General features: G+C 72.0%; 815 protein-coding genes, 3 rRNA genes, 12 pseudogenes and 1 riboswitch (2 of these 831 cut by a window edge). Of the genes and pseudogenes, 478 read left to right on the top strand and 352 right to left on the bottom strand.

The window, feature by feature from the left end; all coding sequences use genetic code 11:
• Window positions 1-89, bottom strand: the 5' end (the start) of a protein-coding gene (locus ACFSL2_RS09055) for an AMP-dependent synthetase/ligase (RefSeq protein WP_377197536.1). 1,744 nt of this gene lie to the left of the window's left edge; only the first 89 of its 1,833 coding nucleotides appear in the window; it begins with the start codon at window positions 87-89; its stop codon lies beyond the left edge, outside the window.
• A 163-nt stretch (window positions 90-252) separates the two neighbouring features.
• Here ACFSL2_RS09055 and ACFSL2_RS09050 point away from each other — a divergent pair, with 163 nt between their 5' ends.
• The 3 genes from ACFSL2_RS09050 (at window position 253) to ACFSL2_RS09040 (ending at window position 2,686) form a co-directional block, all read left to right on the top strand.
• Window positions 253-600: a chorismate mutase gene (locus tag ACFSL2_RS09050; protein WP_357450302.1), complete on the top strand. Its 348-nt coding sequence runs from the start codon at window positions 253-255 to the stop codon at window positions 598-600.
• A gap of 202 nt (window positions 601-802) precedes the next feature.
• Window positions 803-1,984 carry a baeRF2 domain-containing protein gene (locus tag ACFSL2_RS09045; protein WP_377197535.1) on the top strand — a complete coding sequence of 394 codons (1,182 nt, stop codon included), beginning with the start codon at window positions 803-805 and terminating at the stop codon, window positions 1,982-1,984.
• A 195-nt stretch (window positions 1,985-2,179) separates the two neighbouring features.
• Window positions 2,180-2,686 carry a DUF1877 family protein gene (locus ACFSL2_RS09040; protein WP_377197534.1) on the top strand — a complete coding sequence of 169 codons (507 nt, stop codon included), beginning with the start codon at window positions 2,180-2,182 and terminating at the stop codon, window positions 2,684-2,686.
• Window positions 2,687-2,805: 119 nt separating this feature from the next.
• Here ACFSL2_RS09040 and valS read toward each other — a convergent pair whose 3' ends face one another.
• The gene (valS, locus tag ACFSL2_RS09035; RefSeq protein WP_377197533.1) at window positions 2,806-5,559 is read right to left on the bottom strand and encodes a valine--tRNA ligase; all 2,754 of its coding nucleotides are present in this window, start codon (window positions 5,557-5,559) and stop codon (window positions 2,806-2,808) included.
• Window positions 5,560-5,644: 85 nt separating this feature from the next.
• Window positions 5,645-9,319, bottom strand: coding sequence for an ATP-binding cassette domain-containing protein (locus ACFSL2_RS09030; protein WP_377197532.1), 3,675 nt, complete (start codon window positions 9,317-9,319; stop codon window positions 5,645-5,647).
• A 93-nt stretch (window positions 9,320-9,412) separates the two neighbouring features.
• Here ACFSL2_RS09030 and ACFSL2_RS09025 point away from each other — a divergent pair, with 93 nt between their 5' ends.
• From ACFSL2_RS09025 to ACFSL2_RS09015, 3 genes are read left to right on the top strand one after another with little or no spacing between them, the layout of a single operon-like run.
• Window positions 9,413-10,138 (top strand): DUF6597 domain-containing transcriptional factor, encoded by a 726-nt coding sequence (locus tag ACFSL2_RS09025; protein ID WP_377197531.1) that lies wholly within the window; start codon window positions 9,413-9,415, stop codon window positions 10,136-10,138.
• A 10-nt stretch (window positions 10,139-10,148) separates the two neighbouring features.
• Window positions 10,149-11,051, top strand: coding sequence for a hypothetical protein (locus ACFSL2_RS09020; protein ID WP_377197530.1), 903 nt, complete (start codon window positions 10,149-10,151; stop codon window positions 11,049-11,051).
• Window positions 11,052-11,060: 9 nt separating this feature from the next.
• Window positions 11,061-12,053: a TIGR03557 family F420-dependent LLM class oxidoreductase gene (locus tag ACFSL2_RS09015; protein ID WP_377197529.1), complete on the top strand. Its 993-nt coding sequence runs from the start codon at window positions 11,061-11,063 to the stop codon at window positions 12,051-12,053.
• 19 nt (window positions 12,054-12,072) lie between these two features.
• Here ACFSL2_RS09015 and ACFSL2_RS09010 read toward each other — a convergent pair whose 3' ends face one another.
• On the bottom strand, window positions 12,073-13,644 hold the full coding sequence (locus tag ACFSL2_RS09010) for a serine/threonine-protein kinase (RefSeq protein ID WP_377197528.1): 1,572 nt from the start codon (window positions 13,642-13,644) through the stop codon (window positions 12,073-12,075).
• A gap of 109 nt (window positions 13,645-13,753) precedes the next feature.
• Between ACFSL2_RS09010 and cofE the strand changes: the two genes are divergently transcribed.
• Window positions 13,754-14,533: a coenzyme F420-0:L-glutamate ligase gene (gene cofE / locus ACFSL2_RS09005; RefSeq protein ID WP_377197527.1), complete on the top strand. Its 780-nt coding sequence runs from the start codon at window positions 13,754-13,756 to the stop codon at window positions 14,531-14,533.
• A 272-nt stretch (window positions 14,534-14,805) separates the two neighbouring features.
• Here cofE and ACFSL2_RS09000 read toward each other — a convergent pair whose 3' ends face one another.
• The 3 genes from ACFSL2_RS09000 to ACFSL2_RS08990 are packed head-to-tail and all read right to left on the bottom strand — an operon-like array spanning window position 14,806 to window position 21,436.
• The gene (locus ACFSL2_RS09000; protein ID WP_377197526.1) at window positions 14,806-19,185 is read right to left on the bottom strand and encodes an ATP-binding protein; all 4,380 of its coding nucleotides are present in this window, start codon (window positions 19,183-19,185) and stop codon (window positions 14,806-14,808) included.
• A complete protein-coding gene (locus ACFSL2_RS08995) occupies window positions 19,182-19,922 on the bottom strand; it encodes a DUF4194 domain-containing protein (RefSeq protein WP_377197525.1) in 741 nt (246 codons plus the stop codon). Before ACFSL2_RS08995 ends, ACFSL2_RS09000 begins: the two co-directional genes overlap by 4 nt.
• On the bottom strand, window positions 19,919-21,436 hold the full coding sequence (locus tag ACFSL2_RS08990; RefSeq protein WP_377197524.1) for a DUF3375 domain-containing protein: 1,518 nt from the start codon (window positions 21,434-21,436) through the stop codon (window positions 19,919-19,921). Before ACFSL2_RS08990 ends, ACFSL2_RS08995 begins: the two co-directional genes overlap by 4 nt.
• A 179-nt stretch (window positions 21,437-21,615) precedes the next feature.
• Between ACFSL2_RS08990 and ACFSL2_RS08985 the strand changes: the two genes are divergently transcribed.
• From ACFSL2_RS08985 to ACFSL2_RS08965, 5 genes are all read left to right on the top strand, one after another.
• Window positions 21,616-21,918 (top strand): helix-turn-helix domain-containing protein, encoded by a 303-nt coding sequence (locus tag ACFSL2_RS08985; protein ID WP_377197523.1) that lies wholly within the window; start codon window positions 21,616-21,618, stop codon window positions 21,916-21,918.
• 120 nt (window positions 21,919-22,038) lie between these two features.
• Complete coding sequence (locus ACFSL2_RS08980; protein WP_377197522.1) at window positions 22,039-22,722, top strand: YdcF family protein; 684 nt, start codon at window positions 22,039-22,041, stop codon at window positions 22,720-22,722.
• Window positions 22,723-22,831: 109 nt separating this feature from the next.
• A complete protein-coding gene (locus ACFSL2_RS08975; RefSeq protein WP_377197521.1) occupies window positions 22,832-23,239 on the top strand; it encodes a DUF1232 domain-containing protein in 408 nt (135 codons plus the stop codon).
• A 51-nt stretch (window positions 23,240-23,290) separates the two neighbouring features.
• On the top strand, window positions 23,291-24,592 hold the full coding sequence (locus tag ACFSL2_RS08970) for an NAD(P)/FAD-dependent oxidoreductase (protein ID WP_377197520.1): 1,302 nt from the start codon (window positions 23,291-23,293) through the stop codon (window positions 24,590-24,592).
• An 82-nt stretch (window positions 24,593-24,674) separates the two neighbouring features.
• Window positions 24,675-25,262, top strand: a complete 588-nt coding sequence (locus ACFSL2_RS08965) for a 1-acyl-sn-glycerol-3-phosphate acyltransferase (RefSeq protein WP_377197519.1) — start codon at window positions 24,675-24,677, stop codon at window positions 25,260-25,262.
• Window positions 25,263-25,321: 59 nt separating this feature from the next.
• On the opposite strand, the gene ACFSL2_RS08960 is transcribed toward ACFSL2_RS08965, so the two are convergent.
• Together ACFSL2_RS08960 and ACFSL2_RS08955 are read right to left on the bottom strand one after the other, a co-directional pair.
• Window positions 25,322-25,885 (bottom strand): redoxin domain-containing protein, encoded by a 564-nt coding sequence (locus tag ACFSL2_RS08960; RefSeq protein ID WP_377197518.1) that lies wholly within the window; start codon window positions 25,883-25,885, stop codon window positions 25,322-25,324.
• A 59-nt stretch (window positions 25,886-25,944) separates the two neighbouring features.
• Window positions 25,945-26,676, bottom strand: coding sequence for a TetR/AcrR family transcriptional regulator (locus ACFSL2_RS08955; protein WP_377197517.1), 732 nt, complete (start codon window positions 26,674-26,676; stop codon window positions 25,945-25,947).
• A 95-nt stretch (window positions 26,677-26,771) separates the two neighbouring features.
• Between ACFSL2_RS08955 and ACFSL2_RS08950 the strand changes: the two genes are divergently transcribed.
• A complete protein-coding gene (locus ACFSL2_RS08950) occupies window positions 26,772-27,149 on the top strand; it encodes a VOC family protein (RefSeq protein WP_377197516.1) in 378 nt (125 codons plus the stop codon).
• 10 nt (window positions 27,150-27,159) lie between these two features.
• Here ACFSL2_RS08950 and ACFSL2_RS08945 read toward each other — a convergent pair whose 3' ends face one another.
• Window positions 27,160-27,639, bottom strand: coding sequence for a TIGR03668 family PPOX class F420-dependent oxidoreductase (locus tag ACFSL2_RS08945; RefSeq protein WP_377197515.1), 480 nt, complete (start codon window positions 27,637-27,639; stop codon window positions 27,160-27,162).
• A 136-nt stretch (window positions 27,640-27,775) separates the two neighbouring features.
• On the opposite strand from ACFSL2_RS08945, the gene ACFSL2_RS08940 reads away from it, so the two are divergent.
• Entirely contained in the window at window positions 27,776-28,876 is a 1,101-nt protein-coding gene (locus ACFSL2_RS08940; protein ID WP_377197514.1) for a P1 family peptidase, read from the top strand.
• On the opposite strand, the gene ACFSL2_RS08935 is transcribed toward ACFSL2_RS08940, so the two are convergent.
• From ACFSL2_RS08935 to ACFSL2_RS08925, 3 genes are all read right to left on the bottom strand, one after another.
• Window positions 28,846-29,532: an SIMPL domain-containing protein gene (locus ACFSL2_RS08935; RefSeq protein ID WP_377197513.1), complete on the bottom strand. Its 687-nt coding sequence runs from the start codon at window positions 29,530-29,532 to the stop codon at window positions 28,846-28,848. The genes ACFSL2_RS08940 and ACFSL2_RS08935 overlap by 31 nt on opposite strands.
• Window positions 29,533-29,662: 130 nt before the next feature.
• Window positions 29,663-30,757 (bottom strand): winged helix DNA-binding domain-containing protein, encoded by a 1,095-nt coding sequence (locus ACFSL2_RS08930; protein ID WP_377197512.1) that lies wholly within the window; start codon window positions 30,755-30,757, stop codon window positions 29,663-29,665.
• Entirely contained in the window at window positions 30,741-31,370 is a 630-nt protein-coding gene (locus tag ACFSL2_RS08925) for a DUF4126 domain-containing protein (RefSeq protein WP_377197511.1), read from the bottom strand. The genes ACFSL2_RS08930 and ACFSL2_RS08925 overlap by 17 nt, the downstream gene beginning before the upstream one ends.
• Before the next feature lie 203 nt (window positions 31,371-31,573).
• Between ACFSL2_RS08925 and ACFSL2_RS08920 the strand changes: the two genes are divergently transcribed.
• Genes ACFSL2_RS08920 through ACFSL2_RS08910 form a run of 3 tightly spaced genes read left to right on the top strand, consistent with a single transcriptional unit; the run spans window position 31,574 to window position 34,024 of the window.
• A complete protein-coding gene (locus tag ACFSL2_RS08920) occupies window positions 31,574-32,029 on the top strand; it encodes an anthrone oxygenase family protein (RefSeq protein WP_377197510.1) in 456 nt (151 codons plus the stop codon).
• Window positions 32,030-32,070: 41 nt separating this feature from the next.
• Complete coding sequence (locus ACFSL2_RS08915; protein WP_377197509.1) at window positions 32,071-33,126, top strand: diaminopropionate ammonia-lyase; 1,056 nt, start codon at window positions 32,071-32,073, stop codon at window positions 33,124-33,126.
• A gap of 34 nt (window positions 33,127-33,160) precedes the next feature.
• Complete coding sequence (locus tag ACFSL2_RS08910; protein WP_377197508.1) at window positions 33,161-34,024, top strand: methyltransferase domain-containing protein; 864 nt, start codon at window positions 33,161-33,163, stop codon at window positions 34,022-34,024.
• A 319-nt stretch (window positions 34,025-34,343) separates the two neighbouring features.
• On the opposite strand, the gene ACFSL2_RS08905 is transcribed toward ACFSL2_RS08910, so the two are convergent.
• The 4 genes from ACFSL2_RS08905 to ACFSL2_RS08890 all read right to left on the bottom strand — a co-directional run bounded on the left by ACFSL2_RS08905 (window position 34,344) and on the right by ACFSL2_RS08890 (window position 37,607).
• On the bottom strand, window positions 34,344-35,630 hold the full coding sequence (locus ACFSL2_RS08905; protein ID WP_377197507.1) for a glycosyltransferase: 1,287 nt from the start codon (window positions 35,628-35,630) through the stop codon (window positions 34,344-34,346).
• 20 nt (window positions 35,631-35,650) lie between these two features.
• On the bottom strand, window positions 35,651-36,301 hold the full coding sequence (locus ACFSL2_RS08900; RefSeq protein WP_377197506.1) for a TetR/AcrR family transcriptional regulator: 651 nt from the start codon (window positions 36,299-36,301) through the stop codon (window positions 35,651-35,653).
• A 96-nt stretch (window positions 36,302-36,397) separates the two neighbouring features.
• Window positions 36,398-36,976, bottom strand: a complete 579-nt coding sequence (locus ACFSL2_RS08895) for a hypothetical protein (protein ID WP_377197505.1) — start codon at window positions 36,974-36,976, stop codon at window positions 36,398-36,400.
• Between the two features lies 1 nt (window position 36,977).
• A complete protein-coding gene (locus tag ACFSL2_RS08890; RefSeq protein ID WP_377197504.1) occupies window positions 36,978-37,607 on the bottom strand; it encodes an RNA polymerase sigma factor in 630 nt (209 codons plus the stop codon).
• 142 nt (window positions 37,608-37,749) lie between these two features.
• Here ACFSL2_RS08890 and ACFSL2_RS08885 point away from each other — a divergent pair, with 142 nt between their 5' ends.
• Window positions 37,750-38,136, top strand: coding sequence for a hypothetical protein (locus ACFSL2_RS08885; protein WP_377197503.1), 387 nt, complete (start codon window positions 37,750-37,752; stop codon window positions 38,134-38,136).
• A 63-nt stretch (window positions 38,137-38,199) separates the two neighbouring features.
• Here the strand turns inward: ACFSL2_RS08885 and ACFSL2_RS08880 are convergent, their stop codons facing one another.
• The gene (locus ACFSL2_RS08880) at window positions 38,200-38,793 is read right to left on the bottom strand and encodes an HhH-GPD-type base excision DNA repair protein (protein ID WP_377197502.1); all 594 of its coding nucleotides are present in this window, start codon (window positions 38,791-38,793) and stop codon (window positions 38,200-38,202) included.
• A 50-nt stretch (window positions 38,794-38,843) separates the two neighbouring features.
• Window positions 38,844-39,779, bottom strand: a complete 936-nt coding sequence (locus ACFSL2_RS08875) for an AAA family ATPase (RefSeq protein ID WP_377197501.1) — start codon at window positions 39,777-39,779, stop codon at window positions 38,844-38,846.
• A 302-nt stretch (window positions 39,780-40,081) separates the two neighbouring features.
• On the opposite strand from ACFSL2_RS08875, the gene ACFSL2_RS08870 reads away from it, so the two are divergent.
• Entirely contained in the window at window positions 40,082-40,654 is a 573-nt protein-coding gene (locus tag ACFSL2_RS08870) for a type IV toxin-antitoxin system AbiEi family antitoxin domain-containing protein (RefSeq protein WP_377197500.1), read from the top strand.
• The gene (locus tag ACFSL2_RS08865) at window positions 40,651-41,562 is read left to right on the top strand and encodes a nucleotidyl transferase AbiEii/AbiGii toxin family protein (RefSeq protein WP_377197499.1); all 912 of its coding nucleotides are present in this window, start codon (window positions 40,651-40,653) and stop codon (window positions 41,560-41,562) included. Before ACFSL2_RS08870 ends, ACFSL2_RS08865 begins: the two co-directional genes overlap by 4 nt.
• A 46-nt stretch (window positions 41,563-41,608) precedes the next feature.
• On the opposite strand, the pseudogene ACFSL2_RS08860 reads toward ACFSL2_RS08865, so the two are convergent.
• From ACFSL2_RS08860 to ACFSL2_RS08820, 9 genes and pseudogenes are all read right to left on the bottom strand, one after another.
• A pseudogene (locus ACFSL2_RS08860) lies at window positions 41,609-41,710 on the bottom strand (HhH-GPD-type base excision DNA repair protein); the annotation flags it as partial.
• Window positions 41,711-41,744: 34 nt separating this feature from the next.
• On the bottom strand, window positions 41,745-42,266 hold the full coding sequence (locus ACFSL2_RS08855; protein ID WP_377197498.1) for an RBBP9/YdeN family alpha/beta hydrolase: 522 nt from the start codon (window positions 42,264-42,266) through the stop codon (window positions 41,745-41,747).
• Window positions 42,266-43,207 carry a GNAT family N-acetyltransferase gene (locus ACFSL2_RS08850; protein WP_377197497.1) on the bottom strand — a complete coding sequence of 314 codons (942 nt, stop codon included), beginning with the start codon at window positions 43,205-43,207 and terminating at the stop codon, window positions 42,266-42,268. The genes ACFSL2_RS08855 and ACFSL2_RS08850 overlap by 1 nt, the downstream gene beginning before the upstream one ends.
• A gap of 585 nt (window positions 43,208-43,792) precedes the next feature.
• Window positions 43,793-44,281 carry a GNAT family N-acetyltransferase gene (locus ACFSL2_RS08845; RefSeq protein WP_377197496.1) on the bottom strand — a complete coding sequence of 163 codons (489 nt, stop codon included), beginning with the start codon at window positions 44,279-44,281 and terminating at the stop codon, window positions 43,793-43,795.
• A gap of 19 nt (window positions 44,282-44,300) precedes the next feature.
• Complete coding sequence (locus ACFSL2_RS08840) at window positions 44,301-44,783, bottom strand: GNAT family N-acetyltransferase (RefSeq protein WP_377197495.1); 483 nt, start codon at window positions 44,781-44,783, stop codon at window positions 44,301-44,303.
• A gap of 57 nt (window positions 44,784-44,840) precedes the next feature.
• Window positions 44,841-45,236: a nitroreductase family deazaflavin-dependent oxidoreductase gene (locus ACFSL2_RS08835; RefSeq protein WP_377197494.1), complete on the bottom strand. Its 396-nt coding sequence runs from the start codon at window positions 45,234-45,236 to the stop codon at window positions 44,841-44,843.
• Between the two features lie 79 nt (window positions 45,237-45,315).
• The gene (locus tag ACFSL2_RS08830) at window positions 45,316-46,104 is read right to left on the bottom strand and encodes an ATP-binding cassette domain-containing protein (RefSeq protein WP_377200794.1); all 789 of its coding nucleotides are present in this window, start codon (window positions 46,102-46,104) and stop codon (window positions 45,316-45,318) included.
• 80 nt (window positions 46,105-46,184) lie between these two features.
• On the bottom strand, window positions 46,185-47,255 hold the full coding sequence (locus ACFSL2_RS08825; protein WP_377197493.1) for a putative F420-0 ABC transporter permease subunit: 1,071 nt from the start codon (window positions 47,253-47,255) through the stop codon (window positions 46,185-46,187).
• Window positions 47,252-48,325, bottom strand: a complete 1,074-nt coding sequence (locus ACFSL2_RS08820) for a putative F420-0 ABC transporter substrate-binding protein (RefSeq protein ID WP_377197492.1) — start codon at window positions 48,323-48,325, stop codon at window positions 47,252-47,254. The genes ACFSL2_RS08825 and ACFSL2_RS08820 overlap by 4 nt, the downstream gene beginning before the upstream one ends.
• 418 nt (window positions 48,326-48,743) lie before the next feature.
• On the opposite strand from ACFSL2_RS08820, the gene ACFSL2_RS08815 reads away from it, so the two are divergent.
• The 3 genes from ACFSL2_RS08815 to ACFSL2_RS08805 all read left to right on the top strand — a co-directional run bounded on the left by ACFSL2_RS08815 (window position 48,744) and on the right by ACFSL2_RS08805 (window position 51,609).
• Window positions 48,744-48,995, top strand: a complete 252-nt coding sequence (locus ACFSL2_RS08815) for a DUF6480 family protein (RefSeq protein ID WP_377197491.1) — start codon at window positions 48,744-48,746, stop codon at window positions 48,993-48,995.
• 24 nt (window positions 48,996-49,019) lie between these two features.
• Window positions 49,020-49,814 (top strand): SDR family oxidoreductase, encoded by a 795-nt coding sequence (locus ACFSL2_RS08810; RefSeq protein WP_377197490.1) that lies wholly within the window; start codon window positions 49,020-49,022, stop codon window positions 49,812-49,814.
• 223 nt (window positions 49,815-50,037) lie between these two features.
• On the top strand, window positions 50,038-51,609 hold the full coding sequence (locus ACFSL2_RS08805) for a molybdopterin-dependent oxidoreductase (RefSeq protein WP_377197489.1): 1,572 nt from the start codon (window positions 50,038-50,040) through the stop codon (window positions 51,607-51,609).
• Between the two features lie 4 nt (window positions 51,610-51,613).
• On the opposite strand, the gene ACFSL2_RS08800 is transcribed toward ACFSL2_RS08805, so the two are convergent.
• Window positions 51,614-52,447: a class I SAM-dependent methyltransferase gene (locus ACFSL2_RS08800; RefSeq protein ID WP_377197488.1), complete on the bottom strand. Its 834-nt coding sequence runs from the start codon at window positions 52,445-52,447 to the stop codon at window positions 51,614-51,616.
• Window positions 52,448-52,610: 163 nt separating this feature from the next.
• Here ACFSL2_RS08800 and ACFSL2_RS08795 point away from each other — a divergent pair, with 163 nt between their 5' ends.
• Window positions 52,611-53,282 carry a winged helix-turn-helix transcriptional regulator gene (locus tag ACFSL2_RS08795; protein ID WP_377197487.1) on the top strand — a complete coding sequence of 224 codons (672 nt, stop codon included), beginning with the start codon at window positions 52,611-52,613 and terminating at the stop codon, window positions 53,280-53,282.
• 4 nt (window positions 53,283-53,286) lie between these two features.
• Here ACFSL2_RS08795 and ACFSL2_RS08790 read toward each other — a convergent pair whose 3' ends face one another.
• The 3 genes from ACFSL2_RS08790 to ACFSL2_RS08780 all read right to left on the bottom strand — a co-directional run bounded on the left by ACFSL2_RS08790 (window position 53,287) and on the right by ACFSL2_RS08780 (window position 55,392).
• Window positions 53,287-53,739 carry a MarR family winged helix-turn-helix transcriptional regulator gene (locus tag ACFSL2_RS08790; protein ID WP_377197486.1) on the bottom strand — a complete coding sequence of 151 codons (453 nt, stop codon included), beginning with the start codon at window positions 53,737-53,739 and terminating at the stop codon, window positions 53,287-53,289.
• Between the two features lie 87 nt (window positions 53,740-53,826).
• A complete protein-coding gene (locus tag ACFSL2_RS08785; protein ID WP_377197485.1) occupies window positions 53,827-54,474 on the bottom strand; it encodes an FMN-dependent NADH-azoreductase in 648 nt (215 codons plus the stop codon).
• Window positions 54,475-54,594: 120 nt separating this feature from the next.
• Complete coding sequence (locus ACFSL2_RS08780) at window positions 54,595-55,392, bottom strand: CPBP family intramembrane glutamic endopeptidase (protein ID WP_377197484.1); 798 nt, start codon at window positions 55,390-55,392, stop codon at window positions 54,595-54,597.
• A 107-nt stretch (window positions 55,393-55,499) separates the two neighbouring features.
• On the opposite strand from ACFSL2_RS08780, the gene ACFSL2_RS08775 reads away from it, so the two are divergent.
• A complete protein-coding gene (locus ACFSL2_RS08775; protein WP_377197483.1) occupies window positions 55,500-56,495 on the top strand; it encodes a helix-turn-helix domain-containing protein in 996 nt (331 codons plus the stop codon).
• 82 nt (window positions 56,496-56,577) lie between these two features.
• Here ACFSL2_RS08775 and ACFSL2_RS08770 read toward each other — a convergent pair whose 3' ends face one another.
• From ACFSL2_RS08770 to ACFSL2_RS08760, 3 genes are all read right to left on the bottom strand, one after another.
• Window positions 56,578-57,498: a hypothetical protein gene (locus ACFSL2_RS08770; RefSeq protein WP_377197482.1), complete on the bottom strand. Its 921-nt coding sequence runs from the start codon at window positions 57,496-57,498 to the stop codon at window positions 56,578-56,580.
• A gap of 225 nt (window positions 57,499-57,723) precedes the next feature.
• Window positions 57,724-58,515, bottom strand: a complete 792-nt coding sequence (locus ACFSL2_RS08765) for a hypothetical protein (protein WP_377197481.1) — start codon at window positions 58,513-58,515, stop codon at window positions 57,724-57,726.
• Window positions 58,512-59,189, bottom strand: coding sequence for a SigE family RNA polymerase sigma factor (locus ACFSL2_RS08760; protein WP_377197480.1), 678 nt, complete (start codon window positions 59,187-59,189; stop codon window positions 58,512-58,514). Before ACFSL2_RS08760 ends, ACFSL2_RS08765 begins: the two co-directional genes overlap by 4 nt.
• 328 nt (window positions 59,190-59,517) lie before the next feature.
• Between ACFSL2_RS08760 and ileS the strand changes: the two genes are divergently transcribed.
• Window positions 59,518-62,847, top strand: a complete 3,330-nt coding sequence (gene ileS, locus ACFSL2_RS08755; protein WP_377197479.1) for an isoleucine--tRNA ligase — start codon at window positions 59,518-59,520, stop codon at window positions 62,845-62,847.
• Window positions 62,848-62,934: 87 nt separating this feature from the next.
• On the opposite strand, the gene ACFSL2_RS08750 is transcribed toward ileS, so the two are convergent.
• Window positions 62,935-64,209, bottom strand: a complete 1,275-nt coding sequence (locus tag ACFSL2_RS08750; protein WP_377197478.1) for a chymotrypsin family serine protease — start codon at window positions 64,207-64,209, stop codon at window positions 62,935-62,937.
• Between the two features lie 93 nt (window positions 64,210-64,302).
• Here ACFSL2_RS08750 and ACFSL2_RS08745 point away from each other — a divergent pair, with 93 nt between their 5' ends.
• Window positions 64,303-64,716, top strand: coding sequence for a FitA-like ribbon-helix-helix domain-containing protein (locus ACFSL2_RS08745; RefSeq protein WP_377197477.1), 414 nt, complete (start codon window positions 64,303-64,305; stop codon window positions 64,714-64,716).
• Window positions 64,716-65,135, top strand: a complete 420-nt coding sequence (locus ACFSL2_RS08740) for a type II toxin-antitoxin system VapC family toxin (protein WP_377197476.1) — start codon at window positions 64,716-64,718, stop codon at window positions 65,133-65,135. The genes ACFSL2_RS08745 and ACFSL2_RS08740 overlap by 1 nt, the downstream gene beginning before the upstream one ends.
• Here the strand turns inward: ACFSL2_RS08740 and ACFSL2_RS08735 are convergent.
• A complete protein-coding gene (locus ACFSL2_RS08735) occupies window positions 65,124-65,897 on the bottom strand; it encodes a hypothetical protein (RefSeq protein WP_377197475.1) in 774 nt (257 codons plus the stop codon). The two genes, ACFSL2_RS08740 and ACFSL2_RS08735, sit on opposite strands and share 12 nt — an antisense overlap.
• A 487-nt stretch (window positions 65,898-66,384) precedes the next feature.
• Window positions 66,385-68,169, bottom strand: coding sequence for a hypothetical protein (locus ACFSL2_RS08730; protein WP_377197474.1), 1,785 nt, complete (start codon window positions 68,167-68,169; stop codon window positions 66,385-66,387).
• A 189-nt stretch (window positions 68,170-68,358) separates the two neighbouring features.
• Between ACFSL2_RS08730 and ACFSL2_RS08725 the strand changes: the two genes are divergently transcribed.
• The 10 genes from ACFSL2_RS08725 (at window position 68,359) to ACFSL2_RS08680 (ending at window position 80,379) form a co-directional block, all read left to right on the top strand.
• Window positions 68,359-69,702, top strand: coding sequence for a bifunctional folylpolyglutamate synthase/dihydrofolate synthase (locus ACFSL2_RS08725; protein WP_377197473.1), 1,344 nt, complete (start codon window positions 68,359-68,361; stop codon window positions 69,700-69,702).
• Window positions 69,703-69,863: 161 nt separating this feature from the next.
• On the top strand, window positions 69,864-70,859 hold the full coding sequence (gene dhaK / locus ACFSL2_RS08720; RefSeq protein ID WP_377197472.1) for a dihydroxyacetone kinase subunit DhaK: 996 nt from the start codon (window positions 69,864-69,866) through the stop codon (window positions 70,857-70,859).
• A gap of 33 nt (window positions 70,860-70,892) precedes the next feature.
• A complete protein-coding gene (gene dhaL, locus ACFSL2_RS08715) occupies window positions 70,893-71,576 on the top strand; it encodes a dihydroxyacetone kinase subunit DhaL (protein ID WP_377197471.1) in 684 nt (227 codons plus the stop codon).
• The gene (locus ACFSL2_RS08710; RefSeq protein ID WP_377197470.1) at window positions 71,573-72,316 is read left to right on the top strand and encodes an HPr family phosphocarrier protein; all 744 of its coding nucleotides are present in this window, start codon (window positions 71,573-71,575) and stop codon (window positions 72,314-72,316) included. The genes dhaL and ACFSL2_RS08710 overlap by 4 nt, the downstream gene beginning before the upstream one ends.
• Before the next feature lie 59 nt (window positions 72,317-72,375).
• A complete protein-coding gene (locus ACFSL2_RS08705) occupies window positions 72,376-73,074 on the top strand; it encodes a TetR/AcrR family transcriptional regulator (RefSeq protein ID WP_377197469.1) in 699 nt (232 codons plus the stop codon).
• Window positions 73,075-73,129: 55 nt separating this feature from the next.
• A complete protein-coding gene (locus ACFSL2_RS08700) occupies window positions 73,130-74,731 on the top strand; it encodes an MDR family MFS transporter (RefSeq protein WP_377197468.1) in 1,602 nt (533 codons plus the stop codon).
• On the top strand, window positions 74,728-75,168 hold the full coding sequence (locus ACFSL2_RS08695; protein WP_377197467.1) for a DUF4233 domain-containing protein: 441 nt from the start codon (window positions 74,728-74,730) through the stop codon (window positions 75,166-75,168). Before ACFSL2_RS08700 ends, ACFSL2_RS08695 begins: the two co-directional genes overlap by 4 nt.
• A gap of 92 nt (window positions 75,169-75,260) precedes the next feature.
• Entirely contained in the window at window positions 75,261-75,734 is a 474-nt protein-coding gene (ndk, locus tag ACFSL2_RS08690) for a nucleoside-diphosphate kinase (RefSeq protein ID WP_377197466.1), read from the top strand.
• 128 nt (window positions 75,735-75,862) lie between these two features.
• On the top strand, window positions 75,863-79,687 hold the full coding sequence (locus tag ACFSL2_RS08685; protein WP_377197465.1) for a chromosome segregation SMC family protein: 3,825 nt from the start codon (window positions 75,863-75,865) through the stop codon (window positions 79,685-79,687).
• Window positions 79,688-79,857: 170 nt separating this feature from the next.
• Window positions 79,858-80,379, top strand: a complete 522-nt coding sequence (locus ACFSL2_RS08680; protein WP_377197464.1) for a hypothetical protein — start codon at window positions 79,858-79,860, stop codon at window positions 80,377-80,379.
• 66 nt (window positions 80,380-80,445) lie between these two features.
• Here ACFSL2_RS08680 and ACFSL2_RS08675 read toward each other — a convergent pair whose 3' ends face one another.
• Window positions 80,446-81,150 (bottom strand): class I SAM-dependent methyltransferase, encoded by a 705-nt coding sequence (locus tag ACFSL2_RS08675; RefSeq protein ID WP_377200793.1) that lies wholly within the window; start codon window positions 81,148-81,150, stop codon window positions 80,446-80,448.
• 296 nt (window positions 81,151-81,446) lie between these two features.
• On the opposite strand from ACFSL2_RS08675, the gene ACFSL2_RS08670 reads away from it, so the two are divergent.
• From ACFSL2_RS08670 to ACFSL2_RS08580, 19 genes and pseudogenes are all read left to right on the top strand, one after another.
• Window positions 81,447-81,944: an ArsR/SmtB family transcription factor gene (locus ACFSL2_RS08670; RefSeq protein WP_377197463.1), complete on the top strand. Its 498-nt coding sequence runs from the start codon at window positions 81,447-81,449 to the stop codon at window positions 81,942-81,944.
• A 92-nt stretch (window positions 81,945-82,036) separates the two neighbouring features.
• On the top strand, window positions 82,037-83,218 hold the full coding sequence (ftsY, locus tag ACFSL2_RS08665) for a signal recognition particle-docking protein FtsY (RefSeq protein ID WP_377197462.1): 1,182 nt from the start codon (window positions 82,037-82,039) through the stop codon (window positions 83,216-83,218).
• A 236-nt stretch (window positions 83,219-83,454) separates the two neighbouring features.
• On the top strand, window positions 83,455-84,717 hold the full coding sequence (locus ACFSL2_RS08660; RefSeq protein WP_377197461.1) for an ammonium transporter: 1,263 nt from the start codon (window positions 83,455-83,457) through the stop codon (window positions 84,715-84,717).
• A gap of 43 nt (window positions 84,718-84,760) precedes the next feature.
• Complete coding sequence (locus tag ACFSL2_RS08655) at window positions 84,761-85,099, top strand: P-II family nitrogen regulator (protein WP_377197460.1); 339 nt, start codon at window positions 84,761-84,763, stop codon at window positions 85,097-85,099.
• Between the two features lie 20 nt (window positions 85,100-85,119).
• Window positions 85,120-86,961: a [protein-PII] uridylyltransferase family protein gene (locus tag ACFSL2_RS08650; protein WP_377197459.1), complete on the top strand. Its 1,842-nt coding sequence runs from the start codon at window positions 85,120-85,122 to the stop codon at window positions 86,959-86,961.
• Between the two features lie 9 nt (window positions 86,962-86,970).
• Complete coding sequence (gene ffh / locus ACFSL2_RS08645; protein WP_377197458.1) at window positions 86,971-88,611, top strand: signal recognition particle protein; 1,641 nt, start codon at window positions 86,971-86,973, stop codon at window positions 88,609-88,611.
• 113 nt (window positions 88,612-88,724) lie between these two features.
• Window positions 88,725-89,846 carry an amidohydrolase family protein gene (locus ACFSL2_RS08640; RefSeq protein ID WP_377197457.1) on the top strand — a complete coding sequence of 374 codons (1,122 nt, stop codon included), beginning with the start codon at window positions 88,725-88,727 and terminating at the stop codon, window positions 89,844-89,846.
• Window positions 89,847-90,072: 226 nt separating this feature from the next.
• Window positions 90,073-90,498 carry a 30S ribosomal protein S16 gene (rpsP, locus tag ACFSL2_RS08635; protein WP_377197456.1) on the top strand — a complete coding sequence of 142 codons (426 nt, stop codon included), beginning with the start codon at window positions 90,073-90,075 and terminating at the stop codon, window positions 90,496-90,498.
• A complete protein-coding gene (locus tag ACFSL2_RS08630; RefSeq protein ID WP_108491086.1) occupies window positions 90,498-90,737 on the top strand; it encodes an RNA-binding protein in 240 nt (79 codons plus the stop codon). The genes rpsP and ACFSL2_RS08630 overlap by 1 nt, the downstream gene beginning before the upstream one ends.
• Window positions 90,738-90,891: 154 nt before the next feature.
• Entirely contained in the window at window positions 90,892-91,494 is a 603-nt protein-coding gene (gene rimM, locus ACFSL2_RS08625) for a ribosome maturation factor RimM (RefSeq protein WP_377197455.1), read from the top strand.
• 1 nt (window position 91,495) lies between these two features.
• Entirely contained in the window at window positions 91,496-92,287 is a 792-nt protein-coding gene (gene trmD / locus ACFSL2_RS08620) for a tRNA (guanosine(37)-N1)-methyltransferase TrmD (RefSeq protein ID WP_377200792.1), read from the top strand.
• Between the two features lie 239 nt (window positions 92,288-92,526).
• Window positions 92,527-92,874, top strand: a complete 348-nt coding sequence (rplS, locus tag ACFSL2_RS08615; RefSeq protein ID WP_253869465.1) for a 50S ribosomal protein L19 — start codon at window positions 92,527-92,529, stop codon at window positions 92,872-92,874.
• A 311-nt stretch (window positions 92,875-93,185) separates the two neighbouring features.
• Window positions 93,186-93,854 carry a signal peptidase I gene (lepB, locus tag ACFSL2_RS08610; protein WP_377197454.1) on the top strand — a complete coding sequence of 223 codons (669 nt, stop codon included), beginning with the start codon at window positions 93,186-93,188 and terminating at the stop codon, window positions 93,852-93,854.
• Window positions 93,855-93,857: 3 nt separating this feature from the next.
• Complete coding sequence (locus ACFSL2_RS08605) at window positions 93,858-94,547, top strand: ribonuclease HII (protein WP_377197453.1); 690 nt, start codon at window positions 93,858-93,860, stop codon at window positions 94,545-94,547.
• Window positions 94,548-94,554: 7 nt separating this feature from the next.
• Window positions 94,555-94,854 carry a DUF2469 domain-containing protein gene (locus tag ACFSL2_RS08600; RefSeq protein ID WP_020016858.1) on the top strand — a complete coding sequence of 100 codons (300 nt, stop codon included), beginning with the start codon at window positions 94,555-94,557 and terminating at the stop codon, window positions 94,852-94,854.
• 164 nt (window positions 94,855-95,018) lie between these two features.
• Window positions 95,019-95,450 (top strand): YraN family protein, encoded by a 432-nt coding sequence (locus tag ACFSL2_RS08595; RefSeq protein WP_377197452.1) that lies wholly within the window; start codon window positions 95,019-95,021, stop codon window positions 95,448-95,450.
• Window positions 95,450-96,997 (top strand): YifB family Mg chelatase-like AAA ATPase, encoded by a 1,548-nt coding sequence (locus tag ACFSL2_RS08590; RefSeq protein ID WP_377197451.1) that lies wholly within the window; start codon window positions 95,450-95,452, stop codon window positions 96,995-96,997. Before ACFSL2_RS08595 ends, ACFSL2_RS08590 begins: the two co-directional genes overlap by 1 nt.
• Window positions 96,990-98,060: pseudogene (gene dprA / locus ACFSL2_RS08585) on the top strand (DNA-processing protein DprA); the annotation flags it as partial. The gene ACFSL2_RS08590 and the pseudogene dprA, both read left to right, overlap by 8 nt.
• A 373-nt stretch (window positions 98,061-98,433) precedes the next feature.
• Complete coding sequence (locus tag ACFSL2_RS08580; RefSeq protein WP_377197450.1) at window positions 98,434-99,387, top strand: tyrosine recombinase XerC; 954 nt, start codon at window positions 98,434-98,436, stop codon at window positions 99,385-99,387.
• 573 nt (window positions 99,388-99,960) lie between these two features.
• Here ACFSL2_RS08580 and ACFSL2_RS08575 read toward each other — a convergent pair.
• Complete coding sequence (locus ACFSL2_RS08575; protein WP_377197449.1) at window positions 99,961-100,797, bottom strand: peptidoglycan DD-metalloendopeptidase family protein; 837 nt, start codon at window positions 100,795-100,797, stop codon at window positions 99,961-99,963.
• A 560-nt stretch (window positions 100,798-101,357) separates the two neighbouring features.
• On the opposite strand from ACFSL2_RS08575, the gene rpsB reads away from it, so the two are divergent.
• The 7 genes from rpsB to ACFSL2_RS08540 all read left to right on the top strand — a co-directional run bounded on the left by rpsB (window position 101,358) and on the right by ACFSL2_RS08540 (window position 107,660).
• Window positions 101,358-102,407, top strand: a complete 1,050-nt coding sequence (gene rpsB, locus ACFSL2_RS08570; protein ID WP_377197448.1) for a 30S ribosomal protein S2 — start codon at window positions 101,358-101,360, stop codon at window positions 102,405-102,407.
• A gap of 105 nt (window positions 102,408-102,512) precedes the next feature.
• Window positions 102,513-103,352: a translation elongation factor Ts gene (gene tsf / locus ACFSL2_RS08565; protein WP_377197447.1), complete on the top strand. Its 840-nt coding sequence runs from the start codon at window positions 102,513-102,515 to the stop codon at window positions 103,350-103,352.
• 280 nt (window positions 103,353-103,632) lie between these two features.
• Window positions 103,633-104,388, top strand: a complete 756-nt coding sequence (gene pyrH / locus ACFSL2_RS08560) for a UMP kinase (RefSeq protein ID WP_377197446.1) — start codon at window positions 103,633-103,635, stop codon at window positions 104,386-104,388.
• Between the two features lie 113 nt (window positions 104,389-104,501).
• Window positions 104,502-105,059, top strand: coding sequence for a ribosome recycling factor (gene frr / locus ACFSL2_RS08555; RefSeq protein ID WP_377197445.1), 558 nt, complete (start codon window positions 104,502-104,504; stop codon window positions 105,057-105,059).
• Window positions 105,060-105,103: 44 nt separating this feature from the next.
• Complete coding sequence (locus tag ACFSL2_RS08550) at window positions 105,104-105,952, top strand: phosphatidate cytidylyltransferase (protein WP_377200791.1); 849 nt, start codon at window positions 105,104-105,106, stop codon at window positions 105,950-105,952.
• Window positions 105,952-107,112 carry a dual-specificity RNA methyltransferase RlmN gene (gene rlmN / locus ACFSL2_RS08545; RefSeq protein ID WP_465264533.1) on the top strand — a complete coding sequence of 387 codons (1,161 nt, stop codon included), beginning with the start codon at window positions 105,952-105,954 and terminating at the stop codon, window positions 107,110-107,112. Before ACFSL2_RS08550 ends, rlmN begins: the two co-directional genes overlap by 1 nt.
• Window positions 107,113-107,117: 5 nt before the next feature.
• Window positions 107,118-107,660 (top strand): DivIVA domain-containing protein, encoded by a 543-nt coding sequence (locus ACFSL2_RS08540; RefSeq protein WP_357471144.1) that lies wholly within the window; start codon window positions 107,118-107,120, stop codon window positions 107,658-107,660.
• A gap of 48 nt (window positions 107,661-107,708) precedes the next feature.
• Here the strand turns inward: ACFSL2_RS08540 and ACFSL2_RS08535 are convergent, their stop codons facing one another.
• Window positions 107,709-108,116: a MerR family transcriptional regulator gene (locus tag ACFSL2_RS08535; RefSeq protein ID WP_377197444.1), complete on the bottom strand. Its 408-nt coding sequence runs from the start codon at window positions 108,114-108,116 to the stop codon at window positions 107,709-107,711.
• Window positions 108,117-108,174: 58 nt separating this feature from the next.
• Between ACFSL2_RS08535 and ACFSL2_RS08530 the strand changes: the two genes are divergently transcribed.
• Window positions 108,175-109,434, top strand: coding sequence for an MFS transporter (locus tag ACFSL2_RS08530; protein ID WP_377197443.1), 1,260 nt, complete (start codon window positions 108,175-108,177; stop codon window positions 109,432-109,434).
• A gap of 69 nt (window positions 109,435-109,503) precedes the next feature.
• Here the strand turns inward: ACFSL2_RS08530 and ACFSL2_RS08525 are convergent, their stop codons facing one another.
• On the bottom strand, window positions 109,504-110,778 hold the full coding sequence (locus ACFSL2_RS08525) for a hypothetical protein (RefSeq protein ID WP_377197442.1): 1,275 nt from the start codon (window positions 110,776-110,778) through the stop codon (window positions 109,504-109,506).
• Between the two features lie 137 nt (window positions 110,779-110,915).
• Here ACFSL2_RS08525 and ACFSL2_RS08520 point away from each other — a divergent pair, with 137 nt between their 5' ends.
• Window positions 110,916-111,209 (top strand): hypothetical protein, encoded by a 294-nt coding sequence (locus tag ACFSL2_RS08520; RefSeq protein ID WP_377197441.1) that lies wholly within the window; start codon window positions 110,916-110,918, stop codon window positions 111,207-111,209.
• A gap of 22 nt (window positions 111,210-111,231) precedes the next feature.
• Here ACFSL2_RS08520 and ACFSL2_RS08515 read toward each other — a convergent pair whose 3' ends face one another.
• Both ACFSL2_RS08515 and ACFSL2_RS08510 read right to left on the bottom strand, forming a co-directional pair.
• Window positions 111,232-112,527 carry a DUF418 domain-containing protein gene (locus ACFSL2_RS08515; protein WP_377197440.1) on the bottom strand — a complete coding sequence of 432 codons (1,296 nt, stop codon included), beginning with the start codon at window positions 112,525-112,527 and terminating at the stop codon, window positions 111,232-111,234.
• Between the two features lie 58 nt (window positions 112,528-112,585).
• Window positions 112,586-114,736 carry a DEAD/DEAH box helicase gene (locus tag ACFSL2_RS08510; RefSeq protein WP_377197439.1) on the bottom strand — a complete coding sequence of 717 codons (2,151 nt, stop codon included), beginning with the start codon at window positions 114,734-114,736 and terminating at the stop codon, window positions 112,586-112,588.
• Between the two features lie 127 nt (window positions 114,737-114,863).
• On the opposite strand from ACFSL2_RS08510, the gene ACFSL2_RS08505 reads away from it, so the two are divergent.
• Window positions 114,864-115,550: a hypothetical protein gene (locus tag ACFSL2_RS08505; RefSeq protein ID WP_377197438.1), complete on the top strand. Its 687-nt coding sequence runs from the start codon at window positions 114,864-114,866 to the stop codon at window positions 115,548-115,550.
• A 28-nt stretch (window positions 115,551-115,578) separates the two neighbouring features.
• Here ACFSL2_RS08505 and ACFSL2_RS08500 read toward each other — a convergent pair whose 3' ends face one another.
• Window positions 115,579-118,632, bottom strand: a complete 3,054-nt coding sequence (locus ACFSL2_RS08500; RefSeq protein ID WP_377197437.1) for a hypothetical protein — start codon at window positions 118,630-118,632, stop codon at window positions 115,579-115,581.
• A gap of 164 nt (window positions 118,633-118,796) precedes the next feature.
• On the opposite strand from ACFSL2_RS08500, the gene ACFSL2_RS08495 reads away from it, so the two are divergent.
• On the top strand, window positions 118,797-120,593 hold the full coding sequence (locus ACFSL2_RS08495) for a RyR domain-containing protein (protein ID WP_377197436.1): 1,797 nt from the start codon (window positions 118,797-118,799) through the stop codon (window positions 120,591-120,593).
• A gap of 13 nt (window positions 120,594-120,606) precedes the next feature.
• Window positions 120,607-121,779, top strand: a complete 1,173-nt coding sequence (gene dxr, locus ACFSL2_RS08490) for a 1-deoxy-D-xylulose-5-phosphate reductoisomerase (protein ID WP_377197435.1) — start codon at window positions 120,607-120,609, stop codon at window positions 121,777-121,779.
• Between the two features lie 9 nt (window positions 121,780-121,788).
• On the opposite strand, the gene thiD is transcribed toward dxr, so the two are convergent.
• Both thiD and ACFSL2_RS08480 read right to left on the bottom strand, forming a co-directional pair.
• On the bottom strand, window positions 121,789-122,673 hold the full coding sequence (gene thiD / locus ACFSL2_RS08485) for a bifunctional hydroxymethylpyrimidine kinase/phosphomethylpyrimidine kinase (protein ID WP_377197434.1): 885 nt from the start codon (window positions 122,671-122,673) through the stop codon (window positions 121,789-121,791).
• Window positions 122,663-122,759: riboswitch (TPP riboswitch) on the bottom strand. (Overlaps the previous gene by 11 nt.)
• Before the next feature lie 177 nt (window positions 122,760-122,936).
• The gene (locus ACFSL2_RS08480) at window positions 122,937-123,530 is read right to left on the bottom strand and encodes a TetR/AcrR family transcriptional regulator (RefSeq protein ID WP_377197433.1); all 594 of its coding nucleotides are present in this window, start codon (window positions 123,528-123,530) and stop codon (window positions 122,937-122,939) included.
• Between the two features lie 123 nt (window positions 123,531-123,653).
• Between ACFSL2_RS08480 and ACFSL2_RS08475 the strand changes: the two genes are divergently transcribed.
• Entirely contained in the window at window positions 123,654-124,682 is a 1,029-nt protein-coding gene (locus ACFSL2_RS08475) for an aldo/keto reductase (RefSeq protein ID WP_377200789.1), read from the top strand.
• Window positions 124,683-124,728: 46 nt separating this feature from the next.
• A complete protein-coding gene (locus ACFSL2_RS08470; RefSeq protein WP_377197432.1) occupies window positions 124,729-125,712 on the top strand; it encodes an SDR family NAD(P)-dependent oxidoreductase in 984 nt (327 codons plus the stop codon).
• Between the two features lie 103 nt (window positions 125,713-125,815).
• On the opposite strand, the gene ACFSL2_RS08465 is transcribed toward ACFSL2_RS08470, so the two are convergent.
• The gene (locus tag ACFSL2_RS08465) at window positions 125,816-128,122 is read right to left on the bottom strand and encodes a hypothetical protein (protein ID WP_377197431.1); all 2,307 of its coding nucleotides are present in this window, start codon (window positions 128,120-128,122) and stop codon (window positions 125,816-125,818) included.
• A gap of 138 nt (window positions 128,123-128,260) precedes the next feature.
• Here ACFSL2_RS08465 and ACFSL2_RS08460 point away from each other — a divergent pair, with 138 nt between their 5' ends.
• The 3 genes from ACFSL2_RS08460 to ACFSL2_RS08450 all read left to right on the top strand — a co-directional run bounded on the left by ACFSL2_RS08460 (window position 128,261) and on the right by ACFSL2_RS08450 (window position 131,819).
• On the top strand, window positions 128,261-129,583 hold the full coding sequence (locus ACFSL2_RS08460) for a M50 family metallopeptidase (RefSeq protein WP_377197430.1): 1,323 nt from the start codon (window positions 128,261-128,263) through the stop codon (window positions 129,581-129,583).
• Window positions 129,584-129,655: 72 nt separating this feature from the next.
• Window positions 129,656-130,798, top strand: a complete 1,143-nt coding sequence (gene ispG / locus ACFSL2_RS08455) for a flavodoxin-dependent (E)-4-hydroxy-3-methylbut-2-enyl-diphosphate synthase (RefSeq protein ID WP_377200788.1) — start codon at window positions 129,656-129,658, stop codon at window positions 130,796-130,798.
• A gap of 58 nt (window positions 130,799-130,856) precedes the next feature.
• Window positions 130,857-131,819 (top strand): GNAT family N-acetyltransferase, encoded by a 963-nt coding sequence (locus tag ACFSL2_RS08450; protein WP_377197429.1) that lies wholly within the window; start codon window positions 130,857-130,859, stop codon window positions 131,817-131,819.
• 65 nt (window positions 131,820-131,884) lie between these two features.
• Here ACFSL2_RS08450 and ACFSL2_RS08445 read toward each other — a convergent pair whose 3' ends face one another.
• Together ACFSL2_RS08445 and ACFSL2_RS08440 are read right to left on the bottom strand one after the other, a co-directional pair.
• On the bottom strand, window positions 131,885-132,436 hold the full coding sequence (locus tag ACFSL2_RS08445; protein ID WP_377197428.1) for a putative glycolipid-binding domain-containing protein: 552 nt from the start codon (window positions 132,434-132,436) through the stop codon (window positions 131,885-131,887).
• Window positions 132,433-133,449, bottom strand: a complete 1,017-nt coding sequence (locus ACFSL2_RS08440) for a DNA-formamidopyrimidine glycosylase family protein (RefSeq protein ID WP_377197427.1) — start codon at window positions 133,447-133,449, stop codon at window positions 132,433-132,435. The genes ACFSL2_RS08445 and ACFSL2_RS08440 overlap by 4 nt, the downstream gene beginning before the upstream one ends.
• 641 nt (window positions 133,450-134,090) lie before the next feature.
• Here ACFSL2_RS08440 and ACFSL2_RS08435 point away from each other — a divergent pair.
• Window positions 134,091-135,917: a proline--tRNA ligase gene (locus tag ACFSL2_RS08435; RefSeq protein ID WP_377197426.1), complete on the top strand. Its 1,827-nt coding sequence runs from the start codon at window positions 134,091-134,093 to the stop codon at window positions 135,915-135,917.
• Window positions 135,918-136,025: 108 nt separating this feature from the next.
• Here the strand turns inward: ACFSL2_RS08435 and ACFSL2_RS08430 are convergent, their stop codons facing one another.
• The gene (locus ACFSL2_RS08430) at window positions 136,026-136,991 is read right to left on the bottom strand and encodes a DUF4439 domain-containing protein (RefSeq protein ID WP_377197425.1); all 966 of its coding nucleotides are present in this window, start codon (window positions 136,989-136,991) and stop codon (window positions 136,026-136,028) included.
• 292 nt (window positions 136,992-137,283) lie between these two features.
• Between ACFSL2_RS08430 and ACFSL2_RS08425 the strand changes: the two genes are divergently transcribed.
• The 6 genes from ACFSL2_RS08425 to truB all read left to right on the top strand — a co-directional run bounded on the left by ACFSL2_RS08425 (window position 137,284) and on the right by truB (window position 144,254).
• Window positions 137,284-137,877, top strand: coding sequence for a ribosome maturation factor RimP (locus ACFSL2_RS08425; protein WP_377197424.1), 594 nt, complete (start codon window positions 137,284-137,286; stop codon window positions 137,875-137,877).
• A gap of 1 nt (window position 137,878) precedes the next feature.
• Window positions 137,879-138,928: a transcription termination factor NusA gene (gene nusA, locus ACFSL2_RS08420; protein WP_377197423.1), complete on the top strand. Its 1,050-nt coding sequence runs from the start codon at window positions 137,879-137,881 to the stop codon at window positions 138,926-138,928.
• Window positions 138,929-138,934: 6 nt separating this feature from the next.
• Window positions 138,935-139,282 carry a YlxR family protein gene (locus ACFSL2_RS08415; protein WP_377197422.1) on the top strand — a complete coding sequence of 116 codons (348 nt, stop codon included), beginning with the start codon at window positions 138,935-138,937 and terminating at the stop codon, window positions 139,280-139,282.
• Between the two features lie 177 nt (window positions 139,283-139,459).
• On the top strand, window positions 139,460-142,459 hold the full coding sequence (gene infB / locus ACFSL2_RS08410; RefSeq protein ID WP_377197421.1) for a translation initiation factor IF-2: 3,000 nt from the start codon (window positions 139,460-139,462) through the stop codon (window positions 142,457-142,459).
• 135 nt (window positions 142,460-142,594) lie between these two features.
• Window positions 142,595-143,035, top strand: a complete 441-nt coding sequence (gene rbfA, locus ACFSL2_RS08405) for a 30S ribosome-binding factor RbfA (protein ID WP_377197420.1) — start codon at window positions 142,595-142,597, stop codon at window positions 143,033-143,035.
• A 136-nt stretch (window positions 143,036-143,171) separates the two neighbouring features.
• Window positions 143,172-144,254 carry a tRNA pseudouridine(55) synthase TruB gene (gene truB, locus ACFSL2_RS08400; RefSeq protein WP_377197419.1) on the top strand — a complete coding sequence of 361 codons (1,083 nt, stop codon included), beginning with the start codon at window positions 143,172-143,174 and terminating at the stop codon, window positions 144,252-144,254.
• A gap of 54 nt (window positions 144,255-144,308) precedes the next feature.
• On the opposite strand, the gene ACFSL2_RS08395 is transcribed toward truB, so the two are convergent.
• A complete protein-coding gene (locus ACFSL2_RS08395) occupies window positions 144,309-145,487 on the bottom strand; it encodes a hypothetical protein (protein ID WP_377197418.1) in 1,179 nt (392 codons plus the stop codon).
• A gap of 118 nt (window positions 145,488-145,605) precedes the next feature.
• On the opposite strand from ACFSL2_RS08395, the gene ACFSL2_RS08390 reads away from it, so the two are divergent.
• The 4 genes from ACFSL2_RS08390 to ACFSL2_RS08375 all read left to right on the top strand — a co-directional run bounded on the left by ACFSL2_RS08390 (window position 145,606) and on the right by ACFSL2_RS08375 (window position 149,650).
• Window positions 145,606-146,199: a TetR/AcrR family transcriptional regulator gene (locus ACFSL2_RS08390; RefSeq protein ID WP_377197417.1), complete on the top strand. Its 594-nt coding sequence runs from the start codon at window positions 145,606-145,608 to the stop codon at window positions 146,197-146,199.
• Window positions 146,200-146,342: 143 nt separating this feature from the next.
• Window positions 146,343-147,365 carry a bifunctional riboflavin kinase/FAD synthetase gene (locus ACFSL2_RS08385; protein ID WP_377197416.1) on the top strand — a complete coding sequence of 341 codons (1,023 nt, stop codon included), beginning with the start codon at window positions 146,343-146,345 and terminating at the stop codon, window positions 147,363-147,365.
• A 66-nt stretch (window positions 147,366-147,431) separates the two neighbouring features.
• Complete coding sequence (locus ACFSL2_RS08380; RefSeq protein WP_377197415.1) at window positions 147,432-148,112, top strand: ABC transporter ATP-binding protein; 681 nt, start codon at window positions 147,432-147,434, stop codon at window positions 148,110-148,112.
• Complete coding sequence (locus ACFSL2_RS08375; RefSeq protein WP_377197414.1) at window positions 148,109-149,650, top strand: DUF6297 family protein; 1,542 nt, start codon at window positions 148,109-148,111, stop codon at window positions 149,648-149,650. The genes ACFSL2_RS08380 and ACFSL2_RS08375 overlap by 4 nt, the downstream gene beginning before the upstream one ends.
• Window positions 149,651-149,654: 4 nt before the next feature.
• Here ACFSL2_RS08375 and ACFSL2_RS08370 read toward each other — a convergent pair whose 3' ends face one another.
• The gene (locus ACFSL2_RS08370) at window positions 149,655-150,455 is read right to left on the bottom strand and encodes a class I SAM-dependent methyltransferase (RefSeq protein WP_377197413.1); all 801 of its coding nucleotides are present in this window, start codon (window positions 150,453-150,455) and stop codon (window positions 149,655-149,657) included.
• Between the two features lie 208 nt (window positions 150,456-150,663).
• On the opposite strand from ACFSL2_RS08370, the gene rpsO reads away from it, so the two are divergent.
• The 5 genes from rpsO to ACFSL2_RS08345 all read left to right on the top strand — a co-directional run bounded on the left by rpsO (window position 150,664) and on the right by ACFSL2_RS08345 (window position 156,112).
• A complete protein-coding gene (gene rpsO / locus ACFSL2_RS08365) occupies window positions 150,664-150,933 on the top strand; it encodes a 30S ribosomal protein S15 (RefSeq protein WP_020016810.1) in 270 nt (89 codons plus the stop codon).
• Between the two features lie 215 nt (window positions 150,934-151,148).
• On the top strand, window positions 151,149-153,416 hold the full coding sequence (locus tag ACFSL2_RS08360) for a polyribonucleotide nucleotidyltransferase (RefSeq protein ID WP_377197412.1): 2,268 nt from the start codon (window positions 151,149-151,151) through the stop codon (window positions 153,414-153,416).
• A gap of 1 nt (window position 153,417) precedes the next feature.
• On the top strand, window positions 153,418-154,746 hold the full coding sequence (locus tag ACFSL2_RS08355; RefSeq protein ID WP_377197411.1) for a M16 family metallopeptidase: 1,329 nt from the start codon (window positions 153,418-153,420) through the stop codon (window positions 154,744-154,746).
• A gap of 89 nt (window positions 154,747-154,835) precedes the next feature.
• Entirely contained in the window at window positions 154,836-155,609 is a 774-nt protein-coding gene (gene dapB / locus ACFSL2_RS08350; protein ID WP_377197410.1) for a 4-hydroxy-tetrahydrodipicolinate reductase, read from the top strand.
• Window positions 155,606-156,112, top strand: a complete 507-nt coding sequence (locus ACFSL2_RS08345) for a hypothetical protein (protein WP_377197409.1) — start codon at window positions 155,606-155,608, stop codon at window positions 156,110-156,112. The genes dapB and ACFSL2_RS08345 overlap by 4 nt, the downstream gene beginning before the upstream one ends.
• Here ACFSL2_RS08345 and ACFSL2_RS08340 read toward each other — a convergent pair.
• Entirely contained in the window at window positions 156,109-156,732 is a 624-nt protein-coding gene (locus tag ACFSL2_RS08340) for a TetR/AcrR family transcriptional regulator (RefSeq protein ID WP_377197408.1), read from the bottom strand. The genes ACFSL2_RS08345 and ACFSL2_RS08340 overlap by 4 nt on opposite strands.
• A 111-nt stretch (window positions 156,733-156,843) precedes the next feature.
• Here ACFSL2_RS08340 and ACFSL2_RS08335 point away from each other — a divergent pair, with 111 nt between their 5' ends.
• Together ACFSL2_RS08335 and ACFSL2_RS08330 are read left to right on the top strand one after the other, a co-directional pair.
• Window positions 156,844-157,659 (top strand): glucose 1-dehydrogenase, encoded by an 816-nt coding sequence (locus ACFSL2_RS08335; protein ID WP_377197407.1) that lies wholly within the window; start codon window positions 156,844-156,846, stop codon window positions 157,657-157,659.
• On the top strand, window positions 157,659-158,072 hold the full coding sequence (locus ACFSL2_RS08330; protein ID WP_377200787.1) for a nitroreductase/quinone reductase family protein: 414 nt from the start codon (window positions 157,659-157,661) through the stop codon (window positions 158,070-158,072). Before ACFSL2_RS08335 ends, ACFSL2_RS08330 begins: the two co-directional genes overlap by 1 nt.
• A gap of 53 nt (window positions 158,073-158,125) precedes the next feature.
• On the opposite strand, the gene ACFSL2_RS08325 is transcribed toward ACFSL2_RS08330, so the two are convergent.
• The gene (locus ACFSL2_RS08325; protein WP_377197406.1) at window positions 158,126-159,088 is read right to left on the bottom strand and encodes a TIGR03557 family F420-dependent LLM class oxidoreductase; all 963 of its coding nucleotides are present in this window, start codon (window positions 159,086-159,088) and stop codon (window positions 158,126-158,128) included.
• Between the two features lie 130 nt (window positions 159,089-159,218).
• Between ACFSL2_RS08325 and ACFSL2_RS08320 the strand changes: the two genes are divergently transcribed.
• The 5 genes from ACFSL2_RS08320 to ACFSL2_RS08300 are packed head-to-tail and all read left to right on the top strand — an operon-like array spanning window position 159,219 to window position 163,373.
• Window positions 159,219-159,722, top strand: a complete 504-nt coding sequence (locus ACFSL2_RS08320; protein WP_377197405.1) for a hypothetical protein — start codon at window positions 159,219-159,221, stop codon at window positions 159,720-159,722.
• On the top strand, window positions 159,719-160,948 hold the full coding sequence (locus ACFSL2_RS08315) for an Nramp family divalent metal transporter (protein ID WP_377197404.1): 1,230 nt from the start codon (window positions 159,719-159,721) through the stop codon (window positions 160,946-160,948). Before ACFSL2_RS08320 ends, ACFSL2_RS08315 begins: the two co-directional genes overlap by 4 nt.
• Window positions 160,945-161,358 (top strand): hypothetical protein, encoded by a 414-nt coding sequence (locus tag ACFSL2_RS08310; protein ID WP_377197403.1) that lies wholly within the window; start codon window positions 160,945-160,947, stop codon window positions 161,356-161,358. The genes ACFSL2_RS08315 and ACFSL2_RS08310 overlap by 4 nt, the downstream gene beginning before the upstream one ends.
• 10 nt (window positions 161,359-161,368) lie before the next feature.
• Window positions 161,369-161,728, top strand: coding sequence for a PRC-barrel domain-containing protein (locus ACFSL2_RS08305; protein ID WP_377197402.1), 360 nt, complete (start codon window positions 161,369-161,371; stop codon window positions 161,726-161,728).
• Window positions 161,729-161,780: 52 nt separating this feature from the next.
• A complete protein-coding gene (locus ACFSL2_RS08300) occupies window positions 161,781-163,373 on the top strand; it encodes an MFS transporter (RefSeq protein ID WP_377197401.1) in 1,593 nt (530 codons plus the stop codon).
• Here ACFSL2_RS08300 and ACFSL2_RS08295 read toward each other — a convergent pair.
• From ACFSL2_RS08295 to ACFSL2_RS08270, 6 genes are all read right to left on the bottom strand, one after another.
• The gene (locus ACFSL2_RS08295; RefSeq protein WP_377197400.1) at window positions 163,306-164,589 is read right to left on the bottom strand and encodes an MFS transporter; all 1,284 of its coding nucleotides are present in this window, start codon (window positions 164,587-164,589) and stop codon (window positions 163,306-163,308) included. The genes ACFSL2_RS08300 and ACFSL2_RS08295 overlap by 68 nt on opposite strands.
• Window positions 164,590-164,628: 39 nt before the next feature.
• Window positions 164,629-165,093 carry a hypothetical protein gene (locus tag ACFSL2_RS08290; RefSeq protein ID WP_377197399.1) on the bottom strand — a complete coding sequence of 155 codons (465 nt, stop codon included), beginning with the start codon at window positions 165,091-165,093 and terminating at the stop codon, window positions 164,629-164,631.
• Between the two features lie 93 nt (window positions 165,094-165,186).
• The gene (locus ACFSL2_RS08285) at window positions 165,187-165,690 is read right to left on the bottom strand and encodes a GNAT family N-acetyltransferase (protein WP_377197398.1); all 504 of its coding nucleotides are present in this window, start codon (window positions 165,688-165,690) and stop codon (window positions 165,187-165,189) included.
• 74 nt (window positions 165,691-165,764) lie between these two features.
• Window positions 165,765-166,085, bottom strand: a complete 321-nt coding sequence (locus ACFSL2_RS08280; protein ID WP_377197397.1) for an AzlD domain-containing protein — start codon at window positions 166,083-166,085, stop codon at window positions 165,765-165,767.
• Window positions 166,082-166,816, bottom strand: coding sequence for an AzlC family ABC transporter permease (locus tag ACFSL2_RS08275; RefSeq protein WP_377197396.1), 735 nt, complete (start codon window positions 166,814-166,816; stop codon window positions 166,082-166,084). Before ACFSL2_RS08275 ends, ACFSL2_RS08280 begins: the two co-directional genes overlap by 4 nt.
• Window positions 166,817-166,877: 61 nt before the next feature.
• The gene (locus ACFSL2_RS08270; protein ID WP_377197395.1) at window positions 166,878-168,350 is read right to left on the bottom strand and encodes an NAD-dependent succinate-semialdehyde dehydrogenase; all 1,473 of its coding nucleotides are present in this window, start codon (window positions 168,348-168,350) and stop codon (window positions 166,878-166,880) included.
• Between the two features lie 104 nt (window positions 168,351-168,454).
• On the opposite strand from ACFSL2_RS08270, the gene rraA reads away from it, so the two are divergent.
• The 4 genes from rraA to ACFSL2_RS08250 are packed head-to-tail and all read left to right on the top strand — an operon-like array spanning window position 168,455 to window position 171,865.
• Window positions 168,455-168,919, top strand: a complete 465-nt coding sequence (gene rraA / locus ACFSL2_RS08265) for a ribonuclease E activity regulator RraA (RefSeq protein WP_377197394.1) — start codon at window positions 168,455-168,457, stop codon at window positions 168,917-168,919.
• Complete coding sequence (locus ACFSL2_RS08260; RefSeq protein WP_377197393.1) at window positions 168,916-169,125, top strand: hypothetical protein; 210 nt, start codon at window positions 168,916-168,918, stop codon at window positions 169,123-169,125. The genes rraA and ACFSL2_RS08260 overlap by 4 nt, the downstream gene beginning before the upstream one ends.
• A 27-nt stretch (window positions 169,126-169,152) precedes the next feature.
• Window positions 169,153-170,142 carry a 4-hydroxy-tetrahydrodipicolinate synthase gene (dapA, locus tag ACFSL2_RS08255; protein ID WP_377197392.1) on the top strand — a complete coding sequence of 330 codons (990 nt, stop codon included), beginning with the start codon at window positions 169,153-169,155 and terminating at the stop codon, window positions 170,140-170,142.
• A 37-nt stretch (window positions 170,143-170,179) separates the two neighbouring features.
• Window positions 170,180-171,865, top strand: a complete 1,686-nt coding sequence (locus tag ACFSL2_RS08250; RefSeq protein WP_377197391.1) for a ribonuclease J — start codon at window positions 170,180-170,182, stop codon at window positions 171,863-171,865.
• 98 nt (window positions 171,866-171,963) lie between these two features.
• On the opposite strand, the gene ACFSL2_RS08245 is transcribed toward ACFSL2_RS08250, so the two are convergent.
• On the bottom strand, window positions 171,964-172,782 hold the full coding sequence (locus ACFSL2_RS08245; RefSeq protein WP_377197390.1) for an SDR family NAD(P)-dependent oxidoreductase: 819 nt from the start codon (window positions 172,780-172,782) through the stop codon (window positions 171,964-171,966).
• 87 nt (window positions 172,783-172,869) lie between these two features.
• On the opposite strand from ACFSL2_RS08245, the gene ACFSL2_RS08240 reads away from it, so the two are divergent.
• Together ACFSL2_RS08240 and ACFSL2_RS08235 are read left to right on the top strand one after the other, a co-directional pair.
• The gene (locus tag ACFSL2_RS08240; RefSeq protein ID WP_377197389.1) at window positions 172,870-173,289 is read left to right on the top strand and encodes a MarR family winged helix-turn-helix transcriptional regulator; all 420 of its coding nucleotides are present in this window, start codon (window positions 172,870-172,872) and stop codon (window positions 173,287-173,289) included.
• Between the two features lie 132 nt (window positions 173,290-173,421).
• Window positions 173,422-174,078 carry a DUF998 domain-containing protein gene (locus tag ACFSL2_RS08235; RefSeq protein WP_377197388.1) on the top strand — a complete coding sequence of 219 codons (657 nt, stop codon included), beginning with the start codon at window positions 173,422-173,424 and terminating at the stop codon, window positions 174,076-174,078.
• Window positions 174,079-174,131: 53 nt separating this feature from the next.
• Here ACFSL2_RS08235 and ACFSL2_RS08230 read toward each other — a convergent pair whose 3' ends face one another.
• On the bottom strand, window positions 174,132-176,435 hold the full coding sequence (locus ACFSL2_RS08230; RefSeq protein WP_377197387.1) for a hypothetical protein: 2,304 nt from the start codon (window positions 176,433-176,435) through the stop codon (window positions 174,132-174,134).
• Complete coding sequence (locus ACFSL2_RS08225) at window positions 176,432-178,273, bottom strand: HSP90 family protein (RefSeq protein WP_377197386.1); 1,842 nt, start codon at window positions 178,271-178,273, stop codon at window positions 176,432-176,434. The genes ACFSL2_RS08230 and ACFSL2_RS08225 overlap by 4 nt, the downstream gene beginning before the upstream one ends.
• Window positions 178,274-178,428: 155 nt before the next feature.
• Here ACFSL2_RS08225 and ACFSL2_RS08220 point away from each other — a divergent pair, with 155 nt between their 5' ends.
• The gene (locus ACFSL2_RS08220) at window positions 178,429-179,262 is read left to right on the top strand and encodes a DUF4328 domain-containing protein (RefSeq protein ID WP_377197385.1); all 834 of its coding nucleotides are present in this window, start codon (window positions 178,429-178,431) and stop codon (window positions 179,260-179,262) included.
• Window positions 179,263-179,294: 32 nt separating this feature from the next.
• Complete coding sequence (gene add / locus ACFSL2_RS08215) at window positions 179,295-180,308, top strand: adenosine deaminase (protein ID WP_377197384.1); 1,014 nt, start codon at window positions 179,295-179,297, stop codon at window positions 180,306-180,308.
• Between the two features lie 38 nt (window positions 180,309-180,346).
• Here add and ACFSL2_RS08210 read toward each other — a convergent pair whose 3' ends face one another.
• A complete protein-coding gene (locus tag ACFSL2_RS08210) occupies window positions 180,347-180,934 on the bottom strand; it encodes a TetR/AcrR family transcriptional regulator (protein ID WP_377197383.1) in 588 nt (195 codons plus the stop codon).
• Window positions 180,935-181,029: 95 nt separating this feature from the next.
• Between ACFSL2_RS08210 and ACFSL2_RS08205 the strand changes: the two genes are divergently transcribed.
• Window positions 181,030-181,440 carry a hypothetical protein gene (locus ACFSL2_RS08205; RefSeq protein ID WP_377197382.1) on the top strand — a complete coding sequence of 137 codons (411 nt, stop codon included), beginning with the start codon at window positions 181,030-181,032 and terminating at the stop codon, window positions 181,438-181,440.
• Window positions 181,441-181,753: 313 nt separating this feature from the next.
• A complete protein-coding gene (locus ACFSL2_RS08200; protein ID WP_417629350.1) occupies window positions 181,754-184,345 on the top strand; it encodes an FtsK/SpoIIIE family DNA translocase in 2,592 nt (863 codons plus the stop codon).
• Here the strand turns inward: ACFSL2_RS08200 and ACFSL2_RS08195 are convergent.
• Window positions 184,315-185,631: a CapA family protein gene (locus tag ACFSL2_RS08195; RefSeq protein ID WP_377197380.1), complete on the bottom strand. Its 1,317-nt coding sequence runs from the start codon at window positions 185,629-185,631 to the stop codon at window positions 184,315-184,317. The two genes, ACFSL2_RS08200 and ACFSL2_RS08195, sit on opposite strands and share 31 nt — an antisense overlap.
• Before the next feature lie 91 nt (window positions 185,632-185,722).
• Here ACFSL2_RS08195 and pgsA point away from each other — a divergent pair, with 91 nt between their 5' ends.
• The 3 genes from pgsA (at window position 185,723) to ACFSL2_RS08180 (ending at window position 187,432) form a co-directional block, all read left to right on the top strand.
• Entirely contained in the window at window positions 185,723-186,313 is a 591-nt protein-coding gene (gene pgsA, locus ACFSL2_RS08190; RefSeq protein WP_377197379.1) for a CDP-diacylglycerol--glycerol-3-phosphate 3-phosphatidyltransferase, read from the top strand.
• Entirely contained in the window at window positions 186,310-186,831 is a 522-nt protein-coding gene (locus tag ACFSL2_RS08185; protein ID WP_377197378.1) for a CinA family protein, read from the top strand. The genes pgsA and ACFSL2_RS08185 overlap by 4 nt, the downstream gene beginning before the upstream one ends.
• Window positions 186,832-187,078: 247 nt before the next feature.
• Window positions 187,079-187,432, top strand: coding sequence for a helix-turn-helix domain-containing protein (locus ACFSL2_RS08180; protein ID WP_116674556.1), 354 nt, complete (start codon window positions 187,079-187,081; stop codon window positions 187,430-187,432).
• Between the two features lie 96 nt (window positions 187,433-187,528).
• Here the strand turns inward: ACFSL2_RS08180 and ACFSL2_RS08175 are convergent, their stop codons facing one another.
• Window positions 187,529-188,326: a DNA-formamidopyrimidine glycosylase family protein gene (locus ACFSL2_RS08175; RefSeq protein ID WP_377197377.1), complete on the bottom strand. Its 798-nt coding sequence runs from the start codon at window positions 188,324-188,326 to the stop codon at window positions 187,529-187,531.
• 212 nt (window positions 188,327-188,538) lie between these two features.
• Between ACFSL2_RS08175 and ACFSL2_RS08170 the strand changes: the two genes are divergently transcribed.
• A complete protein-coding gene (locus tag ACFSL2_RS08170; RefSeq protein ID WP_377197376.1) occupies window positions 188,539-189,477 on the top strand; it encodes a DUF998 domain-containing protein in 939 nt (312 codons plus the stop codon).
• On the opposite strand, the gene ACFSL2_RS08165 is transcribed toward ACFSL2_RS08170, so the two are convergent.
• Entirely contained in the window at window positions 189,443-194,584 is a 5,142-nt protein-coding gene (locus tag ACFSL2_RS08165) for an Lhr family helicase (protein ID WP_377197375.1), read from the bottom strand. The genes ACFSL2_RS08170 and ACFSL2_RS08165 overlap by 35 nt on opposite strands.
• A 73-nt stretch (window positions 194,585-194,657) precedes the next feature.
• Here ACFSL2_RS08165 and ACFSL2_RS08160 point away from each other — a divergent pair, with 73 nt between their 5' ends.
• From ACFSL2_RS08160 to ACFSL2_RS08150, 3 genes are all read left to right on the top strand, one after another.
• On the top strand, window positions 194,658-194,891 hold the full coding sequence (locus tag ACFSL2_RS08160) for a DUF3046 domain-containing protein (protein WP_377197374.1): 234 nt from the start codon (window positions 194,658-194,660) through the stop codon (window positions 194,889-194,891).
• 265 nt (window positions 194,892-195,156) lie between these two features.
• Complete coding sequence (gene recA, locus ACFSL2_RS08155) at window positions 195,157-196,374, top strand: recombinase RecA (protein WP_377197373.1); 1,218 nt, start codon at window positions 195,157-195,159, stop codon at window positions 196,372-196,374.
• Window positions 196,375-196,408: 34 nt separating this feature from the next.
• Complete coding sequence (locus ACFSL2_RS08150) at window positions 196,409-197,041, top strand: regulatory protein RecX (protein WP_377197372.1); 633 nt, start codon at window positions 196,409-196,411, stop codon at window positions 197,039-197,041.
• Window positions 197,042-197,252: 211 nt separating this feature from the next.
• Here ACFSL2_RS08150 and ACFSL2_RS08145 read toward each other — a convergent pair whose 3' ends face one another.
• The 4 genes from ACFSL2_RS08145 to ACFSL2_RS08130 all read right to left on the bottom strand — a co-directional run bounded on the left by ACFSL2_RS08145 (window position 197,253) and on the right by ACFSL2_RS08130 (window position 200,688).
• Window positions 197,253-198,137: an amino acid ABC transporter permease gene (locus ACFSL2_RS08145; RefSeq protein ID WP_377197371.1), complete on the bottom strand. Its 885-nt coding sequence runs from the start codon at window positions 198,135-198,137 to the stop codon at window positions 197,253-197,255.
• Window positions 198,134-198,823, bottom strand: a complete 690-nt coding sequence (locus ACFSL2_RS08140) for an amino acid ABC transporter permease (protein WP_377197370.1) — start codon at window positions 198,821-198,823, stop codon at window positions 198,134-198,136. Before ACFSL2_RS08140 ends, ACFSL2_RS08145 begins: the two co-directional genes overlap by 4 nt.
• A 140-nt stretch (window positions 198,824-198,963) precedes the next feature.
• Complete coding sequence (locus ACFSL2_RS08135; RefSeq protein WP_377197369.1) at window positions 198,964-199,818, bottom strand: glutamate ABC transporter substrate-binding protein; 855 nt, start codon at window positions 199,816-199,818, stop codon at window positions 198,964-198,966.
• A gap of 54 nt (window positions 199,819-199,872) precedes the next feature.
• Complete coding sequence (locus ACFSL2_RS08130; RefSeq protein ID WP_377197368.1) at window positions 199,873-200,688, bottom strand: amino acid ABC transporter ATP-binding protein; 816 nt, start codon at window positions 200,686-200,688, stop codon at window positions 199,873-199,875.
• Window positions 200,689-200,827: 139 nt separating this feature from the next.
• Here ACFSL2_RS08130 and miaB point away from each other — a divergent pair, with 139 nt between their 5' ends.
• On the top strand, window positions 200,828-202,531 hold the full coding sequence (gene miaB, locus ACFSL2_RS08125) for a tRNA (N6-isopentenyl adenosine(37)-C2)-methylthiotransferase MiaB (RefSeq protein ID WP_377197367.1): 1,704 nt from the start codon (window positions 200,828-200,830) through the stop codon (window positions 202,529-202,531).
• Between the two features lie 35 nt (window positions 202,532-202,566).
• Here miaB and ACFSL2_RS08120 read toward each other — a convergent pair whose 3' ends face one another.
• Both ACFSL2_RS08120 and ACFSL2_RS08115 read right to left on the bottom strand, forming a co-directional pair.
• A complete protein-coding gene (locus ACFSL2_RS08120; protein WP_377197366.1) occupies window positions 202,567-203,142 on the bottom strand; it encodes a type III secretion system chaperone family protein in 576 nt (191 codons plus the stop codon).
• Window positions 203,139-203,738, bottom strand: coding sequence for a type III secretion system chaperone family protein (locus ACFSL2_RS08115; RefSeq protein WP_377197365.1), 600 nt, complete (start codon window positions 203,736-203,738; stop codon window positions 203,139-203,141). Before ACFSL2_RS08115 ends, ACFSL2_RS08120 begins: the two co-directional genes overlap by 4 nt.
• A 121-nt stretch (window positions 203,739-203,859) precedes the next feature.
• Here ACFSL2_RS08115 and ACFSL2_RS08110 point away from each other — a divergent pair, with 121 nt between their 5' ends.
• The 3 genes from ACFSL2_RS08110 to dapF are packed head-to-tail and all read left to right on the top strand — an operon-like array spanning window position 203,860 to window position 206,420.
• Window positions 203,860-204,474, top strand: coding sequence for a hypothetical protein (locus ACFSL2_RS08110; RefSeq protein ID WP_377197364.1), 615 nt, complete (start codon window positions 203,860-203,862; stop codon window positions 204,472-204,474).
• Between the two features lie 9 nt (window positions 204,475-204,483).
• On the top strand, window positions 204,484-205,458 hold the full coding sequence (gene miaA, locus ACFSL2_RS08105) for a tRNA (adenosine(37)-N6)-dimethylallyltransferase MiaA (protein ID WP_377197363.1): 975 nt from the start codon (window positions 204,484-204,486) through the stop codon (window positions 205,456-205,458).
• Window positions 205,455-206,420: a diaminopimelate epimerase gene (gene dapF / locus ACFSL2_RS08100; RefSeq protein ID WP_377197362.1), complete on the top strand. Its 966-nt coding sequence runs from the start codon at window positions 205,455-205,457 to the stop codon at window positions 206,418-206,420. Before miaA ends, dapF begins: the two co-directional genes overlap by 4 nt.
• Window positions 206,421-206,437: 17 nt before the next feature.
• Here the strand turns inward: dapF and ACFSL2_RS08095 are convergent, their stop codons facing one another.
• The 4 genes from ACFSL2_RS08095 to ACFSL2_RS08080 all read right to left on the bottom strand — a co-directional run bounded on the left by ACFSL2_RS08095 (window position 206,438) and on the right by ACFSL2_RS08080 (window position 209,266).
• Window positions 206,438-207,037 (bottom strand): class I SAM-dependent methyltransferase, encoded by a 600-nt coding sequence (locus tag ACFSL2_RS08095; RefSeq protein ID WP_377197361.1) that lies wholly within the window; start codon window positions 207,035-207,037, stop codon window positions 206,438-206,440.
• A 260-nt stretch (window positions 207,038-207,297) separates the two neighbouring features.
• Entirely contained in the window at window positions 207,298-208,008 is a 711-nt protein-coding gene (locus ACFSL2_RS08090) for a hypothetical protein (RefSeq protein ID WP_377197360.1), read from the bottom strand.
• Window positions 208,005-208,904, bottom strand: coding sequence for an ATP-binding cassette domain-containing protein (locus ACFSL2_RS08085; protein WP_377197359.1), 900 nt, complete (start codon window positions 208,902-208,904; stop codon window positions 208,005-208,007). The genes ACFSL2_RS08090 and ACFSL2_RS08085 overlap by 4 nt, the downstream gene beginning before the upstream one ends.
• The gene (locus tag ACFSL2_RS08080; RefSeq protein WP_377197358.1) at window positions 208,901-209,266 is read right to left on the bottom strand and encodes a GntR family transcriptional regulator; all 366 of its coding nucleotides are present in this window, start codon (window positions 209,264-209,266) and stop codon (window positions 208,901-208,903) included. The genes ACFSL2_RS08085 and ACFSL2_RS08080 overlap by 4 nt, the downstream gene beginning before the upstream one ends.
• Window positions 209,267-209,425: 159 nt before the next feature.
• Here ACFSL2_RS08080 and hflX point away from each other — a divergent pair, with 159 nt between their 5' ends.
• The 8 genes from hflX (at window position 209,426) to ACFSL2_RS08040 (ending at window position 220,299) form a co-directional block, all read left to right on the top strand.
• Window positions 209,426-210,967, top strand: a complete 1,542-nt coding sequence (hflX, locus tag ACFSL2_RS08075; RefSeq protein ID WP_377197357.1) for a GTPase HflX — start codon at window positions 209,426-209,428, stop codon at window positions 210,965-210,967.
• Between the two features lie 72 nt (window positions 210,968-211,039).
• Window positions 211,040-212,071 carry a LacI family DNA-binding transcriptional regulator gene (locus ACFSL2_RS08070; RefSeq protein ID WP_377197356.1) on the top strand — a complete coding sequence of 344 codons (1,032 nt, stop codon included), beginning with the start codon at window positions 211,040-211,042 and terminating at the stop codon, window positions 212,069-212,071.
• A 53-nt stretch (window positions 212,072-212,124) separates the two neighbouring features.
• Window positions 212,125-213,789 (top strand): glycoside hydrolase family 13 protein, encoded by a 1,665-nt coding sequence (locus ACFSL2_RS08065; protein ID WP_377197355.1) that lies wholly within the window; start codon window positions 212,125-212,127, stop codon window positions 213,787-213,789.
• A gap of 74 nt (window positions 213,790-213,863) precedes the next feature.
• Window positions 213,864-215,237, top strand: coding sequence for an ABC transporter substrate-binding protein (locus ACFSL2_RS08060; protein ID WP_377197354.1), 1,374 nt, complete (start codon window positions 213,864-213,866; stop codon window positions 215,235-215,237).
• A gap of 7 nt (window positions 215,238-215,244) precedes the next feature.
• A complete protein-coding gene (locus ACFSL2_RS08055) occupies window positions 215,245-216,216 on the top strand; it encodes a carbohydrate ABC transporter permease (protein ID WP_377197353.1) in 972 nt (323 codons plus the stop codon).
• Between the two features lies 1 nt (window position 216,217).
• Window positions 216,218-217,141: a carbohydrate ABC transporter permease gene (locus ACFSL2_RS08050; protein WP_377197352.1), complete on the top strand. Its 924-nt coding sequence runs from the start codon at window positions 216,218-216,220 to the stop codon at window positions 217,139-217,141.
• An 83-nt stretch (window positions 217,142-217,224) separates the two neighbouring features.
• Window positions 217,225-219,300, top strand: a complete 2,076-nt coding sequence (locus ACFSL2_RS08045) for an ATP-dependent DNA helicase (RefSeq protein ID WP_377197351.1) — start codon at window positions 217,225-217,227, stop codon at window positions 219,298-219,300.
• A gap of 9 nt (window positions 219,301-219,309) precedes the next feature.
• The gene (locus ACFSL2_RS08040) at window positions 219,310-220,299 is read left to right on the top strand and encodes an L-lactate dehydrogenase (RefSeq protein ID WP_377197350.1); all 990 of its coding nucleotides are present in this window, start codon (window positions 219,310-219,312) and stop codon (window positions 220,297-220,299) included.
• Between the two features lie 101 nt (window positions 220,300-220,400).
• Here the strand turns inward: ACFSL2_RS08040 and lexA are convergent, their stop codons facing one another.
• Window positions 220,401-221,174 carry a transcriptional repressor LexA gene (gene lexA / locus ACFSL2_RS08035; RefSeq protein ID WP_377200786.1) on the bottom strand — a complete coding sequence of 258 codons (774 nt, stop codon included), beginning with the start codon at window positions 221,172-221,174 and terminating at the stop codon, window positions 220,401-220,403.
• A gap of 249 nt (window positions 221,175-221,423) precedes the next feature.
• Between lexA and ACFSL2_RS08030 the strand changes: the two genes are divergently transcribed.
• From ACFSL2_RS08030 to ACFSL2_RS08020, 3 genes are all read left to right on the top strand, one after another.
• Window positions 221,424-221,870, top strand: coding sequence for a LysM peptidoglycan-binding domain-containing protein (locus ACFSL2_RS08030; protein WP_377197349.1), 447 nt, complete (start codon window positions 221,424-221,426; stop codon window positions 221,868-221,870).
• Between the two features lie 119 nt (window positions 221,871-221,989).
• Window positions 221,990-222,463 carry a transcriptional regulator NrdR gene (nrdR, locus tag ACFSL2_RS08025; protein WP_377197348.1) on the top strand — a complete coding sequence of 158 codons (474 nt, stop codon included), beginning with the start codon at window positions 221,990-221,992 and terminating at the stop codon, window positions 222,461-222,463.
• Window positions 222,464-222,597: 134 nt separating this feature from the next.
• Complete coding sequence (locus tag ACFSL2_RS08020) at window positions 222,598-222,831, top strand: DUF5302 domain-containing protein (RefSeq protein WP_377197347.1); 234 nt, start codon at window positions 222,598-222,600, stop codon at window positions 222,829-222,831.
• A 128-nt stretch (window positions 222,832-222,959) separates the two neighbouring features.
• Here the strand turns inward: ACFSL2_RS08020 and ACFSL2_RS08015 are convergent, their stop codons facing one another.
• From ACFSL2_RS08015 to ACFSL2_RS08005, 3 genes are all read right to left on the bottom strand, one after another.
• Entirely contained in the window at window positions 222,960-223,577 is a 618-nt protein-coding gene (locus ACFSL2_RS08015; RefSeq protein ID WP_377197346.1) for a hypothetical protein, read from the bottom strand.
• A 42-nt stretch (window positions 223,578-223,619) separates the two neighbouring features.
• Window positions 223,620-223,982, bottom strand: a complete 363-nt coding sequence (locus ACFSL2_RS08010) for a hypothetical protein (RefSeq protein ID WP_377197345.1) — start codon at window positions 223,980-223,982, stop codon at window positions 223,620-223,622.
• Between the two features lie 297 nt (window positions 223,983-224,279).
• On the bottom strand, window positions 224,280-225,083 hold the full coding sequence (locus ACFSL2_RS08005; RefSeq protein WP_377197344.1) for a CPBP family glutamic-type intramembrane protease: 804 nt from the start codon (window positions 225,081-225,083) through the stop codon (window positions 224,280-224,282).
• Window positions 225,084-225,107: 24 nt separating this feature from the next.
• Here ACFSL2_RS08005 and ACFSL2_RS08000 point away from each other — a divergent pair, with 24 nt between their 5' ends.
• Window positions 225,108-225,749 (top strand): TetR/AcrR family transcriptional regulator, encoded by a 642-nt coding sequence (locus ACFSL2_RS08000; protein WP_377197343.1) that lies wholly within the window; start codon window positions 225,108-225,110, stop codon window positions 225,747-225,749.
• A gap of 1 nt (window position 225,750) precedes the next feature.
• Here ACFSL2_RS08000 and ACFSL2_RS07995 read toward each other — a convergent pair whose 3' ends face one another.
• From ACFSL2_RS07995 to ACFSL2_RS07985, 3 genes are all read right to left on the bottom strand, one after another.
• Complete coding sequence (locus ACFSL2_RS07995; protein ID WP_377197342.1) at window positions 225,751-225,996, bottom strand: hypothetical protein; 246 nt, start codon at window positions 225,994-225,996, stop codon at window positions 225,751-225,753.
• 46 nt (window positions 225,997-226,042) lie between these two features.
• A complete protein-coding gene (locus ACFSL2_RS07990; RefSeq protein ID WP_377197341.1) occupies window positions 226,043-226,795 on the bottom strand; it encodes an exonuclease domain-containing protein in 753 nt (250 codons plus the stop codon).
• 166 nt (window positions 226,796-226,961) lie between these two features.
• Window positions 226,962-227,387 (bottom strand): VOC family protein, encoded by a 426-nt coding sequence (locus tag ACFSL2_RS07985; protein WP_377197340.1) that lies wholly within the window; start codon window positions 227,385-227,387, stop codon window positions 226,962-226,964.
• Window positions 227,388-227,460: 73 nt separating this feature from the next.
• Here ACFSL2_RS07985 and ACFSL2_RS07980 point away from each other — a divergent pair, with 73 nt between their 5' ends.
• On the top strand, window positions 227,461-228,039 hold the full coding sequence (locus tag ACFSL2_RS07980) for a TetR/AcrR family transcriptional regulator (RefSeq protein ID WP_377197339.1): 579 nt from the start codon (window positions 227,461-227,463) through the stop codon (window positions 228,037-228,039).
• Window positions 228,040-228,087: 48 nt separating this feature from the next.
• Here ACFSL2_RS07980 and ACFSL2_RS07975 read toward each other — a convergent pair whose 3' ends face one another.
• Window positions 228,088-228,705, bottom strand: a complete 618-nt coding sequence (locus tag ACFSL2_RS07975) for an SDR family oxidoreductase (RefSeq protein WP_377197338.1) — start codon at window positions 228,703-228,705, stop codon at window positions 228,088-228,090.
• On the opposite strand from ACFSL2_RS07975, the gene ACFSL2_RS07970 reads away from it, so the two are divergent.
• A complete protein-coding gene (locus tag ACFSL2_RS07970; RefSeq protein WP_377200785.1) occupies window positions 228,692-229,105 on the top strand; it encodes an RrF2 family transcriptional regulator in 414 nt (137 codons plus the stop codon). The two genes, ACFSL2_RS07975 and ACFSL2_RS07970, sit on opposite strands and share 14 nt — an antisense overlap.
• Window positions 229,106-229,135: 30 nt before the next feature.
• Here ACFSL2_RS07970 and ACFSL2_RS07965 read toward each other — a convergent pair whose 3' ends face one another.
• On the bottom strand, window positions 229,136-230,158 hold the full coding sequence (locus ACFSL2_RS07965) for a LacI family DNA-binding transcriptional regulator (protein ID WP_377197337.1): 1,023 nt from the start codon (window positions 230,156-230,158) through the stop codon (window positions 229,136-229,138).
• 188 nt (window positions 230,159-230,346) lie between these two features.
• On the opposite strand from ACFSL2_RS07965, the gene ACFSL2_RS07960 reads away from it, so the two are divergent.
• The 4 genes from ACFSL2_RS07960 to ACFSL2_RS07945 all read left to right on the top strand — a co-directional run bounded on the left by ACFSL2_RS07960 (window position 230,347) and on the right by ACFSL2_RS07945 (window position 235,564).
• Complete coding sequence (locus tag ACFSL2_RS07960; protein ID WP_377197336.1) at window positions 230,347-231,651, top strand: ABC transporter substrate-binding protein; 1,305 nt, start codon at window positions 230,347-230,349, stop codon at window positions 231,649-231,651.
• A gap of 122 nt (window positions 231,652-231,773) precedes the next feature.
• On the top strand, window positions 231,774-232,682 hold the full coding sequence (locus ACFSL2_RS07955; RefSeq protein WP_377197335.1) for a carbohydrate ABC transporter permease: 909 nt from the start codon (window positions 231,774-231,776) through the stop codon (window positions 232,680-232,682).
• 1 nt (window position 232,683) lies between these two features.
• Window positions 232,684-233,583: a carbohydrate ABC transporter permease gene (locus ACFSL2_RS07950; RefSeq protein WP_377197334.1), complete on the top strand. Its 900-nt coding sequence runs from the start codon at window positions 232,684-232,686 to the stop codon at window positions 233,581-233,583.
• 49 nt (window positions 233,584-233,632) lie between these two features.
• Window positions 233,633-235,564, top strand: a complete 1,932-nt coding sequence (locus tag ACFSL2_RS07945) for a glycoside hydrolase family 127 protein (RefSeq protein ID WP_377197333.1) — start codon at window positions 233,633-233,635, stop codon at window positions 235,562-235,564.
• 261 nt (window positions 235,565-235,825) lie between these two features.
• On the opposite strand, the gene ACFSL2_RS07940 is transcribed toward ACFSL2_RS07945, so the two are convergent.
• On the bottom strand, window positions 235,826-238,960 hold the full coding sequence (locus ACFSL2_RS07940) for a family 43 glycosylhydrolase (protein ID WP_377197332.1): 3,135 nt from the start codon (window positions 238,958-238,960) through the stop codon (window positions 235,826-235,828).
• A gap of 335 nt (window positions 238,961-239,295) precedes the next feature.
• On the opposite strand from ACFSL2_RS07940, the gene ACFSL2_RS07935 reads away from it, so the two are divergent.
• The 7 genes from ACFSL2_RS07935 (at window position 239,296) to ACFSL2_RS07905 (ending at window position 252,149) form a co-directional block, all read left to right on the top strand.
• Window positions 239,296-244,023 (top strand): galactose-binding domain-containing protein, encoded by a 4,728-nt coding sequence (locus ACFSL2_RS07935; protein WP_377197331.1) that lies wholly within the window; start codon window positions 239,296-239,298, stop codon window positions 244,021-244,023.
• 14 nt (window positions 244,024-244,037) lie between these two features.
• Complete coding sequence (locus ACFSL2_RS07930; protein ID WP_377197330.1) at window positions 244,038-246,287, top strand: glycoside hydrolase family 127 protein; 2,250 nt, start codon at window positions 244,038-244,040, stop codon at window positions 246,285-246,287.
• Entirely contained in the window at window positions 246,284-248,215 is a 1,932-nt protein-coding gene (locus ACFSL2_RS07925; protein ID WP_377197329.1) for an Ig-like domain-containing protein, read from the top strand. Before ACFSL2_RS07930 ends, ACFSL2_RS07925 begins: the two co-directional genes overlap by 4 nt.
• An 82-nt stretch (window positions 248,216-248,297) precedes the next feature.
• Window positions 248,298-248,924, top strand: a complete 627-nt coding sequence (locus tag ACFSL2_RS07920; protein WP_377197328.1) for a hypothetical protein — start codon at window positions 248,298-248,300, stop codon at window positions 248,922-248,924.
• A gap of 94 nt (window positions 248,925-249,018) precedes the next feature.
• Window positions 249,019-250,074, top strand: coding sequence for a hypothetical protein (locus tag ACFSL2_RS07915; RefSeq protein WP_377197327.1), 1,056 nt, complete (start codon window positions 249,019-249,021; stop codon window positions 250,072-250,074).
• A gap of 141 nt (window positions 250,075-250,215) precedes the next feature.
• Entirely contained in the window at window positions 250,216-251,646 is a 1,431-nt protein-coding gene (locus ACFSL2_RS07910; protein WP_377197326.1) for a GntP family permease, read from the top strand.
• The gene (locus ACFSL2_RS07905) at window positions 251,643-252,149 is read left to right on the top strand and encodes a gluconokinase (protein WP_377197325.1); all 507 of its coding nucleotides are present in this window, start codon (window positions 251,643-251,645) and stop codon (window positions 252,147-252,149) included. Before ACFSL2_RS07910 ends, ACFSL2_RS07905 begins: the two co-directional genes overlap by 4 nt.
• 31 nt (window positions 252,150-252,180) lie before the next feature.
• On the opposite strand, the gene ACFSL2_RS07900 is transcribed toward ACFSL2_RS07905, so the two are convergent.
• Window positions 252,181-253,476, bottom strand: a complete 1,296-nt coding sequence (locus ACFSL2_RS07900) for a cytochrome P450 (RefSeq protein WP_377197324.1) — start codon at window positions 253,474-253,476, stop codon at window positions 252,181-252,183.
• A gap of 170 nt (window positions 253,477-253,646) precedes the next feature.
• Between ACFSL2_RS07900 and ACFSL2_RS07895 the strand changes: the two genes are divergently transcribed.
• Window positions 253,647-254,846, top strand: a complete 1,200-nt coding sequence (locus ACFSL2_RS07895) for a sulfotransferase family protein (RefSeq protein ID WP_377197323.1) — start codon at window positions 253,647-253,649, stop codon at window positions 254,844-254,846.
• Between the two features lie 79 nt (window positions 254,847-254,925).
• Here the strand turns inward: ACFSL2_RS07895 and serA are convergent, their stop codons facing one another.
• A complete protein-coding gene (serA, locus tag ACFSL2_RS07890; RefSeq protein WP_377197322.1) occupies window positions 254,926-256,164 on the bottom strand; it encodes a phosphoglycerate dehydrogenase in 1,239 nt (412 codons plus the stop codon).
• Window positions 256,165-256,275: 111 nt separating this feature from the next.
• A complete protein-coding gene (locus tag ACFSL2_RS07885; protein ID WP_377197321.1) occupies window positions 256,276-258,531 on the bottom strand; it encodes a HelD family protein in 2,256 nt (751 codons plus the stop codon).
• 121 nt (window positions 258,532-258,652) lie between these two features.
• On the opposite strand from ACFSL2_RS07885, the gene ACFSL2_RS07880 reads away from it, so the two are divergent.
• From ACFSL2_RS07880 to ACFSL2_RS07860, 5 genes are all read left to right on the top strand, one after another.
• Entirely contained in the window at window positions 258,653-260,032 is a 1,380-nt protein-coding gene (locus tag ACFSL2_RS07880; protein WP_377197320.1) for a PP2C family protein-serine/threonine phosphatase, read from the top strand.
• On the top strand, window positions 260,029-261,678 hold the full coding sequence (locus ACFSL2_RS07875; protein ID WP_377197319.1) for a sensor histidine kinase: 1,650 nt from the start codon (window positions 260,029-260,031) through the stop codon (window positions 261,676-261,678). Before ACFSL2_RS07880 ends, ACFSL2_RS07875 begins: the two co-directional genes overlap by 4 nt.
• Before the next feature lie 94 nt (window positions 261,679-261,772).
• Window positions 261,773-262,192, top strand: a complete 420-nt coding sequence (locus tag ACFSL2_RS07870) for a response regulator (protein ID WP_357463555.1) — start codon at window positions 261,773-261,775, stop codon at window positions 262,190-262,192.
• A 145-nt stretch (window positions 262,193-262,337) separates the two neighbouring features.
• Window positions 262,338-263,267: a proteasome assembly chaperone family protein gene (locus ACFSL2_RS07865; RefSeq protein WP_377197318.1), complete on the top strand. Its 930-nt coding sequence runs from the start codon at window positions 262,338-262,340 to the stop codon at window positions 263,265-263,267.
• 289 nt (window positions 263,268-263,556) lie between these two features.
• A complete protein-coding gene (locus ACFSL2_RS07860) occupies window positions 263,557-263,760 on the top strand; it encodes a cold-shock protein (RefSeq protein WP_020016705.1) in 204 nt (67 codons plus the stop codon).
• A gap of 53 nt (window positions 263,761-263,813) precedes the next feature.
• Here ACFSL2_RS07860 and ACFSL2_RS07855 read toward each other — a convergent pair whose 3' ends face one another.
• Window positions 263,814-264,791, bottom strand: coding sequence for a spermidine synthase (locus ACFSL2_RS07855; protein ID WP_377197317.1), 978 nt, complete (start codon window positions 264,789-264,791; stop codon window positions 263,814-263,816).
• Window positions 264,792-264,890: 99 nt separating this feature from the next.
• On the opposite strand from ACFSL2_RS07855, the gene ACFSL2_RS07850 reads away from it, so the two are divergent.
• The 3 genes from ACFSL2_RS07850 (at window position 264,891) to ACFSL2_RS07840 (ending at window position 267,213) form a co-directional block, all read left to right on the top strand.
• Window positions 264,891-265,358: an SAV_6107 family HEPN domain-containing protein gene (locus ACFSL2_RS07850; RefSeq protein ID WP_377197316.1), complete on the top strand. Its 468-nt coding sequence runs from the start codon at window positions 264,891-264,893 to the stop codon at window positions 265,356-265,358.
• Window positions 265,359-265,439: 81 nt separating this feature from the next.
• Window positions 265,440-266,681: a DNA polymerase IV gene (locus tag ACFSL2_RS07845; protein ID WP_377197315.1), complete on the top strand. Its 1,242-nt coding sequence runs from the start codon at window positions 265,440-265,442 to the stop codon at window positions 266,679-266,681.
• 106 nt (window positions 266,682-266,787) lie between these two features.
• Window positions 266,788-267,213 (top strand): DUF3040 domain-containing protein, encoded by a 426-nt coding sequence (locus tag ACFSL2_RS07840; protein ID WP_377197314.1) that lies wholly within the window; start codon window positions 266,788-266,790, stop codon window positions 267,211-267,213.
• A gap of 142 nt (window positions 267,214-267,355) precedes the next feature.
• Here the strand turns inward: ACFSL2_RS07840 and ACFSL2_RS07835 are convergent, their stop codons facing one another.
• The 3 genes from ACFSL2_RS07835 to ACFSL2_RS07825 are packed head-to-tail and all read right to left on the bottom strand — an operon-like array spanning window position 267,356 to window position 272,024.
• On the bottom strand, window positions 267,356-269,650 hold the full coding sequence (locus ACFSL2_RS07835) for a transglutaminase TgpA family protein (RefSeq protein ID WP_377197313.1): 2,295 nt from the start codon (window positions 269,648-269,650) through the stop codon (window positions 267,356-267,358).
• Complete coding sequence (locus tag ACFSL2_RS07830) at window positions 269,647-270,963, bottom strand: DUF58 domain-containing protein (protein WP_377197312.1); 1,317 nt, start codon at window positions 270,961-270,963, stop codon at window positions 269,647-269,649. The genes ACFSL2_RS07835 and ACFSL2_RS07830 overlap by 4 nt, the downstream gene beginning before the upstream one ends.
• A 20-nt stretch (window positions 270,964-270,983) precedes the next feature.
• Entirely contained in the window at window positions 270,984-272,024 is a 1,041-nt protein-coding gene (locus ACFSL2_RS07825; RefSeq protein WP_377197311.1) for an AAA family ATPase, read from the bottom strand.
• 409 nt (window positions 272,025-272,433) lie between these two features.
• On the opposite strand from ACFSL2_RS07825, the gene mraZ reads away from it, so the two are divergent.
• From mraZ to ACFSL2_RS07805, 4 genes are all read left to right on the top strand, one after another.
• Window positions 272,434-272,904: a division/cell wall cluster transcriptional repressor MraZ gene (gene mraZ, locus ACFSL2_RS07820; RefSeq protein ID WP_357463347.1), complete on the top strand. Its 471-nt coding sequence runs from the start codon at window positions 272,434-272,436 to the stop codon at window positions 272,902-272,904.
• A gap of 166 nt (window positions 272,905-273,070) precedes the next feature.
• On the top strand, window positions 273,071-274,111 hold the full coding sequence (rsmH, locus tag ACFSL2_RS07815) for a 16S rRNA (cytosine(1402)-N(4))-methyltransferase RsmH (protein WP_377197310.1): 1,041 nt from the start codon (window positions 273,071-273,073) through the stop codon (window positions 274,109-274,111).
• Window positions 274,108-274,533, top strand: a complete 426-nt coding sequence (gene ftsL, locus ACFSL2_RS07810; RefSeq protein ID WP_377197309.1) for a cell division protein FtsL — start codon at window positions 274,108-274,110, stop codon at window positions 274,531-274,533. The genes rsmH and ftsL overlap by 4 nt, the downstream gene beginning before the upstream one ends.
• Window positions 274,530-276,677 (top strand): peptidoglycan D,D-transpeptidase FtsI family protein, encoded by a 2,148-nt coding sequence (locus ACFSL2_RS07805; RefSeq protein WP_377197308.1) that lies wholly within the window; start codon window positions 274,530-274,532, stop codon window positions 276,675-276,677. Before ftsL ends, ACFSL2_RS07805 begins: the two co-directional genes overlap by 4 nt.
• A 25-nt stretch (window positions 276,678-276,702) precedes the next feature.
• Here the strand turns inward: ACFSL2_RS07805 and ACFSL2_RS07800 are convergent, their stop codons facing one another.
• A complete protein-coding gene (locus tag ACFSL2_RS07800; RefSeq protein WP_377197307.1) occupies window positions 276,703-277,350 on the bottom strand; it encodes a TetR/AcrR family transcriptional regulator in 648 nt (215 codons plus the stop codon).
• A 91-nt stretch (window positions 277,351-277,441) separates the two neighbouring features.
• Here ACFSL2_RS07800 and ACFSL2_RS07795 point away from each other — a divergent pair, with 91 nt between their 5' ends.
• From ACFSL2_RS07795 to ACFSL2_RS07660, 28 genes are all read left to right on the top strand, one after another.
• Window positions 277,442-280,090, top strand: coding sequence for a beta-d-glucosidase (locus tag ACFSL2_RS07795; RefSeq protein ID WP_377197306.1), 2,649 nt, complete (start codon window positions 277,442-277,444; stop codon window positions 280,088-280,090).
• A 50-nt stretch (window positions 280,091-280,140) separates the two neighbouring features.
• Window positions 280,141-281,811, top strand: a complete 1,671-nt coding sequence (locus ACFSL2_RS07790; protein WP_377197305.1) for an ABC transporter substrate-binding protein — start codon at window positions 280,141-280,143, stop codon at window positions 281,809-281,811.
• Entirely contained in the window at window positions 281,811-282,887 is a 1,077-nt protein-coding gene (locus ACFSL2_RS07785) for an ABC transporter ATP-binding protein (RefSeq protein ID WP_377197304.1), read from the top strand. The genes ACFSL2_RS07790 and ACFSL2_RS07785 overlap by 1 nt, the downstream gene beginning before the upstream one ends.
• Complete coding sequence (locus tag ACFSL2_RS07780) at window positions 282,884-283,867, top strand: ABC transporter permease (RefSeq protein ID WP_377197303.1); 984 nt, start codon at window positions 282,884-282,886, stop codon at window positions 283,865-283,867. The genes ACFSL2_RS07785 and ACFSL2_RS07780 overlap by 4 nt, the downstream gene beginning before the upstream one ends.
• Complete coding sequence (locus tag ACFSL2_RS07775; RefSeq protein ID WP_377197302.1) at window positions 283,864-284,781, top strand: ABC transporter permease; 918 nt, start codon at window positions 283,864-283,866, stop codon at window positions 284,779-284,781. The genes ACFSL2_RS07780 and ACFSL2_RS07775 overlap by 4 nt, the downstream gene beginning before the upstream one ends.
• The gene (locus tag ACFSL2_RS07770) at window positions 284,778-285,860 is read left to right on the top strand and encodes an ABC transporter ATP-binding protein (RefSeq protein ID WP_377197301.1); all 1,083 of its coding nucleotides are present in this window, start codon (window positions 284,778-284,780) and stop codon (window positions 285,858-285,860) included. The genes ACFSL2_RS07775 and ACFSL2_RS07770 overlap by 4 nt, the downstream gene beginning before the upstream one ends.
• Window positions 285,861-286,098: 238 nt before the next feature.
• Complete coding sequence (locus tag ACFSL2_RS07765; RefSeq protein WP_377197300.1) at window positions 286,099-287,700, top strand: UDP-N-acetylmuramoyl-L-alanyl-D-glutamate--2,6-diaminopimelate ligase; 1,602 nt, start codon at window positions 286,099-286,101, stop codon at window positions 287,698-287,700.
• Window positions 287,701-287,759: 59 nt separating this feature from the next.
• Window positions 287,760-289,208, top strand: a complete 1,449-nt coding sequence (locus ACFSL2_RS07760; protein ID WP_377197299.1) for a UDP-N-acetylmuramoyl-tripeptide--D-alanyl-D-alanine ligase — start codon at window positions 287,760-287,762, stop codon at window positions 289,206-289,208.
• Window positions 289,205-290,287, top strand: coding sequence for a phospho-N-acetylmuramoyl-pentapeptide-transferase (gene mraY, locus ACFSL2_RS07755; protein ID WP_377197298.1), 1,083 nt, complete (start codon window positions 289,205-289,207; stop codon window positions 290,285-290,287). The genes ACFSL2_RS07760 and mraY overlap by 4 nt, the downstream gene beginning before the upstream one ends.
• A complete protein-coding gene (gene murD / locus ACFSL2_RS07750) occupies window positions 290,284-291,771 on the top strand; it encodes a UDP-N-acetylmuramoyl-L-alanine--D-glutamate ligase (protein ID WP_377197297.1) in 1,488 nt (495 codons plus the stop codon). The genes mraY and murD overlap by 4 nt, the downstream gene beginning before the upstream one ends.
• 19 nt (window positions 291,772-291,790) lie before the next feature.
• Window positions 291,791-293,023, top strand: a complete 1,233-nt coding sequence (locus tag ACFSL2_RS07745; RefSeq protein ID WP_377197296.1) for an FtsW/RodA/SpoVE family cell cycle protein — start codon at window positions 291,791-291,793, stop codon at window positions 293,021-293,023.
• Between the two features lie 114 nt (window positions 293,024-293,137).
• Window positions 293,138-294,301: an undecaprenyldiphospho-muramoylpentapeptide beta-N-acetylglucosaminyltransferase gene (murG, locus tag ACFSL2_RS07740; protein ID WP_377197295.1), complete on the top strand. Its 1,164-nt coding sequence runs from the start codon at window positions 293,138-293,140 to the stop codon at window positions 294,299-294,301.
• A complete protein-coding gene (gene murC / locus ACFSL2_RS07735) occupies window positions 294,298-295,830 on the top strand; it encodes a UDP-N-acetylmuramate--L-alanine ligase (protein WP_377197294.1) in 1,533 nt (510 codons plus the stop codon). The genes murG and murC overlap by 4 nt, the downstream gene beginning before the upstream one ends.
• Before the next feature lie 311 nt (window positions 295,831-296,141).
• Entirely contained in the window at window positions 296,142-296,885 is a 744-nt protein-coding gene (locus ACFSL2_RS07730) for a cell division protein FtsQ/DivIB (protein WP_377197293.1), read from the top strand.
• Between the two features lie 239 nt (window positions 296,886-297,124).
• Window positions 297,125-298,477, top strand: a complete 1,353-nt coding sequence (ftsZ, locus tag ACFSL2_RS07725; protein ID WP_377197292.1) for a cell division protein FtsZ — start codon at window positions 297,125-297,127, stop codon at window positions 298,475-298,477.
• 22 nt (window positions 298,478-298,499) lie between these two features.
• Window positions 298,500-299,291 carry a peptidoglycan editing factor PgeF gene (pgeF, locus tag ACFSL2_RS07720; RefSeq protein ID WP_377197291.1) on the top strand — a complete coding sequence of 264 codons (792 nt, stop codon included), beginning with the start codon at window positions 298,500-298,502 and terminating at the stop codon, window positions 299,289-299,291.
• 269 nt (window positions 299,292-299,560) lie between these two features.
• A complete protein-coding gene (locus tag ACFSL2_RS07715) occupies window positions 299,561-300,031 on the top strand; it encodes a cell division protein SepF (protein WP_377197290.1) in 471 nt (156 codons plus the stop codon).
• Window positions 300,032-300,195: 164 nt separating this feature from the next.
• Complete coding sequence (locus tag ACFSL2_RS07710) at window positions 300,196-300,477, top strand: YggT family protein (protein ID WP_377197289.1); 282 nt, start codon at window positions 300,196-300,198, stop codon at window positions 300,475-300,477.
• A gap of 264 nt (window positions 300,478-300,741) precedes the next feature.
• Window positions 300,742-301,386 (top strand): DivIVA domain-containing protein, encoded by a 645-nt coding sequence (locus tag ACFSL2_RS07705; protein ID WP_377197288.1) that lies wholly within the window; start codon window positions 300,742-300,744, stop codon window positions 301,384-301,386.
• Window positions 301,387-301,567: 181 nt separating this feature from the next.
• Window positions 301,568-302,035, top strand: a complete 468-nt coding sequence (locus tag ACFSL2_RS07700; RefSeq protein ID WP_377197287.1) for a TraR/DksA family transcriptional regulator — start codon at window positions 301,568-301,570, stop codon at window positions 302,033-302,035.
• Between the two features lie 594 nt (window positions 302,036-302,629).
• Entirely contained in the window at window positions 302,630-303,211 is a 582-nt protein-coding gene (locus tag ACFSL2_RS07695) for a hypothetical protein (RefSeq protein ID WP_377197286.1), read from the top strand.
• A 203-nt stretch (window positions 303,212-303,414) separates the two neighbouring features.
• The gene (locus tag ACFSL2_RS07690) at window positions 303,415-304,035 is read left to right on the top strand and encodes a signal peptidase II (RefSeq protein ID WP_377197285.1); all 621 of its coding nucleotides are present in this window, start codon (window positions 303,415-303,417) and stop codon (window positions 304,033-304,035) included.
• Window positions 304,035-304,964: an RluA family pseudouridine synthase gene (locus ACFSL2_RS07685; protein ID WP_377197284.1), complete on the top strand. Its 930-nt coding sequence runs from the start codon at window positions 304,035-304,037 to the stop codon at window positions 304,962-304,964. Before ACFSL2_RS07690 ends, ACFSL2_RS07685 begins: the two co-directional genes overlap by 1 nt.
• Window positions 304,965-305,025: 61 nt before the next feature.
• Window positions 305,026-308,577: a DNA polymerase III subunit alpha gene (gene dnaE / locus ACFSL2_RS07680; protein ID WP_377197283.1), complete on the top strand. Its 3,552-nt coding sequence runs from the start codon at window positions 305,026-305,028 to the stop codon at window positions 308,575-308,577.
• Entirely contained in the window at window positions 308,574-309,089 is a 516-nt protein-coding gene (locus ACFSL2_RS07675) for an NUDIX hydrolase (RefSeq protein ID WP_377197282.1), read from the top strand. Before dnaE ends, ACFSL2_RS07675 begins: the two co-directional genes overlap by 4 nt.
• A gap of 170 nt (window positions 309,090-309,259) precedes the next feature.
• A complete protein-coding gene (locus ACFSL2_RS07670; RefSeq protein ID WP_377197281.1) occupies window positions 309,260-310,081 on the top strand; it encodes a hypothetical protein in 822 nt (273 codons plus the stop codon).
• Entirely contained in the window at window positions 310,078-311,244 is a 1,167-nt protein-coding gene (locus tag ACFSL2_RS07665) for a sensor histidine kinase (RefSeq protein ID WP_377197280.1), read from the top strand. Before ACFSL2_RS07670 ends, ACFSL2_RS07665 begins: the two co-directional genes overlap by 4 nt.
• Entirely contained in the window at window positions 311,241-311,897 is a 657-nt protein-coding gene (locus ACFSL2_RS07660; RefSeq protein ID WP_377197279.1) for a response regulator, read from the top strand. The genes ACFSL2_RS07665 and ACFSL2_RS07660 overlap by 4 nt, the downstream gene beginning before the upstream one ends.
• A gap of 31 nt (window positions 311,898-311,928) precedes the next feature.
• Here ACFSL2_RS07660 and ACFSL2_RS07655 read toward each other — a convergent pair whose 3' ends face one another.
• The 3 genes from ACFSL2_RS07655 to hisD all read right to left on the bottom strand — a co-directional run bounded on the left by ACFSL2_RS07655 (window position 311,929) and on the right by hisD (window position 318,709).
• Window positions 311,929-312,594, bottom strand: coding sequence for a hypothetical protein (locus tag ACFSL2_RS07655; RefSeq protein ID WP_377197278.1), 666 nt, complete (start codon window positions 312,592-312,594; stop codon window positions 311,929-311,931).
• Window positions 312,595-312,668: 74 nt separating this feature from the next.
• A complete protein-coding gene (locus tag ACFSL2_RS07650; RefSeq protein ID WP_377197277.1) occupies window positions 312,669-317,045 on the bottom strand; it encodes a S8 family serine peptidase in 4,377 nt (1,458 codons plus the stop codon).
• Window positions 317,046-317,383: 338 nt separating this feature from the next.
• Complete coding sequence (gene hisD / locus ACFSL2_RS07645; RefSeq protein ID WP_377197276.1) at window positions 317,384-318,709, bottom strand: histidinol dehydrogenase; 1,326 nt, start codon at window positions 318,707-318,709, stop codon at window positions 317,384-317,386.
• Between the two features lie 36 nt (window positions 318,710-318,745).
• Between hisD and ACFSL2_RS07640 the strand changes: the two genes are divergently transcribed.
• On the top strand, window positions 318,746-318,997 hold the full coding sequence (locus ACFSL2_RS07640; protein WP_377197275.1) for an RNA-binding S4 domain-containing protein: 252 nt from the start codon (window positions 318,746-318,748) through the stop codon (window positions 318,995-318,997).
• Window positions 318,998-319,027: 30 nt separating this feature from the next.
• Here ACFSL2_RS07640 and ACFSL2_RS07635 read toward each other — a convergent pair whose 3' ends face one another.
• Complete coding sequence (locus ACFSL2_RS07635) at window positions 319,028-319,432, bottom strand: pyridoxamine 5'-phosphate oxidase family protein (RefSeq protein WP_377197274.1); 405 nt, start codon at window positions 319,430-319,432, stop codon at window positions 319,028-319,030.
• Window positions 319,433-319,524: 92 nt separating this feature from the next.
• Between ACFSL2_RS07635 and ACFSL2_RS07630 the strand changes: the two genes are divergently transcribed.
• The 3 genes from ACFSL2_RS07630 to ACFSL2_RS07620 all read left to right on the top strand — a co-directional run bounded on the left by ACFSL2_RS07630 (window position 319,525) and on the right by ACFSL2_RS07620 (window position 322,881).
• Entirely contained in the window at window positions 319,525-320,850 is a 1,326-nt protein-coding gene (locus ACFSL2_RS07630) for a carbohydrate-binding protein (protein ID WP_377197273.1), read from the top strand.
• Window positions 320,851-320,960: 110 nt separating this feature from the next.
• Window positions 320,961-321,587, top strand: coding sequence for a TetR/AcrR family transcriptional regulator (locus ACFSL2_RS07625; protein ID WP_377197272.1), 627 nt, complete (start codon window positions 320,961-320,963; stop codon window positions 321,585-321,587).
• 28 nt (window positions 321,588-321,615) lie between these two features.
• Window positions 321,616-322,881, top strand: a complete 1,266-nt coding sequence (locus ACFSL2_RS07620; RefSeq protein WP_377197271.1) for a glycosyltransferase — start codon at window positions 321,616-321,618, stop codon at window positions 322,879-322,881.
• A 10-nt stretch (window positions 322,882-322,891) separates the two neighbouring features.
• Here the strand turns inward: ACFSL2_RS07620 and ACFSL2_RS07615 are convergent, their stop codons facing one another.
• Entirely contained in the window at window positions 322,892-323,566 is a 675-nt protein-coding gene (locus tag ACFSL2_RS07615; RefSeq protein ID WP_377197270.1) for a class I SAM-dependent methyltransferase, read from the bottom strand.
• A gap of 82 nt (window positions 323,567-323,648) precedes the next feature.
• Between ACFSL2_RS07615 and ACFSL2_RS07610 the strand changes: the two genes are divergently transcribed.
• From ACFSL2_RS07610 to ACFSL2_RS07580, 7 genes are all read left to right on the top strand, one after another.
• The gene (locus ACFSL2_RS07610; RefSeq protein WP_377197269.1) at window positions 323,649-326,165 is read left to right on the top strand and encodes a RecQ family ATP-dependent DNA helicase; all 2,517 of its coding nucleotides are present in this window, start codon (window positions 323,649-323,651) and stop codon (window positions 326,163-326,165) included.
• 81 nt (window positions 326,166-326,246) lie between these two features.
• Window positions 326,247-327,434, top strand: coding sequence for a histidinol-phosphate transaminase (locus tag ACFSL2_RS07605; RefSeq protein WP_377200784.1), 1,188 nt, complete (start codon window positions 326,247-326,249; stop codon window positions 327,432-327,434).
• Window positions 327,431-328,030 (top strand): imidazoleglycerol-phosphate dehydratase HisB, encoded by a 600-nt coding sequence (gene hisB, locus ACFSL2_RS07600; protein WP_377197268.1) that lies wholly within the window; start codon window positions 327,431-327,433, stop codon window positions 328,028-328,030. The genes ACFSL2_RS07605 and hisB overlap by 4 nt, the downstream gene beginning before the upstream one ends.
• A gap of 5 nt (window positions 328,031-328,035) precedes the next feature.
• Complete coding sequence (locus tag ACFSL2_RS07595) at window positions 328,036-328,647, top strand: hypothetical protein (protein WP_377197267.1); 612 nt, start codon at window positions 328,036-328,038, stop codon at window positions 328,645-328,647.
• 2 nt (window positions 328,648-328,649) lie between these two features.
• Window positions 328,650-329,294 carry an imidazole glycerol phosphate synthase subunit HisH gene (hisH, locus tag ACFSL2_RS07590; protein ID WP_377197266.1) on the top strand — a complete coding sequence of 215 codons (645 nt, stop codon included), beginning with the start codon at window positions 328,650-328,652 and terminating at the stop codon, window positions 329,292-329,294.
• A gap of 104 nt (window positions 329,295-329,398) precedes the next feature.
• Complete coding sequence (gene priA, locus ACFSL2_RS07585; protein WP_377197265.1) at window positions 329,399-330,166, top strand: bifunctional 1-(5-phosphoribosyl)-5-((5-phosphoribosylamino)methylideneamino)imidazole-4-carboxamide isomerase/phosphoribosylanthranilate isomerase PriA; 768 nt, start codon at window positions 329,399-329,401, stop codon at window positions 330,164-330,166.
• A complete protein-coding gene (locus ACFSL2_RS07580) occupies window positions 330,163-330,891 on the top strand; it encodes an SseB family protein (protein WP_377197264.1) in 729 nt (242 codons plus the stop codon). The genes priA and ACFSL2_RS07580 overlap by 4 nt, the downstream gene beginning before the upstream one ends.
• An 80-nt stretch (window positions 330,892-330,971) precedes the next feature.
• Here ACFSL2_RS07580 and ACFSL2_RS07575 read toward each other — a convergent pair whose 3' ends face one another.
• From ACFSL2_RS07575 to ACFSL2_RS07565, 3 genes are read right to left on the bottom strand one after another with little or no spacing between them, the layout of a single operon-like run.
• Window positions 330,972-331,727 (bottom strand): S1C family serine protease, encoded by a 756-nt coding sequence (locus ACFSL2_RS07575; RefSeq protein WP_377197263.1) that lies wholly within the window; start codon window positions 331,725-331,727, stop codon window positions 330,972-330,974.
• Entirely contained in the window at window positions 331,724-332,278 is a 555-nt protein-coding gene (locus ACFSL2_RS07570) for a hypothetical protein (protein ID WP_377197262.1), read from the bottom strand. Before ACFSL2_RS07570 ends, ACFSL2_RS07575 begins: the two co-directional genes overlap by 4 nt.
• A complete protein-coding gene (locus tag ACFSL2_RS07565; RefSeq protein ID WP_377197261.1) occupies window positions 332,278-332,655 on the bottom strand; it encodes a DUF1844 domain-containing protein in 378 nt (125 codons plus the stop codon). The genes ACFSL2_RS07570 and ACFSL2_RS07565 overlap by 1 nt, the downstream gene beginning before the upstream one ends.
• A gap of 98 nt (window positions 332,656-332,753) precedes the next feature.
• Between ACFSL2_RS07565 and ACFSL2_RS07560 the strand changes: the two are divergent.
• The 3 genes and pseudogenes from ACFSL2_RS07560 to ACFSL2_RS07550 all read left to right on the top strand — a co-directional run bounded on the left by ACFSL2_RS07560 (window position 332,754) and on the right by ACFSL2_RS07550 (window position 340,739).
• Window positions 332,754-335,809, top strand: a pseudogene (locus ACFSL2_RS07560) (alpha-mannosidase).
• 193 nt (window positions 335,810-336,002) lie between these two features.
• The gene (locus ACFSL2_RS07555) at window positions 336,003-337,301 is read left to right on the top strand and encodes an ABC transporter substrate-binding protein (RefSeq protein WP_377197260.1); all 1,299 of its coding nucleotides are present in this window, start codon (window positions 336,003-336,005) and stop codon (window positions 337,299-337,301) included.
• Window positions 337,302-337,496: 195 nt separating this feature from the next.
• Window positions 337,497-340,739, top strand: coding sequence for a GH92 family glycosyl hydrolase (locus tag ACFSL2_RS07550; protein ID WP_377197259.1), 3,243 nt, complete (start codon window positions 337,497-337,499; stop codon window positions 340,737-340,739).
• An 84-nt stretch (window positions 340,740-340,823) separates the two neighbouring features.
• On the opposite strand, the gene ACFSL2_RS07545 is transcribed toward ACFSL2_RS07550, so the two are convergent.
• Together ACFSL2_RS07545 and ACFSL2_RS07540 are read right to left on the bottom strand one after the other, a co-directional pair.
• Window positions 340,824-342,281, bottom strand: a complete 1,458-nt coding sequence (locus tag ACFSL2_RS07545) for a catalase (RefSeq protein WP_377200783.1) — start codon at window positions 342,279-342,281, stop codon at window positions 340,824-340,826.
• A gap of 120 nt (window positions 342,282-342,401) precedes the next feature.
• Window positions 342,402-342,833: a Fur family transcriptional regulator gene (locus tag ACFSL2_RS07540; RefSeq protein WP_377197258.1), complete on the bottom strand. Its 432-nt coding sequence runs from the start codon at window positions 342,831-342,833 to the stop codon at window positions 342,402-342,404.
• A 290-nt stretch (window positions 342,834-343,123) separates the two neighbouring features.
• Between ACFSL2_RS07540 and infC the strand changes: the two genes are divergently transcribed.
• The 4 genes from infC to ACFSL2_RS07520 all read left to right on the top strand — a co-directional run bounded on the left by infC (window position 343,124) and on the right by ACFSL2_RS07520 (window position 345,826).
• On the top strand, window positions 343,124-344,176 hold the full coding sequence (infC, locus tag ACFSL2_RS07535) for a translation initiation factor IF-3 (protein WP_377197257.1): 1,053 nt from the start codon (window positions 343,124-343,126) through the stop codon (window positions 344,174-344,176).
• Between the two features lie 104 nt (window positions 344,177-344,280).
• Window positions 344,281-344,475, top strand: a complete 195-nt coding sequence (gene rpmI / locus ACFSL2_RS07530) for a 50S ribosomal protein L35 (RefSeq protein ID WP_377197256.1) — start codon at window positions 344,281-344,283, stop codon at window positions 344,473-344,475.
• Window positions 344,476-344,543: 68 nt separating this feature from the next.
• Window positions 344,544-344,927 carry a 50S ribosomal protein L20 gene (gene rplT / locus ACFSL2_RS07525; RefSeq protein ID WP_108490904.1) on the top strand — a complete coding sequence of 128 codons (384 nt, stop codon included), beginning with the start codon at window positions 344,544-344,546 and terminating at the stop codon, window positions 344,925-344,927.
• Window positions 344,928-344,989: 62 nt separating this feature from the next.
• Window positions 344,990-345,826, top strand: a complete 837-nt coding sequence (locus ACFSL2_RS07520; protein ID WP_377197255.1) for a TrmH family RNA methyltransferase — start codon at window positions 344,990-344,992, stop codon at window positions 345,824-345,826.
• A 9-nt stretch (window positions 345,827-345,835) separates the two neighbouring features.
• Here ACFSL2_RS07520 and ACFSL2_RS07515 read toward each other — a convergent pair whose 3' ends face one another.
• Window positions 345,836-346,666 (bottom strand): SDR family NAD(P)-dependent oxidoreductase, encoded by an 831-nt coding sequence (locus ACFSL2_RS07515; RefSeq protein ID WP_377197254.1) that lies wholly within the window; start codon window positions 346,664-346,666, stop codon window positions 345,836-345,838.
• Window positions 346,667-346,729: 63 nt separating this feature from the next.
• Between ACFSL2_RS07515 and ACFSL2_RS07510 the strand changes: the two genes are divergently transcribed.
• The 5 genes and pseudogenes from ACFSL2_RS07510 to ACFSL2_RS07490 all read left to right on the top strand — a co-directional run bounded on the left by ACFSL2_RS07510 (window position 346,730) and on the right by ACFSL2_RS07490 (window position 352,863).
• Window positions 346,730-347,326 carry a TetR/AcrR family transcriptional regulator gene (locus ACFSL2_RS07510; RefSeq protein WP_377197253.1) on the top strand — a complete coding sequence of 199 codons (597 nt, stop codon included), beginning with the start codon at window positions 346,730-346,732 and terminating at the stop codon, window positions 347,324-347,326.
• Window positions 347,327-347,387: 61 nt separating this feature from the next.
• Window positions 347,388-347,984, top strand: a complete 597-nt coding sequence (gene thpR, locus ACFSL2_RS07505; protein ID WP_377197252.1) for an RNA 2',3'-cyclic phosphodiesterase — start codon at window positions 347,388-347,390, stop codon at window positions 347,982-347,984.
• 354 nt (window positions 347,985-348,338) lie between these two features.
• Window positions 348,339-349,405, top strand: a pseudogene (gene pheS, locus ACFSL2_RS07500) (phenylalanine--tRNA ligase subunit alpha).
• 1 nt (window position 349,406) lies between these two features.
• Window positions 349,407-351,977 (top strand): phenylalanine--tRNA ligase subunit beta, encoded by a 2,571-nt coding sequence (gene pheT, locus ACFSL2_RS07495; RefSeq protein WP_377197251.1) that lies wholly within the window; start codon window positions 349,407-349,409, stop codon window positions 351,975-351,977.
• Window positions 351,970-352,863, top strand: coding sequence for an SDR family NAD(P)-dependent oxidoreductase (locus tag ACFSL2_RS07490; protein ID WP_377197250.1), 894 nt, complete (start codon window positions 351,970-351,972; stop codon window positions 352,861-352,863). The genes pheT and ACFSL2_RS07490 overlap by 8 nt, the downstream gene beginning before the upstream one ends.
• A gap of 122 nt (window positions 352,864-352,985) precedes the next feature.
• Here the strand turns inward: ACFSL2_RS07490 and ACFSL2_RS07485 are convergent, their stop codons facing one another.
• Window positions 352,986-353,525: a GDSL-type esterase/lipase family protein gene (locus ACFSL2_RS07485; protein ID WP_377200782.1), complete on the bottom strand. Its 540-nt coding sequence runs from the start codon at window positions 353,523-353,525 to the stop codon at window positions 352,986-352,988.
• An 899-nt stretch (window positions 353,526-354,424) separates the two neighbouring features.
• Between ACFSL2_RS07485 and ACFSL2_RS07480 the strand changes: the two genes are divergently transcribed.
• From ACFSL2_RS07480 to ACFSL2_RS07470, 3 genes are all read left to right on the top strand, one after another.
• Complete coding sequence (locus tag ACFSL2_RS07480; RefSeq protein WP_377197249.1) at window positions 354,425-355,684, top strand: hypothetical protein; 1,260 nt, start codon at window positions 354,425-354,427, stop codon at window positions 355,682-355,684.
• Window positions 355,685-355,757: 73 nt separating this feature from the next.
• Window positions 355,758-357,656, top strand: a complete 1,899-nt coding sequence (locus ACFSL2_RS07475) for a glycoside hydrolase family 15 protein (protein WP_377197248.1) — start codon at window positions 355,758-355,760, stop codon at window positions 357,654-357,656.
• Window positions 357,656-358,702, top strand: a complete 1,047-nt coding sequence (locus tag ACFSL2_RS07470) for a glucose 1-dehydrogenase (protein WP_377197247.1) — start codon at window positions 357,656-357,658, stop codon at window positions 358,700-358,702. The genes ACFSL2_RS07475 and ACFSL2_RS07470 overlap by 1 nt, the downstream gene beginning before the upstream one ends.
• 3 nt (window positions 358,703-358,705) lie before the next feature.
• Here ACFSL2_RS07470 and ACFSL2_RS07465 read toward each other — a convergent pair whose 3' ends face one another.
• Window positions 358,706-359,494 carry an LLM class F420-dependent oxidoreductase gene (locus tag ACFSL2_RS07465; RefSeq protein WP_377197246.1) on the bottom strand — a complete coding sequence of 263 codons (789 nt, stop codon included), beginning with the start codon at window positions 359,492-359,494 and terminating at the stop codon, window positions 358,706-358,708.
• A 146-nt stretch (window positions 359,495-359,640) separates the two neighbouring features.
• Between ACFSL2_RS07465 and ACFSL2_RS07460 the strand changes: the two genes are divergently transcribed.
• Window positions 359,641-360,072: an SRPBCC family protein gene (locus ACFSL2_RS07460; RefSeq protein ID WP_377197245.1), complete on the top strand. Its 432-nt coding sequence runs from the start codon at window positions 359,641-359,643 to the stop codon at window positions 360,070-360,072.
• 26 nt (window positions 360,073-360,098) lie between these two features.
• Here the strand turns inward: ACFSL2_RS07460 and ACFSL2_RS07455 are convergent, their stop codons facing one another.
• Together ACFSL2_RS07455 and ACFSL2_RS07450 are read right to left on the bottom strand one after the other, a co-directional pair.
• A complete protein-coding gene (locus ACFSL2_RS07455; protein ID WP_377197244.1) occupies window positions 360,099-360,857 on the bottom strand; it encodes a methyltransferase domain-containing protein in 759 nt (252 codons plus the stop codon).
• Window positions 360,858-361,032: 175 nt separating this feature from the next.
• Window positions 361,033-362,016 carry a quinone oxidoreductase family protein gene (locus ACFSL2_RS07450; protein WP_377197243.1) on the bottom strand — a complete coding sequence of 328 codons (984 nt, stop codon included), beginning with the start codon at window positions 362,014-362,016 and terminating at the stop codon, window positions 361,033-361,035.
• Between the two features lie 81 nt (window positions 362,017-362,097).
• Here ACFSL2_RS07450 and argC point away from each other — a divergent pair, with 81 nt between their 5' ends.
• The 12 genes from argC to ACFSL2_RS07390 all read left to right on the top strand — a co-directional run bounded on the left by argC (window position 362,098) and on the right by ACFSL2_RS07390 (window position 374,068).
• Window positions 362,098-363,180, top strand: coding sequence for an N-acetyl-gamma-glutamyl-phosphate reductase (gene argC, locus ACFSL2_RS07445; protein WP_377197242.1), 1,083 nt, complete (start codon window positions 362,098-362,100; stop codon window positions 363,178-363,180).
• A gap of 73 nt (window positions 363,181-363,253) precedes the next feature.
• The gene (argJ, locus tag ACFSL2_RS07440; RefSeq protein ID WP_377197241.1) at window positions 363,254-364,435 is read left to right on the top strand and encodes a bifunctional glutamate N-acetyltransferase/amino-acid acetyltransferase ArgJ; all 1,182 of its coding nucleotides are present in this window, start codon (window positions 363,254-363,256) and stop codon (window positions 364,433-364,435) included.
• Window positions 364,432-365,346 (top strand): acetylglutamate kinase, encoded by a 915-nt coding sequence (gene argB, locus ACFSL2_RS07435; protein ID WP_377197240.1) that lies wholly within the window; start codon window positions 364,432-364,434, stop codon window positions 365,344-365,346. Before argJ ends, argB begins: the two co-directional genes overlap by 4 nt.
• Window positions 365,343-366,635, top strand: coding sequence for an acetylornithine transaminase (locus ACFSL2_RS07430; protein WP_377197239.1), 1,293 nt, complete (start codon window positions 365,343-365,345; stop codon window positions 366,633-366,635). Before argB ends, ACFSL2_RS07430 begins: the two co-directional genes overlap by 4 nt.
• Window positions 366,632-367,561: an ornithine carbamoyltransferase gene (argF, locus tag ACFSL2_RS07425; RefSeq protein WP_377197238.1), complete on the top strand. Its 930-nt coding sequence runs from the start codon at window positions 366,632-366,634 to the stop codon at window positions 367,559-367,561. The genes ACFSL2_RS07430 and argF overlap by 4 nt, the downstream gene beginning before the upstream one ends.
• On the top strand, window positions 367,561-368,070 hold the full coding sequence (locus tag ACFSL2_RS07420) for an arginine repressor (protein WP_377197237.1): 510 nt from the start codon (window positions 367,561-367,563) through the stop codon (window positions 368,068-368,070). The genes argF and ACFSL2_RS07420 overlap by 1 nt, the downstream gene beginning before the upstream one ends.
• 51 nt (window positions 368,071-368,121) lie before the next feature.
• Window positions 368,122-369,351 carry an argininosuccinate synthase gene (locus tag ACFSL2_RS07415; RefSeq protein WP_377197236.1) on the top strand — a complete coding sequence of 410 codons (1,230 nt, stop codon included), beginning with the start codon at window positions 368,122-368,124 and terminating at the stop codon, window positions 369,349-369,351.
• Window positions 369,348-370,859, top strand: a complete 1,512-nt coding sequence (gene argH, locus ACFSL2_RS07410; protein WP_377197235.1) for an argininosuccinate lyase — start codon at window positions 369,348-369,350, stop codon at window positions 370,857-370,859. The genes ACFSL2_RS07415 and argH overlap by 4 nt, the downstream gene beginning before the upstream one ends.
• Before the next feature lie 101 nt (window positions 370,860-370,960).
• Complete coding sequence (locus ACFSL2_RS07405) at window positions 370,961-371,521, top strand: uridine kinase family protein (RefSeq protein WP_377197234.1); 561 nt, start codon at window positions 370,961-370,963, stop codon at window positions 371,519-371,521.
• 75 nt (window positions 371,522-371,596) lie between these two features.
• The gene (locus tag ACFSL2_RS07400; protein WP_377197233.1) at window positions 371,597-371,959 is read left to right on the top strand and encodes a PadR family transcriptional regulator; all 363 of its coding nucleotides are present in this window, start codon (window positions 371,597-371,599) and stop codon (window positions 371,957-371,959) included.
• Entirely contained in the window at window positions 371,959-373,305 is a 1,347-nt protein-coding gene (locus ACFSL2_RS07395; RefSeq protein ID WP_377197232.1) for a permease prefix domain 1-containing protein, read from the top strand. Before ACFSL2_RS07400 ends, ACFSL2_RS07395 begins: the two co-directional genes overlap by 1 nt.
• A gap of 22 nt (window positions 373,306-373,327) precedes the next feature.
• A complete protein-coding gene (locus tag ACFSL2_RS07390) occupies window positions 373,328-374,068 on the top strand; it encodes a DNA-3-methyladenine glycosylase (protein ID WP_377197231.1) in 741 nt (246 codons plus the stop codon).
• 105 nt (window positions 374,069-374,173) lie between these two features.
• Here ACFSL2_RS07390 and ACFSL2_RS07385 read toward each other — a convergent pair whose 3' ends face one another.
• On the bottom strand, window positions 374,174-375,205 hold the full coding sequence (locus ACFSL2_RS07385; RefSeq protein ID WP_377197230.1) for an ATP-grasp domain-containing protein: 1,032 nt from the start codon (window positions 375,203-375,205) through the stop codon (window positions 374,174-374,176).
• A gap of 135 nt (window positions 375,206-375,340) precedes the next feature.
• Window positions 375,341-376,693, bottom strand: coding sequence for an MFS transporter (locus ACFSL2_RS07380; RefSeq protein ID WP_377197229.1), 1,353 nt, complete (start codon window positions 376,691-376,693; stop codon window positions 375,341-375,343).
• 289 nt (window positions 376,694-376,982) lie between these two features.
• On the opposite strand from ACFSL2_RS07380, the gene tyrS reads away from it, so the two are divergent.
• From tyrS to ACFSL2_RS07255, 25 genes are all read left to right on the top strand, one after another.
• Window positions 376,983-378,242 carry a tyrosine--tRNA ligase gene (gene tyrS, locus ACFSL2_RS07375; RefSeq protein ID WP_377197228.1) on the top strand — a complete coding sequence of 420 codons (1,260 nt, stop codon included), beginning with the start codon at window positions 376,983-376,985 and terminating at the stop codon, window positions 378,240-378,242.
• Window positions 378,243-378,399: 157 nt separating this feature from the next.
• Window positions 378,400-378,663: a hypothetical protein gene (locus tag ACFSL2_RS07370; RefSeq protein WP_377197227.1), complete on the top strand. Its 264-nt coding sequence runs from the start codon at window positions 378,400-378,402 to the stop codon at window positions 378,661-378,663.
• A 41-nt stretch (window positions 378,664-378,704) separates the two neighbouring features.
• Window positions 378,705-380,528 carry a glutamine--fructose-6-phosphate transaminase (isomerizing) gene (glmS, locus tag ACFSL2_RS07365; protein WP_377197226.1) on the top strand — a complete coding sequence of 608 codons (1,824 nt, stop codon included), beginning with the start codon at window positions 378,705-378,707 and terminating at the stop codon, window positions 380,526-380,528.
• A 766-nt stretch (window positions 380,529-381,294) separates the two neighbouring features.
• A 16S ribosomal RNA gene (locus ACFSL2_RS07360) occupies window positions 381,295-382,817 on the top strand.
• A 551-nt stretch (window positions 382,818-383,368) separates the two neighbouring features.
• Window positions 383,369-386,481: ribosomal RNA gene (locus tag ACFSL2_RS07355) — 23S ribosomal RNA — on the top strand.
• A 157-nt stretch (window positions 386,482-386,638) separates the two neighbouring features.
• Window positions 386,639-386,755, top strand: a 5S ribosomal RNA gene (gene rrf, locus ACFSL2_RS07350).
• The 16S, 23S and 5S rRNA genes sit together here, the layout of an rRNA operon.
• Window positions 386,756-386,929: 174 nt before the next feature.
• The gene (locus ACFSL2_RS07345) at window positions 386,930-387,676 is read left to right on the top strand and encodes an IclR family transcriptional regulator (protein WP_377197225.1); all 747 of its coding nucleotides are present in this window, start codon (window positions 386,930-386,932) and stop codon (window positions 387,674-387,676) included.
• A 114-nt stretch (window positions 387,677-387,790) separates the two neighbouring features.
• Entirely contained in the window at window positions 387,791-389,377 is a 1,587-nt protein-coding gene (gene aceB / locus ACFSL2_RS07340; protein WP_377197224.1) for a malate synthase A, read from the top strand.
• 105 nt (window positions 389,378-389,482) lie between these two features.
• On the top strand, window positions 389,483-390,958 hold the full coding sequence (locus ACFSL2_RS07335) for an FAD-linked oxidase C-terminal domain-containing protein (RefSeq protein WP_377197223.1): 1,476 nt from the start codon (window positions 389,483-389,485) through the stop codon (window positions 390,956-390,958).
• The gene (locus tag ACFSL2_RS07330; protein WP_377197222.1) at window positions 390,958-392,238 is read left to right on the top strand and encodes an FAD-binding oxidoreductase; all 1,281 of its coding nucleotides are present in this window, start codon (window positions 390,958-390,960) and stop codon (window positions 392,236-392,238) included. Before ACFSL2_RS07335 ends, ACFSL2_RS07330 begins: the two co-directional genes overlap by 1 nt.
• Window positions 392,238-393,575, top strand: a complete 1,338-nt coding sequence (gene glcF, locus ACFSL2_RS07325) for a glycolate oxidase subunit GlcF (protein ID WP_377197221.1) — start codon at window positions 392,238-392,240, stop codon at window positions 393,573-393,575. The genes ACFSL2_RS07330 and glcF overlap by 1 nt, the downstream gene beginning before the upstream one ends.
• Before the next feature lie 117 nt (window positions 393,576-393,692).
• A complete protein-coding gene (locus ACFSL2_RS07320; RefSeq protein WP_377197220.1) occupies window positions 393,693-395,510 on the top strand; it encodes an L-lactate permease in 1,818 nt (605 codons plus the stop codon).
• Between the two features lie 182 nt (window positions 395,511-395,692).
• On the top strand, window positions 395,693-398,041 hold the full coding sequence (locus tag ACFSL2_RS07315) for a hypothetical protein (protein WP_377197219.1): 2,349 nt from the start codon (window positions 395,693-395,695) through the stop codon (window positions 398,039-398,041).
• Entirely contained in the window at window positions 398,038-399,045 is a 1,008-nt protein-coding gene (locus tag ACFSL2_RS07310) for an HAD-IIA family hydrolase (protein ID WP_377197218.1), read from the top strand. The genes ACFSL2_RS07315 and ACFSL2_RS07310 overlap by 4 nt, the downstream gene beginning before the upstream one ends.
• Before the next feature lie 218 nt (window positions 399,046-399,263).
• Window positions 399,264-399,440, top strand: a complete 177-nt coding sequence (locus ACFSL2_RS07305; RefSeq protein ID WP_377197217.1) for a hypothetical protein — start codon at window positions 399,264-399,266, stop codon at window positions 399,438-399,440.
• A gap of 11 nt (window positions 399,441-399,451) precedes the next feature.
• The gene (locus ACFSL2_RS07300; RefSeq protein WP_377197216.1) at window positions 399,452-400,405 is read left to right on the top strand and encodes a TlyA family RNA methyltransferase; all 954 of its coding nucleotides are present in this window, start codon (window positions 399,452-399,454) and stop codon (window positions 400,403-400,405) included.
• Window positions 400,402-401,349, top strand: coding sequence for an NAD kinase (locus ACFSL2_RS07295; protein ID WP_377197215.1), 948 nt, complete (start codon window positions 400,402-400,404; stop codon window positions 401,347-401,349). The genes ACFSL2_RS07300 and ACFSL2_RS07295 overlap by 4 nt, the downstream gene beginning before the upstream one ends.
• A gap of 8 nt (window positions 401,350-401,357) precedes the next feature.
• Window positions 401,358-403,112, top strand: coding sequence for a DNA repair protein RecN (recN, locus tag ACFSL2_RS07290; protein WP_377197214.1), 1,755 nt, complete (start codon window positions 401,358-401,360; stop codon window positions 403,110-403,112).
• Between the two features lie 5 nt (window positions 403,113-403,117).
• Complete coding sequence (gene steA, locus ACFSL2_RS07285; RefSeq protein ID WP_377197213.1) at window positions 403,118-404,341, top strand: putative cytokinetic ring protein SteA; 1,224 nt, start codon at window positions 403,118-403,120, stop codon at window positions 404,339-404,341.
• A 92-nt stretch (window positions 404,342-404,433) separates the two neighbouring features.
• Entirely contained in the window at window positions 404,434-405,390 is a 957-nt protein-coding gene (locus ACFSL2_RS07280; RefSeq protein WP_377197212.1) for a copper transporter, read from the top strand.
• 59 nt (window positions 405,391-405,449) lie between these two features.
• On the top strand, window positions 405,450-406,346 hold the full coding sequence (locus ACFSL2_RS07275; protein ID WP_377197211.1) for a hypothetical protein: 897 nt from the start codon (window positions 405,450-405,452) through the stop codon (window positions 406,344-406,346).
• The gene (gene murJ, locus ACFSL2_RS07270) at window positions 406,343-408,085 is read left to right on the top strand and encodes a murein biosynthesis integral membrane protein MurJ (RefSeq protein WP_377197210.1); all 1,743 of its coding nucleotides are present in this window, start codon (window positions 406,343-406,345) and stop codon (window positions 408,083-408,085) included. Before ACFSL2_RS07275 ends, murJ begins: the two co-directional genes overlap by 4 nt.
• Window positions 408,086-408,213: 128 nt before the next feature.
• Window positions 408,214-409,890: a CTP synthase gene (locus ACFSL2_RS07265; protein ID WP_377197209.1), complete on the top strand. Its 1,677-nt coding sequence runs from the start codon at window positions 408,214-408,216 to the stop codon at window positions 409,888-409,890.
• Window positions 409,887-410,519 carry an NUDIX domain-containing protein gene (locus ACFSL2_RS07260; RefSeq protein ID WP_377197208.1) on the top strand — a complete coding sequence of 211 codons (633 nt, stop codon included), beginning with the start codon at window positions 409,887-409,889 and terminating at the stop codon, window positions 410,517-410,519. Before ACFSL2_RS07265 ends, ACFSL2_RS07260 begins: the two co-directional genes overlap by 4 nt.
• Window positions 410,520-410,585: 66 nt before the next feature.
• A complete protein-coding gene (locus ACFSL2_RS07255; RefSeq protein ID WP_377197207.1) occupies window positions 410,586-411,581 on the top strand; it encodes a hypothetical protein in 996 nt (331 codons plus the stop codon).
• A 39-nt stretch (window positions 411,582-411,620) separates the two neighbouring features.
• Here ACFSL2_RS07255 and ACFSL2_RS07250 read toward each other — a convergent pair whose 3' ends face one another.
• Entirely contained in the window at window positions 411,621-411,923 is a 303-nt protein-coding gene (locus ACFSL2_RS07250; protein WP_377197206.1) for a hypothetical protein, read from the bottom strand.
• Here ACFSL2_RS07250 and ACFSL2_RS07245 point away from each other — a divergent pair.
• Together ACFSL2_RS07245 and ACFSL2_RS07240 are read left to right on the top strand one after the other, a co-directional pair.
• Complete coding sequence (locus ACFSL2_RS07245) at window positions 411,883-412,005, top strand: hypothetical protein (RefSeq protein ID WP_377200900.1); 123 nt, start codon at window positions 411,883-411,885, stop codon at window positions 412,003-412,005. The genes ACFSL2_RS07250 and ACFSL2_RS07245 overlap by 41 nt on opposite strands.
• Window positions 412,005-413,177, top strand: a complete 1,173-nt coding sequence (locus tag ACFSL2_RS07240) for an FAD-dependent oxidoreductase (protein WP_377197205.1) — start codon at window positions 412,005-412,007, stop codon at window positions 413,175-413,177. The genes ACFSL2_RS07245 and ACFSL2_RS07240 overlap by 1 nt, the downstream gene beginning before the upstream one ends.
• Window positions 413,178-413,279: 102 nt before the next feature.
• On the opposite strand, the gene ACFSL2_RS07235 is transcribed toward ACFSL2_RS07240, so the two are convergent.
• Window positions 413,280-414,203: a COX15/CtaA family protein gene (locus ACFSL2_RS07235; RefSeq protein WP_377197204.1), complete on the bottom strand. Its 924-nt coding sequence runs from the start codon at window positions 414,201-414,203 to the stop codon at window positions 413,280-413,282.
• 158 nt (window positions 414,204-414,361) lie between these two features.
• The gene (locus tag ACFSL2_RS07230) at window positions 414,362-415,087 is read right to left on the bottom strand and encodes an SDR family oxidoreductase (protein WP_377197203.1); all 726 of its coding nucleotides are present in this window, start codon (window positions 415,085-415,087) and stop codon (window positions 414,362-414,364) included.
• 78 nt (window positions 415,088-415,165) lie between these two features.
• Between ACFSL2_RS07230 and ACFSL2_RS07225 the strand changes: the two genes are divergently transcribed.
• Entirely contained in the window at window positions 415,166-415,753 is a 588-nt protein-coding gene (locus ACFSL2_RS07225) for a TetR/AcrR family transcriptional regulator (protein ID WP_377197202.1), read from the top strand.
• A gap of 108 nt (window positions 415,754-415,861) precedes the next feature.
• Here ACFSL2_RS07225 and ACFSL2_RS07220 read toward each other — a convergent pair whose 3' ends face one another.
• Window positions 415,862-416,626, bottom strand: coding sequence for an ABC transporter permease (locus ACFSL2_RS07220; RefSeq protein ID WP_377197201.1), 765 nt, complete (start codon window positions 416,624-416,626; stop codon window positions 415,862-415,864).
• Window positions 416,623-417,705, bottom strand: a complete 1,083-nt coding sequence (locus tag ACFSL2_RS07215; RefSeq protein ID WP_377197200.1) for an ABC transporter ATP-binding protein — start codon at window positions 417,703-417,705, stop codon at window positions 416,623-416,625. The genes ACFSL2_RS07220 and ACFSL2_RS07215 overlap by 4 nt, the downstream gene beginning before the upstream one ends.
• Window positions 417,706-417,927: 222 nt before the next feature.
• Between ACFSL2_RS07215 and ACFSL2_RS07210 the strand changes: the two genes are divergently transcribed.
• The 8 genes from ACFSL2_RS07210 to ACFSL2_RS07175 are packed head-to-tail and all read left to right on the top strand — an operon-like array spanning window position 417,928 to window position 424,804.
• Entirely contained in the window at window positions 417,928-418,689 is a 762-nt protein-coding gene (locus ACFSL2_RS07210; RefSeq protein WP_377197199.1) for a helix-turn-helix transcriptional regulator, read from the top strand.
• Entirely contained in the window at window positions 418,689-420,137 is a 1,449-nt protein-coding gene (gene sufB / locus ACFSL2_RS07205) for a Fe-S cluster assembly protein SufB (protein WP_377197198.1), read from the top strand. The genes ACFSL2_RS07210 and sufB overlap by 1 nt, the downstream gene beginning before the upstream one ends.
• Before the next feature lies 1 nt (window position 420,138).
• On the top strand, window positions 420,139-421,341 hold the full coding sequence (sufD, locus tag ACFSL2_RS07200) for a Fe-S cluster assembly protein SufD (RefSeq protein WP_377197197.1): 1,203 nt from the start codon (window positions 420,139-420,141) through the stop codon (window positions 421,339-421,341).
• Window positions 421,338-421,682 (top strand): non-heme iron oxygenase ferredoxin subunit, encoded by a 345-nt coding sequence (locus ACFSL2_RS07195; RefSeq protein ID WP_377197196.1) that lies wholly within the window; start codon window positions 421,338-421,340, stop codon window positions 421,680-421,682. The genes sufD and ACFSL2_RS07195 overlap by 4 nt, the downstream gene beginning before the upstream one ends.
• Window positions 421,683-421,719: 37 nt before the next feature.
• Window positions 421,720-422,490, top strand: coding sequence for a Fe-S cluster assembly ATPase SufC (gene sufC / locus ACFSL2_RS07190; protein WP_377197195.1), 771 nt, complete (start codon window positions 421,720-421,722; stop codon window positions 422,488-422,490).
• Window positions 422,491-422,534: 44 nt separating this feature from the next.
• On the top strand, window positions 422,535-423,866 hold the full coding sequence (locus ACFSL2_RS07185) for a cysteine desulfurase (RefSeq protein WP_377197194.1): 1,332 nt from the start codon (window positions 422,535-422,537) through the stop codon (window positions 423,864-423,866).
• Between the two features lie 34 nt (window positions 423,867-423,900).
• A complete protein-coding gene (gene sufU / locus ACFSL2_RS07180) occupies window positions 423,901-424,416 on the top strand; it encodes a Fe-S cluster assembly sulfur transfer protein SufU (protein WP_377197193.1) in 516 nt (171 codons plus the stop codon).
• 10 nt (window positions 424,417-424,426) lie between these two features.
• On the top strand, window positions 424,427-424,804 hold the full coding sequence (locus ACFSL2_RS07175) for a metal-sulfur cluster assembly factor (protein ID WP_357469914.1): 378 nt from the start codon (window positions 424,427-424,429) through the stop codon (window positions 424,802-424,804).
• 259 nt (window positions 424,805-425,063) lie between these two features.
• Here the strand turns inward: ACFSL2_RS07175 and ACFSL2_RS07170 are convergent, their stop codons facing one another.
• Complete coding sequence (locus tag ACFSL2_RS07170) at window positions 425,064-426,023, bottom strand: NADP-dependent oxidoreductase (protein WP_377197192.1); 960 nt, start codon at window positions 426,021-426,023, stop codon at window positions 425,064-425,066.
• An 87-nt stretch (window positions 426,024-426,110) separates the two neighbouring features.
• On the opposite strand from ACFSL2_RS07170, the gene ACFSL2_RS07165 reads away from it, so the two are divergent.
• Window positions 426,111-426,704 carry a TetR/AcrR family transcriptional regulator gene (locus ACFSL2_RS07165; protein ID WP_377197191.1) on the top strand — a complete coding sequence of 198 codons (594 nt, stop codon included), beginning with the start codon at window positions 426,111-426,113 and terminating at the stop codon, window positions 426,702-426,704.
• 134 nt (window positions 426,705-426,838) lie between these two features.
• Here ACFSL2_RS07165 and ACFSL2_RS07160 read toward each other — a convergent pair whose 3' ends face one another.
• Window positions 426,839-427,426 carry a cupin domain-containing protein gene (locus tag ACFSL2_RS07160; RefSeq protein ID WP_377197190.1) on the bottom strand — a complete coding sequence of 196 codons (588 nt, stop codon included), beginning with the start codon at window positions 427,424-427,426 and terminating at the stop codon, window positions 426,839-426,841.
• A 35-nt stretch (window positions 427,427-427,461) separates the two neighbouring features.
• Between ACFSL2_RS07160 and ACFSL2_RS07155 the strand changes: the two genes are divergently transcribed.
• Both ACFSL2_RS07155 and ACFSL2_RS07150 read left to right on the top strand, forming a co-directional pair.
• The gene (locus tag ACFSL2_RS07155; protein WP_377197189.1) at window positions 427,462-428,433 is read left to right on the top strand and encodes an NADP-dependent oxidoreductase; all 972 of its coding nucleotides are present in this window, start codon (window positions 427,462-427,464) and stop codon (window positions 428,431-428,433) included.
• 14 nt (window positions 428,434-428,447) lie between these two features.
• Window positions 428,448-428,909, top strand: a complete 462-nt coding sequence (locus tag ACFSL2_RS07150; protein ID WP_377197188.1) for a MarR family winged helix-turn-helix transcriptional regulator — start codon at window positions 428,448-428,450, stop codon at window positions 428,907-428,909.
• 36 nt (window positions 428,910-428,945) lie between these two features.
• Here ACFSL2_RS07150 and ACFSL2_RS07145 read toward each other — a convergent pair whose 3' ends face one another.
• Window positions 428,946-429,488, bottom strand: a complete 543-nt coding sequence (locus ACFSL2_RS07145) for an NADPH-dependent F420 reductase (protein ID WP_377197187.1) — start codon at window positions 429,486-429,488, stop codon at window positions 428,946-428,948.
• A 50-nt stretch (window positions 429,489-429,538) separates the two neighbouring features.
• Entirely contained in the window at window positions 429,539-430,471 is a 933-nt protein-coding gene (locus tag ACFSL2_RS07140; RefSeq protein WP_377197186.1) for an NAD-dependent epimerase/dehydratase family protein, read from the bottom strand.
• Between the two features lie 131 nt (window positions 430,472-430,602).
• On the opposite strand from ACFSL2_RS07140, the gene ACFSL2_RS07135 reads away from it, so the two are divergent.
• The 4 genes from ACFSL2_RS07135 to ACFSL2_RS07120 all read left to right on the top strand — a co-directional run bounded on the left by ACFSL2_RS07135 (window position 430,603) and on the right by ACFSL2_RS07120 (window position 434,048).
• Window positions 430,603-431,511, top strand: coding sequence for a LysR family transcriptional regulator (locus ACFSL2_RS07135; protein ID WP_377197185.1), 909 nt, complete (start codon window positions 430,603-430,605; stop codon window positions 431,509-431,511).
• Window positions 431,512-431,647: 136 nt separating this feature from the next.
• Window positions 431,648-432,847 carry an MFS transporter gene (locus ACFSL2_RS07130; RefSeq protein WP_377197184.1) on the top strand — a complete coding sequence of 400 codons (1,200 nt, stop codon included), beginning with the start codon at window positions 431,648-431,650 and terminating at the stop codon, window positions 432,845-432,847.
• 47 nt (window positions 432,848-432,894) lie between these two features.
• A complete protein-coding gene (locus tag ACFSL2_RS07125) occupies window positions 432,895-433,404 on the top strand; it encodes an SRPBCC domain-containing protein (RefSeq protein WP_377197183.1) in 510 nt (169 codons plus the stop codon).
• A gap of 239 nt (window positions 433,405-433,643) precedes the next feature.
• On the top strand, window positions 433,644-434,048 hold the full coding sequence (locus tag ACFSL2_RS07120; RefSeq protein WP_377197182.1) for a nuclear transport factor 2 family protein: 405 nt from the start codon (window positions 433,644-433,646) through the stop codon (window positions 434,046-434,048).
• A 42-nt stretch (window positions 434,049-434,090) separates the two neighbouring features.
• Here the strand turns inward: ACFSL2_RS07120 and ACFSL2_RS07115 are convergent, their stop codons facing one another.
• Window positions 434,091-435,416 carry a TrkH family potassium uptake protein gene (locus ACFSL2_RS07115; RefSeq protein WP_377197181.1) on the bottom strand — a complete coding sequence of 442 codons (1,326 nt, stop codon included), beginning with the start codon at window positions 435,414-435,416 and terminating at the stop codon, window positions 434,091-434,093.
• 400 nt (window positions 435,417-435,816) lie between these two features.
• Window positions 435,817-436,482, bottom strand: coding sequence for a FadR/GntR family transcriptional regulator (locus tag ACFSL2_RS07110; RefSeq protein WP_377200781.1), 666 nt, complete (start codon window positions 436,480-436,482; stop codon window positions 435,817-435,819).
• 190 nt (window positions 436,483-436,672) lie between these two features.
• On the opposite strand from ACFSL2_RS07110, the gene ACFSL2_RS07105 reads away from it, so the two are divergent.
• From ACFSL2_RS07105 to ACFSL2_RS07095, 3 genes are all read left to right on the top strand, one after another.
• On the top strand, window positions 436,673-438,031 hold the full coding sequence (locus tag ACFSL2_RS07105) for an MFS transporter (protein ID WP_377197180.1): 1,359 nt from the start codon (window positions 436,673-436,675) through the stop codon (window positions 438,029-438,031).
• A 70-nt stretch (window positions 438,032-438,101) separates the two neighbouring features.
• Complete coding sequence (locus tag ACFSL2_RS07100) at window positions 438,102-439,592, top strand: aldehyde dehydrogenase (protein ID WP_377197179.1); 1,491 nt, start codon at window positions 438,102-438,104, stop codon at window positions 439,590-439,592.
• Between the two features lie 400 nt (window positions 439,593-439,992).
• Window positions 439,993-440,709, top strand: a complete 717-nt coding sequence (locus tag ACFSL2_RS07095; RefSeq protein ID WP_377197178.1) for a dienelactone hydrolase family protein — start codon at window positions 439,993-439,995, stop codon at window positions 440,707-440,709.
• Window positions 440,710-440,734: 25 nt separating this feature from the next.
• Here the strand turns inward: ACFSL2_RS07095 and ACFSL2_RS07090 are convergent, their stop codons facing one another.
• Together ACFSL2_RS07090 and ACFSL2_RS07085 are read right to left on the bottom strand one after the other, a co-directional pair.
• Window positions 440,735-441,040, bottom strand: coding sequence for a DUF4193 domain-containing protein (locus tag ACFSL2_RS07090; protein ID WP_377197177.1), 306 nt, complete (start codon window positions 441,038-441,040; stop codon window positions 440,735-440,737).
• 72 nt (window positions 441,041-441,112) lie between these two features.
• Entirely contained in the window at window positions 441,113-441,595 is a 483-nt protein-coding gene (locus ACFSL2_RS07085) for a DoxX family protein (protein WP_377197176.1), read from the bottom strand.
• A gap of 107 nt (window positions 441,596-441,702) precedes the next feature.
• Between ACFSL2_RS07085 and ACFSL2_RS07080 the strand changes: the two genes are divergently transcribed.
• Window positions 441,703-442,578, top strand: a complete 876-nt coding sequence (locus ACFSL2_RS07080) for a sigma-70 family RNA polymerase sigma factor (protein WP_377197175.1) — start codon at window positions 441,703-441,705, stop codon at window positions 442,576-442,578.
• Window positions 442,579-442,622: 44 nt separating this feature from the next.
• On the opposite strand, the gene ACFSL2_RS07075 is transcribed toward ACFSL2_RS07080, so the two are convergent.
• A complete protein-coding gene (locus ACFSL2_RS07075) occupies window positions 442,623-443,558 on the bottom strand; it encodes a metal ABC transporter substrate-binding protein (protein WP_377197174.1) in 936 nt (311 codons plus the stop codon).
• Between the two features lie 322 nt (window positions 443,559-443,880).
• Here ACFSL2_RS07075 and ACFSL2_RS07070 point away from each other — a divergent pair, with 322 nt between their 5' ends.
• Both ACFSL2_RS07070 and ACFSL2_RS07065 read left to right on the top strand, forming a co-directional pair.
• Complete coding sequence (locus tag ACFSL2_RS07070) at window positions 443,881-444,516, top strand: hypothetical protein (RefSeq protein WP_377197173.1); 636 nt, start codon at window positions 443,881-443,883, stop codon at window positions 444,514-444,516.
• 147 nt (window positions 444,517-444,663) lie between these two features.
• Window positions 444,664-447,093, top strand: a complete 2,430-nt coding sequence (locus ACFSL2_RS07065) for a choice-of-anchor M domain-containing protein (RefSeq protein ID WP_377197172.1) — start codon at window positions 444,664-444,666, stop codon at window positions 447,091-447,093.
• 42 nt (window positions 447,094-447,135) lie between these two features.
• Here ACFSL2_RS07065 and ACFSL2_RS07060 read toward each other — a convergent pair whose 3' ends face one another.
• Entirely contained in the window at window positions 447,136-448,017 is an 882-nt protein-coding gene (locus tag ACFSL2_RS07060; RefSeq protein WP_377197171.1) for an SDR family oxidoreductase, read from the bottom strand.
• A gap of 86 nt (window positions 448,018-448,103) precedes the next feature.
• On the opposite strand from ACFSL2_RS07060, the gene ACFSL2_RS07055 reads away from it, so the two are divergent.
• Window positions 448,104-448,682: a TetR/AcrR family transcriptional regulator gene (locus tag ACFSL2_RS07055; protein ID WP_377197170.1), complete on the top strand. Its 579-nt coding sequence runs from the start codon at window positions 448,104-448,106 to the stop codon at window positions 448,680-448,682.
• Between the two features lie 7 nt (window positions 448,683-448,689).
• Here ACFSL2_RS07055 and ACFSL2_RS07050 read toward each other — a convergent pair whose 3' ends face one another.
• A complete protein-coding gene (locus ACFSL2_RS07050; RefSeq protein WP_377197169.1) occupies window positions 448,690-448,965 on the bottom strand; it encodes a YciI family protein in 276 nt (91 codons plus the stop codon).
• 23 nt (window positions 448,966-448,988) lie between these two features.
• Between ACFSL2_RS07050 and ACFSL2_RS07045 the strand changes: the two genes are divergently transcribed.
• Window positions 448,989-449,684: a Crp/Fnr family transcriptional regulator gene (locus ACFSL2_RS07045; RefSeq protein WP_377197168.1), complete on the top strand. Its 696-nt coding sequence runs from the start codon at window positions 448,989-448,991 to the stop codon at window positions 449,682-449,684.
• A gap of 103 nt (window positions 449,685-449,787) precedes the next feature.
• Here ACFSL2_RS07045 and ACFSL2_RS07040 read toward each other — a convergent pair whose 3' ends face one another.
• The 5 genes from ACFSL2_RS07040 to ACFSL2_RS07020 all read right to left on the bottom strand — a co-directional run bounded on the left by ACFSL2_RS07040 (window position 449,788) and on the right by ACFSL2_RS07020 (window position 455,138).
• Entirely contained in the window at window positions 449,788-450,243 is a 456-nt protein-coding gene (locus tag ACFSL2_RS07040) for a GNAT family N-acetyltransferase (RefSeq protein WP_377197167.1), read from the bottom strand.
• 127 nt (window positions 450,244-450,370) lie between these two features.
• Window positions 450,371-451,882 (bottom strand): arabinosylfuranosidase ArfA, encoded by a 1,512-nt coding sequence (arfA, locus tag ACFSL2_RS07035; protein WP_377197166.1) that lies wholly within the window; start codon window positions 451,880-451,882, stop codon window positions 450,371-450,373.
• 109 nt (window positions 451,883-451,991) lie between these two features.
• Entirely contained in the window at window positions 451,992-453,323 is a 1,332-nt protein-coding gene (locus ACFSL2_RS07030; protein WP_377197165.1) for an ABC transporter substrate-binding protein, read from the bottom strand.
• 28 nt (window positions 453,324-453,351) lie between these two features.
• Window positions 453,352-454,242 carry a carbohydrate ABC transporter permease gene (locus ACFSL2_RS07025; protein ID WP_377197164.1) on the bottom strand — a complete coding sequence of 297 codons (891 nt, stop codon included), beginning with the start codon at window positions 454,240-454,242 and terminating at the stop codon, window positions 453,352-453,354.
• Window positions 454,242-455,138, bottom strand: a complete 897-nt coding sequence (locus tag ACFSL2_RS07020) for a carbohydrate ABC transporter permease (protein ID WP_377197163.1) — start codon at window positions 455,136-455,138, stop codon at window positions 454,242-454,244. The genes ACFSL2_RS07025 and ACFSL2_RS07020 overlap by 1 nt, the downstream gene beginning before the upstream one ends.
• Window positions 455,139-455,213: 75 nt before the next feature.
• On the opposite strand from ACFSL2_RS07020, the gene ACFSL2_RS07015 reads away from it, so the two are divergent.
• The 3 genes from ACFSL2_RS07015 (at window position 455,214) to ACFSL2_RS07005 (ending at window position 458,756) form a co-directional block, all read left to right on the top strand.
• Complete coding sequence (locus ACFSL2_RS07015) at window positions 455,214-455,366, top strand: LacI family DNA-binding transcriptional regulator (RefSeq protein WP_377197162.1); 153 nt, start codon at window positions 455,214-455,216, stop codon at window positions 455,364-455,366.
• Window positions 455,330-456,250: a LacI family DNA-binding transcriptional regulator gene (locus ACFSL2_RS07010; protein WP_377197161.1), complete on the top strand. Its 921-nt coding sequence runs from the start codon at window positions 455,330-455,332 to the stop codon at window positions 456,248-456,250. Before ACFSL2_RS07015 ends, ACFSL2_RS07010 begins: the two co-directional genes overlap by 37 nt.
• 271 nt (window positions 456,251-456,521) lie before the next feature.
• Window positions 456,522-458,756, top strand: coding sequence for an alpha/beta hydrolase-fold protein (locus ACFSL2_RS07005; protein WP_377197160.1), 2,235 nt, complete (start codon window positions 456,522-456,524; stop codon window positions 458,754-458,756).
• Between the two features lie 67 nt (window positions 458,757-458,823).
• On the opposite strand, the gene ACFSL2_RS07000 is transcribed toward ACFSL2_RS07005, so the two are convergent.
• The 3 genes from ACFSL2_RS07000 to ACFSL2_RS06990 all read right to left on the bottom strand — a co-directional run bounded on the left by ACFSL2_RS07000 (window position 458,824) and on the right by ACFSL2_RS06990 (window position 461,988).
• A complete protein-coding gene (locus tag ACFSL2_RS07000) occupies window positions 458,824-459,714 on the bottom strand; it encodes a hypothetical protein (RefSeq protein ID WP_377197159.1) in 891 nt (296 codons plus the stop codon).
• A complete protein-coding gene (locus ACFSL2_RS06995; protein ID WP_377197158.1) occupies window positions 459,701-461,425 on the bottom strand; it encodes a vWA domain-containing protein in 1,725 nt (574 codons plus the stop codon). Before ACFSL2_RS06995 ends, ACFSL2_RS07000 begins: the two co-directional genes overlap by 14 nt.
• Before the next feature lie 185 nt (window positions 461,426-461,610).
• Window positions 461,611-461,988, bottom strand: coding sequence for a VOC family protein (locus ACFSL2_RS06990; RefSeq protein WP_377197157.1), 378 nt, complete (start codon window positions 461,986-461,988; stop codon window positions 461,611-461,613).
• A 92-nt stretch (window positions 461,989-462,080) separates the two neighbouring features.
• Between ACFSL2_RS06990 and ACFSL2_RS06985 the strand changes: the two genes are divergently transcribed.
• Window positions 462,081-463,094 (top strand): helix-turn-helix transcriptional regulator, encoded by a 1,014-nt coding sequence (locus ACFSL2_RS06985; RefSeq protein ID WP_377197156.1) that lies wholly within the window; start codon window positions 462,081-462,083, stop codon window positions 463,092-463,094.
• Between the two features lie 57 nt (window positions 463,095-463,151).
• Here the strand turns inward: ACFSL2_RS06985 and ACFSL2_RS06980 are convergent, their stop codons facing one another.
• Complete coding sequence (locus ACFSL2_RS06980) at window positions 463,152-463,772, bottom strand: TetR/AcrR family transcriptional regulator (protein WP_377197155.1); 621 nt, start codon at window positions 463,770-463,772, stop codon at window positions 463,152-463,154.
• A gap of 212 nt (window positions 463,773-463,984) precedes the next feature.
• Here ACFSL2_RS06980 and ACFSL2_RS06975 point away from each other — a divergent pair, with 212 nt between their 5' ends.
• Together ACFSL2_RS06975 and ACFSL2_RS06970 are read left to right on the top strand one after the other, a co-directional pair.
• Window positions 463,985-464,551, top strand: coding sequence for a hypothetical protein (locus ACFSL2_RS06975; RefSeq protein ID WP_377197154.1), 567 nt, complete (start codon window positions 463,985-463,987; stop codon window positions 464,549-464,551).
• A 2-nt stretch (window positions 464,552-464,553) separates the two neighbouring features.
• Complete coding sequence (locus tag ACFSL2_RS06970) at window positions 464,554-465,999, top strand: dihydrolipoyl dehydrogenase family protein (protein ID WP_377197153.1); 1,446 nt, start codon at window positions 464,554-464,556, stop codon at window positions 465,997-465,999.
• A 111-nt stretch (window positions 466,000-466,110) separates the two neighbouring features.
• Here the strand turns inward: ACFSL2_RS06970 and ACFSL2_RS06965 are convergent, their stop codons facing one another.
• The 8 genes from ACFSL2_RS06965 to ACFSL2_RS06930 all read right to left on the bottom strand — a co-directional run bounded on the left by ACFSL2_RS06965 (window position 466,111) and on the right by ACFSL2_RS06930 (window position 474,022).
• The gene (locus tag ACFSL2_RS06965; protein ID WP_377200780.1) at window positions 466,111-467,151 is read right to left on the bottom strand and encodes a TerC family protein; all 1,041 of its coding nucleotides are present in this window, start codon (window positions 467,149-467,151) and stop codon (window positions 466,111-466,113) included.
• Window positions 467,152-467,334: 183 nt separating this feature from the next.
• Window positions 467,335-467,979, bottom strand: coding sequence for an HAD family hydrolase (locus ACFSL2_RS06960; protein ID WP_377197152.1), 645 nt, complete (start codon window positions 467,977-467,979; stop codon window positions 467,335-467,337).
• A gap of 47 nt (window positions 467,980-468,026) precedes the next feature.
• On the bottom strand, window positions 468,027-469,028 hold the full coding sequence (locus ACFSL2_RS06955; RefSeq protein WP_377197151.1) for an ABC transporter ATP-binding protein: 1,002 nt from the start codon (window positions 469,026-469,028) through the stop codon (window positions 468,027-468,029).
• A 55-nt stretch (window positions 469,029-469,083) separates the two neighbouring features.
• On the bottom strand, window positions 469,084-469,947 hold the full coding sequence (locus ACFSL2_RS06950; RefSeq protein WP_377197150.1) for a carbohydrate ABC transporter permease: 864 nt from the start codon (window positions 469,945-469,947) through the stop codon (window positions 469,084-469,086).
• Window positions 469,944-470,855 (bottom strand): carbohydrate ABC transporter permease, encoded by a 912-nt coding sequence (locus ACFSL2_RS06945; RefSeq protein ID WP_377197149.1) that lies wholly within the window; start codon window positions 470,853-470,855, stop codon window positions 469,944-469,946. The genes ACFSL2_RS06950 and ACFSL2_RS06945 overlap by 4 nt, the downstream gene beginning before the upstream one ends.
• Window positions 470,852-472,162, bottom strand: coding sequence for an ABC transporter substrate-binding protein (locus ACFSL2_RS06940; protein WP_377197148.1), 1,311 nt, complete (start codon window positions 472,160-472,162; stop codon window positions 470,852-470,854). The genes ACFSL2_RS06945 and ACFSL2_RS06940 overlap by 4 nt, the downstream gene beginning before the upstream one ends.
• The gene (locus ACFSL2_RS06935; protein WP_377197147.1) at window positions 472,159-472,992 is read right to left on the bottom strand and encodes an MBL fold metallo-hydrolase; all 834 of its coding nucleotides are present in this window, start codon (window positions 472,990-472,992) and stop codon (window positions 472,159-472,161) included. The genes ACFSL2_RS06940 and ACFSL2_RS06935 overlap by 4 nt, the downstream gene beginning before the upstream one ends.
• 127 nt (window positions 472,993-473,119) lie before the next feature.
• Window positions 473,120-474,022 (bottom strand): LysR family transcriptional regulator, encoded by a 903-nt coding sequence (locus ACFSL2_RS06930; protein WP_377197146.1) that lies wholly within the window; start codon window positions 474,020-474,022, stop codon window positions 473,120-473,122.
• Between the two features lie 289 nt (window positions 474,023-474,311).
• Between ACFSL2_RS06930 and ACFSL2_RS06925 the strand changes: the two genes are divergently transcribed.
• Window positions 474,312-475,640, top strand: a complete 1,329-nt coding sequence (locus ACFSL2_RS06925) for a hypothetical protein (RefSeq protein WP_377197145.1) — start codon at window positions 474,312-474,314, stop codon at window positions 475,638-475,640.
• Between the two features lie 48 nt (window positions 475,641-475,688).
• Here the strand turns inward: ACFSL2_RS06925 and ACFSL2_RS06920 are convergent, their stop codons facing one another.
• Entirely contained in the window at window positions 475,689-476,486 is a 798-nt protein-coding gene (locus ACFSL2_RS06920; RefSeq protein WP_377197144.1) for a class I SAM-dependent methyltransferase, read from the bottom strand.
• A 102-nt stretch (window positions 476,487-476,588) separates the two neighbouring features.
• On the opposite strand from ACFSL2_RS06920, the gene ACFSL2_RS06915 reads away from it, so the two are divergent.
• Together ACFSL2_RS06915 and ACFSL2_RS06910 are read left to right on the top strand one after the other, a co-directional pair.
• Entirely contained in the window at window positions 476,589-478,238 is a 1,650-nt protein-coding gene (locus ACFSL2_RS06915) for a LuxR C-terminal-related transcriptional regulator (protein ID WP_377197143.1), read from the top strand.
• Window positions 478,239-478,687: 449 nt separating this feature from the next.
• Window positions 478,688-479,542, top strand: a complete 855-nt coding sequence (locus ACFSL2_RS06910) for a sugar phosphate isomerase/epimerase family protein (RefSeq protein WP_377197142.1) — start codon at window positions 478,688-478,690, stop codon at window positions 479,540-479,542.
• A 163-nt stretch (window positions 479,543-479,705) separates the two neighbouring features.
• Here ACFSL2_RS06910 and ACFSL2_RS06905 read toward each other — a convergent pair whose 3' ends face one another.
• The gene (locus tag ACFSL2_RS06905) at window positions 479,706-480,482 is read right to left on the bottom strand and encodes an SDR family NAD(P)-dependent oxidoreductase (RefSeq protein ID WP_377197141.1); all 777 of its coding nucleotides are present in this window, start codon (window positions 480,480-480,482) and stop codon (window positions 479,706-479,708) included.
• A gap of 83 nt (window positions 480,483-480,565) precedes the next feature.
• On the opposite strand from ACFSL2_RS06905, the gene ACFSL2_RS06900 reads away from it, so the two are divergent.
• Entirely contained in the window at window positions 480,566-480,961 is a 396-nt protein-coding gene (locus ACFSL2_RS06900; protein WP_377197140.1) for a MerR family transcriptional regulator, read from the top strand.
• 62 nt (window positions 480,962-481,023) lie between these two features.
• On the opposite strand, the gene ACFSL2_RS06895 is transcribed toward ACFSL2_RS06900, so the two are convergent.
• Both ACFSL2_RS06895 and ACFSL2_RS06890 read right to left on the bottom strand, forming a co-directional pair.
• Entirely contained in the window at window positions 481,024-481,581 is a 558-nt protein-coding gene (locus ACFSL2_RS06895; protein ID WP_377197139.1) for a hypothetical protein, read from the bottom strand.
• Window positions 481,582-481,674: 93 nt separating this feature from the next.
• Entirely contained in the window at window positions 481,675-482,616 is a 942-nt protein-coding gene (locus tag ACFSL2_RS06890) for a MurR/RpiR family transcriptional regulator (protein ID WP_377197138.1), read from the bottom strand.
• A gap of 155 nt (window positions 482,617-482,771) precedes the next feature.
• On the opposite strand from ACFSL2_RS06890, the gene ACFSL2_RS06885 reads away from it, so the two are divergent.
• The 8 genes from ACFSL2_RS06885 to ACFSL2_RS06850 are packed head-to-tail and all read left to right on the top strand — an operon-like array spanning window position 482,772 to window position 493,971.
• Complete coding sequence (locus ACFSL2_RS06885) at window positions 482,772-484,316, top strand: ABC transporter substrate-binding protein (protein WP_377197137.1); 1,545 nt, start codon at window positions 482,772-482,774, stop codon at window positions 484,314-484,316.
• A gap of 22 nt (window positions 484,317-484,338) precedes the next feature.
• Entirely contained in the window at window positions 484,339-485,307 is a 969-nt protein-coding gene (locus ACFSL2_RS06880; protein ID WP_377197136.1) for an ABC transporter permease, read from the top strand.
• Window positions 485,304-486,191 carry an ABC transporter permease gene (locus ACFSL2_RS06875; protein ID WP_377197135.1) on the top strand — a complete coding sequence of 296 codons (888 nt, stop codon included), beginning with the start codon at window positions 485,304-485,306 and terminating at the stop codon, window positions 486,189-486,191. The genes ACFSL2_RS06880 and ACFSL2_RS06875 overlap by 4 nt, the downstream gene beginning before the upstream one ends.
• Before the next feature lie 3 nt (window positions 486,192-486,194).
• Window positions 486,195-487,100, top strand: a complete 906-nt coding sequence (gene murQ / locus ACFSL2_RS06870) for an N-acetylmuramic acid 6-phosphate etherase (protein WP_377197134.1) — start codon at window positions 486,195-486,197, stop codon at window positions 487,098-487,100.
• Window positions 487,097-488,287: an anhydro-N-acetylmuramic acid kinase gene (locus ACFSL2_RS06865; protein ID WP_377197133.1), complete on the top strand. Its 1,191-nt coding sequence runs from the start codon at window positions 487,097-487,099 to the stop codon at window positions 488,285-488,287. The genes murQ and ACFSL2_RS06865 overlap by 4 nt, the downstream gene beginning before the upstream one ends.
• Window positions 488,284-489,429, top strand: a complete 1,146-nt coding sequence (locus tag ACFSL2_RS06860; RefSeq protein ID WP_377197132.1) for a serine hydrolase domain-containing protein — start codon at window positions 488,284-488,286, stop codon at window positions 489,427-489,429. Before ACFSL2_RS06865 ends, ACFSL2_RS06860 begins: the two co-directional genes overlap by 4 nt.
• Complete coding sequence (locus tag ACFSL2_RS06855) at window positions 489,426-491,081, top strand: dipeptide ABC transporter ATP-binding protein (protein WP_377197131.1); 1,656 nt, start codon at window positions 489,426-489,428, stop codon at window positions 491,079-491,081. The genes ACFSL2_RS06860 and ACFSL2_RS06855 overlap by 4 nt, the downstream gene beginning before the upstream one ends.
• A gap of 25 nt (window positions 491,082-491,106) precedes the next feature.
• Window positions 491,107-493,971 carry an FAD-binding and (Fe-S)-binding domain-containing protein gene (locus ACFSL2_RS06850; RefSeq protein ID WP_377197130.1) on the top strand — a complete coding sequence of 955 codons (2,865 nt, stop codon included), beginning with the start codon at window positions 491,107-491,109 and terminating at the stop codon, window positions 493,969-493,971.
• A gap of 58 nt (window positions 493,972-494,029) precedes the next feature.
• Here ACFSL2_RS06850 and ACFSL2_RS06845 read toward each other — a convergent pair whose 3' ends face one another.
• Window positions 494,030-494,632, bottom strand: a complete 603-nt coding sequence (locus ACFSL2_RS06845; protein ID WP_377197129.1) for a CGNR zinc finger domain-containing protein — start codon at window positions 494,630-494,632, stop codon at window positions 494,030-494,032.
• A 90-nt stretch (window positions 494,633-494,722) separates the two neighbouring features.
• Between ACFSL2_RS06845 and ACFSL2_RS06840 the strand changes: the two genes are divergently transcribed.
• Window positions 494,723-495,490, top strand: a complete 768-nt coding sequence (locus tag ACFSL2_RS06840) for an MBL fold metallo-hydrolase (RefSeq protein ID WP_377197128.1) — start codon at window positions 494,723-494,725, stop codon at window positions 495,488-495,490.
• A 40-nt stretch (window positions 495,491-495,530) separates the two neighbouring features.
• Here ACFSL2_RS06840 and ACFSL2_RS06835 read toward each other — a convergent pair whose 3' ends face one another.
• Window positions 495,531-496,472, bottom strand: coding sequence for an EamA family transporter (locus tag ACFSL2_RS06835; RefSeq protein ID WP_377197127.1), 942 nt, complete (start codon window positions 496,470-496,472; stop codon window positions 495,531-495,533).
• 72 nt (window positions 496,473-496,544) lie between these two features.
• Here ACFSL2_RS06835 and ACFSL2_RS06830 point away from each other — a divergent pair, with 72 nt between their 5' ends.
• Window positions 496,545-497,486 (top strand): LysR family transcriptional regulator, encoded by a 942-nt coding sequence (locus ACFSL2_RS06830; RefSeq protein WP_377197126.1) that lies wholly within the window; start codon window positions 496,545-496,547, stop codon window positions 497,484-497,486.
• Window positions 497,487-497,553: 67 nt separating this feature from the next.
• Here the strand turns inward: ACFSL2_RS06830 and ACFSL2_RS06825 are convergent, their stop codons facing one another.
• Entirely contained in the window at window positions 497,554-498,156 is a 603-nt protein-coding gene (locus ACFSL2_RS06825; protein WP_377197125.1) for a response regulator, read from the bottom strand.
• Entirely contained in the window at window positions 498,153-499,367 is a 1,215-nt protein-coding gene (locus tag ACFSL2_RS06820; protein ID WP_377197124.1) for a sensor histidine kinase, read from the bottom strand. The genes ACFSL2_RS06825 and ACFSL2_RS06820 overlap by 4 nt, the downstream gene beginning before the upstream one ends.
• Window positions 499,368-499,522: 155 nt before the next feature.
• Here ACFSL2_RS06820 and ACFSL2_RS06815 point away from each other — a divergent pair, with 155 nt between their 5' ends.
• The gene (locus ACFSL2_RS06815; RefSeq protein WP_377197123.1) at window positions 499,523-500,083 is read left to right on the top strand and encodes a small multidrug efflux protein; all 561 of its coding nucleotides are present in this window, start codon (window positions 499,523-499,525) and stop codon (window positions 500,081-500,083) included.
• A gap of 20 nt (window positions 500,084-500,103) precedes the next feature.
• Here the strand turns inward: ACFSL2_RS06815 and ACFSL2_RS06810 are convergent, their stop codons facing one another.
• Window positions 500,104-500,964 (bottom strand): SDR family NAD(P)-dependent oxidoreductase, encoded by an 861-nt coding sequence (locus ACFSL2_RS06810; RefSeq protein WP_377197122.1) that lies wholly within the window; start codon window positions 500,962-500,964, stop codon window positions 500,104-500,106.
• 91 nt (window positions 500,965-501,055) lie between these two features.
• Here ACFSL2_RS06810 and ACFSL2_RS06805 point away from each other — a divergent pair, with 91 nt between their 5' ends.
• On the top strand, window positions 501,056-501,661 hold the full coding sequence (locus ACFSL2_RS06805) for an acyl-CoA-like ligand-binding transcription factor (RefSeq protein ID WP_377197121.1): 606 nt from the start codon (window positions 501,056-501,058) through the stop codon (window positions 501,659-501,661).
• Window positions 501,662-501,718: 57 nt separating this feature from the next.
• Here the strand turns inward: ACFSL2_RS06805 and ACFSL2_RS06800 are convergent, their stop codons facing one another.
• The 4 genes from ACFSL2_RS06800 to ACFSL2_RS06785 all read right to left on the bottom strand — a co-directional run bounded on the left by ACFSL2_RS06800 (window position 501,719) and on the right by ACFSL2_RS06785 (window position 503,972).
• Window positions 501,719-502,402, bottom strand: coding sequence for a PAS and ANTAR domain-containing protein (locus ACFSL2_RS06800; RefSeq protein WP_377197120.1), 684 nt, complete (start codon window positions 502,400-502,402; stop codon window positions 501,719-501,721).
• 97 nt (window positions 502,403-502,499) lie between these two features.
• Window positions 502,500-502,949, bottom strand: a complete 450-nt coding sequence (locus tag ACFSL2_RS06795) for an SRPBCC family protein (RefSeq protein WP_377197119.1) — start codon at window positions 502,947-502,949, stop codon at window positions 502,500-502,502.
• Entirely contained in the window at window positions 502,946-503,311 is a 366-nt protein-coding gene (locus tag ACFSL2_RS06790; protein WP_377197118.1) for a hypothetical protein, read from the bottom strand. Before ACFSL2_RS06790 ends, ACFSL2_RS06795 begins: the two co-directional genes overlap by 4 nt.
• A gap of 85 nt (window positions 503,312-503,396) precedes the next feature.
• Window positions 503,397-503,972, bottom strand: coding sequence for an iron transporter (locus ACFSL2_RS06785; RefSeq protein ID WP_377197117.1), 576 nt, complete (start codon window positions 503,970-503,972; stop codon window positions 503,397-503,399).
• Window positions 503,973-504,093: 121 nt separating this feature from the next.
• Between ACFSL2_RS06785 and ACFSL2_RS06780 the strand changes: the two genes are divergently transcribed.
• The gene (locus ACFSL2_RS06780; RefSeq protein ID WP_377197116.1) at window positions 504,094-505,491 is read left to right on the top strand and encodes a threonine/serine exporter family protein; all 1,398 of its coding nucleotides are present in this window, start codon (window positions 504,094-504,096) and stop codon (window positions 505,489-505,491) included.
• 45 nt (window positions 505,492-505,536) lie between these two features.
• Here ACFSL2_RS06780 and ACFSL2_RS06775 read toward each other — a convergent pair whose 3' ends face one another.
• The 8 genes and pseudogenes from ACFSL2_RS06775 to ACFSL2_RS06740 form a co-directional block, all read right to left on the bottom strand.
• Window positions 505,537-507,513: a thioredoxin domain-containing protein gene (locus tag ACFSL2_RS06775; protein ID WP_377200779.1), complete on the bottom strand. Its 1,977-nt coding sequence runs from the start codon at window positions 507,511-507,513 to the stop codon at window positions 505,537-505,539.
• A 49-nt stretch (window positions 507,514-507,562) separates the two neighbouring features.
• Complete coding sequence (locus ACFSL2_RS06770; RefSeq protein WP_377200778.1) at window positions 507,563-508,054, bottom strand: ATP-binding cassette domain-containing protein; 492 nt, start codon at window positions 508,052-508,054, stop codon at window positions 507,563-507,565.
• Window positions 508,003-509,238, bottom strand: a pseudogene (locus tag ACFSL2_RS06765) (ABC transporter transmembrane domain-containing protein); the annotation flags it as partial. The gene ACFSL2_RS06770 and the pseudogene ACFSL2_RS06765, both read right to left, overlap by 52 nt.
• A complete protein-coding gene (locus tag ACFSL2_RS06760) occupies window positions 509,235-510,080 on the bottom strand; it encodes an ABC transporter ATP-binding protein (RefSeq protein ID WP_377197115.1) in 846 nt (281 codons plus the stop codon). The gene ACFSL2_RS06760 and the pseudogene ACFSL2_RS06765, both read right to left, overlap by 4 nt.
• 98 nt (window positions 510,081-510,178) lie before the next feature.
• Window positions 510,179-510,784 (bottom strand): annotated as a pseudogene (locus tag ACFSL2_RS06755) (ABC transporter transmembrane domain-containing protein); the annotation flags it as partial.
• Between the two features lie 130 nt (window positions 510,785-510,914).
• Window positions 510,915-511,928, bottom strand: coding sequence for an ABC transporter substrate-binding protein (locus ACFSL2_RS06750; protein WP_377197114.1), 1,014 nt, complete (start codon window positions 511,926-511,928; stop codon window positions 510,915-510,917).
• Window positions 511,925-512,746: an ABC transporter ATP-binding protein gene (locus ACFSL2_RS06745; RefSeq protein WP_377197113.1), complete on the bottom strand. Its 822-nt coding sequence runs from the start codon at window positions 512,744-512,746 to the stop codon at window positions 511,925-511,927. The genes ACFSL2_RS06750 and ACFSL2_RS06745 overlap by 4 nt, the downstream gene beginning before the upstream one ends.
• Window positions 512,743-513,897 carry a FecCD family ABC transporter permease gene (locus tag ACFSL2_RS06740; RefSeq protein WP_377197112.1) on the bottom strand — a complete coding sequence of 385 codons (1,155 nt, stop codon included), beginning with the start codon at window positions 513,895-513,897 and terminating at the stop codon, window positions 512,743-512,745. Before ACFSL2_RS06740 ends, ACFSL2_RS06745 begins: the two co-directional genes overlap by 4 nt.
• Before the next feature lie 143 nt (window positions 513,898-514,040).
• On the opposite strand from ACFSL2_RS06740, the gene ACFSL2_RS06735 reads away from it, so the two are divergent.
• The 5 genes from ACFSL2_RS06735 (at window position 514,041) to ACFSL2_RS06715 (ending at window position 521,891) form a co-directional block, all read left to right on the top strand.
• Window positions 514,041-515,078, top strand: a complete 1,038-nt coding sequence (locus ACFSL2_RS06735; protein ID WP_377197111.1) for a DNA topoisomerase IB — start codon at window positions 514,041-514,043, stop codon at window positions 515,076-515,078.
• A 106-nt stretch (window positions 515,079-515,184) separates the two neighbouring features.
• Window positions 515,185-515,640 carry a hypothetical protein gene (locus tag ACFSL2_RS06730; RefSeq protein ID WP_377197110.1) on the top strand — a complete coding sequence of 152 codons (456 nt, stop codon included), beginning with the start codon at window positions 515,185-515,187 and terminating at the stop codon, window positions 515,638-515,640.
• A 45-nt stretch (window positions 515,641-515,685) separates the two neighbouring features.
• Window positions 515,686-516,711: a hypothetical protein gene (locus ACFSL2_RS06725; protein ID WP_377197109.1), complete on the top strand. Its 1,026-nt coding sequence runs from the start codon at window positions 515,686-515,688 to the stop codon at window positions 516,709-516,711.
• Window positions 516,712-516,885: 174 nt separating this feature from the next.
• Entirely contained in the window at window positions 516,886-519,024 is a 2,139-nt protein-coding gene (locus ACFSL2_RS06720) for a GDSL-type esterase/lipase family protein (RefSeq protein WP_377197108.1), read from the top strand.
• 20 nt (window positions 519,025-519,044) lie between these two features.
• Complete coding sequence (locus tag ACFSL2_RS06715) at window positions 519,045-521,891, top strand: rhamnogalacturonan lyase family protein (protein ID WP_377197107.1); 2,847 nt, start codon at window positions 519,045-519,047, stop codon at window positions 521,889-521,891.
• Window positions 521,892-521,972: 81 nt separating this feature from the next.
• Here ACFSL2_RS06715 and ACFSL2_RS06710 read toward each other — a convergent pair whose 3' ends face one another.
• On the bottom strand, window positions 521,973-522,188 hold the full coding sequence (locus tag ACFSL2_RS06710) for a hypothetical protein (RefSeq protein WP_377197106.1): 216 nt from the start codon (window positions 522,186-522,188) through the stop codon (window positions 521,973-521,975).
• A 26-nt stretch (window positions 522,189-522,214) separates the two neighbouring features.
• Between ACFSL2_RS06710 and ACFSL2_RS06705 the strand changes: the two genes are divergently transcribed.
• Window positions 522,215-522,742: a CGNR zinc finger domain-containing protein gene (locus tag ACFSL2_RS06705; RefSeq protein WP_377197105.1), complete on the top strand. Its 528-nt coding sequence runs from the start codon at window positions 522,215-522,217 to the stop codon at window positions 522,740-522,742.
• 42 nt (window positions 522,743-522,784) lie between these two features.
• On the opposite strand, the gene ACFSL2_RS06700 is transcribed toward ACFSL2_RS06705, so the two are convergent.
• The 3 genes from ACFSL2_RS06700 to ACFSL2_RS06690 all read right to left on the bottom strand — a co-directional run bounded on the left by ACFSL2_RS06700 (window position 522,785) and on the right by ACFSL2_RS06690 (window position 523,992).
• Window positions 522,785-522,934 (bottom strand): hypothetical protein, encoded by a 150-nt coding sequence (locus ACFSL2_RS06700; RefSeq protein ID WP_377197104.1) that lies wholly within the window; start codon window positions 522,932-522,934, stop codon window positions 522,785-522,787.
• Between the two features lie 119 nt (window positions 522,935-523,053).
• On the bottom strand, window positions 523,054-523,698 hold the full coding sequence (locus ACFSL2_RS06695; RefSeq protein ID WP_377197103.1) for a trimeric intracellular cation channel family protein: 645 nt from the start codon (window positions 523,696-523,698) through the stop codon (window positions 523,054-523,056).
• 84 nt (window positions 523,699-523,782) lie between these two features.
• Window positions 523,783-523,992 carry an EF-hand domain-containing protein gene (locus ACFSL2_RS06690; RefSeq protein WP_377197102.1) on the bottom strand — a complete coding sequence of 70 codons (210 nt, stop codon included), beginning with the start codon at window positions 523,990-523,992 and terminating at the stop codon, window positions 523,783-523,785.
• 136 nt (window positions 523,993-524,128) lie between these two features.
• Between ACFSL2_RS06690 and ACFSL2_RS06685 the strand changes: the two genes are divergently transcribed.
• The 3 genes from ACFSL2_RS06685 (at window position 524,129) to ACFSL2_RS06675 (ending at window position 526,809) form a co-directional block, all read left to right on the top strand.
• Window positions 524,129-524,722, top strand: coding sequence for a hypothetical protein (locus ACFSL2_RS06685; RefSeq protein WP_377197101.1), 594 nt, complete (start codon window positions 524,129-524,131; stop codon window positions 524,720-524,722).
• Between the two features lie 308 nt (window positions 524,723-525,030).
• Window positions 525,031-526,263 carry a hypothetical protein gene (locus ACFSL2_RS06680; protein WP_377197100.1) on the top strand — a complete coding sequence of 411 codons (1,233 nt, stop codon included), beginning with the start codon at window positions 525,031-525,033 and terminating at the stop codon, window positions 526,261-526,263.
• A 39-nt stretch (window positions 526,264-526,302) separates the two neighbouring features.
• Window positions 526,303-526,809, top strand: coding sequence for a hypothetical protein (locus ACFSL2_RS06675; protein WP_377197099.1), 507 nt, complete (start codon window positions 526,303-526,305; stop codon window positions 526,807-526,809).
• Between the two features lie 58 nt (window positions 526,810-526,867).
• Here ACFSL2_RS06675 and ACFSL2_RS06670 read toward each other — a convergent pair whose 3' ends face one another.
• Both ACFSL2_RS06670 and ACFSL2_RS06665 read right to left on the bottom strand, forming a co-directional pair.
• Window positions 526,868-527,302 carry a VOC family protein gene (locus ACFSL2_RS06670; RefSeq protein WP_377197098.1) on the bottom strand — a complete coding sequence of 145 codons (435 nt, stop codon included), beginning with the start codon at window positions 527,300-527,302 and terminating at the stop codon, window positions 526,868-526,870.
• Between the two features lie 31 nt (window positions 527,303-527,333).
• The gene (locus tag ACFSL2_RS06665) at window positions 527,334-528,017 is read right to left on the bottom strand and encodes an alpha/beta fold hydrolase (protein ID WP_377197097.1); all 684 of its coding nucleotides are present in this window, start codon (window positions 528,015-528,017) and stop codon (window positions 527,334-527,336) included.
• A gap of 180 nt (window positions 528,018-528,197) precedes the next feature.
• Between ACFSL2_RS06665 and ACFSL2_RS06660 the strand changes: the two genes are divergently transcribed.
• The gene (locus ACFSL2_RS06660) at window positions 528,198-528,770 is read left to right on the top strand and encodes a dihydrofolate reductase family protein (RefSeq protein ID WP_377197096.1); all 573 of its coding nucleotides are present in this window, start codon (window positions 528,198-528,200) and stop codon (window positions 528,768-528,770) included.
• A 9-nt stretch (window positions 528,771-528,779) separates the two neighbouring features.
• On the opposite strand, the gene ACFSL2_RS06655 is transcribed toward ACFSL2_RS06660, so the two are convergent.
• Entirely contained in the window at window positions 528,780-529,229 is a 450-nt protein-coding gene (locus tag ACFSL2_RS06655) for an SRPBCC family protein (RefSeq protein ID WP_377197095.1), read from the bottom strand.
• A gap of 80 nt (window positions 529,230-529,309) precedes the next feature.
• On the opposite strand from ACFSL2_RS06655, the gene ACFSL2_RS06650 reads away from it, so the two are divergent.
• From ACFSL2_RS06650 to ACFSL2_RS06635, 4 genes are all read left to right on the top strand, one after another.
• Window positions 529,310-530,281 (top strand): helix-turn-helix transcriptional regulator, encoded by a 972-nt coding sequence (locus tag ACFSL2_RS06650; RefSeq protein WP_377197094.1) that lies wholly within the window; start codon window positions 529,310-529,312, stop codon window positions 530,279-530,281.
• Window positions 530,282-530,325: 44 nt separating this feature from the next.
• A complete protein-coding gene (locus ACFSL2_RS06645) occupies window positions 530,326-531,276 on the top strand; it encodes a diacylglycerol/lipid kinase family protein (RefSeq protein WP_377197093.1) in 951 nt (316 codons plus the stop codon).
• 103 nt (window positions 531,277-531,379) lie between these two features.
• Window positions 531,380-531,700, top strand: a complete 321-nt coding sequence (locus tag ACFSL2_RS06640; protein WP_377197092.1) for a DUF5808 domain-containing protein — start codon at window positions 531,380-531,382, stop codon at window positions 531,698-531,700.
• Window positions 531,701-531,796: 96 nt separating this feature from the next.
• Window positions 531,797-533,116 (top strand): FAD-binding oxidoreductase, encoded by a 1,320-nt coding sequence (locus tag ACFSL2_RS06635; protein WP_377197091.1) that lies wholly within the window; start codon window positions 531,797-531,799, stop codon window positions 533,114-533,116.
• A gap of 25 nt (window positions 533,117-533,141) precedes the next feature.
• Here ACFSL2_RS06635 and ACFSL2_RS06630 read toward each other — a convergent pair whose 3' ends face one another.
• The 4 genes from ACFSL2_RS06630 to ACFSL2_RS06615 form a co-directional block, all read right to left on the bottom strand.
• Window positions 533,142-533,714 (bottom strand): hypothetical protein, encoded by a 573-nt coding sequence (locus ACFSL2_RS06630; RefSeq protein ID WP_377197090.1) that lies wholly within the window; start codon window positions 533,712-533,714, stop codon window positions 533,142-533,144.
• A gap of 136 nt (window positions 533,715-533,850) precedes the next feature.
• Window positions 533,851-536,160 carry a glycoside hydrolase family 9 protein gene (locus tag ACFSL2_RS06625; protein ID WP_377197089.1) on the bottom strand — a complete coding sequence of 770 codons (2,310 nt, stop codon included), beginning with the start codon at window positions 536,158-536,160 and terminating at the stop codon, window positions 533,851-533,853.
• A gap of 55 nt (window positions 536,161-536,215) precedes the next feature.
• Window positions 536,216-537,226 (bottom strand): hydroxyacid dehydrogenase, encoded by a 1,011-nt coding sequence (locus ACFSL2_RS06620; RefSeq protein ID WP_377197088.1) that lies wholly within the window; start codon window positions 537,224-537,226, stop codon window positions 536,216-536,218.
• A 115-nt stretch (window positions 537,227-537,341) separates the two neighbouring features.
• Window positions 537,342-538,457 (bottom strand): substrate-binding domain-containing protein, encoded by a 1,116-nt coding sequence (locus ACFSL2_RS06615; protein WP_377197087.1) that lies wholly within the window; start codon window positions 538,455-538,457, stop codon window positions 537,342-537,344.
• 109 nt (window positions 538,458-538,566) lie between these two features.
• On the opposite strand from ACFSL2_RS06615, the gene ACFSL2_RS06610 reads away from it, so the two are divergent.
• A complete protein-coding gene (locus ACFSL2_RS06610; RefSeq protein WP_377197086.1) occupies window positions 538,567-540,573 on the top strand; it encodes a DUF2264 domain-containing protein in 2,007 nt (668 codons plus the stop codon).
• Window positions 540,574-540,596: 23 nt separating this feature from the next.
• Here the strand turns inward: ACFSL2_RS06610 and ACFSL2_RS06605 are convergent, their stop codons facing one another.
• From ACFSL2_RS06605 to ACFSL2_RS06510, 20 genes and pseudogenes are all read right to left on the bottom strand, one after another.
• Window positions 540,597-541,511, bottom strand: a complete 915-nt coding sequence (locus tag ACFSL2_RS06605; RefSeq protein WP_377197085.1) for a carbohydrate ABC transporter permease — start codon at window positions 541,509-541,511, stop codon at window positions 540,597-540,599.
• On the bottom strand, window positions 541,508-542,605 hold the full coding sequence (locus ACFSL2_RS06600) for a carbohydrate ABC transporter permease (RefSeq protein WP_377197084.1): 1,098 nt from the start codon (window positions 542,603-542,605) through the stop codon (window positions 541,508-541,510). Before ACFSL2_RS06600 ends, ACFSL2_RS06605 begins: the two co-directional genes overlap by 4 nt.
• A gap of 42 nt (window positions 542,606-542,647) precedes the next feature.
• Window positions 542,648-543,958 (bottom strand): ABC transporter substrate-binding protein, encoded by a 1,311-nt coding sequence (locus tag ACFSL2_RS06595; RefSeq protein WP_377197083.1) that lies wholly within the window; start codon window positions 543,956-543,958, stop codon window positions 542,648-542,650.
• A gap of 243 nt (window positions 543,959-544,201) precedes the next feature.
• A complete protein-coding gene (locus tag ACFSL2_RS06590) occupies window positions 544,202-545,095 on the bottom strand; it encodes a cytochrome c oxidase assembly protein (RefSeq protein ID WP_377197082.1) in 894 nt (297 codons plus the stop codon).
• A gap of 118 nt (window positions 545,096-545,213) precedes the next feature.
• Window positions 545,214-546,008: pseudogene (locus ACFSL2_RS06585) on the bottom strand (CopD family protein); the annotation flags it as partial.
• Window positions 546,009-546,103: 95 nt separating this feature from the next.
• Window positions 546,104-546,535 carry a cupredoxin domain-containing protein gene (locus tag ACFSL2_RS06580; protein WP_377197081.1) on the bottom strand — a complete coding sequence of 144 codons (432 nt, stop codon included), beginning with the start codon at window positions 546,533-546,535 and terminating at the stop codon, window positions 546,104-546,106.
• A complete protein-coding gene (locus ACFSL2_RS06575; RefSeq protein WP_377197080.1) occupies window positions 546,532-547,458 on the bottom strand; it encodes a cytochrome c-type biogenesis protein in 927 nt (308 codons plus the stop codon). Before ACFSL2_RS06575 ends, ACFSL2_RS06580 begins: the two co-directional genes overlap by 4 nt.
• Window positions 547,455-550,037: a cytochrome c-type biogenesis CcmF C-terminal domain-containing protein gene (locus ACFSL2_RS06570; protein ID WP_377197079.1), complete on the bottom strand. Its 2,583-nt coding sequence runs from the start codon at window positions 550,035-550,037 to the stop codon at window positions 547,455-547,457. The genes ACFSL2_RS06575 and ACFSL2_RS06570 overlap by 4 nt, the downstream gene beginning before the upstream one ends.
• A complete protein-coding gene (locus ACFSL2_RS06565; RefSeq protein ID WP_377197078.1) occupies window positions 550,034-550,432 on the bottom strand; it encodes a cytochrome c maturation protein CcmE in 399 nt (132 codons plus the stop codon). The genes ACFSL2_RS06570 and ACFSL2_RS06565 overlap by 4 nt, the downstream gene beginning before the upstream one ends.
• The gene (gene ccsA, locus ACFSL2_RS06560) at window positions 550,429-551,157 is read right to left on the bottom strand and encodes a cytochrome c biogenesis protein CcsA (RefSeq protein ID WP_377197077.1); all 729 of its coding nucleotides are present in this window, start codon (window positions 551,155-551,157) and stop codon (window positions 550,429-550,431) included. Before ccsA ends, ACFSL2_RS06565 begins: the two co-directional genes overlap by 4 nt.
• Window positions 551,154-551,534, bottom strand: a complete 381-nt coding sequence (locus tag ACFSL2_RS06555; protein WP_377197076.1) for a hypothetical protein — start codon at window positions 551,532-551,534, stop codon at window positions 551,154-551,156. Before ACFSL2_RS06555 ends, ccsA begins: the two co-directional genes overlap by 4 nt.
• A gap of 1 nt (window position 551,535) precedes the next feature.
• Entirely contained in the window at window positions 551,536-554,067 is a 2,532-nt protein-coding gene (gene ctaD, locus ACFSL2_RS06550; RefSeq protein ID WP_377197075.1) for a cytochrome c oxidase subunit I, read from the bottom strand.
• 3 nt (window positions 554,068-554,070) lie between these two features.
• Window positions 554,071-555,084 (bottom strand): cytochrome c oxidase subunit II, encoded by a 1,014-nt coding sequence (gene coxB / locus ACFSL2_RS06545; RefSeq protein ID WP_377197074.1) that lies wholly within the window; start codon window positions 555,082-555,084, stop codon window positions 554,071-554,073.
• Entirely contained in the window at window positions 555,081-555,485 is a 405-nt protein-coding gene (locus ACFSL2_RS06540; RefSeq protein ID WP_377197073.1) for a cupredoxin domain-containing protein, read from the bottom strand. The genes coxB and ACFSL2_RS06540 overlap by 4 nt, the downstream gene beginning before the upstream one ends.
• The gene (locus tag ACFSL2_RS06535; RefSeq protein WP_377197072.1) at window positions 555,482-557,248 is read right to left on the bottom strand and encodes a GMC family oxidoreductase; all 1,767 of its coding nucleotides are present in this window, start codon (window positions 557,246-557,248) and stop codon (window positions 555,482-555,484) included. Before ACFSL2_RS06535 ends, ACFSL2_RS06540 begins: the two co-directional genes overlap by 4 nt.
• A gap of 2 nt (window positions 557,249-557,250) precedes the next feature.
• Window positions 557,251-558,297, bottom strand: a complete 1,047-nt coding sequence (locus ACFSL2_RS06530; RefSeq protein WP_377197071.1) for a gluconate 2-dehydrogenase subunit 3 family protein — start codon at window positions 558,295-558,297, stop codon at window positions 557,251-557,253.
• Between the two features lie 126 nt (window positions 558,298-558,423).
• Window positions 558,424-560,087: pseudogene (locus ACFSL2_RS06525) on the bottom strand (thiamine pyrophosphate-binding protein).
• 1,061 nt (window positions 560,088-561,148) lie between these two features.
• A pseudogene (locus ACFSL2_RS06520) lies at window positions 561,149-562,611 on the bottom strand (NAD-dependent succinate-semialdehyde dehydrogenase).
• Window positions 562,608-564,578, bottom strand: a complete 1,971-nt coding sequence (locus tag ACFSL2_RS06515) for an FAD-binding monooxygenase (protein WP_377197070.1) — start codon at window positions 564,576-564,578, stop codon at window positions 562,608-562,610. Before ACFSL2_RS06515 ends, ACFSL2_RS06520 begins: the two are co-directional and overlap by 4 nt.
• Before the next feature lie 41 nt (window positions 564,579-564,619).
• Complete coding sequence (locus ACFSL2_RS06510; RefSeq protein WP_377197069.1) at window positions 564,620-565,999, bottom strand: MFS transporter; 1,380 nt, start codon at window positions 565,997-565,999, stop codon at window positions 564,620-564,622.
• Window positions 566,000-566,158: 159 nt separating this feature from the next.
• Here ACFSL2_RS06510 and ACFSL2_RS06505 point away from each other — a divergent pair, with 159 nt between their 5' ends.
• Genes ACFSL2_RS06505 through ACFSL2_RS06480 form a run of 6 tightly spaced genes read left to right on the top strand, consistent with a single transcriptional unit; the run spans window position 566,159 to window position 572,654 of the window.
• Window positions 566,159-567,697, top strand: a complete 1,539-nt coding sequence (locus ACFSL2_RS06505; RefSeq protein ID WP_377197068.1) for a fumarylacetoacetate hydrolase family protein — start codon at window positions 566,159-566,161, stop codon at window positions 567,695-567,697.
• A complete protein-coding gene (locus ACFSL2_RS06500) occupies window positions 567,694-568,425 on the top strand; it encodes a GntR family transcriptional regulator (protein WP_377197067.1) in 732 nt (243 codons plus the stop codon). Before ACFSL2_RS06505 ends, ACFSL2_RS06500 begins: the two co-directional genes overlap by 4 nt.
• A complete protein-coding gene (gene hpaE / locus ACFSL2_RS06495) occupies window positions 568,422-569,930 on the top strand; it encodes a 5-carboxymethyl-2-hydroxymuconate semialdehyde dehydrogenase (RefSeq protein ID WP_377197066.1) in 1,509 nt (502 codons plus the stop codon). The genes ACFSL2_RS06500 and hpaE overlap by 4 nt, the downstream gene beginning before the upstream one ends.
• Before the next feature lie 2 nt (window positions 569,931-569,932).
• Window positions 569,933-571,078, top strand: coding sequence for a 3,4-dihydroxyphenylacetate 2,3-dioxygenase (hpaD, locus tag ACFSL2_RS06490; RefSeq protein ID WP_377197065.1), 1,146 nt, complete (start codon window positions 569,933-569,935; stop codon window positions 571,076-571,078).
• 11 nt (window positions 571,079-571,089) lie between these two features.
• Entirely contained in the window at window positions 571,090-571,875 is a 786-nt protein-coding gene (gene hpaH / locus ACFSL2_RS06485; protein ID WP_377200777.1) for a 2-oxo-hept-4-ene-1,7-dioate hydratase, read from the top strand.
• Window positions 571,860-572,654: an HpcH/HpaI aldolase family protein gene (locus ACFSL2_RS06480; RefSeq protein ID WP_377197064.1), complete on the top strand. Its 795-nt coding sequence runs from the start codon at window positions 571,860-571,862 to the stop codon at window positions 572,652-572,654. Before hpaH ends, ACFSL2_RS06480 begins: the two co-directional genes overlap by 16 nt.
• Window positions 572,655-573,162: 508 nt before the next feature.
• Here ACFSL2_RS06480 and ACFSL2_RS06475 read toward each other — a convergent pair.
• Window positions 573,163-573,744: a TetR/AcrR family transcriptional regulator gene (locus ACFSL2_RS06475; RefSeq protein WP_377197063.1), complete on the bottom strand. Its 582-nt coding sequence runs from the start codon at window positions 573,742-573,744 to the stop codon at window positions 573,163-573,165.
• 78 nt (window positions 573,745-573,822) lie between these two features.
• Between ACFSL2_RS06475 and ACFSL2_RS06470 the strand changes: the two genes are divergently transcribed.
• Window positions 573,823-575,337 carry an MFS transporter gene (locus ACFSL2_RS06470; RefSeq protein WP_377197062.1) on the top strand — a complete coding sequence of 505 codons (1,515 nt, stop codon included), beginning with the start codon at window positions 573,823-573,825 and terminating at the stop codon, window positions 575,335-575,337.
• 16 nt (window positions 575,338-575,353) lie between these two features.
• Here the strand turns inward: ACFSL2_RS06470 and ACFSL2_RS06465 are convergent, their stop codons facing one another.
• Both ACFSL2_RS06465 and ACFSL2_RS06460 read right to left on the bottom strand, forming a co-directional pair.
• Complete coding sequence (locus ACFSL2_RS06465; protein ID WP_377197061.1) at window positions 575,354-575,794, bottom strand: YybH family protein; 441 nt, start codon at window positions 575,792-575,794, stop codon at window positions 575,354-575,356.
• 95 nt (window positions 575,795-575,889) lie between these two features.
• Window positions 575,890-576,348, bottom strand: coding sequence for a zf-HC2 domain-containing protein (locus tag ACFSL2_RS06460; protein ID WP_377197060.1), 459 nt, complete (start codon window positions 576,346-576,348; stop codon window positions 575,890-575,892).
• A gap of 155 nt (window positions 576,349-576,503) precedes the next feature.
• Between ACFSL2_RS06460 and ACFSL2_RS06455 the strand changes: the two genes are divergently transcribed.
• From ACFSL2_RS06455 to ACFSL2_RS06445, 3 genes are all read left to right on the top strand, one after another.
• Complete coding sequence (locus tag ACFSL2_RS06455; RefSeq protein ID WP_377197059.1) at window positions 576,504-576,845, top strand: ArsR/SmtB family transcription factor; 342 nt, start codon at window positions 576,504-576,506, stop codon at window positions 576,843-576,845.
• Window positions 576,845-577,339 (top strand): SRPBCC family protein, encoded by a 495-nt coding sequence (locus ACFSL2_RS06450; protein ID WP_377197058.1) that lies wholly within the window; start codon window positions 576,845-576,847, stop codon window positions 577,337-577,339. Before ACFSL2_RS06455 ends, ACFSL2_RS06450 begins: the two co-directional genes overlap by 1 nt.
• Before the next feature lie 83 nt (window positions 577,340-577,422).
• Window positions 577,423-578,271: a glycosyltransferase family 2 protein gene (locus ACFSL2_RS06445; protein ID WP_377197057.1), complete on the top strand. Its 849-nt coding sequence runs from the start codon at window positions 577,423-577,425 to the stop codon at window positions 578,269-578,271.
• Window positions 578,272-578,318: 47 nt separating this feature from the next.
• Here ACFSL2_RS06445 and ACFSL2_RS06440 read toward each other — a convergent pair whose 3' ends face one another.
• On the bottom strand, window positions 578,319-579,431 hold the full coding sequence (locus tag ACFSL2_RS06440) for an epoxide hydrolase family protein (RefSeq protein WP_377197056.1): 1,113 nt from the start codon (window positions 579,429-579,431) through the stop codon (window positions 578,319-578,321).
• 62 nt (window positions 579,432-579,493) lie between these two features.
• Here ACFSL2_RS06440 and ACFSL2_RS06435 point away from each other — a divergent pair, with 62 nt between their 5' ends.
• A complete protein-coding gene (locus tag ACFSL2_RS06435) occupies window positions 579,494-580,489 on the top strand; it encodes a helix-turn-helix transcriptional regulator (RefSeq protein WP_377197055.1) in 996 nt (331 codons plus the stop codon).
• Here ACFSL2_RS06435 and ACFSL2_RS06430 read toward each other — a convergent pair.
• From ACFSL2_RS06430 to ACFSL2_RS06415, 4 genes are read right to left on the bottom strand one after another with little or no spacing between them, the layout of a single operon-like run.
• Window positions 580,486-581,031, bottom strand: a complete 546-nt coding sequence (locus tag ACFSL2_RS06430) for a ferritin (protein WP_377197054.1) — start codon at window positions 581,029-581,031, stop codon at window positions 580,486-580,488. The genes ACFSL2_RS06435 and ACFSL2_RS06430 overlap by 4 nt on opposite strands.
• Window positions 581,032-581,086: 55 nt before the next feature.
• Window positions 581,087-581,374, bottom strand: a complete 288-nt coding sequence (locus tag ACFSL2_RS06425; protein WP_377197053.1) for a hypothetical protein — start codon at window positions 581,372-581,374, stop codon at window positions 581,087-581,089.
• Between the two features lie 44 nt (window positions 581,375-581,418).
• Window positions 581,419-581,901 carry a hypothetical protein gene (locus tag ACFSL2_RS06420; RefSeq protein ID WP_377197052.1) on the bottom strand — a complete coding sequence of 161 codons (483 nt, stop codon included), beginning with the start codon at window positions 581,899-581,901 and terminating at the stop codon, window positions 581,419-581,421.
• Window positions 581,898-584,363, bottom strand: a complete 2,466-nt coding sequence (locus ACFSL2_RS06415) for a molybdopterin oxidoreductase family protein (RefSeq protein WP_377197051.1) — start codon at window positions 584,361-584,363, stop codon at window positions 581,898-581,900. Before ACFSL2_RS06415 ends, ACFSL2_RS06420 begins: the two co-directional genes overlap by 4 nt.
• Before the next feature lie 99 nt (window positions 584,364-584,462).
• Here ACFSL2_RS06415 and ACFSL2_RS06410 point away from each other — a divergent pair, with 99 nt between their 5' ends.
• Window positions 584,463-585,479: a DUF3592 domain-containing protein gene (locus ACFSL2_RS06410; protein ID WP_377197050.1), complete on the top strand. Its 1,017-nt coding sequence runs from the start codon at window positions 584,463-584,465 to the stop codon at window positions 585,477-585,479.
• A 73-nt stretch (window positions 585,480-585,552) separates the two neighbouring features.
• Window positions 585,553-585,717 carry an SRPBCC domain-containing protein gene (locus ACFSL2_RS06405; protein WP_377200776.1) on the top strand — a complete coding sequence of 55 codons (165 nt, stop codon included), beginning with the start codon at window positions 585,553-585,555 and terminating at the stop codon, window positions 585,715-585,717.
• A 78-nt stretch (window positions 585,718-585,795) separates the two neighbouring features.
• Here the strand turns inward: ACFSL2_RS06405 and ACFSL2_RS06400 are convergent, their stop codons facing one another.
• The gene (locus tag ACFSL2_RS06400; RefSeq protein ID WP_377197049.1) at window positions 585,796-586,275 is read right to left on the bottom strand and encodes a MarR family winged helix-turn-helix transcriptional regulator; all 480 of its coding nucleotides are present in this window, start codon (window positions 586,273-586,275) and stop codon (window positions 585,796-585,798) included.
• A gap of 88 nt (window positions 586,276-586,363) precedes the next feature.
• Here ACFSL2_RS06400 and ACFSL2_RS06395 point away from each other — a divergent pair, with 88 nt between their 5' ends.
• Window positions 586,364-587,422: an LLM class flavin-dependent oxidoreductase gene (locus ACFSL2_RS06395; protein ID WP_377197048.1), complete on the top strand. Its 1,059-nt coding sequence runs from the start codon at window positions 586,364-586,366 to the stop codon at window positions 587,420-587,422.
• Window positions 587,422-588,111, top strand: a complete 690-nt coding sequence (locus tag ACFSL2_RS06390) for an NADPH-dependent F420 reductase (protein ID WP_377197047.1) — start codon at window positions 587,422-587,424, stop codon at window positions 588,109-588,111. Before ACFSL2_RS06395 ends, ACFSL2_RS06390 begins: the two co-directional genes overlap by 1 nt.
• Window positions 588,112-588,116: 5 nt before the next feature.
• Here ACFSL2_RS06390 and ACFSL2_RS06385 read toward each other — a convergent pair whose 3' ends face one another.
• The 8 genes from ACFSL2_RS06385 to ACFSL2_RS06350 all read right to left on the bottom strand — a co-directional run bounded on the left by ACFSL2_RS06385 (window position 588,117) and on the right by ACFSL2_RS06350 (window position 597,975).
• Window positions 588,117-589,289: a MarP family serine protease gene (locus ACFSL2_RS06385; protein ID WP_377197046.1), complete on the bottom strand. Its 1,173-nt coding sequence runs from the start codon at window positions 589,287-589,289 to the stop codon at window positions 588,117-588,119.
• A 178-nt stretch (window positions 589,290-589,467) separates the two neighbouring features.
• Window positions 589,468-590,265, bottom strand: coding sequence for a CHAD domain-containing protein (locus tag ACFSL2_RS06380; RefSeq protein ID WP_377200775.1), 798 nt, complete (start codon window positions 590,263-590,265; stop codon window positions 589,468-589,470).
• A 162-nt stretch (window positions 590,266-590,427) separates the two neighbouring features.
• Window positions 590,428-591,912 carry a zf-HC2 domain-containing protein gene (locus ACFSL2_RS06375; RefSeq protein WP_377197045.1) on the bottom strand — a complete coding sequence of 495 codons (1,485 nt, stop codon included), beginning with the start codon at window positions 591,910-591,912 and terminating at the stop codon, window positions 590,428-590,430.
• A gap of 128 nt (window positions 591,913-592,040) precedes the next feature.
• The gene (locus tag ACFSL2_RS06370) at window positions 592,041-592,559 is read right to left on the bottom strand and encodes a mycothiol transferase (RefSeq protein ID WP_377197044.1); all 519 of its coding nucleotides are present in this window, start codon (window positions 592,557-592,559) and stop codon (window positions 592,041-592,043) included.
• 168 nt (window positions 592,560-592,727) lie between these two features.
• A complete protein-coding gene (locus tag ACFSL2_RS06365) occupies window positions 592,728-593,567 on the bottom strand; it encodes a class I SAM-dependent methyltransferase (RefSeq protein WP_377197043.1) in 840 nt (279 codons plus the stop codon).
• 179 nt (window positions 593,568-593,746) lie between these two features.
• On the bottom strand, window positions 593,747-595,387 hold the full coding sequence (locus ACFSL2_RS06360) for a LuxR C-terminal-related transcriptional regulator (RefSeq protein WP_377197042.1): 1,641 nt from the start codon (window positions 595,385-595,387) through the stop codon (window positions 593,747-593,749).
• Between the two features lie 180 nt (window positions 595,388-595,567).
• Window positions 595,568-596,593: an L-idonate 5-dehydrogenase gene (locus ACFSL2_RS06355; protein ID WP_377197041.1), complete on the bottom strand. Its 1,026-nt coding sequence runs from the start codon at window positions 596,591-596,593 to the stop codon at window positions 595,568-595,570.
• The gene (locus tag ACFSL2_RS06350) at window positions 596,590-597,975 is read right to left on the bottom strand and encodes an MFS transporter (RefSeq protein WP_377197040.1); all 1,386 of its coding nucleotides are present in this window, start codon (window positions 597,973-597,975) and stop codon (window positions 596,590-596,592) included. Before ACFSL2_RS06350 ends, ACFSL2_RS06355 begins: the two co-directional genes overlap by 4 nt.
• Before the next feature lie 148 nt (window positions 597,976-598,123).
• On the opposite strand from ACFSL2_RS06350, the gene ACFSL2_RS06345 reads away from it, so the two are divergent.
• The gene (locus ACFSL2_RS06345) at window positions 598,124-598,834 is read left to right on the top strand and encodes a GntR family transcriptional regulator (RefSeq protein ID WP_377197039.1); all 711 of its coding nucleotides are present in this window, start codon (window positions 598,124-598,126) and stop codon (window positions 598,832-598,834) included.
• 662 nt (window positions 598,835-599,496) lie between these two features.
• On the opposite strand, the gene ACFSL2_RS06340 is transcribed toward ACFSL2_RS06345, so the two are convergent.
• From ACFSL2_RS06340 to ACFSL2_RS06325, 4 genes are all read right to left on the bottom strand, one after another.
• On the bottom strand, window positions 599,497-600,258 hold the full coding sequence (locus ACFSL2_RS06340) for an ABC transporter permease (protein WP_377197038.1): 762 nt from the start codon (window positions 600,256-600,258) through the stop codon (window positions 599,497-599,499).
• A gap of 11 nt (window positions 600,259-600,269) precedes the next feature.
• Window positions 600,270-601,097, bottom strand: a complete 828-nt coding sequence (locus ACFSL2_RS06335) for an ABC transporter ATP-binding protein (RefSeq protein WP_377197037.1) — start codon at window positions 601,095-601,097, stop codon at window positions 600,270-600,272.
• Between the two features lie 145 nt (window positions 601,098-601,242).
• On the bottom strand, window positions 601,243-602,085 hold the full coding sequence (locus ACFSL2_RS06330) for a DUF4097 family beta strand repeat-containing protein (RefSeq protein ID WP_377197036.1): 843 nt from the start codon (window positions 602,083-602,085) through the stop codon (window positions 601,243-601,245).
• 80 nt (window positions 602,086-602,165) lie between these two features.
• Entirely contained in the window at window positions 602,166-602,693 is a 528-nt protein-coding gene (locus ACFSL2_RS06325) for a histidine kinase (RefSeq protein ID WP_377197035.1), read from the bottom strand.
• A 184-nt stretch (window positions 602,694-602,877) separates the two neighbouring features.
• On the opposite strand from ACFSL2_RS06325, the gene ACFSL2_RS06320 reads away from it, so the two are divergent.
• The 5 genes from ACFSL2_RS06320 to ACFSL2_RS06300 all read left to right on the top strand — a co-directional run bounded on the left by ACFSL2_RS06320 (window position 602,878) and on the right by ACFSL2_RS06300 (window position 607,422).
• Complete coding sequence (locus ACFSL2_RS06320; protein ID WP_377197034.1) at window positions 602,878-603,609, top strand: ABC transporter ATP-binding protein; 732 nt, start codon at window positions 602,878-602,880, stop codon at window positions 603,607-603,609.
• Window positions 603,606-604,889: an ABC transporter permease gene (locus ACFSL2_RS06315; RefSeq protein ID WP_377197033.1), complete on the top strand. Its 1,284-nt coding sequence runs from the start codon at window positions 603,606-603,608 to the stop codon at window positions 604,887-604,889. Before ACFSL2_RS06320 ends, ACFSL2_RS06315 begins: the two co-directional genes overlap by 4 nt.
• Before the next feature lie 129 nt (window positions 604,890-605,018).
• Window positions 605,019-605,393 carry a PLDc N-terminal domain-containing protein gene (locus ACFSL2_RS06310; RefSeq protein WP_377197032.1) on the top strand — a complete coding sequence of 125 codons (375 nt, stop codon included), beginning with the start codon at window positions 605,019-605,021 and terminating at the stop codon, window positions 605,391-605,393.
• Between the two features lie 12 nt (window positions 605,394-605,405).
• Window positions 605,406-606,128: a ZIP family metal transporter gene (locus ACFSL2_RS06305; RefSeq protein ID WP_377197031.1), complete on the top strand. Its 723-nt coding sequence runs from the start codon at window positions 605,406-605,408 to the stop codon at window positions 606,126-606,128.
• Window positions 606,129-606,228: 100 nt separating this feature from the next.
• Entirely contained in the window at window positions 606,229-607,422 is a 1,194-nt protein-coding gene (locus ACFSL2_RS06300) for a zinc-dependent alcohol dehydrogenase (protein WP_377197030.1), read from the top strand.
• 57 nt (window positions 607,423-607,479) lie between these two features.
• Here ACFSL2_RS06300 and ACFSL2_RS06295 read toward each other — a convergent pair whose 3' ends face one another.
• The gene (locus tag ACFSL2_RS06295) at window positions 607,480-608,133 is read right to left on the bottom strand and encodes a UdgX family uracil-DNA binding protein (RefSeq protein ID WP_377197029.1); all 654 of its coding nucleotides are present in this window, start codon (window positions 608,131-608,133) and stop codon (window positions 607,480-607,482) included.
• 119 nt (window positions 608,134-608,252) lie between these two features.
• Between ACFSL2_RS06295 and ACFSL2_RS06290 the strand changes: the two genes are divergently transcribed.
• Complete coding sequence (locus tag ACFSL2_RS06290; protein WP_377197028.1) at window positions 608,253-609,737, top strand: BadF/BadG/BcrA/BcrD ATPase family protein; 1,485 nt, start codon at window positions 608,253-608,255, stop codon at window positions 609,735-609,737.
• 65 nt (window positions 609,738-609,802) lie between these two features.
• Complete coding sequence (locus ACFSL2_RS06285; RefSeq protein WP_377197027.1) at window positions 609,803-610,894, top strand: DUF4037 domain-containing protein; 1,092 nt, start codon at window positions 609,803-609,805, stop codon at window positions 610,892-610,894.
• On the opposite strand, the gene ACFSL2_RS06280 is transcribed toward ACFSL2_RS06285, so the two are convergent.
• Entirely contained in the window at window positions 610,885-611,643 is a 759-nt protein-coding gene (locus ACFSL2_RS06280) for an SDR family NAD(P)-dependent oxidoreductase (protein ID WP_377197026.1), read from the bottom strand. The two genes, ACFSL2_RS06285 and ACFSL2_RS06280, sit on opposite strands and share 10 nt — an antisense overlap.
• Window positions 611,644-611,788: 145 nt before the next feature.
• Between ACFSL2_RS06280 and ACFSL2_RS06275 the strand changes: the two genes are divergently transcribed.
• The 5 genes from ACFSL2_RS06275 (at window position 611,789) to ACFSL2_RS06255 (ending at window position 619,255) form a co-directional block, all read left to right on the top strand.
• Window positions 611,789-612,397 carry a TetR/AcrR family transcriptional regulator gene (locus ACFSL2_RS06275; RefSeq protein ID WP_377197025.1) on the top strand — a complete coding sequence of 203 codons (609 nt, stop codon included), beginning with the start codon at window positions 611,789-611,791 and terminating at the stop codon, window positions 612,395-612,397.
• Window positions 612,398-612,461: 64 nt separating this feature from the next.
• Window positions 612,462-613,955 carry a DUF3375 domain-containing protein gene (locus tag ACFSL2_RS06270; protein WP_377197024.1) on the top strand — a complete coding sequence of 498 codons (1,494 nt, stop codon included), beginning with the start codon at window positions 612,462-612,464 and terminating at the stop codon, window positions 613,953-613,955.
• Window positions 613,948-614,664, top strand: coding sequence for a DUF4194 domain-containing protein (locus ACFSL2_RS06265; protein WP_377197023.1), 717 nt, complete (start codon window positions 613,948-613,950; stop codon window positions 614,662-614,664). The genes ACFSL2_RS06270 and ACFSL2_RS06265 overlap by 8 nt, the downstream gene beginning before the upstream one ends.
• Window positions 614,661-618,032 (top strand): ATP-binding protein, encoded by a 3,372-nt coding sequence (locus tag ACFSL2_RS06260; RefSeq protein WP_377197022.1) that lies wholly within the window; start codon window positions 614,661-614,663, stop codon window positions 618,030-618,032. The genes ACFSL2_RS06265 and ACFSL2_RS06260 overlap by 4 nt, the downstream gene beginning before the upstream one ends.
• The gene (locus ACFSL2_RS06255) at window positions 618,029-619,255 is read left to right on the top strand and encodes a Wadjet anti-phage system protein JetD domain-containing protein (protein WP_377197021.1); all 1,227 of its coding nucleotides are present in this window, start codon (window positions 618,029-618,031) and stop codon (window positions 619,253-619,255) included. The genes ACFSL2_RS06260 and ACFSL2_RS06255 overlap by 4 nt, the downstream gene beginning before the upstream one ends.
• 104 nt (window positions 619,256-619,359) lie before the next feature.
• On the opposite strand, the gene ACFSL2_RS06250 is transcribed toward ACFSL2_RS06255, so the two are convergent.
• The 5 genes from ACFSL2_RS06250 to ACFSL2_RS06230 form a co-directional block, all read right to left on the bottom strand.
• Window positions 619,360-620,007 carry a M15 family metallopeptidase gene (locus ACFSL2_RS06250; protein WP_377197020.1) on the bottom strand — a complete coding sequence of 216 codons (648 nt, stop codon included), beginning with the start codon at window positions 620,005-620,007 and terminating at the stop codon, window positions 619,360-619,362.
• A 27-nt stretch (window positions 620,008-620,034) separates the two neighbouring features.
• On the bottom strand, window positions 620,035-621,162 hold the full coding sequence (locus ACFSL2_RS06245) for a sensor histidine kinase (RefSeq protein WP_377197019.1): 1,128 nt from the start codon (window positions 621,160-621,162) through the stop codon (window positions 620,035-620,037).
• Window positions 621,163-621,172: 10 nt separating this feature from the next.
• Entirely contained in the window at window positions 621,173-621,934 is a 762-nt protein-coding gene (locus ACFSL2_RS06240) for a response regulator transcription factor (protein ID WP_377197018.1), read from the bottom strand.
• Between the two features lie 9 nt (window positions 621,935-621,943).
• Window positions 621,944-622,675 (bottom strand): VanZ family protein, encoded by a 732-nt coding sequence (locus ACFSL2_RS06235; protein WP_377197017.1) that lies wholly within the window; start codon window positions 622,673-622,675, stop codon window positions 621,944-621,946.
• A 90-nt stretch (window positions 622,676-622,765) separates the two neighbouring features.
• Complete coding sequence (locus ACFSL2_RS06230; protein WP_377197016.1) at window positions 622,766-624,535, bottom strand: ABC transporter ATP-binding protein; 1,770 nt, start codon at window positions 624,533-624,535, stop codon at window positions 622,766-622,768.
• A gap of 175 nt (window positions 624,536-624,710) precedes the next feature.
• Between ACFSL2_RS06230 and ACFSL2_RS06225 the strand changes: the two genes are divergently transcribed.
• Entirely contained in the window at window positions 624,711-625,283 is a 573-nt protein-coding gene (locus ACFSL2_RS06225) for a hypothetical protein (protein WP_377197015.1), read from the top strand.
• Between the two features lie 41 nt (window positions 625,284-625,324).
• Here ACFSL2_RS06225 and ACFSL2_RS06220 read toward each other — a convergent pair whose 3' ends face one another.
• The 3 genes from ACFSL2_RS06220 to ACFSL2_RS06210 are packed head-to-tail and all read right to left on the bottom strand — an operon-like array spanning window position 625,325 to window position 628,005.
• A complete protein-coding gene (locus ACFSL2_RS06220; protein ID WP_377197014.1) occupies window positions 625,325-626,158 on the bottom strand; it encodes an alpha/beta fold hydrolase in 834 nt (277 codons plus the stop codon).
• Window positions 626,155-626,667 (bottom strand): PadR family transcriptional regulator, encoded by a 513-nt coding sequence (locus tag ACFSL2_RS06215; protein ID WP_377197013.1) that lies wholly within the window; start codon window positions 626,665-626,667, stop codon window positions 626,155-626,157. The genes ACFSL2_RS06220 and ACFSL2_RS06215 overlap by 4 nt, the downstream gene beginning before the upstream one ends.
• A gap of 51 nt (window positions 626,668-626,718) precedes the next feature.
• Window positions 626,719-628,005 (bottom strand): MFS transporter, encoded by a 1,287-nt coding sequence (locus tag ACFSL2_RS06210; RefSeq protein ID WP_377197012.1) that lies wholly within the window; start codon window positions 628,003-628,005, stop codon window positions 626,719-626,721.
• Between the two features lie 81 nt (window positions 628,006-628,086).
• On the opposite strand from ACFSL2_RS06210, the gene ACFSL2_RS06205 reads away from it, so the two are divergent.
• The 3 genes from ACFSL2_RS06205 to ACFSL2_RS06195 all read left to right on the top strand — a co-directional run bounded on the left by ACFSL2_RS06205 (window position 628,087) and on the right by ACFSL2_RS06195 (window position 632,121).
• Window positions 628,087-628,983: a LysR family transcriptional regulator gene (locus ACFSL2_RS06205; RefSeq protein ID WP_377197011.1), complete on the top strand. Its 897-nt coding sequence runs from the start codon at window positions 628,087-628,089 to the stop codon at window positions 628,981-628,983.
• A gap of 167 nt (window positions 628,984-629,150) precedes the next feature.
• Complete coding sequence (locus ACFSL2_RS06200; RefSeq protein WP_377200774.1) at window positions 629,151-630,560, top strand: MFS transporter; 1,410 nt, start codon at window positions 629,151-629,153, stop codon at window positions 630,558-630,560.
• A gap of 277 nt (window positions 630,561-630,837) precedes the next feature.
• Window positions 630,838-632,121 (top strand): ATP-grasp domain-containing protein, encoded by a 1,284-nt coding sequence (locus ACFSL2_RS06195; protein ID WP_377197010.1) that lies wholly within the window; start codon window positions 630,838-630,840, stop codon window positions 632,119-632,121.
• Window positions 632,122-632,201: 80 nt separating this feature from the next.
• On the opposite strand, the gene rpmF is transcribed toward ACFSL2_RS06195, so the two are convergent.
• The 6 genes from rpmF to rpmB are packed head-to-tail and all read right to left on the bottom strand — an operon-like array spanning window position 632,202 to window position 633,632.
• Window positions 632,202-632,372, bottom strand: coding sequence for a 50S ribosomal protein L32 (gene rpmF / locus ACFSL2_RS06190; RefSeq protein WP_377197009.1), 171 nt, complete (start codon window positions 632,370-632,372; stop codon window positions 632,202-632,204).
• Between the two features lie 42 nt (window positions 632,373-632,414).
• Entirely contained in the window at window positions 632,415-632,582 is a 168-nt protein-coding gene (gene rpmG, locus ACFSL2_RS06185; RefSeq protein WP_377186054.1) for a 50S ribosomal protein L33, read from the bottom strand.
• Window positions 632,582-632,899 (bottom strand): type B 50S ribosomal protein L31, encoded by a 318-nt coding sequence (locus ACFSL2_RS06180; RefSeq protein ID WP_377197008.1) that lies wholly within the window; start codon window positions 632,897-632,899, stop codon window positions 632,582-632,584. Before ACFSL2_RS06180 ends, rpmG begins: the two co-directional genes overlap by 1 nt.
• Window positions 632,900-632,915: 16 nt before the next feature.
• Window positions 632,916-633,038 carry a type B 50S ribosomal protein L36 gene (ykgO, locus tag ACFSL2_RS06175; protein ID WP_377186050.1) on the bottom strand — a complete coding sequence of 41 codons (123 nt, stop codon included), beginning with the start codon at window positions 633,036-633,038 and terminating at the stop codon, window positions 632,916-632,918.
• A gap of 52 nt (window positions 633,039-633,090) precedes the next feature.
• Complete coding sequence (rpsN, locus tag ACFSL2_RS06170) at window positions 633,091-633,396, bottom strand: 30S ribosomal protein S14 (RefSeq protein ID WP_377197007.1); 306 nt, start codon at window positions 633,394-633,396, stop codon at window positions 633,091-633,093.
• On the bottom strand, window positions 633,396-633,632 hold the full coding sequence (gene rpmB / locus ACFSL2_RS06165; protein WP_377197006.1) for a 50S ribosomal protein L28: 237 nt from the start codon (window positions 633,630-633,632) through the stop codon (window positions 633,396-633,398). Before rpmB ends, rpsN begins: the two co-directional genes overlap by 1 nt.
• 123 nt (window positions 633,633-633,755) lie before the next feature.
• Between rpmB and ACFSL2_RS06160 the strand changes: the two genes are divergently transcribed.
• On the top strand, window positions 633,756-634,877 hold the full coding sequence (locus tag ACFSL2_RS06160) for a CobW family GTP-binding protein (RefSeq protein ID WP_377197005.1): 1,122 nt from the start codon (window positions 633,756-633,758) through the stop codon (window positions 634,875-634,877).
• Between the two features lie 7 nt (window positions 634,878-634,884).
• Here the strand turns inward: ACFSL2_RS06160 and ACFSL2_RS06155 are convergent, their stop codons facing one another.
• The gene (locus ACFSL2_RS06155; protein ID WP_377197004.1) at window positions 634,885-635,400 is read right to left on the bottom strand and encodes a GNAT family N-acetyltransferase; all 516 of its coding nucleotides are present in this window, start codon (window positions 635,398-635,400) and stop codon (window positions 634,885-634,887) included.
• Window positions 635,401-635,628: 228 nt separating this feature from the next.
• Entirely contained in the window at window positions 635,629-635,964 is a 336-nt protein-coding gene (locus ACFSL2_RS06150) for an NUDIX domain-containing protein (protein WP_377200773.1), read from the bottom strand.
• A 3-nt stretch (window positions 635,965-635,967) separates the two neighbouring features.
• Between ACFSL2_RS06150 and ACFSL2_RS06145 the strand changes: the two genes are divergently transcribed.
• Window positions 635,968-636,195 carry a hypothetical protein gene (locus ACFSL2_RS06145; RefSeq protein ID WP_377200899.1) on the top strand — a complete coding sequence of 76 codons (228 nt, stop codon included), beginning with the start codon at window positions 635,968-635,970 and terminating at the stop codon, window positions 636,193-636,195.
• Window positions 636,196-636,274: 79 nt separating this feature from the next.
• Here the strand turns inward: ACFSL2_RS06145 and ACFSL2_RS06140 are convergent, their stop codons facing one another.
• A complete protein-coding gene (locus tag ACFSL2_RS06140) occupies window positions 636,275-637,180 on the bottom strand; it encodes a sugar phosphate isomerase/epimerase family protein (RefSeq protein WP_377197003.1) in 906 nt (301 codons plus the stop codon).
• Between the two features lie 202 nt (window positions 637,181-637,382).
• Here ACFSL2_RS06140 and ACFSL2_RS06135 point away from each other — a divergent pair, with 202 nt between their 5' ends.
• The gene (locus ACFSL2_RS06135) at window positions 637,383-638,093 is read left to right on the top strand and encodes an ASCH domain-containing protein (RefSeq protein WP_377197002.1); all 711 of its coding nucleotides are present in this window, start codon (window positions 637,383-637,385) and stop codon (window positions 638,091-638,093) included.
• A gap of 2 nt (window positions 638,094-638,095) precedes the next feature.
• On the opposite strand, the gene ACFSL2_RS06130 is transcribed toward ACFSL2_RS06135, so the two are convergent.
• From ACFSL2_RS06130 to treY, 10 genes are all read right to left on the bottom strand, one after another.
• Window positions 638,096-638,869, bottom strand: coding sequence for a DUF998 domain-containing protein (locus ACFSL2_RS06130; protein WP_377197001.1), 774 nt, complete (start codon window positions 638,867-638,869; stop codon window positions 638,096-638,098).
• Window positions 638,870-639,037: 168 nt separating this feature from the next.
• Window positions 639,038-639,445, bottom strand: a complete 408-nt coding sequence (locus tag ACFSL2_RS06125; RefSeq protein WP_377197000.1) for a VOC family protein — start codon at window positions 639,443-639,445, stop codon at window positions 639,038-639,040.
• Entirely contained in the window at window positions 639,442-639,975 is a 534-nt protein-coding gene (locus tag ACFSL2_RS06120; RefSeq protein WP_377196999.1) for an SRPBCC family protein, read from the bottom strand. Before ACFSL2_RS06120 ends, ACFSL2_RS06125 begins: the two co-directional genes overlap by 4 nt.
• Window positions 639,972-640,397 (bottom strand): ArsR/SmtB family transcription factor, encoded by a 426-nt coding sequence (locus ACFSL2_RS06115; protein WP_465264532.1) that lies wholly within the window; start codon window positions 640,395-640,397, stop codon window positions 639,972-639,974. Before ACFSL2_RS06115 ends, ACFSL2_RS06120 begins: the two co-directional genes overlap by 4 nt.
• A gap of 167 nt (window positions 640,398-640,564) precedes the next feature.
• A complete protein-coding gene (locus ACFSL2_RS06110) occupies window positions 640,565-642,394 on the bottom strand; it encodes a calcineurin-like phosphoesterase C-terminal domain-containing protein (protein WP_377196997.1) in 1,830 nt (609 codons plus the stop codon).
• Between the two features lie 140 nt (window positions 642,395-642,534).
• Window positions 642,535-643,032: a hypothetical protein gene (locus ACFSL2_RS06105; protein WP_377196996.1), complete on the bottom strand. Its 498-nt coding sequence runs from the start codon at window positions 643,030-643,032 to the stop codon at window positions 642,535-642,537.
• A 139-nt stretch (window positions 643,033-643,171) separates the two neighbouring features.
• Window positions 643,172-643,687 (bottom strand): hypothetical protein, encoded by a 516-nt coding sequence (locus tag ACFSL2_RS06100; protein WP_377196995.1) that lies wholly within the window; start codon window positions 643,685-643,687, stop codon window positions 643,172-643,174.
• Window positions 643,687-645,438 carry a polymorphic toxin-type HINT domain-containing protein gene (locus ACFSL2_RS06095; RefSeq protein ID WP_377196994.1) on the bottom strand — a complete coding sequence of 584 codons (1,752 nt, stop codon included), beginning with the start codon at window positions 645,436-645,438 and terminating at the stop codon, window positions 643,687-643,689. The genes ACFSL2_RS06100 and ACFSL2_RS06095 overlap by 1 nt, the downstream gene beginning before the upstream one ends.
• 124 nt (window positions 645,439-645,562) lie before the next feature.
• Complete coding sequence (treZ, locus tag ACFSL2_RS06090; protein ID WP_377196993.1) at window positions 645,563-647,389, bottom strand: malto-oligosyltrehalose trehalohydrolase; 1,827 nt, start codon at window positions 647,387-647,389, stop codon at window positions 645,563-645,565.
• Window positions 647,386-649,938, bottom strand: a complete 2,553-nt coding sequence (treY, locus tag ACFSL2_RS06085; protein ID WP_377196992.1) for a malto-oligosyltrehalose synthase — start codon at window positions 649,936-649,938, stop codon at window positions 647,386-647,388. Before treY ends, treZ begins: the two co-directional genes overlap by 4 nt.
• Before the next feature lie 202 nt (window positions 649,939-650,140).
• Here treY and ACFSL2_RS06080 point away from each other — a divergent pair, with 202 nt between their 5' ends.
• The 6 genes from ACFSL2_RS06080 (at window position 650,141) to ACFSL2_RS06055 (ending at window position 656,984) form a co-directional block, all read left to right on the top strand.
• Window positions 650,141-651,412 (top strand): NAD(P)/FAD-dependent oxidoreductase, encoded by a 1,272-nt coding sequence (locus ACFSL2_RS06080; protein WP_377196991.1) that lies wholly within the window; start codon window positions 650,141-650,143, stop codon window positions 651,410-651,412.
• Window positions 651,413-651,586: 174 nt separating this feature from the next.
• The gene (locus tag ACFSL2_RS06075; RefSeq protein WP_377196990.1) at window positions 651,587-652,192 is read left to right on the top strand and encodes a response regulator; all 606 of its coding nucleotides are present in this window, start codon (window positions 651,587-651,589) and stop codon (window positions 652,190-652,192) included.
• 164 nt (window positions 652,193-652,356) lie between these two features.
• Complete coding sequence (gene ggt / locus ACFSL2_RS06070) at window positions 652,357-654,132, top strand: gamma-glutamyltransferase (RefSeq protein ID WP_377196989.1); 1,776 nt, start codon at window positions 652,357-652,359, stop codon at window positions 654,130-654,132.
• A 972-nt stretch (window positions 654,133-655,104) separates the two neighbouring features.
• Window positions 655,105-655,596, top strand: a complete 492-nt coding sequence (locus ACFSL2_RS06065) for a hypothetical protein (RefSeq protein WP_377196988.1) — start codon at window positions 655,105-655,107, stop codon at window positions 655,594-655,596.
• A 13-nt stretch (window positions 655,597-655,609) separates the two neighbouring features.
• Window positions 655,610-656,446, top strand: a complete 837-nt coding sequence (locus ACFSL2_RS06060; protein WP_377196987.1) for a competence/damage-inducible protein A — start codon at window positions 655,610-655,612, stop codon at window positions 656,444-656,446.
• The gene (locus ACFSL2_RS06055) at window positions 656,439-656,984 is read left to right on the top strand and encodes a macro domain-containing protein (protein WP_377196986.1); all 546 of its coding nucleotides are present in this window, start codon (window positions 656,439-656,441) and stop codon (window positions 656,982-656,984) included. The genes ACFSL2_RS06060 and ACFSL2_RS06055 overlap by 8 nt, the downstream gene beginning before the upstream one ends.
• A gap of 64 nt (window positions 656,985-657,048) precedes the next feature.
• On the opposite strand, the gene ACFSL2_RS06050 is transcribed toward ACFSL2_RS06055, so the two are convergent.
• From ACFSL2_RS06050 to ACFSL2_RS06040, 3 genes are all read right to left on the bottom strand, one after another.
• The gene (locus tag ACFSL2_RS06050) at window positions 657,049-657,684 is read right to left on the bottom strand and encodes an 8-oxoguanine DNA glycosylase OGG fold protein (RefSeq protein ID WP_377196985.1); all 636 of its coding nucleotides are present in this window, start codon (window positions 657,682-657,684) and stop codon (window positions 657,049-657,051) included.
• 237 nt (window positions 657,685-657,921) lie between these two features.
• Window positions 657,922-658,290 (bottom strand): hypothetical protein, encoded by a 369-nt coding sequence (locus ACFSL2_RS06045; RefSeq protein WP_377196984.1) that lies wholly within the window; start codon window positions 658,288-658,290, stop codon window positions 657,922-657,924.
• Window positions 658,287-660,698 (bottom strand): AAA family ATPase, encoded by a 2,412-nt coding sequence (locus tag ACFSL2_RS06040; protein WP_377196983.1) that lies wholly within the window; start codon window positions 660,696-660,698, stop codon window positions 658,287-658,289. Before ACFSL2_RS06040 ends, ACFSL2_RS06045 begins: the two co-directional genes overlap by 4 nt.
• 315 nt (window positions 660,699-661,013) lie before the next feature.
• Between ACFSL2_RS06040 and ACFSL2_RS06035 the strand changes: the two genes are divergently transcribed.
• From ACFSL2_RS06035 to ACFSL2_RS05980, 12 genes are all read left to right on the top strand, one after another.
• The gene (locus ACFSL2_RS06035) at window positions 661,014-661,772 is read left to right on the top strand and encodes a DUF4352 domain-containing protein (RefSeq protein ID WP_377196982.1); all 759 of its coding nucleotides are present in this window, start codon (window positions 661,014-661,016) and stop codon (window positions 661,770-661,772) included.
• Window positions 661,773-661,794: 22 nt separating this feature from the next.
• On the top strand, window positions 661,795-663,597 hold the full coding sequence (zorA, locus tag ACFSL2_RS06030; RefSeq protein WP_377196981.1) for an anti-phage ZorAB system protein ZorA: 1,803 nt from the start codon (window positions 661,795-661,797) through the stop codon (window positions 663,595-663,597).
• Entirely contained in the window at window positions 663,569-664,366 is a 798-nt protein-coding gene (locus ACFSL2_RS06025; RefSeq protein WP_377196980.1) for an OmpA/MotB family protein, read from the top strand. Before zorA ends, ACFSL2_RS06025 begins: the two co-directional genes overlap by 29 nt.
• Window positions 664,366-665,898: an EH signature domain-containing protein gene (locus tag ACFSL2_RS06020; RefSeq protein ID WP_377196979.1), complete on the top strand. Its 1,533-nt coding sequence runs from the start codon at window positions 664,366-664,368 to the stop codon at window positions 665,896-665,898. The genes ACFSL2_RS06025 and ACFSL2_RS06020 overlap by 1 nt, the downstream gene beginning before the upstream one ends.
• A complete protein-coding gene (locus ACFSL2_RS06015) occupies window positions 665,898-666,224 on the top strand; it encodes a hypothetical protein (protein WP_377196978.1) in 327 nt (108 codons plus the stop codon). The genes ACFSL2_RS06020 and ACFSL2_RS06015 overlap by 1 nt, the downstream gene beginning before the upstream one ends.
• Window positions 666,221-668,926 carry a DEAD/DEAH box helicase gene (locus ACFSL2_RS06010; protein ID WP_377196977.1) on the top strand — a complete coding sequence of 902 codons (2,706 nt, stop codon included), beginning with the start codon at window positions 666,221-666,223 and terminating at the stop codon, window positions 668,924-668,926. The genes ACFSL2_RS06015 and ACFSL2_RS06010 overlap by 4 nt, the downstream gene beginning before the upstream one ends.
• A 118-nt stretch (window positions 668,927-669,044) precedes the next feature.
• The gene (locus ACFSL2_RS06005) at window positions 669,045-672,365 is read left to right on the top strand and encodes a type I restriction endonuclease subunit R (protein ID WP_377196976.1); all 3,321 of its coding nucleotides are present in this window, start codon (window positions 669,045-669,047) and stop codon (window positions 672,363-672,365) included.
• Entirely contained in the window at window positions 672,362-674,446 is a 2,085-nt protein-coding gene (locus ACFSL2_RS06000) for a helix-turn-helix transcriptional regulator (protein ID WP_377196975.1), read from the top strand. The genes ACFSL2_RS06005 and ACFSL2_RS06000 overlap by 4 nt, the downstream gene beginning before the upstream one ends.
• Window positions 674,447-674,502: 56 nt before the next feature.
• On the top strand, window positions 674,503-676,068 hold the full coding sequence (locus tag ACFSL2_RS05995; RefSeq protein ID WP_377196974.1) for a class I SAM-dependent DNA methyltransferase: 1,566 nt from the start codon (window positions 674,503-674,505) through the stop codon (window positions 676,066-676,068).
• Complete coding sequence (locus ACFSL2_RS05990; protein WP_377196973.1) at window positions 676,065-677,309, top strand: restriction endonuclease subunit S; 1,245 nt, start codon at window positions 676,065-676,067, stop codon at window positions 677,307-677,309. Before ACFSL2_RS05995 ends, ACFSL2_RS05990 begins: the two co-directional genes overlap by 4 nt.
• Before the next feature lie 78 nt (window positions 677,310-677,387).
• On the top strand, window positions 677,388-678,914 hold the full coding sequence (locus tag ACFSL2_RS05985; RefSeq protein ID WP_377196972.1) for an SNIPE associated domain-containing protein: 1,527 nt from the start codon (window positions 677,388-677,390) through the stop codon (window positions 678,912-678,914).
• A 67-nt stretch (window positions 678,915-678,981) separates the two neighbouring features.
• Window positions 678,982-679,308, top strand: coding sequence for a helix-turn-helix domain-containing protein (locus tag ACFSL2_RS05980; protein ID WP_377196971.1), 327 nt, complete (start codon window positions 678,982-678,984; stop codon window positions 679,306-679,308).
• On the opposite strand, the gene ACFSL2_RS05975 is transcribed toward ACFSL2_RS05980, so the two are convergent.
• The 4 genes from ACFSL2_RS05975 to ACFSL2_RS05960 form a co-directional block, all read right to left on the bottom strand.
• Entirely contained in the window at window positions 679,305-679,916 is a 612-nt protein-coding gene (locus tag ACFSL2_RS05975; protein ID WP_377196970.1) for a hypothetical protein, read from the bottom strand. The genes ACFSL2_RS05980 and ACFSL2_RS05975 overlap by 4 nt on opposite strands.
• A 127-nt stretch (window positions 679,917-680,043) precedes the next feature.
• Complete coding sequence (locus ACFSL2_RS05970) at window positions 680,044-680,868, bottom strand: hypothetical protein (protein WP_377196969.1); 825 nt, start codon at window positions 680,866-680,868, stop codon at window positions 680,044-680,046.
• A gap of 97 nt (window positions 680,869-680,965) precedes the next feature.
• Window positions 680,966-681,556 (bottom strand): hypothetical protein, encoded by a 591-nt coding sequence (locus ACFSL2_RS05965; RefSeq protein WP_377196968.1) that lies wholly within the window; start codon window positions 681,554-681,556, stop codon window positions 680,966-680,968.
• A 28-nt stretch (window positions 681,557-681,584) separates the two neighbouring features.
• On the bottom strand, window positions 681,585-681,962 hold the full coding sequence (locus tag ACFSL2_RS05960) for a hypothetical protein (protein ID WP_377196967.1): 378 nt from the start codon (window positions 681,960-681,962) through the stop codon (window positions 681,585-681,587).
• A 466-nt stretch (window positions 681,963-682,428) separates the two neighbouring features.
• Between ACFSL2_RS05960 and ACFSL2_RS05955 the strand changes: the two genes are divergently transcribed.
• A complete protein-coding gene (locus ACFSL2_RS05955) occupies window positions 682,429-683,838 on the top strand; it encodes a hypothetical protein (protein WP_377196966.1) in 1,410 nt (469 codons plus the stop codon).
• A 245-nt stretch (window positions 683,839-684,083) separates the two neighbouring features.
• On the opposite strand, the gene ACFSL2_RS05950 is transcribed toward ACFSL2_RS05955, so the two are convergent.
• Window positions 684,084-684,713: a helicase domain-containing protein gene (locus ACFSL2_RS05950; RefSeq protein ID WP_377196965.1), complete on the bottom strand. Its 630-nt coding sequence runs from the start codon at window positions 684,711-684,713 to the stop codon at window positions 684,084-684,086.
• A gap of 498 nt (window positions 684,714-685,211) precedes the next feature.
• On the opposite strand from ACFSL2_RS05950, the gene ACFSL2_RS05945 reads away from it, so the two are divergent.
• Window positions 685,212-685,724, top strand: coding sequence for a hypothetical protein (locus ACFSL2_RS05945; RefSeq protein ID WP_377196964.1), 513 nt, complete (start codon window positions 685,212-685,214; stop codon window positions 685,722-685,724).
• Between the two features lie 83 nt (window positions 685,725-685,807).
• Here the strand turns inward: ACFSL2_RS05945 and ACFSL2_RS05940 are convergent, their stop codons facing one another.
• The 3 genes from ACFSL2_RS05940 to ACFSL2_RS05930 form a co-directional block, all read right to left on the bottom strand.
• Window positions 685,808-686,146, bottom strand: coding sequence for a hypothetical protein (locus tag ACFSL2_RS05940; protein ID WP_377196963.1), 339 nt, complete (start codon window positions 686,144-686,146; stop codon window positions 685,808-685,810).
• A 182-nt stretch (window positions 686,147-686,328) separates the two neighbouring features.
• The gene (locus ACFSL2_RS05935; RefSeq protein WP_377196962.1) at window positions 686,329-686,967 is read right to left on the bottom strand and encodes a response regulator transcription factor; all 639 of its coding nucleotides are present in this window, start codon (window positions 686,965-686,967) and stop codon (window positions 686,329-686,331) included.
• Window positions 686,958-688,163: a sensor histidine kinase gene (locus tag ACFSL2_RS05930; RefSeq protein WP_377196961.1), complete on the bottom strand. Its 1,206-nt coding sequence runs from the start codon at window positions 688,161-688,163 to the stop codon at window positions 686,958-686,960. Before ACFSL2_RS05930 ends, ACFSL2_RS05935 begins: the two co-directional genes overlap by 10 nt.
• A 129-nt stretch (window positions 688,164-688,292) precedes the next feature.
• Between ACFSL2_RS05930 and ACFSL2_RS05925 the strand changes: the two genes are divergently transcribed.
• Window positions 688,293-688,961 carry a DedA family protein gene (locus tag ACFSL2_RS05925; protein WP_377196960.1) on the top strand — a complete coding sequence of 223 codons (669 nt, stop codon included), beginning with the start codon at window positions 688,293-688,295 and terminating at the stop codon, window positions 688,959-688,961.
• A 26-nt stretch (window positions 688,962-688,987) separates the two neighbouring features.
• Here the strand turns inward: ACFSL2_RS05925 and ACFSL2_RS05920 are convergent, their stop codons facing one another.
• Window positions 688,988-689,623, bottom strand: coding sequence for a TetR/AcrR family transcriptional regulator (locus ACFSL2_RS05920; protein ID WP_377196959.1), 636 nt, complete (start codon window positions 689,621-689,623; stop codon window positions 688,988-688,990).
• A gap of 54 nt (window positions 689,624-689,677) precedes the next feature.
• Between ACFSL2_RS05920 and ACFSL2_RS05915 the strand changes: the two genes are divergently transcribed.
• From ACFSL2_RS05915 to ACFSL2_RS05885, 7 genes are all read left to right on the top strand, one after another.
• The gene (locus tag ACFSL2_RS05915) at window positions 689,678-690,316 is read left to right on the top strand and encodes a biotin transporter BioY (RefSeq protein ID WP_377196958.1); all 639 of its coding nucleotides are present in this window, start codon (window positions 689,678-689,680) and stop codon (window positions 690,314-690,316) included.
• Window positions 690,313-691,470: an AMP-binding protein gene (locus ACFSL2_RS05910; RefSeq protein ID WP_377196957.1), complete on the top strand. Its 1,158-nt coding sequence runs from the start codon at window positions 690,313-690,315 to the stop codon at window positions 691,468-691,470. Before ACFSL2_RS05915 ends, ACFSL2_RS05910 begins: the two co-directional genes overlap by 4 nt.
• A 4-nt stretch (window positions 691,471-691,474) precedes the next feature.
• On the top strand, window positions 691,475-692,587 hold the full coding sequence (locus ACFSL2_RS05905) for a thiolase family protein (protein ID WP_377200772.1): 1,113 nt from the start codon (window positions 691,475-691,477) through the stop codon (window positions 692,585-692,587).
• Window positions 692,584-693,285, top strand: coding sequence for an energy-coupling factor ABC transporter ATP-binding protein (locus ACFSL2_RS05900; RefSeq protein WP_377196956.1), 702 nt, complete (start codon window positions 692,584-692,586; stop codon window positions 693,283-693,285). The genes ACFSL2_RS05905 and ACFSL2_RS05900 overlap by 4 nt, the downstream gene beginning before the upstream one ends.
• Window positions 693,279-693,875, top strand: coding sequence for an energy-coupling factor transporter transmembrane component T family protein (locus ACFSL2_RS05895; protein ID WP_377196955.1), 597 nt, complete (start codon window positions 693,279-693,281; stop codon window positions 693,873-693,875). Before ACFSL2_RS05900 ends, ACFSL2_RS05895 begins: the two co-directional genes overlap by 7 nt.
• Window positions 693,872-694,186 carry a CHY zinc finger protein gene (locus ACFSL2_RS05890; protein WP_377196954.1) on the top strand — a complete coding sequence of 105 codons (315 nt, stop codon included), beginning with the start codon at window positions 693,872-693,874 and terminating at the stop codon, window positions 694,184-694,186. The genes ACFSL2_RS05895 and ACFSL2_RS05890 overlap by 4 nt, the downstream gene beginning before the upstream one ends.
• Window positions 694,187-694,264: 78 nt before the next feature.
• Window positions 694,265-695,671: a serine hydrolase domain-containing protein gene (locus ACFSL2_RS05885; protein ID WP_377196953.1), complete on the top strand. Its 1,407-nt coding sequence runs from the start codon at window positions 694,265-694,267 to the stop codon at window positions 695,669-695,671.
• A gap of 27 nt (window positions 695,672-695,698) precedes the next feature.
• Here ACFSL2_RS05885 and ACFSL2_RS05880 read toward each other — a convergent pair whose 3' ends face one another.
• The 6 genes from ACFSL2_RS05880 to ACFSL2_RS05855 form a co-directional block, all read right to left on the bottom strand.
• Window positions 695,699-698,278, bottom strand: coding sequence for an FtsX-like permease family protein (locus ACFSL2_RS05880; RefSeq protein WP_377196952.1), 2,580 nt, complete (start codon window positions 698,276-698,278; stop codon window positions 695,699-695,701).
• A gap of 395 nt (window positions 698,279-698,673) precedes the next feature.
• Window positions 698,674-700,095 (bottom strand): aminoacyl--tRNA ligase-related protein, encoded by a 1,422-nt coding sequence (locus ACFSL2_RS05875; protein ID WP_377196951.1) that lies wholly within the window; start codon window positions 700,093-700,095, stop codon window positions 698,674-698,676.
• Between the two features lie 158 nt (window positions 700,096-700,253).
• Window positions 700,254-701,147 carry a KPN_02809 family neutral zinc metallopeptidase gene (gene ypfJ / locus ACFSL2_RS05870; protein WP_377196950.1) on the bottom strand — a complete coding sequence of 298 codons (894 nt, stop codon included), beginning with the start codon at window positions 701,145-701,147 and terminating at the stop codon, window positions 700,254-700,256.
• 101 nt (window positions 701,148-701,248) lie between these two features.
• Complete coding sequence (locus tag ACFSL2_RS05865) at window positions 701,249-701,950, bottom strand: hypothetical protein (RefSeq protein ID WP_377196949.1); 702 nt, start codon at window positions 701,948-701,950, stop codon at window positions 701,249-701,251.
• Window positions 701,951-702,027: 77 nt separating this feature from the next.
• Entirely contained in the window at window positions 702,028-703,245 is a 1,218-nt protein-coding gene (locus ACFSL2_RS05860) for an MFS transporter (RefSeq protein ID WP_377196948.1), read from the bottom strand.
• Window positions 703,246-703,344: 99 nt separating this feature from the next.
• Window positions 703,345-705,723 carry a glycoside hydrolase family 43 protein gene (locus ACFSL2_RS05855; protein WP_377196947.1) on the bottom strand — a complete coding sequence of 793 codons (2,379 nt, stop codon included), beginning with the start codon at window positions 705,721-705,723 and terminating at the stop codon, window positions 703,345-703,347.
• 258 nt (window positions 705,724-705,981) lie between these two features.
• Between ACFSL2_RS05855 and ACFSL2_RS05850 the strand changes: the two genes are divergently transcribed.
• Window positions 705,982-707,580 (top strand): ABC-F family ATP-binding cassette domain-containing protein, encoded by a 1,599-nt coding sequence (locus tag ACFSL2_RS05850; protein ID WP_377196946.1) that lies wholly within the window; start codon window positions 705,982-705,984, stop codon window positions 707,578-707,580.
• A gap of 153 nt (window positions 707,581-707,733) precedes the next feature.
• Here the strand turns inward: ACFSL2_RS05850 and ACFSL2_RS05845 are convergent, their stop codons facing one another.
• Genes ACFSL2_RS05845 through ACFSL2_RS05835 form a run of 3 tightly spaced genes read right to left on the bottom strand, consistent with a single transcriptional unit; the run spans window position 707,734 to window position 709,330 of the window.
• Complete coding sequence (locus ACFSL2_RS05845) at window positions 707,734-708,684, bottom strand: SURF1 family cytochrome oxidase biogenesis protein (RefSeq protein ID WP_377196945.1); 951 nt, start codon at window positions 708,682-708,684, stop codon at window positions 707,734-707,736.
• Window positions 708,681-708,932: a hypothetical protein gene (locus ACFSL2_RS05840; RefSeq protein ID WP_377196944.1), complete on the bottom strand. Its 252-nt coding sequence runs from the start codon at window positions 708,930-708,932 to the stop codon at window positions 708,681-708,683. Before ACFSL2_RS05840 ends, ACFSL2_RS05845 begins: the two co-directional genes overlap by 4 nt.
• Before the next feature lie 11 nt (window positions 708,933-708,943).
• Window positions 708,944-709,330: a DUF3099 domain-containing protein gene (locus ACFSL2_RS05835; RefSeq protein ID WP_377196943.1), complete on the bottom strand. Its 387-nt coding sequence runs from the start codon at window positions 709,328-709,330 to the stop codon at window positions 708,944-708,946.
• Between the two features lie 292 nt (window positions 709,331-709,622).
• On the opposite strand from ACFSL2_RS05835, the gene fabG (ACFSL2_RS05830) reads away from it, so the two are divergent.
• From fabG (ACFSL2_RS05830) to ACFSL2_RS05820, 3 genes are all read left to right on the top strand, one after another.
• Window positions 709,623-710,360, top strand: a complete 738-nt coding sequence (gene fabG, locus ACFSL2_RS05830) for a 3-oxoacyl-ACP reductase FabG (protein WP_377200771.1) — start codon at window positions 709,623-709,625, stop codon at window positions 710,358-710,360.
• A 160-nt stretch (window positions 710,361-710,520) separates the two neighbouring features.
• A complete protein-coding gene (fabI, locus tag ACFSL2_RS05825; RefSeq protein WP_377196942.1) occupies window positions 710,521-711,291 on the top strand; it encodes an enoyl-ACP reductase FabI in 771 nt (256 codons plus the stop codon).
• 31 nt (window positions 711,292-711,322) lie between these two features.
• Window positions 711,323-711,862, top strand: a complete 540-nt coding sequence (locus tag ACFSL2_RS05820; RefSeq protein WP_377196941.1) for a SixA phosphatase family protein — start codon at window positions 711,323-711,325, stop codon at window positions 711,860-711,862.
• An 86-nt stretch (window positions 711,863-711,948) separates the two neighbouring features.
• Here ACFSL2_RS05820 and serB read toward each other — a convergent pair whose 3' ends face one another.
• Together serB and ACFSL2_RS05810 are read right to left on the bottom strand one after the other, a co-directional pair.
• Entirely contained in the window at window positions 711,949-712,569 is a 621-nt protein-coding gene (serB, locus tag ACFSL2_RS05815; RefSeq protein WP_377196940.1) for a phosphoserine phosphatase SerB, read from the bottom strand.
• Window positions 712,570-713,017: 448 nt separating this feature from the next.
• Complete coding sequence (locus ACFSL2_RS05810) at window positions 713,018-714,259, bottom strand: glucose-1-phosphate adenylyltransferase (protein WP_377196939.1); 1,242 nt, start codon at window positions 714,257-714,259, stop codon at window positions 713,018-713,020.
• Between the two features lie 174 nt (window positions 714,260-714,433).
• Here ACFSL2_RS05810 and glgA point away from each other — a divergent pair, with 174 nt between their 5' ends.
• The 5 genes from glgA to ACFSL2_RS05785 are packed head-to-tail and all read left to right on the top strand — an operon-like array spanning window position 714,434 to window position 719,207.
• Window positions 714,434-715,657: a glycogen synthase gene (gene glgA / locus ACFSL2_RS05805; protein ID WP_377200770.1), complete on the top strand. Its 1,224-nt coding sequence runs from the start codon at window positions 714,434-714,436 to the stop codon at window positions 715,655-715,657.
• A gap of 57 nt (window positions 715,658-715,714) precedes the next feature.
• On the top strand, window positions 715,715-716,527 hold the full coding sequence (locus tag ACFSL2_RS05800; protein WP_377196938.1) for an ATP-binding cassette domain-containing protein: 813 nt from the start codon (window positions 715,715-715,717) through the stop codon (window positions 716,525-716,527).
• Window positions 716,517-717,263 carry a hypothetical protein gene (locus tag ACFSL2_RS05795; RefSeq protein ID WP_377196937.1) on the top strand — a complete coding sequence of 249 codons (747 nt, stop codon included), beginning with the start codon at window positions 716,517-716,519 and terminating at the stop codon, window positions 717,261-717,263. Before ACFSL2_RS05800 ends, ACFSL2_RS05795 begins: the two co-directional genes overlap by 11 nt.
• Before the next feature lie 10 nt (window positions 717,264-717,273).
• A complete protein-coding gene (locus ACFSL2_RS05790; protein ID WP_377196936.1) occupies window positions 717,274-718,512 on the top strand; it encodes a sensor histidine kinase in 1,239 nt (412 codons plus the stop codon).
• The gene (locus ACFSL2_RS05785; protein WP_377196935.1) at window positions 718,509-719,207 is read left to right on the top strand and encodes a response regulator; all 699 of its coding nucleotides are present in this window, start codon (window positions 718,509-718,511) and stop codon (window positions 719,205-719,207) included. The genes ACFSL2_RS05790 and ACFSL2_RS05785 overlap by 4 nt, the downstream gene beginning before the upstream one ends.
• Window positions 719,208-719,295: 88 nt before the next feature.
• Here the strand turns inward: ACFSL2_RS05785 and ACFSL2_RS05780 are convergent, their stop codons facing one another.
• Window positions 719,296-720,057: a hypothetical protein gene (locus tag ACFSL2_RS05780; RefSeq protein WP_377196934.1), complete on the bottom strand. Its 762-nt coding sequence runs from the start codon at window positions 720,055-720,057 to the stop codon at window positions 719,296-719,298.
• A 43-nt stretch (window positions 720,058-720,100) separates the two neighbouring features.
• Here ACFSL2_RS05780 and ACFSL2_RS05775 point away from each other — a divergent pair, with 43 nt between their 5' ends.
• From ACFSL2_RS05775 to ACFSL2_RS05735, 9 genes are all read left to right on the top strand, one after another.
• Entirely contained in the window at window positions 720,101-720,898 is a 798-nt protein-coding gene (locus tag ACFSL2_RS05775; RefSeq protein WP_377196933.1) for an ABC transporter ATP-binding protein, read from the top strand.
• A gap of 221 nt (window positions 720,899-721,119) precedes the next feature.
• On the top strand, window positions 721,120-721,548 hold the full coding sequence (locus ACFSL2_RS05770) for an NfeD family protein (protein WP_377196932.1): 429 nt from the start codon (window positions 721,120-721,122) through the stop codon (window positions 721,546-721,548).
• 141 nt (window positions 721,549-721,689) lie between these two features.
• The gene (locus tag ACFSL2_RS05765) at window positions 721,690-722,829 is read left to right on the top strand and encodes an SPFH domain-containing protein (RefSeq protein WP_377196931.1); all 1,140 of its coding nucleotides are present in this window, start codon (window positions 721,690-721,692) and stop codon (window positions 722,827-722,829) included.
• A gap of 122 nt (window positions 722,830-722,951) precedes the next feature.
• On the top strand, window positions 722,952-723,827 hold the full coding sequence (locus ACFSL2_RS05760) for a TetR/AcrR family transcriptional regulator (protein ID WP_377196930.1): 876 nt from the start codon (window positions 722,952-722,954) through the stop codon (window positions 723,825-723,827).
• Window positions 723,827-725,578, top strand: coding sequence for an ABC transporter ATP-binding protein (locus ACFSL2_RS05755; RefSeq protein ID WP_377196929.1), 1,752 nt, complete (start codon window positions 723,827-723,829; stop codon window positions 725,576-725,578). The genes ACFSL2_RS05760 and ACFSL2_RS05755 overlap by 1 nt, the downstream gene beginning before the upstream one ends.
• 150 nt (window positions 725,579-725,728) lie before the next feature.
• Window positions 725,729-727,798: an ABC transporter ATP-binding protein gene (locus tag ACFSL2_RS05750; RefSeq protein ID WP_377196928.1), complete on the top strand. Its 2,070-nt coding sequence runs from the start codon at window positions 725,729-725,731 to the stop codon at window positions 727,796-727,798.
• 155 nt (window positions 727,799-727,953) lie between these two features.
• Entirely contained in the window at window positions 727,954-728,538 is a 585-nt protein-coding gene (locus ACFSL2_RS05745; protein ID WP_377196927.1) for a hypothetical protein, read from the top strand.
• On the top strand, window positions 728,538-728,765 hold the full coding sequence (locus tag ACFSL2_RS05740) for a helix-turn-helix domain-containing protein (RefSeq protein WP_377196926.1): 228 nt from the start codon (window positions 728,538-728,540) through the stop codon (window positions 728,763-728,765). The genes ACFSL2_RS05745 and ACFSL2_RS05740 overlap by 1 nt, the downstream gene beginning before the upstream one ends.
• 21 nt (window positions 728,766-728,786) lie before the next feature.
• Entirely contained in the window at window positions 728,787-730,067 is a 1,281-nt protein-coding gene (locus ACFSL2_RS05735; RefSeq protein WP_377196925.1) for an endo-1,4-beta-xylanase, read from the top strand.
• Window positions 730,068-730,069: 2 nt separating this feature from the next.
• Here the strand turns inward: ACFSL2_RS05735 and ACFSL2_RS05730 are convergent, their stop codons facing one another.
• Window positions 730,070-730,846 (bottom strand): SDR family oxidoreductase, encoded by a 777-nt coding sequence (locus ACFSL2_RS05730; RefSeq protein WP_377196924.1) that lies wholly within the window; start codon window positions 730,844-730,846, stop codon window positions 730,070-730,072.
• A gap of 101 nt (window positions 730,847-730,947) precedes the next feature.
• On the opposite strand from ACFSL2_RS05730, the gene ACFSL2_RS05725 reads away from it, so the two are divergent.
• Complete coding sequence (locus ACFSL2_RS05725) at window positions 730,948-731,781, top strand: helix-turn-helix transcriptional regulator (RefSeq protein ID WP_377196923.1); 834 nt, start codon at window positions 730,948-730,950, stop codon at window positions 731,779-731,781.
• Window positions 731,782-731,893: 112 nt separating this feature from the next.
• Window positions 731,894-732,295: a YchJ family protein gene (locus tag ACFSL2_RS05720; RefSeq protein ID WP_377196922.1), complete on the top strand. Its 402-nt coding sequence runs from the start codon at window positions 731,894-731,896 to the stop codon at window positions 732,293-732,295.
• 133 nt (window positions 732,296-732,428) lie between these two features.
• Here ACFSL2_RS05720 and ACFSL2_RS05715 read toward each other — a convergent pair whose 3' ends face one another.
• Together ACFSL2_RS05715 and ACFSL2_RS05710 are read right to left on the bottom strand one after the other, a co-directional pair.
• Entirely contained in the window at window positions 732,429-733,040 is a 612-nt protein-coding gene (locus ACFSL2_RS05715) for a response regulator transcription factor (protein ID WP_377196921.1), read from the bottom strand.
• Complete coding sequence (locus tag ACFSL2_RS05710) at window positions 733,037-734,251, bottom strand: sensor histidine kinase (protein ID WP_377196920.1); 1,215 nt, start codon at window positions 734,249-734,251, stop codon at window positions 733,037-733,039. Before ACFSL2_RS05710 ends, ACFSL2_RS05715 begins: the two co-directional genes overlap by 4 nt.
• A gap of 188 nt (window positions 734,252-734,439) precedes the next feature.
• On the opposite strand from ACFSL2_RS05710, the gene ACFSL2_RS05705 reads away from it, so the two are divergent.
• Together ACFSL2_RS05705 and ACFSL2_RS05700 are read left to right on the top strand one after the other, a co-directional pair.
• Entirely contained in the window at window positions 734,440-735,318 is an 879-nt protein-coding gene (locus ACFSL2_RS05705; RefSeq protein ID WP_377196919.1) for a hypothetical protein, read from the top strand.
• Window positions 735,319-735,399: 81 nt separating this feature from the next.
• Window positions 735,400-738,156: a hypothetical protein gene (locus ACFSL2_RS05700; protein ID WP_377196918.1), complete on the top strand. Its 2,757-nt coding sequence runs from the start codon at window positions 735,400-735,402 to the stop codon at window positions 738,154-738,156.
• A 45-nt stretch (window positions 738,157-738,201) separates the two neighbouring features.
• Here ACFSL2_RS05700 and ACFSL2_RS05695 read toward each other — a convergent pair whose 3' ends face one another.
• Window positions 738,202-738,831, bottom strand: a complete 630-nt coding sequence (locus ACFSL2_RS05695) for a sigma-70 family RNA polymerase sigma factor (RefSeq protein WP_377196917.1) — start codon at window positions 738,829-738,831, stop codon at window positions 738,202-738,204.
• 278 nt (window positions 738,832-739,109) lie between these two features.
• Between ACFSL2_RS05695 and ACFSL2_RS05690 the strand changes: the two are divergent.
• From ACFSL2_RS05690 to ACFSL2_RS05680, 3 genes and pseudogenes are all read left to right on the top strand, one after another.
• Window positions 739,110-739,939: pseudogene (locus tag ACFSL2_RS05690) on the top strand (Y-family DNA polymerase).
• Between the two features lie 53 nt (window positions 739,940-739,992).
• Window positions 739,993-740,835, top strand: a complete 843-nt coding sequence (locus ACFSL2_RS05685) for a TrmH family RNA methyltransferase (RefSeq protein ID WP_377196916.1) — start codon at window positions 739,993-739,995, stop codon at window positions 740,833-740,835.
• Window positions 740,836-741,010: 175 nt separating this feature from the next.
• Window positions 741,011-742,612, top strand: coding sequence for an alpha/beta hydrolase (locus tag ACFSL2_RS05680; protein ID WP_377196915.1), 1,602 nt, complete (start codon window positions 741,011-741,013; stop codon window positions 742,610-742,612).
• 82 nt (window positions 742,613-742,694) lie between these two features.
• Here ACFSL2_RS05680 and ACFSL2_RS05675 read toward each other — a convergent pair whose 3' ends face one another.
• Window positions 742,695-743,516: an MHYT domain-containing protein gene (locus tag ACFSL2_RS05675; protein ID WP_377196914.1), complete on the bottom strand. Its 822-nt coding sequence runs from the start codon at window positions 743,514-743,516 to the stop codon at window positions 742,695-742,697.
• Window positions 743,517-743,824: 308 nt separating this feature from the next.
• Between ACFSL2_RS05675 and ACFSL2_RS05670 the strand changes: the two genes are divergently transcribed.
• Window positions 743,825-744,802 carry a siderophore-interacting protein gene (locus ACFSL2_RS05670; RefSeq protein ID WP_377196913.1) on the top strand — a complete coding sequence of 326 codons (978 nt, stop codon included), beginning with the start codon at window positions 743,825-743,827 and terminating at the stop codon, window positions 744,800-744,802.
• Window positions 744,803-744,835: 33 nt separating this feature from the next.
• Here ACFSL2_RS05670 and ACFSL2_RS05665 read toward each other — a convergent pair whose 3' ends face one another.
• From ACFSL2_RS05665 to ACFSL2_RS05650, 4 genes are all read right to left on the bottom strand, one after another.
• Complete coding sequence (locus ACFSL2_RS05665; protein ID WP_377196912.1) at window positions 744,836-745,414, bottom strand: YbaK/EbsC family protein; 579 nt, start codon at window positions 745,412-745,414, stop codon at window positions 744,836-744,838.
• Window positions 745,411-745,947, bottom strand: a complete 537-nt coding sequence (locus ACFSL2_RS05660; RefSeq protein WP_377196911.1) for a YbhB/YbcL family Raf kinase inhibitor-like protein — start codon at window positions 745,945-745,947, stop codon at window positions 745,411-745,413. The genes ACFSL2_RS05665 and ACFSL2_RS05660 overlap by 4 nt, the downstream gene beginning before the upstream one ends.
• Window positions 745,948-746,619: 672 nt before the next feature.
• Complete coding sequence (locus ACFSL2_RS05655; RefSeq protein ID WP_377196910.1) at window positions 746,620-747,243, bottom strand: QsdR family transcriptional regulator; 624 nt, start codon at window positions 747,241-747,243, stop codon at window positions 746,620-746,622.
• A 255-nt stretch (window positions 747,244-747,498) separates the two neighbouring features.
• Window positions 747,499-747,918, bottom strand: a complete 420-nt coding sequence (locus ACFSL2_RS05650) for an acyl-CoA thioesterase (RefSeq protein ID WP_377196909.1) — start codon at window positions 747,916-747,918, stop codon at window positions 747,499-747,501.
• A gap of 299 nt (window positions 747,919-748,217) precedes the next feature.
• On the opposite strand from ACFSL2_RS05650, the gene fabG (ACFSL2_RS05645) reads away from it, so the two are divergent.
• The 5 genes from fabG (ACFSL2_RS05645) to ACFSL2_RS05625 all read left to right on the top strand — a co-directional run bounded on the left by fabG (ACFSL2_RS05645) (window position 748,218) and on the right by ACFSL2_RS05625 (window position 755,951).
• The gene (fabG, locus tag ACFSL2_RS05645) at window positions 748,218-748,967 is read left to right on the top strand and encodes a 3-oxoacyl-ACP reductase FabG (RefSeq protein WP_377196908.1); all 750 of its coding nucleotides are present in this window, start codon (window positions 748,218-748,220) and stop codon (window positions 748,965-748,967) included.
• Complete coding sequence (locus ACFSL2_RS05640) at window positions 748,964-749,440, top strand: MaoC family dehydratase (protein ID WP_377196907.1); 477 nt, start codon at window positions 748,964-748,966, stop codon at window positions 749,438-749,440. The genes fabG (ACFSL2_RS05645) and ACFSL2_RS05640 overlap by 4 nt, the downstream gene beginning before the upstream one ends.
• Window positions 749,441-749,725: 285 nt before the next feature.
• Window positions 749,726-750,691, top strand: coding sequence for a hypothetical protein (locus ACFSL2_RS05635; protein ID WP_377196906.1), 966 nt, complete (start codon window positions 749,726-749,728; stop codon window positions 750,689-750,691).
• The gene (locus ACFSL2_RS05630) at window positions 750,688-752,418 is read left to right on the top strand and encodes a Y-family DNA polymerase (RefSeq protein ID WP_377196905.1); all 1,731 of its coding nucleotides are present in this window, start codon (window positions 750,688-750,690) and stop codon (window positions 752,416-752,418) included. Before ACFSL2_RS05635 ends, ACFSL2_RS05630 begins: the two co-directional genes overlap by 4 nt.
• Before the next feature lie 125 nt (window positions 752,419-752,543).
• Complete coding sequence (locus tag ACFSL2_RS05625; RefSeq protein WP_377196904.1) at window positions 752,544-755,951, top strand: error-prone DNA polymerase; 3,408 nt, start codon at window positions 752,544-752,546, stop codon at window positions 755,949-755,951.
• A 4-nt stretch (window positions 755,952-755,955) separates the two neighbouring features.
• Here the strand turns inward: ACFSL2_RS05625 and ACFSL2_RS05620 are convergent, their stop codons facing one another.
• The 3 genes from ACFSL2_RS05620 to ACFSL2_RS05610 all read right to left on the bottom strand — a co-directional run bounded on the left by ACFSL2_RS05620 (window position 755,956) and on the right by ACFSL2_RS05610 (window position 758,939).
• Window positions 755,956-756,339 (bottom strand): hypothetical protein, encoded by a 384-nt coding sequence (locus tag ACFSL2_RS05620; RefSeq protein ID WP_377196903.1) that lies wholly within the window; start codon window positions 756,337-756,339, stop codon window positions 755,956-755,958.
• Window positions 756,340-756,365: 26 nt separating this feature from the next.
• Window positions 756,366-758,441, bottom strand: a complete 2,076-nt coding sequence (locus tag ACFSL2_RS05615) for a serine/threonine protein kinase (RefSeq protein ID WP_377196902.1) — start codon at window positions 758,439-758,441, stop codon at window positions 756,366-756,368.
• A 138-nt stretch (window positions 758,442-758,579) separates the two neighbouring features.
• Window positions 758,580-758,939 (bottom strand): MerR family transcriptional regulator, encoded by a 360-nt coding sequence (locus ACFSL2_RS05610; RefSeq protein WP_377196901.1) that lies wholly within the window; start codon window positions 758,937-758,939, stop codon window positions 758,580-758,582.
• Between the two features lie 52 nt (window positions 758,940-758,991).
• Between ACFSL2_RS05610 and ACFSL2_RS05605 the strand changes: the two genes are divergently transcribed.
• Entirely contained in the window at window positions 758,992-759,999 is a 1,008-nt protein-coding gene (locus ACFSL2_RS05605) for an aldo/keto reductase (protein WP_377196900.1), read from the top strand.
• Between the two features lie 24 nt (window positions 760,000-760,023).
• Here the strand turns inward: ACFSL2_RS05605 and ACFSL2_RS05600 are convergent, their stop codons facing one another.
• Entirely contained in the window at window positions 760,024-761,013 is a 990-nt protein-coding gene (locus ACFSL2_RS05600) for a phosphotransferase (RefSeq protein ID WP_377196899.1), read from the bottom strand.
• Window positions 761,010-761,474 carry an HtaA domain-containing protein gene (locus ACFSL2_RS05595; RefSeq protein ID WP_377196898.1) on the bottom strand — a complete coding sequence of 155 codons (465 nt, stop codon included), beginning with the start codon at window positions 761,472-761,474 and terminating at the stop codon, window positions 761,010-761,012. The genes ACFSL2_RS05600 and ACFSL2_RS05595 overlap by 4 nt, the downstream gene beginning before the upstream one ends.
• Before the next feature lie 176 nt (window positions 761,475-761,650).
• Here ACFSL2_RS05595 and ACFSL2_RS05590 point away from each other — a divergent pair, with 176 nt between their 5' ends.
• Entirely contained in the window at window positions 761,651-762,742 is a 1,092-nt protein-coding gene (locus ACFSL2_RS05590) for a glycerophosphodiester phosphodiesterase family protein (RefSeq protein WP_377196897.1), read from the top strand.
• A gap of 106 nt (window positions 762,743-762,848) precedes the next feature.
• On the opposite strand, the gene ACFSL2_RS05585 is transcribed toward ACFSL2_RS05590, so the two are convergent.
• Both ACFSL2_RS05585 and ACFSL2_RS05580 read right to left on the bottom strand, forming a co-directional pair.
• The gene (locus ACFSL2_RS05585; RefSeq protein WP_377196896.1) at window positions 762,849-763,175 is read right to left on the bottom strand and encodes an ArsR/SmtB family transcription factor; all 327 of its coding nucleotides are present in this window, start codon (window positions 763,173-763,175) and stop codon (window positions 762,849-762,851) included.
• A 4-nt stretch (window positions 763,176-763,179) separates the two neighbouring features.
• Window positions 763,180-763,893, bottom strand: coding sequence for an SRPBCC family protein (locus tag ACFSL2_RS05580; RefSeq protein WP_377196895.1), 714 nt, complete (start codon window positions 763,891-763,893; stop codon window positions 763,180-763,182).
• Between the two features lie 126 nt (window positions 763,894-764,019).
• Between ACFSL2_RS05580 and ACFSL2_RS05575 the strand changes: the two genes are divergently transcribed.
• Entirely contained in the window at window positions 764,020-764,613 is a 594-nt protein-coding gene (locus tag ACFSL2_RS05575) for a GNAT family N-acetyltransferase (RefSeq protein ID WP_377196894.1), read from the top strand.
• Between the two features lie 3 nt (window positions 764,614-764,616).
• On the opposite strand, the gene ACFSL2_RS05570 is transcribed toward ACFSL2_RS05575, so the two are convergent.
• Together ACFSL2_RS05570 and ACFSL2_RS05565 are read right to left on the bottom strand one after the other, a co-directional pair.
• On the bottom strand, window positions 764,617-765,012 hold the full coding sequence (locus ACFSL2_RS05570) for a hypothetical protein (protein ID WP_377196893.1): 396 nt from the start codon (window positions 765,010-765,012) through the stop codon (window positions 764,617-764,619).
• A 44-nt stretch (window positions 765,013-765,056) separates the two neighbouring features.
• Window positions 765,057-766,199, bottom strand: a complete 1,143-nt coding sequence (locus tag ACFSL2_RS05565; RefSeq protein ID WP_377196892.1) for a trans-sulfuration enzyme family protein — start codon at window positions 766,197-766,199, stop codon at window positions 765,057-765,059.
• A gap of 58 nt (window positions 766,200-766,257) precedes the next feature.
• Between ACFSL2_RS05565 and ACFSL2_RS05560 the strand changes: the two genes are divergently transcribed.
• The gene (locus ACFSL2_RS05560; RefSeq protein ID WP_377196891.1) at window positions 766,258-766,728 is read left to right on the top strand and encodes an Lrp/AsnC family transcriptional regulator; all 471 of its coding nucleotides are present in this window, start codon (window positions 766,258-766,260) and stop codon (window positions 766,726-766,728) included.
• A 15-nt stretch (window positions 766,729-766,743) separates the two neighbouring features.
• On the opposite strand, the gene ACFSL2_RS05555 is transcribed toward ACFSL2_RS05560, so the two are convergent.
• From ACFSL2_RS05555 to ACFSL2_RS05545, 3 genes are all read right to left on the bottom strand, one after another.
• Window positions 766,744-767,694, bottom strand: coding sequence for an RIO1 family regulatory kinase/ATPase domain-containing protein (locus tag ACFSL2_RS05555; RefSeq protein ID WP_377196890.1), 951 nt, complete (start codon window positions 767,692-767,694; stop codon window positions 766,744-766,746).
• A gap of 415 nt (window positions 767,695-768,109) precedes the next feature.
• A complete protein-coding gene (locus ACFSL2_RS05550; protein WP_377196889.1) occupies window positions 768,110-770,329 on the bottom strand; it encodes a serine/threonine protein kinase in 2,220 nt (739 codons plus the stop codon).
• 97 nt (window positions 770,330-770,426) lie between these two features.
• Entirely contained in the window at window positions 770,427-771,398 is a 972-nt protein-coding gene (locus tag ACFSL2_RS05545) for a hypothetical protein (RefSeq protein ID WP_377196888.1), read from the bottom strand.
• Between the two features lie 165 nt (window positions 771,399-771,563).
• On the opposite strand from ACFSL2_RS05545, the gene ACFSL2_RS05540 reads away from it, so the two are divergent.
• Together ACFSL2_RS05540 and ACFSL2_RS05535 are read left to right on the top strand one after the other, a co-directional pair.
• The gene (locus ACFSL2_RS05540) at window positions 771,564-772,235 is read left to right on the top strand and encodes a hypothetical protein (RefSeq protein WP_377196887.1); all 672 of its coding nucleotides are present in this window, start codon (window positions 771,564-771,566) and stop codon (window positions 772,233-772,235) included.
• Window positions 772,232-773,182 (top strand): AAA family ATPase, encoded by a 951-nt coding sequence (locus tag ACFSL2_RS05535; RefSeq protein WP_377196886.1) that lies wholly within the window; start codon window positions 772,232-772,234, stop codon window positions 773,180-773,182. Before ACFSL2_RS05540 ends, ACFSL2_RS05535 begins: the two co-directional genes overlap by 4 nt.
• Window positions 773,183-773,225: 43 nt before the next feature.
• On the opposite strand, the gene ACFSL2_RS05530 is transcribed toward ACFSL2_RS05535, so the two are convergent.
• Both ACFSL2_RS05530 and ACFSL2_RS05525 read right to left on the bottom strand, forming a co-directional pair.
• The gene (locus ACFSL2_RS05530; RefSeq protein WP_377196885.1) at window positions 773,226-774,047 is read right to left on the bottom strand and encodes a metal-dependent hydrolase; all 822 of its coding nucleotides are present in this window, start codon (window positions 774,045-774,047) and stop codon (window positions 773,226-773,228) included.
• A 217-nt stretch (window positions 774,048-774,264) separates the two neighbouring features.
• The gene (locus ACFSL2_RS05525) at window positions 774,265-774,753 is read right to left on the bottom strand and encodes a GNAT family N-acetyltransferase (RefSeq protein ID WP_377196884.1); all 489 of its coding nucleotides are present in this window, start codon (window positions 774,751-774,753) and stop codon (window positions 774,265-774,267) included.
• 125 nt (window positions 774,754-774,878) lie between these two features.
• Between ACFSL2_RS05525 and ACFSL2_RS05520 the strand changes: the two genes are divergently transcribed.
• On the top strand, window positions 774,879-775,934 hold the full coding sequence (locus ACFSL2_RS05520; RefSeq protein WP_377196883.1) for an LLM class flavin-dependent oxidoreductase: 1,056 nt from the start codon (window positions 774,879-774,881) through the stop codon (window positions 775,932-775,934).
• A gap of 35 nt (window positions 775,935-775,969) precedes the next feature.
• On the opposite strand, the gene ACFSL2_RS05515 is transcribed toward ACFSL2_RS05520, so the two are convergent.
• The 6 genes and pseudogenes from ACFSL2_RS05515 to ACFSL2_RS05490 all read right to left on the bottom strand — a co-directional run bounded on the left by ACFSL2_RS05515 (window position 775,970) and on the right by ACFSL2_RS05490 (window position 781,090).
• Window positions 775,970-776,440, bottom strand: coding sequence for an HNH endonuclease (locus tag ACFSL2_RS05515; RefSeq protein ID WP_357475089.1), 471 nt, complete (start codon window positions 776,438-776,440; stop codon window positions 775,970-775,972).
• Between the two features lie 462 nt (window positions 776,441-776,902).
• Window positions 776,903-777,760, bottom strand: coding sequence for an ion transporter (locus tag ACFSL2_RS05510; protein WP_377196882.1), 858 nt, complete (start codon window positions 777,758-777,760; stop codon window positions 776,903-776,905).
• Between the two features lie 75 nt (window positions 777,761-777,835).
• Window positions 777,836-779,113 carry an arginine deiminase gene (locus tag ACFSL2_RS05505; RefSeq protein WP_377196881.1) on the bottom strand — a complete coding sequence of 426 codons (1,278 nt, stop codon included), beginning with the start codon at window positions 779,111-779,113 and terminating at the stop codon, window positions 777,836-777,838.
• Window positions 779,114-779,129: 16 nt separating this feature from the next.
• Window positions 779,130-779,886 (bottom strand): annotated as a pseudogene (locus ACFSL2_RS05500) (VIT1/CCC1 transporter family protein).
• Between the two features lie 25 nt (window positions 779,887-779,911).
• Window positions 779,912-780,607, bottom strand: coding sequence for a DUF1684 domain-containing protein (locus ACFSL2_RS05495; RefSeq protein ID WP_377196880.1), 696 nt, complete (start codon window positions 780,605-780,607; stop codon window positions 779,912-779,914).
• Window positions 780,608-780,637: 30 nt separating this feature from the next.
• Window positions 780,638-781,090 (bottom strand): nitroreductase/quinone reductase family protein, encoded by a 453-nt coding sequence (locus tag ACFSL2_RS05490; protein WP_377196879.1) that lies wholly within the window; start codon window positions 781,088-781,090, stop codon window positions 780,638-780,640.
• Between the two features lie 125 nt (window positions 781,091-781,215).
• On the opposite strand from ACFSL2_RS05490, the gene ACFSL2_RS05485 reads away from it, so the two are divergent.
• Window positions 781,216-782,388: an FAD-dependent monooxygenase gene (locus tag ACFSL2_RS05485; RefSeq protein WP_377196878.1), complete on the top strand. Its 1,173-nt coding sequence runs from the start codon at window positions 781,216-781,218 to the stop codon at window positions 782,386-782,388.
• Between the two features lie 76 nt (window positions 782,389-782,464).
• Window positions 782,465-783,112, top strand: coding sequence for a transcriptional regulator (locus ACFSL2_RS05480; RefSeq protein WP_377196877.1), 648 nt, complete (start codon window positions 782,465-782,467; stop codon window positions 783,110-783,112).
• On the opposite strand, the gene ACFSL2_RS05475 is transcribed toward ACFSL2_RS05480, so the two are convergent.
• Window positions 783,109-783,534: an NUDIX hydrolase gene (locus ACFSL2_RS05475; RefSeq protein ID WP_377200769.1), complete on the bottom strand. Its 426-nt coding sequence runs from the start codon at window positions 783,532-783,534 to the stop codon at window positions 783,109-783,111. The genes ACFSL2_RS05480 and ACFSL2_RS05475 overlap by 4 nt on opposite strands.
• 76 nt (window positions 783,535-783,610) lie before the next feature.
• On the opposite strand from ACFSL2_RS05475, the gene ACFSL2_RS05470 reads away from it, so the two are divergent.
• Window positions 783,611-784,309 carry a dienelactone hydrolase family protein gene (locus ACFSL2_RS05470; protein ID WP_377196876.1) on the top strand — a complete coding sequence of 233 codons (699 nt, stop codon included), beginning with the start codon at window positions 783,611-783,613 and terminating at the stop codon, window positions 784,307-784,309.
• Window positions 784,310-784,314: 5 nt separating this feature from the next.
• Here ACFSL2_RS05470 and ACFSL2_RS05465 read toward each other — a convergent pair whose 3' ends face one another.
• From ACFSL2_RS05465 to ACFSL2_RS05450, 4 genes are all read right to left on the bottom strand, one after another.
• Window positions 784,315-785,952 carry an HNH endonuclease signature motif containing protein gene (locus tag ACFSL2_RS05465; protein WP_377196875.1) on the bottom strand — a complete coding sequence of 546 codons (1,638 nt, stop codon included), beginning with the start codon at window positions 785,950-785,952 and terminating at the stop codon, window positions 784,315-784,317.
• 248 nt (window positions 785,953-786,200) lie between these two features.
• Complete coding sequence (locus ACFSL2_RS05460; RefSeq protein ID WP_377196874.1) at window positions 786,201-786,839, bottom strand: cation efflux transmembrane domain-containing protein; 639 nt, start codon at window positions 786,837-786,839, stop codon at window positions 786,201-786,203.
• 113 nt (window positions 786,840-786,952) lie between these two features.
• Complete coding sequence (locus ACFSL2_RS05455; protein ID WP_377196873.1) at window positions 786,953-787,753, bottom strand: ABC transporter permease; 801 nt, start codon at window positions 787,751-787,753, stop codon at window positions 786,953-786,955.
• Entirely contained in the window at window positions 787,750-788,832 is a 1,083-nt protein-coding gene (locus ACFSL2_RS05450) for an ATP-binding cassette domain-containing protein (RefSeq protein WP_377196872.1), read from the bottom strand. The genes ACFSL2_RS05455 and ACFSL2_RS05450 overlap by 4 nt, the downstream gene beginning before the upstream one ends.
• A gap of 96 nt (window positions 788,833-788,928) precedes the next feature.
• Between ACFSL2_RS05450 and ACFSL2_RS05445 the strand changes: the two genes are divergently transcribed.
• Entirely contained in the window at window positions 788,929-789,933 is a 1,005-nt protein-coding gene (locus ACFSL2_RS05445) for a helix-turn-helix transcriptional regulator (RefSeq protein ID WP_377196871.1), read from the top strand.
• Window positions 789,934-789,984: 51 nt separating this feature from the next.
• Window positions 789,985-790,521 carry a hypothetical protein gene (locus ACFSL2_RS05440; protein ID WP_377196870.1) on the top strand — a complete coding sequence of 179 codons (537 nt, stop codon included), beginning with the start codon at window positions 789,985-789,987 and terminating at the stop codon, window positions 790,519-790,521.
• A gap of 8 nt (window positions 790,522-790,529) precedes the next feature.
• On the opposite strand, the gene ACFSL2_RS05435 is transcribed toward ACFSL2_RS05440, so the two are convergent.
• Window positions 790,530-791,225: a response regulator transcription factor gene (locus ACFSL2_RS05435; RefSeq protein ID WP_377196869.1), complete on the bottom strand. Its 696-nt coding sequence runs from the start codon at window positions 791,223-791,225 to the stop codon at window positions 790,530-790,532.
• Entirely contained in the window at window positions 791,222-792,889 is a 1,668-nt protein-coding gene (locus tag ACFSL2_RS05430; RefSeq protein ID WP_377196868.1) for a sensor histidine kinase, read from the bottom strand. Before ACFSL2_RS05430 ends, ACFSL2_RS05435 begins: the two co-directional genes overlap by 4 nt.
• A gap of 141 nt (window positions 792,890-793,030) precedes the next feature.
• Here ACFSL2_RS05430 and ACFSL2_RS05425 point away from each other — a divergent pair, with 141 nt between their 5' ends.
• On the top strand, window positions 793,031-794,425 hold the full coding sequence (locus ACFSL2_RS05425; RefSeq protein ID WP_377196867.1) for a cation:dicarboxylate symporter family transporter: 1,395 nt from the start codon (window positions 793,031-793,033) through the stop codon (window positions 794,423-794,425).
• A 107-nt stretch (window positions 794,426-794,532) separates the two neighbouring features.
• Window positions 794,533-795,486 (top strand): class A beta-lactamase, encoded by a 954-nt coding sequence (bla, locus tag ACFSL2_RS05420; protein ID WP_377196866.1) that lies wholly within the window; start codon window positions 794,533-794,535, stop codon window positions 795,484-795,486.
• Window positions 795,487-795,573: 87 nt separating this feature from the next.
• Here bla and ACFSL2_RS05415 read toward each other — a convergent pair whose 3' ends face one another.
• The 5 genes from ACFSL2_RS05415 to ACFSL2_RS05395 all read right to left on the bottom strand — a co-directional run bounded on the left by ACFSL2_RS05415 (window position 795,574) and on the right by ACFSL2_RS05395 (window position 801,565).
• Window positions 795,574-796,572, bottom strand: a complete 999-nt coding sequence (locus ACFSL2_RS05415) for an AEC family transporter (protein ID WP_377196865.1) — start codon at window positions 796,570-796,572, stop codon at window positions 795,574-795,576.
• Window positions 796,573-796,582: 10 nt separating this feature from the next.
• Window positions 796,583-797,911: an enolase C-terminal domain-like protein gene (locus tag ACFSL2_RS05410; RefSeq protein WP_377196864.1), complete on the bottom strand. Its 1,329-nt coding sequence runs from the start codon at window positions 797,909-797,911 to the stop codon at window positions 796,583-796,585.
• The gene (locus tag ACFSL2_RS05405) at window positions 797,908-799,563 is read right to left on the bottom strand and encodes an aldehyde dehydrogenase (NADP(+)) (RefSeq protein ID WP_377196863.1); all 1,656 of its coding nucleotides are present in this window, start codon (window positions 799,561-799,563) and stop codon (window positions 797,908-797,910) included. Before ACFSL2_RS05405 ends, ACFSL2_RS05410 begins: the two co-directional genes overlap by 4 nt.
• Window positions 799,564-799,607: 44 nt before the next feature.
• Window positions 799,608-800,555 (bottom strand): 5-dehydro-4-deoxyglucarate dehydratase, encoded by a 948-nt coding sequence (kdgD, locus tag ACFSL2_RS05400; RefSeq protein ID WP_377196862.1) that lies wholly within the window; start codon window positions 800,553-800,555, stop codon window positions 799,608-799,610.
• Between the two features lie 131 nt (window positions 800,556-800,686).
• Window positions 800,687-801,565: a LysR family transcriptional regulator gene (locus ACFSL2_RS05395; RefSeq protein WP_377196861.1), complete on the bottom strand. Its 879-nt coding sequence runs from the start codon at window positions 801,563-801,565 to the stop codon at window positions 800,687-800,689.
• 170 nt (window positions 801,566-801,735) lie between these two features.
• Between ACFSL2_RS05395 and ACFSL2_RS05390 the strand changes: the two genes are divergently transcribed.
• From ACFSL2_RS05390 to ACFSL2_RS05375, 4 genes are read left to right on the top strand one after another with little or no spacing between them, the layout of a single operon-like run.
• Window positions 801,736-802,752, top strand: a complete 1,017-nt coding sequence (locus ACFSL2_RS05390; protein WP_377196860.1) for a Bug family tripartite tricarboxylate transporter substrate binding protein — start codon at window positions 801,736-801,738, stop codon at window positions 802,750-802,752.
• 8 nt (window positions 802,753-802,760) lie between these two features.
• The gene (locus tag ACFSL2_RS05385; protein ID WP_377196859.1) at window positions 802,761-803,249 is read left to right on the top strand and encodes a tripartite tricarboxylate transporter TctB family protein; all 489 of its coding nucleotides are present in this window, start codon (window positions 802,761-802,763) and stop codon (window positions 803,247-803,249) included.
• Window positions 803,250-803,273: 24 nt separating this feature from the next.
• A complete protein-coding gene (locus ACFSL2_RS05380; RefSeq protein ID WP_377196858.1) occupies window positions 803,274-804,806 on the top strand; it encodes a tripartite tricarboxylate transporter permease in 1,533 nt (510 codons plus the stop codon).
• Complete coding sequence (locus ACFSL2_RS05375; RefSeq protein WP_377196857.1) at window positions 804,803-805,228, top strand: universal stress protein; 426 nt, start codon at window positions 804,803-804,805, stop codon at window positions 805,226-805,228. The genes ACFSL2_RS05380 and ACFSL2_RS05375 overlap by 4 nt, the downstream gene beginning before the upstream one ends.
• On the opposite strand, the gene ACFSL2_RS05370 is transcribed toward ACFSL2_RS05375, so the two are convergent.
• Both ACFSL2_RS05370 and ACFSL2_RS05365 read right to left on the bottom strand, forming a co-directional pair.
• Complete coding sequence (locus tag ACFSL2_RS05370; protein WP_377196856.1) at window positions 805,191-805,901, bottom strand: FadR/GntR family transcriptional regulator; 711 nt, start codon at window positions 805,899-805,901, stop codon at window positions 805,191-805,193. The genes ACFSL2_RS05375 and ACFSL2_RS05370 overlap by 38 nt on opposite strands.
• 27 nt (window positions 805,902-805,928) lie before the next feature.
• Complete coding sequence (locus tag ACFSL2_RS05365; protein WP_377196855.1) at window positions 805,929-807,062, bottom strand: L-talarate/galactarate dehydratase; 1,134 nt, start codon at window positions 807,060-807,062, stop codon at window positions 805,929-805,931.
• Between the two features lie 80 nt (window positions 807,063-807,142).
• On the opposite strand from ACFSL2_RS05365, the gene ACFSL2_RS05360 reads away from it, so the two are divergent.
• The 4 genes from ACFSL2_RS05360 to ACFSL2_RS05345 are packed head-to-tail and all read left to right on the top strand — an operon-like array spanning window position 807,143 to window position 810,119.
• Complete coding sequence (locus tag ACFSL2_RS05360) at window positions 807,143-808,084, top strand: NAD-dependent epimerase/dehydratase family protein (RefSeq protein ID WP_377196854.1); 942 nt, start codon at window positions 807,143-807,145, stop codon at window positions 808,082-808,084.
• A 25-nt stretch (window positions 808,085-808,109) separates the two neighbouring features.
• Complete coding sequence (locus ACFSL2_RS05355) at window positions 808,110-808,514, top strand: ArsR/SmtB family transcription factor (protein ID WP_377196853.1); 405 nt, start codon at window positions 808,110-808,112, stop codon at window positions 808,512-808,514.
• Window positions 808,511-809,206 carry a cation diffusion facilitator family transporter gene (locus tag ACFSL2_RS05350; RefSeq protein WP_377196852.1) on the top strand — a complete coding sequence of 232 codons (696 nt, stop codon included), beginning with the start codon at window positions 808,511-808,513 and terminating at the stop codon, window positions 809,204-809,206. Before ACFSL2_RS05355 ends, ACFSL2_RS05350 begins: the two co-directional genes overlap by 4 nt.
• Complete coding sequence (locus ACFSL2_RS05345; protein WP_377196851.1) at window positions 809,199-810,119, top strand: cation diffusion facilitator family transporter; 921 nt, start codon at window positions 809,199-809,201, stop codon at window positions 810,117-810,119. Before ACFSL2_RS05350 ends, ACFSL2_RS05345 begins: the two co-directional genes overlap by 8 nt.
• Window positions 810,120-810,134: 15 nt before the next feature.
• On the opposite strand, the gene ACFSL2_RS05340 is transcribed toward ACFSL2_RS05345, so the two are convergent.
• Window positions 810,135-810,755, bottom strand: a complete 621-nt coding sequence (locus tag ACFSL2_RS05340) for a TetR/AcrR family transcriptional regulator (RefSeq protein ID WP_377196850.1) — start codon at window positions 810,753-810,755, stop codon at window positions 810,135-810,137.
• 87 nt (window positions 810,756-810,842) lie between these two features.
• On the opposite strand from ACFSL2_RS05340, the gene ACFSL2_RS05335 reads away from it, so the two are divergent.
• Window positions 810,843-811,274, top strand: a complete 432-nt coding sequence (locus tag ACFSL2_RS05335; protein ID WP_377196849.1) for a nitroreductase/quinone reductase family protein — start codon at window positions 810,843-810,845, stop codon at window positions 811,272-811,274.
• Between the two features lie 9 nt (window positions 811,275-811,283).
• On the opposite strand, the gene ACFSL2_RS05330 is transcribed toward ACFSL2_RS05335, so the two are convergent.
• The 3 genes from ACFSL2_RS05330 to ACFSL2_RS05320 all read right to left on the bottom strand — a co-directional run bounded on the left by ACFSL2_RS05330 (window position 811,284) and on the right by ACFSL2_RS05320 (window position 814,746).
• On the bottom strand, window positions 811,284-812,408 hold the full coding sequence (locus ACFSL2_RS05330; protein ID WP_377196848.1) for an epoxide hydrolase family protein: 1,125 nt from the start codon (window positions 812,406-812,408) through the stop codon (window positions 811,284-811,286).
• 68 nt (window positions 812,409-812,476) lie between these two features.
• Window positions 812,477-814,069, bottom strand: a complete 1,593-nt coding sequence (locus tag ACFSL2_RS05325; protein WP_377196847.1) for a hypothetical protein — start codon at window positions 814,067-814,069, stop codon at window positions 812,477-812,479.
• Entirely contained in the window at window positions 814,066-814,746 is a 681-nt protein-coding gene (locus ACFSL2_RS05320; RefSeq protein ID WP_377196846.1) for a TetR/AcrR family transcriptional regulator, read from the bottom strand. The genes ACFSL2_RS05325 and ACFSL2_RS05320 overlap by 4 nt, the downstream gene beginning before the upstream one ends.
• An 85-nt stretch (window positions 814,747-814,831) precedes the next feature.
• On the opposite strand from ACFSL2_RS05320, the gene ACFSL2_RS05315 reads away from it, so the two are divergent.
• The 3 genes from ACFSL2_RS05315 to ACFSL2_RS05305 are packed head-to-tail and all read left to right on the top strand — an operon-like array spanning window position 814,832 to window position 816,754.
• Entirely contained in the window at window positions 814,832-815,485 is a 654-nt protein-coding gene (locus ACFSL2_RS05315) for a TetR/AcrR family transcriptional regulator (protein WP_377196845.1), read from the top strand.
• Complete coding sequence (locus ACFSL2_RS05310) at window positions 815,482-816,387, top strand: glycosyltransferase (protein ID WP_377196844.1); 906 nt, start codon at window positions 815,482-815,484, stop codon at window positions 816,385-816,387. The genes ACFSL2_RS05315 and ACFSL2_RS05310 overlap by 4 nt, the downstream gene beginning before the upstream one ends.
• Window positions 816,362-816,754: a glycosyltransferase gene (locus ACFSL2_RS05305; RefSeq protein ID WP_377196843.1), complete on the top strand. Its 393-nt coding sequence runs from the start codon at window positions 816,362-816,364 to the stop codon at window positions 816,752-816,754. Before ACFSL2_RS05310 ends, ACFSL2_RS05305 begins: the two co-directional genes overlap by 26 nt.
• Before the next feature lie 6 nt (window positions 816,755-816,760).
• Here ACFSL2_RS05305 and ACFSL2_RS05300 read toward each other — a convergent pair whose 3' ends face one another.
• From ACFSL2_RS05300 to ACFSL2_RS05255, 10 genes are all read right to left on the bottom strand, one after another.
• On the bottom strand, window positions 816,761-817,990 hold the full coding sequence (locus tag ACFSL2_RS05300; RefSeq protein WP_377196842.1) for a M6 family metalloprotease domain-containing protein: 1,230 nt from the start codon (window positions 817,988-817,990) through the stop codon (window positions 816,761-816,763).
• A gap of 52 nt (window positions 817,991-818,042) precedes the next feature.
• Complete coding sequence (locus ACFSL2_RS05295) at window positions 818,043-820,715, bottom strand: beta-L-arabinofuranosidase domain-containing protein (protein ID WP_377196841.1); 2,673 nt, start codon at window positions 820,713-820,715, stop codon at window positions 818,043-818,045.
• Window positions 820,708-822,150, bottom strand: a complete 1,443-nt coding sequence (locus tag ACFSL2_RS05290) for an aminopeptidase P family protein (RefSeq protein WP_377196840.1) — start codon at window positions 822,148-822,150, stop codon at window positions 820,708-820,710. The genes ACFSL2_RS05295 and ACFSL2_RS05290 overlap by 8 nt, the downstream gene beginning before the upstream one ends.
• Window positions 822,147-823,439 carry an alpha/beta fold hydrolase gene (locus ACFSL2_RS05285; RefSeq protein WP_377196839.1) on the bottom strand — a complete coding sequence of 431 codons (1,293 nt, stop codon included), beginning with the start codon at window positions 823,437-823,439 and terminating at the stop codon, window positions 822,147-822,149. The genes ACFSL2_RS05290 and ACFSL2_RS05285 overlap by 4 nt, the downstream gene beginning before the upstream one ends.
• Window positions 823,436-824,287, bottom strand: a complete 852-nt coding sequence (locus ACFSL2_RS05280) for an ATP-binding cassette domain-containing protein (RefSeq protein ID WP_377196838.1) — start codon at window positions 824,285-824,287, stop codon at window positions 823,436-823,438. The genes ACFSL2_RS05285 and ACFSL2_RS05280 overlap by 4 nt, the downstream gene beginning before the upstream one ends.
• Window positions 824,284-825,198 carry an ABC transporter ATP-binding protein gene (locus ACFSL2_RS05275; protein ID WP_377196837.1) on the bottom strand — a complete coding sequence of 305 codons (915 nt, stop codon included), beginning with the start codon at window positions 825,196-825,198 and terminating at the stop codon, window positions 824,284-824,286. The genes ACFSL2_RS05280 and ACFSL2_RS05275 overlap by 4 nt, the downstream gene beginning before the upstream one ends.
• Window positions 825,195-826,190 carry an ABC transporter permease gene (locus ACFSL2_RS05270; protein WP_357468664.1) on the bottom strand — a complete coding sequence of 332 codons (996 nt, stop codon included), beginning with the start codon at window positions 826,188-826,190 and terminating at the stop codon, window positions 825,195-825,197. Before ACFSL2_RS05270 ends, ACFSL2_RS05275 begins: the two co-directional genes overlap by 4 nt.
• The gene (locus ACFSL2_RS05265; protein ID WP_377196836.1) at window positions 826,190-827,179 is read right to left on the bottom strand and encodes an ABC transporter permease; all 990 of its coding nucleotides are present in this window, start codon (window positions 827,177-827,179) and stop codon (window positions 826,190-826,192) included. Before ACFSL2_RS05265 ends, ACFSL2_RS05270 begins: the two co-directional genes overlap by 1 nt.
• A gap of 3 nt (window positions 827,180-827,182) precedes the next feature.
• The gene (locus ACFSL2_RS05260) at window positions 827,183-828,898 is read right to left on the bottom strand and encodes an ABC transporter substrate-binding protein (protein ID WP_377196835.1); all 1,716 of its coding nucleotides are present in this window, start codon (window positions 828,896-828,898) and stop codon (window positions 827,183-827,185) included.
• An 87-nt stretch (window positions 828,899-828,985) separates the two neighbouring features.
• Entirely contained in the window at window positions 828,986-831,019 is a 2,034-nt protein-coding gene (locus ACFSL2_RS05255; protein WP_377196834.1) for a glycoside hydrolase family 127 protein, read from the bottom strand.
• Window positions 831,020-831,255: 236 nt separating this feature from the next.
• On the opposite strand from ACFSL2_RS05255, the gene ACFSL2_RS05250 reads away from it, so the two are divergent.
• The 7 genes from ACFSL2_RS05250 (at window position 831,256) to ACFSL2_RS05220 (ending at window position 838,542) form a co-directional block, all read left to right on the top strand.
• Window positions 831,256-831,936, top strand: coding sequence for a GntR family transcriptional regulator (locus ACFSL2_RS05250; RefSeq protein ID WP_357468676.1), 681 nt, complete (start codon window positions 831,256-831,258; stop codon window positions 831,934-831,936).
• A gap of 98 nt (window positions 831,937-832,034) precedes the next feature.
• Window positions 832,035-833,240 (top strand): NAD(P)/FAD-dependent oxidoreductase, encoded by a 1,206-nt coding sequence (locus ACFSL2_RS05245; RefSeq protein WP_377196833.1) that lies wholly within the window; start codon window positions 832,035-832,037, stop codon window positions 833,238-833,240.
• Window positions 833,237-833,554 (top strand): (2Fe-2S)-binding protein, encoded by a 318-nt coding sequence (locus ACFSL2_RS05240; RefSeq protein WP_377196832.1) that lies wholly within the window; start codon window positions 833,237-833,239, stop codon window positions 833,552-833,554. The genes ACFSL2_RS05245 and ACFSL2_RS05240 overlap by 4 nt, the downstream gene beginning before the upstream one ends.
• Window positions 833,551-835,005 carry an FAD-dependent oxidoreductase gene (locus tag ACFSL2_RS05235; protein WP_377196831.1) on the top strand — a complete coding sequence of 485 codons (1,455 nt, stop codon included), beginning with the start codon at window positions 833,551-833,553 and terminating at the stop codon, window positions 835,003-835,005. Before ACFSL2_RS05240 ends, ACFSL2_RS05235 begins: the two co-directional genes overlap by 4 nt.
• Entirely contained in the window at window positions 835,002-835,928 is a 927-nt protein-coding gene (locus ACFSL2_RS05230) for a dihydrodipicolinate synthase family protein (RefSeq protein ID WP_377196830.1), read from the top strand. Before ACFSL2_RS05235 ends, ACFSL2_RS05230 begins: the two co-directional genes overlap by 4 nt.
• A 49-nt stretch (window positions 835,929-835,977) precedes the next feature.
• A complete protein-coding gene (locus tag ACFSL2_RS05225; RefSeq protein ID WP_377196829.1) occupies window positions 835,978-836,979 on the top strand; it encodes a proline racemase family protein in 1,002 nt (333 codons plus the stop codon).
• Window positions 836,980-837,033: 54 nt separating this feature from the next.
• Window positions 837,034-838,542 (top strand): aldehyde dehydrogenase family protein, encoded by a 1,509-nt coding sequence (locus tag ACFSL2_RS05220; RefSeq protein WP_377196828.1) that lies wholly within the window; start codon window positions 837,034-837,036, stop codon window positions 838,540-838,542.
• Window positions 838,543-838,569: 27 nt separating this feature from the next.
• Here ACFSL2_RS05220 and ACFSL2_RS05215 read toward each other — a convergent pair whose 3' ends face one another.
• The gene (locus ACFSL2_RS05215) at window positions 838,570-839,565 is read right to left on the bottom strand and encodes an aldo/keto reductase (RefSeq protein WP_377196827.1); all 996 of its coding nucleotides are present in this window, start codon (window positions 839,563-839,565) and stop codon (window positions 838,570-838,572) included.
• A gap of 275 nt (window positions 839,566-839,840) precedes the next feature.
• Between ACFSL2_RS05215 and ACFSL2_RS05210 the strand changes: the two genes are divergently transcribed.
• The gene (locus ACFSL2_RS05210) at window positions 839,841-841,709 is read left to right on the top strand and encodes an HNH endonuclease signature motif containing protein (RefSeq protein ID WP_377196826.1); all 1,869 of its coding nucleotides are present in this window, start codon (window positions 839,841-839,843) and stop codon (window positions 841,707-841,709) included.
• Between the two features lie 83 nt (window positions 841,710-841,792).
• On the opposite strand, the gene ACFSL2_RS05205 is transcribed toward ACFSL2_RS05210, so the two are convergent.
• From ACFSL2_RS05205 to ACFSL2_RS05195, 3 genes and pseudogenes are all read right to left on the bottom strand, one after another.
• The gene (locus ACFSL2_RS05205; protein WP_377196825.1) at window positions 841,793-842,965 is read right to left on the bottom strand and encodes an epoxide hydrolase family protein; all 1,173 of its coding nucleotides are present in this window, start codon (window positions 842,963-842,965) and stop codon (window positions 841,793-841,795) included.
• Window positions 842,966-843,047: 82 nt separating this feature from the next.
• Window positions 843,048-843,167 (bottom strand): annotated as a pseudogene (locus tag ACFSL2_RS05200) (helix-turn-helix transcriptional regulator); the annotation flags it as partial.
• 65 nt (window positions 843,168-843,232) lie between these two features.
• The gene (locus tag ACFSL2_RS05195; protein WP_377196824.1) at window positions 843,233-843,682 is read right to left on the bottom strand and encodes a MarR family winged helix-turn-helix transcriptional regulator; all 450 of its coding nucleotides are present in this window, start codon (window positions 843,680-843,682) and stop codon (window positions 843,233-843,235) included.
• Window positions 843,683-843,864: 182 nt separating this feature from the next.
• Between ACFSL2_RS05195 and ACFSL2_RS05190 the strand changes: the two genes are divergently transcribed.
• Window positions 843,865-847,095, top strand: coding sequence for an efflux RND transporter permease subunit (locus tag ACFSL2_RS05190; RefSeq protein ID WP_377196823.1), 3,231 nt, complete (start codon window positions 843,865-843,867; stop codon window positions 847,093-847,095).
• Here the strand turns inward: ACFSL2_RS05190 and ACFSL2_RS05185 are convergent.
• Both ACFSL2_RS05185 and ACFSL2_RS05180 read right to left on the bottom strand, forming a co-directional pair.
• A complete protein-coding gene (locus ACFSL2_RS05185) occupies window positions 847,092-847,697 on the bottom strand; it encodes a dihydrofolate reductase family protein (protein WP_377196822.1) in 606 nt (201 codons plus the stop codon). The genes ACFSL2_RS05190 and ACFSL2_RS05185 overlap by 4 nt on opposite strands.
• A complete protein-coding gene (locus ACFSL2_RS05180; protein ID WP_377196821.1) occupies window positions 847,694-848,560 on the bottom strand; it encodes a metalloregulator ArsR/SmtB family transcription factor in 867 nt (288 codons plus the stop codon). Before ACFSL2_RS05180 ends, ACFSL2_RS05185 begins: the two co-directional genes overlap by 4 nt.
• A 165-nt stretch (window positions 848,561-848,725) precedes the next feature.
• On the opposite strand from ACFSL2_RS05180, the gene ACFSL2_RS05175 reads away from it, so the two are divergent.
• From ACFSL2_RS05175 to ACFSL2_RS05155, 5 genes are all read left to right on the top strand, one after another.
• The gene (locus ACFSL2_RS05175; RefSeq protein WP_377196820.1) at window positions 848,726-848,938 is read left to right on the top strand and encodes a heavy-metal-associated domain-containing protein; all 213 of its coding nucleotides are present in this window, start codon (window positions 848,726-848,728) and stop codon (window positions 848,936-848,938) included.
• Window positions 848,935-849,312: a hypothetical protein gene (locus ACFSL2_RS05170; RefSeq protein ID WP_377196819.1), complete on the top strand. Its 378-nt coding sequence runs from the start codon at window positions 848,935-848,937 to the stop codon at window positions 849,310-849,312. Before ACFSL2_RS05175 ends, ACFSL2_RS05170 begins: the two co-directional genes overlap by 4 nt.
• Window positions 849,312-851,633, top strand: coding sequence for a heavy metal translocating P-type ATPase (locus ACFSL2_RS05165; RefSeq protein WP_377196818.1), 2,322 nt, complete (start codon window positions 849,312-849,314; stop codon window positions 851,631-851,633). The genes ACFSL2_RS05170 and ACFSL2_RS05165 overlap by 1 nt, the downstream gene beginning before the upstream one ends.
• Before the next feature lie 30 nt (window positions 851,634-851,663).
• The gene (locus ACFSL2_RS05160; protein WP_377196817.1) at window positions 851,664-851,942 is read left to right on the top strand and encodes a YHS domain-containing protein; all 279 of its coding nucleotides are present in this window, start codon (window positions 851,664-851,666) and stop codon (window positions 851,940-851,942) included.
• Between the two features lie 110 nt (window positions 851,943-852,052).
• Window positions 852,053-852,391, top strand: a complete 339-nt coding sequence (locus tag ACFSL2_RS05155) for a metal-sensitive transcriptional regulator (RefSeq protein WP_377196816.1) — start codon at window positions 852,053-852,055, stop codon at window positions 852,389-852,391.
• Between the two features lie 9 nt (window positions 852,392-852,400).
• On the opposite strand, the gene ACFSL2_RS05150 is transcribed toward ACFSL2_RS05155, so the two are convergent.
• The gene (locus ACFSL2_RS05150) at window positions 852,401-853,273 is read right to left on the bottom strand and encodes an SDR family NAD(P)-dependent oxidoreductase (protein ID WP_377196815.1); all 873 of its coding nucleotides are present in this window, start codon (window positions 853,271-853,273) and stop codon (window positions 852,401-852,403) included.
• 98 nt (window positions 853,274-853,371) lie between these two features.
• Here ACFSL2_RS05150 and ACFSL2_RS05145 point away from each other — a divergent pair, with 98 nt between their 5' ends.
• A complete protein-coding gene (locus ACFSL2_RS05145) occupies window positions 853,372-853,947 on the top strand; it encodes a TetR/AcrR family transcriptional regulator (protein ID WP_377196814.1) in 576 nt (191 codons plus the stop codon).
• 101 nt (window positions 853,948-854,048) lie between these two features.
• On the top strand, window positions 854,049-856,154 hold the full coding sequence (locus ACFSL2_RS05140; RefSeq protein ID WP_377196813.1) for a heavy metal translocating P-type ATPase: 2,106 nt from the start codon (window positions 854,049-854,051) through the stop codon (window positions 856,152-856,154).
• 12 nt (window positions 856,155-856,166) lie between these two features.
• On the opposite strand, the gene ACFSL2_RS05135 is transcribed toward ACFSL2_RS05140, so the two are convergent.
• The 5 genes from ACFSL2_RS05135 to ACFSL2_RS05115 all read right to left on the bottom strand — a co-directional run bounded on the left by ACFSL2_RS05135 (window position 856,167) and on the right by ACFSL2_RS05115 (window position 861,371).
• The gene (locus tag ACFSL2_RS05135; protein WP_377196812.1) at window positions 856,167-857,438 is read right to left on the bottom strand and encodes a sialidase family protein; all 1,272 of its coding nucleotides are present in this window, start codon (window positions 857,436-857,438) and stop codon (window positions 856,167-856,169) included.
• Between the two features lie 249 nt (window positions 857,439-857,687).
• A complete protein-coding gene (gene nagB / locus ACFSL2_RS05130) occupies window positions 857,688-858,467 on the bottom strand; it encodes a glucosamine-6-phosphate deaminase (RefSeq protein WP_377196811.1) in 780 nt (259 codons plus the stop codon).
• A complete protein-coding gene (locus tag ACFSL2_RS05125; RefSeq protein ID WP_377196810.1) occupies window positions 858,467-859,567 on the bottom strand; it encodes a Gfo/Idh/MocA family protein in 1,101 nt (366 codons plus the stop codon). The genes nagB and ACFSL2_RS05125 overlap by 1 nt, the downstream gene beginning before the upstream one ends.
• Complete coding sequence (locus ACFSL2_RS05120) at window positions 859,564-860,619, bottom strand: Gfo/Idh/MocA family protein (protein WP_377196809.1); 1,056 nt, start codon at window positions 860,617-860,619, stop codon at window positions 859,564-859,566. The genes ACFSL2_RS05125 and ACFSL2_RS05120 overlap by 4 nt, the downstream gene beginning before the upstream one ends.
• Complete coding sequence (locus tag ACFSL2_RS05115) at window positions 860,616-861,371, bottom strand: FadR/GntR family transcriptional regulator (RefSeq protein ID WP_377196808.1); 756 nt, start codon at window positions 861,369-861,371, stop codon at window positions 860,616-860,618. The genes ACFSL2_RS05120 and ACFSL2_RS05115 overlap by 4 nt, the downstream gene beginning before the upstream one ends.
• 126 nt (window positions 861,372-861,497) lie before the next feature.
• Here ACFSL2_RS05115 and ACFSL2_RS05110 point away from each other — a divergent pair, with 126 nt between their 5' ends.
• From ACFSL2_RS05110 to ACFSL2_RS05070, 9 genes are all read left to right on the top strand, one after another.
• Window positions 861,498-863,099, top strand: coding sequence for an ABC transporter substrate-binding protein (locus ACFSL2_RS05110; RefSeq protein WP_377196807.1), 1,602 nt, complete (start codon window positions 861,498-861,500; stop codon window positions 863,097-863,099).
• A gap of 110 nt (window positions 863,100-863,209) precedes the next feature.
• Window positions 863,210-864,166, top strand: coding sequence for an ABC transporter permease (locus ACFSL2_RS05105; protein WP_377196806.1), 957 nt, complete (start codon window positions 863,210-863,212; stop codon window positions 864,164-864,166).
• Between the two features lies 1 nt (window position 864,167).
• The gene (locus ACFSL2_RS05100; RefSeq protein ID WP_377196805.1) at window positions 864,168-866,150 is read left to right on the top strand and encodes a dipeptide/oligopeptide/nickel ABC transporter permease/ATP-binding protein; all 1,983 of its coding nucleotides are present in this window, start codon (window positions 864,168-864,170) and stop codon (window positions 866,148-866,150) included.
• Entirely contained in the window at window positions 866,147-866,971 is an 825-nt protein-coding gene (locus ACFSL2_RS05095) for an ABC transporter ATP-binding protein (RefSeq protein WP_377196804.1), read from the top strand. The genes ACFSL2_RS05100 and ACFSL2_RS05095 overlap by 4 nt, the downstream gene beginning before the upstream one ends.
• 62 nt (window positions 866,972-867,033) lie before the next feature.
• The gene (locus ACFSL2_RS05090; RefSeq protein WP_377196803.1) at window positions 867,034-867,960 is read left to right on the top strand and encodes a dihydrodipicolinate synthase family protein; all 927 of its coding nucleotides are present in this window, start codon (window positions 867,034-867,036) and stop codon (window positions 867,958-867,960) included.
• On the top strand, window positions 867,953-868,951 hold the full coding sequence (locus tag ACFSL2_RS05085; RefSeq protein ID WP_377196802.1) for an ROK family protein: 999 nt from the start codon (window positions 867,953-867,955) through the stop codon (window positions 868,949-868,951). Before ACFSL2_RS05090 ends, ACFSL2_RS05085 begins: the two co-directional genes overlap by 8 nt.
• Window positions 868,948-869,751 carry an N-acetylmannosamine-6-phosphate 2-epimerase gene (locus ACFSL2_RS05080; RefSeq protein WP_377196801.1) on the top strand — a complete coding sequence of 268 codons (804 nt, stop codon included), beginning with the start codon at window positions 868,948-868,950 and terminating at the stop codon, window positions 869,749-869,751. Before ACFSL2_RS05085 ends, ACFSL2_RS05080 begins: the two co-directional genes overlap by 4 nt.
• Window positions 869,752-869,804: 53 nt before the next feature.
• The gene (locus tag ACFSL2_RS05075) at window positions 869,805-872,537 is read left to right on the top strand and encodes an NPCBM/NEW2 domain-containing protein (RefSeq protein WP_377196800.1); all 2,733 of its coding nucleotides are present in this window, start codon (window positions 869,805-869,807) and stop codon (window positions 872,535-872,537) included.
• Window positions 872,538-872,657: 120 nt separating this feature from the next.
• Window positions 872,658-873,602, top strand: coding sequence for a DUF808 domain-containing protein (locus ACFSL2_RS05070; RefSeq protein WP_377196799.1), 945 nt, complete (start codon window positions 872,658-872,660; stop codon window positions 873,600-873,602).
• Here the strand turns inward: ACFSL2_RS05070 and ACFSL2_RS05065 are convergent.
• The gene (locus ACFSL2_RS05065; RefSeq protein WP_377196798.1) at window positions 873,592-874,326 is read right to left on the bottom strand and encodes a GNAT family N-acetyltransferase; all 735 of its coding nucleotides are present in this window, start codon (window positions 874,324-874,326) and stop codon (window positions 873,592-873,594) included. The two genes, ACFSL2_RS05070 and ACFSL2_RS05065, sit on opposite strands and share 11 nt — an antisense overlap.
• Window positions 874,323-874,520, bottom strand: a complete 198-nt coding sequence (locus tag ACFSL2_RS05060; protein WP_377196797.1) for a hypothetical protein — start codon at window positions 874,518-874,520, stop codon at window positions 874,323-874,325. The genes ACFSL2_RS05065 and ACFSL2_RS05060 overlap by 4 nt, the downstream gene beginning before the upstream one ends.
• A 202-nt stretch (window positions 874,521-874,722) precedes the next feature.
• Between ACFSL2_RS05060 and ACFSL2_RS05055 the strand changes: the two genes are divergently transcribed.
• Window positions 874,723-876,114, top strand: a complete 1,392-nt coding sequence (locus ACFSL2_RS05055; RefSeq protein WP_377196796.1) for a glycoside hydrolase family 125 protein — start codon at window positions 874,723-874,725, stop codon at window positions 876,112-876,114.
• Between the two features lie 10 nt (window positions 876,115-876,124).
• On the top strand, window positions 876,125-877,219 hold the full coding sequence (locus ACFSL2_RS05050; protein WP_377196795.1) for a GntR family transcriptional regulator: 1,095 nt from the start codon (window positions 876,125-876,127) through the stop codon (window positions 877,217-877,219).
• 102 nt (window positions 877,220-877,321) lie between these two features.
• Here the strand turns inward: ACFSL2_RS05050 and ACFSL2_RS05045 are convergent, their stop codons facing one another.
• Complete coding sequence (locus tag ACFSL2_RS05045) at window positions 877,322-878,806, bottom strand: HNH endonuclease signature motif containing protein (protein ID WP_377196794.1); 1,485 nt, start codon at window positions 878,804-878,806, stop codon at window positions 877,322-877,324.
• A 242-nt stretch (window positions 878,807-879,048) separates the two neighbouring features.
• Between ACFSL2_RS05045 and ACFSL2_RS05040 the strand changes: the two genes are divergently transcribed.
• From ACFSL2_RS05040 to ACFSL2_RS05030, 3 genes are all read left to right on the top strand, one after another.
• Window positions 879,049-880,950, top strand: a complete 1,902-nt coding sequence (locus ACFSL2_RS05040) for a glycoside hydrolase family 76 protein (RefSeq protein WP_377196793.1) — start codon at window positions 879,049-879,051, stop codon at window positions 880,948-880,950.
• 39 nt (window positions 880,951-880,989) lie between these two features.
• Window positions 880,990-881,745: an SDR family NAD(P)-dependent oxidoreductase gene (locus ACFSL2_RS05035; protein WP_377196792.1), complete on the top strand. Its 756-nt coding sequence runs from the start codon at window positions 880,990-880,992 to the stop codon at window positions 881,743-881,745.
• Between the two features lie 69 nt (window positions 881,746-881,814).
• Window positions 881,815-882,303, top strand: a complete 489-nt coding sequence (locus ACFSL2_RS05030) for a heme-degrading domain-containing protein (RefSeq protein WP_377196791.1) — start codon at window positions 881,815-881,817, stop codon at window positions 882,301-882,303.
• 4 nt (window positions 882,304-882,307) lie between these two features.
• Here the strand turns inward: ACFSL2_RS05030 and ACFSL2_RS05025 are convergent, their stop codons facing one another.
• From ACFSL2_RS05025 to ACFSL2_RS05015, 3 genes are read right to left on the bottom strand one after another with little or no spacing between them, the layout of a single operon-like run.
• Window positions 882,308-882,757, bottom strand: coding sequence for a nuclear transport factor 2 family protein (locus ACFSL2_RS05025; RefSeq protein WP_377196790.1), 450 nt, complete (start codon window positions 882,755-882,757; stop codon window positions 882,308-882,310).
• Window positions 882,758-882,805: 48 nt separating this feature from the next.
• Window positions 882,806-883,507 carry an RICIN domain-containing protein gene (locus ACFSL2_RS05020; RefSeq protein WP_377196789.1) on the bottom strand — a complete coding sequence of 234 codons (702 nt, stop codon included), beginning with the start codon at window positions 883,505-883,507 and terminating at the stop codon, window positions 882,806-882,808.
• Window position 883,508: 1 nt separating this feature from the next.
• Window positions 883,509-884,144 (bottom strand): hypothetical protein, encoded by a 636-nt coding sequence (locus tag ACFSL2_RS05015; protein ID WP_377196788.1) that lies wholly within the window; start codon window positions 884,142-884,144, stop codon window positions 883,509-883,511.
• Window positions 884,145-884,175: 31 nt separating this feature from the next.
• On the opposite strand from ACFSL2_RS05015, the gene ACFSL2_RS05010 reads away from it, so the two are divergent.
• Window positions 884,176-884,940 (top strand): GNAT family N-acetyltransferase, encoded by a 765-nt coding sequence (locus tag ACFSL2_RS05010; protein ID WP_377196787.1) that lies wholly within the window; start codon window positions 884,176-884,178, stop codon window positions 884,938-884,940.
• Here the strand turns inward: ACFSL2_RS05010 and recQ are convergent.
• Window positions 884,867-886,714: a DNA helicase RecQ gene (gene recQ, locus ACFSL2_RS05005; protein WP_377196786.1), complete on the bottom strand. Its 1,848-nt coding sequence runs from the start codon at window positions 886,712-886,714 to the stop codon at window positions 884,867-884,869. The two genes, ACFSL2_RS05010 and recQ, sit on opposite strands and share 74 nt — an antisense overlap.
• Window positions 886,715-886,748: 34 nt before the next feature.
• Window positions 886,749-887,768, bottom strand: coding sequence for a LacI family DNA-binding transcriptional regulator (locus ACFSL2_RS05000; RefSeq protein WP_377196785.1), 1,020 nt, complete (start codon window positions 887,766-887,768; stop codon window positions 886,749-886,751).
• 240 nt (window positions 887,769-888,008) lie between these two features.
• Between ACFSL2_RS05000 and ACFSL2_RS04995 the strand changes: the two genes are divergently transcribed.
• The 9 genes from ACFSL2_RS04995 to ACFSL2_RS04955 all read left to right on the top strand — a co-directional run bounded on the left by ACFSL2_RS04995 (window position 888,009) and on the right by ACFSL2_RS04955 (window position 900,692).
• Window positions 888,009-889,328 carry an ABC transporter substrate-binding protein gene (locus tag ACFSL2_RS04995; RefSeq protein WP_377196784.1) on the top strand — a complete coding sequence of 440 codons (1,320 nt, stop codon included), beginning with the start codon at window positions 888,009-888,011 and terminating at the stop codon, window positions 889,326-889,328.
• The gene (locus ACFSL2_RS04990; RefSeq protein ID WP_377196783.1) at window positions 889,325-890,221 is read left to right on the top strand and encodes a carbohydrate ABC transporter permease; all 897 of its coding nucleotides are present in this window, start codon (window positions 889,325-889,327) and stop codon (window positions 890,219-890,221) included. The genes ACFSL2_RS04995 and ACFSL2_RS04990 overlap by 4 nt, the downstream gene beginning before the upstream one ends.
• On the top strand, window positions 890,218-891,099 hold the full coding sequence (locus tag ACFSL2_RS04985) for a carbohydrate ABC transporter permease (RefSeq protein WP_377196782.1): 882 nt from the start codon (window positions 890,218-890,220) through the stop codon (window positions 891,097-891,099). Before ACFSL2_RS04990 ends, ACFSL2_RS04985 begins: the two co-directional genes overlap by 4 nt.
• Complete coding sequence (locus tag ACFSL2_RS04980; protein WP_377196781.1) at window positions 891,096-892,925, top strand: glycoside hydrolase family 35 protein; 1,830 nt, start codon at window positions 891,096-891,098, stop codon at window positions 892,923-892,925. The genes ACFSL2_RS04985 and ACFSL2_RS04980 overlap by 4 nt, the downstream gene beginning before the upstream one ends.
• Before the next feature lie 59 nt (window positions 892,926-892,984).
• Window positions 892,985-896,947: an endo-alpha-N-acetylgalactosaminidase family protein gene (locus ACFSL2_RS04975; RefSeq protein ID WP_377196780.1), complete on the top strand. Its 3,963-nt coding sequence runs from the start codon at window positions 892,985-892,987 to the stop codon at window positions 896,945-896,947.
• Window positions 896,948-897,008: 61 nt separating this feature from the next.
• Window positions 897,009-897,923 carry an SIS domain-containing protein gene (locus ACFSL2_RS04970; RefSeq protein ID WP_377196779.1) on the top strand — a complete coding sequence of 305 codons (915 nt, stop codon included), beginning with the start codon at window positions 897,009-897,011 and terminating at the stop codon, window positions 897,921-897,923.
• Complete coding sequence (locus tag ACFSL2_RS04965) at window positions 897,920-898,924, top strand: ROK family protein (protein WP_377196778.1); 1,005 nt, start codon at window positions 897,920-897,922, stop codon at window positions 898,922-898,924. The genes ACFSL2_RS04970 and ACFSL2_RS04965 overlap by 4 nt, the downstream gene beginning before the upstream one ends.
• Window positions 898,921-899,841 (top strand): 1-phosphofructokinase family hexose kinase, encoded by a 921-nt coding sequence (locus ACFSL2_RS04960; protein WP_377196777.1) that lies wholly within the window; start codon window positions 898,921-898,923, stop codon window positions 899,839-899,841. The genes ACFSL2_RS04965 and ACFSL2_RS04960 overlap by 4 nt, the downstream gene beginning before the upstream one ends.
• 17 nt (window positions 899,842-899,858) lie before the next feature.
• Complete coding sequence (locus ACFSL2_RS04955; protein WP_377196776.1) at window positions 899,859-900,692, top strand: class II fructose-bisphosphate aldolase; 834 nt, start codon at window positions 899,859-899,861, stop codon at window positions 900,690-900,692.
• A gap of 138 nt (window positions 900,693-900,830) precedes the next feature.
• Here the strand turns inward: ACFSL2_RS04955 and ACFSL2_RS04950 are convergent, their stop codons facing one another.
• Window positions 900,831-901,436 (bottom strand): CGNR zinc finger domain-containing protein, encoded by a 606-nt coding sequence (locus ACFSL2_RS04950; protein WP_377196775.1) that lies wholly within the window; start codon window positions 901,434-901,436, stop codon window positions 900,831-900,833.
• A gap of 101 nt (window positions 901,437-901,537) precedes the next feature.
• Here ACFSL2_RS04950 and ACFSL2_RS04945 point away from each other — a divergent pair, with 101 nt between their 5' ends.
• Complete coding sequence (locus tag ACFSL2_RS04945) at window positions 901,538-902,716, top strand: epoxide hydrolase family protein (protein WP_377196774.1); 1,179 nt, start codon at window positions 901,538-901,540, stop codon at window positions 902,714-902,716.
• Here the strand turns inward: ACFSL2_RS04945 and ACFSL2_RS04940 are convergent.
• Complete coding sequence (locus ACFSL2_RS04940) at window positions 902,711-903,934, bottom strand: FAD-dependent oxidoreductase (protein ID WP_377196773.1); 1,224 nt, start codon at window positions 903,932-903,934, stop codon at window positions 902,711-902,713. The two genes, ACFSL2_RS04945 and ACFSL2_RS04940, sit on opposite strands and share 6 nt — an antisense overlap.
• A gap of 67 nt (window positions 903,935-904,001) precedes the next feature.
• Between ACFSL2_RS04940 and ACFSL2_RS04935 the strand changes: the two genes are divergently transcribed.
• On the top strand, window positions 904,002-904,640 hold the full coding sequence (locus ACFSL2_RS04935) for a PadR family transcriptional regulator (protein WP_377196772.1): 639 nt from the start codon (window positions 904,002-904,004) through the stop codon (window positions 904,638-904,640).
• Complete coding sequence (locus tag ACFSL2_RS04930; RefSeq protein ID WP_377196771.1) at window positions 904,637-905,854, top strand: cation:proton antiporter; 1,218 nt, start codon at window positions 904,637-904,639, stop codon at window positions 905,852-905,854. Before ACFSL2_RS04935 ends, ACFSL2_RS04930 begins: the two co-directional genes overlap by 4 nt.
• Window positions 905,855-905,885: 31 nt before the next feature.
• Here ACFSL2_RS04930 and ACFSL2_RS04925 read toward each other — a convergent pair whose 3' ends face one another.
• Window positions 905,886-906,689, bottom strand: coding sequence for an IclR family transcriptional regulator (locus ACFSL2_RS04925; protein ID WP_377196770.1), 804 nt, complete (start codon window positions 906,687-906,689; stop codon window positions 905,886-905,888).
• A 175-nt stretch (window positions 906,690-906,864) separates the two neighbouring features.
• Here ACFSL2_RS04925 and kduI point away from each other — a divergent pair, with 175 nt between their 5' ends.
• The 3 genes from kduI to ACFSL2_RS04910 all read left to right on the top strand — a co-directional run.
• Window positions 906,865-907,683 (top strand): 5-dehydro-4-deoxy-D-glucuronate isomerase, encoded by an 819-nt coding sequence (kduI, locus tag ACFSL2_RS04920; RefSeq protein ID WP_377196769.1) that lies wholly within the window; start codon window positions 906,865-906,867, stop codon window positions 907,681-907,683.
• Window positions 907,680-908,471, top strand: a complete 792-nt coding sequence (locus ACFSL2_RS04915) for an SDR family oxidoreductase (RefSeq protein WP_377196768.1) — start codon at window positions 907,680-907,682, stop codon at window positions 908,469-908,471. Before kduI ends, ACFSL2_RS04915 begins: the two co-directional genes overlap by 4 nt.
• Before the next feature lie 93 nt (window positions 908,472-908,564).
• A protein-coding gene (locus ACFSL2_RS04910) for a sugar ABC transporter substrate-binding protein (protein ID WP_377196767.1) crosses the window boundary here: on the top strand, window positions 908,565-908,635 show its beginning. 1,012 nt of this gene lie beyond the right edge of the window; 71 of the gene's 1,083 nt are visible here — the first part of the coding sequence; its start codon is at window positions 908,565-908,567; the stop codon falls past the right edge of the window.

The following is a 908,635-nucleotide window of genomic DNA, read 5'->3' as shown; positions in this document are numbered from 1 at the left end:
CCGGAGCGGGCCACGCGGTCCGCAAGGATCGTGTTGATGCTGGTGCCCTCTGGCACCTCCACCAAGGCCGGCGACGTGGCGAGTGTCATCTTCTGCTCTCCGTTGAAGTCTTGAAGAGGTGAAGCCACAGTTCTGGGCCTTCACCAAGTTGCGTGCCTGCTCGGCAGACTGTAGCCGATCTACATTGCAGGTCGGAACAGTCTTCGTCCGTGGCCTTCGCCGGTGGTGGTCCCGGGCGGTTAGCCTCTTCCTGTGTCTGACAACGAACCGACCAGCGCTCCGGTGCCGTCCGAGATCATCCGGCTCCGCGGGAGCATCGACAACATCGACGCTGCTCTCGTGCATCTGCTTGCTGAGCGGTTCAAGATGACCCGGCGGGTCGGCGAGCTCAAGGCCGTGGGCGGCCTGCCCCCGGCGGACCCGTCGCGCGACCAGCAGCAGATCGCCCGGCTCACCGCGATCGCGGAGGAGTCCGGACTCGACCCGGAGTTCGCCGTGCAGTTCCGCCAGTTCATCGTGAGCGAAGTGATTCGCCACCACGAGCTGATCGCCGCGCGGCACAAGGGCGACAACCTCCCTGAGGTCGACACATACGCTTGAAGGTGACCACCACTTGACGCGGCTTTACCCTGCTTGGGGGAGAGGTCGACTTCAGGTGGCGTGTCGTTGGTGTGCAGGTCACCGGTAATTCCGGCGTGGGGGTGGCGCGCGCCCGCAATTCGTCGTTTCCTGGAGGGAACGCCGGGGCGAGGTCGTGCGGTACGGCATCCCTTCGACCTCGGCGGGAGACGCGGAGGTTCGAATGAAGATCGACTGGCTCAAACCCCTCCTCGGCCACCAGGGCCCTTTCGCGACCCTGCACCTGGACGCGACGCCGTCCGAGCAGGCCGCCGAACGTGACGTCGAAGGCCGCTGGAACGCGGCACGCAAGGAGCTGGCGCAACAGGGAGCGCCGCACGGCGTGCTCGACATGATCGAAGAGGTGGTGTCGCGGCCCACCAGGGTCCCCGGGCCGCACGGACGGGTCGTCATCGCCGACGACACCGGTGTGCTGGTGGACCGCGTGGTGAACAACCCGCCGACCGCGACCACGAGCTCGTGGGCACCGGTGCCGGAGATGCTGCAGGCGGCGCTCGCCGCCGACGAGTCCGTGGAGCTGCTCAAGGTCGCCATCGACCGGCAGGGCGCCGACTTCCTCCGTGCGGGGCAGGACGGCAAGGCGCACAGCACGTTCCAGGCTCCGCACGACGAGATCGAGAAGTCCGGCTCCAACGAGGTCAAGCGTGCGCGCATCGAGTCTCGTGCCGAGGACTCCTGGGAGCGCAACGCGGCCGCCGTCGCGGCCGAGATCGAACGCCGGGTGGCCGAGACGCGGCCCGAGCTGGTGCTGCTGACCGGGGACAAGCGGGCGGTGCCGCTCGCGCGTGCGGCGCTGACGACGCCGACGGAGGAGAAGGTCGTCGAGGTGCCCGGCGGCGGGCGCAGTGGCGGCGGCGTGCACGAGGCCGCGTTCGCCGAGCGGGTCGGCGAGGCGCTCGACTCGTACCGTGAGCGACGGCGCGAACGCGTCCTGGCCGAGCTGCGACAGGAGCTGGGGCGGGAGTCGAACGCCGTGACCTCGGTGGACGACGTCGTGGCGGTGCTCGCCCGGGGCCAGGTCAAGGAGCTCGTCCTGGCCGAGGAGTACGGAACGGGTGGCTCGCCGATGAACGGCCGCAAGCTCTGGATCGGGCCGGATCCGATGCACATCGCCGGGTCCCGGTCGGACCTCGAGTCCCTCGGCGTGACCGAGCGGGTCGAGGAGCTGCCTGCTTCCGTGGCGCTCGTCCGTGCGGCGGTGGGACAGGACGCCGGTCTGACGTTCGCGCCGGAGGGTTCGGTCGAGCTCATGGACGGTGTCGCGGCCACGCTGCGCTGGCGCGACGACGGCACGCCCAACGAGGCACTCGCGAGCATGTCGGGAGACGAGCGACGGCTGCACTGACCCCGGGCCGGGTTCGCACGGATTCCGCGCGTGAATTCGGTGTGAACTCTCGGCCAGTTCCCGGCGACTAATACCCCAGAACGGGCAGCGGTGCGTATGGAATTTCCGATTTACCGCGTATGAGCCAATGCTCCTCGGGAATGTGTCCGTTTTGCCCATACACACGGAAACGCATTATCGGTACGGTCACGGGCCATGGGGATGATTCATTGTGAGTACGCGCGGCTTGCCGCCGACGACTTCGACAAGGCACGGACCGATCTGACCTGGGCGCTGGAGCACATCGACGAGCTTGCCGGCGAATGGGTACAGATGGACCTTCCGGCAAAGGAGGCGAAGTACTTCAGCATCGGCACCGTCTGGGGTCCGCTGCACACCGTGCTCCGGGTGCACGGCGAGATGCCCGTGGACCCGGTGCAGGGCGGTGCCGAGCTGGGCCCCGCTGACGGGATCGTACCGGTGCGCTACCTGGGGCCGGAGGACGTCGAGAAGGCAGCGGCGTTCCTGGTGGGCACATCGTTCGACGCTCTGGCACCGCTCGCCGACGCCGCCCACGTGTGCGACGAGGAGGTCTGCCCGGACCCGGCCGAGCACGCCGGCGAGACCGACGCCGAGCGTCTCGCGCACGCCTACGGGGAGCTTGCGGCGTTCTACGGCGCGGCTGCCGAGGCGGGCGACGCAGTGGTTCTGATGCTCAACTGACGTGCCGGGGTAGAACCGTGGCGAGATAGCACCGGGGCGATGGCGCTGATCAGCGCCACCGCCCCCGTTCTATCTCGCCACAGATCCAGCTCACCACGGTTCTACCGTGGCTGGAAGGGTCAGCCCTTGTTGCGGGGCGGGGCCTCGCCCAGCTCGCTGGACGTCACGACGATGCCGCCCTGGACGGCCTGGTCGCCCTGGCCCTCGCCGGCGGTCACCAGGTCGAGCACGCCGGTGACGCGGCCTGCGGCCTTGACGTCCTCGACCGCGGTCTCGACAGCGGTGAGCGATCCGGCCGGTACGGCCAGCGACGCGGCCAGGATGGGCGTACGCATCGACGCCTTCGCCTCCGACTTCACCTTGCGCAGCGCCGCCAGGGCGTGGCCGGCCGCTGCCAGGTGCGTGGGGTCCGCGGTACCGGACGCCGCGCGCAGCGGCTCCGCGACGGGCCACTCCGCACGGTGCACCGAGCCCTCGCGCCACCAGGACCAGACCTCTTCCGTGGCGAACGGGAGGTAGGGCGCCAGGAGCCGCAGCATGGTGTCGAGCGCGATCGCCAGGGCGGTGCGGGCCGACGTCGTCTCCGGGGTCAGGTTCGCCGCATCGGCGCCTGCGCCGTAGGCGCGGTCCTTGACGAGCTCGAGGTAGTCGTCGCAGAACGCCCAGAAGAACGTCTCGGTGAGCTCGAGCGCACGCGTGTGGTCGTAGGTCTCGAGCGCGGCGGTGGCCTGCTCGACCACGTCGGCCAGACCGGCCAGCATGGACCGGTCGAGGGCGACCGTCACGGCCGCCGGGTCGAGCGCGATCTCGCTGCCCGCACCGCCGCCGAACGACAGCGCGAACTTGGAGGCGTTGAGGACCTTGATCGCCAGGCGGCGACCGATCTTCATCTGCCCCACCTCGAACGCCGCGTCCGTGCCCAGGCGAGCCGACGCCGCCCAGTACCGCACCGCGTCCGAGCCGTGCTCCACGAGCAGGTCCGCGGGCGTGACGACGTTGCCCTTGGACTTCGACATCTTCTTGCGGTCCGGGTCGAGGATCCAGCCGCTGATCGTCGCGTTCTTCCAGGGCAGCACCTTGTTCTCCAGGTGCGAGCGCACCACCGTGGAGAACAGCCACGTGCGGATGATGTCCTGGCCCTGGGGGCGCAGGTCCATCGGGTACACGCGGTCGAACAGGTCCTGGTCCCGCTCCCAGCCGCTCACGATCTGGGGAGTCAGGGACGACGTCGCCCAGGTGTCCATGACGTCGGCGTCACCGATGAAGCCACCGGCCTGGCCGCGCTGGTCCTCCGTGAAGCCGGCGGGCGCCTGCGAGGTCGGGTCGATCGGCAGCGACTCCTCGGCAGGCACGATCGGGTGGTCGTAGTCGACCTCGCCGTTCGCGTCGACCGGGTACCACAGCGGGATCGCGACACCGAAGAAGCGCTGGCGGCTCACGAGCCAGTCGCCGTTGAGGCCGTTGACCCAGTTCTCGTACCGCACCCGCATGAAGTCGGGGTGGAAGTCGAGCTCCTTGCCGCGGGCCAGCAGCTCCTCGCGCAGCTCCTTGTCCCGTCCGCCGTTGCGGATGTACCACTGGCGCGACGTCACGATCTCGAGGGGCTTGTCACCCTTCTCGAAGAAGTTGGCCTTGCGCTGCGTGGCCACCGGCTCGGTCGGCATGTCGCCGGACGCGACCAGCGCCTCGACGATCGCCTTGCGGGCGCTGAACGTCGTCTTGCCCGCGACCTCGGCCTCGAACAGCTCGGCGCCGGGACCCGCCGGGAGCCACTCCGGCACCTCGCGCGTGATGCGGCCGTCGCGGTTGATGATCGACCGGGTCGGCAGCTGCAGCTCGCGCCACCACTGCACGTCGGTGAGGTCACCGAAGGTGCAGCACATCGCGATACCCGCGCCCTTGTCCGGCTCGGCCAGGTGGTGGGCGAGCACGGGGACCTCGACCCCGAACAGCGGCGACTTCACGGTCGTGCCGAACAGGTGCTGGTAGCGCTCGTCGTCGGGGTGCGCGATGAGCGCGACGACGGCGGGGATCAGCTCCGGCCGGGTGGTCTCGATGTAGACGGGCTCGCCGCCGGCCTGGTGGAAGGCGATCTTGTGGAAGTGGCCGGGGTAGTTCCGGGCCTCCAGCTCGGCCTGGGCCACGGCGGTCTGGAACGTGACGTCCCACAGGCCCGGGGCCTCGGCCTGGTAGGCCTCGCCGCGCTGCAGGTTGCGCACGAAGGCGCGCTGCGCGGTGGCCCGCGAGCTGTCGCCGATGGTCTGGTACGTCTGGGCCCAGTCCACCGAGATGCCGAGGCGGCGCCACAGCTCCTCGAACTGCTTCTCGTCGTCGGCGGTCAGACGCTCGCACAGCTCGATGAAGTTGCGGCGGCTGATCGGCACCTGGTCGGCGGCCTTGACGCTCTTGCCGGTGCCCTCGAACGGCGGGGTGAAGTCCGGGTCGTAGGGCAGCGACAGGTCGACCCGCACGCCGTAGTAGTTCTGGACGCGGCGCTCGGTGGGCAGCCCGTTGTCGTCCCAGCCCATCGGGTAGAAGACCTCGAGGCCACGCATGCGCTTGAAGCGCGCGACGATGTCCGTGTGCGTGTAGCTGAACACGTGCCCCACGTGCAGGGAGCCCGAGACGGTGGGCGGCGGGGTGTCGATCGAGTAGATCTGGTCCCGCGTCCTGGTGCGGTCGAACGCGAAGGTCTTCTCGGCGGTCCAGCGCTCGTCGAACTTGGCCTCGAGGCCGTCCGCGCTGACCTTGTCCGGTACCTCCTTGACCACCGCGCGTACGACGTCGGCGCCGGCTACCGAGGCGGTCGAGGTGTCGAGGGCGGGTGTGGTCGCGGCCGGGTCCGTCGGCCCGGAGGAGGCAGGAGTGCTCATGCGCACCAGTGTCCCAGATTCGAGCAAGCCGAGGTGCACGTTTTCCACAGGTGTCGGGGCCTTCTTCGGGCCCGTGCCCGGCCTGTCAGCCGGCGAGGTGCGACCAGCGCGGCTCCAGCTCTCGCCACCGCCCGACGGCGGCCATGCGCCCGCCGTCGAGCACCACTACCCGGTCGGCCGCTGCCAGGGTCGCGGCGCGCGACGTCGTGCCCACCACCGTGGTGCCGGCGGACCGGAGCGCCGACCAGACCTCCGCCTCGGTGACGGCGTCGAGGGCCGAGGAGACGTCGTCCACGAGGAGCAGGTCGGAGCCGGTGGCCAGTGCGCGGGCCAGCCCGAGCCGCTGGACCTGCCCGCCGGAGAGCCGCAGGCCGCGGTGCCCCACGAGGGTGGCGGTCCCGCCCGCCTCAACCACGTCGCGGTCGAGCCCCGCCGCCCGGACGGGGCCCGCCACGGGGCGGTCGTGGTCGAGGCGCACGTTGTCGGCGAGGGTGCCGGACACGACGTGCGGCACCTGGGCGACGTGGGCGACGCGGGGCGGGCGCAGGAACGTCTCGGGATCGGTGACGGCGGTGCCGTTCCAGGTCAGCCGCCCGCCGGCGTCGACGAGACCGGACAGGGCTCCGAGCAGGGACGACTTGCCGGACCCGACGCGCCCCACCACGAGCACCAGCTCGCCGCGCCGCACGGTGAGGTCCACGCCCGCGACGCCCACCGTGCCGTCGTCGTGCGTCGCGCTCAGGCCGTCCAGGCGCAGCACGTGCAGGCCGTCCGAGGTGGGGGCGGATGCAGCGGTCGTCGCAGGGCCGCTCGCCGGGGTGCCGCTCGGTGCGGTGCCTTCCGGTGCGGTGCCGTTCGGTGCGGTGCCACGTGCCGGGACCGCCGCGCCCGTGAACAGGTCGATGTCGCTCGGCACGTCGGCGAGGCGTTCCGTGCCGGCGTACCGCGAGGTGACCTCGACCCAGCGACGCGCCGACGCGGCGCTCGTGACGAGGTGGCCGAGACCGTAGCCGATCCAGCTGAAGGTGCCGATCGACGTGCTGACCAGCAGCGTGGTGGCCAGCGACCAGGTGCCGTTCAGGTGCAGCGTCCACGCCAGGACGGCCGCGGCCCGGCTGAGCACGGAGGGGGCGAGACCGACCAGGAAGTCGATCTGCTCCTCCCGGAGCGACGCCTGCACCCGGCGTCCGTCCACCCGGGCGACCTGGTTGAGCACGCCACCGGTCGCCGCGGCGAGCTTGACGGTGCGCACGGAGTCCAGGGCGGACCCGAGCAGGCGCCCCAGCTCGGCAGCCGCATCGCCGGCCCGCCGCGCGACGGTGGCGACGGACCGGCTGCCCAGCACCTGCGCCGCGCACATCACGGCTGCCATGGCCAGTCCGATCGCGCCGGCCAGCAGACTGTCGCTCAGGACCACGAGCAGCGCGAGCGTGAACGGTGCGGTGACCAGCTCGCGCCAGGCCTGCGTGTGGCTGGTGAGCCGGTACTCCTCCTGGGCCCGTGCGGCGATCTCGCCGGGAGTGTCGCGGACGGTCCTGCGCTGCGCGGTCTGCCCGCGCAGGATGGCGAGGCGCAGCCGCAGGCGCGAGTCGGCCCACCAGCGTGCGCTCGTCAGACGCACCGTGAACGGCAGCAGCGTGTTGGCCACCACGGCCGCCAGGATGGCGCACGCCAGCAACCACGGCGCGGAGCCCCGCTCCAGGTCCACGACGAGTGACGCCCACAGCCAGCCGACGACGAGGCCGGTCGAGGTCAGGTAGTCCGTGAGCTCCCACACGAGGGCGGGGAGCAGCAGGCCGAGGGGCCGGGCGCGCAGCGTGCTCCACACGGCGCGCACCATCGACGTGCGTGCCGGCGGGGCAGGGGCCGGGCCGGCTCCGGCCGCGTCGGGGCGGCTGTCGGCCGGGGCACGGGCGGCGACGGCGGACGGGTCGTGCGCCGCTGCGCCGGGCTCGTGGTCGGGCTCGTGCTGGGCACTACCGTCGGGACCCGCGGCGGCGACCAGCCTGGCGAAGTGCCCGTCCGACGCCGCCAGGTTCTCCCAGGGTCCGTGCTCCACGAGGCGGCCACCGTCGAGCACGGCCACCGTGTCGGCATGCCGTGCGGTGGACAGCCGGTGCGCGACGACCACCGCCGTCCGGCCCGCCAGGAGAGCTCGTGCGGCCAGGGTGACGCGCTCCGCCGTCGCCGGATCCATCCGGGCGGTCGCCTCGTCGAGCACGACCACCGCGACGTCGCGCACCAGGAGCCGCGCGAAGGCGACCAGCTGTTCCTCGCCGGCGGACAGGGTGACTCCGTCGGGGCCGAGGCGCGTGTCGAGCCCGTGCGGCAGCGACCGTACCCAGGCCCGCAGACCGAGCGCGTCCACCGCCTGCTCGACCCGCGCGGCCGGAACGGGCGCCCAGAGCGTGATGTTGTCGGCGAGCGACGCGGCCAGGATCTCGGTGCGCTGTCCTACGACGCCGACGTGCGCGCGCAGGTCGTGCACGTCCAGGCCGGTGATGTCCCGGCCACCCAGGAGCACGCTCCCCACGGGCGGGTCGACCGCACGCGACAGCACCTTGGTCAGCGTCGTCTTGCCCGAGCCGGTCCGTCCGACCAGCGCACACGTACCGCCCGCGGGGACGGTCAGGGAGATCGGGCCCAGCGTGAACCCGTCGCCGTACGTGAACGTGAGCCCGCGCAGCTCGACGTCCACGGCGGTGGACCGGGCGGGGGCACCGGGACCGGGAGCCGCCGCGTCGTCCGGGTGGCCGCCCGCGCGGCCGGGGAACGGCGCGCCGCCGACGGGTTCCTGCGGCCTGCCCAGCAGGTCGCGCACCCGGTGAAACGTGCCGATCGCCTCCTCGACCCGCGGCAGGAGGCGCCCCAGCACGTCCACCCGCCCGACGAACCCCGTGACGAGCAGCCACAGGGTCACGAGCCGTGCGACGTCGAGCGTGCCGCCCGTGACGGCCCACACCCCGCCGACCAGGACCGCGCCGACCAGGGCGTCCAGCGGCAGCTCCGTGCGCAGACGCACCCGGGAGAACGCCACCGACCACTCCTCCCGGAGCCGGATCTGGCGTGCGGCCAGCTCGGCGTACCGGCGCAGGACGTACCGCTGCCCCTGGGCGGTGCGCAGGTCGTCCCGGGCGGCGACCGCCTCCTCGAGCTGCGCCATGTGGTCCGAGACGGCTTCCGAGCTGCGCCGGCTCAGGTCGCGCAGCGGGCGTGCCGCCCGGCGGGCGAACAGCAGCACCACGGCGGCGACCACCGGGAACGCCACCCAGGCCGGCCACCACACCAGACCTGCGGCGATCCAGCCGACCACCAGGCTGATCGCTGCCTGCCCCAGGGTGATGCCGATGCCGCTGATCGCCCGTGTGAGCCGCGCCGGGTCGCCGTCGACCCGGTCCAGCAGCTCGCCCACCGCCTGCTCCTCGAGCGCGGGCAGGGGCTGGCCGAGCGCCGCGGCGGCCAGCTCGGAGCGCAGCCTGGCCTCCGCGCGGGCGACGGCACGCTGCACGACGAGCCACGTGACCGCGTCCAGCACGATGACCGCCGCGCTCGCCGCAGCGAGCGCGATCAGCGTGTCCCGGGTCGGCTGCGCGGCCATCCGGCCGGTGACCACTGCCGCGTACGACGACGCCGCGGCCGCCAGCAGCGCCGCCGGGACCGCGACGGCGGCCACCCGCAGGGCGCGGCGGCGCCACGAGGTCCCAGGCTGGTCGCGGGACAGGCCGGTTCTGCGGCTCGGGCGAGCCGGTACGTGGGGCACGCCACGACTCTGCCACCGGACACTGACACGCGACCTGCCCCACTCACGACCCCCACACGTGGGGTGTCAGGGGCTCGGCGTAGCGTCGTTCTCGTGACCTACCGCGAGCTCGCTCCGCCCACCGGCCTGCTGCCGGTGGTGGCCTGCCTGTGGGAGCACGACGCACCACCCGGCCACGAGCAGCGGATCATCCCCGACGGCTGCGTGGACCTGGTCCGGCTCGACGGCGAGCTGGTGGTGGTGGGCGCCGACACCGGCCCCGTCGTCGTCCCACCACGTGCGGCGTCCACGTCGTGTACCAGCGGGATCCGGCTGCGGCCCGGAGCCGCGGGCGCCGTCCTCGGCCTCCCGGCGTCGGAGGTGCGCGACCAGCGGGTGCCACTGGCCGACGTGTGGCCCGACGCCGGTCCGGCGCTCGCCGAGGCGCTCGACCTGGCCGACCCGTCGGGGCGGCTGGACCTCCTGGCGCGCACGGTGCTGCACCGCGAGGCGGAACGGGACGGGCTCGTCGCGGCGGCCGCTCGTCGGCTCGGCACACCGGGGTCGCGAATTGCGGGTGTCGCCGAGGACCTGGGGGTGAGCGAGCGGCACCTGCACCGCCGCACCGTCGCCGCCGTCGGGTACGGGCCCAAGATGCTCGGGCGGGTGGCCCGCCTGCGGCGGCTGATCGGGCTCTCCTCCGGTGCGCCGTCCCCCCTCTCGGAGCGCGCGGCCCGAGCCGGGTACGCGAGCCAGGCGCACATGTCCGACGAGGTGCGCCGGCTCACCGGCCGCACTCCCGTCCGTTTTCTGGAAGACGCGGCCCTGACCGCCGCATAGCGTCGGAGTCATGACCACGACGACGAGTATCGATGCCGGAGCCGCGGAGCGGTTCATCTACGACGACGCCCGCCTGCTGGAGCGGCATCGCCTCGCGGTGCTCTTCCGCGGCGCACCGGGCAGCCGGGTCCTGGAAGCCCTGCGTCCCTACCGGAACGGTGACGGTGGATGGGGCCACGCCCTGGAGCCCGACCTGCGGGGGCCGGACAGCCAGGTCTCGGGCGCGTTGTCCGCGCTCGAGGTGCTCGCGGAGCTCGGCACCGGGGCCGATCCGGCGGTGCGGCGGCTGGCCACGGAGACGGCCGACTGGCTGGCGTCGGTCACCCTGCCGGACGGCCGCGTACCGCAGGTGCTGCCGACCGCTGCCGACTATCCGGCGGCGCCGTGGATGCAGCCGAACGACACCGGGTTCCTGACGTTCGCCACGGCCGCCCGGCTGTGGGAGCTGGGCCTGCGGCACCCGTGGCTCGACGCCGCGACCGCGTGGTGCTGGGGCCAGCTGGAGGATGAGGCACCCCTGGACGGGTACACCGTCCTGTTCGCGCTCGGCTTCCTCGACGCGGTACCCGAGCCGGACCGGGTGGCCGACGCCGTCGAACGCCTGCGGCCGGCCCTGCGTGACGACGGCACCATCGCCGTCGCGGGCGGGATCGAGGACGAACAGCTCACGCCCCTGCAGCTCTCCGCGCGGCCCGGTGCGCCGAGCCGGGCGCTGTTCTCCGAGGCGCAGATCTCGGCGGACCTGGACCGGCTGGAGGGGCAGCAGCTGGAGGACGGCGGGTGGGACTTCGACTTCGAGCACTGGTCGCCGGGGCAGACCGTGGAGTGGCGCGGCATCGTCACCCTGGATGCGCTACGGACACTCCGGCTGCACGGGCGACTGGCCGGGCTGCCCGGCGAGCTCGCCGTCTAGGCTGTCCGCGTGGTGACCATCGGCTATGCCGCGATGCTCGAACAGTTCGCGCCCCGGACGGCGGTGGAGCTGGCGGCCCTTGCAGAGGCGCACGGCTTCTCCGGCGTCATGGCCGCCGACCATTTCCAACCCTGGACCCCGCACCAGGGCGAGGCCGGCTTCGTGTGGAACGTGCTCGCCGCGGCGGCGGAGCACACCACGGGCGACCTCGGACCGGTGACGGCGCCCACGTTCCGGTGGCACCCCGCTGTCGTCGCCCAGGCGTCGGCGACGCTCGCCGCGATGAACCCGGGCCGGCACTGGTTGGGTGTCGGCTCGGGGGAGGCCCTCAACGAGCACGTGGTGGGCGCCTACTGGCCGGAGGCCGCCGAGCGGATCAATCGCATGTTCGAGGCCGTCGAGATCATCAAGAAACTGTTCGCCGGGTCGCTCGCCGGACGGGACGTCAAGCACTCCGGCACCTACTTCAAGCTGGAGTCGACCCGCCTGTGGACGATGCCGGAGGTGGCGCCCGAGATCCTGGTCGCGACGGCTGGCCCGGTCACCGCCCGCCGCGCCGGGCGGACGGCGGACGGGCTCATCACGCAGGCGGCGCCCTTCGACCGCATGGCGTCGCTCCTGACCAGGTTCGCCGACGGCGCTCGCGAGTCCGGGCGCGACCCGGGGCACCTGCCGAAGGCGCTCCAGCTCCACCTCTCCTGGGCGCCCACGCACGACGAGGCGGTCACCAACGCCCTGACCGAGTGGCCGGTGGGCGGCATGCGGTTCCCGCGGTCGGACATCCGCTCGCCGCACGACTTCGCGCAGCTGGCGCGCATGGTGCGTCCGGAGGACTTCGAGGGGCGGGTGCTCATCTCCGCCGACCCCGACGAGCACCGGGCGTCGATCCAGCGGTACCTGGACCTCGGTTTCGACCGCGTCTACCTGCACAACGTGGGCCGCAACCAGCGCGAGTGGATCGAGACGTTCGGCCGAGAGGTGCTGCCGAAGCTGGTGCGCTGACCGGCGGCCGACCCGTGCGTCAACCGGTGGTCGCCCAGTACCAGCCGGAACCCTGCGTGTTCCGCACGGCCACGGCGGCCAGCGGCCCGACGTCCGGCAGGGTCACGGTGGTGGTCACGGGCGTACGGTCGGCGAGGTTGCCCAGGGTCCAGAACGTGTCCCGCGCGGCGGCGTCCTCGGGCACGCTGCGCTCGACGGTCCCGTCCTGCCCGACGGCGTAGACCTGGAGCCACCGGCTCGGCGTCGGGTACTGGTAGGTGGTCGTCCCGACCTGGTCGCAGGAGAGCGTCAGCGTGGCCTGCCGGCCCTGCACCTGGTCGACGCTGACGAGCCAGCACGAATCGTCGGCCAGCCGCTGTTCGGTTCCCGGCGCCCACGGGCTGCCCTGGCTCCCGTCCCCGGCCGGGGACGACCGGTCCGGCCCGGGACCGTCGCTCGGCCCTGCGGGCTGCCCCGAATCCTGTGGTGCGGCCGGGGCCGTGGTCTGTGTCTGCCCGGCTGCGTCGCGCTCCCCGTCGCTCTCGGTCAGCACCGTCCAGGCGCCGAACGCGGCCGCGGTCAGGACCGCCGTCGCGGCAGCCACCGCGCCGAGGAAGACCACGGGCCGGCGTCGACCGCGGCGTGGGCCGCCGCGCCCGACGCCCGGGGCGATGCGCGGCGTCCTGCTCGGCGGGCTGCTCGGAGGGCTGCTCGGTGTCAGGCTCGGCGTCAGGCCCGGCGGTCCCGTGAGGAGGGTCGCACCGGCCGGGTCGGACGCCCCGAGCGACCGCAGGATCGCGTCGAGGGAAGGCCGCTCGTCCGGGCTACGGACCAGGCAGGCGTCGAGGAAGGGTCGCAGGTACTCGGGACAGTCGCCGTAGGTGGGCTGCTCCGCCGAGACCCGGTACAGCACCACTGCGGGGTGGTCGCCCTCGAAGAGGTGGTTACCGGTGGCGGCGTAGTACGCCAGTGCGCCCAGCGCCCAGACATCGGCGGCCGACGTCGCCCGGCTTCCCGCGGCCTGCTCCGGAGCCATGTACATCGGCGTGCCGACCGGCTGCCCCGTCAGGGTCAGCCGGGTCGCATCGAGCGAGGCGACCACGCCGAGGTCGATCAGGCGTGGCCCGTCCGGCCCGAGGATCACGTTGGCGGGCTTGACGTCGCGGTGCACCAGCCCGGCGCGATGGATCCCGCGCAGCGCCTCGGCGACACCCAGGACGAGGTCCAGCACGTCGTCCCTGGACAGCGGTCCCCGTGCGGCCAGCGCTTGGGAGAGGGTGGGCCCGGCCACGTACTCCGTGGCGAGCCAGGGGAGCTCCGCGTCGGGATCGGCGTCGATCAGGTTCGCGATGAACCGGTTGCGGACCTTGGCGGCGGCACGCACCTCGCGGCGGAAGCGCGCGCGGAACTCGTCGTCGTCGAGCTGGGCGCCCCGGATCAGCTTGATGGCCACCTGCTGCCCGCGGCGCCCGGTCCCGAGGTAGACGTCGCCCATGCCACCGCTGCCCAGCCTGCTCCGGACGCGGAACGGGCCGATGGTGCGGGGCTCGCCGGGCCGGAGGGCCGCCGGTTCCGGTACGGACACCGTCCGCCGGGCGGGTGGGTCGTGCAACACCGGAAAGCTTCCCCCTGTCGATCACCGCACGAACCTGGCATATGTGGCGTAGCCGCGTGGCAGATTACCGCACCTGGGTGAACCGTCTCGGTGTGAGGATGGTCCCGTGGAGAGACTCAGCATCTGGGCCCCCGACGGGCTGCCCGAGATCACCCCCGGCGACGACCTCGGCGTGCTCGTCGCCGACCTCCTGACAGGTCAGGACGAGCAGGACCGGCCGCGTGACGGCGACGTCGTCGTCGTGACCTCGAAGATCGTGTCCAAGGCGGAGGGGCGGGTGATAGCGGCTGCCGATCGGGAGCAGGCCATCACCGACGAGACCGTCCGCGTGGTCGCCCGGCGAGAACGCCCGGGCCTACCGCCCCTGCGCATCGTCGAGAACAAGCTCGGCCTGGTGATGGCCGCCGCGGGCGTGGACGCGAGCAACACTCCGGAGGGCACGGTCCTGCTGCTGCCCGTGGACCCGGACGCCTCGGCCCGGACGATCCGCGCCGCCCTCACCCAGCGGCTGGGACTGCGCCGGATCGGCGTGGTGGTCACCGACACGGCCGGCCGCCCCTGGCGCGACGCCCTGGTCGACATCGCGATCGGCTGCGCGGGAGTCGCCCCGACCGACGATCTCCGCGGCAGCGTGGACGCCCACGGTCGCGCGCTGAACGTGACGGTCACCGCCGTCGTCGACGAGATCGCCGCGGCGTCCGAGCTGGTCCGGGGCAAGTCGAGCGGTCGCGCGGTCGCCGTCGTGCGCGGCATGGGCCAGCACGTCATGGCGGACGACGGGCCGGGTGCCCGCGTCCTGGTGCGTGCCAGTGCCGACGACCTGTTCCGCGAGGGCTCCGCGGAGGCCTACGCCCGTGGGTTCGCGGCTGGCCGGTCGGACGTCTGACCGAATCCAGCGAAGCTCGGTCCGGCGGATTGACCGAAGTCGGCGAGTTCGGTCGGACGGTTGACCAGGGTCGGCGAGTTCGGTCGGACGTCCGACCGAATCCAGCGAGTTCGGTCCCTTGTCGTGAGATCGGTCAGTCAACCGACCGATCTCACGACAAGCGACCGAACTCATGTGGTCGCGATGACATGGGACCGAACTCGTGGTCCTCAGGCGCCGTAGCTGTCGAACCTGCCCAGGGCTTTTCGACTTCTTGCGAACCGTGAGCACGCCTAGAGCGACGGGCGGCGCGACGTCATCCGCGCTACCGGCGACACCTCACCGCGCTCCTGGGTCACGGTCACCGACCAGTCCGGTTCCGGTGCACTGTCGCTCACGGTGTCCGACGGCGACGCCGGTTCCGCCTCGGGTGCACCGGCAGGGGCGCTGTCCGACGCCGTGCCGCCGGACGCGGTCTCGGACGTTGCAGTGCTGCCGGTTGTTGCGTTGCCAGGTGCGGCGCTGCCGACTGTCGCGCCGGTTGTCGCGTCGGCTGTGGCGCTGCCGGCTGTCACGCCAACTGCGGCGCTGCCGGTCGTCGCGTTGCCAGTTGTCGCGCTACCGGCTGTCGTGCCGCCGACCGCAGCACCGGACGCCGCGGCGCCGGCAGCCGGGATGCCGGCGGCCGCCGGTTGGGCTGCCGCGTTGGCCGGCGTGGCGCGGAGCGTCTCGGCGCCGGCGGATGTGGCGCCGGCGGGCGCGATGGCGGCCCGCGACGGCGGGGGAGGAGGCGGCGGGGGAGGAAGCACCGCCGGAAGCCCGTGCGGCGGTGTGCTCGTGCCGCTACCGGCGGGCGGAGCAGAGGACGCGGGGGTCGGGGAGCGAAGTGCCCCGGACGAACCCGACCCCACCGAACCCGCCGGTGCCGAACCAACCGCACCCGCCGGATCCGTACCTGCCGGAGCCGAACCAACCGCCCCCTCCGGTGCAGCACCTGCCGAAGCCGCCCCCGATGTTGCCGGCACGGCCGTCCTCGACGCCGGCTGCATCGCGCCAGCCGGGCTCGTGCTTGTCTGCGCCGCACCGGCCTGGTCCATCCCCGCTGCGACACCTCCACCCCCGGCCCGCGCTCCGCCCGCCGGCGCACCGCCTCCCGACGCACCCCTCGCTGGCCCAGTGCCTGCCGACACACCGCCCCCCGGCGCACCTCCGCCGGTACCGCCCCGGGTCGTCGAGGGGACCGGGTCGACGTCGGGCAGCGGGGACTCGAGCAGGACCACGTCCACGCGCGACTCCCGCATCTCCCGGCAGGTCGCCAGGCCGATGCCGCCCACGTAGTCCTCGAGCGTCTGCAGCAGCTTGAGCGGCGTGGCCAGGATCATGTGGAAGCCGAACGCCGCGAACGTGTCCATGGCCGTGCGGGTGAACGCGGTGTCGGCCTTGTCGAAGGCCTCGTCCAGCAGGATCGAGCCGTAGGCGGGCGTGGCGGAGTCCGACGTCCCGGCGAGCTGGTAGCGCAGGGCTGCGGCCAGGCAGAACACGACGAGCTTCTGCCGTTGGCCGCCGGAGAGTCCGGCGGAGGAGTCGTGCACGGCGAGCGAGATGCCACCGGCGGTGACCTCCACGCCGGTGAAGTGCACGTGCCGGCGGGTGTCCAGGCACAGGGCACGCCAGGCACGGTCGGCGGGGTCGCTCGACCCGAGCCGCCGGACCAGCCGCTCCAGCACCTCGTACTCCGGCTCCGTGTCTCCCGTGAGCGCGTCGAGCGTCGCCAGGAACTGCTCGACGGCTGCGGGGCGGCGTTCCTTGACACGGATCTCCAGGAACCGGTCGGTGTCGAAGGGGGAGCGGCGCAGGGAGGTGTTGACCCCGACGATCCGCTCGCGGATCGCCGCCGGTGCCTGCCGGATCTCGGCGGCGAGCTTCCGCAGGGCGCGTCGCGCCTGGTCGGTGAGGAGGTCGGAGAACCGGGCCTCCTGCTCCGGCAGGCGGGACGTGCGGATGCGCTCCAGCACCTCGAGGTACCGCGACCGGTCACCGACCTGGGCCGTGAGGTCGCGGGTGATGGCGGGCCAGCGGCGGCGGAACTCGGCCAGCAGCCCGACGATCTCCCGCTCGGCGGCGCCAGAGGTGCGCAGCCCGGCCTCCCGCTCCGCGTCGAGCGTGCGGGACACGGTGAGCGAGACGTCGTCGATCACCTCGTGCGTCACCGTCTTGCGGACGGCCGCGTATCGCTTCTCCAGCTCTTCGCGGTGCGCGAGCGGGATCGCGCTGGTCGGGGCGTCGCCGAGCTCCGCGACGACGCGCTCCAGCGAGCGCCGGTGGGCGCGGGCCTCGGCGAGCGTGTCGGCCGCCTCGGCGGCGGCGGTCCGGGCCTGGTCGAGGCGGTTCTCGGCCGCCGCGACGTCCTGGGACGCCTGCAGCAGGTCCATCGTGCCGTCGAGCAGCCGGTCGAACGAGGCCTGCGCGTCGGTGAGGTCGGCCTCGGCGGTCTCGATGTCCACCTCGCGCCACTCCCGGCGCGCCACCTGCCGCAGGGTGAGCTGGCGGCGCACGGCCTCCCGCTGTTCGGCCACGGCGTCGGCCACTGCGGCGTCGGCGTTCACGAGCTGCGCCTGTGTCTCGCGCGCCAGCTCCAGGAGCTGGTCGAGACGGTCGTCGGCGTCCCAGCCGAGCGCCCAGTCCTCGACACCGGGCAGCAGGGGCTGCTCGATCTCCTCCGGTCCGTGCTTGACCAGCCCTTCGCGGGTCACCGCCCGCTCGTGCCGGTCCAGCCCCGACGGGTCGTCGACGCACAGGTAGTCGTACTGGTCGGACAGGCGCCGGTGCAGCCACCCCGACATCGGGCCGTCCATGACCTCGACCTTGTGCACCAGGGAGGCGGCGTCGGTGGACCGGGGCGCGTCGTTGCGCACGCCGACCACCCGGTAGCGCAGCCCGGGCCCGGCCCCGATCGCCCCGGCGACGGCCGCGCGGTGCGTCGGCGCGACGAGCACGAGCGTGGCCAGCGGTCGCAGGACGCCCTCGAGCACGGGACGCCAGTCGGCGTCCTCCTCGCGGACGCGCAGCAGCTCGGCCGCGAAAGGCAGCACCGAGACGTCGAGACCCGCGGCCTCCGCGACGGCCCGGCGTGCCGCGGCCAGCTCGGCCGGCACGTTCGTCCGGGTCTGCCGCACCGCCTGGATCCGTGCGGCCACGGCCTCGTGCCGCTGCCCGACGGCGGAGCGCGTGGCCAGGGCCTCCCGGATGTTCGCGTCGAGCGCCTCGGGCGCCCGCGAACGGCCGACGGTGGACACGGCACCCGTGGCGACCGACGGCAGGGCACCGGTCGGCGTCCCGGCGGCCACCGCGGGGACCGCACCCGTCGAGACCGCGGGCACCTGCTCCGTCACGACGGCGGGTACGGCCCCCGTCAGGGTCGGGACCGCGCCGGTGGTCAGCGGCTTCGCGCCGCCGAGCTCCCAGCGCGCCTTCTCCTTGAGCGCCGCGAACTCCCCGAACGTCTCGGGCATGCTCATGCCGACCGACTGCAGGTCCGTCGCGAGCTCGCCACGGCGCGTGCGCGCCAGCGCGGCGATCTCGCCGGCCCGCTGGAGGCGGTCGGCCTGCGTGGCGAGCGCCTGCCCGCCCCGCGCGCCGAGCACGTTCACGGCCTGCTGGTGCGTGTTCGCCGCGACGTCGACCTCTGTGTCGGCCGCCTGCCGGTGGTGCTGCGCGCGCTCCTCGGCGGCTCGCGCCTCCGCGAGCGCGCCGTGGGCGAGGTCGAGCTTCCACGCGTCCTTGAACGTCTCCAAGGACCCGCGCAGGGTCGCGGCCCGGACTCCGGCCGCCGAGCCCTCGTCGTACGCCTTGGTCAGGGTCGCGAGGCGGCTCAGGTGCTCGATCTGCCGACGCGAGGTCTCGATGTCGGCGTAGGCGCGTGCCACGTCCGCGAACTGGTCCACCGCCTGGGCCGCCAGCTCGAACGTGCTCGGCTCGTCCAGCATGTGCCCGCGGAACAGGTCGTCCAGGCTGCCCAGGTTCTTCGCCGACTGCGTGCGGTGCAGCAGCACCAGCGCCTGCTCCGAGCCGATCCCCAGTGCCTGGGTGAACGCGGCGGCGAACGGCCCGTGCCGTTCGCTGACCGTCGCGGTGGGCCAGGCGGCGGTCACCCCTGCGACGTCGGGCCCCGAGCGGACGTACCGCTCGAAGTCCAGCAGGCCCGTGTCGGACGGCACCACGACGTGCAGCGTCGACGGGTTCGACGAGCCCCGCGTGAGGTGGAACAGCCGCACCAGCGTCACGGTGCCGTCCGGGGCGTCCGTACCGTTCGAGTACTGCAGCAGCACACCCGACCAGGTGGCGCCCGGGCGCAGATGGTCGGCCACCACCTCGCCCGTGCTCTCGTCGGTGCGGTGCCGCCACGCGCCGCGCACGTACGAGACCACGTCCCGGTCGCCCGCCTCACGCTCGGTGGCACCCGTGCCCGCGGCCGCCACGTTGAACCGCAGCTGCTCCGGCGGGGTCAGGACCGCCGCGACGGCGTCGACGAGCGACGACTTGCCCGAACCCGAGTGGCCGGTGAGGAGGAAGCCCTCGCGTGGCACGGGCACCACGTGGTGCCCGGCGAACGTGCCCCAGTTGACCAGCTCGATGCGCGCGAGGCGCCACTGTCCGGGATGGGCGGGGTTCATGCGCTCTCCTTCGCCAGCCGTGCGTACTCGGCGCTCAGCGCCGCTACCTGGTCCGCGCCGAACACCGTGCGCAGCACCGGCGAGACCACGCACCGGTCCCCGCTGAGCGGCTCCAGCATGCCCGACTCGATCAGCCGGGCCCACGTCGCGTCCAGCTGCCGGGTGAAGTCCATGGGCGAACCTCCGCCGCGCCGCCGGTACATCCCGAGATGGTCGGACGCCTCGTCGCGGCTGATCGCCACGCGCCCGTCCGCCGAGTCCAGCAGCAGGGCCCGCAGGTGCAGCAGGAGCGCGGTGTCCAGGAACGTCAGCGTCAGCTCCCGCACCACCTGGGGCGCGTCCGGGCCCGGTACGTCGCGCACGAACGCGACCTGCGCGTCGGCGTCGACCACCAGGTCGAGGTACTGGTCGGCGAGGCGCTCGCGGACGACGCCCTCGTTCGTCAGGAGCGCACGCCAGGTGTCCGGGTCGGACTCGGCGGCCAGGTACGGGCCGCGCACGAGCCGGGCCAGGGCGAGCCGTGCCGGAGCGGGCAGCGTGCCCTGGTCACCGGGCCAGAGGCGGACGCCCGTGCCCGCGTCGTCGCCGGTGCCGTGGGCGGCACCGCCCCCGGCGCCCGCCGACGCCGCGCTGCCCGTCGACGCCGCACCCCCGGCCGGGCGTCCGGGGCGGGCGCTGCGGAGGTCGGTCGAGCCCGGGCCGGCCGGGCCGGGTCCTGTCGCGTTGGGTTCGGTCACGGGACATGCTCCTCGAACTGGTGCTGGGGGAGTACGGCCCGCCGCGCGACGCCGCGCGAGGACCGCCAGTTCACGTCTTCGCTGGTACCGGTGGCCACCCCGTGTCGTTCCGCGAGCGTCAGTAGGCCCACGACGCTCGCGGCGCCCTGGGTGGCGGGGTGGGCGTCGAGCACGGAGGCGACCGTGGCACGGCCGTCGGCCTCGACCTGCGCGTTCACGTGGCCGCGCAGCTCGTCCACGTCGATCTCGGAGTCGCGGGCGAGAGCCCGCAGCGCCGTGAGGGAGACGGCACGGGGCGGCAGGGCGGGCGCGGCCGGTGGCGCCTCGGCGTCCTCTCCACCCGGGTTGTGCGGCTGGAAGCCGCCCACCGACCGGGGCGTGACGGCGCCGAGCGGCAGCGTCAGCCGCATCTCGGTGCCGGGTGTGACCTCGGGGGCGGCCGCGAGGGCGGCGTCCTGCGCCTGGCCGAGCAGCCGGCGCAGCGCCCGCTCGGCCGGGAGCTCGCCGGACCTGACCATGCGCTGCAGCGCGCGGCGCAGCACGGTCATGGTGTCGGTGAGCTCGTCGGCGGCGTCCTGCAGCGTGGGGAGCAGCCGGCGCAGCGTGGAGGCCTCGGCGGGCGCCAGGTGGACGGTGTCGAGCACACGGCCCACGTCGTCCTGCGCCGCGTGCTCCGCCTGCCGCAGCAGTTCCCGGAACGCGACCAGGCCGCGCCCGGCATCGGACTCGGCGAGGTGGTCCACGCCCCGGTAGATGTCGTCGAGGAACGTGTCGCGCGAGCCGTCGGACTCCAGGAGCCGGCGGCGCAGCTCGCGATCGGTGCGCTCCAGCTCGGTGCGCACCCTGGCGAGGTCGGCGGGGATGTCGCCGGCCAGGGCCAGGATCTCGCGGGCGCGCTCGGCGGCGGCATCGGCCGGCAGGGCCTCGTCGTCGCCGCGGCGGGCGCGCTCGATCCTGGCGTCGAGGGCGGCGCGCTGCTCCAGCAGGGCGGCCAGGCGGGCCTCCGGATCCGGGTCGGCGTCGGCGGCCAGCGTGTGCAGCCCGTCGAGCACGGCGCCGAGCCGGGACGGGGTGACGGCGGGGTGGGGCTTGCTCAGCCGGGAGACGAAGCGGATGGCGAGCAGGGCGCCGTCGGACAGCTCAAGGGTCTCGGTGCCGGCCTCGCCCGGGGTCTGCGTGGTGCGGCGCCGCACGAGGACACCCTCGTCGATCCACTCGGAGACGTAGAAGTAGCCCGAGTAGGGCAGCTCGAAGCCCGCCCGGCGCAGCTCGGGCAGGTCGTCGTCGATCCGGTCGGCGAGCTGCTCGACGGGCAGCCGGCGGCGGGAGCCGCCGAGGTTGCGGTCCAGCAGCACGACGGCGGCCGCCGCGTTCCGCGACCGCAGCAGCACCCAGGCGGGATGCTCCTGGAGCAGGGCGCGCACGCCGCGCGCCGCATGGCCGCGACGAGCCGACCCGTGCCCGGCGGCCTGCCGGGGCCCGGCAGCGTCACCCGGTGAGCTCGCAGTACCCATGAGCGCTGAGGGTAGTAGGCCAACGTGTCGGTGCGGCACCCCCGGAGGAAACATGCGACACCCGCCCTGTCGATGAGCCGCGACGGGCATAGACGTATAGAGTCTGGTCTCACAGGGCTTGCCGGAAAATAGATCTCTACTTTCCGGCAGGCCCTGTCGTGCGTCATGGCACGTTTTCGATGGCCGAGCGTCGACGGGAGGGCGCCTTGCTCACGACAGCAGCCCAGATCGTTGTCAGGATCCGAGCCGAGCGAGAGCTCAGCATGAGTTCACTGGCAGTGCTGGCCGGCGTGCCCACGTCGACGATCAGCCGGATCGAGTCCGGACAGGTCGAGCCGACGCTCGGCATGATCCGCCGCATCGCGCTCGGCGCCGGCTACCACCTGCACCTGCAGTACTACGACCTGTTCTCGGGCAAGCTCGAGGACCATGTCGTCGGGGCACGCTCCGCCGAACGGCCCGGCACGGCGGGCGGCGCGTAGGGTCATACCGCGACGATCCGGGTTCGTCCGCTGTGACATTGGGCCTGAATACCGCCGAATTCGGGCGGGGACCCGCGTTCAGGTTGTGCCCGCCATTCCTCTGAGCAATATGGTCGTCATATGCCGAACGTCATGATCCCCGCCGAAGTGCGGGAGGACGTAGAGACACTGTGGGCGTTCCACGACCTGCAGCACGAGCCGCGACCGGTCGACGTGTGCATCGGCCTGGGGGGTCACGACCTGGGCGTGGCCGACTACACGGCCGATCTCTACCTGGAGGGGCTGTTCCGGCAGATCGTCTTCACGGGTGCCAACGCACCCACCACCGTCGACGCCTTTCCCGAGGGCGAGGCCTTCGGTTATCGCGACCACGCCATCGCTCGTGGCGTGCCTGCCGACGCCGTGCTGGTCGAGCCGGCCGCGACGAACACCAGCGAGAACCTGGAGTACAGCCGCAAGCTGCTCGCCGAGCGTCAGGTGGAGCCGTCCTCCGTGCTGCTGGTCTCGCACCCCTACCAGCAGCGCCGCGCGTTCGCGACGTGCCGGGTCGTATGGCCGGACGTCGACGTGCTGTGCGTGTCCCGGCCCTTGCCGCTCGACGACTACCTCCGGACGATCGGCGACGCCGACCGGGTGGTCGACATGCTCGTCGGCGAGACCCAGCGCCTCACGCTGTACGCCGACCTCGGCTTCATCGCCCACGAGGAGGACGTGCCCGACGCGGTGGTCGGTGCGTTCGACCGGCTCGTGGCCGCGGGCTACACGTCGAGGCTCGTGGAGGACCGCCGCCCGATCGACGTCTGACCGACGTCTGCTCCACTGTGGTCGATGGTGCCGGTCTGAGGCGGATGTCACGAATCGGACGACTCGTACATCCCTGGCGAGTCGCCTGGTTCTCCGTTACGTTCCGGGCATGGGCGAGGAAAGCAAGCGGGGCAAGGATCCCAGGAAGTTCACCTGGCAGGAGATCTTGACGTTCATCGCGGGCGCCGGATACGTGGCGAGCCCGATCGACCTCCTGTCGGAGGGCGTGCTGGGGCCGCTCGGCCTCGGGGACGACGCGATAGCGATCATCATCGCCGGCGTCACCCTGTACAAGGCGGTGCAGCGGTTCCGGAAGCACCGGCCGGTGCCAGGTACCTCTGACGGCACGACGTCGGGCGGCGCCGGGACGGGGTCCTCGGACACCGGCACGTCGACGTCGGGCGGCGGGGCACAGGGGAGCCCGTCGTCCAGCACCCCGCCGGGCGGTTACGCGACGGGCAGGACGATCCCGGGTACTGCCGAGGACGTGACGCCGGGCCGCAAGCCCCGGCGCTGACTCGCCGCCTCCCTTTGGCCGGCCCGTTGGAGCCGGTCTAGGGTCGATGGCGTGGCTGGCGACAACGCACCTCGGATCCTCGTCGTGGGCGGTGGTCCCACCGGTGCTGCCACGGCGATCGCACTGCGACGCGAGGTGCCGGACGCGCGCGTCACGCTGGTCGACAAGGCCACGTTCCCCCGCGACAAGACGTGCGGCGACGGGCTGGGCCCGGGTGCCAGGAGGGTGCTCGACGGCCTCGGTCTGTCGGAGCGGCTCGAGCAGTTCCACATGCCGATGTCGGTGGCGATCAGCGGCCCGGGCGGCGTCGAGGCCGTCGCACGCGGCCCGCTCATGGAGGGCCGCGACCTCGCCGGGTACGTCACGCCGCGGCTGGCGCTCGACGACCTGCTCCTCGAGGCGGCGCGGGAGGCCGGGGCCGACGTCCGCGAAGGCGTGTCCTTCAAGGGCATGGCGCCTTCCGGGCCGGAGCCCGCCGCGCCGGGCGGACTGCGCGGTGAACGGGTCACCCTGTCCAGCGGCGAGGCCACGTTCGACCTGGTGGTCGGCGCGGACGGCACGTACTCCGGGGTACGGCGGGCCATGGGGGTCGAGCGCCCTTCGATGCGGCACTCCCACATCGCCATGCGCGCGTACGGGCGGGTGACCCATCCGGACAAGCCCGTGAGCGACACCCTCCGCTTCGACTTCCTGGAGACGCTCCTGCCGGTCTACGGCTGGGTCTTTCCCCTGCCCGACGACGGCGCCAACCTCGGCGTCGGGATCCCGGTGAACCATCTCAAGCGGCAGACCCAGCGGCACGGCCGCACCCTGCGCGACCTCTTCGACCTGTACGTCGAGGACCTGGAACGGCGCGGTTTCGTGGTGTCCGGGGTCGAGCGGGTCGCCGCGCACCAGCTGCCGCACGCCGCGGCCCGTACCCCGATGACGGTCCGCGGGCGCTCCGCGGTGCTGCTGGGCGACGCTGCCGCGACGATCAACCCGCTCAGCGGCGAGGGCATCTTCTACGGGATGGCCGCCGGCGTGCAGCTCGCGGAACACCTCGGGGCGCTGGAACGATCGGGCGCCTCCTGGCAGGGAGCGGACCTCGCCGCCACGCTGACCGGGTTCGAGCAGGCGCACCGGCGCCGTTTCGGGCGGCACTACCGGGAGTGCTACCTGGCGCAGCAGCTCATGCGCTCCAAGCTCTGGGCGGGCGCTGCCACCCGGGCGGTCGCGGCCTCCGACACCGCGATGGCGCACGTGGCGCTCATGCTCTTCGACGAGCAGTCCGCCGGATCGCGAGGGCTGCTGCACCTGGCGGCCAGCAGCCTGCGTCCGCTGCTGCGGCTGCCCGTGGGAACCGGGCGCTGAGCCGCCACGGGATCTGTCAGAATTGCGCTCCCGCGAACTTCCGTCCGGGGTTCACCCTTTCCGCCCTTACTCGAGGACGACGATGTCACGCTCCATCCGCCGGGCCGTCGCACGACTGATCTGGACCGTCACCGGCTACCGGATGCGCTCGGAGCCGGCCCCGACCCGGCCCACGGTGTTCATCGGTGCGCCGCACACGTCCAACACGGACTTCTTCCTGATGCTGGCCATCGCGTTCGACCTGGACCTCAAGGTCCGGTTCCTCATCAAGGACTCCTGGTTCAAGGGGCCCCTGGCCGGTCTCATGCGGTCCCTGGGCGGAATCCCCGTCGACCGGAACGACCCGGCGAGCATCGTCGAGGAGATCCTCGCGGCCGTCGAACGGGGCGAGGAGTTCCACCTGGTCGTCACGCCGGAGGGCACCCGGGGCGCGGGTTCGGGCTACTGGAAGTCCGGCTTCTACCGCATCGCGCTCACGTCCGGCTTCCCGGTGACGCTCGGATACGTGGACGGCGTGGCCAAGGTCGCCGGTCTCGGGCCCAGCATCCGGCTCACCGGCGACGTCGGCGCCGACATGGACGTGATCCGGGCCTTCTACGCGGACAAGTCCGGCGTCAACCCGACCAACCGGGTGGAGCCGCGCCTCCGCTCGGAGGACCAGCCCAGCTGAGTGCTGGGTATTTGTCGATTCCTGTCCGGTACGTCGACAAATACCCAGCACTCAACTGCTCACATGGTGAGCGAAGCGACCTCGTCCGGGAGCTCCATCGGGTCCATCGGGCCGTGGTGGGTGACCGTGCCCTCGTCGTCGATGAGCACGATGTCGCCGTCGGCCATCACGCCGAAGTGCGAGGCGAGGTCGCCCATGCCGTCCTCGAGCTGCGTGACGCCGCCGACGCTCGCCATCGGGTCGTCCATGGGGTCGCTGCCGTCGCCGGCGACCGAGAGCATCTCGACCCCTTCGACGTCGGCGAGGGCGGCGGCCGTGTCGGCGCACGTGTCACACATCTCGGACCAGAAGAGGACGACGGCGGGGCTGCCCGCCAGCTCGGTGCCCTCGAAGGTGTCGCCGCTCACCGTGGTGGCGGTGAAGTCGAGCGCGTCGGACATCATCTCGTCCTCGGCCATCTCGTCGTCCATGGGGGACTCCGACATCTCGTCCATGGGGGACTCCGACATCGTGTCCTCGGACATCTCGGCGCTGCCCGGCTCCTCGGCGGAGCCGCATGCTGCAAGAGTGAAAGCGCAGGTCAGGGCTATGGCGGCGAGGGTGCCGCGGTGCAGTGTTCTCATGTGGTCGACGCTAGGCGCGTGCTGCGGCGAACAACCCTTACGGGCTGCTTACCGGCTTCTTACGCACCCGGTCCGTCGTCTGTCGGCGCGAGCGAGTCGAGCACGCGTGCCAGGCCGAACTCCCAGGCGTGGGCCGGGCTCGACGCCGCGTTCATCTCCTCGCCCGCGGCGGCGCCCACGCGTCGGGCGACCGGACAGTCGTCGCCGAGATACTCCGCGAGCCGCCCCGCCCACCGCGCCCAGGTGTCGGGCATCTCGTCGGCCCGCTGATCCCGGCGCCGTGCGCGGGCAGCGGAGCGGACGAAGTCGAGCACGAAGGTGAGCGCGGCGTCGCGGGCGACGTCGTCCAGGGACAGCCCGTCCAGGGCGTGCAGCTCGTGGTCGTACTTGGCGATGGTGCCGGGGCCGAACGCCGTGCGGTCGTCCTCGATCTCCAGCAGCCAGGGATGGTCGAGGTGCAGGGCGAGGTTGGCGTCGGCGATGCGGCGCACGCGCGTGCGCCAGCCCGATCTTCCGTAGGCGGGCAGCGGCATCCGCGCATGGGCGGAGTCGGCCAGCAGCACGAGCAGATCGTCCCGGCCGTTCACGTGCGTGTAGACGGACATGGTCGAGATGCCGAGCGCGTCGCCGAGACGCCGGACCGTCACGGCGTCGAGGCCCTCGGCGTCGGCCAGTGCGAAGGCCGCGTCGACCACCGCCCCCGTCGTGACGCGTGCCCTCGGGCCGCGCGCGCCGCCCTGCGGGGCGGACGGGTGGTCGCGCCAGAGCAGGTCGATCAGCTCACGGGGCATGGGTCTCCAGGATCGGGGTGACAGGCCGGGAACATTCTGCAACCATCCTACGTTGTACGCCGTACAAGGTTATGGATTCGACCCGAGGAGCCCGCTTGAAGATCACCGAGACCGCCCTGTCCCTCAACGTGCCCGACGTCGCCGCCTCCGCACGCTTCGCGCAGCAGCACTTCGGATTCACCGAGACCATGTCCGCGGACGGCTTCGTGGCGCTCTCCCACCCCACGGCCGGCCTCAGCATCGTGTTCCTGCGCGTCGGCCTCGGCACCTTCAAGCCCGAGCGCATCGCCGGGCCGGCCGGACAAGGTCTGCTCGTCGCGTTCGTCGTGGACGACGTCGACACCGAGTTCGCCCGCATCTCCGCCGCCGGGGCGGAAGTCGTGACCCCACCCGAGACGGAGCCGTGGGGCGAGCGCTACTGCCAGTTCGCCGACCCCAACGGCATCGTCTGGCAGCTCGTCCACTGGGTGTGAGGTCCCAGCACTATCCGTGGGCCCAGCCCGACCACCGGGTCACCCGCACTCTGATCAACGGCCCCTCCGGCCGGCGCTCGCGGTACTGCGGGTACCGCGCGGCGAGCGCGTCCAGCGCCGCCGCGCGGGGCTCACCCTCCTGCCCCTCGCCCCCCTGCTCAAGGGTCGCGACGCCGTCGGCGCGCACCCACCAGAGCTGCGCCCACTCGTCGTCGTACCGGTCCACGAGGAACGCGACCCGCGGGTTCTCCGCGAGGTTGCGCAGCCGCCTCAGGCCGTGCGTGGTCTTGGGCTTGTGGTCGACGACGACCACGATCTCGGCACCCGCGGGCGCGTCGGCCGCGGCACCGCGTGGTGGGTCGCGCACGGCCTCGAGCAGGGCGAACGTCACCGGGACGAGGTGCGGGGCACCGCCGGCGTCGGCCGTGGCGAGGTAGGCGTGCCGCGCGTCGGCGAAGCGGGAGCGGCAGACATCGGCATCGAGGCGCACCGTGCCATTGTGCGAGTGCGCACGCGGCATCGCCGCTCCGACGGCCGGGGAGCGGGCTGAGCCGGGCGGGCTGATCCGGCTGGACCGAGCCGGGCGGGCCGAGCCGAGAGCTGCCCGATCACCGATGCTGGGACGCATGAGCGACAACCAACGTCCCCGACGGGCACGCGACCTCGGCATCGTCGTGGGCGCGCTGCCCACCGGACGGCACAACGCCCTCACCGACGTCCCCGGCGTACGCGTGGGGCACACCACCATCGTGGACCCGCCCCGGCTCCACACCGGAGTCACGGCGATCGTCCCGGACGCCCTCGGCCCCGACCGGCGCAGCCTGCCGTGCGGGCTGTTCGTCGGCAACGGGTTCGGCAAGCTGGTCGGCGCGACACAGGTCGCCGAGCTCGGCGCCCTCGAGACACCGATCCTGCTGACCGCGACCCTCAGCGCGTTCAGTGCCGCGGACGCCCTGGTCACACATGTGCTCGCGAGCCCAGGTCACGAGGAGACCCGCACCCTCAACCCCGTCGTGGGAGAGACCAACGACGGCCGCCTCAGCGACATCCGCGCCCGCCCCATCGCGGAGTCGCACGTGCTCGCGGCGCTCGACGGGGCCGCGTCCGGCCCGCCTGAGGAGGGCTGCGTCGGGGCTGGGGCCGGGACCATGGCACTCGGGTTCAAGGGCGGCATCGGCACGTCGTCCCGACGGGTGCACGGCTGGACGGTGGGCGCCCTGGTGCAGTCCAACTTCTCCGGCACGCTGACCGTGCGTGGCGTACCGGTCCGGGCCGCCGCCGACACGGCGCCGGAGCCCGCGGGGGAGCCCGAGGGCAACTCCTGCATGATCGTGGTCGCCACCGACGCGCCGCTGGACGCCCGGCAGCTGGGCCGGATCGCCCGCCGGGCCGTGTTCGCGATGGCGCGGGTGGGCTCGGACTTCGCGGGCGGCAGCGGTGACTACGCGCTGGCGTTCAGCACGCCGGGCGCGCCGCCGTCGGCCGGCCCGGAGGGCGTGGACGAGGGCTGCGCGGTCGACGGCAGCGTGGACGAGCGCGACCTGGACCCCCTCTTCACCGCGACCATGGATGCGGTGGAGGAGGCCCTGCTCAACTCCGTGCTGACGGCCACGACCACCGTGGGGCATCGTGGTACGGCGCTCGCCGTACCGCACGACCTGGTGCTGCGCCGCCTGGCCGCCGCCGGGATCCTGCCTCAGCCCTCGGCGGGCGCGCCCGCCTCGTAGTCCGCGGAGAGGGTGATGTCGACGTCGATGTCCCGGGGCTGGAGCTCGACGTGCGCACCACCGCCCGGATCGGCCATGGCCCCCGCGCGCATCGCGTACATCGGGGCGTTGCCGCCACCGTTGCCGCCGCCACGCAGGCCCGCCTCGTAGATCGCGACGGGCGCGACCGGCCCGAGGCCCAGCGCGTCCGCGTACGACTGTGCGCGCACCATCGTCTCCTCGGCGGCCTCGATCCGGGCCTCGGCCTGGAGGGTCCGGCGCGTCTCGTCGGTCAGGGTCCAGGCGAGCCGGTCGATCTCTACGCCGTCGACGTCCATGATGTCGGCCAGCCATGTCGAGAGCGCCTCGAAGTCGCGGAACGTGACCGACAGGCGTGCCGACGCCCGGAACCGCCGGACGCGCTGCTTGCCGCCCGCCTGGGAGCTCTTGATCCGGTCGTCGTAGACGTACGAGTGCACCGACTCCGCGTCCCAGCGTTCCGCGGCGCCCCCGGCGACGTGCTCCTTGGCCTGCTCCACCAGGATCGTGTGGGTGGCGGCCACCTGTGCCACGACGTCGTTGCGGAGGGTGCCCGAGAACGCGACGTGCAGGTGCACGGTGCCTCGCTCCGCGGGGTGGGTGCGCTTGGCCTGGCCTTCGACGGCGATGCGAGTCATACGCGGAGTCTGCCGACTCCGCGACCGTCCACGCCACCCCACCTGGCTCGCGATCCCTCTACCCAGCGATCGGGTCCGGAACGTGCGGAGATATGGTCCCGATCGCTGGGTAGGAGCGATCTTCCGCGCGTCAGCCGATCGTGCCCTTGGCCACCTGGCCGCGCGTCAGGACCGGTTCCAGGCCGCAGAACTCCCCGTAGCGCGCGGCCTCCGCCTCGATCGCCGCCCAGAGCCTGCGGCTCGGCTCCTCGGGGAGCTCCACCGTGATCTCCACGCTCCGCGCCTTCAGGGCGCGGGACCAGGCCCCGGCGATCAGCCCGTCCACGGCCACGATGCCGGCGAACGACCAGCGGTCCGGCGTGCCGTCGCGGGTCGGGGTGGGCCACCCTTTCAGATCGTGGCAGAAGAGCTCGTCGAACACCGACAGCAGGCGCACGGTGCCGGCCGGTGCGGGCTCGGGCAGGTCGCCGTCGGTCCAGAGCGTCAGGCCGGCCAGCTCGTGACGCGTGAGCCCGGCGTCGGCCACGGCCGCGCGTGCCGCCGTCTTGGTGAGGCCGCCCCACCAGGCGACGTCCTCCGCGCGGCACGGGCCGTGCCCGCGTACGTAGGCGCGGGTCAGGTGGACGAGCGCCTCGTGCTCGTCCCAGGCCCGCCGTGCGGGAAGCAGTCGGTAGGTGGCCTGCTTGCCCCGCACCGGACCGCTCGCCACGAGCAGGTCGAGCTCGGCGTGCATCATCACCTGGCCGAGGTGCCAGGTGTCCAGCGGGGCACCCTCCGCCGCGGCGAGGACCGCACCGAGCTCCTTGCGGGTCAGCGGTCCTCGGGCCAGCGCCTCGGCGACCACCGCGTGCCGCCGGGGGAGCAGCGAGTGGTCGAACCCGCGCGGCTTCTCCGCCGAGAGGATCGCGCGCCGGATACGGGGTGCGGTGGCGGTCATGAGCGGCGCCAGGTCGTCGGGTGCTACGTAGTGCCAGGTGGGACGTAGGACGTGCGTGCGCAGGATCGTCGCGTCCGCCAGAGCGGCCTGGACCTCCTCGAGCGTGGCGGGCCGCGCCAGGCGCTGTGCCACGCCCCAGGCGGACGAGTGCGGCTCCTGCGCCTGGACGGCCCCCAGCCGGGCGACGACGGCGGGTACGCCTCCGGCATCGGCCGCGCGCAGCGTGCCCAGGCCCACCGCGGTGAGCCGGGAGCGCTGGAGGGCGCGCACGTCAGACGTAGTAGGCATCTCCCTCTCCACCGGCATGCCCCGCCGCCCGGGCGCGGCGATGCTTCAGCAGGCTCCGGATCAGCATGATCACCCCGATCACGAACAGGATCAGCACCGGGATGATCGCGAGCGGGGCGAGGACGGACAGGAAGCCCAGACCGATGCTCGTGACGTCCTCCGCCGCGCTGACGGCGGGGGCCGCGGTGCCGCCCGAGACGGTGTTGGCGACCACGCGACCGCCGGCCTTCGCGGCGTGCGTGCCGAGCGCGAGGACGATGCCCGCGACGATGGGGATCCACTGGCCGGACTGGACGAACGTGCTCGGGTCGGTGACCGTCGTCGTCTCCGACATGGACCCGGCACCGAACGCGATGCCACCGGCGGTGGGTCGGATGACGGTCTGCACCACGTCGTTGATGGAGTCGAGCACCGGAATCTTGTCCGCCGCGAACTCGAGGACCAGGAGCACGGTCAGGATCGCCAGGACCCAGCCGTTCTCCAGCCAGGCCCAGGTGGGCGGCAGCGTCACGAGGTCCGTGAAGCGGGAGAGCACGCCCAGGAAGATGAGCGGGATCCATGCGTTGAGGCCCGCTGACAAGGCGAGTCCGGTTCCGGTGGCAAGTTCGAGCATGGCCAGAAGTGTTCCACGGCACACTGACACTCCGTGGGGCGAAAGTGTCCGGTGTGCCCGATCTGTTACCGGAGTGCGACCAACCGCCGCACGGTCCGGCCGAGCGGCCCCCGCGAGCCCGTGCGTATCGCCTGGAACCGGTGCGCCACTCGTGGAAGAGTTGCTCAGGTCCGCCGCGCCGGTGGGCCGACCGGGAGGTTCTGATGGTCTGGACGATCTTCGCCGTGGCATCGGTGGTGCTGCTGGGGTTGTCGGCGGGGGTGTTCTTCGGGTTCTCGTCGTTCGTCATGAGCGGCCTCGCCCGCGCCTCTGACGATGCCGCCGGCGCCGCGATGAGCGGGATCAACGAGACGGCGCCCCTGCCCGCCTTCATGTCCGTCTTCTTCGGGGCGCTCCTCGTGCCGGCGGTCACCGGCATCTGGGGTCTCGTCGACGGCCGGGACGGCGGGGCGTGGGTCCTCGGGGCCGCGGCCGTGTACCTGATCGGCACGTTCGGTGTGACCGCGGCCCTGAACGTGCCGCTCAACAACCGCCTGCTCGCCGCCCACGACAAGGGCGCCGGATGGCGCGCGTACTGGCGCCCCTGGACCGCGTGGAACCACGTGCGCACGGTCGCCGGCGTCGTGGCGACGACGCTCGCGGCGGTCGGTCTGCTCTGACCGGTCGGCCCCCGGCGGCCCGGTCGGGGACAATCGACCCCATGCCCCCGATCGACTTTCACCGCACCCTGCCCGGATACCAGCCGACGCCGTTACGGGACGTGCCCCGGCTCGCGGCGGAGCTCGGCGTCGGACGGGTGCTGGTCAAGGAGGAGTCGAGCCGGCTCGGGCTGCCCGCCTTCAAGATCCTCGGCGCGTCGTACGCGACGGCACGCGTCCTCGGGGAGCGGCTCGGCCTCGCCGAGACCACCCTGGACGCGGTGCGCGAAGCAGTCCTGGGCCGCGCCGTGCGGCTGTACGCGGCGACGGACGGGAACCACGGTCGGGCGGTCGCCCACATGGCCGCCCTGATCGGCGCCACCGCGACGATCTACCACCCGCAGGACATCACCGAGGCCGCGAAGAAGGCGATAGCCACCGAGGGTGCCCAGGTCGTCGAGGTCGACGGCACCTACGACGACGTGGTGGCGCGTGCGGCGGCGGAGGCGGCCGCCGACCCGGCGTCGGTCCTGGTGCAGGACACGTCCTGGCCCGGGTACACGGACATCCCGCAGTGGATCGTCGACGGCTACTCCACGCTCTGCCTCGAGACCGACGACCAGCTGGCCGCCCTGGGCGTCGCCGCACCGGACCTGGTGGTCGTGCCGGTCGGCGTGGGCTCGTTCGCGCAGGCGGTGGTGACCCACTACCGCGGTGCCGGGGCGGACGGCGCCACCCTGCTCGCCGTCGAGCCCGACCGCGCCGCCGCGCTGGTCGCGTCGTTGCGCGCGGGTGCTCCCGTCACGGTACCCACGGGTGACACGATCATGACGGGGCTCACCTGCGGCACCGTGTCCGCGCTCGCGTGGCCCGTGCTGCGGGACGGGCTGGACGGTGCGGTCACGGTCTCCGACGACCAGGCCGCAGCCGCCGTCGAGGACCTGGCCCGGCTCGGTGTCGACTCCGGACCCTGCGGTGCGGCAACCCTCGCGGCAGCCCGACTGGTGCTGGGGCAGTCGGGCTGGCGGGAGGCGATCGGTCTGCGGCCCGACGCCGTGGTGCTGCTCCTGTCCACCGAGGGCCGGGCGGCGAACCCGGTCCCGGAGGACCGGGTCTGACGTTCGCCCAACCATCGCTGCCAGGAGTGTGCTCGTGCCCGTCTCTCTTCCCGCCGCCCTCGACCCGATCCTGCCGCTGCTGCGCTGCCCGTCCTGCGGTGCGGATCTGGCGTCGGGCGACGGTGTGCTGCGCTGCCCGCGCCGCCACAGCTTCGACGTCGCGCGGCACGGGTATGTCGGCCTGCTGACCGGTGCCCGGGCGACCAGCGGGGACGACGGCCCCATGGCGCGGGCCCGGCGGGAGTTCCTGGCTGCCGGGCGCTACGCGCCGATCCGCGCCGCCGTCGCCGAGCTCGCGGCCGAGGCGGACCCGGCCGGCCGCTCGGGGCGTCCCGCCACGGTGGTCGACGTCGGCTGCGGCACCGGCTACTACCTCGCCGGGGTGCTCGACGCGCTGCCGGACGCCGTCGGACTCGGTCTGGACACCTCGGCGCACGCGCTGCGCGTGGCGGCCAAGGCGCACACGCGTGCCGCTGCCGCGACGTGGGACGTGTTCCGGCCGTTCCCGATCGAGTCCGAGCAGGTGGACGTGGTGCTCGACGTGTTCGCCCCCCGCAACCCGGCCGAGTTCCACCGCGTGCTGCGCCCGGGCGGCCGCCTGGTCGTGGTGCGGCCCTTCGGCGGGCACCTGGCCGAGCTGCGCCGCCACGTCACGCAGATGGTGACCGTGGACCCGGACAAGGAGCAGCGGCTGCACCAGGCCCTCGACCCGTACTTCGAGACGGTGCGTACGGAGCGGGTCGAGTACACGACGCCGCTGAGCCGCCAGGAGGCGGTCGACCTGGTGCTGATGACGCCCAGCGCACGCCACGTCACCGAGTCGGAGCTGTCGGACGACGGTGAGCTGCCCGAAGCGGTGACGGTGTCGGTGCTGGTGACGGCCTACCGGAGACGGTGATCGTTGCTGACGTTCTGTTTCCTCCTGGACTCCGAGGCACTCTCCGCGCGGGCCGACGACGGACGGCAGATGCAAGCCTGGGCAACCGTCGCCCGTCGCGCGGATTCGACACTTCATGCGTCCGCTGTGACGCTCGCAGAGGTCACCGACGGCACCGCGCGTGATGCTCGGGTGCGGCGCGCGGCCAAGGCTCTACGACTGGAGGAAGTCACCGCGGAGATCGGCTACAGCGCCGGTCGACTGCGTGATTCGAGTTCAGGGAGGCCGGACCAGAGCCCTTCGTGCGCGATTCCATGGTGGCGGCGACCACGGGTTCCGCTCAGCGCGCCACCCGAGACCCGGCCGTACTCAGGTACTCCGTGAACAGCTCCGCCGTCCGGCCGATGCCGTCCTCCTGGCGTAGTCGGGTCCCCAGGTCGGCGGCGCGCTCGCGCAGCGCCTCATCGGTGGTCGCCTGCCTGATCGCCGCCGTGAGCCGGTCGGCGTCCACCTGCTTGACCTTGATGGGCTCCGGCCCGACGCCGAGGCCGGCCACCCGGCGTCCCCAGGAGTGCTGGTCCGCCGCGACCGATGTGATGATCGTGGGGATCCCCGCGCGCAGGCTCGCGGCCGTCGTGCCGGCGCCGCCGTGGTGGACCGCCGCCGCGAGCCGGGGGAACAACCAGTCGTACGGGGCGGAGTCGATCTGCAGCACGTGGTCCGGGAGATCACGGTCCTGACCGAGGTTGGCCCAGCCGCCGATCAGGAGGCCACGCCGCCCGGTGCGGTCGAGCGCCTCCAGGTACGCGGCGACCAGCCGGCCGGGGTTCGCGACCGGGACACTGCCCAGGCCGAACGACACGGGCGGCTCGCCCGCGTCGAGGAACCGGGCGAGTTCCGCCGGTGGCTCCCAGTCGGCCGGAGCGTGGGTGGGCAGGTAGCCCGTGACATGGATGCGCGGGTGCCAGTCGGCAGGGCGCGGCACGACGAGCGGGCTGTACGCGTAGTACAGCGGCATGCCCTGCCGGTCCTGGAGCACCCGCGCGTTCGTCCGCAGCGGCGGGAGGTCGAGGATCTCGCGCCGCTGCCGGTTCACGCCAGGACGCTGCATCGTGCGCCAGATCAGCTGGTCGGTGCTCCACCAGCCGGCACGGTCCAGCACCGCGCCGCGGCTGCTCCCGTTGCCGAGGAGGAACGTCGGGAACTCCCGGGTGGGCGTGACGGGGAAGAACTGGAGGTCCGCGCACGGCACACCGAGCTTCTCGGCCACGTTGTACCCGTACAGCGCCGTCGGGCCCTTGTAGAGGACGGCCTCGCTGTGCCTGGCCGCACGCCAGATGTCGTCGATGATCTGCGGCAGGATCCGCTTGCGCGACTTGGCGGCGTAGGCCATGAACCGGACCATGTTGCCCGACTCGATCAGTTCGACCAGCTCGGGGTCGTCCGCGTACGACGGCAGGGACGGGCCGATCGGCTCGAACTCGGTGCCGTACGACGCGGCGAGCTCGGCGAAGTTCGGCGGCCCGACGACCGTCGGGTGGTGGCCCAGCTCGCGCAGCATGCCGGCCAGGCCGAGCAGTGGCTCGACGTCGCCGCGTGAACCCGCGGTGAGGATCGTGATCTGCATGGGTGTCCTTCCTCGGAGTGTCAGGTCGTCCGGTCGAGCCGCTGGTCGATGAGGGCGAGGACCGCATCGGTGTCCGGAGCCTCCGGCGTCAGCATCCGGTCGATCATCTCGGTGACGGTGCCGATCAGGGCTTCGGGCGACGGGCCGTCGGGCTCGCCCTGGTGTTCCTGGATGGCGTGCAGCACCGCCACGGTGAGGGCGTCCAGCACGACGGCGACGGACGCGAGATCGACGCCCTGCCGAACCGCTCCCGCCTGCTGCAGGGTGCCGAGGAACTGCCCGAGCAGACCGAGCCCGGCCGGACCTGGCATGGTCGCGTCGGGGTCTCGTAGGTACCGCCCGAAAACGTCCCGGTCCCGGGTGGCGATCGCGGCGAGCAGCCGATCGTCGGCCACGACGCGGAAGGCGGCACCGAAGATGCTCGCCACCGTCCCGGGCGCTGGATCGTCACCCAGCTCCTTGCGCCAGCGGACGGCGTAGGCGCTCAGCGCGCGCGCCGCGACGGCGTCGACGAGCTCGCGCTTCGAGGCGAAGTGGCGGTAGACGATCGTCCGGCTCAGGTCGGCCGCCTCGGCGACGTCGACCATGGTGAGCTTGTCGTAACCGCGGCTCATGAGCAGCCCGACCGCGGCATCGAGCAGGGCGTCCCGGCGCCTCTCGCCGTCGACCATGGTTCCTCCGTGTGACACTGTGACGATATCTGTCACAGTGTTGCGCGTCGGCTCCAGGCAGTCAAGGGACAGCGGTGTGAGGCTTGCTCGTGCCGGCTACGGATCGAGGTCGTCCGGGCCCGCGGTCGGACCGTCCGACGGCGCGGGCGACGGCTCGGTGTCGCATTCCCGCACCGGCAGCGGCGCACTGGACGGCTGCCCGGCGGGCCGCGGGGTCGGCCGGGAGCCCGGTATCGGCGGTATCGACGCGCACTCCCGCGGGCTGTCGGTCGGCCTGGTGTCGGGGGTGGCGGTCGACAGGCTAGGCCCAGGCATCGGTGAGGCGGGCGAGGGCGCACCGGGGACGGTCTCGCCCGGCGTCGGCCACAGCACGGCGGCCCCCAGTCCGGCGCCACCGAGCAGCGCCACCGTGGCGACCAGCGCCCACGCCCCCGCGCGGCTGCGGGGGAGCGCCGGCCGCTGCCCGTGGGGGAGGATCTCCACGCCGGATCCCGTCGCGTCGTCGGACCGTGCCGTGTCGTCGGACCCTGTCGCGTCGTCCGCTTCCGGTTGGGCGCCCGGCCCGGAGCCGGCGCGTGTCAGCGCGGCCGAGCGGGCCTGACCGAGGTCCAGCTCGGCATCGACCTGGCTGAGGGCCTGCCGGGCGCGGGTCAGGGCGTCGTTCTTCCTTCGCATGTCAGGTCTCCTGACCTTCGGTCACGGTGCGGTAGGCGGCACGCAGCCGGCGCCGCGCCCGGTAGACGCGGGTAGCGGCCGATGCCGTGGTGCAGCCGAGCACGCCGGCCACCTCCGCGGTGCTCAGCTCGGCGGCCGCCAGCAGCTCGACCACCTCCCGGTCAGCGGGCCGCAGGAGCGTCAGGGCCCGGCGCAGCACGTCGAGCTCCTCCACGAGGCGGGCGTCGTCCGGACCCGGTGCCGCCGGGTGGCGCAGCGCCCGCTCCGCCAGTGCCGTGCGCCGCCGCTCTGCGCGGACCTGGTTGGCCAGGACGCGCCGGGCGATGGCGAACAGCCAGGCCCGCGGTTCGTCGGGCACCTCGCCCTTGCGCCAGGCGATCGCGAACACCTCCGCCACGACGTCTTCCGCCTCGGCCGCGGTGAGCCGGGTTCGCGCGTACCGGTGCACCGCACGGGCATGGTCGGCGAACAGCGACTCGGTCTGCGCCGGTGTGAGCGTGCCTGCCTCGAGGTCGCGTGGCTCGGTGTGGGCGGACAGTGCGGTCTCCAGGGGGCGGGGATGGGCGTGGGCCTGCGCAACGGTCTGTGTCCGGCACCAGGACGGGCATGACACCCCGAGGGCGTCGGTCACGTCACATCCCGGCGCTGTCATGCGGGTCGTCCCGTCGCACACTGACCGGCATGTGACTCTCTATCGATCGAATTCTCTCGCTTCCAGCAACCCGGTTCGCCGTCGGCTCTCCTGGGGTGCCAGGGCACCAGCCTGGGGTGCCATGGCACGGGGCGCCGCCGTGGCGGGCAGCGCCCTCGCCGTGGCACTGCTGGCCACCGCCTGTACGACGGCCAGCGCCTCGGAGTCAGGGGAGCCGTCAGTCGCGCCGTCGGCAGTCGCGGACGCGACCCCGGTGCCCAGCGTTCCCGCAGAGCAGTCCGCGTCGTCCGACACCGGCAAGCCGTCGTCCGCCCCTGCCGAGCCGTCCACGTCGGGCAAGCCGTCGTCCGCCCCTGCCGAGCCGACGCCGGTGCCCAGCGATTCCGCCGAGTCCGCGCCCGCTCCGGCGCCTGCCGGGGAGCCGTCGCCGGAGCCGACCGTTCCCCATGAGCGGTCGTCGGCCCCGTCGTCGTCTGCCCCCTCGGACGCTCTCTACACGACCGGCTGACCGGGTGCCCCGCTGGCCTGCCGGTGCACGTCGGGCCAGCGGGGCAGGTGGGCTGCCCGGAGGTCAGCCGGCGTTCTTGGCCGCGGCCTTCTGGGCCTTCTTGAACGCGCGGACCTCGAGCAGCGTCTCAGCACTGGTGACGTCAGCGATCGAACGGTGCGAGCCCTCCTCGCCGAACTCACCGGCCGCCTCGCGCCAGCCCTCCGGCCGGACGTCGCGCTGCTTGCCGAGCAGGGCGAGAAAGATCTTGGCCTTGCGCTCGCCGTAGCCGGGCAGGGAGTTGAGCCTCTTCAGCACCTCGCGGCCGGTCGGGGCACCGCCGTCGGCGCCGGGTGCGGTCCAGACCTTCGCTGCGTCGCCGTCGTACTCGTCGACGACGGTGCGTGCCAGGTCCTGGACGCGGCCCGCCATGGAGCGTCCGTAGCGGTGGATCGCCGGGGGAGTGGTCGCCATGGTCACGAACTCGTCCGGGTCGGCCTCGGCGATGGCATGCACGTCGAACGAGCCCATGCGGTCACGGATCTTGCGCGGGCCCGCGAAGGCGTGTTCCATCGGGTACTGCTGGTCGAGGAGCATGCCGACCAAAAGCGCAAATGGGTCATGGGACAGGAGTGCGTCGGTATCGGCGTCGCCAGTGATCCACAGATCGGTAGCCATGGATCCATTCTGCACGAGTGGCTTGGCGGCGCTCGGTACAGGCGAGCGGTTCAGTGAGTCCGGCCGCCCTCCTGCGCGTCGGTGGGCGCGATGAGATCGAGGGCCCTTCGTAGGGCGGTCTCAGGGGACACCACGGCTGTGTCCATGATCAGGTGCGGTTGGTGCCAGTCCTCCCAGTGTTCCTTCATCCGCTTCACGTGCGACCAGGCAACGGTCGCCGGCCAGCCGGGAATGCCACGGTCACGGCCCTCGACCCGGCTTCGGTGGGCTGTTTCGTCCGAGCACACACACTCCACACCGACGTATCTTGCGTCGAGACTGTCCGCAAGGGACTCGAGCCGTGCGCGGAACTCGCGAGTGTGGCCGGTGGCATCGATGACTGCACCGAGTCCCAGCTGGAGCTGTCGTGCTGCCGCCGCGATGAGCGTCAGGTCGGCCAGTGGCCCCGTGTTGTCCGGGCGAAGCACGCCGAACGGCACCAGGGCGCCGAGTTGCCAGTCCATCGAGAAGACCGGTGCCGGCAGCGCGGACGCCAACGACTCCGCCAGCGTCGACTTGCCGGTGCCGGGTAACCCGGCCAGGAGCACCAAAGGCGGGCGCGCTGCACCCGCTGGTCGAGACCGTGGCGCGAGGTTCTGGTACTCGGCGAACGCCCGAGTCCCCATCAGTGCCTGGAAGTCCGTGCGGGCACGCGTCAATCGGTCGCGGTTGCCCAGCACACTGAGCGCACCCAGCAGCAGGTACTCGCAGCGCACGTGGCTGTCACCGAAGGCCTCTGCTTCGCGCCCAGCCGCCGTCAGCACCTCCGCCCGCCCGAGCTGAGTCCGGCCGTCGCTGTTGTCGGTCTCCAGAGCGGCCAGAAGATCGCCGACCACCCACCCGGGCTCACTGGCAACGGCTTTCACCAAGTCATGCAGGGTCGGATCGGCGACCTCCAGGCGGGACAAGGCGGCCTCGGCCGTCGGATGCAACGGAACCACGTACACGCGATCACCCTTCAGTCGGTACTCGATCCGCCCACCGAGTCGGCCCGTAGTGCCCAGGGCCGGCCAGCGGAGGGCGGGTGGCAGGGAATCTGGAGGCCGCGCACTCTAGTCTTCGGATTGCACGGCCCGGACTCTACCGACCGCAGATCGGTCGACCGGCTCTACGGGTACTCCTCCCTCCGCACCCCCCGTGACCGGGGAGTGCTCTTACCCGCTTGAGCGGGCTCCGGGCGATTGTGTCGGCGCGCACTCCTAACTGTCTACAGGTAGGGTCATCCTGTATACGGTTAGGAGGTCGGACGATGGTGTTTTCGGAGGCGGTGCTGACTCTCGGCGACGCACGGGCGGGAGGTCTGAGCAAGGATCAGGTCTACCGGATGATCGAGACGGGCGAGCTGGAACGAGTCGGCAGGGGTGTCTACGTGCGTCCGGACCGGATCGATCCCGCCATGGCGTCCCTTGCTGCGGCGACTGCGCTACAAGTCAGGGCCACGATGTGCCTGACCAGTGCGCTGGTACATCACGACCTGAGTGACGCGATTCCGCACGAAACGGACATAGCGCTGCCTCGGGGAGTCCGTCGTCCGGCCGGGTTCGACCACGTGGCCTGGCACTCGTTCGATCCGGCGACATTCGACATTGGACGGACGCCACTCAAGGCAGAGGGCGCATTGCAGATGTGGGTGTACTCCGCCGAGCGCACGATCGTGGACTGCTTTCGTCTCGCCCATCTTGAAGGCCCAGATATCGGACACACCGCGCTGCGTCGCTGGGTGCAACGGCGAGGGAGTACCCCGGCCGACCTGCTACGCGTGGCAGCGGCATTCCCGCGTTCGGTGCCGCGGGTCCGACAGGCATTGGAGGTCCTCCTGTGACCAGACCAACCCGCGACACACCAGATGGCCGGGCCTACCAGGACGTTCGCAACCTGGCTCGCCGCGACGGACGTGACGTCGCCGAGTACCTCACGCTCTACGCTCTCGAGGGATTCCTCGCCCGACTCGCGGCATCGCCCCATGCTGACGACTTCGTCCTCAAGGGCGGCGTACTCATGGCTGCGTTCGCCGCTCGCCGCCCGACCAGGGACATCGACCTGGCTGCATCGGGCTTCCCGAACGACGTGGACGAGGTCGTGATGCGGGTCGGTGGCATTATCCGATTCGATGCCGGCGACGGGCTGATGTTCGACCCGGCATCAGTGGCCGGGGTGCCGATCCGCGACGAGGCCGACTACACCGGAGTCCGCGTCAAGGTGGCCGCAAGTCTCGCCACCGCTCGGATCGCGTTGCACGTGGACGTCAACTTCGGTGATCCCATCTGGCCCGCCCCGACCCAGGCAGAAGTTCCCCGGTTGCTCGGCGGTAGCGTCCGGCTCAAGGGTTACCCCGACCACATGGTCCTCGCGGAGAAGATCGTGACCGCCGTCGAGCGTGGCACCGCGAACACCCGATGGCGCGATTTCGTCGACATCGTCGCGCTCAGCCAGACCCGGACCATCCGCATGTCTGACATGGCCGAGGCGATCCGGACCGTAGCGGCCTACCGTGAGGCCAGCCTGCGACCCCTTGATGAGGTCCTTGACGGCATGGCGTCACTCGCGCAGGCCAAGTGGGTGAACTGGCGCCGCAAACAGCGACTCGACGACAGCACCCCGGAGCAGTTCCAGGAGCTCCTGGACCAGGTCATTCGCTTCGCCGACCCAGCGCTGGAAGGCACGGCAGAACTCACCTGGACGCCTGAATCGCAGGCCTGGCGTGCTGTGTCCGTCTCGTCGACCATGTAATGGACCGCACAACGATCCGACCGATAGACGCTGTTAGTGGCTAGCGGATGTTCTGGTCGAGGAGCATGCCGACCAGGAGGGCGAACGGGTCCTCGCTCAGCAGTCGGTCCGTGTCGGGGTCGCCGGTGATCCAGAGCTGGGTGGCCATGAGCCCATTGTGACCCACGTGCGCCGACGCGCACTCAGGGAATCAGCCGGTCCACGAGCTCCAGCGTCTCAGTGACGAAGTGCCCGTCGTCGCGCACCACCAGCGTCCCGCCCAGGTGGTCGAACATGGCGCGGCCCTGGTCGGCGTCGCAGCCGAACTCGTCGGTCACGGAGTTGACGAACACCAGCTGCCGGGCGTGCGACCGGATGGCGGCCCAGTCGTAGCCGTCCTGCAGCACGGGCTCGGGTGCGTCGTTCGGGGGCGTCGAGTAGCCGGCCACCAGCACCGCCTGTGCCACGGTCACGTCGAGGTGCTCCAGGAGAGCGAGCAGCAGGGCGGCCCCGCCCGAGTGCCCCACCAGGACGGTGTCCTCGTCGAAGGTGTGCGCGGCGAGCACCGTGGGCAGGAACGTCGCGATCGGGTCGGTGTCGGTCCCGGGATGGTGCGGCAGGTCGACGTCGTATCCCCGCTCGCGCAGCCGTTCCGCGAGCCACGGGTACCAGATCCAGTCGGGCTCGGCGTGCGTGCCGTGGAAGATGATCGCGTTGCGGCCCATCAGTCGTCATTCCCAGAGGCGGACGCACGGACCGGCGCAGGTTCCACAACCAGATTGAGCTGGTCGAGCACCGGCGCGAACCCGATCGACTCGTACACGTGGTTCGAGACCGGGTTGTCCCGGTCGGTGTACAGGCAGACCCGGTGTCCGGCGTCGAGCACCCGGCGCGCCACCTCGGCGACGAGAGCACGGGCGTAGCCGTGTCCACGGTGCTCGGCCGGCGTGAACACGGGACCGATCCGGACCACGCCGAACGCCGGAGGTCGTGCCCCGGTCAGGTGCACCACTTCGCCGTCGACCTCCCAGAGCCAGACACCGCCCTCGTCGATCCAGCGCCGGGCACCCTCGATGCGGAGGGGTTCGGCCTCGGGAGCACGGCCCGCCTGGGCGTCGGCCTCCGCATGGAACACGTCGAACCACGCGGTGACCAGGTCGAGGTCGGCGAGCGTGGCGCGGCGCGCGCGGCCCGACGGCGCAGGTTCGGGGGCCGTGATGCGCACCGCCTCCCAGAGTCGTTCGAGCCTTTCCTCCCGGCTGGTCCCGTCCATGGACCGCAACACCTCGTCGGTGAAGGCCCGGACGGCGGGGACCGGACCGTTCGCCGACGTCAGTGGCGGGTCACCAGCTCGCGCGGTCCGGTCGAGGGCGGCCCGGGCCAGCACCCGGGCGGCGTCGTCGGGCAGCGCGGGCACCCAGAGGGTGTGCGGCGGGTGCGGCATGGTGCGCATCGACACCGCGACGACGACGCCGGCCGGGTCGCGGACCACCGCCCACCACATCGGGTGCTCGGGACGGGGACCGCCAGGGGCGAACGACCGTGCCGCGTGGTGCGTCACCGAGGCCACGACGCTCCAGACCACCGGATCGTCGGCCAGCAGGTCGCCCGCCACGGCGAGCGCGGCCGCCGGATCCTCGAAGAGCTCGACGGTGTGTGCGGTCATGTCGAGATACTGGCACGGCCCGTTCGCTCGATCGAGGGGATACCCGCAGAGGGGGAGTGGTGGACGGTCGCTGCTGGCCGAGCTGACGACGCCGAACCGCAGGTTGTGCGTCGGAGGTTCCGGTCGCGGGTGCCGAACCGCAGGTTGTGCGTGGGAGGTTCCGGTCGTGGGGGTCGAACCGCATGTTGCTCGTCCGCGGGTTCGACGAAGCCCGTCGATCCGCAAGTTGCGCGTGGCCGGTGTGGCCCAACCGAACCTTGTGCGTGCTCCGGCCACCGAATGGACCATCAGCGTGCGGTTCGGCACCCGGGTACGTGGTCACCGTGCGGTTCGGCACCCGGGTACGGGGTTGGCGTGCGGTTCGGCACCGGGATGTCCCGTCAACGTGCGGTTCGGCGCGAGGAGACCCGTCAACGTGCAGTTCGGCACCCGGGTACGTGGTCAGCGTGCGGTTCGACGCCCGGGCGTCCGGCCAAGGTGCGGTTCGGCACCCGCCCCGAGGTCACAGCACCCGCCCCGAGGTCACAGCACCCGCCCCGAGGTCACAGCACCCACCCCCGAGGCCGCAGCACCCGCCCCGGAGCGTCAGCGCACCAGGCGGACCTCGAGCACGTGGGTGTCCGGGTCGGTGGCCGTGACGCCGTCGGGCAGGAAGCCGGCGCGCTGGAAGAACTTTCGGGCGCGCGGGTTGGACGCGAACGTCCAGAGCTGGGCCGGTGTGCCGGGCGGGAGGATGTTCTCCAGGAGGGCGTGGCCCACGTTGGTGCCGTGGAAGTTCGGGTCGACGTACAGCTCGTGCAGCTCGGTGGGCCGTACGGGGGCGTGGCCCAGGTGCGGTCCGGACGGGTTCTTCATCGCGAACCCCACGATCTTGTCGCCGACCTCGGCGACGAGCGCCTTGTTGCCGGCGGCGAGGATGCGCATCCAGCCCTCGGTGCGGGTGCCGAGCGTCTCGGTTTCCCAGTGTTCGGGCGGCAGGAGCTCGCCGAAGGCCGCGCGCCGGGTGGTCCAGTGCACCGCGGCGACGCCGACGGCGTCGTCCGGTGTCGAGGCGCGGATGTGGAAGTCAGACATGAGGGGAACGGTAACCCGACTACCTGACCATGCGAACCTCGGCGAGGTCAGCGGTGCTGGCGTCGACGATCCGCGTGCCCTCGGTGACGAACCCGTTGCGCTCGTAGAAGCGCCGGGCGCGGGGGTTGTCCTCCGCCACCCACAGCTGTGCGCCGGTGCCGGGCGGCACGACGGCGTCGAACAGCGCCTGGCCGACGCCCGTCCCGTGGTGCGCCTCCAGGACGTACAGGAGGTACAGCTGCCGGGCGCGCACCGGCAGCACGTCGTCCTGCTCCACGGCGTCGCCCGACATCGCGATGCCGACCACCTCGCCGTCGACCTCGGCGACGAGGGGCGTCGCGCCGTTCGCCAGCCATCGCTCCCATGTCGAGGTGCGGCGTTCGAGCGTGGCCGTCGCCCAGAACTCGGGCGGGAGGATCTCCCCGTAGGTCGATACCCAGGTCGTGTGGTGCACCCGGGCGACCGCGGCGGCATCAGACGGTGTGGCTGTGCGCAGGTTCACGACGCGAAACATACTCCCGCGCGGGCACCTCCGATGACACCCGCCCGACGGCGCGGGTCAGGCCGGGTGCAGCGTCCCGACCAGGCATTCCTCGACACCGGCCGCGGAGAGCAGGGTCGACGGAACGGCGGCGAGCCACCCGGCGGCCTCGTAGGCGGGAACCAGCCGCACGTCCTTGACGACGAACTCGGCGCCGGCCCGCGTCAGCCGGACCGTGCCGGAGCTCATCGTGTTGCGGGCCCAGTCGGTTCCCGATCCCCACGGCAACGGCAGCACGGCGAGGATCTCCTCCTCCGGGCGGGCCGCGAACGCGACGAGCGGCGTGGTGTAGTCCTTGCCGGACTTGCGTCCCACGTGGTGCAGCACCACCCAGGGCGGCAACCGCCCCGCAACGCGGAGCACCCACGGGTTGAGAACTTTGCCTGCTTTGACGACGAGATCGGGAGCGGCCATGACCCCCATCATGGTTCAGGTGCGCGGATCCGTCAGCCCGGGCGGCGCCACGGGCCGCGACCGGCGGCCGTCGGGGCGCTCAGCCCCGCTCGAAGGAGAGCACCGGGCGTCCGGTGCGCGGGTGCGTCAGAACGTCGACCCGCACCCCGTACACCGGTTCCAGCACCTCCGGGACGAGTACCTCGCCGACCGGTCCGGCCGCGACCACCCGGCCCTGGTCCAGCAGGACCAGGTGGTCGCACGTCGAGGCGGCGAGGTTCAGGTCGTGCAGGGCGGCGACCACGGTCACGCCGTCCGCCGCGAGGTCCCGCAGCACCCGCATGGCATCCAGCTGGGCGGCGATGTCGAGGTGGTTGGTCGGCTCGTCGAGCAGGATCAGGCGCGGTTCCTGGGCCAGGGCGCGGGCCATGTGCACGCGCTGGCGCTCGCCGCCCGAGAGGGTGCCGACCGCACGGTCGGCGAGCTCCTCCGCGCCGGCGGCGAGCAGGGCGGCGTGCGCGGCGGCCCGGTCGGCGTCCGAGTCGCCGGCCAGCAAGGAACGGTGCGGGATGCGCCCCAGCAGCACGGCGTCCAGCACGGACAGCGGGAGGTCGGTGCCGGCGTCCTGCTCCACGAGCGCGAGCACCCGGGCGCGTTCCCGCCGGGGCACGCCGCCCAGGTCGACGCCGTCGAACGCCGTCGACGTGGCGGTGCCCGACGGCGGTGCGTGCCCCGCCTGCTGCACCCCGGCCAGGATCCGCAGCAGCGTGGACTTGCCCGAGCCGTTCGGGCCGAGCAGCCCGGTGACGGCGCCGGCCGGGGCGAGCACCCCGACGTCGTCCAGGATCGGCCGGCCGTCGATGGTCCAGGAGACCCGTTCCGCCGTCAGTCCTGCGCGTGCCGCGACGGTCTGCCGGCTGCCGGGCAGCTCCTCCGTGCGGGTGGACGTCGCCCATGAGTACCCGGTGCTCACCGCTGGTTTCCTCTCCAGAGCAGGAACGCGAACACGGGCGCGCCGATCGCGGCCGTGACGATGCCGACGGGCAGCTCGCGGGGCTCGAACACCGTGCGGGCCAAGGTGTCGGCCCAGACCAGGAACGAGCCACCGGCCAGCGCCGACAGCGGCAGCAGCAGCCGGTGCCGCGCGCCGGTGAACAGCCGCACGGCGTGCGGCAGGATGAGCCCGACGAACCCGATGGAGCCGCTCTGCGACACGAGCGCCCCGGTCAGCAGCGCGACGCCGATCAGCAGGATCCAGCGCGCCCGGTGCACAGGTACGCCGAGCGCTGCGGCCGCCGTGTCCCCGAACGTGAACGCGTCCAGCACGGACCCGGTGAGCGCCAGCAGGGTGCCGAGCACCAGGACCGCGCCCCCGGCGACCGCCACCGACGTCCACGTCGCCGCGGCGACCGAGCCCATGAGCCACGACAGCACCTCGCGGAAGGCGTCGCCCTTGGCCGACCAGAAGATCACGAACGACACCGCCGCGGCGCAGAGCTGGCTGATCGCGAGGCCCGCCAGCACCGTGCGGGTAGGTGTGATCGTGCCGAGCGCACCGGCCAGCGAGAGCGCGAGGGCGAGCGCCCCGACGGCCCCCACGAACGCCGCGACCGGAAGCAGCAGCGGCAGCCCGGCGAGCAGCACGAGCACCGCGCCGAGCGAGGCGCCCGACGACAGCCCCAGGAGGTAGGGGTCGGCGAGCGGGTTGCGGGTGAGTGACTGCATCACGGCGCCGCACAGCGCGAGGCCCGCGCCGACGGCGGCGGCCGTGAGGATGCGGGGCATCCGCAGCTGCCACACCATCCCGTCGCGCAGGGTCGCCAGCGGCTGCAGGCCGAGCGCGTCACCGAGCCCGAGGTGGGTGGCGACCGACCGGCCGACCTCGGACAGCGTCAGGTCCGCCGGTCCGATGGTCACCGCGACGCCGATGCTGAGGACCAGCACGAGCGCCGCGACGGGCAGGGCGAGCCACGGTCTCGACCGGCGTGCCCCGCGGGCGGGGAGCCTCGACGTCCGCACGGCCACGCCCGGCGTGCTCACGGGTTCAGGTCCGCCAGCTGGTCCACCACGGAGGCGACGGCGTCGACGTTGCGCACGCCGGCCTCGGTGGCCGGGAACGGCACCACGACGTAGCGCTCCTCCTTGACCGCCGTCATCTCCCGGGTGGCGGGGTTCGACCGCAACGTCTCCATCTTCGCGTCCGCGGGGTTCCACGCGGCGTCGACCAGCACGATGACGTCCGGGTCGGCCTCGACGACGTTCTCCCAGCCCAGCGACGTCCAGGTGTCGTGGACGTCGGCCGCGACGTTGGTCAGCCCGGCCGCCTCCATGATCATCTGCGGCGCGCCGATACCGGCGCCCACGTACGGCGTGTCGTCGCCGGAGGACCACCACAGGGCCGTCAGACCGCGTTCGTCGGCCTCGATGGCATCGAGCGCCGCACGCTGGTCGTCCACGAGCCGGGTCGCGGCGTCCTTCGCGTCGAACAGGGCGCCGACCTCCTCGATCTCGTCGAACACGGTCTCGAAGGTGAGCGGGTCCGGCATGTACCCGTCCTCCTTGCAGGCGGCGGGGGAGACGTAGGTGGCGACGCCGAGCCGGGCGAGGGTCTCGCGGTCACCCGCGGTCTGCGCCGTCAGGTTGGACTCCCAGCCCGCATAGACCAGGTCGGGCTCCAGCTCGAGCGTGGCCTCGGAGCCGGGTGCCTCCGCCGCGAACGGCTCCTCGACGGCGGGCACCGTCTCCAACGAGTCGGGCACGGGCCCGTCGAGGAACGCCGAGCCGACGATCCGGTCGCCCAGGCCCAGCGCCAGCAGCATCTCCGTGGTGGACGACTTGATGGTCACCACGCGCTCCGGGGGCGCCTCGATCTCGGTCGCGAACCCGCAGTTGTCGAGGCTGAGGGGAAAGCTGCCCGACGCCGGCGTTGCGCCGTCGTCGGACTGGCCGGAGGCGGTCTCACCGGAGGCGGTGGCCGAGCAGGCGGCGAGAGCGAAGGCCGCGACGACGGCGACGGCGGGCAGGGCGAACGCACGGGCAGGACGGACGCGGTGGGGGTGCACGCGAGGGCTCCAGGGGTCGACGAACAGCCCACGGCCAGGAACGGCCATGGGGTGAGCAGCGACGCGCCATCTCGCGTCCAGGCGGGAAGCGGCTCACAGTGAGAGCCGCATCAGCGGGCCAAAGCAGGGCCCGCGACCCGGTCGTCACGATACACCGGCGCGTGCGGGCGTCTCCGGAGGATTTCGCTCTCGGCGTCGCCGCCCGAGCCGTGCTTCATGCCGTTTGCTGGTGCCGGGTTCCGGACCGTCGGTGGTGCCGGGTTCCGGACCGTCGGTGGTGCCGGGTTCCGGACCGTCGGTGGTGCCGGGTTCCGGACCGTCGGTGGTGCCGGGTTCCGGACCGTCGGTGGTGCCGGGCTCCGCACCGTCGGCGGTGCCGGGCGGAGGCACCCGCCGCGCGACTGGCACCCGGCGTGCCTACGGTGGAGGCGACCCCAGGCCAGGGGACAGGGCAGGGAGATCCACGATGACGAACGAGCCGGAGAACCAGGCAGCACACAACCCGGACCCCGAGCCGGACGGCCGCACGATGCCCCTCAGCGGCAACCTCCAGCCGGGCGAGACCCCACCCGAATCCGACCAGGTGAGCGCGCCCCAGGGACACGAGGAGCACGGTCCGCCGCGTTGGGCGCCGTGGGTGTGGATCGTCGCGATCCTCGTGGTCGCCGGGCTGGTCGTCGCCCTCTTCGGTGGCTATGCCGCCGGCCTGCTCCGCTGACGGGGGAAGCACTACAGTGCGGCCATGAGCGACAGCACCGCCCCCGAGACCCGTCCCGCGAACCGCCGTGCCCTGGTGACCGGAGCGTCGTCGGGCATCGGCGCCGCCACCGTGCGCCGGCTGCGCGCCGACGGCTGGGACGTCGTGGCCGCCGCCCGTCGCGCCGACCGCCTGGACGCGCTCGCCGCCGAGACGGGCTGCGAGGCGTACGTCGCCGACCTGACGGACGACGACGCCGTGGCCGCCCTCGCCGCGCACCTCACCGCCACCGGTGGACTCGACGCCGTGGTGAACAACGCGGGCGGCGCGTTCGGCCTGGACCGGGTGGAGGACGCCGACATCGACGGCTGGCGCCGCATGTACGAGATCAACGTACTGGGCACGCTGCGCGTCACGCAGGCCGTACTGCCATTGCTGCGCGAGGCGGGTACCACCAAGGGCGTCGCCGATGTCGTGAACGTGACCTCCACCGCCGCCCAGGGCGCCTACGAGGGCGGCGCCGGCTACACCGGTGCCAAGCACGCGGAGCACATGCTGTCCCAGACACTGCGCTGGGAGATCGCGGGCGAGCCCGTGCGGGTCATCGAGGTCGCGCCGGGTGCCGTGGCGACGGAGGAGTTCTCACTCGTGCGGTTCGGCGGCGACGCCGAGAAGGCCGCCGCCGTCTACGAGGGATACACGCCCCTGACCGCCGACGACATCGCCGACACCATCGCCTGGACCCTGTCCCGCCCGGACCACGTCAACATCGACCTGGTGACGATCCGGCCGCGCGCGCAGGCGCACAACTCGAAGATCGTGCGCGGCACGGGAGTCTGAGTGGGCTGCGCTGGTTGAGTTCGGTCGGTTGGGATGAGATCGGTCAGTTAACCGACCGATCTCATCCCAACCGACCGAACTAACTTCTGGGCCGTGTGCAACCGACCGAACTCACGTCTGGGCCGTGTGTAGCCGACCGAAGTCGCAGTTCAAGTCCTTACAGGCTCATGACGGTGCACGCCCGGACCCCGTCGAACCCACCTCCGCGTGCCAGGCTGAGCGTATGACCCAGGCAACCGAGAGCCCCACGGCACCGCAGGCCGGCCGCTCCCCGCACGACACCTGGTGGGCCGCGCTGGCCGGCGTCCTCGCGGGCGCGGCGGGTCTGGCCGTCGCGGAGCTCGTCGCGGCACTCGTCGCACCCGGCGCGAGCACCCTGTTCGCGGGCGGCGCGGCCGTCGTCGACGCCGTACCGCCCTGGCTCAAGGACTTCGCCGTGCAGGCGTTCGGCACCAACGACAAGGCGGTCCTGCTCGCGTCGATGGGCGTGGTCCTGGCCCTCGGCGCGGCGCTCGCGGGAGCGCTCGAGCTGCGTCGCCCGCCGTCGGGCGCGCTGTTGATCGCTGCCGTCGGCGTGGTCGGGGCGATCGTGGCGGTGCTGCGACCGGACGCGACGCCGCTGTGGGCGCTGCCCAGCATCGTCGGGATCGGTGGCGCGGTGATCCTGCTGCGGCAGGCCATGGCACGGCTGCGGCCGGCCGCTGACCTGCGGGCCGACTCGGGGAGCGCCGTCGACCGGCGCGGGTTCCTGGTCGTCACCGGGATCGCGGCGGGCGTGGCCGTGCTGGCCCTGGCGGGCTCGCGCGTCGTCTCGGCGGGGGCAGCGGCTGTGAACGTCGTGCGCGAGAAGATCCGCCTGCCTGCCGCGCGCACGACCGCGCCGGCGGTGCCCGCCGGTGCGGACCTCGAGCTCGACGGCCTGGCCCCGTACATCACCCCGAACCCGGAGTTCTACCGCATCGACACGGCCCTGCGGGTGCCGCAGCTGGAGCCGGCGGAATGGTCGCTGGAGGTGCACGGCATGGTGGACGAGCCGTTCACGATCACCTGGGACGAGCTGCTCGCGCTGCCGCTCGAGGAGCATCATGTGACCCTCTCCTGCGTGAGCAACCCCGTGGGCGGCGACCTCATCGGTAACGCCCTGTGGCTCGGCTACCCGGTCCGGGCGCTGCTCGAGCGCGCCAAGCCCCAGGCGGGTGCCGACATGGTGCTGTCACGCAGTGTCGACGGCTTCACCGCCGGGACGCCGCTGGACGTGCTCCAGGACCCGGACCGCGCCAACCTGCTCGCGGTCGGCATGAACGGTGAGCCGCTCCCCGTGGACCACGGCTTCCCCGCCCGGCTCGTGGTGCCCGGCCTGTACGGGTACGTGTCGGCCACCAAGTGGGTCACGTCGCTCAAGGTCACGACCTTCGACGCCGACCAGGGCTACTGGACGCCGCGCGGCTGGTCGGCGCTGGGGCCGGTCAAGGTGCAGTCGCGCATCGAGGTGCCGCGCGGGTCCGTGGCGCCGGGCGCGGTGACGGTGGCCGGCGTCGCGTGGGCGCCCCACACGGGCATCAGCGCGGTGGAGGTCCGGGCGGACGACGGCGACTGGGTCCCCGCAGAACTCGCCGAGACGGTCGGATCCGACACGTGGCGCCAGTGGCGGGTGTCGCTGGAGCTCGACGCCGGGGACCACACCGTCGCGGTGCGCGCCACCGACGCCGACGGGCTGGTCCAGACCGACGCGGAGGCCCCGCCCGCTCCGAACGGGGCCACCGGCTGGCATACCGTGAACGTGTCGGTGGGCTGAGCTCTCAGCCGCGGGTGGCGGTGAGCAGCAGGTAGTCCCAGCCCATGGCGCCGTCGGTGTCCTGGAACCGGGCGGCGAGGCCCAGCAGCGCCTCGTCGAGAGCGGCAGTGCGCGCAGCGTCGTCGGCCACGTTGCGGTACACCGCGATGGTCGGGCCGTACACGGACTTGAAGAAGTCGCGGAACTCCGCGCCGGACGCGAACCGTGAGACGGGTAGTGAACGCACCTCCGTGTGCACGGCGGTGACGCCGTCGCCGAGCAGCGCGCGCACGTGGGCCTCGTCGCCCCACAGGGGCGGCGGTTCCGCGCCGGGCGGCGGGGCGGGCGCGAACGGCTTCATCGCGGTGAACATCTGGCCGATGAACCCGGGCGGCGTCCAGGCGATGAGCCCGATCGTCCCGCCGGGACGCGTCACGCGGAGCAGCTCGTCGGCGGCGACGTGGTGGAACGGGGCGAACATGACGCCGACGCAGGACAGCACCGTGTCGAACTCCGCGTCTGCGTAGGGCAGGGCATGGGCGTCGGCCTCTGCCCACGTGAGCTCGGCGCCGGCGGCCGCAGCCGCCGCACGTCCGGCATCGAACAGCTCGGGTGTGAGGTCCGATGCGATGACGTGGGCGCCGGCGAGGGCGGCCGGGATCGCGGCGTTACCTGAGCCCGCCGCGACGTCGAGCACGCGGTCGCCCGGCCGCACGCCTGCGGCCTCGACCAGGACGGCGCCGAGGCCGGGGATCACCTCGGAGGCGACTGCCGGGTAGTCGCCGAGCGCCCACAGCGCCCGGTGCTTGGTACGGACGGCGGTGAGGACGTCGGGCGGGACGACGGCGGTGTCGGTCATGGGACTGCTCCTTGTCCGGACTGGCTTGGAGTCTCACTGTCCGCCCGCGTGCGACATCTCCTCCAGTGCCGTCTCTGTACCGGGTGAGGTTCGCGATCTGTACTGGTGCGCGGGCCCGGCGGAGCGTTGACTTGAGTCTGCGGGGGCCCGGCGAGGAGGCGTCATGACGACGTACGGCCAGTTCTGTCCTGTGGCCAAGGCCATGGAGGTGCTCGACGAGCGGTGGACCCTCCTGGTGGTCCGCGAGCTGCTGGCGGGCAGCACCCGGTTCAACGAGCTGCGGCGCGGCAACCCGAGGATGTCGCCGGCCCTGCTCGCCAAGCGCCTGCGCTCGCTGGAGCGCGCCGGCGTGGTGCGGCGCTACGAGACCGACGGCCACCCCGGGTACCGGCTCACGCAGGCCGGTGAGGAGCTGCGCCCGCTCGTGGAGAACCTGGGCAGCTGGGGCACGCGGTGGGTCGGCGGGCTCGGGGAGGCCGACCTGGACCCGCACCTGCTGATGTGGGACATGCGGCGCACCGTGCCCGTGGCGGCCTGGCCGCGTGAGCGAACGGTCGTCGCGTTCCGGCTCGACGGCGTCCCCGCGCCGGTCGCGCGCTGGTGGCTCGTGGTGCGCGACGGCGAGGTCGACGTCTGCGACTACGACCCCGGTTTCGAGACGACGGTGACGGTGTCGGCCGCACTGCGCACCCTGGTGCGCGTGTGGCGGGGAGACCTGTCGTGGCAGGGCGCGCTGCGCGGGCAGGACGTGACGCTGGACGGACCGGCGGAGGCGCGCAGGGAGCTGCCGGTGTGGCTGGGGCAGTCGGCTCTTGCGGCTGTACCGCGACCGTGACCGGTCAGCAGTACCGCGCCGACGCGGACGAGGTGGCGGCTACGAGCAGCTCGTGGAGCTGGGAGCGCTGCTCGGCCGTGAGCGTCTGGAAGACCTCGTCCTCGACGGCGGTCAACGCGGTCTCCGCCGCGCAGAGCAGGCTGACGCCGTCGTCCGTCACGGAGACGACGTGCCGCCGCCGGTCCTCCGGCGAGCGGCGCCGCTCGACGAGGCCCCGGCCCTCCAGCTCGTTGAGCAGGCCGACGACGTTGGTGCCGTCCAGGACCAGGGCGGAGGCGAGGTCGCGCTGGGTGATGTCGCCCCGGGCGCGGAGCACCGTCAGCGCCACCAGATGCCGGGTGCGCAGGCCGAGCGGGGCGAGCGCCGACTCGGACCGCCGGCTGAGGTGGCGCGCGAGATAGTCGATGAGCGCGCCCGACCGGCGCGCAGGCTGGTCCAGGACCGGCAGCTCGTCCACGGCATCTCCTTCGTCGTCTCGGCCCCGCGCCACCACTCTACGGGCGGGCGGGGCCGTGACGTGCGAAATTGCGCGGTGAGCAGTTGTTCAGGCGTTCGCCACAGCGGGCTCCCAGAGCCCGTCGATGGTGGCCTCGGCCTGGCGCCGGCTCTCCTCGTACAGCGGCACCAGCTCGGCCATGGCGGGGTTCACCGGGGCGAGCGTGAGCTCGGTGGTGACGAAGCGGGGCTCGATCCCGGTCATCGCCAGACCGTGCGGGAGCCAGGCCGTCCCGTGGTCCCAGCCGTGCCGCGGGGTGCCCTCCGCGTAGCCTCCGCCGCGCGAGACGATCACCACGAAGTCGCGGCCGCCCAGCAGGCCCTCCCGGCTCTCGGGGTCGAAGGACAGCCCCGGGGCGATCAGGTGGTCGACCCACGCCTTCACGGCGCTGGGCGCACCGTAGTTGTAGATCGGCAGGCCGAGCACCACGACGTCAGCCGCTGCGATCTCGCCCACGAGCTCCTTGATGAGATCCCACGACGCCGCCTGTTCCGGCGTGTGCTGGTCGGGCGGAAGGGCACGGCAGAGGTTCGCCGAGCTGTCGAAGTGCGGCACCGGCTCGGCGCCGAGGTCGCGATAGGTCACGGCGCCGTCGGGGTGCTGGGCGCGCCACGTGCGCACGGCGCGCGCGGTGAGCTGTCGGCTGACCGAGCTCTCGCCCTGGATGCTCGCGTCGATGTGTAGCAGCCTTGCCATGGTCGGGTCCTCCTGGAGGTCTCTCGGGTGTGGCCAAAGGGCCTCCAGCGTCAATCATTTGTGGTTCACATAGTATTTCCGAGTCGCCTATGATCTGAGTCACACCGACCCCGGGTTGGCTCACGGCCGTTCGGCGGCAGCGTGGCTCCGGAGCCTGGCCGGACGGCGGAGGAGGAGTGCGAGCCCGGCCACGGTGAGGGCGACGGTCCAGGCTGCCAGGAGGGCCGCGAGCTCCTCGGGTTGCGCCGGGACCAAGCCTTTTGCGAGGTGGAAGCCGCCGTGCACGCCGACGGCGGCCCACGTCGACCCGGTGCGCAGCCGTGCGGCACCGCACGCGAACCCGAGCGCCGTGGCCATGACCACGTAGAGCACGTGCTCGCCGACGCCGTCCTGGGGACCGCTGGACACCAGGTGCAGCATGCCGAAGGCCACGGAGGTGATGAGCAGCACCACGCCCGGTCCCCACCGCCGGCCGAGCAGGTCGGTCAGGTTGCCCCGCCAGAGCAGCTCCTCGGGGAATCCCTGGACCAGGACGGCACTGATGAACGTGCTGACCACGACCTCCCCGAGCGGGATGCCCACGCCGCTGAGTGGGACCCACTCGCAGGCATCGGCCGCGACGCACGTCGCCTGCGCGGTGAGGATGGCCGCCGCGGCGATCCCGAGGCCGAGCAGGCCGTGGCCGAGCGCCCGCCAGGACCAGGACAGGGCGACGCCGGACCACGGCCGGTGGACGAGGCGCCGCCGCCAGAGCACCACCAGGCCGACGGCGACGAGGCTGGTGACGCACCCGGCGACGGCTCTCTGCCACAGGGGGAGCGAGGTCGGCACGACGAGTGCGACTGCGGAGCTGTAGGCGGCGACGAGCGTCGCGACGACGGTGAGCAGGATGGCCCAGACAGGGCGTGCGGTCCACATGGCCGGGACGCTAGGTCCGGGGCCTGGCCCGGCACATCCACCTCGGGACACATGACCATGGTCATGTGTCGTGGAACGGCTCCGGCACGCCTGGCAGAGTTGGCGGCATGCCTCCTTGGTCACGCCTGCTCCGTGCCCCGAACCGGCCGGTCGCCTTCACGGTGGTGTTCTGGGTGATCGTCGGTGCCCTCGTGGTCGGCAGCATTCTCGAGGCGCCCGCTGCGGGGACGGGGCGTCTGGTCGGGGTGGCCGTGAACCTCGCTGCCATGGTGGTCCTCTGGGCGTGGCTGCCCTGGGACACTGCCGGCCGGCACCGCTGGGTCGCGCCTGCGTTCCTGGTCGCGGTCACGATGCTCGGTTTCACCGTGACGTCGGGCTGGCACTTCCCCCTGCTCATGGTGGCGGTCGCGGCGTTGGGCAGGGGCTACCGGCCGTCCGTCGCCGTATGGATCGTCGCGGGATTCGTGGTCACGCTCGGCGCCGTGCAGATGGCGTTCACGCCCGACGAGCCACGGCGGGCGCTCACGGAGATGGCCTTCGTGGCCCTCACCGCCGCGATCGGGCTGGGCCTGGTCGGCCCCGCCCACCCCGACGCCGTCGGGTCCGCCGATCGGGGAGCCGGCCCCGGCCGGCAGCCCGATCGCGATCTCGGCCCGCAGCCGGTCGTTCTGCCGCCGGCCGCGGTGGAGGCGCCGGCCGTCGCTGAGGTGCCGGTCGTCGCTGAGGTGCCGGTCGTCGCGGAGGCGCCAGCCGTCGTGGAGGCGCCGGCAGCTGTGGTGGCGTCGCAGGCCGTCGCCGGTGCGAGCCCGGTCGTGGAGGTGCCGGCGGCCGCGAAAGCGCAGTCCGTCGCCGAGCCCGGGATCACCCCGACTGCTCAGGAGCCGGCCGCCCTCTCGGAGTTCCCGGGCGTCGCGCTCCTGACGGGGCGGGAGCGCGACGTCGCCGCCCTGGTCGGGGAGGGACGGACCAACCGGGAGATCGCTGGCCTGCTCTACATCACCGAGGGCACGGTGAAGAACCACGTCTCGAGCGTCCTGCGCAAGCTCGGGCTACGCGACCGCACCCAGCTCGCCCTGCGGGCCGTGGCCGGCCGGTCGTCCTGACCGCAGCGGCCGGCCGTCCTGACCGCAGGATGACCATGCACCTGCTGCCAGGAACGGGCCCGTTCTGGCAGCAGGTGCATGGTCATCGTCTGCGCGCTGCGGGTGGCAGCGTTCGGCCAGGTTGCCAGGCCTCCCGGGCGAGGACCTGAGCGACCTCGCCGACCAGATGGCCGCCGGTCACGTGCGACGGGAAGAACCGCATGATGATGTTCCGCCCCTCGCCGACGAGACCGTTCTGTCGGGTCGCGTCGCGCCGGACCTGGCGTTCGGAGCCGTGGAACTCCTGCGAGTCGATCTCGACGATCAGCCACCGGTCGTCGCCGAGGTGCCAGGCCAGATCGGCCCGGCCCAGAAATCGGCCCCGCGCGTCGAAGAAGTCACGCTGCAGGTCATCGGGGGCGATGCCGGCGTCGAGCAGCCGCAGGCGGGCGTGGCTCTCCGGTGGCGACTCGGCCCGGCCGTCCGTCAGTGACAGACAGGCGATCGCCTGCACCGACCCCCTGCGGTTCGCGAGGCCACGCCGGATCACCGCGATGTCGGCGACCTGGATCAGGCCCTGGTTCAGGGCGTTGTCCAGGCATGCGACCGCGTGGTCGCGGGAGAGCGTCGGGAGCGCCTGGAACAGGGCGCACCGCACCGTGGCCACGGTGCGGCCGGTGATCTCTACCGTCTCCAGTCCAGCCGCGTACTGCCGGAACGCGATGCCGTCCCGTGCCCTACGCGCCGTACCGTGCGGAAAGGTCGCCTCCGGGACGACCCGGCGGGGGAGGCCCTTGACCCCGTGCAGCACCAGCGCGCACGATCCGACCGCGATCGCGCGCCGGTTGGCCAGCAAGGCGGACCAGGCAGCGCGCAGCCGGTCCACGTCGAAGGGGTGCAGGCCGTTCGGGACGGTGCCCGTGTCGAAGACTCCGCGCGTCAGGCGCTGCCAGGAGCCTCCGGTCACCAGGTTGCGGCGCTGCGACGGGCCGACGCCGACGGCGTCGCACTGCCAGGAGGACACGAGGCCGGCCTGTCGCCGCGCGCGGTTCAGGAGCGATTGCGGGAGCGGCGCTTTTCTCGGCACGCTCCTGATCATGGTTGATGATGCCTGAAGCCGTTCGTTGTCATCCACAGGCTCGTAGATGACCATGCACCTGCTGCCAGGAACAGGCCCGTTCTGGCAGCAGGTGCATGGTCATCGTGCGCGGCGCGGTGCGGCGCGGCTCGGCGCGCCTCGGCGCGGCCGTCAGTCCACGGTCAGCGTGTCGATGAAGGTGTCCACGAGGTCCGAGTCCTTCGCCGGCAGGTTCATCGTGATGACGTACCGGCCGGGACCGTCGGCGCGGTGGACGAGGATCCGGACGGGAGTCGCCGACGACTTGGCGTCCGGGTCGCCGCCCGCTGCCTCGAAGAGCGCATCCGTCCCCTCTTCGACGGAGGCCAGGCTCGATCCGGGCAGGTCGAACGACGTGGCCCCCGGGCCTGGGGTCTGGGTGAGGCCGCCGGCCTTCGAGTCGTAGAACTCGTTGTCCGGGGTGACATAGGCGATCCGGAGGAACGGAGGTGAGTCCGGATCCTCGCGGCTGTGCCACATGTCGGAGGTCTCGCCGGGCTCGTCCTGCACCGGGCCGTTGGCCACGATCTCGGACGGCAGGGCGTAGGTGAGGCCCTCCAGCTCGTGCACGTTCCAGCCGTCGGGCACCGACCCCGGCGCCGAGCCCTGGAGCTCTTCCGCAGCGGCCGGCTTCGAGTCCTTCGACGCCGACGTCGATACTGACGCCGACCCGCCCGGAAGCAGCGCGCCCGGCGGCGTCGGACCGTTGAGGGCGAAGGCGGCACCTGCGACGGCGGCCACCGTCAGCACGCCGCCGCCCGTGGTCAGGACGGCGCGGCGGTTCCGCGTGCGGCGGATCGCCACACGGGACATGGCGTGCGGGTTGGCGGAGGTGGGCGGCGCGACGTCGGAGCTGAGGTCACGCAGGTGCGCCACCCAGCTCTCGTCGACGGGCTCGAGGGTGGAGCGACTGTTCCTGGTCATGCGTCCTGTCCTTCCGAGAGCAGTTCGCGCAGGCGGGCGAGCCCGCGTGCGCCTTGTGACTTCACGGTGCCGATGCTGACGCCGAGCTCCTCGGCGACATCGGCCTCCGACCGGTCGAGAAGATGGCGCAGCACCACCACGCGGCGCTGGCCGGGACCGAGCTGCCGCAGCGCGCGCACGAGGCGCTCCCGGTCGGCGACCTGCGTCCCGCTGTCGACGGCCGGTGAGCGATTCGCCTCCTGCGTGACAGCCACGTCCTCGGGGGGTTGCAGGACCTCGCGACGCGTGCGGCGCCAGCCGTCGATCCGTGCGGTGGCCAGCACGCGCCGGGCGTACGCGAACGGGTTGCCGTCCTTGAGCCGGGACCAGTGCCGGTAGGTCCGCTCCAACGCGATCTGGGTGAGGTCGTGCGCGCGATGGTCGTCGCCGCACAGCAGGTAGGCGATGCGGTGCAGGGCCGCGGTGCTCTCCACGGCGAAGAGCCGGAACTGCTCCTCCGCGGACATCCCGGTGCGGACCACGGAGAACTCGGGCTCGCGGGCAGATCCGGCGGAGGCTCCGCCGGTCCGCCCGGCGGCAGGAGCACCGACGGGGCTTGGCACGGGATCGGCCCGCCAGGACCGGTCGACCGCCGCGCCGGCCGGTGGGCCGGTCGCTTGGCTGATTGCGTTCATGACTCCAGGACGCACGCGGGGCGCGATCGGGTTGCACGATGCACTTTTCCGGTTGCCGTCGCCCGGTACGATTGCCCCACAGGCATCGACCCGGCCATCACCGGTGAGCCTCCGGAAGAACAGGTCACCCCACCGCCGTCGGGCAAGGGGATACCCCAGTAGAACCGGACGGGTAGGCCCGTCACAGCCGTCAACGAGCGGCCGCGCGCAGAAGCGTGCGGCAAGCGGGGTGGTACCGCGGCGCACCCAGGTGTGGCGTCCTCGCAGCAGAAGCACCACAGATGTCCACCTGCTGCCGAACGCTGAACCGCCAGGAGCCAGAAGAACCATGGCCTATCCGCTGCACCGTCCCAGTGACGCCGCCGACCCCGTGCCCGCGTCGCCCAGCCTGCCCGACCTCGAGCGCGACATCCTCGCGTACTGGGAGCAGGACGACACCTTCCGCGCGTCCGTCGAGGCTCGTCCCGCCGGCGAGAACGGCAGCAACGAGTTCGTCTTCTACGACGGCCCGCCGTTCGCCAACGGGCTGCCGCACTACGGCCACCTGCTGACCGGGTACGCCAAGGACGTGGTGCCGCGCTACCGGACGATGCGTGGCCAGCGCGTCGAGCGCCGCTTCGGCTGGGACACGCACGGCCTGCCCGCCGAGCTGGAGGCCATGAGCCAGCTCGGTATCAAGACCAAGGACGAGATCGTCGAGCTCGGCATCGACAAGTTCAACGAGGCGTGCCGCTCGAGCGTGCTCAAGTACACCGACGAGTGGCGCGCGTACGTGACGCGTCAGGCCCGGTGGGTGGACTTCGAGGGCGACTACAAGACCCTCGACCCCACGTTCATGGAGAGCGTGGTCTGGGCCTTCAAGTCGCTGTTCGACAAGGGCCTCATCTACGAGGGCTTCCGCGTGCTGCCCTACTGCTGGAACGACCAGACCCCGCTGAGCAACCACGAGCTGCGCATGGACGACGACGTCTACCAGCAGCGCCAGGACCCGGCGGTGACGGTCGGCTTCGCCGTGACCGAGGTCCCAGAGGGTGCGGACACGCTCCGGACGGGCGACCACCTGCTGATCTGGACCACCACACCGTGGACGCTGCCGTCCAACCTGCTCGTCATGGTGGGGCCGGACGTGGACTACGCGATCGTCGAGTCCTCGTTCACCGGTACCCCGCAGCGGTACGTGCTCGCCGAGGCCCGCGTGGACTCCTACGCGCGGGAACTTGGCGACGAGGGCCCTGACGGTGAGCGGCTGGCGCCGAACGTCGTCGGACGGCTCAAGGGGAGCGACCTGCTGGGTGCCGCCTACGCCCCGCCGTTCGCCTACTTCGCCGGGCACACGGGCGCGCACCGCGTGGTCGAGGCCGACTTCGTCACCACCACCGACGGTACGGGCCTCGTGCACAACGCCGGCGCCTTCGGTGAGGAGGACAAGCAGGTCAGCGACCGCGAGGGCGTGGAGCCCGTCATCCCCGTGGGGGCGGACGGCCGCTTCACCTTCCCCGTCGAGGAGTACGCGGGGCTGCAGGTGTTCGACGCGAACGCGCCGATCATCGACCACCTCAAGGCCCGCACCCGCGGGATGGCCGACGACGAGGCGGGGCGGACGTCGTCGGGCACGGTGCTGCTGCGCCGCGAGCAGTACGCGCACTCCTACCCGCACTGCTGGCGCTGCAGGCAGCCGCTGATCTACATGGGTGTGTCCTCGTGGTTCGTCGAGGTCACCAAGATCAAGGACCGCATGGGCGAGCTGAACCAGGAGATCACCTGGGTGCCCGACCACATCAAGGACGGCCAGTTCGGCAAGTGGCTGGAGAACGCGCGCGACTGGTCCATCACGCGCAACCGGTTCTGGGGCTCGCCCGTACCGGTCTGGAAGAGCGACGACCCGGAGTACCCGCGCATCGACGTCTACGGGTCGTTCGCCGAGATGGAGCGGGACTTCGGCCGCCTGCCGCTCGACAAGGACGGCAAGCCGAACCTGCACCGCCCGTTCGTGGACGACCTCACGCGGCCCAACCCCGACGACCCGACCGGACGGTCCACGATGCGCCGGGTCGAGGACGTGCTGGACGTCTGGTTCGACTCCGGCTCCATGCCGTACGGCCAGGTGCACTACCCGTTCGAGAACTCGGACTGGTTCGAGCACCACTTCCCTGGCGACTTCATCGTGGAGTACATCGGCCAGACGCGCGGCTGGTTCTACATGATGCACGTGCTGTCCACGGCCCTGTTCGACCGGCCGGCGTTCAAGGCAGCCGTCTCGCACGGCATCGTCCTGGGCTCCGACGGGCGCAAGATGAGCAAGTCGCTGAAGAACTACCCGGACGTGAACGAGGTCTTCGACCGGGACGGGTCCGACGCGATGCGCTGGTTCCTCATGGCGTCGCCGATCCTGCGTGGCGGCAACCTCGTGGTCACGGAGGAGGGCATCCGCGACGCGGTGCGCCAGGTGCTGCTGCCGCTGTGGAGCACGTACTACTTCTTCACGCTGTACGCCAACGCCGCGGCCGGAGGTTCGGGGTACGCGGCACAGCCCCTGACCGCCGAGCGGGTGGCCGGGCTGCCCGTCATGGACCGCTACCTGCTGGCGCGCACGCGCGGGCTGGTCGAGGACGTGACCCAGCAGCTCGACACCTATGACATCGCGGGCGCGTGCGACACCGTGCGCCAGTACCTCGACGCACTGACCAACTGGTACGTGCGCACGCAGCGGGACCGCTTCTGGGCGGAGGACGCCGACGCCTTCGACACGCTGTCGGCGGCGCTCGAGGTGCTGTGCCGGGTCATGGCGCCGCTGGCGCCGCTGCTCACGGAGGAGGTCTGGCGCGGCCTGACCGGTGAGCGCTCGGTGCACCTCGCGGACTGGCCGTCGCTGGCCGGGTCGGCCGGGGACCCGGGGTACGTGGGCGAGACCCTCGTGTCCGACGACGCGCTCGTGGCCGCCGTCGAGTCCGCTCGGGCGGTGGTGTCGCAGACGCTGGCGCTGCGCAAGGCGAACAAGCTCCGTGTGCGGCAGCCGCTGCGGTCGCTCGTCGTGGCGGTGGCGGACCCGGACGGCGTCGCGCCGTTCACCGGGCTGCTGGAGACCGAGCTGAACGTCAAGGAGGTCCGTCTCGTGGCGTTCTCGCCCGAGGTGGCCGCCGAGTTCGGCATCATGGAGCGGCTCGCGGTCAACGCGCGAGCCGCCGGCCCGCGGCTCGGCCGCGGGGTGCAGGCGGTGATCAAGGCCGCGAAGTCGGGTGCCTGGTCCAAGACTCCCGCCGGCGCGGTGGTGGTCGCGACCGACGGCGGTGACGTCGAGCTGCTCGAGACCGAGTACGAGCTGACCACGGTGGTGGGCGGTGATTCGGCGGAGTCGGCCGACGTCGCGGCCGCGGTGCTGGCCGGCGGCGGCTTCGTGGTGCTCGACCTCGCGCTCGACGACGCGCTGCGCGCCGAGGGTTACGCCCGCGACGTCGTCCGCGACGTGCAGGACGCACGCAAGGCCGCGGGCCTGCAGGTCGCCGACCGCATCGCGCTCGACCTGACGGTGCCGGCCGAGTGGGTCGCCGCCGTCGAGGAGCACCGCGAGCTGGTGTCGCGCGAGACCCTGGCGACCGAGCTCACCGTGACCGCCGGTGCGGACGGCGCCGACCGCAAGGTGTCGGTGGCGAAGGCCTGACCTGCCGTCTCCGTTGAGTGCTGGCTATTTGTTGCCCGAACTGGGATCACCCAACAAATAGCCAGCACTCAACACGGTCGCCGCCTGTCAGCTGCCGATGCGGGCGTCCCACTGGTTCAGGATGTCGACCATCGGGATGCCGTAGACGTAGGAGAAGCACTGGGTCGACACGGACGTGCTGCCGCAGCTGCGGCGGTTCGATCCGCCGTCGACCATCCCGCGGGCGTACGCCTTGCCGTCGATGACCGTGTACATCGGCCCGCCACTGTCGCCTCCGCCCACCACGACGCCGCCGTCGTCGCGGCTCGCGCGGAACCCGTGGCAGGTCTGCTCTCCGCAGCTCCACGCGATGCCCGTGGCGCGGATCGTGGCGCAGTGCTCCCCGGTAACCGCGCCCGAGCTGCAGATGCGCTGCCCGACCGCCGGCCGCTGCACGGCGGCGACCGGGAACCGGTAACGCTCGTGGTCCCAGGTCGCGTCCCACGGGCCGCCCAGGACGGCGCCCGCCGTCCCGTGCTCGCCGACCGGGTCGATGAGCTGGGCATCGACCTCCGGGGCGCGGTGCGTGACCGTGCCCAGCCGCTGCCCGGCGCCGTCGCGGACCAGGGCACCCACGCGCTTGTTGCAGTGCGCGGCCGTGACGATGCGGTGCTCGCCCGCCCCGGTGACGATCGGGAAACCGGTCGTGCAGTAGTCGGTCCCGTCCTTGGTCGCGATCGCCCCGCCGGCGTGCCACGGCGGCGCGTCGTCGCGCCGGCCCCCGGCGGTGGACTCGACGTGGTGATGGATCATCTGGATCCGCACCGGCACACCCGCCACGCGCTCCAGGCGCTGGCCCAGTCTCTCTGCTCCCGCGCCGGCCGCGATCCCGCCGACCTCGACGACCAGGCCCGCGTAGTCCTCCGCCGGCAGGGCGGTGAGCACGGTCAGGTCTGTCGGCGCCGTGCGCTGGCTGTCCAGAAGGCGGGCGCTCGCATCGTGCAGGTCGGATCCGCTGAGGGCCGTCCGCCGGACGTCGACCGTCACGCCGTCGGCGACGCGCTCCGCCAGGGCATCGACGGCGGGGGGCGCCGTGCCCTTCCAGGAGACGGTCACCGTCGCCGTCCCGTAGTCGACGGCCACCCCGGCGTAGCCGGGAACCTCGGCGAGCGCCGTGGCGTTACCGGCGGCACGGTCGATGGCCGACCGGTCGACGGTGGTGGCTCGGGCCGCTGTGCGGAAGTTCGCAGGGTCCTGCTCGGTCTTGTTCGTCTCAGGCTGCCCGACGGCGGTGGTGCCTGCTGCCGCAGGAACGGTGAGCGCCGCGGTCAGAGCCATGGTTCCGACGACGATCGCGCGCTGGACCATGCTGTTTCGCCTCATGCTGCCGCTTCCCATGACAAACCCGGAGCATCGCCTTCTGACGCTGCGGTGTCATCGTTCTGCAGGGGGTGAAATCCCGCAACACGTCCTGTGATGTGCGCGGGGACAGTTGAGGACGGCCGCTCAGGGCGGCGTGGTGCCCACTCGCCGTTGATCCAGTCCGCCACGCCAGTGACGTTCCACTCAACCGGCGTGAGCCGCTGGCGGAGTACCGGCAGTGCCGTCAGCGTGCTTGACGTGCACGATATCATGAGCTTGATATCGTTAGGAGGTGGCCATCATGGAGCAGATCCTCATCCGCAATCTCCCCCCGGGACCAAGGCGGTCCTGACTGAGCGTGCTGCCCGGCACCACCGGTCGATGGAGGCCGAGGCCCGCGCCATCATGGAACAAGCCCTCATCAGTGAGCCGACGAGCATCGTGGACTACCTCGCAATGCCGGAGAGCGAAGACATCGACTTCGAGCCCGAGCGCCTGGGCCTGACCGCCCGCACCGCTGAACTCTGATGTACGTCCTGGACACCAACGTCGTCTCCGCCCTGCGCCGACCCGAGCGTGAACCTGTGGTCGCGGGCTGGGCGCGCGCCGTCCCGCTCGTCGACCAGTACGTCACCGCATTGACCGTCGCCGAGATCGAGCGCGGCGTCATCCGCAAGGAGCAGACGGATCCCGCCCAGGGTGCGATCCTGCGGCGATGGCTCGCAGAGCGCGTGCTGCCCGGTTTCGCCGACCGAGTCCTCCCGTTCGATCTGCCCGCCGCGCGCATCCTCGCCCGCTACCCAGTCCCCGAGCACGCCCCCTACGACGACGCCCAGATCGCGGCCGTCGCCGAGGCCCACGGGATGACCGTGGCGACCCGTAACCTCCGCCACTTCACGCCGCTGGGCGTTCGGGTGTTCTGCCCATGGAAGTCATCAGACCGATGACGGCACGAATGCCGTCTGGGTCTCCACGTTCAGGACATCCATCGCGATCCCCACGTACGACTGGGTCCCGATGATCAGGCACCCGCCACCCTCGCTGCGGGCCGACTCGACACCCAGTGCGAGCGCGGTCCGTGCGTCCAACACCTCGCTTCCGAGTGCCGCCACCTTGGTGAACGTCAGGTAGTCGTCCGCTCGTGCTGGAATCACCCGCTCGAACTCGCGGAGCTCGGCCAAGCACCCCTCGACATCCTTGGTGTCAGGAAAGCTGGCCACCACGGTGTCCAGGCGCCCGTGCCACCGGCGATACTCGGCCACGGTCGTGGCGACGCCCTCGGGTGAGATCGCGCCGTCGACCATCACAGGGACATCACCCAGCGTGTGCCGGCTCAACCGCCCCGGGATGTGCACACTCGCCAGTGCGGCGCCCGCCCGGTCATCGTCGACACCCCACCCGAGAGCCGAAGCCATGGCTCGACCCGCCGATTCCCCGGCCGCTGCGTTCAGCCGAGTGACCTGCGCAAGGTCTCCCGGAACCAAGGTGGGCCGATCTTCCGTCACGGTCACCAGCTCCGTACCGAACCTCGCCGCTGTCGCCTCGATGATCGTGGTGACCTCGGCGGCCTGCGGCACCGTGAGGATCGTCTGGGTAGCAGGGCCGACGACGCCGAGCAGATCGCGCGCGACATCGTCCAGGGTGGGGCCGAGCTGTTCGCCGTGCTCGTAGAACACCTTCGTCACCGCAACCACGTTGGGCTCGAACAAGCTCACCTCGTCAGATCTCCCGCCGAGTCCTTCCTCGAGCACGAGGACGTCGGCGCCCGGGCTGCGGCCCAGGTAGCACCTGCGATCGTGAATGCACCAGTTGGCGACAGATACCCGCTGTCCACAGATGCGACTGACGCTCGGGCACCGGCAAGATCTCGTGCGACCTGCTCGTACTCCTCGTCCGCGATGGCATGGCCGTCGAACCTCATCCGTTCCCGGTTGGTTCGCAAGCCAGGCGAGGTGACCAGGCCGACATGAGCCTGGCGGCCGTCCTCGACCAGAGCCGCCGACAGAGTCGCTGCTGCGTGGACCGCCGTCGTCCCCTTGCCCTTGGACCCCACGACGACGAGCACTGGCGGCGTGCTGCTCCATGTGCCGAGCGCCTGACCGATGGCCCGCGCGCGTGGCAGGGAGCGGCGTGTGCCGGGCAGCCGGCTGTTCCACTCCTCGAAGAAGGCTGCGTCTCCGGGAAGGTGCTGGGCGGTCACCCGCCTACCTTCTCACCGCCCCGACGGGTGTCCGCACCGGGTGCCTCGATCGCGCCAGGCATCTGCGCCACCCAGCTCTCGTCCACTCGTGCCCTGTTCCGCGGTTGCGGGATGCGTAGGCGGGCAAGCGCGAACACGGACATCAGGGCCGTGCCGAGGCCCAGGACGGGCCAGTGCGGTTCAGGCAGGGCGGCACCGGCGAGCACCAGGCTCGCCAACGGGATGACGAGCGAGTTGAGGTTCTGCACCAGCACCGGCCGCATCCGTCGGCGGACCGTGACGACCGTGGCGACCGGTGCGCCCAGCTGGTCGCGCAGGCGTGTCGACATGCGGACCGTGACGTGCGGCGATATCCCTTCCGGCAGGTCCGGCCAGAGCCTGTTGACCCGCTGTACCTTCTTCATCGACTCGGTGGGCGAACCGGACGTCGGCGGGTCATGGTCCGCGACGGCAAGCGCGACCACCTCGCGCCCTCCCCATCGGACGAGCACTTGCTGGCCGGACTCGATGCCGATGCGGTCGAAGACGGCCGGATGCAGCGTGACGATCGGTGCCCCGTCGTCGCCGGCGTGTGCCTGGACCACCCGGGCCGAGAACTCTGGCGCGCGGAAGAGCGCACGCCACAGCCGTTCCATGGTGCGGTCGACGGCTTCGCTCACCTGCTGGACACGCTTGGCCGGCAGGTGATGCCTGATCACTGCCGGCTCTGCGGCGACGAGGGCGACGAGGGTGTTGTCCGTCGCGCCGTCCGAGGCAGTGAGGAGGCGTAGCTGGTAGGCGAGCCGGACGGTGCCCGCCCGGACATGATCCCGCGGTATCGCGTGCACCCAGGCCGTGGCCCCGCCCTGTACCAAGAGATAGGTGCCCGGCTCGACGTCCGACGGGTTGACCTGCACCTCGTCCGCGCCCGGCATGTCGTCGACGAGGGCGGAATAGGTCCGCAGCGGGACGACCGGCGGTACCCGCACCGAGACCGTGGGGGCATCGTCAAGGGCGGCACGCAGCCGACGGCTCACTCCGATCTCGCCGGGGGCCAGTGCGCGGGCCGACTCGGGGATCCCGTCCGCCGTCGTGCTCCATGCCCACGCCACCTCGTCACGACCCCCGGCGGTGACCGTGACGGGCACCGGACCGGCTGCCCCGGAGAGCTGGTCGGGGTGCACGACGGCCGTCGGCAGCCCGGAGGCGATCTTGACTGGAACCGTCGACAGCCCGGACGGTGTCAGGGAAGCGGTCTGTTCGATGGCGGCGACCAACGCGGTGACAAGACGAGCGAGCGCCGGGGCTTCTCCCATCGGCGGTCGCAGGTGTGCTCCGATCTCCACCTGCACCGCTGAGATGCCGAGTGACTGTGCGAAGGACGTCACCGTCGTCGGGCGCATGGCGTCGAAGATCTGGTTGGTCGTGACCCGAAGGTTGCTGTCGTCCAGCGCGGAGACCACCGCCGGTGGAGCCGTGCCCGTGCCCGTACCCAGGTCGACATCGGACTCAGCACGGCTCCGCATTCCGTGGAGGTCGATGACCACCATGGGTCGGACCTCGGCCAGCCGTTCCTTCAGTGGATGAGCCTGGTCGTAGTTCGCATCCCCCGGCGTGCCCAACGCGATGAGCGCCGTGCAGCCGGTCACCTGGGCGAGCAGGACAGCCAGACCGCCCGTACCCCGATCTGCGACCTTTCCAGCATCGTCCCGCTCGTGATTCGTCGCATGCGCGGCGGTGACCACGATCTGCGGATGCGCGGAGCCGCTGATCTCAAGCAGGCCAGGTGTCGGCTCAGACACACTCCCAGCGGCTGGCACAGGCCAGGGCGAGGGCCCGCCGGCGTACTCGTTCTGGCTGAAGATCCGCTCGAAGCCCAGCCAACGGGCCGTCAGGTCGTCCGAGGTCTTCGACGTCTGCTGCTCGTCCGACACCTGCTGAGCCCCCGCACGAGATCGGCAACGTTGATTCCGGAACCCTATCCTCGTCACGTGGACGAAGCCTTTGAAGCAGTACGCCGCGAGATCGCGGCGCGAGCCCCTGAATTCGACATCGACCCCACCATGGCCCGCGTGGAGCGCGTCCTGGAGCTGCTCGGCGACCCGCAAAAGGCCTACCGGACGGTCCACGTCACGGGCACCAACGGCAAGTCCTCCACCGCGCGCATGGTCGAGCGCCTGGTGCGCGAGCACGGCCTGCGTACCGGCCGGTTCACGTCCCCGCACCTCACGAGCGTCACCGAGCGCATCGCTGTGGACGGCGAACCACTCAGCCAGGAGCGGTTCGTCGAGGTGTTCGAGGACGTCGCGCCCTATATCGGCGTCGCCGACCGGGAGTCCCAGGAGCGCGGTGGCCCGCAGCTGAGCTTCTTCGAGGTGCTCACTGTCATGGCCTTCGCCGCCTTCGCGGACGCGCCCGTCGACGTCGCGATCATCGAGGTCGGCATGGGCGGAACGTGGGACTCCACCAACGTGGTCGACGGCGAGGTTGCCGTCATCACCCCCATCGCCATGGACCACGAGCGCTGGCTCGGCTCCACCATCGACGAGATCGCCACGGAGAAGTCCGGGATCATCAAGGACGGCGCCGTCGCGGTCATCGCGGAGCAGAGCAACGCCGCGTTCGAGCCCATCCTCGCGCGGGCCCAGAGCGTCAACGCGCACCTGATCCGCGAGGGCGTCGATCTCGAGGTCGTGGACCGGCGGGTCGCCGTCGGCGGGCAGCTCGTCGACCTGCGCACGCCGGCCGGCGTCTACACCGAGATCTTCGTGCCGCTGCACGGCGGGCACCAGGCGCACAACGCCCTGCTGGCGCTCGCTGCCACCGAGGCCCTGCTCAGCGGCGGGCGGGCGCTGGGTGCCGAGATCGTGGAGGCGGCGTTCGGCGACGTCGACGCGCCGGGCCGCCTGGAGGTGGTGCGGACGAGCCCCACGGTGGTGGTCGACGTCGCGCACAACCCGGCCGGTGCGGAAGCCGTGGTGGACGCGCTGGAGGAGTCGTTCAACCTGGAGCACATCGTGGCCGTCGTCGCCGTGATGGCGGACAAGGACGCCGAAGGACTCCTGTCCGTGCTGGAGCCGACCGTCGCGGAGATCGTGGTGACCCGGAACTCCTCGGAGCGCTCGGCCGACCCGGAGACGCTCGCCGAGGTGGCCCGCGAGGTGTTCGGGGAGGAGCGGGTGCACCTGGCCGGCCGCCTCGACGAGGCGCTGCAGCTCGCCGGGGACCTGGTCGAGGCCAACGACAAGCACGGGGGCGGCGTGGGCACCGGCGTGCTGGTCACCGGGTCGGTCGTCACGGTCGCGGACACCCGCATCCTGGTCGGCCGCGGCTGACGGTTGTCCGACGCACGGGTCACTCGGGTGACCCGTGCGGCTGACACGATCGGTCGGGGTGCTGTACGTCCGGTGGCGCCGTGGTGTTACATGAATGCCAAGGGGCTCGTATGCGGGTCGGCGCCGTCGCCGGGTCGAACAGCCCCGCGAGGAGGCCGGAAGTGAAGAAGCTGCTGAACGATCCCGCCGATGCCGTCGCCGACTCCTTGGCCGGCTTCGCGCTCGCTCACCCCGACCTGGTCCGGCTCAGTCCGGCGCCGGTGTTCGTCAGCCGCGCCGGAGGTGCGGTGACGGGCAAGGTGGGCCTGGTCAGCGGTGGGGGTTCGGGGCACGAGCCGCTGCACGCGGGATTCGTGGGTGACGGCATGCTCGACGCCGCCGTCCCGGGTGCCGTGTTCACCTCCCCGACGCCCGACCAGATCCTGCCCGCGATCCAGGCGGCCGACGGCGGGGCCGGCGTGCTGACGATCGTCAAGAATTACACGGGCGACGTGCTCAACTTCGAGACCGCCGTCGAGCTCGCCGTGGAGGAGGACATCGAGGTCGCCTCGGTGCTCGTCAACGACGACGTCGCCGTCGAGGACTCGCTCTACACCGCCGGCCGACGCGGGGTCGCTGGCACGGTCGCGGTCGAGAAGATCGCGGGAGCCGCCGCATACCGGGGCGCCGACCTGGCCGGGGTGGCCGCCGTCGCCGAGCGGGTCATCGCCAACGTGCGGTCCATGGGCGTGGCGCTGGCGGCACCGGTGGTGCCGCACGTGGGCGGTCCCAGCTTCGACCTGGGCGAGGACGAGATCGAGGTGGGGATCGGGATTCATGGCGAGCCGGGCCGCCACCGGGTGCCCGCGGCCGACGCCGACGCGGTCACCGAGATGCTTCTGGCACCGGTCGCCGACGACCTGGACCTGGCCCGCGGTGAGCGAGTGTTGCTGTTCGTCAACGGTATGGGCGGCACTCCGCTGTCCGAGCTCTACGTGGTCTATGGTCGAGCGCGGCGCCTTCTCGAGGAGCGCGGCGTGACGGTCGCCCGTTCGCTGGTGGGCAACTACGTGACGTCCCTCGAGATGCAGGGGGCATCGGTCACCGTCCTTCGGCTGGACGACGAGCTAGAAGCTCTCTGGGACGCGCCGGTGAACACTGCGGCACTCCGGTGGTAGCTCGCCGGCGATAAGACGAGAAGGGTTCCGGACATGGCGTTGGACGCGGACTGGGCGGAGCGATGGGTTCGCCGGACGGCGGATGCGATCGCGGACGCGAAGGGCGAGCTCACCGAGCTCGACCGGCAGATCGGCGACGGCGACCACGGCGAGAACCTGGACCGTGGCTTCAAGGCCGTGGTGGCCCGGCTCGATGACGTGGCGGCCGATCCAGGAGCCGCCGACGAGCGCACGGTCGGGGACGTTCTGAAGCTGGTGGCGACCACCCTGATGTCCACGGTGGGCGGCGCGTCGGGACCGTTGTACGGCACGGCATACCTGCGGGCGGCCAAGGTGTCCGGACGCCCGCGGATCGACCCGCCCGCCGTCGTCGCGGTGCTGGAGGCGGCGCTGGAGGGTGTGTCCTCGCGCGGCAAGGCGACGGTGGGGGAGAAGACGATGGTCGACGCGTGGCACGCGGCCGTCGAGGCCGCCGAGGCCGCGGCGGGCGACGGTGGTTCCGAGGTGGACGTCCTGCGTGCGGCCGCCGAGGCTGCCGACACGGCGGCGACGGCCACCATCCCCCTGGTCGCGACCAAGGGCCGCGCCTCCTACCTCGGGGAACGCAGCGCGGGGCACGAGGATCCCGGCGCGCGGTCCACCGCACTGGTCGTGGGCGCGGCGCTGGCCGCGGCCCTGGCGGGTCCGACGTCGGCCGACCCCAGCGGCGCGGCATGACGGCGCGGGTGGCGCTGGTCCTCGTCTCCCACTCGGTCCAGCTGGCACACGGGGTGGCGGAGCTCGCGGAGCAGATGGCGCCGGACGTGCTGATCCGTGGCGTCGGGGGTGGGCCCGACGGCGGGCTCGGCACCTCGCTCGACGCCGTCGAGAAGACCCTCGCGGAGGTGCTGGCGGCGCTGTCGGACGACGCGGCCGGTGGTGACGGCGCGGGTGGTGGCGGCGTCGTGGTGCTCGGGGATCTCGGGTCGTCGGTGCTCACGGTCGAGGCCGTGCTGGAGCTGGACGAGTCCCTGACCGAGCGGGTGGTGCTGGCGCGTGCGCCGTTCGTCGAGGGCGCGGTCGCCGCAGCGGTGACGGCGCACGGCGGTGCGGACCTGGGCACGGTGCTGGAGTCGGCGAACGCGTCGATCCGCATGTTCGCCCACGCCGAGGCGGTGCAGGCGTCGGCGCCGGATGCGGTCGGGACGACGTCCGGGGAGGCGCAGAACTCGCGCACCGTGACCGTCCGCAACCCCCTCGGCCTGCACGCACGCCCCGCGGCGTTGGTGTCCCGCAAGGTGGCCGAGCTGGGCGCCTCCGTGACGATCGACGGCGTGGACGCCTCCAGCGTGCTGCAGCTCATGGCTCTCGGCGCCACACAAGGGCGCGAGCTGCGCGTCGAGGCGACCGGGGACCGGGCCGCGGAGGCGGTGACGACCGTCGTGGAGATGATCCACGGCGGCTTCGGCGAGGTGTGACCGCCGTCTCAGCTTTTTGCAGTTGATGAAATTTTGCGTGCAGTGCAAGAATTGGGGCCATGGTCCCCACCTCCTCTCGCGAGCCTGCCGCACCGGCCGAGGCCGAGCCGCGTCCCGGCCTGCGTGAGCTCGCCGCCGCGCTCGAAGGAACACCGGCCGAGCAGGGGCTGCGGGAACGCAAGAAGCGGGCCCGGCGCGCCGCGCTGATCGACGCGGCGCAGCAGCTGGTCGCGGCGCACGGTCTGGACGCCGTGACGGTCGAGATGATCAGCGCCGAGGCAGGTGTCTCGGCGCGCACCTTCTTCAACTACTTCGAGACCAAGGACGACGCGGTGCTCGGCGCCGAGGAGTTCAGCCTGTCCGAGGACGACATCCGGACGTTCGTCGACGGCGGTCCGACGGGCCGTCTGCTGTCCGACCTGCAGGTCATGGTCACGTCGCTGCTCACCCCGCACGCCGAGGTCCACGACCGAGCCATGCGGGCGATGGACCTCCTGCAGCAGGAGCCGCGCCTCCTGCAACGGCACATGGTCTGGATGGACCGGCACAAGAACCAGCTCGTCGAGCTCTTCGAGGCCCGGCGGGCGAGCAAGCCGTTCAGCACCGACAACGAGCTGCTCACCATGCTCGTCCTGACCCTGATGCGCACGGCCCTCGTCGCCTGGGAGCACACCGAATACACCGGCGGCCCGGCCGACCACCTGCCGTCCGCCGTCGCACAGCTCGTCGATCTCGTCGCCGGCGACCTCGACTCCTGACCCGCTCCCACCCCACCGAACCTCAGCTCGCCTGCTCCCCAGAAAGGCACCCTTCATGAGCCATGCCGTCACCGCGGCGCCGGACAAGCCGCTGGTCGTCCTCAACCAGCGCACGATCTGGTTGATCTTCGGGGCCCTGATGGCCTCGATGTTCCTGTCCTCCCTGGACCAGACCATCGTCGGTACGGCCATGCCCACCATCGTGGGCGAGCTGAACGGCGTGGAGCACCAGGGCTGGGTCATCACCGCCTACATCCTCGCGATCGCCATCGCGATGCCGCTCTACGGCAAGTTCGGCGACCTCTACGGGCGGCGCTGGCCGTTCCTCGTGGCGGTCGGGCTGTTCGTCGTCGCGTCCGTCGGTGGTGGCATGGCGCAGACGTTCGAGTCGCTCGTGGCCTGGCGTGCCGTGCAGGGCCTCGGTGGCGGTGGCCTGATGATCCTGTCGCAGGCGATCATCGCCGACATCATCCCCGCGTCCGACCGCGGCAAGTACATGGGCCCCATGGGCGCCCTGTTCGGCATCTCCGCCGTCGCCGGACCGCTCCTCGGCGGCTGGCTCACCGAGGGTCCGGGCTGGCGCTGGACGTTCTGGATCAACGTGCCGATCGGTATCGCCGCGTGGTTCATCGCCTACTTCGCGCTCAAGCTGCCCTCGCACCGCACCACCCGGCCCACCGACTGGGGCGGGATCCTGACGATGGCGCTGGGCACCACCGGCATCGTGCTGCTGACGAGCTGGGAGTCGCTCGGCAACGACGGCTACGACTGGTCCGACCCGATGCTCCTCGGCCTCCTGGTCGGCACCGCGGTCATGGTCGGCCTCTTCGTGTTCATCGAGAACCGCGTGTCCGAGCCGCTGATCCCGCTGCGGCTGTTCAAGAACCCCACCTTCACGATCACCACGCTCATCGGCCTGGTGCTCGGCATGGGCATGTTCTCGGCCATGGCGATGCTGCCCACGTTCCTGCAGATGTCGGCGGGCACGGGGGTCACCGAGTCCGGTCTGCTGATGCTGCCGATGATGGCCGGCGTGATGCTGACCTCCATCGCCTCCGGCTTCGCGATCTCGAAGACCGGCCGCTACAAGATGTACCCCGTGGTGGGGCTGGTCATCACGATCGCGGGCATGATCTGGCTGACCCGCCTCGAGGGCGGCATGTCCCTGTGGCTGTTCGGCGCGATGATCTTCGTGCTCGGCGCCGGGATGGGCCTCATCATGCAGACCATCGTGCTCGCGGTGCAGAACTCGGTGGACCCGCACGAGCTGGGCACGGCTACGTCGTCGAACAACTTCTTCCGTGAGATCGGGGCCGCGGTCGGTACAGCGGCGTTCACCACGGTGTTCACCTCCCGCCTCTCGGACAACCTGGAGGGCGTCTTCGGCGGGCTCCCGGAGGGCGCGGCGCCCGCCGGAGGCGGTTCCGGCCTCACGCCCGCCATCGTGGACCAGCTGCCCGAGCCGCTGCGCAGCGGAGTGATCGACGCGTTCGCGGAGTCGCTCGCACCGGCGTTCTGGTACCTCGTGCCGCTGGTCGCCGTCGGCCTCGTGCTGGCGCTCTTCCTCAAGGAGATCAAGCTCTCGGGCGAGGCAGGGATGGTGGCGCGCGGCGAGGCGGTCATGGAGGGCAAGGAGACGGATATCCTGGACCGGTGAGCAAGGACCAACCCGCCCCTGGCGACCGCATCAAGCCCAAGAAGTCCGCCCTGGTGCAGTTCACGTCCACCACGCTGCTGCTCGAGGTGTTCCTCGTGCTGTTCGCGACGATGGCGGTGTGGGCCCTGCGCGACTCGGACTTCGGGCGCGGCCCGCTCCATATCGGGTCGGGCGCGGCCATCTGGGCGCTGGGCGGGCTGCTGGCCCTGGTGCTCGTGATCCTGTCGCGGGTCCAGGGCTCGGCCGCCGGCCGGGCGGCCGGTTCCGTGGCCCAGATCCCGGTGCTTGCGATGGGTCTGCTGGTGCCGATGATGTACCTGGTCGGCGGCATCTTCGTGGTGCTGTGGATCTACGCGCTGCGGCTCGGCGCCCGCGTGGACCGGGAACGGGCCGCGTACGACGCGGAGCACCCCGAGACCGCCCCCAACGCCCAGTGATCGGACGTGTCAGACCCTCAGGTCACTCCGGTGACCTGAGGGTCTGACCCGTTCGGGGCGGCGCACGTCCTGCGCCCGGATAGGGTTGCGTCATGACCGACGTCGCAGAGAAGACCCTGCCCACGGAGGCCTCGACGCAGCCCGTGGCCGAGCGCACCCTCGTCCTCGTCAAGCCGGACGGCGTCCGCCGCGGCCTGTCCGGCGAGATCTTGCGCCGCATCGAGACCAAGGGCTACACGCTCCGGGCGGTGGAGCTGAAGAACGCCACCACGGAGCTGCTCGCCGCCCACTACGCCGAGCACGAGGGCAAGCCGTTCTACGGGCCCCTGGTCGAGTTCATGATGTCGGGCCCGGTCCTGGCCGTCGTGGCCGAGGGCGAGGGCGTCATCCCCGGCTTCCGCTCGCTGGCGGGCGCCACCAACCCGACCGACGCCGCCCCCGGCACCATCCGCGGCGACCTGGGCCGGGACTGGGGCACCAAGGTCCAGCAGAACCTGGTCCACGGCTCGGACTCGATGGACTCCGCGGCGCGCGAGATAGCGCTCTGGTTCCCGAACCTGCGCTGACACCCTGACTCACGCCTACCCAGCGATCTGGCCCAGAACCCGCCCGCGGCGGGTTCTGGGCCAGATCGCTGGGTAGGCGTGGTCAGATGTCCCGCGTTCATGTCGTGTTCAGAGTTAGGGTCGGGAACGTGCATCTCAAGACGCTCACGCTCCGGGGGTTCAAGTCCTTCGCGTCGGCGACCACCCTCGAGCTGGAGCCGGGCATCACCTGCGTGGTGGGCCCCAACGGCTCCGGCAAGTCCAACGTGGTCGACGCGCTCTCCTGGGTCATGGGCGAGCAGGGCGCCAAGTCGTTGCGCGGCGGCAAGATGGACGACGTCATCTTCGCCGGCACGTCGGGTCGGGCCCCGCTCGGTCGCGCCGAGGTGTCCCTGACCATCGACAACACCGACGGCGCGCTGCCGATCGACTACACGGAGGTCACGATCTCCCGCACGCTGTTCCGCAGCGGCGGTTCCGAGTACGCGATCAACGGCAACGGCTGCCGGCTGCTGGACATCCAGGAGCTCCTGAGCGACTCCGGCATCGGCCGCGAGATGCACGTCGTGGTGGGCCAGGGCCAGCTCGACGCCGTGCTGCGCGCGACGCCGGAGGAACGGCGCGGCTTCATCGAGGAGGCCGCGGGCGTCCTCAAGCACCGCAAGCGCAAGGAGAAGGCGCTCCGCAAGCTCGACGCGATGCAGGGCAACCTGGCGCGGCTGGGTGACCTGACCGCGGAGCTGCGCCGTCAGCTCGGCCCGCTCGGCCGCCAGGCCGAGGCGGCCCGCAAGGCCCAGACGGTGCAGCGGGACCTGCGCGACGCGAGGTCGCGCCTGCTCGCCGACGACCTCGCGCAGCTCACCGCTCAGCTCGAGCAGGAGCGCGCCGACGAACGCTCCCTCAAGGAGCGCCAGGCCGAGACCGAGGCGGCGCTGACCGAGGCGCGCGGCCGGCTGGCCCGCCTGGAGGCAGCGATGTCGGCCGAGTCGCAGCAGGTCAGCCAGGCCGGCGACACCGTCTTCGCGCTGTCCCAGATGCGGGAGCGCCTGCGCAGCCTGCAGTCCCTGGCCGGTGAGCGGGCCCGGCTCCTCGGGACCGCCGAACCGGCTCACCAGGGCCAGGACCCGGACGACCTCGAGGCGCAGGCGGCCCGGGCCCGCGCGAGCGAGGAGGAGCTCGTCACCGAGGTCGAGCTCGCCCACGAGGTGGTGGAGACCGCCGTGGACGCGCGGGCCGAGGCCGAGGCCGCCGCGCAGACCGCCGAACGCTCCCACGCCGCGCTGCTGCGCGCCGCCGCGGACCGCCGGGAGGGCCTCGCGCGCCTCGCCGGACAGGTCGCAGCCCGCCGCAGCCGGGTCGAGGCGGCCGAGTCGGAGCTCGACCGGCTGCGCGACGCCCTGCTCGAGGCGGAGGAGCGCGTGGAGAGCACGACCCGCGAGCTAGGGGCGCTGGAGTCGGAGGTCGGCGAGGACGGCGCGGAGGGACTCGACGTCGCGCACGAGGCCGCCTCGGAGGTGCTCGAGCTGGCGAAGGCCGAGGTGCGGCACCTCCAGGAGCAGGTGACGACCGCGCAGCGCGACCGTAGCTCCGCGGCAGCCAAGGTCGAGGCCCTGGAACTGAGCCTGGACCGCAAGGACGGCGCGGGCACCCTCCTGGCCGCCGACCAGGCGGGGGTGCTCGGCTCGGTGGCCGCGCTGCTGGGTATCGAGGCCGGATTCGAGGACGCGGTGGCCGCCGCGCTCGGCCCGGTGGCGGACGCCGTCGCCGTCGCGGGCGTCGATGAAGCCGTCGACGCGCTGCGGCTGCTCCGGGACGAGGACGCGGGCCGCGCCAGTCTGGTCGTGGGCTCGGACCGTGTCGCGTCGCACGACGGCGACCGTCCGGCCGTCGACCTGCCGGCCGGAGCCCGGTGGGCCACCGAGGTGGTGCAGGTGGCAGGCCCCGCGTCGGCCGCGCTGCTGACGATCCTGCGTGACGTCGTCGTCGTGGACGACCTGGCGCGGGCCCGCGCCCTCGTGCGCGACCAGCCCGTGGTCGCGGTGACCCGGGCCGGTGACCTGCTGGGCGCCACGCGTGCCTGGGGCGGCTCCGCGGCCGCGCCCAGCGTGCTGCACCTCCAGTCGGCGCTGGACGAGGCGAAGGCGGCCCGCGACGAGGCAGCGGCCCGGGAGACGGACGGGTCGGCCCACCTGGAGCGTGCGCGTGCCGAGCGTGCCGCGGCGCAGGAGCGGTACGACGAGACGCTCGCCCGGCTGGGGGAGGCGGACGCCGCGCGTGCCGCGGCCGCCGAGCAGCTCGGCTCGCTGGGCGCGGCTGCGCGTGCCGCACAGGCCGAGGCGGACCGCCACCGGGCCGCGCTGGAGCAGGCACGGTCGCGCCGCGAGGAGGACGAGATCGAGCTCGAGGCGCTCGTCGAGCGCATGACGATCGCCGAGGAGGAGCCCTCCGACGGTGAGGGCTCGATCGACGCGGTGCAGGCCGAGCGGGACACGGCTGCCGCTGCCGCGACGGCTGCGCGGGCCCGGGAGACCGAGGCCCGGCTGGCCCTGCGGACCGCCGAGGAGCGGGCGCGCGCGGTGTCCGGCCGTGCGCAGTCGCTGGCCGCAGCCGCTGAGCAGGAACGTACGGCCCGGGCCCGTGCCGCCGAGCGCGAGGAGCTGCGGCGGCGCGACGCGTCGCGGGCGACGTCGGTGCAGCAGGCGGTCTCGGTGGCCCTCGAGGCGATCTCCCGGTCGCTCGACCGGGCCGCCGCCGACAAGGCGGCCGCCGAGGAGGCGCGCGCGGCGGGCTCCGAGCAGCTGCTCGCGGTCCGGGGGAGCGTGGAGTCGCTGACGGGCGAGCTGCGCGAGCTGACCGACGTCGCACACCGGGACGAGGTGGCCCGAGCCCAGCAGATGCTGCGCCTGGAGCAGCTCCAGGCGCGGGCCTCCGAGGAGCTGGGTATGGACCCGGACGTGCTCATGGAGGAGTTCGGCCCGCACCAGATGGTCCCGGTCTACGAGGGCGACGCGGCCGTCCGCGGGCGGCGGCGCCGCGCAGTGGTGGAGCGCGACGACGAGGGCAACCCGATCAGGTACGAGGGCGACCCGCCGCTGCCGCGCGGTGCCGCGGCGCGGGAGGACGCGCTCATCGCGCGCACCCGCGCCCTGCACGAGGCGGGTATGCGGCCGGACGACCCTGCCGCGACCGCGGTGGTCGTCGCGGCAGCAGGTGCCGAGCCCGAGGAGGGCCCCGCCGACGGCGAGGCCGCGGCCGGCGAGGACCAGGCGCCTGGTGAGCCGCAGCCCGACCGGCTGGTCCCGTACGTCCGCGAGGAGCAGGAGACGCGGCTGGCGAAGGCCGAGCGGGCCCTGTCGCGGATCGGCGCGGTGAACCCTCTGGCGCTGGAGGAGTTTGCGGCCCTGGAGGAGCGGCACCAGTTCCTGGTGGACCAGCTCGCGGACCTGAAGAAGTCGCGCGAGGACCTGCTGCAGATCGTCGACGACATCGACGAGCGGGTGCAGCAGGTGTTCGCGGAGGCCTTCCAGGACACGGCCGCGAAGTTCCTGGAGATCTTCCCCCGGCTCTTCCCCGGCGGCGAGGGCCGGCTGACGCTCACGGAGCCGGAGAACCTGCTCACCACGGGCATCGAGGTCGAGGCGCGTCCTGCGGGTAAGAAGGTCAAGCGGCTGTCGCTGCTCTCCGGCGGCGAGCGCTCGCTGGCCGCGGTGGCGTTTCTCGTGGCGATCTTCAAGGCCCGGCCCAGCCCGTTCTACATCATGGACGAGGTCGAGGCGGCGCTCGACGACGTCAACCTCGGCCGCCTCATCGAGATCTTCAAGGAGCTGCAGAAGGACAGCCAGCTCATCGTCATCACGCACCAGAAGCGCACGATGGAGGTCGCGGACGCCCTCTACGGCGTGACGATGCGGGGCGACGGGGTCACGACGCTGATCAGCCAGCGCATGGGCGACCGGGAGACGGTCACGGCCTGAGGGCCGCCGTTGCAGAAGGGTCGAATCAGGGCGCACCGGGTGAAATGCCACGCACCAGAGCCGGAAATTTTCAGGTGTGAGCGAATTCTCCGGCGTTCTACGTGCGTGTTGCGCGGCGTGTCGCGGCCGTCTGCACGGCAGGACCGGACAAGACACGACACAATAGGCCCATGTGGTGGTCGGTCATTCTGCTCGTGGTGTGCCTGGTCCTGGCGGTCGGCGTCTTCGTCGTCGCCAGCCAGATGGACGCGCCCTCGAACAAGACCGAGCAGGTCTCGTTCCTCCAGTGGTTCTGGTCCGGCATCGCACATCTGCGCGGCGACGCCAAGCGCCGCCGGGACGGTCGGCGCCTCGGGGCGTCCGCCGTCGCGACGCACGCGGTGGGTGCCCCGTCCGTGTGGGTCGGCAAGCCGCCGGTGGTCAAGCCGGACACCTCTCCCGTCGACATGGGCATGTCCGAGTTCTTCGCGGCGACCATCGAGTCCAAGCCGGGCTACGTCGACGCCGAAGAGCTGACCGACGTGCTGAACCGGGCGCGTGACCAGGCGCAGAAGACCCTGCACGTGCCGCTCGGTACGGTGCCGCTCAAGTCGACGAACCTGGTGCCCGGGCAGCTCCGGGCCGTGCGGCCGGTGCAGAACGTGACGCCGGAGCCCGCCGTCGACGAGGGCCCGGCCCAGGCCGCGAGCTAGTGCGCGTGTTTCGGCGCTGGTCTGTGACCTGCTCCTGAGCCGACGGCCTGCACCTACGGGTGGAGATCATGCCTTCGTGAGGACGAAGAACAGGAAGCACAGGAACTGGCCCGACTCCTTCTGCGCGAAGACCTCCGGGAACCGTTCGCGGGCGCCGGGTCCCGGGGCCGGTTCGCTGATGACGTCGATCCGGAAGCCGGCCGCGGTGAACGCGTCGGTGATCGCGTGCAGCGGCCGGTCCCAGAAGGTCATCAGGTTCTTGGCGCCGCCGAGTTCCCACCACTGGGAGGTGGAGCGGGTCGCGAAGTAGTCGGTTCCGGGCGGTGCCGTCATGTGGCTGACGAAGGGGTGGTGGACGGACCCGATGAGGCGGCCGCCGGGCTTCAGCACGCGTCGCAGCTCGGCCAGGGCCGTCGTCCAGTCCTCCAGATAATGCAGGACCAGGGAAGCGACGACGTCGTCGAACCCGGCGTCGGCGAAGGGCAGCGGGCCGCCCAGTTCGGCGCGTTCCAGCACCACGCCGTCGCCGAGCCGCCGCCGGGCGAGCGCCAGCATCCCGGCGCTGGAGTCGAAGCCGGCGACGACGGCGCCCCGCTCGCGCAGGGCCTCGGCCACGGGCCCGGCGCCGCAGCCGGCGTCGAGGATCCGGCGGCCCGCCACGTCACCGGCCAGGTCCACGATCGCGGGGCGCGCATAGTAGGCGTTGAGGAGGCTGGTCTCGTTCTCGGCCGCGTACGCCTCGGCGAAGCTGTCGTAGTCGTTCACCCTCAACCTCTCCCCGGGCTCCGGGGGAGCCTCGACAGGACTGACCCAGGACACCGTCCGCCGGTTCGGCGGGGCATCCGCCTGTTCTTCGGGGCTCGCGGGAGCGGCGGTACCGCCGGTCGTTACGGGACGGTCAGGCATGGTCGACCTCGATTGTTCGGGCCCCGGCGGGCGTGGCGGGAGATCCGCGGATCCCCAGGCGATGAAGCGCACAGCAGCACCCTGGACGAGTGATTGAGGTTTGTCAATCACTTTGGTCCGGCCCGTCAACGGGCTGCCCGCTCTTCAGTAGGCTGCTGGTCATGACCGAACGCCGGCAGGCGACCGACGCGGAGGCGAAGGCACTCGCCTCTGCTCTGCGCCTGCGCATCCTGCGCATCTGCGTGCGGGAGCCGCACACGAACAAGGAGATCGCGGCGATCCTCGGTCGAGACCCGGCCAGCGTGCTGCACCACATCAGAACGCTGGTCCGCACCGGGTTCCTGGAGGCGCAGGAAGAACGGCGCGGCGCGCGCGGCGCACGAGAGATCCCGTACCTGGCGACGCGCAAGAGCTGGCACCTCGAAACGCCCGCGCTGGACCGGTCGATGCTCGACGCGTTCCTGGAGGAGCTCGCCCTCGTCCCCGCGACCGAGGCCGAGGGCACCAGGATGGCGCTACGCCTGCCACCGCCGCAGATGGAGGAGTTCCGCACCCGGATCAAGGATCTACTGGAAGAGTTCGCCGCCCGCCCGGACGACCCGACCGCGCCCGCCTGGTCGTTCTTCATGGTGGTGCACGCCGACCCGAACCGGCCCTGACGACGGCGTCCAGCCAGGTGTCCTGACCGAGCCGGCGCGACGCCGGACCGGGGCGCCCGCACCGTCGCCCGCGGGATGAAAGAATCTGGGGCGTGAACGAGCTTCCCTGGATCGAGATCATCTCCGCCGTCGCCGTCCTCGTGGGTGGTGGCGGCATCGCCGGCCTCGTCGTCGCCCGGCGCCGGAGGCGCACCCAGGACCAGGGTGGCGGTCAGGCGACCGTCGAGCGCGAGCCGACGGCGAAGCCGGAGGAGGCGGCCGAGCCAGGGACCGCCGCCGAGCCGGGAGCTGCTGCCCCGACCCGGGAGCCTGCCCGCGATGTGCTCGAGAAGCCCGCGCCCACGGCCGGCCGTCTGGTGCGCCTGCGCGACCGGCTCGCGCGCTCGGGCTCGCCGCTCGGCGCCCGGCTGCTGTCCGTCCTGTCCCGCGACTCGCTCACCGAGGACGACTGGGACGAGATCGAGGAGGAGCTGCTCCTCGCGGACGTGGGCGCCGGCCCCACCACCGAGCTGCTGGAGTCGCTGCGCACCAAGGTCCGTGTGCTGGGTGTCCGCGAGCCCGGCGCGGTGCGTGACCTGCTGCGCTCCGAGCTCGTCGCGCTCCTGGACCCGGCGCTGGACCGGACGCTGCGGACCGAGCCGACCACCGCGGAGGACGGCACGCACCTGCCCGCCGTGACCCTCGTCGTGGGGGTGAACGGCACGGGCAAGACGACGACGGTCGGCAAGCTCGCCCGCGTGCTGGTGGCCGACGGCCGCAGCGTCGTGCTCGGCGCCGCCGACACCTTCCGCGCGGCTGCCGCCGACCAGCTCACCACGTGGGGCAACCGCGTGGGCGTGCCGACGGTGCGCTCGGACCGAGAGGGCGCCGACCCCGCGTCGGTCGCGTTCGAGGCGGTGGCGCGCGGCCGCGACGAGAAGATCGACGTCGTGCTGGTGGATACCGCGGGCCGCCTGCAGAACAAGGCGGGCCTCATGGACGAGCTCGGCAAGATCGTGCGGGTGTCGAGCAAGGTGGCCGCGCCGAGCGAGGTGCTGCTGGTGCTCGACGCGACGACCGGGCAGAACGGCCTCTCGCAGGCACGGGTGTTCGCCGAGGTCGCGGGCGTCACGGGCATCGTGCTGACCAAGCTGGACGGAACCGCCAAGGGCGGGATCGTCGTGCAGGTGCAGCGGGAGCTCGGCGTCCCCGTCAAGCTCATCGGCCTCGGCGAGGGCCCGGACGACCTGGCGCCGTTCGACGTCGACGAGTTCGTCGACGGCATCCTCGGGTGAGCCGGAGACGCAGCGCAGGGTGTGGGCCGAGGTACGAGGCACGCGCCCGGAGCGGAGTCGCAGGCTCACCCGACACAGGTAGAGCGTGAGCCTGCGACCCCCGGTGTGAAACGAGACGTTTACCCTCCTCCGGCCTGCTTCACGCGCCCGTAACTCCAAGGTGTGTCCGGTGAAACGGCCCTTCGCGACTGTGTTGCGAGCCCAGCACTCCGAGCTGGCCAAGAGAGGATCGTCATATGGAACTGGACACCGGAGCCACAGCGTGGATGCTGATGTCAGCGTCACTCGTGCTCCTGATGACTCCCGGTCTCGCCCTCTTCTACGGCGGGATGGTCCGGGGGAAGTCCGTGCTGAACATGATGATGATGTCGTTCGGTGCCATCGCCGTGACCGGTGTCGTCTATGTGCTGTGGGGCTGGTCGATGTCGTACGGCGCCGACGTGGCGGGCATCTTCGGCAACCCGCTGGACCAGTTCGGTCTCGCCGGTGCGATCTACGACGACGCCGGTGAGTTCATCATCGACGACTTCGGCGTGCCCGCGATCGTCGGTGTCGGGTTCCAGGCGACGTTCGCCATCATCACCGTCGCCCTGATCTCGGGTGCGATCGCGGACCGCGTGCGGTTCGGCTCCTGGCTCGTGTTCGTCGGCCTGTGGGTCACGCTCGCGTACTTCCCGATGGCGCACATGGTCTGGGGCGGTGGCCTGCTCTCGCCCGACGGCCCGTTCGCGAGCATCGCGACGCCGATCGACTTCGCCGGCGGCACGGTCGTCCACATCAACGCGGGTGCTGCGGCACTCGTGCTCGCGCTGGTCATCGGCAAGCGGAAGGGCTTCGGGTCGGAGCCCATGCGCCCCCACAACCTGCCGCTCGTCATGCTGGGCGCCGCGCTCCTGTGGTTCGGCTGGTTCGGGTTCAACGGTGGCTCCGCCTTCACGGCCGACGGGTTCGCCGGCCTCGCCTGGGTCAACACCACCGCCGCGACCTGTGCCGCCATCCTCGGCTGGCTGGTCGTCGAGAAGCTGCGTGACGGCTCCGCCACCTCCCTCGGTGCCGCGTCCGGCGTGGTCGCCGGCCTGGTCGCCATCACGCCGGCCGCCGGTGCGCTGAGCCCGGTCGGCTCGGTCGTCGTCGGCGCGATCGCTGGCGCGCTCTGCGCCTTCGCGGTCAGCCTCAAGTACCGGTTCGGGTTCGACGACTCGCTCGACGTCGTCGGCGTGCACCTCGTGGCGGGCCTCTGGGGCACCGTCGCCATCGGCTTCTTCGCCACAGAGAGCGGCCTGTTCTACGGCGGCGGCGCCAGCCAGCTCGCCGTCCAGGTCATCATCGCCGTGATCGCCGTGCTCTTCTCCGCCGTGATCACACTGGTCCTGGCCCTCGCGATCAGGCCGTTCGGCTGGCGCGTCTCCGAGGAGGCGGAGGTCAGCGGCATCGACCTCGCCGTCCACGGCGAGACGGCCTACGAGAACTCGGGTTCCACCATCACCGAGGTGCGCTGACCGTGACCACGGTGCAGCGTCCGACTGCTAGGGAGGTACGCGCATGAAGCTCGTCACGGGGATCGTCCAGCCCCACCGGCTCGACGACGTCAAGACGGCGTTGGAGAGTGCCGGTGTCCGCGGGATGACGGTGAGCGAGGCCAGCGGCTACGGCCGGCAGAAGGGGCACACCGAGGTCTATCGCGGTGCCGAGTACACCGTCGACCTCGTGCCCAAGGTCCGCGTGGAGGTCCTGGTGGCCGACGCGGACGTCGCGGCCGTCACCGACGCGATGGTGAGCGCCGCCCAGACCGGCAAGATCGGCGACGGCAAGGTCTGGGTCGTGTCGGTCGACGACGTGGCACGCGTGCGCACCGGCGAGCACGGCGACGCGGCACTCTGACCGGGGGCGATCGACGACGCATGACACGTGACCCGGTGTCCGAGGACGCCAGGGAGCCGGCGCAGGCTCCGCACCCCGCGGACGGGGTGCGGGGCCTGCGCGAGCAGCTCCTCACGATCGCGGCCGACCTCACCGGGCCGGGCCGGTCGGGCCAGGCCCGGCGGTCCGCCGTCGGCCGGCGGGTCACCGACCGGCTCGCCGTCCTCTTCGCCGAGGCGACGCGCGACGTGGTGCCGACGGGTATCGCTCTCGCCGCGGTCGGAAGTCTCGGGCGCGACGAGCTCGGTCCGCTGAGCGACCTGGACCTGGTGCTCGTGCACGACGGTCGCTCGCACGGCCCGGAGGAGCTGCAACGGGTGGCCGAGCGGCTCTGGTACCCGCTGTGGGACTCGGGCGTGGACCTCGACCACGCCGTGCGGTCCCTGCACCAGTGCCGTCAGGTGGCGGCCAGCGACCTGCCCGCGGTGATCGGCTGGCTCAGCGTGCGTGCGGTGGCGGGCGACGCCACGGTGGTGCACCGGGCGGCCTCGGTGGTGCTGAAGGACTGGCGCTCCGCGGCCCGGCGCCGACTGCCCGAGCTCATCACGTCCACCAGGGAGCGCGCGCAGCGGGCGGGCGAGCTCGCCTACCTCATCGAACCGGACCTCAAGGAGGCGCGCGGCGGCATCCGGGACGCGGTGCTGCTGTCCGCGCTGGCCGCGACCTGGCTCACGGACCGTCCGCACGGTGCGGTCGACGCCGCGGCGACCCACCTGCTCGACGTGCGCGACGCCCTGCAGGTGGTCACCCGGCGACGTACCAGCCGCCTGCTCCTGGCCGACCTCGAGGAGGTCGCCGAGCACACGGGCTACGACGACGGCGACGACCTCCTGGCCGGCCTGGCCGAGTCGGGCCGCACCATCTCGTACGCGCTCGACCTGACCGTCCGGCGGGCGCGGCAGGCCCTGACGCGCCCGGTGGGGGTCGGCAAGCCGCTGATGGTGCGCGGCCGCCGCACGCCGCCCCGGCTGCGGGTCGTGGGCGAGGGCCTGGTCGAGCACGACGGCGAGCTGGTGCTCGCCGTCGGCGCCCGGCCGGCGTCGGACCCGCTCCTGCCCCTGCGGGCCGCGGCGACGGCGGCCCGGACGGGGCTCGTGCTGTCGCCCGTGACGATCGGGAGCCTGGAGCAGTGCCCGCCTCTGCCCGAGCCGTGGCCGCCGCCCGCACGCAAGAGCCTGCTCTCGCTGCTGGCGGCGGGGCAGGCCCAGGTGCCGGTGTGGGAGGTGCTGGACCTCGCCGGGGTCGTCACCACCTGGATCCCGGAGTGGGGCGACATCCGCAACCGGCCGCAGCGGGCCGCGATCCACCGGCACACCGTGGACCGGCACCTCGTGGAGACCGCGGCCGAGGCCGCCCGGCTGCGCCGGGGGCTGACCGGATCCTCGAAGGGGTCCGGGCAGCGCCGGAGTGCGGCCGCCGGCGACCTCCTGCTGCTGTCTGCGCTGCTGCACGACATCGGCAAGGTCCGCGACGTGCCGGACCACTCGGCGGAGGGGGCGGTGCGGGTACCTCGCATCCTGGGGCGTGCGGGGTTCCCGCACCACGTGGTCGACGACGTCACGCGGCTCGTGCGACACCACCTCACGCTGGCGGACCTGGCCGTCCGAGCCGATCCCGACGACCCGGCCACGGTCGCGGAGCTGCTCGAGGCGGTGGACCACCGGAGCGACCTGCTGCGGGTGCTGCGGGCGCTGACGGAGGCGGACACCACCTCCCTCGGACCGAAGGCCTGGACGGACTGGCGCGCGCAGCTGGTGAACGGGCTCACCGAGCGGGCGCTCGCCCAGCTCGCCGATGAACGCGGGCGGAGCGGACTGGATTAGGCTGTGTCCGTGTTCAATTCCCTGTCCGACCGGCTTACCTCGACGTTCAAGAACCTGCGCACGCGGGGCCGTCTCTCCGAGGCGGACATCGACGCGACCGTGCGGGAGATCCGCCGCGCCCTCCTCGACGCCGACGTCGCGGTGCCCGTGGTCCGCGAGTTCACCGCCGCGGTGCGCGAGCGCGCGCTGTCGTCCGAGGTGTCCGGTGCGCTGAACCCGGCCCAGCAGGTCGTCAAGATCGTCAACGAGGAGCTCGTCGACATCCTCGGCGGGGCGACGCGCCCGCTGACGCTGGCCAAGACGCCGCCCACCGTCATCATGCTCGCGGGTCTCCAGGGCGCCGGTAAGACCACCCTCGCCGGCAAGTTGGCGCACGCGCTGAAGGGTCAGGGCCACACGCCGGTGCTGGTCGCCGCGGACCTCCAGCGCCCCAACGCGGTGACCCAGCTCTCCGTGGTGGCCGAGCGCGCCGGTGTCCCGGTGTTCGCACCGCACCCGGGCAACACCAGCGAGGCCGACGACCCCGCGGCAGACGCACCCCTGATCGGCGACCCGGTCGGTGTCGCGCGGGACGGCGTCGCGTATGCGGAGGAACGCCAGCACGACGTCGTGATCGTGGACACCGCCGGTCGCCTCGGCATCGACGAGGTGCTGATGCAGCAGGCCTCGGACATCCGTGCCGCCGTGAACCCGGACGAGGTCCTCTTCGTCATCGACGCGATGATCGGTCAGGACGCGGTGAACACCGCGAAGGCCTTCGCCGACGGCGTCGACTTCACGGGTGTGGTGCTCTCGAAGCTCGACGGCGACGCCCGCGGTGGTGCCGCGCTGTCGGTCGCCAAGGTGACCGGCCGGCCCATCATGTTCGCGTCCACGGGCGAGAAGCTCACGGACTTCGAGGTCTTCCACCCCGACCGCATGGCGAGCCGCATCCTCGACATGGGTGACGTGCTCACCCTGATCGAGCAGGCCGAGAAGGCGTTCGACGCCGGCGAGGCCGAGAAGATGGCAGAGAAGCTGGCCACCGGCCAGGACTTCACGCTTGCCGACTTCCTGGTGCAGATGCAGCAGCTCAAGAACATGGGCTCGATGAAGAAGATGCTCGGGATGATGCCGGGCATGGGCCAGATGCGCGAGCAGCTCGACCAGTTCGACGAGCGCGAGGTGGGTCGCATCGAGGCGATCATCCACTCGATGACGCCGGCCGAGCGCGACAACCCGAAGATCATCAACGGTTCGCGCCGCGCCCGCATCGCCAAGGGTTCCGGCACCACGACCACGGCCATCAACCAGCTCCTGGAGCGGTTCGACAACGCCCAGAAGATGATGCGGCAGATGTCCAAGGGCGGCGGCATGGGACCCGGCGGCGTGCCGGCGATGCCGGGCGGCCCCGGCATGGGCATGGGCAAGAAGTCCCGTGGCAAGACGCAGCCGCCGAAGAAGGGCAAGAAGGGCAAGTCCGGGAACCCGGCCAAGCGCGCCCAGCAGGAGAAGGAGGCCATGGAGCGCGCACTCGGCGGTGGCCCCGCCAGCACCCCGTCGGCGCCCGCGGGCTCGGCCTTCGGTGTCGCTCCCCAGAAGAAGGACGAGGCGCCGGACCTGAGCAGCATCGAGCTGCCTCCGGGCCTGGAGAAGTTTCTGGGTCGGTGACCTCCGCCGGCGGTTCCGGCGGGAGGGCCGTGGCCCCGCTGGTGCGGTAGGCCGCTGGTCGTACGAGGGCAGGGCGTGTCCACAGGGTGAATCGGGGAGAGCGAAGGAGCCGGATGTCTGCGCTGGAAGGTCCGACCGCGGCGATCCGCGGACGCATCCTGCTGGGTGACGACCGCGAGGCCGAGGAGATCTGGGTCCGCGGGGGCCGCGTCAGCCTGACCCGTCCCTCGGCGCAGGGCACGAACATGCAGGTCCTGGAGGGCTGGGCGGTGCCGGGCCTGGTGGACGTGCACTGCCACATCGGGTTGGCGGCCGACGGCGCCGTGCCCCCCGAGGAGGCCGAGAAGCAGGCGGTGGCGGACCGTGACGCCGGGGTGCTGCTCATCCGCGACGCCGGCTCGCCCCTGGACACCGCCTGGGTGCACGATCGCAGCGACCTGCCGCACCTGCTGCGGTCCGGGTCGCACCTGGCGCTGCCCAAGCGGTACCTGCGCAACTACGGGCTCGAGCTCGAGTCCCCGGAGCTGCTGCCCGAGGCCGTGCGTACGCAGGCACGCCGTGGCGACGGCTGGGTCAAGCTCGTGGGCGACTGGATCGACCGCACGCTGGGAGCCGACGGCGACCTGCGCCCGCTGTGGACCGACGACCTGCTCGCGGAAGCGGTAGCCGTGGCGCACGCCGAGGCGGCGCGGGTGACGGTGCACGCCTTCGCCACCGAGACCATCGACGGGCTGCTGGCCGCCGGTGTGGACTGCATCGAGCACGGCACCGGGATGACCGCCGAGCACATGGCGGTCGCGGCGGAGCGCGGGATCGCCGTCACCCCCACGTTGCTGCAGGTCGGGCAGTTCGAGAACATCGCGGCGCAGGCCGACGGCAAGTACCCCGTGTATGCGGAGCGGATGCGCGCCATGTACGCGAACCGTTACCAGCAGGTGCGGGACCTGCACGCGGCGGGCGTGCAGCTCCTGGTCGGCACGGACGCCGGCGGGACCATCTCGCACGGCCGCATCGCCGACGAGTGCGCCGAGCTGGTCGCCGCAGGCCTCCCGGCAGCGGAGGTCGTGGCGATGGCGTCCTGGCGGGCCCGGGACTACCTGGGCTTCGGGGCGGTCGTCGAGGGGTCCAGCGCCGACCTCGTCGTGTACCCGGCGGACCCGCGCGAGGACATCGAGGTGCTGCGCCACCCCACGGCGGTCGTGCTGCGCGGCACTGTCTACCCGACCCCCCACTGACGTGTCAGAAACCCCGGCCACGCGGGTGTCCCGTGCGTCTGACACGCCGGGGAGCGTGTGACGCACACGCGGTTGGTGGGCGCTCCCGCCGTCTGGCACAATATGCAGGTACTCGGCGTGCCCGGACCCCTCTCACCTGGTCATGCCGTGTCCCGGTCTCACACACTGCTTCACCCCACGTCGCGGTGCGCGGACCACCCCATCAGAAACCAGGAGAGACCACTTCGTGGCTGTCAAGATTCGTCTCAAGCGCCTCGGCAAGATCCGGGCACCGTACTACCGCGTCGTCGTCATGGACTCGCGCACCAAGCGTGACGGCCGTGCGATCGAGGAGATCGGCAAGTACCACCCGACCGAGGAGCCGTCGCTCATCGAGATCAAGTCGGAGCGTGCGCAGTACTGGCTCGGGGTCGGCGCACAGCCGTCCGAGCAGGTCGCCGCTCTGCTCAAGATCACCGGTGACTGGCAGAAGTTCAAGGGCCTGCCCGGTACCGAGGGCACCCTCCGGGCCAAGGGCGACAAGGCCGACGCGACCGCCGCCATCGAGGCAGTGAACGCCGACGCCGAGAAGGCCAAGGCCAAGGCCGCTGAGAAGGCTGCTGCTGCCGCCGCCGAGGCTCCGGCTGCGCCGGCCGAGGGCGACGAGGCCTGATGCTCTCGGAGGCCCTCGAGCACCTGGTGCGCGGCATCGTGGACAACCCGGAGGACGTTCGCGTCTCCGCGAAGACGCTGCGCCGTGGTGACCTGCTTGAGGTCCGCGTGCATCCCGACGACCTCGGCCGAGTGATCGGCCGGGGAGGTCGCACGGCTCGCGCACTGCGCACCGTGATCGGTGCGCTTGCCACCGAGGGCCCGGTGCGGGTCGACGTCGTGGACGTCGACCGGCGCTGATCAGCATCGCGCTGCGGGGAGACCCGTGCTGTACGACGACGAGGCCCGGTCCGAACGCGGACCGGGCCTTGCTCGTTCCCGAGCGGCCGGCGGCCGCTCAGCACCGGCGGCCGAGCTCGGCGATATCCCCCACACTTCATCTTCGAGGAGAGACATGCAGCTGACCGTCGCCCGCGTCAGTAAGGCGCACGGGCTCAAGGGCGAGGTGGCCCTCGACCTGCGTACGGACGATCCGGAGGCCCGGCTCGCGGTCGGCGAGCGGCTCGAGACCGTGCCGGCCGACGCCGGTCCGCTGACGGTCACGCACGCACGCGAGCACCAGGGCCGGTGGCTCGTCACGTTCGCCGAGGTCTCCGGCCGGGACGCGGCGGAGGAACTGCGGGGGACGGAGCTCGTCGTCGAGGTGGACGCCTCCGACGAGGAGGACGCCTGGTACCCGCACGAGCTCGCGGGCCTGCGCGTCGAGCTCACGGACGGCACGGCGATCGGCAAGGTCGTCTCCCTGGAGTACCAACCGGCGCACGAGGCGCTGCTCGTCGAGGAGACCCTCCCCGGCGGTGGCACGGCCCGTACCCTCGTCCCGTTCGTCATGGCGATCGTTCCGGTGGTCGACGTCGCAGGCGGTCGTGTCGTGCTGGACCCGCCCGGCGGGCTGCTGGCACGGGACGCCGACGCGGCGATCGTCGACCGTGCTGATGATGTCGACGCGGTCGACCGTGCTGATGATGTCGACGAAGTCGACCGTGAAGACGGCTGACGTGCGCGTCGACGTCATCTCGATCTTCCCCGACTACCTGGCGGCGCTCGACCTGTCGCTCGTGGGCAAGGCGCGCCAGCGCGGTCTGCTGGACCTGCGCGTGCACGATCTGCGCGACTGGACCACCGACCGGCACCGCACGGTGGACGACACCCCGTTCGGCGGGGGAGCGGGCATGGTCATGCGTCCCGACGTGTGGGGCGTCGCGCTCGACGAGGTCCTGGACGCCGGCGCGGCGGACACCCACCTGATCGTCCCGACGCCGTCGGGCGAGGTGTTCACGCAGCGGCACGCCGAGAGCCTGGCGTCGGCCGAGCAGCTCGTGTTCGCCTGCGGACGGTACGAGGGCATCGACGCGCGCGTGGCCCAGCACTACCGGGACAGTGGCGTCACGGTGCACGAGCTGTCGATCGGCGACTACGTGCTCAACGGTGGTGAGGTCGCGTCGCTCGTCATGATCGAGGCAGTGGCACGGCTGATCCCCGGCATGGTCGGCAACCCGGACTCGTTGGTCGAGGAGTCGCACGGGGCGGCGGGCCTGCTGGAGTACCCCGTGTACACCAAGCCGCCGTCGTGGGCGGACCTCGAGATCCCGGAGGTGCTCCTGTCCGGGCACCACGCGAGGATCGAGCGCTGGCGCCGGGACCGTGCGCTGGAGCGGACGGCGCGGCTGCGTCCGGACATGATCGCGGCGCTCGACGTGGCGAGCCTGGACAAGCATGACCTGGCGCTGCTCGCCGAGCTGGGCTGGGTGCCCGGTACCGACGGCGACGGCGGGCTCGTCCGGTCCTGACGCCGCACGAGCGACGTCACACCTGCTCGGGACGTCGACCGGGGAGCCGGTATGGCAGAATGAGCCGTCGGTGCGTCGCCGGTCAGGTCTCTGCCACAGGGGACGACCGGGGCGGGCAACCGCCCCTGACCGGGTGAAGCCGCACCAGCATCCACACCCTTCCGGGACCCGCACGGCCAGCAGGCCGTGGCAGGGCCCACGATATTCGCGCCTGACCTGTGGCAGGCCCGGAGAGAACAATGCAGAAGCTCGACATGATCGACGCAGCCTCGCTGCGGTCCGACATCCCGGAGTTCCGCGCCGGCGACACCGTCAAGGTCAACGTCAAGGTCGTCGAGGGCAACCGCTCTCGTGTCCAGGCGTTCCAGGGCGTCGTCATCTCCCGCCACGGCGGCGGGATCGGCGAGACGTTCGCTGTCCGCAAGGTGAGCTTCGGTGTGGGCGTGGAGCGCAAGTTCCCGCTGCACGCGCCGTCGATCGAGTCCATCGAGGTCGTCAGCCGCGGCATCGTGCGTCGCGCCAAGCTCTACTACCTGCGCGAGCTGCGCGGCAAGAAGGCGAAGATCCGCGAGAAGCGCGAGAGCTGACGCGCCCGAGCGCTCCAGCACCAACGACGTCGGCCGGCACCCTCAGCCCGAGGGTGCCGGCCGGTCTCGTAACGACCCTGGTGTGCGGGTCATTCGCCGGACCCGTGCACGACCGCGCGACCATTTCGCCGCGGACGCTCCGAGGTGACAGAGTTACCCTCGTGACGAGTTTCGACCGGGTGGCGCCGCCCACCCCTATCGATGGGACGCCCTTGAGCGCAGCAGATCCGTGGGAGAACAGCGGGGCTCATCGTCGAGGCGGGGCTGCCCACGGTCGTGAGCCGAGGAAGCAGCAGTCGAGCTTCGTCGCGATGCTCAAGGAGATCGGGATCATCGTGGTGAGCGCGCTGATCCTGTCGTGGCTCATCAAGACGTTGCTGGTGCAGCCGTTCTACATCCCCAGCGCCTCCATGGAGGACACCCTGACCGAGGGCGACCGGGTGATGGCATCCCGGTTGACGCCTGGCCCGTTCGACCTGAAGCACGGAGACATCGTCGTCTTCGTGGACCCGGGGGACTGGCTGCCGCCGTACCCGGCGCCGGACCGCGGCCCGATCGGCAACGCGGCCACCTCGTTCCTGACCACCGTGGGCCTGCTGCCCCAGGACACCGGTGACCACCTCATCAAGCGCCTGATCGGCCTGCCCGGCGACGAGGTCGTGTGCTGCGACGCCGAGGGGCGGGTGTCGGTGAACGGCACCCCCATCGACGAGACGTACATCAAGCCCGGCTCCGTCCCCAGCCAGGACCCGTTCGAGGTCACGGTCCCGGACGGCATGCTCTGGGTCATGGGTGACAACCGCCAGGACTCGCAGGACTCGCGGTACAACCGGGGCAAGCCGGGGGGCGGTTTCGTGCCGGTCGACAACGTCGTGGGCACTGCCTTCGCCACGGTGTGGCCGCTCGACCGCCTGAACTGGCACAACCATCCGAGCGACGTCTTCGACGGCGTCCCGGACGCGCCTCCCGCGGAGAAGTAGGTGGTGCGCGCGGTGCCTACCTTGCGGCAGGAACGGGCGCTCCTCGCCTCGGGCGCACGCCTGGTGGCGGGCATGGACGAGGTGGGGCGCGGTGCGCTCGCGGGCCCGGTCAGCGTGGGCGTGGTGGTGGTCGACTCCGCCACGCGTACCGGTCCCAAGGGAGTCGCCGACTCGAAGCTGCTGACGCCGGCCGCACGCGAGGCCATCGCGCCGGCCGTGCGGAGCTGGGCGGTGGCGTGGGGCGTGGGCCATGCGGGGCCGGCCGAGATCGACGAGATCGGGATCATCGCGGCCCTCCGGGTGGCCGGCCGGCGCGCGCTCGCACAGGTGCGGCTGCTCTGTGGCGACGTCGACGTCGTCGTCCTGGACGGCAAGCACGACTGGCTCTCGACCCCGTCGCTCGACCTGTTCGCGGCAGCGGACGCGCCGGACGACGGTGCCCCCGACCCCGCGGTGCGCACGCTGATCAAGGCCGACATGACCTGCACGTCGGTGGCGGCCGCCAGCGTGCTGGCGAAGGTGGAGCGCGACGCGATCCTGGTCGAGCTGGCGCAGCGGCACCCGGAGTACGCGTGGGACCAGAACAAGGGCTACAGCGCGAAGGCCCACATGGACGCCCTCGGGCTGCACGGGCCGACGCCACAGCACCGCAGATCCTGGAACCTGCCCGGAACCGCGGCGTCGGTGGGATGATGTCGTCGTGAGCGCCGAAGACCTCGAGAACTACGAGACGGAGATGGAGCTCGCGCTCTATCGCGAGTACCGCGATGTGGTGGGCCTGTTCGCCTATGTGGTGGAGACCGAACGCCGGTTCTACCTGGCCAACCAGGTGGACCTCCAGGTGCGTTCCGCCGCGGGCGAGGTGTACTTCGAACTGCGGCTCGGTGACGCCTGGGTGTGGGACGTCTATCGCTCCGCACGCTTCGTCAAGTCGGTGCGCGTCGTCACGTTCAAGGACGTGAACGTCGAGGAGCTGGCGAAGGCGGAGTTAGCGCTCTGAGGGGTGGACCCAACCCGTAGTACGCCGCTACCGACCCTCGTGACGGCGCCCCAACGGTTCGTGCGCTACCTCGACCCTGTGGATCGTCGAGCTGTGCACAGGTGAGCCGGCGCCGCCGTCGGACGGCCCCTCCGTGACCAAGGCTGGTCACGGAGGTGGACGCGATGGCGAAGAAGGACGGCGTGGGCCGGTACGGCGAGCGCGTGGCGCTGCGGCACGTGGAGGCGCGCGGCTGGCAGGTGCTCGACACCAACTGGCGCGGCACGGACGGAGAGCTCGACATCGTCGCGCTCGACGACGACGTGCTCGTGGTGATCGAGGTCAAGACCCGGTCGGGCCACGGATTCGGGCATCCCGCGGAGGCGGTCACGCCACGCAAGCTGGCCCGCATCAAGCGGTTGACGGGGCAGTGGCTCACCGTGTTCCGCGAGCGGCTCGCCGCGGACCGGATGCTGGAAGAGGCGGTCCCGGGCAGTGCCGTGCCCGTGCTGCCGGACGTGCGCACGCGCTTCGGCGCCGTCCGGATCGACGTGGTGGCGGTGACGCTGCAGGCCCAGGGGCGTCCTGTCGTCGAGCACCTCGAGTCGGTGGCCTGATGGGCACCGCGACCACGCGGGCCGTGTCGCTCGTCGGGATGCAGGGGCACGTGGTGGAGGTGCAGGCACACCTCGCGGCGTCGGTCCCCGGGTTCACGCTGGTGGGCCTGCCGGACACGGCGCTGAGCGAGTCACGCGACCGGGTGCGGGCAGCGGTGACCAGCACGGGCCTGTCGTGGCCCGTCAAGAAGATCACGGTCAACCTGTCGCCGGCGTCGCTGCGCAAGCAGGGCAGCGCCTACGACCTGGCGATCGCCGTGGCGGTGCTGGCGGGTGCCGAGGGGCCCTCGTCCGCGGGGCTGCGTCGGACGGGACTCGACCGGGTGGTGCACCTGGGCGAGCTCGGTCTCGACGGGCGTCTCCAGCCGGTCCGCGGAGTGCTGCCCGCGGTCGCGGCTGCCGTCGACGCGGGCTACCCGGACGTCGTGGTGGCGGCCGGCGACCTCGACGAGGCGCGGCTCGTGCCGGGTGCGCGGGTCGTGGGGGCCGCCAGTCTCGCCGAGGTGGTCGCGCTGCACGGCGGCCCGCCGGAGCTGGTGCGCGACGTGGTGACCGTGCGGCCGACCCGCACCGCGCTGTCCGCACGGCTGCCGGGCGACCTGGCCGACGTCCTGGGGCAGGCGCGCCCGCGCGCGGCCCTCGAGGTGGCGGCCGCCGGCGGGCACCACCTGCTGCTCGTGGGTCCGCCGGGAGCCGGCAAGACGATGCTGGCCTCGCGTCTGCCGGGGATCCTCCCGGACCTCACCGACCGGGAGGCCGTCGAGGTTACCGCCGTGCACTCCGTGGCGGGCACGTTCGACCCGGGCGGCGGGCTGATCCGCCGGCCGCCGTTCGAGGATCCGCACCACACGGCGACCCAGGCCGCCGTGGTGGGTGGCGGGTCCGGGATCCCGCGGCCGGGTGCGGTGTCCCGCGCGCACCGCGGCGTCCTGTTCCTGGACGAGGCCCCGGAGTTCGGGGCCAAGGTGCTGGAGACGCTCCGGCAGCCGCTGGAGCAGGGCGAGCTCGTCATTCACCGGTCGGGCGGCGCGGCGCGGTACCCGGCACGGTTCCAGCTCGTGCTGGCGGCCAACCCGTGTCCGTGCGGCCTGGCGGTGGGCAAGGGCTTGGAGTGCACCTGCTCGCCCACGGTACGGCGCCGGTACTTCGCACGGCTGTCCGGCCCTCTGCTGGACCGGGTCGACGTGCAGGTCGAGGTGCAGCCCGTCGACCGGGTGGAGCGCGCGGAGGGCGGCGCCGAGCCGACGGCGGCGGTGGCCGCCCGGGTGCTCGCCGCGCGCGAGGCCGCACGGGCCCGGCTGGCCGACACACCCTGGTCGACCAACGCCGAGATGCCGGGGCGGTTCCTGCGCGACCTGCTCCGGCCGCACGCGGGTCTGCTCGGTCCGATCGAGCGGGCGATGACCGACGGGCAGCTCAGCCTGCGGGGTGTCGACCGCGTGCTCCGGATGGCGTGGACGATCGCCGACCTCGCGGGACGTGGTGCGCCCACGGTGCCCGACGTCGGGAACGCGCTGCTGCTGCGGACCGGGGGCGACCATGGGTGAGCCGCTCTTCGACCTGCCTCGCTCGGGGCTCGGGTTCGACGCGGACGATCCGCTGCTCGCGCGGGCCGCGTGGAGCCGGATCGCGGAACCGGGGGACCCGGTGGCCGGTGCTCTGGTGGGCAGCCTGGGACCGGTCGGCGCACTCGACTGGCTGCTGGACGCGGCCCGGGCGCCCGAGACGGCCGGTGCCGCGCTCCGGCGGATCGGTGCTGGGGTGCTGGACGCCGTGCCGGGCCGCGGGCCTGCCGCGCACCCGGGCAGCCGGACCGATGCTCCCGGCCGTCTCGTCGGGCCGGTCGCCGAGGGGCCGGCCGCCGGGCCGCCCACGTCTGGTGCCCGTGCGGCAGGGCTGCTGCTCGCCGCCGTCCGGCGCTGGGCGCCGCGGCTCGAGCGGCTCGACCCCGCGGGAGAGCTCAGGGTGCTCGGCCGGTACGGGGGCACGTTCCTGGTGCCGGACGACCCCCGCTGGCCGGCCGGATTCACCGGGCTCGGTGCGGGCGCCCCGCTGGCGCTGTGGATCCGGGGCGACCCGGACCTCACGCGGCTGGGGGCGCGGTCGGTGTCGCTGGTCGGCTCCCGTGCCTGCACCGACTACGGCGTCCGTGTGACGCGGGCCCTCGCCTGCGGGCTGGCCGACCGGGGATTCACGGTGGTCTCCGGCGGTGCCCACGGCATCGACGCGGAGGCCCACCGCGGTGCGCTCGTGTCAGGGGCACCGACCGTGGCGTTCCTCGCGGGAGGTGTGGACCGGCTCTATCCAGCGAGCAACACCGACCTGCTGCTGCGAACCATGGAGCACGGCGCGGTGGTGAGCGAGGTGCCACCGGGATCGGTGCCGGGCAAGCAGCGGTTCCTCAAGCGCAACCGGCTGATCGCGTCGCTCACGTCGGGCACGGTGGTGGTGGAGGCGTCGGTGCGGTCCGGCGCGCTGTCCACGGCCAACCACGCCGCGGCGCTGCTACGGCCGCTGGGCGCGGTGCCCGGCCCGGTCACGTCCATGGCTTCCGCAGGGTGCCACGAGCTGCTGCGCCGTGGCGCCGCCGTGTGCGTGACCGACGCGGCAGAGGCCGCCGAGCTGGTCGGGGACCTGGGCGAGAGCGCGCCGGAACGCCGTCGGGAGACGCGGCCGGGCGACGATCTCGACGACGTGGGCAAGGCGGTGCTGGACGCGTTGCCCGTACGCAAGGCGGCGCACGAGCGCTCGATCGCCCGTACGGCAGGGCACGCGCTCGGCGATACGACGGGTGCGCTCGGCCTGCTGGAGCTGATGGGGCTGGCCGAGCAGAAGGACGGAGGCTGGCGCAGGCGGTGAGAAGGGCGCGCCGGCCAGGATTCCGGCGTCGGGTACGGGTTTCGACCCGGTGGGTCTCGTCACGGGCGAAAAGTGGCGGCGCGCCTTCTTTGTCGCGCGGCAGTTGAGCTGCACACTGGCAAACGTGGACCTTACCGACCTGTCCGGCTTGCCGCGGCTGCCCGAGCAGCTGTCCGACGCCGTGTCGCGGTTCGCCCGGTATCTCGATGCGCAGCGCGGGCACTCCGCTCACACGCGGCGTGCCTATGTGGCGGACGTGACCGATCTCCTGCGGTACGCGATGCGGCACGGCACCACGCGGCTCGACGCGATCGACCTCACGTTGCTGCGGAGCTGGCTCGCGTCCCAGTCCGACCGGGGGCTCGCCCGATCCACGCTCGCCCGTCGTGGCGCCTCGGCCCGCGCGTTCCTGCGCTGGGCGCACCGCTCGGAGCTGGTTCCCGTCGACCCCTCGGCGCGTCTGGCGAGCCCCAAGGTGCCGCGCACGCTGCCCACCGTGCTCGACGTCGACGCGGCCAGCAGCCTGCTCGACGGCGCCCGGGCCGCAGCGGAGGACGCCGACGAGGCTGCGCGGCCGATCGCCCTGCGTTCGTGGGTCGCCGCGGAGCTGCTGTACGGGGCGGGGATCCGCGTGGGCGAGCTGGTGTCGGTCGATGTCGGGCACGTGGACTCGCGCGACCGGCTCGTGCGCGTGCTCGGCAAGGGGGGCAAGGAGCGGGTGGTCCCGTTCGGCATCCCGGCGGCCCGTGCCGTGGAAGCCTGGCTCACCGACGGCCGGCCTGCGCTGGCAACGGCCGTGACGGGCGATGCGCTGCTGGTCGGGGAGCGCGGTGGGCGCTGGGGTCAGCGCCAGGTGCGCGAGGCAGTGCACCGGCTCGCGGCCCAGGCCGGGGTCGACGACGTCGCTCCGCACGCGCTCCGACACTCCGCGGCCACCCACCTGCTGCAGGGCGGGTCGGACCTGCGCGCGGTGCAGGAGGTGTTGGGCCACGCCAACCTCGCGACCACGCAGCGCTACACCCACGTGGACGCCGAGCGGTTGCGCAGCGTCTACGCCCAGGCTTTCCCGCGCGCCTGACGGCGGCTGCTCGGCGGTGTGCTGGGCCGGCGGTGTGCTTGCGTTGTGCTTGCGGTGGGCCGCGACCTGCCGAACCGCAGGTTGTGAGTGAGCTGCTGGGGCTGAGCCGCAGGTTGCGGGGTTGGGTTGCCGAGCCGCACGTTGCGCGTGAACCTGAGTGCCGAGCCGCACGTTGCGCGTGAGTTGGGTTGCCGAACCGCAGTGGGCACGTACATCCGGGCGTCGATGGACACGTGAGTTGCGGTTGGCCGCCCGGTGGACCTTTAGGTTGCGGTTCGGCGACCGCCCGTGGACGTGCGGCTTGCGGTTCGGCAGCCGCCCACGGACACGGGGCTGCCGCTGGGGAACTTGCGGTTCGGCGGCCGGTCGTGGACGAGTGCCTGGTGGCCGAGCAGCTCGCGGCTCAGGGGCCCCGCCGTGGACGCGTAACTTGCGGGTCGGCGGCCTCGAGTCGGGGGCTCGCTTGTTTTGCCGGCCGATGGTTGGTGCGAATCAGGATGGCGAAGCGCCTGCGACCCTTTGCCTCGGCCCTTGCTGCCTCGACCCGTTGCTGGCGGGTCAGCAGGACCCAGGTCAGTGGTCCGGCAGGAGCACGATCGGCGGGCGGTACAGCAGGGAGAGCGGATCGATGTAGCGCTCGCCCCGTCGCACACCCCAGTGCAGACAGGACCGGGGTGCGCAGTGGCTCGCCGTCGTGCCGCCGCCCTCACGTTCGTGTCCGGACCCGTCGTGGTCCGACCCATCGCCACCACCTGTCCCGCCGCTACGCCCACCATCGCTGCTCCCATCACCGCCACTCCCACCACCCACGCCGACGGCCTCCACGTCGCCGCCCTCCACGACGCCGATGGCGGTACCGGCGGCGACGGCTGTGCCGACCGGCACCGTCGCGGCGACCGGTTCCAGGCTGGTGCGTAGCCCGTCCGGGTGGGTGACCACGACGACACCACGTCGGGCGACCTGCCCGGCGAAGGTCACGATCCCAGGTCCGGGGGACAGCACGCTCGATCCACGCGGTGCGGTCAGGTCGACGCCGCGGTGTCCGGCTCCCCAGATCTCCTCGGGCGGGTCGAACCCGCGCTCCACGCCGGACGGCGGGTCCACGCCGGCGACGGGCGGAACGTAACCGGTCGAGCCGGCACGGGCGTCGGCACCTACGTCCCCGCCAGAATCCGATCCACCCGAACCCGATCCACCCGAACCCGATCCACCCGGTGAAGAACCGGTCCAGCGGGAGCCCGGCCCGATGTCGACGCCGGCGCGGATCGCGACGTCGGGCCCGGAGCGCATCGCAGCGGCCGGCACCGTCGCGGGGAGCGCGACGAGGGCGACAGCGAGCAGCGCGATCAGGATGGCGATGCGCGACCGGCCGAGAACCTGGTCGTGAGCATGGCTGGCACGAGATGTCATGCCGCGAGCATCGCCCGGCGGGGGGCGCCCCGGAAGGCCCGCGGCGGGCGCCTGTGCACAGAGAGGCTCGAGTCCCTCCTGTGGTCGTGCTCGCCGCCTACTGCCGCCGTCGCGCGGGGCTTCCCGTTGCTGCGGCGAACGTGTTGCAGAGCGCCGTGGAGCAGACTCCGACGGGTCCCGCGGGTGCCGCGTGCAACGTCACAGCCGCGGCCGTGCGACGTCACAGCCGCCGCATGGTGCTCGGGTCCTCGGTGCAAGGGCTGGTCGGGTAGACTTCCACCCGCGACCGGCATGCACGCCCGTCGGGCAGACGGACAGTTTCGCTGACAGTCCGCCCGGCAGGGAGAGCAACCGATCGACAACGCGCGTCACATCAAGTCGCATCCGGCAGCGGTCCGGCCCCTCAGGGTCGGCGTCGGGCACGACGTGGCGCCAGGGGCACCGAGATAGCAGCGGTGCCGATCCAACCCAACCGCGGCCCGGGGCTGTCAGTTCCGGCGCCGCCTGAAATGCGTGCGGAGGACCCGAGTCGATCTCGGACCGCACCGAAAGGACGTGTCATGGCCGTCGTGTCCATGCGCCAGCTCCTCGAGAGCGGTGTCCACTTCGGACACCAGACCCGCCGTTGGAACCCGAAGATGAAGCGCTTCATCTTCACGGAGCGCAACGGCATCTACATCGTCGACCTCCAGCAGTCGCTGCAGTTCATCGACAACGCCTACGACTTCGTCAAGGAGACGGTCGCCCACGGCGGCTCCATCCTCTTCGTCGGCACCAAGAAGCAGGCACAGGAGCCGGTGGCCGAGCAGGCCGCCCGCGTCGGGATGCCGTACGTGAACCACCGCTGGCTCGGTGGCATGCTCACCAACTTCACCACCGTGCACAAGCGCCTTCAGCGGATGAAGGAGCTCGAGGAGATCGACTTCGACGACGTGGCCGGCTCCGGCCTCACGAAGAAGGAGCTCCTGGTCCTGCGCCGTGAGAAGGACAAGCTCACGCGCACGCTCGGCGGTATCCGTGACATGGCCAAGGTTCCCTCGGCCGTGTGGATCGTCGACACGAACAAGGAGCACCTCGCGGTGGACGAGGCCCGCAAGCTGGGCATCCCCGTCGTCGCGATCCTCGACACCAACTGCGACCCCGACATGGTCGACTACGCGATCCCGGGCAACGACGACGCGATCCGCTCCGTCACGCTGCTCACCCGCGTGATCGCGGACGCCGCCGCCGAGGGGCTCATGCAGCGCCACTCGGGTGGCAGCAAGACGGGTGCCGAGGCCGAGGCCGCCGCCGAGCCGCTGGCCGAGTGGGAGCGCGAGCTCCTCGCCGGTACCGAGGGCACCGTCGAGGCTCCGGCCGAGACCACCGAGGGCACCGTCGCCGCGGCGTCCGCCGAGGCTGCTGAGGCCGCCACCCCGGCCGCTCCCGCCGAGGTCGTCGAGGCTGCGGAGGCCGCTGAGGTCGCCCCGGCTCCGGCTCCCGAGGTCACCGAGCCCGTCGAGGTCGCTCCGGCCGCCGCCCCCGAGGCCACCGAGGCCGTCGCCGCGGTCGCTCCGGAGACCGCCGAGGCCGAGACCGCCGAGACCGCCGAGGCCGAGACCGAGAAGTGACGTGCTGCGCTGACCGGGTCCGGCTCGTCCGGACCCGGTCAGCGCATCGCTCCTCGGGTCGCTAGACCTCCCACGAACAACACGACTGCACGGAGGACCAGAACAATGGCGAACTACACCGCCGCTGACATCAAGGCGCTGCGTGAGCGGACCGGCGCCGGCATGCTCGACGTGAAGAAGGCTCTGGACGAGGCCGACGGCAACGCCGAGAAGGCCATCGAGATCATCCGCACCAAGGGCCTCGCCCGCGCCGCCAAGCGTGAGGGCAACACCGCCTCCGAGGGCCTCGTCGCCGTCAAGGTCGAGGACACCGCGGCCGGTCAGGTGGCCACCATGATCGAGCTGAACGCCGAGACGGACTTCGTCGTCAAGAACGAGAAGTTCATCGCGCTCGCCGACGCCGTCCTCGAGGCCGTCGCCGCCGCCGGTGCCACCGACGAGGTCGCGGCAGCCGCCGCGCCGTCGACCGAGGGCACCGTCGCCGACCTGATCGCCGCCCAGGGCGCGACCATGGGCGAGAAGGTCGTCCTGCGCCGCGTCGTGCGGGTCGAGGGTCCCAAGGTCACGACCTACCTGCACAAGACGGCCAAGGACCTGCCGCCGTCGATCGGTGTTCTCGTCGTCACCGACGAGGCCGGCGCCACGGTGGCCAAGGACGTCGCGCAGCACGTCGCCGCGATGGCCCCGAAGTACCTCACGCGTGAGGACGTCCCGGCGGACGTCGTCGAGAAGGAGCGGGCTATCGCTCTGGAGACCTCGAAGAACGAGGGCAAGCCGGAGGCGGCGCTGCCCAAGATCGTCGAGGGTCGTCTGAACGGCTTCTTCAAGGAGGTCGTGCTCGTCGACCAGCCGCTGGCCAAGGACCCGAAGACCACGGTGGGCAAGCACGTCGCCGCCGCGAACGGCTCCCTGACCGCGTTCGTGCGTTTCCGCGTCGGTTCCTGACGCAGCTTGGTCGGCCCGGTCCGCGCTTCGGCGCGGGCCGGGCCGACGCATACGCGGGCCGGTCCCCTCGTGGGGCCGGACCGCGCGCCGGGCTCCTGAGGAGCGCGGCGCGACTTCGATACTTTCGGTGCGGGGCAGAGCTGGTTCGGCTCCACCGCGCACCTGGGGTCTCGAGGTCGACGGACGCTTCTGCCCTGTGCAGAGGTGCGTTGCCCGCAAGTCGGGCAGTATTCCGGAAGAGCCAGTGTCCCGGTAGTGACGACCGAAGGGTGACGGACCAGTGAGCGACGAGGCGACCCAGGACTTCGCGGTGGACGTGGAGGGCAAGCCTGCTCGGCGTGTGCTCCTGAAGTTGTCGGGCGAGGCGTTCGGCGGCGGCAGCGTAGGGCTCGATGCCGACGTGGTCCGGCGCATCGCGAAGGAGATCGGCGTGGCCGTGCGTGACGGCGTGCAGGTCGCCATCGTCGTCGGCGGCGGCAACTTCTTCCGCGGCGCCGAGCTGAGCGTGGCCGGCATGGACCGCGCCCGTGCCGACTACATGGGCATGCTCGGCACGGTCATGAACTGCCTGGCCCTCCAGGACTTCCTGGAGCAGGCCGGCGTCAAGACCCGCGTGCAGACCGCCATCACCATGGGCCAGGTCGCCGAGCCGTACATCCCGCTGCGCGCCATCCGGCACATGGAGAAGGGGCGCGTGGTCATCTTCGGCGCCGGTGCCGGCATGCCGTACTTCTCCACCGACACCGTCGCGGTGCAGCGCGCGCTGGAGACGCACTGCGAGCAGGTGGTCATGGGCAAGAACGGGGTCGACGGCGTGTACGACTCCGACCCCCGCCGCAACCCCGACGCGAAGAAGCTCGACCACCTCACGTACACCGACGCCCTCGTCAACCGGCTCGGGGTCATGGACGACACGGCGCTGGCCATGTGCCGCGACAACGACGTGCAGATGCGAGTGTTCGGCATGGAGGGCGAGGGCAACGTCACCCGTGCACTGGCCGGCGAGCCCATCGGCACGCTGATCACCGCACGCTGAGTTCACTCGCGCGACCCGCCACCGGCCGGGAATCGTGCGGTCCTTTCGGTAGCCGGGCAAAGTGTCCGTAGAGTGGCCCCGGCACCACCCGTAGACGAATGACAGGAGCAGTGGTGATCGACGAAACCCTCCTCGAGGCCGAGGAAAAGATGGAGAAGGCGATCGAGGTCGCCAAGGAGGACTTCGCGGGTATCCGCACCGGTCGCGCCAACGCGGGGATGTTCAGCAAGATCACCGTCGACTACTACGGTGCGCCGACGCCGCTGCAGCAGCTGGCGTCGTTCAACATCCCGGACGCCCGTACCGTGATGGTCGCCCCGTTCGACAAGAGCTCGCTGCCCGCCGTCGAGAAGGCGCTGCGCGACTCGGACCTGGGCGTCAACCCCGCCACCGACGGCAACGTCGTCCGCGTGGTGCTGCCCTCCCTCACCGAGGAGCGCCGCCGCGACTACGTGAAGCTCGCCAAGGCGAAGGCCGAGGAGTCGCGCGTCTCCGTGCGCAACATCCGGCGCAAGGCCAAGGAAGAGCTGGACCGCATCGTCAAGGAGGGCGAGGCCGGCGAGGACGAGGTCGCGCGTGCGGAGAAGGAGCTGGACAAGCTCACCAAGAGCCACGTCGACATGATCGACCAGCTGCTCTCCAGCAAGGAGAGCGAGCTGCTCGAGGTCTGATGTCCGCACCGCCTCGAGACAGAACAGAGCGAGACATTGCGCACATCGACGTGAGCCCCGAACCCGAGCCCGCACCCGCCCCGAAGCAGTCCCGCGCCGGCCGTAACCTGCCGGCCGCGATCCTCGTCGGCGTCGGCCTGCTCGGCATCGTCGGTGCGTCGCTGTACTGGCGACCAGAGCCGTTCGTCCTCCTCGTCGTGCTCCTGATGTGGGCGGGGCTCTGGGAGCTGCGGCAGGCTTTCGCCCGCCGCAACCTGCGCCTGCCGATGGTGCCGCTGTTCGTGGGCACCGCCGGCATGATCGTCTCCGCCTATCGGGGCGGTCCGGAGGCCTTGTTCGTCGCGTTCGTGCTGACGGTGGCGGCGATGGTGGTCTGGCGGGCGCTCGACGGTTCCGGTCTCGGTGCCGTGCGGGACTCGGCGGCGGCTGTCTTCGCCGCCGCCTACCTCCCGTTCCTGGCCGGCTTCGTGGTGCTCATGCTGGCGCAGCCCGACGGCGAGATCCGCGTCGTGCTGTTCATTCTCCTGGCGGTGGCCAACGACACAGGCGGCTACATCGCCGGCGTCATGCTGGGTCGGCATCCGCTGGCGCCGACCGTGAGCCCCAAGAAGTCGTGGGAAGGGCTGGCGGGCTCCATCGTGCTGGCCACGGCGGTGGGTGCGCTCGGCGCGGTGTACGGGCTGGGCGAGAGCCCGATGCTCGGCATCGCCCTCGGTGTCATGACCGCCATCACTGCGACTGTGGGCGATCTCGCGGAGTCGCTGCTCAAGCGTGACCTAGAATTGAAGGACATGGGCTCATTGCTCCCGGGGCACGGGGGCGTGCTGGATCGCCTCGACTCGATGATTATCACAGCGCCCTTCGTCTATCTTGTGCTCTCGGTGGTTGCCTGATGAAAACTCCCCTTGCCCAGCCGGTCGTCCGTCCCTCGGACGAGACCCCTGCCATCCCGCTGCAGATGGCACCGAAGCGCCGCGGCAAGCCGCCGAAGCACTTCGCCGACCTGACTCCGGAGGAGCGGGTCGCCTCCGTCGTCGAGGCGGGAGAGCCGGCGTTCCGCGCCAAGCAGCTCGCCACGCACTACTTCACGCACTACACGAGCGACGCGACGAAGATGACGGACCTCCCGGCGAAGTCCCGGGAAGCGCTCGCGACCACCATGTTCCCCGAGCTGATGCGGCCGACGCGCCAGCTCAAGGCCGACGGCGGCACCACGGTCAAGACGCTGTGGCACCTCTTCGACGAGGCCAAGGTCGAGTCCGTCCTCATGCGCTACCCGCAGCGCACCACGCTGTGCGTCTCCAGCCAGGCGGGCTGCGGCATGGCCTGCCCGTTCTGTGCCACGGGTCAGCTCGGCCTGACCCGGAACCTCTCGACGGCGGAGATCCTGGAGCAGGTCCGCGCGGCGTTCCGCTCGCTGGCCGACGGCGAGATCCCGGGCGGCGTCACCCGCCTCAACAACCTCGTGTTCATGGGCATGGGCGAGCCGCTGGCGAACTACAAGGCAGTGATCGAGACGGTGCGGGCCCTGGTGGCGCCGCAGCCGGAGGGCTTCGGCATGTCGGCCCGCAACATCACGGTCTCCACGGTGGGCCTGGTCCCGGCGATGCAGAAGCTCACCAAGGAGGGCATCCCGGTGACCCTCGCGCTGTCGCTGCACGCGCCCGACGACGACCTGCGTTCCGAGCTGGTGCCGATCAACACGCGCTGGAGCGTGGACGAGACGCTGGACACCGCACGGAACTACTTCGAGGTGACCGGGCGCCGCGTGTCCATCGAGTACGCGCTGATCAAGGACATGAACGACCACGGCTGGCGGGCGGACCTGCTGGGCGAGAAGCTCAACGCGCGCGGCCGTGGCTGGGTGCACGTGAACCCGATCCCGCTCAACCCCACGCCGGGGTCGATCTGGACCGCGAGCGACCGTGAGGTCGAGGACGAGTTTGTGGCACGATTGCGCGGTCACGGGATCCCGACCACGATCCGTGATACCCGCGGGAGCGATATCGACGGGGCCTGCGGGCAGCTTGCGGCTGAGGAGGACGACGAGTGAGTGGGATGTTCAACAGCGTTCCCGCGATGCGCACCGGGTACGACAAGGACGAGGTCGACGAGTTCTTCGAGCACGCGCGACAGGCGTACGAGGGACGGACCATGGACCGGCTGACGAGCGCCGATATCCAGGCGTCCACGTTCGACCTGACCCGCGGTGGGTACAACACCCACGAGGTCGACGCGGCGCTCGACCGGCTCGAGGCGGCGTTCATCGCCCGGCAGCGCGCGGAGTACGCGGCGGCGCACGGGCAGCAGGCGTGGATGAACGCGCTCGCCGAGCGTGCGCGCTCCCTGTACGGGCGTCTCGGCCGGCCCGACGGGGAGAAGTTCGCGCCCGCCGACCGCGGTTCGCAGGGCTACGACAAGGACGACGTCGACGACCTGTGCGACCGCCTCATCGGGTACTTCGACCGGCAGGAGCCGCTGACGGCCGGCGACATCCGGTCGGCCACGTTCGGGCGTGCGCGCGGCGCGGACGCCTACGACGAGGCCTCGGTGGACGCGTTCCTGAGCCGTGCGGTGGAGGTCCTGCTCGGGGTGGAGTGATCCCTCCGGTTCCGAGAAGCCCGCGGTCGCGGTCTGCCTGCCTGTAGGTCAGACGGTGGCCGCGGGCTCTTCTGCTGCACGGAGCAGCACCTCGTTCTGGGTGGCCTTCAGGAACGAGCGGATCGAGTCCCGGCTGCGGGTGAGGCAGTCGATCCGCGCCTGGACCCCGACCAGCTCCGTGGCGAGCTGCTCGGCCACCTCGCGCGGGCAGGTCGGATCGTTCCTGGCAGCGGCACTCTCGGCGTCGAGAAGTACCTTGACCAGCCGCGTCGGGATGCCGGCCTGGACCAGGCCCGCCACGCGGGACACGCGCTCCACGTGGTCCTCGGTGTAGGTGCGGTACCCGTTGGGCGCACGGTCTGCCTCGAGCAGGCCCTGCTGCTCGTAGTACCGGACGAGACGGGTCGTCACGCCCGTTCGTGCGGCGAGCTCACCGATCTTCATGGGTTGCCTCATGGGTTGCCTCCGGCAGGGCTTGACATTGACATCAGTGTCAAACTTTAGCGTTGCCGGCATGAAGACAACAGGTGCTACCCCGGCCCGGCCGGTCGCTGCGGGCACATCGCCGAGCGGCGTCCCCTCGACGTCCTCCGACGTCCTGCCCTGGCCATCCCTGCTGGTGCTGGGGAGCGGGACGCTCCTCATGGTCACCGCCGAGATGCTGCCGACCGCCGTCCTCGAACAGATGAGCACCGGGCTGGGCGTCGCCGAGTCGAGCACCGGCCTGCTGGTCTCGGTGTGGGCGGCGGTCGTGGTGGTCCTCAGCTTTCCGCTCGTCCGGCTGACGCGTGGCCGCGACCGCCGAGCCGTGATAGCCGGGGGGCTGGCCGTTCTCGCCGTCTCGTCCGCTCTCACGGCGCTCGCCCCGACGTTCCAGCTGGCGGTGGGCGCGCGCATCCTGGGGGCGTCCGCCGTCGGGCTGCTGTGGGCCACCACCAACGCACACGTCGCCGACCTGGTCTCCGACCGCCTGCTCGGGCGCGCGGTGGCCGTGGTGCTCGGCGGGGCGACGCTCGGGATGGTGGTAGGCACACCGCTGGCCCGGCTCGTCGCCGACGCCGCCGGCTGGCGGGCCGCCTTCTGGGCGCTGGCGGTGCTCGGCCTGCTGGGCGCCGTCGCGGTCCGGCTGGTCGTCGCGCGCTCTGCCCCGCGCCCGACCCAGCCGGCCCCCGGTGCGGACGGCGTCCCGCCCGGCGCTGCAGGCCCGGCCGGTGCGCCACGACGCGGCCTGGCGCCCCTCCTGGCGGTGACCGCGCTCGTGGCCCTGGTGCTCGTGGGGCACTACGGCGCCTACACGTACATCACCCGCCTGACGGAAGCGCCGGCGGAGGCGCTGCCGGGTGGGATGAGCGCGCTCCTGCTCGTGTTCGGGCTCGCGTCGGCGGCCGGGGTCGCGCTGGCGGGTCGGTTCGGCGATCGGAGCGGACCGGCGCTGGTGGTGAGCGTGGCCGCTACCGCACTCACCGTGCTGGCCCTCGGCGCCGTCGACGTGCACGTGGCGGTCGGCATCGCCGTGGTCGTGGCGTGGGGAGTCGTGTCGGGCGGCATGCCGCCCTTCGCCCAGACCCTGATCCTGCGGCTCGCCGGACCGGACCGGCGCTCGTTCGCCGGTGCCCTGATCCCGGTGCTGTTCAACGGCGGCATCGCCGTCGGGGCGGGGCTCGCGTCGGCGGTCGTGGCCGCCTCGGGTGTGGCGGCGGTGCCGCTCCTCGCCGCAACGGTCGTAGCAGTGGCTGCGGTGGGCCTGGCCCTGACGCTGCGTCGCCGGGCGTGACGAGAACGGAGTTGTGTTCGCCGGAACGCGCGTGGCAGTCACAACCCCGTTCTCGTCGCGGCAGCGACGTCAGCAGGCAGGGGCCACCGGGGCGGACGAGCCCGTGTCGACGTACGCGTCCGCGACCCAGTTGCCCGGCCCGATCCGGTTCCACACGCTGCTGGTGCCGAAGGTTCCCGTGACGGTGGTGCCACGTGCGGTGCACTCGACGACGACGTTGGCGTGGTTGCCCGCCTGGCCGACGGCGGCGCGGCCGGTGCCGGGACCGGAACGCACGGTGAGCGGCGCGCCGCTCGTGCGGACGATCCCCCGGGGCCCGGAGCCGGTCCAGAGGTAGGTCACGGTGGTCCAGGCGTTGCCGGTCAGTCCGACGCCGTCCCAGAACGTGCCGTCGCCGAGGTCGATCCCCGCCGGGTTGGCCACCCGGCGGCCGAACCCGTCGAGCCCGCCGTTGTAGCCGTCCTGGTGGGCGGCCTGTGCCTGTGGCCGGCCCTGCGGCAGGTCCGCCCAGGACTGGCGGGCGCCGGGCGGGTTCCAGTGGTCGTCGGTGGTGTTCCACGGGCCCACGTCCCAGACCGGGGCGTACGCGCAGCGCCCGGTGCTCGGCGCGCAGACCCGCACCGAATAGCTCCCCGAGCCGTTCGACGACAGCCCGCGCCGTGACGGCAGCGCGACGAAGTGGTCTCTGGGCGTGATGACGTGCCCGTTCGCCGTGGTTCCGCCCACCAGACCCTCCCGGGTCGCGAACACGCGGTAGGAGGCCGCACCGGACGTCGGCGCGGCCTCCGCCTCCGCTTCCTGCAGCGACCGCGACCGGCGCGGGCCGGGCGTGAGCGTCACCGTCCGCACGGCCGGGCTGACGCCAGCCTCGCCGACGAGCGTGACGCGGACCTGGACGGTCCCGGACGGTTCCGGGAGCGGGGATCCGGCAGGGATCCACTCCGTCCAGGAGCCGGGGCCCTGGCCGGGGAGCCGGCCGCGCACGTCGACCAGCACGGACGTGCCGGCCGGTGCGGCGGCGTCGACGTCCGCGGCGACGACGCTCGTGGGTGAAGCGAGGGACGTCGGCTCGGCGACGAGCTGGCCCGACACCGCCGGCGTACCGGAGCCGGCCCGGCCGGCGGTGGGGTCGAGGCGTAGCGTCCCGGCCTCGTGACGCACCCCGGCGTCGTCCGCGTCGAGGACGGTGAGGTCGACGGACCAGGCAGCCGCCGAACCGCCGGGACCGGAACCGGTGCCCGGTGCCGGGTCCGCGGCGGCGGTCCCGGACGCGATGGCGAGGGCGCAGGTCGTGGCGGTGAGGAGCATGGCGCCGCGGCGGGCCCGGCCTACCTGGATCAGCATGTGCTGAATGTATGCGTCGGTCTGTTTCACCCGCGAGCGGAACGGAGGTCGCGCGGCAGCCGTTGCCGCCCGGTCGGTCCCCCGGGTGGTGCATGATCGGGGGAGCGCCCCAGAGGACCGGGGAGCCCCCAGCAGCGATGACGAGCAAGGAGAACCACGTGTCCGAGTTCCTGGCCGACAAGCCCGGCAAGTACGACCTCGACGGCGACGGCATCCCCGACGTCGAGGTGGCCGACACCGACGGTGACGGCGTGGTGGACGCCCAGTTCGAGGACTACGACGCGGACGGTGTCCCCGACGTCGAGCTGCACGACACCGACGGTGACGGGCGGCCCGACGTCGTCGTGGAGACCGCCGGCGGGACCCGGACGATCTCCGTGGACACCGACGGCGACGGCGAGGACGACGCCGTGGACTCGTTCCCGGCCTGAGGCCTGCCGTCCGGCCCGCGGCTCAGGCCCCTGGCTGGACCCGTACGGGCGCCTGCGCCGGCCGGCCGTAGGCCAGACGGCGTAGCGCCACCTCGGCCGGCCCGCGCCGCCCCGTGCGCTCCTGCCAGACGGAGAACGCCACGGTGAGCGCCCAGACGCCCACGGCGTAGAGCAGCATGGTCGACGACGTCAGGTGCTGGCCGAGCCCGAGCCCCCAGGCGGCGAGGATCGGGGCGCACAGCACCGACTGCATCAGGTAGGAGGTCAGCGACCGCTTGCCGACCGCCTGGACCGCCCCCGCGAACGGGCCGTCGGTCAGGAGCAGGTTGTTCGACGGCACCCCCGTGCGGCGCTGGGCGAGCCAGTGGCCCAGCAGGCCGAACAGGGCGACGTAGCCGAGCCCGCCGAAGAACCCGGTCAGGAACTGCACCGGGTAGAACACGAAGGCGGCGTGGTCCGGCACGGCGAGGACGCCGACGTGGTCGAGCGCGGACGGTAGCGGTCCCAGCCAGCCGAGCGTGATGCCGACGCCCGCCACCCACCGCAGCAGCGGCAGGTGCTCGCCGGGGTTCTCCAGGATGCGGCGCCGGCCCGCCCAGAACGCGAGCAGCAGCATCATCGGGACCACCATGACGAGCAGGCCCTGGAGCATCGTGCCGAGGGTCCAGTAGCCCAGGCGCTCGACGATCGAGTCGAGATAGGACGCCTGCGCCATGGACTCGGCGTCGGGAGCGATACTGGCAGCGATGCTCTGTGCCCTCGGGTCGTCCTCGGGCAGCTGGGCCGTGAACCACGCCCCGACCACGCTGAACGCCGTGCCGATGGTCAGCAGGCCGCCGAACACCCACGTCCACACGATGAGCGTGACGTCCTTGGCCTGGAAGAACAGCCACACCATGAGCAGACCGGCGACGCCGTACGCGCCGAGCACGTCGCCCATCCAGAGCAGCGCGGCGTGCACCAGCCCGAAGACGAGCAGCCAGGCGTTCCGCTTCTGCAGGAGCCGACGGGCCGCGGCCTCGGAGGTGCCCGAGGACACCTGGCGGTTGTAGAGCTGCATCATGCCGTAGCCGAAGAGGAACGCGAACATCGGGTAGGTCCGCAGGTCCACCATGGTGATGATGAGGAAGTCGACCACCTGGTCGACGGTCGAGCCGTCGACCGGGTGCGACGCCCCGGGGCTCATCTCCCGGCCCCACAGGTAGTACGGCGTGTTCGCGATGGCGATCAGCAGGAGCATGAAGCCGCGTGCCAGGTCGGGCGCGGGCGAACGCTCGGAGGCCTGGGTGGGTCCCCTGGTCAGTGCTGTGCTGGGCATGGGTACATCTCAGCAGGCAGCGGGGCCCACCGCGAGGAAAGGGCAGAGATCCGGAGGCCTACGCGGCCTGCTCGGCCAGCCGGGCCCGCTCCTCCTCGACGATGCGCCGCGCGAGCTCGGCGTCGGCCACGTCGGTGGCGCCGGGCGCCACCGCCACCGTGGAGCGTCCGGCGTACTCGGCGAACAGCTCCGCCTTGGTGCCGAGGATCTCCAGGAGCCGTTCGTCCACGCTGTTCTCGACGAGCAGCCGGTGCACCTGCACGGTGCGGACCTGGCCCATCCGGTGCGCACGCGCGATCGCCTGCGCCTCGACGGTCGGCTTGACCTGCGGCTCGCACAGGATCACCACGGAGGCGGCCTGGATGTTCAGCCCGACGCCGCCGGCCTCGATCTGGCTCACCAGCACCTTCGGCTCCGGCGCCCGCGTGAACTCGTCGACCAGCTCCTGCCGCCGTCGGGCGGGGACCGAACCGGTGATGGGCCCGACGGCGAGCGGACCGAGCTCGGCCAGCACCGTCTCGATCACGTCGCGGAAGAACGAGAAGACGACGACCTTGCGGTTGTTGTCCATCGCCTCGGCCACGATCTCGCGCAGCCGCACCAGCTTGGCCGTCGGCGCCGGAGCCTGGACGAACGCCGCGCGGCGCATGTCGGCGAACGACCGCTTGAGCACCGCCCTCCGGTAGGCGGCGCCGTCGTGCTTGCCGAACCGCTCCCACTCGTCCACCTGGACCAGCTCGGGCAGCTCGGTGAGCACGTCCTCCTGGTTGCGCCGCAGGTACACCGTCGCCACGGACCGGCGGAACGCCGCGGCGCCCGCCAGGCCGGCCGCGGGATCGATCGAGTCGGCGACGTCGGGTTTGAGGTAGTGCACCAGGTTGCGGAACTCGTCCACGGTGTTCTCCATGGGCGTGCCCGACATGAACAGCACCCGCTCGGCGGTGCGGGCCCAGTCGGCGGTGCGCTCCGAGCGCTGCGCCCGCGGGTTCTTCACGTAGTGCGCCTCGTCCACCACGAGCAGGGCGGGCCGCGGCATCCCGTCGGCGCGCAGGTGGCCGAGCTGCGGGAACGTGACGATGCCGACGCCGCCGTCGGCCACCCAGGCGCGGATGCCCGCGTCGCGGTCGTCGCCGTGCAGCACACGGACCGTCAGCCGCGAGTGCGCGGCGACCTCACGGGCCCAGTTCGCGGCGACGCTCGCGGGACAGACCACCAGGAAGTGGCGCCGGCCACGGGCGGCCAGGTGTGCCATCGCGGCGATGGCCTGGACGGTCTTGCCGAGCCCCATCTCGTCGCCCAGGATCGTGCGGCGCTGCACGAGCGCGTAGCGGGCGCCGAACGCCTGGTACCCGCGCAGGGAGACGGTCAGGAGCGAGGTGTCGAGGTCCTGGGCCGTGACCTGGTCCACGACCTCCTCGGGCAGGTAGCCCTCCGCGGCCTCCACGTCGACGCCGAGGTCGACGAGCTCGCCCAGCGCCGTGTAGTAGGCGGCGGCACGAGCCTCGTAGTCCTGCCACACCTCCGCGTCCGACGTCCCGGCCGGCGTGCCGTCCAGTCGCCGCAGGGCATCGGTGACGCCCGACGCGTCCAGGTCGTCGACGGCGGCCCGGAGACCGGTCAGGGCGGTGTCCGCCGCCGCCGTGCGCTCGCGGCCGGCGAAGAGCCGCTTGACGAGGGTGCCGCGCAGGGCGCCCACCTCGGCCAGGCGGGCCAGCCGCGGTACGTCGACGTCGAGCCGCTCGCCCCAGGCGTCGAAGAACCGGGCGACCTGCTCGTGGGTGTGCAGCGCACGCACCAGGTCGGTGACGAGGGGGTCGGCCGGGTCGGCCTCGATCCGGAAGGTGAGCGCTTCGTCGACGGCGTCGAAGATCTGCTGTGCGGCCTCGCGCAGCAGGCGGGCGGTCTTGGGTCCGACGCCGTCGATCGCGTCGAGCTCCCGCGTGCCGGCGCCCAGCACGTGGGCGACCGTGCGGTATCCGGCGGCCTCGACCGGCCCCACGCGCACGCGCCCCGTGCTGACCTCGCGGACCCGGTCGACGGGCACCTCGGCGAGCTCTGCCAGCACCCGGGCGTCGCGGACCGCGCGGTACGCCGTCCGTACCCGTTCCGGTGCCGCGCCGCGCTCGGTCAGTGCGTTCGTGCCCAGGGTATGCCGGGTGCGTGCCTCCCGGAGGAGCTCGCGGGCAGTTGCGCGGGACCAGGTCTCCATGGCCGCTGACGGTACTGGGTCGGAGCCGTGCCGGGGTACTCCGCACCCGTCGTCGTCCGGCTCGTGGTGCATACCGGACTGAACGCCCGTTCTGGTAGTTTCGTCGCACCGTGGACAGGAGGAACGAGTGAGCACGGACGCACTGCCTCAGCAGGCACAGGCGGCGCAGGTGACCGCAGCAGGGGAGACGACGCTCGAGGCGACGCCGCAGGCGGCGCTGGACGTCGTCGAGCGGGACGCGGGTCCCGAGCAGACGACGAGCCCGGAACAGACGGCGAGCCCGGAGCAGACGAGCCCGGAGCAGCAGGCGGCCCCGGAGCAGGAGTCTTCGGAGCGCGAGGAGAACCTCGAGACGCGCACGGTCGCCCGGCTGCACCAGCTGGTGGCCTCGGGCGCCGAGAAGCTGCCCGGCGAGGCCGGCAGCACGGTGTCGAGGCTCGCCGTGGCGATGCTGTCGTTCGGCAGCCAGGCCGCGTCGAAGGACCAGGACAAGCCCACCACCAAGCTGTTCGGGGAGGCCGTCGAGCTGTACCGCAGCCTGGACGACGACGACCCGACCAAGCAGCGTGCGGTGCTCGAGCACGCGCTGGAGAACTTCACGACCTCCGTGGTCGGTGGCAAGGAGCGCTCGCAGGTGCTCGAGGTCGCCGAGGAGGCGATGGGCCTCTGGGCCAAGCTGCGCGGGACGTCGTCCGACCTCGCGAAGACGGACGCCGCCGTCTCGATGCGCTCGCTCTCCAGCGTGCTGCGCAAGGAGGGCCGCGACGAGGAGGCGGACGAGACGGAGAACGAGGCCAAGCGCCTCGAGTCCTGAGTCTCGAGCCCCGGCCGGAGCGCGAGCGTCAGCCCGCGTTCCGGCCGGCGCCCACCGTGCCGCCCGGCAGCAGGGCGGACCCGCAGGTGGGCTCGTCCCTCAGGTCGACATCGGCCGGTAGATCGGCGACGGTCGGCTCCCGCCCCGCCATCGCACACGCCCTGGCGATCATCTGCTCGTCCGAGAAGGTCCACTCGGTGGTGACGCCGTGGTCCTGCACCACGATGAGCTGCCCGTCGTCGGCGTAGACGCCGGTCGGTGCGGCCCTGCCGCCGGGGCTGTAGAGGCGGGTCGCCAGCCTGCCCACCCGTTGGCCCGTGTGGATGTCGAAGAACACCAGCTCGGGGCCCTGGTTGCGGGCCACGAGGTCCGGCCCCGGCAGCACCGCCAGGACGTCGCCGAAGCTGCCCTTGAGCCCCAGCCGTACGGTGTCGTCCGGCCCGTCCAGGCTGCGCAGACGCACCGCGGAGTCCACGCCGAGCGTGACGAGCCGGACCGGTCGGGGCGTGACCTCGGTCTGCTGCGGTTCGATCAGGTGCACCTGCGTCACGCTGCTGCCGCGCACGCTCCAGACCTGCGTACCGCCCTGCGCCGCCGTGTCCAGGTCGGCGACGCGGAGCGCGAAGTCGCGGGGCGCGACGGCGACGCGGGTGGCGTCGGCGGTGACGGCGACTCGTCCGGGCTCCTCCCACTCGCTGGCGAGCCGTGGCCGGTCGCCCAGCGGGCCGGGGACGTAGAGGGCCTTGCTCTCGAGCTTCGCGTCGATCAGGTAGAGGCCCGAGCAGGCGTCGACCAGCAGGATGTGCGCCTCGGTCCGCTGGGCGCTGACGAACGTGGCGCAGTCGGGGTCGCGCCCGTCGAGAGCGGGCACGACCAGGCCCCGGAAGCCGGGCTCGTGCCCGGCGACGGTTCCCCCCTGGGTCCGGTAGGCGTTGCCCTCCGGGGTGATGAGCAGGAGGCGGTTCCGGTCCAGCCAGACCGGGAGCAGCGGCCTGTCCACGTCGGTGCTGTCCTCCGGAAGGGTCACGGTGCCGAGGCCGTGGATCATGACGGTGCCGTCCGACCACGACATGGCGACGCGCGCCGGTTCGGTCGACTCGTCCCGGTGGGTGGCCAGGACCGGCGTCGGCCCGGCCGATCCCGCGGCCGCCGCGGTCCCCGCCGCGGCCGGCAGGGGCGCGTCGCCGTGGGTGCCGGCGGTGCTCCACAACGCGATCCGCCCGCCCGACGCCGCCACCACGCGCTCCACCCCGACCAGCACCGGCGGGCCGGGCCGGCGCACGCCGGACAGGTGCCAGGTGCGGTGCTCCCCGATGCCGCCGTGGATCTCGCACGCGACCAGGCCCTTGTCGGTCGAGATCAGGGCGCGGGTCGTGTCGTCGTCGACCGCCACCATCTTCGGGTCCGCCCAGGCACGGGGGACGGGACAGCTCGCCGAGCGTGTCGACCCGTCGGCCGAGTGGTGCACCGTCACGGTGGTGCCGTCGCCCTCGGTGTCCAGGGTCGCCCAGTCCCGCAGGGAGGGCGAGGGGACGGCCCCCGCCGGGAGGTCCACCGACCCGGCCTCGCTCAGCGCGAGGGAGTCCAGGCTGCGCACCTCGAGTGCGCCCGCCGCCGTGTCCGCGGCCGCCAGGGTGCGACTGGAGCCGACGGCGAGCGACGTGACCGCGAGCCGGGTGTTCGCCAGCCCGTAGAACGCCAGGTGCTGCTCGTCCGGCCGGTGCGGGTCCCCTTCCGACTCCAGCACGGCGAGGTCCCGGTCGGCGAGCGTGATGCTGCCGATCCGGTTCCGCCCGGTGTCGGCGTCGTGCCAGGCGACGATCAGCAGGCCGCCGTCGGGGGTGATCGCGACCGCCGTCGTGCCCGCCAGGTCGAGGTGCGTCTGCCGGCTGGTGCTGCCATCGGGCAGCGGCCCGAACCGGCCGACCGTCACCCCGAGATCGTCCACCGCGGCGACCACCGAGCCGTCCGCGCTCCCGGCCACGACCGTCCCGCCCTGTGCGGACCCCTTCGCACGTGCCGCCACCCGGGAGAACGGGGTGCGGTCCCCGTGCAGCACGGTCGGCGCACCGTCGTCGGGGTTCCACCGCACGAGGTCACCGGTGCTCGTGCGGCCGACGATCCCGGTGGTGGTCGCCGCGACGTCGGCGAGCTCGGCGTCGCCCGGCAGGTCCACCGTGCGCAGCAGGTACGGGTCCGCCGGGTCGTTCGCCGTCACCGCGTTGAACAGGGCGGTGCGGGTCTGCCCGTCCCGGAGCCGCCGGACCGCCTCGACGGCCAGCAGCTGCGCCGTCGCGGGATCGTCCTGGTGCACCACGTGGGACGTCGCACCGAGCAGGTGCGCCGCATTGGCGTTCACCGCGTCGTTCGCGCGGTCCGCCTCGCGTTCGGCGAACGCGAACGCGCCGATCGACAGTGCCAGCATCACCCCGAGCGCGAGGTTGACGAGGCGGCCCCGCACGCTCGCCGAGCTCTGGCGGGCGATGTGCGCGCTGAGGACCTCCTCGGTGCTGACCTGGCCGCGCAGCGGAGCGACGAGCTCGGCGAGCGCCGTCGGCCGGTCCGGGTGGTGCCGCCAGAACCGGCGCTGGCGCAGCCGCGTGAGGTCGGTCCACTTGGGCTCGTGGTCGAGCACCTCGGCGAGCGGTGCGGGGAGCGCGGTGCTGCTGATCGTGTCGATCTCGTTCGCCGTCTGGTCCCAGACGATCCTGCCGCTGGTCATCGCGATCAGGAGGGTGTCGATGCTGCGGTGCTCCAGCCACCACTCCACCTCCTTGGCCACGTACTTGGAGCTGGCGGCGCCTTCGGAGGCGAACAGGATGAAGTACTCGGAGCGCTCCAGGTTGCGTTCGATCGCGTCCCACAGGCTGGAGTTGTTCGCCAGCCCGGTCCGGTCGAGAAAGATGTTGAGGTCGGGGACGTCGTCGCGCTTGTCGAAGTCGAGCAGCTGCTGGTGGAACTCCGGCGCGAACTCACCGTCGGAGTCGCGGCTGTAGGACAGGAAGGCGTCGTACCGGAAGGCGCGCGGCTCACGGCGCGCTCTGCCGACAGGGCGTAGGGAACGTCCTGTCCGGTCGGTCATCCTCGTTCCCGCAGCCCTTCCTCGGCGAAGGTGGTGGACCGAGAAACGTACCGTCCCGGTGGGTCGTGTCGCCGCAGGTCATGACGCTAACCACCTTTAAGGTGAATTGCACGGTTAGGCGCGGGTGTGGCCGGATATCGCGGCTCGGACGAGGAAGGCACGAGATGGCACCGGAGCTGATGGTCCCCCGGGGGGACGCGCGACGGCCACGGGTGCGCCGGTCGTGGGTGCGCGTGGCGTTCGCCGTCCTGTTCGGTGTCGCCTTTGCCCTGGGGCTGTGGGGTTTCTGGGTCTACCGGGCGTCCCCGGACTTCGCCTGGGGCACCACCGCGTGGGACGTCGTCTACTACTCCGTCCAGCTGTTCGTGCTCGGCGCCGAGGCGACGAACGAGGGTGGCGACCTGCCCTGGCAGCTCCAGGCAGCACGCTTCCTCGCCCCCGTCGCCACCGGCTACGCCGTCTTCGAGGCGGTGCGCTCGCTGTTCGCCGACCAGTTCGTGCTGATGCGCACGCGCCGGATGCGCGGGCACGCGATCGTCGTCGGCCGCACGCCCGCCGCCGGGGTCATCGCCGAGGCGCTCGCGGCACGGGGCGCGCTCGTCGCGCGGACCGCAGCGGGGGACGCCGAGTCGTTGCGCAACGCCGGGGTGTCCGGTGCCGCCGTGCTCTACGCCTGCGAGGCCGACGACCTCGAGCCCGGTGTCAACGTGCTCACGGTGGCGGTGGCCCACCGCGCGGACCGGGATCCCGACCTGCCGGGGATCCGCCTGAACGCGCACGTCAGCGACCCCGACCTCGCGCTCGCCCTGCAGGCCCGCCACCTGAGCCATCCGCAGCCGGGCGTGGACTTCTTCACGCTGGGCGAGCTGGTGGCCCGCTCCCTGGCCCGGCGGGACCAGACCGCCGCTCGCGGCGACGCCCCGCACATCTCGGTGGTCGGCCACGGCACGTTCGGCCGGGCGCTCGTCGTCGCGTTCGCGCGCCTGCGGAGCGTCGAGATCGCGCCCGACGGTGAGCCCCTCACGGTGACGCTGGTGGGGCCGGGCGCCCGGGAGGCGGCCCGGGCGCTGCGGGCGCGCTGGCCCAGTGTGCGGGCGGCGTGCCGCCTCGTGCCGGTGGAGACGTTCGCCGAGGTGCGGGCGGTCGGCACGCCGGGGCGGGTCTACGTGTGCCACGACGACGACGGCGACGCGCTCCGCAGCGCGCTGCGGGACAGCGACCTCTGGCGCGCCGGCGACGGGGCCGTGGTGCTCCGGCTCAACCGGCTCGCGGGCCTGGGCGGGCTGTTCGGCACCCACGACGACGCGATCCTGGACGACCTCGGCGGGCGGCTCGACGTCGTCGAGCCCGGCACCCTGCTGCGCAAGGCGACAGCACCCGGCGTGCTGGTGCACGACGACGTCTACGACCTGATGGCCGTGTCCGCCCACCTCACCTACCTCCGCAACCAGCGGGCGCGCGGCGTCGCCTGGCAGAGCACCCCCGCGATGGTCTCGTGGGCCGACCTCTCCGACGACCTGCGAGCCGCCAACCGCGCGCAGGTGCGCGCCATCCCCGACCGGCTGCGGCAGATGGGCTGCACCGTCGCGCCCGCCGGCGACAACGACCCCGGCCGGATCCCCGAGCCCGTGGTGGACGCGCGGGCCGTGGACGAGCACGCACGGTGGATGGCGGACAAGGTGGCCGCCGGCTGGTCCTACGGACCCGAGCGGGACGACGTCCGCCGCCTGCACCCGGACCTGCGTCCGTGGGAGGACCTGTCGGAGCACGACCGGGAGAAGGACCGTGCGGCGATCCGTGCCATCCCGGTCATCCTGGCGGACTTCGGCCTGCACGTCGTCGCCCTCGACGACGACGCGGGCTTCGAGGCCGCGGACGAGCCCGTCCCCGACCCGCGCGGGGTGGTCCGCGGCTGGCGGATGTTCGGCCGGGGCCGTGCCGAGCAGCCGAGCGAGGGCTGACAGGATGGGGCCCATGCGAAGCGTCACCCTTCTCGGCTCCACGGGGTCCATCGGCACACAGGCGATCGACGTCATCCAGCGCAACCCGGACCGGTTCCGCGTGGACGCGCTGTCCGCGGGCGGCTCGGACCTGCCGGCGCTCGCCCGGCAGGCAGCCGCCCTGGGCGTCCGCGCCGTCGCCGTGGCCGACGCCGCCGCGCGGTCCGCCCTGACCATCCTGCTCCGCGAGGCGGGGGCGGACGGCGTCGAGGTGCTCGCCGGACCCGACGCCGCGTCGGACGTGGCGGGCCGGGGGAGCGACGTGGTGCTCAACGGCATCACCGGGTCGGTCGGTCTGCGCCCCACGCTCGCCGCGCTCGCTGCCGGTTCCAGCCTGGCGCTCGCGAACAAGGAGTCGCTCGTGGTCGGCGGCGCCCTGGTCAAGGCCGCGGTCCGGCACGAGGGGCAGATCGTGCCGGTGGACTCGGAGCACTCGGCGATCGCGCAGTCGCTCCGCTCGGGGTCCGCCGCCGAGGTGCGCAAGCTGGTCGTGACCGCGAGCGGCGGCCCGTTCCGGGGGCGTACGCGGGCCGAGCTGCGGGACGTGACGCCGGACCAGGCCCTGCGGCACCCCAACTTCTCGATGGGGCGCGTGGTCACCACCAACTCGGCGACCCTGGTGAACAAAGGGCTCGAGGTGATCGAGGCGCACCTGCTGTTCGACCTGCCGTTCAGCGCGATCGACGTCGTGGTGCACCCGCAGCAGATGATCCACTCGATGGTCGAGTTCGCCGACGGCTCCACCATCGCGCAGGCGGGGCCGCCGCGGATGCTGGTGCCGATCGCGCTCGGCCTGTCCTGGCCGGACCGGCTGCCGGACGTCGACGTGGCGATCGACTGGACCAAGGCCGCCACCTGGGAGTTCACCCCCCTGGACGACGAGGCCTTTCCGGCCGTCCGTCTGGCCCGGCAGGTGGGTGCGGCGGGCGGCACCCACCCGGCCGTCTACAACGCGGCGAACGAGGTGTGCGTGGACGCGTTCCACGACGGTGCCATCGGGTTCCTCGACATCGTCGACACCGTGGCCGCCGTCGTGGAGGAGCACGCGTCGACCGGAGCGGGCGACGCCTCGTCGGTCGAGGGAGTGCTGGAGGCCGACGCCTGGGCGCGTCGCCGTGCGCAGGAGGTCCTCAGCGCCGCCCGCTGAGTCCGGTACTCACCGGGCGGCGTGGGAGTGGTTGACCGGGCCGTGCCCGTCCCACGGGCCCGGCGCCGTGCCGGTACCGCCGATGACCAGGTCGTCGGCGGCACGGAGGGCCCCGGTCAGGTAGTCCTTCGCGGCGCGTACCGCGGGTTCCCACGTGTCGTACCGCGGCCGCAGGACGGCGCACGCCGAGCTGAGCGTGCAGCCGGTGCCGTGGGTGTTCCTGGTGGCGATCCGGGGCGCGGCCAGGGCGACGACGCCGTCCGGCGCCGCGAGGTGGTCCACCGACTCGGCGGAGCCGAAGTGCCCACCCTTCACCAGGGCGAGCCGGGCCCCGAGCTTGAGCAGCGTGCGTGCCTGGTCGGCGGCCTCCGTGGCGTCCCTCGCCTGCTCGACGCCGAGCAGCACGGCTGCCTCGGGCAGGTTGGGCGTGACCAGGTCGGCCAGGGGGAGCAGCTCGTCGCGCAGCACCGCCTCGGCGTCGGGCGCGAGGAGCCGGTGGCCCGACGTCGAGACCATCACCGGGTCGAGCACCACGTACGGCGCGGGCCCGGCGGACCGCAGCTCGCGCAGGGCCGCCGCGATCGCCCGGGCCACCACGGCGTCCGTCGTCATGCCGATCTTCACCGCGTCCACCGCCACGTCGGCGAACAGGGTCGCCAGCTGCGCGGTCACCATGTCGCCGGGCACGGGCATGACGCGTGCCACCCCGGTCGTGGACTGCGCCGTCAGGCCCGTGAGCACCGCACAGCCGTAGCCGCCGAGTGCCGCGAAGGTCTTCAGGTCGGCCTGGATCCCGGCCCCGCCGGAGGGGTCGGAACCGGCGATCGTCAGCGCCACGACCGGATGACCGGGCGGGCGGGTCCGTACGACGGCGTGGGGCAGAGCAGAGCCCATGAGGCGTCCCTTCGCTAGCACTACCTAGATCAGGTTCCACGGGTGCTTCTCAGCCAGGCTGTCGCCCGGCGCCCCGCGCCAACGGACCCACCCTAGGGCCGGGACGGTGGTGTGCGGAACGTGTCCGGGTCGAGGGGGCGGTAGGGCACGGGGACTGCGGCCCTGACTCGCGGTACTCGGTACGGCGAGTCAGGGCCGCAGTCCGCCGTTCAGCCGCAGTCCGCCGTTCAGCCGCAGTCCGCCGTTCAGCCGCAGTCCGCCGTTCAGGAGCCGGACGGGCTCGAGCCCGCACCGTGCTGCAGCCCGTCGACCAGTAGATCGAGCATGCGCCGGCCGTGGCCCGGCTCCTCGTCCTCCATGGGCAGGGACAGCTTCGAGACCGCGTACAGGAGGTCCTTAGGGCTGGCCACGGCGCGGATCTCGCCGGACTTCGTCGCGGCGTCGAGCAGCGAGCCGAGCGCCGGGCCCAGCCGCCCGAGGAAGTAGGCGGGAAGGGCGTCGAACGCGGGGTCGCCCGAGTGCAGGGACGACGCGAGCCCGCGCTTGGTGACCAGGAACTCCGTGTACCGGTGCAGCCACTTCTCGAGCGCCTCGACCGGCTCGTGCACCTCGGCGAGGGCCGGGGCGGCGTCCGCGCAGGCGTCGACCTCGTGCTGGAACACGGCCTTGACCAGGTCGGAGCGCTTGGGGAAGTGCCGGTACAGCGTGCCCACCCCGACGCCCGCCAGGTCGGCGATCTCCTTGGCCGGCGCGTCCACGCCGGACGTGCCGAAGGCGGCCTTGGCCGCGTCCAGCAGTGCGTCGACGTTGCGCCGCGCGTCGGCGCGCCGCGGCCGCGGCGCTGTGTTCTGGGTCACTTCGCTCCGATCCCTTGCTATCCGGAAAGGCTTTCCATATAGTTTCTGGAAGAGCGTTCCGCTTAGGTCGAGTCTACGACATCGCGCATGCGCTCACCAGACCTCGAACCCCAGGAGGACTCCATGCAGTACCGCAACCTCGGGCGCACCGGAATCAAGGTCAGCCCCTACGCGCTCGGCGCGATGATGTTCGGCGCCGTGGGCAACACCGACCACGACGCCTCGATCAAGATCATCCACAAGGCCCTCGACGCCGGGATCAACGTCATCGACACGGCCGACGCCTACTCGCACGGCGAGTCCGAGGAGATCGTGGGCAAGGCGCTCAAGGGCCGGCGCGACGACGTGGTGCTGGCCACGAAGGTGCACCTGCCCATGAGCGACGACCCCAACCACCGCGGCAACTCCCGCCGCTGGATCATTGCCGAGGTCGAGAACTCCTTGCGCCGCCTGGGCACCGACCACATCGACCTCTACCAGATCCACCGGCCCGACCCCGAGACCGACGTCGAGGACACGCTGGCGGCGCTGACCTACCTCATCAACTCCGGCAAGGTGCGGGCCATCGGCTCGTCCACCATGCCGGCCGCCGACATCGTCGAGGCGCAGTGGGTGGCCGAGCGGCGCGGGCTGGAGCGCTTCCGCTCGGAGCAGCCGCCGTACTCCATCCTGAACCGCGGCATCGAGCGGGACGTGCTGCCCGTCGCCCAGCAGTACGGCATGGGCGCCCTGGTCTGGAGCCCGCTGGCCGGCGGGCTGCTCACCGGTCGGTACCGCAGGGGTCAGGCCAACGACACGCACCGCGCGCAGTACGGGTTCGAGCACCTGCGCGACGAGCACCGCCTCGACGTCGTGGAACAGCTCATCCCGGTCGCCCAGGAGGCCGGAGTGCCCCTGAACCACCTTGCCATGGCGTTCGCCATCGCCCACCCCGGCGTCACCTCCGCGATCATCGGCCCGCGCACCATGGAGCACCTCGACAGCGCGCTCGCGGGCGTCGAGGTGGCCCTGAGCGACGAGCTCCTCGACCGGATCGACGCCATCGTCCCGCCGGGCACCGACGTCGGCCGCCTCGACATGGCCTACGACCCGCCGGCCCTCCAGCAGGCGCCCCTGCGCCGTCGGCCCGCCGACCAGCGGGCGGCGGCCTGACCGTGCACGGCCGGGCCGCACGGCGTCCCACGCGAGAGGAACTGTCATGACGCACCAGCAACAACCCATCGGGACAGGGTTCACAGCGGCCTCGACGGTCGACGACGTGCTGGCCGGCCTCGATCTGACCGGCAAGAACGTCATCGTCACCGGGGGGCACTCGGGACTCGGCCTGGTCGCCACCCGGGCGCTGGCCGGGGCCGGCGCCTCGGTCACCGTCGGCTCACGCGACACGGACCGCGCGGCGGCAGCCGTCGCCGGCATCGACCGGGTCGAGGTCAGCCGGCTCGACCTCATGGACCCGGCGTCCATCGACGTGTTCGTCGCGCGCTACCTCGGGTCGGGGCGCCCCCTGCACATCCTGATCAACAACGCCGGCTATCCGGCGCCCGCGGAGATCGTGCGGGACGGACGCGGCTACGAGGCGCAGTTCGCGACCAATCACCTCGGTCATTTCCAGCTCAGCCTGGGGCTGCACCCCGCATTGCGCGCCGCCGGCGGTGCTCGGGTCGTCACCACGACGTCGGGCGCGCAGCGGATGTCGGACATCCTGTGGGACGACCCGAACTTCACGCGCGGCGGCTACGACCCGGGCCTTGCCTACGCCCAGTCCAAGACGGCCAACGTGCTGTTCACGGTCGAGCTGGACCGGCGCTGGTCCGGCGACGGCATCCGCGCCTTCGCGCCGCACCCCGGCGTCATCGCCACGACGTCGTTCAACAGCGCGGTGGGTGTCGAGGCGCAGCGTGCCCAGGGCCTCATCGACGACGCCGGCCGGCCGGTGATCGACCCCGAACGCGGCAAGAAGACGGAGGCCCAGGGCGCCGCGACCATCGTGTTCGGCGCCACCAGCCCATTGCTGGTGGGAATCGGGGGCCTCTACCTGAACAACAGCGACGTCTCGCAGCTCGACGACGACCAGCCGCCGCCCACGGCGCAGGAGATCACGGCCGACGTCGTGTCCCACTCGGTCGACCCGGAGTCGGCGCGGCGCCTGTGGACCCTGACTGAGCGCCTCCTGGCGGGCTAGTGGATCTGGGCCAGATCCGTGCTACCCAGTGCGCGCTACCCAGTGATTGGGCCGGAAATCTCCGAGGTTTCGGGCCGAATCGCTGGGTAGGCGCGCCGCCGGCTCAGCGGCCCCGCGTCCAGTTGAACACCGCGATGCCCGTCACCAGGGCGCCCACCGTGACCAGGGCCGTGGCGGCGACCGCCTGGACGCCGTCGATCAGCGCGGCGTCCAGGGCGACCTGGACGGTGCCGATCAGGGCGTAGACCCCGGCGAACACGGTGATGGCCGAGAGCGTGCCGTCCATCAGCCGACGGCGTCCGCGCTCGCGCTTCGCCTCGGCGGCCCGCTCCCGGTCCCCGTGCAGGCGCTCCAGGGCGGCCAGGCGCGCGGCGATGGGCTCCTGCAGCAGCTCGCGTAGCCGCTCGGTGACCACGGCGGCCTGCTGCTCGAAGTGCGACGCCTGCAGCAGCTGGTTCAGCATCCTGGACTCCAGGGCGGAGGCGAGGAACGTGGGTGACGTGATGGTGGTCAGCGTGGTGCGCACCTCCGAGGCGAACTCGTGCAGGCGCAGCTGTTCGCGCGTCAGGCGTTCCTTGCGCTCCGCGAGGTCGGCGCCGTTGTTCACGTCGTGGTCGGCGAGCATGGTGGCGACGAGCCGCAGGTGATCCGCGAGCGTCGCGTTCCACGCGCTGAACAGCCCGTTGAGGCTGGCGACGAACTCCGCGAGCGAGCCGTACTGGGAGATCTTGAAGTGCGCGGTGCCCACCAGCGCGACGGTCGTCGAGTTGGTGGCCACGGCCACGACGTCGCCCAGATGGCGCACGCCCTCCAGCAGGACGGGGTTGCGCTGGCGCAGGGTCCAGTCGCACAGCGTGGCGGTGCCGTAGGAGACGGGCTGGAGCAGCACCTGGGAGCCGAACGCGGCCAGCAGCTCGTCGCCCATGTTGACCGGGGTGCGCTCCGCCGGGGCGGCGGCCGGCCCACGGCCCCGGCTCGCCTCGTAGACGGTGGTGACCACGTGCGCCCGGCCCTGGGCGATCTCGGTGCCCGCACGGACCAGGTCGGTCGTCGCGCGCTGGAGCAGGTCGGCCAGGTCGAACAGCCGCTCCGGCGGCGGTCCGTCACCGTGGTCGACGTCGACGGGCGCTCCGTCCGGAGTCATCCACCGCACCCGGATGTCGGCGTGGAGGTTGGACAGCCGGAACCGGGCGTCCCGGACCTGCTGCGGGGACTGGTCCTGTGCGGAGTACCGGAAGCGGACGTAGTGGTTGCCGAACTCGGTGAACCGCACATCGCAGGACAGCTCGGCGATGAACGACCCGTCGGGCTGCTCCAGGCGCACGTTCGGCATCGACATGGACACGCCGCCGTAGGGGCGCGCGGCCCGGTCGACGCTCGCCCACACATCGTCCATCTTGAGCCGGCCACGTACCGCGAGCGCCTGGACGCCGAGCAGCCGGGGCCGCTCGTCGCGGTCGGCGAGGGTGCGGATCGCTGCCACCGCGGCGGACGGCCGGATGTCCCGCAGGCCGAACGGGTAGATGTAGACGGTCCGTAGCCGGTCGAGCGTGAGCCAGGTGGCGTCGAGGTTGCGGTGGAGCTCCGTCAGGTGCATCCGGTAGGAGCGCAGCTCGCTGGCCAGGATGTAGTTGAGGTGCCGGTCGGTCTCGGCGGCGCGCAGGCCTTCCAGCGCCGGACCGAGGCGCACCGGGTCGCCGGTCATCGCGTCGTCGGCCGCCCGGGCGGCGTCGGCCAGGGCGCGGAAGTAGCGGATGCGGGTCACGGCCTGTGGCACGAGGGCGAGGCGGAACGGGGAGGCCAGGTCGGGGATGGCGCGGGCGGCCCGGAGCAGGTCGGTGCACCGTTCGCCGGCCTGTGTCGCGGCGTCGGCCACGCGGGCGAGGTTGCCCGCGCTGCGGGCGGCCGAGGTGTGCATCTGGGTGATCAGGGTGCGCAGCAGCACGGCGACGGCGTCGCCCTCGGCCCGGCAGACGTCGTCCGGCGCGCGGTCGCGGCAGGCCGCCCAGGTCTCGACGAAGGCGCGGAGGGGGACGATGATCCGTCCGTGCCGGAAGGTGTACTGCAGGGCGTCGCTCGCCTGTGACCAGAGGTAGACGCCGAGCAGGGCGGCGGCGCGGGGCTGGGTCACGACGGCGGTCAGTGCGGCGGCGGTCTGCGGCCCCCTGGGGTCCCCGGGCAGCGGGTGGCGGCGGTTCGGCGCCTCGCCGTCCTCGCCCATGTTCCAGCGGGACGCCGCCCAGACCGCACTGACGTCGACGCCGATCTCGCGGAGCTGCCGGGCGACCCGGGAGTCGCCGTCGGCCGCAGGCCAGGCCTCGGTCTGGAACATCGACGTGAGGCTCTCCGTGAGGGAGGCGGGTCCGTGGGTGTGCAGCTCCTGGGACTCAGGGATGGACGAAACCGACATGGCGTTAGGTTAATGGTCAGTAACCGTTGGTTCAACGAATCACCATGAGATCGAAAGGAAGTGAACGTCGGGTGGGCGTCGCGGGGGAGCCGTGCGCTGCCTACCGAGGGCGCCCAGAGGTGCCGTAGTCTCGGTGCCGTGAGCATCGTTCCGCACATTGTTGGTGTGCTCGTCCTCCTGCTGGGCGTCATCGTCTCCGTCGGCCTGCACGAGCTGGGGCACATGATCCCCGCCAAGAAGTTCGGCGTGCGCGTGAGCCAGTACTTCGTCGGCTTCGGGCCCACCCTCTGGTCGAGGACCAAGGGGGAGACGGAGTACGGCATCAAGGCGATCCCGCTCGGCGGGTTCGTGCGGCTCGTCGGCATGATGCCGCCGGCGCCCGCCGGTGCGCGGCGCGGCACCGGCTTCTGGAGCGAGCTCGTCAGCGACGCCCGTGACGCGTCCGTCGCGGAGGTGCGGCCCGGCGAGGAGCACCGCGCCTTCTACAACCTCTCGACGCCCAAGAAGCTCATCGTGATGTTCGGTGGGCCGTTCATGAACCTCGTGATCGCCACCGTGCTGATCGGCGTGATCCTGGTCGGGTACGGGGCGATGACGGTCTCCACCACGGTCGCCCAGCTCTCGGAGTGCGTGCCGGCGTCCGTCACCTCGGCGGCCTCCGGCGACGACTGCGAGGGGCAGCCCGCCGCACCCGCCGCGGCCGCAGGGCTGGAGCCGGGCGACGAGATCATCGCGTTCGGCGGTACGGAGGTGACCGGCTGGCAGCAGCTCGTGGGCCTCATCAACGATTCCGCCGGCCGCGAGTCCGAGGTGGTGGTGCTGCGCGACGGCGAGCGCGCGACCCTCGAGGTCACCCCGGCACCGGCCGACCGGCCCGTCGTGGACGAGCAGGGCGCACCGGTGCTCGGCGCCGACGGTCAGCCGCTCGTCGAGCAGGGCGGGTTCGTCGGCTTCTCCCCGCTCCAGGTGCGGGAGCCGCAGCCGGTCGCCACGGTCCTGCCCGCCGTGGGCGACCAGACCTGGCTCACCTTGACCATGGTGGCGACCCTCCCGGTCCGCGTGGCCGAGGCCGCCACCCAGGCCTTCACCGCGGAGGAGCGCGCGCAGGACTCCGTGCAGTCCATGGTGGGCGTCGCGCGGATCAGCGGCGAGATCATGGCCCTGGACGAGGCGATCCTCGACCGCATCATGTTCTTCCTGAGCCTCCTCGCGAGCCTCAACATCGCGCTGTTCGCCTTCAACCTGATCCCGCTCCTGCCGCTCGACGGCGGGCACCTGGTCAACGCCCTCTACGAGGGCGGCAAGCGCACGCTCGCCCGGGTGCGCGGGGCAGCAGTGCTGCCCGGCCCGGCCGACGTCGCCCGCATGACGCCCGTGGCCTATGTGGTCTTCCTCATCCTGCTCGGGGTGGGTGGCGTCCTGATCGTGGCGGACCTGGTGGATCCGGTGCGGATCACGTGATGCCCGACACGATGTACATCTGGCACCTCCTGAAGCAGGGATACTGAACTCGTGAGCGCAATCAGCCTCGGCATGCCGGCAGCACCCCCGCCCGTTCTCGCCCCCCGCCGCAAGACTCGCAAGATCAAGGTCGGCAAGGTGGAGGTGGGTGGTGACGCACCCGTGAGCGTGCAGTCCATGACCACCACGCCCACCACCGACATCAACGCGACCCTCCAGCAGATCGCGGAGCTCACCACGGCAGGCTGCGACATCGTGCGCGTCGCCGTCCCGACCTCCGACGACGCCGAGGCGCTGCCGATCATCGCGAAGAAGTCCCAGATCCCCGTGATCGCGGACATCCACTTCCAGCCGAAGTACGTCTTCGCCGCGATCGACGCCGGCTGCGCCGCCGTCCGTGTGAACCCGGGCAACATCCGCAAGTTCGACGACCAGGTCAAGGAGATCTCCCGCGCCGCGAAGGACGCCGGGATCTCGCTCCGCATCGGCGTCAATGCCGGCTCGCTCGACAAGCGCATCCTCGAGAAGTACGGCAAGGCGACCCCGGAGGCCCTGGTCGAGTCCGCGGTGTGGGAGGCGAGCCTCTTCGAGGAGCACGACTTCCACGACTTCAAGATCTCGGTCAAGCACAACGACCCGGTCGTGATGGTGCGCGCCTACGAGCTGCTCTCCGAGCGCGGCGACTGGCCGCTGCACCTGGGTGTCACCGAGGCAGGCCCGGCCTTCCAGGGCACCATCAAGTCGGCCACCGCGTTCGGCGCGCTGCTCAGCAGGGGCATCGGCGACACGATCCGCGTCTCCCTCTCGGCCCCGCCGGTCGAGGAGGTCAAGGTCGGCAACCAGATCTTGCAGGCCCTCAACCTGCGCCCCCGCAAGCTCGAGATCGTCTCGTGCCCGTCCTGCGGTCGCGCCCAGGTGGACGTGTACACGCTGGCCGAGAAGGTCACGGCCGGTCTCGAGGGCATGACCGTGCCGCTGCGCGTCGCCGTCATGGGCTGCGTCGTCAACGGCCCCGGCGAGGCTCGTGAGGCCGACCTGGGTGTGGCCTCCGGCAACGGCAAGGGCCAGATCTTCGTCAAGGGTGAGGTCATCAAGACCGTCCCCGAGGCGATGATCGTCGAGACCCTCATCGAGGAAGCCATGCGGATCGCGGATGAGATGCCGACGCCGGAGAATGATGTGCAGGCCGGTCCGCCGGTCGTCTCGGTGAGCTGAGCCGGAGCGGAAGCAGGCTCAGGAACGACTGAAGAGTCTGACTCGAACGGAGCAGAGCATGGCCCGCTGGCGCATCCCGGTACCGGCCGGAGCGCGCCCCGACGGGCCGACGCAACCGGGCGAACAGGACATTCGGGTGCAGGATGAGCAGCGAGTCGATGCGGCGCGGCTGCTGACCCGCGCGGACCTGGCGCAGGCCCTCGCGGTCTGCGCCGTCGACCCGGTCTCATCCGTGCTTGCCACCGCCCGCCTGGAGGTCGCGGCGCGCGCCGGCTTCGGTGCCGCCGCGGGTCAGGCCTGGGGCTTTCCCGCCGTCGGCCGGCTCGAGGCGGTGTGCTGGGCCGGTGCCAACCTGGTGCCCGTGATTCCGCTGGCCGACCCCGACCGCCGCGCCCAGGCCGTCGCGGCGTTCGCCGAGGTGGCCCGGGTGCACGGGCGGCGGTCGTCGTCGATCGTGGGGGAGCAGTGGGCGGCCCTGGCGCTCTGGGAGCACCTGTCGCCGCACTGGCCGCCAGCGCGCGACGTGCGCGCCGACCAGCCGTCCATGGCCATCGGTACGGCGCCCTCGCTGGCTCCGGATCCCACCGTGCGCCGCTCCGTGCCCGCCGAGCTGGGCCTCGTGCTGCCGGCGTGCGTGCGCATGTTCACCGAGGAGGTCGGCTACTCACCGGTCGCGACCGGCGGGTCGGCCTATGCGGAGCGGGTGCGGTCCCTCATCACGGAAGGCCGCTCGTTCGTCCGCGTGGTGCCCGACGCCGGCGGCCGGCCCGCCGTCGCGTTCAAGGCCGAGCTCGGTGCGGTGGCCGGCGGCGTCGCCCAGGTCCAGGGCGTCTGGGTGGAGCCGGCGTTCCGCGGCCGCGGCTGGTCGGAGTCGGGCATGGCCGCCGTCGTCAGCGCGACGCGCGCGTCCATCGCGCCGGTCGTGTCGCTGTACGTGAACGCCTACAACGAGCGGGCCGTCGCCGCGTACCGCCGGGTGGGGTTCGAACAGGTGGGCACGTTCGCTACCGTGCTGTTCTGACGAGGGCGCCTGCCCGGCGGTGATGCGGGCGCCTGCCCGGCGCTGGATGCGGCTGGTGCGCGGCGTCACGCCGGATCCACCCGCTCGAACAGGTGCTCGTAGCGGACGACCAGGCCGGCGTCGTCGACGGTCAGATCTGCCTCGAACCCCTGCGACAGCCCGAGGTCGACGTAGCGTACCCGGCCAGGGGCCAGCGGTTCGTAGCGCTGCCGGGACCGAGCGACCGTGAGCGCCGGCCCGTCGATGAACGCGGTGTCCAGGGTCAGGCTCGCCGCACCGCGCAGGCGCCGGATCGGAAAGGTGTTGCAGAAGGGGGTGACCGACAGGTCGGGCTCCTGCGCACCGTCCAGGTCGGGCCGTGGCACGCCGTCGACCAGCCAGCCGTCCCCGGCCCGGTCCAGCCGCAGCACTCCTGCGGTATGCCGCGCCCGCACCTCGACCTCCACCCGGCGCGCGTGCCAGTCGGCGTCCAGCGACCACGTGTGGTCGAGGCGGAAGCCGCCGTCCTCCAGGCAGACGACGGTTCCGGATGCCGTCACTCCCTGGGGTCCTCGGGTCAGCTCCAGACGTTCCAGGCCGACAACGTCGGTCCGTCGCCAGTAGAGGACGGTGCTCACCGCAGCAGCTTCGACATCCGGCGGTCCGCCAGCGGTTTGCCGCCCGTCTGACAGGTGGGGCAGTACTGCATGGACCGGTCGGCGAAAGACACCTCGTGCACCACGTCGCCGCACGGAATCCCGTTCCACCCCGGGCAGGGCAGGCCGGCACGGCCGTGCACGCGCATCCCGGCGCGCTTGGCATCCTTGAGCTCCTTGGCCGGCTTACCCGACGCTGCAGTGATCGCCCCGGTGAGCACCTCGCCGATGGCGGTATGCAGCCGGGCGGTCTCCTCCGGCGTGAACGACCTGGTCAGCTTGTAGGGGCTGAACCGGCCCGCGTGCAGGATCTCGTCGCTGTACGCGTTGCCGATGCCCGCGATGGCGCGCTGGTCCCGGAGCAGGCCCTTGACCTGCTGGTTCTTCGCGGACAGCAGACCGGCCAGGACGTCGACCGTGAATTCCGGCACGAGCGGCTCCACGCCCAGCGAGGCCACCATCTCGATCTCGGCCGGGTCGTGGACCACGTGGACCGCCAGCCGCTTGCGGGTCCCCGCCTCGGTGAGGTCGAACCCGGAGCCGTCGTCGAGCCGCACCCGCAGTGCGAGGACGGCACCCCGGGCGGAACCGCCGAGGGACGGACGCACCGGCTTGGTCGACAGTGCGTCCGACCAGCGCACCCATCCGCCCCGGGAAAGATGGAAGACCAGGTGGAGCGGGGCGCCGTCCGACTCCGCGGCGTCCTTGCCCCCCGTGGTGTCCTTGCCCCCAGCGGCGTCCTTGCCGCGGCGCGGGGTGCCGGAGGGATCCGGGGAACCGGGCGTCGCGCCTTCGACTCCGGGTGCGACCACGAGGTCAAGCCACTTGCCGTGCCGGGCGACGTCGGTCACCGCACCTCCGGTGAGGGCGTCGGTCGGCGGGGAGAACGTCTTGAGCGCGGCGATCGAACCGACCTCGACGGCGGCGACCGTGCGCCCAGAGGTCCGTGCGCGCAGGAAGTCGGCGAGCGCGGCGACCTCGGGCAGCTCCGGCATGGCCTCATCCTGCGAGACTTCCCGAGGTGGGGCAAGACCTACCGCACCGAACCGCAGGTTCCACGTCGATCTGGTCGTCGATCCGCAGGTTGTTGGTCTATCGGGGGCTCGATGGACTCGTATGTTGCGGCTCGGCGCCGGATGGACGTCCACCGTGCGGTTCGGCACCTCTGTCGACTCCGACGGTGCTGTCGTTGTGGAAATGGACGCGGATCCTGCGGTTCGACACCCTCGTGGACGCCGAGCCGCAACTTGTGAGTTCCGTGTCGTCGGTGTGCCGGCCGAGCCGCAAGTTGTTGGTTGTTCCGGTCGTCGGTGTGGGGGCCGAGCCGCAGGTTCCACGTCGTGCTGGTCGTCGATCCGCAGGTTGTTGGTCTATCGGGGCTCGATGGACCAACATGTTGCGGCTCGGCGCCGGATGGACGTCCACCTTGCGGTTCGGCGCCTCAGCCGACCCTGACCGATCCCGACCCAGACTCCGACCGACCCCGACCCCGATCCCGACCCCGGCCCCGGCCCCGACCGAGGTGGACGCACATCTTGCGGTTCGGCACCCTCGTGGAGCCCGCATCCCCACGCGGATCGTGCGGTTCGGCGAATTCCGGCGAGCCGTAGCGGCCCCCGCGGATAGGCTGTGCTCCATGTCTTCCGCACGCCTCATCCAGGGCGACGTGCTTCGCATGTCGTCCCTCTTCGTCCGCACCCTGCGCGAGGACCCGGCCGAAGCCGAGGTCGCCAGCCACAAGCTCCTCGTGCGGGCCGGGTACATCCGCCGCGCCGCCCCGGGCATCTACTCGTGGTTGCCGCTCGGTCTGCGGGTGCTGGCCAAGATCGAGGCGATCGTCCGCGAGGAGATGGTCGCCATCGGCGGCCAGGAGGTGCACTTCCCGGCGCTGCTGCCGCGGGAGCCCTACGAGGCCACCGGTCGGTGGGAGGAGTACGGCGCCGGCCTGTTCCGCCTGAAGGACCGCAAGGGGGGCGACTACCTCCTGGCGCCCACGCACGAGGAGATGTTCGCGCTCCTGGTCAAGGACCTGTACTCGTCCTACAAGGACCTGCCCCTCACGCTGTTCCAGATCCAGACCAAGTACCGCGACGAGGCGCGCCCCCGCGCCGGCCTGATCCGTGGGCGCGAGTTCATCATGAAGGACTCGTACTCGTTCGACGTCAAGGACGAGGGCCTCGAGGTCAGCTACCAGAAGCACCGCGACGCGTACGAGAAGATCTTCCAGCGTCTCGGCCTGGAGTACGTGATCGTCTCCGCGATGTCGGGCGCCATGGGCGGCTCGCGCTCCGAGGAGTTCCTGAGCCCCTCCGCGATCGGCGAGGACACCTACGTGCGCTCGCCCGGCGGCTACGCCGCCAACGTGGAGGCCGTGGTCACACCCGTGCCCGAGGCCATCCCGTACGACGACGCTCCCGCGGCCCATGTCGAGGACACGCCCGACACGCCCACCATCGGCACCCTGGTGGCCGTCGCCAACGAGAAGTTCCCCCGACCCGACCGGTCCTGGACCGCCGCGGACACCCTGAAGAACGTGGTGCTCACCCTGGTCCAGCCCGACGGCACCCGTGAGCTCGTGGTGGTCGGCCTGCCCGGCGACCGCGAGGTCGACCTCAAGCGCATCGAGGCCGCGCTCAGCCCCGCCGAGCCGGAGGCTGCCACGGAGGAGGACTTCAAGAAGTTCCCCCAGCTGGTCAAGGGCTACATCGGCCCGCAGGCGCTCGGCCCGCAGGGCGAGCAGATCGAGGGCGCCGACGGCGAGAAGGTGCCCGCGATCCGCTACCTCCTGGACCCCCGCGTGGTGTCCGGGACCCGGTGGATCACCGGCGCCAACGAGCCCGGCAAGCACGTGTTCGACCTCGTCGCCGGCCGTGACTTCACCGCGGACGGCACCATCGAGGCCGCCGAGGTGCGGGCCGGCGACCCGGCGCCCGACGGTTCCGGCCCGCTGGAGCTCGCCCGCGGCATCGAGATGGGCCACATCTTCCAGCTCGGCCGCAAGTACGCCGAGGCGCTCGGCCTGGTGGTCCTCGACGAGAACGGCAAGCAGGCGGTCGTCACCATGGGGTCCTACGGTGTCGGCGTCACGCGCGCGCTCGCGGCCCTCGCGGAGGCCAACCACGACGAGCGAGGCCTCGCCTGGCCGGCTCAGATCGCCCCGGTCCAGGTCCACCTGGTCGCGACGGGCAAGGGCACCGAGGTGTACGAGGCCGCCGAGTCCATCGCCACGGACCTCGCGGCCCGCGGCGTCGAGGTGCTCTACGACGACCGGCCCACCAAGGTGTCGCCCGGCGTGAAGTTCAAGGACGCCGAGCTGCTCGGCGCCCCGCTCGTGGTCGTGGTCGGCAAGGGTCTCGCCGACGGTGTCGTCGAGGTCCGGCCGCGTGCCGGCGAGGCGGAGCAGTTCCCCGTGGCCGACGTCGTGGACGCGGTCACCGACCGGGTCCACGCCCTCCTGGGCTGACTTCGGGCGGTCGTGGTGACCGTGTGCCTCCACGCCGGGGCACCGGTCGCCTCACCGCGGTTCCGACCACCTCGCCGAGGCACCGCCCGCACCCCCGATCCGGGACCGTCAGGCGCGTTCGGGCAGGCCGGGGAACGGCACCGCGGGGGAGCCCCACTGGGCGCCGGCCAGCGTGGTGTCGGTCAGCATCGCCACCAGGATGGCGCGGGTACCTGGCTCTGCGACGCCGACCAGCGTCGCGTAGTTCTGCGCGAGGCCGTCCTCGAGCGCGCGGGCCAGGTCCGGCGTCCCCGCGTCCGGGTCGGGCAGTGCGTAGGCGACGCTGCGCGGGTCCTGGTCGGTCCCGTCGGTGCCCGCCATGACGGCCCAGCCCTGGGCCCGGGCACGGTGCAGCCTGGCCCGGTCGTGGGCCCGGTCGCGGACCTCGCCGTCCGCCTGCGCCGCCCGGACCTCGAGCGCGTAGGCGGCCGAGTCCTCGGCCACCACCAGGACGTCGAGCTCCTCCGCAGACAGGCCCGTGGGTGCGGAGGGGGGACCGGTCGCGGCCGACGCCGGGGCCGCCGAGGCCTCCTCGGCGTCGCTCGGCTCGGCTCCGGTCTCGGTGGGTTCGGGGATCTCGGTCGGGGGCAGCGCCGGACCGCGCGCGCCCGTCAGCCGTGCGAGGTCGCGGGCGTACTGGGTCTGCGCCGCGGAGACGGAGCCGAGCAGGCGGCCGAGGGGTCCGGCCTGGGCCTGGTTGGCGGCGGCCCGGGTGCGGGTGGCGGCGTCACGCAAGGACCGGACGACCGCCCGGGGCGTCTCCTCGGGGCTGGTCGCGGACGGCGAGGCACCGGCGTCGTCGGCCACGATGTCGCCGAGGCCGGAGTCGTACTCGCCGCCGAGCTGCTGGGCCTGCAGCGCCGTGGCCTCGGCGATCAGCACGAGCTCGTCGGCCACGTCCGACCGGACCCCGTCGGCAGCTGCGGCGGCGTCGGCCTGGTCGGCGACGAGCAGCGCATCGGCGACGGCCGTGCGTCGGATGACCTCGGCCGCGTCGGGGACCGGCTCGGTGGGTGGCGGCGTCTCGAGTCGCACGCCACAACCTGAGAGAATGATCGCGCAGGTCAGGGCCAGAGCGGTCAGGGCTGACCGGCTTCGGGTGCGGGGCCTCGGGCCGTTGGGGTTCATCGTGGCCGATGATGCCATGTTCCGGGAGCCGATTCGTGCCCCGGCCGGTATCGGTCAGGTCGCGGACATCACGTTCTACGCGAAGTGCCGAGGTCCGGCGCTTCGTTACGCTAGCCGTGCGACAACAACAGCACATCGGTCGAACCGTTCCGGCTCGAACCGTGCCCCCGCACGTGGGGGAGCCGACGGGAGGCAGACGATGACACAGCAGGTGGACGCGGTCCGCGAGGTGGTGGGACCGGTGGTCGAGGCAGCAGGGCTGTACCTCGAGGCGGTCGGCATCTCCCAGGCGGGCAACAAGTCGGTGGTGCGGATCACCATCGACCTGTCGGACGACGCCGTGGGCAGCCTGGACTCCGATGCGCTCGGCGACGTGTCGCGCGCGATCTCCGCGGCGCTCGACGTGGACGACGTCGTCGCGGGCGCCTACACGCTGGAGATCTCGACGCCGGGTACGTCCCGGCCGTTGACCGAGCTGCGCCACTTCCGGCGCGCCCGGACCCGGCTCGTGGCGCTGAAGATGATGGACGGCAGCCGTGTCGAGGGCCGGCTGACCGACGTGCTCACGGACGGCGACGGCGACGTCCTGGTGCTCGACGTCGACAGGCGGATCCCGGTGGACGACGTCCGCCGTGGCAAGGTCGAGGTAGAGCTGAAACGACTCGACGACGCCCAGGATGCCGAGGCTGGTGAACTGGGCGAGAGTGCAGGTGAAGACACCGACGACGACTCGGACGGTGCTGGTTCGGACAACGCGACCGAGGGTCACCCCGGCCGCAACGAGGAAGGCTGACATGGACATCGACATGACCACCCTGCGGATGCTGGAGCGCGAGAGGGATCTCAGCCTGGACGTCCTCGTCGCGGCCATCGAGCAGGCGCTCCTCTCGGCCTACCACCGGACCCCGGACGCTTATCACCGGGCCCGCGTCGAGGTGGACCGCTCGTCGGGCCACGTCACGGTGTGGGCACGCGAGGAGCTGCCGGCACCGCTGGACCCGGCGGACCCGGAGGCCCGCCCCACCGTGGAGCTCGGACCCGAGTTCGATCACACGCCGCAGGACTTCGGCCGCATCGCGACCGCCACGGCCCGCCAGGTGATCGTGCAGCGGCTGCGCGACGCCGAGGACGACCAGGTGCTGGGCACGTTCCGCGGCAAGGAGGGTGAGGTCCTCGCGGGCGTCATCCAGCAGGGCCGCGACCCCCGCATGGTGCTGGTCGACGTGGGTGGCACCGAGGCGGTGCTGCCGCCGCACGAGCAGGTGCCCACCGAGGAGTACGTGCACGGCGAGCGGCTGCGTGCCTACGTGGTCGAGGTCAGCCGTGGAATGAAGGGCCCCCAGATCACGTTGAGCCGTACGCACCCGAACCTGGTGCGCAAGCTCTTCGAGCTCGAGGTCCCGGAGATCGCGGACGGGTCGGTGGAGATCACCGCCATCGCCCGCGAGGCGGGGCACCGCACCAAGATGGCGGTCCGCACGCGGGTCGCCGGGCTCAACGCCAAGGGTGCCTGCATCGGCCCGATGGGTGCCCGGGTGCGCGCGGTCATGGCCGAGCTGCACGGCGAGAAGATCGACATCGTCGACCACAGCGACGACCCTGCCGCGTTCGTGTCGAGTGCCCTGTCGCCCGCACGTGTGTCTTCGGTCACAGTGGTCGACGCCGATGCGCGGGCCGCACGGGCCGTCGTGCCGGACTACCAGCTGTCCCTCGCGATCGGTAAAGAAGGGCAGAACGCCCGTCTCGCCGCGAAGCTGACCGGATGGCGCATCGACATCCGTTCTGACGAGGCCGCCGACGCCGACGCAGGTGGCGCCGCTGCCGACGCACCGAGCGGCCGGTAACGCCCAGTGGGTCGGCGCGGTAGACTGTCCGAGTCTGGGCCACGCGCCCGTCTTTCGACATACCCCGTTCCGCCCGTCAAGGGCCCGGTACGCACGTGTGTCGGGTGTCGGGGGCGCGACCAGCGGACTGCACTCCTGCGTCTGGTGCTGGACGCCTCGATGCATGGTGACTCCGTGGCAGGTGCACGGCGCATCGTCGTCGACGTTCGTGCCTGCCTGCCGGGTCGCGGTGCCTGGGTTCACCCGGAGCCGCGGTGCCTGGAGCTCGCTGAGCGTCGCAGGGCCGTACCGCGCGCACTGCGCGTCGACGGGCCCCTCGACCTCGGTGAGGTACGAGCACACCTCGGCCAGTGAGTGCAAGGGCCGCAGGACTGTCCCGACCGGACGCAACCATGCGTCCGGCCGAACTATGCGATTCGTCGACAAGGAAGCGGGTCAGAAGCCGATGGGCACCCGATGAGTCCCCAGCGATGAGTACTCAGTACTAACGGTGGTCCTCCCTGTCTTGGGACGGACCGAGACAGGAGAGTTGTGGCAAAGGTCCGCGTCTACGAGCTCGCTAAGGAGCTCGGAGTGGAAAGCAAGACCCTGCTGGCCGAGTTGAAGTCGGCAGGCGAATACGTCCGCTCGGCGTCGTCGACGCTCGAGCCGCCCGTCGTGCGGCGCATGCGCGACAAGTTCCCTGCCGGTGGCGCTGCCGGCCCGTCCGACAAGGGCGGCGCGGCGAAGCCCGCGAAGAGCGCACCCAAGCCGGGCGCGAAGCCCGCGGCTCAGAAGCCGGCCGAGTCGACCCCGACTCCGGCTCCGGCCCCCGCGCCGGCACCGAGCAAGCCCGAGGCCGAGGCCAAGCCTGCCCCGGCGCCTACCCCGACCCCCACTCCGGCTCCGGCCCCGAGCCCTGCGCCGGAGGCACCCGCCCCGGCCCCGGCTCCGGCGGACGAGTCCTCGGCGGCGCCCGCGGCGTCCGCCAAGCCGGCTGCGGCACCCAAGCCTGGTGCGCCCAAGCCGGCCGCAGCACCCAAGCCCGGTGCACCCAAGCCGCCCGCAGCGCCGTCCGGCGCGCGTCCGGGTCGGGACGGTGGCCGCGGCGGTCGCCCCGGTGGCGGTAACCCGCGTCCGGGCAACAACCCGTTCGCGACCAGCCAGGGCATGCCCCGTCCGGGTAGCCGTGGTGGCCGCCCGGGTGCGGGCGCAGGTGCCGGGACCGGCACGAGCGATCGTCCGGCCGGCGGTAACCCGCGTCCGGGCAACAACCCGTTCGCGACCAGCCAGGGGATGCCCCGTCCGGGGCAGCGCCCCGAGCGCACCGAGGCGACCGGCGAGCGCTCGGGCGGTCCCCGCCCGGGTGGCCCGCGTCCTTCGGCTCCCCGTCCCGGCGGTGCCGGTGGCGGCGGTCCGCGCCCCAACCCCGGCATGATGCCGGGCAAGACCTCCATGCCGCGTCCGGGCGACCGCCCGGCCCCGGGTGGCGGTCGTGGCCGTCCCGGTGGCGGCGGTGGCCGTCCCGGTGCCGGTGGCGCCGGTGCCGGTGCTCCGGGTCGTCCCGGCGGCGGTGGCTTCGGCGGCCCGCGTCGCGGTGCCGGCGGTCGTGGAGCGACGCAGGGTGCCTTCGGACGCGCCGGCGGCAAGCCGGTCCGCGGACGTAAGTCGAGGCGGGCGAAGCGCCAGGAGTTCGAGGCCATGCAGGCCCCGTCGCTCGGTGGCGTGCAGGTCCCGCGCGGCAACGGCACCACCGTCGTCCGGCTGCGCCACGGTGCGTCGCTGAACGACTTCGCGGACAAGATCGACGCGAACCCCGCGGCGCTCGTGACCGTGCTGTTCCACCTGGGCGAGATGGCCACGGCCACGCAGTCGCTCGACGAGGACACGTTCGGCACGCTGGCCACCGAGCTCGGCTACCAGATCGAGATGGTCTCGGCCGAGGAGGAGGACCGCGAGCTGCTCGGGGCCTTCGACATCGACCTCGCGGCCGAGGCGGCCGACGAGTCCGACGAGGACCTGTCCGCACGCCCGCCGGTCGTGACCGTCATGGGTCACGTCGACCACGGTAAGACCAAGCTGCTGGACGCGATCCGCAAGTCGGACGTGGTGGCAGGCGAGCACGGCGGGATCACGCAGCACATCGGTGCGTACCAGATCACGCACGAGCACGAGGGTGCCGAGCGTGCGATCACGTTCATCGACACCCCGGGTCACGAGGCCTTCACCGCTATGCGTGCCCGTGGTGCGCAGGTCACCGACATCGCGATTCTCGTGGTCGCGGCCGACGACGGCGTGATGCCGCAGACGATCGAGGCGGTGAACCACGCGCAGGCAGCAGGTGTGCCGATCGTGGTCGCCGTCAACAAGATCGACGTCGAGGGTGCCAACCCGGCGAAGGTGCGTCAGCAGCTCACCGAGTACAACCTGGTGGCCGAGGAGTACGGCGGCGACACGATGTTCGTCGACGTCGCGGCGAAGCCGGGCATCGGTATCGACGGCCTGGTCGAGGCCGTCCTGCTGACCGCGGACGCGGCGCTCGACCTGCGGGCGAACCCGACCAAGGACGCACGCGGCGTGGCCATCGAGGCGAACCTCGACAAGGGTCGCGGTTCGGTGGCGACGGTGCTGGTCCAGGCCGGCACGCTGCACGTCGGCGACGCGATCGTCGCGGGTACGGCCTACGGCCGCGTCCGTGCGATGTTCGACGAGCACGGCAACGCGGTCCAGGCGGCCACCCCGGCCCGTCCGGTCCAGGTGCTGGGTCTGACCAGCGTCCCGGGCGCCGGCGACACGTTCCTCGTGGCGCCGGACGACCGGACCGCCCGCCAGATCGCCGAGAAGCGCCAGGCGGCGGAGCGTGCAGCGACGCTGGCCAAGCGCCGCAAGCGCATCAGCCTCGAGGACTTCGACGTCGAGCTCAAGAAGGGCAAGGTCGAGAGCCTCAACCTCATCCTCAAGGGCGACGTGTCCGGTGCCGTCGAGGCACTGGAGGACGCGCTGCTCAAGATCGACGTGGGCGACGAGGTCGAGCTGCGCGTCATCCACCGCGGTGTGGGTGCCATCACGCAGAACGACGTCAACCTCGCCACGGTCGACAGCGCCGTGATCATCGGCTTCAACGTGAAGTACGGCGAGCGCGTCGAGGAGCTGGCGGAGCGCGAGGGCGTCGACGTCAAGTTCTACTCGGTCATCTACCAGGCGATCGAGGACGTCGAGGCGGCCCTCAAGGGCATGCTCAAGCCGGAGTACGAGGAGGTCCAGCTCGGCTCCGCGGAGATCCGCCAGGTGTTCCGTTCCTCGAAGTTCGGCAACATCGCCGGTTCGGTGGTCCGCTCGGGCAGCATTCGCCGCAACTCGAAGGCGCGTGTGCTCCGCAACGGGACGGTCGTGGGGGACAACCTCACCATCGAGTCGCTGCGTCGCGAGAAGGACGACGTCACCGAGGTCCGCGAGGGCTTCGAGTGCGGTATCGGTCTCGGGTCGTTCAACGACGTCACCGAGGGCGACACCATCGAGACGTTCGAGATGCGCGAGAAGCCGCGCGTCTGACGCGTCTGTCGCCGAGTCAGAACCTGATGCACGTGCCAGACGTACAGGTCACGCGAGTGACCTGTACGTCTGGCACGTCCGGGGCTTCTGGCGGGTGCACACGACTCTGACCCGGCGCATTCGAAAGGACAGTTCATGGTCGACAATCCGCGGGCTCGTAAGCTCGCCGACCGCATCAAGGTGATCGTCGCGCAGATGATCGATTCACGGATCAAGGATCCGCGGCTCGGTTTCGTGACGATCACGGACGTCCGGGTGACCGGTGACCTGCAGAACGCCTCGGTGTTCTACACGGTCTACGGTTCGGACGAGGATCGCGAGGGAACGGCCGCGGCGCTGAAGAGTGCCACGGGCCTGATCCGCTCGGAGGTGGGCAAGCAGACGGGCATCCGGCTGACCCCGACCGTCGAGTTCCACCTGGACTCCGTCCCCGACACGGCCGCCAATCTCGACGCCGCGCTGATCGAGGCGCGCAAGCGCGACGCCGAGCTCGAGGCGCTGCGCGCCGGGGCCCGGTACGCGGGCGACGAGGACCCCTACAAGAAGCCGCGCGAGGACGACGCCGAGGCCGAGTGACCTCGACCGTCCCGCGCGGGGCACGCCGACGCCACCCGACGTCGGGCCGGAACCACCATGTTCCGGCCCGACGGCGGGTGGTGTCGTCGTCTCCCGACGCCGCGCCGTACCCCGCACCCGCGAGAGACTGGACCTCATGACCTCCCCGACCCCTCAGGCGCCCGTGCGCCGCCCGACGGCCGCCGACGGGTTCGTCGTCGTCGACAAGCCGCAGGGCTGGACCAGCCACGACGTCGTCGGGCGCCTGCGACGGCTCGCCGGCACCCGCAAGGTGGGCCACGCCGGGACGCTGGACCCCATGGCGACGGGCGTGCTGGTGCTGGGCATCGGCAAGGCGACCCGGCTGCTCACCTACGTGGTGGGCGCCGACAAGGACTATGACGCCACGATCCGGCTGGGGGTGGCGACCACCACCGACGACGCGGAGGGCTCCGTCGCCGCGCTGGGTGACCCGAGCGCTGTCGAACGGGTGGGCCGGGGCGCGCTGGACACCGCGATCGCCGACCTGACGGGCGACATCCAGCAGGTCCCCACGTCGGTGTCCGCGATCAAGGTGGACGGCAGGCGTGCGTACGCGCTGGTCCGGGCGGGGCAGGACGTCGAGCTCCAGGCGCGGCCCGTCACCGTGTCCCGGTTCGACGTCCTGGACGTCCGGGCGGCGACGGCCACCGTGCCCGAGGTCGCGGCGAACGAGACCCCCGTGGAGGATCCCGCCGGCCTCGATCCCGGCGCACGGCCGGGCGTGGCGCCGACCGCCGCCGAACCGGGCGACGGCCCGACGCGCGACGTGCCCGTGGTCGACGTCGACGTGCGCGTCACCGTCTCCTCCGGGACCTACGTGCGCGCCCTGGCGCGCGACCTGGGCGCCGCGCTCGGCACCGGTGGCCACCTGACGGCGCTGCGCCGGACCCGCGTGGGCGGCTACGAGCTGGCCGGCGCCCGCACGCTGGAACGGCTGGAGGCGCAGGCCGACGCCGACGGCACGCTGGCCACCCTCCCGCTGGCCGACGCCGCCCGGGCCACCTTCCCCGTGCGTGAGCTCGACGACGACGAGGCGCGCGCGCTCGGCTACGGCCAGTGGGTGCAGCCGTCGGGCCGCCCGGAGGTGGTGGCGGCGCTGTCGCCGTCGGGCACCCTGGTGGCGCTGCTGGAGGACACCCGCCGGCGGGGCGAAAACCTCGCCAAGCCGGTACTGGTGCTCGCGCCGGCCGTCGGCTGAGCCGGAGCGAAACACAGCTCAGCCGCGGCGGAACCGGACGCGAGCACCGAGGGCTCAGGCCCGAACGGCCACGGGCGCGGCCCGGCGGGCCGCGCCGGTCGCCCGGGTGTGGCCCACGATCGAGAGCAGCACGCCCGCCGCGGCCCAGATTCCCAGCGCCAGCCAGGCTGCCGAGGGGTCGGCGTCGGGGAAGTAGGAGACGTCGCGCAGCAGCGTCGCGCTCGCGCCCGGCGGCAGCCACTGACCGATCTCGCCCCAGTTCCACGGCAGGAACTCGCCCGGCAGCGCCGCGCCCGAGATCGGGTTGCCGACCAGCATCATGAGCACCGGGCCCAGCGCGATCCCGGCGCGACCCAGCACCGCCACGAACCCGGTGATGGGGGCGGCGATGGCAGCGATGGAGAGGGCAAGCGTGCCGCCCTCGAGCAGCCAGTCACCCTGGATGGTGCCGAACCAGAAGTGCAGGATGCCCAGGAGGATCCCGCCGCCGACCACCGAGTAGACGGTGACGGCGAGCACTCGGCGCATCGCGCCGGTCACGGCGATCGAGATGCCGATGCCGCCGATCATCCCGCCCAGGAGGATCGGGAACAGGGCTGCGGTGAAGCCGGTCCCGCGGGGATCGTCGTCGGACAGCGGGACCACGTCGGTGACCGCCACCTTCGGGACCTCCGGGAGCTCGGGCGCCTCGGTCGCGCCGGATGGCGGCGCCTGTGGCTGCTCGCCCTGCGCCGCAGCCTCGAGCGCCTGCTGGACCGCGGTCTCGACCGCCTCGGCGGCCTGGGCCTGCGCCGCGGCGAGCGCCTCGGTGGTCGCCGCGTTGGCCCGCTCCTGGATGCCCTGCTGCATCTGGGTGGCGATCTGGGTCATGAGCTGGTGCGTGGCGCCGCCCGCCGCGGACGCAGTGAGCACTTCGGGCGCCTCGCCGGCGGCCGGGTCGCCGAGCACGACGCCGCCGTAGACCTCGCGGGTCTCGATGGCCTCGACGACGGCGGACCGGTCGTCGACCTCGATCAGGTCGATGGCGCCGGGCTGCGCCTCCTGCAGGGTGTCGCGGAAGGTGCTGACGCTGTCGTCGGACCCGACGACGGCGACGGGGAGGTCCCGCGGTTCGGCCGTGATCGCCGGCCACGAGAAGGCGAGCACCAGCACGGTGAGCACGAGGGTGAGTGCCGTCGCGATGCCGATGACGCGGCCTGCCGGGGTACGGGGTGCTGGTGTGTCCTGTGCCATGGTTGCTCCGTGTCTAAAAAAAACGAGCGTTCGTTTTGTATGGCAACCATGCTCCCGCGACCGTATGCTTGTCAATCGTCCCGGGCCGGTCCGGGGAGGACGACAGGGGAGGTGGCCGGTGCCGAAGATCAGCGACGCTCGTCGTGATGCCCGCCGCAACGAGATAGTCGCCGCCGCCCAGCGTGCTTTCACGGCCAAGGGCTATCAGCACACCTCGATGGCGGATGTCATCGCCGAGGCAGGGTTGTCGACCGGTGCCGTCTACGGACACTTCGAGGGCAAGCGCGAGCTGTTCGCGGCGGTGGCCCGGTACGTGCTCGGCCGCCGGAACGCGGACCTCGTCGAGGCCGCGGCGGACGGCGACCCGCCGGCCCCGCCCGACGTGCTGGAGATCGTGCTCAGCGGCGTGCTGTCCGAGGACTTCGACCCACGGCTCCTGGTCCAGCTCTGGGGCGAGGCCACGGTGGACCCGGAGATGCGTGAGGTCTTCAACACCGGGGTCGGCGTGCTCAGGGCTGCCTTCACCGCCGCACTGGGGCGCTGGTTCGACGCACACCCGGAGCATGCGCCCGACGGCGTCGACCTGGCTGTGGCGCGGCTGCTGCCCGTGCTCATGGGCATGGGGCAGGGCTTCATCCTGCAGTCGGTCATGTTCGACGAGTTCGACGCTCAGGCGTATCTGGACGGGGTGCGCCGGATCCTGCCGCACTGACCGCGTCCTGCCGCACTGACCGCGGGCCGACGATGCGCGCCGGTCACCGGGCATCGCTCGGCTCGGGCTACGCTTTTCTGGATCGGTGCGGGCCGCGCGAGCGGTACGCACCAGCGCCACCCGATTCATGAGGAGCAACCCGCGTGCAGCTGTGGACGGACCTGGAACAGGTTCCCCCGGGATTCGGGCCATCAGTGGTGACGATCGGCAACTTCGACGGCGTCCACCGCGGCCACCAGGCGGTGCTCGACCGTATCCTCCGGCTCGCCCGGGGGGACGGCGCCAGCGCCGTCGCCGTGACGTTCCACCCGCACCCGGCAGCGGTGCACCGGCCGGAGTCGGCCCCTGAGCTGATCACCGGGCTCGACGACCGGCTGGCGCTGATGGAGCGCACGGGTCTCGACGCGACGTTGCTGGTGCCCTACACCCTCGACTTCGCCGCCCAGACGCCTGAGGAGTTCGTCGCTCGGTACCTGGTGGACAACCTGGGCGCCCGCACGGTGGTCGTGGGCCACGATGTGCGGTTCGGCAAGCAGAACGCCGGTACGTTGGCCACGATGGTCGAGCTCGGGGGGCAGCACGGGTTCGAGGTGGTCGCCATCGACGACGTGGGCGACTTTCCGCCGCCCGAGGGTGACGGGCACCAGCGGTGGTCGTCGACGGCGGTGCGCGCGCTGCTCGCGGAGGGCGACGTCGACCAGGCCGCCGACGTGCTCGGCCGGCCGCACCTCGTGCGCGGCATCGTGGTGCACGGCGACGCCAGGGGTCGTGAGCTGGGCTTCCCGACCGCGAACCTGGGCGACCTCACGGGCCTCGTCCCGGCCGACGGCGTCTACGCCGGCTGGCTGCGCCGGGGCACGGCCGCCACGTGCGCGAGCCTCGCCGGGCCCGAGGGGGACCGGAGGGCGCTGGCAGGAACCGGCCTGGGGCAGGAGGAGATCCTGCCCGCCGCGATCTCGGTCGGTACCAACCCGACGTTCGACGGCGTGGAGCGTCGCGTGGAGGCGTACGTGCTCGACCGCACCGACCTCGACCTGTACGACCAGACGGTGGCGCTCGAGTTCGTGGCCCACCTGCGGCCCACGCTGCGGTTCGACGGCATCGAACCGCTCGTCGTCCAGATGAACGACGACGTCGCGCGTGCCCGCAAGATCCTGCGGCCGTGAGGCTTCGGCGGGGGAAACGGACGCCGCGCCGGGAGAACCGCGCCCGGTTCGTGCGTTGAGGTGGGCATGAGCTCTCTCGAACTGTCCGACCTGCTCGTCGGGTACGGCGGGAACGCCGTCTGCCCGCCGGTCTCGCTCACGCTGGCCCCCGGTGAGGTGGTCGCCGTGATCGGTACCAACGGCACCGGCAAGTCCACCCTGCTGCGCACCGTGCTCGGGCTGCAGGAGCCACTGTCCGGCACGGTCAGCGCGTTCGGCCGCGCCGTGGACGAGCGGGAGCGGGGATTCCGCGCCCGGGTGGCGAGCGTGCTGGACGACGACGCGTTCTTTCCCGGTGTGACCGTCCGCGAGCACCTCGTGCTCACCGCACGGGGCCACGGCGTGCCTGACGCCGGCGTGGTCACCGACCAGGTGCTCGACCACGTGGGCATCACCGGGCACGGTGGCGCCATGCCGCACACCCTGTCGTCGGGCCAGCGCCGCCGGTTCCTGCTGGCGAGCGCGCTGGTGCGGCCGCGCGACCTGCTCGTGCTCGACGAGCCGGAGCAGCGCCTCGACACCGCCATGCGTGCCCGGCTCGCCGATCTGCTACGTGCCGAGGCCGACGCCGGCACCGCGGTCCTGTTCGCCACGCACGACGACCGGCTCCTGGCCGGCACGGGCGCGAGCGCCCTGCACCTGTCCGACGACGGCGCCGTGCTGCTCCGGCCGGACGACGCACCGGGCGTGCTGGCGGGCTTCCGGTGACGGGCGAGCAGACCGCGGCGGCCGCCGGTCCCGTGCTCCCGCGGCTCGCCGGGGTGGAGGACGAGCGCCTCACGGGTGCCGAGCTGCGCCGGCTGACCGCACGCGTCCGTGCCCACAACCTGCCCGCCGAGCCGGGCCGCGTCGCCATGGACGTCGGCGAGGTGGTGGTCTCGCTCGCCATCATCGCGCTGTACGTCTGGGGGTTCGGCGCTCCCGCGCGGGAGCTGTTCGTCTCCGACGCCACCCGGTTCGGGCTCGGACCCGGACTGGTCCAGGCGCTCGTCCTCGCGCTGGCCGCCATCGCGGGCACCGTCCTCGCGCTCCGCCTCGGCCCGGCGGGTCTCCCCGCCGCCGGGGTGCGCTGGTGGGTGCCGACCCCGGCCGACCGGGCCGGCCTGGCATCGCCCTCGGTGGTGCGCACGGTCCTCGCCGGGATCGGCGCGGGCCTGGTCGTGGGCGGTGTTCCCGCGGCGTTCGTGGGGGTCGGCCTCGCCGGCATCCTCGCCGACGCCGCGCTGGGTGGAGCGCTCGGGCTCCTCGTCGTCGCCGGGACCGGTGTGCTGCAGGTGACCGGGGCGGCGTCGAGCGCGCTGCCGGGACGGGTGCTCAACGTCCTGCTCGCCGGGGTCCCGGCACTCGGGCTCGGCGTGGCGCTCTGGGCACCCGAGTGGACCGCGTGGGCGGTGCCGTGGCCCGTCCCCGTCGGCGTGGCGGTCCTGGGCGGCGCGGCGCTCGTGTTCTGGACCACCCGCCTGGACCGCCTCCGGGCCGGGGAGCTGCGGGCTCGCGCCTCCGCGGCGATGCAGATGTCGGCGGCCGTGCTCTCGCTCGACAGCGGCGGCATGAGCCGCGCGCTCAGCGGCGGTCCGACGGCGTCGCGCGTGCTGCCCTGGCTGCCCGGGACGGCACGCGGGCCGGCCGGTGCGCTGCTCGCTGCCGACGCCACGCTCCTGGCACGCTCGCCGTCCGCGCTCGCAGGGCTGATCGCGCTCGCTGCGACCGGCGCCTTCCTGGTGCAGGTCCCCGCGCTGGCCGGTGGTATCGGCCTCTGGGTGGTGCTCGCCGGTGCCGGTTACGCGGGTGCGGTGGCGGGTGCCGTCGGCCCACGGTCGGCGGGGGAGAACCCGCGGCTGGACTCGCTGGTGCCGCTGGATGCCCGGACCACCCGGGCCGTCCGAACGGTGTGGCCGGCCCTGACCTCGGCGGCCGTGCTGCTGGCGGTCGCCGCCGTCCTCGGCGGCGGGCAGTGGCTGGCGATGTCGGTGCTCGTGGCGGTCGTGCTCGGCGCCGCCGCCGTCCGGACCGCCTATCGCGGGCCCGTGCCCTGGGACGTGCCGATGATCGCCACACCGGCGGGCGGCGTGCCGACAGGGCTCGTGCTGCACCAGCTGAAGGGCCTCGACCTGGCCGTGCTGGGCACGCTGCCGCTCGCGTGGGTCGTGGTCTCCGGGACGGTGCTGCCGTCGATGATCGCGCTCCAGGCCGCGTTCGCGGGCGGTGCGGTGCTGTGGGCGGTGCACGTCAAGCGCACCGTCTGATGCCTCAGTGGCGGTGCGCCGCCACCGCCACCGACCGATAGGGCATCGTCACCGTGCCACCGGCCTCGTCGACCACGTCGCCGAGGCCGGCCAGGAGCTCGGCGAGCACGGGCTGCGGGAGGCGAGCGTGCCCGCCAGCGGTCGGTACCAGGTCCAGCCACTCGGCACGCGTGTAGGTCCGCGCCCAGTCGAACAGCCAGTGCTCCGGCTCCGCGAGGTCGTCGGACTCCCGCATGCCGGCCGCCGCCTTGAGGCACATCTCGTCGTAGGCGTCCACCATGTTCGGTGCCCAGGGCCGGAACGGCAGGTCCGGGACCACCCGGTGGTAGACGGCGGCGAAGGCGGCGGCGAGGTCGGGCGCGGGGCAGGCGACGTTCCAGAAGACCGCCAGCAGCCCGCCCGGTCGGAGCGCCCTGGCCGCGATGTCGGCGCCGGCGACCGGGTCGATCCAGTGCCACGCCTGGCCGGCGACGACGGCGTCGTACAGGCGGTCCCGCTGGTCCCACTCCTCGAACCGGCCCTCGTCGACGGTGAAGCCGTGCCGCCGTGCCACGTCGGCCATCCGGGAGTCGGCCTCGACCCCGGTGACCGTGCACCCGGCGTCGCGCAGCTGGCGTGCGACGATCCCGGTGCCGGTCCCCGCGTCCAGCACCGCGCCGCCGGGCGCGCGCTGGACGATCGCCCGAACCAGCGCCTCGGGGTACGCCGGTCTGGAGCGGTCGTAGCGTTCGGCGTCGGCGCCGAACGACTCGGCGACGGCGCGGAGCTCGTGGGAGGTGCTGACGGAGGGATTCTGCTCGGCCACATCTGCACGCTAGTGCCGGATCTCTGCGGGCAAATCTTGGTTCGCCAGGAGCGGACACGGCGCTCGATCTCACAGGTGGCGCGGCCCGCGCGGTCGGGCAGGTCGCCGCAGCACTGGTAATGTTGGATCGCCGTCTGAACGGCCGCGGATCGAGAGCGCCCCGGTGAACAAGTCCCGGAGCACCGCGCAACGACACTGAAGGAGAGCCATGCCGCTCGACACTGCCACGAAGCAGCAGATCATTTCCGAGTACGGAACCAAGCCGGGCGACTCGGGCTCGCCGGAGGTGCAGATCGCGCTCCTCACGCAGCGCATCAAGGACCTCACCGAGCACCTCAAGGAGCACAAGCACGACCACCACAGCCGTCGTGGTCTGCTGCTCCTCGTGGGCCAGCGCCGTCGTCTCCAGGGTTACCTCAAGGGGATCGACATCGAGCGCTACCGCGCCCTCGTCGACAAGCTCGGCCTGCGCCGCTGACCTGACGCCCACCAGCCCGGCCCCCGCTGCGGGGGCCGGGCTGGTCTGGTGAGATGCTGTAGTACGACACAACAGCGCCGCCCGTGACCTCGTCCGGTCCTCGGTAGTGGCTTCCCGACCCCCTCGCTGAGGCGAGCGGCCGTTCGGTAGGCCTCGATCGATGACCGTCGGGTACGGGGGCGTTCCGAGAGAACACCAACAGAAGGAGGGCACCCGTGGAGGGTCCCGAGATCCAGTTCGCCGAGGCCGTTATCGACAACGGTCGCTTCGGCACCCGTACCGTCCGGTTCGAGACCGGACGGCTCGCCAAGCAGGCCGCCGGCGCAGTCGCCGCGTACCTCGACGGCGAGACCATGCTGCTGTCGACCACCGCTGCCGGCAAGCACCCCAAGGAGCAGTTCGACTTCTTCCCCCTGACGGTGGACGTCGAGGAGCGGATGTACGCCGCCGGGCGCATCCCCGGCTCGTTCTTCCGTCGTGAGGGTCGTCCGTCGACCGACGCGATCCTGACCTGCCGCCTGACCGACCGCCCGCTGCGCCCCCTGTTCGTCAAGGGCCTGCGCAACGAGGTCCAGGTCGTCATCACCGTCATGGCGCTGCACCCCGACGACGCGTACGACACGCTGGCGATCAACGCCGCCTCGGCGTCGACCCAGATCTCCGGCCTGCCGTTCGACGGCCCGGTCGGCGCGGTCCGTATCGCGCTGGTCGACGGCCAGTGGGTCGCGTTCCCCAAGTACTCCGACAAGGAGCGCGCCGTCTTCGACATGGTCGTCGCCGGACGCACCGTGACGGCTGCCGACGGTTCGGTCGACGTGGCGATCGCCATGATCGAGGCCGAGGCCACCGACAACGCGTGGAACCTCATCAAGAACGAGGGCGTCGCCGCCCCCACCGAGGACGTCGTCGCCGAGGGCATCGATGCGGCCAAGCCGTTCATCAAGGCCCTGTGCGACGCGCAGGCCGCCCTTGCCGCGCAGTCGGCCAAGGAGACCAAGTCGTTCCCGCTGTTCCCGGACTACCAGGACGACGCGTTCGCCGCTGTCGAGGCAGCCGTGACCGAGCCGCTGCGTGCAGCCCTGGCCGTCGCGGACAAGCAGGAGCGCGAGAACACGCTCGACGAGATCAAGGACCGCATGCTCGGTGAGCTGCAGGCGGGCTTCGACGGTCGCGAGAAGGAGCTGTCGGCCGCGTACCGGTCGCTGCAGAAGAAGCTCGTGCGCCAGCGCGTGCTCACCGAGGGCGTCCGCATCGACGGTCGTGGGCTCGCGGACATCCGCACCCTCTCGGCCGAGGTCGAGGTGCTGCCCCGCGTGCACGGCTCGGCGATCTTCGAGCGCGGCGAGACCCAGATCCTGGGTGTCACCACGCTGAACATGCTCCGGATGGAGCAGCAGATCGACTCGCTCGGTCCGGAGACGCGCAAGCGCTACATGCACAACTACAACTTCCCGCCGTACTCGACCGGTGAGACGGGCCGCGTGGGCAGCCCGAAGCGCCGCGAGATCGGCCACGGTGCGCTCGCCGAGCGTGCCCTGGTGCCGGTCCTGCCGAGCCGCGAGGAGTTCCCCTACGCGATCCGCCAGGTGTCCGAGGCTCTCGGCTCCAACGGTTCGACGTCCATGGGCTCCGTGTGCGCGAGCACGCTGTCGCTCCTCAACGCCGGTGTGCCGCTGCGCGCAGCGGTCGCGGGTATCGCGATGGGCCTCGTGTCCGACACGGTGGACGGCGAGACCCGCTACGCCGCGATGACGGACATCCTGGGTGCCGAGGACGCGTTCGGCGACATGGACTTCAAGGTCGCCGGTACCAAGGAGTTCGTCACGGCGATCCAGCTCGACACCAAGCTCGATGGCATCCCCGCCACGGTGCTGGGTGCGGCGCTGGGTCAGGCACGCGACGCGCGCCTGACGATCCTCGAGGTGCTCGACGAGGCGATCGACACGCCGGACGAGATGTCCCCGAACGCCCCGCGCGTCATCACGGTGAAGGTCCCCGTCGACAAGATCGGCGAGGTCATCGGCCCGAAGGGCAAGATGATCAACCAGATCCAGGAGGAGACGGGCGCGGACATCTCCATCGAGGACGACGGCACCGTGTACATCGGTGCCACCGACGGCCCGTCGGCCGAGGCCGCCCGCGCGGCGATCAACGCGATCGCCAACCCGCACGTCCCCGAGGTGGGCGAGCGGTTCGTCGGCACGGTCGTCAAGACGACGTCGTTCGGCGCCTTCATCTCGCTGTCCCCGGGCAAGGACGGTCTGCTGCACATCAGCCAGATCCGCAAGCTCGTGGGTGGCAAGCGCGTCGAGAACGTGGACGACGTGCTCTCCATCGGCCAGAAGGTCCAGGTCGAGATCGGTGAGATCGACCCGCGCGGCAAGCTCTCGCTGGTCGCCGTGACCGACGAGGACGAGGCAGCTCCCGCCGACGCCGCGAAGGCGGACGACACCGCATCTGTGCCGGCTGACCTGGACGCCTGACATGACGTGGCACCTGCCGCTCGTCCCCGCGGGCGAGCCCGGTGCCGAGCTGACCGCCGGGCAGGACGGAGCGACCATTCGTCGTTCCATCCTGCCCGGCGGTGTCCGTGTGCTCACCGAGAACATGCCGGGCCAGCGCTCGGCGACGATGGGCGCCTGGATCGGCGTCGGCTCGCGGGACGAGACCGACGGCCACTTCGGCTCGACGCACTTCCTGGAGCACCTGCTCTTCAAGGGGACCGCCCGGCGGTCCGCGATGGACATTGCCGAGGCGTTCGACGCCGTCGGCGGTGAGGCGAACGCGGCCACCGGCAAGGAGCACACCTGCTACTACGCGCGGGTGCTGGACTCCGACCTGCCGATGGCGGTCGACGTCATCTCCGACATGCTGACCTCCGCGCGGCTGGACGCCGACGAGCTCGAGACCGAGCGCGGCGTGATCCTTGAAGAGCTCGCCATGGACGACGACGACCCGACCGACGTCGCGCACGAGCAGTTCTCCGCCGTCGTCCTGGGCGACCACGCGCTCGGCCGCCCCATCGGGGGCACTCCCGAGACGATCAACGCCGTCCCGCGGGACGCCGTCTGGGACCACTACCGCTGGAACTACCGGCCAGAGACCCTCGTGGTCACGGCCGCGGGCGGGATCGAGCACGACAAGGTCGTGCAGCAGGTCACCCAGGCACTGTCCGACGGCGGGTGGGAGCTCGACCCGGCCACCGCGCCGTGCGACCGCCGCGTCTCGACCGAGGACCGCACCGGTGTGCCGGAGGCCGGTGCGGAGCTGACCATCACGCGGCAGGTCGAGCAGGCCAACATCATCGTGGGCTCCACGGGGATCGCGGCGACGGACGACCGGCGCTTCGCGCTGTCCGTGCTGAACGCCGTGCTGGGCGGCGGCATGTCGTCCCGGCTCTTCCAGGAGATCCGCGAGAAGCGGGGCCTGGCGTACTCGACCTACTCGTTCGCCTCCGCCCACGGCGGGCTCGGCACGTTCGGCCTGTACGCCGGCTGCGCTGCCGCCAAGGTGGACCAGGTCACCGACCTGCTCGTCGAGGAGCTCGAGAAGCTCGCGAACGACGGGATCACCGTGGGCGAGCTGAAGCGGTCCGTGGGACAGCTCTCCGGCGGTACCGTGCTCGGGCTGGAGGACTCCGGTTCGCGCATGAGCCGGCTGGGCAAGGCCGAGCTGGTGTACGGCGACCTGCTGTCGCTGGAGGAGTCGCTCGAGCGCATCCAGTCGGTGACGGCGGCAGACGTCCAGGAGCTGGCCCAGGACCTGGCCGCCCGCCCGAGGTCGGTCATCCGAGTGGGCCCGTTCGACAACTGAACCTCCCGTCGAGTGCTGGGTATGTGTCGAGTCGGCCCCTTCGATCCGACACATACCCAGCACTCGACGAAGAACAAGGGTGGTAGATCGTGACTGACATCAAGGTGGCCGTGCTCGGTGCGGCCGGGCGCATGGGTACGCAGACGTGTGCGGCGGTCGAGGCCGCGGAGGGCCTCGAGCTCGTCGCGCGGCTGGACCACGGCGACCCGGTCTCCCGGGACACGCTCGCCGGTGCCGACGTGGCCGTCGACTTCACCGTACCGAGCGTCACCGAGGCCAACGTGCACGCAGTGCTCGACGCGGGCGTGCACGCGGTGGTGGGCACCACCGGCTGGGACGACGAGTCGCGTGCCCGGGTGACGGCGCACCTGGCCGAGCTGTCCCCCCGGGGGACCGGCGGCCAGGGGGCGCTCGGCGTACTCATCGCGCCCAACTTCGGGCTCTCGGCGGTGCTCGCGATGACGTTCGCCGCGAAGGCCGCGCGCTACTTCGAGTCCGCCGAGGTCGTCGAGCTGCACCATCCGAACAAGGTGGACGCACCGTCGGGCACTGCCCGGCACACGGCCGCCGCGATCGCCACGGCCCGTGCCGAGGCAGGCCTCGGCACGTCGCCCGACGCGACCGAGGTGGGCTGGGAGGCCCGCGGGGCAGACGTCGACGGGGTGCGTGTGCACGCCGTGCGGCTGCGTGGGCTCGTGGCGCACGAGGAGATCCTCTTCGGCAACGAGGGGGAGCAGCTCGTCATCCGGCAGGACTCGTTCGACCGGGCCTCGTTCATGCCCGGCGTGCTGCTCGCGATCCGGTCCGTGGTCTCGCGGCCGGGGCTGACCGTGGGCCTCGAGCACGTGCTGGACCTGTCGTGAGCGAGGCCCGGGGCGAGCAGTCGGGCGCGCGTCCGACGTCGGGTCGCCGGCTGCCCAAGGGCCTGGCCGGCACGCTGGCCGTCACCGCCCTCCTCGCGCTGTACGTGTGGCAGATCGCAGGCCGCGGCATCGCGATGGTGCGCACCGGCGAGCCGGTGCTGATCGCCATCGGGCTGGCCGTGCTGATCATCCCGCTGCTGGTCATCGGACTGATCGTGCGTGAGTACCGGCTGGCCGCGACGGTGCAGACCATGGCCGACACGCTGTTCGCCGAGGGCGACCTGCCTGTGGACGACCTGCCCCGGTCGCCCGGTGGCCGCATCGACCGGGCGGCGGCCGACGAAGCGTTCGAGCCGCGCCGGGCGGCGGTCGAGGCCGCTCCCGAGGACTGGCGCGCCTGGTACCACCTGGCGTTCGCCTACGACGCGGCGGGCGACCGCCGCCGGGCGCGGGAGTCGCTGCGCAAGGCCTCCGGGTTCTACCGCGCCACGCCTGCGTCCTAGCGGGTGCTGTAGCGCGCGACCATCGTGGCGACCGCGTCGTCGACGACGCAGGCCGTCTCGGCGTCGGTGGGGTTCCAGCCGACCACGGTCAGGCGGGGCCAGAACGTGAAGTTCGAGATCATCCCCATGAACTGTGTGGTGGCGGCCACCGGGTCCTCGACGCGCGCGGCCCCGGCGTTGTGCTCGGCGGCGAGATACCGCCGCACCGAGTCGAAGAACGGCATCTTGCCGACGTCGAAGTGGGTCTCGGCGAGGTCCGGGAAGCGCGGCATCTCGGCGATGACGATGCGGTACAGGCCCACCATCTCGGGCCGGGACATCAGGGCGGCGTACCTGCGCCCGTACTCGGCCAGCCCGCTGGCGAGGTCGCCGGACTCCGGCTCGGGTCGCTCGTCGCCGTCGGGGTTCCAGTGCTCCTTGACCATCGACTCGAACAGGCGAGCCTTGGTGGGGAACTGCTTGAACAGCGTGGCCTTGGAGACCTCAGCGGCCTCGGCCACCCGGGCCAGCGACGTGCCGGCGTAGCCGTTGACCAGGAAGAGGCTGGTGGCGGCGGCGATGATCGCCGCGCGCTTCTGCTCCGCGAGCTGCTGGTGGTACGTCCCCGTGCCGGTCGCCATGGGTCCATCATGCCTCAGGCTGTGAGGTGAGTCGCTTGACTCACCTCTGCGGCGCGCCTACCCTGATCGAGAGGTGAGTTAGTCGACTCACAACTAGCGAAGGGTCGAGCCGTGCAGCGATTCGAGAACAAGACAGTCGTCGTCACCGGCGCCGGGGGCGGCATGGGCGTCAGCCACGTGCGCGCCTACCACGCGGAGGGCGCCAACGTGGTGATCGCCGACCGCGACACCGAGCGGGGCGCCGCGCTCGCCACCGAGCTGGGGGAGCGGGCCGTGCACGTGGCGCTGGACATCACCAGCGAGTCGCAGTGGACGGCAGCCGTCGCGACCGCCGAGGAACGGTTCGGTCCCGTCTCCGTCCTGGTGAACAACGCGGGGGTGCAGCAGTCGGCGGCGCTGATCGAGCACCAGGACGTCGAGGCGTTCCGGCGCACGCTGGAGGTCAACGTGACCGGCCAGTTCCTGGGCATCCGCGCGGTCACGCCGTCCATGCGGCGCGGGGGCGGGGGCGCCGTCGTCAACATCTCCTCGACCATGGGCAACGTCGGCACGGCGTACTACGCGGCCTACACGGCCAGCAAGTGGGCGGTGCGCGGCCTGACCCGGTCGGCCGCGCTGGAGCTGGGCCGCGACGGGATCCGGGTCAACTCGGTGCACCCTGGCGTCGTCTCCACGCCGCTGATCACCTCCCCGGTCGCCGAGGGCGAGCGTCCCATCGCGGACCTCTACTCGCCCGAGCCGTTCGCCGTGCCGCGGCTGGGGGAGCCGACCGAGCTCGCACAGCTCGTGCTGTTCCTGACCTCGGCGGATGCCACGTTCGCCACGGGTTCGGAGTTCGTGCTCGACGGCGGCCTGCTGCTCGGGCCGGCTCTGCGCTACGACACCGCGACCGAAACGTCGAACGAGACCACGATCGAGGCCGCGTGATGGACGACGCCGTGCGGCGGGCCGTCGAGATCACCCCGGCCGCCTCGACCCGGCAGCGGATCATCGACATCACCACGACGGGCCGGCGTACCGGCCTGCCCCGCCGGATCGAGATCTTCTTCTACCACGTGGCCGGGCGCACGTACCTGTGCAGCGGCACGGTCGACCGGCCGAGCTGGTACGTCAACCTGGTCGCCGAACCGGCCCTCACCTTCCACCTCAAGCACGGCGTGCGGGCGGACCTGCGTGCCACGGCACGGCCGGTCACCGAGGAGCCGGAGCGGCGCGCGGTGCTGTCCGAGATCGTTGCCGACCTGAACCAGCCCGCCAACCCGGGCCACCTGCCCCAGCCGGTCGACCTGGAGGACTGGGTGCGCCGCACCCGACTGGTCGAGGTGACGTTCCTCGGCTGACCGGCGCCCCGACGGCCGGGTGGATTCGTTCGCGTGCGATCGGCAGCCGTACCCTAGAGCGCGCGCAGGCGTTCCAGCAGCGGCCCGGCGGCCTCGGCGAGGAACCGGTCCTGGTTGTGGTCGCCCACCTGCACGATCGAGAGGTCGGTGAACCCGGCGTCCAGGAACGGCCGGGCGCTCTCGGCCAGCTTGTCCAGGTCCGGCCCGCAGGCGATCGACGACGCCACGTCCTCCGGCCGCACGAACTGCGTGGCACCCGTGAACCCGGCGGGCGTCGGTAGGTCCGCGTTCACGGACCACCCTCCGCCGAACCACCGGAACTCGGCATGGGCACGTTCGACCGCCCGCTGCTCGTCCGGGTCCCAGCAGACCGGCAGCTGCCCGAACACGCGCGAGCTGCCCGGATGCTTGTCGGTCCAGCCCGTGACCACGTCGGCGTCGGGCGTCGCCTGGACCAGGTGGTCCCCGAGCGGGGCGAACCGTTCGACGCCGTGCGCGCCGGACACCGCGATGCCGAGCTGGACCCCGGCGTCCGGCACGTCCCAGAGCCGCGCCGAGTCCACGCGGAAGTGCTGGCCCTCCCACGTGACGAGCTCGCCCGTCAGGAGCTCCCGGATGATGTGGACCGCCTCCTCGAGGAGGTCGTGCCGCACCGCGATGCTGGGCCAGCCGTCACCGATCACGTGCTCGTTGAGGTTCTCACCGGCACCGAGCCCGAGCACGAAGCGGCCGTCGGCCAGGAGCTGGAGGGTCGCCGCCTGCTGAGCCACCACGGCCGGGTGGTAGCGCATCGTCGGGCAGGTCACGAAGGTCATCAGCTCGACCCGTCGCGTCGCCTGCGCGACCGCCCCGAGGAGCACCCACGCGTTGGGAGCGTGCCCCTGTTCCGGCAGCCAGGGGGAGTAGTGATCGCTCGACAGCTCGAAGTCGAAGCCGGCCTCCTCTGCGGCGACGGCATACTGCAGCAGCTCGCGCGGTCCGCTCTGCTCGGTCATGAGGGTGTACCCGATGCGCATGGCGCCTCCTTCCAGGCTCTGTGCACGACGATAGGCACGGTGGTGGTCGCTCGCCGCTCGGCCCTGGCGTTGCCCGGTCGCGGATTCACCCGGCATGCGAAGGTCGCCGATCCGCGCAAGTATTTCGAGCGTGACGCACCGCCCTGATCGCCCGCCGGTCCAGCCGCGGGTCGCGGCGGTACTGGTGGTGCTGCTGGCCGGCCTGCTCGCCGGCTGCGGCCCGGCGGCCAACCGGTCGGACGACGCGAACGCGCTCGGCAGCGTCTCCGACCACCTCGACGACTCGAGCTCCGCGGTGGCGACGGCGCAGCTCGCCGTACGGTCCAGCGCCGCCGGGCGGCTCCCCGCCGTGACCGCGGACGTGGCCGTCGGGGACGCCGCCGAGACGGCGACCGGCGCCGTCCACGGCATCGGGACCGTCGTGCTCTCCTCCGCCGACGCCGCGCAGGTGCGGGATGACGCGCTCGACGCCGCGTCGGCCGCCGTCGGCCCGGTCGCGGCGGCGCGCACCTGGCTGGGCCGGCCGTCGTCGTCGGCCGACGAGGTGCTGCGGGCGCTCGACGACGCGGCTGCCGCGCTCGACGAGGCGAACGGCGCGGTGCGGCACGTCCTGTGGGCCCGGACGGCGCCATGAAGAGCCGCCTGCTGACGGTCGCCCTGGGGATCCTCACCGCCATCGGCGGCTTCCTCGATGCCGGGGACCTGGTCACCAACGCCGTGGTGGGGTCGCGGTTCGGGCTGTCGCTGGCATGGGTGGTCGTGGTTGGCGTCGTGGGGATCTGCGTCTTCGCGCACATGTCCGGCAAGGTGGCCGCCGTGTCCGGCCGCGCGACGTTCGAGATCATCCGGGAACGGCTCGGGCCCAGGACCGCCGGGCTGAACCTGGTGGCCAGCCTCGCGGTCACGGTGCTGACGCTCGTCGCCGAGGTGGGCGGCATCGCCCTCGCGCTGCAGCTCGCGAGCAGCGTGGACCACCGCCTCTGGGTCCCGGTGGCGGTACTGGCCGTGTGGCTCGTCCTGTGGCGCGTGAAGTTCAACCTCATGGAGAACGTCACAGGGCTGGTGGGCCTCACGCTCGTCGGCTTCGCGGTGGCGGTCTTCCTGCTCGGTCCGGACTGGGGCGAGCTCGGTGCGCAGCTCGTCCCGGACGTTCCCGCGCAGGAGAGCGCGGGCACGTACTGGTACTTCGCCGTGGCGCTGTTCGGAGCGGCCATGACGCCGTACGAGGTGTTCTTCTTCTCGTCGGGCGGCGTCGAGGACTCGTGGACCGTCAAGGACCTGGCCACGTCGCGCCTGAACGTGCTGGTGGGGTTCCCGCTGGGTGGGCTGCTGTCGATCTCCATCGCCGCGGGAGCGGCGATCGTGCTGCTGCCCGCCGGCATCGAGGTGAGCTCGATGTCCCAGCTCACCCTGCCGGCCGCGGAGGCGGGCGGCACGCTGCTCGTCGCGGTGGTGATCGTCGGTGTGGTGGCAGCCACCTTCGGCGCGGCGCTCGAGACGGCGCTGGCCACCGGGTACACGGCCTCGCAGTACTTCGGCTGGTCGTGGGGCAAGTTCCGGCGCCCCGCACGGGCTCCTCGTTTCCACCTGGCGATGATCCTGGCGCTGGTCGTCGCGGTCGGTGTGCTGCTGACCAACGTGGACCCGATCGCCGTCACCGAGTTCTCGGTCGTCTTCGCTGCGGTGGCCCTGCCCCTGACCTACCTGCCCATCCTGGTGGTCGCCAACGATCCCGAGTACATGGGCGAGCACGTCAACGGGCGGGTGATGAACGTGCTGGGTGCGGTGTACCTGGTCATCCTGGTCGTGGCCGCGGTCGCGGCGATCCCCCTGATGATCGTGACGGAGGCCGGCGGATGAGCCGGGCCCGACCCGGTCCGCGCGACCTGGCCCGCGTGCCCGAGCCACCGCAGCCCGGGCGGGTCCTCGACGCGCGCCTGCACCTGCTGGACCGGCAGGTGCTCGACGTCGATGGCATGCCGGTGTGCACGCTCGACGACCTCGAGCTGGACGCGCTCGACGGCGACGTCCCCGTGGTCATCACCGCGCTGCTCACCGGGCCCGTGCTCGGTACGCGGGTTTTCGGTGGTCGTCCGCCGGTGTCCCGGTGGCACCGCCTGGCGTGGTCCTACGTGACGGAGATCGGCTCGGCGGTGCACCTCGGTGTCAGCGGGTCCCGGTTCGACGCGACCTGGGTCGAGCGCTGGACGCGCAACCACATCGTCGGCCGCATCCCGGGCGGCAACCGCGACCCGGAGAGCTCAGGATGAGGAGACCACGGTGATCGCCTCCGACCTGCTCGACGTTCCCGTGCACGACGCCTCCGGTACGCGCCTCGGCTGGGTGGTCGACCTGCGGTTCGTGCTCGACGGCAACCCCGACACGTTCCTCGCCCACGCCCGGCTGCACGGGCTCGTGGTGTCCCCGCGCACGCGGACGTCGTTCATGGGCTTCGAACGGTCGCGGGTGCGGCACCCGTGGCCGATCGCTCCGCTCATGCGGTGGTGGCACCGGGGGACCTTCCTGGTGCACTGGCCCGACGTCGCACGGGTGCCGGTCCCCGAGGACGGCATCACGCCGGAGCGGGACGCCGTCGTGGTGCTCCGCGCCGGCTACACCTGCTACGAGCCGGAGCTCTGACGGAGGTCCGCCGGACCGTCCCGCGGCACCGCAGGAAAGGGCGCGGTCCACGGTGCCCCGCGGCCGCGAGAGGGCCGTCACCTGCGACCTTGGTCACGATCGACCGCTGAGGGTAGAGCGCACCCGGAGCCGGTTGTTTGAATTGTCGCCGCTGCGACCGGGGTACGGCCGCAGCGATCTCCCTGACTTGAAAGTTCTTGTGCTCCTCCCTGCCTTTGTCAGCGCGCGGCTCCGCGCGCTGCGTGTGAAGCCCGTAGCTGCTGACCCTGCTTCCCGCCCTTCCCCGTGGCGTGCACTGCGCCATCCCGCGATGCGTCTCTGGACCGGTGCCAACCTCGTCTCGAGCGCCGGCACGTGGATGCAGATGACCGTCCAGAACCTCCTCGTCCTGCAGATCACGGGCTCTCCCGCTGCGACCGGGCTCTCGCTGGCGGTCCAGGCCGCGCCCGGCCTGCTCTTCGGCGTCGCCGGTGGCGCGGTCGTGGACCGGTGGCCCCGCAAGCTGGTCGTGGCCGTGAGCCAGGCCGTGCTCGGCCTGATCGCCCTCACGACCGCGCTCCTCGTCGGCCTCGACGTGCTCAACCTGCCGCTCCTCCTGGCGCTCTCGGCCGTCACCGGCCTCGTGGCCGCGGTGGACGGCCCCGCGACCTCGCTGCTCGGCAACGACCTGGTCGCACCCGACGACGTGCCCTCCGCCATCGGACTCGGCTCCGTGACGAACAGCGTGGGCCGGCTGGCCGGTGTCGGCGTGGCCGGTGGCCTGCTCGCCTTCACGGGGCCCGCTGCCGCGTACCTGATCAACGGTGTCTCGTTCCTGGCGGTCGCCGCACTGGTGCCGTTCCTGCGGCTGTACTGGCGGAGTCTCGAGGACGCCCTGCCCGTGGCGGCCGAGCCGGCGCCGCCCGAGTCGGCGGCGCCGCCCGCCGAGGCCCAGGCCGTGGCCGAGGCCGTGGCCGAGGCCGAGGCTGAGCCCCGGGCGGGCTCGCTGGACGGCGTCAGGTACTTCCTGAGCCGCCCGCGCCTGGTCGCCCTGCTGGCGGTCACGGCGGTGAGCGCGGTGTTCGGGCGCAACTACTCGCTCACGCTCGCCGTGCTCGTCACCGGTGCGCTCGCCGGCACCACCCAGGACTTCGCGACCGTCGCAGCGGTGCTGGCGGTCGGCGGCATCGTCGGGGCGTTCTTCGCCGGCCGCCTGCGCAAGCCGTCGGTGCGGATCGTGGCGGTCCTCGCGGCGGGCGGTGCGCTGCTCCAGGTGCTCGCCGGACTCTCGCCCACCTTCGCCCTGCTGCTGGTGGTCGTCGCACCCATGGCGGTGCTGGAGTCGCTCTCGGACACCGCCGGGGCGACGGTGCTGCAGACCGACCCGCCCGCCGCCATGCGTGGCCGGGTGCTGGGCGTCTGGCGCAGCGCGAGCACCGCCTGGGGCCTGGCCGGTCCGCCGCTCCTCGGTCTGCTGATGGAGCTGATCGGCGTGCGGGGCGCTCTCGTGGCGGGTGGGCTCTTCGTCCTGGCCGTCATCGTGGCGGGCGCGGTCCGTGAGCGGGTCCGCACGGCCCGGCGTCAGGCGGGGTCGACCGTCAGGCCGGTGCCTCTGCGTCCGGGTGCGTCGGCACCCAGCGCACCAGCACCAGCACGAGCCCGATGATGAGCAGCGCCGACGTCAGCATGAACGGATAGGTGCGGTCGATCCCGGACAGCCAGCCCGAGATCCAGCCGAACGGCGCAGCGGCGAGCATGATGCACGTGCGCTGGAGTGCCATCACGCGCGAGCGCTCGGCCTGGTCCACGTGCAGCGCGACGAGCGACTCCGAGAGCATGAACAGCATGCCCGCACCGAAGCTGTCCAGCAGCAGGCACAGGCCGAGGAACGCATACGTCGATGGTGTCGCGGCGCCGTCGGACGCAGGGATCGTGACCAGCACGAGCTGCCCGGCGAGGTGGACCCCGAATCCCCACACCGTGGCGCGCCTGAGGTCGACGGCGGTGGTCAGGAGCGGGATGAGCGTGAAGAAGAAGACCACCGACAGCACCGAGCGGACCATCGGGAAGAAGGGCAGCAGCGCGTCCGGTACGTGCAGGTGCTGGCTGGCCACCACCTGCCAGAACGTGCCGTTGACCAGCGTGACCGAGGCGACCAGCGCGGCCACGGCCAGCGCGAGCAGCGACCCGCGCGAGCGCAGCAGCAGCCCGAGGACGCCGCGGTACCCGGCCAGCAGGCGCCACACGCTCTGCCGCCGGGTGGCGGCCATACGGACGGCGCCCTGGCGGGTCTCCCTCGACCACAGGTAGAGCCAGACGATCTTCGCGGTCATCACGACCGCCGCGTTGACGTACAGGATGCGGACTGCCGGCTCGAGCCCCAGCTGGGCGACCAGGACGGCCGCCAGCGGCGCGAACAGGGCCGAGCAGTCGGCCGCGACCTTCACCAGCGAGTAGATCCGGGTGAGCTGGCCCCGCTCGGCGTCCTCGACCATGAGGCAGTCCCACGAGTTCTGCGTGACCTGCAGGGCGCCGTTCACGAGCGACGCCGCCAGGAAGAACCAGAAGTTCTCCGCGAACGCCCACAGCAGGCACGGGATCACCCAGGCGATCACGTCGAACCAGGCCGTCGTGGCGCGCCGGCCGAGCCGGTCGGTGATGATGCCGCCGGCCAGACCGAAGACGACCTGGGAGAGCATGGCGACGGTCGCGAGGAAGCCGATCTGCGCGTCGTGCAGGCCCAGCGCCAGCATGAACACGGACGCGTACGGCAGCACCAGGGCCATGGACAGCCCCCACAGCGGCTCGGTCCACACGCAGGCGCGAGGGTTGCCGCGGAGCTCGACCAGGGTCCGCCAGAGCGGGTTGCGGGTGCGGTTCACCGGGCTAGTGAAGCACCTCCGCAGCCCTGGTCGAGACCGTCAGTCGCCGAGGCTCGTCCAGCAGTACAGCCCGTGTCCCAGGTCGGCCGCGCGGGCGGCGAGGGCTGCGAGGGGCAGCAGCGCGGCGAGGTGCTGCCGGGGGACGGGCGGCATCGCGGTGGTGGACCACACGCGGGCCGCCTCGGCCAGACGGGCGGGACCGGCGGAGGCGAGGTCGTCGGCGAGATCCTGCGCGACGGTCACGATCCACGGGCCCTCGTCGCCTCCGCTGCCGACGAGCGTTCCATGCCGTGGGTGCGCCGTGACCTCACCGTACGGTCGCCCGGACAGCACGCCGGCGAGCCCGCCGAGCGTGACGAACGGGTCCATCGACGGCACCGCCACGGCGTCGAAGGGTGGTTGTCCGGTGGTCTGGTCGGGTTCGGTCGGCCCGCCGGACGTGTGGAGCGCCGTCGCCGCCACCTCATCGGTCGGTGCGGCGAAGTACTCCGTGCGTATTCCCATGCTGCTGATGGTCGCAAGGCCGTGTCACGGGACTGTCACGCGGGCGTGAAACCTTGAGTTCGCCGTGCGCGCGGCAGCCGCGCCGCGCCGAGGTCAGATCTGGGCGGACCAGCGGTGCTCGACGATCTCGCGGGCGCCCGTCGCGAGCGTGCGGCTGCGGCCGTCCTCGCCGAGTCCGCTCGCCTCGAGGAAGGCGGCGCGTGCGGTGTCGTCCACGAGAGACCAGGTGGTCACGGTCTCGGCACCGTCCGCGCGGAGGCGGTCGACGGCGGCTGCCAGCAGGCGGGAGCCGTGCCCGGCCCGCTGCGCCTCGGGCAGTACCTCGAGCGACAGCACCTGTCCGGGGGAGACGGCGGCGAAACCCACCACGTCCGGCCCGTCGAGCGCTACGAAGACCGCGAACCCGGGCCCCGGCGGCGAGCTGATCGCCGACGACCAGCGCTCCCGCATGGCCGGGACGTCGAGCGCCTCCATGACGCCTTCGCCGAGCACCCCGGTGGAGCGCCAGGCGGCCACCTGGACCTCGGTCACGGGGCCCTCGTCGCCGGCGACGGCTGGGCGGACGGATACGTCGGCAGTCTCACGAAACAGGGCCACCTGGCCACCCTAGCTGCCGGTGCGGCCGATGCCGCCGGTGCGGCTGCCCGCCGGCGACCGGCCGCCGGGGCGGCTCACCCCCAGCCGAGCGCGCGCAAGCCGGCGGCCGTGCCCGCGGCGAGCACCACCACCAGGATGAACGGGGCTCGCAGCGCGAGCGCCAGTGCGGCGACCGCCAACGCGGGGACGCGCGCGTCCACGGTCAGGGCGCGTCCGTCGGCGAAGCCCTGGACGACGACCAGCGACACGAGGAGCGCCACGGTCACGAGCGTGGTGATGCGGGCGACGCGCTCGGACGCTAGCCAGGACCGGGGGATGAGGTGCCCGCCGAGCTTGAGGGCGTAGCAGGCCAGGGACGCGACCAGCACGGTGACCCAGATCGCGGTGGTGGTCATCGGACGGACTCCTTCTCGGACTCGGACTCGGGCTCGGAGTCGGGCTCGGGCACGGCGGTCGGCGTGACCAGCCCGACGACGACGGCCACCGCGGCCGCGGCGAGCACCGGGATGCCTGGTGGCACGAACGGGATCAGTGCGGCGGTGGCCATGACGGCGAGCCCCGCCACCAGCTGGGCGCGGCGCGGTGCGAGCCGCGGCCACACGAGGGCGAGGAACGCGGCGGCCGCGGCGGCGTCGAGCCCCCAGGCACGCGGGTCGCCGAGCGCGTCGCCGGCGAGCGCGCCGAGGAGCACGAACGTGTTCCAGAGCACGAAGACGCCGACGCCCGTGACCCAGAACCCGATCCGGGACGCGGTCCGTTCGGGCTGGGCCACGGCGACCGCCGTCGACTCGTCGATGGTGAGGTGGGCGGCGGCGAGCCGGCGCCAGCCGCGCACCTCGAGCAGGGGCGAGACCACCGCGCCGTACAGGGTGTTGCGCAGGCCGAGCAGGGTGGCGGTGGCGACAGCGGCGACGGGGGTACCTGCCGCGCCGATGACGCCGACGAGGGCGAACTGCGAGCCGCCGGAGAACAGGAGCAGGCTCAGGGCCATCGTCGGGCCGAGACCGACGCCGGCCGCGACCGACAGGGCGCCGAACGAGATGCCGTACAGACCGGTCGCCACCGAGACGCTCACACCCTGGCGGACGGCGGCGCGGGCCGCCGGGTTGGTGGGAAGGACGTTCACGTCGTGAGGCTACGTCGTCCGCGGTGCGGTACGGCAGCCGTGCCCGCCGTCCGGACGGGGGCTACAGGGCGACGTACACCGTCTCCTGGTACTCCTCCATGCCGGCCTCCCCGCCCTCGCGGCCCAGCCCCGAGGCCTTGACGCCGCCGAACGGTGCGCTCGCGTCGGACACCAGGCCCCGGTTGATGCCGATCATCCCGGCCTCGATCTCGTCCATGGCGCGCTGCGCCCGGGCCAGCGACGTCGTGTAGGCGTACGCCGCCAGGCCGAACGGGGTGCCGTTGGCCAGCTCGTACGCCTCGTCGTCGGACCCGAAGGCGACGATCGGGGCGACCGGCCCGAAGATCTCCTCCGTCACGATCCGCTCGTCGGCGCCGATGCCGGTGAGCACCGTGGGTTCGAAGAAGTGGCCCGGGCGGTCGAGGCGTGCGCCACCCGTCAGGACCTGGGCGCCGTGCGTGACGGCGTCGTCGACCAGGCCGGTGACCTTCTCCACCGCCGCCTCGTTGATGAGGGGGCCCACCTCGGCGCCGGGCTGCGTGCCCGGTGCGGTCACCTTGGCCCCCACGGCCGTGGCGAGCTTCTCCGCGAAGGTGTGCACCACCGCGTCGTGCACGAGGAAGCGGTTGGCGGCCACGCACGACTGGCCGGAGTTGCGCAGCTTCGCGATCAGCGCGCCCTCGACGGCGGCGTCGATGTCGGCGTCCTCGAACACGATGAACGGTGCGTTGCCGCCCAGCTCCATCGAGCTGCGGAGCACGTTCTTCGCGGCCTGTTCGAGCAGGGCGGAGCCCACCCGGGTGGAGCCGGTGAACGAGACCTTGCGCAGCCGGGGGTCCTCGAACAGCGGCCCGGTGACCGGACCCGCCTGCGTGGTCGGGACCACGTTGACGATGCCGGTCGGCAGGCCGCGCGCCTCCGCCTCGGAGCGGATGATCTCCGCGACGAGAAGAGTGGTCATGGGCGTGAGGGCGGCCGGCTTGATCACCACGGTGCACCCGGCGGCCAGCGCCGGGGCGATCTTGCGGGTCGCCATGGCGATGGGGAAGTTCCAGGGCGTGATCAGCAGGGTGGGGCCCACCGGCCGGCGGCTCACGTACTGCTTGTTGGTGCCCGACGGCGCGGTGCGCACCAGGCCGTCGGCGCGCACGGCCTGCTCGGCGAACCAGCGCAGGAACTCGGCGCCGTAGACCACCTCGGCACGCGCCTCGGCCAGCGGCTTCCCCGCCTCGGCCGTGATGAGCGCGGCGATGTCGTCCGCGCGCGCCGTCAGGCGGTCGAAGACGGCGTGCAGCAGGGCGGAGCGCTCGCGGGGCGGCACGGCGCGCCAGGCCGGGGCGGCGGCGTGCGCGGCGTCCAGGGCCCGCACGGCGTCGGCAGGGGTGGCGTCGGCGACGTCGAAGATGGGCTCGGCCGTCGCGGGGTCGGTGACCTCGAACGTGGCGCCGCCCGCCGCCGGGCCCCAGTGCCCGTCGACGAGGAGGCCGGTGGGCAGGTGTGCCACGAGTGCGGGAGAGAGCGTCGTCGCCGTCATATTCCGAGTATCCACGCCCGCGCAACCGCACCGGGGGGAGCGTCGGAAACCGAGTATCGTCTGCCGCACGCCGACGAGCACACCGACGAGACGGGGGATCATCCATGACCGCGACGGCCGACCTGTACGACGAGCACGGTGCGGCGCTCGCCTCCCTCGCCCTGCAGCTGCGCGACCTCGGTGGGATCCGCGTGTTCTCCGGGCCGGTGCGGACGGTGCGGTGCCACGAGGACAACGGCCTGGTCAAGGCGCTGACGCAGACGCCGGGGGAGGGTGCGGTCCTGGTGGTCGACGGCGGTGGCTCGCTCCGCAGCGCCCTCATGGGGGACCGCATCGCGGCCGCTGCGGTCGAGAACGGCTGGGCCGGCGCGATCATCTACGGTGCGGTGCGCGACTCGGCGGCCATCGGCGAGCTGCGGCTCGGGGTGAAGGCGCTCGGCACCAACCCGCGCACGTCGTCGAAGGCGGGCGCCGGCGTGGTGGACGAGGCGGTGGAGATCGGCGGCGTCGTGTTCCGTCCGGGCGCGATGGTGTACGCGGACCAGGACGGCGTGCTGGTCGAACGATGACTCAGCCGCGGCTGGTGCCCCAGCTCGTGGCGGCGCTCGCCGCCTATGCCACGGGGCTGCGCGACGTGGTCCGGCGGCCCGGCGTGCTCCGGCCGGCCAACGACGGCGTCGTCGTGCGGGCCGTCGAGGGCCTGGAGGAGCTCCTCGGACCGGCGCGAGAACCGTCCGAGCAGCCCGGCGGGTCGACGAGCGCGCGAGCCCGGTGACGGGGCGGTAAACGGTACGGTATGCCTATGGTTCTTCCCGCTGACTCCGCGCGCCCGTTCGGCGCGGTCCTGACCGCGATGGTCACCCCGATGACGCCCGACGGCGCCATCGACCTGAAAGCGGCGGCCAAGCTGGCGAAGAAGCTGATCGACGACGGGAACGACGGCCTCGTCCTGTCCGGCACGACCGGTGAGTCCCCGGTGACGCACACCCCCGAGAAGGTGGACCTCGTCGCCGCCGTCGTCGAGGCGGTGGGCGACCGCGCGGCGGTCCTGGCCGGTGCCGGGTCCAACGACACGGCGCACGCGATCCGGATGGCCACGCAGGCCGCGGACGCCGGCGCCGACGGGCTGCTGGTCGTGTCGCCGTACTACTCGCGGCCCACGCAGGAAGGGCTGTACCAGCACTTCGCGGCCGTGGCCGACTCCACCGGGCTGCCCGTCATGCTGTACGACATCCCCGGCAGGTCGGGGGTGCGCATCGCGCCCGAGACATTCGCGCGGATCGCCGAGCACCCCCTGGTCGTGGCCAACAAGGACGCCACGGGCGACGTCTGGTCGGCGGAGCAGCTCATCGAGGCCACCGGTCTCGCCTGGTACTCCGGCGACGACGGGCTGCTGCTGCCCTCCCTGAGCGTGGGTGGAGCCGGCATCGTGTCGGTGTCCGCGCACCTGGTCGGGAAGAAGTTCGCCGAGGTCGTTCGACTGTGGGACGCCGGGGACCACACCGCCGCGCTGCGGGTGTTCCGGACGACGGTGCCGGTCATCAACGCCCTCAACGGAGCCGGCGCGCAGGCCGTGATGGCGAAGGCCGCGCTGCAGGCGCAGGGCGTCCTGGAGCACCGGACCCTGCGGCTGCCGAACGTCGCCGCCAGCGACCACGAGGTGGCCCACCTGCGCGCCATCCTCGTCGCGAGCGGCGTGATCCCCGCGAGCGCGCATCCCATGTCGCCGCCGGAGCTCCCCGAGGACGCCTCGGCCGTCATCGGGCACCCGGCGATCGCCACCCCCCATTAAGAACTTTCTCTGTCAGTAACGAGGCCTTGGAGGCCAAGTGAGTCACCCTCACCCCGAACTGTCCCTGCCCCCCGCACTGCCTGAGGGCGGCCTGCGGGTGGTCGCCCTCGGCGGCCTGGGCGAGGTGGGACGCAACATGGCGGTCCTGGAGCATGCCGGCAAGCTGCTCATCATCGACTGCGGTGTGCTCTTCCCCGAGGACAACCAGCCCGGCGTGGACCTGATCCTGCCGGACTTCGACTACATCAAGGATCGCCTCGACGACATCGAGGCGATCGTGCTGACGCACGGCCACGAGGACCACATCGGTGCGGTGCCGTACCTGCTGCGGCTCCGCAAGGACATCCCGCTGGTCGGCTCGCGGCTCACGCTCGCGTTCATCGAGGCGAAGCTCAAGGAGCACCGCATCAAGCCCTACACCCTCGAGGTGAAGGAAGGGCAGCGCGAGAAGCTCGGCGTCTTCGACTGCGAGTTCGTCGCGGTCAACCACTCCATCCCGGACGCGCTCGCCGTGGCGGTCACCACCGCCGCGGGCACGGTGCTGCACACCGGTGACTTCAAGATGGACCAGCTGCCGCTCGACGGCCGCATCACGGACCTGCGCGCCTTCGCCCGCCTCGGCGAGAAGGGCGTGGACCTCTTCATGGTGGACTCCACCAACGCGGAGGTGCCGGGCTTCGTGACGCCGGAGGCCGAGATCGGGCCGGTGCTGGACGACGTGTTCGCACGCGCGGAGAAGCGCATCATCGTCGCGTCGTTCTCCTCGCACGTGCACCGGGTGCAGCAGGTGCTGCGTGCCGCGCACGCGCACGGCCGGCGCGTGGCCCTCGTGGGCCGTTCGATGGTGCGCAACATGGGCATCGCCGCCGACCTCGGCTACCTCGACGTGCCGCCGGGCGTGCTCATCGACCTGAAGAAGGCCGACTCGCTGCCCGACGACCAGATCGTCTACATGTCCACCGGGTCGCAGGGTGAGCCGATGGCGGCGCTGTCGCGCATGGCCAACGGTGACCACAAGGTGCAGGTGGAGTTCGGCGACACCGTGATCCTGGCGTCGTCGCTCATCCCCGGCAACGAGAACGCGGTGTTCCGCATCATCAACGGCCTCACCCGGCTCGGCGCGCGCGTCGTGCACGGCGGCAACGCCAAGGTGCACGTCTCCGGGCACGCCTCGGCCGGCGAGCTGATGTACTGCTACAACATCCTTCGGCCCAAGAACGTGATGCCGGTGCACGGCGAGGTGCGTCACCTCGTGGCCAACGGCGCGATCGCGGTCCGCACGGGCGTGCCGGCCGACCGGGTGGTGCTCGCGGAGGACGGCGTGGTGGTCGACCTCGTGGACGGCAAGGCGTCCGTCGTCGGTGCCGTGCCCTGCGGGTACGTCTACGTCGACGGCTCGTCGGTCGGTGAGATCACCGAGGCCGAGCTCAAGGACCGCGTGGTCCTGGGCCAGGAGGGCTTCGTGTCCGTCTTCGCCGTCATCGACACGGCCACGGGCAAGGTGCTCGCGCCGCCGCAGGTGCTGGCCCGCGGCATGGCCGAGGACGCCTCGGTGTTCGACAAGGTCATGCCCGAGGTCACCGCGGCGCTCGAGAACGCGATCGCGGGCGGAGCGACCGACACGCACCAGCTGCAGCAGATCATGCGCCGCACCATCGGCCGGTATGTGGCGACGCGTCTGCGTCGCAAGCCGATGATCGTCCCGGTGGTCGTCGAGGCCTGACCGGTCCGGCCCCGGCCGGGGTCGTTGAGAACGGGGTTGTGTGTCTGATCGGGCCGATTAGACGCAGAACCCCGTTCTCGTGAGGGTAGGCGCCACGGTCATGAGGTCGCGTCGACGACCTCGTCCAGGCGCAGCCTGCGATTGAGCGCCCCGGCGATCCGCACGACAGCGGTGCGCGGCAGGAGCCGCGCCGGCCAGGTCATCGAACGGTTCACCGCCCGGCCTGGGTAGGAGACGGCGCGCCGCCGGGCGTAGTCGTCCAGCGTGTGGGCCGCGACCCGTTCCGGTGTGTCGGCCGCGCGGGGGTCGATCATGGCCGTGGTGCCGTCGAAGAAGCCGGTGGCGATCGCGCCGGGGTGCGCGGCCATGACGTGCACCCCGGTTCCCCGCAGCTCCTCGGCCAGCGCCTCCGTGAAGGAGAGCACGAACGCCTTGGTCGCCGCGTAGCTGGCCTGGTAGGGCATGGGCTGGAACGCGGCGGTGGACGAGACGTTGATGATGCCGCCCGACCCGCGCGCGACCAGCTCGCCCCCGATCGCATGCGTCAGGGCGAGGAGCCCGCTGATGTTGAGGCCGACCGTGCCCAGCTGCGCGCCGAGCGGGCGGCGGAGGAACGGGCCCACACTGCCCGCGCCCGCGTTGTTGAGCAGCAGGTCGACGGTCAGACGGCGGTCACGCAGCTCGCGCAGGATCTGCCCGGGGCCGTCAGGGGCGGCGAGGTCGCCGACGACGACCTCGGCGTCCGGGCCGCCGTGCCGTTCCCGGATCTCGGCGACGAGCTCCCGCAGGGGTTCTTCCGAGCGGGACAGCAGGATCAGCCGGGCTCCCCGGCGAGCCAGCTCCAGGGCGTAGGCCCGGCCCAGCCCCTTGGATGCACCGGTGACCAGCACGGCGACGTCGGTGAAGGCATGGCGCACAGATTCTCCTATTGTTTCGAGTCTCGAAGTATTGCGCCAGAACATAGCACGGTACTTCGAGGCTCGAACTATCGGTAGGATGCGGCAATGACCACGCCCGAGCTCACCGCGGTGGTCGCGGCGACCCACGACATCTGGATGCGGACGAACGATCTGATCGGGGAGTCGTTGGCCCAGCACCAGATGACTCCGGCGACGTTCCAGGCGCTGTGGGTCATCGACCCGGACGAGCCGCCGCCCTCGATGAAGGTGATGGCCGAGCGCCTGTACTGCAACGCGCCGAACCTGACCTTCATCAGCAACCAGCTCGTCGACCGAGGGCTGGCGGAGCGTGCGGTGGACCCGGACGACCGCCGCTCCCGCGTGCTCGTGCTGACCGCCAAGGGCCGAGAGGTCCGGGACGAGCTGGTCCGGACCGTGCTGGAGAAGACGCCGCTGGCGGTGCTGTCGGCCGACGAGCTGCGGCAGCTCACCGCTCTGCTGGGACGCGCCGCCCGGCCGAACTGATCCGCACGCCTCGCCGTGTCCGAAGCCCTGCCCCGGGCTCGGTGCACGCTGCGTCGCTCAGTTCCCGGTGCGGCCGTCGTCTATCGAGGAAGATGCCGGCAGCGGGCCGGCGTGACGCCTTCGGAGGACGAGATGGAACAGGACACCGAGTTCGACACGGCGGCCGCGGTGACGCGGTCGATGCTCGGGTGGGGTGTGGTCGCAGGGCCGTTCTACCTGCTCGTCGGGCTGGTCCTGGCCCTCACCCGAGAAGGGTTCGACTTCGCACAGCACCCGCTGAGCGTGCTCATGCTGGGCGACGGCGGCTGGATGCAGGTCACCAACCTGGCCCTGAGCGGTGCGATGGTGCTCGTCGCAGGGATCGGGGCGGCCCGGGCGGGCGCTCGCGGCACGGGGATCGCAGTAGGCGTCTACGGCGCGGCGATGGTCGCGAGCGCGATCTTTCCGCCGGACCCGATGCCCGGATTCCCGCCGGGGCAGGACGGCGCCACGACGATCAGCGTCTCCGGTCTGCTGCACTTCGCGTTCGGCGGCATCGGGTTCACGGCGCTCGCCGTGGCGGCCTTCCTGCTCGGCGGGTGGCTCGCGCGGCACGGTGAGCGCGGCGGCGCGGTCTGGTCGAGGGCTGCCGGTGTCGTGATCCTGGTGGGCTTCGTCGGTGGGGCCGCGCTCGGCCCTGCCGGGATGGGCGGACTGTGGCTGGCCGTGGTCGTCGGCTTCCTCTGGCTGCTGCTCGCGTCGCTGCGCCTCTACCGGGCGGTGCCCCATCCGGAGGTGGCGCGCCGCTGACCGGACGAGGCACCGCACGGACCGGGATCCTGCCCCGTGCGGTGCGCCTCCGGTCAGGCGGTGATCTGGTCGCGGATCCAGCCGGCGTGGCCGCCGAAGCCGCTGAGCTCGTCGTCGGCCTGGATCCTCGCCTCCACCTCCGCGACGAGCTCCAGGCCGCGGACGGCCTCACCGTTCTCGACCGCCAGCTCCGCTGCCAGGAGCGCACTGCGACACCAGCGTGCGATGTCGTCGGAGTCCCGTAGGAGCGACTCGGCCCGGGTCGCCAGCTCCGCCGCCTCGTGCAGCGCGCCCTCGTAGAGGCCGCCGAAGCGAGAGGTCTCCTCGTCCTCGTCGGCGATCACCCGGGCATGCTGTTCGAGGGTCTCGGGCAGCTCCACCCGCAGCTCGGCCAGCTCGTCCGGGTCGGTGGCGTCGGCGAGCGCCGCCTCGCACACGCGCGTCGCCCCGGTCATGATGCGGCTCGCCTCGGCGACGTCGCGGTCGCGAACCGTCCAGGCCCACGCCCGGGTCGCCCGGATCTGGCGCATCGCGTCCCCGACCTCTGCCCAGAGGTCGGCTGCCCGCTCGTAGGCCAGCTCTGCCGACATCGACTCGCCGGCCCTGCCCAGCGCCTCCGCGGCGAGGTTGGCCAGCACCGCATGGTCGGTCTGGTCCGGCCAGTGCTGCGCGACCTGTGCGGCGGCGAGCCAGTGCTTGGCCGCCTCGGCGGGGTCGTGCCTGGTCATGGCACAGTCCCCGAGCCACCAACGGACCTGCACCAGCATGCCGTCGCCGTGCACCTCGGGGGTGGGGTCCAGGTCGGCGAGAGCCTGCTCCAGCACCGGCGCCGCCTCGGCCAGGCGGCCACCGGACATCAGGTACCCGCCCAGCCGGGCCCGGGCGACGACGGCGGTGGGCCGGTCGACCAGGTCCGCCCAGGCGGCTGCCTCCAGCCCGTGGTGCACGGCGCCGGCCAGGTCGTCGTCAGCGGCGAGCACCTCGGCGAGCTGCAGGTGTGCGGCGAGGAGCCACTCGGGTGCGGCGGCATCACCGGCCCGGTCGATCGCGTCCGCCATGCCCGACCGCATTCCGGTGAGGTCCTGGGTCTCGCAGGCCACGTCGTACCGGTCGATGGCCTCGCGGACGCCGGCGGGCATGGCTGCCACCTCCGCCTCGGCATCCTGGCTGTCGCCGGCCGGGTCCTGGTCCGGGGCGGGGGAGTCCGGGGTGGGCGAGTCCGGTACCGGCGGGAGCGCCGTCGGCAGGACTGCGCGCAGGCCGAGCGGCAGCCGGTTCAGCAGCGGCTCGGCGTCCAGGCGTGCCCGGACCCGCTCGCTCACCGCGGTCGTGCCGTTGCGCTCGTCGAACCGGGCGGCCAGCGCGAGCGCCTCCGTCCGCGCGTGGGGGGCCAGCTCGGCGGCGGTCCAGCTGCGGCCCGCCGGACCGGTGACCTGGAGGTCACCACGCCCGAGCACGATCAGCCGGTTCGTGAGGAGAGCCGTCACCGCGAGGTAGTGCATCCGAGGTTCCGGCTCGCGGCCGGTGTCGAAGTAGCCGGGGGTGTCGGCCAGCAGCTCGAGACCACGCGCCTCGTTCCCGGTGAGTGCGCAGAACTCGATGTGCCGGGCCACCGACGGCATCAGGCTCTCCGAACCCTTGACCATCGGATAGCCGCGCAGGTGGTTCGCCCGGGCATCGTCGAGGCGGCCGAGGCGTGCCAGCGGCAGGAGCGAGTGGGACAGCGCACGGTGCGGCTCCTCGGCACACGTCAGCCGGCCGGCCAGCACGGGCTCCCAGTGCTGCAACGCCTTCTCGTCCCCGCCGGTGTCGGCGTAGAAGTCACCCTGCCGCGCCGTCTCGCAGGCGTGGCAGTCGGCCAGCTCGCCGCGGTCGGCGGCGAGCCAGCGGTCGAAGGCACGCTGGGCGCGGCCGGTGTCGCCCAGGTGGTCCGCGACGTAGAACTCGCACATCCGCACGGCCCGCTCGGTGTGCCCGGCGAGGCGGTACCGGTGGTCCATCTCCGCGAGCCAGTTCTCGATGGCCGTCAGGGGCACCTGCGGCAGAGAGAGCATGCCGGTGGTCATCCATTTGAAGTCCCAGAACAGGGAGCGCGTGCTGGAGTGGTCGAAGCGGCTGGGGTCCTGGTCCCAGAGCCGCAGCGCACGGGCGAAGGGGACGAGGGCCTTGGGCCGGTCCGCGCTGAACTCGTAGGCGTTGATCAGGTGGAAGAGTGCGTTGATCTCCGCCTCGGTGCCGAGCTGGGTGGCCTGGTCGAGGATCTTCTCGGCGGCCGCCGCCTGCGACGTCCCGTGGGGACGCTGCCCGTTCTCCCAGATGGCTGCCCGCAGGGTCGCCAGGTCGGTGATCTCGGTCATCGGTTCGTCTCCTGGGGGTGGTCGGGCCGGTCGTCGCGCGTGGTCGGCGTCGCCCACTCCAGCAGCTCGCCGAACGCACGGTTGACGAGCGCCTGGTCGACGGGCCGCAGGGGACGTCTGGCCTGCAGCAGCGACTGCCCGTACAGGGCTTCGGTCGCGACGCCGGTGAGGTCGGTGTCGGGCAGCGCGGCGATGCGCCGCACCAGCGGGTTGAGGTGGTTGAGCACGAGCCGGGCACGTGGTGCCTCGTCGCGCAGGGAGCCGAGGATCCCGGCCCAGAGGTCGTCCGCCTGGCCCTCGGCGTCGGCGCGGGCGCGCTCGTGGCGTGCGGACCGGTCGTCGAGGTGCACCGCGGCGAGGGCGGCCGGATGGAACGCACGCACGACGACGTCGCAGTCCAAGGGGTCGAGCCGGGCGCGGGCGGTGGCGAGGAACGGTGCGAGCGCGAGCTCGGCGGCGGGGTCGAGGTGGTCCAGGTGTGCTGTCACCACCGACGCGTCAAGCTCCTCCACGGCGACGCCGGGACGGGCGAGCGGCAGGGCCTCGACGAGCGCCGCGTCGTAGGTGTATCCACCGTTGACCACGGCCATGCCCTGCGCCGCCGCGATGGCGGAGACCTGGCGGAACTCGTCGACCGTGCGCGTGAAGTGCACGGTCCGGTGCCGGCGTGCGAGGTCGTCGAGCGTGAGCTCCCCCTCCGACGTCTCGAAGGGCAGCCACGGGAGCATGGTGCGCAGCACGCCGTCGTCATGGAGCGCCAGCGCCTTGACGCCCAGGTGGTGCACGGCGAGGAAGCGCCGCAGGCGCTCCGGCGAGGTGGTCGCGAGCTGCGCGAGCCAGTCGCGGACGCGGTCGCCGAGTGCGTCGCGCACCGCGGCGAGGGTCTCGTCCTCGTACAGCTGCTCGCGGCTGGCCGTGGGCCGCAGGGAGTCGGTGTCGAGCACGCACCGCACGAAGAACGCCCAGTCGGGCAGCAGGGTCTCCGCGCGGTCGGTGAGCAGCATGCCCTTGAGGTGCACGCGATGGCCACCGCGCTGCGCCGGGCTGACCACGCCGGGCAGCACGTACGCGACGCCTCGGATACCGACCAGCGGCAGATCGAGCTCGATCGAGTCCAGCGGTGCGAAGCCGAACGTGTCCTGGCAGTACGCCGAGAGCGCGGTGGTCCGTGCCGTGGGGCCGGGGTGCTCGGTCTCCCACGGTGGTCGCCGGCCGGTGATCGGCTCGTCGCCCACCCGGACGTCGTAGGGCAGGAGCGCTCCGAAGTCCGCGGCGAGGTCGGCAACGGTGGAGGCGTCGAACCACTGCTCGCTGCCGTGGCGGGCCTGGAGGTGCACCGTCGTACCGGGCTCGGGGTGTTCGGTGGCGGCCAGGGTGCGCACCGTGTACGAGCCGTCGCCGCGGGCCACCCACTCGACGGGCAGCGCGTCGGGCGTGCGCGCCGAGCGGCTGACGACCCGGATGGTCTCCGCCACGACGAAGCAGGCCAGCAGGCCGATGCCGAACTGGCCGAGGAACTCCTTGCGCGCCTCCTGGAGGCCGTCCCGCTTCGAGCTGCGCCCGATCGTGGCGAGCAGCTGGTGCACCTCGGGCTCGCTGAGCCCGACACCGGAGTCGGTGACGCGCAGCGCCGAGCCGGTCGCCTCGATGCGTACCGTGCCGGGTGCGTCGGGGTCGAGGGCACGCCGCGCCGTGATGGCGTCGACGCCGTTCTGCAGCAGCTCGCGCACGTAGACACGCGGACTGGCGTACAGGTGCTGGGACAACAGGTCGACCAGCCCACGGAGGTCGACCTGGAAAGTGTGCGGGGCTTCCGCCGAGGTCTCTTGCGTCGTCATGGTGCGCGAAATGCTAGTGGCGCACACCGACAGTCCCCAGGAAAGTGTGGTCCGGGCACGGGATCTCTGCCGAGCGTCGCGGGTTCACCCGGCAATCGGTGGCTAACGGACATAGCGGTATGAGTACGGTGTCGGGAACACACCGGAGGCCATTGATGTCCGATCCGCGTATTCCCTACCAGAACGGTGCTGCCCCCTGGGCGGGGCCCGGTCAGCCGGACCGGCCGTCCTATCCGGAACCGCTGGGCAGCCCGGCGCACCCGCAGTCCCCGTACGTCGAACCGTCGCACCCCGAGCACCACACCGGCCAGTACGCCGCGGCGACCGACCAGCGTGCGGTCACCGCCGGGCAGCGCCGAGTGCCCGTCGACGAGGCCTACCCGCCCGCGCGGCGCCGCCCACCGAACAAGCCCCTGCCCGAGCCTCCGGCGGGGTTGGCCGTCGGGGCGATCGTCGCCGCATGCTGCCTGCTCTTCGTCGAGCTGGCCGAGCTGGCGATCCTGCTCGTCACCGGGGGCCGTGCCGAGGCCGCCGCCGGCCTCGAGCTCGGCCTGGGCGTCCGGATCGACCCGAACGGCGGCACCGTGACCCTCCTGTTCGGGCTGGCCGCGTACGTCGCCGCCTGCCTCTGGCTGCAGGCCGGCCGCAGGTTCGCCGAGGCGGCGAACCCCACCGCGCGGTTCACCCACGGCCGGGGCTGGACGTGGTTCGGCTGGCTGGTCCCCGTCGCCTTTCTCTGGATCCCCTTCGTGGTGGTCCGTGACGTCCGCCGCGCCCTCGTCGCCGACGGCGCGCGCCGCGTCGCCCTGGGCCTGTGGTGGCCCTTCTGGCTCCTGGCGAGCCTGCGGGTGTTCACGCCGTCCGCCCAGGACGTGGAGGTCGTCGTCCGGTCCGTCGCCGCCGCTGCCCTGACCATCGCGTTCGTCCACTGGATCCGGATCATCCGCGAGATCACCAGGGCTCAGGAGAAGGCTGCCGGATTCGCCTGAGCGGCGGGGTGGGAGGACGTTAGCCTGCCCGTATGGCCGACCCCGTACCGACGTCCCGCCCACCCCGCGCCGAGCTGCACGTGCACCTCGAGGGCACGCTGGAACCGGACCTGGCGTTCGGGCTGGCTGCCCGCAACGGCGTCACGCTGCCCTACTCCGGCCCGGAGCGCCTGCGTGCCGCCTACGAGTTCGAGGACCTGCAGTCGTTCCTCGACCTGTACACGGCGGGCATGTCGGCGCTGCGCACCGAGGCCGACTTCGCCGAGCTGACCCGTGCCTACCTGGTGCGGGCGGTCCGGGCGGGAGTGCGGCACGCCGAGATCAGCTTCGACCCCCAGGCGCACCTCGCGCGGGGCGTGCCCCTGGAAGCCGTGGTGGGCGGTATCGCGGGCGTCCTGGAGCGCAGCGAGGCCGACCTCGGCATCTCGACCCTGCTCATCGCCGCCTTCCACCGCGACCGGGACAGCGCGGACGCGCTCGACGTCCTGGAGCGTCTGCTCGCGATGGCCGCGCCGATCGTCGGCGTGGGCCTGGACAACGCGGAGGCCGGACACCCGCCCGGCCTCTTCGAGGCCGTCTATGCGCGGGCGGCGCGGGCCGGCCTGCGACTGACCGCGCACGCGGGGGAGGAGGGGCCCGCCGCGTACGTCCGGGAGGCGCTCGACGTGCTGCACGCGGAACGGATCGACCACGGCCTGTCCGTCGTCCAGGACCCGGATCTCGTCGCGCGGGTCGTGGCGCAGCAGATTCCGTTCACGGTGTGCCCCGTGTCCAACGTGCGGCTGCGTGCCGTCCCCAGCCTCGCCGAGCATCCGCTGCCCGCGATGATGGAGGCGGGCATGCTCGTGAGCATCCACTCCGACGACCCGCCGTACTTCGGCGCCTACGTCGACGAGGTCGACGACGCCGTCACGGCGGCCTACGGGCTTACCCGGGACCAGCGAGCGGCGCTCGCGGCGGCGTCGTTCCGCGGGTCCTTCCTTGCGCCGGCCCGGGTGGACGCCTATCTGGCCGAGGTGGAGGCCTGGCGTACGGCCGGCGGCTGACCCGCCCTCGGCGCCGGCGGGTCCGCGGCCGACAGGTGTCAGCCGCCGAGCAGCGCCGACGCCACGGTTGCGGCACCACGGTCGAAGGCGGCCTCGCGCTCGGGCTCGTCGCCGGTCAGCAGGCCCGCGAGCTCGAGCGACACCAGGCCGTGCACCAGGCCCCAGAGGCCGACGGCGGCGTTCAGGACGTGCTCGGGCGGTGCGCCGACGGCGACCCGGGCTACGGCGTCGTGCAGCACCCGGAAGGTGGGGCGGTCGATCGCGGACGTCGGGCCGCTGTCGCCGGGCGACACGGCGCGGTAGAACATGACGCGGTAGAAGTGCGGGTCCGCCAGGGCGAACCGCCGGTAGGCGCCCCCGAGGGCCCGGAGGTCCGTCGCGGGGTCGTCGCTCTGCCCCACGGCGCCCAGGTACTCGGCGAAGCGCCGGAACCCCTCGCCGCTGACGGCCTCGACCAACGCCTCGCGGGAGCCGAAAAGCGCGTAGACCGCGGACGCGCTGGTCCCTGCGGCCGCAGCGACCTTGCGCACGGTGACGGCGCTCTCGCCGTCGGACGAGAGCACCTGCGAGGTGACCTCGAGGAGCCGGGTGCGCAGCGCGTCGTCGTGCAGTCGTGGTCGAGCCATGCCGTGAGTCTAGAAGTCTTGACGGGAGTTTGCGAACGTTGTTTGATAACAGTGTTACGGAACACGGTCGGTGACCCACAGCCCAGGAGGAAGTCGTGCTCGAGCTCTCGGACCCGGCCCGCATCACAGCGGGCATCGTGCTGCTGACCGTCGTCGGCATCGAGTCGGGCGGGTTCTTCCTGCTCAAGGTATTCGGCGGCAAGCTGGTCACCACCGACCTGCAGAAGAGCTTCTACCGGGCGGGCCACGCGCACGCGGGGGTGCTCGTGATCCTCGGCCTGCTCTGCGTGCTCCTGACGGAGGCGACCGCCCTGACCGGCTTCGCGCACTGGCTGGCCGCCACCGGCGTGCTGTGCGCGGCGATCCTCATGCCCGCGGGGTTCTTCTTCTCCGCGATGGGGGCGGGGCGGACGGCCCCCAACCGGGCGGTCGTTCTCATCCCGGTCGGCGCCGTGTTCCTGGGCGCCGGGGTGGTGATGCTGGCGATCGGGCTGCTCCTGGGCTGAGGTCGGGCGGCTGCGGTCGGATCACGCGAGCGCGACAAATCGGGCGACGGCCCGGTCGGGGACACACCGTGAGGGGGTCCTGGGCCGGGCCGTCGTCCGCAGTTACGGTGGCAACATCATGGCGACCCGTACGTCGGCCCGGCGAAGCTCCGGGAAGGGATCCGGGCAGGGCGCGAAGCGTCCCAAGCCCAAGGCCGCAGCGTCGAGACGATCGACTCAGCGCCGGGGGACCACCCGCCCGGCGGCCAAGAGCGCGTCCGCGCCGTCCCGCCCGCCGTGGCCGGTGCGTGCACTACGGGGACTGTGGATGGGCATGGCGCACGCCGTGGGCGGGGCCACCCGTGCCGCCGGGCCGCGGTCCGCACAGGACGGACCGGACGGCGGCGCGCGGGACACGGAGCAGCAGGGAGGACAGGAACTGGAACCGGACCACCGGCGCGACGGCGTCGGCTTCGCGCTGCTCGCCGTGGCGGTGATCGTCGCGGCACGCGAGTGGTGGGGCATCGACGGTGCCTTCGGCGACGGCGTGCACGCGGTGGTCGCCGGCACGTTCGGCGTGGCTGGCGTCGCGCTGCCCGTGCTGCTCGTGTGGCTCGCCTTTCGCGTCATGCGCCATCCCGAGCGCGCCCAGCAGAACGGCCGGGTGGCGATCGGGCTCAGCTTCCTGGTGGTCGCCACGTGCTCCCTGGTGCACATCAGCGCCGACCTGCCCTCACCCGCCGACGGTTTCGTCCCGGTGCAGGACGCCGGCGGGGTGATCGGGTTCCTCTTCGCGACTCCCGTCGTGACCGGCCTGACGCAGTGGTTCGCCATCCCGCTGTACGTCCTGGCCGGGTTCTTCGGTGTCCTCATCGTGACGGCGACGCCGGTGCACCGCATTCCCGCACGGCTGCGCGGCCTGTACGACCGGCTCACGGGGAACCACAGCGAGCCGGTGGCCACGGACAAGGACGGGCTCGCGCTGGCCGATGGCGTGTCGGCGCACGACGGCACCGCCGCCGGCCCGAAGCGGCGCAAGCGGCGTACCAAGCAGGAGATCGCCGCGGAGAAGGAACGACTGGCCGGTTTCGTGGGCGACGAAGCCTTCGAGAAGGCGGCCGAGGTGGAGGCAGCGGAGCGGGCCGCCAAGGCGGGCAAGCTCACGACGCAGCGCATCCCCACCAGCGAGTCGGCAGGCAAGGTCACGGGCGCCCCCGCCATCGGGCCCGGGGTGCTCCGGTCGGACGGCGCGACGGACGGGCCGAAGCCGCCCCAGGCCGGCGAGCCGATGCCGCGTGGCGTGCAGCCCATGCTCGAGGGTGACACGGTCTACCTGCTGCCGGACGAGGAGCTGCTGGTGCAGGGACCGCCGCACAAGGCCCGGTCGGCCGCCAACGACCGTGTGGTCGAGTCGCTCACCGGTGTGTTCGAGCAGTTCGGCGTCGACGCGAAGGTCACCGGCTTCAGCCGTGGCCCGACGGTCACCCGCTACGAGGTCGAGGTGGGCGCGAAGACGAAGGTCGAGCGCATCACGTCCCTGTCCAACAACATCGCGTACGCGGTGGCGAGCGCGGACGTGCGCATCCTGTCGCCCATCCCGGGCAAGTCCGCGATCGGTATCGAGATCCCGAACACCGACCGCGAGACCGTCGTGCTGGGCGACGTGCTCCGCTCGGGCGCCGCGCGGCGGACCGAGCACTCGATGGTGATGGGCGTGGGCAAGGACGTCGAGGGCGGCTACGTGGTGGCGAACCTCGCGAAGATGCCGCACATCCTGGTGGCGGGCGCCACCGGCGCCGGTAAGTCGAGCTTCATCAACTCGATGATCACCTCCATCCTGATGCGTGCCACGCCCGAGCAGGTGCGCCTCATCCTGGTGGACCCCAAGCGCGTGGAGCTCACGATCTACGAGGGCATCCCGCACCTCATCACCCCGATCATCACCAGCCCCAAGAAGGCCGCGGAGGCACTCGACTGGGTGGTGCGCGAGATGGACTCGCGGTACGACGACCTGGCGACGTTCGGCTTCAAGCACATCGACGACTTCAACACGGCCGTCCGCGCCGGCAAGGTCAAGCCGCCGGCGGGCTCCGAGCGGAAGATCGCGCCCTACCCGTACCTCCTCGTGGTCGTCGACGAGCTCGCGGACCTCATGATGGTCGCCCCCCGCGACGTCGAGGCATCGATCCAGCGCATCACGCAGCTCGCGCGCGCCGCGGGCATCCACCTGGTGCTGGCGACCCAGCGCCCGTCCGTCGACGTCGTCACGGGGCTCATCAAGGCGAACGTGCCCTCGCGGCTCGCCTTCGCGACGTCGTCGGTCACGGACTCCCGCGTGGTGCTCGACCAGCCGGGCGCCGAGAAGCTCATCGGCCAGGGCGACGCGCTCTTCCTGCCCATGGGCGCCGCCAAGCCCATGCGGGTCCAGGGCGCCTGGGTCACCGAGTCCGAGGTGCACGAGGTCGTCGAGCACGTCAAGAGCCAGCTCAAGCCCGTGTACCGCGAGGACGTCGCAGCGCCTGCCGCCGCGAAGAAGCAGGTCGACGAGGACATCGGCGACGATCTCGACCTGCTGCTGCAGGCCACGGAGCTCGTGGTCACCACCCAGTTCGGCTCCACGTCCATGCTGCAGCGCAAGCTCCGGGTGGGCTTCGCCAAGGCGGGGCGTCTCATGGACCTGCTGGAGTCGCGCGAGATCGTGGGCCCCTCCGAGGGCTCCAAGGCGCGCGACGTGCTCGTCCTGGCGGACGAGCTGCCGGCGGCGCTCGCCCTCATCCGTGGTGAGCAGCCGCCCCAGGTCTTCGACCAGGCGGAGCCGGAGCACGGAGCCGGCAGCGCCACCGGCGACCAGTACGCCGACGGGACGGACGGCCACATGCCGCCGGTCGCCACGGACTACCACGACGACGCCGAGGCGCTGCGCTGACCCGTCAGGGGATCACTGGGTCCGGGGAGCACGCGCGGGGGCGGGTCGTCACCAGGTTCCGGTGGTCTGCGCTGCTCGCCGGCGATGGTCCCGGCCCCGTCTCGTGCGAGGCGCAGACGCTCTCGGAGCTCCGGGACGGTGAGCTGCCCGCGGCCCGGGTGGGCGAGCGCGTCGCGGGTGCCGCGCAGCCTGTGCCCGGCCGCGAGGTCGACGGTGGTCGCTGCCCAGCGCACCTCCTCGACCCGTGCGGCGCCGCGCGGCGGACTCACGACGTCCGCGACGAGCAGGAGCCCGACGGCCGAGGCCCAGGTCCCGCAGCAGTCCAGCCCCTGGTTCGAGATGAGGTTGCCCAGCCCGTACGCCACCCACATCCCCTCGCCACCCGGGCCGCCGCGCAGCTGCTCGATCGGCTGCGGGACGTGGGCGTGGTGCCCGATGACGAGGTCCACCTGCCCCGATCGGGCCAGGGCCCGTGTCGTCTCGCGCTGGTCCCGGGTGGGCTCCGTGACGTACTCGTGGCCGTCGTGCAGGCTGACGACCACGAGGTCCGCGCCCTCGGCTCGCGCGGTCTCGGCCTGCCGAACGATCCGTCCGGTGTCGATCAGGTCGATGGACCAGTCACCACCCGGTGCGGTGTACCCGTTCAGGTCGTAGGTCGCCGCCAGGTGGGCGACCGTGACGGTGCGGCCGTCCCTGCGCAGCTCGTAGTGCTGGGCGCTGCGCGACTCGTGCCGGTCGCGGGCCGTGCCGACATGACCCATCCCGGCACGGTCGAGCGCCCGCAGCGTGGCGGCGATGCCGGCGTATCCGGCGTCGGCCGCGTGGTTCGACGCCGTCGAGCAGCCGTCCCAGCCCTGCTCGTCCAGGTCCCGGACCAGCTCCCGGGGCGCGGCGAACACCGGGTAGCCCGACGGCGGCGTGCCCCGCGGCGCGACCGGGGACTCGAGATGGCACAGGGCGAGGTCCGCGCGGGCCACCCAGGGGTCGATGCCGGACAGCAGCGGCGAGTAGTCGATCCCCGCCGGTCCGGAGGCGGAGTCGTTGACAGGCCCGTGGGGCAGCACGTCCCCGGCGGCGAGCAGCGTCAGCTCCACGTCCCGAGGTCGGGTCTCCGGGGAGGCCTGCGCCGACTGCCTCGGCGAGGGGGACGTGGTCCCGTTCTCGGTGCTGCTAGGCGTCGGCGCCGGAACGGGTCCGGAGGCGACGACGCAGCTCGCCGGCACGGCGACGAGTGCGCTGGTCAGCGCAGCTGACAGGACGATCCGCAGGGTGCGGGCGGTGCTCACCTCCGGATGCTAGTGCGGGTCGGCCGCTGCGGCGAGCCGCACGGCTCGCCGATCGGTCCGGACGCGGGTGAACCGCAGTTAGGCTGGAGCAATGGTCAACGACGCTCCGTCGCCCTGGAACATTGCGAACATCGTCACGATGATTCGCATCGCCATGGTCCCGTTCTTCGCCTGGGCACTCCTCGTCGAGGGCGGGGACGACACCACGTGGCGGCTCGTGGCCACGGCGATCTTCGTGGTCGCTGCGATATCGGACAAGGTGGACGGCTATCTTGCCCGGTCGCGCGGGCTCATCACCGACCTGGGCAAGCTGCTCGACCCGATCGCGGACAAGCTCCTCATCGGCGCGGCGCTGATCCTGCTCTGGATTCCGCTCGGCGAGCTGCCGTGGTGGATCCCGGTGGTGATCCTGGTGCGGGAGCTCGGCATCACGTTCATGCGCATGGGCATGCTCAAGTACGAGGTGATGCCGGCGTCGCGCGGTGGCAAGCTGAAGACGGTGCTGCAGGCCGTGGCGATCTCGCTCTTCCTGCTGCCGCGGGAGGGTCTGGACTGGCTCACCGTGATCGCGTGGATCGTCCTGCTGGCGGCCTTCGTGGTGACCGTGGTGACGGGCCTCGAGTACGCCTATCAGGGCTGGAAGATCCGTCGCGACGCACGGGCCGGGGCCTCCAACCCATGACCGCGTCCCGTCTCCTCGCCGAGGCGGCCGTGCGGGGGTGGACCATCGGCGTGGCCGAGTCGCTCACCGGCGGGCTCGTCACGGCATCCCTCGTCTCGGTACCCGGTGCGTCGAGCGTGCTCCGCGGCGGTGTCGTCGCCTATGCCACGGACCTGAAGGCGGAGCTGCTGGGTGTGGACCCCGACCTGCTCGCCGAGCGGGGCGCGGTCGACGAGGCGGTCGCCGCTCAGATGGCGGCGGGCGTGCGGCAGGCGACGGGGGCTGACGTGGGGCTCGCCACGACCGGCGTCGCGGGGCCGGACGCCCAGGACGGTCACGCGCCGGGTGTGGTCTTCGTCGCAGTGAGCACCCCGGTGGCGTCCGAGGTGCACCGGCTGGACCTCGACGGCGACCGGTCCCAGGTGATCGGCGACGCCGCGCGGGGTGTGCTCGCACTAGCATTGACCCTCGTCAGCGATGCTGTGGGTGAAAACTGCGACACACCGCCCGCCGTATTTCCTGAAGTTACAGACAAGTGAAACTTCTTGGCTTAATCTTGCACTGGGCTTGACGGGGGTGGTCTCCGGGAACAAGGCTCAGAGCCACGACGTTGGTCCCGGTGTGATCATGAACAGGCCGACCACCCGGAGCCGGCGCAAGAAGTCTCCGAGTGCGGGGTACGGTAGAACGAACTCCACGCCCGGAGCACGCACCGCACGTAAGGCACGTCCGGTCCAGGCAGGGCAGGGCGTGAGTTCAGGGACAGGCACTGAAAGGGGGCGCGAGATGGTCGTACTACGGCGAGAAATCGGAGACGTGCTGCGTGACACGCGGCAGCGTCAGGGGCGCACCCTGCGCGAGGTTTCGTCGGCGGCGCGAGTGTCGCTGGGGTATCTCAGTGAGGTGGAGCGAGGGCAGAAGGAGGCGTCGTCCGAGCTTCTTGGCTCCATCTGCGAGGCGCTCGACGTGCCGCTGTCCTTGGTCCTGCGTGAGGTGAGCGACCGCGTGGCGGTGGCCGAAGGATTCCAGATTCCGGACACGATCCCGGCGGACTTCGTCGCGGGCCTCCTGGCCAGGGGAGGCGACCGGACCGCAGCGCGGCGCGAGGTCGCGCAGTCCGACCTGGCACCGGTCGGCTAGCAGCCGGCAGGCTCAGCCAAGCACCACAGCCAGACAGAACCAGGGCGGGACCCCACGTATCGCGGGGTCCCGCCCTGGTTCTGTCTGGCGGCAGTGTCAGGCCGAGCTGGACGCCTGGCAGGTGCTGCACCAGAACACGGGTCGTTCGTAGGGCTTCTCGTTCGCCGAGCCCACGCTGATCGGTGTGCCGCACCGGTGGCACGGCCGGCCCGCTCGCCCGTGCGCGTGCATCTCGACGGCGCCGAGGCCGCGGGCCCGCCCGACGGCGACGCTGCGCTCCATCAGGCGACGGGCGGTGCGGAGCAGGTCGTGGCACTCCTCGTCGGCCAGCGCCCCGGTCGGCGTCCACGGGAACAGCTTTCGGGCGAACAGTGACTCGGCCATCCAGATGGTCCCGATACCCGCGACGGTGCGTTGGTCCAGCAGGGCGGCGCACAACGGGCGGTCGGGCTGCCGGGCGAGCCGCGCCGCGGCGTCGGGCAGGCCGGTGGTGGGGAAGTCGGCGCCCAGCACATCCGGACCCAGCCCGCCGAGGACGCGCTGCTCGTCGTGCGTGCGCAGCAGGTCGAGCATGCCGAGGTGCCATCCGGTGGCGGTCCACGCGTCCGTGGCCAGCACGGCGCGGATCGCGGGATGCCGGGCCGAGGCGTCACGCGATCCCGTGCGGTGGACCTTCCAGAGACCCTCCATGCGCAGGTGCGTATGGAGGGTGCGTCCGTCGTCGAGCCGCGTCAGCAGGTGCTTGCCGTAGGCGCTGGTCTCGAGCACGGTTGCGCCCGTCAGGTCCGCCGCCCCGGCACTGGGCCAGCGCAGCTCCGCACGAACGAGCGGCAGGCCCCGCAGTGCCGCGGTGAGGCGTTCGGCGGTGAGTCGCAGTACATCGCCCTCTGGCACGTATGCTCCCCTCGTCGTGGGGCTTCAGCGTAGTGTGCGCCGAGCCGAGGAAGGCTGGAGAACCGGCATATCACCCACCTCGACACGGTCTGGATCCGGCCCCCGCCCGGACGGCCGTCCGTGACGTATCAGGGATCGCCCGCAGAAAGATCAGGGCGCGATCAGGGGTAAAACTGATGGTTTCCGAGCGCCCGCTCCAGGACCCTTGTCGTATGACCGCCGCAGCCGTTGACCTGGGAAGACTCCCTGACCAGCCGTCCGCACCCGTAGACCCGCGCAGCACGCGCACCGTCGGTTGGTTCGGAGCGACGGCACTGCTTCCGATGGTCGCCGCGCACGTGGTGGGAGCGTCCGTCGTCGACCCGGTGCTCGACCCGATCAGCTGGTATGCCTTCGTGCCCGGCGGTGGCGAGCTCATCCTGGCCGGCGGCCTGGTCCTTGCGGTGCTCGGGCTGATCCTCACGGTCCGGATGTATCGCGCCGGGCTGGCGGTCGGCCCGGTGCCCGCCGCCGCGATGATCCTCTTCGCCGTGGCGATGGTGCTGGTGGGCGCGTTCCCGACCGACCCACCGGGTACGGAGGCCTCGCTCTCGGCCACGATCCATCGGGTCAGCGCGGCAGCGGCGTTCTGCGTGCTCCCTGTGGTGGGCCTGAGCCTCGAGCGGTCGATCCGGGCTCCCCGGTCCGCGCTTCCCCGAGGCCTGCGGACGGCCGCCACCGCCCTGGGCGTGGTCGTCACGCTGTTCCTCGTGGTGCACCTCTCGCTGGTCTTCTTCGCCAGCTCCGGGATCGTGGCCTTCGGCCTGATCGAACGTGTCGGCTTCGTGATCATGATCGCCTACCTGTTCCTTCTCGCGGCCACCATCGACCGTGAGGATCTGACCCGGCAGCCCGAGACGATCGGGAGCGCCCGGTACGAGGCGATCGAGACCGCCGAGCTCGAGGCACTCGGCGCCGGGCGGCGCCTGGCGATCGAGCCGGCCCGGCCGGAGCTCACCCGTCCCGAGCTGACCCGTCCCGAGCTGATCCGGTCGGAAGCGCCCCGGGTCCTGATCGCCCGGTCGGAGACGGCGACGGCGCACCAGGGCCCCGAGGCGCCGGCGCACGCTCTGGTGCTCAGCGGATCGAGATCCGCAGACCTCGTGGGGTGACCGCGAAGCCCGCCTCCACGAGCGCCCGCGCCACCGGATGGTGCCGCGCGGCCTCCAGGGCGGGCACGCCATCGACCCGCTGCACCACCAGGCGGCCCAGGCGGCCGTCACGGACCGTCCGGGCCAGCGCCGCGGCGGCGACCGCGAGCCGCGCCGGGTTCTGGGTGAACGACAGGATCGTCCGTCCACCTCGCTCCACGAACAGTGCGAGGTCACCGTGCGTGAGCACCACGACGGCTCCGGCCTTGCGGCCGGGCCGGTGCGCCGTGGCGGGCCGGCTCTCGGCGCTCCTGCTCGCCGCCGCTGCCGTGTCCTGCGCCGGGCCGGCCCCTGCGGACCCAGGCGCGCGGTCGACGGAGCCCGGGGTGCCGTCGCGGCCCGGTGCCCCGCTCGCCGGCCAGGCGAGGGCCGCGCCGTACGGGTTGGCGGGGTCCATCGAGGCGAGCACGACGGCGCCGCTCGTACTGCTCGCGCCCGTGCCGGTCGCCACGGCCGCCGTGCGCTCGGCGACCTCCAGCTCGGCCTCGACGATCCGGGCACGGTCCTGCGCGTCGACCCGCAGCCGGTCGACGGCGCCGGGCAGCGCGAACTGTGAGCCGCCCAGGTGCTCGACGAAGTACCCCCGACGCACCGCACCGCGTTCCTCCAGGCCGGACAGCACGCGATACACGTCCCGGTAGCCCGCACCGACGCCCTCGGCCGCCGCGCCGGAGCGGGTGAGCACACCGTGCCGCTCGAGCAGCACCTGCGTCAGCGCATGGGCTCGCACGGTAGGGTCGGCCTCGCGCGGGGGGAGGGCGGCCCAGCGGCCACCGCCCCCGGGGACCGACGCGCTGGGCCGCAGCGCCGAGGTCGGCCGCCCCGGTGAGACGGCGAACCGCGAGCGTCGCACCGGTCGGGCGCGGACCGCGGTGCGGGGTGCCCGGTGAGCACCGGCGCCGCTGACCCGCTCCCGCAGGGCCCCCAGCCCGTCGTTCGTGACCTGGCCGGCCCAGACGAGGTCCCACAGCACCTCGAGCACGGCGTCCGGTTCTGCGCCGGTGAGCTCGGCGACCCGCGACAGGAAGAAGCCCCCGGAACCGGTCAGCAGGTCCAGCACGGCGCGGTGCAGCTCGGAGTCGAGCGGGCTCTCCTCCTGGACCGGTTCCAGCTCGGGGAGGGTGAGCGGGGCTCCGTCGGCCAGGTGGAGCGAGACCAGGCCGTCCCCGCCGCCCGAACCGGGCAGCCGGGAGTGGCCCGCCCACAGGACCTCACCGGCGACCGTCAGCTCGTCGAGCAGGGCCGGGGAGTAGTCGGTCACGCGTGCGGGCAGCACCAGGGTCTCCAGGGCCGACGCCGGGACCGCCGCGCCCGCGAGCTGCTCGATCGCCTGGACGAGCCCGTCCGCGGCCCGCAGGAGGCCCGTGGAGACGTTCTGCCAGCGCGGCAGGAAGACACCGAGGGCCTCCTGTTCCACCGGCTCGACCTCGGCCCGCAGCACGGCCAGCGAACGCCGCCGTAGCAGGCGCAGCACGCCCGGGTCGCACCACTCGTCGCCCGTGCCGCCGAGCGAGCCGGGTCGCAGGCTGCCGCGTGCGAGCACGCCGTCGGCCTCGAGACGGGCCAGTCCGTGCGCGACGACCGCGACGCCCAGCCCGAACCGCTGCGCTGCCGAGCCCGCGCCGAACGGCCCGTGGGTGCGGGCATGCCGGCGCAGCAGGTCACCGAGGGGGTCCGGCACGGGCTCCGTGAACGTCTCCGGGATGCCCACCGGGAGGGCGACGCCCAGCGCGTCGCGCAACCGGCCGGCGTCCTCGGCGACCGCCCACTGCTCCGTGCCGGCGATCCGGACGCGGATGACACGACGGGTGGCCTCCAGCTCGTCCAGCCAGTGCGCCACGGCGTGGCGCGCCTCCTCGCGGGTGCGTGCCTCCAGGGCGTCGAGCGGGTGCGGCCCGGTGCGAGAGAGCAGGTCCCACAGGCCCTCGGCGTCCCGGGCCTGGCGGTCCTGCGCGAGGCCGGCCAGCTCCGCCTCGGTGCGTTCGACGGCACCCGGGTCGAGGAGATCCGCCAGATCGGCCGACCCCTGGTCACCGAGGAGTTCGGCGAGCAGCTCCGGGTCGAGCGACAGGGCGGCCGCGCGCCGCTCGGCCAGCGGGGCGTCGCCGTCGTACAGGAACTGCGCCGTGTAGCCGAACAGGAGCGACTGTGCGAACGGCGACGGCGTCGCGGTCGTGACCTCGACGACCCGCACGCCACCACCGGCGATGTCGCGCATGAGGTCGGCCAGGGCGTCGACGTCAAAGTCGTCCTGCAGACACTCGCGGGCGGCCTCGAGCACGATGGGGAAGTCGGGGAACTGGCTGGCCACCTCCAGCAGCTGGGCGGACCGCTGCCGCTGCTGCCACAGGGGCTGCCGCTTGTCGGGCCGCCGCCGCGGGAGCAGAAGCGCGCGCGCCGCTGCTTCCCGGAACCGCGCGGCGAACATCACCGACGAGCCGAGCTCGTCGCGGACCGCCCCGAGCACCTCGTCCGGGTCCAGGAGGAGGTCGTCGAGAGCTACCTGCCCCGGGGCGTGCTGGGCCGGCGGGCCGGCGTCGGCGTCCTGGGCCGTCCCTGCGTCCCACGGGTCGCCCTCCCAGCCCCCGCCGGAGTCGGGCAGCCGCAGCACGATGCCGTCGTCCGAGTGCATGGCGGCGACGTCGAGGCCGAAGCGGGCCCGGAGGCGGGCGGCGATCACGAGGGCCCACGGGGCGTGCACCCGCGCACCGAGCGGTGAGTGGATCACCACCCGCCAGTCGCCGAGCTCGTCGCGGAACCGCTCCACGACCACCGTCCGGTCGTCGGGTACGCGTCCGGTGCCCAGCCGCTGCTCGGTCAGATAGGCGGCGAGGTTGTCCGCCGCCCAGGCATCGAGCCCGCCCTCGCGCAGGTGCTTGCGGCCGGCGTCCGGGTCGGCCGCCAGTGCGGCGTCGGCCTCCCGGACGAACGCGCCGACCGCACGTCCGAGCTCGGCCGGTCGGCCGGGGGCGTCACCCTTCCAGAAGGGCAGGCGGCCCGGCAGACCGGGTGCCGGGGTGACCAGCACGCGGTCGGTGGTGATCTCTTCGATGCGCCAGGTGCTCGACCCGAGCGTGAAGGTGTCGCCCACGCGTGACTCGTAGACCATCTCCTCGTCCAGCTCGCCGACCCGCTTGCCACCGCGTGGGCGGGCGGCACCACCGGTCACGGCGTCTGTGAGCACGTCGCCCGGTGCGCCGCCGGTCGGCGCGTCGGTGGCGAGGAAGACGCCGTAGGCACCCTTGTCCGGGATGGTGCCGCCGCTCGTGGCGGCCAGCCGCAGCGCGCCGGGCCGGCCCCGGAGCATGCCCGTCGCGCGGTCCCAGGTGATGCGGGCGCGCAGCTCTGCGAAATCCTCGCTGGGATACCGGCCGGCGAGCATGTCGAGCACGGCGCGCCACGTCGCGTCGCCGAGGTGCGCGAACGGCGCGGCGCGCCGGACGAGGGCGAGCAGCTCGTCCTCGGCCCAGTCGTCGACGGCGAGGGCCGCCACGACCTGCTGCGCGAGGACGTCGAGCGGGTTGGCCGGGACGTGCATGTGCTCGATCTCGCCGGCGCGCATCCGCTGTGCGATGACCGTGGCCGGCACGAGGTCGCCGCGGAACATCGGGAAGACCACGCCCTTGGACACCGCGCCCACCTGGTGGCCGGCCCGGCCGATGCGCTGGAGGCCGCTCGCGACGGACGGCGGCGCCCCGACCTGGACCACGAGATCCACCGCGCCCATGTCGATGCCGAGCTCCAGCGACGACGTGGCGACCACGGCAGGCAGCCGGCCCTCCTTGAGCGCTGTCTCGGTGCGGGTGCGCTCCGCGCGACTCATCGACCCGTGGTGGGCCCGCGCCAGGAGGGTCTCGCCCTGGCCGGGTACCGCCTCGGGCAGGCCGGAAGGGCCGGGCTGCCCGGGCTGTCCAGGAGTGGGCCGCGGGATACCGGCACTGGTGCCCGACTGCCCCGGCACGAGGGCGGCCCACGTGCTGGCGGGGTCGGCGAGCTCCAGACCCTGGCGCTGGGCCCAGACCTCGTTCATGCGGGCAGTCAGGCGTTCGGCGCCCCGCCGGTTGTTCGTGAAGACGATGGTGGAGGTGTGGTCCGCCACGAGGTCGACCACCCGCTCCTCGACGTGCGGCCAGACCGAGGCCCGGCGCAGGGGCCGCGTGGCCTCGCCCGAGAGGTCGATCTCGTCGTCGCCGGTGCCCGGAGCGTCCGTCTCGGTGCTGCCGGGCCCGGCGGCACCAGCCGTGGGGGCGCCCTCCGCCGGTGCGGCGGCGTCGGTCGGTCCGGTGGCGGGCGCGCTGTCGAGGTCCGCGAGGTCCGGGACCGGCACGACGACGTCGATGGCCCACTCCTTGTGCGACGGCGGCTGCACGACGGCGACCTCGCGGGCCGCGCTGTCGTCGCGGCCGCCGCCGAGGAACCGGGCGACTGCCTCGACCGGGCGCACCGTCGCCGACAGGCCGATGCGTTGCGCCGGCCGGCCGAGCAGCTCGTCGAGCCGCTCCAGGCTGAGGGCGAGATGGGCGCCGCGCTTGGTGCCCGCCACGGCATGGATCTCGTCGAGCACCACGGTCTCGACGCCGGCGAGCCCGGCGCGGGCCGACGAGGTGAGGATGAGGAAGAGCGACTCCGGCGTCGTGACGAGGATGTCCGGGGGGCGGGTGGCGAACGAGCGCCGCTCGTTCGCGGGCGTGTCACCCGTACGCATGCCGACGGCGACGTCGGGCACCTCGATGCCGTCCCGGGCCGCGGCCTGGCGGATACCGGTGAGCGGGGAGCGCAGGTTGCGCTGCACGTCCGCGGCGAGGGCCTTGAGCGGTGAGACGTACAGCACCCGGCAGCGACGGGTCCGTTCCTCGGGCGGGGGAGCGGACATGAGGCGGTCGATCGACCAGAGGAACGCCGCGAGCGTCTTGCCGGACCCGGTCGGCGCGACCACGAGCGCGTGCTGGTCGCGCGCCACGGCGTCCCACGCGCCGGCCTGGGCGGCGGTGGGCTGGGCGAACGCCCCGGTGAACCACGTGCGGGTGGCGGGTCCGAACCGGGAGAGCGGGTCGTCGGGCGTGGGCATGGACCCATTCTGTCCCCGACCACTGACAGCGGCCGGTTGCCGGGGCCCGCTCGAGGAGACGTAGGGTTGCCGGGTGCGCGAACGGGATTTCTGGCAGCTGATCGACGAGGTCTTCGGTCCCGCCTACGGGCGCGCCCTCGCACGCGAGCAGGTGCTGCCCGCGCTGGACGGCCGGACCCCGGCGGTCGCCCTGGACGACGGCGACGAGCCGCGTGACGTGTGGCACGCGCTGTGCGACGCGCTGGACGTGCCCGACGCCGAACGGTGGGGCAACGACAAGTACCGACAGGCGCCGCCGCGCCGCTGAACCGTCGGGCTCGACGGCCCGGAGTGCGCCGGGCGTCCGATCCCGCGAGACGCCCTGCGAGACGCCCTGCGACACGCCGGTGCGCGTGCCTTGCCTCGAACAGGCGTTCGGCTAGACTTCGACCACAGGCACGGATTTCGGAACGTCGTCCACAGGCGGCGGCCGGAGAAGGCGTTCGTGTCAGTGGCTCCGCGTACGGTCGGCAACGACGTACAGAGCCATCCACGCCGGCGCACAGAGCGCCCCGAAACCGAAGGTGTTGCACATGCCCGCACCAGCAGATCGCGACAAGGCCCTCGAAGCGGCCCTCGCCCAGATCGACCGCAGCTTTGGCAAGGGCTCGGTCATGCGCCTCGGCGACGAGACCCGCGCGCCCATCGAGGTGATCCCGACCGGTGCGATCGCCCTCGACGTGGCGCTCGGCATCGGCGGCCTGCCCCGTGGCCGTGTGGTCGAGGTGTACGGTCCCGAGTCCTCGGGCAAGACGACCATCGCGCTGCACGCGGTGGCCAGTGCGCAGCGTCAGGGTGGCATCGCGGCGTTCATCGACGCCGAGCACGCGCTGGACCCGGACTACGCCAAGAAGCTCGGCGTCGACACGGACGCCCTCCTGGTCTCGCAGCCGGACACCGGCGAGCAGGCGCTGGAGATCACGGACATGCTGATCCGCTCCGGCGCGCTCGACATCATCGTGATCGACTCCGTCGCCGCGCTGACGCCCAAGGCCGAGATCGAGGGCGAGATGGGCGACAGCCACGTCGGTCTGCAGGCTCGCCTCATGTCGCAGGCCCTGCGCAAGATCACGGGCGCGCTCAGCTCGTCCGGCACCACCGCCATCTTCATCAACCAGCTGCGCGAGAAGATCGGTGTGTTCTTCGGCTCGCCCGAGACCACCACCGGTGGCAAGGCGCTGAAGTTCTACGCGTCGATCCGCCTCGACATCCGTCGCATCGAGACCCTCAAGGAGGGCACGGACGCGGTCGGTAACCGGACCCGGGTGAAGGTCGTCAAGAACAAGATGGCCCCGCCGTTCAAGCAGGCGGAGTTCGACATCCTGTACGGCCAGGGCATCTCTCGCGAGGGCGGCCTGATCGACATGGGCGTGGAGCACGGCTTCGTGCGCAAGTCGGGCTCGTGGTTCACCTACGAGGGCGACCAGCTCGGTCAGGGCAAGGAGAACGCGCGGGCGTTCCTGCGGGACAACCCCGACCTCGCCAACGACATCGAGAAGCGCGTCAAGGAGAAGCTGGGCGTGGGCCCGAAGGTCGACGCACCGGCGGACGGGGAGGCGGCCGGAACGGCCGCTGCCACCACCGACAGCGCACCGGCCGCGGGCACCGTCGCGGCGGCGAGCTCGTCCTCCCGGACGACCGCCACGGCGAAGGCCACGAAGGCCGCCGGTGCGCGTGCCAAGGCTGCCAAGCCGGCGGCCTCGAAGACCGCGGAGAAGGCGGAGGCGGCGGCCGAGAAGGCGCCGTTCTGACGTGGAGTACGGTAATCCAGCGGATGGTCCCGGCGTGGGGAAGCGTCGGGGCCGTCCGGCTGCTCGGGAGGGTGGCTGGACGAGCAGCCGTGGACGTCGTGGCAGCACCGACCGGGCGCCCCGGCAGACCGTCGCGGAGCGGCTGGAGGCCGGCGACATCAGCCGGGACGAGGCCGTCGAGAAGGCCCGCGAGGTAGTCCTGCGAATCCTGACGGCAGCGCAGAAGTCCCGCCGTGAGCTCGAGCAGTCGCTGGCCCGGAAGGGCTACCCGGAGGACGTCGTCGTGCAGGTGCTCGACCGGTTCGACGAGGTGGGCCTGGTGGACGACGCGACCTATGCCGAGACCATCGTCCGCACCCGGCACGCCGAGCGCGGCCTGGCCCGGCGTGGCATCGCGGCAGAGCTGCGTCGGCGGGGGATCGACGAGAACACGGCCGTCGAGGCCCTGGACCAGCTCGACCCGGACGACGAGCGGGTCGCGGGCGCGAAGCTGGCCACCAAGCTCATCACCCGCACACGCAGCCTCGACCGCCAGGTGCGGGTGCGCCGCGCCGTCGGCTCGCTCGCCCGGAAGGGCTACGCACCCGGTCTGGCCTTCGAACTGGTCCGCGACGCGCTCACCGCGGAGGGCGAGGAGACGGGCGACCTCGACTACGTCGAGGACTGACGCAAGCCGTTCACACGTCAGGGGCCGCCTCCGCTACCCGGCGGAGGCGGCCGCTTCGTTGTCCTGTCGCGACATCCCCTGGTGCGGGGTGCGCTCATCCTGGGGGTGGACCCACAGCAGAACCTGTCAGCTGCCGCGCAGATCCGGTCGTGCCACCGTGAACCCGACCCAGCCGGCGCAGTGTGGAACCGCCGGCGCAGTGTGGAACCGGTCAGGCAGCTCCCGCACCCGGCCCGCCCGCTGCGGCCGTCGGGTTGCCGATCCCGGCACCCTCGACCGTGGCACCTGCCGTCCGGCTGGACAGCAGCCTCGCGAGCCGGTGGGCCACGACGGTGAGCAGGTAGTTGATCACGATGAACACGACGGCCACGACGACCAGCGCCTGCAGCGGGTTCTGCGCGTTGGAGGAGAGCACCTGCGCGGACCGGAGCAGCTCGGGGTACAGGATGAGCTGGCCGAGCGCCGAGTCCTTCAGCACTACCACGAGCTGCGAGATCATCGCGGGCAGCATGGCGACGAGAGCCTGCGGGAGCTGGACCGAGCGGAGCGTCTGCCCAAGAGTCAGTCCGACGGCCAGCCCTGCCTCGCCCTGCCCCTTCGGAAGGTTCCCGACGCCGGACCGGACCAGCTCCGCGATGACGGAGCCGTTGTACAGGACGAGGGCCAGGACCACGGCGGCGAAAGGCCGGTCGGCGATCCACTGCGCCTGCGCCGAGAAGAACATGTAGAAGAAGATCATCATCAGCAGGACCGGCACCGCGCGGAAGAACTCCACGACCACGCCCGAGAACCACCGGATCGGGCGAATGTGCGACAGCCGTCCGACACCGAAGAGGATGCCGAAGGCCACCGAGCCCACCGTGGCGAACAGTGCCGAGCGCAGCGTGTTCTGCAGGCCCGGCAGGTAGTAGGACTGCCAGGCCTCAGCGGACACGGCGTTCTGCCAGAGCGACGACTCGAACTGGCCCTTGTCGTACAGCACGGACGCCAGCCAGGCGAGCCCGGCGAGCACCAGCACCGCGGAGACGATGTTGCCGACCGTGGACAGGGCCCGTGCACGAGGTCCCTGAGCGTCGAACAGGACGGACGCGGTCATCGCTTCACCGCCAATCGGGTGGACAGCCAGGTGGTGGTCAGGCCGATGGGGATCACCAGGATGACGTAGCCGATCGCGAACAGGAGGAAGATCGCGACCATGAGGTCCGGGCGGAACTCGATCATGGTCCTCATCAGTGAAGACGTCTCGTTCGCGACCGAGGCGGCGATGGCGACGGTCGAGTTCTTCAGCAACGCGATGAGCGTGTTGCCGAGCGGTGCGATGGCCCCGCGGAACGCCTGCGGCAGGATGATCATGGTCGCCGCGGGCAGGAACGAGAGCCCGATCGCACGCGCGGCCTCGGCCTGGCCCACGGGCACCGTGTTCACGCCGGAGCGGATGGCCTCGCAGACGAAGGCCGCGTGATAGACGGCCAGGCCGATCACCGCGAACCAGAAGAACGTGGTGTTGAGGTCGTCCGAGAGCGAGATCGCGAGCTGCGAGAACAGCACCAGGTACGTGAACGTGAGGATGATCGTCAGCGGTGTGTTCCGGAAGATCGTCACGTAGGCGGTGCCTACCCACTGGAGCGACGCGATCGGTGATATGCGCATCAGTGCGAGCACGGTGCCGAGGACCAGGGACAGAATTGCGGCCCAGAACGTCAGCTGGATGTTGACCCAGAACGCGCCCAGGACGTCGTACTGCGCGAAGAGCTCGGCGAACCCGGCGAAGAGGTCGTCCACGGTCACCTTTCAGGATGGATGGTCGGGAGCGTCGCGGCACGAGCCGGCGACGCCGGACGCGCCCCGACGCCGGACCGGTGACCGCCCGGGAAGGCGGGTGGTCCGGCGTCGGGCGCGCAGATCAAGGATGGTTCAGGAGGTCACTCGCAGGCGTCCGGCTCCGGCGGGTTGAGCTCCTCGTTCGGGCTGTAGTCGGCGCCCTCGGTGTGCTTGGCCACGAGCTCTTCCCACGTGCCGTCCTCGATCATCTCGGTGATCGCGGTGTTGACCTCTTCGCAGGTGTCCGTGCTGCCGTCCGGCAGGCCGACGCCGTAGCGCTCCTCCGAGAAGGGCGCGCCGACGACCTTGAACTTGCCGGCGTTCTGCTCGGTCGCGGCCAGGCCGGCGAGGATGATGTCGTCCGTGGTCACGGCGTCGACGGCGCCGGAGGCGAGGGCCGTGACGCAGTCCGCGTAGCCAGGGCGCTCCACGAGCTGCACGCCCTCGGCGTGGTCGTTCTTGATGTTCTCCGCCGACGTCGAGCCGGAGACCGAGCAGAGGTTCTTACCCTCCAGGTCCTCCGGGCCCATGATGTCGGTGTTGTCGGCCGCGACGAGCAGGTCCTGACCGGCGACGAAGTACGGGCCGGCGAAGTCGACGAGCCCCTTGCGCTCGTCGGTGATCGAGTAGGTGGCGAAGATCATGTCCACCTCGTCGTTCTGCAGCGCCGTCTCGCGGTTGGCCGAGATGGTCTCGGCCCACTCGATCTGGTCCTCGGAGTAGCCGAGCTTGTCGGCCACGTAGCGAGCAACGTCGGTGTCGAAGCCCGTGAACTCGGAGCCTTCCTTGAGACCCAGGCCCGGCTGGTCGTACTTGATGCCGATCCGGATGGTCTCGCCGCCGGCAGCGGCGGTGTCGTCGCCGGTCGGCTCGCCGACCTCTGCGCTGCCACATGCGGACAGAGCGAGGGTGGATGCCGCCGCCATTGCCAGCAGGCCCATGGTGTGCTTACGCATGATTCCCCTTCGGTAGTTCGGGATCCGTTGCGGAACCCTTGGCTGGGTGAAAGATCAGTGGGTCAGGATCTTGGAGAGGAAGTCGCGGGCCCGATCACTCTTGGGCGCCGTGAAGAACTCCTCGGGGGGAGCCTCTTCGACGATCTGACCGTCCGCCATGAAGACGACGCGGTGGGCGGCCTTGCGGGCGAAGCCCATCTCGTGCGTGACGACGATCATCGTCATGCCCTCCTCCGCGAGGGCCACCATGGCGTCGAGCACCTCGTTGATCATCTCGGGGTCGAGAGCCGACGTCGGCTCGTCGAAGAGCATCACCTTGGGCTGCATGGCGAGGGCGCGCGCGATGGCGACGCGCTGCTGCTGGCCGCCCGACAGCTGCGCGGGCATCTTGCCCGCCTGGTTGTCGACACCCACCCGCTCGAGCAGGGCATGGGCCTGCTCCTCGGCGTCCTTCTTGCTCATGCCCCGGACCTTGCGCGGTCCGAGGGTCACGTTGTCGAGCACGGTCTTGTGCGCGAACAGGTTGAACGACTGGAAGACCATGCCGACGTCGGCCCGCAGCTTCGCGAGGGCCCTCCCCTCCTGCGGCAGGGTCTCGCCGTCGACGGCGATGCTGCCGTCGTCGATGGTCTCAAGGCGGTTGATCGCTCGGCACAACGTCGACTTGCCGGAGCCGGACGGGCCGATCACGACCAGCACCTCGCCCTTGTGCACGGTGAGGTCGATGTCCTGCAAGACGTGCAGCGCACCGAAGTGCTTGTTCACGTGCTTCAGCTCTACGAGGGGCGCCCCGAGGACGCGGTCCGACGTCGGAGCGTCCACGGTCTCGTCGGCCGCCGGTTGGCCGGTGGTCGGGGTGCTCTGGTCCATCCCTTGAACCTAACGATCCGATGTTTCAAGGACCAAGCCGACGGGTCATCCCGAGACAACAGTTCGGTAACAGATGCCCGCAATCGGCCGGATCCTGCACTGTTCGGCACCGCTCGACAGGGGTCGTAAAATCGACTCGATGTCCACGACCGCCGTCACCCCAGCCCTGCCCTCCGCCGCCGCGACCGACCCCTCGACGGGTCCAGCCGTCAGCGACGAGGCGCCGGAGCAGCCACCGCGCACCTACCTGGTGCGCACCCTGGGCTGCCAGATGAACGTGCACGACTCCGAGCACATGGCGGGAATGCTGGAGGAGGCCGGGTACCAGCGGGCGTCCACCCAGGACGAGGCGGCCAACGCCGCCGACGTCGTGGTGATCAACACGTGCGCCGTGCGCGAGAACGCCGCCAACAAGCTGTACGGGAACCTGGGCCAGCTCGCCAGCATCAAGGCCGCGCGGCCCGGTATGCAGATCGCCGTCGGGGGCTGTCTGGCCCAGAAGGACCGGGGCGACATCGTGGCCAAGGCGCCGTGGGTCGACGTCGTGTTCGGCACGCACAACCTCGACGCTCTGCCGGTGCTCCTGGAGCGCGCCCGGCACAACGAGGCGGCACAGGTGGAGATCGCGGAGTCCCTCCAGGTCTTCCCGTCGACCCTGCCGACCAAGCGTGAGTCCGTCTACGCCGGCTGGGTCAGTATCTCGGTGGGCTGCAACAACACCTGCACCTTCTGCATCGTGCCGCACCTGCGCGGCAAGGAACGCGACCGCCGTCCGGGCGAGATCCTCGCCGAGGTGGAGGCGCTGGTCGCCGCCGGGGCCATCGAGGTGACGCTGCTCGGGCAGAACGTGAACAGCTACGGCGTGGAGTTCGGCGACCGCGGTGCGTTCGCCAAGCTCCTGCGCGCGTGCGGCCGCATCGAGGGCCTGGAGCGGGTGCGGTTCACGTCCCCGCACCCCGCCGCGTTCACCGACGACGTCATCGCCGCCATGGCCGAGACCCCGAACGTGATGCCGCAGCTGCACATGCCGCTGCAGTCCGGCTCCGACCGGATCCTGCGTGCGATGCGCCGCTCCTACCGTTCCGAGAAGTTCCTGGGGATCCTCGACCGTGTGCGGGCCGCGATGCCCGACGCCTCGATCACCACCGACATCATCGTCGGCTTCCCTGGTGAGACCGAGGAGGACTTCGCCGAGACCTTGCGCGTCGTCGAGGCTTCGCGGTTCGGCTCGGCGTTCAGCTTCCAGTACTCGCCGCGCCCGGGCACGCCCGCCGCGACGATGGCCGACCAGCTGCCCAAGGCGGTGGTCCAGGAGCGCTTCGAGCGGCTGCTGGCCCTCCAGGAGCGGATCGGCGCGGAGGAGGCCGACAAGCAGGTGGGGCGCACGCTCCAGGTCCTCGTGGCCGAGGGGTCCGGCCGGAAGGACGGTGCCATGCACCGCCTGTCGGGCCGCGCCGAGGACAACCGCCTGGTGCATTTCGGGCTGCCCCAGCATTTCGGGCTGCCCCGCGCCTCCGACGGCTCAGGTCCGGGCGGCGAGGCGCTCGACCTCACGGGCGCCCCGGTGAGCCTCGACGACCCGCGCCTGTCCGCCGCCGTGCCCGAGGGCCTGCCGCGACCCGGCGACGTGGTGACCACCACCGTGACCAGAGCCGCCCCGCACCACCTGATCGCCGACCCCGTCTCCGCCGAGCCTCTCGTGGTGCGGCACACCCGCTCGGGGGACGCGTGGGCCGAGCGGGAGAAGGTGCGCCTCGGCGGCGGGGAGGACACCCACTCCCACGGCACGCCTGCGCCGTCGGGCCCGGTCTCGCTGGGCCTGCCGACCCTGCGCGCGAGGTAGCGCCGCGGCGGTACCCCGCCGGGCCCCGGGCCGCGCTACTTCGTGGGGCCGTCCGGACCGGCGTCCGGCTCGGTGTCCGACGGCGGAGCGAGGGACGCCACCGTGGAGAAGAACTGGCTGGCCGTGACGAGGCCGCACGACACGGTCTGGGCGAGCTGGTCCTCGGTGGCTCCGTGCTCGAAGTCGACCGAGACCTCCGCGTACAGGGCGAGCCCCGCGGCCTCCTCGCGCGTGTAGACCTTGGGCCAGATGCGCTCGCGGTTCCAGTCGTTGGCTGCCTGCAGCACCGCAAGGCGCGCGCCGGCGGGCAGCGTACCCGCCCAGCGGCCGCGTACCTGCAGGATCTCGTCGTGCTCGCCGAGCAGCAGGAACCAGAACCGGTTGCCGTCCCAGGTGCCGGTCACGTCGCCGTCGTCGTCGATGCGGAACCGGTAGCCGCGGCGCGAGAGGTCGTCGCCCACGCGCTGGGTGCTCAGCGGCCGAGGCTTCTCGACCTGGACGTTCGCGATCGTGCGGGTCTGCGTGCCCGAGGAGCGCCGCGCGGCCGGCGGGCGCGGGTTCAGCAGTCGCGCGAGCCAGCGGCCGGCGCCGCCGCTCCGTGCCCCGCTCATGGCGCGGACCTCAGCGGATCGGGGAACGTCTCGTCCAGGTGCTCGAAGAACATGGAGCCCGTCGTCAGCCCGCACTGCAGGAGCTGGTCCAGCTGGTCCTCCGTGACGCCGTGCTCCAGGTCGACCGTGACCTCGGTGTAGACGAGCACCGCCCCGTTGTCCCGGACCCGGACGTACGTCTTGGGCCAGATGCGCTCGGCGTTCCACTCGTTGCAGAGCTCGAGGATCTCCTCGAGCCGCTCGATGGTCAGGTCGCGGTGCCACTGCCCGCGCACCTGGAGCACCTCGGAGCTCTCGCCGACCATCAGGAAGTAGAACAGCCAGCCGTGCCACAGCCCGCCGACGTCGCCCTCGGAGTCGACGAAGTAGCTGAACCCGTTCTCGCCCAGCCACTCGACGACACGGTCGCGCGTCAGCGGCACAGGAAGGGAGGAGGGATCGTCGAGACCGCCCGTCAGCTCCCGGAGCAGAACGCCCTCGACCTGAGCGCGGAGCTCGTCGTCGTCGAGTTCCTTGGGCTCGGGCTGCTGCGGGCCGGTGGCCGCACGGTCGCCGTCGCCCGCCGTGTTCCGGCGTCGTGACCCGAAGAACCTCACCAGTCCACAGTACCCGCCAGACGCCACCCCCCGCTGCGTCGAGCACGGGAGAAAGGGGGTGGAATGTGCCCGGAACGGCTAGAGGCCGGGCCTGGTGCTACTTTCAGGGATCGTGCGCGCCGTGATCCTGCCAGCGACCCCCTTGCTCCTCCCCGGGGTCGCCCCTGGCCTGGGGGCCGACCCGCTCGCGGGCGTGCGCGAGGCGGTGGCCCGCGCCCTGTCCGACCTCACGGAGGGCGGCCGGCTGCCCGTGGTCCTGGCGCACGGCCCGAGGCTCCGGTACGGGCGCATGCGTCCGTCGCTCGCAGGGTCCGGCATCGGTGACCGGTGGCTTCCCTGGCCACCGACCGGACCGGCTCGTCCCACCGGTGCCCAGGCCGCCTGGGGTGGCGGCGCACGCCCTGCCGCCGGCACCGGCGCGTCCGTAGCACTGCTGGCGCTCGCCGGCGTGCTGGGCGCACGGGCCGCGGACATCGAGACGTTGGAGGTGCCGCCGGGCACGGTCGCGCTGGACGGCGGCCCCCTCGATCTGCTGCGCCATGCGGCCGGCCTGGTCGTCGCCGGCGGGGGAGTGCCCGGCGGGCAGGACAGCGGCCCCGACGCGCTCACGGACGGGATCCGCGCGGCGCTGCGTGCGGCCGGCGCCGACGCGTGGACCGCGGACGTCCAGGTCTTCGAGCAGGCGCACGACCACCTGCCGCCGGAATACCGGGTGACCACCCTGGCGGCGCCTTAGGATCGCCGGGTGATAGTCGTCGCCGTCGTGGGGCCCACCGCCACCGGAAAGTCGGACCTCGCGCTCGACCTGGCACAGGCGCTGGGCGACGCCGAGATCGTCAACGCCGACGCCTTCCAGCTCTACCGCGGCATGGATGTCGGCACGGCCAAGGTGCCGCCCGCCGAGCGGCGGGGGATCCCGCACCACCAGCTCGACGTGCTGGACCCCACGCAGGACGCCTCGGTGGCCCACTACCAGGAGGCGGGGCGCGCCGACCTGGACGCGATCGGCGGACGAGGCGGGCGCGCCGTCGTCGTCGGCGGTTCGGGGCTGTACGTGCGGGCACTGCTCGACGCCATGGACTTCCCGGGTACCGACCCGGACGTCCGGTCCCGGCTCGAGGCCCGTGCGGAGGCCGAGGGGCGCCGCGCCCTGCACACGGAGCTCGCCCGGCTCGACCCTCAGGCCGCCGAGAGCATCGGGCCCCACAACACCCGCCGCATCGTCCGCGCGCTGGAGGTCATCGAGATCACCGGCCGGCCGTACACCGCCAACCTGCCCCGGCAGGAGTACGTGCGGCCCGCCGTGCAGATCGGCCTCGACTGCTCCCGCGAGGTGCTGGACGCGCGCGTCGCATCGCGCGTGGACCGCATGTGGGCGGCCGGTCTCGTCGACGAGGTGCGCGCTCTCGCGAGCCCGGCGCAGGGTGGCACCGGATCCGGCCTGGGCGTCACCGCGGCGCGCGCCGTCGGCTACGCGGAGGTGCTCGCCTGGTGGCGCGGCGAGCTCACCGAGGCCGAGGCCCGCGAAGCCGTCACCGCGAACACCCGGCGCCTCGCCCGCAAGCAGATGGGCTGGTTCGGGCGCGACCCGCGCGTGCACTGGCTGGACGCCGCCTCGCCCGACCTGCTCGACGAGGCCCGCGCGATCGTCGCGGCCGCCGACGCCGGGACCTTGCCGGTTGCCGGCACCGAGCCCGTGCGCCGTAGCCTGGGTTCATGACGCAGCCCGCGACCAGTCCTGTGCCCTCCGCCCCGACCCCGGGCACCCTTGCCTTCACGAAGGGCCACGGCACCCAGAACGACTTCGTGCTGATCGCGGACCCCGAGGGTGTTCTCGAGCTCGGCGCGGACGAGGTGCGCAGGCTCACCGACCGCCGCGGCGGCATCGGCGGTGACGGCGTGATCCGGCTCGCCCCGACCGCGGCCCTCGCCCGCGCCGGCGACCAGGCAGCCCAGGACGCCCTCGCGCACGACCCCACGGCCGAGTGGTTCATGGACTACCGCAACGCCGACGGCTCGATCGCCGAGATGTGCGGCAACGGCGTGCGCGTCTTCGCGGCGTTCGCCGAGCGCCAGGGACTCGCCGACCTGTCCGCTGGCCCGCTCAGCCTCGGCACGCGCGGCGGCGTCAAGCACGTGACCAAGGAGCCGAGCGGCTGGTACGCCGTCGACATGGGGCCCTGGTCGCTGCCCGGCGGAGAGACGGCCGTGGCCGACGGGTACGACGCCGCTGTCGCGGTCCGCGGCTGGACGGCGCCTCGTCCCGCCCTGAGCGTCGACCTCGGCAACCCGCACACCGTGGTCGCCCTGGCGAGCCTCGAAGAGCTCGAAGGGCTCGAGCTCTACTCCGCCCCCGAGGTCGCGCCCGTACCCCCGCACGGCACCAACGTCGAGCTGGTGGTGCCGCTCGGCGAGGAGGAGGGCCCGGACGGCGTCGTCGGCCGCCTCCGCATGCGGGTGCACGAGCGCGGCGTGGGCGAGACGCCCTCGTGCGGTACCGGCGCCTGCGCCGCGGCGCTCGCGGTCCGCACCTGGCAGGGGGGCGCGTCCGGGGACGGGGCTCCCGACACGTGGGTCGTCGAGGTGCCGGGCGGCGAGGTGCGGGTCCGGGTGCTCCCGGGCGGCACGGTCGAGCTCGCCGGTCCCGCAGAGCTGGTCTACTCCGGGCAGTTCACCCGCTAGCGCTGTGCCCTGACAGGTCAGGCCGCCACGCGCAGGATCCGGAACCCCTTGGACGACGCCTCGCGGGCGACCGCCAAGCCGAGCGCGTCGGTGATCCAGCGCGCGAGCGAGTCGGACCCGAGGTTCTTCTGCACCACGAGCCACGCCTCCGCGCCGTCGGCGAGCCGGGGCAGCCAGCGCGTCAGCAGATCGTGCAGCGCCTGCTTGCCGACGCGGATCGGCGGGTTGGACCAGCACAGGTCGAACTCGAGGCCGTCCGGCACGTCGTCGGGCAGAACCGCCCGGACGTTGCCGAGCCCGAGCCGCTCGGCGTTGCGGCGCACCAGGTCGAGGGCCCGCTCGTTGACGTCGACCGCCCACACGGTGGCGTGCGGCGCCTCCAGCGCGAGGGAGATCGTGATGGGTCCCCAGCCGCAGCCCAGGTCGAGCAGGTTGCCCGACGGCGGAGGCGCCGGCACCCCGTTCAGCAGCACCGCCGTGCCCTTGTCGAGGCCGCCGGGGGAGAAGACCCCCGGTGCCACCTCGACCTCCAGCTCACGGCCGGCGAGGTGGACGGTGCGGGTGCGGCGCTCGTCGTCCGAGGCGGGCTGCGCGGTGAAGTAGTGGTCGGTGGACACGGCGTCATCGTATTGCTTGCCGGGCGGCGAGGCGGGTGCGGACCGGCGGGCGGACCGACCGTTGGTCAGCAGACTTTGTCGCGGTCTTGGTCAGCGACTGCAGACCTCGTTGCGGACAGCGGCCCTGTATCCGCGACCAACTCTGCACTCGCGGATCACCAGTGCGACCAAGTCTGCTTTCACTCCCCGGCAGCGGCTGGACTTCTGATCCGGCCCGAGCCGCAGCTCCGCTGCCCGCCCGACCGCGCTGACCGCCGCCGTCAGCGCACGATCGCCGGCCGGAGGAGCAGCCAGCTGCCCACGGAGGAGAGCACGATCACGACCCCGGAGGCCGCCGCGAGCCACCACGGCTGGAACGCCGCGGCGATCTCGCTCATGGCGGGGATGACGACGATCAGGGCGGTCACGATCACGAGCACCACGCCGGCCGCGATGAGCTGCGGTCCACGGGCGGCGAAGCGGACCCAGGACGCCGCGAAGACGCCGCCGACCGTGAGCGCGGTGAGCACCCCGAGGAACACGATCGGAACCAGCCGGAACAGGTCTCCGGCGCCGAGGACGTAGACGTCGAAGATGTAGAAGCCGGCGAACCAGTGGTCGGTCGCCAGCTCGATCGCGGTGAGCAGGGCGAGCACCACGGTGATGTAGGCGGCGGTGATGGCGTACCACAGGAGCGTGCCCGTGACGAAGGACCGTCGCGTCGCGCCGAGCGTCAGCGCGAAGGGAAACGTCGTGGCGACCGAGGCGACCCCGAAGTAGACCAGGAAGCCGAGGAGCCCGTACGCGATGCCCGGATTGCTCTGTGACCCCTGGATCCAGCCCTCGGTGCCCGGCAGGCTCCCCGAGCGCCAGAACAGCAGGGAGACCAGCACGGAGAACGCGGCGACGGTCCCCGCGATGTACAGCGGGACGGCGAACGTGCTGGTCCGCTGGTTGAGGTGCAGCCTGACCGTGGAGACGACGGCGCTCATGCTCGGGTCCCTTCCTCGATGGGTGCGGATCCCTCTTCGCCGTACGCGGCGACGAGGTCTTGCAGGGACGCCGGGGCCAGGCGGGCGCCGAGGCCCTCGGCGTCCGCCCGGACGGCGTCGTCCGCCGTGCCCAGCACCGTGACCGACTTCAGCCCCGAGACCGTGTGGGAGCGCAGGACCGTGTGCCGCTGGGCCAGCTTGTCGACGGCGGCCGTCGTCCCGCTCAGGGTGAAGGCCAGGTCCCTGGCGTCGTCGACGTCGCTGTCCACGCGCACCCGGCCGCGGTCGACGACCACGACGCGGTCGAAGAGCTTCTCCGACTCCTCGATGAGGTGGGTGGACAGGAGCACGGTGCGAGGGTGCGCCGCGTAGTCGCGCAGCAGCATGTCGTGGAACGCGGCCCGTGCGGTGACGTCGAGGCCCAGGTACGGCTCGTCCAGGAGCGTCACCGCGGCGCGGGACGCCAGGCCGAGGATGATCGCGACCGAGGACAGCTGGCCCCTGGAGAACTTCTTGATCTCGGTCCTCGTCGGGATGCGAAACGCCTCGGCGAGCTCGCCCGCGACGTCCTCGTTCCAGTTCGGCGCGAACTCGGGCGCGATCCGGAGCACGTGCCGGAGCCGGTAGCTGTCCGGGTAGCGCTGGTTGTCGCGGACGAAGCTGATCCGGGAGAGCACGGACTCGTTCTCGAACGGCCGCTGCCCCAGCACCTCCACCCATCCCGAGGTGGGTCTGTCCTGCCCGGCGATGATCGACATGATGGTCGTCTTGCCTGCTCCGTTGCGTCCGAGCAGCCCGCAGATCGAGCCCTCCGGTACGGCGAAGCTCACCCCGTCGAGCGCGTTGGTGCGCCCGAACGTTCTGGTCGCCGAGTGCACGTCGATGGCGTTCGTCATGATTCGTCCTCCTGCTTCTCGTCGATCATGTGATGGAGCTCCGCGTCGTCGATGTCGAGGTATCGCGCCTCGCGGAGGAGCGGCTTCAGGTACCGCTCGCGGAACTCCTCCCGCCGCCGGGAACGGAGGAGGTCGCGGGCGCCGTCGGCGACGAACATCCCGATCCCGCGCTTCTTGTACAACGCCCCCAGCTCGACGAGCAGGTTGACGCCCTTGCTCGCCGTGGCCGGGTTCATCTGGTGGAAGACGGCGAAATCGGTCGCCGACGGCACCGCCGTCCCCTCGGGGTACGTACCGGCAACGATCTCGTCCGCGATCTTGGCGGCGAGCCGCTGAAAGGCCGGACCCTCGTCTACGAACACGTTGCCACCGTAGTCCATTACCCGACTAATGGACTAGGGGGCGGCGGGTGAATCCCTGAAGGAGGCGCGGCTGTTGGTGCGGGAAAGACATAGCCGTGGGACTTTCGGGCGTGGGATCCTTGTTCTACGGAGCAAGAACACTCGAGAGTTAGGTAGTACATGACCCACACCCCGACAGAGCCCGAGCTCCCCGCTGAGGAGACGCCCGAACTCCGCGCAGTCCAGGCAGATGCCCAGGCGATCGCGAACGATGTCGTGGCACGGGTTCTCGCTCGGGCGGGGACCGCACGTGCCGACGGCGCCACGGTGCACACCGTGGCCGACGGCGACCAGCTCGACCTCGAGGAGCGCACCGCGCTGCGCCGTGTGGCCGGGCTGTCGACCGAGCTCGAGGACGTCACCGAGGTCGAGTACCGGCAGCTGCGCCTGGAGAAGGTGGTGCTCGTCGGCCTGTTCACGGGCGGCGAGCACGCCGCGCGGGACGCGGAGATCTCGCTGCGCGAGCTCGCCGCACTCGCCGAGACCGCAGGCTCCCAGGTGCTGGACGGTCTGCTGCAGCGTCGGCAGAAGCCCGACCCGGGTACGTACCTGGGTTCCGGCAAGGCGCTGGAGCTCGCGCAGGTCGTCCTGGCTTCGGGCGCCGACACCGTGATCGTCGACGGCGAGCTCGCCCCGTCCCAGCGCCGTGCGCTGGAGGACGTGGTGAAGGTCAAGGTCGTCGACCGTACGGCCCTGATCCTGGACATCTTCGCGCAGCACGCGAAGTCCCGTGAGGGCAAGGCCCAGGTCGAGCTCGCCCAGCTGGAGTACCTCCTGCCGCGCCTGCGCGGCTGGGGTGACTCGATGTCCCGCCAGGCCGGTGGCCAGGTGGGCGGCGCGGGTGCCGGCATGGGCTCGCGCGGCCCCGGTGAGACCAAGATCGAGCTGGACCGGCGGCGCATCCGTAACCGGATGGCCAAGCTGCGGCGCGAGATCGTCGCGATGAAGCCGGCACGTGAGACCAAGCGGCTGAGCCGCAAGCGCAATGCCATCCCGGCGGTCGCCATCGCCGGTTACACGAACGCGGGCAAGTCCTCGCTGCTGAACGCACTGACCGGCGCCGGTGTGCTCGTCGAGAACGCGCTGTTCGCCACGCTGGACCCGACGGTCCGCCGCACCAGGACCGAGGACGGCCGTGTCTACACCTTCACGGACACGGTCGGGTTCGTGCGGCACCTGCCGCACCAGCTCGTCGAGGCGTTCCGGTCCACGCTGGAGGAGGTCGGCGACGCCGACATCCTGCTGCACGTGGTCGACGCGTCCCACCCGGACCCCGAGGGGCAGATCGCCGCGGTGCGCGAGGTCCTGTCCGAGGTCCCGGCCTTCGACGACGTCCACGAGATCGTGGTGCTGAACAAGGCCGACATCGCCGACCCGACGGTCGTGGGCCGCATCCAGCGGCGGGAGCGGCACACCGCCGTGGTCTCGGCGCACTCCGGCGAGGGCATCGCCGAGCTGCGTGCCCGGATCGCGGCCGAGCTGCCGCGGCCGGGCATCCAGATCGACCTCGTGGTCCCGTACGACCGGGGCGACCTGGTGCACCGGGTGCACGAGCACGGCGACATCGAGCTCACCGAGCACGTCGCGGCGGGCACGCACCTGCGGGGCCGCGTCGACGAGCAGCTGGCGACCGAGCTGCAGCGGGTCGCCGCCGCGTCCTGACCTCGCAAACCGCTTGCAGGAGTGTGCAATTCCTGCAAGCGGTTTGCGTTGTCCGCCACTAGGATCGACGTCATGTCGAGACGGTTAGCGGATGTGGCGAAGAAGGTAGGGGTCAGCGAGGCGACGGTCAGTCGTGTCCTGAACGGGAAGCCCGGGGTGTCCCAGGGCACCCGGGACGCCGTGCTGACGGCCCTGGACGTGCTGGGTTACGAGCGACCCACCAAGCTGAGGGGCAGTCGCGGCAAGCTCGTCGGTCTGGTCCTGCCCGAGCTGGTGAACCCGATCTTTCCGGCGTTCGCCGAGGTGATCGGCGGCGCGCTGGCCCAGCAGGGCTACACGCCGGTGCTGTGTACGCGCACGGCCGGCGGTGTCACCGAGTCCGAGTACATCGACCTCCTGCTGCAGCAGCAGGTCTCCGGCGTGATCTTCGCCGGTGGTTTCTACGCCGAGCGGGAGGCCGACCACGCCCACTACCGCCGGCTGGAGGACCTCGGTCTGCCGGTCGTGCTCATGAACGCGTCGATCGAGGACCTCGGCTTCCCGCGGGTGGCCACCGACGACCTCGTCGCGATCGAACAGGCGATGGGCCACGTGGCGTCGCTGGGTCACCAGCGGATCGGCCTGCTCCTGGGCCCGGCGGACCACGTGCCGTCGGAGCGCAAGCTCGCGGCCGCCCGCCGGTTCGCGCAGCGGCACGGCCTGGCGCTCGACGGCGACCTGGTGGTGCACTCGCAGTACTCCCTGGAGAGTGGTCAGGCCGCAGCGAACCGCCTGATCGAGCGAGGGGCCACCGCGATCGTCTGCGCCAGCGACCCGTTGGCCCTGGGTGCGATCCGGGCGGTGCGGCGCGTCGGGCTGGCGTGCCCCGCGGACGTCTCGGTGGTCGGCTTCGACGACTCCGCGCTGATGAACTCCACCGACCCGGCGCTGACGACCGTGCGCCAGCCGATCGAGCCGATGGGTCGCGCCGCCGTCGACCTGCTCGCGGCGCTCATCGACGGCAGCGACGTGCCGCGCGACGAGCTCCTCTTCGAGCCGGAGCTCGTGGTCCGGGCCTCCACGGCTGCCGTACAGCCCGAGGCGGCGACTGTCACAAATCGATAAGGTTCCTGTCGAGTTCTTGCGCGGTAGTTGTCATGTGACTTACGGTTCCCTGCATGACGACGACGTCCGAGCTTGCAGTGGAGCCGCAACCACCCGCGCCCGAGTGGTGGCGCAACGCCGTGATCTATCAGATCTACCCCCGCAGCTTCGCGGACGGGAACGGGGACGGCACCGGTGACCTCGCCGGCGTCCGTTCCCGGCTGGGCTATCTGCGCGACCTGGGCGTGGACGCCATCTGGTATACGCCCTGGTACGCCTCGCCGCTGGCGGACGGTGGCTACGACGTGCGGGACTACCGCCGGATCGACCCGGCGTTCGGCAGCCTGGAGGACGCCGAGGCCCTCATCGCCGAGGCGCGCGAGCTGGGCATCCGGACCGTCGTCGACGTGGTCCCCAACCACGTCTCGGCGGAGCACGAGTGGTTCCGCGCGGCGCTGGCGGCGGGCCCGGGCTCGCCGGAGCGCGAGCGGTTCTGGTTCCACGACGGCAGGGGCACCGACGGGGCGCGGATCCCGACCGGCTGGGTATCGAGCTTCCAGGGGCAGACCTGGACGCGCACCACGAACCCCGACGGCAGCCCCGGGCAGTGGTACCTGCACCTGTTCACCCCCGAGCAGCCGGACCTGAACTGGAACCACCCCGACGTCCGCCAGGAGCACGAGGACGTCCTGCGGTTCTGGTTCGACCGTGGCGCGGCCGGGATCCGCATCGACTCGGCGGCGCTCATCGTCAAGGACCCGACCCTGCCGGAGGTCCCCGAGGCGCCGGGCCCGGGGGAGCACCCCCACCTGGACCGCGACGAGATCCACGACATCTACCGCGGCTGGCGGCACGTCGCGGACTCCTACGCCGAGCCACGCGTGCTCGTGGGCGAGGTGTGGCTCGCGGACCACGAGCGGTTCGCCCAGTACCTGCGCCCCGACGAGATGCACACCGCGTTCAACTTCGACTTCATGGCGCGCCCGTGGGACGCGAAGGAGCTGCGCGAGTCGATCCGGATGACGCTGGAGGCGCACGCCCCGGTCGGAGCGCCCGCCACCTGGGTGCTGTCGAACCACGACATCACGCGCCCGGTGACCCGGTACGGCCGCGAGGACTCGTCCTTCGACTTCACCGCCAAGCGGTTCGGCACGCCGTTCGACCTGGCGCTGGGCACCCGCCGGGCGCGAGCCGCCGCCCTGCTGGTCGCCGCGCTGCCCGGTGCGCTGTACGTCTACCAGGGCGACGAGCTCGGCCTGCCCGAGGCGGACGTGCCACGATCGGCCATCCAGGACCCGATGCACTTCCGGTCCGAGGGCGTCGACCCCGGCCGGGACGGTTGCCGCGTTCCCCTGCCGTGGACCCGCACGGGCACGAGCCTCGGCTTCGGGCCCGACGGCGGCGCCGCGCCCTGGCTGCCTCAGCCCGCCACCTGGCGTGACTACTCGGTCCAGGCGCAGGACGGCGACCCCGGCTCGATGCTGAGCCTCTACCGCCGGGCGCTGCACCTGCGCCGCGAGCTACCCGACCTGCACACCGAGGACCTCGCCTGGCTCGAGCTGGGCGGCGAGGGCGACGGCGTCCTCGCGTTCGCTCGCGGCGCCGGCTTCGCCTGCGTCGTCAACCTCGGGACGGCTCCCGTCCCGCTGCCAGCCGGGGCCACGGTGCTCCTGGCGAGCGGACCCGTCGACGGCACCGTCGGCCCGGACACCGCCGTCTGGCTCGACCTGCCGTCCTGACCTCCTGCTGTGCCAGTCCGGAACGTACTTCCCCTGATGAGCCGCGCCAGCGGCACACAACCCAAGGAGTGACAATGAAGTCAGCACAGAAGCGCACGGCGTTCGCCCTGGTGGGCGTCCTGTCCGTCGCGGGAACCCTCACGGCCTGCGGCTCGTCCGAGGACCCTGCCGCCGAGCCCACCGGACCGGTGACCATCGAGGTCGCCATCGACGCCGGTCTGGAGCAGGAGGCGATCGACGCGTTCGACGAGCGCATCTCGCAGTTCGAGGAGGCCAACCCGGACATCCAGGTGGCGACCAAGGAGTTCACCTGGTCCGGCACCACGTTCGCGGCCGAGCTCGCGGGCGGCACGCTGCCCGACGTCTTCCCGATCCCGTTCACGGACGGCCGGGCCCTCATCGAACGCGAGCAGATCGCCGACGTCAGCGACCTGGTGGCCGAGCTGCCCTACGCGGACCAGTTCAACCCCACCATCGCCGAGGCCGGCCAGGACGCCGACGGCGGCATGTGGGCGGTCCCGATCTCTGCCTACAACCAGGGCCTGCACTACAACCGCGCGCTCTTCGAGAAGGCCGGGCTCGACCCGGACGACCCGCCCGCGACGTGGGACGAGGTGCGCGAGGCGGCCAAGGCCATCGCGGACGAGACCGGCCAGGCCGGGTACGCCCACATGACGCAGAGCAACACGGGCGGCTGGATCCTCACCACCGAGACCTACGCGCTCGGCGGCCGCATCGTCGAGGGTGAGGGCGAGGAGGCGACCGCCACCGTGGACAACGCCGCCACGGTCCAGGCGCTCGAGATGCTGCGGGAGATGCGCTGGGAGGACGACTCCATGGGCGCCAGCTTCCTGTACGACTGGGGCACCATCAACCAGGACTTCGCCGCCGGGAAGATCGGCATGTACGTCTCGGGCGGCGCGAACTACCCGAACCTGTTCACCCAGAACCAGATGAACCCCGACGAGTACGGCGTGACGGTGCTCCCGCTGGAGGGCGACGATGCCGGCACCCTCGGCGGCGGGACGCTCGCCGCGGTGAGCTCGGCGGCGTCCGAGGCCGAGCAGGCGGCAGCGGTGAAGTGGATCGACTTCTACTACATCTCCAAGCTGACCGACCAGGAGGCCGCCGTGGCCGAGGCCGAGGTCGCCGCCAAGACCGACCAGCCCGTCGGCGCACCCGCCCTGCCGATCTTCGACCAGAGCACCTACGAGGAGCAGCAGGACTGGATCAAGGACCTCGTCAACGTCCCGCTGGAGAACTTCGCGCCCATGACCGAGCAGATGTTCGACCAGCCGGTCATCCCCGAGCCCGCCGTCGCCACCCAGGACGTGTACGCGGCGCTCGACCCCGTGGTCCAGGCGGTGCTGACCGACGAGGACGCGGACATCGACGCACTGCTCGCCGACGCGCAGACCCAGGTCCAGGGCCTGCTCGACCGCAGCTGACCAACCGATGACCACTCTGTCCAGCCCGCCCCGGACGACGACGGCGGCGACCCCGCCGTCGTCGTCCGGGCCCCGCAGGCGCGGCCGCCGCGCGCCCCGGGAATGGCTGCGCGACGGCGGCCTGAGCACCCTGATCATCGCGCTGCCGATGATCCTGGTGTTCGGCGTGTTCTCCTGGTTCCCGATCGGACGGGCGCTCGTGATGAGCGTCCAGGAGACCAACCTCGTCACCGCGCCCGTGTTCGTGGGGCTCGACAACTTCGTGTTCGTGCTGCAGGACCCGCTCCTGGGCAAGGCCGTCAAGAACACCCTGTGGTTCGCCCTGCTCGCGCTGGTGTTCGGATATCCGCTGCCGCTGGCCGCCGCGGTCCTGATGAGCGAGGTCCGGCGGATGCGGGGCCTGTTCTCGGCGCTGGCGTACCTGCCGGTCGTCGTGCCGCCGGTCGTGGCCGTCCTGCTGTGGAAGTTCTTCTACGACGCGTCCGACACCGGCGTGTTCAACACGATCGCCGGCTGGGTGGGGCTCGGCCCGTACCCCTGGCTCCAGAACGCCACCAGCGCCATGCCGTCCCTGGTGCTCGAGGCGACCTGGGCCGCGGCCGGTGGGACCGTCATCATCTACCTCGCCGCGCTCGTCGGGGTGCGCACCGAGCTCTACGAGGCCGCCGAGGTGGACGGGGCAGGCGTGTGGCGCAAGATCTGGCACGTCACGCTGCCCCAGCTCCGCGGCGTCCTCTTCATCACCCTGATCCTGCAGATCATCGGCACCGCGCAGGTGTTCCTCGAACCGTTCCTCTTCACCGGCGGCGGTCCCAACAACGCGACCCTCACGATCCTCATGCTGATCTACGACTACGCCTTCGGGAGCAGCCTCGGTGGCAACTACGGGGCGGCGACCGCCCTCAGCCTGATGCTCGCCGGCGTCCTGGCCGTCCTCTCCGCGGTGTACTTCCGCGTGACCCGACCCTGGAGCAGCTGACATGGCAGCCAACAACCGGACGCCGACCCGCCCCCGTGCCCCGCAACCCGCGGAACGCGGCATCGTGTCGTCCCACGACCGGCGCCGGCCCAGCGTGCGCGGCTCCCTCGGTGCGCTGCAGGGCGGCCTGCTGATCGCCCTGGTCGTCGTCGGGCTCGGGCCGATCCTCTGGCTCGCGAAGGCCGCCGTCACCCCCACCCAGGAGACCCTGCGCCAGCCCCTGGGTCTCTTTCCCACCGGGATCGACTGGGCCAACCTCGCCACCGCGTGGACCCGCGCCGAGATCGACCACTACTTCGTCAACACCCTGATCGTCGCGGCGGGCGCCTGGTTCTTCCAGATCCTGGTCGCCACCACCGGCGGCTACGTGCTCTCCGTGCTGCGGCCGCGGTACGGCAACGTGATCTTCGCACTCGTGCTGGCCACGCTGTTCGTGCCGTCCGTCGTGCTCCTCGTGCCCCTGTACCTGACGATCCTCGACGTGCCGATCGTGCACGTCAGCCTGCTCAACACCTTCTGGGCGGTCTGGCTGCCCATGGGCGCCAGCGCGTTCAACGTGCTGCTGGTCAAACGGTTCTTCGACGGTCTGCCCCGGGAGATATTCGAGGCCGCCCGCGTCGACGGCGCCGGACCCTTCCGGCTCTTGTGGAGCATCGTGCTGCCGATGTCCAAGCCCATCCTCGGCGTCGTCTCCGTCTTCGCCGTCATCGCCGCCTGGAAGGACTACCTCTGGCCCATGCTGGTGCTGCCCGACCCGGCCAACCAGCCGCTGTCCGTCCGGCTGCCCGCCATCGCCCCCTACCTGGAGCTCGACGTGTTCCTCGCGGCGCTCGCGATCTCGACCGTGCTGCCGATCGCCCTGTTCCTGGCGTTCCAGCGTCTGTTCCTCAGCGGGGCGGGACTGGGCGGGGCGGTCAAGGGGTAGCGTCAAGGGGTGGCCGAGGGTGGCCGCCGGTCGCTGTGGACGACGTGGGGTGCGTGTCGGTGGCCCGGCTTAGGATCGAACGTGTGACCAGCCTTCCCGACGCACCCGCAGCCACCGCCGCCCCCACGGGGATCCCCGACGTCGAGGAGCTGCTCGACCTCGCGGTCGGTGAGCTCGGTGGCGGGCGGCGGGACGGCCAGCACCGCATGGCCGTGGCGGTCGGGGATGCCATCGAGAAGGGCGAGCACCTGCTCGTCCAGGCGGGCACCGGTACCGGCAAGTCGCTCGGGTACCTCGTGCCTGCCGTCCGGCACGCGGTGGCGGCCGAGAGCAAGGTGATCATCTCGACCGCCACCCTCGCCCTCCAGCGGCAGGTCATCACGCGCGACCTGCCGCTGGTGGCGAAGGCGGTGGCGCCGCAGCTCCCGCGCGAGCCCCGCATCGCGCTGCTCAAGGGCTGGCACAACTACCTGTGCGTCCACAAGGTCGGGGGCGGATACCCCGCCGACGAGCCGACGCTGTTCGACCTCCCCGGCGGTGAGGACCACCCGCGTACCGAGGAGCCCGCCGCGTCCGGAGGTGCGCGCGGTCGGCGCAAGGACGACGGGGCCACGCTCGCCGACCACGTGCGCCGCCTGCACGAGTGGGCAGGGGAGACGGAGTCGGGCGACCGTGACGACCTGGTGCCCGGTGTGCCGGACCGCGCGTGGCGGCAGGTTTCGGTGACCGCCATGGAGTGCCTGGGCGGCAAGTGCCCCATGCTGGCGGAGTGCTTCCCGGACAAGGCGCGCGCCATCTCCCGGGACGCGGACGTGGTGGTCACCAACCACGCGATGCTCGGTATCGCGGCCACGGGAAGTCCCGGCGTCCTCCCGGAGCACGACGTGGTGGTGGTGGACGAGGCGCACGAGCTCACCGACCGCGTCACGTCGTCGGCCACGGTGGACCTGTCCATGGCCTCGGTGGAGAACGCCGCGCGGCTGGCCCGCCGGCACGCCGGCACGAACACCGACACCCTCGACCAGGCGGCGCAGGCCCTCGGGACCCTGCTCGTCACGGCGACCGCCGAGCGGTTCCCGAACGGTCTGCCGGACGATCTGCGCACGGCGGTCGGTGCGGTACGGGACGCCGCGCGCGAGGTGCTGAGCACGTTGAAGCCCGACACCAACGGCGGCAAGGGGCAGCCACCCGGCCAGCCCGAGCCCGGGCTCAAGATGGCGCAGGGTGCGATGCTGCAGCTGTTCGAGACGGCGGAACGCATGGCGTTCCAGGACACGACCGCCGACGTGCTGTGGTGTTCGCGCCCCGACAACGGCTGGGGCGGGTTCGGTGACAACGTGACCCGCCTGCACGCGGCGCCGCTCCACGTCGCGGGCCTGATCCGCACGCACCTGCTGGGCGAGGCGACCGGGGTCTTCACCTCGGCCACCCTGGCACTGGGCGGCACGTTCGAGCCGGTGGCCGGAACGCTGGGCCTGAAGGGCGAGGACGCCCCGCCCTGGCAGGGTCTGGACGCCGGCAGTCCGTTCGACTACCCGCGCCAGGGCATCCTCTACGTGGCGCGGCACCTCCCGGCGCCGGGCCGGGAGCCGACGACGGAGGCGCAGCTCGACGAGATCGCGGAGCTCATCACGGCCGCCGGTGGTCGCACGCTCGGCCTGTTCTCGTCCCGGCGCGCCGCGAACGCGGCGGCGGAGGCGATGCGTGAGCGGCTGGACTTCCCGATCCTGGCGCAGGGCGACGACCAGCTACCCACGCTGGTGCGCCAGTTCGCGGACGACCCGACCGCCTGCCTGTTCGGCACCCTGTCCCTGTGGCAGGGCGTCGACGTGCCGGGGCCGTCGTGCCAGCTCGTGCTCATCGACCGCATTCCGTTCCCGCGGCCGGACGATCCGGTCAAGGCCGCACGCGCCAGGGCCGTCGAGCAGGCGGGCGGCAACGGGTTCATGGCGGTATCGGCGCAGCATGCCGCCCTGCTGCTCGCGCAGGGCGCCGGACGCCTCGTGCGGAGCATGGACGACCGCGGAGTCGTGGCGGTCCTCGACCCCCGGCTCGCGACCGCACGGTACGCGTCGTTCCTCACCCGGTCGATGCCCGGGTTCTGGCCCACGACCGACTCCGCGCTGGTCCGCGCCGCGCTGGCGCGGCTCGACACCTAGCCTGGGGACATGACAGCCCCGTCGGACGTCCAGGGCGCGCAGCCGTCCGGCTCACGCACCACCAAGCTGGCGGTGGTGGGAGCCGGGGCGGTCGGCTCGACCCTCGCTTTCGCCGCGCTCACCCGGGGTTCGGCTCGCACCATCGCCCTGCACGACGTGAACCGGGCCAAGGTGGAGGCCGAGGTGCTCGACCTGCAGCACGGTCTGATGTTCACGTCCCAGGCACAGGTGGTCGGCTCGGACGACGTGGGCGTCTGCGCGGGGGCGGACGTCGTGGTCGTGACCGCCGGCGCGAAGCAGAAGCCCGGGCAGACCCGGATCGACCTCGCGGAGGCGACCATCGGACTGATGCACCAGATCCTGCCCGGACTGGTGGAGGTCGCCCCGGACGCGACGTACCTGATGGTGACCAACCCCGTGGACGTGGTGACCTACGCGGCGCTCAAGATCTCCGGCCTGCCCCGGCAGCAGCTGTTCGGCAGCGGTACCGTCCTGGACTCGTCGCGGCTGCGCGTGGTGCTCGCCGACCGGTGCGGCGTAGCCGTCGGGAACGTGCACGCGTACATCGCCGGGGAGCACGGCGACTCGGAGATCGCACTCTGGAGCTCCGCCACGATCGGTGGCGTGCCGCTGCTGGACTGGGTGCCGCTGGGCGGACACCCGCCGATCGATGCCGCCGTACGCTCGGAGGTGCACCACGAGGTGGTCGATTCCGCGTACCGGATCATCGCGGGCAAGGGGGCGACCAACTACGCCGTCGGTCTGGCCGGTGCCCGCATCGTCGAGGCCGTCCTCAACGACGAGCGCCGGATCATGCCCGTGTCCTCGCTGTTGGACGACTACCACGGCATCAGCGACGTGTGCCTGTCCGTGCCGTCGCTCGTCGACCGTCGCGGCGTCACGGACTCCGTACGGGTCCCGATGTCCGACGACGAGCTGACGGGGCTGCGTGCCTCGGCGGCCGGCGTGCGGGCGGTCCAGAAGCGGTTCGGTTTCTGAGCGACGGCCTCGGCCGCCGAGCGACGCAAGAGGTCCCGACTGCTCCGACCGGCGGGCCGTTCCGCTGGTCGGAGCTGTCGGGACCTCTCTGTCGTGAAGCCCTACAGGCTGCGCAGGACGGCCACCACGCGGCCCAGGATCTGTGCCTCATCACCCGGGATCGGCTCGTAGGCCGGGTTCTGCGGCAGCAGGAGCACGTGGCCGTCCGCCTGCTTGAACGTCTTCACCGTGGCCTCGCCGTCGATCATCGCCGCGACGATCTCGCCCTGCTCGGCGACGTTCTGCCGCCGCACCACTACCCAGTCCCCGTCGCAGATCGCGGCGTCGACCATCGAGTCGCCCGCGACCTTGAGGAGGAACAGCTCACCGTCACCGACCAGCTGGCGGGGGAGCGGGAAGACGTCCTCGACGACCTGCTCCGCCAGGATCGGGCCACCGGCGGCGATCCGACCGACCAGCGGAACGTACGACGGCGGCGGGGTGCTGGCGTCGTCGGGCACCGAGCTGCCCCAGTGGACCTGGCCGCTGCGCCGCGGCTCGGGCCAGTGGATCTCGCCGCGTGTCGGCTTGTCGACCTGCTCGGCCAGGGGCTCCACGAGCTCCATCGCGCGCGGCCGGTTCGGGTCGCGGCGCAGGAAGCCCTTCTTCTCGAGCATCTGGAGCTGGTGCTTGACGCTCGACGGGCTGGCCAGCCCGACGGCCTCGCCGATCTCACGCATCGACGGCGGGTAGCCCCGCGTCTCGAACGACTGCCGGATCGTGTCCAGCACGAGGCGCTGCCGTTCGGTGAGGCGGTCTGTCGGCGAGATCGTGTGCACGTCAGCGACCGCCTTGTCGCTTGGCGCGTCCAGCGTGGCGACGCCAGGGAGTGTCATGTCGACAGCTGGTGCCGTGTCGACGGCTCTCGTGTCGCTGGTCCCGTCCCGTCCCGTCATGCCCGTGCCCCTCCCGTTCCGACAAATGTTCTCCCTACGTCACCCACTCTAGATCACAAACTCGCTCGGCTCAAACGAATGTTCGAGCGTGTCTCGACATCGGCGGTGTCCCGTGCTACACAATGGTACGGGCGTTCGACGAACGCTTGTATGAACGACAAGAGCTCAGTCACTCTTCGAGGAGGGGCCATGGGGGACGTGATCCCGCTGCGGCAGTACACCCCGGCGTATGGGCAGAGGTATGCACCGGCGTACGGCCGGTCGTACGCACCGGCGTCCGGGCCGACCGCGGTGCCGACGTTCTCGCCGGCCCGGTCGCGCACGGTGGCCGACCGGCTCGGGCTGGCCGGCCTGCGGCTCACCCGACGTGGCCGGGTGGCGCTCGTGCTGCTGGCCATGCTCCTGCTCGCGCCGATGGTGACCTGGGGTGCGACGGCGGTCGCCAGCGCACCGGGTGAACCGACGGAGGTCCGGGTGCACGCCGTGCAGCCGGGGGAGTCGCTCTGGGGCTTCGCCCAGGAGATCGCGGAGCCCGGCGAGGATGTCCGGCACGCCGTCGCGCGGCTCCAGGAGCTGAACCAGATGTCCTCGGGTGCGCTACGGGTCGGGGAGCTGCTGCTCCTTCCCAAGGAGTGACCAGGGGCGTCGAATCATCGTCAAATGGTGTGGCGATGTTGCATGGGGGTGGTTTGCCCGCTTACCGTCGGGACGCGACCGGAGGCCTCCGGTCGGTGGACGACCCCGCAGGAGTGAGCATGCACTGCCCGTTCTGTCGCCACGCCGACTCGCGCGTGGTGGACTCGCGGACCGCCGACGACGGCCTGTCGATCCGGCGCCGCCGGCAGTGCCCCAACTGCAACCGACGGTTCACCACCGTGGAGACCGCCAGCCTGTCCGTGGTCAAGCGTTCCGGGGCCACCGAGCCCTTCAGTCGTGACAAGGTCGCCGCGGGCGTGCGCAAGGCATGCCAGGGACGTCCCGTCAGTGACGACGACCTGGCGATCCTGGCCCAACGCGTCGAGGAGACCCTGCGGAGCAACGGCAGCGCGGAGATCGACGCCTACGAGGTAGGGCTCGCGATCCTGGGCCCGCTCCGTGAGCTCGACGAGGTGGCCTACCTCCGGTTCGCCAGCGTCTACCAGTCGTTCGACTCGCTCGAGGACTTCGAGAGCGCCATCACCTCGCTCCGTGCCGAGCGCGCGGAGCGGGCCGCCGCCCAGCAGGCCTGAGGCAGGCCGTCACGCGGCTCTCCCCCCGGCCCGGGCACCCGTGAAAAATGTTGGCACCCAGGTGTGCCGTGGTGCAGGCTGGGCGGACGACGGACCCGATCGAGGGACCCCCGGAACAAGAGGAGGTGATCGGTGTGACGGACGAGAAGCCCAATGCCGAGGAGGCAGAGGTCGAGACCCAGGGCGCTGAGGAGCCCAAGGTCGCGACGGCGCCGAGCAAGGACGCGAAGGCACGGTTCAAGGAGGCGCTGGACCGCAAGAACGCGGCACAGCACCGGACCGCCGCCGGCGACGTGAACACCGGTGCGGTACACGGTTCGGAGACGACCGGTCCCGTGCAGAAGATGTTCCGCCGCAAGTCCGGCTGATCCTCGGTGGTGGAGGCCGCTGACCTGGTGAACGACCAGATCAGCGGCCTTCGTCGTACCTCATGTCGCACCGGGAGGAAGCTGGTGTGATGAGAACGTCACGATGAGGGCACGGGAGAACACGCAGGTCACCGCCGGACCAGCCGGCGTCCGAGGTCTTCCCGCAGGTGGACCTCTAGGAACACGCGCAGGTACTGCTCGTTCGCGAGCTGGTCGAAGGCGGCGACCAGCGCCGGGTCGGGCGTGTCGGTCAGGTGGACGATGCGCCAGAGGTTGAGCGGGGCCTCCTCGTTCCCGCCGACGGAGTGCTCGACGTGGAAGAGCGGTTGCCCGGCGCCGGCCGTCAGGAGGCGGCCGTCGGGTGCGCGAAAGCTGTTGGTGCCGAGGAAGAACGCACGCCGGTTCTCGTGATCGAGGCGGACGTGCTCGATCACCGTCGCGTAGCGCTCCGGGTCGGTCCACAGCCGCTGATCCGAGACGCGGGTAAAGTCCTCGAGCTCGCCATGGTGCACGCTTTCGAACGTATCGGCGCTGCCCGGGCGCACGACCGTCGGGATGTACTTGTCCGGCGCCGTGGCCTTGCGTCTTTCCATGTCCCACAGCTGCGAGCCGGTATACCTGAATGGTGGCCGGACGTCGTACCGGTCGCGCAGCACGTCGTTCACCGCCACCGGTGGCAGCTCTACCGACGTGGTGCCAGGGGCGTCCCAGGCCTGCTCGAAGATTGCTGCGTGGTCAAGCCTCATCCTTGCTCCTGACTCTGAGTGCTGAAAGTTTCGTCGATGTGCTCATGCCTGAAGGCGACGCGACACCGTGATCGTGGACAACCCCCACACCAGCCATCCGCCGTAGACGAGCAGGCCCACGAGCTCGTCCCCCGGGCCGAGCCGACCGGCGAAGAAGTCGGTCCAGGTGGTCCACAAGCCCGACGCTCCGATCGAGGTGAGGACCATGCCACCGAGGAGCGCCGCCGGTCGTGCCCAGCGTGGGGCGGGCCGGTCCCACCAGCGCAGCGCGACCGCCAGTGCAGGAACAGCCGCGATGCTGAGCGCGATCGTGACCACGAAGGTGGCGTCGACGACGCCCACCGCGCCGGGCGGTGCCGCCCAGGAGCTGCCGAGGGCCCAGGAGACCTTGAGTGCCGGATACACCAGGGATCACCGGCGAGGACGAACCACGCCGGGCTCATCCGCGCCACGGAGTCGTAGGGCTGGTGGACCATTGCCAGCACGCCGGCGGCCAGGCAGGCCACCAGGGACGATGGCGCCAGCCACCGGGTGGCGAGGTCGAGGCGACGGTGAGGTCCGGTGCGGGGCTCGGGCCTGATCGGGTTCACGTTCATGGGCGTTACGTTTCCACCCACGGGCACCCCTTTCCCTCACTGTCTGAGGTGACCTCGCTCCCCCGGGCGGGGGAGATCCGCGCCACGCCGGCGACGGTGCACGGGCCTACTGGACTGGTTCTGCGGCGCGACGGGGGGCGAGCAGGACGGCTGCGGCGGTGAGGACGACGGCGCTGATGGCCGTGAACGACCAGAACGGTCCGGAGGTGAGAGCGCCCGGGTCGCGTACCAGGTTGAGGGCCGACATCGGCAGTGCGTGAGCGAAGACAGCGGGCCAGACGCTGCCGAACCGGCAGACCGCTGCGCTGAGCAGCAGGCCGAGGGGGAACAGCAGGAGCGTGCTGCCCAGCAGTGCCTGCCATGGCAGGGTGCCCTGCAGGGCCAGGGTGCCGTGCAGGGGCACGTGGAAGAGCACCCACACGGCCGCGATGGCCGCGGACGAGCGCCAGAAGCCCCATCCCGAGAGCAGGCGTTGCAGGTAGCCACGCCACGCAACCTCCTCGCCGAAGGTGCTCAGCGAGTAGACGAGGACGAACGGCACCACGAACAGCAGGATCGACGAGAGGTCCGCCCAGGGCAGGGGAGCGACGATCCCCAGCACGCTACCGAGCAGGGCCGTCGCGCCGTAGGCCGCCAGCAGCACGGCCACGGCGACCCCGCTGCCGAGCAGGAGGCGCCGCCATCCGCCGGGCCGCAGCGCCCACCACGTCGCGAGACCGCCGGGCAGCGGATACAGCCGCATGACCACGAGCGAGACCAGGGCGGGAATCCAGCGCCCGACCACGACGATCCAGTCGGGCAGGGTCCATCCGGCGGCCAGGAACACACCGCACAGGACGGTGACGACGAGAAGGGTGAGCGCCGTGAAGACCAGAGCCACGCGCGCCGGGGCATTGTTTGTTCGCTGCACAATTCGGCACTGTAGCATCGGGAGATGTCACAGCAACGACGTCGCGGGCCACGGGGCGACCTGACCCGCGCTCGCATCCTGGAGGCCGCCGACCAGGTGCTGCGCAGCAAGGGAATCGCCGGGCTCTCCCTGCGCGCCGTCGCGCAGGAGGCGGGCGTCGCGCCGAACGCGATCTACACCTACGTGCCGACCATGGCGGAGCTGCGCAATGCTCTCGGCGACGGCTTCCTCACGCGGCTCGACCTCGGCCTTCTCCAGGGCGACGATCCGCGAACCGCCCTGGGCGAGTTCCTCCGGCACCTACTGCGCACGTTCGGCGACTCCCCGCGGCACGTCGAGCTCCTGGCCGGCCAGCCAGTGATCGGTCCGGGATCCCTCGCGCTCCACGAGGCGCTGCTCACCTTCTTCGCCGATTCCCTCGGCTGGGACACGAGCCGATCGGCCAGGGCCACGCTGTTCCTCACCGAATGGGTGCACGGCCACCTTCTTCTGGCGGCGTCGGATCCAGCGGGACCGGACTCGGCCGAGGCGGGCCGGACGCCGTTGACCGACGACGAGCTCTCGGCCTACCCGCGCAGCGCGGTAGCCCTCAGTACACCGCTCACCGACTCACCCATCGACCTACCGCTCCGCGCCATCTTCGGCGCCGGACCACCGAGCGACTGATTCAGCGCAACGTCGGGCCCTCCACATCCACGGGCCCGGGCGCGACCGGGTGCTCGATCTGCAGGTTGAGGGTGCTGCGCGACGTCGGGATCACAGCGAGCTGTGCCCCGCTGCCGCTCGTGTCGATGGCGCGCACGTGCAGGTGCCCGTCCTTGAGACGGATCGCGAACTGGTCGCCGCCGGCGACGAAGCGCACCTCGCTGTCGTCGTCGATCACGGTGGGGCTCGAGGGCAAGATCTTCGGCATGGGTACAGCATGCCTGGTCGCGTCGAACTCTCTCGCCGCGGCGCAGCTATCGGGCAGCTCTGGTGTCCGCTGCCGTGGAACGGGCGAGATCGTCAAGGACGCGTTGGAACCCGGACTCGCTGACGACGGGGATGCCGTAGGACTCGGCCTTGCGAGCCTTGCCGGACATCGAGTCCGGGTCGGCGGCGACCACCAGGCGTACCTTCTTCGTCACGGCCGGGTGAGCGACGAGCCCGGCCGCACCGGCCCGGCGTTCCCACACGTCGCGCGGCTCGTCCATCGCTCCGGTGAAGGCGACCCCGGCCAGGTAGATCCGCAACAGGTCTGCGGCGGCGCGGGCGTCGGAGAGAGCCTCGTGCGCCGAGCCGAGGGTGACCCCGTGGTGGAAGCAGGCGCCGGCCAGGGAGCGCGGAGCCGTGGGGTAGAGCTGTGCGCCCGTGCGCATCGTGCACAGTGTGGTGGGTGCGATGAGCGGGACGTCGTACCCGGTCGTGGCGAACGCGTGCCAGACGAACCGACGGTCGAACTGGGCGTTGTGCGCCACGAACGTGCGGCCGCGCAGCAGCTCGGCCACCACCCCGGCGACGTCGTGGAACGTCGGCGCGTGGCGTGCGTCGGCGGCGCTGATGCCGTGGATCAGCTGAGGACCGAGATCTCGTCCCGGGTTGACGAGCGTGGCCCAGGTGTTCTCGACCCGGCCGTCGGAGTCGACCTGGACGATCGCGATCTCCGCGATCCGGTCCTGTCCGCCGGGGAACAGCCCGGTGGTCTCCACGTCCACGACGGCGTACCCGGTCACGTGCGTCTCCCCTCACAGCGGCGTGCAGAACCGGGCAATCGTTCCAGCCCGCCGGGCGTCCTGCCTGCTCCGGGGAGGGTGAACCGAGGTGGAGGTGGGGTGACCAACGAGCAGGGCCGGTAAATTCGGTCGGTTGGGATGAGATCGGTCCATTAAACGACCGATCTCATCCCAACCGACCGAACTCACGGACGGCGTAGGCCTCCGCGAACTCGGCCGTGGGCGGGATCGGCTGGATGACGTCGAGCAGGACACCGTCGGGTGCGGCGACGATGAAGTGCCGCTGTCCGAAGTCCTCGTCCCGGAGGGGGAGCAGCGGGACGATCCCGTCCCGTCCGGTCAGGCGGGCATGGACCTCGTCGACGTCGTCGACCTCCAGGTTCACGACGACACCTCGCGGCAGCGCGCCGTATCCCTCCGGGATCGTGGCGTGGTCGTGGGCGAGGAGCGCGAGCTCGAAGGCGCCGAGCCGCAGGCTCACGTACCAGTCGGAGTCGTAGGTGGTCTCGAAGCCGAGGCCTTCGCGGTAGAACGCGGCCGCAGCGGCGACGTCCCGCGACATGAGGACCGGGTAGAAGCTGGTGACGGTCATGAGGGACCCCTTTGGATACAGTGTGTATGTAAGGCGTCAGGTTACATACAGTCCGTACGTAAAGGAAGTGCTCGTGCCCCGTGCCTCCGCGGCCGACGCCGCCCGGACCGCCCGCGAGATCCTCGCCTCGGCCACCGACCTGCTCGCCGCACGCGGCTTCGCCCAGGTCTCGCTCGACGACGTCGCCCGGGCGGCGGGCGTGACGCGCGGCGCGGTGTACCACCACTACGGGAGCAAGGCGGGGCTCTTCCGCGCCGTCGCCGCTCAGCTCCAGTCGGACGTCGCCGAGACCGTCGCCACGGCCGCCCAGTGCGCCGGCACCGACGCGCGGGCGGCGCTGCGCGCCGGTTGTCACGCGTTCCTCGACGCGATCACCGCCGCGCCCGCCGTGCGCGTGCTGCTCGTCGACGCCCCCGCCGTCTTCGGCTGGGAGCAGTGGCGACAGCTCGACGCGGAGAACTCGGTGGTGCACCTGCGCGAGGCGCTCGCCGACGTCGGGGTCGACGAGCGCCTGCTCGACGCGACGACGGCCCAGCTCTCCGGTGCCATGAACGAGGCGGCCCTCTGGATCGCGCAGCAGCCGACGGCGGGTGCTGCCCGGGACGCGGCGCACCGGGTCCTCGACCGGCTCCTCGCAGCCGTCGTCCTGTGATCCGGGAGCGAGGAGGGTGCCGTCGGCACTACCCCCGGGCCAGGGGCGTCAGTCCGTCTGACCTTGCCCCGCGCGCTCCTCGGCAAGCCAGCCGTCGAACGGCGTCGAGGTGATCCTCGCGCCAGCACCGGGGAGCAGCACGTCGCCCGCCATGGTCGCATCGAAGATGCCGCCGCTCCACGTCGGCACCAGGCGGATGGGCCGCCCGCGCGCGGCGTAGGTGCGGCGGGCCATGTCGACGAGGTCGTGCGGATCCGGCCCGGCGACGTCGACGTGCCGACCCTGCGGCCTGCCCGTCGCGACCTCGGCGAGCACGGCAGCCACGTCGGCGGGTGCGACCGGCTGGACCAGGAGCGGGGCGATCTCGGCTGTGCCGTCGTGCTCGGACCAGGAGGCCACCATCGCGGCGAAGTCGTAGAACTGGGTGGCCGGCACGATCGTGTAAGGGACGTCGCCGGCCTCGACCGCCGCCTCCTGCGCGCGCTTGCCCGCGTAGTGCGGATTGCCGCGGACCTTCTGGACCCCGGCGATCGACAGCGTGACGTGGTGCCCGACGCCGGCCCGGCGTTCCTGCTCAAGGAGGTTCTTCGTCACCGTGGTGAAGAAGCGGACGTTCTCGGACTCCAGGCGTGCGGTGCAGTTCGTGACATCGATGACGGCGTGCACGGCGCAGCTCGCCCAGCACTTCGATCTGCCACCGGCGTATCTCGCGAAGCAGCTGGCGCGGCTCGTCCGGGCAGGAGTTCTCTCGGGCACGACCGGCCCGCGCGGCGGGTTCCGCCTCGGACGTCCACCGGCGCAGATCACCGTGCTCGACGTCGTCGAGGCGATCGACGGCCCTGGAAACCCGTACCAGTGCCGCGAGATCCGCCGGCAAGGGCGCGGTGCGCTCCCGCCGCAGGAATGCAGCGAACGGTGCGCACTGGCCGTAGCCATGGATGCCGCGCACGCCGCCTGGCAGGGCAGCCTGCGGTCCGTGAGCGTGGCCGAGCTCATCGAGTCGCTCCCGGCGGAGATCCCTGAGCGCAACCGGCGCCTCCTCACTCTCGGTGCCGGGTCGGACTGAGGCGGGCGGCGTCGGGCGTCGCGCCGTCGCTCACGGCACCGGGACCGACGACTCCCGCGTGACGATCCGGCAGGGCAGCTCCTCGATCCCGGAGGCGGCGCGGCCCTCGATCGCCTCGAACAGCCGCCGCGCGGCGATGCGCCCCACCTGCTCCAGGTTCATGTCGACGCTGGTGAGCTGGGGCCGGGTGTTCGTGGTCAGCACCGCCCAGTTGTCGAACCCGATGACCGAGATGTCACGCGGGACGTCCCGGCCGGACTCGCGCAGGGAGTCCAGCACGCCGCGGGCGATCTGGTCGCTGCCGCAGAAGAAGCCGTCCACGTCCGGGTACTGGTCGAGGATCATGCTGGCCACCCCACGGCCCCAGCCCTCGCTCCACGACCCGAAGAACGTGCGGCCGCCCACGAGCTCCAGCCCGGCCTCCCGCATGGCTCGTTCCGCCCCGCGGGACCGGTCCTGCGCGGCCTGGTACGAGGCGTCGCCCGTGACGTGGGCGATCCGCCGGCGTCCGCACGCCACCAGATGGTCGATCGCGAGGCCGCCCGCCTCGACGTTGTTGGCCGTGATGGAGATGTCCGCCGGGTTCTCGGAGGGTGCGTACGCGTAGACGACGGGCACGGGCAGCTCGCCCGTCAGGGGTGGCCGCGGGTCGGTCCGGGACCCCACGACGATCAGGCCCTCGACACGGCGCGAGAGCAGGGCGCGGATGTGGTGCTGCTCGCGGATCGCGTCACCCCGGGCATCGCACAGGAACACGGACACCTGGCCGGCGCCGAAGGCGTCCTCCGCCCCCATGAGCACGGGGATCGAGAAACGGCCCTCCAGGTCGGACGTGAGCAGCCCGACGGTGCCGGTGCGGCCCTGGAGCAGCCCGCGCGCCACCGCGTTCGGCGCGAAGGAGAGCTGCTCGGCCGCCTCCAGCACCCGGGTGCGGGTCTCGGCGCGGACCTGGGCGCGACCGTTGATGGCCTTGGAGGCAGTGGCGATCGAGACGCCCGCGAGGCGGGCGACGTCGGTCAGGGTGGCGGTGCGCGGGGTCTCGGCCGAGGCCATGGCTTCCTCCTGGAAAGTCGATGCCGAACCTTACCGAAAAGGTGTAACACAACCGTGACGACGGTTCGTCCTTGACGTGGTGTGGCGCCCAGTCTACTGTCACAGAAAGCCTTTTCGGACGGTTTCGGCAATGGAGCTCCCCTCGCTCACCAGCCGCCCGACTGACGACGAAGTCAAGGAGACGGATGATGGCTACCCATCGCAGGGCGAGCGCGAGGCTGGTTGCCTCCTTCCTCGCAGCAGGGCTCGCGGGCACGGTGCTCGCCGCCTGCGGCACGTCGGACGGGACCGGCGGCACGCAGGAGGCGGAGGTCTCGGCCGAGGGCGTGGACGACGGCACGGAGCTCACGCTCTGGACCCGCGCACCGCTGGAGCAGCAGGCGAACCTGCTCGTCGAGGCGTACAACGCGTCCCACGAGAACCAGGTCGAGCTCACGGTCGTGCCGAACGACGACTACGTGGCGAAGGTGGGCGCCGCCGCGGGCAGCGACAGCCTGCCGGACCTCTTCGCCGCCGACATCGTGTACGTGCCCAACTGGGTGCAGCAGGGCCTCTTCGCCGACGTCACCGACGCGGTCGGCGAGCTGGAGCACGCCGACCAGATCAACAAGGGCCACCTCGACGGCGGCACCCTGGAGGGCCGGCAGCACGTGCTGCCGTTCGTCCTGGACGTATCTGTCATGTTCTACAACAAGGACCTGTACGAGCAGGCCGGCCTCGACCCCGAGCAGGGCCCGGCCACGCTGACCGAGTTCGCCGACCAGGCGAAGGCGGTCGACGACCTCGGCGGTGACGTCTCCGGTACCTACTTCGGTGGCAACTGCGGCGGCTGCCTCGTCTTCACCTGGTTCCCCCAGATCTGGGCCGGGGGAGAGGACGTGATGAACCCCGAGGGCACGGAGTCGCTGCTCGCGGGCGACACGGCCCAGGAGGTGTACGGCGTCTGGCAGGACCTGGTGCAGTCCGGCGCCGTCGGCGAAGGGTCCAAGGAGGAGACCGGTGCCACGTGGACCGGCCCGTTCCTCGAGGGTGAGGTCGGTGTGATGCCCTTCCCCGCGACGATGCTCGCCACGGCGGACGAGGCGCTCGGCGAGGTGGGCGTCGCGCCCATCCCGGGGCCCGACGGCGGCGCGTCCACCTTCGTGGGCGGCGACGGCATCGGTATCTCGAAGGACTCCGAGAGCGCCGACCAGGCCTGGAACTTCATGTCCTGGCTCATGTCGGAGGAGGCGCAGGTCGAGGTGCTCGCCAAGAACGGCGACGTCGTCTCGCGTGCTGACCTGGCCGAGAACGAGTACTCCACCAAGGACCCGAGGGTCCTCGCGGTCAACGAGGTCGCCGCGCAGGGTCGCACGCCCCTGGCGATCAACTTCCAGCAGGCGTTCAACGCTCCCGGCAGCCCCTGGGTGACCATGGTCCGCAACGAGGTGTTCGGCGAGGGCGGAGCCGTGGAGACGGACAACGAGGAGATCACCGCGGTGCTGGCGCAGTAGCCGCCCGCAGACGCCCGTCTGCGTGGTCCCGCCGCCGGAGAGGGCGGCGGGACCACGCGCCGAAGTGAACGAGGAGCCACCCCGTGCCCGCGAACCTTTCCGTCCGCCCGCCCGCCAGACCCGTGAGGACCACCAGACCCGCCCTCGCCGCCGTCGCGCGGCGCCGGGCGCTGCACGGCTGGGCCTACGCCGCACCGACCGCCCTGCTCGTGATCGGCCTCTTTGTCCTGCCCGTCCTGCTCGTCGGCCAGATGTCGTTCTCCGACTGGCCGCTGCTGTCCGGCAACCAGGGCGTCAACGCACCGCAGAACTACGTCGACGCCGTCGGGCACCGGTACTTCTGGGACTCGGTGGTCTTCACCGTGAAGTACACGGTGATCGCCACCGTGCTGCTCATCGGCCTCGGCCTGGGATTCGCCCTGCTCGTGCAGGAGTCGAGCCGCTGGACCGCCGTGCTGCGCACGTCGATCCTGGTGCCCAGCGCCCTCGGGCTCGCGTCCGCCTCGCTGCTCTTCTACGCGCTCTACTCGCCGCAGGTCGGCCCGCTCTCCCCGCTCCTGCAGGCCCTCGGCCTCGCCGACGGTCCCGTGACCTTCCTGGGCACGCCCGACAGCGCACTCTGGTCGACCGTGTTCCTCGTGGTCTGGCGGTTCGCCGGGTTCTACATGCTGCTGCTCATGGTCGGGCTCCAGGGCATCCCGCACGAGGTGCTCGAGGCCGCCCGGATGGACGGCGCGAACCGCTGGCAGACCTTCGTGAGCGTCACCCTGCCCCTGCTGCGCCCGTCGCTGGCCCTGTGCACGGTCCTGTGCGTCACGGGTTCGCTCCTGGCGTTCGACCAGTTCTACATCCTGACCAAGGGCGGGCCGGACAACAGCACGCTCACGGTCGTCCAGCTCATCTACAACGTGGCCTTCCAGGGCCAGAACGACCTCGGCGTCGCCGCCGCGCTGTCGATAGTCGTCCTGGTCGTGCTCGTCGTCGTGAACGTGGCCCAGCTGCGCGCCATGCGCACCGGCCGGGAGGACTGACATGACCATGACCGCACCCGCACCCGCACCGACGTCGGCCCGCACGCAGCACCGGCGGCGGCCGCTCGCCCCGCGGACCCGGCTCGCCGGGATCGCGCTGCGCACCCCGTACTGGGTCCTGACCGGCGCGCTCGCCCTCGTCTTCGTCTTCCCGCTGGTCTGGGCCGGGGTCGCGTCCGTGGCGCCGCAGCCGGGCAGCAGCCAGGTCGACGGCTGGGGCTTCGGCAACTACGCCACCCTCATGGAGTACCAGGCCGGGCTGCCCCAGTACCTGCTCAACTCCACGCTCGTGTCCGGTATGACCGTGCTGTTCACGCTGACCGCGTCGGTCCTCGGCGGCTACGCGTTCTCCCGCTTCCGGTTCCCGGGCCGGGACGTGCTGTTCCTGCTCACGCTCGCGATCCTCATGGTGCCGTACGCGACCCTGCTCATCCCGCTCTACGTGATGCTCAACGCCGTGGGGCTGCAGAACACGCTGGTCGGTCTGGCGCTCGTGCTCACGGTGTTCCAGCTGCCGTTCGCGACGTTCATGATGCGGATCTCCTTCGACGCGGTGCCGCGCGAGCTCGACGAGGCAGCGCTCGTCGACGGCTGCTCGTCGTTCCGCGCCCTGCGCACCGTGCTGCTGCCCGCGGTCAAGCCCGGGGTCATCACCGTGGGCCTGTTCGCCTTTCTCGCCGCCTGGAACGACTTCGTCGCACCACTGATCCTCATCTCGGACTCCGACAAGATCCCGCTCCCGCTGGCCGTGGCCAACCTCCGGGCACAGGTGATGGGCATCGTCGACTACGGCGCCACCGAGGCGGGCGTCGTCGTGATGGCCCTGCCGTGCGTCGTGCTGTTCCTCCTCCTCCAGCGGCACTACGTCCGCGGATTCATGTCCGGGGCGCTCAAGGGCTGACCGTCCAGCACCCCTCTCCTCGTCTTCCACCCTTCTCGGAGGTCTCCGCATGCTCTTTCCGACCGGGCACCGTGGCGCGGCCACACCCGCGCCCGTCGTGCCCTCGACCGGGCGCTTCCAGCCACTCGGCCTCGACCAGGTACGCATCACCGGTGGGCCCTGGGCGCGCCGCCAGGAGGTCAATGCCGCGGCCACCCTCGCGCACATCGAGCACTGGCTCGAACGCGAGGGCTGGCTGGGGAACTTCGACCTGGCGGCCGCCGGTGAACTCCCGGCAGGCCGGCGCGGCCGGGAGTTCAGCGACTCGGAGGTGTACAAGCTCCTGGAAGCCATGGCCTGGGAGCTCGGCCGGCGGCCCGACGCGGACCTGGAGCACCGGTTCGGCGCCATCGTGCGCCGGGTCGCCGCCGCGCAGGAACGGGACGGATATGTCGGCACCCGGTTCGGCCGGCCGGGTCAGCAGCCGCGCTACTCCGACCTGGAGTGGGGCCACGAGCTCTACTGCCAGGGGCACCTCTACCAGGCGGCCGCCGCGCGAGCCCGCACGGGACACCCGGGCGACCTCCTGGTCGAGGTCGCCCGGCGCAGCGCCGACCACGTGTGCGCGACGTTCGGTCCGGACGGCAACCAGGGGGTCTGCGGCCACGCGGAGGTGGAGGTCGGCCTGGCCGAGCTCGGGCGTGCGCTCGGCGAGCCGCGCTACCTGGAGCAGGCCGGGCTGTTCGTCGACCGGCGCGGGCACGGCGTCCTGGCTGACATCGAGTTCGGCCGCTCGTACTACCAGGACGACGTCCCGGTGCGCGACGCCGAGGTGTTCCGCGGCCACTCGGTCCGCGCGAACTACCTGGCGGCCGGCGCGGTCGACGTGGCGGTCGAGACCGGCGACGAGAAGCTCCTCGACGCCGTGGCCGGACAGTGGGCGCGCACCCAGGCCCGCCGGACCTACCTGACCGGCGGGCAGGGCTCGCACCACCAGGACGAGGCGTTCGGCGACGACTGGGTGCTACCCCCGGACCGCGCGTACTCCGAGACGTGCGCGAGCGTCGGCTCCGTCATGGTGTCGTGGCGCCTCCTGCTGGCCCGTGGCGGTGTCCAGTACGCCGACGCGATCGAACGTGCGCTGACCAACGTGGTCGCCACCTCGCCGGCCGCCGACGGACGCTCGTTCTTCTACGCGAACACCTTGCACCAGCGGGTCCCGGCCGAGCACGTGGCCACGGACGAGGTGAGCAAGCGTGCCGAGGCTTCGCTGCGCGCACCGTGGTTCGAGGTCGCCTGCTGCCCGCCCAACGTGGCGCGGACGTTCGCGAGCGTCGCCGCCTACGTCGCGACGGTCGACGAGGGCGGTGTCCAGCTCCACCAGTACGTGCCGGCCGAGATCCGGGCCGCGCTCCCGTCCGGTGAGCCGGTGGCGCTCGACGTCGTGACCCGCTACCCGGACGACGGCCGGGTCGAGGTGCACGTGGTCGAGGCGCCGCGCGACTGGACGCTCACTCTGCGCGTGCCGTCCTGGTCGCCGTCGGCCCGGATCAGGGTGGACGACGGGCCCGCCCGCGAGGTGGGCCCCGGCACGGTAGAGGTGCCCGGCCCCCGGTCCGGCGGCGTCGTGGCGCTGGACCTCGATGCCGCCCCGCGGTTCGTCGCACCCGACCTGCACATCGACGCGGTCCGCGGCTGCGTGGCGGTGCAGCGCGGTCCGGAGGTGCTGTGCCTCGAGTCGGTCGACCTGGACACGGGCGACGGCGTGGACGACGTCGTGGTGGACGCCTCGGTCCCGCCGTGGGAGGTGGACGGCACGGTGTACGTCCGGGCCGGGACGCTGCGCGGGGGCGACGCCGTCGAGGTCGCATGGCCGTACGCCGCCACGGACGACGTCGCGCCGCGGGCCCGGCCCGAGCTGCGTGACGTCCCGCTGGTTCCGTACCACGACTGGGCGAACCGCGGCCCAGCCACGATGCGAGTCTGGCTCCCGGTGCTCTGACGACCGGCGGCAGCTCGCCCGCGCTGGCCCGCAGGGGCCCCACCTGCTGCGCCAGCCCAGTGATTCTGCCCGAACTCGACTGGAGTTCGGGCGGAATCGCTGGGCTGGCGCGGTGATTGGGCGGCTGCGTGCTGAGTTCGGTCGGTTGCCGTGAGATCGGTCAGTCAAACGACCGAACTCGTGGCAACCGACCGAACTCATGCGAGCGCCGTCGCAACCGACCGAACTCAGCGGCGCGCCCGCAGGCGGCCCAGTCGGCGGTCAGGGTCCGCAGCTCACCCCCGCGTAGGGGGCCGTGACCTCGCGGGTCACCGGCTCGCCGGCGACGGGTCCGCTGACCTCCACGGTCGCGGTCCCGTCGTCGACCTGCGCCGTCCGGGTGGCGAAGGACTGGTAGGCGCTCTGCCCCGGGGCCACACCGGTGACCTCGCGCGTGCCGTACGGGGTGGTCAGCGTGAGGTCCACCGGGCCGTCGTGGTCGTTCACGGCGCGCACGGCCAGGGTGGCGCTGCCCGCCAGGCAGCGTGCCTCGGCGGTGACGGTCACCGCCGGCTCGGCGGGCCCGTCCGCACCCGGGTCGTCGGCGAGCACCCGCCACTCGGTCGCGGCGACGGCGGAGAAGCTGGCACCGTCGCCGTTCGCGTGGATCGTCGCGCGCAGGCGCGAGGTCGTGACGGGCTCGAACGTCATGCGGTTGAACTGGTCCGTGCTCGTGCCGGAGGGCGACGGTTCGGGCACGGTCGCCCACTCCTGCGCGGTCTCGTCCCAGTACGACAGCTCCCAGGAGTCCGGCGGGGCCACGCCCGCGCCGGTGCCCTGCGGCTGGTCGGCCCAGAACTTGATCTCGGCGGCGGTCAGCCGGATCGGCCGAGGCCAGGAGTACTGGGCCCACTGGGACGCCGGGTGGTCGCCGGACCACGTGCCCCAGAGCTGTGCCTGCGGCGGGCTCGCCGGGTCCAGCTCGTCGTTGAGCGCGTGCACGGAGTTCCAGCCGGCGGTGTACGACGCCGTCGGCGTGGCCAGCGGTGCGACGTTGCCGGTCAGCGGGCCGCTGAGATCGGCGGGGATCGTGACCGTCCGGGCGGGCTCCGCGTTGCCTGCCCGGTCCACGGCCCGGTAGCGCACGTCGTGGCGGTCCGGGTCCCCGGCGGTGACGGGGCCGTCGTACGGTTCGAACGCGCCGCCGTCCACCGCCACCTCGATGCGTCCGACGCCGGAGGTGGCGTCCGAGGCGGTGACAGAGACGGTACGGGCCGCGTCGTCGACGCTCGCCGTGCTGCGCGGAGCCGTGGCGTCGATGCGGACGTCCAGCGTGGCCCGCGGTGACACGTTGCCGGCGCGGTCGGTGGCCGTCGCGGCGACCGTGTGCTCGCCGTCACCGGAGAGCTCGACGTCGGTGTACCGGACGTGATCGGTGACGACCGGGTCACCGCCGTCGACCGACGTGGTGAGGACCACCCGGCCACCGCCGTCGTCGGTGCCCGCGACGCGGGTGCGCACAGCGGACCGGAACCACCCGTCGCTCCCGGCGCTGCCGATCGGGGTGAGGGTCACCTCCGGCGGCGTCTCGTCTCCCACGGTGTCCGCCGGGTCGACCACGGTCACGGTGGTGGTCACGCGGCCCGCGGCGTGGCCGAGCACCGAACCCTCCACGGTGATCTCGCCCGGCGCGGCCACGTCCTCGGCGGCGAGCGCGTCCCAGTAGGCGGGTACCCGGAGGGTGTGCCCGCCAGGGTAGGTCGCCGTGACGGTGCCCGGCAGCTCCGTCTCGCCCACCTCGACGGTCATCCGTCCGGGTGTCACGGTCTCGGCCTGCTCGGCGAGGACCTCCCACTCCTCGACGGCGATGCCGGAGTAGGTGGAGCCGTTGGTCGACGCGTCGAAGACCACCCGGAGCTGCGTGGTGGTCACGGCGTCGAACGACGTCGGCTGGAAGCCGGACGTGCTGGTCGGGTAGCCGTCGGCCCCCGGCACGTCGGTCCAGGTGCCGCCGTCCCAGTACTGGATACGCCAGGCGTCCGGGGCCGCCACCCCGACCCCGGAGCCCTGCGGCTGGTCGTTCCAGAACTCGATCCGGGAGCCGGACACGCGCACGGGCTGGTCCCAGGTGTACTGGACCCACTGCTGCGGCGGGTTGTTCCCGGTCCAGGTGCCCCACATGTCCGGCGGCAGCGGGTTGGGTCGCACGATCTCGTCGTTGAGGGCCTTGACCCAGTACTGCGTCGGGACGGGATCGTTCGAGACCGTGACGCGAGCCTCCTGCGCGATGTTCGCCCGCGGCGTGCGGTCCGGCTGCTGCGGCGGCGTGGTCGTCACCGGGAGCATGCGCGGCGGGTTCTGCGTGTCGTCCCACTCGACGCGGTCGATCGCCACCGAGCGCCGGAAGTGGTTGCCGCCCTCGGCGTCGGCCGTGTGATAGGCGATCCACCACTGCCCGTTCAGCTCGACGATGCCGGGATGGCTCGTGGTCGACGAGACGGGCGGGAGGATCGTGCCCCGGTACGTCCACGGACCCTCGGCCGAGGGCGCCGTCGCGTACGCGATGCACGCGTGATAGTTCGCGGGGGTGCACGGGCTGTCGGGGCCGGCGTTGTTCCCGGCGTACGCGAGGTAGTAGGTGCCGTCGCGCTCGAAGAGCCAGGGCGCCTCGAAGAACCCGGTGAGGCCGGTGACGGACCGGGTGTCGCCGACGGGGGTCTTCATGTCCGGCCCCAGCTCGATCTGGCGCAGGTTGCCGAAGCTGCCCCAGTACATGAACACCCTGCGGTCGTCGCCGGTGCCGTCGACCAGCACCGTGGGGTCGATGTTGTGGATCGTGTTGGGCGCGGGGAGCCGCTGGGAGACGATGGGCCCGCCCGCGTGGTCGGTCCAGGGCCCGGTGGGGGAGTCCGACACGGCGACGCCGATGCCGAACTTGTCGTTCGCGCCGCTGGCCGCCTCGTGCACGGGGACGTACCAGTAGTACCGCCCGTCCACGCCCTGCTGCACCTCGCCCGCGTAGGCACGCCCCGGTGTCGCCCACGAGAAGACGTCCTCGGGGCGCATCAGCGACGGGTGGTGCGTCCACTCGCCGGCGTCGACGTCCGACGTCACGAGCGCGCCCCACTCGTTCATGACGAAGTCGTTGCGCGTCGGGCCCGCCTCGTCGTGGCCCATGTAGACGTAGAGCTGGTCCGTCCCGGTGCCGTTGCCGGGCGCTCCGGCGGGGACCACCAGCGGTGCCGGGTCCGCCGAGTAGTAGCTCCCGTCGGCCAGGATCGGGTTCTCCGTGCTGGTGAAGCCGACGGGGTCGGCCGCCCGCGCCACCGTCGGCACGGCGCTGACGGCGAGCCCGGTGGCGAGGACCGCCGCGAGGGCGCCCGCCGTGGCAGGTCTTCCTGCTCGGATCTGTCTCATGCGTGTTCTCCTGTCGTGGCACTTCGTCGTGGCACTGCCGCAGTGACGCGCCGACCTTGTCACAGCCTGCTGCCGCCAACAATGGGTTTCGGTGCTTTTCGGCGTGCCTGTGGGCCGCAGGGGTGATCGTTGGCCGAAAACACCGAAAACCATTGCCGTAGCCGCTGGGTGGTGCTTCACTGGTCGGCGCCGGGCTCCTCGAGGGCGAGCGAGCCGGCGGGAACCACCTGGCGGACACGACGCGAGCCGGGGTGGGGAGCGCAGCGATGCGCGACCTCCGCCCGAGCGGCGCGCCGTCCGTCCGACTGCCTGGCCGTCGACGGAGAGGACATGTGATGTCGGCACGAACACGAAGAGGTGCGGTCGCCGCCACCGCGGTGGCGGCGCTGGTCGCCTGCGGAAGCGTGGCGCTGCTGCCGCCGGCGGCCTATGCGGCGTCGCCGGTGCTGCCGGGGAACGACGCCGACGTCGGCGTCTACACCGACGGGCTCACCGACTCGCTGGACATCGGGGACCCGGTGTACCGCAACCTGGACGAGGTCGAGGCCGCGCTCGACCCCGGTGTCCCGTACACCGCCGACAGCATGTACCGGTCGATCTTCGACGCCGACGTCGCTGCGGGCGGCACGGACTTCTACCTCGACCGCGTCCTCGGGGTGAGCGGCACGGCGGGCAACTCCGTGCTGCAGACCCGTGGCCGCACGCTCTACCTGCGCGGCGCGTCGAGCTGGAACACCATGGGCTTCGCGGGGAACGCCTTCGCCGGCGGGCCGAACAACCTCGGGGACCTGTACACGATCACGGTGCCGGGGCAGGCCGTCAGCGAGGAGGGCAGCGCCAGGTTCAACGCGCCCAGCCACGCCAAGGCCCGCTACTCGATCGGCTCGACGGGGGTCACGGCCGACCTGCGCAAGCTCATCACCCACGACAACACGGCGCTGTCCGCGCTCACCTTCACCAACCCCGGCGCCGACGACGTCACCTTCACCGTGCGCGCGCAGTCGCCGGTCGCCCGGGTGGCCGGCGACGCGGCCGACGAGCTGACCGGCACGCGCACCCTGACCAGCGGCGCGAACAACGGGCTGGTCGACACGCCGTGGTCGTCCGTGACCGTCGGGCTGAAGGCCGAGGGCTTCACGCGCAGCGGCACCACTCTCGACCGCGAGGTGACGGTCCCGGCCGGCGGCTCGATCGACCTGTCGGTGGTCGGCGCGCTCTACTCCGACGCCCTGCCCGAGGGCGAGACGCAGCTGCGCGACTACGCGGCCATGGCTCCCGGGGCGGCGTTCCGGGCCGGCGTGACCGCGTTCAACGAGCGGTGGGCCGCGGACATCCCGTACATCGACGTGCCGGACCCCGCCATCGAGAAGGCGATCGTGTACCGCTGGTGGGGCGAGCGGTACAACAGCCTGGACGCGAACGAGCCTGGCTACGTGTACCAGTATCCGACGACCATCGAGGGCGTGCACCTCTACCAGAACTCGGTGGTGCTCACGCAGCCGATGCATCTGCAGGACACCAAGTGGATCCGTAACCCGTACCTCGCGTACGGCCAGGTGCTGAACGTCGGTGAGCTCTCCGGGTCGTCGGCCTTCCTCGACAGCCCGGGACACACCAGCTGGAACAACCACTACTCCCAGTACCTCGGCACGGCCGGGCTGGAGGCGTACAACGTGCACGGTGGCGGCCCCGCCGTCGCCGAGCGGTTCGCCCACTACTTCGAGCAGGACGGCGTGGGCCAGCTCGAGCACTACGACGGGAACGACGACGGCCTGATCGCGTACGACACCAACTACATGCCGGGCAACGACTCCGACGCGATCACCTTCGGCTACCCGAAGGTGAATGCGGGCGCGCCCGGCGCGCGGACGATCGAGCGGCCCGAGTCGGCGTACGTGTGGGGCGCGTTCGACGCCGCCAGCAAGCTCTACGAGATCGCCGGCGCGGACCCCGCCAAGGTGTCCGGCACGGCCGCCGAGGCCGACCGCATCCAGCAGGCGGTCCTGGACCGGCTCTGGAGCGACGAGACGCGGATGTTCCTCGCGGGCACCTCGCACGGGGCGACGTCGGCGGCGTCGTCGGGCGGCGGCACCAATCCGCTGCCCGAGGCGGAGCGGGACCTGATCCCGGCCAAGGAGTCCAACCTGTACGACGTCTACGCGCAGGACCTCATCCCTGCGGGCGAGTGGGAGAAGTACGTCGACGGGTTCCGGTTCCTGCGCTACGGCGACAACTTCCCGATCTTCCCGTTCTACACGGCCAACCAGTACGACCGGTCGAAGTTCGACATCGGCGGCTCCAACAACTTCTCGAACATCAACTTCACGGTCCAGTACCGCGGCGTGCGCTCCGCGCTGCGCCACTACGACCCCGAGCAGCGGTACATCACCCCGGAGTACGCGGCCAAGCTGCTCGACTGGATGGCGTGGAGCATCTACCCGAACGGTGACGCGCGCGTGGCCAACCAGGCCGAGTACTACTCGGGCTGGGACGCGGAGACCAAGACCTACAACCGCAACAACCCCAACCACGTGATGCTCGGCAACATGAGCTACATCTTCGTCGAGGACATGGGCGGCATCCAGCCGCGTTCGGACGACCTGATCGAGCTCTCGCCGATCGACCTCGGCTACGAGCACTTCATGGTGAACAACCTGCGATACCACGGTCACGACGTGTCGGTCGTCTGGGACCCGGACGGCACGCACTACGGTCTCGGCGCCGGCTACTCGCTGTTCGTCGACGGCGAGCGCAAGGCGTCCGCCGACAGCATCGGCCGGTTCGTGTACGACCCGGCGGCCAACGAGGTGGTCGAGGCCGACGACGGCATCGGCGCCGTCGTCGTCGCCGACCAGGGCACCGACCTGCCCGCGGCGGTCGACACGCCGATCGAGGACGAGCGCGTCGTGTCGTACCTGAAGACGGCGGGCATCGATCTCACCGAGGACGCAGACAACCTCGCGGAGGGGGCGACGCTCGGCTCGTCCGCCACGCAGGTCGGCACCCGTCCGGCCCCGTGGCGGAACTTCCACACGCCCGGGTTCTCCAGCAGCTCGATGAACTACACGCCGGGGGCCGTCGCGGCCACCGAGCGGTCCGTGTCGCTGGACGCGGTGACCGACGGCGTGACGGCGAACGAGCCCTACTGGGGCAACCACGGGACCGACGGCGACACCGGCTACGTGGAGCTCGACCTCGGCGAGCCGGTGCCCGTCGACAACGTCAAGGTCTGGTTCGTCAGCGACCGCCAGGAGGGCGGGTACGCCCAGCCGCAGCGCTACTCGATCCAGGTGCCCGACGGGCAGGGCGGCTGGACCGCCGTCCCCGAGCAGGCCAAGGCACCGAAGGTGCCCGGACCCAAGCTGAACGAGGCGCTGTTCCCGACCACCACGACCGACCGGGTCCGGGTGGCCTTCACGAACGCGCCCGGCCACTGGACGGCGATCTCCGAGATCCAGGCGTTCGACTCCGGCCGGCCGGTGCCTCCGGTGGTGAACGACCCGCCGTCGGTCAGCGCGACGTTCGACGACAGCGCGGACGGCAACCTGTCCACGCAGCTCGTGGCCACCGCCACCGACGACGGGCTCCCGGACGACGGCGAGCTGACCTACGGCTGGGAGACCGTCTCGGCGCCTGACGGCGCGGGCGTGATCTTCGCCGACGACACCGCGCTCACCACTCGGGTGACCGGCACCGCCGCCGGCGAGTACGTGTTCCGCTTCCGCGCGACGGACGGGGAGCTCACCACCACCCGGGACGTCACGGTGATGCTCGCGGAACGTGAGACGACCGCCGAGTTCGGGCGGCTCGCCACGATCACGACGAGCGGGGCCTCGCCGTGGGAGGACCCGCAGCGGGTCAACGCTGAGTCGACGCCGGCGAGCTCGAGCCCGGGTGCGGGCAACGGCTGGGGCACCTGGGGCCAGGCCCAGAACGGCACCAGCCAGGAGCAGGAGGCCTGGATCCGGTACGCGTGGGACGCGCCGGTCCAGGTGAGCTCGACGGACATCTACTGGTACGACGACACGGGCGGCACCAGGACGCCGCGCGCCGACACGTACGCCGTCGAGTACACGACCGACGGCGAGACCTGGGACCCCGTCACGCTCACGGACGGGTCCACGTACGGCGACGCGCTCGCCCGGAACGGCTACAACCACCTCGACTTCGAGCCGGTGGAGGCGAGCGCGCTGCGCATCCGGATCTGGGGCGTGCAGACCGGCGGCGCCGGGACCGGCGTCCTGCGCTGGCGCGTCAACGGCGACACGGTGGACTCGGTGGCGAGCCCGGTGGTCATGCGGACCACCACCGGCGTCGTCCCGGAGCTGCCCGCGCAGCTCGACGTCGTCTACTCGGGCGGCACCCGCGGCACGCTGCCGTTCACCTGGCAGGAGATCACGCCGGCGATGGTCGCCGAGACCAACGTCGAGCCGTTCGTGGTCCACGGCACCAACGCCGAGTACGGGCTGCTGGCCGAGGCGCGGGTGTACGTGCGGCCCGAGACGGCGCAGGACGGCATCGCCATCCAGGGCGCCGAGAAGTTCGAGCGCGAGGTCCAGGTGGGCGAGCTGCCCCACCTGCCCACCCGGGTGGCCGTGTCGTACAACGACGGGTCACGCGACAACCAGGCGATCGGCGTCGTGTGGGACTTCGACGAGTCGCTGGTCCAGCAGCCGGGCGTGCACGTCGTCACCGGTCAGCTCGTCCTGCCCGACTACGTGAGCGAGGCGGGGACCACGCAGACCACGCTCACGCTCACCGTGCTGGGCGACGCGGCCGGGGGGCCGGCGGTCACCGCGACCGCCGAACCCCGGTGCCTGGCCGGCAAGGTGACGCTCGCGGTCCGAGCGGTGAACGACGAGGACGGACCCCTCGACGTCACGCTCGCCACCGCCTTCGGCACCAAGGAGGTCTCCGGCGTCGAACCCGGCGCGGCGGCCTACCAGTCGTTCGCCACCCGCGCCGGTTCGATCGAGGCCGGAACAGCGACCGTGACGGCCCAGGACGGTGCCGGCCGCACCTCCGAGACCAGCGTCGAGCACCCCGCACTCACGTGCGGCTGACGGAAGGGACCACCATGCACAGTGCACCCGAGACCCCAGGGGTCTCCCGCCGGTCGCTGCTCCGGATCGGAGCAGCCGGCCTCGCCGGGGGCGCCGCCGCCCTCGGCCTCGCCGGTGGGGTGGCCTCGGCCGCCCCGCCGCTCGCCGCCCAGCAGGTAGCCGCACGTCTGCCGCGCCGCTACCTGCGCCTGCTCGACCGGTCCCCGGTGTCCAGCCGGTGGCTGGCCACGCCGTTCCCGCTCGCCGACGTGTCCCTCGCGCCGAGCGTCGCCACCCGGTCGCAGGACCAGCTCCTGCACCTGCTCCGGGTCTACCCGGTGGACCGGGTCCTCGCGGTCTTCCGCCGCAACGCCGGCCTCGACACGCGGGGCGCCAACCCGCCGGGCGGCTGGGAGGGCTTCGGCCACGCGAACGAGGAGCCCTGGGGGCCGGACGACTACCCGGGCCGGGCCAACGTCCAGACCGCCAACCTCCTGCGCGGGCACTACGGCGGGCACTTCCTGTCCGCCCTCGCGCTCGCGTGGGCGTCCACCGGCGAGCAGGTGTTCAAGGACAAGGTGGACGAGGTGGTCGCCGGGCTGGGCGAGGTCCAGGCGGCGCTCGCGGCGACGGGCCGGTTCACCCACCCCGGCTTCCTCGCCGCGTACGGCGAGTGGCAGTTCAGCCAGCTCGAGAAGTACGCGCCGTACGGCGAGATCTGGGCGCCGTACTACACGTGCCACAAGATCATGGCGGGCCTGCGGGACGCCTACCAGGTCGCCGACAGCGACCAGGCGCTGGAGATCCTCACGCCGATGGCGGACTGGGTCTCCGGCCGGCTCGACCCGCTGCCCGCCGACCAGCTCACGCGGATGTGGGGCATCTACATCGCCGGCGAGTACGGGGGCATGAACGAGGTGCTCTGCGACCTCGCCGCGATCACGGGCGAGGACAAGTACGTCGCCACCGCCGGCAAGTTCGACCTGACCCCGCTGGTCGACGCCTGCGCCGGGGGCACCGACACCCTGAACGGCAAGCACGCCAACCAGCACATCCCGCAGTTCCCCGGCTACCTCAAGGCCTACGAGCACACGGGGGAGGAGCGCTACCTCGACGCCGTCACGGGGTTCTGGGGCATGGTCGTTCCGGGCCGTACCTACGCGCACGGCGGCCACGGTGAGGGGGAGCTGTTCGGTCCGCCCGACACCGTCGCCGGCGACATCGGCGCCCGGAATGCCGAGACCTGCGGCACGTACAACATGCTCAAGCTGTCCCGCCTGCTGTACCTGCACACGCTCGACCCGGCGTACATGGAGTACTACGAGCGCGGCCTGCTCAACCACATCGTCGGGTCCAAGCGGAACACGCAGTCCGATACGAGCCCCGACGTCACCTACATGTACGGCGTCAACCCCGGCACCCGCCGTGAGTACGGCAACACCGGCACCTGCTGCGGCGGCACCGGGCTGGAGAACCACGTCAAGTACGCCGACACGGTCTACCTGCGGTCCGCCGACGGCACCGCGCTGCACGTGAACCTCTATCTCGCCTCGACCCTGGACTGGCCGGAGCGCGGGCTGCGCGTGGTCCAGGAGACGGAGTACCCGAAGGCCGGCTCGACCCGCCTGACGTTCGAGGGGTCGGGCGAGCTCGACCTGCGGCTGCGCGTGCCGGGCTGGGTGCGCAAGGGCTTCACCGTCCGCGTCAACGACGTGGTGCAGGAGCTGGACGCCGTCCCCGGCGCGTACGTGTCCATCGTGCGCACCTGGGCGTCCGGCGACGTGGTCGACGTGGACATGCCGTTCAGCGTCCGGGCCGTACCCACCGTGGACGACCCGGCGGTCCAGAGCATCGAGTGGGGCCCCACCGTGCTGCTCGTGCGCGACCCCGCCACCAGCTACCTCGACATCTCCCTCTACGGCCACATGGGCCTCGACGGCACCCTCGACAGTGCGTTCGAGGCCACCGGGGACGGCTACTTCCGGCTCGGCGACCGCGTTCTCGAGCCCGCGTGGTCCGGTGACCACACGACGTACCACATGTACGTGCGCCGAGCCGAGCCGCGCGTCGTCTTCGCCGGCCTGGACAGCGGGGTGGTGAACGCCGCCCGCCCCGACGGCACCACCCTGCTCGACGCCGTCTGGGCAGACGGCGGGTTCGCCACGCGCGGCGAGTTCCTCGCTCGCGTGCAGAGCATCACCGACCAGTTCACCGACGAGGGCCTGATCAGCCGGCGGGACGCCCAGCGCGTCCTGCTGACCGCGGGCAAGGCGAGGATGGCATGAGCACACCACACGGAGTCGCCGGGCGCCGCGCGACCGCCGTCCTCGGCGCGCTCGTCCTCGCCCTGACCAGCCTGAGCTCTGCCGTGGCGGCACCGCCGGCCGGCGCCGACGCGATGGCCGCGGAGCCCGGCAACGTCGCATCCTTGGCCACGCCGAGCGCCAGCTACACCGCCTCCTGGAACCGCGTCGCCGCCGTGAACGACGGCGAGGGCGTCAGCACCGGCGGCTCGCACGAGGACACCTGGGCCACCTGGGGCGAGGACCCGCGCCCGGCGAGCCAGTGGCTCGAGTACACGTGGGAGGCACCGGTCCGGGTCGACCGGTCGGTCGTGCGCTTCTGGTCCGACGGGACGGAGGCTAACGGCGACAACGTGCGCGTGCCCACGTCCTGGACGATCCAGTACTGGGACGCGGACGCCGAGGCGTTCGCCGACCTGCCGGCGCCGAGCGGCTTCCCCACCGACCGCCTCGAGCTGAACGAGACCAGCTTCGAGCCCGTCACGACCACCCGGCTGCGGGCCACGTTCCAGGCGCTCGCGGGAGGCCCGGACGAGACCTACTCCGCGGTCGGGGTGTCCGAGTGGGAGGTCTGGGGCACCGGCGGCGTCGTCGAGCCCGAGCCCGAGGACCCGTTCGGCCCGATCGACCACACGCCGGTGCACGTCCCGACGCAGGTGGGGGTGCTGCCCGAGCTGCCGGCGCAGCTCGACGTCGTCTACGAGGACGGGCGGGTCGAGCAGGTCGCGGTCACCTGGGCCGACGTCGCGGCGGACGACGTCGCCGCGGCCGGGTCCTTCGCGGTCACCGGCACGTCTCCCGACCTGGTGGAGCCGGTCGGCGGCACGGTGTACGTGCGGGACGGCGACCCCGGGCCGGTCGTCGCGGTCGACAACGTCGCGGTGGTCACCCTCGCGGGCACCGCGCCCGTGCTCCCGCCGGCCGTGACCGCCGAGTACGAGGACGGGTCCCGGGACAGCCGGATCCCGGTCGCCTGGGACGACGTCGACGCGAGCGACTACGCGACGGCCGGCGGCATGTTCTTCGTCGCGGGCCTGGCCGAGGGTACGGACGTGCCCGCGGAGGCCGTGGTGTTCGTGCTCGAGCCGGACACGGCGGGGGACACCACCGCGCCGTCGGTCACCCTGACCGCCGAGCCGGTCGCCGCGCCGTCCGGCTGGTACGTGCAGCCCGTCACGGTCACCGTGCGGGTGAGCGACAACCGGGACCCGGAGCCACGGGTCGAGGTGGCGGTCGACGGTGCGGAGCCGGCCCCGTACACGGGACCGTTCACCCTGGACGGTGACGGCACGCACACGGTGCACGTGCTGGCGACGGACGCGGCAGGGAACGTCGGCGAGGCGCAGCGGGACCTGCGGGTGGACACCACGGCACCCGTGACCACCGCGAGCGTCGAGAACCTCGGTTCGAGCGTCGAGATCACGCTCGAGGCCACGGACGGCGACGGGTCCGGCGTCGACCGGATCCAGTGGGAGGGGCCGGGGACGTTCTGGGGCACCTACACCGGACCGTTCACCCGCACGCTCACCGACGCGGAGCAGGTCATCGAGTTCGCGGCCACCGACGCCGCGGGCAACCCCGAGGAGCGCAGGTCGCTGACCCTGCCCGCGGCCGAGGCGGACCTGCCCGTCACCGCCGAGGCCTCCGCCCGCTGCGTGGCGGGCACCGTGCACGTCGCCGTGCGAGCGGTCAACGGGGCGGACGTGCCCGTGGACGTCGTGCTGGCCACCGAGCACGGCTCCCGCGAGGTGACCGGCGTCGAGCCGGGAGCCGGCGCGTACCAGTCGTTCGCGACCCGCGCCGCGGCGGTACCGGAGGGCACCGCCTCGGTGACCGCCACCGGCACGGTCGACGGCGAGGACGTCACCGTCCGGCACGAGATGGCGCTCGCCGCCCTGTCCTGTGGGTGAGACCACGTCGACGGCTCCGGCCCGGCCATCCGGCCGCGCCGCTCGCACCACCACCCGTACCAGCACGAAGAGAAGAGACACCATGATGAACCGCCACACCACCCAGCGGATCGCCGCGGCGGCGGCCGGTCTGGCCGTCGCGACGGTCGGTGGCCTCGCCACCTCGGCCGCGGCCGCCGACGGTGACGACACCGGAGTCGACCTGTCCGTGACGATCGAGGACAACACGCCGGGCGCACTGAGCATGTCGGTCGCGCCGAACGACGGCGTCGCCCTCGCCGAGGAGGGCTCCGACGCCGAGGCCCGGCAGTTCGTGGGCAGCCTGCCCACGGTCACGGTCGAGGACACCCGCGACGCCGCGAACGTGCCGGAGGGCTCGTACTGGGCGGTCGTCGGCCAGGCGAGCGAGTTCACCGCCGAGGGCCAGGAGCCGATCGGCGCCGAGTACCTCGGCTGGGCACCGCGCCTGCTGACGCCGTCGCCGTCGGGCGACGTCGCGGCGGGCGAGCCCGTCTCCAGCGTGCTCCCCGACGGTTCGGGCGGCGCCGCCGTCGGCCTCGGGGGCCAGGAGCTGCTGCTGTCCACCTGGGCGGCCGGCGCCGAGGCCGGCCCCTGGGACGTGACGGCGGACCTGACGCTGCGCACGCCCGCCGACGTGTCCCCGGGCGAGTACTCCTCGGTTCTGACCCTCTCGCTCTTCGAGGGCTGACCAACCACCTCGTCGAGTGCTGGATACTCGCTCCCGACCGGTTCGGCGGAGCGCGGTCATCCAGCACTCGACGACGTTCTCCGGAGGGTTTCGTATGCATGTCCGCAGCGTGGTCCGGGGCGTCGTGGGGCTGGTCGCCGCGGCACTGGTCGCCCCGGCACTGGTGATCGGGGCGCCGGCCGCCGCGACGGGGTCCACCTCGGCCGGAGCGGCCGCCGACGAGCGCATCACCTGGTCGGTCGTACCGGCCGACGCGTCGGGCCCGGACGGGCGCCACGTGATCGACCTGGAGCTCCAGCCCGGCGAGCGAGCCACGGAACGCGTGGCCGTGCGCAACCACTCGGCGCGCGAGGCGACGTTCGCCCTGTCGGCCAACGACGGGTACCTGACCGACCGGGGCAGCTTCGACATGCGGCCGTCGTCCGTCCCGGCCGAGGACGGCGGGTCGTGGATCACCGTGCCCGACGACGTGGTCGTCGGACCGGGGGAGACCGAGGTGGTGCCGTTCGAGGTCGTGGCACCCGCCGACGCCGTGCCCGGCGACCACCCGGCCGGCGTCGCCGCCTCGGTGCGCTCGGGCGGCGAGCTGCAGGTCGAGTCGCGGGTCGGGGTCCGCGTGAACCTGCGCACGCCGGGCGAGGTGGTCGCCTCGATGAAGGCCGAGCTGCTCGGCACGTCCTTCACGCAGGGGGCCGGCCTGCTGGAACCCGGCGAGCTGGTGCTGCGGTATGCCGTGGTCAACGACGGCACGGTGGCGTTGCACACCACGTCGCAGGTGCGGGCGGAGAGCAGGTTCGGCGGTCCCGCCGTGACCGCACCAGCGGGCGAGGCGCTCGAGGTGCTGCCCGGCGGCCGGCGCGAGGTGACGGTCACGGTGCCCCGGGCGTGGCCGGTCGGGCCGTTCGGCGTCGAGGCGGTGGTCGGCGCCGCCGTGGCGGAGGACGGTCCGGACGTGCCCGTCCCGGCCGACGTGACCCTCACCGACACCGTCTGGGCGCTCCCGCTGCCGCACCTGCTGGCACTGCTCGCTCTGGTTCTCGTCGGCTGGGCGGTGCGCCGGACGCTGCGCGCACGCCGCACGCGGCTCGACCGCCTGCTCGACCGGGCACGGGCCGAGGGGCGTGCGGAGGCCATGGCGTCGGCCCGCTGACACCGTCGCCGCCTACCGCATCTCGGGGCGCCCACGGCAACGACCTGGCACGACACTCTGCCGCACTGCACCATCGCATCGATCCGTGCTGCTACTGTCGAGACGATCCAGCAGCACAGGACGGACCGCGAGGAGGCGGTGATGACCGAGATCGAGCCGGTCTACGGGGCTGGCACCCTGCTCCTGATCGCAGCGGCGGCCGTCGCTGTGCTCCTGTTCCTCATCATCCGGCTCAAGCTGCATGCCTTTCCCGCGCTCGTGCTGGTCAGCCTGCTCACCGCGGTCGCAGCCGGGATCCCGGTGGCGGACATCCCCGATGCGCTGATGACCGGCTTCAGCGGCACGCTGGGTTCGGTGGCGCTGCTCGTCGGGTTCGGCGTCATGGTCGGCAGACTGCTCGAGACCACCGGTGGCGCGCAGGTCCTGGCCGACACGCTCATCGCCCGGTTCGGCGAGAAGCACGCGCCGCTCGCACTCGGCGTCGCCGCGCTCATCTTCGGCTTCCCGATCTTCTTCGACGCGGGCCTCGTGGTGTTCCTGCCGATCATCTTCACCGTCGCGCGACGGTTCGGTGGCGGCATCCTGCGCTACGGCCTGCCCACCGCGGGCGCGTTCGCGGTCATGCACGCCGTCGTGCCACCGCACCCCGGGCCCGTGGCCGCCGCGAACCTGATGGACGGAAACATCGGCCTCACGCTCCTGATGGGCATCCCCGTCGCGGTCGCCGCCTGGTTCCTCGGCGTCTACTACGTGGCCCGCTACCTGGGCAACCGCTACCGCATCGACGCCACCGACGCCGTCTTCGGCCGCATGAACGGCGGGCGTGACCAGAGCGCGGAGGGCGGCTCCGCGGGAGGCGGGACGACCGCCACGGCCACCCAGGCGCCGCCGCGCTTCGGCACCGTCCTGTTCATCCTGCTCCTGCCGCTGGTGCTGATCTCGCTCAACACGGTCGTGGACACCCTGATCCAGGCCGGCACGATCGCCGAGGAGGCGGACTGGGCGAGCACCCTGATACTGATCGGGCAGACCCCCATCGCGCTGCTCATCACCGTGCTCGTGGCGCTCGCGGTGCTGTCCCGCGGGCGGTTCTCGATGGGGCAGGCCACCAGCCTCCTGGACGACGCGCTCGGGCCGATCTGCTCGATCATCCTCATCACCGGGGCCGGTGGGATGTTCGGTGGCGTGCTCCGCGCCAGCGGCATCGGCACGGCGCTCACCGGCGCGCTGTCCGACCTGGGCCTGCCGATCCTCCTGCAGGCCTTCTTCATCGCGACGGTGCTGCGGGTGGCGCAGGGCTCCGCGACCGTGGCCCTGACGACGACGGCCGGGCTGATCTCGGCGCAGGTGGCCGCCGAGGGACTCAGTGACGTGAAGATCACGCTGCTGGTCTTCGCGGTGGCCGCGGGCGCGACGGTCCTGTCCCACGTGAACGACTCCGGGTTCTGGCTCGTGAGCAGGTTCTTCGGCATGGACGTCAAGACGACGCTCAAGACCTGGACGGTGCTGGAGACCACCCTGGGCCTCGCCATCTTCCTGCTCGCCGCGCTGCTCTGGCTCGTCACCGGATGAGCGCGCCGCGCCACCTCGTCGTCATGGGCGTGACCGCGACGGGCAAGACCACCGTCGGCCGTGCGCTCGCAGTGGCGCTCGACGGCGTCTTCGTGGAGGGCGACACGTTCCACCCGCCGGCGAACATCGAGAAGATGTCGGCCGGTATCCCGCTCGACGACGACGACCGGCGTCCCTGGCTCCGGGCACTGGCCGAGGAGATCGCCCGGCTCGATGCGGCGGGCGAGCGCTCGGTGACCGCCTGCTCGGCGTTGCGCCGGCCGTATCGTGACTGGCTGCGCGAGGGCCACGCCGGGCTCTTCTTCGTGCACCTCGACTCGACGTTCGAGGTCCTGCTCGACCGCATGAAGCGCCGGACCCACTTCATGCCGCCGTCGCTGCTGCAGTCCCAGCTCGACACCCTGGAACCGCTGGAGCCCGACGAGTCGGGAGCCGTCATCGACGACACCCGGACCGTCGACGAGGTGGTCGCGGACAGTCTCGCCGCGGTCCGCGCGGCGTGACGGGCCGGGCCGCTCCCGGAAACGAACTGCTCTAGGACGCGAACTCCGCCGGCCCCGGGGGCCAGGCGCCGGGAGCGGGCTGGCTGGCCGGGGGCGGGAACGTGACCGGGAGCCGGGCCGGGAAGCGCATCCACGGGCTCGTCGCCCACTCGACCTTGTCGGGGTCACCGACGAGCGTCACCTGCAGGCGCTGCAGCAGCTCCGCGACCGCGATGCGCGCGATGACGCGACCGAGCCGGGGCGCGGGGCACCGGTGGGGTCCCGCACCGAACGACAGGTATGCGCGGTTCCCCACGGTGTCCCACGGATCGGCGGACTGGACCAGCGGGTCGTGGTTGGCCGCGTGCACCGCGACGATCACCGCCTCGCCGCGCTCGACCAGCTTGTCGCCGATCACCACCTCGCGCGTGGCGAACCGTGGCATGAGGTTCGGGTTGGTCGTCGAGCGCCAGAGCACCTCGTCGAGCGCGTCGTCGATGTGCAGCCGCCCCCCGGAGACCCGGTTCGAGAAGCGCGGGTCGCTCAGGACCAGCGCGAACGTCTGCGCGATCCAGGCCAGCAGCGCCTCGTTGGCCGCCAGCGTGATCGCGGTGAGGGTCTGGGCGCGCTCCAGGTCGCTCTCGAAGTTGTCGTGCACCGCCAGGACCCCGGCGATGTCCCGGGTACCGAGCCTCCGGCTGTGGGCGATGTGCCCGGTGACGATCTCCAGGAGCTCGACGGTGCGCTCCCGGGCGGCGGCGCCGGACTCGAAGATCGCCCGCGTGATCTCCTGCAGCCGCTGCGCCTGGGCGGGGTCCAGCCCGTCCAGCTCGGACAGCACGAGGAACGGGACCACTGCCGCGTACTCGGCGACGAGGTCGGCCCGACCGCGATCCTCGAACCGGTCGATGAGCATCCCGCACAGCCGGCGGGTGATCGCCGCCGCGCGGGCTTCGTCGACCTGTCCCAGCGCGTCGTCGACCGGTGGCCGCATCCGCGCGTGCTTGGCGCCGTCGGCGTCGGCGAGCGTGGGCTTCGGGGCGCGGGGCAGCACGAGATGCAGTGCCGACTGCGGGCCGAGCAGGCCCTCCTCGTGCCCGCGCCAGATCGACGGGTCCTTGATGAAGGTGCGGTCGTCCCGCAGCACGCCGACCGCCTCGTTGTGGCCGAGCACCAGCCACGCCGGCACGCCCGGCTCGAGCTCCACCGGGGCGACGGAGCCCCATCGCTCTCGCAGGCCCTCGTACACCGTGTTCGTGTCGGCAGCCGTGGTCGTCTCCACGAGGAGCGTGCGGTCGGTGACGTCGCGTAGCCGCACCTGCGGTTCCGACGGCGGTCGTGCACTCACGGTTCCCCTCTCGTCGGTGACGTGGACCGGATCAAGTGACGCCGGGTACAAGCCCTCGCTCGGGATGCTAACGGACGAACGGCCGGGCGGCGCCACCAGTTGGATCACGATCCAGGTCAGACGCCCCGCGCCGCTTGTCGCCGAGCGGCGGTCTGGGCAGGATGAGCGCCATGTCCCAGGCCACGCCCCTGCTCCGGCTCCTCAACGTGCTGCTCGCCCCCGGTATGCGCACCCGCAAGGACCCCGACGCCGTCTTCGAACGCCTGCTCCAGGAGGTGCAGCGCGGGCACGTCCCGCTCGGCGCCGACGACCTCGCGGCGGTGGACGGCCTCCGGCTGCTCCTGAGCGACCTCGCCGCGTATCCGGAGCTGAGCCCCATGGGGTGGTCGAGCACCCAGGACCAGGTCCGGGACCGGCTGCGCAACCGCGTCGTCGTGCGCGACGCCCAGGCGAGCCGGCCCGAGGTCCGGGACGAGCCGGTGACCGCGCCGGTGTTCGTCGTCGGCCTGCCGCGTACCGGGACCACCCTGACCTACAACCTGATCGCACGGCACCCCGGTCACCGCGGGCCGAAGCTCTGGGAGATGACCAACCTGGGACTTCCGCGGCCGGAGGCCGAGCGCGAACGGCTGATCGCGCAGGCCCGCAAGCGGTTCGCGACCGTGGCGAAGCTCAGCCCCGCGTGGGCGCACCTGCACCCGCTGGTCGCCGACAGCGAGGAGGAGGACTTCATGCTGCGCGCCCACACCGAGATGTACGCGACGTGGGGTCCCCTGCCGCGTTACCTCGACCACGTGGCGCGCGCGGACCTCACGGACGACTACCTCTTCCTGCGCGACGCGCTGCAGGTCATGGCGGCCGGCGAGGCGCCGGAGCGCTGGGTGGTCAAGCACCCGATGAACCTGTGGCGGATGCCGGAGATCCGGCGTGCGTTCCCGGACGCGCGGTTCGTGTGGACGCACCGCGCACCGGCTGCCGCGGTCGCCTCGGGCAGCTCCATGGCCGAGGCGACGCACGTGCTGTACACCAGGCCCGGCCGCATCGACCTCGACCGGATCGGCCGGGAGTGGCTGGAGATCTCCGCCCGCGGCGTCGAGCGGGCGCTCGAGCTGCGTGCCGAGCTCCCCGACGACGCGGTGGTCGACGTGGCCTACGACGACCTGCTCGCCGATCCGGGGACGGTCATGCGCGGGGTCTTCGACCGGCTGGACCTGACCTGGGGCGAGGCGGACGACGCCAACCTCGCCGCCGCCCTCGACCGGACCGGCCACCGCCCGCACGCCTACACGCTGGAGCGCTACGGCCTGGACGACGCCCAGGTGGCCGACGCGTTCAGCGCCTACAAGGTCCCGGCCTCGGTCCTCGGCTGACCTGGACCCGTCGTTGAGTGCGTGGTATTTGCGCCGCTGAACCGGTCAGCGGCGCAAATACCACGCACTCAACAGGTCGTCAGCGGGCGGCAGGGCCCGGGGGGAACTCCGGACGGTCGAAGGCATCGCGGATGCGGAGGCGGATCGTCGTGTCCAGCGCCTGGAGCTTCTTCGAGGCGCCCCGCTCCGTCACGTCGGAGATGTCCGTGACCACGTAGCCGATGTCTCCGCGTGTGGCGAGCATCTGACCCTCGATGTTGGCGCCGTGGTCGGCGAAGATCTGGTTCACGGTGGCCAGCACGCCCGGCACGTTGCGGTGCAGCAGCTTGATGCGGCCGACGCCCGTGTGCTCGAGCTGGAGGTTCGGCAGGTTGACGCTGAGCATCGTCGAGCCGGTGGTCACGTAGTCGCTGAGCTTCTTGGCCACGAACTGGCCGATCGACTCCTGCGCCTCCTCGGTGGAGCCACCCACGTGGGGCGTGAGGATCACGTTGGGCAGACCGCGCAGCACCGACTCGAAGCTGTCCCCACGCTTCTTGGGCTCGGCGGGGAAGACGTCGACGGCGGCACCCGAGAGGTGCCCGGACGTGATGTGCTCGGCCAGCGAGTCGACGTCGACCACGAACCCGCGGCACAGGTTGAGGAAGATCGCGCCCTGCTTCATGCGGGCGAACTGCTTCGCGCCGAACAGGCCGGCGTTCCCGGAGCGACCGTCGACGTGCAGCGTCACGATGTCGGCGGTCTCGAGGAGCTCGTCGAGCGTCTCGACGCGGCGGGCGTTGCCGAGCGCCAGCTTCTCGGCGGTGTCGTAGAAGATGACCGACAGGCCGAGGTTCTCGGCGAGCACGGAGAGCTGCGAGCCGATGTTGCCGTAGCCGACGATTCCGAGCGTGCGGCCGCGCACCTCGTGCGAACCCTCCGCGGACTTGTCCCACACGCCCGAGTGCAGGGCGCGGTCGCGCTCGGTCATCCGGCGCGTCAGCGAGATGATCTCCGCGATCGCCAGCTCCACCACGGAGCGGGTGTTGGAGAACGGCGCGTTGAACACGGCGATGCCCCGGTGGGCCGCGGCGGTCAGGTTGATCTGGTTGGTGCCGATGCTGAAGGCACCGACGCCCACGAGGCTCGTCGCCTCGGACAGCACGCGCGCCGTCACCTCGGTCTTGGACCGGAGGCCCAGCAGCTGGACGCCGTCGAGCGCGGCGATCAGCTCGTCCTCGTCGAGGGCTCCCTTGCGGTAGTCGACCTCGTACCCGGCCGATTCCAGGATCGGGACGGAGGTGGGGTGGACGTTCTCGAGGAGAAGGGCTCTCTGCACGGACCCATGGTGCGCCAGGCGGGGCGGATGCAACAACACGTCCCGCCTGCTGGGACACGTCCCGCCTGCTGGGACACGTCCCGCCCGCGCCCGGCACGCCGTGTGGCCGCGTCAGAAGCCCTCGGGCAGGTCCCGGGCGTGCACGACGACGAGGCGCTGCGTCGGCCGGGTCATCGCGACGTAGAGGTCGCTGGTCCCGCCGGCGCCCTCGGCGATCGCGGCCGGCTCGACCAGCACCACGGCGTCGAACTCCAGGCCCTTGGTCTGGCGCGGCTCGAGCACGGTCACCTGCGCGTCCTCGGGGCGCTGTGCCCCGAGACGGGCGGCCTCCGCGGTGCCGACCACCCCCGGCAGCGCCTCCGCGACGGCCTCGGCCAGCCGTGCGGCGCCGGACCCGGGGGCCACGACGGCCACCCGGCCGGCGTCGGGCCCCACGAGCTCCTTGACGAGGCCGAGCGCCTCGGCGACCACGGTGTCCTCGTCCGGCAGGCCGTCGGAACCCGCCGCGGTGCGCACCGCCGTGAGAGAGCCCTCGACGTCGCGCGCCGCGCGCAGGTCGGAGACGGGCAGCCCCGCGGCCCGCGCGACCCGCTGGGCGGTGTCCGCGACGGTGGCCGGTGTGCGGTAGGAGACGGTCAGCTCGGCCAGCCGCCACCCGTCGCGCAGCAGCGGGGTGAGCATCCGGTCCCAGTCGCGGGCGCCCGCCGCCGACGACGTCTGCGCCACGTCGCCGACGATGGTCATCGACCGGGTCGGCACCCGGCGCACCAGCGACCGCCAGGCCATGGGGGACAGCTCCTGGGCCTCGTCGACCACCACGTGGCCGTAGGTCCAGGCGCGGTCGCTCGCGGCGCGCTCGGCGGTCGTCAGGGACGGGCCGGTCGCGGCGAACCGGGAGGCCAGCGTCTCGGCGTCGACCAGGCCGTCGCCGGCGCCCGTCGAGGAGAGCACGCTACGCGCGTACTCGACCTCCCGGGCCTGCTCGGCCTCGCGGTGGCGGGCCTCGGCCAGCGCCACCGAGTCGTCCTCGCCGAGCAGCTCGTACGCCTCGTCGAGGATCGGCACGTCGGACTCCGTCCAGGGCGCGCCGGCCTCCCGTTGCAGGAGGCGCCGCTCCCGCGCGGTGAGCTCCGGTGCGGCCTCGGCCAGCCGGTGCGGCTTGGTGTAGAGGTCGGTGACCAGCTTCTCGGGCGTGATGGGCAGCCACGCGATGTTCAGGGCCACGCGGACGTCCCGGTCGGACCGGAGGTCCTCGAACACCGACGCGCGGTCCTCGCCCGACAGCGGCGCGTCCGTGAAGTCGCGGTACTGGTCGGTGAGGCGGTCGAGCATGTCGCGCACGAAGGCGCCACGTGCCAGGTTGTGGGGCTTGTGCGTGCGGCGGGCGCGGGCGATCGCGTCCCTGATGTCCCGAGGCCGGATCACGAAGTCGTGCCCCTCGATCCGCACCGTGACCTCCCGCTCCGGCACCCGCTCCCGGGCCCGCACCGCCCGGCGGATGATCTTGCGCCACAGGAGCAGCCCCTTGAGCCGGGCCACCTGCCCCTCGTCGACCGCGGTCGCGCGGATCCCGGGGATGAGGTCGCCGACCGTGGTGGAGACCACACCGGTCTCGCCCAGCGAGGGCAGCACCTGGTCGATGTAGCGCAGGAACGCGCTGGACGGGCCCACCACGAGCACGCCCGAGCGCTCCAGCAGGCGCCGGTGCGCGTACAGGAGGTAGGCGGCCCGGTGCAGCGCCACCGCCGTCTTGCCCGTGCCCGGGCCACCCTGGACCACGAGCGCGCCGGACAGGTCGGAGCGGATGATGCGGTCCTGCTCGGCCTGGATGGTCGCGACGATGTCCGACATCCGGCCGGTCCGGCCCTGCGCCATCGCCGCGAGCAGCGCGCCCTCGCCGGACAGTGCGTCCGGGTCGATCTCGGCGTCGAGGTCGAGCACCTCGTCCTCCAGGCCGGTCACCGACCGGCCCTTCGTCACGAGATGCCGACGCCGGTGCACGTCACCCGGGTGCAGCGCCGTGGCGCGGTAGAACGCCTCGGCCGCCGGGGCGCGCCAGTCGGTCAGCATCGAGCGGTGCTCCGCGTCGGTCAGGCCGATCCGCCCGACGTACCGGGTGGCGCCGTCGGACAGGTCGAGGCGGCCGAAGACCAGCCGGTCCTCGACGGCGTCGAGCTGGGCGGCGCGGTCCTCGTAGAGGGTCGCGAACGCGTCCCGCTCGCTGCGGTTCTGGTGCGTTCCGGTGGCACCCGACAGGCGAACGTCCCGCAGACGGTCCGCCGTGGTGCCGCGAAGGGTGTCCAACCGGACGTACATCGTGTCGACGACTGCCTGCTCGTGGGCGAGCTCGCCCGCGATTCCCGTCACGCCATACCTCCGTGGTTCACCAGCGAAAAAGCCTCGGTCGCAATCAACCGGCCGACCATTATCGCGCACCTGTCGGCCTGTCCGCTGACACAGCGTCATCTCGCTGGATAGGATCGCCGCCATGGCACTGGGCGGGGCAGGAACTGCGGGGCCCGGAAGAGGGCCCGGACCCGAAGCGCGCCCGTCCGGGATCGACGGGCCCATCTCGGTGCTCCTGGTCGAGGACGACGACGCCGACGCGTTCCTCGTGGGCGAGCTGCTGGCGGATGCCGACGTGGAGGCCGATCTCCGAGCCGACCTGCACCGGGCCCGGTCCGTCGACGAGGCCCTGGGGGTCCTCTCGATGGTGGCGGTGGACTGTCTGCTGCTCGACCTGGGCCTGCCCGACGCCGAAGGCCTCGGAGCCCTGCGCCGCATCATCGACGGCATCGACGTGCTGCCCGTCCAGCCCGCCGTCGTCGTCCTGACGGGCAACACGGCGCACGACCTGGGTGCGTCCGCGGTCGCGAACGGGGCCGACGACTACCTGGTCAAGGGCGACGTGGACGGCGACGCGCTCGCCCGCTGCCTCCGGTACGCGACGCTGCGCCGCCGGTCCGCCGCCCAGCAAATAGCGCTCTTCCGGAGCGAGGTGCGTGCAGCGGAGACCAACCGGCTGGAGCGTGCGCTGCTGCCGAAGGAGCTGGTCACGGACGAGAAGGTCTCCGTCATGGTCGGGTACCTCCCCGGCGGCAACGGCCTGCTCGGCGGTGACTTCTTCGACACGGTGGAGCGCCCCGACGGCACGCTCGTCACGGTCATCGGCGACGTCGCGGGGCACGGCCCCGACGAGGCGGCGCTGGGCGCGGCCATGCGGACGGCGTGGCGCACCCTCGTGCTGGCGGACACCCCCGCCGGCGACGTCCTGCCGCTGCTGGAACGGGTGCTCCTGGCCGAGCGCGGCCGACCCGAGGTGTTCGTCACGATCTGCCAGGTCGTGATCACACCCGACCGGGGCCGGATGGACGTCTACCTCGCCGGGCACCTGCCGCCGCTGCTCGTCGTGCCCCGGGCCGTGACGGACGCCACGCAGGTCACGCACCACTGCGAGGAGCTGTCGTCGGCACGGCGGGGACGCGCCCTGGGCATCCCGGTGGACGGCGGCTGGTCGCCGCACACCGTCGAGCTGCCCGAGGTGTGGACCGCCGTGCTCTACACGGACGGGCTCGTGGAGGCGGCGGTCGGCGCCGACCCGAAGGGCACGCCGGTGCTGCCACCCAGTGCCCACGGGCGCATGCCACGGCTCGGCGCGCACGGGCTGCGCAGCGTCGTGGAGCACGAGATGGACCAGGGCACCGACGAGGTGGTCACCCGCGTGCTGCGCCGCGTGCGCGAGCTGCACGGCGGCCCCCTGGTCGACGACGCGGCGCTCCTCTTCGTCGGCTGGGCCGGTGCCGGTGCGACGGGCCCGGCCGAACGGACCTCGACGCTGGCCGACTCGGTGGAGTGGTCGCGGGCATGACGCTGGTGCCCGACGAGCACCGGTTCACCGGTGTGTCCATGCGCAGCCGGCTCGCCCGGCTGCTGGGAGCGGTGGCGGCCATGCTCGTGATCGCCCTCGCCGTGGCGGTGCTCGCGCTGGTCCAGTCGCGCGGCCTCGACGCCCGGGCCGACGGGCCCTACTACCGGGCGCTGGTCGACGGGGAGCGCGCGTCGCTCGCGCTGGGCGACGCCGAGGCGTCGTTGCGCGCCTACCGGGCGACGTGCGACGAGGCCGCGCTGGAACCCTGGGAACGCGCCGTCGGGTCGAGCGGCCGCATCATGCTGCTGGCCGACGTCGAACGGCGCGCGCTCGAGTCCGACGCCGAGGTCGCGCTGGCGTACGAGGAGGCCGTGCGTCGTACGGACGCGTGGTTCGAGGGGTACGCGGAGCCCGTGGTGGCGGCCGTGGAGGCGGCGCCAGCCGGTCAGATGGCGTGCCGGATGGAGCTGCTCGGCACCGCCCCGGCCCCGGCGGAGGGTGACGCCCTCTACGAGAGTGCGCGCACCGCCGTCGTGCAGTACCTGGCCGAGCTGAGCGCACAGCGGGACGAGATCGTGGCGACCCGGGCGGTCTGGGAACAGCTGTTGCTGGGCGCGGTGATCACGCTGGTGTTCGTCGTCGTGCTCATGGGCACGATGATGTGGCTCGCGCTGGAGTCCTGGGTGATCCGCCCGCTGACGGAGCTGACCGCCGCGGTGCGGGTGGTGAGCAGCGGTGAGCTCCGGCGCGAGATCACCCCCGTCGGCGCGGGAGAGGTGGCCCTCCTCGCCATGCACGTGGAGACGATGCGCCGGGACCTCGTGCACCAGGTCGAGGAGATCCGGCTGTCGCACCAGGAGGTCGAGAACGCGCACGGCCTGCTCAGCGAGAAGACGCGGGAGCTCGAGCGGTCCAACCGCGACCTGGAGCAGTTCGCCTATGTGGCCTCGCACGACCTCCAGGAGCCGCTGCGCAAGGTCGCGAGCTTCACGCAGCTCCTGCAGAAGCGGTACGGCGACTCGCTCGACGAACGCGCCGACCAGTACATCGAGTTCGCCGTCGACGGTGCCAAGCGCATGCAGCGGCTCATCCAGGACCTGCTGAGCTTCTCCCGGGTGGGCCGGACGGGTGTGGCGCGCGAGGACGTGGATCTCGAGAGCGTCCTGGCGGCCGCCCTGTTCGAGCTCTCCGAACGCGCCGAGGAGACGGGCGCCGAGATCGTGCACGACCCGATGCCGGTGGTGCACGGCGAGCGGGCCCTGCTGCAGCAGCTGTTCGTGAACCTGGTGGGCAACTCGCTGAAGTTCCGCGACCCGGAGCGGCCGCCCCAGGTGCAGATCGAGGTGCGGAGCATGCGCGCGCACTGGGAGATCTCGGTGGTCGACAACGGCATCGGCATCGACGCCCAGTACGCGGAGCGGGTTTTCGTCATCTTCCAGCGGCTCCACCCGCGCGAGCAGTACGCGGGTACCGGCATCGGCCTCTCGCTGGTGAAACGCATCGTGGAGTACCACAAGGGGCGCATCTGGATCGAGCCCGCGGCGGGCGGCGGCACCATCGTGCGGTTCACGCTCGCCCGGCGGCAGGGCCAGCCGGCCGGCGGGCGCCTTTCGACCGAACGTGCGCAGCCGACTACGCTCGGATGAGGCGGCCTGACCAGGGCCGACGGCGGGGCGCGACGAAGGGTCCCGCCGCTGCCGAAACCAGGGGACAGGTACGGGCGTGAGCGGTCACAAGGTGATGGAGATCCTCCTCGTGGAGGACGACCCGGGCGATGTCCTGATGACTCGGGAGGCGTTCGAGGACCACCGTGTGCCGAACAACGTGTCGGTCGTCGGCGACGGCGTCAGTGCGCTGGAGTTCCTGCGCAAGCAGGGGCGGTTCGCGAAGGTCCCCACGCCGGACCTGGTGCTGCTGGACCTCAACCTGCCGAAGATGGACGGCATGGAGGTGCTCGCCGTCGCGAAGGGCGACCCGATGCTGCGGCACATCCCGGTCGTGGTGCTGACCACGTCGGACGCGCAGGAGGACGTCGTGGGCTCGTACTCGTTGCACGCCAACGCGTACGTCACCAAGCCCGTGGACTTCGACCGGTTCATCGACGTGGTCCGCCAGATCGACGACTTCTTCGTCTCCGTGGTACGCCTGCCCGGTAGGTGACCGGGCGGTCGGGCCGTGTGGTGAGCCCCGCGACGACGCTCAGGGCGTAACGGGAAGACACTCGGCCGTCGTGGCGTTGGACCTGAGCAGAGCACCCGGTCAGCCGGGTGATCGCCGAACCACTCCGACGAGCGAGGGAGCGCACGTGCTTGACCCCCAGGGCATCTACGACGTCGACGAAGCAGCGGTTGAGCGCACGCTGGGTCGCAGCGTGCCGGGAAGCGCCGACGGACCAGTCCTGCTGCATGCCGTCCGCGGATTCGTGGACGCAGGCAGCGCGGGCGATCTCGCCGTCGAGCACCTGATCGACCAGTTCCGCGTCGAGCGGCTCGTGACGTTCGACGTCGACCAGCTGCTCGACTACCGCTCCAAGCGGGCGACCATGACTTTCGACTCCGACCGGTGGGCCGACTACCAGGCGCCCTACCTCGCGGTCGACCACGTGACCGACGCGGAGGGCACCGGGTTCCTCCTGCTGCACGGCGCCGAGCCGGACCTGCAGTGGGAACGTGTGGTGGCGGGCGTGATCCAGCTGGTCGAACGATTCGGCGTGAGCCTCGTCGTCGGGGTCCAGGGCATCCCCATGGGCCTGCCCCACACCCGGCCGCTGTCCCTGACCGCGCACGCCACCCGGCCCGGCCTGGTCGACGACTACACGTCGTGGTTCGGCAGCGTGAAGGTGCCGGGCTCGCTGGCCGCGCTGCTCGAGTACCGGCTGGGCGAGGCAGGGCACGACGCGATGGGCTTCACGGTCCACGTGCCGCACTACCTCTCGCAGTCGCAGTACCCGCCGGCCACGGTGGTCGCGCTGCACCACACGGAGCGCGCCACGGGCCTCGACCTGTCGGTCCCCGCCCTCGAGGAGGCGGCCACCGACGCCAAGATCGAGGTCGAGAAGCAGGTTGCCGAGTCGGCCGAGATCGCGGCCGTCGTGCAGGCGCTGGAAGAGCAGTACGACGCCTTCGCGCGTTCCGTGGGGCGCCCGAGCCTGCTTGCCGAGACCACCGCGATCCCCAGCGCGGAGGAGCTCGGCGCGGAGTTCGAGCGGTTCCTCGCTCAGCAGAACGGCGACTGAGGCGAGGGTGGGATCGCGGGCCCGACCGCACGGTTCCGGGCCGAGCAGGAGGCGGAGACGTACACCGGCTCCGGCTTGAATCGGGCATCCAAGGACCGATGTGTCATATCTGCGGCAGAAATGTGCGTGTTCCGTGGCACATCTGAGTGGTCCATGCCACACTGTCGCACGTTGCAGTGAGTTACCAAGGCCACGTCCGCCGTGTCGTGAGCAAGCGGGGAAAGCATTGCGGCACGGGGGTGGGCAACGGGCCCGCCGCCGGATCCCGGACGGAAGGTCGAAGGACAGCATGGCGCAGGGTTCTGTGAAGTGGTTCAACGCGGAGAAGGGGTACGGGTTCATCGCCCAGGACGGCGGCGGCGCCGACGTCTTCGTGCACTACTCCGCGATCCAGTCCAACGGGTACCGGTCTCTCGAGGAGGCCCAGCGGGTCGAGTTCGAGATCACGCAGGGCCCCAAGGGTCCGCAGGCGGAAGCAGTCGTCCCGCTCTGATGTGCTCGTGAGAAGGCCGCCCTCCCTCGGGAGGGCGGCCTTTTTCGCGCCCGTCAGGGCTCGGCGGTCTCCAGCGGCGCCGCGGTGCCGGCGAACGCCGCCGCGTCGTCACCGGCGAGGAGCGTGGCGGGCACGGCGAGCGTGCGCAGGGTGCGGCCCAGCCGGGGGTCACGCAGGTCGGGCCGCACCGGCTCGCCCTGCGGCTCTCCTGGGGCCTGCGCGCCGTCCTGCGGGCCGCCCGGCTGCTCCCCGCCCCCGACGCCCGGCGGAGGGCGGTCGGGCAGCTCACGGACCGCCGCGAGCACCAGGTTGCCGTAGCGCCGCCCCTTGAGGATCGCGGGCTCGGCGACGGCGGCGAGCCTGCCGGAGACGGCCGCGTCGGGTCCGAAGGCCTGGGCGAGGCTGGCGACCTCCCGGCGGGCGGTGGTCAGGGGCGGCTTGTCGGCGCAGTTCACCAGCAGCACGCCGCCGGGGCGCAGTACGCGCCGAGCCGCCGCGGCGAACCCGGTGCCCACGAGGTGCGCGGGCGTGCGGTCCCCCGCGAAGACGTCGCGCACCACCACGTCGTAGGACTCGTCCCGCGCGGACGTGAGCGTGTGCCCGGCGTCGTCGGCGCGCAGGCGGAGCAGGGGCGAGCGCGGCAGGGCGAACCACTCGCGGACCAGCTCGAGGAGCCGGGCATCGAGGTCGACGCCCAGCTGGCGGGATCCGGGGCGCTCGTGCTCGACGTGCCGGGCGAACGCGCTGCCCGCGGCGCCGAGGTGCAGCACGCGGAGCGGTCCGGACGGCAGGAGGGCCACGAAGGCGGCCATCTGCTGCATGTACTCGAAGTCGAGAAAACCCGGGTCCGCGAGGTCGAGGCTGGAGCTCGGCACGCCGTTGACGTGCAGCGTCACGCGCTGCGGGAAATCGGGGTCGCGCACGACCTCAGCGGTGCCGGTGCTGATCGGCACCGGGCCGACGGGCAGCTCGGCGGGGAGTGTCAGTGGTGCGGAGGAGGATGGGCGGCGTCGGGCGGAGCGGCGGGCCATGAGGACAGTGTCTCCCGGCCCAGCGGGGCGCTTGACAGGATAGAACGTATGTTCGATAGTGGCGCACAAGGGTTCGATCGGAGGTTCGAGATGGGCACCATGCACTCTCAGGGCGCGAGGGACGTCGTCTCTGCGCGCATGCTCGTGCCGCGCGCCGTTCCGCCGGGCGTCAGCGCACTGCTGCGCAAGGCGGACGCGGAGCTGGCCGAGGCGGCGCGTTCGGCAGACCCGGGGGACCGGTTCGTCCATGCGCACCTCGCGGCGATCCGCTCGGCGGCGGCCGTCGTGGCGCTCCGCGGGCGTCCGTCGGCGCGTTCCGGCGCGCGGACGGTGTGGGACATGCTCGCGCACGCCGAGCCGGATCTGGCAGGCTGGTCGGGCTACTTCGCGGCCGGGGCGCCGCTGCGGGCGGCGGTCGACGCGGGCCGGCCGGAGCAGGTCGAGGCCGCGCGAGCGGACGAGCTGCTCGCCTGCGCCGAGGACTTCCGGGACGAGGTGGCGATGCTCGTGGACCCCCAGGCGGGGTTCTCGGCGCAGCGCCTGACCCTGGTGCCCAAGGCGTCGTAGGCGGCGCGCCGGCGGCACGGGAGAGGGCTTCCCGGGCGTGCGGCGCGGAGCACTGAGCAACGGCAAGGACGGAGCACGTTCGTGAGCAAGGGGCCGCGGTCAGCGGCGGCAAGACGAGACTGGGGTTCGGACGAGTCCGGCTGCTCGGTGCTGCACCTGGACATGGACGCGTTCTTCGCGTCCTGCGAGCTGGCCCGGCGGCCCGAGCTGCGTGGCCTGCCGGTGATCGTCGGCGGGCAGGAGCGCGGAGTGGTGCTGGCAGCCACCTACGAGGCGCGTGCGTTCGGTGTGCGGTCCGCGATGCCGATGACGCGTGCGCGCCTGCTGTGCCCGCAGGCCACCGTGATCCGGCCCGACCACGGGCTGTATCGGGACGTGTCCAGCTCCGTCATGGGCATGCTCCACGAGGTCACGCCGCTGGTGGAGCAGATCAGCGTGGACGAGGCCTTCCTCGACGTGAGCGGGGCCCGACGGCGGCTGGGCCCGCCCACGGCGATCGGGGCCGCGCTGCGCCGACGCATCCAGGCTGAGCACGGCGTGACGGCGTCGGTGGGCATCGCGCGGAACAAGTTCGTGGCGAAGCTGGCCTCCACCCATTCCAAGCCGGACGGGCTGATGCTCGTGCCCGTCGGGTCGACCATCGACTTTCTGCACACCCTGCCGGTCGGTGCGTTGTGGGGCGTGGGGGAGAAGACGGAGAAGTCTCTCGCCGCGTGGGGCATCACCACCGTCGCGGAGCTGGCGCACACGGACCTGGCGAGCCTGCAGACGGCCGTCGGCCGGGTCAGCGGGGCCCACCTGCACGACCTCTCGTGGGGGCGTGACCCGCGTCCGGTGGTGCCGGAGCACCGCGAGCACAGCATCGGCGCCGAGACCACCTTCGGCACCGACCAGGACGACACGGCGGCGGTGAGCCGGCGGGTGCTGGAGCTGTCCGACCGGGTCGCCGCGCGGCTGCGGCACCAGGGTGTCGTGGCACGTACCGTGTCCGTGAAGGTCCGTTCGAGCGACTTCGCCACATTCACCCGATCGCGAACACTGGACGACCCCACGGACGTCGCGCGGGACATCTATCGGGTGGCTCGGGAGCTCGTCGCCGGGGTGGACCTGGGTGGGCTGCCGGTCCGGCTGGTCGGTGTGCGGGGCGAGAATCTCCAGCAACGAGAAGGATCTACGCAGCAGCTGACGCTCGAAGAGTCGGTGGATCCGCGCTCCGGAGCACAGCGCGAAGCGGAGCTCGCGCTCGACGCGGTGCGCGAGAAGTTCGGGAAAACGGCGATCGACCTGGGTGTACAGCACAAGAACGGCACGCATCTTTACTGATCTGCCCCTATAGTCGCGGGTATGCCCGGGATGTCGACTACCAACGACGGCCGGGTCGTCCTATCCTGGAAGGGACACTGTTCCTTTGCGAGATCCGGGGGTCTCGATGCCTCTGTCCGAGTACGAGCAGCGGGTGCTGGAGCAGATGGAGCGTGCTCTGACGTCAGACGACCCGCGGCTTGCTAATACGCTTCAGTCCACAGGTCGGGGTAACGCGCTGCGCTATGTGCTGTCCGGGGCCGGCGTTGTCGTCGGTCTGCTACTTCTTGTCGTCGGTGCTGCGACGTCACAGACCTGGCTCGGTGCCATCGGCTTCGTGCTGATGTTCGCGGGTGTGGTCTTCGCGTTCCTCGGACCGCGCAAGAAGCAGCAGGACGGTCCGGTCGGCGTCGTCGGCGAAGACGGCACGGTCCAGCCGCCGGAGGGGAAAGCACGTAAGCCCCGAAAGCGGCAGGGTGGTGGCCGTTCCGGCGGCTTCCTCGCCCGTCTCGAGGAGCGCTGGGAGAACCGGCGCAATCAGGGCGGTCACTAGGCACCAGCCGAGGGACCGACGTCGGTGGCCCGAACGGACCACCGGCCCATGTGCGTGACAGGCACAGCATGATGTGACTGACACAGCCACATGAAAATGGAGCCGGGCCCTGCGGGGCCCGGCTCCTTTCGTGCGCCACCTGTCAGGCCTTGCGGGCCAGCGCCTCCGTCAGGTCCGTGGTCACGGCCGTGGTGAGCTCTTCGAGCTCGGCGACGGCCGGCGGCGTCGCGTGGCGGGCGTACCGTTCCTCCTCGGCGGCGTCGGCGAGCGCGGTGAGGCGTTCCGTGACGTCGTCGGGCAGGGGCGAGCCCGTGCGGGTGCGCACCTCCTCGGAGATGAGGGCCGGAGCCCTGCGCAGGGTGACCGACGGGCCGAGGCGTACGTCCTGCTCCGCGAGCAGCGCCAGGACGCGGGACCAGGCCCGCTCCGGGTCGAGCACCTCTGCCTCGGTGCGCCGGCGCAGCAGCAGCCACGCGGCCGCAGCCAGCACGCCGAGCGCGACGATCACCGCCACCACCCAGGCCCACCCGGGCAGCGTCCGGTCGGAGGTGTCGCCGCCGGCGGCCGAACCCCCTGCCGAGGCGGCAGGGTCCGTCTGCTCGGCCCGCTGGGTCGGCTGCTGCGTGGGCACCTCGTTCGCCCGGGTGGGCGCCGGGGCTGCGGTGGGGAAGCTGCCGACGCTCGGGTTCGCGTACGAGGGCAGCGGCCCCGTCTGGACCTGGGGCGTCGGCTCGAACCGGACCCAGCCGACCGTCGGGAAGTAGATCTCGGGCCAGGCGTGCGAGTCCTGGCCGGTGACCCGGTAGCCACCCTGGCCGTCCGCCTGGCCGGGCAGCCAGCCGATGCCGATCCGGGAGGGCATGTCGAGGCTGCGGGCCATGACCATCATGGAGAGCGCGTACTGGGTGCAGTACCCCTCCTTGTTCTGCAGGAAGTCCCAGACGGTGTCGGACGAGCCCCGGTAGTCGGCGTCCGGGTTGTACACGAACCCCGCGCCGGACCGCAGGTGGTTCTGCAGCGCGACCGCCGCGTCGAACCTGGTGGGCGCGTCCCCCGCGACATCCTGGGCGTAGGCGGCGATCTCGGCCTGGTGCTCGGTATCGGGCACCTCGGTGTAGCCGGCCGGCCGCGGGTCCCCGGACGTCGGCGCGGCGCGGAGCGTCTCGGGCGTCAGCCGGCGGTCGATGATGTCGATGCTGTACTCGTCGCCGGGTTCGGTGCCATCGGAGCCGCGCACCTCGTCACGGATCGCGTCGTACGCCCAGTCGCCACCGACGTCGATGGACCGGGGCTCGAGCGGCAGCGGCAGCTCGCCGCCGGTGAGCTGCCCGATCTCGACGGTCATCCGCCGGCCCTCGCCGGTCGCGCCCTCGCCCTCCGGTGCGAGGAGGGTGGACGAGTCGAACTCGGCAAGGCCGCCGTCGGGCACCGCGCGGTGGGTCTGGACCCCGTCGAACGCTGTCAGGGTCATGACGCGCAACGGGCCGACGGTGTCGTCCTCACCCGTCGTGTACGTGAGCACGGTGTTGGTGGAGCGGGCGCTCAAGGGCTGGCGCATGTCGAGCTCCGACGACAGCTCGACGGTGTCGGACGGCGTGGAGATGAGCTGGTTCCAGGTCCCGGCCAGAGCGGGCAGGGAGGCCATGCCGGTCGCGATGCCGAGTGACGCGGCGGCGACCGCCACCGACGTCAGTGCCGTGATCCACGAGCGGAACCGCTGCGCGCGGCGTACCGCCGCGGAGTCGGACTCGGTGTGCCGGCCCGGGGTCACGCCCACCGGGTCGACCGTGAGCAGCAGGAGCATCGCGGTCACGCTGATGACGAAGACCGGCCACTGGACCTCGCCGATCAGCGTGAGCGACGGGGTCCACAGGAGCAGCAGGGGCACCCCGGCGAAGCCGGGCATGCGGGCGCCGGCGAGCGAGTCCATCACGAGCAGCACCAGCAGCGTGCCGCCCACGGCGACCATGCTGATGGCCTCCCCGGGCCCCACGGGCGCGACCTGCGTGCTCATGGTCTCGGTGGCCTGCCGGAACCGCTCGATCACCTGGTCCAGGGAGTCCGGGCCCACGAAGGGCTCGAAACGCTGGCCGGGACCGCCGTAGCGGGCGAGCACGAACCAGAACGCGACCACCACCCCGGCCGCCGTCGCGACGAACGACGCACTGCCCGACGCGCGGTCGGCGGCCCGGTCCGCGCTCGGTCCTTGGCCGGCAGCCCGGCGGACGGCCGCCCGGTCGACAGCCGCCCGGATCAGGAAGTACCGCACCACGCAGCTGGTCGTGGACACGAGGACGACGCCGGTGATGCCGGCGGTGAGCCACGGCCCCGGGTCGATCACGAGGGTGAGCGCGTGCATGGACGTGATGACGGCGATGGCGACGAGGACGCCGGAGGCGACGGTGCGGACCAGCGGTCCGCGATGGGCGGGGATCACAGTGCACGCTCCGCGAGCAGGGCCCAGGCACGTTCCGGGTCGGTTCGGGCGTCCGAGATGCTGACGTGCCAGCCGGACGCGCGGAGCTCGGCGGCCGTCTCGTCCAGCTCGTGCTGGAACCCGGCGCCCCGCGGGGAGACCAGGAGCGCCCAGCACGTGCCCTCCACGCCCAGCGCCGCGAGGTCGTGGCGGGCGTCGGGGTCGTGCGGGCCGAGCACCGCTATGACGATCTCGCCGGCCGTCCGGCCGAGCCGGAGCGCCCGCGCGGTGGTACCCGTCGCCTGGTGTCCCTCCGCGGCACCGCGGTGCCCGCGGATGTCCACGCAGGCATCGAGCAGGGCCGACCGGCTGGCCCGGGTGGTCGCGAACCGCAGGCCCTCGAGGTGGGGTGTCACCGCGGTGGGCAGCAGCCGGGTCGGGTGGCCGGCGTCCAGGAACGACGTGGCGATCGAGGCCGCGAGCTCGACCGCCCACTCCCCGTCGTCCACCGCGGCGGGGCGGCGCAGGCCGCTGCCGGACTCCTGCCAGTGCGGCAGCAGCGAGCGGTCGAGCACGACGGTCACGGGGCGCACCCCGGCGCTCTCGTCGGCGCGGACCATGAGCTGGCCCCGGCGGGCGGCGCTCGCCCAGTGGACGCGGCGCGGGTCGTCGCCGGCCACGTACTCGCGCAGCACGGAGTCGTCGCTCGACTGCAGCCGAGCGCCCGTGGCCGAGTGGTCGACGTCGCCCACCGACCGCGTGCGCACGGCGAGCTCGACGGTGCGCGGCCACACCGGTACGTGGGTCGCGCTGCCGAGCGGCTGGGTGGCTCGGACCAGGCCGAACACGTCGGTCCGGGTGGTCAGCAGCGGGCCGAGCGACCAGCGGCCCCGCCGTGCGGGGGTCAGCGAGTAGTGCACGGTGATCCGGTCGGCCCGTGCCGACACGCGCGCGTGGATCCCCTGGTGGCCCGCGAGCTCGTGCGCGGCCTGCTCGGAGAGCCGCAGCCGGGAGAGCCGCTCGTACGCCGCGCCGCTGGCCTGGTGCGCGGCGACGAGCAGGCTGACGTCCGCCGTCCGGTCGCGCACCACGGGATTCGGGGTCACGGCGCGTGTGACGTGGAGGGCACCGCGCCCGGACTCGAGCCGCTGGGTGCCGATGCCCACCCAGGCCACCGCCACGACGAGCAGCGCGGCTCCGCCGAGCCCGACGACATCGGGCAGGGTCAGCACCAGCCCGAGGGGCACCAGCACCCCACCCAGGCAGGCCGCTCCGATGCCACGGGGCGTCAGCCGGACCCGGCTGATCCGTGCGAGCGTGTCACGCCATCTCATGTGCTTGTCGCCCTGGCCGCTCAGAACTGACGCCGGTCGGCGGGCTCGAGCGCGGGCACGGGCGTGCGCTGCACCAGCTCGTCGACGAGCGTCTCGGGGGTCACGCCGCTCAGGCGGGCCTCCGTGGTCAGGATGAGACGGTGAGCCAGGACGGGCCGGGCGAGCCGCTGGACGTCGTCTGGCAGCACGTGGTCGCGGCCCGCCATCGCCGCGATCGCCTTGGCCGCCCGTAGGAGCTGCAGCGACGCGCGAGGCGAGGCGCCGAGCCGGAGGCCCGGGTGCTCGCGGGTCGCCCCCACGAGCGCCACGACGTACCGCTTGACCGACGGCGACGCGTAGAGAGACCGCACGACCTGGGAGAACCGCAGCATCGCGCGACCGTCGGTGACGGCCTGCAGGTGGGCCAGGGGGGTGCTGGCCTCCTGCCGGTCGAGCATGAGGATCTCGGCGTCGGCGTCCGGGTAGCCCACCGTGATGCGCGCCATGAAGCGGTCGCGCTGTGCCTCGGGGAGCGGGTACGTGCCCTCCATCTCCACCGGGTTCTGCGTGGCGACCACGAGGAACGGCCGGGGGAGCTGGTGGGTGGTGCCGTCCACCGTGGTCTGGCCCTCCTCCATGCACTCCAGCAGTGCCGACTGCGTCTTGGGGGAGGCCCGGTTGATCTCGTCGCCGATCACGATGTTGCTGAACACCGGACCGGGGCGGAACTCGAACTCGTGGCTGCCGGTTCGGAAGATGTTGACGCCGGTCAGGTCGCTGGGCAGCAGGTCGGGCGTGAACTGGATGCGGCCCACGTGGCAGTCGATGCTCCGGGCGATCGCCTTGGCGAGCGTCGTCTTGCCGACGCCCGGTACGTCCTCGACCAGGAGGTGGCCCTCGGCCAGCAGGACCGCGAGGGTGATGTCGGCCAGTCCTGGCCGACCGGTCACGACGGACTCGACGGCTCCGCGGACGCGGGCCATGGTTTCGACCAGCTCGTCGAGCGCACCCGCGGCCTGTGGGGCGGCCCCGCCGCTGTAGTGAGTGTCCGCGAGGCCGGGCGGGACGGGTTCCGTGTGCACAGGGGGAGACCTCCATCAGGGCCGAGTCGACAGGCCGGTTCTCTGATTCTGGCGCGTGGACGCACCGGACTGGTACCGGTGCGGCTGAAGCCGCACCGGCCGGTCCAGCCTAGTAGAGATGTAAAGCACTCTGTTGTATGCGTCACGCGGTCTTCACAGATCCCAGAACTGGTTTTGCCCTGGCGAAACGGCTTCCGGTCAGGTCTGAGGACGCTGACGAGGGCGCGGCCGGGTGCGCGCTAGTCCGACATTCCACGCCACGCCGGACATGATTTTCCTCCACTCGCTCTTTACCTCTTTGACCTGCGCATTGAGGGTCGGTGGGTAGTTCTCCCCATCGTTTTTCCGAGTGCGGTGGTGGAAAGTGGAGTAGCGTGGAGTGTGCGGGAGCGAGAGGAGGTGTTGGCCCATGACTGCGATGGCAGAAGGTTTCGCGGGGTTGGGCCTGCTTCTCGGGACGTACACCCCGAAGCTGGACGAGAAGGGCCGTCTGATCCTTCCCGCCAAGTTTCGGGGGCGCCTGTCCAGCGGTCTGGTCATGACCAAAGGGCAGGAGCGGTGCCTCTTTCTTCTCCCGATGGATGAGTTTCAGCAGATCTACACCCAGATCCGGCAGGCGCCGGTGACGAGCAAGGCTGCACGGGACTACACGCGAAACTTCCTGGCGGGAGCTAGCGACGAAGTACCGGACAAGCAGGGCCGGGTCTCCATCCCGACGCACCTGCGCGAGTACGCCGGCCTGGACCGCGAGGTGGTCGTGATCGGGGTCGGCACCCGCGTGGAGGTGTGGGACGCAGCAGCCTGGTCCGCCTATCAGGAACAGACCGAACCCGACTACATCGATCAGGCCGAGGAGATCTTCCCCGGACTGAGCTTCTAGGCAGGCGAGGCGGCCGGCCGTACGGCCAGGCCTCCTCCCGCAGGATCCGGCGCACTTCCCCGCCGCCGGAACCATGCGGAGGGAGACCTGACCGGACGGCCCGCTCGCCGGCCGGCCCGGCGGCTTCAGCAGTACGGCAGGGCACGACGCACGAGAGGAGACACCGATGAACGCGACCGACAACCGTCCCGGCAGCAGCGACGCTGCGGACCGTCACCTCCCGGTGCTGCTCCAGCGCTGCGTCGACCTGCTCGCTCCGGCGCTCGCCGAGCCCGGCTCCGTCCTGGTCGACTGCACGCTCGGCATGGGCGGCCACACCGAGGCCGTCCTGGAGCAGATCCCGTCGGCCCGTGTGATCGGCATCGACCGCGACCCGCAGGCGCTGGCACTGGCGGGCGAGCGGCTGGCCCGGTTCGGTGACCGCTTCACCCCGGTGCACGCGGTGTACGACGAGATCGTCGACGTCGTGGACGAGCACGCCGGCGGGGCCGCCCAGGGTGTGCTCATGGACCTCGGGGTGTCGTCGCTACAGCTCGACGAGACCGAGCGGGGCTTCGCGTACGCCCAGGACGCGCCGCTCGACATGCGGATGGACTCCACCCAGGGCCTGACGGCGGCGGACGTGCTCAACACGTACGACGAGCGCGCCCTCGCGCGGATCCTCCGGGAGTACGGCGAGGAGCGGTTCGCGAGCAGGATCGCGCGGGCCGTCGTCCGGCGTCGGGCCGAGCGGGAGTGGGACCGCAGCGGCGAGCTCGTCGACCTGTTGCGGGCCTGTATCCCCGCTGCGACCCGCAAGACCGGGGGGCATCCGGCCAAGCGCACCTTCCAGGCGCTGCGGATCGAGGTGAACGGGGAGCTCGAGGTGCTCGAGCGCGCCGTACCCGCCGCGATCGAGGCGCTCGCCGTGGGGGGCCGCATCGTCGTGGAGTCGTACCAGTCGCTGGAGGACCGGATCGTCAAGCGCGCCATCGCGCAGGGCACGACGTCCTCGGCACCAGCAGGGCTGCCCGTCGAGCCGGAGACCCACCGGCCCTATCTCGAGGCGCTGACCCGGGGTGCGGAGGAGGCCGACGCCGAAGAGCTCGAGCGCAACCCGCGCTCGGCGTCCGTCCGGCTGCGTGCCGCCCGGCGTTTGCGCCCCACGCCCGACCACCTGCTGAACCGCACCACCAAGCACCACACCGCGAAGGAGGACCGCCGATGAGTGCTTCCACTGCTGCGACGGCCCGCGCCGCCCGACCCGCCGAGCTGCCGCGCACGCGCCGGGCTCCGCTGACCGCCATCTCCGGGGGTGCCGCCCAGCGCGGCCGACTGGACGTCGTCCGCGCGCCGCTGCACTCGAAGAGCCGGATGCCGTTCCTCGTGCTGTGCGCCACCTTGATGGTCGTCTCGTTGGTCGCGGTCCTGGTGCTGAACACCACGCTGGCCCGTGGCTCCTACGAGATGTCGGAGCTGCAGGGCGAGGTCGCGCAGACCGCCCAGGACGTGCAGGTGCTGCAGGAGGACCTCAGCGCTGCCGAGACGAGCCTGCCGGAGAAGGCGCGCAGCCTCGGCATGGTTCCGGCGGAGAACCCGACCATGGTCAGTCTCCGTACCGGCAAGGTGGTGAAGGGGACGGACCGGTGACCCGGCCGACGTCGGGCTCGGGCCGGCAGCGCACCCCGTCGGGGCGCGGTGCCGGGCCGCGCTCCGCTCAGCCGCGCTCGGCCCAGCCCGGCCGGGGCGAGAGCAAGCCGCGGCAGGGCGCGGTCCCGCAGCGCAAGCAGGGCGGCGACCCGGCCAGGAAACCCCAGGCCGGGGCGAAGCAGAAGCCCCAGCCCAAGCAGGCTCAGCCCACGAAGGATCGGTCCAGGCAGGCGCGGCCCAAGCAGACTCAGTTCGCGGCGCCCCGGCCCCGGAAGACCGAGCCGCGTGCGACCAGCACGCGGCTGGGCGCTCAGGCGCCCGCGGGCGGCGGGCGGGGGCCGGCGCGTCCCGCCCGCTCCCGGGTGGCGCGTCCCCTGCCACCCCGGCCGGGTCGCCCCGAGGTGCGGCAGCGCTGGCTGGTCGGACTCGCCGCGATGGTGGTGCTCGTGTTCCTGGTGCGCCTCGTCCACGTGCAGCTCATCGAGGGGCCGAGCCTCGCCGCGAAGGCGGAGGCGGCGCGTACGGCCACCGCGGTGACCCCCGCGCACCGTGGCGACATCACCGACGCGAACGGTGTGACGCTCGCGACGTCGGTGGACCGCTACACGGTGATCGCCGATCCTGTGGCCATCAAGGACTTCAGCGGCGCCGGCCGTCCGCACGTCGACGGAAAGCAGGTGGAGGACGGGGCGCTGGGCATCGCCCAGCTGCTCGCACCGATCCTCGACGTGCCGAAGAACGAGCTGGCGGCTCAGCTCGTGGGCGACTCGCGCTACGAGGTGCTCGCCAAGAACGTGGTGCCGCAGGTGCAGCGTGCCATCGCGGGCCTTGAGATCCGGGCGTACATCCGGACCGACCTCACCTCCCGGCGCACCTACCCGTCGCGCACCGTGGCGGGCTCCCTGGTCGGCTTCGTGGACCACGAGCAGACCGGCCGGGGCGGTATCGAGGCCGCCTACGACGACATCCTGTCCGGTACCGCCGGCTCGGACACGTACGAGCGCAGCCTCGACGGCCTGCGTATCCCCGCGGCAGGGCAGGAGTCGGTCCCGGCCGTGCCGGGCGACGACGTCCGCCTCACCCTGGTGCACGACATCCAGTGGAAGGCGCAGGACGCGATCGACGAGGCGAAGCGCACGTCCGGTTCGGAGTACGGCATAGCGATCGTCCAGGACACGCGCACGGGCGAGATCGTCGCGCTCGCCGACTCCGGGGCGGTGGATCCGAACGATCGGTCCACCGCGGCGGTCGCGGGCGGGTCGCGTGCGGTGAAGGACGTGTTCGACCCCGGGTCGACGGGCAAGGTGATCACCATGGCCGCCGCCCTGGAGGGCGGCTACTGGAAGCCGAACAGCCGGTTCACCGTGCCCGACACATACACGACGCCGAACGGCCAGACGTTCCACGACTCCCACGACCACCCGGTGCAGCGGCTCACCCTGACCGGTGTCCTGGCGCAGTCCTCGAACACGGGGACCGTCATGGTGGGCGAGGAGATCCCGCTGGCGGAGCGGCAGGATTACCTGCAGGAGTTCGGGTTCGGCGAGCCGACCGGGCTCGGCCTGCCGGGCGAGTCGGTAGGCCTGATGCCGCCGGACGACGTCGCGGACTGGGACGGCCGCACGCAGTACACGGTGCTGTTCGGGCAGGGCCTGTCCGTCAACGCGATGCAGGCCACCAGCGTGTTCTCGACGGTGGCGAACGGTGGTGTGCGGATGACGCCGACGCTGTTCGAGGGCACCACGAGCCCGGACGGCACGGTGATCCCGGCCGAGCGGGAGCCGGGGGAGCGGGTGGTCTCGGAGGAGACTGCCGACACCGTCGTGGAGATGATGGAGGCCGTGACCGAGGACGGCGGCACGGGCACCAACGCCGCCGTGCCCGGCTACCGGGTGGCGGGCAAGACCGGTACGGCGCAGATGCCCGCGGGCAACGGGTGGACCTACATGGCGTCGTTCATCGGGGTCGCGCCGGCGGACGACCCCCGGTACACGGTCTCCGTGTTCCTCAAGAGCCCGAGCAGCTCGATCTTCGGCGGTGACGTCGCGGCCCCGGTGTTCAGCGACATCATGGGGTTCACGCTGCAGAAGATGGACGTGCCGCCCAGCAAGAACGACGACCGGCGGCTCAAGACCGAGTGGTGAGGCCGAGTGGTGAGCCCCTCGGTGGTCAGGTGCTGACGATCTGCACCGTGCTGCCCAGCGTGGCGGTCAGGATCGACTCGATGGCGAAGCGGGTGGCCTCGGCGAGGTCGACGGCCTCCGGGTCGAGGAGCCACTGCAGCTGAAGCCCGTCCATGACGGCGATGACGGCGTTCGCGGCGCGCTCGGCCTCGCCGTCGGGCAGCCGCACGTCCCGCTCGGTGGCCAGGTCGCGCACCGCCTGCGAGATCTCGCCCCGCAGCACCGAGAACCGGCGTGCCACCCAGCTCGACGCCGGGTGGCCGTCGGTGACGGACTCCCCGGTGAGCACCGCGTACGCCTGGACGATGCCGCGCCGGTCGGCGTTCAGGCGCGCCGTGGTGACCAGGTGCCGGAACAGGTCCATGCCGCCCGGGATGTGCTTGCCCTCGAGGTGCTGCACGTCCACGCGGTCGCGGTACTCCAGCACCTCCCACAGCAGCTTGTCCTTGGTGCCGAAGTGGTGCAGCACCCCGGCATGGGTGATGCCGACCTGTGCGGCGACGTCGACCAACGAGCCCTGGTGATAGCCCTTCGAGCCGAACACCCGCGTGGCCGCGGCGAGGATCTCCTCCCGCCGGTGGGCACGGGTCGGTCGCTTGGCCTTCGGGGCAGCCTGCTCGGTCGCTTCGGACATGCCCCAACGATACGGGGTGAACAGGCTTACTAACCAGTAAGTAAGTGTGGTTGAATGCGGGGCAGCCGTCCGACGCTGAACGGAGAACACGTTGTCATCGCAGGCCATCACTCCACAGGCCATCACTCCACAGGCCATCACTCCGCGGGCCATCGCCTCGCGGGCCATCGCCCCCGAGCCCGAGCTGCTCCGCCTCCTCGACGAGCTGTCCACCGAGGAGAAGGTGTCGCTCGTCGTGGGCGCCTCCATGTGGGCGACCACCGCGGTGCCCCGGCTCGGGCTGGAGCCGGTGGTGATGTCCGACGGCCCGGTCGGCGTGCGCGGGCCGGACGGCGGGACCTCGGCGATGTTCCCCGCCCCCTCCGCGCTGGCGGCCACCTGGGACCTTGACCTCGCGCGCCGGTCGGGGGCCCTGTTCGCCGCCGAGGCCAAGCGGCACGGCGTGGACGTCGTGCTCGCCCCCCAGGTGAACCTGCAGCGCACGCCCGTCGGTGGCCGGCACTTCGAGTGCTATTCCGAGGACCCGCACCTCACGGCCGAGATAGCCGTGGCACTCGTCGGCGCCGCGCAGGAGCAGGGCGTCGGGATGTGCGTCAAGCACTACGTCGCCAACGACTCCGAGACGGAGCGCACGCGCTACCTGGCACGCCTCGACGAGCGGACGCTCCGCGAGGCCTACCTGGCACCCTTCGAGCGGCTGGTCCAGGACGTCGTCCCGTGGTCGGTGATGGGTGCGTACAACGGCGCCGACACCGGCGGCGTCTCCGCCCCGCTCCTGGAGCACCGGCCGCTCGTGGTCGACCTCCTCAAGGAGGAGTGGGGCTACGACGGCCTGTTCGTCAGCGACTGGGTGGCCACCCAGTCGGTGCTCCCCGCCGTCCGCGGGGGACTCGACCTCCAGATGCCGGGGCCCGACGGCGCGTGGGGTGACGGCCTGCTCGACGCCGTCCGCTCCGGTGAGGTCGCCGAGCCGGAGCTCGACGACAAGGTGCTGCGCCTGCTGCGGCTCGCCCGCCGAACGGGCCGGCTGACGCTGCCCGGCGACGGGGTGGGGCAGGGCACGGGTGCGGTGGCGGCCGGTGTGCACGCCGCGATCGACCACGCGGCCGCGACCGTCCCCGAGCCTCCGGCCGAGCGCCTCCTGCGCGAGCTCGTCGCCCGCTCCGTCGTCGTGCTCAAGGACGACGCCGGGCTCGTGCCGCTCGTGCAGGACGGCGCCCGCCCGGTGCGCGTGGCGCTGCTGGGCCCCGCGGCGGTCGAGCCCTTCTTCCAGGGCGGCGGGTCGTCGTTCGTGCACCCCGACCGCCTCACCTACCCCGCCGAGGAGCTGCGTGCCGCGCTGCCGCACGGCTCCGAGGTGACGCTGCTGGCCGGCGCCCGCGCGCTGCACAACCCGCCGGAGCTCGACGTCGAGCGGTGCACCGACCAGGTCGCCGGAACCCCCGGGCTGCACGTGGAGCTGCTCGCCGCCGACGGCAGCACGCTGGAGGAGTACACGGCGCACGAGTGGACCGGCTGGCTCCACGACGTACGCCCCGACGCGGACGCCGTGCGGCTCCGCACCGAGGTCCGCCTCGACGAGCCGGGCAAGCACGAGCTGGGTGTCGGCACCGTCGGCGTGCACGGGGTGCGCATCGACGGCGCCCAGGTCGCCGCGGGCAGCACGCGCGTGGACGAGGACGTCGTGCTGTCCTCCGGCCACAACCACCCGATCGCCGCGCTCGCGACGGCGAGCGGCACGGCCGCCCTCGACGCGACGCTCCAGGTCGTGCACGCCGTCGGCTACGGGCACTTCGTGCGCGCCGCGCTCGTGCACCGGCTGCCGGGTCCGTCGCCCGAGGACGAGCTGGCGGCCGCCGTCGCCACCGCCGCGGCCGCCGACGTCGCCGTGGTGCTGGTCGGCACCACGGCGGAGGTCGAGTCCGAGGGTTACGACCGTCCCGACCTGGACCTGCCCGGGAACCAGGACGAGCTCGTGCGACGCGTGGCCGCCGCCAACCCGCGCACCGTCGTGGTCGTCAACGCCGGCGCGCCCGTGCTGCTGCCGTGGCTCGACGAGGTCCCCACCGTCCTGTGGGGCTGGCTGCCCGGCCAGGAGGCGGGCAGCGCGCTCGCCGACGTGCTGACCGGCGTCACCGAGCCGTCCGGGCGTCTGCCCTGGACGCTTCCCGCCCGGTTCGAGGACGTCCCGGTGCCGCACGCGCGGCCGGTGGACGGCGTCGTCGACTATGCCGAGGGGACCGACATCGGGTACCGGGCCTGGGAGCGGCGGCTGGAGGCCGGGCCCGACGGCACCGTGCCGGACGCCCCGGCGCCGGCCGCGCCGTTCGGGCACGGCCTGGGCTGGACCACCTGGGAGTACGAGGACGCCGTCCTGGCGTGGGGCGAGGCGCACGACGCCCCCGCCACCCTGACCGTCTACGCGACCGTCCGGAACACCGGGCGGCGCGCGGGCCGCGAGGTGGTCCAGGTCTACGTCGAGGCGCCCGACGGCGGCCCGAGCCGCCCGGTGCGGTGGCTCGGCGGCTTCGCGGTGGCGGACGTCCCCGCCATGGGCAGCGCCACCGTCCGCGTACCCGTCCCGGCCCGGGTCCTGCAGGTCTGGGACCCGCAGGCGCAGGACTGGACCACGCCGCCGGGCACCTACCGGCTGCGCACCGGCAGGTCCGTGGCGGACCTGCGACTGACCAACGAGCTGACCATCCGGCCCGGGGACCGTCCCGGCGCCGGCGCCCAGTGATCACACACCATCCGTCCCGCACACGCGGGAGGAGTGCAAGGAGGCACACAGTGAGGATTCACAAGCACGTCGCCGCGCTCGCGGCCACGGCGGCCATCGCACTGCTGGCCACGGCCTGCAGCGGCGGCGGTGGTGGAGGCACCACCCAGGCCGGCGGCGGCGAGACCCTGACGGTCGGCATGCCGAACGGCGTCCAGACCGAGAACCACAGCCCGTTCGCCACGGGCTCGTCCGCGCTGTCGCTCGGCTACGCGTTCGTCATCTACGAACCGCTGATGATGCGCAACCAGGCCCGCCCCTCCGAGGAGCCGCAGCCCTGGCTCGCGGAGAGCGTCGAGTGGAACGCGGACTACACCGAGGCGGTCATCACGCCCCGCGAGGGCGTCACCTGGTCGGACGGCGAGGAGTTCACGGCCGACGACGTCGCGTTCTCGATCCAGCTCCGCAAGGACTTCGAGGCGCTGAACACCGCCGCCCTGCCCTACGACACCGTCGAGACCGACGGCACGGCAGTCACCGTGTCGTTCACGGCCGGGCAGTACGTCAACCAGTCCAAGCTGTACGACCTGGTCATGGTGCCGGAGCACGTCTGGGCCGAGGTCGAGGACCCGACCACGGACACCAACCCCGACCCGGTGGGCACCGGACCGTACACGCTCGAGTCGTGGACGCCGCAGGCCGCCACCGTCGTGGCCCGCGACGACTACTGGGGCGGCGAGCCCGCCGTGCCGGAGATCCGCTACTCGTCGTACAACGACAACAACGCCCTGACCACGGCCCTGACCACCGGTGAGGCGCAGTGGGGCTGGACGTTCATCGCAGACTTCGAGAACGTCTACATCGCCCAGGACCCGGAGCACCACAACCAGTACTCCGCGGGCGGGCTCGGGATCGACGTGCTCTACCTGAACAACGAGACCAAGCCGTTCGACGACAAGGCGTTCCGGCAGGCGCTCAACATGGTGATCGACCGCCAGGAGCTCGTCGACGTCGCGACGTCCGGCGTGAACCCGGCGCTGACCAGCGTCACCGGCCTGCCCCTGCCCGCCGGCGAGGAGTTCCTCGCCGCCGACTACGCCGGCCAGGAGCACGCGATCGACGTCGAGGGTGCGCGCGCCCTCCTCGAGGACGCCGGCTACACCTGGGAGGGCGACACGCTCGTCGACCCCGACGGCGAGGAGGTCACCTTCGAGCTCGTGAACCCGGCCGGCTGGAACGACTACCTGACCGCGCTGGACCTCATCAAGAACTCGGCCGCCGAGCTCGGCGCGACCGCGACGGTCAACCCCGTCAACCAGGACGGCTGGTTCGCCGACATCATCCCGCCGGGCGACTTCCAGGCCACCCTGCACTGGACCGACGGCGGCGCCACCCCATGGGACATGTACGCCGACATCATGGACGGCGCCCAATACAAGAAGCTCGGCGAGCCGGCCACCTGGAACTTCGGCCGCTTCCAGAACGAGGACGCCACCCAGGCCCTCGCCGACTATGCCGCGGCGACCGACGACGCCACGCGCACCGAGGCGCTCGCCACCGTCCAGCAGGTCTTCGTCGAGGAGGTGCCGGGCATCGCCATCTGGACCCGCCCCGCCACCGCGCAGTACTCGACGCAGAACTACGTGGGCTGGCCCTCCGCGGAGGACCCCTACAACCAGCCGCAGCCCACCGGTGTGCAGGCTGCCCAGATCGTGATGAACCTCGAGCCCGCGGACGGCTGATGGGTACGAGCTCACCGGTGCTGGCCGCGCACGGCCTCACCAAACACTTTCGGGCGGGCGGACGCCGCGTGAACGGACGTCCGCCCGCCCGGGCGATCCACGCCGTGGACGGCGTGGACCTCGAGCTCCACCGCGGCCAGGTGCTGGCCGTGGTGGGGGAGTCGGGGTCGGGCAAGTCCACCGTCGCCCGCCTGCTGGCCCAGCTGATCCCGCTCACCGGCGGGCAGGTGCTCCTGGACGGCGCCGACGCGCGGGTGCGCGGCCGGCGGGCCTTCCGCGCGTACGTGCGACGCGTGCAGATGATCTTCCAGGACCCGTTCGCCTCCCTGAACCCCGTGCACCCCGTACGGCACACCCTGACCAGGGCACTGCGCCTGCACCGGCGGCAGTCCACCGGCGGCACGCTGCGCGGCGACGAGCTCGAGGCGGCGCTGACCGAGCTGCTGGAGCGGGTGCACCTCACGCCGGCCGTGCGGTACGTCGACTCCTACCCCCACGAGCTGTCCGGCGGGCAGCGGCAGCGCATCGCCATCGCGCGGGCGCTCGCCGCCGAGCCGGAGGTGCTGCTCGCGGACGAGCCGGTCTCGATGCTCGACGTCTCGATCCGGCTCGGCATCCTCAACCTGCTGGCGGACCTGCGTGACCGGCTCGGCATCGCCGTCCTGTACATCACGCACGACATCGCGTCGGCGCGCTACTTCGCCGACCGGACGACGGTGCTGTACGCGGGCCGGGTCATGGAGACCGGGGACAGCGAGTCGGTCACCCAGGAGCCGCTGCACCCGTACACGCGGCTGCTCGTGGCGTCCGCACCTGATCCGGACGACCTGGCGGGTGCCGGCGCGGCGGCGGTGCGGGACCAGGGCACCGGTGGTGAGCCGCCGAGCCTCGTGGACCCGCCACCCGGCTGCCGGTTCGCGCCGCGCTGCCCGTACGCGACCGACCTGTGCCGGAGCGAGACGCCGGAGCTGGTCGCGGTGTCGCCCGAGCGGGCGGCGGCGTGCTGGGGGTACTCCGACCGGGACGACCGGCCCGACGTCGGCCGCCCGGCCGCACGCCCGGAGGTGACCGCATGAGGTTCCTGCTGCGCAGGGTCGCCTTCTACGCGCTGACGGCGTGGGCCGCGATCACCATCAACTTCTTCATCCCCCGGATGCTGCCCGGAGACCCGGTGACGGCCCTCATGGGCCGGATGCAGGGGCGCATCGACTCCGACGCGGAGCAGTCGCTCCGCGTCCTGTTCGGGCTCGACCAGGACCTGAGCCTGTGGCAGCAGTACGTCGAGTACTGGCGCCTGCTGCTGACCGGCGACCTCGGCCTGTCCTTCACCCACTTCCCGACGCCGGTGGCCGACATCGTGAGCCAGTCGCTGCCCTGGACCGTCGGCCTGGTCGGCGTCGCGACGATCATCGCGTTCCTGCTCGGCACGCTGGCCGGGTCCTTCCTGGGCTGGCGCCGCGGGTCGTGGGCGGACGGGCTGCTGCCGGTGGCGACGTTCTTCCAGGCCGTTCCGTACTTCTGGCTGGGTCTGATCACCATCGCGGTGCTCTCGGTCAACCTGGGCTGGTTCCCGTCGAGCGGCAGCTACGACCGTGGCCTGATGCCGGCCTTCACCGGCGAGTTCATCGGCTCGGTCATCTACTACGGCTTCCTGCCCGCCCTCACGGTGGTGCTGTCGTCCGTGGCCGGCTGGGTGCTGGGCATGCGCAACATGATGGTGACGGTCTCGTCGGAGGACTACGTCACGGTGGCGCACGCCAAGGGCCTGCCGGAGCGCCAGGTGATGCTCGGTTACGCCGCCCGCAACGCCGTGCTGCCGCAGGTCTCCAGCTTCGCGCTGTCGCTCGGCTTCGTGGTCGGCGGCACGCTCATCATGGAGATGGTCTTCTCGTACCAGGGCATCGGCTACACGCTCTACCAGGCGGTCTCCACGCACGACTACCCCCTCATGCAGGGCTGCTTCCTGGTCATCACGCTGTCCGTCCTCGTCGCGAACATGGTGGCCGACCTCGCCTATGCCCTGCTCGACCCCCGCACCCGGACGGAGGACCGATGAACAACCGGCTGATGTTCCTGCGCAACGGCAAGGTGATCAGCGGCCTGGTCATCCTCGGCTTCTTCACGCTGCTGGCGCTGCTGGGCCCGTGGATCGCGCCCTACGACCCGAACCAGGTGAGCGACGCGCTGCTCAGCCCGCCCTCGGCGGCGCACTGGCTGGGCACCGACCACACCGGCCGCGACATCCTGTCGCAGCTCGTGGTCGGCACCCGGGGCGTGCTCGTCGTCGGCCTGGTCGCCGGGGTGAGCGCCACCGTCGTGGGCGTGCTCGTCGGCGTGACCGCCGGATTCGTCGGCGGGGTGGGGGACGAGTCGCTGTCCGCGCTGTCCAACATGTTCCTGGTGATCCCGCAGCTGCCGCTGATCATCCTGATCGCCGCGCAGCTGCCCTCGGCCGGCGGGCTCACCGTCGCCCTGGTCATCGGCGCCACCGGCTGGGCCTGGGGCGCCCGCGTGCTCCGCGCACAGACGCTGTCGCTGCGCAAGCGTGACTTCGTCGAGGCGGCGCGGGCCAACGGGGAGCGCACGTGGCGCCTGGTGCTCGTCGAGGTGCTGCCCAACCTGACGGCCGTGATCGCCTCCGGGTTCGTGGGCACGGTGACGTTCGCCGTGCTGTCCCAGGTCACCCTGTCGTTCATCGGCATCACGCCGGTCAGCGAGTGGAACTGGGGCACCATCCTGTTCTGGGCCCAGAACAACCTCGCACTGCAGCGTGGCGCGTGGTGGTGGTTCGTGCCGGCGGGTGCCTGCATCGCCCTGCTCGGCATGGCCCTGACGCTGGTCAACTTCGGTATCGACGAGATCGTCAACCCCCGCCTGCGGTCCACCGGCCTGCACGCGCGTTCGCTGCGCCGTCGGGGCATCCGGCCACGCGTGGGATTCACACCGGTGGTGCGGGAGGCACGGACATGAGCCAGACGGACACGAGCACGCAGCACGACACACGAGCACCGGCGCCGACGCCGTCGGACCCGGTGCTGGAGATCCGGGACCTCAGCGTCGACTACGGGTTCGGCGGCGACCCGACGCACGTGCTGCGGGAGGTGTCGCTCACGCTGGCGCGCGGCGAGGTCCTGGGGCTGGCAGGGGAGTCGGGCTGCGGCAAGTCGACCCTGGCCTACGCGGCGACGCGGCTCCTGCCACCCCCGGGCCTCATCACGGGCGGCGAAGTGTGGCTCACCGGTCGGGACGGCAGGCGCGCGGACCTGCTCGCCCTGTCCGACGCCGAGCTGCGGGCCGCACGCTGGCGCGACATCGCCATCGTGTTCCAGGGCGCGATGAGCTCCCTGAACCCGGTGTACCGGGTCGAACGCCAGCTCGTCGACGGCATCCTGGCCCACCGGCCAGGGATACGCCGCAGCGAGGCCCGGGAGCGCGCGGCCGAGCTGCTGCGGCTCGTCGGCATCTCGGCCGACCGGCTGCGGTCCTACCCGCACCAGCTCTCCGGCGGCATGCGGCAGCGCGTCATGATCGCCATGGCGCTCGCCCTGGAGCCGCAGGTGCTCATCATGGACGAGCCCACCACGGCGCTCGACGTCGTGATGCAGCGCCAGATCCTGGAGCAGGTGATGGAGCTGCGCGAGCGGCTCGGCTTCTCCGTGGTGCTCATCACGCACGACGTGTCCCTCCTGGTCGAGGTGGCCGACCGCATCGCCGTCATGTACGCGGGCGAGATCGTGGAGACGGCAGTGGCCCGCGACGTGTACACGCGGCCCCGCCACCCGTACTCGGCCGGCCTGCTCGGCTCGTTCCCCCCGCTGCACGGGCCGCGGCGGGAGCTCACCGGGATTCCCGGTGCACCGCCCGACCTCTCGAAGCGGCCCCCGGGGTGCCCGTTCGCCCCGCGGTGCCCGCACGCCCTGGACGTGTGCCGCACCGAGCTGCCTCTGCTCGGGCCGACGGCGCAGGGTGAGCCGGGACGTCGGGTCGCGTGCCACCTGCACACCCCAGGGCTCACGGACGGAGCGCTGCCGGAGCTCCTGGCGCGGTAGGGCGGGGTTGGCCGGCTCCCTCGGCTCGACCGGTCCAGGGGAGACCGTTGCTCCACGGAGTGTGTTGCCATGAGCAGACAAGGTCTACTGATGGCAACACACTCCGCTCGCGTGGGCCCTGTCCTGGCGCCCTTGCCGCTCGTCTCGTCGGCCCGTTGACCCGGACCGCCCCACAACCGCCACGTGAGTCGCACAGACGGGACAGGACCCTCCCCTCGGAAGCGGTAGGTTCTACTCCGTGACATCCCCGTTCGACCGGATCCGTCCGGCGGCCATGACCGCGCGCAAGGTCTCCGACCTCGCCATCGCGTTCGGCCTCACCATCGCCCCAGGTCATCCCGCCGACGCCGCGGTCACGTGCGTGGCGTCGGACAACCGGGTCGCCAGGCCGGGAGACCTCTTCGTGGCAGTCCCCGGTGCCCGCGCGCACGGCGCGCAGTTCGCCGCCGACGCCGTCGCACGTGGCGCCGCCGCCATCCTCACGGACGCTCGCGGAGCCGAGCTGATCGGCCCCGACGGCACGGTGCCCGTGCTCGTCGCCGACGAGGATCCTCGCGCCATTCTCGGCCAGGTCGCCGCCTGGGTGCTGGGCAACCCCGCCGAGGGCCTGATGACGTTCGGCGTCACGGGCACCAACGGCAAGACCACCACGACCTACCAGCTCGACCACCTGTTGCGGGCCCTCGGCTGGAAGGGCGGCCTGATCGGCACCGTCGAGACCCGCTCCGGCGACCGCGTCATCCCGAGCGTCCTGACGACCCCGGAGGCCGCGGACCTGCAGGCCCTGCTCGCCGCCATGCGCGAGGACCACGTGCGCACGCTCGCCATGGAGGTCTCCTCCCATGCGCTCGCGCAGCACCGGGTCGACGGCATCGTGTTCGGCGTGGCCGGGTTCACCAACCTGACCCAGGACCACCTCGACTTCCACGGCGACTTCGAGTCGTACTTCGCCACCAAGGCCGACCTGTTCACGCCCGCCCGCGCCCGCCGCGGCGTCGTCACCGTCGACGACACCTGGGGCGAGCGCATGGCCGAGGCCGTGCAGGTCCCCGTCGCGACGCTCACCACGCGGCCGGACCGGGACGCCGACTGGCAGGTGACCGACGTCGCGCCGTCCGGCACCGGGTCCGCCTTCACCCTCACCCACCGCGACGGGCGCACCCTGCGCACCTCCACCTCGCTGCCCGGCGGCTACAACGTGGCCAACGCGGCGCTCGCGGTGACGATGGTGCTGGAGGGCGGCTGCGACATCCGGGACGTGACCGAGGCGCTGGCCGCCGGCCACGGCCTGAGCGCCACGGTGCCCGGGCGCATGGAGGTGCTCGCCACCGCGCCGCGCGTGGTCGTGGACTTCGCGCACAACACGGAGGCGCTCGAGCTCAGCCTCGCCGCCCTGCGGCCGACGACCAGCGGCCGGTTGGCCGTGGTGTTCGGCGCCACGGGCGACCGCGACCCCGGCAAGCGGCCGTTCATGGGCGCGGCTGCCGTCCGCGGCGCCGACGTGGTCTACGTGACGGACGACGACCCCCACGACGAGGACCCCGCGAAGGTGCGGGCCGAGGTGCTCGCGGGCACCGGCCCCGACGGCGCGCCGGACCAGGACGTCGATGCGGCGGACGGCAGCGGCTCGCGTACGGTTGAGGTCCACGAGGTCGCCCCGCGCGCGGACGCGATCCGCGCCGCGATCGTCGCCGCCGACCCGGAGGACACGGTGCTGGTCGCCGGCCGCGGGCACGAGACCGTCCAGGAGATCGCGGGCGTGGACCATCTGCTCGACGACCGGGTCGAGGCGCGCGCGGCACTGGCAGCCCGGAAGGTGCGACCTCAGCAGGACGTCTAGCCCGAGCGGCGGAACGTGCAACCCGAGCAGTACCCCATGCAGGAGAGGACATCACAGGCATGATCGAGCTGACTGCGGCGCAGGTCGCCGCAGCCACCGGCGGGCGGCTGCACGCCGACCCCGACGTGGCGGTCACCGGGGCGGTGATCACCGACTCGCGCGACGCGGCCCCCGGTGCGCTGTTCGTGGCGCTGCCGGGCGAGCGGGTGGACGGACACGACTTCGCGGCCACCGCGGTGGCGGCGGGTGCCGCACTGGTGCTGGCCGCCCGTGAGCTGGACGGCCTGCCGACCGTCGTGGTGGACGACCCCCAGGCGGCCCTCGGCGATCTCGCCCGGCACGTCCTGGCGACGGTGCGCGACCGGTCCGACGGCGGACCGGTGCCCCAGGTCGTGGCCGTGACCGGCTCGGTCGGCAAGACCACCACCAAGGACCTGCTCGGCCAGCTCCTGGCCCCGGAGGGCACCATCATCGTGCCGAAGGGCTCGTTCAACAACGAGATCGGCCTGCCCCTGACGGTCCTGCGGGTCACCACCGACACGCGCTACCTGGTGCTCGAGATGGGTGCCGACCGCGTCGGCAACATCGCCTACCTGACGCGCATCGCGCCGCCCGACGTCGGCGTCGTGCTCGCGGTCGGTGTCGCGCACGTCGGCCACTTCGGCAGCGTCGAGGCCATCGCGCAGACCAAGGGCGAGATGGTCGAGGGCGTCGTCGAGGGGGGCTCGGTAGTGCTCAACGCCGACGACCTGCGGGTCGTCGCGATGGCGGACCGGGCCGCTCCGGGCACCACCGTGCAGACGTTCGGCACCATCCCGTCCGCCGACGTCCGCGCCGAGGACGTCACCGTGGACACCGCGGGCCGCGCGAGCTTCACGCTCCGGGTGGCGGCTGCGGGCGGGACCGACGAGCAGCGTGCCGACGTGGCGCTGCAGCTCGTGGGCGCGCACCACGTGGGCAACGCGCTCGCGGCGGCGACGGTCGCGCTGCGGCTCGGCGTGCCCGTCGCCGACGTCGCGCAGCGGCTCTCCGGCGCCACGGCCCTCAGCCCGCACCGCATGGCCGTCACCGAACGGCCCGACGGCGTCACCGTGGTCGACGACGCGTACAACGCGAACCCCGACTCCATGAAAGCCGCACTGCGCACGCTCGCCGTCATGTCGGGGCGCACCCGGCGCTCCGTCGCGGTGCTCGGCGAGATGCTCGAGCTCGGCGACGGCGCGCGCGCCGCGCACGACGAGATCGGCCGCCTCGTGGTACGGCTGAACATCAAGCAGCTGATCGTGGTCGGCGAAGGCGCCTATCACATCCACGAGGGCGCCATGCAGGAAGGGTCCTGGGGATCGGAGTCGATCTTCGTGCCCGACCTGGCGGCTGCCCGCTCGATGCTGGACGAGTCGCTGGAGCCCGGCGACGTCGTGCTCGTGAAGTCGTCCCTCGGCGCCGGGCTGGCCGAGCTCGGGGACCACCTGTCGACGGCTCTGACCACTAAGGACAACAACAAGTGATCGCGATCCTGGTCAGCGCCGCAGTGGCGCTGCTCGTCGCCCTGCTGGGCACACCGGTCTTCATCCGGTTCCTGGTCCACAAGAACTACGGGCAGTTCGTCCGCGAGGACGGCCCCACCGGGCACTTCACCAAGCGTGGTACGCCCCAGATGGGCGGCGTCGTCATCATCGCCGCCACCGTGATCGGGGTCGCGGCCTCGATGCTGGTGTCGCAGCGGCTGCCGAGCGTGTCGGCGCTGCTGGCGCTCTACCTGATGGCGGGCCTCGGCCTGATCGGGTTCCTCGACGACTTCACCAAGATCCGCAAGCAGCGCTCCCTCGGCCTGACCCCGCGCGCCAAGCTGATCGGGCAGGGCGTCGTCGGCGTCTCGTTCGCCGTGCTCGCGCTGCAGTTCCCCAACGAGAACTCGCGCACCCCCGCGTCGACCAAGATCTCGTTCCTGCGCGACACCGAGATCGACCTGGCGTTCGCCGGCGCTACCGTCGGCCTCATCCTCTTCGTGATCTGGGCCAACCTGCTGGTGTCCGCGTGGTCCAACGCGGTGAACGTGACCGACGGCCTGGACGGCCTGGCCACCGGCGTCTCGATCATCACGTTCGGCGCCTACGTGCTGGTCGGCATCTGGCAGCTCAACCAGTCGTGCCAGTTCCTGGCCACTGCCGGGCCCCGCTGCTACGAGGTGCGCGACCCGCAGGACCTCGCGGTCGTCGCCGCAGCGGTCACGGGCGCCTGCGTCGGGTTCCTGTGGTGGAACGCCAATCCCGCGAAGATCTTCATGGGCGACACCGGCTCGCTCGCCCTGGGCGGTGCCCTGGCCGGCCTGTCGATCCTGTCGCGGACCGAGCTCCTCGCGGTGATCATCGGTGGCCTGTTCGTGCTCATCGTCTCCTCGGTCGTGATCCAGGTCGGATACTTCAAGATGACGGGCAAGCGGGTGTTCAAGATGGCGCCCCTGCAGCACCACTTCGAGCTGTCCGGGTGGGGCGAGGTCACGATCGTCATCCGGTTCTGGCTCATCGCGGGTCTGCTCGCCGGCCTGGGCATGGGCATCTTCTACGCCGAGTGGGTCGCCCAGTGACCGAGGCCTCCGGCCCGGCCGCTGACACCTACGGGGCGGTCGAGCCACGCGTTCCCCTGGCCGACGCCCGCGTCGTCCTGGCGGGGCTCGGCGTCACCGGGCGGTCGCTGCAGCGGGTCCTGGCGCCACGCGTCGCGTCGTTGGTCACCGTCGACGACCAGGCCGACGACGCCGACCACTCCGGCCTGGACACCACCGCCGCGGCCGGGGTGCTGGCGCGGGCCGACCTGCTGGTCGCCTCGCCGGGCTTCGCGCCGCACCACCCCGTCGTCGCGGCGGCGCTGGCCGCCGGCGTGCCCGTGTGGAGCGAGGTCGAGCTCGCGTGGCGCCTGCGGGTCGACCGCCTGGGCTCCGCCGAGCCGGCCCGGTGGCTCGGCATCACCGGGTCCAACGGCAAGACGACGACCGTCGAGATGCTGGCCGCCATCCTGCGCGCGGCGGGCCTGCGTACGGCCGCGGTGGGGAACGTCGGCCGGTCCCTCGTCGAGGCGGCCCTCGACCCCACCCTCGACGTCCTGGCCGTGGAGCTGTCGAGCTTCCAGCTCCACTTCACCCACACGATGTCGCTGGAGGCCGGCGCGGTCCTCAACGTCTCGCCGGACCACCTCGACTGGCACGGCTCGGTCGACGCGTACACGCGTGACAAGGGCCGCATCTACGAGCGCGTGCGAGTGGCGTGCGTCTACAACGTCGCCGACCGGACCACCGAGGAGCTGGTGCGCGAGGCCGACGTGGTCGAGGGCGCACGGGCCGTCGGCTTCGCGGCCGGCGCCCCCCGCCCCGGCGACCTGGGGCTGGTCGACGACGTGCTCGTGGACCGTGTGTTCCACGCCGCGGACGACGACCCCGACCGCCGCAGGAGCGCCGCGGAGCTCGGTACCCTCGCCGACCTCGAGCAGCTCGGCGACCTGGCCGGCGTCGTGCCGACCCACATCGTGGCGGACGCCCTGGCCGCCGCCGCGCTGGCCCGGGCGCACGGCGTGCCCGCCGCCGCCGTCCGCGACGGTCTGCGGTCGTTCGGCCCGAGCGAGCACCGGATCCAGCGGGTGGCCGACGCGGGCGGCGTCACGTACGTGAACGACTCGAAGGCGACGAACTCCCACGCGGCGGCAGCCTCCCTGGCGGGCTTCGCCCACGGCACGGTGGTCTGGATCGCCGGTGGACTGGCCAAGGGAGCCACGTTCGACGACCTGGTGGCGTCCCGTGCCGACCGCCTGCGCGCGGCGGTCGTCATCGGCGCCGACCCCGGCCCCCTGGCCGACACGCTGGCCCGACACGCGCCGCAGATCCCGGTCGTGGTGGTCGATCCCGGTGACACTGGGACCGTGATGCGCCGGGCGGTCGCCGCGGCGCGGGACCTGGCGCAGCCAGGTGACACCGTGCTGCTGGCCCCGGCGGGCGCGTCGCAGGACCAGTTCGCCTCGTACGCCCGGCGCGGCGAGGAGTTCGCACGCGTGGTGCGTGAGCTCACCACCACGCACTGAGGCGCGGGAGGGACAGGGGATGGCCACGACGGGAACGAGCCGTAGCGCCACCGACCGTTCCTGGCTGGGCCAGTGGAACTCCAACGTGTCCAGCTACTACCTCCTGGTCGGCGCCACGGGACTGCTCACCGTGATCGGCCTGATGATGGTGCTGTCCAGCTCGACGGTGACGTCGATCGCCGGTGGAGGCTCGCCGTACGCGGCGTTCCTGGTCCAGGCGCAGTACGCGCTGATGGGCCTGCCGGTGCTCCTCGTTGCCGCGCACCTGCCCGTCCGCTGGTACAAGCGACTGGCGCTGCCCGGGCTCCTCGCCGCCGTGGTGCTGCTCGTCGCGGTGATCTTCATGGGAGAGATCACCAACGGGCAGCAGAACTGGCTGTCGTTCGGGCCGGTGCGGTTCCAGCCGTCGGAGCTCGCCAAGCTCGCCCTCGCGATCTGGCTCGGTACCGTGCTGGGCCGCAAGCAGCCGCTGCTCGGCCGGTGGTCGCACGCGATCATGCCGGCGGCGCCGGGCGCCGTCGTGGTGGTCGGGCTCGTGCTCGGCGGGGGAGACCTCGGTACGGCGCTCGTGATCGGTCTGCTGGTGGCGGGTGCCTTCTTCGTGGCGGGCGTGCCGCTGTCCCTGCTGGGCCTCGGTACCACGCTGGCCGCGCTCGTCGTCGGGTACGTGTTCATCGTGCAGCAGGAGGGTGGCGACCGCCTGCAGCGCATCATCGCCACCTACGGCGCCGAGTGCGACACCTCGTCGGAGTGCTACCAGTCCCTGCACGGCCTGTTCGGGCTGGGTACCGGTGGGCTGTGGGGGGTCGGCCTGGGCGGCAGCCGCGAGAAGTGGAGCTATCTGCCCGAGGCGCACAACGACTTCATCTTCGCGGTGGTCGGCGAGGAGCTCGGCCTGTTCGGCACGGTCCTGGTCCTTGCGCTGTTCGCGGTGCTGGGGCTCGCGATGAGCCGGGTGATCCAGCGGCACACCGACCCCTTCGTCAAGGTCGCCACGGCCGCCGTCGCCTGCTGGATCGTGGGCCAGGCGTTCGTCAACATCGGCGTGGTGATCGGCGTCCTGCCGGTGATCGGTGTACCGCTCCCGCTGGTGTCCGCCGGTGGCTCCGCGCTGATCACCACGATGGCCGCCCTCGGCATGGTGATCTCTTTCGCGCGGACGGAGCCGGGGGCTGCCAAGGCACTGGCTGCACGCGGTAGCGTCGTCCGCAAGTCACTGGCTGTGCTGGGCGGCGCGGTCCGTAGACGGTAGAAATGTGCACGGTGGCTCCATCTGTGAACGAGTTCCGGCACATCGGATCTCGCGCGGCGGGGCCCCGCGCACCGATCCGCCCGGGACGTACGACCGGGCGACGACGAGAAGGTGATGATGAGCTCAGCAGTTGTGTCGGTGGTGCTCGCCGGTGGCGGTAGCGCAGGACACGTGAACCCCTTGCTCGCGGTGGCCGACGAGGTGCGGCGCCGGGAGCCCGGCGCGCGCGTGCTCGCGCTCGGTACCACGACCGGCCTGGAGGCCGAGCTGGTACCGGCCCGGGGCTACGAGCTGCGGCCGGTCCCGCGGGTGCCGATGCCGCGGCGGCCCAGCCCCGACCTGCTGCGGCTGCCGGGCCGGCTGGCCGCCGCGGTGCGGGTTGCCGAGGACGCGATCGACGAGATCGGCGCGCAGGCGGTGATCGGCTTCGGCGGGTACGTGGCCACTCCGGCGTACCTCGCGGCCAAGCGCAAGGACGTACCGATCGTGATCCACGAGCAGAACGCGCGGCCGGGCCTGGCCAACCGGCTCGGCGCGCGGTGGGCGGCCCGCGTGGGCCTCACCTTCGCCGGTACGCCGCTGCGTGGCGGCGTCCTCACGGGCCTGCCGCTGCGCCAGGCCATCGCGGCCCTCGTCCACGAGCGGGAGGCCGACGCCGCGGGCGTGCGTGCCCGCGCCGCCGCCGAGCTGGGTCTGGACCCCGCGCTGCCGACCCTCGTCGTCACGGGGGGTTCCCTGGGTGCGCTGAACCTGAACCGCGCGGTGTCGGGCGCCGCCGACCAGATCCTCGCCACGGGCGCGCAGGTGCTGCACCTGACGGGCAAGGGCAAGATCGACGACGTGCGCCAGACTCTCGCGGCGGTCCCCGCCCTCGACGACCGGCGCTACCAGGTCCGCGAGTACCTCGAGCAGATGGAGCTCGCCTATGCGCTGGCCGACCTGGTGGTCTGCCGCTCCGGCGCGGGCTCGGTGGCCGAGCAGGCGGCGCTCGGCATCCCCGCCGTCTACGTCCCGCTGCCCATCGGCAACGGCGAGCAGCGACTCAACGCGCTCCCGCTGGTGGAGGCGGGCGGTGGTCTGCTGGTGGACGACGCAGACCTCACACCCGACTGGGTGTCCAGGAACGTTCCTACGCTGCTCGCGGACCGCGAGCGGCTCGGTGTCATGGCGAAGGCCGCACGGTCGGCCGGCACCAGCGACGGCGCGGCACGCGTCGTCGATCTCGTCGAGCAAGCCGTACGGTCAGCAGGTACCGACACCACGGAGGTCAGGTCATGAGCACCACGGTCACGGATCAGATGACGGGTCAGGTCGCCAAGCTCGGGCGCGTTCACATGATCGGCATAGGCGGGGCGGGGATGTCCGTCGTCGCCCGTCTGCTCGCAGGACGGGGCGTGTCCGTGCAGGGCTCGGACGCCGCCGAGTCGGAGACGCTGGAGGCCCTGCGGGCCGAGGGCGTCCAGGTGTGGGTCGGCCATGATCCGGCCCATCTCACGGGGGTGGACTCCGTGGTGATCTCCAGCGCCGTCCACGAGGACAACCCGGAGCTTGCCGCCGCACGTGCGCGCCGCCTGAACGTGCTGCACCGCTCGCAGGCGCTGGCCGCCCTCATGGAAGGGTCGCGAGGGGTCGCCGTCGCCGGCGCCCACGGCAAGACGACGACGTCGGCGATGATCGCGACGATCCTGCGCGAGGCGGGTCTCGACCCGTCGTACGCGATCGGCAGCACCGTACGCAGCGCGAACGGGTCCACGCCGGGCGGCCACCTCGGCGCGTCCGACGTGCTCGTGGCCGAGGCGGACGAGTCGGACGGCTCGTTCCTCAACTACACGCCCACGATCGCGGTGGTCACGAACGTCGAGGCGGACCACCTGGACCACTACGGGACCCCGGAGGCGTTCAACGGGGCGTTCATCCGGTTCGCGCGCCGTCTGGTGCCCGACGGCTGGCTCATCGCGTGCGCCGACGACGACGGCTCGCTGTCGGTGGGCGCCACGATCTGCGCCACGGGCGGCCACGTCATCACCTACGGCACCAGCGACACCGCACGCGTGCGCGTCACGGACATCTCGACCACGCCGGAGGGCACCACGGCCGTGCTGCGCGGCGACATCCTCGGCACCAACGAGCAGGTGGCCGACGGCGCGGGCGTGTCCGGCACCGTCCCGGGCATCCCGATGCGTCTCTCGGTCCCCGGCAAGCACAACGTGCTGAACGCGACCGCCGCCGTGATCGCCGCCGTGAAGCTGGGCGTGGCGCCCGAGCAGGCGGTCGCCGGCGTCGAGGCGTTCGTCGGCACGGGTCGCCGCTTCGAGGAGAAGGGGATGGCCGACGGCGTGCGCGTCGTCGACGACTACGCCCACCACCCGACGGAGGTCCGTGCGGTCCTGACGGCCGCGCGCGAGATCGCCGACGGCGGGCGGGTGCTGGTCCTGTTCCAGCCCCACCTGTACTCGCGCACGAAGACGTTCGCCGACCGGTTCGCCCACGAGCTGTCCGCCGCCGACGAGGTGGTCGTCACGGACGTCTACGGGGCGCGCGAGGAGCCGGACCCGTCGGTCTCGGCGAGCACGATCGTCGACCTGATGACCGACCACGGCGCCGTCTACGCGGTGCCGGACCGGCTGGACGCCGCGCACGCGATCGCCGACCTCGCGCGGCCGGGCGATGTGGTGCTCACGGTCGGCGCCGGCGACGTCACGCAGCTCGGTCCGGCCGTCCTGGCCCGCCTGACCGGCCGGGTGGCCGGCCTGGTCGCCGGGGGCTCGGCCACCGGTGCCGCGACCGCGGGGCCGGGCGAGGACTGATGCGACCGCCCGCGCGTCCTCGCGCCGCGGGCACGGCACGGCCGCGCCCCGCAGGCGAGGGTTCGGCACAGCATGGAAAGCAGAACCGGGAGCCGCAGGGTTCGGCGGCCCGGGGGGCCACGGTCCAGGGTCCGGCGCAGGAGTCCGCCCAGCGGTCTTCTGCGCCGGCTCGCCCCGGCCGTGCGGCCGGGGCGAGGGAACCGGCCCCGCGCCCCCGGGCCGAGGGCGCGGCGCGGCAGCCGGCTCCGGCAGAACGCCCGGCGAACCGCCCCGGCGCCGGCCGCCCCGCACCGTCGGGACCCCGGGACGACGTGGTCTCCGACCAGCTGGCCGACCGGCTCGCCGAGCGCACGGCGATGGCCCGCTACCGCGTGTGGCGCCGCATCGGCTGGACGTCAGTGGCCGCCGTCGTCGTCGCGGGCCTGGTGTGGGCGGCGTTCTTCTCGCCGCTGCTCGCACTCGACCCGGAGCAGGTGCGGGTGTCCGGGCAGGGCACGACGGTGAACGTCGGGCAGGTGCGCGAGACCGTGACGGACGAGTCCGGCGTGCCCCTGCCCCGGATCGACACGGTGCGTCTGCGGGAGGAGATCCTCGCGCTCAACGCGGTCAAGGACGTGACGATCACGCGGGCCTGGCCGGACGGCCTGGCGGTGGCGCTCACCTCGCGGGAGCCGGTGGCCGCGGTACCGCAGGCGGGCGACGTGTACGCCCTGATGGACGCGGAGGGCGTGCGGGTGGGCACCGCCGAGGACGTCCCCGACGACCTGCCGTCGATCGTGGTCTCGCTCGCCGACGGCGCGGCCGGCCGCCGCGCCATGGACGCTGCCCTCGCGGTGCTCGGCGCCCTGCCGCCCCGGCTGGCCGCCGACATCAAGACGGTGAGCGCGGCGACGCAGGACGACGTGCGCACCACCCTGTCCGACGGCCGGGTGATCCGGTGGGGGAGCGGAGCGCAGGTCGAGCTCAAGACCAAGGTGGCGCAGACGCTGCTGCGCGCCGAGCCGTCGGCGCGGACCATCGACGTGTCGTCGCCCGACCTGCCGGTCACGAACTGACGGCGGCGGCCGGCGCGTCGGTCGAACCCTCGTCCGGGCCCTTCGGGCGGAAAATGACATCGGTGTGCTTTCTCGCGTGCATCGTTGCGCGACACGCGCAACGATGTCTTCGACACACCAGGGCGGCACACCTACCGTCGAACTCAGCAGCAACCTGACATAACTCTAACCCTCTACCTCAACCTGAGAGTTTTAGGGATGAGAGTCGGGACTCGGGACCCGAATCGAAAGGCGACGACGTGGCAACTCCGCAGAACTACCTGGCAGTAATCAAGGTGGTCGGTATCGGCGGCGGTGGTGTGAACGCCGTCAACCGCATGATCGAGGTCGGCCTCAAGGGCGTCGAGTTCATCGCGATCAACACAGACGCACAGGCACTCCTGATGTCCGACGCCGACGTCAAGCTCGACGTGGGACGTGAGCTCACGCGCGGCCTCGGCGCCGGCGCGGACCCGGAGGTCGGCAAGAAGGCCGCCGAGGACCATGCCGAGGAGATCGAGGACGTCCTGCGCGGCGCCGACATGGTCTTCGTCACGGCGGGCGAGGGTGGCGGCACCGGTACGGGCGGTGCTCCCGTCGTGGCGCGTATCGCGCGCTCGCTCGGCGCGCTGACGGTCGGGGTCGTGACCCGTCCGTTCACGTTCGAGGGCCGCCGCCGCGCCGTGCAGGCGGAGAGCGGCATCGAGAACCTGCGCGACGAGGTCGACACGCTGATCGTGATCCCGAACGACCGGCTCCTGTCGATGTCGGACCGGAACGTGTCGGCGATCGCGGCGTTCCACTCGGCCGACCAGGTCCTGCACTCCGGCGTGCAGGGCATCACGGACCTCATCACCACGCCCGGCCTGATCAACCTGGACTTCGCGGACGTGAAGTCGGTCATGCAGGGTGCGGGGTCCGCGCTCATGGGCATCGGTTCCGCCCGGGGCGAGGACCGTGCCGTGCAGGCCGCCGAGCTGGCGATCTCGTCGCCGCTGCTCGAGGCCTCGATCGACGGTGCGCACGGCGTGCTGCTCTCGATCCAGGGCGGCAGCGACCTGGGCCTCTTCGAGGTGCACGAGGCGGCGCGGCTGGTGCAGGAGGCCGCGCACCCGGAGGCGAACATCATCTTCGGCACGGTCATCGACGACGCCCTGGGCGACGAGGTGCGCGTCACGGTGATCGCCGCGGGCTTCGACGGCGGCCTTCCCAAGGAGCGCAAGGACAACCGCGCGCTCGGTCAGGTGGCCGGAGCGGTCGCCGCGCCGGCCACCGCGGCGACACGGAGCCCTGCCACGGCACCGGTTCCGCTGCCCGACGTGTCGGACGCGGCCCGCCGCGCACCCGAGCAGCACGGCGCGCACGGCATGCCGCCGTCGGTCCCGCCGGTCCAGCAGCCGTCGCCCGTGTCGACACTGCCCCGTGTGATCGACGACGAGGGGTCGGACGACGTGCCGCGCACGCTGGACGAGCCGGCCGTCGTGGTGCAGGGCTCGTTCAACCGGCAGGAGGTCACGCGCGAGCAGGGCGAGCGTGTGGAGGTGCCGCCGCTGTATGACGAGAACCCGCGCCGGTCCTCCGAGGACCTGGACGTCCCCGACTTCCTGAAGTGATCTGACGGGTACCCTCGCAACCGTGAGCGATACCCGTACTCCTGCAGGCGTGCACCCCGTCGATCTTGGCGACGGGGTGCACGCCTTTTTCACGACCGGCGGGGGCGGCGTGTCGCCGGACCCGTGGGCGACACCGGCCGGCGGCGGTCTGAACCTCGGCCTGAACGTGTCCGACGACGCCGACCGGGTGGCCGTCAACCGGTCCCTGGCCGCAGAACGGCTCGGCGCGCCCGTGGCCTTCGCCACCCAGGTGCACGGCGACCGGGTGCTGGAGCTCGGCCCGGCCGAGCGCACCCGGTGGGCCGCCCACCGGCCGCCGGCGTCGGCGGGGGAGGCCGACGCGCTGGTCACCGCGGAGCGAGGCCTCGGCCTCGGCATCCTGGTGGCCGACTGCGTGCCGGTGCTCCTGGCCGATCCGGTGGCGCGCGTGGTCGGGGTGGCGCACGCGGGGCGCAACGGCGTGCTGGCCGGTGTGGTGCACCGCGCACTCGACACGCTCGTCGCCCGGGGTGCCGACCCTGCGCGCGTGCGCGCCGCCATCGGACCGGCGGTCTGCGGAAAGTGCTACGAGGTGCCCGCCGCGATGCGCGACGAGGTGGCGGCGGCCGAGCCCGCGACCTACGCCACGACGAACGAGGGCACACCAGGACTTGACCTGCCGGCCGGGGTGGTCGCCCAGCTCGCCGCCCGTGGGGTCGAGGCGACACGGGTGAAGCGTTGCACGCTCGAGGATCCGGACCTCTTCTCGCACCGGAGGGCCAGCGCGACCGGTACCACAACCGGACGGCAGGCAGGCATCATCGCGCTCATTTGACCGTCATCTGCCCTGTTGCTGGAGTCGCGACACGCCGATAACACCGCTCTGACCTGCAAAATCACACGGATGTCGTTTTTAGCGAGCAATCGCTGAACAACTTTGGCAAAGTTGTTCGTGGCACGGCGTGTCGCGCTTCCGGGTCGGATTGCGCCGGGCTACTTTTGTCAAGGCGACCTCGATCAGGGGTCAAGGTCGGACCTGTTGTACGGGCCCGCTGGACACCGAGACAGAAGGACGCGCAGCAGGCGACGAACGGAGAAAGAGCGATGGCCGGAGCACTTCGTAAGACCATGCTGTATCTGGGCCTCGCCGACGATCAGGGCGAGCAGGAGTACCTCGACGAGTACGACGAGGGCCTGGAGGAAAACGTGGAGGATCACCGGCACGCACAGGTCACGCCGCTGCACCGCGACGGCGTACCCCGTGAGGCACTGTCCTCGTCGGACCTGCGCCGCATCACGACGGTGCACCCGCGGTCCTACAACGACGCGCGGAGCATCGGCGAGGCCTTCCGCGGCGGGACCCCTGTGATCATGAACCTCTCCGACATGGACGACGCCGACGCCAAGCGCCTGGTCGATTTCTCCGCCGGCCTCATCTTCGGTCTGCACGGCTCGATCGAGCGGGTGACCAACAAGGTCTTCCTGCTCTCGCCCGAGCACGTGGAGATCGCCGCCGAGGAGCAGGTCGCCACCGAGAAGCCGAACGGACGCGGCGGCTTCTACAACCAGAGCTGAGCTCGACCCAGCAGGAGCAGGTGTGAGGGGCGGTCGCCGCGGCGTCCGCCCCTCACGCGTACCCGGCCGTTCGTGCACGTCCGCCTGATCTTGACCGGACTCGCGCGGCACCCACACCGGGCATCTGCCCCTGTACCCCGCTGGGACAGGTTAGGTTGTCCCTTGTGATCTGGGACTTCATCGGCTTCGTGCTGTGGCTCTTCCTGCTGTTCCTCATCGGACGGCTCATCTTCGACTGGGTGCAGTTCTTTGCCCGGGACTGGCGGCCCCGTGGCGTGCTGCTCGTGATCGCCGAGGCGATCTACACCGTCACCGACCCGCCCCTGCGGTTCCTGCGCCGCCTGATCCCACCCTTGCGGCTGGGCCAGGTCCAGCTGGACCTGGCGTTCATCGTCCTGTTCTTCGGCGTTTCGCTGCTCTCGTCGCTGGTCGGAGGCATCGGGTAGGCGAGTCGGCCTCGTGGTGAATCTGTGCTGGTTCGATGCGGGCCCCGTCGGGCCCAGGTGGCGGTGCCCGCGGAAACGTTGACCGGTGCATGGATGCGGCCTGGGGTGACACGGCACACTCTGTGAGGAAATCGTGCCCGGGTGTGCTCCCGGTGTCCCGCGCCGATGTCGTCCGCTACCGTGGGCTTCGGCGGAGGGCGCGCGGCTTGGCAGCGCCGACGTCCGTGTTCTGCGTTCCTACGTTCTAACTTTCGAGGTGACACGATGGCACTGCTCACTGCAGAGGACATCCTCAACAAGAAGTTCTCCGCGACGAAGTTCCGCGAGGGCTACGACGTCGAGGAGGTCGACGACTTCCTCGACGAGGTCGTGCGGACCCTGACCAACGTCCAGGAGGAGAACGAGGGGCTCCGGCAGAAGGTCGCGGCCGCCGAGCGGCGGATCGCCGAGCTCTCGCGGAACGACGCGGCCGGTCCTGCTCGTCCCCAGGCGGCACCCGTCGCCGCGCCCGTCATGCCGACCGGCCCTGCCGCCGGCCTCAAGGGCAACGGTCCGGAGCCGGAGTCCGCGACGGGGATGCTCCAGCTGGCGCAGAAGCTGCACGACGACTACGTGCGCTCCGGCCAGGAAGAGGGCGACCGCCTCATCACGGAGGCCAAGACCGAGGGTGCGCGCATCGTGCGCGACGCCGAGGAGACCTCGCACCGCACGCTCTCCCAGCTCGAGCAGGAGCGTTCGCTCCTGGAGCGCAAGATCGACGAGCTGCGCGTCTTCGAGCGCGACTACCGCACGCGTCTGAAGAGCTTCCTGCAGAACCTGCTCGGTGACCTCGACGCGCGTGGCTCGGCGCTGCCGCCGCGCAACAACCAGCAGTCCGGCCGCCCGGCCGAGATGGCGCAGGGCATCTGACAGCAGCACTCGTCGAGCACGGCGGCCGGGCGTCCCCACCTCACGCCCGGCCGTCGCGCGCGATACGCCAGACGCACCCATGATGGGGGCACGCCACATCGGCGTGCCCCGTTGTGCGTCCGGCCGCTTGTGCTTACGCTTCGTGGACTTGACCACCGGGGGCGACCGCGAAGGGGAACCCATGACCAAGATCTCGACCGCAACGCGAGCGGCGATCAAGCAAGAGTTCCCGAACCTGACACGAGACGTGAAGAAGTTCCCCGTCCGTGACGGCGAAGAACCCTGGACCGTGCGCGAGGCCGAGGAGCTGGCCGCACTTCTCCTCGAGGACAAGGAGCGGCTGGAGCGCGAGCTGGAGTCGGCCGACCGTGAGCTGTCCGACCTGTTGCGCAACTCCGGTGACGGCGCGGGCGACGACCAGGCCGACTACGGGTCGAGTGCTCTGGAGCGTGAGCAGGAGCTCACCCTCGTCAACAACATGCGGGACCTCCTGGACCAGACGAACCACGCGCTCGACCGCATCCGGAAGGGCACGTACGCCACCTGCGAGGTCACGGACCTGCCGATCGGCAAGGCGCGGCTCCAGGCCTTCCCGCGGGCGACGCTGTCGGTCGAGGCCAAGGCGCGCGAGGAGCGGCGCGGCGCCTGAGTGGACGGCCCGGACCCACGGGCGCGCGAGTGTGATGACGCGGGACATCGTTGATGTCCCGCGTCATCGTTCGTATCCCCCTGCTCCGTCTCCCCCTGCTCCGTCCCTGACACTCCATGTGCTCGGACACTCCATGTGCTCGCCGAACCGCAGGCCACGTGTCGATCCGGGCTCTGAGCGACGTGTTTCGTGCGGCTCGGCGTGCAGGACCACGTTCATCGTGCGGTTCGGCGGGCGCGGCCACGATGATCGTGCGGTTCGGCAGCGACCACACGGGTCTGACCGACACGCGACGTGCGGCTCGACGGCCGACGGTGCCGCCCGCCCGCCTCGACCGGTCGGTCTGAACAACGCCCTGGACCGGCTTCCCCGGTGCGACCTCGACTATTCGATATCAACACTGTGATGTCCGGGTTAAGGGTGTTCCTGGCGCAATGCCGCGGGGTTCGGTCCTGTAATGTCGCATTCTCGACCTTGTGCGCCCCGTCACGTTCCAATTGACAGGGTGAAATTTCCGCCGGATGCTCGTCCCGGTGAATCACACACGTGTGCTTCATCGCAATTCCGAGTGAGCTATTCGAGGGGGAGACACAAATGATCCGAGGATTCCGTGCGACCTGCCGTGCAGGGGCAGCCGTGGTCATGTCGGCCGGTCTGGTCGTCGCCGCGGCATCGGGTGCGAGCGCGATGGTTGCGGGCGACGCGCCCGAGCTGATCGGCGCACCCTCTGCCGGCAGCGCGACGGAGGTGGCCGACGGTGCTGCTGCCGCGGCCGACGTGCTCGGTACGACGAGCCCGCTGGGCGTCGTCGGCGCAGACGGTGCGCTGGACATGCTCGAGGGCTACGGCACCTCGGAGGCCCCCGCGGGCGTCGACGGTGCGATGGTCCCTGAGGACGTCGCGACCGCCGGTGACGTCGTCGCCGTCGAGAGCGACGGCAGCTTCAACGCGCTGAACGACGTGTGCGTCGCTCCCTGGTACTGGGAGGGCCCCGGCAACGTCGGTAGCACCGCCAACGTCACGGACTACCAGGCCTGCAACGACGGCGAGACGCAGCTCGGTGGCGACGGTTCGGTCAACGTCCTGAACAACGTGTGTGTCGCTCCGTGGCACTGGGACGGCCCGCTGAACCTGTTCAACACCGGCAACTTCACCAAGTACGCGGCCTGCAACTGACGCGAGTCGTCAATTGACTGCCGTCGTGCGGTGACGCGAGGGTAGTGCTGCAGCAGACAATCAGTGGGGCCCTTTCCCGGGTATTCGGGAAAGGGCCCCACTGCTCTGCCGGGTCGTGCCCGTGGCATGTCGTCACAGCCGCGTGGGGACGACGCGCGCCGCGCGGGGCCGCGTACCACCGGCGGCATGGGAGACTTTGCCTGATGTCTACTCCCGCTGAACCTCCCGCCGTGGCCGACGACGAGACGGCTCCCACCACCACGCCGCCGGCGTCGGGCAGTCGAGTCCTCGTCGTGTGGACAGCCGTGCTCGCGGCCTTCGTCCTGGCCGCCGACCAGCTCACCAAGTGGTGGGCCGAGTCCGCGCTGGAGGTGAACGCGCCCACCATCCAGGTCGTGGGCGACCTGCTCGGGATCCGCCTGATCTACAACCCGGGTGCGGCGCTGTCGATCGCCTCGGGCTACACGTGGATCCTGACCATCGTCGTGACGGTCGTCGTGGTGTTCATCGTCCGCGCGATCGGACGGCTCGGTTCGCGCGGGTGGGCCGTGGCGCTCGGCCTGCTGCTGGGCGGGGCCCTCGGCAACCTGGTGGACCGGCTGGCGCGCGAGCCGGGCTTCGCGCGCGGCCATGTCGTGGACTTCATCGACTACGCGGGCTTCTTCGTCGGCAACGTCGCGGACATCGCCGTCGTCTCTGCCGCCGTGCTGATCGCGCTGCTGTCGTTGCGGGGGATCGGCCTGGACGGCAAGCGGCACACGGACGAGGAGCCGGCCGCCACGCCGGACGACTCGGCGCGTGACGATCAGAGCGACCCCGCCTGATGGCGCTGCGGACGCTGCCCGTCCCGGACGGGCTCGCGGGCGACCGTGTCGACGCCGCGCTCGCCCGGATGCTCGGCTTCTCCCGGACCCGCGCGGCGGAGCTCGCCGAAGCGGGCGCCGTACGCCTGGACGGGCGCCAGGTGGGCAAGTCGGACCGGGTGCTTCCCGGAAGCTGGGTCGAGGTGGACATGCCGCAGGAGCGGCCGGCGGTCGAGGTGGTGGCGGAGCCGGTGCCCGGCATGGGCATCGTGTACGACGACGACGACCTGGTCGTGATCGACAAGCCCGTCGGCGTGGCGGCGCACCCCTCACCGGGCTGGACCGGCCCGACCGTGGTGGGCGCGCTGGTCGCGGCGGGCTACCGCGTGTCGACGTCGGGTGCCGCCGAGCGCCAGGGCATCGTGCACCGGCTCGACGTCGGGACCTCCGGCCTGATGGTCGTCGCGAAGTCGGAGCTCGCGTACACCGGCCTCAAGCGCGCGTTCAAGGAGCGCACCGTCGACAAGATCTACCACGCGCTCGCGCAGGGCCACCCCGACCCGACGTCGGGCACCGTCGACGCACCCATCGGCAGGCATCCGAGCTCGGACTGGAAGTTCGCCGTGACCGCGGACGGCAAGCCGTCGGTGACGCACTACGAGACGCTCGAGATGCTGTCGGCCGCGTCGCTGCTGGAGGTGCACCTCGAGACCGGGCGGACCCATCAGATCCGGGTCCACCTCGCCGCGCTGCGGCACCCGCTCGTGGGTGACCTGACCTACGGGGCCGACCCCGTGCTGGCCAGCAAGGTGGGTCTGACCCGGCAGTGGCTGCATGCGCACCGGCTGGGTTTCGAGCACCCCACGACGGGGCGTCGGGTCGAGGTCGAGTCGGACTATCCCGACGATCTCGCGGCGGCCCTCGAGGTCGTGCGCGGCGCGTACCGCTGATGTGAGGTTCCGCTCGGCGTTGCTGGGCGAGAGTGTCGGTGGCTCGATCTAAACTCGCCGCATGCCCACCGCCACCGCTTCGAAGAGCGACGACTTCGTCCACCTCCACGTCCACACCGAGTTCTCGATGCTGGACGGCGCGGCGAGGATCGGCGACCTCATGGAGGAGGTCGGGCGGCAGGGACAGAAGGCCATCGCGACGACCGACCACGGGTATCTGTTCGGGGCGCACGAGTTCTGGGCGCAGGCGCAGAAGGCGGGCATCAAGCCGATCATCGGCGTCGAGGCCTACGTCACGCCGGGCACCAGCCGGTTCGACCAGACGCGCGTGCGGTACGGCGAGGCAGGCCAGGAGTCCGACGACGTCTCGGCGCGTGGTGCGTACACCCACATGACGCTGCTGAGCAAGAACAACACCGGCATGCACAACCTGTTCCGGGCGTCGTCCCTCGCCTCCCTCGAAGGCCAGATGGGCAAGTGGCCCCGCATGGACAGGGACCTGCTCGAGAAGTACTCCGACGGCCTCATCGGGACCACCGGCTGCCCCTCCAGCGAGATCCAGGTGCGGCTGCGCCTGGGCCAGTGGGACGAGGCGGTCCGGCAGGCGGGCGAGCTGCAGGAGATCTTCGGCAAGGAGAACTACTTCGTCGAGCTCATGGACCACGGGCTCGACATCGAGACGCGCGTGACCAAGCAGCTCATCGAGCTGAGCAAGACGATCGGCGCTCCGCTGGTGGCCACCAACGACCTGCACTACGTGCGGGAGGAGGACGCGACCAGCCAGGAGGCGCTGCTCGCGATCAACTCCGGGTCCACCCTGGACGACCCGAACCGTTTCCGGTTCGGCGGCACGGGCTACTACGTGAAGTCGGCCGCCGAGATGCGGCAGATCTTCAAGGAGTTCCCCGAGGCGTGCGACAACACGCTGCTCATCGCCGAGCAGTGCGAGGTCTCGTTCAACGACCAGGCGAACTACATGCCGCGCTTCCCCGTGCCGGAGGGGGAGGACGAGATCTCGTGGTTCATCAAGGAGGTCGAGGCGGGGCTGCGCCGGCGCTACCCGAACGGGTACTCCGACGACGTGCGCAAGCAGGCCGACTACGAGGTCGAGATCATCATCCAGATGGGCTTCCCGGGGTACTTCCTCGTGGTCGCCGACTTCATCAACTGGTCCAAGCAGCAGGGCATCCGGGTGGGCCCGGGGCGCGGGTCGGCCGCCGGGTCGATGGTGTCCTACCTGATGGGCATCACCGAGCTGGACCCACTGGAGCACGGCCTCATCTTCGAGCGCTTCCTCAACCCGGAGCGCGTCTCCATGCCCGACGTCGACGTGGACTTCGACGAGCGCCGGCGCGGTGAGGCCATCAAGTACGTCACGGAGAAGTACGGCGACGACCGCGTGGCGATGATCGTCACCTACGGCACCATCAAGGCCAAGCAGGCCGTCAAGGACTCCGCGCGGCTGCTCGGCTTCCCCTTCGCGATGGGGGAGAAGCTCACCAAGGCGATGCCGCCCGCCGTCATGGGCAAGGACATCCCGCTGTCGGGCATCTTCGACCCGAAGCACGAGCGGTACTCGGAGGCGTCGGAGTTCCGCCAGGTGCACGACACCGACCCCGAGGCGCAGCGCGTCGTCGAGCTCGCGCGCGGCATCGAGGGCCTGAAGCGGCAGTGGGGCGTGCACGCGGCCGGCGTCATCATGTCGAGCGACCCGCTGATCGACATCATCCCGATCATGAAGCGCCCGCAGGACGGCGCGATCATCACGCAGTTCGACTACCCGACGTCCGAGGGCCTCGGCCTGATCAAGATGGACTTCCTGGGGCTGCGTAACCTCACGATCCTCGACGACGCGCTCGAGAACATCGTGATGAACGGCAAGGACCCGGTCGACATCGAGCACGTGGAGCTCGACGACAAGGCCACCTACGACCTGCTCGCCAGCGGCAACACCCTCGGCGTGTTCCAGCTCGACGGCGGCGCCATGCGCTCCCTGCTGCGCCAGATGCGGCCCGACAGCTTCGAGGACGTGTCCGCCGTCATCGCCCTGTACCGGCCCGGGCCGATGGGCATGAACTCGCACATCAACTACGCCCTGCGCAAGAACGGGCAGCAGAAGATCGAGGCAATCCACCCCGAGGTCGTCGAGCCGTTCGCGGAGATCCTGGACGAGACGTACGGCCTGATCGTCTACCAGGAGCAGGTGCAGCGCGCCGCCCAGATCATGGCCGGCTACTCGCTCGGTCAGGCCGACCTGCTGCGCCGGGCCATGGGCAAGAAGAAGCCCGAGGTGCTGGCCAAGGAGTTCGTCAACTTCGAGAAGGGTGCCAAGGACAAGGGGTACAGCAACGCCGCGATCAAGGCGGTCTGGGACACCCTGGTCCCGTTCGCCGGGTACGCCTTCAACAAGGCGCACTCCGCCGGCTACGGCCTCGTCGCGTACTGGACCGCCTACCTCAAGGCGAACTACCCGGCCGAGTACATGGCGGGGCTCCTCCAGTCCGTGGGTGACAACAAGGACAAGATGGCGCTCTACCTCAACGAGTGCCGTCGCATGGGCATCACGGTGCTCCCGCCGGACGTCAACGACTCGTCGGCGAAGTTCACGGCCGTCGGGGGAGACATCCGCTTCGGCCTCACCGGTGTGCGGAACGTGGGCCGCAACGTCGTCGACGCGATCGTGGCGGCCCGTGAGGAGAACGGCGTCTACACGTCGTTCCAGGACTTCCTCGACAAGGTCCCCGCGCCCGTGTGCAACAAGCGCACCATCGAGTCGCTCATCAAGGCGGGGGCGTTCGACTCGCTCGGGCACACGCGGCGCTCGCTGCTCGTGGTCCACGAGCAGGCCGTCGACTCCGTGATCAGCGTGAAGCGCAAGGAGGCCGAGGGCCAGTTCGACCTGTTCGCGGACTTCGGCGGAGCGGGTGACGACGAGGCGGGCATGGGCTTCTCGGTCGAGGTTCCGGACCTGCCGGACTGGGAGAAGAAGCAGAAGCTCCAGTTCGAGCGCGAGATGCTCGGGCTCTACGTGAGCGACCACCCGCTGTCCGGGCTGGAGCACGTGCTGCAGCGGGCCGCCGACACGTCGATCGCCTCCCTGATCGCCGACGAGCACCGGCCGGACAACTCCGTGGTGACGGTGGCCGGCCTGCTGACGTCGGTGCAGCGCAAGATGAGCAAGAACGGCAACCCGTGGGCCGCCGTGACCGTCGAGGACCTGGAGGGTGCCGTCGAGGTCATGTTCTTCGGCGAGACGTACCTCGCGTACTCGACGATGCTCGCGGAGGACCAGGTGGTGGTGCTGCGCGGCAAGGTGCGCCGCCGGGACGAGTCGATGCAGCTGCAGGCCATGGAGGTGGCGCTGCCCGACATCACCGTGGGCTCCGACTCGCCGCTGGCCGTGACCGTGCCGCACAGCCGGGCCGTCGAGCCCGTCATCGTGAAGCTGCGGGAGGTGCTCGCGACCCACCCCGGGTCGGCGGAGGTGCACGTCGTCGTGGCCGAGCCGGGAAAGAAGACCATGGTGCGTGCCTCGGACAGTCTCCGGGTGGAGAAGTCGCCCGCGTTGTTCGGTGACCTCAAGGCGCTGCTCGGCCAAGGCTGCCTGTCGTGAGTGAAGCGGTAGGTACCGAGACCGACAGGTACAGCGAGGGGGATCACGACCGCTTCTCGCTCGTGCCTGCCGCGTATCTCTACTTCCGGCGGGAGGGGCAGGTGCTGCTCCAGCTGCGGCAGGGCACCGGCTACCGCGACGGCTTCTGGGCGTGCGCCGCGGCCGGGCACGTCGAAGAGGGCGAGTCGGTGATCGACGCCGCCGTGCGGGAGGCCCACGAGGAGCTCGGCGTGGTCGTGGCGCCCGACGACGTGCGGCCGCTGACGGTGCTGCACCGGGGGGAGCCGGGCGGGCCCGCGATCGAGCAGCGCGTGGACTTCATGTTCGAGGTCACCCGCTGGACCGGTACGCCGACGATCCAGGAGCCCGAGAAGGCCGCGGAGCTGGCCTGGTTCCCGTTCGTCGGGCTCCCGGAACCGTTGGTCCCGCACGAGGCGGTGGTGCTGGGTGCCGTGCACGATGCCGGGCGGCACGGCACCGAGATGCCGCGTCTCCTGACCCTCGGGTTCTGACCACGCGCGCGACCGAGGTCCCGGTACGGCACGACCTGCGGTGGATGTGGGCGACGACCTTGGCGCACGACGCTGGAGCCATGACGTCGACCTCCCGCACTCCTCTCTCTCCTCTCCCTCCGACAGCGCGACGGGGGCGCCCCGGCGTCGCCGTCGCAGGTACGGCCGCCGTGGCCGTCGCCGCTTCCAGCACGGCACTGCTGCTCGGCCCGGCCGAGGACTACGCGCTGATCTTCCCGCCACCCTGGACCACGCTGGTCGCCGTCGTGCTCCTGCTCGCCTCGCTGCTCGCCGCCCGCTCCGCTCCTGGCGGCCGTGCCGAGGCGGTGCTCGGGTGGGCGGCCGCCGTCTTCTTCCTCGGCGGTTCCGGCGGCGTCGTCCTCGAGGCGTTCCGCGCGTTCTTCTGGGCGACCGGCATACCGGCAGGCGACTTCTCCCGTGTCGACTGGCCGGGAGCCGTCGCCCGGGCCATGAGCCTGGCCGCCGCTCTCGTCACCGTCCACCACACGTGGCGCCGCGCCGGCCTGCGGGTGCGTTCGACGGAGACGAGCTCCCGGACCCGGGCCGTGCTGGCCGGGGCGGCCACGGTCCTCGTCGTCCCGTACCCGTTGCTGAAGCTCGTGTGGTGGGCGCAGGCGCTCGCGAGCCCGACCCCCGCCGAACAGGGCATCTTTCCCGCGATGGAGCTGGCCGCCTTCGGGTCGGCGTTGCTCCTCGTGCTCCTGATGCTCTCGTCGCGCACACCACCCGTGCTCGGCCGGGCACTCGTGATCGGCGGCTGGGGGGCTTCGATGGCCCTGCTCAGCATGGGCTTCCTCATGGTCTTCGGTATGTTCGCGCAGCTGACCGGCCTCGCGGAGGGCGTGGTGCCCTTCTCCTCGGACCCGGCGACCCTGATGGTGTTGTGCGTCTACGGGACCTGGCTCATGCTCGGGGTGGTCGTGCTCGTCGCGACGCTCCAGCTGATGGACCGGCGCAGGAGGGCAGTGTGAACACCAGACCGACGGGCGGGGACGTGCTGATCGCCGGCGTCGCCGCAGTCGTCCTGTTCCCCCTCACCGTGCTGGTGGTGGTCACCTCGCTCCCGGGACCGCAGGCATGGATCGTGTCGGCGCTCGCGCTCGTCGCGCACGGTGCCCTCGCGTGGCGCCGCTCCCGGCCGCTGGCCTCGATGCTCCTCGTCGGTGCGGCGGTCGGCGGTCAGGTCGCGGTCACGGGACTGTTCTACCTGCTGCCCTCCACGCTGGTGCTCCCGATGAGCCTCTACGCCGCCGCGGCCTACGCCGGGCGGTGGCTGCCCCTCGCACTGGGTCTCGTCGGCTCGGCGCTCGCGGCCGTACGGCACGCGGTCGACCCGAGCGTCGTCGTCTCGGGGTTCGGGCCGACGTCGTGGCTGCTCTTTCTCCTGTTCGCAGCAGTGGTGACCTGCTCGTGGACGATGGGTCGCCTGCGTCGTGCGCAGCTCGTCGCTACCCGGCTCGCCGAGGAGCGTGCTGACGCCGAGCGCCGCGACCGGGCGCGGCGCGAGGAGCTCGCCGCAGCACAGGAACGTGGCCGCATCTCCCGTGACATGCACGACGTCCTCGCCCACTCGCTGTCGGCCATCATCGGGCAGGCCAGGGTGGCGCGGTTCGACGAGTCCCGGACCGCGCCGGCGCTCGCGACGATCGAGGAGACCGCGCGCGAGTCGCTCCACGAGATCCGGGGCATCCTGCGGCTGCTCCGGGACGGTGATGCGGATCCCCGGCCACAGCCCGGCCTCGCCGACCTCCCGGAGCTCGTCGACCGCGCACGATCGCTCGGCTGCGCTGTCACCGAGACGACGGACGGTGCGCCGCTGTCCGTGAGCGGCGCCGCCCAGGTGGCCGTCTACCGACTCGTCCAGGAGGCGATCACCAACGTGACCAAGCACGCATGTCCCGGAGCGGCAGTGGACCTGGCCCTGCGGTGGGGCGGCGACCACCTCACGGTGACGGTCGCGAACGACCGGGTCCGGACGCGGGCCGAGGCCGACGCGGGGATGGGTCTGACCGGCATGCGGGAACGGCTGCTGGCGGTCGGCGGCACCCTGGTCACGACCGACCCCGAGAGCTTCGGTGGCGGGCGGTTCGTCGTGACCGCGACGGTTCCCGCGCGGGCGGAGTCGGCGGCATGATCCGGGTGCTCGTGGTCGACGACCAGGATCTGGTGCGGGCGGGCGCCGTGGCGAGCGTCGGGGCGCAGCCGGACATGGAGGTCGTCGGCGAGGCCGCCACCGGCGTCGAAGCCGTGCACGAGGCGCTGCTCCACGTGCCCGACGTGGTGCTCATGGACATCCGGATGCCGCAGGTCGACGGCATCGATGCCACCCGCCAGATCCTCGGCCGGCATCCCGGCACCAGGGTTCTGGCGCTCACCACGTTCGACATCGACGAGTACGTCTTCGCCGCGCTCCGTGCCGGGGCGTCCGGGTTCCTGCTCAAGGACTCCTCGGTCGACGAGCTCGCCGCGGCGATCCGCGTGGTGCACCGGGGAGACTCGGTCCTGTCGCCGTCGACCACCAGCCGTCTGGTCGAGCTCATGCTCCCGGCGGTCCCCGACCCGGGGAGGCGAGCCGCCGCCGAGGCCGCCCTCACGGACCGCGAGGTCCAGATCGTGCGGCTCGTGGCGCAGGGCCTGAGCAACGCGGAGATCGGCGGCGAGGTCTTTCTGGCCGAGGCGACGGTCAAGACCCACGTCGGCCGGGTCCTGACCAAGCTCGGGCTGCGCGACCGGGTGCAGGTGGTGATCTGGGCCTACCAGAACGGTCTCGTCGGCACGGCGGGCTGACGTCCGGTACGGGGGTGGGCGCCCGGCCCCATCACGGAGCGCCCTCCTGATCCGGTGCGTGGTCCCGCGCCTGCCGGGAGGTGAGCGCGAGTGCCGCCAGGGGCAGGCCTCCGAGGAGCAGCACCAGGGCTCCGACGAGCGGTCGGGGGACCCCGCTGAAGAGTGCCGGCCCTGCTGCGAGCACGCTCATCGCGGCGATCCACAGGGCGACTCCGTAGCGGTTCTTCCGGACGAGCAGGAATGCTACGCCGCGCCCGGCGTGAGCAGCGCTCGCCCGTTCGGTGCTGCCCTCTTCCTCGGCCAGGGTCCCGTCGGGCGAGCGCACGTTCCGGCGGGCGGTGACCCCGCTGAGCAGGAACGTCGCACCCGTCCACAACATTAGTTCTGGAAGGTGTCCCACGGAGTGGGGGGCGACGATCAGCAGGACAGCAGCGGCCGTTGTCGCGGTACCGCCGCCGGCAGCGATCCTGAGCCCCAGCCGCAACCCCGTGGCACGCTTCTCGGCGCTGCTGCGTGGCGGCGTCCGACGGTCCAGCCCCCAGGCGATGAGGGCGATCGGAAGGCAGCCGAGGAAGCACACGGCCGACGCGATCAGGAGACGGTCGACGGCCGCGAGTACGAGCGCGGCAGCGATCGTCCCCGTGGTGACGGCCCAGAGGGCCACCGTGAGCCCACGTGCGGTGACTCGGTCGTTCATGGGTCCCCCAGGAGAGACAGGAAGGAGGGCGCCTGCCGAGTTCCGGCAGGCGCCCTCCTGCGTGGGCCGTCAGGTCAGCAGGCGCCCGCGTCCTGCCACGGACCCCATGCGGCGCCCGGTTCCTGGTTGCGGGTCCACCACTGCGCCTGCCAGAGGCGGCCGTCGTGGACTACCGTCTCGCCACCCGTGTAGATCCACGAGCTGGTCCAGGCCTGGTAGGTGTCCGACTCGCAGACGACCTCGGCGCCGACCTCGGCCCACGGGCCCCATGGCGAGGCACCCGGGCGATCGCCCTTGCTCCACCACTGGGCCACGTAGACCGCGCCGTCGTACGACACCGAGTCGCCGGCCCGGTAGGTGGTCCGTGCCTCCCACGCGGGCGCTGCCACGCCGGTGACGGTGACGTCGGCCGACACGACGACGGGCGCCGCGTACGGGTCGGACGTGATGTGCTCGGCGGAGTTGGTGTACGTGCCGGTGGTGGCGTCCTGATCCACCGTGACGTCGTACGAGAGCTCGACCGGGTCGAGGCTCGGCCCGGCGTAGTCGAGGCAGATGCTGCCGCCGTCGGCCAGCGCCTCGGTCGGGTCGCCCGCGTTCACGACGGCGGTGCCGAGCGTGCCCGCGAGGTTCTCGATCCCGATGGTGGCCGAGGCCGGCAGGGTGCCGACGGTGCCGTACTCGAAGGTGATCTCCGGCCGGTCGTCCGACACCGAGTTGTAGATCCACGTCTGGAACGTGCCCACGGAGTTGGACGGGTCGGTCGGGTCAGCCCCGAACTCGAACGGGTCGTCCCACTGGACCACGGCGACCTCGCCGCCGGAGGTCGCCAGCCGCACGCCGCGGTCGTTGGCCAGCGACAGCTCCAGGTCGGACCACAGCGGCGCGATGACACCGTTCGGTCCGGCGGTGGCCGGGACCTCCTGGGGCACCCAGGGGCTGCCGGTGTAGCCACCGGCGACGGTGATCAGGCCGTCCTCGGAGACGGTGAGGTGCGGCGACTGCTCGCCGTAGTGCGGGAACGGCCCAATGTTCGGGAACGCGTTGACGGCGGCGCTGTCCCCGTCGAGCGAGCTGAAGCCGACGCCGGCCTCGCCCAGGTCGAGGAACCCGGACCATGCCGCGCACTGCGGGTCCGTCTCCGGCGTCGACGCCTCGTAGGCACCCGCCACGCCCACCGGGGTGGGCAGGTCGACCTCCCACGTGATGGTCTGCCCGTCGACCACGCCGCCGCCGGTCACCGACTCGGGGTCGATGCTCAGCCCGTCGGGCACCGTGTCGGTGATCGTGTAGGTCAGGTCCTCCGGCGTCACGTTGGGCTCGACGGTCAGGTCGTACCCGATGGTGTCGCCGATCCCCGCGGCGTCCGTGGACGCGGTCTTGGTTACGTCGTCGGCCACGCGGGACAGGCGGACCGGGATCTCCCCGATGTCGCCAGGGCTGTCCGGCGAGGTGCCGAGCACCGCGGTGCCGAAGTACAGGTCACCCTCGGCGGCGTCGGGCAGGTCCCAGTGCACGCGCACGTCGTACGGCTCGCCGGCGGGCACGGAGCCCTCCGGACCGGCCACGCCCGCGTTGCCGAGGTCCTCGGCCGGGACGACGGCGGTCGCCAGCACGTGCTCGTCCGGCTGGTCCTCGCTGCCGCCCCAGTTCTGGATCAGCACCCACCAGGTCCCGGCGTCCGGGTCGGGGATGTCGCAGGCCTCTGCCGAGGCCGACGTGGTGGAGGCACAGACCTGGGTCGCCGCGCTCGGCGTGTCCCCGGTGCCCACGAACATGTCGAGGTCGGGCGCCTCGGCGTCGGTGATCTCGGCGACGAGCCGCGCCGCGCCGTCGGGCACCTCCAGCGTGGTGACGTCGACCTGGCTCAGGTCGTCGTACGGCGTGTCGTTGGTCGGGTCCTGGCTGAGCGAGCCCTCGTGCAGGTCGGCCTCGACCAGGCCGCGGACCGATCCAGTGAAGTCGGTGACCTCGATGGAGCTGAGGTCGGTCACGGCCTGCGAGCCGGCGTCGCGGCGGGTGGTGATGTCCACCTCGGCGGGCAGGATCGCGACGGCCGGGACGACGGCGACCGGCAGGGTCACGACGGGAACGTCCGGGTTGCTCGGGGTGAGCGTGACACGCCCGAACAGCGTCTCGCCCTCGGGGGCGGCCACGACGTCGGCCGAGACGGCGAGGTCGAGCGAGTCACCCGGCGACACGGCGGTCTCGGCCATGTCCACCGACACCGTCAGGCCCTCGTCGGACTCCACCGAAGCGGTCCAGGTGACGTCCGCGGGGGCGGACGGCGGAACCTGCGCCGTGCGCTCCCACGAGCACGTGGCCAGGCACTGGCTGTCCGCGAAGGACGGCAGGTTGAGCGTCTTGGGGTCGCCGCCCGCCTCCGGGTCGGCGGCCAGGTAGTTGGCGTGGGTCTCGTCGAACAGCAGGCCCGCCTGCGCGGCGAGCCCGATGTCCATGTGGCCGCTGCCCTGCTCGTACGGGGTGGCGGGGGAGCCGTCGAAGTCCACCACGCTGGTGCGCGCCGTGGTCATGAGCGCCGACTGCTGCTGCGCGGGGCTCCAGTCGGGACGGGCCTGTGTGAGCAGGGCCCCCGCGCCGGCCACGTGCGGGCTCGACATCGAGGTGCCCGAGATGATGCCGTACTCGACGTGGTCGTACGCGCCGTCGGCCACGCCGTAGGCGGCGAGGATGTCGACGCCGGGCGCGGTGATGGACGGCACGATCGTGTCGACCGCCCGGTTGGGGCCGCGCGACGAGAAGCTGGACATGGTGTCGCCGAGGGCGTCGTCCTGCGTGAACGTGGTGCCCGTGATGGCGGCGGTGTGGGCGGAGCCCTCGGCCAGCCAGTTCTTCAGCGTCTCGCCGTCGTCGTACGAGAGGAACACGCCGGGGACGGCGAACGCGTCGCCGAGCACGGAGTCGCCGTTGACGTCGTCGTTCGCCAGGACGAAGCCGGCGGCGCCCTGCGCCGCGACGTTCTCCGACTTCGCGACACGGCCGTTGCCTCCGCGGTCACAGATCACGATCTTGTCGGCGAACGCCGTCTCGTGGCCCGACGCCGCGAGGCACTCGGGATCGTCGACGGAGCCCGCGTAGACGATCTCGGTGGCGGGCAGCGGGCCGGTCAGGGACTTGCCGGTGAGGTCGCCGAGGTCGCCCGCGCTGCTGGTCAGCCCGGTGAGGGTGTTGAAGGCGTGCCGGTTGTGCGTCGAGGCGCCGACCGACGTGAGCCAGGGCGCGTCGGCGGGGGAGCCGGTGGTGGCGAACCCGGGGCCGTCGTTGCCGTTGGACGTCGCGACGAAGATGCCCGCCGCGCGCGCGTTGAGGAAGCCGAGGGCGTCGAAGTCGTTCCACAGATCCGACGGGGAGGACGAGCCGATCGAGTAGTTGATCACGTCGACACCGTCGGCGATGGCCTGGTCGATCGACGCGGTCAGGCCGGCGGTGGTGCAGCAGCCGCGGTAGCTGATCACGTTCGCGTGCGGGGCCACACCGGAGATGTCGAACGTCGGCGGGTTCGTGCCCTCGGGGGCGCTCGGGGTCACGTCGTGGACCACACCGCCGCCCGACGTCGAGGCCGTGTGCGAGCCGTGGCCGTCCTCGTCCAGGGCGCTCCGGTCGTCGGCGGTCAGGAACCCGTAGGCGCCGATCAGCTTGCCGTTGCACGGGAAGTCCGGGTCGTACTGGTCGGTGTTCGCCGGGTCGCACGCGCCCAGGTAGTTGCCCGCGCCGAGCGGGTTGGTGTGCGTGTAGCCGTCGTCGCCGGTCTCGGCGAACGACGGGCTGCTCGGGTGGATGCCGGTGTCGATGGTGCCGATGACGACGCCCTCGCCCTGGTAGTCCTCCGGCAGGCCGAGCTCCTCGACGGCGTTCCACAGGGCGTCCGCGTTGCTCCAGGCCGGGCCGGAGTCCGTGTGCAGCTCGTGCTCCTTGTCGAGCGCGATGTGCTCGACGGCCGGGTCCTTGGCGATCTCCGCGGCCTCCTGGGGTGTGAGGACGGCGGAGACACCGTTGACCGCGTACTGGTACGTGAACGGCACCTCGACGTCGTGCCCCACCGTGCGCTCCATGCGAGTGACGAAGCCGTCCTGCTCCGCCTCGAGGAACTCGGTGTACTCACGCACGCGCGGCGTCGACGGGTCGAGCGTGCGGCCGGACCGGGGGGCCGTCGCGTCCAGGTCGTCGACACCGCCGTCGTAGGTGGGCACCGCGGCGTCGGACAGCCGGATCAGGTAGGTGCGTTCTGCCTTCCCGCGCCCCAACGCCAGCTTCTGCATGGCCGGCGTGCGCTCGACGCCTGGCTCCGGCGTGGTCTCGGCCGGCACGAGGTTCTCGGCGAGGACGTCCCGCGGTTCGACCTTGTCCGCTGCGGGTGGGGCGGCGGGCACGGCGACGGCCGCCGGCGCGGCTACTGCCGCTAATGCCGTGACGGCCGCTATGACGAGCATGGACGTTCTGGACCGGTGAGACATCGACGGCTCCCTCGATACGGCAGCGATGGAACGAACTCGAGCAGGTGCTCGCTATTCCTCGCGCACGTCAGGAGGCTGTGTCAATGATTTCGTCCAGGATTCACCCGATATGGGATCCGCCGCCGTGGATCCGCCGCCGTGACCGATCCGCCCTGGAGCCGGCGCTCCGCCGTCTGCCGGCCGCCGACCCCCTTCGAGGCCTAAGCTGCTTCGCTTTGACGGGTCCCAGAGCGAAGTAACTTAGGCCTCGAAGGAGATCGGAGCTGCCGGGACAGCAGAGATCAGTGGAAGCAGAGGTCAAGTGGAAGCAGGGGTCAGTGGAAGCGGCCCCGTACCGCCTCACCGTGCGCCGGGAGGTCCTCGTCGTTGGCCACCGCGACGATGCGGTCGGCCAGCTCCTCGAGGGCGTCGCGCGTGTACTCGACCTGCTGCACCGACTTCAGGAAGCTGTGCACACCCAGGCCGCTCGCGAAGTGCGCGGTGCCCCCGGTGGGCAGCACGTGGTTGGACCCGGCCATGTAGTCGCCCAGCGACACCGGCGACCACGGCCCGACGAAGATCGCGCCCGCGCTGTGCACGCGGGAGGCGACCCGGGCGGCGTCGGCCGTCTGGACCTCGAGGTGCTCCGCGCCGTAGGCGTTGACGACCGCCACGCCGGCGGCCACGTCGTCCACCAGGACGATCGCGGACTGCGGACCCTCCAGGGCGCGGGCCACCCGCGTGGAGTGCTTGGTCGCGGACGCGAGGTCCTGCACGCGGGCCTCGACCGCGGACGCCAGCTCGGCCGAGTCGGTGACCAGCACCGACGCGGCCATCGGGTCGTGCTCCGCCTGGCTGATCAGGTCGAGGGCCACGTGCCCCGCGTCGGCGGTGGCGTCGGCCAGGACGGCGATCTCGGTGGGCCCGGCCTCCGCGTCGATGCCGACGATGCCGCGCACCAGCCGCTTCGCCGCGGCGACGTACACGTTGCCGGGGCCGGTGATGACGTCGACCGGCTCGCACAGGGTGTCGCCGTCCTGCTCCTGGCTGCCGGCTGCCCCGTAGGCGAACATCGCCACGGCCTGCGCGCCGCCGACGGCGTAGACCTCGTCCACACCGAGCAGCGCGCACGCGGCGAGGATGGTCGGGTGCGGCAGTCCGCCGTTGTCCTTCTGCGGCGGCGAGGCGACGGCGAGACCGGGCACCCCCGCCTCCTGCGCCGCGACGACGTTCATGACCACCGACGACGGGTATACCGCCAGCCCGCCGGGCGCGTACAGGCCGACCCGCTGGACGGGGATCCAGCGCTGGCGCACGACGGCGCCCGGCGCGAGGTCGGTCACGTGGTCGGCGGGGAGCTGCTCGGCGTGCACGCGGCGGACCCGGCGGATCGACTCCTCCAGGCCGCGGCGGACGAGCGGGGTGAGGCTGTCCAGCGCGTCGGTCAGCGCGGCGGCAGGGACTCGCAGGTGCTCGGGCGCTACCCCGTCGAACCGCAGCGCGATCTCGCGCAGCGCGGCGGCGCCGCCCTCGCGGACCTGGCGCAGGAGCGGCTCGACCGCATGGACGGCCTCGTCCACTCCGACCTCGGCACGGGGTAGGACGTCGAGGAGCGCGCGGCGGCCGAGGGCTTGGCCGCGCAGATCGATGCGTTGGATCACGTTGCCAGTCTATGGCGGCGGGCGAGGGACAATGCTGTGGTGTCCAACTCTGCTTTCGAATCCGACTCCGTACCCGAGGTCCCGATCCGGGACGACGTCATCCGGCTGGGCCAGTTCCTCAAGCTCGCCGACCTCGCCGAGGACGGTGCGCAGGCCCGTGACCTCATCGCCGACGGTGAGGTGCGGGTCAACGGCGACGTCGAGACCCGCCGCGGCCGTCAGCTCGTCCGTGGCGACGTGGTGAGCGTCTCGGTCCCGACGGGCGAGGCGTCCGCCCAGGTGGGCTGACCGCCGCCGCGGCGGTCGGGTGGTGGAGGGTCAGGACGCCATGTAGGTCGAGGCCATCACCTTGTCGACCGTCACGCGCAGCACCACGCGCTCCGGGTTCGGCTCCAGCTGCCGGTAGCGGCGCGCGTACCGCGCGACGGCCTCGGCGATCTCTGCCTCGTCCGAGCTGACGGCGATGGTGCCCTCCAGCGTGATCCAGCGGCCGCCCGCCACCTGGCAGATCGCGGCGCGCGGGGCACCGCCGTCGGGCAGCGGGCCCGCGTTGCGGGCCTTGAACGACGTGCGGTTCGTCGTGATCCGCGCGACTCCGGCGTCGGCGTCCCAGGTGAAGGCGACGGGGACCACGTGCGGGGATCCGTCGGGGCGCAGGGTGGTGAGGGTCGCGAGGTGGCGCTCGGTGACGAAGACGAGCTGCTCAGGGTTGAGTCGGATCACCACGCGAGTCTAGGTGTGGGTTCCCCGTATTCCCCGCCGCGCGGTATTTGGCTAGCGTCCTGACAAATGCCCGTTGCCCCGAAGGAGTGGCCATGAGACGCCGTACATCGTTCGTGGCGGCAGGAGTCGCCGCCCTGCTCGTCACCGGACTGTCGATACCGGCCGTGGTCGCGTACACCGGGCCGGTGGCCCTGGCTGCTGCCGCGAACTGCACCGCGCCGACCTGGGCCGAGGGCAGCGCGTATGCCGCCGGCGACCACGTGGTCCACCTCGGCCGCGGCTACACCGCGCTCGTCGGCCACACCGCGCACGTCGGTGCCGGCTGGACGCCGGACGCCACGCCGAGCCTGTGGACCGACGACGGCGCGTGCGCCACCGAGCCGGACCCGGACCCCACCGATCCGACGCCGGACCCCGAGCCGGACCCCACCGACCCGACGCCGGACCCCGAGCCCACGCCGACCGACTGCAGCCAGCGGCCGCGCCCGTCGGGCAAGGTGCTGCAGGGCTACTGGGAGAACTGGGACGGCGCGAGCAACGGCGTGCATCCCGGGATGGGCTGGATCCCGGTGACGGACACCCGCATCACACAGCACGGGTACAACGTGGCGACGCTGGCGTTCCCCGTGATCCTGCCGGACGGCACGGTCCGGTGGGAGGACGGCATGGACTCCGGCGTGCGGGTGCCGTCGCCGGAGGAGATGTGCGCGGCGAAGGAGAGCGGCCTCACGATCCTGATGTCGATCGGCGGTGCCACCGCCGGGATCGACCTCTCGTCGCAGGCCGTCGCGGACCGGTTCGTCGAGACGATCGTGCCGATCCTGCGGGAGTACAACTTCGACGGGATCGACATCGACATCGAGACCGGCCTGACGGGCAGCGGCTCGATCACGCAGCTGTCGACCTCGCAGGCCAACCTGATGCGGATCATCGACGGTGTGCTCGCCGGGATGCCGGACGGGTTCGGGCTGACGATGGCGCCGGAGACGGCCTACGTGACCGGCGGCAGCGTCGTCTACGGCTCGATCTGGGGCTCGTACCTGCCCATCATCAAGAAGTACGCCGACAACGGCCGGCTCTGGTGGCTCAACATGCAGTACTACAACGGCAGCATGTACGACTGCTCCGGAAACTCCTATGCGGCGGGCACGGTCGAGGGGTTCCGGGCGCAGACCGACTGCCTGGACGACGGGCTCGTCATCCAGGGCACCACGATCCGGGTGCCGTACGAGAAGCAGGTGCCGGGCCTGCCTGCCCAGGTGGGCGCGGGTGGCGGGTACCTGGAACCGGCGCTCGTGTCGCAGGCGTACGGGTCGTACGGCGGGGCGCTCAAGGGACTCATGACCTGGTCGATCAACTGGGACGGCTCGCGTGGCTGGACCTTCGGCGACAACGTGAAGGCGCTGCAGGGCCGGTAGCCGCTGCCCGACGGCGGACGCACGGGCGTTCGCCGTCGGGCAGCGTGGCGACGTCGGCAGTTGAGAACATGTGACTGATCTGTTTTTATGGCCTCCGAAGGAGGCTCACCATGCCACGAGGGTTCACCGCCCAGGAGCGGGACCGCATCAGCCGGGCGCTGCTCGCCGCCGGCCGGGACCTGTTCACCACGCAGGGTCTGCGCAAGACCGCGCTGGAGGAGCTCGTCGCACCGGCCGGCATCGTGAAGAGCACGTTCTACCAGTTCTTCGACTCGAAGGAAGCGCTGTACCTCCAGCTCATGGTGGAGGAGGCGGGCGAGGTCAAGACGCAGGTCATCGACCGTGCGCTGCTGTCCACCGACGAGGTGCGCGAGGGACTGCTCCGATTCCTGCACGCCACCCTCGACGTGCTGGAGAACAACGCTCTGTGGCGGCGCCTCGTCACCCACCCCGAGGAGATGGCAGCGGTCGCGGCGCGCCTCGGCCCGGAGCACATGGCGGCGATGGGGGACACCAACCCCTCCACGGCCCTGCTGGACTACGTCCGGGACCGGCAGGCGCATGGAGACGTGGTCGGCGACGACCCCGCCGTCGCGGTCGGGGCCCTGCAGGCGGTCCTGCTGATCCCGCTGAACACCCAGTACCTCGCCTACCCCGGCGCCTACCGCCCGACGTTCGACCTGGTCGCCGACCTCGTCGCGACCGGGCTGACCACGCGACGAGGGGACCCGGCATGAGCACCGGCGCCCGCACCGAGACCGCCTGATGAGGGCGCTGCTCATGACGCTGGGGACGCGCGGCGACGTACAGCCGTTCCTCGCGCTGGCACAGGGTCTGCAGGCGGCCGGGCACGAAGCGGTCGTCGTCGCGCCCCACCGGTTCGCGGACTTCGCCGCCGCGCACGGCGTCGCCTTCGCGGGGGTCGACGACGGACCCGTGGCGCTCCTGGACGGCGAGAACGCCGGCGCGCTGCTCGAGGGCGGCATCGGTGCCCGGCTGAACCTGATGCGCACCCTGCCGGCGATGTTCACGCGGGTGCTGGAGGACTGCTGGTCGGTCGCGCGCGGCTCCGGAGCCGACGTGGTGGTCCACAACGGCCAGATCGTCGCCGGCCAGCACGTCGCCGAGGCGCTGGGCGTGCCCGCCGTGCTCGCGCTGCCCATCCCGATGTACGTGCCGACCCGCGAGTTTCCCTGGCCGGGCGTGGAGCTGCCGGCCCGGCTGCCCGCCACCCTGAACCGCGCGACGTTCGCCGGCATGAAGAGCACGGCGCTGATGTTCAGCGGCGGCATCGACCGCTGGCGCCGCGACGCCCTGGGCCTGCCACGCCGGCGCGGGCGGCACGACCCGATGCGGCGGCCCGACGGCGGGCACGCCCCCGTGCTGCACGCGTACAGCCCCTCGGTGCTGCCGCGGCCCGCCGACTGGCCTCCGGAGGCCAGGACCACCGGGTACTGGGAGCTGGCCGGCGAGCCGAGCCCCCTGCCGGAGGACCTGCTCCGCTTCGTCGCGGACGGCACCCCACCCGTCTTCGTCGGCTTCGGCTCGATGGCCGGCGCCGACCCCGCGCGGACCACCCGCACGGTGCTGGAGGCGGTCCGGCGGTCCGGGTGCCGCCTCGTGGTCGGCGCGGGCTGGGGCGGCCTGGACGTCAGCGACCTCCCCGGCGACGTGTTCGCGGTGACGGACGTCGACTACCGCGCCCTGTTCCCGCACATGGCCGCCGTGGTACATCACGGCGGTGCCGGCACCACCGGCGTCGCGTTCGCCGCCGGCCGGCCACAGCTCGTCTGCCCGTTCGTGGCCGACCAGCCGTTCTGGGGCCGCCTCGTGCAGCGGCTCGGCGTGGGCCCGGCGCCGCAGCCGCAGAAGAAGCTCGAACCGGCGGCGCTCGCGGCCGCCCTGACGGAGCTGGTCGGCAGCCCGGCCATGTCCCGCGCGGCGCGGCGCATCGGCGAACAGGTCCGGGCCGAGGACGGCGTCGATACGGCGGTCCGGGCGCTGGAGGTGATCGCCCGGCAGCGTACGTGACCGGCCGGCGTCAGTCGTCGGCGCCGACCGTGCGGACCACGGCGTACTGGTAGCGGTGGCTGCTGCCCGGGCGGCTCGGCCGCGTCCACCAGGACTCGACCGTGCCGTGCTCGCCGAGACGCTCATGCACCGTCTGGTCGGTGCGGCGGTGAAAGTAGCGCGGTGGTCCGTAGCCCTCGTCGGGTGCGGCCAGCGGGCCGACGGTCAGCTCCTGGGCGCCCCACATGCCCACCGCGAACAGCCCGCCGGGGACGAGCACGCGCGTGATCTCGCCCAGCGCGGCGTCCAGCTCGGCGTCGTCGAGATGCATCAGCGTGCTCATCGACCAGGCGGCGTCGAAGGCATCGTCGCCGAACGGGAGCTCGGTCGCCGACGCGACCCGGGCGTCCAGGCCGGCCGCCCGGGCGACCTCGACCATGCCGGGGGAGAGGTCCGTCCCCGTGTACTCGAACCCTGCCGCCTCGATCGCCGCCCCGTCGATCCCCGGGCCGCAGCCGATCTCCAGCACGGTGCGGCGTCGCTCGGTGGCGAGCAGGACGAGGAACTCCTCCTGTGCGGCCGTGCGCCACGGCGGGATCGGCCGGTGGGCCCGGTCAGCGGCCTCGGCGTCGTAGTACGCCCGGAAGTTCGCGTGGCGCACCTCCCGGTCCGCCTGCGGGTCGGGCACGTCCGTGGTGGAGGTCACGGGCGGTGATTCTACGGATCTCCGGGCCGGAACCTGTGGACGACCCGCACGCGGTGTCGGTGGCTGCTCCTAGGATCGTGACGTGACCAAGGACCCCTTCGCAGATCTGCCCTTCAACGTGGAGGAGCCGCCGGACGACGCAGCGTTCCTGACCGAGGTCGGTGATCCGGCGCCGCCGCCCTCCGCCCGGAACACGCCTGAGGCGCAGGCCGCCAAGCTCCAGATGCTGCGCGGTCTGCTGGACGAGGGAGCGGCGGCCGCCGCCGCGACGGCCGCTGCCGCGCCACCGCCGCCGGCCACGGCGTCCGGTCCCGTACCGGACCCTGTGCCCGACGCGCCGGACGCGCCGCCCGAGCCGGTCGAGCCGGTCGAGCCGGCCGTGTCACCGGTCACCACCGCCACGCCGGGCGCCTCGTTGCGTGCGGAGGCCGAGGCTGCGCTGCGCGAGCTGGTCGGCCGCGACGACGCGCGGCTGCGGGACGACCAGTGGACCGCCATCGAGGCGCTGGCCGCCTTCCGTCGCCGGGCGCTCGTGGTGCAGCGCACCGGGTGGGGCAAGTCGGCCGTGTACTTCGTCGCCACCCGCCTGCTGCGGGCGCGCGGCGCCGGTCCCACGGTGATCGTGTCGCCGCTGCTGGCGCTCATGCGCGACCAGATCTCGGCGGCCGCCCGAGCGGGGATCCGCGCGGTGACCATCAACTCGGCCAACATGACCGAGTGGGACGAGGTGCACGCGTCGATCGCGCGCGGCGAGGTGGACGTGCTGCTCTGCTCGCCGGAACGGTTGAACAACCCCGCGTTCCGCGACGAGGTGCTCCCGCGCCTGGCGGCCGACGCAGGCCTCGTGGTCATCGACGAGGCGCACTGCATCTCGGACTGGGGGCACGACTTCCGCCCCGACTACCGGCGCATCCGCACGCTCCTGGCCGACCTGCCCACGGGCATCCCCGTGCTCGCCACGACCGCCACGGCGAACGAGCGCGTCACCCAGGACGTGGCCGAGCAGCTCGCCGTGCACGCGGACGGCGCGAGCGACGAGCCCGTGCTGGTGCTCCGCGGCGGCCTCGACCGTGAGTCGCTGCACCTGGCCGTGCTGGAGCTCGGCGACCAGCCCACGCGGGTGGCGTGGCTGGCCGAGGCGCTGCAGGACATCGAGGGGTCCGGCATCGTCTACTGCCTCACGGTGTCGGCGGCCGAGCAGGTCGCCGAACAGCTGCGTGGCTACGGCCTCGGGGTCGCCGCGTACACCGGCCGCACCGAGCCCGCGCAGCGCGAGCAGCTGGAGGCGGACCTCAAGAACAACGAGGTCAAGGCGCTCGTCGCGACCTCGGCGCTGGGCATGGGCTTCGACAAGCCCGACCTGGCGTTCGTCGTGCACCTGGGCGCGCCGTCCTCGCCGATCGCCTACTACCAGCAGGTGGGACGTGCCGGCCGTGGCGTCGACCAGGCGCTGGTGGTGCTGCTCCCGGGGGTCGAGGACAAGGCGATCTGGGACTGGTTCGGCGAGCAGGCGTTCCCCGCCGAGGGTCAGGTACGGGCCACGCTCGACGCGCTGCGTGACGGCGGCACCATGTCGACGGCGGTGCTGGAGACCCAGGTGGACCTGCGCCGGTCCCGCCTGGAGACCATGCTCAAGGTGCTCGACGTCGACGGCGCGGTCCGCCGGGTGCGCGGCGGCTGGGAGTCGACGGGCCAGGCGTGGTCGTACGACGCCGAGCGATACGCCCGCGTCGCCGCCAACCGGGCCGCGGAGCAGCAGGCCATGGTCGACTACGTCGCCACCCAGGGCTGCCGCATGGCGTACCTGCGCGCCCAGCTCGACGACCCGGAGCTGACCCCGGGCTGGCAGTGCGGGCGCTGTGACCGGTGCGGTGCGATGGACCTGCCCGAGGCGCCCGACGCCGAGGCGGTCGCCGCGGCGCGGGCCGAGATGGACCGCCCGGGCGTCGAGGTCGAGACCCGCAAGATGTGGCCGACGGGCCTGGCGTCGATCGGCCTGGACCTCAAGGGCAAGATCCTGCCGGCCGAGCTGGCCGAACCCGGTCGGGCCGTCGCCCGGCTCGACGGCCTGGGCTGGTCCGGACCGCTGCGCGACCTGCTCGCCCCGACCGCCGGCGACGGTGAGCTCCCGGTGCCGCTGCGCCGTGCCGCCGCGCGGGTGCTGGACGAGTGGAGCGCGCTGCGCCCCGCCGTCGCGCCCGCCGAGGCGGACGACGGGGAGGCAGGTGCCGCGGAGCCCGGCCCGCTCGTGATCGAGGCCGTCGTGGCGGTCCGGTCGATCAAGCGGCCGCAGCTGTCGTACCACCTGGCCACCGGGCTGGCGAAGTACCTCGGCGTGCCGATGATCGGCGCGATCGGTCCCGTCGCCGGGCAGGAGGAGCCCGGGCGGCACGACGTGAACTCCGCCATGCGGCTCGCCGGGGTGGCGCGCCGGCTGCAGCTGCAGCTCGGCGAGGGTGCGCTCCGGGGTCTGCCGGGTCGCACGGTGCTGCTCGTGGACGACTACACCGACTCGGGCTGGACGCTCACGGTCGCCGCCCGGCTGCTCCGCCAGGCCGGCGCGGGCGCCGTGTACCCGTTCGTGCTGGGCGTGCGGTGACCGTGCGGTGATCATGCCCACTCGCCCGGTGGGCGGACTCATACCAGGTCGGCGCCGCACGGTTCGTAGACTGGTCGGGTGATGACCCACGCCGTCGACCAGCACAGTGCGGAGGACAGCGCGCCCTCGGTGCGGCTGCCGTTGCGCCCCGAGCTCGCGGACGAGAAACCCTATGGCGCGCCCCAGCTCGACGTCCCGGTGCTGCTGAACGTCAACGAGAACCCGTATCCGCCCGGCGAGGAGGTGGTTGCGACCATCGCCGAGGAGGTGGCGCGCGCCGCCCGCGGGATGAACCGCTATCCGGACCGCGACGCGACCGGGCTGCGCCGGGACCTGGCGGACTACCTCGAGGTCGAGACGGGCGTCAGCCTGGAGCACCTCGACGTGTGGGCCGCGAACGGGTCCAACGAGGTGATGCTGCACGTGCTGCAGGCCTTCGGCGGCCCGGGCCGCACGGCCCTGTCGTTCGCCCCGACCTACTCCATGTACCCGGAGTACGCGCGCGACACGCACACGGCCTGGTCGGTCGGCCGCCGGGAGAGCGACTTCACGCTCGACCCCGCCTATGCCGCCGAGACCATCCGCGAGGTGGCGCCGTCGGTGATCCTGCTGGCCAGCCCGAACAACCCGACCGGCACGGCGCTGCCGACGGCCACCGTCGAGGCGGTCTGCGACGCCGCCCTGACCGTCGACGTCGACGGTGCGCATCCCGTCGTCGTGGTGGACGAGGCGTACGCGGAGTTCCGGCGTCCCGGCACCCCGTCGGCGGTAGCGCTGCTGGAGCGGTATCCGAACCTGGCGGTCACCCGCACCATGTCCAAGGCGTTCGCTGCGGCCGGTGCGCGGCTCGGCTACCTGGTCGCCTCGGGCGACTTCGTGGACGCACTGCGGATCGTGCGCCTCCCGTACCACCTGAGCGCGATCACGCAGGCAGCGGCGGGTGCCGCGCTGCGGCACCGGGAGTCGCTCATGGCGCAGGTCGCCACGCTGCGCGCCGAGCGCGACGACTGCGTCGCCTGGCTGCGTGCGCAGCGGCTGCCGAGCGGTCTCCCGTTCGAGGTGGCCGAGACGGACGCCAACTTCGTGCTGTTCGGCACGTTCAGCGATCGGCACGCGGTGTGGCAGGGTCTGCTGGATCGCGGCGTGCTGATCCGCGAGACCGGCCCCGACGGCTGGCTGCGCGTGTCGATCGGCACGCCCGCAGAGATGGCCGCGTTCCGCGCGGCGCTCACCGAGGTTCTGGGTCAGCAGGGAGAGGAACGGTCATGAGCAGGACAGCACGCGTCGAGCGCGCCACGTCCGAGTCGAAGGTGCTGGTCGAGCTCGACCTCGACGGCACGGGACGTACCGAGATCAGCACGAGCGTGCCGTTCTACGACCACATGCTCACCGCGCTCGGCAAGCACTCGCTGATCGACCTCACGGTGCAGGCGACCGGCGACACCCACATCGACGCCCACCACACGGTCGAGGACGTGGCGATCAGCCTCGGCGAGGCGTTGCGTCAGGCCCTCGGCGACAAGGCCGGCATCTCCCGGTTCGGCGACGCGCTCGTGCCGCTCGACGAGGCGCTCGCGCAAGCGGTGGTCGACGTGTCGGGCAGGCCCTACCTGGTGCACGAGGGTGAGCCGGCCGGCCAGGAGTACCACCTCATCGGCGGCCACTTCACCGGTTCGCTGACCCGGCACGTGCTGGAGTCGATCGCCCACCACGCGGGCATCTGCCTGCACGTACGGGTGCTCGCCGGCAGGGACCCGCACCACATCGTCGAAGCTCAGTTCAAGGCGCTGGCGCGTGCGCTGCGCGCCGCCGTCGCCGTCGACCCCCGGGTCGACGGCATCCCGTCCACGAAGGGTGCGCTCTAGCCGCCATGTCCGACAGCACCGACAGCACCAGGCCCGAGAACGACGGGTCCAGCAGCAACACGCCGACCGGCGACGACCTGCCCGACTTCGATCTCGACAACCTCGAGATCCCGGACGACCTGTCGTCCCTGACCGGCAGCGGCGAGCCGGAGTTCGCTGCGCTCATCACGCAGATCGCCGGCGCCGAGCCGCTCGCCGCGGCCAGCTCCCTGGCGCAGCTCGACCTCGACGCCGTACCCACCGCCGTCGGGGCCGTCGGCGTGCTCCGCGATCTTGCGGGCGACGCGCCCGAACAGGCCGCGGCGGCGGTCTCCCAGCTCGTCCGGGGAGTCCCGCTCGTCCTGGTGACGCGCACCGGCGAGCAGATGACGGCGGTCCGGTTCTCCGACGGGGCCCGCGGCGACGAGCTCGCCCCGGGTCTCGTGCTCGGCGGCGCTCCCGAGGACGTGGTCGACCTGCTGACGGGCGCCACCTCCGTGGACGACTTCGACGGCGTCGTGGGCTCGACCTCGATCAGCAAGTTCAAGGCGGTGCGGATGCTGACGTCCGCGGCGCGCAAGGCACGCAAGGGCATGGGCAAGGGCGAGCCCGGCCCGGACAGCACGGACGGGGCCTGAGCGTGGGCACGAGGGTCGTCGTACTCGACTACGGTTTCGGCAACGTGCGGTCCGCCGTCCGCTCGCTGGAACGGGTCGGTGCGGACGTGACGCTGACCGCCGACCGCGCCACCGCGCAGGAGGCCGACGGCCTCGTGGTGCCGGGGGTCGGTGCGTTCGCCGCCTGCATGGCGGGGCTGAAGGCGGTCCGCGGGCACGAGGTGGTGGGCCGCAGGCTCGCCGGCAACCGTCCGGTCCTCGGCATCTGCGTGGGTATGCAGGTCATGTTCGACGCCGGGGTGGAGCACGGTGAGCGCGCCGACGGCATCGGCGAGTGGCCCGGTGTCGTCGAGCGGCTGCAGGCCGAGGTCGTGCCGCACATGGGCTGGTCGCCGGTCGACGTGCCCGACGGGTCGGTCCTCTTCGACGGGATCGCCGACGAGCGGTTCTACTTCGTGCACTCGTACGCCGCCCAGGCCTTCACCAAGGGGTACGACGAGAACGCCGTGGGGATCTTCTCCCCGCCGAAGGTCACCTGGGCCGACCACGGCGGCCGCTTCGTCGCGGCCGTGGAGGACGGCCCCTTGGCGGCGACCCAGTTCCACCCGGAGAAGTCGGGCGACGCGGGCGCGAGCCTCCTGGAGAACTGGGTCCGCTCGCTCGCCTAACCCCCACCCACGACCCGTTGAGTGCTGGATATTTGTCGTCCGGCAGGGGTCGATACGACAAATACCCAGCACTCAGCTCAGACTCAGACTGACTTTGGAGAGATATGTCCGACCGCCTCGTGCTCCTGCCCGCCGTCGACGTCGCCGACGGCCAGGCCGTCCGCCTCGTCCAAGGGGAGGCCGGATCCGAGACCTCGTACGGCGACCCGCTCACGGCCGCCCTGGACTGGCAGTCCGGTGGCGCCGAGTGGGTCCACCTCGTGGACCTGGACGCCGCCTTCGGGCGCGGTTCCAACGCCGAGCTGCTGGCCCGGGTGGTGGGTGAGCTCGACGTGCAGGTGGAGCTGTCGGGCGGGATCCGCGACGACGAGTCGCTGAAGCGTGCGCTCGCGACCGGCGCCCGGCGTATCAACCTGGGCACCGCCGCGCTGGAGGACCCGGCCTGGACGGCCAAGGTGATCGGCGAGCACGGCGACCGCGTCGCCGTGGGGCTCGACGTGCGCGGCACCACGCTCGCCGCACGCGGCTGGACCAAGGAGGGCGGCGACCTCTGGGAGGTCCTCGACCGGCTGGACGCGGCCGGCTGCGCCCGCTACGTGGTCACGGACGTCACCAAGGACGGCACGCTGCGCGGCCCCAACCTCGACCTGCTGTCCGACGTCGCCGCGCGCACCTCCGCGCACGTCGTCGCCTCGGGCGGCATCTCGTCGCTCGACGACCTCAGCGCGCTCCGCTCGCTGGGCACCATCGAGGGCGCCGTGGTCGGCAAGGCGCTGTACGCGGGCGCGTTCACGCTGCCCGAGGCGCTCGACGTCGCCGGCCGCCCGGCTGCCGGGGCAGCCGGGCGCACGAGCGACGAGGCGCCGGAGTGAAGTCGATCCAGCCCTCCAGCCAGTTCGCGGACGACGACGGCTCGGCCGACGACGAGCTGACCAGCCTGCTGGCCGGCTACACGACCGGGACGGTCCAGCTGCGCGACGTCGTCGCCCGGCTGGCCGAGACCCGGGTGCTGGTCCCGGTGCTGGCCGAGCTCGGTGTCGCGGAGCAGAACCCGGACGGGTTGCCCGTCGACAAGGAGGCGTCCTCGGGAGTCGTGGCGCTCGAAGCACCGGACGGGCGCCGAGCGCTGCCCGTCTTCACGTCGGTCGCAGCCATGCAGACCTGGCGACCCGACGCGCGCCCGGTACCCGTCGAGGCCACGCGCGCCGCCCTGTCCGCGGTGAACGAGAACTGGGCCCTCATTGTCGTGGACCCCGCCGGGCCCGCGACGGCGCTCGTCCCGCGACCTGCCGTCTGGGCGCTCGCGCAGGGCGAGGAGTGGCGGCCGGCCCTCGTCCCGCACGAGGACGGGTTGGCCGTGGACCCCGAGATCGCGTCGGAGATCGCGGTCGCGGCCGCGCCCGTGCAGCACGTGGTGCGGGCGCACGCCGAGCCCGGGCGCAAGGCCGAGGTCGCAGTGGTGCTCGGGCTCGACCCGGGGCTGGACCGCGCCGGGCTCGACACGGTGCTGGGCCAGGTCAACGCCCGGCTCGCGGCGTCACAGGTGATCTCGGCCCGGGTGGACTCGCTGGAGCTGCGGATCGGCGCGGCGCGCTGACAGCGGCGAGCCGCTGCACAGCGCGAGATGACCATGCACCTGCTGCCAGAACGGGCTCCGTTCTGGCAGCAGGTGCATGGTCAACAACCCGTTGCCGGGGTGAACGCCGTGTCGTCGGCCAGCATGTCCTGCAGCGTCGACAGGGGCACGAGCAGGCTGTTGTCGTCCGCGGTCTTCGCGTAGACGACGCCGATCACCCGACCCTTGTCGTCCAGCGCTGCCGACCCGGACGAGCCGGGCTCGACCGGGGCGTCCGTGAGCAGCACCTCGCCGAGGTTCGCGTTCAGCGGGTCGCGCGTCGTGCCCATGACCTCGCCCTCCGTCACGGTGAGCTCCCCGCCCGCCGGGTAGCCCACCACGGTGACGGGATCGCCCGGCTTCGGGTCGGTCTTCGCCAGCTCCGGGAACGACGGCAGCGGGTCGGTGGTCCGGACGACGGCCAGGTCCGCGAGCCCCGCCGTCGCCGTCGCGCCGACGGTGATGTCATGCCCGTCGTACGTGCTGACCTCGAGCTCCTCCGAGTCTGCGACGACGTGCTTGTTGGTGATCAGCGTGTGGTCGTCGATGGCGAACCCCGAACCCGTCGACAGCTCCTCGCAGCCGACGTTCCGGATCCGGACCGCCATGCGCTCCACGGCGTCGAACCCGTCGGGGCTCAGGGTGTCACTGCCGGCCGCGGGGGACAGGTCCACCGGTGTGGACGGCACAATGTCGCTCGGCACCGGTTCCGGCAGGGGCGGCAGCACACCGCAGCCGCCCAGTGACAGCGACCCGGCCACGAAGAGGGCTCCGGCGGCGAGGGCCCGGCCCGCGCGCGAGCGCCCTCCCCACCTCACGGTCGCAGCTCCTGCTGCAGCGACTCGTTGGCCTGCTCGGCATCCGCGCAGAGCTCGTTGACCTGCCGCTCGTAGCGGTTCAGGTCCGCGGCCTCGTACTGGTCGGCGTCCTTGAGGTAGCCGACGAGCTGCTCCTGGCCCGACACGCACTGCCCCAGCGCCGAGGCGACCGTGGCGGCAGCGGCGCTGACCTGGGTCTGGTAGTCGAGGTACTGCTGCGAGGCGACGTTCTCGTCACCGAGCTGGGCCTTCTCGTTCGCCAGGTCCGTGATGCGCGCCGTCGCGGTGGAGAGCTGGTCGCGGGCGGCCTTGAGCTCCGAGTTGGCACCGTCGAGCTGCAGCTGCAAGGACGCCACCTCCTCGGCGTACCCGTGCGCCTTCTCCTCCCACTCGGCGGAGCTGCGCTGCCAGCGGACGGTCGTCAGCCACAGGTAGGCGCCGACGGCGATGGTGGCGACCAGCAGGACGGCGAGCACACGAGAGCCGCGGCCACGGCGCGGACCCGGTTCCGGAGCTGGGCCGGGTGCCGCTACGAGGGGAGCTTCGGTCATCAGACGACGGAACCCGTGTACTTCTCGCCCGGCCCCTCGCCCGCCGCGTCGGGGATCACCGACGCCTCGCGGAACGCGAGCTGGAGGCTGCGCAGGCCGTCCCGCAGCGAGCGGGCGTGCTGGTTGCCGATGTCCGGCGCGCTCGCGACCACCAGCGCGGCCAGCGCGGTGATCAGCTTGCGGGCCTCGTCGAGGTCCTTGAGCTCCTCGGCGTCATCGCCCTCGGCCAGCCCGCACTTCACGGCGGCGGCGCTCATGAGGTGTACGGCGGCGGTCGTGATGACCTCGACGGCCGCGACCTGGGCGATGTCACGGGTGGCCTGATCGGTGCCGACCGGAGCGTCGATGCCGGCGGGGGTCTCATCGGTGGAGCTCATGGGCACCATCTTTCCATCCCGGCGAGGGTGCGGGTGAACATCTCGTCCGGGCGGGTAGCCTGCGTGCGTTCAAAGGTGACACAGGGGGAGGCCCTTCGATGCACGACGACATCACACTGACCACCGGGCGCGCGCGACGCGTGCTGACGGAGCGCATCTGGCCGGCGGTCCACGGGACGTCCGTACCGCTCGACGTCGAGTGGCACGTGCTGCCGGGGGAGCCGGTCTCCCCGCAGGAGGGGCTGGCCCTGACGATGGAGCCGTACGAGGTGGGCACACCGTGGGGCCGGGCCTGGGGCACCACGTGGTTCCGCCTGACGGGCACGGTCCCGGCCGAGTGGGCGGGGCGGGCGGTGGAGGTCGTGGTCGACCTGGGCTTCGACACGAACATGCCCGGCTTCCAGTCCGAGGCGCTGGTGTACCGCCCGGACGGCAGCCCGGTGAAGTCGATCAACCCTCGCAACCAGCACGTCCCGGTGTCCGACGCCGCGGCCGGCGGCGAACAGGTCGAGCTGTACCTGGAGGGTGCCTCCAACCCCGTGCTGCTGGGGCACGACCTGTTCCAGCAGACCCAGGAGGGCGACACCAGGACATCCTCGCCGCGGCCCCTGTACACGACCCGGCGCATGGACCTCGCGGTCTTCGAGGCCGAGGTGCACGACCTCGCGCTCGACGTCGAAGTGCTCCTCGAGCTGCAGGCCGAGCTGCCCACCGGCCCGCGCCGCATGCGGATCCTGCAGGCCCTCGACGACGCCCTCGACGCGCTCGACCTGCAGCGCATCCCCGAGACAGCCGCCGCGGCCCGGGCGGCGCTCGCGGACGTGCTCGCCAGCCCGGCCGAGCCGAGCGCCCACGAGATCTCCGCAGTCGGGCACGCGCACATCGACTCGGCGTGGTTGTGGCCGGTGCGGGAGACGATCCGCAAGGTCGCGCGCACCACGTCGTCCATGGCGGACCTCATCGACCGTACCGACGACTTCGTGTACGGCATGTCCTCGGCCCAGCAGTACGCGTGGGTCAAGGAGCACCGGCCCGAGGTGTGGACCCGGATCAAGGACGCCGTGGCATCGGGGCGCTTCCTGCCGCTGGGTGGCATGTGGGTCGAGTCCGACACCGTGATGCCGTCGGGTGAGGCGCTCGCCCGCCAGTTCTCCCAGGGGCAGCGGTTCTTCGAGCGTGAGCTCGGCGTGCGCACCCGCGGCGTCTGGCTGCCCGACTCGTTCGGCTACTCCCCGGCCCTGCCGCAGCTCGTGCGCCGCGCCGGGTTCGACTGGTTCTTCACGCAGAAGATCTCCTGGAACCAGGTCAACAAGTTTCCGCACCACACGTTCTGGTGGGAGGGCATCGACGGCTCCCGCGTGCTGACCCACTTCCCGCCCATGGACACCTACAACTCGCAGCTCTCGGGCGAGGAGGTCGCCAAGGCGGCGCACCAGTTCCGCGAGTCGCGGTACGCGTCCGGCTCCATCGCCCCGGTCGGCTGGGGCGACGGTGGCGGCGGCACCACCCGCGAGATGACCGGCAAGGCCGCTCGCCTGGCGGATCTCGAGGGCAGCGCGAAGGTCCGCTGGGAGCACCCCGACGCGTTCTTCGAGCGGGCTCGCACCGAGCTGGTCGCATCGGGGCACGGTGACAGCGCTGTCTGGGTCGGCGAGCTCTACCTGGAGCTGCACCGGGCCACGCTGACGTCGCAGCACAGGACCAAGCAGGGCAACCGGCGCAACGAGCAGCTGCTGGTCGAGGCCGAGGCATGGGCGGCGACGGCGTCGGCCCGCACCGGGGCGGACTACCCGTACGACGAGCTGGACGCGCTGTGGCAGCAGGTGCTCCTGCTGCAGTTCCACGACATCCTGCCCGGCACGTCGATCGCCTGGGTGCACCGCGAGACCGTGGCGCAGCACGCGGCGATCACCGCGGGCGCGCAGGCGATCATCGACCGCTCCCTGCGCACCCTGGTCGGCGAGGGGGACACCGTCCTGCGCGCCAACCCGGCCGCGTTCGCCCAGGCGGGCGTGCCCGCGCTCGGCGTCGGCACCGCGACGGGTCCGACGGCCGCGCCGAGCACGCTGACCGAGCTGCCCGACGGCGGGTACGTCCTGGCGAACGACCTGGTCCAGGTCACCCTGGACGGGGCGGGCCACGTGACTTCCGCGATCGACCTGGCCACGGGCCGCGAAGCGGTGGCGCCCGGGCGGCAGGCGAACGTGCTGCAGCTGCACCAGGACTTCCCGAACAAGTGGGACGCCTGGGACGTGGACCGGTTCTACCGCAACGCGGTGACCGACCTGCGCGCGGCGGAGCGCGTGACCGCCGCCGTGGAGAACGGTGTGGCAGTCGTGACGGTGCACCGCACCTTCTCCGCGTCCAGCCTCGACCAGGTCATCACGCTCGCGCCCGGCAGCCGGACCCTCGAGGTCTCGATGCGGACCGACTGGCACGAGGCCGAGAAGTTCCTCAAGGTCGCGTTCCCGCTCGACGTGCGCGCCGAGCACATCGCGGCGGAGACCCAGTTCGGCTTCCACCAGCGGGTCACGCACACCAACACGAGCTGGGAGTCGGCGAAGTTCGAGACCTCCATGCACCGGTGGGTGCTCGCGCAGGAGCCCGGCTTCGGTGTCGGCCTGGTCAACGACTCCGTGTACGGGTACGACATGACCCGCGAGGTGTCCGACGACGGCGTGGCGCCGGCACCGGGTTCGCCCGCGGTGACGACCACCGTGCGCCTGTCGCTGCTGCGGGCGCCGCGCTTCCCGGACCCGGAGACCGACCAGGGGTGCAGACCCACCGGTACGGCCTGGTCGTGGGCGTGGACACCGCCGGGGCGACCGAGGCGGGAGCCACGTTCGGCGCCCGTCCGCGCGAGCTGCGTGGGGCGTCCGACGTCGATCCCCTGGTCAGCGTGTCGGGCGGCGTGACGCTCTCGGCGGTCAAGCTCGCCGACGACCGGTCGGGTGACCTCGTGGTGCGCGTCTACGAGGCGCTGGGCCGTCGTGCGTCGGGCACCGTCACGGTGGCGGCGCCCGTCGCCGGCGCCCGCACCGTGAGCCTGATCGAGGACGACCTGGACGGTGGCGCGGTGGACCTGACGGAGCAGGGCCTCGCCGTCGAGCTGGGCCCGTTCGAGGTCCGCACGCTGCGCTTCGCCCGGGACTGAGACCGGCTCCCGGCGTGCCGGGGCGACAGTTCACCCCCGTGACCTGTCGCCCCGGCACGCCAGGACGGGCTCCTCTTGACACCATCGGGGGCACGCGCCACGCTTCCGGCCCAGATCGCCTCGGCGTGGCGACCGAGGCAGCACCGGGCACGTACTCCAGGACGCGACGAGGCATCTGCTGGAAGGAGCTGTCATGAAGATCAGGAGGATCGGGGCGGCAGGAGCGGCCCTGACCGTGCTGGCCGCCCTCGGCGGCTGCTCCTTCAGCGCTGCGGACCGTGGCAGCGGCGGCACGGAGGCGGCCTCCGGGCTGCGGCCCGTGAGCGGAGTGACCGGTGAGGTCACCCTGCAGACCTGGGCACTCGAACCCGGCTTCGCCCCGTACATCGAGGGCGTCATCGCCGACTTCGAGCGGGAGCACCCCGGTACGACGGTGACCTGGATCGACCAGCCGGGTGAGGGGTACTCGGCGAAGGTGCTCGCGCAGGCCGCCGCGGGCGAGCTGCCCGACGTCACGAACCTGCCGCCGGACTTCGCGCTCCTGCTGGCACGCGAGGGTCTGCTGACCGACATCGCCGGGGCCGACGAGACCCTCGCGGACACCTACGTGCCCGGCGCGCTGGCCGCCTACCGGTACGCGAGGCTCGAGGGCACCTACGGATACCCCTGGTACCTGACCACGGATCTGAACTACTGGAACACCGAGATGTTCGAGAACGCGGGTCTGGACCCGGCGACGCCGCCGACCACCCTGGACGAGCTCGTCGAGCAGGCGCGCACCATGATGGACACCACCGGCGACTACCTGATGAGCCGCACACCGGGGCTGGGTGACTTCGCGGCCGCGGGTCTGCCCGTGCTGTCCGACGACGGCACCGAGTTCACGTTCAACACGCCCGAGGCGGCCGAGCTCCTCGACGTCTACCGCGCGGCGTACGCCGACGGGCTGCTGCCCGACGACGTGCTCACCGACGCCTACCTCGGCAACAGCCGGCTGTTCGTCGAGGGCCGGGTGGCGTGGTCGACCGGTGGGGGCAACTTCATCAACCGGGTGCTCCAGGAGAACCCGTCGCTGGAGGGCAAGATCGCCTCGTCGCCGTACCTGGGCGCCACTCCGTTGTACGTGCAGGGGCTGTCGGTCTCGGACGAGTCGGCGAACCGGCCGGCAGCGGTCGCGCTGGCGAAGTTCGTGACGAACGCCGCCAACCAGGAGGCGTTCGCGGCGGAGGTGCCCGGCGTCTTCCCGTCCACCACCGCCTCGCAGGGCGACCCCGATCTCGCCCGGAGCGACGGCACCCCGCAGGGTGACGCCAAGGAGATCGCGTTCAGCGGCCTCACCACGGCCGAGGTGCTCCAGCCGGTCGAGGTGGACGACGCGATGACGGCGGTCGTCAACCAGGAGTTCGCGGCGGCCATCGCGGGGGAGAGGACCTCGCGGCAAGCGCTCGACGCGGCGGTCGACGAGTGCAACATGCTGCTCGCAGACCTGTGACCGACGCGCGCGACGCCGGGGCACACCCCGGTCCGCGCCGCACGACAGTGCCGACGGACCTCCCGCAGGACGAGGCCGCGGCAGCCACCCGGGCGTTCCTCGCCCGCGACGAAAGGCCACTGCCATCGCTCACGACTGCGACTCCGCCGCGCTCGCGGACGGCACCCTGACGGACCGGCTCCAGGAGGGGGCGGCATGACCGGGCCGGAACACGTCCCGGCAGGCCGGCCCGGGGTCGGCCTGACGGGCGAGCACGCCCGGCTGATCGGCCACCGCCGCGAGGACGGCACGGTGGGCGAGGACCGCACGGCGGGCGAGAACCGCACAGTGGTGCTCGACGGCCTCGACGTCCCGCTCGAGGCCGGTCTCGCCCTGCGCTACGTCCTCCTGCCGGTGCTCGACCGCGACCTCACGTACCGCTCGACCTACGCCGCCGTCGACCTGCTGCTCGACGACGGCACGTGGCTCTCCCGGACGGAGGCCGGGCGCACGCTCACCGACCAGCACGGCATGCCGGCGACCGCCGTCGGGCAGGGCGACGCGCGGATCCTGGTGCCCGACCACTGGAACTCGGTCCACGTCGATGTCGGCCGCGCGGCCGACGAGGTGGTCGGACGGCGCGTGCGTGCGGCCGCCGTGGTGACCGCGCCGCCCGACGGCGGCGACTGTGTGGTCTGGCTCGACGCGGTCACGGTCGGACCGTACGCAGAACCCGCGGTGACCAGCCGCACGGACCTCGTCGACACCCGGCGGGGCACCCACTCGTCAGGCGCGTACTCGCGCGGCAACACCCTGCCGGCGGCAGCGGTGCCGAACGGCTTCACGATGTGGGTCCCGCTGACCGACGCGTCGTCGGCGAGCTGGCTCTACTCGTGGGCGGCGCACAACGGCCCCGGAAACCGGCCACGCCTGCAGGGCGTCGGCATCTCGCACGAACCGAGCCCGTGGATGGGGGACCGCGACCAGCTCGCGTTCCACCTGGTCCCGGCGCGCCCCGGCGACCAAGGGGTCCCGGACGCGGGTCTGGAGTCCCGCGCCGTCGGTTTCTCGCACGACGCCGAGACGGCCCGCCCGCACCGGTACGCCGTCGAACTGGACGACGGCGCCCGCGTGGCCGTCGCGGCGTCCGACCACGGCGGCGTGCTCCGGTTCACGTTCCCGCCCGGTGCCACCACCGGGCACCTGGTCATCGACGCCGTGAGCGACGCAGGTGCGGACGGGCCGCCCGTGGCCGTGACGGTGCACGACGACGGCACCCTCACCGGGTGGAGCGACCACGGCAGCGTGCTCTCGGTGGGACGCAGCCGCATGTACGTGGTGGGCCGGATCTCCCGGCCGGTGCTGCGCACCGGGCGCGCCCGCGGCCGGGACCACGCGACCTACGCGACCGTCGCGCTGGACCCCCCGACCGGCCCCGGCACCGGAGCCGACCCGGTGGCGGGGCGCACGGTCGAGGTGCGGGTGGCAACCTCCTACATCAGCGAGGACCTCGCCTGGCACGCCCTGGAGCGTGAGGTGAGCGGCTCCTTCGCCGACGTCGCCGCGCACGCGCGGGCACAGTGGGACGACCGCCTCGGGGTGCTCGACGTCGAGGGCGCCACCCGGGAGCAGCGGGTCACCCTCTACTCGAACCTGTACCGGCTGAACCTCTACCCGTCCTCGTACACCGAGACTGGGGCCGACGGCGCGCCCGTGCACGCCTCGCCGGTGCTCGACGGCGCCCCGGCCGTACCCGGCGAGATGTTCGTCAACCACGGGTTCTGGGACACCTACCGCACCTGCTGGCCCGCCTACGCGCTGCTGTACCCGGACCTGGCGGCCCGGCTCGCCGACGGCTTCGTCCAGCAGTACCGCGAGGGCGGCTGGGTGGCGCGGTGGTCGTCGCCGGGCTACGCGGACCTGATGACCGGCACCTCCTCCGACGTCGCGTTCGCCGACCTGTACCTGCGCGGCGTCCCGCTGCCCGACCCCCTCGCCACCTACGACGCAGGCCTGCGCAATGCGACCGCCCTGCCGACCCGGTCCGGCGTAGGGCGCAAGGGCCAGGACTTCGCGCTCACCCACGGCTGGGTGCCGCGCTCCGTCGACGAGTCGGTGTCCTGGAGCCTCGAGGGCTACATCAACGACGCCGGCCTGGCCCGCATGGCCGAGGCGCTCGCGGACGCGCCCGGGACACCGGAGGGCCGCCGCCGTGCGCTGCGCGACGATGCCGCGTACCTGCGGCAGAGCTCGCTCGGGTACGTGCACCTCTTCGACCCGGCGACCGGGTTCTTCCGGGGACGCGGCCGGGACGGCTCGTTCGGCGCAGGACCGTTCGACCCGGGGGAGTGGGGCGGGGACTACACGGAGTCCGACGCCTGGAACTTCCTGTTCCACCCGGTGCACGACGGCGCCGGCCTGGCCGGCCTGCACGGCGGCACGGACGGGCTCGAGCGGTTGCTGGAGCGGTTCTTCACCACGCCGGAGCGGGCGGACAAGCCCGGGTCCTACGGGTTCGTGATCCACGAGATGGTCGAGGCCCGCGACGTGCGCCTGGGCCAGCTGGGTCAGTCCAACCAGGTGTCGCACCACATCCCGTACACGTGGCTGTTCGCGGGGCGGCCGGACCGTACGCAGGAGACGGTCCGCGAGATCCTGGCCCGGCTGTGGACCGGCAACGACATCGGGCAGGGCTACCACGGCGACGAGGACAACGGTGAGATGTCCGCCTGGTACGTGCTCTCTGCCCTGGGGCTGTACCCCCTGGAGATCGGTTCGTCGCGCTGGGCGGTCACGTCGCCGCTCTTCGAGCGTGCGGTGGTGCACCGGCCGGACGGCGACCTGGTGGTCGAGGCGCCGGACGCGGCCGACCGCTGGTACGTGGCCGGCCTGGAGCTGACCGACCGTGCGGGCACGGCGAGGGCGGTCACGTCGCCCGCTGTCGAGCACGACGACCTGGCCGGCGGAGCGACCCTACGGTTCGACCTGTCGGCGACGCCGACGCGCTGGGGCGTGCCGATGCCGTCGGACGCCAGGGCCGAGGCCGTGGCCTCGACCGGGGCGTGGCAGCGGCTCGGCGGCAGCTGGCACGGCCCCGGCGGGGCGCTTCCCCGGCTGACGGACGGCGACCTGACCACGTCGACGGAGCTGGCCGGGACGCTCGAGTGGCAGCCCACCTCGGAGATTCCGCACGAAGCGGTGCTGCGTGCGTACACGCTCACCTGCGGTCCTGCGCCGGCAGTCGGCGACGGCACGCCGCCGTCGGCCTGGCGGCTGGTCGCGGACGACGGGCGGGTGCTGGACGAGCGGTCCGGCCAGGAGTGGCGCTGGCCGGGCCAGCTGCGGCCGTTCGTGCTGGACGAGCCCGTACCGCTGGCCGGCGCCGTGCCGGTGACCGGGCTCCGGCTGGAGCTGAGCGACGGGCGGGCCCTCGCTCAGGTGGAGCTGCTCGGAGGCTAGGCACGTTCGGCGGCTGCCCGGAGCTCCGGGCAGCACGAAGGCCGGGCCCCCGACGGGACCCGGCCTTCTACCGCTGTGCTGCGATCAGGCAGCGACGGCCGCGCGCAGCTTGGCGCCCAGCTCCGCGTCGACGTTCGTCCAGTACTGGAAGAACCGCTCCCGGATCTCGTCGATCGTGATGGACCGGCCCTGCCCGGTCAGGGTCTCCAGGAAGCGCGCCTTGGCGCCGTCGTCGAAGACCTCGCGGTACAGCGTGCCGGCCTGGCCGAAGTCGTCGTCCTCGGCGTGCAGCGTCTGGGCGGACCGCACGAGCTCGCCGTCCGACTCCCACGCCGACTCGACACCGCGCGCCGGGTCGGCCACAGGGCCGCCCTGCTCCCCGAAGGAGTTCGGCGTGTACACCCGGTGCTCGGGGCCGTTGAAGTGGTACTGCATCGAGCCCTCGTGCATGTAGTTGGCCACGGGGGCGGCGTGCGGCTGGTTGACCGGCAGCTGGTTGAAGTTGGCGCCGATGCGGTGCCGGTGCGCGTCGTTGTACGCGAAGACGCGGGCCATGAGCATCTTGTCGGGGGAGATGCCCGTGCCCGGCACCTGGTTGCCCGGCGAGAACGCGGCCTGCTCGATCTCGGCGAAGAAGTTGCGCGGGTTGCGGTTCAGCGTGAACGTGCCGACCTTGATCAGGGGGTAGTCGGCGTGCGGCCACACCTTCGTCATGTCGAAGGGGTTGAACCGGTAGTTCTTGGCGTCCTCGTACGGCATGACCTGGACCTTGACGTCCCACGAGGGGTACTCGCCGCGGTCGATCGACTCGTACAGGTCGCGGCGGTAGTAGTCGGCGTCCTCGCCGGCGATCCGCTCCGCCTCGGCGCTCGACATGTTCTCCACGCCCTGCTGCGAGATGAAGTGGTACTGCACCCAGAACCGCTCGCCCTCGGCGTTGACCCACTGGTACGTGTGCGAGCCGTAGCCGTTGAGGTGGCGCCACGACTTCGACAGGCCACGGTCACCCATGACGTAGGTGACCTGGTGCGCCGACTCGGGCGACAGCGTCCAGAAGTCCCACTGCATGTCGGCGTCGCGCAGGCCCGAGGCGCCGAGGCGCTTCTGGGAGTGGATGAAGTCCGGGAACTTCATCGCGTCGCGGAGGAAGAAGACCGGCGTGTTGTTGCCGACGACGTCGAGGTTGCCCTCGGTGGTGTAGAAGCGCAGGGAGAAGCCCCGCACGTCGCGCCACGTGTCGGGCGAGCCCTGCTCGCCGGCGACGGAGGAGAAGCGCAGCAGCGTCTCGCTCGTCGCACCCTTCTGGAACACCGCGGCACGCGTGTACTGCGAGACGTCCTCGGTCACGACGAACTCGCCGAACGCCCCGCCGCCCTTGGCGTGGGGGTTGCGCTCCGGCACGCGCTCACGGTTGAACGAGGCGAGCTTCTCGACCAGGTAACGGTCGTGCAGGACGGTCGCGCCGTCCGCGCCGACGCTCAACGAGCGTGCGTCGCTGGCGACCGGGGTACCGGTCTGCGTGGTGGTGTAAGGGGTAGTCATCTCAGACATGCCTTCCTTTGCTCCTGCTTGCGGGGGTTCTTGCGGGTTCGGCGTGGTCGACGAGGGCTCGGTTCCTGGTTGGGCGCCCGGCCCGGCGCCCCGGCTCGCTGCGGCGCGGCCTCAGGCGCTGCAGTCCGGGCACAGGCCCCAGTAGGTGACCTCGGCGGTCTCGACCACGAACCCGTGGTCGTCGCTCGGGGTCAGGCACGGCGCGTGGCCGACGGTGCAGTCCACGTCGCCGATGGCGCCGCACCGGCGGCAGACGACGTGGTGGTGGTTGTCGCCGGTCCGGCGCTCGTAGCGCGCCGGGTGTCCGGCCGGCTCGATCCGGCGCAGGAGATCCGCGTCGGTGAGCGCGTGCAGCACGTCGTAGACCGCCTGTACGGACACGGTGCCGAGTTCTTCCCGGACCGAGCTCAGCACGTCGTCCGCCGTGGCGTGCTGCTGCTCGCCCACTGCGCGCAGTGCCGCGACGCGGGCGGCCGTCACGCGGAGACCGGCGCCACGGAGGAGATCCTCGGGCATCGTGGGAGCAGGGGCGGTGGACGGCATGCCTCGGAGCCTAGACCCTAAACTGGAATGATTCCAGTTGTGGGTCGTGTCGTGTCCCGCGCCCCGCGCGAGTGGCGGCCGACCTCACACCAGCCGGGATGGCGGGGGCCGTCGTCGTGCTGCTATCGTTGAGCCACGACCGACCCGGTGCGAGCCGGGTACACAAAGTGGATCACCATCCCACCCGAGTCACGACCGAGCGCCGAGCAGGTGCCGACAGAGTCCGGGTCCTAGGTCGGGTGCAGAGGTTCGGCGTTGTTCTGGCTGAACCCCCGCACCCTTTCCTTGCGATGGCTTCCACCTGTGTTCAGGGCGGGAGCCATTTCTCGTTCCTGGTGGTCAATCAACGACTTCCAAGGAGCATCACCATCACCGAGCCTCGCATCAACGACCGGATCCGTGTCCCCGAGGTCCGTCTCATCGGGCCTGGCGGGGAGCAGGTCGGCGTGGTTGCCACGGCGGTCGCCCTGAAGCTCGCCCAGGACGCTGACCTCGACCTCGTCGAGGTTGCGCCGGACGCCCGCCCGCCCGTCGCCAAGCTCATGGACTTCGGCAAGTTCAAGTACGAGTCCGACATGAAGGCACGAGAGGCACGGCGCAACCAGGCGAACACGGTCCTCAAGGAGATCCGGTTCCGTCTCAAGATCGACCCGCACGACTACGGCACCAAGAAGGGCCACGTCGTTCGCTTCCTGTCGGCCGGTGACAAGGTCAAGGTCATGATCATGTTCCGTGGCCGTGAGCAGTCGCGCCCGGAGATGGGTCGTCGCCTGCTGGAGCGTCTGGCGGAGGACGTCTCGGACCTCGGTTTCGTCGAGTCCATGCCCAAGCAGGACGGTCGCAACATGACCATGGTGCTCGGGCCGGTCAAGCGGAAGGCAGACGCCAAGGTCGAGCAGCGCAAGCGCGCCGATGAGGTCAACGCTGGTCGGATGACCAAGTCGGAGGCCAAGGCGCGGGCGCGTGCGGCCGACGAGCCCGAGAGCTCGGAGCCGGTCGAGGACCAGGTGGACGAGGCGGCCGAGACCCCGGTCGAGGAGCCTGCCGCAGCGCCGGCCCCCGAGTCCGTCGTCGAGGAGCCCGTCGCGGAGGCCGAGCCGGTCGCCGAGCCGGAGGCTGCCGTCGAGCCCGAGCCCGAGCCCGAGCCCGCTGCGGAAGCGGAGCCGGAGCCCGTCGTCGAGACGCCGGCCCCGGAGCCGAAGCCGGCCACCAAGCCTGCGGCCAAGGCTGCCTCGAAGCCGGCAGCGAAGCCGGCGGCCAAGGCGGATCCCAAGCCCGTACCGGCACCCAAGCCGACGCCGAAGCCCGTGGCTCCCAAGCCGCGTGCACCGCGCAAGGCCTGAGGCCACGGTCACCAAGACCACTACGACACCGGGTCGGCCTACCGACCCAGGTACAACGTCGCCGCTCCAGCAGCGGTCGACCGACATGAGGAGAGACGGCAGTCATGCCGAAGAACAAGACGCACTCCGGCTCGAAGAAGCGGTTCAAGGTCACGGGTAGCGGCAAGATCATGCGTGAGCAGACCAACGCGCGCCACTACCTCGAGCACAAGTCCAGCCGTCGCACGCGTCGTCTGGCCATGGACCAGGCCGTTGCACCGGCCGACGTCAAGAAGGTCAAGAAGCTGCTCGGTAAGTGACCTTTATGGCGTGCGCCTGACGGGCGTCGCCAAGAACCCTTCCAGCCCCGAAGTACAAGGAGTCTCACGTGGCACGCGTGAAGCGGGCAGTAAATGCCCAGAAGAAGCGCCGTACAACCCTCGAGCGCGCCGCCGGTTACCGCGGCCAGCGCTCGCGCCTCTACCGCAAGGCGAAGGAGCAGGTCACCCACTCGCTCGTCTACGCGTACCGTGACCGGAAGGCGCGCAAGGGCGACTTCCGCAAGCTGTGGATCCAGCGCATCAACGCTGCCTCCCGCGCGCAGGGTCTGACCTACAACCGCCTCATCCAGGGCCTGAAGGCCGCTGGTGTCGAGGTCGACCGTCGCATGCTCGCGGAGCTTGCGGTCAACGACGTCGCGGCGTTCAACGCCCTCGTCCAGGTCGCCAAGGACGCGCTGCCGGCGGATGTCAACGCCCCGGCCGCTGCCTGAGGTTGAGCAGTTCACCGGACGCCCGGCCAGATTCCTCTACGGAGGCCCCGTCAGTGCTTGATGTGACGCTCGTGAATCCGCGAGCCGACCGCATCAAGCAGGTACGGGCACTGGCCGGGCGTTCGGCGCGCTCCCGGCACGACCTCTACCTGGTCGAAGGGCCGCAGGGCGTGCGAGAAGCCGTGCGGCATGCGGGGCGGTCGGTGCGCGACGTCTACCTGACGCGCGCCGCCGCGGAGCGGTACGCCGAGATCGTCGACGACGCGCGGTCCGCCGGACTGTTCCTGCACCTCGGCACACCCGAGGTGCTCGAGGCGATGAGCGCCGACGCCCAGGGCGTGCTCGCCGTCGTGCGGTCCACGACGCCGACGCTGAGCGAGGCACTGGCCGCCCGGGATCCCGCGCGAGCGGGCCGGCCACTGCTGGCCGCCGTGCTCGCCACCGTTCGCGACCCCGGAAACGCCGGCACCGTCATCCGAGCCGCCGACGCCGCGGGCGCCGACCTGGTGGTCCTCGCTGGGGAGAGCGTGGACGTGCACAACCCCAAGGTGGTGCGCTCCACCGCCGGGTCGCTGTTCCACCTGCCCGTCGTCACCGGGCTCGCGCTCGACACCGCGCTGACGCAGCTGCGCGCGGCCGGGTGCCACGTCCTCGCCGCCGACGGCACGGGCCCGCTCGACCTGGACGAGCTCCTGGACGACGCCGGGAGCGGCGCCGTCCCGGACCTCGCCGGTCCCACCGCCTGGGTGTTCGGCAACGAGGCCTGGGGCCTGCCCGAGGCGGACCGTGCGCTGGCCGACGCCGTCGTCCGGGTACCCATCCGGGGCAAGGCGGAGTCCCTCAACCTGGCGACCGCAGCGACCGTCTGCCTGTACGCGAGCAGCCGGGCCCAGCGCTGACGGCGCCCGTCAGGGGTGTGCCGGAGCGGCTGGGGTCGCGGACGTGTTGCGTGAGCGGGCGCTGATCATGCCGGAGAGCAGCACGGCGCGGCGTCGCGTGAAGAAGCGCCCGAGTCCTGCGGCCAGCGCGTTGCGCCGGCCGGAGACGAGGCTGGGTCGGCGGTTGCCCCGGTCCAGCGACCGCAGGCCCGCCTCGACGACCTGTTCGGGCGTCTGGTAGCTCCCGGCGTACGCGCCGCCCGCGAGGTCGTCGAAGAACTCGGTGCGGGTGAGTCCGGGCGCGAGGGACAGCACCCGGAGACCGCTCGACCGGGACTCGAACCAGAGCGCCTCGGTGAAGCTGAGGACGAAGGCCTTGCAGGCCGAGTAGACGGCCATGTCGGGCCCTGGCGCGTAGGCCGCGAGGCTCGCGACGTTGACCAGGATGCCGCACCCTGCCTGCCGGAGCGGCTCGATGAACGCCCGTGAGATGTCGACGAGATTCGCCACGTCGACGGCGATCTCGTCGCGCAGGCGATCCGGGTCCTCCTCGTGGAACGGGCCGTCGGTGCCGAAGCCGGCGTTGTTGACGAGCCCCGTCACGGTGAGGCCGCGCGCCGCGACCTCACCGGCGAGCGCCGGTCCGGCGCCGGGTCTGCTGAGGTCGAGGGCGATCGGGGTGGCGCGTACGCCGTGGTCGCGCTCGAGCTCGCTCGCGAGGTCCTGCAGGCGGTCGAGGCGGCGGGCGACCAGGATCACGTCGGAGCCGCGCTTCGCGAGGGCCCGTGCGAAGGCGGCGCCGATTCCCGAGCTGGCGCCGGTGACGATGGTGCTCTGAGCGGTGAAGTCTATGTCGGCCATGCTGCACTGTAGGCAGTACTGTGCACTCAGTGCAAGCACTGGCACCGCAGGTAGGATCGAGGCATGGATGCGACGCCTGATGCTCCGACGCTGCGTGAGCGGACTCGCCGCGCGGTCCGTGCCGAGATCACGGACACGGCTCTCCGCCTGTTCGCGGAGCAGGGCTTCGACGCGACCACCGTCGATCAGATCGCGGCTGCTGCCGGGATCTCGCGGAGATCCTTCTTCCACTACTTCGGCAGCAAGGAAGACGTGGTCCTGGGTGACCTCGAGGCGCTCGGGCTCCGGGTGCGCGAGGCGCTCGAGGCGCGCCCGGCGGCCGAGACGTCGTGGGAGGCGCTGCGCGAGGCGTTCAAGAGCCTGCAGGGTCCCGACACCGACGCTGCCTCCGAGCTGCAGATCGCCGGCATGTACGCCGACGCGCCCTCGCTCCGCGCGCGGCACCTCGAGAAGCATCTCCGCTGGCAGGAGCTGCTCGCCCCCGACATCGAGCGGCGTCTGGGCATCACCCCCGGGCCCACGGCAGACCATCGCGCCCGTGCCGTCATCGCCGCCGCGCTCGCGTGCCTCGACACGGCCGTCGAGGCCTGGCGTGCGTCGGGCGGTACGGCCGACCTGGTGCAGCTGTTCGACGAGGCCGTCGCGGCCGTCCGAGCCTGACCGGCGCGGCTCGCGACGGGACCGGCGCCCGCCACGAGAGCCCCGCGCCTAGGATCGTGACGTGCGGTTGTTCACGGCGGTCATCCCGCCCACCAGCGTCAAGGACCATCTCGGGCTCGCCATCGACGGCGTACCCGCCTCGCCTCGCTGGGTCCCACGGGAGAACCTGCACATCACCCTCGCGTTCTACGCCGACCTCCCGGAGGGTACGGTCCCGGAGCTGCGCGAGGAGCTGGCCGACGTCGCCCGGAAGCACGCGCCCATCGACCTGCGCCTCCGGGGTGCCGGCTCGTACGGTGCCCGCGTCCTCTGGATCGGCGTCGACGGGGGGACGCGCGCCCTGCATGACCTGGCGACCGACTGTCTGGCCGTCTCGCCCCGTGAGGTGCCGGACGATGTCAAACCGCACCGTGCGCACGTCACCGTCGCGCACGCGCGTGCCGGCCAGGTCAGGCCCCCGCGTGGGCGGGACCGGTGGGGCAAGCGCGCGGGGAGCGAGCCGAGGTCGGCGCTGGAGCCCGCCGCCCAGGCGCTGTCCGTGTACGCGGGACCCGACTGGACGGCGGACTCGTTCGCCCTCGTCGAGTCCCGCCCCGGCGAGGGGGCGCAGGGCGGCCCGCGGTACACGGTCGTGGAGGCCTGGGCGCTCGAAGGCTGAGCGGCTGGGGCGTTGTCTCCACGGCCGGGGCCAGGGCCGCCCCGGCCGTGGAGACAACGCAGACGGTACGCCGACCCGCTGACACTCGAAAAAGTGTGCCAAGCGCACGCCATCGAACGCGGCGAATCCACGTTGCCGGTCCGTGTCGGAGCATGGAATGATGGCCGCATGCAGCTACTGACCCGCCGATTTATGCGGCCCGCCACGGGCCGTGCGGCGAGCGCTGCGTACGGGCACTGAGCTGCCCTGTGGACAACGCGTCCTGAGCCCTGGCGGGCACCTAGACTTCATCTGCCGGCACAGGCCCCCAGGCAGGGGGCCGGGTCGGCTCCCGAATCCGCCAGGAAGGCAAGCATGTCCACGCCCGATGAGAAGGCACCCATCGATCCGCTCGACGAGGCGGCGCTCGACGCCGCGGTCAAGGCCGCCCTCGACGACATCGCCAAGGCCGGCGACCTCGACGCGCTGAAGGCCGTCCGCACCCAGCACACGGGGGACCGCAGCTCGCTGGCTCTCGCCAACGGGGGATCGGCGCGCTGCCCGGCCCGGACAAGGCGAGGGCCGGCAAGCTCGTCGGTCCGCGTCGCGGGCAGCTCAACCAGGCGATCGCCGCCCGGCAGACCGAGCTCGAGGCCGAGCGCGACGCACGCGTGCTGGCGGAGGAGACGGTGGACGTCACCCTCCCGGTCCAGCGCACGACGCCCGGTGCCCGGCACCCGATCGAGCTGGTCCAGGAGCGCATCGCCGACTTCTTCGTCGGCCTCGGCTGGGAGATCGCGGACGGCCCCGAGGTGGAGGCCGAGTGGTTCAACTTCGACGCGCTGAACTTCGGCCCGGACCACCCCGCGCGCCAGATGCAGGACACGTTCTATGTCGCCGGCGACGGTGACGACGACTCCAACCTCGTGCTGCGTACCCACACGTCGCCGGTCCAGGCCCGTTCCCTGCTGGAGCGTGGCGTGCCCCTGTACATCGCGTGCCCGGGCCGCACGTTCCGTACGGACGCGCTCGACCAGACCCACACACCGGTGTTCCACCAGGTCGAGGGCCTCGCGGTCGACAAGGGCCTGACCATGGCGAACCTGGTGGGCACGCTGGACGCGTTCGCCCGTGCGATGTTCGGTCCCGAGGCGAGGACGCGCCTGCGTCCGGCGTTCTTCCCGTTCACGGAGCCGTCCGCCGAGATGGACCTGTGGTTCCCGCAGAAGAAGGGCGGCGCCGGCTGGATCGAGTGGGGCGGCTGCGGCATGGTCAACCCGAACGTCCTGCGCGCCGCCGGGATCGACCCCGAGGAGTACACGGGCTTCGCGTTCGGCATGGGTATCGAGCGCACGCTCATGCTGCGCCACTCGATCGCGGACATGCATGACATCGTGGAGGGCGACGTGCGCTTCTCCACCCAGTTCGGGACGGAGATCTGAAGTGCCCCTCATCGTGAAGGACTGGCTCGCGGACCACGTCGAGGTGCCCGCGGACCTCACCGCAGAGCAGCTCGCCGCCGACCTGGTCAAGGTCGGCCTGGAAGAAGAGGCGATCCACGGCGCGGCCGTCACCGGCCCGCTCGTCGTGGGCCGTGTGCTCGAGATGCACCCTGAGCCGCAGAAGAACGGCAAGACGATCAACTGGTGCCAGGTCGACGTCGGCCCGGAGCACAACATCGACGGATCCCGTGGCATCGTCTGCGGCGCCCACAACTTCGCGCCCGGCGACCTGGTGGCCGTCGCGTTGCCCGGCACTGTGCTGCCCGGACCGTTCCCGATCGCCGCCCGCAAGACCTACGGGCACGTCTCCGACGGCATGATCTGTTCCGTCCGGGAGCTCGAGATCGGCGACGACCACGACGGGATCATGGTGCTGACGCGGCACGGTTTCGCCGAGGAGGACCTCACCCCCGGTCAGGACGCCGTCGCGCTCCTCGGCCTCGGCGAGGAGGTCCTCGAGATCAACGTGACCCCGGACCGCGGGTACGCCTTCAGCTACCGCGGCGTGGCCCGCGAGTACGCCCATTCCACGGGAGCGAAGTTCACGGACCACGGCCTGGCCACGGGGGCGGAGCCGGCTCCGACCGCTGACGGCTTCGAGGTGCGGGTGCAGGACGACGCGCCGGTCAACGGCGTCGTCGGCTGCGACCGGTTCGTGACCCGCGTCGTGCGCGGCATCGACCCCTCCGCCCCCACGCCCGCGTGGATGCGGCATCGGCTCGAGGGCTCCGGCATGCGGTCCATCTCCCTGGCCGTCGACATCACGAACTACGTGATGCTCGACCTGGGGCAGCCGTTGCACGCCTACGACCTCGCCAAGGTCTCGGCCCCGATCGTGGTGCGCCGTGCGGTGCCCGGCGAGCACCTCACCACGCTGGACGACACGAACCGGGTGCTCGACGCCGAGGACCTGCTGATCACCGACTCGCCCGACGGCGCAGGCAGCCGCGTGCTCGGCCTCGCCGGTGTGATGGGCGGTGCTTCCTCGGAGGTCGGCGGCACCACGACCGACGTGCTCGTCGAGGCGGCGCACTTCGACCAGATCACCGTGGCCCGCACGTCCCGGCGGCACAGGCTGTCGAGCGAGGCCGCCAAGCGGTTCGAGCGCGGCGTCGACCCGCTCCTGCCCCCCGTCGCGGCACAGCGCGTGGTCGACCTCCTCGTGGAGCTGGGCGGCGGAACCGCCGACACCGCGGTGAGCGACCTCGACACCACCGCAGAGACGGCCCAGCAGAAGCCGATCCAGCTCAAGGTCACCGAGCCCACCCGGCTCTCCGGCGTCGAGTACACCCCCGAGCAGGTGCGCAGCACGCTCGAGGAGATCGGCGCGACGGTCGAGGCCACCTCGGTGGTCGAGCCCGTCGAGGTCCTCACCGTCACTCCGCCGACCTGGCGCCCGGATCTCACCGATCCGGCCGACCTCGTCGAGGAGGTCGTACGCATCCAGGGGTACGACCAGGTGCCGTCGGTGCTCCCGTCCGCGCCGGGTGGCCGCGGGCTCACGGCAGAGCAGCGGACGCGTCGCTCCGTCGCGCGTGCGCTGGCCGAGACCGGATTCGTCGAGACGCTCAGCTACCCGTTCGTCGGTGCGGCCGAGTACGACGCCCTCGGTCTGCCCGACGACGACCCGCGGCGCCGCTCGCTCCGCCTCGTCAACCCGATGGCCGACGACAAGCCGCTGATGCGGTCGAACCTGCTGGTCACGCTGCTGGACACCGTGCGACGCAACGTGTCGCGCGGGATCACGGATCTCGCGGTGTACGAGATCGGGCTGGTGACCCGTCCGGCCGCGGACGCTCCGGCCGCGCCCACCCTGCCCGGTGGCGTGCGACCTACCCCGGAGCAGCTCGCGGCGCTGGCCGCGGCGGTCCCGGACCAGCCGCGTCGCGTCGCCGGTGTCCTGACCGGCAAGCGCGAGCTCGCCGGCTGGTGGGGCAACGGTCGCGCCGCGGGCTGGGCGGACGCCCTCGCAGCTGCCCGCCTGGTGGCGGAGCGTGCCGGTGTCGACGTCGTCGTCTCCGCTGACCGCGACCACATGCCGTGGCACCCGGGCCGTTGCGCCCGTCTCGAGCTCACGGACGGCACGCTGGTCGGCCACGCCGGGGAGCTGCACCCCAAGGTCGTCGAGTCCCTGGGCCTGCCTGCTCGTGCGGCGGCCTTCGAGATGGACCTGAGCGCCCTGGTCGCCGCGGCGTCGGGCGAGCCGGTCGTCGCAGCATCCGTGTCGGCGTTCCCCGCAGCCAAGGAGGACTTCGCCTTCGTGGTCGACGGCGACGTGCCCGCCGCAGCGGTGCGCTCGGCGATCGTCGCCGGTGCGGGCGAGCTGCTCGAGGACCTGGCGCTGTTCGACGTCTTCACGGGTGAGCAGGTGGGCGAGGGCAAGAAGTCGCTCGCGTACTCGGTCCGCCTGCGCGCGGCGGACCGGACCCTGTCGGCCAAGGAGGTCCGTGCGGTGCGCGACGCCGTGGTGGGTTCCGCCGCCGACAAGGTCGGAGCGGTGCTCCGTGGCTGACGTACCTCCGGCGGGTGCAGCCGGCGGCGCCCCGGTGCTGCCCGCCGCACCCCCGCCGGCTCGCACCGCGCTCGTGACGGGCGCCTCGCGCGGTATCGGGCGAGAGATCGCGCTGAGCCTGGCGCGGCTCGGTGTGGACGTGGCCCTGCTGGCGCGGGACGCGGCGCGGCTCGAGACCGTGGCCGAGGAGGTCCGCGCCACGGGATCGACCGCGGTCGTCCTCGCCACGGACGTGTCCGACCCGGCGGCGGTGCGCGCCGCCGTCAGGCAGTGCGAGGACACGCTCGGCTCGATCGACCTGCTCGTCAACAACGCGGGCGCGCTGGAGTCGGAGCACCCCCTGTGGGAGGCCGATCCCGACGAGTGGTGGTCGGTGTTCGAGACCAATGTGCGGGCGCCGTTCCTGTTCAACCGCTATGCGGTGCCCGGCATGATCGAGCGTGGCGGGGGCCGGGTCATCGATCTGGCCTCCGGGGCGAGCTCGCACGAGATGGTGAGCGACAGCTCGGCGTACAACGCGAGCAAGACAGCCCTCGCCCGGATGGGCGCCAAGCTGCACGACGAAGGCTTCGAGCACGGGATCCGCGTCTTCGAGCTCGCACCAGGGGTCGTCAAGACGGACATGTCGACCAGCATGTCGCTGCACGAGGGGCGCACCGACTGGACGCCGGCCGAGCGGGTCACCGACGTCGTGAACGCGATAGCAGCCGGGGAGCTCGACATGTGCTCGGGCTGGTTCCTGCGTGTCTCCCACGACACCCCGGCGTCGCTCAGGGCCTGTGCCGAGCAGGTCGCCGCCGAGGGGACCGCACGAACCGCGCGGCGGTTGCGGGTGCTCCCCGCGGGGAGCGACGACCCGCTGGCGGACGCCCTGACTCAGCGCTGACCCAGCGCCGACCAGAGCCGGGAACCCGGAACCTCCGGATCCAGAACCCCCACCGGCGGCCCCGCCGGCGACGCGCGAGCGCGTCGTCAGCGGGGCCGCCGGTCTGCGGGGAGTACGTCCGGTCAGAGGCGACCCAGGGGGATGGACCGGGCGATCGCCGTCTGTCCCGCGATGTTGGCGTGCACACCGTCGCCGCTGTCGTAGGCGGGCCGGATGGAGTTCGGGTTGTCGGGGTCGCGCAGCACCCGGTCGAAGTCGAAGACGCCGTCGCAGGTACCGGAGCAGTTGTCGCCCGCCCGCACGAACTCGTTCACCGCGGCGCGCTGCACGTTCTGTTCGGCCGTGTATCCGGGCCGCGGGGTGATCGGGGTGACGAACACCTTGATCCCGGCCGCGTGCAGCCGGGCGAACGTGTCGCGATAGGCCGCCACGATCGCATCGGCGCTGCAGTTGTTGCCGATGTCGTTGGTGCCGTAGTAGTAGATGACCGACTTCACGTCGTGCAGGGCGAGCACGTCTCGGTCGAGGCGCGAGACCCGTCCAGGCCGCCGCCCCCGCACACGGGCGATGCCGTGGTCCCGGAGATGCCTTCGTTGACGACGGCGACCTGGCGCTTGTCCGGCCGCTTGTCGATGACCCGCTGTGCGAGGGTGTCGGTCCAGCGCTGGAACACGGCGGGCGGCGGGCAGCCGGTCCCGCAGTTGTTCGCGCCGACCCCGTCGACCACGGAGCTGCCGTAGGCGACGACCGTCCCGGAGAGCTCGGGATCGTAGACGTCCACCGCGCTGACCAGGTAGGTCCAGCCGTGCGCCTCGGGAAAACCGGCGCCCGAGGTGTCGGTGGTCGCGTTCCCCGCGCCTTCCGGCGAGAAGTAGTTGGTGCGTCCGGCCAGGTCGTGGAGCATCATCCGCGTCGGGTTCGCCAGGTAGAAGCTCACCACCAGGTCGTCCATGGCCGTGGTGGCAAGGTCTACCGGGTCGCTCCAGACGTCGCCACCGGCCGGGATCGACACGGACTCCGAGCCACCGAAGGTCACGGTACGCAGCGTCTCCGGCCGGATGGCGGCGCCTCCCGCGCTCAGGCCTGTCGTGGTGGCGTCGACGACCAGCGGCTCGGTGCCGAACTGGTTCTGCAGCCGGACACGCAGGGACGATCCGCCCTGGGTGAGCCGGGTGATGATGCGCACCGACCGGTTCTCGAACGTCTCGGGGCTCAGCCCTGAGCTGCGCTGCTGGGACTGGGTCCAGGAGGTCGACCAGTCGTCGTCCGGCGCGCTCACCTTGGCCGCGGCGGTCCCGCCGGCGGTGGCGCCGAGCGCGACGATGAGGGTGATCAGGGCACGTGCGAGTTTACGGAACGTCATCGGTCCACCCGTTTCGCTGCTCGAGTCTTCGTCGATCGCGTACGTGGCGTGACGGCAGGGTGTCGCGCCAGATGGAACCTAAGGTCCGAGCACCCGGCTGTCAACGGCTCAGAGGGCTGGGTCCACGATGCTGGCGCGAACGCACGGCTGCTCCGTACGGTGTGCACGCAGCCGTCCCTTCACGCCAAGGAGACCACCATGCGCCATCGTCGTCGACCCGTGCTCGCCGTCGCGAGCCTGGGACTGTGTGCCCTGCTCGCCTCCGCCGGCCTGGCGGTCGCCGCGGAACCTTCGGGCGGAGCGGCTACGGAACCTTCGGCCGGAGCGGCCGCGGCGGCCGTGACACCGCTCACCGCGAGCAACTTCCGCTACACGCTGTCCGAGACGCCGTCGTCCCTCGTCAGTGCACTCGACGCGGCGCTGCCGAACGTCTCGATGAGCACGGTGGCCGACGACGGCAACCGAACCCCGAGCTGTGGCAGCGCGCCGTCGGTCACGCACCGCACCGCCTACTACTGCTGGAACTCGGGCGACCAGGGCACCAGTGCCTGGTACCCCCAGGGCATCACGACCAGCTCGGACGCGTACGGCTCGGGCACCTACGAGGGCAAGCGCATCAACCTGGTGAGCTGGTACGACCATGCCGACGACGGCATCGACAAGGGTGTCCGGATCAGCGTGTCGAACCTGTCGGCGAGCGCCGCGGCCCCGCCGTACCGGCACATCCTGCTGGTGGAGCCCAGCGGCACCACGGGCTCGCCGTCGTACGAGCCGGTCGACATCCATGCCGGCGGCATCATGTGGTACGGCAACCTGTTGTACGTGCCGGACACGAGCGGTGGGTTCCGCGTGTTCGACCTGGACCATCTGTGGCGGGTCTCGACCGGGGACTCCTCGGCGGTGGGCCGGCAGCGTGACGGCTCGTACCACGCGTTCAACTACAAGTACGTGTTACCGCAGACCGCGAGGTTCACGGACTCGACGGTCGGCGGGTACGCGCAGCTGCGGCACTCGTCGGTCTCGTTGGACCGGACGAGCACGCCGGACTCGGTGATCGTGAGCGAGTACCGGAGTCCGTCGGACGTCGACGCGGGTGCTCAGGTGCGTACCGTCCGGGTGCCGATCGACTACCGGGACCGGTATCTCAAGCCGGCGTCGGACGGCATCGTCAAGGCGACGGAGGCGTACCGGACCGACCTCGAGAGCGTGCAGGGCTCGACGGCCGTCGATGGCGAGTTCTTCTTCTCGCAGAGCGACGGCTCGGACCACTCCAACCCGAACTCGGACGGCGACCTGCACACGTTCGCCGCGCCGTCGGGCGCGCTGGTGCGGCACGGCAACGCGCTGACCGTGGGAGCGGAGGACCTGTCCTACGACCCCACGCGCGACTATCTGTGGTCGCTCGGTGAGTATCCGGGCTACCGGTGGGTGTACGCGGCGGACGCCTCGTCGTTCTGATCCGTCCGGGTGGGGGCATCGGGTTGCTGTCCTCATCTGGTCGCCCGCGCACCTCGCACATAGTCTGAGAGCGATGACGAGCCGAATTGAAGATTACGGAATTGTCGGAGATCTGCAGACCGCAGCACTGATCGGCCGCGACGGCGCGGTCGACTGGATGTGCCTGCCCCAGTTCGACTCCCCGGCCTGCTTCGCCGCGCTCCTTGGGGAGGAGCAGCACGGTTCGTGGCGTCTCGGGCCGGAGTCGGGCGGTGAGTGCACCAGCCGGAGCTATCGGGACGGCACCCTCGTCCTCGAGACGGAGTGGGACCTGCCGGAGGGCCGGGTCCGGGTGATCGACCTGATGCCGCCGCGCAGCGACCAGGCCGACCTCGTCCGGATCGTCGAGGGGATCAGCGGCGAGGTCCCGATGACGACGACGTTGCGGCTGCGGTTCGACTACGGGCACGTCGTGCCGTGGGTCACGACCGAGGGCGACGGGCTGCGGGCGGTGGCCGGTCCCGACTCGGTGCGCCTCGACACGCCCGTGGAGGTGGCGCACGAGGGCGTCGCCGACGGCTCGGTGCTGAGCGCTCGCTTCACCGTCGGGCCGGGCGACCGGGTGCCGTTCGTGCTGACGTACCACGCGTCCCACCTGCCGACCAAGCCACCCGTCGAGGCGGAGTCGGCACTGCGGGAGACCGAGGAGTTCTGGCGGTCGTGGCTCGCGAAGTCCACCTACGCCGGCCCGTGGGCCGACGCCGTGCACCGGTCCCTGATCACCCTCAAGGCGCTGACCTACGCCCCGACCGGTGCGATCGCGGCGGCGGCCACGACGTCGCTCCCCGAGGAGATCGGCGGTTCGCGGAACTGGGACTACCGGTTCTGCTGGTTGCGAGACGCGGCGTTCACGTTGCAGGCCCTCCTCGGAACCGGGTTCATCGAGGAGGCAGGCGCGTGGCGGGCGTGGCTCCTGCGCGCGGTGGCCGGGGACCCGGCAGACCTGCAGATCATGTACGGGCTCGACGGACGGCGGCGGCTGCCCGAGTACACGATCGACTGGCTGCCCGGGTTCGAGGACTCGGGCCCGGTCCGGATCGGCAACGGAGCGGCCGGACAGCTCCAGATCGACGTCTGGGGCGAGACCCTCGATGCGCTGCACCTCGCGCGCGAGGCGGGGCTCGCGAGCGACGAGGAGGCATGGGCCCTGCAGAAGGCGCTCCTGGAGTACCTCGAGGAGCACTGGGCCGATCTCGACAACGGGCTCTGGGAGGTGCGCGGCCCGCGGCGTGCGTTCGTGCACTCCCGGGTCATGGCGTGGGCCGGGTTCGACCGGGCGGTGCGCGCCGTCGAGGAGCACGGGCTGGACGGGCCCGTCGAGCGGTGGCGGGCCGTGCGCGACCGTATCCACGCCGACGTGTGCACGCACGGCTTCGACGCCGAGCGCAACACGTTCACGCAGTTCTACGGTTCGGAGGGCCTGGACGCCGCCCTGCTGCTGATCGGGCAGGTCGGGTTCCTGCCCTGGGACGACCCGCGCGTCATCGGCACCGTGGACGCGGTCCAGCGCGAGCTCAGCCAGGACGGGCTGCTGCTGCGCTACCACACCCATGCCGACAACCGGGTGGACGGCCTGCCGGGTGAGGAGGCCACGTTCCTGGTGTGCAGCTACTGGCTGGTCGACGCCCTGCACGGGATCGGCCGCATGGACGAGGCCGTGGCGCTGTTCGAGCGCCTGCTCACGCTGCGCAACGACCTCGGGCTGCTCAGCGAGGAGTACGACGTGCGCTCGAGGCGACACCTCGGCAACACGCCCCAGGCGTTCAGCCACCTCGGCCTGGTCAACAGCGCACTCCGGCTCAGCCGTGGGGTCACGGAGCGCGACGTGGAGTCGGGCGTGGAGTCCGGTGCGGCCGACCGCGTGGCCGTGCCCGCCGCCGCTCCGCGCCCCGGTGCGCCGGCTGCCCGTCCGTCCACGGAGGAGATCGCCTGATGCGCGCCCTGACCGTCGTCCCGCAGGCCCCGGGCACCCTGGCCGTCACCGACGTCGACGAGCCGGCAGCCGGTCCGGGAGAGCTCCTGGTCGACGGCCTCGCCGTCGGTGTGTGCGCCACGGACCGGGAGATCGCCGCGGGCGAGTACGGCTGGGCCCCGCCCGGTCGGGAGCGCCTGGTGCTCGGGCACGAGTCGCTCGGCCGCGTGCGTTCGGCGCCGGACGGCTCGGGCTTCGCGGTCGGCGACCTCGTGGTGGGCGTGGTCCGCCGTCCGGACCCGGAACCGTGCGGGGCGTGCGCCCGGGGCCAGTTCGACATGTGCCGCAACGGCAGGTACACCGAACGGGGGATCAAGGCGATCGACGGGTTCGCCTCCGAGCGGTGGACCGTCGAGGCCGACTACGCGGTCCGGCTCGACCCGGCGCTCGCCGATGTCGGGATGCTGCTCGAGCCGACCACCGTCGTCGCCAAGGCCTGGGAGCAGATCGAGCTGGTCGGGCAGCGCGCGTGGTTCGAGCCGAAGGTGGTCCTCGTGACCGGTGCGGGCCCGATCGGCCTGCTCGCCGCGCTGCTCGGCGTCCAGCGCGGACTCGAGGTGCACGTGCTCGACCGCGTCACCGACGGGCCCAAGCCGGAGCTCGTCGCGCAGCTCGGCGCCGAGTACCACACCGAGCCCGTGGCCGACGTCGCGACCGCGCTCGGCCCCGACATCGTGATCGAGGCTACCGGCGCGACCCAGGTGGTGGTCGACGTCCTGTCCGCGAGCGGCCGCTACGGCGTCACCTGCCTCACGGGCGTCACGTCGGCGGGGCGCACGATCGAGTTCGACGCCGGCGCGCTCAACCGGCGGATCGTGCTGGAGAACGACGCGGTGATCGGCTCGGTGAACGCCAACCTGACGCACTACCGGGCCGGTGCCGACGCCCTGGCGCGGGCCGACGCCGGCTGGCTGAGCCGCCTCGTGACCCACCGGGTGCCGCTCGAGGACGCCGTCGAGGCGTTCGCGAGCGAACCCGGCGGGATCAAGACGGTGCTGGAGCTGTGAGGCTCAGCGGCGCTCGTCGCGCCACTCGACCCAGGCCCTGACCTCGCTCAGGTCGTACTCCGGCCCGGTGCTGCTCATCGTGAGGAGCGTCGCCCCGGCGGCGAGCAGCGCGTCACCCTTCGCCTCCGGTGTGCCGTTGACCTCCACGGACCGTTCCACGAGCCTGGCGGTGTCGCGCCCGACGGCGGCGCCGTGCTCGTCGAGGATGGCCGACTTGATCGTCAGGACGTCCACGTCGCCGAAGCTGTGCCAGATGTCCGCGTGCTCGGCGACGATGCGCAGCGTCTTCTTCACGCCGCCGCCACCGATCAGGATCGGGATCTCGCGCGTGGGCGCAGGGTTGCCCGCGGCGAGCCGAGCCTTGATCCGGGGCATGGCGTCCGCGAGGCTCGCGATGCGGGACCCGGCCGTGCCGAACTCGTAGCCGAACTGGTCGTAGTCCTTTTCGAACCAGCCGGCGCCGAGGCCGAGGACGAGACGCCCGCCCGAGATGTGGTCCACGGTGCGGGCCATGTCTGCCAGCAGGTCCGGATTCCGGTAGCCGTTGCCGGTCACCAGCGCGCCGATCTCGACGCGCTCGGTCTGCTCGGCCCAGGCGCCGAGCATCGTCCAGGACTCGAAGTGCTTGCCGTCCGGATCACCGTGGAGCGGGAAGAAGTGGTCCCAGTTGAACAGGATGTCGACGCCCAGGTCCTCGGCGCGGAGCACCGCGTCGCGGAGGGCGGAGTAGTCGGCGTGCTCCGGCTGCAGCTGCAGCCCTATCCGAACGGGGCGATCAGTCAGATCAGTCATGCCGGAAGCGTAGAAGGGCTCCGCAGGTGTCGCACTCGCCCGACCGGGCGTCCCGGACGTGTGTCGTCACGTCGCACGGGATGCCGTGGGTCGAGACTATGGGGGTGCCGCCGGTCGGCGACCACCGGAGACGAGCAGGAGCAACCATGCCGAACTACAGCACGTCCGCGGAGATCGACGCCTCGCCGGAGGAGGTCTGGGCCGTCCTGTCCGACATCGAGCGGATGCCGGACTGGACGGCCTCCATGACCTCCGTGTCGATCATCGACGGACCGAACCCGCCGGACGTCGGCACGCAGGTGCGGATCGAGCAGCCCAAGCTACCCCTCGCGATCTGGCTCGTCGACGAGTGGGACCCGCCGCGGCACTTCGCGTGGATCAGCGAGGCCCCCGGAGTCACCACACAGGCCGAGCACCTGGTGGAACGCCTGCCCGACGGCCGGTCCCGCGTCACGCTCGCGATCACCCAGACCGGTGGCCTGGCGTGGCTGCTGGGCGGGCTGACCAAGGGGCGTACACGGCAGTACGTCGACACGGAGCTGAGGAGCCTGCGGGCCCGGGTGGCGGCGGAGGGCTGAGCGCAGGCGCAGCGCCTACTGCGGGCTCAGGCCCGCGTCGCCACCACGAACACCCGACGGAACGCCAGCGGCGTGCCGTAGGAACGCTCCGGGTAGGCGGTTCGCAGCGCCGCGCCGAACTCCTCCTCGAACCGGGTGCGCAGCGCGGGGTCCTCGGCCTCCAGGGCCTGGAGCGTGGGCTGGGCTCCCGTCGCCGAGATCCAGCGCAGCACCGGGTCCGGTCCGTGCAGCAGGTGCGTGTACGTGGTCTCCCACGCGTCGACGGACCAGCCCGGCCGGGCCAGCAGGTCCAGGTACTCGGCCGGGTCGGCGGTGGCGCGCCGTTCGACCGGCCCGAGCACGTCGGCGTAGGGCTCCCGTGCGGCGACCTCGCGCAGCAGGAGGTGGCTCGGCGCATCATGGTTGCCCGGAACCTGGAACGCGAACGTCTGCGCGGCCCGGTCGGCGAGCGTGGTGAGCAGCTCGCGGTGGCCGGGCACCCATTGGAGCGCCGCGTTGCTGATGACGAGGTCGGCGGTGTGGTCGTCGCTGGCGAGGTCGGCCAGGACGTACTCGGTGCCCGGGTCGGCGGCACGCGCCTGCTCGATCATCGCGGGGGAGGCATCGACACCGGTGACGTGAGCCCCCGGCCAGCGCGCCCGGAGCACGGCGGTGAGATGGCCGGGGCCGCACCCGAGGTCGACGACGGAGGCGGGTGTCCCGGGCACCCGCGCGACCAGCTCCGTGAACGGGCGGGACCGCTCGTCCGTGTACTGCAGGTATGCGCTGGGGTTCCAGTCGACCACGGCCACTCCTTGACGTCGAGTATCTCGACATCAAGATACACCGTCCGCGGGCCCGCGCGCCGCAGCCCCGCGATTACGCCCGAACACGGGGTTGATCCGGGCGCAATCACGGGGCCGCGGCGTTCGCGGGAGGCAACCGACCGAACTCGCGTCGGTGGACGGGAGGGCGCGATCCTCAGGGGACGAGCAGCACCTTGCCGGTCGTGGCCCGGCCCTCCAGCGCCTCGTGCGCGGCCCTGGCGTCGGCCAGCGGGAAGGTGGACCCGATGTGGACGTCCAGGTCGCCCGACGCCGCGGCTCCGAGCACCTCGGAGGTGCGCCACTCGAGCTCGTCCCGGCTGAGCGTGTAGTGCGTGATCGTCGGCCGCGTGAGGAACAGCGAGCCGCCCTTGTTGAGCCGCTGCGGGTCGAGCGGCGGCACCTGGCCCGACGCCCCGCCGAACAGCACCAGCATCCCGCGCGGACGCAGGGAGGCGAGGGATGCCTCGAAGGTGGCCTTGCCGACGCCGTCGTACACGACGTGCACGCCCTTGCCGTCGGTGAGCTCGCGCACGGCCGCCGGCAGCTCGCTCGTGAGGTCGGACATCGCCGCGTAGTCGATGGTGTGCGCCGCCCCGGCCGCTGAAGAGAGCTCCGCCTTCTCGGGCGTCGAGACCGTGGTGAGGACCCGGCCCCCGTTCGCTACTGCGAGCTGGGTGGCCAGCAGGCCGACGCCGCCTGCGCCCGCGGTCAGCAGCACGTCGTGCCCCGGCTGCACCTCGAACGTGGACCGGACGAGGTAGTGCGCGGTGATGCCCTGCAGCGGCAGGGCGGCGGCGGTGGTGAGCTCCAGCCCGTCGGGTACCGGCACGACGCCGGCGGCGTCCACCGCCACGAGCTCCGCGTACGATCCGTGCCCCTCGTGCCAGGCCACGCGGTCGCCGACCGCGAAGCTGGCGACACCGTCGCCGAGCGCCTCCACGGTGCCTGCCCCCTCGACCCCCACCACGTGCGGGTAGTCCATGGGGTAGACGCCACCGCGGCGATAGGTGTCGATGAAGTTCACGCCCGCTGCCGCGACGCGGACCAGGAGCTGGCCGGGACCCGGCGTCGGGTCGGGGAGCTCGGTGTACGAAAGGACCTCGGGGCCGCCCGCCTGACGGGCTACGACTGCGTGCATGGACCGAGCCTATGCCGCGTGCCGGCCACGCCGCCGCGTGCCGGGTTTCGCCGCGCTGCATATTTATGTATGCTGCGGAATATGTCCAGCAGCCAGCTCATCCGCGTCGCCGTCGCCGGCGCGTCCGGTTATGCGGGCGGGGAGGCCCTCCGCCTCCTGGCCGCCCATCCGTTCGTCGAGATCGGCACGCTCACCGCGCACACCAACGCCGGTTCGAGCCTCGGCGAGGTGCAGCCGCACCTGCGCGGCCTCGCGCACCGCATCCTGGAGCCCACCACCCCCGACACCCTGCTGGGCCACGACGTGGTGCTGCTCGGGCTGCCGCACGGGGCGTCGGCCCAGGTGGCGGCGCAGCTCCCGGACGACGTCCTCGTCGTGGACCTCGGGGCCGACCACCGGCTGGAGTCGGCGAGCGACTGGGAGCAGTTCTACGGCTCGACGCACGCCGGGTCCTGGCCCTACGGGCTGCCCGAGCTGATCCACGCCGAGGCGCCGGGCGCCGACGTCGCCTCCGCGGCCCGCCAGCGCGACAAGCTGGCCGGCGCGCGCCGGATCGCCGTACCCGGCTGCAACGTCACGGCGGTGACCCTCGGCCTGCAGCCGGGCGTCGCGGCCGGCGTGGTGGCGCCCACCGACATCGTGGCCGTCCTGGCCAACGGGTACTCGGGCGCGGGCAAGGCCCTCAAGCCGCACCTCCTGGCGAGCGAGGCCCTCGGGTCGGCGCAGCCGTACGGGGTGGGTGGCACGCACCGGCACATCCCGGAGATCCAGCAGAACCTGCGGGCCGCAGGGGCGCCCGAGGTGAGCATCAGCTTCACGCCCACCCTCGTACCGATGGCTCGCGGCATCCTCGCGACGGCCACCGCTCCGCTGGTCCCGGGCGTCGACCCGGAGCAGGTCCGGGCCGTGTGGGAGGCCGCCTACGCCGACGAGCCGTTCGTGCACCTCCTGCCGGAGGGGCAGTGGCCCAGCACCGCGATGACCCTGGGCGCCAACACCGCCTGCGTGCAGGTCGCGGTCGACGCCGCGGCGCGCCGGGTCGTCACGGTCACCGCCATCGACAACCTCGTCAAGGGGACCGCGGGCGCGGCGATCCAGTCCATGAACCTCGCCCTCGGTCTGCGGGAGACCGCGGGCCTCATCACCGAAGGAGTCGCACCATGACCCGGGGAGCCCTGACCGAGGTAGTTCTGTCCCAGGTAGTTCTGTCCCAGGCAGTCCGGACCGGGGGAGCACAGTGAGCGTCACCGCGGCACAAGGCTTCCGGGCGGCCGGCATCACGGCCGGCCTCAAGGCGTCCGGTACGCCGGACCTGGCACTCGTCGTCAACGACGGACCCGAGCACACCGCGTCCGCCGTCTTCACGAGCAACCGGGTGGTCGGCGCACCCGTGATGTGGTCGCGCCAGGCGGTCAAGGACGGTGTCGCCCGCGCCGTCGTCCTCAACTCCGGCGGCGCCAACGTGTGCACCGGTCCGGGCGGTTTCCAGGACGCGCACGCCACCGCCGAGAAGGTCGCCGCCGAGCTGGGCATCGGCGCGATCGACGTGCTGGTCGGCTCGACCGGCCTGATCGGCGTCCGGCTCGCCGCGGACAAGCTCCTGGCGGGCGTCCCCGTCGCGGTCGGCGCGCTCGCGGCCGACGCGGCGGCCGGACAGGCCGCGGCCACCGCCATCATGACCACCGACACCGTCGCCAAGACGGCGGTGCGCACGGTCGAGACCCCGCAGGGCACCTTCACGGTCGGTGGCATGGCCAAGGGCGCGGGCATGCTCGCGCCCGCCCTGGCCACGATGCTGTGCGTGGTGACCACCGACGCCGTGGTCCACACGGTCGACGCCGACGCCGCCCTGCGGGCCGCCACCCGCGTCACCTTCGACCGCGTCGACTCGGACGGCGCCATGTCCACCTCGGACACCGTGGTGCTGATGGCCTCGGGCGCGGCGGAGGTCACGCCCGACCCCGACGTGCTCACCGAGGCGGTCACGGCCGTGTGCGCGGACCTCGCCCGCCAGCTCGTGGCCGACGCCGAGGGTGCGTCCCACGACATCGCCATCACCGTCACGAACGCCACCACCGAGGACGCGGCGCTCGCGGTCGCGCGGGCCGTGAGCCGGTCCAACCTCGTCAAGGCCGCGGTCTTCGGCAACGACCCCAACTGGGGCCGCATCCTGTCGCAGGTCGGCACCGTGCCGGAGGAGGTCGCCCCGTTCGACCCGGCCGAGCTCGACGTCAGCGTCAACGGGGTGCTCGTCTGCAAGGCGGGCGGTGCCTTCGAGCCGCCGGAGAAGGTCGACATGGCGGCGGCGCGGGACGTCACCTTCACCATCGACCTGCACGCCGGCGACGCCGAGATCACGCTCTGGACCAACGACCTCACGCACGACTACGTCCACGAGAACAGCGCGTACAGCTCATGAGCAGCGACATCGTCAACGGGCTGCGCCCCGACCAGAAGGCGGAGGTGCTCATCGAGGCCCTGCCCTGGCTGCAGGAGTTCTCCGGCGCGCTCGTCGTCGTCAAGTACGGCGGCAACGCGATGATCGACGCCGGCCTCAAGGCCGCGTTCGCCCAGGACATGGTGTTCCTGCGCCAGGTGGGCCTGCGGCCGGTCGTCGTGCACGGCGGGGGACCGCAGATCAACGCGATGCTGGACCGCCTCGGCATCGCCTCGGAGTTCAAGGGTGGCCTGCGTGTCACCACGCCCGAGGCGATGGAGGTGGTGCGCATGGTCCTGACCGGGCAGGTCAGCCGCGAGCTGGTCGGCCTGATCAACGCGCACGGCCCGGTCGCCGTCGGCCTGTCGGGGGAGGACGGCGGCCTGCTCGGCGCCGAACGCCGGCACGCCGTGGTGCACGGCGAACCCGTCGACGTCGGGCTCGTGGGCGACGTCGTGCAGGTGGACCCCCGTGCCGTCGAGGACCTGCTGCAGGCCGGCCGCATCCCCGTGGTGTCCACGATCGCACCCGACAAGGACGACCCCACCCAGGTGCTCAACGTCAACGCGGACACCGCGGCGTCGGCGCTCGCGGTGGCCCTGGGCGCCAAGAAGCTCATCGTCCTGACGGACGTCGAGGGCCTGTACACGGCGTGGCCCGACCGGACCTCGCTGGTGGAGCGCATCACGGCGCCGGAGCTCTCCCAGCTCCTGCCGAGCCTGGAGTCCGGCATGGTGCCCAAGATGGAGGCGTGCCTGCGCGCGGTCGAGGGCGGGGTGGCCGCCGCGACGGTCATCGACGGGCGCCAGCCGCACAGCGCGCTCCTGGAGGTCTTCACCACCCGGGGCAACGGCACGATGGTCGTCCCCGCAGAGGAAGGTGCCGGCGCATGAGCACGGTGATCCCCGTAGAAGGCTCGGCACTGTCGGCCGACGGATCGGTCGAGGGGTGGACGCAGCGGTACTCGGGCGCGGTGATGGACACGTTCGGCCCGCCGCAGCAGGTGCTGGTGCGTGGTGAGGGCGCGTACGTGTGGGACGCGGACGGCGAGCGGTACCTCGATCTGCTCGGCGGCATCGCGGTGAACTCGCTGGGCCACGCCCATCCGACCCTCACCGCGGCCATCAGCGCACAGCTCGGCACGCTGGGGCACGTGTCGAACTTCTTCGGCACGCCCGCCCAGATCGCGCTGGCCGAGACGCTGCTGCGCACGGCGCAGGCCCCGGACGGGTCGCGTGTGTTCCTGACCAACTCGGGCACCGAGGCGGTCGAGGCGGCGTTCAAGATGACGCGCCGGGTCGCCTCGTCGTCCGGCGTAGGCACCCGCACCCGCGTGCTCGCCCTCGAGGGGGCCTTCCACGGCCGGTCGATGGGTGCCCTCGCGCTGACGGCGAAGACCGCCTACCGGGAGCCGTTCGAGCCGCTGCCCGGTGGTGTCGAGCACCTGCCGTTCGGTGACCTCGCCGCTCTGGAGGCCGCGTTCGCACCGGCGTCGGTCGCCGAGCACGGCGAGGTGGCGGCGCTGGTGGTCGAGCCGGTGCAGGGCGAGGCCGGGGTGCGGCCCCTCCCGCCCGGCTACCTCGCAGCGGCCCGCCGCCTGACCACGGCGCACGGTGCGCTGCTCGTCCTGGACGAGGTCCAGACGGGCGTGGGCCGGTGCGGTTCCTGGTTCGCCTACCAGCAGCCGGAGATCGGCGGCGGCATCGTGCCCGACGTCGTCCTGGCCGCCAAGGGCCTCGGTGGCGGCTTCCCCGTCGGCGCGGTGATCGCGTACGGCGCGGCCGCGAACCTGCTGGGCCGTGGACAGCACGGCAGCACCTTCGGCGGCAACCCTGTCGCCGCCGCGGCGGCGCTCGCGACGATCGGCGTGATCGAGCGCGACGGGCTGCTGGCGAACGTCCGCGAGGTCGGGGCGCTGCTGCGCCAGGAGATCGAGATGTGCGGCAGCCCGCTCGTCAAGGAGGTCCGTGGCCGCGGCCTGCTGCTCGCCGTCGTGCTGAACGAGCCCGTGGCGGCGCAGGTGGCCGCCGCGGCGCTCCGGGCCGGGTTCATCGTGAACGCGGTGGCGCCCGACGCGGTCCGGCTCGCCCCGCCCCTGATCCTGACCGCGGAGCAGGCCATGGACGCCGCCCGCTTCTTCGCGACGCTCTCGCTGCCTGACGAGTCCAAGGAGGACATGTGACCCGCCATTTCCTGCGTGACGACGACCTCGCGCCGGCCGAGCAGAGGGCCGTCCTGGAGCTGGGCCTCGCCCTGCGCGAGGACCGGTTCGCCCGCCGCCCGCTGGAGGGGCCGCACGCCGTCGCGTTCATCACCGACAAGCCGACGCTGCGTACCCAGGTCTCGTTCGCCACGGGCATCGCCGAGCTCGGCGGCTTCCCCCTCCTGGTGGACGGCAACCTCGCCAAGATCGGCGTGCGCGAGTCCATCGCGGACACCACACGCGTCCTGGACCGGCAGGTCTCCGCCATCGTGTGGCGCACCTTCGGTCAGGAGCGCATCGAGGAGATGGCCGCCGTCTCGCGCGTGCCGGTCGTCAACGCGCTGACCGACCAGTTCCACCCGTGCCAGATCCTCGCCGACCTGCTCACGGTGGCCCAGCACCGGGGCCTCGACGCCGTGCCGGGCACCACGTTCGCGTACGTCGGCGACGCCGCGAACAACATGGCGTGCTCGTACCTGCTGGGTGGGACCACGGCGGGGATGCACGTGCGGGTCGCGGGGCCGGAGGGCTTCCTGCCCGACGCCGCCGTGGTTGCCCGGGCACGTGAGATCGCCGGTGCGACGGGCGGCTCGGTGACCGTGACGACCTCCGCCAAGGAGGCCGTCGCGGGCGCCGACGTCGTGGCCACCGACACCTGGGTGTCGATGGGCGACGAGGTCGAGGCCGCGGAACGGGCCAAGCCGTTCTGGGACTTCCAGCTCGGCCAGGAGCTGCTCCAGGCCGCCGCTCCCGACGCGCTGGTGCTGCACTGCCTCCCTGCCTACCGTGGCAGGGAGATCACGGCCGAGGTGATCGACGGGCCGCAGTCCGTGGTCTGGGACGAGGCCGAGAACCGCCTGCACGCGCAGAAGGCGCTGCTGGCCTGGCTGCTGGAGCAGGGCTGATGGTCACCAAGCAGACGGCGACGACCGCCACGACCAAGGCGGCCCGGCACGCCCGGATCACCGAGATCGTGCTCCGCAACGCCATCCACTCGCAGGCGGAGCTGGCCGACGCGCTCGCGGCCGACGGCGTGATCGTCACGCAGGGCACGCTCTCGCGCGACCTCATCGAGCTGCAGGCCGAGAAGGTGCGGGGCTCGGACGGCACCCTGGTCTACGCGGTCCCTGGTGAGGGCGGGGACCGCAGCGCACAGTCGGACGCGAGCGAGGAGTACCTGTCCGCGCGGCTGACCCGGCTCGCCAAGGAGCTGCTGGTCTCCGCGGAGTCGTCGGGCAACCTCGTCGTGCTCCGCACCCCGCCGGGGGCGGCCAACCTGCTGGCCTCGGCGATCGACCACTCCGTGTTTCCCGGGATGCTCGGCACCATCGCGGGGGACGACACGATCCTCGTGATCGCACGCGACGCCGACGGCGCCGCGCTGGCCGGGCGCTTCCTCGCGCTCAGCGCCTGAGAACACACCACAATCGCACCAGACACCACCACCGGAAAGAGATCGTCAATCATGACTGAACGCGTCGTGCTCGCCTACTCGGGCGGCCTGGACACCTCCGTCGCCATCGGCTGGATCGCCGAGGCCACCGGGGCCGAGGTGGTCGCCGTGGCCGTTGACGTCGGCCAGGGCGGCGAGGACATGAACGTCATCCGCAAGCGCGCGCTGGACTGCGGCGCCGTCGAGGCGTACGTCGCCGACGCGCGCGACGAGTTCGCCGCGGAGTACTGCATGCCCGCCCTGCGGGCCAACGGCATGTACCTCGATCGTTACCCGCTGGTCTCCGCCATCTCCCGGCCCGTGATCGTCAAGCACATGGTGCGCGCGGCCCGCCAGTTCGGCGCCTCGACCGTGGCGCACGGCTGCACCGGCAAGGGCAACGACCAGGTCCGCTTCGAGGTGGCCACGACGTCGCTGGCACCCGACCTGAAGTCGATCGCGCCCGTGCGTGACCTCGCGCTGACCCGTGAGAAGGCCATCGACTACGCGGAGAAGCACGACCTGCCGATCGCGACCACGAAGAACAACCCGTTCTCGATCGACCAGAACGTGTGGGGCCGTGCCGTCGAGACGGGCTTCCTCGAGGACATCTGGAACGAGCCCACCAAGGACGTCTACTCCTACACCGACGACCCGACGTTCCCGCCGGTCGCCGACGAGGTGCTGATCACCTTCGAGCAGGGCGTCCCGGTCGCGATCGACGGCGTCGCCGTCACCCCGCTGCAGGCCATCCAGGAGATGAACCGCCGCGCCGGAGCGCAGGGTGTCGGCCGCATCGACATCGTCGAGGACCGCCTCGTGGGCATCAAGTCCCGCGAGATCTACGAGGCCCCCGGTGCGATCGCGCTCATCGCCGCGCACCAGGAGCTGGAGAACGTCACGCTCGAGCGGGAGCAGGCCCGGTTCAAGCGGCAGGTGGAGCAGCGCTGGAGCGAGCTCGTGTACGACGGCATGTGGTTCTCGCCGCTGAAGAAGTCGCTCGACGTCTTCGTCGACGACACCCAGCGGTACGTCTCCGGCGAGATCCGCATGGTGCTGCACGGTGGCCGCGCCACCGTGACCGGGCGCCGCTCGGAGCAGTCGCTCTACGACTTCAACCTCGCCACCTACGACGAGGGCGACGCGTTCGACCAGTCGCAGGCCCGTGGCTTCATCGAGATCTACGGCCTCACGGCCAAGCTCGCCGCCGCGCGCGACGAGAAGTTCGGCAACGGCGTGGACCTGGGGGTCGGGACACTGTGACGGAGCACGACGGCACAGGTCATGACAGCACGGGTCCGGACGCCGCGGCGACGGGAGTCGAGCGGCCGGCCTCCGGCACCGTCGGTGCGCCCTCGGGCGAGAAGGTAGCCCTCTGGGGCGGCCGGTTCGCCGGGGGACCGGCGCCGGAGCTGGCCGCGCTCTCCCAGTCGACGCACTTCGACTGGCAGCTCGCGCCCTACGACATCGCCGGCTCGAAGGCGCACGCACGCGTGCTGGCGGGCGCGGGCCTGCTCGCCGAGCCGGAGCTCGCCCGGATGATCGACGCCCTGGACGTGCTGGAGCAGGACGTCGCCTCCGGCGCGTTCCTCCCGGTGCTGGACGACGAGGACGTGCACACCGCCCTCGAACGCGGGCTGCTGGAGCGGGCGGGGGAGGAGCTGGGCGGCAAGCTCCGCGCCGGCCGGTCCCGGAACGACCAGATCGCCACCCTGGTGCGCCTCTACCTGCGGGACCGGGCCAGGACCATCGGCGCACAGGTCCTCGACCTCGTGGACGAGCTGATCACCCAGGCGATCGCCGCGGGCGACGCCCCCATGCCGGGGCGCACGCACCTGCAGCACGCCCAGCCGGTCCTGCTCGCGCATCATCTGCTGGCGCACGCCTGGCCGCTGCTGCGTGACGTCGACCGACTCCTCGACTGGGACGTGCGGGCGTCGAAGTCGCCCTACGGGTCCGGCGCGCTCGCGGGCTCGTCCCTCGGTCTGGACCCGGCGGCGGTGGCCACCGACCTGGGGCTGGAGGGCGGTCCGGTCGAGAACTCGATCGACGGCACGGCGTCACGTGACGTGGCGGCGGAGTTCGCGTTCGTCGCGGCGATGATCGCGGTGGACCTGTCGCGGATCGCGGAGGAGGTCATCCTCTGGAACACCAAGGAGTTCGGCTTCGTCCGGCTGGACGACGCCTACTCAACGGGTTCGTCGATCATGCCGCAGAAGAAGAACCCGGACATCGCCGAGCTCGCGCGCGGCAAAGCGGGTCGCGTGATCGGCGACCTGGTGGGGCTGCTCACCACGCTCAAGGGCCTCCCGCTCGCGTACAACCGCGACCTGCAGGAGGACAAGGAGCCGGTGTTCGACCAGGTGGCGACGCTCACGACGGTCCTGCCCGCGTTCTCGGGCATGGTGCGCACCATGGTCTTCGACACGGACCGGATGGCCGAGCTCGCCCCGCAGGGCTTCTCGCTCGCCACGGACATCGCGGAGTGGCTCGTGCGGCAGGGCGTCCCGTTCCGGGTGGCGCACGAGGTGGCCGGCTCCTGCGTGCAGGAGTGCGAGGCGCGCGGCATCGAGCTCTGGGACCTGTCCGACGACGACCTCGCCAAGATCTCGGAGCACCTCACACCGGAGGTGCGGGGCGTGCTGTCCGTCGAGGGCTCGCTCGCCTCGCGCGACGCGGTCGGCGGCACCGCCCCGGCCCGGGTCCGGGAACAGATCGAGCTGGCGAAGGAACGTTCGACGGAGTACCGCTTCTGGGCCGAGCCGGAGTAGGTCTGTCCTGATCCGTCGCCGGCCCAGCGATTGCGCCCAGGATTCGCGTGAGCTCTGGGCGCAATCGCTGGGCCGGCGAGTTCTCTGAGGAGTGATGCCGCGTGACCGTCCCGCCATCCGTGCTGGGTGAGCTGCTCGACCGCATCCGGGTCGCCGACGCGCGTCTCGTGTGCGTCGACGGGCCGGCCGGCTCCGGCAAGACGACCCTGGGTGCCCAGCTGGCCGACGCGCTGGAGGCACCGGTCATCCATATGGACGACCTCTACGAGGGCTGGTCCGGCGGGCCGGACGGCGGCGCGGCGAACCTCCGCCGGTGGGTCCTGGACCCGCTGGTGGCCGGGGAGCAGGTCCGCTACCGGCGCTACGACTGGGTCGACGGCGACTGGGCCGAGTGGCACGCCGTCCCGCCGTCGGCCCATCTCGTGGTGGAGGGCTGTGGCGCGGCGGCGCGCCAGGTGGACGCGCTGGGCGCGTACCGCATCTGGGTGGAGGCCGACGACGCCGAACGCCTGCGCCGGGGCCTGGAGCGCGACGGCGCCGAAGCGCGCGACCACTGGATCGCCTGGATGGCCGACGAGGCGGCGCACTACGAGCGTGAGCGCACGCGGGAACGCGCTGACGTGCGGCTGGACGGGTTCGGCACGCCGGCCGAGGAGACGTAGAGCCAACACCTAGATCTGCTAGGCCTAGTGCTGCTAGGGTTCCTATCCCTAGCAGCACTAGGCATTGGAGTGCGGGTGCACATCGACAAAGACCTCGTCGCGGCCTCGGCCACGCCGCTCGTCCTCGGCATCCTGGCCGACGGCGAGTCGTACGGCTATGCGATCGTCAAGCGCGTCAACGAGCTCTCCGGCGGACGCATGCAGTGGACCGACGGCATGCTCTACCCCCTGCTCCACCGGCTCGAACGGCTCGGGTACGTGCAGGCCACCTGGGGCACGTCCGAGGCCGGACGCCGTCGCAAGCACTACGCGATCACGGGAGCGGGCCGCGACGCCCTCGCCGACCGTCAGCAGCAGTGGTCCGTCGTCGCCGACGCCCTGAAGCAGGTGTGGCAGGACGTCCAGCAGCCTCCCACCGTGGCAGAAGGGTGGGCCTGATGACCGACCACCCGCAGCTCGAGGCGCAGATCGACCAGTGGCGCGGCTACGTCCAGCGCCGTCGGGCCATCTCCGCCGGCGACGTCGAGGAGATGGAGGACCACCTGCGCGAGCAGGTGACCGACCTGACCCGCACCGGACTCGACGACGACGAGGCCTTCCTCGTCTCGGTCAAGCGCATGGGCAACCTCGACGACGTCTCCCGCGAGTTCGCCCGCGAGCATTCCGACCGGCTCTGGAAGCAGCTCGTCCTGCTCCCCGACGCGCCAGACGGCCGCACGCATCCCTGGCGCGAGCTCGGCGTCGTGCTGGCGCTCGCGATCGGGGCCGGCATCGCGGTCAAGGCCGGGATCGAGCTGATCGGCGACGAGATGGCCGTCATGCGCAACATCGGCCTGCTCGTGCTGCCGTTCCTCGCCGGGTACTTCGCCTGGAAGCGGAAGCTGACCTGGCAGGTCGCGGTGGCGCTCCTGATCCCGTTCGCCCTGCTCGCGGTAGTGCTGAACGTCTACCCGTTCGAGCCGGACGGCTCGACCCTGTTCCTCGCGGCCAGCCACTCGCTAGTCGCCCTGTGGGCGCTGATCTCGGTCGCCTACGCGGGCGGACGATGGCGGTCCGACGCCCGCCGCATGGACTACGTCCGCTTCACCGGCGAGCTCGCCATCTACTACGTCCTGCTCGCCCTGGGCGGGGGCGTGCTGATCGGCCTCACGCTGGGCACTCTCGGGCTGGCCGGCGTCGACTTCGAACCCGCCCTCGAGTCCTGGATCCTCCCGTTCTGCGTCCCCGGCGCGCTCATCGTCGCGGCCTGGCTGGTCGAGGCCAAGCAGAACGTCGTGGAGAACATCGCGCCCGTCCTCACGCGCGTCTTCACCCCGCTGACGATCGCGATGCTGCTGGTCTTCCTGGGCGTCTTCGCGACCGCCGGCGGGCCCCTCGGAGCCGAGCGCGAGCTGCTCATCCTCATGGACATGGTGCTCGTGCTGGTCCTGTGCCTGCTGCTCTACTCGATCTCCGCGCGCGACACGCTCGCACCGCCCGGCCTGTTCGACGTGCTCCAGCTCGTCCTCGTGGTCGCGGCGCTCGCGGTCGACGCGGTGGCGCTCACCGCGATGCTGAGCCGCATCGCCGAGTTCGGGTTCAGCGCCAACAAGGTGGCGGCCCTGGGCCTGAACCTCGTGCTGCTGGTGCACCTGCTCTGGTCGGCCTGGCTGTCGGTCGGGTTCCTCCGCGGGACGCGCCCGTTCGGACCCATCGAGCGGTGGCAGACCCGGTACCTGCCCGCCTACGCCGGGTGGGCGGCGATCGTGGTCGTGATCTTCCCGCCGGCTTTCGCGTTCGCGTAGCGGCGCCGTGCATGATCGGGGCATGAGTTCTCCCGGCGGTGGTCGCAGCGGTGGCCCGGGCGGTGGTCTCGGCGACGTTCCCGCCAGCGTTCCCGGCGGCGTTCCTGCCAGCGTCCCTGGCAGGGACTGGTACGCACGGCCGGTGCTCGAGGTCGCCCGAGACCTGTTGGGGGCCGTTCTGACCCGGCGCACCGCCGACGGCGTCGTCTCCCTGCGCCTCACGGAGGTCGAGGCGTACGACGGGCCGACCGACCCGGGCTCGCACGCCTATCGCGGACGCACCCGGCGGAACGCGACGATGTTCGGTGAGCCCGGGCGGTTGTACGTGTACCGGCACCTGGGTCTGCACCACTGCGTGAACGTGGTGTGCGGCCCGGAGGGGGAGGCGTCGGCGGTGCTGGTCCGGGCGGGGGAGGTGGTCGACGGCGCAGACCTCGCCCGCGCCCGGCGCCTCGCCTCGGGCGTGGCCCGGTCCGACCGTGACCTTGCGCGCGGCCCGGCCCGCCTGGCGGTCGCCCTGGGCCTCGACCTGTCCGACGACGGCGCCGACGTCACCGACCCGGACGGCGCCGTGCTGCTGAGCCGCCCTCCGGCCGAGCCCGTTCCGTCGGCCGGAGCTGCGAGTTCCCCTGCCGTGCTGCGCACCGGGCCGCGCGTCGGCGTGAGCGGCGAGGGAGGCCGTGCCGACCTGTTCCCCTGGCGCTTCTGGCTGGATGCCGAGCCGACCGTCTCGGCCTACCGCGCGGCCCCCGCACGCACCTGACCTCGGTCAGATGTCCTCCGCAGGCCGCTGAGTTCGGTCGCTTGCCCTCCGCAGGCCGCTGAGTTCGGTCGCATGGGATGAGATCGGTCAGTCAACCGACCGATCTCATCCCAAGTGACCGAAGTTGATGAGTTCGGTCGAGGCCGGGTAGGTCTCTCGGAGCACGCGGGCCAGATGGCGCACGATCTCGCGCGGACCCGACTTCGTGGTGTCCCGCTCGACGTCGCTGTTGTAGTTCGTGTTGGTGTTCACGTCGTACGTGAGCACCCGGCCGTCGGCGGTCCGGATGTTCTCGATGCCGGCGACCTCGATGCCGTGCCGCTTCGTGAACTCGAGGTACTTGGCCACCACCGGGTCGTCGTAGCCCTCGCGCTCGGAGAACAGGCCCCACTCCTCGTCGGGCGCCATGGAGATGGTCGCGCCGACCGGCGGGACCGGGCGGCCGGTCTCCGGGTCGATGACGCAGGCGTCGGCGGGGCACAGCTGGAACCCGCCACGCTCGGTGTCTCCCCGGACGGCGTAGATCATCTCGCCGCCCACGATCTCCACCCGGGTGATGCCGCCGTCGGCAGCGACCACGTACTCCTGGACGAGCGTGATGCCGTCGACGGGCTCCTCGTACTCGTCGGACCCGACGTAGTCGGTCAGGTCCTCGAACGAGTCGAACTTGCGCACGCCCAGGCCCTTGCCGCCCTGGTTGTGCTTGGTGACGAACGGGGTGGGGAACCCCTGCGCGGCCTTCAGTACCTGGTCCCGTCCGACGGCGGCCACCGTGCGCGGCGTGTCGATCCCCGCGGCGCGGAGCGCCGTGAGCTGGTCCACCTTGCTGACCTCCAGCTCGAGCACCCGGCGGCCGTTGACCGTGCGGCGGCCGTAGGCCTCGAGCCAGGACAGCACGGCGCGGGAGTAGTCCTTGGTCAGCCCGTGGTCGCGCGTGTGGCTGCTCGCCGAGATGCGGGACCAGAAGATGCCCTCGGGCGGAGCCTCGTCGAGGTCGAGCACACCGTCGGTCAGCACCCACTCCACGTACTCGACGCCCTCGGCCGCGAAGGCTTCGGCGAACGGGGGGAACCATTCGGGGTTCTCGTGCAGGGCATAGATCTTGGGGGTGCTCACAGGGACCTTCCGAACGCACATCTGCCGTCGATGGAACACGTCAATACTGGCACGCGGTCCGCGGCGGACGGCTGTGTCGTGCGGCACAGGGCGTGCGGCGGGCAGCGGAGGAGGCCGGCCCCGGGGCGTCCGGGACCGGCCTCCGTCCAGATTCGGCTACGAGTGGTCGGCCGGAACCACCGCGGCCGCATCGACCGGTTCGGCGGCCGGTTCGCCGACTGGTCCCCCTACCGGTTCGGCTACCGGTTCGCCGAGCGGGTCGGCGACCGGCTCCGGCGCCGTGTCGACCTGGGCGAGCGACCGTCGTGCCGCGGGGACGGCGAGGATCGTGCCCAGCACGACGACCAGCAGCACACCGGCCAGGACGAGGAGCGACTGCACGGAGAACTGGTCGGCCAGCGGGCCGAACACCACCATGGACAGCGGCATCGCGACGGTCATGACGATGCCGACGAAGCCGAACACCCGGCCTTGCATCTCGGGTTCCACGCGCTCCTGGATGATCGTGAACGCCGGCGTGTTGAGGGTGGCGAACGTGATGCCGATCAGCAGTCCGAGCACGAAGAACACCCACATGTTCGTCGACACGCCGAGCCCGGCGACGAGCACACCCGTCAGCAGCACCGAGCCCACCATGAGCCGCACCCGGCGCTTGATCCGGGGCCCGAAGCTCGCCATGAGCAGTCCGCCGAGCAGCATGCCGCCGCCCCAGAACAGCTCGTTGGCCGTCAGCTTCCACACCTCGTCCCCGAAGGTGCGGGTGACCATCAGCGGTGTGAGGTAGCTCGGCGCGCCGACCAGGAACATCACGAGGGCGAAGAGCGACACCAGCCACTTCACGGGGGCGTTCGAGCCGATGTACCGCACGCCGGCCGCAAGGTCGCCGAAATAGCTGACCGGGCCGTTCGCGGCGTCGGACCGGATCAGCCGTGGCACCCGGACCATCGCGAGCATGCCCACACCGATCAGCGCGGTCGCCGCGTCCACGAAGAACACGGCGACGATGTCGAACGACGCATAGACCACGGCGGCCAGGGCCGGGGCGAGGAGCATCATCCCCGACTGGATCGACTGGAACATCCCGTTGACCCGCATCAGCTGATCGGCCGGCGCGATCTGGGGGATCATCGCGCTCACGGCGGGCGTCTGGATCCCCGCGAACACCGACCGGACGGCCAGCGCCAGGTAGATGACCCAGAGGTCGTCGACGCCGCTCGCCATGAGGAGGGCCAGCCCGAGCGTCACCACCGCGATCGTCGTGTCGGCTCCCATGATCAGGAGCTTGCGGGAATGCCGGTCGGCCCACACGCCGCCGAAGATCGACATGAACGCCTGCGGCAGCATGCCGAACACGATGCTCAGCATGAGTACCGACCCTGATCGGGTCTCGATGGTGAGGTGCCACATGACGGCGAACATCACCAGCATCGAGCCGAGCAGAGAGATGGTCTGCCCGGTCAGGAACAGCCCGACGTTCCGCTTCCAGCCGGGCATCTCGACGTTGCTCATGGCTCAACCCTGCCCGAGGGTGCGGCGGAACGCGGAGCCTTTTCTGTATCCATGGAACGTTCGACGGCGGGACGCGCCAGAAGTCATCGGGCGACGTGGAACCCGGGCATGCCGGGGAGAGCGTGTTCTCATGCCTCCACTCTTCTTCCTCAACTTTGGTTGAGGTCAAGGGTGCGAGACCGGTGCGCGTCCACGCCCCGCCGTCGGGCAGACTATGACCAGCGGGCCGGCTACCGGCTCGCCGCGCGGCCCGGACGGGCCCGCACCCACGGAACAAGGAGCAACCACGGTGACCGACATCCTCGACGAGCTGCAATGGCGAGGCCTGGTGGCACAGTCCACCGACGAGGCCGCGCTGCGTTCTGCACTGTCGGAGGGCACCGTGGACTATTACGTGGGCTTCGACCCCACGGCCCCGTCGCTGCACATCGGCAACCTGGTGCAGGTCCTGACCGCGCGCCGGCTGCAGGACGCCGGTCACCGGCCGTACCTGCTGGTCGGCGGTGCGACGGGTCTTATCGGCGACCCGCGCGACTCGGGCGAGCGCATCCTCAACTCGCCCGAGACCGTCGCCGCCTGGGTGGAGCGCATCCGCGCGCAGATCGAGCCGCACCTGTCGTTCGACGGCGAGAACGCGGCGCAGATGGTGAACAACCTGGACTGGACCGGTCCGATGTCGGCCATCGAGTTCCTGCGCGACATCGGCAAGCACTTCCGCCTCGGGACCATGCTGTCGAAGGACATCGTCGCGCGCAGGCTCAGCTCGGAGGACGGCCTCAGCTTCACCGAGTTCAGCTACCAGGTGCTGCAGGGCATGGACTACCGCGAGCTGTACAAGCGGCACGGCATCACGCTCCAGCTGGGCGGTAACGACCAGTGGGGCAACCTGCTGGCCGGTGTCGAGCTGCTCCGCAAGGCCGAGGGCGTGAGCGCGCACGCGCTCACCACACCGCTGATCACCAAGGCCGACGGCACCAAGTTCGGCAAGTCCGAGGGCGGCGCCGTCTGGCTCGACCCGGACATGACGAGCCCGTACGCCTTCTACCAGTTCTGGCTCAACCAGGCCGACGCCGACGTCGTGAACTACCTCAAGGTGTTCACGTTCCGCAGTCAGGAAGAGATCGCTGAGCTCGAGCGCGAGGTGGCCGAACGGCCCTTCGCGCGCGAGGCGCAGAAGGCGCTCGCGGGCGACGTCACCACGCTGGTCCACGGCGCCGGCGCCACGGAGGCGGTCATCGCGGCGAGCCAGGCGTTGTTCGGTCGTGGCTCGCTCGACGAGCTCGACGCCCGGACGCTCGCCGGAGCGGTCTCGGAGCTGCCGCGGGTCACGGCCAAGGCGGGGGACCCGGTCGCCGACCTCCTGGTCGGTTCGGGGCTCGTGGCGTCGAAGGGCGCCGCACGCCGGGCCATCGCCGAGGGCGGTGCCTACGTGAACAACGTCAAGGTGACGTCCGACGACGCCGCACTCGCCTCCGAGGACCTGCTGCACGGCCGGTTCGCGGTGCTGCGCCGGGGCAAGAAGACGCTGGCGGTGGCGACGTCGGAGTGACGTCGCCCTGACCGGCCGCGCCGGAACGCGACGGCGGTCGCTCGCTGAGAAGCGGGCGGCCGCCGTTTTCGTGCCCGCACACCCTCGCTCCTCCCCATCTTGCCCGAATTCGGGCAAGAAATTGCTCTTCGCTGTCGAGGGGTCCAGTCTCTTCGCCATGAGGACGTCTTCCGACCTGGTCGCCCACGTGGCGGCCACCACAGGGCTCTCGCCCGCGGAGGCGGCGCGGGTGATCGGCGACGTGGTGGCGTACTTCGCCACTCCGGTCGAGGACGTCGTCCGACGGCGGCACGCCGAGCTGAAGACCCGCGGCGCCAAGAACCCGGAGATCTTCGAACGCATCGCCGCCGAGCTGGAGCACCAGGTCGTCGCGGCTCCGCAGCTCAGCGAGCGACAGCTGCGCCGGATGATCTACGGCTGACCGCGCCCGGTCCTGTTCCGTTCCCTGAAGGAGCATCAAACATGTGTGGAATCGTTGGTTACGTCGGCGGCCAGAACGCCGCCCCGTTGCTCGTGGAGGCGCTCGGGCGGCTCGAACACCGGGGATACGATTCGGCGGGTGTCGCCGTCGTCGGCTCCAGGACCCGGGTGACGAAGCGGGCCGGACGCGTCCGCGACCTCGCCGAGGTCCTGCCCAAGCGCATGTCCGGACAGGTGGGCATCGGCCACACCCGCTGGGCGACGCACGGCCCTGCGACCGACCTCAACGCCCACCCGCACACGGACGCGAGCGGTGCGGTGGCAGTGGTGCACAACGGCATCGTCGACAACGCCGCCGCACTCCGTGCGCGGCTCACGGACCAGGGCGTCGTGCTCGCCAGCGACACCGACTCCGAGGTGTTCGCTCATCTCGTGGCCCGCTCCACCGCGGACTCGCTGGAGGGCAAGGTCGTCGACGCGCTCGACGCCGTCGAGGGAACCTACGGGCTGGCAGTGGTGCACGCCGACTTCCCGGACCGGGTGGTGGTGGCCCGCAACGGCAGCCCTCTCCTCGTCGGGGTGGGGGACAAGGAGATGTTCGTGGCCTCCGACCTCGCGGCACTCGTGCGCCACACCACCACGGTGGCGCACCTGGCCGACGGCGAGCTGGCGACCGTCACGGCGTCCGGGTTCACGACGTTCCGCCGGGACCTGACTCGTACGCAGACCGAGGCGCGCGAGGTCGACGTGGACCCCAGCGCCTACGAGCACGGTCTGGTCGACGGCCGTCCGCGCATGTACACGGAGATGCTCGAGCAACCCGCGAGCGTGGAGCGCGCACTGCGGGGCCGCCTTGACGAACGGTTCGCCACGGCGCACCTGGGCGGGCTCGAGATGGATGCCCGCGAGCTGCGCGCGGTCCGGCGCGTCAAGATCCTGGGCTGCGGCTCCGCCTACTACGTGGGGCAGATGGGCGCGTCCCTCATCGAGGAGCTCGCCCGCGTGCCCGCCGACGCGGAGCCGGCGAGCGAGTTCCGCTATCGCAGCCCGGTGATCGAGCCGGACACCCTGTACGTGGCGGTGAGCCAGTCCGGCGAGACCATCGACACGCTGCTGGCGGTAGAGGAGATCCGCCGCAAGGGCGGCCGGGTCATCGGTCTGGTCAACGTGGTCGGTTCCGCGATAGCCCGCGCCTGCGACGGCGGCATCTACCTCCATGCCGGTCCCGAGATCGCGGTCGCCTCGACCAAGGCGCTCACCACCATGTTCGTGGGCTTCGCTCTGCTGGCCCTCCAGCTCGGACGCGTGCGCGACCTCTCCGTCGCCGACGGACGCCGGCTCGTGGCCGGGCTGCAGAACCTCCCGGCCCAGATCGAGCAGGTGCTGAGCACCGAGGACCGGATCGCGCAGGTCGCCACGGCGCTCGCCGAAGCAGAGAGCCTGTTCTTCGTGGGTCGGGTCCGCGGCTTCCCGGTCGCCCGCGAGGGAGCACAGAAGTTCAAGGAGATCAGCTACCGGCATGCCGAGGCCTACCAGATGTCGGAGCTGAAGCACGGCCCGCTCGCCCTCATCTCGCCGGAGGTACCGACCGTCGCGGTGGTGCCGGACGACGAACTGACCGATCGCAACGTGGCGGCCCTCCACGAGATCGCCGCGCGAGGCGGGCCGCTGGTCGTCGTCACGCACGCCGGCGTGGATCTGGGGGAGCTGCAGGCGGAACGGATCGATGTGCCGCGCAACGAACGGGAGCTCGATCCGCTGCTCCTGACGGTGCCGATGCAGCTCCTTGCATTCCACGCGGCGCTCGCGCTCGGGCACGACGTCGACAAGCCGCGAAACCTGGCCAAGTCCGTCACGGTGGAGTGACCGCGTGGCCGTCGGGAGGGACCCTGCCCGACGGCCCCGCCCCGGCAGGCCCCTCGGAAGGCCCGCTGGCAAGCGGATTTGGCGTGTGGGCCTCCCGCTGTGTAATGTTCCGGTTGTTCGCCCGACAGGGAGGTACGGACAGGAAGCGCGAGAAGCGCGACTGGCCGGTCCCGGGGTGGAAACCAACCCAGATCTCGTAGTAGCCTAGTGCGCTCCGGAACTGGGTGGGGGCTTGTCAGATCGCCTCCCCAACCAAGGAACCTGATCAGGATCCTTGCGCCGGAGAACGTGATAGGGTAAGTTACAGAGGTTGCCTCCGATCGCCGGGCAAGCGGCTAGCGCCGCGGTCTGCTGGGAGGCGTCCCTACCTCGCCAATTCGTTGAAGCTTCGGCTTTTGACGACGGCTAAAATGGGTACCGGAATTCCTTCGGATGATTCGAAGAATTCCCGCCGGCCAGCTGGCCGGCGGGGATTTGGAAAAGTCCGAAAGGGCCTGGTAAGTTAGAGGAACTGCCCCGGACAGGGAAGCGATCGGAAAGATTGCGACTTTGACGGTGTGCGTCGGTTGTTTGAGAACTCAACAGTGTGCTTGATAGTCAATGCCAATGTTTTATCCTCGTGAGGGTGTGGCGTGCCAGCTGTCTGGTTGGTGGGTTGCAGGTCTTGTGGGGTTTTTTGGACGGACACAAATCATCAGATTTGTATCTGGCCGGTATCATTTGTTCGTGCCTGCCTCTTTCGGGGGGTGGGTGTGGATGTTTCTCTTTTACGGAGAGTTTGATCCTGGCTCAGGACGAACGCTGGTGGCGTGCTTAACACATGCAAGTCGAACGGTGAAGCTCAGCTTGCTGGGTGGATCAGTGGCGAACGGGTGAGTAACACGTGAGCAACCTGCCCCCTACTTCGGGATAAGCCTTGGAAACGAGGTCTAATACCGGATATGAACGCTTGCCGCATGGTGGGTGTTGGAAAGTTTTTCGGTGGGGGATGGGCTCGCGGCCTATCAGCTTGTTGGTGGGGTAATGGCCTACCAAGGCGTCGACGGGTAGCCGGCCTGAGAGGGCGACCGGCCACACTGGGACTGAGACACGGCCCAGACTCCTACGGGAGGCAGCAGTGGGGAATATTGCACAATGGGCGAAAGCCTGATGCAGCGACGCCACGTGAGGGATGACGGCCTTCGGGTTGTAAACCTCTTTCAGCAGGGAAGAAGCGAGAGTGACGGTACCTGCAGAAGAAGCGCCGGCTAACTACGTGCCAGCAGCCGCGGTAATACGTAGGGCGCAAGCGTTGTCCGGAATTATTGGGCGTAAAGAGCTCGTAGGCGGTCTGTCGCGTCTGGTGTGAAATCCCATGGCTCAACTGTGGGCTTGCATCGGGTACGGGCAGACTAGAGTACTGTAGGGGAGACTGGAATTCCTGGTGTAGCGGTGGAATGCGCAGATATCAGGAGGAACACCGATGGCGAAGGCAGGTCTCTGGGCAGTTACTGACGCTGAGGAGCGAAAGCATGGGGAGCGAACAGGATTAGATACCCTGGTAGTCCATGCCGTAAACGTTGGGCACTAGGTGTGGGGCCAGTTCCACTGGTTCTGTGCCGTAGCTAACGCATTAAGTGCCCCGCCTGGGGAGTACGGCCGCAAGGCTAAAACTCAAAGGAATTGACGGGGGCCCGCACAAGCGGCGGAGCATGCGGATTAATTCGATGCAACGCGAAGAACCTTACCAAGGCTTGACATGTACGAGAACGCCCCAGAGATGGGGTTCTCTTTGGACACTCGTACACAGGTGGTGCATGGTTGTCGTCAGCTCGTGTCGTGAGATGTTGGGTTAAGTCCCGCAACGAGCGCAACCCTTATCCTATGTTGCCAGCGGGTTATGCCGGGGACTCATGGGAGACTGCCGGGGTCAACTCGGAGGAAGGTGGGGATGACGTCAAATCATCATGCCCCTTATGTCTTGGGCTTCACGCATGCTACAATGGCCGGTACAGAGGGCTGCGATACCGTGAGGTGGAGCGAATCCCAAAAAGCCGGTCTCAGTTCGGATCGGGGTCTGCAACTCGACCCCGTGAAGTCGGAGTCGCTAGTAATCGCAGATCAGCAACGCTGCGGTGAATACGTTCCCGGGCCTTGTACACACCGCCCGTCAAGTCACGAAAGTTGGTAACACCCGAAGCTCACGGCCCAACCCCTTGTGGGAGGGAGTGGTCGAAGGTGGGACTGGCGATTGGGACTAAGTCGTAACAAGGTAGCCGTACCGGAAGGTGCGGCTGGATCACCTCCTTTCTAAGGAGCTCATCTCCATCAGCCCCCACACAGTGGGGTCGCCGTCTGCCGGCAGTGGTCGTTCTTCGGAGCGGGTGCTGCGTAGCGTGGTTGGTGCTGGTGGCAGAGGCCAGGCCCAGGCCGTACGTGTCTGGGGTGGTTGCTCATGGGTGGAACATTGACGAAGAGTCGCCTGCTGTCCGGGTTGGCTGCTAGTACGCCGGTGCTTGTCACGGGTTGGAACGCGGTCTGCCGGGTGGGGGTGGTTCGCCGAGCACACTGTTGGGTCCTGAGACAACCGGCCATGTGTCGGGGGTTTCTGGTTCGAGTACGGGTCACGAGGTTCGTGTCATACCCGCTCACGCTGACTGGTTCTTTGGAGCTGGTTGGTTGTTGGGTGTGGTGGTGCGGGTTTGCCTGGTGGGTTCGTCCGTTGCTTGAGAACTGCATAGTGGACGCGAGCATCTTTGAAATTTTCCAAGATTGCGATCGTGAGATGATGGGGCTGTGTACCTTCGGGTGTGTGGTCTTGTTGTTTTATCGGTCATCTTGGTTTCTGTGATTGTAGTGTTGTTGAAGTTTTTTAGGGCACATTGGTGGATGCCTTGGCACTAGGAGCCGAAGAAGGACGTTGTAGCCTGCGATAATCCTCGGGGAGTTGGCAGACGAGCTGTGATCCGAGGGTCTCCGAATGGGGGAACCCAGCCGAAGTCATGTTCGGTTACCCGCGCCTGAATGTATAGGGCGTGTGGAGGGAACGTCGGGAAGTGAAACATCTCAGTACCGACAGGAAGAGATATTCCGTGAGTAGTGGCGAGCGAAAGCGGATGAGGCCAAACCGTATGCGTGTCAAGCTGTCAGGCGTTGCGTGTGCGGGGTTGTGGGACCTTCTGTGGAGATCTGACAGTCTCCGGACCAGTAAGAAAGTCGTGTCATAGTCGAACCGGGTTGAATACCGGACCGTAGTGGGTGGGAGTCCCGTAGACGAAATGGCATGGCCTGGTGGAGGGGATCCCAAGTAGCACGGGGCCCGTGAAATCTCGTGTGAATCTGGCAAGACCACTTGCTAAGCCTAAATACTACCTAGTGACCGATAGCGGACAAGTACCGTGAGGGAAAGGTGAAAAGTACCCGGGAGGGGAGTGAAATAGTACCTGAAACCGTGTGCCTACAATCCGTCGGAGCCTCCCTAGTAGGGGTGACGGCGTGCCTTTTGAAGAATGAGCCTGCGAGTTAGTGCTCGGTGGCGAGGTTAACCCGTGTGGGGTATCCGTAGCGAAAGCGAGTCCGAATAGGGCGATTGAGTCGCCGGGTCTAGACCCGAAGCGAAGTGATCTAGCCATGGGCAGGTTGAAGCGCCGGTAAGACGGCGTGGAGGACCGAACCCACCAGGGTTGAAAACCTGGGGGATGACCTGTGGTTAGGGGTGAAAGGCCAATCAAACTTCGTGATAGCTGGTTCTCCCCGAAATGCATTTAGGTGCAGCGTCGCGTGTTTCTTACCGGAGGTAGAGCTACTGGATGGCTAATGGGCCTCACCAGGTTACTGACGTCAGCCAAACTCCGAATGCCGGTAAGTGCAAGCGCGGCAGTGAGACTGCGGGGGATAAGCTCCGTGGTCGAGAGGGAAACAGCCCAGATCACCGGCTAAGGCCCCTAAGCGTGTGCTCAGTGGGAAAGGATGTGGAGTTGCACAGACAACCAGGAGGTTGGCTTAGAAGCAGCCACCCTTGAAAGAGTGCGTAATAGCTCACTGGTCAAGTGATTCCGCGCCGACAATGTAGCGGGGCTCAAGCACACCGCCGAAGCCGTGGCACTCACACGTTAGCCCAGCACCAGACTTGTTCTGTGTGTTCAGGTGTGTGGGTGGGTAGGGGAGCGTCGTGTGGGCAGTGAAGTCGCAGGGTGACCTAGCGGTGGAGCCTACACGAGTGAGAATGCAGGCATGAGTAGCGAATGACGGGTGTGAATCCCGTCCGCCGAATGACCAAGGGTTCCAGGGCCAGGTTCATCCGCCCTGGGTAAGTCGGGACCTAAGGCGAGGCCGACAGGCGTAGTCGATGGACAAGGAGTTGATATTCTCCTACCGGCGAAGTACCGCCCATACCGAGCCCGGTGATACTAACCACCCCGGACCCACACCGGCACCTTCGGGTGTCATCGTGGGCGAGGCGTGGGACCTGATCCGGTAGTAGGTAAGCGTGTTAACAGGGGTGACGCAGGAAGGTAGCCAGGCGTGGCGATGGTTGTCCACGTCCAAGGTTGTAGCCCGTCCCATAGGCAAATCCGTGGGGCATGAGGGTGAGAGCTGATAGTGACCGCTTACGCGGGAAACTGGTGATCCTATGCTGCCTAGAAAAGCCTCGACGCGAGGGACTAGCCGCCCGTACCCTAAACCGACTCAGGTGGTCAGGTAGAGAATACTAAGGCGATCGAGAGAATCGTGGTTAAGGAACTCGGCAAAATGCCCCCGTAACTTCGGGAGAAGGGGGGCCTGAACCGTTAACCCACTTGCTGGGGGACGCGGGGAGGGCCGCAGAGACCAGGGAGAAGCGACTGTTTACTAAAAACACAGGTCCGTGCGAAGTCGCAAGACGATGTATACGGACTGACGCCTGCCCGGTGCTGGAAGGTTAAGAGGACGGGTTAGCCGTAAGGCGAAGCCCAGAATTTAAGCCCCAGTAAACGGCGGTGGTAACTATAACCATCCTAAGGTAGCGAAATTCCTTGTCGGGTAAGTTCCGACCTGCACGAATGGCGTAACGACTTCTCCGCTGTCTCAACCGCGAACTCGGCGAAATTGCACTACGAGTAAAGATGCTCGTTACGCGCAGCAGGACGGAAAGACCCGGGACCTTTACTATAGCTTGGTATTGGTGTTCGGTGCGGTTTGTGTAGGATAGGTGGGAGACTGTGAAGCCAGGGCGCCAGCTCGGGTGGAGTCATTGTTGAAATACCACTCTGATCGCTTCGGATGTCTAACCTCGGTCCGTGATCCGGATCAGGGACAGTGCCTGGTGGGTAGTTTAACTGGGGCGGTTGCCTCCTAAAATGTAACGGAGGCGCTCAAAGGTTCCCTCAGCCTGGTTGGCAATCAGGTGTCGAGTGCAAGTGCACAAGGGAGCTTGACTGTGAGACCGACAGGTCGAGCAGGGACGAAAGTCGGAACTAGTGATCCGGCGGTGGCTTGTGGAAGCGCCGTCGCTCAACGGATAAAAGGTACCCCGGGGATAACAGGCTGATCTTGCCCAAGAGTCCATATCGACGGCATGGTTTGGCACCTCGATGTCGGCTCGTCGCATCCTGGGGCTGGAGTAGGTCCCAAGGGTTGGGCTGTTCGCCCATTAAAGCGGTACGCGAGCTGGGTTTAGAACGTCGTGAGACAGTTCGGTCCCTATCCGCTGCGCGCGCAGGAAACTTGAGAAGGGCTGTCCCTAGTACGAGAGGACCGGGACGGACGAACCTCTGGTGTGCCAGTTGTTCCGCCAGGAGCACGGCTGGTTGGCTACGTTCGGAAGGGATAACCGCTGAAAGCATCTAAGCGGGAAGCCTGCTTCGAGATGAGGTTTCCACACACTTCGGTGTGAGAGGCACCCAGCAGACCACTGGGTTGATAGGCCGGATGTGGAAGACAGGACTAACGACTGTCGGAGCTGACCGGTACTAACTGCCGATAACTTCATAACACCTCAACGCTGTTAATAATGCTCAAGGTTTTGTTACGCGTCCACTATGCGGTTCCCGAGTCACGGGCACCAACCCCCGACACACGACCAGCACACCACCCTTGTAGGGGGTTTGTGGGTTGGTAGTGACGGAGAGGGTTTGCCTTCTCGATAGTGTTACGGTGGTCATAGCGTGGGGGAAACGCCCGGTCCCATTCCGAACCCGGAAGCTTAGCCTCACAGCGCCGATGGTACTGCCCTGGAGACGGGGTGGGAGAGTAGGACGCCGCCGGACAACCATTCCCAGCAGGGGGTGGAACCCATACCTAGCCCGAATTTCGGGCCGGGTGGGGTTCCACCCCCTTCTGCATTTCCCGCCGAAGAACCCCCGGGCCACCCCTGCTTCCGCGTTGTGGAATGCTGTTTCCGTCCGCCGGTAGATGCCGGTGTGGTCGACGGGGAGGGTGACGTGGCAGAACCTGGTGTGCAGTCGGTCGAGCGAGCGCTCGACCTGCTCGAGATCCTCGCAGAGGTCGGCGGTGATGCCGGCCTGAGCGAGCTCTCGGAGCAGTCGGGACTACCACTGCCGACCATCCACCGGTTGATGCGCACCCTGGTCGCCCGCGGGTACGCCCGCCGGCTGCCCTCGCGCCGCTATGCGCTCGGCGCACGGATGATCCGCCTCGGCGAGTCGGCCGGGCGCCAGCTCGGTGCCGGCGCGCGCCGGCATCTGGCGCGAGTGGCGCGGGAGCTCGGGGAGACCGCCAACCTTGCCATGCTCGACGGGGAGATGGCCGTCTACGTCGCGCAGGCGGCGTCCTCGCACTCGATGCGGATGTTCACCGAGGTGGGTCGGCGGGTCCATCTGCACAGCACGGGCGTCGGCAAGGCGCTCCTGGGCGAGCTCCCCGACGCAGCGGTCCGTGACATCGCGGCACGGGCAGGGCTTGCGCCCGCCACGGACCGGACCATCACCGACGTGGATGCGCTCCTGGCGGCGATGGCGGAGATCCGGGAGCGGGGCTATGCCGTGGACGACGGTGAACAGGAGATCGGCGTGCGCTGCTTCGCCGTCGTCGTGCCCGGGGCGCCGGTGCCGACGGCCCTGTCGGTCTCCGGTCCGGCGGCGCGCGTGTCGTACGAGTTCGGGGAGCGTGCCGTGCCGGTGCTGCACGAGGTGGCGCGCGATGTGGCGGCGGAGCTGTCTCAGGGCTGAAAGTCCCGTTGACCCCGGGTCCCCGGCCGCATACTGTTTTCACCAGGAAGTATTTGGTTTCCGGATCGTGGAATTCGTGCATCCGGACCAAGCCACTCGACCGAGGGAAGACACGTGGAAACTCCGGACGGCCTCACGATCACTGGTGACATCGCTGCGCGCGCTCAGGAGGTGCTCACTCCCCAGGCGCTCGGGCTGATCGCCGCCCTGCACCGGGCACTCGACGACCGCCGGCTCGAGCTGCTCGAAGCCCGGCAACGGCGGGTCGAGGACCTGGCCGCGGGTGGCACGCTGGACTTTCTGCCCGAGACCCGGCACATCCGCGAGGACCCGACGTGGCGTGTCGCGCCGCCGGCGCCCGGTATCGAGGACCGCCGGTGCGAGATCACGGGACCCACCGACCGCAAGATGACCATCAACGCGCTGAACTCCGGTGCCAAGGCGTGGCTCGCGGACCACGAGGACGCGAACACCCCGCAGTGGAGCGCCGTCGTGGGCGGGCAGCTCAACCTGCTCGACGCCATCAACCGCACCATCGACTTCACGGGTGAGAACGGGAAGCACTACGCGCTCAAGCCGGACGAGGAGCTGGCCACGATCATCGTGCGCCCGCGGGGCTGGCACCTGCCGGAGAAGCACATCCTGGTGGACGGCCGCCCGGTGTCGGGCGGCCTGGTGGACTTCGCGCTCTACGTCGCGACTGCCGGTCTGCGGCAGATCGAGAAGGGCCAGGGGCCCTACTTCTACCTGCCGAAGATGGAGTCCCACCTGGAGGCACGGCTCTGGAACGACGCGTTCGTGCTGGCCCAGGACTTCCTCGGCATCCCGCAGGGCACCATCCGGGCCACCGTGCTCATCGAGACCTATCCCGCGGCGTTCGAGATGGAGGAGATCCTCTACGAGCTGCGGGAGCACAGCTCGGGCCTGAACGCCGGGCGCTGGGACTTCATGTTCTCCGTGATCAAGTCGTTCCGGACCCGGGGCACGGAGTTCATGCTGCCCGACCGCAACGCCGTCACCATGACGGTGCCGTTCATGCGCGCCTACACGGAGCTGCTGGTCAAGACCTGCCACACCCGCGGCGCACACGCCATCGGCGGTATGGCCGCGTTCATCCCGAGCCGCGACGAGGCGGTGAACGAGGCCGCGTTCGCGAAGGTCCGTGACGACAAGACGCGCGAGGCGAACGACGGGTTCGACGGGTCGTGGGTGGCGCACCCCGGCATGGTGGAGCTGTGCAAGGAGGTGTTCACGTCGGTGCTGGGCGACAAGCCGAACCAGATCGACCGCACCCGAGACGAGGTCCAGGTCACCGCGGCCCAGCTGCTCGACGTCGCCGCCACTCCCGGGGACGTCACCGAGGCCGGCCTGCGGAACAACATCTCGGTGGGCATCCAGTACCTCAAGGCGTGGCTCGGTGGCCTCGGCGCCGTGGCGATCTTCAACCTCATGGAGGACGCGGCGACCGCCGAGATCTCCCGCTCCCAGGTGTGGCAGTGGCTGCACAACGACGTGACGCTCGCCGACACCGGCCACCGGGTCACGCGTGAGCTCATCGACCAGATCGTCGAGGAGGAGATCGCCAAGCTGCCGGGCGAGCCGGAAGACTACACGGAGGCGAAGCAGACGTTCCTCGAGGTGGCGGTGGCGGACGACTACGCGGACTTCCTGACGCTCCCGGCCTACGCCAGAATGCCCTGACCCAGAGCCCGTTGAGTGCTGGATATCTGCGCTTCGGAGCACCTCCGGAGCGCAAATACCCAGCACTCGACGGAGACGTAGTGGCTTGCAACAAGGAGGTTGCCCGTGCCCGCTAGTACACCGGCGTCGCTGGACGTCGTCATTGCCGAGCTGATCGGCGAGCTCGGCCCGGAGCGGGTGATCACCGACCGGCAGCGGCGTCGTACGTACGAGTGCGACGGGCTGGCCGCGTACCGGGTGGTTCCCGGAGTCGTGGTGCTGGCGCAGGACGCCGACGACGTCGCGGCGACCGTGCGGACCTGTGCGCGGCACGCGGTGCCGTTCGTCGCCCGCGGGTCGGGCACGGGTCTGTCGGGCGGGGCGCTGCCGCACTCCGAGGGTGTGCTCGTCGTGATGTCGCAGCTGCGGACCATCCGGGACGCCGACATCGGCAACCAGCGCGCCGTCGTCGACCCCGGGGTGATCAACCTGCAGCTCACCGCGGCGACCAGCCCGGAGGGGTACTACTTCGCACCCGACCCCTCCAGCCAGTCGGTGTGCTCGATCGGCGGGAACGTGGCCGAGAACTCGGGTGGCGCGCACTGTCTCAAGTACGGCTTCACCACCAACCACGTCACCGGCGTGGACCTGGTCACGCCCGCCGGTGAACAGGTCGAGATCGGGGGCAAGGCACCTGACCCGCCCGGGTACGACCTGCTCGGTGCGCTGGTGGGCAGCGAGGGCACGCTCGGCATCGTCACGGCGGCCACGGTGCGCCTGACGCGGCTGCCCCAGGAGGTGCGGACGCTGCTGGCCGCCTTCCGCACCATGGACGACGCCGGGGCCGCCACCTCCGCGATCATCGCCGCCGGGGTGATCCCCGCCGCCATCGAGATGATGGACGCGCTGGCGATCGAGGCCGCCGAGGCGGCGGTGCACTGCGACTACCCGGCGGGGGCGGGCGCGGTGCTCGTGGTCGAGCTGGACGGGCCGTCGCCCGACGTCGCGGGGGAGTTCGACGACGTGGTGCGGCTGTGCGAGGAGGCGGGATCGTTCGAGGTGCGGGTCGCGGCCGACGACGACGAGCGCGCGCTGATCTGGAAGGGCCGCAAGTCGGCATTCGCCGCGGTGGGCCGGATCAGCCCCGACTACATCGTCCAGGACGGCGTGATCCCGCGGACCGCGCTGCCCCTGGTGCTGCGGCAGATCGCCGCGCTCGGCGAGAGCGCCGGCGTGCGGGTGGCGAACGTGTTCCACGCCGGGGACGGCAACCTGCACCCGCTCGTGCTGTTCGACGGCGCGATCGAGGGCGCCGTCGACCGCGCGGAGGAGGTGGCCGGCGGGATCCTCGACCTGTGCCTCGAGCACGGCGGGTCCATCACGGGTGAGCACGGGGTGGGCGCGGACAAGGCCAAGCACATGCCGCGCATGTTCACCGCCGACGACCTGGAGACCATGCAGGCGGTGCGGTGCGCCTTCGACCCGGACGGGATCGCCAACCCGGGCAAGGTGTTCCCGACACCCCGGCTGTGCGGGGAGCAGCCGGGACGGCACCAGGGGGCTCATCCGCTGGCGGAGTCCGGCGTGGCGGAGGTCTTCTGATGGCCGACCTGCAGCGGCTCGAGGACGCGCTGAAGCAGGACGGCGGCCAGGTCACGGACGCGGGGCCGGAAGACGCTGTCGACGGGGTGCCGGCGACGGCGGTCGCGCGGCCGGCGTCGGCGGTCGGGGTGTCGGCGGTGCTGCGCGAGGCGACCGCTCAGGGACTGGTCACCGTGGCGCGCGGGGCCGCGACCGCCCTGGACTGGGGCGCGCCGCCCGAGCGGGTCGACCTGATCCTGGACACCACGGGTCTCGACCGGCTCGTGGAGCACGGGGCGGGCGACCTCGTGGTGGTGGCCGAAGCGGGATTGCCGGTGGCGACCCTGGCGGCGACCGTCCGGGCCGCCGCGCAGGAGCTGGTGGTGGACCTGTCGCCGGAACGGCTCGCCGGCGGTTCCACGGTGGGCGGGGCGCTGTCGACAGGGGCGTCCGGGCCGCGTCGTCTGCAGCGCGGCGGGATCCGCGACCTGGTGCTGGGAGCCACGGTGGTGCTCGCGGACGGCACCACCGCCTCGTCCGGCGGCAAGGTCGTCAAGAACGTCGCCGGGTACGACCTGGCCAAGCTGCTGACCGGTGCGTACGGCACCCTCGGTGTCGTGGTCCGGGCAGCGTTCCGGTTGCACCCGCTCCGACCCGACCGGGCGTTCGTCGTCGCCACCGGCCCGCTGGCCGACGTCGCGGCGCGGGCACGTGACGTCGTCGCCTCGCAGCTCGCGCCCGCCGCGGTCGAGATCGACCGGCCCGCGGGGAGCGACGTCGCCGAGGTGGCGGTGCTGCTGGAGGGGACGGGGGGCGGCGTCGGGCAGCGCGCAGCGGCCGCGGCGGCGCTGCTGCGCGGACGGGTGCAGAGCGAAGCGCCCGGATGGTGGGCGGCGCTGCCCGGCTCGCGAGCGGCGGCCGGTTCGGCCGGCGGGGGCGGCAACGGAACCCTCGCCAAGGCGACCGCGACCGTCACCGGAGTGGCTGGCCTGCTGGTGGCGGCGCGCGAAGCGGAACAGCGGTACGGCGTCGGCGTGGCGCTGCGCGGGACCGCCGCCGGGGTGCTGCACACGGTGGTGACGGGAACGCCCGAGGCGACCGCGTCCGCCGTCGGGCACCTGCGGGCAGCCGCGCCCAGCCCGCGGGAGGGCACCGTGACCGTGCTGCGGGCGCCGGGCGCCGTGCGTGCGGCGCTCGATGCGTGGGGGCCCGTGGGCGGGCTCGACCTGATGCGCGCGATCAAGGGACAGCTCGATCCCGGGCGCAACCTCGCGCCCGGCCGATTCGTGGGAGGCATCTGATGACCGAGGCGAAACCGGACCTGCTGGGCTCCTTCGGTCGGGACGGGGCCTTCGACGAGCATCACCCGCCGGCCCGCGAGCTGGTGGACGACTGCGTGCACTGCGGGTTCTGTCTGCCGGCCTGTCCCACCTACTCGCTCTGGGGTGAGGAGATGGACTCGCCGCGCGGGCGGATCCACCTCATGAAGCAAGGGCTGGAGGGCGAGCCGATGTCGCCGTCGCTGGTGCAGCACGTCGACGCGTGCCTCGGCTGCATGGCGTGCGTGACGGCGTGCCCGTCCGGCGTGCAGTACGACAAGCTGGTCGAGGCGACGCGGCAGCAGGTCGAACGTCGCGGCGCCGAGCACCGGACGCGCGGGCAGCGGCTGCTGCGTTCGGCGATCTTCGCGCTGTTCCCCCGGCCCGAACGGCTGCGGCTCGTCCGGCCGTTCCTCGCGCTGTACCAGCGCACGGGTCTGTCGCGGGTGGTGCGCCCGGTGCTGGCCCGGCTGTCGCCGACGCTGGCGACGATGGAGGCCATCGCGCCGCCCGTGGGTCCTCGCGTCCCGGTGCCGGCGCTCGTTCCCGCCGTCGGTGCGCGACGGATGACCGTCGGGCTGCTGCTCGGCTGCGTGCAGCGGGAGTTCTACCCCGGGGTCAACGCCGCGACGGCGCGGGTGCTGGCCGCGGAGGGGTGCGAGGTCGTCGTGCCGCCGGACCAGGGCTGCTGCGGCGCGCTGTCCGTGCACGCCGGGCGCGAGAACGAGGGCCTCGACTACGCACGGGCGCTCATCGACGCGTTCTCCGGGGCGGGCGTCGAACGGATCGTCGCCAACTCGGCCGGGTGCGGATCGACCATGAAGGACTACGCGGACCTGCTGGCGGACGACCCGCGGTACGCGGAGCGGGCCGCCGCGTTCGCCGCACGGACCCGGGACATCTCGGAGGTGCTGGCGGAGCTGGAGCCCGTCGCACCGCGGCATCCGCTGCCGATGACCATCGCATACCACGATGCCTGTCACCTGCGGCACGCGCAGGGCGTGCGGGCACAGCCGCGTGCGGTGCTCGCGACGATCCCGGGCCTGGTGGTCAAGGAGATCGCCGAGGGCGACATGTGCTGCGGGTCCGCCGGAATCTACAACCTGACCAACCCGGAGCCCGCGCGGGAGCTGGGGGACCGGAAGGCGGCGAACGTGGCGGCGACCGGCGCGGAGCTGCTGGTCACGTCCAACCCGGGTTGCCTGCTGCAGGTCACCGACGCCCTGCGTCGGCAAGGGCGCACGATGCCGACCGCGCACATGGTGCTGGTGCTGGACGCGTCGCTGCGGGGTGTCGGGCCGGCGGAGCTTTTGACCTGATCCGGGTACTCCCGGTGGACCTGGGGTAACTGCTACGTTTGTCGGACAGTGGAGTGATAGTTCCGACATGCGAAATTAGGCACCCTACCCGGCAACGTGGCCGGACCTGGAGTCACCATGGACAACCTCGGCGTCCTTGCCCTGCTCGCCCTCCTCCCCATCCTTGTCGTGGGAACCCTGTTGCTCGGGTTCCGCTGGCCCGCCCGGACGGCGATGCCCGTCGGCCTCGCGGTGGTCGTGGTCGTCGCGCTCTTCGCGTGGAAGATGTCGGTGGTCGCCGTCAGCGCGTCCATCGTGCAGGGTCTGCTGATCGCGATCGGCCTGCTCTGGATCATCTTCGGCGCGCTGCTCATGCTGGAGACCCTCACCAAGAGCGGCGCCCTCCAGACCATCCGGGCCGGCTTCACGACCATCAGCCCGGACCGGCGGGTGCAGGTGATCATCGTCGCCTGGCTGTTCGGATCGTTCATCGAGGGCGCCGCCGGATTCGGTACGCCCGCCGCCGTCGTCGCGCCGCTGCTGCTGGCGCTCGGCTTCCCCGCGGCGGCGGCCGTCATGGCGGGCCTCATCATCCAGTCCACCCCGGTGAGCTTCGGCGCCGTCGGCACGCCGATGCTGACCGGGCTCGGGACCGGACTGGCCGACACCTCCGGCGCACTGGCACCGGAGGTGCAGGCACGCGCCGACGTGCTCGGGCTGGACCACCTGGGCTTCGTCGCCCACACCGCTACCCAGGTGGCGACCATCCACGCGATCGTCGGCATCCTGGTGCCGCTCATCCTGGTCACCCTCATGTGCGGGTTCTACGGGGAGAAGCGGTCGTTCCGCTCCGGCCTCGCCGTGGCCCCGTTCGCGATCTACGCGGCGCTCGCGATGATCGTGCCCTACGTGACGGTCGCCTACGTGCTCGGGCCGGAGTTCCCCGCGATGCTCGGCGGGTTCATCGGGCTGGTCCTGGTGATGTTCACGTCCTCGAGGGGCTTCCTCATGCCCAAGGACGTGTGGGACTTCCCGCCGCGCGAGCGCTGGAGCGACCGCTGGATGGGCACCGTCGACCCCACCAAGGAGGCGGCCACGCTCACCCGCAAGATGTCGATGGTCCGGGCCTGGTCGCCGTATCTCATCGTCGCGGGTCTGCTGCTCGTCACCCGGAACGTCCCGGCGATCAAGGAGTTCCTGACCGGGCCGGCGGTGCTCGAGGTGTCGAACATCTTCGGTACCGGCATCAACCAGAACATGGACCTCCTGTACTCGCCGGGCGCGATCTTCCTGCTCGCCTGCCTCGTCACCTACGTGCTGCACGGCATGCGGGGCGAGCAGATCAAGGCATCGTGGAGGGTGGCGGGCGGCCAGCTCGGCGGGGCGGCGTTCGCACTCCTGTGCGCGGTGCCGCTGGTGCGGATCTTCATCAACTCCGGTCCTGACTTCAACGGCGCCGGCATCGACTCGATGCCGGTCACCGTGGCACAGGCCGCCGCCGACCTGGCCGGTCAGGGCTGGCCGGTCGTGTCCCCGTTCATCGGAGCGCTCGGCGCGTTCGTGGCCGGCTCGAACACCGTGTCCAACATGATGTTCTCGCTGTTCCAGTTCAACACCGGGCTCGGTATCGGCGCGTCCTCGCCGGAGACGGTGGCCGCCCTGCAGGCCGTGGGCGGCGCGGCGGGCAACATGGTGGCCGTGCACAACGTGGTCGCCGCCGCCGCGACGGTGGGCCTGCTCGGGCGCGAGGGGGACCTGATCCGCAAGACCGTCCTGCCGATGACCTACTACTGCCTCACCGCGGGCGGTATCGGATACCTGTGGATCTTCGGGTTCGGCCTCAACGCCGGGACGGTGGTGCTGCTGATCGTGGTGGCGGCGTTGGCGCTGACGGCCACCCGCATGATGCGCAAGTCCGACGCCCTCAACCCGGAGGTCGTGCCGCTGCGGGTGTGATGCGGATGATGCGGGTGTGACCGGTGCGAGCTCGCTCGCTTGCCCCCACGCTGTCAGGCCCTCAGGTCACCCGGGTGACCTGAGGGCCCGACACGTGGCAAGGCACGTCACAGCCGTTCGACCCCAGGAGACGGCTGCCCGCATGGGAGAATGTGCGGGCATCTGTCATCGAAGGGAACACCGTGAACGAAACGCCCCGTGACCAGGGGAACGACCGCGAGGGCGACCGCCGCGGCGAGCGCAAGGGCGGCAGTCGCAACGACGGCCAGGGGCCGCGTCGCGAAGACCGCGGTGGTGACCGGGGCCGCCGGTATGACGGCGCCCGTGGCGGTGACAGCCCTCGGCGTGACGACCGCGGCGCCGACCGCCCGCGCCGACCGTACGAGAACCGCGGCGCCGACCGCCCGCGCCGACCGTACGAGAACCGCGGCGCCGACCGCCCGCGCCGCGACGATCGGGGCTCCGACCGGCCGCGCCAGGACGACCGGGGCTCCGGCGACCGCGCGCCCCGCCGCAACGACGACGACCGTCCCCGCCGTTCCTTCGGGGACCGGGACGACCGGGGCGGCTCCTCGGGCTACCGGGGTGGCCGCGACGACCGCGCCCGCACCGACCGCCCGTACCGCGGGAACGACGGCGACCGCCCGCGCAGGCCGTACGAGAACCGGGACGACCGTGGCGGTGACCGTCCGGTGCGCCGCGACGGCGAGCGTCCGGTACGTCGCGAGCACGACCGTCCGCTGCGCCGGGACGACGACCGCCCCGCGCGGCGTGACGACGGCCCGCGCCGGAGCTTCGACCGCGACGATCGCCCGCGGCGTGGCCCCGAGGACCGTGGCGGTAGCCGTCCGGCACGTCGGGAGGACGACCGTCCCCGTCGTTCGTTCGAGGACCGGGGTACGGACCGTCCGCGGCGGGACGACCGGGGTGCCGAGCGTCCGGCACGTCGGGAGGACGAGCGTCCGCGCCGGTCCTTCGGTGACCGTGACGACCGTCCCCGTCGTTCGTTCGAGGACCGGGGTGCCGACCGTCCGCGCCGGGACGACCGGCCGCGTCAGGACGATCGCGGCGGGGAACGCCCCCGCCGCAACGACGGCGACCGTCCGGCACGCCGCGACGACGACCGTCCGCGTCGCTCGTTCGGCGACCGCGACGACCGGGGCAGCCGGGACGCCCGTGGGCGGGACGACCGGGGCACCCGCCCGTCCCGCGGGAGCACGGGTGACCGTCCGGTGCGCCGCGACGACCGTGGCGGTGACCGTCCGCGCCGTTCGTTCAACGACCGCGACGCCCGCCCGAGCCAGGGCGGCCGCGAGGACCGTGCGGAACGCGCACCGCGGCCTCCCGAGCCGGAGATCGCCGAGGACGCCGCGTTCAGCCAGCTGGATCGCGACGTGCGCTCGCGCCTCCGAGGGCTCAGCAAGGACCATGCCGAGTACGTCGGGCTGCACCTGGTGATGGCGGGCCGGCTGCTCGACGTCGACCCGGAGCGTGCCTACGAGCACACCCAGGCCGCGGTACGCGGCGCGGGCCGGATCGACATCGTGCGCGAGGCCGCAGGCCTGGCGGCCTACCACACCAACCGGTTCGCGGAGGCGCTCCGCGAGCTGCGCACCGTCCGCCGGCTGAACGGCTCGTCCGAGCACCTGCCGATCATGGCGGACGCCGAGCGCGGCCTCGGCCGGCCGGAGCGTGCCCTGGCGCTCGCCGCGTCGGAGGAGGCCGCGTCGCTCGACGCGACCGGCCGCGTCGAGCTCGCGATCGTGGCGAGCGGCGCCCGCTCTGACCTGGGTGAGCACGATGCCGCCCTGGCTGCGCTCGACAAGGTCGCGGCGGACGACGCCACGGGTGACCTCGCGCTGCGGGTCGTGCAGGCGCGCGCCGTGGCACTCGAGGCCGCCGGCCGGCCGGACGAGGCGGAGGCGCTGCTGGCGGCGGTCGACAGCGCGGCGCTCGAGCGGGCCATCGGCGCGGGTGCGCCCGGCGAGGACATCACGGTGTTCGACGTCGAGGAGGACGCGGCGCTCGCCGAGGAGGAGTACGTCGCCGACCACCCCGAGGCGTACGCCGCGGAGATGGCCGACGACGAGGGAGACGCGCCCCAGGAGCCTGCCGACCCGGGCGAGGACGAGCCGGACGAGCGGCCCGTCGGGGACGAGCAGGAGGCGGCCGAGGAGGCCGACGCGGCCGATGGGGCCGACGCAGCCGACGAGAACGCGACGGCGGACCCTGCCGGCTCGCCGGACTCCCCGGATTCCGCAGATTCGCCGGATTCCGCGGACTCGGCCGACTCAGCGGATTCTGCGGACTCGGCCGACTCCCCGGACTCAGCCGATTCCGCCGGCGAGTCCGACGAGTCCGACGAGCCCGACGAGCCCACCGAGGAACCGGCGGAGGCAGCCGGCGCACCTGCCGACTCCCCGGCCGACCTGCCCGAAACCGGCGACGCGGGCTCGCCCGAGACGAGCGACACGGAGGGTGAGCCGGTCGCCCAGGGCGACCAGGCCGACGTCGGGCAGGAGAAGAAGTGACGGCGAGCGCCGGACTGCTGGCGAGCGACGCCCCGCTCGCGACGGCGTACGACCTCGCGCTCGTCGACCTGGATGGTGTGGCGTACAAGGGGCACCTGCCGATCGAGCATGCGTCGGCGAGCCTGGCCGCGGCACGGTCGGGTGGGATGCGCCTGCTCTTCGTGACGAACAACGCGTCGCGCGAGCCGGAGGACGTCGCGGGGCAGCTCACTGGTCTGGAGATCCCGACGGAGCCGGACGAGGTGATGACGGCCGCGCAGGCGTGTGCCGCGTTGCTGGGTACTCGTCTGGATCCGGGTGCGAAGGTGCTGGTCGTCGGTGGCAAGGGTCTGGTGACGGCGGTGCGGTCGGCGGGTTTCGCCGTGGTGGAGTCGGCGGACGACAAGCCGGACGCCGTCGCGCAGGGCTATGCGCCGGAGGTGAGCTGGACACAGCTCGCCGAGGCGGCCTACGCGGTGGGCGGCGGTGCGTGGCACGTGGCGAGCAACCTGGACCTGTCGCTCCCGACGGCGCGCGGGTTCGCGCCGGGGAACGGTGCCCTGGTGGGCGCCGTGGTGTCGGCGACGGGTGTGCCGCCCGACAGTGCCGGCAAGCCGTCGCCGACCATGTACCGGCTCGCGGTCGAGCGGGCGGAGGCGAGGCGGCCGCTGGTGATCGGGGACCGGCTCGACACGGATCTCGCCGGGGCGCGTGCCGGGGGATACCCGGGGCTGCACGTGCTGACGGGTGTCTCGACGGCGCGCGACGCCGTGCTCGCGGAGCCGGGCGAACGGCCGTCCTTCCTGGGGGCCGACCTGCGTGCGCTCCTGGAGCCGCACGCGGCGCCCGTCCGCGCCGATGACTGGTACGTGTGCGGTGGAGCGGCGGCTCAGGTCTCCGACGGCAGGCTGCGGCTTGACGGTTCGGGGATCGATCTGGTGCGTGCCGCGTGCGCCGCGGTGTGGGCCGCCGTCGACGCGGGGGAGACCGTGGACGCGGGAACGGTGCCGGACCTGCCGGCCTGAGCCGGCGCGTCGAGCCCCGATGCGGTGAGTGCAGAGTTGGTAGCGGATACAGGGTGGCTGTCCGCAACAAGGTCTGCAGTCGCTCGTCGTGGGACCCGGCCGATTTCTCCCGGGTTCTGTGGGCGGTGACGGGTACCGTGTCAGGCAGCAGACAGCCGGCTCGGGTTCCGGGGCCGGCCCGACGAGCACGGACGAGCACAGTGGAGCGTTGACGCACGATGGACGAGTTCTACGAGACCGAGGAACCTTCGAGCGGCCCGGTCGATCCCGATGCGGGTGTCCGGACCGCCCTCGACGCGCTCGACGGGCTCGACGACCTGCCGCCGGCCGATCATGTCGCCCGGTTCGAGGCCGTGCACGATGCGCTGCGGGCGCACCTGAGCGGTGACGCCTGACGGTGGCGACCATGACAGGGAGCACGCGCGTGGACGTGGAGCTGGTCCGCCGTGGGCTGGCCCGTTCTCGGCGGCACGCCGCGGAGCTCGTCGGGTCCGGTCGGGTGCGGGTCGGCGGCCGGGTGGTGGTCAAGCCGTCGTCGGCGGTGGCGCAGGGCACGGACGTGTCGGTGGCGCCCGGCCACGACCCGGAGCACGATTTCGCGTCGCGTGCCGCGCTGAAGCTGGCCGGTGCGCTGGACGCGCTGGCTCGGGTGCCGGGCGGCCCGCAGGTCGAGGGCGCGTTCTGCGCCGATCTCGGCGCGTCCACCGGCGGGTTCACCGACGTGCTGCTGCGCAGGGGTGCCGCACACGTGGTGGCCGTCGACGTGGGACACGACCAGCTCGTCCCGGCCCTGCGTGCCGATGACCGGGTGACGGTCGTCGAGGGCCTCAACGTCCGGGACCTGACGCCGGCCGACCTCCCGCGGTCACCGGACCTCCTGGTCGCGGATCTCTCGTTCATCTCCCTGACCGTGGTGCTGCCGGCGGTGGCGAGCGTGCTGCGGCCGGGTGCGCAGGTGCTGCTGATGGTCAAGCCGCAGTTCGAGGTCGGGCGCGAGCGGCTGGGCAGCGGTGGCGTGGTGCGCGACCCCGCGCTGCACGCCGAGACGGTGCGTGCGGTGGCGCGCGCCGCGGAGCAGGCCGGCCTGCGTACCCGCGCGGTGGTGCCGAGCCCGCTGCCCGGTCCGAGCGGCAACCGCGAGTTCTTCCTGTGGCTCGGGTTCGACGCCGACGGCGCGGAGACCTCCGAGCACGCGCTGGCCGACGCCGTCGAGACGGCGGTGGCCTGGCTGCCGGTGCCGGGTGAGCCCGGGGAGCGACCGGACCATCCGCTCGAGCCGCCGGCCGTCGTCGTGCGCGGACGGTCGGACGCGGCACAGAGCACCCAGCAGGCCGACGAGCAGAAGGAGCAGGAGCCGTGACCAGGCGCGTCTTGATCGTGACCCATGGCGGGCGCCCCCGGGCGGTCGCGGCTCTGGCCGAAGCGCTGCGGGAGCTGAAGGCGGCGGGCTTCGAGTACACCCTGCACGACGACGCGCTCGCGGAGGAGTTCGGCGACCACATGGCGGCCAACCGGGTCCGCGAGGGCGTGCACCGGTCCGAGGCGGTGATGGTGCTCGGCGGCGACGGGACCATCCTGCGTGCGGCGGAACTGACTCGCGGCACCGACGTGCCGCTGCTCGGCGTGAACCTCGGGCACGTGGGCTTCCTCGCGGAGTCGGAGCGGGAGGACCTGCGCGCCGCCGTCCAGCGGCTCGCGGCCCGCGACTACGAGGTCGAGGAGCGGGCGACGGTCGAGGTGGAGGTGCATCTGCCGGGCACGGCCGAGCCCGTGGTGGGCTGGGCGCTGAACGAGGCCACTGTCGAGAAGGCCACCAGGGACCGCATGCTCGAGGTGGCGATCGGGGTGGACGGCCGGCCGCTGCTGTCGTTCGGCTGCGACGGTGTGGTGATGTCCACGGCCACCGGCTCCACGGCGCACGCCTTCTCGGGCGGTGGTCCCGTGATCTGGCCCGACGTCGATGCCGTGCTCATGGTGCCGTTGTCCGCGCACGCCCTGTTCGCGCGACCGCTCGTGATCGGCCCGCGGTCGCGTTACACGGTCGACGTGCTGCCGCAGTCCACGGTCGAGGGAGTGCTCACCTGCGACGGTCGACGAGAGATCCGGCTGCCCCGCGGCTCTCGCGTCGTCGTGCGTCAGGGGGGTACGGTGCGGCTCGCACGTCTGTCCAACGCACCGTTCACGGACCGTCTCGTGTCGAAGTTCAACCTGCCCGTGTCGGGATGGCGGGACCGTGTCGGGTCGGGGCACACCGAGATGCGGGATGTACGTTCTGACCCAGCCGACACCACACCAGAGAATTAAGGAGTCAGGTGCTCGAGGAGATCGCTATCGAGAACCTGGGCGTCATCCGCTCGGCCCGGGTACCCCTGTCCGACGGCCTCACGGTCATCACGGGCGAGACCGGAGCGGGCAAGACGATGGTGCTCACGGGCCTCAACCTGCTGATGGGCGCGAAGGCGGACCCGCAGTCGGTGCGTCCGGGCGCGTCGTCGGCGGCGGTCGAGGGCCGGGTCCGCGTCTCCGGGCGGGACGGCGTGCTGGGCCGCGTCTCCGACGCGGGCGGCGAGGTGGAGGACGACGGCACCGTCGTGATCCTGCGCACCATCGCCGACGGCCGGTCGCGCGCGCACCTGGGCGGCCGCACCGTACCGCAGGGCGTGCTCGCCGAGATCGCCGAGGACCTGTTCACCGTGCACGGCCAGGCGGACCAGCTGCGGCTGCGGACGGCGGCCAAGCAGCGCGACGCCCTGGACACCTTCGTCGGTCCGGCTCACCAGCGGGTGCTCGCCACCTACCGCACCGCGTGGACCGAACGCGGCGGGCTCCTCGCCGAGATCGCGGACCTGGAGGCGCGCGGCGCCGAGCGGGCGCGAGAGGTCGAGCTGCTGCGCATCGGCCTGGAGGAGATCGAGCGGGTCGACCCGCAGACCGGTGAGGACGCCGAGCTCCAGGCCCTGATCGAGCGGCTGTCCAACGCGGAAGGGCTGCGCACGGCGGCCACCGAGGCGCACGAGGCGGTGGCCGGTGAGGACGCCGACGGCGCCCGGGAGAACGCGATAGCCCTCGTGGAGCGGGCGCGCCGCGCACTGGACTCCGCCGCGCACTCCGACGAGGCGCTCGGTGCGCTGGCCACGCGGTTCGCCGAGGTGGGCTACCTGCTCTCGGACGTCGCCACCGACGTCGCCGCCTACGTCGACGACCTGCAGGCGGACCCGGCCGGGCTGGAGACGGCACACAACCGCATGGCGGAGCTCAACGGCCTGACCCGCTCCTACGGCGAGACCATCGACGACGTGCTGCAGTGGGCCAGCGACGCCGGCCTGCGCCTGCTCGACCTGGACGACGGCGGCGACCGCCTCAGCTCCATGCAGGACCGGGTGACCGAGCTGGACGACGAGCTGGCCAGGCTGGCCGAGCTCCTCACGGCAGAGCGCACCCACGGGGCGTCGCAGCTCGCCGAGGCCGTGACCAACGAGCTGCACGGTCTCGCGATGGGCGGTGCCCACCTCGTGGTCTCGGTGGACCCGCTCGACCAGCCGGGCCCGTTCGGCGCGGACCAGGTCACGTTCCTGCTCGTGCCGCACCCCGGTGCGCCGGAGCGGCCGCTCGGCAAGGGAGCGTCCGGCGGTGAGCTCTCGCGCGTGATGCTCGCGCTGGAGGTCGCCCTGTCGACGTCGGGCGGCGCGGCGGCGGCGCGCACCGCCGACACCCCGCGCAGCACCTTCGTGTTCGACGAGGTCGACGCCGGCGTGGGTGGCCGGGCCGCCGTGGAGGTGGGCCGCCGCCTCGCGCAGCTCGGCCGCAGCACCCAGGTGGTCGTCGTGACGCACCTCGCGCAGGTCGCGGCGTTCGCGGACGCGCACCTCGTGGTCACCAAGAGCTCCGACGGCGACGCCGGATCGACCGACGCCGACGACGGGATGATCACCGTCACGGGCGTGCGTGAAGTCACCGCGGACGCCCGCGTCCGGGAGCTGGCGCGCATGCTGTCCGGCCAGGACGACTCGGAGACGGCGCGCAACCACGCGCTGGAGCTCCTGGAGTCCTCGGTCGTGGGACGATAGAGCGGATGAAGCTGATCTCCCGACCCGAGAAGCGCGCCGACAAGGGCGCAGCGAAGAGTGCCGCCGACCATGGGGCGGTCCTTCCGCAGGCCACAGCACACGGACCTGCCCGGATCGGGGCGCGCACCAAGGAGCTCACGTCCCGGCTCCACCAGGGCGACGTCGCCGTGATCGACCATGTCGACATCGACCGGGTCGCGGCCGACGCCCTCGTGTCCGCCGGTCCCGTCGCGGTGCTGAACGCCGCCCGCTCCACCTCGGGCCGGTACCCCAACACGGGCCCGGACATCCTGGTCGACGCCGGCATCGTTCTGGTCGACGACCTCGGCCCGGCGGTCATGGCGATCGACGAGCGCGCCGAGGTGCGGATCGTGGGCGGCGAGGTCCTCGTCGACGGCACGGTCGTCGCCACCGGCACGCACCAGACGCCGGAGACGGTGGCCGCGGACCAGGCCGCCGCCCGGGAAGGCCTGTCGGCGGAGATCGAACGGTTCGCCGAGAACACCATGACGTACCTGCGCCGCGAGCGGGACCTCCTGCTCGACGGGGTGGGCGTACCCGACATCACCACCTCCATCGAGGGCCGCCACGTGCTCATCGTGGTGCGCGGGTACCACTACCGGGAGGACCTCGCGCTGCTGCGGTCCTACATCCGCGAGAACCGGCCCGTCCTGATCGGGGTGGACGGTGGCGCGGACGCGATCATCGACGCCGGCTGGCAGCCCGACATGATCGTCGGCGACATGGACTCCGTGTCCGACCGGGCACTGTCCTGCGGCGCGGAGATCGTCGTGCACGCCTACCGCGACGGCAAGGCCCCCGGGCTGGAGCGCGTCAAGGCGCTCGGCGTGGACCCGGTGGTCTTTCCCGCGACGGGTACCAGCGAGGACATCACCATGCTCCTGGCCGACGACAAGGGCGCCGAGCTGATCGTCGCCGTCGGCACGCACGCCACACTGGTCGAGTTCCTCGACAAGGGGCGCGCGGGCATGGCGTCCACCTTCCTCACCCGGCTGCGTGTCGGTGGCAAGCTCGTGGATGCCAAGGGCGTCTCGCGGCTGTACCGCACGCGGATCTCGAACACCCAGCTCACGCTGCTGTCCGGAGCGGGCGTCGCGGCGGTGCTCGCGGCACTGGCCGCCACATCGGCAGGCCAGACCTTCTTCGGGCTGATCGGGGCACGCTTCGACGACGTAGTGTCCTGGATCAGCCTCCTGTTCGGCGGCTGACCGGTCCGGAGCACGCTCCCGGACCGCCCCCTGCCGCCCCGACCTGATGCCGGGCCTCTCGCCCGGAACATGCTTAAGGACTCTTCCGTACCGTGATCGACTTCCGATACCACCTCGTCTCGCTCATCTCCGTCTTCCTCGCCCTCTCCGTCGGCATCATCCTCGGTGCCGGACCGCTGCAGGGACCCATCGGGGAGCAGCTGACGGAACAGGTGGACGCGCTGCGCGCCGAGCGCACCGACCTGCGCACCGAGCTGGACGCCACCCAGACCGCCCTCGACGGTGACGAGCGCTTCATCGAGGCAGCGGGTACCCAGCTCGTCACCGGCTCCCTCGAGACGAACCGGGTAGCGGTGGTGCAGCTCGGCGAGGTCTCCCAGGACGTCCACGACGGTGTGCTGAACCAGATCGACACGGCCGGCGCCACGGTGGTGTCCAAGTCCGAGCTCACGGAGGCGTGGACGGACCCCGCCGAGGAGTCGTCCCGCGAGACCCTCGCCGAGGGCCTGCGCGCCAACCTCGGCGCGGCGGCTCCGGAGGACGACGACCCGAACGCCATGCTCGGCGCCGCGCTGGCCCTCGCGCTCACCGGCAGCGACGGCGGCACCGACCGCAGCTCCCAGGCCATGGACCTCGAGGCACAGCTGGAGCGGTTCGGCTTCGTGGAGCCGGGCGACGAGCAGACAGAGGCCGCCCAGGCGCTCGTGCTGCTGGTGGGCTCCGTCGGCCAGCCGCAGGAGACGGTCGACGGCGCCACCCAGGAGCCGGAGCCGGGCGCGGAAGAGGTGTGGGTGTCCGTCACGCGGGCCGCGCAGCAGGTCTCCGGCGCGGCAGTGCTCGCCGGTCCCACCAAGGACCCGGGCGACGTCGTGCAGGCCGTGCGGGACGACGACGAGATCGCCGCCGAGGTGAGCACGGTGAGCGGCATCGACCGGCTCGTCGGCCGCATCAACGTGCCGCTGGCCGTCGCCGCGCGCCTGAGCGGCGTCGTCGGCCAGTACGGCCTGGAGGACGACGCGACGGCGGTCGTACCGCCCGCGGTCGGCTGACGACGCGAGCTCGACCCGAAGCACGGAACCGAACGACCGACACAGACCGAGGGGTAGTCATGGGTGCAGGCAGGTTCATCGCCGCTGGCATCGTCGCAGGCGTCGCGACGGTGCTCGCGCGCCGCAAGCTGGACGAGAAGGTCGCCGAGGGCGGCCTCGGCGGCGCCGCCCTGTGGACGCGGACCAACCACCGCGGCGAACCGATCAGCCTGCTGGAGGGCCCCGCGGTCGCCGCGGGCCTGGTGGCGGGCGCGGCGGTCGGCGGCGGCCAGGCACCCGGCGCGACGGCGTTCGCCACGGCCGCCGCAGCCGGCTTCGGCCTCGTCGACGACCTCGCCGAGGACACCTCGGTGCGCACCAAGGGCCTCAGGGGCCACCTCGGCGCCCTCAAGGAGGGGCGGCTGACCACCGGCGGGCTCAAGGTGCTCGGCATCTCCGGCACTGCGCTCCTCGCCGCCGCGGCGGGCACCCGCCGCACGGGCGGCGCGTTCGGGCACCTGGTCGACGTCGGGCTCAACGGTGCGCTCATCGGGGGCACCGCGAACCTGATCAACCTCTTCGACCTGCGTCCCGGCCGGGCGCTGAAGGCCGGGGCGGCCGTCAGCCTCCCGTTCATGCTCGGCGGCGCGGGCGCCACCGGCGCCGTCCTGGGCGCCGCCGCCGCGGCCGCCCCCGGAGACCTGGGGGAGCAGGACATGCTGGGCGACGGCGGCGCCAACGCGCTCGGCGCGCTCGTCGGCAGCCAGATCGCGTTCAGCGCGCCCCGCGCGGTGCGGTGGGCGGCGCTCGCCGGCGTGGTCGGGCTCATGCTGACCGCAGAGAAGGTCAGCTTCTCCAAGGTCATCGCCGGCAACGAGTGGCTGAACAAGGTCGACATGCTCGGTCGGCGCCCCGTGGTCGAGGAGCCGGTGGCCGAGCTCGTCGAGACCAAGCCTGTGGCTTCCCCGGGCGCGTGAGCCGCGCCAGAACCCTGGCGAGCGCGGCGCTGCTCGTCACGGTCGTCACGCTCGCCAGCCGGATGGTCGGCTTCGGCCGATGGCTGGGACAGGGCTGGTGGCTCGGGGCAGAGGGCGTCGGGACGGTCTTCAACTCCGCCAACCAGCTGCCCAACCTGCTCTTCGAGGTGGCGGCCGGCGGCGCGCTCGCCGGCGCCGTCGTGCCGCTGCTGGCCGGGCCGCTGAGCCGGGCCGCGTTCACCGCGGACGGAACTGCCGCCTCGAAGGAACAGGCGTCCAAGATCGCCTCGGCGCTGCTGGGCTGGACGCTGGTGGTGCTGGTGCCGCTGGCCGGTCTGATGGCGCTCCTGGCGCGTCCGATCATCGGTCTGACCGGACTGACCGACCCGGTGCACGTGGACGTGGCCACCGGATTCCTGCGGGTGTTCGCCGTGCAGGTGCCGCTCTACGGCCTGGCCGTCGTGCTGGGTGGCATCCTCCAGGCGCACAAGCGGTTCTTCTGGCCGGCGTTCGCGCCGCTCGTCTCCAGCCTCGTCGTCATCGTGGTCTACGCGGTCTTCGGCGCGCTGGCGGACGGTGACCAGCAGGACGTCGCCGCGCTGTCCGCCCGGGCGCTGGAGTGGCTGGCCTGGGGCACCACGATCGGCGTGCTGTTCCTCGCCCTGCCGCTCGTGGTGCCCGTGTGGCGCACGGGGCTGCGGCTGCGGCCCACGCTGCGGTTCCCGTCGGGGGAAGGCCCCCGGGCCGCGCGCCTGGCCTTCGCGGGCGTGGGCGCCCTGGTCGTCCAGCAGCTGTCGATGTTCCTCACGCTGCGCGCGGCCAACGCGGCCGGTGGCGACGGCACCCTGTCGGTCTACCTGTACGCGCAGCAGGTGTACCTCCTGCCGTACGCCGTGCTGGCCTTCCCCATCGCGACCAGCGCGTTCCCGCACTTCGCCGAGCACGCGTCGGCCGGACGCCTCGACGAGCTGCGTGCGCTCGTGGCCCGCACCACCCGGACCCTGCTGCTCGTGACGGCCGCCGGCGTCGCCGCGCTGATGGCCGCGGCGCCGTTCGTCGAGCGGGTCTTCGACCTCATCGTGCGCGGTGACGCCCCCGGCATGGCCACGGGTCTCATCTGGCTGGCGCCGGGGCTGATCGGCTTCGCCCTGATCCTGCACCTGTCACGAGCGCTGTACGCCGTCGACCACGGCCGGGCCGCCGTCATCGCGACCGCGAGCGGGTGGGGCGTGTCCGCGATCGGCGCCGCTCTCGTCCCGCTGCTGTTCGCGGGGCGCTCACCGGGGCCAGGCTGCGCCGGGCCGTCCTGCTCCGAGTACGCGCTGCGGAACGACGTCATGGCGGTCCTCGGGGCGGTCGGCACGGCCGGGATGATCGTGGCCGGACTGGGCCTGCTCCTGGCCGTGCGCAGGCACCTGGGCCCGGACGCGCTGCGCGGCGTCTGGCGGGCGCTCGGGGCGCTCGTGGTGGCCGCGGGCGCCGGGACCGCCGTCGGCTGGCTGGTGCCCGCATGGCTCGCGCCGCAGCGGCTCTCCTTCGGCTGGTTCGCGTCCTCGCCGTCCGGCGAGGTGTCGTTCGACGTCGGCGGGTTCGCCGCCGCTCTGGGCCTCGGGCTGGCCGTCGGGCTGCTGGCCGCGCTCGTCACGGTGGTGCTCGCCGCGCTGCTCGACCCCGGTCTGCGCGCCGCCGTCGGCCCGCGCCTCGGCAAGCTGTGGAGGAAGTTCTCCCGCAGGGCCTGATCCGGCGGGCGCGATGGGCTCCGCGGGGGCAGACTCGATCGGAACAAACCGACAGTCCGCGAGGTGAACAGCGGGTGTGCTGGGAGTTACACCACGAGCACGCTGTACCTCGGATAGGGTGGAGTTCCGTGGTCGAACACCGAAGCAGTCTCCAGTCCCGTCAGCGGTCCGGCGCCTCCACGCCGACCAAGCACATCTTCGTCACCGGTGGTGTGGCGTCCTCTCTCGGCAAGGGGCTGACGGCGTCATCGCTCGGCCGTCTTCTCCGCTCGCGTGGGCTCAGCGTCACCATGCAGAAGCTGGATCCCTATCTCAACGTGGATCCCGGCACGATGAACCCGTTCCAGCACGGTGAGGTCTTCGTCACCGAGGACGGCGCCGAGACCGACCTGGACATCGGGCACTACGAGCGCTTCCTCGACGTCGAGCTCCCCGCCTCGTCCAACGTGACGACCGGCCAGGTGTACTCCCGCGTCATCGCGAAGGAACGCCGCGGCGAGTACCTGGGCGACACCGTCCAGGTCATCCCGCACATCACCGACGAGATCAAGTTCCGGATGCGCGAGCAGGCGTCCGAGGCCGTCGACGTGATCATCACCGAGATCGGTGGCACCGTCGGCGACATCGAGTCGCAGCCCTTCCTCGAGTCCGCCCGCCAGGTGCGGCACGAGCTCGGACGCGACAACGTGTTCTTCCTGCACGTGTCGCTCGTGCCGTACATCGGCCCCTCCGGCGAGCTCAAGACCAAGCCGACGCAGCACTCCGTGGCCGCGCTGCGCTCGATCGGTATCCAGCCCGACGCCATCGTGCTGCGCTCCGACCGCGTGGTGCCCGAGAGCATCAAGCGCAAGATCGCGCTCATGTGCGACGTCGACAACGAAGCAGTGATCAACTGCGCCGACGCCCCGTCGATCTACGACATCCCGCGCGTCATCCACACCGAGGGCCTGGACGCCTACGTGGTGCGCCGCCTCGGCATGCCCTTCCACGACGTGGACTGGGACGGCTGGAGCCGCCTTCTGGAGCGGGTGCACGAGCCGGAGCACAACGTCGAGGTCGCGCTGGTCGGCAAGTACATCGACCTGCCCGACGCGTACCTGTCCGTGACCGAGGCGCTGCGCGCCGGTGGCTTCGCGAACGACGCCAAGGTCGGGATCCGCTGGGTCGCCGCGGACGACTGCCAGACGCCGGAGGGCGCCACGGCGTCGCTGGAGGGTGTCGACGCGGTGCTGGTCCCGGGCGGCTTCGGCGTGCGCGGCATCGACGGCAAGGTCGGAGCACTGCGCTGGGCGCGCGAGAACCTCGTGCCGACCCTCGGCATCTGCCTCGGGCTCCAGTCGATGGTCATCGAGTACGCCCGCAACGTGCTGGGCTGGGACGACGCGTCGTCCACCGAGTTCCACCCGAGCAGCAGCCACCCGGTCGTGGCGACCATGGCAGAGCAGAAGGCGATCGTGGAGGGCGAGGGCGACATGGGCGGCACCATGCGCCTCGGCGCCTACCCGGCACAGCTCACCGCCGGCTCCGTGGTGGCGAAGGCGTACGGCAGCGAGCGCGCGACCGAGCGTCACCGGCACCGGTACGAGGTGAACAACGCCTACCGCGGCGAGCTGGAGGACGCGGGCCTGCTCATCTCGGGCACGTCGCCCGACTCGTCGCTCGTGGAGTTCGTCGAGCTCCGGGCCGACATGCACCCGTACTACGTGTCCACGCAGGCGCACCCCGAGTTCAAGTCGCGACCCACGCGTGCGCACCCGCTGTTCTCCGGGCTGATCGCAGCGGCGCTCGAGAAGCAGGCCGGATGAGCGCCGAGGACGTCACCGACGTCATCGACCCGCGTCCGGCGCGTCGGCTGGACGTCCCGTTCCAGGGGTTCGTGGTCGACATGGTCTCGGACGAGGTCGACCTGGGCGAGGCCGGTGGCATCGTCCGCCGGGAGTACGTCGACCACCCGGGCGCGGTGGTCGTGGTGGCGCTGAACGACGACGGCGACGTGCTGCTCCTGCGCCAGTACCGGCACCCCGTCGGCGCGTTCCTCTGGGAGGCGCCCGCCGGTCTGCTCGACCTGGACGGTGAGGACCCGCACGTCGCGGCGGCCCGTGAGCTGGCCGAAGAGGCCGACATGTCCGCGGGGACGTGGGACGTGCTCCTGGACCTGCTGCCCACGCCGGGCGGCAGCAACGAGGCCGTGCGGGTCTACCTGGCCCGCGACCTGACACCGGTGCCCGACGACGAGCTGCACACGCGTGAGGCCGAGGAGGCCGACATGGTCGTGGTGCCGGTTCCGCTGGAGGAGGCGGCCGCACTGGCGCTCGCCGGCAAGCTGCACAACGCGGCGACCATCGCAGGCGTGCTCGCCGCGGCGATCGGCCGGGCGTCCGACTGGGAGACGCTGCGCCCGGTGGACAGCCCGTGGGAGTACCGCAAGAACTGACCGGAGTGCAGCCCGGTGACCGGTCGTGGTTAGAGCGACATCATCGGGCTGCGCTATCCTCCCCGCGTGACCAGCGAACCCGACATGCTTCCCAACGTATCGTCCCTTCCGGCGTGGCTCGTTCCGTCCGTCTACCTCAACTGGTCCGAGGACTGGCTGGGCGAGGCGGTCGCCATCGCGAGCCGCAGCCACGAGCACCGTCTGCCGGGTGGTGCGGACGGACCGCAGCGCGGCGACGTGGTCGTCACCGTCGTGGGCTCCGAACCCGGCATCGTGGCCGCCGTGGAGCTCATGGGCACCAGTCAAGGTGAGGACTGGGTCAGCGACGAGGTGTTCGGCCCCGACAAGCCGGTCGTCTGGGACGACCTCTTCAACGGCGCCGCCGCCTACGCGCGGTCGTCCGGCTGGCTCCCCCAGGAGCACGCCCGGCTGGTGCTCGACGGCATCGCCCACCAGTACAAGCACGGCGCCACCGGCACGCTCGACGCCGGCAACTGCGAGACCGACGAGCTGTCGCCGAACCTGCACGTGCTGCGGCTGCTCGGACACAAGCAGGTGGCGGGCGCCGACCTGCGCCGCGAGGAGCGGTGCGCCTCCTGCGAGCGGTTCGTCGACGTCATGCACATGCGGCCGCACGACGACGGTGCCCACACCGGCCAGACCGGCGAGCGCCCCCTCGGTGAGCTCATCGAGCAGACGTTCCTGGTGTGCGCGCCGTGCCACGCCCTGCTGCACCCGCATCCGGTGCTGTCGCAGCGGGCGCAGATGCGTCCGTCCTGCCCGTCGTGCGGCCAGCGGGGCGCCACCAAGCGCATCGTGTGGGGTCAGGCCATCCACGACAACATGAAGCTCGAGCCGGACGTCGTGTACGGCGGCTTCGACACCCCGGTGCCGACGCCCGACTGGTACTGCCCCGAGTGCTACGCGAACTTCTCGTCGGGTGCCGTGGCGCAGCGCGCGCTGGGCGACCTGCCGGAGGCCGCGCCGGTGCCCGTGCCCGTGAGCGCGGGGGCGATCGGTACGCCGCCGAACGGCGAGGACCTCTGGATCCCGGAGGTCTGACCCGGGTCCGTGTCTACCCAGCGATTCGGCCTGGAACTCTCAGTGGTTTCGGGCGGAATCGCTGGGTAGAAGTTTGCTCTCACACTCGGCGTCCGTCGTGGTGGCCAGCGTGCCCGCGACGAGTGCGCGCGCCAGCTCGTGCGCCGACGGGACGCCGGCGTCGCTCGGCGTGGTTACCAGAGCGAACAGCGCGGCGCCGTAGAGCGTGATGAGGAGCGGGGCGGCCCGTGGCGGCAGGTCGAGACCCAGCAGCGCGTGCTGGTCACCGGTGAAGGCGGCAGTACCGCCGGCCAGGCGGGACATGGCAGCAGCGAGCGCCGGGCGCCGCCGCGACTCGAGCACGAGATCGAAGATCGCCAGGTACCGGTCACGCAGGGACGACGACGCGGTCTCCAGCGAGATCCCGATCAGCCGGGAGGCGTGATGGCCAGGAGTGCGATAGTTGTCGGAGCGGGGATAGCGGGCCTGACCACGGCCAACGCCCTGCTGCGCTGTGGCTGGGACGTCCAGGTGCTCGAGCGTTCGCCCGAACCGCGCACCACGGGTGCCGGCATCGTGCTGATGGCCAACGCGCTGCGCGGCCTCGACGCGGCAGGGGTGGGCGGCGCGGTGCGGCCGGCGGGCCGGCCGATCTCCCCGGGCATGCTCCGCGACGGCTCGGGCCGGCCGCTGGTCCACCTGTCGGCCGAGCGGATCGCCGCACGGCTCGGCACCATCGCCATCGCCTTCCACCGGCCCCGCCTCCAGGCGGCCCTCCTGGAGGCCCTCGGCGAGGCCCGCGTCACCTACGGCGCGGAGGCGCTCGCGGTCGAGCCCGGCGACACGGCACGACCCGCCACCGTCACCCTCGAGGACGGCTCCACGCTGAGCGCGGACCTGGTGGTCGCCGCCGACGGCGTCCGGTCGAACCTGCGCACCGCCGTCGCACCGGACGCGACGGAGCCCGTGTACGTCGGGTCGACGACCTGGCTCGCCGTGCTCGACAACCCCGGGATCACCGAGATGTCTCAGACCTGGGGACCGGGTGGCGAGTTCGGCCTGATCGCCCTGGCCGACGGGCAGCTCTACTGGTACGCGACACAGGTGGGCCCGCCGGGCCGGCCGACGGGCGACCCGGTCGCGAACCTGGACGCCGCCAGGGCAGCTTTCGCGGGCTGGCACGACCCCATCCCGCAGGTCCTGGCGGCCACACCGCCGGAGCGGCTGCTGCAGCTCGACCTCTACGGCTTCCCGAAGCCGATCCCACGCATGGCGCGAGGCCGGGTCGCCCTGGTGGGCGACGCGGCGCACGCGATGCCGCCGAACGTGGGCCAGGGGGGAGGCCAGGGGATCGAGGACGCCGTGGTGCTGGCGGCATCGGTCTCCGGCGCCGCCACGGTGGTCGAGGGCCTCGCCGGCTACGACCGCGTGCGGCGTCCCCGGACCGCCGGGGTGCTGCGCTCGGCCTGGGCGAGCGCGCGGTTCGGCGAGCAGCTGGCCAACCCGGCGCTCGTCGGCATGCGCAACGCGCTGCTGCGCGCGCTCCCGTCGGGCGTCATGATCGGCGCCATGGAGCGGTTCGCGCGGTGGGCGCCGCCCGTGCTGCCGGTGCGCTGATGCTGGCGCTCTGTCGCGAGGTCGTGACCTTGCATCGAGATCGGCACAGGCCTGGACCGACCTCGATGCGAAGTCACGACTTCGGGGCCAGAGTTGCCGGACTCAGCGCACGCGGTTGCTCAGCCAGACCCGGGTGCTGCCCGCGATCAGCACGGCCGCACCGATCATGTGCAGACCCACCAGCAGCGCGGGCAGGTCGGTGAAGTACTGCACGTAGCCGATCAGCCCCTGGGCCAGCGTGATGGCGAGCAGGATCAACGCCGCCCGACGCACGGGGGCAGGGCCGCCCCGCACGGCGACCAGATAGGCGACCAGGACAGCCAGGAACGCCCACACGGCGGCGGCGTGCCATTTGGTCAGCAGCGCAGGGTCGACGGCGATCCGGTAGCCCACCTCGGCGTCGCCGCTGTGCGGGCCCGCACCCGTGGTGAGCACGCCGAGCACGACCACGACGGCGGTCAGCGCCGCGAGTGCCCACGCGAGGGCGTGGGCACGTGGCCCGACCACACGGGTCGGGGCGTCGTCGCCCTCGCCGTGCCGGTGCAGCACGTAGAGCGACGCGGCCACGAGGGCTGCCGACACGCCGAAGTGGAGCGAGACCCAGCCCGGGTGCAGGTCCAGCAGCACGACGATGCCGCCGATCACGGCCTGCGCCAGCACGCCGATGATCGGCACCAGGCCGAGCAGGCGGTAGGACATCGACCGCTTCAGGTCGGTGCAGACCGCGACGGCGACCAGCACGCCGATGACCGCCAGCACGCCGGTGAGGGTGCGGTTCCCGAACTCGATGTACGGGTGCAGGGTCGTTGCCTCGTGGAACTGCGGGGTGAACTGGCCAGGTTCGCACTCCGGCCACGTGGAGCAGCCCAGCCCGGACTCGGTCAGGCGCACGGCGCCGCCGGTCCCGATGATGCCGATCTGGCCGATCAGGTTGGCCAGGAGGACGGCGCGCGTCCAGTGGCGGTAGCGGTCGATCCAGCCGGCGAACGCGGCGAACCGGGACGTGGGGGCGGCGGTTGCGGTCACAGCCCAACGCTAGCGGCCGGCGCCGGCGTCGTGCTCCGTGCACGGCCCGGACCGGGTGTGATCTGCGCCCGGGCGCGGAGGGGTCGGGCCGGATGCGGGCCGACCCCTCCTGCCGGTCTGTCCTGCCGGGTCTGTCGTGGTGGGCCAGCCCTGCTGGGTCAGGGCACGAACCCGGCGAGCTGTTCGTCGAGCCACGGGTAGAGCTCTTCGGCCCTGGTGCCCATCCGGGACCGCAGGTCACGAGTCGGTTCGTCGGCCAGCACCTCGAGCGCGCCGTCCGCGACGCCGTCGTAGGCCTGGGCGACCACGCTCTCGGCGGTGACCTTCGGAACGTCCCACCGCTGGGTCATCGGCGTGTCGACCATGCCGACGAGGAGGCCGATCACGTGCGTGCCCTGGGCCCGCAGCTGGAGCCGCAGCCCGTTGGTGGCCGACCACATCGCCGCCTTCGACGCGGCGTAGCCGGTCGGCACGTTGCTCCAGGCCGCCGCGGACAGGTTGTTCAGGAGGGTCCCGCCGCCGTTGGCCGCGAGCACCGGCGCGAAGGCGTTCGCGACGCGCAGCGTGCCGAAGAAGTTCGTCTCGAAGGTGCGACGTAGCTCGTCCTCCGGCCCTGCGACGGAGTCACCGGCCGGCGCGATGCCCGCGTTGTTGATCAGCAGGTCGACGTCGGAGGCCGTGGCAGCCGCCCGGGTGGCGTTGTCCGGGTCGGTGAGGTCGAGGCTCAGCTGCTGGATCCTGGGGTCCGCCCAGCGGCCGGGGGAGCGGGTCCCCGCATAGACCTTGCGGGCCCCGCGGTCGAGCGCCTGCTGCACGAACTGCGCTCCGAGGCCGCCGTTGGCGCCCGTCACGAGCACCGTCCGGCCGTCGAGTGTCTGGTTCATCTATACTCCTCGATCATGTGGGGAGTCTCCCCGGATCAGTATGTGGGGAGAGTCCCCAGTTATGCAAGGAGGGATGCCATGCCTGCTGCTCAAGGTGCTGCCACACCGGCGCCGCGACCCTTGCGGGCCGATGCGCGCCGCAATCGCGACGCGGTCCTGCGTGCGGCGCGGGAGACCTTCGCGGAGGACGGCGTGCTCGCGTCGCTGGACGGCATCGCCCTGCGGGCAGGGGTGGGGAACGCCACGCTCTACCGGCATTTCCCGACCCGGGACGACCTGCTGGCCGCGGTCATGGAGGACTACATCGGCACGGCGCTCGCCGAGGCCGACGAGCTGGCTCGTTCGCACTCCCCGCGGGAGGCGCTCGTGGAGTGGCTGGTGCGGCTGACGTGGCAGCTCCGCATCTGGCACGACCTGCCGTACTGCGTCGCCACGGCGTACGACGACCCGGAGTCGCCCCTTTACTCCGCGTGCAACCCGCTGCTCGTGCGGACGGGCGACCTGCTCGACGCCGCCAAGGCGTCGGGCGACGCGGCGAAGGCCGTCACCCGGGACGAGGTGTTCGAGCTGGCCACGACGCTGTCCTGGGGTGTCGACCGGTTCGCGGACGACGAGCGGGCCGGGCGCCGCCGCGTGGAGATCGGGACGGCGGGCATCTTCGCCTGACCCGGGTCCGGGGATGAGTTCGGTCGGTTGACCTGAGATCGGTCCATTGAAGGACCGATCTCAGGTCAACCGACCGAACTCACTGGTTTGCCGAGCACCAGCGGAAGCTCAGTGCCAGCGGAAGAGGCGGGCGGCGCCCGCACCGAGCGCTGCGGTCCAGCCCAGCAGGATCACCACGGAGAACGCCGGCACGGACCCGTGCAGCAGGGCGCCCCGCATCGCCTCGCCCAGGGCGCCCGACGGCAGCAGCACCGCCACGTGCGCCAGCGGCCCGGCAAGCTGCGCGGCGGGCAGCAGCACGCCGCCGCCCACGGTGAGCAGCACGAGGACGAGGTTGGCCACGGCGAGCACGCCCTCGGCGCGCAGCGTCCCGGCCAGCAGCAGGGCCAGCGCGGTGAACGCCGCGGTGCCCAGCAGCCCCGCCCCGATGGCGGCGGGCAGCGCGCTCAGCTCCGGCCGCCAACCGAGCCCGAGCGCGACGGCGGCGATGACGATCACCTGCACCACCTCGACGGCGAGCACGCCCAGCACCTTGCCGGCCAGCAGCCCGGTGCGGCCCAGCGGGGTCGTGGCCAGCAGGCGCAGCACGCCGTTGCGCCGGTCGAAGGCGGTGGCGATCGCCTGCGAGGTGAACGCCGTGGACATGATGGCCAGCGCCAGCACGCCGGGCGTCACGAAGTCGATCCGCGTGTACCCCTGCGTGTCGAGGTCGATGAACGACGTCCGGACCAGGCCGACGAGTACGAGGACGGGTAGCACGATCGTCACGAGCAGCTGCTCGCCGTTGCGCAGGATCGCCCGCGCCTCGAACGAGGCCTGGGCCGCGATCCGGCGCGCGGCGGGTGCGGCGGCCGGAGTGGTCTGGACGCTCATCGCAGGTTCCTCCCCGTGAGGTCGAGGAAGACGTCCTCGAGGGTGCGTCGACCGGTGGTGACCGACCGGGCGAGCACACCGCGGTCGGCGAGCCAGGCCGTCACGGCGGCGAGCGCCGCGGCGTCGACCGGTCCGTTCACGGTGTACACGCCGGCCTCGCTCTCGCTGCCCACCCACCCCTCCGCGCTCCGTTGAGTGCTGGGTATCTGTTGGTCCGCGGCCTGCTGACCCGACAAATGCCCAGCACTCAGCGAAGGGGGGAGGGTGGTGAGGAGGTCCGTCAGGTCCAGGCCGGGGGTCGCCTCGATGCGGATCGAGCCCGGCCCGGTGCCGTCGCCGTCGGTCAGCTCGCGGACGCTGCCGGAGGCGATCAGGCGGCCGTGGTCCACGATGTGGACGTGGTCGGCGAGGTCGGCGGCCTCGTCCATCAGGTGCGTGGTCAGGACGATGGCGACGCCGTCGGCGCGCAGCTCGCGCACGAGGTCCCAGACGGCGCGCCGGCTCTGGGGGTCCATGCCGGCGCTGGGCTCGTCGAGGAAGACGACGTCGGGCCGCCCGACGACCGCCGCGGCGAGGGCGACGCGCTGGCGCTGGCCGCCGGACAGGCGGCGCACCGTGGTGCGGGCGAAACCGTGCAGGCCCAGGCGTTCGGCGAGCTCGTCCACGGGGCGGGGCGTCGCGTACATGGCGGCGACGTGGCGCAGCAGCTCCAGCGCGCGCACGCCGGTGGGCAGGCCGCCGTCCTGCAGCATGACGCCGACGCGAGGGCGGAGGGCGCGGGCGTCGGCGACGGGGTCGAGGCCCAGCACGCGGACCGTGCCGCCGTCGGGGGAGCGCAGACCTTCGCAGCACTCGATGGTGGTGGTCTTGCCCGCGCCGTTCGGTCCCAGGACGGCGGTGACGGCGCCGGGGCGGGCGACGAGGTCGAGGCCGTCGACGACCGCGCGGCCGTCGTAGCGTTTGACGAGCCCGTGCACCTCCACGGCGACCTCGGCGGCAGCACCGGCAGGACGATGTGGCGCGGCGCCTGCGGTGGCCGCCTGGGCGGAGTCGATCGCGGGCGCGTCGGACGGGGGCACCGGACAATCGTAGGCGGCGGTCGGAGGGGCGTCGTCGCACTACGTGACCTGGTTGTGGACCGCAGGTGTGAGATGTGTCGCGATCGGCCCGAACTGAGGCTCGCCTTCCTTGCGCATCTCGAATTAGGGAACAAGGATGTTCTCAAAAGCATTGCGTCTAGGAAGGCGTGCAGAACCGGGGCTGGACCATGCCTCCGGACGGACGTGAGGGAGGTGACCAGGATGAGCGCACCGACACAGGTGCCGGTCGGCCACGTGGCGAGCCACGAGACCGACGGTACGACGCGCCGGCGAGTACTCGAGCTGGTCGCGTCCCGGGGCCCGGTCACCGCCGGTGCCCTCGCCGCCGTCCTCGAGCTGACGGCGCCTGCCGTGCGCAGGCACCTGACCCTCCTCGAGGAGGACGGCAAGATCACGGTGCACGAGGCCTCGCGGTCGGGTGCTCCCCGGCGCGGCCGGCCTGCCCGGCGGTACGTCGTCACCAGCGGCGGCCAGTCCGAGCTGGCCGGCGGATACCAGGAGATCGCGCGGCAGGTGCTGCGGTTCCTGCGTGACACGGGCGGCAGCGACGCGGTGGCGGGCTTCGCCAAGGAGCGGTTCGACGCCGTCGCCCGCAGCTATGCACCGCACCTGACCGCCGACACGGCCGAGGGCCGGGCAGCCCAGCTCGTCCAGCTGCTGTCCGCCGACGGCTATGCCGCTTCCGTCCGCCCCGTCCCCGCTCCGCTGACGGGCCCCACGGCAGGCACCGTGGCCCGGGCGGTCCAGCTCTGCCAGGGGCACTGCCCGGTCCAGCACGTGGCCGAGGAGTTCCCCGAGCTGTGCGAGCAGGAGGCTCGCGCGTTCAGCGAGCTGCTGGGCTCGCACGTCCAGCGCCTCGCGACCATCGCGGGCGGCGCACACGCCTGCACCACGAACATCCCCGTGAACCTCCCTCTACACACCCCCGCGACGAACATCCCCGCGACGACCGAAGGAAAGTGATGAGCGCAGAAACGCAAGCGCCAGAGCAGCGCTCCGACCGGCAGACCGACGAGGAGATCATCTCCTCCATTGGCTCCTACGAGTACGGCTGGCACGACAGCGATGCCGCTGGCATGTCCGCGCAGCGCGGCCTGAGCGAGGACGTTGTCCGCAACATCTCGACTCTGAAGAACGAGCCCGAGTGGATGCTGAACCAGCGTCTCAAGGCGCTGCGTCTCTTCGGCAAGAAGCCCATGCCGAGCTGGGGCTCCGACCTGTCGGGCATCGACTTCGACAAGATCAAGTACTTCGTGCGGTCGACGGAGAAGCAGGCCACCTCCTGGGAGGACCTGCCCGACGACATCAAGAACACGTACGACAAGCTCGGTATCCCCGAGGCCGAGAAGCAGCGCCTCGTCGCGGGTGTCGCCGCCCAGTACGAGTCCGAGGTCGTCTACCACCAGATCCGTGAGGACCTGGAGGAGCAGGGCGTCATCTTCGTCGACACCGACACCGGCCTGCGCGACTACCCGGAGCTCTTCCAGGAGTACTTCGGCACGGTCATCCCCGCGGGCGACAACAAGTTCTCCGCGCTGAACTCGGCCGTGTGGTCGGGCGGCTCGTTCGTCTACGTGCCGCCGGGCGTGCACGTGGAGATCCCGCTGCAGGCCTACTTCCGGATCAACACCGAGAACATGGGCCAGTTCGAGCGCACGCTGATCATCGCCGACGAGGGCTCGTACGTGCACTACGTCGAGGGCTGCACGGCGCCGATCTACACGTCCGACTCCCTGCACTCCGCGGTGGTCGAGATCATCGTGAAGAAGAACGCCCGCGTGCGCTACACGACGATCCAGAACTGGTCGAACAACGTGTACAACCTGGTCACCAAGCGCGCCACCGCCGCTGAGGGTGCCCAGATGGAGTGGGTCGACGGCAACATCGGCTCCAAGGTCACCATGAAGTACCCGGCGATCTACCTGCTGGGCGAGCACGCCCGCGGCGAGACGCTGTCCATCGCCTTCGCCGGCGAGGGCCAGCACCAGGACGCCGGAGCCAAGATGGTCCACGCGGCGCCGAACACCTCGTCGTCGATCGTGAGCAAGTCCGTGGCGCGCGGCGGCGGCCGCACGTCCTACCGCGGTCTGGTCCAGGTGCTCGAGGGCGCCTCCCACTCCGCGTCCAACGTCCTCTGCGACGCGCTGCTGGTGGACCAGATCTCCCGCAGCGACACCTACCCGTACGTGGACGTCCGCGAGGACGACGTGTCCATGGGGCACGAGGCCACGGTCTCGCGGGTGAGCGAGGACCAGCTGTTCTACCTCATGTCCCGGGGTATGGAAGAGACCGAGGCCATGGCCATGATCGTGCGCGGGTTCGTCGAGCCCATCGCGCGTGAGCTGCCCATGGAGTACGCACTCGAGCTCAACCGCCTCATCGAGCTGCAGATGGAAGGGTCCGTCGGCTGACATGACTCTCACGACCGATCACTCGCGCGCTGTTGCCGACGGCGCCCACACCCACGGCGCCGTCAAGCCCCAGGGCTCACGAGCAGAGCGCCGCACCTCCTTCTCCCTGGAGGACATCCCCATCCCCAACGGCCGTGAGGAGGAGTGGCGGTTCTCGCCGGCCGACCGGCTCCAGCCGCTGTTCCAGGCCGACCTCGGCACCTCGGGCGTCACCGTCCAGGTGACCGCGGCCCCCGAGGTCCAGGTGGAGACCGTCGCCCGCGACGACGCCCGCCTGGGCACCGCCGGCAAGCCCGGCGACCGCACCGCCGTCACCGCGTGGAACGCCTTCGAGCAGGCCACGATCGTGACGATCCCCAAGGAGGCCGTGGCCTCCGACGTCACCTCCGTGCGCCTGTCGGGCGTGTCGAAGGACGCGACCGCGGCTCACGTGCTGGTCCGTGCCGAGCGGCACTCCGAGGCCGTGGTGGTCCTGGACCACGACGGCGCCGGCACGCTCGCCGAGACCGTCGAGATCGTCGTCGAGGACGGCGCGCACCTCACCGTCGTCAGCGTCCAGGACTGGGCCGACGGCGCCGTGCACGCCTCCTCGCACCGGGCCCGGCTGGGCCGCGACGCGAAGCTCAAGCACGTCGTGGTGACGTTCGGCGGCGACGTCGTCCGCATCACGCCGGACGCCGAGTTCACCGCCGAGGGCGGTGACGTCGAGATGGTCGGCCTCTACTTCGCGGACACCGACCAGCACCAGGAGCACCGCCTCTTCGTGGACCACGCGGTGCCGGACTGCAAGTCCCGCGTGACCTACAAGGGCGCCCTGCAGGGCTCCGGCGCGCACACCGTGTGGGTGGGCGACGTGCTGATCCGGGCCGCGGCCGAGAACACCGACACCTACGAGCTCAACCGGAACCTCGTGCTCACCGAGGGTGCGCGCGCGGACTCCGTGCCGAACCTCGAGATCGAGACCGGCGAGATCGCCGGCGCCGGCCATGCCAGCGCCACCGGCCGGTTCGACGACGAGCAGCTCTTCTACCTCCAGGCCCGGGGCATCCCCGAGATCGAGGCCCGCCGTCTCGTCGTGCGCGGCTTCTTCGCCGAGCTCATCCAGGAGATCGGCGTCCCGTCCGTCGAGGAGCGTCTGCTCGCCTCCATCGAGGCCGAGCTGGAGAAGTCGATGAGCGTGATCACCGGAGCGCCGACCGCATGACCGCACAGCTGGCCTGCATGACGGGCGACCTGGCACCGGAAGAGGCGATGCTCGTCGAGCTCGACGGCGCCGACGGCGCCCCGGTCCCGGTCGCCGTGGCACGCGACGCGGACGGCAACTTCCACGCCGTCTCCGACATCTGCTCCCACGGCGCCGTCTCGCTGTCCGACGGCGAGGTGGAGGGCTGCCTCGTGGAGTGCTGGCTGCACGGCTCCCAGTTCGACCTGCGGACCGGCCAGCCCGTCCAGCTACCGGCGGTGCGCCCCGTGCCCGTCTACCCGGTGACCGTCGACGGCGAGCGGGTGCTCGTCGACATCGACGTGACCGTGCCCGTGTCTTGAACCATTGACTTCGCAAGCTAACCCTGGAGTAACCGATATGCCCACCCTCGAGATCCGCGACCTGCACGTCAGCGTCGAGACCAAGGAAGGCCCCAAGCCGATCCTGCGCGGTGTCGACCTGACCATCGCCAGCGGTGAGACCCACGCCATCATGGGCCCCAACGGCTCCGGCAAGTCGACCCTCGCGTCGGCGCTCGCCGGCCACCCCAAGTACACGGTCACCTCGGGTACCGCCACGCTGGACGGCGAGGACCTGCTGGCGATGACCGTCGACGAGCGCGCCCGCGCCGGCCTCTTCCTCGCCATGCAGTACCCGGTCGAGGTCTCCGGTGTGTCGGTCGCCAACTTCCTCCGCACCGCCAAGACCGCCATCTCCGGCGAGGCCCCGAAGCTCCGTACCTGGGGCAAGGAGGTCAAGGGTGCGATGGAGAACCTCCGCATGGACCCGGCCTTCGCCGAGCGTTCCGTGAACGAGGGCTTCTCCGGTGGTGAGAAGAAGCGCCACGAGATCCTGCAGATGGAGCTCTTCAAGCCCCGCTTCGCGATCCTCGACGAGACTGACTCCGGCCTCGACGTCGACGCGCTGCGCGTCGTGTCCGAGGGCGTGAACCGCGCCAAGGAGGAGACCGACATCGGCATCCTCCTCATCACGCACTACACGCGCATCCTGCGGTACATCAAGCCCGACTTCGTGCACGTCTTCGTCGACGGCAAGATCGCCGAGGAGGGCGGCCCCGAGCTGGCCGACCGCCTCGAGGAAGAGGGCTACGACAAGTACCTCGGTGCGAACAAGTCGATCTCGGCCTGATCCACTGCTGACGATCCACTGCTGACGTATCGCGAAGGGACACCATGACCACCACCGCCACCGTGCGTCCGGGCGACACCGCCCCGGGCGACGCGACCGCCGTCGAGATCTCGACGACCGAGCTGGCCGCCGTCCGGGCGGACTTCCCGCTGCTCGAGCGCACGGTGCGGGGTGGGAAGCCGCTGGTGTACCTGGACTCCGCCGCGACGTCCCAGAAGCCGCAGGTGGTGCTCGACACCGAGGTGGACTTCTACGAGCAGCGCAACGCGGCGGTCCACCGCGGCGCGCACCAGCTCGCCGAGGAGGCCACCGAGGCGTTCGAGCAGGCGCGTGCGGCGGTCGCCGCGTTCGTCGGTGCGGACGAGGGCGAGATCGTCTGGCAGCCGGGTGCGACGGCCGCGATCAACGTCGTGGCCTACGCCTTCTCCAACGCGACCCTCGGTCGTGGGGGAGAGGCGGCCGCGCGGTTCCGCCTCGTGCCGGGTGACGAGATCCTCGTCACCGAGGCCGAGCACCACGCCAACCTGGTCCCGTGGCAGGAGCTGAGCGCCCGCACGGGCGCCACCCTGCGCTGGATCCCGGTGACCGACGACGGCCGGCTGGACCTGTCCGGCCTCGACGCGCTCGTCACCGGGCGCACCAAGGTGCTGGCGTTCGGGCACGTCTCGAACGTGACCGGTGCCGTGGCACCCGTCGCGACCCTCGTGGCGGCGGCCCGGCGCGTGGGCGCCCTCACGGTGCTCGACGCCTGCCAGTCCGTGCCGAACATGCCCGTGGACTTCCACGAGCTCGGCGTCGACTTCGCCGCGTTCAGCGGGCACAAGATGCTCGGTCCCACCGGCGTCGGCGCGCTCTACGGGCGGCGCGAGCTGCTCGAGGCCATGCCGCCCACCGTCACCGGCGGGTCCATGGTCGAGGTGGTGACCATGGAGAGCACCACCTACGCGCCGCCGCCGCAGCGCTTCGAGGCGGGCACGCAGATGGTCGCCCAGGCCGTCGGCATGGGCTGCGCTGCCCAGTACCTCGACGAGCTCGGTATGGCCGGCGTCGCCCGGCACGAGACCGAGCTCGCGGCGGAGATGCTGAAGATCGCCGAGATCCCGGGCGTGCGCGTGATCGGTCCGCTCGATACGGCCGACCGCCTCGCCGTGGTCTCGTTCGTGGTCGACGGCGTGCACGCGCACGACGTCGGACAGGTGCTCGACGACAAGGGGATCGCCGTGCGGGTGGGACACCACTGCGCGCAGCCGCTGCACCGCCGGTTCGGCGTGGCGGCCACGGCACGCGCGTCGGCGTCGGTCTACACGACGGTCGAAGAGGTCGTGGCGTTCCGGGAAGCGCTGGCGGGGGTCCGAGCGTTCTTCGGAGCAGAATGAGAACTTCGGCGAGACTGTTCGGACGGTTGTCCGGATGGTCTTTCGCAAGATCGAGAAAGGCAGCGTCGTGAGCACGCTCGAGCAGATGTACCAGCAGGTCATCCTGGACCACGCGAAGCACCCGGTGGGTCGCGGGCTCGTCGACGTCGCGTCGCCGGCCCACGGGCACCTCGCCGGGGAGTCGCACCAGGTGAACCCGACGTGCGGTGACGAGGTGACCCTCCGGGTCGACGTCACCCCGGAGGGCTCCGTGGCCGGCGTCTCGTGGGACGGTCAGGGATGCTCCATCTCCCAGGCGTCGGTGTCGGTCATGACCTCGTTGGTGGAGGGCGTTCCCCTCGCCGAGGTGGCGCGGCTCGACGGTCTGTTCCACGACCTGATGTCGTCCCGCGGCAAGGGCCTCGACGACGACGAGGCGGAAGACGCCCTCGGCGACGCGACAGCCTTCACCGGTGTGTCGCAGTACCCCGCGCGAATCAAGTGCGCGCTGCTCGGATGGGCAGCGCTCAAGGACTCGCTGGCGCGCAGTGGCGCGCTGGCAACGAGGTGAGGAGAGACCGATGACTGAGGCGAGCACCGAGGTCGGGCAGGAAGCCCCGGCCGCTCCCGCTGACGGGGTGGGCCCTTCGCCCACCACCGCGGTGGACGTCGAGGAAGCGATGCGCGACGTGATCGACCCCGAGCTGGGCATCAACGTCGTCGACCTGGGCCTGGTGTACGGCATCCAGGTGGACCAGAACAACCACACGACCATCGACATGACGCTGACATCCGCGGCCTGCCCGCTGACGGACGTGATCGAGGACCAGACCGCGCAGGCGCTCGAGGGCATCGTGGACGGGTTCCGCGTGAACTGGGTCTGGATGCCGCCGTGGGGTCCGGAGAAGATCACGGACGACGGCAAGGAGCAGCTGCGGATGCTCGGGTTCAACGTCTAGTCGCGAGTCGCAGCGCAGGGTGCGGGCCGAGGAACGACGCACGCGCTCGCAGCGGAACCGCAGGCTCAGACGTCTGAGGATCGAGGAGGTCGGGCGGCAGGTCCCTGAACCAGGGAGATGCCACCCGACCTCCTTCTTCTCTTCCGGGCCTGCGCTCCTGGTGTGCGGCCTCATCACTGGTGGCATCCGCCGCTTCGCAACCGAGGCTCCACGGGGGTGAACGCCGAGAGACGACGAGTGCCCCAGTTCCCGGCCATTTCTACAGGTCGATGACGACCTTGCCGTGCACGTGCCGGCCGGACTGCAGCTCGGCCGCGGCGCGGATCTGATCGATCGGGAAGGTCGCCGTGATCGGTACCCGCAGGCGGTCGGCCGCCACGTGGCCGGCGATCTCCTCGAGGGCGTTCTGCGGTGCGTTCGCCCCGTTCGCCGGTGTGATCCCGTCGACCGCGGTGGCGATGGTGGTGATGCGCTCGTCCGGCACGCCGAGCTCGCGTGCCGCCTGTGCCGTGTCCGTCCCGTGCAGGTCCAGGGCTGCTGTGACGCCGGCGGGCGCCAGCGCGCGTACACGCTCGACCAGGCCGTCGCCGTAGGTGACGGGCTCGGCGCCCAGGGCGCGCAGGGCGTCGGCAGAGGTCGAGGACCCCGTCCCGATCACCCGCGTGCCCGCGAGGCGCGCGAGCTGGACGGCGAACACGCCGACCCCGCCTCCCGCGCCGCCGATGAGCACCGTGTCGCCGGGGCCCGGGGCGACCACGGCGAGGGCAGCGGCCGCAGTGCGGCCCGCGATCGTCAGCGTGGCCGCGGTACGGTCGTCGACGCCATCGGGGGTGTGGAGGGCCTCGCCGCCTGCGGCGATCGTCCCCGTCACGTCCACGATCACGTGGTCGGCGACCGCGCGGGACATGGCGCCGCCGAACACCCGCTCGTCGACCGCGAACCCGGTCACGCCGTCGCCGATCTGATCGACGATCCCCGCGTAGTCGGTGCCGAACCCGCACGGCAGGGTCAAACCGAATCGTGCGGCGGTCTCCGCGTCGGACGTCATGAACCAGTCCATCGGGTTCAGCCCGGCCGCGGTCACCCGCACGCGAATCTGACCGGATCCGGCCTGCGGCACGCGTACCTCGCGGACGCTCAAGGCATCCGGGCCGCCGAACGACTCGAACTGGGCCGCCCGGCTCGTGGTCGTCGACATGTCGATGCTCGGTTCTGTCATGGTCACCTGTCTCCTCGCGAAACGACGTAAACGGACTATGCTCCGGTTGACGAACCCGACGTTAGCATAAGTGGAGCGTGATCCGTTTTGGCTCTCGAAGAACCCCGACGACCCCGAGCGGACGCGACCCGCAACCGCGAGCAGCTGCTCGCCGCAGCGACCCGCCTGATCGCCTCCGCCGGGCCCGAGCCGTCGATGCGTGCGATCGCGGGCGAGGCCGGGGTCGGCATCGCCACCCTCTACCGGCACTTCCCCACCCGCGAGTCGCTCGTCGACGCGATCTACCGCGATCAGGTGTCACGGCTCACCGTCGGCGCGCGTGAGCTGCTCGCCCAGTTCGACCCGCCCGATGCGCTGCGCCGCTGGATGAGCCTCTTCGGCGAATGGATCGCGACCAAGAACGGCATGCTCGACACGCTGCTCGCGATGATCGAGTCGGGCGAGATCGCTCATGCCCACACCCGGACCGAGCTGCTCGCGGCCATCGACGAGATCCTCGAGGCCGGCCGCACGAGCATGCAGCTCCGCGGTGACGTCCCCGCCGCCGACGTCGCCGCCGCCCTCATCGGCATCTTCACCGTGGCCGGCTCACCCGAGCACACGGCGATGGCGGGTCGCCTGCTGGACCTCCTGATGGACGGACTGCGACCCTCAGCGGCCGGCGGTAGTCGACCGTCGTGACCTGGCCACCTCACCGGTCTCACGCCCGCCGCCTCGAGCGTCCGTCCCGATGGCGACCGCTGGTCGCTCGGCGCGCTCCTCGGCCAGCCTTCTCGGCGATCGGCTCGTCACGGTGCCCGCCTCGGGTGTGATCGTCATCCGGGCCTCGCCTTCGTGTAGCGGGAGAACTCCGGGTCATAGCCGAACAGTCGGGCGAGGGCCACACCCATGCGGGTCACTGCCCGCTGCAACCACAGCGGGACACCCGCGATGTAGCTTCCGGCCAACTCGAACGTCAGGGCCAGCTCGACCGGGTTGCGCGGCACGCCCTTCGCGTTCGTGCGCCCGTCGTTGGCCAGGCCGAACGACGCCCGGATCGATCGTTCGTAGGCGGTGCCGGGGCGTGCGACGAAGTGGAAGACGACGTCCTGGTCGCTGTCGTTGTAGTAGCGGTGATGCACGTTACGGGCGACGTGTACCTGCTCGCCTGGTCGGAGCACGATCCGCCGGCGATCAGCGTGGTCGAGGAAGAGGTTGCCTGTTAAGGCCGTGAAGGTCTCCTCGAAGTCGGTGTGGAAGTGCATCGGTGGTCCTGGCTCGCCCGCCGGGATGCTGACCTGGGTCTCGACGTACTCGCCTCCGGTCTCTTCGCTGGTGGTGAGAAAGGTGACGGTGGCCCCCATAGCCGGGTTGGTGACTGTCCTTGGCAGTCCGGTCGGGACGGGTGCCTCATCGTTCGCCATGGCCGAACTCCTTGACCTCGTCGGGCATCTGGGCGATGCTTGAGTATCTCATTGAGATAGTAAAGCATCGATGGTCGTTGGAGGCTTGTGTGCGAGCAGTACGGTTCGACGAGTACGGCGGTCCTGATGTTCTCGAAGTTCGGGAGGCCGACGATCCCGTGATGGCGCCCGACCGGGTGCTGGTGCGGGTGCGAGCGGCTGCGGTCAATCCTGGCGAGAACTTCATCCGAAACGGGGCGGCCGCGGCGATGTGGTCGACCACGTTTCCCTCCGGTCAGGGCAGCGACCTGTCCGGCGAAGTAGTGGCGGTCGGGCGCGAGGTCGATGGGTTCGAGGTCGGCATGCCGGTGCTCGGCTGGACGGACGAGCGAGCCAGCCATGCCGAGCTGGTCGCGGTGCCCGCCGATCACCTTGTCGCCAAGCCGGAGAGCCTGTCCTGGGAGGTGGCGGGCTCGATGTACATCGCGCCGATGGCCGCCTTCGCCAGCGTCCGGGCGGTCGCACCCCGGCCCGGCGAGGTCGTCGCGGTGTCGGCAGCCGCGGGCGGCGTCGGATCGGTGGCGGTGCAGCTGCTGCGCCGGGCCGGAGCGACGGTCATCGGACTGGCGGGCCCGGACAACCACGACTGGCTGAAGGCGCAGGGGGCTGTCCCCGTTGAGTACGGCGACGGGCAGACCGACCGGATTCGACAGGCCGCCGACGGCAGGCTGGACGCCTTCGTCGACACGTTCGGTGGCGGCTACGTCGAGTTGGCACTCGATCTGGGCGTCCAGCCCGACCGGATCAACACGATCATCGATATCGCCGCGGTCCGGGCGCACGGTGTGGGCTTCAACGGGAGCGCCGAGGCGGCCAACACGACCGACCTGGACGCGATGGTTCGGCTTGTCGCCGATGGCGCGGTCGAGATCCCGATCGCCCGGACATACCCGCTGGACGGTGTGCGAGAGGCCTACGAGGAACTGAATGCACGGCACACGCATGGCAAGATCGTCCTGCTGCCCTGAGTGGCGGTGTCGACATGCCGAATCACGGGGGTAGTCACGACATGGTGGACCGCACGGCGTCGAACGAGCTGGCGGCGACGCTCCTCGACCAGACGATGGGGCTGTCCGGCCAGGTGGCCGGGATCATGCGCGACCACCTGCCGGCGCTCGACCTGACCGAACCGCTGGCCAACCTGATGTGGATCCTCGACCCCGCCCTCGAACCAGTGTCGCTGCGTCGGCTCGCCGAGCGCCTGCACTGCGACCCGTCCAACATCACCCTGCTCAGCACCCAGCTGGAGGGCCGAGGGCTTGCCGAACGTCGGCCACACCCACGCGATGGACGGATCCGCACCCTGGTGCTCACCGAGGCGGGGGCAGGAGTGCGGCGGCAGCTGCTCGACCTGGTGGCGGCGCGGTCACCGTTGGCAGTGCTCGACGATGCAGAGCAGCGGCAGCTGCACGCCATGCTGACGAAAGCGCTCGCCGAGCACTGACCGGAACGCCGGGCTCGTCGTGTGGGCCTTCTGGGGTCAGAGCTTGCCGGGCTCGGCGAACCGGTAGAACACCCCGCCGACGGGCTGGATGCCCATGAGCAGCCACACGGCGTTCTCGAGGTCCCTTGCCCGGGAAAGGTCCCCGACCCGGACGGGGTCGTAGCCGGCGTCGGTGATGAGCTGCTCGGTGACAGCCACCGCGCCGTCGTCGGCCACGTACCAGTTGCTCGGGCGCACGCGCTGCTGACGCACCTGGTCCAGCAGGCCGCCGAAGTTCATGTTGAAGCTCTTCGCCACCGGGGCGCTGGTGAACGACTGGACCTCGTGCGCGTAGGACGGGAAGTCGCCGTGGCGGGCGGGCATGATGTTGGCCGCGTCGATCGCGATCTTTCCGCTCAGGCCGGTCACCCGGCCGAGGGCCTCGGAGATCTTCGCGCCGGGGACCGCGACGAGCACGGCGTCGGCGTCCGAGGCGTCGCCGCCCTCGCGTCCCAGCAGCGTGACCTCGTGCCCGGCTTCGCGCCAGAGCGCGGCGAGGCCGCCGCCGATCGTTCCTCGTCCGATGCTGACGATCTTCATCGCTGATTCCTTTCGATGTGGGTGGTGTGTCGGGCCCGCGATCCGCGGGCTCAGTCCTGGCGGGCGGCCAGGGAGGTGCGGAGCTCGGCGAGCCCCGCCGGCTGGGTGACGACGGGCTCGTACCCGAGCTCGTCGGCGGCCTTGTCGGTGCGCAGGAGGCACGGCTGGCCGAGGAACCAGCGGGCCGGTACGGGGACCTGCTCGGCCGCGGTCTCGGTGTCCAGGTCAGGGAGCGGCGCGTCGAACCCGTAGATCGCGAACTGCTCCTCGAGGAACTCGCGCAGGACCACCCGGTGCCGGTCGGTGACGAAGTAGACCTGGCCGGGCCGGGCCTTGGTCCAGCCGAGCATCAGGCCCTCGACGGCGTTGGCGACGTGGGTCACGTCGGTGAGGTGGCGCCCGCCGTCGATCCAGGCGAACTGCCCGGCCCTGGCCGCGGCGACCAGGTCCTCGACCAGGATGCTGCCGACGCCCCAGACGAGCCGGGGCCGGATCGCCACGGTGGTCAGGCCGGGTCCGTTCGCGTCCAGGACGATCTGCTCCGCCACGGCCTTGGTGGCGCTGTAGGCGGCCTCGGAGTCCGGGCGCAGCGGGGCACTCTCGTCGACCTCGAGGAGCGGGTCCCCGGCGAGAAGCGCTGCCTCGCTCCCGCAGTGCACGAGGCGGGGCACCTTCGCGAAGCGGGCTGCTGCGACGACGGCGCGCGTGCCCTGCACGGTGACCTGTTCGTGGCGTGCCCGTTCGGCGGTGATGTCGGTCTCGGCAGCGAGGTGGAACAGCACGGCGCTCCCGACGACGGCGTCCTGCCAGGTCGTCGGGTCGATCAGCTCGCCGTGCACGGGGTCCGCGCCGAGCGCCGCGACGGCCTCGGCCGAGGCGGCGCTGCGGACCAGCGCCCTGACCGAGTGCCCCTCGTCGAGCAGGCGCCGTACGAGCACCCGTCCGATGAAACCTGAGCCGCCTGTGACGAATACCTGCGCCATCTGAATCTCCTTGGTCGACGACCTCCGTCCCGCCTTTCCGGGTACGAGGTCCATAGGGCTCAGCGCCCAGCCGCGCCCAGCGATTCCCTCCAGGGTTCTTATAGTTCGAAGGGTTGCCATAAGATGTGTGGATGGCTTCTCTTCGGGCACTGGAGTGCCTCGTCGCGGTGGCGGACTCCGGGTCGATCACCCAGGCGGCACGTCTGCTCTACTCGTCACAGCCAGCCGTCTCGCACCAGCTCGCAGCCCTGGAACGCGAGGCGGGGACGGCCCTGATCCGTCGCGAGGCCCGTGGCGTCCGGCTGACCCCGGCCGGACGTGCCGCCGTCGTCGGCGCCAGGAAGGCCGTGGAGGCAGCCGGTTCCGCGGTGCGCGCAGCGCGTGCCGCGGGGGAGGCCGGCGGCGGATCGCTGCGGCTGGCCTGCGCGCAGAGCCTGGTGTCGGTGCTGGCGCCCGTGCTGGGGGAGTGGCACCGCAGGCGGCCCGACGTCGCCCTCTCGGTGCGCGAGTCCACGTCGGCGGACGAGCTGCACGGTCTGATCGACTCCGACGAGGCCGACCTGGTGCTGATGCCGGGCAGCGTCCCGGACCGATTCACGTCGACGGTGGTCGCCGAGGAGGAGATCGTGCTGGTAGCACCGACGGATCACCCTCTGGCAGGGCTCGACCCGGTGGGTCTGGACGACCTGGACGGCGTGTGCCTGGTGCACTTCGCGCCTGACAACGGGCTCGGCGTCTGGCTCGACCGGCACCTGGTCGACGCCGGGGTGCGGGTCGAGCCCGTCATGCGTACGTCGGTCACGACGGCCGCGCCGCAGCTCGCCGCGGCGGGTCTGGGTGTCGCGGTGTGCCCGGCCAGTGCCGTCAGCCCGGGCCTGGATGCCGCTGTGCGGTCCTTCACGCCCCGGTGGACGAGGGCGTTGGTGGCGCTCACTCCCGGCGTGCCCGACGAGCTGACCGCCAGGTTCATCGCCGACCTCGGGGAGCGCGGCGTTCCGGTCCCGCGAGCTGGCCGGCCCGAGGCGTCTTCGGCCGAGTGAGGTGACCGCGGCCGGGGGCGCTCGTCGTGATCCGAAGGGTCGTCATCCAAGAACCGAATGGCGAAAGCGGAATCCCCCTCAGATCCCTCATGTTGAGTCGGATTGAACTGCCCGCAGATCAATCGAGAGGCTTGACATGTCGTCGACGACGAGCGAACGAACCGCGCCCAGGGAGCGGGCCAAGCTCCCCATGGCAGGCCTTCTGGCCCTGTTCACAGCGGGCTTCCTCGGAATCGTGAACGAGACGATCCCCGCCGGACTGCTGCCCGAGATGGCCCGTGGCCTCGGTGTGTCCGAGTCCGTAGCCGGGCAGACCATCACCGTCTATGCGCTCGCCACCGCCCTGACCGCCATCCCCCTGAACACGGCCCTGAAGCACTTGGGGCGCCGCACCGTGCTCCTGACGGCGCTCGTCGCCTTCGGCCTCGCCAACCTCGTGACGGCGTTCCTGAGCAGCTTCGTGCTGATCCTCGTCGCACGGTTCGTCGCTGGGGTCGGGGCCGGGCTGATCTGGTCCAACCTGGGCGGATACGCCGCACGGATCGTGCCGGTGCGGCTCCAGGGCAGGGCGGTCGCCATCGCGATGGCCGGAACACCCGTCGCCCTGTCCCTCGGGCTGCCGGCCGGGACGTTCCTGGCCGGCGTGACCGGATGGCAGTCGTCCTTCGGAGTCATGGCAGCGGTGAGCTTCGGGGTCATCATCTGGGTGCTCGTCTCGCTGCCGAACATCCCAGGGATACCCGACGGCGGCCACGTCCCGTCCGCGACGATCATGCGAACGCGTGGTGTGCTCCCGATCCTCTGGGTCGTCGCGGGCTTCATGGTCGCCCACAACGTCCTCTACACCTACATCGCCCCCTTGGCGATCGCCGCGGGCGCCGGCGACCAGTTCACCTGGGTCCTCGTGGTCTTCGGAGTCGCGGCGCTCCTGAGCATCTGGGTCACGGGCGTGCTCGTGGACCCGCACCACCGGTACCTGATCCTCGGGAGCACCCTGGTGCTCGCTGCCAGCGCACTGGTCCTCGGACTGGCGGCAAACCCCCTGGTGCTCTACCTGGCGGTGGCGGCCTGGGGCTTCGGGTTCGGCGGCTCCGCGACCCTCTTCGTCACCGCCGGAATCCGCGCGGCCGGCACGGACAACGTCCAGTCGATCCTCGTGACCGTCTTCAACCTCAGCATCGCCGCGGGCGGCGTCATCGGCGGAGTCCTGCTCGCTGGCCTTGGCATCGCGTCGATCCCGTGGGTGGCCCTCGCGATCATGATCCCCACCGTGATCGTGACGATGGCCGGACGGCGCCACGCCTTTCCCCACTGGAGAGGTGACCAGATCGGCTGACCCCCGCAAGCCATTCTCCAAGACCTCCACGAAACAAGGAGCGGCACATGTACGACAAGGTGAGCTGGCCCGAACACTACGACCCGCGAACTTCGGCGATCTACGCGCTCAACGACATCGACGTGCAGGCGCCACCGGACGTGGTGTGGCGACTGTTGATCGACGCCGAGAACTGGTCGAGCTATTTCCCTCCCGAGGACCAGGTCAAGATCCTGAGCGGTGAGCCAGAGCTGGCACCCGGGACCAGATACAGCCGGGTGACCGTCGGATTCCCCATGAGCCTGACCGTGACCGAGTACGAGCCGTTCCGCAGGCTCTCCTGGCAGACGGTGGTGGACGGCGACGAGACCGGTTCGAGCGCGTACCACGGCTGGGTCATCACGCCCACGGACGAGGGTTGCCACGTGCTGACCGAGGAGACACAGCAGGGACCGTTCTTCCTCGAGGAGCTCGGACGCAAGAACCCGGGCGCGCTCTACCGCTATCACCAGGACTGGGTCGAACGCCTCGCCCGCGCCGCAGAAGCGGCAGCAGGAATGCGGCCCACGGCGTCCTGACGCCCCGGGCGCTCGCAGCGGCTGCGACGACCATCCGGGCCGGCCTGTCACCCGGCGTTGACGGGGGCAGGGCCGGTCCGTCGACGGGCGTCGTACCAGCTCGGTGGTGAGCTCGACGTGCAGTGGCGGGGTCTCCCGACCCTCCGTCAGGCGCGCGAGCAGTCCGACAGCGACCACCCAGGCATCTGCCGTGAGCGGATCTCCTGGTGTGGGGCATGCCGGCTCGGCACGCTGTGTCCATGATGACCGCAGACCACGCTGAAAGCCTCCGTCAGGCCGAGAGGCGGCTGCAGGCCGCCCAGCTCGCGTCCGACGTCGACGCCCTGGATGGCCTGATCGACGACATGGCTCTGTTCACCGCGTCGGACGGAAGCGTCCTGTCCAAGCGGGACGACCTGCACGCGCACGCATCCGGCTATCAGGTGATGAGTCGCGTCGAGGAAGAGGACCTCGAAGTGCTGGTGACTGCCCACGCCGGGGTCACCTTGTTCCTCGGCACGCTCGAAGGCACCTTCGGCGGTGAGCGTCTGGCTGCCCGGATGCGCTACACCCGGACCTGGACGCACGACGACCGAGCAGGGTGGAAGATCATCGCCGTGCATGCCACGTTCGTCGCCGACGGTGTCGCCCCGACCAAGGAGTAGTCCAACGTCCGGCCGGGCTTCGCAGGGGCCGGCGACCGCAGTTCAGCCGATGATCGGTGCGCTCTCCGGGAGGCGGTACAGACGCCGGTTGGCGCGCAGGGCCAGTGCGGTGCCGAGCGTGATCGGTCCGAGCCGACCGATGAACATCAGAGCACACAGCACGACCTGGTGATACCACGCCAGCGACCCGGTGATCCCGGTGGACAGGCCGGTGGTGGTGAACGCCGAGGTGACCTCGAACAGGATCTCGTCCACGTGGAACCGCGAGGTGGCCGTCATCCACAGGGTCGGCAGAACTACGATCGCCACCGCGAGCAGGGCCACGGTGAGTGCCTGCCGCTGCGTGCCCTGGGAGATCCGGCGGTCGAAGAGGTTCGCGTCGGGCTCGCCGCGCAGCTCGGACCAGATCACCACGGCCAGCACCGCGAACGTCGTCACCTTGATACCGCCACCCGTGCTGCCCGATCCGACGCCGATGAACATCAAGATGATCGTGCCGAGCCAGGACTCGGTATGCATCGCCCCGGTGTCCACGGAGTTGAACCCCGCCGTGCGCGCGTTGACCGCGTGGATGAAGGACGCCAGTATGCGGTCCGCGTTGCTCAGTGCGCCCATGGTCGCGGTGTTGTCCCATTCGGTCACGAGGAAGAAGCCGGTACCGCCGACCAGCAGCAGCGCGGTCATCAGGAGTGTGATCTTCGAGTGCAGGCTCCACCGCACGGGATGTCGGCGCTCCCGCAGCACCTCCAGGATCACCGGCAGGCCCAACCCGCCCAGGATCGTGGCGATCGCGATGGGCAGGCAGATCCACGGGTCGGACACGAAGTCCATCAGCGACGACGAGAACAGGGCGAAGCCCGCGTTGTTGTAGCCGGAGACCGCGTGGAACACGCCGTCCCACAGTGCTCGGCCGAGCGGTTCGCCGTAGCCGACGACGAAGCGCACCGTCAGGACGATCGCGACGGACGCCTCGACGACTCCGGCGATGACAACGGCGCGGATCAGCATCCGACGTACGTCACCGAGGCTCACGCTGCGGGTCGACGCCGCCGCCACCAGCCGGGAGCTGAGATCCAGGCGCCGCGAGACCGGCACGCCCAGCAAGGACGCGACGGTCATGACTCCCAGACCGCCGATCTGGATCAGTACCAGGATCACGGCCTCGCCGAACCCGGACCAGAACACCGGTGTGTCCGTGACGATCAAGCCCGTGACGCAGACCGCCGACGTCGCTGTGAACAGCGCCTGCATGAACGAGGCCGACTCACCCGACGCCGCGATCGGAAGCAGAAGAAGGGCCGTGCCGACCGCGACAGCGCCGAGGAAACCGGCAATCACGAGCTGCCCGGGTCGCCGTTGGAGAGTCACCCCCCGACTTCGCTCGCTACGTAGGCGGCTGCTGAACCGCATCTGGCTACCGTCGTCCTTTGGTCGTCGATCGAACGGGCGTCCCGCCGATCCTGACGCCTCACGTCACCGTAGCCCGCTATCGATACGGGCAAGGGCGAGGCAGCGTTAGAGACCCGTCAAGGTCTCCCGGCTCAGCGTTAACGTTCCGTCAACGCGTTGCGTATCGGTTGCTACGGCGCTGTCACCAGCAGGTCGAACGACCCAAGCCGGGGCAGCCCCAGAGTGACATCCCGAGGTCTCCATAACTGGCCCTGCTCGACCGTCCTGCTCGACTGGTCCTGCTCGACCTGGACCTGCGATGACTAGGCCGCGGAGGTCCAGTTTGCGTCCGGTCGCTGAGACGGAGCTGCATATCGTGTCAGGAGGGCGGATTGAGGAGGTTGGTCCGCACAGACTGGAGGTGCTCGCGCATAGCAGTGCGGGCGACGTTCGGGTCACGGTCCACCAGCGCCTCGACTATGGCGGCGTGCTGCTTCTCGTAGTCCGCGCGGCGTTCGGGGGTCGCCGAGCGCAGTTTGCTCTTGCCCCACACGGGGAGGTCGCGCGCGGCGTTCATGGTGTCGAACATCCGCAGGAGCAGACCGTTGTGCACGGACGCGGCGATCGCACGGTGGAACGACGAGTCCCACGCCTCAAAGTCGACATATGCCTCGCAGGCATTCCCCCGGATCATGCACCGTTCGATCGTCTCCAGGTCACTGGGCGTCGCGTTGCGGGCCGCGTTCGCGGCGATCTCCGGCTCGGTCATGAGCCGCGTGTCCATGATCTCGGCAGGGCTGGTCATCAGATCCTGGGCACCGCCGACCGGGCTGTGCGACGCCAGGAACGTTCCTCGTCCGACGTGCCGCGTGATGACGCCCTCACGTTCGAGTGCACTGAGTGCCTGCCGCACCGCGCCACGCGAAACCTCCATCGACTCAGCAAGCGTCCGCTCAGTAGGAAGGCGTGATCCGGCCCGCAGTTCGCCCGACTCCTGACCGGCTACCAGGAGTTCCCGCACACGATCCACGACCGGAATGGTCATTGTCACCCTGACTCAACTCCTCACCAATTTGAACCAAGATATCAAGAGCCGGGTCGTTGCACCAGCCCTTGTCCGGATGTACCTTGGACCAATCCGATCCAGTAGAAAGATTGGGCCGCTATTGGTTCAACTTGAGCCGCCTCGACGAGGTGGGGTCGGGCGTCCTGAGACCAAGAAAGGCATGTCAATGGTGACAACACAGCACGAGACGGAACCGCCGGAGCGCAGCTTCAGCCCGCAGGCTGGTGCGACCGACGCGCCCAAGATGCGGCGCGTAGCCGTGGCGAGCACGGTCGGCACCGTCGTCGAGTTCTACGACTTCTTCATCTTCAGCACAGCCGCGGTGCTCGTTTTCCAGTCGGTCTTCTACGCCGAGCTGGGCACTGCCGCCGCCAGCGCCTCGGCGTTGGCGACCATCGGTGTGGCCTTCGTGGCCCGACCGTTCGGTTCTGTCATCTTCGGGCACTTCGGTGATCGGATCGGGCGCAAGAAGACACTTGTCACGTCGATGCTGCTGATGGGCGGTGCTACCGTCGCCGTCGGGCTCCTGCCCGGTGCCGACAGCATCGGCGTGGCTGCACCCGTCCTGCTGGTGCTGCTGCGCATGGCCCAGGGGATCGCGGTCGGCGGCGAATGGGCGGGCGCTCTGCTCATGGCCACGGAGTACGCACCTGCCAAGCAGCGCGGGACCTTCGCGATGTTCCCGCAGTTGGGACCGTCGCTCGGTCTCTCCCTGTCCACCGGCACCTTCCTTGTCACGTCCCTCGTGCTCGACGACGCGGCATTCCTGAGCTGGGGCTGGCGAGTCCCCTTCCTTATGAGCGCCGTTCTGGTCCTGGTTGGGCTGTGGGTTCGGCTGTCGCTCGAGGAGACGCCCGTGTTCCGCAAGGAGTCGGTGCGGAGCCGCGCCCCGTTCATGGATCTCATGCGGAACCAGTCTCGCGAGCTCGCGCTGGCGTCCGGCGCGACTCTTGGTGTCCTGGCGTTCTTCGGCACCAGCGCCACCATGTTGCTCAGTTACGGCAGCGTGACGCTGGGCCTGCCCCGGCAGTGGGTGCTCGGCGCGGCGATCATCGGTGGGTTGGCCTTCGCTGCGGCGACGATCGCGGGCGGGATCTGGTCGGACCGCGTGGGCCGCAGGCCCCTGCTGGTCGGAAGCCACGTGCTGGCCGTCCTGACGGCGGTCGCGCTGTTCCCGATCCTCGACCTGGCGACCTTGCCCGCATTCACGGCCGGTCTCGTGCTCGCCTTCGTCGTGACAGGACTCGCTTACGCGCCGCTCGGCGCTCAGCTCGCCGAGGTCTTCGCGACCACGTACCGCTACACCGGTGCCGGATTGGCCTACAACATCGGCGGTGTTGTCGGCGCCGCCTGTGCACCACTGATCGGGGCGGTCCTCCTGGAACGGTGGGGAAGCCTTGCCGTCGGCATAATGCTCGCCGTCTACGCCACCGTCGCCCTCGCCTGCCTCGCCAAGCTGGGCGAGACCCGCGGTCGGGAGCTCGACGCCCATCGAGGCGACTCGACCGAGCCCCAGCACACGCCGTGAGCACTGCTCTCCCGGAGATCAATCGCACCTGACGTGCCACAGACCTGACGTGCCACAGAGAGGAACCACTATGCCGCACTCGACCGACGACCTCGAGCAGTTCAAGCTCTTCATCGACGGCAAGACCGTCGATTCGGTGTCCGGAAAGACCTTCGAGTCACTCAACCCCTATACGGGCAAGCCTTGGGCCGTCGTGGCGGACGGTACGCCCGAGGACATCGACCTCGCCGTTGACGCCGCTCGCCGCGCGTTCGAGGGTGAGTGGGCGCAGATGTCGGGGTTCGAACGGGCCGCAATCCTGCGTCGCGTCGGCGACCACATCGCCCTCAACGCCGAGCGCCTCGCCCGGCTCGAGGTACAGGACAACGGAAAGCTGCTGCGCGAGATGCGCGGTCAGCTGGAGGTGCTGCCGCAGTACTACTACTACTTCTCAGGGCTTGCCGACAAGCTTGAGGGCCGCACCGTTCCGCAGCTGAACCCCGAACGGTATCTCGGCTACACCCGACGCGAGCCGATCGGCGTGGTCGGCGCGATCACTCCTTGGAACTCACCCCTTCTACTCCTCACGTTCAAGCTCGCCCCCCTCCTCGCTGCGGGAAACACCTGCGTGGTCAAGCCCTCGGAGCACGCGCCGGCCTCGACCCTTGCCTTCGCCCAGGTGTTGCACGATGCCGGCTTGCCTGCTGGTGTGCTCAACGCGGTTTCCGGCTGGAGCCGGTCGACGGGCGAGTCGCTCGCCAGCCATCGAGAAATCGACAAGGTCGCGTTCACCGGCTCGACGGCGACGGGTATCAAAGTGGCGCACGCCGCGACCGAGAACCTGAACCGTGCGACTCTCGAGCTCGGCGGAAAGAGCCCACAGATCGTCTTCGCGGACGCTGACCTGGAAGCGGCGGCCAACGGCCTGGTTTCAGGCGTGTTCGCGGCAACAGGCCAGACCTGCATGGCCGGATCGCGACTGATCGTGCACGAATCTGTCAAGGACGAACTGATCGAACGGGTAGCCGAGCGGGCCCGTGCCATCAAGCTCGGAGACCCGACCGACCCGGCCACCGAGATGGGGCCCGTCGCGAACCGGCCCCAGTACGAGAAGGTGCTCAGCTACCTGGAGGGTGTCGCAGCCGAGGGCGGACAGTTCGCCTGCGGCGGTGGCCCCGCCACGGACAGCGGTGCGCTGTTCGTCCAGCCCACTGTGGTCACCGACGTCGGTCCCGAGTCGACGATCGTGCGCGAAGAGGTCTTCGGCCCGGTGCTGTCGGCATACTCGTTCTCGACCGAGGAGGAGGCGGTGCGGCTCGCGAACGACTCCCGATACGGTCTTGCCGGCGCGGTCTGGACCAAGGACATCCACCGCGGGCATCGAGTGGCCGCGCGCGTTCGCGCGGGGACCGTATGGATCAACGACTACCGCGTGGTCGGGCCAGGAATGCCGTTCGGCGGGTTCAACGACAGCGGGCTGGGCCGAGAGAACGGCATCGACGCGCTGAACGAGTACACCGAGAACAAGTCCGTCTTCGTCGAGCTCACCGGAACGGTGCGGGACCCCTTCCGGATGGGCTGAGCCCACCGAGGCAGCCGTGCCCTTGGCGACCGACCGGTGGTCAAGGGCACGGCTGTGCGCGATAGGACGTCGTGCAGACGGCGAGTGCGATGTACTTCTTGTCGAGGTGGTCGTCGACACCGCTCGGCCCGCCCTCCGCCCCATCCCGGGGTGCTTGATGCCACCGAACAGCGCTGCCGGGTCGGAGACCAGCCCAGAGTTCAGGCCGACCATGCCTGTCTGGAGGCGTTTCGACAGCCGGATCGCGACGACCACTGTTGATCTTCGCGGGGCCGTGCAGGAGAACGAGGAGGTGGTACCCGTGAACGCAGTATCGACATGGGCGTTCCCCTCCGGGGTCATGGTCGGGCGATAGGTCGTCCGGGGGCGCCGCTCACGAGCACTCCCGAAAGGCACGACCATGCGATTCACCTCCGAACAGCGACTCGACGACGCCGTCCTCGAACGCGAGTTTACCCTCGGCGAGATCCCCGGCACACTGTGGATGCCCGGATCCGCGGTACTGGCCCCGCTGATCCTGATGGCCCACAACAACGGCCTGCCCAAGAGCGCATCCCGGTTGGTGAGCCGGGCACGGCTGACTGCGGCGGCGGGCTACGAGGTCGCCTCCATCGACGCCCGTGGCTGCGGTGACCGGCCGCTCTCCGCCGTCGAGGAGCAGGCTCGCGCCGACTTCCGTCGGGCGATGCAGTCCGGCCAGCCGGCCGACGAGGCCTTCGAGTCCTTCATCGGCCCGCTGTTCGAGAACGCGGTCCCGGACTGGATCACGACCCTGGACACCCTCCTCGCGCTGCCCGACGTCTGGGGACCGGTCGGGTTCTCGGGATGGACTGCCCTTGGCATCCGGCTCGCGGCGGTCGAGCCGCGCATCGAAGCCGCCGGCTTCTTCGCCGGGGGCTACGTGCCCGCGCCCAGCGAGAGGAGGCCGGGCAGGTCGCTATCCCGCTGCTGCTCCTGCTGCAGTGGGACGACGAGGGCAACCTCCGGCAGCGGGCGCTCGATCTGTTCGACGCGCTCGCCAGCACGGAGAAGACGCTGCACGCCAACCTGGGTGGACACCTCGGTACCCCGTGGTTCGAGCGGGAGGACGTGGACCGGTTCTTCGACCGGCATCTGAAGTGAGAGCGCGCCGGCAGCCTGGATCAGGCGGCGCACTCCGTGCAGGTCATCTGACCGGCCTTCTCGTGGGCCAGCTGGCTGCGGTGGTGGACGAGGAAGCAGCTGGAGCACGTGAACTCGTCGACCTGCCGGGGTAGCACGCGTACCGCGAGCTCCTCGCCGGACAGGTCGGCACCCGGGAGCTCGAAGCTCTCGGCCGCTTCAGTCTCGTCCACCTCCACGTCCGCGACACCCGACGGCTTGTCGGATCGACCTGCTTGCAGCTCCTGGATGGAATCCTGCTCGACATCCTCATCCGTCGTACGTGGCGTGTCGTAGTCAGTTGCCATTGTGGTGTCCTCCTGCGGTCGTCCCGGCAGTGACTTTCCTCGTTGGCCTCCACACGATGCCGGGCCGGGCTCTCACTCGCACGCCGTCCGCCGCGAGGGTCCGCGGAAGATCACGACGATGTTGACGACGAGCGCCACGACGAGAACCAGGATCACGGGCAGGAGGAGCTCGGGCGACAGGGTCGGTCCGACGGCCATGAGGTCCCAGCGGCCGACGGCGACCGCCCCGGCGAGCATCGCCCACAACACCGTCTCGAGCGCCGGGAGCCATTCCCCGGCGCGGACGTGGAAGCCGCTCGCCAGGAGCGTGACGGTCGACAGCCCGATCGCCGCCACGGGCGTGGTCCATTCGAGGCTGCCCACCAGCATCGGCACGACCAGCATGATCGACGCCCCGACCTCCGCTATCCCCGTCAGGAGGGTCACGGGGCGTGGGATGTCGTCGAACCCTGTCCAGCGGTCGATGCCGCGGCCCAGGATCTTGGGCAGGCCCGCGAAGAGGAAGAACAGGGCGAGGATCACCTGCGCGGCCCACAACGTGATGGTCAGCATCATGCTCCTTGGGTTCGTCGGCCGCCGGGTCGGCCGCGGTCCGGGACAGGACGAACCACCGCGCCCAGGTGTGACAGTCACACTGCAGGGGGCACGATCGTCCTGTGCGCATGAGCGAGAGCGAACGCAGCGGGCCTGACCGTGCCGGGACCGAACGGGTCGCGGCCGCGATGCGGGACGACCGGACCTACCTGCTCGCCGTCGCGCACCGGATCCTTGGTGACTCCACCGAGGCAGAGGACGTGGTCCAGGACGCGTTCGCGCGCCTCACGGTCCAGGACGTCAACGACATCCGGGATCTGCGCGGCTGGTTGGTCGTGGTGGTACGGCGCCTCGCCCTGGACCGGATCGGCTCGGCACACGGGCGGCTCTCGGCGCCGCACGACCCCACCGAGTGGAGCTTCGACGCCGTCGCCGACGCACCGGATCCAGCCGACCGGGTCACCCTGGACGACGAGATCCGCCGCGCGCTGGCGGTCGTGCTGGCACAGCTCACACCCGGCGAGCGGGCGGCCTTCCTGCTGCACGACGTCTTCGGGATCCCGTTCGAGAGCGTGGCCGAGACGGTCGGCAGGACGCCCGGCGCCTGTCGCCAGCTCGCCAGCCGGGCCCGGCGAGCGATCAGGGAGTCCGGCCCGACGCCGGAAGCACCGGGCCCCGATCCGGAGCTGCAGGAGGTGGTGGACTTCTTTATCGCGGCGTGCGCCGGGGGAGACCTCGACGCCCTCGCCAGGGTGCTGCACCCCGACGTGTCCGGCTGGGCGACCCGGCGCGGCGAACGCATCGGGTTCGACGCCGGCGCGGAGCAGGTGGCCGCCGGATCACTGCGCTACCTGGGCCCAGGGTCCGGCTGGGTCCTGGCGCCGCTGGCCCTGGACGACGGGATGGCCGTGGTCGCCTCGCGGGACGGCGACCCGGTGGCACTGATCCGCCTGCTGATCACGGACGGGCTGATCGCGGCGATCCACACCGTGGTGCTGCGCTGAGCACGACGCCGCCCACGAGCACGGCTGCGGCTCGTGCGATGGCATCACTGGGGTCGTCCACCATGTGCAGTCCCTTCACACACGAGCCCGGCCTGCAAGGCCGCCAGGTTCTCCCGCATGATGTCCAGGTAATCTGCGGCCGGGTCCGCCCGCCCTTCGATGGGGTCCAGCTTGGCGGAGTCGATACCGATGTCCTCCGCGAGGGCCTGAGCGACCTCGGGGCTCGTGATCACCTCGAAGAAGATCGTCTGCACGTCGTCGGCCTGGACCACGGAGCGCACGGCGCGTAGCCGTGCGGGCGAGGGTTCCGCTTCGGGGTCGATGCCCGAGATGCCGACCTGGACGAGGTCGTACCGCTCGGCGAGGTAGCCGAAGGCCTCGTGCGACACGACCAAGGTCGCTCCCGCGCACTGTGCGAGCCCATCGCGGTAGTCCTGGTCCAGGTCGTGGAGCTGCGCGACCAGAGCCTCGGCATTGGCGGCGTAGTCGGCCGCGTGAGCTGGGTCGGCGTCGGAGAGCTCGGCGGCGACGCCCTGTGCGACGTCCGCCAGCCGGGTGGGGTCCTGCCAGAAGTGGGGGTCGAGCGCAGCGGAGCCCGACGGTGCTGCGGCGCCACCGTTGGGACCGGCCTCCAGCCCCGCCGCTTCGGCGGTGTCGAGCAGACGACCGGGCGGGTTGGCTTCCAGGGCCTCGTCCGTCGCGGGCTGCATCCCGGAGAGGTACACGACAAGATCAGCCTCGCCCATGTCGCGTACCCGGGCCGGCGAGAGCTCGACGTTGTGCGGGTCAGCCGCGGCAGGCGTCAGGTTGGTGACGTTCACGTGCTCGCCGCCGACCTGCTCGGCGACGTACTGCAGTGGGTAGAACGACGTGAGGACGTCGACCGTGTCGTCCTGTGCGACGGGTGAGCACGCGGTGGTGGTGAGGACCAGCAGTGCAGCGGTCGCGGTGGACAAAGATCGGGCACAGGCGGGCGTCATGTGGCTCCTCGGGGATGTGGGAGATGAGGTCGTGTCAGCTGCGGGTCGGCCGTGTAGTTCCTTGGTCGCGGCGCAGACCTTATCAGAACTGAGAATCATTCTCAGTAAGCCCTTGTCGGCAGCCCCTGCAGCGACCCTGGATGAGAACCGTTCTCGTCAGATCGTTGACACCGGTTCCGGCGGGCGCTTAGATAAAGAGAATCATTCTCAATAAGGGGAATGTTCTGTTGCTCCCGCATGTCCGAGCTGTCTGTCTTGCTCTCGTGCGGGAACTCGTCTCCAGCTGAGTCCACCCCCATCGAACCGGCACGAAGGAGAAATGATGTCCACAACTCTCATCCACCACCACGAAGGTGCTAGCGGCGCGCCCGCTACCGGCACGCTGCGGAGCGTCGCCAGGGCGGGGGCCGCCCTGGGCGGCGCCGCGCTGCTCACCCTCGGCGCGGCGCTACCCGCACAGGCCGCGTCCGACGTGACGTCCGGCCACGCCGACGTCGTGGCGGTCAGCAGCACCCACGAGGTCGGCTCGATCTACGACCAGTTCGGCGGCAGCTTCTCGTCCTGGGACTCCAGCGACGACTACCGGCTGGTGTTCGATGTCGCCGGAACCGACGTGACCTGTTCGAACGGCGTCTACACGGTGCCGAACGACTTCAACATCGAGGGCGACGTCCCCTTCATCGGCTTCGACAACGACAGTGCCAGCGACTACGAGCTCACCCTCGGGCTCGTGAGCGGTCCGGGGAACGTCACGTACACGTCCTCGGCCGGGGAGCTCGACACTGCCTCCGGGCAGGTCCTGACGGTCGGCTCCGGCACGCACCAGCACGGCGCATGGGCGTTCGACGCGGGATCGTGCGGCGGCAGCCACGCCTTCGTCCTGAACTTCGACGTCCTCGAGGCCTCGCCGGGAACGAACGGCGCCGACCGCGACATCGAGTTCGTGATCAACGGCTGACCTGTGCCGGGGCGGTCGCCGGCCGGCGACCGCCCCCGGCGCGAGACCGGTCGAAACCACCAGCGGACGAGAAGAGAAGAACCAGTGCGGAACAGTGCGACAGCTCGACGGCGGGCCCCCGGCACCCGGCGCCGGAGATACCCGGCGATGCTCATCACGGTCGCGGCGGTCGCCGCCGCGCTCGTCCCTGCCGGCGCGGTCGCCGCGGACACGACGGCGGAGTCGAAGCTCGTCAACCTCGCAGCGAACCTCACGGGCGGTACCGGGGCCGTGCGTGGGAGCGCATCGCCGAACGGTACGGCTCCCGACCTGCAGCTGCGGGTGCCGTCGCGGTTGGTCGGGGAGGTCCCTGCGGACCCGTCGTTCTCGTGGCTCGGACCACCCGGCGAGATGCGCTGGAGCACCGTCTCGCTCCTGGACTACGACCAGACCCAGGACGTCGCCGCGCTCCGGCTCAGTACCCGGTCCGTGCGGCCGGCCATGCTCGCCGCCGAGGACCCGAACCTCTACTTCTCGATGTCGAACGTCGTCGCGCCCGGATCGTTCGCCCTGCACGGCCTCCCGGAGAGCCGGGAGGACGGAACGACGGGCCCCGACGCGCCGACCGAGCTGTTCCGCTGGGGGACGGGGGAGCAGCGGGACGGTTCACCGCAGGGGCTCGACGCGACCTATGCCCTCCCGGCACGCGGGATCTTCAACACCGGGGCGTCGTTCGGTGCCTCCGGCATGTACTGCTTCGACCTCGGCTTCACCGCGACGCTCGCCGACGGCAGCCCCGCCGGCGCCGTCGGGACCATCCGGATCGCCGTCGGCGACACCGTCGCCGTCGATGCGCCGTGCGGCACGGCGACAGGAGAGGTGCCGGGCGAGGCGCCCGGACCGGACCCCGATCCGGAGCCCAGCCCCGATCCGGAGCCCAGCCCCGATCCCGAGCCGGACCCGGACCCGGAAGTGCGCGTCATCGACGAGGGCCACATCGACGCGATCGCACCCGAGGTCGACACCGACGAGTCGGGAGCCCCGACGCTGGCCCTGGGCGCCCATCACGACATGCTCGGCCGGCTCGACTGGGATCGCTTCGTGCTGCACTCGGACGACACCGCACGCCTTACCCTCCCCGCGTCGTTCACCCCCGCGAACGACTGGACCTTCGTCGGAGAGCCCGGGCAGACGATCTGGAACAGCCCCTACTCCCAGGTCCCAGGCCTGCCCTGGGTGGGCATGAGCACCCAGTCACCGACCCTGCGGGCCGCCACGGCGGACGACGCCAGCGTCAGCGTGCGCATCGACGCGGTCACCGGACCCGGCGGGACGCCGGCCCCGGGCCACCTCGCCCTCGACACGGGACGGGCCCACAATTACGGCTCGGAGAAGAACGGCGCCGGGTTGCTCGCGAACACGAAGAGCGGCCTCCCGGCCGGGTACCTCCTCCCGGTAGGCACCCACGTCCACTACAACTGGTTCTTCGACCAACCAGGCGTCTACTGCATCGCGATCACCGTCGGCGCAGAGCTGGCGGACGGCACGCTGCACACCGCCTCCGAGCAGCTCACCCACGTGGTCGGCGAGAGCGTCGACCCCGCCACCGTGCAGCCGTGCGGCACGACGGCAGGCTATCCGGCGGTCGACGGCCGGCCGAGCACCGAGCCCGCCGAACCTGCCGACGGACCGGTCCTGGTGGAAGGCTCGTTCTGGGACGTCTCCCTCGTCCTCGACGACTCCGACCTCCGTGCGGACCTGCTGCGGTCCAGCAGCTACCGTGACGCCCTCCCGGAGCGACTGGACCTGGAGGACGCGATCTTCCGCGGCTCCCTCGCCGAGGACGGCGCCTACTGGTTCGGGCACGACGGCGGCAAGTTCTCCTACCGATCGCGCGACGCGGTGCCCTATCTGCGGTGGAACACCCTGGCCGTCCCTCAGGACGAGGTGACGGGCGACGTCACCTGGACGATCGACCGCGTCGACGGCCCGGGTGATCTCTGGGTGGAGCAAGAAAAGCCCCGGAGGACCGTGTTCGACACTGCTGCGGGCATCACCACGGTGAGCGTGTGGCCGCAGACCGACACGTCGAACACCTCATGGGCGGTCACGCAGCCCGGGAGGTACTGCGTCGAGACGACGTGGTCGGTCCCGACCCAGGAGCACGGAACTGTCTCCACCACGCACACCCTCACGATCGTGGCCGACGGCGACGGCTTTGAGCAGGACGCCGATGTCTTGGCGGTGACCTGCGCCGACCAGGACGGCACACCGCCGGTCGATAGCCCCGATCCAGAACCTTCCGGGCCTGGCGCTCCCGAGCCACATCAGAGTGCCGACCCGAGCCCCAGCTTCTCCCCGACGCCGGGGGAGGTCTCCTCGACGCCTGGGGACCCAGCGGGCACCGGCTCCCAGGGCTCGCCGGGGCCAGGTGGTGTGACGCCCGACGCAGGCCCAGCAGGCGGACTCGCGGCCACCGGGGCGGACCCGCTGGGGGTCGTCGTTGCCGCGGTTCTGCTGCTGATGGCCGGGTCCGGCCTGCTGCTCGCCCGCCGCCGCTGGGCCACCGTGGCGAACGACGCTCCCGCTACGGACTAGGGGAGTGGCCGGCCACCGAGTGCCGGCGCGGGGAGCCTGCCGTCAGGGCTGAATGTTCTCCAGGTCCGCCAGGAGGGCGGGATGCGTCGGTTCCCAGCCGAGTGCCTGCCGGGTGTGAGCGCTCGAGGACGGCTGGTCGGCGGCGAAGACCGGACCGATCGGGCCGTAGGTCTCCTCGGGTACCGACGCGACGGGGAGGCCGAGGCGCCTGCCGATGACCTCCGCGATGTCACGGACCGCGTCGCCTTCGTCCGCCACGGCGTGCCAGGCGGTGCCGGCTTCGGCGTTCTCCAGGGCGAGCCGGAGCAGCACCGCCGCGTCGAGCGTGTGCACGGCGGGCCAGCGCTGGGTGCCGTCGCCCGGGTAGCCCGACACCCCGGTCTGCCGCGCGATGCCGGTCAACATCTCGGCGAACCCGCCGGCGCCGTTGTTGTGCACGGTCCGTGGCAGGCGGATCGCCGACGTGCGGACGCCCTGTGCGGCCAGGTCGAGGGCTGCGGTCACGGCGAGGCTGCGACCGGCGACAGGTCCGTCGGTAGGCAGCGGGTCGGCCTCGGTGGAGGCGCGGCCCGGCACGGCCGGCGTGCCGGAGACGGTGACCAGCGGGCGGCTGGTGCCGATGAGCTCTGCGCCCAGGGTCGCGAGCGCCTCGCTCTCCTCGGTCACGGACCGCGCGAGCGCCTCGGCGCTGCTGAAGTCGTTCGCGAAGGCGAGGTGGATGACGCCGTCGGTCCGCGCGACGCCGTCGCGCAGGGCGGCCAGGTCGGTGAGCGACCCCCGGAGCGGTTCGGCGCCGGCCTGTTGTGCGGCACGTGCCGATGCGTCGGAACGCGCGAGGGCGAGGACGGTGTGACCGTGGTCGAAGAGCTCGGCGACCACGGCTGAGCCGATCTGACCGGTGCCACCGGTGACGAAGACGTGCATGGGTTCTCTCCTGACAGTGATGGGACTCTTGTCTCATCACTGTAGCACCGTGATGGGATAAGAGTCCCATCACGTAGGATGTGGCCATGGCTCGATGGGAACCCGGGGCGCGCGACCGCCTCGTCGTAGCGGCGCTCGACCTGTTCACCGAGCAGGGGTACGACGCGACGACGGTCGCGCAGATCGCCGAGCGCGCCGGCGTCACCAAGAGCACGTTCTTCCGGTACTTCCCTGACAAGCGCGACCTGCTCACCGCCGGCCAGGAAACGCTCACGACGCTGCTGACCGAGGGCATCGCCGAGGCTCCCGAGGGTGCGAGCCCGCTCGACGCGGTGGCCGCGGGCCTCGTGCGCGCGGCAGGCATGATGGGCCCCGACAAACGCGAGCTCGCCCCCCGCCTCAAGGCGGCCATCGCTGCCAGCGCCGAGCTCCAGGAGCGCAACGCGCTGAAGAACGCCACCCTCGGCGCGGCCATGGCCGCAGCGCTCGTCGACCGTGGCGTCCCCGAGCCGACGGCGGCCCTCGCGGCTGAGCTCGGCGTCCTCGCCTTCGGGCGGGCGTACTCCGCATGGTCCCAGGACGACGGCGTCGCCGAGGACGACCTCGCCGAGTACGCGCTGACCGCCCTGGCCGAGCTGCGGGCGGCTGCCGCGTCACTGGACTGAGGCAGACTCAGCGTGGTGCACCCGGCGGACCGACCACCGGCAGCCATTCACGGATACCGGCCACCTCGACACCCGGCGTGCGGTAGTACGGGTCGGCGTCGAGGAGTCGGTCCAGCTCCGCGCGCCCGATGTCGAACACCAGCAGGGCGCCCGATTCGTCCGCCCACGGACCGGCCGCGAGCAGAGTTCCGTCGTCGTACAGGCGCGCCAGGATGGCGCGGTGCGCCGGACGGGCGGAGAGGCGTTCGGGAGTCGCAGCGAAGGTCAGCTCGAGAATCAGCATGCGGGCGAGGGTACGGTCGGACGATGGGGCGCTCGGTATCGGCCGATACATCCACGACATGGCAGACGCTGGCCACCATGCCGCTGCTGGCAGGGCTGCCCGATGACCGGCTCCGCCGGCTCTGGTCCGCCTCCGTGCCCCGCCGTCACCAAGCCGGAGAGATGCTGCGCCGCGTCGGCGACCCGGCCGAGTACCTGCTGCTCCTGCTGCACGGCCGGGTGTCGGCCACGATCACCACGGCCACCGGCCGCGTCGTCCGCTTCGGCGAGTGGACCGCGCCCAGCGCCCTGGACAAGATCGCCGTGATCGATGGCCGGGGCCACCCGTCCTCCCTCACCGCCGTCACCCCCTGCTCTGTCCGGTATCTCCCACGCGACCAGTTCGAGGAGCTCGTCGACGACGTGGCCGCCGTCCGCCGCCATGTGCTCCGCCTCCTCGCGCAGCAGGCCAGGCAGCAGCAGGAGCGCTTCGCCGACACAGCCACGAGGTCCGTCGAGGCGCGGCTGGCTGCCTGGCTGCTGGAGCAGGCCGAGGCGGCCCCCGGATCGGAGGTCGAGCTGCCGGGCACCCAGCAGGAACTCGCCGACCTGCTGGGCACGACACGCGTGACGGTCACCCGTACGCTCTCCGGGATGCGCCACGACGGCCTCGTCGAGCTGACCGGTCGCACAGTCGGCGTGCTGGCGCCGGAGCTCCTCGCGCTCCGGGCCCACACCTGAGCCAGAAGCCGGCGGGGATCAGCGCCGGCCCCTCACGGCAGCAGCGTGAAGCTCGGCGACTACGGCCGGGCCGACGTCCTGCCGGCTCCGGCCGTTCCCACACCTAGCCGAGCTGGAGGGTGAAGCACCGCGCCATGGGTTGGCCGACGTATGGCCCGTAGCCATCGGTGTGCTGATAACCCTCGCGTTCGTAGAACCGGATCGCGTCGGGCTGCTTCGTGCCCGTCGACAGCACGAGGGTGGCCACCCCGAGCTGTCGGGCGTGGTCCTCCAGCGCACGCAGGATGCCGATGGCCACGCCCGTTCCGCGCGCCTGCGGCGTCACGTACATCCGCTTGACCTCGCCGGTGCCGTCGTCCAGCACCCGAAGGGCGCCGCAGCCCGTCGCGACACCCTCGGGGCTACGAGCGACCAGGAAGACGTTCACCGTCTCGGCGGTGGGTGCCTCGACCTCCTGGTCGGGGATGTTGTAGCGGGCGGCCAGCTCCGACCGCATGTCGTCACGCAGCTGGACGCCGTCCGCGCTGTCCCACGCCTCTTCCGCGATGCTCACGGTCATGATGCTCCCATCGGTCCCGCCGGGTCTCGCCGGCCGTCGAGCCTGCTGGCGGCCAGCATTCCAAGGCCCGCCCCGCTCCACAAGGAATCTCGGCGCGGTCACCAGGTGGCCAGGGCGGGCGGTCAGGTCAGATGCGCTCGAGCCGGATCATCGACCAGGAGACCGGCGGCAGGTCCACGTGCGCACGGTCGTCGGAGACCTTCGCCGTCGTGTTGGGCCGCGGCAGCACGGAGGTGGCGTCGTCCGCGGTCGCCGACCACGTGTGGTCGGGGTTGGACAGCGTGAGCGCCTCGGCCACCCGGAGCCCGGGGAATCCGCGCAGGTCGACGTCGAGCGCCACGTCGTCCGTGAGCGACCGGTTCACCGCGAGGAGCACCACGGCCCCCGTCCCGGCGTCGTGCGTCGCGACGGCGTCGAGCACCGGGACGGCGCCGAACTTGGCCGTCTCCTGCACGGGCGCGTCCACGGCCAGACGCAGCACGTCACCGGCGGCGTGCCGGGCGGTGAGCGCGAAGGGATGGAACGTCGTCTGCCGCCAGGACCGTCCGCCTGGTTCGGTCATGATCGGCGCGATGACGTTGACGAGCTGCGCGAGCGAGGCCGCGTGCACGCGGTCGGTGTGCCGCAGCAGCGAGATGAGCAGGTTGCCGACCACGACGGCGTCGGCGACGTTGTAGCGGTCCTCCAGCAGCACGGGCGCCACCGGCCAGTCGTCGCCCGACGGCGGCCGGGACTCGGCGCGCTTCTGGTACCAGACGTTCCACTCGTCGAACGAGACGTGGATCCGCTTGGTGTGCTTGCCCGCCGCGCGCACGGCGTCGGCGGTCGCGGCCACCGAGTCGACGAAGTGGTCCATGTCGACCGCGGAGGCCAGGAACGACGCGAGGTCGCCGTCCTCCTCCCAGTAGTAGGCGTGCGCCGAGATGTGGTCGACGTGCTCGTACGCCTCGGTGAGCACGGTGTGCTCCCACTCGCCGAACGTGGAGATCTGGGATCCTGACGAGCCGCACACCACGAGCTCCAGGTCCGGGTCGACCATGCGCATCGCGCGCGCGGTCTCGGCCGCGAGCCGCCCGTACTCGTACGCGGTCTTGTGGCCGATCTGCCACGGGCCGTCCAGCTCGTTGCCGAGGCACCACATCTTGATCCGGTACGGGTCCTCCGCACCGTTGGCCCTGCGCAGGTCGCTCCACTTGGTGCCGCCCGGCACGTTGCAGTACTCGAGCAGGTCCAGCGCCTCCTGCACGCCGCGGGTGCCCAGGTTGACCGCCATCATCGGTTCGACACCGGTCCTGGCGCACCACCGCATGAACTCGTCGACGCCCACCAGGTTCGGCTCGGTCGAGTGCCATGCGAGGTCGAGCCGCCGGGGGCGCTGCTCGACCGGTCCGATGCCGTCCTCCCAGCGGTACCCCGAGACGAAGTTGCCGCCGGGATAGCGGACTGTGGAGACCCCGAGCTCGCGCGTGAGCTCGACGACGTCGCCACGGAAGCCGTCGGCGTCGGCCGTCGGGTGGCCGGGGTCGTGGAGTCCCGTGTACACGCTGCGGCCCAGGTGCTCGACGAACGAGCCGAAGGTGCGGGGGCGTACCGGCCCGACGACGAACGCCGGGTCGATGGTGACGGATGCGGACAGCATGAGTGGATGTACTCCTCGGTGGTCGGTGCTTGAGGCATGCTTCGCGCAGGCGGGGCGGCCGCCGTGGCGACGGCGGCCGCCCCGCCTGCGCGTTCAGAGGGCCGGGGCCTTACTGCCCGAGCTGGTTCTGCAGGTCGGTCTGCGCCTGGTCCAGCGCCTCCTGGACCGGAGTGCCGTTCTCGTAGATCTCGTTGAGCGTGACCGTGCGGAACGTGTCGTCCACGGTGGGCCAGTTGGGGTCGCTGAACGACTCGAAGTGCCCGATGCCGCCCTGCATCTCGCCGAGGACGTCGAACAGGTTGTTCTGGAAGTACTTGTTGAACTTGTTCTCCGGGTTGTCGGTGACCTCTTCGTCCTCCCAGACGGCCATGTTCACCGGGTCGAAGCCCAGCACCTCCCACACGGCGACGTTCGCCTCGGGGGAGAGCTTCGCGAACGCGAGCCAGTCGGCGGCGAGGTCCTTGTTCGGCGAGACGGCGGGGACCGCCGCCCCGGTGCCGCCGCCACCGATGGTCTGCACGACGGCGTCGTCGGGCACCGGCGCCGGAGCGATGGCGACCTTGCCGGCGAGGTCGGGCATGTAGTCGACGAAGCGGGACGTGTACCAGGCCGGGTAGACGATCGCGGCGTAGTCGCCGTCGTTGATGGCGCCGAACGCCTCCTCGGAGTCGGGGCTCCCACCGGGGATCGTCGACACCGCGCCGGCGTCCTGCATGTCCTTGACCATCGAGAGGGTCTCGACGACCTCGGGGCTGTCCACCTGGACGTTGCCGTCGGCGTCGAGGAACTGCCCGCCGAGCTGCGCCGCGATGAGCGGCTCGAGGAACATGACGCTGGTGCTGGCGACGCCGAACTCCTTGCCCGTCTCCTCGTTGTACGTGACGCCGGCCGCCTTGAAGTCGTCCCAGGTCTCGATGGTCGTGTAGTCGATCCCGGCTCCCTCGAGCGCCTCCGTGTTGTAGAAGGTCGTGAAGGCGCCCACGTGAGTGGGGAACCCGTAGATCTTTCCGTCCTTGCTGTACAGGTCGAGGCGGGCCTGGACGATGTCGTCCGTGTACGGCGCCGCGGCCTCGGTCAGGTCGACCAGGGGCGGGTTGTCGCCCTTGACGAAGTTGGCGAACTTGTTGACCTCGATGTCGACGACGTCGGGCAGGCCCTCACCGGAGTTCACCGCGAGCTGCAGCTTGTTGTGCATGTCGTCGTAGGGGTAGACAGTGACCTCGAGCTGGATCTCCTGGTCGGGATTGGCCTCGTTCCAGCGCTCCGCCATCTCCTCGTAGTACGCGGCGTGCACGTCGGCGAACGTCCACATGTTCAGCGTCGTGGAGCCGTCCGCGTTCGTGACGGGTGCTTCTGGCTGACCGCCGCCCCCGCATGCGGTGAGCGCCGTGACCGCGAGGGCCGCGACCAGCGTGGACACCGTCGTCCGTAGCCTTGTCATGAGTTTCTCCGTTCGATCTGGGGTGCGGTCAGCCTTTGACCGCACCCGCGGTGATTCCTTCGATGAAGAACCGTTGGAATGCGAGGAAAAGGATGAGGACGGGGATCAACGAGAAGAAGGCCCCGATGATGAGCAGCTCGTAGTTGTTCCCGTACGGCGTCAGGAGTGTGTTCAGGCCGATGGGGAGCGTGAACTTCTCCGGGCTGCGCAGCACCAGCAGCGGCCAGAGAAAGTTGTTCCAGCACAACATCCCGTTGAGGATCGCCATGGCGGCCATCGCCGGTTTGGTGATCGGCAGGACGAGGCGGAAGAAGATCCCGAACTCGCTCACGCCGTCGACCCGGCCGGCCTCGATGATCTCCTTCGGTATGCCGAGGAAGTACTGGCGGAAGAAGAAGATGGTCACGGCCGACGCGAGGAACGGGAGCACGATCACCGTGTAGGTGTCGGCGAGCCCCATGTCGTTCACCTGGACGTACAGCGGGAGCATGAGCATCTCGAACGGCACGGTCATGACCAGCAGCACCATGACGAACCACAGCGTCTTGGTCCTGAACTCGTACATCGCGAAGCCGTAGGCGACGAACGAGCTCACCAGGAGCGTGCCCGCGACCTGGGCGACCGTCAGGAGCAGCGTGTTGGCGAACCACCGGAAGTAGGGCCCGGAGTCCGTGAAGAGCAGGACGTAGTTGTCCAGGCTCAGTGCGCCGAGGTCGACGTCGAACGTCATGCCCCGGCGGATCACCTCGTTGCCGTCCTGGAACGTGCCCACGAAGATCGCGAGGAGCGGCACCAGGGAGATCAGCGCGATCACGACGAGGAAGGCGCCCTGGACCCACGACGCCGTGGGCGGTGCGAAGCGGCGGCGGGTCGACGGCGCGAACCGTCGGCGGCCGGTGACAGGCAGCTGAGCGGCCATCAGACGGGCTCCTTCTTGAAGGTGCCGCTGGCGACGAGGTAGGAGATGTTCAGCGTCATGACGACGACGAGCAGCACCACGCCGACCGCGGAGGCGAAGCCGAGGTCGTTCTCCTCGATGCCCTTGCGGTAGAGATATCCGACGACCGTGAGGCCCTGGTTGTTGGGTGAGTTGTTGCCCGCGTAGAGCATGAAGCTCTCGAGGAACATCGAGAGGCCGCCGTAGATGCTGATCGTGACGACGTAGACGACTGTCGGCTTGATGTTGGGGATCGTGATGTGGATGAACTGCCGGAACTTGCTCGCCCCGTCGATCGACGCCGCCTCGTAGTACTCGGTAGGGATCGCCTGCATTCCCGCGAGGAAATACATCATGTTCACCCCTGCCCACCGCCAGAGTGCGATGGCCAGCAGCGCCACGAGCCCGGTGAGGTCGCTGCGCAACCAGCGGACGGGGCCGAACCCGAAGAACTCCACCACCTGGTTCATGATCGCCGAGTCCGACTCCGCGAAGATGAGGCGGAAGACGATGCCCGCGACCACGACGGAGGTCAGCGCCGGGACGAACATGGAGGCCTTGAAGAAGCCCTTGATCCGGGCGCTACCGATGTTCGAGTTGACCAGCGCCGCCAGGGCGAGCGGGATCGGGATGAGCAGGACGAGCGTGAGCACCATGTAGCGCAGGCTGTTGAACAGCGCCTGCCAGAAGATGCGGTCCCCCCAGAGCCGCTCGTAGTTGTCGAGACCGATGAACGTCGCCTGCCCGTAGAGCACCTCTTGGGTACTCATGACGGCCGAGCGGCCCAGCGGGATGATCCAGAAGACGGCGAGGGTCACGAGGAACGGCAGGATGAACAGATAGGGCGCGAGCTTTTTCGAGTAGAGGAGCTGCTTCACGGCGGTCTGGATCCTCCTTGATCAGAGCCATGGGGTGACGGCGCGAGCGGACGAGGCCGTCGATCGCGGGGTGTCATGATGGGCGGCGTGGCGAAGATGAGTGATGTGGCGCGAGAAGCCGGGGTTTCGAAGATGACGGTCTCGAATGTCATCAACGGGCGGCCGGGGCGAGTGATGACACCCGTGCCCGCGTGCTCGAGGCGGTGGCTCGGCTGGGCTATCGGGTGAACGCGACCGCGCGCCAGCTGCGGGCCGGCCGCACCGGTGCGATCGGCCTGCTGGTTCCCCATCTGGACGGGCCGTACTACTCCCACCTCGCGGCTCGCCTGGACACCCTGGCGCGGGCGCGGGGCTATCACGTCATCATCGAGCGCACCGGCGCGAGCAGGGAGGGAGAGCTCGCCGCCATCTCTCCTGAGCGGGTGCACCCGTACGACGGCGTGGTGTTCAGTCCCGTGCAGATCGACACGGCGGACGTACGTCGTGCCGGCGTCGAGGTGCCGGTGCTCCTCCTCGGTGAGCGGCGCCTGGCCGGCGACTTCGACCACGTGATGATGGACAACGTCGGCGGCGCGGAGCTTGCGACGTCGTACCTGCTCGAGCGTGGTGCGCGGCGCATCGCTCTGATCGGCGGCCGCACGGACGACGGCGTCGACAGCATGGCGACGCTGCGTACCCGGGGTTACCGCGCGGCGCACGCCACGGCGGGGGTGCCCGTCGACGAGCAGCTCGTCGTCGACGCCGCCTCGTTCACCACGAAGGACGGCTACGAGGCAGTCATGCGGCTCCACCGCGACGGAGCCCGGTTCGACGGGGCCTTCGCCCTGACGGACGCGGCGGCGATGGGTGCACTGCGCGCGCTGGCCGACATCGGCCTGCGCGTCCCTGACGACGTCCAGGTGGTCGGCTTCGACAACGACGCGGAGGGTGAGTACCTCGTCCCGCGCCTGACCACCATGGACCCCGACAACGACACGATGGCCGAACGCATCATGGACCTGCTCCTGCGCCGCGTCGAGGCCGACTCGTCCGGCGTCGGGGACGTGGTGGAGTCGGTGATGTCGGCACGGATCGTCGTGCGTGAGTCGACGCGCGCCCACGTGCCTGGCTAGTTGTCGGTCGGTCACTGGTTCTCTTCCTCGAGTCACGCGTCGCCCTGCGATGTGTATCGATAAAGTAGGGGCCATCGGCGAGCGTGTCAACGGGTGCGGGCCGCGGGTCTTCGCGAGTGGAGTCCCGCCGCGTCTGGCGACGAGGGGCCTTGTCCTGTCTCACCTTTAACGATAAAGTTCAGCGGCCGGCAAGCTGACGACGAGGAGGCGCCAGGCCTCGTCGATCGTGTTCGAAGACAACGAAGTCCGAACGAGAGGTAAGTCAATGGGGATGGAATCTCAGGCAAAGCCCGCCCACCCGGTCCGACGAGGGCGACAAGGGCTCGGGGCTGCGGCCGCGACCGCGGTGGTGCTGGGGGCGTTGCTCGTTGCGCCGTCCGCTGCCGCGCAGGCGGTAGGCGCTGACCCGTGGGTGAGTGAGGTGCCGAACAACCCGGTCTCGGATGTCTACCGCTTCACGGTGCCCCGCGCCGCGGTGACCGAGGCGACCGGAATCGGGGACGGACCCGTCGCGGTGCAGGGGAACTTCGGCCCGGGCAAGGCGTGGACCGACCTCAACATGGGGACCAGCGGATCGAACCTGACCGCCACGCTCGGGCCCCTCGAGCCCGGCCTGTACTACTACCAGTACGCCGCGCGTCCCGCTGTGAACCAGGACGCGGTCGCCTTCCGCAACCCCGACGCGCCGCAGGAGGTGACGTCGAAGCCCACCTACAGCACCATGTTCGTCCCCGGACCGGGTGCGGAGTGGCTCGACGACGTGGCCGGCGGTGGCGAGCTCGTGACGGTCGAGTACGGCAAGGGGCCGGAGCGCGGAAAGGAAGCGCTCGTGTGGACGCCCCCGGGCTACGACGCGGATCGTGCGGAGCAGTACCCGGTGCTGTACCTGCTGCAGGACGAGGGGCAGAGCTACCGCGAGTGGGTGGAGCTGGGGCGGCTCGGCCAGATCATGGACAACCTCACGCTCGACGGGGACGCCGAGCCGATGGTGGTCGTCATGGGAGACTCCGGCGTACCGGGCCCCGCCGGCCTGACGAAGGACCTGCTGCCTGCCGTCGAGCGTGCGTTCAACGTCTCCGACGAGGGGGCCGGACGCGCGGTCGCCGGGATCGGCCGCGGTGGGGAGCTGGCCCTGAACGCCGTGGTCGCCGAGCCGCGAGAGTTCACAGGCGTCGGCTCGTTCTCGGGCGGCTACGACAAGGTGCTCTCGCGGGGCAAGGCCAAGCAGATCAACGAATCGACCGACCTGATTCGCCTGTACGCGGGCAACGTCACCGACCCCGCGTACAACGACACGGTCGCGCTGGCCGACACGCTGACGAACGCGGGCGTGGAGTTCCAGTCGGACGGGTCGGATCCTGAGACCGGCGGCACGTGGGACACGTGGCAGAAGAACCTGCACGACTTCGCGGGGCGCATCTTCCAGGAGGTCGACGACGAGGGCCCGAGCGAGGGCCACGTGCCGTTCGTGCGACACGAGCTGCCGGCAGCGGGGACGACCCCGACGCCGTGGATCGACGAGAACAGCGTCGTCACCTTCGAGCTCGGCCCCGAGTTCGCCGACGCGAACAACATCACCGTCTGGGGCAACTTCGGTCCGGCCGGAAGCTGGCCGCGCACCCACATGGTCAAGCAGGCCGACGGTTCGTGGCGGCTCTCGCTGGCGCTCGAGGGCGGCTCCTACTACTACAAGTTCGTGGTCGACGGCGTCGACCACAAGGACGCCGGCAACCCCACGACGGTGCTCTCGGAGCCGACGTGGAGCACCTTCACGGCCGCGGGCGACACGATCCGCGCTCAGTACACCGCAGAGGTGCCGGCCGAGGCGCGCGGCGAGGTCAGCGTCATGAGCTACCCGAGCACCGCGGGCGGCGGCGAGCAGCGCTCGGCGAACGTGTGGACGCCCCCGGACTACGACGCGGACCGTGCCGAGGAGTACCCGGTCTTCTACCTGCAGCACGGTGGCGGGCAGACGTGGACCGACTGGGTCGAGGTGGGGTACGTCCAGCGCATCCTCGACAACCACTACCTGCGGGGCACCATGGAGCCGATGGTGGTCGTCATGGCCAACGGGAACGGCGTGGACTTCCCCGCGGAGATCACGACGCGCATCGCGCCGTCCGCCGAGGAGCAGTTCAACATCAGCTCCCAGGGCGACCAGCGCGCTCTGGCGGGCCTCTCGATGGGGTCGGGACACACGCTCAACACGCTCTGGGCGCACCCGGGCGAGTTCGGCTACATCGGTGCCATGTCGGCGTTCGGTGCGCCGCCGGCCGACGCGGACGTCGAAGCGATCAACGAGGGCACCGAGCTGCTGCGCGTCTACTCGGGTGACGTGCAGGACTTCACCTACGGTGCGACGTTGCAGCTGGTCGCCGCGATGGAGAGCCGCGGGGTGAACCACGAGTTCGCCCCCATCGTCCCGGGTCCGCACAGCTGGGACGTGTGGCAGAAGTCGCTCATCGACTTCCTTCCCCGACTGTTCGCGGAGGGTGCCGACGCATAGCGGCGCGGGGGCGGCAGGCAGGGTGTGGTCGGCGGGTCGGTCCCGTCGGCCGCACCCTGCCTGCCGCTCAGGAGAAGACGGCGAGAGTGCGGAGCGTGAGGGACCGAGCATCCCGGTCGACGACTCGCACCGCCGCCAGGACGGTGACCTTCGGCATCAGGTCGATGCCCGCGTAGTCGATCTTGCTCCGGCCCCACGCGCCGAGCTGGATCGTCGCCGTCCACGGCTGTGCCCCGGTGTGGTCCGTGCCCTGCGGGCCGACGGGGACCGACACCTCGACGGTGCACTCCCGCGACCGCCTGATACAGGACTGCTTGTCGCAGGTCTCGGCCGGATGGCGCTCGAACGCGCGGTCGATGTCGGCGCCGGGCACGCTCAGCTCGACGAACTCGTTCGAGGAGCTCTTCGTCGGCTGCGAGTACCAGCGCAGCTCGGCGTCGTCGTCGAGGTCGTGCAGGAGGGCCCGGTCCGACAGAGCCTCCCGAGCCTCCTGCAGCTGGTTGACCAGGCTCAGGTCGAAGGCGCTCTCGTACTCCTGCGACGTCTCGAACTCCCGGCCGACCGCGGCCTCCGAGCGGGCGACCCTGATGGTGGTGCCGGTTCTTTTGCCGCTCCGCCTCCCTGTCCTGACGACCTGCTGGATGTTCGCCCCGTAGAAGAGCTGGGCGTGCAGGTCGGCCACCCGCCATGGGCAGAGGTAGTGGTAGATGCCGAGCGGGGGCGGCCACCGTGGTCCGGGTTCCGGAGCGGACTGGATCACCGCGCCGACGGCGCCCCCCAGGACGGCGGCTCCGGCGGCCCCGAGCACGATGTTGCCGACACCGTCGGGCACGAAATGGGCGGCGACGGCGCACGTGGCCGCAATCGCGCCGCCGAGGTAAGCGCTCGTCGTGCTCCATGCGCGCCGCAGGCGGCTGCCACCGGACGCGTCGCGGTCGATGTCGTCACTGGTAGGCACGGATCTCCTTGAAGAGTCTCTGCAGGTCGGCAGGGTTTGCCGACCTGACGACCGACCCGCCGGACTCGAAGGCGAACGACTCCAGCTCGTGGACGGTGGTGCACTCGTCGTTGTCCACCTCCCCGCACTCGGCGGCATCGGCGACGAGGACCACGTGCGTCGGCACGCCGAGCGCCGCGTAGTCCCTGTCGTAGGTCGTGCGGAACGCGTCGAACGTGGTGCCGCCGTTCCAGTAGCCGTCGGTCACGATCACCACCGACGTCTGCCGGCCCTCCACGACCTCGTCGTCCTTGAGCGTGCTGTAAGCACTGTCGAGGGCGTCGTAGTAGTGGGTGTCGCCGCTGCCGGCCTCGAGGGCCTGGACGTTCTCGTTGAGAAGGTCGAGCTGGGGGTCCTCGGGGCTCTCGACGGTGAGGTCGGCGAGCTCGTCCACCGCGCTGTCGTACGCGAACACGGTGAGCTCCTCGCCCGTCCGGAACCGCATGAACTGCCCGCTGATGCTGGTGTCGGTGCCGGTCAGGCCCCCGAAGGCCGTCTTGAGGCTCTTGAGCCGGGCGGGCTCGCTGCCCATCGACCCGGACACGTCGAGCAGGAAGACGGTACGGGCCTTGGGCGAGTAGTCGTCGAAGTAGGCGGTGAGGAGGCCTTCGAGGGCGGCGAGGTCGTCCGGCAGCAGCACCTTCTCGACGGTGGCCGCCGTCTGCAGCTCCTTCTCGAGCTCGGGCGCCGGATCGGCGTCCGCGGTGCCGGGATGGCGCAACGTCAGCGCGCTGAGCTCTTCCTGCACGTCGGTACGCAGGAGGTACTCGGCGACGACGGCATAGGCCGCGGTCTTGTCCTGCTCGGCCGTGGACCCCAGACCCGTGAGCGGGTAGGTGGCCTCGACGACGCCCTCCTCCGGGTAGATGATCGCGAGGTTCGCGCCGTTCCTGCGCAGCCCCAGCAGCTCCGACTCATAGTTGAACAAGCCTCCGTAGACCCCGGCGTTGTCGACGAACTTGTCCGAGAGCCAGCCGGAGCTGGGCGCCTGGTCGGCGCGGCCGGCGAAGAAGCGTTGCATGGCTGCCAGGTCGGCGGAGGCCGGGTCACCGTCGGTCCCGAACGCGCTCGCCACGCCGACGAGGGTGGCGAGCCCGGAGTTCGACGCCGCCGGGTTGGTCATGAGGAAGGAGAGCGAAGCGGCGTCGTCGGTGTCGGCGACGTCGGCGATCTCGGACCACGGCACGGCCTCGCCGTCGGACCAGCCGATGGCATCGGCGACCGACGCCTGGACACCGAGGACGACGGGGGAGCGCATGACCGGGTCCGACGACGTGATCCCGGCGTGGTCGTGGTCCTCGAGCGCGAGGCGCAGGTAGTGGTCGGACGCGAACCAGGCCGCGTCGAAGCGCGAGCGGTCAGCCAGGATCTCGTCGGCGGCCTCGAGCGTGCCGACGAAGTCGGGCTCGAGCGTCACGCCGGTGGCGGCCGTGAGCTCCTGTGCGAACTCGCTCGGGCCCTCGGCGCAGCCGAGATGGCCGTCCGGGTCGGTTGCCGGGGCAGCCTCACCGTCCTCGCAGAGCAGCTCGTCGAGCTCGGACCCGGCAGCGAGCACGAGCGTTGTCGGGTCCGCGACCCGCGAAGGCTCCTGGGCTTCCCGGACGATGTACCAGATGGTCGCCACCGTGGCGACCGTGAGCAGGGCCGACACGAGCCAGGGCAAACGCTTCACGAGTCGCGAGATCCTCAGTTGTCGATGGCGCCGAGTTGATGGCGTCCGGCGGGTGCCGGTGGGCAGCACAATCCAGGACAACTCTGTCGTAGGCGCTGGTGACAGGTCTGGGGGGCGCGGCTCGATTCGCATGAATTCGGTAGATGTTCACCACCGATTCATGTCGCGCCGAGGGCGATGGCGGCTCAGGACCGGGCGAGCGGCGTGAAGAAGTTGACGAGGTTGCCGTCGGGGTCGCGGAACAGCAGTGACCGGTTGCCCCACGGCATCGTGGTGGGCTCGTTGACGAAGTCACCGACAAAGCCAGTCAGGTTCTCGTGGACGCGGTCGACGTCGTCGACGCGGAACTCGATGATCACGCTGCGGTTGTCGCCGGGGTGGGCCGAGCCCGGGGCGAAGAGCTGGACGGTTCGAGTGCTGGCGAGCGCGAGTGTCGCACCCGGGGTCCTGAGCTCGGCGAAGTCCTCCGTGGCCCAGGTCGCCTCCAGCCCCGTGGCGCGCTCGTAGAAGGCGACGAGGCGGGCGACGTCGCCGGTGATGATGCGGATCGAGGCGAACTCCATGGTGATCTCCTTGACTCTGCGGAAGGTGCAGGCCTGACGCTATGACCGTAAGTGGACAGAATCGGTCCACTTATCCACGTAGTCTTGAAATCGTGTCTCGACCCACTGGCCGCGTGCTGATGCTCCTGGAGCTGTTGCAGACGGGCGGCACCCGGACGATGGCCGAGCTCGCCGACCGGCTCGACGTCGAAGGGCGCACCGTGCGCCGCTACGTGGACCGGCTGGTCGAGCTGGACATCCCCGTGGAGTCGGTGCGCGGCCGATACGGCGGATACCGCCTACGGCCCGGGTACCGTCTGCCGCCGCTGATGCTCAGCGACGACGAGGCCATGGCGGTGCTGCTCGGACTGGTCGCCGGGCGCCGGAGCGGGCTCGCAAGCTCCCAGCGTGCGGCGAGCGAGACTGCTGCGGCCAAGATCCGGCGGGTGCTGCCCGTTCGCCTCGCCCGGCGTCTCGACACGCTCCTGGAGTCCCTGTCCTTCACGGACCGGCCCGCCGAGCAGGAGAGCCCGGACGCCGCGGTGCTGCTCGCCGTCGCGGACGCGGTCCACCATCGCCGGCCGGCGACGGTCCGATATACCGACCGCGAAGGACGGCGCAGCGAGCGCACGCTGCACGCCTACGGGCTCGTCGCGCACTCAGCCCGGTGGTACGTCACCGGCCTGGACACCAGGATCGGTGCGGAACGCACCCTCCGGCTCGACCGCATCACGGACGTACGGATCCTGCCCGGATCGTTCGAGGCGCCGACAGGTCCCGATCCGGCGCAGCGCATGTTGTCGGGGTTCGCCACGGCCGGATACCGGCACGAAGTGACCGTGCGAGTCCACGGAACGGCCGATCAGATCCGGGCTCGCCTCCCGGCGAGCGTCGCGACGTTGACCGAGTACGGGGCCGCCGCGGAGACGGACCACGGGGCCGCGCCGGACGAGAACCAGCGGAGCAGGCGCTGGTGGCGCGTCGAGCTGCGGGTGGAACGTCTCGACTGGGTGCCGCCGGTGCTCGCCTCGCTCGATCTGCCCTTCGTCGTCGAGCGCCCGGACGAGCTGCGCGATCTGGTCGCGGCGCTCGCCGTTCGCCTCGCGTCCTCCGCTCGCCGGCCCTGACGACGCCTCGGTCCGGCGGCGAAGAGCTGCTCGGGGTCGGGGCCGCTGGCTCGTGGGCTACCTGGTGAGCTCTGCTCCGTGCGTGGTCGCTACGGCGAAGATGGCCGCGGCCAGGGCCCGGCCGACGTGGGACGCCTCGCCGAGGTAGCCGGCCACCATGGCGCCGTCGCGCAGCATCAGCAGCTCGTCGGCTGCGTCCTCGGTGTCGATCACGCCGATCCGGCCGAGCATCGTGGCGAACGTCTCCCGGTACCAGGCGCGGTGGTCGGCGACCACCTTGCGCACGGCGCTGTCCGGGTCGGAGTACTCGGCGGCGGCGTTGATGAACGCGCACCCACGGAAGCCCGGCTGGCAGCTCGCGGTGCCGATCAGGTTGGCGAACGAGCGGAGCGCCTCGGCGTCTCCGTCGGCGGACTCGCGGACGGCGTCGAGCGCGCCGCGCTCCCGGGCTGCCTGGCTCTCCAGGTAGGTGACGACGAGGTCGTCCTTGGCGCGGAAGTGGCGGTAGAACGTGACCTTCGTGATCCCGGCGCGCTCGATGATCTTGTCCGCGCTGACCGCGCGGATCCCGTGCGCGTAGAACAGCTCGGTCGCTGCCTCGAGGATGCGCTCCCGGGTGGACAGTCTGCGTGAGCCGTCGGCGCTGGTCGTCGCCGCGCTCGAAGGTGCAGTGCTCATCTCGCTGACGTGCTCCCGTTCTCGATGGCGTAGGGCGGAGAGTACACCCGGTGAACTGACCAGTAACTCTACCTGGTGGCCCGGACGGTTGCGCGCACGGGAAGGGTGTCTGTACTGTCACCGGAAGTAGAGTGACTAGTTACTCTACCTAGCCATCACCCAGGTCCGTAGAGCGACACCGTCGCGTCGGCCACCGTCGAAAGGCAGTTCCCATGTCCGCGTCCATCACGGCGGAATCGTCGGGAGTAGCTACGGCTACCTCGCTCCGCAACCTCTACTTCGTCCGGTTCGGTTTCGCGATCGTCTGGGCGGCGGTGCTGTTCGTCGTCGGGAAGGAGCTGGGCCCGGTCGCGATCGCACTGCTCGTGCTCTACCCCCTCTTCGACGTCGCAGCGGCGGTCGTCGACCTCCGGTCCGCGAAGGCCGCGCGCCCCACCGTCGGCCTGTACCTCAACATGGCGCTGAGCCTGCTCACCGCGATCGGGCTGACCGTCGCCGTGACCTCGGGCATCCCCGCCGTGCTGCGGGTGTGGGGTGTCTGGGCGATCACGGCGGGCATCGTGCAGCTCGTCGTCGCGATCCGCCGTTACCGGCTGGGCGGCCAGTGGGCCATGATCCTCAGCGGCGGTATCTCCGTCTTCGCCGGCACCGGGTTCTTCGCGATGGCCGGCGGGCCGAACGCGATGCTCACTTCGCTGGGCGGGTACGCGACCCTGGGTGGCATCTTCTTCCTCGTCTCGGCGCTGCGCCTGCACCGCGTCGCCAAGAAGGGCAGCTGACCATGAACGAGAACCTCTTCGACGTCGTGGTCATCGGTGCGGGACCGGTCGGCGAGAACGTCGCCGACGGCGCCGTCCAGGGCGGCCTCAGCGTCGCGATCGTGGAGAGCGAGCTGGTCGGCGGGGAGTGCTCCTACTGGGCCTGCATGCCCACCAAAGCGCTCCTGCGTGACGCCGCCGCGCTGCGCGCCGCACGCGCCCTGCCCGGGGCGAACTCCGCCGTGACCGGCGAGCTGGACCCGGCCGCGGTGCTGGCCCGCCGCGACGCGTTCGCCTCCCACTGGCACGACGACGGCCAGGTCGCCTGGCTGGATGGCGCCGGGGTCGCCCTGTTCCGCGGTGTGGGGCGGATCAGTGCCGCCCGCACCGTCGAGGTGACGGACGCCGTGGGGCACACCACGGTCCTGAAGGCGCGCCAGGCGGTGGTCCTCGCCACCGGCACCAGTGCCCGCGTCCCGCACATCTCCGGCCTGTCCGACGCCGCACCGTGGACCAGCCGAGAAGCCGCCTCCGCACAGGCCGTCCCCGGCCGGCTGGCGATCATCGGCGGCGGCGTCGTCGGCGCCGAGATGGCCACCGCCTACGCCGCCCTCGGGTCACACGTGACGCTGATCGCTCGCGACGGGCTGCTACCCGCCGTGGAGCCGTTCGCGAGCGACCTGGTCGCCGAGACGCTCAAGGCGCACGGCGTGACGCTGCACCTGGCCGCCGAGCCCACGGGCTTCCGCCGCGACGAGGCCAGGACCGTGCAGCTCACCCTCGTCGACGGCACGACGCTCGCCGCCGACGAGGTGCTGGTCGCCACCGGCCGCACGCCCAACACGGCCACGGTCGGGCTGGACCACATCGGACTGACCCCGGGGGACTGGCTCCGCGTGGACGAGTCCCTGCGGGTGCTCGGCGCCGACGGCACGCCAGTCGGTGACGGCTGGCTCTACGCCGCGGGTGACGTCAACCGGCGTGCCCCGCTGACGCACCAGGGCAAGTACCAGGCCCGCGCGCTGGGCGAGACCATCGTCGCCCGGGCGAGCGGGGCCCTCGTCGACACCTCGCCCTGGGGCCGGCACGCGGCCACGGCCGACGAACATGCGGTGCCGCAGGTGATCTTCACCGACCCGGAGATCGCGACCGTCGGCCACACCGCCGCTTCCGCCGAGGCTGCGGGGATCCGTGTCCGAGCCGTCGAGTACGACCTGGGTGCGGTGGCGGGTGCAGCCCTGCACGCCGACGGGTACACCGGTCGCGCGGGCATGATCGTCGACGAGGACCGGAAGGTGCTGGTGGGCTTCACCGTCGTCGGCCCGGACGTCGCCGAGCTGCTCCACGCCGCCACCATCGCCATCGCGGCCGAAGTACCCATCGACCGGCTCTGGCACGCCGTCCCCGCCTACCCGACGATCAGCGAGATCTGGCTCCGGCTCCTGGAGACCTACGGCCGGACCGCATAGCTCTCCGACGCCGGCGACCCCATGGCGGGGTGCTGCGCGACAGGGCACGGCCGGTCGGCTCCGATGGCCGACCGGCCGCTTCCTGTCGCGCAGACCGTCAGCTGCTCGGTGTCACCGCCGGTCCGGCTCGGACACGCTCGGTGCCGCGTCGACGTCGGCCTGGCTCGGCGTGGTGTCGTGCGGGTGCCGACCGGGCTCCGCGACGTGCGCGGAGGCTTGCGGGTCCCCGGACCCCCGCGTGGCGTAGAGACTGGTCGCCGTGACGATGGCGAGCACGGCGAGGATGACGCCGAGCGATGCGAGCGTCGGGATCTCCGGGACGCCCGTCCAGATGCCGTGGGCCCAGTGCAGCACCAGCTTGACGCCGATGAACGCCAGGATGGTCGCGAGCCCGTACCCGAGGTGTACCAGCTTGCTCAGCGCGCCCTGGAGCACGAAGTACAGCGCGCGGAGACCGAGCAGGGCGAAGGCGTTGGTCGCGAACACGAGGTACGGATCGCTCGTGATGCCGTAGACGGCGGGGACCGAGTCGACGGCGAAGACGACGTCGGCGGCGAAGATGGCCACCACGACGACCGCCAGCGGGGTGAGCATGCGCTGCCCGTTCTCCCGGACCGAGAGCCGGGGGCCGCGATAGTCCTCGGTGACCGGCATGAACCGGCGGATCAGCCGGACCGAGCGCAGCTCGGAGACGTCGACGTCGTGCGAGCCGCCGCGGAGCTGGTCGACCAGGATCTTGACCGCTGTCGCGAGGAGGATCGCGCCGAACAGCAGGAACGCCCAGCTGAGGTTGGCCAGGACGGCCGCGCCGAGGGCGATGAAGACCCCACGGAGCACCAACGCCCCGACGATGCCGAGCAGGAGCACGCGCTGCTGGAGCGCGGGCGGCACCGCGAAGGCGGTGAGCAGGAGCATGAACACGAACAGGTTGTCGACCGACAACGACTTCTCGACGAGGTACCCGGTGAGGTACTGCACGCCGGTGCTCGAGCCGAAGGCGGCCCAGATCCATCCGCCGAAGGCGAGCGGGAGGGCGATGTAGAAGGCGCTCCAGCCCAGCGCCTCACGCATGGACACCTCGTGCGGGCGTCTGGTGATGAGGAAGTCGACGGCCAGCAGGGCCACGACGGCGAGGATGGTGACGAGCCACATGGTGGGGGTGGCGACAGAGGTCAGGGCAGAGGAAGTACCTGTGATGGTGGCGAGCAAGGAGTCTCCGTAGTAGATGGCTCCGAGGTCTCCTTCACCCTGCACAGCAGGGTCGCCGCCCGAGGTCGCTGGTGCGCCGTAATGACCGGACGATGTTTGGGAAGTACTCCCCTCGCACGGCACATACTACGGCAGCGGCCGCGTGCTGGGCACGACCTGCCTCAGCCGGGCGACCGTCGCTGCGGTCGAGCGGTGACGGATGGCGAGCCATCCGTTGCGCTCGGCCGCGGCGCAGTTGTCGGCCTGGTCGTCGATGAGCAGCGCACGGGTCCCGGCGGGTGCGGGCAGGACGGCGTCGGCGTGCCGGAACAGCTCAGGGTCAGGCTTGGCGAGCCCGATCTCGTGCGAGCGCACGGTCGCCGTGAAGACGTCCACGTCGCCGAGCATGCGCGTGCGGTGGCGTTCCCACTCGGCGACGCTGTTGGTCAGCAGGCCCACTCGGACGCCCTGTCCGGCGATGCGCCGGAGCTCCTCGGCGAGGGTTCGGTCCAGGATCCGGTCCGCGTACCAGTACTCGTCCCAGCGGCCCAGGTCGACAGCCGGGACGGTCACGAGGCGTGCGGTGAGCCGGTCGGCCCATTCGCGCTGGGTGAGGACCCGGAGCTCGAGCGGTCCCAGGCTGTGCAGACCCAGCTCGGCGGCCACCTGTTCGGCGGCTGCGTACAGCTCCGGCCATGGCACGCCGCTGGCCGCCGAGACACGCGCCGCGGCTTCCTGGACCGGTGGTGTCAGGACACCGCCGAAATCGCACCACAGCACGCCGACGGGCACGACGCCGTCCTTCCCCGGTGGCTCTTCCCCTGGCACGCGCACGCTGGTCACGGCAGCCGCTGCCCGTCGGACCCGAACCGGTGCAGACGGTCGGTCGGGACCCTGACGTGCGCGGCGTCGCCAGGGGTGAGCCAGTGCTCGCCCTCGCGTTGCACGAGCAGGAACGTGCCGTTCGGCCCGGTGCACCGGACGTGCTGCCCGTCGCCGGTGAACTCGCACGACTCGACGACACCGTCGACGAACCAGTCACCGTCAGCCCGCTCGCTCTGGCGCAGGTCCAGCTGCCCGTCGGCGGGGCGCCACCCGATGCGGATGTCGTCCCGGTCATGGAGGTTCATGGCCGGGGTGCCGAGGAAGGCGGCGACGAACTCGCTGGCCGGGTGGCGGTAGAGCTCGGCGGGGCTACCGCTCTGTGCCACGGCGCCTCGTTCCATGACCACGAGGTGCGTCGCCATCGTCAAGGCCTCGTGCTGGTCGTGCGTGACGAGCACGAGGGTCGTGCCGAGCTCGCGGTGCAAGCGCGTGATCTCGGCACGTGCCGAGGCACGCAGCTGCGGGTCGAGGGCGGACAGGGGCTCGTCGAGCAGCAGGAGCGAAGGGCGGCGCACGATGGCGCGAGCGAGCGCTACGCGCTGGCGTTGGCCGCCGCTGAGCTGGGCCGGGCGGCGGTCCAGCAGGTCGTCGAGCGCGAGGAGCGTCGAGACCTCGTGGACTCGCGCGCGGATCTGGTCGCGGTTCGGCCCCGACCGCCGGTCGTGCCGGGCCTGCAGGCGCAGCCCGAACGAGATGTTGCCCTCGACGGTCATATGGGGGAACAGCGCGTAGTCCTGGAACACCATGGCCACGTCGCGTTCGCCGGCGGCACGCTCGGTGACGTCGTGGTCCCCGATGCGGAGCGTGCCGCCGTCGGGTGCGTCGAGCCCGGCGATCATGCGCAGGATCGTCGACTTGCCGCAGCCCGACGGACCGACGACCACGGTGAGCGAGCCGGCGGGGATGGTGAGGTCGACGCCCGCCAGCGCCACCGAGTCCCCGAACGAACGGGTCACACCGGCGAGCTCGACGTGTGCCGATGCCTGAGCCGGCCGGAGGTGAGGAGGAGTGTCATCGCAGTCCCGAGGTGAGGAAGGCGTCGGTGATCCGGCGCGAGGCGGCTAGGTAGACGACAACGATCGGCAGGCTCGTCAGGGTGGCGGCCGCGAGCAGTCCGCCGTAGTTGATGCCCTCGGCCGTCTCGAACTGGGCGAGTCCGACCTGAACCGTGGTGTGCATCGCGTCAGGGGTGACCAGCAGGGGCCAGAGGTACTCGTTCCAGGTGGTGATGAACACGAGAACGCCGAGAGCCGCGATGGCCGGGCGCAGACCGGGCAGGATCACGTGCCAGAGAACCTCGAGGGGGCGAGCGCCCTCCAGCCGGGCGGCCGCGGCCAGTGAGGGTGGCAGCGCCTCGACGTGCTGCAGCAGCACGAGCACGGCGAGCGCCGACGATCCGAGCTGGGGCACGATGAGGCCGGCCTCCGTGTTGAGCCAGCCGAGCCGGGCGGTGAGCAGGAACTGCGGCACGATGAGTGCCTGCGGTGGGATGGCGAGCGATACCGCGGTGAGCCCGAGTACGACGGGCCGGGCCCGTGGGTGGAAGTGGGCGAGGGCGAAGGCGGCGAGCACGGCGATCACGAGCTGCCCGACGGCGACGCCGGTCGCCATGACCGCCGTGCGGCCGATGAGCTCACCGGCCGGCCAACGGGTCAGCACGTCGGCGTAGTTCGCAAGGGTCGGGTGCGCGCTGACGGGTGCGGCGTCGAATATCTCGTTCGGCGGTTTGAACGAGGTGAGCACCGCCCACAGCAGGGGGAACGCCGTCAGCAGGGACAGTATGGCGAGCGCCAGGTGCCAGCCCGCCGCGGCGAGCCGGATGCGTGGTGGGCGTAGGCCGGCGGCCGTGCCGGGGCGCGTGGACGGTCCGCTCACGGCCGGGCCCTCCTCTGCACGAGTGCCACGGCAGCGCCCACAGCGGCGAGCGCGGCCAGCACGAGCATGGCGGCGGCCGATGTCGGACCGATCTGGAAGAACGTGAAGCCAAGGGTGTAGATGCGGTAGTACACGGAGTCGGTGGCGTTGTCCGGCCCGCCCTGGGTCAGTACCGCGACGTTCGTGAACGTCCACTGCCCGGCGAGCACGAGGCTGAGGAGCGCGAGCACGATCGTGGGTCGCACGAGCTGCGGCAGCACGACGAACCGCATGGTCTCCCAGGCGCTGGCCCGCTCCAGGCGCGCCGCCTCCAGCAGGCGCCGGTCGAGGCCGGAGAGGGCGGCGCCGTAGAGCAGCATGTTGAACGCCGTCACGCGCGCAGCGGTGACCAGGACGACGGTGACCAGGGCGGTGGACGGGGTACCGAGCAGGTCGACGGTGGGCAGCCCCACGGCTTGCAGGCCCTGTGCGAGCAGACCGTTCAGGGGGTTGAGCAGGAACCGCCAGGCCACGGCCACCGACACCGGGGCGACCATGACGGGCAGGAACAGCAGGGACCGGTAGACGGTCGCTGCGCGACCGGGGCGCATCCACAGAATGGTCGCGATCACGAGCGGGACGACGGTGGCGAACGGCAGCAGCGCGAGCGCGTAGAGCACCGTCTGGCCGGCCGACCGTACGAAGTCGCCGTCGGCGAACAGCGTGCGCAGGTTGTCCAGCCCGGACCATGTCGGCGTGTCCGTCAGCCGCCAGTCGGCGAAGCTCAGCCCCAGGGTGACCAGCGCCGGACCGTAGACCCACACGCCGAGAGCAGCGAGCAACGGGGCCAGGTAGACCCAGCCGCGGGCACGCGGCGGTGGGGCGCCTCGCGTGCGGACGCCCCACCGTCCTGTGGTGGGGACCGTCACTCGGTTCCGACCAGGTCGCGGAGCCGGTCGGCCGTGGCACCGAGCGTGGAGCGCACGTCGGCCTCGCGCAGCACGATCGGCTCGATCGCCTCGTCCTGCAGCAGGACGACCGCCCGGTTGGCCTGCGGCCCCGAGAACGACTGGTACGGGCTCACCGTGTCGAGCTGCTCCAGCGGCGGGACCAGGAGGTCGTCCCGGCCGAAGAAGCCGCCGAGATACTCGGGGTCGTCCACGATGTCGGCACGCAGCGGCAGGTAGCCGATGTCCTGCGTGATCATCGTGTACCCCTCCTTGCTGGTGAGGAACTTGACCAGCTCCCACGCCGCCGCCTGCTCGGCGGGGTCCTCGCTCAGCACCACGAGGCCCGCACCGGAGAACGTCGGGCGTGCGGGGCCCGCTCCGAAGGCCGGGAAGCCGGCGCTGCGCAGCTCGAAGGTGTCCTCGGCCGCGGCCTCGAGCTGGCCGGAGACCGAGGTGCTGACCACGAACATGCCGAGGTTGCCGCCGGCGAAGTCGCTCAGCGCGTCCTCCAGTCCGACGGCGGGCTGCAGACCGTCGGTCGTCAGCTGCTGCACGGCTTCCAGGCCGGCGACGGCCTCGTCGGAGTCCAGGCCGACGCCGCCGTCGGGCGTGACGAGGGTGCCGCCCGCCGAGTTGATGACCGACTGGGTCACGTAGTCGGACTTGGCCGAGTCGACGATGCCGAAGTAGACGCCGTGGTGGCCGGCATCGACGATGGCCCGAGCGTCCGAGCGGACCTCCTCGATCGTTGTCGGCGGGTCTTCCGGGTCCAGGCCGGCGTCCCTGAACAGGTCGGCGTTGTAGAAGAGAGTCGGGACCGAGACGGTGTAGGGCAGTGCGCGGACCGCGCCGTCGGATGTCCCGGTGGTGACGAAGGCCTGCTGGATCCCCTCGACCGAGGGCTCCCACTCCTCGCCGGCGATGGACTCCAGTGACTGCACGGGCAGGGTCTCGAACGCCTCGGCGAGCTTGCTGTACCCCATCTGCACCACGTCGGGGGCAGCCCCGGCGGCGACGGCGGTCTTCGTCTTGGTCAGCACGTCGGCGGTCGCGACCGCCTGGGGCTGCACGGTGATGTCCGGGTGCAGCTCGGCGAACCGGTCCAGCAGCTTCTGGGTACCGGTGCCCGCGGCGCCCTGCGTGCCGTAGTTGTACGAGCTGAAGGTGATGGTGGTGCCCGCCGCGCCGTCGGCGGTGCCCGACGGCGCGGCAGTCGAGCAGGCGGAGAGACCGAGCAGGGCACCGGCGGCCAGCGCGGCGGCGTACACGGGACGAGAGCGGATCATGAGGCGACCTTTCGGGACGGGACGACCGGGATGCGGTGGTCGGGATCGGCGATCCGGACCGGACCGTCGAACTCGCTCGCGGCACGCTCGCGGTGCCACTCGAGGTCGAGCGGGTCGGTGGAGGAGAAGTGGGTGAGCACGAGCTCCGCGACCCCGGCGTCGGCAGCGGCGCGGCCTGCCTCGCGGGAGCTCAGGTGTCCGTGCCCGCTGCGATCGCTCTCGCGCAGCGTGCTCTCGCAGAGCAGCAGACCCGCGCCGTCGGCGAGCGCGGGCAGGGCGTCGGTGACGCCGGTGTCACCGGTGTAGACGAGGCTCGTATGCGGCGCCTCGACGCGGATGCCGCAGTTCGGCGCGGCGTGGCGCAGCAGCTCGAACCGCAGCGTGAGGTGGCCGACGGCGACCGTCTCGTCGGGCTCGTACTCGTGCACGTCGAAGGCGACGTCGAAGGCGCGGTCGAGCAGCGGGTGGGTCGTGACGGGGAACAGGGCGGCGAGGGACCTGAGCACGACGCCGGCCCCCCGCGGGACGAACAGCGGGGTCCGCGGCACGGACTCGTCGATCTCCAGCTCTGCGCTCTCGTCGGCCCGCCGGACGTGACGGCGGAGCAGCAGCTTGCCCAGCGGCAGCAGGTCGTAGACGTGGTCGGAGTGCAGGTGCGTGACGGCTACCGCGTCCGGCAGGCCGCCCATCGCGACCGTGCCGAGGCGTAGCGCCGTGCCAGGTCCGGCATCGAGCTGCAGCGTGCTGCCGCCGTCGCGCACGAGGTAGCCGCTGCTCGCGCGGCCGCCGTCGGGCATGCCGGCCATGATGCCGAGTGGGTGCAGGTCCATGGGCCGCTCTCGTTCGGGGGCGCCCGGTCCGGCGCCGTTCGGCACCCATGCTCCGCGCCGCCGTCGGCGCCATCAACGGCCAGTTGGCGATCGACCGATCGGCCAGGACGATCGATGAAAGCCCGCACTATGCGGCCTTCCGAACCGTCTCCGCCAGCCGCACGAGCTGCGCCACGACGCTGTTCACCAGAGGTTCATCGACCGCGTCGCTCCAGGCCACGTGGATCGGCAGGATCGGTTCGACCGGGTCGAGCCGGAGCACACGCATCCCGTTCGCCCGGTTCTGCTCGGCGCGCGGCAGCGAGCAGAACCCGATCGCGTCGCTGGTCTCCAGCTCCAGCAGGTAGCCGGACAGATCGGTGGAGCTCGGCGTCCGCGGCAGACGGGTCCCGTGCGCGGCCGCCGCTGCGACCATCGCGTCCTCGATCACGAGACTTCCGCCCTCGTAGCCCGTCATCGCCGGGTAGCCGAGCAGCTCCTCGAACCGGAGGCGCTCGCGGCCGGCGAACGGATGCCCCGGACGCACGATCGCGACGACGGGGACGTCCAGCAGCTGGGTACTGGAGACACCGGGCGCGTCGACGGGTCCGTAGACCAGCGCGAGGTCGAGGTCCCCACGGCGCAGCGCGCGCAGCTGGTCCGGTGAACCCATCTCGCGCAGCATCGTGCTCAGGTCGGGGTCCTGGGCCCTGAGGTCTTCCAGGAGCGGCAGGAGCAGGAGACGGCTCGCTGGGTAGTTGGTCGCGATCCGCAGGGCTCCGTGCCGCCCGGCGGCGACCTGGCGGGCGCGGTCCACCGCGCGGTCCGCTGCGGACAGCACCCGCTCCGCCTCGGTCAGGAACACCTTGCCCGCGGGCGTGAGCCGCACGGTCCGCGAGCTGCGGTACACGAGCCGGACGCCCACGTCCGCCTCCAGCCGCTGGAGCTGCTGGCTCACCGACGCCTGGGCGAGGAACAGACGTTGCGCCGCTCGACCGAAGTGCAGCTCCTCGGCGATGGCGCGAAAGATCTCCAGCTGGCGCAGCTCCATGTCCGAGCCAGGTAAACGCATCGAGGTGAACGGCGAGTGGCGCGCGGGATACGAGTACCCTCGTGCACGGAATCGACGATTCTCGGGTGGCGAGGCGCCGGCGCGACAACAAGCGATCAATGAACGAACCCTTCTATTGGTTCGGCTCCTACCTTGGCAACTTCCACGTGGACGATGGAATGGACGATGGAGGAGTGAACTGGTGACGAGGGCTTCGTCGTCACTCGCGCGGTACTCGCGACGGTGGCTGGTAGCTGGTGCCGCTGTCGTCGCGGCCGTTGCCGCGTCGGTGATCTGGCTGGCACCGGACCGTGCCGATGGTCAAGAGTCGCAACCACCGGCCGCGGCGGAAGTCGCAGCCCCCGATCCTGGGTGCGAGCCATTCGCCGGGAGGGAGGCGTGCCGGTCGGTCGCCGTCGATGCGGTGACCGTGCGGTACTCGATCGCCTACCCGCCGCAGTGGGGTGACGACGGCGAGGGTCGCCCCGAGAGCCGGGTGCCCGCCGGTGCGGTGCTCTACGACGTGGGTGGTCCCGGCGCATCGGTCCTGAGCGGGGACTTCGGCCTCGCCGGCGCTCGGAATGATGTCTGGGGCGACGCGAGGGGCGTCCTGATCACTCTGGAAGAGCCGTGGGTGACGGCCGAGGTGGCGCCGGACTGCAAGGCCTCAGCGGAGTCGTACTACCGCGCGGCCCGCGACGGCGACGTCGGCGGCGTGCGAGGGCATGCCGATGAGGTCGCCGAGGACTGCGCTGCCTGGTTCGGGTTCACGCCTGACCTCTACGCGCGAGCGGTGCTTCAGATTCTGGAGGACAACAACTTCACGTTGACCGGATTCGTGGGGCATTCGTTCGCCTCCGTGCGGTACGCCTACCTCGTTTCGTGGGGAGTGGACGTTCCTTGGGCCGTCGTCACGCGGCCCTTCCCCTACGGCGCCGGCCTCGACGAGCTGAATGCCGAGCGTGCGTCCGTCCTGGCAGGCGCTGATCGTGTCGACAAGGTGCTTCGGAACGAGACGGCCGAGCAGGTCGACGGCAGGTCCGTTCCTGTCGCACCGTTCGACTACTGGTCGGCGGCGGTCGAGCTGGATCAACTTGCTGACGACGAGCTCGATTCTGCACTGTCCGGGATCGCTGGAACAGATTCCGCTGCGTTTGCGGGCGGCCTCTCGGACGAGCTGTGGGGTCGTTATGGCGTCGACTCACTGTCTCCGGGAATGCTCGCGCAATGGCAGGAAGTGTGCCGAGCGGGAGGTTCGCCCGGCAAGGCGCCCGCAGCATCTGGTGTGGAGTTCGTCCTGTGGTCGCTCGTCGCGACGTGCGACCGGGCGGATCAGTCGTTCACCGCGCCCGACACGGGGCAGTCCGCTGCCGGGTGGAAGCAGGCTTGGGAAATAGCGCAGCACCGGCTGTGCGTGACCTCGAGCGACACGGACAGCGTCACGCCGGGCTCTCTGATTCACAAGTACTTCAGCCACGCGAACATCATTGAGGTCCCGGCTGCTTCGCACGCCAGCACGGAAGGCTTCGACGCCTGCATGGCCTACTTCGACGCGGTGGAGGCCGAGCCCGTGGGCGAGTACGGGGCGCCGTTGTCTCCTGACGGTCCTGGCGGCTGACGTTCGGGCGACCCCGGACGCTATCGGCCGCGCGTTCACTCGGACGTGTCACGCCGGCTTGTGCGCGGCGATGAACCGAGCCCCGATGGGCAGGGCGACGGTGCCGTCCGCCTGCTCGTACGTGCGCAGGGTCGTGCGCGTCTCCTGGGCGAGAGCCAGGTACGTCGCATCGTCGATCCGGGCCGCCAGGGGAGTGGCCTGGACCTCCGTACGCACGAAGGCGTCCAGCGAGGGAAACCTGGCCTGTCCGAGCTGGCTGCTCGCGTTCCCGGGCCGCAGGCCCGCGGCGTCCAGGAGCGAGCGCAGCTCGGCGACGTCACCCTTGGACCAATAGGTCCCCAGGAAGGCCCGCGCGTCCTCTCCCGCATGGCGGACGACGATGCCCACGAACGGGCCGTACGCCGGCTGCTCGTCCAGTCCCGCGTAGGTCTGGAGCGCGACCACGCCGCCGGCACGGAGCACCCGTGCCATCTCCGCGAGCGCACGCACCGCGTCCTGGAAGAAGAACAGGGCGGACTGGCACAGGACGACATCGAAGGAGCCGTCGTCGTAGGGCAGGTCGCAGGCGTCCCCGACGCGCCAGTCGAGGGTCGGGGTCCGCTCCCGGGCGACCTCGATCATCGCCGGGTTGAGGTCGATGCCGCTCACCTGGCCGGTCGGGCCGACGGCCTCCAGGGCTCGCCGCGCGACGACGCCGGTGCCGCACGCGACGTCGAGCACGCGCTGCCCGGTCCGGACGCCGGCACTGCGCAGCAAGGTGGGCACCCACTGGGCGAACAGCGCGGGCACGAAGAAGTCCTCGTAGGCATGTGCCTGCTCGAGGCTGAGGTCGAACGTCTCGGTCATCAGTACCACCTCCGGTTGTCCCGCCAGTCTCACCAGCCGGCCGCGCGGAAACATCCGTCAACTGACCTATTCGAAGGGCCGGCACGGCGCCAAGATGGGAGCGTGGCGCTTTCTGCCGACCTGACGGACGCCGCAGCCCTGGCCGACGCCGGCCGGTGGGCCGCGGCGCGGGACACCTACGCCGCGCTGGTCGCCCAGGACCCCACGGCCGACGCGTACCTCGGCCTGGCCCGGGCCACCTGGTGGCTGGGAGAGGCCCGGCGCGCGCTCGACCACGCGGAGCGCGCGTTCGCAGCGTTCGAGGCGGAGGGGCGGTACCGAGAGGCGGCCATGGTGGGTGTGCACCTGTGCATCTGGTACCTGACCAACTTCGACAACGCCGCCGCCGGTCACGGCTGGCTCTCGCGTGCGGGCCGTCTCGCGGGACGAAGCAGTGATCCCGCAGCCGCCGCCTGGGTCACGCTGGTCTCCGGATACCTCGCTCGCGACCAGGCCGAGAGCCTGCGGCTGATCGAGTCCGCGGCCGCCGCGGCGGAGTCCCTCCCGGACCCGGACCTGGCCACCATGGCGCTCGCCGACCGGGGGCTGTGGCATGTGGCCTCCGGCGACGTCGACCGCGGCATGGCCCTGCTGGACGAGGCGATGGCCACCACCTTCGCGGCGCCACGACAGATGCTCGAGGTCATCGTGTGGTCCAGCTGCAACATGCTTGCCGCCTGCAGCCTGGTGGACGACCTGCCGCGCGCGACGCAATGGTGCCGGGCGGCCGACCGGTTCATGGACACCTACGGTTGCCCGTTCCTCCAGGCCAGGTGCCGCGCCCACTACGGACGCGTCCTGGTCGCCGCGGGCCGCTGGGACGAGGCGGAGGCCGAGCTGCGGCAGGCGCTGTCCATGACTGCCGACACCGGACGCGGACCACGCACCGAGGCGCTGACAGCGTTGGCGGAGCTCCGTCAGCGCCAGGGCCGGCCCGAGGTGGCCCTCGAGCTGCTGGATGCGGCGGATCCCACCACGGCCGGCATCGTGGTCCGGGCCGCCTGCCTGCTCGACCTGGGCAAGGCCGCGGAGGCCCGGACAGCGATACGCGGGGTGCTCGCGGTGCACGATCCCGCCGGACCGGACTACCCGATGCTCGTGGCGGCGCTGGTCGAGGCGGAGCTCTCCGCCGGGCGTCGCGCCGAGGCTGCGGACGCCTTGCGTCCGGACCGTCCCACCTGGTCCACACCGCCGTACCCGCGAGGCGGCGGCCTCGTGGCCCGTGCGGCAGGCCTCGTCGCTGCGGCGAACGGCGACCCCGACGGGGCACGTCAGCGGCTCGGCCACGCACTCGACATCTTCACCGAGCTGGAGCTGCCCTTCGAGGCCGCACGGACCGAGCTCGACCTGGCCCGGCTGCTCCGCACGGCTGACCCCCAGGCGGCGGCCGGCCGCGCGCGGTCGGCGCATACCCGGCTCCAGCAGCTCGGAGCCCGGCAGGCCGCCGCGGAGGCCGCTGCCGTGCTCCGGTCCCTCGGCGTGACTCCACCACCCGGTCCGCGACGCGCCGACGCGCTCACCGCGCGCGAGCACGACGTGCTCGCGCTGCTCGCCGAAGGTCTGACCAACCCTGACATCGCCGGCCGGCTCTTTCTCAGCCCGCGCACGGTCGGGCACCACGTCAGCAGCGTCCTGCGGAAGCTGGACCTGCATTCCCGGGCCGAAGCAGCGGCCTACGCCGTCCGCGCGGGGATACACCGCAGCTCTCGGTGACGCCGGTCCTGGCTGCGGGTCGCTGAACGTGACCGCGGCACGCCATCCGCCCCTGCACCAGAACCGCCCCTGCACCCGAGGTTCAGGCGGCCACGTCCCATCTTTTGTGCTCTGCTTGTTAAAAGTCCACTCCCCTCGTAAGGTGCCGGGTACCTCGACCCCATCGGCTCACACCCCGGAGCACGCGGGCGGTCGAGGTGAGGGCTGGCCGAGGTGACGACGCCTCAGGTCCAGCTCGTTTCACCGGAGTGGCCGTAGGTTTGGCCTCGTGCAGAGGAGCACACGTGGAGAACACATCGAAGTTGAGCCGGCGTTCGCTGTTGACAGCGGGCGCTGCCGCGGCAGGGGTGCTGGCGTCAATGGGCCCCGCCTCGGCGGAGCCGCGCGGAGCTGCTGGAGCGTCTGGCGGCAGGGGTAACGGGTTCGGCATCCCCGAGGAGTCCGTCGGGATGCAGATCTTCACCATGCGGAGCCTGGTCAGCTCGACGCTGGGGCTCGAGGGCACGCTGGAGATCGCCGCGGACGCGGGCGTGAAGCAGGCCGAGCTCGCCGGCAGCTTCTACGACCGGTCGCCCGCGGAGCTGCGGCAGATCTTCCGGTCGTTCGACATCAAGATCGCGAGCAACCACTTCGGCCCGCGCGGCGGGAGCGAGGTGCTGCCCTGGGCGACGCCGGAAGGTCGGTCTGCGATCTACCGCGATGCCGAGGCGTTGGGGTTCCCCTTGGTCGGGACCGGCAGCCTGGGCGGAATCATCGCCCGGGACAACCACACCCGAGACGAGTACCTGCGGGCGGCGGACCTCTTCAACCAGTGGGGCAGGGACGCGAAGCAGAACGGGATGGCCGGGTTCTTCTTCCACAACCACGACCGCGAGTTCGCGCTGGACGGTCAGGGGAAGCCCCTCTTCGACCTCTTCCTCGAGAACACCGACCCCGAGTACGTGTTCTTCGAGCTGGACCTCGGTTGGGTGGCAGTGTCGGGCCAGGACCCGAAGAAGTACATCGACACCTATCAGAGCCGCATCCCGTACTTCCACGTCAAGGACGTCAAGTGGGACCCGGCTGGTAACCGCACCGCCGCTGCCGGCACGGTCAACGCGGGCCGGAACTTCCGGTTCACGGACGTCGGCAAGGGCGACGTCGACTGGGCGGACGTGCTCTCCCCGATCAGGAACTGGGGCAGGCACCGCTTCTTCCTGGAGCACGACGACGCCGGCGATCTCGCCCTCAACCCGGCTGGTTCGGCGAACACCATCTGGCGTGGCTGCTCGCACCTGCACGAGCTGCCGCGCCGTCGGCGCTGACAGATCCGGGGTGCCGGGCACCGCACGCAGCGCATACTCGTACCAGTTCTGCGTGAGCACGGATTCTGCGTGACACGGACGAGCGGCCGCTCTCTCGATCTCGAGAGGGCGGCCGCCTTGCCCCTGGACGGCTCGGCGGAGGATCTGGCTGGCCGACCGCCGTTCAGCCCCTGCGGGCCATGAACCGTGCTGCGAGTGGCGCCATGGCCCTCGTCGGGAGGTGGCGGATCACAGCGGCAGTCACCTTGTTGGAGCTGCCGTCGATCACCGCGGGTCCGGATGCTCCCAGCGCGGCGAGGGCGGTGCGGGCGACCTGGACAGGCTGTCGCTTGTTCCTGCCCGGGCCGGAGGACATCGGCGTCTGCGTCGGCCCCGGGCTCACCGCCACCACACGGACACCGGTGTGTCTCGTCTCGGCCCACAGGGCCTGCGTGAAGGACAGGACGTAGGCCTTCGACGCCGCGTAGGCCGCGACCTGCGGTGCGGGGGCGTACGCGCCGGTGCTGGCGATGTTGACGATCGAGCCGTGCCCGCGGTCGACCATCCGTGTCACCAGCATGGTGGTCAGCTCCGTGACGGCGCCGACGTTGAGGTCGACGAGCTGGCGCAGCAGCCTCGGGTCGCTGTCGGCCACCATGCCGCGGGAGCTCAGCCCGACGCTGTTGACCAGCGTCTCCACCTCGATCCCGGCCTCGTGCACGGTCCGCAGCAGCTGTCCGGGCGCATCGTGCTCGTCGAGACTCAGCGGCACCGTCAGCACTGCGGCGCCGTGGCGTTCGCGCAGCGTGCTCGCGGTCTTCTCCAGCGTCTCCGGACTGCGGGCCACCAGGACGAGGTTCGCACCGTGCCTGGCGAGTTCTCCGGCGATCGCCGCGCCGATTCCGGTCGAGCCGCCGGTGATGAGCGCGTAGCGGTTCTTCATCTGGGCTGTCGTCGTCATGGGCGTTAAGTTAGACATTGACGTCAACGTCAAGGTCAAGGTCAAGGTCAAGCCAGTCGAACGATCGGGAAGGTGGAGCGCTGGTGCGCATCGGAGAGCTCAGCGACGCGACCGGGGCCAGCACCCGGGCCCTGCGGTACTACGAGGAGCAAGGGCTCATTCGAAGCGAGCGTCTCAGTAATGGCTACCGGGACTACGGGCCGGAGGTGGTCGAGCAGGTCGAGTTCATCCAGGATCTCTTCGCGGCAGGTCTTTCCTCCCCGGTGCTGCGCCAGATCATGCCGTGCGTCGCCGGAGGCCATCCGCGAGAGGCCTGCGTCGATCTGGTCGCCCAGGTGCAGCAGGTCCGCGACGGTCTCCTGGAGCAGGAGCAGCGCATCCGTGCTCGCCGCGAGACGCTTGAGCAGTATCTCGGTGGTCAGCGCAGCCCTCGGGGTAGTCATGTCGGCGATGCCGCCCGGGCTGCGGTACCCGACTGACGAACCCACGCCCGCGACGTCTCCTCCTGCGCCACCCGAGTCGCTGGGGTGTCGGTGCGCTCCTACGACGAGTAGTCGCCCTCGTCGTACTGGTCCAGGGCCAGCAGCCGGCGGATCGCGTCCGCGGCGGCCTGGTCGTCATGTTCCAGCGCGGCCAGCACCGCCGCGACCATGTCCTCGGCCGTCGCCGCGGCGACGGCCGCTTCCCAGGACGGAACGGCCTGCTCGCCCGCGTCGGCCAGGCTCCGGGCGTGCGGCTCGACCTTGGCCGGCCACCGCTCCCCGCGCAGCGCCTTGATCTCCGCGCGGAGCTCGGTCAAGGTCGCTGCTGCCTGCTCCTGCTGGGCCTCGACGGGCTGCCCCGTGTTGATCGCCGTCTCGAGGGCCTCGAGCGCCTCGTTGTACGGGCGGACGATCTCCAGGTACCGGACGGCGGCCTCCTCGCCCCCGAGACGAGCCGGTTCCGACGGCGCTGTGCTGGCTGTCTCCGACGGTGACGCGGAAGCCGGTGCGGACGTCCGAGGCGCCGGCGCTGCCGGTTCCGCAGCGCCGTCCGCGGTGCTCGCGCACCCGCTCGCGAGCAGCAGGACCAGGGACGTGGTGATCAGGCGGCGCATCATGCTCCATCGACAAAGGGGGCAGGTAGGACACCGAAACCTAGCGCATCCCCGCGGCGCGGTGACCCGGGCCGTGAGCCGGCCGAGGACCGCGGCTCAGTGCGCGGAGCGCTGCGCGCGGTGCGCGGAGCGCTGCACGCGGCGTGCGGAACCCTGGGGCTGGACGGCGTCGTACGTGGCGCGGATGGCCGCCATGGAGGCGTCATAGGTGCTCTGCACCACGCCGACGAAAAGGCAGTCCACGATCATCAGCTGAGCGATGCGGCTGCCGAGCGCTCCCGAGCGGAACTCCGTCTCGCGAGCCGCCGTGCGCAGCACCACGTCGGCCTGTTCGGTCAGCGGCGACCCGGCGAAGTTCGTGATCGCGATCGTCCGGGCGCCGGAGGCGCGGGCGAGCCGCAGGAACTCGATGGTGTCCGCGGTCGCGCCGGAGTGCGAGATGGCCACCGCGACGCCTTCCGGGCCGAGCACGGCGGCACTGGTCCAGGCGACGTGCGACTCGGCCCAGTCGATCGCGGTGCGGCCGATGCGGGTGAGCTTGCGCTGGAGGTCGAGCCCCGCGATGGCGCTGGCGCCGATCCCGAAGGTGTCCACGCGGCGGGCGCCCGCCACGAGGCGCACGGCGTCGGCCAGCACCGCGACGTCGAGCAGGTCCGCGGTGTCGCCGATCGAGAGGGTCTCGTCCCGCGCGACCTTCGCGACCACCTGTTCGAGGGTGTCCCCGCGCGCGATGTCGCTGGCCTCGGCGGGCAGGTCGGCGTGCGCGAGCCGTTCGCGGTACGACTCCTGGGCGAGGTCGTGCCGCAGGTCCTTGAAGCGGGTGTAGCCGATGCGCTGGTAGAAGCGCACGACCGTGGTGGTGGAGGTCTCGGCGTGCGTGGCGGTCTCGCTGATGGAGCGCCGGGCGAAGCGGTCCGGGTCCGCGAGCAGGTCGGTCGCGATACGCCGCTCGGCCGGCCGCAGCCCCGGCAGGGCGTCTCGGACCGCCACCAGCACGGCTCGGGAATCCGGCTGCGATGCACCCGCGCGTCTCGGCATGGTGCTGATCCTAGTGCCCGAGCGCGCAGGTATGTATTGTTTGTCTGCGTCGGAGCGCTTTTTGGTAAATTCTGTCCCCTGCCTTCCGGGGCCACCGTGCGAGGACGCACGTCGAGGCCTCGCGAACGGTTCCGCACGACCGAGAGAGAACGAACATGAACCGATACACACGCAAGCGCGCCCTGCTCGGCGCGCTGGGGTTCGCCACCGCCGGCGCGCTCGGGCTGGCCGGCTGCGCCTCGGGCGGGGGTGGGACCGACGCGGGCGACGGCGCCGCGCGATCGCTCGTCGTGGCTGTGACCACCGACGTCGACACCCTCGTGCCGTGGACCGTCACGCAGTTCCAGGCGGCCAACGTGCTGCAGAACCTGTACGGCACCCTCGTCGAGCTCGACGAGAACCTCGAGGCCGTGCCCGGCCTGGCCGAGTCGTGGGAGACCAGCGAGGACGGCAAGACGGTCACCTTCCACCTGCGCGAAGGCGTCACGTTCGCCGACGGGTCCGCCTTCGACGCCGAGGACGTCGTGGCTTCCTACACCGCGATCAAGGACGAGGACACCGCGGCCGTCTCGGCGGCCAACCTGTCCTCGGTCAAGACGATCGAGGCGACCGACGAGCAGACCGTGACGATGACGCTGAGCGCTCCCGACGCCGCGCTGTTCTCGAACCTCACCCCGATCTCGACGGCGATCCTGCCGTCGGAGGTGGACGTCGAGTCGCTCGAGTCGACACCCAACGGCACGGGAGCGTTCCTGCTCGAGGAGCGGACGCCGAACGAGGCGATCACGCTCGCGCCGAACCCGGACTACTGGGGCGGCGAGCCCGACCTCGCCGCGCTGGAGTTCCGGGTGATCCCCGACCAGTCGGCGATCGTGTCGGCCCTGCAGGCGGGCAGCGTCCAGATGGCGGTGTTCGACGACCAGCTCGTGTCCAGCACGATCGGCGGCAGCGTCACCGTCACCGAGACCCCGCAGCTGAGCTACCACACGCTCCAGATCAACTCCCGCAAGAAGCCCCTCGACGACGTCGACGTGCGCCTCGCGATCGCCTGCGCCATCGACCGGCAGGAGGTGCTCGACACCGCGGCGCTCGGCGGGGGCGAGGTCACCGGACCGATCACGTCGCCGGCCTTCCGCTCCGACCCGGCCGACCGCCCCTGCCCCGAGGCCGACGCCGACGCCGTCAAGAAGCACCTCGCCGCTGCCGGGTTCGAGGACGGCCTGACGCTGCACGCCATCGTCATGCAGGGCGGGTACTCGACCGCCGTCGCGGAGGCCGAGAACATCCAGGCGCAGCTCGCCGAGGTCGGCATCACCCTGGAGATCGAGCCGCTCGAGTCGGGCACGTACGTCGACCGCTGGGTCGCCGGGGACTTCGAGCTGGCCGTGGCGCTGAACGGCGGGCAGCCCGACCCGGACGCCATGTACGGCCGCTACTTCACGAGCACCGGGAACCTCAACTCCGTCGCGGGCTACAGCTCGAAGAGCCTGGACGAGCTGTTCGCCCAGGGCAAGGCCGAGACCGATCCGGAGGCCCGCAAGGCGATCTACGCGGACGTGTCCGCGGAGCTCGAGGACCAGGCCGCCTGGGTCTGGCTGTTCACGAGCTACAACTACACCGCGACGGCCGAGGGCGTGACCGGCTTCACCCCGCTGCCGAACGGGTCCCTGCAGGGCCTGCGCGACGTGACCGTCGAGTAGACCGCGCCGAGGAAAGGTCATCGTGCAACGACTTCTCAGCTCGCCCGCTCTCCGCCGGGTCGGCGGCGCCCTGGCGACCCTGTTCGGCGTCGCGGTCGTCGTCTTCCTGATGCTGCGCGCCCTGCCGGGCGACCAGATCACCTCCGCCTACGGGCTGGAGGCGGCGGCGCTCTCCCCGGCGCAGCGCGCAGCGCTCGAGGCCTACTACGGCCTGGACCAGCCGCTCGTCGTCCAGTTCTTCACCTGGCTGGGTGCGGTGTTCACGGGGAACCTCGGTTTCTCGGCCCGTTCCCAGCAGGGGGTGCTGGAGATGACGGCCCAGGCGCTGCCGGTGACCCTGGAGCTGGCCCTGCTCGCCATCGTGGTGGCGCTCGTCATCGGCATCCCCGTCGGCATGCTGTCGGCGTCCCGCCCGAACGCGGTGCGGGACTGGTTCGGGCAGGGCGTCGGGCTGGCCGGGCTCGGTGTCCCCGCCTTCCTGCTGGCGACCACGCTGCTGGCCATCGCGGCGCAGTCGTTCGGGTTCAACCCGAACGGCGCGCGCTTCGCGCGGCTGTGGGAGGACCCGCTGCTCAACCTGCAGCAGATGCTGATGCCGGCGTTCGTGCTCGGCTTCGGCATCGCGGCGCCCATCATGCGCACCACCCGCACCGCCGTCCTGGAGGTGCGCGGCCTCGACTTCGTGCGCACCGCCCGGGCCAAGGGTGTGCCACCGCGCCGGCTGCGCAGGCATCACGTGCTGCGCAACGCGCTCGTGCCGATCGTCACCATGACCGGCATGCAGTTCGGCTACCTGCTGGGCGGGGCCGTGGTGGTGGAGCAGATCTTCTCCCTGCCCGGCATCGGACGTCAGGTGCTGCTCGGCATCAACCAGAAGGAGTACGCCGTCGTGCAGTCCACCGTGCTGGTCATCGCGCTGCTGTTCGTCATCGTGAACCTGCTGACGGACCTGCTCTACCGTCGGATCGACCCGAGGGTGCGGGCCGCATGAGCGAGACCGTGGCCCCCGCCGGCGCCCCCCGTACCTCCTACCGCGTCCGCGGCGGCACGCTGCCCGCGCTGCTGCACAGCCCCAGCGGGCTGGTCGGCAGCATCGTCGTGGCGCTGTTCACCCTGCTCGCCCTCGCCTCGGCGTTCGGGGTGCTCCCGTACGACCCGAGCGCGCAGGACCCGGCGACCCGGCTGCGGCCGCCGTCGCCGGAGCACTGGTTCGGCACCGACCAGTTCGGTCGCGACGTGTTCGCCCGCGTCGCCTCCGGCGTCGCCAACTCGACGCTCGTCGCGTTCGTGGCGGTCGCCTTCTCCGCGCTGCTCGGCACGGTCGGCGGTGTCGTCGCCGGCTACCTGCGCGGGGTGGGGGACACCGTCATCGGCGGGATCACGAACGTCCTGTTCGCCTTCCCGCCGCTGCTGCTGGCGCTGACGCTGGCCTCGGTGTTCACCCGCAACTGGTTCACCGTCGCCGTGGCCATCGCCGTGGTCTACACACCGATCTTCGTGCGCGTCACGCGCGGCCCGGTGCTCTCGCTGCGCGAGATCGACTACGTCAGCGCGGCCCGGGCGACCGGCCTCGGCCCGACGAGCATCATGGCGCGGCACATCCTGCCGAACATCGCGGGCATCCTCATCGTGCAGATCACCCTGTCGCTCTCCTGGGCGGTACTCACGGAGGCGGCGCTGAGCTTCCTCGGCTTCGGCACACCGCCCCCCGCCGCCTCGCTCGGGTCCATGGTGTTCGACGCCCAGACGCTGGTCGTCGCGGCGCCGTGGACGATGCTCGCGCCCGGCGCCGTGCTGGTCCTGCTCATCATCGGCCTCAACCTGCTGGGCGACGGACTGCGCGACGCCCTCGACCCCCACCGCAAAGGACGTTGACCCGTGAACCTTGACACCCTGACCACAGAGGCCGCGGACCCGCGCTTCGCCCTCGTCGACACGCTCGGCGTCGGCGAGCTGGCCGCCCTGATGAACGAGACGGACCAGAGCGTCCCGCTCGCCGTGCGTGACGCGCTCGACCAGATCGTCCCGGCGATCGAGGGCGTGAGCGACCGGATGCGGCACGGTGGGCGGTTGTTCTACGTCGGGGCCGGGACCCCGGGACGCATCGGCGTGCTGGACGCGTCCGAGGTCCCGCCGACCTTCTCCACCACCGGACGCGTGATCGGGATCATGGCGGGCGGCCAGAAGGCGATCGTCGACGCGGTCGAGGGCATCGAGGACAGCGAGGAGGCGGGCGCCGCGGCGATCGACGAGGCCGGGGTCGGCCCGCTCGACTCCGTCGTCGGCGTCGCGGCGAGCGGGCGCACCCCGTTCGTGGTCGCCGCCGTGCGCCGGGCCCGCGAGCTGGGCGCCCTGGGCATCGGGTTCTCGTGCAACAGCGGCACGGCGCTCTCCGCGGCGTCCGAGCACCCGATCGAGGTCATCGTCGGGCCGGAGCTCGTCAGCGGCTCCACCCGCCTCAAGGCGGGTACCGCCCAGAAGCTGGTGCTCAACATGTTCTCGACGATCGCGATGGTCCGGCTGGGCAAGACCTACGGCAACCTCATGATCGACGTGAACGCCTCGAACTCGAAGCTGCGGGAGCGGGCGACCCGGATGGTGATGCAGCTGACGGGTGCCTCCCACGAGGTGGCGCGCGCGACCCTGGAGTCCGCCGACTACGCGGTGCCGGTCGCCGTCGTCGTGCTGCGGCGCGGGACGGACGTGGCCGGGGCCCGCGCGGCGCTCGCCGCGGTGGGCGGACGGCTGCGCGACGCGCTGGAGAGCGAGGCGACCGCACCATGAAGGTTCTCGGACTCATCTCCGGCACGTCGCACGACGGTATCGACAGCGCCGTCGTGGACTTCGCCCCCGACGGTGACGGGCTGGTCGCGCACGTCGTCTCCCACGGCTCGGTGCCGTACCCCGCCGAGCTGCGGGCCCGGCTCGTCGCCGCGCTGCCGCCGGCCTCGACGACGCTGGCCGAGGTGGCCGAGCTCGACACGCTGACCGGCCAGGCGTTCGCGCGGGCCGCCGAGGCCGCCCTCGCCGACGCGGGGCCCGTCGACCTCGTCGTGTCCCACGGGCAGACCGTCTACCACTGGACGCGGGGCACCCAGGTGCTGGGCACGCTGCAGATCGGCCAGCCCGCATGGATCGCCGAGGCGGTGGGCACGCCGGTGCTGTCCGACGTCCGCGTCCGCGACGTCGTCGCCGGCGGCCAGGGCGCGCCCTTCGCGTCGACCATCGACGCCCTCGTGCTGGCGGACCGTGCCGGCCGGCCGGCGGCCCTGAACCTCGGGGGCATCTCCAACGTCACCGTCGTCGGCGCCGACGGCGTGCGTGCCTGGGACATCGGCCCGGCCAACGCGCTGATCGACGCCGTCGTGCTCGACCAGGGCCTGCACCCGGCCGGTTACGACGCCGACGGCGCCCTCGCGGCACGCGGCACCGTCGACGACGCCCTGCTCGCCGAGCTCCTGCGCGAGCCCTACTATGCGCTGCGCCCGCCGAAGAGCACCGGCAAGGAGCTGTTCCACCTCGACCACGTCCGGTCCGCGCTGACCCGAGCGGGCAGCACGGCCGAGGGTGCGGACCTCGTGGCCACGCTCACCGAGCTGACCGTGCGCACGGTCGCCGACGTGCTGCGGGGCGAGAGCCTGACCGAGCTGTTCGTCTCGGGCGGCGGTGTGCACAACCCGGTGCTCATGGCGGGCCTCGCGGCCGCGCTGCCCGGTGTCGCCGTGCGTGCCACCGACGAGCTCGGACTCGGTGTCGACGAGAAGGAGGCGGTGCTCATGGCCCTGCTCGGCTGGCTCTCGTGGCACGGGGTCCCGGCGACGGTTCCCAGCGCCACTGGCGCCACGGGTTCCCGGCTGCTGGGCACCCTGACGCCGGGTGCGGGGCCGCTGCGGCTGCCGGAGCCCCGGCCCGCACCGCGGTTCCTGCGCATCGACGGGGAGACCCGTGCCCGGGGAGCGGGCGCCGCGTGAGCTCCGCCGACGTGCTGGGCCCGGTCGCGGAGGCGGTCGTCGCACCTCGCGCCACCACCCACGCACCTCCAGGTGCGGCGGTCGCGGTCGAGGAGGGCGGCGTTCGTCACGTCGCCGCCCGCGGCGTCGCGGACCTCGACACGGGGGAGGCGCTGACGGCCCGGCACGCGCACGACGTGGCGTCGGTCAGCAAGACGCTCACGCTGCTCGCCCTGCGGCGGCTGTTCGCGGACGGTGCCCTGGCCGAGTCGGACCCGCTCGCTCGGCTGCTCGGTAGCCGGGCGGGCCGGCACGGCGAGGTCACCCTCGACGAGCTGCTGCGGCACCGTGGCGGGCTGGCACCGTGGTGGCCGCTGTACCTGGTGCCGGGGTTCCGCGACGATCCGGTGGCGACCGCCCTGGCACGGCCGGCGCACTCCGCCCGCGGTGCGGTGCGCGCGTACTCGGACCTGGGGCTGCAGGCGCTCGGTGGCGTGATCGCCGCGGCCACCGCCCTGCCGTTCGCCGACGCCGTGCGCACGCTGGTCCTCGATCCGCTCGGGGCGACCACCGTGACACCGGGACGACCGTCGCCGGGCACGCCGACGGTCTCCGGGCCGGACGGCGATGCGATCGAGCGCGAGATGGTGCGCTCGGGCGACCCCTACCCCGTGGACGCCGACGCCGATGCCTTCGCGTGGCGCACGGAGACCGTCCGCGGCGTCGCGGCCGACGGCAACGCCTTCCACGCCTTCGGCGGCGCGGCGGGGCACGCCGGCTGGTTCTCCGACGTCGACGGGCTGCTCCGGGTCGCCGGGGCCCTGGCGGGTCCCGAGCGTCTCGGGCTCGGCGAGCGGACGGCGTCCGCGCTGGCCACGACGCTCGACCCGGGCCAGGGCCAGGGCGTGCGCGTGTACCGGCTGCGCTGGCGCGGCGAGGACCGGGTGTTCCTGGGGCACCCGGGGTTCACCGGCACGTTCGTGGCCGCGGCACCGGCGACCTCCGCCGCACCGGAGGTCCTGGCCGTGCTGCTCACCAACCGGCTGCACGGCCGGCCCGCGCCGGGGCGCGACCGTCTCGTGGCGACGGAGCAGCTCTGGCTCGAGACCATGGCGCACGCCGACGCCGCGCTCCACCCCACCATGACGGGAGAACGACCGTGACCGAACCTCTGCTGTCCGTGCGCGACCTGCGCGTCACCTTCGACACCTCGGAGGGCCCGTTCGAGGCGTTGCGCGGGGTGAGCCTCGACGTCGCGCAGGACGAGACGGTCGCGATCGTCGGCGAGTCCGGCTCCGGCAAGTCGACCATCGCCGCGAGCATCCACCGGCTGCTCGCCGACAACGGCCGCATCTCCGGCGGCAGCATCCGGTTCGAGGGACGCGAGCTGACGACGCTCAGCGAGCGCGAGCTGATCCCCCTCCGCGGCGCCGGCATCGGCCTGGTGCCGCAGGACCCGATGTCGAACCTCAACCCGATGCACACGGTGGGAGCCCAGATCCTCGAGGCGCTCGAGGTGCACGGCAGGGTCGGCGGCACCGGCAACGGTGCGAGCGGCCGGCGCAGGACGGTCGAGCTGCTGGAGCTGGTCGGCATCCCGGAGCCGGAGCTGCGGTACGACCAGTACCCGCACGAGCTGTCCGGCGGCATGCGGCAGCGCGTGCTGATCGCGGCGGGGCTGGCCTGCGAACCGCGCCTGCTGATCGCCGACGAGCCGACGAGCGCGCTGGACGTGACGGTGCAGCGGCGCATCCTCGACACGCTCGGCGAGCTGACCGGGCGCTCGGGCACCGCCGTCGTGCTGATCACCCACGACCTGGCCCTGGCCGCCGAGCGGGCGGACCGCGTGCTCGTCATGTACCGGGGCGAGCTCGTCGAGGCCGGACCCGCCCGGCAGATCCTGGAGCGGCCCGAGCACGAGTACACCCGGCGGCTCGTGGCCGCTGCGCCCAGCCTGGCGACGACCTCCCTGATCGACGTGCGACCGGCGGGCGAGAGCATCGCCGAGCCCCGCAGTGCCCCCGAGCCGGAGGCGTTCGTGCGGCTGGACGGCGTCGGCCGCAGCTACCGGATGCGCGGTGCGGCACGCGGCGAGGAGTTCTGGGCGGCCCGCGACGTCAGCTTCAGCCTCTCGCGAGGACGCACCGTGTCGATCGTGGGCGAGTCCGGCTCGGGCAAGTCGACCACCGCGAAGATGCTGCTGGGCCTCGAGACGGCCACCGAGGGGACCATCCGGATCGGTGACCAGGACCTGGCCACGCTCCGCGGGCGCGATCTGCTCGCGGTCCGGCGCCGGATCCAGCCGGTGTTCCAGAACCCGTACGCCTCGCTCGACCCGCGCTACACCATCGCCCAGTCGATCGCCGAGCCGCTGCGTGCGCACCGGATCGGCGACCGGCGCGCCAGGGCCGCGCGGGTCCACGAGCTGCTCGAGCAGGTCGCGCTGCCCGCCGCGGTCGCGGAACGCCTCCCGCACGAGCTCTCGGGCGGCCAGCGGCAGCGGGTCGCCATCGCCCGGGCGCTCGCGCCGGAGCCGGAGCTGGTGGTCCTCGACGAGGCCGTATCGGCCCTGGACGTCCTGGTACAGGCGCAGATCCTGGAGCTGCTCGTCGACCTGCAGCGTCGCCTGGGGCTGAGCTACCTGTTCATCAGCCACGACCTCGCGGTCGTCAACATGGTCTCCCACGAGGTGCACGTCATGCAGCGTGGTCGGATCGTCGAGTCCGGGACGCCCGAGCAGATCTTCACGGCGCCGCGGCAGGACTACACCCGTGAGCTGCTCGCAGCCATCCCCGGCACCGCCCTGGCCGCCTGAGCCCCGGCGAACGGACAGGAGCACCATGAACACCGCGCCGCAGACCCACCTCCCCGCCACGGCGGTACCGCGCCTCGTCGCCGGAGCGGTCGCCGAGGCGGCGCGCATCAAGACCCGGGCGATCGACCGGGTCGCGTACGCGAGCGACGCATCGCACTACCTGCTCACCCCCGACGCCGTGATCGTGGCGGAGTCGGCCGAGGAAGTAGCGGGGATCCTGCGCGCGGCGTCGCGTGCCGGCTCGGCCGTCACGTTCCGGTCCGGGGGCACCAGCCTGTCGGGACAGGCGTCCGGATCGGGGATCCTCGTCGACGTCCGCGAACGCTTCCGGCGCATCGACGTGCTCGACGACGGGCATCGCGTGCGGGTGCAGCCCGGGGCCACCGTCGCCCAGGTCAACGCACGGCTGGCCCGGTACGACCGCCGCCTCGGGCCCGACCCCGCCAGCGAGGCCGCCTGCACCGTCGGCGGCGTCGTCGCCAACAACTCCTCCGGCATGGCGTGCGGCATCGACCAGAACACCTACCGCACGCTCGAGTCGCTGGTGCTCGTCCTGCCGTCGGGCACCCGGATCGACACGGCACGACCCGACGCGGACGCCGAGCTGCGCGCCCGCGAACCGGACCTGTACGCCGGGCTGGAGCGGCTGCGTCGGCGGGTCCGGGAGAACCCCGCGTCCGTGGCGCTCGTCCGGCGACAGTTCGCCATGAAGAACACGATGGGCTACGGCGTCAACGCGTTCCTCGACTTCGACTCGCCCGTCGACGTCCTCGCGCATCTCGTCGTCGGGTCGGAGGGCACCCTGGCGTTCGTCGCCGAGGCGACGTTCCGCACCGTGGCGGTTCGCCGGCTGGCGTCGACGGCGCTCGCGGTGTTCCCCACGCTCGACGCGGCCGCCCGCTCGCTGCCGGGCCTGGTCGCCTCGGGTGCCGCGACCCTCGAGCTGATGGACGCGACGTCCTTGCGGGTGGGGCAGCAGCTGCCCGGCGTGCCGGCCGAGATCCTCGGCTTCGAGCCGGACGGCCACGCGGCCCTCCTCGTGGAGTACCGCGCCGACGACGAGGCAGAACTGGCGGACGCCGCGGCGCGTGGCGCCCAGCTGCTCGGCGCCGAGCTGCTCGGCGCCGGCGCGCCCGGCGGCTCGCCGCTGCTCCGGCCGCCGACATTCCACACGGACGCCGCGACCCGCGCGCGAGCCTGGTCGTTCCGCAAAGGGCTGTACGCCTCGGTCGCCGGCGCTCGCCCGAGCGGTACCACGGCACTGCTGGAGGACATCGTGGTGCCGACGCCGGCCCTGGCCGACGCCTGCGGTGGGCTGCAGGACCTGTTCGCCCGCTACGGCTACAGCGACTCCGTGATCTTCGGGCACGCCAAGGACGGCAACATCCACTTCATGCTCACCGACCGGTTCGAGGGCGAGGCTGCGCTCTCGCGCTATCTCGGGTTCACCGAGGAGATGGTCTCGCTCGTGCTGGACGCCGGAGGCAACCTCAAGGCCGAGCACGGCACGGGGCGGGCCATGGCGCCGTACGTGCGCAGGCAGTACGGCGACGAGCTGTACGAGGTGATGTGCGAGCTGAAGCGGTTGTGCGACCCTGCGGGGATCATGAACCCGGGCGTGCTGATCGACGAGGACCCCGAGGCGCACGTGCGCGACATCAAGCTGTCGCCGCCAGTGGAGCAGGAGGTGGACCGGTGCGTCGAGTGCGGCTACTGCGAGCCGGTGTGCCCGAGCCGCGACCTGACGCTCACCCCGCGCCAGCGCATCGTGGTGCGGCGTGCGGCCGAGTCCGCCCGGCTGCACGGCCAGGACGCCCTGGTGGCCGAGCTGGAGCACGACTACGAGTACGACGGCGTGCAGACGTGCGCCGTCGACGGGATGTGCCGGACCGCCTGTCCGGTGGGGATCGACACCGGCAGCCTGGTGCGGCGGCTGCGCCGGGAGGACGCCGACCCGGTGCTCGCCCAGGGCTGGCGCGCCGCGGCTGCCGGCTGGGGGCCGGTCACCCGCGCGGGGTCGGCGGCCCTCACGGTGGCCAAGAGCCTGCCCGCACCGGTGGTGCGCACCGCGACCGACGCCGCCCGTCGCGTGCTCGGCGACGACACCGTGCCGCGGTACACGGGTGACCTGCCGGCGGGTGGCGCGGCCCGTCGTCGGCTGGGTCGCCTGGTCGGCGGCGGCGACGACGAACCGGTCGGCGTCTACGTGCCTGCCTGCGTGAACAGCATGTTCGGTCCGGACGCGGGCGAGGGTGTCACCGACGCGTTCGTCCGGCTCCTGGAGCACGCCGGGCTGCGGATGATCGTGCCCGACGGCGTGGAGGACGTGTGCTGCGGTACGCCGTGGTCGTCCAAGGGCTATGCCGACGGCTACGCGGTCAACGCTCGTCGCACCGTGGCACGGATCTCGACGGCGGTGGGGGAGAGCGGGCTGCCCGTCGTCAGCGACGCGTCGAGCTGCACCGAGGGATTCGCGAAGCTGCTCGGGGAGAGCGGCGTGCGGGTCGAGGACGCCGTGACCTTCACCGCCCGGGAGGTCCTGCCCCGGTTGACCGTGACGCCGTCCGTCCCGACGCTCGTGCTGCACCCCACCTGCTCGTCGCGCCAGCTGGGCATCGACGGGGACCTCGGGCGGGTCGCCGCCGCCGTCGCCCACGAGGTGCGCGTACCCGACGACTGGGGCTGCTGCGCGTTCGCGGGGGACCGCGGCATGCTGCACCCCGAGCTCACCGCCGCGGCGACGGCGCCGGAGGCCGCGCAGGTGCGCGAGATCGCCGCCGACGCCCACGCGTCGTGCAACCGCACGTGCGAGATCGGCATGACCCGCGCCACCGGTCAGGGCTACCGCCACGTGCTCGAGCTGCTCGCGGACGCGGTCTCCGGGGCCTGAGCCTCGCCGCCCCGGCCGCACCGGCGCCGGCGCACAGAACCGTCGTCGGCGGCACCCGTCAGTGTGCCGCCGGGATGCGGCGTGCGTAGGCGCGGGCGGCGCGCACCCGGTTGCCGCACCGGGTGGAGCACCAGTGGCGGCGGGCATGGGTCCGCAGGAAGAACCGGCTGCACGGCCTGGCGGTGCAGGCCGTCAGCGATGCCGCCTCGGGGCCGGTGACGAGGTCGACCGCGTCTGCCGCCAGGGCCGACATCGCGTGCTCGACGACCTGGGTGACCGGATGGACGGCCTCCCGGACGAGCCCACGGTCCGGCTCCCAGCGCAGCACGTCGGTCGCGGGCACCAGGCGGAGCGCGGCGTTGATCGCTTCCAGGGCTTCCTCCGGTGGCGCGGTTCCGGCCGCGACCGAGTCGAACAGGTCACGGGTCCGTGCTCGCAGCCCGGCCAGGCGGGACGCGCAGTACTCCTGGAGGGGGGCTCCGGGCGGCGCGAGGTGACGCTCGACCAGCCACCCGGTCGCCGTCGCGGGTGTCGCCAGCGCGTCCACCGTGCCGCCACCGGGGATGTGGACGACGGAGTTCGCCAGGTCGAGCGCGCGATGCTCGGTGGCGCCCGGCGCAGGGGGTGGCAGCTCGGTGTCGGGTGTCGAGGAACTGGGCACCTCCTCATGCTACGCCCTGTATTTTTCCGTGAGGAATCGCGTAGAGTCATCACGGCAACGAGCCGAGAATTCCATGAGAGGGAGATCAAGATGTCTGTGGCGTCGACCGCGTCCGAGAAGTTCCATGCCCGGGTGATCAGTGGGCCCACCGTCGTGATCGAGTACGGGGGACTGCGTCTGCTGACCGATCCGGGCTTCGACCGGGCGGGTACCTATCCCGGCGCGAGGCCCCTGGTGCGCACCGCCGACTCGCCGGTCACCGCGGACGAGGTGGGCACGGTGGACGCGGTCCTCCTGTCGCACGACGAGCACTTCGACAACCTCGACAACGCCGGCCGGGCGTTCCTCGCCGAGGTCCCGCTGACACTGACCACGCTCAGCGGTGCCGGGCGCCTGGGCGGTACCGCCCGGGGCCTGGCTCCCTGGGAGACGGTCGACCTGCCGCGTCCGGGCGGCGGGAGCATCACCGTCACCGCCACGCGCGCCCAGCACGGACCGGACGGGTCGGAGCCCGTGGTCGGCGACGTGATCGGGTTCGTGCTCACGGGCGACGACCTTCCGGTCGTGTACGTCAGTGGTGACAACGCCTCGCTCGACGTCGTGCGAGAGGTCGCCGACCGCTTCGACGTCGAGGAGGCCGTGCTGTTCGCCGGCGCGGTGTGCATGCCGGTGATCAGGGACGAGCCCGACCTGCTGACCCTCGACGCGGAGCGCGCGGTGGAGGCGACGCGGATGCTCGACGCACGGCGGGTGCTCATCGCCCACGTCGACAGCTGGGCCCACTTCTCCCAGGACCTCCCGACCACCGTGGCCGCCTTCGACGAGGCGGGGCTGGGCGATCGGCTGGCCCGCCGCTGATCTCTGCGGCGGGCACCGCGCGAGCGGTGCCCGCCCGGTCTCAGGGACCGGCTCCTACGACAGCGGCCCGGTCTCGTCCCGGAAGGTTCCCGTCGGTCCCGCTGCGCCGTGGCGCGCCAGGCCGTGCCTTGCGCAGCGCGCCCCAGAGCACGCCGCCGATCACCAGTGCGGCACCGAGCACGGTCGGCGGCTCGACGCGCTCGCCCAGCAGCACCGCCGAGGCGCTGAGGCCCACCACGGGGACCAGCATCGAGAACGGCGCGACGACGCCGGCGGCGTGCCGGGCCATCAGCCACGTCCAGACGCCCGACCCCGCGAGCGTCCCGATCAGCACCGTGTAGGCGAGGCCGAGCAGGGCCGGAACCAGGTGTGGTCCCGCGGCGAACGCCGCGCCCATGGCGTGCGGCCCCTCCACGATCACGGACAGCAGAGCCATGGGCAGGGGCGGCACCACCGACATCCACAGCGTGAGGTGCAGGGGGTTCGGCGCCTTGGCCCGCGCGTTGGACACGTTGCCGATCGCCCAGCCGAACCCGCCGGCGAGAACCAGCAGGAACGGCGCCAGCGCTGCGGCCTGTGCCTGCGACCAGCCCACCAGGGCCAGCCCCAGCGTCGCCACGCCCAGCCCGACCAATTGCCGGGGTGACACCCGGTCCCGGAACGCGACCGCGCCGAGCAGCACCGTGAACGGCGCCGACGACTGCAGCACCAGCGACGCCAGCCCTGCCGGCATGCCGACGGCCATGCCCCAGTACAGGAACAGGAACTGCAGGGTCCCGAAGCCGATGCCGTACCCCAGCAGCCAGCGCACCGGCACCCGCGGACGTGGCACGAACAGAACCGTCGGCACGGCGATGATCGCGAACCGCAGCGCCACGAGCAGGAACGGCGGGAACTGCGCGAGCGACGCGTCGATGGCGATGAAGTTCAGTCCCCACATGACCGCGACGGCCACGGCGAGCAAGCGGTGCGAGATCGGCATGACCCCGAGTCTGCGCGTGCGGGAGTGTGAAGGACAAGCGAAAGTTTCTACACGTCCCTGTAGGCTACCTACATGAACGCGGAACCCCGACGCCGCGGGCACGACCTGTCCCGCATGGATCCTCGCCACCTCGACCTGCTCCGCGAGCTCGCCGACCGCGGTTCCGTCACGGCCGTCGCCGAGGCGACCCGGCGCACGCCGTCGGCCGTGTCGCAGCAGCTCCGCACCGCACAGCGCGAGGTGGGTGGCATCCCGCTCGTCGAACCCGCCGGGCGGGGTGTGCGGCTCACCGAGGCGGGCAGGCTCCTGGCCGACGGCGGCCGCGACCTCGCACGGACCATCGCCCAGGTCCAAGCCAGGTGGGACACGTATCTGGGTTCCGCGTCCGGGACCGTCCGCCTAGCGACACTGCCGAGCGCCGCGACGATCCTGCTGCCCGGCGTGCTGGACCGGCTCGCCGGCACGGAGGTGCACCTCGAGTGCACGGACGTCGACATCGCCGAGCCGGAGTACTCCGGGATGGTCGCCGACCACGACATCGTCGTGGCACACAGCTTCACCGGGACCGTACCCGCGGGAGCGGGGCACCTCGCGACCGTGGCCCTGCTCCGCGAACCCCTCGACATCGCCATGCGGACCGACCACGCGCTCGCGGCCCAGGCCCGGGTCACGCCCCAGGACCTGGCGCTCCACGAGTGGTACGGCGTGCCGCTCGGCTACCCGTTCGACGATCTGCGCATCGCCGTCGAGGCGACGGTGGGCACCCCGGTCCGGGTGGTCCAGAGGCTGCGCGACAACCGGCTGATCGAGGCGCTCGTCGCCGCGGGCGACCGCGTCGCGGTGCTCCCTCGGTACAGCACCACGCCCGGCGCGGGAATCGTCCTGCGACCGGTGCACGGCATGGACGCCGCGCGGTGGATCGTCGCGATCCTGCGACCCGACCGGGCCGAACGGCTCGCGGTCAGGACCGTGCTGGACGCATTGCGTGCGGTGGGACGGGAGACCGCGGCCTGAGGTCCGGCGCGGTACGGCAGTGCGGAAGCGGTGCCGGCGCGCACCTCGCACGGCACCTCCGAGCGCCTCAGATCCAGCCGTGCTCCTCCGCGAGGAGCACGGCCTGCTGCCGCGAGTCCACGCCGAGCTTGCCCAGCACCGCCGAGACGTGGTTGCGCACGGTGCCGGGTGCGAGCGACAGGGCGCGCGCGATCTGGCCCGTCGTCTCGCCGCGCCGGCCGGCGCGCAGCACGTCGAGCTCGCGGTCGGTCAGCGGCGAACGTTCGTCGCTCAGCGCGTCGGCAGCGATCTCCGGATCGACGTACCGGCCGCCGGCCGCCACGCGGCGGATGACGGACGCGACCTCGTCGGCGGAACGTGACTTGGGCAGGAACCCGGCGGCGCCGGACGCCAGCGCGCGGCGCAGGACGCCGGGTCGTGCGTGGCGGGTGACGATCACGCACCGGGTGGCGAGCGTGCGGTGCAGCCGCTGGGTGACCTCCACGCCGTCGAGACGGGGCATCTCGAGGTCCAGCAGGCAGACGTCCGGCTTGAGCCGCTCGGCGTCGGCGACCGCTGCCGCGCCGTCGGCGGACTCCGCGACGACCTCGATGTCCGGCTCCAGGCGCAGCAGCGCGGCCAGGGCGGAGCGGATCATCCCCTCGTCGTCGGCGAGCAGCACGCGGATCATCCGGCGACTCCGTTCTCGGCGGGAACCGTGACGACGACGGTGAACGTCTCGCCCTCGCGGCGCACCTCGAGGTCGCCGTCCGCCTCGGCGGCTCGCCGCGCGATCCCGTCGAGGCCCGAACCGCCGGTGCTCTCGGGTGCGTCGACGGCGACGTCGTTGGCGATCTCGTAGCGCCACGACCCGTCCGAGCGCGTGAGGGACAGGCGCGCCCACCGGCCACCGCCGTGCCGCAGCACGTTCGTCGTCGTCTCCCGGATGACGGGCCCGAGGGCGGACGCCGGGGCCAGCGGCGCCTCCGGGTCCACGGCGGCCTCGGCCTCCGTGCCCGCGGCGCGCAGGAGGTCCACCGCGTTGGCGAGCTCGTCGCTCAGCGGCACGGAGCGGAAGCGGGTGGCGAGGTCTCGCGTGCCCTGCCGCGCGTCGTCCACGCTGGCGCGCGCGGCGCGCAGCTGTTCCATGCCTGCTTCCGGGTCCTGCGGCATGAGCCGCTCGGCGAGCTCCAGCTGCAGGGCGATGACCTGGAGGTGGTGCCCCTGCAGATCGTGCACGTCCGTGGCGAGCCGCAGCCGCTCCTGCGTCGCCGCGAGCTTCGCCTCCGAGGCGCGGGCTCGGTCGAGCGCGACGAGCACGTCCCACCACCACAGCGAGGAGACGGTGATGACCGGAAGGAGCGTGGACAGGATGATCAGCTGGATCCAGCTCCCGCTGCCGTCCGGCTCGACGGTGAGGCGGAAGTCGATCACGGCCAGCGCCACGAGCAGTGCGGTACCGGCCAGCACCACGCGGGCGCGTACCCCGGGCGGCCAGTTCAGCAGCATGACCACCTGGACCAGCGGGAGCGCGCCCACGACCCAGGCCCCCGTGACGGTCCCGGCGGCGATCCCGTAGGCCGCCGCGACGAGGAACGGCACGAGGTGGTGCCGCCAGACCACCAGGGGTGCACCCTCTGGCCGGCGCCGGTAGGCGAACAGCGGGGGCAGGGTGGCGAGCCACCACAGCAGCCCGCCCGCGCCGATGGCCAAGGCCGTGGGGCGGCCGAACCCGTCCTCGACGAGGACGCCGACCACGAGAAGGACGACGACCGGCTCGAAGAGCACGATCGCCGACGCGACGTACCACCAGGTCGCGCTGATGCTCCGGGTGAGCCGTAGTGCGGTGCGGGCCTCCGCTGCCGCCGATGTGCTGGCGACGTGTTCGGCCCGGCTGCTCATGGGCCCAGGCTACGGCCATGACACATGTCATGGGTGCGCCGGGCGAAGGACCCTGGAGGCGGTGACACGCAGGCACTTCTGGTCAGGGCTCCCGACCGGTGGACTGGAGCCAGCCCGGGGGACACCCCGGCGCCCACACCGACAGGAGCACACCCATGAGTCTCATCGACACCCTCCAGGACCTCGTCGCGCAGGTGCCCGACCCCGTCCAGCCGCTCATCGTCGCGGCCGCGGGCGCGATTCCCTTCATCGAGGGCGAAGGTGCGGTGGCGATCGGTGTGCTGGGCGGCATCCACCCCGTCGGTGCCGCCGTCGCGGCCGTCATCGGCAACTTCCTCTGCGTGGCCGCGCTCGTCGTCCTCAGCTCCGGTGCGCGCGACGCCGTGGTGACGCGCCACCGCGCGAAGGTCGGTGCCCGGGCCGGTGCTCCTGTGGGCGGCGGATCCACCCTGGAGGTACCGCCGGGCGAGCGCCGCCCCGACGAGGTGCGTGGCGCCGCGCGCAAGGCGAAGTTCCAGCGCGCCTACGAGCGCTACGGCGTGCCGGGCGTGAGCCTGCTCGGCCCCCTGCTGCTGCCCACGCACTTCACGGCCACGATGCTCGCCGCGTCCGGCGTCGGCAAGGCGCGGATCCTGTTCTGGCAGGGGGTCGCCATCGTGGGGTGGACGACGCTCACCGCGCTCGTGGTCAGTGGCGTCGTGAACGCCGTCCACTGAGCCGCCCGACGCCGCCCTGGCTACACGGGTTCGGAGAGCCTGCCCGCGAGCAGCTCCTCGGAGCGTTCCCACAACCGCCGCGCGAGATCGGCGTCCAGTGCCTGGGCGTTCCGGGGGGTGCTGTCCCGGCGCTTGTAGTAGTAGGAGCCTGACTGCCAGTCCGCCCCCGGCGTCCCTCCGGCCAGCCACACGATCTGGTCCGCACCCTGTTCGGGCGTGGACAGCACGACCCGACGGATCGCCGGGTTGGCGGTGAGGAAACGGATGAGGCGCATGATCGGACTGGTCGTGTCCGAGGCGAAGTTCGTCGCGACGTTGCCGGGGTAGAAGGAAGCGGCCGAGAGGCCGTTGGCGTGGTAGCGGCGGTGGAGCTCGGTGGTGAACAGGATGTTCTCGAGCTTCGCGGCTCCGTAGGCGCGCACCGGGTCGTAGTTGCGGTCGTGGTCCAGGTCGTCCAGGTGGATCTCCTGGGTGAACCGGACCGTGCTGGAGGTCTGCAGCACGGACGCCCGCGACGCGACGAGCGTGTCGAGAAGCCGCCGCGTGAGCAGGAACGGCGCCAGGTGGTTCACCTGGAACGTCTTCTCGAACCCGTCGACGGTCTTGGTCCGGTCCCCGAAGACCCCGCCCGCGTTGTTGACGAGCACGTCGATCCGCGGATAGGCGGTGCGGAGCTGGTCGGCGAGGCGTTCCACGTCGTCGAGGCGGGTGAAGTCCGCGACGTAGCCGTCGACCTCGAGCTCCGTGGCCACGGTGCGGGTCTTCTCGGGCGAGCGGCCCACGACGACGACGGTGTGCCCGTCCGCATGGAGCCGGCGTGCGGCCGCCGCCCCGATGCCGTCGCTCGCGCCCGTGATGACGACCACCTTGTTATCGCTCATGATTCTCGAACCCCTCGTGGGACTGTCTCGCGGGACTGTGTTCCTAACATGAGACACGGTACCACTTATGGCGTGTAGTACCGTCAAGGTCATGACTGCGAACCAGGCCGGGCAGGGTGTGCGGGCGCGGGCGCGCGAGGCCATGCGTGCCGAGGTCGCTCTGGCGGTCCAGGACCTGGTGCTCGAACGGGGCTACGACGAGACGACGGTGGACGACATCTGCGCGTCCGCCGAGATCTCCCGCAGCACGTTCTTCCGGTACTTCCCCTCCAAGGAGGACGCGCTCTTCGGTACGACCGCCGACGCCGGTGAGCGCCTCCGGGACGCGCTGACGGCGCGACCGGGGAGCGAGACGCCATGGGCAGCCCTGCGGCATGCTCTCGACGCGTTGATCGAGCAGTACGAAGGCCATGACGAGCGCACCCGCCGGCTCACCCGGCTCATCGTGAGCAACCCGGCGCTCGCCGCTCGGCACCGCGAGAAGAACGCTCGATGGCAGGAGCTCCTCCGGCCGGAGGTCGCCCGGCGCATCGGCGCCGACCCGGCCGACGTGTCCGATCCTCGTGCGCACGCGGTGATCGCTTCCGCGCTGGGGTGTGTCGAGGCGGCTCTGGCGGCCTGGACGCAGAGCGCTCGGCCGCAACCGATCGCGACCCTTCTGGACCGTGCCATGGGGGCCACCAGCGCACTCGGCTGAGCGGGGCGCCCGCCTCCGGCGATCACACCAGGCGCACTCCGGTCAGGCGTCCTCCGGTCAGGCGTCCTCGCGTGGGCGGGGGTCGGCCAGCAGCGCGTCGATCGCCTCGGGGGTGGGCAGGTCGGTGACCCCCGGGCCGGAGAACAGGTTCACCAGCGTGTCGGCGATGTCCCGGACGGCGACGTTGGACCGGTTGGACGCGTCCCGCAACATGCCGAACGCCTCCGCGTCGTCGATGCCGTGGACCACCATCAGCACGCCCTTGGCCTGTTCGATCACCGCACGCCGCTCCGCCGACGCCTGGATCGAGGCGGTCGCGTCCCGCGCGGCGGCCGCACGGTGGGAGTTGGTGACGTCGATGAAGTAGCCGTACAGCTCCGTCACCCGGCCGGTCGCCGGATCCCGCTTGCCCTGGCCGGTCACTGCCAGCGTCCGCGTCCTGCCCTGGGCGTCGAGGATGCGGTGCACCGAGCTGAACGTCTGGCCGGTCTCGGCCGCGCGCCGCAGCACGCCGTCCACGTGCCCTTTGTCGTCCGGGTGCTTGTGCGACAGCATCAGCGGTGTCGTCGGTACGACCTCACCCGGCTCGAAGCCGTGCATGAGGTACACCTCGTCCGACCATGCCCACTCGCCCGTCGCCAGGTCGAGCCGGTACCGACCCACGGGTGGCCTGTCGCCCCCGTCGAGTGCCTGCTCGACCTTGCCGAGCGAGACCTCACCAGGAACCTGTGCAGAGTTCATGAGCACCTTCCAGAACGAGTTGCTGAACTGGTGCTCCGAACAGTACGGGAAAGGTGACCGCCGGGCGCGGGTACGCGCGGTCTCGGCGCTTCCCCCTTCACCGGTGCGACGTGCGCGTTCCGTCGTCGCGGTGCGCCAGGGTGGCCAGCGCATCCTTCCAGTGCCCCTCGGCGGCGGCCGCGTGCCGTTCCGTGTCGATGTTCTCCTGGACGACGGTGACGAGCGTGCCGCCGTCGTCGGGCTCGAGGACGATGCGGATCTCGTCGTAGTTCTCGGGAACGTCCTCGAGCCCGTTCAGCGGCGCGAAGTGGGTGAAGTGCAGCAGCCGTGGACGTTCGACCGCGATCACCCGGCCCTTGTCGGCGACCACACGACCGAAGAAGTGGCCCTCGAAGGTGATGGGGCTGCCCGGGCGGAAGTCGGTCTCGATGTTGGCGCCGAGCACCCACCGCGCTCCAGGGTGCATGAGCTCGGCCCAGACCCGTTCGGGCGGCTCGGCGACATGGGTCGTCGCGGTGACGGTGTGCCGCGGCGTGTCGGCGCTCACTTGAACAGCTGGTCCGCCGCGACCGACAGCCGCACCTCGTCGCCTGCGACCGAGGCGATCTGGTCCGCCTCGACGTAGCGGTGTCCGGAGAAGACGCCGGTGGCATCGACCCGGATGAAACCGAGGCGCACCAGGCGCTCCTGCGCCTGCTCGCTCATGCCGCTGTCGGTACTGAAGATGTCGGCGAACGACGTCAGCCAGTTGCCCGACGTCTCGGTCGTCTGACCGGTGCCCGTGACCGCACCGGCGTCGGCCATGCGCACCTCGTCGACGGTGCCCACCTCCTCGCCGGCGGCATCGACCACCGTCATACCCGTGGTGACCTCCCGGATGGGCCCCTCGGGCCCGACGAAATCGGTCATGTCCGTCCTCCTTCGCGTGTGTGCTCGTGATCCTCTGCCGGGGGTCTCCGCCGGGTCGCCGGCCGGCGACCACGGCCGTCCCGGGTCAGCTCGGCGGCTCGACCGGCTCGGCACCGCGCTCGATGGGCACCCCGGAGAACTCGGTGTCGACCGGGTCCGCGAACCGCCGTCCGTTGATCTCGTCGTGCCGCATGAAGGTCGGCGGGTCCACGTGCACGCGCAGCGTGTACTCGCCGTCCTCCGGCAGGTCCCAGTTGCGTGCGTAGTGGTAGAGCATCGGGTGCCAGACCAGCTCCTGCGGGAACGGTCCGAGCTCCCGCCCGTCGGGCGTCACGAGCGTCGCGGTCACGTTCAGGCCGGGGACGAAGCGCCCGTCGGCCCCGTCGCAGACGACGACCTCCACGTGCGCGTTGGCGTCACCCGGGTTGTGCCACACCAGCTCGCCGTCCTCCAGGTGGTACATGCCCTCGGCCTTCTCGATGGCGTAGCCGATCAGGTAGTCGCCGACCCGCTGCGTGCCCCCGGCGTCGGCCACGTCCTGCACCATGTGGTCGAGGGCTTCGCGATAGGCCTTGCCCTGGGCGGCGGCGAGCTGCAGCTGGCGCTCGGTGGCCTCCGACGAGGTGGGGTCCCTCGGCGGTGTGGTGGCTGGTGTCGACATCCGTGCCTCCTCGTCCAGGGTGGTGGTGCTCTCGATGCTCCACCGTCCGGCGGGTCCCCGCATCCGGGGTCGGGGTCATCCCGACGGATGCCGGAGCGCCGACACCTGCAGAATGGGGTGCATGACCCAGCCACCCCGCCGGAGCCTGTACTCGTCGGTGCGCCGAGTGCTGCACGCCGACCCGTCGACGGTCCCGGACACCGAGGTGCAGCCCGCCGTCGACGACGCCATGGTGCTCCGGGCCCTGGACCTGGCGATGCGCATCGGCGAGTCGATGTTCGCCGTCGGGGCGTCGGCCCACGAGGTGACCCTGGCGATCACCCGTGTGGCCGACGCGTACGGGCTCCGCGGTGTGCACGTGGACGTGACCTACACGTCGATCACCCTCTCGTACCACCGCAGCGGCGAGGGGTGGCCGCACACGCTGCTCCGGGTCGTGCGCGTGGCGGCGCCCGACCACACGAAGCTGCAGCGGCTGCAGGCGCTGCTGGTCGAGATCGACGAGGGCAAGAGCCTGGACGAGGCCCGCACCGCGTTCCGGGCGATCCGCCGGGTCCCGTTCCGGTACCGGCCGCCGGTCGTCGTGACCGCACGGGCCCTGCTGGCAGTCGGCGTGAGTATCCTCTCCGGCGGTTCACCGGTGGTCGTGGCGCTCACCTTCGTCGCGGCGCTCGCGGCCGCGGCGACCCAGTCGGGGCTCGCCCGGCTCCGGGTCCCGTCGTTCTTCAGCCAGATCGCCGGCGCCTTCGTCACCACGGTGGTCGCGGTGGCCGTGTCGGCCCTCGCTGCGGCGGGCATCGAGCCGTTCGCCGGGGTGCTGCCCTCCATCATCGTGGCGTCCGGGATCGTGCTCATGCTCTCCGGCCTCATGGTCGTGGGCGCGGCGCAGGACGCGATCGACGGGTTCGCGCTCACGGCCGCTGGACGCGTCCTCGACCTCACGCTCCAGACGCTGGGCCTGGTGGTGGGCATCCTGGCCGGCCTGGAGCTCGGCAGCGTGCTCGGCTACCGGATGACCCTGCCGGACGGGCCGCCACCCTTCGGCCCGCTCCCGAACCAGCTCGCCGGCGCGATCATCATCGCGGTCGCGGTGGCGCTGTTCAACGGCGCCGGCGCCCGCATCATCGCCGTCAGCGCCGTGCTGGGCACGGTCACTGCGCTCGGGCACGCCGCCGGGGTGGCCTCCAACCTGCACGAGGCGGCAGCGAGCGGTGTCGCGGCGCTGCTCGCCAGCTTCGTCGGAGTGCTGATCGCCCACAAGCTGCACGTACCGTCGGTCGCGGTGACGACGGCGGCCATCGTGCCCCTCGTCCCCGGCGGCGCGGTGTTCTACGGGCTGCTCGGCATGGTGCACGCCGACCCGATCTCCGCACCCGGAGGCGGGGCCGGCTCCCTCGTCCTCGCGGCCTCCGTCGGCGTCGGGCTGGCGGCGGGCGCCTCGCTGGGGATCTATCTCGGCACACCCGTCCGGGCCACGCTCGCCAGCGTCGCCCGGTCCAGGGCGCGCGTCCGGCACTGACGGACTGCGTGATCGCGTGGCCGTGGCGGACCGGCCCACGAGCGGTCAGCCGCGCAGCGCCTGCCGGAGGTCCTCGGGGGTCGTCACCGGCCGGTCGCACACGAAACCCCGGCACGCGTAGGCGGCCGCCCGCCCGTCGACGAGGGGGCGCTCCGCCAGCAGGGGGACGTCCGGCGCGTCCGGTACGCCGACGGCGACCACCAGGCCGGGCGACACCGCCCGCCGCGCCACGTGCTCGAGCGCGGCCCGCGCCTCGTCGTCGTGCCCCACGACGGCGACCTGCAGCGGGCCGGCGGCGAGCGCCTCGGCCGTGGCGAGCGTCCAGCCCGCGAACCGTGGCGCCTGCCGGGCCAGGGCGCCCGCGGCGGCCACCGCGGCCTCGGCGGCCCGCCGGTGTCGTGGCGACCCGGTCAGCGCGGCGTAGGTGCCGAGGGCCCCGGCGAGCGCCGACTGCCCCGAGGGCTCCGGGCCGTCGGAGGGGTCCTTGGGCCGGCTCACGAGGCGCTCGGCGTCGTCGGCCACGTCGAAGAACCCGCCTGCGTCGTCGCCGAACCGGGCCAGTGCGGTGTCCAGGAGGTCGCCGGCGGCCCGCAGCCATCGGACCTCGCCCGTCGCCTGGTGCAGCGCGAGGAGCCCCTCGGCGAGGTCGCCATGGTCGGCGGCGACACCCGGCGCGCTCCCGACGACCCCGCCGCGCGACGCCCGCCGCAGGCGCCCGTCGACGAGATGACGGCTCAGGACGAGGTCGGCGCAGGCCCGGGCGGCCTCGACGTGGTCGGGCACGCCGAGCAGGATCCCGGCCTCCGCGAGGGCGGCGATCGCCAGGCCGTTCCATGCCGTGACGACCTTGTCGTCGCGCGCGGGCTGGGGCCGGGCGGCACGGGCGTCGGCCAGCCGGGCCCGCGCTCCCGCCCACCAGTCCGGGTCGGGGTCCTCGTGCCGCTGCAGGGTCGAGGCGCCCTGCTCGAACGTGCCCTGGGCGGTGACGGACAGCACCGCCGCGGCGCGCGCCCCGTCGTCGGGTCCGAGGACGGCGGTGAGCTGTGCCGGGGTCCACACGTAGGTGAGCCCTTCGACGCCGTCGGTGTCGGCGTCGAGCGCGGAGGCGAAGCCGCCCTCGGGCGTGCCCAGGTCCCGGCGGAGGAACTCGGCGCTCTCCCGGGCGACCCGCTCCGCGAGCGGTGATCCCGTCGCGCGGTACAGGTGCAGGTAGACGCGCAGGAGCTGGGCGTTGTCGTACAGCATCTTCTCGAAGTGCGGCACCACCCAGGCGTCGTCCACCGCGTAGCGCGCGAACCCGCCCGCCAGCTGGTCGTAGATGCCGCCGCGGGCCATCGCCGCGCAGGTGCGCTCGACGATGCGCAGTGCGTCGGGATCGGCGGTGCGGGCGTGGTGGCGCAGGAGGTGCTCGAGCGTCATCGACGGCGGGAACTTGGGCGCACCACCGAATCCGCCACGTGCCGGGTCGGCGTCGCGGGCCACGAGCCGTACGGCCCGGTCGAGCGCGGCGTCGTCGAGCGCCTCGGGCGTCAGCCGCGCGGACGTGCGCGCGACGGCGGAGGTGATCGCGGCGCCCTGCTGCTCGACGGCGTCCCGGCGCTCCGTCCAGGCTTCCGTGACCCCGTCGAGCAGCGCGAGGAAGTGTTCGCGCGGGTAGTAGGTGCCGCAGTAGAACGGCTCGCCGTCCGGCGTGAGAAAGCAGGTCATGGGCCAGCCGCCCTGACCCGTCAGCGCGGTCGTCGCGGCCATGTAGACGGCGTCGACGTCCGGCCGCTCCTCCCGGTCCACCTTCACGGCGACGAAGCGAGCGTTGACGGCAGCGGCCACGCCGGCGTCCTCGAACGACTCGTGCGCCATGACGTGGCACCAGTGACAGGCCGCGTACCCGACGGACAGGAGGACCGGGACGTCGCGCCGCCGGGCCTCGGCGAACGCGTCATCACCCCACTCCCGCCAGTCGACCGGATTGTCCGCGTGCTGCAGGAGGTAGGGGCTCGTCGCACTCGCCAGACGGTTCGCCATCCCACCAGCCTGACATCCGGCGCTCGCGGTCGCGCCCGGCGTGACGTCCTCACGGCTCGTGCGCGGGACGCAGGACGACCTCCGAGTGGGCGGCGGCGACGGTGGCCGAGCGGTGTGCCACGAGGAGCGTGGCCCGGTCGGCGGCCCGGCCGAGGACCTCCATGATGACGGCGTCCGCCTCCGGGTCCAGGGACGCCGTCGGCTCGTCGAGGACGAGGACGCGCGGGTCGCGCAGCAGGGCGCGGGCGATCGCCACCCGGGCGCGCTGACCCCGGACAGACCGGTGCCGTGCTCGCCGACGGGCGTGGCCAGTCCGAGCGGGATCCCGCTCGACGCGTCGAGCAGCCCCGCGGCGCGGGCGGCGGCGTCGACCATGTCCGCGGTGGCGGTCGGGTCGCCGAGCGTGATGTTGCTGCGGACGGTGCCGCGCAGCAGCGGTGAGGACTGCGGTACGACGGCGACGAGGTCGCGGAGCGTCGCGTCGGGCAGGCGGCGCAGGTCGGTCCCGTCGATGCGCACGCTTCCGGCGTCGGGGTCCCAGAGGCGCAGCGCGAGCCGTGCGGCGGTGGTCTTGCCCGCACCGGACGGGCCGGTGAGCGCGACGATCTCGCCGGGCCGGACGTGCAGGCTGAACCGGTCGAGCACGGGCCGGTGCCCGTCGTAGGTGAACGTGACCTGGTCCAGGACGAGCCCTTCCTCGTCGGCGACCGCGGGCTCGGCCCGTCCGGCAGAGGGCCCGCCGGCGGGCGCGCCGACGGGCTCGTCGGCGGGCTCGTCGACGGCGGGCCGGGTGGCGAGCACGTCGGTGATCCGTTCCGCGGAGGCGCGCAGGGTCCCGGCGCTGCGCAGCAGGTCGGCGATCTGTGCCGCCGGGCCGAGCCCGGCGACGGCCACCGTGACGGCGAGCGGGATGGCGGCGGGGGCGATCGCCCCGCGGTCGAGCAGCACGATGCCGAGCGTGCCGAGTGCCGCGGCGGCCAGGGTCGCGTCGGCGATGCCGCGCTCGAGGCCCAGGCGGGCGGCCTCCCTGGCCTGGGTGCGGGCGAGAGTGCGGGTGTCCTCGGTGATGCGGTCGAGCTGGGCGTCGAGGGCGTCGGCGCCCGTGAGCTCACGCAGCCCCCGGACGGTGTCGAGCAGGTCCGACCGCACCGTGGCGGCGCCGGCCGCGAGCGCCGCGCTGTCGCGGCGCGCCCGGCGTGCGGTCGCCAGGGGTACCGCGACACCGACCACGAGCAGGGGAACCCACACGAGCAGCAGCAGCGGGCTGAGCGAGACGGAGACGGCGGTGCTGACCGACAGGACGAGCAGCGCGCTGAGGGTCTGCGCGGCGGTGTGCGCGTAGAGCCATTCGAGCGTCTCGATGTCGGTGACGATCGTGGTCACGAGGTCACCGGTGCGCCGCCCGCGGGTGCGGGCCGGGAGCGCGTGCCGCAGGGCGTCGAAGACCCGGCCGCGCAGCGTGCCGATGAGCCGGTACGCCAGGTCGTGGGACACCCAGGACTCGCGCCAGGCCGCCGCGGCGGCTATGAGGCCCAGGGCGGTCAGCGTGAGGGCGGGGAGCCGCAGGGCCACGGGCTCGCCGGCCATGACGTGGCCGACGGCGACGGCGAGGCCGAGGGCGATCGTGAGCACGACGGTCTGGCTGACGACGCTCCACAGCACGGTCTCGACGAACAGGCCGCGGCGGGTGGCGATGACGGGCAGCAGCCGCAGGACCGCCCTCATCGGACGCCGCTCGCGGTGCGCGCCGGCAGCGTGGGCGGCCCGTCGCCGTACGCCACGGCGCGCCCGTCCCGGAGCGCCACCCACCGGTCGGCGTGGACGCAGGCGCTCTCCCGGTGGGCAATGAGGACCGTCGTGCGGTGGGGTGAGGCGGCGGCGACGGCATCCATGACGCGCCGCTCGGTGTCCGGGTCGAGCGCGGAGGTGACCTCGTCGAGCACCAGCACGGGAGCGGGCGACAGCAGCCCCCGGGCGATGGCGAGCCGTTGCCGCTGCCCGCCGGAGAGCTGCTCCCCGTTCTCGGCCAGCACGGTGTCGTACCCGGCGGGCAGGGCGCGGACCACGTCGTGGACGTCGGCGACCGTGCAGGCGCGCTCGATCTCGGCGTCGGTGGCCTCGGGCCGGTAGAGGCGCAGGTTGTCGCGCACCGTCCACGCGAACAGGGTGGGGTCCTGCGGCACGACGACGACGCTGCGGCTGCGGGCTCGCCGGGTGTAGTCGCGCAGGTCGACGTCGTCGACCTGCAGCCGCCCGGTGCCGGGGTCGATCTCGCGTTCCAGCAGGCGCGCCAGCGTGCTCTTGCCCGACCCGGACGGGCCGACGACGGCGAGGCGCTCGCCGGGCCGCACCTGCAGGCTGAGGCCGTCGAGCCCGGTCCCCGTCCGGGGTAGTGGTAGGTGACGTCGTCGAGCTCGACCGCGCCGGCGGTGGCGGGTACCGCGTGGGTGCCGTCGTCGGCGAGGGCCGGGGGCCGCGAGAGGAGCCGGTCGAGGCCGTCGACGGCGGTCAGACCGAGGTACCCGGCGTGCCAGGTGGTGCCCAGGTCCTGCACGGGCCGGAAGCACTCGCGGGCCAGCAGGAGCACGGTCACGGCGGCCGGGCCGCGCAAGTCACCGGAGAGCACCGCGGCCAGGGCGGCGACCACGGCGAGGACGGTGCCCAGGTGCATGGCCACGCCGCTCACGAAGGTCTCGACGAGCGAGAGGCGCAGCTGGGCCATGGTGGAGCCGCGCAGCTGGTCCGCGTCGGCGGCGAGCCGGGCGCCGACCCGCCCGGTCGCCCCGAAGGCGCGCAGCAGCGGGATGTGCTGCAGCGCCTCGACGTAGTCGGAGGAGAGCCGCGTGAACCGGTCCCACCGGCGCCGTCCGGTGCGCAGCAGCCGCGCGTCCCATGCTCGCGGTGCGAGCACCGCGAGCGCGACGGCGCCCGCGAGGACGGCTCCGGCTCCGGCCGAGTACGCCAGGACGAGCGTGACGACGACGGCGGGGACGACGAGCACGACGATCAGCTGCGGCAGGTAGCGGGTGTAGTAGGCGTCCAGGCCGTCCACCCCGTCGAGGACCGTCGCCGTGTCCTGCCCGGAGTCCCGTTCGGCGACCGGCACCCCGCCGAGCCGGGTCAGCAGGCGCCGGCGGAGCCGGATGCGCACGGCGGCCCCGAGGCGGGCCGCGAGGGGCTCGCGCGCCCCCGTCAGCACGCCCCGGACCAGGGTGATCCCGGCCAGCGCCGCCACGGCGGGCAGCGGGTCGCCCGCGCCCCGGACGAGCACCGCGATGACCGACCCCGCGGCGATCGCGAACGCCACGTGCAGGGCGGACAGGGCGACGCCGAGACCGGCCAGGGCGATGATCACGCCCGGCACGGCTCCGGCGAGCTGGAGCAGGCGGCGGTGGACCACCTCAGAACGCGCTGGGGTAGAGCCGCTCGGCGATGTCCCGGACGATCGAGATGTTGCCGAGGGTGCCGGGGAACACGTCCGCGCTCGAGACGGCGATCAGGCGGTCCTTCCGTACGGCGGGCATGTCCGGGAACGTGGTCGTCAGGTAGTCGCGGGTCGCGGCCTCGTGCTCCTCGTCGTAGACGGAGAACACGAGCGCGTCGGGCTCGGCCGCGGCGAGGGACTCCGGGGTGATCGTCGCGGCGAAGAACTCGGCGAACGCCGGGTCGTCGGGGCCGTAGACGTTGTCGGCTCCGGCGCGGCGCAGGATGTCGTGCTCGATGCCCGCGCCGATGGCCTGCAGGGTGGTGCCCTCGACGTACACCTGGGCCACCCGGAGCGGTTCGACGTCGGCGACCGCGGCGGCGACCTCGTCCAGCGTCGCCTCGCTCTCCGTGACGAGATCTTCCGCCTCGGCACGGACGCCGAAGATCTCCCCGACGTTCTCCAGGTCGTCGAACAGGTCCGTGACCTCGCCGGTCATCCGCCGGTCCGCACAGCCGCCGGTGGCGACGTAGACGGCCGCACCGGCCTGCTCGAGCTGGTCGATGCCGGCGAAGCCCTGCTCGGCGGTGAACTCGTAGGTGGTCGGCGAGTACACGAAGTCGGGCTCGACCGCGAGAAGGTCCTCCCGGCTGGGCGGCATGGCCCCACCGAGGACGGGGACCTCCTCGGCGAGCGGGGCGACGTCGTCGGGCAAGGCCTGCTGCTGCGCCTGGGCCTGTCCCGCGAGACGGTCGGCCAGCCCGAGGCGCAGCAGCAGCTCGGTCTGCGCCGGGTGCATGCCGACCGCCGCCTCGGGAGCGCCCTCCACGGTCACCTCGCGACCGCAGTTCTCCACGGTCACGGCCTGGCCCGTGCCGGTCTGGCCAGGGGCCGGGGTGACCGCCGACCCGCAGCCGGCGAGGAGCAGGGCCCCGGCGGCGAGCGCGGCGGCTGCGGCGGGGCGGGTACGTGCGTGCGATGGGGGAGTCATCCGGGAACGCTGCTTTCTGGAAGGGGTTCATGGGTCGGGACGGCGGCGTCGGCGGCGGTGGTGAGCCGGCTGAACGCGAAGACCGGTGCGTCGGTGTCCCCGTGCACCCGGACGTCGACGTCGAAGGTGGTACGGATCAGCTCCGGGGTCAGCACACGAGCGGGCGGTCCGGCGGCGACGAGGCGGCCGCCGTCGAGCACCACCACCTGGTCGCAGTACCGGACCGCGAGGTTCAGGTCGTGCAACGCGGCGAGCACGGTGCGGCCGAGGCTGCGCACGGTCGTCATCAGCTCGTGCTGGTGGCTGATGTCCAGGTGGTTGCTCGGCTCGTCGAGCACCAGCACGGGACTCTCCTGGGCGAGGGCGCGGGCGAGCATGACGCGCTGCCGCTGGCCGCCGGAGAGGGTGGCGACCATGCGGTCGGCCAGCTCGGTGGTCCCGGTGCGGCGCATGGCGTCGGCGACGACGTCGAGGTCCGTGGAGGTGTCCCGCCCGAACGCCGCGTGGTGCGGGACGCGGCCGAGCAGCACCGTCTCCTCGACGCTGAGGTCGAAGTCGGTGGGCGGGTCCTGCAGCATCACCGCCACCGCCCGGGCCGCGCGGCGTCCCGTCAGCTGCTGGACGTCCTGCCCGTCGAGCCGCACGGTGCCGTGCGTGGGCCGCACCGCCCGGTAGAGCGTGCGGAGCAGCGAGGACTTGCCGCTGCCGTTCGGCCCGACCAGACCGACCACCGTTCCGGGCTCGACGGCCAGCGACGCCCGCTGGACGACGTCGCGGCCCCCGAGGCGCACGGTGACGTCGTCGAAGTTCACCCTCATCGGCCGAACCCCGCCCGCTCGGCGTCGCCGCGGCGCATCAGCCAGAGGAAGAACGGAGCACCGACGAACGCGGTGAGGATGCCCAACGGGATCTCGGTCGGGGCGGCCACGGTACGGGCCAGCAGGTCGGCCGCCGTCAGGAACACGGCCCCGCCCAGCACCGTGACCGGCAGCATCCGCCGGTGGTCCGCGCCCACCGCGATGCGCGCGATGTGCGGAATCACGAGCCCGACGAACCCGATCCCGCCGGCGACCGACACCACCGTGCCGGTCAGCAGCGACGCCACCACGAGCAGCAGCGCGCGCAGGCGGGCGGCGTCCACCCCCAGGGAGACCGCCGACTCGTCGCCGGTCATGAGCGCGTTGAGCGACCGCGAGAGCAGCGCGGCGGCCACACAGGCCACAGCGAGCGCGACCGCGGGGCCGACGAGGCTGGCCATGGTCGCCGCCGAGACGCTCCCGAGCAGGAAGAACAGCACGCTCACCACGTTCTGCGCGCTGGTGGAGATGGTCAGATAGCTCGTGACGGCGCTGAACAGCGTGCCCAGCGCCACACCCGCGAGGATCATCCGGGTGGGGGACAGGCTGCCGTTCTTGCGCGCCAGCGTGGCCACGCACGCGCAGGCGCCCAGCGCGCCGGCGAAGGCCGCGACGTTCAAGGACAGCCCGCCCAGCGCGGCAGAGCCGAGCACGATCACCAGCACCGCGCCCACGCTCGCCCCGGAGGAGACCCCGAGGATGTAGGGCTCTGCCAGGGGGTTGCGGACCGTGACCTGCATCAGGGCGCCCGCCAGCGCGAGCCCGGCGCCGGCCAGGCCGGCCAGCAGCGCCCGGGGCAGGCGGAACTGCCAGACCGCCTGGTCCTGGAGCGGCGTGAGCGACCCGTCGGACATCCACGGCATGCCCGGCAGCAGGTGCCCGAGCACGATCTGCGCGGCCTGCGCCGGGCTCACCGCCACCGAGCCGACCGCGCCCGAGACCACCACCAGCAGGCACGCGGCGACGGCCAGCGCGAGACAGAGCAGCCACGTGCGGCGGGCCAGGCGGCGACGGGCGCGGCCGGGCGGGGTCGAACCGACCTCGACGCTCTCGGGGCGGGGCGCCTGCGCAGGCGGGTTCAGCAGCACGGACGGAACGGTACTGATAATCATTCTCAGACGCAAACAGGGCGAACCGGCACGCCTCGCTCCCGGGTGCGACCGCCGCTCCGTCGGATGCCAGCGGGGGCCGGTCGGTCCATAGTGGCTGGAGAGCGAGGCCGGCCGGAGTGCCAGGCGGGCAGGAGGGGGTGGCGATGCGGGACGTCGAGGACCTGCTCACCCACAGCTGCGACGCCGACCGCGGCATCCACCGCCGGCGGCACGGCAGGGGGTTCACCTACGTGGACCACCGCGGTGACCGGGTCACCGACCCGGAGGTGCTCGCGCGGATCCGTGCGCTCGCGGTCCCGCCCGCGTGGACCGACGTGTGGATCTGCCGCGAGGCCACGGGCCACGTCCAGGCGACGGGGCGGGACGCGAAGAACCGCAAGCAGTACCTGTACCACCGCCGGTGGCGCGAGCACCGCGACGCCGCCAAGTTCCAGGAGCTGCTCGGGTTCGGCGAGGGGCTCGTGCCGCTGCGCCGGCGCGTCGACGCGGACCGGCGCGCGCCGCGGCTCGGCCTGGAGCGTGTGGTCGCGACCGTCGTCTGGCTGCTCGACGCGACGCTGGTCCGGGTGGGCAACGACGAGTACGTCCGGTCCGGCGAGTCGTTCGGGCTGACGACGCTACGAAACCGGCACGCCACGGTCGACGGGGCCGAGGTGCGGTTCCGGTTCCCGGGCAAGTCCGGCACGCCGCACGACGTCGTGGTCCAGGACCGGCGGGTCGCCAACATCGTCCGCCGCTGCCGGGAGCTCCCCGGCCAGCAGCTGCTGCAGTACGTGGACGGCGACGAGGTCCGGAGCGTCGGGTCCCGCGACGTCAACGACTACCTCGGCCGGGTGACCGCGGCCGAATACACCGCCAAGACGTTCCGCACGTGGGGAGCCAGCGCGGTCGCGCTCGGCCACCTGCGCCGCCTCGAACCGGCAAGCCGGAGGGAGCACGAGGCGCACCGTGCCGAGGCCGTCCGGATCGCCGCGGCCCACCTCCACAACACGCCCGCGGTGTGCCGCAAGAGCTACATCCACCCCGCGATCCTCGCCGACGACCGCGACGATCTCGACCGCCTCATCGAACGGTCGCGCGCCAACGCCGTCCGGACGTCGCGCTGGATGGACGCCGACGAGCGCGCCCTGCTGAAGTTCCTGACGGCCGCGGAGGACGCGCACCATGCCCCCGCCGCCTGACCGTGCCACCGCCCCGACGACAACGGACATCACTGCCGGGCCCCCGAATCCTGACCAATCCGCTTTGATGGGTCGATACCACCTTCGACGTCAAGGAGATCCCAGGATGACCCAGACAGCCCAGGTCGGCACCGTCTACCAGACCAGCCAGGAGCTTCTCGACGCCGACCTGCCCCGTCTCAGCGTCGTGCTGGACGCCAGCGGGTACGCGGTCCAGCGGGACGCCGACGGCAACTGGTACAGCGTGTCCTCCGTGGGCCCGGGGGATCTCGCCGAGATCTACACCCTCATCCATGTGCCCGCCGCGACGCTCCCGACCACCTACGGTTCGGTCGTCATCGCCGACAACGGCACGCCCTTCATGCGCCGCTGGGACGCGGCGACGGACGACCGCTTCGGTCTGGAGCACTGGATCGGGCCCGACGGGGTCAGCGTGACGGCCGACCATCTGCGGCGCCTCGGCATCGCCCGGGCCTGGGACGCCGGAGCGTCCAACGGAGCCGCGCGAGCCGGCGGCCGGCGTGCGCGAGCACACGCGGCCGAGCGCACCGCGGCGCGATGAGGCCGGGTACGCGACATTTCACCCATAACCGCTATCGTTCCTGTCGTGAGGGAGAACCCGAGGCCGACCCGCCACCTGGAGCACATCGAACAGGAACGGGTCGGCGTGCCGATACCCGGTGCCGCGCACGGATGGTCCTCGGCGTGGGCGGCGGACGGGACCGCACCGGACGAGGCGACGCCCGACGGTGACGCCACGCCAACCCCGGCGGACGATGCCGGCCCCGATGTCGGCCCTGATGCCGACACGGAGCCGCGGCGCTCGCGGCTGCGGTACCTGGTGGCGGGCGGTGTGACGCTCGGCGTGGTCGCGCTGGGCGTCGGCGGAGCGCTGGCGCTGCGGGGGGACGAACCGAGCGAGGCCGGTGCCGCCACGACCGTCACCGAGGTGCTGGACCTGCCGGCGATCGTCCCGGGCGACCAGGCGTCGGACGGCGCCACGGGCCTGGACCCGCGCGTGACCGAGGCGCGCACCCTGCTGGCCGACGCGGTCGAGGAGGGCGAGGCGGTCCACGCCCAGGCGGCCGCGCGGAGCGCGGTGTCGTCGTCGGCCCTGCAAGCCCTGCGCGACGCGCTCGACGCCGGCGCGCAGGCCCTGGACCGACAGCCGCCGGGCGGGGAGAGCCCTGAGCCGCGCACCGTCGACTACCTCGGGACCCTCGACGCGCGCCGTTCGGCGATCCTCGACGCGGCGGCCGACATCACGGCAGCCCGACCGGCCCTACCGGGTTCGACGACGCCGTGGTCGTCCCCGGGCAGCGGGTCGGAGGGCACGTCGGTGACCGGCCCGTCGCCCGACGAGGACGGCGCGGACGAGGGCGGCGGGGGGAGCGGCGATCCGGGCGGTGGGGAGACCGGCGGCGACTCCGAGGGTGGCGGCACGGATGACAGCGGCAGCTCGGGCGGGAGCACGCCGACGCCGACCGCCACCACGCCGCCGACCACGGAGCCGACGCCGGAGCCGAGCGCCGATCCCACGCCCAGTCCGAGCCCCGACCCGGAGCCGGAGCCCTCGGTCTCTCCCACGGCCACGGCCTCGGCGAGCCCGGCCGGCACCGCGCCGCCCGCCTGACGACGGGCTCGCACCAGGCACTTCACAATGTCGTACGGATCTTTACAACGTCGTACGCAGGCGGCAGGATGGCTGCCCTGGCGGGGATTGAATCCATTTAATGCCCGCCGCTCGGGCTCCGACGGTGGGGCCCGGCCCGGTCCGACTCGACGACGAGACGACAAGGTGATCCCCATGCAGAATTTTCCAGGGCGCGCTCCTGACAGGATAGAAAGCGCTTACCGGCCACGGTCCGGACCCGGGGCGCCCCGGCCCGCCCGGGCCGCCCGACCGGTCGTGGCCGGCCTGGCCGCCGCGGCGCTCGCGCTCCCGCTGGTGGCGACGGTGGCTGCCGCGGCGGAGGCCGCGGCGCCGACGGCGGTCCGGGTGGCGCACGCCGAACCCGGCGCGCTCCACCTTCGCTGGAACGCGGTGCCGGACGCCGCAGGCTACGTCCTGACCCGGAGCGACACGCTCGACGGCGAGTACACCGAGATCGCCCGTACCGACGAGCGGACCGTCTTCGCGACCGACGCCGAGGCCGACACGTCGGCGGTGAACTACTACCGCGTGCGCACCATCGGCGCGGACGGCGAGTCCGCACCGTCGGCGGCCGCCGTCGGCACGCTGGTGGGCGGCGGCGTGCCCGACCCGACGTTCCCCGACGACGGCGTGCTCACCCTCGACCTGGGCAGCGGTACGACGGCCGCGGGAGCGGTAGCGATCGATGCCGGCACGATGTACGGCGCCGACGAGCGGATCGGGTTCGTCGACCCCGGCGAGGTCACCGCCACCGATCGCGGCGGCGCCGATGCGCTGCGCTCCGACTTCGTCACCGTCGGCGACACCGAGCTGGTCGCCGACCTGCCGAACGGCGACTACCGCGTCGGCCTGGTCTCCGGCGACTCCGAGGGCGCCACCGACATCGCCATCACCGCCGAGCAGATGGCGAAGGTCCAGGCGACCGAGAAGCCGGCCGGCCAGTACCTCGAGATGGAGTTCGACATCGCGCTGGTCGACGGCCAGCTCAACCTCGAGCTCTCCGGGTCGGCGGCGAACCTCGCCGCGCTGACCCTCACGCGGATCTCGCCCCGCGAGGCTGCGTCCCGGCCCACCGTGTACGTCACGGGTGACTCGACCGTGCAGACGTACGACGAGTACTGGGCGCCGCAGGCCGGCTGGGGGCAGATGCTCGACCGGTTCCTCCCGGACGACATCGCGGTCGACAACCACGCGATCGGTGGCCGGTCGTCGAAGAACTTCATCAGCCAGGGCCGCCTCGACGAGGTCCTGACCGAGATCAGGCCGGGCGACTACCTGTACGTGCAGTTCGGGCACAACGACAACTCGTACGGCGTGGACGACCGGTACGCGGCACCCGCCGACTACCGCAACTACCTGCGCGCCTATGTCGAGGGCGCCCGGCAGCGCGGAGCCACGCCGATCCTCGTCACCCCCGTGTCGCGGCGCAGCTTCGACGCCTCGGGGCAGGCGAACGTCTCCTTCCCGCAGTACGTCGAGCAGGCGACCGCCCTCGCGGCGGAGACGGGCGTGCCCCTGGTCGACCTCTCGGCGTCCAGCCGCCAGTACCTGACCGAGATCGGCCCGGAGGAGGCCAGGTCCGTCTTCCTGCACGTCCCGGCCGGCGTCTACCCGAACCGGCCCGACGGCACGTCGGACGACACCCACTTCCAGGCCTACGGGGCCATCCAGATGGCCCGCCTCGTCGCGCGGGGCACCGCGGGCCTGGACGTGCCGCTCGCGGACGAGGTCGTCGACACCGCACCGCCGGCCGAGGTTCCGCTGCGGCCGGCCGGCGTGGTCGCCGGCGGGGTCAGCGCCTCCGGTGCCACGCTGAGCTGGACCGCGGTGGAGGGCGCGGACATCTACCGCGTGTACGCCAAGACCTCGGACGCCCCGGAGGGCGCCTTCGCCCTCGTGACCACGTCGACGATCGCCCTGGCGGACGTCACCGGCCTCGACCAGGGCACGGCGTACGACCTGCGGGTGGTGGCGGTCAACCGCCGTGGCGAGTCCGAACCGTCGGACGTGGTGTCCCTCACCACGAAGGCGCCGCTGCTCGCCTTCGACGTCCAGCTCGCCGGGGGGCCCACGAAGAGCGGCTACACGGCGCTCGACCAGAACACGCTCTACACCCAGGAGCTGGGCTACGGGTTCACCTCGGCCGCCGGCCCGGGCGGTCGTGACCGGGGGACCGGCGACGGGGCCCTGGACGACCTGCAGCGTGACTTCCTGCTGCCGAGCAGCACCACGCCCCTGCGGTTCGACGTGCCGAACGGCACCTATGCCGTCGAGGTGGTCTGGGCGACCTGATCGGCACGGCACGCCTCGGCGTGACGATCGAGGGTGTCGACCACGGCTCCTCGAACGCCGGCCGCGGCGGTACGTCGAGCAAGGTGGTCCAGCCCGTGGTGGTCACCGACGGGTCGATCGACGTCGTGGCCGCGGGCTGGCTGAACGGCCTGGAGATCACGTCGCTGCTGTACGCGCCGACGTCCCTGACCGCGGGCGACGTGACGATCGACGGCTCGGACGTCTCCGTGCCGCTCGCGTGGGAACCGGCCCGGGACGTCGCCGGCTATCGCGTGTACCGCCGGGCGGAGGGTGCGGCCGAGCCGGCCGCGGTCGCCGACGTCACCGAGGCGTCGTACGTGGACACGAGCGCCGACATCGGGGTGCGCTACACCTACACGGTCGTCGCGCTCGACGCGGCGGGCGACGAGTCGGTCGCGTCGAACGAGCTCGAGGTCTCCACGGTGGACGACGACGTGCCGACCGCGCCGGCGCCGTCCGGCCTGACCGTGACGGACGTGGCCAAGCACGAGGTCGCGCTGTCGTGGGAGCCGGTGGACGGCGCGCTGTTCTACCAGGTCTACCGGACCGGTCGGTCGGGTGAGCCGGTGCTGCTGGACCGCACCACCGACGCCGCGTACGTCGACACCGACGTGCTCACCACCGTCGAGTACACGTACGCCGTGGCCACGGTGAACGCCGGTGGCGCCTCCGCGCTCTCGGACGCCGTCGTGTCCGACGCCGTGACGAAGCTGTCCCGGCAGGCCGAGCGCATCGGGCGGCAGCCCGTGGCGGCGAGCGGGGCGGACGGCGTCCACGTGAGCTGGCGGATGCTGGGCGACGACCCGGAGGATGTCGTGTTCCACCTGTACCGGGACGGCCGGCGGCTCACCGAGGAGCCGGTCACGGGCTCGACCGGCTTCCTCGACGCGGACGGCACCACCGACGCCACCTACCGGGTGGCGACCGTCGCCGACGGCATCGAGCACTGGGCCACCGACGAGTTCACGCCGTGGGACGGCCAGACCCTGGACATCCCGCTGGACAAGCCGGCCGACGCCTACACCAAGGACGGTCAGCCGTACACCTACGCCGCGAACGACGCCTCCGTGGCGGACCTCGACGGTGACGGCGAGTACGAGTACGTCGTCAAGTGGTACCCGTCCAACGCGAAGGACAACTCCCGCAGCGGCTACACCGGCAACACCTACGTGGACGCGTACGAGCTCGACGGTACCCGGCTGTGGCGCATCGACCTCGGCCACAACGTCCGGTCGGGCGCGCACTACACCCAGTTCCAGGTGTTCGACTACGACGGCGACGGTCGGGCCGAGGTGGCGATGAAGACCGCCGACGGTACGACCGACGGCGCGGGGACGGTCATCGGGGACGCCCGGGCGGACTTCCGCACCTCGGGCGGCTACGTGCTCTCCGGACCCGAGTTCCTCACGGTGTTCGACGGCGCCACCGGTGCCGCGCTCGACACGATCGACTACGTGCCGCCGCGCGGCGACGTCGGCGCGTGGGGTGACACCTACGGCAACCGGGTCGACCGGTTCCTCGCCACCACCGCCTACCTCGACGGCGAGGCTCCGTCGATGGTGTTCAGCCGTGGCTACTACACCCGGGCCGTCATCGCGGCCTTCGACTGGGACGGCGCCGAGCTGTCGCAGCGCTGGGTGTTCGACACCGACGTCGCGGGCGACGAGTACCGGGGCCAGGGCAACCACGACATGCAGACCGCCGACGTGGACGGCGACCAGAAGGACGAGATCGTCTTCGGCTCGATGACCATCGACGACGACGGCCAGGTGCTCGTCGGCACCGGGCTCGGGCACGGCGACGCCATGCACGTGTCCGACTTCGACCCGGCGCGTCCGGGGCTGGAGCAGTTCGCGGCCCACGAGGACATGGGGCGCTCCGGCGACGTCGGGGCGACGTTCCGCGACGCCGCGACGGGGGAGACCCTCTGGTCGATCCCGGCCGAACGGGACACGGGCCGGGCCGCCATGGGCGACATCGACCCGCGGTACGCCGGCGCCGAGGGCTGGGCCGTCGGCGGTGACGCCGCGTGGAACTCGCCGGTGGGGCAGCTCGTCTCGTCCTCGACCGGGGAGGTCGTCTCCGAGCGCATCCCCGCGGCGAACTTCCTGACCTTCTGGGACGGGGACCTGCTGGCCGAGATCGGCAACCACGACTGGGACGCCGACACCTCGACCGGCGTGCCGACGATCGCGAAGTGGGACCACGAGAACGACACCGAGGTCGAGCTCTACCGGGCCGAGGGCACGCTCTCGAACAACAGCACCAAGGGGACCCCTGCCCTGCAGGCGGACCTGTTCGGTGACTGGCGCGAGGAGCTGATCACGCGCACCGAGGACTCGACCGCGCTGCGGGTCGCGACCACGGTGATCCCCACCGAGCACCGGCTGCGCACCCTCATGTCGGACTCGCAGTACCGGCTCGCGGTCGCCTGGCAGAACACCGGGTACAACCAGCCTCCGCACACGTCGTACTTCATCGGTGACGGCATGGCCTCCCCGGCGGCGCCACGCCTGGCGTACACCCGCGAGGCGACGGACGTCGAGCGCGTGCCCGGCCCGGCCGAGGGTGTGCCGGGCCGGGTGTCCCTCGACGTCGAGGACGCCGAGGACGGGCGCATCCGCGTCGAGGCCCGCATCGCTCGCGGCGACAACGCACAGCGCATGTCGCTCGTGGTCGACGGTGAGGTGGTGCGGACCGTCGAGCTGGTCGACGACACCCCCGAGGAGCAGGAGGCCACCCTCGAGGTGACCGGTGTCCAGGCGGGGACGCACGACGTCGCGGTGGTGGCGGTCAACCAGCACGGCGTGACGGAGAGCGCGGTGGAGCGGGTCCGCCTGCGCTGACCCCGGACGTCGCCGGCCACCGTCACGATCTGGCGGTGGCCGGCGGTACCGACTGCCCGACCGGCGCCGGTCTGCGCGGCGTCAACGGGCGGCGCGGTCCCCGACGGCTCTGCTCAGGGGTGCGGGCGGCCCGTCCTGGCCACCCTGCAGGTCCACCCGGCGGGTGCCGCACGACGTGCACCGGACGTAGAGCACCCAGCCCGCGGAGGTCGCGTGGCGTGACTCCGTGGTCCACGCGTGCTCGTGCACGTCGTGGGCACTGGTCGGGGCGGTGGCAAGGGTCTGCGGAAGGGCCATGGACCACACGATGGTGTAATGGCCTTATGCATCTCAACCCTTACGGGGAGTACGCGGTCCTGCTCGCGGCGTCCCTGGCCAACGAGTGGCCCGCCGACCGCGCGGGGATCGAGGCGCGTACGCGTGACTTCGGCATGACGATGGACTTCGAGGAGGGGCCGGAGGACCACGCCCGGTCGCGACGGGTCATCGACGACTGGCTGCGCGTCGTGGACGCGGGGGACCCTGGACGGCGCGCCATGCTCCTGAACGCGCAGATGGCCGAGGCGGCGGCGTACCCGCGGCTGACGGATCACGACGGCGAGGGGTGGCACCTGCACTACCGGGACGACGACCAGGTGCTGACCTCGGTCCTGCGGGCGGTGATCAGCGTGGGCACGTCGCTCCACCTGGTCACCCGCGGGATGCACCGGCTGGGGCGTTGCGCGGCCGAGCCGTGCACCATGGTGGTCGTCGACGTGACCCGGAACGGGCGGCAGCGGTACTGCTCCGTGCGGTGCGCCAACCGGGCGGCCGTCCGGCGGCACCGCGAGCGAACGGGTGTCGCCGGCTGACGGTCCGGTGTGCTGGCGCCGCTCCCGGCCGTCCGGTGCGGCCTACGTCCGGCTGCGCCCGACGAGGCCGATGATCAGGCTGGCCACGAGGACGATCACGCCGATCCAGATGAGGAACTGGCCGATCTCGGTGGCGACGCCGAGAATCACCAGCGCGACGCCGATCAGGATGAGGATGAGCCACGTTGGCATGTCGATCTCCTTCCTCCGCACGGCGCGAGCGCGCCCTGCTCCTTCGACGGTGACCCCGTCCATGTTTGCTCGCATCTCGGGCATACATGGCATCGCGGGCCGGTCGCCGCGGTCAGGTCTCAGGGCGTCGGCGTGGGGTGCGGCGCGTCGTGGTGTCCGCCGGCGGGCGGTGCTCCCCAGTGGTAACGCAGGGAGACCATGCGCAGCGTGAACACGACCGCGGCGATCGCCGAGCCGGTGGCCAGGTTGTACCAGTCCACCGACGAGGTCAGGCTGGTCAGCCCGGCGCCCAGCAGCGCGGGGATGGCGTACAGACCGCGGGCCCGGAATATCTGCGGCACGTCGTTGGCGACGACGTCCCGGATGACTCCGCCGCCCACGGCGGTGACCACGCCGAGGATCGCAGCGGCCGTCGGGTTCATCCCCGCGTCGAGGGCGACCAGCGTGCCGGTGACCGAGAACAGCGCCATGCCGCCGGCGTCGAATGTGATCAGGAGGTCGTGGAACCGCTGCACGGCGTGCGCGAAGAAGTACACGATGACCGCGGCGAGCACGGGCGGGACCAGGTAGACGGGCGAGTCGAAGGCGCGCGGCACCCCGGTGGCGAGCAGCACGTCGCGCAGGATCCCGCCACCGAGGCCCACGCAGGTGCCCAGCAGGAGCGAGCCGACGACGTCGAAGTGACGTCGGACGGCGAGCAGCGAGCCCGACACGGCGAAGAAGAAGACGCCCAGGAGGTCCAGGACGAGCGGCGTCCACGCCACGTCGGGCTCCTTTCGGCAGGGAAACGGATGACAGGTAACCCTAGGACGAAACCCGTCGTGCCGATCCCCGTGAGGCGGCCGGGGTCAGGCGTCCCAGGCCTTCGTGAACTCGGCGAGGTCGATGCGGCCGTCCTGGTCGTGGTCGGCCTTGCCGAAGATCTCCTCCAGGTCCTTGTCCGTGGTCTCCTCGCCGCGGGTGGCCATGGCCTGGCGGAACTCGTCGGCGGTGATGCGGCCGTCGCCGTCGCCGTCGAACTCGACAAAGGTGCGGGCGAGCTCGTCGTTGGTCGTCATGGGTCTACCTCCGCGGTGCCGGGAATCAGGTCGGGGAGTATGCAACCACAGAACGCTCGTGTGGTGGCGTCCCGAATGTCGGCTCCTGTCCGATACGGTGCGGCGTGCCACCCGTCGACGCCCGGAGGACCAGTCCATGAGGTTGTATGCGGCCGCACCGGCCCGATGCGCTCGCCAGGTCCTCGGTGACCTGCTGCTGCTCGCGTGGATCACGGCCTGGGCCTGGGCCGGGCGCGAGGTCCACGACCTGACGCTCACGCTGGGGCGGCCGGGCCGGGCGACCGCGTCGGCGGCCGACGAGATGGCGGGCCGGTTCCACGATGTCGAAGGCCGGATCGGCGGCCTCCCGGGTGTGGGCGACGACCTGGCCGCGCCGTTCAAGGGGGCGGCGGACGCGGCGGAGAGCCTGGCCGCGGCGGGACGGACCCAGGCGGAGACGGTGGGCGACATCGCGCTGCTGGTCGGCGTCGCGGTGTTTGTGATCCCGGTGCTGCTCGTTGCCGTGCTCTACGTGCCGTTCCGGGTCCGGTTCGTGCGCCGGGCGGGCGCTGCCCGGCGGTTCGCCGGGGCCGACCCGCAGCTGCTGGCCCTGCGCGCCCTCGCGAACCAGCCGTTGCGGACCCTGACCCGGGTCTCGGACGATCCGGTCGGCGCGTGGCGCGACGGCGATCCCGCCGTCGTGCGCCGCCTGGCTGATCTCGAGCTGCGGGCCCTCGGCCTGAAGCGGTGAGCGCTGGGCTTCGTCGGGCGTGCAGCGCTGCACGCCCAGACGTTTGCCCACTGACTGCCAAGGTCCACTGACTGCCAAGATCGCCGTGGGACAGGCGGACGTCTGGTCCTCTGGACCCAGACATGACGCGGCGCCATGGGCCCACAGGGAGGCCCGTAGTCCCTGGTGCCCGCCGCCTGCCGCGCCATATCTTGCTGACTCACCGCGATTCCACCGCGGTCCGTATAGACGACGTCGTCGCCACGGCCCCGCAGTCCGCACGACGCTGTCATCACAGCGGTGCATGACCCTTGAACGGAGTTCTGCATATGCGTTCGCATCCTGTTGTCGTCGACCCGCCACGTGGACGTGGGCTGTATTCCGGACTCATCGGGATCGTCGTCGCGCTCGCTCTGCTGGTCACCGGCGTCCACCTGAGCCCGGGTGCCGAGGCAGCCGAGGCAGGCGTCCAGCGGTCGAGCACGAATCTCAGCAGGTTCGTGGCCACCAACCTCAGCGGGTTCACCGCCAGAGCCGGGTTGCCTGAAGACGAGGAGGAGGGCGGGGACTACACGTACGAGGTCCATCTCGGGGACACCTCCGAGATGGACATGGACGCCGTCAGGGAGGCGCTCGACGCGCTCAACGCGGAAGACAAGCTCAGCGACTACCTCAAACGGCAGGCGGAGATACATTCCGACGAGATCGGTCCTCTGCCGGAGATCCCCGACATCGAAGCGGACTTCAAGCTCGACGGCTCGAAGATCCACGTCACGATCCCTGCCGACTACGTGCACACCGAGGCGAACTGGTGGCAGAGCTTCATCGCAGGCATCGCCGGATCCATCGCAGGCGTTCTCGCGGCCGGCGCCTGCATGTTCCTTCTCGAAGGCTTCGGCCCGGTTGTCCTCAGGAGGGCCTGCGGATTCGTCGCCGGGTTCATGTCCACCTTCGCGATCGTTCTGATCAACAATGCTTTCGACGGGAAACTCCAAGACCGAGATGCATGGGCAAGTACGCTGGCGGTCTCACTCGCGGTGGGACTGATGGGGGCCGGCATCGGCGAATTGATCCAGGGCGAGGTACCCGCTCTCCTCACGAGGGTTAAAAACGCGATCGGGGCGATGGTCGACGGGTTCAAGAAGGTGCTCGACACGGTTATCATGTCGCTCGGCTCAATAGGAGTACAGCTGTTCGTCTGGGCCAAACGTCTGATCGATCTGCTCCGCGAAAAGATCGGCCCCGCAATCGACAATGTCATCAACAGACTCCGCGGGCAGTCCTGCGAACCGCCCACCGGCGCCGACGGTGAACCGCCCACCGGCGCCGAAAACATCGGCAGGGATCTGAGCGATTTGATGACCCCGAGCGGGGGAGGCGGCGGCAACGCCTCCGGGGCGTATATCGACATCGACGGCGACGGCAGGCCCGATTTTGTCGACAACGACGGGGACGGTTCCCTCAGCGTGGGCGACTTCCTTGTCGGCAGAGTCCTTGCCTACAACATGTACGAGCCGATCTACGAGCTCATCGAAGTCACGAGCATCGAACAGGTCAGTTAGCCCGAATCCTTCCGGAGCACGTGTACACCGACCCCAGGGATGTCGCCCATCATGTCTCTCAGAATCGACGAGCGAGCAAGGAGCTGCCACGGCTCCGCGCTGCTGCGCGGCGCGAGCTGTCCGGTATGTGGGCAGGCGGGGCAGGCGGCGATCGACTCCCTCGGCGTGCTCACCTTGGTCGTGCTGATCGTGGGAGCGCTGATGGTGGCGACCACCCAGGTGGCGGCGAACGTCGAAGCAGAGCTTCGGTGCGCGGTGGACTCGATCGGCGCGGAAGCCGCCGAGCCCACCTGCGGAGAGCCGGCGGCCACGAGGGGGACGACGGACGATGAACGCTTCGTCGATCCGCCGGACTTCAGCGCGCTGCAGAAATATCACGTGACGACCGCCGACGGCCGACTCTATGAGATGGAGCTGGGGCTGGACGGCGGCGTCCAGCTCGACCCGTCCCTCGAGCACGACGGCAACCAGTTCGACCCGTCCCTGGGGGACGCGGGCGGGGAGGAAAAAGCGCCGGTTTGCCGGGCGGGGAACGAGGAGAACTAAAGGCCGTGCTGGATCCGCCCATCGAGAACGGGCGTCGTGGCCCAGCACTTGGTAGTGATCAGTCCAGGCAGAACTCGTTGCCCTCGATGTCCTGAAGGGTGATGCACGACTCGTTCTCCTCGTCTGCGTACTGCGTCAGCACGTGCGTCGCACCGAGCGCCATCAGGCGTTCGGCCTCGGCCTCGAGGGTGGCCAGGCGCTCGTCGCCCACGAGGCCGGCGCCGGCCCGCACGTCGAGGTGCACCCGGTTCTTGACGATCTTGCCCTCGGGCACGCGCTGGAAGTACAGGCGCGGACCGACTCCCGTCGGATCGACACAGGCGAAGTCCGCGTCCCGCTGCTCGGGCGCCAGCGAGCTGGTGTACTCGTCCCACGAGGCGAACTCCTCGGGAGGCGGCGGTACGACGTACCCCAGCACCTCGCACCAGAAGCGGGCGACCCGCTCCGGCTCGGCGCAGTCGAAGGTGACCTGGAAATGTTGGACCTTTGCCATCGGGCCACCATAACGACGGGTGCCGGTCGGGTCATCGGGTTATCGCACCGGCGAGCAGCCGTGCCAGCTCGGCCGGGCGCGTGAACATCGGCCAGTGGCCCGAGTCGAGGTCGACCAGGTCGACGTGCTCGGCGCGCGAGAGCTCGGGCACGTCCCCGGCGTCGATCCACTGCTTGGCCTGGTCGGCGGTGAACTCAGGGCACACGACCACGACCGGCACGTCGAACCGGCGCTCGTCGACGAGGTGCACCACCCCACGGGCCACCGCCTCCGGTACGGGGACCGCCGCCTCCGCGAAGGCCGTCCGGGCCGCGTCGGAGAGGTCGGCGGAGTCCGGCCCCTCGAAGGGGCCCCAGCCGGGGAAAGGCATGACACCGTCCGTGATCTCGAACAGGTCGGCGTAGAGCTTGCCGTCGTCCCAGGGGAAGCCGCCGACGAGCGCCACGGCACCCACCTTCTCCGGGCGGGCGTCGGCGGCGAGCCAGGCCAGGGTGCAGGCCGCCGAGTGCCCGACGACCAGCGGCGTCCCGTCCGCCGCGTCGACCGCCGCGAGCACGGCCGCGACCTGGTCGTCGAGGGTCGCCGACGCCGAGCCGTCGCCCTGGCCGGGCAGCGCGACCGGCACGGCACGGTGTCCGAGCGCCTCGAGCTCCGGTACCACGTCGTCCCAGGCCGACGCGTCGAGCCAGAGGCCGCCGATGAGCAGGATGTCCATGATGTGTCTCCCCGTGGTCGATGCGGCAGGATGCCGATGAGTCCCACGGTAGAGCGAGTTCCGGACGTTCTACTTCCGGATCAAAGCGGTACTTCCGATGCGATGAGTTTTTCGCACCCGCTCGTCTGAACTGCCAGAGGCCTCCGCACCACGGGCCACCACGACAAGGGAGAACTTCGTATGAGCACCATCGTCGCCACCCACTTCGTCTCGCTCGACGGCAAGGTCGACCCGACCGGGGGAGACCCCGCGCTGCACGACACGGCGTGGACGTTCAAGACCGTCGACCCCGCACCGGAGTCCTACGAGCTCAAGGGACGTGAGCAGGAGGAAGCGGGTGCGCTGCTCCTCGGGCGGGCCAGCTACCAGATGTTCGCGCCCGTCTGGCCCGACATGGCCGAGTTCCCGCGGTACAACACCCTGCCCAAGTACGTCGTCTCCACGACCCTCACCGAGGATGACCTGGTCGACAACTGGGGCGACATCACCATCCTGCGCTCGCTGGACGACGTCGCCCGGCTCAAGGAGACCGACGTCGGCGAGATCCAGGTGCACGGGAGCGTGTCCCTCACCCGGTCGCTCGCCGACGCCGGCCTGGTCGACGCCTACCACCTGCTGGTGTTCCCGGTGCTGCTGGGCCAGGGCAAGCCGCTGTTCAGCGACACCGACAAGGCGGCCCAGAAGCTCCGGCTGGTCGAGCACGAGGCGTACAAGAACGGGGTGCAGAAGCAGGTCTTCGAGGTGGTGCGCTGACGGGCCCCGTCAGTCCACGTCGCCGCGCCAGGCGCCGGTCTCGGCACCGCGGGACTCGATGAACTTCTTGAACCGCTCGAGGTCACCCTCGACACGTCGCTCGTCGAAGTTCAGCGCGCTGCCCACCTTCTCGGTGGCGCTGCCGGGCTCCCAATCCATCTGCACCGTCACCCGGGTCCGGGCGTCCTGGAGCTTGTGGAACGTGACGACACCGGCCTGGTCCGGCCCGGTCCTGCTCACCCACGCCACCCGCTCGTCCGGGTGCTGCTCGGTGATCTCGGCGTCGAACTCCCGCTCGACCCCGCCCACCTTCGTCGTCCAGTGGGTGTGGGTCGGGTCGAGCTGACGGATCTCCTCGACGCCTTCCATGAACCGGGGGAACTCCTCGAACTGCGTCCACTGGTTGTAGGCGGTCCGCACCGGGACCTCCACATCGATCGACTTCGTGATGCTGGCCACGGGCCTCTCCTTTCCTTGACGTGTCACCACCGTGACCTGGGCCCGGCCCACTCGCTCGTCGAGGGGCATAGCCTGCTGAGGTGCCGTCCGAGATCAGCCCCACCGCACGCGCCCTGCGCGTCCTGGAGGTCCTGCAGGCCCGCCCCGGTACCACGGCGACCGAGCTCGCCGAACGGCTGGGCGTCACGGAGCGGGCGGCCCGCCGGTACGTCGGGATCCTGCGCGAGGCCGGGATCCCCGTCTCGTCGACCCGCGGCCCGCACGGCGGCTACCGGCTCGGGCGCGGGACGCGGCTGCCGCCCGTCAGCTTCACGCAGGCCGAGGCGCTGGGCCTGGTCATGGCGGTGCTCGCCGGCCATCCCGACGCCGACGGCGACCGCCTCGTCGACACCGCGCTCGGCAAGGTGATCCGGGCACTGCCCGAGAACGTCGGTCGGCAGGCGTCCGCTCTGCGGGAGCACGCGTCCGCGGCGCCGGACCGGTTCGCGGCCCGCCCGGACAGCGCCGTCACCAGCGAGCTGGTCGCGGCGACCGCGGCCCGACGCCGCGTGCTGGTCACCTACCGCGGCGAGTCCGGCAGCGAATGGGTCGCCGAGGTGGACCCGTGGGCCGTCGTCGTGCGCTACGGGCGGTGGTACCTCCTGTGCCACTCCCACCGGGCCGGCGCCACCCGCACCTACCGCGTCGACCGGGTCGTCGCGGTCGAGCACACCGACCGCGGCTTCGAACCGCCCGCAGGCCTCGACCCCGTGACGGCGCTCGAGGAGCACCTCGGTACCGGATGGCAGTTCCCGACGCGGGTCGTCTTCGACGCCCCGCTCGCCGACGTCGCCCCGTGGGTGGGTGCGCAGATGGGACGGCTGGAAGCGGCGGGCACCGGGTGCGTGCTGGTGGGCAGCACCAGGAACCCGGAGATGTACGCGCAGGAATGGCTGGCGAGCGTGCCGTTCCCGTTCCGGGTGGAGGATGGCCCAGAGCTCCGGGCGGCGGTCGGGGCGCTCGCGGAGCGGCTGGCCGCCGCTGTCACGGATCCCTGGCCGTCGGATCCCTGACTCCCGGCGGGTGACCGGCGTCCTGCTGTGGAAGCATGCCGGACATGACCGTACGACGTGTCGGGATCATCTGGAACCCCGCCAAGACGACGCAGGACGAGCTCGGGTCGGCGCTGGACGACGCGGTCGCGGCCGCGCAGCGGCCCGATACCGAGGCGCTGTGGTTCGAGACGAGCACCGACGACGCGGGCCAGGGGGCCACCGAGCGCGCGATCGAGGCGGGCGTGGAGCTGATCGTGGTGGCCGGCGGGGACGGCACGGTCCGGGCCGTCGCCGAGCACCTCGGTGCGGCGGACACCGCAATCGAGCTCGGGATCGTGCCGCTCGGTACCGGAAACCTCCTCGCGCGGAACCTGCAGGTACCGCTCGGCGACGTACCCGGAGCGTTCGCCCGGGCGCTCACCGGCGAGGCGCGCGCCATCGACCTGGGCTGGCTCGAGATCGAGCTCGCCGGGGGCACCGAGCGCCACGCGTTCGCCGTCATGGCCGGGTTCGGGCTCGACGCCCACATGATCACCGAGACCGACGACGACCTCAAGGACAAGGTGGGCTGGCTGGCCTACGTCGAGTCCATGGGACGCGCGCTGTCCGCCAGCGACACGCTCGAGGTGCGGATCACGGCAGACGGCGAGCCGCTGGGCCCGGAGAACGTGCACACGCTGCTGATCGGCAACTGCGGCACCCTGCAGGGCGGGATCAACCTCCTGCCCGACGCCGACCCCCGGGACGGTGAGCTGGACCTGCTGGTCCTGAGCGCGGACGACGCGGCGAGCTGGGCCGACACGCTGCGCAACATGGTCTGGGACAACGGCGTCAAGCGGCTCGCCACCGGCGGCGCCGTGGCCGAGAGCAGCGACAGCGCGACGCATCTGCGCGTGCGCAGCCTGAGCATGGAGCTGCTGGAGCCGCGCGTGTTCGAGATCGACGGCGAGGACCTGGGGGAGACCACCCGGCTGGCCGTCACCGTGCAGCCGGGTGCCGTGCGGGTCCGCTGAGCGGGACGGGCGGGCAGCCGGCCGCGCGTTGGCCGGGCCGTCGGCCGCCGCATGGCCCAAGATGGTCGCGGGGGCTGACACCGAGAGCACGGGAGGCACCGAGATGACACGGAAGCACGAGGACCACGGCGGACGCTCGAAGGGCGCGGGCGGCCTCAGGAGGCTGATCACGCTCGTCACGGTCGCACTGACGATCGCGGCCGTCGTGAAGGAGCTGCGCACGCCGGAGGCGGAGCGCACCTGGCACGGCAAGGTCGCCTCGGTGGTCCCGTACGAGCTGCGCGTACCGACGCTGGAGCGCGCCAAGGACCGGCTGTGGAACCCGGACGCCGAGCGCGTCGTGGGACCGCGGGTGTTCGGCGTGGGCTGGACCGTGAACCTGGGCAAGGTCGTGGCCATGGTGCGGCAGAAGGCGGGCGTCTGATCCTGCGGTTCGCTCTGCCGCGATGAGTCCTGCGGCCCCGGACGGTCTGTGGTGGACCGGGCCCCGTTCGAGGAGGCCCTCGTCGAGGAGGGGCGCATGGACACCATCGAGGACGCCGCCGTAGCAGGGCTGGACATCCGGCACCCGGGTGACGCCGAGTTCGACCAGGCGTGCGCGGTGTGGAACGCGATAGTGGTCCACCGGCCGGCGCTGGTGGTGCGCTGCCGCGACGCCGGTGACGTGGTCGCGGCGCTGGCCCTGGCCCGGCAGGACGGGCTGGAGGTGGGCGTCCGCTGCGGGGGCCACAGCGTGGTCGGGCACAGCGTTCCCGAAAACGGGCTGATGATCGACCTCACGCCGATGGGTGCCGTGCGGGTCGACCCGGTGGGCAGGCGGGCGTGGGTGCAGGGCGGCGCGCTGCTGGGCGCGCTCGACGCCGCCACGCAGCCCCACGGTCTCGCGACGACGGCGGGCAACGTGTCGCACACCGGCGTCGGCGGTCTCACCCTGGGCGGCGGGATGGGCTGGCTGGCCCGGCAGCACGGGCTCGCCTGCGACAACGTCATCTCCTACGAGGTGGTGACGGCCGCCGGTGACGTGGTCCGCGCCGCTGCCGACGAGCGGCCCGACCTGTTCTGGGCGCTGCGCGGCGGGGGCGGGAACTTCGGTGTGGTCACCGGGTTCGAGTTCCGGCTGCACGACGTCGGCACCCGGGCGCTCAGCGTCGAGCTCGACTTTCCCGTCGCCGCCGCGGTGCCGGCCGTCGTCCGCTGGCGTGACCTCGCCGCGAACGCTCCCCGCGCCGCGACCTACACGGCCGGCGTGCACGACGGCGTGGTGACGCTCGGTCTGGTGTGGGTCGGCGACCCCGGGGCCGGGCGGGCGCACGCCGCGGGGCTGGAGTCGTTGGGTACCCCGGTGGCCCGCCGGATCGACGAGCTGTCCTACCTGGAGCTCCAGACCCGCGAGGACAGTGCCCGCGGCCATGCCGTGCGCCGCTACTGGAAGGGCCACTACTTCCACGAGCTGTCGGTCGGCGCGATCGAGGCGCTGCTGGCGATCGAACCCGGCGTGCGTGCGGGCCTGCAGGCCTACGGCGGCGCCATCGCCGACGTGCCGGACGAGGACGCCGCATTCAGCCAGCGAGGTACCCGGTTCGAGTACGTCGCGGCCACCGGCTGGACCGACGCGGACGAGGACGAGGCCCGGATCGCTGCGGCGCGGGCGAGCGCGGCCCGGCTGGAGCCGTTCGCCAGCGGGGTGTACGTCAACGTGCTGGGCGACGACGGGGCCGCCGGCGTGCGGCGGGCCTACCCGCCGGAGAAGCTGGCGCGGCTCGCCGCGGTCAAGGCCGTCTACGACCCGGACAACGTGTTCCACCTGAACCAGAACATCGCGCCCGCGCCGGCGCCGTGAGCCGCCCCGTCCTGCCGGGCGGCCGTCAGTCCTCGTCGAAGGAGAGTGCGAACTCCTCGATCGCCGAGACCACCTCTTCGACGATCGCGAGGTTCTCCGCCCGGTCGTTCGGCACCTCGAGGCTGTGGTCGGCGTTGTCCACCTCGACGACGTCGGCGTCCGAGCCGTCGGCGAGCTCGCCGTCCCACAGGGGGTCGGCCGTGCCGCCGATGAGCAGGTGGTTCTCGTCCAGCTCGGCGGCCGTCTCCTGCACGTCGGGCGCCTGCTCGCTGGTGAGCAGCGGTGTGAGCCAGACGCCCGGCAGCCCCAGACGCACGGCCAGCGGCATCGCGAGCGTGCCGAGCGACTTGGCCACCACCAGGTGCAGCGTGTCGTCTCCGGGTGCGTCCTCGCCGAGCACCTCCGCGTAGGCGGTGCGTGCCGAGTCGAACGAGGGTGCGGTGGTCCACTCCAGGGTGCGGATCGTCCAGCCCAGGTCGTGCAACGCGCCCCGGGCGTACCAGAGCAGCGGTGCCATGGCGGTGTAGCCGCTACCGGGCAGGACCGTGGCGACCCGCGCCGGGTCGGCGGCGGTGACGTGCAGGTCGTAGGTGGCCACACCCTCATCATGGCAGGCGGGCCGGGAGGGTTCCTGGCGGGGGCCTCCGGGCGGTCGGTACGGGGGTCGAAGGGCTGAGCGGGCCGGGTCAGGAGCGTCCCTGACCCGGCCCGCGCGGCTACCGCTGGTCGTGCGGCTACCGCTGCTTGTGCGGACCGGACTTCCGGCAGGCCGACCCGTCACCCAGGTCGGCGGCGAAGGACGCGACCCAGGCGAGCGACGAGTTCCAGTTGATCGTGATCTCGTTGACGGCCCACGCGCGGATGTCGTCGACGTAGCACCACTGGGGCAGACAACCCTCGAGCCACGCGCCGGACACGGGGTCCTGGATGCTCGAGTTGGGTCCGCCCGCGACCGTCCCGCGGGGTGGGGTCGGCAGCGCCGGGTCGAGGCTCTGGGCGTACCAGCGACTGTGCTGGTTGTGGGCGTAGACGGTGCCGTACCCCGTGATGTAGGACATGCCGAGGACGTTGCGGCCCAGCAGGTAGTCGAGGCCCTCCAGGACCGACCGTGCATATTTCTTGTGACCCGTGAGGTCGAATGCCGTGGCGATCACCACCTGGTTGTTGAGCATCGAGCTGTTGGAGCCCCACGCGTAGCGGCCGTCGGACGGCGTGTAGGTCTGCCCGAAGGCCTCGCGCTCCTGGAGCGTGACCAGCAGGTCGGCTCCCGCCACGACCGATCGCCGTACGCGGTCGCGATCGGGCAGCCGCGACGGCACGGTGGCGAGGTCCAGGCGGGCCAGTGCGGCGACCGAGCCCCAGTAGAAGCCGTCCGGGGAGAACACCTCGGCCTGGTGCAGCGGACTGTCGGTCACGTCGCGCTGGTACGGGGCGGAGCCCGTCGTCAGGTAGAGCTCCGCTGCGGCCCAGTAGAACTCGTCCTCGACGTCCGAGTCGGCGTACGGACCGCCGCCGGACTCACCGTCCGCACGTGGTGCGAACAGCGCGGGATGGGCCCCGGCCGCCGCATAGGCCGTGGTCGACGCGTCGAGCAGCTCGTCCGCGAACGAGGGGTCGAGATCGCGCCACAGCCGCGCTCCGGTCGCGGCGACCGCCGCGAGGTTGAGCGTCGCCGCGGTGGACGGCCGGTGCAGGGCGCGGGCCTTCGGGTCGGCGGAGGGGAGCAGCGGCAGCCCGGTCCACTCCACGTCGTGCACCTTGTGGTGGACCATCCCCGCGAGGGGCTTCCCCTCGGGCACCTGCATCTTGAGCATGAACTCGAGGTTCCACCGCGCCTCGTCGAGGATGTCGGGCACCCCGTTGTCCCGTTCGGGAACGTTCAGGGTCGAGTCGGTGAGCGCGCCGTCGTCGACGACGGCTGCGTGCAGGGTGCGCTCGTACGCGGACAGCAGCTGGTGGGTCGCTATCCCGCCGTTGACCACGTACTTGCCGTGGTCGCCCGCGTCGTACCAGCCTCCGGTGACATCGAGCGTGTAGTCGCAGGTCCAGCCGTCCATCCACGGTGCGGGCTCCTGGCACGGCACCGCGCGGTCGCCCTGGTTGGGGGCCACGCCCACGTGGCCGGCGGGGCGCGCGTACTCGGGCCCGGCGACGGCTCCGTCGATGGCCGTACCCGAGCGGTTCGTGTAGAAGAACCTCATCGCGTCCGACCGCAGGTCCTGATAGATGTCCGCGTCGATGTCGAACGGATGGCTGGACGCGTCGCCCACCACGAGGCGCACGTCCCGCGCCGGCTTGGTGTAGGAGGAGAAGTCGAGGCCGTGCACCGGCTCGCCCGACGAGGGGTCGGTTCCCCGCGGCGTCGTGGTGCCCTGGCCGAGCACCGTGCCGGCTGCCGACTGCAGGCTCCACTTCTGCGGCTCCGTCGCGCTGGTGACCACCGTCGCGGCCTTCGGGCCGCGGGGGAGGTAGCCCGCCTGGTTGACCTTGACGGCCGGGCCGGTGTCCGGCACGTGCTGGTAGGGCGGACCGGTGAGGCTGATGTCGTCCAGGCAGGCCGTGTACGCGCCTGCGCCCCCGAGCTGGAACTGCAGGGTGTTGTTGACCGGGAGCTCCTGGTCGGGCGTGACGAACGTGTAGGTCGTCGTCGTGGCCGCGGTCCCGACCGTCGTGCTCCTGGTCAGGTAGGCGCCGCCGCCGGAACCGTCGGTCGGTTGCACGACCGGTCTGATCGTGACCTCGCGGTCGGCCCGCGCGGTGAAGGTGAGCGTGTACTCGGTCGCCGGGCGGAACGCCAGGTCGTTCTGTCCCGCGATCGCCCCCCACGGGTCCGCGACGTCGGGCACGTCGACGCACAGCTCACCGGTCGACACGTCGGGCGTCATCCCGGCATTGGTCCACCAGGGTTTGCTGCCCGCGTCGAACGTGCCGTTGATCAGGAGCTCCTCCTGCTCCGGTGGAGCCGCGCCCACGGCAGGCAGGGCGCCAGCGGACATCAGCACTACGAGAAACGGCGCGACGGTGCGCCATCGTGTTCGGACCACGTTGTCCTCCTTCTCATCTTTCTCAGCGAGGCTCGGACGAGCCCCGCCGTGAGGCTCAGGCCGTGATGGCAAGAGTCTCGGGCCGTACGGGTGTACGGAACCTCCCGGTACGGAGCCACGACTCCACCTCGTCCACCGCGGCGTCGCCGAGGCGCCGGAGCTCCCCGCCGATCGAACCGGCGACGTGCGGGGTGAGGACCACGCCGGGGTGGTCGTACAAGGGCGAGCCCGCCGGCAGCACCTCGGGCTCGGTGACGTCGAGCACCGCACGGACCCGGCCCGACACGACGGCCTCCGTGAGGGCGTCGGTGTCGACGAGCCTGCCGCGTGCCGTGTTGACCAGTACGGAGCCCGGTCGCATCAGGGCGATCCGGCGGGCATCGGCCAGGTGCCGGGTCTCCGGCAGGTCGGGAGCATGCAGGGTGACGACGTCGGACGCGCGGAAGATCTCGTCGAGATCGACCCGGCGCGCGCCGAGCTCCTGCGCGCCCGCGTCGTCGACGTAGGGGTCGTGGAGCAGGAGGTCGAGGTCGAAGGCCGCGAGGTGGTTCAGGACCCGCCGGCCGATCCGTGATGCCCCGACGATGCCGACGGTGCGCCGGTAGTTGCCGATGCCGGGGAACCGTTCGGTCCAGTCGGCGCCCGCACGCTCCGCGCGGTAGGCGGCACGCATCTCGTCCATCCGCTTGTTCGCGAGGAGGATCTGGGCGACCGTGTACTCGGCGACCGGAGTGGCGTTGGCGTCCGCTGCCGAGCTCACGGCGATCCCGGACGTCCAGACCGCGTCGGACAGATGGTTCTTCACCGTCCCGGCGGCGTGGACGACGGCCTGGAGCCGGCCGGTCGTCGACTTCCCGGGGGTGATCAGCGGGCAGCCCCATCCGGTGATCAGCACGTCGGTGGCGTGGAGCAGCTCGCGCGCCGCCGGAGAGCCGAGGTCGTCGATGACCTCGCTGTGTACGTCGGCGAGTGCCGACAGCCGTTGCATGGCCGTCTCACCGAACAGCAGGGGCCTGAGGCCGGGCCGCATGGCGAAGGAGATCGTCCACGGTGTTGATCGCGACATGGGCATCCTCGTCGTCGGGGGTCGTCGCGACGATCATGCGCTCCGCATCGCGCGACAGGCGTCCGCACGCCCGCGAACCGATCAAGACCGCTCACCGAAGCGGTCGGCGGTGGCCTCAGCGTGCGGGCGGTGCGGTCGAGCGGCGCAGCACCAGGCGGGGGACGAGGCGGACCCGTTGGATCGCGGGGCGGCTGCCCGCCACCATGCGGTGCGCGGCGATGGAGACCGCGAGGCGGCCGACGTCGTGCTTGGGCGGCGCGACCGCGGTGAGCGGCACGGAGCCGAGGGACGCGAGGACGTCGTCGTAGGCGACGATCGACAGGTCCTCCGGCACCCGCGTCCCGCGTTCGAGAGCGAGGCCGAGGAGTGCGACGGCGTCGTCGTCGGAGTGGACGATCACGGCGGTGGTGCCCGTGGCCAGGCACTGGTCGAGGATCGAGCCGAGCGCCGTGTTGCGCTGCGACAGGTCCTGTTCCTCCACGACGAACCGCACCGGGGGGAATGGAGCGTGCAGCCGCCCTCGCGCGTCGAGCGCCTTCTCGAACCCGTCGACCAGACGCGTCGACGTCGGCGTGGTGGCCCGGACGGCCAGCGCGACCCGTTCGTGACCCGTCCGCGCGAGGTGGTCGAGCGCGACGTCCACGCCGGCCTCGTGCTCGGACCGGACGTAGTCGACGGACCGGGTGTTGCAGCTGCGCTCCACGAGCACCACGGGCTTGTCCATCGTGTCGTACCAGGAGGGCAGCCGGGTGTCCGTAGGGCGTGCCGTCGCGATCAGGAGCGCGTCCACGCGCGCACGCCGGAGCCGCTCGACGATCCGGCTCTCCTCGGACTCGTCGTAGTACGACGTGGCAAGGACCAGCCGGACACCCGACTCCCGCGCGCCCTGCCGGGCCCCGGCGAGGATCTCCTGGAAGTAGCCGTGCCCGGAGGGGACGACCATGCCGACCACCCCGAGGCGGTGCCCGTCGTCGGCGTCGGTGGGAATCAGGACACCGCCCCCGTGGACGCGCTGGAGCTTGCCCTGGCGGGCGAGTGTCGCGACGTCGCGGCGGGCCGTGACCAGCGAGACGCCGAACCGTTCGGCGATCTCGGGCACGCGTACCGAGCCGTGCAGCCCGAGCTCCGTCAGGATCGCCGCACGCCGTCGTGCGACGAGGTCCCGCTCACCTACGTTCATGAGGCCCCTGTCGTCCGGGTCGGACAGCGCTGCGGTCGCACCGTCGGGCATCGGTCATTCTGCCGCGTGCGGGACGGCGATCGGTGACCGTGTCGAGCAAACCGATCGTAATCGATCACTGCCGGTGGACTCGGTCGGTCGGCGCCGCAAGGATCGGTCCATGACGATGACGCCCCGACCCGCCGCTGACCGATCCGCCCACGACGGGACGGCCTGGCCAGGGGCGTGGGGGCCCGCACCGGCGGACGACCGGGCCACCAGCCCCGCGACCGGGTACACCCGCGCGCACTGGACCGCGGCTGCCGACGGCCTGCTGCGTTCGGCCTCCCGCTACGCGACGGCGAGCGGTGCCCGCATCGTCCTGGACGGCGAGCCGTCGTGGAACGGGCCGGACTCGGACGCGCTGGAGGGGTACGCACGCACATTCCTGCTGTTCGCGTGGCGGCTCGCGGGCACGGGCGAGATCGCTCCGGAGCTCCTCGACCAGTACACCTCGGGCCTCGTCGCGGGCACCGACGCCGGGCACCCCGAGGCGTGGCCCCGGGTCTCGCCCCGCTGCAAGCAGGCGCTCGTCGAGGCCGCCTCGATCGCCCTGGCGCTGCACCAGACCCGGCGCTGGATCTGGTCCGGTCTCCCGGCCGAGCAGCGTGCTGCTGTGGTCGACTGGCTGCTCGGCGCCTTCACGGTGGAGGTCCCCGACAACAACTGGCACTGGTTCCGGGTGGTCGTCGCCACGTTCGTCGAGTCGACGGGCCACCCGCTGACCGACGCCCAGCGCGACGTCGTCGACGCGGACCTCACGCGGATCGAGGAGTTCTACGTGGGCGACGGGTGGTACCGCGACGGAGCGGGGGACGGGGACCGGTTCGACCACTACGCGGGCTGGGCCATGCACTTCTACCCGGTCCTGTGGCACCGCATGTGCGAGTCGCTCGACCCGGCGTCCCCCACCGCCCAGGCCTCGGTGGCCGCTCGTGACGTCCATCGGGTGCGGCTCGGGCGCTTCATGGAGGACTACCAGGACCTCGTGGGGGCCGACGGCGCCCCGCTCTTCCTCGGCAGGTCGCTCACCTACCGCTGGGCGGCCGCCGCCGCGCCGCTCGCCGCGGCGCTCGACGGCACCTCTCCCTGCTCGTCCGGGCTCAGCAGGCACCTCGCGAGCGCGATGCTGCGCTACTTCCTGGACGGCCGCGCCATCGGGACGGACGGCATACCGCACCGCGGCTGGTTCGGCCCGTACCGACCGATGATCCAGGGATACTCGGCGCCTGCCTCCCCGTTCTGGCTGTCGAAGGCGTTCGTGTGCCTCCTGATCGACGCGGACGACCCGTTCTGGTCCGACGTCGAGGAGCCGCTGCCCGCCGCGTCGGAGAGCCGCACGCGCTCGCTGCCCGCGCCGGGTCTCGTGCTCTCGTCGACCGTCGAGGACGGGATCGTCCGCGTCGCGAACCACGGCACGGACAACCACCACCCCGGGGTGCCGGACGACGCGCTCTACTCGCGTCTGGCGTACTCGACCGCGACCGCCCCGGTCCTCGGCGACGCGGCCGCCGTCGTGCCGGACAACCACGTGGGGCTCGCCACGGGCGGGCGGATCTCCCGCCGCGGGCGGATCCACCGGCTGCCGGCGCAGGACGGCGCAGGCAGCTCCTGGCACGTGCCCACCCGGGTGGACGACGGTGTGGTCACCGAGGTGCCGGGCGCCCGTATCGAGACCGTCAGCGTGCTGGAGGGGCCGTGGGAGCTGCGAGTCCACCGGGTCGAGGTGGGGGAGGAGTGCGAGGTGGTGCACAGTGGCTGGGCCGTCGCGGACGACGTCGAGCCGAGGGTCGAGCGGGTGGGTAACGGGATCCGGGTCACCGGTCGCTCCGGGCTCACCAGCGTGCTCGTGCCGCTGCTCGGACCGGCCGGTGACCCGGTCGTCCAGGAGGTGCCCGGTGGCACCGCCCTGGGCGGGCTCGCACTGGTCCCGTCCGTCACGACGCGCGGCGTCGCCGGCGGGAGCGTGCACGCTGTCCTCGTCGGCCTCGCGGGGTCGGCGGCGCTCCTGGAGCTCGACGAGGTGCCGCCCGTCCACGTCGAGCGGACGGGCGGCGGCGAGGACGTGGTCCGCGTGACGATGCCGTCCGGCACCGTGCGCACCCTGGTCCTCGGCCGCCGCCCCTAGCTCTTCGGCTCAGCCCCTGTGTCCTAGCCCTTGACGGCGCCCTGCATGATGCCGGCCACGAGCTGGCGGCCGACGACCGCGAACACGACCAGGAGCGGCAGCGTGACGAGGAAGGCACCGGCCATGATCAGCGAGTAGTCGTCGCGATAGCCCGCCGTGAGGTTCTGCACGGCGATGGGCAAGGTCGGATTCTGGGACCCGAGGACGATCGAGGGCCAGAAGAACATGGTCCACTGCATCACGAAGATGAACAGACCCAGCATCGACGCCGCCGGCAGGGCAGCCGGCAGGGCGATGCTCCAGAAGGTGCGGATCATCGAGGCGCCGTCCACCCGGGCCGCCTCGACGAGCTCGAACGGCAGTGCCGAGTCCAGGTACTGCGTCATCCAGAACACACCGAAGGCACTGACCAGCGCCGGGACGATGACCGCCTGGATCTTGCCGATCCACGACAGCTCCGACATCAGGATGTACATCGGGATGACGCCCAGCTGCGTCGGCACCGCCATGGTCGCGATGACGAACACCAGCAGCGCGTTGCGCCCGGGGAAGCGCAGCTTCGCGAACGAGAACCCGGCCAGCGTCGAGGTCAGCACGGTCGCGAGGGACACCACCACGGCGATGATCGTGGAGTTCGTCAGCGCGAGCCAGAAGTTGATCTGGCTGGACGAGATGACCTCCGCGAACCCCGCGAAGATGCTCGCGTCCGGCCACAGCTGGGGCAGTGCACGCTGGGAGATCGACACCTGGTCCGAGGAGCCGAGCAGCAGCGTGTAGTACAGCGGGAACGCCGAGACCAGGAGCACCCCGGCCAGGATCACGTACGTGAGCCGGCCCGGCCGGCGCACCATCGACCCGGGGCTGTACTGCTGCTTGCGGGCGGCCGCCCTGGCGGCTCCCCGGCCGGCGCCCTGCGCGGTGGCCGCGACCGAGCTCATGAGTTCCTCCGGTCCGTCGTGTGCGTGGTCGTCGTGGTCGTACGGAGGCCGGTGCCGCCGGCGGAGCGCGCGTCGGCGAGCATCCGGCGGGTCACCGAGCGGCTGACCTTCGATGTGCTCGGGGCCGACGACGCGATCCGCCGGCTGAGCAGGAAGTTGCCGAACCCGATCACCAGGATGAGCACGAACAGCATCCACGCCACGGCGGCCGCACGTCCGAAGTCGCGCTGGTTGCCCCAGGCGACGTCGTACATGTACAGCACCGTCGTCATCCACTGGCGGTCCGCGCCGCCGAGACCTGCGGCGTCGAACAGCAGCGGCTCGTCGAAGACCTGCAGGCCGCCGATGCTCGCGGTGATGATCACGAACATGATCGTCGCGCGGATCTGTGGCACCGTCACGGAGAAGAACTGGCGCACCGGCCCCGCTCCGTCGATCGTCGCGGCCTCGTACAGGTCACGGGGCACCGCCTGCATCGCCGCGAGGAAGATCAGGGCGTTGTAGCCGGTCCACCGGTAGTTCACCATGGTCGCGATAGCGACATGGCTGGCCAGCCGGTCCTGGTGCCAGCCGATCGGGGCGATGCCGATGCTGCCGAGGAGCTCGTTGATCAGCCCGAACTGGTCCGCGAACAGGCGGCCGAAGATCAGCGACACCGCGATCGGCGCCACCACGTAGGGCACGAGCACGCCCATCCGCCAGAACGTGGCGTGCCGGATGTTCTGGTCCAGCAGGGCCGCCAGGGTGATCGCGATGATCACCTGGGGCACCGCCGACAGCACGAAGATCGACAACGTGTTGCCGAGGGACTTCCAGAACGTGGGCTGGCCGAGCACGTCGGCGTAGTTCTGCCAGCCCACGAACTCGCCCTGCCCGCCCAGCAGGTTCCACTCGTAGACCGACACCACGGCCGTGTACGCGAGCGGGAAGAGGCCGGTCAGCCCGAACAGGATGAAGAACGGCGAGATGTAGAGATAGGGGGAGACCTTGACGTCCCACCGGCCCAGCCTCTGCGAGAGGCCGAGCCTGCGGGGCGCCGGGGGTCTAGGAGCTGCGAGGCCCGTCGCGGGCTCCGCCATGTCGAGTGCGGCCATGTCGTCTTCCTCTGGGGATCGTGGCGGGGAGAGCTGCGCGACCTATTCGAGGTTGAGGGCGTCGAACGCCTCGATCGACTTCTCCCACGACCGCTCGGGATCCTCGTCAGCGGTCTCGACCCGTTCCAGCCCCTGCTGCACCGTCTGGTGGATCGCGAAGTAGTTCGGCCCCTTGAACGGGTTGGCCTCGATCGCCTCGGCGCGGTTCGAGAAGATCTCGCCGACCGGGGCGTCGTTCATGAACTCGTTCACGTACGACTGGACCTGCTCCGACTGCTGCGCCTCGACCTGGGACGGGAAGTTGCCTGCCTCCTCGAAGGCGGCCGTCTGCTGCTCGGGTGCGGTCAGCCAGGCCGCGAGCTCCTTGGCCTCCTCGATGTGCGAGCCCGACGCCGGGACGGTCAGGAACGACCCGCCCCAGTTGCCGCCCCCGCCGGGGAACACGTCGGCGATGTTCCAGCCGTCGACACCACCCGAGTTCGACTCGATGGAACCGGTCATCCACGCCGGGCACAGCATCGTGGCGAACGCGTCCTTCTGGAACCCGGTCGCCCAGTCCTCGCCCCACTGCGCGAGCCCGGCCGACAGCCCGGCGCGGTCCTGCTCGACGATCGTGTCGAACAGCTCCTTGATCTCGGTGTTCGTGGTGAGGGGCTTGGGTGTGCCGTCCTCGTTCTCGTAGGCGTGGTCGACCTGGTTGACCAGGCCCTGATAGGTGGCCACGCCGGAGTCGTACCAGGCGACCTCCGAGTTCTCGACGAAGTCCGCGCCGACCGCGAAGTACTCGTCCCACGTGGCGTCGTCGCCGCCGAGCAGCTCGGCGACCTCGTCGGGCTCCGACGGCAGTCCGGCGTCCTCGAACAGGTCCTGGCGGTAGCAGACCGCCTCGGGGCCGATGTCGGTCCCGTAGCCGATGAGCTTGCCGTCCTGGGTCGTGGCCTGGGCCACCTTCCAGTCCATCCAGCGCCCCTCGAGCTCCGGGTCGGTCAGGTCGGTGAACAGCTCCGGGTACTGCGCGAGCTCACTGATCCAGTCGACCTCGATCGCCTCGACGTCGGCCAGCCCCGCGCCCCCGGCCGCCAGCTTGGTGGTCAGGTTGGTCCGCGCGTCCTCGGCGGAGGCCGCGTCGATCAGCTCCACGGTGATGTCCGGGTGGGTCTCGGTGTAGCTCGCGAGGAGCTCGTCGGTGTACCCGAAGTTGTTGAAGGTGGCGACGCTGAGCGTGATCGGGCCGTCGCCGGATGCCTCGTCGGAGCTACCGCAGGCGGTGAGGGCGAGGGTGAGGGTTGCGATGCCGGCCGTCGCCGCGGCGGTGCGGCGGAATCGGCGGGTGGGTCGGGTGCTGCTGCGCACGGTGACTCCCTTGTCTGATGTGGATGGCCGCGTGAAACGGCGACGTCTCGGTGCGGTGTCCGGGCCGTTGGACCGGCCGAGGCTCCCGCGCCTACAGCAGATGCTCATTCCACGCGTCAGACGCGTCAACCGGCGGACCTCCGGGCGAGGGTGCCGCGCAGCGCCAGAAAGGCTCTGATCGGCCAGTCCGCACGGCTCGTGCGACTCTTGCGGGTTCCGGCGCGGCGTGATCGGTATTGATCGTTACGAGGGGAGCGCGACCGATGTGGCCCGGCGTGCGGCGCGCCGCTGGTCGCGTTCGTCGGACGCCGCCCAGCGGGCCGCGATCAGCAGGGCGAGCCCCAGCGCCGGGACCTCACCGAGCGCCCACACGAGTGCTCCGGCGGCCTGCTGGTCGGTCACCGGGTCGCTGAGCCAGGCCGGTCGCGACTCCGCCAGCACGGACACGGCGAGCAGCAGCTGCGAGCTGGTGACCAGCACGAGCCCCAGCCCGGTGTGGAACACCATGGCGGGTGCCAGCATGAGCAGCCGCAGCGGGTAGGGCGGCCGGTGCGGGACGGGGTCGGTGCCGATGAGGATCGTGGTGAACGCGTAGCCCGCCAGACTGAAGTGCAGCACCGCCCACAGGTGCACGACGCCGTTGGTCAGGCTCCGCTCGAACAGCGGTGTCGCGTAGAAGACGGCCATGCTGACGACGACGTTGGCGGTCGCCACCACCGGGTGCAGGAGCACGTGGGCGATCCTGCTGCCGAGCACCGCGAGCAGCCAGTCCCGTGGTCCGCGCGGCCCGTCCGTCGTGGTCGGCAGCGCGCGCAGCGCGAGGGTCACGGGCGCCGCCAGGGCCGCGAGCACCGGTAGTGCGGTGACCAGCACCATGTGCTGCACCATGTGGGCGCTGATCAGCACGTGGCCGTACGCCGCCGGACCACCGCTGGTGACCCAGAGCAGCACGGCCATGGCGGCGACCCAGGCGACCACCCGGCCGCTCGGCCACCGGTCGCCGCGGCGGGCCAGCCGGACGACCCACCGCACGTAGGTCACCAGCCCGGCGATCGCGGCCACCGCCAGCACCGGCTCCGGGCGCCACTGGGTCAGGGCGCTCGACACGGTGAGCGGTGGCAGCGCACCGGCGTCCACGGCGGCAGGTGGTGGCGCCGTGGCCCCGAGCGCGACGCCGAGCCCGACGGCCGCCGCCCACCACCACCACCTCACCGAGCGCGAGCCGGGCCAGGGGCCGTGCTCCGCTCAGGGCGGCCCGCGCGAGCACCCGCCGGCGGTGGGCCCACCCGGCGGCACCGAGCCCGGCGAACAGGACCGTCTTGGCCAGGAGCAGGCCGCCCCACCCGGTGGTCAGGAGCGCGGCGGGCGAGGCGGACAGCTCCAGCGCGGCGAGCACGCCCGAGGCGGCGACGACGGCGTAGCACCAGCCCGCGACCCGCGAGAACCGACGGACCGGGGCGAGGGAGGCCGCACCGTGGGACGCGGCTGCCCAGTGCTCGTGCCCGTGCCCGTGCCCGTACGCGAGCGCGACCAGCACCAGCAGCCCGCCGGCCCAGATCGTCACCGCCCCGAGGTGGAGCCACAGCGCGGAGGCTGCGCCGTGCCCCGGCCCGTGCCCGGCGTGCCCGGCGGCGGCGACCGGAACCAGCGCGAGGAGTGCGGCCGCGAGGCCGGCGGGTACGCGGCCGGGGCGGGGCACCAGCAGCAGCACGACCGCGACCGCCGCGGCCAGCGCCGCGGCCCAGAGGAGGGCCGGCCCCAGGGTCGTGCCGAGCAGCACGCGGACGGCGGGGGTGCCGTCGTCGGCGGTGGCGGAGCCGACGACGGTGAGTGCGGTGAGGGGTAGGCAGACCGCCTGGGCGGCGGCCCAGACCACGGCGGCGACCGTGGCCGCTCGCACGGCCGGAGCGGCCGCCGCCGGCGCCAGGACCGCTGCCGCCAGCGCCAGCCCGCCGATCGTCACCGTCGCGGCCAGCCGGGCGACCACCTCGGCGAGCGGGAGTCCCCACCGGACGAGGACACCGGGGTCGCGCAGCACGGGGTCGCTCATCCCGCCGACCAGCAGGCCTCCGGCGGCGGCGAGCACCGCGACGACGAGCGCGGCGCCGGCCACCGTCGTCAGCGAGGCGGCCGACGACCGGCGGTTCATCCGTCCTCCGCGACGTCGAGCTCGGCGCTCATGCCCGCGGCGTGGTGCCCGGAGACGCTGCAGATCAGGTCGAGCGTCTCCCCGGGGGCGGCGGTGACGGTGAGCTCGTGCTGCTCACCCGGTTCGAGCACCGGCGTCCGCCAGGTCCCCCGCTCGCCCTCGACGACGAGGTCGTGCCCCATGGCGCCGGTGTTGGTGACCAGGACCGCGAGCTCGCCGGACGCGGGTACGGCGCCGCCCGTCTCGATGCTCCACTCGGTGAGTCCGACGCGCAGCGTCGAGGTCACGATCCCGGACACGTCGGGGGGCGTACCGTCGTCGCGCGCGGTGCAGCCCGTGGCCAGGGCCGCGGTGAGGGCCGCGGTCAGGAGGAGGGGTGCGACCGCTCCGGTGGCGCGTCGCGGCCCGGTCCGGCCCCACCTCCTCATGGCTCCTCCTCGGCGTCGGCGCGCGCCGCCCGGTACCGCTCCAGGAGCGCCGCCGAGCGTTCGGGGTCCGACTCCTCGAGGGTGGAGCCGAGGAGCAGGAGGGTCGGCGCGTGGTGCGCGTCGAGGGCGAGCGTCTCCTCCAGCAGCGGGACCGCCTCGCGGGGCGACCCCGTGCGCACCAGCGCGAAGGCCTGGCGGTAGCGCAGGTCGGCATCCATCGGCCGGAGCCGTACGGCGGCGGCCCAGTGGGGGAGCGCGGCCTCGGCGCGCCCCGCCTCGTCGAGCCGGTGGGCGAGCGCGGAGCGCAGCTCCACCCGGCCGGGCTGGTGGGCCACGGCATCCCGGAGCACGGCGACGGCGGCATCCGCCCGGTCGCCGGCCACGCCGTCCGGGTCGGCCCAGGCGCCGGTGGCCGGGGCGGCGCCGGTCGAGGGGGCGGCGGGCGACGCGGGCAGCAGGCCCGGCGCCAGCCACCACGCGCCGAGCAGTACGACGCCGACGACGGCCGCCGCGGTCCCGAGGACGTGCCCGCCCCGGCGCCGGACGAACCACGCGGTGGCCGCGCCGACCACCACGAGCGGGACCACCCAGAGCGCCCAGCCCGCACCGCGGCGCGGCGGCTCCAGCAGCACCTCGTCGCCGTAGGCGTCCGCGAACCAGGCCCGCACCTGGTCCGGCGAGCGGCCCGCGTCGAGCTGTTCGGCCACCACCAGGCGCATCGACTCGGCGACGGGCGACGTCGAGTCGGCCACGTGCTCGCCGAGGCACGACGGGCAGCGCAGGGTGCTCGCCACCTCCCGGACCTGTTCCGCCGGCGTCGGCGCCGTGCGGCCGGTGAGGGCGACGACCGTGCCCCCGACCGCGACCAGCGTCAGGACCAGGGCCAGCGCCGCCACGGACCAGGACCGGAGCCGCCCGCTCATCGGCGCACCTCCGGCTCCACCACCGTGTCGATCCATTCCTGGGTCACGGGTCCGGGGTGCTGCTCGACGAGGCGGCCCTCGCGGTCCACGAGGTACGTGGCCGGGACGCCCCGCAGGCCCCAGGCGACCGACATCGTGCCCCGCTCGTCCACGATGCTCGGGAACGGCAGCCCGTGCTCGGCGGCAAAGCGCCGCGCGGGTTCGCGCAGGTCGCGGACGTTGATGCCGAGCACCTCCAGGCCGGCGTCGGCGAGCTCGTCGTGGGCGTCCACGAGCACCGGCATCTCCTCGCGGCACGGGGCGCACCACGACGCCCAGGCCGTGACCAGGACGACCGATCCGCGCAGCTCGGCGACGTCGTGCTCCCCGCCGTCGAGGCCCTCCCCTGCCAGGGGTGGCGCCGGGCTCGGCCCTTCCTCGGCCGGAGCGCACCCGGCCAGACCGAGGACGAGCACCGGCAGCACCGCGACGGTCAGCGCCCGGGCTGTCGTTGTTCGCGCGCGCGGGCGGGTGGCCGCGGTCCGCGTGGGCGGGCGGGCGGACGTCGTCGAGCCGGCTCCCGGCCGGAGACCGGTGCCGAACCGGTCCCGGCCGCCGGGGCGCCGACCGAGCACGGCCGCGACCACGCCGCCCGCGACGGCGAGCGCCACCGCCGCCCAGAGCCACCCGACCAGCGGTGTCACGGCGAGCCGTACGGTGGCGGTCCCGGAGGACGGGTCGGCGTCCAGGAGCGTGACGTACACGTCGTCGAGGAACCTGCTGCGGATATCCGGCCCGGCGAGCATCGCGGCATCGTCGGCATACCAGCGCAGCTGTGGTCGGGCGGTGCCGACGAGCTGACCGTCCCGGCCGACGAGGAGCTCGGCCTCGGCGACCTGCCGCCCGGTGCCGTCGTGCCGGTCGAGCCGCACGAGCGTCACCGTGGTGTCCCGGGCGGTCAGCGTCCCGCCGACGGGGAGCACCGCCTCCTGCACCGTCCCGTGGGTGCCGGCGATGACGGCGACCGCACCCAGCGCCACGCCGGTGTGCACGAGCCAGGAGCCGGCGGCGTGCCGGTCGGTCCGGGCGCGGGCGGCGTGCCGGTCGGTTCGGGCGTGGGCGCCGGGGCGTCGGCGGCGCAGGGGTACGCCGGCGGTGACGGTGAACGCCGCCAGCCCGGCGACGACGGCGAGCACGGGGTCACGGACGGTGACGCCGACCACGCCGCACACCACCGCGCCGGCGGTTCCCGGGACGAGCGGGTGCGGTGGCCTCCGGGACCGGGCGAGCCAGGGTGCCGCGGCGAGGAGCACGAGGAGCAGCAGGGCGAACGGCGCCAGCGTGCGCTCGTACCAGGGCGGCCCCACAGAGACCCGGTCGCCGGTCAGCAGCAGGAGCGCCGTGGGCAGCAGGGTGCCGACCGCGACCACGACGAGCACGACCGTCAGCAGCGTGCGCTGACCGTCCAGCGCGGCGCCGCGCACCCCGCCACGCACTCCGCCGCCACGCACTCCGCCGCCACGCACTCCGCCGCGGTGCGCGGCGCCGGCGGGTCCCGGGACGTCGGCGGGGGAGCGGGCCCGCCCGAGCAGCACCAGCCAGGGCACGGTCACCGCACCGAGCGCGGCCGCCAGGACGGGACCGAGCGCGGACGTCGTGAAGGCGTGGACCGACTCCACGACGCCGGACCGCGTGACGAGCTGGGCCAGCACCACCAGCACGAACCCCAGCCCGGCCAGCACGACCGCCCACGCGCGCCACCGTCCGCTGCGGGTGCGGGGGCCGACGGCGTGCAGCAGCGCGGTGGACGCCAGCCACGGGAGCAGGGACGCGTTCTCCACCGGGTCCCACGCCCAGTACCCGCCCCAGCCGAGCACGGCGTACGACCACCAGGCCCCGAGCCCGACCCCGGCGGTCAGCAGCGTCCACGCCCCGACGTTCCACGCCCGGGTGGCCGAGGTCCAGCCCGCCGGCAGCCGGCGCCGGACGAGCGCCGCCACGGAGAGCGCGTAGGGCACGGCCAGCGCCGCGAACCCGGCGTAGAGCAACGGCGGGTGCACGCCCATCGCCACGTGGTCCCGCAGCAACGGGCTCGGCGACCCGCCGGCGCCGCCCGACGCCGTGAACGGCGACGCCACCAGGGACACCACGCCGAACAGGGCGACCACGGCGGCCAGCACGCCCAGCACCACGGCGCGGTCCGCGGGCCCCAGCCGGCGCGTCGTGCCGACCGCGACGACCGCCACGGCCGCGAGCGCGGCCAGCCACAGCAGCAGCGACCCCTCGAGGGCCGACCACATCGCGGTCACGCGGTAGTACGCGGACATGCCCGGGTCGGTGACGCGTTCCACGTACGGCCACGTGGTGTCCTGCCGCAGCAGGGCGACCTGGAGGAGCCCGACGGCGCCCGCGACCGCCGCGGCGCTGCCGACGAGGGCGCGCGTGCCGAGGCGGCCGGCCCGGCTCGTGGTCCGGTCGGGGGCGTGCGCCGGATCCGCCGGCGACCGTGCGGCGGCGCCCCACGCGACCGCGGCGACCACCGCCGCCGCGAGGGCCAGGGCCAGCAGCACGGTGCCGCTCACCATCGCTCCGGTGGTCATGGCGTGCTCTCCGGCGGCCGGTACTCGTTCGAGTGCCGCAGCAGCACGGAGCGGGCGTGCAGCACCTGCCCGTCGAGCACACCCTCCACGACCGCGCCCTCACCCTCGCGGACGGCGGCGGGCAGCGCGCCGGCGTAGCGCACGGTCACGTCGGTGGCGCCGTCCGTCAGCACGAACGAGGCCCCCGCGGCGTCCTGCGTCACGCTGCCGGTCACCACGAGGCCGCCGAGCCGCACGTCGCGGTCCTGAGGTCCCTGTGCCAGGAGCTCGCTGGGCGTGCCCCAGTAGGTGAGCCCGTCCTGCGTCACCGAGGCGAGCAGGCCGGCGAGGCCGAGCACGGCGACGACCAGCACGGCCCAGGCCCGCCCGCGACCGCGGGGCAGGGCCGGACTCATGGCGCCACCGGGAGCCGCGGGGCCGCCGCGTCCGGCACGGCGCCGGACCGCCGGGCGGCCTGCGCGGAGACGCGGCGGGCACGGGCGAGCACCACGACCGCCGTCAGCAGCGTGCACGCCAGGACCGAGACCCCCAGCGTCCAGGCCATCACCGGGGCGATCGGCGCACCGGTGCCCGGTGCGAGCACGGTGGGCGGCTGGTGGAGGGTGCGCCACCACACCACGGAGAGGTGCACCACGGGCACCATGACGAACCCGAGCACCCCGACCGTGCCGGCGGCACGCCGTCCACGGTGGCCCGTCGCCAGGGCGAGAGCGGCGAGGAGGGCGACGTAGACCAGGCCCATCGCCACCGTGGTCGTGACCCGGGCGTCCCAGACCCACCAGGTCCCCCAGGTCTGCGCGCCCCAGACGCTGCCGGTGGCGAGGGTCACTGCGGTGAGCGCCACCCCGGCCTCGGCGGCGGCGCGGGCCACGGCCAGGGGCCGGACGGCACCGCGCAGTGCCACCGGCAGGCAGGCCAGCAGCACCACGGCGAAGCACAGGTAGGCCGACCAAGCCGCCGGCACGTGCAGGTACATCCAGCGCTGCGCCTCTCCCTGCACCGCGTCGGGCGGCGCGACGACGAGGGCGAGGACCAGCGCGAGGACGGTGCTGACCGTGGCCGCGAGCACGAGGGCTCCGCGCCCGCGCAGGACGGCGACCCGGTCGCGGTTCTCTCTCATGCGCAGACCTCCAGGACGAGCGGGTTGACGGCGATCATGACGATCCCGGCACCGAACCCGAGCGCGAGGAGCAGGCCCAGGCGGCCGAGGAAGCCGAACAGGGGGGAGCTGTCGCTGGTCGGGGCACCCCGGTTGGTGCGCCACGCCACGACGCCGGCGGCCAGCGTGAGCAGGAGCAGCACCACGTCGAGCCCGATGACGGCCGCGCCGATCACCGTGGTGGGCGGGGTGTGGCCGGCGCTGGCGTAGGCGGTGCAGGCGAAGTCCTGCACGACGTACGACAGTCCCAGGGCGCCCACCCACGCGACGGGCGGCACGAGCACGGCGGCGACGGACAGGGCCGCCGACCGCGACCGCGTGGCTTCCGGTGCTGCCATGTCAGACCACCACCAGTGGCAGGAGATCGGTGGCGGCCCAGGTGACCGCCCAGACGACGAGGACACCGCCCCACAGGACGGCGGCGTTCTGGAGCATGATCCGGGGACGGATGTCGCGCGCGTGCGTGAGGCGCGCCACGAGCGCGCAGACCGTGAGCCCCAGTCCGAGCACGATCGCCAGCGCGAGCGTTCCGACGAGCATCAGGACGCCGGAGTCGTAGGAGTGCGCCGTGTGGTCCAGGCCGCCTGCGGGCCACTGGGCGACCGCCAGGACGAGGGCTGCGACGCCGGCCAGCGTGGTGATCACGACGGCGGCGAGGTGCGCGCCGCGGGCCACCGGCGTCGCGTCGTGCGTGAGCGGGCCCTGGCGCGCTCCCCACCAGGAGGCCGCGACAGCCAGCGCCAGGGCCAGGCCGGTCCCCGCGGACAGCCAGGGCTGGCCGAGCGTTCCCCCCTGTGGCCACACCGGGGCGTTGACCTGGAGGAAGAGCATGCTGAACGCGACGGTCGTGACGGCGACGACGAGCACCACCCCGGCCGCCGTGGCTGCCCACCAGCCGGGCGAGCGCGGCCCGGGCGCTTCGACCAGGTACTCGCCACCCACCGGCTCCGTGGACTCGCCGGCGCCGAGCTCACGCTCGTTCTGGAGCTCCCACGCCACGAAGCCCGCCACGATCACGACCACGCTCCCACCGAGGAACCAGCCGTTCTCCAGGAGCAGCCCCACGGCTGCCAGGGCGAGCCCGGCAGCGGCCACGAGCGGCCAGACCGTGGGCCGGGCCTGGACCGCCGCGGTGCTGGGCAGGGCGCTGAGCACCGTCGTGAAGGGCGTGGCGCGCACGTTCCGCGGGGCATGGTCGAACGCGGCGGCCATCCGCGCGAGCTCCGGGTCGTGCGGTGGCTCGTCCCACAGCGGTGTGCGGCTGCCCACGACGGGGATCCTGCCGAAGTTCGGTGCCGCGGGCGGGGAGTCGGCCACCCACTCCAGGGTGTCCGCGCCCCACGGGTTCGCGCCGGAGCGTTCGCCGCGCCGGAGCGCGCCCAGCAGGGTGACCGCGGTCAGCACGAGACCGGCCGCGAAGACGAACGCACCGATGGTCGAGAGCAGGTTGAGCACGCCGACGCCCAGCCCGGCATCGTAGGTGAACACCCGTCGCGGCATGCCCCACAGCCCCGTCAGGTGCATGGGGAAGAACGTGAGGTGGAAGCCGACGAACGCCAGCCAGAAGCTCACCGTGCCGAGCCTGGCCGACGGCATCCGGCCCGTGAACTTGGGCCACCAGTGGAACAGGCCGGCCAGGACCGGGAACAGCATGCCGCCGATCAGCACGTAGTGGAAGTGCGCCACGACGAAGTAGGTGTCGTGCGCCTGCGCGTCGAAGGGGGCGGACGCCACCATGACCCCCGTGATGCCACCCGCCACGAACGTGAACAGGAAGCCGAGCGAGAACAGCATCGGGACCGTCAGCCGTGGCCGGCCGGACCAGAGGGTCGCGATCCACGCCACCACCTGCACGCCGGACGCCACGCTGATCGACATGCTCGCGGCCGTGAAGAACGACAGCGTCACCGGCGGGAGCCCGGTCGTGTACATGTGGTGCACCCACAGGCCGAGGCTCATGATCGCGGTGACCACCACGGCGGCGACGACGAAGGGGTAGCCCACCAGCCGGTGCCTGGAGTGCACCGGCACCACCTGGCTGATGATGGCCGCGCCCGGCAGGAACATCACGTAGACCTCGGGGTGGCCGAAGATCCAGAACAGGTGCTGCCACAGCAGCGGGTCCCCGCCCCGGTCCGTGTCGAAGAACGCCGTGCCGGCGTTGCGGTCGAGCTCCAGGAGCAGGGAGCCCACGAGCAGCGGCACGAAGGCCAGGATGATCATGGCCGCGACGCACAGCATGGTCCACGCGAAGATGGGCATCCGGTCCAGCGACATCCCGGGCGCCCGCATGGCGAGCACGACCACGACCATCTCGATCGCCGCCCCGATCGCGGCGAGCTCCGCGAGCGCCAGCCCGAACAGCCAGATGTCCATCGCCTTGTCGGCGAACTCGGGACCGGACAGCGGGACGTAGGCGAACCAGCCGGCGTCGGGCACCATGCCGACGAGGAAGCTGCTGTACAGGATGATCCCGGCCAGCAGGTAGCACCAGTAGTTGAAGGTGTTGTACCGCGCGAACGGCATGTCCCGGGCGCCGAGCATGAGTGGCAGCAGGTATGCCGCCAGCCCTTCGAGGAACGGCACGGCGAAGAGGAACATCATGGTCGTGCCGTGCATGGTGAACAGCTCGTTGTAGGTCTGTGCCGAGAGCACGTCCTGCTCAGGCTGGGCGAGCTGCACGCGCATGAGCAGAGCCTGCAGGCCACCGACGAAGAAGAAGACGAACGCCGTGACCATGTAGCGCGTACCCACGGACTTGTGCTGCACGGGCATGACGGTCCGGCGCCACCCGCGGGGCCGGGCCCAGATCTCGGCGAAGCGCGACCGCTCGTCGGCGGTCGGGCCGGTCTCCTGGTCCGTGGTCGTCACGCGCTACTCCAAGCTCTCCAGGTAGGTGATCAGCTCGTCGAGCTCGTCGTCGTCGAGGTCGGTGCCCGGCATGACGTTGCCCGGCTTGACCTCCTGGGGGTGCTCGATCCAGCGGGCGAGGCTCTCGCGGTCGTTGGGCAGCACCCCGGCGCCGATCATCTGCCGGCTCGCCAGGTGCGTCAGGTCGGGCCCGAGGGTGCCCTGCGCCTCGGTGCCGGCCACGGTGTGGCAGTAGACGCAGGAGGACGACATGAAGATCTGCCGGCCGGCGGCGACGTCCGAGACCGGTTCGGCGTCGGCGGCCGGCTCGTCGGCGCCGGGGTCGTCGTCCGTCCGGTCGGTGGCCTGGGCGGGGCGTGCCTGGGCCTCCAGCCAGCCCTCGTACTCCGGCGGGTCGTGGGCGACCACGACGAACCGCATCCACGCGTGCTGGATGCCGCAGTACTCGGCGCACTGGCCCCAGTAGGTGCCCGGCTCGTCGGCGTCGAGCGTCAGCACGTTGGTCTCCCCGGGGATCAGGTCGACCTTGCCGCTGAGCTGCGGCACCCAGAAGCTGTGGATCACGTCCGCGCTGGTCAGCTCCACGCGCACCTCCTGGCCCGTGGGGATGTGGATCTCGTTGGCCGTCTCGACGTCGTGCCCGGGGTACCGCACCTCCCACCAGAACTGCTTGCCGTCCACCTCGATGACCGCAGCCGTGTCGGCGGCGTCCCGGGTGCTGCCGGTGTCGCGCAGCACCAGCACGGAGTCCGCCATGATCCCGATGATGATCAACGCGGGGACCACCGCCCCCAGGAACCCGACGACGAGGTGACCGTTGCCCGTCGTCGCCGCGGGCACGTCGCCGTCGGTGTGCTCGGTGCTGCGCCGCCGCCGGACCACCGCGATGAGCGCCACCGTCACGACGATCACCCAGACCGCGGCCCCGACGGTCAGCATCAGCTGCCAGTGGCTGTCGACCCGGCCGGCGTCGTCGCCGGCGGGCGGGAACATCAGCGGGACCCGCGCCGCGATCATGGCGTCTCCTTCACCTGGATGGTGACGACCGCCCGGGTGGCGTCGTCGTCCAGGAGCGCCTCGACCACGTACTCGCCCGGCACGTCGAGCCGCTCCGCATGCGTGGCGCCCGCCACCAGCCGGCCCGAGTCGACGGGATCGGCTCCCGCGGGAACGGCGGGCGCGCCGTCGTCGAGCCCGAGGGACGTGACCCGCTGGGGCTGTTCCGAGCGGTTGACGAACCGGACCTCGGTACCGGCGGGGGTCTCGAGCCGCACCGGATCGAACCCGGCGGTGGTGAGGCGCACCTCGGCGGGCGGCGGGGCGTCGGCCGCCGCGCACGCCGATACGCCGGCGACCACCGCGACCAGCGTCGCCGCCGCGCACGCCCGCAGCCGGGCCGACGTCCCGGCCGGGGTCACAGCAGCTCCCCGGGATGCGCGAAGTACCGGTCCCGGAGGGCCTCGGCCGTGCGCAGCGCCAGCGCACCGACCGTGGCGCTCGGGTTGGCACCAGGGTTCTGCGGATACAGGGCGGCACCGGTCACGAACACGTTGGGCGTGTCCCACACCTGCCCGTAGCTGTTGGTCACGCTGTCGCCGGGGTCCCGGCCCATGATCGCGCCACCCGTGGGGTGTGTGCTCTGGTACTGGTCGATCCGGTACGGGCTCAGCTCGGCCGAGACGCTGACCCGGTCGGGGTTCATCGCACGAAGGATCTCCTCGCAGCGGGCGGCGATGAAGCGGTACATGTTCCGCTCGTTCTCCCGCCAGTCGAAGGTGATGCGCAGCATCGGCAGCCCCCACGCGTCCTCGTAGGTCGGGTCCAGGTCGAGGAAGTTGCCGGCGTAGGCGGGGCTGTCCCCCTCGATGTTCACCGTGCCGACCTGGTCCCAGTAGCGGCCGAGCATCGTCTTCCAGTCCGCGCCCCACTGGCGGTCCACGAAGCCGTCCAGGAGTCCGTCCGACGAGCTGATCGGTTCGCGCTGACCGGCTGCGGCGGAGATGGCCGCGCCACCGAGGAAGTCGAGATCGGAATGGTCGAAGTTGTCGGCGTTGTAGTCGTAGATCTGCGCGTTGGTGCAGCCGTTGCCCATGAAGAAGTTGAACTTCTCGTCCTCCCACAGCCCCTTGGCCGGCGACTTCACGAGCTGGTAGGTGTAGTTGCGCCCGACCTGGCCGCGGTCGTTGCCGATACCGTCCGGGTGTGCGCCGCCCTTGGACAGCAGCAGCATCCGGACGTTCTCCAGGGTGAACGCGGAGCAGACCACCACCTCGGCCGGCTGCACGTGCTCCTCACCACGGGAGTCGACGTAGCGCACGCCCGTGGCGCGCCCGTCGTCGGCGGTCTCGATGCGCAGCACCCGGCAGCCCGTGCGCACCTCGTACCGCCCGGTCTCGAGCGCCGGCGGAAACCAGGTGGTCAGCGGGCTCGTCTTGGCACCGACCTCGCAGCCGTACCGCGTGCAGAAGCCGCAGTAGAGGCAGCCGGCGCGGGTGTTGCCGTACGGGTCGGTGTAGCCCTGGGAGAGGATGCCCGACGGCGTCGGGAAGGGATGCAGGTCGAGGTCACCGGCCGCGTCCGTGAACCGCCTGCCGAACTTGCTGCGGGCGAGCGGCGGGTTCGGGTACGGCCGCCGGCGTTCCCCCTCGAACGGGTTGCCGCCGGGCAGGAGCTGCCCGCCGAGGTTGCCGGCCCGGCCGGAGACCCCCATGTCGTACTCGAGCTGGTCGTAATACGGCTCGAGGTCGTCGTAGCCGATCGGCCAGTCCTGCACGGTCATCTCGTCCGGGATGCGGTCGCTGCCGTATCTCTCCTCGTTGACGCTGCGGTAGCGGAAGTCGTCGGGCAGGAACCGCCAGGTCAGCGCCGTCCAGTGCACCATCGAACCGCCGAGGCCCTCACCGGGGTGGAAGCTGCCGAACTGCCGGTAGGGGAGCGAGGGCGAACGGGCGTCGGGGCGCCACGTCCAGGAGGTGCGCGAGATGTCCTGCATCATCGCGTAGCGGTTCCGGAAGCGCAGCGAGTCGTGGTTGTGGGCGAAGTCGGGATAGGTCCACTGGGCTGGGCCCTGCTCCAGCGAGACCATCCGGAGCGATGTGGGCGGCAGCACCTGGGACGCGAGGACCGACGCGGACATGCCGCCACCGATGGTGACGATGTCCACCGGGTCGTGCCGGCGCATCGTCAGCCCTCCCCGACGTCGGGGTGCGGCCGTTCCAGCGCGCGTCTGCCGCCGCCGGGACGGTCGGGGTTCATGACGGGCAGCCCGTGCATGGCCTGCGGCTGGCGGTCGGTGCCCTGGAGCATCTCCTCCGGGGAGTAGGAGCGCTGCGCCCCCGGCCACCCCACGAGCCGCCAGCCCGCCAGGTCCTGGTTCCCGCCGTAGGCGGGGTCGGCGAACATGCCCTCGATGGTGTCCGCGCGCACCATCGAGAAGAACCCGCCGGGGGACACCTCGCCGAACACCTCCTCGGCCTGGTCCAGCACGTCGTCGCTGGTGGCGACGGTGGTCGAGCCGCTGCCGTCGTCCGCGGCACTGTCGGAGCCCGCACCCGTGATCCGGTCGGCGGAGGAGCTGCGCTGCTGATGGTCGTCCAGGACGACGATGATCTCGTCCTGACGTTCGGGGCGCAGATCCGCGAAGACCCGGCCGAACCGGGTCTGGGAATATCGGTCGAGGGCAGCGAGGCCGAGCCGGTACGTCTCCTGCGGCGGGCGGCTGCCCTGGTGCCCGTACCGGTAGAGCTGGGCCTCCGCGACCGGCACCGCTCCTTCCGCCACCTCGCTCGGGTTCTCCTCGTAGGCGCCGGCGAAGGGACCCTGCGTGTAGGTCGGTTCGGCGTACGGGGTGGAGTCGGCGAGCTTGCCGTCGATGTACGTGGCCACGCCCATCTGGACGGCGCCCGGGTCCTTGGCGTCGCCCGGCACCAGGCGGGCGAGCATCGCCTCGAGCAGGCGCGCCTCCTGATCGGTGAAGAAACGCAGGGCGTCGGGCACCTCGTCGGGCGGCAACGGGGAACGCTTGGGCTGGTGCACGCCGTCGTCCGTGACGGTGGCCCCCGCCGGGCCGGTGGCGTCAGGCGTGCAGCCGGCCAGCGCGGCTCCGCCGACCAGTCCCGCGCCACCGAGCACCGACAACGACTTGAGCACCGAGCGCCGGGTCACCGCCGGTCCCGACCCCTTGCCCACCTCGCCGTCCGGCTGGTCGGTCGTGGTCTCCTCAGCGGTCACTGGATCACCTCACGGTGGGTTGCGGCGGTCGGCCTTCCGGCCATTCGACGCTAACAACGCCCCCGTCACTCGCAAGCGGCTCCGTGAGCGCCCGCCCCTGCGACCAGCGAGGCCACCGCCCCGACGCTACCGAGTGCGGTTCGCCCGCAGGATCTCCTCCTGGTACGGGGCCACGACGTCACCCGAGACCCGGCAGTCCAGCAGCAGGAACCGGCGGTCGGTCTGGGGCTCGGACGCCCAGCGGGCCAGGCGGTCCAGGTCGGTCAGCGAGCGCACGACAACTCCCTCCGCGCCGACCGCTGCGGCGAGCGCCGCGAAGTCCGTCTCGGGGATGAGCATCGGCTCCTTCGTGATGCCCTGCCGTCCGTAGACGTGCACCTCCGCGCCGTACGCGGCGTCGTTCCACACGACGGCGATGCCGCGCCCGCCGGCGGTGCGCACCGCGGTCTCCAGGTCGGCGAGGGCCATGAGCCCGCCGCCGTCGCCGGTGGTGAGCACGACGGCGTCGTCGGGCCGGGCCGCGGCGGCGCCGGCGACGCTGGGGAAACCGAGGCCGATCGACTGGTAGGCGGTGCCGACCATGACCATCCGGTCGGGGAGGCGACCGGCCAGTACATGTTCGCCCAGCCGATGAAGTGCCCGCCGTCGGAGACGACCACGCGGTCGGCAGGCAGCATGCCCGCGAGGCGGTGCGCGACGCTGCGCGGGTCCAGACGCCCGTCGGGGGCGATCCCGTCGGCGGGCCCGGTGTCGTAGCGTCGGGCAGCGGCGACGTCGACGGTCTCGCGCCAGCCGGACGGCTTGGCGCCCAGGGCGTGCAGCTCGTCCACGAGGATGCGGGCCACGAGGTCGGCGTCGCCCCGGACGAACCCGCCGACGTGCCGGTGCGTCGCGGCGGGAGCCGTGTCGACCTGGACCACGCGCGTGCCCGGCGCGAACAGGTCGCCGAAGCGCATGGTGAACTGGTTGAGCGACGCGCCCAGCACGACGGCGACGTCGGCCGTGCGCACCAGCTCCATCGCGCCCTCGGCGCCGAAGCCGCCCGCGACGCCGAGGTCGTACCGGCCGTCGGGGAACGTACCGCGACCGAGTGCGGTCGTCGTGGTCAGCGCACCCGTCGCCTCCGCGAGCTCGCCGAGCGCGGCGCTCGCGCCACTGAGCCAGGCACCACGGCCCGCGAGCAGCAGCGGCCGCTCGGCGCCCGCGAGACGCTCCGCGAGGTCGGAGATGGCCGCGGCGTCGAAGGGGCCGGCCGGGGCCATCGGGCTCGGCAGCGCGGGCTCCGGCGCGTCCGGGACCGGGCCCGCCTCCAGCGCCGCGACGTCGTAGGGGATGGCCAGCACCACGGGCACGCGATACGTCAGGGAGTGCTCGATGGCGATGACGCTCGTGGCGGCGGCGTCCGCGCGGCCGACCGTGTAGGTGCGGGCGCCGACGGCGGCCGCGAGTGCGATCTGGTCGACGTCCCACGGGCGCGGGCCCGACGTGGGCTCGTCGCCCGCCAGGAGCACGAGCGGGACCCGGGCCGCCGCTGCCTCGGCGAGCGCGGTGAGCGCGTTGGTGAACCCCGCGCCGTAGGTGGCCGTGGCGGCGGCGATGCGGCCCGACGCGCGGAAGTGGGCATCGGCGGCGACCACACCGCCGGCCTCGTGGCGGACGGCGGTGAAGCGCGCGGTCGTCGAACGCTCGAGGGAGTCGAGGAACCAGGCGTTGCCGTTGCCCATCACGCCGAAGACGTGGTCGACGTGGCGGGCGACGGTACGGGCGACGTGGGCGGAAACGGTGGGCACGGGGCCTCCAGGGGAAACAGTGACGGATGTAGTGGTGCGGTCCGTATGTGTCCCGGGCGGGCCTGCCTCATGGCCCGTCGCGCGCCCCTTTTTCGAGCGCAGGCGGTGGTGTTGGTGCTGTCCGCCTTGACGTGAGCGAGTCTAACGCTCCGGCCACGCCGTCGCGGACGCGGTTTTGCGCCCGGTGACGGCGTTCATTGTCCTGCCGGCACTGGGTGGGTCCTGTCGGCGGCGTCGATGTCGTTGCTGCTCAGGGGCGGATTGATGAGGCCGGGTGGTGTGACCTGGCTGGTGTGACCTGGCTGGTGTGAGGCCGGGTGGTGTCAGGCTGTCAGATGGGGGCGCCGCTCTGGTGCACGCTCCACGGGGGAGCGAGTTCGGTCGGCTGCACCTCGCCCGGTGGTGACTTCGGTCGGCTGCCCCCTGCTCGGGAGTGAGTTCGGTCGGATGGGATGAGTTCGGTCGGTTGACTGACCGATCTCATCCCATCCGACCGAAGTCACGTCGCGAATCGTGCAAGTGACCGAATCGGGCATGGTGCAAGCAGCATTGGTCCTTCCGGTCCACCTAAGGGAGTGACCGACCCTGCTGCTTCTGGTCGTGAACCGGCGGAGCGGCCAGGATGTGCTTCTCATGGTCGGTCACCGTCAGGGGTTCGTCTGGCGCGACGTGGGCAGCTGTCCGGGGCTGCTCACCGCCTCCGGGACCCTGCTCGCGAGCGACTTCGGTCGGATGCACTCCGCCCGCGAACAACATCGGTCCCAACGCACTCCACCCGGGACACGACGTGGGTCCAGGCGCTCCACCAGGCAATGACTTCGGTCGGATGCCTCCTGCTCGGGAGTGAGTTCGGTCGGATGGGATGAGATCGGTCGGTTGACTGACCGAACTCATCCCATCCGACCGAAGTCATTCCGCGAATCGTGCAAGTGACCGAATTCGGCACCTGGGCTGGCGTTGTCGTGTGTGAACCAGGATCTGAGGCGCACAACGAGGCGCACAGCAGGGCGGCGGCCACGTCCCGGCGGCTGGACCGTCCGGCCGCCGGGACAGAAGAACGGTCAGGCGGGTGTCAGCGTGTACTTCGTCTGGAGGTACTCGTGGATGCCCTCGGCGCCGCCCTCTCGCCCGAGACCCGACATCTTCCAGCCGCCGAACGGTGCGGCGGCGTTGGAGACGACGCCGACGTTGAGGCCCATCATGCCCGTCTCCAGCCGGTCGATCATGCGCTGACCACGCGACAGGCTCTCGGTGTAGACGTAGCTGACGAGCCCGTACTCCGTGTCGTTGGCGAGTGCGACCGCCTCGTCATCGGTGTCGAAGGTGGCGATCGCGAGCACCGGGCCGAAGATCTCCTCCCGCAGGATGTCGCTGCCCGGCCTGACGCCGGTCAGGACCGTCGGCTCGAAGAAGCTGCCCGGCCCGCCGATGCGGGAACCGCCGGTGGCGAGCCGGGCGCCCCGGGTCACCGCGTCCTGGACGAGCGCCTCCGCCTTCGCGACGGCGTTGTCGTCCACCAGCGGGCCGATGGTCACGCCGGACTCGGTGCCGCGGCCGATCACGAAGTCGTTCACCGCGGCGGTGACCCGGCGGGCGAACTCGTCGGCGATCGAGGAGTGCACGATGAAGCGGTTGGCTGCCGTGCACGCCTGCCCGATGTTGCGGAACTTCGCCGCCAGTGCGCCCTTGACCGCCTGGTCCAGGTCGGCGTCCTCGAAGATCACGAACGGAGCGTTGCCGCCCAGCTCCATCGAGGTGCGCAGCACGCCGGGGGCTGCCTGCTCCAGGAGCTTCTGGCCCACGGGGGTCGACCCCGTGAAGGACAGCTTGCGCAGACGCGGATCGGCGATGATCGGGCCGGAGACGGCGCCGGAGCTCGACGTGGTGAGTACGTTGACCACGCCGTCAGGCAGCCCGGCGTCCTGGAGCAACTGTGCGAAGTACAGGGTGGTCAACGGCGTCAGCGCCGCCGGCTTGATGACCACCGTGCAGCCCGCCGCCAGAGCGGGCGCGATCTTGCGGGTCGCCATGGCCAGGGGGAAGTTCCACGGGGTGATGAGGAAGCAGGGCCCCACGGGGTGCTGCGTGACGATCATGCGCCCGGTGCCCTCGGGACTGGTCCCGTAGCGGCCCGTCGCGCGTACCGCCTCCTCGGAGAACCAGCGCAGGAACTCACCGCCGTATGTCACCTCGCCACGCGCTTCCGCGAGCGGCTTGCCCATCTCGAGCGTCATGAGCAGGGCGACGTCCTCCGGCGCTCCTGCAGCAGGTCGAACGCACGGCGCAGGATCTCGCCGCGAGTCCGGGCGGGGGTCGCTGCCCACTCGGCTGCCGCGGCGACGGCGGCGTCGAGCGCCGCCATGCCGTCCTCCGGCCCGGCGTCGGCGATGGTCCTGATGGTCTCGCCGGTCGCCGGGTCCTCGACCGTGAGAGTGGCTCCCGACGCGGCAGGACGCCACCGGCCACCGAGGAGCAGCCCGTCGGGGACGGCGGCGAGCAGGTCGGACTCGCGGGTGTCGGTCATGCGTTCTCCTCGGGGTTCGTCGGGTCGTTCGTCGTGTCCTGCGGCGCCTTCTGCGGCAGCAGCGCCCCGGCGAAGAACTCCCGGAGCTCGTCCGTCGCGCTCAGCGGCAGGACGGTGGCCACGTACTGGTCCGGCCGGACGACGACCACGGCGCCGCCGCGGTCGATGCCCCGCTGCTCGAAGATGTCCTGGGCCGGGTCGGTCGCGTAGACCTTCTCGTAGTCGATGAGCCCGAACGGGCCGACGCGCGGCACGAAGACGTCGGGCACGTCGGAGAACTCGACACCGAAGTGGTCCTGCTGGTAGATGACCTTGACGTCGAGCACGGAGTCCGGGTCGGTGCCCGCGGGCGTGTGCCGCAGCAGCGGGGAGTCGGCCGCGGTGCCCAGCCACTGCGCCCACTCGCGCAGCGCCGAGGGCTCGCCCGGCGCCGGGGCGTCGGCGAACGCGTAGATGCGCCAGCGGCCGTCGGCGCGGGCGTGGTGTCCCAGGTGGGCGGGGTTGCCCTCGGCCACGCGCTCCACCGGGGCCGACTTGAACCGCTTACCGACGGGGAATCCCGTGGCGAGCTCCTGGTGGGCGCGGTCGGCCACGATCATGGACGGCTGGTACTGCGTCATGAACCCGCACGGGAACTCGGCGGTCTTGACGTAGAAGTCCTCGAGGTAGGTCGGGTCGGGCAGGTCCTCCGGCGGCGTGGCCATGAGGCGCGACCACTCGCGGTCGAAGTCGATGAGGTTCTGGGCCACGACCTGCCGCTCGGCCGAGTAGGTGGCCAGCAGCGACTCCGGCGCCCGGCCCGTGAGCACGTGCGCCAGCTTCCAGGCGATGTTCCAGCCGTCCTGCATGGACACGTTCATGCCCTGGCCGGCCTTCGCGCTGTGCGTGTGGCAGGCGTCGCCGGTGAGGAACACCCGCGGCGTGCGGCTGCCCGTGAGGTGGTCGGGAACGTCGTCGAAGCCGTCGGTGACCCGGTGGCCCACCTCGTACACGCTGTGCCAGGGCACGTCCTTCACGTCGAGCGTGTAGGGGTGGATGATCCGGTTGGCCTGCTCGATGACCTGCTCCAGCGGGGTCGCGCGGATGCGGCCGCCGTCGTCGGGCGGCACCTCGCCGAGGTCGACGTACCAGCGGGCCAGGAACCCGCCCTCGCGCGGGATGAGCAGGATGGAGCCGCCGTCGTGCGACTGGATGGCGCACTTGGTGCGCACGTCGGGGAAGTCGGTCACGGCGAGCACGTCCATCACGCCCCAGGCGTGGTTGGCCCGGTCGCCGACGGCCTTGCGCCCGATCGACTCCCGGACGGCGCTGTGCGCTCCGTCGCAGCCGATGACGTATCCGGCCCGCACGGTGCGTTCCGTGCCCTCGTGCGGGCCGGTCGTGTGCCGCAGCGTCACGGTGACCGGAGGCGGGCCGGCCGCTGCGTTGCCCGCCGGGGTGGTGACCGCGTCGGCGACCGTCAGCCCCACGACCTCCAGCCCGTAGTCCGGGGTCACCCGCGCGGGGCCGGTGGCGGCCACCTCGGCGAAGTAGTCGAGCACGCGCGCCTGGTTGACGATCAGGTGGGGGAACTCGCTGATCCCGGTGGCATCGTCCGGCGGGACGGCGCCACGGACGATGTTCCGCGGGTTCTCGGGGTCGGGCTTCCAGAACGCCATCTCCGTGATCCGGTAGGCCTCCGCGGTGATCCGCTCGGCGAACCCGAACGCCTGGAACGTCTCGACGCTGCGCGCCTGGATGCCGTCCGCCTGGCCCATCTCGAGGCGCCCGGCCCGCTGCTCCACCACGTGGGTACGGATGTCGGGGAACTGGGCGAGCTGGGCTGCCGCGATCATGCCGGCGGGCCCGCTGCCGACGATGAGCACGTCGACCTCGTCCGGCAGCTCGGTGGGCCGTTCGAGACCGTAGCCCGCGGCCGGCCGGACGCGCGGGTCGCCGGACACGTAGCCGTGGTGGTGGAACTGCATTGTTCGTCCGTTCTGCTCGGTGGGCTGGCTGCTGCGGAAGGTCAGGCCTTGGCCAGGCCGTAGATCGGGCTGGCGGCCTGCAGCTCCTCGTGGTCGGGACCCAGCGGGATACCCGTACGGTCGCGCAGCATGAGCGTCGCGGCCAACCCGATCACCGTCATCCCCGCCAGGTACATGGTGACCGCCGCCGTCGTGCCGGTCGCCTGGACGAGGGCGGTCGCGATGGTGGGCGCGAACGCGCCACCCAGGATGGACCCGATCGCGTAGGAGATCGAGACGCCGGAGAAACGGATCGACGCGGGGAACAGCTCGGCGTAGAGCGCGGCCTGCGGCCCGTAGGTGAACCCGAGGCCGACCGACAGGAAGATCAGCCCGAGCAGCAGCGAGCCGAACGTCGCGCCGTTGACGAGCGGGAACAGGGCGAGCACCCCGGCGAGCTGCACCACGAAGCCGACAGCGTAGGTGGTGCGACGGCCGAGCCGGTCGGAGAGCGCGCCCGCGAACCAGGTCGACGCGAGCCAGACGACGGCCGAGATGGTCACGGCCCAGAACACCGGCCCACGGTCCAGCCCGACGGGGCCCTGCGGGTCGGACGCGTAGCTCTGGATGTAGCCGCCGGTGGTCATGTACCCCACGGCGTTGTTACCGGCGAAGACGAGAGCCGCCACGATGACCAGCGGCGTGTGCTTGCGGAACAGCTGCAGCAGCGGCTGGCGGGTGGTCTCGGCGCGCTCGGCGATCTCGACGAACACCGGGCTCTCCTCGACGCTGCGGCGCACCCAGTAGCCGATGCCGATGAGGACGACGCTCAGCAGGAACGGTACGCGCCAGCCCCACGTGAGGAACGCCTCGCCGGGCGCCACGGCGTTCATGATGCCCAGCACGGCGGACGCGAGCAGCAGGCCGAGCGGGACGCCGATCTGGGGGGACGCCCCGAACAGGCCGCGGCGCTTGACCGGCGCGTGCTCGCACGACATGAGCACGGCCCCGCCCCACTCACCGCCCGCCGAGATGCCCTGCAGGATCCGCAGGAGCACCAGCATGATCGGCGCGGCCACGCCGATCTGACCGTACGTGGGCAGCACGCCGATGAGCGCGGTCGCCAGGCCCATCAGGACCAGGGTGAGCACGAGGACGACGCGCCGCCCGTACTTGTCGCCGAGGTGCCCGGCGACGAAGGCGCCGAACGGGCGGAAGAGGAAGCTGACCCCCACCGAGCCGAACGCCAGCAGCGTCCCGAGGCTCGCACCGGCGGGCTCGAAGAAGAGCTGGCCGAAGACCAGACCGGCCGCGGCGGCGTAGATGAAGAAGTCGTACCACTCGACCGTCGTGCCCACGACGGTGGCGAGGACGACGCGGCGCCGTTCGCGCGCGGAGGGGGAGCGGGCCGCTGTGGGCCCGTCGGGGGTGAGGCGTGACATCGCATGACTCCCTTGTCATCCGGGCCCACCCTCGTCGGAGGGCCCGTCGTGTGTGCTCGGTCGGGGTGACCTTGCCGTGTTCCCACCGACCATATACGATCTGAGATACGAAATGCCAGAGGTCGTCGAAGACCAGCGGAACGACGGGCAAGGGAGCTCATGGGTACCGAAGCGCACGCCCCGACGGCACGGGAGCTGCCCCCGGACGGGCCGCTCGCAGCACGGCCGGGCAAGATCATCGCCGTCCACCTCGCGTACGCTTCCCGCGCCGAACAGCGCGGCCGGCGTCCCGCCGCACCCTCCTACTTCCTGAAGCCGGCCAGCTCGCTCGCCGCGACGGGCGGTGTGGTCGAACGGCCCGCCGGTACGGAGCTGCTCGCGTTCGAGGGCGAGGTCGCGCTGGTCATCGGTGAGCCGGCCCGGCACGTGCCGCTCGAGCGTGCATGGGACCACGTCGCCGCCGTGACCGCCGCGAACGACCTCGGCGTCTACGACCTGCGGTGGGCGGACAAGGGGTCGAACGTGCGCTCCAAGGGCCGCGACGGCTACACGCCGATCGGCCCGGAGCTTCTCGACGCCCGCGCGGTCGACCCGGCCGCGCTGCGCGTGCGCACCTGGGTCAACGGTGAGCTCGTGCAGCAGGACACCACCGGACCCGACGCGCTGCTGTTCCCGCTCGCGCAGATCGTGGCCGACCTGTCCCAGCACCTCACCCTCGAGACGGGCGACGTCGTCCTGACGGGTACCCCCGCCGGATCGAGCGTCGTGGTCCCGGGCGACGTCGTCGAGGTCGAGGTGGACGTACCGACCGCGCCCGGCACGCCGACGTCCGGCCGCCTGGTGACCACGGTGGTGCAGGGCGACGTCCCGTTCGGCGACGTCGGCTCCGGCCCGAAGATCGACGACACCCAACGCGCCGAGGCGTGGGGCAGCCGCGCCGCGGCGGGCCTGCCGCCCGAGCCGGAGCCGTTCGTGCTCACGGCCGAGCTCGCCGACAAGCTGCGCCGCGCACCGGTCGCCGGACTGTCGGCCCAGCTGCGCAAGCGCGGTCTGAACAACGTGCTCATCGAGGGCGTGCGCCCGAACGTGCCCGGCGCGACGATCGTCGGTCGCGCGCGGACGCTGCGCTTCGTACCCAACCGGGAAGACCTGTTCGCCACGCACGGCGGCGGCTACAACGCGCAGAAGCGCCTGTTCGACGCGGTCGGCACCGGCGAGGTCATCGTCATCGAGGCCCGCGGCGAGACCGGGTCCGCCACGCTCGGTGACGTCCTCGCGCTGCGGGCGCAGGTGCTCGGCGCGGCCGGCGTCGTCACCGACGGCGGCGTGCGCGACTTCGAGGCCGTGGCCGCTACGGGGCTCCCCGTCTTCTCGGGCGGTCCGCACCCGGCGGTGCTCGGCCGGCGGCACGTCCCCTGGGACACCGACGTCGCCGTGGCCTGCGGCGGGGCGACCGTGCTGCCCGGCGACGTCGTCGTGGGCGACGCGGACGGCGTGATCGTCGTGCCGCCGCACCTCGTCGAGGAGGTCGCCGACGCGACCATCGCCCAGGAGGAGCAGGACGCCTGGGTGGCGCAGCAGGTGGCCGCCGGTCACCCCGTCGACGGGCTCTTCCCCCCGAACGCCGAGTGGCTGGCGCGCTATGAGGCATGGAAGTCCCAGTCATCGAAGTCCCAGACACAGAGGGAGTCGCGATGACGACCGGAGACGCGACCGTGTCGGCCGTCGAGGTCGCCTTCGCCGGCGCCCTGAGCAAGTCCCAGGTCGCGTACGACTACCTGCGTGACCGCATCGCGCGCCACGAGCTGAGCCCCGGCTACCGCCTCGTGCTCCAGAGCATCGCGGACGAGCTCGCGATGAGCGTCGTGCCGGTCCGCGAGGCGATCCGCCGCCTGGAGGCGGAAGGCCTGGTCACCTACGAGCGCAACGTCGGCGCGCGGGTCGCGATGGTCGACGAGAACGGGTACGTCGACGCCATGCAGGCTCTCGGCGTCGTCGAGGGAGCCGCGACCGGGCTCTCCGCGCGCGCCATCTCCCCCGCGGACCTCCGGCGGGCGACCGAGGTGAACGACCACCTGCGCTCCCTGCTCGACCACTTCGACCCGCACGCGTTCACCGCGCTGAACCGGCAGTTCCACTCCGTGCTGTTCGAATCGTGCCCCAACCAGCTCCTGCTCGACATGGTCCACCGGGGCTGGGCCCAGCTGTCCGGCCTGCGGGACTCCACGTTCGCGTTCGTCCCGGGCCGAGCGCATGACTCCGTGGCCGAGCACGCCCACATCCTCGACCTGATCACCCGCCAGGCCGACCCGCTCGAGATCGAGACCGCCGCACGCAACCACCGTTGGGCGACCATGCGGGCCTTCCTGGACGCTCGCGCCGACGCAGGCCCGCTCCGCCCGACACCACACAGGGAGACACGATGACCGACCAGCCGACCCGCCACGTGCCGGCCGACCTGCCCGGCCGCATCCAGCACTACATCGGCGGCGCGTTCGTCGACTCGGCCGACGGCGCCACGTTCGACGTGCTCGAGCCGGTGACCAACGACGTCTACCTGCAGGCGGCAGCAGGGAAGAAGGCCGACGTCGACCGCGCCGTCGCAGCGGCGCGCGACGCGTTCGTGAACGGGCCATGGCCCCGGATGCTGCCGCGGGAACGCTCGCGGATCCTGCACCGGATCGCGGACCTCGTCGAGTCCCGCGACGCGCGGCTCGCCGAGCTGGAGAGCTTCGACTCCGGCCTGCCGATCACGCAGGCGCTCGGCCAGGCCCGTCGCGCCGCGGAGAACTTCCGGTTCTTCGCCGACCTGGTCGTGGCCCAGTCGGACGACACCTTCAAGGTTCCCGGCCGCCAGATCAACTACGTCAACCGCAAGCCGATCGGCGTCGCCGGACTCATCACGCCGTGGAACACGCCGTTCATGCTCGAGTCCTGGAAGCTCGGACCGGCGCTCGCGACCGGCAACACGGTGGTGCTCAAGCCTGCCGAGTTCACCCCGCTCTCGGCGTCGCTGTGGGCGGGCATCTTCGAGGAGGCCGGCCTGCCCGAAGGTGTGTTCAACCTGGTCAACGGACTGGGGGAGGAGGCGGGCGACGCGCTGGTCAAGCATCCCGACGTCCCGCTGATCTCGTTCACGGGCGAGAGCAGCACCGGCCAGCTGATCTTCGCCAACGCCGCCCCGTACCTCAAGGGGCTCTCGATGGAGCTGGGCGGCAAGTCCCCGGCCGTCGTCTTCGCCGACGCAGACCTGGACGCCGCCATCGACGCGACGATCTTCGGCGTCTTCTCGCTCAACGGCGAGCGCTGCACGGCGGGCAGCCGCATCCTCGTCGAGCGCGCCGTGTACGACGAGTTCGTGGAGCGGTACGCCGAGCAGGCCAAGCGCGTGGTGGTTGGGGACCCGCAGGACCCCCGGACCGAGGTCGGCGCGCTGGTGCACCCCGAGCACTACGACAAGGTCGTCTCGTACATCGAGATCGGCAAGACCGAGGGGCGGCTCGTGGCGGGCGGCGGGCGGCCCGAGGGCTTCGAGACCGGCAACTACGTGGCGCCGACGGTCTTCGCGGACGTGCCGTCGTCGGCCCGGATCTTCCAGGAGGAGATCTTCGGCCCGGTGGTGGCGATCACGCCGTTCGACACCGAGGAGGAGGCCCTCGCCCTGGCCAACGGTGTCCGGTACGGCCTGGCCGCCTACGTGTGGACCAACGACCTGCGGCGCGCGCACAACTTCTCCCAGGCGATCGAGGCGGGCATGGTCTGGCTCAACTCGAACAACGTGCGCGACCTGCGCACGCCGTTCGGCGGGGTCAAGGCATCCGGGCTGGGACATGAGGGCGGCTACCGCTCGATCGACTTCTACACCGACCAGCAGGCCGTGCACATCACGCTCGGCAAGGTCCACAACCCGACTTTTGGCAAGGGAGCCTGAAGATGACCGACCCGACCGGACCTGTCGTGACCAGCGACGCGCCGATCACCGCCGCTGACCCGATCCCCACGCCGGTGGCGCCCCCGCCGGACATCCTGCGGTGCGCGTACATGGAGCTCGTCGTCACCGACCTGGCGGCCTCGCGGAACTTCTACGTCGACGTGCTGGGTCTCGTGGTCACCGAGGAGGACGAGAACGTCGTCCACCTCCGCAGCCTCGAGGAGTTCATCCACCACAACCTGGTGCTGCGCAAGGGGCCGGTGGCCGCCGTGGCTGCCTTTTCCTACCGGGTGCGCAGCCCCGAGGAGCTGGACCGGGCCGTCGCGTTCTACACGGAGCTCGGCTGCCGGGTGGAGCGTCGTGCGGACGGCTTCACCCGCGGCATCGGCGACTCGGTGCGGGTCACCGACCCGCTCGGCTTCCCGTACGAGTTCTTCTACGACGTCGAGCACGTCGAGCGGCTCGCATGGCGTTACGACCTGCACACGCCTGGCGCGCTGGTGCGGTTGGACCACTTCAACCAGGTCACGCCCGACGTGCCGCGCGCCGTGCAGTTCATGGAAGACCTCGGCTTCCGCGTCACGGAGGACATCCAGGACGGTGAGGGCACTACCTACGCCGCGTGGATGCGCCGCAAGCCGACCGTGCACGACACGGCGATGACGGGCGGCGACGGTCCTCGCATGCACCACGTCGCTTTCGCGACGCACGAGAAGCACAACATCATCGCCATCTGCGACAAGCTGGGCGCGCTGCGGCTGTCGGACCACATCGAGCGCGGTCCGGGGCGGCACGGCGTGTCCAACGCCTTCTACCTCTACCTGCGTGACCCGGACGGGCACCGGGTGGAGATCTACACCCAGGACTACTACACCGGCGACCCTGACAACCCGGTGGTGACGTGGGACGTGCACGACAACCAGCGGCGCGACTGGTGGGGCAACCCGGTGGTGCCGTCCTGGTACACCGAGGCGTCGCTCGTCCTGGACCTGGACGGCGAACCGCAGCCCGTCGTCGCCCGCACCGAGACGTCGGAGATGGCGGTGACCATCGGCGCGGACGGGTTCTCCTACACCCGTCCCGAGGACGACGCCGACGCGCTGCCCTCGTGGAAGCAGGGCGAGTACAAGCTGGGACACCAGCTCTGATGGGGGAGCGCATGCTGGACGACGCGACGATCACGACGATCGCCGACGAGCTGGCCCGGGCGGAGGAGGAGCGGACGACGGTGCCGCTCCTGACGGCGCGGTACCCCGGAATGACGGTCGAGGACTCCTACGCCGTGCAGAACACCTGGCGCCGGCGCGGGATCGACGCCGGGCGCCGTCCGGTGGGCCGCAAGATCGGGCTCACCTCGAAGGTCATGCAGGCCGCTACCGGCATCACGGAGCCCGACTACGGTGCGATCTTCGCGGACATGGTCTTCGAGAACGGGTCGGTCATCGAGCACTCGCGGTTCTCGAACGTGCGGATCGAGGTGGAGCTGGCGTTCGTGCTCCGCGACCGTCTCGCCGGTCCGCACGTCACCGTGTTCGACGTGCTGCGCGCCACCGAGTACGTGGTGCCGGCCCTGGAGATCCTGTCGTCGCGCATCGAGATGGCGGGGCGCACCATCGTCGACACGATCAGCGACAACGCGGCGATGGGCGGAATGGTCTACGGCGGCAACCCCGTGGCGATCGGGGAGACCGACCTGCGCTGGGTCTCCGCGCTCCTGTACCGCAACGAGGCCATCGAGGAGTCCGGCGTCGCGGCCGCCGTGCTGAACCACCCGGCCACCGGCGTCGCCTGGCTGGCGAACAAGCTGGCCCAGCACGACGATGCGCTGGAGCCCGGCGAGATCATCCTGGCCGGCTCGTTCACCCGGCCCGTGTGGGTGGAGCCGGGCGACAGCGTGCTGGCCGACTACCGAGAGCTGGGGACCGTATCGTGCCGATTCGTCTGACCCTGCCGCCGACGTTCCGCGACCGCATCACCGGGTCCGACCGGCCGCAGCTGGGCATGTGGGTGTGCAGCGGCAGCCCACTGGTAGCCGAGATCTGCGCGGGCGCCGGCCTGGACTGGCTGCTGATCGACGGCGAGCACTCTCCGATCGGCCTGGAGACCACGTCCGCACTGCTGCAGGCGGTGGCGCCCTACCCGGTCACCCCGCTGGTGCGGGCGCCGTCGGACGACGCCGTGGTACTCAAGCAGCTGCTCGACCTGGGAGCACAGAACGTGCTCGTGCCCATGGTCGACACGGCCGAGCAGGCCGCCGACGTCGTGCGGGCAGTGCGCTACCCGCCGCGGGGCGTCCGCGGGGTGGGCAGCGCGCTGTCCCGCGGTGCGCGCTGGAACCGCGTCGAGAACTACATGGCGGACGCCGACCGGTACGTCTCCGTGTTCGTGCAGGTCGAGTCCGGCACCGGCGTCGAGAATGCCGCCGAGATCGCCGCGGTCGATGGTGTGGACGGCGTCTTCGTGGGGCCGTCCGACCTGGCGGCGTCGCTGGGCGTGCTCGGACAACAGACCCACCCGGACGTGGTCGCCGCCGTGCACCGGACCTTCGAGGCGGTGCGGGCGGCCGGCAAGCCGGTTGGCGTCAACGCCTTCGACCCGGAGATGGCGCAGGAGTACCTGGACGCAGGGGCTTCGTTCGTGCTCGTGGGCGCCGACGTCGCGCTGCTCGCCCGCGGCTCGGAAGCACTGGCGGACCGCTGGATCGGCGACGACGGTGAGTCCTGAGTCCTGAGTCCTGAGTCCTGAGTCCTGAGTCCTGAGTCCTGAGTCCTGAGTCCTGAGTCCTGAGTCCTGAGTCCTGAGTCCTGATTCCGGGGCCGGGGCCGGGGCCGGGGGCCGGGACCCGGCCTGACTGCCGAACCGCAGATGTGAGCCGGACGACTGCTCCGATGCCGAACCGCACGCTGGTCGTTGGTCCGGCTCGGTCCAGGCGTCGAACCGCACGTTGATCGTGGTCGCCGAGCGCCGAACCGCACGTTGACTCTTGTCACCGGTGCCGAGCCGCAGGTTTCGAGTTCATCTGGGTCGATCTGGACATGCAGATTGCGCCTCGGCGCGAGGTGGACGGTCAACGTGCGGTTCGGCGGCCGTGCGGGGCGATGACGGACGTGGAAGTTGCGGTTCGGCCCTCTCAGCCGGCCTCCTGACCACCACCACCCGCAAGCCCGGTCACCGGCCAGCCTGGTCACCCGGCCCCGTCATCCCGTCCCGCCACCCTCACCCGCCCCGAACGTCAGGCTCGGTCCGGGGCCGCGGCCCCGTCGCGGACGGTCAGTGCGAGCAGCTGTTCACGGAGCCGCTCCAGCTCCTCCGGTGCGGGTTCCATGCCCCACACCGGCTGCGCGCTGGCGCCGTCCGCCGCGGCGAGGACGAGCAGCAGGATGTCGTCGGGGAGGCCGTCCGCCCGCAGGTCCTCCTGCCAGCGGAGCGCATCGGCGCGGGCGAGGTCCGTGACCGCGTCGACGGTCGACAGGTGTGCGATCACCACCAGGGCGTCGCGTGTCGCGGCGGCGTCCAGCGCGCCGTCGATCGACGTGCGGACGTAGGCACGGACGAGGCGTCCGGGGGCGTCGTCGTCCGGGTCGACGGCGGCGAGCACTGTCACCCGGAACTGCTCGAGCCAGTCGTGTGCCATCGCCAGGAGCAGCTCCTGCTTGCTCGCGAAGTGGTAGAGCAGGCCGCCCTTGGACACTCCGGCACGGCGCGCGACGTCGTCGAGGGTGGCCGAGATCCCACGCTCCCGGACGAGCTGGCCCGCCGCGTCCAGGAGGGCAGCACGCGTCTGCTCCGGGTCTCTGCCCGCCGTTCGACCCACTCGACACCACCTCTGCCTTCGCACGCACTATAGATCCCGAGAGATGAAACTGTACCGGCTGGACGGTACAGTTGTCGCGTGACCGCTACTGCTCCTGTCCTCTCCACGCGCCGCCGGTGGGCCGCGCTCGCCGTCCTCGTGCTCGCGGTCGGTCTGCTCGCGATCGACGGAACCGTCCTCTACCTGGCGGTCCCGTCGCTGACCCGCGACCTCGCGCCCACGGCCACCCAGGTGCTCTGGATCGGGGACATCTACTCGCTGGCCATCGCCGGCCTCCTCGTCGCGATGGGCACGCTGGCCGACCGGGTCGGCCGCAAGCGGCTCCTGCTGATCGGGTCGACGGCGTTCGGCGCGGCCTCCGCGCTGGCGGCGTTCGCGCCGAGCGCCGAGGTGCTCATCGCCGCCCGCCTGCTGCTCGGTGTGGCGGGTGCGACGATCATGCCCTCGACGCTGTCGCTCATCCGCACGCTGTTCCCGGAGGCGCGCGAGCGCAGCCGCGCCATCGCCGTGTGGTCGGCGGCGGCCGGTGGTGGTGCCGCAGTGGGGCCGCTGGTCGGCGGCGCGCTGCTCGAGCACTTCTGGTGGGGCTCGGTGTTCCTCGTGAACGTCCCGGTGGTCGTGGTGCTGGTCATTGCCGGCGCCGTGCTGCTGCCCGAGGCGAAGGACCCGGACTCGGGGCGGCTGGACGTCCTGTCGGTGGTGCTGTCGTTCGCCGCCGTGATGCCGCTCGTGTGGTCCATCAAGCATGCGGCGTCGGAAGGGGTGGACCTGATCGCGGTCGGCGTGCTGGCGCTGGCAGTGCTCGCCGGGCTCGGCTTCGTGCGCCGCCAGGCCCGGCTGGTCGCCGACGGGCGGGGCCCGCTGCTCGACATCGGGCTGTTCCGGATCCCGGCGTTCAGCGGTGCGGTGGCGGCCAACCTGATCGCGATCTTCGCGCTCACCGGCATGCTGTTCTTCTTCTCGCAGTACCTGCAGCTCGTGCGGGGGTACTCGCCGCTGCGCGCCGGTATCGCCGAGCTTCCGGCCACTATCGCCTCCATCGTGGTGGTAGCGGTGGTCGGCTGGTCCATCACGCGCTTCGGGCGCGGCCCGGCGATCGCGCTCGGCCTCGCGGTCACCGCCTTCGGGATGGTCGCCATCGCGGCGGCCGAGGGCGCCGACCACTACGTGTGGCTCGCGCTCGCCCTGGTCCCCGCCGGGCTGGGCGTCGGGCTGGCGATGACCCTGACCACGGACGCCGTCGTCTCCGCCGTGCCGCCCGCCAAGGCGGGCGGGGCGTCCGCGATCTCGGAGACGGCGTACGAGCTGGGCGTCGCGCTCGGTGTCGCCGTGCTCGGCTCGCTGGTCACGCTCGGCTACCAGGCGCGCGTCGCGGTACCCGCCGACGTACCGGCGGACGTCCGGGCCCAGGCCGGGGACTCGCTCGCCTCGGCAGTGGCGGTCGCCGGCGACCGGGCGGACGTGCTGGCGGCCGCGCAGGAGGCGTTCGTCGCCTCCCTGCAGGTGGCGTGCGTGGTCGCGGCAGTGCTCACCGCGCTCGCCGCGGTGGTCGCCTGGCGGCTCATCCCGGACGAGGGCAAGCGCGTCCGGTGAGCCGGGACGCCTTGGGTCAGGGCTGGAGGTCGGACACTCCTCTGCCGCTGTGAAGGTCGAACGGCACGGACACCTGGTCGTGCGTGATCAGCCAGGCCCCGTCGAACCGGCGGAAGCAGAGGGTGGCACGCACCCACATGCCGTTCGTCTCCGCCCCCGTGGCCAGGGTGCCGCTGAGCCGCCCGAAACCGTGTGCGAACGCGACGCTCCGGTCGACCGTGAAGGCCAGGTCGCGCAGCTCGTAGCGCACGTCACGGAAGATCGTGAACACGTTCGTCCAGTTCCGCAGCTTCGCCTCCAGGCCGACGTGCTGCAGCGGCGGTTCGACGTCGAAGGAGACGACGTCGGCCGCGTAGAGCTGCCGCAGGCCCGCCAGGTCCTTGGCCTCGATCCGGTGCACCAGCGTCTCGACGTGCTGCCGGACGTCGGCCGCACCGCTCTCGTTCGGTGTGGACATCTCAGCCGTCCCTCCTGGGTCGTGGGTCGTTCTCGTGGTCACGATGAACTGACGACACCGGCGCACGGGATGTGACAGCGCCCGGGATGTCGGCGTCAGACCCTGGCTGCGACGACGCGCCGGCGAGGTGCGCGCCGGTGCCGCCCGCCTCGGTGGCCGTCGGCGGCCAGACGGCGGCCGTGGTCCTGGAGTGCCCAGGACGCCTGGCGGACGTCGATGAACGCGCGCGTGCACTCGCCGCAACCGTCCAGGTGCGCCTCGACGCGGCGTCGCCGGCTGGGGAGCAGGCGACGCGCGAGGTAGTCGTGCAGGGCGGCGCGCGTGGTGCGGCACTCGGGTTCGTGCAGACTCCGGCCGGCGGCGGCGGCGGCGAGGGCGAGCGGGGCGGGAGCGACGCTCGGGCCGTCCGGGGTCGGTAGGCGGTCCAAGGTCGGCAGGTCGCCCGGGGTCGGCAGGCCGGACAGGGCGGAACGGAGCATGGCGACGCCGGTCAGGCGGTCCGCGTCGAGCGCGGCGCGCCGGTCGCCGACCTGCGGGTAGCCCGTGCTGGTCACGCGAACCTGTCCCTCTCTGCGCACGGTGATCCCCACGCTGGGTAACGGTTGCACTACGGATCAGGAGTCGCGGAACGCGGGTGTGATACGTCCGGGCCTCCGCAGATCTCGCCGATGTGTCGACAGGGAAACGCGTAAGTAGTAACTTACGGGTTATGGAAGTTACGACCGCCGATCCCTGGCATGCGCTCGCCGATCCGACGCGCCGCAAGGTCTTTGCCCGCGTCGCACGCGGGCGGTGCTCCGTGACCGAGATCGCGCGCGACCTGCCGGTCAGCCGGCCCGCCGTCTCCCAGCACCTCCGGGTGCTGCTCGACGCGGAGCTGGTCGATGTTCGGCAGCAGGGCCGCGAACGGCTCTACCAGCCTCGGCTCAGCGGTCTGGAAGGTCTCCGGCGGGAGCTGGAGTCCTACTGGAATCACACCCTGTCCACCTTCAAGAGCGTGGCCGAGCAGAGCTATGAGCCGGCCGCCTCGGACCCGGAAGGAACATCTTGATGAGCACCACGTCGCAGGACCAGACCCGGCTGCAGGTCGACATCTCCGTCGACGTCCCGGTGGAGCACGCCTTCCGTGTGTTCACCGAACACTTCGACGAGATCAAGCCCCGTGAGCACAACCTCCTGTCCGTGCCGATCGAACGCACGGTCCTGGAGCCACGTGCCGGCGGGACCATCTACGACGTCGGCCGGGACGGCAGCACCTGCACCTGGGCTCGCGTCCTCGTGCACGAGCCGCCCCACCGGCTCGTCATCACGTGGGACATCAGCCCCCGGTGGCAGGTCGAGCCGGACCCCGACCGCGCCAGTGAGGTCGAGGTGCGGTTCATCGCCGAGGCCCCGGAGCGCACCAGGGTCGTGCTGGAGCACCGTCATCTCGACCGGCACGGCGAGGGCTGGGAGGGCTTCACCCACCTCGACACGGGCGACGGCTGGCCGCTGTACCTCGAGCGCTACCGTGCCGTCGCGGAGCGGCTCGCCACGGAGAGCTGAGCTGACCCCTACCAGGATGCGGCTGGGCCGGGCCGACCTCACGCTGGGAGGGCCCGACGACGTCGAAGCTGGGAGGGGCGACGATGGCTGCCGAGGACGACCGTGTCACCGTCGTGGTCGCGAGCCGGAACCGTCGGGACGACCTGCTAGCCTCCCTGCCGGCCCATCGGGCGCCGGTGATCCTGGTGGACAACGACTCGACCGACGGCAGCGCCGACGCCGTCGCGGCGGCCTGTCCCGAGGTGCGGGTCATCCGCCTGCCGCGGAACGTCGGTGCCGTGGCCCGGACCGTCGGGGTCCGGGCCGCGACCACGCCGTTCGTCGCCTTCGCCGACGACGACTCGTGGTGGGCGCCGGGCTCGCTGAGCGAGGCGGCCACCACGCTCGCCGGTCACCCTCGGCTCGGCCTTGTCTGCGCCAAGATCCTCGTCGGGCCGGAGGAGCGCACCGACCCGGTGAGCGAGCTGATGGCCGCGTCGCCCCTGCCCCAGGACCTCACCGCGCCCGGCGAGGCGCTTCTCGGCTTCGTAGCCTGCGCCACGATGGTCCGCCGCAGCGCGTTCCTCGCCGCAGGCGGGTTCGACCGCGTGGTGCGGTTCCCCGGTGAGGAGGAGCGGCTGGCGCTCGACCTCGCGGCCGCCGGCTGGGCGATGTCCTACGTCAAGGACATCGTGGTGCACCACCACCCCTCGCCGAGCCGACAGCCGCCGAGCCAGCGGCAGTACGGGATCGCTCGCGCCGCGACGCTCACCGCGCTGATGCGCCTGCCGTGGCGCGACGCCGTCGGACAGATCCGGCACGTCGCGGCGCAGAGCCCGAGCCACCGGTCCGGCGTGGTCCAGGGTCTGCGGGAGGCGCCCGCCGCACTCCGGCGGCGTCGGCCCATACCGGCCGAGGTGGCCGCGATGCGGAGGCTCCTGGTTCGGTGGTGAAGACCGGGCGGTGGTGACGCGGCGCGGTGGTGAGGCATCCCGTGAGCTCAGCGGAGCCGGCGGAAGAACCCACGGAGGTCGTCGATCAGCACGTCCGGCGCGTCGTGCGCCGCGAAGTGAGAACCCGTGTCGTAGACGTTCCACGAGACGATGTTCCTGTGGTCGCGCTCGGCGAACGCGCGGATCGAGTGGAAGTCCCAGGCGAAGTTCGCCAACCCGAGAGGCACGGTGGTGGGCTCGGTCGGCTTGTCCGTCGCGTGGAAGTCCTCGTAGTAGAACCGGGCCGACGACGCAGCCGTGTTGGTCAGCCAGTAGATCGTCGTGTTGGTCAGCACGTAGTCGGGGTCCAGGTTCGGCCCGAGCAGCTGCGCGTTCCAGCCGAGCTGCCCCACCGGCGAGTCGGCCAGGGCGTGCGCGAGCGTCTGCGGCGCGGTGGACTGGAGCTTGTCGTACGCGCCGCCGTTCTCCAGCCACCACCCCAGGAACTCGACGTTCTTCGCGTCCTCCGGCGACAGGCCCTCGAGCTCGGCCGGATCGCCGGACGGGAACGAGAAGATCTGGGTGACGTGCACCCCGATCACGTGCTCGGGGTCGCAGCGCCCGACCTCCGGTGAGATGAGGGAGCCGCCGTCGTTGCCGTGGGCGCCGTACCGCTCGTAGCCCAGACGGCCCATCAGCTCGGCCCACGCCTTCGCCGTCCGGTACCGGTTCCAGCCCCGCTCGGTGGTGTGGCCGGAGAATCCGAAGCCGGGCACCGACGGGATCACCAGGTGGAACGCGTCGGCAGGGTCGCCGCCGTGCGCTCGCGGGTCGCTCAGGCGGTCGATCACGTCCAGGTACTCCACCACGGTCGTCGGCCAGCCGTGCGTGAGCAGCAGGGGTGTGGCGTCCGGTTCGGGGGAGCGGACGTGCATGAAGTGCACGTTCTGCCCGTCGATCGTCGTGGTGAACTGAGGGTACTGGTTGAGCCTCGTCTCCCACGCGCGCCAGTCGTACTCTTCGCGCCAGCGCCGGACGAGGTCCTGCAGGTACTCGAGCGAGACGCCGTACTCGGTGCCGCCGTCGGGAAGCTCGTTGGTCCAGCGCACGCGGGAGAGCCGCTGGTCGAGGTCGTCGAGGTCGGCCTGGGGGACGTCGATGCGGTACTCGTTGATGTCCATGTGCTCAACTCTGCCGACCCATGAGGAAGACTTGCTTCCTCTTGGGCTGCGAACCTTGGGTCATGTTGGAAACTTCGGCACGCCTCCTGCGCCTGCTCTCCCTCCTGCAGCTCCCGCGTGACTGGAGCGGCCCGGAGCTGGCAGAGCGGCTCGGCGTGAGTGGGCGGACCGTACGCACCGACGTCCAGCGCCTGCGGGAGCTCGGTTATCCGGTGGCGGCGACACGCGGCAACGTCGGCGGCTACCGCCTCGGCGCGGGGGCGGACCTTCCGCCGCTGCTGCTCGACGACGACGAAGCAGTGGCGGTCACCGTAGGGCTCCGCACGGCGACGGGCGGGGCAGTGGCGGGGATCGAGGAGGCGTCGCTCCGGGCGCTGGTCAAGCTGGATCAGGTGATGCCGTCCCGGCTGCGACGTCGGGTCGGCGCGCTGCAGGCCTATACGGTTCCCGTGCCCCGGGACGACCAGGGACCGACCGTCGACCCGGAGATCCTGACCACGCTCGCCGCCGTCTGCCGTGACCGCGAGCGGCTCCGGTTCGACTACGCCGACCACACGGGCGAGGCCACCGTCCGCGCGGTCGAGCCGTACCGGCTGGTCAGCTGGGGGCGCCGCTGGTACCTCTTCGCGTGGGACCTGGACCGGGGCGGCTGGCGGACCTTCCGCGCGGACCGGATGCGGCCGCGCATCCCCACGGGTCCGCGGTTCACACCGCGCGAGCTGCCCGACGACGTCGCCGCGTACGTGTCGAGCCGGGTGTCGGCCGCGGCCTGGCGATACCGGGCGCGGGTCGTCGTGCACGCCCCGGCCGAGGTGGTGGGCGAGCGCATCAGCCCGGCGGCAGGCGTCGTCGAACCCGTCGACGAGCACACGTGCGTTCTGGACACCGGGGCAGACACCGTGGAGACGCTGGGCGTCTACCTCGGGCTGCTCGACGCGGAGTTCGACGTCACGAGCCCGCCGGAGCTCGTCGCGCACCTGCGCCGGCTGGCCGGCCGGTACGCACGGTCGACCGAACAGTCCGCCGACCCGCCGGCTCAGGGCAGCAGGCCGGGCTAGAGAGCGCCGCCGGCCACCCGCGGTGCGGCAGCGGACTGACCGGCGTCGCCGATCGTCTCGCGCGCCACGTAGTTCTCCAGGTCGAACAGATTGTCCCCGGCGCGCTTGGCGACGGCGACGAGCGTCGTGGCCGCCGCGACCTCCTCGACCTGCTCCTCGAGGAACCACATCAGGAACTGCTCGCCCAGGGCGTCACCCTCCTCGCGCGCCGCGCGGAAGATCGCCTCGATCTGCCGGGTGACCTGCTGCTCCTGGTCGAGCGCGAGCTGCAGCGGCTCGATCACGTCGTCGAAGTCGTTGCGCACGTCCGGGGTGCCGGGGATCTTCACGGGCAGCGAACGGTCCAGGTGGTACTGGACGATCATCATGCCGTGGTTGCGCTCCTCGAGCGCCTGCCGGTAGAAGTGCGCGGCGAGCTGCGGGAGGTCGTTGCTGTCGAACCAGACAGCGATCGCCATGTACTGCAGGTGCGCCGCCAGCTCGTGCCCCACCTGTTCGCCCAGCAGCCGCAGATACTGCGAGTTCTCCGAGGTCGTCGTCATGGCACCACGCTACCGCCCCAGGGCGTTGCCGCTCTGGCGCGCGCCCCGGCGCGCGTCAGAGCGGCGTCGGCTCGCCCAGCAGCACCAGACCCCGTGGGAACTGGCCGTCCGTCACCTCCTGCACGCGCCGGCGGGCCTCGTCGGCGCTCCCGGCGTGGACGCGCAGCTCGCGGGTGGTCGGTCCGGGGTCGGGTCGCCCGGAGTCGTCGGGGGAGTCCAGGCCGGGGTCGGCGATCATCCGGGCCTGCATGCCGGCGGCGCGCAGGGCGTCGACGAACGACCCGGCGTCCCGCTTGGCCGTGTCCAGATCGGGGAAGGTGACGGGGATGAGGTAGTTCTCCATAGCGGCGGCTCCACGTCCTGGTGTGCGTGACGGGCTGGTCAGGATCAGCTGATCAGCACCTGGGTCGACGACTCCTTCAGCTTGGCGTTCGCCCAGCGCATCTGGCGCAGTGTCTCGGGATGGCACCGTTTGGTCAGGGCGAGCACGCCGGTGTGCTGGACGCCTTGTGCGGCCTGGGCGAGCAGCTCCCAGTCCACGGAAACGCCCGCGGCGTCGAGGTACAGCGCGCGCAGGTCCCGGAGCAGCAGGAGCCCCGGTGCCCGCGCCCGCCCGACGAGCTCGCTGCTCTTCTCGCGCACCGTGCGGGCGAGGCCGAACTCCTCGTGCGGTGCGGCGTCGAGGTCGGCGCCGTAGTCGGCGGCCACCTCCGCGATGTCGCGGACGTGCCGCTGGGACCAGGCGGCGATGTCCCGGGCCACGTGGTAGATCTCGTGGTCCACCTGGTGCCGCTCCGAGGCGCGCAGGAGGTCGATCGCCAGCTCGTTCTCGGACCTGTGCAGCTCGCGCAGAACGATACCGATCTTCATCGCACACCTCCCGGGCGGGTGGCCGACAGGTCCTCGTCCGCGACGGCCTCCGGTCCGCCGGCGGTCGCGGGAACACCGGGCGCGACCGAGGCCGAGCCGGTCGACGGCGCGGGGGCGGGGGAGCCGTCCCCGTCGCCGACCTTGTGCACGGCGGCCGCCGCGGTCTTGAAGAGCGGCTGCTTGGAGCACGGGTCCCAGTCCGTCATCGTCAGCTCGTTCGCGGCGCGTCCGTGACCGCCCGGCTCGTGGCCGGCGTCGGTGTCCCAGTACCCGTAGTGGAACGGCACGAACGCGACGCCCCGCCGGATGCCGCTGATGCGCGCCTTGGCCCGGAGCCGGCCCCGCGGCGTGGTCACCTCGGTGAGGTCGCCCTCCACGAGGCCCAGCAGCTCGGCGTCGTACGCCGAGACCTCTACCCAGACCTCGGGCGCGGCCGCCTGGAGCTGGCGTGCTCGCCCGGTCTTGGTGCGGGTGTGGAAGTGGTACAGCGTGCGCCCCGTGATGAGCTGGAGCGGGAACTGTTCGCTGGGGATCTCGTGCGGCACGACGTAGCGCGCCGCCTTGATGACGGCCCGGCCCTCCGGGTTGAGCGCGGCGTACTCGGTCGGCTCGACCGGCGCCCCGGTGACCAGGTCGCGGCCGTAGCTCTCGCAGTAGTCCGGGCTGCTCCAGAACTTCCCGTCGGCGTAGAGGCGCTCGGTGCCGTCCGGATGGTCCTCGTTGCAGGGCCACTGGATGCCGCTGCCACCGCGCAGCATGTCGTAGGTGAGCCCGCTGTAGTCGCAGGGGCGCCCACGGCTGCACTCCTTCCACGCCTCGAACGCCGACTCGGCGTCGTGCCACGTGACCAGCGGCGCGCCGTCCTTGTTCCGTAGCCCCATGCGCTGCCCGAAGTCGAGGAAGATGTCGAGGTCGGGCCGCGCCTCGCCGGGTGGCTCGACCGCCTTCTCGGAGAGGTGCACCGTGCGGTCGACGTTCGTGAACGTGCCGGTCTTCTCGCCCCACGTCGCGGCGGGGAGCACGACGTCGGCGAGCTGCGCCGTCTCTGACAGGAAGATGTCCTGCACCACGAGGAACAGCCGCTCCTGCGTCAGGATCGAGCGGACGCGGGCGAGCTCCGGCAGGGACACCGCCGGGTTTGTCGCCTGGACCCAGAGCATCCGGATCGAACCCTCCTCGGCGTACCGCATCATCTGCATGACGTGGGTCGGCGGCGAGTAGTGCGGGATGCGCATCGGGTCCACGTTCCACACCGCGGCCAGGTCCTGCACGTGCGCGTCGTTGGACCAGTTGCGGAACCCCGGCAGGTCGCCGTCGGCCCCGCACTCCCTGGTGTTCTGCGCCGTGGGCTGACCGTTCATCTGCAGCAGCCCGCACCCCGGCCTTCCCAGCATGCCCCGGACCAGGTGCAGGTTGTTGACCTGCACGGAGGCAGCGGTGGCCTGGTGGGACTGGTAGAAGCCCTGCAGCACGGTGGACAGCAGGCGCCGGCCGGTGCCCAGGATGCGGGCCGCCTTCCGCAGGTCGGCCGCGGGGACGTCGCAGATCGTGGCCACCCGCTCCACGGGATGGTCCGCGACCATCTGGACGAGGTCGTCGAAGCCGACGGTGTGCTGGTCGATGTAGTCGTGGTCGACCCAGTCCTGGGCGATGATCTCGTGCAGCAGGCCGTTCATGAGCGCGAGGTTGGTCCCGGGGCGCGGCGCGAGGTGGACGGTGGCGGCGCGCGCCACCGGCGTCAGCCGAGGGTCGACGCAGACGAGTGCGGGCGGATTCGGCCCGGCGAGCCGGTCCAGGACCCGGGACCACAGCACGGTCTGCGTCTCGGCCATGTTGTGCCCGAAGAGCGCGATCACGTCGGCGTGGTCGATGTCGGTGTAGGAGCCGGGCTGTCCGTCCGAGCCGAACGACTCCTTGAGTGCCGCGGCAGCCGTCGCCGTGCACAGCCGCGTGTTGCCGTCGACGTGGTTGGTGCCGAGGCCCCCGTGCGCGATCAGGCCGAGCGTGTAGTACTCCTCGAGGAAGAGCTGGCCCGTCGTGTAGAAGCCGATCGCGCTGGCGCCCTGCTCCGCCATGAGCCGCTTGGTGTTGCTCACCACGCGTTCCATCGCCTCGTCCCAGGTGGCCTCCACCAGTTCCCCGTCCTTGCGGACGAGCGGGCGCGTGAGCCGGTCGCGATCGGCGTTGGCCTGCCAGCCGTAGAGGTCCTTGGGGCCGAGCCGGCCGTGGTTCACCCGGTCCTCGACGCGGCCGCGGACGCCAACCATCTGCCCGTCGCGCACCGCGATGTCGAGCGCGTCGCCGTTGGAGTGCAGGATCGTCGCGGACTGGACCCAGCGGTCGACCTCCTCGGGGGCGACGCCGTCGGCAAGGAACGTGTCGGTCCGCGCAGGCCACGAGGTTCCGGGGCCGTACGGGGTCCGCGTCCCCCAAGGTTCCGCGATGCGATCCGTCTGTGGCATCTGTCCAGGCAATTGCGGCCCGGAGCCGCTCGCAACCGGAGGTGGATGCCGGACCACTAGGGTGTCCGACATTATTCGCAAATACGAAAGGGACTACCGGTGAGCATCCTCGCCACGGCCAAGAGCACGGTGAACAAGGCGAAGGAGACGCTGTCCCGCTACGAGTCGGGCAACCCGCACACCGCCGGCCAGGTGCGCCGGGCGGTCGGGGGCGTCCTCGTGGCCGACGGACTCGTCGGCCTGGAGAACCCGCTCGACGGCCAGAAGACCCGGCCTGGCATCGCCGGTGCCCTGATCAGCGTCGTGTTCGGGCTCGTCTTCATCGCCGTCGCGGTCTTCATGGCCACGCTCGGCCCCGACACCGACGCGGAGACGACGGGTCACGTGGTCGCCGTGGAGGGCACCGACACCTGCTCGATGAGGGCGGACTTCGTCGTGGACGGCACCACCTACACCGCCCGTTCCACGGGTTCGTCGTCCGGAAACTGCTCGCACGCGCCGGGCGATCCGGTCACCGTGCACTACAGCTCCGCCGACCCGTCCCAGAGCACCACCGCGGAACCGATCCTCGGGATCGTCGGCTGGGTCTTCGGGGGAGTCGGGGTCCTGATCGTGGTCGGTGGCCTGTTCACGGCAGTGGTGCGCGCGGCCTCGATCGTGTTCGGCCTCACCCTGTGGCGGTCGGGTTCCAAGATGATCCGGGAGAACCCCAGGACCGCCGACGACGCGGGCGTCGTCACCGAGGCGCGTCAAGCGATCACCCGCCTGCTGACCGCGAAGGGCGCGCTCGCGCGCGAGCTCCTCGGCGGTGCGCAGGGCGGCGCCGAGCCGCAGCAGTCGCACCAGCCGCAGCCACACGCGCACCAGCCGTCCCCGCACCAGCCCCACCAGCCGTACCCGCAGCACCACCACCCCCAGAGCCGGCCGCAGCCGGACCAGCAGTCGCAGGCGCCGCAGCACCCGGCGCCCGTCGTCGCGCCGTCGGAGCCGACGATCGCCGCCGGGTGGTACCTGACCGCGGACCAGCGCCACTACCGCTGGTACGACGGCGCCACCTGGACCGCGCACACCCAGCCGGCACAGGCGCCGTCGGCCCCGAACCAGCCGCACACCTAGGACCGGAGCGCGCCTCGGACGGCGCCGCGCGGTTCGCTCCGTCGCCCCAGGCTCGACCGAGGGCAGCGCCGTCCTGACGCTGCCGAGCGACACCGAGATCCTGGTCGCCCGGGAGTTCAACGCGCCGCGCCACCTCGTGTGGAAGGTGCTCACCGAGCCCGAGCTGATCAAGCGGTGGTGGGCCGGGCAGCGCGGAACCGTGACGGACGTGACGGTCGACCTGCGGGTCCCCGCCTGATCGACCTGGCACCCGCCCGGTCATTGAGTGCTGGGTATCTGTTGGATTCCGGCCCACGATCCAACAGATACCCAGCACTCAGCGACCGGACGTCAGGTGGTGGCGGAGGGCTTTCGTGATCTCGTCGACCTGTTCCAGCTGGGCCGGGGTCAGGGCGTCGACGAACAGCTCGCGCACCGCGCGGAGGTGTGGCACCGAGGCGCTCCGGAACGACTGCGCACCCTGGTCCGTGAGCACCACCTCGGCGCCGCGGTAGTCGACGGCGCAGTCGTCGCGGCGGATGAGGCCGCGTCCCTCCATGCGCCTGATGTGGTGGGACAGGCGGCTGCGTTCCCAGCCCACGGCGTCCGCGAGCTCGGAGGAGCGCAGCCGGCGCCCGTCGGCCTCGCTCAGGGCGAGCAGTACCGCGTAGTCGCCGGGGGACAGTGCCGACTCCTCGTGCAGGCGGCTGCTCAGCCGCCCGTTCAGCGCCTGCGCGGTCTCGATGAATCCGCGCCAGGTGCGCAGCTCGTCCGGCGTCGGCGACTGCCGGTGGCGGAGCGGTGTGCCCTCTGTCACGACGACCTCCAGTGATTGACGTGTCAACCATATCGGGAGCATGATTGACACGTCAATCAAATGTGTAGGGCAGTCGAGGAGGAGTCCCATGGGCGACATCGAGTTCGGCATCGACACTTTCGGCGACCTGCCGCGGAACGACCGCGGTGAGGTCGTCTCGTACGCGGAGGCGATCCGGCGCACGGTCGACGAGGCGGTGCTCGCCGACCAGATCGGGATCGATGCCGTCGCCGTCGGCGAGCACCACCGGCCCGAGTTCGCGATCTCGACCCCGGAGACCGTGCTGGCCGGGATCGCGACCAGGACCTCGAACATCAAGCTCGCCTCGGGTGTGACCGTCCTGAGCTCCGACGACCCGGTGCGCGTCTTCCAGCGGTTCGCGACCGTCGACGCGCTGTCGAACGGCCGCGCGGAGGTCATCCTCGGGCGGGGCTCGTTCACCGAGTCGTTCCCGCTGTTCGGCTACGACCTGCGCGACTACGACGAGCTCTTCGAGGAGAAGATCAACCTGTTCGTCCGGCTCCTCGACGAGAAGCCCGTCACCTGGGAGGGCACCCTGCGGCCGTCGCTGGAGCAGGCCGACGTCTTTCCCAAGACGGAGTCCGGGCGCCTGACCACCTGGGTCGGCGTGGGTGGCACGCCGCAGTCGGTGCTCCGTACCGCCACGTACGGGCTGCGGCTGATGCTCGCGATCATCGGCGGCCCACCCGAGCGGTTCGCGCCGTACGTCGACCTCTACCGCCGGGCGGCCGCCGAGGTCGGCACCACCGCCCACCCCGTCGGCATGCACTCGCCCGGCTTCATCGCGGAGACGGACGAGGAAGCGATGGAGCTGTTCTACCCGGGCTACAAGGTGGTCCGGGACCGTATCGGGGCGCTGCGCGGCTGGCCGCCCCTGCGCCGGGGAGAGTTCGAGGCCGACGTCGCACAGGGCTCGCTCTACATCGGCTCCCCTGAGACGGTGGCGCGCAAGATGGCCCGGGCCATCGGCGCCCTGGACGTCGGCCGGTTCGACCTCATCTACTCCGCCGGCGGGGCCCTGCGCGCCAGCGACCGGCTGCGGGCGGTCGAGCTGTACGGCACGCGCGTGCTCCCGATGGTCCGCGAGCTGCTCGCCGAGCAGCCGGCGAAGGTGGAGGTGGCCTGATGGCAGACGCCCCCGTGCGCACGCTCGGGATCCTCGGCGCCGGCAAGGTCGGCACGGTGCTGGCCCGCCTCGCCGTCGCGGCCGGTTACCGTGTGCTCGTGGCAGGCTCCGGCGACCCGGCTCGCATCGCGCTCACCGTGGAGGTGCTCGCACCGGGCGCACGTGCGGTCGACGCCGGGACGGCGGCCCGGGAGTCGGACGCCGTCGTCCTCGCGCTGCCGCTGGGCAGGTACCGAACCGTCCCGACCGCGGCGCTGGACGGCAAGCTGGTGCTCGACGCCATGAACCACTGGTGGGAGGTCGACGGGCCGCGCGAGGGGATTCTTCCCGCTGGGCAGTCGACCAGCGAGCTGGTCCAGGCCGCGCTTCCCGGGGTGCGCGTCGTGAAGGCGTTCAACCACATGGGCTATCACGACCTCGAGGACGAAGCCCGCCCGGCCGGGGCGCCGGGCCGCAAGGCGGTCGGCATCGCCGGCGACGACCCCGCCGACGTCACCGCGGTGGCGGCCATCGTGGACGCGCTCGGCTTCGACCCGGTGGCCGCGGGGGCGCTCGCCGACGGGGTCCGCATGGAGCCCGGTACGCCGGTGTTCGGTGCCGACGTCGACGCCGGAGAGCTGGGCGAGCTGCTGCACCTGTACCCCGCCGGTACGGAAGGTCTGGGCGGGCAGGGCAGGGTCAGCGCCTGACGACGTCAGCTCGCGCACTGCCCGGTCGTCACGGCGGTGCTCAGGTCCGCGGCCTGAGCGGCCACCGGCATCAGCTCGGCGGTCGTCATCGCGTAGCCGATGTCGCGCTCGGAGTCGTCGCGCGCGAAGATCACGCCGGTGACGTCGCCGCCGGTGGTCAGGAGCGGACCGCCGGAGTTGCCCGGGCGCACCACGGCCGCGAGGGAGTAGACCTCCCGGTCGGCGCCGCCCGCGCCGTAGGAGTCCGGGACGCGCGCGGTGCTGACGCTGAGCACCCCCGCGCTGCCCGAGGTGAACGGGCCGCCGTAGGGGTACCCCTGGACGACGGCGCGGTCGCCGGCCGAGAGGGTCGGTGCGATGCCGAGCGGGTCCGCACCGAGGTCGTCGACGGCGATCACGGCGAGGTCGTCGACCGGGTCGTAGTACACGACCCGGCCTTCGCGCACCGTGCCGCCGGGCAGCTCGATCACGGGCCGGTCCACGCCGGCCACGACGTGCGCGTTGGTCACCAGCCGGTCGGGTGCGACGACGAAGCCCGACCCGGTCGAGCTCTTTCCGCACGCGTACGCGATGCCCGAGATCCGGGCCACGGACTGGGCCGACGCCTCCAGCTCGGCGTTCTCCAGGTCGACGGCCGGCACCACCGGCGTCTGCCGGGGCACCATCAGGATGTTCAGCCGCGGCAGGCCGTCGTCGAGCACGATCGAGCGCATCTCGGCGAGCGGACGTCCGACGGCGGGCGGCGTCAGGTCGTCGATGGTGCGCAGCACGGTGGACGACGAGACCGCCGAGGCGACACCCGGCGCACCCGTGGCGCTGACCGCGTTACCGACGAACGAGAGGGCCAGGGCGACGACGCCCACGTTCGCGACCCCGCCGAGCAGCCGTTCGAGCGGACGGAGCGAGGTGCGGTCCACGCCCTGGCGCAGGTTCCGGCCCAGTCCCGCGCCGACGGACGCGCAGAAGAGCGGCAGCAGGATCGCCACGGCGATGGACACCGGAGCGCGCCACTCGGAGGTGGGCAGCATGTCGTTGACGGCGGGGACCGCCCAGAAGGCCGCGACCCCGCCGACGACCAGGCCGATCAGGCCGCCGAGCGTGGCGAGCAGGCCCCGGCTGAGCCCGGCCATGAGGGCGAGGAACAGCACCACGAGAAGCACCAGGTCGAAAAGCGGCACGGAGGCTCCTTCGGGAACGGTAGGCAGCCGGCAACGTCGGTCGGACCAGACGACGGTATGCGCTGAACCTGGGTGCCGCGGCCCGCGACGCACCTCCCTCACCTGATCCGCAGATTTCTGCCGAGAAGTTCACCGTCTTCTCCTCGCCGACGCCGCTCCGGCGTCACCGGTCCCGCCGCTAGCGCAGCCCGCGCGCCCGGACCTCCAGCTCGCCCAGCGCGGCAGGCAGGTCCGCGAGCGCGGCGACGGCCTGTTCCTGGCACCGGCCGACGACGGCGTCGTACGCCGCGGAACCGTTCGCGTGCGCGCGGACGTGCTCCGCGAGGAGCAGGGCGTCCCGGTGGTCGCCGAGCAGGGACTGGATGCGGTGCCCGGCGGACCCGAGGTCCTTGGTCCTGCGGCCGAGCAGGCCGACGGGTCTGCGGGTGATGGCCTCGGAGGTGTGCCGCAGCCGACGTGCTGCCTTCCGTAGCTCGTGGGCGCTCTCCAGGTCGGTGAGCTCGCCGGCCGAACCGAGGGTGCGCTCGGCCTGCCGCCGGACGGCGCGGCGAGCCGCCTTCTTGGCCGGCTGCGACGCACGGTCGCCGAGTCGCGGTGCGGCGGCCCACTCGGCGAGCAGCCGATCGAGACCCTGCCCGCGTGCCGACCGGGTCCAGCGGACGGCATCGGCGTGCGCCCGGATGCGATCCGCCTCCAGCGGGGTGAGCAGCGCGGACGCGTCCGCCTCGCCGAGGCCGACCGCCTCGGCGACCGCGGTGGCCTCCAGCGTGCGCACCTCGAGGTCACGGGCTTGCCCCAGGACGCTGCCCCACTCCTTGAGCAGGGACCGGAGCTCGGCGGTCGCCTCCTTGTCGAGGTGCCTGCGGAAGGCGGCGAGGACGTTGCGCAGGCGGCGTACGGAGGTGCGCAGGCGGTGCACGGCGTCGGGCTCGTCGGCCAGAGCTGCCGGAACACGACCCTGGATCCGGCGCACCAGGTCATCGACCGCGAGGCTCAGCAGCTCGCCCGCGGTCTCTGGACGCGTGGTGGTGTCTGCGGCGATCTCGCCAGGCTATCGCGGGCCGTCGCCGTCCGCGGGGGAGGGCCGCCGCTGGACCCGAGGCGCTCGCCGCACGGACTCACCGCACGGGTCGGGGGACTAGTCCTCTTCGGCGCGGGACCAGCGCTCCCAGAGCCAGAGGAGGAAGAGGATCAGCAGGAAGCCGGGTATCCCGATGGCCCCGAGCTGGGCGAACCACCCTGTCATCCCGGCACCGATGCCAGGCTCCGCGCCGTCCGCGGACGGCGGCCCGTCGCCGTCCGCGCTGCCGCCATCGGCGCTGCCGTCGCCACTCGCTTCGGTGCCGTCGGTTCCTGTGCCGTTGTTCGCCCCGGTGCCGTCGTCGCCGTCGGTTCCGCTGCCGGAGGCCTCGCCCGCCCCGCCGTCCTCTGCGGACGGGTCGTCCCCCATGCCGATCCGGGCGAGCCAGTCGGCCACGTCCCCGGCGATGCCGGGGCTCGTGTCGTCGGCGGTGCCCGGCCCACCGCCCCCGCCGCCTGTGCCGGGGCCGTCATCTCCACCGCCACCCGTGCCGGCGCCCTCGCCCGTGCCGGCGCCCTCGCCCGTGCCGGCGCCCTCGCCCGTACCGGCGCCCTCGCCCGTGCCTCCATCCCCGCCGCCCCCACCACCACTTCCGCCGCCCGCGCCGGGTGCGGGACCGGACTCGGCGGCGGGCGGCTCGTCGGCCTGGTGGGCGACGAGGGCGGCCGCACCACCACCGATCGCGAGGGCGGCCAGCACGCCCGCGACGATCGCTGCCTCCTTCTTGCCGAACGAGCGCGGCGCCCCGGCCCCGGCTCCGGTGCCGGCACCGGCGGCACCGGCCGCCCCGCCAGCGGCGGCTCCGGCACCGACCGCGGCGCCCAGGGCGCCGGTGGCCACCGCCCCGGCGACGACGTGCTGACCGAGGTCGCGCAGCATCCAGGACACTTCCCGCACGTCCACGAACGCCCGGGTGCACTCGGCGCAGCCGTCCATGTGGGTCTCGAACCGTGCGCGGCGGCGGGGCAGCAGCCGGTCCTTGAGGTAGTCGTGCATCGCGGCGCGGGTGGTGCGGCACTCGGGCTCGTTGACGCCCTGGGCGTGCGCGGCGGCGAACGCGCCGGCCAGGCGTTCCTCAGCGCGGCGCAGCCGCATCGTGACGGCGTGCGGGCGCACACCCAGGTCGCCCGCGATATCGGTCACGGCCTTGTCGTGCACGTGCCGTTCCAGCAGGATCTGCCGGTCGTCGTCGCCCAGGTCGGACAGCGCGGAGCGCAGCATGCTGACGTCGGCCTGACGTTCGGCGTCCAGCTCGGCACCGGCGACCGGGGGCGTCAGGCCGTCCAGGGTGTCGTCCTCGACCGGGCGGGTGCGTCCGGCCTCGCGGGTCATGCTGATCGCCTCGTTGACCGCGGCGCGTCGCCAGTACGGGGCGGGGTCCTCGATCGTGCCGCCGGTGGACACGATCCGGACCATCTTCTCCAGCGCGCGGCTGGCGGCCTCCTCGGCATCGATCCCGGGCACCCGAGCAGCGACCGACCGCACGACATTAGGACGATGCACGACCCAGTCGTCAATCCGCAGTGCGCGTGCCGCCGTCATCCTGGGGGCCTCCTCCCGATCGGTGATAATTCCACCGGGATCGGGAGGGCGCGCGATGAATCGCATGGTTTGCGTTAGCGCAACCGATTCGTCGGTAAGCAGCGTTTCCTACTGGCTGCGGACGGTGGTCACCGCTCTCGCCGTCGTAGCACGACCCCGCGGACGAACGCCGCCTGGCCCGCGTGCTGCAGGTCGTCGTTGACGACGCTGACCAGGCGGACGCCGAGCGTGACCGGCGGGTCCCAGGACTCGTCGACCACCCGGTCGAGGTCGTCGTCGGACAGAGTGGTCAGGTACCGCACGGTGCGCTGGTGCACGGCGTCGTGGTAGCCGGTGAGCAGGTCGGCGGTCGGCACGCGGACGGCGGACACCTCGTCGGCGTCGTGCCCGTACCCGGTCTCCTCTGCCGGGAAGGGCAGGCCGAACCGGCGGTCCCACCCGTCGTCCGACCAGACCTGGCTGGTGCCGGCCGCGTCGGCGACGTGGTCGTCCTGGACCCGGGTGAGGTGCCAGACGAGCCACTCGATCGAGTTCGAGTCCTCGTCGACGCGGTATGCGAGCTCGTCGGCCGACAGCCCCAGCACCGAGCCGTGCACCGCCTCCTTGATCCGGCCGAACGCGTCCGTGAGCAGGTCCGTACCACGCATCGATGCGTCCCCTTCCGTGCCTGGGCATCCACGGACACGATGCCATGGCGCCCCGGCGTGCGCTCGGCACGGATCTCAGAGGCTAGCGGGCACCTGGTGTCCTGGTCGTTGTCATGGTGGTGTCTCCTCTTCTGTCTGTGGTGACCACGACGTGTCCCGCCGGCTCGGTCACACCGTGCCGATGCCGAGGTTGAGCTCGGCGTGCAGCACGGCGGCGGGCGCGCCGCCGGAGCGTTCGCGCAGCATCCCGCGCAGGACCTGCTTGACCTCGGTCCGCACCTCCTCAGGGAGGTCCGCGACCAGCTGGGCGCCGAGCGGGTTGCTGTGGGTGAACACGTTCCAGAGGTGGTCCGCGGAGTCGATCGGCATGTCCCACGTGAGGGGGCGGACCTCGACACCTCGCAGACCTGCCTCCGACAACCTGGCGCGCAGCACGTCCGGGTCGGCCACCTGGAACGGCAGCGGCGGCGGGTCGGTCGGCAACGCGGCGAACCCGGGCACCGTCGCCTTGATCGCACCCATGACGAAGGCGATGAACTCGACCTTCTGCGGCGGGCCGAACGCGACGACGACGACGCGTCCGCCTGCCCTGGTGACGCGCACCAGCTCGGCCAGGCCCCGCGCGAGATCGGGGAACAAGGACACGCCGTTCACCGAGACGGCGACGTCGAACGTGTCGTCGTCGAGCTCGAGGGCCTGACCGTCCATGGCCCTGCCCTCGAAGTTGACCAGCCCTTCGGAGCGTGCCCGCTCGTTGAGCCGCTCGATCATGGTGGGGGCCAGATCCGTGGCGACGACCTGCGCTCCGGACCGGGCCGCGGGAATGCTCAGCGCCCCGCTGCCGGCGCCCACGTCCAGGAGCCGCCGACCAGGTCGGAGATCGACGTGGCGCAGTGTCTCCTGCGCCAACGTCGTCGTCTCGGGGGTGACGAACTGATCGAATCCTGTCGCGAGGCGGTTCCATGCCTCTCGGATCTGCTCGGTCGTCGGTACGTGCGTGGTAGTCATCGCTGGTGCCTCCTTGTCACTGCGGCTCGACTCAGGGCACCAGGGTCCAGCCGGCGAGGCCCGCGACGCTTCGAACGAATTGCCCATCTCGCGGTGGACGCTCGCATGGGTAAGTCCCTGTAGCGACCTGTGACCGTGGGTGGGACGTGGGCCATCGCCCCGGCGATCCGGGGCGGCGGCTACACCAGCTCGTGCTGGTAGGCGAAGGCGGTGGCAGCTGCCCGTGACGTGACACCGAGCTTGGCGAAGATGTTGCTCAGGTGGCGTGCCACGGTCTTCTCGCTGATGGTCAGCCGGTCGGCGACCGCGCGGCTGGTCGCCCCGGTAGCGACGAGGCGGAGCACGTCGACCTCGCGCGGAGTCAGCCCGCCCGGTGCACCCGGCGGTGGTCTGCCGGGCGGTGTGGCCGCCTGGATCAAGGCCGGGGCGGCGCCCAGCCGCTCGAAGACCCGGCGGGCCGCGTCCAGCTCCACGCGTGCCGAGTCATGGTCGGCGAGCCGGTCGCAGGCCTCCGCCATCAGCAGCCGCACCCGTGCCGCCTCGTACGGAGCGTTGATCTCCTGCCAGGCCGTCCACGCGGACCGCAGCGACTGGTACGCGGTGCGCACGTCGCCGTCGGCCAGCTCGACGCGGCCGCGCGCGGACGCGGCGACCGCCCACAGGTAGGGAGCCCCGAAGTCGGTGGCGAGCCTCGTCAGCTCGGCCGCAGCCGACCGGGCGCCGTCGGAGTCCCCGGCGGCGAGCACGATCTCGATGAACGCGGCGAGCACGTGCGAGCGCTTCAAGCGGTCGTCCTCCGCCTCGGCCACGACCCGGCGGACAGCCGCCTCGGCGTCGTCGACCCGGCCTTGGGCAAGGCGCAGCAGGGCAAGTCCCGGCTGCACGGGGTGACCCGAGTCGCCCGCCCTGCGATAGGCCTGCTCCGCCTGCGCGAACTGGCCGCGCAGCCGCAACAGCTCTGCGCTCTGGTAGTGCGCCATCCCCAGCACCGGGTCGCCCGGCGGGTCGGCCAGGTGCGCGCAGGCCTGCCGCGCCTCGTCCATCGCCTCGGCCCACTCGCCACGCAGCTGCATGAGCTCCGAACGGTGCACGAGGCACTGGCCCCGGTAGGGCTTGAGGTCCTGCTGGGTGGCGCACCAGCGGCTCAGCGCGGCCGTCCACTCCTGGGCCCGGCGGAGGTCGAAGATCCGGCGGCACGTGATGACGAGCGCGCAGTAGACGATCCCGGCCGCGATCGGGGACACGTCGCCGGTCGTCACCGCGAGCATCGCCTCGTCGAGCATCGCCACCCCCCGGCGCACCTCGCCCTGGGCGACCATCGCCTGGCCGAGGCCCAGCCGGCTCAGCGCGACGAGGTCGGGGTCGTCGAAGCGGTCCGCGATCTGCGAGACCGCACCGAACATCTCGGAGGCAGCGCCCGGGTCACCCGCCTCGAGAGTCTGCAGGGCACCGGCGAGCAGCAGATAGCCGGACTCGACCCGTGCCTGCGAATCCTCCTCGAGCAGGTGCTGGGCCCGGCCCAGCCAGCCGCCGCCCTCGGCGTGCCTGCCGCGCAGGAACAGGGTCATCCCGATCCAGAACGCGCACCGCACCGCGCGGCCGACCTCGCCGTCGGCCTGGAAGGCACGATGAGCACGCTCGAGACCGGCGACGGCGTCGTCGTCCCGGCCGATCAGGTACGCGGCCATCCCGAGCCGGTGCAGGTCGGCAGCGTCGAGCGACCTGCGCTCGTCGAGGGCCGACAGCTCGTCGTACGCGTCCCGCCAGGCACGGCGCGAATACGACTCCCGAGCCTGCTCGAGCTCCACGGAGGTGTGCATGAGGTCACCGCCTCAGACCGTCGTCCGTGCCCTGCCACGGGCATCCCGGCACATCAACTCACGATACGCCTGGGGCGCTCCTCCGCCGCAGCGCGCGAGCACGGCGATGGCCGGGCGGCACGAACGTGGACGGCGGCGGCCGGGGCCGTCCGTCGCCGTCCCGACCTGGTCAGACGCCGGTCAGTCGCCGGTCAGGCGGATCAGCACCTTGCTGCTGCCGGCCCCCGCTGCCGTGGCGAGCGCCTCGCCGGCCTGCTCGATGCCGAAGCGGTGCGTGACGACGCCGGAGACGTCCAGCCCGTCGCCCATGGCGTCGAGCGCGTCGCTGATCTCCTCGACGAACCGGTAGGCGCCCACCCACGTGATCTCGCGGGTGACGAGGTCGCCCAGCGCCGCGGGGGCAGCCGTGCCGGGCAGGTTGCCGACCTGGACCAGGGTGCCGCCGCGGGCGGTGGCCCGCAGGACGCCGCCGAGGGCGGCGGGAGCCCCGGAGGCCTCGAACACGAGCTCGCAGTCGTCGGGCAGGCGGTCGCCGGCGCCGAGGTCGAGCACGTGGTCGGCGCCCAGCTCCTTGGCCACGGCCAGCGAGGAGGCGGAGAGGTCGGCGGCGGTGACCGTCGCGGCGCCCGCGTGCTTCGCGGCGGCCACGACGAGGCAGCCGATGGGCCCGGCGCCGTTGACCAGCACGTCGCGCCCCCGCACGTCGCCGGCGCGGTGCACGGCGTGCATGGCCACGGCCAGCGGCTCGGCGAGGGCGCCCTGCTCGGTGCTGACGCCGTCCGGCAGTCGCCGGAGCTGGTGGGCCGGGACGGCGCGCAGCTCGCTGAAGCCGCCGTCGGTGTGCGGGTGGAAGGCCGCCGAACCGAAGTACCGCACCTGCGAGTGGAGGTTGGACCGACCCGCCAGCCGGGGCGGCAGGACCGATCCGTCGGCGGCCTGTGCCGGGTGCACGGTGACGGGAGTGCCCGGCTCCCAGCCGGTGACCCCCGGCCCGCTCCCGACCACCCGGCCCGCCACCTCGTGGCCGAGCACGAGCGGTTCGCGCAGGACGGCGGTGCCGGAGGTACCGTGCTTCCAGTAGGCGAGGTCGGATCCGCAGATGCCGCCCCACTCCATGGCCACGACGACCTCGCCGCGCCGGGCGACCGGGTCGGGTCGCTCCTCGACCCGCAGGTCACCGGCACCGTGCACGACGACCGCCCTCATACGGCGTCCTCCAGCCGGACGAGGTCGCGGCCCCGGGTCTCGGGCGCGAGCCGGGCGGCGACCAGGGTGATGAGGGAGTACACGATGAGCATCGCGGCGATGGGCCACCAGCTGCCGGTGGCGGCGGTGAGCGACGCGGCGATGACCGGGCCGATGGCGGTGGCGAGGATGCCGCCGATCTCCTTGGAGAGGGCGAGCTGGGTGAACCGGGTGCGGGCCCCGAAGAGCTCGGCCATGGTGACGCTCTCCAGCGCGAACAGGCCCAGGACGCCGAGGTTCAGGCCGGCGATCATGCCGAGCAGCAGGCCCGTGGTGGTGCCGCTGGTGATGAGCAGCATCATCGGGAAGGCGAACGCGATGGTGATCAGGGACAGCGCCGTGTACATCGAGCGTCGGCCGAACCGGTCGCCCAGCATGCCGATCACGGGCACGGTGGCGAAGCCGATGATGGAGCCCCACATGATCGCCTCGGTGGCCAGGGCGCGGTCCATAGCGAGGGTCGTGGCGACGTAGCCGACCAGGAAGGTCTGCACGAGCCCGGAGTTGCCTGCCTGGCCGAACCGGAGTGCGAGCGCCAGGAAGAACGCCTTGCCCTTGCGCTGCTTGAGGGCCGCCTGGAGCACCGGCTCCTCGCCGGAGGACTTGACCTCGTCGCGGGAGAGGGCGACGCCGTCGACGACGTCGGCGCGGGCCTCGAAGACCGGGCTCTCCTTGACGTTGGTGCGGATCCAGACGGCGAAGATCATCAGCACGAAGCTGAGCAGGAACGGCAGCCGCCAGCCCCAGCTCAGCAGCTGCTCCTCGCTGAGCACGGCCAGCAGCAGCGCCCACAGGGCCGACGCCGCCAGCGTGCCGGAGTTGGTTCCGAGCGAGACCAACGAGGCGACCAGGCCTCGACGTCGGACGGGCGCGTACTCGGCGAGCAGCACTGTGGCGCCGGCGATCTCTGCGCCCGCGCCGAAGCCCTGGACCAGCCGCAGCACGACCAGCAGGATCGGCGCGGTGATGCCGACCATCTGGTAGGTGGGCAGCACGCCGATCAGGGTCGTGGACACGCCCATGAGCGCGACGGTGATGAACAGGACCTTGCGCCGGCCGAGGCGGTCGCCCATGCGGCCGAAGTAGATGGCGCCGGCGAGCCGGGCCACGTAGCCGACGCCGTAGGTGGCCATCGCGGCGATCAGGGCGATCGCGGGGCTGACTTCGGGGAAGAAGATCTGGTTGAAGACGATCGCCGCCGCCAGCGAGTAGAGCTGGAAGTCCATGAACTCCATGGCGGTGCCGAGCCAGCCCGACACGGCCGCCCGCGTGAGGTCCTTGGTGGACCGGGTGACGGCGTTACCCGGCGGGGTCGCTGGTGGGTTCATTGCTGTTTCCGCCATTGGAAGAGTGCTCCTTGCTTGACTGACGTCGCTGTCGGGCATGCCCGTCGACCGATGTGTGGCAGGTCTTGTATGTAAGCAGCGTCGACAAGCGGGTGTCAACTGTCCGTGGTGTGGAAGGAGGTGGCATCTCGCCTAGACTCCAGCCATGAGGGAAGCCTCGAACCGATCCAACAGGCGAGTCGTCTACGAGACGCTGCGCCGCAAGGTGCTCACCCTGGAGCTGCCCCCGGGCGCCTCCCTGTCGGAGAACGAGCTCGCCGCCTCCCTGGGCGTCAGCCGCACCCCGGTGCGCGAGAGCCTGATCCTCCTGGGCGAGGAGGGCCTGGTCCGGGTGTTCCCGAAGGTCGGTTCCTTCGTGTCCCGCGTCGACGCCGAACGCGTGGCGGACGCGCAATTCCTCCGTGAGGCGGTCGAGCTCGCCGCGTTCGACGACATCCCGGAGACCCTCGACCCGGACCTGCTCGCCGAGCTCCGCGCGAACCTGGAGCAGCAGCGGGCCCCCGAGCTCGACCTCGAGAAGTTCTTCGAGCTCGACGAGTCGTTCCACCACGGGCTCCTGCGCCTCAGCGGGCACGGCCGGGCCTGGTCGACGGTCGTCGCCGCCAAGGGGCACCTGGACCGTGCGCGCCGTCTCGGCCTGCACGAGACGAACGGCATGGGCCGCTTCGTCGACGAGCACCACACCATTCTCGACGCGGTGGTGGCCGGCGACATCCCGAGCGCACGCGACTGCCTGCGGGCCCACCTCCGCGCGGTGTTCGACGACATCGAGAAGACGCGCAGGCGCTCCCCGGAGCTGTTCGCCACGGACGATGGGTCCGTGCCCGTGCGCCGCAGCATCGCCGTCTGGGAGTAGAGGGCGGCTGGTGCTCGGCGGGTGCCGAACCGCAGGATGACGGTTTTTCGACGGCCGTCGAGCCGCAACTTGCCGGTCTTCGTCGGCCGTCGAGCCGCAACTTGCCGGTCTGACGGGTTGCCGAGCCGCAAGTTGATGGTCTTCCGGGGACCTGTGGGCTGCCGAGCCGCAACCTGTTGGTCTCCCGGGGGCCGAAGGGTGCGCCGAACCGAAGGTTGTTGGTCCTGGCAGGGGTCGATCCGCAAGATGATGGTCGATTCGGACAGTGGTGGACACGCACCGTGCGGTTCGGCGGCGGTGATGAGAGCAAGTTGCGGTTCGGCGTTGGTGACGGCGGCGGTGATGAGAGCAAGTTGCGGTTCGGCGCCGGTGGCCACGTGATGTTGCGGTTCGACCGTCCCGGGGTGCGGACCACGAGATCGCACACTGCCAACCCGTCGGCCCGTCGGCCTCGGCCCGTCGGCCCGCTAACTGTCGGCCCGTCGTCGTCGGCCAGCCCGCCAGCCCGCCAGCCCGCCAGCCCGCCAGCCCGCCACCCATCGACCCGTCAGCCCGCCAGCCCGACCCGCGGCAGCCATCACACCCAACCGACCACCCGGTCGGCGGCGGCACACCACTCGGTGTGCCGCCGACGACCGGATGGTCGACCGGGTTGGCCGGGGTCAGGAGATCTTGCGGCGGTACGCGGCGGTGGCGAAGCCGTAGGCGACCGCGAGGATGCCGACGCACCAGGCCAGGGCGACCCAGATGTCGGTACCGACCGGCTGCTGGGCGAGCAGGTCGCGGACCGTGTTCACGATGGAGGTGACGGGCTGGTTCTCGGCGAACCACTGCACCGGGCCGGGCATGGTGTCGGTGGGTACGAAGGCCGAGCTGATGAACGGCAGGAAGATCAGCGGGTAGGAGAACGCGCTCGCGCCGTCCACCGTCTTGGCCGACAGGCCGGCGATGACCGCGAGCCAGGTCAGGGCCAGGGTGAACATGATCAGGATGCCCGCGACGCCGAGCCAGGCCAGCACTCCGGCTCCGGAACGGAAGCCCATCAGGAGGGCGACGAGCACGACGATCACCACCGAGACGAGGTTGGCGACCAGCGAGGTCAGCACGTGTCCCCAGAGCACCGACGACCGGGCGATCGGCATCGACTGGAACCGCTCGAAGATGCCGCCCTGCATGTCGAGGAACAGCCGGTACGAGGTGTAGGCGATGCCGGAGGCGATGGTGATGAGGAGGATGCCGGGCAGCAGGTAGTTGACGTAGTTGTCCGTGCCGGTCTCGATCGCGCCGCCGAAGACGTAGACGAACATCAGCATCAGGGCGATCGGCGTGACCGCCGTGGTGATGATCGTGTCCGGGCTGCGCAGGATGTGGCTCAGGGACCGTCCCGTCAGGACGGCGGTGTCACCGAAGAAGTGCTTGCTCATGGTCTCGTTCCTCACTTGTCCGTGCCGGCGGGGCTGCTGGTCGTGGCGCCGGTCCTGCCGGCGGTGCCGTTGTCGCCGATGACGGCGAAGAACACGTCCTCCAGGGAGGGCTGCTTCTCGACGTACTCGACCTTTGCCGGGGGAAGCAGGGCCTTGAGCTCGGCCAGGGTGCCGTTGACGATGATGCGGCCCTCGTGCAGGATCGCGATCCGGTCGGCCAGCTGCTCCGCCTCGTCCAGGTACTGCGTGGTCAGCAGCACCGTGGTGCCGCCTCGGGCGAGCTCCTTGACGGCCTCCCACACCTCGATCCGGGCCTGGGGATCGAGGCCGGTCGTGGGCTCGTCGAGGAAGATGACCGGCGGGTTGCCGATCAGGCTCATCGAGATGTCCAGGCGACGGCGCATACCGCCGGAGTAGGTGGCGGCCTTGCGCCCGCCGGCCTCGGTCAACGAGAACCGGGCCAGGAGGTCGTCGGCGATCTTGCCGGGGTTCTTGAGGTGGCGCAGCCTGGCGACCAGGATCAGGTTCTCCCGGCCGGTCAGGATCTCGTCGACGGCGGCGAACTGCCCGGTCAGGCTGATCGACTCCCGCACGTTCGCGGCCTGCGTCGCGACGTCGTAGCCGTGCACGCTCGCGCTGCCGGCGTCGGCCTGGAGCAGGGTGGACAGGATCTTGACGACCGTGGTCTTGCCCGCACCGTTGGAGCCCAGCAGCGCGAAGATGCTGCCGCGAGCGACCTCGAGGTCGACGCCCTGCAGGACGCGCAGCTCCTTGTACGACTTCTCGATGTTCTGCACTCGGATCGCGGGCTCGCGACCTTGCTCGGCGTGCATGCTCATGTTCTTTCCCTCTCTGGGGGTGGTTCGGAACGGTTTTTGGGTAGGGGGTAGCCAGGACGGTGGTTCTGGCCGGGCCGGCGACGCCGGTCCGTGGTCTCAGGTCGAGGGGGTCGGGCTCAGGCCGAGCCGGGATCCTGGCCGGTGGTCAGGGGCGGCGGACGATGATGTCGCCCCAGCCCGTGCTGGCGTGGATCTCGGCGGTGGCCTCGTTCTCGACCGGCCCCTCGGTGGGGGTCAGCTGGTTGCGGACGGTGCCGTGCTCGGAGGCGACGTCGAGCCAGGCCGCGGTGCCCTCGGGCACGTCGACCTCGATCGAGCCGTAGGACGTGGTGAGCGTGACGCTGCCGGACTCCACGCGGTCGACGCGGATGCCGGCATGCGCCGACTTGACGGTCAGCGTGCCGTGCACGCGGCCGACGGCGATCTCCGCGTGCGCGCCGACGACGTCGAGCGTGCCGGTCACGGACCCGACGGTCGTGGTCCCGTTGCTGGCGCGGACCGTGCCCTCGCCGGAGAACTCCGTGATCCGCACGGAGCCCGCACCCGCCTTCACGGTGGTGGGGCCCGTGGCGCGGCCGACGATGACGGATCCCGCGGAGACCTTGAGGTCGAGGCGGGCCGCCTCGTCCACCCGGGCGTCGCCGCCGTTGAGGTTCAGGTCGACGGCGCCGAGCCGTCCCTCGGCGTACAGCGAGCCGGCCTTGCCGCTGAGGTCCGACCCGACGGGCAGCTCGATGTTGACGATCGCGCCGCCGGCGGCGAACGGTAGGACGTACTGCTTCCAGGCGGCCGGGTAGATGATCGTCACGGCGTCGCCGTCCCGCTGGACCCGCGTCTCCTCGGCGGCGCGCACGGACCCCGACTTGGCCGGGTCGGCGGGCAGCACGGTCACGACGACGTCGTCCCGTTCGGTGGCCACGACGTGCAGGTTGCCGAAGGGCACGTCCACGACTACCGGGACGGGGGTGGTGGTGGCAAAAGTGGGCATGACGGCTCCAGGTGAGGGCGAAGGGCGGTGGTGGCGGTGGGTGCGGTGTCGGGGTGGTGTCGCGTGGTGCCGGTGCGAGGTCAGCGCACCCAGCCGGTGAGGCGGTTCGTGGCCGACCGCCCAGGACCTGCCTGCGGCTCGGGCAGTCCGGTGGGCCGGTCGAGCGCGGCGGCGACCGCCCGGACGAGCCACGTGTTGACCGAGACGCCCTCGCGGGAGGCGGCCGCCTCGGCCTGGGTCTTGAGGTGGTCGGGCAGGCGCAGGGTGGTGCGCGTGGTGGCGCCCGCGTCGACATCGGCGCTCGCGGGCGCGGTCGCCGTCGGCGTGGGTGCGGGGCCCGCGGCGGGCGCGGGGGAGAGGACGGCGGCCGGTGCGGCGACGACGAACTCGGGTTCGCCGCCCCGCAGCCGGACGTCGACGGAGCCCGGTGCGAGCTCGGCGGAGATCTCGCCGGCCGCCGCGGACAGTGCCTCGAGCAGGACCAGGCGAGCTGCCGCGTCGAGCGGGGCGGTCAGGCGGTCGGCGAGCACGCGGGCGTCGTCCCCGCCCGCCGCGGCCGCGGTGGAGAGCTGGCGCTGCAGCTCGTCGACATATCTCGTCAGGTCCATGACGCAACTATGACACCACTCTGGTGTCACTGCAACCCCTATGGTGTCAGTGGTGACGTCGGCATGGTGTCGCCTGGTACCAGCGAGGTACACGAGAGTCACCGTCAGACCGATTCGCGTCTGTCCGGCGTCGGCGAGATTGGACCACGTCAACATCTCCGGCACCACGAGAGAGGCGGCCGACGTGGCATCCCCACTGCGCTCCGCATCCCCACTACCCTCCGCATCCCCACTGCTTTCTGTCAGCAACCTGCGCAAGACCTACGGCTCCGGCCCCAACGCCTTCGAGGCGCTCAGAGGCCTGGACCTGGACATCGCCGAGGGCGAGTCCATAGCGATCGTCGGCAAGAGCGGGTCGGGCAAGTCGACCCTGATGCACCTGCTCGCGCTGCTCGACCGGCCCACCTCCGGGACCATCACCCTGGACGGGACGGACACCTCCCGGCTCTCGGCCCGGCAGCTCAACCAGACCCGGAACAGCGCCTTCGGGTTCGTCTTCCAGCAGTTCTTCCTCAACGCCCAGGCCAGCGTGCTCGACAACGTGACGCTCCCGCTGAAGATCGCCGGGGTCGCCCGCCGCGAGCGCACCACCCGCGGGCTGGCGGCGCTCGCCCAGCTCGAGCTCGACGACAAGGCCGACAACAAGGCCAACGACCTGTCGGGCGGGCAGAAGCAGCGCGTGGTCATCGCCCGCGCCCTGATCAACCGGCCGCGCGTGATCTTCGCCGACGAGCCGACCGGCAACCTGGACACGGCCACCGGCGGTGTGGTCGAGGACATCCTCTTCGACCTCAACCGGCGTCAGGGCATCAACCTGGTCGTCGTCACGCACGACGAGGACCTCGCGGCCCGGTGCGACCGCAGCGTCTTCATCCGCGACGGTCTCGTCGCGGTGCCCGAGGGGGTGGCGGCATGAAGGCCGTCGACGTCGTCGCCACGGCGTTTCGCAACGCCTTCCGGTCGAGGTTGCGCACCAGCCTGACCGTGCTGGCCATCTTCATCGGCGCCTTCACGCTGTCGCTGACCAACGGCCTGGGCACCGGGGTCAACCGGTACCTCGACGACACGGTCGCCTCCGTGGGGGTCGAGGACGTCATGACGGTGACCAGGACGGACGACGAGGCGCCCACGGAGGGTCCGGCGAAGTACGACCCCGACCAGGTGGAGGCCGACGGACCGCCGGGGGCGACGACGGTCGCCCTGTCCGACGACGACATCGACACCATCGCGGGCATCGACGGCGTGGAGCGCGTCGAGCCGGTCAAGCAGGTGGCGACCGACTACGTCCAGCACGACGGCAGCGAGAAGTACCAGCTGTCCGTCTCGCAGATCGTGCCGGGGATGGAGGTCGAGCTGGCGTCGGGCCGGCAGGTCGACCTCGACGCCGACGAGCCGCAGCTCGTGCTGCCCGAGAGCCACCTGGAGCCGTTGGACCTCGGCAGTGCGCAGGACGCCGTCGGGCAGACCGTGCGGCTCGCGGTCACCGACGGCACCGGGACCCAGGTGACCACGCGGGCGACGATCGTCGGCGTCGCCGAGCCGGGCGTGATCAGCAGCATGGGCGGCGCCATCCCGAACGACGTGCTCGTGGAGAGCCTCTTCGACCTGCAGACCGCGGGCGGGCCGGAGGCGGCGTCCACCCGGTACGGGCAGGCGTCCGTCTGGTTCGACGCCACGGCCGGGACGACCGAGGCCCAGGCGCTGCAGGACCGGCTGGAGGACGCCGGCTACCTCGGCAGCACGCTGGAGGACCAGCTCGGTACCTTCACCGCCGTCATCGACGGCATCGTGCTCGTCCTGAACGGGTTCGCGGTGATCGCGCTGGTCGCGGCCGGCATCGGCATCGTCAACACGCTCTTCATGGCGGTCCAGGAACGCACGCGCGAGGTCGGGCTCATGAAGGCCATGGGGCTGTCCAGCGGCCGCGTCTTCTCGCTGTTCAGCATCGAGGCGGTCGTCATCGGCCTGGTCGGCAGCACTCTTGGGGTGCTCGGCGCGATCGGTGCCGGGCAGCTCGTGAACGGCTTCTCCGGGGCTTTGCTGGCCGACCTGCCCGGCCTGACCCTCGTCGCGTTCGACCCGGTGACGGTCGCGACGGTCGTGCTCGCCGTCCTGGCCATCGCGTTCCTCGCGGGCACCCTGCCCGCGTTGCGGGCGGCCCGGCAGGACCCGATCTCGTCTCTCCGCTACGAGTAGACAGGGTCGGGTCACCCGATTCGTGCGAGGTTGCCCGTCCGGTGCGTGGTTACTTTCGAGCTCTCGGTCCGTGCTCACGGGCACCTCGAGGACCGAGCCTCATGGAGGATCTCGAGAGTAGGACGGATCATGGACTTCTGGGACTTCTTCTGGCTGATGATCTACAGCTTCTTCTTCCTGGCGTACCTCATGGTGCTCTTCCAGGTGATCGCAGACCTGTTCCGCGACAGGGAGCTCCCGGGGTGGTGGAAGGCGCTGTGGATGGTCTTCCTCATCTTCCTGCCCGTGCTCACCGCCGTCGTCTACCTCGTCGCACGTGGCCGGGGCATGGCGCGGCGGCAGGCCGAGCTGGTCGACCAGGCGCGGCACGAGACCGAGAGCTACATCCGCGACGTGGCCAACCCGTCACCCGCCGACCAGATCGCGAGCGCCAAGTCGCTCCTGGACACCGGCACCATCACACCGGGGGAGTTCGAGCGGCTCAAGACGAAGGCGCTGGCCTGACGGGCCCCGCACATGCTCGTCGCATTCCTGTGGGGCGCGGTCGGCGCGGCGGCGCTGCTGGTCGGCGCGCTGGTCGCGTACGCGGGTACCCCGAGCCGGCGGTTCATCGCGGTGGTCATGGCCCTCGGCGCCGGGCTGCTCATCGGGTCGGTCGCGTTCGAGCTGGTCGACGAGGCGGTCAAGACCGCTTCGGTGGGCCTCGTCGGCCTCCTCACCCTGCTGGGGGCCGCGACCTTCACCGCCGGTGACTGGTGGCTGGGGCGACGGGGTGGCGCGGAGCGCAAGGACGCGAGCGGGGCCCAGGCGGCCGGGGCCCCGCTCGCGATCGTGTTCGGGTCCGTGCTCGACGGCATCCCCGAGTCGTTCGTCCTGGGCCTGACGGTGCTCGAGGGCAATGTCAGTGTCGCTCTGCTCGCCGGCGTCGTCCTCAGCAACTTCCCGGAGGGGCTGTCCTCGTCGAGCGGGCTGCGCGCCGCCGGGTGGACCAGGTCCCGGGTGCTGTGGATGTGGTCGGCCGTGGTGCTCGTCGCCGCGGTGAGCGCCGCCCTCGGCTATGTGCTGCTGGATCCGGCCGGCGGCCGCACGGGGGCGCTCGCCCAGGGGTTCGCGGCCGGGGCGCTGCTCGCGATGGTGTCGAACACGCTGCTGCCCGAGTCGTACCGCGTCGAGGGGGTCGCCACCGGGTCGCTGGTGGCGGTCGGCTTCGCCGTCTCCCTCATGATGTCCGCCCTCTGAACCGTGCCCGCCCCGCCGTCCGGCAGAGATGCGGGTGGGGGGCCGCGGTGCCAGCGTGGACGTGTCGGCGGCATCCCACACGGCACCCGAGGAGCGGACGATGAGAGCAGTCACGTGGCAGGGCCGGGAGAACGTCAGTGTCGAGACGGTCCCGGACCCGCGCATCGAGGAGCCGAGCGACGCGGTCGTGCGCGTGACGTCCACGGCGATCTGCGGGTCCGACCTGCACCTCTACGGCGTGCTGGGCGTGTTCCTCGACGCCGGTGACGTGATCGGGCACGAGGCCATGGGGGTGGTCGAGGAGGTCGGTCCGGAGGCCGGCGACCTCCGGGTCGGCGACCGGGTGGTGGTCCCGTTCGGGATCGCCTGCGGACGGTGCTGGATGTGCCGGCGCGGTCTGCAGTCGCAGTGCGAGACCACCCAGGTCACCGACCAGGGCAGCGGGGCGGCGCTGTTCGGCTACACCAAGCTGTACGGGCAGGTGCCGGGCGGTCAGGCGGAGTACCTGCGGGTGCCACAGGCCCACTACGGCCCGGTGGTGGTGCCGGACGACGGCCAGCCGGACGAGCGGTACCTGTACCTCTCGGACGTGCTGCCCACGGCCTGGCAGGCGGTCGAGTACGCGCAGGTGCCCGACGGCGGGTCCGTGGTCGTGCTCGGCCTCGGTCCGGTCGGCCAGATGGCGGTGCGTGCGGCCGCCTACCGTGGGGCGGCGCTCGTCATCGGGGTGGACCTGGTGCCGGAACGGCTGGCGATGGCGGCCCGGCACGGCGCCACCGTGCTCGACTCGGAGCGGCACGACGACCTCGTGGGAGCGGTCCGCGACCTCACCGGGGGGCGTGGTCCGGACGCCGTGATCGACGCGGTCGGCATGGAGGCGCACGGCTCACCTGCCGCCGAGGCCATGCAGAAGGCGGCGAGCGTGCTGCCCGACGCGGTGGGGAAGCCGCTGGTCAAGCAGGCCGGTACCGACCGTCTGGCCGCCCTGCTGACGGCGATCGAGCTGGTGCGGCGCGGTGGTGTGCTCTCGCTCGCGGGGGTCTACGGCGGCGCGAAGGACCCGTTGCCGATGCTGCGGCTGTTCGACAAGCAGGTGACCATCCGGCAGGGCCAGGCCAACGTGCGGCACTGGACCGACGGCCTGCTGCGGCTCGCGGCCGACCCCGCCGACCCGCTCGGCGTGCTCGACCTGAGGACCCATCGCTGGCCGCTCGAACGCGCCGCCGAGGCGTACGCGATGTTCCAGCGCAAGGACGACGGCTGCGTGAAGGTCGTGCTGGACCCGGCCGCCTGAGCGACCGGACGGCCGGGGCGGTCCGCCGGAGCTGCTCCGGCACGCGGGCGAGCGTGGTCAGCCTGCGGCCGCGTCCGCCGCCGTCCGCAGGTCGGCGACCAGCGCGTCGAACTCCTCGCCGTACCGCGCGCGGTCCCGTAGCCGGAGCAGCGCCGACGGGTGCGTGGTGATCACCACGTCGTGCGACTCGCCGTCGAGCACGTGCCCGCGCTCGGCGCCGATCCGGACCTCGTGCCCGAGCACTGCCCGGGCGGCCGTCGCGCCGAGGGCGACCACCACCCGCGGCCGCACGGCCGTGAGCTCGGCCTCCAGCCACGGCACGCACGCACGGATGTGCGCGACGACCGGCTTCTTGTGCAGGCGCCGCTTGCCACGCTCGGTGAACCGGAAGTGCTTGACCGCGTTGGTCACGTACACCTGCTCGGCGTCCATGCCCGCCGCCTGCAGCGCCTCGGCCAGGACGCGACCCGCCGGGCCCACGAACGGCTCGCCTTCCCGGTCCTCCTGGTCGCCCGGCTGCTCGCCGACCAGCGCCACCGCCGCGTCGTCGGGTCCGGCGGAGAAGACGGCCTGGGTCGCCGGCTGCCACAGCTCGCAGCCGCGGCAGTCGTGGACCGCCCGGGTGAGGGCCTCGACGTCGGCCCGCGGGGGCACCCACTCCTGGGCGCCCGGACGGTCGGGCCTGCTCCGGGTCGTTCCGGCACGTGGCACGGGCTACCTCCTCGGGATCCTTGCCTCCACCCTGTCCCCGGCACCGCCCGCTCGCTACGCGGGGCGCATATGACACTCGACGCATAGCGGACTGCGACATCTCGGGTAAGTATGGCCCGGTGCCGATAGCGACTGGTCAGCAGGGCGGGGCGAGGGCCCCGGGGGCGGACGCCGGGGTAGCCGGTGTGGACATCGGCGGCACGGGTTCGCGCCTGCGGGTCAGCACGGGGCCGGGCGGCCGGTCCTACGAGGTCACCGGGCCGCCCGCCGGTGTCGTCGCCGGGCGCTCGACGGTGCCCGACGTGGTGCGGAACCTGTGCCGCGGATTCGCCGCGGAGTTCGGCGGGCGTCCCCGGGTGGCGGCCGCCGCCGTCGGCATGCGCGGGTTCCGGTCGCAGACGCAGGCGGGGAGCCTCGACCCCAACCTCGTGCACGACATCCTCGCCGAGGAGCTGCGTACCAGCTCGACCGCCGTCTCGAGCGACGCCGTCACGGCTCACCTCGGCGCGCTCGGCTCCGGTCCGGGCGCCACGCTCGCCGTCGGGACCGGCGCCGTGGCCGTGGCGTGCGACGACGTCGGCCGGTGGCACCTCGCCGACGGGATGGGGCCGCACGTGGGCGACAACGGTGGCGGCGCGTGGATCGGCAGGCGCGGGCTGGACGCCGCGGCACGGTCGATGGACGGCCGCCGGGTGGGCGCGTCACCGAGTCTGGTGCAGGCCGCGGAGCGGCACTTCGGGCGGCGCGAGCGGTGGGCCGCGGTCGCCGACGTCTCCCTGTTCGCCGGGTTCGCGCCGCAGGTCATCACGGCGGCGGGCAACGGCGACCTGGCCTGCCGGGAGATCCTCGACGAGGCGGCCCGGTCCCTGGCGGACGGACTCTGCGCCGTGCTGCGCCATCCCGGGGTCGAGCCGGTGGCGGTCACCACGGGCAACCTCCTGATGCACGCGCCGATGTTCCGGTCGATGGTGCTCCAGCACCTCCTGGAGAAGCGGGACGACGTCCGGGTGCAGCCCAGCGCCGGGCTCCCGCTCGACGGCGCGCTGAGACTGGCCAGGATGCTGGCCGCCCATCCGGTCGTCGTCCGGGAGCACGTTCCCCTGCTGGCGGTCCGGATCGGTGCGGCACCCCGGCCGGACGACTCGATCACCCTGCCGCGCGTGGTGCTGCCCGACGTGCGGCCGATGCGGGCGGATCAGGAGCCCACGGCCTGGGCGGTTGAGATCCGGTCGGACTTCGCCTGGTCGGCCGACCAGGCCCCGGAGGACACCCTGATCACGTCGTCGGTCGACGCCGTGGTGCCCCTGACGGGCGCCCGCCTGGTGGTCGGTCGTGCGTCGCGCAGCCGCGGCGTGGTGCCCGACATCGTCTGCGACGACTCCGGCGTCTCGCGCAGGCACTGCGAGATCGCCTGGGTGGAGGGCGGCTGGAGCGTCATCGACCTCGGGTCGGCCAACGGCACCTACGTCGCCGCGCGCGGCGACGCCGTCCCGGCGGAGCCGCTGCGACCGGGGGAGCGGCGCTGGCTGTCCGACGGCGACCGCATCTTCGTGGGCGGCTCGACCTGCTTCACGGCGCGGGCCGTGACCGCGAACGTGCGGTGAGCCGGGCGCCGAGCGGCTCCGTGATTCACCTGGACCGTCCCCGCCCCGGCTCCTAGGTTGGCGGCATGTCCGGAACCGAGCTCGCCCGCGCGTACTGGGCCGACGTCGTCCGCCCGATCCTGGAGCGCGACCTGCCCGACGTGCCGCGGGCGGCCGGCCGGCTCGGCACCGGCTCGGACGTGCTGGGGCTCGACGACTACACGTCCCGGGACCACGACTGGGGGCTCCGGCTCACGCTGCTGGTCCCGGCCGACCGCACGGGCGAGGTCGACGAGCTCCTGGCCGCGGCGCTCCCGGCGGTCTACCAGGGCCGGCCGACGGCGTTCCCGCTCACCTGGGACCCGGCGGTGCGGCACCGGATCGAGGTCGCGACGCCGGACGGCTTCGTCCGGTCCCGCACGGGGCTCGACGTCGGCGCCGGTCCGACCGTGCCGGGCTGGCTGTCGCTCACGGGGCAGTCCGTGCTGGAGATCACCGCCGGGCCGGTGTTCGAGGACACGGCCGGCAGGATCACCGCGCTGCGCGAGCGGCTCGCCTGGTACCCGCACGACGTGTGGCTGCACGTCCTGGCCGCCGACTGGACGCGGGTCGGGCAGGAGCTGCCGTTCGTGGGCCGCACGGGGCAGCGGGGCGACGACCTCGGTTCCCGGCTCATCGCCGCCCGCCTGGTCACGGCGCTGGTCCGGCTCGGGTTCCTGCTGGAGCGCCGCTGGCCCCCGTACCCCACGTGGGCGGGGACGCTCTTCGGCCGGCTGCCCGTGGCGTCGGCGGTCCACCCGCACGTGGGTGCCGCGCTCGCGTCGCCCACGTGGCAGGTGCGGGACGCCGCCCTGCGTGCGGCGTGCGAGGCGCTGCACGAGCGGCAGCGCGCCGTCGGGCTGCCGACGCTGGACGGGCCGGCCTGCGAGGACTTCTACGACCGGCCGTTCACGGGGCTGCGCGACGGCGTGGCCGGGACGCTGCGCGGCGCGATCACGGACCCGCAGGTGCGCGCGCTGTCGCACCGCGGGGGCATCGAGCAGTGGGTGGACGACGTGGGGACGCTCACGGACGAGGACCTGCGCGGCCGGCTGGCGCAGGTCCTCGTCGACGGCCGAGCCCGGGCGGTCGGGCCGGCGCCGGTCGGGCTGGTCCGCCCGAGCGGGGGTCAGGGGTAGACCTGCACCTCGCCGCCGTCCACGAAGAGCTCGCTGCCCGTCATGAAGCTCGACTGGTCGGAGGCGAGGAACAGCACGGCGTTGGCGATCTCCGCCGGATCGGCGGCGCGACCCATGGGCGTGCTGCTGGCCATGCCGTCGAGCAGCGCGGCGGTCTGGCCCGGGTCCTTGGCGAGACCGCGGAGTCCTGGGGTGTCGGTGGGGCCGGGCACCACCGTGTTGACGCGCAGCCGGCGGGGCGCGAGCTCGGCCGCCCAGACCCGCGCGAACTGGCGCAGGGTGGCCTTGGTGGCGGAGTAGACGCCGAAGCCCGCCACGCCGCGGCTCGCCGAGCTGGAGCCCGTGAGCACGACGCTGCCGCCGTCGTTCAGGAGCGGGAGCGCCTTCTGGACCGTGAAGACGGTACCCCGCACGTTGATCCCGAAGGTGTGGTCGAAGCTCTCCGGGGTGAGGGTGTTCAGCGGCTGGTCGGTCTCTCCGCCGCCCGCGTTCGCGAAGAGGACATCGAGCCGGACCCCGTCGTCGGCGATCCGCCGGAACAGGCCGTCGAGGTCGTCCAGGTCGGAGACGTCGTTCTGGATGGCGATGGCCTGGTCGCCCAGCGCTTCGGCTGCCGCGTCGAGCTCTGGCTTGCGCCGGCCGGTGAGGTAGACGCGGGCGCCCTCGGCGACGAAGCGCCTCGCCGTGGCGAGCCCGATCCCCGAGCTTCCGCCGGTCACCAGGGCGGTCTTGCTGGTCAGCTGACCCATGACGATTCTTCCTCTGTGGTGGGTGCATGGAGTGCGCAGAGGCTGGTGTCCGTCCGGCCGCGGACGCCTCCCGCCCAGGTTCTTGACCGGCTGGTCCAGATTAGGGTTGCTGGACCGAGCGGTCAAGAATCGCTATCGTGAGCGCATGGCGAGGCCGAGACAGTTCGACGAGGACACGGTGCTGCGCGCGGTGTGCGACCAGTTCTGGGACACGGGCTACGCCGCCACCTCGGTGCAGGACCTCATGTCCGTGTCCGGCCTGGGCAAGGGCAGCCTCTACGCCGCCTTCGGGGACAAGCACGAGCTCTTTCTCCGGGTGCTGCGCCGGTACGTGGCGTCGCTCGACGGTGCGCTGCGCCGGTCCGTCGACTCCGCGCCGCGCGCCGTCGACGCACTGTGGTCCTTCCTGATGGTGCCGGTGGGCGACCCCGACGGTGTGTCCGCCCGGCGTGGCTGCCTGCTCGCCAACAGCACCACCGAGCTGGCGTCCGCCGATCCCGACGTCGCGGCGGAGGCACGGCAGGCGTACGAGGGGATCACGGTGATCGTGGCCGAGTGCGTGGCGCGGGCTCAGGCCGAGAGCGACCTGCCGGCCTCCGCCGACCCGGTCGGCAGGGCACGGGCACTGCTCGCCGCGCAGCAGGGCCTGACCTTCATGGGGCGGAGCGGGATGGACGTCGAGACGCTGGCGGCAACGGCCCGTTCGCTCGCGGCCCAGCTCCTGCCCGCCACCGCCGAAGGCTCAGCCGGCTGAACTCGCAGAGGCCTGTGGAGGACGGGACAGTGAATGTCGCCGGTCCGACGTACCCTGACCGGCGATGATTACTCGTGCAGAGGGTGCGTACCTGGGCGCGCTCCGGGCCTTCCAGGAGCCGATGCTGGACCTCCTTCACCGGAGGTACGCGCCGCTCGTCGTCTCGCTGCTGACCCTCGTGTTCACGCCCGAGCGTTCGACGGTCCCCGTCGCGGAGGCGCACACCGAGATCGGTGACGCGCTGGACCAGCTGCGGGCGCAGGGGTACGAGCTCAACGCCGACGGCACCCGGGCGATCCCGCTCGGCAGCGCCAGGGAGCTGTGCCGCCAGTGGTCCGACGTGGGCTGGCTGAAGCGCCAGATCGTCGACGGCGACGTCGAGGTCTACCAGCTCTCCGCGCACGCCGTCGGGGCGCTGGAGGTGGCCGGGCGGGCCGGTGGAGCGCGGGCCCGCGTCTCCGAGTCGCGGGTCCGGACCCTGCTGGACGCCGTGGAGCGGCTCGCCCAGGACTCGGACCCGGACGTGCTGGTGCGCATGTCCCGGCTGGACACGCAGATCAGAAGGCTGCAGGACGAGCTGACGCGAATCCAGCGCACGGGCGAGGTCGACGAGGTCGACGACGAGGTGCTGCTGGAGGAGGCGGAGAACGTGCTGCACCTGGTGCGCGAGCTCCCGGCGGACTTCGCGCGCGTCGCGGAGTCGATCCGGGCCATGCAGCGCGACGTCGTGACCGCGCTGCGGCAGGACGAGCGGCCGTCGGGCGACGTCCTGCGCGAGTACCTGGAACGGGGCGAGCAGGTGATGAACGCGACGCCGGAGGGTCGCGCGTTCGCCGGCGCGATGCGGCTGATCGGCGACCCGGAGCGGATCGACGAGCTCTCCGTCCAGCTCGACACCGTGCTGCGGCACCGGTTCACGGGGCGGCTGCCGGGGCAGCAGCGTGCCGAGCTGCGCGACGTGGGCCGGCGGATCGAGCAGGGTGTCGCGGAGGTCATCAAGGCGCAGCGCCAGGCCTCCCACGTGATCACCACCCAGGTGCGCAACCACGACCCGCTGCGGGACCGGCAGGTCGACGAGCTGCTGCGCGAGGTCATGATCGGGTTCCAGCGGTGGATGCCGACCACCCGCCGGGGCCAGGACGTGGCACCGGTGCGGCGGCTGCCCGTGGCCGAGATCGCCCACCTGCGGCAGTCGACGAGCGACCTGAGCCCTCCGCAGCCGCCCGCGCCGCTGCGCGTGCAGGACGACGACCCGGACCTCGGCCTGGAGGACGGTGCCCGCGAGTGGGGCGGACCGCACTACGCGGAGCTGATGGACCACCTGTCGTCGTTCGCCGCAGGCATGGGTGGTGCGGATCTCGCCGCCGTGTTCAACGGTGCGCCCGCGCCGATCCGGCGCCCGGTCGACCTGCTCGGGCTGCTGGAGATCGCGCACAGGAACGGGATGACAGAGACCGATCAGGTCGCGTTCGTCGAGGCGGTGCGACCCGACGGGTCCCGCAGGCGGTTCGCGTTCGGTGGCGTCACGGTACGGACGAAGGAAGACACGGATGACTGAGGCAGCGCTCGAGGAGGCCGGCGGGTTCATCACGCCGGTCTCGATGGAGGAGGACCCGGAGGCGCCGTTCGCCGGCGACACCGGAACACTGGACGTGGCGGTGCGCCGCGTGCTCGTCCGCCTGCTGCAGCGCCGGTTCCTCGTGGCGGACAAGAACCGGGCGCAGTGGCGCACGCTGCTGGAGAACCAGCAGCTCGTCGAGTCCCGGTTGCACGACCTGTTCGTCCACCTGGTGGTCGACCACGACCGGGGCATCGCGTACAAGAAGCAGGTCCGGTCCGCCGAGCTGGACGTACCGATCCTGCTGAAGGACGACCCGTACGGCCGGGCCGAGACGCTGGTGCTGGTCCACCTGCGCACCGTGTTCCAGCGGGAGCGGGGAGCGGGGGAGACCTCGGCGCGGGTCGACGTCGAGGAGGTCGTGCAGATGGTGCTGACCTTCTTCGACCCGGAGGACAAGAACCTGGCCGCGCGGCAGACGGAGATCCGGAACGCGGTGCGGCGGCTGGAGAAGGAAGGGATCATCGAGGAGGAGTCCGAGGGTCGCTACCGGGTCACGCCGCTGGTCGAGGTGGTGCTCAGCAACGAGCGGCTCGTCGAGCTGCGCGACTGGCTGCGCGAGCGGACCCACGGCCCCGAGGCGGCGTCCGTGGTGGAGCAGTCCGGTGCGGCGCAGCCGGCCGGTCCGGACGAGGAGGACCCGCGATGACGATGATCGACACGCTGTTCGGCATGATCCCGGTCGCCTCGACGGGGCAGCAGTGGGTCGCCCGCGACCTCCAGCTGGTCAACTGGGGCGGCTACGACGGACACCACCAGGTGCGTTTCGCGTCGACGGCGTCGCTGCTGTCCGGCGCCTCCGGCTCGGGCAAGTCCACACTGATGGACGCCTACATCGCCCTGCTGATGCCGCACACCACGCCGTTCAACGGGGCGTCGAACGGCGGCGTCGTCGGCCGGCCGCGAGGCAAGGACCAGCGCAACATCCTGTCCTACGCACGCGGCAAGATCGACGAGTCCCGCACGGACGACGGGACCCGCCAGCGCGTGCTGCGCGGCGACGGACGCGACACCTGGTCCGCGATCGCGATGACGTGGGTGGACCAGTCCGGGACGCACTTCACCGCACTGCGCGCCTGGTACGTGCCGGCCGCCGCCCGCAGCCTCGACGAGGTGACCGCGCTGCGGGCCACCAGCGACGGGTCCTTCCACCTGGCGGGCCTGGAGCCGGCGGCCGCACAGCGGCTCTCGCGACCTGCCGTGACCGCCGCCGGACTGACCTGCTTCGACACCGACCGCGAGTTCACCGCACGCCTGCACTCGACGCTCGGGATCGGCGCGTCCGGCGACGGCAACAAGGCGGTGGGGCTGCTGGGCCGGATCCAGGCCGGCCAGCAGATCACCACGGTCGACGCCCTGTACAAGGCCATGGTCCTGGAGGAGCCGGACACGCTGGCCAAGGCGGACGAGGTGGTCGAGCACTTCGACGAGCTCGCCGGTACCCGCGAGCAGATGATCACCGCGAAGCGCCAGGTCAACGCACTCTCGCCCATCCGAGAGCACCACGCCGCCATCGACGGCGCGGCACGGCGTCTGCAGGTGATCGAGCAGATCGGGTCCTTCACGGACGACACGTCGCCCGCCGCGCTGTGGCGCCACGGGCGCCGGCTCGACCTCCTGCGCGCCGTCGAGCACGACCTGCAGACCGGCCACCGGGACGCCCTGACGCTCGCCGCCGAGACCACCTCCCGGATCGCGGCGGCGAAGGCCGAGGCGGACGCGGTGCAGGAGACGCTGCGCGCGTCCGGCGGCGACCGGCTGGCCACCGCACAGCGCGAGCTGAAGGCGGTCGGCTCCCGGCGGACCGAGGTGGACCGCGCCCGGGAGCGGCTCGACGGCGCCCTGCGGGTCCTTGATGCCCGCGCCACCACGGAGGCCGAGTTCGCGGCCCTGGCCGCGCGCGCCCGAGCGGCCCTGGACGACGTCGGCTCCAAGCAGGCCGCACGCACCGCGTACGGCGAGGCGATGTCCGCGCAGAGCGCCGCGCGGAGCCACCTGGCCGAGCTGGAGAAGCAGCGCACCCTCGCCGCGGAACGCCGCGGTAACATCCCCGACCACCTGCACCGCGCCCGCGCCGCGCTGGCCGACGCCGCCGGGCTGACCCCGGAGGACCTGCCCTTCGTGGGCGAGCTCCTGGAGGTCCGCACCGAGTTCGAACCCTGGCGTGGTGCCTTCAACCTCGCCCTGGGCGGCTTCGCCACCAAGATGCTCATCGACACCGCCCGGCTCACGGCGTTCCGCAAGGCCATCGACGGCGTGCCGACCTCCACCCGCGTGCGGTTCGAGGCCGTGTCGACCGGCATGCGCGACGACGTGCAGCACGACTCGCGGACCCTGCCCGGGCGGCTCGACATCCGCCGGGGACCGTTCGCGGGCTGGCTCTCCAGCGAGCTGGCCCGGCGCTTCGCCTACGTCTGCGTCGAGACCCCCGGCCAGCTCGGCCAGCACACGCAGGCCCTCACCCAGTCGGGACAGGTGTCCGAGGGGGCCAGGGGCGCCCACGGCGGCAACCTCCGCTCCAACGTCCTCGGCTTCACCAACGGCCGCCTGCTCGCCGACCTGGACGACCAGCTCGACCGCGCCCGCACCGCGCTCGCGGCCACGCAGGACCAGGTGGCGGCCGCCGACGACGCACTGAACCGGTACGACGAGGAGCTCTCCGCGTACCGCACGGTCGGTGCCCTGGCGTGGGAGCAGGTGGACGTCGACGCCGTCGCGGCCGAGCAGGCCCGGTGGACGTCGGTGATCGACGAGGTCACCTCCGGCAACCCCGAGGTGGCCCGCCTCCAGGAGCAGTCCGGCACCCTGGAGCGGCGCATCGACGAGCTCAACCAGAGCCTCGGGCAGACACGGGCGCACGCCGACGAACTCAAGGCACGCTGGACCGCGATCACCGACGAGGTCGACACCGCACAGCAGGCGCTCGACGACGCCGAGGACGCGGCCGTCGTGGTGCGCCCAGAACAGCAGGAATACCTGGACGCGCTGCTCCACGGGACAGGCCCCGACCCGGCGCCGGGCGCCGACGCACCGGACGCCGCGCTCGCAGCCTTCGACGACACGCTGCGGCAGGCGACCGAGCGGCTCAAGGCCGACCGCGAGACCGCGCAGACCACCCTCGGCACGGCCCGGGAAGCGCTGCGCCGCACGTTCGAGAACTTCAAGGAACGCTGGCACGACCCCAACCTCGGCACCGATCCGGACGCCTCCTACGGCGACTACGACCGGATCCTGACCGACCTGGAGACCAACGGCATCCACGAGCTCGAGGCGGACTGGCGCAACAGCCTGCTGCGCCTGTCCGGGAACGACCTCACCGACCTGCACAGCGCCCTGACCGGAGCGGTCCGCGAGATCAAGGAGCGGATCGGACCGGTCAACGACATCCTCGCCGACCTGCCGTTCGCCGACGACGACCACCGCCTGCGGATCGACGCGAGCGACAACCAGTCCGCCGTCGTCGCCTCGTTCCGCAAGGAGCTGCGCGGCCTGCGCGAGATCATGACCCGCGAGGCCACCGACGACGAGCGCGAGAAGCGCTTCCTCCGCATGGCCAGGGTGGTCGACCGCATCCGCCGCACCGCACCGGACTTCGCCGACCTTGTCGACGTGCGGCGGCACGTACGGCTCAGCGCCGAGAAGGTCGACCTCGACGGCAACCACGTGGCGCACTACGACAGCATCGGCGAGAAGTCAGGCGGCGAGTCCCAGGAGCTGGTCGCCTTCATCGTCGGGGCCGCCCTGCGCTACCAGCTCGGCGACGCCGGCGAGACCCGGCCACGCTACGCCCCGGTGTTCCTCGACGAGGCCCTCATCAAGGCCGACGCGCAGTTCACCGGACGTGCGATCGGCGCCTGGCGGGGGCTCGGCTTCCAGCTCGTCATCGGCGCGCCGAACGACAAGTTCAGCGCCCTCGAACCGCACGTCGAGGCCAAGTACGTGGTGCTGAAGGACGCCTCGGGGCGCTCGCGGACGAAGCTGGTCGCGGGGGTCGCCGAGCCGGCCGAGCTGTCGTGACCGAACGGCTGGTCCTGCCGCAGCAAGCGGGTTCCCGGCTGGCCGGGAAGATCGCCCGTGACTGGGCAGCGGCCGTGTGTGCCGAGCTCGAGGGTGGGGAGTCGTACCGCGTGACGATTCGGCTCCGGCCGGGTGTCTCCACCGGTGCTGCGGTGGCGCGGCTCGGATTCGATGTTTGGTACGACTGGACTGAGGCCTGGCGCGAGGTCGGCGTGGCCGACCTGCCCGGGATCGAGATCGTCGCTCAGCGCGTGGTGGTGGAGCGGGTCCCGGTCGACGCGCCCGTCGAGCTCATCGCTACGGGGCTGGATGCTGCTCTCGCGGCGGTCCGGCAGGCCGGCGGAACGACGCCGATGGTCGGTCTCGATCGTGCTCGCGCGGTCGCGCGCCGGCTGCGCGCGGCGGGCGCGGGGCTGGCTCCTGGCACGCTCAAGGGGGCGTGCAAGCTGTCGGACGCCGACGTGGAAGTGCTGGCCGACGCCGTCACGTGGCTGGCGGGTCACCCCGACCTCAGCGGCTGGACGGCCCGGCAGCTACCGATGCCAGGTATGCACTCGAAGTGGCTCGAGGCGAACGCGCAGCTCCTGCGGGAGGTCACTGGACGAGACGTGCTGGAGGAGGTGCGGCCCCGGCTCGCCGTCGTGCACCTGACGTATGTGGATCCGACGTACCTGGCCACGGGCGGGCGTCGGCACGATGCGTGGACCACGGGCGATGTCCACGACCTTGCGTACGAACCCAGGACGGTGCTCGTCGTGGAGAACCGCGACAGTCGACTCTGGTTCCCGCCCGTTGACGGCACGATCGTCGTGGAGGGGGGAGGGAAGGCGGCAGCCTCGCGCCTCTCCGACATCCCGTGGATCCGGCGGGTGGAGAACGTCGTCTACTGGGGCGACATCGACGCGGACGGGTTCGTCATCCTCGCTCATTTCCGGCGAGCGCTTGCCGCCCCAGGCCGTGCCGGGGAACCGGGCCGCGCCGTCTCTTCGATCCTGATGGACGGGCCGACTGCACAGCGGTACGCGGCCCTGGGCGTAAGTACCGACCCGGACGGTCGACCGATCCCGCCATCATCCGCCCGCCTCGCCGGCCTGACCTCGGGCGAGACGGCGGCCTACCACACTGTGGCGACCGCAGGACCGGCCGAGTTCCGGCGCATCGAGCAGGAACGCATCCCGGAAGACGACGTCCTGATCGCGCTGTCGGCGGTCCTGGCGAACTGATCGTGCGCTGAGTTGCGTTCAGCAGGCCGCCAGCGACCATATCTCCGGTGGTTACGGCCCCCGGCAGCCTGCTGAACCGGAGTCAGGACCGGTGGTTCGGCCGCTCAGCCCGCCGCGCCGTCGAGCATCGGCGGGCACGTGCCGCCCGGCTCGGTCAGGAGCTCGAAGTGCCAGATCTCGTTCGAGTACACCTGGCACAGCCCGTAGTCGGTGCCGTGCTCGACCAGCCAGTACGCGCCCTCGGTCGGCCCGATGTCGACGGCCTTGCCGTGGACGTGCTCGGAGAGCTCGGGCGTGCTGACCAGCTCGCGGGCCTTCTCCAGGCTCCCGTGCTTGCGCACCGCCTCGTCGAGCAGCCGCTGCTGGAAGGCGGGGCTGCGCCAGCCGCTCGTGACCCAGAAGTCGATCCCGTCGGTCGCGGCGTCGCTGGCGGCCTGCCGGACGGCCTCCGTGAGCGCCGGGTCGAGCCCGGTGACCGCCGGGAGGTCGTCGGCGAGCGTCGCCGCGCCGTCGGGGATCTCGCCGCCGTCCACGCCGGTCGACCCGGCCGGGTCGGCGCCCGGGTCCAGCACGCCGTCCACGGCCTGGACGACGGGCGAGTCGGCGCGGTCGAGCAGGGGATAGGCGCCGAAGACGGCGGCCAGCACGACGGAGGCCACGACGAGGCCGACGGCCACGGGGCGCCGGCCGGTGCGCCGGGACGTGCGGGCGCTGACGTGGGCCGGGGGCTGGATGAGGTCCTGTCGAGTCATGCCTCCAGCACAGCGGGCACGACGTTGTCAGGACGTCTCCGTTTTCCGATATGCCGCCGATAGGTGCCCCCCGGCAGCGTGTGGCGTGTCGGGCCCGGCCGGGAGCCGCACCGTGACCCGTAGCCCGCCGTCGGCCCGGGGCGCGAGCACGAGGGTCCCGTCGTGGGCCCGGGTGATGCTCTTGACGATCGCCAGACCGAGGCCGACGCCCGCGTGGTCGCTGCGGAGCCGTTCGGCACCGCGCCGGAACGGTTCGGTGAGCGTCGCGACCAGCGGCGCGCTGAGCCGGGCGCCCGTGTTCTCGACGGTGAGCTCCGCCCCGCCGGGGCTGCCGCGCGTGGTGACCCACACGGTCCCGTGCTCGGGCAGGTTGTGCACGATGGCGTTGTGCACGAGGTTCGTCGTCAGCTGCAGCAGGAGCGCCGGTGACCCGTTGGCCGGAGCGACGTCCCCGGAGGTCCTCAGCGTGACACCGCGCTCCTCGGCGAGGGGGATCAGCGTCTCGGTCGCCTCGTCGGCGGCCAGGGACAGGTCGACGGGTTCCCGGGTGAAGGAGCGCTGGTCCGCGCGGCTGAGCAGCAGCAGCGCCTCGGTCAGGTCGACGGCCCGGGTGTTGACGGCGTGCAGGCGCGCGACGAGCTGACGGGTGTCGGCGTCAGGGTCGTTGCGGGCCACGTCGAGCAGCGTCCGGGTGATCGCCAGCGGAGTGCGCAGCTCGTGCGAGGCGTTGGCCGCGAACCGCTGCTGCTCGGCGACGTGGGCCTCCAGCCGGGCCAGCATGGCGTCGAAGGCGTCGGCGAGCTCGCGGAACTCGTCGCTCGGGCCGGGGAGCCGGATCCGGTGCGAGAGCGACCCGCGCGCCGCGCTGCGGGTGGCGGCGGTGATGCGAGCCAGCGGGCCGAGCACGCGGCCGGCGAGGAGCCACCCGCCGAGGAGCCCGAGCACCAGCAGGAAGGCCAGTGCCGCGGCCGCCCTCGGGAAGAACGCGCGGGTGAGGTCGGTGCGGTTGGGGATGAACAAGCCGCCAGGCCCGACCATGACCTCGGCGTCGGGCACGTACCGCAGCAGGAAGACCCACACGACCGCGAGGAGCAGGACGCCGGCGACCATGAGGAACCCGGCGTAGCTGAGCGTGAGCTTGAGGCGGACGCTCATGCCCGGCCGCCTATCCACGTTCCGGTCTTTCGGGCTCGGGGCTACGGCCGGGGCCGGCTCCAGGCCCGGGTCCGGGTTCGGCGTCGAGGGCTCGTGCCGGGTCGTCGCCGGGTGCCGGGTCGATGCGGTAGCCGACGCCGGGCACCGTGGCGATGATCCAGGGTTCGCCGAGTCGCTTGCGCAAGGCCGAGACCGTGATGCGCACGGCGTTGGTGAACGGGTCCGCGTTCTCGTCCCAGGCCCGTTCGAGCAGCTCCTCGGCGCTGACGACGCCGCCCTCCGCGGCGACGAGCACCTCGAGCACGGCGAACTGCTTCCTGGTCAGCGCGACGTAGCGGCCGTCCCGGTAGACCTCCCGGCGGAAGGGGTCCAGCCGGAGCCCCGCGATCTCGCTGACCGGTGGCCGGGTGCGCCCGCGCCTGCGGTCGAGCGCCCGCAGCCGCAGGACGAGCTCGCGGAGCTCGAACGGCTTGGTGAGGTAGTCGTCGGCGCCGAGCTCGAACCCGGACGCCTTGTCGTCGATCCGGTCGGCGGCCGTGAGCATGAGGATCGGGATGCCGCTGCCGGAGGCGACGATGTGCCGGGCGACCTCGTCGCCGGAGGGTCCGGGGATGTCGCGGTCGAGGACCGCGAGGTCGTAGGAGTTGACGCCGAGCAGCTCCAGGGCCGAGTCGCCGTCGCCGGCGATGTCGGCGGCGATCGCCTCCAGCCGGAGACCGTCCCGGACGGCCTCGGCCAGATAGGGCTCGTCCTCCACGATCAGCACGCGCATACGTGCAGCCTAGGTCGCGGGTGCCACGGGCGTGCGGGTGCCTGCCGTCCGGGGCAGCGACCGCCACCACGGGCGCGAGACCAGCGCGGCCAGCCCGGCGCCGGCGGTGTTGAGCAGCACGTCGTCCACCGAGGAGACGCGGTCCAGCCGCAGGACGAGCTGCGCGACCTCGATCAGGGCCGAGCAGGCCGCCGCGAGCGCCAGCACCCGTGGCACCGACCGCAGCGCGGCGAACCGCAGCGGAGCGAGCGCCCCCAGGGCCGCGAGCACCAGCAGGTTGCCGATGATCCCGGCGGACCCCATCGTGGCCAGGTCCTGCAGCGGGACCAGGCTGAGCCGGCCGGGCACGACGCCCGCGCCGCTGCCCGGGATCATGGTGATCCACACCCACGGCACGGTCCCGTAGGCGATGCCGACCTCGGCGAACGACCTCTGCCACGCCGCCGTCGTGCCGAGGGCGCGCCGACGGCGGGCGAGCGCCCACGCCGTCAGCGCCGCGACCGGCAGTGCGGCCAGCGTGATGAGCGCGATGCCGTTGAACGTACCGACCCAGACGTGCCAGTCCGGCGTGCGCAACGGCACGGACAGCATGCGTACGAACATGCCGAACGAGAGGAACGCGGCGACCGCCACGCCGAGCATCGCCACACCGAACATCACCGTGCCGAGGACCGCCAGGCCGGCGAGCGGCGTCGTGCGGGGCGGCCCGGCCGGTCCTGGCGGTGACGCGTCGTGGTTCATGGCCTCAGTGCAGCAGGTGCCCTGTTCCGGCGGCGTATGCAGTTCTGCATACGTTCGCGATACACCCGCCGGGCCCCGACACGACCGTGGCTAGCCGGCCTGGGTCGCGTGCAGGGTCGCGTACCGGCCGCCGCGTGCGACCAGCACGTCGTGCGTACCCTGCTCGACGATCCGGCCGCGCTCCAGCACGATGATGCGGTCGGCCTGCCGGATCGTCGACAGCCGGTGCGCGACCACGAGCGTGGTGCGCCCCCGCATCAGACGGCCGAGCGCCTCCTTGACGAGCGTCTCCGACTCGGTGTCCAGGGCGCTGGTGGCCTCGTCGAGCAGGAGGATGCGCGGGTCTCGCACCAGGGCGCGGGCGATCGCGATGCGCTGCCGCTGCCCGCCGGAGAGCCGCGCCCCACGCTCGCCGACGACGGTGTCCCACCCCTGGGGCTGGGCGTCCACGAAGTCGAGCGCGTTGGCGTCGCGCAGCGCGGCGCGGACCACGTCGTCGGGCGCGTCGGGCAGGCCGTAGGTGACGTTGTCGCGGATGGTGCCCTCGAAGAGCACCGACTCCTGTGGCACCACCGAGACATGGCGGCGCACCGTGCGCAGGTCCAGCTCCTGCGCGTCGGCCCCGTCGACGAGCACCCGGCCCGACGTCGGGCGGATGAAGCCGAGCACCAGGTTGAGCAGCGTCGACTTGCCCGACCCGGACGAGCCGACGAACGCCACGGTCTGGCCCGCGGGGACGGTGAGCGTGACGTCGTGCAACGCGTCGTCGTCGGAGCCGGGGTAGCGGTGGTGCACGTGATCGAGCGCGAGCTCGCCCGCGACGGCGTCGACGGGGCGGCGGCCCGCGTTCTCCTCGAGGTCGGGCTCCTCGAGCACCTCGGCGATCGAGCGCACGGACTCCATGCCGCGTGCCGTGACCGGGATCAGCATGAGCAGCTGGGTGAGCCCTTGCGTGAGCAGCGTGAAGTAGCTGGACAGCAGCACCACCTCGCCGGGCGTGACCGGCAGGAAGCCCGTGAGGGAGAAGATCGCGGCAAGCGCGAGGCACGTGACGCCGAGCAGCTGCATGGTCACCCACGACAGTGACGCGACGCGCCCGTTGAGCATGTCGAGGTGCAGGCCGGCGCGGCGCACGCCGTCGGCCCCGGCGGCGAGGCGCGTCACCGCCGTCTGCTCCAGGCCGTGGGCGCGGGTGATCGGGATCAGTGACGCCATCTCGCCCACGCGGGAGGCGAAGCCCTCGACCTCGCGGCGGAAGTGCTCGTTGCGGTCACGGGACCGGCGGGCCGTGGCCCAGCGCATCCCGAGCGCGAGCGGTACGGCCAGCACGTACACGGGCAGGAACTCGGGAACCTTGACCACGGTCATGGTCAGGGCGCCACCAAGCACCATCAGCGAGGACAGCAGCGGGTGCGTGACCTGCTGGAGCATGACCTCGATGTTCTCGACGTCGCGCACCACCTTGGTCTGCACCACCGAGGAGCTGGCCCGGGTGTGGTATCCGATCGACAGGCTCTGCAGGCGCGCGGCGAGCGCGTTGCGCAGCCCGGCGCCGGTGTCGCGCACCACGGTCATGAAGCTGCGCGTGTAGATCAGGTGGTTCGGAAAGTTCTGCAGCAGCAGGGCGGCGGCCACGGCGAACCAGACGAGCACGTCGCGCACCGGCCCGCCCGTTGCCACGATGTCGATGACGGAGGCGGTGACGACGGGCAGGAACCACATCGGGATCTCTTTGAGCGTGAACGCCCCGATCGCCACCGACATGCGCCCCGGCCGGCGGGCGAGCAGGCGGAGGATCGATCGTGCGGGACGGGAGCTGTCGATGCGGATCGGGGAGGTAAGCGCTTTCTCGGCGGCCATGCCCGACATGCTATGTGCCAGGTGGCAGACGTACAGGTCACGTGGGTGACCTGTACGTCTGACGCGTGCGTCGTCAGAGACGTAGCTGACCTTTGTCGTGCCCTACGGTGGGGAGATGCCTCAGTGTCAGCCGACCTCCGGTGCTCGATTCGACTTCGGAAGGTACCGCCGACGCATGTGGTTCTTCGGTGTTCCACTAGGGACGATCGTCGTGGGCGGCTCGGTCACCAGCGCGCTCCTCAGCACCCCGGAGGACCAGGGTGGCCAGGCGAGCGCCGTGGGTGTCGCATTGGTGCTCGTTGCGGTGATGACGATCCTGCTGTTTTTCCTGTACTCGTACCGCCGCGCTCGTCTGGCTGATCTCGTCAACGACGCCCGGCCCAGTGCCACGGTGATTCCTTGCTACGCCTCGGGCGGTCTACGACAGGAAGCTACCGAAGCCGGTGCCATGGCCACGGGCCTGGCGTGGTACCTCACCACCACGTTGGCGCTCACCGTCCTGGACGACCGGGTGGAGGTCTGGGTCCGGGGCGACCGAGAGCCGCGCGGGGCAGTCATGCGAGCCGGGATGCGCGTCGAGGTCCGCGGCGTGCTGATCGGGACCAACATCCAGCCGGGCATCCGCATCGCCGACACTCGGGCGGCGGTGTCCTTCGTGCCGCACTACGCGCGGACAGGACAGGGAGCGCGGCTTGAGCGGGCATTGCACGACCTCGGCGAGGATCCTGCCCGCCACCTCGAAATGTAAGAACAGCGCTCGTCAGCCCGAAGCGGCCACGCTCCTGGGCTTCAGAACGCCGCCGACGTGCCCCGTCGCCGCGTCCCGACCGGGAGCAGGGCGGGGGACGGTTCACCCGTGGTCAGCCAGTGGGCGAGCGTGGTGTGGAACAGCTCCGGGTCCTCGACGTCCCAGACGTGGTGCATCCCTGGTGCGAGCCGCGCCACGGCGTGGGGCACGCGGGAGGTCACCTCGTCCAGCGCGTCGCGCAAGGTGCGGGACTCCTTCTCGCCGACGATCGCGAGGATCGGCGCGGTCAGCCGGCGGAGTCCGTCGAGGTCGCGGGCAGGCACGCCGTCGTAGAGCTGCGGGACCATCCGGCGGACCGAGCCGCGGTCGATCCCGAGCCCTGTCGTGACGAACAGGTCGACCGCGTCCGGTGGCAGGCGAAACATCCGGGCGGTCGTCCTCCAGTACCAGGGGCTGCCGAAGAGGCGGATCTGCGCCAGCCCCGCCCAGCGGGTGAACCCGTGCACGCCGCGCAAGATCGCCCCCGTCACGAAGACGCTGCGGATGACGTCCGGGTGGCGCGCCGCGAGGGCCGTCCCCACGACGCCGCCTAACGACATCCCGACCACGTGGGTCCGCCCGCCGTGGGCCCGCTCGCGGACGAGGGCTGCCAGCTCGTCGACCGTCGTCGAGAGGTCGGTCCACGGGTGCTGTGCCGAGGCGCCGAACCCGGGCAGGTCCGGGATGAGGGCGTGGTGGTCGGGGAGTGCCCCGGCCTGGTCTGCCCACGACCAGCCGGCGACGTTGCCGCCGTGCAGGAACAGGACCGACTCGTCGGCGTCGGGACGCTGCTCGGCAAGAGAGATGCTCGTGGGGCGGTTGGTCGCAGGGCTCACAGGACGTCCTCCAGCTCGTCGAGCCACGTGAGCTCGGCCTTGACTTCGCGAATGCCGTTGCGCAGGGTCGCCGACCGGAGCCGGGCGGCCAGGTCGCCGTCCACGACCGGGATGCTCTCCAGCGTGGCGAGCAGGCGCAGGGCGGCTGCTCGGCGCTCCGCGAGGAGCGCCCGGACCAGCTCCGGGTCGTTCTCCCGGCCGACGAGGAAGAGCCTGCCGAGGAACGGCTCCCGTGGCCGGTCGTCGGGCAGGGGGGAGCGGAGCCAGGCCGCGAGCGAGGCCCGGCCCTCGTCGGTGAGCCGGTGCTCGCGGCGGTCCGGCTTGCCGGGCTGCGGGATGACACGGACGTCGACGAGTCCGTCGCGTTCGAGCCGGGACAGCGTGCGGTAGATCTGAGCCTGGTCGGCGGACCAGAAGTGGGCGACGGTGCCGTCGAACGTCTTCTTGAGGTCATAGCCGGTCATGGGCTTCAGGTCGAGAAGGCCGAGGATCAGTGCGTCGAGTGCCATGCTTCATATCCTACAACACAGATATGAGACTATGCATATATGGAAGCAGGGTCAATCGGTCACGGCCCTGCGTCGCCCCGTCCGCAGGAGCGCGGTCGCTCCGGCCAGCAGCACGAGCATCAGCACGCCGAAGGCGAGCACGGCGGCGGGCGCGGGGATCGTGCGCATGAGGATCCCGAGCAGGACGACGGGGACCGACATGCCGGCATAGGCGGCGAGGAAGAGGCCGGCGAGAGCCTCGGCGCGCGAGCGGCCGGCCGCGACGGACACGACGGTGCCGACCCCGGCCTTGAACAGCGTGCCCGCGCCGATGCCCGTGATGGCGCCGCCGACCACGAACACCGGGAAGGACCCCGTCAGCATCGCTCCGACCATCAGGACGAGCCCGACGGTCAGGGCCGTCACGCCGAGCGCGTGCTGCGTCCGGGCGCTCCGTTGGCCGGTCACGATCTGGGCGAGCGCGGCGGAACCGAACACCGCGAACGTGACGAGGCCGGCGACGGCGTGCGACGTGACGTGCAGCGTGTCGGCGATGAACGCCGGCGCCAACGAGGTGAACAGCCCGAACATCGCGAAGCTGACGAAGCCCGCCATGAGGGCTCCCGCGTACAGGCCGCGCGATCCGGCGGGGACGACGACGCGCTGCGGCCGGTAGTGCCAGGGCTCGTCCACGCCGTCGACGGTCTCGGGGACGAGCGTCACCAGCAGCAGCCCGAGCACCATGGCGAAAAGCAGCACGAGGTACGGGGTGCGCAGGGGGCCGGGCGCGACGTCGGCAAGGATGCCCGCGACGAGCGGGCCGACGCCGATGCCGCCGAGGTTCGCGGCGGTCGAGATCACCTCGGCGCGCCGGCCGACCGGCCTGCCCGCCGCGGCACGTCCGGCGGCGTGCAGCTCCGTCATGTGCGCCGTCGCCGTGGCGGTGAGCAGGCCGATGCCGAGGCCGGACAGGACGCGCGCGACGAGCAGCGGAGCCAGGTCCGTCGAGGCAAGGAAGGCCAGCCCGGCGAGCACGTTCAGCAGCACGGCGGGGGCGATGAGCCGGAGGCGTCCGAAGCGGTCGGACATGTGGCCGGCCAGGAACAGCGCAACGATGACGCCGAGCGCGTATGCGGCGAAGACCAGCGCGACCGCGAAGGCACCGAAGCCCTCGCGCTGCTGGTAGATCACGTAGAGCGGCGCCGGTGCGCCGGCGAACGCCATCGTCACGGCGAAGAGATAGCCGATGATCCAGAACCCGCGCGCATGGCGCCGTGGGCGTGCTGGGGCGGCGAGGCCGGAAGTCTCTGGCTGGGCGGGGGCGCCCGAGGGCGGCACGACGTTTGTGGAGAGTGACACGCGTCCATCGTTGGCGCAGGGACTCATCGTGTCCAACGAATCCTGTTGAACTCTCGTATCGCGATCAGCGATAGTTGACCGGTGCAGCCCCACCAGCTCCAGTACTTCGTCGCGGTCGCCGAGACGGGCAGCTTCACTGCCGGCGCACAGCGCGCCCGGGTGGTGCAGTCCGCCGCGTCCACCGCTGTCCGCCAGCTCGAGCGAGAGCTGGGCTGCGCCCTCTTCACCCGGGGGCGCCGGATCGCGCTCACGCCGGAGGGGGAGGCATTGCTCCCGAGGGCCCGGGACGTGCTCGCAGCGCTGGACGCCGCGACGGCAGCCGTCGCCGCCACGCGCGGCGTCGTCACGGGGACCGTGACCCTCGGCATGATGAACCACCTCGCCGCGTTCGACCTGGCCGGGCTCCTCGCGTCGTTCCGGCGCAAGCACCCCGACGTCGTCGTGCAGGTGCGCCAGACCGCGGCCGGGTCACGCGGCAGCCTCGAGGCTGTCCGGCGTGGGGACCTCGACCTGGCCCTCGTCTCCACGGCCACCGAGACCGTCCCTGGCGTGCACCTGCACTACCTCGACAGCGAGCCGATCCTGTTCGTGTGCCACGAGTCCAACGGCCTGGCCGGGGCAGAGGCGGTCCGGCTCGAGCAGATAGCCGACGAGGCGTTCATCGACTCGCCCGTCGGGTGGGGCAACCGCACAGTGGTCGACGGCGCCTTCGCGGCGGCCGGCCTGCAGCGCACCGTGCACACCGAGACCACCGACTTCGTGCTGGGCCAGGCCCTGGTGCGCGAGCGCCTCGGCGTGATGTGCGTGCCGGCGTCCGCCGTGTCGACGGACCCGCAGCTCGTGGCGCTCGCCGTCGAGCCGGCGCTGATCTGGACGGCGCGGCTCGGCTACTCCGCGAGCCGGCCGCTGTCGGCTGCGGCGGCTGCCCTTGTGGGCGAGCTGGTGGGCGAGCTGGAGCCGCGCGGCTCGGCACGGTGACATCGTTCGCGGGGGCAACTATGTAGGGTGCAGATATCCCCCACCTCTGGCAGTGCCCGTGCTGCGGACCTCCGCGCGCGACGGGCACCACCTCATCGAAGGAACGTCTGCCACCCATGAGATTCAGCTTTCCGCCCGGCGGTCAGGATCGCTCCCGGCTCACGCGCGTGCCCAGGCCGGGCCTGGTGATCGCCGTGCTCGCGTTCGCGGGCATGGGGGCGTCGTTCATGCAGACGATCCTCCTGCCGATCCAGTCGGAGCTCCCGCTCCTGCTGGACGAGTCGCGGGACGTGACCGCCTGGGCCGTCACGGTGACCCTGCTGGTCGCGGCGATCTGCACGCCCATATCAGGGCGGCTCGGCGACATGTACGGCAAGAAGACGGTGGCGCTCGTGCTGCTCGGCCTGCTGGTGCTGGGCTCGGTCGTCGCCGCCCTGTCGCCGTCCGTCGCGTTCCTCATCACCGGCCGGGGTCTGCAGGGGATGGGGATGGGTGTGATCCCGCTCGGCATCTCGATCCTGCGCGACGTGCTGCACAGGGAGCGGCTCGGGTCGGGCATCGCGATGGTCAGCGCGACGCTCGGCGTCGGCGGCGCGCTCGGCCTGCCGATCAGCGCGTTCGTGACCGAGCGTTATGACTGGCACGTGATGTTCTGGGTGGCCTCGGTGATCGGGCTCCTCGCGCTCGGCCTGGTGGCGTGGGTGGTGCCGGTCAGCACGATGCGGGACGGCGGTACGCTCGACGTCGTCGGCGTGATCGGCCTGGCCGTCGGTCTGACGGGGGTGCTGCTCGCCGTCTCACGCGGGAACGACTGGGGCTGGGGCTCGCCCCGCACGCTCGGGCTCCTGTTCGGTGGTCTGGTCGTGCTCCTCGTGTGGGGCTGGTACGAGCTGCGGGTCGAGGCCCCGCTGGTGGACCTCCGGGTCACCGCGCGGGGCACCGTGCTGTTCACCAACCTGGCCTCGATAGCGATGGGCTTCGCGCTGTTCGCGTCGCAGGTCGTGTTCCCGCAGCTGCTCGAGCTGCCCGCCGGGGCCGGCGGGCTGGGGCTCACCCTGATGCAGTCGAGCCTGATCCTCATGCCGGCCGGCCTGGCGATGCTCGCCATGTCGCCCGTCGCGGGCCGGCTCGAGCACCGCTTCGGCCCCAAGCCCCTGCTCGCGTCGGGATCGGCCATCATCGCGCTCTCCTACGTGATCGCAGTCGCCGTCGACCTGCAGGTGTGGCACGTCCTGGTGGTCAACACCGTGCTCGGTATCGGCATCGGCCTGGGGTTCGCGGCCATGCCCGCGCTGATCATGCAGGTCGTTCCGGCGCGCGAGACGGGCGCCGCGAACGGGCTCAACACCCTGATGCGGTCCCTCGGCACGACGTCGGCCGCAGCCGTCGTGGGCGGAGTGCTCGCCGCGGGCGGCGCCGAGCTGGACGGCGTGCCGGTGCCCTCTGACGACGCGTTCCGGACGGCGCTGCTGCTCGGCCTGCTCGCGGCGGTCGTGTGCACGGTCCTGGCGCTCCTCATCCCGCGGCCGAGGCTGGCCGAGGACGAGCGCCCCTCGCTGCCGGACGGGGTGCTGTAGCGCGGACTCGGGTCTGTGGTGCGCCCTCCGGCGGCTCGGTGGCACGGGGGAGACACCACGGATTCGGAGTGTGTTGCTGTGTGTAGACATTGTCGACTCCGGGCAACAGAGGTCGGGAACCAACCGTCTCCCGGACACGGGTGTCACCCGAGACGGGCGCAGCTCGACAGGGCCACCTCCATCACACAATGATCCTGCGTGGACAAGAACCTCCACGCGATCCGTGGCAGGCTGTGCGCCATGTTGAGAACGACTATCGTTCGCGGGGCGTGGTGACGTGGCGACCCTGCTGATGATCGAGAGCTGGCTCCAGTCCACCGGGCTCATGCTTCCGCCCCTGCTGCGCGACGGCGGCCACCGGTACGTCCTCGTGACCCGCGACCCCGACCTGTACCGCCTGCCGGGCAGAGTGCAGCATCCCGTGCTGGCGCTCGCCGCGGAGGTGGTCGTGGCCGAGACCAACGACGACGACGCCCTGCTCGCGGCCGCTCGGGGGGTAGCGGCGCGCCGGCGGATCGACGGCGTGCTGACGACCTGCGACTACTATCTGCCGGCCGTCGCGCTGGTCGCCGGGGACCTGGGTCTGCCCGGGGCGCCCGCCGACGTGCTGCGCACCGCGACCCGCAAGCACCTGGTGCGGCAAGCCCTGGCGGCCGCCGGTGTCCCGGACGTGCCGTTCGCGGTGGCGGCGACCTGGGACCAGGCGCACAAGGCGGCCGCCGACCTGGGTTATCCGCTGGTGGTCAAGCCGGTCGACATGAACTCCGGTACCGGCGTACGCAAGGTGGTGGACGAGGCGGGGCTCGCCGTGGCTTTCGCGGAGGCGACCGCGCCCGAGCGCAACACCCGGGACCAGCCGCTGGAACGGCTCGCGCTGCTCGAGCGGGTGCTGGAGGGTCCCGAGTACAGCGTGGAGTCGGTCACCAGGGACGGCGTGACGCGGGTGCTGGGCATCACCGCGAAGTCGGTGGCCGAGCCGGGTGCCGAGGCCGGCTCCGGGTTCGTCGAGTCGGGACACCTGTTCCCCGCCGCGCTCGCGCCCGCCGAGCGAGCCGCGGTGGAGCGGCACGTCGTGACGGTGCTGGACGCGGTCGGACTCTCGCACGGGATCAGCCACACCGAGGTGCGGCTCACCGCGAGCGGACCGCGGCTGATCGAGCTGAACCCGCGCCAGGGCGGCGGCTACATCTTCGAGCTGGTGCGTCTGGTGACCGGCTTCAACCCGCTGCAGGTCCTGGTGGACCTGGCGCTCGGCCGCGATCCGGTGCCGGGGGCCGCGGTCGCGGCGAGTGCGGCGGTCACGTTCCTGCTGCCGGCGCACGACGGCGTCGTGCACGAGGTCCGGGGCGCGGAGCGCCTGGCCGACGACGACCGCGTGCTCAGCCACGAGACGCCGTCGGCCGGCCGCGTGGTGCGGCCGGGTGACAACAACGAGCGGATCGGGCACGTCCTGGTCGCGGACCCGACCGGGCAGGAGGCGAAGGCCTGGGCCGACGCGCTGGCCGCGAGCCTGGACGTCGTGGTGGTGGGCGCGACCGTCGCGGCGGAGGCGCACGCGTAGCCGTACCGATCACGTGCACGACGAACGCCCCGGCGCTGTGTGCGCCGGGGCGTTCGTCGTGCACGTGGGGTGCGGCGGCGTCAGTCCGGGACGACCAGACCGCGCCGGACGGCGGGAACGAGCCGGGCCGGGACCTGCACCTGGCGTCCGTCGACGGTGGTCGCCGGGACGAGGTCGGGCACCTGGGCGGTCCACCGCGCGCGGCGGGACCGGGTGCGTGACCGGGACATCTTTCTCTTGGGGACCGCCATGGCGGCCTCCTCTCTGTCGGCGCTCCGTCAGGAGGGCTGAGGTCAGCGCTCCTCGCGGAAGTCCACGTGCTGGCGAGCGACCGGGTCGAACTTGCGTAGGACGAGCCGGTCGGGATCGTTGCGCCGGTTCTTCCGCGTCACGTAGGTGAAGCCGGTGCCCGCGGTCGAGCGGAGCTTGATGATCGGTCGGAGGTCTACGCGCGAGGCCATCAGTTACCGCCCTTGCTGTCGGTGTCGTTGGTGTTCTTGCCGCCGTTGCCGTGCTTGGCGTAGCGCTGCCGGAACTTCTCGACGCGTCCGGCGGTGTCGACCACGCGGGCCGATCCGGTCCAGAACGGGTGGCTCGCGCTGCTGATCTCGACGTCGACCACGGGGTAGGTGTTGCCGTCGGACCACTCGATGGTGGCCGACGGGCGCCCGGGGCCGGAGGCCGTGTCGGCCGCGAGCGTGGAGCGCGTGAGGAACGTGAATCCTGCGCTCGCGTCCCGGAAGACCACGGGGCCGTAGGTGGGGTGGATGTCCTTCATGACTGGCTCCTCTCGCTCAGCCCTGGCGCGCCTTCCAGCGCGGGTTGAGCTTGTTGATCACGAACGTCTTGCCGTGCCGGCGCACGACCTTCGCGCCGGGCTTGCTCTTCAGGGACCGCAGGGACGCGCGAACCTTCATGTGCCACTCCTTCGATGTTGAACCTGCTGCCGGGACGCTCGCCAGCGCGCGCTCACCAGCTGGACTTGGTCACCCCGGGCAGCTCGCCCCGGTGCGCCATCTCGCGCAGCCGGATGCGGGACAGGCCGAACGTGCGCGAGTACCCACGGGGCCGCCCGTCCACGACGTCGCGGTTGCGCACCCGTGTTGGGCTCGCGTCGCGCGGCTGCTTGGCCAGCTCGCTGACGGCGGCGGCGCGCACCGTGGGGTGCAGCTCCAGGTTCCGGATGATGCCGCGCAGCTCGGTGCGCCGCTCGGCGTACCGGGCGACCACCTCGCGGCGCCGGGCGTCGGCGGCGATCTTGGACTTCTTGGCCATCAGACCTTCTCCCCTCGGGCGAGAATCTGGGCCACGACCACGTCGATGCCCCGGCGATCGATGGTCTTGATGCCCTTGGCACTCACGCGCAGCGTGACGTTGCGGCCGAGCGACGGGACCCAGTAGCGCTTCTTCTGGATGTTCGGGTCGAACCGGCGCTTGGTCCGCACGTGGGAGTGCGAGACCGTGTGGCCGAACCCCGGCACGGTGCCCAGCACCTGGCATCTGGCTGACACATGACCTCCTGTGACGACGGGCTGACCGCCGTGAGTGAGAACCGTTCTCATTTCGCGCTACAGTGAACCAGAACTGAGAACGGTTATCAATAATTCCCGGCTGGACCGGGGCGAGGAGGCACCATGTACCGAACCGGAAAGAACCGCGGAATCATCCCCGTCAGCGTCCTGGCCAGCAGCGACCCCGTGCTGCGCGACTCCGCGGTCTTCGGCCTCCTCATGGACGGCCCCGGCGCCGTGACCCTGCGGCACGACATCCACACCGACCACCTGCGACGCGTCGTCCTCGACGCCACCGGCGTCATCGAGGACGTGCTCGTGCCGCTCGAGCACGCCTGCCTCTCCTGCGCCGTCCGCGAGGACGCCGTGCCCACCATCGCCCGCCTCGCCCACGACGGGCGCTGGACCCACGTGCTGCTCGCCCTGCCCGTCAGCGCCGAACCCCTGCCCGCCGCCCGCGCCCTCGCCGTCGAGTCCGCACCCGGCGGCACCCTCGACCACACCCGCGTCGCCACCTCGCTCACCGTCGTCGACGCCGACACCCTCCAGCAGGACCTCTTCGGCGACGACACCCTCGTCGAACGCGGCCTCGAGCTCACCGCCGACGACGAACGCTCGGTCGGGGAGGCGCTCGCGGCGCAGATCGAGCAGGCGGACCTCGTGGTGACCAGCGGCGGGGAGTCGGCGTCCGCGACGACGTCGGGCCTGCTGGACCGGCTCCGCGGTGCCGGGACGCGCCGCGTGGACGGGCTGCACGCGCTGTCGACGGGGGAGCTCGCCGACGGCGCGCACTCACCCACCCGCGCCGAACGGCGGGCGCACCCCCTGGGCGCACCCGTCGTCACCGGATCTGGCCGTGTGCCGGGCGACCGGAGCTGGACGCTCGAGCTGCGCTCGCCGCTGCCGTTCCACCCGGAGCGGCTGCTGGACGGTATCGAGGAGCTGAGCTCCGGTGGTCTGCGGGCGCGCGGCGTGTTCCACGTGGCCGACCGGCCCGGGCTCGCCTGCCTCTGGGACGGTGCGGGCGGTCAGCTGGCCTTCGCGGACCTGGGGCCGTGGCCGGACGTCTGTGCGGGGACCACGCCGCACACCCGGATCGTGGTGGTGGGCGTGGCCGACGACCGGCAGCGGCTGCGCGAGGCGTTCCACGCGGCGCTGTGCACGCCCGAGGAGGCGGCCGCCGGCGTCGAGTGGCTGTGGCGCGAGGACCACCTGGCCCCCTGGCTGGGCGCCCGCACCGTCTGATCCTTCGTCAACGGGGGCAGAGGTAGGCGGCAGCGCGGGGGCGGACCCCGTCAGGCCGCGTCCAGCTTGCCGGGCCCGCGACCACGCGCGTCCAGCCGAGCCGTTCGTACAGGTGGACGGCGGGGCCGCCGTCGTCCACGACGTCGAGCACGAGGCGGCGACCGCGCCGGGCGGGTGTGTCCTCGACCCGCTCCAGGAGGGCGGCGGCCACCCGTGCGCCGCGGGCCGCGGGCGTGACGAAGAGGCGGCTCACGCCCGCGAGGTTGGTCATGGGGACGCCGGCGGCCTCGGCGAGCTCGGCGGCGAACTCGACCTTGCCGCCGTCGACGAGCATGACGTGTCCGACGATCTCGCCGTCGGCCAGGGCCACCCATCCGTCGAGTGCGCCGGCGGGTGCGAGCCAGGCGGCCGGGTCGTCCGGCCAGACCGTCGGGTAGCCGTCGTTCTCATGGACCAGCCGCAGTGCCTCTGCCACCCGGTCGAGGTGGGCGGTACGGCGCGGGGCGATCATGAGGTCGGGCACGGGGCTCAAGGTATATGACGTCCGCAGGGGTTTGACGCCGGGCGCCACCTGCTTGGCCTGCCCCTCCTGGACTGCGCATTTTGCTTGTCCGGGATGAGTGCTTTTGGCGCGCCTGACTCATCGGGAATGCCGTGCATGTCGGACCGGGATCGGCGAGAGGGCTGACGGAGCAGCCGAGGGATCTCCCGGTCAGGCGGAGTGTGTGCTCCCCGGTGATGCCGGGCGTGGCTATCGGAAGTGGCCCTGTTCGACGGCCTGGCGGATCGCCGTCTTGTAGCCCGCGGGCATGTCGAGTGCGCTGGCCTCGTCCGGTGCGACGAGGGCGAGTTCCTTGTGCTCCTCGCTGTGGACGGGCACCGTGTCGCCGCCGTACGTCGCGAGGAACGTCAGGACAAAGACGTGGCGGTGCGGGAAGACACGGTAGACCCAGGTGTGAAAGGGATCGCCGACGGTGGTGTCCCAGGCGAGCTCCTCCCGGATTTCCCGAGCGAGGCACGCGGCGGGCTCCTCGCCCGGGGCGTAGCGATGTGCTGGATCGGAGGTCCCCGCGCTCGCTAACGTGATCGGATGGAGCGATCGGGTGTCCGCTGGGGCTGGATCGCCGCTGCCGCTCTCGTGGCACTCGCGGTGGGCCTTTCGCTGGTGTTCCAGGCGGGCGGGTGCGCGGGCGGTGCGACGGAGGCGTGCGCCACCGAGCCGGTCGGGGGGTGGCCGGCCGCCTGGGTGCGGATCGGCGCGGGTGGCTTGTTCGTGGTGTTCGCTCTGTTCCGAGGGGTGCGCGGCACGGGGCGGTGACAGGTCAGCACAGAGAAAATGCCGGCAGCGCAGCCGAGGTCGGCTGCGCTGCCGGCACCGCACGCGCGGTTCCGACGGGTCAGAAGGTGAAGCAGTCCAGGAACTCGAACGACTTCGCCGACGACTCGAACGAGGGCGCGAAGTCCCACTCGTACGTGTAGTACTTGACGTCGCCCTTGGCGGCGCTGAAGATCTCGGCGAAGTCCATCTCGCCGTCACCGAGCCCGACCTGGGTGAGCCCCTCCGGGGCGCCGATGTTCACGGCGTCCTTGACGTGCAGGAGCTCCATGCGGTCGCCGTGCTCCTCGACGAGGCCCGCGACGTCCATGCCCGCGTCCGCGGCCCAGCCGAGGTCCAGCTCGAAGGTGACGTACCGCGGGTCCGTGTTCTCCTCCAGGACCTCCCAGGCAGTCACCGTCTCACCCGTCTCCGGGTGCGTGAACTTCGCGTCGAAGACGGAGGTGTGGTTGTGCAGCAGCACCTTCTGCACACCGTTGTGGTGGGCGTACTCGCCGAGCTGGTCGAGGTAGGCCGCCGTCTCGAGGGTGTCCTCGTAGGTCGCCACGCTGCCCGGGATTCCGCCGGCGCCGACGTAACGCTGGCCGAGCTCCGCCGCGTAGGCCACGGTCTCCGGCCAGGTGTCCCAGTCGGTGCTGCCGTGGCTCGATGCCGCATGCAGGCCGTGCTCGTCGAGGAGACCCTTGAGCTCCTCGACCGGCATGTCGTACGGCTGGTTGTACAGCTCGACGTTGCGGAACCCGGCGTCGGCCACCTCGCCGAGCACCCGGTCCAGCTGCTCGGCGGTCGGCTCGCCGAACCCGAGCTCCCCGACGTGCGTGAACAGCTGGATGGAGATCTGGGAGTCGGGGATACCGCGCCCGGTACCGCAGTCAGGCGCCGACCCCTCGGGTGTTGACGCAGTCGCCGCTGGTGCGGCCACGAGTGCCCCCAGGGCCATGGTGGCGGCGAGTGTGGTCGCTTGCAACCGTCGACGGTGGTGTCGTGAGCGGTCAATTGAGTCCCGCATCTGTGCTCCTGACGTCGTTGTCCCGTGATCACCGCACCGTCGACTTTTGACGTGCGGTGCACAAAAGAGTCTTGTCTGACACCATATGTCTGTCAAGGGCTCAGGACGGACCGGGCGAAATAGCCTCGATTCGGTGCGGCGGCCGTGCCAAGGTCGGGCCATGCTGATCGCTCCCGAGCAACGCCTTCTCGACGCGGCGCTGGACACCGCTTCCCGTCTTCCGGCCGATGGCAGCTACGTGAACACGGTCGCGTCCGCCGTCATGGACATCCACGGTGACATCTACACCGGCGTGAACGTCGGCCACTTCACGGGCGGTCCCTGCGCGGAGCTCGTCACGCTCGGGGTGGCGGCGGCCGCAGGGGCCGGCCCCATCGCGCTGATCGTCGCGGCGGGCGACAAAGGCCGCGGCGTCATGCCCCCGTGCGGCAGGTGCCGCCAGGTGCTGCTCGACCAGCAGCCGGACTGTCGCGTCATCGTGCCCGACGGCGCGGGTGCGTCCTCCGTCCCGGCCCGCGAGCTGCTTCCGTACCCGTCCCAGCACCCGGACGCGGACCCGCCGCGCCTGCTGCGGTTCGCCCCGGGGCACTGGGAGAACGTGGTCGACGGCGTCAAGACCGCCACCACCCGCTTCGACGACCCCGCCACGCCGGGGCCGGCCACCTTCCTGTTCGAGTTCGACGACCGGTACCGGTCCCTGCCCGGCGTCGTCGAGTCGGTCGAGCAGGTCCGGTTCGCCGACATCACCGATGCGCAGGCCGCCCTCGAGGACTGCACGGCTGACGAGCTGCGCGGTGCCCTGCGGAGCTACTACTACCCCGACATCGTCGACGACGACGTGGTCGACTTCGTGCGCTTCCGGCTCGCCTGAGCTCACGCGGTCCCGGGAGCTGACTCCGGTTCAGCAGGCTTCAGGGGGCCGTTACTGGGCTCATTACGGTGCTCTGGAGCCTGCTGAACCAAGGTCAGGAGGGGGCTCCCAGGAGATGCGGGCCGCTCGCCGGCCGGCGGTGTGGCGCGGGACCACCGGGCCAGCGCCGCGATCGCCACGACGTCGAGCACCACCACGCACCGCTCCACCAGACCGAGCGCACCGTCGCTGAGTGCGCCTGATTCGCTGCGGGCCAGCAGGACGACCGCGAACGGCACCACGCAGGCCAGGATGAGACCGGCCACGACGCCGACCGTCGTCGCGTGCGTCCGCCAGCGCGAATCGCCGCGGTGTCGCCACCACAGCAGCGCGCAGAGTGCGGGGAGGCTCACGAAGTTCACGACCGTGCAGACCAGGTGCACGGTGCCGTACCAGGTGGCGGAGCTTCCGACGGGGTCCTTGAGGAACACGGTCAGCCCGAGCAGACTCACGCACCACAGCGCGAGGAGCGTCGTCGCCGCGGGCCTGGACCGCAGGAGCCCGTCGCGCACCCAGTGCGCGCCCAGCAGGACGACGGCGACGTTCGCGCCCAGCAGTGCCAGCGTGTACGCCACACCGGTCTCCACGGTGCGCACGGGGTACTCGGACATGAGGTCGCGGACCGGATGGACGCCGCCCGACCCGGGGGCGACGTGCACGCAGACCAGCGTCAGGAGGGCCGCCCCGGCCAGGTAGAGCGCCGGCCTCGGGAGCGGACGTGACGTTCTGATCTCCATGGTTCGAACGTAGGTTCCGGGCAGCTCGGCCCGGAATGGTGCACACCGCCGCGGCCGAGTAGGGCTGTCCCCCCGGCCGACGCCGGTCGCGGCGCCTGTGGCGGTCGCGCCGGTGCGTACGTCGGGCCGGCCCTGCTCCACGCCGGCGTGGAGCAGGGCCGGCACGGGTCAGGGGCGCGCCGAGATCTGCTGGACCGCCCAGGCGTTGCCGTCGGGATCGCTGAAGTAGCAGAACCCGACGTTGTCGAGCGGCTCCGGTGTGGGGTTCGGGTTCTCGCCGAGAACCTGGACGTCGCTCACCTCGACGCCGCGTTCGGCCAGCTCAGCCTGAGCCTTCGTGACGTCGTTGACGACGAGCTGCAGACCCTTGAGCGAGCCGGGCGGCATCGGCGGCACTACTCCTTCGCCGATCACGATCGAGCAGCCCGAACCGGGCGGCGTCAGCTGGACGATGCGCCGACCCTCGCCGATCTTCGTGTCGTGGTCGACCTGGAAGCCGACCTTGTCGCTGTAGAACTCCTTGGCGCGGTCGACGTCGGACACCGGGACGACGACGACTTCGAGTGTCCACTTCATGGTTGCTCCTTCTGCGGGTGGGTGACGCCGGGCTGGTCGGCGCCGGAGTGGGTGAGCTCGCTGAGTGCGGCGTCGAGCCGCTCGTACGACTGGCCGACGCCTCGGGTCATCGGGTACCGGAGCGTGATCTCGCGCGCCTCCGGCGACGGGTAGAGCAGGTGGCTCGTCAGCGTCGTCGTACCGGCGGCCTCGGTGAGGCTGTGTGCGACCAGGGTCTCGCCGGGATAGGACTGGTCGTCGAACACCTCGGTGTAGACGAGCCGCGACGCTCGCTCGACCTCGCGGTATGTGCCGGACTGCGCCATCTCCGCGCCGTCCGTGCCGCGGGAGACGAACCGCCAGCGACCGCCGACGCGCAGGTCGACCGTGCAGTCGACGAGTCGCCAGCCCCGGGCGCCGTACCAGCGGGCCAGCAGGTGCGGTGTGGTCAGCGCGTCGAAGACGAGGCCGGCGGGCGCGTCGAACGGCCGCGACATCACGATCTCGCGGTCGCCCGGTGCGGTGACCTGCAGGCGCTGGTCGGTGCTCATGACGCGCCACCCGGTGGGGGAGTGGTGGCCTTGCCGTCGGCCGTGCTGTCCCCGGTGGCCGTGGGGCCGGTGTCGGCCGCCGCGTCGGCCGTGAGGTCGGCGAGCAGCGCGTCGAGCTGCCGATAGCTCTCGTCCCAGTAGTCGCGGTAGTTCGCGAGCCACGCGGTGGCGTCGCGCAGCGGCCCTGCTTCGAGGCGGCACGGCCGGCGCTGCGCCTCCCGGGTCCGGGTGACCAGGCCTGCTCGCTCGAGCACCTTCAGGTGCTTCGAGATGGCGGGCTGGCTGATGGCGAACGGCGCGGCCAGCTCGGTGACCGTCGCGTCACCCGCGGCGAGCCGGGCGACGATGGCGCGGCGCGTCGGGTCAGCGAGGGCGGCGAAGGTGGCGTCGAGCCGCTCAGCGGTCGCGGTGCTCATAACCATCTAGTTTCATAACCATGTGGTGATGTTGCCCCGTCGGCGTCGGCCTGTCAAGGGGCATCCAAGGCCGCGTGGCCGGCGGATCACGAGCCACCTGAACGACGACGCCCCCCGGCCCGGATGGCCAGGGGGCGTCGGCGCTGCCAAGCGCTACGACCGGGAAGCGACGGTCACTCGGTGACCTCGAAGGTCAGCGACTCGGTGAACTCCCGCCCGTGCACGTCCGTGGCGGTCACCTCGGCGGTGTGCTCGCCGACAGCAAGGTCGGCGGGCAGCTCCAGCCGCCACAGGTGCATGGTCCGCTCCACGAGTCCGCCGCCGTGGGGGAGCGTCTCCAGGTTGGCCGTCGGGTCGGACCACTCGGCGCCGATCCGCACGCCCTCGCCCTGCAGCTGCTGGGTGCGCTCCGCCTCGACGGGGCTGCCGCCGTCGACCTGCACCTGCACGGTCGACCCGGTCGACCCCATCCAGAAGTTCGTGGTCAGCCAGGTCCCGGCGAGCTCCTCCCGGGACACGGACAGCGGCTCGGCCAGCTCGGGCGCGGAACCGACGTTGCTCCTGTTCGCGGTGAACCAGTCGCGGTACCGGGGCGTGTTGAGCCCGAGCGACAGCTGGTGAGCGCCGTCATCACCGCGGACGGTGTACCGCTCGGTGATCTCCGTGTTCTTGATGTCCAGGGTCAGCACGCCAGGAGGCGTCCCGTCCCGCTGCACGGAGGTGGGGTAGCCGGCGTCGAGCTGGCGGCCCGCGTACCAGTGACCCGAGACCGCCCCGACGGTGAGGTGCGTGAACGGGAGGCCGTCCTCGCCCAGCAGGTCCTTCCACCCCGCCATCAGGTCGCCCTCGCGCAGGTTCTCCGACATGTGGGTGTGCCCACCGAGCGAGATGACCTCGCGACCCTCGAGGATGTCGTAGATCTCCCGCAGCTGCTTGGTGCGGTGCGAGTCGCTGTACCAGAACTCCAGCAGCGGGCTGTGCCCGGCCAGCACGATGGCGCGGTCCTCCGGCACGGCCGCGATGTCGTTGCGCAGCCACTCCAGCTGGCGCTCGCCGAGGCCGTAGGTGTACCGGCTCGTCGTGCCGGGGTACTCGATGGTGCTCAGTGCCACGACGTGGGCCTTGCCGGCGTCGTAGGAGAAGTACTCCGGGCCGAGCTGGGCGCGGAACGTGTCGAAGTTGTGGTCCCGCGCCGGGGAGTCGAAGTCGAGGTCGTGGTTGCCGGGGAGGAACCGGGCCGGACCGTTGAGGGTCCGCGTCAGGTCGCGGGTCTCGTCGAACAGCGACAGGTTGTCGCCCACCACGTCGCCGATGAAGAGGGCGCCGCAGCCGGCGTAGTCGTCCCGCTCGGCCAGGTCGGCGAAGACGCCTGCCCTGGCGTACTCGGCCTCCTTCGCGTTGTAGGTCTGCACGTCGGCACCGATCGCGCAGTGCTGCTCGGGTGTGCGCGTCTCCGTGCTGGCCGTGAGCGGGAAGTTCAGCTCGTCCGGCACCGGTCCGGTGGGCTCCAGACCGCCGTAGCGCAGCTTCGGGGAGCCGGCAGGCAGGTGGTGGTAGTGGAACTGGGCGACGTTGTCGTCGTCGACCGGTACCTGGTAGCCACGGGGCTGCGTGACGAAGACGGTCATGTTGTCCTCGACCGGCAGCTCGTAGCGGCCCTTGCTGTCGGTGGTGGTCACCACACGACCGTTCGACACCGTCACGTCGGCGAGTCCGCGCTCGTTCCGGTCCTGCGCCGAGCTGCGGTTCCGGTCGACGAAGACCGTTCCCGTGACGGTCTTCCGGTCCGCGTCGGTGCCCTCGACGACGTCGACGCCGCCGCGGTAGGCGGTCTCGTCCCAGCCCTCCGTGGCCGACGACGCCTCCGGGGCCGTGCTGCTCGCGGGTGCGGCACTGCTGGCCACCGGTGCGAGCAGCGCGCCGGAGAGGGTGACGATCAGTGCGCCGACGCCCAGCCGCGCCGGACGTGGGGAGCGGGGGCGTGATCCAGACACCGGATTCACAGGGATCTCCTCGATGTAGCGTCGCCGACCCCTACGGCCGGCAGGTCGCAACTCTGGCGATCACGTGTGAACCGGACCCGGCTTTCTGTTGATTGCTGGGTGAATTTGACCTGTCCCGGGGGCGGTGCCGATGGTGCGCGCTAACTCACCCGCGCGACGAATCCGTCCCGCTGCCCCCATACCGCCCAGCTACCCGATTCGCCGAAGATGGCGAAGGTGTCGGCGTACAGCACCGCCCCACCCGGGTCGCCCTGCGGCTCGTAGGACACCGCCTCCCAGTACGAGCTCCCGATGTCGCCGGTCGGAACGGAGAAACAGGGAAAATGTCCGAGGTCCCGGATGTGGTATTCCTCCGGGTCGGGATCCACGACGACCAGCGAGATGCTCTCGTCACCGTGTACCCGGCCCAGCACCTCGAGTGCCTTGGCGAAGTCGTCGTCGGAGAACTCGTTGTACTCGCAGACATCAACCTGCCCCAGTTCCGACCGGAAAGGCCCAGCGGGCAGCCGCGTCCCGGGATCGATGACCTGCCACATGCGGGTCAGGAACGCGCCGTACTCGGATCGGTCACGCGCAAAGGTGTAAGTCATCCGGACCGCTCGCGTATCGGTGAGGCACTGATGGCTGCCGGCGAACATTTGGATCTCTCCGAGCGCAGTCTCGGCGAACCCTCGAGTGACGCTGCCGGAGCACATCGAGGAAGGGAATCACAGGCTCCAGATCGAGGCGTCTACCTTCCCCTTGGCGTTGCTGGCCTTGGCATTGGCCCCGGACCTGTCAGTGCTTTCGGTCCGCTCCGGTGTCTGCCCAGGTGAGCCACTGATCGAACGGCTCGATGGCAGCAAGGGTTGGGTCGACCGTTCGTGCTCCGAGCGCGAAGTCTGCCGCGAGCTTTCTGAGCATCTGGAGCAGGGGACCGTAGCCGATGCGCTCAGTCGCCGGATCGGGTACCCACGCGGTTCGAGATGAGCACGTGATCGTCAGATCGTCGCCGTTCGGCGAGAACTCAAGTTTGGCTTCGGTGCCCTGGGAGTACATGTCAAGCCTAAAGAGGTCACCTGACTCAAGGTTCTCAAGCAGGTCCGGCAACTGCTCCAGGAACACCGACATGTCGTAGTCGACGCTCATCGGCCAGGGTTCACGGCCGAAACCGCTCAGGGTAAATCGTGCGCCTTCAGCCTCTGCGAGGACCTGGCAGAGTTCGATGACAAGGCTCTCGTAGTCATAGGTCAGGTCGAACGAGCGGCCAGTGTTCTCGAGAGCACCGGAGTCGTACGCGACACGAAAGGCCATCAGGGTGTCTCCAGGATCGGGTAGGCGTCCTTGATCATTCCGTTGTACCGCGGTACGACGACCGCCTTCGTCGCGGGGACGATCTCTCCGCCCGGAAGGATAACGTGTCCTGTCCCTTCCGGGATATCGATATTGACGGCGTCCTGCTGGGTCTGCGCCTTCTTCGGCGGGTGGGGCACCTCGGACCAGACCCCGTCATCGTGGGCCTTGCGGAGCAAGTCCGCCGCAACGTCGTCGTCGACCCACTGTCCCTGTGGCTTTCCTTCGGTTGCGGCCCGTCCAGTCAGGTTGTCCGTCATCTTCTTTCCGGCGCCGTGCCTACTGAACGTGTGCCCAAACGTCGGAGTGCTCTTGGACGACCAGTTGACGGCCTTGCCGCCGTGGTTGTTGTGGACGAGCACCGCGGTGTCGCCGGCGTGGACGTAGTAGTTGAGGTTGTTCTCGACGTGGAAGTTGTAGACGTTCTCGATGTCGGCGAGGTCGCGTTCCTCGACCTCGACCGCTTCCAGGACGGTGGTGCCGTCGGGGGTGATCAGCACGTCACCGGGGCGCAGGTTGCCGGCCATCTGCCAGCCCCGGCCCTCGACCATGAACGGATGCTCCGCGGTCGTGGAGACCGTCGCACCGCTGATGGTCAGGTGGTGCAGGGCGACGGTCTGGTGGACGAACGTCTCGGCGACCAGCTGCAGCTCGTCCAGACCCGTGACGAGGTTGCGGGTCCAGACCTTGTCGCCGACCACGATGTCCTCGATCGGCTTGGTGCCGTCCGCGGTCAGCACGGGGGTACCGGCTACGAAGCAGGCCCCGAACCCGAGCTTGCAGTTCTTCCCCGACCGCACGCCCTGCGTGACCGCCGTCTTGCTGATGCCCTTGGCGATCCCGGTCGCGGCCTTCGCCGCCGCACCCAGCCCGATCAGGGACAGTGCCGCACCCGCGATCGCGATACCCGCCTCGGCCCAGGACCGTTCACCGGTGGCGGCCAGGGTGATGTTCGCGACCGCACTGACGATCGCCGCGACCGCGGCGATGACGATGAGCACCCCGGCCAGGGCGGTGCCGACGACGGGGATGAACGCGACGATGATCGCGAGGATCCCCGCGATGGTGGAGATCATGTCGGCGATGTCCGCGATCGCGGCGACGAGCTTGGAACCCCAGTTGTCCCACCACCCATCATTCAGATCATCCGAGGAGGTGATCTCCTCGATCCGGTCCATCGCATGCCCGGCGGCCCGGTCCCGGTCCGAGACCGCCGACTCCACCGTGCTGCGTGCCGAGGAGAGCACCCCGGCGGCCTGGTCCGCATCCCCACCGGCCTGCTGGGCCTTCTGCTGATACTCGGCCTTCTCGCTCGCGTCCGTCGCGCCGTCGGCCAGGTCCTGCCACCGGTCCTTCGACCCCGCAGCCGCCTGCGCCGCGTCCTGCGCCTCCCGGGCCCGGTCCAACGCCGTGAGCGTCTCGGACTGGACCCGCTCCAACGATGACGCGTACCCGACCAGCGCATCACCCGCCGCGACATACCTCGAGTGCGCCTTACGGATCTCACCGATGGTGTCTTCCTTCGCCGCCATCAACGAGTCCACCGCCTGCGAGATCGTCCCGTCCACATCCAGGCGACTCATCGCGGAGGCGGCGTTGTCGATCGAGCGGGCAACCTCCTGATACTCCTGCCCACCCGCCAGCACCAGCACCGGATCGCCCGGCGTCGGATCCGCATCCAACCCCACCGGCGACCAATCCGACGGCCTCATCCGCATTCCACCCCTGACCAGCGAAGACATCAACGCTGCGAGGGTACTCATCCGACGGCGCCAGGACGATGAAATTACCTTCGGCCGGTCTGAGCCGTGGTGACGGGAGACCCACGCAACGTGGTCAGCCGGCGCCGCCTGCCCGCAGCACCACGACCCCCGGTCCGCCCACCGTCACGGAGGTCGTGCCAGGTCCGCTCTCCACCTTCGCCGGGTCGCCCCCGAGCAGCACCCCGGAGTCGAGCACGAGCGCCGGCGCCTCATCGTCGTGCGAGACCGCCACCGACACGGGCCCCTCCTCCAGCGCCAGCACGACGTCGATGCGGCCACCGCCGTCGACAGCGCCCCGAGTCAGCACCATGACCCCGTCTTCGACCCGGACCACCGCGGCCCGCCGGACCCCGGACGCGATCGCGGCCTCGGTGTGTCGGAGCCGGATCAGCGCCCGGTACAGGGCGAGCATCCGGCGTCCGCCGTCGGAGGAGACTTCCGCCCAGTCCAGCCGAGAGCTGTCGAAGGTCGAGCGGGCCTGCGGGTCGGGTACCTCGACGTCGGCCCCGTACAGCTCGGCCCAGCCGTGCCCGCCGAACTCTCGCGCGCGCCCGCGCGAGACCGCCTGGGCGAGCTCCGGTTCCTCGTGGTCGGAGAAGTACTGGAACGGCGTGGTGGCGCCCCACTCCTCGCCCATGAACAGCAGGGGCGTGCCGGGCCCGAGCAGTACGACGGCTGCGCTGACCGCGAGCCCACCCGGCGTCAGCACGCGGGACGGCCGGTCGCCGAGCGCCCGGTTGCCCACCTGGTCGTGGTTCTGGGAGCAGACGACGAAGCGGCGGCCGTCCAGGTCGGGCGGCACCGGCGCCCCCCAGGGCCTGTCGCGGAAGGTGGACCAGCCGCCGTCGTGCACGAAGACCTCGGTGAGGGCCTTGGCGAGCGTCTCGGGTGCGCCGAAGTCGACGTAGTAGCCGTGCCGCTCGCCGGTGAGCAGGGCGTGCAGGGCGTGGTGGACGTCATCGGCCCACTGGGCCGTCATGCCGTAGCCGGTGCGGCCCCGGAACACCTGCCCGGTGGGTGTGACGGTGCGGGGGTCGTTGGCATCGGACTCGGCGACCAGCGAGAGCGGCCGCCCGACCTCGGCGGCGAGCGCCGCGACGGCGTCGGACAGCTCGGCGAGCAGGTGCCGCGGTGAGTCGTCAGCGAGCGCGTGGACGGCGTCGAGGCGCAGGGCGTCGATGTGGAAGTCGCGGAACCAGCGCAGCGCCTTCTCGATGATGAAGGCGCGTACCTCGGTGGCGCCGTCGCCGTCGAGATTCACGGCCGCGCCCCAGGGCGTGTGGTGCCGGTCGGTGAAGTAGGGGCCGAACTCGGCGAGGTAGTTGCCCGACGGGCCCAGGTGGTTGTCGACGACGTCCAGGCAGACGGCGAGCCCGCGGGCGTGCGCGGCGTCGACGAAGCGCTGCAGCGCGGCCGGGCCGCCGTACGGCTCGTGCACCGCCCAGAGGGCGACGCCGTCGTAGCCCCAGCCGTGGTGTCCGCCGAACGCGGCCACCGGCATGAGCTCGACGACGTCGATGCCCAGGTCGACGAGGTGGTCGAGACGCTCGACGGCGGCGTCGAGCGTGCCCTCTCGCGTGAACGTGCCGACGTGCAGCTCGTAGGTGACGGCGCCGAGCACGCCGCGGCCGGGCCAGGCGGCGTCGGTCCAGGGGTGTGCGGCGGCGTCGAAGGTGCGGGACGGGCCGTGCACGCCGGCGGGCTGCCAGGGGCTGCGCGGGTCGGGGCGTGGCGGGCCGCCGTCGAGCGAGAACGCGTAGTCGGTGCCGGGTGGGAGACGGCGTTCGGTGCGCCACCAGCCATCGGGGTCGGCGGTCAGGGGCTGCGTGGTGCCGGTCGCCGGGAGCACGAGGTCGACGCGGGCGGCGTGCGGCGCCCAGAGGCGCAAAGGTGGGGTCATGCGGTCGTCCCGCCTCTCGGTGCAGCGGGACCGCCGGCCTCGGCCCGGTCGGTGGGCTCCGCCACGAGCAGCGCGACGGGCCAGGAGCCGAGGAGGTCGCTGAGGTGCGCGGCACCGGCGTCGGCGGAAGCGCCCGTGAGCACCGACCGCCAGGCCTCGTCCGGGAGCGGTTCGGGCAGGACGACGGACGCGTCCGCCAGGCCCGGCGTGTCACCGAGCCGGGTCGCGACGACGGCGACGCGCGGACCTGCGGCGTCGCACCGGACGAAGCCCACGGCGCGGGCCGTCGTCACGGGCAACGGCTCGTAGCCCGCGTCCTCGCCGACGAACGCGCCGGGGTGCTCCCGGCGGACGCGGAGCGCCGCGGCCGTCACCGCCAGCTTCTCCTCGGCGAGGCCGGACGGCGTCCGGCCCGTGTCGAGCGCGGCGAGCGTCGTGGCGAGCGCCTCCAGGTCGACGGGCCGCCGGTTGTCGGGGTCGACCAGGGCGATGCCCGTGACCTCGGTGCCCTGGTAGACGTCGGCGACTCCGGGCACGGTGAGCTGGAGCAGCTTGGTCGCGAGCACCGAGCGTCGGACGGTGGGGGCCACCAGATCGACCCAGCGGATGAACCCGGCGACGACGTCGGGGTGTTCGAGCAGGTCGGTCGCGTAGCGCACCAGGCCCTTCTCGCGGGTCTCGTCGGGTGCAGTCCAGGTGGTCCACGCCTTCTGCTCGCGCGACGCCTTGACCAGGTAGGCGGCCAGACGGTCGGCCTCGAGCGGTCCCGCCTCGGTCCAGGTGCCGGCGAGCGTCTGCCACAGCAGGTTCTCGGTGCGGCCGTCGAGGTCGGCGGGGCGCAGGCCGGCCGTGGCCTCGCGCAGGTGCCGCACGAGCGTGGCCCACTCGTCGGGGTGCGCGGCGACGGCCCCGATCCGGGAGCGCACGTCCTCGCCGCGCTTGGTGTCGTGCGTCGAGCCCGCGGTCATGGTCGCGGGCCAGGACTCGGCCGTGCGCCGGGCGTGCTCGTGGAGCTCGTCGGGCCCGACGCCGAAGCGGTCCGGGGACCCGCCCACCTCGCACAGGCTCACCAGGTGGGTCCAGCGGTAGTACGCGGTGTCCTCGACGCCCTTGGCCATGACGGCGCCGCACACCTGCGGGAACCGGACCACGAGATCGGCGCGCCGCTCCTCGCCCTGGCGGCCCGCCGAGCCGGCCTCCCGCCCGAGCACCAGGTCGACGACGAGGTCCAGCGTGTCGTGCCGGTCCGGGTCCAGCCGCGAGCGGGCGACGTCGGCCGCCTCGTGCACGACCCGCTCCGCCTCGGGCGGCGCCGCCTCCCCGGGCACGACGTACGCGCGGTACCGGCCGAACGCGACGACGAGCTCGACGACGCAGTCCTGCAGCGACCGGAACGTGTGGTCGCGCAGCCGCACGTCCTCGTGGCAGATGTCGGCGAGCATCGTGGTCAGCAGGTGGATCTCGGCGTGCAGCGACGTCTCGACGATCTGCCGCTTGGCCTGCTCGACCACCTCGTCGAGGGTGGTCTGCTCGCCCGTCACCTCGTGCATGAGGGCGGCGAGTGGGGCCGCGCCGTCGGCGTCGACCTGCAGCGCGTGCAGCCGCCACGCGGTGTCGTAGCCGGTGGTTCCCGCGACGGGCCAGTCGTTGGGCAGGGCCTCGTCCTCCTCGAGGATCTTCTCGGCCGCCACCCACGCCCCGCCGGTCGCCTCGTGGAGCCGGCGCAGGTAGCCGCGCGGGTCGGCCAAGCCGTCCGGGTGGTCGATGCGGAACCCGTCGATGACGCCAGCGTGGAAGAGGTCGAGCAGCAGCGCGTGCGTGGCGTCGAAGACCTCCGCGTCCTCCACGCGGATGCCCGCGAGCGTGCCGACGTCGAAGAAGCGGCGGTAGTTGAGCTCCTCGTCGGCCACGCGCCAGTACGCGAGCCGGTAGTGCTGGCGGCCCACCAGCTCGGCCAGCGGCAGGTCCTCGGTCTCGGGCCGGACGGGGAAGAGATGGTCGTAGTAGCGCAGGACGGGCTGCCGGGTGTGGCTGTCGGTGCCGCCGTCGCCGGGCACGACGACGTGGTCCAGGACGAGCTCTCCCGCGGCGAGCACCGTGCCGATCCGCGCGCCCAGCACCGGCATGAGCATGCCCTCGCCCTCGGTGAGGTCCACGTCGAACCAGTTCGCGTACGGCGACTCCGGCCCGTGCTTCAGCACGGACCACAGGGCGCGGTTGTGCCAGGCCGGCGTCGGGACGGCCATGTGGTTCGGGACGACGTCGACCACGACGCCCATCCCGCGCGCGTGCGCCGCGGCCGCGAGCCGTTCGAGACCCGCCCGGCCGCCGATCGTGTCGCTCACCCGCGTGTGGTCGACGACGTCGTACCCGTGCGTGGAACCCGGTGCGGCCTGCAGGACAGGGGAGAGGTAGAGGTCCGTGACGCCCAGGGCGTCGAGGTAGGGGAGGGCCTGCTCGGCGTCCGTGAACGTCAGGTCGGGGCCGAGCTGGAGGCGGTAGGTGCTGACGGGGGTGCGGCGGTCCGGTCCAGGGAGATGGGAATGCATGTGCCTCCGTCGCTCGGTGGGGGCTCGGCGGTGCGTCCGGCCTCACGGTACCGGCGGACCACCCGTGGGTCGCGGGGTGTCAGCCCGGCGGGTAGAGGTCGATCCAGACCTCGTCGGGACCGTTCCGCTCGTCATCGTCGCGCCCCGATCTCCCCACTGAGGGAGGAGGTGCAGACCGGTACCTGATGTCTACTGTCGGAGCATGGAATCCCCCCGTCCCCTGCCGCGCGTCCACGGCGTCCATCGCGTCGACTGTGTCGTGATCGGCGCAGGTGTGGTGGGAGCGACCATCACGCAACAGCTCGCCCGCCGCGGCGTCCGGGTCGCACTGATCGACAGCGCGCCCGGGATCGGCGGCGGCTGCTCGTACGCGAACGCGGCGATCGTGGCGCCCCACCATGTGACGCCGTTGGCGACGCCGGCACTGCTCCGTGAGGCCCCGGTCCAGATGCTGCGTCGACCGCCGGCCGTGCGGATGCAGGCCGACCCGAGCCTTGTCCCGTGGGCCGGGAGCCTGGTGGCATCGGCCGCCCCGCGGCGTGCCCACCTGGCCGGGGAGCGGTTGAGCAAGCTGGCGGCCGAGAGCACCCGGCTCCACTGTGGGCTGGCCGACGAGGGCCTCAGCCCGACGTTGCGCAAGACGGGGGCCATCGACGTCTACCTCCGGCCACCGCGGCGTCGTCATGCCGAGCTGCTCTCCTTCGAACGGCTGCAGGCCATCGAACCGTCGTTGGCGCCGGTCGCGGCGGGCGCCCACGACACCGAGGAGTGGACGCTGGAGAGCCGCAGCTTCGTCAAGGCCATGCTGGACGACGCATCCAGCCGGGGCGCCGACGTCTTCTTCGGCACGTCGGCGCAGCGGTTGCTGACGGAGCACGGGCGCGTCGTCGGGGTCGCCGCGGAGGGCATGACCCTCCTCGCCGATCACGTGGTCCTCGCGGCCGGGCTCGGGTCGGCGACACTGGCGGCCCAGGTCGGTGTGAACCTGCCGCTGCGCGGTGGGCGGGGCTACGTCATCGACGTCGCGGCTGGTGACCACGCCCCGACGCTGCCGGTCCGCATCAAGGAGCACCGCGTCGTCGTGACGCCACTCGCGGACCGGGTCCGCGTGTGCGGGGCCATCGAGTTCGGGGACGAGCGCAGACCGATGGACCCGGGTCGAGCGGAAGCCCTGAAGACCGTGGCCGCACGGGTCCTGCCAGGGCTCGAGGGAGCCGCCGTCATCGACCGCTGGGCCGGCGAGCGGCCGTGCACCCCGGACGGCGTGCCGGTCATCGGCCGGTCGACGAAGGTGGGGAACCTCTCGGTCGCCACCGGGCACGGCATGTGGGGGATGGTCCTGGCTCCGGTCACCGCCCGGATGATCACCGAGGCCGTCGTCGACGGCGCCGAGCCGGCCGACGACGCGTGGCTGGGCCCGGACCGGTACGACGGCCGGCGGACGGGATACGACCGAGCGTTGAGCACCACCTGACCTCGCCGCACGGCCAGGTCACCGCTCGAGTGCGAAGGACTCGTGCGCGAAAGACTCGGCGCGAAGGACTCGAGCGCGAACGACCCGAGCGCGAAAGAACCGTGCAGCGGCTATGCTCCGGCGAGCAGCACGAGGGCCTGATCCAGAGAGAGGGCACAGGATATGAACGCTCGGATGCGGGTCCTGTTGGTCGAAGATCACCCCGTGGTACTGCACGGCCTGCGTGCCATCTGCACCGACAACCCCACGATCGACGTGGTGGGGGAGGCGGCGACCGCGGCAGCGGCCCTGCAGTGCGCTCGCGAGCTGCAGCCGGACGTGGTGGTCGTGCCGGTCCGGCTCGGGGGCACCCGCAGCGGCATCGAGCTCTGCCGGTCGATCAAGAGCGTGTGCGACGCCCGGGTGGTGGTCTTCACGTCGTTCACCAGAACGGTCGACGTCCAGGTCGCGATGCTGGCCGGCGCCGACGCACTGATCAGCAAGACCGCATCCAGCGACGTCTTCATCGGTGCCCTCCAGCAGGTGACGGCCGGTCGGCAGGCGCTCTTCGTGGGAGCCAGCCCGACGCCGCAGGCCGTAGCGGCGAGCTTCGACGTGATGGAACCGCTCACCGAGCGCGAGGAGGAGATCCTCGGTCTGGTCGTCGACGGCCTCACCAACCCGGAGATCGCGGCACGTCTGACGATCGAGGTGTCGACGGTCAAGACCCATATGCGCAGCGTCCTGCGCAAGCTCGGGGTCGACACCCGGCGCGATCTGCTCGTCGAGCTGACCCAGTAGCTCGACCCCACGGCGCAGGAGCCGCCCGACACCGGCACCGCGCCGGCGCATCATCCTTCCGGGAGGATCTTTCGTCGGCGCCCCGCATCTAGGTTCTTCTCCAACGTGGAGAGCCGAGGCCCTCACCTCGTGATCAGCTCGCCACCCGCTGGAGAGGGGAACCCATGCGAGTTCGATCGAGAAGAGGCCTGGGCGCGCTGACCATGGCGGTGGCTCTGGCCGCCACGGCCGCGGCACCGGTGGCCGCGCAGCAGCAGACCGTTCCGGAAGCGGTGACCACCACTCAGGAGATGGTGGTCACGGCCAACCCGCTGGCGACCAGGGCGGGGGAGCAGGTGCTGCGCAACGGCGGGACCGCCGCCGACGCGGCCGTCGCGGCCCAGATGGTGCTCGGTCTGGTCGAGCCGCAGTCCAGCGGCCTGGGCGGTGGCGCGTTCGTCGTGTGGCACGACGCCGCGAGCGGCGAGGTCACCACCTACGACGGCCGGGAGAAGGCGCCGCTGGCCGCGACCGAGGACCGGTTCGCCGGGCTGTCGTTCACCGACGCCTGGCAGAGCGGGCTGTCGGCCGGCGTGCCGGGCACGCCCGCTCTGATGGAGGAGATCCATACCCAGCACGGCAAGCTGCCCTGGCAGCGGTTGTTCGCGCCGGGGATGCGTCTGGCGCTGGGTGGCTACGAGATGACCGACCGGACCGCCGCCCTGGTCGACGCCTACCTCGACAGGAACGACAGCTGCAGCGACCGGCTCTTCTTCCGCGACCCGGTGGCGTTCGAGTACTTCACCAACGGGTCCGAGACCGACTGCGCCGCCAAGCCCGGCGGCACCCGGATGCGCAACCCCGACTACGCGGACACCCTCAAGACGCTGCGCGACGAGGGCGCAGAGGGCTTCTACACGGGCCGGCTGGCCGAGGCGGTCGTCGAGGCGGTGCAGGAAGACCCGCACCTCCCCGGCGACATGACGCTGGAGGACCTGGCCGGCTACGAGGTGGCCGAGCGGTCGCCGGTGTGCAGCGACTACCGCGGCCACGAGGTCTGCGGCATGGGCCCGCCGTCCTCCGGCGCGCTTGCGGTCGGGCAGATGCTGGGCATCCTCGAGCACTTCGACCTCGGCGACGACCCGCTCGACCCCGAGGCGGTGCACCTGTTCACCCAGGCCGGGCGGCTGGCCTTCGCCGACCGCAACCTCTACGTCGGCGACACCGACTTCGTGACCGTGCCGGCCGAGGGCATGCTCGACCCGGACTACCTCGCCGAACGGGCCGCGCTGATCACCGACGAGGACATGGGTACCGTCGAGGCCGGCATCCCACCGGGGGAGTTCGACCCGACGGCGCCGCAGACCGAGTCCAACGAGTCGGGCACCAGCCAGGTCTCGGTCGTCGACCGCTACGGCAACGCCCTGTCGATGACCACCACCGTCGAGAGCGGCTTCGGCAACGGTGTCATGGTGGACGGCGGCGGGTTCCTGCTCAACAACGAGCTGACCGACTTCTCGTTCGCCGCGACCGACGCCGAGGGCACGCCGATCGCCAACCGCGTGCAGCCGGGCAAGCGTCCGCGCAGCTCGATGTCCCCGACGATCGTGCGGGACGCCGAGGGTTCGCTGGAACTGGTCACCGGCTCTCCGGGCGGTTCCCGGATCATCGGCTACACCGCCCAGTCGATCGTCAACGTGATCGACTTCGGGCTGGACCCGCAGCAGGCGAACAACGTGCCGCACGTCCAGAACAACAACGGCTCGACGGCGCTCGAGCCGCCGATCCCGGGCGTGACGCTGGACTACGACGTGGCGGCGTTGCGTGGCGCGCTCGAGGCTCGCGGACATCCCGTCACGGTGACGGAGCAGACCAGCGGTCTGAGCGTTATCCAGGTGACTCCGGAAGGGCTGGTCGGTGGGGCCGACTACCGGCGGGACGGGAGTATCGGGGGGCGGTGAGGTTTCGGTGATCGGCTGAGCGGCTGAGGGGGATGAGGGGCGGGGGCTGCACGGGGGCGTGGTCCCCGCCCGTCCGGATCATGGCCCTCGGCCGCTACCGCTGCTGGGTGGCGACGGCCTCTCGTGCAGCCGGCCCGAACCTCATGCGGAACGTTTGGATGGTGCGGACGGCCTCCTCGACGAGGACTACCACCTGGGGAAGGTCGCGGCGTCCGCCGTGCCCAGCGCGATCGTGACGTGCGGGCGGCTGTTGCCCTCTGGGCCGAACCGGGTGGGGTATGCGCCGGGTGCGGCGTCCGTCCTGGATCCAATCAGCCTGCTCGCGCCTCCTACCTGGGGCGTTGCGTAGTCGCTACGATCCAACGGGGTACATTGCCGAGACGGGGGTCGGGTTGCGCGAGCAGGTCAGGATCTGGGGAAGGCTCAACAGCTCACACACCACACGGGACCTGATCGAGAGGTTGGAGGCCTCGAGCCAGTGGCGGCTCAGACCAGGTACACAGAGCAATGGCTCAGTCCGGTCCACGTTGATGGACACCGACTTCCTGGACGTCGAGCGCGCCGCCGGCCTACGACGGCACCTCACCGACGTAGCAGTCGTGCGGGGGAGTGGCCCGGCACGGTCGCGCATCACGATCCGCAACGGGTCCGCTCTCCATTTCGACCTCGTCGCCGGTATCGAGAGTCCGTCGGCGGAGGTCAACCCCGAGCACATCGAAGAGCTCATTCAGGACTTCCGCGGACAAGTGCTCGACCTGGGGCTTGAGCCTGTGGGTGCGGCAGTCCGATATGCAGAGTCGGCCATGGTCGCCACCGGCGGTGACTCCAAGGTGCGAGAGCTTGCCAGCTGTGGCGAGGCACCCTGTCTCTTTCTGTACGACGGCGCCGTGCCGGTCCTGATCAGCCGTGACGGGGGGGTGTCCTGGCATCGACAACCCGATCGACGAGTTCTATCTGCACTCGGTCGCATGCATGGGCGCCCAGGATGTACTGGCGAACGTCCGCGACACGGTGCCGAATGCGGTCTCTGCACTGGCGGACCTCGGCTCGCTCGACCGTCGTGCGGACGACCGGCTGACCTTCTCCGAAGCACTCGAGGGAACGCATCGGCTTGCTTCGTTGCGGCGCGACCTGGTGCGGAACGAGGCTCGAAAGCGCATCCTTGTCGACTTTCGGCGCACGTCCTTGGGCGGAGCCGCCACGAGCCCACGCCACGCCGGTCTGTACTCCTACCTGGACCGCCATTTCGACGACTACTACCTCGGGCCGTTGGAGACCGCGCTCGGTGCGATGCGTGAGGGCGTCGACGAGATCGGCGAGCACTCGACGACGATTCTTGAGCTCGCGAGCCTCTCGTACGACATCAAGATTCAGGAAAAGCTGAAGATGATGCAGTGGATGTCGCTCGGGCTCGCCATTGCTTCCTTGGCCGTCGCGGTTGCCGCGATCATGACAGCGCTGTGAGAGGACAGAACACATGAGGGTCGCTCTGCTGGTGGTAGGAAACGAGATCCTGGACGGGTCGACGACGGACAGCAACAGCGGGTGGGTGTGCCGGCAGATCTCGGGCCGCGGGGCGAGCGTCGTACGGACCGCCGTCGTCCCTGACGACCCCCATGAGATCGGTCAAGGTCTGGACTTCTTGCTGCAGGCCGAGCCGCGCTTGCTCATCACCCTCGGTGGACTCGGCCCGACACGCGATGACCTCACGGTGGGGGCGGTCGCCGACCATTTCGGTGTTCAGCTGGCCGAGCACTCCGATGGCGCTCGGATCGTCAGCGAGCGGTACGCGGCGCTCGCCGAGGTGGGCCGGGTAGGGGACACGTCGAGTCCGGCAGCGCTTCAGGCACGGGGGAAGATGGCGCTCCTGCCGGAGGCCGCAGTCGCTCTCGACAATCAGGTCGGGGCAGCCCCGGGCGTCTGGTTCGAAGCCAAGGAGGACCTGGCGGTCCTGAACTTGCCGGGCGTGCCGTCCGAGCTGAAGTACATCTTCGTCAATGAGGCCGGGCCACACCTCCAACGTGTGCTGGGTGTTGGGTTCTTCCGGTCCGCGACGATCGTGACCTCAACGAACGACGAGTCGGAGCTGTCGGCCTCGCTCGCTGCGTTCGACGAGAAGCACGGGGATCCGGACATCTATCTCAAGTCCAGGGCCAAGCGCTTCGGCAAGGACGTTCGGATGCAGGCGACGATCTCGAGCCGAGGGAGCGACCTGGACGACGTCACTGGCCGGCTCGCAGCGGCTATCGAGGCATTCCGGTCCGAACTGACGAGCGCGTCCATCGAGGTGCAGTCGGTGACGTTCGATGAATGATGCAGCGCGTGGTCTCGTGGACACGCGATCTCGAGCGGGTCGCCGTGTCGAAGTAATCCTCGGGGACCTCACTCAGATCGCCGCCGACGCCATCGTCTGCCCAGCGAACAGCTACGGGACCATGGGCGGCGGCGTTGCAGCGGCGATCACACGTGCCGGCGGGAACGACATCGAGACCGAAGCCGTGCGCAGATCGCCGATTCCGCTCGGTAGCGCGATCCTCACTACCGCCGGCACCCTGCGTGCTGAATCGGTCATCCATGCGCCCACCATGCGAAACCCGGTCGCCGAGGCGACCGAGGTGAATGTCCGTCGGGCGATGGAGGCGGCGTTGGCCCAGTGCGATGAGCACGGGGTCGTGACTGTGGCGTTCCCAGGAATGGGTACGGGGACGGGCGGAATGCCGTACGCCGACGCCGCAGCGGTGATGGTTGCCGCGATCGATGGTCATGCCGATCGACGCTTTCCCGCGCTCATCAGGCTGGTCGCCTCGAATGACGAACTGGCCACTGCGTGGGTCCAGGTGCTGTCAGGCTGACCGTTCGAGCGCTTGCATCTCGCGTTGCCCACGCCCAGCCCGCTGTGGGCAACGTCGAGGGCGCTCACTTGCCGTCCCGGGAGAACAAGACCCACTCAATCCACTGTGCACGGCTGGGCGACCCGGCCCACTCGTGGACGGCTTCCACGTACGCCTGGTATTTCGCGGCGGGCTGCCTGCTGCCAGCCAGCTCTGAAACGGTCAGTTCGAGCGTTTGGTTGAGCGTGTTCCAGATGTTCTCGTCCAGGATGAGTGGTTGCCAATTGCGCCCGTCCTGTCGTCCGGCGAAAGTGAACCACTTGCTGAAGAATGATTCGCCGACGGAGAGACCTGGTCGCCACGCGCGATAAGCCGTGGCCAGTTCGCTGGTATTCGCTGCTGCGCGGAGGATCGCTGATGTCTGTCGCAAGTTATCCAACAGGGCGCCCGGCTGCGCCAGCGATTTTGCGGCGTTCTGGAATCCCCATCGGGATTGTTTACCATTTCCCCAGGCGAGCACGAGAAGCCAGAGGGACAGGACTTGGTCGTCGTCAGTCAGGTCGGTCGAGTCGGCCAGCCAGTTGATCGTGTGACGTGTCACGGACCGTTGGCCGAGCCCGACCAGTGTCGTGGTGTCGTCGCTCTCTAGGGCCAGCCGAATGAAATCCTCAGTGAGCACGTCCTGCAGTTCGTGTACCCACCGGTCGGGGTTGAAGACCACCGGATCTTGTTCCTCTCCACGGCGTGAGTCGAGGAGACGAGCAAGTGCCGGTGGTTCTGGGTATGGAGCCATGGTCGAAGTCCTTTCAGTACCACAACTTGTACAGGTGCGCACCTTTGGTGAGGACGTGCGCCTCGACCAGGGCATTGCCGGTCACGGTAGCGTGCAACTGCCCCAGGTAGGGAGCTTTCCGCGGGCCAGGAGGTGAACTCCTCCGGTGGGCTGGTTCTCCTGTGCCTATCGCGCCGCGAACTTCGCCACGTCGCTCACCTGACGCATCAGATCCTCCACCTCACTCAGAGTGGGGGAGAGCTCATAAGCGTGCTGGTGCACCGCCCGGGACAGGCGGTTCCACGCTGACTCCGCATCGCCTGCGAGCTCCGGCGCGGTGTCCTCGTACAACGCTCGCAGGCAGATGAGAGCCACCCTGTTCGTGGAAGTGCCGAGCGCAGCGCCCTGAGTACCTACCAGTTCGCGGTACGTCTGCTCCAGCACGGACCGCAGCAGCCAGCACACCATGCGCAGCGACTGGTGCCCCACGGGGCCTGAGCCCTGCATCAGACGCTCAGCCTGCTCAAGGTCGGCCGCCCACCGACCCAGGCTCATCGGATGCCTCCAACCAGGTCCTCGATCGTCTTGCGGACAGCGTCCAGCGCGCTTTCCGCAGGGCCCTGCAGGCCGTCGTGCACTCCCGCACCCGCCACGCCGAGGGCTGCTCTGCGGTAGCCGTGTCCCGGTGCCCGTGACCAGGCCGTCGCATCGCCGCCTACGGCGAGCCCGACACGCTCCCGGGTACGGTATGCGCCCTCCCAGTCTCGTTCGACGACGCGGTGCGGAACTCCGTTGGCCAGTGCAACGGCAAAGTACCGGTCGCGGGCAGCGGCCTCGACCGCCAGCCGCAGCATTCCGGGCAAGACCTTGCGCAGAGTCGGCGCGGGCAGGCCCGGGTCCTTGCAGAGAGCCCTGGCGTCCTGGAGGAACCGTCTGGCCGGCGTGTAGGTGTTGACCACGTCAATGGCCGACGATGTCCCACGCGTCACCTCCAGTACCGTCGCCCGGACCGACGAGCGGCGCACGGCCGCTGCCAGCCGGTCGTCGTGGGAGAAGACGACGACCTGTCGGGTCTCGGCGATCTCGGCCAGGACCTCGACCAGCCCGTCCACCTTCGCGGGGTCCATCGCCTGCACGGGGTCGTCGAGCACCACGAAGCGGAACGGGCTGGCTTCCATGGTGGCGCGCGGAAGGAAGAGGGCCAAGGACAGAGCGTGTAGCTCGCCCTGGCTGAGCACCGCGATCCCGGAAGCATCCGTGCCATCGACGGTGGCATCGATCGTGACTCGGCGACGAGTCGCGGTGCCGGACAGAGACAGCCCGGCGATCTCGACGTTGCTCTCCTGTCGCAGGAGCTCCCAGATACGGGCGGCATGTTCGCTGATGGGGGCGAGTCGTTCGTTCTTGAGGGTCTGGTCGTTCGCCTTGAGCCAGCTCAGCGCGGCCTTGACATGGTCGGCGTCGGGCTTGGCAGCAGCTGCGTCGTCGGCCAGGTCGGCAAGGCTCCCGACCCTGCTGGCCAGAGGTGCCCAGGAATCGTCGCGTGCGGTCAGGGCCGATGCGGCCGCGGCGCGTACGTGAGCGACGGACGTAGCGAGGCCTGGCAGGTGGGTGGTGATGTGGTCGGCCAGCTCCAGGTCGTCAGGTGGGGCATCAGCCCACGCACGCCAGGCCCGGAGAGTGGTGTCGCGTACGCGCTCGACGGCGGAATCTGCTGCCGCGGACAGTGCGGCCGGCACACCGTGGATCACGGCTCGGGCCGCAGCACGGGCCCGTTCAAGACGTGATGTCGCCGCGGCCAGCCTGCCGAGGGCGGCATCTGCATCGTCGGCCTCGGTGCGAAGAACGGAGGCCTGGCCCGCGTCGAGTGTTCCGACCCCGCACACCGGGCATGCCATGTCACCGTCATGCTGGTGCGCCATGAGTGCGGCGCGGATCACCGTGAGGCGGCGCTGCAGGGCGACCGAGGCCTCGTCGGCGACCTGCGCGCACGATGCGACAGCGGCGCGCAGCTCGGCGGCGGCCGCCTCGGCCGCGGGGGCGTCGAGGCTGTTCAGGCTCGCGAGCGCACGAAGAGTGGTGATGCCAGTTCCCGGCGTGGCCGCCGTGCCGGTCGCCAGGGTCCGAAGGGCGGCGGTGTCGGGGAGGGTGCGCCTCAGCAGGGTGACGGCCTGGGTGATGCGCTGGTCGGTACCGTCGTCGTGAGCGCGCAGTGTGGTGAGGAGGTCGCCACGAGACTGCTTCAGCGCGCGTGCCGGCTGCTCGAGCCTCTTGCGCTCGGAGTCGAGGTGCTTGATCGCGTCTGCAAGCTGACCTAGGCCCAGGACGGTGGACAGCGCGTCGTAGAGCTCGCTCGGCCGGGCGGAGAGAACCTGGCCGAGCTCCTCGTAGGTCAGCAGCGGACGAAAGGTCTCCAGCGCGGACTCCCAGAGCGCGTTGCCGACATCGGTGTCGCCGGTCAGGGCGGTGGACCGGGAGTCGAAGTCGTCGCTGGTCCACTCGTTGACCAGCAGGGCCTTGTCTCCGCCGTCGACCTGGAGCTGGACCTCGACCCGTGGCGAAGCGTCGCAGTGCAGGTTGCGCCATGGGCCGAGCCACTGGGCGCTGCGGTTCCGCCACCGGTAGGTGGTGCCGGTGAGCGCCACCTCCAGCGCCTCGGCGAACGATGACTTGCCCGAGCCGTTGCGCCCCGAGACCACCGTCAAGCCGGGACCAGCGGGAATCTCGAGGTGGGTCTCACGACCGATGCCGCGGAACGACCGGACGGTGATCCGGTCAAGGTAGACGCCACCCGTCGCATCTGTGCCCGCATCACCGCCTGTCGGCGCGGAGACGTCGTTCGGTGGTTCCCCCTCCGGGCTGTCGACGGCGTCCAGGGCGCCGCGGACGCTCAGGCGCACGGATTCGTCCAGTCCGGGGTCCTCGTCGAGGCGGCGGCCGACGAGTTCGGTGAGTTCGCTCATGGTGGTGCCTTCCCTGCCCAGGGCCGACCGGGTGCCGGCTCATGGAGCTCATGGAACCGGCGGGTGCAGCGGTTGGCGCGAATAGACGGGAGAACCGGGGTTATCAACCGACGCCTCGTCATCTGTCGCGCGGGTCGATTCGATGAGCGAGTCCGAACCACACCGAAGATTCGAACCACACCCAAGAGGAGCGACACCATGTCCGTCCCACCCGCATCCGATCCTCAACGGCCGGAACCCGTCAGCCAGACCCCCGCGCAGTGGTCAGTCGACCGCGCGTCGACCCACCCGGCGCCGGCATACCCGATCGCGCCCGTGCAGCCGACGAATGGAGCGGCGACGGCGAGCCTGGTCCTTGGCATCGTCTCGATCGTCACGAGTCTGCTGTTCGTCCCCGCGATCGTCGGTCTGATCCTCGGCATCGTCGGTATCGGTCGGGCACGTCGGCTCACGCCCCAGGTCGGGAGAGGCAAGGCGATCGCCGGGATCGTGCTGTCCACGCTCGGCCTGCTCACGGGGATAGGGATCGTCGGCGCGCTCACGAGTGGTGACGACTCAGAGGCCGGTGGTGCACCGGCCCCCGTCGTGCAGCAGCAGGAAACCGACGACGACAAGGCCGACGACGGTCAAGCTACAGAGCCAACGGAGCCGGCAGAGGAACCCGAGGCGGAACCGGCGCTGCCCGGCGTCGGCGACGCCGTCCGCGACGGCAAGTTCGAGTTCACCGTCACCAAGGTCGAACCTGGGGTACGCGAGATCGGTGACGAATTCCTCAGCCAGGAAGCGCAGGGGCAGTTCGTGCTCGTACACCTCACGGTGGAGAACATCGGCAACGAGTCGCAGTACTTCGACGGCAACAACGTCACGGCGTACGACGCGAAGAACCGGGAGTTCGCAGCCGACACCGAGGCAGCGATCTACCTCGATGACTCCAACTCCTTCCTCAACGAGATCAACCCGGGGAACTCGGTGGAGGGTGTCGTGGTCTTCGACGTCCCTGCCGACGTCGAGCTGAGCAAGCTGGAGCTGCACGACTCGGCCTTCTCCGGCGGCGCCGAGGTAACGCTGGGCTGACGCCCGCGACCGACTGGAGCTGGTGGTCCGCCGATCCGGCCAAGGCCGGCGCGGCGGACTCGTCGCCGGGCGCGCGATTCACCCGGGTGACATTGCGTCATCAGCGGCGATATCGGGTCGAGCGTCCCGAGCCAGACCTGAGGATTGGTCCACCACGCCGCAGATCCGTGTACGGACGTGTCCACAAAAGGAGTGCCACACCGCGATGTCTTCGTCCCTCATGGCGTTTGTCCCGACGTCACCGATCTCCATCGTCGTCTGTTTGCTGGTCGTAGCGATCGCCGTGCGAGCGGCAGTGATGATGTGGCTCGGTGCTCGGAAGGCAAAGAGCCGCACTGCCGAGTTGCGGCGGATGATCACGGGCCTTGAGCAGGCCGATCTGGTGTGGCGGCGTGGTGAGCTTGCCGAGGTTGCGAACGGTTCGTCGGACCAGCACATCCGGGATGCCTGGCGCGAGTTCGACGAGACACTCGTTGCAACGAGCGACGGCGGGCAAATCTGGAACACCCAGCCTGCCGAGACGTTCTTCGGGACCCAGGAGTTGGCGCCCGAGATCCATCACAACCGATTTCTCACTGCGTCACCGTCGATCCTCACTGCACTCGGTGTGCTCGGTACCTTTGCGGGGCTGGCGCACGGACTCGGAAACATGGGTCTGTCTTCGCGGGCGTCCCTGGATGACCTGATGTCGAGCCTCGACGTGCTGATCGAAGGTGCCGGAGCAGCCTTTGTCACATCGCTGTGGGGTGTGCTCGCCAGCGTTATCCTCACGATCACCCATCGGATTATCGAGCAGCGCACCGACGGCAGAATCGATGCTCTGCAGCGGACGATCGACGGGCTGTTCGAGAATCACTCGCCCGAAGAGTCGCTGCTCCGCATCCAGCAGCACACTGATGCGTCGGTCACGGCGATCAATGACATGGGTGAGAAGATCGGCAACAAGCTTCAAGAGGTGGTGGGCCAGACGTACGCCCAGGCCGCCGTGCAGTCGAGCGAGGTCTTCGAGGTACTCGTCGAGAAGTTCACCGAGGAGTTCCGGGCCATGGGCACCAGCCTCGCTGCCCGGCTGGAGAACGCCACGACCGAGCTTTCCACCACGCTCAACGGCGTGGCCGAGGCGACCGCGCGCCAGGTGGCGCTGCTCGACGAGCACCTGCCGCGTGTCGTGACGAACCTGGACCACGCAGCCGTGCGCATCCAGGAAGTCAGTGACGGTCTCGGGCCGGCAGCCGAGAAGCTCCGTGCCACGGCCGACATCTTCGACCGGTCTGCAGGTGCTCTCGGAGATGCCGTCGCCGACGGCGTCGAGAAGCTCGATGACCTGGGGGACCGCACGGCGTCGGCCGTGACGACCGTCGCACGGGTCGGTGAGCAGCTGGAGTCGCTCTCGGCGACCACCCTCACGGCGGCCGAGCTCATCGGCGAGGCCGCGGGGCAGGTCAACGGCGGCTTCACCGAGCTCCAGGACCGGCTCAAGGCACTGACGACGTCGGTCAACGAGTGGCTGAACGACTACGAGCGCGAGGTCGGCAAGCAGGTCGAGACCCGCATGTCCGAGTGGAACACCCACACCCGTGACTACTCCGACCAGATGACCCGCGTCACCCGTGCGCTCGCGGACCTGTTGGAGGAGCTCGAGTCGTCGGCCAGCCGCTCCGGCAACCAGTTCGACCGGCTCCACGAAAGCCTGGGTGTCTATACCGACGCGCTGGGCACCGCGATCACCCGGATCGCCCCCGAACCTGCGGCGCGCACCGCAGACACGCAGGTGGCACACGCAGGGGAGGTGACCGGTGTTCCGTCGGACGTCACGACCGCGTAGGGCGGAGCAGACGGGCGAGAGCCCTTACTGGATCTCGTTCTCGGACCTGATGTCGGCACTGCTGTTCGTGTTCATCCTGACCCTGATGGTGGTGATCATCCGCCTGCAGGATCAGCAGGAAGACCTTGTCGTCGCGCAGAAGACGGTGCAGGAGCAGGAAGCGATGTTCACCGCGCAGATCGATTCGGTCCGCGAGTCAGAGCTCGTCCGTGCGCAGATGCTTCTCGAGATCCAGGAGCAGCTCGCCCAGCGCGGTATCCCGGTCGAGGTCGACGAGTCATCGTCGGTCCTCAGTATCCCTACGTCACTGCTGGGCTTCGACTCCGGTTCGTACGAGATCGCGGAAGGCAAGCAGCAGACCGCACTCACGATCGGTCAGGTCGTGGCCGAGGTCGTCGCGCAGGACGACCGCTACGAGGCACTGGACACGGTGTTCGTCGAGGGCCACACGGACAATGCGCCGTTCACTGGCCTGGAAGGAACGGGAAACTGGGGCTTGTCGACGTTCCGAGCGATCTCGCTGTGGCGGCTCTGGGAGTCGGACGCCCGCGCGAGCACACTGAAGGAACTGCGCAGTGTGGCCGACGAACCGCTGTTCTCGGTGTCGGGCTACGGCGAGACCCGGCCGACCGGACCAGACCAGACCACCGAGGCGGCTCGGGCGAAGAACCGCCGCATCGACCTGCGGTTCACGGTGGTGCGGCCCACGGCCGACGATCTGGCCGCGATCATCGAGCACAAGGCAGACCTGGGCGAGGCGCAGGGCTGATGGCCGACATGTTCCAGCGCGCAGTGCGGTTCGCCGCTCCGGAGTGGCCCGCCGACAACGCGGTCCGCTGGTCAGGACTCGCGCAGCAGGCCTCTGGCGTCGGGCAGGGGATGGGGGCCTCGGGGGCTCGGTTCGCCGATCTCGTCGCGCACATCCGGAGCCTGCTCGCGCAGGGAGCGTTCGATGCCGTCGCCGACCGTTTGGGCGAGCGGCGGGTGCTGCGTGCGCTGCTCACCGTGTGGGCGGCAGACGATCTCGCCTGGATGTCGATGCCCACGCTGTTTCCGGCCGCTCGGACCCAGCTGCTCGAACGGCCGAGCCGGCTGACCTGCACCGTCCTCGCAGCGCTTTTCTGGAAGGTCTTCGACCGGCTCGAAGCCGCGGGCCAGGGCCTCTTCGCCGCGGTCGGGGGGACGTTGTACGAGGTGGCACAGCAGGTAGTGGCCGACGACGGGGACACGGCGGGCCCGCTCAGTGCGATTGCCCGTTCGCCGGGGCACTGGCTCACCGCCCAGTCGCCGGCCACCCTGGCGGCGGACCTCGTGACCGCGGGTCTGAGCATGGACGATCACCTGCGCGCCGTCGGCGTGGCCGGGATGGAGGGCCGGTTCGGCATCCTCGCACGCCGCGAGTACTACCTCGCCGAGATCGCCCGAGCCGACCACAGCCTGGACGGCCACCCGTTCCTGACCGACGTCACCCGGGAGGCGGTCAAGGCCGCAGAGACGGAGAACGACCTCTCGTTCGGCCATGCGCTGCTCACCGCCCTGTGCGACAAGCCGATGGCGGTGGACCCGTCCACGCAGTGGTTGGAGGCGATCACGGGGATCGGTGGAGACCCGCGGCTGCGAGAGAAGGAGCACTGGCGCCGCTGGTGGTCGGCAATCCGCCCCGACCTCACCGAGCGGGCCGCGCGCTGGATGGTCGGCGCCGATCTTCAGGTGTACTTCGACGCGCTGGACGACTACGCCACCCATCACGGTACGGACAGCATGAGGCGGATGCTCCCGGCCCGCACGACCTTCCTCCGCGGCCTGTACCGGAGTGGTCTTGTCCGCGAGGTGCGACTGATCCTTGGCGACGAGGTGCGCCGGGGCATCATGCGCCGCTCTCGCGGTGTCTCGATCGACGCCGCGCGCTACATCGGGGCGAACGCGGCCGAGACCGCCGTCGTGGTGCTCACCTGCGAGGGCTTCACGGTGGTCGAGGGGTCGCACAACTTCCAGATCTATCTGTATGCGGGTGACCCCCTGCCGATGCTGACCGACCCTCGGCGGCGCGTCTACTCCCTGACCGACTTCAAGGACACAGTTCCGGAGCGTCACCGTGGGATCCACGGCGAAGGCCGACAGACGCGGTACCGACACAACGAGATCTGGCAGCCCAAGGCGCTCGAGTTCCTCCGCGGCATCGGCGTGACCGTCGACCCCCGAGCCGTGTACTCGGCCGGGGACTTCGAGAAGCAGCGCCGGCGTGAGCTGTACGGCGCCACCACCTACACCACGACCCACCGCCGCACGGGATGGAACTGATGAAGCTACGCAACCTGCTGCGGGGAAGCAGCACGGCGACCGAGCCGGAGGACAGTGGCTTCGCCGTCGCGCCGCGCGACGGCATGGTCGCCTTCACCACGACGGCGGACGATCTGTCCGCGCTCCGCTCCGGCGCCGGTCCGGTGCGACGACGACTGCAGCTGCTTGCACTGGAAGCATTGGCCGAGCAGGGCGTGGCCCTGCCGGTCACCGACGGCTACGTGGTACCCGACGACGTCGTCGCGAACCTCGACACCGATGAGGCCGCCTTCCTCGGGATCCCAGAGATGTTCCCGGGACGATCGCCGGGCAGGTCCGTGGTGTGACCACCGGCGAACACTTCGCGGTCGACCTGCAGGTGATGGAGGGCAAGTACGCGCAGCCGGTCCGCCGGTCGGGCCCGTTCGTCGACGTGGGTACGCGTCGTTACCGCCTGGCACCAGCGGTGCTCGACGCCGTCCGCGCCGTCGAGGCGCACTCCGCACTTCCGATGGGGCAGCGCACCGAAACGCGCAACGTGCGGCTGCTCGCCGAGCTGCGGCAGGCGCTCGACGGGGCCGCTCAGGACGGGTCCGAGCGCGAATCCCCAGCGCTGGACATCGATCTGCGACAGCTCGCCGAGACCCGGGTGGTCCGGCCCGACCGGGTGGGCCTGATCGTCGAGCAGCGGCCTGACGGCGGCCTCGACGTCCAGCCGGACCTCGGCGTCGGTGTGGACCCGGACAAGACTGCCCGCCGATGGCACCACCTGGACTCTGACGCCGCCGACGGCGGCGTGCTGCGCATCGAGGACGACCTGGTGCTCCTGGACGAGCACGAGCGCGCGGCCGTCAGCGAGGTCCGGCAGAACGCCCACATCGCCGCGGACCAGGTCGACGACTTCATCCAGGCGCCCGGCGACTTCTTCGACCCCGATCTGGTCGATGTCGAGCTCGGATTCGGGTTCCGTGTCACGGGAATCGGCAGGATCGCGCCGATGACTTTCGCCAAGGCCGGCGAGAGCGGCATCTCCTGGCTCGCCCGGGACGGGGTAGCGGGCCCGGAGGCGCTCGCCACGAAGGCGCGTTCCCTGCCGGAGCACGCCGAGATCGAGACGAAGGTCGACCAGGCCTGGCAGGCCGGCCGTGACGTCGTCACGCTCGACGACGGGCTCGTCGATATCGCCGACCGCAGTCGGGTGCGTGAGGTGCTGGAAGCATCGCGGACCCAGCTCGAACAGCTCGGTGCGGACCTGGCCGGCGCCTTCTCCGGTCCGGATCAGGAGCAGCGCGACACCGTTCGGGTCGGGGTGATCGTTGCCGATGCCACTGACCTCGCCGAGCAGCAACGCGCCGCAGCGCGGGCCGCTCAGCCGCGGCGCGCCGTCACCTACGACGACCTGCGCATGGACCCGTATCCGCACCAGCGTGAGGGCATCGAGTGGATGACCGGTCTCATGCACGGCACCCTCGACGCCGACGGGAAGGCCCCGGCGCGCATCCAGGGGGCGATCCTCGCGGACGACATGGGCCTGGGCAAGACGTTCATGACGCTGGTCGCCCTGCGTGAGTACCTCCGCGCGGAGCAGGACGACGAGCGCCACGCCCGTGTCGGTCAGGGCCGCCCGACGCTCGCGGTCCTGCCCGTCGCGCTCCTGGAGAACTGGCTCGAGGAGCTGGACCGCGTCTTTCCGGAGTCGCCGTTCGACGACGTCGTGCTGCTCCAGGGCCCAGGGCTCAAACAGTTCCGGATCCGCGGTGCGCGACGAGAGACCGCGGTGGGGGAGCACGACCTGGACTCTCGCGGGATGGTTCGCGACGACGTCGTCGCGCAGCGGACGAGCCTGCGGATCGGGCCGGAGCACGGTGCGACTCGCCTGGACATGCCGAACCGGCTGGTGCTGACCACCTACGAGACGCTTCAGCGCTACCAGATCTCGCTCAGCCGGGTGGACTGGGGCGTCGTCGTCATGGACGAGGCACAGAAGATCAAGAACCCCGAGACCCTGGCCGCCCGAGCAGCCAAGGGCCTGAGAGCGCGGTTCAAGCTGCTCGCGACCGGCACGCCGGTGGAGAACGAGCTGGGGGACTTCTGGTCCCTCGTCGACACCGCCCAGCCGGGGCTGCTCGGTACATCCGCGGACTTCCGGGCGCGGTGGGTCAAGCCGATGGAGTCGGCATCCAGCGCCGAGAAGGGTGAGCTCGGTCGCGACCTGCGCGCCGCGGTCGGCCCCTTCATGCTCCGCCGGGTCAAGGAGGACCACCTCAAGGAACTGCCGGCCAAGCATCTGCACACAGTTCGGCACACGATGCCGCAGATCCAGGTCGACGCGTACGACGAGGTGCTGCACCGCTTCCGGACGTTCGGCCGCGGTGTCCAGGGTGCTGCGTTCAAGGCGTTGCACGGGCTGCGGCTGGTGAGCCTGCATCCACAGGCGCCAGGTCCGTTCGACAGCGACCAGAGCGCGTTGCAGCTGTCGGCCCGCACACATGCCACGGCGGAGATCCTCGACGAGGTGCGGGACCGCGGAGAGAAGGCGATCGTCTTCGTCATCGACAAGGGGGTCCAGCGGGCGCTGTCCGGCTGGATGATGCAGCGCTACGGCCTGGCCGTCAGCGTGGTCAACGGTGACACCGCGGCGACCTCGACGGGCGGCGGCGCGACCCGCAAGAGCGTCATCCGCCGCTTCGAGCAGGCCGACGGCTTCAACGTCATCATCATGTCCCCGCTGGCCGTCGGGGTCGGACTGACGATCGTGGGCGCCAACCATGCCATCCATCTGGAGCGGCACTGGAATCCGGCCAAGGAGGCACAGGCGACCGACCGCATCTACCGCATCGGACAGAAGCGGGACGTGCACGTCTACCTCCCGATGGCGCTCCACCCGGACCGGGACTCGTTCGACGTCAACCTCGACCGGCTGCTGGCGAACAAGACCTTCCTGTCCGACGCAGTGGTCGCGCCGGAGGTCGTGAGTGGCGACGAGCTGTTGAACGGCCTGGGTCTGGACGCCGGAACCGCGTCCGACCCGGTCGACCGAGAAGGCTGATAACCCGGGTTCACAAGGTCTCGCTGCTGTCGGGCGCGGCGTCGGAAGCATTCTGGACGAGTCACACCGCACGTACGCAACTAGGCTCACTGACCAGCACCTTCGTAGGGGAGGCACCATGCACGGCACGGAGTCCGAGTGGGAGCACCGCGCACTGGAGTACCTCGGCACCTCCCTCATGTGGGAGCGCTTGAACGGCACGGAGATCGCGCCGGGCGCCACGTCCACGAAGGGTCACCCGCTGTATGCGGCGTCGGGTGCTGCACTGCCGCAGCGTGAGTCGTGGGACGAGGTGGCGATCCCGTCGCGGCTCCGTGCTGCGATGGGGCGGCTCAACCCCGGCGTGCCCGCGCGGTTCCTGGACCAGGCCCTGCTGGAGATCCTCCGCCCGACGTCGCAGGACGCGATCACTGAGAACAAGCGGATCCACGACATCCTGACCAGCGGGTACCCGCTGACGTACATCGAGGACGGGCGCGAGCGCACGCCGTCGGTCCGCCTGATCTCCGACGACGTGTCCGCGAACGAGTACCTCGCGGTCAACCAGGTGACGGTACGCGTCGGCGACGTGGAGCGCCGGTTCGACGTGGTGCTCTACGTGAACGGCATGCCGGTGGTCGTGATCGAACTGAAGAACGCCGGCGACGAGCACGCGACCGTCGCGACCGCGCACGCCCAGGTCGCCGGGTACGTACGTGTGCTGCCGCTGGCGTTCCGGTTCTGCGTGCTGACGCTCGTGTCCGACGGGGTGGACGCCCGCTACGGCACGCCCTTCACGCCCCTGAACCACTTCTCGCCGTGGAACGTGGACGACGACGGCGCAGAGGTCACGTTCGGTGTGCAGGTGCGCCAGGTCTCGGGCGGGCTGGGCGTGGTGGACGACGACCAGCCGCTGTCCGCGCTGGAGGTGGCGCTGGAAGGTCTGTTCAACCAGCAGCGGTTCGGGCAGCTGCTGCACGGGTTCGTCGCCTTCTCGACCGGCGACGACGGCCTGGTCAAGCGCATCGCCAAGCCGCACCAGTACTTCGCGGTCACCAAGGCGGTCGGCGCCACCGTGCAGGCGATCGGCGACGACGGCAGGGCCGGCGTCGTCTGGCACACCCAGGGCTCGGGCAAGTCGATGGAGATGGAGCTGTACGCCAACCAGGTGGCGCGGCACCCGGAGCTGCTGAACCCGACGATCGTCGTGGTCACCGACCGGTCCGAGCTCGACGGCCAGCTGCACCAGACGTTCGAGTCCTCCGCGCTGCTCCCCGAGGTCCCACGCCGCGTGCTGCGGCGCGCAGAGCTGCGGCAGGAGCTGGGCGACCGCGTGTCGGGCGGGATCTACTTCACGACCCTGCAGAAGTTCAGCCTCACGGTGGACGAGAAGCGGGCCGGGCACGCGCACCCCGTCCTGTCCGCGCGCCGCAACATCGTGCTGATCGTCGACGAGGCGCACCGCAGCCACTACGACGACCTCGACGGGTACGCCTGGCACCTGAAGAACGCTCTGCCGAACGCCACCCTCATCGCGTTCACCGGCACCCCGATCTCCGAGCGTGACCGCGACACGAAGGCCGTCTTCGGCGACGTCATCGACGTGTACGACCTGACCCGCGCCGTGCGCGACGGCGCCACGGTGCCGGTCTACTTCGAGCAGCGCATGATCCGGGTCGGCCTCGACGGTGGGATCGATCCCGAGACCATCGACGCCACAGCGGACGAGGTCACCGCAGGCCTGGACGACGCCGAGCGCGACCGCCTGCAGAAGTCGGTGGCCGCCATCAACGCCATCTACGGCGCCCCGGCGCGCCTGGAGGAACTGGCCCAGGACCTGGTGACCCACTGGGAGGCACGCCGCGACGCGATGGTCGAGCTCGTTCGTGACACCGTCCCCGCGGCCACCGACGCGGTCGTGGCAGGGGCGCCCGGCAAGGCGCTGGTGGTGTGCTCCACCCGCGAGATCTGCGCACGGCTCTACGACCAGATCGTCGCGCTGCGCCCCGACTGGCACTCGCCGGACCTGGCGGCGGGCCGGATCAAGGTCGTCTATTCCGGCGACGCGCGGGACGAGCCGCCGGTCAGCGACCACGTGCGGCGGGACCAGGAGAACGCGACGATCCGTCAGCGGCTCAAGGACCCCACGGACCCGCTGGAGATCGTCATCGTCAAGGACATGATGCTCACCGGCTACGACTCGCCGTCCCTGCACACGCTCTACCTCGACCGCCCGATGCGCGGCGCCCTGCTCATGCAGACCCTCGCCCGGGTGAACCGCACGTTCCGTGGCAAGGACGCCGGCCTGCTCGTCGGGTACGCCCCGGTGGCTGACAACCTGCGCGAAGCCCTGGCGGAGTACACCGACGACGACCGCCGGGAGAAGCCCGTCGGGCGAACCGTCGAGGACGCGGAGAAGCTCGCCCGCGAGCTCATCGCACAGATCGCCGATCTGGTCGACCCGTCAGGCTGGCGGGCGCGCCTCCGGGACCTCCGGCAGAAGAAACCGCATCTCGCCTGGACGGACACCTTGCTGCGGACCCTCGGCTGGCTGCGCAGCCCGGACACACCAGGGAACCGCCCACCCACGGGGACCGCACCCGACGGTGGCGACCAGGGGTTCGAGTCCCGCCTGGATCAGTTCCGGCGCCGGGCCGCCATGCTGAACCGGGCGTGGGCGCTCGCTGGTCGGGCCGCAGCGCTGCGAGACGTGGCCGAGGACGTGCGGTTCTACGAGGAGCTGCGGATCTGCAACGGCAAGCAGGACGCGCGCGAGCGTCAGGCGACCGGACAACCGATCCCTGAGGAGGTGCTGCGCCTGCTCGGCCAGCTCGTCGCGACCTCGGTCGAGTCCGACTCCGTGGTCGACATCTACGAGGAGGCCGGTCTGGCGACGCCGCGCCTCGACCAGCTGGACGGGTCCTACCTGGAGCGGGCACAGAAGTCGGAGAACCAGCAGCTCGCCGTGGAAGCACTGCGCGACCTCGTGGCTCAGGAGACCGTGCGTCTGACCGACGGCAACATCGTGCGTCGCGAGCTGTTCTCCGAACGGCTGCAGAAGGTGATGCTGCGCTACACGAACACCAACCTCACCTCGGCCGAGGTGATCGTGGCGCTCTTCGAGCTGGCGCAGGACCTCGCCAAGGAGGAGGGTCGTGCGGCGGAGCTCGATCTCTCCGTGCGGGCCGTGGCGTTCTACGACGTGCTGCGTGCGGCCGGCAGCGTGGGCGACGTGCTGGACGACGGCGCGCTGCGCGAGGTCGCGGAGGAGCTCACCCGCATCGTCAACCGCGACACCCGGACCGACTGGACGGTGCGCGACGACGTCAAGGCCAAGCTGTTCACCTCCGTCAACCGCCTCCTGGCCAAGCACCGCTACCCGGCCGACCTGCGCCAGGACGCCGTGGTGCTGGTGCTCAAGCAGATGGCGGTCGTCACCCGGCAGGTATGGGCGTCGTGACGCCGGATCAGGGCGCGCCCGGCCTGGAGTCGGATCCGGCGCTGAGCGGTCTCACGCTCACGATGCCTGACATCGCGGAGCTCGCGCAGGTGAAGCGAGCCGTGGTGTCCATGTGGCGCAGGCGGTATGCGAACGGCGCCCTCCCGTTTCCCGCGCCGGTCGACGCAGAGACGAAGCAGCCCCGCTTCCACGCCGCTGAGGTGTCGGCCTGGGTCGAGCAGCGCGGTCAGGGCAACAACCCAGACTTTCGTGCGGATGCCGCGGTCGTGGCAGCCCTGACCGACGACGGCGATCCCGCCCGGGGGTTCGACGCGCTGACCGCGCTGCTGGCGCTCGCGCCGTACACGTCGGCACCGCTCGCGACGATCGACCCGGACGAGCTCGTGGACCTCGCGGACGAGGTGGACCCGGACGACCGGTTCGCCTACCGCGAGACCGTCGGTCTCGGGACACACCTGCTTGGTGCAGCCCGGCACGCGGGGGCAGTGGCTTCGGCCGCCTACAACCCGGCCAGTGCCATCGAGCGTCTGCTGGCGGCTCGGCACCGCACCGGTGACCCGCGGCTGACCGGGACGGTGTTGCGTACCCCGGTCCTGAATCTGGTCGCGGACGTGCTTGCCGCTCTTGCGCCGGACGACGAGGAGCTGGTCGTCACTGATCCGAGGCCGGGTTGCGGGGACCTCCTGGCGGCGGTGCTCGGCCGCAGCGAACGGGTCGAGCCGGTGCTGGCCCACGTGCCCACCGGGGACGACGGCGTGCTGCGGCTCGCCCGCCGTCGGCTCGCGGCGAACTCTTGGCCGGTCGGGGCGTCCTCGGGTGACGTGGACGCGCACCTCGTGACGCAGGTGCCGGCGCTCGACGAACCTGACCTCGACCCTGTCGACGTGCTGAGCCGGGTCGAAGACGCCGTGCTAGGCCTGCCGATAGGCCGCGCGGCGATCGTGGTAGGGCCGGCGTCGGCACTCGTCGACGAGCTCCGTGATCTTGCCGCGGAGAAGATCCGTGACTACCTGATGAGATCGGGGAAGCTGCGCTCGGTGGTGCTGCTGCCTGCGGGCCTCGTGGTGTCCCGCCCGAGACAGAAGATGGCGGTCTGGGTGCTGGGCACCGTGCTGCCGAGTGCATCGTTCGGCAAGAAGCACCTGGTCGTCGCCGACCTCAGCGAGCACGCACCTGACGGCGACGAGTTCGACGGCGGCGTGGTCCACGACCTGCTGACCGACATCATCGCGGCCCAGGGGACCGAGCGTGACGCCGACGCGCACCATTTCCGGTTCGCCAGGTTCCTCGACTCAGGCGCTGTCGTCGCTCGCCGGCAGAGCTTGCTCGGGGCTGCGAAGGCGACCCACGACCTGGTCTTCCGTGACCCCGCCGGGGCTGAGCAGCACCTGCACGAGCTCATGGCACACCTGACGGATCCTGTCCGGCCCAGCGAGCTCCCGGTGGTCCGCGGAGTGGCGGGTGGAGAGCCGGGTGGGCGGTACACCATCGAGGGACTGGTCGGGCATGGTTTCGTCCATCGCCGGTCCGGTCACCGCCTGCACGCCGCCGACGTCGTACAGGGGGCTGCCGAGGGTACAGTCCCGGTGATAGGCCCCGCGGAGATCGCCGGAGCTGCCCCGTGGGGCGATCGCCGGATCGACCGGCTCGGCTTCCTGGCCCGGTACAGCAGCGGGCGGCTGACGGAGCCCGGCGACATCGTCTATGTGACTGCCCCGCGACCAGCGGCCGTCGTGGACGTGGAGGGGTTCTGTGTGGTCGAGACGCCTGCGCGGATCTTCCGAGTTCCAGGGCGGGCGCGCGGCAGAGTCGTGCCGGAGGTGCTCGCCGCGGACATCAACGCGGCCGGCGCCGAGGCCCGGGATCCCGAGGGCTGGACCGTCCGGCTCGTTCCGCTGGACCAAGGCCCCGCCCTGTCCGAGGCTCTGACGGTGCTGCGCGAGGAGGAACGTGCGCTCCGCGCTCGCCTGGAAACGCTCACCGACCTCCGGGGAGGGCTCCTCGACGGTGTCGCGTCCGGGGTGGTCGGGCTGAGCACCGAGAATGTCAGTGTGCCGCGCGAGGATGAGCGCGGTCGATGAGAGAGGAAGGCACTGTGCCTCCGAAGTTGAAGGTGTCGGCGCCTGCGGCGTCGACGATGAAGGAACTCAAGGACACGCTCTGGAAGGCCGCGGACAAGCTCCGCGGCTCGATGGATGCGAGCCAGTACAAGGACGTGGTGCTGGGGCTGGTGTTCCTCAAGTACGTGTCCGACGCGTTCGACGAGCGGCGCGAGACGGTGCGTGTGGAGCTCGAGGCAGAAGGCCTGGACGAGGCGACGATCGCCGAGCTGCTCGACGACCCGAACGAGTACCGCGCGGCCGGCGTTTTCTGGGTGCCGCGGCACGCGCGCTGGTCGTATCTCGCGCGGTTTGCCAAGGGCCGGCCCGCGGGAGCCGACGGCGAGGCGGTGGACCCCGCGACGGTTGGCGAGCTGATCGACGCGGCCATGGAGCACATCATGGGCTCCAACCCGTCCCTCAAGGGCACGCTGCCCACGCTGTTCAACCGCGAGTCGGTGGACCAGCGCCGCCTGGGCGAGCTGGTCGACCTGCTCAACTCCGCGCGCTTCCGGGGAGACGGTGCGCGCCGGGCGCGCGACGTGCTCGGCGAGGTCTACGAGTACTTCCTGGGCAAGTTCGCCGCTGCCGAGGGCAAGCGGGGCGGGGAGTTCTATACGCCGCCCGGTGTGGTGCGCGTGCTCGTCGAGGTGCTGGAGCCGTACCAGGGCAACGTGTACGACCCGGCGTGCGGTTCGGGCGGCATGTTCGTGCAGGCCGAGAAGTTCCTCGAGCGGCACGGTGCCAACCCGCAGGACATCTACGTGTTCGGCCAGGAGCTCAACGAGCGCACCTGGCGCATGGCCAAGATGAACTTGGCCGTGCACGGCCTGACCGCCCAGCTGGGTGCGAAGTGGGAGGACACCTTCGTCCGGGACCTGCACCCGGACACGAAGATGGACTACGTCATGGCCAACCCGCCCTTCAACATCAAGGACTGGGCACGGTCGGAGGACGACGCCCGCTGGGCCTACGGCGTGCCGCCGGCGGGCAACGCGAATTACGCGTGGATCCAACACATCCTGTCCAAGCTGGGCCCGACGGGTACCGCCGGCGTAGTGATGGCGAACGGGTCGATGTCGTCCAACTCCGGGGGAGAGGGCCAGATCCGGGCGCAGATCGTCGAGGCGGACCTCGTCTCGTGCATGGTCGCGCTGCCGACCCAGCTCTTCCGGTCGACCGGGATTCCGGTGTGCGTGTGGTTCTTCTCGCGCGACAAGGGTGCTCGGGCGGGTGAGGTGCTGTTCATCGATGCTCGGAATCTTGGGCACATGGTGGACCGGGCGGAGCGGGCACTCTCCGACGAGGACATCACCAAGATCGCGGACACGTACCACGCGTGGCGGGGGAAGCCTTCGGCCGCCGCGAAGGGCCTCGTTTACGAGGACGTCGCCGGGCTCTGCCGGACGGCGACCCTCGCTGAGGTCAAGGAGGCCGGGTACGCGCTGACGCCTGGGCGGTACGTGGGTGCGGCCGAGGTCGAGGACGACGGCGAGCTGCTGGACGAGAAGATCGCGCGGCTGACGAACGAGCTGTACGAGGCTTTTGATGAGTCGGCGCGGCTGGAGGCTGTGGTGCGGGAGCAGCTGGGGAAGGTCGAATGAGGCGCCGAGTTCGGCTCGGAGACCTGTTCTCAGTCAAGCATGGATTTGCGTTTCCAGGCGACGAGTTTTCCGAGGATCCTGCATATCCGACGGTCACAACCCCAGGGAACTTCGCAATTGGTGGTGGATTCAAACAGAGTCGTCCAAAGACTTTCTCGGGTGAAGTTGACCCCGAGTACGTGCTCGAACCCGGTTCCCTGGTACTTAGCCTGACGGATCTTAGTAAGAGTTCAGATACACTGGGGTCGCCCGCATTGGTCCCTTCGGGACGAACCTATCTGCATAATCAGCGGATCGGTCTTGTGGTTCCGAAGGTTCCAGAATGTGTACCCCGGTTTCTCTCCTACTACTTGCGCCTGCCGGGTTACCGCCACCATGTCGTAGGGACCGCCTCAGGTAGTACCGTTAAACATACGAGTCCTTCGCGCATTTATGAGTTCGAGGCAAGCATCCCGGATACGGCAAGCCAGTTCGCCATCGCCGACGTCCTGAGCGCCCTCGACGACAAGATCGCGGCCAACACCAAGCTCGCCACCACCGCGCTTGAGTTGGCACTTGCCATCTACCGGCGAGCGGTCAACCGCCTGCCGCTGGTATCGATGAGTTCCGTTCTCGCACCGATCCTCGGAGGCACGCCGGCGCGCTCCCGGGCAGATTACTGGGATGGAGATGCCTTGTGGATCTCTGCCAGGGACGTGACCGGCGCCGGCAGGGGCGTGATCCTCGATACAGCCGAGAAGATCACAGACATTGCGGTCGCGGCGACAAAGGCAAAGCCCTTGCAGGCTGGGTCGGTAATTCTGACCGCTCGAGGGACTGTTGGTGCAGTTGCGCGACTCGGGCGTGCTGCCTCGTTTAATCAGTCTTGCTATGGTTTTGAGGCAACAAAGATCCCCGCCGGAGTGCTTTATTTCATGATTCGTGAGGCGTCGGAGAGTGCACGGGCACATGCGCATGGCTCGGTATTTGACACCATCACCATGAAGACCTTCGATGATCTCGTCGTTCCGAAATTTTCGGACGAAGTATTGAGGAATGTCGAAGGATGCATCGCGCCACTGCTTGAAACAGTAACGGCAACTGAGGTGGAGGCGCGGAAGTTGGCGGTAATGCGTGATGCCCTCCTGCCTGCCCTCATGTCCGGCCGCCTCACCGTCCGTGACGCGGAGGCGACAGTCGAAAGCGCCGTTGATGGCAGCGCCGTCGGACCCGAAGCGCGGGCAAACGGCACGCTCTGGTGACCACCACGACGGCGGACCAGAGTCCGCCGCCGTGGTGTCCCGTACCTACTGGCTGTGGCAACTCAACGAGGAGCGAGCATGACGTCGCAGGACTTGCGGTTCAACGCACCCCCAGGATGGCCAGCGGCTCCCGAGGACTGGCGGCCTCCGACAGGCTGGAAGCCTGATCCGTCGTGGCCCGCTGCCCCGGAAGGGTGGGTGTTCTGGGTGCCCAAGGCCCCGCCGTCGCTTGCCCCGCAGTCACCACCGGCCCCACAGCTGGCTGTCGCCGTGCCCGCGGCGGCCATTGCGCAGCCTGCCGAACGGTCCGTCCCGATCTTCGGTGCGAGGAAGAAGGCTCGCGAGCTCGGCTCCGAGGTTGAGGCGCTACGTGCAGAGCTCCAGCGTGTCGGTGCGCTCGATGCGCGCCAGATCGAGCAGGAGCGCGCCGAAGCCCGCGAGCGGTTCGAGGCGGAGATGCGCGAGCACGAGGGGCGGCGGACGGAAGTCGTTCGGCAGCTCGAGACCGAGGTAGCACGGCTCAGGGCCGACCGGGACGAGGCGACGTCTGCTGTGCGGCAGTTGCGTGAGCAGGTGGTCGAGCTGAACGAGGTGCAGCTGCTGCAGGAGGTCGGGCTGTATGAGTACCAGCACCCTCTGGCGAACGCAGACGCCTATCGGGACCGCCTCGACGCGCTCCGCGCGCGGATCAAGGACATGGCCAAGAAGGACGGCGGTGCGATCACCGCAGTGTCCGGATGGACCGTGAACGGGTCGGCCGCTGAGGGTAAGCGGATGGTCGCGCAGACTTCCAAGCTCATGCTGCGCGCCTACAACGGCGAGGCGGACGTACTGGTCCGGGGGATGCGGCCCTATCGGTTGGACGCGAGCGTTGACCGGCTGAACAAGTCCGGCGAGACCATTGCCAAGCTCGGCAAGTCCATGCAGATTGCGATCACGCCGTCATTTCACCGCATGCGCGTGGAGGAGCTCAAACTCACCGCTGACTTCCTCCAGAAGCAGGCGGAGGAGAAGGAAGCACAGAAGGAAGAGCGCGCCCGGCTGCGCGAGGAACGCAAGGTGGCGCAGGAACTGGCCAGGGAGAAGGAGAAGCTTGAGAAGGAGCGTAGCCATTACGCGAACGCTCACGCGGCACTGCTGGCGAAGGGCGACGTCGAGGGTGCAGCCCGGCTCGCCGAGCAGATCAGCGAGGTGGACCAGCAGATGGAGCAGGTCGACTTCCGCGCCGCCAACCACAGAGCCGGCTACGTGTATGTGATCTCGAACCTCGGGGCGTTCGGTGAGCACATGATCAAGGTGGGGCTCACACGGCGTCTCGAACCGCTCGACCGTATCCGTGAGCTCGGTGACGCCTCCGTGCCGTTCGGTTTCGACGTGCACGCCCTGTTCTTCGCGAACGACGCCGTGGGCATCGAGGCGGAGATGCACCGGCGACTGGCCAACACGCGGGTCAACCGGGTGAATCTCCGTCGCGAGTTCTTCTACGCCACGCCGAACGAGGCTCTGGTTCACCTGCGCGACCTGGCCGGGGACGTGCTGACGTTCGAGGAGATCCCAGAGGCCATCGAGTTTCGGCAGAGCCTGACGATCGCGGGCGGTAGCTGACCGAGGCGTCGTGGCAGAGCGCAGCCGCCATTCCTACAAGGTTAACCTTGTGCAAGGAGGTGGCTCAATGACTCCCGATGAGATCGATGCTTCTCTGGCATCTCCCGAGACGGTCCTCGCCGAGGCACTCGCGCAGGAAGATCAGCATCTTCTGCACACGCTCGTGATGCGGCGTCGTGCGCTCGGGTTGTCGCAATCAGCGGTTGCGGAGCGCATGGGCGTGAGTCAGGCCGCGATCAGCCTGTTCGAGCGGGCGGGCAACGACCCCCATCTGTCAACGGTGCGCCGGTACGCCCGAGCCCTCGGTGTCGTGGTGCGGCACCGCGTCGACACCGACGGCGCAGACCACGTGACGCAGTCGGACGCCAGCAGAGTTATGAAAACAGGCCCTTAGCGCCTGAATTCCCGCTGCGGCCAGTCGAAGCGCTGAGGCCATGACGACCCAGTGTGGCGAGTGCTACTCGGTTCGAGACGGAGCTGGAGCGTGTGGGGACGGATGCCGACCACTCGGAATTGAGCCTCGATGCCAGGCTCTGGCCAAGACACCTGGTTCTGAAAGAACCACATGGCGTCCACGAAGCCATGGACCCGGTTATGCCAGATGTCGACGTAGGTGCCTGTGACACCTGACGGCCATGGGTTGGAACCGAATGTCCCCTGGACAAGAGATCCGTCGGGGAACGGGCCTGTCGTCGTCGGGGCAAATTTCCGATGGTTGATGGCCTTGCGGAACACGTGGTCGAACTCGTCGGCCTCGACCAAGATCGCACCCGCGGGGACTTCCACGAGGCCTTCAGCCGGTACGCCATAGACGGCTTCGTAGAGCTGAACTCCGAGCAGTCCGGCCCGATCCCGCAATGCGATCATTTCATCCAGGCGGGCCGCGACAATCGGTTCGCCACAACGCAGGACCACATGGCGGGCGGCATAGCCCTGGTCGTCGAGTTCGAGCCAGTGCCACTCGTCCTCGTCGGGCCAGTAAGCACGAAATCGTCGCTGCACGGGCTCGACCTTAGTGCGGAGGCCGCCCAAGTTTCGGGCCTGGCTTCTGCCGCCGGCCGTTGGTGCAGGAGGGCGCTTCGGGGCTCTCCCCGACCGTGGTGTGCGCGGAAGGTGCTAGTCGAGCACGTCACTTCGGCTCGGGGAAGGCTTCAGCGGCAGCGCCGCCCGGTCGCCAGGACAGGTTCTTGACCGACTCGCCGGCGCGGTACTTGTTCCACGCCTTGATGCACAGCGCGGTGATCCACCGGGCGTTGCGTGCACCACGCACGCTCACCGAGTTGTCCAGTGCCCGCAGCAGGACGTGGATCGGGTCGCCGTCGGTGAGCGGGGCGCGGTCTTCGATCACCTTGAAGAAGTAGTCCGCGTCGTCACCGTCGATCTGCGAGAACCGGAACCACAGGTAGATGGCCACTGAGGACGGGACGCCGCGTCGCGAGAGGGGCCCTGTGCGGGGCGCAAACTCGCGTAGCCAGGAGTACTTCTCCAGAGTGCCGAGCGACTGCTGAGTCGTCGGCGTGTAGGACCAGCCACCCGCGTTGTCACCGACCAGCTCGTAGGCGGTAATGCGCCGCAAGCCGGCTGCCAGAGCGGTGTAGTGCGCCTCGCCGCGCAGGTGCAGGACGTCTGACAGCTTGCGCTTGGCGCCGCCGTCGATCGTGTCCTGAGCGTCCTTCTCTGCGCCGCGGACCACGAGCATCCGCACCGTCACCTCAGCCTGGAGGATGGCAAAGAGGCGGTGCTGTCCATCCAGTAGCGTGCCGTCCTTCGCGAAGACGATGGCGGCTCCGTTGTCCTTCCAGTTGCCTGCCATCATGTCGGTCGCGTATCCGTCGATGACCCGCTGGCGAGAATTCCTGTTGTGGGTGTTCTTGGTCAGCCACTGCTCGGCGAGGTCAGGCGTGACCACGACGAACTCGGCACGGTAGGTGTCAGCGGCAATGTTGAAGTTCACGGGTTCCCTCGGTTCTCATTGATTCGGTCGATCGGGACCTGGCGGCCTCGACCGCTACCAAGGGTTGGCCGCGTGGACGCACGGGCCACCCCTATCCCTACTGCTTGGCCCAGGTCCCGCACCTCGCCGACGTGAAGACCTGTCCGTCCTGCACCGTCACCACGGGATAGCCGCCGCCGGGGATGTCGTTCTCGATGATGTCCGACCCGTTGCTGCCGCCTGCCGTGATCTCCCAATAGCAGTTGGACGACACGGCTTCCTTGGTGCGGTAGGTGCCGGGCTGGACGTCGGAGCCCACCGACCAGGTGCCGTCGGTGACCTGCGACGCCTCGATCTTCTTCTCGACGTTCGTGACTGCCTTTTCACGGGCGTCGACATCCGCTTCGAGCTCGGCCACTGCGTCCTCACGCTCCTCGAGCTCGGTCTCCCGGTCGCCGTATGTCTCCACCTCACGCTCCAGAGTCGTGACGCGAGACTCGGCGTCGTCCTTCTGATCGGTGACGGTTGTGAGGTCGCCGCTGAGCGCGTCGTTCGCGGCGTGCAAGGTGTCGTTGTCCTGCTTGCCGTCGACGCCGTACGCGACGGCGCAGACCAGCAGGATGCTGAGCCCGATCGTGGCGCCGTGCCGGCGGGCGAACGATCCGCGGCTCGGGCTGGTCGGAGTGGTCGAGGTGAGGTCATGGCGCATGGTGTGTTCTCCGGGGTTTGGCACAGTGCTACGGGGTCGAGACGACGAGGTCGAGGCCGGTGTCGGGGTGGTACGACCAGCTCGCGGTGAAGGAGTCCCACGAGTCGGTGACTCGTCCGTCCAGGGCACGCGTCGAGTTCATGGTCTGTGTGACGCGCTCCGGCGTGTCGAGCTCGGCCAGGAGGCAGCCGACGGTCTCGTAGTCGACGCCGTCGGTGTCGTCGTCTCCCTGCGTGTCGACGATCAGCGTGGATGCCTCGTCCGCGATCAGGGCGCCGGCGCTCTCCGCACCGCAGGCGTCATAGGCGTCCTGGATCCCCGACGCCACGGTCGGTGACGGGGATGCCGAGTGCTCGACGGCTTCGTTGCTGGAACCGGAACCACCGGCAGGTAGGGCGATACCCACGACGACTCCCAGAATGAAAGCCCCCGACGTGACAGCGATCGTGGTGGTGTGACGTCGAGGGGATGACACCGTGGCGGGCTGGACTTCAGGACCTACGTCTGGCCCAGCCGGGCTGTCCGATCCATCGTCGGATCCATACGAGTTCACGGCGGGCTGAGGCGGGGCCTCGGGCGGGGTAGGCGGCAGCAGGCTCATGTACGGAGCATCGGCCTGATCGGCCTGTGCGGTCACGGCGCTCATTGAGAACCCGGGATATCGGTTTGGATGCGTGTCCCGGACTGGGGCCGGGTGGCCTCACCGGCTCTCGCGGTGACGGATGGAGCATCGATTGCCGCAGCGTTGTGTCAAACGTCCGGTTGAAAAATTCTCCGGCGACGTCAGAGCTACCGGACTCGACGGAACGCGGATCGGACCCTGCGAGAGAGAACCGGTACCTTCGACGTGAATTGCTCGGTACCGTTGCGCGGTGACATGGCTGAGCCCCGACCCTGTTGATATTGGACGCCTGGACTGGTTGCGCCAGGATCCGTTGGCGGGAGGCAGCGTCTGGCCGCGGGCGACGGCGGCTGAGCTGCGGGAGTGGCACACCTGGGGCTTTACGGGAAGCGAGATCGTGGCGTGGCGCGAGGCGCTCGTGCGGTCGATGCAGATCGAGGTGCGCGAGGACGATCCGGAGGGCCTCTACGCGTCGATGCTCCCCATGTCGGCCGCGCTCTGGAGGGGCGGCGGATTCTCCCCGACAGAAGCCGGTAAATGGTGCGAGGCCACAGCCGGGCACACTGCGAATGTCAACGTTCCGGTCTTCGCGCGTGAATGGTGTGCGCTTGAACTCGATGCCGACCTCGGAAGAGAGTGGCTCGGCGAACTGGATGTGTTCGGTGATCTCGAGATCGACCTTCGAGACATCGGCCGCCTGCTCAATGCCGGGTGGTCATCCACAATCGCTTTTCTGTTCCTTTTGCTCCGTCGGATGGCCACGGGCGCCCAGGTCGGTCTGCCTGAGGCCGTTGCCTGGGCCGAGACTGGCTTGCCGGTCGAGCTTGTCCTCACCTACGCGCGTGCTGGGATGCAGTTGGGCGACATCGGACGAGCTGAGCGGTCTCGGCGCGAGACGCTCGCCCAGGGGCAGCCGTGGAAGCCGCCGATGGTTCTGACGGTGAGCCCCGAGGATGGCGCCATGCTGAACGTCGTCATTGCGGGCGCACGGGACCTTGGGATACCCGCTGGTCCGTGGACGGAGTTCGTCTGGCCGGACGCCCGGATCACGCGGACATTGCGCCAGAGTCTTGACAGATACGACCAGCCTGCCGAATGGCCGCCGCGTGACCTTCCGACGAATCGTCCCCAGCCGCAGCAGGGCGTGGGATCGCCATGGGACACCTTGGAGAGCCGGAATGGCTGGGTCGAGCCGCCCATGATTCCCGAGGACCACGCGCTCCCTCCGGAGATGGGCTTCCTCTCAGAAGGGGCGCACTTACAGGCGATCCATGACTATCTCGCGGCCAACGTCGACAATCTTGAAGTAGATGAACATTGCGAGATCGCTTGGCCGCCAGAGGGATACCTCTGGACGCCTGGTTCGTATTGGGAACCGAACGACGAGGATGAGGACGTCGAGTGCTCGGAGCATGGCGAGATACCCAACGGCGACTGTGACGAGTGCGAGGAGTTGGCGGCCGAATCCGTCGCAGGAGCGACGAAGGAGGCGCGAGAGGAAGAGGACTCCGTTCCGGCGGTATGGCACTGGCTACTGCATGTCACTACGTTCTCTTCCGGCGAGGGGTCAAGCTCCGACGCGGACGAGGAGACGTGGGAGTGGTTTGAGACGGCGATGCATCCGTTGTCGGTTTACTACAGTGAGAGCGCGGTTCGCTGATTCTTCCGTGGCGTCCAGCCGGAGCCGGGGCACAATGCCACTTAGCTTGTCATGCGGCTTTGGGTTCTCCGGTGACGGTCGGGAGGGCCGCCAGACGGATCGTAGGTGGCCCGTCGTGACAGGTGCCGACGTGGTAGGGCTTCTTGGGCTGGAGTTGCCGGTGCGGCGATTGACGACGCGCGAGCGCCGGGGCCCTGTGTGCTGGCCCGACGAACAGGATCCGTCGGGCCGGCTGTGATCAGCGGCTATCGCTTCCGCGGCCGAGGTTCTTCCGGGAGTGGCCTGCTGTGCACGACGGCCAGCTTCCTGTTGGGGCGCGTCAGCGACGTGTACAGCGGCCCGAGGCGACCAAAGTTTTCCGGAAAGTCAGCGGGTTCGCTGACTACGACGCCGTCGAACTCGAGACCACGAGCCTCGTCGGGCTGCATGACGACGACCTGCCGTCCGGCCTTCTCCCAGAAGCGTTGGTCACCCTGCCGCGCCCGCCAACCTTCACCCCGGAACAGTGCTCGGATACGAGAAGAATCGACGTCGATCACCGCGACCGTGCCCTCCGGGTAGGCGCTCAACAGTCGATCGACCTCACTGCGCACGGTGGCGGCGAGGTCCTCCCGCCCAGCGCGGGTGGCCGCGGGGGCCGGTCCGTCATTCTGGAAAGCAAGGAGTGCGCGTTCCGTCTTGGGCAGAAGCCCCTTCGCGTACTCCAGGATGGGGAGGGTCGATCGATAGCCCCGTTCGAGCCGTGGCTCGACGCGGGGGTATTCGATGACTGCGGCCACCTGCCTCGACGATGCGAGCGTATGGTCCGATCGGCGCTGGTTGAGGTCGCCGAGGATCGTCCACCCATCCTCTTCGTTCAGTGCGGCGAGCGGCATCCACTCCAGAGCGGTGACGTCCTGGCCACCTGATGGTGTTGGTAGAGGTCATAGCCATGAACGCTGCACGGGGTGAACTACCGGATGAGGCACCGGACTCTCGTGAGGCGTCTTAGCGGGCTCCTGGTCTACGGCTCGCCCGGCGAGCCGTAGCGGTCAAATGCACCAACGGTCGAGCAGCCGGTGACATCCCAGATCGTCGTCTTGGCCCTGGTCGAGCGCCGACGCCTACCGGGCCGGGGCGCGAGGTCATCGCCTGGAACTGGGACTGGACGTCCACCTCGGCTGCGCCGCTCCGCTGGTTCCCCAGCTTCCCGGGACCGAAACCCTGACAGCAGCTTGACGCGGGACGCCTGATCCACTGCTCGCGGGGCCTGAAGGAGTAGCATTCCGGAAGGGTTTGGCTAGGTCTCGCACCGTTGCCTGGGCCAGACCCTGGGCGGTCGCCCCTGCAACCGGCTCCGCGGGTACTTGCCTTGACGACGATGGAGGCTCCGCATGGCGTTTGACAGCGAGGATGAGGTCAAGGCGGCGCTCGGGATCACGTCGTGGAGGAACTTGTCGAAAGACAACGTGGTCAAGTTCGCTGCGATGCGGCCGGACATGAACAAGGATGTCGCCCAGGCGATCGTCGCGCAGCTTCCGGTGTACACCAGGCTCGGTCTCGATGTCATGGAATCCGTGAGGAACGTTCACGACTCCACGCTGGGATCGAACCGGCACAGCCAGGACCGTGTTCATGATGGGTTTGCCGAGGTTCGGGAGATGGCCAAGGAAGAGCTCAAGAGGGAAGACCTGAGCCCCGAGGAGCGGCGGTACTATCACGAAGCCGCGAAGGAGACGGCGCAAAAGGAGTTCGAGAAGGACTCCGAGAACAAGCGGTTCCTCGACGGGCTGCTCGGCAAGACCGTCACCGTGGCAGGCATCGTCGTCGCTGCCGGGGTCGCGATTGCCGGTGGCCGGGCGGCACTTCAACGCGGCGATGACACGACAGGCACCCGGGACACGTGACAGCCTCACCCGGGTGGCTTCTCGTCTCAGAGCGCCTGCGGCGTTGAAAGACCAGACACATGCGAAAACGGGTATGTGGCGGATCAGTCGTCGCAGTAGCAGGACCCCGACGCCGATCGCGTCATCCCACACGTCTCGCAGGTTCCCGTGCGACTGCTGGCTACGGCCGCCCCCACGCTCGTGCTCGCCGTGCGCTCGGTGAAGTCGGCGGCACAGGTCTTGCAGTGCGGCAGCTCCCGCATCTGCTCGTCGCTCGCTGGGTATGGCGGCGGGCCAAGAAGGCCACCCTGCTCGTCGCGGTACCAATGCCAACAGTCCTCATGGTGCCGCCGCCGCGGGCGCTCGCCAGTGAGGTCGCCAGTGGTCGCGTTCACCGGGTCCTTCACCCAGACAAGGCCAGGAAACTGGATCTCCGTCGTCATGATCGGCAGCGTAGACGGAGCATCTGACATTCAGCCCCTTGTCGCGGCGTGCTGCCTGACGTGATCTGCCAGCGGACCGTGTTGCCGAAGTAGACGGAGAGTAGACGGTGTCTACGGAGGGCAACACAGTCCGCGCGGTAACACTCCCTCCGGAGGCAGAGGTCGAGAGACCAGGCCCAGATCTACGACTCCAGATACCGCAGCACCGCCAACACCCGCCGGCTGTACCCGCCCTCACCCACCAACCCCAGCTTGTCGAAGATCGCATTCGAGTGCTTCTCCACCGCCGACGTCGACACGAACAACGCCGCAGCGATCCCCGCATTGGTCCGCCCCTCGGCCATCAACGAGAGCACTTCCCGCTCCCGCTCCGTCAGCACCCCGAGCGCATGCGACGTGTCCCGAAACAGCTGCCGCACCACATCCGGATCCAGCACCAGCCCCCCGACGCGCACCCGCTCCAGGGCGTCGAGAAAGTCGTCCACCCCCATCACCCGGTCCTTGAGCAGGTATCCGACGGCGCGCGCGTCGTCACCGAGCAGCACCTGCGTGAACTCGCGTTCCACGTACTGCGACAGCACGAGGATTCCCACCTCCGGCCAGCGCTCCCGGATCTCCACGGCCGCCCGCACGCCCTCGTCGGTGTGCGTGGGCGGCATCCGCACGTCCAGCACGACGACGTCGGGCCGCTCCGCCGCCAACCGCGCCAGCAAAGGCCCAGCGGAACCGTAGGCGGCGACGACGTCGTGTCCCTCGTCCGTCAGGAGGCTGCGGATGCCCTCGCGCAGCAGGGCGGAGTCCTCGGCGAGCATCACGCGCACGGCAGCGTCACCTCGATCCGGGTCGGCCCGCCGGCCGGGCTGTCCACGGCCAGCGTGCCGCCCGCGGCGGCCACCCGCCCGCCCAGGCCGGCCAGCCCATGTCCGGGCGACAGGGCAGCACCGCCGACGCCGTCGTCTCTGATCACCACGTCCACGACGCCATCCTCCGAGAGCCCATCCAGAGCCCCACCATCGTCAACGGCACCAGTGCCACCTCGAACCCGCACCAGAACACCCGCCGACCGGGCCCCCGAATGCTTCGCCACGTTCGTCAGCGCCTCCGCCACCACGTAGTACACCGTCGTCTCCACGCCCGACGGCAGCCGCTCCGGCGAGTCCCACTCCAGCTCCGTCGGCACCCCCGCACGAGACACCAGCTCCGCCAGCACCGGCGCCAGCCCGTGCGTGTCCAGCGCGGTGGGCCGCACCCGCCACGCGACCTCTCGCAGGTCAGTCACCAGCCGGTCCGCCTCCAGCGCCGCGTGCTCCAGCAACGAAGCCCCAGCAGACCCAGGACCAACGGCCCGCCGCGCCCGGTTCACCAGCAGCCCGAGCGCCACGGCCCGCTGCTGCACCCCGTCGTGCAGGTCCCGCTCGATCCGCCCCCGCTCGGCATCCAGAGCGGACAACAGCTCGGCCCGGCTCACCGTCAGCGACTCGACCTGCGCCGCCAACCGTTCGCTGCGGCTCGGCGCCAGCCACCGCGCGGCGGCCGACCGGTCCAGGAGCCCCACCCCGATCAGCCCCATCAGGTCCAGGTAGAGCAGGACCGCACCCAGGGGCACCAGGGCGAGCATCTCCGGCGTCGTCAGACCGCTCTCGAACGCCTGGTCGACAGTGAACCGTACGTCGAACAGCCACGACGCCAGGCTCGCGACCACCCCGAACAGCCCGTACGCCAGCAGCCCGAGCACCGGCGTGCCCACGAGGCCGACCCCGACCCGCGCCGCGAGATACCGGGCGGCCCGCGGAGAGGTGAGCGCGGCGCCGCCGTCGGCCCAGCCGAGAAACCGCACCGAACGACGGCGGTGCCACGCGACCAGCGCGCCCACCCACCCGAACGGCGTCCGCCGCCGCACGGACACGACGGCGGCCATTGCGCCGACGAGGTCCACCGGCCATGTCACCGTGCCAAGGGCCGCGCCCCACAGCATGCGGGCAGGGGTGCTGCGCCAGACGGCGGGGGAGGGGTCCACCTCGCCAGGATAGGGACGACGCCGCCCGCGCGGACTGCGGTAAACCACACCCCGCCCTGCGGCGAATCCGCCCAGCCGTGCGGACAGGCCCAGCGCGCCCGACACGTCCAGATCCATAGCGTCCTGGCCATGACGACACACAGCTTCACCTCGACCGTCGCCGACTGGGCGATCGGCCTCATGGAGACCCTCGGGGCCCCGGGCGCGGGCGTCGCGATCGCCCTGGAGAACCTGTTCCCGCCCCTGCCCAGCGAGGTGATCCTGCCCCTGGCAGGCTTCACCGCGGCGCAGGGCAGCCTCGTGCTCTGGCAGGTCCTCGTGTGGACGACGGCGGGGTCCGTGGCCGGCGCCATCATCCTCTACGCCCTCGGAGCGTGGCTCGGCCGCGACCGGCTGCGCGCGATCGTCGACCGGATGCCGCTCGTCTCGCTGGAGGACCTGGACAAAGCCGAGAACTGGTTCACCCGGCACGGGCAGAAGGCCGTGCTGGTCGGCCGGCTCATCCCCATCGTGCGCAGCCTCATCTCCGTACCCGCGGGCGTGGAGCGCATGCCACTGGGCCGATTCCTCGCGTTCACGACGCTCGGCTCCGCGCTCTGGAACACCCTGCTCGTCGGTGCCGGCTACCTGCTGGGGGAGCAGTGGCACCTCGTCGAGGAGGGCGTCGGAGTGTTCCAGAAGGTCGTGGTCGTCGTGGTCGTCGCGCTGCTGGCCTGGTGGCTCGTGCACACGCTGCGACGCCGCTCCGCGCGTGGCGTGCCGGACCAGGACGCGCCACGGCACGTGCGTCAGCGCTGAGGACCAGCGCCCGGTCAGCCGCCCAATCAGCCCGTCGACGTCTCCGTGTGCTGACGCACCGACACCTGGAGCCCGTCGGCGATCATCTTCAGGGCCTCCTCGAAGTCCCCGCCGTCCGACGGCCGCGCGGTCGCGTTCTCCGGGTTCAGCGACGACGCGTCCGCGGCCAGCAGCCCGAACGAGTCCGCGGTCAGGCGCTGCTGCTCGTGGAACGTGTACCCGACGACGAAGTGCATGACGGCCTCCGCGGCGACCCGGGACAGCGAGTCCGGCACGCCGTCGCGGCGGGTGACCGTCATGAGCTGTGGGCGGACGGGGGAGTCGACGAGCCCGAGCGCCAGCGAGCTCGACACCAGCTCGGCGGCGTCGCGATAGGCGAGCAGGCACTCGCGCAGTCGTGCGCCCAGCCGGCGGACCGTCTCGGAGACGGACATCTCCTCGACGCGCACGTCCTCCATCGGCCGGAGGATCCGCGCGCTGACCGCGGCGAGCAGCGCCTGCTTGTTCGGAAAGTGCCAGTAGAGGGCACTGGCCCGGACCTCGAGAGCGGCGGCGATATGGCGCATCGTCAGGTCGGGCAGCCCGTACTCGTCCAGGAGGCGCAGGGCCACCTCGGACACGTCGTCGCGGGTGTGCCGGCGTCCGCTTGGTGATCCGCTCATCACGACAGTATGGTACTGAACGCTGTTCAAGTGAACACCGTTAAGGAGAAGCGAGTGCGAGACGATCACGGACCACGGCGCAGGGTGCTCGACACGACCGATCTGGCGCGCGTCGCGGTATTCGCCGCGCTGGTTGCGGCCCTCGGCCTGCCGGGCAGCTTCAGCGTCCTCGGCGGTGTGCCCATCACGGCGCAGACCTTCGGGGTCATGCTCGCCGGCGCGATCCTCGGCCCGCGGCTCGGGGCGCTGTCCATCATCGCACTGCTCACCCTCACCGCCGTGGGGCTCCCGCTGCTGGCCGGCGGCCGCGGCGGCATCAGCGTGTTCGTCGGACCGTCCGCCGGCTACCTGATCGGCTGGATCGCGGGGGCGTTCGTCATCGGGCTGATCGTGCACTCGTCCGCCCGCAAGCCGGCGGTGTGGCGGACGGCGCTCGCCATGCTGGTCGGCGGCATCCTCGTGGTCTACGCCTTCGGCATCCCGGTGCAGAGCCTGGTCACACGGCTGCCGCTCGCGGAGACGGCGCTGACCAGCCTGGTGTTCCTCCCCGGCGACCTGGTCAAGGCCGCGCTGGCGACGCTCACCGTCTCGACGCTCCTGCGCGCGTATCCCCGTGCGTTCCGGCGGACCTGGCGCCCGAGCGCCCGACAGGAGACCCAGGAGACCGACGCCCCGACGCCGTCGGCCCCATGACCGCACGCATCGTCGTGCTGCACGGCGTCGCGCACGACCTGGTCGACCGGATCCGGGAGGTGCGCGCCGCGGGTGACGTCCCGCTGGTCGGCGACGACCGCTGGCCCGATGCGCAGCGCGCCGCCGTGCACGATCTCGTTCGAGACGCGCGCCCGCCGCGGGGCGCGGCCTGGGCGTCGCTCACCTCCGGGAGCAGCGGCACGCCGCGCGTCGTGCTGCGCACGGCCGCATCCTGGGAGCGCTCGTTCCCGGCTGTCTCAAACCTCCTGTCCGACCCCGCCGTGCCGGAGGCGGAGCGGGCGGTCGTCCTGCCCGCGCCGCCGGCGTCCTCGCTCACCCTGTTCTCCGTGGCGCACGCCCTGAGCGGCGGCCCGCGCCCGGTGTTCCCGGGGGACGACGAGGGCCTCGCGGCGGCCACGTCGTTCCATGGCACACCGCACGCGCTGCGCACGCTGCTCGACGGCGGCAGGCTGTCGCGGCTGCGGACCGCACTGGTCGGCGGTTCCCACCTGGACCAGGACCTGCGTGCGCAGGCCGAGTCCAGGGGCATCCGGGTGGTCGCCTACTACGGCGCGGCGGAGCTCTCGTTCGTCGCGGTCGACGACGGCACCGGGCTGCGTTCCTTCCCTGGGGTGGACGTCGACGTGCGCGGCGGCGAGGTCTGGGTGCGGTCGCCCTTCACGGCCCTCGGCTACCTCGGCGACGGCGGACCGCTGCGGACCGACGGGGCCTGGGCCACGGTCGGCGACCTCGCCGAGCTGAACGCCGGCCCCGCCGCCCCCGGCCCTGGCCCCGGCGCCCTGCGGCTGCGCGGCCGCGCCGACGGCGCCATCATCACCGCCTCGGCGACCGTGATCCCCGAGGAGGTCGAGGCCGAGCTCCGGCAGGTTCCCGGTGTCGCGGACGCCGTCGTCTTCGGGGTCCCCGCCGGCGGTGTCGGAGCGCTCGTCGCCGCGATGCTGGAACCCGCTCCCGGATACCCCACGATCACCACGGGCTCGCTGCGCGATGTCCTGTCCGACCGGCTGGGACCGGCGCACCGGCCCCGGATCTGGTTCACCGGGGAGCTGCCGCGCAGCACCTCGGGAAAGCCGGCCCGGGCCGACGTCGTCCGCCGCGCGCTCGCCGGGGAGGTGAGCAGGGTTGCCGGATGAAGCGATGGTCGTCGCGGCCCGCCGGACGCCGATCGGTACCCGCGGGCGGGCACTGGCGTCCCTGGACGTCGGGCAGCTCGCCGCACCCGTCCTGCGCGCCGTGCGCGCCGATGCGGAGGGCGCCGTCGGACGCCGGCTCGCCGTCGCCGACGTCGTGCTGGGCAACTGCATGGGCCCGGGCGGCAACCCGGCGCGCGTCGCCGCCCTCGCGGCGGGGCTGGGGGTCGAGGTCCCCGGCGCGACCGTGGACCGGCAGTGCGGCAGCGGACTCGCCGCGGTGCTCGACGCCGCGACGGCGATCCACGCCGGGGACGACCGTCCGCGGATCGCCGGTGGGGTCGAGAGCGCGTCGACGGCGCCGGCCCGGTCGGTCGACGGTGTGCGGTACGACCGTGCCCCGTTCACCCCGGCGGGGTGGCCCGACCCGGACATGGTGCGGGCCGCGCAGGACCTGGCCTCGACCGACGGCCTCAGCAGGGAACGACAGGACGCGCACGCCGCACGCAGCCATCGCCGGGCGCTCGCCGCCCGCGATGCCGGACGGTTCGCGGCCGAGCTCGTCCCGGTGGCCGGGCTGACCGCGGACGATTCCGTCGGGGTCGCCGAGCGGGTGCTGTCCCGGCTGCCCGTCCTGTTCGACGACGGCACCCTGACCGCCGGGACGTCCACGCGCATCAGCGACGGGGCCGCGGCGGTCGCCGTCGTGCCGCGCGGGCTGGCGGGCTCCGCGCCGGGGCTCGCGCTGCGGGCGCACGCGGTGGTCGGCTGCGATCCCGCACTGCCCGGGATCGGGGCCGCGCCGGCCGTGCGCGCGGCCCTCGACTCCGCCGGAGCCGACGTCCGCGAGGTCGCCGCGTTCGAGATCGTCGAGGCGTTCGCGGCCCAGTCGCTGGCCGTGCTCGGCCGCCTCGGTCTCGACGACGACGACCCGCGCGTGTGCGCCGACGGCGGAGCGCTGGCCCTGGGCCACCCGTGGGGCGCGAGCGGCGCGGTCAGCGTGGTGCGCCTGTTCGGGCGGCTCGTCCGGGCGGGCGCCCCCGCCGGGACGCTCGGTGTCGCGGCGGCGTCCGTGGGCGGCGGGCTGGGCGTCGCGGCCCTCTTCGAGGTGGTCCGGTGAGCGGCGTCCAGCTCCAGGGCGTGCACGTGCGCCTGGGCGACACGGACGTGCTGCGCGACGTCACGCTCGCGCTGGACGCGCGGTCCATCGCCGTCGTCGGGGAGAACGGTTCGGGCAAGTCGACGCTCGCGCGCCTGCTCAGCGGACTGGTCGCCGCGAACGAGGGCACCGTGCGGGTCCTCGGCCTCGACCCGGTACGGCAGGCCGCGGAGCTGCGCCGCCGCGTCGCGGTGATCTTCAGCAACCCGGACGCGCAGATCGTCATGCCCACGGTGGCGGAGGACGTCGCGTTCTCGCTCCGCGCCGAGAAGCTGCCACGCGCCGAGAAGGCCCGGCGCGTCGGGGCGGCGCTCGACCGGTTCGGCCTCGCCGACCTCGCCGACCGGTCGTCGCACGACCTGTCCGGCGGCCAGAAGCAGCTGCTCGCCCTGTGCGGCGCCTTCGTCCGGCGCCCGGACCTGGTGGTCGCGGACGAGCCGACCGCCTACCTGGACGCGCGCAACGCCCGCCGGGTCGCGGACCACCTGTTCGCCGACACGTCGCACCCGGACGCGTCGCACCGGCTGGTCCTCGTGACGCACGACCTGCGGCTCGCGCAGCGCTGCGACACGGCGGTGCTCGTCCAGGACGGGACGGTGACCCAGGTGGGACCACCCGCGCACGTGATCGAGACGTACGAGGCAGGTATCCCGTGGTGACCCTGTACCGGCCCGGCGACGGTCCGTGGCACCGGCTGCGAGCAGGGCCCAAGACGGCCCTCCTCCTGCTCGTCGTGCTCGGCATCTGCCTGCTCCCGGCGACCTGGTGGGCCGCCGGGGTCATGGCCGGCGTCTGCCTCGCGTGCTACGCCGTACCCGGTGCCGGGATGCGCGAGCTGGGCCGTCAGCTCGTCGCGACCCGCTGGATCGTCGGCGTGACCCTCGTCGGCCAGCTGATCTTCCTCGGTCCGGAGAGCGCCGCGGCGAACACCTCCCGGGTCGCCGTGGCCGTGGCGCTCGCCGGGCTCCTCGCGCTGACCACCCGGGCGACCGAGCTGCTGGAGACGGTCGAGCGCGCGATGCAGCCGCTCGCGCGGCTGCGTATCGACCCCGGCCGGGCCGCGCTGACCCTGACCGTCACGCTGAGCACGCTGCCCGTGCTCGCGAGCCTGGCCCGCACCGTCCGCGAGGCACAGCGGGCCCGTGGTGGCGGGCGCAGCCTGCGACACTTCGCCATGCCGTTCCTGGTCATGGCGCTCAAGCACGCGGACGAGCTCGGCGAGGCCCTCGCCGCACGGGGCGTGCGATGAGGCCGGTGGTGCTCGGCCCCACGGTCGACGAGCAGACGAGATGCATCCACTACCGGACACCGCTCGACATCATCGCTGTCCGGTTCGCCTGCTGCGGCCGCTACTACCCCTGCCACCTGTGCCATGACCGCACCGCGGACCACCCGTCGCGGCCGTGGCCGGCCGGAGCGGGCGACGTGCGGGCGGTGCTGTGCGGCGCGTGCTGGACCGAGCTGACCGTCGCGGAGTACCAGGGCGCCGGGCGCTGCCCGGCCTGCGCGGCCGCGTTCAACCCGCGCTGCGCCCTCCACTCCTCGATCTACTTCGGCTAGCGGGCTCGGGCATTCGGGCGGGCCACCCGGTCGGCTAACCCGGTGACGTCCTGGCCGATGACCTGACAGAGTCTCCCCGTGACCGACGACCGCACCGCCAAGACCCTCCGCTCCATCGCCCCCTACCTGGCCGACTGGGCCTCGTTCCAGGCCGCCTACCACGGCATGCCCGGCCTGCAGCTCGCAGTAGGCCGCCGTGGCGAGGTCTTCGTCGACCTGGCCTGGGGCACGGCGAACCTCGAGACGGGGGAGAGCCTGACCAGCGACCACCTGTTCCGCGTCGCGTCCCACTCCAAGACGTTCACCACCGTCATCGTGATGCGGCTCGTCGAGCACGGCAAGCTCCGCCTGGACGACGCCGTGGGCGAGCTCGTCCCCGAGCTCGACGGGTCGGCCGCCGCCGGCATCACTGTCCGCGAGCTGCTCGGCCACCAGGCCGGCCTCGTCCGCGACTCGTCGGACGGCGACTTCTGGCAGCACCGCCGCCCGTTCCTCGACCGGGCACAGGTGCTGGAGTGCGTGCGCCGCGAGGGCGTCGTGTTCGAGCCGAACGAGCACTTCAAGTACACGAACATCGGCTACAGCCTGCTCGGCATCATCATCGAGGAGGTCACCGGCAAGACCTACGACGAGATGGCACGCGTCGCCGTCATCGAACCCCTGGGCCTGACCCGGACCGGCACCGAGCTGGATCCCGCCCGCGCCGCCGAGTACGCCGCCGGCCACACCGGCCGCATCGCGCACGGCGACACCCGCCGCGTCGTCCCGCACGTGGACACCCGCGCCATGGCCGCCGCCACCGGCTGGTACTCCACCGCGCTGGAGATGGTCCGCTACGGCGCCACGCACGTGCTCGGCGACACCACGCTGCTCAGCGACAAGAGCAAGCGCCTCGTGCAGCGCGAGGAGTCCCGCGTGGTGGTCCGCGGAGCCGAACGCGGCCGGTACGGCGTCGGCATGGCGCTCGGCACGATCGGCGACCGCGAGGTCGTGGGCCACTCCGGCGGCTACCCCGGCCACATCACCCGCACCTGGATCGACCCCGTCGACGGGCTCGTCGTCTCCTCGCTCACCAACTCCGTCGACGGCATCGCCGACCAGATCGCGACCGGTGTGATCCACCTGATCAACCTGGCGCTCGCGGCGGCGGACGACGTCGCGGCGTCCGCCGCCGGGGGCGAGCCCGTACCGCCCGTCCCCGACGACGCCCCCGTGGGACGCTTCGCCAACCTGTGGGGCGTGGCCGACGTCGTGGACCTCGGCGGGATCCTGCACTCGATCAACCCGCGCTACGCCCGGCCGGACGAGCAGGCCCAGCGGCTCGTCGTGGTCGGCGGCCGCCTGGTGCAGGAGCCCGTCGCCGGGTTCAGCACGGTTGGCGAGCCCGTCCAGGTGGAACGGGACGCCGACGGCGCCGTCACCGCCGTCCGCGTCGGTGCCATGACGTCGTGGCCGATCGACGAGTTCCGGGCGCGCCGGGCCTGACCTCGGCGGACCAGGCCCGGCGCGCCTTCACTCCGCCCCGAGCGCCGCCACCGGGGAGGTGCGGGCCGCGGTCCGCGCCGGCATGACCGACGCGAGGAGTCCGGCGACGATTGCGACACCGAGGCACATCGCGAGCTCCGCCCACGGGACGGCGTACTGCACGTCGCCCATGAGGGACAGCGTGGTGGCGGCGCCGGCCCAGCCGAAGATCAGCCCGAGGACGATGCCGACCACCGCCCCGACGCCGGCGATGAGGACGCCCTCGACGGCGAGCATGCCGCGCAGCTGGCCCGTGCTGAGGCCGATGGTCCGCAGGGTCGCGGACTCCCTGGTGCGCTCGATGACCGAGAGCGACAGCGTGTTCGTCACGCCGACCAGGGCGATCACCACCGCGACGGCGAGCAGCCCCACCATGATGCCGAGGATGATGTCGACGATCTGCCGGAACTGCTCGGCCTGAGCCGCGGGGCCCACGACCTGGGCGTCGAGGTCGACCTGCGCGGCGGCGTCCTGGACGTCCGTCAGCACCGCCATGGTGTCGGCACCCGAGACGTGCCCCCAGATCTCGGTCCAGGGCTCGGCGTCGGCGACGCGGGCGAGGTCCTCGGGCGTGACGGTCCGGTCGAGCTGCCTGGAGCCCGTGATGACGACCGTCAGGTCGACCGAGCCGTTCGGGCCCGAGACGGGGGTGCTGTCGCCCGCATCGAGGGACAACCAGTCCGCCGTGTCCTGGGTCAGCAGGATCGAGCCCTCCGCGAGCCGTTCCGCCTCCTCCGGTACGTTCACCACGGCGACCAGCTCGTCCGGGTCCGCGGCGTTCAGCCACGTCTCCTTGGCGTCGGCGATCGTGCCCGTCGCCGTGGTGACGACCGCGACGTCGGAGACGCCGGAGGTTCCGGCGACGGCGTCGCGCAGGCCCTCGACGTACTCGGGTGCGGTGGTGGACACGCTCACGTCGTACGGGAAGGCCCCGTCGAGGCCGCGCTCCGAGGTCGCGCGGGCGCTGGCTGCGCCGGTGGACATCATGGTGACGAGGGTGACGCCGATGAGCAGCGCGGTGGAGGTCGCCGCCGTGCGGCGCGGGTTGCGCAGCGTGTTGGCGACCGCCAGGCGGGAGGCGGGACCCGTGCGGGCCACCAGGGCGCCGAGGGCCGCTGCGACGCGCGGCAGCCAGAGCACCGCGCTCAGCACGACGCCGAAGAACGTGAAGGCGATGCCGCCGACCGCAGCGGCGACACCGGCTCCCAGGGAGCTCGCACTGCCGAGGGCGACGCCGAGGCCGAGCAGCGCGATGCCGCCGAGAAGGGAGAGGATCGCGAACACGAGCCGGACCCGGCCGGTGCGGGCGCGGAGCGTCGGGGCGTCGGACGGCCGCAGCGCGGCCAGCGGTGCGACCCGGGTCGCCGAGCGGGCGGGGGCGAGCGCGGCCAGGACCGTCACGACCGTGCCGACGGCGAGCGGCAGCACTATCGATTGCACGGTCGGCGTGATCGTCGTCGGGATCGGCACCCCGAGGTCGAAGCTCGGTACGGTCAGCAGCGCGGCCTGGGCGAGCAGCAGGCCGGTCAGGGTGCCCACCACGGACGCGAGGAGGCCGAGGATCGCGGCCTCCAGCAGGACGCTGCGGTAGACCTGGCCGGTCCCCGCTCCGATGCACCGCAGGAGCGCGAGCGTCCTGGTCCGCTGGGCGACGAGCACCTGGAACGTGTTCGTGATGACCATGGCGGCGATGAGCAGTGCGATGGCGGCGAACGCCATGACGAACACGATGAAGATGAGGTCCTCACCACCGGTCAGTCCGGAGGCCTTCGCCGTCGCCGCCGCCTCGGTGGTCTCGACGGACACCTGAGCGGCGTCCGTGCCGACGACCTCCTGGATCGCGGTGCGCAGCGCCGCGGGGACGCTGGTGCCGGTGGGCGGGGTGTCGAGCGTGACGAGCAGCTGGCTGACCGACGTCGAGGAGGGATCCGCGGCGTTCCAGGCGCTGAGCGTGGCGGACGGGACCGCGGCGACCCCGCCGGAGATCGTGTAGGCGCCGTAGGGGTCGGCGGCGAGGCCCGTCACGGTCAGGGTCTCGACGACCCGCTCCGGCTCGCCGAGCTCGGCCGCCGGATCCTCCGCCTGGCTCTCGGCCCAGCCCTCCGGGTACAGGGTGCGGGAGAGCTCCAGCGTGTCGCCGAGGCCGACCTCGAGCCGCTCGGCGACCTGAGGGGTCAGCGCCACCTCGTCGTCGGCGGCCGGCCAGGTTCCGTCGGTGAGCTCGAGCGGCGAGAGCCGGGGGTCCTCGGGGACGGGGGTGAACGTCTGGTAGCCGCCCTTGCCGCCGTTGCGCAGGTTGCCCGACCAGCTGGTGACGGGCTGGACGGCCGTGACGCCGTCGACCGAGCCGACGGCCTCGACGTCCTCACCGGTGAACGAGCTGTCGGACGTCTCGGAGGACTCCTCCGATGCCGACACGACGAGGTCGGAGTCGGCGTATCCCGCCGCGACGACGTCGCGGGTCGTCTCCTGGATGACGGTCCCGGCGAGCAGCGTCACGGTGACGAAGGCCGTGCTGATCAGGATGGCGACGCCCGCTGACGCGAGGCGCCCCGCGCTGCGGCGCATCTGACCGAGGGTGAGTCGCGCGGCGGGGAAGGAGCCGGCCATCAGGCGCCGGCCCCGGTTGTCGTGTCGCCCGGCGCAGGGGCCGGCTGGTCCGCCGGGACGTACACGGTGGTGTCCACGAGATTGCTCCTCGAGTCGTCGATGCTGCTGGATCGGTCGCTGCTCAATCGGTCGTCCGGCCCGCTGACCCGCCCATCTGCCGCCGGGGACGGCAGGTGGGCAGGCCAGCGGGCCGGCAGTCCTGAACCTACGGACTCGGCGAGGGCCGGGGCATCAGGCCGAGGCCTGATCCTTGGCCTGGGGTGTCATCCCCTGGTCGTACTGGTTCGCCCGCTGCCGCCCTGGTCATGGACCTCCCGGCCCACCGAGCACTGGGCGTCCTGGTGGCGTGCTACTCACAGCGGGACCCGCGGCACCCGGTTCTTCGCGGCCTCCGCGAGCCGGTCCGCCAGCTCCGCGAGCGGCACGGACGCCTTGGCGCCCGACCCCGGGTCGGTCACCGCGACCTCGCCCGCCTCGGCCTCGCGCGGGCCGAGCACGCCGAGCAGGGCGTCGCGCCGATGTCGGGCCAGGCGGATCCGGTTGCCCAGCGACCCGTCCCACTCCACGCGGACGCGGACACCGCGGGAGCGCAGGGCGGCCGCCAGCCGGCCCACCTCGCCGTCGACGTCGTGCTCGCCGCCGTCCGCGCCGCCGCCGTCGGCCCCGGGCCGAGGGCCGGTCACCGGGAGCAGGCAGACCTGCACGGGCGCGAGCCAGAACGGCAGCCGCCCGCGGTGCCGCTCCAGGAGGAACGCGACCATGCGTTCCATCGCGCCGACGGTGCCGCGGTGGATCATGACCACCCGTTCCCGCTCGCCGGACGCCGCCACGTAGGTCAGGTCGAACCGCTCCGGCTGGTTGAAGTCGAGCTGTACGGTCGCGAGGGTCTCCTCGTGGCCGCCGGCGTCGAGCACCTGCACGTCGATCTTGGGCCCGTAGAACGCGGCCTGGCCCGGCTCCGCCTGCCAGGGCGCCCCGGTCGGCACCGCGTCAGGCGCCGCATCGAGGACCGCATCCAGCACCTCGGCCAGCACCCGCTCGGCGTCGGCCCACCGCTCCGGCGCCCCGAGCCACTTGTCCGAGGCGTCCCGGCCGGACAGCCGCAGGTAGGACACCTCGATCCCCAGGGTCGCGAGCACCTCGAGAATCGCGTCCAGCGCGGTGCGCACCTCCACCCCTACCTGGTCGGGGCGGCAGAAGACGTGCGCGTCGTCCAGGTTGATCTGCCGTACCCGGCTCAGCCCCGACAGCACCCCGGAGCGCTCCGCGCGGAACATCGGGGCGAGCTCCGAGTACCGCACCGGCAGGTCGCGGTAGGAGCGCGGCTCCGACGCGTAGATCTGCGCGTGGTGCGGGCAGTTGGCGGGCCGCAGCACGAGCGGGTCGACGTCGGCGGCCTCCACCTGCGAGGCACCGGCCGGCGCGGGCCCGCCGTCGGGCCCCGCCTCACTCGGCTCACCCGGCCCAGGGTCCGCGCCCGGCCCCTCGACGTACAGGGGCGGGAACATGTCGTCCGCGAACTTGGCCCAGTGGCCCGACCGCTCGAACAGCGAGCGCTTGCCGAGCACCGGCGAGTACACGGGCTCGCACCCGGTGCGCAGCGCGACCTCGCGCGCGTACTGCTCCAGCTCGTACCGTACGGCGGCGCCGGCGGGCAGCCACAGGGGCAGGCCGGGTCCGACCAGGGGGCTCGAGGCGAAGATCCGCAGGTCGCGGCCGAGGTCGCGGTGGTCGGCGACGGGTTCGGACCGGGCAGGGAGGGTGTCGTCGTGCATGGTTGCTCCTTCGGTGGAGGAGCCGCCCCGGTGCCGGACATGACAAAGGCCCCGGAGCGAGCTCCGGGGCCTGGGTTGCTGAGTTGCAGGGTCAGCGCGCGCCGGAGGGGTCCGGCGTCGTCGTGCGTGCGCTGAGGTGCATGGCGCCCACGATACGGTCAGAGGGAGGACGCGTCCAGCGCGTTGCAGTCCTGGATGGTGCCACCGTTGTAACCGATCGTGAACCACTGGACGCGCTGCTCGGAGCTGCCGTGCGAGAACGCCTCGGGGTTCACGTCACCACCGGACCGGCGCTGGATGTTGTCGTCGCCCACGGCCGCGGCCGCGGACAGCGCCTGGTTCAGCTCGTCCGTCGTGATCGGCTCCAGGAACGTCACGCCGGTGTCCGGGTCCTCGGTGGTCGCGGCGTTGCCCGCCCACATCCCCGCGAGGCAGTCGGCCATCAGCTCGATGCGCACGGAGTCGGAGTCCGGGCCCGTGCCCGACCGGTCGGCCCGCTCGAACAGGCCGAGCTGGTTCTCGATGTGGTGCCCGAACTCGTGGGCCGTCACGTACATCTCCGCCAGGGGCCCACCCTCGGCACCGAACTGGCTCGACAGCTGGTCGTAGAACGCGAGGTCCTCGTACACGGTCGTGTCGGCGGGGCAGTAGAACGGTCCGGTGGCCGACGTCGCGGAACCGCAGGCGGTGTCGACGGCGCCGGTGAAGCTGACGACCTCGGGCAGCTCGTACTCGACCCCGGCCTGCTCGGGCAGCGTCGCGGCCCAGTACACGTCCAGCGAGTCGACGGCGCCGCTGAGCCGGCACTCCGGGTCGGTGTTGGCCTGCTCCGCCGTGCACTCGCCCACGTACGCCTGCTCGCCCGTGTCTCCGGCGCCGGAGGTGGTCCCGCCGAGGATGTCGGCCGGGCTGTTGCCGGTCACCAGCATGTAGAGGAGCGCCACGACGATCGCCACGCCACCACCGCCGCCCGCGACGACGGCGCCCCTGCGCCCGCCACCGCCCTTGCGGACCCGGCCACCCTCGAACTGCCCGCCCTCGCTGAAGGTCACGCGGCAACGCTACCGCGACAGCGGTGTACCTACCCGTTCCCGCGTGGCGTCCGTTCCCGCGAGGCGACCGTTCCCGCGAGGCGACCGTTCCCGCGAGGCGCTCAGGCGGTCCAGGTGCGCCGGTCGCGGGCCGCGAGGTGCACGATCTCCAGCTCGCGGTCGGTGAGCATCGCCCGCCGGCTCGCGAGCCACGGCACCAGCTCGTCGGCCGTGAGCACCTCGACGCCGTCGCGCGGGCCCTCGACGCGCGGCTGGTCCGTCCGGACGAAGACGATCAGCGCCTGCACGGTGATCGGCACCCGCGTGGCCCGGCCCAGGATCTCCTGGGTGCGGCGCGCGGCGTTCCGCGCGGCATCGGCAGTGACGTCCTGGACGGGCCGGTACACGGACTCGATCGTGTAGACCCCGGAGGGCCCGATCACGAGCTGGTCGATCTCCAGGGTGTCGTCGTGCTGGACCGAACCGGTCGCGCGCAGGCGCCCCGGTCCGGTCGACGGCACCTCGATCGACTGGATGACGCGCCAGATCGGTCGCCGGGCCACGAGCTCCCAGAGCTCGTTGGCGACACCCCGCACGCCGGCGATCCGGCGGCTCAGCGCGCGGTGCTTCGGGTCGTACCCGCCGCGCAGCCGCCCGCGGATCAGCGGGCCGAGGTGCTGGCGCCGGTAGGCGCGCCGGCGGGCGATCAGATGTTTCGCCGGCCGGTTGTTGGTCAGGTCGTCCGCACGGGCCAGGCGGCCGGTGCGCAGGTTCGGCAGTGCGTCGGCGAGGGTGACGGGAACGCTCGGTGAGTCAGTGCCCATGAGCGGACGGTACGTCCGAGATGGCGCCTGCGCGCGTTCTGGCAGTAAAGCAGGGCGAAGGGCGCACTTTGTCGGATTTAGTGTGCGATGTCAGCCCCGACGTCGTGCGTGGCCGGGAAGGCCCGGCGCGCCGCCAGCACCACGACGAGCGCCGCCGCGACGATCCCCGCGCCGGTGTACGGCACGGCGGCGAACCCGGCGCCGTCGAGCACGAGCGCGCCCAGGGCGGCGCCGCCGCCGATCCCGATGTTCGCCGTGGAGTTGACCAGCGCGCCGACGACGTCGGGGGAGGCCCCGCGGGTGCGGATGGCCGCGGCCTGGAAGACGGCGGCCACCGCGCCGAAGCCGACGCTCCACACGGCCGCGGCCGTGAGCGTGCCCGCCGTGCCGGGGAAGGCGAGCCCGAGTGCGAGGATCCCGCCGGCGACGACGACCAGGGTGAGCACGGTGGTCTGCCGGGGGCGCACGTCGAGCCGGGCGGCGGCGTAGGCGGCGCCGATGAGGCCGAGGGCGCCGATCAGCAGCAGCGCGGGCCCGAGCGCCGATGTGGCGAGCCCCGCGGCCAGGAGCAGCACCGACACGTAGGTGTAGACCGTGTAGTGGCCGAGGTAGGCCAGGGCGTTCGCCGTCGTGACCCGGGCGAGAGCGGTGCGCCGGGCGCCGCGGTCGGCGTCGGCCGGGGGAGCGCCGCCCCCGGGGACGGACGGCAGCAGCAGCGCCGTGAGCACCCCGGCGAGCGCGCACACCCCGGCCAGGACCAGGAACGCGGTGCGCCAGCCCACTGCCGTGCCGAGCGCGGTCGACAGCGGCACGCCCAGCACGAAGCCCGCCGACGCGCCCAGGGTGACGAGCGCCAGCGCCCGCCCCGCGAGGTGGGCGCGCACCAGGCGCGACGCGTACCCGATGCTCACGGAGAAGAAGACCGCGTGCGACGCCCCGCCCAGGGCCCGGGCCGTGGCGACGAGCGCGAACGTGGGCGCCACGGCGACGATCACGTTGCTCACCGTGTAGACCGCGAGGGCGGAGAGCAGCACCGTCTTGCGCGGCAGGCGGCGCGTCGCGGTCGTCAGGGGCACGGCCAGCACCGCGACCATGAACGCGTACGCCGTGACGAGGAGCCCGGCGACGCCCTCCGAGACGGCGAGGTCGTCGCTGATCAGCGGCAGCAGTCCCACGGGCACCAGCTCCGTGGTGATGGCGACGAACGTGGCCAGCGCGAGCGCGAACAGTCCGCCCCCGGCCTCGCGCACACTCCCGGGCTGCCAGGAAGTGGCTTCGTGCTCCGCTGCGGACATGCTCCCATCCTGACACCCGGTCTGGCCCCGCTGAGTGCTGGATATCTGTGCTGTCGAAACGTTCCGACAGCACGAATACCCAGCACTCAACGGCCGGGCTCAGTTGAGCTCGCGGAGGAGCACCGTCTCGAAGGTGGCGGTTGTGGCCGGGGCTGCGCCGCCGCCGGCGTAGATGCCCACCTCCGGGTCGGTACCCGCCGGGAGCGTCCAGGTGGCCCCGAAGCGCCAGCTCTCGCCGTCGCGCGACGACGCGGCCCGGTACTCGTGCTCGCCGGTCGTCGGGTCGGTGGTGTGGAAGAGGCGCAGGTGCATGCGGTCGGCGACCGGCCCGGAGACGTGGCCGCCGAACCAGGTGCGCCCGTCGGCGGTGAGCTCCTTGCCGAACTCGACCTGGCGGGTCTGCCAGATCGACACCGGCGCGAGCCGCAGGAAGTCGTCGTCGCCCGCGTGCACCAGCAGGCCCGCCTGCTGGTAGTTGCGCACGGTGTCCTCGCCCAGCGGCAGGGTCACGGTCGCCTCCAGCACGAAGTCGCCCTCCGGCGCGTCACGGAGCAGCGCCGGCGCGTCGTTGGCGGCCCCCACCAGGTCGTGCCCCGTCAGCGGCCACGACAGCGCGCCGTCCGCGACCTCGACGTCGGCCGGGCCGTGCAGCCACCGCCAGCCCGCGTCCAGCTCACCGTCGAACTCCTCGGCGAACGTCACGGCCCCGGCCCGCGGCTCGGCGACGCGCTCGGTCACCGGGTCGTGCGCCGCCACGACGGTCAGGTTGTCGAGCTGCGCCTCGCCGCCGTCGGCCACCAGGCGCACGGGCGCCCGCCGTGGCAGGTCGCGGCGCGGCTCGAACCGCACCTCCGCGTCCACGTCGCCCAGGCCGCTCGAGGACAGCCGGGCGTCGAGCACGCCGTCGCGCACCTCGACGCTCAGCACGTGCCACGACGTCAGGTCGACGTTCGCCGGCACCTCCGCCCGCCGCTGCGCACGCCCCTGCCCGACGACGAGCTCGCGCGCCCCGGCGTCCAGCCGCACCGTCACCCCGGCCGGTCCGTGACCGCCGACGGCGACCGTGAGCGCCCCGTCGGCGTCGGGCAGCCGCACGTCGGCCTCGACCCGCACGTCCCGCGGGGCGGGTGCCGTCCGTGCCACGGCGGCGCCCCGGCGGTCCGGCACCAGGCGCGCGATCGCACCCGCGTCACCCGCGCCGTCGGACCCCCGGACGAGCGTGCCCGCCACCCGCCGGAGCCCCGGCCCGGACACCGGGTCGGCGCTCACGATGCCGAGCTCGCTCGCCGACACCGGCCCCGGCTGCGGCCCCTCGCTGGGACCCGCACCCGCGTTGACCACCGGCCACCCGTCGATCCAGTCCATCCGGTCGATCAGCGTCGGCCGCCGGTTCACGCCACCCGGCTCGTTCAGCCACGCCTCGTCCTTGTCGATGGCGTGGTAGAGCATCCAGTCCTGGCCCGACACGTCCGTCAGCACCGCGTGGTGCCCTACGCCGATCCACCGGTTCCCGTTCTGCGCCAGCACCTGCGTGCCGCCCACGCGGGACTCGTTCAGGCTCACGCCCTCGTGGTCGGTGAACGGGCCCAGCGGCGACCGCGACCGGCCCGTGTACACGCTGTACCCCGTCACGGGGCCGGCACAGCAGTTGGCCGACGAGCCCATCAGGTAGTACCAGCCGTCGCGCTTGACCACGAACGCGCCCTCGTACCGGTCGGCCACCGTCACCCGCGTGGGCGCACCCACCGCCCGGGTCCCGGACTCGTCCAGCTCAGTGACCCAGACACCCCCGTTGAAGCCGCCGAAGTACAGGTAGCGCGACCCGTCGTGGTCCGCGAACAGCGCGGGGTCGATCGTGTTCAGGTACGCGCCGCCGCCCGCCGGGCGCGGGTCGAGCACCGGACCGCCCGAGTCGGTCCACGGCCCCGTCGGCGTCGGCGCCGTGGCCACACCGATCGTGTAGTCCCAGGGGTCGGGGTTCTCCGCCGTGTCCGTCACCGTGTAGTACATGACGTACTGGCCGTCCACGTACCGGATGTCCGGCGCCCAGAAGTACGAGGCGCTCGCGGCCCAGGCCGGCCGGTTCTCCTCGTCGAAGATCGTGTCCACGTACTCCCACGTCTCCAGGTCCCGGGACTTGGCCACGTGCATGTTGCCGAACGGCCCGCCGGAGACCAGCGGGTCGCTCGTCGCGTACAGGTACCACCAGCCGTCCTTGCCCCGGATCACGGCGGGATCGGCGTAGGTGTCGGCGAACGGCTCGGTGATCGGGTTGGTGAACGTGGTGGTGGGTGAGGTGTCGTGGCCGGGCAAGGTTTCGGGCGGGCTGCCGTGGCCGGGCACGGTTCCGGGTGGGCTCTCGCTGTCGGACGGCGGTGGGGCGGCCGCTGCTGGTGCGGCACCCCCGCCGTCGGGCAGGGCGCTGGCGCCCAGGGCGAGCGCGAGCGAGGCGAGGACGGCGACAAACCTGATCTGCATGGGTCTCTCATCCCTTCGGACGCCGGGCAACGTCCGCGATGACGTGACCGGCGCACCATGACGACGACGTAGGTACAACGTAGTACCAGGTGGTGAAGGTACCGTCGCGACACCAATGCCGTCCAGGCCCGTCGCGCCCAGCCGGTGACGTGAGGCAACGCACCGTAATCCCTGGACGTTGGGCACTAGACTGGACCGGCCCCCGCCGCTGTGGGCCGAACGATCAACCACCACACCCCAACCGTGAGGACCATCTGCGTGATCACTGCCCATGGCGTCGAGCTGCGCGTCGGCGCGCGCCTGCTGCTGAGCGAGGCCAACTTCCGGGTCGCCTCGGGCGACCGGATCGGTCTCGTGGGCCGTAACGGTGCCGGCAAGACCACGCTGACCAAGACCCTCGCGGGCGAGACCCAGCCGTCGAGCGGTCAGATCGTGCGTGGTACCGACATCGGCTACCTGCCGCAGGACCCGCGGACCGGCGACCTCGAGGTCCTCGCGATGGACCGCGTGCTCTCCGCGCGCGGCCTGGACAAGGTCATCGCCAAGATGCGCCAGGCCGAGGGCGAGATGGCGTCGCTGGACGAGGCCACCCAGAACGCGGCGATGGAGCGCTACCCCAAGCTGGAGGCGCGCTTCCTGTCCGCCGGTGGGTACTCCGCCGAGTCGGAGGCGCAGATCATCACCGCGAACCTGGGCCTGGACGAGCGCGTCCTGGCGCAGCCGCTCGGCACGCTCTCCGGTGGCCAGCGCCGCCGGATCGAGCTGGCGCGCATCCTGTTCAGCGGCGTCGAGACGCTGCTCCTGGACGAGCCCACCAACCACCTCGACGCCGACTCCATCATCTGGCTGCGCGACTACCTGCGGGCGTACAGCGGCGGGTTCATCGTGATCAGCCACGACGTCGACCTGCTGCGTGCCACCGTGAACAAGGTGTTCCACCTGGACGCGACCCGGGGCGAGCTCGACCAGTACAACCTGGGCTGGGACGGCTACCTGGAGCAGCGCGAGACGGACGAGCGGCGTCGTCGGCGGGAGCGGGCGAACGCCGAGAAGAAGGCGGGCACGCTGCTCGCCCAGGCCGAGAAGATGCGCGCCAAGGCGACCAAGGCCACCGCCGCGCAGAACATGATCAAGCGCGCGGAGAAGATGATGTCCGGCCTGGAGGCCGAGCGCACCTCCGACCGCGTGGCCAACCTGCGCTTCCCGACGCCGGCCCCCTGCGGCCGCACGCCGCTCACCGCGAGCGGGCTGTCGAAGGCGTACGGGTCCCAGGAGGTGTTCGCCGGGGTGGACCTGGCGATCGACCGCGGATCCCGCGTCGTGATCCTCGGCTTCAACGGTGCGGGCAAGACGACGCTGCTGCGCATCCTCGCGGGCGTCGAGGCGCCCGACACCGGCGAGGTGGAGCCCGGCCACGGGCTCAAGCTCGGCTACTACGCGCAGGAGCACGACACGCTCGACATGAACGTGACCGTCGTGGAGAACCTGCGGCACGCGGCGCCCGACCTCACGGACACCCAGGTGCGCTCGGTGCTCGGCTCGTTCCTGTTCAGCGGGGACGACGCCTACAAGCCGACGAACGTGCTGTCCGGCGGCGAGAAGACGCGTCTGGCCCTGGCGACGATCGTGGTGTCCGGCGCGAACGTGCTGCTGCTCGACGAGCCCACCAACAACCTCGACCCCGCGTCGCGCGCCGAGATCCTCGGTGCGCTCAAGACGTACGAGGGCGCAGTGGTGATGGTGACGCACGACGACGGCGCGGTGGAAGCACTCGAGCCCGAGCGCGTCCTGCTGCTGCCCGACGGCGACGAGGACCTCTGGAACGACAGCTACCAGGAGCTGGTCTCGCTCGCCTGACGGCGGGGACCTGACCGCCGCCCGGGGGAAACACCAGCAATGCGGAGTGCGTTGCTCTGCGTCGACAATGTCTACGTAGAGCAACGGACTCCGCATTCGTGTGGTCGCCCCCGGACGCGTGGGTCGCGGCAGGCTCGACCCGTGACAGGCGGTTCAGCGCAGCTGGGACTCGATCAGCGCGTCTTCCTCGTCCTCTGCGGTCGGACGGCGGTCGCGGGCCGGTCTGCGTGCCCGTACGCCGTCGGCGTCGGCCTGGTCGTCGGAGGCGAGGAGCAGGTCGCCCGCCGAGACCGACTCCCCGCGCAGCGCGCCGCGCTCCCGGCGCCACAGCAAGACGTATCCGCCGATCGCGCCGACCGCGAAGATGCCCCACTGGAACGCGTACGAGAGGTGCGAGCCCGGGTCGGTGTCGGGCTTCGGGAGGGTGCTGAGCGAGGTCTCCGGCGCGGGGTCCTCGCTGCGCAGCGCGCCGTACGCGCCGACCGTGCGGCCCTCGGCCCACGCGGCGCCGTCCGGCCCCGCGGCGAGCACCTGCTCGGTCGAGATCGCCTGCACCTGCCCGGGAGGCGCGGCGCGGTCCGACACCGGTTCGTCCGCCCGCAGCGACACGACGACGTTCACCGTGCCCGACGGCGGCGGGGGGAAGGCGCGGGGTCCCGACGCGTCCCGCCCGAGCGGCACGGTGCCACGGTTGACCACGATCACGATGTCCTGCCCCGGGAGCCGGGCCTCGAACGGGACCAGCACGTGGTAGCCGTTGCGGCCGGAGACGGGCCGGTTGCGCAGCACCACGGTCGCGTCGGTGACGTACTGCCCCTCCAGCTCCACGCGCTGCCAGATCTTCGAGTCCGGCACGACCGCGCCCGGACCGTCCAGGATCTCCTGCACGGGCACGACGGGCGCCGACCAGTTGGCGTTGACGAGGTCGATCTCGGCGTTGCGCGCCTCGGACCGGTCCCACTGCCAGCGCCCCGCCACGAGGCAGAGGGCGGCCAGGACCACGGCGGCCACGGCCAGGATCACCCACTGCCGCGTCGTCCGCGGGCCGCGGGACTCGTCGTCGCCGGCACCGCCGCCGATCCGGGCGCTGGCGCCCTCGCTCACGACACCCGGTCCAGTTCCGCCACCGCCACCGTCTGCTTCCAGAACGACCGCGACGCGAGGAAGTGCTCCAGGTGCTCACGGTGCTCGTCGCAGGCGAGCCACACCTTGCGGCGGTCGGGCGTGTGCAGCTTCGGGTTGTTCCACAGCAGGCCCCACGCCGCCTGGGCGCGGCAGCCCTTGGAGCTGCAGATCAGCTCGCCGTCGGGCACGGGGTCGGGTGCGGGGCCGGAGAGGCCGAGGAGGTCCATCGGAAGTTCTCTCAGTCGTCGACGTGGTCGATGACGCGACCGGTGCCGGGGGTACCCGGGGTACCGGGTGCGTCCGGGCGGTTCGTGGCGTCCGGGGTGCTCGGCACGTCGGGGGAGGGTTCGGGCAGCTCGGTCAGCGCGGGGGCGGCCGGAGGCGTCACGGGCGAGGTGTCGTGCGCGACCTGGTCCCGGCCGGAGTTCGCGATGAGCACCGCCGAGTACGGGAGCACCACGGCGGCGGCGACGAGCGCCCACCGCACCCAGCCGTCCACCAGTACCGCGCCGATGATGCACACCACACGGATGGACATCTGGATGAGATAGCTGCGCGTGCGGCGCGCCTGGTCCACGGCCAGCGGCTCGGGGGCCGAGGTGATGGAGTGGACCGGCTCGCTCATCCTGTCAGTCTACGTCCGCCGGGAGTCCGGCGAGCACGTCGTCGGTGTGGTCTCCGTCGGTCGCGGGCTCCCTGCGGCGTGAGCCCGGGCGAGGGTCGTTCCCGGGGCGAATTGTAGGAAACCGACAAGGACCGGTGCATCCCTGTGGCCCGGCGCGCGCGGCGCGGGGGCGACGCGCGGGGTAGCGTCGCAGCGGACCCGGATCGACCCAGGTACCGGCCGCTGCCCCAGCCACGTGCGGCCTCCATGCGAACGTGCGCCATTTCAGCATCGAGGAGTTCAGGTGACCACCATGCCCGCCACACAGAGCATTTCCGCAGGTCCCACCGGCCGAGTAGTCGTCGTGACGGGTGCCGCCCGCGGCATCGGCCGCGCTATCGCGGAGCGCTTCGTGGCGGACGGCGACCGCGTCGCCACGATCTACCGCGGCGGCGACCTGCCCAAGGGCGTCGAGGCCTATGTGGCGGATGTCACCGATTCCGCGGCCGTCGACGCCGCGTTCGCCGCCATCGAGAAGGACATGGGGCCCGTCGAGGTGCTCGTGGCCAACGCCGGCGTGACCAAGGACCAGCTCCTCATGCGCATGAGCGACGAGGAGTTCGAGTCGGTGGTCGACGTGAACCTCACCGGCACGTTCCGCTGCGTGCGCCGCGCGTCCAAGGGCATGATCCGGGCCCGCAAGGGCCGCATCGTGCTGCTCGGCTCGATCGTCGGCCTGTCCGGCGGCCCCGGCCAGGTCAACTACTCCTCGTCGAAGTCCGCCCTGGTGGGCATGGTGCGCTCGATCACCCGTGAGCTCGGTGCGCGGGGCATCACGGCCAACGTCGTCGCGCCCGGGTACGTCGAGACCGACATGACCGCCGCGCTGTCCGAGGACGTGCGCGGCCACTACCTCAAGACGATCCCGGCCGGGCGGTTCGCCACGCCCGACGAGGTGGCGGCCGTGGTGTCGTTCGTCGCGTCCGACGCGGCCGGCTACGTCTCCGGCGCGGTCATCCCGGTCGACGGTGGTCTCGGGATGGGGCACTGAGCCGTACTCTGGCGCCGCTACCTGCGGTTTTGCCCGAACATATCCAACATTCTCGGCATGAGACACGGCGCGGAGTTTCGTTCCTCGCCGCAATCCGCATTACGCTCGCACCCAGCGCAGGGGTCGCCTCGGCACGCCTGCGCCCGATCGGAAGGACAACATGGGTCTCCTCGAAGGTAAGAAGCTGCTCGTCACGGGCGTGCTGACGGACTCGTCGATCGCATTCCACGCCGCCCGGCTCGCTCAGGAGGAAGGCGCGGAGGTCGTGCTCTCGTCCTTCGGGCGGCAGATGAAGCTGACGCAGGCCTTCGCGAAGCGGCTGCCGGTCGAGGCGCCGGTGGTCGAGCTGGACGCGACCAACCAGGAGAACCTCGACGGGCTGGCCGACGCCGTGCGTGCCGAGGGCTTCGAACGGCTCGACGGTGTGGTGCACTCGATCGGGTTCGCCCCGCAGTCCGTCATGGGCGGCAACTTCCTCACGGGCACCTGGGAGGACGTCGCCACCGCGCTGCACGTCTCCACGTTCTCGTACAAGTCGATCGCGGTGGCGGCCCAGTCCCTGATGACCGACGGCGGCGCCGTCGTTGGACTGACGTTCGACGCGCAGTTCGCCTGGCCCGTGTACGACTGGATGGGTGTGGCCAAGGCGGGCCTGGAGTCCGCGAACCGCTACCTGGCGCGCGACCTCGGGCCTGAAGGAATCCGCTGCAACCTCGTGTCGGCAGGGCCGATCCGGACCACCGCCGCCAAGTCCATCCCGGGCTTCGCGACGATGGAGGACGCCTGGCCGACCCGGGCCCCGCTCGGCTGGGACCAGACCACCGCGGAGCCGGCGGCACGTGCCGTGTGTGCGCTGCTGTCGGACTGGTTCCCGGCGACCACCGGTGAGATCGTGCACGTCGACGGCGGCGTGCACGCCATGGGTCAATAGACCTGGCTCAATAGATGGGCAGGAGGCTTTGATGGGCAGAGCGTCGGGCACGGAGCCCACAACGGCGCCCGCGCGGCGGCTGGTGCTGCTCCGCCATGCGAAGGCGGAGCCGCCGTCGGAACTTCCCGACGAGCAGCGGCCGCTCGCTTTGCGTGGCCGCGACCAGGCAGTGAAGATCGGCGCGGCCCTGGTCGCGTCCGGCCTCGTGCCCGACGCCGTCCTCGTCTCCGGAGCAGTGCGTTCCCGTCAGACGTGGGACCTCGCGCGCAAGCACCTCGGCACGCCGCCGGTGGCGTTCACCGACGACCTGCTGGGAGCGATGCCGCGCGGCGTCCTCGCGATGGTGCGCGAGCTGGACCCCGGCACGCGCACCGTGCTGGTGATCGGTCATGAGCCCGCCATGGCGGGCACGGCCGAGCTGCTGGCGGGTCCGGAGTCGGAGGACGGCGCGCTCGCGCAGGTGCGTGTCGGTGTCCCGACGGGCACCTACTCGGTGCTGGAGGCCGATCTGGCCTGGGCGGACTGGGACCGCAAGACGGCCCGCCTGACAGAGGTCACCCGCCCCGCCTGACCCCCTCGTTGAGTGCGGGCTCGCTGAGTGCGGGCTATTTGTTGCCGGAGACGCCTCTGGCCCACGAATAGCCCGCACTCAACGTGCTAGAGGAGGGCGAGGACCCCGTCCAGACGGCCCTCGATCGCGTGGGGGGCCTGTTGCCGCACCACCGGCTTGGCGTTGAACGCCACACCGATGCCGGCGATCTCGATCATGCCGAGGTCGTTGGCGCCGTCGCCCACCGCGACCGTGTGCTCGAGCGGGATGTCCAGGGCTGCTGCCCACTCGCGCAGGGTGGCCGCCTTGGTCTCGCGGTCGATGACGGGGCCCACGGTGCGGCCGGTCAGCACGCCGTCGGCCACCTCCAGCCGGTTGGCGCGCAGCAGCTCGATCCCGAGCTCCCGGGCGATCGGCTCCACGATCTCCGCGAACCCGCCGGACACCAGCCCGAACGCCCAGCCGCGGGCCTGGCACTCGGCCACCAGCTCGCGCGCTCCCGGTGTCAGCTCCACCGCGGCGCGCACCGTGTCGAGGGCGGCGACCGGCACACCGGCCAGGGTCGCCACGCGCTCCCGCAGCGACGCCGCGAAGTCCAGCTCGCCCCGCATCGCCCGCTCGGTCACGGCCGCCACCTCGTCCCGGGTGCCGGCATGCTCGGCGATGAGCTCGATGACTTCCTGCTGGAAGAAGGTGGAGTCCACGTCGGTCACGATGAGTCGCTTCACGGGGACCAGTGTGCCGGATGCCTCCGTCTCCGCCTGCCCCGGCGCCGGACCGCAAGACCGTGGTCCGTCGGCGCGGGTGCCGAGCCGCAAGTTGATGCTTCGCCGGTGGGTCGAGCCGCGAGCGATGGTCCGCCGGTGCTGCGCCGAACCGCAACCTGAACGTCCGCCAGTGCGCCGAGCCGCACGTTGGACGTCCGCCGGTGCTGCGCCGAACCGCAACCTGAACGTCCGCCAGTGCGCCGAGCCGCAAGACACGCCGACGGCGAAACAGTTCACCGGCGTGTCGTTGCGGTTCGGCCACCTGGCGGACGCGCAGCTTGCGGTTCGGCGGCCCACGTCGCAGGTCGGGACGTCGATCTTGCGGTTCGGCCGGCCACGCCCGGCGTCAGGACGTCCAGCTTGCGGTTCGGCGGGGGAACCGCAAGCCGGACGGGTCCCGACATCCCGGTCAGTCGACGATGGTGCCCTTCGGGACCACCGTGAGGCCCGACTCCGTCACCGTGAAGCCGCGTGCCCGGTCCTCGTCGTGGTCGACGCCGATCCGGGCGCGCTCGTTGATGATCACGTTCTTGTCGACGATCGCCCGGTGCACGTGCGCGTACCGGTGGACCTGGACGTCGTCCATCAGCACGGAGTTGGACACGTTCGACCAGGAGTGCAGGTGCACGCCGGGGGAGAGCACCGACCCGGCGGCCTGCGCACCCGAGATGAGCACGCCCGGCGAGACGATCGACTCGGCGGCATGCCCCATCCGCCCCGGGCCGGCGTGCACGAACTTGGCCGGCGGCAGCCCCGTGTACCCCGTGTACAGGGGCCAGTCGTAGTTGTAGAGGTTGAAGATGGGGTGCACCGCGATGAGGTCGGTGTGGGCGTCGTAGAACGAGTCGATCGTCCCGACGTCGCGCCAGTAGCCGCGGTCCCGCTCGGTGGAGCCGGGCACGTCGTTGCGGATGAAGTCGTAGACGCCGGCCTCGCCGTCGGCCACGAACGCGGGGATGATGTCGCCGCCCATGTCGTGCCGGGAGTCGGGGTTGGCGGCGTCCTTGGTGACGGCCTCGATCAGTGCGTCGGCGTCGAACACATAGTTGCCCATCGAGGCGAGGATCTCGCCGGGGGAGTCCGGCAGACCCTCGACGTCGGTGGGCTTCTCCAGGAACTCGCGGATCTTCGTCGGGTCGCCCGGGTCGACGTCGATGACGCCGAACTGGTCGGCCATGCCGATCGGCTGCCGGATCGCGGCGACCGTCGCGCGCGCCCCGGACTCGATGTGAGCGTCCACCATCTGGGAGAAGTCCATGCGGTAGACGTGGTCGGCGCCGACGACGACCACGATGTCGGGCCGCTCGTCGTCGATGATGTTGAGGCACTGGTAGATCGCGTCGGCGCTGCCGAGATACCAGTGCTTGCCGACCCGCTGCTGTGCCGGGACGGGGGCCACGAAGTTGCCGAGCAGCGGCGACATGCGCCACGTCTTGGAGATGTGCCGGTCGAGGGAGTGGGACTTGTACTGCGTCAGCACGACGACGTGCAGGTACCGCGAGTTGACGATGTTGGAGAGGGCGAAGTCCACCAGACGGTAGATGCCGCCGAAAGGTACTGCGGGCTTGGCGCGGGCGGCAGTCAGCGGCATCAGCCGCTTTCCCTCGCCGCCGGCGAGGACGATCGCAAGGACGCGGGGGGCGGAAGCCATACGGGTGACATTAAGCCCTTTTGGGCTGGTCCGTCAGGTGGCGCGCGGAGACAGTCCGCGCGCTAGGTTGGCACCGTGTCAGACGTCGCAGCCGCTCCCGGCTTTGCCCCTCGCCCCGCCCGGGTCCCGGACCCGGCTCCCGACCAGGCCGGCGGGTCCGGCGGCGGCCTCCGTGTGGACCTGCTGACCCGCGAGTTCCCGCCCCACGTCTACGGCGGTGCGGGCGTCCACGTGGCGGAGCTGGCCGGGGTGCTGGCGCAGCACGCGGACGTGCGCGTGCGCTGCTTCGACGGCCCGCGCGACGCCGTGACCGAGGCATCGGGCATCACGGGCTACGTCACGCCGGCCGCGCTCGCAGGCGCGAACGCGGCGCTGGCCACCCTGGGCACCGACCTGGTCATGGCCGACGACGTCGCGGGCGCCGACCTGCTCCACTCCCACACCTGGTACGCCAACATGGCCGGCCACCTGGGCGGCCTGCTGCACGGAGTCCCGCACGTCGTCACGGCGCACTCCCTCGAACCGCTGCGGCCGTGGAAGGCCGAGCAGCTCGGCGGCGGGTACGCGCTCTCGTCCTGGGCCGAGCGCACCGCCTACCTGGGCGCCGCGGGGGTCATCGCGGTCTCCGCGGGCATGCGGGCCGACATCCTGCGCGTCTACCCGGAGCTGGACCCGGAGCGGGTGCACGTGGTGCACAACGGCATCGACCTGGCCGGCTGGCGGCGCCCCGGCCCGGACGACGTCGCGGCGCGGGCCGCCGCCGAGGCGACCGTGCGCAGGCACGGGATCGACCCGGAGCGCCCGGCCGTCGTGTTCGTGGGCCGGATCACCCGGCAGAAGGGCCTGCCGTACCTCCTGCGGGCCGCGGCCGAGCTGCCGCCGGAGGTCCAGCTCGTGCTGTGCGCGGGCGTGCCGGACACGCCGGAGATCATGGCCGAGGTCGTGGCCCTCACCGAGCGCCTGCGCGAGTCCCGCACCGGCGTCGTCTGGATCGAGGAGATGCTCCCGCGGCCGGAGCTCGTGGCGGTCCTGTCGGCCTGCACCGTCTTCGTCTGCCCGAGCGTCTACGAGCCGCTGGGCATCGTGAACCTCGAGGCCATGGCCGTGGGCCTGCCCGTGGTCGGCACGGCCACGGGCGGCATCCCCGAGGTGGTCGACGACGGCGTCACCGGCCTGCTGGTCCCCATCGAGCAGGCCGACGACGGGACCGGCACACCGCTGGACCCCGACCGGTTCGTCGCCGACCTCGCGGCGGCGCTGAGCCGCGTCGCCACCGACCCCGAGGTAGCCGCGGCGATGGGAGCCGCCGGCCGCCGTCGGGCGGAGGAGCACTTCACGTGGTCGGCGATCGCCGAGCGGACGATGGAGGTCTACGAGCAGGTGCTCGCGGGGTCCTGAGACGCTCGGTACTTTCGTCGGTACCGGCCGCCCGCCGCCGCGGGCGAGGCTTCCCGCATGATCCAGATCGAGCACCTGACCAAGAGATACGGCACCACCACGGCACTGCACGACGTGACCTGCGAGGTGGCGACCGGGAGCGTGACGGGGCTGCTGGGCCCCAACGGCGCGGGCAAGTCGACGCTGATGCGCGTGGTCCTGGGCCTGGACCACGCGACGTCGGGCACCGCGCTGGTGGCGGGCCGCAGGTACGCGACGCTGCGCCGGCCGCTCCACGTCGCGGGTGCGCACCTGGGCGGGCTCGCGGTGCACCCGCAGCGCTCCGCCCGGCAGCACCTGCTCGCGCTCGCGCGGAGCAACCGCATCCCCGCCACCCGGGTGGACGAGGTGCTCGACCTCACCGGGCTGCGCGGCGTGGCCCGACGGCGGGCGGGCGGCTTCTCGCTCGGCATGGGCCAGCGGCTCGGGCTGGCCGCCGCGCTGCTCGGCGACCCGGGCACGGTCCTCCTCGACGAGCCGGTGAACGGCCTGGACACCGACGGCGTGCGGTGGATCCGTCGCCTGCTGCGCCGCCTGGCCGATGACGGGCGCACCGTGCTGATCTCCAGCCACCTCATGTCCGAGGTGCAGCTCGTGGCCGACCGCGTGCTGGTGCTCGGCAAGGGCCGGCTGCTCGCGGACCTGCCCACGGCGGACCTCGCCGCACGGGCCACGCCGGAGCACCTGGCGGAGGGGATGTCGGCGCTCGAGTCCGGGTACCTGAACCTCGTCGAGGGCTCCGCGGAGTACGTGGCCGACGCCGCGCGGCCAGCCGGCGCCGAGCGTCCGGCGTCCGATGCCACCCTGCAGGAGGTGCGGCATGGCCGCTGAGCCGCTCCGCGAGCTGTCCGCCGTCGTCCGCTCCGAGTGGGGCAAGGCGTGGTCGGTCCCCTCCGCCGTGCTCTGGCTGGGGATCGCTGTCGTGATCGCCCTCCTCACGGCCATGACGCTCGCCAACGACGTGGTCCATGCCGTCTCGTCGGGTGAGCTCCCGCCGGGCACCCGGACGCCGGTCTCGGACGTCCTGGGTCCCGTGGTGAGCTTCGCGCAGATCGCGGTGGCCGGGTTCGCGCTGCACCTGGTGACGCCCGAGTACGCGGCGGGATCCATCGGGCCGGTGTTCCTGGCCACGCCGCGCCGGTGGATGGTCGTCGCGGCCAAGACGGCAGTGGCGGGCGCCGTCGCCGCGACGCTCGGTGCGGTCCTTGGTCCCGTGTCCGTCCTGCTGGCCGACATGGTGCTGGGCCGCCACGCCGGCGCCCCCGTCCCGCTGGTCGAGGCCTCGGCCGGAGCCGCCGGGGTGTTCGGCGCTGCCGCGCTGGTCGCCGTGGGGCTCGGCTTCCTGTGCCGTAGCGCCGTGGGCGCCCTGTCGGCGGCGTTCGTCCTGCTGGTCGTCACGCTCGCGGCGCCGGGCGCCGTCGGCCGGTGGCTGCCGGGCCCCGCCGGCGCGGCGTTCGTCGACGGCACCGCGGACCTCTCGCGGCCGCTCGCGCTCGCGGTCCTGGGCGCCTGGGCCGCAGCGACCCTCGGCCTGGCCGTGTGGACGGTGACCCGTCGGGATGCCTAGCCTCGGGCCGATGAGGACGCACCGGGTGCTGCGATGGGCCGTCCCGGCATTCCTGGTGGTCCAGGCGGGAGTACTGGGTCTTGCCTGGTGGGCGGGCTCCGGGCTGCTGCTCGCCCTGGCGGAGCTGGCGGCGCTCACCGGGTTCGCCGGCCTGCTGCTCCTGGCGCACTACCTGGTGCTCCGCGGCCGGTACGCACGGGAGCGCGAGGCGGCCCGCCGGGCGGCCGAACGGCGTCGGGTCGCCGACGAGGTGCACGACCTCGTGGGTCACGAGCTCAGCCTCATCGCCATGCAGGCGGGCCTGCTCGAGCTGCGTTCCGCCGGCGCGGACGCCGAGCTCGCCGGACGGCTGCGGGCGCAGGCCGAGCGCGCCGTGGCGAGCCTGCACGACACCGTCGCCTTGCTGCACGGGACCGCGCCCGACGAGCCGGTCACCGACGACATCGAGGCCCTCGTGGCCCGGGCGCGGCAGGCCGGTGCGCGGGTGACGCTCCACGGCAACCTCGACCGGGAGGAGCCAGGCGCGGGGCGGACAGCGGTCCCGACCCGCCTGGCGGTGCACGCGGTGGTCCGGGAAGGACTCACCAACGCGGCGCGGCACGCCCCGGGCAGCCCCGTCGCCGTCGTGCTGTCGTCCTCCGGGCCTCCGGAGGACGAGGCGGTCGAGGTGCGGGTGGCGACCTCGGAGGCGCCGTCGGGCACGGCCGGCCCCGTGGGCAGCGCGGATGGGCCCGGTGCCGGCCGGGACGGCGGGCACGGGCTCGACACGCTGCGCCGCCGCGTCGCGGCGCTCGGCGGGCGGCTGGACGTCCGGCACGACGGCGGGACGCACGTCCTCACGGCCCGCCTCCCCGCCCGGCCCGCGGGCGATGTGCTCACCAGCCTGGACCGGGTCGAGCCGTCGGGCGCGCGACCCCTGCGCTTGCTGGTCCGCCAGACGGCGGTGCCGGTGGCCGTGGCGTGCGCCGCCGTCCTGGGGTTCTGGACCTGGGCGTCCCACGACAGCACGGCCGAACCCGAGGTCCTCGCGCGGTTCGACGTCGGCCTGTCCACCGCCGAGCTGGACGCGCTCGTGCCCGCGCGGCAGGCGCCCGTCCGCCTCGCCCGCCCCCTGCCGCCCCCGGCAGACTCGACGTGCCGTGCCTACACCGACGGGAACTTCCCGCTCGCCGCCGCGACCGTCGAGGTGTGCGCGGACGGCCGCGTGGTCACGCGCGTCACCGAGCTCTCCGGGGAACCCCTGTGGTGACCGCGCCGACGCCGGACGTCCGGCCCGCCCCGCGCGGTGCACCGATCCGCGTGCTCGTGGCCGACGACGACCCACGAGTACGCGAGGTCCTCGCCGGTACGTTCGCCACCTGCCCGGACATCGACGTCGTCGCCGAGGCTGCCGACGGGCGGGAGGCGCTCGGGGTGGTCCGCTCGCGGCTGCTCGACGTCGTGGTGCTGGACGTGCGGATGCCCGTGCTCGACGGGCTCGGGGCGCTGGAGGTGATCCGCCGGGAGCAGCTCCCGGTGCGTGTCGTCGTGCTGACCAGCTTCGGTGAGAGCGAGTACGTGCGCCGGGCGATCGGCCTCGGGGCCGACGGGTTCCTGCTCAAGTCGGGTGATCCCCACGACCTCCTGCGGGCCGTGCGAGGCACGGCGGCGGGGGAGACCTGGCTCTCGCCGGCCGTCGCCCACCAGGTGGCGCGCGACCTGCGGCGGGGCCACGCCGGTCACACCGCCGCCGCGCGGGCCGCCGGCCGGCTCGGGGCCCTCACCGCCCGGGAGCGTGACGTGGCGGACCTGCTCGCCCAGGGGCGCACCAACGCGGAGATCGCCACGGACCTGCACCTCAGCGAGAGCACCGTGAAGGCGTACGTCAGCTCGGCGATGGACCGGCTCGGCGTGCGCAACCGGGTAGAGCTCGCCTGGCAGGTCTGGTCCGCCCGGGGCGGGTGAGTGGACTGACCGGGGTTCAGCAGGCTTCAGGGAGCCGTAACCCCCGGGGATATGGTCGCCTCGAGCCTGCTGAACGACGGTCAGCAGGTCAGCGCACCTCGCCGTACGTCGCCGCGCTCATCGCGTGGCGGGCCGTGCGGTCCACCTCGCGCAGCGCCGTGGACCGCTGGTCGACCTGGAAGACGTTCACCGCGCCGCCGTCGTCCACCGTGCCGAGCGCCACGATCGCCCGCAGGCGGCTGGCGAGGTCCAGCACGCGGGCGCGCCGCCCGTCCAGGTGCGGCACCGGCCAGGACGACGTGCTCGCGGACCGGATCCGCTCGATGGCGTCCGCGGCGTCGTCGCGCCACCGGGCGACGTCGAGCTGGTCCAGGGCATCCGTCGCGGTCATCAGGCTCGTGCGCAGCTCGCGCTCGGCGTCGGCGACCGAACCGATCGCCGCGTGCACGAGCGTGGTCCACGCGGGGACCTCCAGCACGTGCCACGTCACCAGGTGCCCCGGCTCGATGTGGCTGCCGAACGCCTCGACCCGGGGGACCGCCGCCCAGCTCCCGGTGGGTGTCGTGACCACCACGCACTCCCCGGCGTCGGTCGCCTCGTGATTGGCCGCCGCGGGGACCCCCGCGGCATCGCCGGGTGCGGGCAGCAGCGCGCACACCTCCCGGGGCCCGGTGGTCCAGGCCGTGAAGAGGGTGTCGAGGTCGGTGCCGTCGGCAAAGCCGGGTAGCCCCTCCACGGTGTGCGGCTCGTCGTCGCCCACCACGGACTTCACGGCGTCCGAGGTGTCGCCTACGCCCTGCAGCCACAGGGCGAGCAGCACGCTCCGTGGGAGGTCCTGATCGGTGTCCACCGCAGAACTGTAAATGACTCCTCCTCGGGTAGGGTCGGTGCTCATGAGCTCGGTTCTCCACCTTGCGGGCGTCACCGTCCGTCGCGGCACCTCGACCATCCTCGATTCCGTCGACTGGCAGGTGAACGAAGGAGAACGATGGATCGTGCTCGGCCCGAACGGTGCGGGCAAGACAACTCTCCTCCAGATTGTCGCAGCGCGCCTGCACCCGACATCGGGCGAGGCCACGATCCTCGACTCCACCCTCGGCAAGGTCGACGTCTTCGAGCTGCGCCCGCGGATCGGCATCTCCAGCGCGGCGCTCGCGGAGCGCCTGCCGACCGCGGAGACGGTGCGCGACGTCGTGCTGACGGCCGCCTACGGCGTGACCGGACGCTGGCACGAGACCTACGACGAGCTCGACGAGCAGCGGGCCAAGGACCTGCTCGCGGTGTTCGACGTCGACCACCTCGCCGACCGCACCTACGGCACCCTGTCGGAGGGTGAGCGCAAGCGTGTGCAGATCGCCCGAGCCCTGATGACCGACCCGGAGCTGCTGCTGCTCGACGAGCCCGGCGCGGGCCTCGACCTGGGCGGCCGTGAGGAGCTGGTCGGTGCGCTGTCCGAGCTCGCGCACGACCCGGCCTCGCCGGTCCTGGTCCACGTGACGCACCACGTCGAGGAGATCCCGCCGGGCTTCACGCACCTGCTGCTCATGAAGAAGGCGGGCATCCAGGCTGCCGGCCCGATCGAGGAGGTGCTCACCGCGGACAACCTCTCGGAGGCGTTCGGGCTGCCCCTCGTCGTGGCGCACGGCGGCGGGCGCTGGCTCGCCCGTTCCGCCGCTGACCTGCGTTCGTAGCGCACGCACGGGGCCCGCGGAAAACCTCCGCCGGCGAAAAGGGCGGCGTTCTCAAGAAATCGCGTCGAAACACCGGTTTTTGCTACCACTGTGTCAGTGGACCTTGGTAAAGTCCGGGCAAAGGTCCGAGGTAGCGGTAGATTCACCGCGAGGACCCGCCGGCGGAGAGGTTCTGTCGGCGACCGGTCGCCAACCGGAGTGGACGCTCGGAGGGAGCAGCCATGGACTGGTTGTGGTGGGTAGGAGCCGCGCTGGTATTCGCGCTGATCGAACTCTTGTCGCTGGACTTCGTCTTCATCATGTTCGCGGGCGGGGCGCTGGCCGCAGGCGCGGCGAACGCCGCCGGTGCCGAGCTGTGGGTGCAGGCCATCGTCTTCGTCGTGGCATCGGTGGTGCTGCTGGTGACGCTGCGGCCCACGCTGATCCGCCACCTGCGCAACAACACGCCCAAGGCGCCGACCAACGCGGAGGCGAACGTGGGTCGCACCGCGTCGGTGGTCCAGGAGGTCAGCACCGCATCGGGACTGATCAAGCTGAGCGGCGAGGTGTGGAGCGCACGAGCCGTACCCGGCTCGCCTCTGCTGCCCGCCGGCACTAGCGTTCGTGTGGTCCAGATCGACGGCGCCACCGCCGTCGTCGAGTCGGCGTAGTCGCCTGGCTCCTGGGCGTGATCCTTGCAGCAGTACCAGCGTGAAGCAGTAACCAGACAAGTCCAGTCAGAAGCTTGCTGTTCAAAGTCAGAAGCGTGAAAACCGTCCGTGCGGGCCTAGGCGCCCGCGTAAGGAGACGTCGTGGAGTCATTCGGGCAAGTCCTGCTCTATCTGATCATTGCCCTGGTCGTGATCGTCGGTGTCGTCGCGGTGATCCGCGCCGTGCGGATCGTTCCCCAGTCCGTGGCGCTCGTGGTCGAGCGCCTGGGCCGGTACTCGAAGACGCTCGACCCCGGCCTGCACGTGCTGGTGCCGTTCGTCGACCGGGTCCGCGCCGGCGTGGACCTGCGCGAGCAGGTCGTGTCGTTCCCGCCCCAGCCGGTGATCACCAGCGACAACCTGGTGGTCGAGATCGACACCGTCATCTACTTCCAGGTGACGGACGCCAAGTCCGCGGTCTACGAGATCGCGAACTACATCACGGCGATCGAGCAGCTCACGGTCACCACGCTGCGTAACGTCATCGGCTCGATGGACCTGGAGCAGACGCTCACCAGCCGTGACCAGATCAACGGCCAGCTCCGTGGCGTGCTCGACGAGGCGACCGGGCGCTGGGGCATCCGCGTCAACCGCGTCGAGCTCAAGTCGATCGAGCCGCCGCCCTCGATCCAGGGCGCGATGGAGCAGCAGATGCGCGCCGAGCGGGACCGCCGTGCGGCGATCCTGACCGCGGAGGGCATCAAGCAGTCGGCCATCCTGACCGCCGAGGGTGAGAAGCAGTCGGCCATCCTGACCGCCGAGGGTGACGCGCAGTCGCAGATCCTCCGGGCCGAGGGTGAGTCCCGCGCGATCATCCAGGTGTTCGAGGCCATCCACCGCGGTGACCCGGACCCGAAGCTGCTCGCGTACCAGTACCTGCAGATGCTCCCGCAGATCGCGAAGGGCGACTCGAACACGACGTGGGTCATCCCCACCGAGTTCACCGCTGCGCTGGGCAGCATCGCCAAGGGCTTCGGCGGCGCGCCCGGCACACCGGGCATCCCGGACCCCTCCGGCGACGACAGCCCGTCGACCGGCCCGCGGACGTCCGTCCTCGACAAGCCGCTGCTGCAGGACCCGGGTGAGGCCCTCGCCGAGGCGCAGCGCCAGGCCGAGGCCGCCGTGGCCGACGCGACGAGCGCGGGCACGCGTTCGGGCGAACCGTTCGACCCGCGGACCGAGCGTGGCCAGCAGCCCGGTGGCGGCACGACGCCGCCCCCGCCGGCACCGCCGGCCGGCTGAGCCGCCTCCTGCGAAGTTGTCAGACCCCCAGGTCGCTCCGGTGACCTGGGGGTCTGACGCGTCTGGGGGAGTGGCGAAGAACTCAGTTGCGGAGTGAGTGCTCACTCAATTAGCCTTCCCGCATGGACAACGCACGACGCCGAGCCTCGCCGATGACCCCGGACGAACGACGGGCTGCGATCGCGGACGCGGTCATGCCCCTGGTCGCCGAGCGCGGCCTCGACGTCACCAGCCGCGAGCTCGCCGAGGCCGCCGGGGTCGCGGAGGGCACGCTGTTCCGCGCGTTCGGCGACAAGACGGCGCTCGTGGGCGCCGTCGCCATCGAGGGCCTGTCCCGCGCGGGCCGCCCCGAGGACACGCTCGCGGAGCTCACCGGGATCGACCTGACGCTGCCGCTGGAACGGCGGCTGGAGCTCGTGATCGAGCTGGGCCGCCACCGGACGGCCGAGGTGATGCGGTGGATGTCCGTGCTGCGTCGCATGGCACCGCAACCGGGCATGGGTGCCCCACCGGGCGCGGTGGTGCCGGGCGTCTCGCCGGGGCCGCCGCCGGTGCGCGGCGGGCCGCGGGGCACGGTCGTTCCCGGTCCGCCGCCCGGGCTGCCCGGCGCGGTTCCCGGCCCGGGTGCGGCCGCCGACCAGCACGAGCGCATGCTCAGCTATCGCCGGACGTTCCTGGAGCAGCGCGCCCGACAGCACGACGCCACGGTCGAGGGCATCACCGCCGTCCTGGCGCCCGACCTGCACCGCCTCCGGGTCCCGGTCGAGGTGGCGGTCGCGCTGGTCGAGTCGGCCATCGTGGGCACGCACTCGCGGGTCGACCACCTGCTGCCGACGGTGCCTGCCGGCGTCCTGGCCGACGCCCTCGTGAACGGCCTGGCCGGTCCCGGAAAAATGTCTGGCCCTGACGGGTCGAACGATGCAGCCTCCAGTACTGCCGCACCGGGCGCCCCGGCCCCTGGTTCTCCAGCCCCCAGCCCCGAAGGGAACCCTCTTTAATGCTTGTCACGCTAGCCCGGAAGTATCTGGGTCCGTACCGCTGGGCGGTGGTAGCGGTGCTCGTCCTGCAGCTGGTGCAGACGCTCGGCGCGCTGTATCTGCCCAGCCTGAACGCGGACATCATCGACGACGGCGTGGTGGCCGGCGACATCGGCCACATCTGGACCACGGGCGGCTGGATGCTCGTCGTCTCGCTGGGCCAGGTCGTCGCCTCGGTCGTCGCCGTCTACTTCGGCGCCCAGGTCGCGACGGCCTTCGGCCGGGACGTGCGCCGCGACCTGTTCCACACCGTCCAGACCTACTCGGCGCGGGAGATGGCCCGGTTCGGCGCGCCGACCCTGATCACCCGCGGCACCAACGACGTGCAGCAGGTCCAGATGACCGTGCTCATGACGTTCACCATCATGGTGATGGCGCCCATCATGCTGGTCGGCGGCGTGATCATGGCGCTGTCGGAGGACGTGAGCATGTCGGGCCTCCTGCTCGTCATCGTGCCCGTGCTCGGCATCACGGCCGGCCTCATCGTGTGGCGCATGGTGCCGCACTTCCGCCGGATGCAGAAGCGCATCGACGCGATCAACGCGGTGCTGCGCGAGCAGATCACGGGCCTGCGGGTGGTCCGCGCGTTCGTGCGGGAGCAGCGGGAGAAGGAGCGCTTCGCCGAGGTGAACGAGGCGCTGTTCGACACGTCGCTGCGCGCCGGCCGCCTCATGGCGCTCACGTTCCCCGTGGTCATGCTGATCATGAACATGTCGTCCGTGCTGGTGCTCTGGTTCGGTGCCCGCGAGGTCGAGGCGGGGGGCATGCAGATCGGCTCCCTGACGGCGTTCCTGAGCTACCTCATGTACATCCTGATGGCCGTGATGATGTCGACGATGATCTTCATGATGATCCCGCGTGCCGCCGTGGCGGCGGAGCGCATCGGCGAGGTCCTGGAGACCGAGCCGTCCGTCGTCGACCCGGCCGCTCCGGTGGCGTTCGCGGCCCGGCCGGCCGGTGGTGGCCCGAGCGGGCGGGTCACCTTTGAGGACGTCGAGTTCCGCTACCCGGGTGCCGAGGCACCCGTGCTGCACGACCTGACGTTCAGCGCGGAGCCCGGCCAGATCACGGCGATCATCGGCTCGACGGGCTCGGGCAAGTCGACGCTGCTCAACCTCGTGCCCCGCCTGTTCGACGCGACGGGCGGCTCGGTGCGGATCGACGACGTCGACGTGCGCGACGTGCTGCAGAGCGAGCTCGGCTCGGTGATGGGGCTGGTGCCGCAGAAGGCGTTCCTGTTCACCGGGACCATCGCGGACAACCTCAGGTACGGCAAGTCCGACGCGTCGGAGGAGGAGATGTGGGCGGCGCTCGAGGTGGCGCAGGCCCGCGACTTCGTCGAGGCACTGCCGGACGGCCTGGAGTCGGTCGTCGCCCAGGGCGGTGCCACGTTCTCCGGCGGGCAGCGCCAGCGGCTCGCCATCGCGCGGGCCGTGATCCGCAAGCCGCGGATCTACCTGTTCGACGACAGCTTCTCCGCCCTCGACTACGCCACCGACGCGCGGCTCCGGGCGGCTCTGCGGCCGCAGACCCGGGACGCGACGGTGATCGTCGTCGCTCAGCGCGTGGCGACCATCCGCGATGCCGAGCAGATCCTGGTGCTCGACCACGGCCGCATCGTCGGCCGCGGTACGCACACCGAGCTGCTGGCCGACAACGGGACGTACCAGGAGATCGTGACGTCCCAGATGAGCCTGGAGGAGGCCGCATGATCGACGATGGCGGAGCCCTGATCGTGTGGGCCGACCGGGTGCGGGTGTCCCGCAGAGCACTGGAGGAGGCCGCGTGAGCGACGATGGCGGAGCCCTGATCGTGTGGGCCGACCGGGTGCGGGTGTCCCGCAGAGCACTGGAGGAGGCCGCATGAGCGCGCAGGACAAGCCCCAGGGCGCGACGGCGGGTGCGCCGGGCGGTGCGGCGCCCGCGGGTACGGCCGGTCCGGCCACCGCGCCGACGGCGCCCCCGCGCGGTCCCGCGGGTCCGGGCCCGGGGCGCGGCCCCGGCGGGCCGATGGGCAGCATGGGGATGCCCGTGCAGAAGCCGTTGGACTTCAGGGGTTCGCTGCGCCGGTTCGCCGGCGCGCTGCGCCCCGAACGGCTCAACGTCGCGGTGCTCATGGCGCTCGGCATCGGTGCGGTGGCGCTCACCGTGCTCGGCCCCAAGCTGCTCGGCAACGCGACGAACGTGATCTTCGCCGGCTTCGTGGGTGCCCAGCTGCCCGCCGGCGTGACCACCGACCAGGCGATCGCGGGGCTGCGCGCCGAGGGCCAGGACCAGCAGGCGGACCTGATCTCCGGCATGCCGGGACTCGTGCCCGGCCAGGGCATCGACTTCACGCTGCTGATGCAGACCCTCGGCTGGGTCGTGGCGGCCTACACCGGGGCCTTCCTGTTCGGCTGGCTGCAGTCGCGCATCACCACCGGTGTGGTGCAGCGGACCATGCGGAACCTGCGCGACGAGGTGGAGTCCAAGCTGCACCGCATCCCGTTGTCGTACGTGGACGCCAAGCAGCGCGGGGAGATCCTCTCGCGGGTCACCAACGACATCGACAACGTGGCCCAGACGACCACCCAGACGCTCGCGCAGCTCGTGACGGCCCTGCTCACCGTGGTGGGCGTGCTGGGCATGATGTTCTGGATCTCGCCGGTCCTCGCCCTCGTGGCGCTGGTGACGGTGCCGCTGTCCGTGATCGTGACCATGCAGATCGCGAAGCGCAGCCAGCCGCAGTTCGTGGAGCAGTGGGCGGCCACGGGGCGGCTCAACGCGCACATCGAGGAGTCGTTCACCGGCCACTCGCTCGTGAAGGTCTACGGGCACCAGGAATCGACCGCCGAGGTGTTCGCCGCGGAGAACCGTGCACTGTACTCGTCGAGCTTCAAGGCGCAGTTCATCTCGGGCACGATCCAGCCCGCCATGGGGTTCCTCGGCAACCTGAACTACGTGCTCGTCGCGGTGATCGGCGGGCTCCGCGTGGCGTCCGGCACGCTGTCGCTGGGTGACGTGCAGGCGTTCATCCAGTACTCGCGCCAGTTCACGCAGCCGCTCACCCAGGTGGCCTCGATGATGAACCTGCTGCAGTCAGGCGTCGCCTCGGCGGAGCGGGTGTTCGACCTGCTCGACGCGCCCGAGCAGTCGCCGGACCCGGCGACGTCGCAGAAGGTGGAGCCCGTGCGCGGGCGGGTCGCGTTCGAGGACGTCACGTTCTCGTACACGCCCGACCAGCAGCTCATCACCGGCCTGAACCTGGTCGCCGAGCCGGGACAGACCATCGCCATCGTCGGTCCCACGGGCGCCGGCAAGACGACGCTGGTCAACCTCCTCATGCGGTTCTACGAGGTGGACGGCGGACGCATCACGCTCGACGGCGTCGACACGCGCGACATGTCGCGCGACGACCTGCGCTCGTCGGTCGGGATGGTGCTGCAGGACACCTGGCTCTTCAAGGGCACCATCGAGGAGAACCTGCGGTACGGGGTGTCCGATGGTGCGACCGTCGGCGAGGAGGAGTTCCTCGCCGCCACCCGGGCCACCCACGTGGACCCGTTCGTGCGGACGCTGCCCGACGGCTACGACACCGTCGTGGACGAGGAGGGCTCGTCGGTCTCGGCCGGTGAGAAGCAGCTGCTCACGCTCGCGCGGGCGTTCCTCGCGGACCCGGCGATCCTGGTGCTCGACGAGGCGACCTCGTCCGTCGACACCCGCACCGAGGTGCTCGTGCAGGAGGCCATGAACCGGCTGCGCAAGGACCGCACGTCGTTCGTCATCGCGCACCGGCTGTCCACGATCCGCGACGCGGACGTGATCCTCGTGATGGAGCACGGCGACATCGTGGAGCAGGGCTCGCACGACGAGCTGCTCGCGGCCGACGGCGCCTACGCGCGGCTGTACGCGAGCCAGTTCGCGGCGCCGGTCGTGGAGGAGCCGGCGCCGTAGCGGATGACCATGCACCTGCTGCCAGTCCGATGCGGATCTTGGCAGCAGGTGCATGGTCGTCGCGTCGCGCGGCCGCCGGCGGGCGTTGACGTGTCCCGGCGTATCGTGTTTCGATAGTATCGACAAACGATATGGTGACGACCAAGGGTGGCGACATGAGCAGGCGGCTCGACGCACAGCGACAGAACTTCGAGGTGATGGCGCTCGCGGGCGGCCTGGGGATCCTCGCCGGGCTCGGGTTCATCGTCCGTGACCTGGTGCGGATCGTGCCCAACCGGGACGTCCCGGTCCCGGTCGATCTCGCGACGATGCCGCACGACGTGCTGCTGGGTGGTACCGCTGCCGCACAGGCGACGGAGGCGGTGATCCGGGTCTCCGACCTGCGTCCGGTGCCGTATGCGGCCGTGCTGACCGCGGCCCTGCTGCCGACGCTGGTGCTGATGATGGTGGCCGCGTGCTTCGCCGTGCTCGGCCGGTCGTTCGCGAGCGGCGACTTCTTCGCCCCGGCCGGCCTGCGGGCGATGAAGGTCACGTCGATCACGCTCGTGTTCGGCTCCGTAGTGATCCCGACCCTGCAGGTGATGGCCGCGAACAGTGCCCTGGCCAGTGTCGGCGTCGACTTCGGCCAGCGCATGGGGACCGACTGGGTGCTGTTCGCAGGGGGTCTGCTGCTCGGCTCCGCCTGGTACGCGTTCCAGCGCGGCGCTCGCCTGCAGCGGGACACCGAAGGCCTCGTCTGATGCCGACGGAGGACGACGGTCGCGTGCACTGCCGCCTCGACGAGCTGCTGGCGGAGCGCGGTATGACGCTGGCGCGGCTGGCCGAGCTGGTCGGGGTCACGGTGGTGAACCTGTCGGTGCTCAAGAACGACCGGGCCCGGGCGATCCGGTTCTCCACGCTGACGGCGGTCTGCGACGTGCTGCAGTGCGAGGTGGGCGAGCTGCTCGTCGTCGTGCCGCCCGAGTGAGGCGGCCGCTAGGGTCGGCGCGTGACTTCTCTCTTCACCGCGCCCGACGGCGGACGCACACCCGACCCCGGCCTGGCGCACCGGCGCGCCGACGCCACCGTGACCCTGCGCGGACCGGACGGTGCGCCGCTGGCCGACCGTGACGTCGTCGTGCGGCAGACGCGGCACGAGTTCCTGTTCGGCTGCATCGGGTTCGACCTGGTGGACCTCGCGAACGGCGCCTCGCAGGACCCGGAGTACGACGGCCGGCTCGCCGCGGCGTGGTTCGACGTGTTCAACCAGACCACGCTGCCCTTCTACTGGGGCACGTTCGAGCCGGAGCGCGGGGCGCCGCAGACCGAGCGCCTGCTCCGCGCGGCCCGCTGGTTCGGTGAGCGCGGCACCGTGGTCAAGGGGCACCCCCTGGTGTGGCACACCGTCCAGCCGGGCTGGCTCCTGGGGCTGCCCGACGCCGAGGTGGAGCGGCTGCAGCGCGAGCGCATCCGGCGCGACGTCGCGGCGTTCCGAGGCGTGATCGACACGTGGGACGCGATCAACGAGGTGGTGATCATGCCCGTGTTCACCGCCGAGGAGAACGCGATCACGCCGCTGGCTCGCCGCAAGGGCCGCGTCGAGACGATCCGGATGGCGTTCGAGGAGGCGCGTGCCGAGAACCCGGGCGCAACGCTTCTGCTGAACGATTTCGACATGTCGACCGCGTACGAGTGCCTGATCGAGGCGGTGCTGGAGGCCGGTATCCCGATCGACCGGCTCGGCCTGCAGAGCCACATGCACCAGGGCTACTGGGGCGAGGAGAAGACGCTCGCGATCCTGGACCGGTTCTCCCGGTACAACATCCCGATCCACTTCACGGAGACCACGCTGATGTCGGGCGACGTGATGCCCCAGCACGTGGTGGACCTCAACGACTGGCAGGTCGAGTCCTGGCCGTCCACGCCCGAGGGGGAGGAGCGTCAGGCGGACGAGGTCGAGCGTCACTATCGGACGCTGCTGTCCCACCCGAGCGTGGAGGCCATGACGTACTGGGGCTTGTCCGACCGGGGAATGTGGCTGGGCGCCCCCGGCGGGCTCCTCCGGGCGGACGGTTCTCCCAAGCCGGCGTTCACGCGCCTGCGCGAGCTGGTCAAGGGCGAGTGGTGGCTGCCCCCGACCCCGCTGCGCACCGACGCCGAGGGCCGGGTGCGGTTCAGTGGCTTCCTGGGCGACTACCGGATCGAGCCGGCCGACGGCGGCGGCGCCGCCGAGGTGACGCTGGCGGATCCGGGCGCGACCGCCCGGAACGCCAGCCTCTCGCCGAGGTAGCCCTACCTCGCCGGGGCGGCTGTGGCCGCCGCGGGGTCGGTCGCGTTGAGCGTCGCCACGACGTCGTCGTAGTCGCCGCGCACCTCGCCGTAGCGCAGGAACTTGACCCGCTCGACCTGGATCTCGTGCGCGTCCGGCTCGGCCTCCAGGAGCGCCAGCACCTCGTCGGCGTACTCGTCCAGGGGCATCGCGTGCTCGTCCGTGGCGTGGCCGGGGATGATGTCGGTCTGCACGGACGGCGGCACCAGCTCCGTCACTCCCACGCTCGTGCCCGCGAACTGCAGCCGGATCGTCTCCGACAGCATGTGGACGGCGGCCTTGCTCGCGTTGTAGGTCGGCGTCGGGCGCAGCGGAGCGTGCGCCAGGCCGGAGGACACGGTGAGGATGGTCGCGTCCGGCCGCGACTGCAGGTGCTCGGTGAAGGCGGCGATCAGCCGGATCGGGCCCAGCACGTTCGTGGCGACGACGGCTTCGGCGTCCTGGAGGAAGTCGGGGTTGCGCCAGTTCTCGGCACGCATGATCCCGGCCATCGGGACCAGCACGTTGACGTCGGGGAACCGCTCGATCACGTCGGCGGAGGCCGTGCTGATCGAGTCGGGGTCGGTCGTGTCGATCCGGACGGTGGCGAAGCCGTGGTCGACGACGGCGGCGTCGAGCGCCTCCGTGTTCCGACCGCCGACGATCACGGTGTTGCCCTTCGCCTGGAGCCGGAGCGCGAGCGCGAGGCCGATGCCGCGGGTCCCGCCGGGGATGAAGATGGTGTTGCCGGTGATGTTCATGGCTCCACCGTGGGTTCCCGGGATCGACGGCGGGAGAGACCCGGTGAACCAGGGACCGGCGATCCCTGGCTCGCGGCCGCTGCCCGGCGCACCATGGGGACATGAACCGCGCAGCCTTCGCCGACTTTCTCCGCCGCCGCCGCGAGGCACTGCGCCCGTCCGACGTCGGTCTGGTGCCGGGGCCGCGCCGTCGGGCACCCGGGCTGCGCCGCGAGGAGGTGGCAGCCCTGACGGGGATGTCCGTGGACTACTACGCGCGGCTGGAGCAGCAGCGCGGGCCGCAGCCGTCGGAGCAGATGCTCGCCGCGCTCTCCCGCGCGCTGCGCCTGACCGTCGAGGAGCGTGACTACCTGTTCCGGCTCGCCGGGCACGGCGTGCCCCGGCGTATGCCGCTCGAGTCCCACGTGGCCCCCGCCCTGCTGCGGGTGCTGGACCGGCTCGAGGACTCCCCGGCGCTGATCCTGTCGGGCCTGGGCGAGGCGGTCGCGCAGAACCGGCTGGCCGAGGCGATCTTCGGCGTGCCGCCGGCCACCGGCCTGGGCCGCAGCTCGGTGTACCGGTGGTTCATGCAGCCCGAGTCCAGGAACGTGTACCCGCCGGAGGACCACGAGCGGCACGGCCGGAGTCAGGTCGCTGCCCTCCGGGCCGCGCTCTCGGCGGCCGGTCCCGGCTCGGTCGCCGACGAGATCCTGCGGGTCCTGCTGCGGGAGAGCCCCGAGTTCGTGCGGGTGTGGGAGCGGCACGAGGTGTCCCGCCGGTTCGAGGACCACAAGACGCTGGTGCACCCGGAGCTCGGGCGCATCGACGTGGACTGCCAGGCGCTGTTCACCGAGGACCAGTCCCAGGCGCTCGTGGTGCTCACCCCGGCGCCGGGCAGCGAGGCCGAGGAGAAGATCCGGCTGCTGGCCGTGCTGGGGCACGAGTCCTTCGCATAGCGGGGCTCGGGGCACGCCCCGGGTGCGGAGCCGGGCTCGGGCACGCCCTCCGGGCGCGAAGCCGGGCCCGGCGACCCGCCCGGGAGCACGGCCGGGGTGCGAGGATCGTCCCGTGCACGACGACGAACGCTGCCCCTGCCTCTCCGGCGACACCTACGGCGCCTGCTGCGGGCGCTACCTCTCCGGTGCCGCGCCCGCGCCGACCGCCGAGGCGCTGATGCGCTCGCGGTACTCCGCGTTCGCGACCGGGGACACCGCATACCTGCTGGCGACCTGGGCGCCACAGACCCGGCCGGACACCGTCGGGACCGGCGAGGAGCAGTGGCGCCGCCTCGACATCCACCGCACGGAGCGGGGCGGCCCGTTCGACACGGTCGGCGTCGTCGAGTTCACCGCCTTCTACCGCTACCCGGACACCGGCGTGCGCGGGAGCCTGCACGAGACCAGCCGCTTCGTGCGCGAGGGCGGCCACTGGTACTACGTCGACGGCGACCGGGAGGCGCACGACGGTTAGGTCGGCCTCCGCCCGGCTCTTGTCGCGGCCGAGCGGCGCTGACCCGGCCGGTGGCCTGGTAGCCCGGGGCGTGGCACCCACCACAACGGCATACCGTGCCCCTCGAGCGGGGGACCGCCGCCGGCCCGGTGGCTCAGATCCAGCCCTCTTCCCAGGCACGGTGCGCCGCCGCGTGGCGGGTGGCGACGCCGAGCTTGGCCATCGCCGACGACAGGTAGTTGCGCACCGTGCCGGGCGCGAGGTGCACGGCGGCCGCGATCTCGGACACCGGTGCGCCGGCGCGCGCCTCCCGCAGCACCTCCAGCTCACGGTCGGTCAGCGGGCACTCGTTCTCCGTGAGCGCCGACGCGGCGATCTCCGGGTCCACGTAGCGGTGCCCCACGGCGACGTCGCGCACGATCTGTGCGAGGCGGGCGGCAGGCGTCGACTTGGGCACGAACCCGCTCACCCCGGCGGCAAGGGCGCGGCGCAGGACGGCGGGCCGGGCATGCCGCGTGACGATGATGACGCGGGGTGGCGTGCCGTCGGTGCGGGCCAGGATCTGCGCGGCCGCGTGCAGCCCGTCGGTGGGCGGCATCTCGAGGTCGAGCACGGCGACGTCGGGGCGGTGCTGCTCCGCGAGCTGCACGGCGTGCGTGGTGGTCGCGGCCTGGGCGACGACCTGCAGGTCGTGCTCGAGATCGAGGAGCGAGCAGAGGGCTCCGCGCAGCAGCTCCTCGTCGTCGGCCAGCAGCAGGCGGATCATCCGGCCACCGTAGCCGTGACCACGAACCGGTCGCCGTCGTCGGCCCACGTCAGGTGCCCGCCCACGGTGTGCAGCCGCTCCGCGAGGGACACGAGTCCGGTGCCGTCGCCGGCGCCACCAGTCCCGGCAGTCCCGGTGGCCAGGCCGGCCCCGTCGTCCTGCCCGGCACCCTCGCGCGCGCCGTCGTTGTCGATCGTCAGGCGGGCACCGGCGCCGTCGGGCACCAGGACGAACGCGGCGCGCGTGGCGCGGCTGTGCCGCAGCAGGTTGGTGGTCGCCTCGCGGACCACCAGGCCCAGCAGGCTGCGCGGCGCCTGGGGGAGCGACGCTGCGAGGTCGGCGTCGACGTCGGCCCGGACCGCCACGCCCGCCGCCGACAGGACCTTGGACGCGTTGGCGATCTCCGCGTCGAGGGTGGTGCGCCGGTAGCCCTGTACGAGGGCGCGGGTCTCGCGCAGCGCGTCCCCGGCGAGCTGCTGCACCTCGCGCATCTGCTCGGCGGCCCGGTCGGGGTCGGCCTCCGCCAGCCGCGCCGCGAGCTCGCTCTTCAGAGCGATCACCTGCAGGTGGTGCCCCTGGATGTCGTGCAGGTCGGCGGCGAAGCGGAGCCGCTCGTCGGCCACGGCGAGCTGCCCCGCGAGCCGCCGGGCATCGTCGAGGCGCGCCGCGACCTGCCAGCCGCGGAGCATCCCGAGCATCGCGGGTCCGAACGCCAGGACCATCAGGGCGGGCATCCAGACCGCGTGCCCCACGTCGGGTTCGGCCAGGGCCAGGGCCGTGACCAGGCCCAGCGCGGGCAGGACGACCAGCGTGGCGCCGAGCACCGCCCACGCCCGGCGGGCGGGCAGGAACATGACCAGTACCGCGACCGTGGCGGCCGGCGCGATCGACCAGATCCCGAACTCGCCGAGGGTGAGCGGCACCGCGGCGGCGAGCACCGCCGCGCAGACGGCGGTCACGAGCCAGCCGGCCGACGGGCCCTCGTCGCGGATCCGCCGGGCCAGCAGCACGCCGCACGCCACGATCGTCGTCGCCGTCGCGAGGCCCGTGAGCGCGCGCAGCCCGGCAGGGACCGCCGGGTCCAGCACCCAGTCGCCGACGGCGAAGCCCAGCACGCACGCCACCGTCCCCGCGAGACCCCACCAGACGTTGCGCCGGAAGCTCGCGAGGCCGCTGCCGCCGTCGTCCACGACGGTCCGTGCGGAGCTCATGACGCCATCCTGCCAGCGCCGACGCGGCGCGGGGGCGGCCCGCCGCGCCTTCATGACATCTGTCATCCGAGGTTGTGACAGACGCTCGCGCTCCGGTGCGGTCCGGCACTACTGGGCGCCCCCGGCGTCGGACAGCGTGGGAGACGGCGCGGCGAGGGACGCCGTCCGAGAGCGAGGGAGACGGAGACATGACAGAGACGACGGCACAGAGGGTGTACCCGGACGAGGCCGTGCACCCGGTGGCCCACCCCGGGCCGACGACGTCGGGGCCCAAGGCGCTGCGGTTCTTCGCGCACCTGGCCGAGATGGTCGTGGCGATGCTGCTCGGGATGATGCTCCTGGCGCCCGCGTGGGACTGGGTGGGTGCGGCCCTCGGGATGGAGGCCGTGCTGGTCCGGCCCGACGTCGCCGCCGTGGTGATGGTGCTGGACATGGTGGTCGCCATGACGGTGTGGATGCGGGTCCGGCGCCACGGCTGGCCGGCGATCGGAGAGATGAACGCGGCGATGGCGGCGCCGTTCGCGGTCCTGCTGGTGCTGTTCTGGGCGGGTGCGGCGACCGCGGACGACATGACGCTCTGGGGCCACGTGCTGATGGTGCCGGCGATGGTGGCAGCGATGCTGCTGCGGCCCGCCGAGTACACGGCGCACGCCCACGGGTTCGACCTGGCCTGGCTGCGCGGCCGGTGGCCGGTGCTGATCGGGCTGACGCTGCTCGCCGGCACGATCGCGGGTGGTGCCGCCGACGTGCCGACGTGGCTGGTCCTGGCTGTTGCCTTGGTGTACCCGGTGGTCGGGATCCTCCGGAACAGCATCCGCGGCCGGTCGATGGTGCTGCTCCAGGCGGCGGGGCTCGTGGTGTTCGCGGGGATCAGTCTGCTGGCCGGCGCCCTCGTCGGGCAGGACACCGGGGCCTACGTGCTCGCGGCCGGCCTCGTGGGGCACGGGGTCTGGGACGTGTTCCACCACCGGGCGAACGCGGTGGTGTGGCGCTGGTACGCCGAGACGTGCATCGTCTACGACCTGCTGCTGGCCGCGGCGGTCGTCGCGGTGACGCTGGGCACGTGATCGTACTGATCGCGGCAGGATGCGACCCGCCGCGCGTGGCGGCGGGCGTGTCCGCCCTGGCTGGCTCTACTTTGGGGCGCTATGGACAGCGCCCAGCCCAGCATTCTCGAGCTGCGGATCCACGGCATCGCGAACACTCCGCCGCACGGCACCCTCGACCTGGGGCGGGGGGAGGTGACCCGGTCCGACGGCGACGGCCTCGGCAGCTTCTGGACCCCGACACCCGACGCCGAGGCGCGGGACAGGGCGCTGCCACCGGGGCACGTGCACGCGATCCGGGCGGACGTACGCCGGGAGGCGTACTCGTGGGGTGCGATGGCTCGGGTCGGTGGTCTCCCGTTCGGCGGCGTGCTGGGTCTCGTGGGCACGTTCGCGGTGCGCCTGCTGTGGGCGGCGATGGTCCCGTTCGGGCTGGCGAACGCCGCGTACTGGGCCCGCCGTGTCCCGGCGCCCGACCCGGGCGCGCACCGCCCGCCGTCGGGCAGCGTGCGGCCCGAGGCGACCGCCGCCCTGGCCCGGGTGTTCGCGCTGGGCCTCACCCTCCTGTTCGTGTCGGCGGTGGCGACGGTCTCGCTGTCCGTGATCGGCACCCGCTGCATCGGCCTGGCGACGGCGGGGCCCGATTCCGTGGTCCCGGTCTGCGCGCGCCTGCCCGGCCTGCTGTACGGCCTCGCGCGGATGGACGTCGGTGACCGGCTGGCCCTCCTGTCCCTCGCCCCGGTGCTGCTGGTCGCGGTGCTGGTGGCGGTGGCGCACAGCGGCCAGGTCCGGTTCGAGTCCAAGTTCTCGGTGATGCGCGCCGGGCGCACCGTGCCGCCGTCGGGTCCGCCGCTGCACCGGGCGGGCTTCTGGTCCCAGCGGTCCGGCTCCGGCCTGCTGTGGGCGCACCTGGGCGCCGCCCTCGGGCTGACGGGGCAGTTCCTCAGCTGGACCCGGTACGCCGACCCGGGCCTGCCGATGCCGGCCCTGCCCGTGGCGGGCCTGGTCGTGATCCTGGGCGCGTGCGCGTTCGTCGCCCTGCGCACCGACGACGACGGCGTCCAGGCCGTCGCCCCGCGCTGGAAGGGGCGGGCGGGGCTCGGGGTGTTCGTGGCCGGCCTGGTCGTCTGGCTGCTGGCCTGCTACGCCTGCCTCGCCGGACCGCAGCCGACGGACCTGCCCGCGCTGATCGGGCTCGACCTCGTACCCGCGCTGCTCGGCGTGGGCCTGTTCGGCATCGCGGCGACCGGTCTCGCCTGGCGCACTGCGCGCACGGCCGGGGGAGTCGCGGCCTGGACGGCGGTGCCGGTGATCGCCACGGCCTGCGTCGCGCTGGTCCTGGTCACCGAGCCGGGCGCCCCGCTACGACACCTGCTCGTCGCGGTGGCGGTGCTCGCCGTCCTGAGCCCGGCCGCGGTGGTGCTCGCGGCCATGCTGCTGCGGCGGCGTGCCCACGAGGGGTGGAACGGCGCCGGACCGGGCGTGTTCCTGCTGGTGTCCGCCGCGGCGGCGGCCGTGTACTCCAGCCTGCTGGTGCTCGGCGTGCAGTGGTTCCTGCGCAACGGGGAGAACGCCGCGCCCACGCCCCTCGGGGACGGCCTGGTCGGCATCCCCCGCGGCGTGCCGGACGCCGACCTCGTGCGGGTGCCACCGGTGTACACCGAGTTCGGTACGGCGTCCGTGGTGATCGCGCTCGTCTTCGTGCTGCTGCTGGTCGTGGCGCTGGCCGGGCCCTACGTCATGGACGTGGTCCGCTCGAGGGCGCTGTGGATCCCCGGCGCGCCCCGCACGTTCGGACCGCCCTACGGCCCGGCGGCGCCGGCCTGGCGCGCGGTCGCGGACGCGCCCGAGCCCGACGGCGGCCCCAACCCGGTGCTGGAGCGGGTGCTGCGCGGCCGGCAGGTCGCCGCGATGTCGCACCGGGCGGAGCTCGCCGTGGGTGCCCTGGCGGCCGCCGCCTACGTCGCGGCGCTGGTGGCGCACATCCCCCTGATCGCCCAGCACAGCGACGCCGGCACCGTCCAGGTACCGCCGTGGCTGTCCGGGCTCGCGGTGCCGGCCCTCGGCGTGCTCGCGGCGACGCTGGTGGTCAGCGCCCTGGCGGGTGGCACCGGCGGCGGACCGTCGCGGCCCTGGGGCCTGCTGTGGGACCTGTTGTGCTTCCTGCCGCGCAGCGCGCACCCGTTCGGGCCGCCGAGCTACGCCGAGCGGGTCGTGCCGGAGGTGCGTTCGCGGGTCGACGCCTGGCTCACCGGCGCGGACATCGCCGACGACGCGGAGCGCGAACGCGTGGCACCCACCCGGCGCGTGGTGCTGTCCGCGCACTCGATGGGCGGCGTGCTGGCGGCGGCGGTGGTGCTGATCCGGGCGGGCAACCCGGTGCCGGACCTCACCGACGGGCGCCTCGGCCTGCTGACCTACGGCGTGCAGCTGCGGCCGTTCTTCGGCCGGTTCTTCTCGGACCTCCTGGGCCCGACGACGACCGGCACGCCGCCGTGCACCGGTCCGGCCTGGTCGGCGGACCCGTGGGGCGGACAGGCGAGGGGTGGTCCCGGGCCCGGAGCGACCCCGGCGGCGCCGTTGACGCCGGAGCGCCCCGAGCCCGGCTCGGGGGAACAGGTCACGCTGATGTCGCTGCTGACCTGCGGTGCGAAGCCCGCGTGGGTGAACCTGTGGCGGCGCACCGACTTCCTGGGCTTCCCGGTGGTGGGTTATGGGGTCAACGAGGTGGATCGCGGTGCGGAGGAGATGGACCGGTCGGCCTATCTCTTCGCCGTGGCGACCCACTCCGGGTACCAGTCGTCGTGGGCGTACCACGCGGCGCTGGACGAGGTGATCGATCGGCTGCGGCGGAGGTGAACCGCAGGCTGACGCCGGCTGGGCCGTCGGGTGCCCAGCCGGCGGTCACGCAGCGAGGGGAGCCGGGCTGACGACGTCGCGCAGCCGGGCCAGCGCATGCTCGAGGATCTGTGCCACGCGCTCCTTGGTCACGCCGAGGCGGCGGCCGATCTCGTCGAGGGTGCGGGTGGTGCCGTCCAGGAGCCCGAAGCGCATCTCCAGGACGCGGGCCTCCACGGCGTCGAGGTGGCGCAGGGCCTGCCGGACGCGCCGGCGCAGCATCGTCTGCTCGGGGGTGGGGCCGCTCTGGCTCGCCGTCACGGCGTGCTCGGCGGCGGCGACCGCCCGGACTATGGAGCGGCGCACCCAGCGGGTGGCATAGGCGGCGAACGTGCCGTGCGCGGGGTCGTACGAGTCGGCGGCGCGGACCAGGCCGACGTTGCCCTCCTGCACGAGGTCCATGAACGGCAGCCGGCCGGAGTAGGAGGTCGCGACGGCGGGGACGAGGCGGAGGTGGGCGAGGACGAGACGCTCCTTTGCGTATTGCCCGTCCTTGACCCGCGCTTCGAGCTGCATACGGAAGCTGGGGGAGACCGCAGTGGCGTCGAGGGTGCGTGCGGCGTCGGCTCCGGCGACCGCCCGCTCAAGGAGCGACTCGAGCTGCGCGTCGTCCAACGACGGCGTGCGCTCGATCATCGCAGCGTAGGACTCGGGCAACGCCGGGTGCGGACTGTGTTCCTTCGTGCGCCGTGCACGCGACGACCGGGAATTTCGGGTAGTTCTCATCGCAACTCTCCTCACGAGCGGGACGAACTTTCCTTGCCCGGAGCATATGGAGTCTTGGGGCCCGAAGGAAGCATGGAGGATTTCGCTGTGAGAGATAACGGGACGATAACGGCGCGCTCGTGCGGTTTCGCGCGCAACACCGGTTCCGACCAGGTGACAGCACGGGGCCGTCCCGCGAGACTCGTGTCATGAGCCCGCGCGCGTTTCGCTGGGTGCTGCACGTCGACCTCGACCAGTTCCTGGTCGCGGTCGAGGTCCTGCGGCGCCCGGAGCTCGCCGGAAAGCCGGTGATCGTGGGCGGGCGTGGTGACCCGACCGAGCGGGCGGTGGTCTCGACCGCCTCCTACGAGGCGCGGGCGTTCGGCGTCGGGTCGGGCATGCCGCTGCGCATCGCGGCCCGCAAGGTCCCGGACGCGATCATCCTGCCCGTCGACCACGAGGCCTACCTCGAGGCATCCGGGCACGTGATGGACACCCTCCGTGGGCTCGGCACGGTGGTGGAGGTGCTCGGCTGGGACGAGGCGTTCCTGGGCTGCGACGCCGACGACCCGGAACCGGTCGCCCACCGGGTCCAGGAGGCGGTCCTCGCCGCCACCGAGCTGCCTGGTACGGCGACCTGGGCCGCGGGCACGGTTCCGCCGTCGTCGACGACGCGCCCTGGGTGGCGCGCGGGCACAGCCGCGAGACCACCTATCAGCGCAACCTCACCACGCCCGAGCAGGTGGAGGCGGCCCTGCGGGATCTCGTCACGCAGGTGCACGCCGACACCGAGGCCGAGGGTCGGCCGGTCTTCCGCATGGGTCTCAAGGTGCGCTACGCACCCTTCGTCACGCAGAGCTGCTCGAAGAAGCTCCCGGCGCCGACACGGTCGCTCGGCGAGATGACCACCGCCGTCCTCGCCCTCGCGGCGGGCATGGAGCCGCGACGTGAGGTGCGCCTGCTCGGCGTGCGCGCCGAGATGGTCATGCCCGACGGTGGCGACGCGATCGAGCGCACGCCCGTCCGCGGCCGGATCTGACCGGCGGACCCGGCCGTGCCCGCGGCGACGTGCCGGTCAGGGAGAATGCTCGGGTGACCACCCTCGACGTCGTCCGCGTGGACGACCCCACCGACGAGCGCCTCGCCGACTACAACAGCCTCACCGACGTCGTGCTCCGCTCCAAGCACGAGCCGGCCAAGGGCCTCTACATCGCCGAGAGCTCGACCGTGATCCGGCGGGCGCTGGCGGCCGGGCACCGGCCGCGGTCGTTCCTCATGGCGCCGAAGTGGCTGGACTCGATGAGCGACCTGATCGCGGCGACCGGCGCGCCGGTCTACGTCGCCGAGGAGCCGCTGCTCAAGGAGATCACGGGCTTCCATCTGCACCGGGGTGCTCTGGCGGCGATGCACCGGCCGCCGATGCCCGACGTGCACGAGCTGCTCGCGAGCGCGCGTGGGGGAGCGGGGGCGCGCCGTGTCGTGATCCTCGAGGACATCGTCGACCACACGAACGTGGGTGCCGGCATGCGTGCGTGCGCCGCCCTCGGTGTCGACGTCGTGCTGTTCACCCCGAGCTGCGCGGACCCGCTGTACCGGCGTGCCGTCAGGGTCTCCATGGGCACCGTGTTCCAGGTCCCCTGGACGCGGATCGATCCCTGGCCCAGCGGCATCCAGGCCTTGCACGAGCACGGCTTCCAGGTGGCGGCGCTCGCCCTCGAGGACGACTCGATCCGCCTCGACGACCTCGTGGCCGACCCGCCCGAGAAGCTCGCACTGGTGCTCGGCACGGAGGGGGACGGCCTGAAGCCCCGCACGATCGCCGAGTGCGACATGACCGTCCGCATCCCGATGACGGGGGGCGTCGACTCCCTGAACGTCGCGTCGGCGGTGGCGGTCGCCGCGTGGGCCACGCGGGTGCCGGCCGGTGATGACTGAGCCGCCTGGGGACGGGTCACCCGGGGCAGCGGGGTCGGTCGGTCGAGGGCGGCTGTCCCCCGTGCGGACTACGGAGAAGTGTCCGCACCACGGGGACCCGCGGCGCGACGGTCTTCCATAGGTTCTGTGGCAGCGGCGTGAGTGCGCCGCGGCACGCCGAGAGCTGGAGGACACGATGTCGAGGACGATGCACCGGTCAGCGGGAGCCGGTATCCCCCGGAGGATCACCCGGGTGCTGATCGCGGCGGCGCTCACCGTGGCCACGCTGGCGGCCTGTGTCGCCGCCCCGGACGTGGACACGCCGAGCGGGGCCGCACCACCGGCCGCCACCGAGGTGGCCGCCACACCGCCCATCACCTGGGGCGAGTGCCCGGCGTTGCCCGAGGGTGCCGATCGCGACCCCCGCCTCACCTGCGCAACGGTGCAGGTTCCGCTCGACTACCGGAATCCCGGTGGCGAGCAGATCGAGGTGGCCGTCTCGAAGCTGCCGGCCGCGAGCTCCAGCGACCGTCGCGGTGTGCTGCTGCTGAACCCGGGCGGCCCGGCGTTGCCCGGCCTGGAGACACCGGGTGCCGTGGCGCAGACCCTGCCGCCGTCGGTGCTGGCGGCCTACGACCTGATCGGCTTCGACCCCCGCGGGGTCGCGCACAGCACCCCGCAGAGCTGCGGTCTCGACGACCCGTCCCTCGCCGGCCTCTTCCCGTACCCGGCCGCGGACGGCTCGATCACCGCGAACGTCGACCACGCCCGCGCCGACGCCGAGCGGTGTGCGACGAACGCCGGCACGAAGCTCAAGTACTTCACCACCGCCAACACGGCCCGCGACATGGACCGCATCCGCGCGGCGCTCGGTGAGCAGAAGATCTCCTACTGGGGCCAGTCCTACGGCACCTACCTCGGCACCGTCTACCTGTCGCTGTTCCCGGAGCGCGCCGACCGGGTGGTCCTCGAGGGCAACGTCGATCCCACGAAGGTCTGGGCCGACGCGAAGGACAACTGGGGCAAGGCCATGTCGGAGCGCTTCCCCGACGCGGCACGGGTCGCCGCAGCGCAGCACGCCACCCTCGGGCTGGGCGGCACCGTCGACGAGGTGACCCAGGAGTACCTCGCACTCGCCGACCACCTCGACCGCACCCCCGCTCCCGTCCCCGGTACGCCGCACGCCCTGACGGGTTCGCTGCTGCGCACCGTCACCTACAGCCTCCTGCTGGAGAACGAGAACCTCCCTGTGCTCGCGCAGTTCTGGAAGGCCGCCGTCGGGCTGGTGGACGGCACGCTGACCGAGGCGGACGGCCAGGTGCTGCAGCAGGTGTTCGCCGCGCCGCCGCCGACCCCGGGCGTGCCGGCCGACAACCAGGCCACCATGTTCCTGGCACTGACCTGTGGTGACGCACCATGGCCCGACGACGTCGGCGAGTACGCCCGCCGCACCGCCAAGGACCGCGCGGCCTGGCCGCTCACCGCGGGGATGCCCGCCAACATCTGGGCGTGCGCGTTCTGGCCGGAGCCGGTCGAAGAGCCCGTCCGCGTGACCGGCAAGGGGCCGCGCAACACGCTGATTCTGCAGAACCGCAGGGACAACGCCACACCGTGGGAGGACGGCCTCGGGCTGTACAAGGTTCTCGGCAAGCGAGCGGCCTTCGTGGGTGCGGAGAACGGCGGCCACTACGTCTACGGCCAGGGCTCGACGTGCGTGGACGAGGCGACGGTGGCGTTCCTGACCACCGGCCGGCTGCCGGATAAGAAGGTCGTCTGCACGGACGTCGCCTCGAAGTGACCGGGCTGGCCGGCAACGGGTCGGGCGGACGGGTCACCCGGGTGACCTGTCCGCCCGACCCCGTCCGCCCGACCCCGGCCCGTCAGAGCAGCTGGGACCGGCGCCGGGGCTCGGCGGCCTCGCGCTCGATCTCCTCCTGGCGTCCCTGCCAGCCCCGGAACTTCTCCTGCGCCTCGAGCTCCGCCGCGCTGGGCGCCAGGCCGACCACCAGGAGCAGCAGGATCGTGCTGATGGTGACGCCGATGATCAGCGGCCCGAGCAGGGCGGCGACGGACACGCCCGCGTCCGGGATGATCACGGTGCCGGTGACGACCTCGGCGCGCATGGCGGCCATGCCCGTGTAGTGCATGCCGGAGACGGCGACGCCCATGATGAGCACGGCGCCGGCGCCACCGGCGAAGTTGTGCACCTTCGGGGAGAGCCAGAGGCCCGCGGTCGCCGCGACGATCCCGACCACCACCGAGAGGACCACGGTGGGCAGGTCGTAGGTGATCTCGACGCCCACGTGCACGGCGCGCATGCCGAGGTAGTGCATGGCCGAGATGCCCAGGCCGGTCACGATGCCGCCGCCGAGGAGCGCGAAGGCACCGACGCCGGCGGCGCGGACGATGAAGAGGCCGAGCCCCACGACGGCGATGGCGAGCAGGCCGCTGGCGATCGTCAGCGGGACGTCGAAGCGGGTCTCGGTGCCCCGCACGTGGAACCCGAGCATGGCGACGAAGTGCATGACCCAGATGCCCGTGCCGCCGATCGAGACGGCGCCGAGGGCGAGCCAGCCGGTGCTCGCGATCCCGTGCGAGACGCGCGCCCGGGCGGTGCAGGTCAGGCCGACGGCGCACCCGGCGCACGAGAGCAGGAACGAGATGATGGGCGTGACCCAGCCCAGCGCGAAGTGGTCAATCATGGTGGAGGCTCTCCAGCGAGTACGAGGTAGGCGTGCGGCCAGCCGCGGACGGCGAACGGCGACGGCGGGGGCGGCAAGGTCGTTGCCTAGGCCGATCCCTACCAAGTTAAGGGGGTGAAGGTACAACTTGCACCCTTTGTACAGGGTTAATTTTGCCCTGGATGGGGTGATCTATTCGGAACCTGGAGATCCTGTTTCCCGCGGATTATGTGACTGTGGTAGTGAGGGCAAGACGGGAGCGCGAGCCGTGCGACCACTGCGCGGAAGGGGTGGCACAGGGGGCACAAAGTTAGGTTAGGCTCACCGTCGTGACCACCAAGACCGAGGGGCTCGAAGCCAAGCCCTCGCGCATGTTCGACGTCGAGGTAGCGCGCGTGACGCGCCTGTGCCCGTCCTTCGTCCGCTTCACGTTCCGCGGACCGGACCTGGACAAGTTCGCGGACAACGGCCGCGACCAGCGCATCAAGCTGCTCCTCCCGGCACCCCGTGGCGGCTGGGACGGCCTGCGCCGGGACGACCCCAACTGGTATGCCGCGTGGCGCTCGCTCCCGGACGAGCAGCGCAACCCCATGCGCACCTACACGGTCCGCACGGTGCGTCAGGACCTGCGCGAGGTCGACGTCGACGTCGTCATGCACGGTGACACCGGGCCGGCGTCGCGCTGGGCCCTGAACGCCGCCGCGGGTGACCCGCTGGTCATCATGGGACCCAACGCCGAGTACGACGGCATCCACGGCGGCGTCGAGTTCGCCCCGCCGTCGTCGAGCCACGCGCTGCTGCTGGCCGGTGACGAGACGGCGGTGCCCGCCATCGCCGCGATCTGCGAGTCGCTGCCCGCCGACGCGGTGGGCGAGGTCTTCCTTGAGGTGCCGCACCCGGAGGACGGCTGGCAGCTCGGCGCGCCGGACGGCGTCCGCGTGCACTGGCTGGCACGCGACGGGCGCGAGCACGGCGAGGTGCTGGTCCCCGCCGTCCAGGATGCCGCCGACCGGCTGCTCGCGATGGGTGTGCGGCCGTCGTCGGACAGCGCGCCCGCACTCACCGCGGCCGGCGTGGACCTGTCGGGCGAGGCGGACGACGTCGACATCGACACCGGGATCCTCTGGGAGGTGCCGGTCGACGAGGCGGGGCGCCCCCTGGCGCAGGAGACCGTGCTGTACGCGTGGCTGGCCGGCGAGGCCGGTGTCATCAAGACGCTGCGCCGTTATCTCGTGAACGAGTGCCAGGTGGACCGCAAGTCCGTGGCGTTCATGGGCTACTGGCGCAAGGGCCGCGCCGAGAACTGAGCACGGCCCTGGTCCTGGTGGTGCGCGGGTGGGTCAGCGCGTGATGCCCAGGTCCTCGACCACCTCGACACCCGGCATGGCGCACAGCACCGGACCCGGCATGAGCAGCTTGGACCGGCGTACCCCGGAACCCATGAGCGCCATCGTGCCCTCCTCGGCGAACCGGGCGTCGACCAGGACGCGGTAGCCGTCCGGCAGCCCGACGGGCGTGATGCCGCCGTACTCCATGCCCGACTCCTCGACGGCGCGGTCCATCGGCAGGAACGACGCCTTGCGCACGTCGAGCAGCTTGCGCACCCGCTTGTTGACGTCGGCGAACGTGCTGGCCGGCACGACGCACGCCGCGACGCGCTCGTCCTCGCCCCGCTTGCCGGCCACGAGCACGCAGTTGGCGGACGCCTCCGGCGGCAGGTCGTGCAGCTCGTTGAGCGTGGCCGTCTCGGCATGTTCCGGGTCGATCTCGGTGACGGCGACCTGGCTCGTGACCCGCGGATCCGTGCCGGCCCAAGCGGTCAGGGCCGCGAGCACCGGGTCCGCGAGAAGCTCGGGATGCTCCACCGCCGGCGCCCACGCGAGGTCGCCCAGCGTGGGCAGGGTGGCGTGCTCGTTCATCGGCTGTACGTCGCCGTGAGGGTGGCGCGCCCCAGCAGGTGGAAGTACACGTTGAACGCCACCTGTGCGTTCGTGTTGTCCGGGCCGAGCCCCAGCTCCCCGGGCTCCACGTCCAGGGCGTGCACGGCGAAGATGTACCGGTGCGGGTGGTCGCCGGGCGGCGGACCGGCACCCTCGAAGCCCGGCGTGTGACCGTCGCTGTAGGTGTGGAACGCCCCGGCGGGCAGGCCCGATCCGTCGGGTGCGCCCGCACCCGTGTCGAGCGAGGTCACGTCGGCCGGCAGGTCCACGACGGTCCAGTGCTGGTAGCCCATCGGCGTCGGCGCGTCGGGGTCGTAGCAGGTCACGACGAACGACTTGGTCCCCTCGGGAAAGCCGCTCCACTCGAGCGCCGGCGAGATGTTCTGATCGTGCGCGGCGTGCGCGTCCGGCATGCGCTCGCCGTCGGTGAGGTTGCTGCTGGTCACCGTGAAGGCCGCGGGAGCGGGCAGCAGCGTGTACGGGTCAGGCGGATACGGGCGAGTGAAGTCCATGACCCCACTCTGCCGAATCGACGATGCGGGTGCCAGCGCCCCGGCTGGGTGGGTCGGGGTTGAGTTGGGTGGATCCGGGCGGGCGGATCAGCCGGAAGATCGGGGTCGAGTGGCTCCGCTGTGGTTCCGCTGTGGTTCCGCTGTGGCGGGCCGACGTGGTGGCCGTGCTCGGCACGCGGTCAAGGCGCGCTGTGCCGTGCCGAACCGCAAGGTGCTGGTGTTGGGGTCGCTCCTCGAGCGCCGAGCCGCAAGATACGTGTCACCTCCGACGCCGAGCCGCAGGCTACGTGTGGTCGGTGGGGCCGAGCCGCAGGTTGCGTGTGGCTGGTGGGGCCGAGCCGCAGGTTGCGTGTGGCTGGTGGGGCCGAGCCGCAGGATGAGAGTCAATCCGGGCACTCATTGACGCGTGGCGTGCGGTTCGGCGTCGGGGGTGACACGCATGGTGCGGTTCGACCTGGAGGGTGGCGTGCATCGTGCGGTTGAGCGCGGGACGTGACACGTATCTTGCGGTTCGACGCGCGGCTGTGGGCGGAGCTTGCGGTTCGGCGGCTTGCCGAGTGCCGAGTCCGGTCCCTTGTGCCGAAGCGATGCCTAGTTCGGTCCCTTGCCTCGAAGCAGCGCCGAGGCGCTGCCCGTAGCGCTCGAGCAGTGCCGGAGCGTCGCTTCGGTACCTCAGTCCACCCGGAGCAGGTGGCGGAACGCCGTTCGTGCTCGCTCCGGGCTCGGCTCGTCTCCGGTGATGAGGTCCGCGTAGGTGAGCGACTCCGACACCCGTACCAGCAGGTAGGCAAGTTCTTCGGGGGTGATGGTGCCGTCGAACGGCTTCTCGCCCAGGTCGCGGACCACCAGCCACTCGACGGTGGCGACGAAGCGCTGCTGGATGGGGCTGTCGGCGGTGGTGAGCAGGCGCAGGGAGCGGGCCGGCTCGCGGCGCAGGAACGCACGGAAGTAGTCGGCGACGATGAGGTCGCGCGCGAACGTGGTCAGCAGGGCGGCGAGTCGTTCGGCGCCGGTTAGGTGCTCCGTGGCGCGTTCGGCCTGCACGAGGGTGGGGACGGCGAGCGACCACAGCACCTCGCTGAGCAGGGCGTCCCGGTTGCCGACCCAGCGGAACACCGACGTCCGGTCGACGCCGAGCTGTGTGGCCAGGGGGCCCATGTCGATGCGGTAGCCCTCGATGAACGTGTCGCGCGCGATGTCGAGCACCCGCTGCGCCTCAGGCCGTGTGCCCAGCCGAGCAGAGAGGCGGCTGGGCGCGGCCTCCAGGCCGACGGTCGCGATCGACGTCGTTGTCATGGCGGCTATCCAACTCCTACCACCCGCCCGTTGCAACAATATGCAGAACGATGCATGCTGGCGCATCTGCGGAAGCGTGCACTCTACCCGGCGCGGGTCCCGCGTGCTACGGCCCGCGGGATCGGCCCGGGCTCGCGCGTGGCGATGATCGTGCCGCCGGTCCTACGCGGCAACCCAGTGATTTGGTCCGAAGACACGTGGTTTTCGGACCAAATCACTGGGTTGCGGGAGATGCACGGCGCTGGACCAGGCCGCTCATGCCGCCGGGTGGCCCAGGTGCTCCTCGACCGCCTTCCGGACCTGGTCCGGGACCGGCACCGGGCGGCGGGCGGCCTGGTCCACGAACACGTGGGTGAAGCTGCCCGTGGCGTACGGCTCGGTGCGGTCGGGTGCACCCGCGCGCAGGATCGCCAGGTCCCAGGTGAGCGACGTCCGCCCGAGGCGCCCGACGGCGACGTCCACCTCGATCTCGTCCGGGAACGACACCGGGGCGAGGAACTCGCACGAGGAGGCCCGGGCGAGCCCGATCACGTCGCCGGCCGGATCCATGCCCGTGTGCCGCATGAGCCACAGGTTCACGGCCGTGTCCATGGCCTCGTAGTAGACGGTGTTGTTCATGTGCCCGTACTGGTCGTTGTCGTTCCAGCGCAGCGGGAAGGGGTGCCGGTAACCCATCGAGAGGTCTCTCCTTCGAGATCGGGGTCGCTGAATCGCAGCGTAGCCCGGCGACAAGAGAACGATGCAACATGTGCGCGATTGATGCATGCTGGACATCGACTGGTCGGTCGGTGCTGACCACCGGTCCGACCAGCCAGATCAACGACGGCCGGAGGGTCGATGGCGCTCGCACTCGAGCTGCCCTGGAGTTCATGGAGCGCGAGGTGGGCCAGTACGGTCTGGAGACGATGTAGGTGAGGTTCTGACCTGGCTCATCCTGCACATTGCGAATTCGCAAGAACGAGAGGAAACCCCTGATGACTCGTACTGCCATCGTCACCGGAGCGGCCCGCGGCATCGGCGCCGCCACCGCCCGCCGGCTCGCGCAGGACGGCTACGCCGTAGCCGTCCTCGACCTCCTGGAGGACCAGGCCAAGGCCACGGCGGAGGCCATCGTGGCCGACGGCGGCCGCGCGCTCGCCGTGGGCGCCGACGTCGCCGACGAGGACTCGGTCGCCGCTGCCGTCGAACGGGTCGTGGCCGAGCTGGGCGCGCCCACCGTGCTGGTGAACAACGCGGGCATCCTGCGCGACAACCTGCTGTTCAAGATGCCCGTCAGCGACTGGGACGCCGTGCTGAGCGTGCACCTGCGCGGCGCGTTCCTCATGACCCGGGCCGTGCAGGCACACATGGTGGAGGCGAAGTTCGGCCGCATCGTGAACCTCTCCTCGACCTCCGCCCTGGGCAACCGCGGCCAGGTGAACTACTCGGCCGCCAAGGCGGGCATGCAGGGCTTCACCAAGACCCTGGCGATCGAGCTCGGCAAGTTCGGCGTCACCGCCAACGCCGTCGCCCCCGGGGTGATCGAGACCGACATGATCCGGGAGACCGCCGAGCGCATCGGCATGCCACTGGCCGACTACCTCGGCGTGGCCGCCCAGGACGTCCCCGTCGGCCGCGTGGGCCAGCCCGAGGACATCGCCAACGCCGTGTCGTTCTTCTGCGCGGAACGGTCCGGGTTCGTGTCGGGCCAGGTGCTGTACGTGGCGGGCGGGCCGAAGGCGTGAGCGCCGGCGCCGGCGAGGTCATCCGCGTCGACTCGCCGGCTGCGCTCGCGGACGCCGTGGGTCGGACGGCCACCGGCGAGTGGTTCGAGGTCACGCAGGAGCGGATCGCCGCGTTCGCCGACGCCACCGAGGACCACCAGTGGATCCACCTCGACGCCGAGCGGGCCGCCGCCGGGCCGTTCGGCTCCACGGTCGCGCACGGGTACCTCACTCTGTCGCTCCTGCCACGGCTGGCGTCCTCGCTCGTCGCGGTCGGCGGCGCCGCGATGGTGATGAACTACGGCCTGGACCGGCTGCGGTTCCTCGCCCCGGTGCCGGCCGGCTCGCGGGTGCGGGCCGTCACCGAGATCCTCTCCGCCGAGCCCACGTCGAACGGCGTGCGGCTCGCCTCGAAGGTCACCGTGGAGATCGAGGGCGCCGAGAAGCCGGCGCTGGTGGCGCACACGCTGTCGCTGTACGTCCCGGAAGGCTGAGCTGCTGAGCTCGGGACACTGACGTACGAGAGCCCGTTCGAGAACGACCTGAGGCACCGGTCCGGCCCGGATCCGGTGCCTCAGGTCGTTCTCGAACGAGCCGTGGGCTCGGCCCGCCGCTGTCGGTCGGTGAGGTGGACCAGCCGCCGGGGCGCTGCAGTGTTGTGAGGTCGGTGGTTTGACAGGCGCGCCTCGTGAGAGGTGTACTGGTGTTCTATCGAACAGGCGTTCGATGAGGTGCTCGACCATCCGGTCACCACCGGCAGACACCATCGCTGGAGGGCCATGACCGTCGTAACAGTCTCTTCGAAGACCGGCCCCGGCGCTGACGTCGACACCGCCACCACCGCGGACACTCGGCACGCCCGGGCGCTCGCGGCACTGCGGTCCGCCGAGGTGCGCACAGGGGTGCGCAAGCAAGTCGTGTCCGCGAGGACCGTCCAGGCGGTCCAGGCGGTCCAGGCCGACGAGCTCGGCGAACAAGCCGTTCGGGAGCTGTCGACCGTGCGCCCGCACGAGCAGCCGGCGGCCCGACCCGCTCCGTCGTCGGGCGGCCGGGTGGGTTCGCCCGGCCCGGACGAGGGCGCGCGCGTCCTGCCCGTGGACCCGCGTCTCGCCTCCCTCCTGCCCGACGGCGGTCTGCGCACCGGCACCACCGTGGTGGTCCAGGGCTCGACGTCGCTCCTGCTCACCCTGCTCGCCGAGGCGTCCCGCGACGGGGCCTGGACCGTGCTGGTCGGCTACCCGGCCGCCGGGATGGCCGCAGCGGCCGACGCCGGGTGCGACCTCGCGCGCACCCTGGTGGTGCCGCTGCCGGCAGGGTCGGGCGTGGACGCCCCCGCCGTGCTCGCCGCGCTCATCGACGGCATGGACGTGGTGGTGGTCGGGCCGGAGGTCGCGCTGCTGGATCAGGACCGCCGTCGGCTGACGGCGCGCGCCCGTGAACGAGGAACCGTCCTGGTCTCGGCGCTCCCCGTCTCTTCGGGCGAGGGTTCGGGCAGGGAGTGGAGCGGGGCGCACGTGGTGCTCGAGGCGACCGCCGGGGACTGGGCGGGCATCGACCACGGGGCGGGCTGGCTACGTCGGCGGACCCTGCGGGTGCGGCGCACCGGGCGGGGGAGCGCGGCACGCCCTCTGCACCTGGACGTCGAGGTGCCGGTGCTCTCGGGCGGTCAGGGCTCCGGGACCGGTGGGACGAGGTCGCCGGGCGAGCGCTCGGAGAGCCGTCCGCGGCTGGAGCTCGTCGGATGACCGACCGCTCCGGCCCCACGACGACGGGAGCGGCCACCCGCACCGCCTGCCTCTGGGTGCCCGACTGGCCGGTCGTCGCGGCCCTCGTCGTCGCCGGCCTGGGTCCCGAGGCCCCGGCGGCCGTCACGGGCGGGCCGGGCGGTCGGATCGTGGCGGTGTCCGCGCCCGCCCGCAGCTCCGGGGTGCGCCGCGGCATGCGCCGCCGCGAGGCCCAGGGCCGCTGCCCCGACCTGCAGCTCTGGCCCGCCGACGACGCCCGGGACGCCCGCGAGTTCGAACCCGTCGCCGTGGCCGCGGAGACCGTGGTCTCCGGGCTGGAGATCGCCCGCCCCGGCCTGCTCCTGCTGCCGTCGGGCGGTGCGGCGCGCTACCACGGCTCCGAGCAGGACCTGGCGCGCGAGCTGACCGAGCAGGTCGCCGTCCGTACCGGCCACGAGTGCCAGGTCGGGGTGGCCGACGGTTTCCTGGCCGCGGTGCTGGCGGCGCGCGAGGACGCCGTCGTGCCGCCGGGCGCCGCACGGGACTACCTCGCCGCCCGTCCCGCGGCCGTGCTCGTGCACGCCCGCCCGGGGGACCGCGCCCTGACCGAGCTGGTCGACCTGTGGCGCCGCCTCGGCGTGCGCACGCTGGCCGATCTGGCCGCCCTGCCCGACGCCGCCGTCGCCGCCCGCTTCGGCGATCTCGGCGTCTGGGCGCAGCGCCTCGCCCGCGGGCAGGACGTGCGGCCACCGGCCCGCCGGCGGCTGGCGGAGGACCTGACCGTCGCCGAGGAGCTGGACCCGCCGGCGCACCGGGTCGACGTCGCGACCTTCGCCGCCCGCCGCCTGGCCGAACGGCTCCACGAGGACCTGAGCCGCCACGGCCTGGCCTGCGGGCGGCTGCGGATCACCGCGCGCGCCGTCGACCTGGTCACCGGCGAGGCCCGCACCCTGGAACGGCTGTGGCGCACCGACGACACGCTCGGCGGGCTGTCGGCCGCCCGGATCACCGACCGGGTGCGCTGGCAGCTCGAGGGCTGGCTCACGGCGTCGTCCCTGGGGAAGGGCACCGCGCCCGCACCGATCGCCGGCCTGACCTTGGCCGCCGAGGAGGTGGCACCCGCCGGCGCCCTGCAGCCGCGCCTGTGGGGGCCCGGCGCGGGCGAGGACCTGCGTGCGCGTCGCGCCGTCGAGCGCGTACAGGCCCTGCTCGGGGGCGATGCCGTGCTCACCGTGCGGCTCCAGGGCGGCCGCGACCCCCGCGACCGCGTCCAGCTCGTCCCCTTCGGCGAGCAGGTCCCGCCCGAGCGCGCCCCCGACCGGCCCTGGCCCGGCGCCCTGCCGCCCCCGGCGCCGTCGGTGGTGCTGCCGGAGCCCGTCCCCGCGCACGTGCTCGACGACACCGGGCGCCCCGTCGTCGTCGACGTCCGGCTGGGTGTCAGCGGCGGCCCGGCGCGCGTCGTCGTGCCGGGTGACAGCGTAGGTGGCGGCGTCGCGGCCGGTGGTGGTGCAGGTGGTGCGCGGGGTGGCGTGGCGGACGGCGGCGCGGCAGGCGGTACATGGAGCGGCCTCGACGCCGTGGTCGTCAACTGGGCCGGGCCGTGGCCGGTCGCGGAACGGTGGTGGTTGCCGTCCGGCAGGCGGCGCGTCTTCGTGCAGGTGGTGACCGACGGTGCGGGGGCGCAGGGGCTCGGCCTGCTGTTGTCGTCGTCGGCGGGGGAATGGTCGCTGGAGGCGCTCTATGACTAAGACATGTCGGGTGGTCGGCAGTCTGCTGAGCCCGGTCCCCGGGGTCGGCACTTTGCATCGAGATCGGCACAGCGCTGGACCGATCTCGATGCAGACTGCCGACGTCGCAGGAGAGTGCCGACCTCATGGCTGAGCACGCCAAGCCGCCCTACGCCGAGCTGCACGCGCACTCCGCGTTCAGCTTTCTCGACGGCGCCTCCCACCCCGAGGAGCTCGCGGCCGAGGGTGCACGCCTGGGGCTGAGGTCGCTCGCGATCACCGACCACGACGGGCTGTACGGGGTGGTGCGGTTCTCCCAGGCGGCGAAGAAGGTCGGGCTGAAGACCTCGTTCGGGGCGGAGCTGCACCTGCCGGTGGTCTCGACAGGCTCGACCGGTGGGAGCGGCGCGCCCGTGCTCGACCCGCCCACCGGGACCCCCGACCCGCGCGCCACGCACCTGCTCGTGCTCGCCCGGGGCCCGCAGGGGTACCGCAACCTGTCGAGCGTGATCGGTACCGCGCACCTCGACGCCGGGGTCAAGGGCGCCGCGAACTACACGCTGGAGGGCCTGGGCGAGGCGTCGGCCGGCGAGTGGCTGGTCCTCACGGGCTGCCGCAAGGGCGCCGTCCGCCAAGCCCTCCAACCTTCGTTGAGTGCGGGATATTTGCGCTCTCAAAACGTTTCGACAGCGCAAATACCCAGCACTCAACGGGGTGGGGAGAACCGGAGCGATCGGTTCGGGCGGGCGCGGCGGGAGATCGACCGGCTCGTCGACGCCTTCGGGCGGGAGAACGTCGCCGTCGAGATCACCGCCACCGGCGACCCGCGCGACGCCGACCTGCACGACGCGCTCGCCCTGCTGGCCGCCGACGCCCGCCTGCCGCTGGTCGCCACGACCGCCGCACACTACGCGCGCCCCCAGGACGCCGACCTGGCCGGGGCGCTCGCGGCGGTGCGGGCCCGGTCGAGCCTGGACGACCTGGACGGCTGGCTGCCCGGCGCGCCCACCGCCCACCTGCGCAGCGGGGCGGAGATGGCGCGCCTGCACCGCAGGCACCCGCAGGCCGTGCCGACGGCGGCCGCACTGGGCGCCGAGTGCGAGTTCGACCTGGACCTCATCGCGCCGAAGCTGCCGCCCTACCCCGTCCCGGACGGCCACGACGAGGCGTCCTGGCTGCGCGAGCTCGCGTACCGGGGCGCGACCGCGCGCTACGGACCTCGGGGGAGCAACAGGAAGGCGTGGGACCAGATCGACCACGAGCTGAAGGTCATCACCGGCCTGGAGTTCCCCGGGTACTTCCTGGTGGTCTACGACCTGGTGGAGTTCTGCCGCCGCAACGGGATCCTCGCGCAGGGGCGCGGCAGCGCCGCCAACTCGGCCGTCTGCTACGCCCTGGGCATCACCGCCGTGGACGCGGTGCGGCACGGCCTGCTGTTCGAGCGGTTCCTCGCGCCGGAGCGGGACGGCCCGCCGGACATCGACATCGACATCGAGTCGGTGCGGCGCGAGGAGGTGATCCAGTACGTCTACGAGAAGTTCGGCCGCACGCACGCGGCGCAGGTCGCGAACGTGATCTCCTACCGGCCGCGCTCGGCGGTGCGGGACGCCGCCCGCGCGCTCGGCTACGACATCGGGCAGCAGGACGCGTGGTCCAAGTCCATCGAACGCTGGGGGGCGCTGAAGCCCACGGCGACCCCGGCGCCGTCGCAGAACAAGACCGCCGCCAAGGACGCCCGCGTCACCGCGCTGTGGGGACCGGGGCCGGACACCGCCCCCGCCGACGACACGCACGACGTCGTGCCGTTCCACACCCCGCCGTCGGCCGCGCAGGAGGGGGAGATCCCCGACGACGTGCTCGACCTCGCCGACCGGATGCTCCGCCTGCCCCGGCACCTGGGCATCCACTCGGGCGGCATGGTGATGTGCGACCGGCCGGTGATCGAGGTCGTCCCGGTGGAATGGGCCCGCATGGAGGACCGCACGGTGCTGCAGTGGGACAAGGAGGACTGCGCGGACGCCCAGCTGGTCAAGTTCGACCTGCTGGGCCTGGGCATGCTGACCGCCATCCGGTACGCGTTCGAGTTCATCGAGGAGCACACCGGTCAGCGGCTCGAGCTGCACAGCCTGCCGGACGAGGACCCCGCCGTCTACGACCTGCTGTGCGCCGCCGACACCGTGGGCGTGTTCCAGGTGGAGTCGCGCGCCCAGATGGCGACCCTGCCACGCCTGCGGCCACGGACGTTCTACGACATCGTCGTGGAGGTCGCGCTCATCCGCCCGGGCCCCATCCAGGGCGGCTCCGTGCACCCCTACATCGAACGGGCGCGCGGACGCGAGCCCGTGACGTACCTGCACCCGCTGCTGGAGAATTCCCTGAGCCGCACCAAGGGCGTACCGCTGTTCCAGGAGCAGCTCATGCAGATGGCGATCGACGTCGCCGGGTTCACGCCCAAGGAGTCCGACGAGTTGCGGCGCGCCATGGGCTCCAAGCGGTCGCAGGAGCGCATGGAGGCGCTGCGCGAACGGCTCTACGCGGGGATGACCGAGAACAAGATCCCGCCCGGCGTGCAGGCGGAGATCTTCGAGAAGCTCAGAGCCTTCGCCGACTTCGGTTTCCCCGAGTCGCACGCCTACTCCTTCGCCTACCTCGTCTACGCGAGCTCGTGGCTCAAGGTGCACCACCCCGCCGCGTTCTACGCCGGGCTGCTCGCCGCACAGCCCATGGGGTTCTACTCGCCCCAGTCCCTGGTCGCCGACGCACGCCGGCACGGGGTACGCGTGCTCCGGCCCTCGGTGACACGGTCGCGGGTGCTCGCGTCGGTCGAGCGGGTCGACGAGCAGCTCGCGGTCCGCACGGGTCTGGAGTCCGTACGAGGCATCGGCAAGGAGAAGGCCGAGGAGGTCGTCGCGGCGCGGGGCTCGACAGGGTCGGCCACCGGCTTCCAGCACCTGCGGGACCTCGTGCGCCGCGTCGAGCTGTCGACGGCGCAGCTCGAGGCGCTCGCGACGGGCGGGGCGCTGGAGTCGCTCGGCATCGACCGGCGGGAGGGCCTGTGGGCGGCGGGTGCCCTCGGCCAGGAGGGGCCGACGACGCTGCCCGGCGTCAGCGTCGGCGTCGACGCCCCGATGCTGCCCGGGATGAGCGAGATCGAGCTGGCGCAGGCCGACGCGTGGGCCACCGGCGTCACGCCGGACTCGTACCCGACGCAGCACGTGCGACCAGGGCTGGAGGCGGCGGGCGTGCTGACCGTCGCACAGGCGCTGACGACCGAGCCGGGGCGCCGGATCGCCGTCGGCGGGGTGGTGACGCACCGGCAGCGGCCGGGCACCGCCGGGGGAGTGACCTTCCTGTCCCTGGAGGACGAGACGGGGCTGCTCAACGTGATCTGCACCGTCGGGCTGTGGCAGCGGTTCCGCCAGGTGGCGAGGTCGGCACAGGCCATGGTGGTGCGCGGCCGGATCGAGGCGGCCGACGGCGCGGTGAACCTCCTGGCGGAGCATCTGGCGACGCTGTCGCTGACGGTCCCGGCGCAGTCGCGGGACTTCCGGTAGGTGCTCAGTCCCGGTTGCGCACCAGGGCGCGCGTGATCGCCGTGACGATCGCGCCGCCCACGAGCGTGCCGACCAGGACGAGCACCGCCCCGACCGCCCAGAGCCCGGAGTCGTCGGTCGACGAGGCCTGGATCGTCCAGGCCGCGGTGAAGGGCAGGCTGACCCCGGTCACCGCGAGCCACGCCGGGAGCAGCAGGGCGCCGATCACCACCAGCCCGACGAGCACGACGACGCAGGCGATCACCTGGTCTGCCTCGTAGGGTCCGGTGACGGCTCCGGTAGCGGGGTCGACCTCACGGGTCGTGTCCCGGCCGAGGGTCCACCAGGTGGCCGTCGTGAGCGCGACGATGATGAACGTGACGAGAGCGGTGAAGGACTTGTTGCGCATGATGGCCCCAATTGTGCCCTTCCGCGTCAGCCCAGGTAGAGCCGACCCGTGTCGAACGCCCACAGCGCCGCCGAGCCCGCGCCCACGAGCACCGCCGCGATCACGTAGAACCAGATCCGCATGCGGTACCCGGCGACACGCAGGAGCACGGCCGTCCCGAACGCGGCGACCGCGAGGGCCGGCGCGGCGAGGAACGGGTTGCCCGCCTGGGAGTCCTGCACCACCAGGACGTACCCGGCGCACAGGAGCAGCAGCCGCGGAACCCAGCGCAGCAGGGCGCCGAACAGGCGCAGCGGCCAGGGCTTCTTGCGCGGCGCAGCGGGCGTGGCGGCGGGAGGAGTGGGCTGCGTGCCGGGCCGGGCGCCGTGCTGTACACCGGGCTGCACGGCGGCCGGCTGCACGGAGGCCGGCTGGACGGTGGCCGGCTGGACGGTGGGCGCCTGCACGGCCGGCATCGGGCGGGTGGCGTGCGCGGACGGCGCCGGACCCGCCTGCTGGGGGGCCGGGCCGAGGTGCTTGACCGGGCTCTTGCGCGGCTCGAACGACTGCGGCGCCGGGGTCAGCTTGCGGACGACCTGGGTCGCCGCGGCGGACAGGGGTGCGACCGGCGCGGGCAGGACCGACGGCGGCACGGAGCCCGGCCGGCTGCTCACCGAGGACCGGTCACGCGCCGGAGCAAGCTCGGGGCTGCGGAAAGCGCGCCAGCCGCGCAGCGTGTCCGCGTGGCCGTCCGGGGGAGACGCGACGCGCCAGCGCATCGCCTGCCAGATCCAGTCCTTGATCTCCGCCGGGGTGCGGCCGTCGGCGACGTGCGCTCCGATCTCCGCGACATGGTCGGCCACGACCTGCTCGGCGGCCCCGTCGAAGCCGTCGGCGTGCACCTCGGCCAGGACGCTCATGAGCGCGCGGTCGTACACGAGCGCGTGCCACGGCTCGGGGGTGCGCGTGCTGGGCGTGGCCTCGTCCGACGGGTCGACGCTCGGCGGGAACAGCTTGGTGTGACCGCGGCCGGGCAGCACGTCCGTCACCGGGAGCGCGGCCACCTCCGCGGCCGTCACCCCGTCACTGAGGAGCTGCGAGGTGAGCATCAGGGTCGGGTCCGGCGTGGTGCTCGCGAGGCGGGCACGCACCACGCTCGCGATGTTCTCCAGCGGCGGGCGGTGGTTCGGCTGGTAGCGCGTCATGGCAAGGACCAGCGACTCGAGATGCCGGTCGATCGCCGGCGGCTCGGGCGGTGCCTCGTCGCCGACCGCTCGTCCGGCCGGCAGCTCGTCCACGAGGTCGGCGGCCGTCAGGTCCCGGCCCAGGAAGTTCAGGTCCAGCGGCAGCGTCCCCGTGCTCGCGTACACGAGCAGCAGCCCCAGGCTGTACACGTCCGACCGCGGGTGCACCCGGCGCCCGAACAGCTCCGGCGCCATGTACGAGACGGTCCCGGCCGGCTGCGTCGACGTCGCGGCGTCGAAGACCTTGGCGATGCCCAGGTCGATGAGCACCGCACGGTCGCCGTCGACCATGATGTTCGCCGGCTTGAGGTCACGGTGCAGGCAGCGCTCCTCCTGCAGCACGAGCAGAGCGTCGACCAGCTGCTGCGCCAGGCGCAGCGCCTCGGGCCCCGACAGCGGCCCCTCCTCACGTACGCGGTCCCGCAGCGTGGTGCCGGGCACGAGCTCCATCGCGAACCACGGCTGGTCCGCGTCCAGGCCCGCCTCCACGAAGCGCGGGAACCCGCGGCCGTCCAGACGTTCGAGGAGGTCCGCCTCCTGCGCGAAGCGTTCGCGCGCGTCCTCGGGCAGCCCGGTCAGAACTTTGAGAGCGACCTCGGCACCGTCGTCGTCCAGCGCTCGGTAGACGTGCGCGAAACCGCCGTGACCCAGCGACTCCGCGAGGGTGAACCGGCCCAGGCGCTCGCCGCTGGCGGGGATGCGCCGGACCCGGCGGACGGGGAGGGGGGCGGCGGGGGGAGCCGGCTCCGCCTCGGGCTCGGGAGCGGGCGCTGGGGCTGGGGCCGCCGCGGCTGCGGGCTCGGGATCAGGTAACGGGACCGGACCGGGGCCGACGGCCGCAGGCGCGACCTCGCCGACGCCTGGCGCTGGTGACGTCATACCGGCAACCTACCAGCGGGGTCGCGCCGGTCCCAGAAAAGTCCCAGGTCATGAGCGGGGCCGGCCAACCTTCAACCCGAACTTGAACCTCAACCTCGACCTGAACTTGAACCCTGGCGCTGAACGTGAACCCCGGGGTCACACCCCCTGCTCCCGGTACCACGCGATCTTCTCCCGCAACCGCTCCTGCTGGCGGCGCAGCGCGTCGATCGACTCCTGCACCCGCCGGTCGTGCTCCTCGAGCAGCGCGACCCGTGCGGCCAGCGTCGCCTCGTCGAGCGACAGCTCCGCGTACAGCTTGAGGTCGGCGATCGGCATGCCGGTGTCGCGCAGACAGTGCACCAGGTCGAGCCAGCCCAGGTCGTCCTCGGTGTAGGCGCGGTGTCCGCCGGACGTCCGCGCGATGGGTTGCAGGATGCCCTCGCGCTCGTAGTACCGCAGGGTGTCGATGCTGAAGCCGGAGACCTCGGCGGCCTGCGCGGGCGAATAGGTGGTCATGTTCTGATCTTGCCCTTGACCTGGAGCGCGCTCCAGGGTTTTCGCTCATCTCATGACCACATCGCAGACCACCCAGACCACCACCCAGCCCGCCGCCACCCACGACACCCCACCTGCCGAACGCCTCGTGCTCGGCGCCATGATGTTCGGCACCGCGGTGGACGAGGCCACGTCGTTCTCCGTCCTCGACCGGTTCGTCGACGCCGGGGGCCGGTGGATCGACACCGCCGACTGCTACGCCTTCTGGGCGAGCGAGTCCGGCTACGGGGGACAGAGCGAGGAGGTGCTCGGCCGCTGGTTCGCCGCCCGGCCCGGCGTCCGCGACCGCATCCTGCTCGCCACCAAGTTCGGGGCCGAACCGCGCGACGCCGGTAGCTGGCCCGCCTCTCGCACCGGCCTGTCCGCCGAGGCCATCACGACCCAGATCACGGGCAGTCTGCGCCGCCTCGGCACCGATCACGTGGACCTCGCGTGGGGGCACATGGAGGACCGCTCGGTCCCGGTCGAGGAGACCGCCGACACCTGCGCAGCCCTGGTGTCCGACGGCGTCGCGGGCCGCATCGGCCTGTCCAACCACCCCGCGTGGCGGGTCGAGCGCGCACGCCGGCACGCCGTCGCGCAGGGCAAGGAGCCGTTCAGCGTGGTGCAGCACCACTACAGCTACCTCCAGCCCCGGCCGGGCACGCTGACAGGGGACCACCGGTTCGGCTGGCTCGACGACGAGCTGGTCGACCTGGCCGCCGTCGAAGGGCTGGAGACCTGGGCCTACACGCCGCTGCTGGCCGGGGCGTACGACAACCCGGCCAAGCCGATCCCCGAGATCTTCGACCACCCGGGCAGCACCCAGCGGCTGGCCGCGCTGGACGACGTAGCGGCCCAGGTCGGCGCGGCGCGCGGCCAGGTGGTGCTCGCCTGGCTCGCGGCCCGCGGGATCCGGCCGATGCTCGGCGGCAGCAAGGTGCACCAGCTCGACGCCGCCGTCGAGGCCATGGGGCTGGAGCTCCCGGCCGAGCTCCTGGAGCTGATGAACGGGGTGGACGTCACCCCGCCGTCGGCCTGAGCACGGGCACGAGACGCCGTGGAGCTACACGGCTGACGCCCATCCGGCCGGGTCGTGCTCGCCGGGGATGGCGCGGAGGCCCTGCCACACCACGAGGATCTCGAACCACCGCGCCTCGGCGGTGCTGAACGGCCGCACCGACTCGTACCCGACGCGCAGGGCCTGCCGTACGGCGTCCGACGTCGGTCGCCAGGCGGTGAACCGCGTGCCGAGGTAGACGCTGGCCTTGGCCAGGTCGTGCACCCGGTGCTCCACCCGCGCCTCGTCGAGGTCGAGCACGCCGACAACCTTCGAGTTCCGCGTCAGGATGTTGGCGGCCCGGAAGTCGTTGTGCACCAGCTGTGGCACGTCGTCGAGCTCCGGGGCCTCGGACAGCAGGCCCCGGAGCCGACGCGACGCCTCCGGCGCCAGCCGATGGTCCCCGTTCGTGAGCCAGTCATCGATCGTCCGTGCGAGCTCGGCGGCTCCCTGCACCGGCTCCGCTGCCGAGGTGCGCGTGTCCGCCCCCAGCGCCCGGTGCAGCTCCGCCAGGGCTGCTCCCGCAGACAGCACCGCCGCGCGGTCCGTCACGTCCAGCCACTCTCCCGACAGCTCCGGCAGCACCGTGACCGACAGCTCGCCCGAGGGGCCGTCCAGGACGACGCGGTCGAGCCCGTCCGACGTCGCGAGGGGTGCCGCCACCGGGATGCCCCGGCCGGCGAGCGAGCGCAGCAGCCGGGTCGAGGCGTCGAGGCTGGAGAAGCGCTGGCGGGCCCGCGACCACTTCACCACCAGGTCGCCTCGGTCGCTCTGCGCCCAGAAGATCGCGTTCTGGTCGCTGATCACCATGCGTGGGCACGCGGTGACGGTGATGGCCCAGGTCGCGTCCAGCGCCTTCGTGACCCAGCCGCAGACGGCGGCGAAGTCGTCGAACCCGAACCGTTCCTTGAGCGCGGCCTCCGGCTCCACCGATTCCCACAGCATGGACAGTCCGAGCGGCAGCATCCCCGAACCGTAGCGCGGCAGGCCGGTCATGACAGGTCGATCGTCACCGGCTCAAACGGTGTGCCCACCGGATAGTTGCCGCCCCAGAGCTTCGCGCCGTCGTCCGTGAGCTCGACCTGCTGCCAGGTGAGGCGCGCGCCGTCGTCGGACCGGAGCGGTGCCCCGGCCAGGCGGAACGCCGTGGTGCGCAGGTCCGCGTCGCGGTCCCGGATGGACATGGTCCAGTCGGGGCCACCGTCGGCGGGGGCGTCGACCTCGATGTCGGCGATCTCGCCGACGAACGAGCCGAAGTGGCCGATGAAGACGACCGAACCCGTGAAGGCGAACCGGGTCGAGTCGGCCGACACGTCCGGACTGCGCTCCGGGTCGAGCGGGAAGTGGAACGCCGCCCCGGTGCCGCCTACCGCGTCGTCCTGCACGATGCGGCCGCCCGGCGCCCCCATCACGTACAGCAGCAGACTTGCCTTGATCTCCCAGTCCAGATGAGCCACCCGAGAACCGTACTCCCGCGCGGCGATTCGTGACGCTTTGCGCCCTCGACCACGACGAGAGCGGCGTCCGGGATCGCACCGCGTTCACGCGCGCGTCGCCCGGGCGACAGCGCAGGGCCATGTCTCGGCCGTGGGACGCGACCAGGGTCAGACCCATGCCACTGAGGAGAACACTGTTGAGGACCACGACCCCGCGGGCCACCCGGCAACGCAGCACCATCGCCGCACTCGCCGCGACCCTCGTGGGCACCCTGGCCCTGGGCGCCGCACCGGCGTCCGCCCTGCCCGAGGGGCACCACCGGTCCTTCGACCTCCAGGCCCACCGCGGCGGCGTCGCGCTCACCGTCGAGAACACGCTCCCGGCCTTCGACAACGCTCTGGCGCTCGGGGTCAGCACGCTCGAGCTCGACGTGCAGATCACGCAGGACGGGTACGCCGTGGTGACCCACGACCGCGACCCTAACCCGGCCAAGTGCGTCGACACGGACCCCGCGTTCCCGGGCGACCCGGAGTTCCCGTACGTGCCCGACCGGACGTACATCAAGGACCTCACGCTCGCGCAGGTGCGCACCATCGACTGCGGCTCGCTGCGGCAGCCGCAGTTCCCCGGCCAGGAGCTGCACCCCGGCGAGCGCATGCCGCTGCTGTCCGAGGTGCTGGACCTCGTAGGCCGGCACCGGGCACGCCAGGTGACCCTCAACATCGAGACGAAGGTCGAGGCCGGCGCCCCCGAGCAGACGGCGCCGCGGGAGCAGTTCGTGCAGGCTGTCGTCCGCGAGGTCCGCGCGGCGCACCTCGTGGACCAGGTCACCATCCAGAGCTTCGACTGGGGCTCGCTGATGCGGATGAGCGAGGTGGAGCCGCGATTCCCGCTCGTGGCGCTGACGAACGGCCAGCAGTTCCTCCAGGTCGGGGCGGAGGGCGCGTCGCCGTGGCTCGGCGGGCTCGACATCGACGACTTCCCCGGCACGATCCAGGAGAAGTTCGTCGCCGCCTCGGCGTCGTTCGGGGCGGACGCCGTCTCGCCCGTGCACGGCGACCCCCAGGGCGGAGGCGTCGAGGATCCGGGCTACGTCCCCTTCACCACGCCGGAGCTCGTCGACGCCGCGCACGACGCCGGGATGGCCGTGATCCCGTGGACCATCGACGACCGCGCCACCATCGAGTCGCTGATGGACCTCGGCGTGGACGGCCTCATCACCGATCGCCCGGACCTCCTCCGCGAGATCATGGCGGAGCGCCACCTGAAGCTGCCGAAGCGCTACTGAGCCGGCCGGGCGGCCGGCCGGCGTACGGCTGGTCGGCAGAATGTCAGGAGGTCGGTACCTCGGGTTGCCGACCTCCTGACGTTCTACCGACCACACGCGGCGAGGTTCAGCCCGCCGCCTCGTCTCGGGGCTCCGTCCTGCGGCGTTCCCGGCGGCCGCGGGCGAGCTCCGTCGCCAGGGCGTCGAGCGGCTGGGCGAACGTGTCCTCGAAGCGGGCGAGCCATGCCCGGGCGGCGGCCGTCCCCGCGTCGTCCACGGCGTAGAGCCGGCGCGTGCCCTCGGCGCGCACCCGCACCAGCTCCGCCTCGCGCAGGACCCTGAGGTGCTGCGAGACTGCCGGCTGGGTGATGGGCACGCGCGCCTGCAGGGCGGTGACCAGGGCGCCGGCCGGCTGCTCGCCCGGGATCAGGAGCTCCAGCAGCCGACGCCGCACGGGGTCACCGAGCGCCTCGAACACGCCGGCCCGCGCGGAGTCGGGGGCACCGTGGCTCTCGGCCGGGCCGGCACTCACGACTCCGGCGGCACGGTGTAGAAGGCCAGGGTGCGGTCACCGGCGGCGCGGGCTTGGGCGGCGTCCTCCCCGGAGGCGATGGCGGCATCGGCCCAGCCGGTGCTCGCCAGCCGGACGAACTCGACCCCGACGGGGAGAGGGTCCACTGCTCGAACTCGGTGGCGTCGTTGTCGGATCCGGTGGCGAGGTGCAGGCCCAGCCCGACGAGGGCGAGGTCCCAGCCGACGCCGACGGCGCCCGGCCCGTACTGTGCCGCGAAGTCCGGGTCGACGGGAGACTCGTGCACCAGCTCGAGCGTGGTGCCGCCGTCGGCGGGCGTGAGGGAGACCGTGAGCCAGGAGACGGTGTCGCCGAACTCCCAGGTGACCGCGAAGTCGTCGGGCGCGGCGCAGCGCTCGACGACGCCGCCCGCGTTGCCCTCGAGCTGATACCGCCCGCCGACCGTCAGGTCACCGCTGACCGGCAGGAACCAGCGGGGGAGGCGGTCGGCGGAGGTGAGCGCGTCCCAGAGGTCGGCGCGCTCGGCGGCATAGGTGCGCCGCGCGACGGCGACCTTGGTGGGAACGCCGTCCCGGCTGCCGTCCCGGACCTCGCGGGTCACGAGTCCGGCGGTGGTGGCAGGGTCGATGGTGAGAGGCATGCTGTCTCCTTCAATAAGTGTCTACTTATATTAGGCCATGTCGCGTGGCGGGAAGCAAGCGGCGTAAAAAGTGTGCCAAGCGGCCGCCGCCGCACGAGTGTCAGTGAGGCGCAGTACGGTCCCAACATGGCCCAGATCGCCGTGCTCCCCGCGACCGCCGACCGGTTCGGCGACATCGCCCGCGTGCTCAACCCGAACGGCCGCGAGCAGGCGTGCTGGTGCATGCACTGGCGCGCGCCCGCCAAGGAGGAGGCCACGACGCGCGCCGCCCGCCTGTGCGAGCTGACGCAGCAGGAGCCGGCGCCGGGGATGCTCGCCTACCTCGGGGCGGAGCCCGAGGTGGCGGGCTGGCTCGGCTTCTCCCGCCGGTCGGACGTCAGGTCGCTGCAGCGGTCCCGCGTGCTGCCGGTCGGGGAACCGGAGACCTGGTCCACCACGTGGGTGTTCATGTGCGTGACCGTGCGGGTCGGCTTCCGCCGGCAGGGCGTCGCCCAGGCGTTGCTCGAGGCCGGGGCCGACTATGCCACGGACCACGGCGCGACGCGGCTCGAGGCCTTCCCCGTCGAGCCGGAGCCCGGCCGCCGGGTGCCCGTCAGTGCCGCGTTCGTCGGCACCGTCGGCATGTTCGAGCGCGCCGGGTTCGACCAGGTGGCGCCCACCGCCGCCACCAGCGGCCGCCTGACCCGCTGGCACATGCAACGCGAGGTCGCGCCGGCCTGAGGGCTACTCCTCGACCGGGACGACCACGCACAGCTCGAACGTGTCCCGGCCGCGCCGGAGCAGGTAGCGTACGCGTTCCGCGGTCTCCTCCGACGCGTTCTCGTCCTTGTAGCTCCAGCGCACGTCGACCCACAGCAGGGCGTCGCCGACCTGCTCGACGGCGCGCACGTCGGGCACGGCCGCGACCAGCCCCTGCTCCCGGTAGGCGGTCAGCATGGAGCCGAGGGCGTCGCGCGCCGCCTCGGCGTCGGGCACCACGAGGGACCGTTCCGCCTCCACCACCACCGAGGGGTAGGCGAGTGCATCCGTCACGGTCTCCAGGTCACCCGAGCCGAGCGCGACGCCGTAGCCGACGAGGAACGTGAGCAGGTCGTCCTGGTCGTACGGGGTAGCGGTCATCCCCTCACGTTAGGTGGACGGGCGGACCCCCACCACGCCAGCACTCAACGAACGGCCTGGGCGAGGGCCTGGGTCAGGTCCGTCCAGAGGTCCTCCACGTCCTCGAGGCCCACCGACAGGCGCACCAGGTCCGGCGAGATGCCCGCGTCCTTGCGCGCGACCTCGTCCATGATCCGGTGGGTCAGCGACGCCGGGTGCTGGATGAGGCTGTCCACGCTGCCCAGGCTGACCGCCGGCGTGATCAGCCCTACGGCCGAGACCAGGGCGATCGGGTCGGCGGACGTCTCGAACGAGACCATCGCGCCGCCCAGGCGGGGGTAGTACACCTGGGTGACGCGGGGGTGCTCGGCCAGGCGGCGCGCGAGCTCGGCCGCCGTGGCCGACGCCGCCCGGACCCGCACCGGGAGCGTCGCCAGCCCCCGGAGGAGCTCGTAGCCCGCGATCGGGTGCAGCATGCCGCCGGTCACGAACCGGATCTGCCGGAGCGAACGGGCGAACTCCTCGTCACAGGCGATGACACCGCCCATCACGTCGCCGTGCCCGCCCAGGTACTTCGTGGCGCTGTGCAGCACCATGGTCGCGCCGAGGGCCAGCGGACGCTGCAGCACGGGCGTCGCGAACGTGTTGTCCACCAGGACGGGGACGGGTGCGCACGCATCGGTCAGCGCACGCAGGTCCACCTCGGTCAGGGTGGGGTTCGCGGGGCTCTCGACGACCACCAGGCCGGTCCTCCCGGTGATGGCGGACGCCGCCTCCTCGGGCGCCACCCACCTCACCGAGTTGCCGAGCAGGCCGGAGTCGAGCAGGTGGTCCGTGGTGCCGTAGAGCGGCCGGACGCCGATGATCTCCGGCCGTCCCGCTGCGACCTGGGCGAGCAGGCAGGCCGACAGGGCGGCCATGCCGCTGGCGAACGCGACGGCGGCCTCGGCGCCCTCGAGCTCGGCGAGCGCGTTCTCGAAACGGCGCACCGTCGGGTTGGTGACGCGGCCGTAGACGGGCGGCCCGCCGTCGTCGTTCCCGGCGGCGAAGTCGTCCAGCCGCGCGGCCTCGGCGACGACGTCGTGCGACGGGTAGGTGGTGGACAGGTCGATCGGCGGGGCGTGGAGCCCGAGGGCGGCAAGATCGTCCTTGCCGGCGTGCACGGCGCGGGTGTTCCAGGAGTGCGCGCTCCCTGAATGCGTGGTCATGGGGGACTATCGGCACTCGTCACAGGGAAACGGGTCGAACATGCTAGAAATTCTGATCATGGCCCAGAACGTGATCCTCGATTCGGTCGACCGCGCGCTCATCGACGAGCTGCAGAAGGACGGTCGGCTCTCCAACAAGGTGCTCGCCCAGCGGGTCGGCGTCGCGCCGTCGACCTGCCTGGCCCGCACCCAGCGGCTGCAGAACGCCGGGGTGATCCGCGGGTACCACGCCGAGATCGACCCGGCCGCCGTCGGACGCGGCCTGCAGGCGATGCTGATGGTGCGCCTCACCACGCACTCCCGCCCGCTGCTGGGCCCGTTCGTCGAATGGGTGCGGCGGCTCCCGCAGACGCGAGCGGTGCACCACGTGTCCGGCCCGGACGACTTCCTGATCCACGTGGCCTGTGCCGACACCGACGAGCTGCAGCGCCTGGTGCTCGACCTGACGGCCCGCGGTGAGGTGGGGCGCGTGCAGACCGACCTGGTGTTCTCCTCCTGGACGTGCGGCCCGGTCACCCCGCCGGGGTGACCGGGCCGGTGACCCTCAGAGGGCCTGCGCCAGCAGGTCGGCGAACAGCGCGTCCGCGTCGGCGTCCAGGCCCCGCGCGGCGAACCAGGCGCACACCGTGCGGCAGTCGCGCAGCAGCACGTCGCTCGCGAACGGGTTGGACACCAGGTCCACGACCTGCGGTAGGTCGATGATGACCAGCCGCTCGCCGTCGGCCAGGATGTTGTACGGCGACAGGTCGCCGTGCGCGAAGCCGAGCCGGGCCAGCACGGCCATGCCGTGCGTCAGCTGCTCCCAGTACGACTCGAGCAGGTCGTCCGAGGGTCGCTCCCGGGTGAGCCGTGGCGCGGCGACGGCCTGCGTGCGGCCCGCCTCGTCGGTCACCTCGGTGCCCACGAACTCCATGAGCACCTCGGTGCCGTCGATCTGCACCGGGTAGGGCACGGGGGCGCCCGCCGACCACAGGTCGCGCAGGGCGACGAACTCGGCGTCGGCCCACTGCGTGGCCGAGACCGCGCGGCCCCATGCGGACTTCCGGTCCTCCATGGCGCGCTGGTCGCGCGTACGGCGGACCCGACGGCCCTCGGTGTACTCGGTGCCGCGGTGGAACTGTCCGTGCTCCAGGCTGCGGTACCGCTTGGCCACCAGGAGGCAGCGCTCCGCCGTGGCACCGGCCGGCCCGGCGCCGGGCGGGACGGCGCGCTCGATCAGGAAGGCGTCCGCCTCCTTGCCGGTCTTGAGGATGCCGAGCTCGGTGTCGAACGCGGCGTCCAGGGTGACCAGCCAGTCGGGGTGGGGGTCGGGGCCGCGCTGTCCCTTGGCGACGGACCGCCAGGTGGACCAGCGCTGGCCGGGGCCGGGCTGGGTGGGATCGGGGACCGGGTCGGCCTCGAGCGTGCTCGGGTGCGGTCCTTCCAGGTCCTCGTGGCCGCCGGTGTTCACGGCGCGGACGAGGGCGCGCTTGGGTGCTGCGGGAAAACGGGGCAAGACGGTGCTCCTTGATGCTGGAGCACGACCGGGTCAGTGCCGGGTGCTCCTGGTGACAGTGGCGTCTGCTGCCGCGAGGGCAGCTGCGCGAACGACGTCGTCCATGACTGCCTCCTTCCTGTCCGCACTCTCCGAGTGCCGGGTCCCGGACGCACCGTCCGGGGTCTGCTGTTGGCCGGTCATCGAGCGCCTCGAGAGCAGGCTCGGTGACCGTGCGACGAGCATGGCACGGCTGTGCACCGCACCGCACGTGTTTATCTGCGCGCGGTCCGGAAGTCGGTACCTTCCTACGGCGTCGTGACTTTGCATCGAGATCGGCTCAGGCCTGGACCGATCTCGATGCAAAGTCACGACGCCACAGGGGCAAGTTGCCGACCGTGGGGCGACCTGCCGACCCTGCCTGGTCAGCGAAGGCTCAGTTCCAGGGGAGTGCGTTCTCGAACGACTCCCACAGGGAGTCGCGAACATCCTCCGTGGTGTCCTGGACGCCCTGCTCGAGGTCGTCCTGGATCTGCTCGCGCTGCTGCTCGAAGGACTCGCGCGCGTTCTCGGTGGCCTGCTGCGCGTAGCCGACCACGCCCTGCACGGCGATCACGATCACCCACACGACGACGACCAGCCAGAACGGCCACGTGCGCCCGCCGCGGCGTGTGCGGACGGCCCGGAAGAGGTTCACGACGGCGGACGTCACGATGCCGAGCAGCGGGATGGACAGCTCCGCCATGCGGGGCGCCCACACCGCGTCGAGGTTCAGCAGCGTCACGGCGAGGTCACCGAGCGCCGCGAAGAGCGGCAGCCCGGCAGCGCTGGGCATCACGTCGAAGCCCGGGACGAGACGCACCAGCTGGTAGACCGCGAGGGCGAGCAGGATGCGCGGCACCCAGCCAAGGATCGTCGCAACCGCCCCGAGGCCGCCGGACTCGCGGCGCTTCTCGTCACGGACGTCCCGGTCCTCCCGGCGCGGCGTCGGTCCGGCCGGCGGGACGGGCGGCTGGACCGGGGCGTTCGGCTGAGTGCCGGCCGGTGCCGTGGGCCGCTGCGCCGGGACAGGCGCCGTAGCCTGCGCCGGGCGGGTGCCCGGCACCGGACCCGGACGGAACGCGGGTGCCACCTGCGTGGCCTGCTGGTTCGTGGCCGGAGTCCTGCGCTGGGTCGGGTCCCCGGCCTGGCGCCGGGGCGGGGGTGTCGCCGTCGGGACGCCGGGGACCGGCAGGCCGCGGCGCTGCCGGTAGGCGACCCAGCCCTCGTAGGAGTCGGCGTACCCCTCAGGCTTGAACGCCGGGGCCCAGCGCATCGCGGCCCACAGGTAGTCCTTGATCTCGGCCGGCGCGCGTCCGCCCGCCCGCTGCGGCCCGACGGCGGACAGGTACGTCGAGATGACGTCCTCCGCCGCGCCGTCGAACCCGTCGCCGTGCAGCTGGTGCAGGCGGCCCATGAGCTGCTGGTCGTAGACCAGGTTGGTGACGGGCTCGCCCTGCCGTACCGGGTTGCTCGCGAGCACGCTGGTCGGCGCGACGGCGGCCGGGGCGGCCCCGGTCAGGACCTCGGTGACGAGCCCGCGCTCGACGGTGGTGACGTCGGCGGCGGCGAGCAGCGTCGGGTCGAGCCCGGCGGTGTCGCTGGTGAGCTGGGCCACGGTGCGCGACAGGTTGTGCAGCGGCGGCCGGTCCTCGGGGCGGTGCCGGGTCATGGCGAGGACGAGCGGCAGCAGCCGCTGGTCGACCGGTCCGACGTCGCCCGCCGTCAGGTCGCGCCCCGCGAAGTTGAGGTCGGCCGGGAGCACGCCCGTGGCCAGGAAGATCAGCAGCAGGCCCAGGCTGTACACGTCGGAGCGCGCGTGCGGCTTGCGCACGAACAGCTCCGGTGCCATGTACGAGATGGTGCCCGCGGCGTGCGTCGACGTGGAGGTGCCGTGCCCCTTGGCGATCCCGAGGTCGATGAGCACGTACCGGTCGGGTGCGGCGATGATGTTGGCCGGCTTCACGTCCCGGTGCAGGAAGTGCTCCTCCTGGAGCACCGCGAGGGCGTCGAGCACGTCGTCGGCCACGCGCAGCACCTCGTGCGAGGGCAGGGGGCCGTCCGCCGCCACGCGCTGGGCCAGGGTGGGGCCCGGGACGAGCTCCATGGCGAACCATGGCGTGGGGGAGCGCAGGTCGGCCGTGACGAGCTGGGGGAACCCGCGCCCGGCGAGCCGCTCCAGCAGCGCCGCCTCGCCGACGAACCGGTCCAGCGAGTCGTGCTCGGCGTTGGTCAGCACCTTCAGCGCGACCTCGCCGCCCTGCCCCGTGGCGCGGTAGACGTGCGCGAACCCGCCGTGCCCCAGCGAGCCGAGGAGCTGGTAGGGGCCGAGGGTCTCGCCGGTGGCCGGGATCCGCTGCAGCGTGGCCTGCTCCGCGGGGTGCCCGGCGACCGGGTGCCCAGAGGTGGCCGCCTGTCGCGCGGCCTGCCCTCGTGTGGCCCCGGAAGGCTGGACGATCTCGGTCGCGGCGGTAGGCGGCGGCCCCGTCCGCGCCGGAAGAGGCGCGACGACCCGCGTGGGCGCCGGTGGCGGCGGCACGGCAGCGGTGTGGTCGCCCGCCTGGACCGGGTGACCGGTGGGGTCGGCGGCCGTCGTGCGGGTGGTCTGGTCGGACAAGCAAGGTCTCCTCAGCAGCGCACCGGGACTACCGGCTGGAAGAGAAAATCTATCAGCGACCCGCCGCGCCGCTCAGCGAGGTGCTCGCCGCGACCCGTCAGCCACCACCTCCGGGCAGGGCGTCCTCGATCCCCTGCTCGACCTGCTCCTCGACGGAGTCCTTGGCGTCCTGCTTGGCATCCTCGATACCCTCGTCCACCGACTGCTGGACGTCCTCCTGCATGTCGGCGGTGGCGTCCTGGGCGTAGCCGACGATGCCGCCCACGGCGAACACCACGATCCAGGCGATGATCGCGAGGGCGTACGGCCAGATCGCCAGCGACGTGCTGAGCGAGCGGATCGTGTTGAGCAGCCCGGCGAGCGCGATCCCGAGCACCGGGATGGTGAGGTCGGCGGCCTGGTCCGACCACGCGGGGTCGAGGTTGAGCAGGCTGAGCACCCCGTCGCCGATACCGCGGAACAGCGGGAACTGCGAGACGTCCGGCATGACGTCGAACCCGGGGACGAGCCGGACGAGCTGGTAGACGCTCAGCGCCAGCAGGAGCCGCGGGATCCAGGCCAGCACGGCACCCGCCGCCGAACCGCCGCCGCGCGGGTCGTCGTCCCGGTCCCGGCGGGGCGCCGGCGGTGTCGGCCGGGGCGCCTGCGGGGGGTAGCCCTGGTCGGCCGCCTGCGGAGGATAGCCCTGGTCATAGGCCTGCGGTGGCCCGCCGGGGAAGGCGGCGGGCGCGTGCACCTGCGTGGGCTGCGCGGTCTCGTACGGGCGGTACGGCCGGGCCGGCGGCGGGGTCGCGGCCCGGTGGTCGCGCCCCGGGTCCCCGCCGGCCGGCATCCCGGACGGCATTCCGGCCGGCGGCATGACCTGGGTCTGCTCGCCGTAGCCGGCACCGCCCTGAGGCGCCCCGGCCGGCGGCATCATCTGCGTCTGGTCGCCGTAGCCCACGCTGCCCTGGCCGTCGTGGACCGGGTCCATCCGCTGGGTCGCGGCATACGATGGCGGAGCGTCGGGCCGCTGGATCTGCGTGGGGTCATCCACCGGAGGAAAACGGCGGGTGGGCTCGTCGGACACGCGGAGGCTCCTCGGTTGTGGTCCCGGTTTCGACACCTGTTTGCGCGAGAACCTACCAGGTGGGGTGATTGCCCCGTTGGGGTGGCCAGGCGGGCCAACATGTCCGACCCTTGCTTCGGGGGCGAACCACGCGAGCCGCCTACCCAGGAACTTCGGAGGAAACGCATGAGCTCTGACACCGTGCCCCGCTGGCCCCGGATCGACGCGATCGTCCGGGAAGACGGTTCCGGTGAGGTGACGATCGACGGGACGTTCCATCCCATCACCACGGGAAGCCTCGAGGAGGCGCGGGTGGAGGTGCTGCGCCGGGTGACGGAGAACGCCGCCAAGGTCGGCCGGCCCGTCCGGGCGTCCGCGACCGGTCCCGAAGGGCTCTGGAACCTGATCGTGCACCCGGACGGGACGGTGGTGCCGGAGGACGACGAGCTCGCGCCGGCGTCGTCCCCGACCCCGCAGGTGCCGGCGTCGTCCCCGACCCCGCAGGTGCCGCCCGCCTCCGCGGTGGAGCCGACGCCGACCTCGGCGCCGGGCCCGGTGTTCGAGGGAGCACCGGTCGCGGACCTGCCGCCGCGGAGCGATCCCGCGCCGGACCCGGACGACACGGTGCGTCGTTCCCCGGGGATCGAGGCCGCCAAGAGCCCCGGGGTGGCCGACTGGGTGCGCGAGAACGCCACCGACAGCTCACCGGGTGACGCGTCGGACAGTCTGCCCAGCGGTATGACGGGCAGCACGACGGGAAGCGTGATGAGCCCCATGTCCGGCCCGGTGGACGCGGTACCGGCCGCCGGAGCGTGGGCGGCAGCCTGTCGGCACCGCCGTCGGCTCCGACCCCGGTGACCGAGGGGGACGCTCCACGCTCGCGGCGCGAGGCGCGCGAGTCGTTCCTCACGCACCAGCAGGACGAGGACCCGGCCACGCGGGGCGTGCGCGGCATGCTCACGCGCATGGGCATCCGGGTGGGGCCGAGCGAGTCGGAGCGGGCCGAGCGGGCGGACGAGCGCGCGGTCAGCCAGCACTGGCCCGGGCCGCGCACCATCTCGGTGGTGAACGGCAAGGGCGGCGCGGGCAAGACCCCGTCGACCGTGCTGCTGGCCGCCGTCTTCGCGCAGTTCGGCGGCGCGGGCGTGGTGACGTGGGACAACAACCAGACCCGCGGCACGCTGGGCTGGCGCACCGAGCAGGGACCGCACGAGGCCACCCTGCTCGACCTGCTGCCGCAGGCGGACCGGCTCCTCGGCCCGTCGGCGCAGGCCGCAGACCTCGCGCGGTACGTGCACCACCAGACGCGCGACCGGTTCGACGTGCTGCGGTCCAAGCCCATCGCCATGGCGAACGAGCAGCGGATCGAGCCGCAGGACGTCGACGCGATCCACTCCGTGCTGTCGAAGTACTACCGCATGATCCTCATCGACTCCGGCAACGACGAGTCCGACCCGATGTGGCAGCGGATGATCGACCTGACCGACCAGCTCGTGGTGGCCACCACCACGCGCGACGACCACGCGGAGGCCGGCGCCCTGCTGCTGGAGGCGCTCGCGACCCGCGACGGCCGGTCGGCGTACCTGGCGCAGCAGGCGGTGGTGGTGGTGAGCCAGGCCGACCAGAAGGAGCCGGCGAGCGAGCTGGAGAAGGTGGCCGACGGCTACCGGTCGCTGGCCCGTGAGGTGGTCACCATCCCGTTCGACCCGGCGATGGTGGACGGGCACCTGCGGTACGGCGCGCTCCGTACGGACACGCGGCGAGCCTGGCTCGCCGCTGGCGCGGCCGTGGCCGGCGGCCTCTGACCGGCTCGCACGCCCCGCCGAGCGCGGGGCGTGCGAGGGCAGGTCAGGCGGGAACGAGTGCCACGACCTGGTTCCAGACCGCCATGGTGTCGTAACCCATCTCGTTCAAGATCGCCCACACGATGCCGACGATCGCGTACAGCGACACCGGCACGAGGAAGATCCACTCGCGTACGGAGCCGGCGTTGCCCAGGATCGGGATGGCGATGTTGCCGCCGGACCGCCAGAACATGTCCAGCTCGATGCCGCGCTTGTTGCGCATCCAGTACGGGGACCGGAACTTCAGCGGCCACAGCAGCGGCACGCCGGCGGTGGTGATCATGTCGCCGAGGATGTGCACGATGCAGCCGAGGGCCACGCTGAAGGGCATCCAGTACCACTCCTCGGGCGCGAAGATCGCGATCAGGACCGCCAGGGTGACGGACATGGTCCAGGGCAGCACCTTGGTGTCCCGTGTGATCTTGAGGGCCTTGAGAGCGAACGAGACGAGCAGCACGCACATGATGCCCGGACCGATCAGGATGGCCCCGAACCGGTCGTCGCCCGTGTCGATGCTCAGGAAGCCGAGGGCCCAGGCGATGGCCGTGAAGACGGCGACCCCGAGGATCGAGTGGGTGCCCTTGCGATGCCCGCCCGACAGGGTCTCGATGACCTTCACCACGCCGTTCGAGACCGGCTTCAGCGAGTTCGCGATGGTGCCGGAGTGATGGTCGGCGTCGGGCAGCAGCGCGGCCCCGGCGCAGACGAGGGCACCGGTGAACACGCTCGCGTCGGACACCGGGTACCAGCCGAAAGCGATCGGCGTCGACGCGGTGACTGCTACCCAGGCCGCGGCTCCCGTCGCGGCGTGGTGGCCTCCCATCATGGTGGTGTGCGCTCCAGTTCCCGGGGTTCCCCGACGTGTTCGTGGCCCGGCCGGAGGCGCTCCGACGGCATGTCGGGCGTGCGGCGGGCATGACCTTTCGGCCGGGTTCGTCCCCGGCCGGAGGAAACCCTAGCGCGGGCCACCGACACCAGTGTGGAGGGCGCGCCCAGCGGCCTGAGCAGGCCGAACGCACCTTCCCGGCAACGAGCCGGAGCGGTCAGGCGCCCGTCACGTAGGCGTAGCGGTGAAAGTGCTCCTCGCGCACGAAGCCCTCCGACTCGTACAGCCCCTGCGCCGCGACGTTGTCCCACGCGGTGGCCAGCGAGACCCGGATCGCACCGGCCTCCTTGGCGCGGCGGCACGTGTCCTGCACCAGGGCGCGCGCGGCGCCCGTCCCACGCGCGGCCGGCGAGACGAACAGGTCGTTCAGGACCCACGACCGGCTCAGGCTCACGGAGGACCAGGTCGGGTAGCTCTGCGCGAAGCCGACCACCCCCCGGCCCGCGGCCGAGGCCTCCGGCTCGCTGCCCTCCGGTTCCAGCACCACGACCAGCAGCACGCTGTCGCCCGCGTCGCGGCGGGCGGTCAGAAAGGCGCGCGCCTCGGCGTCGGGCACCTCCTGGCCGTAGAACCTGAGGTACTGCCGGAAAAGGTCGACCACGGCATCGACGTCATCGTCGGTCGCGGGGCGCACGTCAAGAGACACCTCGCGATCATGTCAGGCCCATGGGGGTGGGCGCCATGATCTCCGGCGATACCAGGACGATCCCTCAGGTGATAAACGCGCGCCACGCCCGGAACATGCCGGACCCGGAACGGTTGTCAGAGGCGATGAATACCACGCCACGCTTGTCCGTCCTCGACCTCGTGCCCGTCCGCTCGGGCCAGACCAGTGCTCAGGCCCTGACGGCCTCGCTCGACCTCGTGGCGCTCGCCGACCGCCTCGGCTTCGAGCGCTACTGGTTCGCTGAGCACCACAACATGGCGGCCGTCGCGGCGTCGTCGCCGCCGGTCATGATCGCCGCCGCAGCCAGCCGGACGTCGCGCATCCGGGTCGGTTCGGGCGGCGTGATGCTGCCCAACCACGCCCCGCTCGTCGTGGCCGAGCAGTTCGCGGCGCTGGAGGCGGTCGCACCGGGCCGGATCGACCTCGGCATCGGCCGGGCCCCGGGCAGCGACCCGGTGATCACGTCCCTGCTGCGGGCCACCGGCCCGACGGCGGACGTGGACCGGTTCCCGCAGCACGTCACCGACATCCTCAGCCTCATGGGACCGGACGGCGCCCGGCTGCGCCTCACCTCCGGCGACGTCTACGACGTGCGGGCCACACCCGCCGCCGCGGGTGTACCGACCGTGTGGCTGCTGGGCTCCAGCGACTACTCGGCGCGTCTCGCGGCGGAGCTGGGCCTGCCCTACGTGTTCGCCAACCACTTCTCCGGCCAGGGCATGGACCAGATCCTCGCCCTGTACCGGGACGGCTATCGCCCCTCCGAGGCGCACCCGGAACCGCGCACCTTCCTCACGGCCAACGCGGTGGTCGCGCCGACGTCGGACGAGGCGCACGACCGCGCGCTACCGCAGCTGCGGCAGATGGCCCGGCTGCGGTCCGGGATGCGGCTGGGCCCGCTCGAGACCGTCGAGGAAGCCGTGCGCGCCACGGCCGGCGAACCGGCGGACGGCGCGATCGCACAGTCCATCGAGGCGATGCGGGCGCGCTGGCTGATCGGCGACGGCGCCGAGGTGGCGGCCGAGCTGCGCGGGCTGGCCGAGCGGCACGGCGTCGAGGAGGTCATGCTCGTGCCCGTCGCCGGTTCGCGCGACGACGAGCCGCTCGACGCGACCCCTGGCCGGACCCGGACCCTCGAGCTCCTCGCGGGTGCCCTGTAGCAACGGGGCGTGACCCCGGGCGGGCCCGGGCGGCGCTATGCCGCTCGGGCCGCCCGGTGCCGGATGGCGCGCGCGTACTCGGCTCGTGGGACGTGCGGCGTCACGTGGAGCACCATGCCCGCCTCCGCCGGCGTGCGGTCCGCCTTGTGCGAGTTGCACGGGTAGCAGGCCGCCACGAGGTTCATCCACGTCGATGGACCTCCGCGGGACCGCGGCAGGATGTGGTCGACGGTCTCGGCCGGGCCACCGCAGTAGGCGCACAGCCCGTCGCGCCGCTTGACGCCCTGCTTGGTGCACGCGGGCGCCCCGCCCGACTTGTAGAGCCACCGCATCGTGACGTACCGGACCAGCCGGAGCACGCGCGGTAACGGGAACGGTCCGAAGGAGCGGCCGTCGACCGCCTCCTCGACGACCGCGACCTCGCGCACGAGCATGTGGATGGCATGCCGGACCGATACCCGGTGCAGCGGCTCGTAGCCGGCATTGAGGACTAGGACGTCGGCCACGGGCCTGCTCCTTCCGGTGAGTCTGTCGTTCTCGTCTCTTCGCTGGTCGTTTCGGGTGGTGCTGCTCGGCGGTGCCATCCGTGCCCGGGACGACAAGAGCCGCCCGGGAACAGATGTCCCGAGGCGGCTCACGTTCACTGGTCCGGCAGAACCGGATCAGGAGCGTATGGCGCCCCGGATGGCCTCGCGGCCGTCCCACAGGTGCTGTGCGGTGGTCGGGAAGGACGACGTGGTGGCGGTGCGGAGCATCGTGGACTCGTCCCTCCCTTCTCGTTCGGATCTGGCTGTACTGATCTGACTCGTATCGACGTTCCGGCAGGGAGTACGGACGCACCACCTGCCGCCACGGCGCGAGTCCGTGTGTGAAGAAAGGTACAACGAGGACTTGGTAGCGTCTATGGCTTTTCCGGAACTGCAACCCAAGAATGCATCAAGTTTGCGGCGTGGCGCCACGCCACCCGGTCACGGAGCGGTGGCGGGCACCGTCGCCCCAGCGGGCTCGGCCTCCGGCTCCGCGTCCCCGGACCGGGACGTGGCGAGCTCGGCCTGCAGCGTGGCGAGCTGCGCCCGGATGGCGCGCAGCTCGTCCATGACCTCCGCGTCGGACCGCTCCTCGTGCTCGGCGAGGTCCTCGATGCTCTCCATGCCGCTCACGACCACCGCGATGAAGAGGTTCAGCACGGCGAACGAGACCACCAGGATGAAGACGACGAAGAAGAGCCAGGCGCTGGGCTCCTCCACCATGACGTCGGCGGCGATGTCGGGCCAGGCCTCGCCGGTCATCACCTGGAAGAGCGTGAAGGCCGTGGTCCCGAGGTCCCCGAAGTGCTCCTCGGCGACGGCCCCGTACAGGTTGGTCGCGATGACCACCGACACGTACATGACCAGCACCAGCAGCGCGCCCACCGAACCCATCCCCGGGACCGCGGCGACCAGCCCGTTGACCACCCGCTTCATCGACGGCACGGAGTCGGCCAGGCGCAGCACCCGCAGGATGCGCAGGGCACGCAGCACGGACATCGGCCCCGTGGCCGGGATCAGGGCGATGCCGACCACCAGCAGGTCGAAGACGCTCCAGGGATCCCGGAAGAACCGCCGACCGTGCGCGACCAGGCGCAGCGAGATCTCGGCCACGAAGAACCAGAGCATCGCGTCGTCGAGGACCTGCAGCACCTGGTCGGCGGGACCGGCCACGAACGAGGTCTCCAGCCCCAGCACCACGGCGTTGGCGATGATCACGCCGAGCACCGTCCGCTGGAACCAGCGGTGCTCGACCAGCCTGCGCAGGCGCTCGCGAACCGTCCCGCCTCCGACCGACATCCGGACTCCTTTCAGGGGTTTTGTCCGGGATGCAGGGTAGCCCTCGCGCGGCCCTCGCCGTCGCAGGGCCAGCGTCTACCAGCTGACGGGGTCGCGGATGATGGGGCAGGTCATGCAGTGGCCGCCGCCACGACCGCGGCCCAGCTCGCCGCCCGCGATCTCGATCACCTCGACCCCGGCCTTGCGCAGCAGGTCGTTGGTGGTGGTGTTGCGGTCGTAGGTGAACACCACGCCCGGCTCCACGGCGACCGAGTTGTTGCCGCTGTCCCACTGCTGGCGCTCGGACTCGTAGACGTCGCCGCCGGTCTCGATGACCCGCAGCTCGCCCAGCCCGGAGGCCTGCCCGACGACGTCGAGGAAGGACGACCCGCCGGCGTCGGTCACCGACACCCCGAGCGGGCCGGAGTCCGGACGCAGCACGAACGGGTGCACGCGGTCCACGATGCGCGGGTACACGGTGACGGTGTCGACGTCGACGAACGTCATGATCGTGTCGAGGTGCATGGCCGCGCGCAGCCGCGGCATGCCGGCCACCACGATCTGCTCGGCCGCGCCCTGCTCGAACAGGGATGCCGCCACCTGGGTGATCGCCTGGCGCGAGGTGCGCTCGCTCATGCCCATCAGCACGGTGCCGTTGCCGATCGGCATGATGTCGCCGCCCTCGAACGTGGCCTCGCCGTGGCCGGTCTCCGGGTCGCCCCACCACACGCGGCTGCCCACGAAGTCGGGGTGGAACGCGTAGACCGCCTTCATGAGCAGGGTCTCGTCCCGGCGCGCCTGCCAGTACAGCGGGTTCAGCGTGAGACCGCCGTAGATCCAGCACGTGGTATCGCGCGTGAAGAGGGTGTTCGGCAGCGGCGGCATCAGGTACTCGCGCGCGTCGGGACTCATGTCCGCCAGGGCGCGGAAACCCGGTGGCAGCTCGGGCACGTCGGCCACGGCGAGGCCGCCGATGAGGTACCGCGCGAGCTCGTGCTCCGGCAGCGACTCGAGGTACTCGCGCGTCGCCTCCACCAGGCCGTTGCCCACGATCTCCGGGACGATCTTGCGGTCGAGGAGCCAGTCGCGCGCACCGGCCACGCGGAGGGTCTCGGCGAGCAGGGCGTGCAGCTCCACGACGTCGACGTCGCGGCTGCGCAGCTCGGCCACGAAGTCGGCGTGGTCCTGCTGGGCGCGCTCCACCCACAGGACGTCGTCGAACAGGAGGCCGGCCGAGTTGGACGGGGTGAGCCGCTGGTGTGCCAGGCCGGGTGCGCAGACCAGGACCTTGCGGAGCCGGCCGACCTCGGAGTGCACGCCATAGGCCGACGAGGGTGCGTCGGCGGGGGGCGGTGTGATGTCGATGGTGTTCATCGGGCGCTAACGGTACTCACCCCATCGCCGTCGTGCCGAGCAAGGAGCCCACGGCGAAGGTCGCGCCGAGGGCGAGCGCTCCGCCGGTGACCACCCGCGCCGTGGCGCGCACCCGCGGTGCGCCGCCGATCCACGCGGCGACCCAGCCGGTCCCGGCGAGCGCTCCCAGCACGACCGCGAACGTAGCGGCGACCCGCCAGGGCTCCGGGATCAGGAGCACCGCGGCGAGCGGCAGCAGGGCGCCGAGGGTGAACGCCACCGCGGACGCGAGCGCGGCGTTCCACGGGCTGACCACCTCGTCCTCGTCGATGTTCAGCTCGGCGTCCAGGTGCGCCGAGAGCGCGTCGTGCTCCGTGAGCTCGACGGCGACCTGGCGGGCGGTGCCGGGGAGAGGCCCTTCGCCTCGTAGAGCTCGGCCAGCTCGGCGAGCTCCTCCTCGGGCATCTCGGCCAGCTCGGCCTTCTCCTTGGCGATGAGGGCCTTCTGGCTGTCGGACTGGCTGGAGACCGAGACGTACTCGCCCAGTGCCATGGAGATCGCGCCCCCACGAGGGCGGCGAGGCCGGCGGTGAGGATCGGTCCGGTCCGCGCGGTCGCGGCCGCCACGCCGACGGCGACGGCCGCCACCGACACGATCCCGTCGTTGGCGCCGAGCACTCCGGCGCGCAGCCAGTTCAGGCGCTCGGCGAGTCCCTCGGTGTGCGGTTCGTCTGCATGGCCGACGACGGGGCGGCCGGTGCCGGGGCGACCCGGCTCGGACGGTTCGATGGTCATGGCCCCATGCAACCAGGTGTCGCGCTCAGTGCGGGGTGCGCTCGCCCACCGGGACCGGGACGTCCAGCGTGTTGCCCGGCTGCGCGAGCGGGCAGGTCCACGCCGGGTCGTAGGCGCAGGAGGGGTTGTACGCGAAGTTGAGGTCGAGCACCAGCTCGCCCACGCCGTCGTCGTACCCGCCCGCGTGGCCGTCGGTGCTGCCGGCGTGGCCGAGCCACGCGCCCTTGATCGTGTCCAGGAGGTAGCGGCCGCCGCCGTACGTGCCGCCGGGCGTGCCGGCGAGCGCGTCCTTGATCGGCACGAACAGTCCTCCGCCGTACGAGGCCAGGCGCCACACGTCGAGCGAGCCCAGCCCGTCCAGGACCACTTTCCCGAGCAGCTCGAACGGCACGACGCCGTCGGTCCCGGTGGGGACGTCGAGGCGGCGGGGAGCGCCGTCGGGTCCGGGCTCGGCGGGCACGACGGGTGCCGTCAGGCGCCAGGCCGGGTCGTACGGTGCGACGGACAGGCCGCTGAAGCCCGCCTTGTCCTCGGGCAGGACGGGCGATGCGGGGTGGGTCGCGAAGAGCTCGTCGCGGGTCATGGTCCAGTAGGCGTGCGCGGCGGCCGGGTCCTCGGCAGCCCGGACGCGGACGCCCGCGTACAGCGCGAAGACCCGCCGCCGCCAGTCCGCGGTCCGGAGGGTTGTGGTGGCCGGCGAGGTGGTGGCGGCGTGCGTCATGCGTCCGACACTACCCACGGGCACCGACACTCACCGGGGCGTCAGCCGGATGACGGGTATCTTCCGGTCGGTCGCTTCCTCGTACTTGCGGAACTGGCCCACCGCGGTGGTGATCTGCTCCCAGGCCTCGGCGCGCTCGTCCCCGTGCAGCTCTCGTGCGGTCGCGGCGACCTTGCGACCCGCCTGCTCGACGGTCACCTGGTCCGGGTGCGCGGCGAGGTTGAGGTACCACGCCGGGTTGGCGGGCGCGCCCCCGGCGGACGCGACGACCAGCCAGTCGCCGTCGGGGCCGGGGAACCAGGCGAGCGGGGTCGAGCGGGGTTGTCCGCTCTTGCGTCCGACGGTGGTCAGGACCAGGAGGTTCATCCCCATGGTCGTGCCGTCGGCACGCCGGGCGCGGCCCATCATCAGCCGGTTCATCCAGCGGAACATGCGGCCGGGCTGCTTGGCGCCGCGGGTGCCGGTGGGGTGGCTGAAGGTCATGTCGTGCCTTCCGGATCGGGAGTCTCCAGGATAGGAGCCGGCCCTTGAAAACAAACCGACTCGTGTGTTTTTATAGAGCCAGAGCGGCCCACCCGGTCGCTCACCCCTCATCAAGGAGACCTGACATGACCGCAAGCCGTCGTCGCGCCGTCGTCGTGGGAGCCGGTATCGCCGGGCTGGGTGCCGCGCTGCGGCTGCACCAGGCCGGCTGGGAGGTCGTGGTGGCCGAGCGGACGCCGTCGCGCCGCTCGGGCGGATACGCCGTGACCTTCGCGGGCGTGGGGTACGACGCGGCCGAGCGGATGGGCATCCTGCCCGAGCTGACGGAGCGGCACATCACTCCCGACCGGATGGACTACGTGCGGCCGGACGGCCGCACCAGGTTCTCCGTACCGGGCCCGACGGTCCGGGCGATGGTCGGGGACCGGTCGCTGAACCTGCTGCGCGGCGACATCGAGGACGTGCTGTACCAGGAGGTGTCCCGCGCGGACACGGTGCAGATCCGGTTCGGCACCACCGTCGCGGGCATCGAGCAGGACACGGACGGTGTGGACGTCACGCTCGACGACGGCACGGTCGAGCGTGCAGACCTGCTCGTCGGCGCGGACGGCCTGCACTCGGCGACCCGGCGCCTCGTGTTCGGCGCCGAGGACGACCTGCGCCTGGACCTGAACCACATGGCCGGCGTGTTCACGCTCGACACGCTGCCCGACGGCGTCGAGCCCGGCGTCACGGCCTCGCTCACCGACACCGGCCGCACGCTGGCGATCGTCAGCCTCGGCGGGGAGCGTGCGGTGGCGTTCTTCGGGTACCGCACCGAGCGGCCCATGGACGAGCTCGCCGACGGCCCGCAGGTCGCGCTGCCCCGCGCCTACGCGGACATGGGCTGGGTGGCGCCGACGGTCCTGGAGCAGCTGGGCGGAGCCGAGTCGGTGTACTTCGACACCATCAGCCAGATGGTCGTCGACCGCTGGAGCAGGGGACGCGTGGTGCTGCTGGGCGACGCCGCGTGGTGCGTCACTCTCTTCGCCGGCTTCGGCTCCTCGCTGGCCGTCGGCGGGGCCGACGCGCTGGGCGCGGCGCTCGAGCGGCACGCGGACGTACCGACGGCCCTGCAGGCGTGGGAGGCCGAGATCCGACCGGAGGCCGAGCGCAAGCAGAAGCTCGGACGCCAGGTCAAGGGCCTGTACGCACCGGCGGACCCGTTCCGGCTCTGGCTGCGCGACCTGCCGTTGCGCCTCGCCTCCTACCGGCCCGTCTCGGCGCTGCTCCAGCGGAGGCTGCAGCTCACCTCGTGAGCCGTTCGGCAGATCTTCTCCCTGGGCGTACCGACCCGCGTTGACACCGGCGGCACCAGGATGCACGGTGCGAAACATGACGCACATTCCGGACCTCGGCCGATCCTCCGACCCCGAGCTGCTCGTCCTCCACTCCGTGCGGATCCAGGGCATGGCGGACGACGACGCCGTCGCCGAGCGGTTCGGCCTCGACCAGGCGGAGACCCGCGAGACCCTGCTCGACGACGAGGCGTACGGCTGGGTCCGGCAGGCGGCGTTCGCGGACACCGCCGGCTGGTCCCTGACCGACCGCGGGCGCGCCGAGGACGACCGGCGGCTTGCCGAGGAGCTGGCCGACGCGGGTGCCCGGCCCGTCGTCGAGCAGGTGCACGAGTCGTTCGGTCCGCTGAATGCCCGCCTGCTGCAGGCGTGCACCGACTGGCAGCTCCGCCCGGAGGACGGCGACCGGCTCAGCCCGAACACCCACACCGACCCGGACTGGGACGCGCAGGTTCTCGACGAGCTCGAGGCGCTGGACGCCGAGCTCGCGCCGCTGGTCGGCGAGCTGAGCTCGGCGCTCGAGCGGTTCGCGGGCTACGACACCCGGTTCTCGGCCGCGCTCGGCCGCGCCCGGTCCGGGCAGGGGGAGTGGGTGGCCGGCACCGGCATCGGATCGTGCCACGTGGTCTGGATGGAGCTGCACGAGGACCTGCTCTCGACCCTCGGCGTCCAGCGGGGCGCCTAGCCGATGAGCCCCGCCCAGCGGCGGCACAGGTCCACCAGCTCGACCCGCTCCAGCGTGTCGACCTCCTGGGGCGTGTGCCACGCGACGCCGTCGGTGGAGCCGTCCTGCTCGACGCGCAGCTCCCCGCCGACGACGTGCGCCCGGTACACGATCCGCACCGCATGCATCGGACGCGCGGAAGGGTCCACCCGCGCCGGCCCGGGGACCACGGCGCTGTCCACGCCCAGCAGGCCGTCGAGCGCGACGCGGTAGCCCGTCTCCTCAAGGACCTCGCGCACCGCGGCGTCGTCCGGGTGCTCGCCCGGGTCGATGCCGCCGCCCGGCATGGTCCAGCCGCTGTGCGCGCCCTCGTTCCAGTGCGGCAGGAGCATGCGGCCCTGGTCGTCGGTGATGAGGGCGTAGGCGGCGACCCGCAGGTCCATGCCGGCATCTGTGCTGGTAAACATGGGGCACATCATCCCCCCAGCGCACATCATCCCCAGCCCACAGGAGGCCCCCGTGCATCCCGGATACACCGCCGTCCCCGACGGTGCCGGCCCCTTCCCCGGTGTCGTCGTGGTGCACGACGCCTACGGCATGACCGCGGAGCTGCGCCGGGTCTGCGACCACCTCGCCGGCCAGGGCTACCTCGTGCACGCCCCGTCGATGTACCAGCGGGGACGCTGCCTGCGACAGGTCTTCCGGGGACTCGTCCACGACGAGGGCCCGGCCTTCGAACGGCTCGAGTCCGAGCGGGCAGCGCTCGCGGTCCGGCCCGGCTGCACCGGCAGGGTCGGCATCATGGGGTTCTGCATGGGCGGGCGGTTCGCCCTCGTCGCCGCGGGCCGTGGCGGGTTCGACGCCGCCGCCGTGAACTACGGGCTGCTTCCCGAGGGGCGGCAGGACCCGGCGGAGCTCGATCGGATGCTCTCGGCGCCGTGTCCGGTCGTGGCGAGCTTCGGAGCACGGGACAAGGTGGTCGACGTCGCCGAGGTGGACAAGCTGCGGACCGGCCTGGACCGCGCGGGCGTCCCGTCGGACGTCAAGGTGTACCCGGAGGCGACCCATTCGTTCCTCGCCCAGTACACCGGCCCGCTCGGGATGCTGATGCGCGTCCAGGGCATGTCGCACGATCCGGAGGCGTCGGCGGACGCGTGGGAGCGGACGCTGGACTTCTTCGCCGAGCATCTGGGGGAGCCGGGGCACGGAGAGCGCTGACGCACTCAGAAGGGTGGTGGGTCGGGGTCGGTCCGTGTGCTCGGTTCGGTCTGCACCGCTCCGGGCTCGGTGGTGGCGTAGGCGCGGGGTAGGTGCTGGCCGGTCAAGGCGTGCAGGGTGAGGTCGTGGCTGGTGCCGGGGTCGATCTGGTCGAGCTCGACGTGGGTGTCCAGCACCGTGGGTGTGCGGGTGTGGGTGCGGCCCGTGGGGGTGGTCCAGGTGGTGAGGCCGGTGTCGGGGTCGCGGATGACGTCCCAGCCGGCGTGGGTCTTGAGGAGGTGGTGCTTGCGGCACAGGGCATGGAGGTTGTGGGCGTTGGTCTGGCCCCGTGGGTCCGTGCGTCCGTTGGTGTTCTTGGCGGTGTGGTCGAACGGTCGGATGTGGTCGAGGTCGCTGTGGTCGGCGGGGGTGGTGCAGCCCAGGAAGGTGCAGGTGGCGTCCCTGGCCTGGACCGCGGCACGCAGTACTTTGCCGGGTCGGTAGGTGGTGGTGGAGTAGTCGGTCAGGATCCCGGTGGTGGGGTCGGTCAGCAGGCGTTGCCAGGTCGCGTCCTGGGCGATGGTGCGGGCGGTGTCCGCGGGGACGGGGCCGTATCCGTCCAGGGTGGCGGGGGCGTCGTCCAGGCCGAGGAGGGTGCTGGCGGGGACGGTGACGCGCAGGACGGGTCGGGTCGGTGTGATCCGCACCGGCCGCACGATCTCCTGGACGGTCACCTGCTGGACCGGTGCCCGTCCACCACAGGTGCACACGGCTGCGTCTGCGCTGCTGCCGTCGACGCCGTCGCGCGTGTCGGGGTCGCGGTCGGGGTCGGTGTCACGGTCCGCGGGCAGGAGGCGGCCGGTGATGATCCCGGTCAAGGAGTCCGCGCGGAGCTGTCCCAGGGTGCGGTCGTCGCCCGTGGCGTGGCGGAGCTGGTGTGCCATGTCGTCCACCACGCCCCAGACGGCGGCTGCGTCGGTCGCGGGCAGGTAGGCGGTCAGCCAGCCCATGTCGTTCTCGGCCCGATCGACCTGCACGCACCGGTGCTGGGCTGCGGCCCTGGTGGTCTCGGTGGTGCCGTGGCGCGTCTTGGCGAACGCGAGCATCCGGGTCTGGAGCCACTTCCAGGTCCGTCGGGGTGCCTGGGGCAGGTACCGGGTGATCGCCTCGGCCCGTTCGGCGGCCGTGAGCTGGGTCGCGGACCGCAGCAGCGTGTGTGCCTTGCGGACATCGATTTGCCCGGTGGTCAGCGCGGTGATCACGCTCGGGTGGCGGGCGCCGGACTCGGCCCGGACCACGACCTCCGTGGCCTCCGGCTCGGTCACCACCAGCTCGCCCGTGACCTGCCCGATCAGGGAGCCGTGCGCCAGCACGTGAGACTCCCGGGCGGCCCGCTCGGCCACCACGTGGGCCTGGACGCCGGCGGCCCAGGACTGCAACCGCCCGCACGCGACCATCAGATCACCGAGCGCGTCATCCGACAGCCCGCCCAGCGCGCCCGACTCCCCGCCCAGGTCGACGGCCTCCGCGACCACCCGTGCCAGGCGCACGCCACGCACCTGCGCCAGGGCCTGCCGCAGGACGTCCTCCGGCCACAGCACCACCGGGACACTGTCCGGTGGCCAGTCCGGCTGGTGCGTGCCGGCCAGGGGTGAGCCCGTCATGCCGTCATCCTGCAGTCCCTCCCGCATACCAGCACCCCCTCTGAGCCCGTCCATCCGATAGCCACCGCTGACCGCATCATTCCTGCGGACGCGTGTTCGACACTATCCCGCGTCACTGACATCCGCGTGTTCTTCTGCCCCCTGCGTAAGAACGCGCGAACCACGCCCGTCTGCCGTAGTGACACCCGCTCGGATCGTCCGGCGCCACCGCCGCGCAGCTCAGCGCTCGGGGACCGCCAGCACGGACCTCAGTCGAGCTTCTCGCCCGCGAGCGCCTTCGCGGCCAGGCGCTCCTCCTCGCTGACCTCCCACACCTCGTGGGCCGCGTGCAGCGCGAGGAGGATGATCGCGCAACCGAGGATCAGGTCGGGCCAGCCCGACCGGGTCCACGCGGTGAGCAGGCCCATGGCGATGATCGCGACGTTCACGAGCACGTCGTTGCGGGCGGACAGGAACGCCGCGCGGCCGAGGGAGCCGCCGTGGTGGTGCGCCCGCGCGAGCAGCCAGGCGCTGGTGCCGTTGATGGCGATCGCTCCGAGCGAGGCCAGGACCACGGGGACGACGTCGGGGGCCGTCGGCGCGGCGAACCGGTGTGCCGCCTCCCAGGCCGCGACGGCCGCGGGGCCGAGGATGATCAGGGCCATCACCTTGCCCATCCGTGCCCGCCGGGCGAGCGGCCAGCTCAGGGCGACGAGGATGAGGAGGTTGACGGCCGTGTCCTCGAGGAAGTCCACGCTGTCGGCGAGGAGCGAGACGGACCCGGCCATGAGCGCCACGGAGAGCTCGACGAAGAAGTAGGTGAGGTTGAGGGCCGCGACGATCAGGACGGTGCGGCGCAGCCGGGCGGCATGCGGGTCGCCGGCGCCGGACGCGGGAGGCCTGGTCACGGTGGTCATTGTCCGCGTAGTGCTCGGGTCTGACCCCGCAGGTCCGGATCCTGGTCCCGTGACGGTCCGGGCCGGCGACGGCGGGTCGCCGGCCCGGGGATGCCCCCCGCCGCTCAGTCCGCCGAGCGGACCATCGCCCGCACGCCCACGACGAGTCCGAGGGTGGCCGTGACCAGCGCCGCCACCCAGCCCCACGCCACCGTCGCGGACAGCACGTCCCCGGCGAAGGCGGCACGGCCAGAGTCGACGACGTAGCGCAGCGGGTTCACCGCCGACACGGCGCGCATCCACGCCGGGCCGTTCTCCAGGGGCAGGAGCATGCCCGACAGCAGCATCACCGGGAACAGGACGGTCTGCTGCACCACCCAGAACATCCACTCCTGCCTGCGCACGGCGAGCGCCAGCGCGTAGGACAGGGAGCCGACGCCGATGCCGAGCACCGCGAGCTGCAGGAGCGTGAGCAGGGCGCCGAGGGGGTCGGGTCGCAGGCCGAACGGCAGCATGACGAGCAGCACGACGGCGGACTGGGCGATGATCGGCACCATCTCCTTGAGCGCGCGGCCCACGAGCTGCGCGGGGCGGGAGAGCGGGGTGACGAGCATGCGTTCGTGCACGCCGGACGAGAGGTCGAGCTGCAGGTTGGAGCCCGTGACGGACGTGCCGAAGAGCGTGGTCATCGCCAGCACGGCCGGCACGAACCACAACCAGACGTCGCCGCCGAGCGCGCCGCCCGCCGACCCGGCGAGCAACGGCCCGAACAGCCCGAGGAACACCAGCGGCTGCACCAGGCCGAAGAGCAGCGAGAACGGGTCGCGGGCCACGGGACGCAGCTCACGGACCAGCACGATCCGGGTGTCGCGCAGGAAGCTGCGGCGGGGGAGCGGCCGGGTCGGGGTCAGGGTCGCGGCGCTCATGCGAGCACCTCCTTCGGGCTCGAGTTCGCGCTCGAGCCGGCCGGGACCGCGGTCCGCTCGGCACCGCCCGGCGGGCTCCCCCCGGCGTCGACGGCGTCGACCGCGTCGACCGCGTTCTCGCGCAGGCTGCGGCCGGTCAGCCCCAGGAACACGTCGTCGAGCGTGGGCCGCGCGACGTCCAGGCGGTGCACCAGGAGGCCGGCGGCGTCCGCGGCGCGGAGCAGGCCCGGCGTCGCGCCGGGGCCGTCCGCGATCCGGATCTGGACGGTGCTCTCCGTGCGGTCGGTGGTCACGTGCACCGAGTGGGCGCCCGGCGCGTGCTCCGCGATGGCGGCCAGCCCTGCCGCGTGCTCGGGCGCCACCCGGAGGGTGACGAGGTCGCCGGCCAGCTCGGCCTTCAGGGCGTCGGCGGTGTCGTCCGCGATGACCTGACCGTTGTCCACCACGATCACCCGCTCGGCGAACGTGTCCGCCTCGTCGAGGTAGTGGGTGGTGAGCACGATCGTCATGGGCTCCGCTGCAGCGGTCCGCATCCGCAGGATGTGCTCCCACAGGTTGGCGCGGTTGTGCGGGTCCAGTCCGGTCGACGGTTCGTCGAGGAACAGCAGCGACGGCTCGTGGACCAGGCCGACCGCCACGTCGAGGCGGCGCTTCTGGCCGCCCGACAGGCTCTCGACCTTGCGGTCCGCCTGTTCCGTCAGGTCCAGGGCCTCTACCAGCTCGTCGCCACGACGCCGGGCCGTGCGCCGGTCGAGGCCGTAGATCTCGCCCTGTGCGGTGAGCTCGTCGCGCACGAGCTGGGCCGCGCCGCCGGCGCCGCCCTGGCCCACGTACCCGATCGCGGCGCGGACCCGGTCGGGGTGGGCGACGACGTCGTACCCGGCGACCTCGGCGGTGCCCGACGTCGGCGGGATGAGGGTGGTCAGCATGCGCAGCGTGGTGGTCTTGCCCGCGCCGTTGGGGCCGAGCACGGCCACCAGCTCGCCGGGCTCGACGTCGAGCGAGATGCCGCGCACGGCGTGCACGGTGCGGGTGCGGCTCACCACGAAGTCCTTGGTGAGCGCCTGGGTACGGATCACGGTGTCTCCTTCTTGCGGTCCGGGTCTGGCTACGGGCACCACTGTGCCGGTGGTAGCGGTCAGGTCCTGGCCGCTACCACGTGCGATGCTGAATTCGTGCTCGAGACCTCCGGACGCCTCCTCGCCCTCCTGTCGCTCCTCCAGGCCCGCCGGGACTGGCCCGGCGCGCTCCTCGCCGACCGGCTCGGCGTGAGTCCCCGCACGGTGCGGCGGGACGTCGACCGCCTGCGGGAGCTCGGGTACCCCGTCCATGCCACGAAGGGGCCCGACGGCGGCTACCGCCTCGACGCCGGCGCGGAGCTCCCGCCCCTGCTCTTCGACGACGAGCAGGCGGTCGCGGTGGCCGTGGCACTGCGCACGGGCACCATCCCGGGTGCCGAGGAGGGCGCGCTGCGGGCGCTGGCCACGATCCGCCAGGTCATGCCCGCCCGGCTCCGGGCGCGGCTGGACGCGCTGGAGGTGACCACCGTGCGGCGTCGGACCAGGTCGGGCGAGCCGGCGGTGCCGCCCGACGTGCTCCTGGCGCTGGGCTCGGCGTGCCAGGCGCGCGAGGTCGTGCGCTTCGACTACGCCGGTGGCACCATGCCCGCCATCGGCGAGGGCGACGCGGCCTTCCGCCCGCCGCGCCGGGCCGAGCCCCACCACCTCGTGACGTCCGAGGGGCGCTGGTACCTCGTCGCGTTCGACCTCGACCGCGCGGACTGGCGGCTGTTCCGGGTGGACCGGCTGGCGCTGCGCACCGGGACCGGTCCCCGGTTCGCCCCCCGGGAGGTGCCCGGCGGGAGCGTCTCGGAGTTCGTCGGCTCCCGGATCAGCGGCTCGCCGTCCCTGGTGCGCGGTGAGGCGGTGCTCCATGCCCGCGCCGCCGACGTCGCCCCCTGGGTCGGCGCCGACGGCCTGTGCGAGCCGCTCGCGGACGTCGACGGGACGCCCCGGTGCCGTGCGGTGCTGGGCTCCTGGTCGTGGGGCGGCCTCGCGGGGCGGTTCGGCGCGTTCGACGTGCCGTTCGAGGTCGTGGGCCCGTCCGAGCTGGTCGCGGCGACCCGTACGCTCGCGGGCCGGTACGGAGCGGCGGCCCGGCGCACGGCCGGCACCCAGTAGGTTGTGCGCGTTCCCCCGCCGGCTTCCTCACACAGAACAGAGAGCGTGCGCATGACGAATCTGTCCGACTTCAGCGACGACGAGCTCAACCAGATCCTCGACGCCCCGGGCGCCGTGCTGAAGGGCGCCACCCTCGCGGACGGCCGGCCCGGGGCGGTCAGGTTCCTCCGGGAGGCCGCGTCGGGCGCCAAGGTGTTCCGCGAGGCCCAGGAGCACGAGAACGGCTTCATCCAGTCGGTGGCGATCGCACTGCGCGACCGCACCAAGGGCCGGCAGGACAGGCCCGAGGTGCCGCCGGCCGAGAAGGTGGGCACGCCCGAGGGTGTGGCCGTGTCCGACCAGGTGCGTCCGGACCCGGAGCGCGAGACGGCCCGGGCGGTCGAGCTGACCGCGGCGTCGATCGCGGTGCTCCGGGAGCGCGCCGACGCGGCCGACCGGGCGGCGTACGGCGAGTGGCTGGTCCGGATCGCCACCGAGGTCGTCCGGTCCACCAGCACCCGGGAGGGCGGGATCTTCAGCAAGCGGGTGGCCGTCAGCGCGGGCGAGCAGGCCTACATCGACCGGCTCGCGGCTGCCGTCGGGAGCTGACGGGCCGCCTACCCCGGGCGCTGCCGCTCGTACTCCAGCTCGGGCCGGCCACGGGCCCCGTAGCGCGGCGCCCGGGACGCGACCCCGTGGTCGGCCAGGAACTCCAGGTAGCGGCGGGCGGTGATGCGCGCCAGGTGGAGCTCGTCGGCGACCTCGCTCGCCGAGAGCGCGCCGGCCTGCCGGGCGAGCAGGTCGGACACGGCGTCCAGCGTGTCCTGGGACAGCCCCTTCGGGAGCCCGGCGGCGTTCGACGTGCGCAGGGCGGCGAAGGCCGTGTCCACCTCACGCTGGCTGAGCGTGGAGACGGGCGAGCGCATCTGCTCGAAGTACCGGCGGTAGGCGCCCAGCTTCTCCGCGAACAGCCCGAAGACGAAGGGCTTGATCAGGTACTGCACCACCCCGATGGCCACCGCCTCGCGGACCACCTCGAGCTCTCGGGCCGCCGTCACCGCGATCACGTCGACCACCAGGCCGGCCGCGCGCAGCTGACGGCACAGGACCAGCCCGTGCCGGTCGGGCAGGTTCATGTCCAGCAGGAGCAGGTGCACCTCGGCGCCCGCCACCCGGGCGGCCCGCAGCGCGCGGACCGTCTCGCCGGCCGTGTGCACCACGCCGGCCAGCTCGAACCCCTCCACCCGTCGCACGTACTCGCCGTGCGCGGCGGCCGTGCGGTGGTCGTCCTCCACCACCAGGACCCGGATCATGGCCGCGCCGCCGCACGCGTCGCCGTGCCGTCCACGGCGGAGCCGGGGCGGGGGAGCGTGACCGTGAAGACCGCTCCTGCGCCGTCGGACACCTCGATGTCGCCGCCGAGGGTCTCCACCACCTGCCGCACGAGCGCCAGCCCGTAGCCGCGCCCACCGGCCGCCGAGTCCTTGGTGCTCCAGCCGTGGTCGAAGATGTGGTCCTTGTCGGCCCGCGCGATGCCCGCCCCGCTGTCGGAGACCTGGAACACGAGCGACCCGTCGTCGCCGTTCGCCAGATAGACCTCCACCCACGCCTCGTCCGGGGCGTCCGTCAGGACCCGCGCCGCCGCGGCGTCGATAGCGTTGTCGATCAGGTTGCCCAGGACCGTCACCACGTCGACGGGCTGCAGCCAGTGCGTGCCCGGTGCCAGGTGCGTCTCGAAGTGCATCTCCACCGCCCGTTCGCGCGCCTGCGCCGCCTTGCCGAGCACGAGGGCCGCGATGACCGGCTCCTCGATCGCCTGCACCACCCGGTCGGTGAGCCGCTGGCCCAGGTCGCGCTCGCCGGCCACGAACCGCAGCGCCTCGTCGCTGCGGCCCAGCTCGATGAGGGTCGCGATGGTGTGCAGCCGGTTGCTGAAGTCGTGGGTCTGGGCGCGCAGCGCCTCGGAGATGGTGCGCACCGACGACAGCTCGCCGGTGACCCGCTGCAGCTCGGTGCGGTCCCGCAGGGAGACGACCTCGCCGACGTTCCGGCCGGACGCCGCCGCCGTGTCCCGACCCACCAGCAGGACCCGGTCACCGACCCGGACCGGCCCCTGAGGCGCAGTGCCGCCCAGCACGTCACGCACCGCGACGGACAGCCGCTGGTCGGTCACCGCGAACGGCACCGCCAGCTCGGGTACGCCGAGCAGACGCAACGCCTCGTCGTTGGCGAGCACCACCGTGCCGTCCTCGACGAGCAGGATGCCCTCCTCGACGGAGTGCAGCACCGCCTCGTGCGCGGTGAACAGGTGCGCCAGCTCGTCCGGGCCCTTGCTCTCCGTGATCCGGTCCAGCCGCCGCGCGAGCAGCGTCGCCGCCACCGCACCCGTGACGAACGCCAGGAGCGTGCCGAGCCCGACGATGACCAGGCGCGGCACGATGCTGTCCCACAGCCGGTCGAGCGTCACCCCCGCCGAGACCAGGCCGACCACCTCGCCGTCGGCCGCCACGACCGGGACCACCGCCCGCACCGACGGGCCGAGCGTGCCGTCGTAGACCTCCGTGAACGTCTCTCCCCGCAGCGCGGGGGCCGTGGTGCCGACGAACGGCCGGCCGATCTGCCAGTCGTTGCGGTGCGTGTACCGGGTCCGGTCCGTGTCCATGACGGTCAGGTAGTCGATCCCGGTCGCCGCCATCACCCGCTCGGCGTGCGGCTGCAGCCGGCGCGACGCGTCGGCGACCGAACCCGCACGGTCCGTCCCCGCGTCCGCGTGCGCCCGGGCCACCGTGTCGATCACCAGCGACTCGGCTGCCACCGTCGCGGCCAGGTCGGTGCTCTCCTGCGCCGCGTGGGTCTCCGCCGACGACCGGGCGTCGAGCGCGAGCAGCCCGAACACGACGACGGCGCCCGCGAACAGCAACGCCGTGTGCACGGCGAGGAACCACCTCGCGATACTCGCACCTCGCCGTTGCGCCACGGAACCATTGTGGCCCGCGCCCGCGGCGCCGCCGACCGGCTGAGAACACGGGCTGAGAACACTATGGCCGCAATGGTGGGATCCGCCGCCACCGCCAGCACTCTTGTCGCTGACCACACAGCGTTGTGAGAGGAACACACCATGGCGGTAACGCAGCCCGCCGGCACCGGGACCACCCCGCGCCGCCGGCTCGACAAGAGTCACTACCTGTACATCGCGGTGATCGTGGCCGTCGTGGCCGGCGTCATCGTCGGACTGGCCTCCCCGGACACCGGAGCGGCGCTGAAGCCGCTCGGCACCGGGTTCGTCGCCCTCATCAAGATGATGATCTCGCCCGTCATCTTCTGCACCATCGTGCTGGGCATCGGCTCCATCGCCAAGGCCGCGACCGTGGGCCGCGTAGGCGGCCTCGCCCTGCTCTACTTCCTGGTCATGTCGACGTTCGCGCTCGTGATCGGCCTGGTCGTGGGCAACGTGCTGCACCCCGGTGAGGGCCTGTCCATCGCGGGCGCCAGCTACGAGGCGGAGGGCGAGGCGGAGTCGCTCGTGGACTTCGTGCTCGGCATCATCCCCACCACCCTCGTCTCGCCGCTCACCGGCGACTCCGTGCTGCAGACCCTGTTCGTCGCCCTCCTGGTCGGCTTCGCGATCCAGCAGCTCGGCGCTCGCGGACGGCCGGCGCTCGACGCCGTGCGGCTGATCCAGGGCATCGTGTTCCGCGTCCTGACGATGATCCTGTGGGTCGCGCCGGTCGGCGCCTTCGGTGCCATCGCCGGCGTGGTCGGTGAGACCGGCTGGGGCGCGGTCGTCGCGCTCGGCACCCTGATGGCCGGGTTCTACGCGACCTGCATCCTGTTCATCGTCCTCGTGCTCGGCACCGTGCTGCGGCTCGTGTCCGGCGTGAACATCTTCCGGCTCATGAAGTACCTGGCCCGGGAGTACCTGCTGATCGTCAGCACGTCGTCGTCCGAGGCCGCCCTGCCCCGCCTGATCTCCAAGATGGAGCACCTGGGCGTCTCGAAGCCCGTGGTTGGCATCACCGTGCCGACCGGATACTCGTTCAACCTGGACGGCACCGCGATCTACCTGACCATGGCGTCGCTGTTCATCGCGTCCGCCCTGGGGACGCCGCTGTCGATCCCCGAGCAGATCGGCATGCTCGCCTTCATGATCATCGCCTCCAAGGGCGCCGCCGGCGTCACCGGCGCCGGCCTGGCGACCCTCGCGGGCGGCCTGCAGACCTACCGCCCCGACCTGGTCGACGGTGTCGGGATCATCGTCGGCATCGACCGCTTCATGTCCGAGGCGCGGGCGCTGACCAACTTCACCGGCAACGCCGTGGCGACGGTCGTCATCGGCACCTGGACGCGCGAGATCGACCGCGGGCGCGTGGAGCAGGTCCTCTCGGGCAGCCTCCCGTTCGACGAGAGCATGGTGGACGACGCCCACGGCGCCACCGACGAGACCGCCGCCGAGGTGGCCGGCGGGCGAACCGACGGCTCCCGGGAGAAGGTGGTCGAGCCGGCCGCGGTCTGAGCACCGCGGACGTGACCGGCGGCGGTCCAGGCACTCTGGGGGTGCCTGGACCGCCGTCTGTTCGTCTCGGACGGCGTCCCGCGGGCGTGGACAGCACACTGGGTCGCATGTACCGGAACCTGCGACGGCTGGCGCCCTTGGTCGCCTCGGCCGCACTCGTCCTGTCCGCCTGCGCGCCCGGCAGCGCCGAGGAGGCCCCGGCCGGCCCGGCCGCGGCGGGTCCGACCACGACGGGCCCGACCGCCACCAAGCAGGCGAGCCCGCCCGCGCCGGTCATCGACGTCGCCGACGAGCTGGGCCGCCTCGAGGAGAAGTACCACGCCGTCGTCGGCCTCTACGCGATGGACACCGGCGACGGGACGCGGGTGGCCCACCGTGCGGACGACCGCTTCGCGTTCGCCTCGACGTTCAAGGCGCTGGCGGCCGGGGCGGTCCTGGAACGCAGCAGCGCCGACGAGCTCGCCCGGGTCGTCACCTACGACGCCACCGACCTGGTGGAGTACTCGCCGGTGACCGAGCAGCACGTCGGGACGGGCATGACCATGCTCGAGATCATCGACGCGGCGGTCCAGGTCAGCGACAACACGGCCGGCAACCTCCTGCTCGACGCACTCGACGGACCGAGCGGGCTCCAGGCCGCGCTGCGGGCGGTCGGGGACGAGACGACGGTGTCCGCCCGCTACGAGCCGGAGCTCAACGACGTCACGCCCGGCGACGACCGGGACACCAGCACCGCCAGGGCACTCGCCGGTGACCTGCGGGCCTACGCGCTCGGGGACGTCCTGGACGACGCGGGCCGGAAGACCCTGGTCGAGGCGCTCAAGGGCAGCGCGACGGGGAACGAGACCATCCGCGCGGGGGTGCCGGACGGCTGGGACGTCGGGAACAAGACCGGCACGTCCGGTAACGGGGGACGGAACGACATCGGCGTGCTCTGGCCACCCGACGGCGAACCGATCGTGCTGGCGATCCTGACCCGGACCGAGGACCCCGACGCGGAGCCCGACGACGCCCTCCTGGCCGAGGCGACGGCGGTCGCGATGGAGGCGCTGACCCGCTGAGTCCGGGCCGGCGGCCCCCGGCCGCCCGCCGAACGTAGGGTTCGTCGCTGTCTGGGCGCCCATGATGCGACTACTCCTACGTTCGGCTCAGGTCAGCAGCAGCGTGACCAGCAGGGACACCGGCAGCGCCAGCACCATGCTCAGCAGCGTGATGTCGCGCACCGACGTGGTCGCCAGGCGGAAGTGGCCGGCGAACAGGAAGACGTTCTGCGCGGTCGGCAGCGCGGCCATCAGCACGACGCCCAGCAGCTCGATGCCGTCGAGCCCGAACAGGAAGCGGCCGACCGCCCAGGCGAGCGCCGGCATCACCAGGGCCTTGAGCGCAGTGCCCAGCACCACCTCGGCCCGCGCCTCCCGGCCCATCGGCCGCTGGCCGCGCAGCGACAGGCCGAACAGCAGCAGGAGGAGCGGCACCGACGCGTTGCCGAGCATCTCGACCGGCTGCGAGAGCACCGCGGGCAGGTCCATGGAGACGGTCGCGGCCAGCAGCCCGAGCGCGGTCGCGACGGTGACGGGGTTGGCGAGCGACCGGCCGAGCGTGACGCCCAGCCCGCTCGCGCCGCCTGTCGTCCCGTCCGCCCCGTCCGGCCCGTCCGCGTTGGCTGCGGCGGCCGCGCTGTCCGCGGCCCGGTCCGCCCGGTGCCGGCACCACGCGAACACCGACAGGTACACCGGCGCGATCACCAGGAGCTGCGCGATCAGCACCGACACCACCGGGGCGGCGGTGCCGACGGCATAGAGCGCGATCGGCACGCCGATGTTGCCCGCGTTCACGTACGAGCTCGCCATCGCACCCGCCGCCACGGGCCCGGCGCGCCGCCGGAGCAGCCCGCCCGCGACCACGGCGTACAGCAGCCCGGTGGCCGCCGCCGTGATCAGCGCGATCGGCGTATAGGTGCGCAGCACGGCGCCGAGGTCCGCGTTCGACAGCAGCAGGAACATCAGCGCCGGGTTGGTGATGTAGTAGACGAGCGGCGAGATCCCGCGCTGCATCGCGTGGGCCTCGCCCGGCAGCAGCCAGGCGGCCACGAACCCCACGGCCACCAGCACCAGCACGATCGCGAAACCGAGCAGGACACCGCTCATCGGCCGGCACTCAACGGATCAGGCATGGCTGCTTCGGGTCGAACTTCCAGCCCTTGATCAGGTACTGCATCGCCGCCGCGTCGTCCCGCGCCCCGAGCCCGTGCTGCAGGTAGAGCTCGTGCGCGGCGGCCAGGAGCGCGCGGTCGAGCTCCACGCCGAGCCCCGGCGTGGTCGGCACCTGGATCGCGCCGTCGCGGATCCGGGGCGGCGCCGTCGTCAGACCCTGCCCGTCCTGCCAGATCCAGTGGGTGTCCAAGGCGGTGATCGTGCCGGGCGCCGCCGCGCCCACGTGCGTGAACATGGCCAGCGAGACGTCGAGGTGGTTGTTGGAGTGCGACCCCCAGGTCAGGCCGAACTCGTGGCAGAGCTGGGCCACCCGCACGGAGCCGGCCATGGTCCAGAAGTGGGGGTCGGCCAGCGGGATGTCCACCGCGCCCGCGCGCACGGCGTGCGCCAGCTCGCGCCAGTCGGTGGCGATCATGTTGGTCGCGGTCGGCAGGCCGGTCGCGCGGCGGAACTCCGCCATGACCTCCCGGCCCGAGAACCGGCCCTCGGCGCCGCACGGGTCCTCGGCGTACGCGACGACGCCGCGCATGCGGTCGCCGAGCCGGATCGCCTCGGCCAGCGGCCAGCCGCCGTTCGGGTCGAGCGTGACGCGGGCGTCGGGGAACCGCTCCTTGAGCGCCACGACGGCGTCGACCTCCAGGTCACCGGCCTGCACACCGCCCTTGAGCTTGAAGTCGCCGAACCCGTACCGCTCCTGGGCGGCCTCGGCGAGCCGGACGACGTCGTCGGGTGTCAGGGCCTGCTCGCGGCGCAGCCGACCCCACGCGTCGGACTCGTCGTCCCTGCGCAGGTACGGCAGGTCCGTGGCGTCCGGGTCGCCCACGTAGAAGAGGTAGCCGAGCATCGGCACGGACTCGCGCTGGACGCCGTCGCCGAGCAGCTCCGCCACAGGCACGCCCAGGTCCTGGCCGTGCAGGTCCAGGAGCGCGGACTCCAGCGCGGTGACGGCGTGCACGGTGGTGCGCAGGTCGAAGGTCTGCAGGCCGCGCCCGCCCGCGTCGCGGTCGGCGAACGCGGTGGAGACGGACCGCAGCAGGCTGCGGTACCGGGCGACCGGCTGCCCGACGACGAGCCGGCCCGCCTCCTCGATCGTCGCCCGGATCTTCTCCCCGCCGGGTACCTCGCCGAGGCCGGTGCGGCCGTCGGAGTCGGTGACGATCGCGATGTTCCGCGTGAAGAACGGCGCGTGCGCGCCGGACAGGTTCAGCAGCATCGAGTCGTGCCCGGCGACGGGCACCACCTCGACCCGGGCGACGGTGGGGTGGCCGCTCACTCGGCGGCCCCGCTCGGCTCGTTCGCGCCGAGGACGACGTCGAAGACGCCGTCCACCCGACGCGTCAGGTGCCACGGGTTGCCCGGCCGCACCGGTTCGGGCAGCAGGTACTCGGGCAGGTTCTGGTAGGCGACGGGACGCAGGAACCGCTCGATCGCGAGCGTCCCCACGGAGGTGGTACGGCCGTCCGACGTCGCGGGGAAGGGTCCGCCGTGCACCATGGCGTGCCCCACCTCGACGCCGGTGGGCCAGCCGTTCGCGAGGATGCGGCCGGCGGTGCGCTCCAGGACGGGCAGCAGCCGGGCCGCGGTGTCCCGGTCGGCCTCGGTCAGGTGCAGCGTCACGGTGAGCTGCCCCTCCAGCCGCCCGACGGCGGTCAGCAGCTCGTCGGCGTCCGCGTACCGGACCACGAGCGACGCGGCGCCGAAGATCTCCGCCTGCAGCACCGGGTTGTCGAGCAGAGTGGTCACATCGCTCGCGAACACGGCGGGCGCGGGGGCGTTGTGGGTGTCACCCGGGGTGCCGGCGCCGACCTGGTTCACGCCGTCCTGCGCGGCCAGCGTGTCCACGCCCTGCTGCCACGCCTCGGCGAAGCCGCCGGTGAGCATGGTCTGCCCGGCGGAGGCGGCGGCGGCGCGTCCGGCCGCCGCCACGAAGGCGTCGCCCCGGGGGCCGGCCGGTACGAGCACGAGGCCGGGCGCGGTGCAGAGCTGACCCGACGAGCCGGTCACCGAGGTGAGGTAGGCGGCGGCGAGCGCGTCGACGTCGCCGGCCAGGGCGCCGTCCAGCAGGATGGTCGGGTTGATCGAGCTCATCTCCGCGTACACGGGGATCGGCACGGGGCGGGCCGCGGCCGCCGCGACCAGTGCGAGGCCGCCCGACCGGGAGCCGGTGAACCCGACGGCCCGGATCGCCGGGTCGGTCACGAGAGCCTGGCCGACCACCTTCCCCGGGCCGTAGACCACGGAGAAGACGCCGGGGTGCAGGCCGCACGCCGCGACGGCGTCGGCCACGGCGCGGCCCACGAGCTCGGCGGTGCCCGGGTGCGCGTTGTGCGCCTTGACGACCACGGGGCAGCCCGCGGCGAGCGCCGACGCCGTGTCGCCGCCGGCGGTGGAGAAGGCGAGGGGGAAGTTGCTCGCGCCGAACACGGCGACCGGGCCGAGGGGCACCTTGCGCTGCCGGATGTCGGCGCGGGGCAGGGGAGTGCGGTCGGGCCGGGCGGGGTCGATCCGCACGCCGTGGTGGTCACCCTGGCGCACCACCCCTGCGAACAGCCGCAGCTGGCCGGTGGTGCGGGCGAGCTCGCCCGTGAGCCGGGCCGTGGACAGGCCGGTCTCGTGCGCGGCCCGCGCGACGAGGTCGGGTCCCAGGGCGTCGATGTTGTCCGCGACCTGTTCCAGGAACCGAGCGTGCGGTTCGGGCTCGAGCGTGGAGAAGGAGGGGAACGCCTCCTGGGCGGCGGCGGTGGCCTGGGCGACCTGGGCCTCGTCGAGCAGGGTGTAGGCGGGTTCGAGGGCCTCGGCCGTGGCCGGGTTCTGCCCGGCGAGGGTGCCCGCGGTGCCCGCGAGGGGCGCGCCGGCGACGATCGAGTGGCCGGTGAGCCCGGTGCTGGGCCGCGTGCTGGACCGTGTGGTCGGCTGCGTGGTCATGGTGTCTCCTTCTGGCGGTCGCTGTTCGTCTCGCTGGGCACCGGTCAGCCGGCCAGCGCGGCCTCGCCGGCGGGCCGGACGCCGGCGGCGTCGACCAGGGCGCCGAGGTCCGCGAGGTCCTGGGCGCTCAGGTCCTGCAGGGGTGGGCGGACGCTGCCCATGTCCCGGCCCACGGCCTTCAGCCCGCCCTTCACGATGGAGACCCCGTAGCCCTTGGTGCGGTCGCGGATGTCGAGGTAGGGCAGCACGAACCGGGCCAGCTTCTCGGTGACGGCCGCGTGGTCCTGGGCCCGCACGTCGCGGTAGAAGTCCAGCGCGAACTCGGGCACGAAGTTGTACATGGCCGAGGAGTACGTGCTCATGCCGAGCTGCAGGAGCGGCAGGGCGAACGTCTCCGCGGTGGGCAGCCCGCCGAGGTAGAAGAGCCGGTCGCCGTTGACGGTGTAGACGCGGGTGAGCTGCTCGATGTCGCCGATGGCGTCCTTGAACCCGATGAAGTTGGGGTGGCGCTCGGCGAGCCGGGCAACGGTCTGCGCCGAGTACACGGCGTTGCCCCGGTTGTAGACGATCACCCCGAGGCTCGTCGAGGCGCACACGGCAGAGGCGTGCTCCAGCAGTCCCGACTGGTCGCACTCGGTGAGGTAGGGCGGCAGCAGCAGGAGTCCTTCCGCGCCGCCGGCCTCCGCGGCCTGCGCGTTCTGGACGGCCTGGGCGGTGTTTCCCCCGGCGCTGCCGAGCACCGGTGTGCGCCCGGCGGCGGTCTCGACGGCGAGCCGCACCACGCGGGCCGACTCCTCGGGAGTGAGGCTGAAACCCTCGCCCGTGCCGCCGGCGGCGAACAGGCCGCCGATGTCGAAGCTCGACTGCCAGTCGATGTGCTCGCGGTACCGTGCTTCGTCGAGCCGCCCGTCCCCGGTGAAGGGGGTGGCGGGGAACGACAGCAGCCCGTCCTTGAGGACGGCGGCGAGCTCCTGGGGTGCGTACGTGGCCACGGTGGCCCCTCCTGTGACAGACGTCGGCGATGGCGTGCTGGCGCCAACCTAGGAACCTCGAACGATGCCTGTCCAAGCCCAAGGTTGCATCGGCCCATACCGGAACTGCATCGTTCCCCCCAACGGGGACGTCAGGCCGGGTGGAGAAAGCGGAGGAACTCGTGCAGGGCCGGGTTCTTGGCCCCGCGGTCCCAGATGGCGTGCAGCTCCACGACACCGTGCGGCACGTCGCCGAGCTCCAGGAACGTCACCCCGGACAGGCCGAGGAGGCGGGCCGACTCCGGCACGAACGCCACGCCGCGGCCGGCCGCGACCAGCGAGCACATGGTCAGGATCTGGCTGACGACGTGCACGACGCCCGTGTGCTCGACGGCGATGTAGCGCACCACCATGTCGTAGAAGTAGCGAGCCTTGGTCGGGTGGTGCCCGATCACCGGCTGGTCGCGCAGGTCGCCGACGGCGACGGGTCGGTCCAGCCGGGTCAGCGGGTGGCCGCCGGGTACGGCGAGCACGAGGTCCTCCGACAGCAGCAGACGGGAGTCGAAGCTCTCCTGGTCGAACGGCGGCCGGCCGAGCGCGAGGTCGAGCTCGCCGCGCCGGATCGCCTCGATCTGCTCGACCGTGACGAGCTCCTGGAGGTCCAGGTCGACGTCCGGCATGAACTCGGCGATCTCCTGGACCAGGGTGCCCAGCAGGCTGAACCCGGACGCGGCGGTGAACCCGAGGCGCAGCACACCGGCGCGGCCGGCGGCGATCTTCCGGGCCAGCGCCGGGGCGGCGTCGGCGGCGGTCAGCAGGCGGCGGGCCTCCTCCAGGAACACGGCGCCGGCCGTCGTCAGCTCGACGTGCCGGTTGTCCCGCTCCAGGAGCGGGACCCCGACGGCGCGCTCCAGCTTCTGGACCTGGCGGCTCAGTGGTGGCTGGGTCATGGTGAGCCGCTCGGCGGCACGGCCGAAGTGCAGCTCTTCGGCGACGGCGACGAAGCAGCGGACCTGATCGAGGGTGTACACGATACCTTCCGAGAATCAAGCAATGCAGTAAGAGGCTTAGACAGGCATCGTATGGGCTTCCTATGCTCAACGCCCGACCGGGATATGAGTTTCCTCCGGTCGCGGGCGGTCCCCGTACCGCCCCGCTCCACCATCTCCGACCGTTCAAGATCTCAATGAGGAGAGCTGCGATGACATCTCTGACCCGCCCGGCCCCGCGCATCCGCCGGGCCCTCCTGGGCGCCACCGCCGCCGGTGCCGCCCTGACCCTCGCGGCGTGCGGCGGGAACGTGGGCGGTGGCGACGCCGCGGGTGCCGACTTCCCGGCCGGCCCCGTGACGATCACCGTGGGCCAGGACGCCGGCGGCTCCACCGACCTGATCGCCCGGGCCGTCGCCGAGGGCATGGCCGACGACCTCGGGGTGTCCGTCCCGGTCATCAACCGGGCCGGCGCGAACGGTGCGCTCGCGACCGAGGAGGTCGCCGCCGAGCCCGCCGACGGGCACGAGCTGGTGCTGCTGAACGCGTCGCTCATCACGATCACGCCGCTCGCGGTGTCGGACGACGAGGCGGTCGACCTGAGCGACCTCGACGTGCTCAAGGGCCTCTCGCAGGACGACTACGTGCTGCTGGCCAGCGCGGAGTCCGGCTTCGAGGAGCTCGCGGACCTCCAGGACGCGTCCGGTGGGGTCAAGTACGGCACCACCGGCGTGGGGACCGGGTCGCAGCTCGCGCAGGCGGCGCTGTTCGCGCAGGCCGAGATCGAGGGCACCGCCGTCCCGTTCGACTCCGGCTCGCCCGCGCTCACCGCCGTCGTCGGCGACCAGGTGCAGGTGGCCACCGTGCAGCTCGGCGAGGCCAAGCCGCAGATCGACGCCGGCACCGTGGTGCCGCTCCTGGCGTTCTCGGCGGAGCGCAACCAGTTCCTTCCGGACGTGCCGACCGCCGTCGAGGAGGGCTATGACGTGCCCGTCTCCCAGTTCCGTGCCGTCGCCGCCCCCAAGGGGCTGCCCGAGGACGTCAAGGCCCGGCTCGTGGAGTCGATCGACGCGGCCATCGCCTCGGAGACGTACACGGCGTTCAACGAGAACAACCTGCTGACGCCCCACGAGATCTCCGGCGACGAGGTCACCACCGAGTGGACGGAGCTCGCCGAGAAGTACCGGGCGCTCACCGACGAGTACGACATCAGCCTCGCGGAAGGCTGAGCGGCCCCGTGGAAACGGCAACGAAGGACGCGGCGACGGAGGCCGAGGCCGCACCGCCGCCCGCCGGAGGGTTCGCGAACCTGGCTGCCTGCCTGGTCACCGCCACGGTCGGTGCCGCGGGGGCGGTGGCGGCCGTGGCGCTCGGCCTGGGCACGCCCGCCCAGCCGGGCGCCGGCCTGTGGCCGCTGGCCGTCAGCCTCGCCGTGGTGGTGCTGTCCCTGGCCCAGACCCTCGTCGGGCGCCGGGGCGGCGACGGGGAGAAGTTCTCCCGGTACTCCTGGCTGCCGCTGGCCGGCCTCGCGACCCTGCTCGGGCTCGTGGCGCTGCTGCCGGTGATCGGCTTCGAGGTCCCGTCCCTCCTGCTCAGCGTCGTCTGGATGAAGTTCCTCGGCGGCGAGTCCTGGCGCTCGGCCCTCCTGAACTCGGCGCTCGTCGTGGGCGTGCTCTACGCGGTCTTCGTCGGGGCGCTCGGCACCAACGTCCCCCACCTCCTCTGACCTGCTGACGCGAGGGAACCGCACGTGGAATCGCTGCAGAACGTGGCCGCCGGCTTCGCCGTCGTCCTCGAACCCACCAACCTCCTGTACTGCCTGGTGGGGGTGGTCATCGGGATGCTCATCGGAGTGCTGCCCGGCCTCGGCCCGGCCGCCACCATCGCCATCCTGCTGCCGCTCACCTACGGCGTCGAGCCCGTCACCGCGATCATCATGCTCGCGGGGATCTTCTACGGCGCCCAGTACGGCGGCACCATCACCTCGGTGCTGCTCCGCCTGCCCGGCGAGGCCAGCTCCGTGGTCACCGTGCTCGACGGGCACGCGCTCGCCAAGCAGGGCCGGGCGGGCACGGCGCTCGGCATCGCAGCCGTCGGCTCGTTCGTCGGCGGCACCGTGGCGATCATCGGGCTCACGTTCCTCGCGCCGCTCGTGGCGGGCTTCGCGCTCGACTTCGGCCCGCCCGAGTACACCGCTCTCGCCCTCGTCGGGATCCTCCTGGTCGCCACCATCGCCTCCGGCGCCAAGGTCAAGGCCCTGATCGCCGCCGCCGTCGGGCTGCTGCTCGCCACGATCGGGCGCGACGCCTTCACCGGCGCCGAACGCTTCACGTTCGAGAGCCTGAGCCTGGCCGACGGCATCGACTTCGTCCCCGTCGCCATGGGGCTGTTCGGCCTGGGGGAGATCCTCTACAACCTCGAGGAGCGGCACCGCGCCGTGTCCGCGCCCGGCAAGGTGACGAACGTCTGGCCGAGCCGCAGCGACCTCAAGGAGTCGTCCGGCGCCGTGGCTCGCGGGTCGGTGCTCGGGTTCTTCCTCGGTGTCCTCCCCGGTGGCGGCGCCACCATCTCCTCCATGGCCGCCTACGCGGCCGAGAAGAAGCGCGCCAAGGACCCGAGCCGCTTCGGCAAGGGCGCCATCGAGGGCGTGGCCGGCCCGGAGACGGCGAACAACGCCGCCGCCACCAGCTCGTTCATCCCGCTGCTCACGCTCGGCATCCCCGCCAACGCCACCATGGCGCTCATGTTCGGCGCGCTCCTCATCCAGGGCGTCACCCCGGGCCCGCAGCTCGTCACCGAGGAGCCCGAGCTGTTCTGGGGCGTCGTGAACTCCATGTACATCGGCAACGTGCTGCTCCTGATCATGTCCATCCCGCTGGTGGGCGTCTTCGTCCGGATCCTGCGTGTGCGGGCCGCGATCCTCGCCCCCGTCACGGCGCTGATCACCATGATCGGCGCCTACACCATCAACAACTCGGTCTTCGACGTGCTCCTGGTCGTGGTGTTCGGCGCCGTCGGCTACCTGATGAAGAAGTTCGGCTTCGAGCCGGGGCCGCTCGTGCTGGCCTTCGTGCTGGGCTCCCTCCTGGAGTCCAACCTGCGGCGCTCGCTGCTGATGTTCGACGGGGCGGCGACCGGCTTCCTCGCCCGACCCATCTCCGCGACGCTGCTGGTCCTGTTCGTGGTGGTGGCCCTGCTGCCGCTGGTCCGGTCCGTCCGCAACAGGCGGGCCGCTCCGGCGGACGAGACACCCGTGCAGCACCGAGAGGAAGAGTCAGTATGAGCATCGTCGTCGGCTACGTACCCACACCCGCGGGGGAGGCCGCCGTACGGGCGGCGATCACCGAGGCCCGGCTCCGGGACGAGGACCTGCTGATCGTGAACTCGGCGCGCGAGGGTTCGGTGGTGGAGACCACCGTCGCGACGACGGAGGACCTCTCCCGGGTCCTCACGCAGGCCGACGACGCCGGGGTGCGGGCCGAGGTGGTGCGCGGCACGCACCGCGACGACTTCACCGACGAGATTCTCGACCTGGCCGAGAAGCACGACGCATCGCTGATCGTGATCGGCCTGCGGCGCCGCAGCACGGTGGGGAAGTTCATCATGGGTTCCGTGGCGCAGCGCATCCTCCTCCAGGCGGACCACCCGGTCCTGGCGGTCAAGCCCTCTACGCTCGACGTCGGGGAGGCGCCGACTCCTCGATGAGTCGGCGGCGTGAGCCTGCCAGGTGGACCCGCATCGCCGCGGCGGCGGCCAGCGGGTCCTGCGACTCCAGCGCCGCGAGGACGGCCTGGTGCTCCTGCACAACGGCGGCGAAGCGGTCGGCGTCAGGCTGGTCACCCTCATGCCGGTCCAGCCGGCCGCGCGGCATGGCGATCATCTGGGGGCCGAGCCGGTCCAGCGCCTCCAGCAGGAACCGGTTGGCCGCGGCCTCGGCCACGAGCCGGTGGAAGGCGAAGTCGTGCTGCATCGCCGTCGCCGGGTGCCCGTCGGACGACGCCAGGGCGTCGAGCCGGTCGGCCAGCGCTGCTAGCTGGGCCGGCGTGCGCCGGGTGGCGGCGAGCGCCGCGGCCTCGACCTCCAGTGCCAGGCGGTACTCGACGAGGGCGAGCCGGTCGTCGAGCGAGCGGGCGAGCGGCGGGTCGCCGTCGGCGCCGTCCGCCGGGGGAGTCAGCGCATAGCTGCCGCTGCCTCGCCGGGTGTGGACCAGGCCCTCCAGGTTCAGGCGTGCGATCGCCTCGCGGACGACCGTGCGACTGACCTGGTGCTCGGCCGCCAGGCGCGGCTCGCTGGGGAGCTTTTCGCCCGGGGCGATGTCGCCGCCCACGATGCGGGTCCGCAGCGATTCCACCAGGGTGCCGCTCAGGGTCGTGGCCATGGGCTCATGCTTCCATCTCGGGCGCGCTCAGCGCGGACCGAACACCGCGCTGTCGGTGGTCCAGGCGCGCGCCTGCTCGCTGAACGTCACGCCGAGGCCAGGGCGGTCGGGCACGAGCATGCGGCCGTCCCTCGTCTCCAGGCGCTCGTCGAACAACGGGTCGAGCCAGTCGAAGTGCTCCACCCAGGGCTCGCGCGGGTAGGTGGCTGCCAGATGGAGGTGGATCTCCATCGCGAAGTGCGGTGCCAGGTCGAGACCGGCCTGGTCGGCCAGCGTGAGCAGGCGCAGGAACTGCGTGATCCCGCCGACGCGCGGGGCGTCCGGCTGGATGATGTCGCACGCGCGCGTGGCGATCAGCCGCTCGTGCTCCGCCACCGAGGCGAGCATCTCGCCGGTGGCGACCGGGGTGTCCAGGGCGGCGGCGAGCGCGGCGTGGCCCTCGGCGTCGTAGGCGTCCAGGGGCTCCTCGATCCAGTCCAGGTCGAACTGTTCGAGACGCCGGCCCATGCGCAGTGCGGTGGTGCGGTCCCACTGCTGGTTGGCGTCGACCATGAGGGGCACGTCCGGGCCGATGTGCTCGCGCACGGCCGCGACCCGCGCCAGGTCCTGCTTGCCGTCCGGCAGGCCTACCTTGATCTTGATGCCACCGATGCCCTCGGCGATCGACCGGCTCGCGCGCTCCTTGACCTCCTCGATGCTCGCGTTCAGGAAGCCGCCGGAGGTGTTGTAGGTGCGCACCGAGTCGCGGTGCGCACCGAGCAGCTTGGCCAGCGGCAGGCCGGCGCGCTTGGCCTTGAGGTCGTACAGGGCGATGTCGATGGCCGCCAGCGCCTGGGTCGCCACGCCCGAACGGCCCACCGAAGCACCGGCCCACAGCAGCTTCGAGTACAGCTTGGCGATGTCGTTGGGGTCCTCGCCGACGGCGGTCTGCGCCACCTCCTTCGCGTGCGCGTACTGGGCGGGGCCGCCGGCGCGCTTGGAGTAGGAGAACCCGAGGCCCTCGAACCCCTGCTCCGTGGTGATCTCGGCGAACAGGAACACGACCTCGGTCATCGGCCGCTGGCGGCCCGTGAAGACCTTGGCGTCGGAGATGGGGGTGGCCAGCGGCAGCGTGACGGTCGAGAGCTGCACGGTCCGGATGGCGTCGGGCTGGTACGTCATGGCGCTCCTTTGCGGCGGGTTCAGAAGTGAGCATACAAATAGCGAACCTGTATGACGAATATGGGTGGCACCCTGAGCGCATGACCACGCATCTCGTCGTCGGCGCCGGCCCGGTTGGTGCCGCCCTCGCGTACCGGCTGTCCCAGGCCGGTCGCACCGTCCGGGTGGTGATCCGCTCCGGCACCGGTCCCGCCCTGCCCCGGGTCCAGCGGCTCGCGCTCGACGCGACCGACGCGACGGCGCTCGCGGCCGCCGCCCAGGGTGCGGGCGTGGTGTACAACTGCGCGAACCCCGGGCCGTACCCCGAGTGGGAGCGGGGCTGGCCGCCGCTGGCGGCATCGGTGCTGCACGCGGCCGAGGCGTCCGGGGCGGTGCTCGTCAGCCTCGGGAACCTCTACGGCTACGGGCCGGTCGACGGGCCGATGACCCGGCACAGCCCCCTCGCGCCGTCGGGCCCCCTGGGTGAGGTGCGAGTGCGTGTCTGGCAGGAGGCGCTCGCCGCGCACGAGGCCGGTCGCGTACGGGTCACGGAGGCGCGGGCCTCCGACTACGTGGGGCCCACCGTGACCGACGCGCACGGCGTGCTGCCGGTGTATGCGGCGGCGACGCTGGCCGGCAAGGCGGCGCCGGTCCTCGCCGACCCGGACCAGCCGCACACCTGGACGGCGGTCGACGACGTGGTCTCGACGCTCATCGCGCTCGGCGCCGACGACCGGGCCTGGGGTTCGCCGTGGCTCGTCCCGTCCAGCCCGCCCGCGACGGTCCGCGAGGTGCTGCGCGAGCTCGGTGCCCGGGCGGGCACCGGCGAGCCGCGGCTGCGCCGCGTGCCGCGCCTCGCGCTGCGCGCCGGCGGGCTCGCGATCCCGCTCGCCCGCGAGGCACTGGGCGTGCTCTACCAGTTCGACCGGCCGTTCGTCGCCGACGCGTCGGAGACCAGCAACGTGCTCGGCGTGCGGCCCACGCCGTGGGCCCAGGTCCTGGACGCGACCGCGCCGGCCTGGCGAGCCCGCGTCGCGGCGTAGCGCGCTCCGCTGCTAGCATCGCCGTATGGCGATGACAGAGGCAGTGAGCGATCACGCTCCGGACGGCCCCGCGGCGATGGCGGTGGCCGCCTGCCTGTTCCACGGGTTCTCGGACCCGTCGCGACTGGCGATCCTGCAGCACCTGGCCCTCGGCGAGCACCGGGTGGTGGACCTGACCGGGCACCTCGGCCTGGCGCAGTCGACCGTGTCCAAGCATCTGGCGTGCCTGCGGGACTGCGGGCTGGTCGAGTCCCGCCCGGAGGGCCGGGCCTCGGTGTTCTCCCTGACCCACCCGGAGGCGACGCTCGCGGTGCTGGAGTCCGCCGAGCGGCTGCTCGCCCTGACCGGTGACGCCGTGGCGCTGTGCCCGGTGTACGGGGTCGACGGCTCCGCCGCCCACGCCACCGTGCGGAGCGGGGCGGCCTCATGAGTTCGCGGCCGGAGGTCGAGGCACCGGAGCCGATGACGGAGCGGCTCACGCGGCGCGGCCTGCGCCTGGCCCAGTTCACCGTCGCCTACAACGTGGTCGAGGGTGCCGTGGCGATCACGGCGGGCATCCTGGCCGGCCTGGTCTCCGTGATCGGGTTCGGCATCGACTCCGGCATCGAGTCCATCGCCGCCGTGCTGGTGGGGCTGCGGCTGGCGGCCCGGCTCCGGCACGGTGCGGCCGACGAGCGCAAGGAGCGGATCACGCTGCGGCTCGTTGCGGTCACCTTCTTCCTCCTGGCGGGTTACGTCACGGTCGAGGGCATCCGCAGCCTCGTCGTCGGTGAGACGCCGGAGAGCTCGCCGCTCGCGATCGGGCTCCTCGTCGCGTCGCTCGTCGTCATGCCGCTGCTGGCCGCGGCCAAGCGCCGCGTCGGGCTCGCGCTGGCAGACCCGCTCATCCTCGCCGACGCCGCCGAGACCCGGATCTGCGTGCTGCTGTCCGTGTCGACGCTGGCGGGTCTCGTGATCTTCGCGCTGACCGGAGCCGCCTGGGTGGACCCCGTGGCCGGGTTCGTGATCGCGGCGTTCGCCGTCCACGAGGGCCGTGAGGCGTGGGAGGGCGAGCTGGAGCACGACCACGGCCATGACCATGACCATGACCATGACCATGAGAGGGCCACCACCGATGGCTGACCACCAGCACCACGGCCCGCCCGGCGGGCAGGGCGGCCGGCGGCGCCTGGCCGTCGCGTTCGGCATCACGGCGGCGGTCTTCGTCGCGCAGGCGGTGGGTGCCGTGGCGACGGGCAGCCTCGCGCTGCTGGTCGACACCGGGCACATGCTCACCGACGTCGCCGGCCTGGGCATCGCGCTGTTCGCCGCGTCGCTCGCGCTACGACCGCCGTCCCCGCGCCGGACGTGGGGCTTCCGGCGGGCCGAGGTGCTGGCGGCGCTGGCCCAGTCCGCGGTGCTGCTCGCCGTCGGCGGCTATGCGCTGGTCGAGGGCATCGGCCGCCTGGCCGGCCCGGCGCACGCCCCCGGACCGGGCCTCCTGGTGTTCGGCATCGTGGGCCTGGTCGGCAACGTCGTGGCGCTGCTCGTGCTGGCGGGCGGCAGGTCGGCATCGCTCAACCTGCGCGCCGCCTTCCTCGAGGTGGTGAACGACGCGCTCGGCTCGGTGGCCGTGATCGTGGCCGCCGTGGTGATCGCGACCACCGGCTGGCAGCGGGCCGACGCCGTGGCGGGGCTCGTCATCGCCGTGCTGATCCTCCCGCGGGCGGCGAAGCTCCTGGCCGTGTCGACGAACGTGCTGCTGGAGGCCACGCCGTCCGGGATCGACCTCGACCAGGTGCGCGCCCGGCTCCTGGAGGTGGAGAACGTCGAGGGGGTGCACGACCTGCACGCGTCGCTGGTCGCCACGGGGCTGCCCACCATCAGTGCCCACGTGGTGGTCCGGGACGCCTGCTTCCGCGACGGGCACGCTCCACCGGTCCTCGACGCCCTGCAGCGGTGCGTCGCCACCGAGTTCGACGTACCCGTCGAGCACTCGACCTTCCAGCTCGAGCCGGCCGAGCACGCGCGCCACGAGGCGCCGACGCACGCGTGACGACGACCGCGGCGGTCAGCGGGCCGTAGCGCCGTTGTCGCCGCAGACGCGCTCGACCAGGTAGCGCCAGCCCGTCTCGAAGCGCTCGGTGGCCGCCGGGCCGCCCGCTCCGGGATCGCCGAGGGGCTGCCGCAGGAGCGGTCCCTCCAGCGCGGACGCGAGCTGGGCGGGGAGCAGGTCGAGGTCGGCTCCGGGCAGCTCGAGCTCCCGGAGCAGGACCCGGATGTGGATCTCGGACAGCGGAGGCCTGCGGCCGCCGGCCCCGCGTCCGCCGACCGCCGCCCGGGCCACCTCCTGGTTCTCCGCGAGGAACCGGATGCGGGCGCAGCCGTAGGCGATCAGTCGGTCGACGGGCGGCGCGCCGGGGCCCAGCGGCGGGGGGCCGGACAGGATCCTGTGCTGCAAGGTGCGCTCGCTGTCGTCCAGGAGGGCCTGGAAGATGCCCGCCCGCGTGCCGAACCGGCGGAACACGGTGCCCTTGCCGAGCCCGGAGCGTTCGGCGAGCCGGTCCATGGTGAGGCAGCCGGGCCCTGCCTCGTCGAGCAGCTCGCGCGCGGTGGCGAGCAGCAGCCGACGGTTGCGGGCCGCGTCGGCCCGCTCGGGCGGCGGTGCGCCCCACGTCAACGGTGTGCTCATGTCCGGATGCTATCGGGATCCGGATAACCGGGGTAAAGTCCGGTTAGATCGGCCACGGTGGTCGACGGCAGGTAGCAGGAGGACAAGATGGCAGACATGAACACCGGGGTCATCGAGGCGTTCCGGGCGAACGCGGGCGTGCTGGGCGACGACGTCGCGGGCGGGCACTTCACCGGCAAGCGGCTGGTGCTGCTGCACCACGTGGGGCGCGTGAGCGGCACGGAGTACGTGACGCCGCTGGTGGCCGCGACCGACGGCGACGCGTACGTGATCACGGGCTCGCTCGGTGGCGCGCCCAAGGACCCGGCGTGGGTTGCGAACGTCGAGGACGGCCCCGGCGAGACCACCATCGAGATCGGGGACAGGGCCATCCGGGTGAAGACCACCGTGGTGCGCCCGACGTCGCCCGAGTGGGAGCGGCTCTACGGCATCTGGGCCGAGTACTGGCCCGACGCCAAGGAGTACGAGACCCACACCGACCGCAAGTTCCCGGTCATCCGGCTCGAGCCCGTGGGCTGACCCGGGTCGTCAGCCGAGCGAGCGGGCGAACTCCCGCACGCGTGCCGCCATCTCGGCGGGCACCTCGCCGACCGTGAAGTGCCCGCCCTCCTCGAGGCGGTCGAACACGCGCAGATCGAGATAGTGGCGGCGCGCGAGCGACTCCGGGTACGACCGTTCATGGCGCTGGATCAGCACCGCGGCGGGTACGGAGGTGGGCGGGATCGGGTCCGGCTGGTCGGCACCCTCGTAGTACGGCCGGAACGACGAGCCGATGGTCTGCGTCGCCCAGTAGATGGTGGCCTCCGTGAGGATGCGGTCGCGCGAGATGCGCCGCTCCACCGCCCGGGGGTCGCCCGGCGGGGTGTCGCTCCACTCGACCAGCTTCTCGGTGAGCCAGGTGAGCAGGCCGGCGGGGGAGTCGTTGAGCGCCGTCGCGAGAGTGTCGGGCCGCGTGGCCTGCACGTGGCCGTAGGCGCCGTCGACCGTGTGCTTCGCGGCGAGCTCGTCGAAGAACGCGCGCGCCGCCGGGTCGGTGAGCACCGTGCGCTCCTCGCTGGTGGGAAAGTGCGCGTGCGTGGCCACGATGCCCGCGACGTGCTCGGGGTACCGGGCGGCGATGAGGTCGCTGACGTTGGCCGTGACGTCCTCGCCGTAGGTGAGGTACCGCTCGTGGCCGAGCACGTCGGTCATCAGCGAGTGCATCGTCGCGGCCAGCCGCTTCTCCGACATCACGCCCTCCGCGTACGGCGTGGAGAACCCGAAGCCGGGCAGGCTCGCCACGACCACGTGGAAGTCGGGCAGCAGGTCGGCGAAGTCGAGCTGCAGGGCGAACGTGTGCGGCCAGCCGTGCAGCACGAGGAGCGCCGGGGCGTCCGCGTGCTCGGAACGCAGGTACGCGAAGTGCAGGTCCACGTCGCCGATCTCGGCGAGGAACTGCGGGTGCGCGTTCAGCCAGGCCTCGCGCGCCCGCCAGTTCCAGCCGATCCAGGCGTCGACCAGCTCGCGCAGGTACGCCGCGGTCATGCCGGAGGCGGGACGCCGGGGCGAGTCGTCCGGGATCCGGCTGCGCGCCAGCCGGTCCCGCAGGTCGGTGAGCACCTGGTCCGGGACGTGCACCGTGAACGGTCGTGGTTCGCTGTGTGCCTTGCTCATGTGGCCGACGTTATGCCGAGTCACCGACATCCACCGGGCCACCGACGTCCACCGCGCGTCCGGCCCCGTCAGCGCGGCAGGTCGCGCCGTCGCACCCCCGCGAGCCCGGCCGTGATCAGCGCCGCGGCGAGGCCGAGCAGCACGAACGGCGACCACGGCGTCGTGTAGTAGGGGCTGACGTGCGCGAACGGCGAGGTGACGAGGTAGAGCACGTCGGGCAGGCCGGTCTTGACCAGGATCTCCCCGAGGACGCCGACGGTGAGCGCCACCCAGGCCACCGGGACGGTGGCCCGCGGCGTGAACCCGAACGCCAGCGTGACCACGCCGATCAGCACCCACACGGCCGGGATCAGGCGGAGCGCGACCGGCAGCACGCCGTCGACGTCGGGCGCCGACGCGGCAAGGGCGAGGCCCAGGGTGGCAAGCACCGCCGCGGAGCCGGCCAGGGCGGCACCGACGGACGCGGCAGCCCAGCGTGCACGGGGGACGGGGGTGGCGAGCGTCAGCTCGGCGATGCCGGACGTCTCGTCGTGCCGTACCCGCAGGACGGTGAGGATCGCGTAGGCGGCGACGGGGAACACGAGCACGAACTCGACGTAGACGAAGAACGCGGCGGCGGGGTCGTCGAGCCCCATGACGGCGGCGTAGTCGGCCGCCCAGGGGGTGCGGGCGTAGTCGGCCACCGCCGCGGCGCCGCCGGCGCCGAACGCGAGGCCGAGCACGACGAACACCGCCGACCAGACGAGGAACGGCGTCCGGTTCTGCCGCCAGGTCATGCCCACGACGCCACGGAGATACCCGGGGGCGGCCACGCGTCCGCTCCGCGCGGGGAGCAGTCCGGCACCGACGTCCCTGCGGGCCGAGAGGGCGAACGCGAGCGCCAGTGCGACGGCGACGGCGGTGAGCACCAGCCCGAGCGGCCACCACCGGTCGCCCGCGTACGCGCGGGTGCCCTCGAGCCAGCCGCTGGGGGAGACCCAGGTGAGCCACGCCGTGCCGGTCAGGTGGCCCAGGCCGCGCACGAAGTGCAGGCCGTAGACGATGACCACGGCGACCGCGCCTGCGGTCCGCGCGTGCTCGAGGACCTGGGTCAGGACGGCGGCGACCGCGACGGCGGTCCAGACGGCGCCGGTGGCGACCAGGCCGAGCAGCAGGGACCCGGTCGGGGGCAGCCCGGAGGCGGCGAGGCCCGCGGCGGAGACCAGACCGATCAGCACGCCGGACAGGCCGACGAGGAGGACCGCCGCGGCCAGCGGGGCGGCGTGCCCGACGGCGGACGACCGCACCAGCTCCAGCCGCCCGCGCTGTTCCTCGGACCGGGTGTGCCGCACGACGAACAGCACGGCGCCGATGGCCGCGAAGATCGTGGTGCCGCCGAACGCCTGCTGCGCGACGAGCGCCTCCGGGGTGGCGGCGAACGCCTGGGCCTGGAACAGGACGAACATGGGCAGGGCCTGGATCTGCGCGTACCGGTCCTGGACCGCCTGCTCGGTCGGGTAGGTGGCGCCGGCGGAGGTGCCGCCGCCGACCAGCACCACGACGATCAGCAGGCCCCAGAGGGGCAGGAGCAGCCGGTCCCGGCGCAGCGCGGCCGCCAGGAGCGGTCGTGTGCCCGCGAGGGCGTGCCTGCGGGCGGTGCTCGGGGTGGTGACGATGGTCATCGGGTCGCCTGCGCCCCGCCGTGCCGGTGGCCGGTGCCGCGCTCCTCGACGGCGTCCCGCACGTCCTTGCCGGTCGTGGACCCGGCGAACTCGCCCATGGCGGCATAGAGGTTCATGATCCCCAGCGCGACGCGGGCCGACCCGATCGCCTCCTCGGGCTCCTGCCCGAACCGCCGGGCGATCTGCCCGATCAGGAGCGCGATCCCCGAGTGCATGGCGGTCATCACGGTGGCGGCGTCCCGGGCCGCGTCGCTGCCCGTAGGGAAGCGGTCGGGCCACGTCCCCGTGAGGAACTCCTGGGTGCCGTCGGCGAGCTGGTCGAAGACGTCGTCGGCCGCCGTCGAGCCGTCCAGGGCGGCACGTGCGAGGTAGCGCAGCAGGAGCGGCGACTCGTCGAACAGCTCGCCCAGTGCGTCGGCGTCGGCGAGCCGGTCCTTCGTCGCGAGGTGCAGGACCCTGCGGCGGAACACCTCGACGATCAGCTCGTCGCACGCGAGGCGCAGCCCGTCCTTCGTGCCGAAGTGGTGCTGCACCAGGCCCACGGAGACCCCCGCTGCCTGTGCGATGCCGCGCATGGTGGCGCCGGACACGCCGTGCCGCGCGAACTGTTCCAGGGCGGCGTCCCGGATCCGGGCGCGGGCGTTGAGATCCCCGTCGGTGTGCTGGTGGGTCGGCATGGGCCCAACCATACGAGCGTATTGCCGACCATACAAGCGTATTGCCCGTCGACGTTGAGACTAAACATTTGTTTAGTCTGGATCGGTGAGCGCACCGGAAGGCCCGACCGCCCGTACCCGGATCCGGGACGCCGCGCTCGACCTGTTCGGGCGGGACGGGGTCAACCGGGTGACCGTCCGCGCCATCGCTGCCCGGGCCGACGTCTCTCCCGGGCTGGTCGTCCACCACTTCGGCTCCAAGGAGGCGCTCCGCCGCGAGTGCGACGCCTACGTGGTCGCCCTCGTGCGCGGGACCGGCGACGCCGGACGTCACGACGACGTGGCGGACCGGGTGATGGCCGGCGACGGTGCCGGGCTGTCGGCGGTGCTCGATGCCGCGACCCCCGTCCGCCGCTATCTCGCCCGTGCCTTTCTCGACGGCACGCCCGAGGCGGCGCGGCTGTTCGACGAGCTCGTCGAGGTCACCACGGCCTGGCTCGCCGACGGCGAGCGGGAGGGGTGGGTCCGGGCGACCTCGGACCCCCGCGCCCGAGGCGCGATCTACGTGAGCTGGCTGCTGGCGCCGCTCGCGTTCTCCGACCACCTCGAGCGGGTGCTCGGGGTGGCGGACCTGCACGAGACCGACGCGACCATCGAGCACGCCCGGGTCGCGCTGGAGATGTTCACGCACGGGGTCTTCGCCGACGAGCGTGCGCTCGCGGCGTGGGACACGGCCGCCAAGGAACGGGAGAACCCATGAAGGCGCTCATCATCACCCACGGAACCCGGGGCGATGTCCAGCCCTTCGTCGCGCTCGGGGACGCGCTGCGCCGCGCGGGGCACGAGGTCCTGCTCGCCGCGCCGGAGGAGATGGCTGCGCTGGTCGAGCGGTACGAGGTGCCGTTCGCGCCGCTCAACGACGGTACGAAGGCGCTGATGGACGATCCGGCGATCAGCGCGGCGATCGAGACCAACTATCGCGGGGTGCGCGGCAAGGTGGCCGCGGTTCGGGCGATGCGCCTGAGCAGACCGCTGATGGAGAAGGCGTTCGTCGACGCGACCGCCGCCGCGGACACGGACGTCGACGTCGTCGTCCACCACAGCGGGCTGCCGATGCACTACCTCGCCGAGCGGCTCGGCGTTCCAGCGGTGCCCGTCTGTCTCCAGCCCGGCTGGGTCCCGACCAGCAGCTTTCCCGCCCCGCAGGTCCCCGCCGGCCTCCCACCACGGCTCAACCGGCTCAGCTATGCGCTGACCGGCCCGGCCTTGCGGATGCTCTCCCGGATGGGCGACCGGTGGCGGTCCGAGACGCTCGGGCTGCCGCGCCGGCGGCACCAGCACGACGTCACGCGACGCCCAGACGGCGAGCACACCCTCGTCCTGCAGGCGTTCAGCCCGCACGTGCTGCCCAGCCCGCTCGACTTTCCCGACTGGGTGCGGACCACCGGGTTCTGGTTCGTGCCCGAGACGCCGGACTGGACCCCGCCGGAAGAGCTGAGCACCTTCCTGGACGCGGGGGAACGGCCCGTCTACATCGGCTTCGGCAGCATGTCCGGCACGGAGCCCGCCCGCGGCGGCCGTCCGCCGCGCGGGCGTGCGGGCCGTGCTGGTCACCGGCTGGGGCGGGATCGACACCGTGGGAGCCGGGGCCGGGCTCGGTGACGACATCCTGGTGCTCGACGAGGCGCCGCACGACTGGCTCTTCCCGCGGATGGCGGCGGTCGTCCACCACGGGGGGACCGGCACCACCTCCGGTGCGCTGGTCTCGGGGCGTCCCCAGATGATCTGCCCGTTCCTGGGCGATCAGCTGTTCTGGGCCCGCCGGATGGAGCAGGTCGGCGTCGCCCCGGCCGGGCAGCCGCAGTCCCGGCTCTCGCCGGAGGGGCTGGCCCAGGCGCTCGGGCGAGCCGTCTCCGACGAGGCGCTGGCGGCCCGCGCCACCGACCTCGGCGCGCTCGTGCGCGCCGAGGACGGTGTCACCGCCGCGGTGGGCGCTCTCGAGCGCCACCTCGCCCCCAGCCTGCTGTGAGGCGGGTCAGGGGTTCAGGGCGACGGCGACCGTGCCCGCCGGTCCCTCCCGGAACGTGAGCTCGGCGCCCGTCGTCGGCTCCGTCCAGGACGTGCCCGGCGCGAACGGGGCGTCGTCCAGGCCGTCCGACGAACCGGGGGTCGAGTCGACCACCCGGACCGGGCCGTGGCCGGAGGGCACCGAGGCGTCGACCGTGTAGACGAGGGCGCCGCGCGCGGCGATGCCCTGGTCGTAGCCGAGGGGCTGCCGGTTCTCGACGACGACGGCGCGGGTCGCCGAGACCGGGTGCACCAGCATCGTGTCGCGACCCGGGCGCGGCTCGCCCGACTCGGCGACGGGGCTCAGCCGCGCGGTGGTCGTCCGCCCCGGTTCGGCGCACACCACCTGCTCGTCGTCGAGCCAGCCGAGCTGCCACCGGTGCCAGCCCAGGTACTCCGGACCCTGCCCCGAGATCAGGCCCATCAGGTCCCAGCCGCCCACCGCCGCGTGCCAGTTCCCCGGGTCCTCCGGCGGCGCCTCGAACAGGTACAGGTCGGGCAGGCCGAGGCTGTGCCCCGTCTCGTGGGCCAGGACCAGCCCGCCCCAGCGCCACTGGTCGTACCCGAACGTGACGGCGTGCGTGAGGTGGTTGCCGTCGGCGGTGACGTCCAGGTAGTTCGTCGTCGGCGAGTACGTGATGTTCTGTGCCTGCTTCGTGGCGGACACCCAGACCACGTCCACGTCGGAGAAGTCGAAGGTGGCGTCGGCCGCCGCGATCGCGTCGCCGATGTACCGGACGTGGTCCTCGTAGGTCAGGCCTCGCTCGAACGGGTAGGCGGTGGACGGCTCGGGCATCCGCACCCAGCCGTCCGACGCCGTCGTCTCGACGTCGAGGCGGCCACCCGAGACCTGCTCCAGGTACTCGACGCCCGACGCGAGGTTGGCCTCCGCCTCGTCGAGCGAGCCGGCGGGCGCGGGGTGGTCCTCGAAGTCGACGAAGAGCTGGGCAGCCTTCAGCGTGCCCACGGCGGGCAGGCCCTGCTCGTCGACCGGGAAGCCGGACCCGAGCCCGTCGACGGCGGCGGGCAGCCGGCAGTCCGCCGCCGAGGCGGGAGCCGTCACCGACGGGGGCCGTGCCGTCGCGGGGAGGGCGGTCGCGGTGGTGCCGAGGAGGCCCACGGCGAGACCGGTGGCCACCGTGCGCAGGGCGGTACGGCGGACGGTACGGCGAGGTCGGCGCTGGACGTGCTGGTGCATGAGTTCCCCACTCCTTCGTTGTCGTGCTCGTGCGGCTGTCGTGCTCGTGCGGTCAGTCGGCGGGCGGCAGCTCGAGGATCCGTACGGGCTCCTCGTTCCCTGCCCGGTCCGTGGCGGTGAACTTGATGACCTGGGGCTCGTCGCCCAGGGCGCGCGTGAAGGGTTCACGGAAGGTCGCCCAGAACGTGTCCGGTCCCTTCCACCGGATGCTGTCCACGCCGGAGACGTCGTCCGTGGCGGCGAGGCTGATCTCGACGCCGCGCGGGCCCAGGTGCCGGGCGGTGGCGGTGGTCACGGGTGGTGTGGTGTCGACGCTGATCTCGCTGACGACGTGCCGCTCGCGCCCCTCGGGGTCGACGGCGCGCGCGGTCACCGTGTGCACGCCGTCGCCGAGACGGAGCGGCTCGGGCCCCGCCGCGACCCAGGGCCCGTCGCCGACCCGGACCGCCACGGTGGGCTCACCGGCGTCGGCCCGTGCCGTGACGGTGAGCTCGGCCGGCCGGTGGTACCAGCCGGTGACGCTGGGCGCGGTGGCGGGGACCACCTCGACGCGGGGCGCGGAGCCGTCCCGTGCCGCGGTGGGCGCCTCGGCCAGGAGCGCGGCCTCCTCGGCGCCGCCCACGCCGGGCTCACCGACGCCGTGCCTGCCGACGCCGGAGCGTGCTGCGGCCCGCAGGACGTCGGCGGCCTCCGCCGCGCTGAGCAGCCCCAGCCCGACGAACTCGTGCGCGGTCGCCAGCACCGCCCGGAGGAACCCGGCACGGGAGGGGAAGCCGCCGTCCGACCAGAGGACGTCGAGGAACGTGCTGCCGTCCCGGCGGGCCACGTTCGGCACGCCCGAGTCGGCCGGCCCCGCGAACGCGATGCGGGCGTCGGACCGGCGCAGGTACATGTGGTACCGCGCGTCCGACCCGGACCATGCGGGCTCCAGCACGAGGTCACCGAGCCGCCACGTCCCGTCGTCGCCCGGCGTGAGCGGGACGTCGAGCGTCCCGTCGAGGCGCCGCCAGGTCGCGGCGGCGACCGGGAGCCAGGTGGTGGCGGCGCTCCGGGCCAGCAGGACCGTCGGCCCGAGCTCCAGCGTCACCAGGGCGGAGTCGTCGGGCGCCGGGACCTCGCGCAGGGTCAGCGGCATGACGATCTCGACCATCGTGCCCGGTCGCCAGTCCCGCCGCAGCGAGACGTACCGTCCGGGGACGGCGTCCACGGGCTGCGGCTCGCCGTCGACGGTCACGGTGACGGCGCTCGTGACCCAGCCCGGGACCCGCAGCCGCAGGTCGAGGTCGCCGGTGGCGTCCACGCGGATCCGGCTGCTGCCCTCCAGCGGGTAGGCGGTCTCCTGGACGAGGCGTACGTCCTGCTCGGCCCAGTGCAGCGTCGAGGCCATGTAGAGGTTGACCCAGACCGTGCGGTCCGCGCCGTCGACCGACCGGAAGTAGACGGAGTCCTGGTACTTGACGTGGTTCTCCAGGCCCGTGCCGCCGCAGCAGGTGCCGACGTTGTCGTACTCGCGCAGCGCTCCCGGGTGGACCGGGAACATGTACGTGACCTCCGGCGAGTCGTCCGAGCCGACGTCGTGCCGCGAGCCGAGGACCTGGTTGGTGACCGCCCGCTCGTAGTACTCGGCGTACCGCGGGTCGCCGGTGCGCCCGAACAGGGCACGGGCGAGCTTGAGCAGGTTGTAGGCCACGCAGGTCTCGGCGTTCCGGTTGCCGATGTCGCCCGCGACGGCGCCCGCCGGGCCCCACAGCTCGTTCTCGCCGGAGCCCCCGTGCGCGAACGTGCGACCCGGGACGAGCATGTCCCAGAGGTTGACGACGGCGTCCAGGTAGCGGGCCTCGCCCGTCAGGTCGTGCAGGGCGAGGTAGCCCAGCAGCGTGGCGGCGTGCTGGTTGGCGTGCATGCCGTCCAGCACGTCGCGGCCCGACGCCGCCGCCTCCAGCAGCGAGTCCAGGTCGAAGAGCCGCGCGGTCTCGACGAAGGTCTTGTCGCCCGTCAGCACGGCGAGGTCGCACAGGACCTCGTTCATGCCCCCGGTCTCGCCCGCGATGTAGAGGGACCACATGTCCCGGCGCTGGTCCGCGGGCAGGACGGACAGCCGCCCGTGCACCCACCGCCCCATCCCGGCGGCGAGGTCCAGCGCCGTCCGCGACCCCGCGTGCCGGTACGCGTCGAGCAGCCCGGCCATGATCTTGTGGCACGTGTAGTAGGGCGCCCAGATCTCGCCGTACGGGGCCAGGCCCTCCAGCCGGGAGAACTGCCACTCGCCGTATGCCGCGAGGAACCCCGGATGGCTGTAGCGGCCCGACGCCGCGAGCGCCTCCTGGACCTCCCGCAGGCCCTCGACCATGTCGTCGACCTTGGCCCTCAGCTCGGTCCGCAGGGCCGGTTCCTGGGCACCCTCGTGGGCGAGCGCCAGCATGGACAGGAAGTGCCCCGCGTAGTGTCCGCGCAGGAGGTTCGCCGTGGGCGCCGCCTCCCGCCCGGGGTATTCGTCGGGGCCCCACGCCTCCTCGTCGGGGTGGCCGAAGTGCTCCCAGCCGCCGGGCGGCGTCGCCCCGCGCGTGTCCAGGCCGGCGTTCGCCCGGAAGACGGCGAGCATCCGGTCGACCGGATAGCTGCGCGCCAGGTGCAGCATCTGATCCCGGGCCCGCGTGAAGATGCCGTCGTGCAGCGCGACGGCGCCGAGCGGGAACGGCTCGGCGACGCTGGTCGGCTCAGGCATGCGGGATCCGCTCGGTGGTCCAGCGCTCGATGCCCGCGGCGTCGATCGGCAGGGCGTCGGACAGCACCTCGGCGCCGTCGGCCGTGACCAGCAGGTCGTCCTCCAGGCGGACGCCGATGCCACGCAGCTCGGGCGGCACGGTCTCGTCGTGCGCGTGGAAGTAGAGGCCGGGCTCGACGGTCATGACCACGCCCGGCGCGAGCGGCGCCGCCTGGTAGGCCGGGTAGTCGGAGTGGGCACAGTCGTGCACGTCGAGCCCGAGGTGGTGGCCGATGCCGCAGACGAGCCAGCGGCGGTGCTGCTGCCCGCCGGGGGACAGGGCCTCGTCGACGGAGACGTCCAGGAGGTCCCAGTCGTGCAGCCCCTGGGCGATCACCTCCATCGACGCGAAGTGGAAGTCGAGGTACTCGACCCCCGGGCGGATCTGTGCCATCCCCGCGCGGTGTGCCTTCTCGACCAGGTCGTGCACCTCGCGCTGCACCGGGCTGAAGCTGCCCGACGGCGGGATCGTCCGCGTCACGTCCGCCGTGTACAAGGAGTTCGCCTCGACCCCCATGTCGAGCAGCAGCGGCATGTCGGGCAGCACCGGCCCGTCGCACCGCACCCAGTGCAGGGTCGGTGCGTGCGGCCCCGAGCCGACGATGGTCGTGTACCCCGGCCCGTTGCCGAACGTGCGGGCATGCCGGTCGAACGTCCCCTGCAGCCAGCGCTCGCCCAGCCCGCCGATCGCGCGCGGCAGCTCCGCGACGACGGCCTCGAAGCCGGTGACCGTGTGGTCGACCGCCTCGCGCAGCTGCGCGATCTCCCAGTCGTCCTTGATCATCCGCAGGTCGGAGAGGGCGCGGGCCAGGTCCTCGGACGGCTTGAGGCCGAACCGGCGCACCAGGGCGTCGTCGACCGACGGCGACGCGAGTGCCCCGTCCATCGTCCCGAGCACCGCGTCGAGCGCGGACAGCGGCTCGACGGCGATGCCGAACGCCTCCGCCCAGTCGGACAGGTCGGGCGAGGAGCCGACCCAGAGCTCGCCGTAGGCGGCGTTGCCGAAGAACGCGCTGTCCCCGGGCTTGGCCGGCGGCGGCAGGTAGAGCGTCGCGTCGTGCCCGCCGCCGCTCGCCCGGAGCACGAGCACGCCGTCCTCGGCCTGCGCGCCCGTGAGCCAGACGAAGTCGCTGTCGGCGCGGAACCCGTACTGCACGTCGCCGTTGCGCAGGCTCGCGCGCCCAGCACCCACCACGATGTCGCTCGCGCCGATCCGCTCGGACAGCCGGCGGCGGTGCTCGGCGGCGGCGTCGGGCGCCCCGGGCGTCATCGGCACGACGACGTCCGGGGCGCCCCAACCGCGCGCCATGTGGGCGTTGAACGCCGCGCTCTCGACCAGCCGGGGTGCCCGGGTGCCTGCGTAGGGCGGTCGGTCAGGGGTGGTGTGGTGGCTCATCGGATCTCTCCTCCTCGGTCGCGGACCAGCTCCCGCAGCCGGGTGAACACCCGCGGGTCGCCGATACCGTCGTGCTCGTACTCGTTGGTCACCCACGCCTGGGACGACCCGACCCGCGAGAGCGTGTCGAGCTGCAGGCCCGAGTCGACGAACATGTCGTCGTGATAGACCACCGCGGCGACCGGAACGTCGTTCGTGGCCAGGCGGTCCAGGTCGTACAGCGGCGGCCACTCCGTGCGCGCCGCCAGCTCGTGCACGGCGGGTGCGAACGGTCGCAGCAGCCGGATCTCGTCGAACATCCACGGGAAGGCCATCTCGCCCGTGAACTGCAGCGGACGGCGGTCCGGGCCGAACTCCGGCCGCCGGTCCCGTTCGGCCTGCGCCGCCCAGCCCGTCGGGCCGTTGCTCCCGTGCCCGTAGATCGACTCCTGCAGCGTCCAGAACAGCGGGCCGTCCGCCTGCGACGTCCGCACCATCGCCTCCTGCAGGAACCCCGCCGACAGCCGGCCGGGCCGCGCGAACGCCTTCTCGACGAACCAGTGCATCCGCTCCGTCCCCGGCTGCATGCCCAGGTCGATGCCCATCGACTGGAACCGGTGCACCGTCAGCACGTCACCGTCCGGCAGCCGGACGTCGCCCACGGCGAGCCGGTCCGCTATGGCCGCCACCGCGCCGACGTCGGCCGGGTAGCGCGCGTAGTACTCACCGGTCCGGCCGGCCACCCGGCCGAACGTCCTGCGGTACACCTCGGTGGCGTCCGGCGGCGTACCCGGTATCCCGCCCGCGACGTAGCAGGCACGCAGCGCCTCCGGCGCGACCGACAGATAGGTGAGCGTGATCCAGCCGCCGAAGCTCTGCGCGATCGTCGCCCACGGACGGCCGCCGTACACGCGCGCCCGGACCTCCTCCAGGTCCGCGACGATCGCGTCCGCGCGGAAGCACGCCAGCAGGTCGGCGCCCGCACGCGCGTCCAGCCCGGCCAGCACCGCACCGTCCAGCGGGGTGCTGCCGCCCGTCCCGCGCTGGTCCACCAGCACCACGCGATAGTCGCGCAGCGCCACGTCGAGCCACCCGTCCCGCCGCAGCGGACGCGGGTTCGCGCCACCCGGGCCACCCTGCAGGTACACCAGCAGCGGCAGGTCCTCCTCGCCGCGCGTCGGGTCGACCAGCTCCCGGACCAGCAGCTCCACGTCGCCCGCCAGACGGCCCGAACGGTCCAAGGGGACCGCGAGGCGGCGCTCGCGGACCCCGATGCCGGGCAGCAGGTAGGACGTCCAGCCGGCGCTCATGCGGGCGCACCGGTGGGCCGGCCGGCGTTCGCCCGCCGCCGTCTCTCCCACTCGGGACGGATGCGCGGGACGGCGTCGAGCAGCTTGCGGGTGTACTCGTGGCGCGGCGCACCGAACACGGCGTCGCGCTCACCCTCCTCGACGATCCGCCCCTGCGTCATCACGGCGACCCGGGTGGCGATCTGCCGCACCACGGCCAGGTCGTGCGCGATGAAGAGGTAGGTGAGGTCCTCCTCGCGCTGCAGGTCACGCAGCAGGTTGATCACCTGGGCCTGGACGGACACGTCGAGCGCCGAGACCGCCTCGTCGCACACGACGACGCGGGGGCCGACGGCGAGCGCCCGGGCGATCCCGATGCGCTGCGCCTGACCGCCGGAGAACTGTGCCGGGTACTTCTGGGAGTGGTCGGGGTCCAGCCCCACCCGTTCCATGAGCGCCCGGGTGAATGCGCGGGCGCCGCCGGGCACGGTGCGCTGCTGGTAGACGAGGGGAGACGTCACGATCCGCTCGACGGTGTGCCGAGGGTTGAGCGACGAGAACGGGTCCTGGAACACGACCTGCACGTCGCTGCGGAACCGGTTCAGCGCGGACCTGCCGAGGCCGGTGACGTCCTCGCCGTCGAGCTCGACGGTGCCGGAGGTGACGTCCAGGAGGCGCGCGGCGAGCCGTGCGGTCGTCGACTTGCCCGACCCGGACTCGCCCACCAGGGCGAGGGTCTCGCCGGAGCGGATCTCGAAGCTCACGTCGTCGACGGCCCGGAACCGGGTCGGCGGGCGCAGCAGCCCGCCGGTGCCCATCACCGGGAACTCCTTGACCAGGTTCGTGGCTCTCAGGAGCGGTTCGCTCATGCGAGGTCTCCGTTCTCTCGTGCGGCGTTCTCCCGTGCGGCCGCGGAGCCCGGTGCCACCGCGCGCAGGGCGCCGATCTCGTCGTCGATGCGCGGCACGGCGTCGAGCAGCGCGCGGGTGTAGGGGTGCTGCGGCTCGGTGAAGATCTGCTCGACGGCACCCCGTTCGACGCACACGCCGTCCTTCATGACGACGATGTGGTCGGTGATCTCGCTGACGACCGCGAGGTCGTGGGTGATCAGCACGAGGCCGGTGCCGGTCTCCCGCCGGATCTCCTGCAGCAGGTCGAGGATCTGGGCCTGCACCGTGACGTCGAGCGCGGTGGTCGGCTCGTCGGCGATGAGCAGCTCGGGCTCGGTGCTCAGTGCCATCGCGATCATCACGCGCTGGCGCATGCCGCCGGAGAACTGGTGCGGGTAGTGGTCCACGCGCACCGCGGCGTCCCGGATGTGCACGCGTTCCAGGGCGGCGACGGCCACCTTCCGTGCCGCCCGGCGGGTGACGCCGGGACGGTGGGCGCGGTACGCCTCCTCGATCTGGAGCCCCACGGTGTAGTAGGGGTTCAGCGAGGACAGGGGGTCCTGGAAGACCATCGCTATGCGGTCGCCGCGCACCCGGCGCAGGTCCCCCTCGGACATCCCGACCAGCTCGCGGCCGCACAGGCGGACGCTCCCGGTGCGGCGGGCGGCCCGGGGCTGCAGGCCCATGATCGCGAGGCTCGTCATGGACTTGCCGGAGCCCGACTCGCCGACGATGCCGAGCGCCCCGCCCGGCTCGAGGTCGAGGTCGAGGGACCTCACGGCGTCGAGCGGGCCGCGGGGCGTGGGGAAGGTGACCGTGAGGTCCCGCACCTGCAGGAGTGCTTCGGTGCCGGTCGTGGTGCTGCCGGTCGTGGTGCTGCTGGTGGTCATCGTGCGTTCACCCGCACTCTCGGGTCGATGGCGGTGTAGACGACGTCGACCACGATGTTGCCGACGACGACGAGGAACCCGGCCAGGAGCGTGACGCCCATGATCACCGGCTGGTCGTTGCGGGCGATCGAGTCGGCGGCCATCTTGCCCACGCCGTTGATGCCGAAGACGGTCTCGGTGATGAGCGCGCCGCCGAGCAGGCCCGCGAAGTCCATGCCGAAGATGGTCACGACGGGGGTCAGCGCCGGCCGCAGGGCGTGGCGCCGCCAGACCAGCGCCTGGGGCAGGCCCTTGGCGTACGCGGTGCGCACGTAGTTCTCGCGCAGCACGTCCAGCACGTTGGCGCGGGTGAGCCGGGTGTAGGCGGCCGCGTACCCGACGGCGAGCACGATCCAGGGCATCACGAAGTTGCCGAACCACTGCACGGGATCGTCCGCGAACCGGACCGCCTGGGGGAAGGGGAGCCACTGGAGCCGGACCACGAGCACGTACTGCAGCACGAGGGCGAGCACGTAGTTCGGGATCGACATGCCGGTCAGCGTCAGGCCGGTGGTGAACCGGTCCAGGAACGTGTCCTCCTTGACGGCGCTGAGCAGGCCGCCGACGAGACCGGCGAGCAACCACAGCACGGCGGCGCCCACGGCGATGGTCGCCGAGACCGGCAGGCGCTGGACGATCATGTCCCACACGGCCTGGCTGGACTGGAACGAGTAGCCCAGGCACGGGGCCGCGCACTCGACGGCCGCGGCGCCGTCGCCGTAGGTGCGGCCCGCGAAGATCCCGGCGACGAAGAGGAAGAACTGGGTCCAGAACGGCTGGTCCAGCCCGAGGTTCCCGCGGATCTGGTCGATGAGCTCCGGCGTGCAGTTCTTGCCGCAGATCTGTACCGCCGGGTCCGGCGAGAGCGCGAAGAACACCACGAACGTGAAGAGGCACACCAGCAGCAGGACCACGAGTCCGGACGAGATGCGGGTGAGGAGGAACCGGGGCATCAGCGACCTTCCTGGGCGTCGACGACGGCGCGCAGGCGGTCACCGAGCACGGTGAACGAGAGCACGAGGAGGAACAGGAACGTGCCGGGCACCAGGAAGTACGCGGGGTCGACGGCGTACCACTTCACGGAGGCGGCGATCATCTGCCCCCAGCTCGGTGCGGGCGGGACGACGCCGACCCCGAGGAACGACAGGCCGGCCTCCGTGCCGATGTACCCGGGCACGGCGAGCGTCGCCATCACGATGATGGTCGAGCGCAGGTTGGGCAGGATCTCGCGGAACACGATGCGCGTGCCGCTCGCTCCCGCCGCCCGGGCCGCCTCGACGAACTCACGCTGCGCCAGCGACATGGTCTGGCCCCGGACGATGCGTGCCAGGTAGGGCCAGCCGAAGACCGAGATCACGACGACGAGCAGTGCGGACCGGTTGCTCGCCGGCAGGGCGGACAGCACGGCGATCATGAAGATCAGGGCCGGGAAGGCCATGAGGAAGTCCATGACGCGGGAGACGACGAGGTCCACCCGGCCGCCGAAGTAGCCCGCCACGAGCCCGAGCGACACCCCGAGCACCGTGGTGAGCAGCGTGGCCGACAGCGCGATGCTCATGGACACCCGTGCGCCGTAGACGATGCGGGCGAAGATGTCGCGCCCGCTGCCCGGCTCGACGCCGAGCCAGTGCTCCGCACCCATCCCGCCCCACGGGCCGATCGGCATGCCGCCGAGGTTCGGGTCGATGGCGGACTGGTCGAACTCGTACGGGTTCCAGCCGCTGATCGCGGTAAGCACCGGAGCGAGGACCGCGACGAGCGAGATGAGGACGATGTAGCCGAGGCCGAGCATCGCGCCGGCGTCGCGGCGCAGCGCCTGCCAGGTCCCGCCGGCACCGGCCCGGAGGGCGCCGGCGGCCTGGGCCACCGGCGCCTCCGCGGTGTCGCCGGTCCCGGCCGCCACGGTCTGGGTCGCCGTGAGGTCAGTCGGGGAGGACGTCATGGATCAGCCCTTCTCGGGGTCCTTGAGACCGACGCCGACGTAGTCGATGCCGCCGGTCGCCGCGTTCGCCGAGGAGTGCAGGCCGGTGACGTTCTCGCCGGGGAGCGAGACGGTCTTGGCCACCATCAGCGGCACGACCGGGGCCAGCTCCAGGATCTGCTCGTCCAGCTCGCCCCACTGCACGTTCGCGGCGTCGATGTCCGTCATCGCCTTGATCTCGTCGATCCGGGCGTTGATGTCCGGGTCGTCGAGCTGGGCGAGGTTGGAGTTGCCCTTCTCGTAGATGTTGCGGCCGTCGAACAGCGGCGGGATGAAGGTGGCCGCCGACGAGGCCCAGTCCGGGCACCAGCCGGTGATGGCGGCGTCGTTCTGCTGCGACGGGGTGCCGATGGTCTCGTAGTAGGTGGCGGTGTCGATCAGGTTGAGCTCGACGGTGATGCCGACCCGCTTGAGGGCCTGCTGGACCGCCTCGCCCTGGGCCTGCATGGACTCCTGCGAGCGGATGTCGAGCGTCATGGTGAAGCCGTCCGACAGGCCCGCCTCGTCCAGCAGCTCCTGTGCCGCCTCGACGTCGCCCGTGCCGTCCGCCGACGGGTACAGGTCGAAGTCCTGGTGGCCGGCGACGCTGGGCGGAAGGATCGTCGTGGACGGAGCGCCCAGCTGGTTGCCGCCGCTCGCGTTGACGATGGCGGTGCGGTCGATCGCGTAGCTGATCGCCTGCCGCACGCGGACGTCGTCCATGTGCTTCTTGGTGGTGTTCAGCCCCATGTAGGTGGTGCAGATGCCGGGGAGCTCGAGGACGCGCTCCTGGAGCTGCGGCGTCTGCAGGCGGGGGAGCGTGGCCGGCTGGACGGTGCCGGCGATCGCGTTGACGTCCGCACCCTGCCCGGCGATGAGCCGCTCGTCGATGGTGGCCGGGTCGAGGCCGATGGTGAACTCCCAGGCATCCGGCTTCGCGGCGCGCACCTCGTCCGTGGCCGGGTCCCAGTGCTCGTTGCGCTCGAGCTTGATGGTGCTGCCGGGCACGTACTCGGCCAGCTGGTACGGCCCCGACGCGATGATCTCGTGGATGAACTCGTCGCCCTGACCCGTCCCTTCCGGGAACGGGGTGGCGTTCACCTGGGCGAGCACGGCGTCGAACTCGGGGAACGGCTCCTTGAGGTGGAAGACGATCGTCGAGTCGTCCGGCGTCTCGATGGTCGGTAGGTCGCCCGAGCGGTACGGGCCCGCGTAGTCCTCCGGCGCGTCGATGACCTGCTTGAGGTACGGCGACCCGATGCCGACCTCCGGGTCCCAGGCCCGCGAGATGCCGAACTTGACCTCGGCGGACGTGATGGGGTCGCCCGTGTCGAACTTCAGGCCGTCCTTGAGCCGGTAGGTCCAGGTCAGCCCGTCGTCGGACACCTCACCCAGGTCGGCGGCCAGGTCCGGGACGATCTCGTTCGGGTCCTCGGCCGAGCCGGGCGCCGACGTGGTGAGCTGGCGGTAGACGAGCCGGTAGAAGTTGTTCACCCCGCCGTCGAAGCCGCGCGCCGGGTCCAGGTAGGAGAAGTCGGCGTTCTGCAGCACGTGGACGGTGCCACCCTCGGCAGGTTCGGCGGAGAACCCGCCGCCCCCGCCTGCCGCGGAGTCGTCCGGGGTGCCGCCACCGCCGCAGGCGGCGAGTGCGAGTGTCGTGGCGGCAGCGAGGAACGCTGTCGTTATCCGATGGAGCTTCACGATGTGGCCTCTCGGTCGGTGACGCGATGCGTCAGGGTCGTACGGGTAGGACGTGGGGGACTGGCGCCCCCGGCGGTTCGGCTCCGGTCAGGTGTGCGGGAGCCAGACGCGCATCGCCCCGGGTTCGCGGTTCGCCCAGAGGTGGTAGGGCACCAGCGCGACCGGCGTCGTCGTCGACGGGGTCGGTGGGTCTGTCCGGTCCGGGTCTGTCCGGTCCGCGGCCGGGTACGGGTCGTCGGACGGCGCGGGCCGCCGGCTCACGTGCGCGGTCAGGGCGTGGGCCAGGACCGGGTCGCGTGCGGCGCCGTCGGACGGCGGCGCCGCACCGACGTCGTGCACGACGACCTCGTCGAGGGGGACGGGGGAGTCGGCCTGCTCAAGGCAGTGCACGACCGGTCCGCGCACCGCGGCGACGGCGCCCCGGGTGGCGTCGACGGCCGGGTGGGCCGTGACGAGCCGCGCCGGCATCGGCAGGTCGAGCACCACCTCCTGGCCCCGCCGCCAGGCGCGGGTCAGCCGTAGCCAGCCGTCGGGCGCGTCCATGCTGACGCTCGTGCCGTCGACCGTGGCCCGCGGCGTCGTCGCCCAGCCGGGGACGCGGACCGTCAGCGTCGCCGGCGCGTCGCGGGCGTCGAGCACGCGGACGGTGACGCGGCCGTCCCAGGGATAGTCGGTGACCACCTCGACGGAGAGCGCCGCCGAGCGCACCCGGCAGGCGGTGAGCAGGGCGACCGTCAGGCCGTCGGGGGTCTCGAGCGCCACGTGGTCCTGGAGCCCGCTGATCCAGCGCGCCACGTTCGGCGGGCAGCACGCACAGCCGAACCACGGGCGGCGCAGGGGCTCTGCCGGGTCCGCCGGCCGCCCGTCGAGGTGGTCGGGTCGGCGCTGGAGCGGGTTGTCGTAGAAGAACCGGGTGCCGTCGCGGGACACACCGGCGGCGAACCCGTTGTAGAGGACCCGCTCCACGTGGTCCAGCACCGCGGCGCTGCCGGTGGCGAGGAACAGGCGCCAGCCCCACTGCATGGTGCCGACCGCGGCGCACGTCTCGGCGTAGGCACGGTCGGACGGCAGCTCGTACCGGTCGCCGAAGGCCTCGTCGGAGTGCCGGGAGCCGATCCCGCCCGTCACGTACGACTTGGTGCGGACCATGTCGTCCCAGAGCCGCAGCAGGTGCTCGATCCGGGCGCGGTCGCGCCGTTCGATGGCGACGTCGGTGGCGCCCGCGGCGAGGTAGACCATGCGGACGGCGTGGCCCGAGACCGTATCGAGGTCGCGCAGCGGTGCGTGGTCCGCGTAGTACGCGGGGCCGGACGGCGCGGTGGCGAAGAGGCCCGAGCCCCGCCGCTCGACGAACACCTCGGCCTGGCGCAGGTAGGGCTCGTGCCCCGTCTCCCGGTAGAGCTCGACGAGCGCCACCTCGACCTGCGGGTGGCCGCAGTACTCCGCGCGCCCGCCCGGGCCGAACCGGTCCACCACGAGCTCCGCGAACCGCCGCGCGACCGTGAGGAGCCGGTGGTCGCCGAGCCGGCGCACCCCGGCGAGCGCTCCCTGGACCAGGTGGCCCAGGTTGTAGAGCTCGTGCCCGCCCGCCAGGTCCGACCACGGCGGGACGGTCGCGTCGGCGCCCTGGTGGAACGAGGACAGGTAGCCGTCGTCGGCCTGCGCGGCCGTGACGAGGGCCAGCGCCTCCTCGTAGAAGGCGCGGACGGCGGCAGTGCTGTTGCCGGTGGTGTTGCTGCCGGCGGCGCTGTTGCTGGTGACGCTGCCGCCGGCGGCCTCGGCGCGGGCCAGCTCGTAGGCGGCCGCCTCCAGGGTCTTGTAGACATCGGTGTCGGCGAACGGGTAGCGGCCGCGGAACGGCTTGCCGGTCGCGTGCGCCACGCGGCGGAAGTTGTCCAGCACGCCCGACGTGCGTACCTGAGCGATGACGTGCGGCAGCGTCCGCTCGCCGTTGCGGCGCTGCCACCGGCCCAGCAGGTCGTCGGTGAGTGCCACGTGCTCGGCGCCCAGCGGGCGCCCCGCGGGGCGGGCCGGCGCAGTGGTCGCGGCAGGGGTGGTGGCAGGTGTCGTGCCCAGCCGGGCTGCGCGTCGGTGCGCCCCGGTCGTCGTGTCGCTCGGCATCGTCCTCGCCTTCGAAGTGTCGGCCCACGATATGTGATGCGTGATATTTTACTGATCGACGACAGTGGTGTCGATGGGGTGAATGTAAACGTCGCGTTTCGGCGGATCCAGCCGCTTCTTGGCTGGCGCAACGCCCCCGGTCGGCGCGGCTCGGGTACCCTCGGCGCGCATTGACGAGGAGATCCGCGTGCCGTGTAATATACTACTAGCGTTGCCTGACCACCCAGGAGTGCCTCATGAGCGCAGCATCACCCACCCCGTCCGTCCGTCGCCTCCCGCCTGTCGCGAGCCTGCGCGAGCAGGTGCACCGTGCGCTCGTCGCGGCCATCGTCGCCGGCGAGCTGGAGCCTGGTGAGCTCGTCTCCGTACCGACGCTCGCCGCGCGGTTCGACGTGTCCGCGACGCCGGTACGCGAGGCGGTCCTGGACCTGGAGCGCCGGGGCTTCCTGGAGGCGGTGCGGAACAAGGGCTTCCGGGTCACACGCGTGAGCGACCAGACGCTGCGGCACGTCGCCGCCGTGCGCCTGGTGATCGAGCCGGTCTGGATGGAGCGGCTCGCCAAGTCGTTCCCGGTGGGGCAGCTGCAGGAGTTCCGCGCGCTCGCCGACGAGATCGTCGAGCGCGCGCGCACGGGCGACCTGATCGCCTACCTCCAGGCCGACCAGACGTTCCACCTGCGGCTGACCGGGCTGCTGGGCAACCCGGTGGCCGGCGAGATCGTGTCGGACCTGCGGGACCGGGCACGGCTCCTGGGGCTGTCGACGATGGTCGCGAGCGGCACGCTCGCGAGCTCCGCCCAGGAGCACCACGAGCTGCTCGACCTGCTCGCGGCCGGCGACGGCCCCGGCGCCAAGGCGCTCATGGAGCGGCACATCGGGCACTCGCTGGGCACGTGGGCGGGCAAGCCGGAGGACTGACCGGCGACTGACCGGTGACTGACCGGCGACTGACCGGCACGGGCGCGGACGGCAGCACGGACGAAGCGGGACCAGGACCAGACCAACGAGGGGTGGATGTGGCAGCGGACGTCGTGATCGTCGGTGCCGGGATAGTCGGCGCGGCGTGCGCGCGAGCCCTCGCCCGGGCAGGCGCCCGGGTGACGGTGCTCGACCGCGGGTCGGCGGCCGCCGCGACCAGCGCCCACGGCGAGGGCAACCTGCTGGTCTCCGACAAGGGGCCGGGCCCGGAGCTGGAGCTCGCCCAGGTGTCGCTGCGCCGGTGGGTCGCGCTCGCCCAGGAGCTGGCGGACGAGCTCGGGCCACGGTTCCCGTCGATCGAGCACGAGGCCAAGGGCGGCCTCGTGGTGGTCACGTCCGCCGACGGGCTGGCCGGCCTGCGCCGGTTCGCGGCCGCCCAGCGGGCGTGCGGGGTCGAGGCCGTGGAGGTGAGCGCCGACGGCGCGCGCCGGCTCGAGCCCGACCTGGCGCCGGGCGTGCTCGGCGGCGTCCACTATCCGCAGGACGCCCAGGTGCAGCCGGTGGCGGCCGCCGAGGCGCTGCTCGCGTCCGCGCGCCGGGCCGGCGCCGACGTGCGCACCGGCGCCGAGGTGACCGGCCCGCTGCTCGGCGCCGACGGCGAGCTGGCCGGCGTCGTCACCTCCCGGGGCGAGGTCCCCGCGGGCGCCGTCGTCGTCGCGGCGGGCCCTTGGTCCGCCGAGGTCGCCGAACGGCTCGGTGCGCGCGTCCCGGTGCGTCCGCGCCGCGGGATGGTGCTCGTCACCACCCCGATGCCCCAGCGCATCCGGCACAAGGTGTACGACGGCGACTACTTCGCCGCCACCCAGTCGGCGGGCGAGGAGCTGCAGACCTCCGCCGTGATCGAGTCGACGCGCGGCGGCACGGTGCTGATCGGGTCGAGCCGGGAGCAGGTCGGGTTCGACGACCGGCTGCGTACGGAGGTGCTCGCCCAGATGGCGCGGCGCGCCGTGGCGGTGTTCCCGTTCCTGGCCCGTACCAACGTGATGCGGTCCTACCTCGGTTTCCGCCCGTACATGCCCGACCATCTTCCGGTGATCGGCCCGGACCCGGCCCACCCCGGGCTGTGGTTCGCCACCGGCCACGAGGGTGCCGGCGTCGGGCTGGCCCCGGCGACGGGTGACCTGCTCGCCGCGCAGCTGCTGGGTCTCGAGACCCCGGTCGACCCGCGCCCGTACGCCGTCGACCGGCCGAGCCTCGCGGAGCTGCGCCCCGTCCTGACCCCGACCGAGGAGGCCCGGCCATGACGTCGTACCGCGTGCCCGCCGAGCTCGACGCCGCCGAGCCGGCCGCCGACCGGCCCGTGACCCTCTGGCTGGACGGCGAGCCCGTCTCCGGGACCGCCGGGCAGACGATCGCCGGCGTGCTGCTCGGTGCCGGACAGCGCCAGTGGCGCACCACCGCCTCCGACGGCGCGCCCCGCGGCGTCTTCTGCGGGATCGGCGTGTGCTTCGACTGTCTCGTCGAGGTCAACGGCCTGCGGGACGTGCGCGCCTGCCTGCGCCGCGCGCAGGACGGCGACGTCGTGACCCGCCAGGGCGAACCGGGGGTCACCGCATGAGGGACGTCGTGGTGGTCGGCGCCGGCCCGGCGGGGCTCGCCGCCGCCCGGGCGGCCGCGGCGGCAGGGGCGGCGGTCACGCTGCTCGACTCCGCCGACGGGCTCGGCGGCCAGTACTGGCGCCATCTGCCGCCCGCCCGGCAGGCCGCCCGCCAGAGCGTGCTGCACCACCGGTGGTCGACGTTCGGCGAGCTGAGCGACGTGCTGCGCGCGCACCCGGCCGTGACGGTGCTGCCGTCGGCGCAGGTGTGGTCGCTCGAGCGTCTCGACGGTGGGATCCGCCTCAACGTCCTGCTCGGGGAGCCCGACGGGGCGGGGCGGGAGGCCCGCGCCTTCGAGCCGGACGCCGTGGTGCTCGCCACCGGCGCGCACGACCGGACCCTGCCGTTCCCGGGCTGGCAGCTGCCGGGCGTCTACTCGGCCGGAGCGGCGCAGGCGCTGGCGAAGGGGGAGCGGGTGGCCGTCGGGCGGCGGGTCGTCGTCGCGGGTGCCGGCCCGTTCCTCCTGCCCGTCGCATCCTCCGTGCTGCAGACCGGGGCCACCGTCGTCGGCGTGCACGAGGCGGGCCGGATCGGCGCTCTCGCACGCGGCTGGCTGAGCCGGCCCTGGGAGCTGGCCGGGGCCGCCGGAAAGGCCGGCGAGCTCGCCGGGTACGTGGGCGACCTCGTGCGGCACCGGGTGCCGTGGCGTCCGGGCGAGGCGGTCGTGGCCGCGCACGGCGACGGGCAGGTCGAGGCCGTGACCATCGCGCGCCTGGACCGGCGCTGGGCTCCGGTCCCCGGGTCCGAGCACCAGGTCGAGGCCGACGCCGTCTGCGTCAGCCACGGCTTCACGCCCCGCCTCGAGCTGGCGATCGCCGCCGGGTGCGCCCTCGCGCCGGACCGGTTCGTCATCGTCGACGACGCCCAGGCCACCTCCGTCCCCGGGGTCTGGGCCGCCGGCGAGATCACGGGCATTGGCGGAGCGGACGCCGCGCTCGCCGAAGGCACCGTGGCCGGCACGGCGGCGGCGGGCGGCGACGGCGGCGCGCCCGCCGCGCGGCGGGCGGTCCGCGCGCGGGACCGGGCCCGCGGCTTCGCGGCCCGCATCGTGGCGGCCCACGGCGTGCGCGGCGGATGGACCGGCTGGCTGCGCGACGACACCGTCGTCTGCCGCTGCGAGGAGACCACCTACGGGCGGCTGCGCGAGGTGGTCGAGCTCACCGGGTCGCACGAGACCCGCTCGGTCAAGCTCACCAGCCGCGCCGGGCTCGGCCCGTGCCAGGCCCGGATGTGCGGCAGCACCCTGCAGGAGCTCCTGGGGGATCCCACGCCCGCCGTCGACCGCCGCCCGCTCGTCGTACCGGTGAGGCTCGGCGACCTCGCCGCGCTGCCCGCTGCTTCCCCGTCCGCAGCTTCCTTGTCCACCGCATCCTTGCCCACCGCACTGCCAACCAGAGGAGACCAACCATGAACCAGCGCTTCGACCTCGGCGGCGTGATCGTCGCCACCACCCTTGCCTTCACGCCGGACGACTCGGCACCCGCCGGGCTCGCCGTCGACTACGACCGGTTCGCCGCGCACTGCGAGTTCCTGCTCGACAACGGCTGCCGCGGCGTGGGCCCGAACGGCTCGCTCGGCGAGTACTCGTCGCTCACCGACGAGGAGCGCCGCACCGTGATCCAGACGGCCGTGCGGACGGTGGGCGACCGTGGCCTGGTGGTGGCCGGCGTGCACGGCGTGGGGTCGCACCAGGCCACGCACTGGGCCGAGCTCGCCGCCGAGGACGGCGCCGACGCCGTGCTGCTGCTGCCGCCCACCATCTACCGGGCGAACCGTTCGGAGGTGCTCGCCCACTACGCCGCCGTCAACGAAGTGGGCATCCCGATCATGATCTACAACAACCCGTTCGACACCAAGGTCGACCTCACGCCGGACATCCTCGCCGAGCTCGCCGAGCTGGACAACGTCGTGGCCGTGAAGGAGTTCTCCGGCGACGTGCGGCGCGTGCTGGAGATCAAGGAGCTGGCCCCGGACCTGGACGTGATCGCGGGCGCCGACGACCTGCTCTTCGAGTCGCTCGTGGCAGGCGCCACCGGCTGGTTCGCCGGCTACCCGAACGCGTTCCCCCGCGAGGCCGTCGAGATCTACACCCTGGTCACCGAGGGCCGGATCGACGAGGCCCGCGAGCTGTACCGGCACCTCGTCGCGGCGTTCCGCTGGGACTCGAAGACCGAGTTCGTGCAGGCGATCAAGCTCTCGATCGACATGGCCGGGCAGAGCTACGGTGGGCCGACCCGCCCGCCGCGCGGACCGCTGTCCGCGGAACACGAGGCCCAGGTCCGCAAGGACACGGAAGCGGCCCTCACCTACATCGCGGCCCGCCCGTCCCGCTGAGTGCGGCGAGGTCGGGGGGCAGGACGAGGTCGGAGGAAGGGAGAGGACCATGCGGACGAGCAGGACGATCACCGCCGTCGACTCGCACACCGAGGGCATGCCGACGCGCGTCGTCACGGGCGGCGTCGGCCCGATACCGGGCGAGACGATGAACGACCGCCGGCTGTACTTCATCGAGCACCTGGACGAGCTGCGGCAGTTCCTCGTGAACGAGCCCCGGGGGCACGGTGCCATGAGCGGCGCCATCCTGCAGCCGCCCACTCGGCCCGACTGCGACTGGGGCGTGGTCTACATCGAGGTGTCCGGCTGCCTGCCCATGTGCGGGCACGGCACCATCGGTGTGGCCACCGTCCTCGTCGAGACCGGCATGGTCGAGGTCGTCGAGCCGGTCACCGAGATCCGGCTCGACACACCGGCCGGGCTCGTGGTCGCGAAGGTGGCCGTCAGCGGCGGCCACGCGGACGCGGTCACCATCGAGAACGTGCCCAGCTTCGTGACGGCGCTCGACCAGACCGTCGCGGTACCCGGCTACGGCACCGTGCCGTACTCGATGGCGTTCGGCGGAAACTTCTATGCGCTCGTCGACCTGGACGACCTGAAGCTGCCCTTCGACCGGGCCCGGCAGCAGGACCTGCTTGCCGCCGGGCTCGCGATCATGGACGCGATCAACGAGACGGCGCCGCCGAAGCACCCGCTGCTGCCCGGCGTCGAGGACTGCCACCACGTCGAGCTGATCGCGCCCGGCTCCGACGCTCGGCACTCCCGCCACGCCATGGCCATCGCGCCCGGCTGGTTCGACCGGTCGCCGTGCGGCACCGGGACGTCGGCCCGCATGGCCGAGCTGTGGGCCCGCGGCGAGCTCGCCCTCGACACCGACTTCGTCAACGAGTCGTTCATCGGCAGCCGGTTCGTCGGCCGCCTGGTCGGAGAGACCACCGTCGCCGGCGTACCCGCCGTCGTGCCGACCATCACGGGGCGCGCCTGGGTGACCGGCACCGCCAACTACCTGCTCGACCCCAGTGACCCGTTCCCCACGGGCTTCGTCTTCTGAGCCCGTCCGCCGGGATCGCCTGCTGTACCTGCCATCTGCTGAGGAGCCGAACCGATGACCGCCACCGCGGCCCCCGAACACCTTGACCGCACCGTCGACGACGTCGCCCGCCGCGCCCAGGAGGCGTTCGACGGACTCTCCCGCACGGCCCCCGGAGTCCGCGCCGCCGCCCTGCGCGACGCGGCCGCCACCCTCGCCGACCACGCGGACGAGCTGGTCGCCATCGCCCAGGACGAGACCGGCCTCTCCGAGGCTCGCCTGCGCGGCGAGCTCAAGCGCACCCAGGTGCAGCTGCGCCTGTTCGCGCACGTCGTCGCCGACGGCACCTACCTCGACGTCCGGCTCGACGAGGCGGACCCCGACTTCGTCCTCGGCCCCCGACCCGACCTGCGCCGCACGCTCTGGCCCGTGGGCCCCGTGCTGAACTTCGCGGCGAGCAACTTCCCGTTCGCGTTCTCCGTCGCCGGCGGGGACACGGCGGCGGCGCTCACGGCGGGCTGCCCGGTGATCGTCAAGGCACACCCGGGGCACCCGCGGCTGTCCGAGCGGGTGGCCCAGCTCGTCGCCGCGGCGCTCCAGGCGGCCGGGCTGCCGGAGTTCACGCTGCAGCTCGTCACGTCACAGGACGAGGGAGTGGCGCTGGTCGAGCACCCGGCAGTGCGGGCGGCGGCGTTCACCGGGTCACAGCGGGTGGGGCAGCTGCTCGCCGCGCGGGCCGCGGCGCGGCCCGACCCGATCCCGTTCTTCGGGGAGCTGGGCAGCGTCAACCCGGTGCTGGTCACGGAGCAGGCGCTCCAGGAGCGGGCGGGCGACCTGCTCGCCGCGTACGTCGCGAGCGTGTCGGGCTCCGCCGGCCAGCTCTGCACCAAGCCGGGTTTCCTCCTCGTCCCCGAGGGCACCGAGTACGACGACGCCGTGGTCGCCGCCGCTGCGCAGGTACCGGAGCACCGGCTGCTCAACCCGTCGATCGCCGACGGCTACGCGCGGCGGGTCGCCGAGGCGCTCGCGGTGGACGGCGTGCGCGTCGTGCACCCGGGCAGCTCTCGGCACGACGACTCCGGTGCTGGGCCGGGCCAGACCTGGGTGACGCCGACGTTCGTCGCCGTCCCGCTCGACCTGCTGCGCCGAGCGGGGGATGCGCTCCTCGACGAGGTGTTCGGGCCGTTCTCCGTGGTCGTGGAGTACCCCGAGGGGGCCGACCTGGCCGCCGTCGTGGCCGAGCTGTTCCCCGGCAACCTCACGCTGACCCTGCACCTGGGGGAGCACGAGGCAGCCGAGGCGCAGGCGGCCCTCCTGACGCACCTGGCCCGGCACGCCGGGCGGATCCTGCTCGGCGGCTGGCCCACGGGTGTTGCCGTCACACCGGCGATGCAGCACGGCGGTCCCTGGCCCGCGACGACCACCGACGGGACGTCGGTCGGCACCGCCGCGATCGGCCGGTTCCTGCGCGGGGTCACCTTCCAGGATGCTCCGCAGGAGCTGCTGCCCCCGCCGCTGCGCGACGACAACCCGTGGGGCGTACCCCGGACGGTCGCCGCGCGGGGCGACTCGCTGGGCTGGTGACCGCCGTTCGCCGACGGGTTCCGATCCCTACAGTCCCGTCATCCGGAGCATCGCCTCGCCGTAGCGCTCGCCGCTGACCTGGATCCGGTCGGCGCCCGCCGCGATCTCGGCGAGGTCCCCGGCACCGAGCTCGACCTCCGTCGCGCCGATGTTCTCGTCGAGGCGGCTGAGGCGGCGTGTGCCAGGGATCGGGACGATCGACGGCCGCTGGGCGAGCAGCCAGGCGAGTGCCACCTGGGCCGTCGTGCAGCCCTTGCGCGCGGCGACCGCGGCGAGCAGCTCGACGAAGGCGAGGTTCGCCCGGCGGTTCTCCTCGCTGAAGCGCGGCAGGCCGATGCGCATGTCGCCGTCGGCCATCGTCGAGGTGTCGAGCGCGCCCGTGAGGAATCCCCGACCGAGCGGGCTGAACGGGACGAACCCGATGCCCAGCTCGTCGAGCGTCGGCAGGATCTCGGGTTCGGGATCGCGGGTCCAGAGCGAGTACTCGCTCTGCAGCGCCGTGACGGGCTGGACCGCGTGGGCCCGGCGGATGGTGTCGGCGCCCGCCTCCGAGAGGCCGAAGCGCCGCACCTTGCCGGCCTCGATGAGTTCGGCGACGGTTCCGGCGACGTCCTCGATCGGCACCTGGGGGTCGACGCGGTGCTGGTAGAAGAGGTCGATGACGTCGGTGCCGAGGCGGCGCAGCGCGGCGTCGGCCACCTGCCGGATGTGCTCGGGGCGGCTGTCCGTCCCGACGCTGCGGCCCTCCTCGTCGATCTTGAAGCCGAACTTCGTGGCGAGGACCACCTGGTCGCGCACGGGCGTGAGCGCCCTGCCGACCAGCTCCTCGTTGACGAACGGGCCGTAGACCTCCGCGGTGTCGAAGAGCGTGATCCCGCGGTCGACGGCGCCGTGCAGCACCGCGATCATCTCCTCGCGGGTTCCCGGGTTGGGACCGTAACCCTGGCTCATGCCCATGCAGCCCAGGCCGATGGCGGAGACCTCGAGGCTGCTCGTCCCTGATCCCAGTGTGCGTGTCTGCATGAGCGGCTCCATGGTCGTGGCGGAACAGGTGCCGCCCAGGCCATCGGGGGCGGCGGAAGCAGTCTGGCAGGCCTCACTGACACTCCGCAGGTGTCAGGTGTCGTTGTGGGTGGGGCTCGCTAGGGTCGACGGCGTTGGGGGCTCGGGGTGGCGTGCTGGGTCGTCCGCATCTCGAGTTGTCCACACCTTCGGATCTGGAGATGCGGACCGCTCGGATCGAACGTACGTTCGACGCATAGATGACGGGCGAAGCTCAGTGGATGAAAGGGGGCGGTATGACCGAGGACGTGAACCGGAGCACGGCGCACGGTGCCGGCCCGGTCGGTGTGGTGGAACGGTGGTTCCGCCCGCTGACCGCCGGACCGTCGGTCGCGCCGCCCTCCCAGGCGTGCGCGACGACCATCGGGCCGGTCCTGGGCTGGGATGCGGTAGCGCTCGGTGCGGAGGGCCCGCTGCCCGCGGCGACGGTCACGTGGCTCGGCCACGATGCCGGGGCTGCCGCGCCCGCGGGGGTCATGGGTGCCGACGCGGTGGACGACCTGGGTACCTGGCCGATGGGCGCTGGTCTCGTCGAGGTGCTGGAGGGTGTCGACGTCGCCTCGACGGACGACGCGGTCCTGCTGGACGTGGCGGCGCGGTGGCAGGAGGTGGCCTCCTGGGTCACGGCCATGCAGTCCCGAGCCCTCGGCGAGATCGCCCGCCGCCGTCGCTGGACGGAGGAGCACAACGCGGCGGCCGCGGAGATCAGCGCACGCCTCCGTGTTCCGCAGGGCGAGGCGAACAAGCACCTGGCCCGTGGGGCGGGCCTGGCCGAACACCCCCAGGTCATGACCGCTCTGTACCGCGGTCTGATCGACACCGCCAAGGCCGACATCTTGCTCCGCAGCGGTAACCCCCTCACGGTCGAGGAGCGCGAGGCCGCCATCAGCCGGTATCTGCCGCAAGCGCCCGACCACTCCCGTCGGTGGCTGCGCGAACGGATGACCGAGTACGCGACCCGTCTGAAGGGCGCCTCGGAGACCACCAAGCACGCCATGACTCGCCGCGCGGTGTTCCTGGACCCGGCCGACAACTCGATGGCGTGGCTCAGCGCGAACCTTCCTGCCACGGACGCCGCCGCCGTCTGGGACGCGATCGAGACGACCGCCCACACTCTGCGGCGCACCCCGGGTGCGACCCGGACGCTGGCTCAGGCTCGTGCCGACGCGCTGGTGGCGATCGCCACCGGCCGCATCATCGTGCCGCCCGGGCCCGAATGTGCGGCCGCGGAGACCTCCGACGCGACCACCGGCGTAGCGGCGGCGGTGGTCGCGCAGGAGCCGGTTCTGCCGCGGACCACGGCACCGGCTACCGGATGCGTCTGCGGTGGCTGCACCTGCGGCGGCACCGCCGTACGGGTCATCCCGGTCCAGCCGCAGATCCGGGTCACTGTTGCGGCCACGACGCTCCTGGGCTTGGACGACGTACCCGGCCACCTGGACGGGTACGGCCCCATCCCGGCCGACGTCGCCGCCCGGCTCGCGAACGACGCGACCTGGCAGCGGCTGGTGACCGACCCCGTCACCGGAATCCTGACCGATCACTCCACCACCACCTACCAGCCGGGCAAGCTGCTGCGCCAGGCGGTGACCGCGCGGGATCGGACCTGCGCGTTCCCGCAGTGCGACCGGCCCGCACGATGGTCCGACCTGGATCACATCGACCCGTTCGACCACGACCTCGACGCCACCACCCTGCCAGCCGGCACACCCGGACAGACCCGCGCGACCAACCTGCAACCACTGTGCCGTGCGCATCACCTGGCGAAGACCCACCACGGTTGGCACCCGGTCCGCGATCCCGGCACGGGGATCACGACCTGGACCGCACCCACGGGACACCGCTACCTCCGGCCGGCCACGCAGGTCGGACGGGTCAGCAACGACACCACCAGCCTGGTCGAGGACATGCGAGCGCGTCTCGGGCAGCCGCCACTCAGCGAACCACCGATCACGTCGAGTACGGGGCAGAGGCGCGCGGAGCCGAGGTGCACCGGGCAGAGGAGCACCGAACAGGCGAGCACCGAACAGGCGAGCACCGAACAGGCGGACCAGTCACGAACGGACCAGCGGTCGCGACGCTTCCCCGACGAACCGCCCTTCTGACGTTCGGCTGGGAAAGCCGAGGAGGTCGAGCAGGCGGACCGCCGACCAGTGCCCCGGGCGAACGGTGCCCGAGTGCACGGTCCTCAGACCGCGCCGCTCTCACCGCGGTACGGGCGGAAGAAGTCACGCAGCTCCTGCGCGTAGAGCTCGGGCTCCTCGAACGGCGCGAAGTGTCCGCCGCGTTCCGGCTCGGTGACGCGCACGGCGTTGGCGGTGCGCTCGAGCCAGGCGCGCGGCGGGCGCACGACGTCGCCGCGGAACACCGAGAACCCGGACGGCACCTCGACCCGGCGCGTGAGCTGCTCCGCGTGGATCGCGGAGTTCGCGTGATACATCCGCATCGAGGACCCGATGGTGCCCGTGAGCCAGTAGATGGTGATGTTCGTCAGGACCTCGTCCCGGGTGAAGGCGTGGTCGATGCCGCCGTCGCTCCACGCGTGGAGCTTCTCGACGATCCAGGCGGCCAGGCCCGCGGGGGAGTCGTTGAGCGCGGCGGCGACGGTCTGGGGCTTGGTGCGCTGGATCGCACCGTAGGCGCCCTCGGTGGCGGTCCAGGTGGCCGCCTCGGCGAACCAGGCCCGCTCCTCGCGAGTGAGGGTCGCAGGGTCACCGGCGAAGACGGGCAGCCCGCCGTCGGTCCGGTGCACGGCGGCGACCCGGTCGGCGTGGTCGAGCGCGAGGTACCGGCTCACGTGGCTGCCCAGGTCCCCGCCCGCCGCGCCGAACCGCTCGTAGCCGAGCGTCCGCATCAGTTCGGCCCAGAGCCCGGCGACGGCGATGGAGCTCAGCGGCCGCCCGGTCGGCCGGTCCGAGTACCCGAACCCCGGCATGTCGGGGACGACGACGTCGAACGCGTCGGCCGGGTCCGCGCCGTGGGCGCCCGGATCGGTCAGGAGCGAGACGACCTTCGAGTACCGCCAGAACGAGTCCGGCCAGCCGTGGCTGAGCACCACCGGCAGCACGGGACCGGCCGGTGCGACGGCCCGGGCGTGCACGAAGTGGATCCCGAGCCCGCCGACCAGGGTCCGGAAGCGGGGGAGTCTCGCGAGTGCGGCCTCCTGGGCCGGCCAGTCGAACCCGTCCGCCCAGTACGCGACCAGCTCGCGCAGGCGGTCGAGGTCGGTGCCCAGCGACCAGCCGACGTCCTCAGGGGCATCGGGCCAGCGGGTCATCCGCAGCCGGGTGCGAAGGTCGTCGATCGCCTCGGGGGCGGTCCGTGAGACGAACGGCTCGGGCGTGGACTGGGTCTCCGGCACGGTGCTCAGCCTACTTCGGCGCTTCCGCGCCACGACCGGGACCCGCTGAGGGGGAGGGCGGTGCTGGGACCAGAGCCGGGGCTCACTCCTCGAACAGGTCGTCCACCCGGCAGCCGAGCACGTCCGCGAGACGGAACGCAAGAGTAAGGCGCGGGTCGAACCGGCCCTTCTCGATGGCGATGATCGTCTGCCGGGACACGCGTAGCGCGGCCGCCGCATGGCATCCGCACGACTGCGGCCAGAGAGTGGAGCCGACGTGGCCCGCGCCTACGGCGCCAGCTTGCGGGCCGCCTCCAGCAGTGCCCGGGTGCCCTGCGTGAGCGCGCGCAGGTCGTCGACGTCGAGCAGGGCGAGGAGGTCGGGCGGCAGGTCCTCGTCGTGCGCGACGAGGCGCCGGATCGCCTCGCTGCCCTTCTCCGTGCTGGTCACCCGGCGGACGCGGCCGTCTGCCAGGTCGGGGGTGCGCACCGTCATGCCGGCGGCGGTGAGCCGGTCGAGGATCCCCGAGACGGTTCCGGCGGACACGCCGAGCGCCTCGGCCAGACGCTGGGGCGTGGACTCGCGGTCCACCTGCACGAGCGCGAGCGCCCGGAGCTGCTGCACGGTCAGGTCGGTCTCCAGCAGGGGGCGCAGCCGCGTGGCGAAGAACTCCTCGCCGAGCCGGCGGTGCAGGGTGGCGAGCTCGGCGACGAGCTCATCGCGGGTCTGGTCGGTCACGCGCCGACCTTAGCCGGGACCTCACCTCGCGGGCGTGCGACCCCACCGGGCGGGCGCGGAGACCGAAGTTGCGCCGAGGGAACCCGAGCAGGATCCTTTGCGTTAGGCAAAATACTGCGCCGAAGGAGTCGTGGGCCCGGCGTATCCCCAGATCTGGAGGCAGTGTGTTCCGTCTTGCCCGAATGTCGCTCGCGAACCGTGCGCTCGTCGCACTCGCGACGATTGCCGTCTTTGTGGTCGGCATCTTCAGCATGGGGCAGCTCCGTCAGGAACTCATCCCGTCGATCAACGTGCCCATGGTCGCCGTCACGGCCGGCTACCCGGGCACCGCACCGGAGATCGTCGCCGACCGGGTCACCGACCCGGTCGAGACGGCGGTCCAGGGGATCGACGGCGTCACCGGCGTGAGCTCGACCGTCTCGACGGGCCTCTCGGTGACCACCGTCGAGCTCGAGTACGGCACCGACATCGACGAGATCGAGCAGGAGGTCACCTCGGCGCTCGGCAACCTCCAGGATCTCCCGGCGGACGTCGAGCCGCAGGTCATGGCGGGGTCCCTCGACGACCTGCCGGTGGTGCAGCTCGCGGTCTCGGGCGACGGCAGCGAGCAGGAGCTGACCGACGTCATCGAGTCCGTGCTGGTCCCCGAGCTGTCGGGGATCGCGGAGGTCCGTGACGTCACGGTCACCGGCGCCACCGAGCAGCAGGTGGTGATCGAGCCCGACGACGAGAAGCTTGCCGCGGCGGGTCTCACGCCCGCGCAGCTCACGTCGGTGCTGCAGGAGAACGGAACGGTCATGCCCGTCGGTGCGGTCACGCAGGACGGCGAGACGAACAGCGTCCAGGTGGGGACCGCCGTCGACTCCGTCGAGGAGCTCGAGGAGCTGCCGGTCGTGCCCTCCGGGGCGGCCGCGGCCGCGCCCCCGCAGGACGCCCCGCCGGCACCGGACGCCCCGCCGGCACCGGACGCCCCGCCGGCACCGGACGCCGCGCCGAGCCCCGCCGACGTCGTGCACCTCGGCGACGTGGCGGAGGTGCGCGTGCAGGACGAGGCGCCCACCTCGTACTCGCGCCTGGACGGCGAGCCGTCGCTCGCCATCGCGCTGACCAAGACGCCGGACGGCAACACGGTGGACGTGTCGCACGCCGTGCACGACGTGCTGGCCGATGCCGAGGACGAGCTCGACGACGCTGGGGTGACCACGGCCGTCACGTTCGACCAGGCGCCGTTCATCGAGGAGTCGATCGAGGGTCTGACGACGGAGGGCGGCCTCGGCCTGCTCTTCGCGGTTCTGGTGATCCTGGTGTTCCTGGCGTCGCTGCGGGCCACGCTGGTCTCCGCGATCTCGATCCCGCTGTCGCTCGCGGTGACGTTCGCGGTCATGCACCTGACCGGCTACACGCTGAACATCCTCACGCTCGCGGCCATGACCATCTCGATCGGGCGCATCGTGGACGACTCGATCGTGGTGATCGAGAACATCAAGCGGCACCTGTCGTACGGCGAGGACCGGGTCCACGCGATCGTGACCGCGGTCCGCGAGGTCGGCACGGCCATCACGTCGTCGACGATCTGCACGGTCGCGGTCTTCGCCCCGATCGCCCTGGTGGGCGGCATGGCGGGTGAGCTCTTCCAGCCGTTCGCCGTCACCGTCGCGATCGCGATGGGCGCCTCGCTGGTCGTGGCGCTGGTCGTCGTTCCGGTGCTGGCGTACTGGTTCATCAAGGTCCCGGCCTCGGCCGACGGCGGCGCCGCCCTGCGCGAGGCCGCCGAGCGCAAGGAGCGGCGCGGCGCCTGGCAGCGGGCCTACGTGCCGTCGCTGTCCGCGGCCCTGCGCCGCCCCGCGGTGACGCTGGGCGTCGCCGTCGCGCTGCTCGCCGGCACGGTCGCGCTGGTGCCGCGCATGGAGACCAACTTCATCGGTGCGGCGGGGCAGGACACGCTCTCGGTGACCCAGGAGTTCGAGCCCGGCACGTCGCTGGCCGCCCAGGACGACGCCGCCCAGGAGGTCGAGGACGTGCTGGCCGGCGTCGACGGCGTCGAGACGGTGCAGACCACCGTCGGGTCCGCCGACGGGATGGCCGCTGCCTTCGGCGGGGGCGGCGGGAGCAGCGCGTCGTTCGCGATGACGCTGGACGAGGACGCCGACGGCGAGGCCGTGCAGGACGAGGTGAGCGACGCGCTCGACGCGGCGCAGCTCGACGGTGAGGTCACCGTGGCCGCGGGCGACGCCGGGTTCGCCAGCACCACCGTCGACCTGGTCGTCACGGCGACCGACGCCGAGGGCCTGGCCGACGCCGCGAGCGCCGTCGAGGACGCGGTGACGGACCTGGACGGCGTCGAGGACGTCACGAACAACCTCGCCGCCGAGCAGTCGAGCGTGCAGGTGACGGTGGACCGGGACGCGGCGGCGGAGGTCGGGCTCACCGAGTCGACCGTGTCCGGGTTCCTGGCCGGTGCGATGAACGAGTCGAGCGTCGGGACGATGGACCTGGACGGGTCGACGCTCGACGTGGTGCTGGCCGGTGACCAGCCGGAGACCACTGCCGAGATCGAGAAGGTCGACGTGCCGACGGCGGCGGGCGTGGTCCCGCTGAGCGATCTCGTGACGGTCGAGGAGGTCGCGGCTCCCGCGGCCGTCACCCGGGTGGACGGCGAGCGCAGTGCGACCGTGGCGGTGACGCCCGCCGGTCAGGACCTGGGTGCCCTGACGGTGACCCTGACCGAGGCGATCGACGGACTCGACCTGCCGAGCGGCGCCGAGGTGACCGTCGGCGGCGTGGCGTCCGACCAGGCCGACGCCTTCGCGGACCTGGGGCTGGCCCTGCTTGCTGCCATCCTCATCGTCTACCTCGTGATGGTGGCGACGTTCCGGAGCATCGGGCAGCCGCTCATCCTGCTGGTCTCGGTGCCGTTCGCGGCGACCGGTGCCCTGGGCGCGCTGCTGCTGACCGGTACGCCGCTCGACGTCGCCGCGCTGATCGGTGCGCTGATGCTGGTGGGCATCGTCGTGTCGAACGCGATCGTGCTGATCGATCTGATCAACCAGTACCGGGCGGACGGCCGGCCGCTCGACGAGGCGGTCAGCGAGGGGGCACGGCAGCGGCTGCGGCCCATCGTGATGACGGCTGCCGCGACGATCCTCGCCCTGACGCCGATGGCGTTCGGCCTGACGGGCGGCGGGGCGTTCATCTCGCAGCCGCTCGCCCTGGTGGTGATCGGCGGACTCGTGTCCTCGACACTGCTCACGCTGTACGTGGTGCCGGTGATCTACACGCTCTTCGAGCGTCGCGCCGGCGGGCTGACCCCGAAGCGGGCGGCCCGTGCGGCGCGGCGCGCGGAGAAGGCGCAGGCCAAGGCCGTCGAGGCGGCCCGGGTCGCCGAGGCGCTCGCCGCGGGCGGCACCCGCTAGGCCTGGCGGATCCGGTCGTAGACGAGCACGAGCGTCCCGTGCTCGCCCGCCGTCTGGCTGACGAGCTCCCACCTGCCGGCGGGCAACGCGTCGTCGAAGAGCCGCGGCCCGCCCCCGAGGAAGATCGGGAAGACCGCGAGCGACAACCGGTCGACCTGGTCGGCGGCCAGCAGCGCCTTGATCACGCTCGCGCTCGAGAGCACGACGATGTCGCCGCCCTCGGTGGCCTTGAGGTCTGCCACCGCCTCGACCGTCGGCTTGTCGACGATGGTGGTCCGCTCCCACGGCGCCTCGGCGAGGGTGGAGGACAGGACCACCTTGTCGACGTCGACCAGCCACTTCGCGAAGGCCACGTCGCGCGGGTCGGCGCCCTCCTGGTCGATGACGGTGGGCCAGAACCCGAGGAAGCCCTCGGCGTTGACCCGTCCGAGCAGGGCCGTGGTCGCCGGCTCCCAGAGGCTCATCAGGTGGTCGCGGGCGACGTCGGTGACCGCGTACGGCATGACCCACCCCATGTCCAGGGGGTCGGGCGCCGCGTAGCGGCCGTCGAGGGAGATGCTCATGTTGGTGACGACCCTGCGGCCGCCGGTCTGCTCGGTCACTGTGTGCTCCTTGGGTTGTTGGTGCTGTCTGCGTGGTCGGTCGGGTCGAGGTCCGCGGCGACGGCTGCCGCGAGCTGGTCGAGACTCTGGCCGAAGCCGATCTCGATGCCCGCGACGAAGTCCGCGGAGTCGACGGTGCTGTGCGTGATGCCGTAGCGGACGTTGAGGTCCGTGCCTGACTCCGTGGGCAGGAGGCTGATGTCGACGTGGGCGGTGAAGGCGACACCGCCGTCGGGCACCAGCGGGGACGACCGGTAGACGAGGCGTTCGGCGGGTCGGACGACGTCGACCACGCCTTCCGCGCGCCCGACGACCAGGTCGGAGCCGTCCGCGTCGTCGATGTCCCGGTACTCGAGGGTCACCTGCCCACCGGGCCGCGCCTCGAAGACGAGCGCGGAGACACGCAGGTCGTCGGGGGCCCACCACCGGGCGAGGAGGGCGGGCTCGGTGAGGTGGCGCCAGACGTGCTCGGGGCTCGCGGTCAGGGACCGTCGGAACCTGAACGAGCGGTCGTCGGCCCACCCGGGCCGGTCGGCCGCGAGCCGCTCCGCGTGCATGCTGCTGCCGTAGCGGTCGAACGTCTCGCGGGTCCCGCCGACGTCGTCCGCGGTGGCGGCGAGCCGCCCGAGCTCGGCCGCCAGGTCGCGCAGGGGACCGGGCTGCAGGGCGTAGACCCGGCGCTGGCCGCTGCGCTGGGACGTGACGACGCCGGCGCGCTCAAGGGTCTGCAGGTGCTTGGTCGTCTGCGGCTGGCGTGCGCCGGCGAGCCGGGCGAGGACGCCGACCGGGCGCGGACGCTCGGCCAGGAGGGCGACGAGCCGCCAGCGCGCCGGGTCGGCGAGTGCGGTGAGGAGTGCGTCCATGGGCACGAGTATTCACCAATAAGAATATTCGCGTCAAGGAATACCTGCCCAATCCGGGTGGAGGCTTGAGGCCGGCGACCTTGACCGGAATACACCCCGGGGGTATATGGTTACGGGCGTACGGCTACCCCCTAGGGGTAATAAAGCGATCGGAAGGAAGAGACGATGACGACGAGCGAGTACCAGGTGACCGGAATGACCTGCGGACACTGCGAGGTGGCGGTCCGCGGTGAGGTGAGCGGCCTCGCCGGGGTGGAGCGCGTCGACGTCAGCGCCGCGACCGGCAAGCTCGTCGTGACCAGCGCCACCGCGCTGGACGACGCGGCCGTCCTGGCCGCGGTGGACGAGGCCGGGTACGAGGCGGAGCGCGTCTCGTGAACGCACCCCAGCGGCTGACGGTCTACGGCCTCGGGCTGGTAGCACTGTTCGTCGCGGCGTTCACCGTCGCGGGCCTGGTCGTGCCGAAGAGCGCCGTGGCCGCCTGGGCGGCCACGGCGGAGGCCGGCGACCGTGCCTCCACCATGGAGATGGGGTCCGCCAAGGACTCCGTCGACGGGTACACCGCCACGCTCACCGGCGACCTGGCCGCCTCCGGCGAGTCGGTGCTCACCATGACGCTCACGCAGGACGGCGAGCCGGTCACCACGCTGGAGCCGTACCTCGGTGGCTACGAGCATCTGTACCTGGACTTCAAGGTCGACGGGACGGTGCGCACGGCGCACTTCGTCCTGGACACGACAGGGAGGGAATGATGTCCGACACCGCGTCCCGGACCGACGATCCGGCCACCACCGTCGACCTCACGATCGGCGGCATGACCTGCGCGTCGTGCGCCATGCGGATCGAGAAGAAGCTCAACCGGCTCGACGGCGTGACCGCGAGCGTCAACTACGCCACCGAGAAGGCGAAGGTCACCGCCCCGGCGGGCTACGACCTGGGCGCCATCGTCGCCGAGGTCGAGAAGACCGGCTACACGGCAGCCCTCCCGGCACCCAAGGAGGACTCGCAGGACGGCGCCGACGGCGTGGACACGCGGGACGTCGAGCTGCTGTCCCTGCGGAACCGCCTGATCACGTCGATCGTGCTGGCCGTGCCGGTCATCGCCCTGGCGATGGTCCCCGCGTGGCAGTTCACCTACTGGCAGTGGGCGTCGCTGGCGCTCGCGGCCCCCGTGATCGTCTGGGCGGCGTGGCCGTTCCACCAGGCCGCGTGGACCAACCTGCGCCATGGCGCCGCGACGATGGACACCCTGATCTCGCTGGGCGTGTCGGCCGCGTTCCTCTGGTCCCTGTACGCGCTGTTCCTCGGAACGGCAGGCGTGCCGGGGATGACGCACGGGTTCGAGCTCACCGTCGCACCGTCCGACGGTGCGGCCAACATCTACCTCGAGGTGGCCGCCGGCGTCACGATGTTCGTGCTCGCCGGACGCTACTTCGAGAAGCGGTCCAAGCGTCAGGCCGGTGCGGCCCTGCGGGCGCTGCTCGAGCTCGGGGCGAAGGACGTCGCCGTGCTCCGGGCCGGCGTCGAGACCCGCATCCCGGTCGAGCGCCTCGTGGTCGGCGACGAGTTCGTCGTGCGGCCGGGCGAGAAGGTGGCCACCGACGGCGTCATCGTCACCGGTTCGTCGGCCATCGACGCGTCGATGCTCACGGGGGAGTCCGTCCCCGTCGAGGTCGGGGTGGGCGACACCGTGGCCGGCGCGACCGTGAACTCGGGCGGCCGGCTGGTCGTCCGCGCCACGCAGGTCGGTTCGGACACGCAGCTGGCGCGGATCGCGCAGCTCGTCGAGGACGCGCAGTCCGGCAAGGCGGAGGTCCAGCGCCTCGCCGACCGGGTGTCCGGGATCTTCGTCCCGGTCGTCATCGCGATAGCCGTCGCGGCGCTCGGCGTCTGGCTCGGCGGCGGGTTCCCCGTCACGGCCGCGCTCACGGCGGCCGTCGCGGTGCTGATCATCGCCTGCCCCTGCGCGCTCGGGCTGGCGACGCCCACCGCCCTCCTGGTCGGCACGGGCCGGGGTGCGCAGCTCGGCATCCTGATCAAGGGGCCGGAGGTGCTGGAGTCCACCCGCACCGTGGACACCGTGGTGCTGGACAAGACCGGCACGGTCACCACCGGCAAGATGACCCTCCTCGACGTTGTCCCGGACGCCGGGACCAGCCGCGAGGAGCTGCTCCGCCTGGCCGGTGCCCTGGAGGACGCCTCCGAGCACCCTGTCGCGCAGGCGATCGCCAAGGGCGCCACCCAGGAGGTCGGCAGCCTGCCCGCCCCGGAGTCGTTCGAGAGCGTGCAGGGGCTCGGCGTGCAGGGGGTCGTCGACGGGCACGCCGTCGTCGTCGGGCGGGAGGCCCTGCTCGCCGACTGGTCGCAGTACCTGCCCACGCACCTGGCGCACGCCAAGGCTCAAGCTGAGGGTGAGGGTAAGACCGTCGTGGCGGTCGGCTGGGACGGTCGCGCCCGCGGCATCCTGGTGGTCGCCGACCGGATCAAGCCGACCAGCGCGGACGCCGTCGCACGGCTCACCGCACTCGGCCTGACGCCCGTGCTGCTCACCGGAGACAACCGGGCGGTGGCCGAGCAGGTCGCCGCCGAGGTGGGCATCACGGAGGTCATCGCCGAGGTGATGCCGCAGGACAAGGCGGACGTGGTGGCCCGGCTGCAGGCCGAGGGCAAGGTCGTCGCGATGGTCGGGGACGGTGTGAACGACGCGCCGGCCCTCGCCCAGGCCGACCTCGGCCTGGCGATGGGTACCGGCACCGACGCGGCGATCGAGGCGGCGGACATCACCCTCGTACGCGGGGACCTCGGCTCGGCGGCCGACGCGATCCGGCTCTCCCGCCGGACGCTCCGCACCATCAAGACGAACCTGTTCTGGGCCTTCGGGTACAACGTGGCCGCTATCCCGCTGGCCGCCCTCGGCCTGCTCAACCCCATGCTCGCCGGCGCGGCGATGGCGTTCTCCAGCGTCTTCGTCGTCGGCAACAGTCTCCGCCTGCGCTCGTTCAGGAGCCGGTCGGCGGGCCACCACGTTCCCGCACCGTCCCGGCCCGAGGCCCGGACGCCGCAGGACGCCTGACACCATCCAGCACCGACGAAAGGACCCCCGATGGGACACGACCACGACCACGCCGAGCAGGCCGACGGCGGCCACTGTGGCGGCCACTCGCACGCGGCCGCGCCGAGCCACCAGGGCGCCAACCTCCTCGGCCCGTCGGCCGACGAGCTCGCGGAGTGCCCTGTGATGCCCGGCAGCACCGTGATCAAGGCCGACGCCGAGGCCAAGGGCCTGTTCCGCGACTACGCGGGTGAGCGGTACTGGTTCTGCTGCGCGGGGTGCGAAGCCCCGTTCGACGCCGACCCCGCCAAGTACGCGGCGGCGGTCTGACGGACGAACCCGCGGGTTCCGCGGCGGGCCCCCTCGGCCTGCCGCGGAACCCGGCAGGTCGCCGCCTCGCACAGCGCGTCCGACCAACCGGAGATGACACCATGGGCACCATGACCGACACAGGATCCCCTGCCGCGCTCGACGCACGCGGGGAGGGCGACGAGCACGCCCACGGCTACATCACCGACAAGGCGAACTACCTCGCCCGGCTCAAGCGGATCGAGGGGCAGGCCCGCGGGGTCCACCGGATGGTCGACGAGGAGCAGTACTGCATCGACATCCTCACGCAGGTGTCGGCGCTGACCAAGGCGCTCGAGAGCGTCGCGCTGGGTCTCCTGGACGACCACCTCAAGCACTGCGTCGTGGACGCGGCCCGGATGGGTGGTCCCGACGCGGACGCCAAGGTCAAGGAAGCCTCCGACGCGATAGCACGGCTCGTCCGCTCCTGACGGGCCGGGTCACGGCGCCAGGGCGGACGGCATGCCGCTCAGGCGGGCCGACTCGTCCCAGAGCAGGTCGCAGCGCGCGGCGTCGGTAGTGTGCGGGGCCGTGGCGACCGCGGTGCGGCGCACGTAGAACCGCCCGGACACCCCCTCCGTCTCGGTAGAGGTGGCCAGCCAGGCCGGGGTGTCGGCGCCGGCGTCCGGCCCCGGGCTGAACGGGCCGAGCGCTGCGCCGAACAGCTTCAGCGCGCCACGAGCGTCGCGGCCCAGGCCCGTGCCCCGGATGATGCCTGGGTGCACCCCGTTGACGGTGATGCGGGTGCCGGACAGCCGTCGGGCGAGGGCGTGGACGAACATCGCGTTCATGTTCTTGGTCCGCGCGTACGCGACGAAGGGTCGCATGCTCGGCGGCCAGCCGAGGCCGCGCTCCGAGGCGAGGTCGGCCACGTCGACAGGCGTCCGGGCCAGCCCGGTCGGCGACGCGCCCACGACGACGAACCGGGCCGGCCGGCGACCGAGCGGCGCGACGAGCGACCGGAGCAGCAGGTAGGGCGCCAGGTGGTTGACCACCAGCGTCCTGGGCAGGCCGTCGGCCGTGCGGGTGCCGACCGGTGCGACGACGGCGGCGTTGCTGATGACGACGTCCGGCAGCGGGCCCCGGCTCAGCCGGGACGCGAGATCGCGTACCTCGTCGAGGCGGGACAGGTCGGCGCGTTCCTGGCGGAGCTCGGCGTGCGGTACGGCCGTGCGGATCTGGCCGACGGCGTCGTGCAGGCGCTGGTCGCCGCGGCCGACCAGCGTGACCGCACAGCCCTGATCGGCCAGCCGGCGAGCGATCGCGATGCCGATCCCGCCGGTCGCGCCCGTGACGACCGCGTGCTTGTCCATGGGTGCCCTCCTTGTTCGTCTGCGTCCTCCGTGAGGTTGACAGTGTCAACCTAGGTGGCTCAGGTTGACGGCGTCAACCGCATGGTTACGATCGCGGGATGGTGACCGGAACGCGTGAGGCCCTGATCGATGCCGCGGCGCAGCTGCTGGACCACGGTGGTGCGGAGGCGGTGACCCTGCGTGAGGTCGGTCGACGTGCCGGCGTGTCGCACAACGCGCCGTACAAGCACTTCCGCTCGAAGGAGGCGCTGCTGGCGTCCGTGGCGGCCCGGGAGCTGCGCGAGCACAGTCTCGGGCTGTCCGGCGGCTCGCCCGGGGCGACGCTGCGGGCCGCGATGCACGACTACGTCGCGTGGGCGCTCACGTCGCCGGCGCGGTTCAAGCTGGTGTTCGGCGCATGGTCGGTCGAGTCGCCCGACCTCGCCGCCGCTGCGGGGTCGGCACACGCGGTGCTGGTCGACCTGGTCGCCGGGGCGCAGCGTGACGGAGAACTTCCGGCGGGTGACGCGGTGCGGCTGGCGTCCCTGGTGCGCGCGCTCGCGCACGGGGCTGCCGATCTTGCCGCCGCGGGGCATCTCGCTGCCGACGGCAAGGGGAACGCGGATCCGCAGCACCTGGTCGACGACCTCCTGGCCTACCTGCGGACGGTGGCCCAGGCGCCCGGCACGCGGTGAACGGACGTTGCTCGGACCGCTTGACGTGGATACCCCCGAGGGGTATATATGGACTACTGCCGCGCCCTACGGGTGCCACTGCTCAACTCAGGAGCGAATCCATGAACGAACCGCACAACCACCACGCCGGCCGTCCGGTCGTGAGTGATCCGGCGCCGTCGCACGAGGGTGGCCACGGCGAGCACGCGGGTCACAACGAGCACGCGGAGCACGCGGGTCACGGGGGCCACGCCGGGCACGGCGACCACGTGGGCCAGTTCCGCCGGCTGTTCTGGATCATGCTCGTCCTGGCAGTACCGGTCGTCGCGTTCTCCGACATGTTCGCGATGCTCCTCGGCTACCACCTGCCGGACGCGGCCTGGGCGAACGCGATCTCGCCGGTGCTCGGCACGGTCATGTACGTCTGGGGCGGGTGGCCGTTCCTCACGGGGGCGGTCAGCGAGCTCCGGTCCCGCACGCCGGGGATGATGCTGCTCATCGGCCTGGCGATCACCGTCGCTTTCGTCGCCTCCCTGGGCGCGAGCCTCGGCCTGCTGGACCACCAGCTCGACTTCTGGTGGGAGCTGGCGCTCCTGATCGTGATCATGCTGCTCGGCCACTGGATCGAGATGCGATCGCTCGCCCAGACCACGTCGGCCCTCGACTCGCTCGCGGCCCTCCTGCCGGACGAGGCGGAGCGCGTCGACGGCGACCAGATCGTCACCGTCGCACCGGCCGACCTGGTGGTCGGCGACGTCGTCGTCGTGCGACCGGGCGGCAGCATCCCCGCCGACGGCCGCGTCGTCGAGGGCCAGGCCGAGATGGACGAGTCCATGGTGACGGGCGAGTCGCGCACCGTGTCCCGCGGTCACGGGGACGCCGTGACGGCAGGGACGGTCGCCACCGACTCCGGGCTGCGCATCGAGGTGACCGCTACCGGCGACGACACCGCGCTGGCCGGCATCCAGCGCCTCGTCACCGAGGCGCAGAGCTCGTCGTCCCGTGCCCAGCGCCTGGCCGACGTCGCGGCCGGCTGGCTGTTCTGGTTCGCCCTCGGCGCCGCCGCGGTCACCGCGCTGGTCTGGTCGCTCGTCGGGCTCCCGGACGACGCCGTCGTCCGCACCGTCACCGTGCTCGTCATCGCCTGCCCCCACGCCCTCGGGCTGGCCATCCCGCTCGTCGTCTCGATCGCCACCGAGCGGGCCGCGCGCGGCGGCGTGCTGGTCAAGGACCGGCTCGCGCTGGAGAGCATGCGCACCGTGGACACCGTGCTGTTCGACAAGACCGGCACCCTGACCAAGGGCGAGCCCACGGTCGCGGAGGCGCAGCCCGCCGGCGACATCGACGGCGACACGCTCCTGGCGCTCGCCGCGGCCGCGGAGTCGGACAGCGAGCACCCGCTGGCGAAGGCGATCGTGCGCGCTGCCCAGGACCGGGGCCTGACGGTCCCGCAGTCCTCGGGGTTCTCGTCGTCGCCCGCCGTGGGGGTCACCGCGACGGTCGACGGCCGCGAGATCCGCGTCGGCGGGCCGCGCCTGCTCGAGGAGAGCGGGCAGGCCGAGCTCCCCGTCGCCGACACCTGGCGCGACGACGGTGCGATCATCCTGCACGTCCTGCGGGACGGCACGGTCGTCGGCGCGATCAAGCTCGCGGACGAGGTGCGTGCCGAGTCCGCCGACGCGGTCCGGGCGCTGCACGGTCTGGGCGTCCAGGTGGTCATGATCACCGGCGACGCCGAGGCGGTCGCGAGGTCCGTCGCCGACGAGCTGGGCGTCGACCGCTACTTCGCCGGCGTCCGGCCGGAGGACAAGTCGGCCAAGGTCCAACAGCTGCGGGGGGAGGGCCGGAAGGTCGCGATGGTGGGCGACGGCGTGAACGACGCCCCGGCGCTGGCCCAGGCCGACGTCGGCATCGCGATCGGGGCCGGCACGGACGTGGCCATCGCGTCCGCCGGGGTCATCCTCGCCAGCGACGACCCGCGGTCGGTCCTGTCGGTGATCGAGCTGTCGCGCGCCAGCTACCGCAAGATGAAGCAGAACCTGTGGTGGGCCGCGGGCTACAACCTGCTGGCGGTGCCGCTCGCCGCGGGCGTCCTGGCGCCGGTCGGGTTCGTGCTGCCGATGTCGGTAGGCGCCGTGCTGATGTCGCTCTCGACCGTCGTGGTTGCGCTCAACGCCCAGCTGCTGCGCCGGCTCGACCTCCGTCCAGGAGGCCGAACCGGGCAGTGAGCGACTGCGGGACTAGCCCCCGTTCAGGAGCCAGTCGAGGTCGAACGTGGCGAACCGGATGCCGCCGTAGCCCGAGTCGGGCTCATAGAGCAGGCCGACCTTCCCGTCGGGCAGCGTGGCCAGTGTCGAGTAGGCCATGCCGCCCGGCTGGAACACCCGGGACACGGGCCAGGTCCTGCCGTCGTCGTAGCTGACCCGCACGGTGCCGTTGCTGCGCGACGTGGTGGAGGCTGCGTTGGAGAAGAGGAGCACCCTGGCCTCTGCCGAACCGCGAGGCGCGTTCGGGTAGGCGCGCACGATCGAGGCGTTGTTCGTGGGGTCAGGGAGCTCCCGGTCGATCGTCACGCGGCCGTAGGTCACCCCGCCGTCCGCCGAGTAGGCCACCTTGCGGTAGCCCGAACGGGCGGAGTCGCGGGAGTTGAGCATGATGCGCCCGTCGGACAGCTCGACCGTCTTGTTCTCGTCCATGCCGGTGCCGACCGGCTCGCCGACCTGCCAGGTCGTGCCGTGGTCGTCGGAGTAGACCGAGACCGCCTGGAAGACTCCCGCGCCGTTGATGATCGTGTACTGCTGGAGCAGGCGGCCCGCGTGCGGCCCGTACTTGAGCTGGATGCCCTGGCCGGAGGCGGCGAACCGCGAGCGCCAGTCCAGGTCGGCCGTGACATCGGCGGTGATCGTGCGGTGGGTCCAGGTGCGCCCCTCGTCGGTCGACGTCGAGACGTCCGCCTGGATCACACCGCGGTCAGCGGGGTCGACGCCGGGTCGCGAGCCGCCGAATCCCGCGTCGTACGACTTCACGTGGAAGTTGAAGATGTCGCCGGTCTCGCGGTCGACGATGTAGCTCGGGTCGGAGTAGCCCTCGATCGGCGTGGTGGTCTTGCCGGCCGCGACAACCTCCTGCGGGCCCCAGGTGGTGCCGTTGTCCGTGGAGCGGCGCTGCAGGATCGAGTTCGGCCCGGGGGAGTCGGCAGCGGTGGGTCGGCCGTCGTAGGACGCGAGGACGTCACCGCTGTTGGTGACCGTCAGCGCGGGGATCCGGTAGTTGGGAAAGCCGCTCTCGCCGTTGGTCGCCAGCTGCTGCTCGACATAGGTGCCCGGCCCGCCGGCGGGTGGCGCGACGTCGTAGTCGGGCGCGGCCGTCGAGTGGTGGGCGGGTGTCGTGGGGCGAGGGGCTGCGGGGTGCTGCGTGGCCGCAATGGCGGTCCCGCTCATGCCGAGCAGGAGCGCGAGGGCTCCCGCCGTGACCGCGACGCGGGACGCCGGCCTGCGGAGGTGTCCGTTCATGCCGTTCCTTCCGGTGGAGGTGTCGTTTCGGCACGACGGCCGGCCGCAAAAGGTGGCGGAGCGCGGCGACGGTGCCGAACTGGACAGATGACGTCAGATGTCTGACGTCCGGAATGTATCTCTGTCGAGGGAGAGGGGTCAAGAGGGAGCTGGGGGGCTCACGACTGACCGTCGAGTTCGGTCAGTCGATGGACTCCGCCCGCTGGGGGATCCGGTGCAAAGGGCCGACCTTGCCTGAGCCAGTGCCGGTCAGAGGCCCTGCCAGTCGGGCTTGTCGGCGTAGGTCTGGCGGTAGTAGTCGGCGAGCTGGAGGCGGGAGGCCGCCGCGTCGTCGACGAGCACCGTGGCATGCGGGTGCAGCTGCATGATCGTCGCGGGCCACATCGCCGAGACCGGACCCTCGACCAGCTGGTGGACCGCCTCGGCCTTGGCCCGCCCCGAGGCCAGCAGCACCAGGTGCCGCGCCGACATGATCGTCGCCAGCCCCTGGGTCAGGCAGTGCCGCGGCACCTGCTCGACCGACCCACCGAAGAACCGCGCGTTGTCCTCGCGGGTCTGCTTCGTCAGCGTCTTGATCCGGGTACGCGACGCGAGCGAGGAGCCGGGCTCGTTGAACGCGATGTGCCCGTCCGTGCCGATACCCAGCAGCTGCAGGTCCACGCCCCCGGCCTCGGCGATGCTCGCCTCGTACGCGGCGCACGCCGCCGGGAGGTCCTGCGCGAGCCCGTCCGGGCCCTGGACCGCGCCGGGAGCGAAGTCCACCCGGGAGGCGAACTCCCGCTCGATCACGTTGCGGTACCGCTCCGGATGATCCGCAGCCAGGCCCACGTACTCGTCCAGCATGAAGGCGCGGACCCGCGCGAACGAGAGCCCCTCCTGATGCCGGCGCGCCAGCTCGTCGTACACCGCCAGCGGCGACGACCCGGTAGCCAGCCCCAGCACCCTCTCGGGCTTCGCCCGCAGCAGCCCCTCGACGGCATCCGCCGCCAGCCGTGCCAGCTCGCCCGCCGGCGCGATCACAACCTCCATCAGACCCGCTCCTTCTCCTCGGCGTGCACAGCGTCGTCATGCACAGCGTCGTGGCGCACCGCGACCACGTCGCCGGCGGCTGCCGACCGGTAGGCCGCGTCGATCACGGCGAGCGTCGCACGCGCCTCCTCGACCCCGTAGTCGGGCTGCTCGCCGGCCAGCAGGGCGTCGACCACGTGCCGCAGGTAGGCGGCCGCGGCGACCTGGCCGGCGTCGTCGGCGACGGTGGCGCGCCCGGCGCCGCCGAACCGCGCGACGGCGGGCGCGTCGTCGTCGGCCACCGCATGGCCGTGCGACCCGAGCAGCCGCACCGACGACGTGGTGGGCGTCCCGCCGGGCGCGAAGGGAACGCGGCCCAGTGTGATCGTCGCGGTCACCCCGCGTTCCAGCTCCAGCGTGACGACCGCCGTGTCCTCCACGCCTGCCGTCCGGTGCGGTTCCAGGAAGAGCGCGCCGGCGAAGGCGTGCACCTCGACCGGTCGCAGTCCCGTGAGAAACAGCGCCGCGTCTGCGCAGTAGCCCAGAAAGTTGAGCATCTCGCCTCCGCCGGACAGCTGCCGGTCGACCACGAGCTCGGGGCGTTCCACCGACGTGGCGAAGTGGGCGCCCGAGGCGAAGAACTCCAGGTCCAGGTGGCGGGGAAGGCCCACGTGCCCGGCGTCCACCCACGCCCGCAGGCGGCGCAGAGCGGGGGTGTGCGTGCGGTTCACCACGGCGCACGACCGGCCGGACCGCGCCGCGACCGCGACGAGGTGGTCGGCGTCGGCGAGCGTGGTCGCCACCGGTTTGTCGACGACGACGTGGACCCCGGAGTCCAGCAGGGTCGCGGCCAGGCGTGCGTGCCGCGTGGGCTCCGCGCACACGACGACGAGGTCGACCGGGGAGTCGAGCGCCTCGGCCACGGCCGACACGTCGTCGACGACCGCGAACGGTACACGTGCGCGTTCGGCCACGGTGCGGGAGTCCTCGGCGGCTCGGCCGGGGGCTGCTCGTTCCTCCACGAGGCCGACGATCTCGACCCGGCGGTCGGCGGCCAGCAGGGCGAGGTAGTCGGCGGCGTGCCGTACCCCGGATGCGAAGGCGACCCGTACGGCGCTCATGCGGGCACTCCTTCCGGTGCTCGTGCGTACCCCGGCACGTCGGCGACCCGTTCGCGGCGGCCCGAGACCAGGGAGCGTTGCGCGGCGAGCGCTGTCGCGAGCGCGGTGCGCACCTGGGGCGTGGTCACGACCTGCGGCGCGTCGCCGCGGACGACGTCGAGCCAGTGCGCGAGCTGGGCGTGCAGCGCTCCGTCGACGGATGCGGGTGCGACCGTCGCGGCGTCGGAGTGCAGGCCGTCCTCCTCCGCCGTGGTGTGGGCGAGGGTGCCGTCGGTCCCGACCAGCACGATGCGCCGGAACAGCTCGCCGCGACGGCGTAGCGCGTAGCAGAGCTCGAGGGTCGCCAGCGCGCCGGACGCCGTGCGGAGCTGGACATGGAACGAGTCGGGCGACTCCATGTCGGGGGAGAAGGTGCGCAGGCCGCGCGTGAAGACCTCGACGGGCTCGTCGTCGAGCAGCCACACGGCGGCGTCGACGATGTGGGTGCCGTTGTGCACCGGGTGGCCGCCGGACAGCTCGGGGTCGAGCTGCCAGCCACGCCAGCCGCCCGGCCAGGCGTGCCCGGTGTACCAGGAGATGTGGGTCAGGAGCGGTGTGCCGATGTCGCCGTTCCGTGCGGCCCGGGCGAGCGCGGCCACGGCGGGCTGGAACCGCACGGTCTGGCCGACGACGAGCGAGGTGCCGCTGCCCTCGGTCGCCGCGACCATGGCGTCGAGCTGGTCGAGGGTCAGGGCGGCGGGCTTCTCCACCTGAACGTGCTTGCCGGCGCGGCCTGCCGCGACGGTATCGCGGGCGTGGGCGGGTGTCGCGGTGACGACGTCCACGGCCGACACGTCGTCGTCGGACAGTGCGTCGTCGAGGTCGGTCGTGGCGCGTGCTCCGGGGACCAGGGCTGCGAGGGCCGCCGCGCGGTGGCGGTCGTGACCGACCACCCAGCGCACGGAGGCGTCCGGCAGCTCCGCCAGGGTCGTGAGGTGCTCGCGGGCGAACGCGCCGGTACCGACGACCGCGAGGCCGACCGGGGCGCGAGCGCGGCGTCGCACCCCGCTCACGCGGTCTTCCCCTCGAGCGCGCGGTCGATCGGCTCGTAGTGGGAGAGCACCGCGGTGCGGAACGCCTCGACGTCGCCCGCCTCGGCCGCGGAGATCATCTCGCCGTGTGCGCGCGCCGTCTGGACGAGGTCCGCGGCGACGGAGATGCCCAGCTTGGGGATCACCGCCGTGTGGACGTCCCAGAACGCGGCGACGAGCTGGCCCACGAGCGAGTTGTCGAGGCGGGCGAGCAGCCCGGTGTGGAACGCGCGGTCCTGGGTGGCGAAGCTGCGGCTCTGGCCGGCGGCCGCCACCATCTCGTCGACGAGCGCGTGCAGGTCCCGGTTGCTGGTACCGGCGAGGCTGTCGACGATGCGCTCGGCCATCGCCAGGTCGAGGGCCTGCCGGACCTCGACCACGTCCCGCAGTGCCCGCAGGTCGTCGCCAGGGCTCAGCACGCCGCGGAAGACGAGCGACTCGACGAGCGCGTCGAGCGACATGTGGCCCACGAAGGTTCCGTGTCCGTGCCGGACCTCCACGATGTCCAGTGTCGAGAGCGTGCGGATGGCTTCGCGCACGCTCGAGCGGGACACGGCGAGCCGTTCGCACAGCGCCGTCTCCGTGGGCAGCGGGTCGCCCGGTCGCAAGCCCTCGCCCAGGATGAAGTCCTTGATCTGGTCGGCGGTCGTGGTCCGCCGTGGGGTGGCCGTCATGGTGGTTCGTGTCTCGGTCCCCGTCGATCCGGGTGCGGTGGTGTCCCGCGGTGTCGCCATCTTGACCCCTTCGGTTTCTGGTCCTAGTGTCATGCTACACAACATCAGACATCAGATGTCCTCCCTCTCCGCAGAGGTTCGAGGAGGTCTGATCCGACTGTTCTGATCCCACTGTCAGGAGAATCAATGACGCTTCATGTCAGCTCACCTCCCCGGCGTCGCACCGTCGCGACCGCCGCGGCAGGCCTGGTCGTGGCCCTCGGCCTCGCCGCCTGCTCGGGCGGCGGCACCGCGCAGGGCCCGGCCGGGGACGGAGCCGTCCCCGGCGAGGTCGACCAGGACGCGGTGATCGAGGCCGGCATCTCGTACTCCCTCTCGGGTGGTTTCGACCCGATGACCACCACCGGTGCCGTGACAGTAGCGGCGAACTGGCACGTGTTCGAGGGACTCACCGAGCTCGACCCCGCGACGCGTGACGTCTACGCGGCGCTCGGCGCCGACCTGCCGCAGCAGGTCGACGACACCCACTACGAGGTCGACCTGCGTGACGGCGCCGTGTTCCACGACGGCAGCCCGGTCACGACGGACGACGTCGTCTACAGCTTCGAGCGGGTGCTCGACCCCGAGAGCGAGTCCCTCTACGCGGAGTTCGTCGACTTCGTCGACACGGTCACCGCCGTCGACGACGACACGGTGTCCATCGAGCTCAAGTACCCGTTCAGCCTCGTGGCCGAGCGGCTGTCCGCGGTCAAGATCGTGCCCGAGAAGCTCGTCGAGGCCGACTACGAGGCGTTCAACGCCCTGCCCGTCGGCACCGGCCCGTTCACGATCACCCACGCGGCCCCCGACGACAAGATCACCTTCGAACGCTTCGACGACTACACCGGGCCCCGCCCGGCGCAGGCCGCCGGCCTCGTCTGGAACCTCCTGTCCGACCCCGCCGCACGCGTCACAGCGATGAGCTCCGGCACGGTGGCCGCCATCGAGGACGTCCCCTACATCGACCTGCCGACGCTCGAGGGCACGTCCGACGTCGAGTCGGTCCAGTCCTTCGGCACGCTCTTCATGATGTTCAACACCGACAAGGAGCCGTTCGACGACGTGCGGGTCCGGCAGGCGCTCCTCTACGCGCTCGACATGGACGCCCTCATCGAGACCGGGCTCCTGGGCAACGGTGCGGCCGCGACCAGCTTCCTGCCCGAGAACCACCCCAACTACCACGCGGCGTCGACCACCTACGCCTACGACCCGGCAAAGGCGAAGCAGCTGCTCGCCGACGCCGGCGTCAAGGACCTCTCCATCGACCTGCTGACCACCGACACCGGCTGGGTCGCCGACCTCGCACCCCTGATCAAGGAGAACCTCGACGCCATCGGCGTCGACACCACCCTCGACATCGGTCAGTCCGGCGGCCAGTACACCAAGGTCGACGACGGCGACCTCGACGTCATGGTCGCTCCCGGCGACCCGTCGGTCTTCGGCAACGACCCGGACCTGCTCATGCGCTGGTGGTACGGCGACAACGTCTGGTCGCAGTCCCGCTACCGCTGGGACGACGACCCGCGGTTCGCCGAGCTGCAGGACCTGCTGGACCAGGCCGTGCGCACCTCCGGCGACGAGCAGCAGGAGCTCTGGAACCAGGCGTTCGACCTCGTGTCCGAGGAGGTCCCGCTGTACCCGCTGCTGCACCGCAGCCTGCCCACCGCCTGGGACGGCTCGCGCCTGTCCGGGTTCCAGCCCCTGCCCGTGACCGGCCTGTCGTTCCTCGACGTCGGTCAGGTCGGCTGACGCACGCCTGACACCCGTACCGCCCCCGGTCCTCCCGCCCACGTGGCGGGAGGACCGGGACACCAGAACGGACGCACCATGCCCCGTACCACCACCGACGGAGGACCCCGGTGAACGCGCTCCTGCGGCTCGTCGGCCGCCGCCTCCTCCAGCTGCCGATCATGATCCTCGGCATCACGTTCCTCGTGTTCGTCGTGATGTCGTTCTCCAAGGTCGACCCGGCCATCCAAGCCCTCGGCGAGGGGGCCTCGGTCGAGGCGCGCGAGGCCTACCGCGACGCCCACGGGCTCGACGACCCGCTGCTCGTGCGGTACCTCGGCTTTCTCGGCGGGCTCCTGCGCGGCGACCTCGGCACCTTCAGCGCCCGGCAGACCCCCGTCGCCGACGAGGTGGTGCGCGCCCTGCCGATCACCCTCGAGCTGACGTTCATCGGGCTCGCCGTCGCAGCGCTCCTCGCCCTGCTGCTCGGCGTCGTCGCCGCGCTCTTCCGCGACCGCTGGCCCGACAAGGCGATCCGCGTCCTCTCGGTCGCGTCCCTCGCCACGCCGTCGTTCTGGCTGGCCGTCCTGCTCATCCAGGCCGTCACGCTCGGCACGGGGGCGCTGCCCGCCAGCGGCCCCCTGCCCGACCCCGGCGTCGACCTGGCCGGCTACCTCGCCCGTATGGCCCTGCCGGCGCTCGCGCTCGCGGTCCCCGTGGTGGGCCAGCTCACCCGCGTGGTGCGGACCTCCGTCGTCGAGGAGCTCGACAAGGACTACGTGCGCACCGCCATCGGCGCGGGCCTCCCGCGGCACGTGGTCGTCGGGCGCAACGTGCTGCGCAACGCGCTCATCACCCCCATCACCGTCCTCGGGCTGCGGGTCGGCTACCTCATCGGCGGCGCTGTGGTCATCGAGGTCATCTTCGCCCTGCCGGGCATGGGCACCCTCATCCTCAACGGCGTCACCAACAACGAGCCGAACCTCGTGCAGGGCGTGACCCTCGCGGTCGCCCTCGCGTTCGTGCTGGTGAACATCGTCGTCGACATGCTCTACGTACTCGTCAACCCACGAATCAGGACGGTGTGACGTGCGACGACACCTCACGGAACGACTCTCGGAGCCGGCCCTGCGCCTCCGTGCCCTGCCGGCCGGGTCCAAGGTCTCCCTCGCGTTCGTGCTCCTCGTGGTGTTGGCCGCGGCCTTCGCCCCGCTCGTCGCGGTGCACGACCCGCTCACCACCGGCACCCCCGTGCAGGCCCCGGGCAGCGAGTACTGGTTCGGCACCGACCGCCAGGGCCGCGACGTCTTCGCCCGCGTGGTGTACGGCGCCCGGTACTCCCTCGTCATCGGGCTCGGCGCCACGGCCATCGCGCTGGCCGCCGCCGCGGTGCTCGGCTCGATCGCCGCGACGGCGACCAAGGCCGTCTCCGAGACCCTGATGCGGGTGCTCGACATCATCATGTCCTTCCCGGGCATCGCCCTGGCCGCCGTCTTCGTCTCGGTGTTCGGGCGCTCGCTGCCGGTCCTCGTGCTGACGATCGCGTTCCTGTACACGCCCCAGCTCACCCGCGTGGTGCGGGCCAACGTGCTGGACCAGTACGGCGAGGACTACGTGGCAGCGACGCGCGTCATGGGTGCGCGGACCTGGTGGATCCTCGCGCGGCACGTGGCACGCAACTGCGCCGCGCCGGTGCTGGTGTTCACCACCGTCCTGGTCGCCGACGCGATCATCTTCGAGGCGTCGCTCTCCTTCATCCAGGCGGGCGTGCCCGACCCCGAGCCGTCCTGGGGCAACGTCATCGCCGCCGGCCGGGACCTCGTCATGGGCGGCTACTGGTGGGCGACGTTCTTCCCCGGCGCGGCCATCATGCTCACGGTCCTGTGCCTGAACGTCCTGTCCGAAGGCCTGACCGACTCGATGGTCGCCGCGCCACGTGCCGGCCGTGCGGCACGGGCGGACGCCGCAGCGGACAGCGCCGCCGTGCCCGAGGTCGAGGACGTCGACCCCGACGTCACGCCCGCCGAGCCCGCTGTGCCCCTCGCGAGCCGCCTGGCGATGCTCCGTGCCGCCGAGGAGCTGCGCACCGACCGGCCGGTCCACGACGGCGAGACGGCTCCGCTGCTCGAGGTGCGCAACCTCTCGATCCGGTTCCCCGAGCGGCACGGCGACGTCGCCGTCGTCGACGACGTGTCCTTCTCCGTCCGCCCGGGCGAGACGATGGCACTCGTCGGCGAGTCCGGCTGCGGCAAGTCGATCACGTCGCTCGCGGTCATGGGGCTGCTCGACTCGTCGGCCCAGGTCAGCGGTCAGATCCTGTACCGCGGCCGGGACCTGCTCACGATGTCGCCGAGCGAGCGGGCGGCACTGCGGGGCACCGAGACCGCGATGATCTACCAGGACGCGCTGAGCTCGCTCAACCCGTCGATGCTCGTGCGGGCGCAGCTGAAGCAGCTCACCCGGCGCGGCGGGACGCGCACGGCCGAGGATCTGCTGGAGCTGGTCGGCCTCGACCCGGAGCGCACCCTGAAGAGCTACCCGCACGAGCTGTCCGGCGGACAGCGCCAGCGGGTGCTCATCGCGATGGCCCTCACCCGTGACCCGAGCCTGATCATCGCCGACGAGCCGACCACCGCCTTGGACGTGACCGTCCAGGCACAGGTGGTCGAGCTGCTCGACGACCTGCGCGAAAAGCTCGGCTTCGCCATGGTGTTCGTCAGCCACGACCTCGCGCTCGTCGCCGAGATCGCGCACCGGATCACCGTCATGTACGCGGGCCAGGTGGTCGAGCAGGCGCCGACCCGCGAGCTGCTCCTCGATCCGCGGCACGAGTACACCCAGGGCCTGCTCGGCGCGGTGCTGTCGATCGAGTCCCGGTCGACCCGGCTGCACCAGATCCCCGGCACCGTCCCCACCCCACGCGACTTCCCGGCCGGCGACCGGTTCGCCCCGCGCTCGTCGCACCCGGAGCGGGGACTCGGCGTGCGCCCCGTGCTGCGCGCGCTCTACGGGGCACCGGACCACCTCGTCGCCTCGCCCGGCGCCCCCACCACGATCGGAGCACAGCGATGAGCGGCACCACCACGCCAGGCACACCGGCCAGGCCCGACCGGCCCGTCGTGGAGCTGCGCGACGTGCACGTCGTCTTCAAGGCACGTACCGGCACCCTCTTCCGGGCGAACCGGGTGCACGCCGTCGACGACGTGTCGGTGCAGGTGCGCCGCGGCCGCACCCTCGGGATCGTGGGAGAGTCCGGTTCGGGCAAGTCCACCATGGCCAAGGTGCTGGTCGGCCTGCAGGTACCGACCTCGGGCGAGGTCCGCTTCCGCGGCGCCGCGGTGCGCTCCTCCACACCCCGCGTACGTCGGGAGATCGGCAGGGTCGTCTCGGTCGTCTTCCAGGACCCGGCCACCGCGCTCAACGCCCGCATGCGGGTGCGCGAAGCCCTGCGCGACCCGCTCGACGTGCACGACGTCGGCACACCGGCGTCCAGGACCGCCCGGGTGCGCGAGCTCACGCACCTCGTGGGTCTGCCGTCGTCGGTGCTCGACGCGCTCCCCGGCCAGCTCTCGGGCGGTCAGCGCCAGCGGGTGGCGATCGCCCGGGCGCTCGCGCTCGAGCCGGACGTGATCGTCGCCGACGAGCCGACGTCCGCGCTCGACGTCTCCGTCCGCGCGCAGATCCTCAACCTGCTCGCCGACCTCAAGCACGACCTGGGCCTCGGCATGGTCTTCATCTCCCACGACATCCAGACCGTGCGCCACGTCTCCGACGAGATCGTGGTCATGCGCTCGGGCCGAATCGTCGAGTCCGGACCGGCGGCGCAGGTCCTGGACGACCCGCGGCACGAGTACACGCGCACGCTGCTCGCCGCGGCGCCCGCCCTCCTCTGAGACAGCCCGTCTCACCCCTGGCCTCAGGCCGGACCACCTCAGCACCAGAACCGGAGCCTCACGTGACCACGCCCCTCTTCCGCGGGATCGTCCCGCCCGTCCTGACTCCCCTCACCGCCGGCGGTGAGGTGGACGTGGCGTCCCTGGACCGCCTCGTGCGGCACCTCGTCGAACGCGGCGTGCACGGCGTGTTCGTGCTCGGCTCGACCGGCGAGGTCGCCTACCTCACCGACGCCCAGCGCGACCTCGTGGTGCGGACCGTCGTGGGGGCGGCCGACGGCCGGGTGCCGGTCCTCGGCGGCGCGATCGACCTCACGACCGCGCGCGTGATCGAGCAGGCGCGTGCTCTGGTCGGAGCCGGCGTGGACGCCGTCGTCGCGACACCGCCCGTGTACGCGATCAACGACACCGACGAGATCGAACGGCACCTGCGCGCGGTCGCGGCGGCGGTGCAGGTGCCGCTGTTCGCCTACGACATCCCCGTCCGCGTGCGGACCAAGCTGCCGGTCGACCTGATGGTGCGCCTCGGCACCGACGGCGTGCTCGCGGGGGTCAAGGACTCCTCGGGCGACGACGTGGCGTTCCGGCGCCTGGTCGCGGCGAACGCCGCCGCCGGGTCGCCGCTCGCGCTGTTCACCGGCCACGAGGTGGTCGTCGACGGCATGCTCCTGCTCGGCGCCGACGGCGTCGTGCCGGGCCTCGGCAACGTGGACCCCGCCGGGTACGTCCGGCTGTGGGACCTGGCACAGGCGGGCAAGTGGGAGGACGCGCGCAAGGAGCAGGAGCGGCTGGCCGCCCTGTTCGAGATCGTCTTCCAGGCGCACGGCCGGTCCGGCGACGCGGCGGGGGTGGGTGCCTTCAAGGTGGCCGTGCAGCGCCAGGGACTCATCGACACTGCCGCGCTGTCGTTCCCGCTCCAGGCACTCGACGGCGACGTCGCCGACCGGATCGAGGCGATCACCCGTGAGGCGGGGCTCCTGCATGGCTGAGACGCCGGTGCGTCCGGCGGTGACCGGTCGGGTCGTCGTCGGGGTGGACCTCGGCGGGACGAAGATCGCGGCGGCCACGGTCGGTGCGGACGGCGGGTGGGGGACGGTACACACGACCCCCACCCCGGCGAGCGCCGGCCCGGACGCAGTGCTCGACGCCGTCGCCACGCTGGTGCGGACCGTGACGGCCGACGCAGCGGCGTGCCCGTCGACCGTGCTCGGCGCCGTGGGCATCGGCACGGCCGGGGTCGTGGACGTGGTGGGCGGCACGATCGTCTCCGCCACGGACACGTTCCCACACTGGCGCGGGACCGACGTGGCCGGCGGGGTCGGCGACCGCCTGACCGTGCGGGGGACCGCGCCGGTGCCAGTGTTCGTCGAGAACGACGTCGACGCCCACGCTGCCGGCGAGTCCTGGCGAGGTGCCGCCGCCGGGGCCCGCAGCGCGCTGCTCGTGGCTGTCGGCACCGGTGTCGGCGGGGCGGTCGTGCTCGACGGACGCCCCCTGCGCGGCGCCCACCACCTGGCGGGCGAGCTGGGCCACATGCCGGTACCGGGCGCCGAGGGCCTGCTGTGCCCGTGCGGCCGCACCGGCCACCTCGAGGCCGTCGCGGCGGGCCCGGCGATCCACCGCCGCTACCTGGCGCTCGGCGGCGACCCGGCCGCGAAGGACGCCCGCGACGTCGTCGCGAGGGCGCAGCGGGACGACGGCCTGGCCGACCGGGCGGTGCGCGAGTCGGCGACGGCGCTCGGGCGCGCGATCGCCGGCGTCGTGACCGTGCTGGACCCGGAGATCGTCGTCGTCGGCGGAGGGGTCGCCGGCTCGGGGGACGCCTGGTGGTCGGCGCTCGACCGGTCGCTGCGTGCCGAGGTCGTCGACGTGCTCGCTGGCCTACCGGTGCGCCGAGCGGCGCTCGGCGGCGCGGCGGCGATCGTCGGTTCCGCGCGCGGCGCGTGGGACCTGCTGGACCGAACGGAGAGGACGGTATGACCGAGGACGGTATGACCGGAGGACGCAGGACACCGGTCCGCCCCCCGGAGGAGCGCACGCCCGGGGAGGCGCGCTCCGCCGCCGACCGGGACCACGCGCGCGTGCTGGACGCGATGCGCGGGCGCCTGACGGTCTCGTGCCAGGCGTACCCCGGAGAGCCGATGCGTGACCCGCGCACTACCGCTCAGGTCGCCCGGTCCGTGGTCGCCGGCGGCGCGGCGGCCGTGCGCGTGCAGGGCCCCGAGGACATCGCCGCGGTCCGCGCCGTCGTCGACGTCCCCGTCGTGGGCCTGTGGAAGGACGGCGCCGACGGAGTCTTCATCACGCCCACGCTCCGCCATGCGCTCGCGGTGGCGGACGCCGGGGCGCACGTCGTGGCGCTGGACGGGACCCGCCGTCCGCGGCCGGACGGGCGCACCCTCGCCGAGACGGTGGCCGGGCTGCGCGCGGCGGCCGACGTGCTGATCATGGCCGACTGCGGTTCGCTCGACGACGCGCGCGCCGCGCAGGACGCCGGCGTCGACCTGCTCGGGACGACCCTCGGCGGTTACACGGGCGAGCGCCCGAGGACCGACGGCCCCGACCTCGAGCTCGTCGACGAGATGGTCGCGGCCTGCTCGCTCCCCGTGGTCGTCGAGGGGCGCGTGCACACGCCTGCGCAGGCGGCGGCTGCCATGGCACGCGGCGCGTTCAGCGTCTGCGTGGGCACGGCCATCACCCACCCCACGACGCTCACCTCGTGGTTCGTGTCAGTCATAGGTTCTGATCAAACGGTTGACCGGGACGACCGAGTTCCCTAGCCTGACCGACGGCGCGCTGGGCGCCGTGCACCTCCGGAGTCAAGGGAGACCTCGTGAAGCTCATACCCGCGCGCCGGTTGGCGCTCCGCGCTGTGACAGCGGTGTCAGCACTAGCGCTCGTCGCGAGCGGCCTGGTGGTCGTGGGTGGCTCCGCGAGTGCCGCCCCCGCCACCGACGAGGCGGGCACCGGATCGCCCTGGCGGGTGAGCGGACCACGAGGTTCCGACCTGGACGGGGTGCTGCGGCTGGACGGTTCCGGGCAGGTGGCACTGGACGTCGTCGCGGACGGCGACACGGTGCTCTCGGCCACGCGCCTGGGGCTGCGGGGGAGCGACGGCGACCTCACCACCGGCCTGACGCTCGTGGACCGGCAGGACCGCACGGTGTCCGACACGTACACGATGACGACCGGCAAGAGCACACGCCGGTCGTACGTCCACGAGGAGTCGGTGTTCACGTTCGAGGCTGCGGACGGCGCACGCCTCGGCGTCGCCGTGCGGGTGTCCGACGACGGCGTCGCCTACCGCTACCTGCTCGACGGTCCGGGTGCGCACCGCGTGGACGAGGAGTCCGGCAGCTGGGAGCCGGCGACCGACGGGCCGGCCTGGATGCAGCGCTCGTACGCGGTCAACTACGAGGCGGAGTGGACCACCACGACCGCGGCGGCCGGGAACGGCAGCGGCAGCGTCGGATTCCCTGTGCTGTTCCAGCAGGCCGAGCGGTACGTCCTGGTCACCGAGGCCGACCTGCACGGCGACTACTCCGGGGCGCACCTGACGCACACGCCCGGTTCGCTGCGCTACGACGTCGACCTGTTCCAGGGCCGGCCCGTGACCTCGGCGGGCGAGCTCTCGACACCGTGGCGGGTGGCGATCATGGGCGACCTGCCCGCCGTCGTCGGCTCCACGCTCGTCGACGACCTGGCCACGCCGAACGAGCTCGACGGGCAGGACACCTCCTGGATCAAGCCCGGCCGCTCGAGCTGGAGCTGGCTGACCGACTGGAACAGCCCGCGTGACGAGGCGCGGCAGCGCGACTTCGTCGACCTGGCGGCGCGCAACGGCTGGGAGTACGTGCTCCTGGACGAGGGCTGGGACGCGAGCTGGGTGCCGCGCACCGTCCGCTACGCCCACACCCAGGGCGTCGACGTCATCGCCTGGTTCCACAGCCGGGACCTGCGCACGCAGGAACAGCGCGACGAGTGGCTCCCGCGGCTGAAGTCGTGGGGCGTGAGCGGGCTCAAGGTCGACTTCATGGACTCCGACTCCCAGGAGATCCACCAGTGGTACGACGCCGTCGCCCGGGACACCGCCCGGCACGAGCTGATGATCAACTTCCACGGGTCGGCGCTGCCGACGGGTCTGCAGCGCACGTGGCCGCACATCATGAGCTACGAGTCGGTGCGCGGCATGGAGAACGGCATCAGCCCCGAGCGCAGCCTCATCGTGCCGTTCACGCGCAACATCACGGGCTCGATGGACTTCACGCCCGTCGTCTTCTCCCGCGACAACGACAAGACGTCCAAGGCGCAGCAGGTGGCGATGAGCGTCGTGTACGAGTCCGGCTGGCAGCACATCTCGGACAAGCCCGAGGGGTACGCGGACGAGCCGGACGCCATGCCGTTCCTGCAGAACCTGCCCACGACCTGGGACGAGGTGCGGCTGCTCAGCGGAACGCCGGGGCAGGACGTCGTGCTGGCGCGCAGGTCCGGTGACCGGTGGTTCGTGGGCGGCATGCGCGCGGGCTCCGGTGAGCCGTTGCACCTGCCGCTGGACGGTCTCGGCAGGGGCGGCCAGGACGTCGTCGTCGACCTGCTCGCCGACGACGGTACGAACGGGTCGGCCACCGTGCACACCACGGTCCGGGCTGCGATCGGGGAGACGCTCGAGGTGCCGACCGCGAACAACGGCGGTTTCACCGCGGTGGTGTGCCCGGCGACCGAGGGCCGCACGACCTGCCTCGAGCCGGTCGAGGCGCGTCCGGCGGCGGCGCTCGCCGTCGAGCCGGTGCAGGCCGACGTGGAGCCGGGAAGCACGGTCGAGGTCGAGGCCACGTTCTCGGTGGCCGATCGCGACGTCACCCGCGTGCGGCTGACCCCGCAGCTGCCGGACGGCTGGACGGCGGACCAGGGCACCCGGACCGTCACCCGGCTCCCCGCCGGCCAGGACGCCCGGATCACCTGGCAGGTGCGCGTGCCACAGGGCGCGACGGGCACGCACGAGGTGCCGGTCACGGTCACCTACCGCGCCACGGGTGCCGCCGGCGCGCCGGGCGACTCGGGCACCGGTCGCTACACGGCGGCGAACCAGGCCACGCTGTGGGTGACGCCGCCGGCACTGACCGGGGACCACCACGTCTCCGACCTCGACTGGATCGAGGAGTCCAACGGCTACGGCCCGGTCGAGCGCGACGCGTCGAACGGTGAGGCGGTCGCGGGGGACGGGCAGCCGATCACGATCGCGGGCGTCACCTACGCCAAGGGGATCGGTATGCACGCCCCCGGCTCCCTGACCGCCTGGCTCGGCGGCACGTGCACGGCGTTCCGCGCGGTGGTCGGCATCGACGACGAGGTGACCGGGCCCGGATCGGTCCGGTTCCACGTCTACGGTGACGGCGTCCTGCTGACCGAGACCCCGGTGCTGACCGCGGCCGACGGCGGCGTGCCGCTCGACGTCGACGTCACCGACGTCCGCCGGCTGCGCCTGGCCGTGTCGGACGGCGGCGACGGCAAGAACTTCGACCACGCTGACTGGGCCGACGCGCGCGTCGAGTGCGGGCAGGCCTGACGGCCCCGTGTCGTCCGGGGGCACGTGGCCCGCCGTCGATGCCCGGCAACCGGTCCGGATTGCATAGGCTGCGGACATGACGACACATCGATCGGAGCGGGGCGTGCCGTGGGTGGACTGATGGGACTGCTGGACGACATCTCCGTGCTGGCAAAGCTGGCCGCGGCGTCGATCGACGACGTCGGCGCGGCCGCGGGCCGGGCGACCGCGAAGGCGGCGGGTGTCGTCGTGGACGACACCGCCGTCACACCGCAGTACCTGCGCAGCGTCGCGGCCAAGCGTGAGCTGCCGATCGTCAAGAAGATCGCGATCGGTTCGATCCGCAACAAGCTGCTCTTCATCCTCCCGGCCGCGCTGCTGCTCAGCCAGTTCCTGCCGTGGCTGCTGCCGATCATCCTCATGATCGGTGGCACCTACCTGGCCTACGAGGGCGCGGAGAAGATCTGGCACAAGGTCTCAGGTCACCACGACGCCGTGCTGCCGGCCACGGAGGTCAGCCCCGAGGCGGAGAAGAAGATGATCGCGGGCGCCGTCCGCACCGACCTCATCCTCTCCGCCGAGATCATGGTGATCGCACTCGCCGAGGTGGCCACCGAACCCTTCTGGTCCCGGCTCGCCATCCTCGTCGTGGTCGCGTTCGTCATCACGATCATCGTCTACGGCATCGTCGCGGCCATCGTGAAGATGGACGACGTCGGGCTCCGGCTGGCCCAGTACGAGTCCGGGTTCTCCCAGACGGTCGGCCGGGGCCTGGTCAAGGCCATGCCCAAGGTGCTCGCCGTGATCTCCGTGGTCGGCACCATCGCCATGCTCTGGGTGGGCGGGCACATCCTGCTCGTCAATCTCGGGGTGGACGGCACCGGCTGGGTGCCGGCACCGTACGACTGGGTGCACCACCTGGAGGTGGCGATCCACGACGGCACCGGCGCGTTCGGCGGCACGCTCGGCTGGCTCTTCAACACGCTGTGCTCGGCGATCGTCGGCCTGGTGGTCGGCGCCGCCGTGGTGGCCGTCATGCACCTCCTGCCGTCCCGCAAGAAGAAGGACGAGCCGGTCAGCCACTGACCGGCGTGCGCACCGTGCCGAACGTCAGGCTCCCCGGACGCAGCCGGAAGCCGAGACGCTCGTAGAGCCGGATCGCGTTCGTGTTGCCCGCCGAGGCGTGCATCATGGCGCGCGCGCCGCGCTCGTGGGCGTGGTGGACGACGTCCAGGACGAGTCGCGAGGCCAGTCCTTGCCCGCGGTGCCGCTCGTCGGTGGCGACGGCGCTGATCTCCGTCCAGCCGGCGGGCGCCAGGCGCTCGCCGGCCATGGCCACGAGCTGCCCGTCGCGCCGGATGCCGACGTACCGGCCGAGCAGGTAGGTCCGCGGCAGGAACGGGCCGGGCTGTGCGCGCGCCACGAGGTCCAGCATCGCGGGGACGTCGGCGGCGCCGAGGACCACCGCCTCGTCGTCGGGCCGGCCGTGCAGGCGGCCGGTCTCGACGAGCTGGGCGCCCTGGAAGACGTCGCCGCGGACCCAGCCGGGCGGCAGCACCACCGACTCGGGCGGCGCCGGGAACTCGGCGCCGTGCCCCACCAGGTCGACGATCGCGTCCCAGACGCCAGGGTCGTCCCAGGTGCGGACGGCGGCGAAGGGCGAGACGTCGGCCGGGTAGCGGCGGGCGAGGTCGCCGCCCTCGGCGAGGTGGGCGTGCGCGCCCGTGAGCGCCGACCAGGCGGGGTTGTCCAGGACGGGGTCGTCCGCTGCCTCCCGAGGGGCGCGGCGGTCCGTGTCGATGATGCTCATACGAGGTTTCCGGACGTGAGGTTCACGTCCATCCCAACGGGCGCCCGACCAGCTGCATTCCAGCGGCTCACGCGTGGCGCGGCACCGTGCTCGAACGCCGCTCGCGGAGCCTGGCGGGCGATCCGGATGTCGTCGTCGCCTACCACCGACACGTCGCGCGCGTCGAGCCCGGCCTCCGCGACGGCGCTCAGCACGCCGATCGCCAGGTGGTGCCGATGGCTCGCTAGCCTGACGACTATTACCACTATTGCAATACTTTGACATGGTGGTAATCCGTTCGTACGCTCCTCGGCAGGTCAGGCCGCCGACGGCACGGCCGAGGAGGAGACGGGCGATGAGGTTCAGGTTGAGGATGAGGTTCAGCAGGACTGCGGCGGCGCCGACGGCGGCCGGGTCATGACGCGCGCGCCGGCGTCCGGCCCGCCCGCCCTGTACACCCGTGAGGTCCTCGCCGGGCTCGTCGGCGCGGTGGCCGACCGGCTCGGCGACCGGATCGCGGACGCCGTCGGACGCTGCATGTCCGACACCCTCGCCCGCACGATCACCCGGCACCCGGACGGCACCGCCTTCGTGATCACGGGGGACATCCCGGCGATGTGGCTCCGCGACTCCACCACGCAGCTCGCTCCCTTCCTGCACCTCGTCGGCGCGGACGAGCGGCTGGCCGACACGGTCGCCGCGGTGTCGCGCCGACAGCAGTCCTCGATCCTGCACGATCCCTACGCCAACGCGTTCAACGACGGCCCGACCGGTGCCGGGCACCGGGACCGGACGGGGCGGTCGGGCACGGGGGAGTCGGACACGAGGCAGTCGGCGTGGGTCTGGGAGCGCAAGTACGAGATCGACTCGCTCGCCTACCCGGTGCAGCTCGCCCACGACCTGTGGTGCGCCACGGGCCGGACGGACCACCTCGAGCGGTTCGGGCAGGTCGCCCGCACGGTCGTCGATCTGTGGCGTGCCGAGCAGCGGCATCACGAGGGTTCCCCGTACACGTTCGAACGGGACGACTGCCCGCCGTCCGACACGCTGGTGCGGGACGGGCGTGGCCCGCGGGTCGCGTACACGGGCATGACCTGGGCCGGGTTCCGGCCCAGCGACGACGCCTGCCGGTACGGGTACAACGTGCCCGGCAACGCGCTGGCCGCCGTCGCGCTCGGCCACCTGGGCCGGATCGCGTCCGACGTGCTGCACGACGACGCCCTGGCCACCGACGCCGCGGCCCTGCGGTCGGACATCGAGCGCGGCATCCGCGAGCACGGCGTCGTCCCAGGACCGCGGGGCGAGGACGTGTACGCCTACGAGGTCGACGGGCGCGGGGGAGTGCTGCTGGCCGACGACGCCAACTCGCCCAGCCTGCTGTCCCTGCCGCTGCTCGGCTGGTGCGCCGCCGACGACCCGCTCTACACCGCCACCCGCGACCTGGTGCTCAGCGACGCCAACCCGTACTACTACCGTGGGTCGGCAGCCGCCGGCATCGGCAGCCCGCACACGCCCGCCGGCCACGTCTGGCCGATCGCCCTGGCGATCCAGGGGCTGACCTCCACCGACCCGGACGAGGCCCGCCGCCTGCTGGACCTGATCCTGGCGACCGACGCCGGGACCGGGGCCGTGCACGAGTCGTTCCACGTCGACGACCCCGCCGTCTACACCCGCGAGTGGTTCTCCTGGGCGAACGCGATGTTCTGCGAGCTCGCCCTCGAGGTCGCCGGCCTGCGCACCTACCGTCGCCCGGTCATCGCCCCCACGGCGCGGACCACGGTAGATTCACCGGTCAGTTCCGACCGGTGAAAGGGCACCCGTGAGCCAGCCGCTCTACCTCGAGGTGTACGAGAAGCTCCGCGACGCGATCCACGCCGGCACGTACCGGGTCGGCGACCGGATGCCCGCCGAGACCGAGCTGACCAAGCAGCTCGGGGTCAGCGCCATCACGCTCAAGCGCGCGATGGACCTGCTGCGTGCCGACGGCTACATCACCCGCAGGCCACGGCTCGGCACCGTCGTCGTGAGCGAGACCGCCACGGCCGCCGTCGGTGCGGGCGGCGGCCCCACGCCCCTGATCGGGTGCGTGCTCACGGACTTCGACGACGCCTTCGGCACGCGGGTGCTCGCCGGGCTGGTCGACGCGTCGGGCAGCGTCGCGAACGTGGTGGTCAAGCGCAGTCTCGGCAGCCGCGAGGCCGAGGACGACATCGTCCGGGCGCTCGTGGCCGACGGCGTGCAGGGGCTGATCCTCGAACCGAGCTCGTCGCAGTACGTGCCCCCGGCGGTCCTGGAGCTCATCACGCAGTCGTTCCCGGTGGCGATCCTGGACCGCGTGTTCGACGGCGTCCCCGTGACGTCCGTCTGCTCCGACAACGTCTCGGCGGGGCGGCAGGCCGCCGAGGTCCTCTTCGCGGCGGGGTACGACCACGTGGGGCTGGTCTCTGCCGCGAACAGCGTCTCGACCGTGCAGGACCGGCTCGACGGCGTCATCGACGCGCACGCGACCCGGCACGTCCCGTTCGACCCGGCCCACCAGTTCCGGCAGGTCCGGTCCACGATCCCCGGGAGCGGCGTCGCGCCCGACGACGACCTCGGCGAGCTCGAGAAGTTCCTCGCCACCCATCCGGAGCTGACGGGGCTGGTGGCCACCGAGTACAACATCGCCGTGCTGCTCCGCGAGGCCGCGCAGCGCGCCGGGCGGACCGTGCCCGACGACCTCGGCATCGTCTGCTTCGACCACCCGGACGCGTTCCACGACCAGGCGCGCTACCGGTTCACGCACCTCCGGCAGGACGAGGCGCGCATGGGCCGCGAGGCGGTGGGCCTCGTGCTCGCGCAGGTCCGTGGCGCGGGGCAGGTCACCAAGGTGACGTTGCCGACCGAGCTCGTGCCGGGCAGCTCGACGCGCTGAGCGCGCGGCGTCCGGCTCAGCAGGGCGGCCGGTCGTCGCCGGACGGGCGTTCGGCCGTGGCACGGGCGTGTCGCAGAGGCCGGCCGGTCAGGGCGCGCAGGGTCAGGTCGTGACATGCGTGTCCAGGACCGTCGGTGGTCGCGCGTGGGTGCGGCCGGTCGGAGCCGTCCAGGTGGTGACACCGCTGAGAGGGTCACGGACGACGCCCCACCCGGCGTGCGTCTTCAGCAGGTGGTGCCGGCGGCACAGTGGCTGGAGGTTCTGCGCGCGGGTCTGGCCAGGGGACCCAGGTGGTCGGGCCGCTGGGTCGTGGTCGAAGGGCACGACGTGATCCAGGTCGCCCCGGACGGCAGGGACGTCGCAGGTCAGGAACGTGCATGTCTCGTCACGTGCCTGGACCGCGGCGCGCAGCAGCTTGCCGGGCTGGTACGTGGTGGTGGAGTAGTCCGTCAGGATCCCGGTCACGGGGTCGGTGACGAGGCGTTGCCAGGTCGCGTCCTCGGCGATCAGGCGTGCCGTGTCGGCGGGGATCGGTCCGAAGCCCGCCAGGTCACCTGGCGCGTCACCCAGGCCGAGCAGCGTGCCTGCCGGCACCGTGACCCGCACCACCGGCCTGGTCGGCGTGATTCGCACGACCTGGACCGTCTCGTGCACGACGGGTGCCCGTCCGCCACACGTGCAGGCGGTCGCCTCCGCCGGGGAGGTGCTCGTCGCCGTGTCGGCTCCGGTGCCGGTCGCGGTGGAGGTGCCGGTCGCGGTGTACCGGTCCGTGGGCACGAGGCGCCCGGTGACGATCCCGGTCAGGGAGTCCGCGCGAAGCTGGCCCAGCGTGCGGTCCTCACCGGCGACGTGTCGGAGCTGGTGGGCCATGTCGTCGACCACGCCCCAGACCGCGGCCGCGTCCACAGCCGGCAGGTACGCCGAGAGCCAGCCCATGTCGTTCTCCGCACGGTCCACCTGGACGCACCGCTGCTCCGCCGCGGCCCTCGCGGCCTCGCCGGCAGCGTGGCGCGCTTTGGCGAACGCGAGCATCCGGGTCTGCAGCCACTTCCACGTCCGTCGGGGCGCCTGGGGCAGGAACCGCGTGATCGCCTCCGTCCGCTCAGCCACCGTCAGCTGCGTCGCCGACCGCAGCAAGGTGTGCGCCTTGCGTACGTCGATCCGCCCGGCGACCAGCGCCGCGATCACCGTGGGGTGCTGGGTGCCGGACTCGGCCCGGACCACGACCTCGGTCGCCTCCCGCTCCGTGACGACGAGCTCGCTGGTGACCTGGCCGACCAGGGACGCGTGCGCCAACGGGTTGGTCTCCCTCGCGGCCCGTTCGGCGACGACCCGGGCCTGGAGACCAGCGGCCCAGGACTGCAGGCGTCCGCACGCCGTGGCGAGGTCGGCGAGTGCGTCGTCGGGCAGCTCGGCCAGCAGATCGGGGTCCAGCTCGGTGGCCCGGTCCGTGGCGTCGGCGACGACCCGGGCCAGCTGGGCGCCGGGTGCACCGGCCAGCGCCTGCTGGAGGATCTCCACCGGGCACAGCACGACCGGTACGACGGACGGCGGCCAGTCCAGACCTGCGGTCTGACCTGCGTACATACCTAACACCTCCTCATCTTGTTCATGGCAAGACATGCTGAGCCGTGCCAACCCTGCGGACCTGTGTTCGACCCTAATGGCCACCACTGACATCACACCCGGCGGTCTGCCCGCCGGGCAGGGGGTGCCGAAACCCGGCCGACGGGGGATATCCACTCAGGTAGGTGCATTTCACCTGTTCCTAATGTAGGTTTTGCGATGAATCCGGGACGCAACGTCGCGCCCGGGGGAGGAGCTCATCGATGTCGATGCTGCGTCGCATCCGCCTGGTCCTGCTCAGCCTCGCCGTGCTCGTCGGCCTTCAGCCGGTGGTCGCCGTCCAAGCGGCACCACCCCCACAGCTTCCGGCGGCGTCCGGAGCGACCGAGGTCGCCCGTGCCCGGGTCGCGACGGAGGTGCTGCTGGACTCCTACGACGAGCAGAAGGCGTGGTTCCCGTCGAGCTGGTGGAACTCCGCGGTCGCCCTGCAGACGATCGGCGACTACATGAAGCGCACCGGCGACCGGAGCTATCTCGACGAGCTGGACCACAGCTTCGAGACGAACAAGGGTCCGTTCCCGGCCGGCGAGCGGTCCACGGACGAGATCTACGGCAACTTCACGAGCCGGGCCATCGACGATGCCGGATGGTGGGCGCTGAACTGGGTCACCGCCTACGACCTGACGGGTGACCAGAAGTACCTCGACATGGCGGGGACCATCGCGGACTTCATGCATGGTTTCTGGGACCCGAGCACCTGCGGCGGCGGCATCTGGTGGAACGAGGAGCGCACCTACAAGAACGCCGTGACCAACGGGCAGTGGGTCCGCCTGACCGCCGAGCTGCACAACCGGATCCCGGGTGACACGGCCTGGTTGGAGCGGTCCCAGGAAGCCTGGGACTGGTACCTCGCCAGCGGGATGATCAACGCGGACGGCCTGGTCAACGACGGGCTCACCGACGACTGCGCCAGCAACGGCGACACCGTCTGGAGCTACAACCAGGGCCTGGCGATCGGCGCCCCCCTGGAGCTGTGGCGAGCGACCGGTGACCCGGAGCTGCTGGCTACCGCACAGCGGTTGGCCGACGCCGCGCTCGCGTCCGACGAGCTGGTCACGGACGGCGTGCTGACGGAGTCGTGCGATCCGCTGGGGCGGACGTGCGACGACAACCAGAAGCAGTTCAAGGGCATCTTCATGCGCTACTTCACGGAGCTGGCGGACAGCACGGACGAGCCGCGCTACGACGCGTTCGTCGACCGCCAGGCCGAGACCATCTGGGCGAACGACCGCGACTCCTCCGAGCGGCTGGGCCTGCGGTGGGCCGGGGCGAGCAGCGAGGCGTCGCCGAACGTGTTCGACTGGCGCACCCAGGCGAGCGCCCTCAGCGCCCTGATCGCCGACGTTCCGCAGGACGCGCCGCGCCGGTCCCTGTCCGCGACGATGTCACCGACCCAGCTCGTCATGATGCCCAGCCCGGGCGCGGCGTCGTCCGTGCGCACCGCGGTCGAGGTGGCGGCGACGTCTCCTGGCCGGCGGCCGGTCCACGTGGACGTGCGCGTCAGCGGTCCGGACGGCTGGACCGTGGACCCGGTCAGGAGCCGGGTCGAGCTGGCGTCGGCGGGCGACGGCACCCCGGCTCGGGCGAGCGTACCGCTGGATGTCTCGGTGCCCGCGGACACCGAGGACGGCAGCTATCCGGTGGCGGTGACCGTCACTGCCCGGCCCGGTCTCACCTACACGACCCGGGCCACGATCCAGGTGGCGAGCACCATCGACTTCGATGCCGGGTCGACGCAGGAGCTCGCATGGCTCTGGGACGCCGGCGGATCCGGGCTGAGCCATGTCGGGAGCCGGTTCGCCGACGGCACCAGCCACTTCATCTACAAGTTCCCGTTCCCGGCCGAGGCCACCTCCGCCGAGGTGACCCTGACCATCGACAACCAGTACGTGGTCGACGTCGGACCCGACGGCGAGAGCTGGACCACGGTCCTGGCCGAGGACGAGCAGATCCGCGACAGCTCCAACAAGGCCGACCACACGCTCGACCTGACGCCCCATCTGGGACCCGACAAGGCGGTCTACCTCCGGGTGACCGATGCCTTCACCGAGGACGGGTGGGGCGGCGGGGTCTACCACGTCTCGGCCCAGTTCGGCACGTCCTGAGCCCGGGCCGTCCGCACCGCGCGCGGTAGGTTCGGGTCCATGCGACTCGAGGGCAGACGGGTACTGGTCATCGGCGGTGGCGGCGGCGGGATCGGCCGCGCGGTGACGCGGGCGTTCGGCGCGGAGGGGGCCGCCGTGGCCGTGGCCGACCGGGATCCGGAGCGCGCGGACGAGGCGGCGGACGAGCTCCGTGCCGCCGGGGCGACGGCCGTGGCGCTGGCGGTCGACGTCCGTGACGGGGGCGAGCTGGCTGCTGCGATCGCTGCCGCCGTGCGTGACCTGGGCGGCCTCGACACGCTGGTCACCGTGGTGGGCGGGCAGCTGGAGCTCGTCCCGGCGGTGAAGCTGCACGAGATGCTCGACGAGGACTGGGACCTCGTCTACGAGCTCAACCTGCGCTACGTGGCGCGGGCGGTCCGGCTCGTGCTGCCGGTGTTTCTCGAGCAGGGCCACGGATCGGTCGTCAGCGTCGGGTCGGTGACGGGGATCATGGCCGCGCCGCACCAGGCGGCCTACGGCGCGGCGAAGGCCGGGCTGCTCAGCCTGGCCCGGACCGTCGCGGCCGAGTACTCGGCCGACGGCATCCGGATGAACGTCGTGGTCGCGGGAGCGATCGCGACGCCCGTCAACCCGGCGCCCGACGGCTGGGTCGACCCGATCCCGGTCGGCAGGTACGGCAGGAGCGACGAGGTGGCCGACGCCGCGGTGTACCTGGCGAGCGACGCGGCGTCGTACGTGACCGGACAGCGGCTGGTGATCGACGGCGGCGTGTCGGCGCGCGGCCCGTTCGGCTAGCGGTCAGGCGTCGCCGGGTGGTCGGACTGCTGTGCGTTCGTGCGGGTCGGCGGAAGGCAGGATGGGGCCATGAGCGAATCCGAGATCACCGCAGCAGTCACCGAGGTCGAGGCCCAGGAGGCCGAGCTGGTCCTGACCACGTTCACGCACGACCAGGCCTGGCAGCTCGGCGCCCGGCTCGTCGAGCTGGCGACCGAGCGCGACCTGCCGGTCACCGTCGACATCCGCAAGGGCACGCAGCAGGTGTTCCATGCGGCGCGGCCCGGCACCACGCCCGACAACGACTCGTGGATCGACCGTAAGGTGCGGGTCGTCTACCGGTTCGGTGCCTCGTCCTACCTGGTCGGTCTGCGCGCAGGAGCGAAGGGCCGGGACTTCAACGCCGACCACGGCCTGGCGTTCCAGGAGTTCTCCGCGCACGGCGGTGCGTTTCCCGTGCGGGTCGCCGGGGTAGGCATCGTGGGCGTCGTGACCGTCTCCGGTCTGGCGCAGCAGGACGACCACGCCCTCGTCGTCGAGGCGTTGCGCGAGCTGGTCGGGTCGCGGCCCGCGGCCTGAGCGTTCACCGAGGCCGACGGGGTGCCGGCCACGGGTCCTGCGGACGAGCGTCCGTGAGACCCCTGGCCGGCGCCCCGTCGGGTCGGGAGAACCTGGCACGCCAATCCGGCGGCTGCTCGGTGCCGACCCCGATCCAGTACTCGACGGAGGAGACGAGCAGGCCGGCCCGGACGCGTGCGAACGCGGCGACGCGGAAGACGCTGACCCCCTCCATGGGGACCTCGACGTCGCTGGCGACCGTGTCGCCGTCGGCCACGATGCCGCGTACGTGGACGGACCAGCCCTCCGGATACTCCTGGTTGACACCGACCACGGCGTCCGGACCGACGAACTGCTCGTCGCCGGCTGCCCACTCCACGACCACGTCGGGTGCGAGCACCCGGCGCAGACCCGTCCAGTCGCGAGCTTGCATCAGTTCCCAGTAGGCGCGGACGACGGCCGTCGGTTCGGTCATGGCGGCGACGCTACCGGCAGCCTGTGACACTGCCCGTCCCGGCCGGTGTCACGAGATCGACCACCGCTGGTTGTCCCCGGCGTGGCAGTCGTACACGATCACCGGCGTCCCGTTGGCAGTGCCCGCGTCCGAGACGTCGAGGCACAGCCCCGTAGCGGCGTTGCGGATCGTGCCGTCGGCCTGGGGCCCCCACTGCTGGTTCGGGCCACCGTGACAGGTCCAGACGGTGACCACGGTGCCGGTCTGCCCGCCGCTCGGGTCGTCCAGGCACATGGAACCCAGGGTGCGCAGCTCTCCCGCGGCGGACGCGGTCCACCGCTGCCCCTCGGCGCCGGTGCAGTCGTAGACCTGCAGGGCGGCGCCGTCCACGGCCGCACCACCGGGCACATCGAGACACCGGCCGGAGGCAGCGCCCTGGAGGCTGACGACCGCCGGCGCCGGCGGAGCGGGATCGGTCACGGGGCTCGGCGCGGGCGTGCTCGGGGCGGCCGACGCGACCTGGCTCGGACTCGGGGCGGCCGGGCTGGAGGGAGCCGGACCCGGCGCGGTCGGGCTCGCGGTGACCGCGCTCCGCGGTTCGGACACGTCACGCGTCAGCACCCACACCGTGCCGAGCACCGCCCCGAGTGCCAGCACGCCGGCGAGCCCCCACGCGATCACCCCCAGGGGGCGGCGACTGCGTGGAGTGACCTGGTCGTACACCTGACGCTTCCCTTCGTGCCCGACGACGTTCGTCCGTGCGAGCCGCACCCTACTGCGCCACGACGTCCCGCACCCACGCGGACCCCTCGGGCCGGAAGCCCACGCCGCGCAGGTACGCGAGGTCGCTCCGGTCGGCCTGCGGCACGACGACGCGGTCGAACCCCTTCGCCGCGAAGATCCCGCTGCGGCGGTACACGAACTCACCGGGCGTGAAGTCGCGGAACCGCCTGGTCACCCAGTCGAGCGCGACGACGCCGACCCCGTCGCCGGCATCGCGCACCTCCACCACGCCGACGGTCTCGTCGCCCCGCTGCACCAGGAACGCGCAGCGTTGCTCCTCCGGCGCGGGCACCGGCTCGAACCGCGGGGCGAAGGTCGCGATGTCCGCCGCGTGGGTGCGCAGCACGTGCAGCAGATAGGCGTCGTCGGGCGCCACCTCGACCACCTCGTACACGGCGGCGTCGTGGCGTTCGCGGTCCAGCCGCCGCAGCCAGTAGACGTTGATGAGGCTGATCGCGGCGTTCATGGCGACGAACGGCCAGATACCGAGGATCGCGTTGTAGGCCGTCGCGACGAGGGACCCCGTGAGGTTGAGCCAGCGGAAGCGGAGCACGCGCGCCTGCGTGAGGGACAGCACGATGAGGGCGGAACCCGCCCACCCGGCGATCTCGAGCCAGGGAAACATGCCCTGACCCTATGGCGCACCGGAGCGCTCGGTGCCCGAGCGCGTCACCACGGGCGACGTTGCGCCGCTCGGGCACCGCCGCCTAGGGTCCGGGCGTGCCCCCGACGAAGCAAGCATCCTGATGCCCGACGCGGTCACGCTCGCCGCGGCCGCGGCGCGGTCGGCCCCGGCGCTCACGCTCCGCCCCTGGGCCGACGACGACGTCACCGCGCTGGTCGCCGCGTACCAGGACCCCGCGATGCGCCGCTGGAGCACCGCGGCCCCGCGGGACCACGCCGCCGGCCGGGCCTGGATCACGGAGCACCAGGACGGCTGGTCGGACGGGCACCAGTTCGCCTTCGCCGTCCTGGAGGACGCGGCGGACGCCGCGGACGCAGCAACCACCGATGACATCCGAACCGCGCGGCCCCGGCTGGTCGGTCACGTCGTGCTCCGGGAGGTCACGCCCGGGGAGCCCGCCGCCGAGGTCGGCTACTGGACGGCCGCCCACGCCCGCGGCCGGGGCGTGGCCCACCGGGCGCTCGCGACGGTCACCGCCTGGGCCTTCGACACGTTCGGCCCCGACGGTCTGCGGCGCCTGGAGCTGCTGCACCAGGTGGACAACGTGGCCTCGTGCCGCGTGGCGGAGCGGACCGGCTACGTGCTGCAGGACGTGCTCCCGCCGTGGCCACCCGTCTACCCGCTCGAAGGGCACCGGCACGTCCGGACGGGACCGCCGCCCGCTACTGGGGGGCGTGCAGCGCCGCCAGGATCCCGTCGCCGTACCGGTCCAGCTTGGCCTGGCCCACGCCGCTGATCCCGCTCAGCGCATCGAGGTCCGCCGGGCGCTCGCCGGCCACGGCACGCAGCGTCGCGTCGTGGAACACCACGTAGGCGGGCACGCCCTGCTCCTTGGCCGTCGCCGCACGCCACGCGCGCAGCCGCTCGAAGACCTCCTGGTCGACGTCCGACAGGGCGGCCGCCTCCGGGCGTGCGCCTCCGGAGCGTGCGGGCCGGCGCGCACCGCCCTGGGGACGCGGGTCGCGCCGCAGCCGTACCTCGCGCCGCTGGCCCAGCACCTCCGCACTCGCCTCCGTGAGCAGCAGCGTGCCGTGGTTCGAGTCCACCTCCAGCAGGCCCAGCGCCAGGAGCTGGCGCGCGACGGACCGCCACTCCGCCTCCGACAGGTCCTCGCCCACGCCGAACACGGTGAGGCCGTCGTGCCCCCACTGGGCGACCTTGGGCGTGGCCCGGCCCCGCAGGATGTCGACCACGTGCCCCACCCCGAAGCGCTGGTTGCGCTCGCGGTCCAGCCGGAACACGGCGGAGAGGAGCTTCTGCGCCGGGACGGTGCCGTCCCACGCCTCGGGTGGGTTCTGGCAGGTGTCGCAGGCGCCGCAGCTGCCGGGGTGGTCCTGGTCGAAATAGCGCAGGAGCTGGGCCCGGCGGCACTCGACGGTCTCGCACAGCGCCAGCATCGCGTCGAGGTGGGACGACAACCGGCGGCGGTGGGTGAGGTCGCCGTCGGACTCGGCGATCATCTTGCGCTGCTGGACCACGTCGGCCAGGCCGTAGGCGAGCCAGGCCGTGGACGGCAGGCCGTCGCGCCCCGCGCGACCGGTCTCCTGGTAGTAGCCCTCGACCGACTTGGGCAGGTCCAGGTGGGCGACGAACCGGACGTCGGGCTTGTCGATGCCCATGCCGAACGCGATGGTCGCGACCATGACCACGCCGTCCTCGCGCAGGAACGTCGCCTGGTTGGCCGCGCGCACCGGGGCGGGTAGCCCCGCGTGATAGGGCAGGGCGCGGATCCCCTGGTCGTTCAGCTGCTGGGCGGTCTTCTCCACCGACGCGCGGGACAGGCAGTACACGATCCCGGCGTCACCCGGGTGCTCCGTGCGCAGCAGCTCCAGCAGCTGCCTGCCCGGGTTGTCCTTCGGCGCGACCCGGTAGGTGATGTTGGGGCGGTCGAAGCTGGCGACGAAGTGCCGGGCCGTGGTGAGTCCCAGCCGGGTGGCGATCTCCGCTCGGGTGTGCTGGGTAGCGGTGGCGGTCAGCGCGATGCGCGGGACGCCCGGCCAGCGCTCGGCCAGCTCGCCCAGCCGCAGGTAGTCCGGGCGGAAGTCGTGACCCCACTGGGACACGCAGTGCGCCTCGTCGATGGCGAACAGGGCGATGGTGCCCTGGTCGAGCAGCCGTGCGGTCGACTCGACGCCGAGCCGCTCCGGAGCGAGGTACAGCAGGTCGAGCTCGCCCGACCGGTAGGCCTGCTCCACCGCCCGGCGCTGGTCGGGGTCCTGCGTGGAGTTGAGGAACCCGGCCCGCACGCCCAGCGCGTCGAGCGCGTCCACCTGGTCCTGCATGAGGGCGATCAGCGGCGAGATCACGACGCCGGTCCCGTGCCGGACGAGCGCCGGGATCTGGTAGCACAGCGACTTGCCACCCCCGGTCGGCATGAGCACGAGGGCGTCACCGCCCCCGGCCACCGTCTCGATGATCTCCTGCTGCTCGCCGCGGAACGCGTCGTAGCCGAAGACATCACGGAGCACATCGAGGGCGGGCGCGGTCAGGGCGGCGTCCGGGAGGGTCATGGCCGCCAGTGTGCCAGGGGTCGCCCACACGGGCTCACGAGGCGGTGCCGGGACGGTCCGGCGCCTGCGTGGTGGACTGCCGCACCACCAGCTCGGGATGCACGACCTCCGGTTCGTGCACCGTCCCGGGATCCGCGAGCAGCGCCAGCAGGTGCTCGACGGCACGCCCGCCCATGTCGTGGAACGGCTGGCGGATCGTCGTCAGCGGGGGAGCGGCATAGGCGGCCAGCGCGATGTCGTCCATGCCGACCACCGAGACGTCCTGCGGCACGGAGCGGCCCAGCTCCACGAGCGCCCGGATGGCGCCGAACGCCATCTCGTCGCTGGCGACGAAGAGCGCGGTGACCTCCAGCATGCGCCCGACGAGGGCTCCGTTGCGGAAACCCGAGGCGGGCGACCAGTCGCCGTAGAGCACCGGCGGCACCGTCCGTCCGGCCTCCTCAAGGGCGGTGCGCCAGCCCGCGGTCCGCCCGGCGGCGTCGTTCCACGACTCGGGGCCCGCGATGTGCCAGACGGTCTCGTGCCCGAGCTCCAGCAGGTGCTCGGTCGCGAGACGGCCCGCCTCGATCTGGTCGATCGCGACGACCTCGGTGGCGGACGACCGCATACCGTCCACGACGACGGTGGGCAGCCCACGGGTGAGGTCGCCGAGCGACGCGTCCTCGCGCAGGGGCACCGCCACGAGCAGGCCGTCGACGCCCTGGTCGAGGAGCCGTTCGACGGCACGTTCGACGTCGGGGGCCGAGAGCGACGAGGTCGTGGCGGTCGAGACGAAGTACCCCTGCGTGCGTGCCGCGGTCTGGGCACCGAGCAGGATGGCCGACGTGGAGTAGTGGTCCGTCTCGTGGGTGATGACGCCGAGCGTGCGGCTGCGCCCCGTGACGAGGGCACGTGCGAGGCGGTTGCGCCGGTACCCGGTCTGCTCCACCGCGGCCAGCACCTTGGCGCGCGTCGCGGCGTTGACGTGCGGGTGGTCGGACAGCACGCGCGAGACCGTCTGCGCGGAGACACCGGCGACCTGCGCCACCTCGTTCATCGATGACGCCCTGGTCACGGACCACCTCGCCGTTCCTCGTCGTGCGGCGCGGTCGTGCGCCCGTCTCAGTCGCTGCGGCCTTGATCGTACCGCCGCGCTGATGACGATAACAGGCGCTCCACCAGGTACGCAGCCCGAGACCTGAGGTTGTGCGGTTTCACGGGGTTGTTATGGATATCAAAGTCGGTCTACAGTGTGCGCGTTCCCCTGCGGCGACCGCGCCGCTCCTCAGCACAGAGTCGTCAGAAGGAGTCAGAGATGAAGCGTTCAACGGAGAGCGGACCCGCACGAGGGGCAGGGGTGGCCTGCGTTGCCGCGCTGGCCGCCGTGAGCCTCGCCGCGTGCGGTGGCGGCGGGACGGCGGGAGCCTCGGGCGCCGACGACGGCAGCCCCACGGAGATCGAGGTCTGGACCTGGGCGCAGGGCTACGACGAGGCGGCCGAGGCCTTCAACGCCGCGCACGACGACGTGCAGGTGAAGCACACCGAGATCGAGCCGGGGAGCAAGGGCGGCTACGACAAGATCCGCAACGCGATCAAGGCGGGCGACGCGCCGTGCCTGGCCCAGGTGGGCTACGAGACCATGCCCAGCTTCGTCTCCGAGGGCAACCTCCTGGAGGTCACGGACGTCGCGGCGCCGGACGCGGACGCCTACACGCCGGCCGGCTGGTCGGGCGTGACGGTCGGCGACCGGGTCTACGGCGCCCCGCAGGACCAGGGCCCGATGGTGCTCTTCTACAACAAGGACGTCTTCGAGCAGCACGGGATCGAGGTCCCCACCACCTGGGCGGAGTACCGCGAAGCGGGCGAGCGGCTGAAGCAGGCCGGTGTCGCCCTGACGGGCACCTACGAGGACTTCGACTACACCGGCTTCGCCTGGCAGGCCGGTGCCCCGTGGTACTCCGTCGACGGCGGGCAGTGGTCGATCACGAACGACTCGCCCGAGAACCAGGAGGTCGCCGACTACTGGCAGGGCCTGACGGACGACGGCCTGATCGGGGCGGGCATCTGGAGCGATGCCTGGGCGTCCGGGCTGTCCGACGGCAGCATCGCGACGATCGTCGGCGCGGCCTGGTTCAAGGGGATCCTCAAGGACTCGGCCGCCGCGGCCTCCGGCTCGTGGGCCGTGGCCCCGCTGCCCACGTGGGAGGAGGGGGAGAGCACCACCGGGAACGTCGGCGGGAGCGCCACGGCGGTGCTGGCCGGCTGCGCGGACCCGGAGGCGGCCTGGCAGGTCGCGCACTTCCTGTCCACCGACACCGACGCGGTCGACGCCGTCATCGAGGCGGCGGGGACGCTGCCGGCGTCGGTCGACGGGCTCGGGTCGGAGCTGCTGACCCAGGGGGACGAGTACTTCGGCGGCCAGGTCGTGGACGAGGTCTTCGTCGACGCCGCCGGGAACGTCGCGGACGGCTGGCAGTGGGGCCCTGGCGTGTCCACCCTCATGAGCACGTTCGCCGCGGACACGAAGAAGGCGTACGCGCAGCAGGGCGACGCCACGATCGCCGACGCGCTGGCGAACGCCAAGGCGGCCACGATCGACGGGCTGTCCAAGCAGGGCATCACGGTCGGCGAGTGACCTCCGTGACACCCGCCCGCTCGCGGACGGCCCGCATCGCCCTGTGGTTCGTGGCCCCCTTCGTGCTGCTCTTCGCGACGGTGTACGTGGCACCCATCTGCTACGCGATCTACCAGAGCCTGTTCCGCATCGAGCGGGACGCGCTCGGGCTGACGCCCCCGACCGAGGTCTTCGACCCGTGGTTCAACTACGCGGCGGCCCTGCAGGACTCCGGTTTCGTCGCGTCCCTCGGACGGGTGCTCCTCTTCGGGGTGGTGCAGGTGCCCGTCATGCTCGTCTTCGCGCTCGTGCTCGCGCTGCTCATCGACTCCGCCTCGGCACGCGGCAAGGGCTTCTTCCGCCTCGCCAGCTTCGCCCCGTACGCGGTGCCCACCGTCGTGTCGGCCCTCATGTGGTCGTTCCTCTACTCACCGACCGACAGCCCGTTCAACGAGCTGCTCGAGCCCGCCGGCCTCACCGTCGACTTCCTGGGCACGCACCTGACGCTCTGGTCGGTCGCCAACGTCGTGACCTGGGGCTGGACCGGCTACAACATGATCATCATCTACGCCGCCCTGCAGGGCGTCCCACGCGAGGTGCTGGAGGCCGCCAAGCTGGACGGCGCCTCGCCGTGGCGCATCGCCTGGCACGTCAAGGTGCCCCTCGTGCGCCCCGCCCTCCTGCTCACCACGGTGTTCTCGATCATCGGCTCCGCCCAGCTGTACAACGAGCCGTTCGTGCTCTCGTCGAGCACCGGCGCCATCGGGCCGGACTACACGCCGCTGATGGCCGCGCAGGCCTCGATCACCGCGGCGAACTACCCCTACGCCGCGGCGCAGTCGGTGATCCTCGCGCTCGGCGTGGCGGTGCTGTCCGTCCTGTTCTTCCGCATCACCTCCCGGAGGTCCTCGTGAGCGCCCCGCGCCCGGCCGTGCGGCCCCGACGCGACACCGTCGAGTCGACCGCGCGCAGCCGCGTCCTCGTCACCGGTGTGCTGGTGCTGACCAGCCTCTACTTCCTCTTCCCGCTCTGGTGGCTGCTCGTCGCCGCGACCAAGGCCGAGGGCTTCACCTTCGCCGGCAGCCCGTTGTGGTTCAGCCACTTCGACCTCTTCGGCAACATCGCGGACCTGTTCGCCTACAAGGACGGCATCTTCGCGGTCTGGCTCGGGAACGCCGCCCTCTACTCGATCGTCGGCGCCGGCGTCGGCACCCTGGTCGCCGCGGCCACCGGCTACGCGATCGCCAAGTTCGAGTTCCCCGGTCGCGGGGCGCTGTTCGCCGTGGTGCTCGGTGCGGTGCTGGTGCCCAAGGTGCTGTTCACGCTGCCGCTGTTCCTGATGTTCTCCCAGGTCGGCATCGTCAACACGTACCTGGCGGTGCTGCTGCCGAGCATCGTCAGCCCGTTCGGCGTCTACCTCGCCCGCGTCTTCGCCGCCTCCTCGGTGCCCGACGAGGTGGTCGAGGCCGCCCGGCTCGACGGGGCGCACGAGAGCCGCATCTTCTTCGGCGTCGGGCTGCGCATGATGTCACCGGCGCTCGTGACGATCTTCCTCTTCCAGTTCGTCGAGATCTGGAACAACTTCCTGCTGCCGTCCCAGGTGCTGATCGACGAGAACCTCAAGCCCGTCACCGTCGGGCTCGTCACCTGGAACGCGCTGGTGCAGTCCGGGCAGATCGAGCGGCACATGGTGATCATCGGCGCGTTCGTGGCCGTGGTGCCGCTGATCGTCGCCTTCCTGTCCCTCCAGCGGTTCTGGCGCTCCGGCCTGGCGACGGGAGCCCTCAAGTGACCGCCCCGGGGCCCGCCGCGCTCACCGTCGCGGGCGACGGCCTGCTCCGGCGCGGGGTGCCGCACCGCGTCCTGTCCGGTTCGGTGCACTACTTCCGCGTGCATCCCGACCTCTGGCGCGACCGGCTGGCCCGCGTCCGGGCGATGGGGCTGAACACCGTCGACACCTACCTGCCGTGGAACTGGCACGAGGCGGAGCAGGGCCGGCCCGACTTCACGGGTGGCCGCGACGTCGAGCGGTTCCTCGGCCTGGTGGGCGAGCTCGGCATGGACGCGGTGGTCCGACCAGGGCCCTACATCTGCGCCGAGTGGTCCAACGGCGGGCTGCCGGTGTGGCTCACGGGCACGCCGGGTATCGCGCTGCGCACCAGCGACCCCCGGTTCACCGACGCCGTCGCCCGCTGGTTCGACGAGCTGGTGCCCCGGGTGGCCGCGTTGCAGGCCGACCGCGGCGGCCCCGTCGTGGCCGTGCAGGTGGAGAACGAGTACGGCAGCTTCGGTGAGGACCACGCGTACATGGCGTGGGTGCGTGAGGCTCTGGTCGCGCGCGGCGTCACCGAGCTCCTCTTCACGGCCGACGGGCCGACCGACCTCATGCAGGACGGCGGCTCGCTGCCCGGCGTGCTCGCCGCGGCGACCTTCGGCTCGAAGCCGGGGCAGGCCCGCGACCTGCTCGCACAGCGCCGGCCCGCCGGCGAGCCGTTCCTGTGCGCGGAGATGTGGAACGGCTGGTTCGACCACTGGGGCGAGCCGCACCACACCCGCGACCCGCACGACGCCGCCCGTACGGTCGGCGAGATCCTGGAGCTCGGTGGGTCGGTGAGCCTGTACATGGCGCACGGCGGCACCAACTCCGGTCTGTGGGCCGGGGCCAACCACGACGGCAGCCGGCTGCAGCCCACCGTCACCAGCTACGACTCCGACGCGCCGGTCGCGGAGGACGGCACCGCCACCGAGAAGTTCCACGCGCTCCGGGAGGTGTTCGAGCCGTTCCGCTCGGCCCATCTGCCGAGCGACGCGCTCGACGCGTCGTGGTCCGTGCCGCCGGCCCGCCTGGCCGCACGCGTCCTCCCCCCGACGGCGAACCGCCCCGCCGCAGCCGCGCTGAGCGCGCTGGCGGGTGCGGGGGAGCGGTCGCCGCGCCCGCGCACGTTCGAGCAGCTGGGGCTCGACGCCGGGCTGGTGCTCTACCGGGCGGTCACCCGGCTCCCGCGCGGCGAGTCGGTGGTCAGCGTCCTCGGCCTGCACGACCGGGCCACGGTGCGCGTCGACGGCACGCCGATCGGTGTCCTCGAGCGGGAGACCGCGCACGAGGGCCTCGTCGTGACGGGCCAGGGGGCCGACGTCGTGCTCGAGCTGGTCGTCGAGAACCTGGGCCGCGTCAACTACGGCCCGCGGCTCGGTGAGCCGAAGGGCATCCTCGGCGACGTCCTCGTGGACCGCCGCATCGTGCACGGCTGGTCGTCCCGGCCGGTCGCGCTCGACCGGGTCGCACCCGCCGCGCTCTGGGCCGCGGCGCCCGACGCCGTCGTCCCGGCCGGACCCGGGCACGAGGTGCTCGCCCGGACCGCCTTCCGCGTCGACGCACCGGCGGACACCTTCCTCGCCCTGCCGGGCTGGGCGAAGGGGTTCGTCTGGGTCAACGAGGCGCTGCTGGGCCGGTACTGGGAGATCGGCCCGCAGCGCACCCTCTACGTCCCCGCACCGTTGCTACGGCGCGGGGAGAACACGGTGACGGTGCTGGAGCAGCACCGCGCCGGTGCACCCCTCGAGCTCGTGCCGGCGCCGGACCTCGGCGTCGCGCAGGAGTACGTCGAGGAGTTCTGACCAGCACGGACCGCCCCTGGCGGGTCGACGTCGACCCGCCCGACCTGAGGAGATCCCGTATGGCAAGACCACCAGTCCGTTCCCGCAGCGCGCGCGGCGCCGTCGCCGTCACCGCTGCGCTCGCTACCGCGTGCGCCGGTCTCGTCGCGGCCCCTGCGGCCGCGACGGCCCCGGCGGGCGCGACGCCCGTGGCGTCCGCCGAGGCCCTGACCGGCGAGCTCACCCTCCGCTCGAAGTCCCTGGCGGTGCGGGTCGCCGCCGACTTCCCCCGGGTGCTGAGCTATACCGACCGCGCGAGCGGTGCCACGCTGAGCGGCAGCACCCGCCCCGTGACCGCCGTGACGATCGACGGCACGGCGTACGCCGTCGACGTCGAGCGCACCCGCACGACGCCGAGCTCGGCGGCGTACCGCCTGACCTTCCCCGAGCTGCCGGGCGTGCGGATCGACGCCACGCTCCGGGTCCACGGGGCCGAGGTGCGGTTCCAGGTCACGAAGATCGTCGACACCGCAGAGCACCGCGTGGGCATGCTCGAGATCCCGGGGCACGACCTGCTCTCCGTCTCGTCCGCCGACGCGAACGCGTCGGTGGCGAGCGCGGTCCTGTCCGTGGACCGCGGCAGGACGGGCGACACCTTCGACGAGGTCACGGCCGCCACGCCCGTCGACGAGGAGCCGTCGGGCTCCGCGTACGCCATCGTGAGCGCCAACGGCCTGGCCGCTTCGGTCATCACCAACAGCGTGTACGACGAGGCGCAGGGCAAGGCCGCGCGGGACGGCAACCGTCTCCGGCGGCAGGCGTTCGCCGACGGAGCCGACAAGCGCGTCGGCCTGTGGAGCGGCGCCTGGACGCACCGGGCCGACGGCGCCTCGCGCACCGAGGAGCTGCCGTACGCCACGGTCGTCGTGGCCGGCGACGCCAACGAGGACGGGACGACGGACTGGCAGGACGGAGCCATCGCCTACCGCGACGCCGCGCCGCGGGCCGAGGGCGCCGGGGAGGTGTCCGACCGGGTGGTGACCCACATCCCGTTCAACTTCGCCTCGCAGGCGACGCACCCGTTCCTGCGCACGCTCGACGACGTCAAGCGGATCTCCCTGGCCACGGAAGGCCTGGGCCAGATGGCGCTGCTGAAGGGATACGGCGCCGAGGGGCACGACTCCGCGCACCCCGACTACGGCGGCAACTACAACGAGCGGGCCGGCGGCCTGCGGGACATGCGCACGCTGATGGCCGAGGGCGGAGACTGGAACGCCGACTTCGGCGTGCACATCAACGCCACGGAGTCGTACGCCGAGGCGAACGCCTTCTCCGAGGACCTGGTGGACCCCACGGCCGAGGGCTGGAACTGGCTCGGCCAGTCGTACTACATCGACCAGCGCCGCGACATCAACAGCGGGGACCTGGCCGAGCGCATCGGGCAGCTCGCCGATGAGACCGGCGGCGACCTCGACCTGCTCTACGTGGACGTCTACTACAACTACGGCTGGCAGGCACGTGAGCTCGTCGACGCCGCGGGCGAGAACGAGTTCCAGCTCGCCACGGAGTGGTCGGACAAGTTCGAGGCGGACTCGCTGTGGAGCCACTGGTCCGCCGACGAGAGCTACGGCGGGTCGTCCAACAAGGGGCTGAACTCGCAGATCGCCCGGTTCATCCGCAACGCGGAGAAGGACACGTGGAACCCGCACCCGCTCCTGGGCAACGCCCAGATCGTGGAGTGGGAGGGGTGGACCGGTGAGGTCGACTGGAACGCCTTCTACACCAACATCTGGGAGACGAACCTGCCCACCAAGTTCCTGCAGCATCACGAGATCGTGCGGTGGGGGGACGGCGAGATCGCCTTCACCGACGGGGTGACCGCACGCGAGGCGGGTGGCGGCCGGGAGATCCGCGTCGGGGACGCCGTCGTCGCGCGTGGCGACACCTACCTGCTGCCGTGGAACGCCGCCGACGCTCCGGGTGCCGCCGGCCGGGCCGCCGAGGGCGACAAGCTGTACCACTACAACCCGGCCGGCGGGGCGACCACGTGGACGCTGCCCGGTGACCTCGCCGACGCGGGGGAGCTGACCGTCTACCGGCTCACGGACACCGGCCGCGAGCGCGTCGGCGTGGTGCCGGTCGACGGCGGCGAGGTGACCGTGGACGCCGAGGCGGGGCAGCCGTACGTCCTCTTCCCGGACGTCCCGGGCACGAGCCTGGCCGCACCGGACGCTGCGACGGTCGCGTGGGGAGCGGGGACCCCCGTGGTGAACCCCGGCTTCGACGCCGCGGACCTCGGCGCCTACCGCACCGCGGGTGCGGTGACGCGCGAGCGCCTGGACAACGGGCAGCACGTGGCGCAGCTCGGTGCGGGCGCCGCGGAGCTCTCGCAGGACCTCGCCGAGCTCGCGCCGGGCACCTACGCGGCGAGCGCCTGGGTCGAGGTGCAGCCGGGGGCGTCGCGGCGGACGACGCTCGAGGTCTCGGGGGCCGACGTGCGCGGGTCGTCCGTCGTGGTCCAGCGGTCGACCGCCCGCAACGAGGTGGCGGCGTACGACAAGCACAGCCGGTACTACCAGCGGGTGCAGGTCCGGTTCGACGTCGACGCGCCGACCCGGCCCACGTTCACCGTGCGGACGGGCGAGGGCGAGGCGGTCGTTCGTCTGGACGACCTGCGGGTCGTGCGGGCCGAGCGCCCGCAGGCGCCTGCCGCTGCCGCGGACGTCGTCGCGTTCGAGGACTTCGAGGACGTCCCGCAGGGCTGGGGGCCGTTCGTCAAGGGGAACGCGGGCGGCGTGACCGACCCGCGCACCCACCTGGCGCGGCGCAACGCGCCGTACACGCAGGCCGGCTGGAACGGCAAGCTCGTGGACGACGCCATCGACGGGCAGTGGTCGCTGAAGGCGCACGAGGAGAACCGCGGGCTGGTCTACCGCACCACGCCCGCCACGGTGGACCTCGTGCCGGGGCACAGGTACCGCGTGAGCTTCGACCACCAGTCCGGCCACGGCGGCTACTACACCTGGGTCAACGGGTACGACACGGTCGCTTCCGGCGAACCGTCCTCGGTGGAGACACGTTCCACCGCGATCGGTGAGCAGCGGGGGACCGAGCGGTTCAGCGAGGAGGTCGTGGCCTCCGCGTGCGGCGACACGTGGGTGGGGCTGCACAAGGCGGTCGGGGGAGGCGACCAGGCCGACCTGGTGCTGGACAACTTCCTCGTGGAGGACCTCGGCGCGGCCGCCGAGATCCCGGCCTGCGCGTCGCTCGACGTGGAGCCCGAGCGTGCCGCGCTCGAGCCCGGCGTCGCCAACACCGTGACCACCACCCTGCGGGTCCATGAGCCGGCGGACGTCGCGGACGTCTCCGTCGCTCTGGACGTGCCGGAGGGCTGGGCGGTGACGGCGACCGACGAGAGCTCGGCCGGCACGGTCCGGAGCGGTGGCGAGCTGGTCACCACGTGGCAGGTGACGCCGCGGGGGGACGTCACGACCGAGGCGTACCCGCTGACCGCCGGCGCGGAGTACACCACGACGGCCGACCCGGTCGGCGCCCGGACCGTCGAGGCGACCACAGAGGTGCACGTGGTGGTGCCGCCGTCCGCCGGTGAGCACTGGGCGAGCGACCTGCCGTTCGTCGAGGCCCGCAACGGTTGGGGGCCCGTGGAGCGGGACCTGTCGAACGGTGAGCAGGGGCAGGGCGACGGCACGCCGCTCAGCCTGCGCGGCACCGTCTACGACAAGGGGATCGGGACGCACGCCCCGTCGACGGTGCGGCTGTTCCTGGGTGCACGGTGCGAGTCGTTCACCGCGACGGTGGGCGTCGACGACGTCCAGTCGCGCGGCTCCGTGGCCTTCGAGGTGCTCGGGGACGGCGTCTCGCTGGCCGAGACCCCGGTGCTGCGCGGTGGTGGCGAGACCCAGGATCTGCGGGCCGACGTCACCGGTGTGCGCTATCTCGACCTGGTCGTCACCGACGGCGGCGACGGTATCGGCAACGACCACGCGGACTGGGCAGGTGCCAGGCTGACCTGTACCGCTTGACCAAGACCGCCCATCAGGAGCCTGATGGGCACTGAAGAACCCATCACTCACGAGGAGAACGATGACTCAGGCAACACCGCAGGGGCGGACACCTGGCGCAGACATGGCCGCGGAGCTCGCGTCGCAGCCCGAGACCTGGGAGCTGGCGGCCGATCTCGTCCGGGCCGGCGGCGCCGCCCCTGCGGTGGGGCAGCGGGTCGCGGTGATCGGCTGCGGTACGTCATGGTTCATGGCGCAGTCGTACGCCGCGGCTCGCGAGAGCTCCGGTCAGGGGGAGACCGACGCGTTCGCCGCGTCCGAGGCGTTCGTCGGCCGCGGCTACGACGCCGTCGTGGCCATCACCCGGTCGGGGACCACGACCGAGGTGCTGGAGCTGGTCGAGCGCCTGCGCGGGAAGGTGCGCACGCTGGGCGTGGTCGGCGACCAGCGCAGCCCGTTCGTCGAGCTGGTCGACGACGTCGTGGCACTGCCCTTCGCCGACGAGCGGTCGGTGGTGCAGACCCGGTTCGCGACGACGGCCCTGGCCTACCTGCGGGCGACGCTCGGCCACGACCTGGCGCCGGCAGCCGCCGACGCCCGGGCCGTGCTGGCCGAGCCGCTCGCCGACGTCCTCGTGGACGCCGAGCAGCACACGTTCCTCGGCCGCGGGTGGACCGTCGGGCTGGCGCACGAGGCAGCCCTGAAGATGCGGGAGTCCGCCCAGTCGTGGACCGAGTCGTACCCGGCGAAGGAGTACCGGCACGGGCCGATCGCGATCGCCGCGCCGGGACGCGTCACATGGGCCCTCGGCGAGATGCCGGCCGGGATCGACCACGACACGAGGGCCACCGGCGCACACTTCGAACAGAGCACGGTCGACCCCCTGGCCGAGCTCGTGCGCGTGCACGCGGTCGCGCTCGAGCGGGCCCGCCGCCGGGGGCTCGACCCCGACGCCCCCCGCAACCTCACCCGTTCGGTCGTCCTCGAGGACTCGTGACCGTCGAGCACGCGGCCGCCGGTCCCGGCGCCGGCCTCGGCCCGGGGCCGGCGGTGCTGGCGGTCGACGTCGGCGGGACGGACACGAAGGCGGCGCTGATCGACGGCGGGGGGACCGTCCGGGAGGTGCTGCGGCGTCCGACACCGCGGGACGCCGCCCGACCGGCGGAGCGGGTGGTGGACGAGGTCGTCCGTGCGGCGGCCGAGCTCCGGGGCCGCCACCCGGACGTCGAGCCGGAGGGCCTCGGGCTGGTCGTGCCGGGCATCGTCGACGACGAGCGGGGAGTCGGCGTCCGGTCCGAGAACCTCGGCTGGCGGGACGCCCCGTTCGCGGACCTGGCGACGGCGCGGCTCGGGCTGCCCGTCGCCGTGGGCCATGACGTCGCGGCCGCGGGGTGGGCCGAGTGCCGGCTGGGCGCCGCGGCGGGCTACCAGGACGCGATGGTCGTCGCGCTGGGCACGGGCATCTCGGCAGCCCTCGTGCTCGGCGGGCGCCCCTACCGCGGGGGCGGTCTCGCGGGAGAGATCGGGCACGCCCGGGTCGCCGAAGGGCCCGGCTGCGTCTGCGGGGGCCGCGGCTGCCTCGAGCAGGTCGCGTCCGCCGCCGCGGTCGCCCGCCGGTACGGCGAGGCCACGGGGACACCCGTCCCCGGCGCACGCGAGGTGCTGGTGGCGGCCGTTGCCGGAGACCCCACCGCGGTCGCGGTGTGGGACGACGCGCTCGACGCGCTCGCCCTCGGCCTCTCGCACGCCGTCGCCCTGCTCGCGCCGCAGGTGATCGTGCTCGGCGGCGGGCTGTCCCAGGCGGGGGACGCGCTGCTCGGCCCCCTCGGCGCACGGCTCGACGCGCTGCTGACCTACCACCGGCGCCCCCTGCTGACCCGGGCGCTTCTCGGCGAGGACGCCGGGGTGCTCGGGGCGGCGCTGCTGGCCCGAGACCTGCTGACCCGAGACCTGTCGGCCCGGGAGCCGGCCACCCCCACCACCGGGGTGGAGCCATGATCGTCACGGTCACCCCGAACCCGGCGATCGACGTCACCTACCGGGCCGACGGTCTCGGCCCCGGCGTCTCTCTCCGCGTCGACGCGCCCGCCGTGCGGGCGGGCGGCAAGGGGGTCAACGTAGCCCGGGTCGTGCGCCAGACCGGGCGGCCGGTGCTCGCGGTCGTCACCGCGGGCGGCACCGCCGGCGCCGACCTGCTCCGTGACCTCGTGGCCTCCGGGATCCGGCACCAGGCGGTCACGGTCGCCGCCGAGACACGGCGGAGCCTGGCCCTCGTGGACGGGGCCGCCGGGGACACCACGATCCTCAACGAGCGCGGGAGCCACCTGACCGGCGCGGAGGTGGCCGCGCTGCGGGCGGCCGTGCTGGACGGGCTCGGCGCCGCCGCGTGCCTCGTGATCTCGGGCAGTCTCCCCCCGGGGATGCCCGAGAACTTCCCCGCCGACCTCGTAGGCGCCGCGCGCGCCGCCGGGGTGCCGGTGGTCGTCGACGCCGTGGGCCCGGCGCTGTTCGCGGCCTGCGCCGCGGGGGCCGACCTGGTGAAACCGAACCTCGACGAGCTGACGGCGACGACCGGTGCCACCGACCCGGTTGCCGGCGGACGAGCCCTCCTCGATGCCGGCGCCCGCCGGGTCGTCGTCACCCTGGGCGGGGACGGGATGGTCGCTCTCGACGGAGCCCGGCCGGACGAGGTGGTGCGCGCACGGCTGCCGCGCGCGCTGCGGGGCAACCCCACCGGCGCCGGGGACGCGGCCGTGGCCGCCGCCGCGGTGTCCCTCGCCGAGGCCACGTCGACGACCACCCTGCTGCGCCGGGCCGTCGCGTGGTCGGCCGCAGCAGTTCTCGCCCCGCTCGCCGGCGAGCTCGACCCCGGCTACGAGGGCCTCGAGCGCGACGTCGAGCTCACCCACCACTGACCGCACGAAGGAACCCCATGCCCCTGACTCCCACCGCGGAGATCCTCTCCGCCGCCGTCACCGCCCCCACGGGTGTCGGCGCGTTCAACGTCGTCCACCTGGAGACGGCCGAGGCGCTCGTCGCCGCGGCCGAGGAGAGCGGCCGGCCGGTCGTCCTCCAGCTCTCGCAGAACTGCGTGGCCTACCACGGGTCGCTGCAGCCCCTTGCCCGCGCCTGCCTCGAGCTCGCCCGCGCCGCGGACGCCGACGTCGCCGTGCACCTCGACCATGCGGAGGACGAGGACCTGGCCCGGGCAGCGGTGGACCTCGGCTTCGGGTCCGTGATGTTCGACGGCTCGACGCTCGAGTACGCGGCCAACGTCGCGGCGACCGCCCGGGTCGTCGCCCACGCGCACGCCGCCGGGGTGGCGGTGGAGGCCGAGCTCGGTCGGGTCGGCGGCAAGGACGGTGCCCACGCGCCCGGGGTGCGCACGGACCCCGGCGAGGCCGTGCGCTTCGTCGCCGACACCGGCGTGGACGCGCTCGCGGTGGCGGTCGGCTCGTCGCACGCCATGACCGAGCGCAACGCGACGCTCGACCTCGGCCTGATCGCCGCCCTGCGGGACGCGCTCGACGTACCCCTCGTGCTGCACGGGTCCTCCGGGGTGCCCGACGACGTCCTCGTGGCGGCCGTCCGCGCGGGGATGACCAAGATCAACGTCTCGACCCAGCTCAACAAGCACTTCACCGCAGCGGTGCGGAGCTACCTGGCCGAGCACGCCGACGTGGTCGACTCGCGGAAGTACGTGGCCGCGGGCCGGGCGGCGGTCACCGCGGAGGCGGCCCGGCTGCTCCGGCTGTTCGCCCTGTAGGATGGGCAGCAGTCTTCCGGCGCCTGCGGGTGCCGGCGGGTCCGAATGAGACAGCGGACTGCGAACGGCTCCCCACTTCCACAGCGGGGAGCCGTTCGTGCTCTCCCGTGGTGTGCGACACGCAGGCAGAGTTCACCTTCACCCTCGACCTGCTGCTCGAGGGTCTGGAGAACGCCCGGCTGCGTCGCTCAGGCGCTGGTTCGCCCTGAAGCGCGCCTTCTTCTGACGGTTCCCGCACGTGTTCATGTCGCACCACCTGCGGGTGCGGCTCCGGCTCGTGTCGAAGAAGGCGGCCCGGCAGGTCGGTGAGGCGCACAGGGCCAGCCGTCCGTCTCGTTCGCCCGCGATGACGCTGATCGCGTCGGCGGCGATCACGCCCAGCGCGTCCTCCACGCAGGACGCCGGGCCCAGCTCCCAGCGCCGCGTCCGCCCGGGCGTCAGGACGGCCGCGGCCCGGCCTGCCCTGCTGCGGTCGTTGATGACCCGGACAGCGGGTGCCGGCAGGGCCTGCTGGGTCGCGGCGGCGGTCGCGGCGGCGTGGACCGACTCCCGCAGCTCGCGGGCGAGGTCGAGCTGGGCGGTGGTGCAGGAGTCGACGGCGAGGTCGTTGACCGCGAACCAGTCGACGAGTCGCTGCGGTGTGGGGATGCGCTCCACGGAGTCGCCCTGACGTTCCGTCAGGGTCGCCGTGAAGCTGGTCGCCAGCACGCTACCGAGGCGGAAGTCGGGGAGCTCAGCACGCATGGAACCACCATAGGTGGTTGCGGTGCGGTTCCGGGACCTGCTAGAACCGTCATAGCCGGTTCGCGACGTGGTGGCCGGTCCCACGACGGCCAGGAGGTCCCATGCCCCGTACGACGAGCGACGTGCTGCCCTTCGAGGCGCGTGCGTCCGATGCCGACCTCGACGACCTGCGCGCGCGCCTGGCCGCGGCGCGGCTGCCGGAGGCGGAGACGGTCCGTCGCGCGGCGCCGGACCCGCGCCGCTGGGAGCAGGGCGTGCCTCTCGCCGATCTGGTCGAGGTCGTGAACTACTGGCGCACCGGGTACAGCTGGCGGTCGTTCGAGGAGCGCCTCCACCGGATCGGCCAGTTCCGCACGACCATCGACGGCCTGGGCATCCACTTCCTGCACCGCCGATCCTCGCGCGCGGACGCCACGCCGCTGATCCTGACGCACGGCTGGCCGGACAGCATCGTCCGGTTCCTCGGTCTCGTGGACGAGCTGGCCGAGCCGCGCGCCGCGGACGCACCGGCGTTCCACGTCGTGGTCCCGTCGCTACCAGGCTTCGGGTTCAGCGACAGGCCGGCCACCACCGGGTGGGGGACCGAGAAGATCGCGGCCGCGTGGGTGGAGCTGATGGGCAGGCTCGGCTACGGCAGGTTCGTGGCCCACGGCGGCGACTGGGGAGGCAACATCACCACGGTCCTCGCCGGCCGGTTCCCGGAGCACGTCCTCGGCATCCACACCACGTTCGCGGAGGGACCGCCCGGGCTGACGACGGACGGGCTGACGCCTGCCGAGCGCCGGTGGGTCGAGGACACCCGTGACTTCTGGGGCAGGCGCGCGGCGTACGCGAAGCTCCAGGCGACCCGTCCGCAGACCATCGGCTACTCGCTCGTCGACTCACCGGTCGGGCTCCTCGCCTGGATCCTCGACAAGTTCGCCGAGTGGTCGGACACCGACGACAGCCCGTTCGAGACGATCTCCGTCGACAGCGTCCTGGACGACGTCACCCTCTACTGGCTGACGCGGACGGGGGCGTCGGCGGCCCGCATCTACTACGAGAGCCACGACTCGCTGGACCCCGAGCTCCGGGTCGACGTCCCGTCGGCGCTCACCATGTATCCCCGTGACACCGAGAAGTGCCCGCGCCCCTGGGCGCAGGAGCGCTACCGGAGGATCGTCCGCTGGCGGACGCCCGCGCGCGGCGGGCACTTCCCGTCGCTGGAGGTGCCCGAGCTCTTCGTCGACGATCTGCGGGAGGGGCTCGCGGCCGTGCTGGCCGCTCGGGTCAACTCATGAGCGCCCTCGGGACGCGTCGGCGACGTCGGGGCGGTAGTCGGTGATCCACCGCTGGGAGCCGAAGCGCCCGATGAGCGTGAAGGCGATCCGCATCGAGACGTCGCGCACGGCCAGCGCGACGGGGTGTGACGAGCCGGCCTTCTGCGTCCCGCGCCGGCGCCCCACGGCCGCGATCCGCTCGACCCGGTCGCGGCGCGCGCTCTCGTAGGCGGCCAGTGCCGCGGCGGGGTCGTGCCGGCTCAGCTGACGGGCCAGCTCCAGGGCGTCCTCGAGGGCCAGGGACGCGCCCTGCCCGCTCGACGGTGACACGGCGTGCGCCGCATCGCCCAGGATCCCGACCCTGCCCCGGTGCCACCGGGGCAGCGAGGGCAGGTCGTAGGTGCCCAGCGGGCGGAACTGGGCGGGGTCGGCGGCCTCCATGATCCGGGTGAGCTCGGGCAGGTCGCCGTCGAACAGGTCGAGCGCGTGCGCCCGCCACGCCTCGTCGCCGTGGGCCGCGATCTCCTCGCGGCTGCGCTCGCTGTGCCCCAGGTTCGCGAACCAGAACGTGCGCCCGTCCGGTGCGCACTGGTAGCCGAAGAAGGCCCGGCTGCCGAAGACCATGCGGACGGTCTCGGGCGGCGTCGGGGGGATGTCCGCCGCGGGGACGAACCCGCCGATCCCGAGGAGACCCGTGTAGGTGGGGTGCGGTCCGTCGGGGCTGAGCCCGTCCCGCACCGCGGAGTGGATGCCGTCCGCGCCGAGCAGCACGTCGCCGGCGGCGTCGGTGCCGTCGTCGAACGTGGCCGTGACCTGGGCGCCCTCCTCCGCGTAGCCCCGCAGCCGCTTGTCGTACTCGAAGCGCACGCCCTGGTCCGTCGCGGCCTCGGTGACCGCGCGCTGCAGGGCGGCGCGGGTGATCGTCACGCTGCGCAGCTCCGGGGGCAGGTGCGACTCGTCGCCCAGCAGGCCGAGGCGGCGTCCGGCGCCGTTGACGAACTCGGTGCGCGTCGTGGCGAAGCTGGCGGCGGCCCGGACCCGTTCCACCATCCCCACCGCCCGCAGTGCGGCCAGGCCGTTGGGCGCCAGGGTGAGGAAGGCTCCGAGCTGGTCCGCCGGACCGGAGTGGGCCTCGAGGACCACGGGTTCCACGTCCACCCGGGCCAGGGCGGCCGCGGCGACCGGTCCGCCGACCCCGCCGCCGATGATCAGGGCCGTGGCTGCACGCTGATTAGTCATAGTAACACTATACATAGAATGGCAGGCGCAGCCGACCCTCGGTCGCACAAGAGATGGAGGTAGGCCCATGGCCCCGCGGGCTCCACGCCGGTCACCACTGGCGGTGCAGGTGCTGCAGCTGCTCGACGAGGAGCCGATGCACGCCTACCGCATGCAGCGTCTGATCACCGAGCGGCACAAGGCGCGGATCGTCAACGTCGCCCACCGCAACAGCCTGTACCAGACGCTGGACTGGCTGCTGCGTGCCGAGCTGATCGAGGTGCACCGGGTCGAGGGTGACCCCGGCCGGCCCGAGCGCACCGTCTACCGGCTCACCGGGTCCGGGCGGTCCACGCTCGCCGGGTGGCTGCGCACGATGCTCAGCACGCCCGCCCAGGAGTACCCCGAGTTCCCGGTCGCGATCGCCGCGCTGCCCAGCCTCACGCCGGAGCTCGCGATCGAGCTGCTGGCCGAACGGGTGCGTGCGCTCCAGGAGGAGCTGGACCGGGCCGACGACGAAGCGGCTCAGGCCGACCGCATGGGCCTGCCCCGGCTCCTCTTCCTGGAGCACGAGTTCCTGCGCACCGTCACCGCGGCCGAGCTCCGATGGGTCGAGGCGGTGCTGGGCGACCTGCGGGCCGGCCGGATCACCTGGGACCGGGAGTGGCGGCCGAGGTCGGCGCTCGCCTCGCACGACGGCCGCCGGGGCACGACTCTTGAGACATGACGCTCGAGACCGTGACGATGCTCGTGGTGATCGCCGCCGCCGCAGTGCTCTCGCCGTTCGTGGTCGACCGGGTCGAGCCATGGTTCAAGGTGCCCGCCGTCGTCGTCGAGATCCTGCTCGGGGTGCTCATCGGTCCGGTGCTGCTGGGGCTGGTGCACGAGACCGAGGTCCTCGCGACGCTGTCGGACCTCGGGCTGGCGTTTCTGATGTTCCTCGCCGGGTACGAGATCGAGTTCTCCCGGATCCGCGGCGGCCCCCTGCGGACGGCGTCGTGGAGCTGGGTGGTCTCCCTGGCGCTCGGCGTAGCGGTCGGGATGCTGCTGGCGGGCCCGCGGACCGGCCTCGTGATCGGGCTGGCCCTGACGACCACGGCGCTCGGCATCGTGCTGCCCATCGTGCGCGACTCCGGCGCGTCCAGGACCCCCTTCGGTGACCGGGTCCTGGCGGTAGGGACCGTCGGGGAGTTCGGCCCGATCCTGGCCATCGCGTTCGTGCTCAGCGGGGAGCGCCCGCTGCGCACCCTCGTCGTACTGGTCCTCTTCGCGGCGCTCGCGGTCGGCGGCGCGTGGCTGGCCCGCAAGCCGCGCTCCGCACGGTTCGCCCGGGTCGTCAGGGCGACGCTCGGCACCAGCTCCCAGGTCGCGGTCCGGCTGTGCGTCCTCGTGGTGATCGGGATGTTCGCGCTGGCCGAGACGCTGGGGCTGGACCCGGTGCTCGGCGCGTTCACCGCGGGCATCCTGGTCCATCTCTTCCTCGGTGCGGGCGATCCGGCCGAGGCCGCGGTCGTCACGCCGCGGCTGGAGGGCATCGGTTTCGGCTTCCTCGTGCCCATCTTCTTCGTCATGAGCGGCGTGGTCCTCGACGTGCGGTCGATCATCGAGGAGCCGGCGGTCCTCGCGACCGTGCCGCTCTTCGCGGTGCTGTTCCTGGCGGTGCGGGGTCTGCCGACGTTCCTGGCGCACCGGCGGGCGCTCGGCGGCCGGGACGCGCTCGCGCTGGGGTTCATGTCGGCGAGCGCCCTGCCGCTGCTCGTGGTCATCACCACCGTCGGCGTCGGCGCGGGGGTCCTGCCGCCGGCGAACGCCGCCGCTCTGGTCGTGGCGGGCATCGTCTCGGTGCTGGTCTACCCGATGGTCGCCGAGCGGCTGCGCGGCGACGTGCCGGTGCCGGGCGGCGCCGAGCGCACGGACGAGGACAGGTCCGACGCGTTGTAGGCGCGGACCGGAGCGAGCAGCGGCCCCAGGGCTAGCGCACCAGGCTGTTGCCCTGCACGGCGGCGAGCCGTGCCTTCACGCTGAGCAGGGTCTCGATGATGTGGTCCTCGCGCCCGTCGCCGAGCCGGCTGATCGGCACCGCGACACTCATCGCGTCGACGGCGTGGTGGCCGAACGGGAGCGCCACGCCGAAGCACCGCACGCCGAGGCACGACTCCTCGCTCTCGGTGGCGTAGCCCTGGTAGGCCGCGCGGTCGATGATCTCGAGCACGGCCTCCTTGTCGGTGGTCGTGTGCGGGGTGATCGCGGAGATGGACTCCGGCACCAGGTCGCGCCGGGCCTCGGCCGGCATCTCGGCGATCAGGGCTCGCCCCAGCGAGGTGGCGTACGCCGGTAGCCGGCGCCCGACGGCGGAGTGCATGCGCAGCGGGTGCACCGACTCGCGCTTGGCCGTGTAGATGACGTCGGCGCCGTCGAGCCGCCCGAGGTGGACCGTCTCCTGGGTGGCGGCGGCGACCTCGTCGAGCACCGACGTCGCCCGGGCCAGCACGGGGTCGCCGTCGAGGTAGGCGGAGCTCACGACGAGGGAGTGGATGCCGAGCTGGTAGACGCTCCCGGTGGGGTCGGTCTGCAGCCAGCCCCGGTCGGTCATGGTCCGCAGCAGCGCGTGGAGGCTGCTCTTGGGGATGTTCAGGCGCGTCGAGAGCTGCAGCTGGGTGCCGGGGCCGTGGGCCGCGATGTCGTCCAGCAGGTCCAGGGCGCGGGCCGCGGACTTGACCGGACCGGCGTCGCTCGTGCCGGTCGTCTCACTCTGGAGCTCCCTCTGAAGCTGCATGAACGCTCTCCTCTGGTACTGCTGCGGGGCACCGGGACCGCCCCGGGTGAATCCGAGACTACCGCTAGTTCGCATACATGGACATGCTTCAGCCCCTTGACCAGTGAACCGCATCACGCCTATCGTCAGGCAAGTTCACATAGACGAACGCGGTTCACAGATCAAGGGTGATGACATGATCCAGGTTCGATACTCGACCTCTCCGACCAGTGCGGAGACGGCCACCACCGCGGACCTGCGGGAGAACTTCCTGGTCGGAGATCTCTTCGCGAGCGGTGAGGTCCGGGGGACCTACACGCACGACGACCGCATGGTGGTCGGCGGAGCCGTCCCCGGCACCGGCCAGCTCGGGCTCCCCGCCTGGACCGAGGTGCTGGGTACCGAGACCCACCTCGAACGACGCGAGCTCGGCGTCATCAACGTCGGTGCCGCCGGCCACGTCGTCGTCGACGGCGAGAAGTTCGAGCTGGACCATCTGGACGGGCTGTACGTCAGCCGGGGGAGCGAGGTGTCGTTCGTCGGCGCCGAGGCGGCCTTCTACTTCGTGTCCGCCACGGCGCACGCGACGTACCCCACCCAGGCGCTGCGCCACACCGAGGTGGCGCCGGTCGCGCTCGGCTCGGCGGAGGCCGCCAACGAGCGCAACCTCTTCCGCTACGCCTGGGGCCAGGACCTGCAGACGTCCGTGCTCCAGTTCGGGGTGACCGTCGTGGCCGGTGGTTCGGTGTGGAACACGTTCCCGCCGCACCTGCACGACCGCCGCACCGAGATCTACTGCTACGTCGACCTCGACGAGCAGGACCGGGTCTTCCACCTCATGGGCCGGCCGGGCGAGACCCGCCACCTGGTGCTGCGCAACCGCGAGGCGGTGATCTCCCCGCCCTGGTCGATCCACTCCGGCGCGGGCACCGGGTCGTACGCCTTCATCTGGGCGATGGCCGGCGAGAACAACGCCTACACCGACCTGAGCCCCGTGGCGCTGGAGGACCTGTGACGACCGACCTGGCCGCGGAGCCGGCCACCGAGACCCGCTCGCCCTTCGACCTGCGCGGCAGGTGCGCGGTGGTGACCGGCGCGGGGCGTGGCCTCGGCCGGGCGACCGCGCTCGGCCTCGCCCGCGCGGGGGCGGACGTCGTGCTGCTCGGACGGCCGGGCAACCAGGACGCCACCCGCTCCCGGATCGCCGACCTCGGCGTCGACGTCGACGTCGTGGACCTCGACGTGAGCGACCTCGACGCGGTCGAACGGGTCAGCGCCGACCTGAACGGCTCGCGGCAGATCGACATCGTGATCAACAACGCCGGGATCATCGACCGCGAGGACTCCGTCGCCGTCAGCCGCGACTCGTGGCAGCGGGTGCTCGACGTCAACCTGAACGGGCTCTTCTTCCTCACCCAGCAGCTCGGCCGGCCGATGGTCGAGCGCGGCCACGGCAAGATCGTGAGCATCGCCAGCCTGCTGTCCTTCCAGGGCGGCCTGCGCGTCGTGTCGTACGCCGCCAGCAAGCACGGTGTCGCCGGGGTGACCAAGGCGTTGGCCAACGAGTGGGGGCCGCACGGCGTGCAGGTCAACGCCATCGCGCCGGGCTACATGGTCACCGACAACACCACCGCGCTCCGCGAGGACGCGGACCGCTCCCGCTCCATCCTCGACCGTATCCCGGCCGGGCGCTGGGGCACCGCTGAGGACATCGCCGGTGCGGCGGTGTTCCTCAGCTCCTCGGCTGCCGACTACGTCAACGGTCACGTCCTGGCCGTCGACGGAGGCTGGATGGCACGCTGACGTACCTCTCTCCACCGCAGTCCCCACCGCCGGGACACCGGCATCGAACTCACCGCCGGGACACCGGCATCGAACGAAAATCGAGGATCGACAATGAAGTTCACCTCTCGACACACAGCTGCGGCCATCGGGGTCACCCTGCTGGCCGCCACCCTCACGGGCTG

This window comes from Promicromonospora aerolata (assembly GCF_042682255.1).
In the GTDB taxonomy this organism is placed as follows: domain Bacteria; phylum Actinomycetota; class Actinomycetes; order Actinomycetales; family Cellulomonadaceae; genus Promicromonospora; species Promicromonospora aerolata.
Note: the sequence above shows the minus strand (reverse complement) of the source record. Positions and strands in the feature narration are given on the sequence as shown.

Excerpts from the sequence above, each read along its gene's own strand:
- ACFSL2_RS09045 (WP_377197535.1), top strand. The coding sequence starts at position 803 with ATGAAGATCGACTGGCTCAAACCCCTCCTCGGCCACCAGGGCCCTTTC.
- ACFSL2_RS09040 (WP_377197534.1), top strand. The coding sequence starts at position 2,180 with ATGGGGATGATTCATTGTGAGTACGCGCGGCTTGCCGCCGACGACTTC.
- valS (WP_377197533.1), bottom strand. The coding sequence starts at position 5,559 with ATGAGCACTCCTGCCTCCTCCGGGCCGACGGACCCGGCCGCGACCACA.
- ACFSL2_RS09020 (WP_377197530.1), top strand. The coding sequence starts at position 10,149 with ATGACCACGACGACGAGTATCGATGCCGGAGCCGCGGAGCGGTTCATC.
- ACFSL2_RS09000 (WP_377197526.1), bottom strand. The coding sequence starts at position 19,185 with ATGAACCCCGCCCATCCCGGACAGTGGCGCCTCGCGCGCATCGAGCTG.
- ACFSL2_RS08990 (WP_377197524.1), bottom strand. The coding sequence starts at position 21,436 with ATGGGTACTGCGAGCTCACCGGGTGACGCTGCCGGGCCCCGGCAGGCC.
- ACFSL2_RS08985 (WP_377197523.1), top strand. The coding sequence starts at position 21,616 with ATGGCCGAGCGTCGACGGGAGGGCGCCTTGCTCACGACAGCAGCCCAG.
- ACFSL2_RS08980 (WP_377197522.1), top strand. The coding sequence starts at position 22,039 with ATGCCGAACGTCATGATCCCCGCCGAAGTGCGGGAGGACGTAGAGACA.
- ACFSL2_RS08975 (WP_377197521.1), top strand. The coding sequence starts at position 22,832 with ATGGGCGAGGAAAGCAAGCGGGGCAAGGATCCCAGGAAGTTCACCTGG.
- ACFSL2_RS08965 (WP_377197519.1), top strand. The coding sequence starts at position 24,675 with ATGTCACGCTCCATCCGCCGGGCCGTCGCACGACTGATCTGGACCGTC.
- ACFSL2_RS08960 (WP_377197518.1), bottom strand. The coding sequence starts at position 25,885 with ATGAGAACACTGCACCGCGGCACCCTCGCCGCCATAGCCCTGACCTGC.
- ACFSL2_RS08955 (WP_377197517.1), bottom strand. The coding sequence starts at position 26,676 with ATGCCCCGTGAGCTGATCGACCTGCTCTGGCGCGACCACCCGTCCGCC.
- ACFSL2_RS08940 (WP_377197514.1), top strand. The coding sequence starts at position 27,776 with ATGAGCGACAACCAACGTCCCCGACGGGCACGCGACCTCGGCATCGTC.
- ACFSL2_RS08935 (WP_377197513.1), bottom strand. The coding sequence starts at position 29,532 with ATGACTCGCATCGCCGTCGAAGGCCAGGCCAAGCGCACCCACCCCGCG.
- ACFSL2_RS08930 (WP_377197512.1), bottom strand. The coding sequence starts at position 30,757 with ATGCCTACTACGTCTGACGTGCGCGCCCTCCAGCGCTCCCGGCTCACC.
- ACFSL2_RS08925 (WP_377197511.1), bottom strand. The coding sequence starts at position 31,370 with ATGCTCGAACTTGCCACCGGAACCGGACTCGCCTTGTCAGCGGGCCTC.
- ACFSL2_RS08920 (WP_377197510.1), top strand. The coding sequence starts at position 31,574 with ATGGTCTGGACGATCTTCGCCGTGGCATCGGTGGTGCTGCTGGGGTTG.
- ACFSL2_RS08915 (WP_377197509.1), top strand. The coding sequence starts at position 32,071 with ATGCCCCCGATCGACTTTCACCGCACCCTGCCCGGATACCAGCCGACG.
- ACFSL2_RS08905 (WP_377197507.1), bottom strand. The coding sequence starts at position 35,630 with ATGCAGATCACGATCCTCACCGCGGGTTCACGCGGCGACGTCGAGCCA.
- ACFSL2_RS08900 (WP_377197506.1), bottom strand. The coding sequence starts at position 36,301 with ATGGTCGACGGCGAGAGGCGCCGGGACGCCCTGCTCGATGCCGCGGTC.
- ACFSL2_RS08895 (WP_377197505.1), bottom strand. The coding sequence starts at position 36,976 with ATGCGAAGGAAGAACGACGCCCTGACCCGCGCCCGGCAGGCCCTCAGC.
- ACFSL2_RS08885 (WP_377197503.1), top strand. The coding sequence starts at position 37,750 with ATGGCACGGGGCGCCGCCGTGGCGGGCAGCGCCCTCGCCGTGGCACTG.
- ACFSL2_RS08880 (WP_377197502.1), bottom strand. The coding sequence starts at position 38,793 with ATGGCTACCGATCTGTGGATCACTGGCGACGCCGATACCGACGCACTC.
- ACFSL2_RS08870 (WP_377197500.1), top strand. The coding sequence starts at position 40,082 with ATGGTGTTTTCGGAGGCGGTGCTGACTCTCGGCGACGCACGGGCGGGA.
- ACFSL2_RS08855 (WP_377197498.1), bottom strand. The coding sequence starts at position 42,266 with ATGGGCCGCAACGCGATCATCTTCCACGGCACGCACGCCGAGCCCGAC.
- ACFSL2_RS08850 (WP_377197497.1), bottom strand. The coding sequence starts at position 43,207 with ATGACCGCACACACCGTCGAGCTCTTCGAGGATCCGGCGGCCGCGCTC.
- ACFSL2_RS08845 (WP_377197496.1), bottom strand. The coding sequence starts at position 44,281 with ATGTCTGACTTCCACATCCGCGCCTCGACACCGGACGACGCCGTCGGC.
- ACFSL2_RS08835 (WP_377197494.1), bottom strand. The coding sequence starts at position 45,236 with ATGGCCGCTCCCGATCTCGTCGTCAAAGCAGGCAAAGTTCTCAACCCG.
- ACFSL2_RS08820 (WP_377197492.1), bottom strand. The coding sequence starts at position 48,325 with ATGGCCGTTCCTGGCCGTGGGCTGTTCGTCGACCCCTGGAGCCCTCGC.
- ACFSL2_RS08815 (WP_377197491.1), top strand. The coding sequence starts at position 48,744 with ATGACGAACGAGCCGGAGAACCAGGCAGCACACAACCCGGACCCCGAG.
- ACFSL2_RS08810 (WP_377197490.1), top strand. The coding sequence starts at position 49,020 with ATGAGCGACAGCACCGCCCCCGAGACCCGTCCCGCGAACCGCCGTGCC.
- ACFSL2_RS08805 (WP_377197489.1), top strand. The coding sequence starts at position 50,038 with ATGACCCAGGCAACCGAGAGCCCCACGGCACCGCAGGCCGGCCGCTCC.
- ACFSL2_RS08800 (WP_377197488.1), bottom strand. The coding sequence starts at position 52,447 with ATGACCGACACCGCCGTCGTCCCGCCCGACGTCCTCACCGCCGTCCGT.
- ACFSL2_RS08795 (WP_377197487.1), top strand. The coding sequence starts at position 52,611 with ATGACGACGTACGGCCAGTTCTGTCCTGTGGCCAAGGCCATGGAGGTG.
- ACFSL2_RS08785 (WP_377197485.1), bottom strand. The coding sequence starts at position 54,474 with ATGGCAAGGCTGCTACACATCGACGCGAGCATCCAGGGCGAGAGCTCG.
- ACFSL2_RS08780 (WP_377197484.1), bottom strand. The coding sequence starts at position 55,392 with ATGTGGACCGCACGCCCTGTCTGGGCCATCCTGCTCACCGTCGTCGCG.
- ACFSL2_RS08775 (WP_377197483.1), top strand. The coding sequence starts at position 55,500 with ATGCCTCCTTGGTCACGCCTGCTCCGTGCCCCGAACCGGCCGGTCGCC.
- ACFSL2_RS08765 (WP_377197481.1), bottom strand. The coding sequence starts at position 58,515 with ATGACCAGGAACAGTCGCTCCACCCTCGAGCCCGTCGACGAGAGCTGG.
- ACFSL2_RS08760 (WP_377197480.1), bottom strand. The coding sequence starts at position 59,189 with ATGAACGCAATCAGCCAAGCGACCGGCCCACCGGCCGGCGCGGCGGTC.
- ileS (WP_377197479.1), top strand. The coding sequence starts at position 59,518 with ATGGCCTATCCGCTGCACCGTCCCAGTGACGCCGCCGACCCCGTGCCC.
- ACFSL2_RS08750 (WP_377197478.1), bottom strand. The coding sequence starts at position 64,209 with ATGAGGCGAAACAGCATGGTCCAGCGCGCGATCGTCGTCGGAACCATG.
- ACFSL2_RS08745 (WP_377197477.1), top strand. The coding sequence starts at position 64,303 with ATGTGCGCGGGGACAGTTGAGGACGGCCGCTCAGGGCGGCGTGGTGCC.
- ACFSL2_RS08740 (WP_377197476.1), top strand. The coding sequence starts at position 64,716 with ATGTACGTCCTGGACACCAACGTCGTCTCCGCCCTGCGCCGACCCGAG.
- dhaL (WP_377197471.1), top strand. The coding sequence starts at position 70,893 with ATGGCGTTGGACGCGGACTGGGCGGAGCGATGGGTTCGCCGGACGGCG.
- ACFSL2_RS08710 (WP_377197470.1), top strand. The coding sequence starts at position 71,573 with ATGACGGCGCGGGTGGCGCTGGTCCTCGTCTCCCACTCGGTCCAGCTG.
- ACFSL2_RS08705 (WP_377197469.1), top strand. The coding sequence starts at position 72,376 with ATGGTCCCCACCTCCTCTCGCGAGCCTGCCGCACCGGCCGAGGCCGAG.
- ACFSL2_RS08700 (WP_377197468.1), top strand. The coding sequence starts at position 73,130 with ATGAGCCATGCCGTCACCGCGGCGCCGGACAAGCCGCTGGTCGTCCTC.
- ndk (WP_377197466.1), top strand. The coding sequence starts at position 75,261 with ATGACCGACGTCGCAGAGAAGACCCTGCCCACGGAGGCCTCGACGCAG.
- ACFSL2_RS08680 (WP_377197464.1), top strand. The coding sequence starts at position 79,858 with ATGTGGTGGTCGGTCATTCTGCTCGTGGTGTGCCTGGTCCTGGCGGTC.
- ACFSL2_RS08670 (WP_377197463.1), top strand. The coding sequence starts at position 81,447 with ATGACCGAACGCCGGCAGGCGACCGACGCGGAGGCGAAGGCACTCGCC.
- ACFSL2_RS08660 (WP_377197461.1), top strand. The coding sequence starts at position 83,455 with ATGGAACTGGACACCGGAGCCACAGCGTGGATGCTGATGTCAGCGTCA.
- ACFSL2_RS08655 (WP_377197460.1), top strand. The coding sequence starts at position 84,761 with ATGAAGCTCGTCACGGGGATCGTCCAGCCCCACCGGCTCGACGACGTC.
- ACFSL2_RS08650 (WP_377197459.1), top strand. The coding sequence starts at position 85,120 with ATGACACGTGACCCGGTGTCCGAGGACGCCAGGGAGCCGGCGCAGGCT.
- ACFSL2_RS08640 (WP_377197457.1), top strand. The coding sequence starts at position 88,725 with ATGTCTGCGCTGGAAGGTCCGACCGCGGCGATCCGCGGACGCATCCTG.
- ACFSL2_RS08630 (WP_108491086.1), top strand. The coding sequence starts at position 90,498 with ATGCTCTCGGAGGCCCTCGAGCACCTGGTGCGCGGCATCGTGGACAAC.
- rimM (WP_377197455.1), top strand. The coding sequence starts at position 90,892 with ATGCAGCTGACCGTCGCCCGCGTCAGTAAGGCGCACGGGCTCAAGGGC.
- rplS (WP_253869465.1), top strand. The coding sequence starts at position 92,527 with ATGCAGAAGCTCGACATGATCGACGCAGCCTCGCTGCGGTCCGACATC.
- lepB (WP_377197454.1), top strand. The coding sequence starts at position 93,186 with ATGCTCAAGGAGATCGGGATCATCGTGGTGAGCGCGCTGATCCTGTCG.
- ACFSL2_RS08595 (WP_377197452.1), top strand. The coding sequence starts at position 95,019 with ATGGCGAAGAAGGACGGCGTGGGCCGGTACGGCGAGCGCGTGGCGCTG.
- ACFSL2_RS08590 (WP_377197451.1), top strand. The coding sequence starts at position 95,450 with ATGGGCACCGCGACCACGCGGGCCGTGTCGCTCGTCGGGATGCAGGGG.
- ACFSL2_RS08575 (WP_377197449.1), bottom strand. The coding sequence starts at position 100,797 with ATGACATCTCGTGCCAGCCATGCTCACGACCAGGTTCTCGGCCGGTCG.
- rpsB (WP_377197448.1), top strand. The coding sequence starts at position 101,358 with ATGGCCGTCGTGTCCATGCGCCAGCTCCTCGAGAGCGGTGTCCACTTC.
- tsf (WP_377197447.1), top strand. The coding sequence starts at position 102,513 with ATGGCGAACTACACCGCCGCTGACATCAAGGCGCTGCGTGAGCGGACC.
- rlmN (WP_465264533.1), top strand. The coding sequence starts at position 105,952 with ATGAAAACTCCCCTTGCCCAGCCGGTCGTCCGTCCCTCGGACGAGACC.
- ACFSL2_RS08540 (WP_357471144.1), top strand. The coding sequence starts at position 107,118 with ATGTTCAACAGCGTTCCCGCGATGCGCACCGGGTACGACAAGGACGAG.
- ACFSL2_RS08535 (WP_377197444.1), bottom strand. The coding sequence starts at position 108,116 with ATGAGGCAACCCATGAAGATCGGTGAGCTCGCCGCACGAACGGGCGTG.
- ACFSL2_RS08530 (WP_377197443.1), top strand. The coding sequence starts at position 108,175 with ATGAAGACAACAGGTGCTACCCCGGCCCGGCCGGTCGCTGCGGGCACA.
- ACFSL2_RS08525 (WP_377197442.1), bottom strand. The coding sequence starts at position 110,778 with ATGCTGATCCAGGTAGGCCGGGCCCGCCGCGGCGCCATGCTCCTCACC.
- ACFSL2_RS08520 (WP_377197441.1), top strand. The coding sequence starts at position 110,916 with ATGACGAGCAAGGAGAACCACGTGTCCGAGTTCCTGGCCGACAAGCCC.
- ACFSL2_RS08515 (WP_377197440.1), bottom strand. The coding sequence starts at position 112,527 with ATGCCCAGCACAGCACTGACCAGGGGACCCACCCAGGCCTCCGAGCGT.
- ACFSL2_RS08510 (WP_377197439.1), bottom strand. The coding sequence starts at position 114,736 with ATGGAGACCTGGTCCCGCGCAACTGCCCGCGAGCTCCTCCGGGAGGCA.
- ACFSL2_RS08500 (WP_377197437.1), bottom strand. The coding sequence starts at position 118,632 with ATGACCGACCGGACAGGACGTTCCCTACGCCCTGTCGGCAGAGCGCGC.
- ACFSL2_RS08495 (WP_377197436.1), top strand. The coding sequence starts at position 118,797 with ATGGCACCGGAGCTGATGGTCCCCCGGGGGGACGCGCGACGGCCACGG.
- dxr (WP_377197435.1), top strand. The coding sequence starts at position 120,607 with ATGCGAAGCGTCACCCTTCTCGGCTCCACGGGGTCCATCGGCACACAG.
- thiD (WP_377197434.1), bottom strand. The coding sequence starts at position 122,673 with ATGGGCTCTGCTCTGCCCCACGCCGTCGTACGGACCCGCCCGCCCGGT.
- ACFSL2_RS08475 (WP_377200789.1), top strand. The coding sequence starts at position 123,654 with ATGCAGTACCGCAACCTCGGGCGCACCGGAATCAAGGTCAGCCCCTAC.
- ACFSL2_RS08470 (WP_377197432.1), top strand. The coding sequence starts at position 124,729 with ATGACGCACCAGCAACAACCCATCGGGACAGGGTTCACAGCGGCCTCG.
- ACFSL2_RS08465 (WP_377197431.1), bottom strand. The coding sequence starts at position 128,122 with ATGTCGGTTTCGTCCATCCCTGAGTCCCAGGAGCTGCACACCCACGGA.
- ispG (WP_377200788.1), top strand. The coding sequence starts at position 129,656 with ATGCCGGCAGCACCCCCGCCCGTTCTCGCCCCCCGCCGCAAGACTCGC.
- ACFSL2_RS08450 (WP_377197429.1), top strand. The coding sequence starts at position 130,857 with ATGGCCCGCTGGCGCATCCCGGTACCGGCCGGAGCGCGCCCCGACGGG.
- ACFSL2_RS08440 (WP_377197427.1), bottom strand. The coding sequence starts at position 133,449 with ATGCCGGAGCTGCCCGAGGTCGCCGCGCTCGCCGACTTCCTGCGCGCA.
- ACFSL2_RS08435 (WP_377197426.1), top strand. The coding sequence starts at position 134,091 with ATGTCTTCCGCACGCCTCATCCAGGGCGACGTGCTTCGCATGTCGTCC.
- ACFSL2_RS08425 (WP_377197424.1), top strand. The coding sequence starts at position 137,284 with ATGACACAGCAGGTGGACGCGGTCCGCGAGGTGGTGGGACCGGTGGTC.
- nusA (WP_377197423.1), top strand. The coding sequence starts at position 137,879 with ATGGACATCGACATGACCACCCTGCGGATGCTGGAGCGCGAGAGGGAT.
- rbfA (WP_377197420.1), top strand. The coding sequence starts at position 142,595 with ATGGTCGACAATCCGCGGGCTCGTAAGCTCGCCGACCGCATCAAGGTG.
- truB (WP_377197419.1), top strand. The coding sequence starts at position 143,172 with ATGACCTCCCCGACCCCTCAGGCGCCCGTGCGCCGCCCGACGGCCGCC.
- ACFSL2_RS08395 (WP_377197418.1), bottom strand. The coding sequence starts at position 145,487 with ATGGCACAGGACACACCAGCACCCCGTACCCCGGCAGGCCGCGTCATC.
- ACFSL2_RS08380 (WP_377197415.1), top strand. The coding sequence starts at position 147,432 with ATGAGCTCTCTCGAACTGTCCGACCTGCTCGTCGGGTACGGCGGGAAC.
- rpsO (WP_020016810.1), top strand. The coding sequence starts at position 150,664 with ATGCCGCTCGACACTGCCACGAAGCAGCAGATCATTTCCGAGTACGGA.
- ACFSL2_RS08355 (WP_377197411.1), top strand. The coding sequence starts at position 153,418 with ATGACGTGGCACCTGCCGCTCGTCCCCGCGGGCGAGCCCGGTGCCGAG.
- ACFSL2_RS08340 (WP_377197408.1), bottom strand. The coding sequence starts at position 156,732 with ATGGCGACCGGCACGGGGACGTACCACCAGCAGCTCGCGGAGCAGAAG.
- ACFSL2_RS08330 (WP_377200787.1), top strand. The coding sequence starts at position 157,659 with ATGGACGACGCCGTGCGGCGGGCCGTCGAGATCACCCCGGCCGCCTCG.
- ACFSL2_RS08325 (WP_377197406.1), bottom strand. The coding sequence starts at position 159,088 with ATGCGCATCGGGTACACCCTCATGACCGAGCAGAGCGGACCGCGCGAG.
- ACFSL2_RS08315 (WP_377197404.1), top strand. The coding sequence starts at position 159,719 with ATGAAGAGCCGCCTGCTGACGGTCGCCCTGGGGATCCTCACCGCCATC.
- ACFSL2_RS08310 (WP_377197403.1), top strand. The coding sequence starts at position 160,945 with ATGAGCCGGGCCCGACCCGGTCCGCGCGACCTGGCCCGCGTGCCCGAG.
- ACFSL2_RS08290 (WP_377197399.1), bottom strand. The coding sequence starts at position 165,093 with ATGGGAATACGCACGGAGTACTTCGCCGCACCGACCGATGAGGTGGCG.
- ACFSL2_RS08280 (WP_377197397.1), bottom strand. The coding sequence starts at position 166,085 with ATGACCACCACCGCGATCTGGGTCACCGTGCTGGTCGCGTCCCTGGCC.
- ACFSL2_RS08270 (WP_377197395.1), bottom strand. The coding sequence starts at position 168,350 with ATGACGGCGACGACGCTCTCTCCCGCACTCGTGGCACACCTGCCCACC.
- rraA (WP_377197394.1), top strand. The coding sequence starts at position 168,455 with ATGACCGCGACGGCCGACCTGTACGACGAGCACGGTGCGGCGCTCGCC.
- ACFSL2_RS08260 (WP_377197393.1), top strand. The coding sequence starts at position 168,916 with ATGACTCAGCCGCGGCTGGTGCCCCAGCTCGTGGCGGCGCTCGCCGCC.
- dapA (WP_377197392.1), top strand. The coding sequence starts at position 169,153 with ATGGTTCTTCCCGCTGACTCCGCGCGCCCGTTCGGCGCGGTCCTGACC.
- ACFSL2_RS08240 (WP_377197389.1), top strand. The coding sequence starts at position 172,870 with ATGACCACGCCCGAGCTCACCGCGGTGGTCGCGGCGACCCACGACATC.
- ACFSL2_RS08235 (WP_377197388.1), top strand. The coding sequence starts at position 173,422 with ATGGAACAGGACACCGAGTTCGACACGGCGGCCGCGGTGACGCGGTCG.
- ACFSL2_RS08230 (WP_377197387.1), bottom strand. The coding sequence starts at position 176,435 with ATGACCGAGATCACCGACCTGGCGACCCTGCGGGCAGCCATCTGGGAG.
- ACFSL2_RS08225 (WP_377197386.1), bottom strand. The coding sequence starts at position 178,273 with ATGACGACGCAAGAGACCTCGGCGGAAGCCCCGCACACTTTCCAGGTC.
- ACFSL2_RS08220 (WP_377197385.1), top strand. The coding sequence starts at position 178,429 with ATGTCCGATCCGCGTATTCCCTACCAGAACGGTGCTGCCCCCTGGGCG.
- add (WP_377197384.1), top strand. The coding sequence starts at position 179,295 with ATGGCCGACCCCGTACCGACGTCCCGCCCACCCCGCGCCGAGCTGCAC.
- ACFSL2_RS08210 (WP_377197383.1), bottom strand. The coding sequence starts at position 180,934 with ATGGCTCGACCACGACTGCACGACGACGCGCTGCGCACCCGGCTCCTC.
- ACFSL2_RS08200 (WP_417629350.1), top strand. The coding sequence starts at position 181,754 with ATGGCGCACGCCGTGGGCGGGGCCACCCGTGCCGCCGGGCCGCGGTCC.
- pgsA (WP_377197379.1), top strand. The coding sequence starts at position 185,723 with ATGGTCAACGACGCTCCGTCGCCCTGGAACATTGCGAACATCGTCACG.
- ACFSL2_RS08185 (WP_377197378.1), top strand. The coding sequence starts at position 186,310 with ATGACCGCGTCCCGTCTCCTCGCCGAGGCGGCCGTGCGGGGGTGGACC.
- ACFSL2_RS08180 (WP_116674556.1), top strand. The coding sequence starts at position 187,079 with ATGGTCGTACTACGGCGAGAAATCGGAGACGTGCTGCGTGACACGCGG.
- ACFSL2_RS08170 (WP_377197376.1), top strand. The coding sequence starts at position 188,539 with ATGACCGCCGCAGCCGTTGACCTGGGAAGACTCCCTGACCAGCCGTCC.
- ACFSL2_RS08165 (WP_377197375.1), bottom strand. The coding sequence starts at position 194,584 with ATGCCCACGCCCGACGACCCGCTCTCCCGGTTCGGACCCGCCACCCGC.
- recA (WP_377197373.1), top strand. The coding sequence starts at position 195,157 with ATGCCCGCACCAGCAGATCGCGACAAGGCCCTCGAAGCGGCCCTCGCC.
- ACFSL2_RS08145 (WP_377197371.1), bottom strand. The coding sequence starts at position 198,137 with ATGACCGCGTCCGTCCTGTTCGACGCTCAGGGACCTCGTGCACGGGCC.
- ACFSL2_RS08135 (WP_377197369.1), bottom strand. The coding sequence starts at position 199,818 with ATGCGTAAGCACACCATGGGCCTGCTGGCAATGGCGGCGGCATCCACC.
- ACFSL2_RS08130 (WP_377197368.1), bottom strand. The coding sequence starts at position 200,688 with ATGGACCAGAGCACCCCGACCACCGGCCAACCGGCGGCCGACGAGACC.
- miaB (WP_377197367.1), top strand. The coding sequence starts at position 200,828 with ATGTCCACGACCGCCGTCACCCCAGCCCTGCCCTCCGCCGCCGCGACC.
- ACFSL2_RS08120 (WP_377197366.1), bottom strand. The coding sequence starts at position 203,142 with ATGAGCGGGGCACGGAGCGGCGGCGCCGGCCGCTGGCTCGCGCGACTG.
- dapF (WP_377197362.1), top strand. The coding sequence starts at position 205,455 with ATGACGCAGCCCGCGACCAGTCCTGTGCCCTCCGCCCCGACCCCGGGC.
- ACFSL2_RS08090 (WP_377197360.1), bottom strand. The coding sequence starts at position 208,008 with ATGAGCGCCGTCGTCTCCACGGTCAGGCTGCACCTCAACCAGCGGACC.
- ACFSL2_RS08085 (WP_377197359.1), bottom strand. The coding sequence starts at position 208,904 with ATGACGAACGCCATCGACGTGCACTCGGCGACCAGAACGTTCGGGCGC.
- hflX (WP_377197357.1), top strand. The coding sequence starts at position 209,426 with ATGACCCACACCCCGACAGAGCCCGAGCTCCCCGCTGAGGAGACGCCC.
- ACFSL2_RS08070 (WP_377197356.1), top strand. The coding sequence starts at position 211,040 with ATGTCGAGACGGTTAGCGGATGTGGCGAAGAAGGTAGGGGTCAGCGAG.
- ACFSL2_RS08065 (WP_377197355.1), top strand. The coding sequence starts at position 212,125 with ATGACGACGACGTCCGAGCTTGCAGTGGAGCCGCAACCACCCGCGCCC.
- ACFSL2_RS08060 (WP_377197354.1), top strand. The coding sequence starts at position 213,864 with ATGAAGTCAGCACAGAAGCGCACGGCGTTCGCCCTGGTGGGCGTCCTG.
- ACFSL2_RS08055 (WP_377197353.1), top strand. The coding sequence starts at position 215,245 with ATGACCACTCTGTCCAGCCCGCCCCGGACGACGACGGCGGCGACCCCG.
- ACFSL2_RS08050 (WP_377197352.1), top strand. The coding sequence starts at position 216,218 with ATGGCAGCCAACAACCGGACGCCGACCCGCCCCCGTGCCCCGCAACCC.
- ACFSL2_RS08040 (WP_377197350.1), top strand. The coding sequence starts at position 219,310 with ATGACAGCCCCGTCGGACGTCCAGGGCGCGCAGCCGTCCGGCTCACGC.
- lexA (WP_377200786.1), bottom strand. The coding sequence starts at position 221,174 with ATGACACTCCCTGGCGTCGCCACGCTGGACGCGCCAAGCGACAAGGCG.
- ACFSL2_RS08030 (WP_377197349.1), top strand. The coding sequence starts at position 221,424 with ATGGGGGACGTGATCCCGCTGCGGCAGTACACCCCGGCGTATGGGCAG.
- nrdR (WP_377197348.1), top strand. The coding sequence starts at position 221,990 with ATGCACTGCCCGTTCTGTCGCCACGCCGACTCGCGCGTGGTGGACTCG.
- ACFSL2_RS08015 (WP_377197346.1), bottom strand. The coding sequence starts at position 223,577 with ATGAGGCTTGACCACGCAGCAATCTTCGAGCAGGCCTGGGACGCCCCT.
- ACFSL2_RS08000 (WP_377197343.1), top strand. The coding sequence starts at position 225,108 with ATGTCACAGCAACGACGTCGCGGGCCACGGGGCGACCTGACCCGCGCT.
- ACFSL2_RS07995 (WP_377197342.1), bottom strand. The coding sequence starts at position 225,996 with ATGCCGAAGATCTTGCCCTCGAGCCCCACCGTGATCGACGACGACAGC.
- ACFSL2_RS07985 (WP_377197340.1), bottom strand. The coding sequence starts at position 227,387 with ATGACCGTCACCAGCTTCTACCCGGTCCTCATGTCGCGGGACGTCGCC.
- ACFSL2_RS07970 (WP_377200785.1), top strand. The coding sequence starts at position 228,692 with ATGACGGCGTGCACGGCGCAGCTCGCCCAGCACTTCGATCTGCCACCG.
- ACFSL2_RS07965 (WP_377197337.1), bottom strand. The coding sequence starts at position 230,158 with ATGGCCTCGGCCGAGACCCCGCGCACCGCCACCCTGACCGACGTCGCC.
- ACFSL2_RS07960 (WP_377197336.1), top strand. The coding sequence starts at position 230,347 with ATGGCTACCCATCGCAGGGCGAGCGCGAGGCTGGTTGCCTCCTTCCTC.
- ACFSL2_RS07950 (WP_377197334.1), top strand. The coding sequence starts at position 232,684 with ATGACCATGACCGCACCCGCACCCGCACCGACGTCGGCCCGCACGCAG.
- ACFSL2_RS07945 (WP_377197333.1), top strand. The coding sequence starts at position 233,633 with ATGCTCTTTCCGACCGGGCACCGTGGCGCGGCCACACCCGCGCCCGTC.
- ACFSL2_RS07940 (WP_377197332.1), bottom strand. The coding sequence starts at position 238,960 with ATGAGACAGATCCGAGCAGGAAGACCTGCCACGGCGGGCGCCCTCGCG.
- ACFSL2_RS07935 (WP_377197331.1), top strand. The coding sequence starts at position 239,296 with ATGTCGGCACGAACACGAAGAGGTGCGGTCGCCGCCACCGCGGTGGCG.
- ACFSL2_RS07930 (WP_377197330.1), top strand. The coding sequence starts at position 244,038 with ATGCACAGTGCACCCGAGACCCCAGGGGTCTCCCGCCGGTCGCTGCTC.
- ACFSL2_RS07925 (WP_377197329.1), top strand. The coding sequence starts at position 246,284 with ATGAGCACACCACACGGAGTCGCCGGGCGCCGCGCGACCGCCGTCCTC.
- ACFSL2_RS07920 (WP_377197328.1), top strand. The coding sequence starts at position 248,298 with ATGATGAACCGCCACACCACCCAGCGGATCGCCGCGGCGGCGGCCGGT.
- ACFSL2_RS07915 (WP_377197327.1), top strand. The coding sequence starts at position 249,019 with ATGCATGTCCGCAGCGTGGTCCGGGGCGTCGTGGGGCTGGTCGCCGCG.
- ACFSL2_RS07910 (WP_377197326.1), top strand. The coding sequence starts at position 250,216 with ATGACCGAGATCGAGCCGGTCTACGGGGCTGGCACCCTGCTCCTGATC.
- ACFSL2_RS07905 (WP_377197325.1), top strand. The coding sequence starts at position 251,643 with ATGAGCGCGCCGCGCCACCTCGTCGTCATGGGCGTGACCGCGACGGGC.
- ACFSL2_RS07895 (WP_377197323.1), top strand. The coding sequence starts at position 253,647 with ATGTCCCAGGCCACGCCCCTGCTCCGGCTCCTCAACGTGCTGCTCGCC.
- ACFSL2_RS07880 (WP_377197320.1), top strand. The coding sequence starts at position 258,653 with ATGGCACTGGGCGGGGCAGGAACTGCGGGGCCCGGAAGAGGGCCCGGA.
- ACFSL2_RS07875 (WP_377197319.1), top strand. The coding sequence starts at position 260,029 with ATGACGCTGGTGCCCGACGAGCACCGGTTCACCGGTGTGTCCATGCGC.
- ACFSL2_RS07870 (WP_357463555.1), top strand. The coding sequence starts at position 261,773 with ATGGAGATCCTCCTCGTGGAGGACGACCCGGGCGATGTCCTGATGACT.
- ACFSL2_RS07860 (WP_020016705.1), top strand. The coding sequence starts at position 263,557 with ATGGCGCAGGGTTCTGTGAAGTGGTTCAACGCGGAGAAGGGGTACGGG.
- ACFSL2_RS07855 (WP_377197317.1), bottom strand. The coding sequence starts at position 264,791 with ATGGCCCGCCGCTCCGCCCGACGCCGCCCATCCTCCTCCGCACCACTG.
- ACFSL2_RS07850 (WP_377197316.1), top strand. The coding sequence starts at position 264,891 with ATGCACTCTCAGGGCGCGAGGGACGTCGTCTCTGCGCGCATGCTCGTG.
- ACFSL2_RS07840 (WP_377197314.1), top strand. The coding sequence starts at position 266,788 with ATGCCTCTGTCCGAGTACGAGCAGCGGGTGCTGGAGCAGATGGAGCGT.
- ACFSL2_RS07830 (WP_377197312.1), bottom strand. The coding sequence starts at position 270,963 with ATGAGATGGCGTGACACGCTCGCACGGATCAGCCGGGTCCGGCTGACG.
- mraZ (WP_357463347.1), top strand. The coding sequence starts at position 272,434 with ATGACTGCGATGGCAGAAGGTTTCGCGGGGTTGGGCCTGCTTCTCGGG.
- rsmH (WP_377197310.1), top strand. The coding sequence starts at position 273,071 with ATGAACGCGACCGACAACCGTCCCGGCAGCAGCGACGCTGCGGACCGT.
- ftsL (WP_377197309.1), top strand. The coding sequence starts at position 274,108 with ATGAGTGCTTCCACTGCTGCGACGGCCCGCGCCGCCCGACCCGCCGAG.
- ACFSL2_RS07800 (WP_377197307.1), bottom strand. The coding sequence starts at position 277,350 with ATGTCCGAAGCGACCGAGCAGGCTGCCCCGAAGGCCAAGCGACCGACC.
- ACFSL2_RS07785 (WP_377197304.1), top strand. The coding sequence starts at position 281,811 with ATGGGTACGAGCTCACCGGTGCTGGCCGCGCACGGCCTCACCAAACAC.
- ACFSL2_RS07780 (WP_377197303.1), top strand. The coding sequence starts at position 282,884 with ATGAGGTTCCTGCTGCGCAGGGTCGCCTTCTACGCGCTGACGGCGTGG.
- ACFSL2_RS07775 (WP_377197302.1), top strand. The coding sequence starts at position 283,864 with ATGAACAACCGGCTGATGTTCCTGCGCAACGGCAAGGTGATCAGCGGC.
- ACFSL2_RS07770 (WP_377197301.1), top strand. The coding sequence starts at position 284,778 with ATGAGCCAGACGGACACGAGCACGCAGCACGACACACGAGCACCGGCG.
- ACFSL2_RS07760 (WP_377197299.1), top strand. The coding sequence starts at position 287,760 with ATGATCGAGCTGACTGCGGCGCAGGTCGCCGCAGCCACCGGCGGGCGG.
- ACFSL2_RS07745 (WP_377197296.1), top strand. The coding sequence starts at position 291,791 with ATGGCCACGACGGGAACGAGCCGTAGCGCCACCGACCGTTCCTGGCTG.
- murG (WP_377197295.1), top strand. The coding sequence starts at position 293,138 with ATGATGAGCTCAGCAGTTGTGTCGGTGGTGCTCGCCGGTGGCGGTAGC.
- murC (WP_377197294.1), top strand. The coding sequence starts at position 294,298 with ATGAGCACCACGGTCACGGATCAGATGACGGGTCAGGTCGCCAAGCTC.
- ACFSL2_RS07715 (WP_377197290.1), top strand. The coding sequence starts at position 299,561 with ATGGCCGGAGCACTTCGTAAGACCATGCTGTATCTGGGCCTCGCCGAC.
- ACFSL2_RS07705 (WP_377197288.1), top strand. The coding sequence starts at position 300,742 with ATGGCACTGCTCACTGCAGAGGACATCCTCAACAAGAAGTTCTCCGCG.
- ACFSL2_RS07700 (WP_377197287.1), top strand. The coding sequence starts at position 301,568 with ATGACCAAGATCTCGACCGCAACGCGAGCGGCGATCAAGCAAGAGTTC.
- ACFSL2_RS07695 (WP_377197286.1), top strand. The coding sequence starts at position 302,630 with ATGATCCGAGGATTCCGTGCGACCTGCCGTGCAGGGGCAGCCGTGGTC.
- ACFSL2_RS07690 (WP_377197285.1), top strand. The coding sequence starts at position 303,415 with ATGTCTACTCCCGCTGAACCTCCCGCCGTGGCCGACGACGAGACGGCT.
- ACFSL2_RS07685 (WP_377197284.1), top strand. The coding sequence starts at position 304,035 with ATGGCGCTGCGGACGCTGCCCGTCCCGGACGGGCTCGCGGGCGACCGT.
- dnaE (WP_377197283.1), top strand. The coding sequence starts at position 305,026 with ATGCCCACCGCCACCGCTTCGAAGAGCGACGACTTCGTCCACCTCCAC.
- ACFSL2_RS07660 (WP_377197279.1), top strand. The coding sequence starts at position 311,241 with ATGATCCGGGTGCTCGTGGTCGACGACCAGGATCTGGTGCGGGCGGGC.
- ACFSL2_RS07655 (WP_377197278.1), bottom strand. The coding sequence starts at position 312,594 with ATGAACGACCGAGTCACCGCACGTGGGCTCACGGTGGCCCTCTGGGCC.
- ACFSL2_RS07650 (WP_377197277.1), bottom strand. The coding sequence starts at position 317,045 with ATGCTCGTCATAGCGGCCGTCACGGCATTAGCGGCAGTAGCCGCGCCG.
- ACFSL2_RS07630 (WP_377197273.1), top strand. The coding sequence starts at position 319,525 with ATGAGACGCCGTACATCGTTCGTGGCGGCAGGAGTCGCCGCCCTGCTC.
- ACFSL2_RS07625 (WP_377197272.1), top strand. The coding sequence starts at position 320,961 with ATGCCACGAGGGTTCACCGCCCAGGAGCGGGACCGCATCAGCCGGGCG.
- ACFSL2_RS07620 (WP_377197271.1), top strand. The coding sequence starts at position 321,616 with ATGAGGGCGCTGCTCATGACGCTGGGGACGCGCGGCGACGTACAGCCG.
- ACFSL2_RS07605 (WP_377200784.1), top strand. The coding sequence starts at position 326,247 with ATGACCCACGCCGTCGACCAGCACAGTGCGGAGGACAGCGCGCCCTCG.
- hisB (WP_377197268.1), top strand. The coding sequence starts at position 327,431 with ATGAGCAGGACAGCACGCGTCGAGCGCGCCACGTCCGAGTCGAAGGTG.
- ACFSL2_RS07595 (WP_377197267.1), top strand. The coding sequence starts at position 328,036 with ATGTCCGACAGCACCGACAGCACCAGGCCCGAGAACGACGGGTCCAGC.
- priA (WP_377197265.1), top strand. The coding sequence starts at position 329,399 with ATGTCCGACCGCCTCGTGCTCCTGCCCGCCGTCGACGTCGCCGACGGC.
- ACFSL2_RS07570 (WP_377197262.1), bottom strand. The coding sequence starts at position 332,278 with ATGACCGAAGCTCCCCTCGTAGCGGCACCCGGCCCAGCTCCGGAACCG.
- ACFSL2_RS07565 (WP_377197261.1), bottom strand. The coding sequence starts at position 332,655 with ATGAGCTCCACCGATGAGACCCCCGCCGGCATCGACGCTCCGGTCGGC.
- ACFSL2_RS07555 (WP_377197260.1), top strand. The coding sequence starts at position 336,003 with ATGAAGATCAGGAGGATCGGGGCGGCAGGAGCGGCCCTGACCGTGCTG.
- ACFSL2_RS07550 (WP_377197259.1), top strand. The coding sequence starts at position 337,497 with ATGACCGGGCCGGAACACGTCCCGGCAGGCCGGCCCGGGGTCGGCCTG.
- ACFSL2_RS07545 (WP_377200783.1), bottom strand. The coding sequence starts at position 342,281 with ATGACTACCCCTTACACCACCACGCAGACCGGTACCCCGGTCGCCAGC.
- ACFSL2_RS07540 (WP_377197258.1), bottom strand. The coding sequence starts at position 342,833 with ATGCCGTCCACCGCCCCTGCTCCCACGATGCCCGAGGATCTCCTCCGT.
- infC (WP_377197257.1), top strand. The coding sequence starts at position 343,124 with ATGGCTTCCACCTGTGTTCAGGGCGGGAGCCATTTCTCGTTCCTGGTG.
- rpmI (WP_377197256.1), top strand. The coding sequence starts at position 344,281 with ATGCCGAAGAACAAGACGCACTCCGGCTCGAAGAAGCGGTTCAAGGTC.
- ACFSL2_RS07515 (WP_377197254.1), bottom strand. The coding sequence starts at position 346,666 with ATGGCCGACATAGACTTCACCGCTCAGAGCACCATCGTCACCGGCGCC.
- ACFSL2_RS07510 (WP_377197253.1), top strand. The coding sequence starts at position 346,730 with ATGGATGCGACGCCTGATGCTCCGACGCTGCGTGAGCGGACTCGCCGC.
- ACFSL2_RS07480 (WP_377197249.1), top strand. The coding sequence starts at position 354,425 with ATGCGCCATCGTCGTCGACCCGTGCTCGCCGTCGCGAGCCTGGGACTG.
- ACFSL2_RS07475 (WP_377197248.1), top strand. The coding sequence starts at position 355,758 with ATGACGAGCCGAATTGAAGATTACGGAATTGTCGGAGATCTGCAGACC.
- ACFSL2_RS07470 (WP_377197247.1), top strand. The coding sequence starts at position 357,656 with ATGCGCGCCCTGACCGTCGTCCCGCAGGCCCCGGGCACCCTGGCCGTC.
- ACFSL2_RS07465 (WP_377197246.1), bottom strand. The coding sequence starts at position 359,494 with ATGACTGATCTGACTGATCGCCCCGTTCGGATAGGGCTGCAGCTGCAG.
- ACFSL2_RS07460 (WP_377197245.1), top strand. The coding sequence starts at position 359,641 with ATGCCGAACTACAGCACGTCCGCGGAGATCGACGCCTCGCCGGAGGAG.
- ACFSL2_RS07450 (WP_377197243.1), bottom strand. The coding sequence starts at position 362,016 with ATGCACGCAGTCGTAGCCCGTCAGGCGGGCGGCCCCGAGGTCCTTTCG.
- argC (WP_377197242.1), top strand. The coding sequence starts at position 362,098 with ATGTCCAGCAGCCAGCTCATCCGCGTCGCCGTCGCCGGCGCGTCCGGT.
- argB (WP_377197240.1), top strand. The coding sequence starts at position 364,432 with ATGAGCAGCGACATCGTCAACGGGCTGCGCCCCGACCAGAAGGCGGAG.
- ACFSL2_RS07430 (WP_377197239.1), top strand. The coding sequence starts at position 365,343 with ATGAGCACGGTGATCCCCGTAGAAGGCTCGGCACTGTCGGCCGACGGA.
- ACFSL2_RS07420 (WP_377197237.1), top strand. The coding sequence starts at position 367,561 with ATGGTCACCAAGCAGACGGCGACGACCGCCACGACCAAGGCGGCCCGG.
- ACFSL2_RS07415 (WP_377197236.1), top strand. The coding sequence starts at position 368,122 with ATGACTGAACGCGTCGTGCTCGCCTACTCGGGCGGCCTGGACACCTCC.
- ACFSL2_RS07395 (WP_377197232.1), top strand. The coding sequence starts at position 371,959 with ATGACCGACCACCCGCAGCTCGAGGCGCAGATCGACCAGTGGCGCGGC.
- ACFSL2_RS07390 (WP_377197231.1), top strand. The coding sequence starts at position 373,328 with ATGAGTTCTCCCGGCGGTGGTCGCAGCGGTGGCCCGGGCGGTGGTCTC.
- ACFSL2_RS07385 (WP_377197230.1), bottom strand. The coding sequence starts at position 375,205 with ATGTGCGTTCGGAAGGTCCCTGTGAGCACCCCCAAGATCTATGCCCTG.
- ACFSL2_RS07380 (WP_377197229.1), bottom strand. The coding sequence starts at position 376,693 with ATGAGCAACGTCGAGATGCCCGGCTGGAAGCGGAACGTCGGGCTGTTC.
- ACFSL2_RS07370 (WP_377197227.1), top strand. The coding sequence starts at position 378,400 with ATGAGGACGTCTTCCGACCTGGTCGCCCACGTGGCGGCCACCACAGGG.
- glmS (WP_377197226.1), top strand. The coding sequence starts at position 378,705 with ATGTGTGGAATCGTTGGTTACGTCGGCGGCCAGAACGCCGCCCCGTTG.
- ACFSL2_RS07330 (WP_377197222.1), top strand. The coding sequence starts at position 390,958 with ATGGCCGACCTGCAGCGGCTCGAGGACGCGCTGAAGCAGGACGGCGGC.
- glcF (WP_377197221.1), top strand. The coding sequence starts at position 392,238 with ATGACCGAGGCGAAACCGGACCTGCTGGGCTCCTTCGGTCGGGACGGG.
- ACFSL2_RS07320 (WP_377197220.1), top strand. The coding sequence starts at position 393,693 with ATGGACAACCTCGGCGTCCTTGCCCTGCTCGCCCTCCTCCCCATCCTT.
- ACFSL2_RS07305 (WP_377197217.1), top strand. The coding sequence starts at position 399,264 with ATGGACGAGTTCTACGAGACCGAGGAACCTTCGAGCGGCCCGGTCGAT.
- ACFSL2_RS07300 (WP_377197216.1), top strand. The coding sequence starts at position 399,452 with ATGACAGGGAGCACGCGCGTGGACGTGGAGCTGGTCCGCCGTGGGCTG.
- steA (WP_377197213.1), top strand. The coding sequence starts at position 403,118 with ATGAAGCTGATCTCCCGACCCGAGAAGCGCGCCGACAAGGGCGCAGCG.
- ACFSL2_RS07275 (WP_377197211.1), top strand. The coding sequence starts at position 405,450 with ATGGGTGCAGGCAGGTTCATCGCCGCTGGCATCGTCGCAGGCGTCGCG.
- ACFSL2_RS07260 (WP_377197208.1), top strand. The coding sequence starts at position 409,887 with ATGAGCGCCGAGGACGTCACCGACGTCATCGACCCGCGTCCGGCGCGT.
- ACFSL2_RS07245 (WP_377200900.1), top strand. The coding sequence starts at position 411,883 with ATGGCAGCAGCGAGCGCCGGGCGCCGCCGCGACTCGAGCACGAGATCG.
- ACFSL2_RS07240 (WP_377197205.1), top strand. The coding sequence starts at position 412,005 with ATGGCCAGGAGTGCGATAGTTGTCGGAGCGGGGATAGCGGGCCTGACC.
- ACFSL2_RS07230 (WP_377197203.1), bottom strand. The coding sequence starts at position 415,087 with ATGAACCAGACACTCGACGGCCGGACGGTGCTCGTGACGGGCGCCAAC.
- ACFSL2_RS07225 (WP_377197202.1), top strand. The coding sequence starts at position 415,166 with ATGCCTGCTGCTCAAGGTGCTGCCACACCGGCGCCGCGACCCTTGCGG.
- ACFSL2_RS07220 (WP_377197201.1), bottom strand. The coding sequence starts at position 416,626 with ATGAGCGTCCAGACCACTCCGGCCGCCGCACCCGCCGCGCGCCGGATC.
- ACFSL2_RS07210 (WP_377197199.1), top strand. The coding sequence starts at position 417,928 with ATGAGCGCACCGACACAGGTGCCGGTCGGCCACGTGGCGAGCCACGAG.
- sufB (WP_377197198.1), top strand. The coding sequence starts at position 418,689 with ATGAGCGCAGAAACGCAAGCGCCAGAGCAGCGCTCCGACCGGCAGACC.
- sufD (WP_377197197.1), top strand. The coding sequence starts at position 420,139 with ATGACTCTCACGACCGATCACTCGCGCGCTGTTGCCGACGGCGCCCAC.
- ACFSL2_RS07195 (WP_377197196.1), top strand. The coding sequence starts at position 421,338 with ATGACCGCACAGCTGGCCTGCATGACGGGCGACCTGGCACCGGAAGAG.
- sufC (WP_377197195.1), top strand. The coding sequence starts at position 421,720 with ATGCCCACCCTCGAGATCCGCGACCTGCACGTCAGCGTCGAGACCAAG.
- ACFSL2_RS07185 (WP_377197194.1), top strand. The coding sequence starts at position 422,535 with ATGACCACCACCGCCACCGTGCGTCCGGGCGACACCGCCCCGGGCGAC.
- sufU (WP_377197193.1), top strand. The coding sequence starts at position 423,901 with ATGGTCTTTCGCAAGATCGAGAAAGGCAGCGTCGTGAGCACGCTCGAG.
- ACFSL2_RS07175 (WP_357469914.1), top strand. The coding sequence starts at position 424,427 with ATGACTGAGGCGAGCACCGAGGTCGGGCAGGAAGCCCCGGCCGCTCCC.
- ACFSL2_RS07170 (WP_377197192.1), bottom strand. The coding sequence starts at position 426,023 with ATGACAGAACCGAGCATCGACATGTCGACGACCACGAGCCGGGCGGCC.
- ACFSL2_RS07160 (WP_377197190.1), bottom strand. The coding sequence starts at position 427,426 with ATGGCGAACGATGAGGCACCCGTCCCGACCGGACTGCCAAGGACAGTC.
- ACFSL2_RS07155 (WP_377197189.1), top strand. The coding sequence starts at position 427,462 with ATGCTTGAGTATCTCATTGAGATAGTAAAGCATCGATGGTCGTTGGAG.
- ACFSL2_RS07150 (WP_377197188.1), top strand. The coding sequence starts at position 428,448 with ATGCCGAATCACGGGGGTAGTCACGACATGGTGGACCGCACGGCGTCG.
- ACFSL2_RS07145 (WP_377197187.1), bottom strand. The coding sequence starts at position 429,488 with ATGAAGATCGTCAGCATCGGACGAGGAACGATCGGCGGCGGCCTCGCC.
- ACFSL2_RS07140 (WP_377197186.1), bottom strand. The coding sequence starts at position 430,471 with ATGGCGCAGGTATTCGTCACAGGCGGCTCAGGTTTCATCGGACGGGTG.
- ACFSL2_RS07135 (WP_377197185.1), top strand. The coding sequence starts at position 430,603 with ATGGCTTCTCTTCGGGCACTGGAGTGCCTCGTCGCGGTGGCGGACTCC.
- ACFSL2_RS07130 (WP_377197184.1), top strand. The coding sequence starts at position 431,648 with ATGTCGTCGACGACGAGCGAACGAACCGCGCCCAGGGAGCGGGCCAAG.
- ACFSL2_RS07125 (WP_377197183.1), top strand. The coding sequence starts at position 432,895 with ATGTACGACAAGGTGAGCTGGCCCGAACACTACGACCCGCGAACTTCG.
- ACFSL2_RS07120 (WP_377197182.1), top strand. The coding sequence starts at position 433,644 with ATGATGACCGCAGACCACGCTGAAAGCCTCCGTCAGGCCGAGAGGCGG.
- ACFSL2_RS07110 (WP_377200781.1), bottom strand. The coding sequence starts at position 436,482 with ATGACCATTCCGGTCGTGGATCGTGTGCGGGAACTCCTGGTAGCCGGT.
- ACFSL2_RS07100 (WP_377197179.1), top strand. The coding sequence starts at position 438,102 with ATGCCGCACTCGACCGACGACCTCGAGCAGTTCAAGCTCTTCATCGAC.
- ACFSL2_RS07095 (WP_377197178.1), top strand. The coding sequence starts at position 439,993 with ATGCGATTCACCTCCGAACAGCGACTCGACGACGCCGTCCTCGAACGC.
- ACFSL2_RS07090 (WP_377197177.1), bottom strand. The coding sequence starts at position 441,040 with ATGGCAACTGACTACGACACGCCACGTACGACGGATGAGGATGTCGAG.
- ACFSL2_RS07085 (WP_377197176.1), bottom strand. The coding sequence starts at position 441,595 with ATGATGCTGACCATCACGTTGTGGGCCGCGCAGGTGATCCTCGCCCTG.
- ACFSL2_RS07080 (WP_377197175.1), top strand. The coding sequence starts at position 441,703 with ATGAGCGAGAGCGAACGCAGCGGGCCTGACCGTGCCGGGACCGAACGG.
- ACFSL2_RS07075 (WP_377197174.1), bottom strand. The coding sequence starts at position 443,558 with ATGACGCCCGCCTGTGCCCGATCTTTGTCCACCGCGACCGCTGCACTG.
- ACFSL2_RS07070 (WP_377197173.1), top strand. The coding sequence starts at position 443,881 with ATGTCCACAACTCTCATCCACCACCACGAAGGTGCTAGCGGCGCGCCC.
- ACFSL2_RS07065 (WP_377197172.1), top strand. The coding sequence starts at position 444,664 with ATGCTCATCACGGTCGCGGCGGTCGCCGCCGCGCTCGTCCCTGCCGGC.
- ACFSL2_RS07060 (WP_377197171.1), bottom strand. The coding sequence starts at position 448,017 with ATGCACGTCTTCGTCACCGGTGGCACCGGTCAGATCGGCTCAGCCGTG.
- ACFSL2_RS07055 (WP_377197170.1), top strand. The coding sequence starts at position 448,104 with ATGGCTCGATGGGAACCCGGGGCGCGCGACCGCCTCGTCGTAGCGGCG.
- ACFSL2_RS07050 (WP_377197169.1), bottom strand. The coding sequence starts at position 448,965 with ATGCTGATTCTCGAGCTGACCTTCGCTGCGACTCCCGAACGCCTCTCC.
- ACFSL2_RS07045 (WP_377197168.1), top strand. The coding sequence starts at position 448,989 with ATGGGGCGCTCGGTATCGGCCGATACATCCACGACATGGCAGACGCTG.
- ACFSL2_RS07040 (WP_377197167.1), bottom strand. The coding sequence starts at position 450,243 with ATGACCGTGAGCATCGCGGAAGAGGCGTGGGACAGCGCGGACGGCGTC.
- arfA (WP_377197166.1), bottom strand. The coding sequence starts at position 451,882 with ATGCTGTCCGCATCCGTCACCATCGACCCGGCGTTCGTCGTCGGGCCG.
- ACFSL2_RS07030 (WP_377197165.1), bottom strand. The coding sequence starts at position 453,323 with ATGACAAGGCTACGGACGACGGTGTCCACGCTGGTCGCGGCCCTCGCG.
- ACFSL2_RS07025 (WP_377197164.1), bottom strand. The coding sequence starts at position 454,242 with ATGGCCGCTCAGCTGCCTGTCACCGGCCGCCGACGGTTCGCGCCGTCG.
- ACFSL2_RS07015 (WP_377197162.1), top strand. The coding sequence starts at position 455,214 with ATGATGGGCGGCGTGGCGAAGATGAGTGATGTGGCGCGAGAAGCCGGG.
- ACFSL2_RS07005 (WP_377197160.1), top strand. The coding sequence starts at position 456,522 with ATGGAATCTCAGGCAAAGCCCGCCCACCCGGTCCGACGAGGGCGACAA.
- ACFSL2_RS06990 (WP_377197157.1), bottom strand. The coding sequence starts at position 461,988 with ATGGAGTTCGCCTCGATCCGCATCATCACCGGCGACGTCGCCCGCCTC.
- ACFSL2_RS06980 (WP_377197155.1), bottom strand. The coding sequence starts at position 463,772 with ATGAGCACTGCACCTTCGAGCGCGGCGACGACCAGCGCCGACGGCTCA.
- ACFSL2_RS06975 (WP_377197154.1), top strand. The coding sequence starts at position 463,985 with ATGTCCGCGTCCATCACGGCGGAATCGTCGGGAGTAGCTACGGCTACC.
- ACFSL2_RS06970 (WP_377197153.1), top strand. The coding sequence starts at position 464,554 with ATGAACGAGAACCTCTTCGACGTCGTGGTCATCGGTGCGGGACCGGTC.
- ACFSL2_RS06965 (WP_377200780.1), bottom strand. The coding sequence starts at position 467,151 with ATGTGGCTCGTCACCATCCTCGCCGTCGTGGCCCTGCTGGCCGTCGAC.
- ACFSL2_RS06940 (WP_377197148.1), bottom strand. The coding sequence starts at position 472,162 with ATGATCCGCTCTCGTCCCGTGTACGCCGCCGCGCTGGCCGCCGGTGCC.
- ACFSL2_RS06935 (WP_377197147.1), bottom strand. The coding sequence starts at position 472,992 with ATGGACCTGCACCCACTCGGCATCATGGCCGGCATGCCCGACGGCGGC.
- ACFSL2_RS06930 (WP_377197146.1), bottom strand. The coding sequence starts at position 474,022 with ATGGAGCTGCGCCAGCTGGAGATCTTTCGCGCCATCGCCGAGGAGCTG.
- ACFSL2_RS06920 (WP_377197144.1), bottom strand. The coding sequence starts at position 476,486 with ATGACCGAGACGTTCGACCTCAGCCTCGAGCAGGCACATGCCTACGAG.
- ACFSL2_RS06910 (WP_377197142.1), top strand. The coding sequence starts at position 478,688 with ATGCAGATCTTCACCATGCGGAGCCTGGTCAGCTCGACGCTGGGGCTC.
- ACFSL2_RS06905 (WP_377197141.1), bottom strand. The coding sequence starts at position 480,482 with ATGACGACGACAGCCCAGATGAAGAACCGCTACGCGCTCATCACCGGC.
- ACFSL2_RS06895 (WP_377197139.1), bottom strand. The coding sequence starts at position 481,581 with ATGATGCGCCGCCTGATCACCACGTCCCTGGTCCTGCTGCTCGCGAGC.
- ACFSL2_RS06890 (WP_377197138.1), bottom strand. The coding sequence starts at position 482,616 with ATGCCGAGACGCGCGGGTGCATCGCAGCCGGATTCCCGAGCCGTGCTG.
- ACFSL2_RS06885 (WP_377197137.1), top strand. The coding sequence starts at position 482,772 with ATGAACCGATACACACGCAAGCGCGCCCTGCTCGGCGCGCTGGGGTTC.
- ACFSL2_RS06875 (WP_377197135.1), top strand. The coding sequence starts at position 485,304 with ATGAGCGAGACCGTGGCCCCCGCCGGCGCCCCCCGTACCTCCTACCGC.
- ACFSL2_RS06865 (WP_377197133.1), top strand. The coding sequence starts at position 487,097 with ATGAAGGTTCTCGGACTCATCTCCGGCACGTCGCACGACGGTATCGAC.
- ACFSL2_RS06850 (WP_377197130.1), top strand. The coding sequence starts at position 491,107 with ATGAACACCGCGCCGCAGACCCACCTCCCCGCCACGGCGGTACCGCGC.
- ACFSL2_RS06840 (WP_377197128.1), top strand. The coding sequence starts at position 494,723 with ATGTCTGTGGCGTCGACCGCGTCCGAGAAGTTCCATGCCCGGGTGATC.
- ACFSL2_RS06835 (WP_377197127.1), bottom strand. The coding sequence starts at position 496,472 with ATGCCGATCTCGCACCGCTTGCTCGCCGTGGCCGTCGCGGTCATGTGG.
- ACFSL2_RS06830 (WP_377197126.1), top strand. The coding sequence starts at position 496,545 with ATGAACGCGGAACCCCGACGCCGCGGGCACGACCTGTCCCGCATGGAT.
- ACFSL2_RS06825 (WP_377197125.1), bottom strand. The coding sequence starts at position 498,156 with ATGATCCGCGTGCTGCTCGCCGACGACGAGGGGATGATCCGCTCCGCC.
- ACFSL2_RS06820 (WP_377197124.1), bottom strand. The coding sequence starts at position 499,367 with ATGAGCAGCCGGGCCGAACACGTCGCCAGCACATCGGCGGCAGCGGAG.
- ACFSL2_RS06815 (WP_377197123.1), top strand. The coding sequence starts at position 499,523 with ATGAGTCTCATCGACACCCTCCAGGACCTCGTCGCGCAGGTGCCCGAC.
- ACFSL2_RS06810 (WP_377197122.1), bottom strand. The coding sequence starts at position 500,964 with ATGAGCGATAACAAGGTGGTCGTCATCACGGGCGCGAGCGACGGCATC.
- ACFSL2_RS06805 (WP_377197121.1), top strand. The coding sequence starts at position 501,056 with ATGACTGCGAACCAGGCCGGGCAGGGTGTGCGGGCGCGGGCGCGCGAG.
- ACFSL2_RS06800 (WP_377197120.1), bottom strand. The coding sequence starts at position 502,402 with ATGAACTCTGCACAGGTTCCTGGTGAGGTCTCGCTCGGCAAGGTCGAG.
- ACFSL2_RS06790 (WP_377197118.1), bottom strand. The coding sequence starts at position 503,311 with ATGACCGATTTCGTCGGGCCCGAGGGGCCCATCCGGGAGGTCACCACG.
- ACFSL2_RS06785 (WP_377197117.1), bottom strand. The coding sequence starts at position 503,972 with ATGTCGACACCAGCCACCACACCGCCGAGGGACCCCACCTCGTCGGAG.
- ACFSL2_RS06780 (WP_377197116.1), top strand. The coding sequence starts at position 504,094 with ATGACCCAGCCACCCCGCCGGAGCCTGTACTCGTCGGTGCGCCGAGTG.
- ACFSL2_RS06775 (WP_377200779.1), bottom strand. The coding sequence starts at position 507,513 with ATGGCGAACCGTCTGGCGAGTGCGACGAGCCCCTACCTCCTGCAGCAC.
- ACFSL2_RS06750 (WP_377197114.1), bottom strand. The coding sequence starts at position 511,928 with ATGACTCCCCCATCGCACGCACGTACCCGCCCCGCCGCAGCCGCCGCG.
- ACFSL2_RS06745 (WP_377197113.1), bottom strand. The coding sequence starts at position 512,746 with ATGAGGGTGAACTTCGACGACGTCACCGTGCGCCTCGGGGGCCGCGAC.
- ACFSL2_RS06740 (WP_377197112.1), bottom strand. The coding sequence starts at position 513,897 with ATGATTATCAGTACCGTTCCGTCCGTGCTGCTGAACCCGCCTGCGCAG.
- ACFSL2_RS06735 (WP_377197111.1), top strand. The coding sequence starts at position 514,041 with ATGCGGGACGTCGAGGACCTGCTCACCCACAGCTGCGACGCCGACCGC.
- ACFSL2_RS06730 (WP_377197110.1), top strand. The coding sequence starts at position 515,185 with ATGACCCAGACAGCCCAGGTCGGCACCGTCTACCAGACCAGCCAGGAG.
- ACFSL2_RS06720 (WP_377197108.1), top strand. The coding sequence starts at position 516,886 with ATGCAGAATTTTCCAGGGCGCGCTCCTGACAGGATAGAAAGCGCTTAC.
- ACFSL2_RS06710 (WP_377197106.1), bottom strand. The coding sequence starts at position 522,188 with ATGGCCCTTCCGCAGACCCTTGCCACCGCCCCGACCAGTGCCCACGAC.
- ACFSL2_RS06705 (WP_377197105.1), top strand. The coding sequence starts at position 522,215 with ATGCATCTCAACCCTTACGGGGAGTACGCGGTCCTGCTCGCGGCGTCC.
- ACFSL2_RS06700 (WP_377197104.1), bottom strand. The coding sequence starts at position 522,934 with ATGCCAACGTGGCTCATCCTCATCCTGATCGGCGTCGCGCTGGTGATT.
- ACFSL2_RS06690 (WP_377197102.1), bottom strand. The coding sequence starts at position 523,992 with ATGACGACCAACGACGAGCTCGCCCGCACCTTTGTCGAGTTCGACGGC.
- ACFSL2_RS06685 (WP_377197101.1), top strand. The coding sequence starts at position 524,129 with ATGAGGTTGTATGCGGCCGCACCGGCCCGATGCGCTCGCCAGGTCCTC.
- ACFSL2_RS06680 (WP_377197100.1), top strand. The coding sequence starts at position 525,031 with ATGCGTTCGCATCCTGTTGTCGTCGACCCGCCACGTGGACGTGGGCTG.
- ACFSL2_RS06675 (WP_377197099.1), top strand. The coding sequence starts at position 526,303 with ATGTCGCCCATCATGTCTCTCAGAATCGACGAGCGAGCAAGGAGCTGC.
- ACFSL2_RS06670 (WP_377197098.1), bottom strand. The coding sequence starts at position 527,302 with ATGGCAAAGGTCCAACATTTCCAGGTCACCTTCGACTGCGCCGAGCCG.
- ACFSL2_RS06665 (WP_377197097.1), bottom strand. The coding sequence starts at position 528,017 with ATGGACATCCTGCTCATCGGCGGCCTCTGGCTCGACGCGTCGGCCTGG.
- ACFSL2_RS06660 (WP_377197096.1), top strand. The coding sequence starts at position 528,198 with ATGAGCACCATCGTCGCCACCCACTTCGTCTCGCTCGACGGCAAGGTC.
- ACFSL2_RS06645 (WP_377197093.1), top strand. The coding sequence starts at position 530,326 with ATGACCGTACGACGTGTCGGGATCATCTGGAACCCCGCCAAGACGACG.
- ACFSL2_RS06640 (WP_377197092.1), top strand. The coding sequence starts at position 531,380 with ATGACACGGAAGCACGAGGACCACGGCGGACGCTCGAAGGGCGCGGGC.
- ACFSL2_RS06635 (WP_377197091.1), top strand. The coding sequence starts at position 531,797 with ATGGACACCATCGAGGACGCCGCCGTAGCAGGGCTGGACATCCGGCAC.
- ACFSL2_RS06620 (WP_377197088.1), bottom strand. The coding sequence starts at position 537,226 with ATGTCGCGATCAACACCGTGGACGATCTCCTTCGCCATGCGGCCCGGC.
- ACFSL2_RS06615 (WP_377197087.1), bottom strand. The coding sequence starts at position 538,457 with ATGCCCGACGGTGCGACCGCAGCGCTGTCCGACCCGGACGACAGGGGC.
- ACFSL2_RS06610 (WP_377197086.1), top strand. The coding sequence starts at position 538,567 with ATGACGATGACGCCCCGACCCGCCGCTGACCGATCCGCCCACGACGGG.
- ACFSL2_RS06605 (WP_377197085.1), bottom strand. The coding sequence starts at position 541,511 with ATGAGCTCGGTCGCGGCCACCGCGCAGGGCGCCGGCCGGGGAGCCGCC.
- ACFSL2_RS06600 (WP_377197084.1), bottom strand. The coding sequence starts at position 542,605 with ATGGCCGCACTCGACATGGCGGAGCCCGCGACGGGCCTCGCAGCTCCT.
- ACFSL2_RS06580 (WP_377197081.1), bottom strand. The coding sequence starts at position 546,535 with ATGAGGAGGTGGGGCCGGACCGGGCCGCGACGCGCCACCGGAGCGGTC.
- ACFSL2_RS06575 (WP_377197080.1), bottom strand. The coding sequence starts at position 547,458 with ATGAGCGGGCGGCTCCGGTCCTGGTCCGTGGCGGCGCTGGCCCTGGTC.
- ACFSL2_RS06570 (WP_377197079.1), bottom strand. The coding sequence starts at position 550,037 with ATGACCACCGGAGCGATGGTGAGCGGCACCGTGCTGCTGGCCCTGGCC.
- ACFSL2_RS06565 (WP_377197078.1), bottom strand. The coding sequence starts at position 550,432 with ATGAGTCCGGCCCTGCCCCGCGGTCGCGGGCGGGCCTGGGCCGTGCTG.
- ccsA (WP_377197077.1), bottom strand. The coding sequence starts at position 551,157 with ATGAGAGAGAACCGCGACCGGGTCGCCGTCCTGCGCGGGCGCGGAGCC.
- ACFSL2_RS06555 (WP_377197076.1), bottom strand. The coding sequence starts at position 551,534 with ATGGCAGCACCGGAAGCCACGCGGTCGCGGTCGGCGGCCCTGTCCGTC.
- coxB (WP_377197074.1), bottom strand. The coding sequence starts at position 555,084 with ATGATCGCGGCGCGGGTCCCGCTGATGTTCCCGCCCGCCGGCGACGAC.
- ACFSL2_RS06535 (WP_377197072.1), bottom strand. The coding sequence starts at position 557,248 with ATGCGCCGGCACGACCCGGTGGACATCGTCACCATCGGTGGCGGCATG.
- ACFSL2_RS06515 (WP_377197070.1), bottom strand. The coding sequence starts at position 564,578 with ATGCAGTTCCACCACCACGGCTACGTGTCCGGCGACCCGCGCGTCCGG.
- ACFSL2_RS06510 (WP_377197069.1), bottom strand. The coding sequence starts at position 565,999 with ATGTCACGCCTCACCCCCGACGGGCCCACAGCGGCCCGCTCCCCCTCC.
- ACFSL2_RS06505 (WP_377197068.1), top strand. The coding sequence starts at position 566,159 with ATGGGTACCGAAGCGCACGCCCCGACGGCACGGGAGCTGCCCCCGGAC.
- ACFSL2_RS06500 (WP_377197067.1), top strand. The coding sequence starts at position 567,694 with ATGACGACCGGAGACGCGACCGTGTCGGCCGTCGAGGTCGCCTTCGCC.
- hpaE (WP_377197066.1), top strand. The coding sequence starts at position 568,422 with ATGACCGACCAGCCGACCCGCCACGTGCCGGCCGACCTGCCCGGCCGC.
- hpaD (WP_377197065.1), top strand. The coding sequence starts at position 569,933 with ATGACCGACCCGACCGGACCTGTCGTGACCAGCGACGCGCCGATCACC.
- hpaH (WP_377200777.1), top strand. The coding sequence starts at position 571,090 with ATGCTGGACGACGCGACGATCACGACGATCGCCGACGAGCTGGCCCGG.
- ACFSL2_RS06465 (WP_377197061.1), bottom strand. The coding sequence starts at position 575,794 with ATGTCCACACCGAACGAGAGCGGTGCGGCCGACGTCCGGCAGCACGTC.
- ACFSL2_RS06455 (WP_377197059.1), top strand. The coding sequence starts at position 576,504 with ATGGAAGTTACGACCGCCGATCCCTGGCATGCGCTCGCCGATCCGACG.
- ACFSL2_RS06450 (WP_377197058.1), top strand. The coding sequence starts at position 576,845 with ATGAGCACCACGTCGCAGGACCAGACCCGGCTGCAGGTCGACATCTCC.
- ACFSL2_RS06445 (WP_377197057.1), top strand. The coding sequence starts at position 577,423 with ATGGCTGCCGAGGACGACCGTGTCACCGTCGTGGTCGCGAGCCGGAAC.
- ACFSL2_RS06440 (WP_377197056.1), bottom strand. The coding sequence starts at position 579,431 with ATGGACATCAACGAGTACCGCATCGACGTCCCCCAGGCCGACCTCGAC.
- ACFSL2_RS06435 (WP_377197055.1), top strand. The coding sequence starts at position 579,494 with ATGTTGGAAACTTCGGCACGCCTCCTGCGCCTGCTCTCCCTCCTGCAG.
- ACFSL2_RS06430 (WP_377197054.1), bottom strand. The coding sequence starts at position 581,031 with ATGACGACGACCTCGGAGAACTCGCAGTATCTGCGGCTGCTGGGCGAA.
- ACFSL2_RS06425 (WP_377197053.1), bottom strand. The coding sequence starts at position 581,374 with ATGGAGAACTACCTCATCCCCGTCACCTTCCCCGATCTGGACACGGCC.
- ACFSL2_RS06420 (WP_377197052.1), bottom strand. The coding sequence starts at position 581,901 with ATGAAGATCGGTATCGTTCTGCGCGAGCTGCACAGGTCCGAGAACGAG.
- ACFSL2_RS06415 (WP_377197051.1), bottom strand. The coding sequence starts at position 584,363 with ATGCCACAGACGGATCGCATCGCGGAACCTTGGGGGACGCGGACCCCG.
- ACFSL2_RS06395 (WP_377197048.1), top strand. The coding sequence starts at position 586,364 with ATGGGCGACATCGAGTTCGGCATCGACACTTTCGGCGACCTGCCGCGG.
- ACFSL2_RS06390 (WP_377197047.1), top strand. The coding sequence starts at position 587,422 with ATGGCAGACGCCCCCGTGCGCACGCTCGGGATCCTCGGCGCCGGCAAG.
- ACFSL2_RS06375 (WP_377197045.1), bottom strand. The coding sequence starts at position 591,912 with ATGACGGCGGCACGCGCACTGCGGATTGACGACTGGGTCGTGCATCGT.
- ACFSL2_RS06370 (WP_377197044.1), bottom strand. The coding sequence starts at position 592,559 with ATGCGTGGTACGGACCTGCTCACGGACGCGTTCGGCCGGATCAAGGAG.
- ACFSL2_RS06365 (WP_377197043.1), bottom strand. The coding sequence starts at position 593,567 with ATGACTACCACGCACGTACCGACGACCGAGCAGATCCGAGAGGCATGG.
- ACFSL2_RS06360 (WP_377197042.1), bottom strand. The coding sequence starts at position 595,387 with ATGCACACCTCCGTGGAGCTCGAGCAGGCTCGGGAGTCGTATTCGCGC.
- ACFSL2_RS06355 (WP_377197041.1), bottom strand. The coding sequence starts at position 596,593 with ATGAGGGCGGTCGTCGTGCACGGTGCCGGTGACCTGCGGGTCGAGGAG.
- ACFSL2_RS06350 (WP_377197040.1), bottom strand. The coding sequence starts at position 597,975 with ATGGCGGAAACAGCAATGAACCCACCAGCGACCCCGCCGGGTAACGCC.
- ACFSL2_RS06345 (WP_377197039.1), top strand. The coding sequence starts at position 598,124 with ATGAGGGAAGCCTCGAACCGATCCAACAGGCGAGTCGTCTACGAGACG.
- ACFSL2_RS06340 (WP_377197038.1), bottom strand. The coding sequence starts at position 600,258 with ATGAGCAAGCACTTCTTCGGTGACACCGCCGTCCTGACGGGACGGTCC.
- ACFSL2_RS06335 (WP_377197037.1), bottom strand. The coding sequence starts at position 601,097 with ATGAGCATGCACGCCGAGCAAGGTCGCGAGCCCGCGATCCGAGTGCAG.
- ACFSL2_RS06330 (WP_377197036.1), bottom strand. The coding sequence starts at position 602,085 with ATGCCCACTTTTGCCACCACCACCCCCGTCCCGGTAGTCGTGGACGTG.
- ACFSL2_RS06325 (WP_377197035.1), bottom strand. The coding sequence starts at position 602,693 with ATGGACCTGACGAGATATGTCGACGAGCTGCAGCGCCAGCTCTCCACC.
- ACFSL2_RS06315 (WP_377197033.1), top strand. The coding sequence starts at position 603,606 with ATGAAGGCCGTCGACGTCGTCGCCACGGCGTTTCGCAACGCCTTCCGG.
- ACFSL2_RS06310 (WP_377197032.1), top strand. The coding sequence starts at position 605,019 with ATGGACTTCTGGGACTTCTTCTGGCTGATGATCTACAGCTTCTTCTTC.
- ACFSL2_RS06305 (WP_377197031.1), top strand. The coding sequence starts at position 605,406 with ATGCTCGTCGCATTCCTGTGGGGCGCGGTCGGCGCGGCGGCGCTGCTG.
- ACFSL2_RS06300 (WP_377197030.1), top strand. The coding sequence starts at position 606,229 with ATGAGAGCAGTCACGTGGCAGGGCCGGGAGAACGTCAGTGTCGAGACG.
- ACFSL2_RS06285 (WP_377197027.1), top strand. The coding sequence starts at position 609,803 with ATGTCCGGAACCGAGCTCGCCCGCGCGTACTGGGCCGACGTCGTCCGC.
- ACFSL2_RS06280 (WP_377197026.1), bottom strand. The coding sequence starts at position 611,643 with ATGGGTCAGCTGACCAGCAAGACCGCCCTGGTGACCGGCGGAAGCTCG.
- ACFSL2_RS06275 (WP_377197025.1), top strand. The coding sequence starts at position 611,789 with ATGGCGAGGCCGAGACAGTTCGACGAGGACACGGTGCTGCGCGCGGTG.
- ACFSL2_RS06270 (WP_377197024.1), top strand. The coding sequence starts at position 612,462 with ATGATTACTCGTGCAGAGGGTGCGTACCTGGGCGCGCTCCGGGCCTTC.
- ACFSL2_RS06265 (WP_377197023.1), top strand. The coding sequence starts at position 613,948 with ATGACTGAGGCAGCGCTCGAGGAGGCCGGCGGGTTCATCACGCCGGTC.
- ACFSL2_RS06260 (WP_377197022.1), top strand. The coding sequence starts at position 614,661 with ATGACGATGATCGACACGCTGTTCGGCATGATCCCGGTCGCCTCGACG.
- ACFSL2_RS06250 (WP_377197020.1), bottom strand. The coding sequence starts at position 620,007 with ATGACTCGACAGGACCTCATCCAGCCCCCGGCCCACGTCAGCGCCCGC.
- ACFSL2_RS06245 (WP_377197019.1), bottom strand. The coding sequence starts at position 621,162 with ATGAGCGTCCGCCTCAAGCTCACGCTCAGCTACGCCGGGTTCCTCATG.
- ACFSL2_RS06240 (WP_377197018.1), bottom strand. The coding sequence starts at position 621,934 with ATGCGCGTGCTGATCGTGGAGGACGAGCCCTATCTGGCCGAGGCCGTC.
- ACFSL2_RS06235 (WP_377197017.1), bottom strand. The coding sequence starts at position 622,675 with ATGAACCACGACGCGTCACCGCCAGGACCGGCCGGGCCGCCCCGCACG.
- ACFSL2_RS06230 (WP_377197016.1), bottom strand. The coding sequence starts at position 624,535 with ATGGCCGCCGAGAAAGCGCTTACCTCCCCGATCCGCATCGACAGCTCC.
- ACFSL2_RS06225 (WP_377197015.1), top strand. The coding sequence starts at position 624,711 with ATGTGGTTCTTCGGTGTTCCACTAGGGACGATCGTCGTGGGCGGCTCG.
- ACFSL2_RS06215 (WP_377197013.1), bottom strand. The coding sequence starts at position 626,667 with ATGGCACTCGACGCACTGATCCTCGGCCTTCTCGACCTGAAGCCCATG.
- rpmF (WP_377197009.1), bottom strand. The coding sequence starts at position 632,372 with ATGGCGGTCCCCAAGAGAAAGATGTCCCGGTCACGCACCCGGTCCCGC.
- rpmG (WP_377186054.1), bottom strand. The coding sequence starts at position 632,582 with ATGGCCTCGCGCGTAGACCTCCGACCGATCATCAAGCTCCGCTCGACC.
- ACFSL2_RS06180 (WP_377197008.1), bottom strand. The coding sequence starts at position 632,899 with ATGAAGGACATCCACCCCACCTACGGCCCCGTGGTCTTCCGGGACGCG.
- ykgO (WP_377186050.1), bottom strand. The coding sequence starts at position 633,038 with ATGAAGGTTCGCGCGTCCCTGCGGTCCCTGAAGAGCAAGCCCGGCGCG.
- rpsN (WP_377197007.1), bottom strand. The coding sequence starts at position 633,396 with ATGGCCAAGAAGTCCAAGATCGCCGCCGACGCCCGGCGCCGCGAGGTG.
- ACFSL2_RS06160 (WP_377197005.1), top strand. The coding sequence starts at position 633,756 with ATGTACCGAACCGGAAAGAACCGCGGAATCATCCCCGTCAGCGTCCTG.
- ACFSL2_RS06145 (WP_377200899.1), top strand. The coding sequence starts at position 635,968 with ATGGAGCGATCGGGTGTCCGCTGGGGCTGGATCGCCGCTGCCGCTCTC.
- ACFSL2_RS06135 (WP_377197002.1), top strand. The coding sequence starts at position 637,383 with ATGCTGATCGCTCCCGAGCAACGCCTTCTCGACGCGGCGCTGGACACC.
- ACFSL2_RS06130 (WP_377197001.1), bottom strand. The coding sequence starts at position 638,869 with ATGGAGATCAGAACGTCACGTCCGCTCCCGAGGCCGGCGCTCTACCTG.
- ACFSL2_RS06125 (WP_377197000.1), bottom strand. The coding sequence starts at position 639,445 with ATGAAGTGGACACTCGAAGTCGTCGTCGTCCCGGTGTCCGACGTCGAC.
- ACFSL2_RS06120 (WP_377196999.1), bottom strand. The coding sequence starts at position 639,975 with ATGAGCACCGACCAGCGCCTGCAGGTCACCGCACCGGGCGACCGCGAG.
- ACFSL2_RS06115 (WP_465264532.1), bottom strand. The coding sequence starts at position 640,397 with ATGGTTATGAGCACCGCGACCGCTGAGCGGCTCGACGCCACCTTCGCC.
- ACFSL2_RS06105 (WP_377196996.1), bottom strand. The coding sequence starts at position 643,032 with ATGTTCGCCGGCAGCCATCAGTGCCTCACCGATACGCGAGCGGTCCGG.
- ACFSL2_RS06100 (WP_377196995.1), bottom strand. The coding sequence starts at position 643,687 with ATGGCCTTTCGTGTCGCGTACGACTCCGGTGCTCTCGAGAACACTGGC.
- ACFSL2_RS06095 (WP_377196994.1), bottom strand. The coding sequence starts at position 645,438 with ATGAGGCCGTCGGATTGGTCGCCGGTGGGGTTGGATGCGGATCCGACG.
- treZ (WP_377196993.1), bottom strand. The coding sequence starts at position 647,389 with ATGACCCCACCTTTGCGCCTCTGGGCGCCGCACGCCGCCCGCGTCGAC.
- treY (WP_377196992.1), bottom strand. The coding sequence starts at position 649,938 with ATGCATTCCCATCTCCCTGGACCGGACCGCCGCACCCCCGTCAGCACC.
- ACFSL2_RS06080 (WP_377196991.1), top strand. The coding sequence starts at position 650,141 with ATGGAATCCCCCCGTCCCCTGCCGCGCGTCCACGGCGTCCATCGCGTC.
- ACFSL2_RS06075 (WP_377196990.1), top strand. The coding sequence starts at position 651,587 with ATGCGGGTCCTGTTGGTCGAAGATCACCCCGTGGTACTGCACGGCCTG.
- ggt (WP_377196989.1), top strand. The coding sequence starts at position 652,357 with ATGCGAGTTCGATCGAGAAGAGGCCTGGGCGCGCTGACCATGGCGGTG.
- ACFSL2_RS06065 (WP_377196988.1), top strand. The coding sequence starts at position 655,105 with ATGGGCGCCCAGGATGTACTGGCGAACGTCCGCGACACGGTGCCGAAT.
- ACFSL2_RS06060 (WP_377196987.1), top strand. The coding sequence starts at position 655,610 with ATGAGGGTCGCTCTGCTGGTGGTAGGAAACGAGATCCTGGACGGGTCG.
- ACFSL2_RS06055 (WP_377196986.1), top strand. The coding sequence starts at position 656,439 with ATGAATGATGCAGCGCGTGGTCTCGTGGACACGCGATCTCGAGCGGGT.
- ACFSL2_RS06045 (WP_377196984.1), bottom strand. The coding sequence starts at position 658,290 with ATGAGCCTGGGTCGGTGGGCGGCCGACCTTGAGCAGGCTGAGCGTCTG.
- ACFSL2_RS06040 (WP_377196983.1), bottom strand. The coding sequence starts at position 660,698 with ATGAGCGAACTCACCGAACTCGTCGGCCGCCGCCTCGACGAGGACCCC.
- ACFSL2_RS06020 (WP_377196979.1), top strand. The coding sequence starts at position 664,366 with ATGGCCGACATGTTCCAGCGCGCAGTGCGGTTCGCCGCTCCGGAGTGG.
- ACFSL2_RS06015 (WP_377196978.1), top strand. The coding sequence starts at position 665,898 with ATGAAGCTACGCAACCTGCTGCGGGGAAGCAGCACGGCGACCGAGCCG.
- ACFSL2_RS06005 (WP_377196976.1), top strand. The coding sequence starts at position 669,045 with ATGCACGGCACGGAGTCCGAGTGGGAGCACCGCGCACTGGAGTACCTC.
- ACFSL2_RS05995 (WP_377196974.1), top strand. The coding sequence starts at position 674,503 with ATGAAGGAACTCAAGGACACGCTCTGGAAGGCCGCGGACAAGCTCCGC.
- ACFSL2_RS05990 (WP_377196973.1), top strand. The coding sequence starts at position 676,065 with ATGAGGCGCCGAGTTCGGCTCGGAGACCTGTTCTCAGTCAAGCATGGA.
- ACFSL2_RS05985 (WP_377196972.1), top strand. The coding sequence starts at position 677,388 with ATGACGTCGCAGGACTTGCGGTTCAACGCACCCCCAGGATGGCCAGCG.
- ACFSL2_RS05980 (WP_377196971.1), top strand. The coding sequence starts at position 678,982 with ATGACTCCCGATGAGATCGATGCTTCTCTGGCATCTCCCGAGACGGTC.
- ACFSL2_RS05965 (WP_377196968.1), bottom strand. The coding sequence starts at position 681,556 with ATGCGCCATGACCTCACCTCGACCACTCCGACCAGCCCGAGCCGCGGA.
- ACFSL2_RS05950 (WP_377196965.1), bottom strand. The coding sequence starts at position 684,713 with ATGCCGCTCGCCGCACTGAACGAAGAGGATGGGTGGACGATCCTCGGC.
- ACFSL2_RS05945 (WP_377196964.1), top strand. The coding sequence starts at position 685,212 with ATGGCGTTTGACAGCGAGGATGAGGTCAAGGCGGCGCTCGGGATCACG.
- ACFSL2_RS05940 (WP_377196963.1), bottom strand. The coding sequence starts at position 686,146 with ATGACGACGGAGATCCAGTTTCCTGGCCTTGTCTGGGTGAAGGACCCG.
- ACFSL2_RS05925 (WP_377196960.1), top strand. The coding sequence starts at position 688,293 with ATGACGACACACAGCTTCACCTCGACCGTCGCCGACTGGGCGATCGGC.
- ACFSL2_RS05920 (WP_377196959.1), bottom strand. The coding sequence starts at position 689,623 with ATGAGCGGATCACCAAGCGGACGCCGGCACACCCGCGACGACGTGTCC.
- ACFSL2_RS05910 (WP_377196957.1), top strand. The coding sequence starts at position 690,313 with ATGACCGCACGCATCGTCGTGCTGCACGGCGTCGCGCACGACCTGGTC.
- ACFSL2_RS05905 (WP_377200772.1), top strand. The coding sequence starts at position 691,475 with ATGGTCGTCGCGGCCCGCCGGACGCCGATCGGTACCCGCGGGCGGGCA.
- ACFSL2_RS05890 (WP_377196954.1), top strand. The coding sequence starts at position 693,872 with ATGAGGCCGGTGGTGCTCGGCCCCACGGTCGACGAGCAGACGAGATGC.
- ACFSL2_RS05880 (WP_377196952.1), bottom strand. The coding sequence starts at position 698,278 with ATGCGCCGCAGCGCGGGGCGCCTCGCGTCAGCGGGCGTCGCCATCCTG.
- ACFSL2_RS05875 (WP_377196951.1), bottom strand. The coding sequence starts at position 700,095 with ATGCACGACGACACCCTCCCTGCCCGGTCCGAACCCGTCGCCGACCAC.
- ACFSL2_RS05865 (WP_377196949.1), bottom strand. The coding sequence starts at position 701,950 with ATGGGCACTGACTCACCGAGCGTTCCCGTCACCCTCGCCGACGCACTG.
- ACFSL2_RS05860 (WP_377196948.1), bottom strand. The coding sequence starts at position 703,245 with ATGTCCGCAGCGGAGCACGAAGCCACTTCCTGGCAGCCCGGGAGTGTG.
- ACFSL2_RS05855 (WP_377196947.1), bottom strand. The coding sequence starts at position 705,723 with ATGCAGATCAGGTTTGTCGCCGTCCTCGCCTCGCTCGCGCTCGCCCTG.
- ACFSL2_RS05840 (WP_377196944.1), bottom strand. The coding sequence starts at position 708,932 with ATGGACCTCCTCGGCCTCTCCGGCCCCGCACCCGACCCCGTGCCCGAC.
- ACFSL2_RS05835 (WP_377196943.1), bottom strand. The coding sequence starts at position 709,330 with ATGAGCGAGCCGGTCCACTCCATCACCTCGGCCCCCGAGCCGCTGGCC.
- fabG (WP_377200771.1), top strand. The coding sequence starts at position 709,623 with ATGCCCGCCACACAGAGCATTTCCGCAGGTCCCACCGGCCGAGTAGTC.
- fabI (WP_377196942.1), top strand. The coding sequence starts at position 710,521 with ATGGGTCTCCTCGAAGGTAAGAAGCTGCTCGTCACGGGCGTGCTGACG.
- ACFSL2_RS05820 (WP_377196941.1), top strand. The coding sequence starts at position 711,323 with ATGGGCAGAGCGTCGGGCACGGAGCCCACAACGGCGCCCGCGCGGCGG.
- ACFSL2_RS05810 (WP_377196939.1), bottom strand. The coding sequence starts at position 714,259 with ATGGCTTCCGCCCCCCGCGTCCTTGCGATCGTCCTCGCCGGCGGCGAG.
- ACFSL2_RS05800 (WP_377196938.1), top strand. The coding sequence starts at position 715,715 with ATGATCCAGATCGAGCACCTGACCAAGAGATACGGCACCACCACGGCA.
- ACFSL2_RS05795 (WP_377196937.1), top strand. The coding sequence starts at position 716,517 with ATGGCCGCTGAGCCGCTCCGCGAGCTGTCCGCCGTCGTCCGCTCCGAG.
- ACFSL2_RS05790 (WP_377196936.1), top strand. The coding sequence starts at position 717,274 with ATGAGGACGCACCGGGTGCTGCGATGGGCCGTCCCGGCATTCCTGGTG.
- ACFSL2_RS05775 (WP_377196933.1), top strand. The coding sequence starts at position 720,101 with ATGAGCTCGGTTCTCCACCTTGCGGGCGTCACCGTCCGTCGCGGCACC.
- ACFSL2_RS05770 (WP_377196932.1), top strand. The coding sequence starts at position 721,120 with ATGGACTGGTTGTGGTGGGTAGGAGCCGCGCTGGTATTCGCGCTGATC.
- ACFSL2_RS05760 (WP_377196930.1), top strand. The coding sequence starts at position 722,952 with ATGGACAACGCACGACGCCGAGCCTCGCCGATGACCCCGGACGAACGA.
- ACFSL2_RS05755 (WP_377196929.1), top strand. The coding sequence starts at position 723,827 with ATGCTTGTCACGCTAGCCCGGAAGTATCTGGGTCCGTACCGCTGGGCG.
- ACFSL2_RS05750 (WP_377196928.1), top strand. The coding sequence starts at position 725,729 with ATGAGCGCGCAGGACAAGCCCCAGGGCGCGACGGCGGGTGCGCCGGGC.
- ACFSL2_RS05745 (WP_377196927.1), top strand. The coding sequence starts at position 727,954 with ATGAGCAGGCGGCTCGACGCACAGCGACAGAACTTCGAGGTGATGGCG.
- ACFSL2_RS05740 (WP_377196926.1), top strand. The coding sequence starts at position 728,538 with ATGCCGACGGAGGACGACGGTCGCGTGCACTGCCGCCTCGACGAGCTG.
- ACFSL2_RS05730 (WP_377196924.1), bottom strand. The coding sequence starts at position 730,846 with ATGAACATCACCGGCAACACCATCTTCATCCCCGGCGGGACCCGCGGC.
- ACFSL2_RS05725 (WP_377196923.1), top strand. The coding sequence starts at position 730,948 with ATGAACCGCGCAGCCTTCGCCGACTTTCTCCGCCGCCGCCGCGAGGCA.
- ACFSL2_RS05715 (WP_377196921.1), bottom strand. The coding sequence starts at position 733,040 with ATGATCCGCCTGCTGCTGGCCGACGACGAGGAGCTGCTGCGCGGAGCC.
- ACFSL2_RS05710 (WP_377196920.1), bottom strand. The coding sequence starts at position 734,251 with ATGAGCTCCGCACGGACCGTCGTGGACGACGGCGGCAGCGGCCTCGCG.
- ACFSL2_RS05705 (WP_377196919.1), top strand. The coding sequence starts at position 734,440 with ATGACAGAGACGACGGCACAGAGGGTGTACCCGGACGAGGCCGTGCAC.
- ACFSL2_RS05700 (WP_377196918.1), top strand. The coding sequence starts at position 735,400 with ATGGACAGCGCCCAGCCCAGCATTCTCGAGCTGCGGATCCACGGCATC.
- ACFSL2_RS05695 (WP_377196917.1), bottom strand. The coding sequence starts at position 738,831 with ATGATCGAGCGCACGCCGTCGTTGGACGACGCGCAGCTCGAGTCGCTC.
- ACFSL2_RS05680 (WP_377196915.1), top strand. The coding sequence starts at position 741,011 with ATGTCGAGGACGATGCACCGGTCAGCGGGAGCCGGTATCCCCCGGAGG.
- ACFSL2_RS05675 (WP_377196914.1), bottom strand. The coding sequence starts at position 743,516 with ATGATTGACCACTTCGCGCTGGGCTGGGTCACGCCCATCATCTCGTTC.
- ACFSL2_RS05665 (WP_377196912.1), bottom strand. The coding sequence starts at position 745,414 with ATGAACGAGCACGCCACCCTGCCCACGCTGGGCGACCTCGCGTGGGCG.
- ACFSL2_RS05660 (WP_377196911.1), bottom strand. The coding sequence starts at position 745,947 with ATGGACTTCACTCGCCCGTATCCGCCTGACCCGTACACGCTGCTGCCC.
- ACFSL2_RS05655 (WP_377196910.1), bottom strand. The coding sequence starts at position 747,243 with ATGACAACGACGTCGATCGCGACCGTCGGCCTGGAGGCCGCGCCCAGC.
- ACFSL2_RS05650 (WP_377196909.1), bottom strand. The coding sequence starts at position 747,918 with ATGGGTTACCGGCACCCCTTCCCGCTGCGCTGGAACGACAACGACCAG.
- fabG (WP_377196908.1), top strand. The coding sequence starts at position 748,218 with ATGACTCGTACTGCCATCGTCACCGGAGCGGCCCGCGGCATCGGCGCC.
- ACFSL2_RS05635 (WP_377196906.1), top strand. The coding sequence starts at position 749,726 with ATGACCGTCGTAACAGTCTCTTCGAAGACCGGCCCCGGCGCTGACGTC.
- ACFSL2_RS05630 (WP_377196905.1), top strand. The coding sequence starts at position 750,688 with ATGACCGACCGCTCCGGCCCCACGACGACGGGAGCGGCCACCCGCACC.
- ACFSL2_RS05625 (WP_377196904.1), top strand. The coding sequence starts at position 752,544 with ATGGCTGAGCACGCCAAGCCGCCCTACGCCGAGCTGCACGCGCACTCC.
- ACFSL2_RS05620 (WP_377196903.1), bottom strand. The coding sequence starts at position 756,339 with ATGCGCAACAAGTCCTTCACCGCTCTCGTCACGTTCATCATCGTCGCG.
- ACFSL2_RS05615 (WP_377196902.1), bottom strand. The coding sequence starts at position 758,441 with ATGACGTCACCAGCGCCAGGCGTCGGCGAGGTCGCGCCTGCGGCCGTC.
- ACFSL2_RS05610 (WP_377196901.1), bottom strand. The coding sequence starts at position 758,939 with ATGACCACCTATTCGCCCGCGCAGGCCGCCGAGGTCTCCGGCTTCAGC.
- ACFSL2_RS05605 (WP_377196900.1), top strand. The coding sequence starts at position 758,992 with ATGACCACATCGCAGACCACCCAGACCACCACCCAGCCCGCCGCCACC.
- ACFSL2_RS05600 (WP_377196899.1), bottom strand. The coding sequence starts at position 761,013 with ATGACCGGCCTGCCGCGCTACGGTTCGGGGATGCTGCCGCTCGGACTG.
- ACFSL2_RS05580 (WP_377196895.1), bottom strand. The coding sequence starts at position 763,893 with ATGCCTCTCACCATCGACCCTGCCACCACCGCCGGACTCGTGACCCGC.
- ACFSL2_RS05575 (WP_377196894.1), top strand. The coding sequence starts at position 764,020 with ATGGCCCAGATCGCCGTGCTCCCCGCGACCGCCGACCGGTTCGGCGAC.
- ACFSL2_RS05570 (WP_377196893.1), bottom strand. The coding sequence starts at position 765,012 with ATGACCGCTACCCCGTACGACCAGGACGACCTGCTCACGTTCCTCGTC.
- ACFSL2_RS05565 (WP_377196892.1), bottom strand. The coding sequence starts at position 766,199 with ATGACCACGCATTCAGGGAGCGCGCACTCCTGGAACACCCGCGCCGTG.
- ACFSL2_RS05560 (WP_377196891.1), top strand. The coding sequence starts at position 766,258 with ATGGCCCAGAACGTGATCCTCGATTCGGTCGACCGCGCGCTCATCGAC.
- ACFSL2_RS05540 (WP_377196887.1), top strand. The coding sequence starts at position 771,564 with ATGAGCTCTGACACCGTGCCCCGCTGGCCCCGGATCGACGCGATCGTC.
- ACFSL2_RS05530 (WP_377196885.1), bottom strand. The coding sequence starts at position 774,047 with ATGATGGGAGGCCACCACGCCGCGACGGGAGCCGCGGCCTGGGTAGCA.
- ACFSL2_RS05520 (WP_377196883.1), top strand. The coding sequence starts at position 774,879 with ATGAATACCACGCCACGCTTGTCCGTCCTCGACCTCGTGCCCGTCCGC.
- ACFSL2_RS05510 (WP_377196882.1), bottom strand. The coding sequence starts at position 777,760 with ATGTCGGTCGGAGGCGGGACGGTTCGCGAGCGCCTGCGCAGGCTGGTC.
- ACFSL2_RS05505 (WP_377196881.1), bottom strand. The coding sequence starts at position 779,113 with ATGAACACCATCGACATCACACCGCCCCCCGCCGACGCACCCTCGTCG.
- ACFSL2_RS05495 (WP_377196880.1), bottom strand. The coding sequence starts at position 780,607 with ATGACGCACGCCGCCACCACCTCGCCGGCCACCACAACCCTCCGGACC.
- ACFSL2_RS05490 (WP_377196879.1), bottom strand. The coding sequence starts at position 781,090 with ATGACCTTCAGCCACCCCACCGGCACCCGCGGCGCCAAGCAGCCCGGC.
- ACFSL2_RS05485 (WP_377196878.1), top strand. The coding sequence starts at position 781,216 with ATGACCGCAAGCCGTCGTCGCGCCGTCGTCGTGGGAGCCGGTATCGCC.
- ACFSL2_RS05480 (WP_377196877.1), top strand. The coding sequence starts at position 782,465 with ATGACGCACATTCCGGACCTCGGCCGATCCTCCGACCCCGAGCTGCTC.
- ACFSL2_RS05475 (WP_377200769.1), bottom strand. The coding sequence starts at position 783,534 with ATGGACCTGCGGGTCGCCGCCTACGCCCTCATCACCGACGACCAGGGC.
- ACFSL2_RS05465 (WP_377196875.1), bottom strand. The coding sequence starts at position 785,952 with ATGACGGGCTCACCCCTGGCCGGCACGCACCAGCCGGACTGGCCACCG.
- ACFSL2_RS05455 (WP_377196873.1), bottom strand. The coding sequence starts at position 787,753 with ATGAGCGCCGCGACCCTGACCCCGACCCGGCCGCTCCCCCGCCGCAGC.
- ACFSL2_RS05440 (WP_377196870.1), top strand. The coding sequence starts at position 789,985 with ATGACGAATCTGTCCGACTTCAGCGACGACGAGCTCAACCAGATCCTC.
- ACFSL2_RS05435 (WP_377196869.1), bottom strand. The coding sequence starts at position 791,225 with ATGATCCGGGTCCTGGTGGTGGAGGACGACCACCGCACGGCCGCCGCG.
- ACFSL2_RS05425 (WP_377196867.1), top strand. The coding sequence starts at position 793,031 with ATGGCGGTAACGCAGCCCGCCGGCACCGGGACCACCCCGCGCCGCCGG.
- bla (WP_377196866.1), top strand. The coding sequence starts at position 794,533 with ATGTACCGGAACCTGCGACGGCTGGCGCCCTTGGTCGCCTCGGCCGCA.
- ACFSL2_RS05415 (WP_377196865.1), bottom strand. The coding sequence starts at position 796,572 with ATGAGCGGTGTCCTGCTCGGTTTCGCGATCGTGCTGGTGCTGGTGGCC.
- ACFSL2_RS05405 (WP_377196863.1), bottom strand. The coding sequence starts at position 799,563 with ATGACCACGCAGCCGACCACACGGTCCAGCACGCGGCCCAGCACCGGG.
- ACFSL2_RS05390 (WP_377196860.1), top strand. The coding sequence starts at position 801,736 with ATGACATCTCTGACCCGCCCGGCCCCGCGCATCCGCCGGGCCCTCCTG.
- ACFSL2_RS05375 (WP_377196857.1), top strand. The coding sequence starts at position 804,803 with ATGAGCATCGTCGTCGGCTACGTACCCACACCCGCGGGGGAGGCCGCC.
- ACFSL2_RS05370 (WP_377196856.1), bottom strand. The coding sequence starts at position 805,901 with ATGGCCACGACCCTGAGCGGCACCCTGGTGGAATCGCTGCGGACCCGC.
- ACFSL2_RS05365 (WP_377196855.1), bottom strand. The coding sequence starts at position 807,062 with ATGACGTACCAGCCCGACGCCATCCGGACCGTGCAGCTCTCGACCGTC.
- ACFSL2_RS05360 (WP_377196854.1), top strand. The coding sequence starts at position 807,143 with ATGACCACGCATCTCGTCGTCGGCGCCGGCCCGGTTGGTGCCGCCCTC.
- ACFSL2_RS05355 (WP_377196853.1), top strand. The coding sequence starts at position 808,110 with ATGGCGATGACAGAGGCAGTGAGCGATCACGCTCCGGACGGCCCCGCG.
- ACFSL2_RS05350 (WP_377196852.1), top strand. The coding sequence starts at position 808,511 with ATGAGTTCGCGGCCGGAGGTCGAGGCACCGGAGCCGATGACGGAGCGG.
- ACFSL2_RS05345 (WP_377196851.1), top strand. The coding sequence starts at position 809,199 with ATGGCTGACCACCAGCACCACGGCCCGCCCGGCGGGCAGGGCGGCCGG.
- ACFSL2_RS05340 (WP_377196850.1), bottom strand. The coding sequence starts at position 810,755 with ATGAGCACACCGTTGACGTGGGGCGCACCGCCGCCCGAGCGGGCCGAC.
- ACFSL2_RS05335 (WP_377196849.1), top strand. The coding sequence starts at position 810,843 with ATGGCAGACATGAACACCGGGGTCATCGAGGCGTTCCGGGCGAACGCG.
- ACFSL2_RS05330 (WP_377196848.1), bottom strand. The coding sequence starts at position 812,408 with ATGAGCAAGGCACACAGCGAACCACGACCGTTCACGGTGCACGTCCCG.
- ACFSL2_RS05325 (WP_377196847.1), bottom strand. The coding sequence starts at position 814,069 with ATGACCATCGTCACCACCCCGAGCACCGCCCGCAGGCACGCCCTCGCG.
- ACFSL2_RS05320 (WP_377196846.1), bottom strand. The coding sequence starts at position 814,746 with ATGCCGACCCACCAGCACACCGACGGGGATCTCAACGCCCGCGCCCGG.
- ACFSL2_RS05310 (WP_377196844.1), top strand. The coding sequence starts at position 815,482 with ATGAAGGCGCTCATCATCACCCACGGAACCCGGGGCGATGTCCAGCCC.
- ACFSL2_RS05300 (WP_377196842.1), bottom strand. The coding sequence starts at position 817,990 with ATGCACCAGCACGTCCAGCGCCGACCTCGCCGTACCGTCCGCCGTACC.
- ACFSL2_RS05295 (WP_377196841.1), bottom strand. The coding sequence starts at position 820,715 with ATGCCTGAGCCGACCAGCGTCGCCGAGCCGTTCCCGCTCGGCGCCGTC.
- ACFSL2_RS05290 (WP_377196840.1), bottom strand. The coding sequence starts at position 822,150 with ATGAGCCACCACACCACCCCTGACCGACCGCCCTACGCAGGCACCCGG.
- ACFSL2_RS05285 (WP_377196839.1), bottom strand. The coding sequence starts at position 823,439 with ATGAGCGCCGGCTGGACGTCCTACCTGCTGCCCGGCATCGGGGTCCGC.
- ACFSL2_RS05280 (WP_377196838.1), bottom strand. The coding sequence starts at position 824,287 with ATGAGCGAACCGCTCCTGAGAGCCACGAACCTGGTCAAGGAGTTCCCG.
- ACFSL2_RS05275 (WP_377196837.1), bottom strand. The coding sequence starts at position 825,198 with ATGACCACCAGCAGCACCACGACCGGCAGCACCACGACCGGCACCGAA.
- ACFSL2_RS05270 (WP_357468664.1), bottom strand. The coding sequence starts at position 826,190 with ATGCCCCGGTTCCTCCTCACCCGCATCTCGTCCGGACTCGTGGTCCTG.
- ACFSL2_RS05265 (WP_377196836.1), bottom strand. The coding sequence starts at position 827,179 with ATGACGTCCTCCCCGACTGACCTCACGGCGACCCAGACCGTGGCGGCC.
- ACFSL2_RS05255 (WP_377196834.1), bottom strand. The coding sequence starts at position 831,019 with ATGCCGAGCGACACGACGACCGGGGCGCACCGACGCGCAGCCCGGCTG.
- ACFSL2_RS05250 (WP_357468676.1), top strand. The coding sequence starts at position 831,256 with ATGAGCGCAGCATCACCCACCCCGTCCGTCCGTCGCCTCCCGCCTGTC.
- ACFSL2_RS05240 (WP_377196832.1), top strand. The coding sequence starts at position 833,237 with ATGACGTCGTACCGCGTGCCCGCCGAGCTCGACGCCGCCGAGCCGGCC.
- ACFSL2_RS05235 (WP_377196831.1), top strand. The coding sequence starts at position 833,551 with ATGAGGGACGTCGTGGTGGTCGGCGCCGGCCCGGCGGGGCTCGCCGCC.
- ACFSL2_RS05230 (WP_377196830.1), top strand. The coding sequence starts at position 835,002 with ATGAACCAGCGCTTCGACCTCGGCGGCGTGATCGTCGCCACCACCCTT.
- ACFSL2_RS05225 (WP_377196829.1), top strand. The coding sequence starts at position 835,978 with ATGCGGACGAGCAGGACGATCACCGCCGTCGACTCGCACACCGAGGGC.
- ACFSL2_RS05220 (WP_377196828.1), top strand. The coding sequence starts at position 837,034 with ATGACCGCCACCGCGGCCCCCGAACACCTTGACCGCACCGTCGACGAC.
- ACFSL2_RS05215 (WP_377196827.1), bottom strand. The coding sequence starts at position 839,565 with ATGCAGACACGCACACTGGGATCAGGGACGAGCAGCCTCGAGGTCTCC.
- ACFSL2_RS05210 (WP_377196826.1), top strand. The coding sequence starts at position 839,841 with ATGACCGAGGACGTGAACCGGAGCACGGCGCACGGTGCCGGCCCGGTC.
- ACFSL2_RS05190 (WP_377196823.1), top strand. The coding sequence starts at position 843,865 with ATGTCGCTCGCGAACCGTGCGCTCGTCGCACTCGCGACGATTGCCGTC.
- ACFSL2_RS05180 (WP_377196821.1), bottom strand. The coding sequence starts at position 848,560 with ATGGACGCACTCCTCACCGCACTCGCCGACCCGGCGCGCTGGCGGCTC.
- ACFSL2_RS05175 (WP_377196820.1), top strand. The coding sequence starts at position 848,726 with ATGACGACGAGCGAGTACCAGGTGACCGGAATGACCTGCGGACACTGC.
- ACFSL2_RS05165 (WP_377196818.1), top strand. The coding sequence starts at position 849,312 with ATGTCCGACACCGCGTCCCGGACCGACGATCCGGCCACCACCGTCGAC.
- ACFSL2_RS05160 (WP_377196817.1), top strand. The coding sequence starts at position 851,664 with ATGGGACACGACCACGACCACGCCGAGCAGGCCGACGGCGGCCACTGT.
- ACFSL2_RS05155 (WP_377196816.1), top strand. The coding sequence starts at position 852,053 with ATGACCGACACAGGATCCCCTGCCGCGCTCGACGCACGCGGGGAGGGC.
- ACFSL2_RS05150 (WP_377196815.1), bottom strand. The coding sequence starts at position 853,273 with ATGGACAAGCACGCGGTCGTCACGGGCGCGACCGGCGGGATCGGCATC.
- ACFSL2_RS05145 (WP_377196814.1), top strand. The coding sequence starts at position 853,372 with ATGGTGACCGGAACGCGTGAGGCCCTGATCGATGCCGCGGCGCAGCTG.
- ACFSL2_RS05140 (WP_377196813.1), top strand. The coding sequence starts at position 854,049 with ATGAACGAACCGCACAACCACCACGCCGGCCGTCCGGTCGTGAGTGAT.
- ACFSL2_RS05135 (WP_377196812.1), bottom strand. The coding sequence starts at position 857,438 with ATGAACGGACACCTCCGCAGGCCGGCGTCCCGCGTCGCGGTCACGGCG.
- nagB (WP_377196811.1), bottom strand. The coding sequence starts at position 858,467 with ATGGAGGTTGTGATCGCGCCGGCGGGCGAGCTGGCACGGCTGGCGGCG.
- ACFSL2_RS05125 (WP_377196810.1), bottom strand. The coding sequence starts at position 859,567 with ATGAGCGCCGTACGGGTCGCCTTCGCATCCGGGGTACGGCACGCCGCC.
- ACFSL2_RS05115 (WP_377196808.1), bottom strand. The coding sequence starts at position 861,371 with ATGGCGACACCGCGGGACACCACCGCACCCGGATCGACGGGGACCGAG.
- ACFSL2_RS05110 (WP_377196807.1), top strand. The coding sequence starts at position 861,498 with ATGACGCTTCATGTCAGCTCACCTCCCCGGCGTCGCACCGTCGCGACC.
- ACFSL2_RS05095 (WP_377196804.1), top strand. The coding sequence starts at position 866,147 with ATGAGCGGCACCACCACGCCAGGCACACCGGCCAGGCCCGACCGGCCC.
- ACFSL2_RS05085 (WP_377196802.1), top strand. The coding sequence starts at position 867,953 with ATGGCTGAGACGCCGGTGCGTCCGGCGGTGACCGGTCGGGTCGTCGTC.
- ACFSL2_RS05080 (WP_377196801.1), top strand. The coding sequence starts at position 868,948 with ATGACCGAGGACGGTATGACCGGAGGACGCAGGACACCGGTCCGCCCC.
- ACFSL2_RS05070 (WP_377196799.1), top strand. The coding sequence starts at position 872,658 with ATGGGACTGCTGGACGACATCTCCGTGCTGGCAAAGCTGGCCGCGGCG.
- ACFSL2_RS05065 (WP_377196798.1), bottom strand. The coding sequence starts at position 874,326 with ATGAGCATCATCGACACGGACCGCCGCGCCCCTCGGGAGGCAGCGGAC.
- ACFSL2_RS05055 (WP_377196796.1), top strand. The coding sequence starts at position 874,723 with ATGACGCGCGCGCCGGCGTCCGGCCCGCCCGCCCTGTACACCCGTGAG.
- ACFSL2_RS05045 (WP_377196794.1), bottom strand. The coding sequence starts at position 878,806 with ATGTACGCAGGTCAGACCGCAGGTCTGGACTGGCCGCCGTCCGTCGTA.
- ACFSL2_RS05040 (WP_377196793.1), top strand. The coding sequence starts at position 879,049 with ATGTCGATGCTGCGTCGCATCCGCCTGGTCCTGCTCAGCCTCGCCGTG.
- ACFSL2_RS05035 (WP_377196792.1), top strand. The coding sequence starts at position 880,990 with ATGCGACTCGAGGGCAGACGGGTACTGGTCATCGGCGGTGGCGGCGGC.
- ACFSL2_RS05030 (WP_377196791.1), top strand. The coding sequence starts at position 881,815 with ATGAGCGAATCCGAGATCACCGCAGCAGTCACCGAGGTCGAGGCCCAG.
- ACFSL2_RS05025 (WP_377196790.1), bottom strand. The coding sequence starts at position 882,757 with ATGACCGAACCGACGGCCGTCGTCCGCGCCTACTGGGAACTGATGCAA.
- ACFSL2_RS05015 (WP_377196788.1), bottom strand. The coding sequence starts at position 884,144 with ATGTTTCCCTGGCTCGAGATCGCCGGGTGGGCGGGTTCCGCCCTCATC.
- recQ (WP_377196786.1), bottom strand. The coding sequence starts at position 886,714 with ATGACCCTCCCGGACGCCGCCCTGACCGCGCCCGCCCTCGATGTGCTC.
- ACFSL2_RS04995 (WP_377196784.1), top strand. The coding sequence starts at position 888,009 with ATGAAGCGTTCAACGGAGAGCGGACCCGCACGAGGGGCAGGGGTGGCC.
- ACFSL2_RS04975 (WP_377196780.1), top strand. The coding sequence starts at position 892,985 with ATGGCAAGACCACCAGTCCGTTCCCGCAGCGCGCGCGGCGCCGTCGCC.
- ACFSL2_RS04970 (WP_377196779.1), top strand. The coding sequence starts at position 897,009 with ATGACTCAGGCAACACCGCAGGGGCGGACACCTGGCGCAGACATGGCC.
- ACFSL2_RS04960 (WP_377196777.1), top strand. The coding sequence starts at position 898,921 with ATGATCGTCACGGTCACCCCGAACCCGGCGATCGACGTCACCTACCGG.
- ACFSL2_RS04955 (WP_377196776.1), top strand. The coding sequence starts at position 899,859 with ATGCCCCTGACTCCCACCGCGGAGATCCTCTCCGCCGCCGTCACCGCC.
- ACFSL2_RS04950 (WP_377196775.1), bottom strand. The coding sequence starts at position 901,436 with ATGCGTGCTGAGCTCCCCGACTTCCGCCTCGGTAGCGTGCTGGCGACC.
- ACFSL2_RS04945 (WP_377196774.1), top strand. The coding sequence starts at position 901,538 with ATGCCCCGTACGACGAGCGACGTGCTGCCCTTCGAGGCGCGTGCGTCC.
- ACFSL2_RS04940 (WP_377196773.1), bottom strand. The coding sequence starts at position 903,934 with ATGACTAATCAGCGTGCAGCCACGGCCCTGATCATCGGCGGCGGGGTC.
- ACFSL2_RS04935 (WP_377196772.1), top strand. The coding sequence starts at position 904,002 with ATGGCCCCGCGGGCTCCACGCCGGTCACCACTGGCGGTGCAGGTGCTG.
- ACFSL2_RS04930 (WP_377196771.1), top strand. The coding sequence starts at position 904,637 with ATGACGCTCGAGACCGTGACGATGCTCGTGGTGATCGCCGCCGCCGCA.
- ACFSL2_RS04925 (WP_377196770.1), bottom strand. The coding sequence starts at position 906,689 with ATGCAGCTTCAGAGGGAGCTCCAGAGTGAGACGACCGGCACGAGCGAC.
- kduI (WP_377196769.1), top strand. The coding sequence starts at position 906,865 with ATGATCCAGGTTCGATACTCGACCTCTCCGACCAGTGCGGAGACGGCC.